The organism is Nonomuraea africana, from assembly GCF_014873535.1.
Taxonomy (GTDB): Bacteria; Actinomycetota; Actinomycetes; order Streptosporangiales; family Streptosporangiaceae; genus Nonomuraea; species Nonomuraea africana.
The window spans coordinates 456,717-1,368,312 of the sequence record NZ_JADBEF010000001.1; the positions used below are offsets into that span (position 1 = coordinate 456,717).

The 911,596-nt window shown below is 70.4% G+C and carries 826 protein-coding genes, 7 tRNA genes, 3 rRNA genes, 1 other RNA gene, 13 pseudogenes and 2 riboswitches (2 of these 852 only partly in view); of the genes and pseudogenes, 427 read left to right on the plus strand and 423 right to left on the minus strand.

Translation table 11 applies throughout. From position 1 onward, the window contains the following. From H4W81_RS02090 to H4W81_RS02105, 5 genes are all read right to left on the minus strand, one after another. Positions 1 to 1,870, minus strand: the 5' portion of a protein-coding gene (locus H4W81_RS02090) for an AAA family ATPase (RefSeq protein ID WP_192780555.1). Its footprint begins 887 nt before the window's first position; the window shows 1,870 of its 2,757 coding nt (coding positions 1–1,870); it begins with the start codon at positions 1,868 to 1,870; its stop codon lies beyond the left edge, outside the window. A gap of 172 nt (positions 1,871 to 2,042) precedes the next feature. Further along, entirely contained in the window at positions 2,043 to 2,771 is a 729-nt protein-coding gene (locus H4W81_RS02095; RefSeq protein WP_192773217.1) for an alpha/beta fold hydrolase, read from the minus strand. A gap of 231 nt (positions 2,772 to 3,002) precedes the next feature. Continuing rightward, entirely contained in the window at positions 3,003 to 3,788 is a 786-nt protein-coding gene (locus tag H4W81_RS49120) for a helix-turn-helix transcriptional regulator (RefSeq protein ID WP_318781467.1), read from the minus strand. Then, entirely contained in the window at positions 3,698 to 5,722 is a 2,025-nt protein-coding gene (locus H4W81_RS02100; RefSeq protein ID WP_225958413.1) for an AAA family ATPase, read from the minus strand. Before H4W81_RS02100 ends, H4W81_RS49120 begins: the two co-directional genes overlap by 91 nt. Positions 5,723 to 5,921: 199 nt before the next feature. Then, positions 5,922 to 8,666 (minus strand): helix-turn-helix transcriptional regulator, encoded by a 2,745-nt coding sequence (locus tag H4W81_RS02105; protein WP_318781468.1) that lies wholly within the window; start codon positions 8,664 to 8,666, stop codon positions 5,922 to 5,924. 596 nt (positions 8,667 to 9,262) lie between these two features. Here H4W81_RS02105 and H4W81_RS02110 point away from each other — a divergent pair. Beyond that, a complete protein-coding gene (locus tag H4W81_RS02110; protein ID WP_192773218.1) occupies positions 9,263 to 9,454 on the plus strand; it encodes a hypothetical protein in 192 nt (63 codons plus the stop codon). A 43-nt stretch (positions 9,455 to 9,497) separates the two neighbouring features. On the opposite strand, the gene rpmF is transcribed toward H4W81_RS02110, so the two are convergent. Continuing rightward, the gene (gene rpmF / locus H4W81_RS49830; protein ID WP_192773219.1) at positions 9,498 to 9,683 is read right to left on the minus strand and encodes a 50S ribosomal protein L32; all 186 of its coding nucleotides are present in this window, start codon (positions 9,681 to 9,683) and stop codon (positions 9,498 to 9,500) included. Positions 9,684 to 10,730: 1,047 nt separating this feature from the next. On the opposite strand from rpmF, the gene H4W81_RS48300 reads away from it, so the two are divergent. From H4W81_RS48300 to H4W81_RS02130, 4 genes are all read left to right on the plus strand, one after another. Beyond that, positions 10,731 to 11,474, plus strand: a complete 744-nt coding sequence (locus H4W81_RS48300; protein ID WP_264083127.1) for a tannase/feruloyl esterase family alpha/beta hydrolase — start codon at positions 10,731 to 10,733, stop codon at positions 11,472 to 11,474. After that, positions 11,471 to 12,355: a tannase/feruloyl esterase family alpha/beta hydrolase gene (locus tag H4W81_RS48305; protein ID WP_264083128.1), complete on the plus strand. Its 885-nt coding sequence runs from the start codon at positions 11,471 to 11,473 to the stop codon at positions 12,353 to 12,355. The genes H4W81_RS48300 and H4W81_RS48305 overlap by 4 nt, the downstream gene beginning before the upstream one ends. Before the next feature lie 32 nt (positions 12,356 to 12,387). Next, the gene (locus H4W81_RS02125; protein ID WP_192773220.1) at positions 12,388 to 12,942 is read left to right on the plus strand and encodes a DUF308 domain-containing protein; all 555 of its coding nucleotides are present in this window, start codon (positions 12,388 to 12,390) and stop codon (positions 12,940 to 12,942) included. Between the two features lie 437 nt (positions 12,943 to 13,379). Beyond that, entirely contained in the window at positions 13,380 to 14,438 is a 1,059-nt protein-coding gene (locus H4W81_RS02130; RefSeq protein WP_192773221.1) for an alpha/beta fold hydrolase, read from the plus strand. 126 nt (positions 14,439 to 14,564) lie between these two features. Here the strand turns inward: H4W81_RS02130 and H4W81_RS02135 are convergent, their stop codons facing one another. The 6 genes from H4W81_RS02135 to H4W81_RS02155 all read right to left on the minus strand — a co-directional run bounded on the left by H4W81_RS02135 (position 14,565) and on the right by H4W81_RS02155 (position 19,389). Further along, on the minus strand, positions 14,565 to 15,146 hold the full coding sequence (locus H4W81_RS02135; protein WP_318781469.1) for a CGNR zinc finger domain-containing protein: 582 nt from the start codon (positions 15,144 to 15,146) through the stop codon (positions 14,565 to 14,567). A 1-nt stretch (position 15,147) separates the two neighbouring features. After that, the gene (locus H4W81_RS46640; protein WP_225958414.1) at positions 15,148 to 15,990 is read right to left on the minus strand and encodes a hypothetical protein; all 843 of its coding nucleotides are present in this window, start codon (positions 15,988 to 15,990) and stop codon (positions 15,148 to 15,150) included. Continuing rightward, positions 15,980 to 17,656 carry an ATP-binding protein gene (locus tag H4W81_RS02140; RefSeq protein WP_192773223.1) on the minus strand — a complete coding sequence of 559 codons (1,677 nt, stop codon included), beginning with the start codon at positions 17,654 to 17,656 and terminating at the stop codon, positions 15,980 to 15,982. The genes H4W81_RS46640 and H4W81_RS02140 overlap by 11 nt, the downstream gene beginning before the upstream one ends. Positions 17,657 to 17,697: 41 nt before the next feature. After that, a complete protein-coding gene (locus tag H4W81_RS02145) occupies positions 17,698 to 18,027 on the minus strand; it encodes an ATP-binding protein (RefSeq protein WP_192773224.1) in 330 nt (109 codons plus the stop codon). A 376-nt stretch (positions 18,028 to 18,403) separates the two neighbouring features. Continuing rightward, positions 18,404 to 18,829, minus strand: a complete 426-nt coding sequence (locus tag H4W81_RS02150; RefSeq protein ID WP_192773225.1) for an organic hydroperoxide resistance protein — start codon at positions 18,827 to 18,829, stop codon at positions 18,404 to 18,406. A 191-nt stretch (positions 18,830 to 19,020) separates the two neighbouring features. After that, positions 19,021 to 19,389, minus strand: a complete 369-nt coding sequence (locus H4W81_RS02155; protein ID WP_192781455.1) for a hypothetical protein — start codon at positions 19,387 to 19,389, stop codon at positions 19,021 to 19,023. Between H4W81_RS02155 and H4W81_RS02160 the strand changes: the two genes are divergently transcribed. Further along, the gene (locus tag H4W81_RS02160; protein ID WP_225958415.1) at positions 19,388 to 19,693 is read left to right on the plus strand and encodes an alpha/beta fold hydrolase; all 306 of its coding nucleotides are present in this window, start codon (positions 19,388 to 19,390) and stop codon (positions 19,691 to 19,693) included. The genes H4W81_RS02155 and H4W81_RS02160 overlap by 2 nt on opposite strands. 56 nt (positions 19,694 to 19,749) lie before the next feature. Here H4W81_RS02160 and H4W81_RS02165 read toward each other — a convergent pair whose 3' ends face one another. The 3 genes from H4W81_RS02165 to H4W81_RS46645 form a co-directional block, all read right to left on the minus strand. After that, complete coding sequence (locus tag H4W81_RS02165; RefSeq protein ID WP_318781472.1) at positions 19,750 to 22,410, minus strand: ATP-binding protein; 2,661 nt, start codon at positions 22,408 to 22,410, stop codon at positions 19,750 to 19,752. 148 nt (positions 22,411 to 22,558) lie between these two features. After that, positions 22,559 to 23,719, minus strand: a complete 1,161-nt coding sequence (locus H4W81_RS02170) for a tannase/feruloyl esterase family alpha/beta hydrolase (RefSeq protein WP_318782488.1) — start codon at positions 23,717 to 23,719, stop codon at positions 22,559 to 22,561. Beyond that, positions 23,698 to 24,159, minus strand: coding sequence for a tannase/feruloyl esterase family alpha/beta hydrolase (locus H4W81_RS46645; protein WP_225958416.1), 462 nt, complete (start codon positions 24,157 to 24,159; stop codon positions 23,698 to 23,700). Before H4W81_RS46645 ends, H4W81_RS02170 begins: the two co-directional genes overlap by 22 nt. A 185-nt stretch (positions 24,160 to 24,344) precedes the next feature. Here H4W81_RS46645 and H4W81_RS02175 point away from each other — a divergent pair, with 185 nt between their 5' ends. The 5 genes from H4W81_RS02175 to H4W81_RS02200 all read left to right on the plus strand — a co-directional run bounded on the left by H4W81_RS02175 (position 24,345) and on the right by H4W81_RS02200 (position 28,748). Further along, complete coding sequence (locus tag H4W81_RS02175; protein ID WP_192773227.1) at positions 24,345 to 25,142, plus strand: alpha/beta fold hydrolase; 798 nt, start codon at positions 24,345 to 24,347, stop codon at positions 25,140 to 25,142. An 8-nt stretch (positions 25,143 to 25,150) separates the two neighbouring features. Beyond that, the gene (locus H4W81_RS02180; RefSeq protein ID WP_192773228.1) at positions 25,151 to 25,597 is read left to right on the plus strand and encodes a VOC family protein; all 447 of its coding nucleotides are present in this window, start codon (positions 25,151 to 25,153) and stop codon (positions 25,595 to 25,597) included. A 60-nt stretch (positions 25,598 to 25,657) separates the two neighbouring features. Next, on the plus strand, positions 25,658 to 27,091 hold the full coding sequence (locus H4W81_RS02185; protein WP_318781473.1) for a dihydrolipoyl dehydrogenase family protein: 1,434 nt from the start codon (positions 25,658 to 25,660) through the stop codon (positions 27,089 to 27,091). A 362-nt stretch (positions 27,092 to 27,453) separates the two neighbouring features. Continuing rightward, the gene (locus H4W81_RS02195) at positions 27,454 to 27,738 is read left to right on the plus strand and encodes a hypothetical protein (protein WP_192781456.1); all 285 of its coding nucleotides are present in this window, start codon (positions 27,454 to 27,456) and stop codon (positions 27,736 to 27,738) included. A 62-nt stretch (positions 27,739 to 27,800) separates the two neighbouring features. Next, on the plus strand, positions 27,801 to 28,748 hold the full coding sequence (locus H4W81_RS02200) for an alpha/beta fold hydrolase (RefSeq protein WP_192773230.1): 948 nt from the start codon (positions 27,801 to 27,803) through the stop codon (positions 28,746 to 28,748). A gap of 57 nt (positions 28,749 to 28,805) precedes the next feature. On the opposite strand, the pseudogene H4W81_RS49835 reads toward H4W81_RS02200, so the two are convergent. From H4W81_RS49835 to H4W81_RS02235, 7 genes and pseudogenes are all read right to left on the minus strand, one after another. After that, a pseudogene (locus H4W81_RS49835) lies at positions 28,806 to 28,952 on the minus strand (CGNR zinc finger domain-containing protein); the annotation flags it as partial. A 246-nt stretch (positions 28,953 to 29,198) separates the two neighbouring features. Beyond that, positions 29,199 to 29,561: a hypothetical protein gene (locus H4W81_RS02205; RefSeq protein WP_192773231.1), complete on the minus strand. Its 363-nt coding sequence runs from the start codon at positions 29,559 to 29,561 to the stop codon at positions 29,199 to 29,201. Positions 29,562 to 29,626: 65 nt separating this feature from the next. Then, a complete protein-coding gene (locus tag H4W81_RS49840) occupies positions 29,627 to 30,346 on the minus strand; it encodes an IS5 family transposase (RefSeq protein WP_420538709.1) in 720 nt (239 codons plus the stop codon). Then, entirely contained in the window at positions 30,312 to 31,115 is an 804-nt protein-coding gene (locus H4W81_RS02215; protein WP_225958417.1) for a dihydrofolate reductase family protein, read from the minus strand. Before H4W81_RS02215 ends, H4W81_RS49840 begins: the two co-directional genes overlap by 35 nt. Positions 31,116 to 31,832: 717 nt before the next feature. After that, positions 31,833 to 32,660 (minus strand): Bax inhibitor-1/YccA family protein, encoded by an 828-nt coding sequence (locus H4W81_RS02225; RefSeq protein WP_192773232.1) that lies wholly within the window; start codon positions 32,658 to 32,660, stop codon positions 31,833 to 31,835. After that, entirely contained in the window at positions 32,657 to 32,833 is a 177-nt protein-coding gene (locus tag H4W81_RS02230; protein ID WP_192773233.1) for a hypothetical protein, read from the minus strand. The genes H4W81_RS02225 and H4W81_RS02230 overlap by 4 nt, the downstream gene beginning before the upstream one ends. A gap of 343 nt (positions 32,834 to 33,176) precedes the next feature. Continuing rightward, complete coding sequence (locus H4W81_RS02235) at positions 33,177 to 33,521, minus strand: SRPBCC family protein (RefSeq protein ID WP_225958418.1); 345 nt, start codon at positions 33,519 to 33,521, stop codon at positions 33,177 to 33,179. A gap of 213 nt (positions 33,522 to 33,734) precedes the next feature. On the opposite strand from H4W81_RS02235, the gene H4W81_RS02240 reads away from it, so the two are divergent. Next, the gene (locus tag H4W81_RS02240; RefSeq protein ID WP_318781474.1) at positions 33,735 to 34,685 is read left to right on the plus strand and encodes an alpha/beta hydrolase; all 951 of its coding nucleotides are present in this window, start codon (positions 33,735 to 33,737) and stop codon (positions 34,683 to 34,685) included. A gap of 279 nt (positions 34,686 to 34,964) precedes the next feature. Continuing rightward, entirely contained in the window at positions 34,965 to 35,468 is a 504-nt protein-coding gene (locus H4W81_RS02245) for a cupin domain-containing protein (RefSeq protein WP_192773234.1), read from the plus strand. Positions 35,469 to 35,477: 9 nt separating this feature from the next. Here H4W81_RS02245 and H4W81_RS02250 read toward each other — a convergent pair whose 3' ends face one another. Then, a complete protein-coding gene (locus H4W81_RS02250; protein WP_192780560.1) occupies positions 35,478 to 38,243 on the minus strand; it encodes an ATP-binding protein in 2,766 nt (921 codons plus the stop codon). A gap of 144 nt (positions 38,244 to 38,387) precedes the next feature. Next, positions 38,388 to 39,173, minus strand: a complete 786-nt coding sequence (locus H4W81_RS02255; RefSeq protein ID WP_225958420.1) for a DHHA1 domain-containing protein — start codon at positions 39,171 to 39,173, stop codon at positions 38,388 to 38,390. 3 nt (positions 39,174 to 39,176) lie between these two features. Between H4W81_RS02255 and H4W81_RS46655 the strand changes: the two genes are divergently transcribed. Continuing rightward, a complete protein-coding gene (locus H4W81_RS46655; RefSeq protein ID WP_225958421.1) occupies positions 39,177 to 39,341 on the plus strand; it encodes a hypothetical protein in 165 nt (54 codons plus the stop codon). A 151-nt stretch (positions 39,342 to 39,492) separates the two neighbouring features. Here H4W81_RS46655 and H4W81_RS49845 read toward each other — a convergent pair. Further along, positions 39,493 to 39,561: pseudogene (locus tag H4W81_RS49845) on the minus strand (hypothetical protein); the annotation flags it as partial. Between the two features lie 50 nt (positions 39,562 to 39,611). Here H4W81_RS49845 and H4W81_RS02260 point away from each other — a divergent pair. The 5 genes from H4W81_RS02260 to H4W81_RS02280 all read left to right on the plus strand — a co-directional run bounded on the left by H4W81_RS02260 (position 39,612) and on the right by H4W81_RS02280 (position 44,340). After that, entirely contained in the window at positions 39,612 to 39,842 is a 231-nt protein-coding gene (locus H4W81_RS02260) for a tyrosine-type recombinase/integrase (RefSeq protein ID WP_420538740.1), read from the plus strand. Positions 39,843 to 40,479: 637 nt separating this feature from the next. After that, on the plus strand, positions 40,480 to 41,946 hold the full coding sequence (locus H4W81_RS02265) for an alpha/beta fold hydrolase (RefSeq protein ID WP_225958423.1): 1,467 nt from the start codon (positions 40,480 to 40,482) through the stop codon (positions 41,944 to 41,946). A 305-nt stretch (positions 41,947 to 42,251) separates the two neighbouring features. After that, entirely contained in the window at positions 42,252 to 42,779 is a 528-nt protein-coding gene (locus H4W81_RS02270; RefSeq protein WP_192773235.1) for a hypothetical protein, read from the plus strand. Then, entirely contained in the window at positions 42,691 to 43,752 is a 1,062-nt protein-coding gene (locus H4W81_RS49125; protein ID WP_192773236.1) for an integrase core domain-containing protein, read from the plus strand. The genes H4W81_RS02270 and H4W81_RS49125 overlap by 89 nt, the downstream gene beginning before the upstream one ends. 186 nt (positions 43,753 to 43,938) lie before the next feature. Then, positions 43,939 to 44,340 (plus strand): transposase, encoded by a 402-nt coding sequence (locus H4W81_RS02280; RefSeq protein WP_420538710.1) that lies wholly within the window; start codon positions 43,939 to 43,941, stop codon positions 44,338 to 44,340. Between the two features lie 27 nt (positions 44,341 to 44,367). Here H4W81_RS02280 and H4W81_RS02285 read toward each other — a convergent pair whose 3' ends face one another. Further along, positions 44,368 to 44,589, minus strand: a complete 222-nt coding sequence (locus tag H4W81_RS02285; protein WP_318781476.1) for an integrase core domain-containing protein — start codon at positions 44,587 to 44,589, stop codon at positions 44,368 to 44,370. A gap of 91 nt (positions 44,590 to 44,680) precedes the next feature. Here H4W81_RS02285 and H4W81_RS02290 point away from each other — a divergent pair, with 91 nt between their 5' ends. Together H4W81_RS02290 and H4W81_RS02295 are read left to right on the plus strand one after the other, a co-directional pair. After that, entirely contained in the window at positions 44,681 to 45,742 is a 1,062-nt protein-coding gene (locus H4W81_RS02290) for an integrase core domain-containing protein (protein WP_192773238.1), read from the plus strand. A 68-nt stretch (positions 45,743 to 45,810) separates the two neighbouring features. Continuing rightward, positions 45,811 to 46,095: pseudogene (locus tag H4W81_RS02295) on the plus strand (tyrosine-type recombinase/integrase); the annotation flags it as partial. Positions 46,096 to 46,491: 396 nt separating this feature from the next. Here H4W81_RS02295 and tnpC read toward each other — a convergent pair. From tnpC to H4W81_RS02315, 4 genes are all read right to left on the minus strand, one after another. Continuing rightward, complete coding sequence (gene tnpC / locus H4W81_RS02300) at positions 46,492 to 47,937, minus strand: IS66 family transposase (protein ID WP_192773239.1); 1,446 nt, start codon at positions 47,935 to 47,937, stop codon at positions 46,492 to 46,494. A gap of 205 nt (positions 47,938 to 48,142) precedes the next feature. Beyond that, complete coding sequence (locus tag H4W81_RS02305; RefSeq protein ID WP_192773240.1) at positions 48,143 to 48,394, minus strand: hypothetical protein; 252 nt, start codon at positions 48,392 to 48,394, stop codon at positions 48,143 to 48,145. Between the two features lie 27 nt (positions 48,395 to 48,421). Continuing rightward, the gene (locus H4W81_RS02310; protein ID WP_192773241.1) at positions 48,422 to 49,006 is read right to left on the minus strand and encodes a suppressor of fused domain protein; all 585 of its coding nucleotides are present in this window, start codon (positions 49,004 to 49,006) and stop codon (positions 48,422 to 48,424) included. Between the two features lie 86 nt (positions 49,007 to 49,092). Next, positions 49,093 to 57,402 (minus strand): DNRLRE domain-containing protein, encoded by an 8,310-nt coding sequence (locus H4W81_RS02315; protein ID WP_192773242.1) that lies wholly within the window; start codon positions 57,400 to 57,402, stop codon positions 49,093 to 49,095. 565 nt (positions 57,403 to 57,967) lie between these two features. Here H4W81_RS02315 and H4W81_RS46670 point away from each other — a divergent pair. The 4 genes from H4W81_RS46670 to H4W81_RS02330 all read left to right on the plus strand — a co-directional run bounded on the left by H4W81_RS46670 (position 57,968) and on the right by H4W81_RS02330 (position 62,200). Beyond that, on the plus strand, positions 57,968 to 59,119 hold the full coding sequence (locus tag H4W81_RS46670; RefSeq protein WP_225960916.1) for a hypothetical protein: 1,152 nt from the start codon (positions 57,968 to 57,970) through the stop codon (positions 59,117 to 59,119). Next, positions 59,016 to 59,651, plus strand: a complete 636-nt coding sequence (locus H4W81_RS49850) for a site-specific integrase (protein WP_420538741.1) — start codon at positions 59,016 to 59,018, stop codon at positions 59,649 to 59,651. Before H4W81_RS46670 ends, H4W81_RS49850 begins: the two co-directional genes overlap by 104 nt. Then, entirely contained in the window at positions 59,533 to 60,018 is a 486-nt protein-coding gene (locus H4W81_RS02325) for a tyrosine-type recombinase/integrase (protein WP_318781477.1), read from the plus strand. Before H4W81_RS49850 ends, H4W81_RS02325 begins: the two co-directional genes overlap by 119 nt. Positions 60,019 to 60,634: 616 nt before the next feature. Further along, positions 60,635 to 62,200: a tyrosine-type recombinase/integrase gene (locus H4W81_RS02330; protein WP_192773245.1), complete on the plus strand. Its 1,566-nt coding sequence runs from the start codon at positions 60,635 to 60,637 to the stop codon at positions 62,198 to 62,200. 235 nt (positions 62,201 to 62,435) lie between these two features. Here H4W81_RS02330 and H4W81_RS02335 read toward each other — a convergent pair. Then, positions 62,436 to 62,509: transfer RNA gene (locus tag H4W81_RS02335), tRNA-Arg, on the minus strand. A gap of 478 nt (positions 62,510 to 62,987) precedes the next feature. On the opposite strand from H4W81_RS02335, the gene H4W81_RS02340 reads away from it, so the two are divergent. Together H4W81_RS02340 and H4W81_RS02345 are read left to right on the plus strand one after the other, a co-directional pair. Further along, positions 62,988 to 63,770 (plus strand): phosphotransferase, encoded by a 783-nt coding sequence (locus H4W81_RS02340; protein ID WP_192773246.1) that lies wholly within the window; start codon positions 62,988 to 62,990, stop codon positions 63,768 to 63,770. Then, on the plus strand, positions 63,754 to 64,776 hold the full coding sequence (locus tag H4W81_RS02345; RefSeq protein WP_192773247.1) for a cobalamin biosynthesis protein: 1,023 nt from the start codon (positions 63,754 to 63,756) through the stop codon (positions 64,774 to 64,776). The genes H4W81_RS02340 and H4W81_RS02345 overlap by 17 nt, the downstream gene beginning before the upstream one ends. On the opposite strand, the gene H4W81_RS02350 is transcribed toward H4W81_RS02345, so the two are convergent. Beyond that, on the minus strand, positions 64,709 to 66,028 hold the full coding sequence (locus H4W81_RS02350) for an MFS transporter (protein ID WP_192773248.1): 1,320 nt from the start codon (positions 66,026 to 66,028) through the stop codon (positions 64,709 to 64,711). The two genes, H4W81_RS02345 and H4W81_RS02350, sit on opposite strands and share 68 nt — an antisense overlap. Positions 66,029 to 66,156: 128 nt before the next feature. Between H4W81_RS02350 and H4W81_RS02355 the strand changes: the two genes are divergently transcribed. Then, on the plus strand, positions 66,157 to 67,632 hold the full coding sequence (locus H4W81_RS02355) for a cobyric acid synthase (RefSeq protein WP_192773249.1): 1,476 nt from the start codon (positions 66,157 to 66,159) through the stop codon (positions 67,630 to 67,632). Positions 67,633 to 67,761: 129 nt separating this feature from the next. Here H4W81_RS02355 and H4W81_RS02360 read toward each other — a convergent pair whose 3' ends face one another. Continuing rightward, a complete protein-coding gene (locus tag H4W81_RS02360; protein WP_192773250.1) occupies positions 67,762 to 68,286 on the minus strand; it encodes a hypothetical protein in 525 nt (174 codons plus the stop codon). A gap of 93 nt (positions 68,287 to 68,379) precedes the next feature. Here H4W81_RS02360 and H4W81_RS02365 point away from each other — a divergent pair, with 93 nt between their 5' ends. Together H4W81_RS02365 and H4W81_RS02370 are read left to right on the plus strand one after the other, a co-directional pair. Continuing rightward, on the plus strand, positions 68,380 to 68,730 hold the full coding sequence (locus H4W81_RS02365) for a hypothetical protein (RefSeq protein ID WP_192773251.1): 351 nt from the start codon (positions 68,380 to 68,382) through the stop codon (positions 68,728 to 68,730). Then, positions 68,727 to 68,912 carry a hypothetical protein gene (locus H4W81_RS02370; RefSeq protein WP_192773252.1) on the plus strand — a complete coding sequence of 62 codons (186 nt, stop codon included), beginning with the start codon at positions 68,727 to 68,729 and terminating at the stop codon, positions 68,910 to 68,912. The genes H4W81_RS02365 and H4W81_RS02370 overlap by 4 nt, the downstream gene beginning before the upstream one ends. A 113-nt stretch (positions 68,913 to 69,025) precedes the next feature. On the opposite strand, the gene H4W81_RS02375 is transcribed toward H4W81_RS02370, so the two are convergent. Both H4W81_RS02375 and H4W81_RS02380 read right to left on the minus strand, forming a co-directional pair. Then, complete coding sequence (locus tag H4W81_RS02375; protein WP_192773253.1) at positions 69,026 to 69,847, minus strand: hypothetical protein; 822 nt, start codon at positions 69,845 to 69,847, stop codon at positions 69,026 to 69,028. After that, positions 69,847 to 70,584: a MerR family transcriptional regulator gene (locus H4W81_RS02380; protein WP_192773254.1), complete on the minus strand. Its 738-nt coding sequence runs from the start codon at positions 70,582 to 70,584 to the stop codon at positions 69,847 to 69,849. Before H4W81_RS02380 ends, H4W81_RS02375 begins: the two co-directional genes overlap by 1 nt. Before the next feature lie 111 nt (positions 70,585 to 70,695). On the opposite strand from H4W81_RS02380, the gene H4W81_RS02385 reads away from it, so the two are divergent. From H4W81_RS02385 to H4W81_RS02425, 9 genes are read left to right on the plus strand one after another with little or no spacing between them, the layout of a single operon-like run. Further along, the gene (locus H4W81_RS02385) at positions 70,696 to 72,303 is read left to right on the plus strand and encodes a TIGR04028 family ABC transporter substrate-binding protein (RefSeq protein ID WP_192773255.1); all 1,608 of its coding nucleotides are present in this window, start codon (positions 70,696 to 70,698) and stop codon (positions 72,301 to 72,303) included. Next, complete coding sequence (locus tag H4W81_RS02390) at positions 72,300 to 73,175, plus strand: ABC transporter permease (RefSeq protein WP_192773256.1); 876 nt, start codon at positions 72,300 to 72,302, stop codon at positions 73,173 to 73,175. The genes H4W81_RS02385 and H4W81_RS02390 overlap by 4 nt, the downstream gene beginning before the upstream one ends. Continuing rightward, positions 73,172 to 73,948 (plus strand): ABC transporter permease, encoded by a 777-nt coding sequence (locus tag H4W81_RS02395; protein ID WP_192773257.1) that lies wholly within the window; start codon positions 73,172 to 73,174, stop codon positions 73,946 to 73,948. Before H4W81_RS02390 ends, H4W81_RS02395 begins: the two co-directional genes overlap by 4 nt. Further along, complete coding sequence (locus tag H4W81_RS02400) at positions 73,926 to 75,389, plus strand: dipeptide ABC transporter ATP-binding protein (RefSeq protein ID WP_192773258.1); 1,464 nt, start codon at positions 73,926 to 73,928, stop codon at positions 75,387 to 75,389. The genes H4W81_RS02395 and H4W81_RS02400 overlap by 23 nt, the downstream gene beginning before the upstream one ends. Further along, positions 75,386 to 76,354: a putative FMN-dependent luciferase-like monooxygenase gene (locus tag H4W81_RS02405; RefSeq protein ID WP_192773259.1), complete on the plus strand. Its 969-nt coding sequence runs from the start codon at positions 75,386 to 75,388 to the stop codon at positions 76,352 to 76,354. The genes H4W81_RS02400 and H4W81_RS02405 overlap by 4 nt, the downstream gene beginning before the upstream one ends. Then, positions 76,351 to 76,935: a CMD domain protein gene (locus H4W81_RS02410; protein WP_192773260.1), complete on the plus strand. Its 585-nt coding sequence runs from the start codon at positions 76,351 to 76,353 to the stop codon at positions 76,933 to 76,935. The genes H4W81_RS02405 and H4W81_RS02410 overlap by 4 nt, the downstream gene beginning before the upstream one ends. Continuing rightward, positions 76,932 to 77,474, plus strand: coding sequence for an alkylhydroperoxidase domain protein (locus H4W81_RS02415; RefSeq protein ID WP_192773261.1), 543 nt, complete (start codon positions 76,932 to 76,934; stop codon positions 77,472 to 77,474). Before H4W81_RS02410 ends, H4W81_RS02415 begins: the two co-directional genes overlap by 4 nt. Continuing rightward, positions 77,471 to 78,085 (plus strand): VOC family protein, encoded by a 615-nt coding sequence (locus H4W81_RS02420; protein WP_192773262.1) that lies wholly within the window; start codon positions 77,471 to 77,473, stop codon positions 78,083 to 78,085. Before H4W81_RS02415 ends, H4W81_RS02420 begins: the two co-directional genes overlap by 4 nt. Further along, positions 78,082 to 78,603: an OsmC family protein gene (locus tag H4W81_RS02425; RefSeq protein WP_192773263.1), complete on the plus strand. Its 522-nt coding sequence runs from the start codon at positions 78,082 to 78,084 to the stop codon at positions 78,601 to 78,603. The genes H4W81_RS02420 and H4W81_RS02425 overlap by 4 nt, the downstream gene beginning before the upstream one ends. On the opposite strand, the gene H4W81_RS02430 is transcribed toward H4W81_RS02425, so the two are convergent. Genes H4W81_RS02430 through H4W81_RS02440 form a run of 3 tightly spaced genes read right to left on the minus strand, consistent with a single transcriptional unit; the run spans position 78,595 to position 82,410 of the window. Continuing rightward, positions 78,595 to 80,613 (minus strand): iron ABC transporter permease, encoded by a 2,019-nt coding sequence (locus H4W81_RS02430; RefSeq protein ID WP_192773264.1) that lies wholly within the window; start codon positions 80,611 to 80,613, stop codon positions 78,595 to 78,597. The genes H4W81_RS02425 and H4W81_RS02430 overlap by 9 nt on opposite strands. Then, positions 80,610 to 81,602 (minus strand): ABC transporter substrate-binding protein, encoded by a 993-nt coding sequence (locus tag H4W81_RS02435; RefSeq protein ID WP_192773265.1) that lies wholly within the window; start codon positions 81,600 to 81,602, stop codon positions 80,610 to 80,612. Before H4W81_RS02435 ends, H4W81_RS02430 begins: the two co-directional genes overlap by 4 nt. Before the next feature lie 7 nt (positions 81,603 to 81,609). Next, positions 81,610 to 82,410: an ABC transporter ATP-binding protein gene (locus H4W81_RS02440; protein WP_192773266.1), complete on the minus strand. Its 801-nt coding sequence runs from the start codon at positions 82,408 to 82,410 to the stop codon at positions 81,610 to 81,612. Between the two features lie 156 nt (positions 82,411 to 82,566). Between H4W81_RS02440 and H4W81_RS02445 the strand changes: the two genes are divergently transcribed. Beyond that, entirely contained in the window at positions 82,567 to 82,776 is a 210-nt protein-coding gene (locus H4W81_RS02445) for an SHOCT domain-containing protein (RefSeq protein WP_192773267.1), read from the plus strand. On the opposite strand, the gene H4W81_RS49130 is transcribed toward H4W81_RS02445, so the two are convergent. From H4W81_RS49130 to H4W81_RS02495, 10 genes are all read right to left on the minus strand, one after another. Continuing rightward, positions 82,764 to 83,228, minus strand: coding sequence for an ArsR/SmtB family transcription factor (locus tag H4W81_RS49130; RefSeq protein ID WP_192773268.1), 465 nt, complete (start codon positions 83,226 to 83,228; stop codon positions 82,764 to 82,766). The genes H4W81_RS02445 and H4W81_RS49130 overlap by 13 nt on opposite strands. Further along, the gene (locus tag H4W81_RS02455) at positions 83,225 to 84,127 is read right to left on the minus strand and encodes a serine hydrolase (protein ID WP_192773269.1); all 903 of its coding nucleotides are present in this window, start codon (positions 84,125 to 84,127) and stop codon (positions 83,225 to 83,227) included. Before H4W81_RS02455 ends, H4W81_RS49130 begins: the two co-directional genes overlap by 4 nt. 346 nt (positions 84,128 to 84,473) lie before the next feature. Then, positions 84,474 to 85,433, minus strand: a complete 960-nt coding sequence (locus H4W81_RS02460; protein ID WP_192773270.1) for a quinone oxidoreductase family protein — start codon at positions 85,431 to 85,433, stop codon at positions 84,474 to 84,476. Then, the gene (locus H4W81_RS02465; protein ID WP_225960917.1) at positions 85,418 to 85,621 is read right to left on the minus strand and encodes a P-loop NTPase family protein; all 204 of its coding nucleotides are present in this window, start codon (positions 85,619 to 85,621) and stop codon (positions 85,418 to 85,420) included. Before H4W81_RS02465 ends, H4W81_RS02460 begins: the two co-directional genes overlap by 16 nt. Before the next feature lie 30 nt (positions 85,622 to 85,651). Next, positions 85,652 to 87,295, minus strand: a complete 1,644-nt coding sequence (locus tag H4W81_RS48315; protein WP_192773271.1) for a serine/threonine-protein kinase — start codon at positions 87,293 to 87,295, stop codon at positions 85,652 to 85,654. A 30-nt stretch (positions 87,296 to 87,325) separates the two neighbouring features. Further along, a complete protein-coding gene (locus H4W81_RS02475) occupies positions 87,326 to 87,949 on the minus strand; it encodes an HAD family hydrolase (protein ID WP_318781478.1) in 624 nt (207 codons plus the stop codon). Further along, entirely contained in the window at positions 87,939 to 89,018 is a 1,080-nt protein-coding gene (locus H4W81_RS02480; protein ID WP_318781479.1) for an ABC transporter ATP-binding protein, read from the minus strand. Before H4W81_RS02480 ends, H4W81_RS02475 begins: the two co-directional genes overlap by 11 nt. After that, entirely contained in the window at positions 88,999 to 89,862 is an 864-nt protein-coding gene (locus tag H4W81_RS02485) for an ABC transporter permease (RefSeq protein ID WP_192773272.1), read from the minus strand. The genes H4W81_RS02480 and H4W81_RS02485 overlap by 20 nt, the downstream gene beginning before the upstream one ends. Before the next feature lie 10 nt (positions 89,863 to 89,872). Then, complete coding sequence (locus H4W81_RS02490; RefSeq protein ID WP_192773273.1) at positions 89,873 to 90,673, minus strand: ABC transporter permease; 801 nt, start codon at positions 90,671 to 90,673, stop codon at positions 89,873 to 89,875. Then, the gene (locus H4W81_RS02495; RefSeq protein ID WP_225958425.1) at positions 90,673 to 91,788 is read right to left on the minus strand and encodes an ABC transporter substrate-binding protein; all 1,116 of its coding nucleotides are present in this window, start codon (positions 91,786 to 91,788) and stop codon (positions 90,673 to 90,675) included. The genes H4W81_RS02490 and H4W81_RS02495 overlap by 1 nt, the downstream gene beginning before the upstream one ends. Before the next feature lie 135 nt (positions 91,789 to 91,923). On the opposite strand from H4W81_RS02495, the gene H4W81_RS02500 reads away from it, so the two are divergent. The 3 genes from H4W81_RS02500 (at position 91,924) to H4W81_RS02510 (ending at position 96,946) form a co-directional block, all read left to right on the plus strand. Beyond that, the gene (locus H4W81_RS02500) at positions 91,924 to 92,655 is read left to right on the plus strand and encodes a GntR family transcriptional regulator (protein WP_192773275.1); all 732 of its coding nucleotides are present in this window, start codon (positions 91,924 to 91,926) and stop codon (positions 92,653 to 92,655) included. Between the two features lie 83 nt (positions 92,656 to 92,738). Next, positions 92,739 to 93,005, plus strand: a complete 267-nt coding sequence (locus H4W81_RS02505; protein WP_192773276.1) for a DUF6504 family protein — start codon at positions 92,739 to 92,741, stop codon at positions 93,003 to 93,005. Further along, positions 93,005 to 96,946, plus strand: coding sequence for a DNA polymerase III subunit alpha (locus tag H4W81_RS02510; protein ID WP_192780566.1), 3,942 nt, complete (start codon positions 93,005 to 93,007; stop codon positions 96,944 to 96,946). The genes H4W81_RS02505 and H4W81_RS02510 overlap by 1 nt, the downstream gene beginning before the upstream one ends. A gap of 28 nt (positions 96,947 to 96,974) precedes the next feature. On the opposite strand, the gene H4W81_RS02515 is transcribed toward H4W81_RS02510, so the two are convergent. Further along, the gene (locus tag H4W81_RS02515) at positions 96,975 to 97,538 is read right to left on the minus strand and encodes a DUF4328 domain-containing protein (protein ID WP_192773277.1); all 564 of its coding nucleotides are present in this window, start codon (positions 97,536 to 97,538) and stop codon (positions 96,975 to 96,977) included. A 141-nt stretch (positions 97,539 to 97,679) separates the two neighbouring features. Next, entirely contained in the window at positions 97,680 to 98,330 is a 651-nt protein-coding gene (locus H4W81_RS02520) for a response regulator (RefSeq protein ID WP_192773278.1), read from the minus strand. A 98-nt stretch (positions 98,331 to 98,428) separates the two neighbouring features. Here H4W81_RS02520 and H4W81_RS02525 point away from each other — a divergent pair, with 98 nt between their 5' ends. Together H4W81_RS02525 and H4W81_RS02530 are read left to right on the plus strand one after the other, a co-directional pair. Beyond that, a complete protein-coding gene (locus tag H4W81_RS02525) occupies positions 98,429 to 99,106 on the plus strand; it encodes an ABC transporter ATP-binding protein (RefSeq protein ID WP_192773279.1) in 678 nt (225 codons plus the stop codon). An 8-nt stretch (positions 99,107 to 99,114) separates the two neighbouring features. Next, positions 99,115 to 101,028, plus strand: a complete 1,914-nt coding sequence (locus H4W81_RS02530; protein WP_192773280.1) for an ABC transporter permease — start codon at positions 99,115 to 99,117, stop codon at positions 101,026 to 101,028. Here H4W81_RS02530 and H4W81_RS02535 read toward each other — a convergent pair. Next, positions 101,025 to 102,014 carry an LLM class F420-dependent oxidoreductase gene (locus tag H4W81_RS02535; RefSeq protein WP_192773281.1) on the minus strand — a complete coding sequence of 330 codons (990 nt, stop codon included), beginning with the start codon at positions 102,012 to 102,014 and terminating at the stop codon, positions 101,025 to 101,027. The genes H4W81_RS02530 and H4W81_RS02535 overlap by 4 nt on opposite strands. Before the next feature lie 87 nt (positions 102,015 to 102,101). Here H4W81_RS02535 and H4W81_RS02540 point away from each other — a divergent pair, with 87 nt between their 5' ends. Further along, positions 102,102 to 103,553 (plus strand): sulfatase family protein, encoded by a 1,452-nt coding sequence (locus H4W81_RS02540; protein ID WP_192773282.1) that lies wholly within the window; start codon positions 102,102 to 102,104, stop codon positions 103,551 to 103,553. Here the strand turns inward: H4W81_RS02540 and H4W81_RS02545 are convergent. Next, complete coding sequence (locus H4W81_RS02545) at positions 103,550 to 104,320, minus strand: helix-turn-helix domain-containing protein (protein WP_192773283.1); 771 nt, start codon at positions 104,318 to 104,320, stop codon at positions 103,550 to 103,552. The genes H4W81_RS02540 and H4W81_RS02545 overlap by 4 nt on opposite strands. Before the next feature lie 72 nt (positions 104,321 to 104,392). Here H4W81_RS02545 and H4W81_RS02550 point away from each other — a divergent pair, with 72 nt between their 5' ends. Continuing rightward, entirely contained in the window at positions 104,393 to 105,229 is an 837-nt protein-coding gene (locus tag H4W81_RS02550; protein WP_192773284.1) for an NAD(P)H-binding protein, read from the plus strand. 34 nt (positions 105,230 to 105,263) lie between these two features. Here H4W81_RS02550 and H4W81_RS02555 read toward each other — a convergent pair whose 3' ends face one another. After that, entirely contained in the window at positions 105,264 to 105,947 is a 684-nt protein-coding gene (locus H4W81_RS02555) for a FadR/GntR family transcriptional regulator (protein WP_192773285.1), read from the minus strand. A 46-nt stretch (positions 105,948 to 105,993) separates the two neighbouring features. On the opposite strand from H4W81_RS02555, the gene H4W81_RS02560 reads away from it, so the two are divergent. Genes H4W81_RS02560 through H4W81_RS02570 form a run of 3 tightly spaced genes read left to right on the plus strand, consistent with a single transcriptional unit; the run spans position 105,994 to position 108,692 of the window. Continuing rightward, positions 105,994 to 106,680, plus strand: coding sequence for a (Fe-S)-binding protein (locus H4W81_RS02560; RefSeq protein WP_192773286.1), 687 nt, complete (start codon positions 105,994 to 105,996; stop codon positions 106,678 to 106,680). Then, positions 106,677 to 108,065, plus strand: a complete 1,389-nt coding sequence (locus H4W81_RS02565) for a lactate utilization protein B (protein ID WP_192773287.1) — start codon at positions 106,677 to 106,679, stop codon at positions 108,063 to 108,065. The genes H4W81_RS02560 and H4W81_RS02565 overlap by 4 nt, the downstream gene beginning before the upstream one ends. Positions 108,066 to 108,122: 57 nt before the next feature. Continuing rightward, complete coding sequence (locus H4W81_RS02570; protein ID WP_192773288.1) at positions 108,123 to 108,692, plus strand: LutC/YkgG family protein; 570 nt, start codon at positions 108,123 to 108,125, stop codon at positions 108,690 to 108,692. Here the strand turns inward: H4W81_RS02570 and H4W81_RS02575 are convergent. Beyond that, positions 108,682 to 109,695, minus strand: a complete 1,014-nt coding sequence (locus H4W81_RS02575) for a baeRF2 domain-containing protein (protein ID WP_192773289.1) — start codon at positions 109,693 to 109,695, stop codon at positions 108,682 to 108,684. The two genes, H4W81_RS02570 and H4W81_RS02575, sit on opposite strands and share 11 nt — an antisense overlap. A gap of 1 nt (position 109,696) precedes the next feature. After that, positions 109,697 to 110,011 carry a DUF2795 domain-containing protein gene (locus tag H4W81_RS02580; RefSeq protein WP_318781480.1) on the minus strand — a complete coding sequence of 105 codons (315 nt, stop codon included), beginning with the start codon at positions 110,009 to 110,011 and terminating at the stop codon, positions 109,697 to 109,699. A gap of 172 nt (positions 110,012 to 110,183) precedes the next feature. Between H4W81_RS02580 and H4W81_RS02585 the strand changes: the two genes are divergently transcribed. The 12 genes from H4W81_RS02585 (at position 110,184) to H4W81_RS02640 (ending at position 126,484) form a co-directional block, all read left to right on the plus strand. Beyond that, on the plus strand, positions 110,184 to 111,269 hold the full coding sequence (locus H4W81_RS02585; RefSeq protein WP_192773291.1) for a GNAT family N-acetyltransferase: 1,086 nt from the start codon (positions 110,184 to 110,186) through the stop codon (positions 111,267 to 111,269). A 116-nt stretch (positions 111,270 to 111,385) separates the two neighbouring features. Continuing rightward, complete coding sequence (gene cbiE / locus H4W81_RS02590; protein WP_192773292.1) at positions 111,386 to 112,549, plus strand: precorrin-6y C5,15-methyltransferase (decarboxylating) subunit CbiE; 1,164 nt, start codon at positions 111,386 to 111,388, stop codon at positions 112,547 to 112,549. A 29-nt stretch (positions 112,550 to 112,578) separates the two neighbouring features. After that, a complete protein-coding gene (locus H4W81_RS02595) occupies positions 112,579 to 113,472 on the plus strand; it encodes a sirohydrochlorin chelatase (protein WP_225958427.1) in 894 nt (297 codons plus the stop codon). Continuing rightward, positions 113,469 to 114,653 (plus strand): nicotinate-nucleotide--dimethylbenzimidazole phosphoribosyltransferase, encoded by a 1,185-nt coding sequence (locus H4W81_RS02600; RefSeq protein ID WP_192773293.1) that lies wholly within the window; start codon positions 113,469 to 113,471, stop codon positions 114,651 to 114,653. Before H4W81_RS02595 ends, H4W81_RS02600 begins: the two co-directional genes overlap by 4 nt. 63 nt (positions 114,654 to 114,716) lie before the next feature. Beyond that, positions 114,717 to 115,949, plus strand: coding sequence for a uroporphyrinogen-III C-methyltransferase (gene cobA / locus H4W81_RS02605; RefSeq protein WP_192773294.1), 1,233 nt, complete (start codon positions 114,717 to 114,719; stop codon positions 115,947 to 115,949). Then, the gene (locus H4W81_RS02610; RefSeq protein ID WP_318781481.1) at positions 115,946 to 118,522 is read left to right on the plus strand and encodes a GTPase; all 2,577 of its coding nucleotides are present in this window, start codon (positions 115,946 to 115,948) and stop codon (positions 118,520 to 118,522) included. Before cobA ends, H4W81_RS02610 begins: the two co-directional genes overlap by 4 nt. Beyond that, a complete protein-coding gene (locus H4W81_RS02615; RefSeq protein ID WP_192773295.1) occupies positions 118,519 to 120,156 on the plus strand; it encodes a P-loop NTPase family protein in 1,638 nt (545 codons plus the stop codon). Before H4W81_RS02610 ends, H4W81_RS02615 begins: the two co-directional genes overlap by 4 nt. A gap of 190 nt (positions 120,157 to 120,346) precedes the next feature. Next, positions 120,347 to 121,270, plus strand: a complete 924-nt coding sequence (locus tag H4W81_RS02620) for a single-stranded DNA-binding protein (protein ID WP_192773296.1) — start codon at positions 120,347 to 120,349, stop codon at positions 121,268 to 121,270. 486 nt (positions 121,271 to 121,756) lie between these two features. Beyond that, positions 121,757 to 123,016: a GGDEF domain-containing protein gene (locus H4W81_RS02625; protein WP_318781482.1), complete on the plus strand. Its 1,260-nt coding sequence runs from the start codon at positions 121,757 to 121,759 to the stop codon at positions 123,014 to 123,016. A 46-nt stretch (positions 123,017 to 123,062) separates the two neighbouring features. Next, positions 123,063 to 124,727 (plus strand): energy-dependent translational throttle protein EttA, encoded by a 1,665-nt coding sequence (gene ettA / locus H4W81_RS02630; protein WP_192773298.1) that lies wholly within the window; start codon positions 123,063 to 123,065, stop codon positions 124,725 to 124,727. Between the two features lie 429 nt (positions 124,728 to 125,156). Further along, the gene (locus tag H4W81_RS02635; RefSeq protein WP_192773299.1) at positions 125,157 to 125,786 is read left to right on the plus strand and encodes a TetR/AcrR family transcriptional regulator; all 630 of its coding nucleotides are present in this window, start codon (positions 125,157 to 125,159) and stop codon (positions 125,784 to 125,786) included. A 275-nt stretch (positions 125,787 to 126,061) separates the two neighbouring features. Then, positions 126,062 to 126,484, plus strand: a complete 423-nt coding sequence (locus tag H4W81_RS02640) for an acyl-CoA thioesterase (RefSeq protein WP_192773300.1) — start codon at positions 126,062 to 126,064, stop codon at positions 126,482 to 126,484. 57 nt (positions 126,485 to 126,541) lie between these two features. Here H4W81_RS02640 and H4W81_RS02645 read toward each other — a convergent pair whose 3' ends face one another. The 4 genes from H4W81_RS02645 to H4W81_RS02660 all read right to left on the minus strand — a co-directional run bounded on the left by H4W81_RS02645 (position 126,542) and on the right by H4W81_RS02660 (position 130,224). Continuing rightward, complete coding sequence (locus H4W81_RS02645) at positions 126,542 to 128,044, minus strand: glycoside hydrolase family 13 protein (protein WP_192773301.1); 1,503 nt, start codon at positions 128,042 to 128,044, stop codon at positions 126,542 to 126,544. A 17-nt stretch (positions 128,045 to 128,061) separates the two neighbouring features. Next, a complete protein-coding gene (locus H4W81_RS02650) occupies positions 128,062 to 128,442 on the minus strand; it encodes a globin (protein WP_397128712.1) in 381 nt (126 codons plus the stop codon). A 166-nt stretch (positions 128,443 to 128,608) separates the two neighbouring features. Continuing rightward, positions 128,609 to 129,580, minus strand: a complete 972-nt coding sequence (locus H4W81_RS02655; protein ID WP_318781483.1) for a mechanosensitive ion channel family protein — start codon at positions 129,578 to 129,580, stop codon at positions 128,609 to 128,611. A 440-nt stretch (positions 129,581 to 130,020) separates the two neighbouring features. Next, positions 130,021 to 130,224: a hypothetical protein gene (locus H4W81_RS02660; RefSeq protein ID WP_225958428.1), complete on the minus strand. Its 204-nt coding sequence runs from the start codon at positions 130,222 to 130,224 to the stop codon at positions 130,021 to 130,023. 346 nt (positions 130,225 to 130,570) lie between these two features. Here H4W81_RS02660 and H4W81_RS02665 point away from each other — a divergent pair, with 346 nt between their 5' ends. From H4W81_RS02665 to H4W81_RS02695, 7 genes are all read left to right on the plus strand, one after another. Continuing rightward, positions 130,571 to 132,127 (plus strand): tetratricopeptide repeat protein, encoded by a 1,557-nt coding sequence (locus H4W81_RS02665; RefSeq protein ID WP_192773304.1) that lies wholly within the window; start codon positions 130,571 to 130,573, stop codon positions 132,125 to 132,127. After that, on the plus strand, positions 132,124 to 132,606 hold the full coding sequence (locus H4W81_RS02670; RefSeq protein WP_192773305.1) for a GNAT family N-acetyltransferase: 483 nt from the start codon (positions 132,124 to 132,126) through the stop codon (positions 132,604 to 132,606). The genes H4W81_RS02665 and H4W81_RS02670 overlap by 4 nt, the downstream gene beginning before the upstream one ends. 87 nt (positions 132,607 to 132,693) lie before the next feature. After that, complete coding sequence (locus H4W81_RS02675) at positions 132,694 to 134,403, plus strand: ABC transporter ATP-binding protein (RefSeq protein ID WP_192773306.1); 1,710 nt, start codon at positions 132,694 to 132,696, stop codon at positions 134,401 to 134,403. Beyond that, positions 134,400 to 136,034, plus strand: a complete 1,635-nt coding sequence (locus tag H4W81_RS02680; protein WP_318781484.1) for an ABC transporter ATP-binding protein — start codon at positions 134,400 to 134,402, stop codon at positions 136,032 to 136,034. The genes H4W81_RS02675 and H4W81_RS02680 overlap by 4 nt, the downstream gene beginning before the upstream one ends. A 190-nt stretch (positions 136,035 to 136,224) precedes the next feature. Continuing rightward, complete coding sequence (locus tag H4W81_RS02685) at positions 136,225 to 137,490, plus strand: DMT family transporter (RefSeq protein WP_192773307.1); 1,266 nt, start codon at positions 136,225 to 136,227, stop codon at positions 137,488 to 137,490. A gap of 215 nt (positions 137,491 to 137,705) precedes the next feature. Then, entirely contained in the window at positions 137,706 to 139,295 is a 1,590-nt protein-coding gene (locus tag H4W81_RS02690; protein WP_192773308.1) for a tetratricopeptide repeat protein, read from the plus strand. 17 nt (positions 139,296 to 139,312) lie between these two features. Next, a complete protein-coding gene (locus H4W81_RS02695) occupies positions 139,313 to 139,765 on the plus strand; it encodes a hypothetical protein (RefSeq protein WP_192773309.1) in 453 nt (150 codons plus the stop codon). On the opposite strand, the gene H4W81_RS02700 is transcribed toward H4W81_RS02695, so the two are convergent. After that, complete coding sequence (locus H4W81_RS02700; protein WP_192773310.1) at positions 139,753 to 139,926, minus strand: hypothetical protein; 174 nt, start codon at positions 139,924 to 139,926, stop codon at positions 139,753 to 139,755. The genes H4W81_RS02695 and H4W81_RS02700 overlap by 13 nt on opposite strands. Between H4W81_RS02700 and H4W81_RS02705 the strand changes: the two genes are divergently transcribed. Together H4W81_RS02705 and H4W81_RS02710 are read left to right on the plus strand one after the other, a co-directional pair. Next, on the plus strand, positions 139,925 to 140,074 hold the full coding sequence (locus tag H4W81_RS02705; RefSeq protein ID WP_192773311.1) for a hypothetical protein: 150 nt from the start codon (positions 139,925 to 139,927) through the stop codon (positions 140,072 to 140,074). The two genes, H4W81_RS02700 and H4W81_RS02705, sit on opposite strands and share 2 nt — an antisense overlap. Positions 140,075 to 140,097: 23 nt before the next feature. Further along, on the plus strand, positions 140,098 to 140,874 hold the full coding sequence (locus tag H4W81_RS02710) for a hypothetical protein (RefSeq protein ID WP_192773312.1): 777 nt from the start codon (positions 140,098 to 140,100) through the stop codon (positions 140,872 to 140,874). Between the two features lie 45 nt (positions 140,875 to 140,919). On the opposite strand, the gene H4W81_RS02715 is transcribed toward H4W81_RS02710, so the two are convergent. Together H4W81_RS02715 and H4W81_RS02720 are read right to left on the minus strand one after the other, a co-directional pair. After that, positions 140,920 to 141,156, minus strand: coding sequence for a DUF397 domain-containing protein (locus H4W81_RS02715; RefSeq protein ID WP_192773313.1), 237 nt, complete (start codon positions 141,154 to 141,156; stop codon positions 140,920 to 140,922). Further along, a complete protein-coding gene (locus H4W81_RS02720; protein ID WP_192773314.1) occupies positions 141,153 to 141,971 on the minus strand; it encodes a helix-turn-helix domain-containing protein in 819 nt (272 codons plus the stop codon). The genes H4W81_RS02715 and H4W81_RS02720 overlap by 4 nt, the downstream gene beginning before the upstream one ends. 152 nt (positions 141,972 to 142,123) lie before the next feature. Here H4W81_RS02720 and H4W81_RS02725 point away from each other — a divergent pair, with 152 nt between their 5' ends. After that, complete coding sequence (locus tag H4W81_RS02725) at positions 142,124 to 142,414, plus strand: hypothetical protein (RefSeq protein WP_192773315.1); 291 nt, start codon at positions 142,124 to 142,126, stop codon at positions 142,412 to 142,414. Here the strand turns inward: H4W81_RS02725 and H4W81_RS02730 are convergent. The 3 genes from H4W81_RS02730 to H4W81_RS02740 form a co-directional block, all read right to left on the minus strand. After that, complete coding sequence (locus H4W81_RS02730) at positions 142,398 to 142,835, minus strand: NUDIX hydrolase (RefSeq protein WP_318781485.1); 438 nt, start codon at positions 142,833 to 142,835, stop codon at positions 142,398 to 142,400. The genes H4W81_RS02725 and H4W81_RS02730 overlap by 17 nt on opposite strands. 360 nt (positions 142,836 to 143,195) lie before the next feature. Continuing rightward, positions 143,196 to 143,843 (minus strand): DUF47 domain-containing protein, encoded by a 648-nt coding sequence (locus tag H4W81_RS02735; RefSeq protein ID WP_318781486.1) that lies wholly within the window; start codon positions 143,841 to 143,843, stop codon positions 143,196 to 143,198. Between the two features lie 295 nt (positions 143,844 to 144,138). Next, the gene (locus H4W81_RS02740; protein WP_318781487.1) at positions 144,139 to 145,062 is read right to left on the minus strand and encodes an inorganic phosphate transporter; all 924 of its coding nucleotides are present in this window, start codon (positions 145,060 to 145,062) and stop codon (positions 144,139 to 144,141) included. Between the two features lie 245 nt (positions 145,063 to 145,307). Here H4W81_RS02740 and H4W81_RS49855 point away from each other — a divergent pair, with 245 nt between their 5' ends. Both H4W81_RS49855 and purU read left to right on the plus strand, forming a co-directional pair. Then, a complete protein-coding gene (locus H4W81_RS49855) occupies positions 145,308 to 145,562 on the plus strand; it encodes a glycine cleavage T C-terminal barrel domain-containing protein (protein ID WP_192773317.1) in 255 nt (84 codons plus the stop codon). A gap of 4 nt (positions 145,563 to 145,566) precedes the next feature. Beyond that, the gene (gene purU / locus H4W81_RS02750) at positions 145,567 to 146,415 is read left to right on the plus strand and encodes a formyltetrahydrofolate deformylase (RefSeq protein WP_192773318.1); all 849 of its coding nucleotides are present in this window, start codon (positions 145,567 to 145,569) and stop codon (positions 146,413 to 146,415) included. 43 nt (positions 146,416 to 146,458) lie between these two features. Here the strand turns inward: purU and lysA are convergent, their stop codons facing one another. After that, positions 146,459 to 147,703 (minus strand): diaminopimelate decarboxylase, encoded by a 1,245-nt coding sequence (gene lysA, locus H4W81_RS02755; RefSeq protein ID WP_192773319.1) that lies wholly within the window; start codon positions 147,701 to 147,703, stop codon positions 146,459 to 146,461. Between the two features lie 218 nt (positions 147,704 to 147,921). Here lysA and H4W81_RS02760 point away from each other — a divergent pair, with 218 nt between their 5' ends. Continuing rightward, positions 147,922 to 149,013: a hypothetical protein gene (locus H4W81_RS02760; RefSeq protein ID WP_192773320.1), complete on the plus strand. Its 1,092-nt coding sequence runs from the start codon at positions 147,922 to 147,924 to the stop codon at positions 149,011 to 149,013. On the opposite strand, the gene H4W81_RS02765 is transcribed toward H4W81_RS02760, so the two are convergent. Genes H4W81_RS02765 through H4W81_RS02780 form a run of 4 tightly spaced genes read right to left on the minus strand, consistent with a single transcriptional unit; the run spans position 148,998 to position 152,630 of the window. Next, the gene (locus H4W81_RS02765) at positions 148,998 to 149,333 is read right to left on the minus strand and encodes a VOC family protein (RefSeq protein WP_192773321.1); all 336 of its coding nucleotides are present in this window, start codon (positions 149,331 to 149,333) and stop codon (positions 148,998 to 149,000) included. The two genes, H4W81_RS02760 and H4W81_RS02765, sit on opposite strands and share 16 nt — an antisense overlap. Continuing rightward, positions 149,330 to 150,121, minus strand: a complete 792-nt coding sequence (locus tag H4W81_RS02770; RefSeq protein ID WP_192773322.1) for a helix-turn-helix domain-containing protein — start codon at positions 150,119 to 150,121, stop codon at positions 149,330 to 149,332. The genes H4W81_RS02765 and H4W81_RS02770 overlap by 4 nt, the downstream gene beginning before the upstream one ends. 17 nt (positions 150,122 to 150,138) lie before the next feature. After that, positions 150,139 to 150,597 (minus strand): NUDIX hydrolase, encoded by a 459-nt coding sequence (locus H4W81_RS02775; protein WP_192773323.1) that lies wholly within the window; start codon positions 150,595 to 150,597, stop codon positions 150,139 to 150,141. Next, positions 150,594 to 152,630 carry a prolyl oligopeptidase family serine peptidase gene (locus H4W81_RS02780; RefSeq protein WP_192773324.1) on the minus strand — a complete coding sequence of 679 codons (2,037 nt, stop codon included), beginning with the start codon at positions 152,628 to 152,630 and terminating at the stop codon, positions 150,594 to 150,596. Before H4W81_RS02780 ends, H4W81_RS02775 begins: the two co-directional genes overlap by 4 nt. 255 nt (positions 152,631 to 152,885) lie before the next feature. Here H4W81_RS02780 and H4W81_RS02785 point away from each other — a divergent pair, with 255 nt between their 5' ends. Continuing rightward, positions 152,886 to 153,395 carry an HNH endonuclease gene (locus H4W81_RS02785; protein ID WP_183647602.1) on the plus strand — a complete coding sequence of 170 codons (510 nt, stop codon included), beginning with the start codon at positions 152,886 to 152,888 and terminating at the stop codon, positions 153,393 to 153,395. On the opposite strand, the gene H4W81_RS02790 is transcribed toward H4W81_RS02785, so the two are convergent. From H4W81_RS02790 to H4W81_RS02800, 3 genes are read right to left on the minus strand one after another with little or no spacing between them, the layout of a single operon-like run. Then, positions 153,392 to 153,751 carry a TPM domain-containing protein gene (locus H4W81_RS02790; RefSeq protein ID WP_192773325.1) on the minus strand — a complete coding sequence of 120 codons (360 nt, stop codon included), beginning with the start codon at positions 153,749 to 153,751 and terminating at the stop codon, positions 153,392 to 153,394. The genes H4W81_RS02785 and H4W81_RS02790 overlap by 4 nt on opposite strands. Before the next feature lie 5 nt (positions 153,752 to 153,756). Beyond that, on the minus strand, positions 153,757 to 154,047 hold the full coding sequence (locus tag H4W81_RS02795) for a hypothetical protein (RefSeq protein WP_192773326.1): 291 nt from the start codon (positions 154,045 to 154,047) through the stop codon (positions 153,757 to 153,759). 41 nt (positions 154,048 to 154,088) lie between these two features. Beyond that, positions 154,089 to 155,489, minus strand: a complete 1,401-nt coding sequence (locus tag H4W81_RS02800) for an amidase (protein WP_192773327.1) — start codon at positions 155,487 to 155,489, stop codon at positions 154,089 to 154,091. Between the two features lie 143 nt (positions 155,490 to 155,632). On the opposite strand from H4W81_RS02800, the gene H4W81_RS02805 reads away from it, so the two are divergent. Together H4W81_RS02805 and ilvD are read left to right on the plus strand one after the other, a co-directional pair. Then, positions 155,633 to 156,460 carry a nuclease-related domain-containing protein gene (locus H4W81_RS02805; protein WP_192773328.1) on the plus strand — a complete coding sequence of 276 codons (828 nt, stop codon included), beginning with the start codon at positions 155,633 to 155,635 and terminating at the stop codon, positions 156,458 to 156,460. Between the two features lie 90 nt (positions 156,461 to 156,550). Next, positions 156,551 to 158,389: a dihydroxy-acid dehydratase gene (gene ilvD / locus H4W81_RS02810; protein ID WP_192773329.1), complete on the plus strand. Its 1,839-nt coding sequence runs from the start codon at positions 156,551 to 156,553 to the stop codon at positions 158,387 to 158,389. Between the two features lie 69 nt (positions 158,390 to 158,458). Here the strand turns inward: ilvD and H4W81_RS02815 are convergent, their stop codons facing one another. Next, positions 158,459 to 158,743 carry a hypothetical protein gene (locus H4W81_RS02815; protein ID WP_192773330.1) on the minus strand — a complete coding sequence of 95 codons (285 nt, stop codon included), beginning with the start codon at positions 158,741 to 158,743 and terminating at the stop codon, positions 158,459 to 158,461. A 185-nt stretch (positions 158,744 to 158,928) separates the two neighbouring features. On the opposite strand from H4W81_RS02815, the gene H4W81_RS02820 reads away from it, so the two are divergent. Continuing rightward, on the plus strand, positions 158,929 to 159,414 hold the full coding sequence (locus H4W81_RS02820) for a helix-turn-helix transcriptional regulator (protein WP_192773331.1): 486 nt from the start codon (positions 158,929 to 158,931) through the stop codon (positions 159,412 to 159,414). A 749-nt stretch (positions 159,415 to 160,163) separates the two neighbouring features. Beyond that, complete coding sequence (locus tag H4W81_RS02825) at positions 160,164 to 161,018, plus strand: serine hydrolase (protein WP_192773332.1); 855 nt, start codon at positions 160,164 to 160,166, stop codon at positions 161,016 to 161,018. A 269-nt stretch (positions 161,019 to 161,287) separates the two neighbouring features. On the opposite strand, the gene H4W81_RS02830 is transcribed toward H4W81_RS02825, so the two are convergent. The 13 genes from H4W81_RS02830 to pepN form a co-directional block, all read right to left on the minus strand. Beyond that, positions 161,288 to 161,494: an FmdB family zinc ribbon protein gene (locus H4W81_RS02830; protein WP_192773333.1), complete on the minus strand. Its 207-nt coding sequence runs from the start codon at positions 161,492 to 161,494 to the stop codon at positions 161,288 to 161,290. A 4-nt stretch (positions 161,495 to 161,498) separates the two neighbouring features. After that, the gene (locus tag H4W81_RS02835; RefSeq protein WP_192773334.1) at positions 161,499 to 162,323 is read right to left on the minus strand and encodes a GNAT family N-acetyltransferase; all 825 of its coding nucleotides are present in this window, start codon (positions 162,321 to 162,323) and stop codon (positions 161,499 to 161,501) included. 123 nt (positions 162,324 to 162,446) lie between these two features. Continuing rightward, positions 162,447 to 163,394: a hypothetical protein gene (locus H4W81_RS02840; RefSeq protein ID WP_192773335.1), complete on the minus strand. Its 948-nt coding sequence runs from the start codon at positions 163,392 to 163,394 to the stop codon at positions 162,447 to 162,449. A gap of 206 nt (positions 163,395 to 163,600) precedes the next feature. Beyond that, positions 163,601 to 165,262, minus strand: a complete 1,662-nt coding sequence (locus H4W81_RS02845) for a serine/threonine-protein kinase (RefSeq protein ID WP_192773336.1) — start codon at positions 165,260 to 165,262, stop codon at positions 163,601 to 163,603. 277 nt (positions 165,263 to 165,539) lie between these two features. Further along, positions 165,540 to 168,368: a TIM-barrel domain-containing protein gene (locus H4W81_RS02850; protein ID WP_192773337.1), complete on the minus strand. Its 2,829-nt coding sequence runs from the start codon at positions 168,366 to 168,368 to the stop codon at positions 165,540 to 165,542. Then, on the minus strand, positions 168,365 to 171,613 hold the full coding sequence (locus tag H4W81_RS02855; protein WP_192773338.1) for a TIM-barrel domain-containing protein: 3,249 nt from the start codon (positions 171,611 to 171,613) through the stop codon (positions 168,365 to 168,367). The genes H4W81_RS02850 and H4W81_RS02855 overlap by 4 nt, the downstream gene beginning before the upstream one ends. Before the next feature lie 13 nt (positions 171,614 to 171,626). After that, entirely contained in the window at positions 171,627 to 173,798 is a 2,172-nt protein-coding gene (locus H4W81_RS02860) for a glycoside hydrolase family 31 protein (RefSeq protein ID WP_192773339.1), read from the minus strand. Next, entirely contained in the window at positions 173,795 to 174,907 is a 1,113-nt protein-coding gene (locus tag H4W81_RS02865; protein WP_192773340.1) for a glycoside hydrolase family 15 protein, read from the minus strand. The genes H4W81_RS02860 and H4W81_RS02865 overlap by 4 nt, the downstream gene beginning before the upstream one ends. A gap of 80 nt (positions 174,908 to 174,987) precedes the next feature. Beyond that, the gene (locus H4W81_RS02870; protein WP_192773341.1) at positions 174,988 to 176,253 is read right to left on the minus strand and encodes an ABC transporter substrate-binding protein; all 1,266 of its coding nucleotides are present in this window, start codon (positions 176,251 to 176,253) and stop codon (positions 174,988 to 174,990) included. A gap of 12 nt (positions 176,254 to 176,265) precedes the next feature. After that, the gene (locus H4W81_RS02875) at positions 176,266 to 177,090 is read right to left on the minus strand and encodes a carbohydrate ABC transporter permease (protein WP_318781488.1); all 825 of its coding nucleotides are present in this window, start codon (positions 177,088 to 177,090) and stop codon (positions 176,266 to 176,268) included. Positions 177,091 to 177,154: 64 nt separating this feature from the next. Then, positions 177,155 to 178,087, minus strand: coding sequence for a carbohydrate ABC transporter permease (locus H4W81_RS02880; protein ID WP_192773343.1), 933 nt, complete (start codon positions 178,085 to 178,087; stop codon positions 177,155 to 177,157). Further along, on the minus strand, positions 178,084 to 179,424 hold the full coding sequence (locus tag H4W81_RS02885) for an ROK family transcriptional regulator (protein ID WP_192773344.1): 1,341 nt from the start codon (positions 179,422 to 179,424) through the stop codon (positions 178,084 to 178,086). Before H4W81_RS02885 ends, H4W81_RS02880 begins: the two co-directional genes overlap by 4 nt. A gap of 143 nt (positions 179,425 to 179,567) precedes the next feature. After that, positions 179,568 to 182,129, minus strand: a complete 2,562-nt coding sequence (gene pepN / locus H4W81_RS02890; RefSeq protein WP_192773345.1) for an aminopeptidase N — start codon at positions 182,127 to 182,129, stop codon at positions 179,568 to 179,570. 123 nt (positions 182,130 to 182,252) lie between these two features. Between pepN and H4W81_RS02895 the strand changes: the two genes are divergently transcribed. Both H4W81_RS02895 and H4W81_RS02900 read left to right on the plus strand, forming a co-directional pair. Beyond that, on the plus strand, positions 182,253 to 182,873 hold the full coding sequence (locus H4W81_RS02895; RefSeq protein ID WP_192773346.1) for a mycothiol-dependent nitroreductase Rv2466c family protein: 621 nt from the start codon (positions 182,253 to 182,255) through the stop codon (positions 182,871 to 182,873). Positions 182,874 to 183,091: 218 nt separating this feature from the next. Beyond that, a complete protein-coding gene (locus H4W81_RS02900) occupies positions 183,092 to 184,495 on the plus strand; it encodes an aldehyde dehydrogenase family protein (protein WP_192773347.1) in 1,404 nt (467 codons plus the stop codon). A 70-nt stretch (positions 184,496 to 184,565) separates the two neighbouring features. Here H4W81_RS02900 and def read toward each other — a convergent pair whose 3' ends face one another. After that, positions 184,566 to 185,054: a peptide deformylase gene (def, locus tag H4W81_RS02905; protein WP_192773348.1), complete on the minus strand. Its 489-nt coding sequence runs from the start codon at positions 185,052 to 185,054 to the stop codon at positions 184,566 to 184,568. Between the two features lie 100 nt (positions 185,055 to 185,154). Here def and H4W81_RS02910 point away from each other — a divergent pair, with 100 nt between their 5' ends. Beyond that, positions 185,155 to 185,622, plus strand: a complete 468-nt coding sequence (locus H4W81_RS02910; RefSeq protein WP_192773349.1) for a ribose-5-phosphate isomerase — start codon at positions 185,155 to 185,157, stop codon at positions 185,620 to 185,622. A gap of 127 nt (positions 185,623 to 185,749) precedes the next feature. On the opposite strand, the gene H4W81_RS02915 is transcribed toward H4W81_RS02910, so the two are convergent. After that, positions 185,750 to 185,995, minus strand: a complete 246-nt coding sequence (locus H4W81_RS02915; protein ID WP_192773350.1) for a hypothetical protein — start codon at positions 185,993 to 185,995, stop codon at positions 185,750 to 185,752. A gap of 253 nt (positions 185,996 to 186,248) precedes the next feature. Continuing rightward, positions 186,249 to 187,475 carry a GNAT family N-acetyltransferase gene (locus tag H4W81_RS02920; RefSeq protein WP_192773351.1) on the minus strand — a complete coding sequence of 409 codons (1,227 nt, stop codon included), beginning with the start codon at positions 187,473 to 187,475 and terminating at the stop codon, positions 186,249 to 186,251. 118 nt (positions 187,476 to 187,593) lie between these two features. Between H4W81_RS02920 and H4W81_RS02925 the strand changes: the two genes are divergently transcribed. Both H4W81_RS02925 and lanKC read left to right on the plus strand, forming a co-directional pair. After that, a complete protein-coding gene (locus tag H4W81_RS02925; RefSeq protein WP_192773352.1) occupies positions 187,594 to 188,709 on the plus strand; it encodes a PP2C family protein-serine/threonine phosphatase in 1,116 nt (371 codons plus the stop codon). Positions 188,710 to 188,778: 69 nt separating this feature from the next. Next, complete coding sequence (gene lanKC, locus H4W81_RS02930) at positions 188,779 to 191,301, plus strand: class III lanthionine synthetase LanKC (RefSeq protein ID WP_192773353.1); 2,523 nt, start codon at positions 188,779 to 188,781, stop codon at positions 191,299 to 191,301. 110 nt (positions 191,302 to 191,411) lie between these two features. On the opposite strand, the gene H4W81_RS02935 is transcribed toward lanKC, so the two are convergent. Beyond that, a complete protein-coding gene (locus H4W81_RS02935) occupies positions 191,412 to 192,020 on the minus strand; it encodes a response regulator transcription factor (protein WP_318781489.1) in 609 nt (202 codons plus the stop codon). A 143-nt stretch (positions 192,021 to 192,163) separates the two neighbouring features. Between H4W81_RS02935 and H4W81_RS02940 the strand changes: the two genes are divergently transcribed. Continuing rightward, entirely contained in the window at positions 192,164 to 193,471 is a 1,308-nt protein-coding gene (locus H4W81_RS02940) for a M50 family metallopeptidase (RefSeq protein ID WP_192773354.1), read from the plus strand. A gap of 3 nt (positions 193,472 to 193,474) precedes the next feature. On the opposite strand, the gene H4W81_RS02945 is transcribed toward H4W81_RS02940, so the two are convergent. Continuing rightward, on the minus strand, positions 193,475 to 193,981 hold the full coding sequence (locus H4W81_RS02945; protein ID WP_192773355.1) for a DinB family protein: 507 nt from the start codon (positions 193,979 to 193,981) through the stop codon (positions 193,475 to 193,477). Between the two features lie 11 nt (positions 193,982 to 193,992). On the opposite strand from H4W81_RS02945, the gene H4W81_RS02950 reads away from it, so the two are divergent. Then, complete coding sequence (locus H4W81_RS02950; protein ID WP_192773356.1) at positions 193,993 to 194,328, plus strand: MmcQ/YjbR family DNA-binding protein; 336 nt, start codon at positions 193,993 to 193,995, stop codon at positions 194,326 to 194,328. Between the two features lie 60 nt (positions 194,329 to 194,388). Here H4W81_RS02950 and H4W81_RS02955 read toward each other — a convergent pair whose 3' ends face one another. The 4 genes from H4W81_RS02955 to H4W81_RS02970 all read right to left on the minus strand — a co-directional run bounded on the left by H4W81_RS02955 (position 194,389) and on the right by H4W81_RS02970 (position 198,702). Further along, positions 194,389 to 195,603, minus strand: a complete 1,215-nt coding sequence (locus H4W81_RS02955; protein WP_192780574.1) for a cytochrome P450 family protein — start codon at positions 195,601 to 195,603, stop codon at positions 194,389 to 194,391. Between the two features lie 98 nt (positions 195,604 to 195,701). Then, a complete protein-coding gene (locus H4W81_RS02960) occupies positions 195,702 to 196,655 on the minus strand; it encodes a coiled-coil domain-containing protein (protein ID WP_192773357.1) in 954 nt (317 codons plus the stop codon). A gap of 3 nt (positions 196,656 to 196,658) precedes the next feature. Further along, positions 196,659 to 196,797, minus strand: a riboswitch (cyclic di-AMP (ydaO/yuaA leader). A 67-nt stretch (positions 196,798 to 196,864) separates the two neighbouring features. Then, positions 196,865 to 197,926, minus strand: a complete 1,062-nt coding sequence (gene galT / locus H4W81_RS02965; RefSeq protein WP_192773358.1) for a galactose-1-phosphate uridylyltransferase — start codon at positions 197,924 to 197,926, stop codon at positions 196,865 to 196,867. Further along, positions 197,923 to 198,702: a DeoR/GlpR family DNA-binding transcription regulator gene (locus tag H4W81_RS02970; protein ID WP_192773359.1), complete on the minus strand. Its 780-nt coding sequence runs from the start codon at positions 198,700 to 198,702 to the stop codon at positions 197,923 to 197,925. The genes galT and H4W81_RS02970 overlap by 4 nt, the downstream gene beginning before the upstream one ends. Before the next feature lie 136 nt (positions 198,703 to 198,838). On the opposite strand from H4W81_RS02970, the gene H4W81_RS49860 reads away from it, so the two are divergent. After that, positions 198,839 to 198,916, plus strand: coding sequence for a 50S ribosomal protein bL37 (locus H4W81_RS49860; protein WP_376773285.1), 78 nt, complete (start codon positions 198,839 to 198,841; stop codon positions 198,914 to 198,916). A gap of 165 nt (positions 198,917 to 199,081) precedes the next feature. On the opposite strand, the gene H4W81_RS02975 is transcribed toward H4W81_RS49860, so the two are convergent. Together H4W81_RS02975 and H4W81_RS02980 are read right to left on the minus strand one after the other, a co-directional pair. Beyond that, positions 199,082 to 200,380, minus strand: a complete 1,299-nt coding sequence (locus H4W81_RS02975) for a dihydrolipoyl dehydrogenase family protein (RefSeq protein ID WP_192773360.1) — start codon at positions 200,378 to 200,380, stop codon at positions 199,082 to 199,084. Between the two features lie 38 nt (positions 200,381 to 200,418). Beyond that, entirely contained in the window at positions 200,419 to 201,009 is a 591-nt protein-coding gene (locus H4W81_RS02980) for a TetR/AcrR family transcriptional regulator (RefSeq protein WP_225958431.1), read from the minus strand. A 64-nt stretch (positions 201,010 to 201,073) separates the two neighbouring features. On the opposite strand from H4W81_RS02980, the gene H4W81_RS02985 reads away from it, so the two are divergent. Next, complete coding sequence (locus H4W81_RS02985; protein ID WP_192773362.1) at positions 201,074 to 202,294, plus strand: FAD-dependent oxidoreductase; 1,221 nt, start codon at positions 201,074 to 201,076, stop codon at positions 202,292 to 202,294. A gap of 4 nt (positions 202,295 to 202,298) precedes the next feature. Here H4W81_RS02985 and H4W81_RS02990 read toward each other — a convergent pair whose 3' ends face one another. Next, the gene (locus H4W81_RS02990; RefSeq protein WP_192773363.1) at positions 202,299 to 203,168 is read right to left on the minus strand and encodes an LLM class flavin-dependent oxidoreductase; all 870 of its coding nucleotides are present in this window, start codon (positions 203,166 to 203,168) and stop codon (positions 202,299 to 202,301) included. Positions 203,169 to 203,255: 87 nt separating this feature from the next. On the opposite strand from H4W81_RS02990, the gene H4W81_RS02995 reads away from it, so the two are divergent. Then, entirely contained in the window at positions 203,256 to 205,040 is a 1,785-nt protein-coding gene (locus H4W81_RS02995; RefSeq protein WP_192773364.1) for a trypsin-like serine peptidase, read from the plus strand. Here the strand turns inward: H4W81_RS02995 and H4W81_RS03000 are convergent. Together H4W81_RS03000 and H4W81_RS03005 are read right to left on the minus strand one after the other, a co-directional pair. Continuing rightward, positions 204,994 to 205,632: a nucleoside/nucleotide kinase family protein gene (locus H4W81_RS03000; protein ID WP_318781490.1), complete on the minus strand. Its 639-nt coding sequence runs from the start codon at positions 205,630 to 205,632 to the stop codon at positions 204,994 to 204,996. The genes H4W81_RS02995 and H4W81_RS03000 overlap by 47 nt on opposite strands. A 98-nt stretch (positions 205,633 to 205,730) precedes the next feature. Beyond that, positions 205,731 to 205,801 (minus strand) — tRNA-Gly (locus H4W81_RS03005). An 89-nt stretch (positions 205,802 to 205,890) separates the two neighbouring features. Between H4W81_RS03005 and H4W81_RS03010 the strand changes: the two genes are divergently transcribed. Continuing rightward, a tRNA-Pro gene (locus H4W81_RS03010) sits at positions 205,891 to 205,964 on the plus strand. A gap of 107 nt (positions 205,965 to 206,071) precedes the next feature. On the opposite strand, the gene H4W81_RS03015 is transcribed toward H4W81_RS03010, so the two are convergent. Next, positions 206,072 to 206,434, minus strand: coding sequence for an ATP-binding protein (locus H4W81_RS03015; RefSeq protein ID WP_264083246.1), 363 nt, complete (start codon positions 206,432 to 206,434; stop codon positions 206,072 to 206,074). Positions 206,435 to 206,767: 333 nt separating this feature from the next. Here H4W81_RS03015 and H4W81_RS03020 point away from each other — a divergent pair, with 333 nt between their 5' ends. The 28 genes and pseudogenes from H4W81_RS03020 (at position 206,768) to H4W81_RS03155 (ending at position 244,975) form a co-directional block, all read left to right on the plus strand. After that, positions 206,768 to 207,634, plus strand: a complete 867-nt coding sequence (locus tag H4W81_RS03020; protein WP_192773367.1) for a helix-turn-helix domain-containing protein — start codon at positions 206,768 to 206,770, stop codon at positions 207,632 to 207,634. A 168-nt stretch (positions 207,635 to 207,802) separates the two neighbouring features. Next, entirely contained in the window at positions 207,803 to 209,164 is a 1,362-nt protein-coding gene (tig, locus tag H4W81_RS03025) for a trigger factor (RefSeq protein WP_192773368.1), read from the plus strand. A 243-nt stretch (positions 209,165 to 209,407) separates the two neighbouring features. Continuing rightward, complete coding sequence (locus H4W81_RS03030) at positions 209,408 to 210,040, plus strand: ClpP family protease (protein WP_192773369.1); 633 nt, start codon at positions 209,408 to 209,410, stop codon at positions 210,038 to 210,040. 12 nt (positions 210,041 to 210,052) lie between these two features. Beyond that, a complete protein-coding gene (locus H4W81_RS03035) occupies positions 210,053 to 210,676 on the plus strand; it encodes an ATP-dependent Clp protease proteolytic subunit (protein ID WP_192773370.1) in 624 nt (207 codons plus the stop codon). Positions 210,677 to 210,850: 174 nt separating this feature from the next. Further along, positions 210,851 to 212,134 (plus strand): ATP-dependent Clp protease ATP-binding subunit ClpX, encoded by a 1,284-nt coding sequence (clpX, locus tag H4W81_RS03040; protein ID WP_192773371.1) that lies wholly within the window; start codon positions 210,851 to 210,853, stop codon positions 212,132 to 212,134. A 496-nt stretch (positions 212,135 to 212,630) separates the two neighbouring features. Further along, positions 212,631 to 215,192, plus strand: a complete 2,562-nt coding sequence (locus H4W81_RS03045; RefSeq protein ID WP_192773372.1) for a valine--tRNA ligase — start codon at positions 212,631 to 212,633, stop codon at positions 215,190 to 215,192. Positions 215,193 to 215,723: 531 nt separating this feature from the next. After that, positions 215,724 to 217,245 (plus strand): 16S ribosomal RNA (locus H4W81_RS03050). A gap of 336 nt (positions 217,246 to 217,581) precedes the next feature. After that, positions 217,582 to 220,685: ribosomal RNA gene (locus tag H4W81_RS03055) — 23S ribosomal RNA — on the plus strand. A gap of 72 nt (positions 220,686 to 220,757) precedes the next feature. Continuing rightward, positions 220,758 to 220,874: ribosomal RNA gene (rrf, locus tag H4W81_RS03060) — 5S ribosomal RNA — on the plus strand. The 16S, 23S and 5S rRNA genes sit together here, the layout of an rRNA operon. Positions 220,875 to 221,201: 327 nt before the next feature. After that, the gene (locus tag H4W81_RS03065; RefSeq protein WP_192780575.1) at positions 221,202 to 222,494 is read left to right on the plus strand and encodes a bifunctional folylpolyglutamate synthase/dihydrofolate synthase; all 1,293 of its coding nucleotides are present in this window, start codon (positions 221,202 to 221,204) and stop codon (positions 222,492 to 222,494) included. Further along, the gene (locus tag H4W81_RS03070; RefSeq protein ID WP_225958433.1) at positions 222,491 to 222,832 is read left to right on the plus strand and encodes a DUF4233 domain-containing protein; all 342 of its coding nucleotides are present in this window, start codon (positions 222,491 to 222,493) and stop codon (positions 222,830 to 222,832) included. Before H4W81_RS03065 ends, H4W81_RS03070 begins: the two co-directional genes overlap by 4 nt. Before the next feature lie 11 nt (positions 222,833 to 222,843). Then, positions 222,844 to 225,117 carry a hypothetical protein gene (locus H4W81_RS03075; RefSeq protein WP_192773373.1) on the plus strand — a complete coding sequence of 758 codons (2,274 nt, stop codon included), beginning with the start codon at positions 222,844 to 222,846 and terminating at the stop codon, positions 225,115 to 225,117. 100 nt (positions 225,118 to 225,217) lie between these two features. Beyond that, positions 225,218 to 225,628, plus strand: coding sequence for a nucleoside-diphosphate kinase (ndk, locus tag H4W81_RS03080; protein WP_192773374.1), 411 nt, complete (start codon positions 225,218 to 225,220; stop codon positions 225,626 to 225,628). Positions 225,629 to 226,594: 966 nt separating this feature from the next. Beyond that, entirely contained in the window at positions 226,595 to 227,626 is a 1,032-nt protein-coding gene (locus H4W81_RS03085; protein ID WP_192773375.1) for a rod shape-determining protein, read from the plus strand. Position 227,627: 1 nt separating this feature from the next. Further along, positions 227,628 to 228,506 carry a rod shape-determining protein MreC gene (gene mreC / locus H4W81_RS03090; RefSeq protein WP_192773376.1) on the plus strand — a complete coding sequence of 293 codons (879 nt, stop codon included), beginning with the start codon at positions 227,628 to 227,630 and terminating at the stop codon, positions 228,504 to 228,506. Continuing rightward, positions 228,506 to 228,967 carry a rod shape-determining protein MreD gene (gene mreD, locus H4W81_RS03095; RefSeq protein ID WP_225959220.1) on the plus strand — a complete coding sequence of 154 codons (462 nt, stop codon included), beginning with the start codon at positions 228,506 to 228,508 and terminating at the stop codon, positions 228,965 to 228,967. Before mreC ends, mreD begins: the two co-directional genes overlap by 1 nt. A 5-nt stretch (positions 228,968 to 228,972) precedes the next feature. Beyond that, positions 228,973 to 230,997 carry a penicillin-binding protein 2 gene (mrdA, locus tag H4W81_RS03100; RefSeq protein ID WP_192773378.1) on the plus strand — a complete coding sequence of 675 codons (2,025 nt, stop codon included), beginning with the start codon at positions 228,973 to 228,975 and terminating at the stop codon, positions 230,995 to 230,997. Continuing rightward, positions 230,994 to 232,154, plus strand: coding sequence for a rod shape-determining protein RodA (gene rodA / locus H4W81_RS03105; RefSeq protein ID WP_192773379.1), 1,161 nt, complete (start codon positions 230,994 to 230,996; stop codon positions 232,152 to 232,154). Before mrdA ends, rodA begins: the two co-directional genes overlap by 4 nt. A gap of 20 nt (positions 232,155 to 232,174) precedes the next feature. After that, complete coding sequence (locus H4W81_RS03110; protein ID WP_192773380.1) at positions 232,175 to 234,085, plus strand: TIGR03960 family B12-binding radical SAM protein; 1,911 nt, start codon at positions 232,175 to 232,177, stop codon at positions 234,083 to 234,085. Positions 234,086 to 234,179: 94 nt separating this feature from the next. Beyond that, positions 234,180 to 234,939, plus strand: a pseudogene (locus H4W81_RS03115) (TIGR03936 family radical SAM-associated protein). A 226-nt stretch (positions 234,940 to 235,165) separates the two neighbouring features. Further along, the gene (locus H4W81_RS03120; protein WP_192773381.1) at positions 235,166 to 238,030 is read left to right on the plus strand and encodes an Rne/Rng family ribonuclease; all 2,865 of its coding nucleotides are present in this window, start codon (positions 235,166 to 235,168) and stop codon (positions 238,028 to 238,030) included. Positions 238,031 to 238,305: 275 nt separating this feature from the next. Beyond that, entirely contained in the window at positions 238,306 to 238,608 is a 303-nt protein-coding gene (gene rplU, locus H4W81_RS03125) for a 50S ribosomal protein L21 (protein ID WP_184973140.1), read from the plus strand. Between the two features lie 15 nt (positions 238,609 to 238,623). After that, positions 238,624 to 238,881: a 50S ribosomal protein L27 gene (gene rpmA / locus H4W81_RS03130; RefSeq protein WP_012893687.1), complete on the plus strand. Its 258-nt coding sequence runs from the start codon at positions 238,624 to 238,626 to the stop codon at positions 238,879 to 238,881. 184 nt (positions 238,882 to 239,065) lie between these two features. Beyond that, on the plus strand, positions 239,066 to 240,418 hold the full coding sequence (gene obgE / locus H4W81_RS03135) for a GTPase ObgE (protein WP_192773382.1): 1,353 nt from the start codon (positions 239,066 to 239,068) through the stop codon (positions 240,416 to 240,418). 10 nt (positions 240,419 to 240,428) lie between these two features. Beyond that, complete coding sequence (proB, locus tag H4W81_RS03140; RefSeq protein ID WP_397129500.1) at positions 240,429 to 241,547, plus strand: glutamate 5-kinase; 1,119 nt, start codon at positions 240,429 to 240,431, stop codon at positions 241,545 to 241,547. Positions 241,548 to 241,562: 15 nt separating this feature from the next. Beyond that, entirely contained in the window at positions 241,563 to 242,837 is a 1,275-nt protein-coding gene (locus H4W81_RS03145) for a glutamate-5-semialdehyde dehydrogenase (protein ID WP_192773383.1), read from the plus strand. 62 nt (positions 242,838 to 242,899) lie between these two features. After that, positions 242,900 to 243,067: a hypothetical protein gene (locus H4W81_RS03150; protein WP_192781457.1), complete on the plus strand. Its 168-nt coding sequence runs from the start codon at positions 242,900 to 242,902 to the stop codon at positions 243,065 to 243,067. Positions 243,068 to 243,145: 78 nt separating this feature from the next. Then, the gene (locus H4W81_RS03155) at positions 243,146 to 244,975 is read left to right on the plus strand and encodes a serine/threonine-protein kinase (protein WP_192773384.1); all 1,830 of its coding nucleotides are present in this window, start codon (positions 243,146 to 243,148) and stop codon (positions 244,973 to 244,975) included. A 44-nt stretch (positions 244,976 to 245,019) separates the two neighbouring features. Here H4W81_RS03155 and H4W81_RS03160 read toward each other — a convergent pair whose 3' ends face one another. Then, the gene (locus H4W81_RS03160) at positions 245,020 to 246,045 is read right to left on the minus strand and encodes a M48 family metallopeptidase (protein ID WP_192773385.1); all 1,026 of its coding nucleotides are present in this window, start codon (positions 246,043 to 246,045) and stop codon (positions 245,020 to 245,022) included. An 86-nt stretch (positions 246,046 to 246,131) separates the two neighbouring features. Between H4W81_RS03160 and nadD the strand changes: the two genes are divergently transcribed. From nadD to H4W81_RS03180, 4 genes are all read left to right on the plus strand, one after another. Then, on the plus strand, positions 246,132 to 246,752 hold the full coding sequence (nadD, locus tag H4W81_RS03165) for a nicotinate-nucleotide adenylyltransferase (RefSeq protein WP_192773386.1): 621 nt from the start codon (positions 246,132 to 246,134) through the stop codon (positions 246,750 to 246,752). A gap of 146 nt (positions 246,753 to 246,898) precedes the next feature. Further along, on the plus strand, positions 246,899 to 247,294 hold the full coding sequence (gene rsfS, locus H4W81_RS03170) for a ribosome silencing factor (RefSeq protein ID WP_192773387.1): 396 nt from the start codon (positions 246,899 to 246,901) through the stop codon (positions 247,292 to 247,294). Beyond that, positions 247,291 to 247,920, plus strand: coding sequence for a histidine phosphatase family protein (locus H4W81_RS03175; protein WP_192773388.1), 630 nt, complete (start codon positions 247,291 to 247,293; stop codon positions 247,918 to 247,920). Before rsfS ends, H4W81_RS03175 begins: the two co-directional genes overlap by 4 nt. A 168-nt stretch (positions 247,921 to 248,088) precedes the next feature. Continuing rightward, positions 248,089 to 248,161 (plus strand) — tRNA-Ala (locus tag H4W81_RS03180). Between the two features lie 403 nt (positions 248,162 to 248,564). On the opposite strand, the pseudogene H4W81_RS49865 reads toward H4W81_RS03180, so the two are convergent. After that, positions 248,565 to 248,765 (minus strand): annotated as a pseudogene (locus H4W81_RS49865) (transposase); the annotation flags it as partial. A 388-nt stretch (positions 248,766 to 249,153) separates the two neighbouring features. On the opposite strand from H4W81_RS49865, the gene H4W81_RS03190 reads away from it, so the two are divergent. The 3 genes from H4W81_RS03190 (at position 249,154) to H4W81_RS03200 (ending at position 251,615) form a co-directional block, all read left to right on the plus strand. Beyond that, positions 249,154 to 249,381, plus strand: a complete 228-nt coding sequence (locus tag H4W81_RS03190) for a hypothetical protein (protein ID WP_192773389.1) — start codon at positions 249,154 to 249,156, stop codon at positions 249,379 to 249,381. A gap of 687 nt (positions 249,382 to 250,068) precedes the next feature. Beyond that, a complete protein-coding gene (locus tag H4W81_RS03195; protein WP_192773390.1) occupies positions 250,069 to 250,677 on the plus strand; it encodes a TetR/AcrR family transcriptional regulator in 609 nt (202 codons plus the stop codon). Between the two features lie 50 nt (positions 250,678 to 250,727). Further along, a complete protein-coding gene (locus H4W81_RS03200; RefSeq protein ID WP_192773391.1) occupies positions 250,728 to 251,615 on the plus strand; it encodes an NmrA family NAD(P)-binding protein in 888 nt (295 codons plus the stop codon). Positions 251,616 to 252,025: 410 nt separating this feature from the next. Here H4W81_RS03200 and H4W81_RS46690 read toward each other — a convergent pair whose 3' ends face one another. Both H4W81_RS46690 and H4W81_RS03210 read right to left on the minus strand, forming a co-directional pair. Beyond that, the gene (locus H4W81_RS46690; RefSeq protein ID WP_225958435.1) at positions 252,026 to 252,256 is read right to left on the minus strand and encodes a cupin domain-containing protein; all 231 of its coding nucleotides are present in this window, start codon (positions 252,254 to 252,256) and stop codon (positions 252,026 to 252,028) included. Between the two features lie 144 nt (positions 252,257 to 252,400). After that, positions 252,401 to 252,775 (minus strand): cupin domain-containing protein, encoded by a 375-nt coding sequence (locus H4W81_RS03210; RefSeq protein ID WP_318781494.1) that lies wholly within the window; start codon positions 252,773 to 252,775, stop codon positions 252,401 to 252,403. Between the two features lie 74 nt (positions 252,776 to 252,849). On the opposite strand from H4W81_RS03210, the gene H4W81_RS03215 reads away from it, so the two are divergent. Then, positions 252,850 to 253,299 (plus strand): MarR family winged helix-turn-helix transcriptional regulator, encoded by a 450-nt coding sequence (locus tag H4W81_RS03215; RefSeq protein ID WP_192773393.1) that lies wholly within the window; start codon positions 252,850 to 252,852, stop codon positions 253,297 to 253,299. Here the strand turns inward: H4W81_RS03215 and H4W81_RS03220 are convergent. From H4W81_RS03220 to H4W81_RS03250, 7 genes are all read right to left on the minus strand, one after another. Beyond that, positions 253,290 to 254,597 carry a nucleobase:cation symporter-2 family protein gene (locus tag H4W81_RS03220; RefSeq protein WP_192773394.1) on the minus strand — a complete coding sequence of 436 codons (1,308 nt, stop codon included), beginning with the start codon at positions 254,595 to 254,597 and terminating at the stop codon, positions 253,290 to 253,292. The genes H4W81_RS03215 and H4W81_RS03220 overlap by 10 nt on opposite strands. A 117-nt stretch (positions 254,598 to 254,714) precedes the next feature. Next, positions 254,715 to 255,074, minus strand: coding sequence for a hypothetical protein (locus H4W81_RS03225; RefSeq protein ID WP_192773395.1), 360 nt, complete (start codon positions 255,072 to 255,074; stop codon positions 254,715 to 254,717). Between the two features lie 213 nt (positions 255,075 to 255,287). Then, complete coding sequence (locus H4W81_RS03230; protein ID WP_192773396.1) at positions 255,288 to 255,689, minus strand: hypothetical protein; 402 nt, start codon at positions 255,687 to 255,689, stop codon at positions 255,288 to 255,290. 80 nt (positions 255,690 to 255,769) lie between these two features. Continuing rightward, positions 255,770 to 257,143 (minus strand): Dyp-type peroxidase, encoded by a 1,374-nt coding sequence (locus H4W81_RS03235; RefSeq protein ID WP_192773397.1) that lies wholly within the window; start codon positions 257,141 to 257,143, stop codon positions 255,770 to 255,772. A 46-nt stretch (positions 257,144 to 257,189) separates the two neighbouring features. Beyond that, on the minus strand, positions 257,190 to 257,585 hold the full coding sequence (locus H4W81_RS03240) for a winged helix-turn-helix transcriptional regulator (protein ID WP_192773398.1): 396 nt from the start codon (positions 257,583 to 257,585) through the stop codon (positions 257,190 to 257,192). A gap of 24 nt (positions 257,586 to 257,609) precedes the next feature. After that, entirely contained in the window at positions 257,610 to 258,689 is a 1,080-nt protein-coding gene (locus tag H4W81_RS03245; protein WP_192773399.1) for a phosphoribosyltransferase family protein, read from the minus strand. Between the two features lie 41 nt (positions 258,690 to 258,730). Then, positions 258,731 to 259,711 (minus strand): serine hydrolase domain-containing protein, encoded by a 981-nt coding sequence (locus tag H4W81_RS03250; protein WP_192773400.1) that lies wholly within the window; start codon positions 259,709 to 259,711, stop codon positions 258,731 to 258,733. A gap of 390 nt (positions 259,712 to 260,101) precedes the next feature. On the opposite strand from H4W81_RS03250, the gene H4W81_RS03255 reads away from it, so the two are divergent. Then, positions 260,102 to 260,482 (plus strand): hypothetical protein, encoded by a 381-nt coding sequence (locus H4W81_RS03255; protein ID WP_192773401.1) that lies wholly within the window; start codon positions 260,102 to 260,104, stop codon positions 260,480 to 260,482. On the opposite strand, the gene H4W81_RS03260 is transcribed toward H4W81_RS03255, so the two are convergent. Next, positions 260,458 to 260,952 (minus strand): 2-thiouracil desulfurase family protein, encoded by a 495-nt coding sequence (locus tag H4W81_RS03260; RefSeq protein ID WP_192773402.1) that lies wholly within the window; start codon positions 260,950 to 260,952, stop codon positions 260,458 to 260,460. The two genes, H4W81_RS03255 and H4W81_RS03260, sit on opposite strands and share 25 nt — an antisense overlap. 143 nt (positions 260,953 to 261,095) lie before the next feature. Here H4W81_RS03260 and H4W81_RS03265 point away from each other — a divergent pair, with 143 nt between their 5' ends. From H4W81_RS03265 to H4W81_RS03300, 8 genes are all read left to right on the plus strand, one after another. Next, positions 261,096 to 261,458 carry a hypothetical protein gene (locus H4W81_RS03265; RefSeq protein WP_192773403.1) on the plus strand — a complete coding sequence of 121 codons (363 nt, stop codon included), beginning with the start codon at positions 261,096 to 261,098 and terminating at the stop codon, positions 261,456 to 261,458. Beyond that, a complete protein-coding gene (locus H4W81_RS03270; RefSeq protein WP_192773404.1) occupies positions 261,455 to 261,838 on the plus strand; it encodes a hypothetical protein in 384 nt (127 codons plus the stop codon). Before H4W81_RS03265 ends, H4W81_RS03270 begins: the two co-directional genes overlap by 4 nt. A gap of 31 nt (positions 261,839 to 261,869) precedes the next feature. Beyond that, positions 261,870 to 262,493 (plus strand): SRPBCC family protein, encoded by a 624-nt coding sequence (locus H4W81_RS03275; RefSeq protein WP_192773405.1) that lies wholly within the window; start codon positions 261,870 to 261,872, stop codon positions 262,491 to 262,493. 187 nt (positions 262,494 to 262,680) lie between these two features. Beyond that, complete coding sequence (locus tag H4W81_RS03280) at positions 262,681 to 263,940, plus strand: CynX/NimT family MFS transporter (RefSeq protein WP_192773406.1); 1,260 nt, start codon at positions 262,681 to 262,683, stop codon at positions 263,938 to 263,940. Continuing rightward, positions 263,937 to 264,767 carry an alanyl-tRNA editing protein gene (locus H4W81_RS03285; protein WP_192773407.1) on the plus strand — a complete coding sequence of 277 codons (831 nt, stop codon included), beginning with the start codon at positions 263,937 to 263,939 and terminating at the stop codon, positions 264,765 to 264,767. The genes H4W81_RS03280 and H4W81_RS03285 overlap by 4 nt, the downstream gene beginning before the upstream one ends. Before the next feature lie 16 nt (positions 264,768 to 264,783). Next, on the plus strand, positions 264,784 to 265,956 hold the full coding sequence (locus tag H4W81_RS03290) for an amidohydrolase (RefSeq protein ID WP_192773408.1): 1,173 nt from the start codon (positions 264,784 to 264,786) through the stop codon (positions 265,954 to 265,956). A 286-nt stretch (positions 265,957 to 266,242) separates the two neighbouring features. Continuing rightward, positions 266,243 to 266,458 (plus strand): helix-turn-helix domain-containing protein, encoded by a 216-nt coding sequence (locus H4W81_RS03295; RefSeq protein ID WP_192773409.1) that lies wholly within the window; start codon positions 266,243 to 266,245, stop codon positions 266,456 to 266,458. A gap of 2 nt (positions 266,459 to 266,460) precedes the next feature. Continuing rightward, positions 266,461 to 266,991 (plus strand): Clp protease N-terminal domain-containing protein, encoded by a 531-nt coding sequence (locus H4W81_RS03300; RefSeq protein WP_192773410.1) that lies wholly within the window; start codon positions 266,461 to 266,463, stop codon positions 266,989 to 266,991. A 14-nt stretch (positions 266,992 to 267,005) separates the two neighbouring features. Here the strand turns inward: H4W81_RS03300 and H4W81_RS03305 are convergent, their stop codons facing one another. The 4 genes from H4W81_RS03305 to H4W81_RS03320 all read right to left on the minus strand — a co-directional run bounded on the left by H4W81_RS03305 (position 267,006) and on the right by H4W81_RS03320 (position 269,853). Continuing rightward, positions 267,006 to 267,614 carry a hypothetical protein gene (locus tag H4W81_RS03305; RefSeq protein WP_192773411.1) on the minus strand — a complete coding sequence of 203 codons (609 nt, stop codon included), beginning with the start codon at positions 267,612 to 267,614 and terminating at the stop codon, positions 267,006 to 267,008. A 153-nt stretch (positions 267,615 to 267,767) separates the two neighbouring features. Beyond that, positions 267,768 to 268,130: a cupin domain-containing protein gene (locus H4W81_RS03310; protein ID WP_192773412.1), complete on the minus strand. Its 363-nt coding sequence runs from the start codon at positions 268,128 to 268,130 to the stop codon at positions 267,768 to 267,770. An 87-nt stretch (positions 268,131 to 268,217) separates the two neighbouring features. Further along, on the minus strand, positions 268,218 to 268,982 hold the full coding sequence (locus tag H4W81_RS03315) for an N-acetylmuramoyl-L-alanine amidase (protein ID WP_192773413.1): 765 nt from the start codon (positions 268,980 to 268,982) through the stop codon (positions 268,218 to 268,220). A gap of 73 nt (positions 268,983 to 269,055) precedes the next feature. After that, complete coding sequence (locus H4W81_RS03320) at positions 269,056 to 269,853, minus strand: SDR family oxidoreductase (RefSeq protein ID WP_425574697.1); 798 nt, start codon at positions 269,851 to 269,853, stop codon at positions 269,056 to 269,058. Positions 269,854 to 270,236: 383 nt separating this feature from the next. On the opposite strand from H4W81_RS03320, the gene H4W81_RS03325 reads away from it, so the two are divergent. Then, positions 270,237 to 271,160 carry a DUF8094 domain-containing protein gene (locus H4W81_RS03325; RefSeq protein WP_192773415.1) on the plus strand — a complete coding sequence of 308 codons (924 nt, stop codon included), beginning with the start codon at positions 270,237 to 270,239 and terminating at the stop codon, positions 271,158 to 271,160. A 5-nt stretch (positions 271,161 to 271,165) separates the two neighbouring features. On the opposite strand, the gene H4W81_RS03330 is transcribed toward H4W81_RS03325, so the two are convergent. Further along, positions 271,166 to 272,065: an RNA polymerase sigma-70 factor gene (locus tag H4W81_RS03330; RefSeq protein WP_192773416.1), complete on the minus strand. Its 900-nt coding sequence runs from the start codon at positions 272,063 to 272,065 to the stop codon at positions 271,166 to 271,168. 69 nt (positions 272,066 to 272,134) lie between these two features. Between H4W81_RS03330 and H4W81_RS03335 the strand changes: the two genes are divergently transcribed. Continuing rightward, positions 272,135 to 272,210 (plus strand) — tRNA-Ala (locus H4W81_RS03335). A gap of 56 nt (positions 272,211 to 272,266) precedes the next feature. Here H4W81_RS03335 and H4W81_RS03340 read toward each other — a convergent pair. After that, on the minus strand, positions 272,267 to 272,566 hold the full coding sequence (locus H4W81_RS03340) for a tyrosine-type recombinase/integrase (protein WP_225959228.1): 300 nt from the start codon (positions 272,564 to 272,566) through the stop codon (positions 272,267 to 272,269). Between the two features lie 206 nt (positions 272,567 to 272,772). Here H4W81_RS03340 and H4W81_RS03345 point away from each other — a divergent pair, with 206 nt between their 5' ends. Further along, positions 272,773 to 273,114, plus strand: a complete 342-nt coding sequence (locus tag H4W81_RS03345; protein WP_192773418.1) for an RNA polymerase sigma factor — start codon at positions 272,773 to 272,775, stop codon at positions 273,112 to 273,114. 218 nt (positions 273,115 to 273,332) lie between these two features. Here H4W81_RS03345 and H4W81_RS03350 read toward each other — a convergent pair whose 3' ends face one another. The 3 genes from H4W81_RS03350 to H4W81_RS03360 are packed head-to-tail and all read right to left on the minus strand — an operon-like array spanning position 273,333 to position 274,833. Beyond that, positions 273,333 to 273,596 carry a hypothetical protein gene (locus H4W81_RS03350; protein ID WP_192773419.1) on the minus strand — a complete coding sequence of 88 codons (264 nt, stop codon included), beginning with the start codon at positions 273,594 to 273,596 and terminating at the stop codon, positions 273,333 to 273,335. Positions 273,597 to 273,604: 8 nt separating this feature from the next. Continuing rightward, positions 273,605 to 274,150 carry a hypothetical protein gene (locus H4W81_RS03355; protein ID WP_192773420.1) on the minus strand — a complete coding sequence of 182 codons (546 nt, stop codon included), beginning with the start codon at positions 274,148 to 274,150 and terminating at the stop codon, positions 273,605 to 273,607. An 8-nt stretch (positions 274,151 to 274,158) separates the two neighbouring features. Next, complete coding sequence (locus H4W81_RS03360) at positions 274,159 to 274,833, minus strand: hypothetical protein (RefSeq protein WP_192773421.1); 675 nt, start codon at positions 274,831 to 274,833, stop codon at positions 274,159 to 274,161. Between H4W81_RS03360 and H4W81_RS03365 the strand changes: the two genes are divergently transcribed. After that, positions 274,786 to 275,292: a tetratricopeptide repeat protein gene (locus H4W81_RS03365; RefSeq protein ID WP_192773422.1), complete on the plus strand. Its 507-nt coding sequence runs from the start codon at positions 274,786 to 274,788 to the stop codon at positions 275,290 to 275,292. The genes H4W81_RS03360 and H4W81_RS03365 overlap by 48 nt on opposite strands. A 235-nt stretch (positions 275,293 to 275,527) precedes the next feature. On the opposite strand, the gene H4W81_RS49135 is transcribed toward H4W81_RS03365, so the two are convergent. The 3 genes from H4W81_RS49135 to H4W81_RS03380 form a co-directional block, all read right to left on the minus strand. Next, a complete protein-coding gene (locus H4W81_RS49135; RefSeq protein WP_318781495.1) occupies positions 275,528 to 276,736 on the minus strand; it encodes a bifunctional glycosyltransferase family 2/GtrA family protein in 1,209 nt (402 codons plus the stop codon). Next, on the minus strand, positions 276,733 to 277,428 hold the full coding sequence (locus H4W81_RS03375) for a class I SAM-dependent methyltransferase (RefSeq protein ID WP_192773423.1): 696 nt from the start codon (positions 277,426 to 277,428) through the stop codon (positions 276,733 to 276,735). The genes H4W81_RS49135 and H4W81_RS03375 overlap by 4 nt, the downstream gene beginning before the upstream one ends. Positions 277,429 to 277,502: 74 nt before the next feature. Beyond that, on the minus strand, positions 277,503 to 278,225 hold the full coding sequence (locus H4W81_RS03380; RefSeq protein ID WP_192773424.1) for a hypothetical protein: 723 nt from the start codon (positions 278,223 to 278,225) through the stop codon (positions 277,503 to 277,505). Between the two features lie 132 nt (positions 278,226 to 278,357). Between H4W81_RS03380 and H4W81_RS03385 the strand changes: the two genes are divergently transcribed. Both H4W81_RS03385 and H4W81_RS03390 read left to right on the plus strand, forming a co-directional pair. Then, on the plus strand, positions 278,358 to 279,146 hold the full coding sequence (locus tag H4W81_RS03385; RefSeq protein WP_192773425.1) for an LLM class flavin-dependent oxidoreductase: 789 nt from the start codon (positions 278,358 to 278,360) through the stop codon (positions 279,144 to 279,146). A gap of 36 nt (positions 279,147 to 279,182) precedes the next feature. Next, positions 279,183 to 279,575 (plus strand): DUF3224 domain-containing protein, encoded by a 393-nt coding sequence (locus H4W81_RS03390; RefSeq protein WP_192773426.1) that lies wholly within the window; start codon positions 279,183 to 279,185, stop codon positions 279,573 to 279,575. A gap of 17 nt (positions 279,576 to 279,592) precedes the next feature. On the opposite strand, the gene H4W81_RS03395 is transcribed toward H4W81_RS03390, so the two are convergent. The 5 genes from H4W81_RS03395 to H4W81_RS03415 form a co-directional block, all read right to left on the minus strand. Further along, complete coding sequence (locus tag H4W81_RS03395; protein ID WP_192773427.1) at positions 279,593 to 280,369, minus strand: alpha/beta hydrolase; 777 nt, start codon at positions 280,367 to 280,369, stop codon at positions 279,593 to 279,595. Between the two features lie 64 nt (positions 280,370 to 280,433). Further along, on the minus strand, positions 280,434 to 280,940 hold the full coding sequence (locus tag H4W81_RS03400; protein WP_192773428.1) for a DUF1990 family protein: 507 nt from the start codon (positions 280,938 to 280,940) through the stop codon (positions 280,434 to 280,436). A 7-nt stretch (positions 280,941 to 280,947) separates the two neighbouring features. After that, positions 280,948 to 281,700 carry a YndJ family protein gene (locus H4W81_RS03405; RefSeq protein WP_192773429.1) on the minus strand — a complete coding sequence of 251 codons (753 nt, stop codon included), beginning with the start codon at positions 281,698 to 281,700 and terminating at the stop codon, positions 280,948 to 280,950. Between the two features lie 107 nt (positions 281,701 to 281,807). Next, positions 281,808 to 282,785 (minus strand): transcriptional regulator FtrA, encoded by a 978-nt coding sequence (gene ftrA, locus H4W81_RS03410; protein WP_192773430.1) that lies wholly within the window; start codon positions 282,783 to 282,785, stop codon positions 281,808 to 281,810. A gap of 34 nt (positions 282,786 to 282,819) precedes the next feature. Next, positions 282,820 to 284,595 carry an asparagine synthase-related protein gene (locus H4W81_RS03415; protein ID WP_192773431.1) on the minus strand — a complete coding sequence of 592 codons (1,776 nt, stop codon included), beginning with the start codon at positions 284,593 to 284,595 and terminating at the stop codon, positions 282,820 to 282,822. 94 nt (positions 284,596 to 284,689) lie between these two features. Here H4W81_RS03415 and H4W81_RS03420 point away from each other — a divergent pair, with 94 nt between their 5' ends. Then, positions 284,690 to 286,183 (plus strand): vWA domain-containing protein, encoded by a 1,494-nt coding sequence (locus tag H4W81_RS03420; RefSeq protein ID WP_225958436.1) that lies wholly within the window; start codon positions 284,690 to 284,692, stop codon positions 286,181 to 286,183. Positions 286,184 to 286,197: 14 nt separating this feature from the next. On the opposite strand, the pseudogene H4W81_RS49870 reads toward H4W81_RS03420, so the two are convergent. The 3 genes and pseudogenes from H4W81_RS49870 to rpmG form a co-directional block, all read right to left on the minus strand. After that, positions 286,198 to 286,323 (minus strand): annotated as a pseudogene (locus H4W81_RS49870) (tRNA-dependent cyclodipeptide synthase); the annotation flags it as partial. A gap of 22 nt (positions 286,324 to 286,345) precedes the next feature. Next, the gene (locus tag H4W81_RS03425) at positions 286,346 to 286,591 is read right to left on the minus strand and encodes a type B 50S ribosomal protein L31 (protein WP_192773433.1); all 246 of its coding nucleotides are present in this window, start codon (positions 286,589 to 286,591) and stop codon (positions 286,346 to 286,348) included. Next, complete coding sequence (gene rpmG, locus H4W81_RS03430) at positions 286,588 to 286,752, minus strand: 50S ribosomal protein L33 (protein WP_192773434.1); 165 nt, start codon at positions 286,750 to 286,752, stop codon at positions 286,588 to 286,590. The genes H4W81_RS03425 and rpmG overlap by 4 nt, the downstream gene beginning before the upstream one ends. Positions 286,753 to 286,869: 117 nt before the next feature. Between rpmG and H4W81_RS03435 the strand changes: the two genes are divergently transcribed. Both H4W81_RS03435 and H4W81_RS03440 read left to right on the plus strand, forming a co-directional pair. After that, positions 286,870 to 286,942, plus strand: a tRNA-Ala gene (locus tag H4W81_RS03435). Positions 286,943 to 287,103: 161 nt separating this feature from the next. Beyond that, a complete protein-coding gene (locus H4W81_RS03440; RefSeq protein ID WP_192773435.1) occupies positions 287,104 to 287,868 on the plus strand; it encodes a class II aldolase/adducin family protein in 765 nt (254 codons plus the stop codon). A 196-nt stretch (positions 287,869 to 288,064) separates the two neighbouring features. On the opposite strand, the gene H4W81_RS03445 is transcribed toward H4W81_RS03440, so the two are convergent. Genes H4W81_RS03445 through H4W81_RS03470 form a run of 6 tightly spaced genes read right to left on the minus strand, consistent with a single transcriptional unit; the run spans position 288,065 to position 293,905 of the window. Further along, positions 288,065 to 288,715 (minus strand): ABC transporter ATP-binding protein, encoded by a 651-nt coding sequence (locus H4W81_RS03445; protein WP_192773436.1) that lies wholly within the window; start codon positions 288,713 to 288,715, stop codon positions 288,065 to 288,067. Continuing rightward, complete coding sequence (locus H4W81_RS03450) at positions 288,699 to 289,649, minus strand: ABC transporter ATP-binding protein (RefSeq protein ID WP_318781496.1); 951 nt, start codon at positions 289,647 to 289,649, stop codon at positions 288,699 to 288,701. Before H4W81_RS03450 ends, H4W81_RS03445 begins: the two co-directional genes overlap by 17 nt. After that, a complete protein-coding gene (locus tag H4W81_RS03455; RefSeq protein WP_192773437.1) occupies positions 289,646 to 290,452 on the minus strand; it encodes an ABC transporter permease in 807 nt (268 codons plus the stop codon). Before H4W81_RS03455 ends, H4W81_RS03450 begins: the two co-directional genes overlap by 4 nt. After that, the gene (locus H4W81_RS03460; RefSeq protein ID WP_192773438.1) at positions 290,449 to 291,408 is read right to left on the minus strand and encodes an ABC transporter permease; all 960 of its coding nucleotides are present in this window, start codon (positions 291,406 to 291,408) and stop codon (positions 290,449 to 290,451) included. Before H4W81_RS03460 ends, H4W81_RS03455 begins: the two co-directional genes overlap by 4 nt. Then, complete coding sequence (locus H4W81_RS03465; protein WP_192773439.1) at positions 291,408 to 292,916, minus strand: ABC transporter substrate-binding protein; 1,509 nt, start codon at positions 292,914 to 292,916, stop codon at positions 291,408 to 291,410. The genes H4W81_RS03460 and H4W81_RS03465 overlap by 1 nt, the downstream gene beginning before the upstream one ends. A gap of 38 nt (positions 292,917 to 292,954) precedes the next feature. Beyond that, positions 292,955 to 293,905 carry a GlxA family transcriptional regulator gene (locus H4W81_RS03470; RefSeq protein WP_192773440.1) on the minus strand — a complete coding sequence of 317 codons (951 nt, stop codon included), beginning with the start codon at positions 293,903 to 293,905 and terminating at the stop codon, positions 292,955 to 292,957. 72 nt (positions 293,906 to 293,977) lie between these two features. Between H4W81_RS03470 and H4W81_RS03475 the strand changes: the two genes are divergently transcribed. Both H4W81_RS03475 and H4W81_RS03480 read left to right on the plus strand, forming a co-directional pair. Then, positions 293,978 to 295,261, plus strand: a complete 1,284-nt coding sequence (locus H4W81_RS03475; protein ID WP_192773441.1) for an MFS transporter — start codon at positions 293,978 to 293,980, stop codon at positions 295,259 to 295,261. Then, positions 295,203 to 295,832 carry an aminoacyl-tRNA hydrolase gene (locus tag H4W81_RS03480; RefSeq protein WP_192773442.1) on the plus strand — a complete coding sequence of 210 codons (630 nt, stop codon included), beginning with the start codon at positions 295,203 to 295,205 and terminating at the stop codon, positions 295,830 to 295,832. The genes H4W81_RS03475 and H4W81_RS03480 overlap by 59 nt, the downstream gene beginning before the upstream one ends. Here the strand turns inward: H4W81_RS03480 and H4W81_RS03485 are convergent. Further along, positions 295,822 to 296,670: a DUF3616 domain-containing protein gene (locus H4W81_RS03485; protein ID WP_264083129.1), complete on the minus strand. Its 849-nt coding sequence runs from the start codon at positions 296,668 to 296,670 to the stop codon at positions 295,822 to 295,824. The genes H4W81_RS03480 and H4W81_RS03485 overlap by 11 nt on opposite strands. Positions 296,671 to 296,879: 209 nt before the next feature. Here H4W81_RS03485 and H4W81_RS03490 point away from each other — a divergent pair, with 209 nt between their 5' ends. The 3 genes and pseudogenes from H4W81_RS03490 to H4W81_RS03500 form a co-directional block, all read left to right on the plus strand. Next, positions 296,880 to 297,626, plus strand: coding sequence for a hypothetical protein (locus H4W81_RS03490; RefSeq protein WP_192773444.1), 747 nt, complete (start codon positions 296,880 to 296,882; stop codon positions 297,624 to 297,626). Between the two features lie 38 nt (positions 297,627 to 297,664). Then, entirely contained in the window at positions 297,665 to 299,611 is a 1,947-nt protein-coding gene (gene ftsH / locus H4W81_RS03495) for an ATP-dependent zinc metalloprotease FtsH (RefSeq protein ID WP_318781497.1), read from the plus strand. Between the two features lie 72 nt (positions 299,612 to 299,683). Further along, a pseudogene (locus tag H4W81_RS03500) lies at positions 299,684 to 299,985 on the plus strand (IS982 family transposase); the annotation flags it as partial. 29 nt (positions 299,986 to 300,014) lie between these two features. Here H4W81_RS03500 and H4W81_RS03505 read toward each other — a convergent pair. The 3 genes from H4W81_RS03505 to H4W81_RS48330 form a co-directional block, all read right to left on the minus strand. Further along, positions 300,015 to 300,524, minus strand: a complete 510-nt coding sequence (locus H4W81_RS03505; RefSeq protein WP_192773446.1) for a CHRD domain-containing protein — start codon at positions 300,522 to 300,524, stop codon at positions 300,015 to 300,017. 96 nt (positions 300,525 to 300,620) lie between these two features. After that, positions 300,621 to 300,845: a hypothetical protein gene (locus H4W81_RS03510; protein WP_192773447.1), complete on the minus strand. Its 225-nt coding sequence runs from the start codon at positions 300,843 to 300,845 to the stop codon at positions 300,621 to 300,623. 146 nt (positions 300,846 to 300,991) lie between these two features. Next, positions 300,992 to 301,210, minus strand: a complete 219-nt coding sequence (locus H4W81_RS48330) for an uL11 family ribosomal protein (RefSeq protein ID WP_318781498.1) — start codon at positions 301,208 to 301,210, stop codon at positions 300,992 to 300,994. A 203-nt stretch (positions 301,211 to 301,413) separates the two neighbouring features. Here H4W81_RS48330 and H4W81_RS03520 point away from each other — a divergent pair, with 203 nt between their 5' ends. The 3 genes from H4W81_RS03520 to H4W81_RS03530 all read left to right on the plus strand — a co-directional run bounded on the left by H4W81_RS03520 (position 301,414) and on the right by H4W81_RS03530 (position 304,108). After that, a complete protein-coding gene (locus H4W81_RS03520; protein WP_192773448.1) occupies positions 301,414 to 301,995 on the plus strand; it encodes a Maf family protein in 582 nt (193 codons plus the stop codon). Between the two features lie 9 nt (positions 301,996 to 302,004). Continuing rightward, a complete protein-coding gene (locus H4W81_RS03525; protein ID WP_225958439.1) occupies positions 302,005 to 302,772 on the plus strand; it encodes an EI24 domain-containing protein in 768 nt (255 codons plus the stop codon). A 241-nt stretch (positions 302,773 to 303,013) separates the two neighbouring features. Continuing rightward, the gene (locus H4W81_RS03530; RefSeq protein ID WP_192773449.1) at positions 303,014 to 304,108 is read left to right on the plus strand and encodes a DUF4192 domain-containing protein; all 1,095 of its coding nucleotides are present in this window, start codon (positions 303,014 to 303,016) and stop codon (positions 304,106 to 304,108) included. 368 nt (positions 304,109 to 304,476) lie between these two features. Here the strand turns inward: H4W81_RS03530 and H4W81_RS03535 are convergent, their stop codons facing one another. Further along, positions 304,477 to 304,818 carry a hypothetical protein gene (locus H4W81_RS03535; RefSeq protein WP_192773450.1) on the minus strand — a complete coding sequence of 114 codons (342 nt, stop codon included), beginning with the start codon at positions 304,816 to 304,818 and terminating at the stop codon, positions 304,477 to 304,479. A 195-nt stretch (positions 304,819 to 305,013) separates the two neighbouring features. Between H4W81_RS03535 and H4W81_RS03540 the strand changes: the two genes are divergently transcribed. Next, positions 305,014 to 305,574 carry a DUF1707 and DUF4870 domain-containing protein gene (locus H4W81_RS03540; RefSeq protein ID WP_192773451.1) on the plus strand — a complete coding sequence of 187 codons (561 nt, stop codon included), beginning with the start codon at positions 305,014 to 305,016 and terminating at the stop codon, positions 305,572 to 305,574. 373 nt (positions 305,575 to 305,947) lie between these two features. Here the strand turns inward: H4W81_RS03540 and H4W81_RS48335 are convergent, their stop codons facing one another. From H4W81_RS48335 to H4W81_RS03555, 3 genes are all read right to left on the minus strand, one after another. After that, a complete protein-coding gene (locus H4W81_RS48335) occupies positions 305,948 to 306,730 on the minus strand; it encodes a septal ring lytic transglycosylase RlpA family protein (protein WP_318781499.1) in 783 nt (260 codons plus the stop codon). Between the two features lie 346 nt (positions 306,731 to 307,076). Continuing rightward, positions 307,077 to 308,603, minus strand: coding sequence for an ATP-dependent DNA ligase (locus H4W81_RS03550; RefSeq protein WP_192773452.1), 1,527 nt, complete (start codon positions 308,601 to 308,603; stop codon positions 307,077 to 307,079). Positions 308,604 to 308,790: 187 nt separating this feature from the next. After that, the gene (locus tag H4W81_RS03555) at positions 308,791 to 309,165 is read right to left on the minus strand and encodes an FKBP-type peptidyl-prolyl cis-trans isomerase (protein ID WP_192773453.1); all 375 of its coding nucleotides are present in this window, start codon (positions 309,163 to 309,165) and stop codon (positions 308,791 to 308,793) included. A gap of 113 nt (positions 309,166 to 309,278) precedes the next feature. On the opposite strand from H4W81_RS03555, the gene H4W81_RS03560 reads away from it, so the two are divergent. After that, the gene (locus H4W81_RS03560; RefSeq protein ID WP_192773454.1) at positions 309,279 to 309,863 is read left to right on the plus strand and encodes an SDR family NAD(P)-dependent oxidoreductase; all 585 of its coding nucleotides are present in this window, start codon (positions 309,279 to 309,281) and stop codon (positions 309,861 to 309,863) included. Here the strand turns inward: H4W81_RS03560 and H4W81_RS03565 are convergent. Beyond that, positions 309,827 to 311,266, minus strand: coding sequence for a GuaB1 family IMP dehydrogenase-related protein (locus H4W81_RS03565; RefSeq protein ID WP_192773455.1), 1,440 nt, complete (start codon positions 311,264 to 311,266; stop codon positions 309,827 to 309,829). The two genes, H4W81_RS03560 and H4W81_RS03565, sit on opposite strands and share 37 nt — an antisense overlap. A gap of 84 nt (positions 311,267 to 311,350) precedes the next feature. Between H4W81_RS03565 and H4W81_RS03570 the strand changes: the two genes are divergently transcribed. Further along, positions 311,351 to 311,815, plus strand: a complete 465-nt coding sequence (locus H4W81_RS03570; protein WP_225958440.1) for a GyrI-like domain-containing protein — start codon at positions 311,351 to 311,353, stop codon at positions 311,813 to 311,815. Between the two features lie 4 nt (positions 311,816 to 311,819). On the opposite strand, the gene H4W81_RS03575 is transcribed toward H4W81_RS03570, so the two are convergent. From H4W81_RS03575 to H4W81_RS03600, 6 genes are all read right to left on the minus strand, one after another. Next, complete coding sequence (locus H4W81_RS03575) at positions 311,820 to 314,225, minus strand: hypothetical protein (RefSeq protein ID WP_192773456.1); 2,406 nt, start codon at positions 314,223 to 314,225, stop codon at positions 311,820 to 311,822. Between the two features lie 77 nt (positions 314,226 to 314,302). Then, entirely contained in the window at positions 314,303 to 314,827 is a 525-nt protein-coding gene (locus H4W81_RS03580) for a hypothetical protein (RefSeq protein ID WP_192773457.1), read from the minus strand. Further along, positions 314,824 to 315,018, minus strand: coding sequence for a helix-turn-helix transcriptional regulator (locus H4W81_RS03585; RefSeq protein WP_203946469.1), 195 nt, complete (start codon positions 315,016 to 315,018; stop codon positions 314,824 to 314,826). Before H4W81_RS03585 ends, H4W81_RS03580 begins: the two co-directional genes overlap by 4 nt. Before the next feature lie 42 nt (positions 315,019 to 315,060). Continuing rightward, the gene (locus H4W81_RS03590) at positions 315,061 to 315,831 is read right to left on the minus strand and encodes an ABC transporter permease (RefSeq protein ID WP_192773458.1); all 771 of its coding nucleotides are present in this window, start codon (positions 315,829 to 315,831) and stop codon (positions 315,061 to 315,063) included. Continuing rightward, the gene (locus H4W81_RS03595) at positions 315,828 to 316,652 is read right to left on the minus strand and encodes an ABC transporter ATP-binding protein (RefSeq protein ID WP_192773459.1); all 825 of its coding nucleotides are present in this window, start codon (positions 316,650 to 316,652) and stop codon (positions 315,828 to 315,830) included. The genes H4W81_RS03590 and H4W81_RS03595 overlap by 4 nt, the downstream gene beginning before the upstream one ends. A gap of 150 nt (positions 316,653 to 316,802) precedes the next feature. Then, entirely contained in the window at positions 316,803 to 317,903 is a 1,101-nt protein-coding gene (locus tag H4W81_RS03600; RefSeq protein WP_192773460.1) for a CaiB/BaiF CoA transferase family protein, read from the minus strand. 78 nt (positions 317,904 to 317,981) lie between these two features. Here H4W81_RS03600 and H4W81_RS03605 point away from each other — a divergent pair, with 78 nt between their 5' ends. The 5 genes from H4W81_RS03605 to H4W81_RS03625 all read left to right on the plus strand — a co-directional run bounded on the left by H4W81_RS03605 (position 317,982) and on the right by H4W81_RS03625 (position 323,864). Continuing rightward, on the plus strand, positions 317,982 to 319,496 hold the full coding sequence (locus tag H4W81_RS03605; protein ID WP_192773461.1) for a serine/threonine-protein kinase: 1,515 nt from the start codon (positions 317,982 to 317,984) through the stop codon (positions 319,494 to 319,496). A 42-nt stretch (positions 319,497 to 319,538) separates the two neighbouring features. Further along, positions 319,539 to 320,507 carry an NAD(P)-dependent oxidoreductase gene (locus tag H4W81_RS03610; RefSeq protein WP_192773462.1) on the plus strand — a complete coding sequence of 323 codons (969 nt, stop codon included), beginning with the start codon at positions 319,539 to 319,541 and terminating at the stop codon, positions 320,505 to 320,507. Positions 320,508 to 320,657: 150 nt separating this feature from the next. Then, positions 320,658 to 322,007 carry an FAD-binding oxidoreductase gene (locus tag H4W81_RS03615; RefSeq protein WP_192773463.1) on the plus strand — a complete coding sequence of 450 codons (1,350 nt, stop codon included), beginning with the start codon at positions 320,658 to 320,660 and terminating at the stop codon, positions 322,005 to 322,007. A gap of 3 nt (positions 322,008 to 322,010) precedes the next feature. Next, positions 322,011 to 323,270, plus strand: a complete 1,260-nt coding sequence (locus H4W81_RS03620; protein ID WP_192773464.1) for a class I SAM-dependent methyltransferase — start codon at positions 322,011 to 322,013, stop codon at positions 323,268 to 323,270. Positions 323,271 to 323,720: 450 nt separating this feature from the next. Beyond that, positions 323,721 to 323,864, plus strand: a complete 144-nt coding sequence (locus tag H4W81_RS03625) for a hypothetical protein (RefSeq protein ID WP_192773465.1) — start codon at positions 323,721 to 323,723, stop codon at positions 323,862 to 323,864. Here H4W81_RS03625 and H4W81_RS03630 read toward each other — a convergent pair. Then, positions 323,859 to 324,512: an SAM-dependent methyltransferase gene (locus tag H4W81_RS03630; protein WP_192773466.1), complete on the minus strand. Its 654-nt coding sequence runs from the start codon at positions 324,510 to 324,512 to the stop codon at positions 323,859 to 323,861. The two genes, H4W81_RS03625 and H4W81_RS03630, sit on opposite strands and share 6 nt — an antisense overlap. A 105-nt stretch (positions 324,513 to 324,617) precedes the next feature. Between H4W81_RS03630 and H4W81_RS03635 the strand changes: the two genes are divergently transcribed. Continuing rightward, on the plus strand, positions 324,618 to 324,854 hold the full coding sequence (locus tag H4W81_RS03635) for a transposase (RefSeq protein ID WP_225959240.1): 237 nt from the start codon (positions 324,618 to 324,620) through the stop codon (positions 324,852 to 324,854). A gap of 80 nt (positions 324,855 to 324,934) precedes the next feature. On the opposite strand, the gene H4W81_RS03640 is transcribed toward H4W81_RS03635, so the two are convergent. From H4W81_RS03640 to H4W81_RS03650, 3 genes are all read right to left on the minus strand, one after another. Continuing rightward, positions 324,935 to 325,495, minus strand: coding sequence for a hypothetical protein (locus H4W81_RS03640; protein WP_192773467.1), 561 nt, complete (start codon positions 325,493 to 325,495; stop codon positions 324,935 to 324,937). Between the two features lie 30 nt (positions 325,496 to 325,525). Continuing rightward, a complete protein-coding gene (locus tag H4W81_RS03645) occupies positions 325,526 to 325,972 on the minus strand; it encodes a hypothetical protein (protein ID WP_192773468.1) in 447 nt (148 codons plus the stop codon). 317 nt (positions 325,973 to 326,289) lie between these two features. Next, on the minus strand, positions 326,290 to 327,825 hold the full coding sequence (locus H4W81_RS03650) for a long-chain-fatty-acid--CoA ligase (protein WP_192773469.1): 1,536 nt from the start codon (positions 327,823 to 327,825) through the stop codon (positions 326,290 to 326,292). Between the two features lie 126 nt (positions 327,826 to 327,951). On the opposite strand from H4W81_RS03650, the gene H4W81_RS49140 reads away from it, so the two are divergent. From H4W81_RS49140 to H4W81_RS03665, 3 genes are read left to right on the plus strand one after another with little or no spacing between them, the layout of a single operon-like run. Beyond that, positions 327,952 to 329,514, plus strand: coding sequence for a GMC family oxidoreductase (locus H4W81_RS49140; protein ID WP_192773470.1), 1,563 nt, complete (start codon positions 327,952 to 327,954; stop codon positions 329,512 to 329,514). 28 nt (positions 329,515 to 329,542) lie between these two features. Beyond that, a complete protein-coding gene (locus H4W81_RS03660; protein ID WP_225958441.1) occupies positions 329,543 to 330,772 on the plus strand; it encodes a cytochrome P450 in 1,230 nt (409 codons plus the stop codon). A gap of 4 nt (positions 330,773 to 330,776) precedes the next feature. Next, entirely contained in the window at positions 330,777 to 331,625 is an 849-nt protein-coding gene (locus H4W81_RS03665; RefSeq protein ID WP_318781500.1) for an alpha/beta fold hydrolase, read from the plus strand. Here H4W81_RS03665 and H4W81_RS03670 read toward each other — a convergent pair. Both H4W81_RS03670 and H4W81_RS03675 read right to left on the minus strand, forming a co-directional pair. Then, a complete protein-coding gene (locus H4W81_RS03670; protein ID WP_192773472.1) occupies positions 331,591 to 332,694 on the minus strand; it encodes a methyltransferase domain-containing protein in 1,104 nt (367 codons plus the stop codon). The two genes, H4W81_RS03665 and H4W81_RS03670, sit on opposite strands and share 35 nt — an antisense overlap. 224 nt (positions 332,695 to 332,918) lie before the next feature. Further along, complete coding sequence (locus H4W81_RS03675; RefSeq protein WP_192773473.1) at positions 332,919 to 334,115, minus strand: beta-ketoacyl-[acyl-carrier-protein] synthase family protein; 1,197 nt, start codon at positions 334,113 to 334,115, stop codon at positions 332,919 to 332,921. A gap of 125 nt (positions 334,116 to 334,240) precedes the next feature. On the opposite strand from H4W81_RS03675, the gene H4W81_RS03680 reads away from it, so the two are divergent. Then, a complete protein-coding gene (locus H4W81_RS03680) occupies positions 334,241 to 335,482 on the plus strand; it encodes a cytochrome P450 (RefSeq protein ID WP_192773474.1) in 1,242 nt (413 codons plus the stop codon). Positions 335,483 to 335,670: 188 nt separating this feature from the next. Here the strand turns inward: H4W81_RS03680 and H4W81_RS03685 are convergent, their stop codons facing one another. After that, positions 335,671 to 337,092 (minus strand): hypothetical protein, encoded by a 1,422-nt coding sequence (locus H4W81_RS03685; protein WP_192773475.1) that lies wholly within the window; start codon positions 337,090 to 337,092, stop codon positions 335,671 to 335,673. 525 nt (positions 337,093 to 337,617) lie between these two features. On the opposite strand from H4W81_RS03685, the gene leuS reads away from it, so the two are divergent. The 3 genes from leuS to H4W81_RS03700 all read left to right on the plus strand — a co-directional run bounded on the left by leuS (position 337,618) and on the right by H4W81_RS03700 (position 344,045). Further along, positions 337,618 to 340,098, plus strand: a complete 2,481-nt coding sequence (leuS, locus tag H4W81_RS03690; protein ID WP_192773476.1) for a leucine--tRNA ligase — start codon at positions 337,618 to 337,620, stop codon at positions 340,096 to 340,098. A 206-nt stretch (positions 340,099 to 340,304) separates the two neighbouring features. Then, a complete protein-coding gene (locus H4W81_RS03695; RefSeq protein ID WP_192773477.1) occupies positions 340,305 to 340,823 on the plus strand; it encodes a DUF1697 domain-containing protein in 519 nt (172 codons plus the stop codon). 66 nt (positions 340,824 to 340,889) lie between these two features. Then, on the plus strand, positions 340,890 to 344,045 hold the full coding sequence (locus tag H4W81_RS03700; RefSeq protein WP_192773478.1) for a S41 family peptidase: 3,156 nt from the start codon (positions 340,890 to 340,892) through the stop codon (positions 344,043 to 344,045). 188 nt (positions 344,046 to 344,233) lie between these two features. Here the strand turns inward: H4W81_RS03700 and H4W81_RS03705 are convergent, their stop codons facing one another. Beyond that, positions 344,234 to 345,304 carry a MalY/PatB family protein gene (locus H4W81_RS03705; protein ID WP_318781501.1) on the minus strand — a complete coding sequence of 357 codons (1,071 nt, stop codon included), beginning with the start codon at positions 345,302 to 345,304 and terminating at the stop codon, positions 344,234 to 344,236. 735 nt (positions 345,305 to 346,039) lie between these two features. Continuing rightward, complete coding sequence (gene lexA / locus H4W81_RS03710; RefSeq protein WP_225958442.1) at positions 346,040 to 346,747, minus strand: transcriptional repressor LexA; 708 nt, start codon at positions 346,745 to 346,747, stop codon at positions 346,040 to 346,042. A 1,069-nt stretch (positions 346,748 to 347,816) separates the two neighbouring features. On the opposite strand from lexA, the gene H4W81_RS03715 reads away from it, so the two are divergent. Beyond that, positions 347,817 to 348,380 (plus strand): LysM peptidoglycan-binding domain-containing protein, encoded by a 564-nt coding sequence (locus tag H4W81_RS03715; protein ID WP_192773479.1) that lies wholly within the window; start codon positions 347,817 to 347,819, stop codon positions 348,378 to 348,380. A 205-nt stretch (positions 348,381 to 348,585) separates the two neighbouring features. Here H4W81_RS03715 and H4W81_RS03720 read toward each other — a convergent pair whose 3' ends face one another. Beyond that, positions 348,586 to 349,395, minus strand: a complete 810-nt coding sequence (locus tag H4W81_RS03720) for an alpha/beta fold hydrolase (RefSeq protein WP_192773480.1) — start codon at positions 349,393 to 349,395, stop codon at positions 348,586 to 348,588. 990 nt (positions 349,396 to 350,385) lie between these two features. Between H4W81_RS03720 and nrdR the strand changes: the two genes are divergently transcribed. The 3 genes from nrdR to H4W81_RS03735 all read left to right on the plus strand — a co-directional run bounded on the left by nrdR (position 350,386) and on the right by H4W81_RS03735 (position 354,283). Beyond that, positions 350,386 to 350,841, plus strand: coding sequence for a transcriptional regulator NrdR (gene nrdR, locus H4W81_RS03725; RefSeq protein ID WP_183647109.1), 456 nt, complete (start codon positions 350,386 to 350,388; stop codon positions 350,839 to 350,841). Further along, positions 350,838 to 353,654, plus strand: a complete 2,817-nt coding sequence (locus H4W81_RS03730) for a vitamin B12-dependent ribonucleotide reductase (RefSeq protein WP_192773481.1) — start codon at positions 350,838 to 350,840, stop codon at positions 353,652 to 353,654. Before nrdR ends, H4W81_RS03730 begins: the two co-directional genes overlap by 4 nt. Positions 353,655 to 353,902: 248 nt before the next feature. After that, the gene (locus tag H4W81_RS03735; RefSeq protein ID WP_192773482.1) at positions 353,903 to 354,283 is read left to right on the plus strand and encodes a hypothetical protein; all 381 of its coding nucleotides are present in this window, start codon (positions 353,903 to 353,905) and stop codon (positions 354,281 to 354,283) included. On the opposite strand, the gene H4W81_RS03740 is transcribed toward H4W81_RS03735, so the two are convergent. Beyond that, positions 354,267 to 354,698, minus strand: a complete 432-nt coding sequence (locus H4W81_RS03740; RefSeq protein WP_192773483.1) for a spore-associated protein — start codon at positions 354,696 to 354,698, stop codon at positions 354,267 to 354,269. The two genes, H4W81_RS03735 and H4W81_RS03740, sit on opposite strands and share 17 nt — an antisense overlap. A 106-nt stretch (positions 354,699 to 354,804) precedes the next feature. On the opposite strand from H4W81_RS03740, the gene H4W81_RS03745 reads away from it, so the two are divergent. Continuing rightward, complete coding sequence (locus H4W81_RS03745) at positions 354,805 to 356,013, plus strand: amidohydrolase (protein WP_192773484.1); 1,209 nt, start codon at positions 354,805 to 354,807, stop codon at positions 356,011 to 356,013. A 281-nt stretch (positions 356,014 to 356,294) separates the two neighbouring features. Here H4W81_RS03745 and H4W81_RS49875 read toward each other — a convergent pair whose 3' ends face one another. Beyond that, positions 356,295 to 357,170, minus strand: coding sequence for a CGNR zinc finger domain-containing protein (locus tag H4W81_RS49875; RefSeq protein ID WP_192773485.1), 876 nt, complete (start codon positions 357,168 to 357,170; stop codon positions 356,295 to 356,297). A 55-nt stretch (positions 357,171 to 357,225) separates the two neighbouring features. On the opposite strand from H4W81_RS49875, the gene H4W81_RS03755 reads away from it, so the two are divergent. Both H4W81_RS03755 and H4W81_RS03760 read left to right on the plus strand, forming a co-directional pair. Further along, a complete protein-coding gene (locus H4W81_RS03755) occupies positions 357,226 to 358,074 on the plus strand; it encodes an alpha/beta fold hydrolase (RefSeq protein ID WP_225958443.1) in 849 nt (282 codons plus the stop codon). A gap of 178 nt (positions 358,075 to 358,252) precedes the next feature. Further along, positions 358,253 to 359,146, plus strand: coding sequence for an IS982 family transposase (locus H4W81_RS03760; protein WP_192773486.1), 894 nt, complete (start codon positions 358,253 to 358,255; stop codon positions 359,144 to 359,146). A 168-nt stretch (positions 359,147 to 359,314) separates the two neighbouring features. Here H4W81_RS03760 and H4W81_RS03765 read toward each other — a convergent pair whose 3' ends face one another. Further along, the gene (locus tag H4W81_RS03765; protein ID WP_192773487.1) at positions 359,315 to 360,403 is read right to left on the minus strand and encodes a PrsW family intramembrane metalloprotease; all 1,089 of its coding nucleotides are present in this window, start codon (positions 360,401 to 360,403) and stop codon (positions 359,315 to 359,317) included. Between the two features lie 108 nt (positions 360,404 to 360,511). Further along, entirely contained in the window at positions 360,512 to 360,655 is a 144-nt protein-coding gene (locus tag H4W81_RS03770; protein WP_192773488.1) for a hypothetical protein, read from the minus strand. 27 nt (positions 360,656 to 360,682) lie between these two features. Here H4W81_RS03770 and H4W81_RS03775 point away from each other — a divergent pair, with 27 nt between their 5' ends. After that, positions 360,683 to 361,306, plus strand: a complete 624-nt coding sequence (locus tag H4W81_RS03775) for a TetR family transcriptional regulator (protein ID WP_192773489.1) — start codon at positions 360,683 to 360,685, stop codon at positions 361,304 to 361,306. Between the two features lie 59 nt (positions 361,307 to 361,365). Next, the gene (locus H4W81_RS03780; protein ID WP_192773490.1) at positions 361,366 to 361,989 is read left to right on the plus strand and encodes a pyridoxamine 5'-phosphate oxidase family protein; all 624 of its coding nucleotides are present in this window, start codon (positions 361,366 to 361,368) and stop codon (positions 361,987 to 361,989) included. Here the strand turns inward: H4W81_RS03780 and H4W81_RS03785 are convergent. Continuing rightward, positions 361,986 to 362,153 (minus strand): hypothetical protein, encoded by a 168-nt coding sequence (locus H4W81_RS03785; RefSeq protein WP_192773491.1) that lies wholly within the window; start codon positions 362,151 to 362,153, stop codon positions 361,986 to 361,988. The two genes, H4W81_RS03780 and H4W81_RS03785, sit on opposite strands and share 4 nt — an antisense overlap. A 378-nt stretch (positions 362,154 to 362,531) precedes the next feature. Next, the gene (locus H4W81_RS03790) at positions 362,532 to 364,394 is read right to left on the minus strand and encodes a beta-galactosidase (protein ID WP_192773492.1); all 1,863 of its coding nucleotides are present in this window, start codon (positions 364,392 to 364,394) and stop codon (positions 362,532 to 362,534) included. 86 nt (positions 364,395 to 364,480) lie between these two features. Here H4W81_RS03790 and H4W81_RS03795 point away from each other — a divergent pair, with 86 nt between their 5' ends. The 9 genes from H4W81_RS03795 (at position 364,481) to sthA (ending at position 376,241) form a co-directional block, all read left to right on the plus strand. Then, positions 364,481 to 366,706 (plus strand): TIM-barrel domain-containing protein, encoded by a 2,226-nt coding sequence (locus tag H4W81_RS03795; protein WP_192773493.1) that lies wholly within the window; start codon positions 364,481 to 364,483, stop codon positions 366,704 to 366,706. 2 nt (positions 366,707 to 366,708) lie between these two features. After that, positions 366,709 to 367,995, plus strand: a complete 1,287-nt coding sequence (locus H4W81_RS03800; RefSeq protein WP_225958444.1) for an ABC transporter substrate-binding protein — start codon at positions 366,709 to 366,711, stop codon at positions 367,993 to 367,995. Next, the gene (locus H4W81_RS03805) at positions 367,982 to 368,821 is read left to right on the plus strand and encodes a carbohydrate ABC transporter permease (protein WP_192773495.1); all 840 of its coding nucleotides are present in this window, start codon (positions 367,982 to 367,984) and stop codon (positions 368,819 to 368,821) included. Before H4W81_RS03800 ends, H4W81_RS03805 begins: the two co-directional genes overlap by 14 nt. Then, a complete protein-coding gene (locus tag H4W81_RS03810; RefSeq protein WP_192773496.1) occupies positions 368,818 to 369,630 on the plus strand; it encodes a carbohydrate ABC transporter permease in 813 nt (270 codons plus the stop codon). Before H4W81_RS03805 ends, H4W81_RS03810 begins: the two co-directional genes overlap by 4 nt. A 29-nt stretch (positions 369,631 to 369,659) precedes the next feature. Beyond that, positions 369,660 to 372,494 (plus strand): glycoside hydrolase family 3 protein, encoded by a 2,835-nt coding sequence (locus tag H4W81_RS03815; RefSeq protein ID WP_318781502.1) that lies wholly within the window; start codon positions 369,660 to 369,662, stop codon positions 372,492 to 372,494. After that, on the plus strand, positions 372,491 to 373,594 hold the full coding sequence (locus H4W81_RS03820) for an MFS transporter (RefSeq protein WP_192773498.1): 1,104 nt from the start codon (positions 372,491 to 372,493) through the stop codon (positions 373,592 to 373,594). Before H4W81_RS03815 ends, H4W81_RS03820 begins: the two co-directional genes overlap by 4 nt. A gap of 40 nt (positions 373,595 to 373,634) precedes the next feature. Beyond that, positions 373,635 to 374,387: an SDR family NAD(P)-dependent oxidoreductase gene (locus H4W81_RS03825; protein WP_192773499.1), complete on the plus strand. Its 753-nt coding sequence runs from the start codon at positions 373,635 to 373,637 to the stop codon at positions 374,385 to 374,387. A gap of 97 nt (positions 374,388 to 374,484) precedes the next feature. Further along, positions 374,485 to 374,736: a hypothetical protein gene (locus tag H4W81_RS03830; RefSeq protein ID WP_192773500.1), complete on the plus strand. Its 252-nt coding sequence runs from the start codon at positions 374,485 to 374,487 to the stop codon at positions 374,734 to 374,736. Positions 374,737 to 374,837: 101 nt separating this feature from the next. Continuing rightward, on the plus strand, positions 374,838 to 376,241 hold the full coding sequence (sthA, locus tag H4W81_RS03835) for a Si-specific NAD(P)(+) transhydrogenase (RefSeq protein ID WP_192773501.1): 1,404 nt from the start codon (positions 374,838 to 374,840) through the stop codon (positions 376,239 to 376,241). Between the two features lie 56 nt (positions 376,242 to 376,297). Here the strand turns inward: sthA and H4W81_RS03840 are convergent, their stop codons facing one another. Continuing rightward, positions 376,298 to 377,647 carry an alpha/beta hydrolase domain-containing protein gene (locus H4W81_RS03840; RefSeq protein WP_192773502.1) on the minus strand — a complete coding sequence of 450 codons (1,350 nt, stop codon included), beginning with the start codon at positions 377,645 to 377,647 and terminating at the stop codon, positions 376,298 to 376,300. A 221-nt stretch (positions 377,648 to 377,868) separates the two neighbouring features. Between H4W81_RS03840 and H4W81_RS03845 the strand changes: the two genes are divergently transcribed. Then, positions 377,869 to 378,249: a DnaJ family domain-containing protein gene (locus tag H4W81_RS03845; RefSeq protein WP_192773503.1), complete on the plus strand. Its 381-nt coding sequence runs from the start codon at positions 377,869 to 377,871 to the stop codon at positions 378,247 to 378,249. On the opposite strand, the gene H4W81_RS03850 is transcribed toward H4W81_RS03845, so the two are convergent. The 3 genes from H4W81_RS03850 to H4W81_RS03860 are packed head-to-tail and all read right to left on the minus strand — an operon-like array spanning position 378,239 to position 381,760. Then, on the minus strand, positions 378,239 to 379,129 hold the full coding sequence (locus H4W81_RS03850) for a carbohydrate ABC transporter permease (protein WP_192773504.1): 891 nt from the start codon (positions 379,127 to 379,129) through the stop codon (positions 378,239 to 378,241). The genes H4W81_RS03845 and H4W81_RS03850 overlap by 11 nt on opposite strands. Further along, positions 379,126 to 380,115, minus strand: coding sequence for an ABC transporter permease (locus H4W81_RS03855; RefSeq protein WP_420538711.1), 990 nt, complete (start codon positions 380,113 to 380,115; stop codon positions 379,126 to 379,128). The genes H4W81_RS03850 and H4W81_RS03855 overlap by 4 nt, the downstream gene beginning before the upstream one ends. Continuing rightward, entirely contained in the window at positions 380,108 to 381,760 is a 1,653-nt protein-coding gene (locus H4W81_RS03860; RefSeq protein WP_318781503.1) for an extracellular solute-binding protein, read from the minus strand. The genes H4W81_RS03855 and H4W81_RS03860 overlap by 8 nt, the downstream gene beginning before the upstream one ends. 155 nt (positions 381,761 to 381,915) lie before the next feature. On the opposite strand from H4W81_RS03860, the gene H4W81_RS03865 reads away from it, so the two are divergent. The 3 genes from H4W81_RS03865 to H4W81_RS03875 all read left to right on the plus strand — a co-directional run bounded on the left by H4W81_RS03865 (position 381,916) and on the right by H4W81_RS03875 (position 386,798). Next, complete coding sequence (locus H4W81_RS03865; RefSeq protein WP_225958445.1) at positions 381,916 to 383,112, plus strand: ROK family transcriptional regulator; 1,197 nt, start codon at positions 381,916 to 381,918, stop codon at positions 383,110 to 383,112. Positions 383,113 to 383,175: 63 nt separating this feature from the next. Beyond that, positions 383,176 to 385,044: an ABC transporter transmembrane domain-containing protein gene (locus H4W81_RS03870; protein WP_192773505.1), complete on the plus strand. Its 1,869-nt coding sequence runs from the start codon at positions 383,176 to 383,178 to the stop codon at positions 385,042 to 385,044. A gap of 20 nt (positions 385,045 to 385,064) precedes the next feature. Then, positions 385,065 to 386,798, plus strand: a complete 1,734-nt coding sequence (locus tag H4W81_RS03875) for an ABC transporter ATP-binding protein (RefSeq protein ID WP_192773506.1) — start codon at positions 385,065 to 385,067, stop codon at positions 386,796 to 386,798. Positions 386,799 to 386,801: 3 nt separating this feature from the next. On the opposite strand, the gene H4W81_RS03880 is transcribed toward H4W81_RS03875, so the two are convergent. The 3 genes from H4W81_RS03880 to H4W81_RS03890 all read right to left on the minus strand — a co-directional run bounded on the left by H4W81_RS03880 (position 386,802) and on the right by H4W81_RS03890 (position 403,868). Further along, positions 386,802 to 387,017, minus strand: coding sequence for an MbtH family protein (locus H4W81_RS03880; protein WP_192773507.1), 216 nt, complete (start codon positions 387,015 to 387,017; stop codon positions 386,802 to 386,804). A 92-nt stretch (positions 387,018 to 387,109) separates the two neighbouring features. Then, on the minus strand, positions 387,110 to 402,838 hold the full coding sequence (locus tag H4W81_RS03885) for a non-ribosomal peptide synthetase (RefSeq protein ID WP_192773508.1): 15,729 nt from the start codon (positions 402,836 to 402,838) through the stop codon (positions 387,110 to 387,112). Between the two features lie 19 nt (positions 402,839 to 402,857). Further along, complete coding sequence (locus tag H4W81_RS03890; protein ID WP_225958446.1) at positions 402,858 to 403,868, minus strand: iron-siderophore ABC transporter substrate-binding protein; 1,011 nt, start codon at positions 403,866 to 403,868, stop codon at positions 402,858 to 402,860. A gap of 100 nt (positions 403,869 to 403,968) precedes the next feature. Between H4W81_RS03890 and H4W81_RS03895 the strand changes: the two genes are divergently transcribed. Genes H4W81_RS03895 through H4W81_RS03905 form a run of 3 tightly spaced genes read left to right on the plus strand, consistent with a single transcriptional unit; the run spans position 403,969 to position 406,862 of the window. Further along, a complete protein-coding gene (locus H4W81_RS03895; protein ID WP_225958447.1) occupies positions 403,969 to 404,958 on the plus strand; it encodes a FecCD family ABC transporter permease in 990 nt (329 codons plus the stop codon). 3 nt (positions 404,959 to 404,961) lie between these two features. Then, positions 404,962 to 406,023: a FecCD family ABC transporter permease gene (locus tag H4W81_RS03900; RefSeq protein WP_192773510.1), complete on the plus strand. Its 1,062-nt coding sequence runs from the start codon at positions 404,962 to 404,964 to the stop codon at positions 406,021 to 406,023. Between the two features lie 5 nt (positions 406,024 to 406,028). Next, complete coding sequence (locus tag H4W81_RS03905) at positions 406,029 to 406,862, plus strand: ABC transporter ATP-binding protein (protein ID WP_318781504.1); 834 nt, start codon at positions 406,029 to 406,031, stop codon at positions 406,860 to 406,862. Here the strand turns inward: H4W81_RS03905 and H4W81_RS03910 are convergent. Then, positions 406,828 to 408,102 (minus strand): lysine N(6)-hydroxylase/L-ornithine N(5)-oxygenase family protein, encoded by a 1,275-nt coding sequence (locus H4W81_RS03910; RefSeq protein WP_192773512.1) that lies wholly within the window; start codon positions 408,100 to 408,102, stop codon positions 406,828 to 406,830. The genes H4W81_RS03905 and H4W81_RS03910 overlap by 35 nt on opposite strands. A gap of 81 nt (positions 408,103 to 408,183) precedes the next feature. Here H4W81_RS03910 and H4W81_RS03915 point away from each other — a divergent pair, with 81 nt between their 5' ends. The 3 genes from H4W81_RS03915 to H4W81_RS03925 all read left to right on the plus strand — a co-directional run bounded on the left by H4W81_RS03915 (position 408,184) and on the right by H4W81_RS03925 (position 412,909). Beyond that, a complete protein-coding gene (locus H4W81_RS03915; RefSeq protein ID WP_192773513.1) occupies positions 408,184 to 409,131 on the plus strand; it encodes a methionyl-tRNA formyltransferase in 948 nt (315 codons plus the stop codon). Between the two features lie 161 nt (positions 409,132 to 409,292). Continuing rightward, complete coding sequence (locus H4W81_RS03920) at positions 409,293 to 411,914, plus strand: glycoside hydrolase family 3 protein (RefSeq protein WP_192773514.1); 2,622 nt, start codon at positions 409,293 to 409,295, stop codon at positions 411,912 to 411,914. Beyond that, complete coding sequence (locus H4W81_RS03925) at positions 411,911 to 412,909, plus strand: LacI family DNA-binding transcriptional regulator (protein ID WP_192773515.1); 999 nt, start codon at positions 411,911 to 411,913, stop codon at positions 412,907 to 412,909. The genes H4W81_RS03920 and H4W81_RS03925 overlap by 4 nt, the downstream gene beginning before the upstream one ends. Here the strand turns inward: H4W81_RS03925 and H4W81_RS03930 are convergent. Beyond that, complete coding sequence (locus H4W81_RS03930) at positions 412,906 to 413,547, minus strand: FMN-dependent NADH-azoreductase (RefSeq protein ID WP_192773516.1); 642 nt, start codon at positions 413,545 to 413,547, stop codon at positions 412,906 to 412,908. The two genes, H4W81_RS03925 and H4W81_RS03930, sit on opposite strands and share 4 nt — an antisense overlap. Positions 413,548 to 413,637: 90 nt before the next feature. Between H4W81_RS03930 and H4W81_RS03935 the strand changes: the two genes are divergently transcribed. Further along, the gene (locus H4W81_RS03935; protein ID WP_192773517.1) at positions 413,638 to 414,138 is read left to right on the plus strand and encodes a MarR family winged helix-turn-helix transcriptional regulator; all 501 of its coding nucleotides are present in this window, start codon (positions 413,638 to 413,640) and stop codon (positions 414,136 to 414,138) included. 50 nt (positions 414,139 to 414,188) lie between these two features. Then, the gene (locus H4W81_RS03940; protein WP_192773518.1) at positions 414,189 to 415,250 is read left to right on the plus strand and encodes a DMT family transporter; all 1,062 of its coding nucleotides are present in this window, start codon (positions 414,189 to 414,191) and stop codon (positions 415,248 to 415,250) included. Between the two features lie 24 nt (positions 415,251 to 415,274). On the opposite strand, the gene H4W81_RS03945 is transcribed toward H4W81_RS03940, so the two are convergent. Further along, positions 415,275 to 416,063, minus strand: coding sequence for a DoxX family protein (locus H4W81_RS03945; RefSeq protein WP_192773519.1), 789 nt, complete (start codon positions 416,061 to 416,063; stop codon positions 415,275 to 415,277). 35 nt (positions 416,064 to 416,098) lie between these two features. After that, positions 416,099 to 417,619: an MFS transporter gene (locus tag H4W81_RS03950; RefSeq protein WP_192773520.1), complete on the minus strand. Its 1,521-nt coding sequence runs from the start codon at positions 417,617 to 417,619 to the stop codon at positions 416,099 to 416,101. A gap of 175 nt (positions 417,620 to 417,794) precedes the next feature. Here H4W81_RS03950 and H4W81_RS03955 point away from each other — a divergent pair, with 175 nt between their 5' ends. From H4W81_RS03955 to H4W81_RS03985, 7 genes are all read left to right on the plus strand, one after another. Further along, positions 417,795 to 419,642 (plus strand): hypothetical protein, encoded by a 1,848-nt coding sequence (locus H4W81_RS03955; protein WP_192773521.1) that lies wholly within the window; start codon positions 417,795 to 417,797, stop codon positions 419,640 to 419,642. A gap of 89 nt (positions 419,643 to 419,731) precedes the next feature. Beyond that, entirely contained in the window at positions 419,732 to 422,041 is a 2,310-nt protein-coding gene (locus tag H4W81_RS03960) for an AAA family ATPase (RefSeq protein ID WP_192773522.1), read from the plus strand. 87 nt (positions 422,042 to 422,128) lie between these two features. Then, positions 422,129 to 423,112, plus strand: coding sequence for an ABC transporter permease (locus H4W81_RS03965; RefSeq protein ID WP_192780592.1), 984 nt, complete (start codon positions 422,129 to 422,131; stop codon positions 423,110 to 423,112). Positions 423,113 to 423,115: 3 nt separating this feature from the next. Beyond that, positions 423,116 to 424,015: an ABC transporter permease gene (locus tag H4W81_RS03970; protein ID WP_318781505.1), complete on the plus strand. Its 900-nt coding sequence runs from the start codon at positions 423,116 to 423,118 to the stop codon at positions 424,013 to 424,015. Continuing rightward, complete coding sequence (locus tag H4W81_RS03975; protein WP_192773523.1) at positions 424,012 to 426,090, plus strand: dipeptide ABC transporter ATP-binding protein; 2,079 nt, start codon at positions 424,012 to 424,014, stop codon at positions 426,088 to 426,090. Before H4W81_RS03970 ends, H4W81_RS03975 begins: the two co-directional genes overlap by 4 nt. A gap of 14 nt (positions 426,091 to 426,104) precedes the next feature. After that, positions 426,105 to 427,820: an ABC transporter family substrate-binding protein gene (locus H4W81_RS03980; RefSeq protein ID WP_318781506.1), complete on the plus strand. Its 1,716-nt coding sequence runs from the start codon at positions 426,105 to 426,107 to the stop codon at positions 427,818 to 427,820. A 359-nt stretch (positions 427,821 to 428,179) separates the two neighbouring features. Beyond that, positions 428,180 to 429,271, plus strand: coding sequence for a winged helix DNA-binding domain-containing protein (locus H4W81_RS03985; protein WP_192773524.1), 1,092 nt, complete (start codon positions 428,180 to 428,182; stop codon positions 429,269 to 429,271). Between the two features lie 241 nt (positions 429,272 to 429,512). Here the strand turns inward: H4W81_RS03985 and H4W81_RS03990 are convergent, their stop codons facing one another. The 5 genes from H4W81_RS03990 to H4W81_RS04010 all read right to left on the minus strand — a co-directional run bounded on the left by H4W81_RS03990 (position 429,513) and on the right by H4W81_RS04010 (position 433,625). Then, positions 429,513 to 430,385: a 5-oxoprolinase subunit C family protein gene (locus H4W81_RS03990; protein WP_192773525.1), complete on the minus strand. Its 873-nt coding sequence runs from the start codon at positions 430,383 to 430,385 to the stop codon at positions 429,513 to 429,515. Next, on the minus strand, positions 430,382 to 431,002 hold the full coding sequence (locus H4W81_RS03995) for a 5-oxoprolinase subunit B family protein (protein WP_192773526.1): 621 nt from the start codon (positions 431,000 to 431,002) through the stop codon (positions 430,382 to 430,384). The genes H4W81_RS03990 and H4W81_RS03995 overlap by 4 nt, the downstream gene beginning before the upstream one ends. Then, complete coding sequence (locus H4W81_RS04000; protein ID WP_192773527.1) at positions 430,999 to 431,754, minus strand: LamB/YcsF family protein; 756 nt, start codon at positions 431,752 to 431,754, stop codon at positions 430,999 to 431,001. The genes H4W81_RS03995 and H4W81_RS04000 overlap by 4 nt, the downstream gene beginning before the upstream one ends. A gap of 11 nt (positions 431,755 to 431,765) precedes the next feature. Continuing rightward, positions 431,766 to 433,259, minus strand: a complete 1,494-nt coding sequence (locus H4W81_RS04005) for a hypothetical protein (RefSeq protein WP_192780595.1) — start codon at positions 433,257 to 433,259, stop codon at positions 431,766 to 431,768. A 141-nt stretch (positions 433,260 to 433,400) separates the two neighbouring features. Continuing rightward, positions 433,401 to 433,625, minus strand: a complete 225-nt coding sequence (locus tag H4W81_RS04010; protein WP_183646970.1) for a hypothetical protein — start codon at positions 433,623 to 433,625, stop codon at positions 433,401 to 433,403. 153 nt (positions 433,626 to 433,778) lie between these two features. Here H4W81_RS04010 and H4W81_RS04015 point away from each other — a divergent pair, with 153 nt between their 5' ends. From H4W81_RS04015 to H4W81_RS04025, 3 genes are all read left to right on the plus strand, one after another. Then, positions 433,779 to 434,348 (plus strand): HhH-GPD-type base excision DNA repair protein, encoded by a 570-nt coding sequence (locus H4W81_RS04015; RefSeq protein ID WP_192773528.1) that lies wholly within the window; start codon positions 433,779 to 433,781, stop codon positions 434,346 to 434,348. Between the two features lie 194 nt (positions 434,349 to 434,542). Further along, positions 434,543 to 436,633: a SpoIIE family protein phosphatase gene (locus tag H4W81_RS04020; protein WP_192773529.1), complete on the plus strand. Its 2,091-nt coding sequence runs from the start codon at positions 434,543 to 434,545 to the stop codon at positions 436,631 to 436,633. A gap of 241 nt (positions 436,634 to 436,874) precedes the next feature. Beyond that, positions 436,875 to 438,512 carry an RNA polymerase sigma factor gene (locus H4W81_RS04025; RefSeq protein WP_192773530.1) on the plus strand — a complete coding sequence of 546 codons (1,638 nt, stop codon included), beginning with the start codon at positions 436,875 to 436,877 and terminating at the stop codon, positions 438,510 to 438,512. A 79-nt stretch (positions 438,513 to 438,591) separates the two neighbouring features. On the opposite strand, the gene H4W81_RS04030 is transcribed toward H4W81_RS04025, so the two are convergent. Beyond that, the gene (locus H4W81_RS04030; RefSeq protein WP_192773531.1) at positions 438,592 to 439,308 is read right to left on the minus strand and encodes a YaaA family protein; all 717 of its coding nucleotides are present in this window, start codon (positions 439,306 to 439,308) and stop codon (positions 438,592 to 438,594) included. 85 nt (positions 439,309 to 439,393) lie between these two features. Between H4W81_RS04030 and H4W81_RS04035 the strand changes: the two genes are divergently transcribed. Then, entirely contained in the window at positions 439,394 to 440,086 is a 693-nt protein-coding gene (locus H4W81_RS04035) for a GNAT family N-acetyltransferase (RefSeq protein ID WP_192773532.1), read from the plus strand. A gap of 244 nt (positions 440,087 to 440,330) precedes the next feature. Here the strand turns inward: H4W81_RS04035 and H4W81_RS46705 are convergent, their stop codons facing one another. After that, entirely contained in the window at positions 440,331 to 440,558 is a 228-nt protein-coding gene (locus tag H4W81_RS46705) for a DUF7455 domain-containing protein (RefSeq protein WP_318781507.1), read from the minus strand. A 247-nt stretch (positions 440,559 to 440,805) separates the two neighbouring features. On the opposite strand from H4W81_RS46705, the gene H4W81_RS04040 reads away from it, so the two are divergent. From H4W81_RS04040 to H4W81_RS04055, 4 genes are all read left to right on the plus strand, one after another. Then, positions 440,806 to 442,860, plus strand: coding sequence for a DNA gyrase/topoisomerase IV subunit B (locus H4W81_RS04040; protein ID WP_192773533.1), 2,055 nt, complete (start codon positions 440,806 to 440,808; stop codon positions 442,858 to 442,860). Between the two features lie 614 nt (positions 442,861 to 443,474). Then, the gene (locus H4W81_RS04045; protein ID WP_192773534.1) at positions 443,475 to 444,548 is read left to right on the plus strand and encodes a class I SAM-dependent methyltransferase; all 1,074 of its coding nucleotides are present in this window, start codon (positions 443,475 to 443,477) and stop codon (positions 444,546 to 444,548) included. 296 nt (positions 444,549 to 444,844) lie between these two features. After that, positions 444,845 to 445,633: an SDR family NAD(P)-dependent oxidoreductase gene (locus H4W81_RS04050; protein WP_192773535.1), complete on the plus strand. Its 789-nt coding sequence runs from the start codon at positions 444,845 to 444,847 to the stop codon at positions 445,631 to 445,633. Positions 445,634 to 446,307: 674 nt separating this feature from the next. Next, positions 446,308 to 447,720 carry an amino acid permease gene (locus tag H4W81_RS04055; RefSeq protein ID WP_225958449.1) on the plus strand — a complete coding sequence of 471 codons (1,413 nt, stop codon included), beginning with the start codon at positions 446,308 to 446,310 and terminating at the stop codon, positions 447,718 to 447,720. Positions 447,721 to 447,726: 6 nt separating this feature from the next. Here the strand turns inward: H4W81_RS04055 and H4W81_RS04060 are convergent, their stop codons facing one another. Further along, entirely contained in the window at positions 447,727 to 448,224 is a 498-nt protein-coding gene (locus tag H4W81_RS04060; protein WP_192773536.1) for a beta-class carbonic anhydrase, read from the minus strand. Positions 448,225 to 448,361: 137 nt separating this feature from the next. On the opposite strand from H4W81_RS04060, the gene H4W81_RS04065 reads away from it, so the two are divergent. After that, positions 448,362 to 448,673, plus strand: a complete 312-nt coding sequence (locus H4W81_RS04065) for a hypothetical protein (protein WP_192773537.1) — start codon at positions 448,362 to 448,364, stop codon at positions 448,671 to 448,673. Between the two features lie 359 nt (positions 448,674 to 449,032). Further along, on the plus strand, positions 449,033 to 449,413 hold the full coding sequence (locus H4W81_RS04070) for a VOC family protein (RefSeq protein ID WP_192773538.1): 381 nt from the start codon (positions 449,033 to 449,035) through the stop codon (positions 449,411 to 449,413). Between the two features lie 469 nt (positions 449,414 to 449,882). Here the strand turns inward: H4W81_RS04070 and H4W81_RS04075 are convergent, their stop codons facing one another. The 6 genes from H4W81_RS04075 to H4W81_RS04095 all read right to left on the minus strand — a co-directional run bounded on the left by H4W81_RS04075 (position 449,883) and on the right by H4W81_RS04095 (position 457,934). Next, the gene (locus tag H4W81_RS04075) at positions 449,883 to 452,885 is read right to left on the minus strand and encodes a glycoside hydrolase family 3 N-terminal domain-containing protein (RefSeq protein ID WP_318781509.1); all 3,003 of its coding nucleotides are present in this window, start codon (positions 452,883 to 452,885) and stop codon (positions 449,883 to 449,885) included. Positions 452,886 to 452,953: 68 nt separating this feature from the next. Beyond that, positions 452,954 to 453,175, minus strand: coding sequence for a family 1 glycosylhydrolase (locus H4W81_RS46710; protein ID WP_225959259.1), 222 nt, complete (start codon positions 453,173 to 453,175; stop codon positions 452,954 to 452,956). Continuing rightward, positions 453,151 to 453,273: a hypothetical protein gene (locus H4W81_RS48350; RefSeq protein ID WP_264083131.1), complete on the minus strand. Its 123-nt coding sequence runs from the start codon at positions 453,271 to 453,273 to the stop codon at positions 453,151 to 453,153. Before H4W81_RS48350 ends, H4W81_RS46710 begins: the two co-directional genes overlap by 25 nt. Before the next feature lie 161 nt (positions 453,274 to 453,434). Continuing rightward, positions 453,435 to 455,930, minus strand: a complete 2,496-nt coding sequence (locus H4W81_RS04085; RefSeq protein WP_192773539.1) for a DNA gyrase/topoisomerase IV subunit A — start codon at positions 455,928 to 455,930, stop codon at positions 453,435 to 453,437. Between the two features lie 86 nt (positions 455,931 to 456,016). Next, positions 456,017 to 456,586 (minus strand): GNAT family N-acetyltransferase, encoded by a 570-nt coding sequence (locus H4W81_RS04090; protein WP_318781511.1) that lies wholly within the window; start codon positions 456,584 to 456,586, stop codon positions 456,017 to 456,019. 10 nt (positions 456,587 to 456,596) lie between these two features. Continuing rightward, positions 456,597 to 457,934 carry an alpha/beta fold hydrolase gene (locus H4W81_RS04095; RefSeq protein ID WP_192773540.1) on the minus strand — a complete coding sequence of 446 codons (1,338 nt, stop codon included), beginning with the start codon at positions 457,932 to 457,934 and terminating at the stop codon, positions 456,597 to 456,599. Positions 457,935 to 458,050: 116 nt separating this feature from the next. Between H4W81_RS04095 and H4W81_RS04100 the strand changes: the two genes are divergently transcribed. Then, positions 458,051 to 458,875 (plus strand): TauD/TfdA dioxygenase family protein, encoded by an 825-nt coding sequence (locus H4W81_RS04100; protein WP_192773541.1) that lies wholly within the window; start codon positions 458,051 to 458,053, stop codon positions 458,873 to 458,875. Positions 458,876 to 459,079: 204 nt separating this feature from the next. Beyond that, on the plus strand, positions 459,080 to 461,164 hold the full coding sequence (locus H4W81_RS04105) for a RecQ family ATP-dependent DNA helicase (RefSeq protein WP_225958450.1): 2,085 nt from the start codon (positions 459,080 to 459,082) through the stop codon (positions 461,162 to 461,164). Positions 461,165 to 461,362: 198 nt separating this feature from the next. On the opposite strand, the gene H4W81_RS04110 is transcribed toward H4W81_RS04105, so the two are convergent. Further along, the gene (locus H4W81_RS04110) at positions 461,363 to 462,256 is read right to left on the minus strand and encodes a carbohydrate kinase family protein (RefSeq protein WP_192773542.1); all 894 of its coding nucleotides are present in this window, start codon (positions 462,254 to 462,256) and stop codon (positions 461,363 to 461,365) included. 158 nt (positions 462,257 to 462,414) lie between these two features. On the opposite strand from H4W81_RS04110, the gene H4W81_RS04115 reads away from it, so the two are divergent. The 4 genes from H4W81_RS04115 to H4W81_RS04130 all read left to right on the plus strand — a co-directional run bounded on the left by H4W81_RS04115 (position 462,415) and on the right by H4W81_RS04130 (position 468,650). After that, positions 462,415 to 465,237: a bifunctional acetate--CoA ligase family protein/GNAT family N-acetyltransferase gene (locus H4W81_RS04115; protein WP_192773543.1), complete on the plus strand. Its 2,823-nt coding sequence runs from the start codon at positions 462,415 to 462,417 to the stop codon at positions 465,235 to 465,237. A gap of 347 nt (positions 465,238 to 465,584) precedes the next feature. Continuing rightward, positions 465,585 to 466,175 carry a DUF5998 family protein gene (locus tag H4W81_RS04120; protein WP_183646900.1) on the plus strand — a complete coding sequence of 197 codons (591 nt, stop codon included), beginning with the start codon at positions 465,585 to 465,587 and terminating at the stop codon, positions 466,173 to 466,175. Positions 466,176 to 466,449: 274 nt separating this feature from the next. Next, the gene (locus H4W81_RS04125) at positions 466,450 to 467,841 is read left to right on the plus strand and encodes an alkaline phosphatase family protein (protein ID WP_225959262.1); all 1,392 of its coding nucleotides are present in this window, start codon (positions 466,450 to 466,452) and stop codon (positions 467,839 to 467,841) included. Continuing rightward, positions 467,838 to 468,650: a sulfurtransferase gene (locus H4W81_RS04130; protein WP_192773544.1), complete on the plus strand. Its 813-nt coding sequence runs from the start codon at positions 467,838 to 467,840 to the stop codon at positions 468,648 to 468,650. Before H4W81_RS04125 ends, H4W81_RS04130 begins: the two co-directional genes overlap by 4 nt. On the opposite strand, the gene H4W81_RS49145 is transcribed toward H4W81_RS04130, so the two are convergent. The 4 genes from H4W81_RS49145 to H4W81_RS04150 are packed head-to-tail and all read right to left on the minus strand — an operon-like array spanning position 468,616 to position 473,264. Beyond that, positions 468,616 to 471,198, minus strand: a complete 2,583-nt coding sequence (locus H4W81_RS49145; RefSeq protein WP_192773545.1) for a CHAT domain-containing protein — start codon at positions 471,196 to 471,198, stop codon at positions 468,616 to 468,618. The two genes, H4W81_RS04130 and H4W81_RS49145, sit on opposite strands and share 35 nt — an antisense overlap. After that, positions 471,195 to 471,641 carry a hypothetical protein gene (locus H4W81_RS04140; protein ID WP_192773546.1) on the minus strand — a complete coding sequence of 149 codons (447 nt, stop codon included), beginning with the start codon at positions 471,639 to 471,641 and terminating at the stop codon, positions 471,195 to 471,197. Before H4W81_RS04140 ends, H4W81_RS49145 begins: the two co-directional genes overlap by 4 nt. Continuing rightward, the gene (locus tag H4W81_RS04145; protein ID WP_318781512.1) at positions 471,638 to 472,195 is read right to left on the minus strand and encodes an RNA polymerase sigma factor; all 558 of its coding nucleotides are present in this window, start codon (positions 472,193 to 472,195) and stop codon (positions 471,638 to 471,640) included. The genes H4W81_RS04140 and H4W81_RS04145 overlap by 4 nt, the downstream gene beginning before the upstream one ends. 58 nt (positions 472,196 to 472,253) lie before the next feature. Beyond that, positions 472,254 to 473,264, minus strand: coding sequence for a S8 family peptidase (locus H4W81_RS04150; protein WP_192773547.1), 1,011 nt, complete (start codon positions 473,262 to 473,264; stop codon positions 472,254 to 472,256). Between the two features lie 175 nt (positions 473,265 to 473,439). On the opposite strand from H4W81_RS04150, the gene H4W81_RS04155 reads away from it, so the two are divergent. Further along, entirely contained in the window at positions 473,440 to 473,934 is a 495-nt protein-coding gene (locus H4W81_RS04155; RefSeq protein WP_192773548.1) for a DUF3145 domain-containing protein, read from the plus strand. An 88-nt stretch (positions 473,935 to 474,022) separates the two neighbouring features. Here the strand turns inward: H4W81_RS04155 and H4W81_RS04160 are convergent, their stop codons facing one another. From H4W81_RS04160 to H4W81_RS04205, 10 genes are all read right to left on the minus strand, one after another. Beyond that, positions 474,023 to 475,447: a carboxyl transferase domain-containing protein gene (locus tag H4W81_RS04160; protein ID WP_192773549.1), complete on the minus strand. Its 1,425-nt coding sequence runs from the start codon at positions 475,445 to 475,447 to the stop codon at positions 474,023 to 474,025. An 11-nt stretch (positions 475,448 to 475,458) separates the two neighbouring features. Further along, positions 475,459 to 476,691, minus strand: coding sequence for a beta-ketoacyl-ACP synthase II (gene fabF / locus H4W81_RS04165; RefSeq protein ID WP_192773550.1), 1,233 nt, complete (start codon positions 476,689 to 476,691; stop codon positions 475,459 to 475,461). Between the two features lie 33 nt (positions 476,692 to 476,724). Next, positions 476,725 to 476,964, minus strand: a complete 240-nt coding sequence (locus tag H4W81_RS04170; RefSeq protein WP_183646883.1) for an acyl carrier protein — start codon at positions 476,962 to 476,964, stop codon at positions 476,725 to 476,727. A gap of 55 nt (positions 476,965 to 477,019) precedes the next feature. Then, on the minus strand, positions 477,020 to 477,976 hold the full coding sequence (locus H4W81_RS04175; RefSeq protein ID WP_192773551.1) for a beta-ketoacyl-ACP synthase III: 957 nt from the start codon (positions 477,974 to 477,976) through the stop codon (positions 477,020 to 477,022). Then, a complete protein-coding gene (locus H4W81_RS04180; protein ID WP_192773552.1) occupies positions 477,973 to 478,869 on the minus strand; it encodes an ACP S-malonyltransferase in 897 nt (298 codons plus the stop codon). Before H4W81_RS04180 ends, H4W81_RS04175 begins: the two co-directional genes overlap by 4 nt. A 103-nt stretch (positions 478,870 to 478,972) precedes the next feature. Then, a complete protein-coding gene (locus H4W81_RS04185; protein ID WP_192780603.1) occupies positions 478,973 to 480,097 on the minus strand; it encodes a PucR family transcriptional regulator in 1,125 nt (374 codons plus the stop codon). A gap of 87 nt (positions 480,098 to 480,184) precedes the next feature. Beyond that, the gene (locus H4W81_RS04190; RefSeq protein ID WP_192773553.1) at positions 480,185 to 480,619 is read right to left on the minus strand and encodes a DUF350 domain-containing protein; all 435 of its coding nucleotides are present in this window, start codon (positions 480,617 to 480,619) and stop codon (positions 480,185 to 480,187) included. 9 nt (positions 480,620 to 480,628) lie between these two features. Next, entirely contained in the window at positions 480,629 to 481,783 is a 1,155-nt protein-coding gene (locus H4W81_RS04195; protein WP_192773554.1) for a glutathionylspermidine synthase family protein, read from the minus strand. Further along, on the minus strand, positions 481,783 to 481,998 hold the full coding sequence (locus H4W81_RS04200) for a hypothetical protein (protein ID WP_192773555.1): 216 nt from the start codon (positions 481,996 to 481,998) through the stop codon (positions 481,783 to 481,785). Before H4W81_RS04200 ends, H4W81_RS04195 begins: the two co-directional genes overlap by 1 nt. After that, the gene (locus H4W81_RS04205; protein WP_192773556.1) at positions 481,998 to 482,351 is read right to left on the minus strand and encodes a hypothetical protein; all 354 of its coding nucleotides are present in this window, start codon (positions 482,349 to 482,351) and stop codon (positions 481,998 to 482,000) included. The genes H4W81_RS04200 and H4W81_RS04205 overlap by 1 nt, the downstream gene beginning before the upstream one ends. Before the next feature lie 82 nt (positions 482,352 to 482,433). On the opposite strand from H4W81_RS04205, the gene H4W81_RS04210 reads away from it, so the two are divergent. The 9 genes from H4W81_RS04210 to H4W81_RS04250 all read left to right on the plus strand — a co-directional run bounded on the left by H4W81_RS04210 (position 482,434) and on the right by H4W81_RS04250 (position 492,743). Next, a complete protein-coding gene (locus H4W81_RS04210) occupies positions 482,434 to 483,453 on the plus strand; it encodes a PHP domain-containing protein (protein ID WP_192773557.1) in 1,020 nt (339 codons plus the stop codon). Positions 483,454 to 483,551: 98 nt separating this feature from the next. Further along, the gene (locus tag H4W81_RS04215; protein ID WP_192773558.1) at positions 483,552 to 484,871 is read left to right on the plus strand and encodes an ABC transporter substrate-binding protein; all 1,320 of its coding nucleotides are present in this window, start codon (positions 483,552 to 483,554) and stop codon (positions 484,869 to 484,871) included. Continuing rightward, positions 484,868 to 485,779 (plus strand): carbohydrate ABC transporter permease, encoded by a 912-nt coding sequence (locus H4W81_RS04220; RefSeq protein WP_318781513.1) that lies wholly within the window; start codon positions 484,868 to 484,870, stop codon positions 485,777 to 485,779. The genes H4W81_RS04215 and H4W81_RS04220 overlap by 4 nt, the downstream gene beginning before the upstream one ends. Continuing rightward, entirely contained in the window at positions 485,776 to 486,588 is an 813-nt protein-coding gene (locus tag H4W81_RS04225; protein WP_192773559.1) for a carbohydrate ABC transporter permease, read from the plus strand. Before H4W81_RS04220 ends, H4W81_RS04225 begins: the two co-directional genes overlap by 4 nt. Continuing rightward, positions 486,585 to 488,291, plus strand: a complete 1,707-nt coding sequence (locus H4W81_RS04230) for a glycoside hydrolase family 36 protein (protein ID WP_192773560.1) — start codon at positions 486,585 to 486,587, stop codon at positions 488,289 to 488,291. Before H4W81_RS04225 ends, H4W81_RS04230 begins: the two co-directional genes overlap by 4 nt. Next, positions 488,288 to 489,280: a LacI family DNA-binding transcriptional regulator gene (locus H4W81_RS04235; protein WP_192773561.1), complete on the plus strand. Its 993-nt coding sequence runs from the start codon at positions 488,288 to 488,290 to the stop codon at positions 489,278 to 489,280. The genes H4W81_RS04230 and H4W81_RS04235 overlap by 4 nt, the downstream gene beginning before the upstream one ends. A gap of 60 nt (positions 489,281 to 489,340) precedes the next feature. Further along, positions 489,341 to 491,236 carry a CBM35 domain-containing protein gene (locus H4W81_RS04240; protein ID WP_192773562.1) on the plus strand — a complete coding sequence of 632 codons (1,896 nt, stop codon included), beginning with the start codon at positions 489,341 to 489,343 and terminating at the stop codon, positions 491,234 to 491,236. A 333-nt stretch (positions 491,237 to 491,569) separates the two neighbouring features. Next, the gene (locus H4W81_RS04245; RefSeq protein WP_192773563.1) at positions 491,570 to 492,295 is read left to right on the plus strand and encodes a helix-turn-helix transcriptional regulator; all 726 of its coding nucleotides are present in this window, start codon (positions 491,570 to 491,572) and stop codon (positions 492,293 to 492,295) included. Between the two features lie 82 nt (positions 492,296 to 492,377). Then, entirely contained in the window at positions 492,378 to 492,743 is a 366-nt protein-coding gene (locus H4W81_RS04250) for a VOC family protein (RefSeq protein ID WP_192773564.1), read from the plus strand. 433 nt (positions 492,744 to 493,176) lie between these two features. Here the strand turns inward: H4W81_RS04250 and H4W81_RS04255 are convergent, their stop codons facing one another. Continuing rightward, on the minus strand, positions 493,177 to 494,007 hold the full coding sequence (locus H4W81_RS04255; RefSeq protein ID WP_192773565.1) for an SDR family oxidoreductase: 831 nt from the start codon (positions 494,005 to 494,007) through the stop codon (positions 493,177 to 493,179). Between the two features lie 196 nt (positions 494,008 to 494,203). Beyond that, positions 494,204 to 494,575, minus strand: coding sequence for a DUF5997 family protein (locus H4W81_RS04260; protein ID WP_192773566.1), 372 nt, complete (start codon positions 494,573 to 494,575; stop codon positions 494,204 to 494,206). Positions 494,576 to 494,654: 79 nt separating this feature from the next. Here H4W81_RS04260 and H4W81_RS04265 point away from each other — a divergent pair, with 79 nt between their 5' ends. Next, entirely contained in the window at positions 494,655 to 495,359 is a 705-nt protein-coding gene (locus H4W81_RS04265) for a LysR family substrate-binding domain-containing protein (protein ID WP_192773567.1), read from the plus strand. Positions 495,360 to 495,737: 378 nt separating this feature from the next. Continuing rightward, positions 495,738 to 496,451 (plus strand): hypothetical protein, encoded by a 714-nt coding sequence (locus H4W81_RS46725; protein WP_225958454.1) that lies wholly within the window; start codon positions 495,738 to 495,740, stop codon positions 496,449 to 496,451. Between the two features lie 37 nt (positions 496,452 to 496,488). Here H4W81_RS46725 and H4W81_RS49880 read toward each other — a convergent pair. Then, positions 496,489 to 496,659: pseudogene (locus H4W81_RS49880) on the minus strand (nucleotidyl transferase AbiEii/AbiGii toxin family protein); the annotation flags it as partial. A gap of 41 nt (positions 496,660 to 496,700) precedes the next feature. Between H4W81_RS49880 and H4W81_RS49885 the strand changes: the two are divergent. Further along, a pseudogene (locus H4W81_RS49885) lies at positions 496,701 to 496,934 on the plus strand (transposase); the annotation flags it as partial. A 47-nt stretch (positions 496,935 to 496,981) separates the two neighbouring features. Here H4W81_RS49885 and H4W81_RS04275 read toward each other — a convergent pair. From H4W81_RS04275 to H4W81_RS04285, 3 genes are all read right to left on the minus strand, one after another. Next, complete coding sequence (locus H4W81_RS04275) at positions 496,982 to 498,127, minus strand: IS30 family transposase (RefSeq protein ID WP_192780606.1); 1,146 nt, start codon at positions 498,125 to 498,127, stop codon at positions 496,982 to 496,984. Between the two features lie 286 nt (positions 498,128 to 498,413). Continuing rightward, the gene (locus H4W81_RS04280; protein ID WP_192773568.1) at positions 498,414 to 498,791 is read right to left on the minus strand and encodes a type II toxin-antitoxin system VapC family toxin; all 378 of its coding nucleotides are present in this window, start codon (positions 498,789 to 498,791) and stop codon (positions 498,414 to 498,416) included. Positions 498,792 to 498,800: 9 nt separating this feature from the next. Beyond that, complete coding sequence (locus H4W81_RS04285) at positions 498,801 to 499,004, minus strand: hypothetical protein (RefSeq protein WP_192773569.1); 204 nt, start codon at positions 499,002 to 499,004, stop codon at positions 498,801 to 498,803. A 575-nt stretch (positions 499,005 to 499,579) separates the two neighbouring features. Here H4W81_RS04285 and H4W81_RS04290 point away from each other — a divergent pair. Next, positions 499,580 to 500,890 carry an SEC-C metal-binding domain-containing protein gene (locus tag H4W81_RS04290; protein ID WP_192773570.1) on the plus strand — a complete coding sequence of 437 codons (1,311 nt, stop codon included), beginning with the start codon at positions 499,580 to 499,582 and terminating at the stop codon, positions 500,888 to 500,890. Positions 500,891 to 501,152: 262 nt separating this feature from the next. On the opposite strand, the gene H4W81_RS04295 is transcribed toward H4W81_RS04290, so the two are convergent. From H4W81_RS04295 to H4W81_RS04325, 7 genes are all read right to left on the minus strand, one after another. Beyond that, a tRNA-Val gene (locus H4W81_RS04295) sits at positions 501,153 to 501,227 on the minus strand. Between the two features lie 17 nt (positions 501,228 to 501,244). Continuing rightward, complete coding sequence (locus tag H4W81_RS04300) at positions 501,245 to 502,177, minus strand: ROK family protein (RefSeq protein ID WP_192773571.1); 933 nt, start codon at positions 502,175 to 502,177, stop codon at positions 501,245 to 501,247. A gap of 53 nt (positions 502,178 to 502,230) precedes the next feature. Beyond that, positions 502,231 to 502,545: a hypothetical protein gene (locus H4W81_RS04305; protein WP_192773572.1), complete on the minus strand. Its 315-nt coding sequence runs from the start codon at positions 502,543 to 502,545 to the stop codon at positions 502,231 to 502,233. A 12-nt stretch (positions 502,546 to 502,557) separates the two neighbouring features. Next, positions 502,558 to 502,995, minus strand: a complete 438-nt coding sequence (locus tag H4W81_RS04310; RefSeq protein ID WP_192773573.1) for a peroxiredoxin — start codon at positions 502,993 to 502,995, stop codon at positions 502,558 to 502,560. 48 nt (positions 502,996 to 503,043) lie between these two features. After that, positions 503,044 to 503,472: a DUF3052 domain-containing protein gene (locus H4W81_RS04315; protein ID WP_183646783.1), complete on the minus strand. Its 429-nt coding sequence runs from the start codon at positions 503,470 to 503,472 to the stop codon at positions 503,044 to 503,046. 101 nt (positions 503,473 to 503,573) lie between these two features. Next, a complete protein-coding gene (locus tag H4W81_RS04320; protein WP_192773574.1) occupies positions 503,574 to 503,981 on the minus strand; it encodes a YjbQ family protein in 408 nt (135 codons plus the stop codon). Positions 503,982 to 503,990: 9 nt separating this feature from the next. Further along, a complete protein-coding gene (locus tag H4W81_RS04325) occupies positions 503,991 to 504,173 on the minus strand; it encodes a DUF1918 domain-containing protein (protein WP_192773575.1) in 183 nt (60 codons plus the stop codon). Positions 504,174 to 504,558: 385 nt separating this feature from the next. Between H4W81_RS04325 and aceE the strand changes: the two genes are divergently transcribed. Together aceE and H4W81_RS04335 are read left to right on the plus strand one after the other, a co-directional pair. Further along, entirely contained in the window at positions 504,559 to 507,306 is a 2,748-nt protein-coding gene (gene aceE, locus H4W81_RS04330; RefSeq protein ID WP_192773576.1) for a pyruvate dehydrogenase (acetyl-transferring), homodimeric type, read from the plus strand. A 255-nt stretch (positions 507,307 to 507,561) separates the two neighbouring features. Continuing rightward, a complete protein-coding gene (locus tag H4W81_RS04335; protein WP_192773577.1) occupies positions 507,562 to 509,088 on the plus strand; it encodes an alpha/beta hydrolase in 1,527 nt (508 codons plus the stop codon). 54 nt (positions 509,089 to 509,142) lie between these two features. Here H4W81_RS04335 and H4W81_RS04340 read toward each other — a convergent pair whose 3' ends face one another. Beyond that, a complete protein-coding gene (locus H4W81_RS04340) occupies positions 509,143 to 509,604 on the minus strand; it encodes a hypothetical protein (RefSeq protein ID WP_192773578.1) in 462 nt (153 codons plus the stop codon). 210 nt (positions 509,605 to 509,814) lie between these two features. Here H4W81_RS04340 and H4W81_RS04345 point away from each other — a divergent pair, with 210 nt between their 5' ends. Together H4W81_RS04345 and H4W81_RS04350 are read left to right on the plus strand one after the other, a co-directional pair. After that, positions 509,815 to 510,000, plus strand: coding sequence for a hypothetical protein (locus H4W81_RS04345; RefSeq protein ID WP_192773579.1), 186 nt, complete (start codon positions 509,815 to 509,817; stop codon positions 509,998 to 510,000). A 26-nt stretch (positions 510,001 to 510,026) separates the two neighbouring features. Then, the gene (locus H4W81_RS04350) at positions 510,027 to 510,959 is read left to right on the plus strand and encodes a D-2-hydroxyacid dehydrogenase (RefSeq protein ID WP_192773580.1); all 933 of its coding nucleotides are present in this window, start codon (positions 510,027 to 510,029) and stop codon (positions 510,957 to 510,959) included. A 152-nt stretch (positions 510,960 to 511,111) separates the two neighbouring features. Here the strand turns inward: H4W81_RS04350 and H4W81_RS49150 are convergent, their stop codons facing one another. Further along, positions 511,112 to 512,353, minus strand: a complete 1,242-nt coding sequence (locus H4W81_RS49150) for an MGH1-like glycoside hydrolase domain-containing protein (protein WP_318781516.1) — start codon at positions 512,351 to 512,353, stop codon at positions 511,112 to 511,114. Between the two features lie 225 nt (positions 512,354 to 512,578). Between H4W81_RS49150 and H4W81_RS04360 the strand changes: the two genes are divergently transcribed. The 10 genes from H4W81_RS04360 (at position 512,579) to H4W81_RS04405 (ending at position 520,418) form a co-directional block, all read left to right on the plus strand. Continuing rightward, a complete protein-coding gene (locus H4W81_RS04360) occupies positions 512,579 to 512,731 on the plus strand; it encodes a GntR family transcriptional regulator (protein ID WP_192781458.1) in 153 nt (50 codons plus the stop codon). A gap of 136 nt (positions 512,732 to 512,867) precedes the next feature. Then, positions 512,868 to 513,425 (plus strand): helix-turn-helix domain-containing protein, encoded by a 558-nt coding sequence (locus H4W81_RS04365; RefSeq protein ID WP_192773581.1) that lies wholly within the window; start codon positions 512,868 to 512,870, stop codon positions 513,423 to 513,425. A 33-nt stretch (positions 513,426 to 513,458) separates the two neighbouring features. Further along, entirely contained in the window at positions 513,459 to 514,577 is a 1,119-nt protein-coding gene (locus tag H4W81_RS04370; protein ID WP_192773582.1) for an ABC transporter substrate-binding protein, read from the plus strand. 7 nt (positions 514,578 to 514,584) lie between these two features. Further along, positions 514,585 to 515,412 carry an ABC transporter permease gene (locus H4W81_RS04375; protein ID WP_318781517.1) on the plus strand — a complete coding sequence of 276 codons (828 nt, stop codon included), beginning with the start codon at positions 514,585 to 514,587 and terminating at the stop codon, positions 515,410 to 515,412. Further along, complete coding sequence (locus tag H4W81_RS04380; RefSeq protein WP_192773583.1) at positions 515,409 to 516,191, plus strand: ABC transporter permease; 783 nt, start codon at positions 515,409 to 515,411, stop codon at positions 516,189 to 516,191. The genes H4W81_RS04375 and H4W81_RS04380 overlap by 4 nt, the downstream gene beginning before the upstream one ends. Further along, on the plus strand, positions 516,181 to 517,263 hold the full coding sequence (locus H4W81_RS04385) for an ABC transporter ATP-binding protein (RefSeq protein WP_318781518.1): 1,083 nt from the start codon (positions 516,181 to 516,183) through the stop codon (positions 517,261 to 517,263). The genes H4W81_RS04380 and H4W81_RS04385 overlap by 11 nt, the downstream gene beginning before the upstream one ends. Further along, positions 517,260 to 518,651, plus strand: a complete 1,392-nt coding sequence (locus H4W81_RS04390) for an NAD(P)/FAD-dependent oxidoreductase (RefSeq protein ID WP_192773584.1) — start codon at positions 517,260 to 517,262, stop codon at positions 518,649 to 518,651. Before H4W81_RS04385 ends, H4W81_RS04390 begins: the two co-directional genes overlap by 4 nt. Next, entirely contained in the window at positions 518,651 to 518,986 is a 336-nt protein-coding gene (locus H4W81_RS04395) for a cupin domain-containing protein (RefSeq protein WP_192773585.1), read from the plus strand. The genes H4W81_RS04390 and H4W81_RS04395 overlap by 1 nt, the downstream gene beginning before the upstream one ends. Positions 518,987 to 519,004: 18 nt before the next feature. Then, complete coding sequence (locus H4W81_RS04400; RefSeq protein WP_192773586.1) at positions 519,005 to 519,625, plus strand: alpha-ketoglutarate-dependent dioxygenase AlkB; 621 nt, start codon at positions 519,005 to 519,007, stop codon at positions 519,623 to 519,625. Positions 519,626 to 519,740: 115 nt separating this feature from the next. Then, the gene (locus H4W81_RS04405) at positions 519,741 to 520,418 is read left to right on the plus strand and encodes an HD domain-containing protein (protein ID WP_192773587.1); all 678 of its coding nucleotides are present in this window, start codon (positions 519,741 to 519,743) and stop codon (positions 520,416 to 520,418) included. 52 nt (positions 520,419 to 520,470) lie between these two features. Here H4W81_RS04405 and H4W81_RS04410 read toward each other — a convergent pair whose 3' ends face one another. From H4W81_RS04410 to H4W81_RS04430, 5 genes are read right to left on the minus strand one after another with little or no spacing between them, the layout of a single operon-like run. Then, entirely contained in the window at positions 520,471 to 520,749 is a 279-nt protein-coding gene (locus H4W81_RS04410; protein WP_192773588.1) for a DUF4031 domain-containing protein, read from the minus strand. A 42-nt stretch (positions 520,750 to 520,791) separates the two neighbouring features. Next, a complete protein-coding gene (locus H4W81_RS04415; RefSeq protein WP_192773589.1) occupies positions 520,792 to 522,723 on the minus strand; it encodes a glycoside hydrolase family 127 protein in 1,932 nt (643 codons plus the stop codon). Continuing rightward, positions 522,716 to 523,483, minus strand: a complete 768-nt coding sequence (locus tag H4W81_RS04420) for a carbohydrate ABC transporter permease (RefSeq protein ID WP_225958455.1) — start codon at positions 523,481 to 523,483, stop codon at positions 522,716 to 522,718. Before H4W81_RS04420 ends, H4W81_RS04415 begins: the two co-directional genes overlap by 8 nt. A gap of 54 nt (positions 523,484 to 523,537) precedes the next feature. Continuing rightward, a complete protein-coding gene (locus tag H4W81_RS04425; RefSeq protein ID WP_318781519.1) occupies positions 523,538 to 524,407 on the minus strand; it encodes a carbohydrate ABC transporter permease in 870 nt (289 codons plus the stop codon). Positions 524,408 to 524,416: 9 nt separating this feature from the next. Next, positions 524,417 to 525,664, minus strand: a complete 1,248-nt coding sequence (locus tag H4W81_RS04430) for an ABC transporter substrate-binding protein (RefSeq protein ID WP_192773590.1) — start codon at positions 525,662 to 525,664, stop codon at positions 524,417 to 524,419. Between the two features lie 99 nt (positions 525,665 to 525,763). Here H4W81_RS04430 and H4W81_RS04435 point away from each other — a divergent pair, with 99 nt between their 5' ends. The 6 genes from H4W81_RS04435 (at position 525,764) to yjfF (ending at position 533,567) form a co-directional block, all read left to right on the plus strand. After that, complete coding sequence (locus H4W81_RS04435; RefSeq protein ID WP_318781520.1) at positions 525,764 to 526,771, plus strand: LacI family DNA-binding transcriptional regulator; 1,008 nt, start codon at positions 525,764 to 525,766, stop codon at positions 526,769 to 526,771. 511 nt (positions 526,772 to 527,282) lie between these two features. Then, the gene (locus H4W81_RS04440; protein ID WP_192780613.1) at positions 527,283 to 528,260 is read left to right on the plus strand and encodes a LacI family DNA-binding transcriptional regulator; all 978 of its coding nucleotides are present in this window, start codon (positions 527,283 to 527,285) and stop codon (positions 528,258 to 528,260) included. Positions 528,261 to 528,503: 243 nt separating this feature from the next. After that, positions 528,504 to 529,484, plus strand: a complete 981-nt coding sequence (locus H4W81_RS04445; RefSeq protein ID WP_192773591.1) for an ABC transporter substrate-binding protein — start codon at positions 528,504 to 528,506, stop codon at positions 529,482 to 529,484. A 587-nt stretch (positions 529,485 to 530,071) separates the two neighbouring features. Continuing rightward, complete coding sequence (locus H4W81_RS04450; protein WP_192773592.1) at positions 530,072 to 531,583, plus strand: sugar ABC transporter ATP-binding protein; 1,512 nt, start codon at positions 530,072 to 530,074, stop codon at positions 531,581 to 531,583. After that, the gene (locus H4W81_RS04455; protein WP_192773593.1) at positions 531,580 to 532,593 is read left to right on the plus strand and encodes an ABC transporter permease; all 1,014 of its coding nucleotides are present in this window, start codon (positions 531,580 to 531,582) and stop codon (positions 532,591 to 532,593) included. Before H4W81_RS04450 ends, H4W81_RS04455 begins: the two co-directional genes overlap by 4 nt. Then, positions 532,590 to 533,567, plus strand: a complete 978-nt coding sequence (gene yjfF, locus H4W81_RS04460) for a galactofuranose ABC transporter, permease protein YjfF (RefSeq protein WP_192773594.1) — start codon at positions 532,590 to 532,592, stop codon at positions 533,565 to 533,567. The genes H4W81_RS04455 and yjfF overlap by 4 nt, the downstream gene beginning before the upstream one ends. Before the next feature lie 59 nt (positions 533,568 to 533,626). Here yjfF and H4W81_RS04465 read toward each other — a convergent pair whose 3' ends face one another. Beyond that, positions 533,627 to 534,757: a transcriptional regulator gene (locus H4W81_RS04465; RefSeq protein WP_192773595.1), complete on the minus strand. Its 1,131-nt coding sequence runs from the start codon at positions 534,755 to 534,757 to the stop codon at positions 533,627 to 533,629. A 119-nt stretch (positions 534,758 to 534,876) separates the two neighbouring features. On the opposite strand from H4W81_RS04465, the gene H4W81_RS04470 reads away from it, so the two are divergent. Beyond that, positions 534,877 to 535,467: a peptidase inhibitor family I36 protein gene (locus tag H4W81_RS04470; RefSeq protein ID WP_192773596.1), complete on the plus strand. Its 591-nt coding sequence runs from the start codon at positions 534,877 to 534,879 to the stop codon at positions 535,465 to 535,467. A gap of 132 nt (positions 535,468 to 535,599) precedes the next feature. Here H4W81_RS04470 and H4W81_RS04475 read toward each other — a convergent pair whose 3' ends face one another. The 10 genes from H4W81_RS04475 to H4W81_RS04520 all read right to left on the minus strand — a co-directional run bounded on the left by H4W81_RS04475 (position 535,600) and on the right by H4W81_RS04520 (position 548,638). Further along, on the minus strand, positions 535,600 to 537,297 hold the full coding sequence (locus H4W81_RS04475; RefSeq protein ID WP_192773597.1) for an ABC transporter permease subunit: 1,698 nt from the start codon (positions 537,295 to 537,297) through the stop codon (positions 535,600 to 535,602). Beyond that, positions 537,294 to 538,766 carry an ABC transporter substrate-binding protein gene (locus H4W81_RS04480; protein WP_192773598.1) on the minus strand — a complete coding sequence of 491 codons (1,473 nt, stop codon included), beginning with the start codon at positions 538,764 to 538,766 and terminating at the stop codon, positions 537,294 to 537,296. The genes H4W81_RS04475 and H4W81_RS04480 overlap by 4 nt, the downstream gene beginning before the upstream one ends. Positions 538,767 to 538,956: 190 nt before the next feature. Beyond that, positions 538,957 to 540,870 (minus strand): glycoside hydrolase family 71 protein, encoded by a 1,914-nt coding sequence (locus H4W81_RS04485; protein ID WP_225958456.1) that lies wholly within the window; start codon positions 540,868 to 540,870, stop codon positions 538,957 to 538,959. 106 nt (positions 540,871 to 540,976) lie between these two features. After that, positions 540,977 to 542,419, minus strand: coding sequence for an amidohydrolase family protein (locus tag H4W81_RS04490; protein ID WP_192773600.1), 1,443 nt, complete (start codon positions 542,417 to 542,419; stop codon positions 540,977 to 540,979). Beyond that, complete coding sequence (locus H4W81_RS04495; RefSeq protein WP_192773601.1) at positions 542,416 to 543,198, minus strand: ABC transporter ATP-binding protein; 783 nt, start codon at positions 543,196 to 543,198, stop codon at positions 542,416 to 542,418. The genes H4W81_RS04490 and H4W81_RS04495 overlap by 4 nt, the downstream gene beginning before the upstream one ends. Further along, entirely contained in the window at positions 543,195 to 544,160 is a 966-nt protein-coding gene (locus H4W81_RS04500) for an ABC transporter ATP-binding protein (protein ID WP_192773602.1), read from the minus strand. The genes H4W81_RS04495 and H4W81_RS04500 overlap by 4 nt, the downstream gene beginning before the upstream one ends. Next, positions 544,157 to 544,954 carry an ABC transporter permease gene (locus H4W81_RS04505; protein ID WP_192773603.1) on the minus strand — a complete coding sequence of 266 codons (798 nt, stop codon included), beginning with the start codon at positions 544,952 to 544,954 and terminating at the stop codon, positions 544,157 to 544,159. The genes H4W81_RS04500 and H4W81_RS04505 overlap by 4 nt, the downstream gene beginning before the upstream one ends. Continuing rightward, complete coding sequence (locus tag H4W81_RS04510; RefSeq protein ID WP_192773604.1) at positions 544,951 to 545,880, minus strand: ABC transporter permease; 930 nt, start codon at positions 545,878 to 545,880, stop codon at positions 544,951 to 544,953. Before H4W81_RS04510 ends, H4W81_RS04505 begins: the two co-directional genes overlap by 4 nt. Then, the gene (locus tag H4W81_RS04515) at positions 545,877 to 547,493 is read right to left on the minus strand and encodes an ABC transporter substrate-binding protein (RefSeq protein WP_192773605.1); all 1,617 of its coding nucleotides are present in this window, start codon (positions 547,491 to 547,493) and stop codon (positions 545,877 to 545,879) included. The genes H4W81_RS04510 and H4W81_RS04515 overlap by 4 nt, the downstream gene beginning before the upstream one ends. Beyond that, positions 547,493 to 548,638 carry an amidohydrolase gene (locus H4W81_RS04520; RefSeq protein ID WP_192773606.1) on the minus strand — a complete coding sequence of 382 codons (1,146 nt, stop codon included), beginning with the start codon at positions 548,636 to 548,638 and terminating at the stop codon, positions 547,493 to 547,495. The genes H4W81_RS04515 and H4W81_RS04520 overlap by 1 nt, the downstream gene beginning before the upstream one ends. Positions 548,639 to 548,714: 76 nt before the next feature. On the opposite strand from H4W81_RS04520, the gene H4W81_RS04525 reads away from it, so the two are divergent. Next, positions 548,715 to 549,383 (plus strand): FadR/GntR family transcriptional regulator, encoded by a 669-nt coding sequence (locus tag H4W81_RS04525; RefSeq protein ID WP_192773607.1) that lies wholly within the window; start codon positions 548,715 to 548,717, stop codon positions 549,381 to 549,383. Between the two features lie 24 nt (positions 549,384 to 549,407). On the opposite strand, the gene H4W81_RS49890 is transcribed toward H4W81_RS04525, so the two are convergent. Next, on the minus strand, positions 549,408 to 549,533 hold the full coding sequence (locus H4W81_RS49890; RefSeq protein WP_225958457.1) for an ADP-ribosylglycohydrolase family protein: 126 nt from the start codon (positions 549,531 to 549,533) through the stop codon (positions 549,408 to 549,410). Between the two features lie 83 nt (positions 549,534 to 549,616). On the opposite strand from H4W81_RS49890, the gene H4W81_RS04535 reads away from it, so the two are divergent. Next, entirely contained in the window at positions 549,617 to 550,219 is a 603-nt protein-coding gene (locus H4W81_RS04535; RefSeq protein WP_225958458.1) for a Uma2 family endonuclease, read from the plus strand. Here H4W81_RS04535 and hrpA read toward each other — a convergent pair. Both hrpA and H4W81_RS04545 read right to left on the minus strand, forming a co-directional pair. Further along, positions 550,209 to 554,084 (minus strand): ATP-dependent RNA helicase HrpA, encoded by a 3,876-nt coding sequence (gene hrpA / locus H4W81_RS04540; protein WP_192773608.1) that lies wholly within the window; start codon positions 554,082 to 554,084, stop codon positions 550,209 to 550,211. The two genes, H4W81_RS04535 and hrpA, sit on opposite strands and share 11 nt — an antisense overlap. 100 nt (positions 554,085 to 554,184) lie before the next feature. Beyond that, positions 554,185 to 554,583: a YbaB/EbfC family nucleoid-associated protein gene (locus H4W81_RS04545; RefSeq protein ID WP_225958459.1), complete on the minus strand. Its 399-nt coding sequence runs from the start codon at positions 554,581 to 554,583 to the stop codon at positions 554,185 to 554,187. Positions 554,584 to 554,696: 113 nt separating this feature from the next. Between H4W81_RS04545 and H4W81_RS04550 the strand changes: the two genes are divergently transcribed. Continuing rightward, on the plus strand, positions 554,697 to 555,002 hold the full coding sequence (locus H4W81_RS04550) for a hypothetical protein (protein WP_192773609.1): 306 nt from the start codon (positions 554,697 to 554,699) through the stop codon (positions 555,000 to 555,002). Beyond that, entirely contained in the window at positions 555,002 to 555,718 is a 717-nt protein-coding gene (locus tag H4W81_RS04555; RefSeq protein WP_192773610.1) for a hypothetical protein, read from the plus strand. The genes H4W81_RS04550 and H4W81_RS04555 overlap by 1 nt, the downstream gene beginning before the upstream one ends. Here the strand turns inward: H4W81_RS04555 and ppgK are convergent. Continuing rightward, positions 555,699 to 556,421, minus strand: a complete 723-nt coding sequence (ppgK, locus tag H4W81_RS04560; RefSeq protein ID WP_192773611.1) for a polyphosphate--glucose phosphotransferase — start codon at positions 556,419 to 556,421, stop codon at positions 555,699 to 555,701. The two genes, H4W81_RS04555 and ppgK, sit on opposite strands and share 20 nt — an antisense overlap. A gap of 90 nt (positions 556,422 to 556,511) precedes the next feature. Between ppgK and H4W81_RS04565 the strand changes: the two genes are divergently transcribed. Next, positions 556,512 to 557,687: a TIGR03118 family protein gene (locus tag H4W81_RS04565; protein WP_192773612.1), complete on the plus strand. Its 1,176-nt coding sequence runs from the start codon at positions 556,512 to 556,514 to the stop codon at positions 557,685 to 557,687. 93 nt (positions 557,688 to 557,780) lie between these two features. Then, positions 557,781 to 558,428, plus strand: a complete 648-nt coding sequence (locus H4W81_RS04570; RefSeq protein WP_192773613.1) for a TenA family protein — start codon at positions 557,781 to 557,783, stop codon at positions 558,426 to 558,428. Positions 558,429 to 558,507: 79 nt separating this feature from the next. Here the strand turns inward: H4W81_RS04570 and H4W81_RS04575 are convergent, their stop codons facing one another. Genes H4W81_RS04575 through H4W81_RS04590 form a run of 4 tightly spaced genes read right to left on the minus strand, consistent with a single transcriptional unit; the run spans position 558,508 to position 562,173 of the window. After that, positions 558,508 to 559,089, minus strand: coding sequence for an HAD family hydrolase (locus H4W81_RS04575; RefSeq protein ID WP_318781523.1), 582 nt, complete (start codon positions 559,087 to 559,089; stop codon positions 558,508 to 558,510). Then, entirely contained in the window at positions 559,086 to 559,685 is a 600-nt protein-coding gene (locus H4W81_RS04580) for a response regulator (RefSeq protein ID WP_192773615.1), read from the minus strand. Before H4W81_RS04580 ends, H4W81_RS04575 begins: the two co-directional genes overlap by 4 nt. After that, positions 559,682 to 560,689, minus strand: coding sequence for a sensor histidine kinase (locus H4W81_RS04585; RefSeq protein ID WP_192773616.1), 1,008 nt, complete (start codon positions 560,687 to 560,689; stop codon positions 559,682 to 559,684). Before H4W81_RS04585 ends, H4W81_RS04580 begins: the two co-directional genes overlap by 4 nt. Positions 560,690 to 560,691: 2 nt before the next feature. Beyond that, the gene (locus H4W81_RS04590; protein WP_192773617.1) at positions 560,692 to 562,173 is read right to left on the minus strand and encodes a carboxylesterase/lipase family protein; all 1,482 of its coding nucleotides are present in this window, start codon (positions 562,171 to 562,173) and stop codon (positions 560,692 to 560,694) included. 96 nt (positions 562,174 to 562,269) lie between these two features. Between H4W81_RS04590 and H4W81_RS04595 the strand changes: the two genes are divergently transcribed. Next, the gene (locus H4W81_RS04595) at positions 562,270 to 563,070 is read left to right on the plus strand and encodes a DUF4253 domain-containing protein (RefSeq protein WP_192773618.1); all 801 of its coding nucleotides are present in this window, start codon (positions 562,270 to 562,272) and stop codon (positions 563,068 to 563,070) included. Positions 563,071 to 563,074: 4 nt separating this feature from the next. Here the strand turns inward: H4W81_RS04595 and H4W81_RS04600 are convergent, their stop codons facing one another. Next, positions 563,075 to 564,973, minus strand: coding sequence for a Xaa-Pro dipeptidyl-peptidase (locus tag H4W81_RS04600; RefSeq protein WP_192773619.1), 1,899 nt, complete (start codon positions 564,971 to 564,973; stop codon positions 563,075 to 563,077). Positions 564,974 to 565,080: 107 nt separating this feature from the next. Between H4W81_RS04600 and H4W81_RS04605 the strand changes: the two genes are divergently transcribed. The 4 genes from H4W81_RS04605 to H4W81_RS04620 all read left to right on the plus strand — a co-directional run bounded on the left by H4W81_RS04605 (position 565,081) and on the right by H4W81_RS04620 (position 567,288). Beyond that, positions 565,081 to 565,626 carry a TetR/AcrR family transcriptional regulator gene (locus H4W81_RS04605; RefSeq protein ID WP_192773620.1) on the plus strand — a complete coding sequence of 182 codons (546 nt, stop codon included), beginning with the start codon at positions 565,081 to 565,083 and terminating at the stop codon, positions 565,624 to 565,626. Then, positions 565,610 to 566,095, plus strand: coding sequence for a DUF5360 family protein (locus H4W81_RS04610; RefSeq protein ID WP_318781525.1), 486 nt, complete (start codon positions 565,610 to 565,612; stop codon positions 566,093 to 566,095). The genes H4W81_RS04605 and H4W81_RS04610 overlap by 17 nt, the downstream gene beginning before the upstream one ends. Then, positions 566,053 to 566,724 carry an HAD family hydrolase gene (locus tag H4W81_RS04615; RefSeq protein ID WP_192773621.1) on the plus strand — a complete coding sequence of 224 codons (672 nt, stop codon included), beginning with the start codon at positions 566,053 to 566,055 and terminating at the stop codon, positions 566,722 to 566,724. The genes H4W81_RS04610 and H4W81_RS04615 overlap by 43 nt, the downstream gene beginning before the upstream one ends. An 84-nt stretch (positions 566,725 to 566,808) precedes the next feature. Further along, on the plus strand, positions 566,809 to 567,288 hold the full coding sequence (locus tag H4W81_RS04620) for an SRPBCC family protein (RefSeq protein ID WP_192773622.1): 480 nt from the start codon (positions 566,809 to 566,811) through the stop codon (positions 567,286 to 567,288). Here H4W81_RS04620 and H4W81_RS04625 read toward each other — a convergent pair. From H4W81_RS04625 to H4W81_RS04655, 7 genes are all read right to left on the minus strand, one after another. Beyond that, complete coding sequence (locus H4W81_RS04625; protein WP_192773623.1) at positions 567,252 to 570,356, minus strand: AfsR/SARP family transcriptional regulator; 3,105 nt, start codon at positions 570,354 to 570,356, stop codon at positions 567,252 to 567,254. The genes H4W81_RS04620 and H4W81_RS04625 overlap by 37 nt on opposite strands. A gap of 54 nt (positions 570,357 to 570,410) precedes the next feature. Then, positions 570,411 to 570,548 carry a hypothetical protein gene (locus H4W81_RS04630; RefSeq protein ID WP_192773624.1) on the minus strand — a complete coding sequence of 46 codons (138 nt, stop codon included), beginning with the start codon at positions 570,546 to 570,548 and terminating at the stop codon, positions 570,411 to 570,413. 116 nt (positions 570,549 to 570,664) lie between these two features. Further along, entirely contained in the window at positions 570,665 to 570,982 is a 318-nt protein-coding gene (locus tag H4W81_RS04635; RefSeq protein WP_192773625.1) for a DUF5709 domain-containing protein, read from the minus strand. Positions 570,983 to 571,015: 33 nt separating this feature from the next. Then, positions 571,016 to 571,555 (minus strand): hemerythrin domain-containing protein, encoded by a 540-nt coding sequence (locus H4W81_RS04640; RefSeq protein ID WP_192773626.1) that lies wholly within the window; start codon positions 571,553 to 571,555, stop codon positions 571,016 to 571,018. 23 nt (positions 571,556 to 571,578) lie between these two features. Next, positions 571,579 to 573,123 (minus strand): gamma-glutamyltransferase family protein, encoded by a 1,545-nt coding sequence (locus H4W81_RS04645; protein WP_192773627.1) that lies wholly within the window; start codon positions 573,121 to 573,123, stop codon positions 571,579 to 571,581. 10 nt (positions 573,124 to 573,133) lie between these two features. Next, a complete protein-coding gene (locus H4W81_RS04650; RefSeq protein WP_225958460.1) occupies positions 573,134 to 574,351 on the minus strand; it encodes an MFS transporter in 1,218 nt (405 codons plus the stop codon). Positions 574,352 to 574,403: 52 nt separating this feature from the next. After that, positions 574,404 to 576,161, minus strand: coding sequence for an ABC transporter ATP-binding protein (locus tag H4W81_RS04655; RefSeq protein ID WP_192773628.1), 1,758 nt, complete (start codon positions 576,159 to 576,161; stop codon positions 574,404 to 574,406). Between the two features lie 69 nt (positions 576,162 to 576,230). Here H4W81_RS04655 and H4W81_RS04660 point away from each other — a divergent pair, with 69 nt between their 5' ends. Next, on the plus strand, positions 576,231 to 576,647 hold the full coding sequence (locus H4W81_RS04660) for a MarR family winged helix-turn-helix transcriptional regulator (protein ID WP_318781526.1): 417 nt from the start codon (positions 576,231 to 576,233) through the stop codon (positions 576,645 to 576,647). 119 nt (positions 576,648 to 576,766) lie between these two features. On the opposite strand, the gene H4W81_RS04665 is transcribed toward H4W81_RS04660, so the two are convergent. Both H4W81_RS04665 and H4W81_RS04670 read right to left on the minus strand, forming a co-directional pair. After that, positions 576,767 to 577,732: an amidohydrolase family protein gene (locus H4W81_RS04665; protein WP_192773629.1), complete on the minus strand. Its 966-nt coding sequence runs from the start codon at positions 577,730 to 577,732 to the stop codon at positions 576,767 to 576,769. A gap of 162 nt (positions 577,733 to 577,894) precedes the next feature. Then, positions 577,895 to 579,016: a PucR family transcriptional regulator gene (locus H4W81_RS04670; protein ID WP_192773630.1), complete on the minus strand. Its 1,122-nt coding sequence runs from the start codon at positions 579,014 to 579,016 to the stop codon at positions 577,895 to 577,897. 97 nt (positions 579,017 to 579,113) lie between these two features. Between H4W81_RS04670 and H4W81_RS04675 the strand changes: the two genes are divergently transcribed. Continuing rightward, positions 579,114 to 581,219 carry a M6 family metalloprotease domain-containing protein gene (locus tag H4W81_RS04675; RefSeq protein ID WP_192773631.1) on the plus strand — a complete coding sequence of 702 codons (2,106 nt, stop codon included), beginning with the start codon at positions 579,114 to 579,116 and terminating at the stop codon, positions 581,217 to 581,219. A 274-nt stretch (positions 581,220 to 581,493) separates the two neighbouring features. Beyond that, complete coding sequence (locus H4W81_RS04680) at positions 581,494 to 583,983, plus strand: ATP-binding protein (protein ID WP_192773632.1); 2,490 nt, start codon at positions 581,494 to 581,496, stop codon at positions 583,981 to 583,983. On the opposite strand, the gene H4W81_RS04685 is transcribed toward H4W81_RS04680, so the two are convergent. Next, positions 583,964 to 584,746, minus strand: a complete 783-nt coding sequence (locus H4W81_RS04685; protein WP_192773633.1) for a hypothetical protein — start codon at positions 584,744 to 584,746, stop codon at positions 583,964 to 583,966. The two genes, H4W81_RS04680 and H4W81_RS04685, sit on opposite strands and share 20 nt — an antisense overlap. A gap of 295 nt (positions 584,747 to 585,041) precedes the next feature. On the opposite strand from H4W81_RS04685, the gene H4W81_RS46740 reads away from it, so the two are divergent. The 3 genes from H4W81_RS46740 to H4W81_RS04700 all read left to right on the plus strand — a co-directional run bounded on the left by H4W81_RS46740 (position 585,042) and on the right by H4W81_RS04700 (position 587,218). Next, a complete protein-coding gene (locus tag H4W81_RS46740) occupies positions 585,042 to 585,176 on the plus strand; it encodes a transposase (protein WP_420538742.1) in 135 nt (44 codons plus the stop codon). After that, on the plus strand, positions 585,121 to 586,353 hold the full coding sequence (locus H4W81_RS04695; protein WP_225958461.1) for an RNA-guided endonuclease InsQ/TnpB family protein: 1,233 nt from the start codon (positions 585,121 to 585,123) through the stop codon (positions 586,351 to 586,353). Before H4W81_RS46740 ends, H4W81_RS04695 begins: the two co-directional genes overlap by 56 nt. A 100-nt stretch (positions 586,354 to 586,453) precedes the next feature. Next, positions 586,454 to 587,218, plus strand: coding sequence for a tyrosine-protein phosphatase (locus H4W81_RS04700; RefSeq protein WP_192773634.1), 765 nt, complete (start codon positions 586,454 to 586,456; stop codon positions 587,216 to 587,218). A gap of 140 nt (positions 587,219 to 587,358) precedes the next feature. Here H4W81_RS04700 and H4W81_RS04705 read toward each other — a convergent pair whose 3' ends face one another. Beyond that, positions 587,359 to 588,033: a winged helix-turn-helix transcriptional regulator gene (locus H4W81_RS04705; protein ID WP_192773635.1), complete on the minus strand. Its 675-nt coding sequence runs from the start codon at positions 588,031 to 588,033 to the stop codon at positions 587,359 to 587,361. A gap of 132 nt (positions 588,034 to 588,165) precedes the next feature. Between H4W81_RS04705 and H4W81_RS04710 the strand changes: the two genes are divergently transcribed. Next, positions 588,166 to 588,585, plus strand: coding sequence for a tautomerase family protein (locus H4W81_RS04710; protein WP_192773636.1), 420 nt, complete (start codon positions 588,166 to 588,168; stop codon positions 588,583 to 588,585). A 115-nt stretch (positions 588,586 to 588,700) separates the two neighbouring features. Here the strand turns inward: H4W81_RS04710 and H4W81_RS04715 are convergent, their stop codons facing one another. Together H4W81_RS04715 and cmtR are read right to left on the minus strand one after the other, a co-directional pair. After that, entirely contained in the window at positions 588,701 to 589,741 is a 1,041-nt protein-coding gene (locus tag H4W81_RS04715) for a Gfo/Idh/MocA family oxidoreductase (RefSeq protein WP_192773637.1), read from the minus strand. A 194-nt stretch (positions 589,742 to 589,935) separates the two neighbouring features. Next, positions 589,936 to 590,250, minus strand: coding sequence for a Cd(II)/Pb(II)-sensing metalloregulatory transcriptional regulator CmtR (gene cmtR, locus H4W81_RS04720; RefSeq protein WP_425574702.1), 315 nt, complete (start codon positions 590,248 to 590,250; stop codon positions 589,936 to 589,938). Between the two features lie 75 nt (positions 590,251 to 590,325). On the opposite strand from cmtR, the gene H4W81_RS04725 reads away from it, so the two are divergent. Next, complete coding sequence (locus H4W81_RS04725; protein WP_192773638.1) at positions 590,326 to 591,231, plus strand: cation diffusion facilitator family transporter; 906 nt, start codon at positions 590,326 to 590,328, stop codon at positions 591,229 to 591,231. Positions 591,232 to 591,249: 18 nt separating this feature from the next. On the opposite strand, the gene H4W81_RS04730 is transcribed toward H4W81_RS04725, so the two are convergent. Next, positions 591,250 to 592,155, minus strand: a complete 906-nt coding sequence (locus H4W81_RS04730; protein ID WP_192773639.1) for a proteasome assembly chaperone family protein — start codon at positions 592,153 to 592,155, stop codon at positions 591,250 to 591,252. 446 nt (positions 592,156 to 592,601) lie between these two features. Between H4W81_RS04730 and H4W81_RS04735 the strand changes: the two genes are divergently transcribed. Beyond that, a complete protein-coding gene (locus H4W81_RS04735; RefSeq protein WP_192773640.1) occupies positions 592,602 to 593,609 on the plus strand; it encodes a terpene synthase family protein in 1,008 nt (335 codons plus the stop codon). Between the two features lie 51 nt (positions 593,610 to 593,660). Here the strand turns inward: H4W81_RS04735 and H4W81_RS04740 are convergent, their stop codons facing one another. The 4 genes from H4W81_RS04740 to H4W81_RS49155 all read right to left on the minus strand — a co-directional run bounded on the left by H4W81_RS04740 (position 593,661) and on the right by H4W81_RS49155 (position 599,823). Continuing rightward, positions 593,661 to 595,685, minus strand: coding sequence for an ATP-binding protein (locus H4W81_RS04740; protein WP_225958462.1), 2,025 nt, complete (start codon positions 595,683 to 595,685; stop codon positions 593,661 to 593,663). 281 nt (positions 595,686 to 595,966) lie between these two features. Next, the gene (locus H4W81_RS04745; RefSeq protein ID WP_192773641.1) at positions 595,967 to 596,815 is read right to left on the minus strand and encodes an ABC transporter permease; all 849 of its coding nucleotides are present in this window, start codon (positions 596,813 to 596,815) and stop codon (positions 595,967 to 595,969) included. Beyond that, positions 596,812 to 599,355 carry a CocE/NonD family hydrolase gene (locus H4W81_RS04750; protein WP_192773642.1) on the minus strand — a complete coding sequence of 848 codons (2,544 nt, stop codon included), beginning with the start codon at positions 599,353 to 599,355 and terminating at the stop codon, positions 596,812 to 596,814. Before H4W81_RS04750 ends, H4W81_RS04745 begins: the two co-directional genes overlap by 4 nt. Before the next feature lie 60 nt (positions 599,356 to 599,415). Beyond that, entirely contained in the window at positions 599,416 to 599,823 is a 408-nt protein-coding gene (locus H4W81_RS49155) for a PaaI family thioesterase (RefSeq protein ID WP_192773643.1), read from the minus strand. A 24-nt stretch (positions 599,824 to 599,847) separates the two neighbouring features. Between H4W81_RS49155 and H4W81_RS04760 the strand changes: the two genes are divergently transcribed. Further along, positions 599,848 to 601,095: a cytochrome P450 gene (locus H4W81_RS04760; RefSeq protein ID WP_192773644.1), complete on the plus strand. Its 1,248-nt coding sequence runs from the start codon at positions 599,848 to 599,850 to the stop codon at positions 601,093 to 601,095. Here H4W81_RS04760 and H4W81_RS04765 read toward each other — a convergent pair. Beyond that, positions 601,092 to 601,574 carry a GNAT family N-acetyltransferase gene (locus H4W81_RS04765; protein WP_192773645.1) on the minus strand — a complete coding sequence of 161 codons (483 nt, stop codon included), beginning with the start codon at positions 601,572 to 601,574 and terminating at the stop codon, positions 601,092 to 601,094. The two genes, H4W81_RS04760 and H4W81_RS04765, sit on opposite strands and share 4 nt — an antisense overlap. 54 nt (positions 601,575 to 601,628) lie before the next feature. On the opposite strand from H4W81_RS04765, the gene H4W81_RS04770 reads away from it, so the two are divergent. Then, complete coding sequence (locus tag H4W81_RS04770; protein ID WP_318781529.1) at positions 601,629 to 602,753, plus strand: hypothetical protein; 1,125 nt, start codon at positions 601,629 to 601,631, stop codon at positions 602,751 to 602,753. Here H4W81_RS04770 and H4W81_RS04775 read toward each other — a convergent pair. Next, a complete protein-coding gene (locus H4W81_RS04775; RefSeq protein ID WP_192773646.1) occupies positions 602,711 to 603,736 on the minus strand; it encodes a copper resistance D family protein in 1,026 nt (341 codons plus the stop codon). The two genes, H4W81_RS04770 and H4W81_RS04775, sit on opposite strands and share 43 nt — an antisense overlap. Then, positions 603,733 to 604,314 (minus strand): copper resistance CopC family protein, encoded by a 582-nt coding sequence (locus tag H4W81_RS04780; protein WP_192773647.1) that lies wholly within the window; start codon positions 604,312 to 604,314, stop codon positions 603,733 to 603,735. The genes H4W81_RS04775 and H4W81_RS04780 overlap by 4 nt, the downstream gene beginning before the upstream one ends. 146 nt (positions 604,315 to 604,460) lie before the next feature. Between H4W81_RS04780 and H4W81_RS04785 the strand changes: the two genes are divergently transcribed. Beyond that, positions 604,461 to 605,708, plus strand: a complete 1,248-nt coding sequence (locus tag H4W81_RS04785; RefSeq protein WP_192773648.1) for an MFS transporter — start codon at positions 604,461 to 604,463, stop codon at positions 605,706 to 605,708. Between the two features lie 60 nt (positions 605,709 to 605,768). Continuing rightward, the gene (locus H4W81_RS04790; RefSeq protein WP_192773065.1) at positions 605,769 to 606,662 is read left to right on the plus strand and encodes an IS982 family transposase; all 894 of its coding nucleotides are present in this window, start codon (positions 605,769 to 605,771) and stop codon (positions 606,660 to 606,662) included. A 28-nt stretch (positions 606,663 to 606,690) separates the two neighbouring features. On the opposite strand, the gene H4W81_RS04795 is transcribed toward H4W81_RS04790, so the two are convergent. The 9 genes from H4W81_RS04795 to H4W81_RS04835 all read right to left on the minus strand — a co-directional run bounded on the left by H4W81_RS04795 (position 606,691) and on the right by H4W81_RS04835 (position 614,279). Next, complete coding sequence (locus H4W81_RS04795; RefSeq protein ID WP_192773649.1) at positions 606,691 to 606,858, minus strand: hypothetical protein; 168 nt, start codon at positions 606,856 to 606,858, stop codon at positions 606,691 to 606,693. After that, on the minus strand, positions 606,855 to 607,679 hold the full coding sequence (locus H4W81_RS04800) for a DUF6807 domain-containing protein (RefSeq protein WP_318781530.1): 825 nt from the start codon (positions 607,677 to 607,679) through the stop codon (positions 606,855 to 606,857). Before H4W81_RS04800 ends, H4W81_RS04795 begins: the two co-directional genes overlap by 4 nt. After that, positions 607,676 to 608,719: a Gfo/Idh/MocA family protein gene (locus H4W81_RS04805; protein WP_192773650.1), complete on the minus strand. Its 1,044-nt coding sequence runs from the start codon at positions 608,717 to 608,719 to the stop codon at positions 607,676 to 607,678. The genes H4W81_RS04800 and H4W81_RS04805 overlap by 4 nt, the downstream gene beginning before the upstream one ends. Positions 608,720 to 608,915: 196 nt before the next feature. After that, a complete protein-coding gene (locus tag H4W81_RS04810) occupies positions 608,916 to 609,116 on the minus strand; it encodes a hypothetical protein (RefSeq protein WP_192773651.1) in 201 nt (66 codons plus the stop codon). 22 nt (positions 609,117 to 609,138) lie between these two features. Continuing rightward, positions 609,139 to 609,960, minus strand: a complete 822-nt coding sequence (locus H4W81_RS04815) for an SDR family NAD(P)-dependent oxidoreductase (RefSeq protein ID WP_192773652.1) — start codon at positions 609,958 to 609,960, stop codon at positions 609,139 to 609,141. After that, positions 609,957 to 610,934 (minus strand): AurF N-oxygenase family protein, encoded by a 978-nt coding sequence (locus tag H4W81_RS04820; RefSeq protein ID WP_192773653.1) that lies wholly within the window; start codon positions 610,932 to 610,934, stop codon positions 609,957 to 609,959. Before H4W81_RS04820 ends, H4W81_RS04815 begins: the two co-directional genes overlap by 4 nt. 28 nt (positions 610,935 to 610,962) lie before the next feature. Beyond that, the gene (locus H4W81_RS04825; RefSeq protein WP_225958463.1) at positions 610,963 to 611,544 is read right to left on the minus strand and encodes a TetR/AcrR family transcriptional regulator; all 582 of its coding nucleotides are present in this window, start codon (positions 611,542 to 611,544) and stop codon (positions 610,963 to 610,965) included. A gap of 35 nt (positions 611,545 to 611,579) precedes the next feature. After that, the gene (locus tag H4W81_RS04830) at positions 611,580 to 612,935 is read right to left on the minus strand and encodes a sensor histidine kinase (RefSeq protein ID WP_192773655.1); all 1,356 of its coding nucleotides are present in this window, start codon (positions 612,933 to 612,935) and stop codon (positions 611,580 to 611,582) included. A gap of 3 nt (positions 612,936 to 612,938) precedes the next feature. After that, complete coding sequence (locus H4W81_RS04835) at positions 612,939 to 614,279, minus strand: sensor histidine kinase (protein ID WP_225958464.1); 1,341 nt, start codon at positions 614,277 to 614,279, stop codon at positions 612,939 to 612,941. Between the two features lie 148 nt (positions 614,280 to 614,427). Between H4W81_RS04835 and H4W81_RS04840 the strand changes: the two genes are divergently transcribed. Genes H4W81_RS04840 through H4W81_RS04850 form a run of 3 tightly spaced genes read left to right on the plus strand, consistent with a single transcriptional unit; the run spans position 614,428 to position 618,028 of the window. After that, entirely contained in the window at positions 614,428 to 615,558 is a 1,131-nt protein-coding gene (locus H4W81_RS04840) for an acyl-CoA dehydrogenase family protein (RefSeq protein WP_192773656.1), read from the plus strand. Further along, positions 615,555 to 616,601: an acyl-CoA dehydrogenase family protein gene (locus tag H4W81_RS04845; RefSeq protein WP_192773657.1), complete on the plus strand. Its 1,047-nt coding sequence runs from the start codon at positions 615,555 to 615,557 to the stop codon at positions 616,599 to 616,601. Before H4W81_RS04840 ends, H4W81_RS04845 begins: the two co-directional genes overlap by 4 nt. Beyond that, on the plus strand, positions 616,601 to 618,028 hold the full coding sequence (locus H4W81_RS04850) for an AMP-binding protein (RefSeq protein ID WP_192773658.1): 1,428 nt from the start codon (positions 616,601 to 616,603) through the stop codon (positions 618,026 to 618,028). The genes H4W81_RS04845 and H4W81_RS04850 overlap by 1 nt, the downstream gene beginning before the upstream one ends. On the opposite strand, the gene H4W81_RS04855 is transcribed toward H4W81_RS04850, so the two are convergent. Beyond that, on the minus strand, positions 617,970 to 618,953 hold the full coding sequence (locus H4W81_RS04855) for a carboxymuconolactone decarboxylase family protein (RefSeq protein WP_192773659.1): 984 nt from the start codon (positions 618,951 to 618,953) through the stop codon (positions 617,970 to 617,972). The genes H4W81_RS04850 and H4W81_RS04855 overlap by 59 nt on opposite strands. Before the next feature lie 99 nt (positions 618,954 to 619,052). Between H4W81_RS04855 and H4W81_RS04860 the strand changes: the two genes are divergently transcribed. Continuing rightward, complete coding sequence (locus H4W81_RS04860; RefSeq protein ID WP_192773660.1) at positions 619,053 to 620,159, plus strand: sensor histidine kinase; 1,107 nt, start codon at positions 619,053 to 619,055, stop codon at positions 620,157 to 620,159. Continuing rightward, complete coding sequence (locus H4W81_RS04865; protein WP_192773661.1) at positions 620,156 to 620,854, plus strand: response regulator; 699 nt, start codon at positions 620,156 to 620,158, stop codon at positions 620,852 to 620,854. The genes H4W81_RS04860 and H4W81_RS04865 overlap by 4 nt, the downstream gene beginning before the upstream one ends. On the opposite strand, the gene H4W81_RS04870 is transcribed toward H4W81_RS04865, so the two are convergent. From H4W81_RS04870 to H4W81_RS04905, 8 genes are read right to left on the minus strand one after another with little or no spacing between them, the layout of a single operon-like run. Next, the gene (locus H4W81_RS04870; RefSeq protein ID WP_192773662.1) at positions 620,779 to 621,894 is read right to left on the minus strand and encodes a C45 family autoproteolytic acyltransferase/hydrolase; all 1,116 of its coding nucleotides are present in this window, start codon (positions 621,892 to 621,894) and stop codon (positions 620,779 to 620,781) included. The two genes, H4W81_RS04865 and H4W81_RS04870, sit on opposite strands and share 76 nt — an antisense overlap. A 34-nt stretch (positions 621,895 to 621,928) precedes the next feature. Then, positions 621,929 to 622,879: a helix-turn-helix transcriptional regulator gene (locus H4W81_RS04875; RefSeq protein WP_192773663.1), complete on the minus strand. Its 951-nt coding sequence runs from the start codon at positions 622,877 to 622,879 to the stop codon at positions 621,929 to 621,931. Positions 622,880 to 622,895: 16 nt separating this feature from the next. Further along, positions 622,896 to 624,701, minus strand: a complete 1,806-nt coding sequence (locus H4W81_RS04880; protein ID WP_192773664.1) for a zinc-binding dehydrogenase — start codon at positions 624,699 to 624,701, stop codon at positions 622,896 to 622,898. Positions 624,702 to 624,746: 45 nt separating this feature from the next. Beyond that, positions 624,747 to 626,171, minus strand: coding sequence for an Nramp family divalent metal transporter (locus tag H4W81_RS04885; RefSeq protein ID WP_192773665.1), 1,425 nt, complete (start codon positions 626,169 to 626,171; stop codon positions 624,747 to 624,749). A 9-nt stretch (positions 626,172 to 626,180) separates the two neighbouring features. Then, the gene (locus H4W81_RS04890; RefSeq protein ID WP_192773666.1) at positions 626,181 to 626,927 is read right to left on the minus strand and encodes a GNAT family N-acetyltransferase; all 747 of its coding nucleotides are present in this window, start codon (positions 626,925 to 626,927) and stop codon (positions 626,181 to 626,183) included. Positions 626,928 to 626,972: 45 nt separating this feature from the next. Further along, entirely contained in the window at positions 626,973 to 628,115 is a 1,143-nt protein-coding gene (locus H4W81_RS04895) for a M20 family metallopeptidase (protein ID WP_192773667.1), read from the minus strand. Further along, positions 628,112 to 629,116, minus strand: a complete 1,005-nt coding sequence (locus H4W81_RS04900) for a dipeptidase (protein ID WP_192773668.1) — start codon at positions 629,114 to 629,116, stop codon at positions 628,112 to 628,114. Before H4W81_RS04900 ends, H4W81_RS04895 begins: the two co-directional genes overlap by 4 nt. After that, entirely contained in the window at positions 629,113 to 630,543 is a 1,431-nt protein-coding gene (locus H4W81_RS04905; RefSeq protein WP_192773669.1) for a flavin-containing monooxygenase, read from the minus strand. The genes H4W81_RS04900 and H4W81_RS04905 overlap by 4 nt, the downstream gene beginning before the upstream one ends. A gap of 83 nt (positions 630,544 to 630,626) precedes the next feature. Here H4W81_RS04905 and H4W81_RS04910 point away from each other — a divergent pair, with 83 nt between their 5' ends. The 4 genes from H4W81_RS04910 to rnpB all read left to right on the plus strand — a co-directional run bounded on the left by H4W81_RS04910 (position 630,627) and on the right by rnpB (position 634,780). Then, complete coding sequence (locus H4W81_RS04910) at positions 630,627 to 631,424, plus strand: Nif3-like dinuclear metal center hexameric protein (RefSeq protein WP_192773670.1); 798 nt, start codon at positions 630,627 to 630,629, stop codon at positions 631,422 to 631,424. 2 nt (positions 631,425 to 631,426) lie between these two features. Continuing rightward, positions 631,427 to 632,167: a zinc ribbon domain-containing protein gene (locus tag H4W81_RS04915; RefSeq protein ID WP_192773671.1), complete on the plus strand. Its 741-nt coding sequence runs from the start codon at positions 631,427 to 631,429 to the stop codon at positions 632,165 to 632,167. Between the two features lie 254 nt (positions 632,168 to 632,421). After that, positions 632,422 to 633,723, plus strand: a complete 1,302-nt coding sequence (locus tag H4W81_RS04920; protein WP_192773672.1) for a bifunctional RNase H/acid phosphatase — start codon at positions 632,422 to 632,424, stop codon at positions 633,721 to 633,723. A gap of 660 nt (positions 633,724 to 634,383) precedes the next feature. Then, positions 634,384 to 634,780, plus strand: an RNA gene (gene rnpB, locus H4W81_RS04925) — RNase P RNA component class A. Positions 634,781 to 634,813: 33 nt separating this feature from the next. On the opposite strand, the gene H4W81_RS04930 is transcribed toward rnpB, so the two are convergent. From H4W81_RS04930 to H4W81_RS04990, 13 genes are all read right to left on the minus strand, one after another. Next, positions 634,814 to 635,986, minus strand: a complete 1,173-nt coding sequence (locus tag H4W81_RS04930; protein WP_192773673.1) for a tyrosine-type recombinase/integrase — start codon at positions 635,984 to 635,986, stop codon at positions 634,814 to 634,816. Further along, positions 635,986 to 636,174 (minus strand): helix-turn-helix transcriptional regulator, encoded by a 189-nt coding sequence (locus H4W81_RS04935; protein WP_192773674.1) that lies wholly within the window; start codon positions 636,172 to 636,174, stop codon positions 635,986 to 635,988. Before H4W81_RS04935 ends, H4W81_RS04930 begins: the two co-directional genes overlap by 1 nt. A gap of 35 nt (positions 636,175 to 636,209) precedes the next feature. Next, positions 636,210 to 637,838 (minus strand): replication initiator, encoded by a 1,629-nt coding sequence (locus H4W81_RS04940; protein WP_192773675.1) that lies wholly within the window; start codon positions 637,836 to 637,838, stop codon positions 636,210 to 636,212. A gap of 3 nt (positions 637,839 to 637,841) precedes the next feature. After that, a complete protein-coding gene (locus H4W81_RS04945; protein WP_192773676.1) occupies positions 637,842 to 638,438 on the minus strand; it encodes a DUF2637 domain-containing protein in 597 nt (198 codons plus the stop codon). Next, the gene (locus H4W81_RS04950) at positions 638,429 to 638,845 is read right to left on the minus strand and encodes an RRQRL motif-containing zinc-binding protein (protein ID WP_192773677.1); all 417 of its coding nucleotides are present in this window, start codon (positions 638,843 to 638,845) and stop codon (positions 638,429 to 638,431) included. Before H4W81_RS04950 ends, H4W81_RS04945 begins: the two co-directional genes overlap by 10 nt. Further along, positions 638,845 to 639,099 (minus strand): hypothetical protein, encoded by a 255-nt coding sequence (locus H4W81_RS04955; protein WP_192773678.1) that lies wholly within the window; start codon positions 639,097 to 639,099, stop codon positions 638,845 to 638,847. Before H4W81_RS04955 ends, H4W81_RS04950 begins: the two co-directional genes overlap by 1 nt. After that, complete coding sequence (locus H4W81_RS04960) at positions 639,096 to 639,446, minus strand: RRQRL motif-containing zinc-binding protein (protein WP_192773679.1); 351 nt, start codon at positions 639,444 to 639,446, stop codon at positions 639,096 to 639,098. Before H4W81_RS04960 ends, H4W81_RS04955 begins: the two co-directional genes overlap by 4 nt. Before the next feature lie 91 nt (positions 639,447 to 639,537). Next, complete coding sequence (locus tag H4W81_RS04965; protein ID WP_192773680.1) at positions 639,538 to 639,888, minus strand: hypothetical protein; 351 nt, start codon at positions 639,886 to 639,888, stop codon at positions 639,538 to 639,540. Beyond that, positions 639,885 to 640,082: a hypothetical protein gene (locus tag H4W81_RS04970; RefSeq protein ID WP_192773681.1), complete on the minus strand. Its 198-nt coding sequence runs from the start codon at positions 640,080 to 640,082 to the stop codon at positions 639,885 to 639,887. The genes H4W81_RS04965 and H4W81_RS04970 overlap by 4 nt, the downstream gene beginning before the upstream one ends. Beyond that, on the minus strand, positions 640,072 to 640,281 hold the full coding sequence (locus tag H4W81_RS04975) for a hypothetical protein (protein WP_192773682.1): 210 nt from the start codon (positions 640,279 to 640,281) through the stop codon (positions 640,072 to 640,074). Before H4W81_RS04975 ends, H4W81_RS04970 begins: the two co-directional genes overlap by 11 nt. Before the next feature lie 13 nt (positions 640,282 to 640,294). Beyond that, on the minus strand, positions 640,295 to 641,155 hold the full coding sequence (locus tag H4W81_RS04980) for an FtsK/SpoIIIE domain-containing protein (protein ID WP_192773683.1): 861 nt from the start codon (positions 641,153 to 641,155) through the stop codon (positions 640,295 to 640,297). Between the two features lie 91 nt (positions 641,156 to 641,246). Continuing rightward, positions 641,247 to 642,197 (minus strand): hypothetical protein, encoded by a 951-nt coding sequence (locus H4W81_RS04985; protein ID WP_192773684.1) that lies wholly within the window; start codon positions 642,195 to 642,197, stop codon positions 641,247 to 641,249. A gap of 304 nt (positions 642,198 to 642,501) precedes the next feature. Beyond that, a complete protein-coding gene (locus H4W81_RS04990) occupies positions 642,502 to 642,819 on the minus strand; it encodes a hypothetical protein (protein WP_192773685.1) in 318 nt (105 codons plus the stop codon). A 171-nt stretch (positions 642,820 to 642,990) separates the two neighbouring features. On the opposite strand from H4W81_RS04990, the gene H4W81_RS04995 reads away from it, so the two are divergent. From H4W81_RS04995 to H4W81_RS05010, 4 genes are all read left to right on the plus strand, one after another. Then, positions 642,991 to 643,317, plus strand: coding sequence for a hypothetical protein (locus H4W81_RS04995; RefSeq protein WP_192773686.1), 327 nt, complete (start codon positions 642,991 to 642,993; stop codon positions 643,315 to 643,317). Positions 643,318 to 643,348: 31 nt separating this feature from the next. Next, on the plus strand, positions 643,349 to 643,936 hold the full coding sequence (locus tag H4W81_RS05000; RefSeq protein ID WP_192773687.1) for a hypothetical protein: 588 nt from the start codon (positions 643,349 to 643,351) through the stop codon (positions 643,934 to 643,936). Positions 643,937 to 643,950: 14 nt separating this feature from the next. Continuing rightward, positions 643,951 to 644,289 carry a hypothetical protein gene (locus H4W81_RS05005; RefSeq protein WP_192773688.1) on the plus strand — a complete coding sequence of 113 codons (339 nt, stop codon included), beginning with the start codon at positions 643,951 to 643,953 and terminating at the stop codon, positions 644,287 to 644,289. A 1,018-nt stretch (positions 644,290 to 645,307) separates the two neighbouring features. Further along, the gene (locus H4W81_RS05010) at positions 645,308 to 645,757 is read left to right on the plus strand and encodes an NUDIX hydrolase (RefSeq protein ID WP_318781531.1); all 450 of its coding nucleotides are present in this window, start codon (positions 645,308 to 645,310) and stop codon (positions 645,755 to 645,757) included. A 1,152-nt stretch (positions 645,758 to 646,909) separates the two neighbouring features. On the opposite strand, the gene H4W81_RS05015 is transcribed toward H4W81_RS05010, so the two are convergent. After that, complete coding sequence (locus H4W81_RS05015; RefSeq protein WP_192773690.1) at positions 646,910 to 647,110, minus strand: hypothetical protein; 201 nt, start codon at positions 647,108 to 647,110, stop codon at positions 646,910 to 646,912. Positions 647,111 to 647,612: 502 nt separating this feature from the next. Between H4W81_RS05015 and H4W81_RS05020 the strand changes: the two genes are divergently transcribed. The 3 genes from H4W81_RS05020 to H4W81_RS05030 are packed head-to-tail and all read left to right on the plus strand — an operon-like array spanning position 647,613 to position 649,260. After that, positions 647,613 to 648,356 (plus strand): GNAT family N-acetyltransferase, encoded by a 744-nt coding sequence (locus H4W81_RS05020; RefSeq protein WP_192773691.1) that lies wholly within the window; start codon positions 647,613 to 647,615, stop codon positions 648,354 to 648,356. 35 nt (positions 648,357 to 648,391) lie between these two features. Continuing rightward, a complete protein-coding gene (locus H4W81_RS05025; RefSeq protein ID WP_225958465.1) occupies positions 648,392 to 648,946 on the plus strand; it encodes a GNAT family N-acetyltransferase in 555 nt (184 codons plus the stop codon). 44 nt (positions 648,947 to 648,990) lie between these two features. Further along, entirely contained in the window at positions 648,991 to 649,260 is a 270-nt protein-coding gene (locus H4W81_RS05030; protein ID WP_225958466.1) for a hypothetical protein, read from the plus strand. An 85-nt stretch (positions 649,261 to 649,345) separates the two neighbouring features. On the opposite strand, the gene H4W81_RS05035 is transcribed toward H4W81_RS05030, so the two are convergent. The 4 genes from H4W81_RS05035 to H4W81_RS05050 form a co-directional block, all read right to left on the minus strand. Next, positions 649,346 to 650,353: an NAD-dependent epimerase/dehydratase family protein gene (locus tag H4W81_RS05035; RefSeq protein ID WP_192773693.1), complete on the minus strand. Its 1,008-nt coding sequence runs from the start codon at positions 650,351 to 650,353 to the stop codon at positions 649,346 to 649,348. Between the two features lie 75 nt (positions 650,354 to 650,428). Beyond that, positions 650,429 to 652,618, minus strand: coding sequence for a bifunctional SulP family inorganic anion transporter/carbonic anhydrase (locus H4W81_RS05040; RefSeq protein ID WP_318781532.1), 2,190 nt, complete (start codon positions 652,616 to 652,618; stop codon positions 650,429 to 650,431). A 58-nt stretch (positions 652,619 to 652,676) separates the two neighbouring features. Then, positions 652,677 to 654,107 (minus strand): hypothetical protein, encoded by a 1,431-nt coding sequence (locus H4W81_RS48365; RefSeq protein ID WP_192773694.1) that lies wholly within the window; start codon positions 654,105 to 654,107, stop codon positions 652,677 to 652,679. A 183-nt stretch (positions 654,108 to 654,290) separates the two neighbouring features. Then, positions 654,291 to 654,854: a YbhB/YbcL family Raf kinase inhibitor-like protein gene (locus tag H4W81_RS05050; protein ID WP_225958467.1), complete on the minus strand. Its 564-nt coding sequence runs from the start codon at positions 654,852 to 654,854 to the stop codon at positions 654,291 to 654,293. 219 nt (positions 654,855 to 655,073) lie between these two features. Here H4W81_RS05050 and H4W81_RS05055 point away from each other — a divergent pair, with 219 nt between their 5' ends. Then, positions 655,074 to 655,604: a PH domain-containing protein gene (locus H4W81_RS05055; protein ID WP_318781533.1), complete on the plus strand. Its 531-nt coding sequence runs from the start codon at positions 655,074 to 655,076 to the stop codon at positions 655,602 to 655,604. Then, the gene (locus tag H4W81_RS05060) at positions 655,601 to 657,172 is read left to right on the plus strand and encodes a PH domain-containing protein (RefSeq protein ID WP_225958468.1); all 1,572 of its coding nucleotides are present in this window, start codon (positions 655,601 to 655,603) and stop codon (positions 657,170 to 657,172) included. Before H4W81_RS05055 ends, H4W81_RS05060 begins: the two co-directional genes overlap by 4 nt. Positions 657,173 to 657,211: 39 nt before the next feature. Here H4W81_RS05060 and sepH read toward each other — a convergent pair whose 3' ends face one another. Further along, a complete protein-coding gene (gene sepH, locus H4W81_RS46750; RefSeq protein WP_225958469.1) occupies positions 657,212 to 659,395 on the minus strand; it encodes a septation protein SepH in 2,184 nt (727 codons plus the stop codon). 165 nt (positions 659,396 to 659,560) lie between these two features. Beyond that, positions 659,561 to 660,463 carry a S8 family serine peptidase gene (locus H4W81_RS05070; RefSeq protein ID WP_192773695.1) on the minus strand — a complete coding sequence of 301 codons (903 nt, stop codon included), beginning with the start codon at positions 660,461 to 660,463 and terminating at the stop codon, positions 659,561 to 659,563. A gap of 112 nt (positions 660,464 to 660,575) precedes the next feature. Here H4W81_RS05070 and H4W81_RS05075 point away from each other — a divergent pair, with 112 nt between their 5' ends. Both H4W81_RS05075 and H4W81_RS05080 read left to right on the plus strand, forming a co-directional pair. Next, positions 660,576 to 661,388: a hypothetical protein gene (locus tag H4W81_RS05075; protein WP_192773696.1), complete on the plus strand. Its 813-nt coding sequence runs from the start codon at positions 660,576 to 660,578 to the stop codon at positions 661,386 to 661,388. Between the two features lie 18 nt (positions 661,389 to 661,406). Beyond that, positions 661,407 to 661,697 (plus strand): hypothetical protein, encoded by a 291-nt coding sequence (locus H4W81_RS05080; RefSeq protein WP_192773697.1) that lies wholly within the window; start codon positions 661,407 to 661,409, stop codon positions 661,695 to 661,697. Here H4W81_RS05080 and H4W81_RS05085 read toward each other — a convergent pair. Genes H4W81_RS05085 through H4W81_RS05095 form a run of 3 tightly spaced genes read right to left on the minus strand, consistent with a single transcriptional unit; the run spans position 661,670 to position 664,976 of the window. Continuing rightward, positions 661,670 to 662,962, minus strand: coding sequence for a D-arabinono-1,4-lactone oxidase (locus tag H4W81_RS05085; RefSeq protein WP_192773698.1), 1,293 nt, complete (start codon positions 662,960 to 662,962; stop codon positions 661,670 to 661,672). The genes H4W81_RS05080 and H4W81_RS05085 overlap by 28 nt on opposite strands. Positions 662,963 to 663,005: 43 nt before the next feature. Continuing rightward, positions 663,006 to 663,719 carry a polysaccharide deacetylase family protein gene (locus H4W81_RS05090; protein WP_192773699.1) on the minus strand — a complete coding sequence of 238 codons (714 nt, stop codon included), beginning with the start codon at positions 663,717 to 663,719 and terminating at the stop codon, positions 663,006 to 663,008. A gap of 54 nt (positions 663,720 to 663,773) precedes the next feature. After that, positions 663,774 to 664,976: an MFS transporter gene (locus H4W81_RS05095; RefSeq protein ID WP_192773700.1), complete on the minus strand. Its 1,203-nt coding sequence runs from the start codon at positions 664,974 to 664,976 to the stop codon at positions 663,774 to 663,776. 91 nt (positions 664,977 to 665,067) lie between these two features. Between H4W81_RS05095 and H4W81_RS05100 the strand changes: the two genes are divergently transcribed. Next, complete coding sequence (locus H4W81_RS05100; RefSeq protein ID WP_192773701.1) at positions 665,068 to 666,216, plus strand: lytic transglycosylase domain-containing protein; 1,149 nt, start codon at positions 665,068 to 665,070, stop codon at positions 666,214 to 666,216. A gap of 11 nt (positions 666,217 to 666,227) precedes the next feature. Here the strand turns inward: H4W81_RS05100 and H4W81_RS05105 are convergent, their stop codons facing one another. Further along, a complete protein-coding gene (locus tag H4W81_RS05105; RefSeq protein WP_192773702.1) occupies positions 666,228 to 667,175 on the minus strand; it encodes a ferrochelatase in 948 nt (315 codons plus the stop codon). A 40-nt stretch (positions 667,176 to 667,215) separates the two neighbouring features. On the opposite strand from H4W81_RS05105, the gene H4W81_RS05110 reads away from it, so the two are divergent. After that, on the plus strand, positions 667,216 to 669,228 hold the full coding sequence (locus H4W81_RS05110) for a S9 family peptidase (protein WP_318781534.1): 2,013 nt from the start codon (positions 667,216 to 667,218) through the stop codon (positions 669,226 to 669,228). Positions 669,229 to 669,294: 66 nt separating this feature from the next. Here the strand turns inward: H4W81_RS05110 and H4W81_RS49895 are convergent, their stop codons facing one another. Next, positions 669,295 to 669,543 (minus strand): GntR family transcriptional regulator, encoded by a 249-nt coding sequence (locus H4W81_RS49895; RefSeq protein ID WP_192773703.1) that lies wholly within the window; start codon positions 669,541 to 669,543, stop codon positions 669,295 to 669,297. A gap of 84 nt (positions 669,544 to 669,627) precedes the next feature. On the opposite strand from H4W81_RS49895, the gene H4W81_RS05120 reads away from it, so the two are divergent. Further along, entirely contained in the window at positions 669,628 to 669,942 is a 315-nt protein-coding gene (locus H4W81_RS05120; protein ID WP_192773704.1) for a hypothetical protein, read from the plus strand. Between the two features lie 528 nt (positions 669,943 to 670,470). Here H4W81_RS05120 and H4W81_RS05125 read toward each other — a convergent pair. The 6 genes from H4W81_RS05125 to H4W81_RS05145 all read right to left on the minus strand — a co-directional run bounded on the left by H4W81_RS05125 (position 670,471) and on the right by H4W81_RS05145 (position 677,989). Next, complete coding sequence (locus tag H4W81_RS05125) at positions 670,471 to 671,601, minus strand: phage major capsid protein (RefSeq protein ID WP_192773705.1); 1,131 nt, start codon at positions 671,599 to 671,601, stop codon at positions 670,471 to 670,473. A 679-nt stretch (positions 671,602 to 672,280) separates the two neighbouring features. Next, positions 672,281 to 672,568: a hypothetical protein gene (locus H4W81_RS05130; protein ID WP_192773706.1), complete on the minus strand. Its 288-nt coding sequence runs from the start codon at positions 672,566 to 672,568 to the stop codon at positions 672,281 to 672,283. A gap of 300 nt (positions 672,569 to 672,868) precedes the next feature. After that, positions 672,869 to 673,192, minus strand: coding sequence for an HNH endonuclease (locus H4W81_RS49900; RefSeq protein ID WP_420538712.1), 324 nt, complete (start codon positions 673,190 to 673,192; stop codon positions 672,869 to 672,871). 485 nt (positions 673,193 to 673,677) lie between these two features. Beyond that, a complete protein-coding gene (locus H4W81_RS05140) occupies positions 673,678 to 675,636 on the minus strand; it encodes an AAA family ATPase (RefSeq protein ID WP_192773707.1) in 1,959 nt (652 codons plus the stop codon). A 328-nt stretch (positions 675,637 to 675,964) separates the two neighbouring features. Next, positions 675,965 to 676,234, minus strand: coding sequence for a helix-turn-helix transcriptional regulator (locus tag H4W81_RS49905; RefSeq protein WP_420538713.1), 270 nt, complete (start codon positions 676,232 to 676,234; stop codon positions 675,965 to 675,967). A 243-nt stretch (positions 676,235 to 676,477) separates the two neighbouring features. Beyond that, on the minus strand, positions 676,478 to 677,989 hold the full coding sequence (locus H4W81_RS05145) for a recombinase family protein (RefSeq protein WP_192773708.1): 1,512 nt from the start codon (positions 677,987 to 677,989) through the stop codon (positions 676,478 to 676,480). A 105-nt stretch (positions 677,990 to 678,094) separates the two neighbouring features. On the opposite strand from H4W81_RS05145, the gene H4W81_RS05150 reads away from it, so the two are divergent. Continuing rightward, positions 678,095 to 678,898: an inositol monophosphatase family protein gene (locus H4W81_RS05150; protein ID WP_192773709.1), complete on the plus strand. Its 804-nt coding sequence runs from the start codon at positions 678,095 to 678,097 to the stop codon at positions 678,896 to 678,898. A gap of 105 nt (positions 678,899 to 679,003) precedes the next feature. Here the strand turns inward: H4W81_RS05150 and H4W81_RS05155 are convergent, their stop codons facing one another. Next, complete coding sequence (locus tag H4W81_RS05155) at positions 679,004 to 679,168, minus strand: hypothetical protein (protein ID WP_192773710.1); 165 nt, start codon at positions 679,166 to 679,168, stop codon at positions 679,004 to 679,006. Between the two features lie 231 nt (positions 679,169 to 679,399). On the opposite strand from H4W81_RS05155, the gene H4W81_RS05160 reads away from it, so the two are divergent. From H4W81_RS05160 to H4W81_RS05175, 4 genes are all read left to right on the plus strand, one after another. Further along, entirely contained in the window at positions 679,400 to 680,053 is a 654-nt protein-coding gene (locus H4W81_RS05160) for a response regulator transcription factor (RefSeq protein WP_183646423.1), read from the plus strand. 68 nt (positions 680,054 to 680,121) lie between these two features. After that, entirely contained in the window at positions 680,122 to 681,360 is a 1,239-nt protein-coding gene (locus H4W81_RS05165) for a sensor histidine kinase (RefSeq protein ID WP_225958470.1), read from the plus strand. Positions 681,361 to 681,645: 285 nt separating this feature from the next. Continuing rightward, positions 681,646 to 681,945, plus strand: coding sequence for a DUF4193 domain-containing protein (locus H4W81_RS05170; protein WP_090929286.1), 300 nt, complete (start codon positions 681,646 to 681,648; stop codon positions 681,943 to 681,945). 18 nt (positions 681,946 to 681,963) lie between these two features. Continuing rightward, complete coding sequence (locus tag H4W81_RS05175; protein WP_318781535.1) at positions 681,964 to 682,809, plus strand: hypothetical protein; 846 nt, start codon at positions 681,964 to 681,966, stop codon at positions 682,807 to 682,809. 41 nt (positions 682,810 to 682,850) lie between these two features. Here H4W81_RS05175 and H4W81_RS05180 read toward each other — a convergent pair whose 3' ends face one another. Genes H4W81_RS05180 through paaI form a run of 3 tightly spaced genes read right to left on the minus strand, consistent with a single transcriptional unit; the run spans position 682,851 to position 685,067 of the window. After that, positions 682,851 to 683,447 (minus strand): TetR/AcrR family transcriptional regulator, encoded by a 597-nt coding sequence (locus H4W81_RS05180; RefSeq protein WP_192773711.1) that lies wholly within the window; start codon positions 683,445 to 683,447, stop codon positions 682,851 to 682,853. 4 nt (positions 683,448 to 683,451) lie between these two features. Continuing rightward, on the minus strand, positions 683,452 to 684,693 hold the full coding sequence (gene paaK / locus H4W81_RS05185) for a phenylacetate--CoA ligase PaaK (protein ID WP_192773712.1): 1,242 nt from the start codon (positions 684,691 to 684,693) through the stop codon (positions 683,452 to 683,454). Then, positions 684,690 to 685,067, minus strand: coding sequence for a hydroxyphenylacetyl-CoA thioesterase PaaI (gene paaI, locus H4W81_RS05190; RefSeq protein WP_192773713.1), 378 nt, complete (start codon positions 685,065 to 685,067; stop codon positions 684,690 to 684,692). The genes paaK and paaI overlap by 4 nt, the downstream gene beginning before the upstream one ends. Before the next feature lie 96 nt (positions 685,068 to 685,163). Here paaI and paaN point away from each other — a divergent pair, with 96 nt between their 5' ends. From paaN to H4W81_RS05205, 3 genes are all read left to right on the plus strand, one after another. Next, on the plus strand, positions 685,164 to 686,810 hold the full coding sequence (gene paaN, locus H4W81_RS05195) for a phenylacetic acid degradation protein PaaN (protein ID WP_192773714.1): 1,647 nt from the start codon (positions 685,164 to 685,166) through the stop codon (positions 686,808 to 686,810). Positions 686,811 to 686,840: 30 nt separating this feature from the next. Next, positions 686,841 to 687,674, plus strand: a complete 834-nt coding sequence (locus H4W81_RS05200) for a 3-hydroxyacyl-CoA dehydrogenase family protein (protein WP_318781536.1) — start codon at positions 686,841 to 686,843, stop codon at positions 687,672 to 687,674. A gap of 70 nt (positions 687,675 to 687,744) precedes the next feature. Continuing rightward, positions 687,745 to 689,133 (plus strand): alpha,alpha-trehalose-phosphate synthase (UDP-forming), encoded by a 1,389-nt coding sequence (locus H4W81_RS05205; protein WP_192773716.1) that lies wholly within the window; start codon positions 687,745 to 687,747, stop codon positions 689,131 to 689,133. Here H4W81_RS05205 and H4W81_RS05210 read toward each other — a convergent pair. After that, positions 689,114 to 689,395 (minus strand): DUF4235 domain-containing protein, encoded by a 282-nt coding sequence (locus H4W81_RS05210; protein WP_192773717.1) that lies wholly within the window; start codon positions 689,393 to 689,395, stop codon positions 689,114 to 689,116. The two genes, H4W81_RS05205 and H4W81_RS05210, sit on opposite strands and share 20 nt — an antisense overlap. A 42-nt stretch (positions 689,396 to 689,437) precedes the next feature. Between H4W81_RS05210 and valS the strand changes: the two genes are divergently transcribed. The 6 genes from valS (at position 689,438) to H4W81_RS05240 (ending at position 695,396) form a co-directional block, all read left to right on the plus strand. Beyond that, positions 689,438 to 691,924, plus strand: coding sequence for a valine--tRNA ligase (valS, locus tag H4W81_RS05215; protein ID WP_192773718.1), 2,487 nt, complete (start codon positions 689,438 to 689,440; stop codon positions 691,922 to 691,924). A gap of 96 nt (positions 691,925 to 692,020) precedes the next feature. Then, on the plus strand, positions 692,021 to 693,148 hold the full coding sequence (locus H4W81_RS05220; protein WP_192773719.1) for an AI-2E family transporter: 1,128 nt from the start codon (positions 692,021 to 692,023) through the stop codon (positions 693,146 to 693,148). A 46-nt stretch (positions 693,149 to 693,194) separates the two neighbouring features. Then, positions 693,195 to 693,632, plus strand: coding sequence for a dUTP diphosphatase (gene dut / locus H4W81_RS05225; protein ID WP_192773720.1), 438 nt, complete (start codon positions 693,195 to 693,197; stop codon positions 693,630 to 693,632). Between the two features lie 14 nt (positions 693,633 to 693,646). Then, the gene (locus tag H4W81_RS05230) at positions 693,647 to 694,300 is read left to right on the plus strand and encodes a DUF3710 domain-containing protein (RefSeq protein WP_192773721.1); all 654 of its coding nucleotides are present in this window, start codon (positions 693,647 to 693,649) and stop codon (positions 694,298 to 694,300) included. A 28-nt stretch (positions 694,301 to 694,328) separates the two neighbouring features. Then, positions 694,329 to 694,718: an OB-fold nucleic acid binding domain-containing protein gene (locus tag H4W81_RS05235; RefSeq protein WP_192773722.1), complete on the plus strand. Its 390-nt coding sequence runs from the start codon at positions 694,329 to 694,331 to the stop codon at positions 694,716 to 694,718. Positions 694,719 to 694,736: 18 nt separating this feature from the next. After that, complete coding sequence (locus H4W81_RS05240) at positions 694,737 to 695,396, plus strand: DUF3159 domain-containing protein (protein ID WP_318781537.1); 660 nt, start codon at positions 694,737 to 694,739, stop codon at positions 695,394 to 695,396. Between the two features lie 124 nt (positions 695,397 to 695,520). On the opposite strand, the gene H4W81_RS49910 is transcribed toward H4W81_RS05240, so the two are convergent. Then, positions 695,521 to 695,625, minus strand: a complete 105-nt coding sequence (locus tag H4W81_RS49910) for a ferredoxin (RefSeq protein WP_397127187.1) — start codon at positions 695,623 to 695,625, stop codon at positions 695,521 to 695,523. A gap of 384 nt (positions 695,626 to 696,009) precedes the next feature. Here H4W81_RS49910 and H4W81_RS05245 point away from each other — a divergent pair, with 384 nt between their 5' ends. Then, the gene (locus H4W81_RS05245; RefSeq protein ID WP_192773723.1) at positions 696,010 to 698,010 is read left to right on the plus strand and encodes a serine/threonine-protein kinase; all 2,001 of its coding nucleotides are present in this window, start codon (positions 696,010 to 696,012) and stop codon (positions 698,008 to 698,010) included. A gap of 15 nt (positions 698,011 to 698,025) precedes the next feature. On the opposite strand, the gene H4W81_RS05250 is transcribed toward H4W81_RS05245, so the two are convergent. From H4W81_RS05250 to H4W81_RS05260, 3 genes are all read right to left on the minus strand, one after another. Next, positions 698,026 to 698,921 (minus strand): IS5 family transposase gene (locus tag H4W81_RS05250; RefSeq protein ID WP_420538743.1). Its coding sequence is split into 2 segments (ribosomal slippage): positions 698,026 to 698,546 and positions 698,546 to 698,921, totalling 897 coding nucleotides; the frame shifts between segments, so codons are not numbered across the junction. 59 nt (positions 698,922 to 698,980) lie between these two features. Then, entirely contained in the window at positions 698,981 to 699,640 is a 660-nt protein-coding gene (locus H4W81_RS05255) for a potassium channel family protein (RefSeq protein ID WP_192773724.1), read from the minus strand. Continuing rightward, positions 699,640 to 700,305 carry a potassium channel family protein gene (locus tag H4W81_RS05260; protein ID WP_192773725.1) on the minus strand — a complete coding sequence of 222 codons (666 nt, stop codon included), beginning with the start codon at positions 700,303 to 700,305 and terminating at the stop codon, positions 699,640 to 699,642. Before H4W81_RS05260 ends, H4W81_RS05255 begins: the two co-directional genes overlap by 1 nt. A gap of 92 nt (positions 700,306 to 700,397) precedes the next feature. On the opposite strand from H4W81_RS05260, the gene H4W81_RS05265 reads away from it, so the two are divergent. Both H4W81_RS05265 and H4W81_RS05270 read left to right on the plus strand, forming a co-directional pair. Further along, positions 700,398 to 702,434 (plus strand): APC family permease, encoded by a 2,037-nt coding sequence (locus H4W81_RS05265; RefSeq protein ID WP_192773726.1) that lies wholly within the window; start codon positions 700,398 to 700,400, stop codon positions 702,432 to 702,434. A 9-nt stretch (positions 702,435 to 702,443) separates the two neighbouring features. Then, positions 702,444 to 703,679 carry a class I SAM-dependent RNA methyltransferase gene (locus tag H4W81_RS05270; RefSeq protein WP_192773727.1) on the plus strand — a complete coding sequence of 412 codons (1,236 nt, stop codon included), beginning with the start codon at positions 702,444 to 702,446 and terminating at the stop codon, positions 703,677 to 703,679. A gap of 268 nt (positions 703,680 to 703,947) precedes the next feature. On the opposite strand, the gene H4W81_RS05275 is transcribed toward H4W81_RS05270, so the two are convergent. The 4 genes from H4W81_RS05275 to H4W81_RS05285 form a co-directional block, all read right to left on the minus strand. Then, positions 703,948 to 704,622, minus strand: a complete 675-nt coding sequence (locus tag H4W81_RS05275; RefSeq protein WP_192773728.1) for a hypothetical protein — start codon at positions 704,620 to 704,622, stop codon at positions 703,948 to 703,950. Positions 704,623 to 705,310: 688 nt separating this feature from the next. After that, positions 705,311 to 705,778: a nitroreductase family protein gene (locus tag H4W81_RS05280; protein ID WP_264083133.1), complete on the minus strand. Its 468-nt coding sequence runs from the start codon at positions 705,776 to 705,778 to the stop codon at positions 705,311 to 705,313. Further along, on the minus strand, positions 705,760 to 706,026 hold the full coding sequence (locus H4W81_RS48370; protein WP_318781538.1) for a nitroreductase family protein: 267 nt from the start codon (positions 706,024 to 706,026) through the stop codon (positions 705,760 to 705,762). Before H4W81_RS48370 ends, H4W81_RS05280 begins: the two co-directional genes overlap by 19 nt. A 38-nt stretch (positions 706,027 to 706,064) precedes the next feature. Beyond that, positions 706,065 to 706,960 (minus strand): IS5 family transposase gene (locus tag H4W81_RS05285; protein WP_420538744.1). Its coding sequence is split into 2 segments (ribosomal slippage): positions 706,065 to 706,610 and positions 706,613 to 706,960, totalling 894 coding nucleotides; the frame shifts between segments, so codons are not numbered across the junction. 61 nt (positions 706,961 to 707,021) lie between these two features. On the opposite strand from H4W81_RS05285, the gene H4W81_RS05290 reads away from it, so the two are divergent. Then, entirely contained in the window at positions 707,022 to 707,456 is a 435-nt protein-coding gene (locus H4W81_RS05290) for a hypothetical protein (protein WP_192773729.1), read from the plus strand. Between the two features lie 51 nt (positions 707,457 to 707,507). Here the strand turns inward: H4W81_RS05290 and H4W81_RS49915 are convergent, their stop codons facing one another. From H4W81_RS49915 to H4W81_RS05315, 5 genes are all read right to left on the minus strand, one after another. Continuing rightward, positions 707,508 to 707,975, minus strand: coding sequence for a transposase (locus H4W81_RS49915; protein WP_358521564.1), 468 nt, complete (start codon positions 707,973 to 707,975; stop codon positions 707,508 to 707,510). Continuing rightward, complete coding sequence (locus H4W81_RS05300; protein ID WP_192773731.1) at positions 707,930 to 708,187, minus strand: hypothetical protein; 258 nt, start codon at positions 708,185 to 708,187, stop codon at positions 707,930 to 707,932. The genes H4W81_RS49915 and H4W81_RS05300 overlap by 46 nt, the downstream gene beginning before the upstream one ends. 5 nt (positions 708,188 to 708,192) lie before the next feature. Next, positions 708,193 to 708,786, minus strand: coding sequence for an LGFP repeat-containing protein (locus H4W81_RS05305; protein WP_192773732.1), 594 nt, complete (start codon positions 708,784 to 708,786; stop codon positions 708,193 to 708,195). 129 nt (positions 708,787 to 708,915) lie between these two features. After that, positions 708,916 to 709,779, minus strand: a complete 864-nt coding sequence (locus H4W81_RS05310) for a class I SAM-dependent methyltransferase (protein WP_192773733.1) — start codon at positions 709,777 to 709,779, stop codon at positions 708,916 to 708,918. Further along, positions 709,779 to 710,072, minus strand: a complete 294-nt coding sequence (locus tag H4W81_RS05315; protein WP_138671864.1) for a hypothetical protein — start codon at positions 710,070 to 710,072, stop codon at positions 709,779 to 709,781. The genes H4W81_RS05310 and H4W81_RS05315 overlap by 1 nt, the downstream gene beginning before the upstream one ends. A 59-nt stretch (positions 710,073 to 710,131) precedes the next feature. Here H4W81_RS05315 and H4W81_RS05320 point away from each other — a divergent pair, with 59 nt between their 5' ends. Beyond that, on the plus strand, positions 710,132 to 710,776 hold the full coding sequence (locus H4W81_RS05320; RefSeq protein WP_225958472.1) for a TetR/AcrR family transcriptional regulator: 645 nt from the start codon (positions 710,132 to 710,134) through the stop codon (positions 710,774 to 710,776). An 878-nt stretch (positions 710,777 to 711,654) separates the two neighbouring features. Here H4W81_RS05320 and H4W81_RS49920 read toward each other — a convergent pair. The 4 genes and pseudogenes from H4W81_RS49920 to H4W81_RS05330 all read right to left on the minus strand — a co-directional run bounded on the left by H4W81_RS49920 (position 711,655) and on the right by H4W81_RS05330 (position 713,636). Beyond that, positions 711,655 to 711,789 carry a DUF7701 domain-containing protein gene (locus tag H4W81_RS49920; protein WP_420538714.1) on the minus strand — a complete coding sequence of 45 codons (135 nt, stop codon included), beginning with the start codon at positions 711,787 to 711,789 and terminating at the stop codon, positions 711,655 to 711,657. A 13-nt stretch (positions 711,790 to 711,802) separates the two neighbouring features. Beyond that, positions 711,803 to 711,880 (minus strand): annotated as a pseudogene (locus H4W81_RS50320) (hypothetical protein); the annotation flags it as partial. Positions 711,881 to 711,927: 47 nt separating this feature from the next. Beyond that, positions 711,928 to 712,377, minus strand: a complete 450-nt coding sequence (locus H4W81_RS05325; RefSeq protein ID WP_225958473.1) for a RipA family octameric membrane protein — start codon at positions 712,375 to 712,377, stop codon at positions 711,928 to 711,930. 44 nt (positions 712,378 to 712,421) lie between these two features. Beyond that, complete coding sequence (locus tag H4W81_RS05330) at positions 712,422 to 713,636, minus strand: hypothetical protein (RefSeq protein ID WP_192773735.1); 1,215 nt, start codon at positions 713,634 to 713,636, stop codon at positions 712,422 to 712,424. 670 nt (positions 713,637 to 714,306) lie between these two features. Here H4W81_RS05330 and H4W81_RS05335 point away from each other — a divergent pair. Further along, positions 714,307 to 715,137, plus strand: coding sequence for an SDR family NAD(P)-dependent oxidoreductase (locus H4W81_RS05335; RefSeq protein ID WP_192773736.1), 831 nt, complete (start codon positions 714,307 to 714,309; stop codon positions 715,135 to 715,137). A 154-nt stretch (positions 715,138 to 715,291) separates the two neighbouring features. Here the strand turns inward: H4W81_RS05335 and H4W81_RS05340 are convergent, their stop codons facing one another. The 3 genes from H4W81_RS05340 to H4W81_RS05350 all read right to left on the minus strand — a co-directional run bounded on the left by H4W81_RS05340 (position 715,292) and on the right by H4W81_RS05350 (position 718,091). Continuing rightward, entirely contained in the window at positions 715,292 to 715,900 is a 609-nt protein-coding gene (locus H4W81_RS05340) for a dihydrofolate reductase family protein (RefSeq protein ID WP_192773737.1), read from the minus strand. Between the two features lie 235 nt (positions 715,901 to 716,135). Continuing rightward, positions 716,136 to 716,792 carry a DUF1579 family protein gene (locus H4W81_RS05345; RefSeq protein ID WP_192773738.1) on the minus strand — a complete coding sequence of 219 codons (657 nt, stop codon included), beginning with the start codon at positions 716,790 to 716,792 and terminating at the stop codon, positions 716,136 to 716,138. Positions 716,793 to 717,035: 243 nt separating this feature from the next. Further along, positions 717,036 to 718,091 carry a glycoside hydrolase family 18 protein gene (locus H4W81_RS05350; protein ID WP_192773739.1) on the minus strand — a complete coding sequence of 352 codons (1,056 nt, stop codon included), beginning with the start codon at positions 718,089 to 718,091 and terminating at the stop codon, positions 717,036 to 717,038. A 51-nt stretch (positions 718,092 to 718,142) separates the two neighbouring features. On the opposite strand from H4W81_RS05350, the gene H4W81_RS05355 reads away from it, so the two are divergent. The 9 genes and pseudogenes from H4W81_RS05355 (at position 718,143) to H4W81_RS05395 (ending at position 727,577) form a co-directional block, all read left to right on the plus strand. Further along, positions 718,143 to 719,051 (plus strand): LLM class F420-dependent oxidoreductase, encoded by a 909-nt coding sequence (locus H4W81_RS05355; protein WP_192773740.1) that lies wholly within the window; start codon positions 718,143 to 718,145, stop codon positions 719,049 to 719,051. A 41-nt stretch (positions 719,052 to 719,092) separates the two neighbouring features. Further along, on the plus strand, positions 719,093 to 720,481 hold the full coding sequence (locus H4W81_RS05360; RefSeq protein ID WP_192773741.1) for a 3' terminal RNA ribose 2'-O-methyltransferase Hen1: 1,389 nt from the start codon (positions 719,093 to 719,095) through the stop codon (positions 720,479 to 720,481). Further along, positions 720,471 to 722,963: a polynucleotide kinase-phosphatase gene (locus H4W81_RS05365; protein WP_192773742.1), complete on the plus strand. Its 2,493-nt coding sequence runs from the start codon at positions 720,471 to 720,473 to the stop codon at positions 722,961 to 722,963. The genes H4W81_RS05360 and H4W81_RS05365 overlap by 11 nt, the downstream gene beginning before the upstream one ends. A gap of 101 nt (positions 722,964 to 723,064) precedes the next feature. Then, a complete protein-coding gene (locus H4W81_RS05370; protein ID WP_192773743.1) occupies positions 723,065 to 723,265 on the plus strand; it encodes a hypothetical protein in 201 nt (66 codons plus the stop codon). After that, a pseudogene (locus H4W81_RS05375) lies at positions 723,202 to 723,648 on the plus strand (MFS transporter); the annotation flags it as partial. The gene H4W81_RS05370 and the pseudogene H4W81_RS05375, both read left to right, overlap by 64 nt. Before the next feature lie 95 nt (positions 723,649 to 723,743). Then, a complete protein-coding gene (locus tag H4W81_RS05380; protein WP_192773744.1) occupies positions 723,744 to 723,935 on the plus strand; it encodes a hypothetical protein in 192 nt (63 codons plus the stop codon). Between the two features lie 216 nt (positions 723,936 to 724,151). Then, complete coding sequence (locus H4W81_RS05385) at positions 724,152 to 724,856, plus strand: hypothetical protein (protein ID WP_192773745.1); 705 nt, start codon at positions 724,152 to 724,154, stop codon at positions 724,854 to 724,856. A gap of 37 nt (positions 724,857 to 724,893) precedes the next feature. Beyond that, positions 724,894 to 726,948 (plus strand): sensor histidine kinase, encoded by a 2,055-nt coding sequence (locus H4W81_RS05390; RefSeq protein WP_192773746.1) that lies wholly within the window; start codon positions 724,894 to 724,896, stop codon positions 726,946 to 726,948. Further along, the gene (locus tag H4W81_RS05395) at positions 726,945 to 727,577 is read left to right on the plus strand and encodes a response regulator transcription factor (protein WP_192773747.1); all 633 of its coding nucleotides are present in this window, start codon (positions 726,945 to 726,947) and stop codon (positions 727,575 to 727,577) included. The genes H4W81_RS05390 and H4W81_RS05395 overlap by 4 nt, the downstream gene beginning before the upstream one ends. Before the next feature lie 236 nt (positions 727,578 to 727,813). Here the strand turns inward: H4W81_RS05395 and H4W81_RS05400 are convergent, their stop codons facing one another. Continuing rightward, entirely contained in the window at positions 727,814 to 728,236 is a 423-nt protein-coding gene (locus H4W81_RS05400; RefSeq protein WP_192773748.1) for a cupin domain-containing protein, read from the minus strand. A gap of 40 nt (positions 728,237 to 728,276) precedes the next feature. Further along, positions 728,277 to 729,032, minus strand: a complete 756-nt coding sequence (locus H4W81_RS05405) for an SDR family oxidoreductase (RefSeq protein WP_192773749.1) — start codon at positions 729,030 to 729,032, stop codon at positions 728,277 to 728,279. Positions 729,033 to 729,302: 270 nt separating this feature from the next. Between H4W81_RS05405 and H4W81_RS05410 the strand changes: the two genes are divergently transcribed. Both H4W81_RS05410 and H4W81_RS48375 read left to right on the plus strand, forming a co-directional pair. Further along, a complete protein-coding gene (locus H4W81_RS05410) occupies positions 729,303 to 730,277 on the plus strand; it encodes an RNA polymerase sigma-70 factor (protein ID WP_225958474.1) in 975 nt (324 codons plus the stop codon). Further along, complete coding sequence (locus tag H4W81_RS48375) at positions 730,274 to 730,408, plus strand: hypothetical protein (RefSeq protein WP_264083134.1); 135 nt, start codon at positions 730,274 to 730,276, stop codon at positions 730,406 to 730,408. Before H4W81_RS05410 ends, H4W81_RS48375 begins: the two co-directional genes overlap by 4 nt. 66 nt (positions 730,409 to 730,474) lie before the next feature. On the opposite strand, the gene H4W81_RS05415 is transcribed toward H4W81_RS48375, so the two are convergent. Continuing rightward, positions 730,475 to 731,665 carry a low temperature requirement protein A gene (locus H4W81_RS05415; protein WP_192773750.1) on the minus strand — a complete coding sequence of 397 codons (1,191 nt, stop codon included), beginning with the start codon at positions 731,663 to 731,665 and terminating at the stop codon, positions 730,475 to 730,477. Positions 731,666 to 731,853: 188 nt separating this feature from the next. Next, on the minus strand, positions 731,854 to 732,825 hold the full coding sequence (locus H4W81_RS05420) for a GlxA family transcriptional regulator (protein ID WP_192773751.1): 972 nt from the start codon (positions 732,823 to 732,825) through the stop codon (positions 731,854 to 731,856). Positions 732,826 to 732,920: 95 nt separating this feature from the next. Between H4W81_RS05420 and H4W81_RS05425 the strand changes: the two genes are divergently transcribed. Then, the gene (locus tag H4W81_RS05425) at positions 732,921 to 733,859 is read left to right on the plus strand and encodes an NADP-dependent oxidoreductase (protein ID WP_397127169.1); all 939 of its coding nucleotides are present in this window, start codon (positions 732,921 to 732,923) and stop codon (positions 733,857 to 733,859) included. A 41-nt stretch (positions 733,860 to 733,900) separates the two neighbouring features. Here H4W81_RS05425 and H4W81_RS05430 read toward each other — a convergent pair whose 3' ends face one another. After that, on the minus strand, positions 733,901 to 734,809 hold the full coding sequence (locus H4W81_RS05430) for a helix-turn-helix domain-containing protein (RefSeq protein WP_192773752.1): 909 nt from the start codon (positions 734,807 to 734,809) through the stop codon (positions 733,901 to 733,903). Between the two features lie 231 nt (positions 734,810 to 735,040). Here H4W81_RS05430 and H4W81_RS05435 point away from each other — a divergent pair, with 231 nt between their 5' ends. From H4W81_RS05435 to H4W81_RS05445, 3 genes are all read left to right on the plus strand, one after another. After that, positions 735,041 to 735,871: an NAD(P)H-binding protein gene (locus H4W81_RS05435; RefSeq protein WP_192773753.1), complete on the plus strand. Its 831-nt coding sequence runs from the start codon at positions 735,041 to 735,043 to the stop codon at positions 735,869 to 735,871. Between the two features lie 27 nt (positions 735,872 to 735,898). Beyond that, positions 735,899 to 736,399 (plus strand): anthrone oxygenase family protein, encoded by a 501-nt coding sequence (locus H4W81_RS05440; protein ID WP_192773754.1) that lies wholly within the window; start codon positions 735,899 to 735,901, stop codon positions 736,397 to 736,399. 81 nt (positions 736,400 to 736,480) lie between these two features. Further along, entirely contained in the window at positions 736,481 to 736,891 is a 411-nt protein-coding gene (locus H4W81_RS05445) for a hypothetical protein (protein WP_192773755.1), read from the plus strand. Positions 736,892 to 737,220: 329 nt separating this feature from the next. On the opposite strand, the gene H4W81_RS05450 is transcribed toward H4W81_RS05445, so the two are convergent. Together H4W81_RS05450 and H4W81_RS05455 are read right to left on the minus strand one after the other, a co-directional pair. Further along, positions 737,221 to 737,679, minus strand: coding sequence for a DUF1707 SHOCT-like domain-containing protein (locus tag H4W81_RS05450; protein WP_192773756.1), 459 nt, complete (start codon positions 737,677 to 737,679; stop codon positions 737,221 to 737,223). Positions 737,680 to 737,688: 9 nt separating this feature from the next. Further along, positions 737,689 to 738,414: a PadR family transcriptional regulator gene (locus H4W81_RS05455; protein ID WP_192773757.1), complete on the minus strand. Its 726-nt coding sequence runs from the start codon at positions 738,412 to 738,414 to the stop codon at positions 737,689 to 737,691. Positions 738,415 to 738,721: 307 nt separating this feature from the next. Here H4W81_RS05455 and H4W81_RS05460 point away from each other — a divergent pair, with 307 nt between their 5' ends. Further along, positions 738,722 to 739,447, plus strand: a complete 726-nt coding sequence (locus H4W81_RS05460; RefSeq protein ID WP_192773758.1) for a metal-dependent hydrolase — start codon at positions 738,722 to 738,724, stop codon at positions 739,445 to 739,447. Between the two features lie 192 nt (positions 739,448 to 739,639). Further along, entirely contained in the window at positions 739,640 to 742,417 is a 2,778-nt protein-coding gene (acnA, locus tag H4W81_RS05465) for an aconitate hydratase AcnA (RefSeq protein ID WP_420538745.1), read from the plus strand. A 208-nt stretch (positions 742,418 to 742,625) separates the two neighbouring features. On the opposite strand, the gene H4W81_RS05470 is transcribed toward acnA, so the two are convergent. Then, positions 742,626 to 743,429, minus strand: coding sequence for a neutral zinc metallopeptidase (locus H4W81_RS05470; protein WP_318781539.1), 804 nt, complete (start codon positions 743,427 to 743,429; stop codon positions 742,626 to 742,628). A 20-nt stretch (positions 743,430 to 743,449) separates the two neighbouring features. Here H4W81_RS05470 and H4W81_RS05475 point away from each other — a divergent pair, with 20 nt between their 5' ends. From H4W81_RS05475 to H4W81_RS05495, 5 genes are all read left to right on the plus strand, one after another. Next, complete coding sequence (locus H4W81_RS05475) at positions 743,450 to 744,172, plus strand: sulfite exporter TauE/SafE family protein (RefSeq protein WP_225958475.1); 723 nt, start codon at positions 743,450 to 743,452, stop codon at positions 744,170 to 744,172. Between the two features lie 332 nt (positions 744,173 to 744,504). Further along, the gene (locus H4W81_RS05480) at positions 744,505 to 745,632 is read left to right on the plus strand and encodes a sugar ABC transporter substrate-binding protein (protein ID WP_192773761.1); all 1,128 of its coding nucleotides are present in this window, start codon (positions 744,505 to 744,507) and stop codon (positions 745,630 to 745,632) included. 54 nt (positions 745,633 to 745,686) lie between these two features. Next, complete coding sequence (locus H4W81_RS05485; RefSeq protein WP_192773762.1) at positions 745,687 to 746,451, plus strand: ATP-binding cassette domain-containing protein; 765 nt, start codon at positions 745,687 to 745,689, stop codon at positions 746,449 to 746,451. After that, entirely contained in the window at positions 746,448 to 747,704 is a 1,257-nt protein-coding gene (locus H4W81_RS05490) for a sugar ABC transporter permease (protein ID WP_192773763.1), read from the plus strand. Before H4W81_RS05485 ends, H4W81_RS05490 begins: the two co-directional genes overlap by 4 nt. 35 nt (positions 747,705 to 747,739) lie before the next feature. Then, positions 747,740 to 748,945, plus strand: a complete 1,206-nt coding sequence (locus H4W81_RS05495) for an ROK family transcriptional regulator (protein ID WP_192773764.1) — start codon at positions 747,740 to 747,742, stop codon at positions 748,943 to 748,945. Here the strand turns inward: H4W81_RS05495 and H4W81_RS05500 are convergent. From H4W81_RS05500 to H4W81_RS05510, 3 genes are all read right to left on the minus strand, one after another. Then, the gene (locus tag H4W81_RS05500) at positions 748,942 to 749,739 is read right to left on the minus strand and encodes a neutral zinc metallopeptidase (protein ID WP_192773765.1); all 798 of its coding nucleotides are present in this window, start codon (positions 749,737 to 749,739) and stop codon (positions 748,942 to 748,944) included. The genes H4W81_RS05495 and H4W81_RS05500 overlap by 4 nt on opposite strands. A gap of 91 nt (positions 749,740 to 749,830) precedes the next feature. After that, entirely contained in the window at positions 749,831 to 750,601 is a 771-nt protein-coding gene (locus tag H4W81_RS05505; protein ID WP_192773766.1) for a neutral zinc metallopeptidase, read from the minus strand. Positions 750,602 to 750,665: 64 nt separating this feature from the next. Continuing rightward, on the minus strand, positions 750,666 to 751,502 hold the full coding sequence (locus H4W81_RS05510; RefSeq protein ID WP_192773767.1) for a neutral zinc metallopeptidase: 837 nt from the start codon (positions 751,500 to 751,502) through the stop codon (positions 750,666 to 750,668). A gap of 117 nt (positions 751,503 to 751,619) precedes the next feature. Here H4W81_RS05510 and dxs point away from each other — a divergent pair, with 117 nt between their 5' ends. Next, positions 751,620 to 753,509 (plus strand): 1-deoxy-D-xylulose-5-phosphate synthase, encoded by a 1,890-nt coding sequence (dxs, locus tag H4W81_RS05515; RefSeq protein ID WP_397127161.1) that lies wholly within the window; start codon positions 751,620 to 751,622, stop codon positions 753,507 to 753,509. Here the strand turns inward: dxs and H4W81_RS05520 are convergent. Further along, positions 753,451 to 754,092: a DedA family protein gene (locus H4W81_RS05520; RefSeq protein ID WP_192773768.1), complete on the minus strand. Its 642-nt coding sequence runs from the start codon at positions 754,090 to 754,092 to the stop codon at positions 753,451 to 753,453. The genes dxs and H4W81_RS05520 overlap by 59 nt on opposite strands. Positions 754,093 to 754,255: 163 nt before the next feature. Between H4W81_RS05520 and H4W81_RS05525 the strand changes: the two genes are divergently transcribed. The 3 genes from H4W81_RS05525 (at position 754,256) to H4W81_RS05535 (ending at position 760,130) form a co-directional block, all read left to right on the plus strand. Continuing rightward, positions 754,256 to 755,725, plus strand: coding sequence for an amino acid permease (locus H4W81_RS05525; RefSeq protein WP_192773769.1), 1,470 nt, complete (start codon positions 754,256 to 754,258; stop codon positions 755,723 to 755,725). A gap of 120 nt (positions 755,726 to 755,845) precedes the next feature. Beyond that, on the plus strand, positions 755,846 to 759,460 hold the full coding sequence (locus H4W81_RS05530) for an NPCBM/NEW2 domain-containing protein (RefSeq protein ID WP_192773770.1): 3,615 nt from the start codon (positions 755,846 to 755,848) through the stop codon (positions 759,458 to 759,460). Positions 759,461 to 759,494: 34 nt separating this feature from the next. After that, positions 759,495 to 760,130, plus strand: coding sequence for a hypothetical protein (locus H4W81_RS05535; RefSeq protein WP_192773771.1), 636 nt, complete (start codon positions 759,495 to 759,497; stop codon positions 760,128 to 760,130). On the opposite strand, the gene H4W81_RS05540 is transcribed toward H4W81_RS05535, so the two are convergent. Genes H4W81_RS05540 through H4W81_RS05560 form a run of 5 tightly spaced genes read right to left on the minus strand, consistent with a single transcriptional unit; the run spans position 760,120 to position 764,943 of the window. Further along, positions 760,120 to 760,500 carry an SSI family serine proteinase inhibitor gene (locus tag H4W81_RS05540; RefSeq protein ID WP_192773772.1) on the minus strand — a complete coding sequence of 127 codons (381 nt, stop codon included), beginning with the start codon at positions 760,498 to 760,500 and terminating at the stop codon, positions 760,120 to 760,122. The two genes, H4W81_RS05535 and H4W81_RS05540, sit on opposite strands and share 11 nt — an antisense overlap. A gap of 55 nt (positions 760,501 to 760,555) precedes the next feature. Then, positions 760,556 to 762,625: a 3-hydroxyacyl-CoA dehydrogenase NAD-binding domain-containing protein gene (locus H4W81_RS05545; protein ID WP_192773773.1), complete on the minus strand. Its 2,070-nt coding sequence runs from the start codon at positions 762,623 to 762,625 to the stop codon at positions 760,556 to 760,558. Continuing rightward, positions 762,622 to 763,806, minus strand: a complete 1,185-nt coding sequence (locus H4W81_RS05550) for a thiolase family protein (RefSeq protein WP_192773774.1) — start codon at positions 763,804 to 763,806, stop codon at positions 762,622 to 762,624. Before H4W81_RS05550 ends, H4W81_RS05545 begins: the two co-directional genes overlap by 4 nt. A gap of 39 nt (positions 763,807 to 763,845) precedes the next feature. Beyond that, positions 763,846 to 764,580, minus strand: coding sequence for a hypothetical protein (locus tag H4W81_RS05555; RefSeq protein ID WP_192773775.1), 735 nt, complete (start codon positions 764,578 to 764,580; stop codon positions 763,846 to 763,848). Positions 764,581 to 764,616: 36 nt separating this feature from the next. Beyond that, the gene (locus H4W81_RS05560) at positions 764,617 to 764,943 is read right to left on the minus strand and encodes an ArsR/SmtB family transcription factor (RefSeq protein ID WP_192773776.1); all 327 of its coding nucleotides are present in this window, start codon (positions 764,941 to 764,943) and stop codon (positions 764,617 to 764,619) included. A 4-nt stretch (positions 764,944 to 764,947) separates the two neighbouring features. On the opposite strand from H4W81_RS05560, the gene H4W81_RS49160 reads away from it, so the two are divergent. The 5 genes from H4W81_RS49160 (at position 764,948) to H4W81_RS05585 (ending at position 771,401) form a co-directional block, all read left to right on the plus strand. Then, positions 764,948 to 765,631 (plus strand): FAD-dependent monooxygenase, encoded by a 684-nt coding sequence (locus H4W81_RS49160; RefSeq protein WP_192773777.1) that lies wholly within the window; start codon positions 764,948 to 764,950, stop codon positions 765,629 to 765,631. A 71-nt stretch (positions 765,632 to 765,702) separates the two neighbouring features. After that, the gene (locus H4W81_RS05570; RefSeq protein WP_192773778.1) at positions 765,703 to 766,689 is read left to right on the plus strand and encodes a dihydrolipoyllysine-residue succinyltransferase component of 2-oxoglutarate dehydrogenase complex; all 987 of its coding nucleotides are present in this window, start codon (positions 765,703 to 765,705) and stop codon (positions 766,687 to 766,689) included. A gap of 120 nt (positions 766,690 to 766,809) precedes the next feature. Next, positions 766,810 to 767,805 carry a LacI family DNA-binding transcriptional regulator gene (locus H4W81_RS05575; protein WP_192773779.1) on the plus strand — a complete coding sequence of 332 codons (996 nt, stop codon included), beginning with the start codon at positions 766,810 to 766,812 and terminating at the stop codon, positions 767,803 to 767,805. Then, on the plus strand, positions 767,806 to 768,594 hold the full coding sequence (locus H4W81_RS05580; protein ID WP_192773780.1) for a sugar phosphate isomerase/epimerase family protein: 789 nt from the start codon (positions 767,806 to 767,808) through the stop codon (positions 768,592 to 768,594). Between the two features lie 152 nt (positions 768,595 to 768,746). After that, entirely contained in the window at positions 768,747 to 771,401 is a 2,655-nt protein-coding gene (locus tag H4W81_RS05585) for a PEP/pyruvate-binding domain-containing protein (protein ID WP_192773781.1), read from the plus strand. Positions 771,402 to 771,568: 167 nt separating this feature from the next. Here the strand turns inward: H4W81_RS05585 and H4W81_RS05590 are convergent, their stop codons facing one another. The 5 genes from H4W81_RS05590 to H4W81_RS05610 form a co-directional block, all read right to left on the minus strand. Further along, the gene (locus tag H4W81_RS05590; RefSeq protein ID WP_192773782.1) at positions 771,569 to 772,399 is read right to left on the minus strand and encodes a sugar phosphate isomerase/epimerase family protein; all 831 of its coding nucleotides are present in this window, start codon (positions 772,397 to 772,399) and stop codon (positions 771,569 to 771,571) included. After that, positions 772,396 to 773,559 carry a dihydrodipicolinate synthase family protein gene (locus H4W81_RS05595; RefSeq protein WP_192773783.1) on the minus strand — a complete coding sequence of 388 codons (1,164 nt, stop codon included), beginning with the start codon at positions 773,557 to 773,559 and terminating at the stop codon, positions 772,396 to 772,398. Before H4W81_RS05595 ends, H4W81_RS05590 begins: the two co-directional genes overlap by 4 nt. Next, positions 773,556 to 774,695 carry a Gfo/Idh/MocA family protein gene (locus H4W81_RS05600; protein WP_192773784.1) on the minus strand — a complete coding sequence of 380 codons (1,140 nt, stop codon included), beginning with the start codon at positions 774,693 to 774,695 and terminating at the stop codon, positions 773,556 to 773,558. Before H4W81_RS05600 ends, H4W81_RS05595 begins: the two co-directional genes overlap by 4 nt. A 71-nt stretch (positions 774,696 to 774,766) precedes the next feature. Next, positions 774,767 to 776,008 (minus strand): HRDC domain-containing protein, encoded by a 1,242-nt coding sequence (locus H4W81_RS05605; protein WP_192773785.1) that lies wholly within the window; start codon positions 776,006 to 776,008, stop codon positions 774,767 to 774,769. After that, positions 776,005 to 776,598, minus strand: coding sequence for a DUF3000 domain-containing protein (locus tag H4W81_RS05610; RefSeq protein WP_192773786.1), 594 nt, complete (start codon positions 776,596 to 776,598; stop codon positions 776,005 to 776,007). The genes H4W81_RS05605 and H4W81_RS05610 overlap by 4 nt, the downstream gene beginning before the upstream one ends. Before the next feature lie 609 nt (positions 776,599 to 777,207). On the opposite strand from H4W81_RS05610, the gene hemE reads away from it, so the two are divergent. Further along, positions 777,208 to 778,230, plus strand: a complete 1,023-nt coding sequence (gene hemE / locus H4W81_RS05615) for a uroporphyrinogen decarboxylase (RefSeq protein WP_192773787.1) — start codon at positions 777,208 to 777,210, stop codon at positions 778,228 to 778,230. A gap of 4 nt (positions 778,231 to 778,234) precedes the next feature. Here the strand turns inward: hemE and H4W81_RS05620 are convergent, their stop codons facing one another. Both H4W81_RS05620 and H4W81_RS05625 read right to left on the minus strand, forming a co-directional pair. After that, entirely contained in the window at positions 778,235 to 778,420 is a 186-nt protein-coding gene (locus H4W81_RS05620) for a sulfite exporter TauE/SafE family protein (protein ID WP_192773788.1), read from the minus strand. Positions 778,421 to 778,466: 46 nt separating this feature from the next. After that, entirely contained in the window at positions 778,467 to 779,516 is a 1,050-nt protein-coding gene (locus tag H4W81_RS05625) for a DUF4349 domain-containing protein (RefSeq protein WP_192773789.1), read from the minus strand. 145 nt (positions 779,517 to 779,661) lie between these two features. On the opposite strand from H4W81_RS05625, the gene H4W81_RS05630 reads away from it, so the two are divergent. The 4 genes from H4W81_RS05630 (at position 779,662) to H4W81_RS05645 (ending at position 783,300) form a co-directional block, all read left to right on the plus strand. Continuing rightward, complete coding sequence (locus H4W81_RS05630; RefSeq protein ID WP_192773790.1) at positions 779,662 to 780,291, plus strand: class I SAM-dependent methyltransferase; 630 nt, start codon at positions 779,662 to 779,664, stop codon at positions 780,289 to 780,291. 36 nt (positions 780,292 to 780,327) lie between these two features. Next, positions 780,328 to 781,740: a protoporphyrinogen oxidase gene (hemG, locus tag H4W81_RS05635; RefSeq protein WP_318781541.1), complete on the plus strand. Its 1,413-nt coding sequence runs from the start codon at positions 780,328 to 780,330 to the stop codon at positions 781,738 to 781,740. Positions 781,741 to 781,744: 4 nt separating this feature from the next. Next, the gene (gene hemQ / locus H4W81_RS05640; protein ID WP_192773791.1) at positions 781,745 to 782,446 is read left to right on the plus strand and encodes a hydrogen peroxide-dependent heme synthase; all 702 of its coding nucleotides are present in this window, start codon (positions 781,745 to 781,747) and stop codon (positions 782,444 to 782,446) included. 77 nt (positions 782,447 to 782,523) lie between these two features. Continuing rightward, positions 782,524 to 783,300, plus strand: coding sequence for a hypothetical protein (locus H4W81_RS05645; RefSeq protein ID WP_192773792.1), 777 nt, complete (start codon positions 782,524 to 782,526; stop codon positions 783,298 to 783,300). 6 nt (positions 783,301 to 783,306) lie between these two features. Here H4W81_RS05645 and msrB read toward each other — a convergent pair whose 3' ends face one another. Continuing rightward, entirely contained in the window at positions 783,307 to 783,708 is a 402-nt protein-coding gene (msrB, locus tag H4W81_RS05650) for a peptide-methionine (R)-S-oxide reductase MsrB (protein ID WP_192773793.1), read from the minus strand. A 354-nt stretch (positions 783,709 to 784,062) separates the two neighbouring features. Here msrB and ligD point away from each other — a divergent pair, with 354 nt between their 5' ends. The 3 genes from ligD (at position 784,063) to H4W81_RS05665 (ending at position 786,316) form a co-directional block, all read left to right on the plus strand. Further along, positions 784,063 to 785,061 carry a non-homologous end-joining DNA ligase gene (ligD, locus tag H4W81_RS05655; protein ID WP_192773794.1) on the plus strand — a complete coding sequence of 333 codons (999 nt, stop codon included), beginning with the start codon at positions 784,063 to 784,065 and terminating at the stop codon, positions 785,059 to 785,061. A 62-nt stretch (positions 785,062 to 785,123) separates the two neighbouring features. Further along, positions 785,124 to 785,621, plus strand: a complete 498-nt coding sequence (locus tag H4W81_RS05660; protein WP_192773795.1) for a hypothetical protein — start codon at positions 785,124 to 785,126, stop codon at positions 785,619 to 785,621. An 11-nt stretch (positions 785,622 to 785,632) separates the two neighbouring features. Next, positions 785,633 to 786,316: a class F sortase gene (locus tag H4W81_RS05665; RefSeq protein WP_192773796.1), complete on the plus strand. Its 684-nt coding sequence runs from the start codon at positions 785,633 to 785,635 to the stop codon at positions 786,314 to 786,316. A 5-nt stretch (positions 786,317 to 786,321) separates the two neighbouring features. Here the strand turns inward: H4W81_RS05665 and H4W81_RS05670 are convergent, their stop codons facing one another. From H4W81_RS05670 to H4W81_RS05690, 5 genes are all read right to left on the minus strand, one after another. Further along, positions 786,322 to 788,337 (minus strand): acyl-CoA dehydrogenase family protein, encoded by a 2,016-nt coding sequence (locus H4W81_RS05670; RefSeq protein ID WP_192773797.1) that lies wholly within the window; start codon positions 788,335 to 788,337, stop codon positions 786,322 to 786,324. Between the two features lie 112 nt (positions 788,338 to 788,449). Next, the gene (locus H4W81_RS05675; protein ID WP_225959331.1) at positions 788,450 to 789,880 is read right to left on the minus strand and encodes an aldehyde dehydrogenase family protein; all 1,431 of its coding nucleotides are present in this window, start codon (positions 789,878 to 789,880) and stop codon (positions 788,450 to 788,452) included. Between the two features lie 37 nt (positions 789,881 to 789,917). Then, entirely contained in the window at positions 789,918 to 790,271 is a 354-nt protein-coding gene (locus H4W81_RS05680; RefSeq protein WP_192773799.1) for a hypothetical protein, read from the minus strand. A 26-nt stretch (positions 790,272 to 790,297) separates the two neighbouring features. Continuing rightward, positions 790,298 to 791,422: an ATP-dependent DNA ligase gene (locus H4W81_RS05685; RefSeq protein WP_192773800.1), complete on the minus strand. Its 1,125-nt coding sequence runs from the start codon at positions 791,420 to 791,422 to the stop codon at positions 790,298 to 790,300. A 2-nt stretch (positions 791,423 to 791,424) separates the two neighbouring features. Further along, on the minus strand, positions 791,425 to 792,144 hold the full coding sequence (locus H4W81_RS05690) for a pyrimidine reductase family protein (protein ID WP_192773801.1): 720 nt from the start codon (positions 792,142 to 792,144) through the stop codon (positions 791,425 to 791,427). 130 nt (positions 792,145 to 792,274) lie between these two features. Between H4W81_RS05690 and H4W81_RS05695 the strand changes: the two genes are divergently transcribed. After that, entirely contained in the window at positions 792,275 to 792,673 is a 399-nt protein-coding gene (locus H4W81_RS05695; protein ID WP_192773802.1) for a hypothetical protein, read from the plus strand. Here the strand turns inward: H4W81_RS05695 and glgX are convergent. From glgX to H4W81_RS05715, 4 genes are all read right to left on the minus strand, one after another. Continuing rightward, on the minus strand, positions 792,670 to 794,808 hold the full coding sequence (gene glgX, locus H4W81_RS05700) for a glycogen debranching protein GlgX (RefSeq protein WP_192773803.1): 2,139 nt from the start codon (positions 794,806 to 794,808) through the stop codon (positions 792,670 to 792,672). The two genes, H4W81_RS05695 and glgX, sit on opposite strands and share 4 nt — an antisense overlap. Before the next feature lie 121 nt (positions 794,809 to 794,929). Next, complete coding sequence (locus tag H4W81_RS05705; protein WP_192773804.1) at positions 794,930 to 795,358, minus strand: OsmC family protein; 429 nt, start codon at positions 795,356 to 795,358, stop codon at positions 794,930 to 794,932. Between the two features lie 98 nt (positions 795,359 to 795,456). Beyond that, a complete protein-coding gene (locus H4W81_RS49165; protein WP_192773805.1) occupies positions 795,457 to 795,984 on the minus strand; it encodes a peptidase inhibitor family I36 protein in 528 nt (175 codons plus the stop codon). A gap of 87 nt (positions 795,985 to 796,071) precedes the next feature. Further along, the gene (locus H4W81_RS05715; protein WP_225958476.1) at positions 796,072 to 797,439 is read right to left on the minus strand and encodes an ankyrin repeat domain-containing protein; all 1,368 of its coding nucleotides are present in this window, start codon (positions 797,437 to 797,439) and stop codon (positions 796,072 to 796,074) included. A 341-nt stretch (positions 797,440 to 797,780) separates the two neighbouring features. Here H4W81_RS05715 and H4W81_RS05720 point away from each other — a divergent pair, with 341 nt between their 5' ends. Then, positions 797,781 to 798,461, plus strand: coding sequence for a DUF1707 SHOCT-like domain-containing protein (locus tag H4W81_RS05720; protein ID WP_192773806.1), 681 nt, complete (start codon positions 797,781 to 797,783; stop codon positions 798,459 to 798,461). A 56-nt stretch (positions 798,462 to 798,517) separates the two neighbouring features. Here H4W81_RS05720 and H4W81_RS46770 read toward each other — a convergent pair whose 3' ends face one another. From H4W81_RS46770 to H4W81_RS05745, 6 genes are all read right to left on the minus strand, one after another. Continuing rightward, a complete protein-coding gene (locus H4W81_RS46770) occupies positions 798,518 to 799,450 on the minus strand; it encodes a sirohydrochlorin chelatase (protein ID WP_420538746.1) in 933 nt (310 codons plus the stop codon). A gap of 11 nt (positions 799,451 to 799,461) precedes the next feature. Continuing rightward, positions 799,462 to 800,190 carry a phosphoadenylyl-sulfate reductase gene (locus H4W81_RS05730; protein ID WP_192773807.1) on the minus strand — a complete coding sequence of 243 codons (729 nt, stop codon included), beginning with the start codon at positions 800,188 to 800,190 and terminating at the stop codon, positions 799,462 to 799,464. Continuing rightward, positions 800,187 to 800,330, minus strand: coding sequence for a hypothetical protein (locus H4W81_RS05735; RefSeq protein WP_020540751.1), 144 nt, complete (start codon positions 800,328 to 800,330; stop codon positions 800,187 to 800,189). The genes H4W81_RS05730 and H4W81_RS05735 overlap by 4 nt, the downstream gene beginning before the upstream one ends. Continuing rightward, a complete protein-coding gene (locus H4W81_RS05740) occupies positions 800,327 to 802,000 on the minus strand; it encodes a nitrite/sulfite reductase (RefSeq protein ID WP_192773808.1) in 1,674 nt (557 codons plus the stop codon). Before H4W81_RS05740 ends, H4W81_RS05735 begins: the two co-directional genes overlap by 4 nt. 116 nt (positions 802,001 to 802,116) lie before the next feature. Then, positions 802,117 to 802,212: a putative leader peptide gene (locus H4W81_RS49925; protein ID WP_357596102.1), complete on the minus strand. Its 96-nt coding sequence runs from the start codon at positions 802,210 to 802,212 to the stop codon at positions 802,117 to 802,119. A 50-nt stretch (positions 802,213 to 802,262) separates the two neighbouring features. Beyond that, positions 802,263 to 802,403, minus strand: a complete 141-nt coding sequence (locus H4W81_RS05745) for a hypothetical protein (RefSeq protein ID WP_192773809.1) — start codon at positions 802,401 to 802,403, stop codon at positions 802,263 to 802,265. 1 nt (position 802,404) lies between these two features. Here H4W81_RS05745 and H4W81_RS05750 point away from each other — a divergent pair, with 1 nt between their 5' ends. The 4 genes from H4W81_RS05750 to glyA all read left to right on the plus strand — a co-directional run bounded on the left by H4W81_RS05750 (position 802,405) and on the right by glyA (position 805,981). Continuing rightward, positions 802,405 to 803,175 carry a TIGR03084 family metal-binding protein gene (locus tag H4W81_RS05750; RefSeq protein ID WP_192773810.1) on the plus strand — a complete coding sequence of 257 codons (771 nt, stop codon included), beginning with the start codon at positions 802,405 to 802,407 and terminating at the stop codon, positions 803,173 to 803,175. 32 nt (positions 803,176 to 803,207) lie between these two features. Beyond that, positions 803,208 to 803,579: a YccF domain-containing protein gene (locus H4W81_RS05755; protein ID WP_192773811.1), complete on the plus strand. Its 372-nt coding sequence runs from the start codon at positions 803,208 to 803,210 to the stop codon at positions 803,577 to 803,579. 65 nt (positions 803,580 to 803,644) lie between these two features. After that, positions 803,645 to 804,607 (plus strand): YihY/virulence factor BrkB family protein, encoded by a 963-nt coding sequence (locus H4W81_RS05760; protein WP_225958477.1) that lies wholly within the window; start codon positions 803,645 to 803,647, stop codon positions 804,605 to 804,607. Between the two features lie 12 nt (positions 804,608 to 804,619). After that, positions 804,620 to 804,702, plus strand: a riboswitch (ZMP/ZTP riboswitch). Between the two features lie 25 nt (positions 804,703 to 804,727). Then, positions 804,728 to 805,981 (plus strand): serine hydroxymethyltransferase, encoded by a 1,254-nt coding sequence (glyA, locus tag H4W81_RS05765; RefSeq protein ID WP_192773812.1) that lies wholly within the window; start codon positions 804,728 to 804,730, stop codon positions 805,979 to 805,981. Between the two features lie 138 nt (positions 805,982 to 806,119). On the opposite strand, the gene H4W81_RS05770 is transcribed toward glyA, so the two are convergent. Both H4W81_RS05770 and H4W81_RS05775 read right to left on the minus strand, forming a co-directional pair. Then, positions 806,120 to 806,815: an anti-sigma factor family protein gene (locus tag H4W81_RS05770; RefSeq protein ID WP_192773813.1), complete on the minus strand. Its 696-nt coding sequence runs from the start codon at positions 806,813 to 806,815 to the stop codon at positions 806,120 to 806,122. Then, a pseudogene (locus H4W81_RS05775) lies at positions 806,812 to 806,904 on the minus strand (sigma-70 family RNA polymerase sigma factor); the annotation flags it as partial. The pseudogene H4W81_RS05775 and the gene H4W81_RS05770, both read right to left, overlap by 4 nt. A 284-nt stretch (positions 806,905 to 807,188) precedes the next feature. On the opposite strand from H4W81_RS05775, the gene rsgA reads away from it, so the two are divergent. After that, positions 807,189 to 808,289, plus strand: a complete 1,101-nt coding sequence (gene rsgA, locus H4W81_RS05780) for a ribosome small subunit-dependent GTPase A (RefSeq protein ID WP_192773814.1) — start codon at positions 807,189 to 807,191, stop codon at positions 808,287 to 808,289. Positions 808,290 to 808,353: 64 nt separating this feature from the next. Then, on the plus strand, positions 808,354 to 808,983 hold the full coding sequence (locus H4W81_RS05785; RefSeq protein ID WP_192773815.1) for a phosphoribosyltransferase: 630 nt from the start codon (positions 808,354 to 808,356) through the stop codon (positions 808,981 to 808,983). A gap of 33 nt (positions 808,984 to 809,016) precedes the next feature. Here H4W81_RS05785 and H4W81_RS05790 read toward each other — a convergent pair whose 3' ends face one another. Continuing rightward, positions 809,017 to 809,481, minus strand: coding sequence for an ATP-binding protein (locus H4W81_RS05790; RefSeq protein ID WP_192773816.1), 465 nt, complete (start codon positions 809,479 to 809,481; stop codon positions 809,017 to 809,019). A 179-nt stretch (positions 809,482 to 809,660) separates the two neighbouring features. Here H4W81_RS05790 and H4W81_RS05795 point away from each other — a divergent pair, with 179 nt between their 5' ends. Both H4W81_RS05795 and H4W81_RS05800 read left to right on the plus strand, forming a co-directional pair. Further along, positions 809,661 to 810,551, plus strand: a complete 891-nt coding sequence (locus H4W81_RS05795; RefSeq protein ID WP_192773817.1) for a helix-turn-helix domain-containing protein — start codon at positions 809,661 to 809,663, stop codon at positions 810,549 to 810,551. Between the two features lie 63 nt (positions 810,552 to 810,614). Next, positions 810,615 to 810,848 carry a DUF397 domain-containing protein gene (locus H4W81_RS05800; RefSeq protein WP_192773818.1) on the plus strand — a complete coding sequence of 78 codons (234 nt, stop codon included), beginning with the start codon at positions 810,615 to 810,617 and terminating at the stop codon, positions 810,846 to 810,848. A gap of 230 nt (positions 810,849 to 811,078) precedes the next feature. Here H4W81_RS05800 and H4W81_RS05805 read toward each other — a convergent pair whose 3' ends face one another. From H4W81_RS05805 to H4W81_RS05815, 3 genes are all read right to left on the minus strand, one after another. Continuing rightward, positions 811,079 to 811,390, minus strand: coding sequence for a WhiB family transcriptional regulator (locus tag H4W81_RS05805; protein ID WP_192773819.1), 312 nt, complete (start codon positions 811,388 to 811,390; stop codon positions 811,079 to 811,081). A gap of 101 nt (positions 811,391 to 811,491) precedes the next feature. Then, positions 811,492 to 812,361, minus strand: coding sequence for a sucrase ferredoxin (locus H4W81_RS05810; RefSeq protein WP_318781543.1), 870 nt, complete (start codon positions 812,359 to 812,361; stop codon positions 811,492 to 811,494). Between the two features lie 123 nt (positions 812,362 to 812,484). Beyond that, complete coding sequence (locus H4W81_RS05815) at positions 812,485 to 813,966, minus strand: glycerol-3-phosphate dehydrogenase/oxidase (RefSeq protein ID WP_192773821.1); 1,482 nt, start codon at positions 813,964 to 813,966, stop codon at positions 812,485 to 812,487. A 144-nt stretch (positions 813,967 to 814,110) separates the two neighbouring features. On the opposite strand from H4W81_RS05815, the pseudogene H4W81_RS05820 reads away from it, so the two are divergent. Beyond that, a pseudogene (locus H4W81_RS05820) lies at positions 814,111 to 814,464 on the plus strand (RNA-guided endonuclease TnpB family protein); the annotation flags it as partial. Between the two features lie 126 nt (positions 814,465 to 814,590). Here H4W81_RS05820 and H4W81_RS05825 read toward each other — a convergent pair. Further along, entirely contained in the window at positions 814,591 to 815,088 is a 498-nt protein-coding gene (locus tag H4W81_RS05825; protein WP_192773822.1) for a TetR/AcrR family transcriptional regulator, read from the minus strand. Between the two features lie 32 nt (positions 815,089 to 815,120). On the opposite strand from H4W81_RS05825, the gene H4W81_RS05830 reads away from it, so the two are divergent. Further along, positions 815,121 to 816,674 carry an FAD-binding oxidoreductase gene (locus tag H4W81_RS05830; RefSeq protein ID WP_192780643.1) on the plus strand — a complete coding sequence of 518 codons (1,554 nt, stop codon included), beginning with the start codon at positions 815,121 to 815,123 and terminating at the stop codon, positions 816,672 to 816,674. Here H4W81_RS05830 and H4W81_RS05835 read toward each other — a convergent pair. Continuing rightward, a complete protein-coding gene (locus H4W81_RS05835) occupies positions 816,643 to 817,026 on the minus strand; it encodes a hypothetical protein (RefSeq protein WP_192773823.1) in 384 nt (127 codons plus the stop codon). The two genes, H4W81_RS05830 and H4W81_RS05835, sit on opposite strands and share 32 nt — an antisense overlap. A 100-nt stretch (positions 817,027 to 817,126) precedes the next feature. On the opposite strand from H4W81_RS05835, the gene H4W81_RS05840 reads away from it, so the two are divergent. Both H4W81_RS05840 and H4W81_RS05845 read left to right on the plus strand, forming a co-directional pair. Further along, positions 817,127 to 818,614 (plus strand): metallophosphoesterase family protein, encoded by a 1,488-nt coding sequence (locus H4W81_RS05840; RefSeq protein WP_225958478.1) that lies wholly within the window; start codon positions 817,127 to 817,129, stop codon positions 818,612 to 818,614. A gap of 52 nt (positions 818,615 to 818,666) precedes the next feature. Further along, positions 818,667 to 820,259 carry a bifunctional 3'-5' exonuclease/DNA polymerase gene (locus tag H4W81_RS05845; protein ID WP_192773825.1) on the plus strand — a complete coding sequence of 531 codons (1,593 nt, stop codon included), beginning with the start codon at positions 818,667 to 818,669 and terminating at the stop codon, positions 820,257 to 820,259. Positions 820,260 to 820,285: 26 nt separating this feature from the next. Here H4W81_RS05845 and H4W81_RS05850 read toward each other — a convergent pair whose 3' ends face one another. From H4W81_RS05850 to tnpA, 8 genes are all read right to left on the minus strand, one after another. After that, the gene (locus tag H4W81_RS05850; RefSeq protein ID WP_318781544.1) at positions 820,286 to 821,554 is read right to left on the minus strand and encodes an MFS transporter; all 1,269 of its coding nucleotides are present in this window, start codon (positions 821,552 to 821,554) and stop codon (positions 820,286 to 820,288) included. 57 nt (positions 821,555 to 821,611) lie between these two features. Further along, the gene (locus H4W81_RS05855; RefSeq protein ID WP_192773826.1) at positions 821,612 to 822,427 is read right to left on the minus strand and encodes an MOSC domain-containing protein; all 816 of its coding nucleotides are present in this window, start codon (positions 822,425 to 822,427) and stop codon (positions 821,612 to 821,614) included. 30 nt (positions 822,428 to 822,457) lie between these two features. Continuing rightward, a complete protein-coding gene (locus H4W81_RS05860) occupies positions 822,458 to 824,620 on the minus strand; it encodes a serine/threonine-protein kinase (protein WP_192773827.1) in 2,163 nt (720 codons plus the stop codon). 148 nt (positions 824,621 to 824,768) lie between these two features. After that, on the minus strand, positions 824,769 to 826,148 hold the full coding sequence (locus tag H4W81_RS05865) for a YlbE family protein (protein WP_192773828.1): 1,380 nt from the start codon (positions 826,146 to 826,148) through the stop codon (positions 824,769 to 824,771). Beyond that, positions 826,145 to 827,491 carry an FdrA family protein gene (locus H4W81_RS05870; protein WP_192773829.1) on the minus strand — a complete coding sequence of 449 codons (1,347 nt, stop codon included), beginning with the start codon at positions 827,489 to 827,491 and terminating at the stop codon, positions 826,145 to 826,147. Before H4W81_RS05870 ends, H4W81_RS05865 begins: the two co-directional genes overlap by 4 nt. Further along, positions 827,488 to 828,351 (minus strand): oxamate carbamoyltransferase subunit AllH family protein, encoded by an 864-nt coding sequence (locus H4W81_RS05875; protein WP_192773830.1) that lies wholly within the window; start codon positions 828,349 to 828,351, stop codon positions 827,488 to 827,490. Before H4W81_RS05875 ends, H4W81_RS05870 begins: the two co-directional genes overlap by 4 nt. 146 nt (positions 828,352 to 828,497) lie before the next feature. Further along, entirely contained in the window at positions 828,498 to 829,682 is a 1,185-nt protein-coding gene (locus H4W81_RS05880; RefSeq protein WP_192773831.1) for an RNA-guided endonuclease InsQ/TnpB family protein, read from the minus strand. Next, positions 829,675 to 830,097, minus strand: a complete 423-nt coding sequence (tnpA, locus tag H4W81_RS05885; protein ID WP_192773832.1) for an IS200/IS605 family transposase — start codon at positions 830,095 to 830,097, stop codon at positions 829,675 to 829,677. Before tnpA ends, H4W81_RS05880 begins: the two co-directional genes overlap by 8 nt. A gap of 132 nt (positions 830,098 to 830,229) precedes the next feature. Here tnpA and H4W81_RS05890 point away from each other — a divergent pair, with 132 nt between their 5' ends. From H4W81_RS05890 to H4W81_RS05930, 9 genes are all read left to right on the plus strand, one after another. Next, a complete protein-coding gene (locus H4W81_RS05890) occupies positions 830,230 to 831,810 on the plus strand; it encodes a PucR family transcriptional regulator (protein WP_192773833.1) in 1,581 nt (526 codons plus the stop codon). 10 nt (positions 831,811 to 831,820) lie between these two features. Next, positions 831,821 to 832,030 carry an RNA-binding S4 domain-containing protein gene (locus H4W81_RS05895; protein WP_192773834.1) on the plus strand — a complete coding sequence of 70 codons (210 nt, stop codon included), beginning with the start codon at positions 831,821 to 831,823 and terminating at the stop codon, positions 832,028 to 832,030. A gap of 81 nt (positions 832,031 to 832,111) precedes the next feature. Continuing rightward, positions 832,112 to 833,422 carry a uracil-xanthine permease family protein gene (locus tag H4W81_RS05900; RefSeq protein ID WP_192773835.1) on the plus strand — a complete coding sequence of 437 codons (1,311 nt, stop codon included), beginning with the start codon at positions 832,112 to 832,114 and terminating at the stop codon, positions 833,420 to 833,422. Positions 833,423 to 833,674: 252 nt separating this feature from the next. Continuing rightward, positions 833,675 to 835,027, plus strand: coding sequence for a uracil-xanthine permease family protein (locus H4W81_RS05905; protein ID WP_192773836.1), 1,353 nt, complete (start codon positions 833,675 to 833,677; stop codon positions 835,025 to 835,027). Then, complete coding sequence (locus tag H4W81_RS05910) at positions 835,024 to 835,887, plus strand: FAD binding domain-containing protein (protein ID WP_192773837.1); 864 nt, start codon at positions 835,024 to 835,026, stop codon at positions 835,885 to 835,887. The genes H4W81_RS05905 and H4W81_RS05910 overlap by 4 nt, the downstream gene beginning before the upstream one ends. Next, a complete protein-coding gene (locus tag H4W81_RS05915; protein ID WP_192773838.1) occupies positions 835,877 to 836,359 on the plus strand; it encodes a (2Fe-2S)-binding protein in 483 nt (160 codons plus the stop codon). Before H4W81_RS05910 ends, H4W81_RS05915 begins: the two co-directional genes overlap by 11 nt. Continuing rightward, positions 836,356 to 838,710: an aerobic carbon-monoxide dehydrogenase large subunit gene (cutA, locus tag H4W81_RS05920; RefSeq protein ID WP_192773839.1), complete on the plus strand. Its 2,355-nt coding sequence runs from the start codon at positions 836,356 to 836,358 to the stop codon at positions 838,708 to 838,710. Before H4W81_RS05915 ends, cutA begins: the two co-directional genes overlap by 4 nt. Further along, entirely contained in the window at positions 838,707 to 839,720 is a 1,014-nt protein-coding gene (locus H4W81_RS05925; protein ID WP_192773840.1) for a leucine-rich repeat domain-containing protein, read from the plus strand. Before cutA ends, H4W81_RS05925 begins: the two co-directional genes overlap by 4 nt. A 35-nt stretch (positions 839,721 to 839,755) precedes the next feature. After that, positions 839,756 to 840,133: a hypothetical protein gene (locus H4W81_RS05930; RefSeq protein ID WP_192773841.1), complete on the plus strand. Its 378-nt coding sequence runs from the start codon at positions 839,756 to 839,758 to the stop codon at positions 840,131 to 840,133. On the opposite strand, the gene H4W81_RS05935 is transcribed toward H4W81_RS05930, so the two are convergent. Further along, a complete protein-coding gene (locus tag H4W81_RS05935; RefSeq protein ID WP_318781545.1) occupies positions 840,123 to 841,352 on the minus strand; it encodes an MFS transporter in 1,230 nt (409 codons plus the stop codon). The genes H4W81_RS05930 and H4W81_RS05935 overlap by 11 nt on opposite strands. A 123-nt stretch (positions 841,353 to 841,475) precedes the next feature. On the opposite strand from H4W81_RS05935, the gene H4W81_RS05940 reads away from it, so the two are divergent. Continuing rightward, positions 841,476 to 843,188, plus strand: coding sequence for a M4 family metallopeptidase (locus H4W81_RS05940; RefSeq protein WP_192773842.1), 1,713 nt, complete (start codon positions 841,476 to 841,478; stop codon positions 843,186 to 843,188). Positions 843,189 to 843,247: 59 nt separating this feature from the next. Here H4W81_RS05940 and H4W81_RS05945 read toward each other — a convergent pair whose 3' ends face one another. The 3 genes from H4W81_RS05945 to H4W81_RS05955 form a co-directional block, all read right to left on the minus strand. After that, complete coding sequence (locus H4W81_RS05945) at positions 843,248 to 845,548, minus strand: PQQ-dependent sugar dehydrogenase (RefSeq protein ID WP_192773843.1); 2,301 nt, start codon at positions 845,546 to 845,548, stop codon at positions 843,248 to 843,250. Between the two features lie 196 nt (positions 845,549 to 845,744). Continuing rightward, on the minus strand, positions 845,745 to 846,770 hold the full coding sequence (locus H4W81_RS05950; protein ID WP_192773844.1) for a calcium-binding protein: 1,026 nt from the start codon (positions 846,768 to 846,770) through the stop codon (positions 845,745 to 845,747). A gap of 214 nt (positions 846,771 to 846,984) precedes the next feature. Then, entirely contained in the window at positions 846,985 to 848,013 is a 1,029-nt protein-coding gene (locus H4W81_RS05955) for a LacI family DNA-binding transcriptional regulator (RefSeq protein WP_192773845.1), read from the minus strand. 206 nt (positions 848,014 to 848,219) lie between these two features. Between H4W81_RS05955 and H4W81_RS05960 the strand changes: the two genes are divergently transcribed. The 5 genes from H4W81_RS05960 to H4W81_RS05980 are packed head-to-tail and all read left to right on the plus strand — an operon-like array spanning position 848,220 to position 852,740. Beyond that, positions 848,220 to 849,452: an amino acid ABC transporter substrate-binding protein gene (locus H4W81_RS05960; RefSeq protein WP_192773846.1), complete on the plus strand. Its 1,233-nt coding sequence runs from the start codon at positions 848,220 to 848,222 to the stop codon at positions 849,450 to 849,452. Further along, complete coding sequence (locus tag H4W81_RS05965; protein WP_192773847.1) at positions 849,446 to 850,327, plus strand: branched-chain amino acid ABC transporter permease; 882 nt, start codon at positions 849,446 to 849,448, stop codon at positions 850,325 to 850,327. The genes H4W81_RS05960 and H4W81_RS05965 overlap by 7 nt, the downstream gene beginning before the upstream one ends. Beyond that, on the plus strand, positions 850,311 to 851,288 hold the full coding sequence (locus H4W81_RS05970; protein ID WP_225958479.1) for a branched-chain amino acid ABC transporter permease: 978 nt from the start codon (positions 850,311 to 850,313) through the stop codon (positions 851,286 to 851,288). Before H4W81_RS05965 ends, H4W81_RS05970 begins: the two co-directional genes overlap by 17 nt. Continuing rightward, a complete protein-coding gene (locus H4W81_RS05975; RefSeq protein ID WP_192773848.1) occupies positions 851,285 to 852,016 on the plus strand; it encodes an ABC transporter ATP-binding protein in 732 nt (243 codons plus the stop codon). Before H4W81_RS05970 ends, H4W81_RS05975 begins: the two co-directional genes overlap by 4 nt. Next, entirely contained in the window at positions 852,009 to 852,740 is a 732-nt protein-coding gene (locus H4W81_RS05980; RefSeq protein ID WP_318781546.1) for an ABC transporter ATP-binding protein, read from the plus strand. Before H4W81_RS05975 ends, H4W81_RS05980 begins: the two co-directional genes overlap by 8 nt. Here H4W81_RS05980 and cydB read toward each other — a convergent pair. From cydB to H4W81_RS05995, 3 genes are all read right to left on the minus strand, one after another. Then, positions 852,684 to 853,634, minus strand: coding sequence for a cytochrome d ubiquinol oxidase subunit II (gene cydB, locus H4W81_RS05985; RefSeq protein ID WP_192773849.1), 951 nt, complete (start codon positions 853,632 to 853,634; stop codon positions 852,684 to 852,686). The genes H4W81_RS05980 and cydB overlap by 57 nt on opposite strands. A 10-nt stretch (positions 853,635 to 853,644) precedes the next feature. Next, positions 853,645 to 854,985, minus strand: a complete 1,341-nt coding sequence (locus H4W81_RS05990) for a cytochrome ubiquinol oxidase subunit I (protein WP_192773850.1) — start codon at positions 854,983 to 854,985, stop codon at positions 853,645 to 853,647. Between the two features lie 248 nt (positions 854,986 to 855,233). Further along, complete coding sequence (locus H4W81_RS05995; RefSeq protein WP_192773851.1) at positions 855,234 to 856,103, minus strand: polysaccharide deacetylase family protein; 870 nt, start codon at positions 856,101 to 856,103, stop codon at positions 855,234 to 855,236. A gap of 85 nt (positions 856,104 to 856,188) precedes the next feature. Between H4W81_RS05995 and H4W81_RS06000 the strand changes: the two genes are divergently transcribed. Next, entirely contained in the window at positions 856,189 to 856,914 is a 726-nt protein-coding gene (locus H4W81_RS06000; protein WP_192773852.1) for an SRPBCC family protein, read from the plus strand. Between the two features lie 4 nt (positions 856,915 to 856,918). On the opposite strand, the gene H4W81_RS06005 is transcribed toward H4W81_RS06000, so the two are convergent. Further along, positions 856,919 to 857,605 (minus strand): B3/B4 domain-containing protein, encoded by a 687-nt coding sequence (locus H4W81_RS06005; protein WP_192773853.1) that lies wholly within the window; start codon positions 857,603 to 857,605, stop codon positions 856,919 to 856,921. Between the two features lie 56 nt (positions 857,606 to 857,661). Here H4W81_RS06005 and pdxR point away from each other — a divergent pair, with 56 nt between their 5' ends. After that, a complete protein-coding gene (gene pdxR, locus H4W81_RS06010) occupies positions 857,662 to 859,137 on the plus strand; it encodes a MocR-like pyridoxine biosynthesis transcription factor PdxR (RefSeq protein WP_192773854.1) in 1,476 nt (491 codons plus the stop codon). A 33-nt stretch (positions 859,138 to 859,170) separates the two neighbouring features. Next, positions 859,171 to 859,971: an ArsR/SmtB family transcription factor gene (locus H4W81_RS06015; protein WP_192773855.1), complete on the plus strand. Its 801-nt coding sequence runs from the start codon at positions 859,171 to 859,173 to the stop codon at positions 859,969 to 859,971. A 200-nt stretch (positions 859,972 to 860,171) separates the two neighbouring features. On the opposite strand, the gene H4W81_RS06020 is transcribed toward H4W81_RS06015, so the two are convergent. Beyond that, a complete protein-coding gene (locus H4W81_RS06020) occupies positions 860,172 to 860,660 on the minus strand; it encodes a GNAT family N-acetyltransferase (RefSeq protein ID WP_225958480.1) in 489 nt (162 codons plus the stop codon). Between the two features lie 75 nt (positions 860,661 to 860,735). Between H4W81_RS06020 and H4W81_RS06025 the strand changes: the two genes are divergently transcribed. Next, entirely contained in the window at positions 860,736 to 861,320 is a 585-nt protein-coding gene (locus tag H4W81_RS06025) for a TetR/AcrR family transcriptional regulator (protein ID WP_192773857.1), read from the plus strand. An 88-nt stretch (positions 861,321 to 861,408) separates the two neighbouring features. Here H4W81_RS06025 and H4W81_RS46775 read toward each other — a convergent pair whose 3' ends face one another. Next, positions 861,409 to 861,996: a calcium-binding protein gene (locus tag H4W81_RS46775; protein WP_318781547.1), complete on the minus strand. Its 588-nt coding sequence runs from the start codon at positions 861,994 to 861,996 to the stop codon at positions 861,409 to 861,411. A 153-nt stretch (positions 861,997 to 862,149) separates the two neighbouring features. Here H4W81_RS46775 and H4W81_RS06035 point away from each other — a divergent pair, with 153 nt between their 5' ends. After that, positions 862,150 to 863,853, plus strand: coding sequence for a serine hydrolase (locus tag H4W81_RS06035; protein ID WP_318781548.1), 1,704 nt, complete (start codon positions 862,150 to 862,152; stop codon positions 863,851 to 863,853). A 199-nt stretch (positions 863,854 to 864,052) separates the two neighbouring features. On the opposite strand, the gene H4W81_RS06040 is transcribed toward H4W81_RS06035, so the two are convergent. Further along, entirely contained in the window at positions 864,053 to 865,027 is a 975-nt protein-coding gene (locus H4W81_RS06040) for an endonuclease/exonuclease/phosphatase family protein (RefSeq protein ID WP_318781549.1), read from the minus strand. 92 nt (positions 865,028 to 865,119) lie between these two features. Here H4W81_RS06040 and H4W81_RS06045 point away from each other — a divergent pair, with 92 nt between their 5' ends. Further along, positions 865,120 to 865,914, plus strand: a complete 795-nt coding sequence (locus tag H4W81_RS06045) for an SDR family NAD(P)-dependent oxidoreductase (protein ID WP_192773859.1) — start codon at positions 865,120 to 865,122, stop codon at positions 865,912 to 865,914. 283 nt (positions 865,915 to 866,197) lie between these two features. On the opposite strand, the gene H4W81_RS06050 is transcribed toward H4W81_RS06045, so the two are convergent. From H4W81_RS06050 to ureA, 3 genes are read right to left on the minus strand one after another with little or no spacing between them, the layout of a single operon-like run. Continuing rightward, complete coding sequence (locus H4W81_RS06050; protein ID WP_192773860.1) at positions 866,198 to 867,235, minus strand: agmatine deiminase family protein; 1,038 nt, start codon at positions 867,233 to 867,235, stop codon at positions 866,198 to 866,200. A gap of 52 nt (positions 867,236 to 867,287) precedes the next feature. Beyond that, positions 867,288 to 868,922 carry an urease subunit alpha gene (locus H4W81_RS06055; RefSeq protein ID WP_192773861.1) on the minus strand — a complete coding sequence of 545 codons (1,635 nt, stop codon included), beginning with the start codon at positions 868,920 to 868,922 and terminating at the stop codon, positions 867,288 to 867,290. Then, positions 868,923 to 869,600 carry an urease subunit gamma gene (gene ureA / locus H4W81_RS06060; RefSeq protein ID WP_192773862.1) on the minus strand — a complete coding sequence of 226 codons (678 nt, stop codon included), beginning with the start codon at positions 869,598 to 869,600 and terminating at the stop codon, positions 868,923 to 868,925. 127 nt (positions 869,601 to 869,727) lie between these two features. On the opposite strand from ureA, the gene H4W81_RS06065 reads away from it, so the two are divergent. The 5 genes from H4W81_RS06065 to H4W81_RS06085 all read left to right on the plus strand — a co-directional run bounded on the left by H4W81_RS06065 (position 869,728) and on the right by H4W81_RS06085 (position 874,715). Beyond that, complete coding sequence (locus tag H4W81_RS06065; RefSeq protein WP_192773863.1) at positions 869,728 to 870,624, plus strand: hypothetical protein; 897 nt, start codon at positions 869,728 to 869,730, stop codon at positions 870,622 to 870,624. 27 nt (positions 870,625 to 870,651) lie between these two features. Further along, positions 870,652 to 871,239: a DsbA family oxidoreductase gene (locus tag H4W81_RS06070; RefSeq protein WP_225958481.1), complete on the plus strand. Its 588-nt coding sequence runs from the start codon at positions 870,652 to 870,654 to the stop codon at positions 871,237 to 871,239. Between the two features lie 213 nt (positions 871,240 to 871,452). Further along, positions 871,453 to 872,379 carry an ABC transporter ATP-binding protein gene (locus tag H4W81_RS06075; protein WP_192773865.1) on the plus strand — a complete coding sequence of 309 codons (927 nt, stop codon included), beginning with the start codon at positions 871,453 to 871,455 and terminating at the stop codon, positions 872,377 to 872,379. 30 nt (positions 872,380 to 872,409) lie between these two features. Then, positions 872,410 to 873,201, plus strand: coding sequence for an ABC transporter permease (locus H4W81_RS06080; RefSeq protein ID WP_225958482.1), 792 nt, complete (start codon positions 872,410 to 872,412; stop codon positions 873,199 to 873,201). Then, positions 873,198 to 874,715, plus strand: coding sequence for an alpha/beta hydrolase (locus H4W81_RS06085; RefSeq protein ID WP_225958483.1), 1,518 nt, complete (start codon positions 873,198 to 873,200; stop codon positions 874,713 to 874,715). Before H4W81_RS06080 ends, H4W81_RS06085 begins: the two co-directional genes overlap by 4 nt. A gap of 79 nt (positions 874,716 to 874,794) precedes the next feature. Here the strand turns inward: H4W81_RS06085 and H4W81_RS06090 are convergent, their stop codons facing one another. Then, on the minus strand, positions 874,795 to 875,028 hold the full coding sequence (locus tag H4W81_RS06090) for a response regulator transcription factor (RefSeq protein ID WP_192773867.1): 234 nt from the start codon (positions 875,026 to 875,028) through the stop codon (positions 874,795 to 874,797). A gap of 341 nt (positions 875,029 to 875,369) precedes the next feature. On the opposite strand from H4W81_RS06090, the gene H4W81_RS06095 reads away from it, so the two are divergent. After that, positions 875,370 to 877,259: a glycoside hydrolase family 97 protein gene (locus tag H4W81_RS06095; RefSeq protein WP_192773868.1), complete on the plus strand. Its 1,890-nt coding sequence runs from the start codon at positions 875,370 to 875,372 to the stop codon at positions 877,257 to 877,259. Positions 877,260 to 877,307: 48 nt separating this feature from the next. Beyond that, positions 877,308 to 880,034 (plus strand): glycosyl hydrolase family 95 catalytic domain-containing protein, encoded by a 2,727-nt coding sequence (locus H4W81_RS06100; RefSeq protein ID WP_192773869.1) that lies wholly within the window; start codon positions 877,308 to 877,310, stop codon positions 880,032 to 880,034. 3 nt (positions 880,035 to 880,037) lie between these two features. Here the strand turns inward: H4W81_RS06100 and H4W81_RS06105 are convergent, their stop codons facing one another. Continuing rightward, on the minus strand, positions 880,038 to 880,733 hold the full coding sequence (locus H4W81_RS06105; RefSeq protein WP_318781550.1) for a thymidine kinase: 696 nt from the start codon (positions 880,731 to 880,733) through the stop codon (positions 880,038 to 880,040). Positions 880,734 to 880,788: 55 nt separating this feature from the next. Between H4W81_RS06105 and H4W81_RS06110 the strand changes: the two genes are divergently transcribed. From H4W81_RS06110 to H4W81_RS06140, 8 genes are all read left to right on the plus strand, one after another. After that, positions 880,789 to 881,160 carry a hypothetical protein gene (locus H4W81_RS06110; protein WP_192773870.1) on the plus strand — a complete coding sequence of 124 codons (372 nt, stop codon included), beginning with the start codon at positions 880,789 to 880,791 and terminating at the stop codon, positions 881,158 to 881,160. 68 nt (positions 881,161 to 881,228) lie between these two features. Further along, positions 881,229 to 883,310: a hydantoinase/oxoprolinase family protein gene (locus H4W81_RS06115; RefSeq protein WP_192773871.1), complete on the plus strand. Its 2,082-nt coding sequence runs from the start codon at positions 881,229 to 881,231 to the stop codon at positions 883,308 to 883,310. Continuing rightward, the gene (locus H4W81_RS06120; protein WP_192773872.1) at positions 883,307 to 885,112 is read left to right on the plus strand and encodes a hydantoinase B/oxoprolinase family protein; all 1,806 of its coding nucleotides are present in this window, start codon (positions 883,307 to 883,309) and stop codon (positions 885,110 to 885,112) included. The genes H4W81_RS06115 and H4W81_RS06120 overlap by 4 nt, the downstream gene beginning before the upstream one ends. A gap of 240 nt (positions 885,113 to 885,352) precedes the next feature. Continuing rightward, positions 885,353 to 885,817, plus strand: coding sequence for a transposase (locus H4W81_RS46780; protein WP_318781551.1), 465 nt, complete (start codon positions 885,353 to 885,355; stop codon positions 885,815 to 885,817). Next, positions 885,814 to 886,515 carry an RNA-guided endonuclease InsQ/TnpB family protein gene (locus H4W81_RS46785; protein WP_225958485.1) on the plus strand — a complete coding sequence of 234 codons (702 nt, stop codon included), beginning with the start codon at positions 885,814 to 885,816 and terminating at the stop codon, positions 886,513 to 886,515. The genes H4W81_RS46780 and H4W81_RS46785 overlap by 4 nt, the downstream gene beginning before the upstream one ends. A 66-nt stretch (positions 886,516 to 886,581) precedes the next feature. Further along, the gene (locus H4W81_RS06130) at positions 886,582 to 887,475 is read left to right on the plus strand and encodes a Gfo/Idh/MocA family protein (RefSeq protein ID WP_192773873.1); all 894 of its coding nucleotides are present in this window, start codon (positions 886,582 to 886,584) and stop codon (positions 887,473 to 887,475) included. 71 nt (positions 887,476 to 887,546) lie between these two features. After that, positions 887,547 to 888,554, plus strand: coding sequence for an NAD-dependent epimerase/dehydratase family protein (locus H4W81_RS06135; protein WP_192773874.1), 1,008 nt, complete (start codon positions 887,547 to 887,549; stop codon positions 888,552 to 888,554). A gap of 32 nt (positions 888,555 to 888,586) precedes the next feature. Further along, a complete protein-coding gene (locus tag H4W81_RS06140; RefSeq protein WP_318781552.1) occupies positions 888,587 to 889,642 on the plus strand; it encodes a dihydrodipicolinate synthase family protein in 1,056 nt (351 codons plus the stop codon). Between the two features lie 77 nt (positions 889,643 to 889,719). Here H4W81_RS06140 and H4W81_RS06145 read toward each other — a convergent pair whose 3' ends face one another. Then, positions 889,720 to 890,925, minus strand: a complete 1,206-nt coding sequence (locus H4W81_RS06145) for a helix-turn-helix domain-containing protein (protein WP_192773876.1) — start codon at positions 890,923 to 890,925, stop codon at positions 889,720 to 889,722. A gap of 68 nt (positions 890,926 to 890,993) precedes the next feature. On the opposite strand from H4W81_RS06145, the gene H4W81_RS06150 reads away from it, so the two are divergent. The 6 genes from H4W81_RS06150 to H4W81_RS06175 all read left to right on the plus strand — a co-directional run bounded on the left by H4W81_RS06150 (position 890,994) and on the right by H4W81_RS06175 (position 897,106). Then, positions 890,994 to 892,256, plus strand: a complete 1,263-nt coding sequence (locus tag H4W81_RS06150) for a DegT/DnrJ/EryC1/StrS family aminotransferase (RefSeq protein ID WP_192773877.1) — start codon at positions 890,994 to 890,996, stop codon at positions 892,254 to 892,256. An 86-nt stretch (positions 892,257 to 892,342) separates the two neighbouring features. Beyond that, positions 892,343 to 893,590 (plus strand): extracellular solute-binding protein, encoded by a 1,248-nt coding sequence (locus H4W81_RS06155; protein ID WP_192773878.1) that lies wholly within the window; start codon positions 892,343 to 892,345, stop codon positions 893,588 to 893,590. A gap of 59 nt (positions 893,591 to 893,649) precedes the next feature. Next, positions 893,650 to 894,516: a carbohydrate ABC transporter permease gene (locus H4W81_RS06160; RefSeq protein ID WP_192773879.1), complete on the plus strand. Its 867-nt coding sequence runs from the start codon at positions 893,650 to 893,652 to the stop codon at positions 894,514 to 894,516. Beyond that, positions 894,513 to 895,376, plus strand: coding sequence for a carbohydrate ABC transporter permease (locus tag H4W81_RS06165; protein ID WP_318781553.1), 864 nt, complete (start codon positions 894,513 to 894,515; stop codon positions 895,374 to 895,376). The genes H4W81_RS06160 and H4W81_RS06165 overlap by 4 nt, the downstream gene beginning before the upstream one ends. 171 nt (positions 895,377 to 895,547) lie before the next feature. Beyond that, positions 895,548 to 896,591: a dihydrodipicolinate synthase family protein gene (locus tag H4W81_RS06170; RefSeq protein ID WP_192773880.1), complete on the plus strand. Its 1,044-nt coding sequence runs from the start codon at positions 895,548 to 895,550 to the stop codon at positions 896,589 to 896,591. A 101-nt stretch (positions 896,592 to 896,692) separates the two neighbouring features. Then, complete coding sequence (locus H4W81_RS06175; protein ID WP_192773881.1) at positions 896,693 to 897,106, plus strand: hypothetical protein; 414 nt, start codon at positions 896,693 to 896,695, stop codon at positions 897,104 to 897,106. A 256-nt stretch (positions 897,107 to 897,362) separates the two neighbouring features. On the opposite strand, the gene H4W81_RS06180 is transcribed toward H4W81_RS06175, so the two are convergent. Genes H4W81_RS06180 through H4W81_RS06190 form a run of 3 tightly spaced genes read right to left on the minus strand, consistent with a single transcriptional unit; the run spans position 897,363 to position 900,774 of the window. After that, positions 897,363 to 899,306, minus strand: coding sequence for a ligand-binding sensor domain-containing protein (locus H4W81_RS06180; RefSeq protein WP_192773882.1), 1,944 nt, complete (start codon positions 899,304 to 899,306; stop codon positions 897,363 to 897,365). A 20-nt stretch (positions 899,307 to 899,326) separates the two neighbouring features. Next, a complete protein-coding gene (locus tag H4W81_RS06185; RefSeq protein WP_192773883.1) occupies positions 899,327 to 900,055 on the minus strand; it encodes an amidohydrolase family protein in 729 nt (242 codons plus the stop codon). Continuing rightward, positions 900,052 to 900,774 carry an amidohydrolase family protein gene (locus H4W81_RS06190; RefSeq protein ID WP_192773884.1) on the minus strand — a complete coding sequence of 241 codons (723 nt, stop codon included), beginning with the start codon at positions 900,772 to 900,774 and terminating at the stop codon, positions 900,052 to 900,054. The genes H4W81_RS06185 and H4W81_RS06190 overlap by 4 nt, the downstream gene beginning before the upstream one ends. 78 nt (positions 900,775 to 900,852) lie before the next feature. Here H4W81_RS06190 and H4W81_RS06195 point away from each other — a divergent pair, with 78 nt between their 5' ends. The 8 genes from H4W81_RS06195 to H4W81_RS06230 all read left to right on the plus strand — a co-directional run bounded on the left by H4W81_RS06195 (position 900,853) and on the right by H4W81_RS06230 (position 910,183). Then, positions 900,853 to 902,790: a hypothetical protein gene (locus tag H4W81_RS06195; protein WP_318782492.1), complete on the plus strand. Its 1,938-nt coding sequence runs from the start codon at positions 900,853 to 900,855 to the stop codon at positions 902,788 to 902,790. Then, complete coding sequence (locus H4W81_RS06200) at positions 902,787 to 904,739, plus strand: NHL repeat-containing protein (protein ID WP_318781554.1); 1,953 nt, start codon at positions 902,787 to 902,789, stop codon at positions 904,737 to 904,739. The genes H4W81_RS06195 and H4W81_RS06200 overlap by 4 nt, the downstream gene beginning before the upstream one ends. Positions 904,740 to 904,749: 10 nt before the next feature. Further along, positions 904,750 to 905,415, plus strand: a complete 666-nt coding sequence (locus H4W81_RS06205) for an amidohydrolase family protein (RefSeq protein WP_192773886.1) — start codon at positions 904,750 to 904,752, stop codon at positions 905,413 to 905,415. Continuing rightward, positions 905,412 to 906,128: an amidohydrolase family protein gene (locus tag H4W81_RS06210; protein ID WP_192773887.1), complete on the plus strand. Its 717-nt coding sequence runs from the start codon at positions 905,412 to 905,414 to the stop codon at positions 906,126 to 906,128. Before H4W81_RS06205 ends, H4W81_RS06210 begins: the two co-directional genes overlap by 4 nt. Next, positions 906,125 to 907,285 carry a DegT/DnrJ/EryC1/StrS family aminotransferase gene (locus H4W81_RS06215; RefSeq protein ID WP_192773888.1) on the plus strand — a complete coding sequence of 387 codons (1,161 nt, stop codon included), beginning with the start codon at positions 906,125 to 906,127 and terminating at the stop codon, positions 907,283 to 907,285. Before H4W81_RS06210 ends, H4W81_RS06215 begins: the two co-directional genes overlap by 4 nt. Positions 907,286 to 907,399: 114 nt before the next feature. Next, complete coding sequence (locus tag H4W81_RS06220) at positions 907,400 to 908,407, plus strand: AraC family transcriptional regulator (RefSeq protein ID WP_192773889.1); 1,008 nt, start codon at positions 907,400 to 907,402, stop codon at positions 908,405 to 908,407. A gap of 94 nt (positions 908,408 to 908,501) precedes the next feature. Further along, positions 908,502 to 909,719: a styrene monooxygenase/indole monooxygenase family protein gene (locus H4W81_RS06225; RefSeq protein ID WP_192773890.1), complete on the plus strand. Its 1,218-nt coding sequence runs from the start codon at positions 908,502 to 908,504 to the stop codon at positions 909,717 to 909,719. Then, positions 909,716 to 910,183: a flavin reductase family protein gene (locus H4W81_RS06230; RefSeq protein ID WP_192773891.1), complete on the plus strand. Its 468-nt coding sequence runs from the start codon at positions 909,716 to 909,718 to the stop codon at positions 910,181 to 910,183. The genes H4W81_RS06225 and H4W81_RS06230 overlap by 4 nt, the downstream gene beginning before the upstream one ends. Position 910,184: 1 nt before the next feature. Here the strand turns inward: H4W81_RS06230 and H4W81_RS06235 are convergent, their stop codons facing one another. Next, a protein-coding gene (locus H4W81_RS06235; RefSeq protein ID WP_192773892.1) for a ligand-binding sensor domain-containing protein crosses the window boundary here: on the minus strand, positions 910,185 to 911,596 show its 3' portion. 562 nt of this gene lie beyond the right edge of the window; 1,412 of the gene's 1,974 nt are visible here — the last part of the coding sequence; its start codon lies beyond the right edge, outside the window — the gene reads right to left on this strand; its stop codon occupies positions 910,185 to 910,187.

Below are 911,596 nucleotides of genomic sequence, written 5' to 3' on the forward strand. Positions count from 1 at the left end.
GTTCCAGGCTGCGCCGGCCCGTCTGCTCGGCGGCCTCCCATTGCCCAGCGGCCATCTGGTCGAGAAGGAGCAAGTGCAGCATGGATATGTCGCCGGCCTTGGCCCCGACCTCCCGCTCCCGCTCCCGCTCCATCGTCCGCTGGAGATGTGACCGGTACCGGCCCAGGGCGCCCACGCGGTAGGCGACGTCGCACAGCCGGGCGACGTCCCAGGGGTCCAGCTGGGGAAAGTTGACGAACGCGCTTTCCACACGCTCGTGCAGCCCGGTCCCCCGGCGCAGCACATCGCTCCAGGCATCCTGGTAGACAAGCGAGTTGGATGGGATCAGATGCTTCACTGAGGCGAGCACGGCATGGGTCCTTTCCCACATGGCGCAGTTGCTCGCATACTGGCTGATCACGAGCAGGAGGTTCACCAAGGGCGTGAGGACGTCGTGCGGCTCGCCTTCAGCCCGGTCACGGATGTTCTCGATCACGTTCAGCAGTTGACGGTGCGTGGAACACACCTCCCCGTCCTCGTAGAGGGCCACGTAGGCGCTTGCGGCCACGGCAGCCGGAGACGGGACCCCATGCGTGGTGCCGGAGTGGACGAGATGCTGAGCCCGCTCCAGGAGACCGGCCTGCCCGGCGATGAACGCCGCGTCTCCGAGCCTGCGAGAACGGCTCTCGCGGTTCTCGCTCAGCTCCGCGGCTCGGGTCAGCCACGCGACGGCCGCGGCTTCACCGCCCCGCCGCCTCGCCGAGGCGGCAGCCGCCTCAAGCGCGGCTGCGACCTGTTCGTTCGGGTCGATCGCCGCCGCAGCCAGATGCGTGGCGTGCCGTTCAACGTCCTGCCGGTGCAGCTGGGCCAGAACGGTGTGAGCGGCCCGGCGCTCGTTGGGAGTTGCCATCCGCACCACGGTGGAACGGACGAGCGGATGCCGGAAGACGAACTCACCGGTGTACGGGTCCACGTCCAGCAGTCCGCAGGCGGCCGCTTCGTCGGCGTTCAGCATGCGGTACCGCACCGCCCGCACCGGACTGGAGCCGGTTCGCGCGCTGACGCCGTCGAGGGCACCGCGCAGGAGTTCCGTGCGAACAGCAGGGGTCAGGGCCGCCACGCGTGCTCCGTAGACGTGCTGGAGGCGACGCGGAAGCGGCACGCCCCCGGCCCCGAACGCCTCCTCGACGCCGTGTCCGGATGGGGCACTGCTGAGCAAGGGCGGCAGTTCCACGAGCGCCAGAGGGACGCCCATCGCCTCATCCAGGACGAGAACCCGGATGTGCGGGGCCAAGGCGGGGTAATGGCTGTCCAGTACCTGTTGCGAGGCCTCCCGCGACAAGGGCGGCACGTGCAGTTCGGAAAGCCCGGCGCTGTCGAATCCCACGGGGACGCCGGAGCGCACGCCCACGAGCAGCTTCACCTTGCTGTCGGCCAGACGTCGGCCGACGAATCCGCACACCGCGGTGCTTGTGACGTCCAGCCACTGGCCGTCGTCGATCACCATCAGAAGAGGCGTCGCGGACGCCGCGAGGGCGAGCAGGTCGAGGACCGCGAGGCCCACGGCCATCACGGACGGCGCCGGCCCGTCGCACCTCCCGAAGACCGCGCCGAGGACCGCCCGGTGGACGCCGTCGAGCCGGTCCATGTCAGGGAGCAGTGGGTAGAGCAGTTGGTGCAGTCCGGCGAACGGCAGCTCGGCTTCGGCTTCGGCCCCGGCAGCTCGGATCACGCGGTGGCCCGTCGCCGACGCGAGGTCCGCGACGTGTTCCAGCAGCACGCTCTTGCCGACGCCCGTTTCGCCTCGTAGGACGAGGGCTCCCTCCTCGGGCGAGGCGATGAACGCCGAGAGGGCCTGCTGCTCGGCCTCCCGACCCACCAGGGCATGCATGCGATCCACTGCCCGTATCCTCCTCTGTCGCTGGATCGGCTACTCCGATCCGTGTCGGTCGTACACGCCCCCGCCGGGGGCCTTTCAAGCTGATGTCGGTGTCGCGCCGCCTGCGACTCGCCCGCCCCTGCCGAACTTGACGGGCTGGGTGTTCTGTCTCCTCTTGTCGGTGTCAGGCGCGGATGACCGTGACGGCTTGCAGGATCGAGTCGGCCACCGGACCGGGCTGGGTGACCGGCAGGGCGTGCCCGGCGCCGGGGATCTCGGCCAGCTCCTTGCCGCCGGCGCGCTCGGCCATGAAGCGCAGCGCCTCGGCGGGGATGTTGCGATCGGCGTCGCCCCAGACGAACCAACTCGGCAGGTCCCGCCACGCGGGTGCGGCGCCGGTGAGGCCCTCGGTGAGCGCGGCCTCGGATATCGGTCGCTGCGTGACCGCCATCAGTGCGGCCTCGCGCGGGTCGGCGTCCGCGGCGAACTGCGGCGGGAACTTCGCCGGGTCGATCGACAGCTCGGTGCCGCCACCGGTCAGTGCCCGGAGCACGACGGCGTCGCCAAGCGTGCTGCCGGGGAACCGGTTGGACAGTTCCAGCGCGCTCTCGCCGATCTCGGGGGCGAAGGCGGCCACGTAGACCAGTGCCCGGACGGCCGGGTCGCCGGCGGCCGCCTGGGTGATGACAAGGCCGCCGTAGGAGTGGCCGACCAGGACCACCGGGCGGCCGAGGGACGCGACGACGTCCCGGAGGTACTCGGCGTCGGTGCGGACGCCGCGCAGGGGGTTGGCGACCGCCACCGCGGTCACCCCCGCGGCGATGAGGCGCTCGATCACGCCGTTCCAGCTGGACGACTCGGCGAACGCGCCGTGGACGAGGACGACTACGGGTTCAGGGGTTGTTGTCTGCATGCCGCCAGCCTCGCCCGCCCGGCGGCCCGGTCGCCCCCGGGGCAATCCCTGGCTGTCCCTGGCCAGTGCCCCCTGGCCCGGGTTCGGCGGCCGGCCCGGGTGGGGCCCGGGCAGGGCATTCCGTGAGCGACCGGACGCAGAACCGGCAGGCTGCAGGCTGTCGTTGGCGCCGCCTATGAGATCCGCGACCTGATATGGCCGCTGACCGACGACGCCCGGGGCGCGGAAGGTCTACGGAAGGGCCGTGCGCAGCTCACGCCGTGAGCTGATCCCGAGCTTGTTGAACACCTTGCGCAGGTGCCACTCGATGGTGCGGGCGCTCAGGAACAGCTCGGCTCCGATCTCGGCGTTCGAGCGGCCGTCCCGGGCCCTCCGGGCGATCTGGCGTTCCTGCTCCGTCAGTTCGACCGTCCGCTGTTGGGCGCTCTGCGGCACCGACACGCCGCAGGCTGCCAGTTCGAGGCGCGTTCGCTCGGCGAACGCCTCGGCGCCGATGGCCGCGAACATCTCGTGCGCCGTGGTCAGCTGCTCGCGTGCCTCCCCGCCGCGTTCCTGCATGCGCAGCCATTCGCCGTGGAGCAGGTGGGCCCGGGCCAGCGCGACCGTGCCGCGGCTGTGTCCGAGCCGCTCTATAGCCTCGCGGTAGAGCTCGTCGGCCTCGGCGCCCTCACTGATCAGGGCCCGCGAGCGCGCCTCCGTGCCCAGGCCCCACTCCGTCGTGCTGGGGGTGGTGGTCCGGGCCAGCCGTTCGACGGCCTGGACGGCCTGGGTACGGTCGCCGCAGCGGACGGCCGCCTCGACCAGCTCGCTCAATGCCCAGGAGGCGAACGCGGACTCCGTGGGGCTGGCCGTCGCCAGCGCTGCCGCGTTCCTCGCCTCTGCGAAACGACCGAGGCCGTTGTGCAGGACGGCCTTGTTGTAGTTGATCAGGGTGAAACCGATGCCCTCGCTTCGCTCGACCGCGATGTGCTCACCGTCTGGATCAGGCCGACGGCTTCGGCCTCCCGGCCGCGCCACGCGGCCACCGCCGCCGCGTCGTAGGCGGGGCGGGCGATTCCGGTCGCCTCGGCAACGGCCTCCGCCTCCTCGAGCAGCTCGGCCGCGGCCGGGAACCGGCCCGCGTGCAGGTGGGCCGCGATCCGTTGGGTCAGCGCGACCGGCAGCATCACCAACGCGCCGACATCCCTGGTGTGACGGAGATTCAGCTCGGCCAGCGCCTCCCAGGCCACGTCGTCCCAGGTCTCGCAGGCCCCATGGCAGGCGATGGCGAGCCAGCGCATGGCCTCCGTGACCGGGAGCTCGTCGCGCCGGAAGGCGTCCAGAGCCCGCTGCATCGGTCGGGTGCCCTTGGCGTGCCCGTCGGTGTACAGAACGGCGAAGGCGTCGAGCAGCAGGTCCTGCGCGCGCGGAGACCGGCCCGGCGCGGGAGCCGTCTGCGCGGAAGCGGCCACCTCCGCCACGGTGGCGCGGCCGGCGAACCGGCCCGCCAGCAGTGAGTAGGTGATGGCATCCAGATAGGTCTCCCTGGACAGGACGGGGTCGAGCTGCTCGAACCGCTGTGCGGTCTCCAGCAGCAGTACCGGTGCCTCGGCGGCTCGTCCGGTGGCGAACGCCAGATGCCCGCGCAACTGCCCGACGTGGGCGGCCCGCAGATCGTCGGACGGACCGGACTCCACCTTGTCGAGCAGAATCCGGGCGCCCTCAGGCGCGCCCGCGTGGTACTTGTACCTGGCCGCGGCGAGCTCGCGTTCGGCGCGCACCGCCGGATCGCCGGTCAGTGCGGCAGCGCGTTCCAGGAACGCCCCGGCTGCCGACAGCCCGCCGCGTCCCTGGGCCCGGTCCGCCGACGCCTCCAGCTCGGCGGCGACAGCCTCGTTCCGGTCCGCGGCGGCGTGCGCGAGGTGCCAGGCCCGCCGGTCCGGATCGGCTTCCCGTGACGTCGCCTCGGCCAGGGCACTGTGCACCCGGCGGCGTGCGTCAGCCGTGGCCACGCGATACACCGCGGAACGCACCAGCGGGTGGCGGAACGCCACCCGGACCCCGATCGTGAGCAGCTCCGCCTCCTGCACGGCACTGCCCGCCTCGGGGCTCAGCCCGAGAGCCGCTGCGGCCCGCCACATCAGGACCGGATCGCCGGACGAGTCGGCTGCCGCGAGCAGCAGCAACTCCCTGGCGTCGGCGGGCAGCTCGGCGATGCGGCGCCGGAAGCTCTCCTCGATCCGTCCGGTGAGCGCTGATGCTTCGAGCAGGCCGAAGCCGCCGGCGAGCCGGTCCGGGGAGGCGAGTGGAAGTTCGAGCAACGCCAGTGGGTTGCCGCGGGCCTCGGCGAGCATCGCGGCGCGGACTCCGTCGTCGAGCGGCCAGCGCACCACGGAACTCAACAGCTGCTGTGCGGCGTCCTCTGCGAGTCCCTGGACCGCCAACTCGGGCAGGCCGCGCATGCTGGCTATCGGCCGGCGGCTCGCAAGCAGCATGAGCACCGACTCGGCACGCAGCCTGCGCGCCACGAATGCCACAACCTGCGCTGACGCGTCGTCGAGCCAGTGGGCGTCGTCCACCACGCACAACAGCGGGCGTTCGCGGGCCGCCTCGGCGAGCAGATTGAGCAGGCCGAGTCCGACGAGGAACGGGCCGGAAGCCTCACCGGCGCGCAAACCGAAGGTCGTCGCCAGTGCGTCCGCCTGGGGTGCCGGCAGACGGTCGATTCCGTCCAGCAGCGGCAGGCACAGCTGGTGCAGTGCCGCATAGGGGAGTTCCATCTCGGACTCGACTCCGGCGACCCGCAGGACCTTCAGGTCGCCGCCGGCCTGTTGCGCGTAGTCGAGCAGTGCGGTCTTGCCGACACCCGCCTCACCCAGGAGCACCAGAGCCTCGCTGCGGCCGTCGCGCATGGCCTTGAGCAACGCGTCCAGTGCCGCGCATTCCGTGCGTCGCCCGAGCAGCATGGTCATCTCCTTACGGCCATCGCTGAACATGTTTGAGGCGAGCGAAAGCCTCTCACATCTGCGGGCCGGGCGCCGCTGCCGCCCCAGGTCAGAGGTGAGCCTGGTGGGAGCGGGCCGCCGTCGGAACACGTCGCGGCTCCGTTTTGGCAGTCGAACTGACCGGGTGTGGGACTGTGACGACGGGGACGCCCCACACCCGGTCAGTTCACGGCTGGACGCGCAGTGCGGCCGCGAGTTCGCGGCGCGTGGCGATGCGCAGCTTGGTGAACACCTTGCGCAGGTGCCACTCGACGGTTCGCGGACTGAGGAACAGGGCCGCTCCGATCTCCGCGTTGGTACGTCCCGCCACGGCCAGGCGGGCGACCTGCGTCTCCTGGGGTGTCAACTCGTCGCGGGGACCGTTCGTCCGGCTCTGGACCGTCTCGCCGGTGGCCTGCAGTTCGCGGCCGGCACGGCGGGCGAACGCCTCCGCTCCCATCGCGGCGAACGCGTGGTGTGCCGCGCGCAGTTCGTCGCGTGCGTCAGTCCGGCGGCCCGCGCGGCGCAGCCACTCGCCGTAGAGCAGGCGCGCCCGGGCCACGAGCAGATCGAGCCGGGTCGTCGACAACTGCTCGATCGCCTCGCGGTAGCGGTCCTCGGCTTCGCCGGGCGACCCGGCGAGCGCGTCGGCAAGGGCCTGCACGCCGAGCGCCCAATCCGAGCCGGCAGACCGGGTCCGCTCGGACAACCGCTCTCGGGCCCTGGACGCGATGCCCGTCTCTCCCGCCCGGGCGGCAGCCTCGACGGACTCGACCAGTGCCCAGTTCCCAACGCCGAGGTCGTCACGCCCGGCCGCCCGTTGCGCGGCCCGCATCGCGGCCGGGTACTCGCCGAGGCCGTTGTACAGCAGCGCCGCGGCGACGTCGGCCATGCCGTTCAGCCGCCCCTCGCCGTATGCGTCCGCGTCCCGGAGGACCGTGTCGATCAGCTCTCTCGCCTCCGCCTCCCGGCCCCGAGCGGCGGCCAGGGTAAGTGCGGGGCACAGGTCCGGTACAAGGCCGGTCGCCCGGCCCAAAGCGTCGATCTGGTCGGTCAGGGCGGCCGCGTCCGCGAAACGGCCCGCCTGGATCAGCGCTCCGGCCCGGGAGGACAGGGCCGCCGGCAGCAGCGACAACGCGCCGGTCGCCCGGGCGTGCGCCACCGCCCGCTCGCTGAGCTGGTACCAGGTCTCGTCGTCCCACACCGCGTGCGACGCCGGAGCCGCGAGCCAGAGCAGCCGGAGGTCGTCGTCCTCGCTCAACGTCCGCAGCGCGCGGCGCAGTTCGGGGACGGCCGCGGCGTGCCCGTCGAGAACCCACGTCGCGAGTCCGGTCAGCAGAAGACCAACGGCATCGGTGCCGGGCGGCACGGCGCGGGCGCCTGCAGCGGCACGGTGCAGATCCTCGCCTGCGAGCGGGCCGGCGTGCAGCGCCACTCCGAGCGCCCAGAGGTACGTCTCTCGTGCCGCGGTGGGTTCCAGCTCCGCCAGTCGCTGGGCCGCGGCGAGCAGACGCGGCCCTGCGGCCCGGCCGTGCGTGAGCGCGAACGCCGCCTGCGCGCGCAGCCGTTCCGCGTGGGCCTGGCGCTTCGGGTCGAGCGGAGCCGTCCCGGCGATGTCGAGCAGCTGGGGAACCCGCACCGGCATGCCGGCGGTCAGGTACGCGTCCGCGGCCACCAGCAGGCGTGCGGCGTGCGCGGTGCTGTCCGCGCTGAGCTCGGCGGCCCGTTCCAGGACGTGGGCGACGGCGGCGTAGCCGCCGCGGGCCAGAGCATGGCCGATCGAGCGCTCGAGCTCCTCTGCGACCTCCTCGTCGGTCGCGACCGCGGCCTGGGCTCGGTGCCAGGCACGGCGGTCCGGTTCCCGGCTCGGGTCGATCACCTCGGCGAGAGCACGGTGTACCTCGCGCAGCTCGGCGGCGTCCGCCGAACGGCGGGCCGCCGCGCGAACCAGCGGGTGTCGGAACCGCACCCTGGCACCGATCTCCATCAGCCCGTCGATCCGCGCCGGAGCGGCCGCCTCCGGCCCGATCCCGAGCCGTTCCAGCGCGCGCAGCAGCAGCGTCCCGTCGCCCACAGCCTCCACGGCGGCCGCCAGCACCAGCTGCCGGGTGTCAGCGGGCAGCGCAGCGATCTGCCGGCGGTAGTCCTCCTCGACCCGGCTCGCCGGTGAGGCGCTGCGGGCGCCGTCGAAGCCAAAGGCCAGTTCCGCCGGGGACAGCCCCCGTGGCAGTTCCAGCAGCGCCAGCGGGTTGCCGCGTGCCTCGGCGACGATCCGGTCCCGCACCTGGGGATCCACCGGCTCGGGCAGCACCGAGTCCAGCAGCGCCCGGGCGTCGTCGTCGCCGAGCCCGTCCACCCGCAACTCCGGAAGGCCGGCGAGGTACTCGGCGTTGGCCTGCGCGGGTGCGGTGGCCGACGTGGAGACGGCAAACACCAGAGCCACCGACTCGGCGTGCAACCGACGGGCCACGGACGCGAGGATGGCCCCGGAGAGCCCGTCGAGCCACTCCGCGTCGTCGACGACGCAGACCAGCGGCTCGTCGGCGGCAGCCTCCGCCAGCAGACCCAGCACGGCCAGCGCGATCAGCAGCTGCCCGGGCGGTTTGCCACGGCTCAGCCCGAACGCCGTGGTCAGCGCCCCGCGTTGCGCCTCCGGCAACCGATCGAGGTGGTCCAGTAGGGGCGCGCACACCTGCTGGAGTGCCGCGTACGGGATCTCCGACTCCGTCTCCACCCCGGCAGTCCGCACGACGCGGCCCACCGGCGCCTGGCCGGCCAGATACGTCAGCAGGGCGGTCTTGCCGATACCGTACTCGCCACGCAGGACCAGCGCCCGGCTGTGCCCGCCGTGCACGTCACGCAGCAGCCGGTCGAGCACCTCCTGTTCCCGGGCCCGCCCGCGCAGGTGCGACCCCGGTGAGATATTCGCCACGTCCCGTCGACCTCCGTGCTCAGGCTCCGCCACGAGTCTCAGCTGCCCAGGCCGGCGGTTCCGGCGACATGGACGGCGTACCACGACGGCCCGTTCAGATCCCCGATCTTGAAGTCCACGATCGTCAGCTCCTTCGCCACAGCGCATGCCGGTCGGCACCGACCACCATGATCCCGGCAGCAGCCGCCCGTCGCCCCAGGGATGAACCCTGGTCGGTACCCTAGCCTTGAGGGGCAGGGGGTGGTGCATGCCTGTCTGCAGCCCCCGACACCCGATCGGACGGCAGGCCAAGTTATCCGCACGCCACCGATGACCGGCTGCCCCGCTGAGGCCTCGCGCTCGCGCTTCAGCCGGAGGCGGGCGGCGGCTGGACGAGGGTGTACATCACCCGCTCATCTTCAGATGCCGCCGGTCACCAGCCCGGGAGTCCTGGGGCGGCCGATGATAGCCGTCGCTTGCCGCCCCTCCAGGTCGGCGCTCTCGCTGCGCTCGGGCCTCTCCCCGGACCGGCGGCTGCGCTGACGGCTGATCGGCCTGCCTGTCCGGTGCCAGAACTGACGCAGAGAGTCCGACCTGGTCTTCTAGGTTCGGCTCTCGTGCTGTTTCGACTTCTGTATCTGCTGGTGGGCAGGGTGTTCGGCTGGCTGGTGCTGCTCACCCGGGGCAACGCCTCCAAAGAGGTGGAGATCTTGGTGTTGCGGCATGAGATCGCGGTGCTTGTTGAGCTCTGCCACGCGGCGATGAGCTGGCCGAAGCGGAACGCGGGTGCACCGGTCTGTGCGAGATAGTCCCGAATGCGCATCCAGCGGCTCCTCTTGGTGAGGATGGTGCTCACGTGTCACCGCCCGTCGGAGGCAAGACCTCGCGACCCCGGTAGCCGCGGCAGTGCTGGCATGCGCGGTGCGGCGGGGTGGGCTTGCCGCATGCGGGATTCGTGCAGGTGGTGAGCGCTGGGGTGCTCGCTTTCCAGTGAGCGCGACGGTGGCGGGAGCGGGAGCGTGACGTACGGTGCTGCATGGCCACGGCCTTTCGTGGGTGGTTTCGGGTGCCAGAGGAACTGGCGGACAACCGACCACGGGCCGTGAGTCGCTGCGGCGAGAGCTTCGATCAGGGCTACTGAGACCGCCATCTGCGCGCGGCGATGGGCGGAAGGCGTAGGGAAGATCGAAGTTGCGTGTTCTCAGGCACGAACTGGGACCGAGGTCGGTGCGATGCGAACGTGCCAGCAAAGCTCAAGCGCAGGTGTCAACGCCTCAGACGGGCGGACTCGCGCTGCTGCGTCAGGAGAACGGTCTTTCATCGGCGGGCAAGCCCCACGCGGATGAAGCCACCGGCAGTTCGGTGGCTAGATTCTGTCGACCTCGATCTCCATGGCACCCATCGTAACAAGAACCTCAGGTTAGTTCGAACCCAATTGGTCGGGCGACTCCGGCACACGCGAGCGTGCCTCGACGTCGCGATGGCGGAGGTCCGGCACGCGTTCACCGCGGTGACCGAGCGGCCAGCACGATCCGTCGCCTGCGTACATCCTTGATGCTGAGCACGGGAATTCCTCCCAGGAGTCTTCGAGATAGAGAAAGTGCAACAACGCACCGCCCGCGTGAGCGACGTTGGCGTGCAGGGACGCGACCGGAGCGATGGATCGGTTGCAGCGGGACGCCGGAGCCTGTCCGGACGGCGACGTACTTGGCTCGGTGCCATCACCCTCGTCCCGAAAACAGTGCGGTCACATCGGTCATTTGACGGTCAGTCGCGAGGGGCCTTGCGAAGCTCGCCTGCCTCTCATCGGCCGCGCAACCGCCCTGACCGGCCGCCTGCTGGGCGTGAGATGCGGTGCATGGGCGGAGATTCGACGCTCAATTCCCGTGCCGTGCACGCGGACGGATCAGAGGCCGCGCGCCGGGAGTGCTGGTCCTGCGCTGGTCGGGGGCGCTGCGAGACGCCTGTGCCATGGCAGCGGAGCGTGGCCCACTGTTTCTGGCCGTCAACTGACTGATGTGCCGGTGTCGGCCGCAGGCGAACGATGAGGGACACCGCGAACCCCATGTCAGCAATTGGAGAAACATGAAACGCGTTCTGACCAGTTTGGCGGCCGGTGTGCCGCTGGCGGCGGCGATCTTCCTGCCGACTGGCGTCGCGGCGGACACCGGCAGTCCGGTCACCGGCCCGTTCACCTGCTCGTCCGTCTCCGTGAAGGCGCCGTCGGGCACCACGGTGGAATCTGTGACGGCGCAGCGCCGCGAGGCGGGCACCGTGACCGTCCCCGAGGTGACGCCGCTGCCCAGCATCGAGATCCCCGGAGTGCCGGCCCACTGCGCGGTCACGGTCACGCTCACCCACCCGGGTGTCGGCGATCACGCCAAGGTGCAGGTCTGGCTGCCCGAGGCAAGCTGGACCGGCCGGTTCCAGGCGGTTGGTGGCAGCGCGTTCGCCGCTGGCGACTACGGTGCCGCGCTGGCCGGCGCGATCAAGACCGGGTACGCCGCCGCCACCACCGACGCCGGCGTCGGCACCTATATCGACACCACCTGGGCACTGAACAGCGCGGGCGAGGTGAACACGGAGTTGCTGAAGAACTTCGCCGACCGCTCCCAGCACGAGATGACGGTCGTCGCCAAGCAGGTCATCGCTGCGGTGTACGGCAAGCCGGCCTCCTACTCGTACTGGAACGGCTGCTCGACCGGGGGCCGTCAGGGCTACATGGAGGCCCAGCGCCACCCCGGCGACTACGACGGCATCCTCGCCACCGCTCCAGCCATCAACTGGACGAGTTCGAGGTCGCCACCCTGTGGCCGCAGGTGGTCATGAACGTGGAGAACACCTTCCCCGCCCCCTGCGAACTCGCCGCCTTCAACCAGGCCGCCGTCAAGGCTTGCGACCCGCTCGACGGCGCCCGCGACGGGCTCATCGGCGACCCCGCCAAGTGCGACTTCGACCCGCGCAAGCTCATCGGCACGACGGTCGCCTGCGAGGGCAAGCAGGAGACCATCACCGCGGCCGACGCCACCGTGGTCCGCAAGATCTGGGACGGCCCGCGCACGCCGTTGGGCAAGAAGCTGTGGTCCGGCATCCCGATCGGCGCCGGCTTCGACCTCGCCGGCACCCAGCCCGGCCCGGACGGTAGTCGGGTGGGCGCGCCGTTCCCGGTCCCGGCCACCTGGGTCGCGACCTGGCTGAAGCGCCAGCCCGCCTTCGACGTGTCGACGATCACCTACGCCGAGTTCGCCACGCTGTTCGCGCAGTCTCAGGCCGAGTACGACTCGATCATCGGTACCGACGACCCCGACCTGTCGGCGTTCCGCCGGGCCGGCGGCAAGCTCCTCACCTGGCACGGCCAGGCTGACCAGCTCATCCCCACCCAGGGCACCGTGGCATACCGCGAGCAGGTGGCGCGCGCCATGGGCGGCTCGTCCCGTGTCGACGACTTCTACCGGCTGTTCCTCGCGCCGGGTGTGGACCACTGCGGCGGCGCCACGAGCACCGGCCCCGTGCCCACCGACGCCTTGGGCACCCTGACCGCCTGGGTCGAGCAGGGCAAGGCCCCGCGGACGCTGCGCGCCTCGATCAAGGACGCCTCCGGCAAGACGGCCACCCGGAACCTGTGCCTATACCCGTCCGTCTCCCGCTACTCCGGCTACGGCGACCCGGCCGACGCCGGCAACTATTACTGCGCCCCCGTCCAGAAGTAACCACCATACGCTCGGCTTGAAGGGCCACTCACATGAGCACGAACACCTCTACCCTGCTGAGGCTCTACCTGGGTCGCGGCATCCTCGCCGTGGTGTGGGCCGCCGTGTTCGCCTCGGCACACACCATGCTGGACGCTGCGGCGATCGCCCTGCTGGTGATCTATCCGCTGATCGACGCGGTGTCCTCGCTGATCGACCTTCGCACGCATCCTGACGGTTCTGAGCGCCGGGTCACGCTGTTCAACGGGGTGCTCAGCGCCCTGGCCGCAGTAGGCGTCGGAGTCGCGGGGAGCAGTGGGGTGGCGGCGGTGCTGCATGTCTTCGGCGCTTGGGCGATCGTCTCGGGAGCAGCCCAGGTGCTTGTCGGCCTGCGGCGGCGCGGCCCGGAGCTGGGTCAGCAGTGGCCGATGCTGATCGCGGGCGGCCTGTCCTTTGTCGTGGGCGCCTTCTACAACATCCAGGCTCTGGGGGGCGCCCCGTCGCTCGACGTGCTGTCGGTGTACGCCACCGGCGGCGGCGTGTTCTTCATCGTCCAGGCCGCCCTGCTGGCTTGGCGCGCCCGCCGGGCCCGGTCGCGGGCTGTCTGACGGTGGCCCGGCTTCGGCGATGACCCGGTAGCCCGCGTCGCACGTGGCGGCCCTGGCAAGGGGTCGCCGTCGTCGGCACCCACACCAGACGCCGGCCACCCCGTGAGCGGGGTGGCCGGCGTCGACGCGTTGTACGCACCTCCGGCAGCATGTGCCCCGGCAGGGACAGTCGGATGACCTAATCGTCGCAAGCACAAGGTCGTGACCAGAGCCCCGGCGCGCGCCGTGACCCCGCGCGCCACTCGTCTGCCTGGTCGTCATGCCACCGTGTGCCGCCGCCCGCTTCTCACCGTCAAGTGACTGATGTGCCCGATCCGCTCCGCCGACGAGAGTGAAGGCGTCCGTCCGGCGCCGGCCATCCTCCGGTGGCGCTCGGGCCGCCCCGCGCCATCCCGGCGCGTGCTGGGCCTCACATCGCATCACCTGGAGAACTCGACATGATGAACAGGCGTACCTTTGGAAAGGTCCTCGGTCTGGCCGCTGGCGCGGGCGTAGCCTCCCTGGTGGGCCTGCCGGGGTTCACGGCCGCCTCCGCCGCCACGCGTGGGGTGGCGCCGACATTGCCGGCGATCACGCCCGGCACGCACACGTCCTTCGCCTCGCTGAAGCAGGTCAAGGCCGGGCTGCTGGACATCGGTTACGCCGAGGCCGGCCCGGCTCGCGGGCCCGTGGTCATCTGCCTGCACGGCTGGCCGTACGACATCCACAGCTTCGTCGACGTCGCTCCGCTGCTGGCGGCGCAGGGGTATCGGGTGATCGTGCCGTACCTGCGCGGTCATGGCACGACGCGGTTCCTGTCCTCGAAGACGTTCCGCAACGCCCAGCAGTCGGCGATCGCGCTCGACATCATCGCCCTGATGGACGCCCTCAAGATCGACAAGGCCGTGCTCGCCGGCTTCGACTGGGGCTCACGCACCGCCGACATCATCGCCGCCCTCTGGCCCGAGCGGTGCAAGGCCCTGGTGTCGGTGAGCGGCTACGTCATCACGAACCTCGAGGCCAACCTCTCCCCGCTGCCACCGAAGGCGGAATACGCCTGGTGGTACCAGTACTACTTCGCCACCGAGCGGGGGCGGCAGGCCATGGAGGACAAGAGCAAGCGTCACGACCTGAACCGGCTCGTCTGGGACACGGTCTCCCCGACGTGGGACTTCGACGACGCCACCTTCGAGCGTACGGCCGCGGCCTTCGACAACCCCGACTACGCCGCCATCGTGATCCACAACTACCGGTGGCGGCTGAGCCTGGCCGACGGGGAGCGCCGTTACAACGGTCTGGAGCAGCGGCTCGCCGTACGGCCGGTCATCAAGGTGCCGACCATCACCCTCGACGCCGAGCGCGACCCCTTCACGGCGCCGCCGGGCGACGGCTCGTCCTACCGCAACATGTTCACCGGCGCCTACGAACACCGCCTCCTTCGCGGTATCGGCCACAACCTGCCGCAGGAAGCGCCCACGGCCTTCGCCCAGGCCGTTGTCGACGTGGACTATTTCTAGTGACCATGGTCGGGGACGATCGTTGAGTCGGCCCGGGACGTGGTGCCGGCCTCTTGGGCCGGTCCGTTTCCCGGGGCCATCTTCCGAACCGGGCAGGCGATGTGGCGGGCACCTCTGGCCTTAACCTCAGGCTTCACCCGGAAATGTCGTCGTCACTGGAGCAGCCGCCTGGGCTTCCTTCCTGCGCGCCCGATAGGCAGCCGCTTTGACCTTGTTGCCGCACGATTCCATGCCACACCATTCCCGGCGCCCGCCCCGCGACCGGTCGATGAAGATCTTGGTGCACTCGGGGTTGGCGCACTCCTTCATCAGCGGCACGTCCGGCCCGCTGAGCAGTTCGATGGCATGCCGGGCCACGGTAGAGAGCGCTTGCACGGGGGTCGCCTCGACCCACCGGCCCTTGGCCGTGAGCTGGGGTTCCGCCGGGGGCTTGCGGGCTGTCGCGTTCACCAGGCCGAGCGCCTCGTCGTCGTATTCGGCGTCGGCGATCCGGGCGGTGACCAGCGCGTAGATGGCCTCGCGAAGCGCCACCGCCTGAATCAGGTCCGCGTCCCGGGAGCGAGATATGGCGTCGACGACGCCGGACTCCAGGAACCAGGCGTCGAGCCGGCCGGGGGCGTCAAGCGTTTCGACGCGCTCCGTGCGGCGCGCGCGGAGCGTGCAGGCGAGGTCGAGGGCGGGGTCGCCGCACAGAAACACATGTTTCACGTCACCAGTTTGACAGGTGACTTTGCGTGGCGCAATCGAAGAGGATCGGGTGCCGTTCCGCCCACAGCTCCTCGTCCAGGTGGCGGTCCCGCCAGACCTTCGGCGGGTCGGCCAGCCAGTCGTGCCCGAAGATCGCATCCGGATGACCAGCGCACGCCACTTCGTACTGGCCCATGTGCTCCATCAACGGCCGCCACCATCGGCCGTCCGTGACGACGAGGTACGAGGCTGCCGTAGCCGGTTCGTGCAGCCAGGAGTGCAACATCCGTGCCAGGAAGACGTCCGTGACGGGAGACGGCCCGGTCGCGAGGTCCTTGAAGTCCGGGCCGACCAGATGCCGCGCGATCGCGATGTGCGCCGCGGGGGGCACGCTCATGCGCCGGCCCACGTCGTGCCAGATCTCCGCGATGACAGGGTCGTTCTCCAGCTCTTCTCGCTCCGGTGCCCGCAGGGTCAGTCTGCTTGTGAAGGCGCGCAGCCGGTCGCTCCTGCGGCACCGGAGCAGGGAGAAGGCCTCCGGCTGACGGCCCAGCCAGAACCGGACGGACGCGGCCGTGACCTCGCCGTGCGTCTCGCGTGTCAGGGCGACGAGTTCGTCGTGGTCAGCTGGATTCGCTCTGGACGCCCGCAGATCCTCCCCATCTCCCCGCGAGATGTACCGGTGCACGATCCCGCCGCGTCGGCGCAGATGGCCGATGGTCCGCATGACCGCCATGCACGCGCGTGGGTCTTGGGCGTCGCGCAGCAGCCGATCCAGGGCGTAGTGGCAGATTTGCCGGTGCATTCGCTCGTAACCGACGGGGTCCCGCCATCGCAGGTCGTGGTCGAGGGACTCACACAGCACGCCGTTGATCTCTAGGCCGGGGTCGGCGGTCTCGACGTACGGCTGTGTCCGGAGCCAGTCGAACAGCTCCGCTGCCTGACCTCCCGGTACTACCGCTCTGAGAAGGTCCTCGGTGGTGTGCCGGGCATGGGCGCACACGTGCAATGCCGATCGATGCGCCTTCGTCGGCGATCTCGCGCATGGCGTCGGTACGGCCTGCACGAACGGCAGCCTCGGTGAGTTCGGCAAGACAGTACGCGCGAAGGGCAAGCTGGTAGGCGGGGTCGGCGGGGTCGAGCATCCTGCTCAGGGCGGCGAATGCGTCGTCGAATCGCTCCTCGCCCAAGGCCGTGAGCCCACGCGTGAGCCGGACGGTGGCCAGGACGGGACGGGCTCCGGCGGGAAGCGCGATGCGTTCGGCCTCATTTGCGAGCCCCGTGGCCCGCTCGTGGTCGCCCGTCAACGCGGCGATCTCCGCCTGGACGGCCGTGGCCAGCCCGTACATGAACGGCTGCCAGGTCTCCTGGGCGAGCTTGGCCGCCTCGGCCGCGACCGGGAGAGCCGTGGCCACGTCACCGAGCCGGGCCTGGAACCACGCCTGGACGGCCAACGCCCGGGGGAGTAGCCCGAGCCTCCCCTGGGCGCGCAAGCCGGGCGCGGCTGCCGTGGCGAAGCGGGCAGCCAGGTCGAACGCCCCGACCTGCAGGGCCGCGCTGCCCAGGTAGCGATCGATCTCCGGGGTGGTGGTCCCGGTCGCGCCGGCCAGTGCGCGCAGCCGAACGAGCGCGAGGTCGCCTCGCTCGAACGGCGCAACGTACGCCGTGATCGCGACCATGCGCGGGTCGTCGGCGGGAACGGGCAGGCGGTCGGCCACCTCCAGCAGCGCGCGGCGCGCGACCGGACCCGGTTCGGACCAGAAGCAGCGCATAGCGGCGCCCCACAGGATCCGGATCGCGGGCTCCACCTCCCCGTCGGCGGCCACTGACGCGGCGAGCTCGGCCAGCTCAGGCACGCGGGAGATGTCCTCGCGCACGCCGTCCTCGAAGCTGCTGAGAAGCCATGCGGTGGTGGCCCGGCGACGCGGCGGGAGGTCGAGGACCTGTGCGTCGCGCACCAGACGCTCGGCCGTGGTGCGGCTGCCGGATTCGACCGCGAGTTCGGCCGCGCTCAGCAATCTGAACGCCTTGCTGTCCTGTCTTTCGCTCAGCCGGGCCGCCTGCTCCAGCGCCGCGATTGCGGCGGCGACCCCGCCCCGGCGGCGGGCCCGGTCGGCCGTGCTGTCCAGCTCGGCCGCCACGCCTTCGTCGGTGCCGGGCGTCGCGACGGCCCAGTGCCAGGCCCGCCGGTCCGGCTGTTCTCGCAGTGTCTCGGCAAGAGCCAGGTGAGCCTGTCGGCGCTCGGCGAACGTCGAGGCCGCCGCGATGGCCGACCGCATCAGCGGGTGACGGAACGTCACCGTGTCGATGGCCAGCTCGATCAACCGGACTTCGGCGGCCGGTGCGAGGATCTCCGGCTCGGCCGTCGCGCCCAGGATCAGGCCGGTGGCCGCGAGGGTTTCCGCGACCGAATCGCTCTGGCCGAGCGCCGCGACCAGCAGGGCGGTACAGGCCGCAGCTGGCAAGCCAGTGACCCGGGCGGTGAACGCTCGCTCAAGACGCGCGCTCAGCGGCAGCACCGTGCCCGGCACGCCCGGGCGATCGCTCAGCGACTGAGTCGCGGGCAGCTCGGTCAGCGCCAGCGGGTTCCCGGCGGCCTCCTCAGCAGCCGCACCCGGACCGCTGGGGTGAGGCCGGGGGCGATCGAATCCAGGAGTTCGCCGGCGACCTCGCCGGAGAGTCGGTCGAGCGGCATCGGGGTCAGCCCGGCGTCCCGTATGTGCGAGCGCTCGCCGTCCCGGAGCGTTGCGACCATGACGACGGGCTCGGACTCGATCCGGCGCGCCACGAAGGCGAGGACGTCGGCGCTGGAGTGGTCTAGCCAGTGCATGTCGTCGGCGACGACCAGCACCGGTCGTACGGCTGCCGCCTCGGCCAGCAGGCTCAGTACGGCCAGGCCCACCTGATAGATGCTGGGCTCGGCCTATTCCGCAAGGCCCAACGCGCTGGCCAGGGCGTCGCGCTGCTGGACAAGCAGCGCGCTCAGGCTCGCCCGGATCGGGTCGGCTTCCCGTCCGAACAGCGGCATGGGCCTGACACTCCTAGCTCGACCTACGTGGGCTGGCGAGTTCTGTGCGGAGGGTGGTGATCCGCACGCTGACCCGTGAGGGACCGCGATACGGCAACGCGCCTTCCGCGAGTACGGCAGGGCCCGTTCACCAGACCTGAGCGAAGCAGGCGAGGGCGACGGCCAGAACGAGCACGGCCACTGACAGCACTTTCATGGTTCGGCTCCCCTTCGTGATGAAGCCCGCCGGGCGGAATGCCACGACGGCGAATCAGATGGCGGCGGCCCAGATGGTGACTGGAATGTTGCCGCGGGTGGCCTTGGAGTAGGGGCAGATCCGGTGGGCAGCCGCGCCGAGTTCCTCGGCGGTCTGCTGGTCAACCCCGCCCAGCTCGAGGTTGAGCACGGCGGCGAGGCCGAACTCGCCGTCGTCGCCGTGGTTCAGGGTCGCCTCGACGGTGATGCTCGTGCTGGTGAGCCGGACCTTGCGCTCCGCAGCCGCCCTTCTCACTGCTCCGAGGAAGCAGGCACCCCAGCCGGCGGCGAACAACTGCTCGGGGTTCGTGGCATCCCCGGCCCCGCCGAACTCCTTGGGGATGGCGAGGCTGGTGTCAAGGAGACCGTCGGCGGCTGAGACGCGACCCCCGTTGCGACCCTCTCCTGTCACTGTGACGACGGCGGTGTAGCTGGCAGCCATGGCTGTCCCCTTCCCTCCCTTGCGAGCGCGCCCCGGTTGGCGTCACCCGTTTAGCTGGTGACGAGACTGGCAGCCCGAATCATCACCTGTCAAACTGGTGACGACGCGAGCTTCTCGTGCCAACCGGTCAGTCCGGGGCGAAGGTCGGGGACAAGCCGGTCGGGTACGGCTCGCCGTGCAGAGCCGGCCGCCTAGGAGGCTTCCTGCTGCGCCAGCCCGCCGCAGGTGAAGTCCGCCTCCCGCGCGGGCTGAAGCTCGATCCGACCCAGATTGGTGGTCTCCATCGGCCTGCGAAACGTCTCCAGCTTGTCGCAGTCGTACAGGACGTATGTCCCGTCGCTCTCGCCCAGCAGCATCATCCAGCGGCCGTCGTAGAGAGGCTTGTCGTCCTCGGCGTTCCTGAGCACCGCCCACTGGTCCTGGAAGCCGACGGCATTCAGCAGCTCGTTTGCCTGGCCGCTGTTCTGAACCTCGATCGCGCCCTCGACGAGCCCCAGGATGAGCAGGAACCCCAGACCCACCCCGGTCAGCCCGCCATTCAACCGTCCCGGCGCGACCATGTCGGAGGGCAAGCGTCGGGAGTTCTGGTTGCAGGGCATGGCTACGGGGTTGCCGGCTGCGCTGGACTGCGTCAAGCAGTTCTCCGAGACGGACTTCACCGCCGAGCTGCCGAAGATCGACATCCCGGTGCTGGTCGTGCATGGTGAGGATGACCAGATCGTGCCGATCGCGGCGTCGGCGCTCAAGACGGTCGAGCTTCTTCCGCAGGCGACGTTGAAGGTCGTCCCGGAAGGCCCGCATGGTCTGGTCGGTGCGTTCGAGGAGACGTTCAACGGAGCACTGCTGGAGTTCGTGAGGAGCTGAACGTTCGTGTGGCGGTGAAGGCCATGTCGCCCTGGCGGAGGGGCGTGTTCGGCGCATCAACCGTTCGACGCCGCGACGCGGTCAGGGCGGTTCATGGCGTCCCGGAGGGCGGCACGGGTGGTGACTCCCAGTTTCGGGAAGATGCGGTACAGGTGGGAGCTGACGGTACGCGGTGACAAGCGTAGCCGCGTGCCGATCTCCTTGTTGGTGAGGCCGCTGGCGGCGAGGTCGGCGATCCGCTGTTCCTGCCAGGTCAGCGACAGATGCGGAGTGGAGACCATCGGCGCTGCTCCGACAATCCGCAGTTCGGTGCCGGCTCGCTCGGCCCATGCGGCGGCACCGAGCCGTTCGAAAGTCTCGGCAGCTTGGGCGAGGAGCGGCCGGGCAGCGGTGCGTTCGCGGGCGTGGCGCAGGCGGACCCCATGGGCCAGCTGGATCCGCGCCGTTTCGAACGGGAACCGCACGGCCGCCGGATGGGATGTGGCGCGCGCGAACATCTCGGCGGCCTCCCGCTCGGATCCCGCTGTCATCGCGAGCGCGCCGTAGCTGGTCAGGGCCAGGCGCGGGGAGATATCGGCGAAGCCAGCGTCGCGGGCGGCGAGGGCGTGGCGGCGAGCTTGTTCGGTGCGGCCGGTGGCCAGGGCCGCCTCGATGAGGTCGAGGAGGGTTCGTGATGCCGGGGCGCAATAGGTCCGGAACGTCCCCGGTGATGTGATGTCGACGGCATGGCGGTACGCGGCCTCATAGTCGCCTGCGCTCAACGCGACCGTCACGGCAACCGAGTCGGTGAGGTCGGTGAGAAGACCGATCCCGCGCGGGCGGGCCCAGGCTTCGACCTCAGCCCGCAGTTCGAGGGCCCGAGCGGCTTGGCCGCGCAGCGCCGCGAGCTGCGCCAGATAGGCGCGTGTCTGGTGGGCGAGCAGATGGCGACCGTGCTTGATCTCCAGAGCGAGGGCCCGTTCTCCAGTCCGCACGGCAGCGTCCCAGTCGCCGGACCCCATCTGATCCAGCATGATGACGGTCAGCATGAGCATTCCGCTGAACACGGTGCCGGTCTCCAGTTCGCGGTCTACGACGCGTTCCAGATGAGGTCGGTACTGGCTGGCGATATCGAGGTGGTATGCCGAGATGGCCAGGCGGGTGACATCCCAGGGCTCCCGGTCGCGCAGGTTCGCCGCGGCCCGCTCCAGAGGTCCGGCCCAGCCAAGCCCGTGCAGGACCACGTCGCTCCAGGTGTTGCCATAGATCTGTGTCTGCTCGCTGACGAGGTCGCCGAGGGACGCGAGCGTCTCATGAGCCTCGTTCCACAGGGCCGGGTCGGCGGCGTACTGGTTGACCGCGAGCAGGAGGGCTTGCATGCGGGCAAGGTTTTCAGTGGGCTCACCGTCCCGGCCTTCGATCGCCGCCATCACCTGCCGGTGGGCGGTGCGCACGTCGCCGTCCTCGAAGAATGCCTGGTGGATGGCATTGACGGCTGCGTCCGGCCCGGAGGTGAGATGGACAGGGGAAGGTTCGCCGCCGAAGCGGGCCGCGTATCCGGACAGGAACGTCGCGTAGTTGAGCCGCCGGGCCCGTTCTACAGCGTCCTCGCTCAGTTCGGCTGCACGGGTCAGCCAGCCAACGGCGGTGATGGCGCCGCCACGGCGGATCGCCGAATCGGCCGCGGCCTCCAGCGCCCGGGCGACCTCCTCGTCGGGTGCGACGTAGGCCGCGGCCAGATGCATCGCACGCCGTTCGAGGTCGTCTCGGTGGATGTCCGCGAACGTGCGATGCGCCGCCCGGCACTGCTCGGGGGTTGCCATCTGCACGACACTCGACCGGACCAGCGGATGCCGGAAGGTGACGTCTCCGGTGATCGGTTCCGCGTCCAGCAGGCCGCACGCCACTGCCTGGTCGATGTTCCGCATCCGGTGGCGTGGCTTCGGCCCGCCGTCGCCCGGCCGGGTCCCGACACCGTCGAGCGCGCCCATCAACAGCTCCAGACGGGCCGGGTCATTGAGCGCGGCAATGCGGGAGCCGTACAAGTGGTGCAGCCTCCGTGGCGGCCCCGCATCGCCGGCCTGGGACGGTAGTTCCAGCAGCGCGAGGGGGTTGCCGAGCGCCTGGTCCAGCACCCATCGGCGCACTCGCTCGTCCAAGGACGGGTGGTGCTGGTCGAGCAGGCGCACCGCGTCCTCGTCGGTGAGCGGGCCGATCGATATCTCGGGCAGCACGGCCCTGTCGAACCGGGAGACGACCTCGTCCCTGATGGCGACCAACAGCTTCACCGGGATGCTCCCGATCCGGCGCCCGACGAAGCCGAAGACGTCGGCGCTGGAATCGTCGAGCCACTGGCCGTCATCGAGGATCATCAGCAGAGGACGTCGCGTGGCGATGTCCGACAGCAGTTCGAGCACCGCGATGCCGAGTGTCATCACCGAAGGGGGATCATCGGCTCGCCGCCCCGTGATCGCGTCGAGCACCGTGCGGCTGTCGTCGTTCAGCGGGAGCAACTGGTAGACCAACTGGTGCAGCCCGGAATAGGGCAGTTCGGACTCGGCCTCGACCCCGGTGATCCGGCTCACGAGGTGGCCGTCCCGGATGGCCAGTTCCGACGCTTCCTCGAGCAGAGCGCTCTTGCCCACTCCCGCCTCGCCCCGCACGACGAGTACCCGGCCAGCGGTGGACTCCACCATGCCGGAGATCTCCGCCCGCTCACGCCCCCTGCCGATGATCACTTCGCTGACTCCCCGTTCTCCTCCGTGGCCTACTGGGCAATCAGCTTCGCTCAGCCGGAGGTCCCAGAGCCCCAGGGAGTACCCCTGGCCTGCTCCCCCGGGGGCACGGGTCTGCGCCGGGCCCAGTACGGGCCCGGCGCTCACGGGGTCAGGCCGGGTGGGTCATCCGCCCGGCCGGGACACAACGGAATCCCCTGGTCTGGCCCACAGAGCGGGAAACCAGCGGGTAGCGGCACAGGTTGCGGTGAACTCGCTCGCCGGATGCGGTCGTCAGGGTGGCGGAGAGAGTGGCCGGAGGCCGGCCGTGCTCCACCCAGGCGATCAGCGCGGCGAGATCGTCGGCCTGGCCCCCGCTCAGGCCGCAGTGCTCGGTACCCGGCGCCAGGAACAGCCGGAAGAAGTCATCGACGTCACCTCCGGTCGCGCGCTCCACACGCCGCCGGTAATCGACCGTGCCCTCCGTGGGAATCAGCTGGTCGCGGGTGCCGTGCCAGGTGAGGAGCTTGCCGCCGGCGTCGCGGAACGCCGACAGGTCGGCGTCACGGGTGCCGATGACATCGTCGTAAGCGGTTCGGGCCTGCCGAAAGAGCTCTTCGAACTTCGAGTAGGTGAGCTTGGATGTGTCGTACTCCGGGTTCTTCTTCACGAAGGTCGCGGCCCAGGCTGCGGGGACGAGGAACGGAACACCGTGAACGGCGCCGGACTCGTCCGGCGCGCTCGCGGCGAGAAAGTCAAAGGACGCGCCGACCGGCAGCCCGTACCAGAGACGCTTGCCGCTTCGAGTGCGCGGTCCGTCCCAGATCGCGCCGACCACGGCCGCGTCCGCCGCAGTGATCGTGACCTCTTTGCCGTCGCACACGATCTTCTTACCGATCAGTCTGCGCGGGTCGTAATCGCAGGCACCGCTGACGAGGCCGTCGCGGAGGCCGTCGCGGAGGCCGTCGCGGCCGTCGCAGGCCCGCAGCGCCGCCGCGTTGAAGGCGCCGAACTCGCACGACGTCGGGTAGGTCTTACGCTCATTCATCACCACCTGCGGCCAGAGCGTGGCGATCTCGAACTGGTTCCAGTTGATGCCGGGCGCGTTGGCGAGGATCCCGTCGAAGTCATTCGGGTAGCGCTGGGCCTCCATGAAGCCCTGGCGGCCGCCGGTTGAGCAGCCGTTCCAGTAGGAGTAAGACGCGGCCTTGCCATAGACGGCGGCGATGACCTGCTTGCCGACGAGCGCCAGTTCATGTTGGGACCGGTCGGCGAAGTTCGTCAGCAGTGTCTGGTCGATCCGGCCGTCCTTCAGCGCCCAGCTGGTGTCGATGCGTCGCCGACCCCCGCGTCCGTAGTGGCCATCGCATAACCCTGCTTGACACCCGTGGACAGGGCCGCGCCGTTGTCACCCGCGGCATAAGCGCTGCCGCCCGCAGCCTGGAAGCGGCCATTCCACCCGGTGTCCGGCAGCCAGACCCGAACCCTGGCGTGATCGCCCCCGTGGGTGAGGGTGACGGTCACCTCGCAGCGCGCGGGAACGTCCGGCACCGGGAAACCGCCGAGGGGCGGCACCCCGGGCACTTGAAACGTGCCCGCCGGCCGGCTCACCGCGGTCACCGACTCCACCTCCGCGCCGGCCGGGGCTTCGACAGGGATGGGGGAGCATTCGGACGGGGTGGACACGGTGAGGCTCGCGGCGCTGACCGGTGCATAGACGGCGGTCGCGGCCGCTACGGCGGCCGTCGCGATCAGCAGGAACCTTCGTTTCATGATCTCTCCTAGGGGAGTACGGCTGGCGGCCCTCACTGTCGCCGCCGCCCTGTTCACCGCGCATCGGTCACCTGACGCTCGGTCGTTCCGGCGTCGTCTGACTCACCGTCAGATGACCGATGTGCGCGACCCGGGGGCGGCCGAAGGTGGGAGCGTCCGCACCGCCAACTCGGAAGGTGAACTCCATGAACACCCGGTACAGACGACTTTTCGCCGTGGCCGCCGCGACGGTCGTTGCCGTCGGCGTTTTTCCCGTCGCCGCCATGGCAGACTCGGCCGGCCGGACGCCGAAGCCGACCATCGTCCTGGAACACGGCGCATTCGCCGACGGCTCCAGCTGGAACCGCGTCATCGCCGGCCTGCGCCGCGACGGCTACCCGGTGGTTGCCGCCGCCAACCCACTGCGCAGCGTCGCCTCCGATGCCGCCGCGCTGCGCGGCTTGATTGCCCACATCGACGGGCCCGTCATCCTCGTCGGTCACTCGTACGGCGGCAGCGTCATCAGCGCGGCTGGCACCGGAAACAGCAAGGTCAAGGCCCTCGTCTACGTGGCGGCCTTCCTGCCGGAATCCGGCGAAAGCGCACTCGGCTTGAGCACCAAATTCCCCGGTTCAACCCTGCCCGACGCCCTTGAGACGGTTAACGGTCCCGATGGCCCCGACCTGTACATCCGGCAGGATGCCTTCCACCACCAGTTCGCGGCTGACGTCCCTGCCCGTCAGGCAGCGCTGATGGCCGCATCCCAACGCCCGGTCGCGCAGTCCGCGCTGGAGGAGAAGGCACCGGCCCCTGCCTGGCGGGAGAAGCCGAGCTGGGACGTCATCACCACCAAGGACCTCAACATCCCCGCGGCCGCCCAGCGGTTCATGGCTCGACGGGCCAACGCCCACATCACCGAGGTCGCCGCGTCCCACGCGGTCGCCGTCTCGCACCCCGGCGTCGTCATCGACGTCATCGAAGCCGCTGCCCGCGCAACCCGCTGAGGAACATCATGGACTGGAAACTCGAGGTCGTCATCGTGCCGGTGTCCGACGTGGACCGCGCGAAGGCCTTCTACACCGAAACGCTCGGATTCCGGCTCGACGCGGACTTCCCCGTCCGCGACGGCTACCGCGTCATCCAGGTGACCCCGCCGGGCTCGGCTTGCTCGATCATCTTCGGTGACGGGCTGACCCCGACGGCTCCGGGCACCTACCTGGGCCCGCATCTGATCGTCACCGACCTCGAAGCCACCCTCAAGGACCTCGCCGCCCGTGGTGTGACGGCGAGCGGGCCGTTCCGCGACGAGTCAGGGGTCTTCCACCACCCCGGCGACGCCGAACGGGTGCCCGGGTTCCATCCCGAGCGTGCCAGTTACGGCTCGTTCGCCTCCTTCCATGACCCCGACGGGAACCAGTGGTTCCTCCAGGAGGTCACCCAGCGCGCTCCCGGCCGCTAGACCGCTGTCCCCACGGGAGGGCGGAACCACCCGCCCTCCCTGTCCACTTTTGGAGATCCTGTGCGCATTTTCGACGTCGTCGTCATCGGTGCCGGACCGGTTGGTGAGAATGTTGCCGACCGGACGGCCGCCGCCGGGTTGAGCACCGTCATCGTGGAAGCCGAACTGGTCGGCGGAGAATGCTCCTACTGGGCCTGCGAACCCAGCAAGGCGCTGCTACGGCCGGTACTGCTGCACGCCGAGGCAGGTGGCATGCCCGGCATCAACCCTGGCCCGCTGGACGTCGAGGCCGTCCTGCGGCATCGCGATCGAATGTCCAGCGGCTGGAACGACCAGCCCCAGGTGCAATGGCTGGAGCAGGCGGGCATCACCCTGATCCGCGGGCACGGACGGCTGTCCGGGCCACGGACCGTGGATGTGACCGGTGCCGACGGCGCCATCCTGCGACTGTCCGCCCGGCACGCCGTGGCCATCTGCACCGGAACCCGGGCCGCCATCCCACCGCTGCCGGACCTCGCCGCCCTGCGTCCCTGGACCAGCCGCGAAGCCACCACCGCCACCCGGGTCCCGCCACGGCTGGCCATCATCGGCGGGGGCGTCGTCGCAGTTGAGATGGCCACTGCCTGGCAGGCCCTCGGCTCGCGTGTCACCCTCGTCGTCCGGGAATCCGGGCTGCTTCCCCGGATGGAACGTTTCGCCGCCGGCCTGGTCACCGACGAGCTCCGCGCCTCGGGCGTCGACCTGCGGTTCGACACAACCCTCACCGCCGCAACCCGCGCCACGGACATCCGCCTCGTATTGTCCGACGGAGAGGTGCTCCACACCGACGAACTCCTGCTGGCGACCGGCCGCGCCCCGCGCACTGACGACCTCGGCCTGGAGACCGTCGGCCTGCGCCCCGGCACCTGGCTGTCGAGCGACGACACCTACACTGTGCCCGGCATCCCCGGCAATTGGCTTTACGCCGTCGGGGACGTCAACCAGCGCGCCCTCCTCACCCACCAAGGCAAGTACCAAGCGAGGATCGCCGGCACGGTCATCACCGACCGCGCCCGCAACCACCCCCTTGACCGCAGCCAGTGGAGCCGCCACACCGGAACCGCCGACCACGCCGCCGTCCCGCAGGTCCTCTTCACCGACCCCGAAATCGCCTCCGTCGGTCTCACCACCGACGACGCCGCACGCCTGGGCCGCGATGTCGACATCGTCGACTACGACCTCGGCGGCGTCGCCGGCGCTCATCAGCACAGCCCCGGATATCGGGGCCGCGCCCGCATCCTCCTCGACCCCGCACGCGGCACCGTCCTCGGCGCGACCTTCGCCGGTCGGGGAGTCGCTGAACTTCTCCAGTCTGCGACATTCGCGATCACCGGCGAGATCCCACTTGACCGCCTCTGGCACGCCGTCCCGGCCTTTCCCACGCTCAGCGAGGTCTGGCTCCGGCTCCTCGAAACCTACCGGGACACTCCCGCATCCCTGCGTAGTGGGCGCTGAGACCGGTTCAGAGAAGAGAGCACGAATATGGAGTGGTTCTTCGCGCCATGGACCCTCATGGCCTACATGAGCGGAGCCTTCGACACGACAGGCTGGCAAGGGATCGAACGGAACTGGTACGAGCCTCCGGTCCACGCGGAGAGATGGCTGATCGAAATCGTCTATGAGACGGTCGCCGCCGAAACCCGCTGCACGAGATGCGGCGCTCCCCTGGACCACCCCCGTATCCGAGCAGACGCCTGGCCCGTCCGGGTCGCTGCCCGCTGCCGTGGCACTGCCCGCCACCGCCACCGCGCCGACGTCTCTCGCACCCCGGACGGCCTCCGCATCGACCCTCTCATCCGCGCCTGATTGGAGCCCCCGTGAAAGTGACCTTCGACTCCGTCCACGCCCTGGCCCATGCACTCCGCCGCGCCGCCAAAGCCCACGCTTCCGACTCCGGCCCAGACCTCGGTTCCAACTGGCCCGATTGGTACGCCCACCACATGGCCGCCTTCAACAGCTTCGGCCGCTTCACCCATCTCCCCGAGCCAGTCCGACTGGAGGACACGATCGCCACCCCCCCTGCGGCTCCTCCGCCGGACCCCAACGGCGACCGCGATCCCAACCACGAATTCGTCCTCCGCTACGCCTCTCCAGACTTCTGACGGACTCATCGACCCACCGGACACCGTGTCCGGATCAGCGACGCACACCCTTGGAGCTCCCGATGAACTCATCGACGACGCACGCCGATCCGCTCTCCCCAGGCACCCATACCTACATCGTGGCCGGTCTTGTCCAGCGGTATCACGTCCACGGGCGAGGCCCCGTGTGCGTGGCCCACTCCGGGGGGCCCGGCATCTTCTGGGACTACATGCGGATGCCGGCCCTTGAAGAACACCTGACCATGGTGTACATCGAGCCCATCGGCACCGCCAAGGACAATCACCTGCCCTCGCACCCGCACGGGTACACACGGGAGCGCTACAGCAGTCTCTTGAGAGAGCTCATCACCCGGCTCGGTGTCCCGAAGGCGCATCTGCTGGGGCACTCGCATGGTGCCTTCGTCGCCGCCTACCACGCCCTGTACTGCTCCGAGCAGTTGGCAGGCGTTGTGCTGTATGAGGGCGCTCCCGTCACCGGCCCGGAACATGGCGCCGAGGCGGGTCGCATGGTGGAGGCATTCGCAGCGAAGCACGCCCACCACCCAGGGCTGCCCGGTGTGCTGGCCGCATTCGGGGCGATGTCGGGCATCTGCAACGACGAGCAAGCCGAGGCGGTCGCCAAGGGCGTGCTGCCGTCGTACTTCGCCGACTTCTGGGGCAACGAGGAACGGTACGGCCCGCTCCGGGGCGCGATTCGGGCCACGTACATTTCCGGTTTGGAGGAGGATCTCGTTCCCGATACCGTCGATGATCGCGCTGCTCTCAAGGACCTGAGGGTGCCGGCACTGGTGATCGTGGGCAGGCACGACGTGATCTGCGGTGTGCGCTGGGGGCTTGAACTGGCCGAGCTGATCCCCGATTCACGCCTGCTGATTCTGGAGAACAGCGGCCATCTGGGGCATGTGGAGGAGCCCGAGCTGTTCGCCGACGCGGTCCGCCGATTTGTCGCGGAGACTGCGGTCCCCCAGGATGGGGCGGTGGAGGACAGCACCGGACAGGCACCGAGGTGACTCCGCTTTCGGGCCGGCCCTGAAGTCAGTGTGCGGCGGCATTAGCTGACTGCCGCAGGAATCCATACCGCACCATTGGCGGCGCATGCTAGCGGGGGAACGGTCTGCGTACGCGCGTTTGCACTCGGGGTTGCCGCACGCCTTCAGCAGGAGAACCTCCGGATTGCCGAGCAGTTCGACGGCCTGTCGGGCGACGGTGGCCAAGGCCTGACAGGGGAACGCCTCGGAGCGCTGGCCTGCAGTTCCCGGCTGCGCAGTTGCTGGGACTTCGCGTGCGGTCCTGTTAAGGAGGGCGAGTGCGTCGCAGTCGAACTCCTCATCCAGGCGGTGGCTCTGTAGGTGACTCCGGGAGCCGGATGCCGGTCAGCGGCGCTGTGGCGCTCGGTGAGGCTGGAGCCGTGCAGCGAATTCCAGGGCCACCTGAGGGCTCTCAATGCGAGTAATGGATCGTTACTCTGAGTGATGAAATGCTGGTGACACACGCCGGAACACGATGGCTGAGGCGTTGCGCCAGCCGTAGCCGGAGCCGAAGAAGGGGATGGCGCCGCGGGCGAGCCGGCTGGGAGGTTCAAGCCGTTGATCGACGGGATGCTGCGGGCTGATCTGGATGCGCCGCGCAAGCAGCGGCACACAGCCAAGCGGGTATTCGCTCGTTTGGTAGATGAGTACCAGGCCGACGGGATGCCGCATCAGATGGTCCGCGCCTATGGCGCCGCCTCCTCGAACAGCCGCCTCTTGTCGCCGAATGTCGCGTACAGGCTGGGGGCTGATGCCCATGGCGGCGGTTATTCGTGGGCCGCCGATCAGCAGCACATCGGGACACCTGAATAGTTGGGCGGCGAGGTCCGGGGAGGCGATCTAGGAGTTGTCTTCAAATGTCAGCCCACATAAGGAGTGATGCGAGGGTGACAGCGGCTTGGTAGGACTCGGCGGTCTTGTCGTGGAGGGTGGCGATCCCTCGCCACTGTTTCAAGCGGTTGAAGCAGCGTTCGACGACGTTGCGCCGTTTGTAGAGCTGCTTGTCGAAGGCCGGGAGGGCGCCCGTCGCGGTGGCCGCGCCGGCGCCGGTTGCGGATCTGGTCGGACCATTCCGGAATGGTGTGGCCGACGCCCCGCCGCCTGAGCCAGGCCCGGATCGTTTTGGAGCTGTAGCTCTTGTCGCCGATGACGTGGTCGGGACGGATGCGCGGCCTTCCCGGACCGGGGCGGGGCACCCGTATCGCGTCCATCGCGGCGGTGAACTGCGTGCAGTCGTCGGTGTTCCCCGCCCGTGAGGGGTGGAAGCGAGCGGACGCCCCAGGGCATCGCAGGCCAGGTGAATTTTGCTGGTCAGCCCACCTCGGGAGCGTCCGAGTGCGGGGCTGCGGGGCCCCTTTTCGGGCCCCCGCAGCATGTTGGTGGGCGCGGACGACGGTGGAGTCGACCGACACGAGCCAGTCGATGTCCCCAGCCTCGTCCACCCTCGCCTGGGCAGCCTGGAGTATCCGCTCGAACGTGCCGTCCAGAGCCCATCGACGAAAGCGGGTGTGCAGCGTGGCCCACGGGCCGTACTGCTCGGGCACGTCACGCCAAGCGGTCCCGGTACGGAACTTCCACACGATCCCCGTTGAGAACCGTGCGGCCGTCCAACCGCTTCCTGCCCTGCAACGACTCGGGCAGCAGCGGACGGACGAACTCCCACTCGGCATCCGACAGTTCATGGTGACGTATCACCGGCCATGATCCACCAGTCGAGATCATTTGAAAGACACCGCCCAGCCACCCCCGGCGGCAGCCAAACCTGAACGGCCCGGTCGAGGCCGCCTCGGTTCCTACGCTTCTGCAACGGGGTGGTAGCGCACATCGACCTCGGCAAAGGGTTGTGAGCCGTGGGCGTGTCGCAGCCGGATCGGCCGGCCGCCGGTCGAAGAGCCGGATGCCATCACCGAGCAGGCTCGGTGCAATGTGCAGGTCGATTTCATCGATCAGGCCGAGTTCGAGCAGTTGGCGGCCAATCGTCGGGGAGAGGACTTCGAGGTTCTTGCCGTCGGCGGCCTCCAGGCCGATGCGTACTGCCTCGGCCACGTCGCAGTTCAGGAACGTGACGCCGTCGGCGTGCGTGGCGTCTTCGGGGTGGTGGGTGAGGATGAAGATCGGGCCGTTCCAGTCCTCGCTGTAGGGTCGGGCGCTCGGGTCGCGGTCCCAGCCGTTCCGCCCGCCCAGGACCGCGCCGGTGGTCTCGATGTACTCCTCTTCCACGCCGTCGCGGCCGGTGACCCCGCTCAGCCAGTCCATGGCATGGTCCGGGCCCGCCACGAACCCGTCCAGCGACATGCTGAAGTGAAAGAGGACCTTGCCGGCGGCCCGTTGCGGTTCGATGTCGAACATCTGGAGCTCCTTCGCTCGTCGTGCCGGCGCGAAAGCACCCGCTACACAGACAGACCAGACGGACGCCCCAAACTCATCGCCGCATCCCGGACCGTTCGACCGAGCAGACACGGACCGACCCGGCGGTCGATACCCGCGCCCTCCGGCCTTCGACAAGCAGCTCTACAAACGGCGCAACGTCGTCGAACGCTGCTTCAACCGCTTGAAACAGTGGCGAGGGATCGCCACCCTCCACGACAAGACCGCCGAGTCCTACCAAGCCGCTGTCACCCTCGCATCACTCCTGACGTGGGCTGACATTTGAAGACAACTCCTAGCCCACAGCTGATGGCGCTCAGGCTGCGGTTGAGCGTGAGGCGGCCAGACCCAGACGGTCGAGCTGGCGCGGGTGTCGCTCCTCGATGTCCCAGTCGACACCGATGGTGGTGCGGTGCCCCTCGCCGAAACCATGGGGAGCGACCAGGCCCGTACGGCCAGGGGCCACGCTTACGGACAACCGCGGAAGAGCGGAGTGTCGTTGGGGCCAGGAGGGCGAGGGGTTCGAGCAGACAATGGCGGAGTCGGACATGAAGTGACCGCGGAGGTGTTCAGGGCATAGCTGGATCCTCTGCCCTGAACAGACGGGGAAGGCGAGTGTGACGTTGACGCCGCGAATCCGGATTCTCCCGCGCAACGTCGTCTTCGCCCGCCACGCCCATGTCTCCGGTACCCATGTGATCAATTGTCGCTCTTGAAGATCGTCAATACCTGCAGCACCTCCAGGTAGATCCACACCAGGGTCGTGGTGAGACCGAAAGCGGCGAGCCAGGCCGCCTTCGGCGGCGCGCCGTGGGCGATGGCATCCTCGACCTGCTTGAAGTCCAGAGCGAGGAAAGCTGCGCCGAGCACGATGCCGACGAGACCGAAGACAATACCGAGGCCCCCGCTGTGGAAACCGAGGCCGTTCCCCGCGCCGAATGCGGAGAAAAGGGCGTCGGCGATCAGCAACAGCAGGAAACCCATCGTTGCGGCGCCGACGAAGCCCGCGAACCGCTGAGTGACCCGGATCCAGCGCATACGGTAGGCGATGAGCGTACCTGCGGACACTGCGAAGGTGCCAAGCACTGCCTGACCGACCACACCCGGCGCAATGTGCGTCGAGACAGCGCTGGAGAACACCCCGAGAAATACACCCTCGAATGCCGCATACCCGAGGATCAACGCCGGAGCCGGAGTCGGTTTGACTGCCTGAATGATCGACAAGACAAAGGCGATGAGCGCTGCGGCCACGGCGATTCCATAGGAGCGGCCGAGGTTCGCCTCGTCGACGGGCAGTAGCAGCCAGGACAGCACGGCCATCAGGGCCACGACGCCAAGGGTTGACGCGGTCCGGGTGATGACGTCGTTCATAGTCAGCGAGGCTGACCTGACCTGCCGACCAGTGTCGGCGGGGGAGGCATGGGGGCTGGTCCCGTAGTCGCCTGCAGCGGTGTTCACCGGGTCGCGCTGATACGAGTCCGATGGGCCAGGGCGCCATCGGGAGAGGATCGGGTTGCTGCTCTTCATGTCATTTCTCCTCTGTCCGCCGCATCTGCGGCTGGTGTGGATGGTTGATCAGTCGGGCTGAACTCTTTCGCCGGTCGGGCTGAGATTTGCGCCAGGTCGAGCAGGTCCCTGAGGAAGCCGTCCTCCCGCCACTCCGTCAGTTGTTCGGTGAGCACCTCGAACAGCGCCTGCACCGCTTCGGACTTCAGGAGCAGTCAGGAGGACGGCCGCTGGCCGATGCGCTTGGCGAGACCGGGCCTGTTCCGCCCGGAATCTGACCGTGATCGCGGCTGCCATCGCTGGGGCGAGCCAGACCTTCGCCCGCTTCGGCTGCTGGGTGAATTCATCAAGCATCTGGTCGAGATCCAGATGTAGCGGCGGTATGCGTTCGGGCGCCGAACGCGCCGCCATGGTGCTGGTCACGGTTCACGGCGGAGAGTTCCCCTCCGTGGGATGAGATCCGTGCCTCCACCCTTCGCCGGGAGGGAGGATCAGCGCATCGGTCACATGACGGTCAAAAGCCCTGAGCGCACTGGGTCACTTGGCCTGCAGAGGGCCCAATAGAGACTTCCGCAGGGACGACGGAGCCACCAGGGGCAGTAGGGCGGCGAACGTGCCCTTGAGCGTGCTCGGCCGCCGGGTCGGCTCCACGTTGACTCGGGTGCCGCCGGATTCGGGGGTCATCGTGAAGATCCAGCCACCACCGGCCCCGAAGAGCTTGGAGTCGAGGGTGGTGATGGTGACCGTGTCACCGTCCGGTTCCCACTCATAGCGCGCGCGTTCCCAGGGGGCGACGGTGGCGCCAACAGAATGGACCTTGAAGTACCCGGCGTCGATCGTGGGCCAGGCATCGGCGCGAGAGGGACTGAAGTCGGTCAGCACCCTCAACACCTCGTTCGGGCTGAGTGCAGATACAAGGTGAAAACGTATGACTGCCGTGGGAGCTCCTTAGCTGAGAAGGCAACCGGTCTGACTGGTGACGGGAGATTTCCATGAGCGTGCGTCACCCGTCAAGACGGTTATGTCTGTGTTCTAGATCGCAGGAAAGCGCCGTCATTTGACTGATGTGAGTCGCGGCGCCGCAGCGCAGAGTTGGTGCACGAAGGACAGACGCAACCCGGAGCAGTAGAGAGGTCTCATGGCCAGGACCAACGTCACTTTTCTCAGCGGTGGCATCCGAATCGCCGCTCATCTGTATACCCCGACACCCCGGCCGCAGGTCCATGGCCGGCGCTCGTCGTAGGCCACCCCGGCACCGGAGTGAAGGAACAGACGTCTGGCACCTATGCGCAGCTGATGGCTGAGCGTGGATTCGTCGTTCTGGCCTTCGACGCCGCCTACCAAGGCGAGTCATATGGACTGCCCCGTGGTCTGGAGGATCCCGCACAACGGGTGGAGGACTTCAAAGCGGCCGTCTCCTACCTCACCACCCTTGAGGAGGTCGCACCGGATCGGATCGGTCTGCTCGGCATCTGCGCCTCCGGCAGCTACTCGCTGGCCGCCACCGGCGGCGACCATCGCGTCAGGGCTGTAGCCACTGTCTCCACGGCCGAACCCGCCCGCCAGTTCCGGCTGGGGGCCGACGGCACCCAGGATCCGGCCGTTTTTCAATCCCTGCTCGCCGCCGCACGCGGGGAGGACCCCGGCGCGATGACCATGTTCCCGGACACCGCCGAACAGGCTGGCGCGCTTGGCGGCGCACACGGTATCGAGGGCTTCGAGTACTACTGCACTCCCCGCGGCGAACACGAACGTTCGGCCAAAACCCTGGCCTGGGAGAGCATCGACAAGATGGCCTCCAGCGACGCCTTCCACGCCATTCCCCTGATTGGCACGCGGCCCCTTCTCCAGATTATCGGTGAGCGCGCCGTCACCGCCTGGATGGCTATCGAGGCGCACCAGCGCGCCGTCGGCCGCAAGGAGATCCACTGGATCAAAGAGGCGAGCCACATTGACCTCTACGACAAGAAGGAGTACATCGACTCCGCGGTCGACAGGCTCACTGACTTTTTCACCACCAACCTGACCACGACGGCGCCGGTCTAACTCCAAGACCGTCATCACCGCCCCGCAGCCAGATCAAAACGGCCAGATCGCGGAACCCGCGCTGTAGACAATCCTCGTCGCTCTGCCCGACCTGTCCCTGGTGGCCAGCTGACGCACTGAATCGTGTAGGGCGCGTTTCCCTCCGTCCGCGCCTAACCCTCACCAGGCGCCTGCTGATCGACCTGACAGCCGATCCGGAGAAACAGAGCTGGATGTTCCAAGCCGAGAACCGGACTGACCACACCGAGAGACCGACACTCAACTGATAGGAGTCACCACATGAGCGACTTCCCCTCCCCACTGCCCGCTTCCCAGGACCGCCGGTTCGTCCTTGGACAGCACCTGAGTCTCACGATTCTCACGTCCGGGGAGGAGACCGGCGGGCGTCACGACATCTCCGACGTCACCCTGCCGCCCGGTGCGGGCACACCACTGCACCTACACACCGGCTACGAAGAACGTCTCTGGATCGTCGAGGGCGCGCTGACCGTGTGGTCGGGAGCTGACACCTACACCTTGCGCCCGGGCGACTTCTACCGCGTCCCGATGAATACACCGCACACCATCAAGGCAGGTTCGCACGGGGCGCGTACCCTGACGATCACCTCTCCCGCCCGATTCGCCGAGCTCATCCGCCGCACCGGGACACCCGCTCATCTGGCCACAGCCGACACCGAGTGGGACCTCAAGCTGTTCCAGGCCGTGACCGAGGAGTTCGGGGATGTCATCCTCGGCCCGCCCGGCGCCACACCCGCGAGCCTGGGTCCGGACTGGCAGGGGTGAGACCCGGATTTAGCGTTCCAGCAGATCGCCGTTCTGGTTCAGGGCAGTGGCGAGCTGGCGGCGGGAGGTGATGCCGAGTTTTCCGAAGACGTTGCGCAGATGCCACTCGACGGTGCGAGCGCTGAGAAACAACTGGGCGCCGATCTCCGAATTCGTGAGGCCGTTGGACGCGAGGCGGACGATCAATGTCTCCTGGGCGGTGAGGGTGCTCTCGCTCTCCACCGCGCTTTGCCGGACTCGTTCGCCGGTTGCCACCAGTTCGCGGCGGGCGCGTTCGGCGAACGCCCTCATCCCCAGATCGGCGAACATCTCGTGAGCGATCTTCAGCTGGTGGCGGGCGTCCACGCGGCGGTTGTCACGACGAAGCCACTCGCCGTAGAGCAGGTGCGCCCGGCACAATTCGGGACGCAGGGGAGTTCGACTGAGTCGGTCGATGGCCTCCAGATAGAGCTGCTCTGCGGTGTCTCCGCTGCTGAGTAGCGCGCGCGAGCGAGCCTCCAGGCCGAGCCCCACATCGGTGCTGCCAGCCGACGTCGACTCCGCCAGCCGGGCGAGGGCGGCCTCGGCGACCTCGACGGCCCCGGTACGGGTGGCGGCTTCGACCAGCTCGGGCAGCGACCACAGGGCGATGAACAGGTCGGAGGAGCTCTCGCTCGACGCTACGGCGGCGGCCAATGCCTCGCCGTAGCGGCCGAGTCCGTTGTAGAGGACCGCTGCCACCCAGTTCGCGTACGTAACGCTCATTCCCTGGCCGGTCACCTGCGCCTCGGTGATCATCGAGTGGATCAGCGGGACAGCCTTCTCCTCATCGCCGCGGAGACAGGCGAGCATCGTCGGGCCGAAGGCTGCCGCGGGTGCCCCGGTCACCTCGCAGATCGTCTCGGCTTCGGCAAACATGGCTGCGGACGCCGCGAATTCGCCCGACCAGGTGGTCACGGTTCCCAGCGTGGCCAGCACGATCGGCAGCAGGTCGAACGCACCTACCGTTCTGAGCACCTTGCGTTCCCGTTCGAGGAGGAAGCGCCAGTTGGTAAAGTCCCAGCTGCCGACAGCGGCGGCGTGCGCAAACCAGCCCCAGCGCAGTACCTCGTCCGGGGTGAGGGATGCGTCGACGATCGCACTGACCGCTCTCCGCAGTACCGGTGCCGCGGCGGCCGGGCCGTCCACGATAACCCGCGCAAGCGCGTCGAGGACAAGTTCGGCCTCATCGGGGTGTGCCGACACCGGTAGCCCGCGGGCGGCCTGGGACACGTCCGCCAGGCTTCCGCCGATCGCGAGGTCACCCGCGAACATCGCGGCCATCCACGCGTTGAGGTAGGTCTCGCGAGCCAGGTCAAGGTCGAGCGGTTCGAGTCGCTTGGCCGCCTTCAGTAGCAGCGGCGGACCATCGTTGCCCAGCCCGGAGGCGAAGGCGACATTCCCCTGCAGCAGGTCCGCGCGGGCGCTCTGCAGCTCTGTCAGCGGTTCCGCCCGCACGATCGTGAGCAGTTCGAGGGCGCGGTCGTAGGAGCCGGCCTGTAGGTTGGCGTGAGCAGCGGCGAGCATGTGATCGGCCCGGCGCGCCGGGTCGACGGTCAGGGCAGCGGCCTGCTCCAGGAACGCCGCCGCAGCGTTGGGTCCGCCGCGGGCTTGAGCCCTGCTTGCGGAGCGTTCGAGGTCTGCCGCAGCGTCTTCGTCCGGCCCGTCGGTCGACTGCGCTCGATGCCATGCCCGGCGATCTGGATCGGCGACCGGATCGGTCGACTCTGCTAGCGCGCGATGCACAGCGCGCCGCTGCTCGGCCGTCGCCGATTGGTAGGCCGCCCTTCGGAGCAGCGGATGCCGGAAGCTGATCCGCTGCCCGAAATCGGCGAGTCCCGACTCCGTCGCGGGCCGGGCCGCCATGTGCGAAATCCCCAGGAGGCCCGCAGCCTGCCAGATCAGCTTCGCGTCGCCCGAGGGCTCGGCCGATGTCAGGCAGATCAGCAGCCTGGTGTCGCCGGGCAGCGCATCTAGCTGCCGTGCGAAACTCTCCTCGATCCGTCCCGACAGAGGTGCCGTTCCCGGAAAGCCGAACCCGCCGGCCATTTCCTCTCGGGACATCGTCCGCGGCAGCTCCAACAGTGCCAGCGGATTGCCCCGAGTCTCGGCGACGATCTGATCCCGTACTCGCGTATCGAGCGGTCCTGTCAGCGCGGTGGCGAGCAGTTCATGCGCGTGCTGATCGGCCAGCCCATCGAGACGCAGCTCACGAACGCCGGCCACCTCGTCGGTCGGAGTTCGCGTCCCGAACACCATCCCGATCGGGTCAGCCCCGAGCCTCCGCGCGACGAAGCCGAGTGCCTGCGCCGACGCCCGGTCCAGCCAATGCAGATCATCTGCCACGCAGAGCAGCGGCCGCTCCCTGGAAATCTCCGACAGGAGGCTTAGTACGGCCATCCCTACCATGAACCGTGCCGGAGGCGGACCTTCCGCCAACCCGAACGCGGTCCGCAGGGCGAGCTGCTGTGGTTTGGGGAGCGTCTCCACCCGCCCTAGCAGCGGGCTGCACAGCTGGTGCAGCCCGGCGAAGGCCAGCTCCATCTCCGACTGCATGCCCGACACCCGCAGCACCCTGAATTCGCGCGCTCTGGCGGCCATATCGTCGAGCAGTGCCGTCTTGCCGAGTCCCGCGTCCCCGCTCAGGACGAGGGCCCGTCCCTCGCCCGCGCGAATGGCCCGGAGCAATTCGGTGAGCGTCTCCCGTTCGCTGACCCGGTTGACCAACTCGACGGGCGCGTCTTCCAGGCTCGGCATCACCAACACATCCTTTCACCAGCGCGGATAATGCCACGAGCGCAAAGGCCTCAGCAATTTCTTCCGGTGGCCGGGAGTCAGCGAGGGAGGCACCTCGCGCGGTGAGAGGGCGCGCGCTCCCACTCAGTGAGCCCCGGCAGTCGCCTACTTGCTGCCAAGGGCGTTGCTGGCATCCTCAGCCGCGAGCTGGAGGGCCTGGCCCAGCGCCTGGGGGTGGCGCCCTCCGGCGCTGGCGACTGCTCCGGTGCCGCCGCCTCCGCCGCCGACGGCTTTGGCTGCCCGGGTGATGATCTGTGCTGCCTGGATGCCGTCGGTGGTGAGGCTTGGGGTGATGGCGGCCACGAGCATGGCCTTGCCGTCATGTTCCAGGCCGAGGATCACGATGGTCGGGTCGGTGGACGTCTGGTCGATGACCTCGAGGGCGAGCTGGCGTAGTTCGGCGGGGCTGATGCCGGTGACATGTTTGGTGATGATGTGGCCTCGGCCGCTCGGGCAGGCGAGGGTGAGGAGTCGCTGGGCGTGCTCGCGCAGTTTGTGGGCTCTGAGCCGGTCGAGTTCCTGCTGGGCGGTCACCAAATGGGACAGCCGCTTGCGTAGGGCTTCGGGCGCGTCTGCGGGGCGGGTACCCAGCAATTCGGAGACCTCTTCAAGAAGGCGGCGTTCGTTGTCGTAATGGCGCAGCACGTCGTGGCCGGTCAGGGCTTCGATGCGGCGCAGGTTGGAGCCGATGGACGATTCCCCGAGCACGCGGATGGGGCCTGCGTTGGAGCCGTGGCCGACGTGGGTGCCGCCACATAGCTCGCGGGAGAAGTCGCCGATGTCGACGATGCGGACCTGCTCGCCGTACTTCTCGCCGAACAGGGCTGTGGCTCCGGCCGCTTCGGAGTCGGCACGGGAGGCTTGCCAGATGCGGACCTCGGGGTCGTCCATGAGGTGATCGTTGACGATTGCCTCGATGGCGTGGAGCTGGACCGGGTCGACGGCGGAGAAGTGGGAGAAGTCGAAGCGGAGCCGGCCGGCGTCCACGAGCGAGCCGTGCTGGCGGGCGTGATCGCCGAGGGTGCGTCGCAGCATGGCGTGCAGGACGTGTGTGGCTGAATGCGATCGTGCGACGGCGTCTCTGCGGGGTCCGTCGACGCGGGCTTCGAGGGTTTGGCCGGTGCGGATCTCTCCGTCGAGGAAGCGGGCGGTGGACGTGGAAGCCTTCCAGACCGGGCCGGGTGTCCAGGATTTCGAGCAGGGCGCCGTCGGTGGTGCGGATGTGGCCGGTGTCGCCGACCTGGCCACCGGATTCGGCGTAGAAGGGCGAGCGGTCCATGACGACTTCGAGGGTTCCTATGGCTGGCCTATCTGGCGGGACTACCACCGATCCGGCTTCATGATCTACGGCCTGGCGCGGCCTCGTTGATGCTGGCCGCGGGTGTGGAGATCAAAGTGGTCCAGGAGACGCTCGGGCACACCTCCAGTGCTTTCACCGCCGACACCTACACCTCGGTCTTTCCACAGGTGGCGATGGCGGCGGCGGAGAAGACCGCGGCGCTGTTGCTGGGAGACGACGATCAGGAGGAGCGGGGCGCGTTGAGGCATCTGCGCGCATAACCGGAGTTGGAGAACGGCCTCGTCTCGCCGGATTCGCGGCGGAACGGGGCTGTTCGTCTTGACGATGGACCGCTGAGCGACGCGTTGGATGGCATCATGATCATGGTGGGTACGGGGTTGGTACGGGCGAGCACCGCGCGAGCACCGGTGGGCTAGAACTATGTTCTGGACAGCTGGTGCGGCATGCATTTTCGCAGGTAAGAGCCATGATCAAAGCGCGCCCTGCAGGATTCGAACCTGTGACCGTCGGATTAGAAGAAAGATCGTTTGCTGTTCGGTGGTGTCAGCTGGGGTCTGTCTGTCCCGTGCTGGGTTGATTTCAGTGTCAGGCCGTGACGGGGCCTGTCGGAACGTTCTGGGGCGGACGAGCGCGGACCGAGCACGGCGAATCCACCCCGACCTGGCGTGGCACCTCATGACCAGACAGAACTCGCGGAATCAAACACCCACTCAGGGGAAATGCCGCCATTCTTTCCTGTTTCTACCTTCCGATATGTGGTGATCTGCTACGGTCGCACGCTCCAATAGAAGATCGATTAGAGAGTGGAGCATCGTGCGAAGAGCCTTCTGGTTCGCCGCCCTCCTGGCAATGGCGACGGTTTTACCGGTCTCGACGGCTGGCGCGGACACCGAGGTCATGACAACGCAAACCATCACTTGGACGCCTTGTGAGGAGGAGCCCGCCGCCGAGTGCGGCAAGCTGAGCGTGCCCATCGACTGGTCGAAGCCGAACGAGGCGAAGGTCGACATCGCCGTCGCGCGGCGAAAGGCCACGGATGCTGCCGCGCGAATCGGTTCGCTGGTGATCAACCCCGGCGGTCCGGGCGGGTCCGGGGTGGAGGCTGTGTACGGCGCCCCAGGGTCTTACACCGAGGAACTGCAGCGGCGGTTCGACATTGTCGGGTTCGACCCTCGGGGCGTGGGGCGCAGCAATCCGGTGATCTGCTCGGCGTCGGTGTACAACCGGATGCCGCACACCGTCATGAGAAGCCAGGCCGACTTCGACGCCTGGAACGCGTTCACCAAGGAGCTGCACGCCGACTGCCGCGCTCGTACCGGCCCGCTGTACGACCACGTCGACTCCGTCGACGTCGCCCGTGACCTGGACGCGCTGCGCGCCGCCCTGGGTGAGGAGAAGCTCACCTACTACGGCATCTCGTACGGCACGCTGATCGGCCAGATGTACGCCGAGCTGTTCCCCGACCGCGTCCGGGCCCTCGGGCTCGACAGCAACATGGACCACAGCCTCGGTGTCGCGGGCTTCCTGGCCACCGAGGCGATCGCCATCGAGGACGCCTTCGACCAGTTCGTCGGCTGGTGCGAGCAGGACACCAGTTGCGTCCTGCATGGACGTGACATCCGTGCGATCTGGAAGGACTTGCGGGAGAAGGCGCGGCGTGGTGAGCTGAAGTACCCGAGCACGGGCCAGACGATGACCGAGTTGCAGGTCATCTACAACGCCGCACTGGGCACCGAGGGGCCGGCCTGGCGGCTGCTGAGCGAGGTGATCAACTGGTTGAACGGTGGGCCGCCGCCGGAGTGGGTGCCCCCGCTGTCCGGCCGGCAGCCCGTGGAGGGTGACGTCGCGTATCTGCCGACCGCGGTGCTCTGCCAGGACTACAACCTCCAGGTGCGGAGCTACTCGGAGTACGCCGCACTCATGCGCGTCTCCAACCAGCTCGCGCCCGACACGCGGTACCACCCGTATCCGATCGACGATCTGCCGATCTGCATGAACTACCCGACCACCAACACGCCGCACGCGCTGCGCTACACGGGCGACGCCCCGCTGCTGCTCGGGAATTCCCTGCACGACCCCGCCACCCCGTGGATATGGTCGGCTAACGCGGCCCGTCAGCTCGGGTCCAAGGCGGTGCTGCTCACGTACGAGGGCTGGGGGCACCGTATCTACGGCAAGGACAAGTGCCAGACGGACATTTTCGACGAATACTTGGTCTCGCTGAAGGTGCCGCCCCACGGCACGCGCTGCGCCGTGGGCACGGCTGAGGAGAGCGTGCTCAGGCAGCAGACACCGTCCCAGACGTGGCCGACCGGCTCGAACCACTGGGCGGCCGGCCCGGTCGCTGCCTGGCCCCTCTCCTGACTCCAGAGGCGGACCTCCGCCCGGGCGGCTCGGCCGGGTGAGATTCGTGCGGCTATCGAGTGGGTGTCGTTGAACCACGGCGAGTCCGGTGGTTCAACGACACCCTGGACGAGGGTGTCCCGCTCGGAAACACGGTTTCGTACTGTGAGCTGGTGTTTTGCTGCGTGATAAGGGCGGTGGCTGCGACCATCTCGGGGTGTTGTTGTCGCTGGCTTACCGGTTGGCGAGGGTGCGGGTGCCGGAAACTCGGTCGTGAGGCTGACCTGGGGTTCGGCGTTTCAGAGCTGGCAGGCATGATCGCGTCCATGGCGCTGCGGCTGGTGTATCTGATCTTCATTCGGCTCACAGGATGGGTGGTGCTACTGGGTCGCTCGCAGAGGGCGAAGGACGCGGAGATTCTGGTCCTGCGTCATCAGCTCGCGGTGTTGCGCCGTCAGGTAGCGAGGCCTCGGCCATCGTGGGCGGATCGAGCGGTGATCAGCGCGCTGGCGCGCCTGCTGTCTCCAGCCGGTCGTCGGCAGTTGTTTGTGACGCCGGGCACGTTGCTGCGCTGGCACGCCGATCTGGTACGGCGGCGCTGGACATTCAAGCGCCGCGCCCAGGGCCGGCCTCCCACCCGCGCCTTCATCCGGACCTTGGCACTTCGTCTGGCCCGGGAGAATCCTGTACCGCGTCAAAATGCAGTCGCGACGGCTCTGAGCTGTGGTTTGACTGAGTCCGCCCGGGCGGACAAGATCACGCCTTGTGCCTGTTCGCCTGCTCTATCTGATCACGGTTCGGGTGTTCGGCTGGCTGATGTTGCTGGGCCGCAGCCAAGCGTCGAAGCACGTTGAGATCATGGTGCTGCGTCACGAGGTGACGGTGCTGCGGCGTCAGGTCGTGCGCCCGAAGCCGGACTGGGCAGATCGGGCCGTTCTCGCGGCGCTAGCCCGGTGGCTGCCGACGGTGCTGCGCGCCCATCGGCTTGTCACCCCGGCGACCTTGCTGGCTTGGCATCGTCGTCTACTCCGCCGGACCTGGACCTACCCGCATCGGCCCGGGCGTCCAAGGACGAGCCGGGAGATCCGGGACTTGATCATCCGCGTGTCACGGGAGTACCCCGCGTGGGGCTACCGTCGCGTGCATGGGGAACTGGTGCGGCTCGGCTACCAGATCAGCGAGGCGACCGTGCGGCGCGTGCTGCGCTCACGCCGCTTCAGCCCGGCGCCTCGAAATCTCGATACTTCCTGGCGGGCCTTCCTGCGCGCCCAGGCCAAGGGGCTTCTGGCCTGCGATTTCTTCCACGTTGACACTATCTTTCTGAAGCGCTTGTACGTGTTGTTCATGATGGAGGTTCGTACCCGGCGCGTACACATCGTGGGCGTGACCTCCCACCCGACCGGCGCCTGGACCGTTCAGCAAGCCCGCAATCTCCTGATCGACCTCGGCGAGCAAGCAGCATTGTTCCGTTTCCTCATCCGCGATCGGGATGCCAAGTTCACTGCCGTCTTCGATGAGATCTTTGCCGCCGCGGGCATCACGGTGCTGAAGACGCCGCCGCGGACACCTCGGGCGAATTGCTATGCCGAGCGGTGGATCCGTACGGTGCGCGCCGAATGCACCGACCGCACGCTGATCTACGGTGAACGTCACCTGCGCGCGGTCCTGGAGGAGTACGTCGGTCACTACAACGGCCACCGACCTCACCAGGCGCGCGGGCAACGACCACCCGATCAAGATGAACAGGTGGTGGTGCCGACGGAAGGCCGGATCGAACGCCGCAAAGTGCTCGGTGGCGCGATCAACGAGTACCGCCGAGCCGCATAATCCAGGTGGAGAAACTCCAGCTCAAGCCGTACATACAAGTTTTGAAGCACTACACGACCCTGCTGGTTAACTCGGATTTGCCAGTCTGCTTCGTGATCTGATGGTGCCTGTCCTGGATCATGAGCGTTGTGGCAGCAGTCGTCGTCGTTGTCTTCGTCCTGGCTGCCGAGGTGGATGGAGGCGGCGATGTCGATGCAGCCCAGGCCGTGGCCGGAGCCGACACCCGAGGTCGCGGCGGCGGTTCGGGCGATCTACCAAGGGAAGCGGCAGGTGCCGTTACCGGTCCGGGTGCGCGATGAGTTAGGCGAGGTGTTCGCCGATGAAGTGTTCGCCGCCGCGTTCGGGCGCGAGGGCAGGCCGGGCTGGTCGCCGGGCCGGCTGGCGTTGATCACGGTGTTGCAGCGGGTGGACAACCTCACAGACCGGCAGGCGGCCGAGGCGGTTGCCACCGATCTGACCTGGAAGTACGCACTCGGCCTGGACTTGAACGATCCCGGCTTTGATGCCAGTGTGCTGAGCGAGTTCCGCTCCCGGGTGATCGCCCACGGGCTGGAGGAAAGGCTGTACCGCGTCAAAACTCGCGCATAGGGACTTAGCTGGTGTTTCTCCGGCCGACTATGCGGCTCGGCGGTACTCGTTGATCGCTCCTCCGAGGACCTTGTGGCGTTCGATCCGGCCTACCATCGGCACCACCACCGGTTCGTCTTGATCGGGTGGTCGTTGCCCACGAGCCTGATGCGGGCGATGCCCGTTGTAGTGATCGAGATATTCGTTCAGGACCGAGCGAAGGTGACGTTCGCTGTAGATCAGCATGCGGTCGGCGCACTCGGCCCGCACCGTCCGGACCCTGTACCGCGTCAAAACGCAGTCGCGACGCCTCTGAGCTGTGGTTTGACGGGGTCTGCCCCTGAGGACAAGATCACGCTTTGTGTCTGTTCGTCTGCTCTACCTCATTACGGTCCGGGTGTTCGGCTGGCTGATGTTGCTGGGTCGCACCCAAGCGTCGAAGAACGTGGAGATCCTGGTCCTGCGTCACGAGGTGGCAGTGCTGCGGCGTCAGAACGGACGCCCGAAGCCGGACTGGGCCGACCGGGCCATTCTCGCGGCGTTGGCCCGGTCTTTGCCGGCGATATTACGCGCTCATCGGCTTGTCACCCCGGCGACGTTGCTGACTTGGCACCGGCGTCTGCTGCGAGGGGCCTGGACCTATCCGCATCGCGGCGGACGGCCAAGGACGAGCAGGGAGGTCCGGGACCTGATCATTCGCCTGGCGCGCGAGAACCCTGCGTGGGGCTACCGCCGCGTGCAGGGGGAACTGGCGCGGCTCGGCTATCAGGTCAGCGAGGCGACTGTGCGGCGCGTTCTGCGCTCCCGCCGCTTCACTCCGGTACCTCGAAATCTCGCCACCTCGTGGCGCGCCTTCCTGCGATCGCAGGCCAAGGGGCTTTTGGCGTGCGACTTCTTCCATGTTGACACGATCTTTCTGAAGCGCCTGTACGTGTTGTTCGTGATGGAAGTCCACACGCGGCGCGTCCACATCTTGGGTGTGACCTCCCACCCGGCCGGCGCGTGGACCGCTCAGCAGGCCCGCAATCTCTTGATAAACCTCGGCGAGCGAGCGGCGTCGTTCCGCTTCCTCATCCGCGATCGAGACGCCAAGTTCATCGCCGTCTTCGATGAGATCTTCGCCTCCGTGGGTATCACGGTGCTGAAGACGCCGCCGCGGACACCGCGGGCGAATTGCTATGCCGAGCGGTGGATCCGTACCGTACGCGCCGAGGTCACCGACCGCATGCTGATCTACGGTGAACGTCACCTGCGCGCGGTACTGGACGAGTACATCGATCACTACAACGGCCACCGACCCCACCAGGCGCGCGGGCAACGACCACCGGATCAAGACGAGCAGACTGTGGTACCAACGCAAGGCCGAATCGAACGCCACAAGCTACTCGGAGGAGCGATCAACGAGTACCGCCGAGCTGCATAGCCCGGCCGGAGAACCCCAGCTCAGACCATGCGCGCGAGTTTTGACGCGCTACAGGATCCCCGACGCGGCCGGACTATCTCACGGTTCGATTCCGCAAACTGGTACAAGCCAGCAACCTGCCACCCATCCGGCTCCACGACCTACGGCACGGTACTGCCACTCTCGCCCTGGCCTCGGGATCCGATCTGCGCGTGGTGCAGGGCACGCTGGGGCACCGCAGCATCGTGGTGACCTCGGACATCTACACATCGGTGCTGCCGGAGGTCTATCACCAGTCCGCCCAAGCCATCGCACGGCTGGTCCTGGCCAGAGCGCGCAAGACCGCACGGAAGGCTCGGAAGATGGCGGCCTGACCGAATGACCCAGATGTGACCCACACGTGTCTCATGATCAGTAAGAGTCTTTCCGATACGGCGAGAAGCCGCAGGTAGGAGTGGTAGGGCGCCCGGGGCTCGAACCCGGAACCTACGGATTAAAAGGGCCGGGCCGCACTATATCTCAACGTATCACTCTGCCCGAGAAAGCCGCTTTCAAAATGTCCAAGAATGCCGCCCCGTGCTATCCCGTATCAGGTGCCGACGAGCATCCACCGAGCAACCATGGGGCGGGTAGCATCCCTTGACCGTTCTCATTTTACATACGATTGGCGAGCTGACGTCGTAAGCATTCACGTCCTGCGCCTTTCGCGCTTTGATGATCGCACTGTGTGATCGTTGAGAGGCATGCAAGGGAACGGCTGCGCCGGAGCGTCAGGCCGTGGCCGGGTCGGGTGGCATCCAGAGGTGGCCGAGGAGGGCGTCGCGCAGGACGGTCATGACGTCGAGGCCGTGTTTGAGCGCGGTGGACAGGTAGCCGCGTACGGCGTATCGCTGCTCGGTGGCCTTCTCCGAGCGGAGCCTGCCGGAGATCTTCTGCTGGGTTTTCGCTGGTCGCAGGTCGCGCTCGGCCTGGTTGTTCGTGGGAGGGATCCGCAGATCGTAAGCGAAGCGCAGGACATCGTCGGCGCGGTCGCGCAGCACCTCCAACAGCACCCGGCCGACCGGCTGGGTGACGGTCTTGGCCGGACCGGGCAGGCGCTTGACCTGCGACAGGCCGACGGCGACCCCGCCGCGGAACATCCTGGCGAACATCGCCTGGGTGCCCGCCGCGATGGCGCCCTCGCCGCGGGCGCGGGCGAGGTTGGCGGCGTGGATCAGGCCGCGCAGCGCCATCTGCAGTTGGCGGGGCCAGTGCGCGTCGGGGTAGGTCTCGGCACAGTCCTCAAGATCACGCAGCAGGTGTGCCGCACACAGTTGATGATCGCGTTCCCCGAGGTCGGTGGCGTCGTAGTTCTGGTAGCGGTCGTGCACCACCACGCCGGTCAGGTCGGCCAGCACGAACCGCTTGAAGGTCTCCAGGTCCCGCCCGCCGAGCATGTACCAGGTCAGCAGCTGGTCGCAGGCAACCAGCAGGTACTTCTTGGCCTTCTTCGGTTCGACCCGGATCGGCGTCTCGTCGCAGCACACCACGTAGGCGAGGGTGAGCAGCATCCGGATGCGCACATTCGCGCAGGCGACCGCGGCGGCGGCCCGGCCGATCAAGGAGTACACGAACCCGGGCGAGGGCTCCGCGCCGGTCAGCGAGGCCACCAGCTCGGCGACCCGGTGCACCGGAATCGCGTGCACGACCAGCAGATACACACACCACGCCCGCAGACTGACGCCGAGACTGACCGGCGCGGCGGGCACGCCCGGCGGGCGCGGCGCGGTGTGCACGGCGCCGCACCGGCAGGCCATGGTGTGCAGGTGATGCTCAAAACGCCGGGCCACCACCAGCGGAATCTCGATCTGCTGGTGGCGGGCCGTCACCCCCAGATCGGCCGCCTGACCGAGATCGGCCCCGCACCCGCACGGGCCTTGCGGATAGTGCTCGACGATGTCGCCGTCGGCGACCTCATCGGACCAGGCCAGCGCCTTGCCCTGCGCGCCGGGCTGCTTACCCTGCCGGCGCCGACCGGGGCCGTCGGCCTTCCGCTCCTTCGGCTGCTTGCGGCCGGGAAGGTCGTCGACTGAGGGCGGCATCCCCGAGTTGCCGCTGATCCGCGAGACCAGCCGCTCCAGCTTGGCCACCCGCTCACGCAGCGCGGCGTTCTCGGCCATGAGCGCGCGCGTCAGAGCGATCAGCTCCTCGCGGGACAGCTCCTCCAGGCCGGACACCCGAAGATCACATCACCCTTGGCCGGATTGATCAAAGTGACGGACAGTCACGCAACCGCTCGAACTGCTACACCCTGCGCACGACGTGAATGCTTACAAACCCGCGACCAAAGATCGCTAGGGGTGGTGTCCGCTTACCGGTGGAGCGGAATCTTGCATTGTCGACGTCGACAGTCTCATGCCCCTTGATACGCCAGGAGGATGGCTATGACGGTTCATCGACTACTACCCACAGTTCGGCGCCATAGTGGATGGAACCATCCGACGGCTTGACATCGACTATCTTGTCTTTCCTGAGCTCGATGTCTGAGTACTCTTCATCTTCCGGATCGTAGCCGCAGTGATGACATCCCTGACTGATCCCTTCCGTGAAGGCGTGGGAAAGGTCTGGAATACCGATCTCCGGGTATCCTGGAACCGCCCACAGCACGAACGCGAGCTGACCGCGGCGCTTCACGCGTGGTCGGCGATTATCTGGGATGATTCACGCTACAGGCTCCCGCGCAGGGTTGAAGCGATCCCATTCCAAGCTCCAGAATGCTCCAAATCCATGCGAGTAAACAAAATCCCGTTCCGACGCATGGATGGGATAGGCGCCGACAATCTCGACTAGGTCACGCGCTTCTGAGCCAACTTCAGCACGACTTAGATCGAGCAATCCCAGGTCACGCTCAACTGCAGGCTCGGCCAAGACGAGGCTATTCATTGTGGAGCCTTCCACGTACGGCTTCATGTAGCCAAGCACTTGGCCAAGATTAAAAGGACAGATGCCTCGCAAAGCGGCAACTACCCTTGCGGGAACCGGAGACCACTCGACATCGTCCGAGCGGACAGTGATGGATAGTTCTCGACCTCTCGCCCCCCAGCCTGGATGGCTAGAGAAGGAGAGCCCATAGGTGAAACCCGTCACATATCCAGGTTCCGGCGTGCCGATGTAGGAGATAGCGCGAACAGGCCCGTCCTCTATCACCCGCGGTTCAACATCGCTAATGATAGGCGTCACACCGGTGAGCGAATTGAGCAGCTCACAGTAGTGGTCGAACCGGTCAAGCGTGTCGCGGCCAGACATAACGTCTCCTAGGTTAGCACTCTTCCTGGAAGGGGCGGACGCGCCAGCGCTAAACGTGGCAGCGCCCGCCCACTATCATCGCCTATCTACCTAGGCGGTGGATAGAAATGTCCCAAGGCGGCGTCCCACCACTGGGTCTTGTCGTGATCGATGTACGAGTTGAACTCATTAAACCTACCGACCGGAATTCTCCACTCGGTTAGGCCCGCTTCGCCATTAGTATTCGGCAAATCGAACTCGAGTTTGCCGAAAGCTTTTCGGAACCCCGGCTTCATCACAAAGCGATGGAACCCCAGGTCGTGCCCGTTTCCAGCATACTGCGCTGCCCCCTCCGGCTTGTTGGAAAGATACGCCGTTGGGAAAGGCCCTGAATGGTTATCTGCATTCAGGCCGAGCGCCTCACTCGCACGCTTTCCTGTCGCGGGCGAGCGGTAGAGGACTACCGTATCATCATCGCCATCGAGGATATCGGTGGACTTTTTGGGCAGCCCCTTTGGCTTAAAGGGGTTGCGTCCAAGCGGGTTATGCATCCCGCCATCGGCTATGCCGTCGCCAGGTGATACGCCGCCCTCTCCTAAGGCTTTGTCCACTTCCTTGGCGGCTCCGCAGAGGTACGAGGGCGGATTGCAATAGAAGTCTGCCTGGGGTCCGGCTTCTGGGTTACTTATCTTCTCCAGAGCCTCTTGGGCCTGGCCGACCGCTTCCTGGACAGCGCGCACCTGCTCCCGCATCTTCCATCCGCGGGACTTCTTCTTTCCGCTTGCGTGATGAGTTTTAGCGAAGGTCCGGTCAGATTCAGAGTTTCCGGTGTCGACTCGGTGGCCGTCGATTTCGACGCCGCTGATGGGGTTACCGCCGGTGAAGGCGTAGCGGTTGGCCGTCCAGGGATCGAGTCCGAGGCCGAGGTCGGCCAGGGCGCCGTTGTAGCTGTCGAGGTTGAGGAAGCGGTTGAGGTTGGGGTTGTAGTCGCGGAACCCCATGTCATACATGCCGGTGGAGTTGTCCCAGCGCTTGGCGTTGAAGCGGTAGGGGTTGTACTCCTCCTTGGCGGTGGGATCGACGGGATCCGGTTTGTCGATGCCGGTGAAGAGTTTGTCGTCGTTCTTGCCGTAGGCGGTGTAGCCGTAGGTGGCGCGGGTGTCACCGGCGTCGGTGGTGATCTGTTCGACGTCGGTGTGGGCGTTGTAGCCGTAGTAGGACGACTCCTCGCCGCCGGTGCCGGTCACCTTGATCTGGGACAGCCGCTCGCCCCACGGGCTGTACTGGAAGGACTTGGTGAGCTTGCCGGCGACCTCTTCGTCCAGGACCTCGGCGGACAGGCCGAGGTAGGAGTAGGTGGTGGTCTTGGCGGAGGTGGAGCCTTCCTTCTCGGTCTTGCTGGTGGTGCGATCGAGTGGGTCGTAGGTGTAGGTGGTCACCGTGGAGGCGCCGTCGCCGCCGAGCTTCTCGTGCCGGGTGACGTGGTCGAAGCCGTCGTAGGTGTACTTCTCCTGCACCTTGCCGCCGCCGGTGATGGTGCGCAGCCGGCCGTAGGGGTCGTAGTTGTAGGTGCTGGTGGCTCCGGCGGTGACCGAGGTCATCAGGCGGTTGCGGTCGTAGGTGAAGGTGGTCTTCTTGCCGAGGACTTCTTCCTCGTAGACGTTGCTGTTGGCGTCGTGCCAGTACGTCTCGGTGCTGGCCGTCCCGCCGGCGACCGGGGTCTTGACGGTCTTGGCGATGCGGTCGCGGGGGTCGTAGGTGTAGGTGAAGTCGTGTTCGAGGTAGGCGCCGGGGTTGTCGGCGTTCTGGATCTTGGTGAGGTCGCGGGCGCGGTGCAGGTTGCCCTGGTAGCCGATGGTGTGCTCGGCGACGACCGTGGCGTTGGCCTTCTTCTCGATGCTGTGCCGGAGCAGGCCGTCGAGGAAGTAGTCGTAGGTGACGGTGTTGGTGTTGGCCTTGGTCTCGGTAAGGCGTTCGGCCTTGGGGGTGTAGGTGTAGCTGGTGACCTTCGGCGCGGTGTCGGTGGCCGACTTCTTGTTGACGACCTGATCGACCAGATCCCGCACGTCATACCGGTAGGAGGCCAGCGTCTTGTCGTGGGTGCGCTCGGTGACGGCGCTGTTCTCGTTGTAGGTGTAGGTGGTGGTGTTCTTCAGGACGCCGGCGAGCTTCTCCTCGATCTTGCTGATCTGGTTGAGGCCGGTGTAGGCGATGTCCCAGACGTCGATCTTCGCGGTCGGCGAGCGGTCGTCGATGCGGGTGAGGTTGGCGTTGGCGTCGTAGGTGTAGGCGAAGTCCTTCTTCTCCGCGTCGGTCTCGCCGCTGTTGTCGCGGACCAGCTTGACCGCGTCGGCGACGACGCTGCCGTTGGCCTCGTCGGTCAGGGTGATGGCGTGGGTGTTGCCCGCGGTGAAGGCGAACGTGCCGAGGTCGACCCAGTCGCCGGTGTTCTTGGTCTGGTCTAGGACGACGACCTGCTCGCCGCCGTCGTGCTTGATCGTGTACTTGGCGTTGGTCGCTGTCGCGCCGGCCGGGTACTTGACCTGCACCTTGTAGCTGCCGGGGGTCGGGGTGGTCAGGCCCCAGGTGAAGGAGGACTGGCCGGTTCCGGCGGGGGCGGTGGCGTAGTCGTAGCCGACGAACCCGGACGTCGCCGTGGCGGTGACGGCGGGGCCGACGATGTTCGACGAGGAGGCGCCGCTGGTGCCGGCGAGGGTCCACGAGCCGACCGCGGTGACCTGGCCGATGTCGGAGTTGTCGCCCAGGACCACGTCCAGGCCGAGCGGGACGCCGTCGTCGGAGTGGGTCTTGAGCTTGCCGTCGGGGTAGTAGGACCAGTCCAGGGCGCGCTGGCTGGAGCCGCCCGCGCTGGTGACGGTGCGGTTGGTCTGCAACCCGAGGTTGTTGTAGTCGTAGGTGGTCTTGATGTCCCACGGGTCGGTGGTGGTCTTGGACCAGCCGTTGTCCCAGTAGGTCATCGAGGAGACGTTGCGGATGGTCTGGCCGTGGGAGGGCGGGGCGGAGATCTCCTTCAGCCGGGAGACCTGGTCGTAGACGTACTTCACCGAATCGGGGGTGTTGTACTTCGGGTCGTCCTTGTCGAAGGGGTAGATCTCCTCTTCGGGACGGTTGAGCTTGTCGTACTTGGTTTCGGCGATGAAGTCGGTCGGGTCGTCGGCGGTCTCGACGCCGCGCGGGGTGATGACCTTGGTGCGGTTGCCGACCTGGTCGTATTCGAACCGGGTGATCGTGTACTTGATCACGCCGTCGGTCTGCGAGTGCGGCACCTTGGTTTCGACGACGGCGCCGCGCTTGTCGAGGCCGATGAGAGTCTTGTTGCCGTCCTGGTCGGTCTGGCCTTCGACCAGGCCGTCCAGGTCGTAGTCGGTGATGGTCTGGAAGCCGGCGGCGTCCTTGACGTGGGTGACCCGGTGGTTGCGGTCGTAGGTGTAGGACGCCGTGTAGTCGGCCGTGTCCGCGGTGTTGTTCTTGCGCGGGTCGACGACCTTCTCCACATTGCCGACGTTGTCGTAGACGTAGGTGATCTTGTTGATCCTGTGCTGGTCGGCGGTCAGCACGTCGGTCAGCTGGTAGATCGGGTCATACACAAACGACGTGGTGAAGTCGGCCGGGACCGATGGGGTGAGATTGCCCTTCGGCTCGGTCTGGGTCTTGAGGTTGCCCGCCGCGTCGTAGGTGAAGGTGGCCTTGCGCTCCTGGCCGCTCTCGCTGTCCTTCGGCAGGAACGACTCGATGAGCTGGTCGGCCTCGTCGTAGGTCGCGGTCGAGACGGCCCCGTTGGGGGCGGTCATCGTGGTGATGTTGTCGTTGGGGTCGTAGATCGGGGCCGGGGTGACGATGTACTCGCCCTTGTCCTGGTCCTTGGGGACCTTCGACTCCAGCGGTCGCTTGAACAGGTCGTAGGTCTGTGTGGTCTTCTTGCCGAGCGCGTCGGTCACCGACAGCACGTTGCCGCGCACGTCGTACTCGGTGATGGTGGTGTGGTCCCCTTCGGCCGGCGTCTCCACGCCGAGGGCGTCGGTGATCTTCTGCGGGTAGCCGGTCGGGTGGTAGTCGCTGAAGACGGTCGGATTGCCGTTGGCGTCCGTTGATTTGATCAGCTGGCCGACCGCGTCGTAGTCGTACGAGGTCGTGTAGTCACCCGCGGTGGGCGAGGCGACGCCGAGCGGGTCTGTGACGGTCTTCAGGTTGCCCTTGGCGTCGTAGCCGAAGGCCCACTTCCGCCCTTCCGGCGACGTCTTCTCGGTCAGGTCGGCGACGTAGCCTTTCAGGAACGTCTGGTAGGCCAGCACCGTGGGAGCTGTGGTATTGGCGTTGGCCTCGGCGTCCTTCAGCTCCAGCGGGTAGCCGGTCTTCTGGTCGAAGACCCACGTGGCGTAGGCGCCGTTGTCCTCGGTCAGCTTGACCACGTTGTGGTCGGGGTCCCAGGTGAGTGCGGTGGTCTCGTTCTTGGCGTTGACGATCGATTCCGGTCGGCCGTAGGCGTCCAGCACGTACTTGGTGGCGTGCTGAAGCGGATCGGTGACGGTGGCGTGGATCATGCCGCCCTGCGGCCCGTCCGGGTCGACGTAGTCGAACTTCGTCACACCGTTGAGCCGGTCGGTGAGGGTCTCGACCTTCCACAGGTCCTTGGGGTCGACAGGCGCCTCGTAGTACTTCAGCTTCGTGGAGTTGCCCCGCGGGTCCTCGACCGCGACCAGCTTGACGTTCTTGTTGCCCTGCAGCGCGTCGTAGGCGAACCGGAACCTCTTCGCGCCCGCATCACCTTCACCGTCGACCATCTTGGCCATTAGGCCCTTGTCGGTGTAGGTGAAGGTCACCTTCCGCCCGGCGATGTCGGTGATGGATTCGACGTTGTCGATGATGTGCGGGTTGGTCAGCTTGGTGTCGCTGACCTCGGCGCCCGCGTCGTTGATGTAGGCGTAATCCTGGCCCTTGGCGTAGTAGTCCAGGGTCAGGGTGCGGCGTCCGGCGGCGTCGGTGATGTGCTGCAGGAACTTGGTCGGCTTGTTGTTGGACTTACGTCGCTCGTAGGTGAACGACATGGTGTTGCCGTTCTTGTCCACGATCGCCGACTGGAAGCCCTCCTCGTCGAAGAAGAACTGGGTCCGGTCCGGCTTGGTGAACACCCACCGCCGCTGCGAGGTCAGCTCGCGATCGGGGTAGTACACCTGCGGGTCGACCTGCTGCAGGTACAGGTGCACGCCGCGCGGGTGCGTGTAGTCGCAGGTGGTGTAGTCGCAGCTGGTGTTGCCGTGCTTGTCCAGCGTCCACACGTGTGTGGTGCCGTCGCCGTCGGTCAGCCGTACCTGCTCCGGCCACTTCTGCCCCGGAGGGTGGAACTTCAGCTGAGAGCCGAGCTTTTGCAGGCTGGAGGTCTGCAACGACCAGCCGTAGCCGAGTGAGGCAGTGGAGGTGTCCAGGCTGTTGTAGGTCATCCGGGCGAACGTCTGCACACCCCGGGAGGGGTTGGTGAAGGCGTTGTAGTTCCACACCACGTTGCCCGCGTACGGGTTGACCAGCGCGGTCGACCCTGCGCCGGTGTTCTTGCCGGTGTAGGCGTAGAACTTCTCCGCCCCCAGCAGATCGGAGGTGGGAGAGTCGAGACGGATCTGCTGCGGCAGCTGCGGCAGGTGGTGGGAGGCCGACTTCCAGTTGTTGGTGAGCGTGTCCTGCACGTCCCACACCAGCGAGATCGCCTCGGCCTTGTTGGCCGCGGATCCGACGGTGGTGGCCGGGGCCTTGACCTGCGCCTCCACCATCACCGACGCGCCGGGAGCCAGATCGTAGGGCAGGGTCTTCTTCAGCTGGCTGTCGGGGGTGGAGACGTCGGTGCCGTCGGGCAGTTTCCAGTGGTAGGAGACCGCGGTCGTGGCGGCGGGCCAGGTCTCGTTGGTGGTGTTGGTGACCATCACGTCGACTGTCTTGACCTGTCCGACATCCAGCTGCACGGGGCCGCCGGGCGCGTACAGTGAACGCGGTGTTCCATCGCGGTAGGTGACCCACAGTCGTGGCCGCAGCACCGGCTCGTCGGTCTCGCTGGACAGGAACGACACCGACTGTTTGGCCGCACCTGCCTCGTTGGCGACCTTGACGAGCACGCCGTGGTTGGTGGCCGGGTCGGCCCGCCAGGCCTTGGCTGTCTCGGTGATCGACCAGCGTCGCCAGCCCGGCGTCGCGGTGATCGGAGACAGGCTGGCGAGTGCCGTCGGGTCGTAGTCGCCGCCCTGGCTTGCCCAGGGGCTGGTCCACGTCGCGCTCTCGTCGAAGCTCTTGGTCAGCTTGTGCGCGTCCAGGCTCACGCCGGAACCGGTGGTGGAGGCCTCCCACAGCGACAGCGACGCGCCGGTGATCTCCGCCCCGGCAGGAACCTTGTCGGCGAAGTCGCTGAAGGACACCACGGCCCGGGTGTTGCCGAGCGTGGTGGCGGTGTTGCCGACCTGTAGCCGCTTCTGTCCGGCCACCTGGTCGTGCCCGGCGGCGGGCTCGCCGGAGGACAGGGTGGTGTCGGCGGTGCCGTACACCAGCACCCCGGCATCACCGACCCGCGGCAACGGCACCGTCAGCTCCTGCGACGGCGCGACCTGGCCGTTCTTCAGCACCGCCTCCACCCAGTAGGTGGCCTGGTGCACGTACTCCGGCAGGCTGGCGTCCACCGGCGAGGGGCCGCTGCTGGTGTCGACGTAGGAGGTGACATCCGGTGCCAGGGTGGTCACCAGCGTGTCCACACTGCCGCCCTCGGGCGAGCTCTGGCAGCCCGACGGGCAGTGCCGGCGCAGCCGGTACTCCACCAGATCGTCGGAGGCGTCCTGCGGGGTCGGATCGGCATACGCCGTCCACGACAGCGACGCGCCGGCCCAGGTGGTGACGGTCACCGGCTTCAGCTTCACCGACGGGTTCCCATAGGTGATCAGCAGCTTGGGGTGCGTGGTGACATCGCCCAGGGCTCCGTCGCCGCCGTAGACGTCCTCGCTGGCCTCGTACACCGGGCCGCCGATCTTACCGGTGGTGCCCTCGTCGGCGGCCCGCAGCATGAACCCGTAGGGGGTGTCGGCGGAGTTCATCCACCTGTTCACCACTGGGGTGACGTCGAAGGAGTGCCAGCGCGACAGCTCACCCGGGTTGCGGGTCACGCTGGACAGCACCGTGCTGGAGACGGCCGGCTGGTTGTTCCAGGTCACCGAGAATTCCGACCAGTCGGCGATGATCTCTCTCGCCTGAACTGTCACCGGCCCGGTCTCGCCGAGTGCCTGGTCGAAGTAGGTCTGCAAGGTGGCCTGGTCGATCCGGGTAACGGCCTCCAGCTCGTACGGCATGTAGAACCACATCAGCGAACGGTTGATCCCCGTCGCTGTTTTGCCCACCGGCAGCTGCCAGGCCGAGTCGAAGTTGGTCGTCTTCTTCGCCGAGTCGACGTAGGCGTCGTTGTTTTCGGGCGTCACCTGGAAGGTCGGGTCGATCACCACCGGCCATTTGCGCTCCGGCGCGGCCAGCCACGAGGCGTCCGGCGTGATCGTGATGGTTGCCTCGCTGCCCTGCTGCGTCACCGTCTGGGTGACCGCGTCGGAGTAGCGCTTGCCGTACGGCGAGGCGACATCCACCTCGGCGTCGATCATGAACGGCTTGGGCACGGTGAACACCGGCGTGCCGTCCTCGCCGTTGAACGCGATCGACCCGTCGGCATTGGCCTGCGCCTGCACTCCGCCGGTCTTGACCGTGAAGGAGAAGGACGCGTCCCCGGCCGGCGGCTTGGACAGCACGATGTACTCCTTCACCCCCTCCGGGGTGACCTTGTACACCAGGTCGGCGCCGTCCCGCACGCCCGGATAGGTGACGGTGGACCCGTTCACCGCCGGGGTCACCTGCTTGGCGTCGCCGACCACGCCGAGGGTGAGCTGCCGCTCGCCCAGCTTGATCCTGGCCAGCTTGTCGGTCTTGTCGCCGAACCGGGTGGAGAAGCCGGACTTGTCGTTGCCGTGGACGAACCCGTCGTCGGAAATGGCCTCGAGGCGGGTGTCGACGTTCTGCCAGTTGCCGTCGGCGTCCTTGTAGTGGACGGGGCGGGTGGACAGTTCCAGTTGGGAGCGGCCGTCCTCCAATTGGTAGACCTTGCCGTATTGCGACCGCTTGCCGGTCTGTTCCTTGACCCGCTTGCCTGGCGGCTGCTTGGTCGGCGCGGCGGGCTTGGCGGCTTGCCTGCCAGGCAGGGTGATCTGCTGCCCGCTCGGGCGCATCTCGCCCTTCGGATCCTCGGCGAACAGTCCGGCGATGCCGTTGCTCACCCAGGAGGCGACCTGGGAGACGAATCCTGCCTCGTGCGAGGAGGCAGGAGTCTGTGCCTGGGCCGGGAGGGCGGGGGTCGAGGTGACCAGCAGGGCAGGGGTCAGGACGAGCACGGCGGCTCGGCGCAGCCGTTGACCGGCTGACCGGGTGCGACGGGGTGGGGCGGCTTGATGAGGGTGATGGGTACGGATGGGGGGTAACAGGCGCACGGTACTCCGCTCATTGAGGGATAAGAAGGATGTAAAAGCGCCTTGATCAAGCCTCAAAGCCGCACGTTCGGTCAAGATCTACACATAGTGATCAACATGACGAAGCGAACACTTGTTCAATCTCGCGTTGAACCCTCACCTACAAGGGCAAATCGGTCAGATGTGACAGCCAGCTGGACAAGCTGTCAATTGTGACCGTCTGTCAACATCGCAGATGGGCGCGGCTTTCCCGATATCAAACCGTGATCCATACTCACAGCAAACGTTCAGGAATCCTGCTAAGGGCAGAACTCGATGCGGGCGTGGCCGACAGCGCCAGTGGGTAGAACTGATCGTCCTCCGAGCGTATGGCCGCGGACGCTAGCCTTCCTCGCCGCAGACGGGTATCACGCCCGCCCGTCTGCGCACGTGGAGTGCGACACGAACACGTGATCCCATCGTGACGTGAGGCTCCTACGGTCTGCTGTCCATGCAAGCAAGATCACTTGTCGTCGGCCTGTTACTCATGGCCGCGGGCCTGTCGGCGATCGGAGGCGGCGCGTACTGCCTGGCTACCGAACTCACCTGCGGCCCCACGCGCGAGGAGACGAAGCGGGCAGGCGAGCGCGAGCTGGCCCTGCGTTGGCGACACTGGACCGCCGGACAGCTCTTCCCCGATCGGTTCACCCACGACGGCAAGGAAAGCTTCGCGCACCGGATCGGTATCGCCCCCGAAAGCAGTTGCGAGCAGGCGCTGGACGACAGCGCCACCAAGGCGGTGAGCGAACGCGGCTGTCTGAAGGTGCTGCGTGCCACCTACGCCGACCCCACGAGCACGATCCTGTCCACGCTGGCCATCGTGGTCATGAAAGACACCGCCGCAGCCAAGGCCGCACTCGCCGCGGGCAAATGGCAGAGCAGCGGGGTACGGCCCGCCGGCATCTCCGGCACCCTGGCGTCCCGCTTCGGACCAGGCCAGGAACAGGAGCACACCGCGGTCAGCCGCGCCAACTACCTCGTGTTCGGCACCGGCGGCTACGCCGACGGCAGGCCGCGCCTGTCTCGCGCGGACCGCAAGGGCTTTCCCGGCTTCACCACCAACGCCGTCGACGCCCTGGCCACCGTGCTGTCGAAGCATGTGCCGGCCTGCGAGGTCAAGGAGATCCGGAGATATTCGAAACCCGTTCCCACCGTTGGTGATGCCGGAGCGTTGCTTGTGCTTGGGGTCAAGAAAGGGGAAGGTGATGAGACGTCATCAGGACCGCTGCGTGGTCTACAAGCGGTGCGGATGCGCCGATGCGGTCACAGGCAAGCAACTCGGTGGCCGCTGCTTGCGGCTGACCGAGGACTCGCACGGCAGCTGGTACTTCGCGGTGCAAGTGAGCGGCCTGGCTGGGCGGCGCGAGCGGCTACGGCGCGGCGGCTTCGCCACTGCCGAGGAGGCTCACCAGGCAGGCAGGACGGTGATCGAGGCCCACCAGAACGATCCGTCGGCCAGGGGATACACGCTGGCACGGTGGCTACGTCACTGGCTGGAGATGCAGCACCAGCTACGGCCCAGCACCCGCAAGTCCTATGCCGACCACGTGCGGCTGTATCTGATCCCATATCTGGGCAGGATAGAGCTCGCCGAACTGGCTAGCCGGGACATGGCACGCATGTTCGCCGCCCTGGCCGGGCGTCGCAACCGGTATGGGGAGCCGATCGCGTCCTCCACCCTGCACCGGATCCGAGCGACGCTGCGCGCGGCGTTGAACGCCGCAATCCGGGAAGGCCTGATGGCGTCCAATCCCGCGCGCATGGTTCGGTTGCCCGCACCACGCCTGCCCTATCCCGAGGTGTGGACCGACCGTCGGGTCACCGCATGGCGGCGTGGCGGCGAGCGGCCTGCGGTGTCGGTGCGGACCGCCGAGCAGCTGGCCCAGTTCCTCACCTTCGCGCGCGGCGATCCGCTGTATCCGCTGTGGCAGCTGATCGCGCTGCGCGGCCTGCGCCGTGGCGAGGCGGCAGGGCTGCGCTGGGTGGGACCTGGATCTCGACCGGCGAGAGCTCAGCGTGAGCCGACAACTGGTGCACACCGACGTCGGCCTGATCGCCTTTCTGCCGAAAACCGCTGCCAGTCGACGGATCATCGCGCTGGACCCCGAGACCGTTCGGCTGCTGCGCCGCCATGAACAGGTCCAGCGACAGTTGCTGGGCGACGCGTGGAACGAATCCGGGCCGATCTTCGCCCGGACAGATGGATCCCCGATGCGGCCGGACTATCTCACGGTCCGGTTCCGCAAACTGGTAAAGGCGAGCAACCTGCCACCCATCCGGCTGCACGACCTGCGGCACGGCACTGCCACCCTCGCCCTGGCGTCAGGCTCGGATCTGCGGGTGGTGCAGGGCACGCTGGGGCACCGCAGCATCGTGGTGACCTCGGACATCTACACCTCGGTGCTGCCGGAGGTCTATCACCAGTCCGCCCAAGCCATCGCACGGCTGGTCCTGGCCAGCACCCGCAAGACCGCACGGAAGGCTCGAAAAGCAGCGGCCTGACAGTGTGACCTGTCAAGTGACCCAGGTGTGACCCACACGTGTCTCACGATCAGTAAGAAACCTTCCCATATGGGAAGAAGCGGCAGGTGAGAGTGGTAGGGCGCCCGGGGCTCGAACCCGGAACCTACGGATTAAAAGCGTGAGGCACATCGTCTCCCGCCGTCGTGGTGACGTCGCCGTCGTCGGTCGTGTCAGGCCGTGCCGCAGACTGTCGCCCCGTACCGCTTTACTCGGACGCCCGGCCTGGGTCCTTCGTATCGTCGCGGAAACGTCGCGGACTTCGGTGGAATTGACCAAACGTTGGCCTGCGGTGCTGTCCCAATTCGTGCGTGGCGGCAGGTATTTGAACTGGTGACAGGGATCTGCCGTTGATCGTCGGGGCTGCCGACGTTGTCCCAATCCGCATGGGGGTGGTGGTCGTCGAATTCCGGAACGGCGGTCGGATTGGGCTTGACCGGTGCCGTGCAGGTGGGTGTCGATACATCCCCGCTCGACGTGGCCGTGTATCAGCGCCGGTGTTGGTCAGGATCGTGCTCGCCTGACCGCGCCCTGGCTGTGCTGCGGCCGTTCGTGCCATGGGCGGACCAGGACGTCGCAGGTCGGAGGGAGAAGGGTGATGGCTGACGGCACTACGTTCAAGCGGTGCTCCTGCACGGGAGTCGACGGCAAGGCGCTGGGGCAGAAATGCCCCAAGCTGCGGCGCCCCGGTGGGGGCTGGAGCAATCGGCATGGCATATGGAGCTACCAGATCGAGCTGCCGGCCACCGTGGAGGGAAAGCGCCGGGGTCCGCTGCGTCGTAGTGGTTTCGCGACCCAGGACGCCGCGAACAACCAACTGGGGCAGGTGCGTGAACTGCTCGCGCTGGCCGACCCCAGCGAGCTGGTGACCCGCAACCAGATCGCGGATCTGATCAAGAGAACGCTGGCCGAGACCGATGCCCTGCCCAGTGTGGAGGTGGTCCGCCGCAGGGTGCGGACCCGGCAGGACCTGACCCGGGACGTGACGGTCGGGCAATGGCTGGAGGAGTTCCTCAAGCGTAAGCGGAAGATCGAAGAGACGACCCGGCGCTCCTACGAAGGCCACATCAGGCTGTACCTGACGCCATACCTGGGCCATATCCGACTGGATCAGCTCAAGGTCGGCGACGTGGCCGGGATGTTCGAGCAGATCGAGGAGTTCAACGACGTCATCGCCGAGCGCCGAGCCAGCGCCGATCGCGAGGTGCGGGCCGGCGTCAAGTATCGGCGTCCGGTCAGCACGACCACCATGCACAGCATCCGGGCGACGCTTCGGCACGCGCTGAACATGGCCATCCGCCAGGACCGGCTGATCGACTTCAATCCCGCAGCAGCGCTGGAGATGCCGGCCAAGACCCGCCCCAAAGCGCTGGTGTGGACCAGGGACCGGGTTGACGACTGGCATTGCGAGTTCCAGGACTACCGCAGGGCGGAGAAGCTGCGGCGTGGTGGGCGGCGGGTCGATCCGATCGACGCCTACATCCGGGTGCCGCGCCCTTCGGCGGTGATGGTGTGGACGCCGGAGCAGAGCCGGCTGTTTCTGGAAGAAGCCAGCCGGCATCGGCTGTTCGCCCTGTATCGGCTGATCACGCTTCGAGGGCTGCGGCGCGGCGAGGCGTGCGGGCTGCGCTGGAAGGACGTCGATCTCGACGCCGGAACCGCGAACATCGCCTGGCAACTGGTGCAACTGGCCGGACGGATCCACGAGGGCAGGCCCAAGACGGACGCCTCCATGCGCACCATCGCCCTGGATGCCGAAACGATCGCGATCCTGCGCGCCCACCAGAGATGTCAGCGCGAAGAACGGCTCGCAGCGGGGGAGGCCTGGAAGGGCACCGACTTCGTGTTCACCCAGTCCGATGGGGATCGGCTGCACCCGCAGCATGTGTCCGACCAGTTCCTGTGGTTGGCCTATCTGGCGGGACTGCCGCCGATCCGGCTTCATGATCTACGGCATGGCGCGGCCTCGTTGATGCTGGCCGCGGGCGTGGAAATCAAAGTGGTTCAGGAGACGCTCGGGCACACCTCCAGTGCTTTCACCGCCGACACCTACACCTCGGTCTTTCCACAGGTGGCGATGGCGGCGGCGGAGAAGACGGCGGCGCTGTTGCTGGGAGACGACGATCAGGATGGGCAGGGCGCGCTGAGGCATCTCCGCGCCTAGCCGGAGGGGGAGAGCCTGGCCGGGGTAGGAGAACGGCCTCGTCTCGCCGGAATCGCGGCGGAACGGGGCCGTTCATCTTGACGCCGCCCCAGTAAGCGACGCGCTGGATAGCATGATGATCATGGTGTGTACGGGGTTGGTACGGGCGAGCACCGCGCGAGCACGGCTCGGCTAGAACTATATTCCGCAGCGCTGGTACGACATGCATTGCCGCAGGTCAACGGCATGATCAAAGCGCGCCCTGCAGGATTCGAACCTGCGACCGTCGGATTAGAAGTCCGGTGCTCTATCCAGCTGAGCTAAGGGCGCTCCCGCCTAATTGTGCATGATCCTGGGAGCACGTACGTACTCGATTCCTTGTGTCATGGCACTCGCTCCGCTCGGCGACCACTCACCCTTCTGGTCCGCATGCCGCGACTCCATGCTGAGCTGGGCTTTCGTGGTCGTGGTAGGCGATCGCGCCCTTCCGGTCGTGCTGTATACGGCCTGTCCCTGGTTGGTGAGGGTGAGCTGGGGAGCCGGAGCCTGGTGCCACGACTACTGCCGCGCGCCCGAGTGATCCGACGGCGAAGAGCACGATGGTGCCGACATTGCCACGCCGGGCGTGGCGCCCGGTTGGGAGGGTGGGGCTGCGGAGCGGTGGGCGGTTCGTGCCTACAACCCCTACAGGGGCCGTGTTCCGGCCGGGACCCGCATTCATGAGCTGATGTGGCCGGGTGCCGATCGGCGGGGGAGTGTCCGAAAACCCCAGGCGGGAGGTGTACATATAGGGCTAAGGTGTCGTGGCATGGTCGCGACGGTCCTGCAGGAGATCCCTCTGCAGGGCGGGGACGTGACGGACGGAGTGGTGCGGATCGCCGACACGGTGCGTAGGCCCATCTGCCGTTCCAGCCCCGCCGTGCACGCTCTGCTCCGCCACCTCGAGGAGGTCGGCTTCGACGGAGCCCCACGCCTCGTGGGCGTGGACGACGCCGGTCGCGAGATCATCACCTTCGTTCCAGGTACGGCCGGGCTGACCGCCGACAGCGTCACCGATGAGGCGCTCGGCGGACTCGCGGTGCTGCTGAGGCGCTTCCACGACGCCACAGAGGGTTTCCCGCTCGCCGGACATCACTGGGAGGGCGGGTCGAACGACGACGACGTCCCCGAGGTGATCGGGCACTGTGACCTGACCCCTGACAACGTGATCTTCCGGGGGTCCGAGCCGGTCGCGCTCATCGACTTCGATCTGGCCCGGCCGACGACCAGGGCGTTCGACGTGGTCACCACGCTGCGTCACTGGGCGCCGATCGCCGATCCCGTCGACCGGCATCCGCTGCTGCGCCACGCCGACGTGGGCGCGCGGCTGAGGCTCTTCTGCGAGGCATACGGCCTGCCGCCGCGCACCCGCCGCCGCCTGCTCCCGCTGGCGAGGCTCCGGTTCGGGAGGTCCTACGAGGTGATGCGGGCCCGCGCGGCCGAGGGTGGCGGCTGGGCCAGGTTGTGGGAGGACGGCGCGGGCGAGCGCATCCGTCGGGCCGCCGCATGGCTCGACACCCACGAAGATGAGCTTCATGCACATCTCGTCTAGGTCCGCGGGAATCGCACTCGGAGTTCTCGTGGACGCCGTCGTCGGCGACCCCCGGCGGGGCCATCCCGTGGCGCTGTTCGGGCGCGCCGCGGCGGCGCTGGAGAAGCGGCTGTACGGCGACGCCCGGCCGAACGGCGTCGCGCACGTCGCGATCTGCGTCGGCGCTGCGGCGGGCCTGGGCGCCCTGGCGTCCGCGGCGGGCCGCACCATGACGGGAAGCCCCAAAGCCGCGCAAGCGATGACAGGCGTCACGAAGGACGGGGTGGGTGGCCCGAGAGCGGTGGTGGAGATCGGGGTGACCGCCGCCGCGACCTGGGCCGTGCTGGGCGGGACCACGCTGGCGCGCGAAGGTGTGCGCATGGCCGAGTCCCTCGAAGCCAAGGACATCGAAGCCGCGCGCCGCCGCCTGCCCCATCTGTGCGGCAGGGATCCGCGCGCGCTCGAGGCGCCCGAGCTGGCCAGGGCCACGGTCGAGTCGCTCGCCGAAAACACCTCCGACGCCGTCGTCGCCCCGCTGTTCTGGGGCGCGGTCGCGGGCGTCCCCGGCCTGCTGGCCTACCGCGCCATCAACACGCTCGACGCGATGGTGGGCCACCGCTCGCCGCGGTACGAGCGTTTCGGCTGGGCCGCGGCCAAGCTGGACGACGTCGCCAACTACGTGCCCGCCCGGATCACCGGGCTGCTGGCCGTACTCGCCGCTCCTGACCGCGGGCGCGCCCTGCGGGTGCTCAGGAGGGACGGTCACCGGCACCCCAGCCCCAACGCGGGCAGGTGCGAGGCCGCGTTCGCGGGCGCGCTGGACGTCACGCTGGGCGGCGTGAACGTCTACGGCAGCAGGATCGAGCACCGTCCCGAGATGGGGGACGGGCCGCCGCCCGAGGTGCGCGACATCCGCAGGGCGGTGAGGCTCACCAGGACGGTGAGCCTCACGGCCGCCGCTATCGCCGTGCTTGTTCCAGCACTCTGGCCGCGTCACGCTCGAAGAAACCGCGCGCGAGGAGCGTGATCACGCCGCCCACCACCATGGGCGGGATCAGCGCGTACATGCCGGTGGTCAGCGAGCCGCTGCTGTCGGAGATCCGTCCGACGATCAGTGACCCGAACGCGCCGCCGAACGTCGTCAGCAGCTGCAGGACGGCGAAGCCGAGCCCGCGGGCGTGCGCGCCGACCACGTCGGCCAGGCAGGCGGTCATGTTGGGGATCGCGATCGACATGAGCGTGCTGGCCACCAGCGTCAGGACGCTGAGCCAGAGCATGGAGTCCATGGCCAGCGCTCCCGCCAGCACCGCGGAGCCGGCCGTGATGCCGCCGCCGCCGGCGAGCAGGCGGCCGCCCTTGATGGTGCCGTGCCACTTCGAGCCGAGGCGGGAGCCGATCAGCGTGCCGAGCACCGGTCCTGTGATCGTGATGAGGCCGCTGACCGAGCCCGCGACGCCGGTGCCGACGCCGAAGGTGCGGACCATGAGCGTGGGCATCCAGAAGAAGATGCCGGCCAGGCCGAGCGTCAGCAGCGCCAGCCCGATGCAGACGATCAGGAGGGTCGGGATGCGCAGGACCTCGAGGAAGCGCCCTGCGTTCCTGACCTTCACCGCGGGTGTCTCGACGGTCTCGGCGGAGCCGCCCGCGACGAGTTCGTCCAGGTGCCCTCTGGCCGGCTCGCGCAGCCGCCAGCACAGCCACGCGGTGATCAGGCCGGGGACGACCATGACGAGGAAGGCGGTCCGCCAGTCGAACACCTGGGCCAGGACGCCGCCGAGCAGCGTGCCGATGCCGCCGAGGTAGGTGGTGACCCTGGTCAGGCCGTACGCCTTGGCTCGGGAGACGGGCGGGTAGTAGTCGGCGGTCAGGGAGCCGGAGGCGGGGTTGTCGATGCACTCGGCGGCGGCCAGGAAGACACGCATGGCGTAGAACATCGCGAAACCGACGGCCAGGCCGGAGCCGAGCGTGGCCACGGCCCAGAGCAGCACGACGATCGCGAGGATGCGCGTCCTGCTGACCCGGTCGGCGAGGTATCCGGCGGGGATGGCCACGATCGCGGCGGCGAGCGCGGAGGCGGTCGGTATCGAGCCCGCGGCGGTGTCGCTGAAACCCCATTCGGCCTGCACGTGCGGGAGCACGCCGGACAGGAGGTTGTGCTCCACGCGGTCGACCAGGCCGACGACGAACAACACGATCAGCGGAGCCCAGCCGTAGGGGGCGCGGGAGTCGGCGTCGATCCCTGTCGGGGGTGGGTTGCCGAACAGGCGGGTCGCGACCATGCCCCATCCTTTCCAGAATTCAATTCTAGGAGTTTGTTCTAGACAGAGTGGCAGAAGTCACAGCGAGAGCCAAGGGGCAGCCGGGCTCCCCCTGCGGTTCCCCGGCGCTGGACCGCTACGGTGGCGGCGTGAAAGGTGCGCTGCTGGTCGCGGGGACCACGTCGGATGCGGGCAAGAGCGTGGTGACGGCGGGGATCTGCCGCTGGCTGGCCAGGCAGGGGGTGCGGGTCGCGCCGTACAAGGCGCAGAACATGTCGCTCAACTCCTTCGTCACCGCCGACGGCGCCGAGATCGGCCGCGCGCAGGCGATGCAGGCCCAGGCGGCGGGGCTGGAGCCGCTCGCCGACATGAACCCGATCCTGCTCAAGCCGGGCAGCGACCGCCGCAGCCAGGTCGTGCTCATGGGCAGGCCGCTGACCGACGTCGACGCCATGGAGTACGGCGCGCTCAAGGACTTCCTGCGGGAGAAGGCACTGGAGTCCTTCGACCGGCTGCGGTCCGCCTACGACGTGGTGATCTGTGAGGGCGCGGGCAGTCCCGCCGAGATCAACCTGAGGCGCGGCGACATCGCCAACATGGGCCTGGCCCGCGCCGCCGGCCTGCCCGTCGTCGTGGTCGGCGACATCGACAGGGGCGGCGTCTTCGCCGCCTTCTATGGGACGGTGGCCCTGCTCGACCGCGCCGATCAAGCCCATATTTCCGGATTTATCGTGAACAAGTTCCGTGGAGCCGTCGAACTGCTCGAACCGGGCCTCGACACGCTGCGCGCCCTCACCGGCCGTGAGGTGTACGGCGTGCTGCCCTGGCTGGAAGGCCTGTGGATGGACGTCGAGGACTCCCTCGCCCTCGACAACCGCCCTTCCACCACCGGCACGCCGTACGGCAGGCAGACCCTCCGCGTCGCCGTCGTCAGGTTGCCGCGCATCTCCAACTTCACCGACCTCGACGCGCTGGCCGGTGAGCCGGGCGTGCTGGTCCGCTTCGTCACCACCCCCGCCGAGCTCGACGACGCCGACCTCGTCGTCCTGCCGGGCTCCAAGGCCACGGTCGCCGACCTCGCGTGGCTCCGCTCGACCGGACTGGCCGACGCCCTCATGGCGCGCGACCTGCCGATCCTGGGTGTCTGCGGCGGCTACCAGATGCTCGCCCGCGAGATCGTCGACGAGGTGGAGTCGGGGGCCGGCCGGGTGAAGGCGCTCGGGCTGCTGCCGGCGCACGTCACGTTCGCGAAGGAGAAGCGCCTGGCCAGGCCCACCGGCGAGGCGTACGGCCACGCGGTGTCCGCCTACGAGATCCACCACGGCGTCGCGACGGTGGAGGGCGGCGAGCCGTTCCTCGACGGGTGCAGGGTCGGCGCGGTGTGGGGGACGACGTGGCACGGGGCGCTGGAGAACGACGACTTCCGCCGCGCGTTCCTGACGGAGGTGGCCGCGTGCGCGGGCCGCGACTTCGTCCCCGCGCCCGCCACGAGCTTCGCCGCGCTCAGGGAGGCCCGGCTCGACGCCCTCGGCGACCTGGTCGAGCAGCACCTCGACACCGACGCGCTGCTCAGGTTGATCGAGGGCGGCACCGGGCCCGTGCCGTTCCTGCCACCAGGGGTGTGAGCACGGGCGGGCCGTTGGGCGGGCGATCCGGTATGTCCCTCCTGGACGGCCCGATCCCGTGGCGCGGACGTGAGGGGCGCGGCCATCGCCCCTGGCGGGTCCGATCCAGCGTCTGCGGGAGCGGGGTCGTCAGTGGATGCGGTCGGGGATGGTGCGGGGGAGGGCGCGCAGCCAGGTGTCGACGTCGTGGGGCCACCACCGCCCCGCCGCCAGCCTGCCGAGCGTGCCCGCCACGCTGGCCGCCGACGAGGGCGAGGGCACCACCCGCACCGGCGCCGCACCCGCCAGCACCCCCAGCCACCAGTGCCGCTCCGTGGCGGGCAGCTCCTCTGGGTCGAGCACGACGTAGTAGTCGGGCAGCACCACCCGCTCGTCCCGCAGCGCCGCGAGCGTCTCCTCGATCGCGACCTCCAGCCCTCCGACGGGCTCGGTGCCGTCGAAGAAGCCCGCCCACGCGCGCCCGACCTCGGCCAGCGGGTCGGCGTCGTGGACCACGTAGGTGGACCTCGCTCTGGTCACCGCCTCGGTGACCTGCTCGGGCAGCAGCTCGCCCGCCGTCAGGGCGCGCACGTTGTGCAGCCCGTCGAGCCCCTCGACCACCTCGGCCGCCTGCTCTCCCGTCACCACGACCACCGTGCTGCTCACCCGCCGCATGTCTGGAGTCTACGAAACGCGTGTGCTTCAATCACCTGACGGGCATGTGGGGCGCCCGCTGACACTCGTTGTCCAGGACATTGGCAGGCCCCCATGAACGACAGCGACACCCTCGCCCAGCTGGCACGGCGTGCGGTCAGGGCGAGCAAGCGCATCGAATGGCACAACAGGCTCGTCCGCGACCTGGAGCTGACCCGGCAGAAGCTGCGGCGCGCCACGCGACTCATCGAGGAGCTGTCGGCCGCCGAGCCTCCGCCGCCCGAGTACCTCACCGCCGTCCGCTCGGCGCGGCGCCGGCCGTACCAGCGGGTGACGGTGGTGATCGACGGCTCGCCCTGCCTGATCGGGCTGGGGCAGGGCGGCTCCTGGTGGGGACGCGAGGCGGAGGACTGGCGCAGGACGGTCGAGGTCGTCAGGCAGGTGCGGGGGAGGCGGCTCCCGTGATCGCGCCCACCGTCTACCGGCCCCTGCCGCGCCCACAGGCCTGGCTGATCACCTGGATCGACGGCGAGCCGGTCGTCGTGATCAACTCCACGCTCGGCGAGGACGAGCAGCGCGCCGCGCGCCTGGACGCCCAGCGCGCCGCCCGAACCACCCGCCCCCCGACAGACCCAGAGTCGTCGTGAGAAGCGATCGCATGAAGGCGGTGGGGCGGCCCCAGGCGGCCGGGAGAACCTGAGGTGGCCCGGAGAAAATGAGGCGCCTGGGGAATCCGGGGCGACCGCCCAGAGCCGACTGCCTAGGCGGTAGCGGGGCGTAGGGCCGCGGTGGGGGTGTCGGCGAAGAAGCGGACCGAGGTGACCGACTCCGTGGCGCCCAGCGGCCGCGTGACCGTGATCGGCTCGGCCAGCTCGACGACCACGTTGGTCTGCGAGGAGACCGCCACGCTGAGCCGTCCGGCGGCCACCGTGACCATGCCGGTCTCGTTGTAGGCGCGCGAGACCCGCATCGAGGTGATCAGCTCGCGAGGGATGCGCAGGTCGAAGTAGGCCCCGCAGCGGATACGCAGCTCGTCGTCGGTGAGGACGTGCGGCCTGGTGACGCAGGCCGCCCCGAAGGCCAGCCCGAACAGCACGCCGTACAGGTCGATCACCAGGACGGCCACGCGGATCGGGGTCGGCACGTCGAAGGCGACCAGCAGGAGATCCACGGCCACCAGCTCCACGACCATCATGAACAGCACGAGCAGGATGGTCGTGCTCTGCTCCTTGGAGTAGGAGAGCGCCGTCGCGCCGGGCGGCACCCCGTGGCGCCGCCTGACCACCCACAGGCCCAGGCTGACCATGCCCTTCAGCTCGAACTCCAGCAGCTTGCGCACCGGCGCGGGCACCAGCAGCCCGTAGGTCGCCGACAGCGCCGCCCGCCGTCCCATGCCGGCCCGGCGCGAGGCGCCGAACAGCCGGTAGGCGGTCACCGCCTCCAGCGCGAGCACCAGCGCCACGACGGCCTCGCCGGCCACCAGGACGGGCGCCGGCAGCGGCACGCCCGCGATGAGCAGGGTCATGAGCAGCAGTTCGGCCGGGACGACGGTGTACAGCGCGGCGCGCGCGAGTCTGAGCATCACACTCTTCCCTTCAGGGTGAGCAACAACAGCCTGAACACCTCGGCCTGGGCCGGGCTCAGCTCCTCGGCCAGCGCCTCCATCCATCTCGACCCCGGTCCTGAGTACGACACCATCGCCGTGGCCATCTCGGCCGGCAGGTGGTCGGCGAGGTCGCCGGCGAGGGCCGCGATCCTGGGGTCGCCGAGCTCGGCGTCGTCGAGCTCGTCGAGCCGCGCGTAGAGCTCGTGCCCCTTGGCGAGGGCCTCGGGCGTGGTGAGCGGGCCGAGGAGCGCGAGCACCTCTGCCTCGCCGCCCATGGTGCTGACCAGTGCCAGCATCTCCCTGTCGAGCTGGGCGAACCGGGAGCCGCCCGACGACAGGTCGCGCAGCGCCGTGGCGACGCCGGGGGAGACCAGGGAATCGGGGTTGAGGTCCACCAGGGCCAGCAGCTCGGCCAGCCTGTCGCGCCTGACCCTGATCGCCTCCTGCTGCCTGGCCAGGTCGGCGTCGAGCTCCTCCAGCACCTCGCGCAGCTCCTTGCCCGCGTCGTCGGCCAGCACGTCGCGCAGCTCGTCCAGGGACATGCCGAGCGCGGCCAGCTGCCTGATGCGGGACAGGAGCACCGCGTCGCGCAGCCGGTACTCCCGATAGCCGTTGGGCAGCCGTTCGGGTTCGGGGAGAAGGCCCAGGTGGTGGTAGTGGCGCACGGTCCGGGTGGAGACCCCGACCAGCGCGGCGAGCTCGCCGATCCGCATGGCCTCATTACATACGTTGACGTTACGTCAAGGTCAATCTCGTAGATACCTACTATTCCAGTAGGTTAATATGGGTTTTGTCGAACCCCCGTACCGAAGGGTCATCTCCCCATGCCTAGACGCGTCACAGCGGCCGTGCTCCTCGCCGTCACGGGACTCCTCGCCGGCTGTGGCGGGGGAGCGCCCACGGCCAAGGCGGCGCCAGCCGGCCGGTCCGTGTACGGCGGCACGCTCACCTACCTGGAGCATCAGCCGCCGTCCTGCCTCTACCTCCCGGCGGCGGGCTTCTATCCCAACGGCGGCCTGCTGAACCAGCTCACCGACAAGCTGACCTGGCAGAACCCCGAGACGCTGGCGATTGAGCCGTGGATCGCCACCAAGTGGGAGATCAACAAGGACGCCACCGAGTACACCTTCCACCTGCGCGACGGCGTGACCTTCAGCGACGGCAGCCCGCTCGACGCCGCCGCCGTGGCGGCCAACTTCGACGTGTACGGCAAGGGCAGCACCGAGCTCAGGCTCCCCCCTGCCGAGTTCGTCAACAACTACGAGCGCAGTGAGGTCGTCGACGCCAGGACCGTGCGCTTCCACTTCGACAAGCCGTCGCCCGGCTTCCTGCAGGGCACCTCGGTCATCGGGGCGGGGCTGGTGTCGAAGCGGACGATCGGCCTGCCGTACGAGGAGCAGTGCCAGCTGAAGAACGTGGTCGGCTCCGGCCCGTTCACCGTCGCGAACCAGATCGTGGACAAGCAGATCGACCTGAAGGTTCGCAAGGACTACAACTGGGCGCCGCCGTCCTCCAAGCACCAGGGGCGCGCCTACCTCGACGAGATCAAGATCATCGTCACCCCCGAGGACAACGTCCGCGTGGGCGCGCTCACCAGCGGACAGGCCGACTTCGTCCGCTACGTGCAGGCCTACGACGAGCAGACGGTCAAGAGCGCGGGCTTCACCCTCTACGCCGAGCCGACCAGGGGTGTCAACAACGGCCTCTACCTGCGTCCCTCCAACAGCATCCTGAGCGATGTCAGGGTCCGCAGGGCGCTGCAGAAGGGGACGAACATCAAGGAGGTCGTGGACACGCTGTTCACGCCCAGCTATCCGGTGGCCACCTCGGTGCTCAGCCACCTCGCCCAGGGCTACACCGACCTGGCCAAGGAGCTGGTCTTCGACCCGGACCAGGCCAACCGGCTGCTCGACGAGGCGGGATGGAAGCGCGGCGCGGACGGCGTCCGCGAGAAGGGCGGCAGGAAGCTGGAGCTGGGCGTGTTCGTCTCGCTGCCGCAGCCGCTGTCCAAGCAGACCCTCGAGCTCGTCGCCCAGCAGTGGGCCAGGCTCGGTGTGAAGCTGGAGGTCAGACCGGGTGACGCGGGCACCCTCGCGGTCGACATCAAGAACGCCGAGAAGACCGCGATCAGCCACGGCATGGTCGGCCGCGCCGACCAGGACGTCATCAAGAGCCACTTCCACAGCGAGAACCGCGACGTCATCCTCTCCGAGGACGAGAAGCTCGACCGGCTCCTGGAGGAGCAGTCCGCGCTGGCCGACGCCGGCGAGCGCAACGCGAAGGTCGGCGAGATCCAGCGCTACGTCATCGACCAGGGCTACGCGATCCCGCTGTTCGAGGAGCCGCAGGTGTACGGTGGCGCGCCCACCGTCCACGGCGTGAGCTTCGAGGCGGTGGGACGGCCCAGCTTCTACTCGGTCTGGAAGTCATGAGGAGGGCGGGGCAGGCGCTCCTGGTCCTGTGGGCCGCCTTCACCGCGAGCTACGTGCTGCTGCACCTGCTGCCGGGCGACGCGATCCTGATCAAGTTCCAGAACCCCGAGCTGGGCCTGTCGCCCGAGCAGATCGCGCGCATCAGGGAGGCGTACGGCTCCGACGGGCCCGCCGCCTACCTGCACACGCTGCTCGGCTTCCTGCGCGGTGACTTCGGCTACTCCATCGACACCGGCACCCCCGTCGTCGAGCGGCTGGCCGAGGCGCTGCCCGAGACGGCGAAGCTGGCGGGGCTCGGGTTCGCGGTGGCGATCGGGCTGGCGCTGGTGATCGCGTTCACGCCGTGGCTGAGGGAGCTGCCCTCGCTGTTCGTGGCGATTCCGGTCTTCTGGATCGGCATCCTGCTGATCCAGCTGTTCTCCTTCAGGCTGAACCTCGTCCCCGTGATCGGCGGCGACGAGTGGCAGCAACTGGTCCTGCCGGTGCTGACGCTGGCCATCCCCGTCTGCGCGCCGATCGCCCAGGTGCTGGCGCGCGGCATCGAGCACGCCTCCGCCCAGCCGTTCGTCCAGGTGGTGGCGGCCAAGGGCGCCTCGCGCCGGTGGATCCTGTGGCGGCACGTGGCGCGCAACGCCGTGCCGCCCGCGCTGACCATGGCGGGGCTGACCTTCGGCGAGCTGATCGCCGGATCGGTGGTGACCGAGACGGTGTTCGGCAGGAACGGCGTCGGCAGGCTCACCGAGCAGGCGGTCAGCAGCCAGGACACGCCGGTGCTGCTGGCCGTGGTGGTGCTGGCCGCGACCGTGTTCGTCCTGGTCAACCTGGTCGTGGACATGCTGTTCCCGCTCCTGGACCCGAGGCTCAGATCATGAAGTGGATCGTCGTCGCGCTCGTCCTGCTCTGGGCGGCGGTGCCGGGCCTGTTCACCGGATACGACCCGATCGCGGGTGTGCCCGCGGACAAGCTGCTGCCGCCGAGCACCGAGCACCTGTTCGGCACCGACGCCGTCGGCCGCGACCTGTTCGCCCGCGTCGTCCACGGCTCGGTCCACTCGCTGTCGGGCGCGTTCGTCGCCGTCGGCGTCGGGCTGCTGCTCGGCACGCTGCTGGGGCTGCTGGCCGGCGCGCTGGGCGGCCTCGCCGACACGCTGGTCATGCGCGTGGTGGACGTGCTGCTGTCGGTGCCTGGGCTGCTGCTCGCGCTCACCGTGATCATCCTGCTCGGGCCGGGCACGGTGAACGTGGCCCTCGCCGTCGGCGTCGGCTCGGTGGCGACCTTCACCCGGCTGGCCCGCTCCGAGGTGGTGCGGGTGCGGCGCACCGACTACGTGGAGGCCGCGTTCGGCAGCGGCGGCGGGTTCGCGGGCGTGCTGTGGCGGCACGTGCTGCCCAACTCGCTGGGGCCCGTCATCGCGCTGGCCGCCCTGCAGTTCGGCGCGGCCATCCTGGCCGTCTCCACGCTCGGCTTCCTCGGCTACGGCGCCGAGCCGCCCACTCCCGAGTGGGGGCTGCTCATCTCCGAGGGACGCAACTACCTGGCGACCGCCTGGTGGCTGACCACGCTGCCGGGAGCCGTCGTCGTGGCCGTGGTGCTCGCCACGGGCCGGATCAGCAGGAGGATCGATGAGCTTGCTCGACGTGCATGACCTGACCGTGTCGTACGGCGGGCGCCGCGTGGTCCACGGCGTCTCCTTCAGCGTCGCGCCGGGCGAGGCCGTCGCCGTGGTGGGCGAGTCGGGCTCGGGTAAGACCACGACCGCCCACGCCATCATGGGGCTGCACCGGGCCGACGGCGGCCAGATCTTCCTCAACGGCACCGACATCGCGCGCTGGTCCTCCCGCAGGATGGAGTCGGTGCGCGGCGCGCGGATCGGGCTCGTGCCGCAGGACCCCGGCACCTCGCTCAACCCGGTCAAGACCGTCGGCGCGCAGATCGGCGAGGCGCTGCGTATCCACAGGCGGGGCGACCGCCGTTTCGTGCGGCACCGCGTCGCCGAGCTGCTGGTCAGGGTCGGCCTCACCGAGGGGCACGCCGCCCGGTACCCGCACGAGCTGTCTGGTGGCATGCGCCAGCGCGTGCTCATCGCCGCCGCGCTCGCGCCGCGCCCGCAGCTGATCATCGCCGACGAGCCCACCAGCGCCCTCGACGCGACCGTGCAGCGGCGCATCCTGGACCTCATCGACGACCTGCGCGCGGAGTTCGGGACGGCGCTGCTGATGGTGACGCACGACCTCGGCGTGGCCGTGGGCCGCGCCGACCGGATCGTGGTGATGAAGGAGGGCCGCGTCGAGGAGCAGGGCCCCGCCGCCTCCGTCGGCTACGCCAGGCGGCCGGAGCGAGCGGACTTCCGCGCCCCCGCCCCCGAGGTGCCCGTCGCGCTGGCCGTCAGGGAGCTGGTGAAGGACTACGGCGCGGTCCGCGCGGTCGACCGGATCTCCTTCGAGGTACGGCAGGGCACCACCCACGCCGTCGTGGGGGAGTCCGGCTCGGGCAAGACCACCACCGCCCGCATGATCGCCAGATTCGCCGAGCCGACCTCGGGCGAGGTCGTCGTGACCGGCGCGGCGGGCGGGCGAGACTTCCGCAGGCACGTCCAGCTCGTCTACCAGAACCCGTACGGCTCGCTCGACCCGCGCCAGAGCGTCAGGCGGATCGTCGAGGAGCCGCTGCGCAACTTTCGGCTGGACGGCTCGGCCGCCGAGCTGCTCGACCGGGTCGGCCTGCCCGCCGCCCTGCTCACCCGCAGGCCGCGTGAGCTGTCGGGCGGCCAGCGGCAGCGGGTCGCGATCGCCAGGGCGCTGGCCGTCTCGCCGAGGCTGCTCGTGCTCGACGAGGCGGTCTCCGCGCTGGACGTCACGTCCCAGCAGCAGATCCTCGACCTGCTGGAGACGCTCCAGCACGAGCTGGGCATCACCTACCTGTTCATCTCCCACGACCTGAACGTCGTGCGGCAGATCTCCCACACCGTGTCCGTCATGAACAAGGGAAAGATCGTGGAATCGGGAACCACCAGGGACGTCTTCACCGACCCCCAGCACGCCTACACCCGCGAACTGCTCGCCGCCATCCCCGAGCCGGTCCGATGAGCCGCAGGAGACTCGGCTTCTTCACCAGGCTGCTCGACCGGGCTCCGGCGGCCGAACGCTACGAGCTGGCCGCCGAGCAGATCGCGCACGCCGAGGCGACCGGCTTCGACTCCGCCTGGGTGGCCCAGCACCACTTCAGCGAGAGCGAGGGCGGGCTGCCCGCGCCACTGGTGTTCCTGGCCGCCGTGGCCGCGCGGACAAGCCGCATCAGGCTCGGCACCGGCATCATCACGCTCCCCCTCGAGCACCCGGTACGGGTCGCCGAGGACACCGCCGTCCTCGACCTGCTGTCAGGAGGGCGGCTGGAGGTCGGCGTCGGCAGCGGCGGCACCGCCGCCTCCTTCGCCGCCTTCGGCCGCGACAGCGCCGCCAGGTCGGCGATCTACGCCGAGCACCTCGCGGTCCTGGTGAACGCCTGGTCGGGCGGCGACCTCGGCGGCGGCAACCACCTCTACCCCGCCGCGCCCCGGCTGCTCGGCGCGATCTGGGAGGCGACGTTCTCGGTCGGCGGCGGCGAGCGGGCGGGGCGGGCGGGCAACGGCCTCATGCTCTCCCGCACCCAACCGCGCGCCGAGGGGGTCACCCTGGCCGAGGCGCAGCGGCCGATCGTGGACGCCTACTACGAGCACCTGCCTGCTGGTGCGGCCCCGCGCATCGTCGCCTCCCGCACCGCCTTCGTCGCCGACTCCCACGAGGAGGCGCGGCGGTACGCGCAGGCGGGCCTCGCCCGCGCCTCCCGCCAGTCACCCGAGCTGGCCGCCTTCCTCCAGGCCGACACGCACGTCGGCACGCCCGACGAGGTGATCGCGAGCCTGCGCGCCGACCCCACCCTCGACAGGGTCACCGACCTGGTCTTCCAGGTGCACTCGGTGGACCCGCCGCACCCTCTCATCCTCCGCTCGATCGAGCTGCTGGCCACCAAGGTCGCGCCGGCGCTCGGCTGGACCCCTTCGGAGCACGCGTGAGCGACATCATCGACCGCCTGGCGGGAGTCGAGCCAGGCTCGCCCCTCGACGTGCTGCGCAGGCGACGGCCCGACGCCAGGGAGCACGCCCAGCGCGCCTACGAGGCGCTCTTCGTGCCGAGGAACGCCCGCCACGAAGGCGGCGTGAGCGAGGTCGGGCTCGAGGAGGTGACCCAGGCCGAACGGCACGCGGTCGCCGCCTTCGTCGCCGACCTGCACCGGCACGAGAAGGCCACCGCCTTCTACGCCGAAGCTCTCGACCCCGACCTGGCCAAGCGGGTCGCCGGGCAGTCCACGGCGGGAAGGGCGCAGGGCCCCTACGGCCGCTACCGCGACCCCGAGCTGGCCCACGAGTGCGTGGAAGGGCCGCGCTTCGGCGCCGAAGGGATCGACGGCAGGCTGGCGGCGGCGCTGGAGCACGCGCACCTACTGGTGTTCCGCCCGAGGGAGGCCGCGCCCGAGGACCTGGACCGGCTGCGCGAGGCGGGCTGGTCCGTCACCGGAATCGTCACGCTCTCGCAGCTGGTCGCCTTCCTCACCTTCCAGATCCGTGTGGTCACCGCACTGGAGGCACTCGCATGAAGTTCACCCGGGACCAGCTCGGCTGGGAGCCGTGGATCGAGCCGCTGGCCGAGGACGAGCTGAGCGACGAGCACAGGCACGCGCTGGTCGACAGGGCCAGGGCCGCCTCGCCGTACTTCAGGCTGCTGGCCCGCGATCCAGCCGTCCTGCACGCCCGCACCAGGACCGACAACGACATCTTCCACAACACCGAGGGCGGCCTGCCGCGCGGTGAGCGGGAGCTGGCCGCCACGGCCGTCTCCCGCGACAACGGCTGCGTCTTCTGCGCCTCGGTCCACGCCCGCTTCGCCGCCCATCACACCAGGCGGGAGGACGACGTCCAGCGGCTGCTGGACGAGGGAACGGCGGCCGAGCAGGATGACAGATGGCGCGCGATCATCGACGCCGCCGTGGCGCTGTCCGAGACCCCTCCGCGGGCCGACGTCGCCGCGCTGCGCGAGCTGGGGCTCGACGACCTGGCCATCAGCGACGCGCTGCACGCGGCCGCCTTCTTTAACTGGGCCAACAGGCTCATGCTTTCCCTGGGAGAACCACGATGAGTCTTGACCACCTGGTCTACGCCGTTCCCGACCTCGAGGAGGGGGTCGCGGTGTTCGCCGAGAGGACGGGCGTACGCCCGATGAAGGGCGGCTCGCATCCCGGCGGGACCGCCAACTACCTCGTCGGCCTCGGCCCGACCGCCTACCTGGAGATCATCGGGCCCGATCCCGAGGTGGAGGGCGCCAGGCCGAGGGCGTTGGGTCTCGAGACGCTGACCGAGGCGCGCCTGGCGGCGTGGGCGATCCGTCCCGAGGACCTGGACGCGACCGTCGCGCGCGCCCGCGAGCGGGGATACGACCCGGGAGAGGTGCAACCGCTGTCGCGCCGCACGCCTGACGGCACGCTGCTCGAATGGCGGCTGACCCGCTGGGACAATCCGGCGGCGATCAGGCCGGTGCCCTTCCTCATCGACTGGGGCACGACCAGGCACCCCGCCGCCTCGGGGCTGCCGCAGCTCACGCTGGCCGCCTTCTCTGCCGTCACGCCCGACGTGGCGGCCGTGCGCGCCGACCTCGACGCGGTCGGCGCCGAGCTCGACGTCGAGGAGGGGCCCGAGGTCCGGCTACGGGCCGTCCTCGACACCCCGAAGGGCAAGGTGGAGCTGGCGTGAGCAGCCTGCGCGAGTATCTCTCACAGAAGCGGGCGGCGCTGCTGGCCAGGCGCGAAAGCCAGGCAGGCGGACCCGTGCCGCTGCGCGCGAGCGTCACGGCCGAGGGCCGCAGCGGGGTGCGCAGGATCAGGATCAGGGACTTCCAGATCCTCAGCGACAGCGGCCCCGACTTCGCCGGCTACGACCTCGGCCCGGGCTCGCCCGAGTTGCAGGCCGGCGTGCTCGGCAGCTGCGTCACCCACATCTTCCTGATCAAGGCGGCCGAGCTGGAGGTCCCGCTCGACTCGCTCGCCGTGGACGTGGCGGCGGAGTACGACCCGCGCGCCCAGGCCCCTGGCAACCTCGACATCCCTGTGTACCCGCAGAACTTCAGGTACGAGGTGCGCGTCGACTCGCCCGCCTCCGACGAGGAGTTGGCCAGGCTGCACGCCGAGGTCGAGAGGGTCTGTCCCATCCTCAATCTGATCCGCCACCCCCAGGAGATCAAGGGGCAGGTGGTGCGAGCGGCCTCAGCGTGACCGCCTGAGCAGCCAGATCAGGTAGGGCGTGCCCACGAGCGCGACGATCAGCCCTGACGGCAGCTCCTTGGGGGCCAGCAACCACCGGCCGAGGCTGTCGGCGGCGACCACGAGCGCGCCGCCGAGCAGCATCGCCGCGGGCAGCAGCCGCCGGTGGCCGGGCCCGACCAGGCGGCGGGCCAGGTGCGGCGCGACCAGCCCGACGAACCCGACGGAGCCCACCGCCGCGGCCGCGCCGCCCGCCAGCAGCGCGCCGGCGCCGAGGACGACCATCCTGGCCCTGTTGAGCGGCAGGCCGAGTGAGCGGGGCAGATCGTCGCCGAGCGCCAGCAGGTCGAGCGGCCTGGCCGCCAGCCAGAGCAGCACGGCCGCGGCCATCGGCGGCGCCAGCCACACCAGATCGTCGCTCGACCTGGCGTAGGTGCTGCCGCTCATCCAGGTCAGGGCCGCGGCCAGGGCCATGCCCGCCTTGAGCGTGGCGAGATACACCAGGGCCTGCGTGCCCGCCAGGATGCCGATGCCGACCAGCACGATCCGCACCGGGTCGAAGCCGCCCTTCCGGTAGGCGACCGCGGCCAGCAGGCCGAGCGCGGCCAGCGCCCCCGTGAAGGCCACCAGCGGCAGCAGGGCACGCGGGGCGCCGGGCACCAGGACCAGCAGCCCGACGGCCGCGACGCCCGCTCCGCCCGTGACACCGAGCAGGCCCGGCTCGGCCAGCGGGTTGCGGATCACCGCCTGCACGGCCACGCCCGCCGCGGCCAGGGCCGCGCCCGCCACGGCGGCCACCACCAGGCGCGGGACGCGCAGCGCCAGCACCCGCCTGATCAGCTCGTCGCCGGGCGCGAGGATGTCCGCGAACGTCACGGGTACGTCGCCGATCCTCAGCCCGAGCACGAACACCACGGCCAGCGCCGCCCCCGACACCGCCAGCACGACCGGGTACGGCAGGCGGCGCCGCCCCGGCAGTGCCACCGCCGCGCCACGCTCGACCTGGCCGGAGGCCAGACGCCTGGCGAGCACGACGAAGAATGGCGCGCCGAGCAGCGCGGTCACGATCCCGGCGGGCAGCTCGGCGTGCCCCTGCGCGGGGTCGAACACCGCGCGGGCCAGCGTGTCGGCGCCCAGCAGCAGGACCATGCCGGTGACGGCGGCGGCGGGGATGAGCGTGCGGTGCCGGCCGAGACCCAGCAGCCGGACGGAGACGGGGGCGATGAGCCCGACGAAGGCCAGCGGTCCCGCCACGGTGACGGCGGCGGCGGCCAGCGCGATGGCCAGCAGGAGCGCGCCCGCCCGCACCCTGGTGACGGCGGTGCCGAGCGAGCGGGCGACATCGTCGCCGAGGGCCAGCAGGTCCAGCGGCCGGGACAGCGCCGACGCGGCGAGCACGGCGGCGGCCACGACGGCGAGCAGCCAGCCCGCGCGTCCCGCGTCGGACTGGACGAGGGAGCCGCTGCCCCACAGGAACAGGCCGCGCGTGCCGTACTCGTCGAGCATGAGCAGCATCGTGGCGGTCGCCATCAGCGCCATGGCCACCGCCGTACCGGCCAGGATCACCCGGCCCGGAGCGTCACGGCCGCCCAGCGCGAGCACCAGCAGCGCGGCGGCCAGGCCGCCGGCGAAGGCGAGCGCGCCCTGCGGCAGCGCGCCCAGGTTCAGCCCGGCGAACGCGGCGGCGACCACGGCGAGATAGGCGCCGGCGTTCACCCCGAGCGTGTCGGGCGCGGCCGCCTGGTTCCTGGTGGTGGTCTGGATGAGCAGCCCCGAGACGCCGAGCGCGCCGCCCGCGACGATGCCCGCCAGGAGGCGGGGCAGGCGGCTGCCCACGAAGACCTCGCTCACGCCCGGCTCGGCCGCGCCCGTGAGCAGGGCGGCCACCTCGGACAGGCCGATGCCCGAGCTGCCCTGGCCGAGGTGCACCACGCAGAGCAGGACCAGCGCGGCCAGGCCCGCCGCGATGACCGCGAACGAGCGGGCTGGGGGCCTGAGGTCCCCGCCCGTGGCCGTGCTCACGCCCCCAGGGCCTTGGCGGTCTCCTCGAGCAACTGCTCGGTCGTCTTCGGGCCGCCCCAGAGCCAGGTGCCGGGGTCGAGCGGCAGCGCCCGCTTCTCCTTGACGAACGTGAGACCCTGCCAGATCGGGTTCTTGGCCAGGGCGCCGGTGAAGACGTTGTCCTTGTCGGAGGCGACGTAGAGCAGGGTGGCCCGGTCGACCTGCTTCAGCGCCTCGACGTCGGTCTCGGTCATGCCCCAGCTGTCGCCCTTGCCCTTCCACGCGTTCTTCAGCCCGGTCTCGGCCAGCACCTGCGCGGCCAGGGAGTTGTCGGCCAGCATCCGGAGCACGGGAGCGTTCTCTCCGGTGTAGCCCTGCGTGACGGTGTAGTCCGTGCCGGCCTTGCCGGCCTTCTCCAGCCTGCCCTTCACCTCGGCGATCTTCGCGTCGAGGCCGGCGAGGACCTGGTCGGCCTCGGCCTGCTTACCGACGACCACCGCGAGGTCCTTGAGGGTCTGGCGCATGTGCGCGTACTGGGTGCGCCCGGTGCCCTCGCCGGTGTAGTCGAGGACGACCACGGGCGCGATCTGCTTGAGCGCGTCGAGGTTCTGACCGACGCGGAACTTCTCGGCGACGATCAGGTCGGGCGCCAGCGCGGTGATCTTCTCCAGGCTGGGCTCCTGCCTGGTGCCGACGTCGGTGGTCCGGCCCTTCACCCGCGCGCCCGCCGTCACCCAGGTCTCGTAGTTGTCGACGTCGGCCACCCCTACGGGGGTGACGCCCAGCGCGAGGAGGTCCTCGGTGTAGGTCCACTCCAGCGACACGACCTTGGTGGCGGGGGCCTTCAGCTCGACGACGGCGCCGTCCGCGCCCTTGATCGAGACCGGCTTCGCGGCGGCCGCGGTCTGCGTGCCCTGCCCGGTGGCCTGCCCGGTCGTCGGCGCGGGGGCCGAGGCGCACGCGGTGGCCGCCATGGCGAGGGCCAGGACGGCCACGACTCTTCTCAGCATGGGGGAACTACTCCTTGGTGGTGAGATGCCCGCGCAGGGACGGCAGGCAGGTGGGACGGCCGGTCTCGGGATCGGTGGCCACGCTCACCTCGAGCCCGAAGGCGTCCTGGACGCTCGCGGCGGTGATCACTTCGTGCGGCTCTCCCGACGCGACCACCCGGCCGCCGCTGAGCATGACGATGCGGTCGCCGAACGCCGCGGCCTGGTTGAGGTCGTGCAGCACCACGCCGACCGTGAGCCCGTGCTCGTCGGCCAGGCGGCGGACCAGGGCCAGGACCTCGATCTGGTAGCGCAGGTCGAGGAAGGTCGTGGGTTCGTCGAGCAGCAGCACGCCGGTCTTCTGCGCGAGCACGACGGCGATCCAGGCGCGCTGGCGCTCGCCGCCCGACAGCTCCTCGACCCTGCGCTCGGCCAGCGGTTCGAGGCCGGTGACGGCCAGCGCCCAGCGCACGGCGTCGAGGTCGTCGGCGGTCGTCCTGCCGAGCACGCCGTGGTGGGCGTAGCGCCCGTGGCCGACCAGCTCGCGGACCGTGATGCCCGAGGGGACCAGCGGCGACTGGGGCAGGAAGGTCAGCTTCCTGGCCAGCGCACGGGTGCTGTCCCTCGCGATGTCGTGCCCGTCGAGCAGCACCGTGCCCGCGGTGGGCGCGTGCAGGCGGGCGAGCACCCTCAGCAGGGTCGACTTGCCCGAGCCGTTCGCGCCGACCAGAACGGTGACCTGGCCAGAGGGCAGCCGGACGTCGAGTCCGGAGAGGACCCGCTTGCCCTCGTAGCCGGCGACCAGCCCATGACCGACGAGATCGCCCACACCGCTCCTTAGGCAAGCCTTACCTATATCGGGGTAAACCTAGCACTAAGCGACACGGTATGGACGACGCCTCCTGGCGCCTGATGGCCGGGCGGGCCTGGGCCCGGTCTCCGCGACCTCGTATCATCGCCTCAGAGCGACGAGAGGGAGAATCCAATGATCAGGCTGCTTGTCATCCTTCTCGTGATCGTCATCGTGGTGCTCGTGCTCATGATGATCAGGATGCGGCCCTCCGCGCCGAAGCCGTCCCAGGCGAAGAGCGCCCAGGAGGGCCCGCGCGAGATCCTCAAGCGCCGCTACGCGGCGGGCGAGATCGACGAGGACGAGTACCTGCGCCGCATGTCGGGCCTCAGTCAAGACTGGTGAAGCACGTCCACGGCGGCGGCGGCCAGCGCCAGCACGGGGAAGACGGCCCGCGGAGGCACCCGGTAGACGCCGCGCTCGGGCTGGTCGACGAGCCCCGCGGCGGTCAGGGTCTTCAGGTGGTGGTAGAGCTGGCCGGGTGAGGCCAGCCCCAGCTCCGCCTGCAGCTCCGCGATCGGCCGGGGCCCGGTGACCAGCAGCTTGAGTATCTCGAAGCGGGCCGGATGCCCGGCCGCCGCGAGCACCGTGGCCAGCTGTGCCGACGGCTGCTCCATCAGCCATTCGGGGCTGCGCGCGACCTCCCACGACCACTCGTAGCCGCCGAGACGGGCCTGGCCGCCGTAGGTGAACAGGCCGGAGCCGTCGACGCGCGGCGTCGGCGCGGCGATCTGGGCCTCCAGGGCGGCGACCCTGGCCTCCAGCGCCAGGAGCCTGTCGTCGGTCTCGTCGGTCACTTCAGCGCGGCACGCACCCTTTCGTGGAAGGCCCTGTCGGTGGCCAGTCGCAGCATGAACTGCTGATGAGCATAGCTTTTCAGCCCGGACGCCCACGTCTGCTCGGGCAGGCGGCGCAGCGCGAACACCGTCACGCGAGGCTTCGCGCCCGGGGTGACCGTGTACATCGCCTCGGTGATCACGCCCGGCAGCGAGCCGCCCTTGGTGCCGATGACCAGGTCCTTGGAAGCCCCCGGCTGGCGCATCGGCCACTCCAGGTGCTTCCTGGCGATCTCGTCCTTCGTCAGCCTGGTCAGCGTGGCGTGCAGGGCGGCGGGCCGGTACCTGGTGACCGTGTCGGCCCACGCGGCCTGCTTGTCATAGCCGGGCAGCGGCAGCTGGACCTGCTTGCCGGCGGCGGCGTACGTCCTGATGCAGGTGTCGGCGTCGGTGGCGCAGCCGCCGAACGCCTTCAGGATCTCACCGTTGATCGTCGGCACCTTCCTGTGCAGGCCCAGCTTCTCGCGCAGCAGGTCGGTGGCGGCGTTGTCGCTGTCCTCGATCATCGCGGAGACGAGCTGGTCGAACGTGGCCTGAGCGCCGACCTTCAGCCGCTTGAGCGCCGCCTCGTGCGCGCCGCCGTCGGTGCCGGGCAGGTGGTAGGCGTTCCAGGTGGCGACGGGCACCTGGTCGCCCGGCCGGACCTTGCCCGCCTTCACGGCCTTCGCGTAGGCCTCGAGGTGGACGATCTTGATGGAGGAGGCGAAGGGGGTGGCGGCTCCCGCGTTGTGGCTGATGTCCGTCGTCACCAGGGCGACGTCGCGAGGATGGGCCTTGACGTAGGCGAGGACGGCCTCCACGTCGTCCAGCGGGGGAGCGGCGGTCATGAACAGGCTCACGACGGTGGCGAGGAGTTTCATGCCGCCAGGTTATCCAATTATCCGAAATTCCGGAAAAGCGGTGTAGCGTCAGGTGGCACCGGCGCCGGTGAGGTAGAGGCGGACGATGACGTCGGTGGCGTCCTCGACGCCCAGCTCGGACAGCGGCGCGACGCCTCAACGCCCCCAGGATCAGCGAACCGTGCAACGCGGTCAGCTGCTCGGCGGGACCGCGACCCTGGGGGCATCGACGTGCTGGTGAACGTCGCCGGCATCCACAAGACCACGCCGCTGGCGCGGGCACCATCGCCTACGCGGCCTCCGCCGACGGCGCCTACCTCACCGGAGTGGAGTTGCGCGTCGACGGAGGCTCGCACGTCTGAGCGGCTCAGGGGACGAGCAGCAGCTTCCCCGTCGTCCGGCGGGCCTGGAGGTCCTCGTGCGCCCGCGCCGCGTCGGCCAGCGGGTAGCGCTCCGAGATGTTGATCGTCAGCTCGCCCGACGCGACCCAGCCGAACAGGTCCGCCGCCCGCCAGAGGAGCTCGTCGCGCTCGGCGATGAAGTGCACGAGCGACGGCCTGGTCAGGTAGAGCGAGCCGCTCCTGTTGAGCACCTGAGGGTCGAGCGGCGGCACCGGGCCGCTGGCCGCGCCGTACAGGACCATGAGGCCGCGGGTCCGCAGCGAGGCGAGGCCGCCGTCGAAGGTGGCGGCGCCCACGCCGTCGTAGACGACGTCCACGCCGCCGGGAACGACCTTCCTGACCGCGTCGGGGAAGCCGTCGTAGCGGAACACCTCGTCCGCGCCCGCCTCGCGGGCCAGCTTCTCCTTGGCCTCGGAGGAGACGGTGGTGAGCACCGTGGCCCCCTTGAGCTTGCCGAGCTGGATCAGCATCTGGCCCATGCCGCCCGCTCCGGCGTGCACGAGCATGACCTCGCCCGGCTTCATCTCGTGCACGGAGTGCGTGAGGAAGTGGGCGGTCATGCCCTGCAGCAGCGAGGCGGCGGCCAGCTCGGCGGAGACACCCGCCGGCACGGGCACCACCCTGGCGGCCGGCACGACGGCCTTCTCCGCGTAGCTGCCGAGCACGTTCACCCACGCCACGGTGTCGCCGACGCTCAGGTCGGTCACACCCTCGCCCACGGCGGCGACGGTGCCCGCCCCCTCGGAGCCGATCGGGGAGGGCAGGTCGAGGGCGTAGGCGCCGGTGCGGTGATAGACGTCGATGAAGTTCACGCCGCTCGCCGCGACGTCGATCAGCACCTCGCCCGCGCCGGGCGTCGGGTCGGGGTGCTCGGCGTACTCGAGAACCTCGGGTCCGCCCTGAGTATTGATCACAATGGCATGCATTGCTCCAGTCTCCACCTGGTCCCTCTGAAGCGTTCGCGCAGGGTCCTGTCGTGCGAGACGACCACCAGCGCGCCCGGGTAGGCGTCGAGGGCCCGCTCCAGCTCTTCCACCAGCGTCAGCGACAGGTGGTTGGGGGGCTCGTCGAGCAGGGCGGCCGACGAGAAGGACGCCGACAGGGCCGCCGCCACCGCTCTGGCGGCGGCGAGAGCGGGTGTCCTCTACTGTTGCTTGAGCCCGCGCATCTCGAAGTCGTCGTAGACGACCTTGAGCGGGTTCGCGCTGCCCTTGGGGATGCGGGCGAACAGCCCGATGCCGCCCGTCGGCAGGCCGTTGAGGTCGTCCACCTGGTGGACCCGCCTGCCGTTGATCCACATGGACAGCCGCGTGGCCTCGCCGTTCTCCTCGCAGGCGACCTGGATCTGGTTGCGCTCCTTGGGGTTGAAACCGTCGGCCTTGACGGGCGCGGCGAGGTTTCCCCCCGCCTTGTTGAAGATGCGGCGGATCCGGGCGTTGCCCGAGGTGTCGAGGGTGAACTCGTAGTAGGTGCCATCGTCGTCGCCGCGGCACCACAGGCCGTACTCGCCGCTGCCCGACCTGACCTTGGCGGTCACCCCGATGAGCAGCGTCGAGGGGATCATCGGCGTCGGCGTGGCCGAGGGCTCGGGCGTGGCGGTCGGCTTCGTGGCGAAGGGGACAGGGGCCCCCGCCCAGCGCTCCTCGTTGTACTCGCCCGCGTCGAGGCCGTAGGTGAAGTCGGAGGTGATGTAGCCCTGGCTGTCGGTGGCGTCGGGATCGTAGGTGCCGCTCCACCCGCTGGAGGTCGAGGTGAAGTCGTCGGAGAAGAGCGGCGGCAGGTCGGGCGGCCCGCCCGGCACCATGGCCCACACGGCGACGCCGCCGCCCACGAGCAGCGCCGTCGCCACCGCCAGGCCCGCCAGCACCCTGCCCCGTGTCCTGCCCCGCGCCGTGGCCCGCTGCCCCGCCCGCTGACCCGCGCGCGGCGCCTGCGTGGCGGCGGTGTAGGGGGTCGTGCCCTCCTGCCAGGCCACCTGCACGGTGTGCGCCACCTGCTCGGGCGCGGCCTGGCGGCCGATCAGCTGGTCGAGGAGCTGCTGCGCGGTCGGCCTCCTGGCCGGGTCCTTGGCCAGCGCCGCCACGACCAGCTCGCGCAGCGCGGGCTCGAGCCCCTCGAGCACGGGCTCGGTGTTGAGCACCTGGTAGATGATCGAGGGCAGCGTCTCGCCCGGGAAGGGCGCCCGTCCCGTCGCGGCGAACGCCAGCAGGCAGCCCCACGAGAACACGTCGCACGCGGCGGAGACGGGCTCACCCCGCAGCACCTCGGGCGCCATGTACCGGGGCGTGCCGATCAGCTCGCCGGTGCCGGTGACCCCGCCGATCTCGTCGAGCGCCCTGGCGATCCCGAAGTCGATCACCCTCGGGCCCACGGGGGACAGCAGCACGTTGGACGGCTTCAGATCCCTGTGCACGACGCCCGCCGCGTGGATCGCGGTCAGCGCGGTCGCCACGCTCACCGCCAGCGCGTCCAGGCTGGAGCCCCTGAGCGGCCCCGACTGCCTGAGGGCCTCCTCCAGGTTCGGCCCCGGCACGTACTCCGTCACCACGTACAGCTGGTCGCCGTCGAGCGCCGCCTCCAGCACGGCCGCCGTGCAGAACCTGCGCACCCTGAGCGCCGCGTCGGCCTCTCTCCTGAAGCGCATCCTGAACTGCTCGTGCTGGCTGAGTTCGGGATTGATCACCTTGATCGCGACGCGCTGCCCCGTGGGGTCCTCGGCCAGGTGGACCGTGCCCATGCCCCCTCTGCCGAGCACGTGCAACAGCCTGTAGCGTCCGATCTGGTTCACGACGGGTCAGCTTAGCGACATCGACGTCATTTAGGACCTCCCCGTGCGCCGGATGACGTCCGCGAGAGCAGGCAGCCCGCTCTCGGCCGACACGACCAGCACGTCGCACCCGGCGGTCGTGGCGGCGGCGACGCCCGTGGGGCTGTCCTCCAGCGCCACACACCGCCTGGGATCGGCCTCCAGCAGGCGCGCGGCCTCCAGGTAGGGGTCGGGGTACGGCTTGCCGCGAACGGTGTCCTCGGCGGCCAGCACCACCTCGAAGCGGTGCCCGAGCGAGGGCAGGACCAGCTCGACGATCGACCGGGGAGAGGCGCTGACCAGCGCGGTCGGGACGGCCCGCGTGGTGAGGGCGCGCAGGAGCTCCCGCGCGCCCGGCACGACCCGCACCCCCCGCCTGATGCGGTCGGCGAAGGACTCGGTCAGCCGGTCGGACACCCTGGCCACGTCGTCGGGGGCGAGGTGGCCCGCGGTGTCCTCGACCGTGCGGCCGAGCACGTGAGGGAGGTCGGCGGGGCCCAGCTCGCGGCCGAGGGAGGCGGCCACGTCGGCGGCCGCCTCCCACCACAGCCCTTCGGTGTCCACGAGCGTGCCGTCCATGTCGAACAGGACGGCGTCGAACGGGAGGGCGCCTACCGGAGGTGCGTCAGGCCGCACCCGCGGGGTCCTTCGCGGGGACGGGAGCCACGGCCGCGGTGCGCGGCGCCACCAGAACGGGCCTCTCGACCAGCCGCACGGACACGCGTGTGCCGGGCGCCAGCCGTACGGCCTCGTGTCCAGGCACGTCGGCGAGCACCTCGCCGCCGTCGAGGGAGAGCCGCAGGCGGACGGAGGCGCCGCGGAACGAGGCGGCCACGACCTCGGCGCGCCCATCGTCGGAGGGGGTGACGAGGACGGCCTCGGGCCTGATCAGGACGTCCACGTCAGGGCCCGCGAAGGCGCCGTCGAGGGGCAGGAGCTGGCCGAGCACCGTCACCTGGTCGCCCGAGACGCGTCCCGGCAGGTGGTTCATGGCGCCGACGAACTCCGCCACGAACGGGGTCGAGGGGCGGTCGTAGACCTCGGCGGGCGTGCCGCACTGCTCGAGGCGCCCGTCGCGCAGGACGGCGACGCGGTCGGCGATCGACAGCGCCTCCTCCTGGTCGTGCGTGACGAAGAGCGTGGTGATGCCCAGGTCGAGCTGGAGGCGGCGGATCTCCTCGCGCAGCGAGACGCGCACCTTGGCGTCGAGCGCCGACAGCGGCTCGTCGAGCAGCAGCACGCGAGGGGACAGGGCCAGCGCGCGGGCCAGGGCGACGCGCTGCTGCTGGCCACCGGACAGCTGGTGCGGGTAGCGGTCGGCGTGGGAGGGCAGGCCGACCAGCTCCAGGAGCTCGAGCGCCCTGGCCCGCCGCTGGGCCTTCGGGGCCTTGCGGACGCGCAGGCCGAACGCGACGTTCTCGGCGGCGTCGAGGTTCGGGAACAGCGAGTAGGACTGGAAGACCATGCCCGCGTCGCGCTTGTTGGCCGGCACGCCGGTGATGTCCTTGCCGTCCACCAGCACCGCGCCCTCGTCGGGACGTTCGAAGCCCGCCACGCAGCGCAGCGCGGTGGTCTTGCCGCAGCCCGAGGGGCCGAGCAGGGCGACGAGCTCGCCGGGCTCGACGGTCAGGTCGAAGCCGTCCAGGGCGACCGTCTTGCCGAAGGCCCTGCGCAGGCCCTTGAACTCAAGCCGGGCGGCGGCCACGGGTACCTCCAGAGATGGTGAGCAGCAGCAGCCAGGTGAGCAGCAGGCTGAGCACGGAGACGGCGACGGACAGCTGGCCCTTGGAGCCTGAGATCGTGACGATCCAGACGGCGAACGGCTGGTAGCCGAGGATGCTGGCCACGGTGTACTCGCCCAGCACCAGGGCCAGGGTGAGGAAGGAGGCGCTGGCCAGGGCCGAGCGCAGGTTGGGGACGATCACCCTGAACAGCACGTGCGGCCACGAGGCGCCCAGATTGCGCGCCGCCTCGACCAGCGTCCGCACGTCCATCGTGCGCAGGCCCGCGTCGAGCGAGCGGTAGACGAAGGGCAGCACCAGGATGACGTAGACGAACACGAGAACCAGGGGGAAGTCCTGGTCCTGGATCGCGATCAGCGTGGCCCAGAACGGCGTCGGCGCCAGCACCTCACCGCCCACCTGGAGCGACTTGCTGATGCCCGCGACGAAGGTGATCGGCGGCACCACCAGCGGCAGCGTGCAGACGACCTCCATGACGGGGCGCAGGCGCGGCGCGGCCAGCCGTACCGTGATCATGGCGGGCAGCGTGAGCAGCGGCACCAGCACGATGGTGGCCACCGCCAGCCCGAGGGAGAGCAGCAGGCTCGACGCGAAGCCCTCGGCGGTCCACAGCTCGAGGTAGGGCGCGAACGACACACCCGTGGTCTCGTTGTAGATCGTGAACCAGAACGAGGCGCCGAGCGGGACCAGGAAGTAGAGGCCGGCCAGCGCGAGGACGACGCCGCGCCACAGCCGGGACCTGCTCGGGCGGGCCTGCCCAGTGGGGACGGTCTCGGGGACCGGCGCGACGGGCGCGAGCGTGGTCATGGCGCACACCTCACTGGAGCCATCGGGTGCTCCTCCTCTGCAGCGGCAGGTAGACCGCCATGACCAGCGCCGCGACCAGGACCATGTCCAGGCTCAGGGCGAGGCCCACGTTCTCGAAGCCGGTCTGCACGTCGCCCGACAGGGCCGCGGCGATCTTCAGCGTGACCAGCGGCAGCACGGTCCCGGCGCCCATCGCCGAGGCGGTGGCGTAGGCGGCGAAGGCCGAGCCGAACAGCAGCACCACCCCGCCGAGCAGGCCGGGGGTCAGCACCGGAAGCCCGACGTGGCGCCAGTAGTGCCAGGTCGTCGCGCCGTTGTTCGCGGCGGCCTCGCGCCACTGCGGGCGCAGGCCGTCCAGTGCGGGCGCGATGACCAGCACCATGAGCGGCACGGCGAAGTACAGGTAGACGAGGGCCAGCCCCCAGAAGCTGAACAGCGTGCCCGAGGGCAGGCCGAGCAGGCCGCTGACGACGCCCGCGTTGCCGAGCGTGGCCACCCAGAAGAAGGCCAGCGGCACGCCGCCGAAGTTGGCCAGCACGCCCGAGGCGGTCAGGACGGCCTCGCGCAGCGCGGTCGAGCGGGAGGTGACGACGGCCTGGGCGAGGAAGGTGCCGAGCACCGCGCCCAGCACCGCCACCACGGCCGAGAGCTTCACGCTGTTGAGAAGGGCGAGCAGGTAGCCGCCCTGCAGGGTCAGCGCCAGGTTGTCCAGTCCGGGGGTGAAGGCCCCCGCCACCATGGCGATGGCGGGGATCCCGAAGGCGAGCCCGACGAAGACGAGCAGCGGCAGCGCGCCGAGTGAGCGCCGCATCAGCCGGCGACGGCCGCGTCCCAGGTCTTGGCCAGGGCGTCCTTGGCCTTGTTGACCTGGTCCTCGGTCGGGAACTTGGCCTCACCCTCGACCGGCGGCAGCTTGTCGGCCAGCGCCTTGTCAATGGTGCCGTCGGCGGTCATCGAGGGCATCAGCACGGGGCGGGCGCCGCCCTTGAGCCACAGGTTCTGGCCCTCGGCGCTGTAGAGGAACTCCATCCACAGCCGCGCGGCGGCGGGGTGCGGGGCATCCTTGTTGATGGCCTGCGCGTAGTACTGGGCGTAGATGCCGTCCTTCGGCACGACCACCTGGAAGTCGAGGCCCTTGGGCAGGAACTGCTCGCGGTAGCCGGCGTTGAGGTAGTCCCAGTCGATGCTGATGGGCGTCTCGCCCTTCTCGACCGTGGCGGGCGTGGACTCGACGGGGTTGTAGTTGCCGACGTCCTTCAGCTTCTTGAAGAACTGCACGCCGGGGCCGATGTCGTCGAGCGAGCCGCCCTCGGCCAGCGAGGCCGCCCAGACGCCGCCGAAGGCCGAGCCGGACTTGTTCGGGTTGCCGTTCAGCGCGACCTTGCCCTTGTACTCGGGCTTGAGCAGGTCGGCGAAGGTCTGCGGGCAGGTGCCGATCTTCTTGGCGTCGCAGCCGATGGAGACGTAGCCGCCGTAGTCGTTGACCCACAGGCCGTTCGGGTCCTTCTGGCCCTCGGGGATCTTGTCCCAGCTCTGCACCTTGTAGGGGGCGTACAGGCCCTCCTTGGCGCCGCTGAAGGCGAAGGCCTGGCCGACGTCCAGCACGTCGGGCGCGCGGTCCTGGCCCTTGCGGGTCTTCACCGCGTTGATCTCGTCGGCGCTGGAGGCGTCGGGGTTCTCGCTCTCGATGGTGATGCCGTACTTTTCCTGAAATTTCTTAATGATCTCGCCGTAATTCGCCCAATCCGGCGGGAGGGCGATGACGTGGAGGTTGCCCTCCTTCTTGGCCGCTTCGACCAGCTTGTCGAGACCACCGAAGTCGGCGGCCGAGGTCGCCGTCGCGGCGTTCACCCCGCCTTCCGTCTTGGTCTCCGTGGCCGGCGCGGCGCCGCACGCCGCGGTCACTACCGTAAGAGCTGCGATCAAGCCTGCGATGCGAGGTGCGGACACGTCGCCTCCACTGTCGGGGGTGTGGATAAAACCTAGGGGAACTTGTACAAACAAGGCCAGACCCAGTTAGTCGCATAAACATTGCTTTTTCGTGAACAGGAGGGGTCGCAGATGGCCGCGCGCTATGAACACATCGCCGCTGAGCTGCGCGACGAGATTCTCGCCGGGGTGCATCCCGTCGGGTCGACGTTGCCCTCGGAGGCCGAGCTCGCTGCGCGCTACTCCGCCGCCAGGGGCACCGTACGGCAGGCGGTGGCCGTACTGGCCGCGGAAGGTCTGGTCGGCTCGCGCCAGGGGGCCAGGCGCATCGTGCTGGGCGGTGAGCGCAGCCAGAGCTTCGCCGAGTTGCACAGCTTCGCCCAATGGGCCAGATCCAAGGGCCACAGGGTGGGCGGCAAGGTGCTCGGCCAGCGCCGCCGTAGGGCGGGGCCCGCCGAGCTGGTGCGGCTCGGCACACCCGACGTGCTGGAGGTCCTGAGGCTGCGCACGCTGGAGGACGAGCCGGTGCTCCTGGAGCGGACCGTCTACGCCTCGTGGATCGCAGGCGCGGTCGAGGCGCTGCCGCCCGACTGCGTCTCCGTCACCCAGGGGCTCTACGACAGCGTCGGGCTCGTCTTCGCGTACGGCGAGCACCTCATCGACGCGGTCGCGGCGGGCAGCGAGGACGCCCGCCTGCTGGGCGTGCGGAGGGGCAGCCCGCTCCTGCGCCAGCGCAGGGTCACCACCACCCAGGAGGGGCGGCCCGTGGAGTGGTCGGACGACCGCTACCGGGCGGGCAGCGTCGCCTTCAGCATCCGCAACTCGATCGGCGCGAACCCGCTCACCCGGCTTGCGCTCTCATAGCTTCGAACATATGCTCGAAGTAACACCCGACTTCCCCCGGGTGGCTCAGTAACGGACCCAGAGCCACGGGGAGAAGAAGCGTCTTGAGCAGACTCTACGGCGATCCCATAGAGGTGTGGACCAGGGAGGGCCAGCCGACCCAGTTCGTCTGGCGCGACCGGCTCTACCTCGTCCGCCGCGTCCTCGACCAGTGGGTGGTGGCCCGCGAATGGTGGAAGACCCGCGAGGGCGATCCCGGCGAGCGCCAGTTCTGGCGCGTCGAGGCCAGCCCCGGGCGTGACTTCGGCTCCTACGAGCTGCGCTTCGACACCGCCAGCGAGGGCTGGCTGCTGCTGAGGGCGTGGGACTGATGACCTCCTTCCCGCACCTGCACGTGAGCTCCGCCTACTCGATGCGGTACGGCACCGCCTTCCCCGACGCCCTGGCACGGCGGGCGGCCGAGCACGGGATGGACATCCTCGCGCTGACCGACCGCGACGGGCTCTACGGGGCGCTCAAGCACGCCCAGGCGTGCGCCGACGCGGGGATCTCGCCGGTGTTCGGCGTCGACTTCGTCCTCGACTCCGCGGAGGACGGGTTCCTCCCGTCGTTTTCGGGCGACGCTTACGGGCCGCTCTCCGGCACCGCCCGTCCCATCCCTCACCCGTCCGGTGGCCGCTCCGGCGGCCGCTCCGGTGGCCGCGGCCCTTCCGGCGGTCGCGGGCCGGTCTCCGGTCCGCGGGAGGCGCGCCCGCGGACCGGTCCCGACGCCGAGGACAGGGTCACCGTGCTGGCCCGCTCCGGCGGCTGGTCCCAGCTGTGCCGCCTGGTCACCGCCGCCCACTACGCGGGCGCCCGGGGCGAGCCCGGCGTCACCCGCGAGCTGGTCGCCGCATGGGCTGCGGGCTCCTCGGGCCCGAGCTCCCTCGATCACCTGGGCCCGACGCCCGCTGCCGCCATCTCGCGCGACCTCGCAACTTCGCAAACGCCCGGTGCCCCCATCTCGCGACCCCCCACAAGACCCCAGCCCCCGCAGACGGGACGCTCGGGTGAAAGGGGAGGGGGCTCCCGAGGATCCGAAAGCGGGTTCGGCCCCGACGACGGGCTGGTCGTGCTGCTCGGGCCTAGGTCCGACGTCGGCCGCGCGATGGCGGCCAGGCGCGACGAGCACGCCAGGACACTGCTGGGCCGCTGGCGCTCCCAGGTGCCCGGCGTCGTGATCGAGCTGGTCGACCAGTACGGCTACCGCGACGCCACCACGGCCGTCCGCCTGCTCGCCCTGGCCGAGGAGTTCGGCGTGCCCGCCGTCCTCACGAACGCCGCCAGGTACCTCGACCCCGGCGACCACCAGACGGGCGACGTGCTCGACGCCGCCCGCCAGCTCGTCCCGCTGCACCCCAGGCACCTCGACAGGACCACCTCCCACGCCTACCTCAAGAGCACCGACGAGATGGGCAGGGTCGCCCACAAGATCTGCGGCGGCGACCAGGCGAGGGCGAACCGGCTCCTGCACACCACGCGGGCCCTCGCCGAGGCGTGCGTGATCGAGCCGAAGGAGCTGCTGGCCCTGCGCAACGACCCGCCCGCCCTGCACCTGCCCGAGATCGGCCGCGACCCCGTGCCGCTGCTGCGCAACCGCTGCGAGGACGGCCTCCACGACAGGGGCCTGCGCGGCGACAGGGCGGCCCGCCAGCGGCTCGAAGCCGAGCTGGCCATCATCGAGAAGAAGCAGCTGTCCGGATACTTCATGGCCGTCGTCGGCATCACCGACCGGATCAGGCACATGGGCATCCGCTGCGCCATCCGCGGCTCCGGCGCGGGCAGCCTGGTCAACTACCTCATCGGCATCGGCGAGGTGAACCCGCTGCACCACGGCCTGCTCATGGAGCGGTTCCTGTCCGAGGGCCGCATCGGCCTGCCCGACATCGACGTCGACGTCGAATCCGCCCGCCGCCTCGACTGCTACAGGGCGATCTACGACATGTACGGCGAGTCGCGCGTGGCCTGCGTCTCCATGATGGAGACCTACCGCGCCCGCAGCGCCCTGCGCGACGTGGGCGCCGCGATGGGCCTGCCGCCGCACGAGGTCGACGCGATCGCCAAGGCGTTCCCGCACATCCGCGCCCGCCAGATCACCGCCTCGCTGAGGGACCTGCCCGAGCTGCGCGAGAGCAGGCTCGACGACGCGGGTCTCGGCAGGGTGTTCCAGCTGGCCGAGCGGCTCGACGGACTGCCCAGGCACATCGCGCTGCACCCGTGCGGGGTGCTGGTCGGCAACGCGACGTTGCGCGACCGCACCCCGGTGGAGCGCAGCGCGCTCGACTTCCCGATGTCGCAGTTCGACAAGGACGACGTGGAGGAGGCTGGGCTTCTCAAGCTCGACGTGCTCGGCGTGCGCATGCAGTCGGCGATGGCCTATACGCTGACCGAGATCAAGCGGGTCGACGACGTCGACATCGAACTCGACGCGGTGGCCCAGGACGACGACGACACCTACGACATGATCTGCGCCAGCCGTACGCTCGGGTGCTTCCAGATCGAGTCGCCGGGCCAGCGCGAGCTGGTCGCCAAGCTCGAGCCCCGCACGATGGACGACCTGATCGTCGACATCTCGCTGTTCAGGCCGGGGCCCGTCAACTCCGACATGGTCACGCCGTACCTGGAGTCCCGGCACGGCTGGCGGGCCGCCTCCTACCCGCACCCGAGCCTGCGCTCCGCCCTCGCCGAGACCAACGGGGTGGTCGTCTTCCACGAGCAGGTCCTGAAGATCATCGACATCATGACGGGCGCGGGGCTGTCCGAGGCGGAGAAGGTGCGGCGCAGCCTCAGCCATCCCGCGGGACGCGAGGTCGCACGGGAGTGGTTCTTCGCCAACGTGCGTCCGATCTACGACCAGGCGACGGTCGCGCGCGCCTGGGAGGTGCTCGACGCCTTCGGGGCGTTCGGCTTCTGCAAGGCGCACGCGGCGGCGTTCGCGCTGCCCACCTACCAGTCGGCCTGGCTCAAGCGGCACCACGCGGCCGCCTTCTTCGCCGGGGTGCTCACCCACGAGCCCGGCATGTACCCGCAGCGGGTGATCATCGACGAGGCCCGGCAGTGCGGGGTCGTCATCCTCCCCCTGGACGTGAACAAGTCCGCCAGGAACTGGACCGTCGAGCGGGTCGGCCCCGTGCCGCTGCGCCTCACCGTGCGTCCCTCCGACCTGGAGCCGTCCTCTTCGGGCGAAGCGGACGACTACCGGCGGCGGGTGCGCGACTTCAGGGCGGAGGAGCTCGGTCGCGGGTACGGCCTGCGCGTGCCGTTCTCCGCGGTGAAGGGGGTGAGCGAGGCGGAGGTCGACCGGATGGTGGCGGGACAGCCCTACACCTCGCTGGCCGACTTCTGGGATCGGGCCAGGCCTTCGCGCCCGATCATCGAACGGCTGGTCCAGGTGGGCGGCTTCGACGCGCTCCACTCGCTGCGGCCGGGAGGGGACCGCTGGCGTCAGGGGGAGCTGACCAGGCGCGACCTGATCGCTCAGGTGGGCGTGCTTGAACGCGCCTCGGGCTCGGGCGTCAAGGCGGGATCCCGCCCCCGCAAGGGCTACACGGGAGAGCGTCCTCCCGGATCGCGAGCGACGACGGCCCCGGCGGACGAGCCGCCGGCCGTGCAGCTGCCCCTGGGGTTCGCCGAACGGATCGAGCCGGGCGAGCTGCCCGAGATGACCGAGACCGAGATGGTCGAGGCGGAGCTGGAGATCCTCGGCATGGACATCAGCCGCCACGTCATCAGCTTCCACGACGAGCTGCTCGACGCCCTCGGAGTGGTACGTTCCAGAGATCTCCTGGCTCAGCGCAACGGGGCGGAGGTGCTCGTGGCGGGCGTCAAGGTGGCCACCCAGACCCCCGCGGTCCGCTCGGGGCAGCGCGTCATCTTCACCACCCTCGACGACTCCACGGGCCCCGTCGACCTGACCTTCTTCGAGTCGGTGCAGGGCAGGTGCGCCTCGACGGTGTTCGGGTCGTGGCTGATGGTCGCCAGGGGAGTGATCCGCCGCACCGGCACCCGCGCGGTCTCCATGCGCGCCGTCGACTGCTGGAACCTCGTGGACCTCGACACCGTCTGGCGCAGAGACGGCCTGGACGCGGTCCTCGCCCTCCTCGACCGCCGCGAGCGTGACGCCGAGGGTGTCGGCGGGCGCGCGATCGAGTACGCCAACGGCTTCCGCATCTCGCCCTACTCCGACATCGGCCCCACTCCAGGCGTCGTCACCCCGCCTCGCAAGCTCTGGCACGCCAGCCAGGGCAGCTCAGGCCCCACCCAGGCGGCCTGAGCGCCGAAGGCGCGCCCTCCGGCGGGGGTCAGGCCGCCTGGGCCAGCGAGCGGGGGCGGGCGGGGGCGGTCTGGATGCGGGTGATCTCGCGGACCGTGCAGGCGCACAGCAGTGCCGCCACCGCCGCCGCCCCCAGCTCGAGCCCGCTCAGCCCTGTCAGGTCGCCCGTCGAGTCGCGCAGCGGCAGCCGTACCGCCACCAGCGCCACCGCCGTCAGCCAGCTCAGCCACCACGCGCTGACCAGGGCGAGCCAGCGTCCCCTCCGGTCGTACGGCGGGCGGGCCCCCTTCCACACCTCGTCCACCAGCATGACGGGCGCGACCAGGTTGATCCCGGGCAGCAGCCACGCCGCCAGCACGGGCCCCGAGGGGTTGGCGGCCTTGTTGGCGCGGCGCGCCCTGACCAGCCAGGTCAGGTAGGCGACCCCGGCCGTGACCGTGGTGACCACGGCCGCCAGCATCAGCACGGCGAACAGGGTGACGGCGTCGACCACGGCCTCCGCGCCGGGGGAGCGCGGGTCGCCGCCGAGGATGACGATCTCGGCGGCCAGGCGCCTGCCGCGTATCTCCTCGAAGGCCACCAGGGCGGTCATGGCGGCGAGCTGCGCTGACAGGGCCAGGTAAACGGCCGAAGCCGACCGTTTCGCTACGGAAGGGGTAAGGCGCACGAATCTCTCCCCCCGGGCATGCGCTGAGGTTCTGATTCACATGTATCCCGCCCGCCCCTCCGTTAATCAGCTCACCACGCCGGACTCCCACGCCCATGCTGCGATTTCCACCCGATTCCTCGCCCCGAGTTTGGCCATGATGCTGCCGATATGGGTTTTGACGGTGGAAAGGGAGACAAAGAGCTCGGCTGCCACCTCCTGGTTGGTCCTGCCCCTGGCGACCAGGCGCGCGACGTCGAGCTCCCGCTCGGTCAGCGGGTCCTTCGGCGGTCTGACGGCTCCGGCGGCGGGCTGGGCCAGCTGCTGCAGCAGCCGTACGGTCACCGAGGGCGAGACCAGCGCGTCACCGGCGGCGGCCGCCCTGACGGCCTCCAGCAGCAGCGTCGGGCCGCTGTCCTTGAGCAGGAAGCCGGTGGCGCCGGACCGGAGCGCGCCGTAGACGTATTCATCGAGGTCGAAGGTGGTGACGATCACCACGCGCATGGGGTTCTCGACGCCGGGGCCCGCCAGGATCCTGGTCACCTCCAGGCCGTCCAGCTTGGGCATCCTGATGTCGAGCAGGCACACGTCGGGCCGCAACCGCCTGGCCGCCTCCACCGCGTCGGCCCCGTCGGCCACGGCGGCGACCACGTCCATGTCGGGTTGGGCGTCGAGAATCATCTGGAAGCCCGTCCGCACCAGTTCCTGGTCGTCGGCGATGAGCACACGAATCGTCACAGCGGTAAGCCTAATCACGGGAGATCGGCCGATCGGCCGATGCCGATCGGACGCACGGCCGATCCGGGACCCCGGCCCCGCGCGACAAGGTCGTCCCCATGAACGACGTACTCGCGGGACACGCGCTGGCCAAGCGCTTCGGCCAGACGGTGGCACTGAACGGTGTGGACATCTCCATCAGGGCGGGGGAGGCGGTGGCGATCATGGGACCGAGCGGTTCGGGCAAGTCCACGCTGCTGCACTGCCTGGCCGGGATCATGAAGCCGGACGCGGGGGAGGTGCACCTGCTCGGCCAGCGCATCGACACGATGAAGGAGCGCGAGCGCAGCGCGCTGCGCAGGACCAGGTTCGGGTTCGTCTTCCAGTTCGGCCAGCTGCTGCCCGAGCTGCCCGCCGAGGAGAACGTGGCGCTGCCCCTCATGCTCGGCAACGTCTCGCGGCCGGACGCCGTGCGGCAGGCCAGGCAGTGGTTCGCCCCGCTGGGCCTGGGAGGCATGGAGGGCCGCAGGCCGGGCGAGCTGTCGGGCGGTCAGGCGCAGCGGGTGGCGATCGCCAGGGCGCTGGTGACCAAGCCCGCCGTGGTGTTCGCCGACGAGCCGACGGGCGCGCTCGACCAGAGCACCGGCCACGACACGATGCGCCTGCTGGTGGAGGCGACCAAGCACAACGGCGCCTCGCTGATCGTGGTCACCCACGACCCGGGCGTGGCCGGTTGGTGCGACCGCACGGTCGAGGTCCGCGACGGCAACCTGCTGCACAGCGCGGTGAGCCAGTGAGCACTCTCATGAGCCTGACGTGGCGCCTGCTCAGGGGCGGCGGGCGCAGGGGCATGCTGAGCACCTGGCTGACGCTGGGCGCTGTGGTGATCTCCACGGGGCTGCTGCTCTTCGCGGTCTCGGCCAACGTCGCCTTCTCCGGACGCGCCGACAGGGAGGCGTGGCGCAATCCCGTCCAGTCCACCGGGCGGCCGGTCGCCATAGAGGCCACCCGCCGCGACTACGTCGGCGACCGGCCGATCACCGTCGTCGACCTGGCCGCCCTCGACCCGAAGGCGGCGCCGCCGCCAGGGCTGCCGCGCGTCCCCGCGCCGGGTGAGGTATGGCTGTCACCCGCCCTGGCCGAGCTGGCCAGGCAGCTGCCCGCCGATCGGCTGGCCGGGCGCTTCCCCGACGTCAAGGGCGTGCTGGGCGACGCGGCGCTGGTCCATCCCGACGAGCTGGTCGCGGTCGTCGGACACGAGCCGGACAGTCCCGCCCTGACCGCCGCGCGCGGCGAGGCATGGCACGGCGAGGTGCCGCCCACCAAGGTCGACTCCTTCGCCGGCGCCCCGACCTCTGACGCCGAGGCGTACCGGGTCCTGGCCCTCATCGCCAGCGTGCTCATGGTGGTGCCGCTGCTGGTGTTCGGCGGCGCGGCGGCGCGGCTCACCGTGGCCCGCCGCGACCAGCGGCTGGCCGCGCTCAGGCTGGTAGGCGCCACCCCCGGCCAGGTGGTGCGGATGACCGTGGCGGAGGCGATGATCGTCGCGTTGGCGGGTGCGGTGCTCGGCGCCGTGCTCTACGGCCTGGCGGTCCCTCTGCTCACCGCGATCAGGATCGCCGGCGGCCCCTGGTTCGCCAGCGACCTGCTGCCCAGCCCGCTCGTCGCGCTCGGGATCCTGGTGGCCGTTCCCGTGCTGGTGGGGCTGTCGGCGGTGGTGGGGCTGCGCAGGGTCGTGGTCAGCCCCCTCGGCGTGGCCAAGAGGGAGACGCCGCCCGGCATGCGCGTCGTGAGGGTGGTCGCCCTGCTCGCCGTGCTCGCCGTGGTTCCCCTGCTCGGCACGAACGCGAGCGTCGGCGTGGTCGCGGTGGTGCTCGGCCTGGCCTTCCTCTGCCTCAACCTGGTCGGCCCCTGGGTGGTCGGCCTCATCGGCAGGATCACCGCGAAGCGCGCCAGGCGCCCGGCGAAGCTGCTGGCGGGGCGCAGGCTGGTGGACGACCCCCGCTCGGCCTGGCGGACGGTCAGCGGCGTGGCGCTGACGGGATTCGTCGCCGGATTCCTCGGGCTGCTCAGCCCGGGCGACGCCCTCGCCGGGCACCCGGCGAGCGAGCAGCTCAGGCTCACCACGCCGAACACCGAGGTCGTGGCCGAGCGGGCGCGCGAGCGGCTGGCCGAGGCAGGCGTGCGGGGCACGGTGAAGGCCGAGAAGAAGCTGGTCGTCGCCGACGTGCGGACGGCCGACCTCGACAGGGCGCGCACGGCGCTCGACGGGCTGGTCCCCGGACACTCGGCCACCAGCGAGGCCGACGAGCAGCGCTTCACGGGGCAGCTGCTCGACGACATCTCCACCGGCACGATCGTCGTGCTGTCGGTGTCGTTCCTGGTGGCGATCGCCAGCTCGGGCATCACTGCCGCCTCCTCGATCCTGGACCGCCGCCAGACCTACGCGCTGCTGCGCCTGGCGGGCACCCAGCTGGAGGTGCTGGACCGGGCGCGCCGATCGGAGACGCTGATCCCGCTGGTCGTGATGGGTGGCGGCTCGATCGCGGTCGGGGTGTTCTGCGCGTCGCCCTTCATGCTGGTCTCGCCGAACGTCTCGGGGGCCATCACGCTGGTGGTCTGCGTCGTGGCCGGGTTCGCGGGCGTGATCGGCGCGGGCGCGATGAGCAGGCCGCTGCTGCGCGCGGTCACCGACGACCCGGCCCCCCGCCCCGACTAGCCGAGCACCAGGTCGCGGACGATGGTCAGGGAGCTTTCGTCGCGCGGGCCCATGACCAGCAGGTTCGTCACGGGCGAGTCGCGCCACAGCTGGAGGCGCTCCTTGATCCGGCCGGGCGGGCCCACGAGGGAGATGCCGTCGGCCAGCTCGTCGGGGATGGCGTCGAAGGCCTCCTGCCTGCGCCCGGCCAGGTAGAGGGCCTGAATGCGGGAGGCGGCCTCGGCGTAGCCCATCCGGCCGATGATGTCGGCGTGGAAGTTGCGGGACTTGGCGCCCATGCCGCCGATGTAGAGGCTGAGCATCATCTTGACCCCGTCGAGGGCGGCTCGGACGTCGTCGGTGATCGCGACCATGACCATGGCGGCGACGTCGAAGCCCTCGGGGAACTCGCCGTACAGTTCGGAGATCTTCGAGGGGAACGTGAACAGCGGCAGCCAGCCCTGGGCGATCTCGGCGGCCATGGCGACGTTCTTGGGGCCCTCGGCGCCGATGTAGACGGGGATGTCGGGGCGCAGGGGGTGGGTGATGAGCTTCAGCGGCTTGCCCAGGCCGCCGGGCAGCGGCAGCGGGTAGTGCGGGCCCTCGTGGGTGACGGGCTCCTCGCGCCGCCACACCTTGCGCATGATCTCGACATACTCGCGGGTCCTGGCCAGCGGCCTGGCGAACGGCTGGCCGTACCAGCCCTCCACCACCTGCGGGCCCGACGCGCCGACGCCGAGGAGTAACCGGCCGCCCGTGAGGTGGTCGAGCGTCATCGCGGTCATGGCGGTGGCGGCGGGCGTGCGGGCCGACAGCTGGGCGACCGAGGTGCCGAGTTTGATCCGGCTGGTCCGCGCGCCGTACCAGGCGAGGGGGGTGAAGGCGTCGCTGCCGTAGGCCTCGGCGGTCCAGACCGAGTCGTAGCCGAGGCGTTCGGCGGTCTGGACGACCTCCGTCGCGTCGTCGGCGTGGCGCTGCCAATAGCCCAGGTTCAGCCCAAGCTTCATGCGACACCTCCATAAACGAGAACAGGTTCTAATAGCGAGAGGAGGGGTGTCAATGCAGGACTTTCGGGGAAATTTAGCCCTGTGTCGATGAGGGGATTTCGTCGCCTGATCTTTCTGCTGTTGCTGTGCCCGCTGCTGGCGGTGCCCGGCAGCGCGGTGCCCGCCAGCGCCGCGGCCCCCACACGGCCGAACATCCTCTTCTTCCTCGTGGACGACCTCGACTACGGCGTGCTCGACAACTTCCCCGGCATCACCGGGCAGTTGGTGCGGCAGGGCGCCTCCTTCGACCAGATGATCGTGACCAACTCCTGGTGCTGCCCGTCCAGGGCGTCGATCCTGCGCTCGCAGTACGTCCACAGCCACAGCGTGCTGACCAACACCGCCCCCGAGGGGGGATTCGACCGCTTCCACACCGCCGGCCTGGAACGGTCCACGATCGGCACCTGGATGAAGGGCGCGGGCTACCGCACCGCGATGATGGGCAAGTACCTCAACCACTACCCGGGCGAGTCGGCCCCCGCCACGTACGTCCCGCCGGGCTGGGACGAGTGGTACGTGCCGACCAGGCGGCTGTACGAGGAGTACGACTACACCCTCAACGAGAACGGCGAGCTGGTCGAGTACGGATGGGAGGAGGACGACTACCTGACCGACGTCCTGACGGGCAAGGCCGCGGACTTCGTCACCTCGGGCGACGCGCCCTTCTTCCTCTACCTGGCGCCGGTCGCCCCGCACAACCCGGCCAACCCCGCCCGCCGTCACGCCGACGCCTTCCCCGGCGTGCAGGCGCCCCGCACCCCCTCCTTCAACCAGCAGGACGTCCAGGACGAGCCCGCGTGGCTGCGCGACAGGCAGCTGCTCGACGCGACCGACAAGGCGCGCATCGACGATCGCTACCGGTCCAGGCTGCGCGCCATGCTGGGGGTGGACGACATGGTCGCCACCCTGATCGAGACGCTCAGGCGGTCGGGCAAGCTGGAGAACACCTACCTCTTCTTCGCCTCGGACAACGGCTTCCACCTCGGCACCCACCGCCTGCGCCAGGGCAAGACCACCCCGTTCGAGGAGGCGGTGAAGGTGCCCCTCGTGGTGCGCGGGCCGGGCGTCAGGCCGGGTTCGACCGTCCACGCCCTGACGCAGCCCATCGACCTCGCGCCCACCTTCGCCGAGCTCGGCGGGGCGGCGGCGCCCGCGTTCGCCGAGGGGCGCTCACTGGTCCCTCTGCTGCGTGGCCAAACGCCGGCGCCGTGGCGGCGCAACGCGCTGATCGAATTCTGGCGTCCCACCAACCCGAGTTCGGCCAGGCAGACGCCGGTGCCCCCCTACGCGGCGCTGCGCACGGAGACCCATACCTACGTGAGGTATGACACGGGCGAGACCCAGCTCTACGACCTCACCACCGACCCCTACCAGCTGCGCAACCTGGCCAGGACCGCCCCCGCAGACCTGCTGGCCAACCTGCAGGCCCGCCTCGACATGATGCGGGCGTGCTCGGGCGCGACGTGCCGTACCGCCGACGCCTCAGACGGCGGCGGCTAGCGCGTCCAGGCGGAGCAGGTGGTGGCGGCGGGCAGGTCGCCCGCCAGGAAGGCGCCGGGGGAGACGCCCATCACCGAGCGGAAGTCGGCCGTGAGATGCGACTGGTCGTAGTAGCCCGCGTCGGCCGCCAGCGCCGCCCAGCCGCCGGTGCCGGCCCTGGCCAGCACGCCGCGCACCCTGTCGATGCGGGCGAAGTGCTTGGGCGGCACCCCGACCGCGCCGGTGAACAGCGTGCGCAGATGGCGCTCGCTGATGCCGAGGTCGCGCGCCACGTCGGGCACGCGCGCGGCCATCCCGTTCTTCGCGGTGTACGGCGGGCGGCGCGAGACGGAGAGCCGGTCGACCGCGGCGTGCAGCAGTCCGGCGTGCGACAGGTCGGCCGGCGAGCACGCGGCGAGGCGGCCGAGCAGCGCCCCCTCGATCAGCGCGGCCTCGTCACCCGGCCGCTCCGTCATGCGCGCGGCCAGTAGATCCGCCTCCGCGCCCCACAGCTCGCGCAGCGGCACGATCCGGTCGACGAGCTCGCTCACCGGCACGCCCAGCGCCGCCCTCGCCCAGCCCGGCCGCAGCCGTACGGTGACGCACCGGGAGAGCGCCTTCGGCGCGAGATAGGAGGCGCGGGTGCGGGGGCCCAGCACCATCAGGTCGCCGCGGCCCTCCTCGGTCGTGCGGAAGGCGAGCACGGTGGCGGGATCGGGCTCGCGCACGTGCACGGTGTCCGTGTCGTCGACCGCGCTCTCGCCGACCTCCTCGACCAAGACGCTCATGACTCAGACCAAGGCGCCGGCTGTGCCGAAAATTCCTATAGGGCGACGGCCGCGCGGCGGCACTGTTGACGCATGATCCTGATTACCGGTGCCACGGGCACCATCGGCAGCGAAGTGGTCCGCCGGCTGACGGAGAGGGGCGAGCGGGTCCGCCCGATGGCGCGCGACCTGTCGAAACTGAGCGTCGAGGGAGTGCGGGGCGACTCCGCCGACCCCGCGTCGCTGGACCGCGCTTTGGAGGGCGTCGACAGCGTGCTGCTGCTGACGGCCTTCGGAAGGGACCTCGCCCAGCACGACCTCGCCCTCGTCGAGGCCGTCAAGCGGGCGGGCACCCGGAAGGTGGTGAAGATCTCGGCGATCGGCACCGGCGAGAGCACCGACGAGAAGGACGTGCGCTCCTGGCACCACGCCGGAGAGCAGGCGGTGCGCGACAGCGGGATGGCCTGGACGCTCCTGCGGCCTGCCGGCTTCGCCGCCAACGCGCTGATGTGGGCGCAGGCCGTCCGGGCCGGCCAGCCGATCCCGAACATGACGGGGGACGGCGGGCAGGGCGTGGTGGACCCGCGCGACGTGGCGGCCGTGGCGGTGGCGGCCCTCACGGGCGGGCACGACGGCAGGACCTACACGCTCACCGGGCCCGAGGTGATCAGCGTGCCCGGCCAGGCGGCGGTGCTCGCCGAGGTGCTCGGCCGTGACGTGGCGACGGTGCCGGTCCCCCTGGAGGCGGCGAAGGAGGGGATGCTGGCCTCGGGGATGGACCCGCTCATGGCCGAGGTGTTCGTGACCGGCTCGGCGTTCGTCGCGAGCGGCGCGGCGGCCGTGCTCAGCGGCGACGTGGCGGCCGTCCTCGGCCGCGCGCCCCGGAGCTTCGCCGACTGGGCGCGCGACCACAGGGACGCCTTCGCCTGATCACCCTGAGCCGCGGATCCCTTTGAGCCGCTGATCACCCGGAGCCGCCGCCGGTCAGCGAGGGGTAGGCGTGGGCGAGGTGGTCGGCCACGGCCCTGGCCGCCCCCTGCCCGTCGCTCGCGCCCACCAGCTCGTAGATGCGCCGATGGTCGGCCATCAGCACGTCGGTGCGGCCCGCCGACCGCACCGCCGCCACCGAGTAGGTGTAGATCGTCTGCCGCAGCGCGCGCATGGTCGCGGCCAGCAGCCGGTTGCCCGACAGCAGCGCCACCCCGAGGTGGAAGGTCACGTCGTGGTCGACGAACTCCTCGAAGGACGTGGCCGCCTCCATGGAGTCGAGCGCCGCCCGCATGACCTCCATGGCCTCGGGCGCGTCGACGTGCTGCACCGCCCACTGCTCGATCATCAGCCGGGTGTCGATCACCTCGGGCAGCGCCAGCGAGGCGGTGCCGAGGTGCAGCCTCAGCAGGTCGGCCAGCGCGCTCTCGGGCCTGGAGATGAGCACGGCGCCGGCGTCGGGCCCCCGGCCGGCCTGCGAGGTGACCACGCCGAGCGTCTCGAGCACCCGCAGGGCCTCGCGCACCGAGGAACGGCCCACCTGGAGCTGCTCGGCCAGCTGCCGCTCGCCCGGCAGCCGGTCGCCGACGGTGAGGCCGTCGTCGGCGATGCGCCGCTCGATCTGGGCGATGACATCCTCGAACGTCCTTGGCTTCCTCATATGGTCAGACCATACTATGGTCTGACCATACCCAGAAGGGAGTGCCGTGCGAGTCGCCCTGTTCATCACGTGTGTCAACGACACACTCTTCCCCGACACGGGGAAGGCGGTGGTGTCGCTGCTGCGCCGCCTCGGCTGTGACGTCGACTTCCCGCAGGCCCAGACCTGCTGCGGGCAGATGCACGTCAACACCGGCTACCGCGCTGAGGGGGTACGGCTGGCCCGGCACTTCGCCGAGGTGTTCGACGGCTACGACGCCGTCGTCGCGCCCTCGGGCTCGTGCGCGGCGATGGTGCGCGAGCAGTACCCGAGGCTCGGGGTGCAGGCGCCGCCGGTCCACGACCTGTCTGAGTTCCTGGTGGACGTGCTGGAGGTGGAGGACGTCGGCGCGTACTTCCCGCACCGGGTGACCTACCACCCCACGTGCCACTCGCTGCGAGGGCTGCACCTCGGTGACCGGCCCACCAGGCTGCTCCGCCACGTGCGCGGCCTCGAGCTGGTCCCGCTCGAGGGGGCGGACGAGTGCTGCGGCTTCGGCGGCACGTTCGCGATCAAGAACCCGGCGATCTCGGCGGCGATGTGCTCCGACAAGGTCCGCAACGTCCTCGACACGGGCGCCGAGGTGCTCTGCGCCGCCGACAACTCGTGCCTCATGCACATCGGCGGCACGCTGCGCCGCCAGAAGACGGGAGTGCGCGTCATGCACCTGGCCGAGATCCTGGACGCCAGATGAGCGTGTTCATCGGCATGCCGGGCGACTTCCCCGCCAACTCCGCCAAGGCGGTGCAGAACTCACAGCTGCGCTTCAACCTCCGCAAGGCCACCCACACGATCCGCGGCAAGCGGGCCACCGTGGTCGGCGAGCTGCCCGACTGGGCGGAGCTGCGCGCGGCGGGCAAGGCGATCAAGGACCACACCCTGCGCCACCTCGACCGCTACCTCGTCCAGCTGGAGGAGGCGGTCCAGCGGGCGGGCGGCCAGGTGCACTGGGCGCGCGACGCGGCCGAGGCCAACCGCATCGTCACCGACCTGGTCAGGCAGACGGGCGAGACCGAGGTCGTCAAGGTCAAGTCGATGGCCACTCAAGAGATCGGTCTCAACGAGCACCTGGCCGAGCACGGCATCACCGCCTACGAGACCGACCTGGCCGAGCTGATCGTCCAGCTCGGCGACGACTTCCCCAGCCACATCCTGGTGCCCGCCATCCACCGCAACCGCTCGGAGATCCGCGAGATCTTCCTGGCGAAGATGGGCGACGCGCCCGCGGACCTCACCGACGAGCCCGCCGCGCTGGCCGAGGCGGCCCGGCTGCACCTGCGCGAACGCTTCCTGCGCAGCAAGGTCGCCATCTCCGGGGCCAACTTCATGATCGCCGAGACCGGCACCTGCGTGGTCCTGGAGTCCGAGGGCAACGGCCGGATGTGCCTGACGCTGCCCGAGACGCTGATCAGCGTGGTCGGCATCGAGAAGCTGCTGCCCACCTGGCGCGACCTCGAGGTCTTCCTCCAGTTGCTGCCGCGCAGTTCCACCGGCGAGCGGATGAACCCCTACACCTCCACCTGGACGGGCTCCACCGAGGGCCAGACCTTCCACCTGGTGCTGCTCGACAACGGCCGCACCAACGTCCTGGCCGACGAGGTGGGCCGCCAGGCGCTGCGCTGCATCCGCTGCTCGGCCTGCCTCAACGTCTGCCCCGTCTACGAGCGCGCCGGGGGCCACGCCTACGGCTCGGTCTATCCAGGGCCGATCGGCGCGATCCTCACCCCGCAGCTGCGCGGCCTCGGCTCCGACCTCGACGCCTCCCTGCCCTACGCCTCGACGCTGTGCGGGGCCTGCTTCGAGGTCTGCCCCGTGGCGATCGACATCCCCGAGGTGCTGGTCGACCTGCGCGCCAAGGTGGCCCACCCGCGCGCCGAGCGCGCGGGCATGCGGGTGGCGGGGTGGGTCCTGGCCAAGGAGGTACGGCTGGCCAAGGCCCAACGCCTGGCCTCGCGCTTCCGCAAGCTGGTGCCCAAACGCCTGCCGGGGCCGCTGTCGGCCTGGACCGACACCCGAGACCTGCCCGACATCCCCAAGGAGTCCTTCAGAGAGTGGTGGGCCCGTAATGAGCGAGCGTAGTGAGCGATCAGGTCAGCACAGCCGCAACGCGCTCATGATGCCGACGGAGTCGGCGTCATGAGCGCGCGTAAGGAGATCCTCGACAAGGTCAGGAAGGCGGTCGAGGGGGCTCCCGAGGTGGAGATCCCCCGCGACTACCGCACCACGATCCCGCACGACGACCTGGTCGCCCACTTCGCCGAACGCGTCGACGACTACCGGGCGATCGTCCATGTGCTTCCCTCGGCGGAGGTGCCCGCCCTGGTCGCCAAGGTGACCGAGGGCAGGCGCATGATCGTGCCCGAGGGAGTGACCCTCGCCGTCGCGCAGGTCGTGCCCGAGGACGAGCTGCTGACGGCCGACGGTGTGCTCACCGGCTGCGCCGTCGCCATCGCCGAGACCGGCACGATCGTCCTCGACGCGGGCCCCGACCAGGGCCGCAGGGCGCTGACGCTGGTGCCCGACTACCACCTGTGCGTGGTGCGCGCCGACCAGATCGTCTCGGGCGTTCCCGAGGCGGTGGCCAGGCTCGACCCGTCGCGGCCGCTGACCTGGATCAGCGGCCCGTCGGCGACCAGCGACATCGAACTCAACCGGGTGGAGGGCGTGCACGGCCCCCGCACCCTCGAGGTGATCGTCAGTACCTGATCACCGCCGAGACCTCCTTCACCTCGGGGGAGAACCACAACTCGGCGTCGGTCATCGCGGCCGCCCTGACGAGCGCGGAGTCCGCGCGGTCCTGGACCGGCGCCTCCACCCCCCACCTGCGCAGCTCGTCGGCGTCGGTCGACAGCTGGGTGCCGCCCACGCCGGTCCACACCGGTTCGGGCAGCTCACCGGGCAGGAGCACGGCGTGCACCCTGCCCTCCCTGAGGGCGCGGGCCACCTGCTCGATGCCGACGGGTCCCTCCGCCTCACGGTGCCTGTCGAGAAGTTCGGTCCTGCGGCGTTCGATCCAGGCGTCCAGCGTGATCTCGGCGTCGCTCTCGAAGCGGCCGTGGTCGGCGCGGCTGCCGTGCTCGACCATCATCACCCTGTCGGACGCCTTGGTGCCCAGGTGGTCGCAGAGCAGCGAGCGCGACTTCGGCTCGCCCGCCACCACGACCAGCTCGGCCCCGATCCTGCGCACCTGCTCGTCGATCTCCTTGGCCACCGCCTGGGCGTTGCGCTCCCAGGCCTCGTCCACCGCCCTCTCGTATCGCTTCTGCGACCAGCCGCCCTGCGCGGTCTTCTGCAGGGGCCACGGCTCCGCCACGACGGTGGTCCTGCGCGGCGAGCCGCCGCCGAACACCGTCACCTCCGCTCCGGCGTGGTCCACGATGACGCGCAGGTGCGGCACGTTCTCGCCGCGCAGCATCAGCAGCGGGGTCACGTGCGGCAGCGGCGACCAGCGCGCCAGCTCCTGCTGGGGCGGCTCGGCCAGTTTCTCGGCCAGCACCACCTCACCGCCCGCCGCGAACAGGGCCTGCCCTGGGGCGGCGTCGGTCGCGACCTCCTCCAGCGCGTCGAGCGTGTTCTGGTCCGCCTCCTCCATGCCGTCCCTCAGCGAGCGCCAGCGCCGCTGCCGGTCGTCGGTGTTCAGGCCCGAGAGATAGACCGAGGCGTAAGGGCCATGCCGCTCGTACATCGGACGGACGAAGTCGAGCCTCACCTCACCACCTCTTTCGCTCGATGCCCAGTCCGAGTTCCTTCGCCACCTCGGCGATGTTGGCGAACCTGGTGCCGTCCGGCAGGCCGTCCACGGCCTCCAGCACGAAGTCGGGCGCCGAGGCCCGCTCGGCGTGCGCCCGCAGCGTCCCCCTGTCGGCGGGGTAGTCCGCGTCGCTCAGCCACTTGGCCAACTCGCTGCGCTTGTCCACGCCCTCGGCGGAGATGCCCTCTGGCGTGCCTGGCTCGTGCCCAGGCGTGTAGCCCTGTGCCGGCTGATCCTCCTGCTGCCGCCACTCCTCGACATGAGTGGATTCCACGCCGTCCTGTTTCTGGTGGTCGTCCAGCCTTGGTCCATGCTTGTCGCTCTCGCGGTTCATGGTGTTATTCACCCCTTTCGAGCTGCCCGAATATCCGCCCCTACCCGCGCGCTCCCCGGCAAACATCGGGGGTTGTAAGGTTTGCGCACTGCTTGGAGCACTGAGGGGAACTGTGAGCGTTTTCGACCCTCGGCCGCGGATCACGACCGACCGGTTGGTCCTGCGGCCCTTCCTGCCCGGCGACGCGGACGCGATCCGCGCGGCCGTGCGAGCGGGCCACCGGTTCCTGCCGCCGGGTGCTCCCGGCCACGTCGCCGCCGTCGCCGACTGGCTGTCGGCAGGGGTGCACGAGCTCCAGCGGTCCGGCTTCGGCCTCCACCTGGCTATGGTGGACGACCAGGAGCGCGTGGTCGGCGCCATCAGCCTGTTCAGGACGCAGTGGGGCGCCGGCGTCACCGAGGTCGGGTACGGCGTGCACCCCCTCCACAGGGGCCGCGGCTTCGCGACCGAGGCACTGCGGGGCCTTTCGGAATGGGTGTTCGCCACCACCACGCTGCACCGGATCGAGCTGCGTACCGCCCTCACCAACAGCGCCTCGATCAGGGTCGCGGAGAAGGCGGGCTACGCCTACGAGGGCGTGCTGCGCGCGGCGGAGCCGGCCGACGACGGCCCGCAGGACCTGGTCGTCTTCGGGCTGCTGCGCGGTTCCACGGGCGCTCCGAACGCGTTCGTCCACGAGGAGCTGGTCACCCCACGCCTGGTGCTGCGCCGCTTCTCCGCCGCCGACGTGCCCGACCTGACCGCCACCGCGGCCGACGACCTCACCCAGCTGCGCACGGGCCTGCCGCGCGACTACACCGAGGCGCACGGCCGTGCCTACGCGCTGTCGATCTGCGAGCAGCACCGCCTCAACGGCGGCGGCATCGCGTGGGCGGTCGCCGAGAAGGAGACGGGCCGCTTCGTGGCCAGCGTCGACCTCAAGGGCACCGAGTGGGGACACCGCGCGACCGAGGTGGGGTACATGACCGCGCCGTGGGCGCGCGGCAAGGGGTACGCGGGGGAGGCGGTGCTGGCGATCGCCAGGTGGCTGTTCGCCAGGCACGGCTTCCAGCGGCTCCAGCTGCGCGCCGCGGTCTCCAACCTCGCCTCGCAGCGGGTGGCGGAGAAGGCGGGCTTCGTCAGGGAGGGCGTGGCGCGCAATGGGGCGGGCGGGGAGGACCTGGTGGTCTTCAGCCTCATCCCCTCGGACCTTCCGTGACGGACGCCGGCCCCGCGCGCCCGAGGAGCGTGTCCCTGGACTGACGCCTGCCCGCGCCGAGGATGGCGCGGGGGCGGGCTTGCCGTACACACTGGGTCAAGAGGACGGTGAGTCGGATGATCACGGTGATCGGGTGGGACGGGGCGCCGCTGTCGACCAAGGCGAGCGAGTGTCTGCGGGAGGCCGCGCTCGTCGCGGGACCGGAACGGATCCTCAGGCATCTCGACCTGCCCGAGCAGAGCGGCGGCGACCTCCTCGCCACCCTCGACGAGCACCTCGAACAGGGCGAGGGGCCGGCGGTCGTGCTCGCCGAGGGCGACCCGGGCTTCTTCGGCGTCGTGCGGGAGCTGCGCGGGCACGGGCTCAAGCCGACGGTGATCCCGGCCAGCTCCCTCATCACCCGCGCCTTCGCCCGGGCGGGCCTGAACTGGGAGGACGCCCTCGTCGTCGCGGCCGAAGGCCCTGGCCAGCTCAACAGGGTCGTCAACGCCTGCCGCGCCCACCACAAGGTCGCGGTCCTCGTCACCCCCGGCGTCGGCCCCGCCGAGATCGCCAGGGAGCTCGCGCCCACCACCCCTCGCGCGCTCATCGTCTGCGAAGACCTCGGCGGGCCGGACGAGCGCGTCACCCACAGCCGCATGGGCGAGGCCACCACCAGGCCGTGGAAGGACCCCGACGTGGTGCTGGTCGTCGACCCGCTCCACCGGGCGGGCGAGAGCACCTGGGTGGCCGGAGCGCGTCCAGGACCCGACGAGTGGGCCGTCGAGGGCGACCTGCCGCCCGAGGTCAGCGCGTACGTGCTGGCCAAGCTCGGTCCCCGCCTCGGCGACCTGGTCTGGGACGTCGGCGCGGGCTCGGGCGGCATCGCGGTCGAATGCGCCAGGCACGGCGCGGCCGTCGTGGCCGTCGAACGCGACGACGAATCCTGCGCCAGGCTGCGCGCCAACGTCCTGCGCCACGGCGTCAAGGTCGCGCTCACCAGAGGCCAGGCCCCTCCCGCGCTCGAACCGCTCCCCGACCCCGACGCGGTCTTCGTCGGCGGCGGCGGTGCCGACGTGATCGTCGCCTGCGCCGACCGCCTCCCTCTCCGGCTGGTCTGCACGCTCAAGACCGTCGAACAGGTGCCCTCCGTGCTGGAGCGGCTGAAGCAGCACGGCTACCGCGCCGAGGGCACCCAGATCCAGGCATCACGCCTGGTCGTGCAGCCCGACGGGACACACTCCCTGACGGCCGCGGACCCCGTGTTCGTCGTGCATGCACGCAGAGTGATCTGGGCATGAGCTCTGCGAATCGGATATCCTCGCGTGTCTTGTCTAAATACCCCCAGGTCACAGGCGTGGAGATCCCCTTCATGAAGCCGCCGCTGCTGCTCATCGGGCAGGGCTCGCACGACGACACAGGTGCCGCCGAGTTCGGAAGGTTCGTCCACAGGTTGCGTTGCCGCCTGGAGGAGAGCGCAGCCGAGGTCTCGGGCGGCTACCTGGCCAAAGCCAAACCCCGTCTCAGCGAGTCCGTCGCCTCCCTGGTCGCCAGGGGTCACCACCGTCTGGTGGCCCTGCCGCTCAGCCTCAGCCGCATGGGGGAGGAGTTCCCCGCCGCCATGGCGCTGGAGCAGGAACGGCACCCCACGTTGATGTACGACTACGGCCGCCCCCTCGGCCCCGACCCCCGCGTGCTGGCGCTGCTGGCCGAACGGCTGGCCGAGGCCGCCGCGGACACGCCCAAGCTGCGTCCGATCGAGGAGGTCATGCCGCGGCTGCGCGTGGTGCCCTCGGTGCCCTTCGAGGAGCCGGCGCAGCACATCGAGGCTGGCGAGACGGCGGTCGTGCTGGTCGGCGAGGGCTCGACCGACCCCGCCGCCAACGCCGAGGTGCACCGGGTCTCGCGGCTGTTCTGGGAGACCCACGCCTACGACTTCATGACGGTGGAGACCGCGTTCGTCTCCGTCACCCCGCCGGGCGTGCCCGGCGGCCTCGAGCGCTGCAGGCGCCTCGGCGCCCGGCGTGTGATCGTCGTGCCGTACCTGCTGTTCGCGGGCGGCATGCTCGAGCGGGTCTGGGCGCAGGCCCTGGCCTACGGCGCCGGACACCCCGACCTCGACATCCGCTGCGCCGAGGTGATCGGCGACTGCGAGGTGCTGGCCGACGTCGTGATCGACCGCTACGAGGAAGCGCTGCAGCTGGCCGAAGGGGTCTCCGCATGACGTTGCAGGACACGCTGGCCCGCATCGGTGCCGCCGTGCCGTCCGCCATGGCGGAGGCGCGGGCGCACCAGGGCCGCCTCACCAAGCCGCCGGGCTCGCTCGGCGCCCTGGAGGAGGTCGCCGTGCGCCTCGCCGGCGCGGCGGGTGTGCACCCGCCGCCCATGCCCGAGCCGGCCGCGCTGGCCATCTTCGCCGGCGACCACGGCGTCCACGCCCAGGGCGTCTCGCCGTGGCCGCAGGAGGTCACGCTCCAGATGGTCGCCAACTTCCTGGCGGGCGGGGCCGTGGCCAACGCCTTCGCGGCCCAGGTGGGCGCGTCGGTCACCGTCGTAGACGTGGGGGTCGCCGGCGACCTGCCCGCCGCCGAGGGGCTGCTCTCCCGCAAGATCGCGTACGGCACGGCGGACCTGTCCCAGGGGCCCGCGATGACCGTCGCCCAGGCGGTCGCCGCCCTGGAGGTCGGCATCGAGGTGGCGTCCTCGCTGATCGCCTCGGGCGCCCGCTGCCTGATCACCGGCGACATGGGAATCGCGAACACCACGGCGTCGGCGGCCCTGATCTGCGCCTTCACGGGCCGGGACGCGGCCGAGGTGACGGGCAGGGGCACCGGCATCGACGACGCCACTCACGCCCACAAGGTCGCCATCGTCCGCCGGTCCCTGGAAACCAACGGCCTCTCGGCTGCGGGTCTTTCCGCGGATTCTTCGGTGCCCGACGCCGGTGTGGCCGCGGACGCCGCCCCGTTCTCCCCTGAAGAACCCCGGCCCGCGCCTGCGGAGAGCGGCCAGGAGACCCAGGGGAGCGCCACACGGGCGCCCCTGGAGGTTCTCGCCGCCTTGGGCGGTTTCGAGCACGCCGCCATCGCCGGTTTCATCCTCGGCGCCGCCGCCGCCAGAGTCCCCGTCATCCTCGACGGCGTGATCGCCGGCTCCGCCGCCCTCGCCGCCGCCGCCCTCGCGCCCGCCGCGATCGACCACTGCGTCGCCGGACACCGCTCCGCCGAGCCAGGTCACGCGGCCGCCCTCGACCACCTCGGCCTGCGCCCGCTCGTGGACCTGGAGCTCCGCCTCGGCGAAGGCACGGGAGGCCTGCTGGCGCATCCACTGGTCTGCGCCGCCGTACGGGTGATGCACGACGTGGCCACCTTTGACTCCGCCGGTGTCACGGAGAAGCAGTCGTAGTCACGCAGACCCGGTAGGTTTGCCTCCTAACCCACCAAGTTCGCGAACGGGAGATCCGCCGTCATGAGCCCCTACCTTCTCGGCCTGCGCCTCTCGGGTCGCCGGGTGCTCGTCGTGGGCGGTGGACGGGTCGCCCAGCGACGCGTTCCCGCGCTGCTGGAAGCGGGCGCCGAGATCACCATCGTGTCGACGAGCGTCACCCCCGCCCTCGACGACCTCATCGCCGCGGGACGCGTCACCTGGGAGGCCAGGCCGTACCAGGTGGGCGACTGTGACGGCGCCTGGCTCGTGCAGGCCTGCACCAGCGACAGGGCGGTCAACACCGCCATCGCGGCCGAGGCCGAGGCCAAGCGGATCTGGTGCGTACGCGCCGACGACAAGGACGCCTCCGCCGCCTGGACACCCGCCAGCGGCAAGGTCGACGAGATCGGCATCGCCGTCACCGCGGGCGGCGACCCGCGCAGGGCCGCGGGCATCAGGGACGCCGTGGTCAGCGCGCTGCGCGACGGCACCGTCGACGCCCGCCGCAACCGCACCAAGCCGGTCGGCGTGGCGCTGGTCGGCGGTGGTCCCGGCGATCCGGGGTTGATCACGGTGCGCGGGCGTCAGCTGCTCGCCCAGGCCGACGTGGTGGTGGCCGACCGGCTCGCCCCGCGCGCCCTGCTGGACGAGCTCGCCCCCGACGTCGAGCTGGTCGACGCGGCCAAGGTGCCGTACGGCAGGTCGCTGTCCCAGGAGAAGATCAACGAGCTGCTGATCTCGCACGCCCGCGCGGGCAAGTTCGTCGTCAGGCTGAAGGGCGGCGACCCGTACGTCTTCGGCAGGGGCGGCGAGGAGATGCTCGCCTGCGCCCGCGCCGGCATCCCGGTCATCGTGGTCCCCGGCATCACCAGCGCCGTCGCGGTCCCCGCCGCCGCAGGGGTGCCCGTGACGCATCGCGGTGTCAGCCAGGAGTTCCATGTGATCTCGGTGCACGTCGCGCCCGACCATCCCCAGTCGACCGTCGACTGGCCGGGGCTGGCCCGTTCCTCGGGCACGCTGGTGCTCATGATGGCCGTCGAGCGCATCGGCGCGATAGCGGAAAGGCTCATCCGCGACGGACGTTCGCCGGAAACTCCCGTAATGGTGGTACAGGACGGTACTCTTCCGACCCAGCGGGCCGTCACGGCCTCGCTGTCCACCGTGGCCGACCGAGTGGTCGCCGCCGGGATACGACCGCCGGCGATCGTCATCGTCGGCGACGTCGTGCGGGTGGGCCAGGAGGTCGAGATGGTTCGAGCGGAGCGCGTGCCGTGAGATCGGCTGGTGACGCCCCCGAGTCGGTGGGGGAGCAGACCCTCAACTTTCGCGCGATCAGGGACGACGACGGTCCCGATCGCGTCACTGACGAGCCCGAGACGGTACGGCGGGCCGACCCTTCCGACGACTCGGACGCCGAGCCCTCGGGCGACTTCTTCGCGTTCGCCCGTCCGGCCGCGCACGACCTTCCCCGGACGGGGGACACGGAGGACGGCCCCGACACCCTCGACCCCTTCGACTCCGACCCTGAGCCCGCCTTCGAGACCCTGGCGCCGGTCTCCGACGACTCCACGCCCTTCGGACGGGCCGAGCCCGCGGTCGACAACTTCGCGCCCTTCCGTGACTCCACGCCGGCCCGTGACAGCTTCACGCCGTACCGGGCGGCGGAGCCGGCGTCCGGCACGTTCACGCCGTTCCGCAGCTCGATGGTCGGCACACATCCGGAATCCGAGGAGGGCCGGGGCGACCTGGAGACCGAGACCGCCTCCGACGCCACCACGGACTCTCCGGAGACCGAGGCCGACAGCGGCACCCCGGGTCCTGTGGAGGCCGACTCCTCCGAGGCTGTCGCGGATGTCGCGGAGACCGAGGCCGACGCGTCGGAGGGCCCGGCAGGCCAGTCTGCGGCCGATCTCGCCGACACCGCGGAGACCGACACCGCGGAGACCGACGTCGCGGAGACCAACGACTGGGATACCTGCGTCTCAGAGAGCGACGCGGAGACAGAGGGCGCGGCCTTCGATGTCCTGGAGGCCGACACCCCAAGGGCCGAGGGCTCGGAGCCCGAGGGTCTTGAGTCCGAGGGCGTGGTGTCCGGGGGCGCGGAGTCCGAAGGTCTCGAGTCTGTGGACCTGGAGGGCGAAGGTTCAGGCGGTAAGGAGGCGGGTGACGACTCCGGCGACGCCGTTTCCGATGAGCCGGTGCCCCCCGTACCCCGGCAGGTCGTCGAGGAAGACCTGCCCGACGCGGCCGCGGAGGCGCTCACCGCCGCCCTGGACGCCCTCAGGGACGCCGTGGCCGACCTGAGGTTCGGGCTCGACCTGCCGGGAGCCGAGGAGGCCAGGCAGGCGCAGGAGGAGATCCTCACGCAGCTGCGCGACTACGTGCTGCCCAGGGTCCGCGTGAGCGCCGCCCCCGCGCTGATCGTCATCGCCGGGTCCACGGGCGCGGGCAAGTCCACGCTCGTCAACACCCTCGCCGAGAAGAACGTCAGCCGCACGGGCGTGCGCCGTCCCACCACGGGCATCCCCGTGCTCGCCTGCCACCCCGACGACCGGGCCTGGTTTTCGGAGGGCGGCCTGCTCGGCGGGCTCGAGCGGATCGACCGGCAGAGCAGGGAGGCCGCGCCCGACAGCCTGGTCCTCGTCACCACCGAACGGCTCCCGCAGGGCGTCGCGCTGCTCGACACCCCCGACATCGACTCCGTCGTCGAGGAGCACCACGAGATCGCGCGCCGCATGCTCGACGCCGCCGACCTGTGGGTGTTCGTCACGACCGCCAGCCGCTACGCCGACGCCCCCGCGTGGAACCTGCTCAGGCTGGCCAAGGAGCGCGCCGCCAGGATCGCGATCGTGCTGTCCCGGGTGCAGCCCAAGACCAGGGACGTCGTGGTCAAGCACTTCGTCAGGATGCTCACGGAGTACGGCCTCGGCGAGGCCGAGCGCTTCGTCATCGAGGAGTCGGCCGTCACCGACGGCAGGCTACCCGACGGCGAGATGACCGAGCTGCGGATGTGGCTGGCCGAGCTGTCGGTGGACGAGGAGCGGCGCGCGCAGGCCGTACAGGAGACCTTGAACGGCGTGCTCAACAGCTTCCGCACCCGGGTGCCCTCGCTGGCCAGGTACCTCGAGGGGCAGGTGGCCTTCCGCGGAGAGCTGCGCATGGACGTCGACGCGGCCTATTCGGGCGCGATGGCGCACATCGAGAGCGCCGTGCGCGAGGGAACGCTGCTGCGCGGCGAGGTCCGCGCCCGATGGCAGGACTTCGCGGGCTCGGGCGACCTCACCCGCAGCTTCCAACTGCGCAGGAAGGGCAGGCAGGTGCCGCCCGAGCGGATCACCGCCTTCCGCGCCGCGCTGCGCACCGCCCTGGAGTCGCTGATCACCTCGGCCGCGCACCAGGCCGCCGACGAGGTCGCCGCCAGGTGGCGGCGCCGCTCGGAGCTGGCCGCCGGACTCGACCGGCCCTCCGACGACCTGGCCCGCCGTACGGGCAGGGCCGTCGCCGCCTGGCAGGAGCACGTCACCGAGCTGCTCCGCGTCGAGGGGGTGACCAAGCGCTCGCTGTCGAAGGTGGTGTCGCTCGACGCCGAGTCGCTGTCGCTGCTGTTCATGGTGGGCCTGTTCAGCGCGGACGAGCTGCCCCACAAGCTGCTCAAGGGCCTGCTGGGCGCGGAGGCGCTGCGCAGCATCAGCGCCAAGGTGCTCAGCGACCTGCGCGCCAGGATCGTCATGCTGTTCGACGAGGAGGCCATGCGCTACGTCAGGGCGCTCGACGCCGCGGGCATCCCCGACGAAGTCGCCGCGACCCGCCTCTACCAGGCCACGTACAACCTCGAGGTCGCTCGATGAGCATCTATCCCGTGACCAAGCCCGGCCTCGGGGCCAGGCTCGCCGCGCTCTCCAAGGTCGCGGAGCTCGGCCAGGGACGGCTGGACGCCAAACTGCTCGATGACGCTTCCCAGCTGCTGACCCGTGCGGGCGAGCGGCTCAAGCTGTCGTCCGACCACACGGTCGTCGCGCTGGCGGGCGGCACGGGCAGCGGCAAGTCGTCGCTGTTCAACGCCATCTCAGGTCTCGAGCTGTCGCCGACGGGCGTGCGCCGTCCGACCACCGCCCGCACCCACGCCTGCGTCTGGGGGCTGGAGGGCGCCGGGCCCCTGCTCGACTGGCTGCAGATCCAGTGGCGCCACCGCTTCGCCAGGGCCAGCGCGCTGGACAAGGGCGAGAGCCAGCTGCACGGCCTGGTCCTGCTCGACCTGCCCGACCACGACTCCATCAGGGCGCTGACCGACCCCGAGGCCGACCGGCTCATCGGCTTGGCCGACATGGTGGTCTGGGTGCTCGATCCGCAGAAGTACGCCGACGCCTCCACACACCGCCGCTACGTCACCGAGCTGGCCGGGCACGAAGCGGTCACCGTCTTCGCGCTCAACCAGTCCGACAAGCTGTCCACGGAGGAGGTCGCCGAGCTCGTCATCGACCTCAACGACCTGCTGCGCCGCGAGGGCGTGTCCCAGCCGTCCGTGGTGCCGACCTCGGCCGTCACCGGACGCGGCATCGACAGCCTCAAGGGCGTCGTCGCCGACGCCGTCTCCAAGCGCAGGGCCGCCATCCAGCGGCTGGACGCCGATGTCGACCGCATCGAGCGCCGCCTCGGCCAGGCCATGCCCGTGGGCGCCGCACTGTCCGCGCCCTCCTCGGTCGACGCGGCGCGCAAGGTCGGCCTGACCGACGCCCTGTGCGACGCGGTCGGCGTCCCGGCCGTCGGCGAGGCCATGGAGAGCATCTACGCCTCGCGCTCGGCCTCCTGGATCTCCTGGCCCTTCGCCCGTCTGGGCTCGGCCCTGCGCGGCGACCCGCTCAAGAGCCTCCGCCTGGGGGATCTGCGCGAGGAGATCAGGTCGCTGGCCGACGTCGCCGTCACCACGCAGGCCTCCGAGGTCGACAACGCCGTGCAGGCGCTCAGCGACGGTCTCACGGTCGGCATGAACGAGGTCTGGCGGTCGTCGGTGCACCACGCGGCCCGCTCGCGCGCGGCACAGCTGCCCCAGGCGCTGTCCGACGAGCTCTCGGAGGTGGCGCCCCAGCTGGACAGGGTGCCGCTGTGGTGGCGTCTGCTGAAGGGGTGGCAGTACCTGCTGGTCCTGGCCTTCGTCGCGGGCATCGCGTGGATCGGGTTCGCGCTCGCCTTCGGCGTCTTCGAGGTGGGCAGGCTGCCCGACTCTCTCGCCCTGTTCGGGGACGCGGCGACGGTGCCGTGGGTCGGCCTCATGACCGCCTCCGTGCTCGGTCTCGGCGCGCTGTCGGCGGTGGCCTCGCGCAACTTCGTCGCGCTCGGGGCGGCGTCGGAGCGCGACAGGCTGGAGCGTGAGATGCGCAGGCGGGTGGCGGCCGTGGCGGAGAGCATGGTGGTGGAGCCGGTGGAGCGGGAGCTGACTCGCCACCACGAGTTCTACACGGCGATGAAGGCCCTGTCGGGCTGAGCATTTCCGGTATGTGCTCGGCGTTGTGGAGCTGTCGTCGTCGACCGCCTCGCGCCGGGCGGTCGTCCACAGGTTCGCGGCGCCCCTTGGCCGTCGTCCCCAGAACGCGGTTCGGCACCTCTTCCCGGCACCCCCGCACGACACCGTTTCCCCATGCAGCGGGCACCCGGCCCGCCACATGGGAGGCACGATGAACGACATCTACATCACGCTCACCGGCAACGTCGCAGCCCCACCCCGCCAGCACACCTTCACCGACGGGTCGCGGGTCACCTCGCTCAGGGTGGCCACCAGGCATCGCTTCTTCGACAAGAAGACCCAGGAGTGGTCCGACGGCGAGACCGTCTTCTTCGCGGTCCGCTGCTGGCGCACGCTGGGCGACAACGTGGCCCAGTCCTTCCAGGTCGGACATCCCGTGGTCGTCTGCGGGAAGCTCCGGATCAGGGAGTTCGGGCCCGATGGCGACCGCCGCTTCATGCCGGAGGTGGAGGCCAGCTCGATCGGCCACGACCTGCGCTGGGGGGTGGGCGCCTTCTCCAAGCCCGAGCGGTCGGGCGGCATCGGCACCCTGAGCAGGGAGACCCGCGAGAGCCTCGACGAGTCGACCCAGGACTGGGCGATGTCGGGCTCCACCAACGTCCACCCGCTCACGGCCCGTCAGGCGCCGTCTGACGCTGGTGAGGCCGACCCGGCTCTCGCGGAAGAGGTCGCTGTCACGTCGGCGCGTTGGTCCTCGGTCTCTTCGTCCGGAGACCTCGCTGGACGCCCCGCCGAATTCGCCGCCGAGGCCGCTACCGAGGCCGCTACCGAGGCCGCCACCGAGGCCGCCACCAAGGCCGGTACCGAAGCTGCTACCGCGGTCGCCGCCGAGGCCGGCGGCGGAGCGCCTGGGGCAGACGTCGCGGAGGGGGCGGCGCTCACCGGCTCCGTGGGGGCGAGCGACGCCACCTCGGCGGACGCTCCCGAAGCGGGGGACGACGACCGTGATGAGGGCGGTCGCGGTGATGGGGGCCGTGGTGAGGGACACCCCGGTGGCGTGGGGCGGGTGCGCGTCCTGACCAGCGATGACGCGTCGCGCGTGATCGGTCGCACTCGCCGCGCCAAGGCCGCCTGAGGCGATGCGCAAGGTGTCGGGCTCGCGGCTTCTCGAACGCGGGCCTGGCACCATGCCATCGAGCAGAGAGAGTGGTGTTCGCCGGTGACGCCCGAACCGCTTGGAGGAACGGTCAGCGGGGCTCAAGAGCGCAGGTTGGGGTTATCGGACGAGGTGGAGGGGGCATCGGCCGCATGCGGTGACGTCGCGGGCGTGGGGCCCCGACTGCCGGGAGGGGCCGGCCGATGGCGTTCCGTGTCAGATGGCTAGAGCATCTGTCAGGTCCAGGTGACGCCCCGCACCATGGCTGCTCCTTTCCCGCACGGGCCGCTCGCGGAGTGAGCGGTACTCCATTTCCGGGCCACCAGACGCAGATGGCCATGCTGCCAAAGGTATCGGTTCCCGTCGCGCAACGCACACTCCGCAACTATTGTGTTACACATCGTTAGTCAGGGAGGAGACGAGATGGCGGCGACCAGTCACACCTCGATCAGACCTCGTGACGGTGTGTCCACACGTGCCGGCCGGTGGCCGTTGCTGGCGCAACGCCGGCCCCTCGTTGCCTACCTGAGCGGGATCGTGACGCTCGATCTCGTGGCGATCGGGTTCTTTGCGACATCCGCTCCCTATCGCTGGGCCGATGTCCTGATGTTCGCCGCGCTGATGGCCTGTGGCGCGGTGTGCATCGAGGCGACGCGACGCCTCGGCATGCCCGCGGGCGTCTCCCGTGACCTGTTGTCGGCCTGGTGGCTGCCTGTCGCGCTGCTGCTGCCCCCGATCTACGCGCTCATGGCCCCGATCCTGCTGCAGTTGCTGCTCCAGCTCCGCGTCAGGCCCACGGTGCTCTATCGCAGGGTGTTCAGCGCGGCGGCCATAGGGCTCGCGGGCGCCACGGCCTCGGTGGTCTTCCACACGCTGGTGCCCGACGTCTCCGTGCTGGCCAGGGGCGTGGGTCCGCCGATCATGCTGGCGGTGGGGTGCGCGGCGCTGTTCGCCGTGCTCAACACCGCGCTGATCGTGATCGCCGCGCACACCGCCGACCCCGACACCCGCTGGCGCGACGTGCTGTGGGACAGGGAGAGCGCGATCCTCGACATCGTCGAGCTGTGCCTCGGGGTGTTCGTGGCGATCGCGTGCGGGCTCAACATGGCGCTGCTCGTGCTCGCGCTCCCGCCCGTCGTCCTGCTGCAGCGCAGCCTGCTGCACGCCCAGTTGCAGGCGGCGGCCCGCACCGATCCCAAGACCGGCCTGCTGAACGCCGCGGCGTGGCAGCGCGAGGCCGACACCGAGATCGTCAGGGCCAGGCGCACCGGCGAGACACTGGCGCTGCTGATCATCGACATCGACCACTTCAAACGGGTCAACGACTCCTACGGCCACCTGGTCGGCGACCAGGTGCTGATCAGCGTGGCCGCGACGTTGCGCTGCCAGCTGCGCGACTACGACGTGGTCGGCAGGTTCGGCGGCGAGGAGTTCGTCGTCCTGCTGCCCCGCGCCGACATCTCCGAGGCCCGCAGGGTCGCCGAACGCCTGCGCACCCGCATCGGCCGCATGGCCGTACCGGCCGACGACGCCCTGATCACCGTGACCGTCTCGGCAGGCGTAGCGATCATGAGCATTCACGGCGACGACCTCATCGAGCTGCTGGCCGCGGCCGACCTCGCGCTCTACCGGGCGAAGGAGCTCGGGCGCGACCGCATCTGCGTTCCGGCCGTGCAGGCCGTACCATCGCCTTCTCCGGAGAGCCCCGACGACGCCCCCGCCTGAGCACGACCGGTCCAGCCTCACGCTGGCAGCCCTTAAGCTAGCTACCATGCCGGAGTACATCTACACGCTGCAGCGCGTGCGCAAGGCGCACGGCGACAAGGTTGTCCTTGACGACGTCACCCTGTCGTTCCTGCCCGGAGCCAAGATCGGTGTCCTGGGCCCGAACGGCACCGGTAAGTCGACGCTGCTCCGGATGATGGCCGGCCTGGAGCAGCCGTCCAACGGCGAGGCCAAGCTGATGCCGGGGTTCACCGTCGGCATGCTCCAGCAGGAGCCCCCGCTCAACGAGGCGAAGACGGTCCTCGGCAACGTGCAGGAAGGCGTCGCCGAGACCATGGCGATGCTCCACCGCTACAACGAGATCGCCGAGCAGATGGCCACCGACTACAGCGACGAACTGCTGGAGGAGATGGGCAAGCTGCAGGACCAGCTCGAGCACCGCAACGCGTGGGACCTCGACTCCCAGCTCGAGCAGGCGATGGACGCCCTGCGCTGCCCGCCGCCGGACGCCGACGTCACCACCCTCTCCGGTGGTGAGCGCCGCCGCGTGGCGCTGTGCAAGCTGCTGCTGGAGGCCCCTGACCTGCTGCTCCTCGACGAGCCCACCAACCACCTCGACGCCGAGAGCGTCCAGTGGCTGGAGTCGCACCTGGAGAAGTACGCGGGCACCGTCCTGGCCGTCACCCACGACCGCTACTTCCTCGACAACGTGGCGGGCTGGATCCTCGAGCTCGACCGCGGCCGCTGCTACGCCTACGAGGGCAACTACTCCACCTACCTCGAGGCCAAGTCGCAGCGTCTCAAGGTCGAGGGCCAGAAGGACGTCAAGCGCAAGAAGCGCCTCGAGGACGAGCTCGAGTGGGTGCGTTCGAACCCCAAGGCCCGCCAGACCAAGAGCAAGGCCCGTCTCCAGCGCTACGAGGAGATGGCCGCGGAGGCCGACAAGCACCGCAAGCTCGACTTCGAGGAGATCCAGATCCCGCCGGGCCCGCGCCTGGGCACCACGGTGATCAGGGCCGAGCAGCTCACCAAGGGCTTCGGCGACCGGCTCCTCATGGAGAACCTGACCTTCGACCTGCCCCGCAACGGCATCGTCGGCGTCATCGGCCCCAACGGCGTCGGCAAGACCACGCTGTTCCGCATGATCACCAGCAGCGAGACGCCCGACGACGGCGCGATCACGGTCGGCGACACGGTCAAGATCTCCTACGCCGACCAGAGCCGTGGCGGCATCGAGCCGAACAAGAACGTCTGGGAGGTCGTCTCCGACGGGCTCGACCACATCAAGGTCGGCAACGTCGAGATGCCGTCCCGCGCGTACATCGCCGCGTTCGGCTTCAAGGGTCCCGACCAGCAGAAGAAGGCGGGCGTCCTGTCGGGCGGCGAGCGCAACAGGCTCAACCTGGCGCTCACCCTCAAGCAGGGCGGCAACGTCCTCCTGCTCGACGAGCCCACCAACGACCTCGACACCGAGACCCTCTCCAGCCTCGAGAACGCGCTGCTCGACTTCCCCGGCTGCGCCGTGATCACCTCGCACGACCGGTGGTTCCTCGACCGCATCGCCACGCACATCCTGGCGTGGGAAGAGGGCTCCAACTGGTTCTGGTTCGAGGGCAACTTCGCCGACTACGAGAAGAACAAGATCGAGCGGCTCGGCGCCGACGCGGCTCGCCCGCACCGCGTCACCTACCGCCAGCTCCGCCGCGACTGACCCCGCGGGGTTCACCGCCAACGACGGTCAGAGCCCGCCGAATCCTGGGCGGGCTCTGGCCGTCACGGCTTCGGCTGAGCACGGATCCACCCGCCCTCACTCGGCGCACCTGTGTCCGGTCGGCAGGCGCCCGTCGTCGCTTCCGTTGCGCGCCCACTTTGCCATCGGGAGGCGATCGGTGTCGCTTCCGTTGCGCGCAGGCCTGCACGCCCACTTTGCCATTGGCAGGCGATCGGTGTCGCTTCCGTTGCGCGCAGGCCTGCACGCCGACCTTCCCGTACGGCGAAGCCACCCGAGCCCACCCGCCGTCGTCAGCTGTCCTCTGTCCAGGGGGACGCTCCTCGGGCGTGCGGGCGGGCCGCCGATACGCGGTGGAAGTGTTGCAACGGTGCCAAGACCGCAAAAGAGATCGTCCCTAGCATGGTGGGCATGGCACGCAAGTCCTCCGGCGCGTGGGAGTGGAGCCGCACGGCTCAGACGCGCAAGAGCATGCTGCAGGCGGCTCGCGAGGTGTTCGGCGAACACGGTTTCGCCGAGGCGAACGTCGCCGACGTGGTCACCCGCGCGGGGTCGAGCGTGGGCAGCCTCTACCACCACTTCGGCGGCAAGGCCGAGCTGTTCATGGCGCTGTGGGAGGACCACCAGGTCGCCCAGGAGCAGGCGTCGGCCTCCAGCGTCGCCAGGGCCAGGCAGGAGGGCGTGGACGATCCGGTCGAACTGCTCATCACCGGGTCGCGCGCGTATCTGACGGGGGCATGGGATCGGCGCGACCTGGTCAGGCTGTTCATGGACGGTGACGGGCCGCCGGGGTTCGAGCTGCTGCGCCGTACGAGGGGGAGGCAGTGGCTCCGGCAGAACGCGGCGCTGCTGGGAGCGGGAGCCGACCCGATCGACCGGCTGACGGTCGCGGTGCTGACCTCGGTGATCGGCGAGGCGGCACGAGAGGTGGCCACCAGCGACACCGAGGCAGCGGCCCGCGAAGTGATCGAGGCCGCGGTGATACTGATCAGACGCCTCGACCCAGTCTCCCGCCGCCCCCGCCCCGACCCCGCCCGCTGACCGGGCTTCGGACTTCGGGCTCTCTGGCGACGGCCTGGCTCCCGAAGGACGCGCGGCTGGGTGCGTCGGACGGTCTGGTGGCGGCCTGTGTGTCGCCCTGGTCTCATTGGCTTGGCTTGGGCGTTGGCTTGGCTGGAGCCGTCGGGCGGTTGATGGCGGCCTGCGTGTCATCTGGGGTGGCGACGTCTGGGCAACGGAAGCGCGGCCTGCTGGGATAGCCGGGTTGGCGGGGTCCTGGTGTCGGGTGATGCCTTGGGTGCGGATACGGTGTGGGCGTGGTTGAACGATCCCTCGCAAGCGCCAGCAAGCACGTCTTCCCCCGTACGGTCCGGTTCGCCGACATCGACTCCCAGGGGCATGTGAACAACGTCCGCTTCCTCGACTACCTCGAGGACGCGCGGTTCGGGATGCTGCACATCGACCTTCACAAGGAGGGCGAGGCGACGTTCAAGGGCCTGGTGGTGGCCCGTCACGAGATCGACTACCTTCGCCCGCTCTCCTTCCGCGCCGACCCGGTGCTGGTGGAGACGTGGGTGACCGAGATCAGGCCGGTACGGTTCACGCTCGACTACGAGATCAGGGACGACGACGAGGTGTTCGTCAGGGCGCGCTCGGTGATCGTCGCGTACGACGTGGAGAAGGCCGCCCCGCGCCGCCTGTCGCAGAACGAACTGACCTACCTCCGCCGCTTCGCCTGACCCCGGCCCCCTGCAGCACGCGAAATTCCGCACAAATCCGGCCGCGCCGGGCACCTCTTACACGTACAACCAGGCGGCCGTGTCCGGCGGCAGGGAGTCACCGGTGATCGGTGCGCTCGACAGGAGCAGGTGGTCGTACGGCGGAAGCCGTACCGGATCAGGGCCGCAGTTGATCACGCAGGTCAGCGGCCCGCGGGTGAAGAAAAGTGCACCCTCGGGGGAATCCATCCACTCCAAGTGGTAAGGGATCGATCGCACCAGGTCACGACGGCAGGCGAGGGCTCGGCGGTAGAACTCGAGCATCGAGTCGCTGTCCCCGCTCTGCGCCTCGACGCTCAGCGCGGCGAACGTTCCCGGCTGGGGAAGCCACGGGTCCACCCCGTCGGGGGAGAAGCCGAACGGCGGGGCGTCGCCGGACCAGGGGAGCGGCACGCGGCAGCCGTCCCGCCCCGGAAGCGTGCCCTTCGACTGGAAGAAGATGGGGTCCTGACGGGCCTCGGGTGGAATGTCCTTCACCTCGGGGAGGCCCAGTTCCTCCCCCTGGTAGAGGTAGGCCGATCCGGGGAGCGCGAGCATGACGAGCAGCGCGGCCTTGGCCCTGGCGAGGCCGGTGCCGGGGTCGGCGGTGTCGTAGCGGGTGCGGTGCCGTACGACGTCGTGGTTGGACAGCACCCAGGTCGCGAACGGGACGGTGCCCAGGGTGTCGTCGATGACCTTCTTGAACGCGGTCGGCGACCACGGGGCCTGCAGCCACGCGAAGTTGAAGCTCTGGTGCAGCTCGTCGGGCCTGACGTAGAGGGCGAGGTCGGCCGCGCTGTCGGTCCAGACCTCGCCGACGGCCATGCGCTCGCCCGGGTACGACTCCAGCAGCTTGCGCCACTCCCTGTAGACCTCGTGCACCTCGGGCCGGCCCCAGATGGGGGAGACCGACATGAAGGACTGGTCGGCGACGTCGGGCAGGCCCTCCGCCTTGTACAGGCCCATCGCCACGTCGATGCGGAAGCCGTCGACGCCGCGGTCCAGCCAGAACCGCAGCACGTCGAGGAACTCCTCGTGCACCTCGCGGTTGCGCCAGTTGAAGTCGGGCTGATCGGGTGCGAACAGGTGCAGGTACCACTGCCCGTCGGGCACCTGGGTCCAGGCGGGCCCGCTGAAGGTGGACTGCCAGTTGTTGGGCTCGTCACGGAAGACGTAGCGGTCCCTGCCCTCACCCCGCAGCGCCGCCTGGAACCAGGGGTGCTGCGAGGAGCTGTGGTTGGGCACGATGTCGACCAGCACCTTCATGCCGTACGTGTGGGCGTCGGCCACCAGCGCCTCGAAGTCGGCAAGCGTGCCGAACAGCGGGTCGACGCCGCGGTAGTCGGCCACGTCGTACCCGCCGTCGGCCATGGGGGAAGGATAGAAGGGGGTCAGCCAGATCGCGTCCACACCCAGTTGTGACAGGTACGGCAGGCGCTCCCTGACCCCCACCAGGTCGCCGACGCCGTCTCCCGAAGCGTCGGCGAAGCTGCGGACGTAGATCTCGTAAACGACGGCATCACGCCACCAGGGGATATCCATGGTGCGGATATTGCCCGTTATGCGGGTGAGTTCACCAAGCTGTGGGCGGCCATCACCAGATAGTCCCAGAGCTGCTTCTCCAGCTCGTCGGGCAGCTGAAGGTCCTGGACCGCGTCGTGCATGTGCTTGAGCCACGCGTCACGCTCGGCCTCGCCGATGACGAAGGGCACGTGACGCATGCGCAGCCTGGGGTGGCCGCGCTCCTGGCTGTAGGTCTTGGGCCCGCCCCAGTACTGGACGAGGAAGCCGCGCAGCCGATCCTCGGCTCCCGTGAGGTCCGCCTCGGGGTAGAGCGGCCGCAGCAGCGGGTCCTCGGCGACACCCTCGTAGAAGCGGTGAACGAGCCGGCGGAAGGTCTCCTCGCCGCCGACCGCATCGTAGAAAGAACCCTCAGTCACAGTCATCCATTCTGTATCGTCGCAGGCTCCTCAGCATGCGCATACGGCAAGCCCAATGACGGCCACCGCGGTCACCGCTGACCGCCTGTCCTCCCACGCGTGCTCCGGCGGGACTTCGCGTCCCGCCGTCACGTCAGGGTCGTTGACCGCTCCCATGGTTAAGCGTTCAGGCGGCGAGCGCGATTCCCTCCGAGTCGAGAGCGGCCTTGACGCGCAGGCGGAGTTCGCGGGCCACCTCGGCCTGCCTGGAGGGAAGCGTCTTGGCGGAGACCCGGAAGATGACCGAGGTGTCGGAGATCTGCTCGATGCCGTAGACCGCGGGCTCCTCCACGATCACGCTCTCGCGGTACTCGGGGTCGTTCCACAGCTCCTCGGCCACCCGCTTGAGCAGGTCGCGGACCGCCGGCACGTCGGCGTCGTAGGCCACGGGCACGTCGACGTAGGCGCGCGACCAGCCCTGGGACTCGTTGCCGACGCGGGTGATGGTGCCGTTGCGGATGTACCAGACGCGGCCGTCGGCGTCGCGCAGCCTGGTCACCCGCAGCGTGACGGCCTCGACCGTGCCGATGGCGGCGCCGGTGTCGATCACGTCGCCGACGCCGTACTGGTCTTCGAGCAGCATGAACATGCCGGCGATGAAGTCCTTGACGAGCTCCTGGGCGCCGAAGCCGATCGCGACGCCGAGGATGCCGACGCTGGTCAGCAGCGGGGCGATGGGGATCGTCAGGCGGTCGAGCACGGTCAGGATGGCGGTGCCCATGATGACGATCGAGGCGATGTGCCGCAGGACCGAGCCCATGGTCTCGGCGCGCTGCTTGCGCCGCTCGTGCAGGAGGGCGTCGATGCCGTCGGTGGAGGGGCTCTTGCGCAGGCGCCCGGTGATCGAGGTGGTGCTCGAGGCCCTGTTGACGACCCGCGTGATCAGCCGGTGAGCCAGCTTGCGGACCACGATGGCGATCACGACGATGAGCACGATCGTGATCGCGCTGGCGACGAGCGGTGCCCAGGCCGCCTTCTGGAAGAGACCGACGAGGGTCGAGCACAGCGGGTCGTCGCCGCACCCTGTCGCCATCCCGTTCGCCAGTTGCTCGAAATCGGGAACGCTGGGCGATGAGTTCAGCGTGGCCAGCAGGAACACGAGGTGAATCCCCCTCCGGAAGCGGTTCGGTCGGCTAAGTTTTGGACCGTTACGACCCAAAACATACTGCCGACCGAACCCGTCGCCGTCACATCACGCCGGGGAAGACGGGTTTGTCAGGGCCCGGGGCCGCGGAGGGCGGGCCTGACGCTCCGGTGACAGTCGACCCGGACGGAACACACACCCGGAAGCATGTTCCGTTCCGGTTCCGGGAGGGATCCCCCGATCGTCCTCCGGGTGGAACCGGAGGGCGCTTCTCTCTGTACGGCATGCGCCGTGCCGGCGGCTGTGCCGTACAAGCCATGTGGCGGGAACCGACGGGATGTCCAGGACCACCGTGAGCGGAGGCCCTCCGCACCGGACACCCCGTCGGCTCCGCGAGGCCGCGGTCGGGGGCGGTGAGCCGCGGTGGCTGCGCCCCACCCGGATCACCGCCATCGTCATTCCCCTACCGCGGCGAGCACGCGCGCGACCTTGGTCGCCGCGCCCGCAGGATCGTCGGCCTGGTGCATCCGCTCGCCCCACGACCAGCAGTACCACCAGTCGGGAACCTCGGACGCCGATCTGCAGGTGACGTTCTCGGCCAAGCTGGTCGCGTTTGGATTGATCACCCTGACGAAGACCCTGCCGGAGTGTGTTCGCACCACCCTCGCGAGCAGTCCGCGAGCGTCTAGCTCTGAAACCAATCGCTCCAGATGCCCGAAGTCGTCCCCCACTCTCTCGCCCTCCCTCGATGGAATCGTTGCTGGTGAGAGAAAGGTGACTCATGACCATGGGGGGCGTCAACGCACTCCGAATGCCCCTGGGGAGTGCCCTTGACCCTCGCGGGTTGTAAGAAACAGTCCCCTGGAGGACGATCCTTATCCGTAAGCTTCAAGGGTGCATTTTCATCCTGTCACTAATGGTTCATAGTTTTCTTGAGGCAGAGTGCATCCCTCCCGCTACTCTGCGTCATTAGAAGTGCCTTGCGGCTCAGAGAGAGGGGCCGGGATGTCCGGCAGGCAGCACAGGGAAACGGAGATCGCCAGGCGGATCCGGGCAAAGGGTCTGGCCGGTGGGCGGTCGTGTGCTCAGATCGCCGAAGAGATCCACGAGACATGCAGCCCTCAGTTCGGCACGACGAAGATCAAGAGCCATCGGCTCGCGCACGGCATCGCGCTGGCCGACGTCATCGAACAGGTGCGCGCGCTGTTCGAAAGGGACGAGAAACCCGCGCCCGGCATCGGTGAGACGCTCCTGTCGGCCTACGAGAGCGGCCTGAAACGTCCGGGGCCTGAGTATCTCCACTATTTGTGCACCGTTTATCGCGTCGAACCGGTCTCACTCGGCTATGACGGTCCCTGCATCTGCGGCCACGGCCACCGCACACCGGGGGCCCCGCGGGGCGAGTCCAACGACACCAGGGGCGAGCTCCTCGCCGCGCGCCACCTGTGGATCAATCCGTCCGGCACGGAGGCCGGCGCCGACGCCGCCAAGGACGACGACGAGAACGTCCTGCGCAGGACGTTGTTAACGCTTCTGGACAACAAGTCCAGCGGAACCCTCAGGGAGCTCGAGCCGCAGGTGCTCTCCGCCGTGGAGGGCATCCGGAGGCGCATGGACGAGACACTGGTGACGGCCACGGTCTCACCGGCGATGCTCGACCAGTGGGAGGAGGCGACGCTCAGCTTCGGCCGCCAGTACACCAGCACGCCGCCGCTGCGGCTGCTGTGCGACGTGCTGCTGGAGCTCAGCGCGGTGCGCGCGGCGATGAGCCGCCGCCAGCCGACCGATCTCCAGGAACGGTTGTGCCGCATGGCCGCCCAGCTGTCCGGGCTGAGCGGGATGATCATGATCAATCTGGGCGACCACCGGCTCGCCCGCTCCTTCTTCCGCACCGGGCGCACCGCGGCCGACGAGACGGGCGACCGCGCGCTGCGCGCGTGGGTCACCGCCCGCGAGTCGCTCGTGCCGCTCTACTACGGCGACGCGCGCGAGGCGCTCAACCTCGCCAAGAAGAGCCGCGACCTGGCGGGGCAGACGCCCTGTGTCGCGCAGGCCATGGCTCCGGTCGTCGAGGCCAGGGCGCTGGCGCTGCTCGCCGGCACCAACAGCAAGAAGGAAGTGGTCGACCAGGCCAAGCGGGCGCTGCAGAAGGCCCGCAACGCCTTCTCGCACATGAAGGCCAACGAGCAGGAGGACGTCGCGTTCGGCTACACCGAAAAGCAGCTCTACTTCTACCAGGGAGACGTGCTGACCAAGCTCGGGCAGACGATCGAGGCCGACATCGCGCTCGAGCAGGCGCTGGAGAAGTACTCCGACCACATCCTCGACCAGACGCTGATCAGGCTCGACCAGGCGCAGTGCCGCCTGCTCGAGGGTGACATCGACGAGGCGATGCAGGTGGCCGGTGACGCGGCGCGGCTGCTCAAGCCGGAGTACCGCACCGACTTCATCCTCAGGCCGGCGATCGAGTTCACCCGATCCGCCGAGGCCCACGGGGCGAAGGACCACCCCGGACTCCAGGAGTTCCGCGAGCTCATGGGAATCGCGGGGGACAAGTCGTGAGCCTGCGTGTCCGCCGTTATCGCTGGTCCGACCTCGACGCGATCTACTCGCTGCACCAGATCTGCCTGGCAGAGGTCGGCATCGTGCCAGGCGACGGGGTCTACTACGACGACGACTTCCCCCGCATCCACCAGATGTATCTGAGCAGCGGCGGGGAGTTCCTGGTCGGAGAGGCCGAAGGCCGCCTCGCCGCCATGGGCGGGCTGCGCCCGATCGACGAGCACACCGCCGAGGTGTGCAGGCTGCGCGTCCATCCGGAGTTCCAGCGGCGCGGCTACGGCGCGCACATGCTGCAGGCGCTGGAGGGCCGCGCGGCCATGCTCGGGTTCACCAAGCTGCGCGGGGACACCACGATGAACCAGGGCGCCGCGCTGGCGCTCTACGAGCGGCAGGGATGGAGGGAGCTGTCCAGGCAGCAGGTGGGCGACCACATCGTGATCTACGGCGAGAAGACTCTCACCCATGTCCTCACTCCCTGAGGCGGCGGGCGCGACCCAGGCCGACGGCCTTCAGCCCGCCGCGTAACCCCATGGGCGCGTCGCGGGAGCCGATCTAGCGTCGGGTGTGTGCTGATCCGACTGCTGCGGACGCAGCTGCCGCCCTCCCGCACCGCCCTGGTCATGCTCGTCCTGCTGCAGAGCGCGCAGACGATCGCCCTGCTCTTCCTTCCCGCCCTCAACGCCGCTCTCATCGACGACGGCGTGCTCAAGGGCGACACCCGGCGCGTCCTGACCCTCGGGGTGGTCATGACGGCGGTCACGCTGGCGCAGGTCGTGTGCGCGGGAGCGGCGGTCCGCCTCGGCGTCCGCGTCGCGGCGACGCTCGGCAGGGACGTCAGAGCCGCGGTCTTCACCCGCGTGCAGGGACTGTCCGGCCGGCAGCTGGCCGGGTTCGGCACGGCCTCGCTGATCACCCGCACCACCGGCGACGTCCAGCAGGTGCAGCAGTTCGTGCTGGCGGCCTGCACAGTGCTGGTCTCGGTGCCCATCATGTGCGTCGGCGCGGTGGCGCTGGCGCTCGGCCAGGACGTCCCGCTGTCGGGCACGCTGCTGGTGATGACCCCGGTGCTGGGCGTCGCCATGGCCGCGGTCGTGCGCAGGCTGCGCCCGCTGTTCAGGCGGACGCAACAGCGGGTGGACACCGTCAACAGGATCCTGCGCGAGCAGATCACCGGCCTTCGCGTCATCAGGGCCTTCGGGAAGGAGGAGCACGAGAGGCTTCGCTTCGCCGCGGCCAGCCAGGACCTCGCCGACGTCGCGGTGCGGGCTGGCCGGCTGCAGACGCTGCTGCTCCCGCTGGGCACCACGGTGGTGAACGTCTTCAGCGTGGCCGTGGTGTGGCTCGGCGCCTCCAGGGTGAGCGGCGGCGCGATGGGCGCGGGCGAGCTGATCGCCTTCCTCACCTACCTGACCCAGATCGTCACGGCCGTCATGTCGGCGACGTTCGTCCTCATGACGATGCCGCGCGCCGAGGTCTGCGCCGAGCGGATCCAGGAGGTGCTCGACACCGCGCAGGACCTGGCGGCGCCCGTCAGGCCCGTGCGGACGATGCGCCGCAGGGGGCACGTGGAGGTGCGCGGGGCCACCTTCGGCTACCCGGGCGCGAAGACGGCCGCGCTGCGCGGGGTCGACCTGACGGCACGGCCGGGGGAGACCACCGCGGTGCTCGGCTCGATCGGCAGCGGCAAGTCCACGCTGCTCGGGCTGGTGCCCAGACTGTTCGACGCCTCGGGCGGCCAGGTGCTGGTCGGCGGGGTGGACGTGCGCGAGCTCGACCCCGCCCTGCTGGCGGCGACGATCGGGCTGGTGCCGCAGCGGCCCTACCTGTTCTCCGGCACGGTCGCCGACACCCTCAGGTACGGCAGGCGGGAGGCGTCCGACGAGGAGCTCTGGCGGGCGCTGGGGGTGGCCCAGGCCCTCGACTTCGTCAGGAGCCTCGACCAGCCGGTGAGCCAGGGCGGCGCCAACCTGTCGGGCGGTCAGCGCCAGCGGCTGTCGATCGCCAGGGCCCTGGTCCGGCGCCCCCAGATCTACCTGCTCGACGACCCCTTCTCGGCGCTCGACCGGGACACCGCGGACGCGCTGGGCACCGCGCTGGCCGAGGAGACCACGGGAGCGACGGTGGTGATCGTGGCCCAGCGGGTGGACGCGGTCCGCGCCGCCGAGCGTGTGGTGGTGCTGGAGGCCGGCCTGGTGGCGGGCGCCGGCACGCACGCGGAGCTGCTGCGGACCTGTCCCACCTACCAGGAGATCGCCCGCTCCCAGGAGACGGTGTGAGGCGCCTGCTCGTGGCGCAGTGGCCGCTGCTCGCGCTCTCCGCCCTGTGCGGGCTCGTCAGCGTCGCGCTGGTGGTCGCCGGACCGCTGCTGCTCGGCGCGGCCACCGACCTGGTCGTGGCGGGAGCGCCGGCGGAGCTGCCCGCGGCGCTGGGCGTGACGCTGGCGGTCTATGTCGTCTCCGGGCTGTTCTGGGCGGCGCAGGGCCGGGTGACCACGCTCGTCGTGCAGCGCGCCGCGCTCCGGCTGCGCGCCGACGTCGAGGAGAAGCTGGCCAGGCTGCCCGTGGCCTACGTCGACGGCATGCCGCGCGGCGAGCTGCTGAGCAGGGCCACCAACGACATCGAGGCCGTCACGCTGACGCTGCAGCAGTCGGTCAGCCAGATCGTCAACTCCATGTTGATCGTGGTGGGCACGCTGGTGATGATGGTCGGCATCTCGCCGCTTCTCGCGCTCGTCGCGGTGGTCACCGTACCGGTGTCGGTGGCGGTGTCCGCGGCGATCGGCAGGCGCGCGCGGCCGCACTTCACCCGGCAGGGAAGGGTCACGGGTGAGCTCGGCGCCCACGTGGAGGAGATGTACACCGGCCATGCCCTGGTGCGGGCCTTCGGCCGCCAGGACGAGTCCGCGGCCGTCTTCCACGCCCGCAACCAGGAGCTGTTCGAGGCCGGTTCGCGTGCGCAGTTCGTCAGCGGGCTGATCCAGCCGGCGCTGATGTTCGTCGCCAACCTCGGCTACGTGGTCGTGGCGGTGGCAGGCGGGCTGCGGGTGGCCTCGGGCGCGCTGACGATCGGCGAGGTGCAGGCGTTCGTGCAGTACGCCCGCTACTTCGGCGGCCCGCTGTCCAACGTGGCGAGCCTGTCGGCGCTGGTGCAGTCGGGGCTCGCCTCGTCGGCCCGGATCGCCGAGCTGCTGGCGGCTCCGGAGGAGCCGCCCGAGCCCAGCCATCCGGTACGGCCCTCCGCGCGCGGCCACGTCGTCTTCCACGACGTGAGCTTCGGCTACGCCACGGGGCCGCCGGTGATCGAGCATCTGTCGCTGGAGGTGCGGCCCGGGCAGCGGGCGGCCGTCGTCGGCCCGACGGGAGCGGGCAAGACCACGCTGGTCAACCTGCTGATGCGCTTCCACGAGCTGACCGGAGGACGCATCACCGTCGACGGCGTCGACCTCACCGCCATGTCGAGGGCCTGCCTGCGCTCGGTGGTCGGCATGGTGCCGCAGGACACGTGGCTGTTCGGCGGCACGATCACCGACAACATCGCCTATGGCGCGGCGCACGCCACCAGGCAGCAGGTCGCGCGGGCGGCTCGCCTGGCCTGTGTCGACTGGCCGCTCGACACCGTGCTCGACGAGGACGGCGGGGGGCTCAGCGCGGGCGAGCGCCAGCTCATCGCCATCGCGAGGGCGTTCGTGGCCGATCCCGCCGTCCTGGTGCTGGACGAGGCGACCAGCTCGGTCGACACCAGGACGGAGGCGCGGGTGCTCCGGGCGATGCGACAGCTCAGCGAGGGCCGCACCTGTTTCGTGATCGCCCACCGGCCCTCCGCGATCAGCGACGCCGACGTGGTCATCACCATGGCGACCGGCGAACAGCGCGAAATCGACCCTCGAATCGGGGCGGGTGATGCGTGAGTGTCTGAGGTTAATGGGCGGATTGCCGTAATCGCTCGGAGGAGTATTGACGGGCCCCCGAGTGATGCTCTTCCCCCTGCGTGTAAGTGCAGCCCCTCCGCCCGCTCACAGCGCGTCAAGAGACGTCCAAGCTAGTGAGATGCTGCCGTGCATGGCAGTGGTGGCCGCTCCACGACCCCTCCTGGGAGCCGTGCTTCTGTTGTTCGTCAGCGCCGCTTGGGGGTCGGCCTTTCCGCTGATGAAGAATCTCATCGACGAGCCCATGAGCATGTCGGTGACGGACCTGCTGGCCGAGCGGTACACGATCGCGGCCGCGGTCCTGTTCCTCATCAGGCCCAGGAGCCTGCGCGGCCTCGCGAGGGGAACCTGGTCGCGGGGGATCATCCTGGGCGTCATGTTCGGGGTCGGCCAGACCATGCAGGCCTTCGCGCTCGACGACCTCTCCTCGGCGGTGTCGGGCTTCGCCGTCGGCTGCAACGTCGTCATGACGCCGGTGCTCGCGCTGGTCCTGTTCCGCGTCAGAGTGCCCAAGCGCATCTGGTACGGCGTGGCGCTCGCGCTCTGCGGTGTGGCGATCTTCGCGCTGATGAAGGGCGACGGGGTGCGGTTCGCCCCCGTGGCGCTCGGGCTGACGCTGTGCGCGGCCGCGCTGTACGCCTGCCACACGCTCGTGCTCGGCAACTTCTCCAGGGCCAACTACAACGCCTACGCCATCACCGTCATCCAGCTGCTGACCATCGGGTTGCTCACGGGGGTGCTGGCGGTGCCCGACGGGCTCGAGGCGCCGCCTGGGCCCTACGGCTGGCTCAAGCTCGCCCACCTGGCGATCGTCTCGTGCGCGCTCGGCTTCCTCGCCCGCTCCTTCGGCCAGCGGCACGTGCAGGCGGTGCCGAGCGCGGTGCTGCTGTCGTCCCAGCCGTTGTGGGTGGCGCTCATCGCGCTGCTGTGCGACGAGCCGGTGGCCATGAGCGTGCTGGTGGGCGGGCCGTTCATGGCGGCGGCCATGCTGCTGGCCGTACCGTCGAGGGGCGCGCCCGTGGTGGTCGGCGATCCTCCCGCCAGGGTGCCGCAGGCTCCCGAGGCGGACGAGGGGCTGCGCAGGGCGGCCAAGCGGGCCGCCGAGGTGCTGGCGTCGCTGCGCGCCCCCGAGCCCGCCCCGGCCAGGCCGCCGGTTCCCGTCGACCTCGCTCAGGTCAGGGAGTGCTGGATCAGGGCGGCGGAGCGCGACCCCGACGTGGAGCCCTGGTGCTCGCTGGCCCGCAAGGGTGGCGGAGAGCCCGGCATCGAGCGGCTCATCGAGCACGCCACCGAGATCGTCAAGGCCAGGCGGGAGCCGTCGAGCCAGGACGGCTGCCTGACCTTCCCGCTCAGCGGGCGCTGCCTGTGCGCGCTTCGCCCCGAACCGGTGTGCGCGTCCGAGCCGCATGAGGTCCCAGATATCGGTGTTATGCGGTAATCCAGACCGCTTTTACATAGGCCTTGCGGTTCGTCGACTTTTCAATTAAGTGTGTCTTTACCTAGGCAAGGAGAAGGGCGCATGAAGAGGATCGTCGTCCGCAAGCCCGGCACCGTCCGGCTCACCGGGACCGCCTCGGTCATTCACAAGGGGTGACCCGGCACCGGCGAATCCAAGGTGCGTTTCAGGAGATCCCGGCGTCCACTCCGCTGCTGATGCCGCCGATAGACGCGCATCGGCGGCTGCATGGCCCCTACACCGTGGCGGCGGCGTTGCTGGCCCGGCTCGTACCTGACGCATTGGAACGTTCCCCTGATCTCGTGTCCGCGTACGACATCGAGATCAGGGCGGCGGTGCCGGCCCTGCGTGGGCGCGTGCCCGGCCGGAGGGTCACGATCGACGCCGGGCTGCCCGACGAGGAACGCATCCTCGTGCCCGCGCCGCGCCGTACGTTACGGCTGGCCAACGGGCTGACGGAGTTCGTCGCCGCGGTGACGCCCCCCGGACGCGTGCTCGTCGTCCACAACGCCGACGAGGCCGATCCGACGGACACCGAGCTGCTCGACGTCATGACGCGCCGGATCCCCGCCGCGCACCTGCGCATCGAGGTCTACACCGCGGGCCCGAGGCCGCCCGAGGACGACAGGACCGCCGGAGAGCTCTGGGAGCTGGTCGACCACTGCGTTCGCGAGGGCTTCCTGCACGCGGTGGCCGAGCTGGGCGGGCGCGGGCTGGCCGTGACGGAGGAGGGCGGCCAGGCCTGGTGGCGCTTCGCCCAGCGCACGGCGACCGCACTCGGCGGCCTCGGCCGGCACGAGCAGGCCAGAGCGGTGTGGGAGCGGGTGCGCAGGGTCAGCCAGGACCCCAACATGCACGCCGCCGCCGCGTACGGCACCGCGATGCTCGACGCCCGTCATCCCGACCCGGCCCAGCGTGACCTCGGCAGGGCGAGAGGCTGGGTCAACCAGGCCATCGCCATCTCCACCCTGGTGCCCGACCGCGCCTTCAAGCTGGGCTTCGACCGCAACGGCCTGGCCCTCATCGAGCTGCGCGAAGGCCGCAAGGAGGCCGCTCTCGAGCTGGTGGAGTCGGCCATCGACCTGGCCGCCCGCGAGTTGCCGGACCGTCATCCCGTCCACCGCATGGTGCTGCTGGCCAACAGGGCGCAGCTGCTGGCCGCGCTCGGCCACACCAAGGAGGCGCTGGAGGACTACTCGGCGGCGATCGCGATCGATCCGGCCTTCCCCGACCACTACCTCGACCGCGGCAATCTCTGGTTCTCGCTGGGCAGGCACGAGGAGGCGCTGGCCGACTACCAGAGCGCGATCGCGATGAGCCCGCCGCTGCCGGAGGCCTACTACAACAGGGCCGAGGTGCGGATCGCGCTCGGCGAGGAGGAGGCCGCGCTGGCCGACCTCGCGTACGTGCTGGAGCTCGACCCCGCCTACCTCGACGCCTACATCAACCGCGCGGGACTGCTGGGGGGCATGGAGAGGGACGCCGAGGCGTTCGCCGACGTGCGCGCGGGCCTGGCCCTCGCCCCCGGCAACCCGCACCTGCTGACCGTGCTCGGCCAGCTGGAGACCGCCGCCGGACGTCAAGAGGAGGCGGAGCGGGCACTGGACGCGGCGATCGCCGCTGCCCCCACACTGGCCGCGGCGTGGGCGAACAGGGGGGCGCTGCGATACGAGCTCGGGCAGCTGGAGGCCGCGCTCGCCGACCTCACCCGCGCCGTCGAGCTGGACCCGCAGCCCGACCTCCTCGCGAACAGGGCGGTGGTCCTGCGCGCGCTCGGCAGGCGATGATCGCGCAGAATGGCGATATGTGGGGGACGATCGGCCGGGTGGCGGCCATCTACGCGAGCCTCGGAGCGCTGTGGTGGGTGGCCATCAACGCCACCAGGACGGCGACCGGCTGCGGTGACTGGCCGTGCCTGTATCCCACGCTCGGCGCCTACCTGCTGGTGACGGTGGTGACGCTGCTGGCGGCCGTGCCGCTGCTCAGGCGGGTCGATGTGGGAAGGGCGCCCCGCGTGGCGCTGGCCGCGGCGGCCGTACTGCTGGCGATCAGGGGGTTCGGCGAGGCGGTGCCCGCCTCGCCGTCCCAGGTGACGGAGATCCTGCGCGCGGGCCTGGCGTTCACCGTCGCCGGCACGGCCGGCGCCGTGCTGTCGGCGCCGGGGCTGGCCGCGCGCTGGCGGGTGCTGGGCTGGCTGGTCGTCCTGGCGTTGCCGGCGGCGGGCATCGCGGTGCTGTGGTCCCGCTACGGGTTCTGAGGAAAGACCTGCACGTGGTCGGGGTCGACCCTGAAGCCCCTGATGGCCGGGACGATGACCCTGGCGAGCGTCTGCGCGGGGCTCGCGCCGCAGGTGGCCGCCGCCTCGCTGAGCTGGACGGCCCCGGCCGCCGGCAGCGCGCTCTCCACCGCCCAGTACATGAACGGGAAGGAGATCGCCGCGGTGGGCGACGACGACCGCCGACAGCAGCAGCGACATGCCCAGTACTCGCCGATGGTCCAGCCGCTCGACCTGTCGATGCAGGGACCCGACCACTACGACGGTCCTGGAGACAGAACGCTCGGCTGAGCGGCAGGTATAGCATCGGCGAAATGGGCACAAGCTTCGCCGAGTTGCTGCGCGACCTGCGTCAAGGGGCCAGCGCACAGGCCGCCGCCATCACCCGTGGGGCGAGCGGGCCACCACCTCGGGCCGTGAGCCTGGTCCACGGCCTCGACCGGCTGCGCTGCGCCTCGCTGCTCAAGCCGCTCTACTGCTGGGCCGCCGCGGCGCACCTGGCCGACCACGGCTTCTGGCGCCGCCACGCCGAGCCCGCCGTGGTCACCTCCTCCAACAGCGACACGCGGGCACTGTGGATGGCGGTGGGGCCCAGGGTGATCCTCGCCGAGCTCCGCCGCCGCTGCGGCGTGACCTGGAGCCCGCCCAACGGCGACCCTTCGCGGTTCGGCTCGGTCGAGGTGGCCGCCACCGAGGTGGCCATCGCCTACGCCGCCCTCTCGCAGGCCGCGCTCGCGGGCGACCCGGTGGCCGCCGACGTGCTCGCCTGGATGCGCGAGGTGCCGGCCGAGCAGACCTTCGGGGTCCGCGACGTGCTCACCGTCCCCGAGGCGGCCGTCAAGTGCGGCTGGTACGGCGGCGCCGACGAGAGCTGGCTGCGCACCCACGCCGTCGTCGTCATCCCGCGCGGCGGCGTCGGCGTCACGGTGGTCGTGGGCATGACCGCGCAGCTCTACACCGACGAACGCGAACGCGAGATCTACCACGCGAGGGTGGCCGAGGGCCTGCCGGTGGAGAGCGAGCACGAACGCGTGGGCGGACCGCTCCTGCGCGCCCTGATGACCAGAGCCCTCGCGGAGACGGGAGCCTGACGGAGCCCGGGCGCGCGCCGCGCCAACGCGCGCCCGGATCGGCGATCAGACCAGATCGTCGAATTCGCCGTCCTTCATGCCGAGGCGGAAGGCCTCCCACTCGGCTTCGGTGAAGAACAGCCTGGGCCCGTCAGGGTCCTTGGAATCGCGCAGGACGAACAGCCTGTCCTGCTCGGACTTGTGAGCGGCGGCGTCCCCGGGCGCGTCGAGGACGGCCACTTCGACGCAGTCTCCGCCATTGCCGCCACTACGCCGTGCCTTGCGCCAGATGAGGTCGTTCATATGCTCTCCTCCACTTTCGACAGCAAATTTAGACTTGCGTGAACCGGTAAGGCGAGTGACCTGATCACGTCATATCGCCGAACAATGGATTCGACGTCGGCGGGACGGTCGGTGACGTATCCCTCTCCTGCCGATTCCAGGTAGACGAGATCGGGCTCGCCGGGCACCCTCGCGATGACGAAGGCGCCGGTCAGCCCCGGCACCGCCTGGGCGTCCGCGGGGACGACCTGAACGGTGACGTTGGGCAGCTCGGACGCCTCCAGCAGCGCGCGCACCTGCCCGCGCATGGTGGCGGCCGAGCCGACCTGCCTGCGGACCACCCACTCGTCCAGCACCACCCAGTACATCGGGGGATCGCGCCGACGCAGGATGGCCTGCCTGGTCATCCGTGCCGACACCGCCTCCTCGGCCTGTTCCACCGTCGCCGCGGGCTCCCTCCGGAAGATCTCGCGGGCGTAGTCCTCAGTCTGCAGCAGACCGGGGACCAGTAGGGGTTGCCACGTCTGGAGTGTGCGCGCGGTCTGCTCGATGTCCAACCACGGACGGAACCAGGCGGGGTAGGCCGCCTGCCGTACCAGCGGCCACAGACGCAGCAGCGAACCGCCGGTCTCCAGCACCTGGTCGGCCCGCTCGGCGAAGTCGCGTGAGGGCGTGCGCCTGGCCAGCTCGATGGCGCACACCAGGGACAACGAGTAGCTGAGCCGGTCGGCCAGCTGCTCCTGGGACAGGCCCGCACGGGTGCGGTACTCCCTCAACTCCGCGCCGAAGAACGCCAGCGGGCTGGAGCTTGGGTCGAGCTCACGTGCAGCAGGCATCGGGGGGCTCCGGTTCTACACGGGTTCTACAAATGCGGCCAGGTCTCTCACAGTCGAGGTGTGAGACCTGAATCCGTACCTAGAGTAGTGACTTGAATGCAGGCTGGGGTCACGACAGGGGAATCTCACCGATCTAAGGACGTGAGGTGCGTATGAGCGCCGTCTACACCCAACGGGCGGAAGAAGAGCAAATCGAGCAGTTGGAATGGGTTCAGGAACGGCTCGCCGCATCGGGTATCCGTGCCCTCCTCGTCAGGCACCTGCGCCTGACGCTCCTCCAGAACAGGTACGACCCGCCGGAACACCGCGGCCCGGTGCTCATGGCGGGCCCCGTGCGGATCAGCGTCGATCACGGCTTCCACATCGAGCGCGACGACGGCCGCACGGCCGACTTCCTCGACGCCGACGCGGCCGCCGCCTACGTCGCTAGCGCAGTTTCCTGATCACCTCGGGCAGCTCCGGCGGGTCGAGAAGACCTGGCAGCGAGCCCAGCTCCGCGACGGTGAACCAGCCGTAGCCGAGGAAGGCCTCGCTCTCCTCCTCCGTGAGCTCGCCGGGATCGACCTCGGGGCGCGCCTCGTCGAAGCGGGCCAGGTAGAACGGCTCGACCTTCACGTAGCGCACGCCCAGCCAGGTGAAGTCCCGGTCGACAGCGACCCACCTGTCCTGGACCGCGTCGCCCGGCAGGCCCGTCTCCTCGGTCAGCTCGCGCCTGGCGGCTTCGAGCGGGGTCTCGCCCGCGTCCAGGCCGCCGCCTGGGGGCTCCCAGATGTCGTGCCGGCTGACCTTGTCGTGCCAGTGCATCAGCAGCACCCGGTCGTCCCGATCCAAACACACCACCCGCGCCGCCGCCCGATCGCTCACCACGCCACCACTCGTCTTCTCTCCTGTACGGCAAAGCGGCCGATCAGGCCACCGTGGTCACCGGTGATCGTCCGTCCATCACGCTACTCCAGCAGGACTTCGGTTCCGTCGCGAACGTGGACTCCTGAAGGCTTTCCCGGGTTTTGCCTTCCCGCCTGCCCGGCGTCACCCGCCTGTCTTCTACACCCCTTGTATCTCTTCACCCGGGATCTCTTCGTCCGCCCTCCCGGCAGTTTCCTACGCGGAGTCTCTTTGCCTGGCCATTCGGCGCCTTCGCGCACCCGCCGCGTCGGCCCCTTCCTTGCTCCGTCACTCGCCTGGCCTCTTTGCCTCGGCCGGGCTCGGGGTCGCGGGGTCGCGTCAGCGTTTCATGGTGCCGTCGGCGATCGCGTCCGCCGCGTCGCCGATGGCCATGCCGACGATCTCCAGGCGGCGGACGAGTTCGCGTTCCTTCATCGCCTCAGCGGTCAACTCCCCCGAGAAGATGCGGGCGATCTCGTACTGGTACATCCGCCGCACCGCGCCCCCCGCCTTCTTCGCCTCCAGCGCGTCCTGCACCACCCCGGACGGACGGGACGCGAGGTCGCGCACCGCGCTCTCCAGCGCCTCGATGCCGACGATCACCTGATCCAGTAGGGGAGCGAACCTGATCTGTTCCGGCACCCGGTACAGATGCGACTCCCTGACGAAGTCGCGCAACGAGTCGAGCACGTCGTCGATCGAGCGGGACAGGCGGAACAGGTCCTCCCTGTCGATCGGCGTGACCAGCGCGTCCTTGAGCTCCTCGACCAGACGGGCCCGCTCGGTGTCCCCGAGGTGCTCGATGGCGCGCATCTGCTCGTGCGCGCCCGTCCTGCCCACCTCGCCGCCGATCATCGCCATCGCCAGCCAGGCGCCCTGCTTGGTCGCCTCCAACTGGCCGACGAGGGCCTCGGTCAGCGCGTCGTCCATCCGCCCCGCCAGCAGGTCACGGACTCGGCTCAGCCGTCTCACGAAACGTCTCACCACGCCCACGTCCTTCACGACCTCCCTTCGACGCGAATCCGGCGAACACCGGGCCCACCAGCGGCTCCTGCGTGCTTCATGTGCCCTGCTTCGCGGTTCAGGAGATGTCCGGGAACGAACCCGGGAGCCGGGTGAGACGCGACCTGACCTGCCTTGCGTGCACTCCGCGAACGAACCGGGTGAGGGGTGGCCCGGCGTGCCGTGCGCTTCGTTCGATGGGTGAGCCAGGTCATGGGGGCACCTGACCTCCTCGAGCGAGCACGCGGTCCCGGTGGATCGGGGTGCTCCTGGCGGCGCTTCATGAGATGCCTTTCACCGTGATCGCCGCCACCGCCGCCAGCACTCCCGCCGCCGGAAGGGTGAGCAGCCACGCGACCACGATTTTGACGGCCGCGTACCAGCGCACCCGCCCCCCTCCGTACGCCACGCCCGTTCCGATCAAGCTGCCGGCGATCGACTGCGTCATGCTCACCGGCATCCCCGCCGCCGCGCACGCGATCACGGTCGTGCCCGAGGCCAGTTCGGCCGCCACACCGTGCAGCGGCCTGGAGGCCAGGATCTCGCGGCTGAGCGTGCGTCCCGCCCGCGGCATGCCGTACATGGTGCCGAGACCGAACAGCACGGCCACCGTGAAAGAGACCGACGGGCCCGACGAGCCGACGGCGATGAGGAAGACGGCCAGCATCTTCTGCCCGTCGTTGGCGGCATAGGCCACGCACTGCAGGGCGAACCCCGCCCAGTGCCAGCGCCGCAGCCCCCTGCTGGTGGTCATCGCGACGAGCAGCCGGGTGGTCGCCCATGCCGCCAGCGCGCCCGCGAACGGGGCGGCCAGGCCGACGGCCAGGACGAGGGCCACCGAGCCCGCCGACACCTCCAGCCCCCAGCCGAGTCCGGCACCCGTGAGTCCGCCGACGATGGCGAGGGTCAGGCTGGTGGGACGTCCGTGATGGCTGAGCACCATGACCACGGCTATCGCGGAGAGCACCGCGATGGTCATGGCGCGGCCGGCTCCCGGGCCCTCGAAGGCGGCCAGCCGGGTGACGAAGGTGTGCGCGACCTGCTGGGAGACGAGTGGGACGAGCGCGGTCAGCAGCACCAGGGTGAGCACGCCGACGATCGGCCTGACAGTGGGTAGCTTGAGCCCGGTCGCGAGCAGCGCGCCGCCGTCGTTCATCCCTGACACGACGGCGAACAGGCAGGCGACCGCGACCTCTAACGACACGCGCCCCAGCCAATCCGACGCGTGGGCGCAAGGGAACCCCGCGATCCTGATGACCGGCATAACGAGCTGTCACAAAGGTGATCGTTCCCCTGTAGAGAGCAGATCCAACGAGGGCAGGTGCGCGATGGGTCGCTTCCAACGGGGTGAGGCTCGGGCGGATGCATGATGGGTCGGTGGCTGGCTGAACCGCTCTACGGCGGGACGAATGGAGAGCGCCCCCAGGCCGCCAACGAACCAGCGGGAGGATGGCCGAGCCCGCGCGCAGGATCGTCTCCATCACGCTCGACGCGCACCTCTGGGGCGGGGAGTCGCTGCTGCACGACGGCGCGCTGGTCGGCTACGTGACCTCGGCCGCGCACAGCCCCACGCTAGCAGGACGGTCGGGCTGGCGTTCGTCTCCGACACGGGGCTGGGGAAGGTGGAGGTGCAGGTGGCCGGTGAGAGGTACCCTGCCCAGATCAGCCGCAAGGCGCCCTACGATCCCACCTCCGCGAGAGTGAAGGCATGAACGCCGAGTACGTCCTGACCCTGTCCTGCCCCGACCGTCCCGGCGTCGTCGCCGCCGTCTCGGGCCTGCTCGCGGGACGCGGCTGCAACATCACCGAGAGCCAGCAGTTCGGCGACCAGACCGCGAAGCGCTTCTTCATGCGCGTGCAGTTCACCGCCGCGCTGCCGCAGGAGGAGCTCGCCCGTGCCTTCGAGGAGCTGGTCCCCGAGCTGGGCCTCGACTTCAAGCTCCGCGACATGTCGGTCAAGCCGCGGGTGCTGATCCTGGTCAGCAAGTTCGGCCACTGCCTCAACGACCTGCTCTACCGGGTCAGGTCGGGGCTGCTCGACATCGAGATCGTCGCCGTCGCCTCCAACCACCCCGACCTGCGGCCGCTCACCCAGTCGTACGGCATCGACTACCACCACCTGCCGGTCACGCCGGCGACCAGGCAGCGCCAGGAGGCGGAGATTCTCGCCCTGGTCGAGCACTACCACATCGAGCTGGTGGTGCTGGCCCGCTACATGCAGGTCCTGTCGGCGGAGCTGTGCGAGAAGCTGGCGGGCCGGGCGATCAACATCCATCACTCGTTCCTGCCGTCGTTCAAGGGCGCCAAGCCGTACCACCAGGCCCATGACCGCGGCGTGAAGCTGATCGGCGCGACCGCCCACTACGTCACCTCCGACCTGGACGAGGGGCCGATCATCGAGCAGGAGGTCGCCCGCGTCACCCACAGCCACTCGCCCGACGACCTGGTGGCGATCGGGCGCGACCTGGAGTGCGTCGCCCTGGCCCGCGCCGTCCGCTGGCACGCCGAGCAGCGCGTCCTCCTCGACGGCCACAAGACGATCGTCTTCCCCCGCTGACCTCCCGTACGGCGGGCGGCGGCCGCGGCCGCCGCCCCCGCGCTCACTCCTCGTACATCAGCAGGTCCTGCCAGGTCTCCCTGCGTCGCGCGACCCTGGCCTGCCCGCCGCTCACCACGATCTCGGGCGGTCGCGGCTGGTTGTTGTAGTTGGAGGCCATGACCATGCCGTAGGCACCGGTGTCCATGACCGCGAGCAGGTCGCCCGGGGCCAGGTCCGGCAGGTCGGCGGCGGGCGCCAGCTGGTCGGTGGACTCGCAGATCGGTCCGACGACCTCGGCGGGGCCGGCCGAGGGGCGCTCCTCCAGCGGCAGGATCCGGTGCGCGGCCTGGTAGAGCGCGGGCCGGACGAAGTGGTGCATGCCGGTGTCGACCAGCACCATGCGCCGGCCCGCCGGCCGCTTGGTCAGCGTGACGCTGGTCACCAGCACGCCGGCGGGGCCGGCGATGTAGCGGCCGGGTTCGAGGACCAGGTCGGCGTCCAGCCCCTCCAGCAGCGGCTCCAGCGCGGCGGCGAAGTCCGCGGGCGAGGGCAGGGCGGCGCCGTCGTAGCTGATGGGGAAGCCGCCGCCCAGGTCGAGGCGGCGCATCGTGGTCAGGCCGCTCTCGCGGCCGTGGCGCAGCACGTCCACCAGGACGGCCGCCGCCCTGACCATGTCGGCGGGCTCGGGGACCATGGAGCCCACGTGCATGTGCACGCCCAGCGGAACCAGGTCGGGGAACTCGCCCGCGACGACCCTGTCGAGCAGCGACGTGGCGACCTCAGAGGTGACGCCGAACTTCGCGCGGTCGCTGCCGGTCTGCATGTGGACGAGGGTGTCGACCTTGACGCCCGGGTTGATCCTGATGCCGAACCTGGCCCGCCTGCCCAGCGAGGCGGCAGCCTCCTGGAGCCTGGGCACCTCCTCGGCGGACTCCACGTGCACGATGACGTCGTGCTTGACGGCCAGGAGCAGTTCCTCGGCCGTCTTCGCGACTCCGGCGAAACTGACCCGCGAAGGGTCGGCGCCCGCGGCCAGCACCCGGAGCAATTCACCGCCGCTCACCACGTCGAATCCGGCGCCCAGCTCCTTCAGATGGCGCAGCACCGAAAGGTTGGAGTTGGCCTTCACCGAATAAAAGACATCCACGCCAAACTTCGCAAATGCAGTGGTAACCATGCGATAGGCGACAGTCATCGCATCCAGGGAGTAAACGTAGGCCGGGGTGCCGGTTTCGGCTATCACATCGGAGAGGGCGAGACCGTCGACGCAGAGGCGTCCGTCCTCGTACCGGTAGGGGTTGTTCATCCCGACCTCCAGTTGCGCGTTCCTTATTTCGGGCACACCAAATCACAAGAAACTGCCGCTCTCTTGTGGGCAGGCTGCGCCAAGCCCACTCTAGGCGATTTGGGCCCGTATCGTGATATTTCCGCTGTGGAGGCGGTTATCCATTAGTTATGATAACGGGTACTGTTTAGGCATTCTTGAAGAGTGAGGTGTCCGTGGCCGACGGATTTTATCGCTCCATGATGCGTAACTATGTGGTCTCGCTCTGCATTCTTATGGTGCTGATCGGCGACATCATCTTCCTCCTCTCCTTCGGCGGCAAGACTCCGCTGCTCGCCAACCTGCAACTGGCCGGAGAGACCCTCTTCGAGGTGGGGGCGATCGCGCTCATCCTGGAGACGATCAACCTCAAGCGCTGGGCGAAGGAGGAGGTCGTCACCTCACTCACCTCCAGCCCCGACTTCCTCAAGAAGCTGAGCGGCGACGCGCTGACCCAGCAGATGAAGCTGGCGGCCAAGGCGAGGTTCCGCAACGATCCCGGCGTCGACGACGCGGTCGACTGGCTCATGACCACGCTGCGCGCGCCCTCGCGCAGCCGCTACCGGGTGGAGCTCGAGCCGCATCTCGAGCCCACGCCCGAGAGCTTCGACGGCCGGCACTTCCCGCTGTCGCCCACGGTCCTCAACCTACAGGCGCGCTGCTCGTACCAGACGGCCGTCAACCGTTCCAGGGGAGCGGTGCCGATCAACGGCGACGGCACGATCCACTCGTTCTTCGCCCTGGTGCCCGACGAGACGGAGCTCGCCGGCCGCTACCGCGCCAGGACCCTCACCACGGACGACCGCATGGCCTGGATCTGGGAGATGATCGCGCCCCAGCTGGAGGTCAAGCTGGAGGGGCAGGACTGGATGAAGCTCGAACCCGAGATCAGGAACGTGGAGCTCGCCGAGAGCCCGCACCACAAGATCTCCCTCAAGTTCGACATCTGCTGCTCGCTGGTCCTGCACCCCGGCCAGCAGGCCGAGGTCTCCTACACCCACCGCCAGCTGGCCGGCACGCACGACGCCTACGCCTGGCACGCCTCGGCCAGGACCACCGACTTCACCTTCCTGATGCGCAACTTCGACGACTACACGCTCGTCCCCGTGGCGGGGCCCGCCTCGCGCTCCACCATCGAACGGCTCGACCTGTACCGGGACGAGATCCGCCTGGTAGGGCTGATCCTGCCCGAGTCGACGTTCGCGTTCGCCTGGAGCCCGAGCGGGTCGAACGGCGCGGTCAGCCTCCCGCGGGCGAGCACGGTGTTCGAGACGCCTCAGGACGGGCGGTAGGTGCCGAAGAACCAGGAGTTGCCCTCGGGGTCCTTGCAGGCGTACTCACGGGAGCCGTACGGCTGCTCCGTCAATTCCATCGTGATCGTGGCGCCCGCGGCCAGCGCGCGGTCGTGGTGGGCGTCGGGATCGTCCACGGCGACGTAGATGCCGGGGCCGCCGGGCTCCCCCTCGCCGAGCATGATCATGTCGTCGCCGACCAGCATCTCGGCGTGGTTCTTCGACACCTCGTGCGGGACGAAGCCGAAGGCGGAGCTGAGGAAGTCGGCGGCCGCGGGGACGTCCTGGTAGCGGGCCAGCGCGAAGACGGTTCGTTTCATGACCCCAAGTCTGCGCCCGCGCCGACCTGGGGTCTTGGAAAAATCTGACCGGGCGGGGCGCCCGCCATGGCGCGGAACTCCCTGTTCATGTGCGGCTGGTCGTAGAAGCCGCACGAGGCGGCGACCTCGGACAGCGGGAGTCCCTCGCGCAGCAGGCTCATGGCGCGGTCGAAGCGGATCACCCTGGCCGACGCCTTCGGGGTCAGCCCGACCTGGTCGTGGAAGCGGGCGACGAGGTGGCGGTGGCTCCAGCCGAGGGAGCGGGCCAGCGACGCCACGCTGACGGAGCCGCACGAGGCGACCAGGCGGTCCCATGCCCACCGGACGGGCGGGTCGGGCGGCGGAGCGGCCAGGATGCGGGCGGCCAGCAGCGACTCGGCCAGCGCCAGGCGCGCGGCGGACGAGGTGAGCCCGGCGAGCCGCTCGCCGGCCGTACGGCCCCAGCCGGGCAGCAGGTCGTCCACGGGCAGCACCAGGTTGGTCAGCTCGCGCATCGGGACACCGAACAGGCGGCGGGCGCCGAAGGGGGTGAGCAGCACCTCGACGCCCTCGGTGGGCGCGGCGACCCTGGTCACCGTGGCGCGGTCGCCGAGACCGCCGGTGAAGGAGGTGAGGCGCGCGCCGCCGACCTCCATGGGCGCGCCGAAGGCGAGGATGAGCACCGCACCGGGGACCGCGGGCTCGGTGCGCGTCAGCGGGCGGTCGTAGCGCTCCTGGTAGGCGCACAACCGGGTGACGTAGGGCCGCAGGGCAGCCCGGGGCACGCCCTCGGCCATGGTCAGGCCCATACCGCAGACGATACCCGTCAGCGTCCGTGGATCTCGGCGAACGTCAGCCCACCCCGGCGCATCCCGGTGACGAGCCGGCCGGACGGCGGCCGCAGGTCGTCGAGATCGAGAGCGCGGTCCACGAACTCCACCCTGGGCAGGGAGGGAAGCTCGGCCAGAGGGATCCACGCGGCCGTGTCGGTCGAGCCCCCCACCTCGTCGCGAAGCGTGCCGCCCGTCACGCGAGCCTTGTAGATCACTTTGATCGCGTGCAGCCGCTCGTGTCGCGCCGTGACGATGCCGAGCAGGCGTTCCACCTCGACGGTGTGGCCTGTCTCCTCCTCGACCTCGCGATGGAGGGCGTCGAGCGGGTCCTCGCCGAACTCCAGGCCGCCGCCGGGCAGGCCCCAGTGGGCGGGCTCGCCGTCCGCCCAGTGCGCGAGGAGGATGCGATCGTCCTCGACGCACAGGGCGTAAGCGGCGACGCGGGTGCTCACAGACCGGTGTGCTTGGCCAGGAAGGTGAGCTGGTCGGCGGCCAGGTCGACGGTGCGGCTGACCGAGCGGGCGCCGTGACCGACCTCTCCCTCGTTGCGCAGCAGGATCGGCGCGGACCCCGCGGTGGCGTGCTGCAGCGCGGCGCACATCTTCCACGCGTGCAGCGGATGCACCCGCGTGTCGGACTGGAAGACGGTGAACAGCGTCGCGGGGTAGGACACGCCCTCACGCACCTGGTGATAGGGCGAGTAGGCCCACAGCCACGGGAACTCCGATGGGTCCTCGGCCGAGCCGTACTCGACGTTCCACGTGGCGCCGAGCCCGAACAGCTCGTAGCGGACCATGTCGAGCAGCGGCGCCGAGCAGGCGACGGCCGCGTAGAGCTCGGGCCGCTGGGTGAGCGCCGCGCCGACCAGCAGGCCGCCGTTGGAGCCGCCCGAGATGGCCAGCTGGGCGGAGGTGGTGACGCCGGTGGCGATGAGGTGCTCGGCCGCGGCGTGGAAGTCGTCGAAGACGTTCTGCTTGTTGCCGAGCATGCCGGCGCGGTGCCAGTCCTCGCCTTCCTCGCCGCCGCCGCGCAGGCCCGCGATCGCGTAGACGCCGCCCGCCTCGACCCACGCGAGGATGGAGGCGGAGTAGCCGGGCGTCATGGAGATGCCGAAGCCGCCGTAGCCGTTCAGGATGGTGGGCCGCGGCCCCTCGCCGGAGACCGGCGAGATCACCAGCATGCGCACCTGCGTGCCGTCCTTGGACAGGTAGGTGACCTGCTCGGTGCGGACGTCAGGCACCTCGACCGCGCCGGGGGAGGCCGCCCACAGGGAGGTCTCGCCGGTGCGGGCGTCGTAGCGCTGGATGGTCGGCGGCGTGGTGTTGTCGGTGTAGCCGAACCACGCCTCGTAGCCGCCCTCGGGCCGCTCGGAGATCCCGCCGATCGTGCCGAGGCCCGGCGTGGGCACCGCGCCGATCCGCTCGCCCGTCTCGAGGGAGTGGAGGCTGATCTCGCTCAGCGCGTGGCGGGTCCAGCCGACCAGCATGACCGGCCGGTCGAGGTCGTCGAGGATGGCGAAGTCGGTCAGCACCGCCTCGGGGTCCTCGGGGATCAGGTCGGTCCACACGGAGGGGTCGGCGGGGTCGGCGACGCAGACCCTCGCGCGCGGCGCGTCGCGGTCGGTGTGCACGTAGATGCGCCCGTCGCGGCCGAAGACCAGCCCCGTCTGGGCGTCGACGCCCTCCTGGACCACGGTCAGCTCGGGCCGCTCGGCGGGGGAGGAGGACAGGTCGGCCAGCCACAGGTCGTTGCGCGGCGCGGTGCCCTCGGAGGCGGAGACCTGCAGCCAGCGGCCGTCGCGGGAGACCGACACGCCGTAGTAGTTGGTCATCTTCAGCCCGTCGCCGAAGATCATCACGTCGTCCTCGGTGGAGGTGCCGACGCGGTGCAGGTAGACGCGGCGGTGGAACTGCGACTCGCCCTCGGGCACCTCGGTGCTCGGCAGGCGGCGCACGTAGTAGAACGCCTCGCCGCCCGGCAGCCACGCCACGGGGGAGTAGCGGCACCTGTCGATCGGGCCCTCGACCCTGGCGCCCGTGCTCACGTCCATGACGTAGAGCGAGGACTCCTCGTCGCCGCCGACCGAGATCTGGTACGCCAGCAGGCGCCCCTCCTTGTCGGGCTGTACGGCGTCGAGCGTGGTCAGCCCCGAGGGGTCGATCGCCATCGGGTCGATGAGCGCCCGCTCGGTGCCGTCGGCCTCCACCACGTAGTAGACCGCGTGCTCCTGGTCGGGGGTGCGCCGGGAGAAGAAGTGCCGCTCGCCCCGCCAGACGGGAACGCCGACCGAGCCGGAGCGCAGCAGCTCGGCGATGCGCTCCTTGAACCGGACGGGCTCGGCCTGGGCCCTGAACAGCTCTTCCTGAGCCAGCAGCCAGCCCTTCACCTCGGGCTCGTCGGGGCCCTCGAGCCAGCGGTAGGGGTCGGGCACGGGGGTGCCGTGCAGGTTCTCGACGATCTCGTCTCGGCGTGCGGCTGGGTACATGTCTGAACCTTACCGGGGACGCGTAAAGGCCGAGTGTGGCGGGCATAAATGACATCGTGTGTCCCTCTGGTCATCTCTATTGGGTGGCGGGGGACACGTGAGAGACGCCAGACTTGGTAAAGGACGGTGCCGTGGTGACCATCCGTTGGACCGTCCGGCGGAGGTCCACGTGACGGAAGCAACCGGGTCCCAGGAGGGACCGCCAACAGGGGCGCTGGCCCCTCTGATACCCGTGCGTCGGGGGGTGGCCCCCTGATGCGCCAAGTACTCCTGCTCAACGCCACCTATGAGCCACTGACCACGCTTTCACTGCACCGGGCCGTCGTGCTCGTGCTCAGGGAGAAGGCCGACGTCGTCCACCGTGACGGCAGGGGAGCGGTGCTGCGCTCCGCGACCTGCACGGTCGACGTGCCGTCGGTGATCAGGCTCCGAAGATATGTCCGTATCCCCTACCGGTCTCGCATCCCTCTGACGCGCGCCGCGCTGATGCGCCGCGACGACTTCCGCTGCGCCTACTGCGGGCAGCGGGCCGAGACGATCGACCACGTCGTCCCCCGTTCGCGGGGCGGCACGCACACGTGGGAGAACTGCGTGGCCTCGTGCATGCCGTGCAACCACAGGAAGGCCGACAAGTTCCTGGAGGAGCTGGGGTGGACGCTGCGCGTCGCCCCCGCGGTGCCGAGGGGCGCCCACTGGCGGCTCATCGGCGCCCAGCTCGTCGGCGATCCCCAGTGGGCGCCCTACCTGTCGGAGACGGCGGCCTAGCGGCGTGCGGCCTGCTCCGCGAGAGCGTTGATCCCGTAGAGCAGGCCGCCGGCCAGGTCTCCCGCGCTGAAGGCGGTGGCCATGGACATCGCCGTCAGCCGGCACGCCCCGTCGGGCAGGCGGCGCCGCGCGTTCTCTCCCGTGACGATCTCCAGCGCGCGGCCCTCGACGTCGATGAAGACGAGCACCGCGTCGGGCGACTCCTCGCCCAGGGCGGCGTGCAGCCGTTCGGCGAAGTGCCGGCGGGCGCCCGCCGGCGGGCCGAGAAAGGTGCTGAACCGCAGGCCGCTGCGCTGCTCGGCGGCCGTCAGCGCCGCGCGGACGTCGTCGGCCTGGGCCGGGGTGAGCGCGCGCATCGCCGTCACCACCCCGCCGAGGCGCCGCCGAGGTTCCTGCCGGGCTCGGCGGTCTCGGCCTCGGCCGGCCAGTCGACCTCCGGGGTCGGCGCCCAGTGCGCCCTGCGACCGGCCAGCACCAGGCCCGCGGTGCTGACGCCGTGCTCGCTGTGGCTAGGGCCGCCCAGCCACACGACGTCGGAGGGCGCCTGCCTGCCCCTGCCCGCGCCGGGCAGCAGGACGACCAGGCTGATCAGCAGGAACAGCCCTGTCGAGGTGCCGATGAGGAAGCCGAGGATCTCCAGCGCGCTGTCCACACCATGACCGTAATCCCGTGAGGACGCCCAGGCCAGACCCCTCACCAGACCGGCGGCCTCCGGTCACCCCAGAATCCGCCCCTGGCCGCCTCGACCTGCGCCGACAGCGAGATCAGCGTGCCCTCGCCGCCGACGCGCCCCGCCAGCATGACGCCGATCGGCAGGCCCTCGGCGTTCCAGTGCAGCGGGAGGTTGACCGCGGGCTGTCCGCTCACGTTGTAGATCGCGGGGAAGGCGGCGAACCGCTTCATCCGCTCGAAGGTCTGCTCGGGATCGCCGCCCTCCTCGAACCAGCCGACGGGCCGCGGCGGCTCGGTGACCGTCGGGGTGAGCACGGCGTCGTAGGCGTCGGTCACCATCAGCGCCAGCCGCGTGGCCAGCTGCAACGACGACTGCGCCTGCAGGAACGCGGGCGCCGGGGTGGCGAAGCCGCGCTCGCGCAGCCAGGCGGTGAGCGGCCGCAGCAGGTGCTGCCTGTCGAGGGCCACGGGGTGCACGCAGGCGAAGGCGAACCACATGGTCACGAACTGCGGCACCAGGTCGGGGCCGTACGGCGGGTCGATGTCGACGACCTCGTGGCCCAGCCGCTCCAGCGTCTTGGACGCCGCCTCGTAGGCGGTCAGCACGTCGGGGTGGACCTGGGTGCCCGGCACCACGGGCTCGGCGTAGCGCGCGATGCGCAGGCGGCCCGGCTCCCTCGTGGCGCACGCGAGGAACGTGCCCTCGTGCGGGGGCGCGAGGTAGAGGTCGCCGGGATTGTTGTGGGCCATCACGTCGAGCAGTGCCGCGGCGTCGGCGACGGTCCTGGCGATCGGGCCGTTGGTCGACAGTCCGGCCAGGTCGGGGATGATCGGCGCGAAGCTCACGCGGCCCCTGGTCGGCTTGATGCCGAACAGGCCGCAGACGGAGGAGGGGATCCTGATGGAGCCCGCGCCGTCGCTGCCCTGGGCCGCGGGCGCGAGCCCGGCCGCCACGGCGGCCGCCGCGCCCCCGCTCGACCCGCCCGCCGAGCGGGTGAGGTCCCACGGCGTACGGCTCGGCGGCGACACCGACGTCTCGGTGTAGCAGGGCAGGCCGAACTCGGGGGTGGCCGTCTTGCCGAGCATCACCGTGCCGGCCTCCCGCAACCGCTCCACGACCGTGTCGTCGACGGGCGCGACGAAGTCGGCGTAGGTGGCCGAGCCGAAGCTGATCGGCACGTCCTTGACCAGGTTGAGGTCCTTGATCGGGATCGGCACGCCGTACAGGGGGCCGCTGGGCTCGGTAAGGTCGCGCGCCTGCGCCAGCGCCCGCTCCGCGGTGACCGTGACGAAGGCACCCACCTGTGGGTCGATCCGTTCGACGCGGTCGAGATAGTGCCGGGTGATCTCAACAGGTGAGATTTCCCGGCGCCTGACGGCTTCCGCCTGCTCAAGTGCGGTGAGATCATGGATGTGCGCCACGAACCGCAGAGTAGGCCGAGTTGTCTAGAGAAGAAAAGAACTAGATACCCGGAAACGGGGCAACCTACGCGGTGACCTGCGCCATAAAACTATGCACGGATCAACAGTAGGAACCGGCGTGGGCCTCGGCTACCGTTTGTAGCGTGGACTCCGCTAAGCAGCGAGAAGACGGTAACAATACGTCACCGATCTGGGTGAGTGACAGGCCCGCCGAGGAGAAGAGCGCCGGCGCCAAGCACACAGCACCCACGTCAACGTACGCGCCCGTCGAACGCGCTTCCCTGCGCAGCCTGCTCCAGCAACCCCGATACCGCCATCTTCGCGTCCGCGTGCTCATCGCCGTCGCGGCGGGCATCGTGGTGGGCTTCCTCGTCGGCGACCCGCGCGTGGGCATCAGCGCCGCCGTGGTGGCGGCGATCGCCGACACGGTCTACCGCGCCAAGTCCAACTCGAGCGTGCCCGCGTGGCGCCGCTCGTCCGTGGCCGAGCGCAAGACCGAGGCGCAGCTGAAGCGGCTCGAACGCAGCGGCTACCGCACGCTCCACGCCAGGGCGATCCCCGGCAGCGAGGCGCAGATCGACCATCTGGTGATCGGCCCCACGGGCGTCTACGCGGTCGACTCGGAGAAGTGGGACAAGCGGCTGCCGGTGCGCGTACAGATGGGCAAGAAGCTCTTCCACGGCCCCTTCGACATGAAGCCCAGGCTGACCGAGGCCCGCTGGGAGGCGACCCAGGCGAGCGAGCTGATCAGCAAGGCCTACGGCCGCGAGATCACCGTCGTGGCGTCGCTGGCGATCTACGGCCCGCCGGTCCCCTGGAAGATCATGACGATCCGCGACGTGGACGTCTACGAGGGCGCCAGGGCCCGTAAGTGGATCACCAAGCGCGAGCGGGCGCTCACCGACGCCGAGATCGACAGGCTCTACGAGATCGCCAGTCAGGTGCTGCCCCCGCGCTACGGCGAGGGGTGATCCGGGGCGTCCGATGGCTGGACACGCGTCTCAGTTAGCGAGCGATGGTCGGTACCATGTGATGACTCGCTATCGATGGGAGACGCACCAATGCCCGCCCTCAGGTCTCGTACGGTCACGCACGGCAGGAACATGGTCGGCGCCCGGGCCCTGCTCCGGGCGACCGGTGTAGCCGGGAGCGACTTCGGCAAGCCCATCATCGCCGTGGCCAACAGCTTCACCCAGTTCGTGCCTGGCCACGTGCACCTGCGCGAGGTCGGCGACCTGGTCGCAGGCGCCATCAGGGAGGCGGGGGCGATCCCGCGCGAGTTCAACACGATCGCCGTCGACGACGGCATCGCGATGGGCCACGGCGGCATGCTCTACTCGCTGCCCAGTCGCGAGCTGATCGCCGACGCGGTCGAGTACATGGTGAACGCGCACTGCGCCGACGCCCTGATCTGCATCTCCAACTGCGACAAGATCACCCCCGGCATGCTCCTGGCCGCCTTCAGGCTGAACATCCCGACCGTCTTCGTCTCGGGCGGCCCCATGGAGGCCGGCAAGACGCCCGGCCGCAAGCTCGACCTCGTCGACCCGATGGTCGCCGCGGCCGACGCCTCCGTCACCGACGAGGAGCTCCTCGAGATGGAGGAGAACGCCTGCCCGACCTGCGGGTCGTGCTCTGGCATGTTCACCGCCAACTCCATGAACTGCCTGGCCGAGGCGATCGGCCTGGCGCTGCCGGGCAACGGCACGATCCTGGCCACGCACAAGGCGCGCAAGAAGCTGTTCGAGGACGCGGGCAGCCGCGTGGTCGACATCGCCAAGCGCTACTACGAGGACGACGACGAGTCGGTGCTGCCGCGCTCGATCGCCTCCAAGCACTCCTTCGAGAACGCGATGGCGCTCGACGTGGCTATGGGCGGCTCCACCAACACGATCCTGCACATCCTGGCGGCCGCCCGCGAGGCCGAGGTCGACTTCGGCCTCAAGGAGATCAACGAGATCTCGCTGCGGGTGCCCTGCCTGTGCAAGGTCGCTCCGGCGACGAACAAGTACCACATCGAGGACGTGCACCGCGCCGGCGGCATCCCAGGCATCCTGGGCCAGCTCGACAGGGCGGGGCTGCTGCACCGCGACGTCCCCACGGTCAACGGCGGCACCCTCGGCGAGGTCATCGCCGCATGGGACCCCGCCTCGCCGACCGTGCTGCCCGAGGCCGTGGAGCTCTGGCACGCCGCGCCCGGCAACGTCCGTACGGTGCGGCCCTACTCCCAGGACAACCGCTGGGACGACCTCGACCTCGACCGCGCCGAGGGCTGCATCCGCGACCGCGAGCACGCCTACAGCAAGGACGGCGGGCTGGCCGTTCTCTACGGCAACATCTCGCGCGACGGCGCGGTGGTGAAGACCGCCGGTGTCGACGAGTCGATCTGGAAGTTCTCCGGGCCCGCCGTGGTCTTCGAGTCGCAGGAGGACGCCGTCGAGGGCATCCTGGCCGGCCGGGTCAAGGAGGGCGACGTCGTCGTCATCCGCTACGAGGGCCCCAAGGGCGGTCCCGGCATGCAGGAGATGCTCTACCCGACCTCCTTCCTCAAGGGCAAGGGGCTCGGCAAGGCCTGCGCGCTGGTCACCGACGGCCGCTTCTCCGGCGGCACCTCGGGCCTGTCCATCGGCCACGCCTCGCCCGAGGCGGCCGAGGGCGGCGCGATCGCGCTGGTGGAGGACGGCGACCTCATCGAGATCGACATCCCGAACCGGCTGCTGGAGCTGCGGGTGCCCGACGAGGAGCTGGCCGTGCGGCGCGAGAAGCTGCTGGCCGACCTGGGCGGTTACCGTCCGCGCGACCGCCAGCGCCAGGTGAGCGTGGCCCTGCAGGCCTACGCCGCGATGACCACCTCGGCCTCCACGGGCGCCTCCAGGGACCTGTCCCAGCTCGCCCGCTGACGGCACCGTTCGTACGGCCCGCGCCACCGGTTCGCCGGGGACGCGGGCCGTCGTCGTGCTCGGAGACTCTCAGGCGGTGACCAGGTCGCGGCTGCGCCACCTGGTGAGGGCGAGCGAGGCGAGCGCCATCGCCGACAGCAGCGCCATGCCCACGGCCATCGCCACCGCGTCGTGGTCGCCGCCCAGCCCGACCAGCGGCGCGACGACCGCCGCGAGCGCGTGCTGGAGGGTGCCGAGCACCGCCGAGCCGGCGCCCGCCGCGTACGGCACGCGTCCGATCGCCAGCGCGGTGGCCGACCCCGCCGACCGCAGGTCGGTACGGCTGGAGCCGACGGTCAACGCGCTGCACGGCATGGCGCTGATCGAGGAGGCGTGGGCCGAGATATTCGCCGCTGCCCTGGCGGACCTGACCCCCTGCGCAGCGCGAGTCGTTCACCGCTGCGATACCCGCGATGGCTGCTCTGGCCGAGGCGCTGAAATCCCGCCGATAGCCGTACAGGCTTTCGAAAATTGTCGGTGCCGACCCGTACTCTATGGGTATGACGACAGTCGTGAAGTCCTCCACGCGACCCCTGACGACCGCCGAGATCGCCGCCCTCGCCCTCTCCCTCGCGCACCTGGGCGCGGGGCCGCAGGCCGTCACCGCACGGCGCGGCCTGCGCCACGCCTTCGAGCATCTGGAGCTCGACGACGACGTCATCGCCACCACGCTCGCGACCCTCACCGACCCGCTGCCCGTGGAGGTGGCCTCCAGGGCCAGGGTCATCGCCGACGCCATCACCAGCCGACTCGTGGTCCGCATCCACTACCGCGACGCCTCGGGCAACGTCACGATCCGCGACGTCGACCCGGTGACCTGCCTCGTCCACAGAGAGTTCTGGTACCTCGTGGGCGTGTGCAGGATGCGCCGCGCGATCAGGGCGTTCAGGTTCGACCGCGTCATCGCGGTGGAGCCGACGCTGACCCCCGCCCGTCCCCACCTGGCCGACCGATTCCTACCGTTCCAACGCAGAAACGCCGCCTGACTCTCTCCTTCGCGGTGACGAGCCGGTCTTCCCGGCCCGCGCGGCGGCCTGCGTCAGGCCGCCGTGTGCTGTTCGAGGTGGTGCGAGCTGGTCTCTCTGGCTCGCACGGCTGGCTGCGTCAGCTCGCCGAGGCTCTTCGTGGCGGTGCGAGCTGATCTCTCCGGCGCACGTGACCGGCTGCGTCAGCTCACCGCCGTTCCTGGGCCGGGGCTTGCTCTGCGGGGGCGGCCTTGCTACGCCGGGCCGCGCCCGCGGTCGCTCTTCGCTCGAACCGGCCATAGGCGGGCGCCGGGTGCTGAGTGCTCATTGCGGCTTGGGGTTTTCCTGCCCTCGGGTTTCCCTCAGCCCTCGGATTCCCTCAGCTCGGGTTCTCTTGTGCCCTGGGTTCCTGGTGCCGTCCGGTCTCCTCTCCCGGGGCCAGAGGGCTCGGGGCTCGCGGGTCAAATACTGAGGGACGCTTGACCTTCGTCAGCCTTTTGGCTTGCCGGGCGAGTGGCAGGCTCCGCTTCATGCGTCTTCGGGGGATCTCGCTCGTCGCCGTGATGGCGATCGTCACGTGCGCCTGCAGCCAGGCGGCCGGCGCACCATCGCCCAGCCACGCCGCCACCTCGTCGGTGGCCAACGGTCAAATGGCTCCTGGTCAGGCGGCCCCTGGTCGAGCGGCCCCCGGTCCAGCGGCCCTTGGCCAGGTGGCCCGTGGTCAGGTGGCCCGTGGTCGAGCGGCCTCCGGTCCAGCGACCCTTGGCCAGGTGGGCCCTGATCTGGCGGGTCCTGAGCAGGCGATTCGTGACCAGGTGAGGTTCCACGTCACCCACATGCTGCAGGCCGGTGCCCTCGTGGATCCCGCCGCGGAGGGGCAGCTGCCCGCCTCCGTACGGCGCGGCCTGGACCGCTCGCTGGCCGCCTATCTCCACCGCCAGCCCGGACGGTTCGCCGTGGCCGTCTACGACCGGACCACCTCGATGCGCTACGCCTTCCGCGAGAGGTCGCCCTTCATGCTGGCCAGCGTGGCGAAGGTGGACATCCTGCTCGCCCTGCTGCTGCAGGTCCAGCGGGAGCACCGCCGCCTGACAGCGGGTGAGCGCCAGCTGGCCGACCAGATGATCAGGCAGAGCGACAACTACAGCGCGCACCGGCTCTACACCGCCATCGGTGGGAATCGGGGGTTCAGCGACACCCTCCGCGAGCAGGGCATCGCGCACACCTGGCCGGGGCCCGGCCTGTACTGGGGACTGAGCAGGAGCAGGCCATCGGACCAGGTCGAGGTGCTCGACAGGCTGACCGACCCCGACGGCCCCGTCTCCCCGCGCAACCGGCGCTACGCGCTCCAACTGATGTCGTCCGTCGACAAGAGCCAGGCCTGGGGCGTCAGCGCGGCGGCGCCCGGCGGGCGGGTCGCGCTGAAGAACGGCTGGCTGCCCGCGGCCGAGCACGGCGGGCTGTGGACGATCAACAGCGTGGGACGGCTCGCGCTGCCGGGGCACGAGCTCCTGGTCGCGGTGCTGTCGGAGCGCAGCCAGGCGATGAGCGCGGGCGTCTCGATGGTCGAACGCGTGGCGAGGACAGCCGTACGCGCCTTCACCAGAACCGCGTCACCGGCCTGACCTCGCAGGACGGCTAGCCACAAGGACGGACCACCCGGGCGTTCACGGTAGGACATGAGGCCTCCGTGTGGTGAAGATTCGACACCGACACCACAGCGGAGGCCGCTCTATTGATCAAGGCCCACCGCTGACAACGTTCGTGGTCAATACTGCTAGCCGTGGAGCGAACCAGTCGCCAGGCGGGGTGGCCACGGGGACCGGCTAGCCGCGCGGGGTGGGGTGGCCGCGGGGACCGGTTGGTCGCGCGGGTGGGGTGGTCGTGGGGCCGGCTAGGAGCAGCAGCCGCCGCCGCAGCAGCCTCCACCGCTGCCGCCCGCAGGAGCGCCGGCGTTGCCGGTCATGGCGACGGTCGACAGCAGCTTGACCGTGTCGGTGTGCCCCTCGGGGCAGGCGGCGGGGTCGCCCGAGGCCGCCATCGGACGGGTGACCTCGAAGGTGGATCCGCAGGCGCGGCAGCGGAAGTCGTAGCGCGGCATGGCCCTAGGGTACGGGTTCGAGCGCGATGTGGGCGTAGTCGGACACGGGTTCGTAGCCGATCGACTGGTAGATGGCGTTGCTGGTGGGGTTGTTCAGGTCGGTGAACAGCACCACCTCCTGGCAGCGTTCGGTCAGCGCCACCTGGCTGGCATAGGCGGTGACGGCCGCGCCGTAGCCCCTGCGCCGGCACGAGGGCGGCGTGTAGACGGGGCCGATCCTGCACATCCCCGCCGCCTCGGCGGAGACGCCGGCCACGGAGACCGGCGCGTCGCCGTCCACCCAGAGCTGGACGTCACCGTGGGAGATGCGTCGCTGGGTCAGCTCGGCCAGGTCGCCGCCGCCGTTCATGCCCACCTCGTCGGCGAAGGCCTGGAACCAGCTCATGACCAGGGGGAAGTCGCTCAAGTCCGCGCGGCGCCCGGCGCCGGGCACCTCGGGTACGGCCAGCGTGCCGAGCCGGTAGAGGCGTTCGGGCCTGCGCTCGGACGAGGTGGCGCCCCACGCGGTCAGGAAGGCTTCGCCGAGCTCGACCGGGCCCGAGACCACGGGCACGTCGGTGCCGCGCTCGCGCAGTGCCTCGGCCAGGGGGACGAGCGCGGACGGCGGCACGTCCGCGAGATAGAGCGGGCGGGGAGGAGTGCGGAACACCGCGCCGCAGACCTGGCCGTTCTCCGTCCACCAGCCGAAGTAGGAGTCGTCGGCACACGGCATGCCGGAGCGCAGACTCGCCAGGAGCGTCAGCGCGACCGTGTTGGCGGCGGGCCGCTGACACAGGAAGGCTTCGGCGTGCTTGGCGTACTCCGCGAAGTCCGAGGAGAAGGTCCACATGGTGGGAGATGATGCCAGACGGCCCGCTCGACGTGCTCGTCCTTATTCGGCGGCCACGTGCGCACCCCTGTTCGGCGGGCACGTGGGCGCCCTGTTCGGCGACCAGGTGCGCTCTACTCGGCGCTATTCGGCGAGCAGGCCCGCGACGTGGGCGCTCACGTCGTGCAGCAGGGTGGACGGCTCGACCCGCACACCCGCGACGGCCGAGACCAGCGAGGCCAGCCCGGGGATCGGGTAGCCGTCGTCGACCATGGCCTGGGCGCCGACCTCGTTCTTGTCCAGCGCCAACCGGCTGCGCTCCCACGCGTCGAGCACCTCCTCGGGGGAGGGCACGCCGAAACCGTGGCCCACGGGGGCGGCGTGGCGCAGCCGTACGAGCGGGGTCTCCGCGAACGCCAGCGCGGTGCGGGCTCGCACGTGCAGGTCCTCGCGCTCCTTCGGATCGATCCAATCCATCGCCGTGCAGGGGTTGCGGCAGGTGGCCACGCACACGGCCAGCGCGCCCGCGACCTGGCTGTGCTGCCTGTCGAAGTAGGCGCGCCAGCCCTCGGGCGGCTCCGTGGCGACGCGAAGCGTGCGGTTGGTGGCCGACTGCTCCGACTTGGTGTGGTCGCACTCCCTGTCGCCGATCACGCCGAACCTGCTGCCCGGCGCGCTCAGCCCCTCGGGCCAGCGGGCCGGGTCGCCCGCGTGCCCCAGCTGCGGCTCGAAGGCCAGCAGCGGCAGATACTCGCTCGCGATGTGCACCGCGGCGATCATCGGGCTCAGCTCGCGGCGGAACCACCTGATCGCGATGACCTCCAGCAGCAGGGCGTACGCGGGCCGCAGTGACTCGAGGGCGCCGCGTGGTTGCTCGCGCGGCGTCTGCGGCATATGGCAGTCGCGCGCCCTGCGCCTCAGGTCGCTTGGTACGGCAGGCGCCCCGACCGCGAAGTCCTCGGCGTCCAGCGACAGCAGCCGCTGTCCGAACTCGCAGACCTCGGCGATCTCCTCGGTGGGGGCCAGCGCACCGAGATCGGCGAACGCGTAGCGGCGGGCCAGCGCGATGAGCAGATCACGAGTCGTTTCCACGCGATCAACTCTCTCATGACCTGCTCGAAGTCGCCGATTCGTCCCCGGCTCCCCCCACGCGGGGTGTGGGGCAGGACCACCTTCCCGCAGGGATGCCCGCTCGGACGGCGGTCGGCCTTCGCAGGACTGTCCGTGCAGGCGGCGGTCGCCCTCCCGCCGGGCTGACCCGGAAGACGGCTATCGACATTCTCGGCAGCGCCACCTCGTCACGGGCAGGGCGCCCTGATGCACTGGATCTCTCCCGTGCCGGTCTGCGGATCGGGCGTGGGCGGGGCGCTCGTCGGCGCGGTGGTCGGCTCCTGGGGGCTCGGCTGCGTGGTCGGCTCGGGGGAGGGCTCGGGCGTGGGTTCCTTGGTGGGCTCCTGGGGCGGCGAGGCCGGCGGCGTGACGGGAGCGCTCGGCCGGGGAGTCGTCGGCACCGCGGTCGGGATGGTCGGGCTGGGCGCGACCTTGCCGTCCCTGGCGGTCGAGGTCGGCGGCCTGACCTGGTCCTGCTTGACCGGCAGCCTTACCTCGGCGGTGCGCCCCACCACCGGCAGGGGCACCTGCTGGTCCGGCCGTACGCCCTCGAGCGGTTCGGGGTCCCTGAACCACGTCCACCCGACGGCGGCCAGCGTGGCGATCAGGGCGGCCATCGTCGCGGCCGCCATGACGAGAGCCCGCCTGCGACCGCCGCGCTCAGCCCGAGCGAGCGCCGTGACGGGCCCCGCGCCTTCGTGCCGTGCACCTGCCCCGACGGTCACACCGGACTCCGCGGACGGCGGTGCCCCTGAGGGCCGGCCATGGCTGGCCGTGGACCCGTCATGGGGCGCAGCGGATCCACCTGACTCGGCGAAGGTCCGGCCGGGCGTGCCCGAGGACCCGCCCCCGACGGCTGAGGCCTGGCCGGCTGTGCCTGAGGGCCCGCCCGCGACGGCTGACGCCTGGCCTGGCATGCCTGAAGACGCGCCCGGGGCGTGTGCGGCCCGGCCTGATCCGTCTGGGGACCGGCTCGGGTCGGCGGTGGACGGGGGCGTGGCCGAGGACCAGATGCTCGCGTGCGGATGGGCGGCGGCGTGCCGGGCGGCGGCGGCCATGTCGGACGCCGAGGGCCAGCGCCGTTCAGGGTCCTTCTCCAGGGCCCTGCCCACCAGCACGCGCGGGCCGGGAGGCACGTCGTCGGGCAGCGGCGGCACCGGTGCCCTGAGATGCTTGAAGATGATCTGGACGGGAGTCTCGCCGTCGAAGGGCAGTTTGCCGGTGAGGCACTGGTAGGCGACCACGCCCAGCGCGTAGATGTCGACCGCGGGCGTGATCGTGCCCGCTGAGGCCTGCTCGGGCGCGCAGTATCCGGCCGAGCACAGCACGGTGCCCGTGGCGGTCAGCTGGCCGCCCGAGGCCGAGTGCGCGATGCCGAAGTCGGTGAGCGTGACGCTGCCGTCGGGCCGGATCATGAGGTTGGCCGGCTTGACGTCGCGGTGCACGATGCCGTGCTCGTGCGCGGCGGCCAGCGCGTCGGCGACCTCGGCCACCAGGCGCATCGTCTCCTCGGACGTCAGCGCGGAGCGGCGCAGCAGCCGGTCGAGCGACTCGCCGTCGATGAACTCCATCACCAGGAAGCTGACCCTGCGCCCGTCGCCGAGTTCGCAGGTGCCGCAGTCGTAGACGTCGACCACGCCGGGGTGGGCGAGCGTGGCCATCGCCCTGGCCTCGTTCTGGAAGCGCTGGGCGAAGCGCGGGTCCTCCATGAGGGCGGGAAGGAGGACCTTCACCGCGACGGCGCGGCCGAGCACCGCGTCGTCGGCGCGCCAGACCTCGCCCATGCCGCCACCACCCAGTCTGGTGGTGAGGCGGTAGCGATCGTTGAGCGTGGTCCCCGAGCCGAGCACCTGTCGAGGCTAACACCGCAGGTCCCGGCGGGTGCGGCAAACGAACGAGCGGATATGGCCCCGGTCGCCTGGACATATCTGGGCGCTTGGGGCGAACCCTTTCATAGCGAGCACAAGTCGGAGTGCCCCAAGTCGTGGGGTGACGCCTGCGGGGATTACGGGGTTCCTGAAGCCGGGGATCCCCTCCAGCCGAGGGAGGTGGTGACGCAGGCGGGATGATCCCCTCAAGCGTCAGGCCGGGACGCCCTCCGCGCGGAGGGCGTCCCGGATCGAGGGGTCAGAAGGAGCCGGTCGTGGTGCCGCCGTTGCCTGACGCCGGGGTGGTGAAGGTGCTGTTGGCGCCCGGCTGCCACGCGTCTGCCGTGTCGGGGAAGTTCGCCTCCTTCCGCTTGACGCACTTCCACTCGACCGTGGTGTTCGGCGGCAGCTTCCCGATCGTCCCCGTCCACGTCGGGTAGGCGGTCGGCGACAGCTTGACCGCGCTGGCCACCGACCAGCCGCCCAGCTGCGGCACGCTGCCCACCGCGTAGATGGACTGTCCCGCCGTGGTCGTGCCGTTCGCGCAGGAGAAGGTCACCGACACCGGCGCCTGCCCGAGCGTGAAGGCGAACGTCTTGGCCGTGCCCACCCCGAGGGCGGCCGACTTGGCCACGATCAGGTTGCCGCCCGCGTTGTACCAGCCGCTGGCCGCGGCGTCGAAGGCCGCCTTGGTCGCGTGCTGGGTGAGCGGGGAGCCGTTCAGCGTCACGGCGGAGGCCTGCGTCTCCGCCACCAGCTCGACCACGTTGGCGCGGCTGGCGGGCGCGCCGGTGTAGGTGCCGCCGGAGGCCGCGACGGTGACCGTGGCCGTCGACCCGCTGAGCTGCTGGCTGAGCAGGGTCGTCCGGACGGCGCCGCCCTGGTACCCGGTGGAGGCGCCGTCGTCCTCGTACAGGGTGAAGCTGGAGGCGGCGGGGTCGGCGTACACCCTGGCCACCAGCTCGTTCCTGGTGGACGCGTCGGTCCGCTTGCCCAGCACGTTCATGGTCTTGTCGTCCACGAACATCTTGGGGATGATCGCCCCGGCCTTCGCGAAGGCGGGCAGCCGGTAGGAGCCGTTCACCCACAGCGGCCTGTCGTTGAACCACTGTCCGGTGCTGGTGAGCTTCTCGTTGGTGGCGTAGTCGAACCAGGTGCCCGCGGGCAGGTACATGTTCCGCTTGCGCTCACCCGCTCCCGCCACCACGCCTACCAGCAGGTCCTTGCCGACGAGCTTCTCGTGTCCCATCTCGCGTACGTTCAGGTCGTTCTGATAGTAGTACGCCAGCGGCGGCACCACGGGCTCGCCGAACCGGTGCGCCCGGTGCGCCAGCGAGTAGTAGTACGGCGTCAGCTCGTAGCGCTGCCGCAGGTTGGCCAGGTTGCTCGCGGTGTGGCCGATCTTGTCGGGCGAGGTCTGCGCGCAGTTGCACAGGTTCTCGGTGTGCGGCCTGATCGGCACCTCGAACCAGGCGCCGTCGGCGAACCACTGCGTGTAGAGCTCGTCCAGGTCGGAATTGAGCATCTCGCGGCGGAAGCCGCCGATGTCGGAGCCGAAGTAGTCGACGCCGGACATCGACATGTGCATCTGGACGTTCTGCTGCTGGGCCAGCGCCGTCAGCTTGGAGCCGATGTCGGCCGACCACATCGCCACGCCGTGCCGCTGGATGCCGCCCGCGCCCGAGCGGGCCAGCATGAACGGCCGCTTGGTGCCCGAGGCGTAGCCGCGGGCGATGCTCTCCGCCCACTTGAGGTTGTAGACGTTGTGGTAGTCGGCGTGGGCGTGCTTGCCGGGCAGCACGCCCGCGGTCCAGTCGGAGCCGTCGTACATCTCGGGCTCGCCCAGGTCGAGCCAGTGGCCCAGGACGCCCTGGTCGGACAGGGGCTTGCGCTTGGTGGCGTGCCAGTAGTCGCCCGCGGCGTCCTGCGTCCAGTCGATCATGCCGCCGCGGCCCCACCAGTCGTTGGTGGTCAGGTAGACGGGCGGGCAGGTGGAGCAGCCCGCCCTGTTGAGGTAGCCGCGCGAGGCCAGGTCGGCGTGTTCGGGCCGGTTCTTGCCGATGTAGGACTCCTCGATCGTCATCAGCCCCACCCCCTCGTTCGAGGAGAGGGAGGCGATCTTGGTCGAGGGGTTGGGGAAGGCGGCGGTGTCCCATAACAGCGAGCCCATACGTGTGTTGTCAGAGCCCGCCGTCACCCCGCCGAACCACGGCAGGTCGAGCACGAAACCGTCGACGGGGAACTTCGCCGTGCGCAGGCCCGACAGCCGGTTGTCGATCTCGGCCCAGTTGTCGTAGCCGAACTCCGACACCCACATCCCGAACGCCTTCTTCGGCGGCACGGGAGGTCTGCCGGTCAGCTCCAGGTAGTCCTTGCGCAGGTCGGGCAGGTCGGGGCCGGTCATCGTGTACCACCGGAGCTGGTCGCCCCAGGTGTCCACGGTCCAGGGGTCGCCCGTGAGGTTCCACTCCTGCTTGTAGACCTGGTCGAGGAAGAAACCGTAGTTGAGGTTGGCGGCGCCGACGGCGAACAGGATCGGGATCTGCGCGTTGCCGACGGGGCCGTTGTCGGTGTCGTAGGCCATGGCGTTGCCGTACTGGCCGCCGGGGGTACGGGTGCGCCCTACCCAGTCGCCGTCGGCGCTGCCGCCCATGAAGAACTGCTCGCCGAGGCCGTAGGCGTTCTGGATCGAGCCCTTGGTGATCGTCAGGCCCTTCCACGCCTGCGAGAGGTTGCGGGGGCAGGCCTCGTACAGCAGCCGCGTGGGGTCGGAGACCTTCACGCACAGCGTGCCGGCGGTGACCTCGACCTTCATCGAGGCGGTGGTCAGCGTGTTGCCCGACTGGTTGAAGCTGGTCGGGCCGGTGTAGTCCTTCTTGGCGACCTGAGGCGTGGTGAACAGCGCCGCGCCCGTGCCCGGGCTGGTGCCGTTGGCCAGCTCGAAGTGGACCAGGTCGTCGTCGAGGAACTCCGCGATCAGGTAGGTCGAGCCGCTGGTGAACTGCACCCGCTGCACGGCCGCCTGCGCGGGCAGCGCGACCAGCAGGGGGATGACCAGCGCGATGAGCATCACGAACGCACGTCTCATGGCCGGGCCACCACCAGGTTGTCGAGGTTGACGCCGCCGCTGCCATAAATGATCTTCACTGTGTGCGCCCCCGAGGTCAGCGACGTGCCGAGGGAGGCGGTACCCCAGGTGTCCCATTTCGACGTCGAGGGCATCGAGAGGGTGCCCGCGGTGACGCCGTCCACCTGGATCGTGGCCGAGGCGGCGGCGGCCACCCCGTTGGCGTAACGGAACTTCAGCTGGTGGCTGCCCGCGGCGTCCGCCTTGACCTGGAAGGTGACGGCGTCACCCGCGGCCGAGAAGCCGTCGACGAAGCCGGTGCCGGTGTAGCCGGGGTGGTCGGTGTTGGTCGAGGTGCCGGTCCCCGCCGCGAACTCGGCCTCGTAGGCGGCCTTGTCCACGCCGTTGAGCGTGACGGTCCTGTTGGCCGCCGCGCTCGCCAGCTTCACGTGGGTGAGCTGCTGCGCGGGGTCCCACCACCAGCCCTCGGCGGCGGCCTTCAGGTCGGCGAGCGTGGCCCGCGCCGTGGCCCCGGTCACCGAGGTGGGCTTGGTGGAGGCCACCTGCAGCGTCGCCGTCGTCGTCAGCGCCGGGACGGTCACCGCCACCTGGTGCGCCCCCCAGTTCTCCGCCGAGCTCACGGTACGGCTGGCGCCCGCCGAGTCCTCGAAGTAGGCGTAGGAGGTGTTGCCCGCCGGATAGATCCGGAAAGTCAGGTTGGTGTAGGCCGTGACGCTGTTGCCGATCTCACCGCCGAGCTGATAGTCGGCGTTGAGGTTGAGCGGGATGATCGCGCCCGGCTTCGCGTAGACGGGGATCGTGTCGAGCCCCGCGTTGTAGGTCTTCGTGCCGGGCCCGGTGAAGCGCCCGCCGTTCCACAGGTCGTACCACTCGCCCGCGGGCAGGTAGACGTTCTTGGACGTGGCGCCCTGCGTGGTGATCGGCGCCACCAGCAGCTGCGAGCCGAACAGGTACTGCTGGTCGAGGGCGGCCGCCGCGGCGTCGCCCGGGAAGGCGAAGCTCATCGCCCGCATCATCGGCACGCCCGTGGTGGAGCTCGCCTTGGCCTCGGTGTAGAGGTAGGGGATCAGGTTCATCCTGACGTTGGCGAACTTCCTGAACGCGGGCACCACCGAGGTGTTGCCCGTGCGCGCCTGCACGTTCCACGGCGTGCGCGCCTCGGAGGCCGAGGGGTTGGCCTTCTCCGAGTGGTACTGCATGATCGGCGAGAACGTCGCCTGCGCGGCCGAGCGCAGGTACAGCTCGGCGCCGGGGAAGTCGCCGGTGAACCCGGCCAGGTCCCACGCGGTGAACGGCACGCCCGACTGGCCCGCCGACAGCTGCGCCCGCACGGCCTCCTGGAAGGCGGAGAAGCTGGAGTTCTGGTCGCCCGCCCAGAAGATCGAGGTCGTCTGCGCGCCCGACGTGCCGGCCCTGCTGAAGATCGTGTTCTGCGCGTTCTTGCCCTTGACGTAGGTGTTGTAGGCCTTGGTGTAGCTGTTGGGGTAGGCGTTGTGCATCTCGTCGCCCTTGCGGCCGTCGGCGAACTTCACGCCCCTGCCGAAGATCGCCTCGCTGCCGTCGGTCTTGAAGCCGTCGATGCCGACCTCGTCCATGAGGTAGTCGCGCTTGCTCATCCACCAGGCGGTTGCCGCCGCGCTGGTGAAGTCGGGGACCATGCTGTCGCCGAACCACTGGCCGGTCGGGATCCGGTAGGGCCCGTTGGCCGGGTTCTTGGCGACGTAGCCCTGCGCCTCGGCGTACGCCTTGTCGTTGAGGTGCTGCTGGGGGGCGGTCGGCGGGTTGCTGTCGAAGTTCTCCTTCAGCACCGGGATCTGCCAGAGGATCATCTTGATCCCCTTGCTGTGCGCGTCGGCGACCATGGCCTTCGGGTTCTGCCATGCCGTACCGGCGGGGAAGGTCAGGTTGGAGTACGCCAGCTTGCCGCTGCCGGGCGTGGGGGTGTAGGTGGCGCCGTGCCAGACGTAGAAGGTGGCCTCGTCGCTCCACTGCTCCAGCACCATCGCGGTGTGCGGGATCTTGTGCGTGGTCGCGTTGGCCAGCTCGGCGGAGACCTCCGCCTGGGTGTTCCATTCGTTGGCCGACATCCACACGCCGAAGGCCCACTTGGGCGGCAGCTGCGGCCTGCCCGTGACGGCGGTGTAGTCGTCGACGATCTTCGCGGGGGTGCCGGCGAAGAAGTGGTAGTCGAGCGTGGAGTTCAGCGCCCCGCCGGTGTCGACGGCGAAGCCGGCCCGGTCGCCGGGGGTGAACAGCGCGTAGCGCGTGCTCGGCAGGTAGATGCCGTAACCGGCCGAGTTCGTGAAGAACGGGACCGACAGGTAGGTACGGCGGGTCGCGCCCTGGTCGCGGTACTGGTTGTAGACGTAGTTGTGCACCTGGGTGCCGCGCTGGTCGAGCCGGTCGTAGCGCTCGCCGTATCCCTCGAACCGCTCTCCGGCGGGGGACAGGTAGTTGTCCTCGATCTTGGTGACGGTGGTGGCGCCGTCGCCGGCCCAGCGGATGTTGTTGGACGCGTCCTGCCTGGTGATCAGCGTCGTGCCGTCGCCCTTGTAGACCGACAGCCGGTAGGGGGACTTCTGGATCTTCAGCACCAGGGAGCTCGTGGAGATCGTGAGCGTGCTCGCCGAGTCCGTCACGGTGTAGCCGGTGGCGCCGGAGATGTTCAGCCCCTGGCCGGTGGGCGCGATCTGGGTCCTGAAGCGGTCGAGCGCGGGGAAGGCGAAGCGGATCTTCGGCGTGAAGGAGCCCGCGCTGTCGCCGGTCGTGACGTCCACGGAGGTGCCGTTGTTGGTGAAGGAGGTCACGTTCGTGACCGTGCTCCACGAGGTGACCGTGAACGAGAACGGGCCGGTGCTCTTCTGCCCGCCCCCGTTCACGTCCGCGTTGACGGTGTAGGTGATCTGGTCGCCCCTGGCGAACGGGCCGAGGCCGATCCGCCAGTAGCTGTTGTTGCCGCTGTTGTGGTTCCAGGCGGCGCCGACGGGGGTCTGGTTCACCCCGTTCTTCGTCCACGTGACCCAGACGGTCTGGCCGGGCTCGATCGGCCAGGTCGTGGCGTTGATCTGGACGCTCTCTCCCGCCATGGGGTCGCGGGGGGAGCGCTCGGTCGGCTCGGCGGAGTAGAGGTCGTCGATGCCGGTCGGATGGTGATAGACGCCGTCCAGCGCGTACGCGGGGGCGGCGATGAGCGAGGCCAGCAGGACGATCACCGAGACGATGACGCCCGACCGTAACCGGGTCACAGGGTTACTCCCTTCAGGGGGCGAAGACGGGGGAGAGCGCCTGCCAGTGCTCCGCAGCGCAGAGCACCGGAGGTCTGTCGATGGGAGCGGGCAGCGTGAGCACCTGCCCGCCGTCGAGAGCCAGACCGGTCCAGACGTCGACCCACTCACCCTCGGGCAGGTAGGCCTCCACCTTGTCGGCGCCCGGCTCGGTCACGGGGATGACAAGCAGGGCGTCGCCAAGCTTGTACTGCAACGGATAGGACCAGATGGCCTCGTCGCCAGGGTGGTCGAAGAACAGCCCGCGCATCAGCGGCGCGCCGCCCCCGACGGCCTGCCGCGCCTGCTCGGCGAGGTAGGGCACCAGCCGCTCCCTGAGGTGCGCGAACCGCCTGAAGACCGGGATCACGCTGGAGTCGCCGGTCTGCTCGGCGACGTTCCACGGTGTCCTGTCCCGCAGCGGCCTGCGGTGGTGGTTGAACTCCGAGTGGTACTGCATGATCGGCATGAACGCCGAGGTCCCCGCCGCGCGCAGGTACAGCTCCGCGCTTGGCAGGTCGCCGGAGAACCCGGCCAGGTCCCAGCCCCAGTAGACGATCCCGCACGCGGACGCGGTGATCCCGGCCCTGATCGAGGAGCGGAAGGCCTCCCACGTGGAGTCCTCGTCACCGGCCCAGAAGGCGCCGTGCGGCTGCGAGCCCGCGAAACCCGCCCTGCTGAACGTCACGGGCGCCTTGCCCGCGCTCCTCAGCAGGTCGCCGAAGGCCCTGGCGTAGTGCACGGGGAACAGCCCGTTGCCGGCGTCGCCCCTGCGGCCGTCGCCGTAGCGCAGGTCGTGGCCCCACGCGTGCTCGCCGCCGTCGGTCTTGAAGCCGTCGATCCCGACCTCGTCGACCAGGTAGCGGCGCTTGGCCGTCCACCAGTCGCGCACGTCCTGCCGCGACAGGTCGGGCATGAGCGCCAGCGGGAACCACCAACCGCGGTTGCGGTACGGCCTGCCGTCCACCTCCCTGACGCACCTGTCCAGGATCTGCCTGGCGTCCACGGCCGCCTGGTGCCGGGGGTGGGGCCGCATCTTCTGCAGCGGGATCTGCCACAGCAGCACCTTGATGTCGCGCTCGTGCAGCTCGTCCACCATGCCCTTGGGGTCGGGCCAGGGGCCGTCCTCGGGGAAGCGGTAGTCGGCCAGGCGGTGCGGCTGCTCCGAAGGCTCGTACTCGGCGCCGCGGAAGGCGGTGAACGTCGTCTCGTCGCTCCACGCCTCGATGACCAGCGCGCCGACCGGGATGTCGGTCTCGCGGTGCCTGTCCATCTCGGCCATGACGCGTTCCTGCGTGTTCCACTCGTTGCCGCTGGCCCACAGCCTGAACACCCAGTCGGGCAGCTCGGTCGGGCGACCCACGGTGCCGAGGAAGGCATCGAGCACCTCGGCGGGCGAGCCCTCGTGCACCCGCAGCGTCAGCTCGTCCTCGACCTCGGCCTCCACGACCAGGCGCGCGCCGCTGAGGTCGTACCAGGTCCTGCGGGAGGTGTCCACGTGGAAGCCCCAGCTCCGCGGCCCGTCGACGACCAGCGCCAACGGCATCGGCAGATAGGTGCGGCCGTGCGCGCCCTGCGACTTGTACTGCTCGAACACCACCGCGTCGAGACGTCTGCCGCGCTGGTCGACGGCGTCGAAGCGCTCGCCGAACCCGACCACGTGCGCGCTGGGCGACAGCTCCAGCTCGAACCTGGCCTTGCGGACGCCGTCGCCGTCGGCCAGCCAGCGGACGCTGCCCGGCACCACGCGGTCGCCGCCCTCGACCACCAGCCGCCCGCCGTCCGGGCTCCACTGCGCCGCCGTCACCTCGAACCATCTGGTGGTACGGCCGCCCCCCCGGAAGCGGTAGGAGTAGCGGCGCCCCGCCTCGAGCGGAGGGGTCACGACCGACCACGAACCCGAGGCGGCCCTGGCCGCCTTCGCCTGCGCCGCGGCCAGGTGCCCGCCGTCGACCTTCGTGTTCTCCTCCTCGGCCGCGGGACGGCTGAGCGGCAGCACCATCACGGGATCGCCGATCATGAGCCAGTCGCACACCACCGACGTGACGTTCGCCGAGGCCCGCACCCGCAGCTCGACGCTCTGGCCGTCCATGGGCAGCACGGGCACCCGCTGGTCCTCGGACTCGGCGTAGGGGTGGCCGGAGCCGTGGGGACGATGGCGGATCACGAGCGCACCTCCAGCGCGTCGGCGAGCCACAGATACATGCCGTGCGACCACAGCAGTGGCGTCGCGACCGACCCCCATCGCTGCAGCCACTCGTCGAACCGGCCGGGCGCGAGCAGCACGTCCGACACCTGCTCCGGCAGCTCGCCGGCCTCGGTGGCCTGCGCGCCCATCCAGTCGAGGTAGCGCAGCGCCTCCTCGCGCCGTCCCGCCGCCGCGTGGTTGAGGCCCATGAACCCGGCCAGCAGCACCCAGCGGCCGCCGCCGTAGAAGGTGTCGGCGAGATAGCGGTGGACGCCGCCCTCGTGGGCGAGCTGCCGCTCCACCTCCGCCACCGTGGCCACGGCCACCGGGTGGTCCGCGGGGTAGAGGCCGAACGGGTACACGCACGCCAGCAGGCTGGCGTCCACCTCGTCGCTGCCGAGCCACTTGCGCAGGTGGCCGCCGGGCGCCACGCCCTCCGCCTCGACCAGCGCGGCGATGCCCTCGACCGCCTCGGCGGCGGCCTTGGCCTCGGTCTCGTCGAGCAGGCCGGTGCCGAGCGCCGCCCGCAGGCCGGCGTGGATGGCGCCGAGCGTCGAGACGTGCCGCTGGTCGACGTGCTCCTCCCACCAGTCGTAGCAGGGCTGGTCCCAGAACCACGACAGGTACGTGGCCGCCACCCTGACCGCGCGCTCGGCTCCCCGCACCGCCACGCCGTGCCGGACGGTGTGCTCGGCCAGCGCCCAGAGCCAGGTGCCGTAGCCGTCGAGCTGGTGGTCCCACCACTCGTCGGTGCCGTCGCCGCCCTCCAGCGTGAACCTGGTGGGCAACATCTCGGCGGGGGAGACGCTCTCGCCGTTCGCGGTCCGCTCGACGAGCGAATCCACCTGGGCCCGCCTGGCGCCGATCACTCCCGCGCACCACTCGTGGAAGGCGGTCACCCCCTCGACCTCGCCCGCGCGGCTCATGCCCTCGGCGATGAACGCGCCGTCCCGCAGCCAGGCATAGCCGCGGTAGGCCGAGAAGGTGGGACACGCCGGGTAGGCCCCCGAGGGCGACTGATGCGTGCTGATCACATCGACACTGCGCGACACGAGCTGCGCCCGCGCCAGGTCGCTTCCTACGATCACTTGGTCAGATCTCCTGGTGAGTTGACTGCTGCTTCGGTACGGCGGGAGCCGGGGTCAGCTGGTTCCGGCGGGAGCCGGGGTCAGCCGAGGAGGGCGTCGACCTTGGTGGCGGCCGACTTGAGCGCCTCCTCGACCGACACGCGCCCGGCGGCGGCGTTGGAGAGCTCCTGGGTGACGGCGTCCTGCATCTCCTGCTGCCTCTTGATCACCGGGGGCAGCGCGATCGACTTCAGCGAGTCGAAGACCGCCTGCCTGTTGGCGGGCTTGGGGTCCTTGAGGTAGCCGTCCAGCACCGCCTGGTCGGAGACGGGCGGCAGCTCCCACGACGACGTGATCCGCGTGGTGGCCGCGACGTTCGACGAGCTCAGGAACTTGGCCCACGCGTAGGCCTCCTTGCCGTGCCTGGTCGTCGTGGAGGCGGCCACGGAGTTGTGGAAGACCGCGCTGGCCTTGGCCGCGTCACCGGGCTCGACGACGACGTCCCACTCGAAGGGCACGTCCTTGAGGCCTGCGAACTGCCAGATGCCGTTGTGCCACATCGCGAGCTTGCCCGACTTGAACAGGTTGGTGTCGTAGTCGGCGGTGCCGCCGATCTCCGCCTCCGTCGGCATCGTCTTGCCGACCTTGGAGACCAGCCAGGTGGCCGCCTTGATCCCCTCGGGGCTGTTGAACGTCGACTTCTTGCCGTCGGCGGACAGGAACTCGCCGCCCGCCTGCTTGAGCGTCTTGTAGAACTCGAAGAACTGCACCGGCTGGAAGTCGCCGAAGACGCCCGCCTTCTTGTCGGTCAGCTTCTCCGCCGCGGCCTGCTCGTCCTTCCAGGTCCAGGAGGCGGTCGGCTCGGCGACCCCCGCCTTCTTGAACAGCTCCTTGTTGTAGAAGAGCACGACGGTGGAGAAGGAGGCCGGCAGCGCGTACTGCTTGCCCGCGTGCTTGAAGGCCTCGAGCGACTCCTGGGCGTAGCCGGAGGGGGCCGAGTCGCCCGCCACCGAACCCAGGTCGAGCAGCGAGCCGGCGCTGGCGTAGGTGACGAAGTTCTCGTAGTTGAGCTCGAAGGTGTCGGGCGCGGTGCCGCCGGCGATGCTGGTCTGCAGCTTGGTGAAGTACTGGTCGTACGGCGCGGTCTCGACGACCACGTCCACCTTCGGGTTCTCCTTCTCGAAGGCGGCGACGATCGTGTCGAGGTCCTTCACGTGGTCGGGCGCGGCCGAGAAGGTGAAGTACCGCAGTGTCACCTTGCCGCCCTCGGCGGTGGAGGTGTCCCTGGTCGCCGAGCCCTGCGAGCAGGCGGTGGCGAGGACGGCGGTGGCCAGGGCCGCGGCGGCGAGCCTTGTGCTCTTGGTCATGGGGGTGATCCTTTACTTGAGCCCGGACTGGGCGACTGAGGCGATGACGTGCTTCTGCGCGAAGAGATAGAGGATGAGGATCGGCACCACGCTGACCACCGATCCGGCCATGACGACGTTCCACTCGGTGGTGAAGCGGCCGTGCAGTTCGGCCAGGCCGAGCGGGAGCGTCATGAACTCGGGCGACTTGATGATCACCAGCGGCCACAGGTAGCTGTTCCAGCTGGCCATGAAGCCGAAGATGGCGAAGGTGGCCAGCGCGGGCCTGATCAGCGGCACCACAATGAGCGCAAAAATCCGGAAATGTCCGGCGCCGTCCAGCACCGCCGCCTCGTCGAACTCCTTCGGCACCTGCGCGATCGCCTGCCGCAGCAGGAAGACGCCGAACGCCGAGGCGATGGTCGGGGCGAGGACCGCGAAGTAGGTGTCGATGAGGTTGAAGGTCCGCATCTCGATGAACAGCGGCACGATCAGCACCTGCAGCGGCACCATCAGCGTCGCCAGGTAGACGGCGAACAGCGCGCCCCTGCCGGGGAAGGGCAGCCTGGCGAAGGCGTAGGCGGCCATCGCGCTCGTGACGAGCTGCAGGATGGTCGAGGCCGCGCCGATCCACACGCTGTTCAGCAGGATCCGCCAGAACGGCGTGACCTCGAGCAGCTTGCCGTAGGCGCCGAGGTTGGCCCCCTCGGGCGTGAAGTCGGGCGGGCCGGCCAGCACGCTGCCGCCGGGGGTGATCGAGGTGATCACCGCCCACGCGAACGGGAACAGCATCACCAGCGCGCCGCCGACGACCAGCAGGTACTTCAGAGCCTTACTGACAGGAAACCTGCTCGCCACCCTGCCGCCCCACCGTGAGTGCGTGGCCAGGACCGTAGCGGCAGGCCGGCTTGCACTTTTCCCATCAGTACCCATAGTTCACCCACCTGCGCTGGACACGGACCTGGATCAGCGTCACCAGGAGGACGACGGCGAACAGCAGCCACGACAGCGCCGAGGCGGCGCCCGCCCTGCCGTACTGGAAGGTGAGCCGGTAGACCTGCTCGACCACGACCTCGGTGGCCCCGCCGGGACCGCCGCCGGTCATGACGTGCACCTGGTCGAAGACCTGGAAGCCGTTGATCAGCGAGATGACGACCACGAAGAACGTCGAGGGCGACAGCAGCGGCAGCGTGATGCGGCGGAAGCGCTGCCACGCCGAGGCGCCGTCGACCCGGGCCGCCTCGTGGTACTCGTTCGGGATCGCCTGCAGCCCGGCCAGCAGGATGATCATGACGAAGCCGAGGTCCTTCCACGCCGAGGCGAGGATGATCGACGGCATCGCCCACGTCGGGTCGGTCCACCAGCCGGGGCCTTCGACGCCGAGCAGGCCGAGCGCCCAGTTCACGATGCCGCTGGCCGGGTTGAGCAGCCACTTCCACATCAGCGCCACCACGACCCAGCTGGTGATCACCGGCAGGAAGTAGATCGCGCGGAAGAGGTTGCGCCCGCCCATCGCCCTGTTCAGCAGCATCGCCAGGCCGAGCCCGCCGGCGTAGACGAGCGGCAGGTAGCCGGCGATGAAGTACAGCGTGTGCAGGAAGGCGGCCCGTGTCTTCGGGTCGGCGAGCACCTCGCCGTAGTTGTCGAGCCCGACCCAGCGCATCGGCTCGATCAGGTTCCACTCGTGCAGGCTGACCCACAGCGAGCCGGCCATCGGGACCAGCGTGAACAGCACCAGCGGGATCAGGCTCGGCAGCAGGAAGACCGCGACCGTGCCCGCGTAGCGCAGCCTGCGGCGTGGCGGCCGGAGCGCGTGCGCCGCCCTGGTCCTCGGCGGGGTGGCGGTGAGCGTCATGACGCCGCCCCGATCAGCCTGGCGCGCACGAGCCTGCCCTGCTCGCCCGCGGCGCCCGCCGCGTCGAACGGCGTGGCCAGCACCAGCGCCGCGGCTCCCTGGGCCCAGCTCGTCTCGTCCCAGCTCTCCACCTCGATGGAGATGTCGCGCCGTCCCGGCATGAGCTGCGCGCGGACCGCCCGGTCGAAGCCGACCTGCCAGAACGGCCAGTTGGCGACGCCCTCGCCGAGGATCACCACGACCTCGGGGTCGACCACGTTGATCAGGCCCGCGGTGGCGCGGCCGAGGATCCTGCCCGCCTCGTCGAAGACGTCCTGCGCGGCCCTGTCGCCCGCGGCGGCCGCCCTGCCGAGCGCGTCCACCGCCGCCCGCGCCCCGGGATCCCCGGCCAGCCCGGCCCACGAGTCCGGCCCCCCGGTTTCGGGTGGGGTCTTTTGGGGGACGGACCGGCGCCCGGGTGCCTGTGGGACTTCGTCTGGGGTTTTGTCGGGGGAGGGTGTGACGGGGGAGGGCTCGACGAGGAGGCCCTTCGCCCTGGCCGCCGTCACGAGCCCCGCCGAGCCGACGAACGCCTCCAGGCAGCCGGCCGTCCCGCATCCGCACCTCGGGCCCGAGGGGTCGACGGGCACGTGGCCGAACTCGCCCGCGCCGCCCCTCGCGCCCCGGTACACGCGCCCGTCCATCACGATGGCGGCGCCGACGCCCCGCCCGATCGTCAGGACCAGGAAGTCGCGGTGCGTGCGGCCCCTGCCGTACAGGCGCTCGGCGGCGGCCAGGGCGTTGACGTCGTTCTCCACCAGCACAGGGAGGCTGAGGCTGCGGCGCAGCCGCTCGCCCACCGGCATCGCCTGCCAGCCGAGCGTCGGCGCGTTGACCGTGCCGACAGCCTGGTCGTCCACGCTGCCGGGCACGCCGACGCCGATGCCGAGCAGTGGGGGAGCCTCGTCGATCTGGGCGACCACCTCGGCGACCGTCCTGACGAGGTCGTCGAGCGCGTGCGGCGAGGACGGGTCGAAGGGCCGCTCCCAGGAGCCCAGCACCTCGCCGTCCAGCCGGACATCGACGATCACCAGGTGGTCGGCCGTCACCTTGATCCCGAGGGCGCGCCCCGCGCTGCCCACCAGGCCGAGCCGCTGCGCGGGACGGCCGCCGCGCGAGGGCTTCAGGTCGAGCTCCTCCAGCATGCCGTGGCCCATCAGCTCGCGGGTCACCTGGGTGACGGAGGCGGGGCTGAGGTCGAGCTCGCGGGCGATTTCGGTACGGCTGAGCGGACCGACCGTGCCAAGAAGGGCGAGAATCGCCGTCCTGGTCAGGTCGCCGCGATCACTGCCTGCCATACAGGGACCGGACTTTCTTTGGAAATAAAGTTAGTGGTGAAAATATGAGACCCCGGGCATCCCGGTGTCAAGACTCCGAAACCGTCCTGAAACAAAACAAGGCCCCCGCCCGGAACCGGGCGGGGGCCTTGCCTTCGGCTAGGTCAGGAGGCGTCCTTGGCGCGGGCGCGCAGCGCGCGGCTCACGCCGTCGGCGCCCTCCAGGACCATCCGCCGCAGCGCCTGAGGCGCGCCGGAGGCGGCCAGGTACTCCTCGGCCGCCCGCACCGTCTCCTCCTCGATCAGCAGGGCGGGGAAGCAGCCGACCGCGAAGCTCTGCGCCATGTCGAACGTCCACTCCTCGTAGACGCGCCCGACCTCGGAGAAGTACTTCTCCTTGTACGGCCGGAGCAGCTCCACGTGGTGCGGGTCCTGGAACCCGGCGATCGTGGGGCGGAAGATGGCGTTGGCCAGCTTGCCGCCGGTGATCGCCGCCCACGCCTCGGCCTTGGCCTCGGCGGTGGGGATGGCGGCCCTGCACAGCGCCGCCGAGCGCTCGCCTGAGGCGGTCGCGTCGCGCTTGAGCTCGGCGTCGATGTCGGCGGCGCCGAGCACCCCGCCGGAGACCAGCGCGTGGGTCAGCGTCCAGCGCAGGTCGGCGTCGACGGCCAGCCCCTCGGGCGCCGAGGTGCCGTCGAGGACGCCCTTCACGAAGGCCAGGTCCTCGGTGGAGGTGGCCACCGCGCAGAAGGCGTTGACGTAGGCGAGCTGGTGGTCGGAGCCGGGCTCGGCGGAGCCGATCCACGACTTCAGCGCCGCCGCGAGCTGGGCCAGGCCCTCGGCCTGCCACGCGGGGTCGGCGTACTGCTGCACGGCCTGGCGGGCCTGGCGCAGCACGGTCTGCACGACCGTGATGTCCTTGACGGTCTCGATGCCGGAGATGACCAGCTTGACGTAGTCGCGGGTGGCCATCTCGGCGTCACGGGTCATGTCCCACGCCGCCGACCAGCACAGGGCGCGCGGCAGCGACTCGGCGAACCGCGAGATGCCGCCGCCCACCAGCGTGGCCAGCGAGCGCTCGTCGAGGCGGATCTTCGCGTAGGTCAGGTCGTCGTCGTTGATCAGGACGAGGTCGGGCTGGGTCTCGCCGACCAGCTCGGCCACCGCCGTACGGGCGCCCACCACGTCGAGCTCGACCCGCTTGGTCCTGGTCAGCGCGCCGTCGACCAGGGAGTACAGGCCGACGGCGACGCGGTGCGAGCGCAGCGTCGGGTACTCGGCCGGAGCCTCCTGCAGCACCTCGAAGCTCTCGAAACGGCCCTCGGCGTCGACGGTGAAGGACGGGCGCAGCGTGTTGACCCACGAGGTCTCCAGCCACTCCTTCGACCAGGACGACAGGTCGCGGCCGCTGGTCCGCTCCAACGCGGTGAGCAGGTCCTTCAGCTCGGTGTTGCCCCAGGCGTGCTCGTTGAAGTAGTCGCGCACGCCGGCCAGGAAGTTGTCGAGGCCGACGTAGGCCACCAGCTGCTTGAGCACCGAGGCGCCCTTGGCGTAGGTGATGCCGTCGAAGTTGACCTCGACCGCCTGCATGTCGGGGATGTCGGCGGCGATCGGGTGGGTCGAGGGCAGCTGGTCCTGGCGGTAGGCCCAGGCCTTCTCCACGTTGGCGAACGTGGTCCAGGCGCCCTTGCCCCAGCGGGTGGCCTCGGCCTGGCACAGCACCGAGGCGTAGGTGGCGAACGACTCGTTCAGCCACAGGTCGTCCCACCAGCGCATGGTGACCAGGTCGCCGAACCACATGTGCGCCATCTCGTGCAGGATCGTCTCGGCGCGGCGTTCGACGATGGCGTCGGTCACGCGGGAGCGGAAGACGTAGTCCTCGAGGAAGGTGACGCAGCCCGCGTTCTCCATCGCGCCCGCGTTGAACTCCGGCACGAACAGCTGGTCGTACTTGCCGAACGGGTAGCGGACGCCGAAGACCTTGTGGAAGAAGTCGAAGCCCTGGCGGGTCAGCTCGAAGATGTTGTCGGCGTCGAGGTGCTCGGCCAGCGAGGCGCGGCAGTAGACGCCCAGCGGGATGCCGTCGTGCTCGGAGGTCACCTTGTGGTAGCCGCCGGCCACCAGCGCGGTGATGTAGGTCGAGATGGGCGCCGTGGGCGCGAAGTGGTGGCGCTTGGCCGCCTGCGCCGTGCCGTGGCGGCCCTGGTGGGCGGCCAACTCCTCCACCGTGTCGGCGGCGGCGTTGGAGACGACCTCCCAGTCGGCCGGCGCGATCACGGTCAGTTCGAACGTCGCCTTCAGGTCGGGCTGGTCGAAACAGGCGTACATCCGGTGGGCGTCGGCCGTCTCGAACTGCGTGTGCAGGTAGACCTTCTGGTCCTCGGGGTCGACGAACCTGTGCAGGCCCTCGCCCGTGCGCATGTAGGCGCAGTCGGCGTCGACGACCAGCACGTTCTCCGCCGCCAGCCCCGGCAGCGGGAACCTTCCCTTGTCCTCGTCATAGGCGGCCACGTCGAGCGTGACCCCGTTCAGCTCCATCGAGCGCACGTGCGCGCCGTGCAGGTCGATGAACGTCGTCGCGCCGGGCTCCGCGGCGGAGAAGCGAACGGTCGTGACGCTCTCGAACCGCTCCTCACCCTCCGTCAGGTCGAGCTTGACGTCGTACGACTCGACCTTCAACAGCCGGGCCCGCTCGCGAGCTTCGTCACGGGTCAGGTTGCCTGCCAAGATCCGCTCCTCTTCACCACATCTTTGGGGTTTTGTCTGAATCCTGCCACGCCAGGAATAGTCCTGACTCTCACTCAGGTTATGGCCGACGGCAAGGTCATCACGAACGAGGGAACCGCACCCATGGCCGAACGAACCCCTGTAGACCTCTGGTTCGACCCTTTCTGTCCCTTCGCCTGGATCACCTCACGCTGGTTGGTGGAGGTCGAGCAGGTGCGCCCCATCGAACCCCGCTGGCACATCATGAGCCTGACCGTGCTCAACGAGGACAAGGACATCCCCGACTCCTACCGCGAGATGCTGGCCGGCGCGATCGGCCCGGTGCGGGTCGTCGCCGCCGCGGCCCAGAAGTACGGCGAGCACGTCGTCGGCCCGCTCTACACCGAGCTCGGCACCCGGTTCCACAACGAGGGCAGGCCCAAGGAGGGCCCCACGATCAGGGACACGATCGGTGACGCCCTGGTGGCCGCGGGTCTCGACAGGGAGCTGGCCGACGCCATGGACTCCACCGACCACGACGAGGCCGTCAGGGAGTCGCACGCGCGCGGCATCGACCTGGTCGGCCAGGAAGTCGGCACCCCGGTGATCCAGGTCGAGGGCGTCGCCTTCTTCGGGCCCGTCCTGACCAGGATCCCTCGCGGTGAGGACGCGGGCCGCCTCTGGGACGGCGTGCGCACCGTGGCCGCCTTCGACGACTTCTTCGAGCTCAAGCGCTCCCGCACCCGCCGCCCCGTCTTCGACTGACGGGCCCGGCCAAGGACGTCGATCCCCTTGCGGGGCCGCTCCCTGGGGGATCGCCGTCCTGACCCGCCGCTTGACCACGATCTCGGACATCTCACCCCAACCGCGGCGCTTCGCCGTACCCTCTTGAGGAGGCGACAGAGTTGCGGTGGTACGGCAGGCACCCCGCGTGACGCGCCGGCCACTCGCTTTGTGACCTTCGACGCGCAAGGATGGGGACCATGCGTCATCTCTATATCAACGGGGCGTGGACCGCCTCGGTCTCGGGCGAGGGCATCGACGTCGTCAACCCGGCCACCGAGGAGACGATCGACAGAGTTCCCGCGGGCGCCCCTGATGACGCGGAGGCGGCGGTGCTCTTCGCCCGCGCGGCCTTCCCCTCTTGGTCCGCCATGGCCCCCGCCGAGCGCGGCAAACTGCTGGCCGCCGCCGCCGACCTGCTGAAGGAGCGGGCCGAGAGCGTCGCGAGGACGATCGCCACCGACATGGGCGCGCCGTACGGCTTCGCGCTCAAGGTGCAGACGCTCATGCCCGCCGGCGTCCTCGCCTCCTACGCGCAGCTGGCCGAGTCGCACCCGCGAGAGTCCAGGATCGGCAACTCCCTCGTGGTGAAGGAGCCCGTGGGCGTGGTCGCCGCGATCACCCCGTGGAACTACCCCCTGCACCAGATCATCTGCAAGGTCGCGCCCGCGCTGGCCGCGGGATGCACGGTGGTGCTCAAGCCGAGCGAGGTGGCGCCGCTGGCCGCCTACGCGCTCGCCGAGATCTTCCACGACGTCGGCCTGCCGCGCGGTGTGTTCAACCTGATCAGCGGCAGGGGGCCGGTGGTCGGCGAGGCGCTGGCCACCCACCCCGAGGTCGACATGGTCTCCTTCACGGGCTCGACCAGGGCGGGCAGGCGCGTGGCGGCGCTGGCCGCCGAGAGCGTCAAGCGGGTGGCGCTCGAGCTGGGCGGCAAGTCGGCCAACCTCATCCTGCCCGACGCCGATCTCACGAGCGCGGTGAAGGCGGGCGTCGCCAACGCCTTCGTCAACTCCGGCCAGACCTGCTCGGCCTGGTCGCGGATGATCGTCCACCGCGACCAGTACGACACGGCGGTGGGCCTCGCGGTCGAGGCGGCCCGCAAGTACACCATCGGCGACCCCTTCGACGAGGCGACCAGGCTGGGCCCGCTCGTCTCCGCCGCGCAGCGCGACCGGGTGGTCCGCTACATCAACACCGGCCAGGAGGAGGGCGCGCGCCTCATCATCGGCGGCACCGAGCCGCCGATCGAGCGCGGCTACTTCATCGAGCCCACGATCTTCGCGGGCGTGGAGCCCGGGATGACGATCGAGCAGGAGGAGATCTTCGGCCCCGTCCTGTCGATCATCCCCTACACCAGCGAGGACCAGGCGGTGCAGATCGCCGACGGCACCCGCTACGGCCTGGCGGGCGCGGTGTGGGCGGGCACGCAGGAACGGGCGGTCGCGGTGGCGAGACGCCTGCGGACCGGACAGGTCTCGATCAACGGAGGCCCGTTCAACCCGCAGGCGCCCTTCGGCGGCTACAAGCACTCGGGCATCGGCAGAGAGCTGGGCGAGCACGGCCTCGAGGAGTACTTCGAGATCAAGTCGCTCCAGCTCTGACCGCTAGAGGATCAGCCCGCCCGTGGCGCGGCCGTTCAGAACTCCCATGCGGCCAACCTGGGCGACCGGTTCAGGGCGTGCGCTGGAGAATGCGGCGAGCCTCGTTCTTCGGCAGGTGGTCGACGTAGAGCGTGCCGTCGAGGTGGTCGGTCTCGTGCTGGAAGCAGCGCGCCAGCAGTCCGCGGGCCCTGAGCTTGACCTTCCTGCCGAGCCTGTCCATCCCCTCGATGCACACGCCCGCCGCCCTCGGGGTGGACGCGTAGAGCGGCTTGCCCGTGTCGCGTCCCGGGACCGAGAGGCAGCCCTCCTCGTCGAGCACCACCTCGGGGTCGTCGACGGTGAGCACCGGGTTGATCAGGTGGCCCTTGCGCCCGCTGCAGTCGTAGACGAACAGCCGGCGCGACACGCCGATCTGCGGTCCGGCCAGGCCGACGCCGTCGGCGGCGTACATCGCGTCGAACATCTCGTCGATCAGCTTGCGCAGCTCGCGGTCGAAGTCGACGACAGGCTCGGCTGGGGTGCGCAGCACCGGGTCGCCGATGTAGCGGATCTCGCGCATGGGGCCGTCTACTCCTGTAAGGACTGAGGTTGGCCGGAGCCACTTACCCTACCGTGGGACCACAGTCGAGCGCGCCCCAGGGACCTGAGAGACTGGACGCGTGCGTGTCTACATCGGTGCCGACCATGCCGGCTATGAGCTGAAGAACCACCTTGCCACCTGGTTGAAGGACCACGGCCATGAGGTGACCGACTGCGGTCCGTTCGTCTACGACGCCGAGGACGACTACCCCGCCTTCGTGCTGCGCGCGGCGGAGGGGGTCGCGGGCGACCCCGGCAGCCTCGGCATCGTGATCGGCGGCTCGGGCAACGGCGAGCAGATCGCCGCCAACAAGGTGCGCGGCATCCGCGCGGCCCTGGCGTGGAGCGAGGAGACGGCGCAGCTGGCGCGCGAGCACAACAACGCCAACATCGTCAGCGTGGGCGCACGCATGCACACCCAGGAGGAGGCGACCAGGTTCGTCGAGGTCTTCCTCGGCACCGCCTTCTCGGGCGCGGCACGCCACAGCCGCCGCATCGCGCAGCTGTCCTCCTACGAGACCATCGGCCAGCTGCCCGCCCTGCCGTAACCCCGCCCTGCCGTAACCCCGCCCCGTAAGCCCGCCTGTCCGGCCGCCCTGCCGGCTGGCCTGACGGCTGTCCTGTCACTCGCCGCGCGATGGCCGTCCGGCCCCGCGGCGGGTCACGGCTTGTGGGTCATGGCTTGCGGCGGGTATCGCGGCGCGAACCCTCCACCCGCGGGCGGCCCTCCCTGCGTGAACCCTCATCGCGCGGACGGCCGTCCCTGCGCGGACTCTCGTCCCGCGACCTGGCCTCGCGGCGCGGCGTCTCGTCGCGCAGCGGTCGCCGGTCGGCGGCCTCCTGCTGCTCCTGCGACGGTTTCGACACGTCTCTCGCCCGCATCGCGGTGATCGCCGTGATCTGCAAGCTCTGGAGCGCCATGACCTCGACTGTACGCCGTGACGGCGGGGAGCGAAGTCCTGCTGGGCGGCGCGCCCGCGGTGGAGGGGACCATGTGACCGCGGAGGCGCCGGACCGGCTTGCCGTACGGGAACCTGGTGTACGGGAACCAGGCGCACCAGAAAACAGATGTACCGGAACCAGATGTACCGGAACCAGATGTACCGGAACCAGATGCACCGGAAACAGATGCACCGGAAACAGCCGCACCGGAGACAGGTACACCGGAGACAGGTCAGAAGACGTTGCCGGCCCACGGGGCGGGGGACCAGGACATGGCCGCGGCCAGGGCGCGGACTGCGCCCGCCCTGTGCTCGGTCAGCAGCCCCGCGGCGCGCTGCGCCTCCAGCGCGCCGGCGCCGAGATAGGCGCCGCCCAGCGCGGCTACCTGCAGCGACACGTCGGGGGCCTCGTCGGTCGGCTTGCACGAGACCGAGGCGGTGTCGGCGGTGAGCCGCCAGCGACCCTCGTTCCACGGGCAGACGTCGTCGGCCACCTCCAGCACCACGTCCACGGGCGCGGCGTAGGCGCGGGCGCTCAGCGCCGCGTCGACCGAGACCAGGCGCACCCACAGCTCGTCGCCCCACGAGGCGTTGAGATGGCGGACGTCGGCCAGCAGCTGCGTGATCGGATCGTCCACGGGGCGCCCCGCCGTGACCTTGCTGACCAGGTCGCGGTTGAGCACCGACTGCCACAGCAGCGCGTGGGCGGCGGCGTCGGTGGCGTAGAGCTCGCGCAGGTGCAGCTCGCCGTCGGGCTGGCCGTTGTCGCCCCACATGGACTTGACCCTGAACAGCGCGTAGCCGCGCACCCGGTCGGCGTCCTCGGCCAAGACGCAGCGCAGGGCGCCCGCGCCCTCCTGGTCGAACTCCTCGTCGGCCAGGACGCCCGTCCAGAAGTGCTCGTTGCGCCGGTACTGGCCGGGGCGCTCGGCCACGAGCGACTCGTAGACCTCCTCCAGCGTGGACCTGACGTCGGCGGGCTTGGCCACGGTGATCCTGAGCGCCGGGTCCACCGGCGCGCCCGCGACGAACGCCGAGCCGTGCTTGGGGATGCGGACGGACAGTCCGTCGGAGGCCCTGCCGTAGCCGAACCGGCCATAGATGACCGCCTCGGAGGCGTAGAGCGCGGCCACGGCCTCGCCGCGCTCGCGGATGTCGGCGAGCTGGCGGTGCATCAGGTGGGAGAGGATGCCGCGGCGGCGGTGGGAGGGAAGGACGCTGACCGCGGTCACGCCCGCCACGGGCAGCTGCCCGCCCGGCACGGTCATCGTGAAGCTGTGGATGCCGGTGACCCCGGCGATGACGTCTCCGTCGAAGGCGGCGAGCGTCCTGTCGAACTCGGTGTTGGCCTTCCAGCGCTCTGCCTGGGTCGGGTGCGGGGTCCAGTTGAAGCCTTCGGCGAGCACGCCGCTGAACGACGTCCACTCGTCTTCCGAGATGGGGCGGATCGGATAGCTCATCCGTCCACGGTAGGAGCGGGCAAAGGGGGAGGGCCACCCAATATCCGTTCTTAGTGATCAAGGCGTTGGTCAAGTGGGCTGCCCAAACCAGTGAGAGACCGATACAGTCGAGCGCATCATGAGTTCACGTCCGGCGCCGCTCATCCCGCCACGGCTCCGTGCGTTGCTTGTCAAGGTGCCGGGTTTGGTGCCTGTTGTCAGGTTCCTGCGGCGGGGTCCGCTGGCCAGGGACCGCAACCTGCTGATCACCCTGGGCGTGCTGACGCTGCTGATCGGCGGACTGGCGGCGCGGGTGTCCACCGAGTGGTTCTCGCCCTCGCTGCTCATCCTGATCACCCTCGTCGGCGGACTGCAACTGCGCCTGCGCAGTCTCGCGATGCTGCTGATGTGCGTGCTGACCGCGCTCGCCTACATTGGAGCGGTCCTCGGGGTCAACAGGATCGGCCTCGGGCTCATGGTCACCATCGGCTTCACCGCGGTCCTAGCGGCGCTCATGGCCCGCACCCGCGGCAAGCTGGGCGTCCAGGGGCTGCGCGGCGACGCGATGCTGCTGGAGCTACGCGACAGGCTCAAGAGTCAGAGCGAGCTGCCCCCGCTGCCCAAGGACTGGGGCGCCAAGGTCGTGCTCAAGCAGGCGGGCGGCTCCTCCTTCGGCGGCGACTTCCTGGTCTCCATGCGCGACGGCGACCAGCTGGAGCTCGCGCTGGTCGACGTCTCGGGCAAGGGCGTCGACGCGGGCACCAGGGCACTGCTGCTGTCCGGCACGTTCGGCGGGCTGCTCGGCTCGGTCGACGACTTCCTGCAGGCGTGCAACTCCTACCTGCACCGCCAGCGCGGTGACGAGGGCTTCGTCACGGCCGTCCACCTGCGCCTCGATCTGGCCACGGGCGCATACACGATCACCTCGGCCGGGCATCCGCCCGTCGTGAAGCTCGACGCGGGCACCGGCAACTGGGAGATCGCCTCGGCCAAGGGTGTGGTCCTCGGCGTGGTGCCCGACCTGCACTGCGAGGCCGACAGCGGAGTACTGCGCAAGGGCGACGCGCTGCTGCTCTACACCGACGGCCTGATCGAGCAGCCGGGCCGCGACATCGACGCGGGGCTCGACAGGCTCCTCGGCGAGGCCGACAGGCTGCTGCCCCTGGGCTTTCGCGACGGAGCCAGAGCCCTGGTCAACTCGATGGCCTCGGGCCACAACGACGACTGCGCGCTCGTGCTCATCTGGCGACCATGACGAATGACATGGCCAGATCGTGAGCTGAGTCACTGTCTGGCTGTGGATCAGGCTTGAGATTCTCAGGACGTGGACAACCGGTATGAGCTCTACTGCCTCGTCGACCCCGTGTTCTACGACTCACCGGTGACCGACGGCGCCGCCGACCTCGTCCACACCGGCCGGCCCGCTCCTCACGGCTGGACCAGAACCGAGCAGGGCGAGCTGGTGGCGCTGCGCCCCGTCGAGGCCGGGCTTCCCGAGCAGGGCTGGAAGATCCACATCTCCGCCCGGCCCGACAACGCGGCCCTCGTGATGGACACGGTGTGGCTCTACTGCGTGCGAACCGGACTGGCCTTCTCGTTCCTGCGCGGCGAGCACGTCCTCCACCTGCGCAACGCCAAGCACGCGGGCGGCGCGGGCGGCGAGCTGGCCACCCTCTACCCCGCCGACGAGGCCCAGCTGGAGCGGGCACTCACCGAGCTCGGCGCGCTCCTCGACGGCGTGCGGGGCCCGTCCGTCCCGGGCGGCCTGCGCATCGGCGCAGGGCCGCTGCACGTGCGCTACGGCGCCTTCGCCGAACGCCACTGCACGGGGCCCGACGGCCGTCTCGAAACCGCCATCGCCGATCTCGACGGAACCCTGATGCCCGAGTGGCAGGGCCCCGGGTTCGTCGTCCCTTCCTGGGTGGGGCTGCCCGCCGTCCTCAGGCCCCACCTCGAGGCGGGGCGGGCCGACGTCCTGGACGGCCTGCCGTACACGGTCGAGGCGGTGCTGCACACCACCCGCGGAGGCGGCGTCCACCTGGCCCGAGACGCGCGCACGGGCCGGCGGGTGGTGCTCAAGGAGGCCAGGCCGCACGCGGGGCTCGACGCGAGCGGAGCCGACGCGGTGACCAGGCTGGAGCGCGAGCGCGCGGCGCTGACCCGGCTGGCGGGCCTCGACGCGGTGCCCGCGCTGCTGGGCGACCTCACCGCGGGCGACCACCGCGTCCTGGTGCTGGAGCACATCACGGGCACGCCGCTCGCCAGGCTCTCCCGCGACGGCCGCGCCGCCGCGCACACGGCGTGGGCGCTCGACCTGTGCGCCCGGGTGGAGGCGGCCGTGTCCGCCATCCACGCGCGCGGCCTCGTCTTCGGCGATCTCCACCCCGGCAACGTCATCGTCAGGCCCGACGGCGGCATCGCGCTCGTCGACTACGAGATGGCCGTGCCGTTCGACGAGGCGGGCGGCGCGGCCTTCGCCGTCCCCGAGGGCGTGACGGGGGCCGACGTCGATCACTACGCGCTGGCCTGCCTGCGCCTCGCGCTGTTCCTGCCGGTGACCGAGCTGCTGCGCATCGACAGGTTCAAGGCGGCCGAGCTGGCCGACCTCATCCGCGAGGAGTTCCCCGTCCCCGACGGCTTCCTCGACGAGGCGGTGCGCACCATCACCGGTGTCCGGCGGGCCAAGCGCGTCCCTGGCGCGCACATTCCCGCCTGGTACTCCGCCACGCTGCCCGACCCCGAGCGCTGGCAGCGGCTGCGCAGGTCGATGACGCTGGCGATCCTGTCGTCGGCCACCCCCGAGCGCGACGACAGGCTCTTCCCCGGCGACATCGCCCAGTTCGCCACCGGCGGGCTCAACCTCGCCCACGGCGCGGCGGGCGTGCTGCTGGCGCTCGAGCTGTCGGGCTCGGGCCGCTTCCCCGAGCACGAGCGCTGGCTGGCCGAGCGGGCGATGCGCCCGCCCGAAGGCGGCAGGCTCGGCTTCTACGACGGCCTCCACGGCATCGCCCACGCCTTGACCCGCCTCGGCAGGCAGGCCGAGGCCCTCGACCTGGTGCAGCTCGCGTCGGGCCGGCGATGGGAGTCACTCGGGCTCGACCTGTACGGAGGGCTGGCCGGCATCGGCCTCAACCTGGCGCACCTGGCCGACGTCACCGGCGAGTCGCAGCTGCTCCTGCGCGCCTACGACGTGGCCGATCTGGTCGCCAGCCGGCTGGCCGCCGAGGAGACAGCTCCCGTGGGCCCGCCCACCGGCCTGATGTACGGCTCGGCCGGCCCGGCCCTCTTCCTGCTGCGCATGCACGAGCGCACCCGCGAGTCCAGGCTGCTCGACCTGGCGGAGACCGCCCTGCGGCGCGACCTGCGCCGCAGGAGGGCCGCTGAGGACGCCTCTCCGCACCTCGACAGCGGCGGCGCGGGGCTGGCCTGGGTGCTGGGGGAGTACCTCAGGTGGCGGCTCGACGACGACCTCCTGCGCGCCTACGGCGTGCTCGACCGGGCGGCGCGCGCGCCGTTCTCCTTCCAGCCGGGCCTGTTCGCCGGGCGGGCGGGCCTGCTGGCCTACCTGGCCAGGCAGCGCGCCGACGATCCCGAGATCGAGACGCAGCTGCGCGGGCTCGGCTGCCACGCGGTGCGCTACCACGCCCATCTCGCCTTCCCCGGAGAGCGGCTGTTGCGCCTGTCCATGGACCTGGCCACGGGAACGGCGGGCGTGCTGCTCGCGGTCGCCACGGCGCTGCACGAGGAGCCCGTGACGCTGCCGTTCATGCCCTCGGCCGCCGCGACGGAACGGCCGCACCTGACACTGCTCGATTCGCAGGGGCTGGGGAGCGAGACTCCCTGCTGACCCCCATGAGCCCGGGTCCCGGAGGAGCGGCGCGGTTCCACCGGGGCTCGGCCGAGTCAGACCGCCTGCTCGCCACGCACGACCGGCGGGCAGGCGGCTGGACGGCGTCGCTACAGCCAGCCCGAGTCGCTGGCGATGCGCACCGCGTCGAGCCGGTTGCGAGCGCCGGTCTTGCACATGATCCGCGACAGGTGGTTGCGGACCGTGCCCACCGAGAGGAACAGCTCACCGGCGATCTCCGTGGAGCGGGCGCCGCCCGCGGCGACCCGCAGCACGTCGAGCTCGCGCGGGGTCAGCGGGTTGGCGGCCGACTCCAGCGCCGCCACCGCCAGCTCGGAGTCGACCGCCCTGCCTCCGGCGCCCATGGCGCGCAGGCCCTCGGCCAGCCGCTCCGGCGCCACGTCGAGGCTCATGAAGCCGACCGCGTGCGCCTCGAACGCCCTGCGCACCTGGCCGGGATTGGGTTGGGCCGACAGGATCAGCACCCTGCACCCCGGCACCTCCTCCCGCAGGCGGGCGGCGGCGCTCAGCCCGTCGAGGCCGGGCAGGTCGAGGTCGACGACGGCGGCGTCGGGATCGTGCTCCAGAGCCGCGGGGACGATGTCCTGGCCGTTGCCGACCTCGGCGACGACCTCGAGATCGGCCTCAGCGCCGAGCGAGGCGACCAGGCCCCGCCGTACCAGCGGCAGGTGCTCGGCGACCAGGATCCGAAGCAACACATCTCCTAGGGTGATCGGGCGACTGCGCACTGTCAACGCAGTCTCCTGATTCCGCAAAGGACACGCAAGCCGTTCAGCATCGGATTGTTCGACTACGCTGGCCTTGTCGGGACCCCTTCGCATCTGCCCTGGAGCGCGTCTAGATGATCTGGCTCTACATCGCGGGGATCGTCGTCTTCGTGCTCGGCCTGATGGCCTCCATCGGCCTGCACGAGCTCGGACACCTCGTTCCCGCGAAGCTGTTCGGCGTCAGGGTGACGCAGTACATGATCGGCTTCGGCGGCACGATGTGGTCGAAGAAGAGGGGCGAGACGGAGTACGGGATCAAGTGGATCCCGTTCGGCGGCTACATCCGGATGATCGGCATGCTGCCGCCCCGGCCCGGCGACGATCCGACCAAGCTGCGGCGCGCCTCCACCGGACCGTTCCAGGGGTTGATCGACACCGCGCGCGACGTGGCGCAGGAGGAGGTGCGGCCGGGCGACGAGGACCGCGTCTTCTACCGGAAGAAGTGGTGGCAGAAGGTCATCATCATGTCCGGCGGCCCGCTGATGAACCTCGTGCTGGCGTTCATCCTGTTCGCCGTCCTGCTGATGGGCTTCGGGCTCCCGACGCTCAAGCCGATCGTCTCGCCGATGACCGCCGCCTGCGTGATCCCGGCGAGCGAGGCCGGCCGTGAGTGCCGGCCCTCCGACCCGCTGACACCCGCGGCCAAGGCGGGGATCAAGGCGGGCGACGAGATCGTCGCGTTCGACGGGGTGACGATCACCTCGTGGGCGGACGTCACCAAGAAGATCCGCGGGCACGGCGCCGGCCCGGTCAAGCTCGGCATCGTCCGCAACGGCGTGCCCATGACGCTCGACGTCACGCTCATCCCCCAGGATCGTCCGGCCATCGACGATCCCAAGCGGATCGAGAAGAACGTCGGCTTCCTCGGCGTCGGTCCCACGAGCGTCTACGAGACGCAGAGCCTGGGCGCCGTGGCGGGTTACATGGCCGACCTCACGGGCCGCGTGGCGCAGTCGATGCTCAACCTGCCGCAGAAGATGGTCGGCGTCTTCAACGCCGCCTTCTCCGGACACGAACGCGACGTCGAGGGGCCTGTCGGCGTGGTGGGCGCGGGCCGGATCGGCGGGGAGATCCTCGCCTCCGAGGCGCTCTCCGACCGCGAGAAGATCATGTTCTTCCTGAACCTGCTGGCCGGGTTCAACCTGGCGGTCGGTGTGTTCAACCTGATCCCGCTGCTCCCGCTCGACGGCGGGCACATCGCGGGCGGCCTGTGGGAGGGGCTCAAGCGGGCCTACGCCCGCGTGATGCGCCGCCCCGAGCCCGGCTACGTCGACATCGCCAAGGTGCTCCCGCTGACCTACGCGCTGGCCATGGTCATGATCGTCATGGCCGGGCTGCTCGTCTACGCCGACCTGGTGAACCCGATCAGGCTCTCGGGCTGAGGCTCACTCGCCCGTCACCCCGTCGATCCGCTCGCGCAGCAGGTCGGCGTGGCCGTTGTGGCGGGCGTACTCCTCGACCATGTGCATCATGATCCACCGCAGCGACACCGGTCGGCCGTGGCGCAGCTCCTTGCCGATCGTGTCGAGGGGGAGATCCGCCGCCGCCGCGCGGGCGCGCTCGACCTCCGCCCGCCAGACGGCGAGCGCCTCCGCGCCCGTCATCGTGCCGGTGGCCTCGAACTGGTCCTCGGGCCGTTCCTGACTCTTGTGCAGCGGCGGCGCGTCCTGTCCCAGCAGGACCCTGCGGAACCAGGCGCGCTCCACGTCGGCCAGGTGGCGCACCAGTCCGAGCAGCGACAGCGTCGAGGGCGGCGCCGACCGCTCGCGCAGCTGCTCGTCGCTGAGCCCCGCGCACTTGAGCGCCAGCGTCTCGCGGTGCCAGTCGAGCCAGGCGTCGAGCATCTCGCGCTCGCTCGCGATGAAGGGCGGATCGATCCGGGGGTCTGTCATAGCGTGTGATTATGGACCCTCTGGAGGAGCTGCGCCGACTCTGCCTGGCGCAGCCCGACGTGACCGAGCGGCTCAGCCACGGCGAGCCGACCTGGTTCGTCAAGGGCAAGAAGACCTTCGTGATGTTCGCTGACCACCATCACGACGACCGGCTCGCCTTCTGGTGCGCGGCGCCGCCCGGCACGCAGGAGGAGCTGGTGGCGCAGGATCCCGCGTGCTTCTTCCGCCCGCCGTACGTGGGGCACAGGGGATGGCTCGGGGTCTATCTGGACGTGGAGGTCGACTGGGCGGAGGTCGGCGAGCTGGTCGCCGACGCCTATCGGACGGTCAGGTACGGCGCGCCCTGACGGCCGGCGAGCAGGCCGACGTGGCGAGCAGGCCGACGTGGCCGGCAGCCGGTTCCTCCGTCAGCGGAGCAGCACGGGAAGGCGCGCCAGCCGCCACGAGGCGGGCATGAGCTGCCGTTCGAGCTCGTCCGGCGCGACGGCGAGGCGCAGGCCGGGAAAGCGCGACAGCAGCCCCGCGAACGCGACCTCGGCCTCCTGACGGGCCAGTGCCGCGCCGAGGCAGTAATGCAGGCCGTGCCCGAAGCCGACGTGGACCTCGCGCCGACCGTCCTCCTCGCGGGTGAGGTCGAGCCGGTCGGGGTGGTCGAAGCGGCGCGGGTCGTAGTTGGCCGAGACCAGCACGGCCATCACGGGCTCGCCCCGCTTCACGACCATGCCGCCGAGCTCCACGTCCTCGGCCGGATAGCGGATCCTGGTGCCCTGCACGGGCCCGCACCAGCGCATGAGCTCGTGGACGGCGCGCGGCGTCAGCTCGGGTTCGGCCCGCAGCATGGCCAGCTGGTCGGGGTGGGTGAGCAGGGCTGCGACGCCGTTGCCGATCAGGTGCGCGGTGGTCTCGTGCCCGGCGAGGACGAGCGTGACCACCATCGTGATCAGCTCGGCGTCGGTGAAGCGGTCCTCGTCGTCGTCGTGCGCCCTGATGAGCCCGGTGAGCAGGTCGTCGGCGGGCACGGCGCGGCGGCGCGGGATCAGGTCGCGGATGTAGTCGATCATGCTGATCAGCGGCTCGGTCAGGGCGCCTGGCGCCATGGACACCATCCTGGATCCCCAGCCGCGCCACAGCGGGCGGTCGCCCTCGGGGATGCCGACGAGCTCGCAGATGACCGTGATCGGCAGCGGGTAGGCGTACTCCTCGACGAGGTCGACGACGCGGTCGCCGGGCAGCGAGTCGAGCAGCCTGTCGCTGATCTCCTCCACCCGTGGACGCATCTCCACGACGCGCCTGGCGGTGAAGGCCCGCGAGACCAGCCTGCGCAGCCTGAGATGGTCGTCGCCGTCGGAGTCGAGGATGCCGTCGGTGAGGTAGCCGACGTACTCGTCAGGGATCCCGCGGGCCTTGACGAGCTTCTCGCGCAGGTCGGGGACGTCGCCGCCGGGGATGGAGGCCGGGTTGTTGACGAAGCGGTGGTCGCCGAGCACGGTCTTGACGTCCTCGTACCGGGTGACCAGCCAGACCGGGGTGTCCTGGCCGGGGAAGGAGGCGCGCGCGATCGGCGCCTCCTCCCTGACTCTGGAGAAGCCCCTGAAGGGGTCGGCCAGCAGTGCGGGATCCATCAGGTTGACGGTGTCCATCGTCGCCTCTCGTGACCGGAATGAGAAATCTGGTCATCGAGTCAAACGTACGCCTGCCGACCCCTCCGGGCAAGGAAGGATCAGTGCATCGAGATGTGCACGTGGTCGTAGTGGTTGGCGGTGATGCTTCCCCTGTCGGACATCGAGCGCCAGCCGCCGCCGCTGTTGATCCGCTGCCGCCAGATGACGTACTTCACGCCGAGGCGGCTCTGGTTCTTCAGCGCCCAGGCCGCGATCTGGTCGCCGAGCGCCTGGTTGGCGCCCGTGGGGGAGCTGCCGCCCGAGCTCATCATGAAGTCGCAGGCGCGCCCCAGCGGGTGCTCGCCGTTGTTGTCGACCCGGTAGCACCCCACCTCGAACGGCAGGTTGAAGGCCTTCTTGATCTCGTCGCGCATGAGCCGGGTGCGCGGCGTGATGTTGTCGGACCCTGACGGCAGCTCGGGCGCCCAGCTGCCGTCGGCCTTACGGCCGGGACCGGTCGGGACGAGGTTCTGGAGCTTCTTCTCGATCTCGTCGATCATGCCCTCGGCCTCCTTCCGATCGTCGGCGACCTGGTCGGCCTGCTCGTCGATCTCGTCGGCCAGGGCCGTGGCCTCGGTGGCCGCCTGCTTCTGCACGTCGCGGGCGGCGGCGACGTTCTGCACGACGGCGTTCTGCTCGGCGCTCAGCTGTTCCATGAGCGCGGCGCTGGTCAGATCGGGGGTGTACATAAGGGTGGGCAGGTCCGGGGCATTGGCCTGGTAGCGCATCTCGGTGATCTGCGAGGCGACGTTCTCCGCCTTGGCGAGCGTCTGCTCGGCGGCGGCCAGGCGCTCCTTGGCCGCCGCGGCCGCCTTCTGCGCCTCGGCCAGCGCGACCCGCTTGGCGTTGTAGCTCTCGATGAGCTGGTCGACCTTGGTGTTGAGCTTCTTCAGCTCGGCCCGCAACTCCTTCTCCGACGGCTTGGGGTCAGCCGAGGAGACGGAGGCGGTGCCGAGAACGAGGGAAAGCGCGGCGATGGCGGCGCAGGCGAAACGAGACGTGGGGGACGCCACGAATGATCCTCTCCGTCTGCCGACCGGGTTAGCTGACGGGTTCGGGCGGGAGATGTGGCCCTACCACGGAACGTGGATTCACCCCAGGTGCATGGGTCCCCGGCTCCCGGGCGACTTGCCCGGGATTAGGCGTGCAACGGCTGTGAAAGCCGATGTCAGAGGGATATTAGTAGTAAAACGCCGGTAATGCGACTCCAAGCGGAGATCAATTAGTGATCTACCTGTGATCGAAGTAGCTGCGCGGCCTCCTCGGGCAGCACGTCGTTGACGAAAGCCCCCATCGCCGACTCCGAGCCCGCCAGGTACTTCAGCTTGCCCGGCGCCCTGCGGATGCTGAACAGCTCCATGTGAAGATAGGCGAGATCACGGCCCTGCCGTACGGGGGCCTGGTGCCAGGCGGCGACGTACGGCATGACCACCCCGAACAACCCGTCGAGCGCCCGCAGCACCCTGGTGTAGACCGGACCGAACGCGGCGCGCTCCTCCTGGGTGAGCGCGGCCAGGTCGGGCACCTGGCGGTGCGGGTAGAGGTGCACCTCGAACGGGTAACGCGCGGCGGCGGGCACGAACGCGGTCCAGTGCTCGTTGGCGGCGACCACGCGCTCGCCGACCCGCTCGGCGGCCAGCACCCCTGCGAAGAGGCCAGGTCGCTTGGCGGCGGCGGCCAGGTGCTGCCGGGTGCGGGGGGTGACGTAGGGGTAGGCGTAGATCTGGCCGTGCGGGTGGGCCAGCGTGATGCCGATCTCGGCGCCCCTGTTCTCGAAGCAGAAGACCTGCTCGACGCCCGGGATCTCGGACAGCTCCGCCGTACGGTCTGCCCACGCCTCCATGACCAGCTCGACCTGCTCGTCGGTGAGCCGGGAGAAGGAGGAGGTGTGGTCGGAGGCGAAGCAGACCACCTCGCAACGCCCCACGCCGGGACGGACCTCGCTGAGGCCGCCGGCCTCGGCGTAGCTGCCGAGATTCGTGGAGAAGCTGGGAAAGCGGTTCTCGAAGACCACCACGTCGTAGGACGAGGCGGGGATCTCCGTCAGCTTGCCCGGCGTGGAGGGGCACAGCGGGCACTCGTCGGCGGGCGGCAGGAAGGTGCGGGTCTGGCGGTGGCCCGCCATCGCCACCCACTCCTCGGTGAGCGGGTCGTAACGCAGCTCGGAGGCCACGGGCCTGGGCGGCAGCTCGCGCTCGTCGATCGCGCTCCGGTCGGCGTCGTCGCGCCGATCGAAGTAGATCAGCTCTCGGCCGTCGGCCATGTGCGCGATGGTGCGCTTCACTTCGTGTCCTCCGCGATGATCAGTTCTCCGGCCCGCTCGGCCAGCTCCCTGCGCGCGGCCTCCGGTAGGCCCGCGTCGCTGATGACGACGTCGGCCTCCGACAGCTCCGCGATCGTGCTGATGCCGACCGTGCCCCACTTGGTGTGGTCGGCGGGGACGACCAGGCGGTGCGCCGAGGCGACCAGTTCCCTGTCGGTCTCCGACTCCAGCAGGTTCGGTGTGGTGAATCCGGCGTGCACGCTCATGCCGTGGACGCCGAGGAAGAGGGTGTCGACGTGCAGCCTCCTGATGGCCGCCACGGCGACCGGCCCCACGAGCGCGTCGGAGGGCGTGCGGACGCCGCCGGTCAGCACCACGGTGCGGTCGGCGCGCGGGCTGCGGTGGAAGACGTCGGCGACCGGGATCGAGTTGGTGATGACGGTCAGCTCGGCCACGTCCACCAGCAGGTGGGCCAGCGCCCACGTGGTGGTGCCCGCCGACAGCGCCACGGCGGTGCCTGGACGCACCAGGGCGGCGGCCCTGCGGGCGATGGCGTCCTTCTCCGGCTGCTGGCGCACCGACTTGGCGGCGAAGCCGGGCTCCTCCGTCGAGCCGGGGCCGCTGATGGTCGCCCCGCCGTGGACCTTCTCCAGCAGCCCGCGCTCGGCGAGCGCCTCGAGGTCCCTGCGGATCGTCATGTCGGAGACGCCGAGTTCGCGCACGAGGTCGGCCACCCGGACCCCGCCGCTGCGACGGACGCGTTCCAGGATCGCCTGCTGCCGCTGTGGTGCGAGCACGGAGCCCTCCTTCAAACAGATTCCACCAAATTATGACACATAGATGTTGAAACATGGGGAGTGGAATCGGCCGAACCCCTTGTCCGGGAAGCCCGGTCCGCGAGAGGTTGGGGATCTACACGGGAGGAGGTAAGCCATGGCCAAGCGCGCTCGCAAGACCAAGGCCCGCAAGAAGAAGGCGGCCAACCACGGCAAGCGTCCCAACGCTCGCTGAGGTGTGACATCGGGTACGGCCCGTACCCGATGTTCATCCCACGCCCTCTCGGTGACCGGCGCGTTGACCCGCGATCATCTGGGGACCATGGCCATGGTGTGACGCATGATGTCGCGCGGACTCCGGATCCTCATCGGCCTCGCGGCCGCGATGATCGTCCGCTGGTCAGTGGTCAAGGTCGGCGAGAGCCGCTGACACCGCCCGGTGGAAGGTCGGGTAGGCGTAGATCATCTGGCTGAGCCGCCGCACCGGGACGCGCTCGTGCACGGCCAGCGTCAGCAGGCCCAGCACCTCGCCGCCCGAGGGGCCCGCGTTGGTGGCGCCCACCAGGACCCCGTCAGCGGCCACCAGCTTGACGAACCCGCGCGCCTGCGCGATCCAGCCCCGCGCGGAGGCGGCCAGGTCGGTGTGGGCGACGCGCACGTCGAGACCCTTCTGCCTGGCCTGCTCCTCGGTCAGCCCCACCGCGCCGACCTCGGGATCGGTGAACGTCACCCGCGGCACCGCGTGGTACTCCGCCTCGTAGGAGGGCTCGCCGAGGATCTGCCTGACGATGATGTCGGCGTGGTACATCGACATGTGCGTGAACGCGCCCTTGCCGACCGCGTCGCCCAGGGCCCACACCCGCTCGGCGGCGCGCATCCTGCCGTCCACGGGGATCGCCTTCGCGCTCTCGTCCAGCCCGATCGCCCCGACCCCGAGCGCCTTCAGGTCGACCCTGCGCCCGGTGGCCACCAGCAGCCTCTCCGCCGTGACCCCCGCGAGCGTGAAGCCGTCGTCCCCGTGGGTCACCTCGGCGATCTTCACCCCGGTGCGCACGTCGATGCCCTCGTCGACGAACGCCTTGGCGATCAACTCACCGGCCTCGGGCTCCTCGGCCGGGACCAGCCGGTCCAGGCCCTCCAGCACCGTCACCCTCGCGCCGAACCTGGAGAAGACCTGCGCCAGCTCGACGCCGATGGCGCCGCCGCCGAGCACGATCAGCGACTCGGGGACGGTCTCCGCCTCGATCGCCTGGTGGTTGGTCCAGTACGGCGTGCCCTCGAGCCCGTCGATGGGCGGTACGGCCGGCTGTGACCCCGAGGCGATCACGATCCCCCTGGCCGCCCTGATCACCTGGTCGCCCACGGTGACCTCGTCCGGCCCGGTGATGCGCCCATGACCTCTGACCAGGTGGCCGCCCTTCCCGGTGAACCGGTCGGCGGCGACCTTGTCGTTCCAGTCGTCAGTCGCCTCCTCGCGGATCCTGCGCGCGACCGGCGCCCAGTCGGGCGGCCGGCCGCCCAGGACGACCAGGTCGCCCGCGTGGATCATCATCTTGGAGGGGATGCAGCCCCAGTACGGACACTCGCCGCCGACCAGGTTCCCCTCGACGCCCGCGACCCGCAGGCCCGCCTCGGCCAGCCTGCCCGCGACGTCCTCTCCTCCTGGGCCCATGCCCAGCACGATCACATCGACATCCATCTACCCACGCTAACCGCCGGGCCCGGCGCGCTCCCCGCTCACCCCTCCGCGAGACGGCTCAGCAGCTGCTCGATCTGGGTGGCGTAGCGTTCGGCGAACTCCGCCGAGGCCGGCTCCTCGTCGAACACCGCCCTGACGATCTGCGGGAAGGCCACCCCCGCCGCGGCGATCGCGAACAGCGCCACCAGCATCGCCGCCGGATCGAGCGACGCGGGGAGCTCTCCCTTCCGCTGCCGCTCGCGCAGTCCCTCGATGTTGCGCCGCATGTCGTCGACGAACTCCGGCGTGGGCTCCCCGTCGCGCAGTCCCTCCCACACCAGCAGCTTGCCGAAGGCGGGATTGGCGGCGTTGGCGCGCACGTACCCGCCGACCAGCTCGGCCAGCGACAGGGAGGGGTCGGCGAACCCGCTCTCCGTGCTCTGCCACTGGCTCGTCAGCTCGCGGTAGAGGCCCTCCTTGCCGCCGAAGTAGTACGAGATCAGCTGCTTGTTGACCCCGGCCCGGTTCGCGATCGCGCTCACCCTGGCGCCGGCGAAGCCCTTGGCCGCGAACTCCTCCACTGCCGCGTCGACGATCCGCTGCTTGGTGCGCTCGGCGTCGCGCTGCTTGTCCTGAGGCTCTCTCCGCATGGGAGCGAATCTATCATCCATCCATATGGTTGACACTATCATCCAAATGGTTGATAGTCGGGACATGAGAACTCACATCGCGATCATCGGCGGCGGAATCGGCGGGCTCTGCCTGGCACACGGACTACGCAAGGCGGGCATGGAGGTCATGGTCTTCGAGCGCGACCGCACCCCGCAGGACCGCCTCCAGGGCTACCGGGTGCACATCGATCCCGACGGCGCGCGGGCCCTGCACGACTGCCTGCCCCCGCGGTCGTGGCAGACCTTCCTGGACACCACAGGGCAGGGCGGCCAGGACTTCGGCTTCCTCACCGAACAGCTCGGACGGCTGCTCGTGCTGGAGACTCCCCGGGCCGCCGACCCCGCCGACGACCACCACTCCGTCAGCCGCATCACACTCAGGGAGATCCTGCTGTCGGGGCTCGACGACGTGGTGCGCTTCAGCAAGACCTTCGAGCGCTACGAGCGCACCGGCACGGGCACCAGGCTGTTCTTCGAGGACGGCACGACCGCGCTGGCCGACATCGTCGTCGCGGCGGACGGCGGCAACTCACGGGTGCGGCGGCAGTACCTCCCGCATGCCGAGCGGGTCGACACCGGCATCACCACCGTCGCGGGCAAGTTCCCGCTCACCCCGCGAACCAGGACGCTCATCGACGCCAGGCTGGTCGAGGGCCCGAACAACATCCTGCCGCCCAGGGGCATGGGCCTGTTCACCGCCCCGCACGACCTGGGCGACACCGGTGAGACGAGCTCGCTCATGGACAACACCAGTAGCTACATCCTGTGGGCCTTCGGCGCCAGCCGGAGGCGCTTTCCCGCCGGCCTGGCGGAGATGTCCGGCGAGCGGCTCCAGCGCACCGTCGCCCGCCTGATCCACAGCTGGCACCCCGATCTGAAGAAGCTGGTCGAGCTCTCCCACCCCGACACGGTGTCGCTGCTGCCCATCCGCACCTCGATCCCGATCGAGCCGTGGGAGCCCACCACGATCACCCTGCTGGGCGACGCGATCCACAGCATGACGCCGATGCGCGGGATCGGCGCCAACACCGCCCTGCGCGACGCCCGCCTGCTGTGCCAGGCGCTGACCGCGGGCGGCGACGTCGTCGAGGCCATCGGGGGCTACGAGAGCCGGATGCGCGAGTACGGCTTCGCCGCCGTCCGCGACTCCCTCCAGGCCGCCGAGCAGTTCGTCGGCGAGAACGCGGTGGCCAGGCTCGGCTTCAAGACCTTCCTGCGCACCGCCCACCGGGTGCCCAGCCTCAGGGCGAAGGCGTTCGGGTGACCCGTCAGCCCTCGCGCTCCATGGCCACCTGCCTGCGGACCTCGGGGACGACCTCCTCGGCGAACAGGCGCAGCTGCCGCTCCTGGTCGCCCTCGGCCCAGAACACGAAGGAGTCCATGCCGAACCCGACCACCAGGTCGGTCAGCTCAGCCGCCCACTCGGCGGCGGGCTTGCCGGGGCCGATGCTCCCGTTGATGTTGTACAGCCGGCGGATGTCGGAGGGCTTGCGCCCCGCTTCCAGCGCGGCCTCGTCGATCCTTGCGTGCAGCTCGGGCAGCCGCTCGGGCGGCGCCCACGGCGAGGACGGCAGCCAGCCGTCGGCGGCGCGGCCGGCCAGCGCGAGCCCCTTCGGGCCGCCCACGCCGAGCCAGATCCCGATGCGGTGCGCGGGCTCGGGGCCGGTCTGCGCGCCCCGCAGGTGGTAGTGCCCGCCCTCGAACCTGCTGTTGCGCTCGCCGCTCCACACCTTCCTGATCACCGTGATCGCCTCGGCGAGCGCGTCCAGAGCCGCACCCCGCGTACGGCGCGGCCCGCCGTACGCCTCGATGGCCTCCCAGAAGCCGCCAGCGCCCAGCCCGAGCTCCACCCGCCCGCCACTGAGCAGGTCGAGGCTGGCGGCGGACTTGGCGAGCACGGACGGCTGGCGCAGGGGCAGGTTGGCCACGTCGGGAAAGACGGTGACGCGCTCGGTCACGGCCGTGATCACGCTGAGCAACGTCCAGGTGTCGAGGTGGCGGCGCTGGTAGGGATGGTCCTGGACGCCGATCAGGTCGAGCCCGAGCCGGTCGGCGAGCTTCGCGTACTCGATGACGGGGTCACCGGCGTTCGGCACGAGGAAGTAGCCGAACTGCGGCGAACGTCCATAGTCGGTCATGTCCGGCGTAACCGCGAGGCGGCCGTCCGGATTCCTGAGTATGGCCCTACTCATGCGACCGCGCGGGCAGCGGAGCACCGTGGGCGCATGACGCCTATCGCGCGCATCGTGGACGACGTGGACCAGCTCGCCGCCAGGGCCGAGCGCCTGGTGGCCAGGGGACAGGTGCCCGTCTCGACCATCGAGAGGCTCGTGAACGAGGGCGTCGCCCGCGGCGCGCCGCTCTACGAGCGCATCATCGGCGCCGCCGCCGACTTCCAGGCCGCCAACTTCCTGTGCAGGGGAGCGCGGGCGATCACCTCCGTCGCCCGCATCTCCATCAGCTCGCCGGGAAGGGAACTGCCGCAGGGCACCGGGTTCATGGTGTCGCCCAGGCTGCTGCTGACCAACAACCACGTGCTGCCCACGCCGTCGGCGGCGCTCGACGTGGTCGTGGAGTTCGGCGCTGAGGCGGGGATCGACAACCAGCCCCAGACGCCGACCAGATTCAGGCTCGACCCTTCGGCCTGCTTCCTCACCGACGAGCACCTGGACTACACGCTCGTACTGGTCAAGGCGGCCCCGGACGGGCGCGAGGCGGGCACGGTCTTCGGCTGGAACCCGCTCATCGCCCAGCAGGGCAAGATCGTCGCAGGCGAGCCCGTCAACGTCGTCGGCCACCCGTACGGCAGGCCGAAGGAGATCTCCATCAGGGACAACGAGCTGCGGGAGCAGACCGAACAGTGCCTGCGCTACACCACGGACACCGAGCCGGGCAGTTCGGGTTCGCCGGTGTTCAACGACCAGTGGGAGGTCGTCGCGCTGCACCACAAGGCCGTGGACGACCCGCCCGGCTCGCAGAACTGGGTCTCGAACGAGGGCGTGCGGGTGAGCGTCATCCTGGCCCACCTGGCCGCGCGCGAGCTGCCCGCGGCGACCAGGGCCCTGCTGGCAGAGCTGGGCCCGGGCGCGGGACTCGGCTCGGTCCCCGTGCTCGTGGCGACCGCCCCCACCCTGCCGCCTCCCGGCCTCACCGCCAGGCCCACCTCGTTCGGCGGCGCGCGGCACCTGCTGTTCCTGCACGGCAGGGGGCAGGAACGCCGCGATCCCCTGGAGTTGCGCAGGCAGTGGACCGCGGGGCTGAACAAGGGACTCACGCTCGCCGAGCTGCCCACCTTCGACCCCGCCGACGTGTGGCTTCCCTACTACGGCGACCGGCTCGTCGAGCCCGCGACCGAGGCGCCCGCCGCGCCGACCGCCCGGCTGCTGTACGAGCAGCTGATCGGGGAGGCGGCGATGATGGCGGGGATGCCGTCCGACGCCCGGCGCGAGGGCCTGCTGACCGGGCTGCACGGAGCGCTGTCCTGGCTGGCCTCCGCCACCAACCTCGACCGGCTGCTCATCTCCGCCGTCTTCCGCGACGTCGCCACCTACCTCGACGACCCGGCCGTACGGCAGGGCGTGCTGGACGCCGTCCTGCGCACGGTGCCGCGCTCCGGCCGGCTCGTGGTGGTCGCTCACAGCCTGGGCAGCGTGGTGGCGATGGACCTCATGGACTCGCTGCCCGCCGGCGTGGAGGTGCCCCTGCTCGTGACGGTGGGCAGCCCGCTCGGGCTCGACTCCGTCCACCGCAACCTGCTCTCGGGCGGGCCCTCCAGGCCGGGCAGGGTCGCCGACTGGCTCAACGTGTGGTGCCCCGCCGATCCCGTCTGCATCGGCTGCCCGCTGGACGACGACTGGAAGGGCCAGGTGGCGGAGCGCGCGGTGGAGAACCCGCTGCAGCGCGCGCACGACGTGGCGGAGTACCTCTCTCACCCCGCCGTCGCGCGCGCCATCTCCTCGGTGCTCACGCCTGCGTCAGCAGGGCTGGATGGCGCGGGTCGTCGGCCTTGACCACCACGTCGGCCGAGGTCATGGGGGCCACCTCGCGTTCGTAGCGTTCGTAGGCGGGCAGCCGCCAGCGGTGGTCCGGGTCGGCGCGCCGGCCCAGAGCCGCCCGCGACAGCCACAGGTGGACGGTCAGCTCCGCGGGCAGCCCCCGCCCGAGCAGCAGCGTGCCGTCGAGGAGCAGCACGCCCCCCGTCGGGAGGTTCTCGTACGGCGCGCGCGTCGCCCTGTCCTTCTCGCTGTCCCACAGCGCGGGCAGGATCCTGCCGGTGCCACCCGGCTCGAGCGGGCCGAGCACCTCGCGACGCAGCGCGCCCTCGTCCAGCCAGTCGTCGTAGAAGGCGTCGGGGTCGGTCCTGCCGTACTCGAGGCGCAGCGACGCGGGACGGAGGAAGTCGCCCGCGGAGACCCGCCGCACCGCCCTGCCGCGCGCCCGCAAGGGCGCCACCAGCGCGTCGGCCAGGAACGCGGGCCCGGCGGCGGGCGCGCCGTCGACCAGCACCCGCACCCACGTCTCACGCGGCCACGCGGCGACACGCTCGGTCAGCTCCTCGACGAGGAGCGCGGGCGAGATGGGCCTCGCCTTCGTCACGGCCACGTGTTTGATCATAGTCAGCCGGCGAGCCGGGAAAGAAATCCCGGAGAACGCGAAAGGCCAGGTCCGCCGTATGGCTGACCTGGCCTTTCGCGCTTCTGAGCGGACGACGGGAATCGAACCCGCGTAGCTAGTTTGGAAGACTAGGGCTCTACCATTGAGCTACGTCCGCGCGAGCCGGTCGAAGTCTGGTCTAGACTTCATCCGGTCGTCAGGGCGTAAGCGTACCGGAGTCACGGGGCGCATGCGTAACCGACGTCGCGGGGCGTGGCGCAGCTTGGTAGCGCGCCTGCTTTGGGAGCAGGAAGTCGCAGGTTCAAATCCTGTCGCCCCGACTTCAGTACCTGCGCGAAAGGCCACTCCACGAGATCGGGAGTGGCCTTCTGCGTGTCTGATCGGGTGTTCTGTTCGCCCTGCATCGGGGGCGGAGGACGGTATTGCGTCAGTCGCCGGTGTGGAACAGCGCCCAGACCGCTTTGCCGCCGCCGTCGAGGCAGTCCCAGCCCCAGCACTCGCTGTAGGTCTCGACGATGTACAGCCCGCGCCCGTTCTCCGAGACGAAGTCGGGCTCCTTGGGGGTGGGCACCTCGTCGCTCGGGTCGGCCACGGCCAGCAGCACATGGGGCGCGACCCGCATCAGCAGGAGCGTGATCTCGCGGTGCCCTCTGGCGTACCTGACCGCGTTGGTCACGAGCTCCGAGACCACCAGCGCCGCGTCGTCACTGAGCTCGGAAAGGCCCCAGTCGTGCAGAGTCGAGCGCGTGACGTCTCTGGCCGTGCGCACCGAATCGGCCTGAAAAGGCAGGGGAGTCGCGGTGGTGTCCGGTTCTTCTGCGCGGAGGAGGCGGTCGAAGCCCACCTCGCGAGTGATCTTCAGGCAGGAGGCAGTGCCCTGGGGGTCCTCCACCATCCCGCCAATACCTCCGCAACTCATGAATCGGTGCATATTTCGGCGTTTGTCCCCAATATGCACTAAGCCATCATGGGTCACGACAAGCGACGCTGCAAGACCCAAATGCACGTGCAGTTGCAATGTGCAGCGGCATGCTCGGTTACTGGCAAAGCGGACACACGGCTGAGACCTTGTCACAGAGCCTGGAACTAGTGACACTGTGTGCGGACCGAAGAGGGAGGCATTGTGACGCAGAACCCGCCGGGGTCGGGGCCAACGGCTCTGCGCATCCTCCTGGGCTCCCAACTTCGCCGCCTGAGAGAGTCGCGAGGCGTCACGCGCGAGGAGGCGGGTCACCTCATCAGGGGCTCCGAGTCGAAGATCAGCCGCATGGAGCTCGGCAGGGTCGGCTTCAAGGAGCGCGACGTCGCCGACCTGCTCACCCTGTACGGCGTGTCCGACGACAAGGCTCGCAGAGCGGTGCTCGACCTGGTCGCCACCGCCAACGAGCCCGGCTGGTGGCACCGCTTCAACGACCTGCTGCCCTCCTGGTTCCAGGCCTACGTCGGCCTCGAGGAGGCCGCCACCCGCATCAGGACCTACGAGGTCCAGTTCGTCCCCGGCCTGCTGCAGACCAAGGAGTACGCCAAGGCGGTCATCACGGCGGGATCGGCGGGAGTCAGCCCCGACGAGATCGCCCGCAGGGTGGACCTGCGCCTGGAACGCCAGCGGGTGCTCGACCGTCCCGCTGGACCGGTCCTTTGGGCGGTGATCGACGAGGCCGCGCTGCGCCGCCCCATCGGCGGGGCCGAGGTGATGAAGGCCCAGCTGGAGCACCTGATCGACCTCATGCGCCAGTCCAACATCACGATCCAGGTCATGCCCTTCGACTTCGGCGGGCACAGCGCCGAGGGTGGCGCGTTCAGCATCCTGCGCTTCCCCGACCAGGACCTGCCCGACGTCGTCTACGTCGAGCAATTGGCCAGCGCCCTCTACCTCGACAAGCGCGAGGACGTGGACCGCTACACCGAGGTCATGGAGCGCCTTTGCGCGGTCAGCACCACCCCTGACGAGACGGTCAGCCTGCTCAGCAAGATCAGGGACGAGATCTGAACCTCTCTTCGTCGTGCTTGGGTGCACATCTGCCCTAGACTGGCGTGCGGCGTTGGACATTCGCCGGTGCGAGCATGCCCAACACCGATCATGTGGGCGCGGCGCGTGAGCCGCAGAGATTTTGGACGCGCCCGCGAACACTCAAAGCTTGATCAAGGAGACCACCCCGTGAAGACCGCTGTCGAGGAGCTCAGCCCGACCCGGGTGAAGCTCACCGTCGAAGTGCCGTTCGACGAGCTTGGCCCGAGCATGCAGGCGGCGTACAAGAAGGTCGCGTCGCAGGTGCGCGTCCCCGGCTTCCGCCCCGGCAAGGTCCCGGCCCGCATCATCGAGCAGCGCTTCGGCCGCGCGGTGGTGCTGGAGGAGACCCTCAACGACGCGGTGCCGAAGCTGTACAGCCAGGCCGTCGACGAGGTCGACGTCTTCCCTGTCAGCCAGCCCGACATCGAGGTCACGAAGATCGAGGACGGTGAGCAGATCGAGTTCACCGCCGAGGTCGACATCAGGCCCAACTTCGAGGTGCCCGACTTCTCGGGCATCGAGGTGACCGTCCCGACCGCCGAGGTCACCGACGACGACATCAACGCCCAGCTCGACGCGCTGCGCCAGCGCTTCGCCACGCTGACCGGTGTCGAGCGCCCCGCCACCACCGGCGACTTCGTCGTCATGGACCTGCGCGCCGAGATCGACGGCGTCAACCTCGAGGAGCAGCAGGCCAACGAGGTGTCCTACGAGGTCGGCGCAGGCTCTGTGCTCCAGGGCCTCGACGCCGCTCTCGAGGGCATGTCCGCGGGCGAGGAGAAGACCTTCCGCACCGAGCTCGTCGGTGGTGAGAACGCCGGCGAGGAGGCCGACGTCATCATCACCGTCAAGTCGGTCAAGGAGAAGGTCCTGCCCGAGCTCGACGACGAGTTCGCCCAGCTGGCGAGCGAGTTCGACACGCTCGAGGAGCTCAAGGACAGCATCCGCGAGCAGGCCCGCCGCAACAAGCTGGTCGACCAGGTCGTGCAGTCCCGTGAGAAGGCCCTCGACACACTCCTGGAGCAGATCGAGATCCCGATCCCGGAGAGCGCGCTCAAGGCCGAGCTCGACGCCCGGAAGCACAACCTCGACCACCAGGTGGCCGAGAGCGGCCTGAGCCGCGACGCCTTCTTCCGCCTCTACCAGACGACCGAGGAGGAGCGGCTCGCCGAGTTCGAGGCCAGCTCCGTCAAGGCCATCAAGAGCGGCTTCGTCCTCGACAAGATCGTCAAGGCCGAAGAGCTGGGCGTCAACGAGCAGGAGCTGACCAACTTCGTGGTCCGCCGCGCCATGCAGATGGGCGTCGCGCCCAACACGCTGGCCCAGCACCTGGCCGACAACGACCAGCTCACGCTGGCCATGGTCGAGATCGTCCGCGACAAGGCCAAGACCGTCGTCGGCGACGCCGCCAAGGTCGTCGACGAGGCCGGCAACGAGGTCGACCTCAAGGCCATCTACACCGAGATCAACAGTGCGGAGGGTGGCGAAGAGGCCGCCACCGAGGAGTAGGTCCCAGCTATGCGCCGCGAACCCCCGTCCTGCGCGCAGGACGGGGGTTCGTCGTCTCCGGCCGCGAGCGGGCTCGACACGGGCGCGGGCGGGGCTTGACGGAGCCCGTGCGCGCCGCCGGCGGCTGTTGACCGCCACCTGCGCCGACAGCGAACAGCCCGGGGACCGGGCATGACCTGTGGGCCGTGCGCGTTAAGGTCACAAGCAAAGCCCATCGATTACGACGCATCGGAAGGTGACGCTGTGACCAGCCCGCCGACCTTCTATCAGCCCGAGTCGCGAGGCCGTGAGAACGGCTCAGCCTTCCGGCTTGAGGACCAGCTTTACCAGCGTCTGCTGCGCGAGCGCATCATCGTGCTCGGCACGGACGTCAATGACGAGATCGCGAACCGCATCTGCGCCGAATTGCTGCTGCTGGCCGCCGACGATTCCGAACGTGACATCTACCTGTACATCAACTCGCCCGGCGGGTCCGTGACCGCGGGCATGGCGATTTACGACATGATGGAATACGTGCCGAACAACGTGGCCACGGTCGCGATGGGTCTGGCGGCGTCCATGGGGCAGTTCCTGCTCTGCGCCGGCGCGCCGGGCAAGCGCTACGCGCTGCCCCACGCGCGTATCATGATGCACCAGCCCTCGGGTGGCATTGGCGGCACCGCCGCCGACATCGCCATCCAGGCGGAGCAGATGCTCTACGTGAAGAAGACGCTCGCCGAGCGGATCGCCTTCCACACCGGTCAGCAGCTCGAGCAGATCGAGGCCGACTCAGACCGCGACCGCTGGTTCACCGCCGATGAGGCCAAGGACTACGGCTTCATCGACCATGTCGTGCGCAGTGCGCGCCAGGTGTCCTCTCAGGGCGCCGTTTCCTAAGGGGGAGCTGAAGTGAACATCGAGAGCCGCTACGTTCTCCCCTCCTTCGTCGAGCGCACGTCTTACGGCGTGAAGGAGATGAACCCGTACAACAAGCTCTTCGAGGACCGCATCATCTTCCTCGGAGTGCAGATCGACGACGCGTCGGCCAACGACGTCATGGCGCAGTTGCTGACGCTCGAGTCGCTCGACCCCGACCGCGACATCAGCATCTACATCAACTCGCCCGGCGGGTCGTTCACGGCCATGACGGCGATCTACGACACGATGCAGTTCGTCAGGCCGGAGATCCAGACGGTCTGCCTCGGCCAGGCCGCCTCCGCCGCGGCCGTGCTGCTGTCAGGCGGCACGCCCGGCAAGCGCTTCGCTCTGCCCAACGCCAGGGTTCTGATCCACCAGCCCTCCACCGAGGGTGGCGGTCAGGGGAGCGACATCGAGATCCAGGCTCGGGAGATCCTTCGCATGCGCGCCCTCCTTGAGGAGATCATCGCGAAGCACTCGGGCAAGCCCGCGGCAGAAGTTCGCAAGGACATCGAACGCGACAAAATTCTCAACGCCGATGAGGCCAAGGCGTATGGTCTGATCGACGACATCATCCCGGTCAGGAAGAAGCGAGCTCAGGCCGTCGCTTCCTGATCGAACGCGACGCACCGGAGCGCTGCCCAATTGGGCACGTTCCGGTGCGACTCGCCGCCAGGGGGCTCACTGAGGGCCCAGAAGACGGTAACGTCGAAACCTGAGCGGTTCGGACCGGGTCCGGAGGATACGGATCGCGGGAGCAGGGCGGTCCCACGCAAAGGAGTATCTGGGGTGGCACGCATCGGCGACGGGGGAGACCTGCTGAAGTGCTCTTTCTGCGGGAAGAGCCAGAAGCAAGTCAAGAAGCTCATCGCCGGTCCCGGCGTCTACATCTGCGATGAGTGCATCGATCTCTGCAACGAGATCATCGAAGAGGAGCTCTCCGAGTCCTCCGAGCTCAAGTGGGACAACCTGCCGAAGCCGAGGGAGATCTACGAGTTCCTCGACGCCTACGTCATCGGCCAGGACGCGGCCAAGAAGGCGCTCTCGGTGGCGGTCTACAACCACTACAAGCGGGTGCAGTCGGGCGACCGTGGCAGGGACGACGGCCTCGAACTGGGCAAGTCCAACATCCTGCTGCTCGGTCCCACGGGATCCGGCAAGACGCTGCTGGCGCAGACGCTGGCCAAGATGCTCAACGTTCCTTTCGCCATCGCGGACGCGACGGCGCTCACCGAGGCCGGCTACGTCGGCGAGGACGTCGAGAACATTCTTCTCAAGCTGATCCAGGCCGCTGACTACGACGTCAAGAAGGCCGAGACCGGCATCATCTACATCGACGAGGTCGACAAGATCGCTCGCAAGAGCGAGAACCCGTCGATCACCCGCGACGTCTCGGGCGAAGGCGTCCAGCAGGCGCTGCTGAAGATCCTGGAAGGCACGACGGCCTCGGTGCCGCCGCAGGGCGGGCGCAAGCACCCGCACCAGGAGTTCATCCAGATCGACACCACCAACGTGCTGTTCATCTGCGGTGGCGCGTTCGCCGGTCTCGAGAAGATCATCGAGTCGCGCATCGGCAAGAAGGGCATCGGCTTCAACGCCATCATCCGGTCGAAGGAGGAGATCGACTCCTCCGACATCTTCAGCGACGTGATGCCCGAAGACCTGCTCAAGTTCGGCATGATCCCCGAGTTCGTCGGCCGTCTGCCGATCATCACCTCGGTGCACAACCTCAACCGCGAGGCGCTCATCCAGATCCTCACCGAGCCCCGTAACGCGCTGGTGAAGCAGTACCGCAAGCTGTTCGAGCTCGACGGCGTGGAGCTGGAGTTCACCGACGACGCACTCGAGGCCATCGCCGACCAGGCGATCCTGCGCGGCACGGGCGCCCGTGGCCTGCGGGCCATCCTGGAGGAGGTGCTCCTGTCGGTGATGTACGAGGTGCCCTCCAGGGAGGACGTCGCCCGCGTGGTCATCACCCGCGGCTCGGTGCTGGAGCACGCGATCCCCACGCTGGTCCCGCGCGACCAGCTGGCGGCCAAGCAGCAGCGCACACCGCGCGAGAAGTCGGCCTGATCCAGGGCTCTCGACGGGCGGCTCTCCTTCGTGGAGAGCCGCCCGTCCTCGTTGTGCGCGCGGCCTTCCTGGAGTACGGCCTTCCTGGAGTGCGGCTTCCCGGGACGCGGGGTTTGCGGTGCGGCTCTCTTGAGCGTGCGGCTTTGGAGGGGGCGACTCTTCTGGGCGTGCGGCTTTCCGGGGTGCCGATCTTCTGGGCGTGCGGCTTTCCGGGGCGCGGCTCTCCGGCGTGCGGCTTTCCGAGGGGGAATTTTTCCAGGGGCGCGGCTTTTCTGGGGGCGCGGCTTTTTCCGGAGTTGCGGCCTTTCTGGGGGTACGGCATGGCGGGGCCGAGGCCACCGTGGTCACCGGTGACCGTCCGTCCATCACGCGTACTCCAGCGGGACTACGGCCGGGCCGGCCGACGTCGGGCCGTCCTCGGCAACGGGCCGGCAGGGGGTCACGGTGGGGTTTCTTCGGCGGTAGCCGTACAGGAGGCCCCCTAGAATGGACTGCTGTGAACACGGAGCTGCCCACCCAATACACGCCCGCCGACGTCGAGACCCAGAGCTACGAGCGATGGGTATCAGGCGGATACTTCGGCGCGGACCCGGGCAGCGAACGCGAGCCGTACTCCCTCGTGCTGCCGCCGCCCAACGTGACGGGCGTGCTCCACATCGGCCACGCGCTCGATCACTCCATCCAGGACGCGCTGAGCCGCAGGGCCCGCATGCGCGGCATGGAGACGCTCTGGCTGCCCGGCATGGACCACGCCGGCATCGCGACGCAGAACGTCGTCGAGCGCGAGCTGGGCAAGGAGGGCCTGTCCCGCCACGACCTCGGCCGTGAGGCGTTCATCGACCGCGTCTGGCAGTGGAAGCACGAGTCGGGCGGCAGGATCCTCGGTCAGATGAAGCGGCTCGGCGACGGCGTCGACTGGTCGCGTGAGCGCTTCACGATGGACGAGGGGCTCTCGCGTGCCGTCCAGACGATCTTCAAGCGGCTCTTCGACGACGGGCTGATCTACCGGGCCGAGCGCATCATCAACTGGTGCCCTCGCTGCCTCACCGCGCTGTCCGACATCGAGGTCGAGCACAGCGAGGACGAGGGCGAGCTCGTCTCGATCCGCTACTCCGACGAGATCGTGGTCGCCACGACGCGTCCCGAGACGATGCTCGGCGACACCGCCGTGGCCGTCCACCCGAATGACGAGCGCTACGCGCACCTGGTCGGCACCACGGTCGAGCTGCCGCTGACCGGCCGCAGGATTCCGATCATCGCCGACGAGCACGTCGACCCGGCCTTCGGCACCGGCTGCGTGAAGGTGACCCCCGCGCACGACCCCAACGACTTCGAGATTGGCCGGCGGCACTCGCTGCCGTCCCTCACCGTCATGGACGAGCGCGGTGTCATCACCGCGCACGGCCCCTACCAGGGGCTCGACCGTTTCGAGGCCAGGCCCGCCGTGGTCGCCGCGCTGCGCGAGCAGGGCCTGATCGTCGCGGAGAAGCGCCCCTACCTGCACGCCGTCGGCCACTGCTCGCGCTGCAAGACCGTCGTCGAGCCGCGCCTGTCGCTGCAGTGGTTCGTCAACGTCTCGCCGCTGGCCAAGGCCGCGGGCGACGCCGTCCGCGACGGCCGCACCCGCATCCACCCGCCGGAGCTGGCCAAGCGCTACTTCGACTGGGTCGACGACATGCACGACTGGTGCATCTCGCGGCAGCTGTGGTGGGGGCACCGGATCCCCGTCTGGTACGGCCCCGCCGGCGAGGTCGTCTGCCTCGGCCCCGACGAGACGGCGCCCGAGGGCTACGTCCAGGACCCCGACGTGCTCGACACCTGGTTCTCCTCGGCCCTGTGGCCGTTCTCGACGCTGGGCTGGCCGGAGCAGACGCCGGAGCTGGCGCGGTTCTACCCGACCTCCGTGCTGGTGACCGGCTACGACATCCTCTTCTTCTGGGTCGCCAGGATGATGATGTTCGGTCTGTACGCCATGGACGGCCAGCCGCCGTTCCGCACAGTCGCCCTGCACGGCATGGTCCGCGACCAGTTCGGCAAGAAGATGTCGAAGTCGTTCGGCAACGTGGTCGACCCGCTCGACTGGATCGACCGCTACGGCGCCGACGCCACCCGCTTCACGCTGCTGCGCGGCGCGAACCCCGGTTCCGACGTGGCGGTCAGTGAAGACTGGGCGGCCGGCTCGCGCAACTTCTGCAACAAGATCTGGAACGCCACCCGCTTCGCGCTGATGAACGGCGCCACGGTGGGCGAACTGCCCGCGTCGCTGACGGCGGCCGACCGCTGGATCCTCTCGCGGCTCCAGACGGTCATCACCGAGGCCGACGCGGCGTTCGAGGAGTTCGAGTTCGCCAAGGCCTCCGACCTGCTCTACCACTTCGCGTGGGACGAGGTCTGCGACTGGTACCTGGAGCTGGCCAAGGTCCAGCTCTCGCAGGGCCTCGACCACACCCGCCTGGTGCTAGGGCACGTGCTCGACGCACTGCTGCGCCTGCTGCACCCGCTGGTGCCGTTCGTCACCGAGGAGCTGTGGCGCGCGGTGACCGGCCGCGAGTCCGTCGTCGTGTCCTCGTGGCCGGTGGCCGACCCCCGCTACGCCGATCCCGCCGCCGAGGCGGAGATCCTCGCGGTGCAGGAGCTGGTGACCGAGATCCGCCGCTTCCGCTCCGACCAGGGCCTCAAGCCCGGGCAGAAGGTGGCGGCCAGGCTGTCTCTGTCAGGTACGGCGCTCGCGGAGCACGAGGCGGCGATCAGGTCGTTGCTGCGGCTGCAGGAGCCGTCCGGGTCTTTCGTGCCGACGGCTTCGCTGCTCGTGGCCGGGGTGAACGTCGAGCTCGACACGGCGGGCGCCATCGACGTCGCCGCCGAGCGCAAGCGCCTGGAGAAGGACCTGGCCGTGGCGCGGAAGGAGGCCGCGCAGGTGGCGGCGAAGCTGGGCAACGAGCAGTTCATGGCCAAGGCGCCGGACGACGTGGTGGCCAAGGTCAGGGCGAGGGCCGAGTCCTCCGCGGCTGACATCGCCCGCCTCGAAGGGCAGCTGGCGGCCCTGCCCACGGGCTGATCGGCGGGAACCGAACCAGTGAGGGCCCGGAGTCGTTTGGCGACTCCGGGCCCTCGCTGTGTTTGGGCAACGCGAACCGGGGGAAGACCTATTTGTTACCGAAGTTGGACCTTGTGGGCGCGGACGACTGCTACAGTTTTCAAGGCAGGGCAGCGATCCACAGCGGCTTCGGGACGAAGCTCGCACAGGGACCGCTAGGCTCTGACCCATCCTCTAAGTCACTCCCGATCTTCGGGCTCGCGTCCATGCGATTGGACAAGGTCCGAATGATGGAGTAAGTTACGAGGGTTGCCCCGGAGACGGGGGATCAAGATTTTAGCTGGATTTGACCGGTTTGACACCAAATCGGGCGAGATGCTAAGATTGAGGCATAACGAAGCGAGCGCCACCGGGTGGGTGACGGTGAACGCGTCCGTTTCTTGAGAACTCAACAGTGTGTTAAAAGCCAGTGCATGATGCACAACCCCGTCCATTGGACGGATTCCTTTGGTTGGAACATTCATGTTTCAGCCGGGAGAAATTCTCAAACATTGTTTGGAGAGTTTGATCCTGGCTCAGGACGAACGCTGGCGGCGTGCTTAACACATGCAAGTCGAGCGGAAAGGCCCTTCGGGGTACTCGAGCGGCGAACGGGTGAGTAACACGTGAGCAACCTGCCCCTGACTCTGGGATAAGCCCGGGAAACTGGGTCTAATACCGGATACGACACGCTCTCGCATGGGATGCGTGTGGAAAGTTTTTTCGGTTGGGGATGGGCTCGCGGCCTATCAGCTTGTTGGTGGGGTAGTGGCCTACCAAGGCGACGACGGGTAGCCGGCCTGAGAGGGCGACCGGCCACACTGGGACTGAGACACGGCCCAGACTCCTACGGGAGGCAGCAGTGGGGAATATTGCGCAATGGGCGAAAGCCTGACGCAGCGACGCCGCGTGGGGGATGACGGCCTTCGGGTTGTAAACCTCTTTCAGCAGGGACGAAGTTGACGTGTACCTGCAGAAGAAGCGCCGGCTAACTACGTGCCAGCAGCCGCGGTAATACGTAGGGCGCAAGCGTTGTCCGGAATTATTGGGCGTAAAGAGCTCGTAGGTGGCTTGTCGCGTCTGCCGTGAAAGCTCGCAGCTTAACTGCGGGTCTGCGGTGGATACGGGCTGGCTAGAGGTAGGTAGGGGAGAACGGAATTCCTGGTGTAGCGGTGAAATGCGCAGATATCAGGAGGAACACCGGTGGCGAAGGCGGTTCTCTGGGCCTTACCTGACGCTGAGGAGCGAAAGCGTGGGGAGCGAACAGGATTAGATACCCTGGTAGTCCACGCTGTAAACGTTGGGCGCTAGGTGTGGGGGTCTTCCACGATCTCCGTGCCGGAGCTAACGCATTAAGCGCCCCGCCTGGGGAGTACGGCCGCAAGGCTAAAACTCAAAGGAATTGACGGGGGCCCGCACAAGCGGCGGAGCATGTTGCTTAATTCGACGCAACGCGAAGAACCTTACCAAGGCTTGACATCGCCCGGAAAGCTGCAGAGATGTGGCCCTCTTCGGACTGGGTGACAGGTGGTGCATGGCTGTCGTCAGCTCGTGTCGTGAGATGTTGGGTTAAGTCCCGCAACGAGCGCAACCCTTGCTCCATGTTGCCAGCACGCCCTTCGGGGTGGTGGGGACTCATGGGGGACTGCCGGGGTCAACTCGGAGGAAGGTGGGGATGACGTCAAGTCATCATGCCCCTTATGTCTTGGGCTGCAAACATGCTACAATGGCCGGTACAGAGGGTTGCGATACCGCGAGGTGGAGCGAATCCCTAAAAGCCGGTCTCAGTTCGGATTGGGGTCTGCAACTCGACCCCATGAAGTCGGAGTCGCTAGTAATCGCAGATCAGCAACGCTGCGGTGAATACGTTCCCGGGCCTTGTACACACCGCCCGTCACGTCACGAAAGTCGGCAACACCCGAAGCCCGTGGCCCAACCAGCTTGCTGGGGGGAGCGGTCGAAGGTGGGGCTGGCGATTGGGACGAAGTCGTAACAAGGTAGCCGTACCGGAAGGTGCGGCTGGATCACCTCCTTTCTAAGGAGCACCGACTGATCCTAGATCGGTCTACGTCGAGGTCATCAGCGAACGTCTGATGCTCGACAGCTCATTAGTGGAGCACTGGCTACTCAACCAGGTCTGGTTGCCTGCGGTTCAGTACCGCCCTCGCGAGAGGGAGTGGGAACGGTCGTGAGGGGCTGGGACTGGTTGGACACACTGTTGGGTCCTGAGGAAACGGGCCCTGCAGCCTTGCGAGGTTGCGGGTCTTGCTTCTTCTGGAGCACAGGACCAGCGAAGGATCGCCGTTGCGCGGTTTGGAGCTGGTTGCTGTTTGTTGTTTGAGATTTGCATAGTGGACGCGAGCATCTTTGTGGCCAAGTTTTTTAGGGCACACGGTGGATGCCTTGGCATCAGGAGCCGATGAAGGACGTGGGAGGCTGCGTTAAGCCTCGGGGAGTCGCCAACCAGACGTTGATCCGGGGATGTCCGAATGGGGAAACCTAGCACCAGTCATGTGGTGTTGCCTCCGCCTGAATGTATAGGGCGGTTGGTGGTAACGCGGGGAAGTGAAACATCTCAGTACCCGTAGGAAGAGAAAACAACAGTGATTCCGTGAGTAGTGGTGAGCGAAAGCGGATCAGGCTAAACCGTTTGCGTGTGATAGCCGGCAGGCGTTGCGCAAGCGGGGTCGTGGGACCTTTCTGAAGGAGCTGCCGCTTCTTCGAGGAGTAAGAAATCCTTCCGATAGTTGAAGCCTCTGGGAAGGGGCGCCGTAGACCGTGAGAGCCGGGTAGACGAAATCGGATGGACTCCTGAAGGGGATCCCAAGTAGCACGGGGCCCGAGAAATCCTGTGTGAATCTGCCAGGACCACCTGGTAAGCCTAAATACTCCCTGATGACCGATAGTGCACTAGTACCGTGAGGGAAAGGTGAAAAGTGCCCCGGTGAGGGGTCGTGAAATAGTACCTGAAACCGTGTGCCTACAAGCCGTAGGAGCTTAGTCGTCTTCGGACGGCTGTGATGTGACTGCGTGCCTTTTGAAGAATGAGCCTGCGAGTTATGGTGTGTGGCGAGGTTAACCCGTGTGGGGGAGCCGTAGCGAAAGCGAGTCTGAATAGGGCGTTTGAGTCGCATGCTGTAGACCCGAAGCGGAGTGATCTACGCATGGGCAGGTTGAAGCGAGGGTAAGACCTCGTGGAGGACCGAACCCACCAGGGTTGAAAACCTGGGGGATGACCTGTGTGTAGGGGTGAAAGGCCAATCAAACTCCGTGATAGCTGGTTCTCCCCGAAATGCATTTAGGTGCAGCGTCACGTGTTTCTTGCCGGAGGTAGAGCACTGGATGGCCGATGGGCCCGACAAGGTTACTGACGTCAGCCAAACTCCGAATGCCGGTAAGTGAGAGCGTGGCAGTGAGACTGCGGGGGATAAGCTCCGTAGTCGAGAGGGAAACAGCCCAGATCACCGACTAAGGCCCCTAAGCGTGTGCTAAGTGGGAAAGGATGTGGAGTCGCAGAGACAACCAGGAGGTTGGCTTAGAAGCAGCCATCCTTGAAAGAGTGCGTAATAGCTCACTGGTCAAGTGATTCCGCGCCGACAATGTAGCGGGGCTCAAGTACACCGCCGAAGTCGTGGCATTGACCCCCTTGCGGGGTTGATGGGTAGGGGAGCGTCGTGCAGCCGGCGAAGCAGCAGAGTGATCTAGTTGTGGAGGCTGTGCGAGTGAGAATGCAGGCATGAGTAGCGAATGCAGGGTGAGAAACCCTGCCGCCGGATGACCAAGGGTTCCTGGGCCAGGCTAATCCGCCCAGGGTAAGTCGGGACCTAAGGCGAGGCCGACAGGCGTAGTCGATGGACAACGGGTTGATATTCCCGTACCCGCTTTAACGCGCCCATATCGAACCTCGTGATGCTAAGAGTCCTTAGCTCGGGCACGCCCTTCGGGGCAGCCGTCAGAGTGAACGCTCGATCCGATCGGGTAGTAGGTAAGCGATGGGGTGACGCAGGAAGGTAGTCCAACCCAGGCGATGGTTGTTCCTGGGGTAAGCATGTAGGGAGTGTCGTAGGCAAATCCGCGACACACGTATCCTGAGATGTGATGCCGAGCCGATTGTGGCGAAGTGGATGATCCTATGCTGCCGAGAAAAGCCTCTAGCGAGTGTTGTGGCGGCCCGTACCCTAAACCGACTCAGGTGGTCAGGTAGAGAATACCAAGGCGATCGGGTGAACTGTGGTTAAGGAACTCGGCAAATTGCCCCCGTAACTTCGGGAGAAGGGGGACCTCTGCTGGTGATGAAACTAGCTTTCTGAGCTGGTGGGGGTCGCAGTGGCCAGGGGGAAGCGACTGTTTACTAAAAACACAGGTCCGTGCGAAGTCGTAAGACGATGTATACGGACTGACGCCTGCCCGGTGCCGGAACGTTAAGGGGACCGCTTAGCCACGCAAGTGGCGAAGGTGAGAACTTAAGCGCCGGTAAACGGCGGTGGTAACTATAACCATCCTAAGGTAGCGAAATTCCTTGTCGGGTAAGTTCCGACCTGCACGAATGGCGTAACGACTTCCCCGCTGTCTCAACCGCAGACCCGGCGAAATTGCACTACGAGTAAAGATGCTCGTTACGCGCAGCAGGACGGAAAGACCCCGGGACCTTCACTACAGCTTGACATTGGCGTTTGGAGCGTCTTGTGTAGGATAGGTGGGAGACTGTGAAGCTCGGACGCTAGTTCGGGTGGAGTCATTGGTGAAATACCACTCTGGTCGTTTTGAACGTCTAACTCTGGTCCGTGATCCGGATCGGGGACAGTGTCTGGTGGGTAGTTTAACTGGGGCGGTTGCCTCCTAAAGAGTAACGGAGGCGCCCAAAGGTTCCCTCAGCCTGGTTGGCAATCAGGTGTCGAGTGTAAGTGCACAAGGGAGCTTGACTGTGAGACTGACGGGTCGAGCAGGAGCGAAAGCTGGGACTAGTGATCCGGCGGTGGCATGTGGAAGCGCCGTCGCTCAACGGCTAAAAGGTACCCCGGGGATAACAGGCTGATCTTCCCCAAGAGTCCATATCGACGGGATGGTTTGGCACCTCGATGTCGGCTCGTCGCATCCTGGGGCTGGAGTAGGTCCCAAGGGTTGGGCTGTTCGCCCATTAAAGCGGTACGCGAGCTGGGTTTAGAACGTCGCGAGACAGTTCGGTCCCTATCCGCTGCGCGCGCAGGAGACTTGAAAGGGGCTGTCCCTAGTACGAGAGGACCGGGACGGACGAACCTCTGGTGTGCCAGTTGTACCGCCAGGTGCACGGCTGGTTGGCTACGTTCGGAAGGGATAACCGCTGAAAGCATCTAAGCGGGAAGCTCGCCTTGAGATGAGGTCTCCCACCACGAGAGTGGGTAAGGCTCCCGGTAGACGACCGGGTTGATAGGCCGGAGGTGGAAGCACGGTAACGTGTGGAGCTGACCGGTACTAATAGGCCGAGGACTTGACCACAAAGCATCTTGCTCGCGTCCACTACGCAATTCTGAGACAGCAAACACTGTGTGTTTGTGTGTTTCGCAGGGTTGCGGCGGTTATAGCGCAGGGGAAACACCCGGTTACATTCCGAACCCGGAAGTTAAGCTCTGCAGCGCCGATGGTACTGCACTCGGGAGGGTGTGGGAGAGTAGGTCGCCGCCGCGCAATCTTTACATTATGGGAGTTGGGGTTCCACCGTCTGGTGGGGCCCCTTTTCTCGTTGTCGGGGGGTTCCGCCGTGTGGGCGGGCGTCACCGGTCGCCCCCTACACGACACCCCGCGACTCCGGCGCCCCAGATGACAACCCACCTCCGTTATGTCATCCCTGCGCCCAGTGAGCGGTCGCCGATCTCCGCGTCGACGGGTGGGCCGGCTCGTGGGGTTGGCGTGGTCGACAGGTGAGCGGTGGGGTGGCGTTGGCGGGGTGGAAGGGCCTGCCGTACGAGCGGATAGGCTTGTCACGTGGATTATCGTGCGGTCGAGCGGGCCATCATGGAACGCGGCGTCGAGTGGGACTTCGAGCCGACGCTGGACAGAATCGTGGCCCTTCTGGACCTGCTCGGCTCCCCCCAGCAGTCCTACCCCGTCGTGCACATCGCCGGCACCAACGGCAAGACGAGCACCGCGCGGCTGACCGAGGTGCTGCTCAGGGAGCGCAACCTGCGTGTGGGGCGGTTCACGAGCCCGCACCTGGTCTCCATGCGCGAACGCATCGTCGTGGACGGCGAGCCGCTGAGCGAGGAGCGGTTCGCGGCGGCGTACGAGGAGATCGCTCCCTACGTCGAGCTGACCGACACCCAGGGCCGTCGCATCCAGTTCTTCGAGCTGCTGACGGCCATGGCCTACGCCGTGTTCGCGGACACGCCGGTCGACGTCGCGGTGATCGAGACGGGCATGGGCGGCAGCTGGGACGCCACGAACGTCGTGGAGTCGGCGGTCTCGGTCATCACGCCGATCTCGCTGGACCACACCGACAGGCTCGGGCCCGACATCCCCACGATCGCGGGGGAGAAGGCGGGCATCATCAAGGCGGGTTCCACCACGATCTTCGCCCAGCAGGATCTGGAAGCCGCCGAGGTGCTCATGCGCAGGGCGGTCGAGGTGGGGGCCGTCGTGGCGCGTGAAGGGCTCGAGTTCGGCGTTCTGAGCCGCGAGGTGGCGCTGGGCGGCCAGCTGCTCACCCTGCGCGGCCTCAAGGGCGTCTACGAGGACGTCTACCTCCCCCTGTACGGCGCGCACCAGGCGAGCAACGCCGTGTGCGCGCTGGCGGCCGTGGAAGCCCTCACGGGCGGCGACGACCCGCTCGACATCGAGCTCGTACGGCAGGCCTTCGCCCAGGCGTCCTCTCCGGGACGTCTCGAAGTGGTCCGCACGAGTCCCACGGTCATCGTCGACGCCGCGCACAACCCCGGCGGCATGGAGGCCACGCTCGACGGGCTCCAAGAGTCCTTCGACTTCGCCAAGGTGATCGGCGTCGTCGCCGTCATGGCCGACAAGGACGTCAGCGCGCTCCTCGAACTCCTCGAGCCGATGCTGGAGGAGATCGTGGTCACCCGCAACTCGTCGCCCAGGTCGATGCCGGTGGAGGAGCTGGCGGAGCTGGCCGAGGGCGTGTTCGGCGAAGACCGCGTCCACGCGGTGGACCGGCTCGACGACGCCATCGACAGGGCCATCGGCATCGCCGACGCGGCGGGCGAGTTCAGCGGCACCGGCGTGCTCATCGCCGGCTCCGTGGTCACCGCGGGCGACGCCCGCCTGCTGCTGAAGGCGGACGACAGGGCATGAACTTCGAGGTGACCCCCGGCATGCGCAGGCTCGGCTCGAGTGTGCTCGGCATGCAGGCGATCGTGGTGGCGCTGATCACCCCGGTGGCCATCAAGATCCAGGGCGTCCCTGTGCCTGTGGCGGTCACGGTGGGCATCGGCCTGGCCGTGCTCTGCGTCGTCGCCGCGGGCCTGCTCAAACGCCCTGTCGGCTACCTCTTGGGCAGCCTGGTGCAGGTGCTGGCCATCGCCACGGGCTTCCTCGTCCCCATGATGTTCTTCCTCGGCGCGATCTTCGCGGCACTGTGGATCACGGCGATATTCGTCGCTCGCCGTGTCGAGGGCGTGACTTCCCGCTAAAGTCGGCGAACATGGCCGTCCCCCCTATCGAGCGGTCCCAGGCCGTCGGCCTCGCCGGACCCCTCCCGGGCACCAGGTACTCCTGGCTGCTCGACCTCGTACTCGGGCTCCTGATCGTCGCGGCGCTGCCCTTGGCGATCCTCGCGATCCCCAACACCGTGTCCCTCGTCGCGGGCCTGCTGCCCACCGACATGGACCGGCTCGGCCTCATCAGGGCGCACGGGCTCGCCCTGCCCGCGATGATGCTGACCGTGCCGCTCGCGGCCGTGCTCGTACAGCGGATGAAGGCGGCGCCGATCCTGCTGGTGGGCCTGGCCGTCCTCGCGGCGGCCGACGCGGCGGGCGGATTCGCGGGCTCCGCGCTCGTCGTGGGCGTGCTGCGGGTCGTCCACGGCGTGGGCGCCGGCCTGCTGATCCCCGCGCTGCTGATGGCGGCGTGGGAGCGGGCGCCCCTGCTGCGGGCGCTCTGGACGGGCATGCTCGCCGTCAGCCTTCTCGCTGCCCAGGCGCTGGCCCTGTGGCCGCTCGACAACGCGCGCGACTGGCGGATCACGCTGCAGCCGTACCCACTGCTGAGCGGGATCGCGCTCGGACTGGCCGCGATCTACCTCGCTCTCAGCGTCGCGGTGGGTGCGATGAGCACCCCGGGCCCGCGGGCGATCGAACGCAGCAGGCTCACGTTGACCGCCGTGCCCGCCGCGGGGCTCGCCGTTCTCGCCATCGGCACCACGTTCGGGTGGCCGCCCGCGCTGGTCGTCCTCGCGGCGCTGTTCTCGATCGCGGCGCTGCTGACGCTGGCCTCGATCGGCACGTTCGAGGGTCCGGCGGGGCGCACGCTGTCGTACGCGATGCTCGCCGTCGGCGTGGTCGTGCTGCCCACGGCCGCCCAGGTCACGTACATGGAGCTGGGCGGGGTCGGCGGGCCCGGGCTCAACGGGCTGTGGCTGCCGTTCGCGGTCTGCGCGGTGGCGGGAGCGGGAGCCGCGCTGGTCGTCGGGCTGCTCGACAGCGCCTCGATGCAGCGGCTCTCGCGGGCGGGCCTCGTCACGGTCGTGCTGGGGTTGTGCACGGTGCGGCTCATGGTGCCGGCCAGCGAGGGCCTCACGCTGATGGTGCCGTTCGTCCTGCTGGCCGTGGGCGCGGCGGTGGCGCTCACCGCGGCGCTGCGGATGACGGGGCCGGGCGCCGCTCTCTATGGGCTGTCGCTGTGCTTCCCCGGCGTGCTGGCCGGATACCTGCTGGGCACCGGCGTGCAGATGGTGCTCCTGGGCCGGCCGCAGTCGGCGCAGCAGCTGGTCGACAGGTTCGTGGGGGCGCTGCATCTGTGGGTGCTGATCGGCGGGTTCCTGGTGGTGGCCGTGATCATGCTGGCGGCGCTGCTGGGACGGCGTGCGGGCGCACGGGCTGCCACCGCGACGGAGTCGGGCGCCCCCGAGACGTTCTCGGTGGAGGAGAAGCCGCAGGCTGAGGGCTCCGATGTCCTGCTGGTGTCCGGCGAGGAGGCGGCGGGGCGCGGGCCGTACGAGAGGATGTCCCCGCCGGAGGGCACGGGGCCCGACGACCAGAAGGGCGGCGCGGACCGCTCCGGGGCTGCGGACCCGACACAGGCGACGGCAGGCTCGGACGGCCGGGCGGACGACGCGGTGATCGGGTCTGATGGGCAGTCGGACGATTCGGACGGGCGGGCGGACGATGCGGTGGCCGGGTCTGATGGGCGGCGGGCCCGTTCTGACGGCGGAGCAGACGATGAGGCGGGCGGGCCTGAGGGGCGCCCAGGCGGCGCCGGCGGGTCTGAGAACCGGTCAGGCGGCGTTGGCAGGGCTCAGCGAAGGTCAGGCGGGGCGGCGGGCGATGACGGGCCCACTGACCCGTTCGGGCTGGCCGGAGGGTCTGGTGGGGCACTCGGCGGCGCGGTAGAGGACGCTCCCACGGGAGAGGTTCCGCGCGTGCCCGCCTCGCGCGTCCGGCCATCGCCTGGCGCGATCCCACCCCAGGCCGCTGCTCGGGATCGCCTTTCTGGTGGCACGCAGGGTGAAGGGGCCCGTGACGGCGGCGCGGCACGAGGCCCCGTCGATGGAGGGTCGCCGGGCCGGTCCGACGGCAGCCGTGGGTCCAGCGGGTCGTCGTCTGACGGGTCCTCGTCCGACGGGTTTCCGTCCGACGGGTCCGCAGGCGATGGGTCCTCGGTCGAGGGGGATGGGGCCGAGCGTCCGGAGGAGGGGACGGGGCCGATGCCGGTCGTTCCGCCGCCCGCGCAGTCGCCCGAAGACTCCGAGCCCGACTAGGTGAACGCCGCCGAGCACGGGGAATGCGCGAGAGGGCGGTAAGCTTCGCGCGTTCGCCGCATTTTGCGACCAAGACATCCAGTTCAAAGGAGAACCACCAGTGTCCGAGCGCACTCTTGTCCTGATCAAGCCCGACGGGGTGAAGCGCGGCCTCATCGGTGACGTGATCGCTCGTATCGAGCGCAAGGGCCTCAAGATCGCGGCCATGGAGCTGCGCCACCTCGACGCCGAGACCGCCAAGGTCCACTACGCCGAGCACTCCGAGCGGCCGTTCTTCGGCGAGCTGGTGGAGTTCATCACCTCCGCGCCGCTGGTGGCGCTGGTGGTCGAGGGCCCGCGCGCGATCGAGGCCTTCCGCTCGCTGGCCGGTCTGACGGACCCGGTGAAGTCGGCTCCCGGCACGATCCGCGGCGACCACGCGCTGGAGATCGGCGAGAACGTCGTCCACGGCTCCGACTCGCCCGAGTCCGCCGCGCGCGAGATCAAGATCTTCTTCCCGGACCGCTTCTGACGGTCCCCTCCGCGCCGGCCCCGCTTTCTGTGGGGTCGGCGTTTTTTGTTTTGTACGGCAAGCCCGGCTCGAGCGCCGACGCCCGTCACCGGCTGAGGTCTGTCCAGGGGACGCTCCTCGGGATCCGCCGGCCGGGCGCCGCCACGGACCACGCCAAATCGGCCCCACGCCGAACCGGTCACACCCGCCCAAGCCGGTCCCGCGGAGAAGGTCCCATAGCTTCGGACCACGGGTGATCGCGCCCCTCATGCCTCTCCAGGTCCGCTGCTGCCTTGGGCCTCTCCCCAAGTGGAGGGGCTGAGGGTCTGGGACTCATGAGAGGGCGGCTGAGGGCGGTCGCAGGTGTGCGAGGAGGACGCGGGGTGTAAGGGGTTCGGAGAGAGTGGGCGGGCTCGTGGAGTGTCGGGGCTGAGGGCGGTCGTGGGGCTGCGAGAGAGTGGGTTGAGCCACGGGTCCTGGAGCGGGCGGGTTGAGGGGTTTCAGGGTTCGGGAGACGGCGGGTTGAAAGACGCGGGTGTCCCGAGACGGCGGGTTGAAAGACGCGGGTGTCCCGAGACGGCGGGTTGAAAGACGCGGGTGTCCCGAGACGGCGGGTTGAAAGACGCGGGTGTCCCGAGACGGCGGGTTGAAAGACGCGGGTGTCCCGGAGCGGGCGGGTCGAAGGGCGCGGGGGCCGTAGTGGGCGGGCTGAGGGTTCGGGGGTCTCCTCCGGGGTTCTGAGGGAGGGGTTCGGGGTGGGTTTTGGGTGGGGATTAAGGTCTTCGATTGCTGGATGACCTTGCTCGTATGCGATCCCCTTCCCCCACCCCCCGCCTGGGGTTTTGTGGGCAAACTGGTGGTGGGGAAGAGGCGGCAACTTTTTGGTGGGGCTCGGGGCTCATTGCGCTCGCAGATGGGTACGTCACGTTACGATTCGAATGCGATCCGTAATTATTCGCGAACGACGTTACGGAAGGCTCGTTCCCCATGGGCAGCAAGCTCGCCTTTCTCGGCCGCGACATGGCGGTCGACCTCGGCACCGCCAACACGTTGGTATACGTGCGTGGCCGCGGAATCGTGCTCAACGAGCCGTCCGTCGTCGCGATCAACACCACCACGGGCAAGATCGTGGCGGTGGGGATCGAGGCCAAGCGCATGATCGGCCGCACGCCGGGCAACATCGTCGCCGTGCGACCACTCAAAGACGGGGTGATCGCCGACTTCGACGTCACCGAACGCATGTTGCGCTACTTCATCCAGCGCGTCCACAAACGCCGTCACTTCGCCAAGCCGCGCATCATCATCGCCGTGCCCAGTGGCATCACCGGCGTCGAGCAGCGCGCGGTGAAGGAGGCCGGCTACCAGGCGGGGGCGCGCAAGGTCTACATCATCGAGGAGCCCATGGCTGCCGCGATCGGCGCCGGGCTGCCCGTGCACGAGCCGACCGGCAACATGGTCGTCGACATCGGCGGCGGCACCACCGAGGTGGCGATCATCTCGATGGGCGGCGTGGTGACCAGCCAGTCGATCAGAGTCGGCGGCGACGAGCTCGATCAGGCGGTGATCACCTTCGCCAAGAAGGAGCACTCCCTGATGCTCGGCGAGCGAACCGCCGAGGAGATCAAGATGGCGATCGGCTCCGCCCGTCCCTCCGACGACGAGTTCCACGCCGAGATCCGCGGGCGCGACCTGGTGAGCGGGTTGCCGAAGACGATCGTGGTGTCCGCCGCGGAGATCAGGAAGGCGATCGAGGAGCAGGTCAACTCCATCGTCGACGCGGTGAAGACCACGCTCGACAAGTGCCCGCCCGAGCTGTCGGGTGACCTCATGGACCGCGGCATCGCCCTGACCGGCGGCGGCGCGCTGCTCAAGGGGCTCGACGAGCGGCTGCGAGACGAGACGGGCATGCCGGTCCACCTGGTGGAGAACCCTCTCGACTCGGTCGCGCTCGGCTCGGGCAAGTGCGTGGAGGAGTTCGAGGACCTCAGCTCCGTGCTCGTCCCGGAACCGCGTCACTGAGATGAGGGACACGCGCCGGGCCCGGCTCATTCTCGGCCTGCTGCTCACCGTCGCTCTGGTCGTCCTGACCGTCGACCACCGCACGGGGCAGAGTTCGCCGCTGGGACCCGTGCGCGGGGCGGGGGCGTCGCTGTTCGGCACGGCCGAGCAGGTCGTCACCGGCATCACGCGTCCTGTGGGTGAGTTCGTCAGCGCCGTCGCCGGCTCCCTCGGCGCGCAGCGCAGGATCGAGGAGCTGGAGGCGCAGAACGCGAAGCTCCGCGCCGACCTGGCGACAGGCACCCTCGACAAGGCCCGCTCGGCCGAGCTGCGCAGGCTGCTCGGTAGCTCGCAACGCGGTGGCTTCACGGTCGTCACCGGCAGCGTGATCGCCCGCAGGGGCCATCCGGGGTTCGAGGACGCGGTCGAGATCGACGCCGGCACCGACGACGGGGTGCGGCCCGAGATGACCGTCCTCAACGCCGACGGCCTGGTCGGCAGGGTGGTGCAGGCCTCGTCCAGGACGTCGACCGTGGTGCTGCTGAGCGACCCCGCCTCCTCGGCGGGCGCGCGGCTGGAGAGAGGCAACGAGATCGGCGTGATCAACGGCGTGGGCGAGTACGGCAGGCTGGTGCGCTTCCGGCTGCTCGACTCGACCGCGCAGCTCACGCCCGGCACCCGCATCGTCAGCTTCGGCTCGCAGCGCGGCGTGCCGTACGTGCCGGGGGTGCCGATCGGCGTGATCGAGCGGGTGGAGGCGACGCCGGGGGAGCTGACCCGCATCGCCTACGTGCGCCCCTTCGCCGACCTCAGCGCGCTCGACGTGGTGGGCGTCGTGGTGTCCGTGCCCCAGCGCGACCCGCGTGACGCGGTGCTGCCCATCAAGGACGGCAAGCGGTGATGGCCGTGCTCGCGGTGATCGCCGCCCTGCTGCTCCAGCTGACCGTCGTCAACAGGCTGTCGCTGCCCGCGGGCGGCGTGCCCGACCTGGTGCTGCTGGTCCTGATCGGGGTGGCGCTGTCCAGGGGGCCCGCCGCGGGAGCGGTGATCGGGTTCAGCGCGGGCGTCCTGGTCGACCTGACGCCGCCGACGGCGCACGTGCTCGGGCAGTACGCCTTCGTCTACGCCCTGATCGGCTACCTGGCCGGGCGCGGGATCGGCGGGCCGGTCTGGACCGTCGTGCTCTGCGTGCTGGCGGCTCCGCTGCTGGCCGCCGGGGTGGCCTGGCTGATCGCCGATCCGCGAGTCTCGAGCCCGGCGCTCGCGCTGACGCTGCCCGTCACCACGGTCTACTCCCTGCTGCTGGCGCCCGTGGTCGTCTGGCTGGTGGCGGGGGACAGGGCGCGGGGGGTCCTGGCGTGATCCGCATGCGCACGCGGCTCGTCGTGCTCCACGTGCTGGTCATCACGATGCTCGTGGTGCTGTCCGTACGGCTGTGGCAGGTCCAGATGATGCGCGGCGCCGAGTTCGTCAGCGCCGCGACCGAGACCAGGACGAGAGCCGTCGTCGTGCCCGCCGTGCGCGGGCAGATCCTCGACGCCTCGGGCCGGCCGCTGGTGCGCAACAGGACCGCGCTGGTGGTGTCGGTGGACAGGACCGAGCTCATCAGGATGAAGGACGGCGGCGCGGCCGTGCTCAAGCGGCTGTCGGAGGTGCTCGGCAGCCCGGTCAAGCTGCTGGTGCGGCGTCTCACGCCGTGCGGTCCGAAGGTGACCAGGCCGTGCTGGCCGGGCTCGCCGTACCAGCCGATCCCGATCGACCTGAAGGCCACCACGCGCGAGGCGCTGCAGATCCTGGAGCGCCAGGAGGAGTTCCCCGGCGTGACGGCCGAGGTGCAGGCCGTACGGGAGTACCCGGGAGGGAAGGCCGGCGCGCAGATGCTCGGCTACCTCCAGCCGGTCACCCAGGACGAGCTGAACAGACGCGCGGGCCTGAAGGCCGCCTTCTCCGGTGTCGACCTGGTCGGCCGTGACGGCCTGGAGGCGATCTACGACCACTACCTGCGCGGGACGCCGGGGCTGCGGCGGGTGCAGGTCGACAGGATGGGCAAGGCGCTCGGCGTGGAGCAGCAGGTGGCGCCGATCCCCGGCGACACGCTGATCACCAGTATCGACGCGCGGGTGCAGAAAATCGTGGAGAAGGCCGTGGACGGGGCGATGAAGAAGGCCCCGAAGGCCGACGGCGCCGCGGGCGTCGTGCTCGACGCGCGCACCGGCAGGGTGGTGGCGCTGGCCAGCGCGCCCGGCTACGACCCCGCCATCTGGACAGGGGGCATCTCCGAGAACGAGTACCAGCGCCTGCTGTCGGAGCGCGCGGGCAAGCCGCTGATCTCGCGGGCCATCAAGGGGGAGTTCGCGCCGGGCTCGACGTTCAAGGTGTCGTCGGTGTCGGCGATGCTGCGCGCGGGATATCCGCTGAAGGGCACCTACAGCTGTCCCGGCTCCTTCATGGTCGGCAGCCGGTCGTTCAGCAACTTCCGCGGCATCGGGCTGGGCTCGCTGACGCTGCACACCGCCCTGGTGAGGTCGTGTGACACGATCTTCTACAAGGCCGCCTACGAGCAGTGGCTCAAGGACGGCGGCCTGCGGCCGAAGACGCCGCCGAAGGAGCGCTTCGCCAACATGGCCAGGGCCTTCGGGTTCGGCCGTCCGACGGGCATCGACCTGCCGGGCGAGTCGCCAGGGCGCATCCCCGACCGCACGTGGAAGAAGAACCTGTGGGCGGCCACGAGCGCCGACAACTGCCGCAGGGCGCGCACCGGCTACCCGGAGGTCGCCGACAAGTCTCGAGCCGCCTTCCTCAAGCGGCTGGCCTACGAGAACTGCCTGGAGGGCTACCTGCTGCGTCCGGGTGACGCGGCCAACTTCTCCATCGGGCAGGGCGACGTGCTGGTCACGCCGCTGCAGCTGGCCACCGCCTACATGGCGCTGGTCAGCGACGGCAGGCTGCGCAGCCCCAGGATCGGATGGGCGCTGGTACGGCCGGGCGGCAAGGTGGTCAAGCACATCGACGTCCCCGTCACGGGGAAGCTGCCGCTGAGCCCGCACGAGCGGGCCTACATCAAGAACGCCCTCAGCCAGGTGGCCTCCGACGGCACCGCGGCGGGCGCGTTCTCGGGGTTCCCGATGAACAAGGTGAAGGTCGGCGGCAAGACCGGCACCGCCGAGGTGTGGGGCAAGGCGGACACCTCCTGGTTCGCCTCGTTCGCGCCGACCGCCAGGCCGCGGTTCGTCGTCGTGGTGATGGTGTCGCAGGGCGGCATGGGCGGGTCCACGGCGGCGCCCGCCGTGCGGGAGATCTACGAGGGCATCTACGGCCTCAAGGGCAAGCCGCCCGCGATGCCCGACACCAAGCTGCCGACGATCAGGAGTGACGGCACGGTGGCGCGATGACGGACCGCACGCTCCTCGCCCGCCGTCCCTTCACCACTCGCGCGGTGGGCGCGCACTCGGCCATGGGGCGTCTCGACTGGGTGATGCTGGTGGCCGTCGCCGCGCTGTGCGTGATCGGCGCGCTGCTGGTGTGGTCCTCGACCCGCACCTGGGCGGCCGGGTCCACGGGTCTGGTCAAGAAGCACATGCTCAACCTGGCGATCGGCGCGGTCCTGTGCGGGCTGGCGTCGATGGTCGACCACCGGCTGCTGCGGGCCTGGGCGCCGCTGGTGTACCTGGTGACGCTGGTCGGGCTGGTGCTGGTGGTGACGCCCGTCGGCACCACCGTCAACGGGTCGCACTCGTGGATCATGCTGGGTGGCGGGTTCGCCATCCAGCCGTCGGAGTTCGCCAAGCTCGGCCTGGTGGTGATCCTGCCCATGCTGCTGGCCCAGCCGGCGGAGGGCACCGACCGGCCGCGCGGGCTCGACGTGGTGCTCTGTCTGCTGGCGGCGGTGGTGACCATGGGCCTGGTCATGCTGCAGCCCGACCTCGGCACCACGCTGGTGCTGGCGGTGATCACCGCGGGCGCGCTCGTCATCGGCGGCGTGCGGAAGCGGTGGATCGTGCTGCTGGCCTTCGCCGTGGTGGCCGCCGGGGCGCTGGTGTGGCTGCTCGACCTGCTGGAGCCGTACCAGGTCGCCCGGTTCACCGCCTTCCTCGATCCCAGCGTCGACCCCCGAGGGGTCGGCTACAACAGCACGCAGTCGCTCATCGCGATCGGCTCCGGCGAGCTGTTCGGCAAGGGGCTGTTCGAGGGCGGCCAGACGACCGGCAGGTTCGTCCCCGAGCAGCACACCGACTTCATCTTCACGGTGGCGGGCGAGGAGTTCGGCTATCTCGGCTCCGTCACGCTCGTGGCGCTGCTCGGCGTGGTGCTGCTGCGCGGGCTGCACATCGCCAGGCAGTGCGACGACCGCTTCGGCGCGCTGGTGGCGGGCACGATCGTGTGCTGGCTGGCCTTCCAGACGTTCGTGAACATCGGGATGACGGTCGGGATCATGCCGATCACCGGGCTGCCGCTGCCGTTCGTCTCCTACGGCGGCACCTCCACCTTCGCCAACCTGATGGCCGTCGGGCTGCTGCAGGCGATCCGGATCAGGGAGCAGTCCTTCTAACACCGACTACTCTTGGTGTCATGTCTGTCGAGTCATTGTTCCCACGCCTGGAAGCGCTGCTGCCCAAGGTGCAGAAGCCGATCCAGTACGTCGGGGGTGAGCTCAACTCGACGGTGAAGGACTGGGACGGGGCCTCCGTGCGCTGGGCGCTGATGTACCCCGACGCCTACGAGGTCGGCCTGCCCAACCAGGGCGTGGCGATTCTCTACGAGATCCTCAACGAGCTGCCCGACACGCTGGCCGAGCGCACCTACTCGGTCTGGCCCGACCTCGAGGCGCTCATGCGCGCCGAGGGCGTGCCGCAGTTCACCGTCGACGGCCACCGCCCGGTGCGCGCCTTCGACGTCCTCGGAGTGTCGTTCTCCACCGAGCTGGGCTACACCAACATGCTGACCGCGCTCGACCTGGCGGGCATCCCGCTCGCCGCCGTCGACCGCGGCGACGACGACCCGATCGTGCTGGCCGGCGGGCATGCCGCCTTCAATCCCGAGCCGATCGCCGACTTCCTCGACGCGGCCGTGCTCGGCGACGGCGAGCAGATCGCCATCGCCATCAGCGAGGTCATCCGCGAGTGGAAGTCGGAGGGCAGCCCCGGCGGTCGCGACGAGCTGCTCATGCGGCTGGCCGAGTCCGGCGGCGTCTACGTGCCCAAGTTCTACGACGTCGAGTACCACCCCGATGGCCGCATCAAGCGCGTCGCGCCCAACCGGCCCAACGTGCCGTGGCGGGTGCACAAGCACACCGTCATGGACCTCGACGAGTGGCCGTACCCGAAGAAGCCGCTGGTCCCGCTGGCCGAGACGGTGCACGAGCGGTTCAGCGTCGAGATCTTCCGCGGCTGCACCCGCGGCTGCAGGTTCTGCCAGGCCGGCATGATCACTCGCCCGGTCCGCGAGCGGTCGATCACCACGATCGGCGCCATGGTCGAGAACGGCATCCGCGAGTCCGGCTTCAACGAGGTCGGGCTGCTGTCGCTGTCGTCGGCCGACCACTCCGAGATCGGTGAGGTCGCCAAGGGCCTGGCCGACCGCTACGAGGGCACGAACACCTCGCTCTCGCTGCCGTCGACCAGGGTCGACGCCTTCAACATCGACCTGGCCAACGAGTTCTCGCGCAACGGCCGCCGTTCGGGCCTGACCTTCGCTCCCGAGGGCGGCTCCGAGCGCATGCGCAAGGTGATCAACAAGATGGTCACCGAGGAAGACCTGATCCGCACCGTCACCACGGCCTACAGCCAGGGCTGGCGGCAGGTGAAGCTCTACTTCATGTGCGGCCTGCCCACCGAGCAGGACGAAGACGTGATGGGCATCGCCGACCTGGCCAAGAAGGTCATCAAGGCGGGCCGCGAGGCCACGGGCTCGCGCGACATCCGCTGCACGGTCTCCATCGGCGGGTTCGTGCCCAAGCCGCACACCCCCTTCCAGTGGGCCGCGCAGGCCGACCACGAGACCGTCGACCGGCGGCTCAAGGCGCTGCGCGACTCGCTGCGTGGTGACAGGGAGTACGGCAAGGCCATCGGCTACCGCTACCACGACGGCAAGCCCTCGATCGTGGAGGGACTGCTCTCGCGCGGCGACCGCAGGGTCGGCGCAATCATCAGGGCGGTCTGGGAGGACGGCGGCCGCTTCGACGGCTGGAGCGAGCACTTCTCCTACGAGCGCTGGATGGCGGCCGCGGAGAAGGCGGGGGTCCAGGTCGACTGGTACACCACGCGCGAGCGCGAGGAGAACGAGGTCCTTCCGTGGGACCACCTCGACGCGGGTCTCGACCGCGAGTGGCTGTGGCAGGACTGGCAGGACGCCGTCACCGGGTCCGAGGTCGACGACTGCAGGTGGACACCGTGCTACGACTGCGGCGTCTGCCCGACCATGGGCACCGAGATCCAGATCGGTCCGACAGGTAAGAAACTGCTGCCGCTTACTGTGGTATAGACACGGCCTTATCCTGAGAGCTAAGAAACTCTGACACGGGAAGGAAGACAACGCTCTGAAGCCTGTTCCCGAGGGGCCTCCGCCCGCGCCGACGGTGCAGCGCGTTCGCGTGCGCTACGCCAAGCGCGGTCGCCTGCGCTTCACCAGCCACCGCGACATCTCGCGGGCCGTCGAGAGGGCGGTCCGCCGTGCCGGCATTCCGGTCGCTTTCAGCGCGGGTTTCTCTCCCCATCCGAAGATCTCCTACGCGGGGGCGGCGCCGACCGGTGTCGCCAGCGAGGCCGAGTATCTCGAGCTCGGTCTGACCGAGCCGCGCGATCCCGCCAGGATCCGCGCGGAGCTCGACGCCTCGCTTCCTCCCGGCCTCGACGTGATCGACGTCGTCGAGGCGCGTTCGGGGGCGCTCGCCGACCGGCTGGAGGGATCGGCATGGGAGCTGAGGCTGCCGGGCGCGGACGCCGAGCTCGCACGCGCGGCGGTGGAGAGGTTCCTCGCCGCGGGCACCGTCGAGGTCGAACGCCTCACCAAGAAGGGGATGCGGCGGTTCGACGCCCGCGAGGCGGTGCTGACACTGGCTTCAGGAGGAACTGCAGCTCAGGTGCCTGGACAGTCGTGTGTCATACTGCGCATGGTTGTTCGGCACATGACGCCTGCCGTTCGACCCGACGACGTGCTCACGGGCCTGCGCCTTGTGGCCGACTTCGCGCCGCCGGTCCCCCCCCGAGGTGACCAGGCTGGCGCAGGGGCCGCTCGACGCGGTAACCGGTGAACCCGCCGACCCGTTCGACCTTGACCGCGACACGATGCGCGGCGGCGAAACGGAACCGGCTGGCGCGCACGTCGCCGGTGAATGAGGAATGTGCTGAGGGCCGCCGTCACTCGTGACAAGGCGGTCCGATGAGCCCGTCCCTCATGGACAGGGAAGGCTTTGCGAGCCTCGCACGGTGGCGAGGTTCGGAGGGCTCGACCGCTGACAGGACTTGGCGCCCGCGCCTTTCGCAAGGTGCGGGCGGACAACGAGACACGATGGCTCCTGCGCGGCGCGGCGACGCGCCCGGGAGCTGACGGGAGAGCGCCCGCATGCTCGACAACGAGCCCAACGCCGGGGCCCATGGCCCTGACGGGGATACAACACAACAGCCCACCACGCCCAAGCGCCGGCGCGCGGCGAGCAGGCCCGCGGGCCCGCCGCCCGAGGTCGACGACGTTCCCGCGGTAGTGGTCACCACGCAGGCTTCCGGGGATGCGGGAGCCGCGTCAACCGATTTTTCCGGTACGGCCGGCCCGGCTCCCGCCACGGCGGGGCAGGCCGGTGAGCCGTCCACGGTGACGACCTCCGGCCAGGCCAGCCTCGTCGAGGAGGCCGTGGCCGAGGCCGTCGAGGCGCCCGCGCCCAAGCGGGCCGCCAGGTCCAGGTCGACCGCCACCACGACCACGCGCCGCCGTACCAGCAAGAAGGCCGCGGAGGCCGCTGAGAGCGCCGCTGAGGCCGCGCCGGCGCCCGCCGAGGCCCTGGCCACCGCCAACGGCGCGGAGGCGCAGGCCGGCGCCCTGGCCGACGAGTGGGAGGCGCCCGCGCTGCCCGCCGAGCAGGCCGTAGAGCAGCCCGCCGAGCAGCCCGCCGCGGAGGAGGCCGCGCCCAAGCGGCGCCGCACCCGCAAGAAGGCCGAGCCCGAGCAGGAGCCCGAGTCGCCGGTCGAGGCCGTCATGGCCGAGGAGCTGCTCGAGACGCTGCCGGAGAGCGAGCCGCTCGACGACGAGCCCGCGGGCGAAGACCTCGACGAGGAGCCGATCGCCAGGCCCGCGCTGTTCGTCGACCCCTTCGGGCTGTCGCCGCAGGCCGCCCAGGAGACCGGCACCGCCTTCCAGCGGCCCGCCGCCGTGTTCACCCCACTGTTCCAGGCGCCGGACCCGAGCCAGGCCCAGCCGGTCAGGGTCGAGCCGCAGCAGCCGGTGAAGCCGCGGGCCGACGAGGCCGACGCGCTGTTGACCGAGGAATCCGCCGAGGAGGCGGAGGAGGACGTCGACAGCGACGACACCGACCACGAGGACGACGGCGGCAGCCGTCGCCGTCGCCGCCGCAGGGGCGGCAGGGGCAGGGGCAAGTCGCGCGAGCGCGACGACGACTCCGAGTCCGACGACTCCGACGAGCAGGAGGAGTCCGAGGAAGGCGGCGAGGAGGCCGAGGAGGCCGAGGAGGCCCACGCCGAGGAGGAGGAGAGCTCCAGCTCGCGCCGCCGCAGGCGCAGGCGGCGCAGGGGCGGCGACGAGGTCGCCGAGGTCGCCACCGACGACCCGCCCAACACCGTCGTGCGCATCCGCGCGCCGCGCACCGGCAGGTCGAGCACGCTCGACACGCACGCCGACGGCGTGCAGAGCGTGCGCGGCTCCACCCGACTCGAGGCCAAGAAGCAGCGCCGCCGCGAGGGGCGCGAGCTGGGCCGCCGCAGGCCGCCGATCATCACCGAGTCGGAGTTCCTCGCCAGGCGCGAGTCCGTCGACCGGATGATGGTGGTGCGCCGCAACGGCGACCGCACGCAGATCGCGGTCCTCGAGGACGGCATCCTCGTCGAGCACTACGTCAACCGCGAGGCCAGCCAGTCGTACGTGGGCAACGTCTACCTCGGCAAGGTGCAGAACGTGCTGCCCTCGATGGAGGCGGCCTTCGTCGACATCGGCAAGGGCCGCAACGCCGTCCTCTACGCCGGCGAGGTGAACTTCGACACGGCGGGCCTCGAGGGCCAGCCCAAGCGCATCGAGGCCGCGCTCAAGTCCGGCCAGTCGGTGCTGGTGCAGGTCACCAAGGACCCGATGGGCCACAAGGGCGCCAGGCTGACCAGCCAGATCTCGCTGCCGGGCCGCTACCTGGTCTACGTGCCCGACGGGTCGATGACCGGCATCAGCCGCAAGCTCCCCGACAAGGAGCGCACGCGGCTCAAGAGCATCCTGAAGAAGGTCATGCCGGAGAACGCCGGAGTGATCGTGCGCACGGCCGCGGAGGGCGCCTCGGAGGAGGAGCTCGGCCGCGACGTGGCCAGGCTGTCGGCGCAGTGGGAGGCCATCCAGAAGAAGGCCAAGTCCGCCAGCCCGCCCGAGCTGCTGTCGTCCGAGCCCGACCTGACCATCAGGGTCGTCCGCGACGTGTTCAACGAGGACTTCTCCTCGCTGGTCGTGCAGGGCGAGGACGCCTGGGACACGGTCGAGGAGTACGTCAAGTACGTCGCGCCGCACCTGGCCGACCGGCTGGGCCGGTGGGACGAGGACGGCGACGTCTTCGAGGCCTACCGCATCGACGAGCAGCTGGCCAAGGCGCTCGATCGCAAGGTGTGGCTGCCCTCGGGCGGCTCGCTGGTGATCGACCGCACCGAGGCGATGACCGTCGTCGACGTCAACACCGGCAAGTTCACCGGCCAGGGCGGCAACCTCGAGGAGACCGTCACGCGCAACAACCTGGAGGCGGCCGAGGAGATCGTTCGCCAGCTCAGGTTGCGCGACATCGGCGGCATCATCGTCATCGACTTCATCGACATGGTCCTGGAGTCCAACCGTGACCTGGTGCTGCGCCGGCTGCTCGAGTGCCTGGCGCGCGACAGGACCAAGCACCAGGTCGCCGAGGTCACCTCGCTCGGTCTGGTCCAGATGACCCGTAAGAGGGTCGGACAGGGGCTCCTGGAGGCCTTCTCGACGCAGTGTGAGTGCTGCAACGGGCGGGGCCTGATCGTCTCGGCCGAGCCGGTCGAGGGCAAGCCGGAGCCGCGGGGCACGCAGGGCAAGATGGCGGTGGAGAAGGCGGTCGCCGAGAAGGTGTCCGCGGCCAACGACTCCGCCGGCCGTGATACCGTGACCGGTGCGCTTGAAGACGTCCCCGGCTCGGAGGACGACCAGGCGAACCAGACTTCCGGCAGGGGGCGGCGACGCTCCCGCCGAGCCAAGTCGGCCGATTAGCGCCGTCTTCGGCGGCGCCCCGCCCCAGCGGGGCGCCAACCGGGCCGGCCCTTCCCAATGGCGGCGTGACCTCCCCTCCGGGGGCGGCGCGTCATCGGGCTTGGCCGGCTTGTCCGACGATCCATCCGGTTCGACCGGGGGCCGGGAATCCGGTAACCTAGTCAATCGGTGCGTCCGGTGGCGCGCCCTGTTCGCGCGCCCACTCGGTTCGTCGGTTCCAGACAGCAATCGAATGCCGGGCGCAGCATTCAGAGAGTCAGCAGAAGGGTTCCGCGGTGTACGCGATCGTTCGTTGCGGCGGCAGGCAGCAGAAGGTCTCCGTCGGTGACGTCCTCGAGGTGGACAAGGTCGCCGGCGAGGTTGGTTCTTCGGTTTCGCTGCCGACGGTGCTCGTCGTCAACGATGGCGACGTGACCACGGAGGCGGGCAAGTTCACGGTGAGCGCCGAGATTCTCGGTGAGACCAAGGGCCCCAAGATCCGCATCCTCAAGTACAAGAACAAGACCGGTTACAAGAAGCGCCAGGGTCACCGTCAGCGGTACACCCAGGTGAAGATCACCGGTATCAACCAGGCCTGATCGGGAGTTAGAGAGATGGCACACAAGAAGGGCGCGTCGTCCACCCGGAACGGCCGTGACTCCAACGCCCAGCGCCTGGGCGTCAAGCGCTTCGGCGGCCAGCTGGTCAACGCGGGCGAGATCATCGTCCGTCAGCGTGGCACCCACTTCCACCCCGGTGACAACGTCGGCCGTGGTGGCGACGACACGCTGTTCGCGCTGGCCGCGGGCCACGTGCAGTTCGGCGTCAAGCGCGGCCGTCGCGCCGTGAGCATCGTTCCCGTCGCGGAGTAAATCCGCGGTCGGAAGACGTTGTAGCGAGGGGTGGATCGTTCCGGTCCACCCCTCGTTCGCGTTTTCCCGTGGGTCGTAACGGTGGCCAGCCGCGTGCGCTGGAGGAGCGTCTCCCTGGAGAGACACCGGCCACGTGACAAGGGTGGGCTTGGTTGGCCTGCCGTACAAGATGGAGAGAAGAGCTGTGGCGGATTTCGTGGACCAGGTGGTCCTGCACATCAGGGCAGGCGACGGCGGGAACGGCTGCGCCTCCGTCCACCGGGAGAAGTTCAAGCCGCTCGGCGGTCCTGACGGGGGCAACGGCGGCAGGGGCGGCGACGTCATCCTGGAGGTCGACCCCAACACCGCCACGCTGCTCGACTACCACCGCCGTCCGCACCGCAAGGCCGAGAACGGCAAGCAGGGGCAGGGCAGCAACAGGGAGGGCGCCAACGGCGCCGACGTGGTCCTCCCGGTGCCCAACGGCACCGTGGTCAAGGACGCGAACACCGGCGAGGTCCTGATCGACCTGGTCGGGGTGGGCACGCGCTACGTGATTGCCCAGGGCGGCCACGGCGGGCTCGGCAACGCGGCGCTGGCCAACTCCAAGCGGAAGGCGCCGGGGTTCGCGCTGCTCGGCGAGCCCGGCGACGCGCTCGACGTGATGCTCGAGCTCAAGAGCGTCGCCGACGTCGCGCTGGTGGGCTTCCCCAGCGCGGGCAAGTCGTCGCTGATCGCCGCGCTCAGCGCGGCGCGGCCGAAGATCGCCGACTACCCGTTCACGACGCTGATCCCGAACCTGGGTGTGGTCACCGCGGGCGAGACCGTGTTCACGGTGGCCGACGTGCCGGGGTTGATCCCCGGGGCGTCGCAGGGCAAGGGGCTCGGTCACGAGTTCCTGCGCCACGTCGAGCGCTGCGACATGCTCGTGCACGTCATCGACTGCGCGACCATGGAGCCCGGCCGCGACCCGATCACCGACTACGAGGTGATCGAGGCCGAGCTGCACGCCTACGGCAAGCTCGAGGACCGCCCCAGGATGGTCGTGCTGAACAAGGCCGACGTGCCCGACGCCAGGGAGCTGGCCGACATCGTCCGCGCCGACCTCGAGGAGCGCGGGCTCAAGGTCTTCACCGTCTCGGCCGCCACCCACGAGGGGCTGCGCGAGCTGACCTTCGCCATGGGCGAGTGGGTCGCCGCCGCGCGCGCCACCAGGCCGGTCGAGGAGCCGACCAGGCTGGTGCTGCGGCCCAAGCAGCTCGGGGCCGCGACGTTCAAGGTCCGCAAGGTCAACGACACCCTCTTCCAGGTCACCGGCGAGAAGCCGGAGCGGTGGATCAGGCAGACCGACTTCACCAACGACGAGGCCGTGGGCTACCTCGCCGACCGGCTCGAGCGGCTGGGTGTCGAGGAGGAGCTGGTCAAGGCCGGCGCGGTCGCGGGCGCCGAAGTCGTCATCGGCTCGATGGACGACGGCTACATCTTCGACTGGCAGCCCACGCTCAACGCCGAGTCGATCAACACGGGGCCGCGGGGAACGGACAACAGGCTCGGATAGGGTGCTGCACGTGCGGGAACAGATCAGCTCAGCGTCGAGGGTCGTCGTCAAGGTGGGGTCCTCGTCGCTCACCACCCCCCAGGGCGTGATCGACGTCGACAGGGTCGACGCGCTGGTCGACGTGCTGGCGGCACGGCGCCGTACCGGCACGCAGATCGTGCTCGTCTCCTCGGGCGCGATCGCGGCGGGCCTCGGCCCGCTGGGGTTGCCGGCGCGCCCGCGCGATCTGGCCACCCAGCAGGCCGCGGCCTCGGTCGGTCAGGGCGTGCTGGTCGCCCGCTACACCTCCTCCTTCGCCAGGTACGGCCTGCGCGTCGGCCAGGTGCTTCTGACGGCCGACGACATGATGCGCCGCTCGCACCACGCCAACGCGCAGCGCACCCTGAGCAGGCTGCTGGAGCTGGGCATCATGCCGGTCGTCAACGAGAACGACACGGTGGCCACCGACGAGATCCGCTTCGGCGACAACGACCGCCTGGCCGCCCTGGTCGCCCATCTCATCCACGCCGACGCGCTGGTGCTGCTGTCGGACGTCGACGCGCTCTACGACGGGCCGCCCTCCAGGGCGGGCTCCAGGCGCCTGTCCGAGGTCAGGGGCCCCGACGACCTGGTCGGCGTCGAGCTGGGCAAGAACGGCGCGGCGGTCGGCACGGGTGGCATGGTCACCAAGGTGCAGGCCGCGCGCATCGCGACGGGCGCGGGCGTGCCCGTGGTGCTCACCGCGGCGGCGCACGCGGCCCAGGCGCTGGCGGGGGCCGACGTCGGCACCTACTTCCACCCCGGCGGCCGGCACCCCGGCACCCGGCTGCTGTGGCTGGCCCACGCGACCACCGGGCGCGGACGGCTGACGCTGGACGAGGGCGCGGTCGAGGCGGTCGTCACGCGCCGCAAGTCGCTGCTGCCCGCCGGCGTGGTGTCGGTGGAGGGGGACTTCGCCGCGGGCGACCCCGTGGACCTGTGCGGGCCGCGCGGCCGGGTGGTCGCGCGCGGGCTGGTGAACTTCGACGCGGGAGAGATCCCCGAGCTGCTGGGCCGCTCCACGAGAGAGCTGGCCAGCGCGCTCGGTCCGGAATATGAACGCGAGCTCATCCACCGCGACGACATCGTCATACTGGAGTCCCACAGCTAGCGCTAGGAGAGCCGGATGGAGTTCGTCAAGGTTGCCCGGGCGGCGCGAGAGGCCGCCGCCGAGCTGGCCCCGCTGCCCAGGGCCGCCAAGGACGCGGCGCTGCGCGCCATCGCCGACGCTCTCGTGGCGAACTCGCCGGAGATCCTCGAGGCCAACGCCCTCGACGTGGACAAGGCGCGCGAGGGCGGCACCTCCGAGGCGATGATCGACCGGCTGCGGCTGGACGAGGCCAGGATCGAGGCCATCGCGCAGGCCGTGCGCGACATCGCCGACCTGCCCGACCCCGTCGGCGAGGTGGTCAGGGGCTCGACCCTGCCCAACGGCCTGGAGCTGCGCCAGCTCAGGGTGCCGCTCGGCGTCATCGGCATCATCTACGAGGGCAGGCCCAACGTCACCGTGGACGGCGCGGCGCTGTGCCTCAAGAGCGGCAACGCGGTCCTGCTGCGCGGCTCCTCCAGCGCCTACTCCTCCAACGCCGCGCTGGTGAAGATCATGCAGGCGGCCCTGGAGCCGACCGAGGTGCCCTCGGGGGCCGTGCAGCTGGTGCCGGGGCTGACCCGCGACTCGGTCAAGGAGCTGATGCGGGCGCGCGGCCTGGTGGACGTGCTGATCCCGCGCGGCGGCGCCTCGCTGATCAACTCGGTGGTGGAGGAGTCCACGGTCCCCGTGATCGAGACTGGCGTGGGCAACTGCCACGTGTACGTCGACGCGGACGCCGACCTCGACCTGGCCGTGGAGATTCTGCTCAACGCCAAGGCGCAGCGGCCCTCCGTCTGCAACGCGGCCGAGACGTTCCTGGTGCACGCCGACGTGGCCGAGCAGTTCCTGCCCAGGGCGCTGCGCGCGCTGAAGGAGGCGGGGGTGACCGTCCACGCCGACCCCAAACTGGGGGTCTACGGCGAGGTCGTCCCCGCGACCGAGGACGACTTCTTCACCGAGTACCTCTCGCTCGACATCGCCGCCGCCGTCGTCGGCTCGCTGGAGGAGGCGGTGGCCCACATCAGGAAGTACGGCTCGGGCCACACCGACGCGATCGTCACCCGCTCCCAGGGCGCCGCCCGCAGGTTCGTGCAGCTCGTCGACTCGGCGGCGGTCGCGGTCAACGCCTCCACGAGGTTCACTGACGGCGGCGAGTTCGGCTTCGGCGCCGAGATCGGGATCTCCACGCAGAAGCTCCACGCGCGCGGTCCGATGGGCCTGCCTGAATTGACCTCCACGAAGTGGGTCTATACCGGCGAGGGGCATCTGCGCACGTCAACGGGGACCGTTATTCCGTCCTGCGGAGGGTAATGCGGTGTGTCTCTCATGTGCGGGCGCGCCCGCACGTGGCTTGACTGGCCTTCATGGCTTTGGTGACAGCGATCATTTTCGCGGGTGTCGTGCTGTTCGGCGCCGACCGGCTGCTGTTGTGGATGGAGAGCCGCGGACACATCAACTGGCGCAGGAAGGGCCGCAAGAGGCTCTCGGAGGAGCCGACGGCCGGGCTCGACTCCATGCTGTCCGACTCTTCCCACCGATGACCGGCGTGCCGCGGGCGTAAGCACGGGTCACACCGCTAGGGTTGTGTCCCTTATGGGCGCGCCGAGCGGGGAGGGAGCGTGAGCAAGCTCGGCAAGGTCGGGCCTTACACCTTGCTCGAACGCCTCGGCCGTGGCGGCATGGGCGAGGTGTATCTTGCCAGCACCCGCCGGGGTGAGCGCGTCGCTCTCAAGGTGCTGCACGACCTCATCGAGGATTCCGCCTCGCGCATCCGGCTGGAGCGCGAGGTACGAGCGTTGCGCAGGGTCGAGAGCCCGTACGTCGCGAGGGTGATCGACGCCGATCTCGACTGCGTGCGGCCGTACCTGGTGATGGAGCACATCGAGGGCGACACCCTGCTCGACAGGGTGCGCCGCAGCGGGCCACTGACCGGCGCCGACCTGGTGCAGCTGGCCCAGGGCGTGGCGGCGGCGCTGGCGATCGTCCACGCCGCGGGCGTCATCCACCGCGACCTCAAGCCGGCCAACATCCTCATGGGCGCCGAGGGTCCTGTACTGATCGACTTCGGCATCGCGCAGGTCATCGACGCCACCAGGCTGACGATGACCGGCACCTTCCTCGGCACTCCCGGCTACGCCGCCCCCGAACTGTTCGCCGACGAGCACGTGGCCGAGCCCGCCGACGTCCACGCGTGGGCGGCCACGGTGGCCTTCGCGGCCACCGGCAGGCCGACGTTCGGCAGGGGCACGGTCGAGGCGCAGATGTACGCGGTGCTGAACGGCCAGGCCGACCTCAAGGGCGTGCCAGCAGGCCTGCTGCCGCTGGTGCGGGCCGCGCTCAACAGGGAGCCGGGCAAGCGGCCGACGGCGGCGCTGCTGGCCGACCGGCTGGCCAGACTGGCCAGGGCGACCGTCTCCTCCGCCACGGCCTCCTCCTCCGGGGCCGCCCTCGACGAGGATGTGAAGGCGCTCAGGGGCAGGGCGGCCGACGCGGCGAAGGCGGCGAGGAGCCGCGCCGCCGAGGCGCGCGCTGCCGACGAGGCCAAGGTGGTCAGGCCGCGGACCGCCGACGAGGGCAAGGTCGTCAGGCCGCGCGCCGCCGAGGACGGCAAGGTCGTCAGGCCGCGCGTCGCGGAGGAGGGCAAACCGGTCAGGCCGCGGGCCTCGGAGGAGAACAAGCCGGTGCGGCCGCGCCCTGGCGACGAAGGCAAGGTGGTCAGGCCGCGCGCCTCCGAGGAGAGCAAGCTCGCGCGGTCGCGCGCGCAGGGCCGTACGCCTGAGGAGCCGAAGGCGGCGCGCGCCCGGATGCCGGTGACGGCGAGGGGCCGTGTGGCGGCCCGTACGGCAGAGGAGGGGAAGGCGGCGGTCAGGGCACAGGCCAGGGCGCCACGCGTCAGGCGGGCCGCCGCCCAGGCGGAGCCGGCCCCGACCACGTTGCCCGCGGGCAACGCGGCGCTGCTGCTGCTGGCCGTGCTGGCGGTGCCGTGCGTCGTGGCGACGGTGATCTGGCCGATCGCGGGCGTGGGGATCACCGCCGCGTTCGTGGTGCTGGTGCGGACGGTGTGGATCAACCACTGGATGGTCAGGAACCGCACCTCGAAGCGGGTCAAGGTGGCGCTGAGGGTGCTGCTGTTCCCGCTGGCGCTGGCCGGGGCCGCGATCAGCGCGGCGGGCTGGCCGGGGCTGCCCGTCGCGGCGGCGGCCGGCGGTGTGCTGTGGATGGTCGCGGGCGGCGAGCTGGGCCCCGACTGGTGGCAGCAGACCGCGCCCGTCACGGCGGCGGGCGTGGTGTTCGGCGTGCTGTGCGGGGCGATCACCGGCAGGGAGGTCGAGCGGGCCGGCGCGATGCTGCAGGACCTGCGCAAGGAGGGGCTACGCGCGCTGGCCGTACTGGGCGGTTTCGTCGCCCTCTGCGCGGCGGCGGTGCGCGCGATCGCCCTGCTGCTCTGACCGACGGCCTGGAAGCCGCGTCTTCCAGGCCGTGAACGTCGTCGTCAGCTGCCGTCGCGGCGGGAGAAGCGGTTGAAGATCCGCTCGCCCGCGTTGACCGCGCCCTCGGCCACGTCGCGCAGGACGCCGATGAACGGGTCCTGCGACTCCGACCACGAGCGGCGGTAGGACTCGGCGGCCGCCTTGACCTCGTCGGTGACGCGGGCGTCGGCGTCGTGCTCCCTGCGCGGGTAGTCGCCGCCGATGATGCGGTCGTACTCGCCGCCGCGGTGCCACTTGTCGAGCTCGGCGACGCGAACGACGGCGAACGGATGCGTGGTGCCGAGCAGGTTGAGCACCTTCAGGAAGCCGTCGCGCAGGTCGCCCGCGGTGTCGTACTCGGCGTACTGGGCGAGGAAGGCCTCGATGTTCATCTCGTGGGTGTAGGCGCCGCCGGCGAGCTTCATCAGCGCGCGCTTGGCCGCCTCGGGGTCCTGGCCGGTCAGCAGGCCACCGCGGTCGGAGGACAGCTCCGACTTGCGGTACCACTCCTCCAGGCCCGCCACGATCGCGCGCAGGCCGATGTAGCCCAGCGGGATCCAGGCCACGCGCGTGGCCAGGCGGGTGAGGATGTCGAGCATCGTCCGGTAGACGGCGTGACCCGACAGGATGTGCGCGGTCTCATGACCGATCACGAAGCGCTGCTCCTCCTCGTTCATGAGGTTGAGCAGACCCGTCGTCACCACGATGAACGGGTCGTCGAAGCCGATGGCCTTGGCCTGGACCTGCGGGTCCTGCTGGACGTAGATCTCGGGGACCCGGTGCAGATCGAGGACGTAGGCCGCGTCGCGGCCCATGTCGTACAGGGAGCGGAACTGCGTCTCGCTCACTCGTACGGCAGAGGCGAGATACATCAGGCGCAGCCGGCGCTCACTGATCAGGCCGGACATCTGCTTGAGAACCGTGTCGAACCCGCTGAGCTTGCGCAGAGCGACCAGAGCGGACCGGTCTGCGGGGTGTTCGTAGGCACGGGACGAGATGCCGGGCAGTTGCACGCGGCTGCGATCCGGGGTGGTCGTCATGTCCGGCATGCTACGTCGGCGGCGGGTGTGGTGCGCGTTTCTCAGAAAGGGGGGTGCTTAATGGTTGGTTACGGCTTCCACGTAGGGTCCGTTTCATGATGAACGCGCCCAGGGTCCAGGGAAAGCGACGCGTGGGGGTCATGGGTGGCACCTTCGACCCGATCCACCACGGTCACCTGGTCGCCGCGAGCGAGGTGGCCCACCACTACGACCTCGACGAGGTCGTCTTCGTGCCGACGGGCCGGCCGTACCAGAAGGCCGAGAGAGAGGTGTCGGCGCCCGAGGACAGGTACCTGATGACGGTCATCGCGACCGCGTCGAACCCGCGCTTCTCGGTGAGCAGGGTGGACGTGGACCGGCCGGGCCCGACGTTCACCATCGACACCCTGCGTGACGTCAAGCAGATCTACGGTCCAGACGCCGACCTGTACTTCATCACCGGCGCCGACGCGCTCGCCGCGATCCTGGACTGGCAGGACGCCTCCGAGCTGTTCGATCTCGCGCACTTCGTCGGCTGCACCAGGCCCGGGCACACGCTGCGCGACCCCGGGCTGCCCGAGGGCAAGGTCAGCCTGATCGAGATCCCGGCCCTCGCGATCTCCTCCTCCGAGTGCAGGCAGCGTGTGGAGCAGGGTGAGCCCATCTGGTACCTCGTGCCGGACGGGATCGTGCAGTACATCGGCAAGCGCGGCCTGTACCAGGCGGGCACCGCATAGACGGCCCTGACCAGGGAAGAGTGGTGGAGAAGGCGCCCTGGACCGATGGCTCGCAAGTCAGGAGCATGTGCCTGGCGGCCACCGGGGATACTATCAGGGTAAGCGTGGGGTATACACGTGGTCACACAGGAGGACAGAACCGTATCGTGACAGCATCCGAAAGATCCGTTCAGCTCGTCAGAGTCGCGGCCGAGGCCGCCGCCGACAAGCTGGCCGACGACATTCTCGCCTACGACGTGAGCGAGCAGCTCGTCATCACCGACGCGTTCCTGCTCTGCTCCGCAACCAACGACCGCCAGGTGCGCGCCATCGTCGATGAGATCGAGGACAGGCTCCGCATCGAGTGCGACGCCAAGCCGGTCCGCCGCGAAGGCGAGCGTGAGGGGCGCTGGGTGCTCCTCGACTTCATCGACATCGTCGTGCACGTCCAGCATGAAGAGGACCGCACCTTCTACGCGCTGGAGCGCCTCTGGAAGGACTGCCCCGCCATCGCGCTGCCCGAGGGCGTGACCAGGGCCGCCGCCCAGAGGGCCCGTACGTGAGCAAGCGGATCGTCTGCCTGCGTCACGGCCAGACCCTCTGGAACGTCGAGCACCGCTTTCAGGGCCACACCGACATCCCGCTCGACGAGACCGGCATCGCCCAGGCCGCGAGGGCGGCGTCGCTGCTGGCGGCGCTCCGCCCCACGATGATCGTCTCGTCCGACCTGCGCAGGGCCAACGACACGGCCCTCGCCCTGGCCGGGATCGTGGGGCTCGACGTCTCGGTCGACAAGGACTTCCGCGAGCGTGGTGGTGGCGCCTGGGAAGGGCTGACCCGCGAGGAGATCGCCGCTCGCTGGCCGGCCGAGTACGTCGCGTGGGAGGCGCCCGACGGCGAGCCGGTTCCCGACGTGGCCGACCGCGTCGGGGCGGCGCTGCGCCGTTGGGCGGGTCAGCTCGACGGCGACGGGCTGCTGGTGGTGGCCTCCCACGGAGCGGCGCTGCGACTCGGCATCGCCCACCTGCTGGGGCTGCCGCAGGAGCTGTGGTCGGCGCTGGGCGGGCTGGGCAACTGCTCGTGGTCGGTGCTGGAGGAGGGGCGCAGGGGATGGCGCCTGCTCGAGCACAACGCGGGCACCCTGCCCGAGCCGGTCAACAGCGACGACACCCCCGAGTCCGCTTCCTGACCCGGTTCGGGACGGCTCCCGCGGGCCGGCCGCCGTCTTCGGCGGCACGGCCGGTGAACGGGCGGGGGACGGGCTCGGACGGGTGGCGGAACTCTTGATTATGCGAATCGGGAGCGATGGTTATATGCTCTGCGAGCGCCGCAACGGGAGGACTCGGAGCGGTGACCAGGGGCTATAGCGCAGTTGGTAGCGCACCTCCATGGCATGGAGGGGGTCAGGAGTTCGAGTCTCCTTAGCTCCACCCAAAGGCGGTTACTCGAACACGGCTCTTCTAGGGCGGTGGCGAGTAGCGTCGAAGTGCTTGTAGCGGCGGTGTCAGTGATGACGCCGCCGCTCTTGCGTTTTCCGGCCCTGGTGACGTGCAGGATCGGGGCGAGCGGGTGTGTGGGGTCGTCGGAGCTGACGCGGGGTGTGTTGTCGGTCTCGTCGGTGTCGAGGTAGAGCCGGTGGAAGAACGCTTGGTTGAGCAGACGACGGGCCGTTTCGCTGGCGATGCCGTACAGGTCGCGCGGGTTGGTGAGTAGGTCGAGCACGGTGGTCAGGGCCGTACGGCCGCTGTCGAGGTCGGGGTGTTCGGTGCGCGAGAGCTGAGCTTCGAGGCGTGCGCGTTCGTCTCGGATGCCGCGTAGGCGCTTGGCGAGCTCCTCCCGCTCGGATTCGGCCAGCTCCCCGCTGCCGGCGTCTTGCTCGCGGGCCAGCCGGTCCATTTGCACCCAGTTGGCCAGCGTGCCCGCGTTGATGCCTAGATCCTTCGCGACCTGCGCAATCGGCTTTCCCGTCTCCCGGACGATGCGGACCGCGCCCGCCCGGAACTCCGGCTCGAACCTGCGTCTGGTCTCTCCCACGACCCAACCTTCTCCTTAGGTCAGATCTCCACGCTAGAAGGGGAAGGCCAATTCGTCGGTCATCACTTTCCGTAGTCGGGGTTCGTGCACGTGCACGATGTGCATGCGGCCCATAGGTGCAGACGCGCGCGAGGCGTGCACGTGCACGAACCCGATTGTGGTTACGGACTGTGAGAGACGGCGCGCCACCGTCCACGCGAAACCTGGGCGGCGCGATTAGTGCGGGTGAGTTCGTCGAGCCGGTAGTAGATCCAGCGTCGGCCCATACCGGTCAGGCGCATGAGTTCATCCATCGACACGCCTTCGGGGGGCGCGCCGTCGAGAGCGGCAGTGAGGGCTTTCTCGGCGCATCCAGGCGGTGGGCATGCCATCCGGCCTTGAGCAGGCCTTGTCCCAGGATCAAATCCACGTCGCGCTGTTCGCGCACACGGAAGGACAGACGTACGTCCATCTGGGAGCGCACCGCGCCCTTGCCCATCGCCTTCTGGGACGGGCGCTGGGTGGCGGCAACGAGTTGGACGGCGACGGCGCGGCCACGTCGGGCGATGGAGTCGGCGTGCCGTACCTGGCGCAGTTCTTCGACCTGCGGTGCGGTGTTCGAGTAAGCCTCGACTAGCTCCACAGTTCGGTAGCGCAGCAGGGCCAGCTGTCGGGGTTTGCCTGGGAGGGCTTTCCGACCTCGGCGCGCAGGCTGTAGCCGGCGGTGCTCGCATCTTTGGCGACGCTCTGAGCGGCGTCGAGAGTCGGAGCGTACAGGACCGTCGTGTTGCTGTGGCCCAGCAGGCGGGAGATGTTCTCCAGAGGGACGCCCGAGTCCGAGAGCAGCGAGACGAAACTGAACCGCGCCGGGATTGATGGAGCCACTGGTGTGTCCCGGGTTACGTGAAGGTGGATTTCTAGATTCTTGTGCCACTTGATGAGAGGAGAGTGGCATGGGACGACGGGGCTATCCCCCGAGACAAGCGCAAGCAGGCTACGACCCCCGAACTGGCCGAGGTGGTCATCGAGTCGGCGATCGGCCGCCGCGGTCTCGCGGTGATGGAGTTGCGGCGAAGAGCGGGTCGTGGCGGGTGCGGGCTGACTCCAGGAACTGGGTCAGCCGGTCGTATGGGCGGTTTTCGGCCTGTGGGATGAGTGCGGCGGAAGGCTTGGGTGCTGTCACACGGCTGTGGAAGCGCACTGGACAGGCCGCTGGGCATGGCCTCGTTGGGCGACCCACCCACCTCGGGCCGCAGTGTGATCTCGAACGGACCGCCGCTCCATGCCCACTTGTAATCATGTGATTGATTGATACTGTGTGTCCATGCCAGAAGATCAGCCCCAGGCGACGAGCAAAGCGGCACGTACGAGGGAGCGCATCCTTGATGCGGCCCTCGACGAGTTCTCTGCCAAGGGATACAGCGGCGCTCGCACCGCGGTCATCGCCAAGCGCGCCGGCGTCAACGTGCAGCTGATCTCTTACTACTTCGGTGGCAAGGAAGGCCTGCTGGAGGAGCTGCTGTCGAGCTGGCAGGAGCGGCGCTCGAAGTTGGTGCCGGCCAGCAAGGCCGAGCCGTTCCTGGAGAGCTTCCGCATGGTGTTGAACGCCACCTTGCGTGATCCCCGGCGAGCCCGTCTCGTGGTGTGGCAGGCGCTGGGTGACTATCCCGGCGACACCGAAGCGCTGGCGCGGGAGTGGCGCACAGTGGCCGCCGCCGCCGTCGAGCAGACGCGCGCCCGGCAGGCGGCGGGAGAGATCGGTGATGGTCACCCGCCCGAGTTCGTGACGCTGCTCTCCTTCCTGCTCGCCTTCGCCCCGGTTGCACTTCCGCAGGTGATCGAGGGGATCTACGACGTGGATCCGCTGTCGGAGGAGTACCGGCAACGCGTGAGCGAGGCCCTCTTCGCCTTTCTGGACGTACGGCACGCATGAGGCTCGCCCTCATGCGTGAAATCATTCAATTGATTGATTAGGGAGTATCCATGATCCGTGTCCTCGTCACAGGAGCCACCGGCCGGCAGGGCGGAGCCGTCGTCGCACGCCTGCTCAAGCACGGCCATGAGCCTGTCGCCTACGTCCGCGACCCCGCGACACCGGCGGCGGACGCGCTCTCCGCACAGGGCGTCCGCCTCGTGACCGGCGATCTCGCCGACCGCGAAGCCCTCACCAAGGCGGCTAAGGGCCTGGATGCGATCTTCGGGCTGACGGTCCCTTTCGGCGAGAACGGCACCGCCGAGGAGATCGCCCAGGGCCGCGCCCTCGCCGACGCGGCGAGCGCGGTGGACGCCCACCTGGTGTACTCCTCGGTCAAGGGGGCGGCGAGCGAGGCCGACTTCACGGTCGAGCACGCCTCCGCCAAGCAGGTCGTGCACCGCTACCTCGTCGAGCAGGGCACCACTTTCACCGGCGTTCAGCCGGCCTACTTCATGGAGAACGCCCTCAATGTGGGCCTGACCCGGCTGAACCAGGGCGTCTACGCCTTCCCGCTCTCTCCCGAGCGCAAGCTCGACCAGGTCACTGTGCTTGACATCGCCGGCATGGCCGTCCACGCGATCGAGAACCCCGCCAAGCTGTCCGGCAGAGCGATCGACGTCGTCTCCGACAGCGTGACCACCCTGGAGGCGGCGCGGTTCCTGTCCGAAGCCATCGGCTCGGACTTGCCGTACGAGAACATTCCCATCCCGATGATTCGCCAATGGGCCGGGGATGAGATCGCTGACATGTTCCAGAGCTTTGAGGACAACCGGGTGCACACCGACATCGCCGCGCTGCACGCGGAGTTCCCGGAGGTGGGCTGGCACTCCTACCTGGGCTGGGCGCAGACGGTCGACTGGGACCAGGTGCTCGCTCAGCAGCCCGGCCGGGCCTGAATCCCCTCAATGAGACAGAGGACCTGGCCGCGCACGGCACCGCCGTCGGCAAGGTCGACTCGGTCGCGGTGACACAACGACGCCCTGGCCGTGCCGGCCACGGCCAGCTGAGGTCTCTGGTGAGGCGCCCACGGGGCTACGGCAAGCCTTGCCCTGAGCACCTTCGCCCGGGAAACGATCAGAGAGCTCTGCAGGGCACTGCGCAGGTCCTCCACCTGCTGTGCAGTGTTCGAGTAAGTGGTCATTAGCTCCACCGTTTGGTAACACAGGTCAGGAGTGAGAGTCTTCTTGACTCCATAGATCGTCCAAGAGCGGCCGGTTCGGGTGACAGCACCCCAGCCGGCCGCTCTTGTCTGCTCTCACCTCATGGTCGCGAGCTTCACCTCCCGTTGGGGAGCTGGCTCGCTGCCTTATCGGGCCCACGGTGGGACGAACGGTTCCATCCCCTGCATGATCGCCTGCCCGCCGACCGGCAGCACCGCGACGAGTTCCGCCGGTTCGTCGTGCGGGTTGCCCAGGGCGAAGGGGGTGTGCGGCGGCACGATGAGCGCGTCGCCCGTCACCAGCCGGTGCTCGGCGCCCTCCAGCCTGGCCGTCACGCCGCCGGAGAGCACCACGAACACCTCCTCCCTGTCGACCATGTGGGTACCGTCGGCGGGCGCCAGGCTCGAAGGTGAAGCGCCACGCGCAGGTCTCGCTCGCGCCCCTGCTGGGGGCGGCCAGTCCGGTCGCGGTGACGTGCGGGACGGTGAAGACCGGAGCGTCGCGGCCCTGGATGACGCCCATCAGACGGCCGCGGGGGGAACGACGGTGCTGCCGTCGGCCAGCCGGGCCAGCGCGCCCACGGGCAGCGCCACGACCAGCTCCAGGGGCTCGTCGTGCGGGTTGCCCAGGGCGAAGAGGGTTCCGGCCGGCACGACGATCGCGTCGCCCTGGCCGACGGGGTGCGGGACGCCGTCGAGGTGGGCCACGCCCGCGCCCGAGGTGACGACCAGGACCTCCTCCCTGTCGAAGGAGTGCACGTTCGGCTCGGTGTGCGGGGCGACGTGGGTGCGCCACACGCAGGTCTCCTTCGCGCCCCTGCTGGGTGCGGCCAGGCCGGTGAAGCGGGTGGTTCCGATGGTGAAAACGGGGGCGGTGGCTCCCAGGACGACTGGCACGAGGTGTATCCTCCATACAGATCTACAACCAAGGTTTACAACCATGGTTGTCTATCTCGGAGGGAAAGTCAAACATGGATTTCGGGGTCCTGCTCGGCCTGGCCTACAACCAGTTCGTGACCGAGCTGCACGAGCACCTGGCCGAGCGCGGGTTCACGAACCTGCGCCCGGCGTTCGGCTACGCGTTCAAGGTGCTGGCCGTACGGCCGATGACGACCAGCCAGCTCGCGGTCAGACTGGAGATCACCCCGCAGGGCGCGGCCAAGACGGTCGAGGAGATGGTGGCGGCAGGCTACGTGGAGCGGGTCGCCGATCCCGCCGACGGCCGGGTCAGGCTGCTGCACCTCACCGACAAGGCCCGCGCCCTGATGAGCGCGGGCCATGACTTCCATGTCGCCTTCGAGCGGGGGCTGAGCGCCGAGCTGGGCGAGGACAGGATCGGCGCGCTGCGCGAGGTGCTCACCGCGGTGGTGGCGCGCAGCGACTCGCCCGAGGGCCTCGCCCGCACGCTGCGTCAGGTCTGATCGACGCGCTTCCTGCCGCCGACGTGGTTGAAGAGCAGATTGAGCAGGATGACCGCGACGCAGCCCGCGCTGATGCCGCTGTGCATGATGATCTGGAACCAGTGCGGGAACTTGTCGTAGACGCCCTCGGCGCCGAGCGGGATCAGCGCGATGCCGATCGACAGCGCCACCACGAGCAGGTTGGCGTTGCCGGTGAAGCTCACCCTCGACAGGGTGCGGATGCCGGTCGCGGCGACCGTGCCGAACATCGCGATGCCGGCGCCGCCGAGCACCGCGGCGGGCACCGCGGCCACGATCGCGCCGAGCACCGGCACCAGGCCCAGCAGCACCAGGATGCCGCCCGACACCGCGACCACCCATCGGCTCTTGACCCCGGTGAGCCCGACCAGGCCGACGTTCTGCGCGAAGGCGGTGTAGGGGAAGGTGTTGAAGACGCCGCCGAGCGCCGTGGACAGGCCGTCGGCGCGCAGGCCGTCGGCCAGGCGGCCGGGCGGCAGCTCCGACTCGGTGATCTCGGCGACCGCGATGAAGTCGCCGGTCGTCTCGGTCATCGACACCAGCATCACGATGATCATAGAGACGACCGCGGCCACCTCGAACGTCGGCAGGCCGAAGTGGAACGGCGTGCTGACACCGATCAGGTCGGCCTCGCCCACGTGGGAGAAGTCGGTGAAGCCGAACGGGATCGCCACCAGCGTGCCGATCACGATGCCCAGCAGCACCGCCACCCGGGCCAGCGCCGGAGGGGCGAACCTGTGGAGGGCGATGACGAAGGCCAGGACGGCGCCCGCCAGCGCGATGTTACGCGGCTCGCCGTACGTGGGGGAGCCGACGCCGCCGGCGGCCCACTTGGCCGCCACGGGCAGCAGCGTGATGCCGATGATGGTGATCACGGTGCCGGTGACCAGGGGCGGGAAGAAGCGCAGGAGCTTGCTGAAGAACGGCGCGACCGCCACGACGAGCAGTCCTGAGACGATCACCGCGCCGTAGATGGCGGGCAGCCCGCCGCCCGTGGTGCCGATGAGCACCATCGGGGTGACGGCGGCGAACGTGCAGCCCTGCATGATCGGCAGACGGACGCCGAAGCGCCACACGCCGACGCACTGGATGAGCGTGGCGATGCCGGAGATGAGCAGGTCGGCGTTGATGAGATAGGCCAGGTCGGCGGGCGGCAGCTTCATCGCGCCGCCGACGATGAGGGGCACCGCGACCGCGCCCGCGTACATCGCGAGCACGTGCTGCAGGCCGAGCGCGGCCGTCTGGGGGAGTGGCAACCGCTGGTCCACCGGGTGGGTCATGTGGCTCTCCGGAGGTCGGGGGGATGCGGTCAGTACATCAACCGCGTGTTTCCCGCGCGTGTCCCCGCCTCACGAAACTCCCGCCTCAGAACGGCGGAGATTTTGGAGGATTCTCCACTAGAACGCGCCCTTGTTCAGGCCGATCACCCCGAAGATCAGCGCCGCCAGCAGGAGGGCGGCCAGCACGACCGAGACCACCACCCAGCGCCAGCGCGCCTTCGGCGGCGGCGCGTAGACCACGGGCGGAAGATCGTCAGGCGTGTACGGCAGGCGTACGGTCCCCGCTCCGAGCTCCTCGGGCGCGGCGGGCGGTCCCTGCTGCGCGGGCTGTCCATGCTGCCTCGGCGGTGGCGGCGGGGCCATGGGTGGCGGTGGCGCCGTGGGTGGCGGCGGCTGCACGGGCAGCGGCTGGCTCACCTGGCCGGGCTGCGGCCTGCGGATCCTGACTGTCGGATTGGGGTCGCCCTCGGACCTCATCGATTCCCCCCGCGCCCTGGCCGATTGTCTAGCCCGAATATAGCCAGCTGTCACAATTCGCGGAACTGCTCCGTCTTTGCCGCATCACCCGAAGTCTGGCGCGCCGCGAGCAGGCGGCCCGTCGAGGGGAAGGCGGCGCCGCTACTGCAGAAGCAAGGCGACCCCGAGGTGATGGCCGAGGGGCACGGCCTGAAGGACGATCGGCTGGGGCGACTACCTCGAGGGCCACTGGCCGGGCGGCGGCTGCTGGGAGTAGGGCGGCTGCGGCGGGTAGGGCTGCTGCCAGCCCTGCGCCGGCTGCTGGGCCCCGTTGCGGCGGGCCACCACGCCGGAGATCAGGAGGCCGAGACCGGCCACGTTGATCACCATGAACACCAGGCCGGAGATCATGGCCAGCGTCGCCATCATCCGGTAGCCGCCGGACTGGACCAGTGAGTCCAGGAAGGCCTGGTAGGCGCCCTGCAGGAGGGCGGCCACCAGCAGCACGACGCAGCCGACCAGGCCGAGGGTCGCGCCTCGGCCGTGGCTGCCCCTGGCCCGCGCGGTCAGCACGATGCCGACGACCAGGACGATCACCGTCGGGACGAGATAGAGGAGTGCGATGGCAATGCTCATAAGCCGTGGATGCTACGGCATCGGCACGCGATTGCGCCTTGCACCCCGGGACGGCCACCGGGGCCGTCCCGGGGAGACGGTCAGAGCGCGCGCAGGTAGGCCAGCGACGGCATGAAGAAGTACTCTCCGCCGAGCATCGTGACCGTCTGGGCGACCTGACCCTGTGGGAGCGACACCTCGGGCTTGCCCCACACCTTGGGGAAGGTCACCTTGATGTCGCGGTCGCCCTGCCCGATGACCGGGTCGTGACCGGTCGCCGGGTTGAGGAAGTCGGCGTTGTTCGCCCAGTCGCGCTGGGTGAACTCGAACTGGTTCTCCAGGCTGGAGTTGAAGGCCATGAACAGCAGCCCGACCTCCGCGCTCGGCCTCGTCTCGGGCGGGGCGTCGTCCCACGGCTGGTCGGCGCGCTCGCCGTAGGTCTGGCCCCGCCTGGCCATGAGCACGTGCCTGATGTCCTCGAAACGGGGGTTGGTCTTGCGGATGTGCCCGCTGAACGGGCACTTGGCCCCGTCGTCGGAGTCGAAGGTGAAGTCGTTGGCCACGGGACCGCCACCCGCCTTCGCCTTCGAGGTGACGGGGGTGCCGTCCTTGAACCTGCCGACGAGCATCGCGCCCGCGCGGTCGCGGTCGGCGCCCTCCAGACCGAGGGAGTCGGCCAGGTCCCGCTCGATCTCCTTGAACGCCCTGACGTTCTGCTCCAGCTTGCGGAAGACGAAGTAGCTGCCGAAGTGCCGGTCTCTCGAGGGCGCGAACGGGTCGGCGACCAGGACGTTGGCCAGCGGGAAGGCCGGGTTCCACCGCTTGCGGGGCTCGCGCTCGACCTCGTCGGCCAGGAAGAGCGGCTGGCTGCGGCCGTCGACGTAGCCGAAGTGCTCGATGCCGTCGCCCGCGGGGTTGCGCATGCCCTGGCCGCTCTCCTCGCCCAGCACCCGCGCGCTCTCAGGCAGCCGGCCGAGGATCTCGTCGCGGAGCCTGGCCACCGGGGCGGCCTCGGCGTCGCCGATGAGGAGGACGACGTGGATCTCGCGCTGGTAGGCGGCCTCCCACTCGGTCACCGCCGGATCGTTCACCTCGGCGACCCTGCGCTTCATGCCGTCACGGAAGACCCGGTCGCCGAACAGGCGCAGCTCCTCGACGCTGTGGCCGAGGTCGCGGTAGCCGGCCTTGCTGACGCCGATCCCGACGTACGGCGTGCCCCGCCTGCCGCTCCTGGCGAAGTCGCGCACCTCTTCGAGGTGCCGGCGGGCGGACTTCATGTGCGTGGTGGCGACCTCGCGAAGGAAGCGCCTGCCGTCGGCGCTGTCGTTGAACCTGATGAAGAGCACGCTCAGGTGCTCGCGGACGTGTGCGCGCAGGATGTTCGGCTGGAGGTTGTCGAGCATCTCCTTGGTGTCGCGGTCGAGGGTGGCCGAGTCCCAGGCGAGGGGTTGTGCGTTGTTGAGATCGACAGGCATCGAGTCGAGTCCTTTCCCCGTGGCGAATGGGCCCCCGATATGTGACTCAGGAGAGAGGAGAAAGGTTCGCGTCGTGCCGGCTCTGCGCGTCCAGGATGTCGGGCGCGCGCAGGGCGATCCAGTCGAGCAGGGCGCGAAGGGGCGCCGACCCCTCCTGGCCCAGGGGGGTCAGCCGGTAGGAGACCTTGGGCGGGATGTCGGGCTCGACCATGCGCTCGATCAGCCCGTCGCGGGCCAGCACCCGGAGGTTCTGCGACAGCATCTTCTCGCTGATGCCGCCGATGCGGTCGCGCAGCTGGTAGAAGCGGAGCGGGCCCTCGCGTAGCGCGGCCAGCACGAGGATGCCCCACCGGCTGGTCACGTGGTCGAAGACCTGCCTGCCTGGGCAGTCGTTGTTGAAGGCGTCGGTGCTCGGGTCGGCGGGGGTCGGGCTCACTTTCATGACCCGAGCTTACTCTGCGTTAGCTCAGCGGTTCAGGTGCCTGACGAGCCACGCGCGCGCCAGCTCGGCCACCTTCTCGAGGGCGCCCGGCTCCTCGAACTGGTGCGTCGCCCCCCGCACGGTCTCCAGCTTGTTCGGGCAGCGCAGCCGTTCCTGCGCCGAGCGGTTGAGCGTGCGCACCGGCTCGTCGCGCTCTCCCACGACGAGCAGCGTCGGCGCGGTGACCTCCGCCAGCCGAGGGGCGGCCAGGTCGGGCCGTCCTCCACGGGAGACGACGGCGGAGATGTCGTCGCGCAGTTCGGCGGCCGACCACAGCGCGGCGGCCGCGCCGGTGTCCGCGCCGTAGTAACCGATCCGCGCTCCCGGCACGCGTTCGCGCACCCAGAGGGTGGTCTCGCTCAGCCGCCGCGCGAGCAGCGGGATGTCGTAGCCGTCCTCGTCGGGCCGGGTCAGGTCGAACAGCAGCGTGCCCAGGCGCGCCTCGTGCAGCACGGTGGCGAGGAGCCTGGTGCGCGGGTTGTGCCGGCCGCTGTCGCCGCCCTGCGCGAACACCACCATGCCGCCCGCGCCCTGCGGCGTGGTCAGCTCCACGTCGCGCGCGCGGGGAGCGGCCGCGGCTCTTCCGAGCAGGGTGGTCACGTCCGCCTCCGTCACCTGCCCGAAGTCCTCGTACCACTCGCCGATCGAACGCGGGCTCTCGGGCTCGAGCAGGCAGACGACCTCGTCGGCCTCGGGCACGACGGCCTGCCCCGCCCGTACGGGGGCCGCCACGACGATCCTGGCCGCCCCGCCCGCCCTGGCCGCCGCGCACGCCGCCCCCGCCGTCGAGCCGGTGGCGATGCCGTCGGCGACCACGATGACCGTACGGCCGGTCAGCAGGACCTGCGGGCTGCCGAGCCTGGCTCTGGCCGCCCGCTCGACCGCCTCGGGGACCTGCTCGGGCGCCACACCGGCCACGTCGAGTGGCGCGTCGAGCTCCCTGGCCACCTCGAAGGCGACGGGCACGCCGCCTCTCGGCAGCCCCAGCACGACGGGATCCTCGCTCGCCAGATGGCGGAGCCTGACGGCCAGCCGCCTCCCGGCGTCCGCACGATCGATGAACATGTCCGTCCCGCTGCCCCCGTGCCCGGGTTTGACACCCGTGATCAGGTCTCGGCTCGCGCCCTGAGCAGCTCGTCCAGGACGGCCTGCGGCGCCCGCCAGCTGTCGGGGTCGTCGTAGCGGCCCGCGGTCATGGCGACGACGAGCCCGAACTCCGGATAGAGCACGAGCCGCTGGCCGCCGTTGCCGTAGGCGGCGATCAGCGAGGGCCGTCCCGTGCCCAGCCACCACTGGTAGCCGTAGGCCGAGCCGTCACCCAGCTCCACGCGCGGGCGCAACGCCTGTTCCAGCCAGGAGGAGGGGATGACCCCTGCCCCGCCCTCCAGGACGGCCTGGCCCAGCACGGCCAGGTCGCGGGGGGCCAGCCGGAGCCCGGCGGCGGCCGAGTGCACCCCGTCGTCGCCCGCCAGCCACTCGAAGCGGGTGACGCCCAGAGGTTCGAACAGCCGCCTGCGCGCGAACTCGGGCAGCGGCTCGTCCGCGCCCTTGACGATCAGCCTGGCGAGGATCGCCGACGCGCCGCCGCAGTAGGTCCAGCTCTCGCCGGGTTCGGCGACGATCGGCCGGTCCAGCACGAACCGGTGCCGGTCGGGGGCCAGCTCCATCGCGATCTCGCTGTTCTCCGGCGTGGTGTAGGGCAGGTCCTCCCGCCACTCCAGGCCGAGCGTCATCGTCAGCGCGTGCTCGACCTTCAGCGCCGCCCTGCGCGGATCGGCGGCCAGGTCGGGATACTCGGGGAAGTGCGCGAGCAGCGGTTCCTGCGGCTCGGGGACCAGGCCGTCGGCCATGGCGATGCCGTAAAGGAGACCGACCACGCTCTTGGTCACCGATCTCAGGTCGTGCAACGTGTCGGGGCCGAAGGTGACCACGCCGTGGGAGATCTCCCACGAGTGGTCCTCACCCTCGCCGTAGTGCTCGAGGACCAGCCTGCCGTCCTTCGTGATCACCAGACCGTGGAGCTCCTCGGCGGGGCCCTTCAGCCGGTCCGCGAGATCGGCGGCGAAGCCCGCCTCGAGAGGGGTCATAGTCTGCATTCCTCCTGATGTACGGCGTGACACGGTGTGAGAGTCAAGCTCCTTTTGCGGGAACCCGCAACACACTTCTCTCCCGGCCCGGCGTCCGGACATGATCGGCGCATGCCGAACATCGCCGTCAACCGCAGGCGCGCCCTGCTCGCCGGGCTGGCCACCGTAGGGTTGACTGGCCCGCCGCCTCGGGGTCAGCGAGCGCACCGTCACCGCCACGGTGCGGGTCCTGCTCGACAGGTACGGCGCGCGCAGCCGCTTCCAGCTGGCCCTCTCGCTGGCCGGGCGGCCCTGGTGAAGGCACAGGGGCCGCCGCTACGCCCGGCGGTGTAGCCGCGAAGCCCTCGCCGGGCGGATTCCGCCCGGGCCGGCTGTTGCGAGCGTGGACCTGTGAACATCCTCAAAAAGAGCCTCGGAACGCTCGCCATCGTCTACGCCGTCAGCTTCTACCTCGGCGCGCTCCTGCACACCGGCCTCGCCATCGGGCCCGTCACCGAGCCGGTGGTCCTGCCCGCCATCGTCGTCGAGACCGTGTGCGGCACCGCCCTGCTGGTCGGCGCGTACGGCGCGCTCGCCTCCAGGCCGTGGGCGTGGACCGGACTGCGGGTCGGCCACGCCGTCGCCCTGGGCGGCGTGCTGCTCGGCATCGTCGCCATCGCCTTCGGCGGAGGACAGTCCACCCCGCTCAACGACTGGTACCACCGGATCATCGCGACGCTGCTCGTGCTGAGCCTGGGCGGCGCCCTCTACGCCTCGAGGGTGCGCAGGTAGGCCCCGGCGTCGGCGATGTGGTCCTCGGTGAAGACCCTGATGCCGTGCAGTTCCAGCAGGCTCGTCGTCACGCCCTGCCCCGGCAGCCTGCGGCCGCGGAAGGTGCCGTCGTAGATGGACAGCGCGCCGCAGGAGGGGCTGCCCTCCTTGAGGATCGCCATCCTGATGCCGAAAGAGGTGGCGACCGCGAGCGCGGCCTGCGCCCCGGCCATGAAGGCGCCGGTGACGTCCTCGCCCTCGGTGGTCAGCACGCGGGCGGCCCCCGCGAGCACGGCGGCGCCGCCCGCGCCGCCCTCGATCTCGGCGGCGGGGCGCGGCGTCGGCAGTCCGCCCTCGACCTCGGGGCAGAAGGGGACCAGCCTGCCCTGCTCCCGCCACTCGGCGAGCAGGGCGTCATGGCTGGTCTTCGCGCCCCCGTCGTAACGGACTCGGCGCCCCATCAGGCAGGCGCTGACCAGGATGCGTTCCACTCATCAATCGTATGCGCGCTGTCGCGGCATCAGCAGCACGGGAACCAGGCGGCAGAGCAGGTCGCCGGCGACTTCGAGCAGGGGCTCGCCTGGTTGCCGGACGGTATCGAGACCGGCATGGGCGCGCGGTAGCCTGTCCCGCGATGAACACCACCCTGGCCACCTGCGTGATCGTCGCTGCGCTGCTGCTGGCCCTCGTGAGCCTGATCGTCGCGATCCGCAACCGGGCGATGGGCATGGTCCTGCTGGTCGGCTTCGCCGTTCTGGAGGTGGCGCTGCTGGCGCAGGCGGGCCTGGCGATCGCGAGCGTGGCGGGCGGCGAAGGGCCGCAGGAGAAGGCCACGCTCTTCGGCTACCTCGCGGGCACCGTGCTGATCCCGCCCGCGGGCGTCTTCCTGGCGCTGGCCGAGCGGAGCCGGTGGGGGTCGGCGATCCTGGTCGTGGCCGGGTTCGCGGTCGCGGTGATGACGGGGCGGCTGCTGCAGATCTGGCAGGGCGTGGCGTGACCGGCGGCACCGGCATCGGCACCGGGCCAGGGCGCGCCCTGCTCGCCCTCTACGGCCTGTTCGCACTGGCCGCGGGCTCGCGGGCGGCGGTGCAGATCCTCACGAAGTTCGGCGAGGCGCCGCTGGCGTACTCCCTGTCCGCCTTCGCCGCCGCCGTCTACGTCGTGCTGACCGTGGCGCTGGCCCGCGGCGCGCGCCGCCTGGCGCTGTGGGCGCTCGGCATCGAGCTGGCGGGGGTGCTGGTCATCGGCACCGCCAGTCTGCTCGCGCCCTCGGCTTTCCCGCACGACACAGTGTGGTCCGCTTACGGCAAGGGTTACCTGTTCATCCCCCTGGTCCTGCCGCTCGTCGGCCTCTACTGGCTGTGGCGCAGGCGTTAGCCGTCCGCGTGAGAGGGCAGCACACCTCTCCATGAGCACCATCGAGCATTCAGTTGACGTCAGGGTTCCGGTCCGCGTCGCATATGACCAGTGGACCCAGTTCGAGAGCTTCCCGCAGTTCATGGAGGGAGTGGAGTCGGTCAAACAGCTGAGCGACACCCGCACCCAGTGGCTGGTGGACATCGCGGGGGTCACGCGCGAGTTCGAGGCCGAGATCACCGAACAGCATCCGGACGAGCGCATCGCCTGGCGTTCGGTGGACAAGCCGCACCAGGCCGGGGTGGTGACCTTCCACCGGCTAGACGACAACACGACCAGGGTGATGCTCCAGATGGAGTACGACCCCCAGGGGTTCGTCGAGACCGTCGGCGACTGGCTCCAGATCGTCCGCGCCCGGGTGCGCGGTGACCTCGAGCGCTTCAAGGACTTCATCGAGTCGCGCGGCACCGAGACCGGCGCGTGGCGGGGCGACGTGCCCGGCAAGCACCAGCAGGGGTCGAGCACGGGCGGCTTCGACCAGCCGATGCCGCCCGGCACGGTCGGCAACGACTACCCGCCGGAGACCCCGCTCCCGCCGCCCGGCCCCGGTCCCGTTCCCCCGGCCGGACGCCGTCCCGGCGAGGAGCCGCCGCCCGCTCCCGGGCCCATCCTGTAACGGCCCGCGGAGCGCCCGCCCGGCGAGTTGCCGCGGCACCCTCCTGCGCGGCTACTCGCCCAGCCCCCGTCCCGCCAGGGACGGGGGCTTCTCCATGTCCTCAGGAATAAACAGGTGTTTCACTCCTGTTACGCTGGTGACTCATCAAGTCATCCCATGATTCCACGACTGGAGGAAGCGGTCCCGCATGAGCGTGCTCACCCAAGAGACCAGAGGCGGCAGAACCGGCTCGTTGGCCTGGCTCCTCGTGCTGGGAATCGTCCTCGCGGCGCTCAATCTGCGGACCGCGGTCACCAGCGTCGGCCCACTGCTCGACCAGCTGTCGGCCGGCCTCGGAATGTCGAGCGTGGGCACGGGGATCCTCACCACCCTACCCGTGCTCGCGTTCGCGACGGTCGGCGCGATCACCCCCAGCCTGGCCCGCCGTCTGGGTGAGCACCGCCTGCTGCTGCTGGCGCTGGTCACGCTCGGCGCGGGCCTGTTGATCAGGGCGTCGGTCGACTCGGCCCCGGTGTTCCTGCTGAGCAGCGCGGTCGCGCTGTCCGGCGGCGCCGTCGGCAACGTGCTCATCCCGAGCCTGATCAAGCGGCACTTCCCCGCCAGGGCCGGGGTCATGACCACCGTCTACACCACGGCGCTCGCCGTGGGCACCATGCTCGCCGCCTCCGCCACCGTCCCCATCGAGCGCGCCGCCGACGGCAACTGGCACGTCGCGCTCGGGGTGTGGGCGGCGCTGGCGGTCGTCGCCGCCATTCCGTGGCTTGCGCTCCTGCGCAGTGAGCCGGAGCGGGACGACAGCAGGGTGGAGGCCACGCCGCGGACCCTGGTGCGCAGCAAGCTGGCCTGGGCGGTGGCCGTCTACTTCGGCACCCAGTCGATGATCGCCTACATCATGTTCGGCTGGCTTGCCAAGATCCTCACCGACGGCGGCTACTCCACGAGCCAGGCGGGCGTGATCCTCGGCGTCTTCACCGCGCTGAGCATCCCCGTCTCTCTGGTGCTGCCCTCGCTGGCCACGCGCTTCCGTGACCAGCGCCCCGTCGTGGCAGGGCTCGTGGCGTTCTACGTGATCGGCTTCCTCGGCCTGTGGTTCGCGCCCTCCTCCACCGCGTGGGTCTGGGTGCTGTTCGTGGGCATCGGCATGGGCTCCTTCCCGCTCGCGCTCACCATGCTGGCGCTGCGCACCCGCACCGCCGCGACCACCGCCGCGCTCTCGGCCTTCGGCCAGAGCGTCGGCTACCTGATCGCGGGCGCCGGGCCGCTGCTGGTCGGCGTGCTGTACGAGGCCACGGGCGGATGGCACGTGCCGTACGTGATGATGCTCGTCGTCGTCGGGATCCAGCTGTTCACCGGCTGGTACGCCGGGGGCGACCGCTACCTCGAGGACGAGGACGGCGGCCTCCCCTCGCAGGGGGACGAGGAGAGGGCTGAGAAGATGGCAGTGTGAGATCCACTGTTGTCACCTTCCCAGAGGGCCAGGTCAGCGGCCGTTCGGAGATCGTCGGGTCCGTGCCGCTGGGGGTACGGCACGGCCTCGTCACGGCCGAGACGCCGTTCCATCCGCTCGACCACACCTGGCCCGACCAGCCCGCCGATCGTGGCACGATCGGCGGGCTTCCCGTCGTCGACTGCGTGACGGGCGCGCGGTCGGCGGAGGGCGAGATCCTTCTCGGCCAGGACATCTCCGCCAGGCGCGGCGACGACGGCTGTGACTGGCTCGTCGTCCATGTGACCGACGCGCCACTGGAGACCGGCACCACGGTCGAGCTGGAGGTCGACGCCGCCTTCAGGGAGTCGCTCTCGGCCGGGCACACCGGCTGCCACCTGGCGGCGCTGGCGCTCAACGCCGCGCTGGCCGGCCGCTGGCGCAAGGAGGTCAGGACCGACGCGCTCGGTCATCCCGACTTCGACCAGAGCGCGATCACGAGTTCACGCATCACCCCGCACGCGAGCGTCGACGAGTACCGGCTCGGCAAGTCGCTGCGCAAGAAGGGCTTCTCGGCCGAGGACCTCGACCTCGACGATGTCGCCCATCGGGCCAACGACCTGCTGAAGACCTGGGTGGCGGCCGACGCGCGGGTGTGGATCGACGTGCCGGGGCCCGAGCTCACCGCCCGCCGCACCTGGCACTGCGCGCTTCCCGAGGGCGAGGTGTCGATCCCGTGCGGCGGCACGCACGTGGCCCGCACGTCACAGCTCGGCTCGGTGAGCGTGGCGCTCACGCTGTCGGAGGACGGCTCCCAGCTCACGATGCACACCACCGTCGCGCATTAGTGGTATACCATTACGCATGACGACTGAGCTGCTGCTGCGCGACGCCAACCTCTGGGGCTCGGGTCCCGCCGACGTGCTGATCAGGTCGGGCCGCATCGCGGAGATCGGGCAAGGTCTCAGCGCCGCCGAGGTCGAGGACCTGGGCGGCAAGCTGGTCATCCCCGGCCTCATCGACGGTCACGCGCACATCGACAAGACCATGTGGGGCGGGCCGTGGGCGGCGCACGCCTCCGCGCCCGGCCTCATGGGCAAGATCCGCGGAGGTCAGGAGCGCCGCCCCGAGCTCGGCATCCCCAGCGCCGACTACATCTCGGCACTGCTGGAGAACATGATCACGCTCGGCACCACGCACGTGCGCACCCACGTGGACGTCGACACGGTCATGGGCCTCGACGCGGTGGACGCCGTCCGTGAGGCGTTCGCCCGCCACGAGGGCCGCGTCACCGGCCAGCTGGTCGCCTTCCCTCAGGCGGGCCTGCTCATCGCGCCCGGCACCGACAAACTGCTGGAGGAGGCGCTCCGGCAGGGCGTCGACCTCATCGGCGGGCTCGACCCGGCGGGCCTCGAGGGCGACGCGGTCAGGCACCTCGACATCGTGTTCGGGCTGGCCGAGAAGTACGGCGTGGGCGTCGACATCCACCTGCACGACCGCGGGTCGCTCGGCGAGTGGCAGTACCGCCTCATCATCGAGCGCGCCAAGGCGCTGGGTCTCCAGGGCAAGGTGACCGTCAGCCACGGGTTCGCGCTCAGCGACGCGGCGCCCGCCGTACGGGCCGAGCTGCTGGAAGGGCTGGCGGAGGCGGGCATCACCATCGCCTCGATCGCCCCTCCTGGCCGCGCGATGCCGCTGAAGGAGCTCGCCGCCGCGGGGGTGGCGATGACGCTGGGCAACGACGGCGTGCGCGACCTCTGGAGCCCGTTCGGCACGGGATGCATGCTCGACCGCGCGCTGCTGCAGGCGCAGCAGACCGGACCCCTCGACGAGGACATCGAGCTCGCGCTGGACGCGGCGACCTACGGCGGCGCCCGCGTCACGGGCCTGGCCGACTACGGGCTGGCGGTGGGGAACGTGGCCGACCTGGTGGTCGTCGACGCCCGCAACGCCGCCGAGGCGGTCTGCGTGCGCCCGGTCCGCTCGCTGGTGCTCAAGGCGGGACGGGTCGTCGCCCGCGAAGGCTCCCTCGTCTGACCCCGGCCGGCGTCCAGAGTCGAAAGGCGGCCCCGCCGCTCAGAGACCTCAGCGCGCGCCCTCGCTCGAAAGAGACGTCAGCCCGCGCTCCCTCAGCGCAGGCACTCCCTCCCACGAGACCTCAGCACGCGCTCTCCCTCGCGGAGGGACCTCGGCCCGCGGCTCTCCCTCCCGGAGGGACCACGGACCGCGGACTTCGTCCTAAAGAGACCTCAGCCCGCGCAGGCTTTTGGTTGTCGTCAGCATGTGTTGACAAGCGCCCGCTTGTCAGCGCATGCTGACAGGCATGAGAGTCACCGAGCTGGCCGAGGCGGCGGGCGACCAGGATCCGGGCGTGGGGCTGGCCGCGGTGGCGGCGCTTCGCGGCCTGCTGGAGGAGCTCGAGGCCGTTCACGTCACCAACGCGCGGGCGCAGGGCTGGTCGTGGGAGCAGATCGCCGACGCCCTGGGCGTCAGGCGGCAGTCCGCGCACCGCAAGCACGCCCGCAGGATCGGGAGATAGCGATGTTCGACAGGTTCACCGACCCCGCTCGCCGTGCCGTGGTGCGCGCGGGCATCCTGACGATGAACGCGGGGCGCAGCGCGCTCGACACCGACCTGCTGCTACTCGGGCTGGCCGAGGAGCACCCGATGCCGCACCTGCCGGAGCCCGCCGCGCTGCGCCCGCACATCGACACCGGCCGCACCCGCGAGCTGCTCGCCGCGATCGGCATCGACGTCGAGGAGGTACGGCGGCGCACCCGCCACGGCCTCGACGACCCGAGCCGGTGGCGACTGGGGCGCTCGCGGGTCAACTGGCTGCGTGTCACGCTGTCGGGTCCGATGGGCGTGCTCCCGCTGCGGATGCACGCCAGGAAGGCGATCGAGGTCGCCCTGTGGAAGCCCGGCCCCGTGACGGGCGAGCGGCTGCTGTGGGGCCTGCTCGCCGACGCCGCCAACGGTAGCGCGCGCATCCTGCGCGACGGCGGGGCCGATGTGCGCGCGCTCGTGCGGGTGGCCGGCATCCCCGTCCACCGCGCCCGCCGTACGGCCTAGGGCCACGGCCACCGTCAGCGCGCGGAGGCCAGCCAGGGGTCGCGCAGGTCGTAGTAGACCAGGTCGCCCTCGTAGAGCGACATCTCCTCGTCGAAGAGCGCCTTGAGCTCGGAAGGCGGCTGCTTGCGCTCGCCCTCCCTGGCCTCCTCCTCGGAGGTGAAATAGATCGCCTGCGTGAAGGAGCCCTCACCCCACAGGGCCGCGATGCCGCCGATGACGTCGGGGCGGAAGTCGGTGAACTCCGATTCGTACAGGTCGTTGAGCTCGCGCATCCGCGAGACGTTCCGCACCTTGCCCTCGATCACCTGGACGAACCCGGCGTCGTCCGAGCCGCCGCCCAGGAACGGAATGACCTCGTGGCAGTCATGGAAGATCACGTCGCCGGTGAGGAGCTTCGAGGTCTCCTGCCACCACGCGCCCTGCTCGGGCCGTTCGCTGTTGGCTCGCGCCGCCTCCTCGGACTCGAAGCGGGCCAGGTTGACGAACGTCCCGTCGTCGGTGACGCCCGCGGTGGTGCCGAGCCAGCCTGGAGCGCTGCCCGACAGCTCGGCTACCCACCGGTCCAGCGCGGCGCGCAGCCCGGCCGTGTCACCGGTACGTCCTCGAATGACCTGGATGAACATGATGACGTCCTCCTCCCGTGTCACTCCCGGTCATCCGAGGCTACGGCGGACGTTCCCATACGGTCGAGCTGCGGAGATACACAGGTAGGACAAACAATGGCAAACGCGGGTGGAGCTCCAGGAGGCCCGGCGCAGGGTGCGCCTACCGCGCCGCTACCCGCTCTGCGACTTGGCGTACTCGGCGGCGCCGCCCGCGAAGTCGTAGAGGACGACCTGCTCGTCGCCGACGACCCAGGCGTCGTGGCCCGGCGTGCAGACGAAGACGTCACCGGGGCCCACCTCGGCCTCGGCGCCGTCGTTCATCCTGATGCGCATCCTGCCGGAGACCACGAACCCGTTGTGGTGGACCTCGCACGACTCGGTGCCCGCGATGGGCTTCACCGACTCCGACCAGCGCCATCCTGGCTCGAACGTGGCCACTCCGAAGCTCAGGCCGCTGAGGCTGCACACATCCAGGTGGCCGTTCGGGAAGTCGCGACGTTCGTCCGGCTTGTCGATGCTCTTGACTTCGATCATGACGTTCCCCCTTCCGTCGCCTCCAGTCTCGCACCGGCGTTTGACCTGCTCAAGGGGCTGAGCTGGGCGAACGCCGAGGCTCCGGGGCTACTTCTTGAGGAAGGTCCCGACCCCTTTGGCCAGCGAGGTGGCGATGCGTTCGCGGAAGTCGGGGTCCGACATCTTGGCGGCGTCGCCGCGGTTGTTCATGTTGCCGCACTCGATGAACACCGCAGGGCGGGTCGACAGGTTCAGCCCGCCGAGGTCGGTGCGGGTCTCCAGTCCGTTCCTGCCTCTGTAGGTGGAGTAGGGCAGGCCGGTGCCGTCCCGGTAGGCGTCCCTGATCGCGATGCCCAGCCGCCGGGAGGGCTCGACGATCTCGTCGTTGTGCCCAGGGACGAGGCCGGGAAGGATCACGTGGAAGCCATGCCCGCTCGGGGCGGCGCCGTCGGCGTGGATGGACACGACCGCATCCGCCACCGACTGGTTCGCGATGGCGGCCCGCTCCGTGATGCAGGGCCCGACGCCGGTGTCGTCCGGCCTGGTCAGCACCACCTTGGCGCCCATCTCCTCCAGGATCGGGGCGAGCCTGCGGGCCACGTCCCAGGTGAACGCGTGCTCGGTGTACCCGGCGGCGGTCTGGGTACCTGTGGTGTTGCACGGCTTTCGCTGGGTGATGATGTCGACCTGGCGGTTGATCACCTCGGGGTGCGCGGCGTTGCCGCCGTTGTGGCCGGGATCGAGCGCGACGACCTTCCCCGCCAGCGGCGGGATCGTCGTGGCCGCCTGATGCTGTATGGAAGGGGGCGCGCCGCCGCACGCGGTGGACAGCACCACCAGTGCGGCGAGCGTCACCGCTTTGTCGGCGCGCATGTTTCGTACCGTATCGGCTTGACCTGCGCGTTCTGGTCTGACGGGCGTCCCGATTGCGTAGATCCCGCCCCTCTCAGCCCGGGAGCGTCTCGCCGCCGATGGGGGCGAGGATCTCGCCCGTGTAGTAGGACGACAGCCGCTCGGAGGCGAAGAACACGTACGACGGCGCGATCTCGTCGGGATCGGCCGCCCGCTTCATCGGCGCCTGCGTGCCGAACGCGTCGACCTTCTCCTCGGGCATGGTCGCGGGGATCAGCGGCGTCCAGACCGGGCCGGGAGCGACCGCGTTGACCCTGATGCGCTTCTCGACCAGGTTCTGCGCCATGGAGTAGGTGAAGGCGTTGATCGCGCCCTTGGTCGCGGCGTAGTCGATCAGCGACTTGTTGCCGCGCAGGCCGTTGATGGACGAGGTGTTGATGATCGCGCTGCCCTCCCGCAGGTGCGGCAGCGCCGCCTTGGTGACGCGGAAGTAGCTGTGGATGTTCACCGCGAACGTGCGCTCCCACTGCTCATTGGTCAGCTCCTCCAGCGAGTCGACCGGCGCCTGGTAGGCCACGTTGTTCACCACGACGTCCAGGCCGCCGAGCTCGGCCACCGCCTGCTCGACCACCGCGACGCAGTGGTCGGCGTCCTGCAGGTCGCCCGGCAGCAGCACGCACCGCCGTCCTTCGGCCTCGACCAGCTTCCTGGTGTGGTTGGCGTCCTCGTGCTCGCTCAGGTAGGCGATCGCGACGTCGGCGCCCTCCTTCGCGAACGCGACGGCGACCGCTCGCCCGATCCCCGAGTCGCCGCCGGTGATCAGGGTCCTCTTGCCACGCAGCAGGTCCCTTCCCTCGTAGCCGCGCATCTCGTCGTGCGGCTCGGGCGACATCTCGCCCGTCTTTCCGGGGTACGGCTGGCTCTGCGCGGGTGGTGTGGCATTCGCTTCTTCTGGCATGACCTGCGCGTGCCCAGCTCCGTCCCCTGTTAACGGCATGGAAGCCCCATGGATTCGACAGCCGAATCTGGTCGTGTTCGAGGCGCTGGCGACCACGAACATGACCGCCGGTGTCGGACCCAAACCGGGGCCGGGAGGCCGACCGCCAAGCAACAGCAGCCCAGGCCACCGCGCAGACGGAGCCTGAGCTGGCTGGAATCTCCCGACTTTAGTCGTGGGGTGCGCTTCAAGTAGTTGTTGTGGATCGGCGGCGCGAATGGTCCGGTACGGTGTCCTTCGCTGTGATTTGTCGTAGTTGTGTGAAGGAGACCGGGCACATGCGCAAGGCGTCGCTCGCCGCGGTCCTGACCATGAGCCTCGCCGGATGCACCGTCGTCCCCGGGATCGTCGCCCAGCGGGCCGCCGCGCCCGACGCCACCTCTCCGGCGCCCTCGCCGTCCGCCTCACCCACGGCGTCCTCCGCTCCAGTGCCGAGCCCCACCCCGACGCCCACGCCGGCCCGGCTGACCGTCCAGGACGCGAAGAAGGCCGCGGCAACCTGGCTCGCCAAGCACAACGCCACCGTCAAGGACCGCGACTGGTGGGCCGACGACGACAAGAGGGACGAGCTGTTCGCCGACGGCATGCGGCACGAGATCGTCATCGACCAGGGCCACGTGGAGGACGGCGACAAGACCAAGGCGCGCAAGCCGATCAGGCTGACCGGCAGGCAGACCTACTACGTGCCGAGCGAGCAGGCCGAGGACGCGCAGTGGTTCCTTCTCCAGGCCACCTACCGGGGCCAGGACCGCGCGCACCTGCTGGCCTTCTCGCGGCAGAAGGGCGAGCCCTTCAAGCTGGCGGCCAAGACCCCGCTGCACTACGGCGAGCGGGTGCCCGCGCCGAAGCTGGACGCCGACGGCTACGTCACCACCGCCCCGATCGGCACGGGCACGACCATCGCGCAGGAGTACAAGACCTTCTGGAACTACTCCACCAACAAGAAGGCGGGAAAGACCGGCTACCGGCTGGCCAAGGACAACTACAGCCGCCTCGCCTTCCCCCGCGTCTCCAAGGGCATGTACATCGGCTACAAGTCCTTCACCCGCCCGTACGGCTTCCGCACCAGGGACGGCGGCTCCTTCTACCTCTTCAGCCTCCTCAACGACCCGCAGTCGATCGGGCAGGTCCTGACGGTGGGCGGGTACGTGCCGGGCGGCAGCAGGTTGATCCAGGAGATCGCCGGCGACTGGTACGCCTAGGACACTCAGGCTGCCGGACGGAGATGGCCCATCTTCTCCGGGTTGGCGATGAGGTAGATCGTGTCGATCCTGCCGTCCGCGACCACCAGCGAGATCACCGTCACCACCCGGCCCGCGGCGCTCATCACGACGGCGGGCCCGCCGTTGACGGAGGTCACCTCGAAGGTCAGATCGGCGTAGTCGTCCACGCCGATCGAGGCCATGAACTTGGCGATGTCGTCGGCCGTGGCGACCGCGGTGAGGAAGCGACCCACCTTCTCCCGGCCCGCCAGCACCCTGAGGGGCGCCCTGGCCTTGCCGCCGCCGTCCCCGACCAGCGTCACGTCGTCGGACAGCAGCGCCATGAGCGCCTCCAGATCCCCGCCCGCCGAGGCGTTGATGAACCGCTCGGTGATCTCCCTGCGCCGCGCCCTGTCGGCGCCGAACCGCGGCCGCCTGTCCTGCACGTGCTCGCGGGCCCGCTTGGCCAGCTGCCTCGTGGCCGCCTCCGATCTGCCGATCACCTCGGCGATCTCGGAGAACGGCAGGTCGAACGCCTCACGCAGCACGAACACCGCCCGCTCGAGCGGTGACAGCGTCTCCATCACCACCAGCAGCGCCAATTCCACCGAGTCGGCGAGCTCGGCGCGCTCGGCCACATCGGGCGTGGTGCCGATCGGCTCGGGCAGCCACGGTCCCACGTACGACTCCCGCCGGGACTGCGCCCATCGCAACCGGTCGATCGCCAGGCGCGAGGTGACCCTGATGAGGTAGCCCTTGGGGTCGGCGACCGTCTCGTGGTCCACCCCTGACCAGCGCAGCCACGCCTCCTGCACGACGTCCTCGGCGTCGGCGGCGCTGCCGAGGATGCGGTAGGCGACACCGACGAGCAGGCCCCGGTGCTCCTGGAAAATCTCCGTAGTCATGGACCGAGGGTGGCACATGCTTCGATTCGTGGTCAGCGGCGGATTCGGCTACACTAACCAACGTCGCAAGGGGCTATAGCGCAGTTGGTAGCGCACCTCCATGGCATGGAGGGGGTCAGGAGTTCGAGTCTCCTTAGCTCCACCAGCACAAACGCCCCATCACCGATCAAGGTGTGGGGCGTTCGGGCCATTAGCAGCCCATTAGCCGTCATTGATCTTCCTCTTGCGGGCCTTCTCGGCTTTCTTCTGCTCAGCCCGCACCCGAGCGTTGAGCGCTTCAGCGATCCTCTGGTCTGCGTCCCTTGTCGCGTGCTGGTAGATCAACGCGGCCCGGTCGCTGTCGTGTCCCATCCGCGCCTTGAGGTCGGCCAGACTCGCGCCAGACTGTGCGGCGAGAGTGTTCCCCGTGTGCCGAAGATCGTGGAAGTGCAGACCCGTGCGACCCATCTCCTTCAGGACCTCTTCCCACTTGGCCGTGCGACGGAAGTTGTTTCCCCGCAGGAGCCGCCCTTGGCGCCGAGGAAGACGAAGGCATCCTCTTCAGGCTCTGCTGCCTCGTCAGGCGAACGCCGGACCCGCGATCATGCTGTGATCAGCACCTCCGCCACCAGGTGATGAAGAGGGTTCATTGGCCCATTTGTTCACTTCATAACGTTTTCCCGGCTGCTGACCAAGAAGGGGTGTAATCGACGAAGGGAGCACGGCCGGTGCGTCGCAGACAGGCGGACATCGCTACAGACCCGGAAGCTTTCGAAACCTTCTACCGGCGCCATGTCGACGCGATCACCTCGTTCCTCACCCGCAGGGTCGATGATCCGCACACGGTCGCCGACCTGGTGGCGGAGGTTTTTGTCGCGGTGCTCGACACAGCTCACACCTACCGGCCTGATCGCGGTAGCGAGATCGCCTGGTTGTACGGCGTGGCTCGCAACACCCTCTCGGCCGAGCGGCGGCGGGCCTTCAAGGAGACGAGACTGGCCGATCGTGTAGGCGGGATGAAGGTCCATGGCTTCATTTCTCAGCCCTGGCCCACTGTTCAAGGTGGCTGACCCCTCATGCGGTACGAGCGTCATGCCCCGTCCGTACCTTGAGGTCGGCGATGCCCGCACCGGTCTGCGCTATCCCGCCGGCCATCGACCTAGGACAAGTCGAGTAGTCCAGGGCTACGAGAGCATGTCGGCGGAGTGCGCGGGAAAGCAGGTTCATGTCTGGCTGGCAGCCCAGCTCAACCAGGAGAGATGTACTCGTCGCCGTGAGCACGGCGTAGTCACGCAGTGGTGCAGGGCTTACGGGAAGGCAGGCCGATCCGGGCCAAGCCGGCCGCCAGCAGGGCGATGATCAGCGCCATGAGCGTGGTGAACTGGGCGAGCCAGTAGGGTCCGGACTGGGAGGCGTGGTCGTAGTGCCTGGAACCGATCGTCAGGTAGACGGACCAGATCAGCAGTGGCCCCCCGATACCCGCCACGACTCCTGACCCGAGGCTCGCGTCCCGCCGCGCCGTCCAGGTGGCGACCGCGGCGGTCAGGACCATGGAACCGATTAAGCCCAACTCCTGGGGGAAGTGCTCAGCCGGCTGTCCGTCACCTCGCCAGCCGTGAACAGCAGGATGAAGGAGACCAACCCGAGCCCCGTCCCGGCATGCCGGAGGGCGGATGCCCCTGCCGCCGCACCGATACCGCCGCCGGCGAGGCAGGCCATGAGGGCCACGGCCGGGGGATCGCCGTCCGTGCCCAACGCCTGGACGTACTGAACCGGCCCGGCCGTCACCGCACAGCCCAACCACGCGGCTAGCGGCAGCATCACGAACCGCCCACGTCCGGGCACCCTGCCCGCGATCACCGAGGCGAGCATGACCGAGGCCGCGGAATACCAGGCGGCACGGGTGAGATCCCGATACCAGCCGGGGCCGTCCCACTGGTGGTACTTTTCCCATTCCGTCATCCCGAACGCCTTGCTGGCGATGATCTGCGTGCACGCGAGCACGGCGGCGGCCAGCGCGGCGACGATCACCGGGAGTACGGACGGCTTCACCGCACCGGCCTCGCCTTGAGGTAACCCCTTGGCCGCGATTAAGTAGGCGAGCACGGCTCCGATCATCCAGCCCGGCCAGCCCAACCAGTCCGCCATCGCGTCGGCGAAGTCCCGTCTCGTCGAGGAGGGCGTCTGCGAAGATCTCCCCGACCAGGACCGCTGAGGCGCTGCCGTACAGGGTCGCGACGGCCGCCTTCGCGGGTTCCCTTCGCAGGAGGAAGCCCGCCGCGCGAGAGCTGAGCTTCGAGGCGTGCGCGATCGTCTCGGATGCCGCGTAGGCGCTTGGCGATCTTCTCTCGCGGCCAGTCGGGATCGCCGACAAGGTCGAGGAACTGGTCCTGTTGGGCGTCGATCTTGGCGAGGTGTTTCTTGATCTCGATGCGCAGGGTGTCGCTGGTGACGGCGTTGTCGGCGAGGGTGGCGTCCAGACTGGCGGTGATGCGCTTGTGGAGGTCGGTGGGCAGGGTCAGGGTGGCGTAGTGGTCGGCGATGGCCGCCTCGACATCGAGGACCGCCATGTAGGGCAGGTCGCATGTGCGGTCCTGACGGCCTCGGCAGATGAAGTAGAGGTACTGGGTGCCGTTCTTGCTCCTGCCCGGCATGATGATCAAGCGGTGCTTGCCGCGGTGGCACCAGATCGATTTTGGCTCGCCGTTGCTCCCCACGAACGCGCACCCTAATGTTCGGCTGTGCTCTTCCAGGAAATCAACCAGCTCATCACCTACGACGAGCGGCAACGGATGGTCCCCAGCGACCGTGATCGGCTCACCACGCTCGTCAACTCGGCCCGGGCGCAGGACCCCGCCGACTACACCACGATGCGGGCGCTCGGGGTGGGACTGCTGCTTCTGGGCGAGCACGGCGACGCGGTCGATCACCTCAACCGTGCGCTCGATCTGGCGGACACGAGCGGCAGGCGGATCGCGGCGTCGATCAATCTGGCCGACGCCTACCGCTACTCAGGCGACGTGGCGGCCTCGGAGACTCTCTGCCGCGAGATGGTCGCCCTGGCCAGGAAAGAGGTACCCGAGATGGTGTCCTTCGCGCTCCAGCATCTCGGCAAGACCCTCATTGACCTGGGTCGCAGACAGGAGGCGCGCGAGGTGCTGCACGAGGCCCTGGCTTTGCGTATGGCGAAAGGTGACCCCGAGCTGATCGCCAGCAGTCAAGCGGCCCTGCGACTCCTCGACCTCTAACTGTCAGCTCCTGATGATGCTGCAGCTTGGGGGCCTGCTTCATTGACAACGGTCAGACGAACACCTCCGGTCGGCGAGCGGGCACTAGAGATCCTGTAGGGCGCGGCGCAGCTCCGTCACCTGCTGCGCAGTGTTCGAGTAAGCCGCTATTAGCTCCACAGTTTGGGTAGCGCAGCAGCGCTGACAGAAAACGCCTCCACCTTTCGGGTGGAGGCGTTTTTGGTTGATGGGGACGTCAGCGTCGGAAGACCCAGCGGTCGAGCAGCGTGAAACGGATCACGGTCACCGCGATCGACGCGCCCACCAGCGCCAGGCCCTCCAGCCAGCGGACACCCGCCCCCACGACCACGATGGCGGCCGTGGTGACGGCGAAGTTGAGCAGGAACAGCAGCCCGGCCCTCGCGTGCACGACCGCGCGGCGAGCGGCGCCCCTGTTGAACGTCCAGCGCCGGTTCGCCTCGGTGTTGACGACCACGGTCGCCGCCAGCGCGAACAGGTTGGCCACCTCGGCCGGCAGACCGGCCCGCAGCAGCAGGTAGAGGCCGGCGTGCACCACCGTGGAGGCGAGCCCCACCAGCCCGAACATGATCATCTTGCGCAGCTGCTCGACGCCCGGCCGCTCCCGCGTCGGCCGCGGCCGCTCGGGCGCGAGCCCCGGGACGTGCGGGATCTCCACCGCGGCCGCGCCCGAGGAGATCGCCCTCGACACCCTGACCAGCCCGCGCAGGTCGCTCACGGCGGTCCGCCACAGATCCACCTTGGAGTCGGCGTCCTCCACCCAGTCGACCGCCACCTCGCGCACCCGCGCGCCGTTGTGCTCGGCGATCAGCAGCATCTCGGTGTCGAAGAACCACCCGTCGTCGACGACCTTGCCGAGGATCGGCCGGATCACCTCTGCCCGCGCCGCCTTGAACCCGCAGGCGGAGTCGGTGAAACCGGCTCTGAACCCCACCCTGAGCAGGCCGTTGTAGGCCCTGGAGATGACCTCCCTGCGGAAGCTGCGCCTGATGCGCGCGCCGCCGAGCAGCCTGCTGCCGATCGCCACCTCGCAGTGGCCCGAGGCGACCGCCATGACCAGAGGGAGCAGCGCGTGCAGTCCCGTGGAGAGGTCCACGTCCATGAAGGCGACCACGTCGGCCCTGCTCGCCGTCCAGCCGGCCTTCACCGCCGCGCCCTTGCCGGACGTCTCGACCCTGATGACGGCCACGCCCGTCAGCCGGCGCGAGAGGCCGGTGGCCAGCTCCCACGTGCCGTCCGTGCTGCCGTTGTCGACGATGGTGATCCGCCACGGCAGCGGAAAGGACTCGCTGAGGAAGCGGTGCACCGTCTCCACGCAGCCGGGCAGCGCGCGCTCCTCGTTCAGCACGGGGATGATGACGTCCACCGTGGTGACCCGGGTGGCGCCGTCGGCGACGAAGGGCACACCCTCGACGGTGGACGTCACGGACGCCTCGCCCGTGCCATCAGCGACACCCCTGGAAGCGACGAGACGGGCAGGAAGCGCTCGGCCATCACGACCGCGGTCAGCGCCAGGTTGACCGGGCCGGGCAGCTCCTCCAGGTCGCAGCCGGTGGCCTTGCGCCTGCGGATCGCGGCGACCGGTCTGAGCAGGACGTTCCAGCTCCACAGCCGCTCGACCACCAGCCCAGCGCCCTCGATCACCTGGCGGAGGCCCTCCCGGGTGTAGCGGCGGTGATGGCCGAGCGCGACGTCGTGCGCCGACCACAGCCGCATGTCGCACGGCACGGCGACGAAGGCGGTGCCGCCCGGTTTGAGCACTCTGGCGATCTCCGCGGCCGCCGCCTGGTCGTCGTCGATGTGCTCGAGCACGTCGAGCGCGGTGACCAGGTCGAACTCGGCGTCGCCGAGCGGCAGGCAGCGCAGGTCGGCCTTGATGGCCGCCAGCCCGCGCTCCCTGGCGTAGGCGACGGCGGTGTCGGAGAAGTCGGCCGCGAGGGCGCTCCAGCCGTACCGTTGGAAGACCCTGGTGTTGCCGCCGCCGGCCGCGCCGACGTCGAGGGCGCGCCCAGGACGGCCGATGCGGCGCAGCTCGCGGGCGAGGATCGCCCGCCGCTCCCGATACCACCAGTGGCGGTCCTCCAGCTCGACCGCGCGCCGGATCTCGGTGGCGTCCATGGCTCTCCCTGGTATGGCGGATGTGTCCAGGAGCATCCTGGCGGCTTCGCGCGGCGCAGGCCAGAGGCGCGGCTTCAGGACGTCGTCAGCGCGCGCAGTCCGTTCCGCAGCCGCTCCCTTTCCTCCTCTTCGAGCAGCGCGTACGGCTGCGCCGCCCGCCGGTTGGTCTCCCGTTCGACCGTCTCCCACACCGGCCCCTCACGCAGCCCGGTGATCTCCTCCGCGGTGAGCCCCTCCGCCTGCCAGGCCGCCGCGTGCGCGTCGGCCCGGTGGTAGCGGACGGCGGCGAGCCTGTTGAACAGCGCGAGCCCCGCGGAGACCCCCTCCGGCTCGTACGGCGGCGCCATCACCTCCAGTGCCCCGCCCTCGGCTCGGTCGGCCCCCTCAAGCAGCCGCCCGACCAGCTCGCCGAGCTCCCCGACCAGCTCGTCGCGGCCGCGCCACAGCCTGGCGGTGGCGCCCTCGTGCAGCTCGTACAGCCCTTCGACGAAGGCCAGCGTGACCGGCGTCGCGTGCAGCCTGCCGTCGTCGTCCTCGCGCAGCGTCCCCTGGGCCAGGTGACCGGCCACCTCGGCGTCGCGCTCGGCGGCGCTGCCGTACCGGTAGACGGCGGCGAGGCCGGCCCTGGTCAGCGGGCGCAGCGGGAGTACGTACCGCTGGTCGATGAGGAAGCCCGGCCGCAGCCCCGACCGCCGCACGTACTCCAGCCCCGCCTGCCGACCGGCGGCGTGGACGTCGATGTGCACGGCGTCGATCAGGGGAGCGATCGACGCCGCGAAGGCCGCTAGATCCTGCATGGTCGGACATTATGCCGATCTGCCTACGTGGAACGCAGGAGAGCGGCGGCTCCCTGCTGCTCCCACAGGAGTACGCGTACCAGCAACCCCAGGGTGATGCTGTCCCGGGCGTTGTCGGTAGATCGTGGATGCATGACCACACGCCCCTTCAGGTTTGGCGTCGTCGCCGGTCACGCGAACAACGGGCAGGACTGGACCGCGCTCGCCCGCCGCGCCGAGCGACTCGGCTACGCCACCCTGCTGACCCCCGACACGCTGAGCACGTTCTCGCCGTTCCCCGCGCTGGCCGCCGCGGCCGCCGTCACCACGACGCTCCGCCTGGGCACGTACGTGCTCAGCGCCCCCAACCGCACCCCGGGCCAGGTCGCGTGGGAGGCGAACGCGCTGCGCATCCTGTCGGGCGGCCGGTTCGAGCTGGGGCTCGGCGCGGGCCGTCCGGGCGCGGAGGCCGACAGCTCCAGGCTCGGGTTCGCGCACGGCACGCCGTCCGAGCGCGTCTCCCGGCTGGCCGCGACCGTCGACGCCGTCGCGGACGTGCCGATCCTCATCGCCGCCGCGGGGCCCCGCCTGCTGCGCCTGGCCGCGGAGAAGGCCGACATCATCGCCCTCGCACTGCCCGTCCAGGCCACCGAGGACCAGCTGGCCGCCAGGCTCGACGAGCTGTACGAGCTGGCCGGCGACCGCTTCCCGCAGCTGGAGATCAACGCCAACGTGGCCGCGATCGGGGACGACCTGCCGCCCTGGCTGCTGCGGCAGCTCGGTGGCGAGCCGAGCGGCACCGGCATCCTGACCGGCTCGGTCGAGGAGATGGCGGAGACGCTGAGCAAGCGCAGGGACCGGCTCGGCATCTCCTACGTCTCGATCAACGCGGACTACATGGAGGCGTTCGCGCCGGTGGTGCGACGCCTCGCCGGTACCTGACAGGAGGTGACAGGTACGTCGGCGACGATAGAGGTCATGAACGCAAAGGGAACCTTCGTCACCTTCGGCTGGACTCCTCAGGAGCCCTACGACGTGGTCGACGGCGCCGCGCTGGCCTTCGTCACGCTGAGCAAGACCTTCGAGGGCGACCTGGCGGGGTCGGGCGCGGTCACGATGATCGTCTCGTCGTCGGAGCGTGAGGACTCCCGCTCGTACGTGGCGATGGAGCGCGTCTCCTGCACCCTCGGCGGGCGCACGGGGACGTTCGTCCTGCAGCACAACGCGGTCAGTAACGAGGGTGACGACTCGCTGACCTGCACCGTCGTCCCCGGTTCCGGCACCGGCGAGCTGACCGGCCTGCGCGGCGCCCTCCAGATCCACATCGCCCCCGACGGCTCCCACAGCTACACCTTCGACTACGAACTCTGACATCCGGGAGGAGCGGATCAGCCCGCCAGCGCGACCACGGCCGCGATGAGTTCGGGGCCGTCCAGCAGCGCTCTGTCGTTGTGCCCGGCGCCCTCGACCTCCACCTCCGTCACCGGCCCCGCCGCCGCGGCGGCCACCGTACGGCTCAGCGAAGGCGGCACGATCGTGTCGCGGGAGCCGTACACGACGGCGGTCGGCACCCGCACCGACGCGAGCGGTCCGGCGACGGGGAAGCGGTCCCACAGCAGCAGGCCGACCGGCAGGTACGGGTAGTTGTGGCGGCCGGCCGCGGCGAGGTCGGTGAAGGGGGAGCGCAACAGCAGCCCGTCGGGCGGGTCCTCGACGGCCAGCGCGGTGACCACGGCCGCGCCCAGGCTCTCGCCGAAGTAGATCACCGGGCCCTTCACCAGGGCGCGGGCGGCCCTGATGTCGCGCGACAGGCCCTCCTCCGAGGGGGAGCCCGGGTTGCCGCCGTAGCCCCGGTAGTCCATGAGCAGCACGTCGAAGCCCTCGCGGGCCAGGGCCGCGGCCAGCGGGGCGCGGTGGAAGCGGTTGCCCGCGTTGCCGCCCGCCACCAGGACGGTCACCCCGCGCCGGCCGCCGGTGACGTGCCAGGCGTTCAGCCGCAGGCCGTCGGAGGTGGTGAAGGCGACGTCGCGGGCGCCGGGGAGCACCGCGGCGGCGGGCGGCGGCGGGCTCCGGTCGGGCAGGTAGATCAGCCGGCGCTGGAAGACCCAGGCCAGCGCCAGCAGCACGACGACGACCGTCAGGAGGGCGAGCGCGGCCTTGATCACGTCAGTTCGAAACGCTCCTCGGCGGGGCTCGGTGTCTCTCTGATCTCATCCGGTGTGCGGTAGGTCACATCTTCTGATCCTGATCGCCCGCGGGCCTGGCGTAAAGGTCCAACGCGCGGGCGTACAGACGGAGGAAGAGCCGTTGCGTCAGCGTGACCAGCGGGCCGCCCAGGCGCGTGAGCAGGCTGCCCGGGCGGCTGAACACGGTGATGGTGACCTTGGCCCTCCCATCGGGCAGGCGTTCGAGCAGGAAGCTCTCCTCCCCGCTCTCGGGGTGCCCCGGCAGGGTGCCGTACGCCCAGCCGACGCGATCCTGCTCCTCGATCACCCAGATGATCCTGCACGGCGCCTTCAGCACGGCCAGCTGGACGGTCACCTCCACGCCGGGGGCGATGCGCGGCGCGGACGGCAGCGGCCGCAGGCCGACACGGCGCTGCGCCTGCCAGGTCATCAGCGCCTCGGCGGCATCCTCGAAGGGGACGCGCAGCACGCGCGAGTGGCGAAGGTGGGTGTATCCGGCGGGCCGGTCGCCGGTCAGGGTCGCGCCGACGTCGGGATAGGTGAACTCCATGACTGCCTCACAAGGGGTCGAGCCGGCGCAGCGCGGCGACGGCGCAGAGGGCGAAACCGAACGCGTTGCCGACGCCGTGCGTGGCGATCATCAGCTCCAGTGAGGGATGCGGCAGGCCGGTGGCCTGTCCCACCGCCCAGGACAGCGCCAGCAGCATGGTGACCACGAGCACCGCGCCCGTCAGCAGGAACACGCCGCCGAAGCTGCGCCAGGCCAGCCAGCCGACCCACCACATGCCCGCCGTGAGCACCACCGAGCCGGCCAGCTCCGCCCAGTCGCCGACGAAGTATCCGCCCAGCACCAGCAGCGTGCCCGCGGGGACGGTCAGCGCGGCGGCGCTCGAGCCCGCCTGCCTGCCCACCAGCCCCGCCACGAGGGCGGCGGCGAAGCCGGCGAAGTGGAAGTGCGCGACGGTGAGCGCGAGCATCTGCGGCGAGTAGCCGAGAAGGTGGTACCCGCCCCGCTCGGCGACCAGCGAGAGCGCCGCGACCGAGGGCGTGACCAGCGCCGTGGCCGCGGCCAGCCATACCGGATCGGGCCTGCGCAGCCGGGGGAGGGCATGCCGGGCGAGGTAGAGGGTGGCCAGACCGTACCAGGCCGCCAGCGCCACTGCGAGGGGACCGCGCGGCAGCCAGAGCGACAGTGCCCCCGGCAGCGCGCCCACGACGAACGGCCAGGCGCGCACGCCGAGCAGGCGCAGGCCCATGGGGATGACGACCAGCATGCCCAGCGTGACGATCGCGCCGACGAGGGGTGTCACGTCGCCTCCTTTGAACGTGTTCAACTCGACTGTATCCCAGCGTCGAGCACAGGAGGAGGCAGCCCCCGCGCGAGAGTCGGCGGCGGACGCTCAGTTCGAGGGAAGGGTCAGCGCGTGGCGCTGAAGGCGCGGCGGTAGGCCGAGGGAGAGGTGCGCATGGCGCGGGTGAAGTGGTGGCGGAAGGTGACCGGGCTCTCGAAGCCGACCGCCGCCCCGATCTCCTCCACCGGCGCGCCCGACGACTCGAGCATCGGCAGGCTCGCGGCCACCCGCTGCGCGATCACCCATCGCAGCGGAGAGGTGCCGGTCTGCGCCTTGAAGTGCCTGACGAAGGTGCGTTCGGCCATGTGCGCCGTCCGGGCCAGATCGGCCACGGTGATCGGCTCGGCCAGGTGGGCCAGCGCCCACTCCATCGCCCTGGCGACCGCGTCGTCCTCGCCGACCGGCGTCACCGGGGCCTGGATGAACTGCGCCTGGCCGCCGTCGCGATGCGGCGGGATGACCAGGCGCCTGGCGACGGCGTTGGCGACGGTCGCCCCGTGGTCGGTGCGCACGAGGTGGATCAGCAGGTCGAGCCCCGCCGCGCTGCCCGCGCTGGTGAGGATCTGCCCGCCGTCCACGTAGAGGACGTCGGGGTTGACGCGGATCTCGGGGAAGCGCCGCTGGAGCAGGTCGGCGTACTTCCAGTGCGTCGTCGCCTCGCGCCCGTCGAGCAGCCCGGCCGCGGCGAGCGCGAAGGCGCCCGAGCAGATCGACACGATCCTGGCCTTCCGCTCGAAGGCCGTCCTGAGCGCCGCGATCAGCGCGGGGGAGACGGGGCCCCGCACGTCGGCCACGCCTGGCACGATCACCGTGTCCGCCGAGGCGAGCACGTCGAGCCCGTGCTCGGCCCGCATGCTGAATCCGCCGACGACCCGCAGGGGCTCGCCGTCCTCCGCGCAGACCTTCAGGTCGTACCACGGCACCCGTAGTTCGGGCCTGGGCAGGCCGAAGATCTCCACGACGCAGCCGAGCTCGAAGGGCGCCATGCCGTCGAAGGCGAGCGCGGCCACCGTGGGGAGCCGGGTGGGCAGCGGAACCAGCATGAACCGGATCGTATCCGGCAGCGCCTGTTCGGCGTCACCGGCCGGGATCCGGCCTGGACACCGTGATCCGCTCCAGCCCTTCGGGCTGCTTGCCGGGGTAGAGGCCGGTCAGCATGGTGCTGACGGTGTAGAGGTGCCAGGCCGTGCCGGGCTTCTTCACCACGGGGTCGGCGAACAGCGCCCGCACCTCGTCGGGATCGACGATCGGCGCGAGGGCGTCGAGGCCGCCGAGCACCTGCTCCCTCAGCACCGCGGTCAGGTCGGGGCCCGGGCTGGTCCGCCAGCTCCAGCCTCCGCCGGTCTTCTGCGTCGGCATCGAGGGCGGCGGGACGTGCGACCACGGCCACCGCTTCTTGAGCCCGTCGGTGAACCGCCACGGCTTGCCCTCGATCGGGACGTCCCTGAGCTGCGGCGCGAAGCGCAGGATGAGCGTGTAGATCACCTCTTCGGACAGGCGCCAGCCCTGGTCGAGCGAGAGCGCGGCCCTCGCGACCCGGTTGTCGAGGAACGGCCTGACCGGATCGCCCCTGCGCAGCGAGCCGGCCCGCGCGCTGGCCTGCCAGCGGCCGACCTTGTACCAGATGTAGATGTGGTCGAGCGCCTCCAGCCGGTTCCGCCGCGCCTGCCACGGCCTGGCCAGTTCCCGCGCGTGCTCGTTCGCCTCGGCGGTGAACAGCTTCTCGTCCTTGACGAAGGTGGTGGTGATCCGGCGCAGCAGCGCCTTGTCGCTGAGGTCCGTCTGCAGCAGGTTGAGGCTGCCCGCGCGCAGGGTCTCCCCGCTCTGCCCCGACATCGTCGGCTTGCCGGAGTACGGCAGGTAGCCCACGATCGACTCGTACGCCGAGGTCATGCCCTCGCAGGTGCGCAGCGTCTCCCACGCCCGCTCGAGCGGGTGCTCGACCAGCACGGCGTCCTTGGCGGCGGTCTGCGGCGGCGCGATGACCGTGTGCTCGACCTTCAGCGCGGCCGCGATCCGCCTGGCCAGGATCACGTCGGGATGGGTGTCGAGCCCGTTGGTCGTCACCCTGAACGGCACCTTCGCCGCGTGCAGCAGCGCCGCCAGGATCCTGGTGTCGCGCCCGCCCGTCAGTGCAAGGTTGACCGGCTCGGACGCGTTCCTGAGCGGCTCGACGGTGGCCAGCAGCGCCTCGGCCAGCTCCCCGATCGCCGCCCTCTTCAGCCGCGGCGCGTCGGGCGCCGGCCCGGCCTCCGGCAGCGGGGTCTCGGAGATCGTACGGCTCCCGCCGCGGATCGCGATCGTCGTGGCGGGCCGCAGCGCCGACACCCCCTTGTAGGGCGTCTCGTCGGACAGGAAGAAGCCCTGGCGGACCATCGTCTGCAGGGCGAGCACGTCGTAGTCGATCCGGTCGACCTGCTGGGCGACCAGGTGCACCAGCAGGGCCCTGCTCCCGATGACGTGCAGGTCGGGCGTCTCGGCGTAGAAGACGGGGCAGACCCTGTTGATCGCGGTGCTCGCGGTCAGCTCGCCGTCGCGGGCGATCCACGCGGAGAACGCGCCGCCGACGGAGTCGTCCGGCAGCCTGCTCACGTCGGCGGGGTCGGCCAGGTGCCCGTTCACCCCGACGATCCGGCCGCCGTCGGGATGCAGAAGCCCGGGCAGGCGGGAGTCGTCGGGCTCGTTGCTCCAGCCGAACAGCGAGACGCCGGCGCCATGCCACTCGCCGGACCTGATCACCTCGGCCGGCACGGGGAAGGCACTCTCGATCGCCTCGCGGGCGGAGGCCAGGACCTGTGGGGGAATGTCTCGGCCCTTGGCGGCCAGACCCAGATAGACGCGCACGGGACCCATGCCTATCACGCGCCGAACACGGTTTGTACTCGCTTGCGTCAAGGCCCGGCCACTGCCTCCAACGGGTCCGTGGTACCCGATGGAGGTGGTTGCCATGAAATTTCGTCCCTTTGTAGTGATCGCGTTATTGCTCGTCCTCGCCGCCTGTGGCGGGCCCGGAGGGTCGGGAACGAGCGCTCCCGACCGCGCGGCGCCGGTCAAACCCGCTGCCCCGCCGGTCCCCCAGGCATCGCCGGCCTCCTCTGCCTCCTCGGCGGCGAGGGCCACGGAGGCGGGGAAGGAGACCGACACCGAGGCGGCCCAGGTGTCCACGTTCGCGCTCGACGTCGACACCGCCTCCTACGGCTATGCCCGCCGTACCCTTGCCGAGGGCCGGTGGCCCGAGCCCGCGCAGGTCAGGCCGGAGGAGTTCGTCAACGCCTTCCGCCAGGACTACGCCCAGCCGCGCGACGACGGGTTCACCGTGCACGTCGACGGCGCCCGGATGCCCGAGCGCAACACCGCCGTCCTCAGGGTCGGCCTGCAGACCAGGGCGGCCGACGCCGCGTCCAGGCGGCCGGCGAACCTCACGTTCGTGGTCGACGTGTCGGGCTCCATGGCCGAGCCGGGCAGGCTCGACCTGGTCAAGCAGGCGCTGCACACGCTCGTCGACCAGCTCGCCCCCGGCGACCAGGTCTCGATCGTCTCCTTCAGCGACGAGGCGCGGCTGCTGGCCGCCATGACCCCGCTGACCGCGCGCGCCGACCTGCACGCCGCCATCGACCAGCTCGCCGTCGAGGGCTCGACCAACCTGGAGGACGGGCTGGTCACCGGCTACGAGGAGGCGGCCCGCGCCTTCCGCCCCGCCGCCACGAACCGCGTCATCCTGCTGTCGGACGGCCTGGCCAACACGGGCAGCACCACGTGGCAGGCCATCCTCGACCGGGTCAAGGAGCACGCGGGCCGGCAGCTCACGCTGCTGTCGGTGGGTGTCGGCAGGGACTACGGCGACGAGCTCATGGAGCAGCTGGCCGACAACGGCGACGGCGCGGCCGTCTACGTCAGCACGGCCGACGAGGCGCGCGAGGTCTTCGTCGAGCGCCTGCCCGCCACCCTGGAGCTGCGCGCCCGCGACGCCAAGGCCCAGGTCGTCTTCGACCCGTCGGCGGTGGAGAGCTACCGGCTCATCGGCTACGAGAACCGCGCCCTGGCCACCGAGGACTTCCGCGACGACTCGCGCGACGGCGGCGAGGTGGGGCCCGGGCACTCGGTGACCGCGCTCTACGCGCTGAAGCTGCGCCCCGGCGCCTGGGGGCAGCTCGCCGCCGCCACCGTGCGCTGGCAGGAGCCCGACACGCGACGGCCCTCGGAGGCGAGCGCGTCGGTGCAGGCCGCCGACCTCGGCGCGGCGCTGTGGGAGGGCACGTCGTCACGGCTCCAGGTGGACGTCGTGGCCGCCGCCTTCGCGCTGCACCTGCGCGACAGGGAGGCGTTCGGCATCGGCCTGCCGGAGCTGGGCACGCACGCGACCAGGCTCGCCGCGGCCACCGAGGACCCGGCCGTGACCGAGCTGGCCGACCTGATCACAAAGGCGGCTGCCATCGGCTGACGGCGGACTCGGGTGATCTTCTCGAGCGTGAAATAGCCGTTCAACGCGCTGACGCCGAGCAGGGCATGCTCCCGCTCGGCGTACAGGCGCGCGCAGCGCGCGGCGAGTGGCGTGGCTTCCACCGACTCCGTGTCACGCACCGTGGCAAGGCGTGACGCAGGGTCAGCTCTTGCCGTACCTCTGCTTGAACTTCTCCACCCGGCCCGCGGTGTCGATCACGCGGCCGCGCCCGGTGTAGAACGGGTGGCTGGCCGAGGAGACGTCCACGTCGACCACGGGGTAGGTGTTCCCGTCGGTCCACTCAATGGTCTTGCCGCTCACGGCGGTCGACCGGGTCAGAAAGGCGTAGTCGGCGCTCGCGTCCCTGAAGACCACCGGACGGTACTCGGGGTGAATGCCCTTCTTCATCGTTCCTCCCTGAAGGTGACGTGCTGACGGATGATGGGGTCGTACTTGCGCACTTCGAGCCGGTCGGGGCTGTTCCTGCGGCTCTTGGTGGTCGCGTAGGTATAACCCGTTCCCGCCGTCGATCGAAGCTTGATGACTGGCCGTAGGTCGTTTCTGGCCATCCGACGCCTCCTTGCGGTTGAAAACGGTTTTCATTGTAACCAGGTCGGGGCGGCGTTCATTCCCGTCACTGAGTACTGCCGAAGTCCTATAGACTGGCTTCGCGCCGAGGGCGCAAAGGGGCTATAGCGCAGTTGGTAGCGCACCTCCATGGCATGGAGGGGGTCAGGAGTTCGAGTCTCCTTAGCTCCACCGTTTGGTAGCGCAGCAGCGTCAATGGCATGGAGGGGGCCAGGAGCTCGAGTCTCCTTAGCTCCACCGCATCTCGCACGGCCGGTGAAACTCTCACCGGCCTTTTGTTATTCCGGCCTCTGTGTAGCGGTAGATGGCGGCCTGCTCACTAGAATATTGTTATGTCCGAGAACCTGATCTTCCGGCTGCCCCCCACCTTCGAGACCGTGGAGGAGGAGCGGCGCCACCGTAAGGAACGGTTGACGGCCGCGCTTCGCATCTTCGGCAAGTTCGGGTTCGAGGAGGGCGTGGCGGGCCACATCACCGCGCGCGACCCCGAGCTCAGTGACCACTTCTGGGTCAACCCGTTCGGCATGTCCTTCAAGCACATCAGGGTCAGCGACCTCATCCTCGTCAACCACGAGGGCAAGGTGGTCGAGGGCCGCTACCACGTCAACGAGGCCGCGTTCGCGATCCACTCCCAGGTCCACCAGGCCAGGCCCGAGGTGGTCGCCGCGGCGCACAGCCACTCGGTGCACGGCAGGGCGCTGTCGGCACTCGGCCAGACCATCGAGCCGATCACCCAGGACGCCTGCGCCTTCTACCAGGACAACGGGCTGTTCGACGACTACACGGGCGTCGTGACCGATCTGGAGGAGGGCAAGAGGATCGCCGCAGCGCTCGGCTCGCACAAGGCGGTCGTGCTGCGCAACCACGGCCTGCTGACGGTCGGGAGCACCGTGGACGCGGCCGCGTGGTGGTTCATCACGATGGAGCGGTCGGCGCAGGTGCAGCTGCTGGCGAAGGCGGCGGGACAGGTGGTGCCGATCTCGCACGAGAACGCCGAGCTCACGCACCAGCAGATCGGCAACGACCTGGTCGGATGGATCAACTACCAGCCGTTGCACGACCAGATCGTCCGCGAACAGCCCGACCTGTTCGAGTGATCCCGCTCCACCAGCAGCGGGGTCTTCCCGTGGAAGCGCGGCCCGTCTCCCGAGGCGGGGGCCGGTCCTCAGGCGAGGCGGCCGGCCCCCGGGGCGCGTGGCTGGGATCTTGAGGGCGAGGGGCTCCGGTGCGTGGCTGGGGTCTCGGGGGCGAGGGGGCCCGGGCGCGTGGCCTGAGGGCTCGGGGTGAGGGCGGTCAGTGGGCGGGCTGGGCGGTCCAGGAGACGGTGGAGTCGGCCCAGCGGTCCAGGAGGACCTGGTCGTGGCTGATCGCCAGCACGCCCGCCCCCGTCCGCGCCTGGTACGCCAGAACCACCGCCACCAGGTGCGCCTGCGTGGACGCGTCCAGCATCGTGGTCATCTCGTCGCAGATCAGGTAGCGCGGCTCCAGCGTCAGCGCCCTGGCCAGGCAGGCCCGCTGCAACTGCCCGTCGGACACCTCGTGCGGACGCCGCGTGAGCAGGTCGCCGGTCAGTCCCACCTCACCCGCCAGCGCGGCGACCATGGCGGGCGCGGGCCGGCCCGCCGCCACGAGCGGTTCGGCGATGATCTCCCGTAGTGTCATGCGCGGATCGACGGCCGTCCTCGGCTGCTGGTAGAGCAGTGCCACGCTGGTTCTCAGGGAGCGGGGCGCGCGCTGCCGCCACCGGGACACGACGGCGCCGTCGATCGACACCTCGCCCGAGGCGGGCCGCAGCATCAGCGACAGCACCCTGGCCAGCGTCGACTTCCCGCAGCCGCTGGGCCCGCCGAGCCCCACGGTACGGCCCGCCGGCACCTCCAGCGAGACGCCCGTCAGCACGGGGCGCCTGCCGTACCCGACGGTGATGTCACGCGCCCTGAGCATGGGCGGCCTCCCTGAGCGGATGATGACAGGACACCCCTGCCGACATGGGGGGCCGCGCCGCGCACGCCCCCGTGGCGTGTGCGCAGCGCGGCGCGAACGCGCAGCCCTCGGGCAGCGCGGTCAGCTCGGGCGGCATCCCCTGGATGGCCACGAACTCCCTGTCGGGTTGCGCGGCGAGGAGTCCCGCCGCGTAGGGGTGGCGGGGCCGGTCGAGGAGCTCTGCCGCGGGACCGACCTCGACCAGGCGGCTGGCGTACATCACGGCGAGGTGGTCGGCGACCTGCGCCGCGGCGCGCAGGTCGTGGGTGATGACCAGCACCGCCCTGCCCTCCTCGCACAGCTCGCGCAGCACCGCCATGGTCCGCTCCACCAGCGGCCGGTCGAGGCCGCTGGTCGGCTCGTCGGCGATCAGCAGCCCGGGGTCGCCGGCCAGCGCGATCGCGTTGGCCACCCGCTGGGCCATGCCGCCCGACAGCTCGTGCGGATAGCGGTCCAGGTCGCGGGGGGCCAGCCCGAAGCGCTCGGCCAGCTCCGTCGCGCTGCTGGTGGACCCGAGCTCCTCGAGCGCCTCCTCCAGCTGCGCCCGCGCGGTGCGGACGGGGGTGAGGTGCGTGGCGGGGCTCTGCGGGATCAGCCCGATCTCGCGACCGCGCACCCTGCTCGCGAGGACGGCGGGCGAGGCCGACAGCAGGTCCAGCTCCGGGGAGAGCTCCGGGGAGAGCGCCGAGGAGAGCATCGCCTGCCCCGACACCCGTGCGTTGCCGGGCAGCAGGCCGAGCAACGCGTGGGCGAGGACGGACTTGCCGCAGCCGGACTCGCCGACCAGCGCCAGGCACTCGCCCTGCCGTACCGAGAAGGAGGCGTCGGTGACCGCGCGGACGGTGGCCCCGGGGATGGAGAAGCTCACCGTGAGCCCGTTGACCTCGAGTTTCACAGCGCGAGCTCCGATCGCATCCGGGGGTTGAGCCGGTCGCGCCAGCGCTGAGAGAGCACCGACACCGCCAGCGTGGGCGCCAGGATGAACAGGCCGGGTGCGAGGCTGGACCACCAGTTGCCGGCCAGCAGCGAGCGCTGCCCGTCGTTGATCATGTTGCCGAGCGAGGCGAGGTGCGGCGGCAGGCCGAGGCCGAGGAAGCTCAGCGCCGTCTCGTGCCAGATGGCGTGCGGCACCATCAGTACCATCGCCAGCAGCAGGTGCGGCACCAGGTGCGGCAGCAGGTGCCGGTAGATCACCCGGGAGCGGCTCGCGCCGCCCGAGATCGCGGCCTCCACGAAGGGCCGCCCGCGCAGCGACAGCACCTCGGAGCGGACGATGCGGGCGGCGGAGGTCCAGTGGGTGACGCCCACCGAGACGACCACGGCCACGGGGCTGGGCGCGAACATCGCCACGATGAAGATGCCGAGCAGCAGGTGCGGCAGCGAGGAGAAGCCGTCGACCACGCGCATCAGCAGCCGGTCGACGAGGCCGCCCGCGCTGCCCGCGGCGAGGCCGAGCGTGCCGCCGATGACCATGCTCACCAGCGCGGCGACCAGGCCGACGAGGACGGAGACGCGCAGGCCGTACACGCAGCGCAGCAGCACGTCGCGGCCCACCTCGTCGGTGCCGAGCGGGTGGGCGAGAGAGGGTGGCAGGCCGGCCGCGCGCAGGTCGACGAGTTGCTGGTCGAGCTGGAAGAGCGGCGGCACCAGCACGACGGCGAGGCCGAGCGCGACCAGGACGAAGGCGGCGGTTCTCATGAGGCGGTCCGTGGGTCGGCGACGCGGTAGGCGAGGTCGGCCAGCAGGTTGCCGGCGACGACGGCGAGGGTGCCGAGCAGGGTGAGCACGGCCAGCAGCGGGAAGTCCACCGACAGCGCCGCCTGGACGGTCGCCGAGGCGACGCCCGGCCAGGAGAAGACGGTCTCGACCAGGATCGCGCCGGTCACCAGCTCAGGCACCCTGGCGCCGACCAGGGTGAGGAACGGCAGCAGCGCGGCCCTGAGCGCGTGCCTGACGACCACGGTGCGCTCGCACAGGCCGCGCGACCTGGCGCCGATCACGAAGTCTTCGCGCAGGGTGGCGATGACCGACTCCCTGACGTACAGCACGAGCCAGGACGACTGCGAGATCGCCAGGACCGTCACGGGCAGCACCATGTGGGCGGCGACGTCCAGCGGGTCGAGCGTGGTGGAGCCCGCGTCGGTCAGCCCTCCGGCGGGCAGCCATCGCAGGGTCACGGCGAAGACGTAGATCGCCGCGAGCGCCAGCCAGAACACCGGAGCGGACTCGTTGGCCAGCGCGCCGCCGGTGATGAGCCGGTCGAGGGCCGAGCCCTTGCGCCAGGCGGCCAGCGTGCCCACGATCAGGCTGCCGGCCAGCATGAGGACGATCGCGCAGCCGGTGGCGAGCAGTGTCCACGGCAGCCGCTCGACGATGACGTCGAGGACGGGGCGGTTGAAGGAGTGCGAGTCGCCGAGCTCGCCGGAGACGAGGTTGCCGAGCCAGGTCGCGTACTGCTCGAGCAGCGGCCTGTCGAGGCCCCACTCGGCCCTGATCCTGGCGACGACCTCGGGGGAGGTGACCATCGCGCGGTCGCCGAGGTACTGGCGGACGGGGTCGAAGGGGGAGTTGGCGGCCAGCGCGAACATCGCGGCGGTGACCGCCAGCAGCAGCGGCACGGCGAAGGCCAGCCGCCAGAGCACGATCCTCAGCATCAGACGGCGGGCTTCCAGGTGTGCAGGTCGCGGAAGAGGCCGCCGGTGGCGTGCTCGTGTGCGTCGACCGAGGGAGTGACGCCCTGGTAGTCGCCGCGGATGACGTACACGTGCTTGAGGAAGGCCAGGTAGGTCCAGGCCTCGTCCGCGTGGACGAGCCGCTGGAACTCCTGGTAGGCCTGCCTGCGGACGGCCGCGTCGGTGCTGGCCCTGCCCTTCTCCAGCGCGGCGTCGACCTTCGGATTGTCGTAGTGGCCCGGGTTGAAGAAGCCCTGCCCGGCGAACCTGGAGTGGAACAGCTCGAAGTTGACGTAGTCGGGGTCGTACGGGCTGCCGTAACCCATCATGAGCGCGTCCTTGGCCATGCGCGGCTCGATCGCGTCCCAGTCGAGTCCGGCCAGCTTCACGTCGATGCCGATCTTCTTGGCGTCGGAGGCGACGGCCAGGGACAGCTCCTTGCGCAGCGAGTCTCCGGCCGGATACATCAGCGTGAAGCTCGCCCTGACGCCGTCGGGGCCCGGCTTGTGTCCCGCTTCGTCGAGCAGCTTCTTCGCCGCCTCCGGGTCGGTCCTGCCGGTGACCGACGGGTCGTGCCAGACGGTGTCGGGGGAGATCGGGCCGTAGGCGGGCTTGCCCGCCCCCGCCAGGATCGTGTCGACCATCGCCTGCCTGTCGATGGCCAGGCTCACGGCCTTGCGGATCGCCACGTCGCCGGTGACCTTCTCCTTGAAGGGCCACATGATGCCGCGGTAGTCGGCGCTGTCGACCTTGTAGACCTTGAGGCCCCGCTGGTTCTCGAACCTGGCCGCGGCCTTGGGCGGCAGGATCGTCGCGTCGAACTCACCGGCCGCAAGACGGGTGGCCCTGACGTTGTCGTCGGCCGCGAAGGTCACCACGACCCTGCCGATCGCGGGGGCGCCGCCCCAGTAGTCCTTGTTCGCCGCCATCACCACCTTGTCGCCGGGCGTCCAGGAGACGAAGGTGTAGGGCCCGGTGCCGACCGGCCTGTTGGCGGGGAAGCCGCCGTCGGGGACGATGCCTAGCGTGGTGCGCTGAGCCAGCGGCGCGTAGGCATGCTTCAGCCTGAACTCCACCGTGTGGTCGTCCTTGGCGGTGACCGTGTCGATGGCCTCGTAGTCGCCGCCGATCGGCGAGCCCTTGACCGAGGTGTAGGTGTAGACGACGTCCTTGGCCGTCAGCGGCCTGCCGTCGTGGAAGCGCACGCCCTGGCGCAGGGTGAAGACGGCGCTCAGGCCGTCGGCCGCGATCGCCGGCGGGGCGGTGGCGAGGGCCGGCTTGAGCGTCAGGTCGGGGCTCCTGGCCATGAGGCCGTCGAACATCATCGACCCGCCGTCGGGTGCGTAGCCCTTGACCGGGTCCAGGGTCTCGAACTCCGAGCTGATCGCGATGACGAAGGCGTCGTCCGCGGCGGGGGCGGTGGAGGGTGCGGAACAGGCGGTCAGAGCGAGGACGGCGACCAGCGCGGCCGGCCACAGGCGGGAGAGCATATGCCTGACTTTAACTTGTACTTGCACATAACTCGCAATTAGCTGCCGCGGAACGTCTGCCGGTACGCCAGTGGCGGCACCCCCACCGCGGCGTGCAGGTGCTGGCGCAGCGACACGGCCGTGCCGAACCCCGCGCGCTTGGCGATCTGCGCCACCGCCAGATCGGTGGTCTCCAGCAGGTGGCGGGCGTGCTCCACCCGCTGGCGGGCCAGCCAGCGGGCCGGGCTGAGCCCGGTCTCCTCGCGGAAGCGCCTGGTGAAGGTGCGCACGCTCATCCTCGCGTGGTCGGCCAGCGCGGCCAGGTCGAGAGGGTCGTCGAGGTGCTCCAGCATCCACTGCCGCGTGGCGGCGGTGCCCGTCCCCGTGGGCTCGGGCAGCGGCCTGTCGATGAACTGCGCCTGCCCGCCCTCGCGCCACGGCGGCATCACGCAGCGGCGGGCCGTCCGGTTGGCCACCTCGCTGCCGTGGTCGCGGCGGATCACGTGCAGGCACAGGTCGAGCCCCGAGGCGACGCCCGCCGAGGTGAGCACGTCGCCGTCGTCGACGAACAACACGTCGGGGTCGACCCGCACCTGCGGGAAGAAGCGGCGCAGGGCGGCCGCGTGCATCCAGTGGGTGGTCGCGCGCCTGCCGTCGAGCAGGCCCGCCGCGGCCAGCACGAACGCGCCCGTGCAGATGGACATCACCCTCGGCCGCCCGCGCAGGGCGTCGCGCAGCCGGTCGGGGATGGTCCCCGAGGTCAGCGCGGGACCGCCGTGGACGCCCGGCACCAGCACGGTGTCGGCGCTGTCGAGGACCTCGAGCCCGTGGTCGGGCAGCACGCTGTAGCCGGCTTTCGTCCTGACCGGAGCCCTGTCGAGCGAACAGGTGACGACCTCGTACAGATGACCGCCCTCGCCGTCGCGGGCCGACAGGAAGAGCTGGCCTGGGATGCCCAGGTCGAGCGGGGCGAAGTCGTCGAGCACGACCACCGCGATCCGATGGGTCATGGCCGGATTCTTTCACATATTGGCTATCAGGCCACTCATGCCGAAATATCGAGAGCCGGGAGAATCTTCGGCATGAGAGTGCATCGTGCGTGGCTGGTGGCAGGCGTCGCGTTTGTGGCGATCCTGGGCGCGGCGGGGTTCCGCGCGACCCCCGGAGTCCTGATCACCCCGCTCCACGAGGAGTTCGGCTGGTCCACCGGGGAGATCTCGCTCGCCGTCTCGATCAATCTGGTCCTGTACGGCCTGACCGCCCCCTTCGCCGCCGCTCTCATGGACCGCTTCGGCATGCGCAGGGTCGTCTCCGCCGCGCTCACCCTGGTCGCGCTCGGCAGCGGGCTGACCGTGTTCATGGGGGCAAGCTGGCAGCTCGTGCTCTGCTGGGGCGTGCTCGTCGGCCTGGGCACCGGCTCGATGGCACTGGTCTTCGTGGCGACCGTCACCGACCGGTGGTTCGTCAGGCACAGGGGCGTCGTCACGGGCGTGCTCACCGCCGGTGGGGCCACGGGTCAGCTCGCCTTCCTGCCCGTGCTGGCGTGGCTGGCCGAGGGGCCCGGCTGGCGGGTCGCCTCCCTCACCGTGACGGCCGCCGCCCTGATCGTCGTGCCGCTGGTGTGGGTGTTCCTGCGCGACCACCCCTCCGACGTGGGCACCACCCCGCTCGGCGGCCCCGCCGTCGAGGTGCGCAGGCCGACGGCCAACGCCGCCGTCAGGGCGCTGGCCGTCCTGCGGAGCGCGGCGCGGACCCGCGCCTTCTGGTTCCTGGCGGGCGGCTTCGCCATCTGCGGCGCGAGCACCAACGGCCTGGTCGGCACGCACTTCATCCCCGCGGCACACGACCACGGCATGCCCCAGGGCACCGCGGCGGGCCTGCTGGCGCTGGTCGGGATCTTCGACGTCGTCGGCACCGTCGCCTCCGGCTGGCTCAGCGACAAGGTCGACCCCAAGGTGCTGCTCGGCGTCTACTACGCGCTGCGCGGGCTGTCGCTCATGGTCCTGCCGGGGCTGTTCGCCGCCACCACCGAGCCGAGCATGTTGCTGTTCATCATCTTCTACGGCCTCGACTGGGTGGCCACAGTGCCGCCCACCGTCGCGCTGTGCAGGAAGATCTACGGCGCCGACGGCTCGGTGGTCTTCGGCTGGGTGTTCGCCTCCCACCAGGTCGGCGCGGCGATCGCCGCCGTCGGCGCCGGGCTCACCCGCGACCACCTGGGCGCCTACGACCTCGCCTGGTACGCCGCGGGCGCGCTGTGCCTGCTGGCGGCGGCGATGTCGCTGGCCGTGCGGCATGCTGGAACCCATGATGGTGCTCCCGCTGGTGGTCAGGATCGAACGCGCGACGCCTCCCGAGCGCACTGACGCGCTGGAGGCGGCCGCCATGGCCGTGCTCGGCCTGCTCGACGACCCCGGCGAGTGGCAGGCCGAGCTCGAGACCTGGCAGTCCACGGGCAGGATCCGCAAGGTGGTGCGCAGGGCGCGCGGCGCCGAATGGCGCAGGGCGCTCGAGCTGCCCGGCCGTACGGTCGAGCACGGCAGCGCGGAGGTGCGCGTCCACCCGCCCGTCCCGCTGGACGCCTGGCCGAAGGAGCTGGCCAAGCTGCAGGTGGGCGGCACGGAGCTGGCCGACTCCGCCGAGCCGGGACCGGCCGAACCGCCGGTCCTGTGGGAGAACCCGGCGCTGGAGATGTCGGCGGGCAAGGCGATGGCCCAGGCGGGTCACGCCGCCCAGCTGGCCTGGTGGGCCAGCTCGCCCGAGGACCGGGCGGTCTGGCGCGCCATGGGGCTGAGGGTCTCGGTGCGCAGGGCCGAGGGCTTCGACGAGCTGGCCGCCGGTGGGCTGCCCGTCGTGCGCGACGCGGGGTTCACCGAGATCGCGCCGGGCTCGTGCACGTTCGTCGCGGACGTGCCGTGGCTGCGCGTCAGATCGTGACGAGGTCGGCCAGCACGCCGCCCTCGGGGGTCAGCCGCGCGGGGGACGGGCTGTCGTAGACGACCATGAGCCTGCCGTCGCCCAGCGCCGCCAGGCCCTCGGGATGGTCGCAGCCCACGCCGTACGGCAGGTCGGCGACGGGCACGGGCGCGCCGATGCCGTCCCACCGCATGATCCGCACCGGCCCGTCGAGGTCCATGGTCGGCCCCGTGAGCAGCAGCAGGTCGCCGTCGTAGGGGCACAGGTCGCGCACGCCGAGCCCGCCCAGGTCGAGGAAGTGCTTGTGGTAGCCCTTGAGCTTGAGCCGGTGCGGGCCGTCCTCCCGCAGGTCGAGCTCCAGCACGACGGCCCAGCCGCGCAGCACGGGGCCGCGCAGCCCGAGGAAGACCCGCTCCCCGAGCACCGCGAGGCCCTCCACGTCGAGCCCGTTGTCCTTGCCGGGAATGGCGGTGAACGGGCCGAGGTGCGCGTCCTCGGCCAGCGCGTCGGCGAGGCCCGTGAGGATGGCGCCCTTGCCGAGGCCCGCGCCCTCCAGTGGAAGCCGGACGAGGATGAACCTGTTCGGCTCCCGGATGATCGCGCTGAGCCGCCTGGCGGCCTTCTCCCGTGACTTGGCGCGCCTGCGCTTGAGGCTGTGCGAGCCGACCGCCCAGAGCCACCCGTCGGCCCGGGCGAGACCCTCGATGTCGGCCTCGTCCTCCCTGCCCGCCGGCAGGTCCACGAAGTCGGCGAGATGGAACGTGCGCTGGTGGTCGTAGCGCTCTCCGGTCCAGTTCAGGCGCTCAATGGTGGCGGTCTCGTCACCCGCGATCCACAGACCGGTGGCATCGGCGCGCAACGCGGACAGGTTCGTGTGCGTTTGCGCGTCTCGTGACGCCTGGTCAAATCGGAGTTCCACCATGCGTGCTTTCTACACGCAATCCAGCGATATGTCGTACGCTCCCGATCGTGCTCGATGGGGAGAGTGGGGCCGCGGGGCCTCAGGTGAAGTTCCAAGCGAGGCCCACTGGCTCTCCGCTCAAGCGCAGTCGCCTGGGTGACCTGCGGATGCGGGACATCTACCGGGCGCTCGCGGTCGTCGCCGCGCTGGCCGTCGCCGGCGCAGGCGTGCTCGCCATCGCGCAGTCGGGAAGGGCGGACGAGGCCGCCGCCCGGCCGGTCGCCGCGCCGCCGGCCGTACCGGTCTCGTCCACCCCTTCACCCAGCCCCTCTTTGCCGCCCACGCCGAGCCCCGGTGCCTCCATCGCCCCTGGGTACACGGCCATGGAGGCGCTGGCCGCCGACCGCCGCGTGCCGAAGCTGCCGGGCCGCCTCAAGCCGCGCGCGCTGCCCGGCAAGCCGATCAGGACCGTCGGCACGATCAAGGACGTCAAGACGGGGGTGAGCCTCCCCCGCCTGCACGGCCCGTGGAAGCGGTACGGCGCGGCCCCCTTCACCTCCAGGCAGGTGCTGCCGCCGGTGGCCGGGAGCCCGAGAGGCATGCTGGTCAGCTGTCCCGTCCCGATCGAGGCGCAGAAGTCGCTGCGCGACACCGCCCGGCTGGCCGCCCGCTGGACGCTCAACCACCACCCCGAGGGCGCGGTGATCCGCTGGCTCGGCACCCAGCCGGTCAAGAAGGGCTGGTCCCTGGTCTACCAGGTGAAGTACGGCAAGCGCTCCTCGGTGGCCGCCGTCGTCGTGCTCGACACGGGGGAGGCGAAGCCCGCCCTGGTCTTCGTGACCGTCCCCGACACCCAGAAGAAGCGATGGGCGGACATCCGCCGCGTGATCTCAGGGGTTCGTGTTCTAGGCTAGAGCGATCATGTATGCGGCGATATGGGGGAGTGGCCGCCGTGGCTGAGCGTTCGAACCTGCCGAAGAAGGAACCGGACAAGGATCGCCCCAAGCCGTGGCGCGCCGAAGGTCTGCCGGGGGGCGGGCCCGGCGGCCGGCCCAAGATCAATTGGTGGCGCTTCGTCATCACGTTGCTCGTGGTCTACGCCGGATTCTTCCTGATCTCCTCCTTCTTCGACGAGGGCCAGGTCGAGACGATCTCCTACAGCCAGTTCACCAAGCAGGTGACGGCCAACAACGTCAAGGGGGTCTACGCCCAGGGCTACTCCGTCCAGGGAGACCTGAAGAAGGCCACGACCGACCCCGACAGCGCCAACAAGCCCTACACGAAGTTCGTCACCGAGATCCCGGTCTTCGCCAACGACGAGCAGCTCTACCAGCAGCTGACCGCGGCGGGCGTGGAGATCAAGGCCGAGCCGATCAGCACGGGCAGCCGCGGGTTCCTGCTCAACCTGCTGCTGTCGCTGCTGCCGATCGCCGTCCTCGCGGGCCTGTGGATCTGGGTCATGCGCCGCGGCGCCAGCATGATGGGCGGCGGCGGGCTCGGCGGCCTCGGCAAGTCCAAGGCGGCCAAGCCGATCGAGAGCGACAAGATCCGCGTCACGTTCGAGGACGTCGCCGGCATCGACGAGGTGGAGAACGAGCTCGTCGAGATCGTCGACTACCTGAAGGACCCGGGCAAGTACCGCAGGCTCGGCGCCAAGCTGCCCAAGGGCGTCCTGCTCGCGGGCCCTCCTGGCACCGGCAAGACGCTGCTGGCCAGGGCGGTCGCCGGGGAGGCCGACGTGCCGTTCTTCTCGGCCAGCGCGTCCGAGTTCATCGAGATGATCGTCGGTGTCGGCGCCTCCCGCGTGCGCGAGCTGTTCGAGGAGGCCCGCAAGGTCGCCCCCTCGATCATCTTCATCGATGAGATCGACGCCATCGGCCGGGCTCGCGGTGGCGCCAGCGGCATCGGCGGCCACGACGAGCGCGAGCAGACGCTCAACCAGATCCTCACCGAGATGGACGGCTTCTCGGGCGCCGAAGGCGTCATCGTCATCGGCGCCACCAACCGGCCCGAGGTGCTCGACCCCGCCCTGCTGCGTCCGGGCCGCTTCGACCGCACGGTCATGGTCGCCCCGCCCGACGCGGCGGGCCGCGTCGCCATCCTCCGGGTGCACACCAGGGGCGTTCCGCTCGACGGTGACGTCAGCCTGGAACAGCTGGCCAAGACCTCGCCCGGCATGACGGGCGCCGACCTGGCCAACCTGGTCAACGAGGCCGCCCTCCTCGCCGCCAAGCGCGGCAAGGAGAAGGTCTCGGCCGCCGACTTCGCCGACGCGCTGGAGAAGCTGCAGCTCGGCGCGGTCCGCTCGATCGTCATGCCGGAGGAGGAGCGCACCAGGACCGCCTACCACGAGGCCGGTCACGCGCTGCTCGGCATGCTGCAGCCGGGCGCCGACCCGGTCAGGAAGATCTCGATCATCCCGCGCGGGCGGGCGCTCGGCGTCACCCTGTCCACGCCCGACACCGACCGCTACGCCTACGACGAGAAGTACCTGCGCGGACGCATCATCGGCGCGCTCGGCGGGATGGCGGCCGAGCAGGTGATCTACGGGGTCATCACCACGGGCGCGGAGAACGACCTGGAGCAGGTCACGATGATCGCGCGCGGGATGGTCGGCCGCTGGGGCATGTCGGAGAAGATCGGGCCGCTGAGCATCCTGCCCAGCGACGGCCAGCCGCAGGCCGCCCCGCACACGCTCGCCGCGCTGGACGAGGAGGTGCGCCGGATCGTGGACGAGTGCTACGAGGTCGCCACCAGGGTGCTCGACGAGAACCGCGACCGGCTCGAGGCGATCGTCATGGCGCTGCTGGAGCAGGAGACCCTCGACGAGGCACAGGCGTACGCGGCGGCGGGCCTGCCCCGCGCCAACAGGCCGGCCGTCGAACCCAAACCGCACTAGGGGTGTCCCGTGGATCATGAGTGGAGATCTGGTGTAGATCGTCCGTGTGGATGAGGAGTGGGAACGGCTGGCTACCACGGCCGGGCCTTCGAACGCGAACTCACCGAGCGTCACGTCCGCCTGCTGTGCCCGGCCCGCCGGGGCGAGCCCGAACGGGCCGGAGCACAGGTGTTCAAGCCCTTGCGCCAGACCATCGAGTCGATCAACCAGACCTTGGCAAGCCAGCTTGACCCTGGAAACGCCACGGCGGGCGAACACCGGCCGGCGTCATCATGCGCGTGCTTGCCCACGTTCTCGCACTGACCACCGCGATCTGGCTCAACGACAAGACTGGCCAACCGATCAAACGGTGGCTGATCGCATACGACCACTAACCGTGGCCACAGACCTTGACGTCAATCATCTAGACGGCATCGGCGAGCTGGCCACGGATGGCGCCGTCCGGGAACTCCGCGTTGTGGACGTTGGCGTAGAACCCGCTCGGACCCTGGACGATGTCCCGCAACTCGCGGCGGGTCAGCGTGGTGTCGGCGTTGTCGGCCGTCTGGTGCTTGACGGCGTGGATGCACTCGGTCGCGAAGCCCTCGCTGGGCGCCTTCAACGTCACCACGATCGGACCCGCCATTCCCTCCTTGCCCGCGTGGATGTGCGCCGCGTTCGCGGGCTGGATCTTGTGGGCGGTGATGACGTAGCAGAGCGACCATTCCTTCACCTTCCAGGCGAAGATCCCCACACCGTCCGGATCGCCGGGACCGGGAACCTCCTGGGCCCCGGTCAGCTCGACGAAGTGGTAGGGCGGCGTGTGGGTCGCGGTCGCGTCGGGCGTACTGTGGCTCGCAGTCGCGCCGGCCGTACTGGGAAAGACGGCCGCTGCCGCCGCGAGTGCCGGAATCACGATGAGTGACTTGATCACGGTGAACCTCCTTGATGACTGTAAGTGGTGATCCGTTACTGTGCGTAGTCTTTCCAGGTCTACCGGGTCGAAACGCGCTGTCATGACCGGGAATCGTCAAGGAGGCGACATGACCGACGACGGCCTTGTGCCGCCCGGCACGTCGAGCCTGGAGGCGTGGATCTGCCGGCTCTTCCGGCTGGCGGGACCTTGCGCCAGCGGTGAGGCGGCCACGCCGGACACGACGGCATCGACGTGCCGGGTCGGGATGTAGGCGTCGTCACCGCGGCGCAGGGCCCCTGCCATGATCGAGAGCGCGCCCGAGGACGGAGCCGAGATCACCCGGGTCGGCCATGCAGGAGTACGGCCGGCGGTTCGCCGGCTGGATGCTGCAGGTAGGCGCCACGGAAGACGCCATCGAGCCCTAGATCGAAAATCTCGACTTGCCCGGTATCCGTTCGCAGGCAGCGCCCCCGCCGTAAAGTCCGCTAATCACGGACGGTGAGACCCATGGAGCGGGCCGTGCCCGCGACGATCTTCTCGGCCTGATCCAGGTCGACGGTGTTGAGGTCGGGGAGCTTGGCCTGGGCGACCTCGCGGAGCTGGGCACGGGTGATCCGACCGCCGCTCTGGTGGCCTGGACGCGGGCTGCCGCCGTCGAGTCCGGCGATGCGGCGGATCAGCGAGGCGGTGCGTTCGACGAGCACGACCCGCGGAGCCCACGATCGCGTACGGCTGGATCGAGGCCACGTTGCGTGACTTGTCGAGCACGTGAGGTCGCATCTTGTGGGCAGATGAAGCGTGCCGCCATATTCGCACTCCTGGTGGCCGCGTCCGTCTTCATGCCGATCCTCGTGGGCGCCCCTTCTCGTGGGACCTTGCGGAGGTCGTCTCCCGATAAACTGGGCGGGTGATCGTGCTCGCCTCAGCCTCGCCCGCCCGCCTTGCCCTCCTCCGCAGCGCCGGGCTCGATCCCAAGGTGATCGTCAGCGGGGTGGACGAAGCGGCCGTCACCGCGATCCTGCCGTCCGACCTGGCATTGAAGCTGGCCGTCGCCAAGGCCACCGCCGTCGCCGAGGGCCTCAACGAGGGGCTCGTCATCGGGTGCGACTCAATACTCGAACTCGACGGCAGGCCGTACGGCAAGCCGGCCAACGGCGAGGAGGCGCTGACCCGCTGGCGGATGATGCGCGGCAGGACCGGCAGGCTGCTGACGGGCCACTGCGTGATCGACGCGGCCACGGGCAAGCGGGCCGCCGAGGTGGGCTCCACAGTGGTGCGGTTCGGCATGCCGTCCGAGCGGGAGATGGCCGCCTACGTCGCCAGCGGCGAGCCGCTCAACGTGGCGGGCGCCTTCACGCTCGACGGCCTCGGCGGATGGTTCGTCGAGGGCATCGAGGGCGACCACGGGAACGTCCTGGGCATCTCTTTGCCGCTGGTTCGCTCGTTGTTCGACGAACTCGGTTACGCGGTGACCGACTTCTGGCGCTAGTTTCTCCCCATGCGATCATTGCGGGAGTTCGCCGGTGGCATCGGATTCTTCTTCCAGGGCCTCGGCTGGGTGGCACGAAACGGCCGATGGTGGGCATTCGGCCTGATTCCCGCTCTCATCGCATTCGCCGTCTACGTCGCGGCCCTCATTTATCTGGGCAACAACGCCAGCGGCATCGCCGACTTCCTCACGCCTTTCGCTGACGGATGGTCCGAGGGCTGGCGCGACTTCTTCAGGGGCGCGCTGGGGGTGCTGCTGTTCATCGGAGGGCTGGCGCTGGCCGTGCTGACCTTCACGGCGCTGACGCTGACGATCGGCGATCCCTTCTACGAGAAGCTGTCGGAGAAGGTCGACCCGCTGGACGGGCCCGACGACACCCCGTGGTGGCGATCGATCCCCAGGTCGCTGCGCGACAGCCTGGTGACGCTGCTCTATGTGCTGTTGTTCACGATCCCGCTGTTCTTCCTCGGGTTCGTGCCGGTGATCGGGCAGACGGTGGTCCCCGTGCTCGGCGCCCTCGTCTCCGGTTTCTTCCTGACGGTCGAACTGACGTCCCTCGCGATGGAACGGCGCGGCATGCGGCGGCGCGACCGCTTCGCCGTACTGCGCGGCAACAAGGCCCCGGCGCTGGGATTCGGGGTGCTGGTCTTCCTGCTGTTCCTGGTGCCGTTCGTGGCGGTCATCGCGATGCCGGCCGCTGTGGCGGGAGCCACCCTCTTGGTCCGCTCGCGCCTCATCCCCGCACCTTCCGCGACGCCTGACCATCCGCCCGCGTAGCCTTCGCCCACTCCCGGGCTGTCTCCCACCCCGCCTTCGCCTGTCCCCCCGGCCTTCGCCCGTCGCCCTGGCTGTATCCCCCCTGGGCCTTCGCGCTGTCTCCCCCGGGCCGTCCTCTGGCCGTCTCCCATCCCGGCTCGCCTTTCGACTCATCCACAGGCCCACCTCAGCGGCGTCCCCCATCCACAGAACTCCGCTCGCCCGAAACATCCACCCCACCCGCCGGGCACCCTCATGCCCCATGAGCACCGACCTCACCGAACCCACCCTCACTCTGTCCACCCCCGCCGACATCCTGGCCGCGGTGCCGTACATCGTCGGATTCCACCCCACCGACAGCCTGGTCGTGATCGGGCTGTCCGGCGGGGTCGGCCAGGGAGAGATGCGGGTCTGCGCGCGCTGGAACCTCCCGCTCCATCCCGGAACCCTGCGCCCGCTCGGCGCGCTGTTCGCCAGAGAGTCGATCACCCACCTCGTCGCCGTCGGCTACGGCGCAGGTCCTCACGTCACCCCGGCCGTAGACGAGGTCATGAACATCGCCACGTGGTGTGGCGTCACGCCCTGCGAGGTCCTGCGCGCTCATGAGGGCCGCTACTGGTCCTACGTGTGCGACCTGACCGACTGCTGTCCACCGGACGGCACGCCGTACGACACCTCCGTCAGCCAGATAGCCGCCGAGGCCACAGTCCAGGGCCTGGTCGCCCTGCCCGACCGCACGACCCTCGAGGCCACCATCGCCCCGCTCTCGGGCCCGGTCCGCCTGTCGATGCGCCAGGCCACCACCGAGGCCGTCACCGCCTTCCGCACCGGATTGGCCGCCGCCCCCGACGCCGGCCACTTCGCCCAGCGGTTCGTCGCCGACGGTTTGACCAGGGTCCGCTCAGCCATCGCCACGTCGACATCCGGAGGCAGGATCGACGACAGGGAGGCCGCCCGCCTGGGCCTCGACCTGTCCGTGATCCGCGTCCGCGACGAGGCCTGGACCCTCCTCGACGACGCCGGCCAGGCCGCCCACCTGGCCCTCTGGAAGGACCTCACCCGCCGCCTGGAACCCCGCTTCGTGCCTCCCGCGGCGGCCCTCCTCGCCATGTCGGCCTGGCGCGGGGGCGACTGCGTCCTCGCGACCATCGCCCTGGAGCGAGCCCTGGCCATCAACCCCGACTACTCCATGGCGAACCTGCTCATGCACGCCCTCCAGCACCTGCTCTCACCCAAGCTGCTACGCGACCGCATGCCCAGCCCCGCCGAACTCGACTCCGCCATGGGCACTCCCCACGCAGGCTGGCTCCTCCCCCTCATCGCCATCCTCGACGAAAGAGACGAACCCTCGGCTTGACGGGCTCACCGCTGCCAGCCCGCGCGATGTGCGGCTCCCATAGCGAGGAAGGGGGGACGCCACGGCGTGGAGTCGCGTCGCACCCAGTCGACTGCCGGGGTCGCGCGGGCGGGTGGTGAGAGGTCATGTGGCGGAGATCGTGCGGCTGGGCATCCTTGGGTGCCCAGGTGTGGGGTCGTGTGCCGCGGGACCTGGTGAGGTAATGGCGTTGTCCGCAGTGGATTGCCCGGGACGAGGGGGTGGAGCTCAGTGGGTGCGGGAGGTGGTCAGGGATGGCTCTGCTGTTTCCGTGCCTCCCCATCGTTTCGACGGGACTGCGGTGAGAGCCGATGTTTGCGGTCGGGATAAGGAAAGGGGCAGGGGGAGGTCTAGCCGAGGTCTTCGCGCTTGCGTCGTTCGTTGTAGGCCCGCATGCGGGGTGGGTAGCCGGTCAGCTGGACGTCGTAGACAGGAAGCGCAAGGTCTCGGGCCACCTTCCGGATCACCTGGGGCGCTCCTACACGCCGTCGGGTCCACTCGCCGTCGTCGGCCACGGCCACGGCCGTGGTGTCGGTCGCGAAAGTCTCGGGCTCGACGAAGAACTCCACGCCGCGCCTCGACTTGGCAAAGGCGATGAGCGCCTCGATATCGGCGTCGGTGGCCTCACGGTCGAACTTGGCAATCTTGTTACCGCGCCAGCGCCGCAACCCATAGCGATCTCGCCATCTCATGCCTCCTTTTTATACCGTTCGCCGCGCTGCCGCGTCGGGGCTGTTATCGGGGTGACATCGGGGTTTCTCCCGATGCCGTCTCGTATCTGCGGGGAGGAGGATGTTTTCAGATCGCCCACGAGGAAAGGCATGGCATTCATGGCAGCGCCACACACCCCAGCGCCGGCATCCCACGGGCACGGCCCGGTGCCGCCGATGGAGCTGAGGGTCACCAACCAGGACCGCGAGCACGTGGTCGAGCACGTCAAAGCCGCGTACGCCGAGGGCCGCTTCGACAAGTTCGAGTTCGACGAGCGCCTCGAGCGCGCCATGACGGCGCGCACCCATGGCGACCTCATGCCGATCATGACCGAGCTGTACGGCCCGCAACGCCGCTGGCAGCAGCCGCTCGTTCCGCCCAGGCCGGTGACCCTGCCGCCCGACAGCGCGAGGGGAATCCCCGCTGACAGCAACGAACGCCTCGGGGGAGCGGCGGCACACCTGCTGGCCCTGCCGGGGCTGGTCATCCTGGGGCCGCTGATCATGCTGCTCACCGGGGGCAAGACGTCGCCCTACATCCGTCGTCACGCGCTGGAGGCCCTGAACTTCCATCTCACGGTGGTCGGCGCGACCATCCTGCTGCCTTTCACGATCGTCGGCGTGGTGCTGATTCCGGTGATCTGGGTGGCCGCGTTCGTGCTGACGATCGTTGGCGGTGTCTCGGCGCTGGCGGAGAACGACTTCCGCTACCCGTTGACCGTCCGACTGGTGAAGTAGCCGCTGTTCCCGGGGCTGCGCCTGACGTCTCGGACCACACCTGAGGCCGTTGCATGGGGCCTTCCCGATGTGAGGCCGGAGAAGCGGCTTCGACCGGGGGTGAGGTGGGGGTGAGTCCCACGGCTGGGGCTCAGCTCATGGGGTGATCCGGCGGGGCGGCTTGGGTTCAAACCGGTGTTGTGGGGGTGAGCTGGCCGGGGTGGTTTCGGCTGAACCCGGGTGGTGGGTGGCCCGGCGGGGCTTGGGTTGAGGTCTCGGTGTGGGGCGTGAGCTGGCCGGGGTGGTTTCGGCTGGACCCGGGTGGTGGGTGGCTTGGGCCCGGAGCTGGGTTGTGCGGGGTGATCCGGCGGGGCGACGATGAAGGGTGATGTCGTCAGCTGGCCAGGACCTGGTACTTGACGGTCATCACGCCCGCGTTGGTGTTGCCGATCGTGGAGAAGGCGGCCTCGGACAGGTCGAGGCAGCGTCCCCCGGTGTACGGTCCGCGGTCGTTGATGCGCACGACCACCGACTTGCCGTTCGACGGATTGATGACGCGGACCTTGCTGCCCAGCGGCAACGACTTGTGCGCCGCCGTCAGGGCCGAGGGGTCGAAGCGCTCGCCGCTGGCCGTCATCTGGGGCTCGTCGTAGTACGAGGCGCCGCACCGCCCCGAGGAGATGACGCGGACCTTCGGCTGGGCGGGCGCGGCGACGGGCTTCGGCGCCTGAGAGGGCTTGGCCTGAGCGCCGTTCGCGGTGCTGCCCTTGGCGGACGCGGTGCTCGAGCTGCCCGTGGACGCCGAGTTGCCGGTGGAGCCGTTCGAGGAACCAGCCGGGGAGCCGGGCGACGAACCGGCCGGGGAGCCGGGCGATGAACCGGCCGGCGTGGACGCGGAACCGCCTGGCGCGGTGGAGGTGGAGCCGCCGGGAACGGCGGGGGAAGTGCCAGGGGCAGAGGTGGCGGCCGAGGGGAGCGCGGTGCCCCCGGCGGCGCCGGGCGTGCTCGCCAGGCCGCTCATGGCACCGGAACCGGCGCCGGAAAGGGGGCCGGTACCCGGGGACGCGCTGACCTTCGGCGACGGGGTGAGGGAGACGAAGAGCCCGCCGCCCGCCCTGGGCTTCGGGGTGTCGTCGTTCGCGACGGCGGCCCAGGCGGTGGTCGAGGCGGCCAGCACGGCGGCGCCAAGGGCGACAGTGGTCCAACGGCGTCTGCCCGGCGCCGTCAGACGGCCCAGGGGATTCCGGCGAGACGGCTTGCTCGAATGCTGACCCAAGGGAAACACGGTCCTTGATCGGGGGAACAGGACACGGAAGGGCCAGACGAGGGAGGGGAGGGGGACGCGCGTCGGCCGCTTCCCGTGAACGGGGCGCCACGACCCCGCAATGCGCTTGAAGATATGCGACAAAGGAGAGGCAAAGGCAAATTAATGCGACATACCGTGACATATCTCACGGGTCACGGGCATGGTTGCGAAGACCCAGCGTACGCACTGGATCTTCGGGTTTTCGGTAAAGCGGGAATCAGAGCATGAGCGAGCGGACCGTCTCCACGGTGTCGGCCTCATCAGGACGTTTGTCCGGCCGGTAGCGCAGCACGCGGGCGAAGCGGAGCGCCATGCCGCCCGGATAGCGCGGCGAGCGCTGCACGCCGTCGAAAGCGATCTCCACGACGAGTTCGGGCCTGAGCGTGACGGTCCACTCGTCGGTGGGACCCTCGGCGATCTCGAGGAAGCGCTGGGTCTGCCAGGCGAGCAGTTCGTCGGTCAGCCCCTTGAACGTCTTGCCCAGCATCACGAACGAGCCGCTGTCGGGGTCGCGCGCGCCCAGGTGGAGGTTGGACAGCTTGCCCTCGCGCCGCCCGTGCCCCCACTCGGCGGCCAGGACGACCAGGTCGAGCGTGTGGCGCGGCTTCACCTTGATCCAGCCCGCGCCCCTGCGGCCGGCCGCGTAGGGCGAGGTGAGGGACTTGGCGACCAGGCCTTCGTGGCCTCGCCGTACGACCTCGGTGAAGAACGCCTCGGCGGCGGGCAGGTCGCCGGTGACCAGGCGGGGGGTGAGGAGATCGGGGGGGACGGTGGCGGCGAGCGCCTCCTGGCGCTCGCTGTACGGCAGGTCGAGCAGGTCGGCGCCGCCGACCCTGAGCGCGTCGAAGAAGAAGACGCTCAGCGGCGTGGCCGCGCGCAGCCTCGCGACGTCGGTCTTGCTGCTGACCCGGCTGGCGGTCACCTGGAAGGGGTGGGGACGGCCGTCCTGCCGCAGCGCGAGGACCTCGCCGTCGAGAACCAGGTCGTCGGAGGGCAGCGCGAGCACCGCCTCGACGAGCTCGGGGACCTGGGACGTGATGTCGTCGAGGGTGCGGGTGAAGACCCTGACCGTGTCGCCCGAGCGGTGCGCCTGCACCCGCACGCCGTCGAGCTTCCACTCCAGCGCCGCCTCGCCACCGATCTTCTCCAGCGCCGCGGCGACGTTGGGCGCGCTGCCGGCGAGCATGGGCGCGACGGGGCGGCCCACCTCGAGCTTGAACGCGTGCAGCGCCTCGACGCCACCGGACAGGGCCGCCGCGCCGACGGCGGGCAGCCAGCCGCGCAACGTGAGCGCCCGCCGTACGTCGGCCGAGGGGGCGCCGGAGGCCTTGGCGACGGCCTCGATCATCACCCCGTCGAGCGCGCCCTGGCGCAGCTCGCCGGAGAGCAGGCGCAGCAGGAACGACTGCTCCTGGCTGGTGACGGCGGTGAACAGCTCCTCGACCAGGGCCTTGCGCGCGGCCTGGGAGCCGGCGCCCGAGACGGCCTTGATGCGGGTGAGGAGGGCGTCGATGTCGGTGAGGGTGGCGGTGGCGACGAGCTTGGGCGGGGGAGGGTCCTGCAGGGTGCGCCAGCCGACGCCGATCTGGCGCTGGGGGAGCTCGCCCGACAGGTAGGCGATGGCGATCTCGGCCTCGTCGGCGCCGACGCGGCCCAGGAGCTCGGCCAGATGGCCGACCTTGCCCAGACGGGCAGCGGTACTGGCCACGGCCTCGGATACGCGGACGACGTCGATCAGTAGCACAACGCTTATGTTGCCCTACAGGACCGACAAAAGTCCCGCTTGACCTTTGGATCCACTGTCTCGGGGGTTTGCGCGGGTTCCCGGAACCGACGTAGTACGGCGCGGGGAGCCGGGGTTCCTGTGGATCCAGGGTGCTGGAGGGAGGGGGTGTGGGGTACGGCGGGCCGTACCCCACACCGTGCGAACGTCAGCGAACGCCGAGCAGGTCGACGACGAAGATGAGCGTCTCGCCCGGCTTGATGGCGCTGCCCGCGCCCCTGTTGCCGTAGCCCAGGTGCGGCGGGATGACGAGCTTGCGACGCCCGCCGACCTTCATGCCCGCCACGCCGCGGTCCCAGCCCGCGATGACGCGGCCGCCGCCCAGCGGGAACTCGAACGGCGTGCCGCGGTTCCACGACGCGTCGAACTCCTCGCCGCTCGAGAAAGCGACACCGACGTAGTGCACCTGGACGTTCTGTCCAGGCTTGGCCTCGGGGCCGTCCCCCTCGACGATGTCGACGATCTCCAGGTCGGCGGGCGGGTTGCCCTCCGGGAAGTCGATCTCCGGCTTCTCGAGTGCCACGATGTACTCCTTGGTGGATGTCTTCTAACCCTGAAGACTCTAGGGGGAGCGGCGCTCCTGACGGTGACGGGCATGCTGTGGTGGGAGAACCTGTTCCGTGGTGAACTGATCACATGGCCACCCCGCTGACCGGACGAGTCGCTGTGATCACCGGCGGGCCGGCGGACGTCGCCGCGACGTTCCGCTCCCTCGGTGCCGTCTGCGCGACCTGCGACCGCCGGAAAGGCGCCAGCGGAAGCGAAGGAAACGACCGCGGGAAGAATGGCCGCGAGCTCGCCATGACGCTGGACCTGCGCGACCCCATGGCCGTGGACGTCTTCGCCACCGCCGTCCACGAGCGCTACGGCCGCGTCGACATCCTGGTCACCAACGCCGCCGCCACCACAGGCGCCCCCTTCGAAAGAGTGAGCGCCCGAGCCGAGCACGCCCTCATCGAGGAGAACTTCACCCAGGTCACCGGCCTGATCAGGCGCATGCTCCCGCTGATGGGACGCGGCTCGGCGATCGTCAACCTCGTCCAGGACGCGCCCCGCCACGCTCTCGACGCCGCCCTGAAGGCCGCCGTCGAGAGCCTGAGCAGCGCGCTGGCCGTGGAGCTGGCCCCTCGCGGGATCAGCGTCCACGCCACGACGGTGGAGAACGCCACGAAGGCCGAGACCGCCTACCAGCTCTGGTGCAGCGGCATGCCCTCGGTGTAGCCGGAGGAGCTCTGGATGCCGATCACGGCCCGCTCGTGGAACTCCTCCAGGTTCGTGGCGCCCGCGTAGGTGCACGAGGAGCGCAGACCGGCCACGATCGCGTCGATCTGGTCCTCGACGCTGGGCCGCTGCGGGTCGAGGTACATGCGGGAGGTCGAGATGCCCTCCTCGAACAGCGCCTTCCTGGCCCGCTCGAACGGCGTGTCCTCGGCGGTGCGCAGCCGGACCGCCCGCGCGGAGGCCATGCCGAAGTTCTCCTTGTACTTGCGCCCGTCGGCGTCGGTGCGCGCGTCGCCCGGCGACTCGTAGGTGCCGGCGAACCAGGACCCGATCATCACGTTCGCCGCGCCCGCCGCCAGGGCGAGGGCCACGTCGCGCGGGTGGCGGACGCCGCCGTCGGCCCAGACGTGCCGGCCCAGGCGGCGCGCCTCGGCCGAGCACTCCAGCACCGCGGAGAACTGCGGGCGGCCGACGCCGGTCATCATCCTGGTGGTGCACATGGCGCCGGGCCCGACGCCCACCTTGATGATGTCCGCGCCCGCCTCCACGAGGTCGCGCACACCTTCCGCGGTCACGACGTTGCCCGCGGCGACCGGCACCGAAGGGCCGAGCGCCCGTACGGCACGCAGCGCGGAGATCATCTTCTCCTGGTGCCCGTGCGCGGTGTCGACGACCAGGCAGTCGACGCCCGCGTCGAGCAGCTCCTTCGCCTTGGCCGCCACGTCGCCGTTGACGCCGACGGCGGCCGCGATCCGCAGCCTGCCCTGGGCGTCGAGCGCGGGCTGGTAGAGCGTGGCGCGCAGGGCGCCGGTACGGGTCAGGATGCCGACCAGCCGGCCCTCGCCGTCGACGATGGGCGCGAGGCGGTGGCGTCCCTCGTGCAGCATGTCGAAGGCCTCGCGCGGGTCGAGGCCCGCGGGCAGCGTGAGGAGGTGTGCCGACATCACCTGCGACAGCTGGGTGAACATGTCGACGCCGTGGCAGTCGGCCTCGGTGACGACGCCGACGGGGCGGTTCTCCCAGTCGACGACGATGACCGCGCCGTGGGCGCGCTTGGGCAGGAGGTTCAGCGCCTCACCGACCGTGTCGTGCGGAGTGAGGGTGATCGGCGTGTCGTGCACCAGATCGCGCTTCTTCACCCAGTCGATGACGTCGGCGACCACGTCGATCGGGATGTCCTGCGGGATGACCGTGACGCCGCCCCTGCGGGCGACGGTCTCGGCCATGCGGCGGCCGGCGACGGCCGTCATGTTCGCGACCACGATGGGCAGCGTGGTGCCCGTGCCGTCGTTGGTCGACAGGTCGACCGCGAGCCGGGAACCGATCGAGGACCGCGACGGCACCATGAACACGTCGCTGTAGGTCAGGTCGTGGGACGGCTCGAGACCGTTGAGGAACTTCACGTTCGTCCATCTTATGTGGTGACTGGTCAGAAGGGGTTATTCCCGCTTTGCGTGGCCATATGATCTGCGGGACAGACCTGGGGGATGGAGGACGCGTTGGACATCGTGGAGCGGTCCGAACTGCTGGTGGTGGGCCTCGCCGTACGCACCACCAACGCCGAGGAGATGGACCCGTCGCGGGCGCGGCTGCCGGCGCTGTGGCAGCGGGCGGGGGCTCCGGGGGCGTTCGCGCACGTTCCGGGACGGCTGGACGAGAACCTTTACGCGGTCCTGACCGACTACGAGAGCGATCACCACGGCGCGTACACGCAGATCGTCGGGGTGGGCGTGCGGACGGTGCCCAGGCTGCCCGAGGGCATGGTCGCGGTACGGGTGCCCGCGGGCCAGGCGCTGAAGATCGAGGCCAGGGGCCAGATGCCGCAGGCAATCATCGACGCCTGGCAGCAGGCGTGGAAGCACACCGAGTCGGGTGGCACGCCCGCCAGGTCGTTCACCACCGATCTGGAGGTGCACCACCCGGCGGGCGCCGATCTCTACCTGGCCGTGTGAGGCCTCAGCTGGAACAGCTGGAGTGGTAGCCGACAGGACTCGAAACCGTTTCGTACGGCGTGCGGACCTCGAGCCTGAACTGCCCATTGTCGCGTGAGGGCGCCGTGTAGGTCTTGGAGACCTCCTTGACGCCCGCGGGCGCGTTCACCGTGACCCATTCGCCCTCCCAGCCGCTGAAGCCGGACTTGCGTGCCCACCGGTAGCTGAGGGAGGCCGGCGCGCCGAGCGTGATCTTGCCGCTCAGCACCCAGTTCCCGCAGGTGTTCGCCATCTTGGTGGCCTTCACGTCGCTGAAGGAGACCTTGTGGCAGGTGACGTCGACGGGGAGGATCTGGCTCCGGTATCCCTCGTCGGGCGAGGTGATACGCAGCTGCGCGTCCAGCTTGAGGGTGACGTTGAAATAGCGAGTGATCGTGACGGTCTTGGGCAGGTAGGCCAGGACCTTGTGGTCGGAGCGGTCGATGAGGGCGCCGTTGTGCGCCTGGACCAGCTCGACGCGCACGTCCTGGTGCCTCGTGGAGTGGAGCTTCGCGGAGAAGACGAACCGCTTGCCGGAGCAGTCGCCGCTCCAGGTGGCCGGGTCGACCTTGACGTCGGTCAGCCACGCCGAGGGGCACGACAGCGTGTAGGTCTTGTGCGCCGCGGGGTGGTTGTGCTCCTTGGTCTCCAGGGAGACGGTGCCGCTGACGGACTTGGTGGCCTGCCACTCGTGCGCGGTCACCTGCTTCTCGCCGGCGGCCGTGAAGGTCAGCGTGGTCCAGTCCGTCCGCTTGCCGTCGACCGCCCAGCGGTAGGAGACGGCGCCCTCGCGGTTCAGCCCGACCGTGCCGGTGGCGCGGAAGGTGCGCGGCCGCGTGCAGTCGGTGTGCGTGCTCACCTTCGCCACGTCGGCCTGCACGGTGACCTTGGGCTCGGGCGCGCACGTCACGGTGTAGGGCGCCTCCTTGGCCGGCGCGTTGTGGTTCCTCACCTCCACGCGGACGGTGCCGCCGGTCGCCGAGGCCCACGCGTCGGACTCCACGGTGACAGTGGCGGGCCCGGCGATCGTGACCTTCTTGTAGGGGAAGGCCGTCTTGTCGATCACGAACCGGTACTCGACCTCGCCCGGCCGGTCGAGGCCGAGGACGGCGCGGGCGCGGTGGTTGGGCACCTTCGCGCAGTCGCCCGCGTAGGCGGGGGCGGTGATCTCGCCGATGGTGACGACGGGCGGCTGCGGCTCGGCCCTGCAGGTGAAGGTGAAGGTGCGCACGACGGGCGTGCCGCCGACGACCTTGAGGCCCAGGCTGTGGGCGCCCTCCATCGACCTGTCCATGGTCCACGTGGTCGTGAAGTCCTTGGAACGATCACCGGCTCCGGCGGGGACGGTGACGGTTCCGCCCTCGGCGTCCTTGCCGTCGAGGATCCACTGGTAGGCGAGCGTGGCCGCGGCCCCCGCCGGCAGGGTCAGACGGCCCAGCGACTCGTAGCGGACCGGCTCCGCGCAGCTGCCGTCGTACGTGCCGGGCGAGATGCCGACGATCGACGGCACCGCGGGCTTCGCCGGCGGCGGGCTGGACGGAGGAGGGCTGGTGGGCGGCGGCGACGTCGGCGGCGGTGACGTGGGCGGGGGAGACGTGGGAGGCGGCGACGAAGGCGGAGTCGTGCCTGTGCACGTCACCGCGTAGGAGGCCCGGCCCGAGTCGTGACCCGCCCGCTCCAGGATCCTGACGGCCTTCCAGCCGCTCGTGCTCCCTGACACCGTCACCGGCAGCGACACCTGACGCAGCCTGGGCCCTCCCTCGGGGAAGTCGAGGTATTCGGGGCGGCTCTCGCCGCCCGCGCCGTCGATCCACTGGTAGCCGACCCTGGCCGGGGTCCTGGAGACCTGGAGCGTGGCGGTGAACCGCACGGTCGTGGGGCACTGCCCGGTGTAGGCAGGCGGCGTGACGTCGACGTCGGCCGCGGCGACCACTGGACGGCCGGCGTGGCTCGCGGGCAGCGGGTTGCCCACGTCGTAGAGCTTGCCCGCGCCCTCGCACGTGACGCTGAAGTACGCCTTGCGGGACAGACCCGCGCGGCCCAGCACCTCGACGGCCTGCCAGCCGGAGACCGACCGCTCGAACGTCTGCCGGTCCCTGACGGTCACCCTGCGGGCGCCGTCGACGCGGAAGCTCTTCACGGCGCCCTTGCCGCCGTCGCCGCGCACCCAGCGGTAGCGCACGACGCCCCTGCCCTTGGCCGCGATCACGGCGGAGAACCCGACCGTGGTGGGGCAGTCACCCGACTGCCGCGCGGGGCTCGCCTTGGCCTTGGCCACCGCCACGGTGACCGGGGCCGCGGTCGCCGGGGCCGCGAGGGTCGCGAGCGCCGGAGGGGCGGCCAGCAGCCCGCCGAGCACCAGGGCGCTCAGCAGCAACGCTGTCCTGTTCACATCGGTTCCCTTCCTGTACTGAGAAGGGAACACATGATCCTCAGAGGGCCTTGGAGGTCACGTGGATCTCACCTGGATCACTCGTCGTCCGGCGGCGGATCGGGGACGAGCCAACCGGCGATGAAGATCGGGATCGTGTAGTGCGTCGCGAACAGCGTCAGCGCCAGCGGTGCCAGCAGGGCCATGGGGACGGTCAGGGTGAGCTGGCCGTCCGCGTGGCTCACCACGTTCGTCAGCACGAAGAGCGCGGCGAGCACCACGCTGGTGGCGCGGTGCGCCGAGGTGTACGCCCGGCGCCGCTCGGCCAGCTGCCGCTCGTCGAGGAAGCGCTCGGGCAGCGAGAGGCCGCCCCTGGTGGCGGCGTGCAGCCACCCGATCACCGGGATGCCGATCACCAGGCCGATCCCGAACATCGACAGGTAGACGTTGCGCGCCAGGTCGCTCGGCGCGTACCTGACGATCACCACCAGCCCCGCCCAGAGCAGCACCAGCGCCGCCACGCCGACCAGCACGAGGCGGCGGCGGGCGGGGCGGGTCGCCCAGAGCCGTTGCGCAGGCATGTTCTCCAGACGCTCGCGCTGCCTGTCCCACCTGTCCATCACGACCCCAATCTGGCGAACGGATGGAGCGAGAAGACGACCTCCACCGGCACCTCGAAATACTCGGCGATCTTCAGGGCCAGAAACAGGGACGGGCTGTACTCGCCCCGCTCGAGATAGCCCACCGTCTGGTAGTGGACGCCGAGCGCCGCCGCCAGGTCCTTGCGGGAGATCCCGCGTTCGGCCCTGAGCATCGGGATCCTGTTGTAGACGACCTCGTTCGACACCGCGAATCCTCACTTGCGAGTGACCCTGCGCAGCAGCCACGGTGCCAGCACCATACCGGCGAGCGCCCACGCGCCCATCACCGTCGCCGCAGTGCCCAGCTGCCAGGCGCCGTGCAGCTCGCCCGCGGGGGAGTCGAAGAACGCCGCCCGCAGCGCGTGACCCTGCCAGTAGAGCGGGAAGGCCTGGGCGATCCACTGGACCGCCTCGGGCATCATCCGCACGGGGAGCATCACTCCCGAGCAGATCATCAGCAGCATCGTGGGCAGGCCGATCAGCGCGGCGGCCGTCTTCGCGCTCGGCAGCATCGCGCCGATCGCCGTGCCGAGCGGCACCACCGCCAGGGTGCCGAGCCCGAGCGCCCACAGCAGCGTCGGCCAGCTGACGGGCGCGCCCAGCCCGCCCAGCGCGGCGCCGAGAGCCAGCATGATCGCCGAGTGGCCCGCGATGTGCAGCAGCAGCGAGACCGCCCTGCCCGTGACGTAGACGGGCAGGCCGCGGGGCAGCGCGCGCAGCCTCAGCAGCGCGCCCTCCTCCCTGTCGGTGGCGATCAGCAGCGGCAGCGACATGGTCCCCGCCGAGAACACGGTGAAGGCGATGAACCCCACCGCCATGAACGCGCTCATGCCGACGCCGCCGCCCGCGGGGTTGTCGCCGATCCACAGCATCAGCAGCACGAACGTCACGAGTCCGGCGAGCTGGCCGCTCAGCTCCTTGCCGTCCCTCATGATCGAACCCTGCTCGATCAGGCCGCGCCTGACCCCGAGTGCCAGCGTGTTCACGCCGCGCTCCTTTCCACCAGGTTGAGGTAGCTCTCTTCGAGGGTGGGCCGCCTGATCTCCAGGTCGGGGACCGGCCCGCCGTACTGCTGGTGCAGCTTCCACACCAGCTCGGACGGCTCTCCAGTCTGTTCGGAGCCGTCCCTCCAGCGCACCAGGGAGGGCACCTGTACGGCCCGCGCCAGCTCCTCGGGCGTGCCGAAGACCGCGATGCGCCCGTCGAGGAGGACGGCGATGCGGTCGGCCAGCTTCTCCGCCTCGGCCAGGTCGTGCGTGGTCAGCATGATCGTGGTGTCGAGACCGGCGATCAGCTCGTGGAACTCCCTGCGCGCCTCGGGGTCGAAGCCCGTGGTCGGCTCGTCGAGGAAGAGCAGCTCCGGCCGGCCGACGATGCCGAGCGCGACGTCGAGCCTGCGTCGCTGGCCGCCGGAGAGCTGGCCGACCTTGCCGGCCGCCTGGTCGCCGAGCCCGAGCGCCCTCAGCAGCTCGCCGGTGTCCCAGGGGTCGGGGTAGTGGGCCGCGACGTGGTCGAGCAGCGTGGCGACGCGCCACCGCGGGTGGTCGCGCCAGTCCTGGAGGACCACGCCGAGCCTGGCCCGCCAGTCGTCGCCGCCCCGGGAGGGGTCGGTGCCCAGCACCTCGACCTCTCCGCCCGCGCGGTGCCTGAAGCCCTCGAGGATCTCGATCGTGGTCGTCTTGCCCGCGCCGTTGGGGCCGAGGAGCGCGACGGTCTCGCCGCGCCGTACCTCGAGGTCGACACCGCGCAGGACCTCGCGCTTGCCGTACGACATCCGCAGCCCGCGGACGCTCACCACAGTACTCATGCGGTGGAATGTAGTACACCTACTACATATGCGACAACTCCTACGACAGGGAGAGGGTGGACATGGCCGCGTCCACGGCGAGAGGACGCAGCTCCTCGGCGGGGACGTCGGCGAAAGCCCAGGAGCAGTCGGCGACCGACTACTCGGAGATCACGCCAGCACGCCCGCCTGCCTGAGCTTGGCCGCGCGCTCCTCGTCGAGGCCCCACTCCGACAGGTCGAGCAGCCTGGTCGCGGGGGACAGGTCGGCCTCGGGCGCGCCGAGCAGCCGGGGCGCCGGCCTCGGCTGCGTCGACTCGCCCACCCGCACGAACGTGCCCCGCGCGACGTTGTGCGGGTGCTCGGCGGCCTCGCTCGGGGACAGCACGGGCGAGACGCAGGCGTCGGACCCGTCGAAGACCGCCTCCCACTCGGCCCGCGTCCGCTCCCTGAAGGCCGCCTCCAGGCGGCTGCGCAGCGCGGGCCACTGGGCGCGGTCGTTCCTGTCGGGCAGGTCGGTCAGGCCCATCTTGTCGGTGAGCACCGCCCAGAACTGCGGCTCGAGCGCGCCGACCGCCATGTACTGGCCGTCGGAGGTCTCGTAGGTGTCGTACATCGGGGCGCCGGTGTCGAGCAGGTTCGTGCCGCGCGGGCCCCATCCCGCGTTGTAGAACATCGCGAACAGCGTGGCCGCGCCGTCCACCATGGCCGCGTCGATCACCCTGCCCTTGCCGGTCCGCTCGCGCTCGAACAGGGCGAGCAGCACGCCGTACGCCAGCATGAGACCCCCGCCCGCGAAGTCGCCCAGGATGTTGATCGGCGGGGTGGGCTTGTCGCCCTCGCGCCCCAGCATGGACAACACCCCCGAGATGGCGATGTAGTCGATGTCGTGCCCCGCGGTCGGCGCGAGGGGGCCGTCCTGGCCCCAGCCGGTCATCCGGCCGTAGACGAGACGCTCGTTGACCGCGTGCAGGTCGTCGGGCCCGATGCCGAGGCGCTCGGCGACGCCGGGCCTGAACACCTCGATCACCACGTCGGCCGCGGCGGCCAGCTCCTTGAAGGCGGCCACCCCCTCGGGCGACTTCAGGTCGAGGCCGATCGTGCGCTTGCCCCTGTCCATCACGTCCTTGCGCGGCCGGTCGGAGACGGCCTGGACGCGGTCGACCCGCAGCACCTCGGCCCCGTGGTCGGCCAGCATCATTCCGGCGAACGGGCCGGGCGCGAGCCCGGCGAGCTCCAGCACCTTCACTCCGGCGAGCGGTCCCTGCGTCATGTTCAAGAACTTTATTCGGCACGGCGGCGCCGCGACACCCCCACGAGAGATCCACCAGTTATGGGAAACTTGCGCCTTATGGCTTCGGAATCCGATCGACTGGTCGCCCACCGCTACCGCCTGGCCACGGAGCTGGGCAGGGGCGGCATGGGCGTGGTCTGGGAGGGCCACGACACCCTGCTCAACCGGCCGATAGCGGTCAAGGAGGTCTTACTCCCTCCTGAGCTGTCCGCGCTCGACCGCGAGAGTCACCTGGTGCGCACCGCGCGTGAGGCTCGCACGGCCGCCAAGCTCAACCATCCCGGCGTCGTGGCGATCTACGACGTGGTGGAGGAGGACGGCCGGCCCTGGATCATCATGGAGCTGGTCAGGGCCCCCTCCCTCGAGGAGGTCGTGGCCACCCACGGCGCCCTCCCCGTCCGGGAGGCCGCCGACGTCGGCCGCCAGGTGCTGTCGGCGCTGAAGGCCGCGCACGAGGTCGGGATCCTGCATCGCGACGTCAAGCCGAGCAACATCCTGCTGTGCGACGACGGCCGCGCCGTCCTGACCGACTTCGGCATCGCCACCGCCGAGGGCGACTCCTCCCTCACCAGGACCGGAATGGTCACGGGCTCACCCGCCTTCCTCGCCCCCGAACGGGTCCGGGCCCTCGACTTCGGCCCGCCCTCCGACCTCTGGTCGCTCGGCGCCACCCTGTACGCCGCACTGATCGGGCGCTCGCCCTTCGATCGGGGCGACCCCATGGCCACGCTGTCGGCGCTGATGCGCGAGGAGCCCGACTACCGCAGGATCCCGCCCGCGCTCCACCCCGTGCTGAAGGGGCTGCTGAAGAAGGAGCCGGACGAGCGGCTGACCATCGCCCAGGCCGACGCGATGTTCGCCGCCCTCGGCGCGCCGGACGAGGCCAGGTGGCACAGGGAGGACGACGACGAGGAGCCGCCGAGCAGGCGCGCCGGCCGTACCACGCTGATGGCGGCCGCGGCCGCGGTGCTGGTCGTGACCGTGGGAGCGGGCGCCTACCTGAAGCTCACGCCCAGTGAGGCGGAGGGCAGCGCGCGCGTGGCGCAGGCCAAGGCCAGCCCGTCGGTCTCGGCACCGGCCACGAGCGCGACGCCCACGCCCTCGCCCACCCCGAGTGTCACCAAGACGCCCATCGCGCTGACCAGGCCGTGGACCTCGCCCGACGGCTGGTCCATCCAGCGGCCGACCAGGTGGAAGGGGGCGCGCGCCGAGGCGTACACGCAGTGGACGCGTCCCGACGGCGGCGCGCACCTCGGCGTCGAGCAGCAGTACGCCACGCTCGACCCGCACCAGATCCTGCGCGACGCGGAGGAGGGTCTGGTCGCGGCGACCGGCGTGCGCACCGTGCGCCGCGGCTCCGTCGCGCAGGGCACGGCCGAGTGGGAGTTCACCTGGACCGCCGCCGCAGGACACCCGTGGGCGACGGCGGGGCGCCAGTACCACGAGGTACGGCGGGCGACCGTGGCCGGCTCCACCGCCTACGTGCTCTCCTGGACGGTGGCCGAGGACCAGTGGCGCCGGCACGGCCGGATGATACGTCAGGTGCTGGGCAGCTTCACCCCCGGCGCCTGAGGGCCCTTTCCGGCGTCGGGGCGGCGGCCTAAGGTCGCCTCCATGACCGCCTGGAACCTGCTCGCCCTCACCGCGCTCCCGCCCGACGCCCTGCGCGGCCTGCTCGCCCCGCTCGGCGACCGGATCACGCTGTCCTTCGCGCGCGACAGGGCCGCCATGGAGGCCGCCCTCCCGCAGGCGGAGATCGTGCTCGGCGACTGGGGCGGCACCCTGGCGATGGACGCCGCCGCCGTGGCCGCCGCCCCGCGCCTGGCCTTCGTGCAGCAGCCGTCCGTCGGCGTGGACGGGCACGACCTCGCCGCACTGTCGGCGGCGGGCGTGCCGCTGGCCAACACCGCGGGGGTCAGCGCCGTCGCGGTGGCCGAATGGTGCCTGGGCGCCGCGCTCGCGCTGAGCCGGCGGCTGGTCGCGGCCGACGCGGCCGTACGGGCCGGCGGCTGGCCGCAGCTCGACCTCGGCCCTCGCGAGCTGTCGGGCTCCCGGGTCGGCGTCGTCGGCTACGGGCCGATCGGCGAGGAGTGCGCCAGGCTCTTCAGGGCGCTCGGCTGCCAGGTCTCCCACTGGACGCGCACCCCGCGCGGCGAGGGCTACGCGCCGCTGGAGGAGGTCGTCGCCACCGCCGACGTGCTGGTCGTGGTGATCGCCCTGTCCGACGAGACCCGCGGTCTCGTCGACCCCGCCCGGATGAAGAAGGGCGCGTTCCTGGTCAACGCGGCCCGCGGGGGAGTCGTCGACCAGCAGACGCTGGCCGCCGCGCTGCGGGAGGGCCATCTGGCGGGCGCGGCGCTCGATGTCTTCGAGGCCGAGCCGCTGCCCGAAAGCGATCCGCTGCGCGGCCTCGAAAGTGTACTCCTGTCACCCCACGTGGCAGGCGTCACACCTCAGTCGACGGCCCGGCTGGTCGCCTCGGTGGTGGGCAATCTCACCGCCGCGCTGGACGGGGCGGAGATCAGAAATGTGGTCAACGACGCGCCCGCCAGGATCCGGAGGCGGAACGGATCGGGAAAGTAGAGTTTCCTCTGCTCGTACATAGGGCGTGACCTGCGGGTTGATCGAGTTTTCAGACGTTTAACCACCCCGATCTGTTCTGTCGTGATTTGGGGAGATACGGTCTTACGGACGATCTCGACCGCAGCTTCTGGGGGTGTTTCTGTGACAACGATGTCGGCACACCAGCGGGCCGTCGAACAGATCAGGCAGTCCTACGCCGAGATCCCCGCCGACGCGGCGCCTCGGCTGGCCAAGGCGACCTCGAACCTGTTCAGGTTCCGCGACTCGGGCAAGGCCGCCAAACTGTCGGCTCGCGACCTCGACCAGGTCATCAGCGTGGACCCGGTCACCATGACCGCAGAGGTCCAGGGCATGACGACCTACGAGCACCTGGTGGACGCCACGCTGCCGCACGGGCTCATGCCGTACGTCGTGCCCCAGCTCAAGACGATCACCCTCGGGGGAGCGGTGACCGGGCTCGGCATCGAGTCCACCAGCTTCAGGGACGGCCTGCCGCACGAATCGGTCGAGGAGCTGGAGATCCTCACCGGCGACGGGCGCATCGTCGTGGCCCGCGACGACAACGAGCACCACGAACTGTTCCGCGCGTTCCCCAACTCCTACGGCACCCTCGGCTACGCGCTCAGGATCCGGATCAAGCTCAAGCCGGTCCAGCCGTACGTCAGGCTCACCCACCTGCGCTTCACCGACGCCGCCAAGTGCATGCTCGCCATGCAGGAGATCTGCGAGCAGATGACGCACGACGGCGAGCCCGTGGACTTCGTCGACGGGGTGTTCTTCGACCCCTCGGAGATGTACGTCACGCTCGGCCGCTTCGCCGAGCGCGCGCCGTACACCTCCGACTACACCGGCATGCGCATCTACTACCAGTCGATCCAGAAGCGGGGACGCGACTGGCTGACCGTCCGCGACTACCTCTGGCGCTGGGACACCGACTGGTTCTGGTGCTCGCGCGCCTTCGGCGTCCAGCAGCCGCTGGTGCGCTCGCTGATGCCGCGCAAGTGGATGCGCTCGGACGTCTACCGCAAGCTGGTCGCCCTCGACCGCAAGTACGGCGTGGTGGCCAGGATCGACAGGTGGCGCAACGCCCCTGTGCAGGAATCGGTCATCCAGGACGTGGAGACACCCATCGAGCGGGGGGCGGAGTTCCTCGAGTTCTTCCACGCCAAGGTCGGCATGACCCCGGTGTGGATGTGCCCGCTCCGATCGTCGAGTGAGTGGCCGCTGTACCCGCTGGAGACGGGCAAGCTCTACGTCAACTTCGGCTTCTGGGGCCTGGTCCCGCTGCCGCGTGGACAGTTCGACGGGTACTACAACAGGCTCATCGAGAACGAAGTCCACGATCTCGACGGCCACAAGTCGCTCTACTCGACCTCTTTCTACGCTCGTGAGCAGTTCTGGCAGCTGTACAACGGCGATGCTTACTGGCCGGTCAAGCGGGAATACGACCCGAACGGTCGCCTGCTGGACCTGTACGACAAGTGTGTGCGGGGAAGGTGAGAGATGGCTCTCGCGAGCATCTTTGAGAAGATCGTTGGTGCGAACACCAACATCGCGTTCATGGCCTACGACGGCAGCAAGGCCGGTCCCGACGGCGCGGACGTGACCCTCGAGGTGAAGTCTCCGATCGCCGTGGCCTACATGGCCCAGGCGCCCGGCGAGCTCGGCCTGGCCAGGGCGTACGTCTCAGGACACATCGATGTCCACGGAGACATGTACACCCTGCTGGACCGCATGTGGAACATCACGACCAACGACCTGACGCTGGCCGAGAAGCTGGAGGCCGTACGGGCGCTCGGCCCGAAGCCGCTGCTCATGCGCGTGCCGCCGCCGCCCCAGGAGATGCGCAGGAGCACCCTGGCCAGGCTCGGCTCGCGCCACGCCAAGCAGCGCGACGCCGAGGCGATCCACCACCACTACGACGTGTCCAACCGCTTCTACGAGTGGGTGCTCGGGCCGTCCATGGCCTACACCTGCGCCGTCTTCCCCCGTGAGGACGCGACGCTCGAGGAGGCGCAGTACACCAAGTTCGACCTGGTGGCCCGCAAGCTCGACCTCAAGCCCGGCATGCGCCTGCTCGACGTCGGCTGCGGCTGGGGCGGCATGGTCATGCACGCCGCCCGCGAGTACGGCGTCAAGGCCCTCGGCGTCACCCTGTCCCGCCAGCAGGCGGAGTGGGCGCAGAAGGCCATCGTCGACGCGGGCCTGCAGGACCTGGCCGAGGTCCGCTTCATGGACTACCGCGACGTGCCCGAGGGCGGCTTCGACGCCGTCAGCTCCATCGGCCTCACCGAGCACATCGGCAAGGACCAGCTGCCCGGTTACTTCTCCTCCCTGTACGGCAAGCTCAGGCCGGGCGGGCGGCTGCTCAACCACTGCATCACGCGTCCGACGAGCACCGAGAAGACGATCAACAAGGGCGGCTTCATCAACCGCTACGTCTTCCCCGACGGTGAGCTCGAGTCGGTCGGCTACCTCACCACCCAGATGGAGAACACCGGGTTCGAGGTCCGCCACGAGGAGAACCTGCGCGAGCACTACGCTCGCACGCTGAAGTTCTGGTGCGAGAACCTGGACGACAACTGGGAGGACGCCCTCCAGGAGGTCGGCCACGGGACGGCGCGGGTGTGGCGGCTGTACATGGCGGGGTGCATCGTGGGCTTCGAGCGGAACAAGGTGCAGCTGCACCAGGTGCTCGGGGTCAAGCTGGACGACCAGGGCCGCGCCCACGTCCCCCTCCGCCCGGCAACCGACTGGCCCTGACGTGTCGCCGTGAGGCCCAACCCCAACGGCTTGGGCCTCACAAGGGCGCGCTTCGCGCGTGGGGTTCGGGCAGTGTCGATCAGGAGGCACGCCCCCCGAACCCCCAGCCTCCTCGCCTTCGGCTCGGGCCGCGCCCATCAGGGGCAAGCCCCCGAAACCCCAGCGAGGGGCCCCGGCCCCTCGCGCTCCCCGGCGCTGGGCGTGTGGAGGATCGTCAGGGAATGAGATGCGCGTCCGGAGGCGACGTCCGCAGATTGGGCGACTAAGAGCGCCCATCAAAGATCTCTCGCTGTAGTGATGGTGAGAGGGGGAGCGGTGGTTTCAGGAGGGCCGGTCGTAGCCGCTGCCCGGCTCCTTCTTCCCCACTCGTGCAGGGTGTCCAGGTGTCGGTCTGCGGGGTCGGCGTGGGCACGTGGCGCAAGTAGTCGCGGAACTCGGCTTGGATGGTCGTTGACGATATGCCAGGCGAGCGACCACGGGGAGACGGGTGTCGGGTGCCTGACCCGTAACAGGGACGCCATAGCCGACTACCTCGACGCGGTGCGCGCCGGCGACCGCGCGGACGCCGTCGCCGAGGCGCCCGCCTCTTCATGACGTACGGGTGTCACCGAGCACGTCGTAACCGACGAAGGTGAACATCCGCGCACCGAGCGCCAAGGGCAGCGGCCGGCCGCCGAAGCGGTGCACGCCGACGCCGAACCCCGCCTCGGGGTCGGACACCCACAGCCGATCGAAGCCGCGGTCCTCGAACCAGGAGCAGATCGCCGGAACCAGGTCCCACGCCCGGCGGTGCCGGGTCCAGATCACCGTGGCGCCGGTGGCGCACAGCTGGGGAGCGAAGCCGACGATGCGCTCGATGTCCTCGTCGGTGACATTCCCGAAGATGCCGCAGGCCAGCACGAGGTCAGCGGGCGCCATGCCCTGGTAGTGCTCGGTGAGCGCGGCATCGGCCGTCGCCACCTCGACCTGGTCCAGCCCGGCGGCGGCGGCCGCGGTGCGGGCGATCGAGGCGTTGCGCGGATCGAGTTCGACCAGGCGGGCCCTGACATCGTCGCGACGCGGGTGATCGGCCAGCACGTCGAGGAGGTCGCGGCCCTGGCCCGCGCACAGGCTGATCGCCTTCAGCGGGCCCGGCCTGCTGTCGTCCAACGCCAGCCGAATCCGGCTCTGGACGACCTCGAGCCGCCGGGCCAGGAACGAGCCGGGACGATCGTAGGCGTCGTGCCACTCCTGCCAGTCCATGACCGTACCTTAAGGGTGTTCCCCGCAGGGGCATGCGGGTCGTGCTCCCTCCCGGGCACTTCGACGCGCGGAATGCCCATGATGAGCGCCGAATTCGTTGCCTTGATGCAAGCGGGAAGGCCCCACTCGGACCCGAGGGATCCCCGACCCTTGGGTTCTAGCGGTAGGGGCCTTTTCACCTCCCGCACCTGCCTGTCCTGCGGGCATGTGTCGGTAGAGAACCGCAAAACCCAGGCCTACTTCGCCTGCGTCCGCTGCGGTTATCGCGCAAACGCGGACGTGGTCGGGGCTAGGAACGCCAAGAGGGCCGGGCTGGTCCTCCGCGACGCCCGCGCGGCGTAGCGAGAAGCCACCTCGTAGCCGACACCGCCCCGCCACCGGCTACCGGCGGAGGCGAGGAGATCGACTCCAGCGGGCGGAGGTCAGGGGGCCGGGGTCAGGGAGGCCAGTGCTCGTCTGCTGAAGGCGAGGGAGCCGGACAGGAGGGTCACTCCCGACAGCACGCCGCTCACGATCGGCACCCAGGCGATGGCCGAGGTGAACGTCATGACCAGCCCGACGACGCCCAGCACCGTGAGCACCACCCCGGGGATCAGGATGCTGCGCTCCTTCCAGACCGGGGCGAGGGCGACGAAGTGGAGGCCGACGATGAGGGCGATCCAGGCGACGTTGGTCTGCTCGGGCCGTCCCAGCGCGCGCAGCACCGCGATGCCGCCGAAGAGCAGGACGGCCTCGGCGGCCACGATCAGGAGGTAGCCGCGCCCGTAGAAGGCGCCCGCCGGTCTGTGAACGGGAGCGGCGGCGCCGGTCCTCAGCCGCTTGCCGGCGGTGAACCACAGGAACACGATGAAGGCCAGGGCCACACTGGCGGCGACCTGGAGAACGGTGGCGACCACGGTGTTCAGCGGGCTCGCGGCGTTCACGAACACGAAAACCGCCCCGAAAACGGCGCCGATCAACATACCGGTCAGACGACTCTGCATGATCGCAGACCTTACACGGGCCGCGATTCTTCACCCGCGGCGGAAGTAGGCGTTCGACGTAGGGCTGAACATCAGCGTCACGGCGCCCAGCACCGCCGCCAGGTGCAGGATCCTGCTCGCGGTGAACGTCAGGGTCAGAGCGTCGGCCGAGGTGAGGAACGCCGCGGCGGAGTTGCCCGCCAGGAGCCACTGGATCGGCTCGATCACCAGCGACACCGTGCCGAAGACGCCCAGCGACACCGCCAGCGCGATCCTGGCCCAGTTGTGCCCCTGCCGCAGCCGGAGCGCCAGGAAGACGGCCGCGGTGAAGATCGCCAGCCGGATGGCGAGGCCGCCTGCCAGCTCGGAGAAGGACGTCCCAGCCGACAGCAGCTGGCTCGCGGCGAGGGCGGCCTCGAAGGCGCCCGCTCCGACGGCGGCGAACCAGAGGGTGGCGGCGGCCTTGACGGGGTCGGGAACGGTCATGGTGGTGGTCATGGGGCCTCCGGCGAGGATGATCGGATGCCTCCAGTCTTCAGCCCGGCCACCGATCGATTCATCCCTGCGGGCACCCATGTCGCTGGTAGGGAGCGCCCTACCTCACCTGTCGGATCCCCCAGAGGACGGAGCGGCGCCAGGGTGACCGGACGACGCTGTCCCGGAGATGCGGCGCGGTCCCGGGGGTGCGGCGCGCTCCAGTGGTGCGGCGGTCCCGAGTGGTGCGGCGCCGCGCGTCCGGCCATCCCTGGTGGAGAAGAGAACCTCGGCTGAGCGGTCCACGGCTCACCCGTGGACCGCTCACACCTCTCCGGGGGTCAGCGGAGTTCGCGCTTGAGGATCTTGCCGGTCGCCGTCATCGGGAGGGCGTCGCGGAACTCGATGAGGCGCGGGTACTTGTAGGCGGCCATGTTCTCCTTGCACCACTCCACGAGCTCCGCCTCGGAGATCGTGGCCCCCGCGGTGCGGATGACGTACGCCTTGACCTCCTCGCCGTGCGACTCGTGCGCCACCCCGACCACGGCCGCGAGGGACACCGCGGGGTGGGTCATCAGGACCTCTTCGATCTCCCGCGGGTAGACGTTGAAGCCACCACGGATGATCATGTCCTTGGCCCTGTCGATGATCGCGTAGTAGCCGTCGGCGTCACGGGTGGCGATGTCGCCGGTGCGGAACCAGCCGTCGTTCATCACCTCGTCGGTCGCCTCGGGCCTGTTGTAGTAGCCCTTCATGACGTTGTGGCCGCGGATGGCGATCTCGCCGGGCCCCTCGCCCTCGATCGTCTTCCAGTCGCTGTCGATCAGCTTCATCTCCACCCCCCAGATCGGGGTGCCGATGGTGCCCGGCTTGGTGGGACGGCCGAGCTGGTTGAAGCTGGCCACGGGGGAGGTCTCCGACAGGCCGTAGCCCTCCAGGATGCCCACGCCGAAGGTCTGCTCGAAGTCGCGCAGCACCTCGACGGGCGAGGAGGCGCCGCCCGCGACGGCCAGCTTGAGCGTGGAGGGCACCGGGACACCCGCGGCGTGGATCTTGGTGAGCATCGCCCAGAACATGGTGGGCACGCCCGCGAAGAACGTCACGCCCTCCTTGGTCATCAGCGCCAGCGCGTCGCCCGGCTCGAAGCGCGGCATGAGCACGAGCGTGCCCTGGCGGCGGAAGCCGGTGTTCATCACGACGGTCTGGCCGAAGGAGTGGAAGAGGGGAAGCACGGCCAGGAAGGTGTCGCCACCCGGCGTGCGGGGGAACATCTCGTCGCTGACCATGGTGTTCATCAGCATGTTCTGGTGGCTGAGCTCGGCGCCCTTGGGTTGGCCGGTGGTGCCGGAGGTGTAGAGGATGACCGCGGTGTCGTCGGGGGCGGTCTGCACGGTCTGGAACTCGCCCGGCATGCCGTTCAGCGCGGCCCAGATCGACTCGCCGTACTCCGACTCGGTGGCCAGCGCCGTCGCGGGCAGCACGAAGAAGTGCTCGCACCCTTCCGCGGCCTCGAAACCGGCCTTGCCGCGCTCGCCGAGCGGCAGCTCGGGGGTGCCCTCGAAGCAGAACAGCGCCTTGGCGTCGCTGTCGTCGAGGTGGTAGGCGATCTCCCTCGACTGCAGGAGCACGTTAAGGGGCACGACGGCCGCGCCGGTCTTGAGGATGCCGTAGTAGACGAAGGGGAAGTACGGCAGGTTCGGGCAGGCCAGCGCGACCTTGTCTCCCTTGCCGATGCCGCGCGAGACCAGGAGGTTGGCCACCTGGTTGGCGATGGTGTCCACCAGCGAGTACGGCAGGCGCAGGTCGCCGAAGACGATCGCGGTGCCGTCGGGCACCTTGCGGGCGCTGTCCTCGAGAACGATCGACAGGTTGAGCATGTCAGGCCTTCCTCCCTCGCACGTCACTACGCGCGACATCTTCGCAGCCCCCGCATACCAACCGGTAGGTAACAAAGGTTACAGATGGATATGGACGACGGCCGCCAGGTGAAGTAAGCACTTACTGTGGAGTATGACTTCGTGATCGTCGGTGCGGGCTCGGCCGGTTGCGTGCTGGCCAACAGGCTCACCAGTGACCCCTCCGTGACAGTAGCGCTGGTCGAGGCGGGCGGGCAGGACGACAAGCTGGAGATCCGGATGCCTGTCGCCTTCGCCAAGCTCTTCAGGACCGACTACGACTGGAACTACTCCACCGCCAAGCAGCGGGAGCTGGCGGGGCGCGAGCTCTACTGGCCGCGCGGCAGGGTGGTCGGCGGCTCCTCCTCGCTCAACGCCCAGATGTGGGTGCGCGGCCACCGGCGCGACTACGACCAGTGGGAGATCCCCGGCTGGTCCTACGACGAGGTCCTGCCGTACTTCCAGCGGGCCGAGCGCCGCACCGGCGGCAACACGGGCGGTGTGTACGGCGAGGCGGGCCCGCTCCACATCTCCGAGCTGCGCAGCCCCAACCCGGTCACGTCCGCCTTCCTGCGCGCCTGCGAGGAGCTCGGCCTGCACCGGCTCCCCGAGCTGAACGGCCCCACCAACGAGGGCTACAGCCCCACGCCCGTCACCCAGCGGCGCGGCCGCAGGTGGAGCGCGGCCGACGCCTACCTGCGGCCCGCGCTCAGGCGTCCCAACCTGACGCTCTTCACCGGCGCGCAGGTCGAGCGCGTGGTGTTCGAGGGCGGGCGGGCCGTCGGCGTCGAGCGCGCCGGCGGCGCCCAGATCAGGGCCAGGCGCGAGGTCGTCCTGTCGGCGGGGGCGATCGGCTCGCCGTACCTGCTGCTGCGCTCGGGGGTCGGCGACGCCGAGGAGCTGCGCCAGGCGGGTGTGCCGGTCGTCCACGAGCTGCCCGAGGTCGGCAGGAACCTGCAGGACCATCTCGCCTCCGCCGTCTACATGAGCTGCCCCCGGCCCGTCACGCTCACCAAGCAGGCCGAGACGCTCGGCAACCTCCTGCGCTACCTGGTGCTGGGCAAGGGCATGCTGACCACGAACGTGGGGGAGGCGGTCGCCTTCGTCAGGTCCTCCGAGGAGGAGCCCGCGCCCGACATCGAGCTGGTCTTCGCCCCCGGCTTCTTCTTCGAGCACGGGCTCACCCCTCCCACCGAGCACGGGCTGACGATCGGCGCGGTGCTGCTGCAGCCCGAGAGCAGGGGCAGGATCGGGCTGAACGGGCGCGACGTGGTCATCGACCCGGGCTACCTGACGGCGGGCGACGACCTGCGCAGGCTGGTGGCGGGGCTGCGGTTGGCCAGGCGGCTGTTCGCGACGGCCGCGCTCGGGCCGTACGCCACGGCTCCGATGGCCCCCTACCAGGGGCAGGAGAGCGACGAGGAGCTGGAGCGGTGGGTGCGCGAGCGCGCCGAGACCCTCTACCACCCGGTGGGCACCTGCCGGATGGGCGTCGACGCGGAGTCGGTGGTGGACCCCGAGCTGAGGGTGCGCGGCGTGGAGGGGCTGCGGGTGGCCGACGTGTCGATCATGCCGACGCTCAACAGGGGGCACACGCACGCGCCCGCCATCATGATCGGCGAGAAGGCCGCGGCGATGCTCGTCCGAGAGCGGCGTGGACCCTTGACGTAAGTAATTACTTGCGTCAACCATGGAGCACATGGACATCGATCTGTCGCAGATCCCGTTCTGGGGGCTCCCGCAGGCCGAGCGGATGGACGCGTTCAGGCGACTGCGCGAGCTCGACGGACCGGTGTTCGTCAAGGAGAACGTGGTGCCCTTCATCGGCGCGGGCGAGGGGTACTACGCCCTGGTCAGGCACGCCGACGTCACAGAGGCCAGCCGCAACGCCGTCGTCTTCAGCAGCGAGCCGTGCTCCAACAGCATCCCCGACATGCCGCGCTGGCTGGCGGTCTACTTCGGCTCGATGATCAACATGGACGACCCCAGGCACGCCCGGCTGCGCCGGATCGTCTCCAGGGCCTTCACGCCGCGCATCCTGGCCAAGATGGAGGACGACCTGGCCGTCGCGGCGGCCGAGATCGTGGACCAGGCGATCAAGGAGGGCCCGGGCGACTTCGTCCAGCAGATCGCCGCAAAACTCCCCGTCCGTGTCATCTGCGACATGATGGGCATTCCGCCGAAATTTCATGACATGGTGCTGCGGCGTACCAACGTGATCCTCGGCAACGCCGACCCCGAGTACACCGGCATCAGGCCCGACCTCAACCGGTGGAACGTCGCCAAGGGCCTCGGCAAGCTCCTGCACGCGGGCCACTCGCTCAACAGGCTGGCCGCCAGCCTCGGCGACGAACGGCGCAAGCGGCCCACGGGCGACCTGGTCAGCCTGCTGGTCAACGGCGAGGAGCGGCTCACCTCGCAGGAGCTCGGCTCCTTCTTCATCCTGCTGGTCGTGGCCGGCAGCGAGACCACCCGCAACGCGATCGCCTACGGGCTCAAGCTCTTCACCGACCACCCCGAGCAGCGTGAGCACCTCCTGGCCGACTTCGACGGGCGCATCGTCAAGGCGTGCGACGAGATCGTGCGCTACTCCACCCCGGTGATCCAGTTCCGCAGGACGGTCACCCAGGACCACGGGATGTACCGGAAGGGCGACAAGGTGCTGCTCTTCTACAACTCCGCCAACAGGGACGAGGCGGTCTTCACCGACCCCGACGCCTTCGACATCACCCGCGACCCCAACCCGCACGTCGGCTTCGGCGGCCCGGGACCGCACTACTGCCTCGGCGCCCACCTGGCGCGCAGGGAGATGACGGTGATGTTCCGCGAACTGTTCACCAGACTGCCGCAGATCCGCTCGGTGGGCGAGCCCGACTTCCTGCTGTCGAACTTCATCAACGGCGTCAAGCGCCTGCGCTACGCGCACTGAGGCGGTGGCAGACTTGACCGCCATGGAGATCAGGACCACCCACGCCAACGGGGTCGAGTTCGCCTACCTGGCACAGGGCGACGGCCCCCTCGCCCTGTGCCTGCACGGCTTCCCCGACACCGCGCACACCTGGCGCCACCTGATGCCCGAACTGGCCGAGCGCGGCTACCGCGCGGTCGCGCCGTTCCTGCGCGGCTACGCGCCCACCGAGGTGCCCGCCGACGGCGCCTACGAGGACGCGGCGCTGGTCGCCGACGTCGTCGCCCTGCACGAGAAGCTCGGCGGCGACGAGAACGCGGTGCTGATCGGCCACGACTGGGGCGCCTTCCCCGTGTACGGCACGACCGAGCGCTTCCGCAGGTCCGTGGCCATGGCGGTGCCTCCCCCTGGGGCGTTGCTGGCCGGGTTCATGGAGTACGAGCAGCTCAAGCGCTCCTTCTACATCTTCCTGTTCCAGACGGGGCTGGCCGAGCAGGCCGCGGCGGCCGACGGCTTCCTCGAGGGGCTGTGGCGCGACTGGTCGCCCGGCTACGACGCCACCCAGGACCTCGAGTTCGTCAGGCGCAGCCTCGCCGCCCCCGCCAACCTCGCCGCCGCCATCGGCTACTACCGCGCCATGCTCGGCACCACCCCGCCCAGCGGCAGGTACCCCGCGCCGTCGGCGCCGTCCAGGCCGGTCCTCTACCTGCACGGCGCCCAGGACGGCTGCCTGGGCGAGCACCTGGTCAAGGACGCGCTCGCCCACCTGCCCGAGGGCTCGAGGGTCGAGCGCGTCGACGGCGCCGGTCACTTCCTGCACCTCGAACGGCCCCGCAGGGTCAACGACCTGGTCCTCGACTGGCTGCGCGACTGAGAACCGCGATCACGGCGGGCCGGCCCATGAGGCGCACCCCGACGGCGTCGGTCAGCTCGAAGCCGGGCGGCTCCACGGGGTGCGGCAGCAGCGCCACCACCCTGCCCCGCTCGGCCAGCACCCGCCGCGCCTCCCTCCAGAACCGGCCGAACAGCCCGCCCGCGGCGACCTGACGCTCCCAGGGCGGGTTGACCAGGATCCGGTCGACGCCCCCCGACGGCAGCGGCAGCCGCCCGGCGTCGGCGACCGCCCAGCCGATCCCGCCCTCGCCCACGTCCCCGGCGGCGTTCTCGCCCGCGTTCTCAGCTGCGCCCCCGCCAGCGTTCTCAGCGGCGTCCTGGCCCGCGTTCCGCGCGGCGGACGTGATCGCCGAGGGGCTGAGGTCCGTGCCCAGGTAGCGGAGCAGGGGCGCGCACGCGCGCGCCTCGATGAGCGTGGTGCCCGCCCCGCAGCACGGGTCGAGCACCGTGCGCGCCGCGCCGAGCCCCGCCAGCCTGGCCATCGCGGCGGCGACCGGCGGGTGCAGCGTGCCCGGCACCGTCCTCGTCTTGTACGGCCTGCGGTGCAGCGGCCGGTCGGCGATCCGCAGCCCGATGGCCGCCTCCTCGCCCTCCACGCTGACCCGCCACGACAGCGTGGCAGGCGGCGGCGGGCCGTGCCTTCTCGAGTGGTACGGCACGCCCAGCCGCGCGGCGAGCTCATCGCCCACCGCGTCCTCCAGGTCGTAGCGGTTGTAGGCGCGGCGGCCGAGGAAGGAGGCGGACACGTCCACCCCCTTGACCAGCGGAGAGCCGCCGAAGGCCGCCTTCAGCTCGGCCATGGCCCTGACGTCCACGTCGGCCGCGAGCGTCCTCAGCCGGCCGAGGGCGGCCCTGGCCTGCCCGATCCCGTACCCGACGGCCGCGGGCAGCAGCACGTCGTCGGCCGTCCGCAGATCCAGGACGCCGGGATCGGGACTCTCCCGTTCGAACCACACCTCGCGGTGCCGCCGCCGTACGGTGTGGCCGACCTCCTCGGCCACCAGCGGCTCCAGGCCGCGCACGGTCCTGGCCACCAGGAGCGTATGCACTTGTCTTCTCCCACGACGCGACCCGGGACGGCGGACAGCCGTCCCGCATCGCCGGCGGTGGGCGCGAGCGTCTGGGCTGCCTCGGCCCGCCGGCGGTGGTCAGCGCAGTCGGAAGAAGAACGTCACGCGGCGAACCTAACGGCCGCCGCGCGGCGGGTTCAACGTATTTACCGCAGCAAGAGGACCAGGGCTTCGGGCGCCACGTGTCTCCACTTTCGCAGGCCTCACCTGCCGAGGACGAGAGAGACGTTGTGCCCGCCGAACCCGAACGCGTTGACGAGCACCGCGCCCGGGGGCAGCGGGCGCGGGGACCCGGTCACGATGTCGAGCCCGACCGCGGGGTCCTGGGAGTCGAGGTTGACGGTGGCGGGGATGCGTCCGTCCATGAGGGAGCGCACCGCCGCGACCGCGGCCACGCCGCCCGCCGCCCCGCACAGGTGACCGAGCATCGACTTGATCGCGGTCACCGGCGGGTGCGCGCCGACCGTCTTGACGATCGCCGCCGCCTCGACCACGTCCCCGTCGGGCGTGGAGGTGGCGTGCGCGCTGACGTGGCCGACGTCCTCGGGGGAGAGCCCCGCCTCCCGCAGCGCGATCGTGACCGCGCGGGCCTGGCCCTCCAGGCCGGAGGCGGTGATGTGGACGGCGTTCGAGGTGATCCCCGCGCCGCCCAGCCGCGCCAGCACCCTGGCTCCGCGCGCCGCGGCGAACTCGGCCCGCTCCAGCACCACCAGGCCCGCGCCCTCGCCCATGACGAACCCGTCACGGGCCACGTCGAACGGCCGCGAGGCCCGCGTGGGCTCGTCGTTGCGCCTGGACAGCGCCCTGGCCTGGGAGAAGCCCGCCAGCGTGAGCGGGTGCACGCACGCCTCGGCGCCGCCCGCGACCACCACGTCCGCCCGGCCCAGCCTGATCAGGTCGAGCCCCAGCGCGATCGCCTCCGAGCCCGACGCGCACGCGCTGACGGGGGCGTGCGCGCCGCCCTCCGCGCCCAGCTCGATGCTCACCCAGGCGGCGGGCCCGTTGGCCATCAGCATCGGCACCGTGTGGGGCGAGACCCTGCGCACGCCCTCCTTCTCCAGGACGTCGTCCTGGCCGAGCATGGTCAGCGCGCCGCCGGTGCCGGTGCCGATCACCACGGCCAGCCGTACGGGATCGACCTCGGGCGCGCCCGCGTCGGCCCACGCTTCCCGCGCGGCCACCAGCGCCACCTGCTCGCAGCGGTCGAGACGGCGGGCCAGCGGCCTGCCGAGGATCTCCGCGGGGTCGTCGGTCAGCAGCGCGGCCATCCGCACGGGCAGGTCCCATTCCGTCGGCCGCACCCCCGACCTGCCCGCCAGCAGCCCCGCCCATGACCGCGCCACGTCGCCGCCGAGGGGAGTGGTCGCGCCGAGCCCGGTGATCACCACGTCAGATCTCATGCCTCCACGCTGCAAGGTGATGATCGCCGGCGCGGATGACGGGAGACACGAACGTCGCGGGCGAACGTTGTCGAACTCCCACACAATCTTGACGTAAGTGCTTACTTCCACCAACCATGGAGTTCATGACGCTCGTGGACTTCGACCTGTCGGATCAGGCCTTCTGGGCGCTGCCCATGGCCGAGCGCGAGGCCGCGTTCGCCCGGTTGCGCGCGCTCGACGAGCCCGTCTTCTTCGAGGAGATGGACGTCTCCTTCGCCCCGAAGGGGCCCGGCTACCACGCGTTGGTCCGGCACGCCGACATCCTCGAGGCCAGCCGCAACCCGTCGGTCTTCAGCTCGGGGCAGGGCGGCGCGACCAACATCCCCGACATGCCGCCCGAGTTCACCGAGTACTTCGGCTCGATGATCAACATGGACGACCCGCGCCACGCGAGGCTCCGCAGGATCGTCTCGCGCGCCTTCACACCCAAGATGATCAAGCAGTTCGAGGCGGACGTGGAGTCCGCCGCCGCGCGCATCGTCGACGACCTGCTGGCCAAGGGGCCCGGCTGCGACTTCGTCACCGAGGTGGCCGCCAGGCTGCCCCTGAAGATCATCTGCGACATGATGGGCATCCCCGAGAAGGACTACCGGTTCGTCTTCGACCGCTCGAACTTCATCCTCGGCGGCTTCGACCCCGAATACACCGGCGGCGACGTCACCGACATCGCCGGACGCCTGCTCAACGCGGGCCTAGAGCTCCAGCAGCTGGTCCAGGACCTGGCGGCCTACCGCGCCGAGCACCCCACCGCCGACCTCACCTCCTCGCTCGTCAACGCCAACCTCGAGGGCGAGCGGCTCACCATGCAGGAGCTCGGCTCCTTCTTCATCCTCCTCGTGGTGGCCGGCAACGAGACCACCCGCAACGCCATCTCCTACGGCCTGCGCCTGCTCACCAAGAACCCCTCCCAGCGGGCGCTGCTGCTGTCGGACCCGGAGGCTCACCTGCCGGGCGCGGTGGAGGAGATCGTCCGGCTGGCCTCGCCCGTCAACTTCATGCGCCGCAAGGTCACCCGCGACTTCGAGATGAACGGTCACCTCTACCGCCAGGGCGAGAAGGCGGTGCTGTTCTACTGGTCGGCCAACAGGGACGCCGCGGTCTTCGACGACCCCGACACCTTCGACATCACCCGCAACCCCAACCCGCACGTGGGGTACGGCGGGCCCGGCCCGCACTTCTGCCTGGGCGCGCACCTGGCCCGCAGGGAGATCACGGTGATGTTCCGCGAGCTGCTGAGCCGCGTGCCGGGCATCGAGGGCGGCAAGCCCGACCGGCTGCACTCCAGCTTCATCAACGGGATCAAGCACATGGAGTGCACCTTCTGACCTCGGACGCCGCCTGACCAGGGGTGGCTCCCCCTTGGATCAGGATCACCTCTCAGGCGTGCCGCCATCACCTCGCGGAGGGCACCCTGCCTGACGGCGAGGCGCCGGCCGGGTCCTCCGGCGCCCCGGCGGTCACCGCTGGGGGCGTGGAGCCGGGGAAGACGGCGGCCGCCATGGGGACCGCCGGGTCAGGAGGCCGCGGTGACCTTGATCTGCTTGAAGACGCTGTTGACGTCGGGGAGCAGTTCCTTGTGCTCCGCCGGGACCGACATGTACACGATCGCGGGCACGTCGGCGCCGGTGGTGACGGCCGCGGCGACGACGGTCGTCTTGACGCCGTCCACGGTCACGTCGTAGGCGTTCAGCTGCGCGGGCAGGCCGCCCACCTTGAGCGCCTGGGTGGCCGTCTTCTTGGCGGTGTTCGGGGTGGAGAAGTACAGCTTGCGGGCCGAGACCACGACGGCCTTGATCACCGGCTCGAGGTTCTCCGGCGAGGTGAAGGAGCCTGCCAGCTTGGCGGGCAGCGGCCCGGTCATGATCTGGGCGACGACCGGCTTGCCAGCGGCGTCGGTGCCGGCGGGGGCGAACTGGCGGGTGCTGTAGCCGTACGTGGACTTCATGGTGGTGCGGACGTCGGCCTTCCACGGGCCGCCCAGGCGGGGGATGGAGATGCCCGCGTCGGGATCGGCCAGGACGCCGGTCACCGGGGAGGGGTCGCCGGGGAATCTGGGCAGCCGGCCCACGCTGGGCTTCTTGGCCGTGGGCTTGCCGGCGGGGGCCGAGGTCGACGGCTCGCTGGCGGCGGTGGTCGCGGGCTCGGAGGCCAGCGGTCCGGCCAGGAAGGCCCACAGCAGGGCGGCGACCAGCGCGATGGCGACCGAGCCGGCCAGGGCGTAGAGCCACACGGGCTTGCCGGGCCCGTCGTCGCCCATGCCCTCGTACTCGTCGCCGAAGACGTTGTCCCAGAGCTCCTGCTGGCGCTCGGGCGGCGGGGTGCGCGAGCCGCTGATCTGACCGGCGGTGACGAAGCGGTGGTCGGGGTCGGAGGGGTCGCGGCTCAGGTTCGACCCGGGACGGGCCTCGCCCTGTGCCTCCTGCGGCGCGCCCTGTTGCGGCGGCGCCTGTTGCGGCGGCGCCTGTTGCGGCGGCGCCTGCTGCTGCGCGGCCTGCTGGGCGGCGTGGGCGCCCAGGGCGACGGTGTGCTCGGCGGGACCGCCGAGCGGGTCCGGCCGGCCGGGGGCGCTCATGGGGTCGAGGCCGGGAACCCCGGCGAGGGGGTCGCGCACCCGAGAGGCGGAGAGGTCGCCGGTGAGCGGGTCGAACCCGGGCTGGGCGCCGGGCATGCCGCCGTTGGGCTGGTTCGGCCCCGGGTGGGTGCCGCTTGCCGAGCCGTACGACGACGCGAGCGGGTCGGGCGCGGGCGTGCCGGGCAGGGGATCCTGCCTGGGCGGCCACGGAGCCGGGCTGGACAGGTTGGACCAGGCGGGCAGCGGGTCGCGGGCGGGCGGCGGCTCGGGCCTGCTCGGCGCGTTTCCGGATGGGCGGGGGGCCTCGGGCCACGAGCCCGAGGCGGGCTCGATGCGCGGGGCCTCGGGCCAGGCCGTGGGCACCGGCTCGTCGCGGGGAGCCTCTGGCCACGACGTCGGCACTTCGGGCCAGGACGGCGGCAAGGGTGACGCTCCGGAATTCTCCGTTGCCATTGCTGCCGTACCTCCCGAGGTTATGTCCGGATTGGACGCACCCGGCATGATCTCATGCGATGCCGGTGGTTCCGCAGCCAAACGTGAGAAGCCGGTGGGATCGGTCGGCGGATCCTGCATGGGCAGGTCGTCGTGCTCCCGTCCGGGCTCAGCTGAGCGCGCCACAGTGACGAGAGTAGACTAAAGGGACATAAGTGGGCGCATGGAGTGTAGAAGGTCGCATACCCCACCCTCGGTCTCGCGGGAGTAGAAGCGTCCATTGTGCCCGGATGTCCCCTGCCAGGCATGGCTTTTCCTGAAGACGAAGGGTTGCGGGCTGCGCTACTCTTGGCGTATGCGTTCCGCGACCCAGCTCCTTAGCGGGCCGCGACGGCCGTCGAGCTGAACCTCCCGTCGTCGCGGCAGCCCCTCGTTGCGTGAACGGGGGGTTTTCTTATGGGTCAGAGTCAACCGAAGGACATCGCCGTGAGTGAGTACGATCCGCAGGCGCTGCAGGCCAAGTGGCAGCAGCGATGGGAGGAGCAGGACCCCTTCCGGGCGAGCGAGGACGCCGCCGACACCCGGGAGCGGCGCTACATGCTCGACATGTTCCCCTACCCCTCGGGCGACCTGCACATGGGACACGGCGAGGTGTTCGCCATCGGCGACGTCGTCGCGCGCTACTGGTTCCAGAAGGGCTACAACGTCCTGCACCCGATCGGCTGGGACTCCTTCGGCCTGCCCGCCGAGAACGCCGCGATCAAGCGCAACGCGCACCCGGCCGAGTGGACCTACGCCAACATCGAGACGCAGGCCACCTCCTTCAGGCGTTACGGGATCTCCTTCGACTGGTCGCGCCGCCTGCACACCAGCGACCCCGAGTACTACCGCTGGAACCAGTGGCTGTTCATTCGCTTCTTCGAGCGCGGCCTGGCCTACCGCAAGGGCGGCCTGGTCAACTGGTGCCCCAACGACCAGACCGTGCTGGCCAACGAGCAGGTCGTCGCGGGCAAGTGCGAGCGCTGCGGCGCCGAGGTCGTGCGCCGCGAGCTGACCCAGTGGTACTTCAAGATCACTGACTACGCCGACCGGCTGCTGGACGACATGGCAGGGCTGGAGGGCGGCTGGCCCGAGCGCGTGCTGACCATGCAGCGCAACTGGATCGGCCGCTCCACCGGCGCCGACGTGAAGTTCGAGATCGAGGGCCGCGACGAGCCGGTCACGGTCTACACCACCCGCCCTGACACCCTGTACGGCGCGACCTTCTTCGTCGTCGCGGTCGACGCGGCGCTGGCCGACGAGATCGTCACCGACGAGCACCGGGCGGCCTTCGAGGCCTACCGCGCCGAGGTCGCGAAGCTGAGCGACATCGAGCGGCTGTCCCTGGAGAAGGAGAAGACCGGCGTCTCCCTGGGCCGCCACGCGATCAACCCGGTCAACGGCGAGCGCATCCCGGTCTGGGCCGCCGACTACGTGCTGTCCGACTACGGCCACGGCGCGATCATGGCCGTGCCCGCGCACGACCAGCGCGACCTCGACTTCGCCCGCACCTTCGACCTGCCGGTCAGGGTCGTCGTCCACACCGGCCTGGCCGACCCCGGCGAGACCGGCGTCGCCACCCCCGGCGAGGGCAAGCTGGTCAACTCCGGGCCGCTGGACGGCCTGACCAAGACCGAGGCGATCGCGAAGATCATCGACGTGCTGGAGGAGCGCGGCACGGGCGTCGCGACCGTCAACTACCGCCTGCGCGACTGGCTGCTGTCCCGCCAGCGCTTCTGGGGCACGCCGATCCCGATCATCCACTGCCCCGACTGCGGCGAGGTGCCCGTCCCCGACGAGCAGCTGCCCGTCACGCTGCCCGACCTGCGCGGCGAGGCGCTGTCGCCCAAGGGCGTCTCCCCGCTGGCCAGCGCCACCGACTGGGTGAACGTCGAGTGCCCCAAGTGCGGCGGCGCCGCCAAGCGCGACACCGACACCATGGACACCTTCGTCGACAGCTCCTGGTACTACCTGCGCTACACCGACCCCGGCTACACCGACGGCCCGTTCGACGTGGAGAAGGTCCGCCAGTGGGGCCCGGTCGACCAGTACGTCGGCGGCGTCGAGCACGCGGTGCTGCACCTGCTGTACTCCAGGTTCTTCACCAAGGTGCTGCACGACATGGGCATGGTCGACTTCACCGAGCCGTTCCTGCGCCTGCTGAACCAGGGCCAGGTCATCAACGGCGGCAAGGCGATGTCGAAGTCGCTGGGCAACGGCGTCGACCTGGGCGAGCAGATCGACTCCTTCGGCGTCGACGCGGTACGGCTGACCATGGTCTTCGCCGGCCCGCCCGAGGACGACATCGACTGGGCCGACGTCTCGCCCGCCGCCTCGCAGAAGTTCCTGGCCAGGGTCTTCCGCGTGTTCAACGAGGTGGCCAGCGAGCCCGGCGTCCCCTTCGCCGACGGCGACCTGGAGCTGCGCAAGTTCACGCACAGGACCATCGACGAGGTCACCAAGCTGGTCGAGTCGCACAAGTTCAACGTCGCGGTGGCCCGCATGATGGAGCTGACCTCGGCGATCCGCAAGGCGATCGACTCCGGGCCTGGCGCCGCCGACCCTGCCGTGCGTGAGGGCGCCGAGGCGCTGGCGGTCATGCTGTCGCTGGTCGCGCCGTACACCACGGCCGAAGGCTGGGAGCGCCTGGGCCGCACCGGCTCGGTCGCCCACGCGGGCTGGCCGGTCGCCGAGCCCGCGCTGCTGGTGCAGGACTCCGTGACCTGCGTGGTGCAGGTGGCGGGCAAGGTGCGCGACAGGCTGGAGGTCTCGCCCGACATCTCCGACACCGACCTGCGCGCGCTGGCGCTGGCCTCCGAGAAGGTGCGCGCGCACCTGTCCGGCGACCCGCGCAAGGTGATCGTCCGCGCGCCGAAGCTGGTCAACATCGTTCCCTAGCCGCACGTTCTTTCCTCGCCGCGCGTGCGGCGAGGCGCGGGCAGAGCGGCGGGTACGGCAAGGCGGGCTGACGGCCACCGGGGTCACTCGGTGGCCGTCCGTCTTTCACGCATCCTCCAGCAGGACTTCGGTGCCCGCCGTGACGTCGGCTCGTTCGCCGTGATACCTGACCGTAGTTGGCAGGTTCCCGGCGTAGCGTTCGAGACATGCGATACGTGGCGCTCCTGCGCGGGATCAACGTCAATCCCGGCACCCAGATCGACATGGCCGACCTGCGCGGCCTGCTCGAAGGGCTCGGCTACACCGCCGTCCGCACCCACCTGCGCAGCGGCAACGCCGTCTTCACCGCAGAACGGCAGCCAAGGGAGCAGATCGAGCAGGCCATCCGCGACAGGCTCCGCCTTCCCGTCGCGGTGATGGTGCGCACCGCCGACGAGCTGCGGGCGGTGGTCGAGCACAACCCGCTCGAGGTGCGCGAGCCGGCCAAGTTCGGGGTGGTGTTCCTGGCCGCGCCGCCCGACCGCGAGGAGCTGGAGGCGATCGACCCCGCGGCCTACGCGCCCGAGGTCATGCGGCTCGGCGAGCGGGAGCTGTACATCGACTTCCCCAACGGCCTGGCCAGGCCCAAGCTGCCGCCGCTGCTGGAGAAGAGGTCGAAGAACGCCGGCACGATGCGCAACTGGAACACCGTGACGAAGCTGCTGGAGCTGGTCGAGACCCCGTGAACGGCCGGGATTCGCGGCGAGAAAAATCTTCGGCCGCGAGGCCAGGTCCCGCATTAGTGTGCATCTGTGACAATTGGCGCTTACCTGAGGTACCCACACCTGCACGGAGACCTGATCACCTTCGTGGCCGACGACGACGTCTGGCTGGCCCCCGTAGACGGTGGCAGGGCATGGCGGTTCACCGCCGACCGCACTCCCGCCTCGTTCCCCCGCTTCTCTCCCGACGGCACCCGGCTGGCCTGGACCAGCACCAGAGAGGGCGCCCCCGAGGTCTTCGCCGCCGAGGTCGACGGACCCGAGGGCGAACGGCTCACGCACTGGGGCAACGCCGTCACGGGCGTGCGCGGCTGGACGAACGACGGCAGGGTCCTGGCGATCAGCCCGGCGGCGCAGCCCTCCCGCGACCGGATGTGGGCCTACGCCGTACCGCTCGACGGCGGGCCGGCCGAGCGCCTGCCGTACGGGTGGGTCAGCGAGGCGGCGGTCAACGAGGCCGGCGGCGTCGTTACGGTGTCGGCGATCTGGCGCGAACCCTCGCAGTGGAAGCGCTACCGGGGCGGCACCGCGGCCAAGATCTGGATCGACGCGGCCGGGTCGGGGGAGTTCACCAGGCTGTTCGCCGACAGCACCGCGCAGTACTGGTCGGCCATGTGGGTCGGCGACAGGATCGCGTTCCTGGCCGACCATGAGGGCAACGGCAACCTCTACTCGGCCCTGCCCGACGGCTCCGACCTGCGCAGGCACACCTCCCACGACGGCTTCTACGCCAGGCACGCGGCGACCGACGGCACCCGGGTGATCTACAGCCACGCGGGCGGCCTCTGGATGCTCGACTCGCTGGACGGCGAGCCGTACGAGCTGGACGTCAGGCTCGGCGGTCCGCGCCCGGCGCGGGCCAAGCGCCCCGCGCCGGGCAAGGTGAGCGACTTCGCGCCCGACGTCACGGGCCGCGCCAGCACGGTCGAGATCCGCGGCACCGCGCACTGGGTGACCCACCGCGACGGGCCCTCGGGCGTGCTGCGGGCCGAGCCGGGCGTCAGGGCCCGCCTGCCGCGCGTGCTCAGCGACGACGGTCTGGCGGTCTGGGTGAGCGACGCGACCGGCGAGGACGCGCTGGAGATCGGCAGGCCCGGCGGAGAGATCCGCACGCTCGCCGCCGGCGAGATCGGGCGGGTCCTCGATCTGGCCGCCGCCCCGGACGGCAAGCACGTCGCGCTCGCCACCCACGACGGCCGCCTGCTCGTCGTCGACACCTCCGCGGGCACCTCGTCGGGCTCGGTGAGGGAGCTCGACAGAACCGCCAACGGCGACATCAACGGCATCACCTTCTCGCCCGACTCGGCCTGGCTGGCCTGGTCGCACCCGCACCACGAGCCGTTGCGGCAGATCAAGATGGGCCGCGTCGACGGCACGTCCACCATCGACGTGACCTCGCAGCGTTTCAGCGACTACGCCCCCGTCTTCACCAAGGACGGCAAGCACCTGGCGTTCCTGTCGATCAGGACGTTCGACCCGGTCTACGACGCCCACGTGTTCGACCTGTCCTTCCCTGCGGGCGCCAAGCCGTACATCGTGCCGTTGCAGGCGACCACCTCCTCGCCGTTCGCGCCCTCCCTGGAGGGCCGCAGCTTCAACGGAGCCGAGGACTCCACCGAGGACGGCAAGGACAAGAAGGACGCCAAGCCGGTCACCGAGGTGGACGCCGAGGGGCTGCCCGCCCGCGTCGTGGCCGTACCCGTCCCCGCGGGACGGTACAGCAACCTCCGCACCGCGAAGGAGGCGCTGCTGTGGCTGCGCCACCCGCTCGCCGGCGAGCTCGGCGACGGCAACGAGCGCGAGGAGGTCGTGCTGGAGCGCTACGACCTCAAGAAGCGCGGCAGGTCCGAGCTGGCCAGGGAGGTGCGCGCCTTCGAGGTCAGCGGCGACGGCACGCGTCTGGTCACCAACGGCAAGAACGGCCTGCAGACCCGCGCGGCGGGCGAGGGCGACGAGGTCATCACCATCGACCTCGACAGGGTCCCCGTCACCATCGACCCCGTCGCCGAGTGGCGGCAGGCCTACCACGAGGCCGGCCGGCTCATGCGCGACCACTTCTGGCGCGAGGACATGAACGGCGTCGACTGGGCCGGCACGCTCGCCCGTTACGCGCCGCTGGTCGAGCGCATCGGCAGCTACTCCGAGCTGATCGACCTGCTGTGGGAGGTGCAGGGCGAGCTGGCCACCTCGCACGCCTACGCCAGGCCCAACGGCCAGGCGATCGACCCCAGGCGCCGCCAGGGCCTGCTCGGCGCGGACCTGGCCGTCCAGGACGGCGCATGGGTGATCACCCGCATCCTGCCGGGCGAGTCGTCCGACCACGCCGCCCGCTCGCCGCTGCTCGCGCCGGGCGTGGCCGTCCGCCCCGGTGACGCGATCGTCGCGGTGGGCGGCCGCCTCGTGGACCCGGTGCGCGGCCCGCAACCCCTGCTCGCCGGTACGGCCGAGCAGCCCGTCGAGCTGACCGTCCGCCCCGCCGCCGGCGGCGACACCCGCCGCGTGGTCGTCACCCCGCTGACCGACGACACCGCGCTGCGCTACCACGACTGGGTGGAGAACCGCCGCGCCTACGTCAGGCGGGCCTCCGGCGGCAGGCTCGGCTACCTGCACGTGCCCGACATGGTCGCCAACGGCTGGGCGCAGTTCCACCGAGACCTGCGCACCGAGATGCCGCAGGAGGGGCTGATCGTGGACGTCAGAGGCAACGGCGGCGGACACACCTCCGAGCTGGTGCTGGAGAAGCTGTCGCGCAAGGTGTCGGGATGGGCGATCTCGCGCGGGTACGAGCCCATGCGCTACCCGGAGGACTCACCGCGCGGGCCGATCGTCGCGGTCACCGACGAGTTCGCCGGATCCGACGGCGACATCGTCAGCGCGGGGATCAAGAACCGCGGCATCGGCCCGCTCGTCGGCACCCGGACGTGGGGCGGCGTGATCGGCATCGACGGGCGCTACCAGCTGGTCGACGGCACCGTGGTCACGCAGCCGCGCTACTCCTTCTGGCTGGAGGGCCAGGGGTGGGGCGTGGAGAACTACGGCGTCGATCCTGACATCGAGGTGGTCATCACGCCGCAGGACCGGGTGGCGGGACGCGACCCGCAGCTGGAGAAGGCGGTGGAGCTGGCGCTGGCGGCGCTGGAGGAACACCCGGCCGCGACGCCGCCCGACCTGCCTCCCGTGCCGTAGGAGAACGCGCCTCTCGTGCCCGGCCGCCGACCCGGTCACGAGAGGCGCGCATCTGATCGCCGTGCCGCCCGACTGCGAGCTGACCTGCCCGGCGGCTCCCCGGCACTCACGCCCGGCTACGCGGCGGCCGGGCCACCCGTCGCACGGCTCACGAAGGCGGACACGTCCTACGCCCACCCCGCATCGGGTCAGGTGTGGAGGTCTGTGGCGAGGGCTCTGTCCATGCGGTTCAGCACCTCCGTGAGGATGGCCTCGGAGGTGGCGAAGTTGAGGCGGACGAAGCTCTCCCCACCGGGCCCGAAGGCGGCGCCGTCGCTCACCAGGATCTTCGCCTCGCGTTCCAGGACCTCCGCCATGCCCGGACGCCCCAGGTCGAGCCAGGCCAGGTAGGTGGCCTCGGGCGGCACGTAGCCGGGGAAGCGCTCGGCGATGAGACGCCGGTTGCGGTCGAGCACGGTCATGGTCTCGCGTAGCCAGCCGTCCGCGTGCCGCCAGGCGGCGACGGTGGCCTCGACGCCGAAGACGTTGGCTCCGCCGTACAGGAAGGAGGGTTGGGCCTGGAGCGCCTCGCGCACCCACGAGGGGCCGACATGGGCCAGCGCGCAGCGGATGCCGCCCAGGTTGAAGGCCTTGGTGGCGGAGGTCAGCGTGATGGTGCGGTCGGGGAGGATCGCGGCGAACGGGATGTGCCGCCCGGGTTCGTACACGAGGTCTGCGTGCACCTCGTCGGAGATGACGATCAGATCGTGCCGCTCGGCCTGCTCGGCGAGCGCGGTGAGCTCGGCCCTCGTGAAGACCCTGCCCGTGGGGTTGTGCGGGTTGACCAGGACGAGCGCGCGGCATCCGGTCAGGTCCGCGAGGTCGGTGTGGAGGCGGCGGCCCATCTCGTCGAGCGTGCCGAGGAACGGCGGGTAGGCCGGGACCTGCATGGCCACGCCGTCGCGGGGCGTGGTGGTGAGGTGCAGGATCACCTGGAGCGCCTGGTTGAGGTCGGTGAACGAGCGCACCCATGACGGCTCCGCGGCCCAGCCGTACTTGGCCAGCATGCGCTCGGCGAACGCCTCGGCCAGGGGTCCCGCCTGTGGCTCACTGGCCCAGGCGGGGTAGCCGAGATCGCCGTGGGCACGTCGCTGGAGCGCTTCGATGATCTCGGGTGCGGTCCGGAAGTCCATGTCGGCGATCCAGCAGGCGATGACGTCCGGCCCGGCATTCGCCCACTTCAGCCCGTCTTTGACGGGCCTAAGGGTGATTTCGTCCACCTGACCAGAGTCACCTAAGACGCACGATTTATCCGGTACGCCACCGGGCCCCCAAGCCCTGAAGCCACGAGAACCCACCAGTACGGGTTCGGGTCGTACGGCCTCGGGCTCGAGCGGCCTCGGGCGCGAGCGGGTGGCACCTTCGCTCCGTGCGCTGATCCCCGAAGTAGCTTTCAGCAATCGGCTAGGTGCTGGGCGGCCCGCCTCCCGAGGGGCGAAGCAGCTCCACTGCGGCCAGGTTCCACGCCACAGGGCAGAGGCACGCTTATGCGACGCGTCATGGGCCGCCCGATCGACCGCCCCCGCCGGAGGATCGATCGAGCGACCCAAGCCCACGTTGCAGCCCAGGAACATGCACCTCAGGCGGCAGCACTTCATCAGAGCAATCGAGAGGAGCACGTCCACCTCGCGGTCCAAGGCGTTGTACGACACACCACCGACGCTTCGACCGGTCGCCCTTGGCGGAGAGTCGGTCGTTTCGAGCCCACGCCACCTCGCGCCCCGAGGTAGCGTGGGGCTTTCACGTCGCCGACCTTGTGCGGCATGCGTCATGGACCACTCGGCCAGCGGCGAGGGCCCGATCGAGCGGTGGGGAGCCGGTCGTTTCGAGCCCATGCCACCTCGCGCCCCGAGGAAGCGTGTGGCATTGACGTCGCCGACCTTGTGTGGGCGTGCGCCACGGGACGCTCGACCAGCCCCACGCGAGGGCCGATCGAGCGGTGGAGAGCCCTGAGGCTAGAGGCGGCGGAGGACCGCGACGACCTTGCCCAGGACGCTGGCCTCGTCGCCCGGGATCGGGTCGTAGTTGGAGTTGTGCGGGACCAGCCAGACATGGCCGTCCTTGCGCTTGAACGTCTTCACCGTGGCCTCGCCATCGATCATGGCTGCCACGATGTCGCCGCTCTCCGCGACCGGCTGCTGCCGTACGACCACCCAGTCGCCGTCGGCGATGGCCGCCTCGATCATCGAGTCACCGCTGACCTGGAGCAGGAAGAGCGTGCCCTCGCCGACGAGCTGCTTGGGCAGCGCGAAGACGTCCTCGACGCTCTCCTCGGCCAAGATCGGACCACCGGCGGCGATGCGCCCGACCAGTGGCACGTACGCCGCGGTCGGCCTGCTCACCGGAGCTTCGTCCTCGCTGCCGTCGGGGTCCACCCACAGCACGGGCTCGCCCGGCAGCCTGACCTCAAGCGCGCGGGGCCGGTGTGGATCACGCCTCAGATAGCCCTTGCGCTGCAACGCCGTCAGCTGGTGCGACACGCTGGACGTGCTCGTCAGCTGCACCGCCTCGCCGATCTCGCGCATGGACGGCGGGTAGCCCCGCTGCTGCACCGAGTCGCGGATCACCTCAAGGATCTTGCGTTGCCTGGGCGTCAGGCCCAGGGAGTCGCGACGCCGGACCGCAAGGTCGCTGACGCCGTTGTCGTCACTCCGCTCGCTCATGCTCTCCTCCTCGCCCGGCGGCCCGCCTCACCGGCGCGCCTTCCGGTCCGTGGTCTTCATGTCGCACACAGCGACCGTACCTCCGATTGAGATCAACTTCAAACAATTGTTCGAGTCTTCCTCGAAATCATCGGTGACGTGGTGTACAACATCGTACGGGAGTTCGATCGACACCGTGTTCGATTCGCTGATCTTTATTCGGCCTTTTCCTTGGGTCGACGGTGGCGGGAGGTCATCAGTGCGGGCGACCACAACCACGGATACAACCAGCCAAGACAGCCAACTGACCCTGATCGCCGACATCACGAGAGAGGAGCGCCGCCGCGCTCCCGTGGGCGCGCGCCGCCTCCGCCTCGTGCCCCCACCCCGCCCATCCGCCGGTACGGCCGGCGGTCCACCCCCGGAGAGCGACCGCCAGGCGATCTCCCAAGGCCAGGTCCGCGGCGACCCGGCCCACCCTGCCGACAAGGCGCTGAACGGGCAGGCGTCACCCGTGGGGCCGGTTCCGAGGCCATCGACAGGAGGGGCGGGTCGGCCTGGGGGAGGTCGCGGGGAGAGTGAAGTGGCGGGTCTGTACGGGCGTCAAGTGAGAGAGGCGGGGCCGTACGAGCGAAACCGCGGTGAGGGAGCAGTGGCGGCGGGGTCGTACCGAGGGGGTCGCCGGGCAAGGGATGCGGCGGGATCGTACGGGGGAGCGCGACAGGCGAGTGAGGCGACGGGGCTGCCAGAGGGCGGCCAGCGGACAAGGAGAGCGGCGGGGCTGTCCGGGGGCGGCGGCGGGGAGGGCGAAGCGGTGGGGTCGTACGGCGGAGCACGCGGAGAGAGGGGAGCGGCCGCGCCGTACGGGAGAGGCCCCCGGGTGGGGGGAGTGGCGGAGCCGGATCGGCGGGGGCGTCGTTCTGAGGCTCGAAGGGGTGGCGAGGGGCGCGGTGAGGAGCGCCGGGTAACGGGGACACGCCGGTCGGGGGACAGGCGGTTGCGGGTTCTTCAGGGCGGCGCGGCACAGGAGCCGGTTCAGCCTCGACGAGAGCCTCGCGCGGGGGAGCGAACGGGAGAACCGGGGGCAGCGATGAACACGCCACGAGGAACCGCGGAGAGGCGAGGCGGCGAGCCGACGCGCTGGCTGAGCGGCGTTGAGGCGACGGGCGGCCGGGCGGTCCATACGAGAGCCGGCGGCGGGCGGGGTCCGCGGCTGGGTGTGCTGCGGGGACGGCGCCTGTTCGGCAGGCGGAGGAAGGCGGTGCGGGCGGCACCGGGGCGGACCGCCCCCCGGGTACGGCTGGCGGCGGTGCCCGGTCCACGAGGCGAGGCGGTTCGGCGGCGTCCGATGCGGTTGACCAGGCGGGGGCGGGTCGTGGTGGTGGGGTTGTTCGCGGTGCTGTCGCTGGGCGGGTTCGTGCTCGGTGCCAAGGCGACCAGCTGGGCGATCGCGCAGGAGTCGAGCGGCTTGGGGCACGAGGGGCTGCCCTGGGTGATCGTGGAGAAGGGCGACACGCTGTGGAGCATCGCCGCCGCGGTGTCCCCTGGGGACGACCCGGCTGCGACTGCCGGGGAGATCATGCGTCTCAACGGGCTGAGCAGTTCGCTGATCCGTCCAGGCGGTCGCTTGTACCTTCCGGATCGCACGCCCTGACACCTGTCCAGCCGCGGGTACCGGTCAGTACTGCCGGTCACCGTGGGCTTCGAGGGGCCCGGGCTTCGAGGGACCCTGAGTTTCGAGGAACCCTGGGCTTCTTGGGACCCCCGTGCGCACTGCCTCCGTCATGCCTACCAGTCCCCTTTTGGGGACCTTGCGCACAGCTGAGCACGTTGGGCCTGTTTCCAACGGCCGAGTGTCCTCAGCCGCGCCTGTCGACCTCTCGCCAGAAGGCGTCGACGCGGGCGTTGAACTCGTCCGGGACCTCCTGGAAGGGCTGGTGGGCCTCCCCCGGCAGCACCTCGAACGCGGCGCCCGAGACTCCTTCCGCGACCTCGCGTCCCAGACGCGGAGGGGTCGCCCTGTCTATCTCACCGGCCAGGACGAGTGTCGGTACGGCGATCTCCGGCAGGCGGTCGAGTGTCTCGTGCGTCGCGAACGCCTCGAGTTGGCGTTGGAAGGCCTCGACGGACTGCTGATGCGGGAAGGCCAGCGCCTCCTCGATCATCCGCTCCACGGTGCCGTCGGCATGGGCGCGCGGCGTGTAGACCCACAGGAAGAACGCCTCCAGCATGGCCCGAGGGCTCGGGGCGGCCGCCACCATCCAGTGCCAGAAGCCGGTCATGGTGCGGAAGTAGGCGTCGGGGCGGGCGAAGGTGCTCATGAGGACCAGGCTGCGAACCAGTTCGGGATGGCGCAGCGCCAACTCCTGCGCGATGACGCTGCCGCCCGAGAAACCCGCCACGTGGGCGGCCGGGACATCGAGCGCGCGCAGCAGCGCGGCGGCGTCGTCGGCCATCAGGGGCACCGACAGCGGCCCCTGGGGCAGCGGCGTGCGTCCCGCCCCGCGGTTGTCGAAGGCGATGAGCCGGTAGCGGTCGGCCAACCCGTCGAGCTGGGCCTGCCACGCCTCGGCTGGATCGCTCAGCCCGGCGATCAGGAGGACGTCGGGCCCCCGGCCGCGGTGCTCGACCCACATCCGGGTCCCGTTGACATCGATTGCTTCGCCCACGGTCTGCCTCCTCGGCGTGGCCCCGAACACCGCTCGCCCACGGCCCGGACCGGCGGGCCCCGCCGTCTGTCTTCAGGCTCTCACCTGGACGAACACTAGCATTCGCGGGTCAGGCGCTCTCGACGGCCCTGGTGAACATCGCCTCGTCGACGGCCGCCTCCGCCTTCCCCCGGTCAAGGTCGGCCAGCTCGGCGTCCCGCGTCCCGGTGCCGCGGCAGAGGAAGGCGGTTTTCTCCCGAACGTGACCCCAGCCGCCAGGTAGCGAGCGGTTGGCTTGTCGTTCCGGCGCTTTTGCTCGGTGGGGAGTCGGGCGACGGCGGCGCTCATCGGTCGGCGTCGTCGTCAGCCCATTGACTCTGGGCTTCTGGGAATCCCGCGCTGCCGGTCACGTCCTGCCGCCGGATGCCCTGAGCGCCCGGTCGCCTGGCGCTGGCGTTGTCCTGTGCCGGCGGTCGTCCTGTGCCGGCGGTCGCCCGGTGCCCACCCGCCCGCTACTCGTGCCGCTGTTCACTCCATCAGGAGGATCACGGCCCGATACCTCAGGGGTCGTTCGGCCGCAGGTCTGGGCGGGGCTGTCGGGGGAATCGGCGTGATCGACCGAGTGTTCTTCATATGTGAACCCGCGCGTTCAGCGCCCGCCATACCGGACACCCCGGAACACCGCCTCACACCACCCCCGCCCGGGGGCGATTCCGGCCATCGGCGACACCCATCACGCGACCGCACCCCCGCCACTCCAGCGCGACACGCCGACGTCCCAGGGCCGCCCCGGGGCTGATCAGCGACTTCGGTTGGATGGGCCCGGCCAACTTGCGTTCATGGTCGCGCGCTTCTACGGTTGGACCACAACATCTAGTAGTTACACCGATGTAGTTCACCACAACTTGTGTTTCCGTGACCGCTCCATGGCAGCCCGTGGCGCGGGCGCGAGCGTCCGCCGACGAGCATTTTACGAGTGGTGAGCCCATGTCGCGGCCGAGGAGGCGAAGGGTGCACTGTCCGTTCTGTCGTCACCCGGACACCAGGGTCATCGACAGCCGCTCCACGGACGACGGGGGCGCCATCAGGCGTCGCCGTACCTGCCCCGAATGCGGGCGCAGGTTCACCACGCAGGAGACGGTCCTGCTGATGGTGAGCAAGCGCAGCGGAGTGACCGAGCCGTTCTCGAGGGACAAGGTGGTCGCGGGCGTGCGCAGGGCGTGCCAGGGGCGGCCCGTCACCGAGGACTCGCTGGCGCAGCTCGGGCAGCGCGTGGAGGAGGCCATCAGGGCCAGGGGCGCGGCCGAGATCCCCTCCAACGAGGTCGGCCTGGCGATCCTCGGGCCGCTGAGGGACCTGGACGAGGTGGCGTATCTGCGGTTCGCATCGGTATATCGCGGTTTCGAGAGCCTGGCGGACTTCGAAGCCGAGATCAAGCAACTGAAAGCCGAGAAGGGGGAGTCATGACGGAGACGGTCAGCGGTTCAGTGACGCGTGGGGGCAAGCGCAAGGGGTTGAAGATGAAGCGGATCTTCACCAAGCCCGGAGTGCATCCCTACGACGAGATCACGTGGGAGCGCCGTGACGTCGTCATGACCAACTGGCGGGACGGCTCGATCAACTTCGAGCAGCGTGGTGTGGAGTTCCCCGAGTTCTGGTCGGTCAACGCGGCCAACATCGTGACGACCAAGTACTTCCGCGGCGCGGTCGGCACGCCGCAGCGTGAGTGGAGCCTGAAGCAGCTGGTCGACCGCGTGGTCGGGATGTACACCAGGACCGCGGTCGACAACGGTTACTTCGCCTCCGACGAGGACGTGGAGATCTTCGACCACGAGCTGAAGCACGCGTTGGTGCACCAGATCTTCGCGTTCAACTCGCCGGTGTGGTTCAACGTGGGCACGCAGAGCCCGCAGCAGGTCAGCGCCTGTTTCATCTTGGCCGTCGACGACACCATGGAGTCGATCCTCGACTGGTACAAGGAAGAGGGCGTGATCTTCAAGGGCGGCTCGGGTTCGGGGGTGAACCTCTCCCGCATCCGCTCCTCGAAGGAGCTCCTGTCCAGCGGCGGTACGGCCAGCGGCCCCGTCAGCTTCATGCGCGGCGCCGACGCCTCGGCGGGCACGATCAAGTCGGGCGGCGCCACCCGCAGGGCCGCCAAGATGGTCGTCCTCGACGTCGACCACCCCGACATCGAGGAGTTCATCGAGACGAAGGCGCGCGAGGAGGACAAGGTCCGCGCGCTCCGCGACGCCGGGTTCGACATGGACCTGGGCGGCAAGGACATAGTGAGTGTCCAGTACCAGAACGCCAACAACTCCGTGCGCGTCTCCGACGAGTTCATGCGCGCGGTGGACAAGGGCGAGCAGTTCGGCCTGCGGGCCCGCCTGACCGGCGAGGTCATCGAGCAGGTCGACGCCAAGGACCTCTTCCGCAAGATGGCCAAGGCCGCGTGGGAGTGCGCCGACCCCGGCATCCAGTACGACGACACGATCAACGACTGGCACACCAGCCCCGAGACCGGCCGCATCACCGCGTCCAACCCGTGCTCGGAGTACCTGCACCTCGACAACTCCTCGTGCAACCTGGCCAGCATCAACCTGATGAAGTTCCTGAAGGACGACAACTCCTTCGACGTGGCGAACTTCGTCAAGCTGACCGAGCTGATCATCACGGCGATGGACGTGTCGATCACCTTCGCCGACTTCCCGACCGAGAAGATCGCCGAGACCACCCGCGCCTACCGCCAGCTGGGCATCGGCTACGCCAACCTGGGCGCGCTGCTCATGGCGACCGGCCACGCCTACGACTCCGACGGCGGCCGCGCGGTGGCGGGCGCGATCACCTCGCTGATGACGGGCGTGTCCTACCGGCGCAGCGCCGAGCTGGCCGCGGTCGTCGGGCCGTACGAGGGTTACGCCAGGAACGCCGACGCCCACAAGCGCGTCATGCGCAAGCACGCGGGGGCCAACGACGGCCTGCGCACCATCGGCACCATGGACGGCAAGATCCACGCCGAGGCGTCCAAGCAGTGGTCGGAGTGCCTCAAGCTCGGCGAGAAGAACGGCTACCGCAACGCCCAGGCGTCGCTGCTCGCCCCGACCGGCACCATCGGCCTGATGATGGACTGCGACACCACGGGCATCGAGCCCGACCTGGCACTGGTGAAGTTCAAGAAGCTGGTCGGCGGCGGTTCGATGCAGATCGTCAACCAGACGATCCCGAGGGCGCTCAGGCAGCTCGGCTACCAGCAGGAGTCGATCGAGGCCATCGTCGAGTACATCGGCGAGCACGGCCACGTCGTCGACGCCCCCGGTCTCAAGCGCGAGCACTACGAGGTCTTCGACTGCGCGATGGGCGAGCGGGCGATCGCGCCCATGGGCCACGTCCGCATGATGGCCGCCGCGCAGCCCTTCCTGTCCGGCGCGATCTCCAAGACCGTCAACCTGCCCGAGTCGGCGACGATCGAGGACATCGAGCAGGTCTACATGGAGGGCTGGCGTCTCGGCCTCAAGGCCCTGGCCGTCTACCGCGACAACTGCAAGGTCGGCCAGCCGCTGTCGGCCGGCAACGGCGCCACGAAGGACGAGGCCAAGTCCGAGTCCAAGGCGGCCGAGCCCGAGGTCAAGGTCATCGAGGTCAACCGCCCGACCCGGCGCCGGATGCCGAACTCCAGGCCGAGTGTCACCACCCGCTTCACCGTGGGCGGCGCCAAGGGCTACATGACCGCTTCGTCCTACCCTGACGACGGCCTCGGCGAGGTCTTCCTCAAGATGTCCAAGCAGGGCTCGACGCTGGCCGGCGTCATGGACGCCTTCTCCGTGGCGATGTCCATCGGCCTGCAGTACGGCGTGCCGCTGGAGACGTACGTCAGCAAGTTCGTCAACATGCGCTTCGAGCCCGCCGGGATGACCGACGACCCCGACGTGCGGATGGCGACCTCGGTGATGGACTACATCTTCCGCCGCCTGGCCCTCGACCACCTGCCCTACGAGGAGCGGGCCGCGCTCGGCATCTTCTCGGCCGCCGAGCGCACCGCGCAGCAGCGCGGCGAGGATCCTGCGGTGGACAAGGAGGCGCTGGCGCAGTCGGCTCCGATCGAGGCCAAGGCGGTGCAGCCGGCCGTTCCCGAGCCGGTGCGCGAGGTCAAGGAGCTGACGCTGGAGAGCCACCAGCGCTTCACCGCCGACGCTCCGCTCTGCATGACCTGCGGCACCAAGATGCGTCCCGCCGGTAGTTGCTACGTCTGCGAGGGTTGCGGCTCCACCAGCGGCTGCAGCTGACAACGGGACCTCGTCGATGGACATCCGGTAGGCCACTGTCGCGCGTGATGCGACTCTGGCCGGTCGGGCCGGGAACCAAGGCACCCGAGGCCGGGCCCTTCCCCCACACGGGGGAGGGGCCCGGCGGCGTTTCCCACCGCGGGGGGATTCCGCCCGGTCGACGCCCCTGAAGACTCGATGCGTCGAGATCGGCAGGTTCGGGGGTTCGGGTTCAGGTGACACAAGGTTCGGGCGGGTTTCCCGCCGAGATGAGCGCGGTGCGCAGGCTCGCCGGCTATGCCGCGGCGCTCAGCATGTCGCTTTACCTGGCAGTCAAGGCCGTCTGGGTCGCCGCGGCCTTGCTCGGGCACGGTCCGGACGACTACGGCACCGCCGACTGGGTGCTGCTGAACGCCGTCACCGTGGTGATGGCAGTGGCCGGGGTCGCGCTGGGACTGGCGCTGGCCCAACGATGGGGACGTCGGCTGCCGGCCGTGCCGGTGATCTTCTTTTCCTGGCTGGATACGGGTTTCCTGGTGCCGATGCTTCCCTACGCGGTGACAGCGGTCCCTGGCGGGGGCGCGGCGCCTCGCCGCCCACCCGGCGCGAAGCCGGGTGGACGGCGGAGACGGATCAGCCGCAGTTGGTGAAGCGGCCGTTCCCGCCGCGCGCGAACCGGGCCTTGGTCGGACGGTTGGCGATCTCGCCGGAGAACCTTACGCACATGCCCTTGCCCTGGAGCTTCACCGGGCCGGCGTAGAAGCGGTACCGGTCGGAGTCGGAGTCCTTGACGATACGCCCCGAGGGCTGCTTCACCTCGAGCGTCACCGAGGTGCGCGTGCTGACCCCGGTGTGCTCCGACTTGATGGTGACCGCGCAGTTGAGCCCGTTCTTGCGGTTGTACAGGAGGTAGACCTTGCCCCAATCGCCGACGGGAGCGCTGTTGACGACGGCGAAGCCGTTGCCGCAGATTCCCTCGGGGGTGTAGCCCGCGGCGTTCGCGGTCGCGGGAGCCGCCAAGATCCCGCCCAGGGCCAGCGTCGCTGCCAGAACCGACTTGATCACGCTCAGCTTCCTTTCGTCAGATCAAAGGGATCATCATGCCGGACATCTCCTGACAGTGAGGCCAAAATGCGGAAAAAGGGGTGGTCAATTCCGCTAGGTTGCCTCCATGAACATTGCGATTACCAGCGGATACGTGGTGCCTGTCGAGGGCGATCCCATTGACGGCGGCACCGTCCTCATCCAGGACGGGAAGATCGTCGCCGTCGGCCGGGACGTGGACATCCCCGACGGCGTCCAGGTCGTCGACGCGCAGGGTGGCTGGGTGCTGCCCGGCTTCGTCGAGGCGCACGGCCACCTTGGCGTCCACGAGGAGGCCGACGGCTGGGCCGGCCAGGACACCAACGAGATGACCGACCCCAACGGGGCCAGGTTGCGCGCCCTGGACGCGATCAACCCAGGCGACCTCGGCTTCGCCGACGCGCTGTCGGGCGGCGTCACCACGGCGGTCATCAAGCCGGGCTCGGGCAACCCGATCGGCGGCCAGACGGTGGCGGTGAAGTGCTGGGGCAGGACCGTTGAGGAGATGCTGGTCCGCGAGCCCGTCAGTGTGAAGAGCGCGCTGGGGGAGAACCCCAAGCGTGTGTACGGTGACCAGAAGAAGCTGCCCTCCACCAGGCAGGGCGTGGCAGCCGTGATCCGTGACGCCTTCCGCAAGGCGCAGGACTACCAGGCCAGACGCGACCACGCCGCGGCCGAGGGCAAGCCGTTCGATCGTGACAGCACGCTGGAGATCCTCGGCAGGGTTCTGGACGGCGAGCTGCCCTGGTGCCAGCACACGCACCGGGCCGACGACATCGTCACGGCGCTGCGCCTCGCCGACGAGTTCGGCTACCGGGTGATCATCAACCACGGCACCGAGGGACACCTGATCGCCGACGTGCTGGCCGAGCGGCAGATCCCGGTGATCATCGGCCCGCTGTTCACCAGCAGGTCGAAGGTGGAACTGCGGAACCGTTCGCTGCGCAACCCCGGCATCCTGGCGAGGGCGGGCGTGGAGCTGGCGATCACGACCGACCATCCCGTGGTGCCGATCCACTTCCTGGTGTACCAGGCCACGCTGGCGGTGAAGGAGGGGCTCGACCGCGACACCGCGCTGCGCTCGATCACCGTCAACCCGGCGAAGATCATGGGCTTGGCCGACCGGGTGGGCTCGCTCAAGCCCGGCCTGGACGGCGACGTGGTCATCTGGTCCGGTGACCCGCTGGACATCATGAGCAGGGCGCTGCGGGTGTACGTCGACGGGCGCGAGGTCTACGTCTACTCCGACGAGCGCGGCGAGGGCGTCGTCGCCGACCCGTACTACCGCGAGTCCTGACCCGCCTCACCGCGCCGGAGGGGCTTTGCCCCGGTGCGGACGGATCACGAGGCGCCACGTGATCCGGGTCCATCGAACAGGCGCCCAGCCGGCCCAGCCCCCTGGTGACTCAAGCCCCCGTTACCCAAGCCCGCGCGACCTCGGCCCCCCATGGTCCGGGCCGCCCCGCCGAGCCGCGCAGGCCCGACCTGCCTGGTGCGGTCCTGCTGACTCTGGGCGTGGCGGCGCTGGTCGCAGGGGTGAAGACCGGGGTTCTGGTGACGCTGATCGCCGCGATCGTGCTACAGCTCGCCACGGCGGGCGCGGTGCAGGCGCACCTTCTCGCGGTTCCCGCACCGCTTCATCGAGCACCACTGCCTGGACCCCGCGTTTGACCGGTCGGCGAAGCGCAGGCCGCACGTGGGGGAGGCGCACACCCGCACTTGACGCAGGTCGGGGCCGCCGATCAGCTCGATCGCGTCGCAGGCGATCTCGGCCAGGGCCGCGACGACCGGATCGCGCGGCGGGAGCCGTACGAGAGAGAGGTCGGGGGCGAGCCGCACCAGGGACGGCTGGCGCCGTGCGGCCCACCGGTTGATCAGCTCGGGAAAGCCCTGATCGCCGGCCATGGCGGCGTCGAGACACCGGCAGATGGCCTCCCGCAACTCCCTGGCCTCGACCAGCAACTCCATCCCCGCCACCGCCCGCTCCACCGCAGAGGTGTCTCTTCCTGAGGCGCCTCTACCCGCGACGCCGGCACCTGAGGTGTCTCCACCCGCGATAGTCCCAGCCGACGTTCCCTCGCCCGGGACTCTCGCAGCCGAACCGCCTTCCCCAAGGGCGCTCCCCGCTGAGGTGTCTCCGCCCTCGATGCTGTCGGCCGAGGTCTCTCCACCCGTGCTGCTTTCGGTGGTCGCGGTCTCGTGGGCCCTGATTTCACCCACGGTGGTTCCGCTCGCACCCGTGCTGCTTTCGCCCGCGCCGCGTGCGGGAAGGTCCCTTCCCGAGAGGGTGGCTTCCGGGGTGGTGAAGGGGAGGTCCTCTTGCAGGCCGAGCCAGGCCAGCAAATCCTCGGGTTCGCACAGCAGCTCCCAGCCGCCGGTCTTGCGGTTTCGGTAGGTGTTGACGAAATCGAGCGAAGGCCGCCCGCCGTCCCACACCCAGTCTCGCGCTCGCATACCCCTAACCCTATGATGAGGTTAACCCTGTAACCACACGATGGAGTTACATCTCATGGCGGACTCAAGGATGGCCGACGTCGGCGGGCTGCGCATGCACTACCTGATCGAGGGGGAGGGCCCGCTGGTGATGCTGCTGCACGGCTGGCCGCAGACCAGCCACTGCTGGCGGCATCTCATCTCCCCGCTCGCCGAGCACTTCACCGTGGTGGCTCCCGACCTGAGGGGCTACGGCCGCACCGACAAACCGCGCACCGGTTTCGACAAGCGCACGATGGCCGCCGACGTCAGGGAGCTGGCCAGGCAGCTCGGGCACGATCGCCTCACGCTCGTCGGTCACGACAGGGGAGGCCGCGTCGCCCACCGCTACGCCCTCGACCACCCCGACGAGGTCGAGCGGCTGGTCGTCATGGACATCATCCCCACCAGGGAGATGTGGCGCCGCTTCGACATGGACTCCGGCATCGCGCTCGGCACCTGGCACTGGACCTTCCACCTGCAGCCCGACCTGCCCGAACGGCTGGCGGGCGCGGACGTGCGCGGTTACCTCGGCTACTTCTTCGAGAAGTGGACCGTGCAGCGGGGCGAGCTCGACGCCGAGGAGTACTACCGCGCCTTCTCCCAGCCAGGGGCGCTGAGGGCGGGCTTCGACGACTACCGCGCCTCCTTCCCCGACGACGCGGCGCACGACGACGCCGACTACGACGCGGGCCGGCGGCTGGAGATGCCGGTGCTGGCGCTGTGGGGTGCGGCGGGGCTGCCCGCGCGTGTCGGCGTGGAGGAGGTGTGGCGCGACTACGCCCATGACGTGCGGGGTGCGGAGATCCCCGACTGCGGCCACTTCCTCGCAGAGGAACGCCCCGACCTCGTGCTCACGCACCTCCGCGACTTCATCAAGCCCTAGCGCGAACTGCCGCCGCTCCGCCTGCCGAAACCCAGGGGCACGCCGACGGCGAGGAGAGCTCGGGGCGTGCCGATGGTGCCCGAGGCCCCAGTCGTGCCGGTGGCGCCGGGTGCCCTAGACGAGTAAGTCCTAAGTCGTTTCGGCTGCGGGAACGACGAAGGGTGTTGATGATCCGTTTGTGACGACAGACCTCAACACCCTTCTCACCGCACTGTACGTGAAGATCGACGACTGGCTCGGCAAAGCGCCCCGCCTCGGCCGCCCACCCAAGCTGACCGACGCCGAACTGCTGACCTTAGCGGTCGCCCAAGTCCTGCTCGGGATCGGCTCCGAGGCCCGCTGGCTGCGGTTCGTCCCCCGGCACCTGCCCGGCGCCTTCCCCTACCTGCCCGGCCAATCCGGCTACAACAAACGGCTCCGCGCGGCCCTGCCCCTGCTCCAGCGCGCCATCCGGGCCCTGGCCCTCGACACCGATCTGTGGGCCGACCCGGTCTGGGTGGTCGACTCCACCCCGGTCGAATGCGGCCGCTCCCGCCCCACCACGCAGCGCTCGGACCTGGCCGGCTGGGCCGGCTACGGCTACTGCCGCTCCCACTCCCGCTGGTTTTGGGGTCTGCGGCTGCACCTGGTCTGCACCCCGGCCGGACTGCCGATCAGCTGGGCCCTGGCCACCCCGAAGATCGACGAACGGCAGGTGCTGATGGCCGTCTTGGACCACGACCCGCATCTGCTCGCCACCCGACCCGGGCTGCTGATCATCGCCGACAAGGGCTACGTCTCGGCCGAACTGGACCACTACCTGGCCGAACGGGGCGTGCGGCTGCTGCGGCCGTCCTACCGCAACCGCACACCCCGCCCGGGCGAGCAGCTCCTCAAACCCATCCGCCAGCTCATCGAATCGGTCAACGACACCCTCAAAGGCCAACTCGACCTGGAACTCCACGGCGGACGCAGCCCTGAGGGGGTCGGCGCGCGCATCGCCCAGCGCATCTTGGCGTTGACCGCCGCTATCTGGCACAACCGCGCTACCGGCCAGCCCGTCACCCGGTCACTGATCGCCTATGACCACTAACCCGACTTAGGACTTACTCGTCTAGGACACGGCGATGGTGCGTGGGGCTCTGGGCGGTGCGGCGCGCGGAGTCCTGCGGAGGGGGCCACGCTTGCCCCGATGGCGCCGGGGCACTGGGTTGTGCCGTTGGTGTCCGGGGAGCGCGGCCCGAAGAGTGCCCTCAGGGGGTCACCAGCGTCTCGTCGTGGCCATCACGTGCAGGAGGGCGTCTCGCTGGGTCTCGAACTCCGCGACGGGCATGCCCTCCCGCGCCGCCCGCAGATGCAGCATGGACAGTTCGGTCGCCGCCTGCTGGTAGTCCGCCATCGGCTTCCCGAGCCCGTGCCCCTTCGCCCACCTGCGCGCGTCCCTGCGCGACCGGAGCGAGCTGAGCATGCCGACGTCCTGCGGGGAGACCAGCCCGGTGGGCAGGTACGCGGGCAGGATGCCGCCGATCTCGGACAGCACCCTCTTGCGTTCCCGCACCGTCACCACGACCAGCGCGACGATCACGCACAGGGCGAGCAGGTAGGCCCCGCCCAGTGCGGGAAGCGAGCCCAGCGTCGCCGCGCCGTTCCACAGCCCGTGCAGGACCACCGCGCCCAGGTAGCCGAGCGGGATGGCAAGGAACCGCATGGGCGTGCGCCGGGTGGCGGCGTAGGCGACGCCGATGCCGATCATCGAGGTGTAGACAGGGTGGCCGAGCGGCGCGATCAGTCCGCGGAAGACGAACAGCCCCACCGCGCCGCCGGTGCCGGTCTCGGCGTAGGCGCTGAGGTAGTAGCCGACGTTCTCCACGGCGGCGAAGCCCAGCCCCGCCATGGCGGCGTAGATGATCCCGTCGGTCAGGCCGTCGATCTCCTTGCGCCTGCGCAGGAGCAGCAGCAGCGCCGAACCCTTCAGGGCCTCCTCGATCACCGGCGCGAGGATGACGGTGCCGAAGTCGTCGGCCACCGCTTCGCCGTACCCCGCGCTGAGGACCAGGGCCGCGCCCGCCAGGCTCAGGGCGATGGCCACGACCACGGCCACGCCCGCGCCCCACGCGAAGGCGAAGGCCAGGTGGAGTTTGGGCTCGGGCTCCAGCCTGTCGAGCGCCAGCACCGCGGCCAGCAGCACCGGCAACGGCGCCACGGCCATGACCGCGGACAGGCCGAAGCCCTTGGGATCGCTGGAGACCAGCATGAGAGCGAGCATGAGCAGGGCGCAGACGCTCGAGATCACCAGGCCGATGATGAGCGCCTTGCTCGGCCGTGGGGAGAGCACTGGAGGTCGGGTCACTACTGTCACCCTGCCACAGTGCCCTCCTTTGGTGGACAGCCGGTTGACGACCACTTGCCGGCCGTGAACACCGGCGCCCGCGGGCCGGCGAGAAGGCCCAGAACGGGGTCACCGGCGGGGGCGGAGCATCGAGTGGATCGCCGCCGCCATCGCCAGCGCGATCAGCGCCACCGCCCAGAGCACGAGGTGGAAGGCGCCGGTGAACTGCTCGGGCGCCGCGCCGGAATGCCACTCAGTGGCATTGGCTGTCAACCGGCGTTCCGGGGATAGGGTGTCGTCATGGATCTGCGCGAGCTACCGCTCAGGGAGCGCAAGAAGGCCCGCACCAGGCAGGCGCTGACGGAGACCGCGTTGCGGCTGTTCACCGAGAAGGGCTTCGACCAGACCACGCTCGACGAGCTCGTCGACACGGTGGAGGTGTCCAAGCGCACCTTCTTCCGTAACTTCCCGACGAAGGAGGACGTGGCGCTGGCCGCCGACACCGAGCTGTGGTCGACCTTCCTGGCCGAGGTCGACGCGATGGAGGTGCGGGGGCTGGTCCTCGACGCCTTCCTGTCGGCGCTGCGGACGAGCCTGGCGAAGATGGACGACGGGTGGGACGCCCGTTTCCTGGCGACCAGGGCGCTGTGCGGGGTCACTCCCGCCGTGGAGGCGCACAGCCTGCGCTACTGCAACGAGACCACCCAGGCCGCCTTCGCCAGGATGGGGGCCAGGCTCGGTCTCGACCCCGGCGACGTACGGCTGAAGCTGGTCATCGAGGTGGCCGTGGCGGCATGGCGGCACGCGGCACTGAGCTGGGCGGCCGCGGGAGGGCGGGAAGGTCGGGCGGGTCTGCGGCGGCGGCTCGACGAGGCCTTTGCCGCAGTTCCCGAAAGCATCGCCCTGAGCGCGCCCCCGGTGTGAGCGACCGTCTACCCATGGTCAAAGATGGGCAAGGCTGGACGAACGACAGAGGGGATCGCATGGACTGGACGGAGATCAAGTCCGAGGAAGAGCTGCGCGACCTGCTCGGCGAGGTGCTGCCGCGGGCCGTCACGAAGGAGCGGGTGGCCCTGCACGAGCGTGACAGGGAGTGGCTGGCGAACTCGCCGTTCTGCCTCATCGCCACCGCGGACGCGAGCGGCGCGTGCGACGTCTCGCCCAAGGGTGACCCTGCGGGCTTCACCCACGTCATCGACGACACCACGATCGCCATTCCCGACCGGCCGGGCAACCGCAGGGCCGACGGGTTCCGCAACGTGCTGGCCAACCCGCACGTCGGCCTGCTCTACCTCATCCCCGGCAGAGGCGAGACACTGCGGATCAACGGCAGGGCCAGGCTGATCAGCGAGGCCCCGTTCTTCGACCAGATGATCGTCAAGGGACACCGTCCCAAGCTCGCGATGGTGGTGGAGATCGAGCAGATCTTCTTCCACTGCGCGAAGGCGTTCATGCGCTCTCACCTCTGGAAGCCCGAGACCTGGAACCCCGAGGCGCTGCCGTCCCACGCCACCATCGTCAAGAGCGTGCAGAAGACGGCGGAGTCCCTCGAGGAGCTCGAGCGCTACTACGGGGACTCCTACGCGGAGAAGCTCTACAAGGTCTAGGCGGCGGGGGGCGGGCCCGAAGGCAGCCGGATCACGTTGCGCCCGCTGTAGGCGATCAGGTCGACCACTTTGGGGTCGGCCTGGCCCTTCTCCCGGCGGGCCGAGCCGATGTCGCGCACCTTGTGCCGCGCCACGTGCGGCGGCACCACCACCAGCCTTGTCATCAAAGCGCCCCCCAGCGTGATGTTTTCGTTACATCACATTACTTATCGAGCACTCCGTAAGACCTTCGTAAAAATCACGTCAGTAGGGGAGCGGTCGCCCCGACGGGGATCGCAGGTCCAGGTCCTGTGCCCGTGCCGCCCGTCGCGTGGATGCCGTTGTCTTCGACTTGACTGTCCTGATGCGTCGCATGATGTCTGCCCCCCTTTCTGTGTGCTCCCACTCTCACCCGTGCCGCTTGACAGGCGCTTGACGAGCGGTTGCGACCCGCCATGCGCGCCAACTTACGGGCCCGCTCGCCCTCGTTCAACGGGTTTTGACCGCCTGGCCTGGGCGGGAGCCGGCGGCGGGGGTGAAACCAAAGGACGCACGCCGCCCTACTAGGAGGTGTGCGCCGGGTAAGTGCGCGTCTGCCCCGGCTCCAGTTGGAGGGGTGCGCCGCCTGGACCCGCGACCGTGTGCGCCCTGTCGGTGTGGTTGATCGCGAACATCGTCCCGCCGCGCCTGACCAGCTCCACGGGCGCGTCCGGCATCGGCAGCCCCGCCTGCCGTAGCACCCACGCGTATCCGGCGTCGTCCAGGCGGGTGGAGAGGTAGAACGCGCCCTGCCTGCGGGTGATCGCGGGGCTGCCGTCAGGGTAGTCGGCCAGGGCCGTCGCACCCTCCAGGTGCACGACCTCGCTCCACAGCGTGCCGGTCAGCCCGTGCGTGAGCGGCACGGGCTGCTCGAGCGGGTGGAACTCCTCCACCCTGACGCCCAGCACCTCGCGAAGGGCGCCGGGGTGGCCGCCCAGCCGTACTCTGGCGTGCTCGTCGGCGACGCCGCTGAAGAAGGAGACGACCAGGATGCCGCCCGCCTCGACGTAGCGGGCCAGACGGGCGGCGTCGGCGTCGGAGATCAGGTAGAGGCTGGGCACCAGGACCGCGCGGTAGCGCGAGAGGTCGGCCGAGGGCGCGGCGAAGTCGGCGGTGTGGCCGTGGCGGTAGAGCACGCGGTGGGCCTGCCGTACCGCGTCGAGGTAGCGGAGCTCGCGCGAGGGCAACCCCGGCGACTCCAGCGCCCACCACGCCTCCGCGTCCCAGAGCACCGCCACCTCGGCGGCGACCTCGCCCCGCGCCTCGGTGCGCCCGAGCAGCTCGCCGAGCTCGCAGACCTCGCGGAACAGACGGGAGTCGGGGCCGGCGTGCGGCACCATCCCCGAGTGCCACTGTTCGGCGCCGCCTCTGGAGGCGCGCCACTGGAAGAACAGCACGCCGTCCGCGCCCCTCGCCACGTGCTGGAGGCTGTGCCTGACCACCTCGCCCGGGCGCTTGGTCACCATCCGGGCGCCCGTGTACACCACCCCCGCCGCCTGCTCCATCAGCAGCCACGGCCGGCCGTCCGCCCACGAGCGCGCCAGGTCGGCGGCGAACGCGCCCTCCTCGACCGCCGTCGCGCCGGGCCCCGACGGGTAGTGATCGATCGCCACCAGGTCCACCTCGCGCGCCCACCTGTGGTGGTCCACCGGCACCCAGTCGCCGAAGACGAAGTTCGTCGTCACGGGCAGGTCCGGGGTGAAGGACTTCAGCAGGTCCCGCTGCGCGGTGAAGTGGGCCAGCAGCTCGTCGGACAGGAAGCGCCTGAAGTCGAGCGCGTGCGAGGGGTTGGGCAGGTACTGGGTGGCGCGCGGCGGCAGCACCTGCTCCCACGCCGAGTAGTGCTGGCTCCAGAAGGAGGTCGTCCAGGCCTCGTTCAGCGCCCGCAGCGTGCCGTACCGGCGCTCCAGCCAGCTCCTGAACGCGGCGGCCACGTGGTCGCAGTGGCACCAGGTCCCGTACTCGTTGTGCACGTGCCACATCGCCAGCGCGGGATGCGCGTGGTACCGCTCGGCCAGCGCCCTCGCGATGCCCAGTGAGGCCTCCCGGTACGGCGGCGCGCACACGCAGTAGGTGTCCCTGCTCCCGTGCGTCAGGCGGGTCCCCTCGGCGGTGACGGGCAGCGCGTCCGGGTGCAGGAGCGAGAACCACGGCGGGGGAGCGGCCGTCGGCGTGGCCAGGTCCACCTGGACGCCGCCCTCGTGCAGCAGGTCCATGACGGTGTCGAGCCAGGCGAAGTCGTGGACGCCGGGTGCGGGCTCGAGCCTGGCCCACGAGAAGACGCCCACGGTCACCAGGTTCACCCCGGCGCGCCGCATCAGCGCGACGTCCTCCTTCCACACGTGCTCCGGCCACTGCTCCGGGTTGTAGTCGCCGCCGTAGAACATCGCGCTCCCTGGGGATCTCGTTGACGTTTGTTGGTATAGCAAGCAAACTAATTAAAGCTCAACGCAGCCCCTTGAAGGAGTGCCCCATGCCGTACCGGCCCCCGCTGGTCCCCCACGAGTACTTCGTCGCCGACCCGCCCGAGCTGCCGGTCCGCGCGCGCGGCGAGGAGGGGCTGTCCGCGGTGACGCGCGCGGAGGTCGTCGCCGCCGACGGGGCGGGCGTCACGCTCAAGGCGTTCACCTCGGCGGAGGAGACGCTGGTGGTGCAGGTGGGCGCGGCCGGCGAGGGGGTGATCAGGGTACGGCTCGCGCAGGACGCCGACGCTCGTTCCCGCTCCTCGCCCGCCATCGCGCTGGTGCGTCCCGGCGCCCATCCCGCCATCGTCGAGGGGCTCGACGGGGCGTCCGGCCGGATGGTGGTCGACGCCGGAGCCGTCCGCGCCGAGATCACGCTGGCCCCCTTCCACCTGCGCTTCACCGACGCGGCCGGACGCCTGCTGACCGAGCAGGACCCCGGCCACACCGACATCAGCGGGCGGCTGCGGACCCTGCCCTTCGGCCGCTCCCTGGCCACGGGCCCCGTCGCCTACCACGAGAGCCTGGTGGCGGCGCCCGACGAGGCGTTCGCGGGCTTCGGCGAGTCCTTCACCCCGCTGGACAAGCGCGGCCAGCGCCCCCTCATGTGGAACTTCGACGCCTTCGGCGCCGAGTCGCAGCGCGCCTACAAGAACGTGCCGTTCTACCTGTCGAGCAGGGGCTACGGCATCGTCGTCGACAGCGGGCTGCCGACGGAGTTCGACGTCTGCCAGTCCACGCACAGCACGGTGCAGATCGTCGTCCCCGACGACCTCATCGACTACTACGTCATCGCCGGTCCCACGCCCTCGGACGTGCTCGACCGGTTCGACCGGCTGACCTGCCGTCCCGCGCTGCCGCCGAAGTGGGCGTTCGGCACCTGGATCTCGTCGGGGTTCTTCGTCGACACCCAGGAACGGGTGCTGGACAGGGCGAGGAAGATCCGCGAGCGCGGCATCCCGTGCGACGTGCTCCACCTCGACACCTACTGGCAGACCGAGGGCCACTGGTCCGACCTGCGCTGGGACGCCGACCGCTTCCCCGATCCCGATGCCATGCTGGCCGAGCTGGACGGCATGGGGTTCAAGGTCTGCCTCTGGATGAACCCGTACGTCTCCCACCTCAGCCCGCTCTTCGCCGAGGCCACCGAGTACTTCCTGAAGAATCCGGACGGAGAGGTGTACGTCGCGGACTGCTGGCACGGCTCCTACCCCGCCTGCGCGTTCGTCGACTTCACCAACCCCGAGGCCGTCGCCTGGTTCCAGGGGCTGCTCAGGCCGCTGCTCCGGCAGGGCGTGCAGGTCTTCAAGACCGACTTCGCCGAGGGCGTGCCGCACGACGCGCGGGCGCACAACGGCATGAGCGGCACCGAGCTGCACAACGTCTACTCGCTGCTGTTCAACGACGCCGTGGCCGAGGTCACCCGAGAGGTGCACGGCCACACCCTCGTCTGGGCCCGCTCGTCCTTCCTCGGCGGGCAGCGGCACAGCGCGCAGTGGAGCGGCGACATCGCCACCAGCTACGCCGCCATGGGCTCGACGATCCGCGGCGGCCTGTCGCACGGCCTGTCGGGCATCCCGTTCTGGAGCCACGACGCGGGAGGCTTCACCGGCACCCCCTCCGACGACCTCTACGTGCGCTGGGCCCAGTTCGGCGCGCTGTCGCCGCTGGTCCGCTTCCACGGCACGACCAGCCGCGAGCCGTGGGAGTTCCCCGCCGTCGAGGAGGAGGTCAGGGCGGCGATCAGGCTCAGGTACTCGCTGATGCCGTATCTCTACTCCGCGGCCGTCGAGTCGGCGCGCACAGGGGCGCCCATGATGCGCGCCCTGTGCGTCGACTATCCGGATGACCCCGTCGCCTGGCGCGCCGACCTGGAGTACCTGCTGGGCCGTGACCTGCTCGTGGCGCCCATGACCTCACCCACCGGCGAGCGCCAGGTCTACCTGCCGCAGGGCGACTGGGTGGACTACTGGAGCGGCGAGACGCTGACCGGCGGGCGCTACGTGACCGTGGTCAAGCCGCTCGCCCAGATCCCCCTGTTCGTCCGGCACGGCGCCCTGATCCCGACGGCCGAGCCGGGCGACACCGTGGGCGACCACCCCGAGATCACCGTCGTCTCCTTCGGGGGCGGCGACGGCCGTACCACCATCCACGACACCGACGGGGAGACCACGGTCACCTGCACCGGCGGTGTCCTGACGAGCACGGGGCCCAAGCGGGTCTCGTTCAGGAGATGACGATGCGCAGACTAGCGCTGGCCGTCGCGGCGGCCCTGGTGCTGACCGCCTGCGGCGCCACGGCCGAAGCCCCCTCACCGCAGGAGGTCAAGACCCTCACGTTGTGGCACTACGAGGGCCCCGACAGCGCCATGGCCAAGGCGTGGGCCGAGGCGATCAAGAAGTTCGAGGCCACGCACCCCGGCGTGAAGGTGAAGTTCGAGGAGAAGGGGTTCGAGGCGATGCAGAAGACCGCCTCGCAGGTGCTCAACTCCGACGCCGCCCCCGACCTGACCGAGTACAACAAGGGCAACGCCACGGCCGGCGCGCTGGCCAAGGCGGGCCTGCTCACCGACCTCAGCGCCGAGGCGGCGAAGCGAGGCTGGGACAAGCTGCTGACCGGCAGCCTGCAGACCACCGCCAGGTACGACGAGCGCGGCATCATGGGCTCGGGCAACTGGTACGGCGTGCCCAACTACGGCGAGTTCGTCATGGTCTACTACAACAAGGAGCTCTTCGAGAAGGCCGGGCTCGAGGTGCCCACGACCTTCGAGGAGTTCACGAAGGTGATGGACGCCTTCGTCGCCAAGGATCAGACGCCGCTGGCCATGGCCGGCGCCGAATACCCCGCCCAGCAGGTCTTCTACCAGCTCGCGCTCAGCAAGGCGCAGCGCCCGTGGGTCAACGCCTACCAGCTCTACCAGGGAAAGACCGACTTCAAGGGCCCCGAGCTCACCTACGCCGCCCAGACCATGGCCGACTGGGTCAAGAAGGGCTACATCAGCAAGGACGCCGCCGGGCTCAAGGCCCAGGACATGGGTGACGCGTTCATGGCTGGCAAGTTCCCGATGATGGTGTCGGGCAGCTGGTGGTACGGCACCGTGCAGTCCACGGTGAAGGACTTCGAGTGGGGCACCTTCCTGTGGCCGGGCAGCCGTATGGCGCCGGGCTCCAGCGGCAACCTGTGGGTCGTGCCCGAGCGCGCGAAGAACAAGGAGCTCGCCTACGACTTCATCGACATCACGATGAGCAAGGAGATCCAGAACCTCCTCGGCAACTCGGGCGGTATCCCCGTGGCCGCCGACACCTCGGCCATCACCGATCCCAAGAGCAAGGAGCTGATCGAGAACTTCGGCAGGCTCGCAGGCCAGGACGGCCTCGCCTTCTACCCCGACTGGCCCGCCCCCGGCTACTACGACGTGCTCGTCGCGGGCGTGCAGGAGCTCATCAACGCCACCAAGACGCCCGAGCAGGTGCTCGACGAGCTGGCGGGGCCGTACAACGACAACCTCGCCGATGTCGGCGACTAGGGCGGGCAGGGGCTACTGGCTCTACCTGGCGCCCAGCGCGGTGCTGATCCTCGCCGTCATCGTCGTGCCGTTCGGCATGAACGTGGCGGCGAGCTTCACCCGCTGGTCGGGGGTGGGGGCGCCGCGCTGGATCGGCCTGGACAACTACGCGCGGCTGCTGCGCGACGAGCGGTTCTGGCAGTCCTTCCAGCACAACGTGGCGCTGATCGTCGCCATGGCGATCGTGCCGACGCTGCTCGGCCTGGTGCTGGCCGCCGCGCTGTTCACCCTGCGCGGCAGGCGGCTGCCCAGCGTGCTGCGCGCCGCCTACTACCTGCCACAGGTGCTGCCGGTGGCGGTCGCGGGCGTGGTCTGGGGCTGGCTGCTCAACCCGTCGTACGGCCCGCTCGGCGCCCGCAACTGGCTGGGCGACCCCGACTACGCGCTGGCCACGGTCATGGCGATCATGGTGTGGTTCCAGCTCGGCTACCCCGTCGTCATCTTCATGGCCGGGCTCCAGCGCGTCGATCCCGCCCTGTACGAGGCGGCCGCGCTCGACGGCGCCTCCTGGTGGCGCAGGTTCTGGCACGTCACGGTCCCGCAGATTCGGCCCGAGATCTTCGTCGTGCTGCTGACCTGCACGATCGCCGCGCTGAAGGTATTCGGCCCGATCTACGTGCTGACCCGCGGCGGCCCCGGCAACGCGACGATGGTGCCCTCCTACTTCTCCTACCTCAACTTCTTCGAACGCCTCAACGTCGGGTACGGCTCGGCGATCGCCACGGTGCTCGCCGTGGTCATCCTGCTGGTGACGGTCGCCTTCCTGCGCGTGCAGGAGCGGGCATGAGAAGGGGCGCCCTGCCGGCCGCGCTCGCCGTGCTGGCCCTGACGATGGTCGCGCCGTTCGGCATCGTCGCGCTGAACGCGGTCAAGTCGAGGCGGGACTACACCGCCAACGGCCCCTTCTCCCTGCCTGACGGGCTCTCCTTCGAGGCGCTCGCCGACTTCTGGGTCCGGGTCGACTACGGTCAGAAGCTCGCCAACAGCCTGGTCATCAGCGGCAGCGTCGCGGTGCTCGCGGTGCTGCTGTCGGTGCTGAACGCCTACGCGATCGGCATCGGCAGGGTCCGCGGCCGGATGTGGGTGCTGGTGCTGTTCCTCGCGGCCAACACGCTGCCGCAGGAGGCGCTGGTCTATCCGCTCTACTACCTGGCCAAGGCGACGGGCCTCTACGACACCAGGCTGGCCGTGATCATCATCTTCACGGTGATCCAGTCGGCCTTCGGCACCTATCTGCTCAGCGCCGTCCTCGGCCAGTTCCCGAGGGAGATCCTCGACGCCGCCCACATCGACGGCGCGGGACGCTTCAGAGCGCTGTGGTCGGTGGTGGTGCCGATCAGCCGTCCGACGCTGAGCGTCCTGCTGATCTTCTTCTTCATCTGGACGTGGAACGAGTTCTTCCTGCCCCTGATCTTCCTGGTCTCCAACGACAACCAGACCGTGCCCGTCGTCCTCGGCCTGCTCCAGGGCGAGAAGATGATGGACGCGACGATGTCCAGCGCCGCCGCGCTGCTCGGCATCGTCCCCGCGGTCGCCTTCTTCCTCATCTTCCAGCGGACCCTCACCCGCGGCGTCACCGTAGGAGCCATAAAGTGAAACGAGCCCTCTTAGTCCTTGCTCTCGTCGTGTCGTTATCGGCCTTCACGAGCGACCCGCCCGTCTACCAGGACCCGTCCAGGCCACTGGCCGAGCGGGTGGAGGACCTGCTCGGCAGGCTCACGCCCGACGAGAAGATCTCACTGCTGCACCAGTCGCAGGAGGCGATACCGCGCCTCGGCCTGCCGTACCACAAGAACGGGACCGAGGCCCTGCACGGCGTGGGCTGGTCGAACGACCACGGTGACGAGTGGAAGCAGAAGTTCGCCAGCGGCACGATCTTCCCGCAGGCCGTCGGCCTGGCCTCCACCTGGAACCCCGAGCTGATCAGGCAGGTCGGGACGGCCACCGGCGACGAGGTGCGCGGTTACGCGGCGGAGAACCCCGAGCTGTGGGGCACGCAGGTGTGGGCGCCGGTCGTCAACCTGCTGCGCGACCCGCGATGGGGGCGCAACGAGGAGGGCTACTCCGAGGACCCGCTGCTGACCGGCGCGATCTCGACCGCGTACGGCAAGGGCCTGTCGGGCGACGACCCGGTGTACCTGAAGACGGCTCCCGTGCTCAAGCACTACCTGGCCAACAACAACGAGTACCGGCGCTCCCTGACCTCCTCCAACCTGCCGCCCCGGGTCAAGCACGAGTACGACGAGGCCGCCTTCCGGCCCGCGATCAGCGCCGACGCCGCGACGGGGGTGATGGGCGCCTACAACCTGGTCAACGGCCGTCCCAACACCGTCAACCCGGACCAGGACGAGGTCGTGCGGACCTGGACCGACAAGGTGCTCTACAACGTCAGCGATGCGTGGGCGCCCCAGGCCCTCTACCAGGTCGAGAACTACTACCCGGACGAGCCGACGTCCTACGCCGCCACGCTCAGGGCCGGTCAGGACAGCTTCACCGTCGACGGCATGAACACCGCCCCGATGACCGCCTCCATCAAGACCGCGCTGGAGCGCGGCCTGATCACGCAGGCCGACATCGACACCGCGGTCCGGCACGTGCTGTCGATCAGGATCAGGCTCGGCCACGCCGACCCGGGCGGCGGGCCGTACGCGAAGATCACCAAGGAGGTCGTGGACTCGCCCGCGCACCGGGCGCTCAACCGGCGCACCGCCGCGGAGGCCCTGGTGCTGCTGCGCAACGACGGCAGGCTGCCGCTCGACCAGGGCCGCACCAGGTCGGTCGCCGTGGTCGGGCCGCTGCAGGACAAGCTCTACCGCGACTGGTACGGCGGCGCGCTGCCGTACCAGGTGACCCCGAAGCGGGGCCTGGCCGAGCGAGCGGCGGTGACCGGCCACGACGCGCTGGACCGCGTCGCGCTCAGGCACACCGCCACGGGCAAGTACGTCACCGCTCCCGCGGACCTCACGCAGGCCGTCACGGTGGGGCCCGACCGGACGGCCGCCGCGCAGTGGGACCTGACCGACTGGACGGGCGGCGTCTCCACGCTGCGCAACGCCGCCGGCGGCAAGCTGCTCACCGGCAACTGGGGCACCTTCCTGGCCAACTCCGACGACCCGGACGGCTGGTTCGTCCAGCAGCAGTTCCGCTTCGAGAAGCAGGGTGACGGCTCCTATCTGATCCAGTACGTGGGCTACGAGGTCAACGAGGGCTGGTGGTCGATCCCCGAGCACTACGTCACGGTCCGCGCGGACGGCACGCTGGCGATGGGCGCGAAGGCCGACGCGGCCCGCTTCACCATGGAGGTCGTCACCGACGGCGTGAAGCAGGCCGTCGAGGCGGCCAAGGGCGCGGACGCGGCGGTCGTCGTGGTGGGCAGCCATCCGTTCGTGGCCGGGCGTGAGAGCCACGACCGGGCCGACCTGACCCTCGGCGCCTCCCAGTTGCGGCTGATCGAGGCCGTGCAGCAGGCCAACCCGAACACGGTCGTGGTGCTGGAGACCGGCTATCCGGTGACGGTCGAGGCCAAGGCGCTGCTGTGGACCACGCACGCGGGCCCCGAGACGGGACACGCGGTGGCCGACGCGATCTTCGGCGCGGTCAACCCCGGCGGACGGCTCACCCAGACGTGGTACCGCTCGGGCGACCTGCCCGACATCCTCGACTACGACATCACCAAGACCGGGATGACCTACCTCTACCACCGGGGCGATCCGCTCTACGCCTTCGGCCACGGCCTGTCCTACACGACGTTCGGCTACCAGGGGCTGAAGGTCACCAAGGACGGGCAGGTCAGCGTCAAGGTCACCAACACGGGGTCGCGGGCGGGCGACGAGGTCGTCCAGCTCTACACCCACCAGCAGCGCTCGCGCGTCGTCCAGCCGGTCAAGCAGCTGCGCGGCTTCCAGCGGATCTCGCTGCGGCCGGGCGAGACCCGCGAGGTGCGGTTCACGCTGAAGAAGGCGGACCTGGCGCTCTGGGACGTCACCAGGGGCAGGTGGACGGTCGAGACCGCCACCCATGACGTGCTGGTCGGCGGCTCCTCCTCGGCGATCAGGCAGCGCGCGACCCTCCAGGTCGAGGGGGAGCGGATCCCGCCGCGCGAGCTGTCGAAGCCGACGAGGGCGATCGACTTCGACGACTACCAGGGTGTGGAGCTGGTCGACTTCAGCAAGGAGCGCGGTGAGGCCGTGGGCGGCGCGGCCGGGGACTGGCTCGCCTTCCGGGACGCCAGGCTGGGCGGCGCCTTCACGGCCGAGGTGGCCTCCGTGACCGGCGGCTCGATCGAGGTGCGGCTCGGCTCGCCCTCGGGGAGGCTGCTCGGCACGCTCGAAGCCCCTGCGACGGGTGATGTCTACACATACGCTACGGCCATGACACCGATCACTCCGGTCCGTGGCGTCCACGACGTCTACCTCGTCTTCACCGGCGACATCAGGGTCGGCACGTTCCGGCTCGCATGACGCTGGCCAGGCTCGTCGCGGTCTGCGCGGTCTGGGGCGTCTTCTGGGGGTCGTGGTCGGCGCTGCTGCCGGCCGTACAGGCCCAGGTCGGCGCCACCACCGCCGACCTCGGGCTGGCGCTGGCCGGGGTGCCGGTGGGCGCCATCCCCGCGATGGCGCTCACCGGCCGCCTGGTCAGGGGGCGGGAGCGGCTCGCCCTCGCCCTCGCCACCGCGCTGTTCGCGCTGGCGGCGGCGGGCATCGGGCTGGTCACGACCCCGCTCGCGCTGGGCCTGGCCCTGGTCGGGCTCGGCGCGACGAGCGGCGCCCTCGACATCGCACTCAACACCGCCACCGGCAGGGCCGAGCGCGAGTCGGGCGGCAGGCTCTTCCAGCCCGTGCACGCCGCCTTCCCGGTCGCCGTGATCGTGGCGGCGCCCGCCACGGGGCTGGCCCGCTCTCTGGGGTACGGCCCGGCGCAGGTGCTGGCCGTCGTCGCCGTCCTGGTGCTGGCCTGCGCGGTGCTGGCGCTCGGCCTGCCGCTCGGCAGGGGCGTGCAGCCGGTGGCGGAGAGCAGGCCGAAGGGGGCCTGGAAACATGCCGCCCTGCTCGGCGCGCTGGCCGCGGGCACGCTGGTCATCGAGAACTCCGTCGAGCAGTGGTCGGTCCTGCTGATGGAGGACTACCGGGCGGCGCCCACGCTGCTGGCCAGCGCCGCGCCCGCCGCCTACATGGCCGCGCTCACCGCGGGCCGCCTGACGGCGCAGGCCTTCCCCAGGCTCGGGCTGGGCCCGCTGTACGTGCTGGCGGGGTTCGGCGGCGGTGGCGGGATCGTGCTGGCGGGGCTGGCCCCGACGGCCTTGCTGTCGCTAGCCGGTTTCGCGCTCACCGGCCTGGCGCTCGGGCCGCTGCTGCCCGCGATGCTCAGCAGGGCGGCGGTCGGCGACGAGAACGGGACGCTGGTCACGGCGGTCTCGACGATCTCCTACGCCGGGTTCGTCCTGAGCCCGCTGCTGGTCGCGGGGCTGAGCGCGGCCTTCTCGTTGCCCGTGGCGCTGGCGTTGCTCGGCGTGCTGGCCGTGCCGCTGCTCTTCGGATATTTGACCGATCGTTCTCGTTAGGGCATATTCAAGACCACTCGTTCTAGATAGGAGTGGTCTCATGCGTTTCAACGGCAAGGTCGCGCTCGTCACCGGTGGCGGTTCGGGCATCGGGCGGGCCACCGCCCAGGCGTTCGCGGCCGAAGGGGCCACGGTCGTGGTCGCGGGACGCGGCGCCGAGTCGTTGACCGAGACGGTGAAGCTGATCGAGCACGCCGGTGGCGCGGCGAGCCACGTGGTCGCCGACGTGAGCACCTCGGACGGCGCGGCGGCGATGGTCGCGCACGCCGTCGCCAGGCACGGCCGCCTCGACGTCGCCTTCAACAACGCGGGCGTCTTCGCCGGCGGAGCGGTCACCGACCTGGACGAGGAGACGTGGGCGCGCGTCATGAACGCGAACGTGACCAGCGTGTGGCTGTCGATGAAGCACGAGATCGAGCACATGCGCCGCAACGGCGGCGGCGTCATCGTGAACACCGCCTCCAACCTGGGCGCGCACAAGCGCTACGGCGGCATGGCGGCCTACATCGCCTCGAAGGCGGCGGTGAGCGCGCTGACCAAGGCCGCGGCGCTGGAGTACATCGCCGAGGGCGTGCGCGTCAACGCCGTGAGCCCCGGCGCCTCGGCGACCGCGATGTCCCTGCGCCCCGGCGAGAGCGCGGAGGAGCGCGACGAGCGGATGCGGTCCGCGCTGCCGGTGGGCAGGGTGGGCAGGCTGGAGGAGATCGCGGCGGCCGTGCTCTACCTCGCCTCAGCCGAGGCGGGATTCACCGTCGGCACCGACCTGGTGGTGGACGGCGGCGCCACGCTCTAGCCGCGGCGGTAGATCGTCGGCCAAGACTTCGGCGCAGCCGCGCACGCCGCCCGTCCCTGGGTATCTCCGCTGGAGTATCCCTGATCGGAGGAGCGACATGGCCGTCTGCGAAGTATGCGGCAACGACTACGACATGAGTTTCGAGGTGCACGCCCAGGGCGCGGTGCACACCTTCGACTCCTTCCAGTGCGCCATCCAGGCGATGGCGCCCATCTGCGAGCACTGCGGTCAGAAGATCATCGGGCATGGTGTCGAGGCGGAGCGGCGCTGGTACTGCTGCGCCCACTGCGCCCGCCAGGAGGGGGCGACGGCGATCGTCGACAGGGTGATGGCCGGGACGTCCGCCTAGCACCTGGTGTGATCGGCGCCGTTCTCTCAGGCGTTCCCGCGTGTTGCAATGGAGCTGCCGGCCGGACCGCCGGCGGTCCATCGGCTGGGAGGCCTGCACCGATGTACGACTTCGATCTCCTCGCGCTCGGGTCGGGTCCGGGCGGGCAGAAGGCCGCCATCGCCGCCGCCAAGCTCGGCAGGCGCACCGCGGTCGTCGAGAAGACGCACATGCTGGGCGGGGTCTGCATCAACACCGGCACGATCCCGTCCAAGACGCTGCGCGAGGCCGTCCTCTACCTCACCGGCCTCAACCAGCGGGAGCTGTACGGCGCCAGCTACCGGGTGAAAGAGGAGATCACCGTCGCCGACCTGGGGATGCGCACCCAGCACGTCATGGGGCGCGAGATCCAGGTCATCCGCAGCCAGCTGGCCCGCAACCACGTCACCCTGCTGCGGGGGACGGGCCGCTTCCTCGACGCGCACACCATCGGCGTCACCGGCGAGGAGGAGCGGAAGGTCACGGCCGAGAAGATCGTGATCGCCACCGGCACGTCGCCCGCCCGGCCCTCCACCGTGGAGTTCGACGACCGCACGGTCATCGACTCCGACGCGATCCTGCACCTCGACCGGGTCCCCGAGACCATGGTCGTCGTCGGGGCGGGGGTCATCGGCATCGAGTACGCCTCGATGTTCGCCGCGCTCGGCGCCAAGGTGACCGTGGTGGAGCGCCGCGAGCGCATGCTGGAGTTCTGCGACCTCGAGATCGTCGAGGCGCTCAAATACCACCTGAGGGACCTGGCCGTCACCTTCCGCTTCGGCGAGAGCGTCGCCGCCGTCGAACGGCGGCCGCGCGGGGCGCTGACCGTCCTGGAGAGCGGCAAGAAGATCCCGGCCGACTGCGTCATGTACTCGGCGGGCCGCCAGGGCAAGACCGCCGAGCTCTGCCTGGAGGCCGCGGGCCTGTCCGCCGACGAGCGCGGCCGGATCAAGGTCGACTCCAACTACGCCACCCCCGTCCCGCACATCTACGCCGTCGGCGACGTGATCGGCTTTCCCGCGCTGGCGGCCACCTCCATGGAGCAGGGACGGCTCGCCGCCCAGCACGCCTGCGGCGAGCCCGTCGCCGACCTGAGCGAGCTGCAGCCGATCGGGATCTACACCATCCCCGAGATCAGCTTCGTCGGGAAGTCGGAGGACGAGCTGACCCGCGACCGGATCCCGTTCGAGGTGGGCATCTCCCGCTACCGGGAGCTGGCGCGGGGCCAGATCATCGGCGACTCGTACGGCATGCTCAAGTTGCTGGTCTCCTCCGAGGACAGGCGGCTGCTCGGGGTCCACGTGTTCGGCACCGGCGCCACCGAGCTGGTGCACATCGGGCAGACCGTGATGGGCTGCGGGGCGACGGTCGACTACCTGGTCAACGCGGTGTTCAACTACCCGACGCTGGCCGAGTCCTACAAGGTCGCCGCCCTCGACGCCATGAACAAGATGCGCGCCATCGCCAGGCTGACCGCCGAGATGTGACCCTCGCCCTCGACGGGCCCGCCGCGGGCGTGGGGCCACCAGGTGTACCGCCGCCGTTAGCAGGGGTCGATCGCGACGAAGTTGTCGTAGTGGCCGCGGTAGGTCTGCGTGAAGGTGAGCGGCGGGCACAGCGCGGCGCGGGCGCGCATCTCCTCGGCGTCCCTCGGCAGGATGTAGCCGGCCTCGGCATGGTCGGAGAGCCTGCGACGGAACGCCTCGCGATACCGGGCATGGCTGCCGAAGCCGAGTTCCGCGATGCTCCTGACCCTGTCGTAGCTTCCCAGGAAGCCCCTTGTGTACCTGGCCTCGCCCAGCTCGACGAACGGCAGGCGGGGAACCCGCCGGCCGTGGACGTCCACCGCGATCGCGTGCCCGTTCGTGTCGCGGGCGATGCCGGTCCCGCCGGTCGTCCGCAGGTGGTAACTCGCGGGGGGCTGCGAGCCACGCCGTACCCAGCGGTCGCCCTGCAGGAAGTGCGCGCGCAGGGCGGGCTCGTAGGAGGCCGGCGTCGTCCTGTTGGAGAAGAACGGGATGTCCGGAGGGTCGGCGACGTGCGGAGTGCCGGCGACCTGGTAGAAGCGGTACCGGTCAGGGACGAGGCGGCGGTCGATGAGCGCGCTCGACGCGTCGGCCTCCGAGTTGAGGACGATGAGCTTGCCGCGGAAGCGGCCACTGCGGAGAGCCGGCTGCGGATCGGGCTCTTCGGTGAGGAAGGGGAGCGCGAAGTCGAACACCTTGCTCGCGCGACCCGAAATGATCAGGTCCATCAGGGGAGTGGACGCGTCGGAGAATCCGCTCGCGTACCGCCGGGCCACCTTGCCGAGCATCTTCTTGGCCTGCCAGTCCACTGCCAGGGCACGGGCGAACGCCACGATGATCTCGTTGTCGGTCCGCCCGCCGCCCTCGGCGACCCCGCCCGCGATGAAGACGTCGGGAACCGTGGGGTCGAGGATGCGCTTGTCCCGGCCGGGTCCGAACGTGGCCGTGCTCCAGCCGATCCCGGCATGGGCGAATCCGCGCCCGAAGAGAAAGCGCGGTCGGAGGTAGATGTCGCGCACGCCGAGCCCGATGGCGAAGTGAGAGGGCTCGACCAGGACCGTCCGGTTCCCGTGGCGCGGGTCCTGGGCCGCCGTGATCTGGTACGGCACGCGGAAGGCGCCCGTGGAGGTCTGGCCCTCGAACACCCCCGAGTACCGGACGTAGCGCACCCCTTCGAAGGTCCCGATCGGCGTGACGCGCGGCGGCAGCAGCCGGTCGACACCCGGCGTGACACTCGCAGGTGCCTCGTTCTCGCGGTTCGTCCCCCTGTCGTCCGCGACCGCGCCACCGGACCACCCCGCAGGGGAGATCAGGGCGACGACGGTGGCGAGAGCGAGCACGCGGGAGAGCCCGAAACGTGTCTTCATAGGATCTCCTTCCTGTGGCCGGTCCCGGCGAGGACGGCCTGGTGCGACGCTAGGTCGCAGGTCGGCGGCCGTCGTGGGGGCACGCCCGCGCTCGTCGCCAATACCGCGCCAAGATTGCGCCCGCCCGGCTGGCACGGCGTTTACCGGCCGTCTCCGTCCGAGGGGGCGGGCAGGTCGCGTGTCAGGATGGTGGTGTCCCTTGAGACGCGGGAGGAACGCCCATGACCGATCGCTTCGAGACGTTGATCGACAGGCAGATCCGCGAAGCGCAGGAGCGCGGCGAGTTCGACAACCTGCCGGGCGCGGGGAAGCCGATCCCCGACCGGAACGAGGCCGCCGACGAGCTGTGGTGGGTCAAGCGGAAGCTGGCCGAGGAGAACCTCTCCATGCCGCTGCCGCCCACCCTCGCCCTGCGCAAGGAGGCCTACGCCGCCCTCGCCAAGGCGCGCGAGACCACCACGGAGGCCGAGGTCAGGCGCATCCTCGAAGAGATCAACGAGAAGATCATCGAGGGCAACCGCAAGGCGATGTCGGGGCCGCCGCTCAACCTGATGCCCTACGACATCGAGGAGTTCCTGGACGAGTGGCGCCTCACCCCTTGACGGCCCCGATGATCACGCCCTTGGTGAAGTGCTTCTGCACGAACGGGTAGACCAGCAGGACGGGCAGCAGCGCCACCACCACGATCGACATCTTGATCGCCAGGTCGGGCGGCAGCGCGCGGCCGGCGATCGTGGTGTCCCCGCCCTGGCCGACGAACATCGACTGCCCCTGCAGCACGTACTGCCTGAGCACCATCTGCAGGGGCCACTTGGCGTTGTCGTTGAGGTAGAGGACGGCGTCGAAGAAGTTGTTCCAGTACCCCACGGCGTACAGCATGGCGATCACCGCCGTGACGCCCTTCGACATCGGCAGCACGATCCTGCGCAGGACGGTGAACTCGCTCGCCCCGTCGATGCGCGCGCTGTCCATGACCTCATGCGGGATGCTCATGAAGAAGGCCCGCATCACCACCAGGTTGAAGGCCGCGACCGCGCCGGGCAGGATGAGCGCCCAGTAGGAGTCGATCAGCCCGATCGAGCTGACCAGCAGGTACTTGGGGATGATCCCGGGACTGAACAGGAAGGTCAGCAGCACCAGGAACAGCAGCGGCCGGTGCAGCACCGAGCCCGGCCGTGACAGGCCGTAGGCGGCCAGCGCGGTGACCGTGACGCTGAGCAGCGTGCCCACGACGGTGATGCCGACGCTGACCATCGCCGCCCTGCTGACCACGCCGCCGGAGAACAGCTCCCGGTAGGCGCCGAGGGACAGCTCGCCCGGCACGGTCACCAGGCCGCCCGCCCTCGCCACCGCCTCCTGGGTGGACAGGCTGGTCAGCACGACCATGTAGAGGGGGAACAGCACGCCGGCCGCGATGGCGGTGAGGATCGTCCCCTTCGCCAGCCGGCCGAGCTTGGAGGGCTTCTCTTCCCAGGCATTCATGATCGCTTGTAGATTCCCTGCTCGCCGAAGCGGTGGGCCACCTTGTTGGCCACCAGGATGAGGATCAGGCCGACCAGTCCCTTGACCAGTCCGGCGGCCGCGCCGTAGCTCCACTCGCCGGTCAGCATGGTGCGCCAGTAGACGAAGGTGTCGAGCACCTCGGCGGCGTCGCGGCCGACCGCGTCACGCTGGAGGAAGAACTGTTCGAAGCCGACGTTCAGCGCGTCGCCCAGCCTGAGGATGAGCAGCAGGACGACCACGGGACGCAGCCCGGGCAGCGTGATGTGCCACAGGCGGCGCCAGCGGGAGGCGCCGTCGACGGCCGAGGCCTCGTAGAGGTTCTGGTCGATGGCGGCCAGCGCGGCCAGGAAGATGATCATTCCCCAGCCGGCGTCCTTCCACACCGTCTCGGCGGTCACCAGTATCAGGAAGGTGTCGGGGTTGGTCATGATGTCAACGCCCTGGTAGCCGTTGGCGCGCAGGGTCTGCGCCAGCAGCCCGGCCCCGCCGAACATCTGCTGGAACAGCGTGACGACCAGCACCCAGGAGAAGAAGTGCGGCAGGTAGACGATGTTCTGGATGAGCATCCGCAGCCGCCTGCTGACGACGCTGTCCAGCAGGATCGCCAGCGCGATCGGCACGGGGAAGTAGAAGACCAGCTGGAAGGCCGTGATGAGCAGGGTGTTGAGCGTCGCCTGCCAGAAGCTCTCGTCGATCAGCAGCCACTGGAAGTTGGCCAGGCCGACCCACGGGCTGTCCTTGATGCCCACGTAGGGCGAGTAGTCCTGGAAGGCGATCACGTTGCCGAGCAGCGGCACGTAGTGGAACAGCAGCAGCAGCCCGATGGCCGGGACCACCATCAGCAGCAGCTGCCAGTCGCGCCGCAGCCTGACTCCCAGGGTCGACGCCTTGCGAGGGTGGCTCCCGGCGCCTGCGGGCGAGGTCAGCTCGCCCGCGGGCCCGGAGCGTTCGGCCTGCTCAAGCACGGCCGTTGTCCCGCAGGACCTTCATGTAGAACTCGCGCGCCTCGTCGCCGCCGTCGCGCTTCCACTCGGTCACGATCTGCTTGACGTCGCTGACGGGACGGCGCCCGCGCATGATGTCGGTGAACTTGTCCTCGGTCGGCACCTGCAGACCCGAGTACTTGGAGGGGCGCTGCACCCTGATCCCGTCGAAGGGGGTCTTCTCGATGTACTGGAAGGTGGCGTTCTGCCACTCGATGTTGGCCTTGGCCGCCTCGGGGAAGGGCCAGTCGACGTACAGCGGGCGGCCGCCGAGGAAGCCGTAGGTGTAGGCGACCTCCTTGGTGCCGAGGTCGGTGAGCTTGGGGACGCCGGACGAGTCGAGGTCGAAGTGCTTGCCCTTGACGCCGAAGTACGACAGCTCGTACTCCTTGGTCCCGTACGGCGCCGCGCACCAGTTCAGGATCGACAGCAGCTCCTCGACCTGCGCCTTGGGCAGCCCCTTCCGGATGAAGGTGAAGATCCCCGCGGCGTTGTTGTGGTACATGATCGGCCTTCCGCCGTCGTGCGCGAACACGGGGAAGGGGTTCAGCGCGAACGACGGGTTCTTGGGCGTGTGCTGTTGCAGCAGCTCCTTCCAGGCGCCGAGGCCGTCGCGGTAGATCAGGATCTTGCCCGCGCCGATGAGCTCCTTCTCGTTGGCGCTCTTGCTGCCGGCCACGTCGGGGTGGACGAGCTCCTCGGTGTAGAGCTTGCGCATCCACGCCAGCATGAGCTCGAACTCGGGCGTCTCGTACTTGTGCACGAGCTTGCCGCCCTCGAGGCGCCACTCCTGGGGCACCTTGAAGATCGGCCAGGCCATCTCGTGGATGGCGCCGAAGGCCCACCGGTTGGCCTTGGGGTCGGTGATCTCCTTGCCGAGCTGGTAGAGCTCCTCGGCGTTCTTCGGGTTCTGGTTCCAGCCGTTCTTGTCGAACAGGTCCTTGCGGAAGAGCAGCGCGTAGGGGTACGGCTCGGTGGGGAAGGGGACGGCCATGAGCTTGCCGTTCCACACCGACCACTGCCAGGCGGCCGTGGGCAGGTTGGCCAGCAGCGCGTACGGCTTGGCCTTGTCGCCCTGCAGGTAGGGGGTGAGGTCCTCGAAGGCCTTGTCGACGGCGGTGTTGAAGTCCGCCATCTTGTCGATCTCCCAGCTCGGGATGACCATGAGCTCGGGCAGGTCGCCCGAGGCCAGGCGGGCGATGGCCTTGTCGGCGTAGGTCATGCCGTCGGCGATCTGGAACTCCACCGTCGCGCCGATGTCGGCGTTGACGGCCTGGAAGTAGGAGTTGTCGTCCAGCCCGGGCGGTGGCGGACCCCACAGCGGGGTCATCGCCTTGTAGGAGCCGCCCTTGCCCGCCTTCTGGGTGAGGGCCGCCGCGGGGTTGGCGGGGTAGCTCGTGAAGCCGCCGCTGATGTCGGGCACGCCCGGCAGCGTGGAGACGGTGCCCGGAATGTCGGGCTTGACTCCCGCGAACGGGACGTAGGTCGGGGTCAGCGTCTTGAGCTTGTCCGCCGCCGCCGCGGTCGCACCTCCCGTGCCGGGCCTGGGGGTGCTCGGGGTCGCGCAGCCGGCCAGGGCCAGGGCGCTCATGCCCACCAGCCCGAGGAATCCGCGGCGAGTGGTCACGGCGTGCTCCCTCCATGTAGGATTAGTTCGTCTGATAGCCAAACAAATTAGTCCAGTGACACCGCTCCCACAAGGGAAAGGGGTCACGGGTTGGTGAACGGGCGCCGACTTGCGGCATGATGGGCCTGCCTGGCCGATCGGGAACGGGGCTGATCTTGATCACTTCCTCAGCGGGCCCGCGGCCCGCCGACTTCGCCGACGTCCGAGCGACCAACCTGGCCGTCGTGCTGAGGTACGTGCGGGACCACGCGCCCTGCTCGAGGGCCGACATCGCCGCCTCGACCGGGCTCAACAAGGCGACGGTGTCCAGCCTGGTCGCCGACCTCATCGACCGCAGGCTCGTGCGCGAGATCGGCCTCACGGAGAACCGCGTGGGACGGCCCGCCACGATGCTGGTGCTCGACGGCTCGCCGTACGCGTCCATCGGCCTCGAGGTCAACGTCGACTACCTCACCGCGGTAGCCGTGGACCTGTCGGGGGAGCGGCTGCTGTCGTGGCGGCGCGCCTTCCCCGGCGCCACGGCCACCCCGGCCCAGGCCGTCGCCGCGGTCGCCGCGCTCACCAGGCGCGTGGTCACCCGCATGACGAGGGACCAGCGGCAGGTGCTCGGGGTGGCGGTGGCCGTACCCGGCCTGATCGGCACCGACGGCACGGTCAGGGTGGCGCCCAACCTCGGCTGGCGCGAGGTCGACCTCGCGGGCGACCTCGCCAAGGCGCTGCGCGACCCCGGCTTCCCCATCCAGGTCGAGAACGACGCCAACCTGGCGGTCCTCGCCGAGCACCGCTTCGGGCCGCTCGGCGGCACACCCAACCTGGTCTACCTGACCGGCGAGGTCGGCGTCGGCGCGGGCGTCATCCTCGACGGCCGGCTGCGCCGCGGCGGCCAGGGCTTCAGCGGCGAGATCGGGCACATCCAGATCGACCCGCGGGGGCCGGCGTGCCGCTGCGGCCGTATGGGATGCCTGGAGGCGGTCGCCGGCATCGGCGTGTTCGTCTCGGCCACCGACCCCGCCGAGGTGGAGTCGGAGATCGACGAGGTCGTCCGCAGGGCGAAGGCGGGCGACGCGGCGACCCTCGACAAACTCGCGAGCGTCGGCCGCCACCTCGGCAGGGGCATCGCGATCGCGGCCAACCTGCTCGACCCCGAGGCGGTGATCCTGGGCGGCTACTACGTGCCTCTCGCCCCGTGGCTCCTTCCCGCCGCCACGGAGGAGGCACGGGCGCTGAGCATCGCCGCCGACTTCGGCGGCTGCGAGATCGTCGCCTCCACCCTCGGGTACGGCGCCGCCGCCCTGGGCGGAGCGGCGCGCGTGCTCGACTCGGTCGACTCGGGACGCCTGCCCTCCCCATGACCCGGTCATTAGGTTAGGCTTACCTTATATTTGCCTAGCCTTCACGACCGGAGGGACGAGGAAGTGTCCATCAATGGCCGTGACGTCCTGCGGCGCGCCATCACCGGGCAGTGGAAGCAGTCGGCGGCGGGCGCCCTGCTCGCCGCCGGGCACCAGACCGGTGAAGCACTCGTCCCCGTGCTGGTCGGCGTGGTCATCGACGAGGCCATCTCGCCGGGCGACGGCGGCGCGCTCCTGCTCTGGATCGCCGCGCTCGCCGTCGTCTTCGCGGGGCTCTCCTCCAGCTACCGCTTCAGCTTCCGCGCCGCCGAACGGGCCTCCGAGCAGGCCGCGCACCGGCTGCGGATCGAGCTGACCGAGCGGGTCCTCGAGCCCAGGGGCGGGGCGGAGACCGGGCGGCTGCCCGGCGAGCTGGTCACCGTCGCCACATCCGACGCCAAGCGGGTCGGCGCGGTGAACGTCGCCATGGCCGCCGCGGTGGCGGCCCTCGCGGGCCTGCTCGCGGGAGGCGTCGCGCTGCTGCGGGTCTCGGTCCCGCTGGGGCTGCTCGTCCTGCTCGGCATCCCGCCGCTGCTGATGCTGGCGCACCTGCTGGGCAAGCCGCTCGAACGGCGCAGCGGCGCCGAGCAGGAGCGCGCCGCCCGCGCCTCGGGCGTCGCCGCCGACCTGATCGCCGGGCTGCGGGTGCTCAAGGGCATCGGCGCCGAGCGCGCGGCGGTCGAGAGGTATCGCCTCACCAGCAGGGACGCCCTGGCCGCCACCCTGCGGGCGGCTCGCGCGCAGGCCTGGCACGACGGCGGCATGCTCGTGCTGACCGGAGTGTTCATCGCCGTGGTCGCGCTGCTCGGCGGGCGCCTCGCCGCGCAGGGCGACATCAGCGTCGGCCAGCTGGTGGCGGCGGTGGGCCTCGCGCAGTTCCTGCTCACCCCGCTGTCGATCCTGGCCTGGGCCAACGGCGAGTTAGCCCAGGGCAGGGCGTCGGCGGCGCGGATCGCCTCCGTGCTGTCCTCGCCGCCCGCGGTCACGGGCGGCTCCGACGCCCCGTCGCGCCCGGTGAGGGGCGCGATCGCGCTGCGCGAGGTCTCGTACGGCGCGCTGCGGGGGGTCAGCTTCGAGGCCGCGCCGGGCGAGCTGCTCGGGGTCGTGACGAGGGACGCGGCGGCGGCTCACGCGCTGCTGCGGGTGCTCGGCAGGGCCGCCGACCCGGACTCGGGGGTGGTCGAGCTGGACGGCGTGCCGTTGACCCGCCTCGAGCCCGCGGAACTGCGGCGCGCGATCGTGGTCGCCGACCACGACGCCGACCTGTTCGAGGGCACCCTGCTCGACAACATCACCGCCGCTGCCTCCAAGCCGCCCGAGTGGTCCTCTCTGTCCCCCGATCCCACGGTCTTCGAGGTGACGGTCCCTGAGACCGCGGCCCCTGAGACCGCGGCCCCTGAGACCGCGGCCCCTGAGACCGCGGCCCCTGAGACCGCGGCCCCTGAGACCACCGCCCCCGGCGCGACGGTCCTCGAGACGAGCGATCCCGAGACATTGGCCGGAGTCGGGCGGGCGATGGCGGCGGCCGCGGCTGACGAGGTCGCCGCCGCGCTGCCGTACGGCGAGCTGACCCCGCTGACCGAGCGGGGCCTGTCGCTGTCGGGCGGCCAGCGCCAGCGCGTGGCGCTGGCCCGCGCGCTGGCCGCGGACCCGCCCGTGCTGGTCCTGCACGACCCCACCACGGCCGTCGACGCGGCCACCGAGGCGAGGATCGCCGAGGGCATCAGGGCCGTCCGCGAAGGGCGTACGACGATCATGGTGGTCACCAGCCCCGCCCTGCTGGCCGCAGCCGACCGCGTGGTGTTCGTGGACGGCGGCGGCCCGCTCGCCCACGGAACCCACGCCGAGCTCGTCCACGACCACGACGCCTACCGGGCCACGGTCCTGACATGAGTGCCACGAGGAGAGCGCCGATGGCGACGACCGAGGACCGCGAGCTGCTGCCCACCGCGACCGGGGCCCAGACCTGGGCGGCGGTGCGCGAGCTGGCCCGCCCCCACCGGCTGACGGCCCTCGGCGGCTTCGCCGTGCTGGTCGCGGCGACGGCGGTCGGCCTGCTGACCGCCCCCGTGCTGGGCCACATCATCGACCTGGTCAGCCAGGGACGTCCGGCCTCCGCGATCACCACCCCGGTCGTCTGGCTCGCGGCGATCGCGGTCGGGCACGGCGTGGCGACCGCGATCGGCGTCTCCCTGATCGCCAGGCTCGGCGAGGGCATGCTGGCCACGCTGCGTGAACGCTTCGTGGACACCGCCCTGCGGCTGCCCCTCGACCAGCTGGAGCGCGCCGGCTCCGGCGACCTGACCTCCCGCGTCACCGGCGACGTCTCGGTGATCACCAACGCGGTCCGCGACGCGCTCCCCGCGCTGGCCCGCTCGGTGCTGACGATCGGGCTCACGCTGGTCGGCCTGGCCGTCCTCGACTGGAGGTTCCTGCTGGTCGCGCTGCTGGCCGCGCCGATCCAGATCCACACGCTGCGCTGGTACGCGGGCCGCGCCGTCCCGCTGTACGCCGCGCAGCGCGTCGCCGTCGGCGCCCAGCAGCAGCAACTGCTCGGCACGGTCGGCGGCGCGTCCACCGTGCGGGCGTTCGGGCTCGCCGACCGGCACGTGGAGCTGGTCGCGACCAGGTCCTCGGCGGCGGTGGACCTCGTGCTGCGCGGCGCCAGGCTGGTGACCAGGTTCTACGCCCGGCTCAACCTCGCCGAGTTCGTCGGGCTGTCCGCGGTGCTGGTGACGGGTTTCCTGCTGGTGCGCGGCGGCTGGGTGAGCATCGGCACGGCAGGCGCCGCCGCCCTCTACTTCCACAGCCTGTTCACCCCGATCAACGTCGCTCTCGGGCTGGCCGACGACGCCCAGGCGGCGGGCGCGGGCCTGGCGAGGCTGGTCGGGGTGGTCGGCGCCGCGGCCGAGCCCGCTCCCGCGCTCGCCTCGGGGGCGGCCGCCGAGGTCGGCGTCCGTGGTGTCGGCTACTCCTACCGGAGCGGCCATCCCGTGCTGCGCGAGGTGGACCTCGACCTCGCGGCGAAGGAGACGGTCGCCCTGGTCGGCGCCAGCGGCGCGGGCAAGACCACGCTGGCCAAGCTCATCGCGGGCATCCACCGGCCGAGCAGCGGCTCGATCACCGTGGACGGCCCCGGCCGCTCGGTCGCCCTGGTCACGCAGGAGGTGCACGTGTTCGCCGGCCCGCTCGCCGACGACCTCAGACTGGCCAGGCCCGGCGCGAGCGACGACGAGCTGGCCGAGGCCCTCGAGCTGGTGGGGGCGCTGGCCTGGGCGCGGGCGCTGCCCGACGGGCTCGACACCGTCGTCGGCGAGAGCGGGCACCGGCTCACCGCCGCGCAGGCCCAGCAGCTGGCCCTGGCCCGGCTGGTGCTGGCAGATCCGCCCGTGGTCGTCCTGGACGAGGCCACGGCTGAGGCGGGCAGCGCGGGGGCGAGGGCGCTGGAGGCGTCGGCGGCCGCCGCGATCGAGGGCAGGACCGCGCTCGTCGTCGCACACCGCCTCACCCAAGCGGCCTCGGCCGACCGCGTCGTGCTGCTCGACGAGGGACGGGTCGCCGAGACCGGCACGCACGACGAGCTCGTACGTGCCGGCGGGCGCTACGCGGCACTGTGGGCGGCCTGGTCGGGCCACCGCACGCCGTAGGAGTCAGTCGGTTCCCATGGCCTCGACGAGGCTGCGGGGCCGCAGGTCGGTCCAGTTCCGCTCGACGTACTCGAGGCAGGCATCGCGGGCGTCCTCCCCGAACACCACCTCCCATCCGGCGGGCACCTCGGCGAAGGACGGCCAGAGCGAGTGCTGGCCCTCGTCGTTGACCAGCACCAGAAAGCGGCCCTCAGGGTCCTCGAACGGGTTGGTGCTCATGTGTCGCTCCTTGTCATGGGCGTCAGGGTCGTCTCGGTCGTCAGAGTGATCTCGGTGCCAGTGGGTCTGGATCGTCAGGATGGTCTTGGGTGTCAGGAGGTCTCGGTCGTCAGGATGCGGATCAGGTCGTCCGCGAGGGACTGGATCGTGGATCTGTCGAACAGGTCGGTCGCGTACTCCAGCAGGCACACCACGGGCGCGTCCCCACTCGGCTCGAAGTAGCTGAGCGTCAGGTCGGCGTTGAGTGACCCCGTCGGCAGCTGCTCGAAGACGAGTTCGCCGAGGTCGGCCTGCTCGTGGTGGACCAGCATCACCTGAGGAGCGCCCAGGCCGAGCGCCCGCGCCACCCTGGCGTAGGGGACGTCCTGCCGGTCGAGCGCGCTCAGGTTCGTCTCCCGCACTCTGGACAGCAGTCCCCGGAAGCTCGGCGCGCCCGAGGTGTCGGTGCGCAGGATGACGGTGTTGAAGAAGCAGCCCACCAGATCGGCGAGTTCTTCCTCGGGACGGCCGGCCACCAGCGAGGCGATCGGCAGGTCGGTGCCCGCACCTCGCTTTGTGAGCAGCGTCGCGAACGCGGCGTGCAGCACCATGAACCGGCTGCACCCATTCCCGGCGGCCAACCGGTCGACGCCGGCCTGCAGACCCGCGTCAAAGGCAACCGGAACAAAGTCACCCCGCCGCCCCTGACCGTGCCCGCCTGCTGCGTCGTACGGCAGCGCCAGCTCGCGCGGTACGCCGCTCAGGGTTTGCCGCCAGTAGGCCAGCTCGTCGTCAGCGGCGGACTCGTGCGCCCATCGCGTGTATTCGGCGTAGGTGACCGGCAGTGGGTCCCATGCCGGGGCCACTCCCTCCAGCCTGGCCTGGTAGGCGGTGCCGAAGTCGCGCAGGAGCGGCACCACGGACCACTCGTCCACGCCGAGGTAGTGCATGGTCAGCAGCAGCGCGCTGCCGCCCGACGTATCGGTGAGCAGCCTGGCCCGCAGCGGCGGACGGCCGTCCAGGTCGGCGGGTTCGGTCGCCAGTGTGCTGAGCGCCTCGTCGAGATCGCCCACTTCGACGAACTCCAGCCACTGGGCCGCGGGCTCCTGGACGAGCCGTCCATTTCTGGTCGCGAGAGCCGTACGAAGAGGCTCGTGGCGGGCGGCGAGGTCGGCCAGCGCGGTCGCGGCGGCGCCGGCCACGGGGGAGCGGAGGACGAAGGCCATGTCGTAGGGGCGGCCATGGCCATACCTGAGCCACTGCCACTCCTGGACGGGCGCGGCAGGCAACACCCGCCGCCGCAACCCGGTGCGTCTCCCGCCCGCACCCGCGCTGTCGCCCCAGCCTGCACTGAGGCCACCACCCTTGCTTTCGCGCAGGTCGCCACTCAGATTTCTGCCGCTGCCGTCACCGGCTCCTTCGCTCAGGTTGTTGCTCGCGCCTTCACCCGCTTCTTCGGCTGGGCCCGCGCTCGTGTTTTCGCTGAGTTTGTCGGACAGTGCGGCGACGGTCGTGGCGTCGAAGACAGCTCTGAGCGTGAGAGGGATGCCCAGCAGGGTGCGGATCCTGCCGATCAACCGCATCGCGGACATGGAGTGGCCGCCGAGCTCGAAGAAGTTGTCGTGGACGCCCACCTCGGGCAAGCCGAGGACCTCGGCGAACAGCTCCGCCAGCATCCGCTGCCTGCCGGTGCGGGGACGGGAGGTCCCGGTGAGCGCCGACCAGTCGGGGGAGGGCAGTGCCGCACGGTCCAGCTTGCCGTTCGGTGTGAGCGGCAGCGGCCCGTCGAGCACCACCACGACGGCCGGGACCATGGCGGGTGGCAGCAGCGCCGCCACATGGGCGCGTACCTGCGCGGGATCAGGCACCCCCGCGCCCCCTCGCACGCCAGCGAAGTCCGGTGCTGTGGAACCTCGCGCCTGTGTGACGTCTCGCGCCGCAGTCCCTCGCGCGTCGGCGGAGTCTGGCGCCGTGGCACCCCGCATCTCGGCGGAGCTCCCGGCCGTGGAAGCTCGTGTCTCGACGGAGCCCGGCACTGCGGTAGGTCGGGGCTCGGGGGTGGCGGGTGGGGGGTTTGCGGGGACGGCGTAGCCCACGAGGCGGGGCTCGGGACCGGTCGTGTCGACGACGACCGCCGCATGGGCGACCGCCGGGTGCCTGGTCATGGCCGCCACCACCTCACCGGGCTCGATCCTGAAGCCGCGGATCTTCACCTGGTCGTCGGCCCTGCCGAGGAAGTCGAGCGAGCCGTCGGCCCGCCACCGCGCCCTGTCGCCCGTGCGGTACATCCTGCTTCCGGTAGGGCCGAAGGGGCAGGCCACGAAGCGCTCGGCGGTCAGCGCCTCGCGTCCGAGATAACCGCGCGCGAGGCCGTGTCCGGCGATGTACAGCTCGCCCTGCACGCCGGGCGGCACCGGCCGCAGGTGCGCGTCGAGCACGTACGCGCGGGTGTTGGGATCGGGGACGCCGATGGGGACCGCGCCCTTCCAGTCCGGCCTGGCCGCCCAGAGCGTCGAGTTCACCGTCGCCTCGGTCAGGCCGTAGGCCGCCATGAGGCGGAGCCGTCCGGCCCACCGCTCGATCACGCCGGGCGGGACGGTCTCGGTGCCGACCAGCACGGTGCAGCCCTCGGGCGGCGCGCAGCCGTCGGGCAGCGCGGCGACCAGGGAGGGCGGCAGGATGGCGTGGGTGATCCGCTGCGCGGTCATGAAGTCGGTCAGCTCCCTGCCGGGCACCCTGGCCTCGTCGGGGACGATCACCAGCGTGCCGCCGTGGCACAGCGCCATGCACAGCTCGAAGACGGTCACGTCGAACCCGATCGAGGCGAAGTGCAGCACCCTGCTGTCAGGGGTGAGCCCCATCCGGTCCACGGCGGTGGCGACCAGGCTGGCCAGCCCCTGGTGGGGGACGACCACCCCCTTGGGCCGCCCGGTCGAGCCGGAGGTGTAGATGACGTACGCGGCCTGGTCCCGCCCCACGACCGGACGGACCGGGGCGGGCTCCTCGGGAAGGCGATCGAGGTCGAGCAGCAGCACGTCGAGCCCGTCGATCGGCGCGGCGGCGACCACCACTTTCGCACCCGAGTCGGCGACCATGTAGGCCAGCCGGTCGGCGGGGTGGGCCAGGTCGAGCGGGAGGAAGGCGGCGCCCAGCTTGGCGGCGGCGATCATCGTCGCGACGCTCTCCACCGAGCGCGGCAGCGCCACCCCCACCACGCTCTCGGCCCGCACACCCTGCCCGGCCAGCAGCCCGGCCACCCGATCCGACAGGGCATCCAGCTCCGCGTAGGTGAGCGACCGCGCGCCGTCGGCCGCAGCCACGCCGCCGCAGGGGGCCGCTCCCGTGCTGTCGGCTGCCGCGTCGCCGTGGGGGACCGCCTGCTCGCCTTCGTGCGCCGCCGCTTCGTCGTGAGTGACCGACCGAGCGCCGTGGGTCGACGACGGGCCGCTCCGGGTGACCGGCCGGGAGGGGTCGACGACGGCGATCGCGTCGGGGCGCTCGGCGACCATCCGGCCGAACATGGCGGGCAGGCTCTCCTCGGTCACCGGGCGGTCGGTCGCGTTGAACCCGGTGAGGACCCGCTCGCGCTCGCCCTCGACGAGCACCTCGATCGAGCCCACCGGCCGCGAGGGGTCGGCGGCGACCGCCGCGACCAGCCCGGACAGCCGTTCGCCCAGCGCGGCGATCGTGGACCCGTCGAACAGCTCGGTGCGGTACTCGATCACGCAGGCGATGCCCTCCTCACCCTCGACGAAGGTGAACACCAGGTCGAACTTGGCGGTGGTCACCTCGAAGGGGTATGGGAGCACTTCCAGTCCGGCGAGCGTGAAGTCGTCGCCCGTCCGGTTGCGGTAGCCGACCATGACCTGGAACAGCGGGTTGCGGTCGGGGGACCGTACCGGGTTGAGCTCCTCGACGACCGCCTCGAACGGCACGTCCTGGTGGGAGAAGGCGGCCAGGTCGCGCTCCCTGACCCGGTCGAGGAGCTCGGCGAAGCTCGGCTCGCCCGACAGGTCGGCGCGCAGCACCAGCGTGTTGACGAAGAAGCCCACCAGATCGTCCACGGCCTCGTCGGTCCGGCCCGAAATCGGCGCGCCGAGCGGGAGGTCGTCGCCCGCGCCCATGCGGTGCAGCAGCGCCGCGACGGCCGCGTGGCACACCATGAACATGCTCGCCCCCGCCCGCTGGGCCAGCCCCCTCAGCCGCTCGCAGGCCTCGGGGTCGAGCTCAACCGCCAGCTGCGCGCCTGCCGCGCTCGGCCGGGCCTGGTGGGGACGGTCGACGGGCAGGTCGAGCTGTTCGGGCGCGCCGCGCAGCGCCTCCGCCCAGTAGGCGAGCTGGCGCGCGGCCAGGCTGCCCGGGTCGCACCTGTCGCCGAGCAGGCTCCGCTGCCAGAGCGTGTAGTCGACGTACTGCACGGGCAGCGGCTCCCACGCCGGCGCCCTTCCCGCACGACGGGCGGCGTAGGCGGCCGACAGGTCGCGGAGGAACGGGCCGTCCGACCACTCGTCGGTGGTGATGTGGTGCAGCAGCAGCGCCACCACGTGCTCGCGCGGGCCGAGCCTGACGACCCCCGCGCGCAGCGGCGGCTCGGTGGCCAGGTCGAAGGGGCGGCCGAGGAAGGCCTCGAGCGGGCCGTCGACCGGCTCCAGCGCGGGGCGCGCCCGTTCGGCGGGCAGGACGTGCTGGAAGGGACGGCCCTCTCGCTCGACGACGAGCGTGCGCAGCGCCTCGTGTCGCACGGCCAGGTCGCCCAGCGCCGCTTCGAGCGCTTCCAGGTCGAGCTCGCCGCTCAGCCGCATCACCAGCGGGAAGTTGTAGAGCGCCGAGGGCCCCTCCAGCTGCTCGATCAGCCAGAGCCGTTGCTGGGCGAACGACAGCGGCGGCTCGGCGGGGCGCACGGCGGCGGGAGTCAGCGCGGGCCGCCGTTCCTCGACCGTGAGCCGCGCCGCCAGCTCGGCGACGGTCGGCGCCTCGAACAGGTCGCGGATCGCCAGTTCGGCGCCGAGCGCGGCGCGCGCCCTGCTGACCAGGCGGGTGGCCAGCAGGGAGTGGCCGCCCAGGTCGAAGAAGTCGTCGTCGACGCCGACCTGCTCCACGCCGAGCAGGTCGGCGAACAGCTCGCACAGGACCCGCTCCCGCGCCGAGCCGGGCGGGCGGGCCGCGCCGCCGCCGCTGACGGCCGGTCTGGGAAGCGCCCGCACGTCCAGCTTGCCGTTGACGGTGAGCGGGAGCCTGTCGACCGCCACGAGCGCAGCGGGCACCATGTAGCCGGGCAGCCTGGCCTTGAGCGAGAGCCGCAGCGCGGTGAGGTCGGCCGTCCGGTCGTGGAGCACGACGTAGCCGAGGAGCCGGTGGTCGCCGTCGGCGACGACCGCCGCGTGGGAGACCTGCGGGTGTTCCTCCAGCGCCGCTGCGACCTCGCCGGGCTCGACCCGATGGCCGCGGATCTTCACCTGGTCGTCGGTGCGGCCGAGGAAGTCGAGGTTGCCGTCGGGGCGCTGCCGTACGAGATCGCCGGTGCGGTACATCAGCGCGCCAGGGCGCGCGCCGTACGGGTCGGCGACGAAGCTCGCGGCCGTCAGGCCGGGGCGGCGGTGGTAGCCGCGCGCCAGGCCCGCCCCGCTGATGTACAGCTCGCCGGGGGTGCCTGGCGGCACCGGCCGCAGCGCGCGGTCCAGCACGTACACGCGGGTGTTCCAGATCGGCCGCCCGACCGTGGACGTCGCGCTGTCGCGCGTGGAGGCGCCCAGCGTGTTGATCGTGTACTCGGTCGGCCCGTAGAGGTTGTAGCCGAAGGTGCCGGGTGTGTCGCGCAGCGCCGTCCAGACGGTCTCGGCGACCGCCTCGCCGCCGAGCAGCACCAGCGAGGGACGGTGCCCGTCGAGCAGGCCCTCCTCGATGAGGTGGTGGGCGTAGGTGGGCGTCACGTTGACGACGTCGACGCGCTCCCTGTCGCAGTAGGCGACCAGCGCCTCGGCGTCGCGCCGCAGGTTCTCGTCACAGACGTGCACCTCGTGTCCCTCGACCAGCCACAGCAGCTCCTCCCACGACATGTCGAAGGCGAAGGAGACCGTGTGCGCGATGCGCAGCCGCCTGCCGCCGGCGGCCGCGATCGCCGGCTCGAAGATGGCCTCCCGGTGGTTGAACTGCATGTTCGTCAGCCCGCGGTACGGCGTGACGACGCCCTTGGGGCGTCCGGTGGAGCCGGAGGTGTAGATCACGTACGCCGGGTGCTCGAGCCGGTACGGCAGGCCGCGCGCGAAGCGGGGCCGCTCGGCGTCGGCCGGCTCGTCCGGCGGCAGCGCCGCGAGCCTGCCCGCGATCGCCTGGTCGTCGAGCACGACCCGAGGCACCCCCGTCTCGGGCAGCGCGACGGCGCTCGTCGTCGCCACGCACACGGGCGCGGTGTCGCCGAGCATGAACTCCAGCCGCTCGGCCGGGTACTCCAGGTCCAGCGGCAGATACGCGGCACCGGTCTGGAGCACCGCGAACAGCGCCACGACCATGTCGGCCGAGCGCGGCAGCGCCAGCGCGACCACCTTCTCCGGCGCGGCGCCGCGTTCCAGCAGCAGCCTGGCCAGGCGGTTGATCCTGGCGTCCAGCTCGGCGTAGGTCAGCCGGCCCTCCCTGGAGACCAGCGCCACCTCGTGCGGCGTACGCGCCGCCTGCTCGGCGAGCAGCTCGGCCACGGTCGCCCCTGGCAGCGGCCGGGACGGCTCCACCGGCGCCCGCTCGTCGTCCAGCAGCAGGTCGAGCGCGCCGACCCGGTCGTCAGGAGCCGCGACCAGGCGGTCCAGCACGGCCGTGAACCGCTCGAGCGTCCTGTCCGCCTCCGCCGTCCCGATCACGTCGGGCCGGTACGACAGGGTCACCCGCAGCCTGGCGCCCTGGGTCACCACGAGGGTGAGCGGGTAGTGGGTCGCGTCCACCCCCGACACACCCACGATGCCGTTGCGCCGGGTGAACTCCGCCATCCGCTCCTCACCGCCCGCGTCACGCAGGACGAAGAGGGTGTCGAAGAGCCTGCGGTGCCCGCTGCGCCGCTGCAGCTCGCCCAGACCCAGATGCTCGTACGGCATGAGCGCCACCCGCTCGTCCTGCACCCGCCGCAGCAGGCCGAGCACGGACTCGCGGGGGTCGAAGGCGATCCGCACGGGGACGGTGTTGAGGAACATCCCGATGATGCCCTCCACACCGGGCACCTCGGCCGGCCGGCCCGCGACGGCCGCGCCGAAGACGACGTCGTCGCGGCCCACGGTGGCGGCGAGCACGAGCCCCCATGCGGTGTTGAGCAGCGTGTTGAGCGTCAGTCCCCGCTCTCGTGCCGTGGCGCGCAGGCGGTCGCCGAGTTCGGCGGGCAGCACGACGTCGAGGTTCACCGCGATCGCCGGGTTCAGGCCGTCGTCGGCGGGCCGTACCAGGGTGGGCTCGGCCAGCCCCGACAACGCCTCGCCCCACGCGTCGAGCGCCGCCTCGGGCGCCTGCCCGGCGAGCCAGGCGAGGTAGTCGCGGTAGGAACCGGCAGCGGGACGGCTGACACCCGTGAGGCGGCCGCCCGGCTCCTCCGCGCCCGTGGCTTCTTCGCGGTCGCCTGCGTTTTCCGGGGCCGCGATTGCTTCGAGGTCGCCTGGGTTTTCCGGACTCGTGGTGTCGCCGAACAGCTGTTCCAGGACCAGCCATGCCGACCAGCCGTCCCAGAGGATCAGGTGGTGGCTGAGCACCACCTTGTCGCGGCCGCCCAGGCGGATCAGCAGCAGCCGCATCAGCGGTGCCCGCGCCAGGTCGAAGCGGCGCGTCCGGTCCTCGGCCAGCAGCCTGGACACCGCCTCCTCCTGCTCGGCGGGCGGCAGCCCCGACAGGTCGACCTCGCGCAGCGGCGGCTCCACCTCAGCGCCGATGACCTGCACGGGACGCGACAGCCCCTCGGAGGTGAAGGCGGCGCGCAGGCTCGGATGCCGGGCCAGCAGTGCCGCGCACGACGCGCGCAGCCGGTCCGCGTCGAGCGGCCGGTCGAAGTCGAAGACGTCCTGCGAGGTGTAGACGTCGACCGCGCCCGAGTCGTAGCTGGAGTGGAAGAAGATCCCCTCCTGGAGCGGCGAGAGCGGCCACACGTCCTCGACGGGGACCGGGCCGGCCGCCCGGATCCGCGCCATCTCCTCCTCTCCGAGCTCCAGCAGGTCACCCTGCGCTGCCTCCTCCCGTGCCTCGTCCGCCTCCGCGGCCAGCGCGGCGGGCGTACGGCGGGCGAAGACGTCGCGCGGGCTGAGGGCGAGACCCGCCGCGCGGGCGCGGCCCGAGACGGCGATCGCGGCGATGCTGTCGCCGCCGAGGGCGAAGAAGTCGTCGTCCACCCCGGCCGCGGTGCCCAGCACCTCGGTGAAGATCTCGCAGAACAGCCCCTCGCGCGCGGTACCCGGCGGGCGCACCTGCCTCGGGAGCGCGTCGGGCACCGGCAGCGCCGCCCGGTCGATCTTGCGGTTGGGCGTCAGCGGGAGCTCGTCCAGCACGACGACCGCGCTCGGGACCATCGGCGCGGGCAGCGCGGCGGCCAGCCGGGCGCGCAGCTCGCCGCCGTCGAGCGGCGTGCCCCTCCCGGGCACCGCGTAGCCCACCAGTCTGGTGGCGCCGCCGTGCTCGCGGGCGACCACCACGGCCTGGGCGACGCCGCTGAGTCCTGCCAGCCTCGCCTCGACCTCGCCGAGCTCGACGCGGTTGCCGTGGATCTTCACCTGGTGGTCGGACCTGCCGACGAAGTCGAGCGTGCCGTCCACGCGCCGCCGCACCAGGTCGCCGGTGCGGTACATGCGCGTGCCGGGCGGGCCGTACGGGTCGGCGACGAACCTCTCGCCGGTGAGGGAGGGGTGTCCGTGGTAGCCGAGGGCGAGCTGGTCTCCGGAGATGTAGAGCTCGCCCTCGTGCGCGGGGCGCAGGCAGACGTCGAGAACGTGCAACCTGGTGTTCCAGACAGGCCCGCCAATCGGCACCATGCCCCCACCCGGAACTCCATCGCCGATCGGACCAACCCCATCAAGCGGACCTTCCCCGGCCTCAGGGCGTGCCTGGGTGTGGCCGTCCTGCCAGGTGACCTGGACGGTCGCCTCGGTGGGGCCGTAGCAGTTGTCCACGGGGACGCCGGTCAGCTCTCTCCAGCGGCGGGCGAGATCGGCGTCCAGCGCCTCCGCCCCGCCGAAGACCCGGCGCAGGCTCGCCGCCCACGAGGGGTCGGCGGTGACCTCGCCGGTATCCAGGAAGGCCCTGACCATCGAGGGGACGATGTCGAGGACGCTCACCCGCTGGTCCCTCATGAGGGTCGCCAGGTAGGCGGGGTCGAGGTGGCCACCGGGCTCGGCGAGCACCACGGCGGCGCCGGAGCAGAGGGGCCAGAAGATCTGCCAGACCGAGGCGTCGAAGCTCGCCGAGGCCTGCTGGAGCATGCGGTCGGCGGCGTCCATGGCGAACCGGCCCTGCGCCCATGCCAGGTGGCCGACGACCGCCCGGTGCGTGACGACCACGCCCTTGGGCCTGCCGGTCGAGCCCGAGGTGTAGATGAGGTAGGCGGGATCCCCCGGAGCCGCGGGACGCGGATCGACCCCGTGCATCCCACCGCCCCCGGGGCCGCCCTCGTCGGGGAGATCCCTCGCGGGGACGCGGTTCGTCGGGTCGCCTTCGCCGGGAGGTGTCTCGGCGAAGGCGGGATCCGGCTCGTTGACGGGGATGCGTTCCACACCCTCGGGGGTGGGGAACTCCGGGCCGCTGACGACCAGGCGGGCGCCGCAGTCGGCGAGCATGAAGGCCAGCCGCTCGGCGGGGTAGTCGATGTCGAGCGGGACATAGGCCGCGCCCGACTTGAGCACACCCAGCAGCGCGACGACCAGCTCAGCCGTGCGGGGCAGCGCCACCGCGACAAAGGTGCCGGGACCCGCACCGCGAGCGGCCAGCCGCCGGGCGAGATCCGCCGCCCTGCGATCCAGCTCGGCATACGAGATCTCGACGTACGAGACCCCGGCGGGTGAGGTTCCGGCGCTTGAGGGCTCCGAGGGTGAGGTCCCGGCGTGGGCGCTCGTCGTACCGGCGATCAGGGCGGGGGCGTCGGGGGTGCGGGCGGCCTGGGTGGCGAAGGCGGTCGCCAGCGTCACCGCGGGAATGTCCCGTACCTCCCCCACGAGCGGCGCGTCCTGCGGATCGGTGAGGTCGAGCCGTCCGACGAGAACGTCCGGGTCGGCCACCATCGCCTCCAACAGCCGCCGCAGGCCCTCGGCGACCCTGCGCGCGGCGTCGTCCCCGATGGCGTGGTCGAGCCGGAACTCCACCCGCTGTCCCGGGACGACCGTGAGCGACAGCGGGTAGTGGGAGCCGTCGCGCACCTCGACGCCGGTGATCCCCTCGGCGCTCCCGTCGACCGGATAGTTCTCGACCGCCACCAGGGTGTCGAACAGGCTGGGGAACCCGGTAGGCCGCTGGATCTCGGCCAGTCCGAGGTGCTGGTGGTCGAGCAGCTCGGCCTGGGCGTCCTGGAGCCTGGCCAGCAGCTCGCCGGGACGGTCGCCGGGACGCCACGCCAGCCGTACCGGAACGGTGTTGACCAGCAGGCCGACCATCGACTCGACGCCCTCGACCTCGGCCTGCCGGCCCGAGACCGTGGTGCCGAAGACGACGTCGTACCTGCCGGTGAGGCGGCCCAGCAGCAGCCCCCACGCACCCTGCACCACCGTGCCCAGCGTCAGCCCCCGCGCCCGCGCCCACCCGGCCAGGTCGCCGCCGACCTCGAAGCGCACCTGCCCCGAAGGACCCTCGGGCACGGCGAGCAGCGTCGGCTCGTCGAGCCCGTCCAGCGCCCGCCGCCACGCCTCGCGCGCCGCCTCCTGGTCCCGTCCGAGCAGCCAGGTGAAGTAGTCGCGGTACGGCGTGACGCGCGCCCGATGATCGCCCAGCAGCTCGCGCAGCATGATCGGCACCGACCAGCCGTCGGCGACCAGGTGGTGCAGCGTGAGGACGAGCGTCGTGCCGCCGACCAACGCCGCCCGCACCAGCGGCGGCGCGGCCAGGTCGAAGGGGCGGGCCAGTTCCTGCGCCGCGACGGCCGCCACGTCCTCGTCGTGGACCTCCCGCCAGGGGACGGGCGCCCGGCGGGCGACGAACTGCGCGACCCTGCCGTCGTCGCGCCGCAGGAACCCGGCGCGCAGCGGGGCGTGCCGTTCCACCAGGCGGCCCAGCGCGGCGCGCAGGGCGGCGGCGTCGGCGGGCGCCGCCAGCTCGATGATCTGCTGGACGGTGTAGACGTCAGGATCGGACAGCGAGTGGAAGTACAACCCCTGCTGCAGGGGTGTGACGGGCAGGACGTCCTCGAGCTCGGGGCCGAGCGCGTCGATCTCCTCCTGGGAGAGCGCGACCATGGGGAAGTCGGACGGCGTGTGCCCGCCCGCGCCGGGCTCGGCCGCATGATCGGCGAGCGCGCCCAGCGCCTCCAGCCAGGCCGCGGCCAGCTCGGCGACCTCGGCCTCGTCGAGCACGCCTGCGGGCCACGACCACGTCGCGCTCAGCTCGGGCCCTTCGGCGCCGTCGCGGACGAGGGCGTTGATCTCCAGCTCGTGGGAGAGCGGCATGCCGGGGTCCCGTCCGGCGGTCAGCGGCTCGGCGTCGTCGGCGGGCGCCCAGTCCACGTCCTCGCCGGTCCTGAAGCGGCCCAGGTAGTTGAAGAGGACCGGGGCGGCGGACGGGCCGGGGACGGGTGCGGCGCGCAGGCGCTCCTTGACCTGCTTGATCGCGCGGCCCGTCGCGGGACCGCCCAGCTCGCAGGGGTCGAGCACGACGGGGGAGATCGTGGTGAACCAGCCGACGGCGCGGGTGAGGTCGGCGTCGCCGTCGCGTCCGTGGCCTTCGAGGTCCACGGGCACGGAGCCGCGTCCGCGCGCGAGGGCGCAGGAGAGCGCGGTCAGCAGCACGTCGTCGACGGTGCCGTGGTAGCGGGCGGGCAGGTCGGTCAGCAGCGGGGCGGTGTGGGCGACGGGCAGCGTCACCGTGATCGACCGCTCGTTCGCGGCCGTGTCGACCGCCGGATCCAATGGCCGCCGCCCGAACGGCTCCCATCCGGAACCCCTGGTGACCGGCGCCCCGGAGACCGAGGTTTCGTGGTCGGCGGTTCCGTGGGCCGGGGGTTCGGAAATGGAGGCGGCAGGGAGGGTGGAGGTGGGGGAGGCCGAGGGTTCGGGGGCGGATGGTGGCGGTCCCGAAGGTGCCTCAGGCAGGGGCGATGCGCCCTGCCGCAGGTGGGACCAGCGGGTGAACGAGGTGGGGACAGGGGGAAGTTCGACGGCGACGCCGTCCGACAGCGCGCGGGCCGCCTGGGCGAGGTCGTCCAGCAGGATCCGCCACGAGACGCCGTCCACGACGAGGTGGTGGACCGCCAGAACGAGCCGCCGCCCCGCTTCGAGCCACACCGCCCTGACCATCACCCCCTCGTCGGGGGCCAGCCTCTCGACCGCCCGCGCGCGATGCTCGGCGATCGTGCCCGATCCGGCGCGGACCAGCACGTCGGCCGCGCGCACCGCCCCGGGCGGCGGCACCTCCAGCTCCCAGCCGGCACCCCCGCGGCGCAGCCTGGCGCGGAGCATCCCGTGATGGTCGAGGACGGCCTGCAGCGCCCCGGTGAGCACCTCGGGGTCGAGCTCGCCGGGCAGGCGCACCACGACCGACTGGTGGAAGCCGTCGATCGGCCCGCCCCGTTCCCTGAGCGCGGCGATGATCGGGGTCTCCGTGGCGACGCCGACGCCCGGATCATGGACGGGCGCGGCGGGCGTCTCCGCCCTGTCACGCGCCAGCGCGGCGACGGTCCTGTGCAGGAAAACCTCGCGAGGGGTGATGGCCAGTCCCTCGCGCCTGGCCCTGTTGACCAGCTGGATGGCGACGATGCTGTCGCCGCCGAGCTCGAAGAAGCTGTCGTGGACGCCCACCGAGTCCAGTCCGAGCACCTCGGCGAACAGGCGGGCGAGCGTGCGCTCGGCTGTGGTGGTGGGGGCGGCGCCGCCCGCCGGCGCGGTCCAGGAGGGATCGGGCAGCGCGCGCCTGTCGAGCTTGCCGTTCGGCGTCAGCGGCAGCGCGCCGTCCATCACCACGATCACGCTCGGCACCATGTGCTCGGGCAGCGCGCCCGCCGCGAGCGCGCGCAGCCGTCCCGCGTCGAGGTCGCCGACGCCCGTCACGTAGCCGACCAGCCGCTTGGCGCCGCGGTGGTCCTCCACGGCGACGACGGCCGCCTGGGCGACGGCGGGATCGGCCATCAGGACGCTCTCGACCTCGCCGGGCTCGATCCGGTGGCCGCGGATCTTGAGCTGGCCGTCCTCGCGGCCGAGGAAGTCGATGTTCCCGTCGGCGCGCAGGCGGGCCCGGTCGCCGGTGCGGTACATGCGATCGCCGGGCGCCCCGAAGGGGTCGGGGACGAACCGCTCGGCGGTGAGCCCTGGCCTGCCGAGGTAGCCCCTGGCCAGCCCGCGCCCGCCCACGTACAGCTCGCCCGTGACGCCGGGCGCCACGGGACGCAGCGCGGAGTCGAGGATGTGGCAGCGGGTGCCGGGGTCGGGCAGGCCGATCGGCACCGGGCCGGTCCAGTCCCGTTCGGCGAGCCAGAGCGTGGAGTTGACGGTGGCCTCGGTCAGCCCGTAGGCGACCACGACCCGCAGCTTTTCCGCCCATCGGGCGACCAGCTCGGACGGGACGGTCTCGGTGCCGACGACGAGCACCGCGCCCTCGGGCAGGTCGCAGTCGGCGGGCAGCGCGGCCACCAGCGAGGGCGGCAGGATCATATGGGTGGCGCGGTGCTCGGCGAGGTAGCCGGTCAGCTCCACTCCGGCCACCCGCCGCTCGGCGGGCACCACAATGAGCGTGCCGCCCACGCACAGCGACATGACCAGGTCCCAGACGGCCACGTCGAAGCCCGCCGAGGCGAACTGCGCGATCCTGCTGGTGTGGTCGACGCCCAGGCGTTCGGTGGCGGTGGCGATGAGCGCGCCGACGCCGTCGTGGGTGATCACCACGCCCTTGGGCCGGCCGGTGGAGCCCGAGGTGTAGATGACGTAGGCGGCCCGGCCGGGCCCGGCGTCGGGCAGGTCGGACGCGGGCTCGGCGTCGGGCAGGTCGGACGCGGGCTCGGCGTCGGGCAGATCGGACGCGGGCTCGGCGTCGAGCTCGTCCAGCGACAGGCGGGGCAGCGGCAGGTCCTCGGCGTGGCCCGCGACGGAGACGAGCAGGCGCGCCCGTGCGTCCGCCACCATGAAGGCCAGCCGGTCGGCCGGGTGGTCGGCGTCGAGCGGCAGGTAGGCCGCGCCCGCCTTCATGACCCCGAGCAGCGCCACGACCAGGTCGGCCGAGCGGGGCAGCGCCACCGCGACGACGTCCTCGACCCCGACGCCACGGGCCCGCAACGCGAGTGCGAGCCGGTTGGCCCTGCCGTTCAGCTCGGCGTAGGTGAGCCGCTCCGACTCGCAGACGACCGCGACCTTGTCAGGGGTCCGTGCCGCCTGCCGTTCGAAGGCGGCGGTCCACGAGAGCGCGGGCAGGTCGGGCAGCGGGGCGGGCGGCGGGGCGGCGGCCAGGTCGATGCGGCCCAGCGGCAGGCCGGGCCGCTCCGCCATCGCCTCCAGCACGAGCAGCAGGCGCCGCTCGTGCTCGGCGAGCTCCTCCTCGCCGCAGACCGCCGCGTCGGCGTCGAGGTCGATGCGCAGCCCGTGTCCCGCCGGCCGGTCGTAGACCGCCACGGACAGGTCGGAGACCGGCCCGAGGGACAGGTAGTGGATGGCGGCGGGCTGGTCGCCGAACCTGATGCCCTCGTGGAAGGGCATGACGTTGACCGTGGGCCCGATGAGTGAGCGCAGCCCTTCGGGACGGCCGAGCTCCCTGGCCAGGTCCTCGCCCCGGTAACGGGCGTGCGCGGCCAGCCGTCCGACCTCCTCCGCCACGGCCGCGACCAGCTCGGCCGCGGTGGTGGCCGGACGCACCGCGAGCCGCAGCGGCAGGACGTTGGACATCAGCGCGGGGGAGTCCTCGCCCCTCGCCCTGGCCGTCACGGGAAGACCGAGCACCACGTCGCGCTCGCCGCTCGTCCGGTGCAGGCAGGCCGCGACGGCGGCGATGACCAGGCGGGACAGACGGGTGCCCATGGCGGCGGCGGCCGCGCGCAACCGGTCGGAGCGCTCGGCAGGCAGCTCGACGGTCCTGCGCACGATGGCGCGCGCGGGCGCGGGCGGGCACTCCACCAGCCTGGCGGGCTCGTCCGGCACGCCCTTGAGCCGGCCGTGCCAGAAGTCGCGGTCGGCCGCGTGCTCGGCCGAGGCGCGGTAGGCGGCGTCCGCCGCGACGAGCTTCGGCAGCGACCAGTCACCGCCGGGCTCGTCCGCGCCGCCGTACAGCTCGGCGGCGCGCTGGATGATTCTCAGGATGCCGAAGCCGTCCGTGACCAGGTGGTGGTAGCGCTGGTACCACCACAGCCTGCCGTCGCCGAGCCGCAGCAGCGCGTGCCCGAACAGCGGGCCCGCCGCGAGGTCGGCGACGCCGTTCAGGTCGGCGGTCATCCAGGCGCGGGCCTGCGCCTCGGTCAGGTCGAGCACGGGCGGCGACCAGCCGGGGGGCGGCGGCACGGGCAGCTGGACGGGGCGTCCGTCGCGCTCGGCGACGACCACGTGCAGGCTCTCGGCCTCCTCGACGGCCCGTCGCACCGCCGCCGCCAGCGGGGCGGCGTCGGCGGACAGTTCGACGTAACAGCCGATGGTGTAGGCCGGGCTGTCCGGCTCGAACTGCTGGGCCAGCCAGATGCCCGTCTGGGCCCCGGTCAGCGGAAGGACGGACATCAGGCAGCCTTTCGGTGGGTCACTTCTTGAGCAGCGGGACGATCTGGTCGATGGCGTAAGGGATGCTGAGCACGGTGTTGAACGACAGCGCCGCGCCGATCGGCGGATCCTGGTAGGTCAGGAAGAGGTCGCGCCCCTCCTTGGCGACCTTCAGCTGCTTGTAGACGCTGTCGTTCCTGATGCGCTCCCACGGCTCCTTGCCGGTGGTGAGCCAGACGAGGCGGTCGACCTCGAGCAGGTCCATGCGCTCGGAGCCGAACTCGACACCGTTGAGCTTGCCGGCCTCCTTGGTGATCTTCTCGGGGACGGTGAAGCCCAGCTCGGCCAGGAACGCCGACTTGGGGTCGCCCTGCTGGAAGGCGAAGTACTGGCCGGCCTTGAAGCTGTCGGCGGCGACCGCGGTCAGCCCCTTCCACTGCGGGTTGGCCGCGCGGGCCTGGGCGAACCTGTCCTTGATGCCGGCGATGAGCCGCTGCGCCTTGGGCTCCTCACCCAGCGCGCGGCCGGCCAGCAGCGTCATCTCCTGCCACGGCGCGGCGTAGGGGTCGTAGCCCTTCGGCTGTGCCACCACGGGGGCGATCTTGGAGAGCTGGTCGTAGTGCTCCTTCTGGATGCCCGAGTACATCGCGAAGATCAGGTCGGGCTTGAGCGCGAGGAGCTTCTCCATCTTGACGCCGTCCTCGCGCAGGCCGAGCACGGTCGGCTGGGCGCCGCCCCACACGCTCGTGGCCCACGGCCAGTCGGTGAACGGGGTGCGCTGGAACCAGTCGACCACGCCGATCGGCTTGAACCCGAGCGCCAGGACGGGCTCGTGGTCGCTGAGGCCGATGGTGACGATACGCTCGGGCCGCTTGGCGATCTCGGTCGTGCCGTACAGGTGGTCGACCTTCACCGGGAAGGCCGCGCCCGAGGCGGTGGCGGTCGCCGTGCCGGCGGGTGCCGCGGCGGTGTCGGCGGGGGTCGGGCCGCCGCAGGCCGCGACGACGGCAAGCGCCAGGACGGCGAGCACCATCGAGAGTCGTTTGGACATGGTTCCCTCTTCTTGATCTGAGTACTAAGGTAAGCCTTACCTATCTTGACCCCCGTGAAAAGCCTTGTATGTCGGGCTTTAGTGAGGTATGCCTTACCTAATGAAGAGGCTGATCGTGGGCAGCGCCGCCGTCCTGGCCGTGCTCTGCCTGCTGTCGCTGGCGATCGGCAGCCGGGCGATCCCGCTCGAACAGGTCGTACGGGCTCTCGCCGACCCGGCCGGTGTGGACCCCGAGACGGCCGCCATCGTCGGCGGCACGCGGCTGGTCCGCACGCTGGTCGCCGTGCTCACCGGGGCGGCGCTCGGCCTGGCGGGAGCGGTCATGCAGGGGCTGACCCGCAACCCGCTGGCCGATCCGGGGCTGCTCGGCGTCAGCGCGGGCGCCGCGTTCGGCATCGTCGTGGCCGCGGGCGTGCTGGGCGTGAGCGGGCTGCTGCCGTCGATCTGGTTCGCCTTCGGCGGGGCCGCGGTCGCCGCCGTGGTGGTCTACCTGCTGGGCAGCAGGGGCAGGGGCGGCGCCTCGCCGGTCAAGCTGGCGGTGGCCGGCATCGCGGTCACCTACCTGCTCGACTCGCTGACCGGCGGCATCGCGCTGACCGACCCCGAGGCGCTGGACCGCTACCGGTACTGGTCGGCGGGCTCGCTCACCGGGCACGACGCCGGCACGCTGCTGGTCGTCGCGCCGTTCCTGGCCGCGGGCGCCCTCCTGGCGCTGAGCACCGCGCCCGCGCTCAACAGCCTCTCGCTCGGCGACGACGTCGCCGCCGCGCTCGGGCGCAGGCTCGCCCTCGTACGGCTGCGCGGCGCGCTGGCGGTCACGCTGCTCACCGGCGCGGCCGTGGCGGTCACCGGCCCGATCGTCTTCGTCGGCCTGGTCGTGCCGCACCTGGTCAGGACGGTCACCGGGCCCGATCATCGCTGGCTGCTGCCGTCCTCGGCGCTGGTCGCCCCCTGCCTGCTGCTTGCGGCCGACATCCTGGGCCGCGTCGTCGTGCGGCCGACCGAGCTCGACGTGAGCCTGGTCGCCGCCTTCCTCGGCGCGCCCTTCTTCATCGCCCTCGTCCGCCGCCGCAGGCTCGCGGAGCTGTGACCCGTGCTCGAACTCTCCCGAGGGCGCCTGCTCTTCCGCCTGACCAGACCGCCCGTCTCCGGCGTGCTGCGGTTGCGCCTGGCGGCGGTCTGGCTGGGCGCCGCCCTCGCCGCGCTGCTCGCCCTCTGCCTGACCGTCGCTCTCGGCTCGGGCGACTACGCCCTCTCGCCCCGAGGTCTGCTGAACGCGCTGCTGGGCGAGGGCGAGCGGGCCGACCTGTTCGTCGTCTGGGAGCTGCGCCTGCCCAGGGCGACGGTGGCCCTGCTGGCGGGCGCCGCCTTCGGCCTGTCGGGAGCGATCTTCCAGGCCGTCACCCGCAATCCGCTGGCCAGTCCCGACCTGCTCGGCATCACCCAGGGCGCCGGCGCCGCCGTGGCCGCGGGGGTGGTGCTCGGCACGGGCGCGGGGCTGGGCCTGCAGACGCTCGGGCTGGCGGGCGCGCTGGCGTCCGGGCTGGCGATCTACCTGCTGGCCTGGAAACGCGGCACCACGGGCTACCGCATCGTGCTGGTGGGCATCGGCGTCAGCTGGATGTGCGTCAGCCTCACCTCCTACCTGCTGAGCAGGGCCGAGATCCACCAGGCGCAGCGGGTCCTCGGCTGGCTGGTGGGCAACCTCAACGACAGGGGATGGGCGCACGCGGGGCCGCCGGCGCTCGCGCTGGCCGTGCTGCTGCCGGCCGTCCTGCTGCTCGGACGGCTGCAGCGGACGCTGCGGCTCGGCGACGAGGTCGCGGGCGGGCTGGGCACGCCCGTGCAGCGCACCCGCCTCGCGCTGCTGTTGTGCGGGGCCGCGCTCGCCGCCTTCGCCACCGCGGCCGCGGGGCCCGTCCTGTTCGTCGCGTTGGCCGCGCCCCAGATCGCGCAGCGGCTGGCCCGCGCCGGCACGCCGCCCGTCACCGCCGCCGCCCTGACCGGCTCGGTGATCGTGCTGGTGGGCGACCTGATCAGCCAGCGGTTGCTGGCCGACTCCGTCCTGCCCGTCGGGGTCGTGACAGGCGTCCTCGGGGCGCCGTTCCTGCTGTGGCAACTGGCCCGCGCCAACAGGACGGGCACGGGAGGGTGAAAGACGTGACCAATCCGTCGCTGACGGCCACCAGGCTGCGGCTGGCCTACGACGACCGCGTCGTCGTCGACGGCCTCGACCTGGCCGTGCCGCCGGGCAGGATCAGCGTCATCATCGGCGCCAACGCCTGCGGCAAGTCGACCCTGCTGCGGGCGCTGGCCAGGCTGCTGTCCCCGTGCGGCGGCGCGGTGCACCTCGACGGCCGGTCCATCCACGCGATGCCGACCCGCCAGGTCGCCCAGCGGCTCGGCATCCTGCCCCAGTCGCCCGTGGCGCCCGAGGGCCTGACGGTCAGCGACCTGGTGGGGCAGGGCAGGTCTCCGCACCAGACGTGGTGGCGGCAGTGGTCGTCGGCCGACCAGGAGGCGGTGACCGCGGCGCTGGTCGCCACCGGGATGCTCGAACACGCCGGCAGGCCGCTCGACCAGCTGTCGGGCGGGCAGCGCCAGAGGGCGTGGATCGCCATGGCGGTCGCCCAGAACACCCCCGTGCTCCTGCTGGACGAGCCGACCACCTTTCTCGACCTCGCGCACCAGATCGACGTCCTCGACCTCGTCGTCGACCTCAACAGGCGGCAGGGGCGGACGGTCGTCATGGTCCTGCACGACCTCAACCAGGCCTGCCGCTACGCCGACCAGGTGATCGTGATGAAGGCGGGCCGCGTCGTGGCGGAGGGGCCGCCACGCGAGGTGATCGACGCGGCGCTGGTCGAGGAGGTCTTCGGCCTGCGCTGCGTGGTGACGGCCGATCCGGTCAGCGCGACCCCGCTGGTCATCCCGATCGGCCGCCACCACGTCGGCCAGGTCAGCGAGCGCGCGCGTACGAGCGGTTCAGGCTGATCGAGGCGGCGATCTCGCCCGCCCTGAGCGCGGTGTTCGACAGCAGCGTGGAGGTGAGGCCGTGGGTGCGCTCGGTGGCGCCCTGCACGTAGATGCCGCAGCGCATCTCCGCCCTGGTGGCCACGCGGTAGTCGCGCCCGATGCGCGGGCCGCCGCCGGGCAGCAGCTCGCAGTACTCGCCGGCCGCGCCCAGCAGGGTCAGCGGGTCGCCCGAGCGGTAGCCCGTGGCGTAGACGACGGCGTCGGCGTCCAGCACGGTGCGCTCTCCCGTGGGCAGGAACTCCACGGTGACCCTGGGACCGGCCTTCGGCCCGCGGCGGGCCACCTCGACCACGCGGGAGGCGTTCAAGATGCGCAGCCGCTCGGTCCCGCGCACCTTCTCCTGGTAGTGGCGCCGGTAGAGCTCGTCGATGAGCTCGAGGTCCACCACCGAGTAGTTGGTCGAGGCGTGGTAGTCGAGCAGCATCCTCTTCACCTCCTCAGGAGCGGTGTAGAAGTGGTCGACGGCCTCGGGGTCGAAGATGCGGTTGGCGAAGGAGCTGTCGTCGGCGGGGGTGTAGCCGTACTTGGCGAAGACGGCGCAGACCTCGGCCTCGGGGAAGGCGCCGTGCAGGTGGTCGGTGACCTCGGCGGCGCTCTGCCCCGCGCCCACCACGACCACGCGCCGGGGGTCGCGCAGCCCGGGGAGGCGGTCGAGCAGCTCCTCGCTGTGCCAGACGCGCTCGTCGCTCACCACGCCGGGCGGGAGCACGGGCTCGAGGCCAGCGGCGATCACGAGGTTCCTGGTGCGCCTGGTCGTCAGCTCGTCGGCGCAGCCGCCCTGCCGTACCACGACGTCGAGGTGGTCCACCACGCCGTCGACGGTCACGGGCGTGACCGCCACCACCTCGGACCGGTACTCGACCTGGTCGGCGAAGGGGGCCGCGGCCCATTCGAGGTAGTCGTGGAATTCCAGGCGCGAGGGGAACATCGTCTTGTGGTTGATGAAGTCGGCCAACCGCCCCTTGTCGCGCAGGTAGCTCAGGAAGCCGAACTCGCTGGCCGGGTTGCGCATGGTGACCAGGTCCTTCAGGAAGGAGACCTGCATCGTGGTGCCGTCGAGGAGCATGCCGCGGTGCCAGCCGAACGTCGCCTGCTTCTCGAAGAACACCGCGTCAACCGGTCCGTTCTCCTTTAACGCGATCGCCAGCGCGAGGTTGGAAGGGCCGAAGCCGATGCCGATCAGGTCGTGAACCCGCATTGATGACCTTTCGAGGTTAGGTTAGCCTGGCCTAATTAAGGGGAGCCTAACCCGTTCCGATCCCCCCTACAAGGAGACGCCATGCGGATCGTGATGTTCGGCTACCAGACCTGGGGGCACCGCACGCTGAGCGCGCTGCTCGACTCGGGCCACGAGGTCGTCCTGGTCGTGACACATCCCAGGAGCGAGCACGTCTACGAGCGGATCTGGAACGACTCGGTGGCCGACCTGGCCGCGGCGCACGGCGTGCCCGTGCTGCTGCGCAACCGTCCCGACGACGAGGAGCTCATGGTCAGGCTGAAGGAGGCCGACCCCGACCTCATCGTCGCCAACAACTGGCGCACCTGGATCCCGCCGGAGATCTTCACCCTGCCCCGCCACGGCACCCTCAACGTGCACGACTCGCTGCTGCCGGCCTACGCGGGCTTCTCCCCGCTGATCTGGGCGCTCATCAACGGCGAGAAGGAGGTGGGCGTCACTGCCCACATGATGGACGAGGACCTCGACGCCGGAGACATCGTGCTGCAGCGCGCGGTGCCCGTGGGCCCCGAGGACACCGCCACCGACCTGTTCCACCGCACCGTCGACCTGATCGCCCCCATCGTCACCGAGTCGCTGGCCCTCATCGCCTCCGGACGCACCGACTGGACGCCCCAGGACAGGTCGAGGGCCAGCTTCTTCCACAAGCGCGCGATCGAGGACAGCGAGATCGACTGGACCTGGCCCGCCGAGGACATCGCCAGGCTGGTGCGCGCGCAGTCCGACCCGTATCCGAACGCCTTCACCCACTACAACGGCGCCCGCCTGCGGGTGCTGAAGGCCTCGGTCTCCACCGGCAGGTACGGCGGCACGCCGGGCCGCGTCTTCATCCGCGAGGGCGACGGCGTCGTCATCGTCGCGGGCGCCGAGGCCCGCAAGGGGCGCAGCCACGGCCTGGTGATCGAGCGCGTCCGCACCGAGGACGGCGCCGACCTGCCCGCCACCGAGGTCTTCCGCACGATGGGCGGCTACCTCAGCCGCCGGCCCTGACCGACGCCCCTTCGCGGCCGGGGAGAGATTGTCGAAGCGCTTCGCGTCCGGGTCTTGACCCGGACGCGCACCAGCGGGCACGCTCAGATCACCCCATCCCGGTAACAACCCCGAAATATCTGGATCGGTTATCGAAGCGCTTCGACAGGCGGACCCCCCACATGAACGAACCCTTCCGAGACCCGGCGCACCCCACCGCCCACCGCGTGGCAGACCTGCTCGCCAGGCTCACGCTCGAGGAGAAGCTGTCGCTGCTCCACCAGCACCAGCCCGCCATCCCCCGGCTCGGCGTCAAGGCGTTCAGGACGGGCACCGAGGCCCTGCACGGGCTGGCCTGGCTCGGTCCCGCGACCGTCTTCCCGCAGGCCGTCGGCCTCGCCGCCACCTGGGATCCCGACCTGGTCGAGAGAGTCGGGGCGGCGACCGCCGACGAGGTGCTGGTCTCCCATCACAAGGATCCCGCGGGCGCCGGCCGCAATGTCTGGGCTCCTGTCGTCAACCCGCTGCGCGACCCGCGGTGGGGCCGCAACGAGGAGGGCTACTCCGAGGACCCATGGCTGACCGGGTTACTGGGCACCGCCTACGCCACGGGACTGCGCGGCAGGGGGCCCGTACTCAAGACCGCCCCCACGCTCAAGCACTTCCTCGGCTACAACAACGAGACCGACCGCTGCGTCACCTCCAGCAACCTGCCGCCACGGGTGCTCCACGAGTACGAGCTGCCCGCCTTCCTGCCGCCGCTCCAGGCCGCCGTCGCCGTCATGCCGTCCTACAACCTGGTCAACGGCCGGCCCGCGCACCTCAGCCCGCTGATCAACGAGGTGCTGCGGCCCGCCGCTCCCGACGACCTGATGGTCGTCAGTGACGCCTACGCCCCCGGCAACCTGTACGGCCTGCAGGCCTACCATCCCGACGCGCCCACCGCCTACGCCGCCGCCGTCCGGGCCGGCCTCGACAGCTTCACCCAGGACGACGACCGCCCCGCCGAGACCCTCGCCCATCTCAGGACCGCCCTCGAGCGGGGCCTGCTCGACGAGCGGGACGTCGACAGGGCGGCCGGGCACGTGCTGTCGATCCGCGTGCGGCTCGGCGAGTTCGACGAGCAGGCGGAGAGCGCGCCGCCGGCCACCCCCGGGCGGCACCAGGAACTCGCCCGCGAGGCGGCGGCCCGCTCGATCGTCCTGCTCAAGAACGAGGGACTGCTGCCGCTGCGCGCCCCGCTCAAGGTCGCCGTCATCGGCCAGCTCGCCGACACCCTGATGGAGGACTGGTACAGCGGCACCCTGCCCTACGCCGTCACCGCCCTGCAGGGTCTCACCGAGCGGTGCGAGACCGTCTGCTGCGAGGGCGTGGACCGGGTGGCCGCCGGTGGACACGAGTTCGACGTCTTCGACTGGGGCGGGGGAGCGCTCGCCCTGCGCTCGCCGCTCAACGGCCGGTTCCTCTCGGCCGACGAGGACGGGAACCTGGCCTGCGACCAGCCGGGGCCCAACGGATGGGAGGTGCGCCAGACCTTCCGCAGGACCGACGGCGCGCTGCGCCACCTGCACACCGGCCGCTACGTCGCGGAGGAGGGCGAACGCCTCGTGCTGACCGAGGAGCCCGTGGCCCTCTCGTGGGAGACGCTGGTCAGCGGCGCGAAGCAGGCGGCCGCGCTGGCCGCCACCGCCGACGTCGCGGTCGTCGTCGCGGGCGACCATCCCCTGGTCAACGGGCGCGAGACCGAGGACCGCGCCGACCTCGACCTGCCCGCCGCGCAGGAGGCCGTGCTGCGCGCCGTCCACGCCGCCAACCCCGCCACCGTACTGGTGCTCAGCAGCGGCTACCCGTTCGGGATCACCTGGGCCGACGAGCACGTGCCCGCCGTCGTCTGGTCCTCGCACGGCGGCCAGGAGTACGGCCACGCCCTGGCAGAGGTGCTGTTCGGCGATCGCGACCCCGAGGGCCGCCTCACCCAGACCTGGTACAGGGACGCCTGCGAGCTCCCCGACCTGCTCGACTACGACATCATCGCCTCGGACGCCACCTACCTCTACTACCGGGGCACCCCGCTCTACCCCTTCGGCCACGGGCTCGGCTACACCGAGTTCGCCTACACCGACCTCACGATGGACGGCCTGACAGCCACGGTGACCGTCACCAACGTCGGCGAGCGCGAGGGCGTCGAGGTCGTGCAGTTCTACACCCACCAGCGCCGCTCCCGCGTCAAGCAGCCGCTGCGCCGGCTGCGCGGCTTCGAGCGCGTGCGCCTGCCGCCCGGCGGCAGCGCCCGCGTCACCTTCGAGCTCGACCGCGCCGACCTCGCCTTCTGGGACGTCACGAGGGGCCGCCTCGTCGTGGAGACGGCGCCCCACCTGCTGATGGTCGGCCGCTCGGCCCGCGACCTGCGCCTGTGCGCGCCCTTCGACGTCGAGGGCGAGCGCATCCCGCCCCGCGACCCGGGCGAGCTCAGGGCGGTGGACCACGACGAGTACGACGCGATCGCCTTCACCGACGGCGACACCGTTCGCGGTACGGCGCCGGGAGCGTGGATCCGGTACAAGCAGGTGGCCTTCGCCGGGCAGCGCTCCTGCCTGATCACCGCCGCCAGCACCGAGGGCGCGATGCTGACCCTCCGTCTCGGCGACCCGCTGTCGGGCCAGGTGCTGGCCACCGTCCCGGTGCCGGGTCCCGGCGGGCTCACCGAGACCCGCTGCGACCTTGCGGGTACGGCAGGCGTGCACGATCTTTATGTGGTGTTCGAGAATGAAGGGGTCACTCTGAGCGGAATCCGGTTCGCATGACCAGCAGGGCAGTCACCATCGCCGAGGTCGCCAGGCACGCGGGCGTCGCGGTGAGCACCGTCTCCTACGTGCTCAGCGGCAAGCGCGCCATCTCGGCGACCACCAGGGCGCGGGTGATGCGCAGCATCGGCGAGCTCGGCTACCACCCCAACGCGGGCGCCAGGGCACTGGCCAGCAGGCGGTCCAACGTGATCGCGCTGGTGCTGCCGCTGCGCGCGGGCATGCACCTGCCGGTGCTGATGCAGTTCGCCAGCTCGGTGGTGGCCATGGCCCGCAGGCACGACCACGACGTGCTGCTCATGACCGCCGACGAGGGCCCCGACGGGCTGCGCAGGGTCGCGGCCAGCTCGATGGTCGACGGCATGGTGCTCATGGACGTCGAGCTCGACGATCCGCGCGTGCCGCTGCTGCGCGAGCTGGACGAACCCAGCGTGTTGATCGGCTTTCCGGCCGACCCCTCCGGCCTGACCTGCGTCGACCTCGACTTCGCCAGGGCGGGCGCGCTCTGCGTGGAGCACCTGGCCTCGCTCGGGCATCGCCGGCTGGCCCTGCTCGGCGCCCCCTCGGTGGTCTACGAGCGCGGAACCGGGTATGCCCGCCGTACCAGGGAGGGGTTCGTCGCGGCCGCGGGCGAGGCGGGCGTGGCGCTGCCGTGCGAGGAGACCTTCGACGAGGTGGCCTCGACCGTCAAGGACCTGTTCGCGCGGCTGCCCGACCTCACCGGCCTGGTCGTTCACAACGAGGCGGCCGTCGGCCACGTCCTGGGCGCGCTGCGGCTGCTCGGCAAGCGGGTGCCGGACGAGGTGTCCGTGGTCGCGATCTGTCCCGACGACGTCGCCGAGCGCGCCAGTCCGCCGCTGACCTCGGTGCTGATCCCCGCCGAGGACGTCGGCAACCGGGCGGTCGAGCTGCTCATGGCCAAGCTCGACGGCCGCCCGGTCCCCGACGCCACGCTCCTCGAACCGCGGCTGGCGATCAGGGCGAGCACCCGCTAGACGAGCGACCTCGCGCTGATCCGGCGCGCGTGCTCGCGGGCGGCCACGTGCGCGGCGGCCTGCGAGGCGGCGGCGGCCTCACGCAGCGGCGCCATGGCGGGCGTCGTCTCGGCCAGCGTCAGCTCGGCGGTGACCACGGTCAGGTCCAGGCCGAACACCGAGGTGAGGATCCTGCGCAGGTACGGATCGGCGAAGTCCCAGCCCTCCCTGGGGGTGCCGGGCCCGTACGCGCCGCCGCGCACGCTGATGAGCGTCGCGGGCCTGCCGGCGATCGGGCTGTCGTCGGGGCTCATGCCTATGGTGCGCCCGGGGATCAGGACGTGGTCGAGCCACGCCTTGAACGTAGAAGGCGCGCCGAAGTTGTACATCGGCACGGCGAACAGGTACGCCTCCGCCTCCAGCAGCTCCTTCACCAGCGCCTCCTGCAGGAAGGCCGCGGTCGCCTGCTCCGCGTCGTGCTCCTGCGCGGGGGCGTACCTGGCGCTGATCCCGGCCGCCATGAGGTGCGGGACCGGCCGCGCGCCCAGGTCGCGGTAGACGACCTCGCCGTCCCACGCCTCCCTGAACGACCTGGCCACCTCTCTGGAGACCGATCCGTCGTGGACGGCGGAGGCGTCGATGTGCAGCAGTCGGGGCATGGGTGAGTCCTTCCATCGGCTAGCGAGATAATCTGTTCAACAGACTGTCTTCTCACCAGCCTATCTGTCAAGCGGAGTAGACTTGATCCCATGACGACAGAGCTGGAGCTGCCCGCCGGACTCGACGAGACCCTCGGCTGGCTCCTCGCCCAGGTCTTCCATGGCCACATGTCCGCCTCGCAGCGGGCGCTCGAGGGCTTTCCCGGCTCCCAGCGCGGCTACATGGTCGTCAACGCGGCGGTGAACGGCTGCGCCCGCAACCAGATCGACATGGCCAAGCAGTTGCGCCTCGACCGCACCGTGATGGTCTACCTGGTCGACGAGCTGGTGGAGGCGGGGCTGGTCGAGCGGGTGCCCGACCCGGGCGACCGGCGCAGCAAGATGATCGTGGCCACCGACAAGGGCAGGGCCCGCCTGGAGGAGGCCACGGCCGTCCTGTGCCGCGTCGACGACCACGTGCTGGCCCCGCTGGAGCCGGGCGAGCGCGCCGCCCTGCGCGAGATGCTCCAGCGCGTCGCCGCTCACTACCTGGCCACGGGCGGCGACTACTCCGCGGCCTGCGCTACCGCGGCAGCCGCTACCGACAAATAGGGATATTTCCCTACGGCTGCGGCCGGGCTCACGACTACGCTCATGTCCTCATGACGAGCACCTCCCTGGGCCGCTGGCTGCCCGCCTATCTGCTGCTGGCCCTCATCTGGGGCAACAGCTTCTTCTTCATCAAGGTCGCCGTGGGCACCCTCCACCCGCTCCAGGTCTCCTTCGGCCGCATGGCGATCGGCGCCGCGACCCTGCTGGTCGCCCTGGCGCTCACCCGCAGGGCGCTGCCCCGCGACCCGCGCCTGTGGGGCCACTTCCAGGTGGCCTCCGTGGTGCTCACCACCGTGCCCTTCACCCTTTTCGCGTACGGCGAGCAGTACGTCTCCTCGGTCGTGGCCGCCATCTGGAACGCCACGACCCCGCTGTGCACGCTCGCCTTCACGCTCCTGCTGCGCGCCGAGAAGCCGAGCGCGGGCAGGATGGCGGGGCTCGGACTGGGATTCGCGGGCGTGATGGTGGTGCTCGGGGTGTGGCAGCCGCTGAGCGGCGGCGCGCTCGGCGGCAGCCTGGCCTGCTTCGGGGCGGCGCTCTGCTACGGCGTGGGCGGCTCCTACCTGGGCCGTTTCATCACCGGGCGCCGTTCGGAGCCGCCGGTGGTGCTCGCGGCGGGCCAGCTGCTGAGCGGCGCGCTGCAGCTGGCGTTGATCACGCCGCTGGCGGGAGTGGCGCTGGTCGACCTGTCCGCGCCGGCCGCGGTGTGGTGGAGCATGCTGGCCCTGGGCGGGCTCGGCACCGGTGTCGCCTACCTGCTGCTGTACGGGGTCCAGGCGCGCGCGGGGGTGACGACGACCTCGACGGTGACGTACCTGCTGCCGGTCTTCGCGGTGGTGTCGGGCGTGCTGGTGCTGGGGGAGAGCCTGGCGTGGAACCAGCCCGTGGGGGCGGCGGTGATCCTCGTCGCGATCGCCATGACCCAGGGCCTCCTGACCCGCCGCCGCGCTCCCGCACCCCCACAGCCCATGGAGCCGGGACCCGCATCCCGTGAGTCCATGGAGCCGCGACCGGCATCCCCGGAACCCGTGGAGCTGGGATCCGTGAACTCGGAGACCTTGACCCCAGAGACCTCCGTTCCCGGGCCGGCGATCAGGCGAGCCGAGGTCTGAGCGGTCTCGCCTGGTGCCGGGCGGTCACTCGGCGGGGTCGGCCGGCTTCCTGGCGGACCGGCCGCGTCCGCTCCGCGCGGCGCTCGCCGTCTTCTTGCCCGCCACCAGCGTGTCCCCGGGCAGCTCGTCGGCCACGGTGCGCGGCAGGTGATGCGGCGCGGTGTCGTCACCTGGCCCCGCCTCCTCGCGCGCGCCCGGATCCGGCGAACCCGCGTCGGTCTCGCCTGATCCACGGGAATCCGCGACAGGGCGGTCCATGACCGGGAGGCTCGGGTCAGGGGAGCCGGAGTCAGGGGAGCCGGAGTCAGGGGGAACGGCGTCTCTGCGGGCACCGAGCTCCCGGACGGCGTCGGGGTCGCGGAGGGCGGCGATGACGTCGTCGGCCTCGTTCTCGGCGGCGAACTCGTCGGCCGCCTCGGCCTCCCTGCGCCTGATCACCACCATGTGGTCGACGGAGACGCGCCCGGCCCCCGTCACCGCCAGCAGCACCGAGGCCGCGCCCAGCGCCACGATGAGGTTGGTGTCGATCGGGTTCAGCGGCCTGGCGACGAAGAAGACGGCCAGCGTCTCGGCGAACAGCACCAGGCCGAGCATCGGCGTGAACAGCCCGGCGACGAGCAGCGCCCCGCCGATCAGCTCGGTGAGCATGGTGACCGCCGCCCACGCCCCCGGAGCGGGAGCGCCCTGCGCGGCGAACTGCGTGCCGGTGGCGGTGAGCCCGACCTCGAGCTTGTGCCAGCCGTTGGCGAAGAAGAGCCCGCCGACCCCGATCCTGGCGGCGAGCGTGGCGAGATCGTGGAGAGTCCGTCTCACGGTAGTTCTGTGACCTGATCGGGTCATTTGAAACCTCAGTCGCGTCGGATGAGCAGGGCCACCGCGGCCGCGGTGAGGGCGAGCAGCACGACGCTGACGAGGATCGTCGTGTGCAGCGCGTGGACGAACGCCCACCGCGCCGCGCCCAGCAGCGCGCCGCCTGCCGGGCCGCCCACCTTGTCCGCGACGTGGGCCGCCGCCGCCAGCGACTGTCTGGCCTGGTCCATCGCGGGAGCGGGAACTCCCTGGACGGCCGGCACGCCAGGCGCGTAGACGACTGCGGTGATCGTGCCGAGCACCGCGACCCCGAGCCCCGCGCCGAGCTCGTAGGCGGTCTCCTCGATGGCCGCCGCGCCGCCCGCCCTGGACTCGGGCGCGGCCGACATGATCGTGTCGGAGGCGGCCAGCAGCGCCACCTGCAACCCGAACCCGATGCCGACGAAGCAGACCGCGAGCATGACAGGGTGCGCCTCGACCCCCCACGACAGGGTGGGCATGAGCGAGACCGCCACCAGCGCGAGCCCGCCGCTCATCGTGGCCCGCATGCCGATCCTGCGCAGCACGCTCGCCGCCGCGAGCCCGCCGGCGATTGCCGACAGCACCAGCGGCAGCATCCTGAGCGCGGCGCGCAGGGGGGTGTCGCCGAGGACGAGCTGGAGGTACTGGGCGAGCATGAGTTGCAGCCCGACGAGGGAGAAGACGCCGAACAGCACGCCCGCTACCCCGGTGGCGAACGCCCTGTCGGCGAACAGCCCGACGTCGAGCAGGGGGTGCGGCAGGCGGCGCTGCCGCCGTACGAACCAGAAGAGCAGGCCGGCGCCCGCGAGGAGCACCGCCAGCGCGCCGGGGTGCCCGGTGCCCGCCTCTTTCAGCCCGAAGGCCACGGCCAGGATGCCGAAGACCGACAGCGCCGCGCTGGGGACGTCCCACGGCCGGCCCGTGAGCCTGCGCGACTCGGGCAGCAGGCGGACGGCCGCGGGCAACAGCACGAGCAGGATGGGCACGTTGATCAGGAAGACCGCGCCCCACCAGAGATGCTGGACGAACAGCCCGCCGATGAGCGGGCCGACCGCGGCGCCGGCCGCGGCGACCGCGCTCCACACGCCCAGCGCGATCGCGCGCTCGCGGCGGTCGGTGAAGACCTGACGGATGATGGAGAGCGTGGCCGGCATGATCATGGCGCCGCCCACGCCGAGCAGTCCTCTGGCGATGATCAGAGTCAGCGGCGTGGGCGCGAAGGCGGCTCCCGCGGAGGCGAGGCCGAACACCACGTAGCCCCACAGGACCAGGCGTTTTCGCCCGTAACGGTCGCCCAGCGTGCCGAACATGATCAATAGTGGCGCCACGATCAGCGAGTAGGCGTCTATGATCCAGAGCAGCTCGACGGAGGAGGGTTCGAGCGCCGCCGTCAACGCGGGGACGGCGATGTGCAGGACCGTGGCGTCGACGGTGATGAGCAGCAGGCTCAGGCACAGCAGAACCAGGACCGACCACCGGTTGGCCTGCCGCTGTCCCGTGACCCGCGACGACCGCGGCGCGCTCTGCAGGATCGTCATGCGGTGTCCATGACGGGTCTGGCTCGGTCATGGAACATGCGACGCAGCTTAGGCGATGTCCGGTAGGTGGCACACCTGTATCGACTGATCACATTCCGTGCCACAACCTCTCTAGCGAGATACAGCCATATGTCCTGATCTTTCGTATGGCGTGGGGCCACCGGATCATGACGGTGTGGGGAGCGACGGCGAGGGTTCGGATTCCGCTGCCGAATGGTGCGCCGTCGCTCTCGACCACCTCGTGGCCGACCGCCCCGAGGCCGCCCTCACGGCGGCCCGGCGCGCGATCGCCCTCGATCAGGCGGGCGAGTGGGCCCACCGCCTGGCCAGCCTCGCATTCGAGCGCCTCGGCGGCGACGCGGAGTCCGTCCAGCAGGCCGTCCGCGAGGCCGAGCAGGCCGCCCGGCTCGCGCCGGGATCGTGGCAGGCGAGGCTGCGGCTCGGCGCCGTGCTCCGCCGCGTCCCTGGACGCTTCAGAGAGGCCGCCGCGCACATCGCCGCCGCGGGCAGGTTCGCCCCCGAGGAGGCGGGACCGCACGCGCTGGCCGGCGACCTGGCGCTCCTGCGCGGCGAGCACCGGCGGGCCGCGGCCGCCTACCTCGCCGCGCTGCACAGGGACGGCGCGCACGCGGGCGCGCGCGTCAACTACGGACTCACCCTGCTGTGCTGGGACCCGCCGCGCGCCCACCACGACCCGGCGTGGACGATCGACCCCCGCGAGACCGGCAGGGCCAGGCGCGCCCTGGAGGTCTGGTCGCGTCAGGCCAGGCTGCTGCCCGCCGCCGCCATCGCCGTGTCGGGCGCGCTGGTGGTCACCGGACCCCTTCCCGACGTGCCGCTCGGCCTGCCGGGGCTGATCGTGATCGTCCTGCTCGGCTCGCTCACCGTCAGGCAGGCCCGCAGGGTGCGCGTCTGGTCCGTCGTCCCCGTCATGCTCGGCCGCGACCGCTGGCTCGGGCTCTCGGTCGCGACGGCGGGCATCGCCTGTGCCGCCTACACCGCCGCCCTGTTCGTGCCCGTCGCCGATCCGCTGTGGGCGGGGCTGGCCGGGATCGTGCTGCTCAACGCGCCCGCGCTGGCCGCGCTGCGCGTGCTGTCCGAGGCCTGGCGCGGCCACCCCGTGCGCGCCCTCGCGCAGCTGTCGATGGCGTACGGCGAGCGCACCGCCCGTCGCGACCTGAGCGTCACGCTCTGGATCGTGCTGGCCAGGGTCTGGTCGGTGCTGGTGGCGCTGGTGCTGACCGCACTGGTGGTACATCCGGCGGGCGGGCTGGCCGCGCTCGTCGTGCCGTACCTGCTGGCCAGGGTGCGCGTCAGGGGAGGGCTCGCGGGACTCGGCGCGGTGCGCGCCGACCGGTGGCTGGCCGCGGCCGTGGCGCTGACCTGTACGGCCGCGCTGGCCTGCGCCGTCGCAGCGGCGGCGAGCGGGGCCGCCGCGCTCGCGTCGGGCGGCGCCTGGCCGGGCCCGGCGGCGTCAGGCCCGGCGGCGTCAGGCGTGGCGGCGGCCGCGGTGACGCCGAGCGGTGAGCGGGTGGCCGCGTGGGCGTGGCGGGTGGCGCTGGGCGGCAGCGCCGCGGTGGTCGTCGTCTTCCTGCTGCGCGCGGTCAGGGCCTGGTGGCGCGGCGCGCCGGGTCCCTGGCGGGCCTCTCTGATCATGGCCGAGCCGGCGATGGAGGGCGCGGACCCGCCGGTGACCCTCACCCCCGAGGTACGGCAGGCCCTCACCTTCTCCAGGGACGTCGTGCTGGCCTGCGCGGGCGCCCTCGGCCCCATGGCCCTGGCCGTGGGCGCGGTCACCTCGATCAGCGCCTCGGGCGAGCTGCGCCTGATCGCGGGGGAGGAGGCGTGGGAGGCGGCCGAGCGCGACCCCCGCGTCGCCGTCTTCGCCTCCGGCCGGCCGCATCCCCGCCTCTGGGTCGAAGTGCGCGGCGTCGCCCTGGCCGACCCCGACTCAGACGTGCTGCGCGTGACGCCCAAGCAGGTCGTCGTCGGGGAGTACCCGGGACGGCACCAGCGCCGGTAATGCCCTGTCCAATCGCGGTTTTCGCGCGCGCCGCATAGCGTGTGGCCCGCGCCCGTACGGTATAACCGGGGTCGGACCGGGGAGGCGTGATGCGGGACGCGGCGCGGGAGCAGTTCGAGAAGGTGCGGCATCGCTATTTCCGCCTTCCTCCCGCGGTGCGCAGGGTGCTGTTCGCCTGCGTCCTGGTCGGCGCGGTGGGCGTGGGCGCGGCCATGGGCTGGGACCTGCTGCAAACCTTCCTCGTCACGCTGATCCTGCTCGGTTTCGTCGCGCTGGCCCTGCGCTTCCCGCGCGCCGCCGCCACCGCCGTGGTGCTGGCCGGGTGGGCCGTCGCGGTCGCGCTGATCGACCAGCTGTTCTCTCCTGGCTCGATGGTCCCCACGCTGCTGCTCGTGCTGGCCGTCCCGGTGGCTGCCGCCGCGCACCTCATCCGCTGGGTGCCGCCGTGGGTGACCGCGCTGATGGCCCTGGTCCCCGCGGGCGCGCTGGCCGCGGCCCTGTCGCCGGTCTCCGACGGCATCGCGATCTGGGCGGCCTACGGCTCCGCCGCGGCCGTCCTGCTCCACCGGTTCGTCCTGGCCCGCAGGGCGCGTGCCGAACTGGCGGCCGAGGAGCCCGTCAGGGTGCGCGTCCGCGAGACCCAGCAGGGCCAGCCCCAGCAGGCCGACAGGACCGCGCCGCCCCCGCCGATCTCGGTGGAGGACGCCCTCGCCGAGCTGGAGAACATGATCGGCCTGTTGCCGGTCAAGGAGCAGGTGCGCTCGATCGCCGCCTCCATCGAGGCCTCCAGACTGCGCGCCGAGGCGGGCTACCCCGCCGACCGGCCGACCAGGCACTTCGTCTTCGTCGGGCCGCCCGGCACGGGCAAGACGAGCGTGGCCCGCTCGGTCGCGAAGATCTTCTACGCGTTCGGCCTGCTCGAGACGCCGTACGTGGTCGAGGCGCAGCGGGCCGACCTGGTGGGCGAGTTCCTCGGCGCGACCGCGATCAAGACGAACGAGCTGGTCGACCGGGCGCTCGGCGGGGTGCTGTTCATCGACGAGGCCTACAGCCTGGTCAACGCCTCCGACGGGCAGCCCGACAGGTTCGGCGCCGAGGCCGTGCAGACGCTGCTCAAGCGGGCCGAGGACGACCGCGAGCACCTCATCATCATCCTGGCGGGCTACGAGCAGGAGATGACCTCCTTCCTGGCCTCCAACCCCGGGCTGTCCAGCAGGTTCGCCACCAGGGTGCGCTTTCCCAGCTACTCGCCCGCCGAGCTGCTCGAGATCACCGACCTGCTGCAGCGGCGGCGAGGAGACAGCCTGGCCCCCGAGGCCAGGCCCGCGCTGCTCGGTCTCTTCGAGGACGTCCAGCGGCGCGGGCTGGTCGACGAGCTCGGCAACGCGCGCTTCGTGCGCAGCCTGGTCGAGGCCGCCGCGCAGGCCCGCGACGTGCGGGTGGTCGGCGCGGGCGGCACTCCCTCCACCGAGGACCTCACGACCACGACCGTCGCCGACGTCACCAAGGCCTTCAACGAGCTGACCGCCCGCTTCCGCGGCTACCAGGCCACGCCCACGCTGGAGGAGGCGCTGGCCGACCTCGACCGCATGGCGGGGCTCGAACCCGTCAAGCGGCAGGTCCACGCCATCGCCGCCCAGCTCCAGGTGGCCCGCATGCGGCAGGAGCGCGGCCTGCCCACCCCTCCGCAGATGCGGCACTTCGTCTTCGCCGGGCCGCCCGGCACGGGCAAGACCACCGTGGCCCGCATCATCGGCCGCATCTTCGCCGCGCTCGGCCTGCTGGCCAGGCCCGACGTGGTGGAGGCCCAGCGCGCCGACCTGGTGGGTCAGCATCTGGGCGCGACCGCGATCAAGACGAACGAGCTGGTCGACCGGGCCCTTGGCGGGGTGCTGTTCATCGATGAGGCCTACAGCCTGGTCAACCCCGGCTACTCGGGCGGCGACGCCTTCGGCGCCGAGGCCGTCCAGACACTGCTCAAGCGGGCCGAGGACGAACGCGACCGGCTCGTCATCGTGCTGGCGGGATACGAGCGGGAGATGGATCGCTTCCTGGCCACCAACCCGGGGCTGGCCAGCCGGTTCAACCAGCGGGTCGGCTTCCCCAGCTACGCGCCGCACGAGCTGGCCGAGATCGCGATCCTGCTGGCCGAGCGGTCGGGCGACCGCTTCGACGAGCCCGCGCGGGCCGACCTGGACGAGGTCTTCACCTGGGTCTGCGGCGAGCGCCTGATCGACGGCCTGGGCAACGGCCGCTTCGCCCGCTCGCTGTTCGAGCGGGCGGCCATGCGCCGTGACGTCCGTCTCGCGGCGCTGGGCAACACGGCCAGCGAGTCGGAGCTGACCACTATCACCAGCGACGACGTGCGCGCGGCCGTCGACGAGCTGTCGGGAAGGTAAGCAGACCTCCGTTTGACCCTTCGGCGCACCTCATGGGTGAGCAGGTGTAGCAATATGGCTACAGCTGGTGAGGTTCGGAGGGAGACGATGGCGGGGTTCCTGGTCCGCAGGCTGCTCAACTACGTGGTGCTCGTCGTCGTCGCCACCAGCCTCGCCTACATGCTCGCGGCCGCCGCGCTCGACCCCCGCGCCAACTATGAGGGCCGCAACCCGCCGCTGCCGCCCGCGGTGATCGACGCCCGGCTCGACGAGCTCAACCTCAACAACCGGACCCCGCTGTTCGCGCGCTACGTCACCTGGGCGGGCGGGGTGGCCCGCGGCGACTTCGGGCTGACGGTCAACGGCGACTCGGTCAACGACGATCTCAGGCGGCGCGCCGGGGTCACCTTCCGGCTGATCATCCTGGGAGTGTGCTTCGGCGGCCTGCTCGGCGTCGCGCTCGGCGCCTACGCCGCGGTCAGGCAGTACGGCTGGTTCGACCGGCTGACCACGATCGCCTCGTTCGTCGTGCTGGCCGTCCCCGTCGTGGTCGTCGCCAACGTGCTCATCCTGCTGGGCACCTGGTTCAACGGAGTGGTCGGCTTCCCCGTGGTGTGGGTGGCGGGCGAGTTCACCCCGGGGCTGGAGGGCGGCTTCCTCACCCAGGCGCTCGACCGCGTCCAGCACCTCGTCCTGCCGACGATCTCGCTGTCGATCGGCCTGGTCGCCACCTTCAGCCGCTACCAGCGCAACATGATGCTCGACGTGCTCGGCGCCGACTTCGTCCGCACCGCGATGGCCAAGGGCCTGTCGAGGCGGGCCGCGCTCACCCGGCACGCGCTGCGGACCGCGCTCATCCCGGCGGCCACCTACTTCGCCTTCACCTTCGGCTCGCTGCTGGTCGGCGCCACCATCACCGAGAAGATCTTCGGCTGGCACGGGCTGGGGGAGCAGCTGATCAACTCCATCAACAGCAACGACGTGAACACCGTCGCCGCGATCGCCTTCCTGACCGCGCTGGCGGTGCTGGTGGCCTCGCTGCTGTCCGACGTGCTGACCGCGGCGCTCGACCCGCGGGTGAGGGTGGGCTGAGGCGTGGGCATCGCCGACGAGGAGCTGGCCGAGCAGGTAGACAAGATCAAGGCGCCGTCCAGGGGCAGGGTGGTGGCCCGGCGCTTCTTCGCGATGCGTCAGGGGCGGCTCGGCTTCGCCCTGCTCGCGCTGATGTTCCTGCTGGCCTTCGCGGGCCCGCACTTCACCCGGTGGACCTACACCGACAAGGACTTCGCCGCCTTCCTGCGGCCCCCGTCGGGCGACCACTTCTGGGGCACGCTCCAGACCGGCGCCGACGTCTTCGCCGTCACCCTGCGCGGCATGCAGAAGTCGCTCATCGTCGGCCTGCTCGTGGCGGTGGTGGCAACCACGCTGGCCGCGGTGGTCGGCGCCTTCGCCGGATACTTCCTCGGCTGGACCGACAGGGTGCTGATGTGGGCGGTCGACCTGCTGCTCGTGCTGCCCGGCTTCCTGATCCTGGCCGTCATGTCGCCGCTGTTCGCCGGAGGCGCGTGGGTGCTGTTCGTGATCATGCTGGCGCTGTTCCTCTGGATGATCACCTCCAAGGTCGTGCGCGGGATGACCGTCTCGCTCAAGGAACGCGAGTTCATCAGCGCGGCCCGCTTCATGGGCGTGCCCGCCCCCACGATCATCTTCAGGCACGTCATCCCGAACATGTCGTCGCTGCTGGTCGTCGACGCCACCCTGAACGTCAGCGCGGCGATCCTCACCGAGACCACGCTGTCCTACTTCGGCTTCGGCATCCAGCCGCCCGACGTCTCGCTGGGCAGCCTCATCGCCGACGGTTCCAAGACCGCCGTCTTCGCGCCGTGGACGTTCTGGTTCGCCGCCGGGCTGCTGATCGTCACCGTGCTCTCGGTCAACCTCATCGGCGACGCGCTGCGCGACGCCTTCGATCCCACGTCGAAGAGGCGCTCATGACGGATGCCGTTCTCCGGGTCACCGACCTCCACGTGCGCTTCGGCGACGTGCACGCGGTGCGCGGCGTCGGCTACGAGGTGCGCGCGGGCGAGGTGCTCGGCATCGTGGGAGAGTCGGGCTCGGGCAAGTCGGTGACCGCCCTGGCGATCATGGGGCTGCTGCCGGGACACGCCCGCGTGACCGGGTCGGTACGGCTCCACGGCACCGAGATCCTCGGCGCGAAGGAGAAGACGCTCACCGCCTTCCGCGGCAAGACGATCTCCATGGTCTTCCAGGACCCGCTGTCGGCGCTCACACCCGTCTACCGGGTGGGCGACCAGATCGCCGAGGCGGTGCGCGTCCACCAGAGGGTGACGGCCGAGCAGGCCATGGTCAGGGCCGTGGACCTGCTCGACCTGGTCGGCATCCCCAACCCGGGACAGCGGGCCAGGGCCTTCCCGCACGAGTTCTCCGGCGGCATGCGCCAGCGCGCGATGATCGCCATGGCCATCGCCAACGACCCCGACGTCATCATCTGCGACGAGCCCACCACCGCGCTCGACGTCACCATCCAGGCGCAGGTCCTCGACGTGCTGAAGAAGGCGCAGCGGGAGACGGGCGCGGCGATCGTGCTGATCACCCACGATCTGGGGGTGGTGGCGGGCCTGGCCGACAGGGTCCTGGTCATGTACGCCGGACGGCCGGTCGAGGTGGGCGACGTCGACGACATCTACTACCGGACGCGCATGCCGTACACGATGGGTTTGATGGGGGCCGTCCCGCGGGTCGACGCCGGGCGGCGGCGGCCGCTGGTGCCGATCGAGGGCGCGCCCCCGTCTCCCGCCGCGCTGCCGCCCGGCTGCCCCTTCGCGCCGCGCTGCCCGATGGCGATCGAGGCGTGCGTCGAGGGCGAGCCGCCGCTCGATCCGGTGAACGGCCCAGGGCACCGGGCGGCGTGCATCCGCGCGGACGAGATCGGCAGGGCGAACCTGTCGCCCGCCGAGGTCTACGACGTCGCCGAAGAGGTCAGGGGCAGGCACGCGGCGCCCGAGGCCGGGCCCGCCGCCGTGTCCACGGTCGTCCCGCGCGAGCGCCGCGAGGTCGTGCTGTCGGTCGACGACCTGGTCAAGCACTACCCGCTGATGAAGGGCGCGCTGTTCAGGCGCAGGGTCGGCACCGTCCACGCGGTCGACGGCATCACCTTCGACATCCGCGAGGGCGAGACTCTGGGCCTGGTGGGGGAGTCCGGCTGCGGCAAGACCACCACGCTCATGGCGATCCTCGAGCTGACCGCGCCGCAGCGCGGCACGATCGTCGTGCTGGGCCGCGACGTGGCCGCCATCGACGCCCGCGTCAGGACCGCGATGCGGCGCGACCTGCAGGTCGTCTTCCAGGACCCGCTGGCCTCCCTCGACCCCAGGATGACCGTCCACGACATCCTCGCCGAGCCGCTGCGCACCCATGGCCGGCGCGCCGCGGGGCCGCGCGTGCACGAGCTGCTCGACCTGGTCGGCCTCGAGCCCGGCCACGCCGCCCGCTACCCGCAGGACTTCTCCGGCGGGCAGCGCCAGCGCATCGGCATCGCCAGGGCGCTGGCCCTCGAACCCAGGCTCGTCGTGCTGGACGAGCCGGTCTCGGCCCTCGACGTCTCGATCCAGGCGGGCGTGGTCAACCTGCTGGACGATCTCCGGCGGCGCCTCGGCCTGTCCTACCTGTTCGTCGCGCACGACCTGGCCGTCGTCAGGCACCTGGCCGACCGCGTGGCGGTGATGTACCTCGGCAGGATCGCCGAGATCGGCCGCGTCGACCGGGTCTACGGGGCGCCGATGCATCCGTACACGCAGGCGCTGCTGTCGGCGATCCCGGTGCCCGACCCGCGTAAGGAACGTTCCAGGCGGCGCATCCTGCTCGAAGGAGACCTGCCGAGCCCGGCCCATCCACCGTCGGGCTGCAGGTTCCGCACGCGGTGCCCGAAGTTCAAGACGCTCACCGACGACGAACGCGTCCGGTGTGTGGAGGAGCAGCCGGAGATCAGGCAGCTCGAAACCGATCACGGCGTGGCATGCCATTACGCCGAGAAACTCGACGTCGTTTAGGTAAGGGGGAGCAAGTGAACAGATCCCGGCTCGCCGTGGCCCTGGCCATGGCAGGTTTGCTGGCCCTGGCGGGCTGCGGAGGCGGTGGGGGACCAGGAGACGCGGGCGGACCCCCGGCCGACCCCTCGCCCGGGGCCCCCGCGGTCAAGGCCTTCGACGTCAACCAGGTGGCCCGCGACCAGGTCAAGGACGGCGGCACGCTGCGCTGGGGCCTCAACGAGTATCCGACCCAGTGGAACCTCAACCACGTCGACGGCAACCTGGCCAACGTGCTGAGCGTGGTCGAGGGGATGCTGCCCGCGCCGTTCGTCTCCGACGAGAAGGGCGTCATCAGCGGCCACCCCGACTACCTCACCGACGGCAGGGTGACCGCCACCGACCCCAAGCAGGTCGTGACCCTCACCCTCAACCCGAAGGGGAAGTGGTCCAACGGGGAGGCCATCACCTGGCAGGACTACGCGGCCCAGTGGAAGGCGATGAACGGCGCCAACCCCGACTTCCGCGTCGCCTCCACCACGGGGTACCAGGACATCGAGAGCGTCGCCAGGGGCAAGGACGACCACGAGGTCGTCATCACCTTCAAGAACCCCTTCGGCGACTGGCAGTCGCTGTTCAGCCCGCTCTACCCCAGGTCGACCAACGCCTCCCCGGACACCTTCAACAACGCCTGGCTCAACAAGATCCCCGTCACCGCGGGCCCCTTCACCTTCAAGGGCTTCGACCAGACCGCCAAGACGATCACGATCGTCCGCGACGACGCGTGGTGGGGCGACAAGGCCAAGCTCGACCAGATCATCTTCCGGTCCATGGAGAGCGACTCGCTGATCGGCGCCTTCACCAACGGCGAGATCGACACGTTCGACATCGGCCCCTCCGCTCCCGACTTCGCCAGGGCCAAGGCCACCCAGGGCGCGGTCGTACGGCAGGCGGCCGGCCCCGACTTCCGGCACATCACGATGAACGGCGAGAGCGCCGTGCTGTCGGACGTCAACGTGCGCAGGGCGATCGCCATGGCGATCAACAGGCAGGCCATCGCCCAGTCCGACCTGCAGGGCCTCAACTGGCCCATCACGCTGCTGAACAACCACTTCTTCATGAACACCCAGGAGGGCTACCAGGACAACGCGGGGCCGCTCGGCGTCTACGACCCGGCGAAGGCCAAGGCCGCGCTCGACGCGGCGGGGTGGCGGCTCAGCGGACAGACCAGGATGAAGGACGGCAAGCCGCTGAACCTCAGGTTCGTCATGCCGTCGGGGATCCAGCTGACCAAGTCGGAGGGCGAGCTGATCCAGAACATGCTGGCCCAGGTCGGGGTCCAGGTGACGCTGCAGACGGTGCCGAGCGACGACTTCTTCACCAAGCACATCATTCCCGGCAACTACGACATGACAGCTTTTTCCTACATTGGGACGCCATTTCCGGTTTCGAGTGCTTATGGGATCTTCGCCAACGCCACGACGGACTCCAAGGGCCAGCGGAACTGGAACGCCAACCTCGGACGCATCGGGTCACCCGACATCGACGCCGCCATGCAGAAGGCGACGACCGAGCTCGACGTCGCCCGAGCCCGTGCGGCGACCAACGCGGCCGACAAGCTCATCTGGGAGGCGATGAACGTCTTCCCGCTCTACCAGCGACCGCAGAACGTGGCGGCGAAGAGCACCCTGGCCAACCTCGGGGCCCGCGGCTTCTACGACGTGAAATACCAGGACATCGGCTTCACCGGCTGACGTTTTCCCGGGCGCCCCTGAACCTCCAGGGGCGCCCCACTTCACCCGGGGGCGCCCACTTCACCGCCCCCCATGCTTCGGCGGCCCCGCCGCACTCCGCCCGCCCCCGCATCATTCGGCCCACCCGGCCTCCTCGGATTCCACACCACAGCGAATGACCGCCTCCAGCCATCCCCAACCCTCGCCCCTCCCCAACCCGCCCACGCCCTCCCAACCCCCAGCCCGCCAAGTCGCCCATACGTCCACCAAACGCCCAGGCCGCCCGTCCTGCGCACGACGAAGCCTCGAGCTCACTGTCGGACCACGCACGCCGTACCCAGCGAGCGGTTCTGTCGGTCCCGCGGTGTAGAAGTGGACCTGTGAACCTCACTTGGCCCCACGTGCTCTCCTGGCGACTACGCAGGCAGTTCGTCACCGCCGCCGACGGCCCCTCCGCCGTCGAGATCGCGCGCAGGCTCTGCGGCGTCCAGACTCAGGTCGCCTCCTCGGCCAGGCACGCCGTCGCCGTCCGCAGCGCCGTACCCGACCCCGGTGAGATCGACCGCGCCCTCTGGCAGGAACGCACGCTGGCCAAGACCTGGGTCATGCGCGGCACCCTCCACCTGGTTCCCGCCGACGAGCTGGCCGACCACTGCGCGGCGCTCAGCACCCTGCGCTTCTGGGAGAAGGGCTCCTGGCAGCGCGGCCACGGCGTCACTACCGCCGAGATCGAGGCGATCATCGACGCCGTCCCCAAGGCGCTCGAAAGCGCGTTCCTGACCCGCGAGGAGCTGGTCGAGGCGGTCGTCGATCTCACCGGTGACGCCCACCTCAGGGAGGCGCTCACCTCCGGCTGGGGTGCCCTGCTCAAGCCCCTGGCCCGGCTGGGCGAGCTCTGTTACGCCCCGCCCCGCGAGGGCAAGGTCACCTTCACCTCCCCGCGCGCGTGGCTGCCGTCCTGGCCCGCCGAGCTCCCACCCCACCAGGAGGCCGGGGTACGGCTGGCGCGCTCCTTCCTCGCTGCCCACGGCCCCGCCTCGCCCGAGATGTTCGACAGCTGGCTGTTCGGCGGCGTGGCGAGAAAGGCCGTGCTCAAGGGCTGGTTCCGCGACCTGGCGCCCGAGCTCACCGAGGTCGACGTCGAGGGGGCCAGACTGTTCGCGCTGACCGAGCACATCGACGCGCTGGCCGCCACGGAGCCGTCGCGCGAGGTGCACCTGTTGCCGGGGTTCGACCAGTACATCCTCGCCGCCCCCCGCAACCTCGAGCCCCTCATCCCGGCCGCGGTCAAGGCCAAGGTGAGCAGGGCGGCGGGATGGATCTCTCCCGTCGTGATCCATCAGGGCAGGGTGGCCGGCGTCTGGGAGAGCAAGGACGGCCAGATCACCCTCGACCTCTTCGAAGACGTCCCCGAACAGCCCCTCACCCAGGCCCTCGAGAGAACGAGGCAACTCCTGACCCGCGAGCCCTGACCCCACCCGAACACACCTCGCCCCCCTCCACCGAACCCTCGGACAGGCCAACCTCCTCGGCCTCCACCGATCCACCCCAGACGGGCACACCTCGCCCCTGGACCCACAGAACCGGCTCACGACGGCGGAAGACCACCGGAACCGCAGGACACGGCTTGGGTTTTCGCGTCGCCCCCAGGCTCGCGAAACCGGCTCACGGTGACTGCCTCGCCGGGCCGGTTCGAAATGGATTCGTCGAGCGTCAACGACCGGCCAGCCTGAAGCGCACCCGGTCGCCCGGCCTGAGCTGTGCGGCCACCGCCAGGTCGGCGGTGAGTACCACGCCGATCACCGGGTACCCGCCCGTCGGCGGATGGTCGCTCAGGAACACGATCGGCTGACCGCTCGGCGGCACCTGCACCGCCCCCGTGACCATCCCCTCGCTCGGCAGCTCGCCCTCCTTCGCCCGCGCCAGCACCGGACCGCGCAGCCGTACACCCACGCGGTTGCTGTCCTGGCTGACCTCGTACGGCTCGGCGCACAGCGCGCCCAGCGCCTCGGGAGTGAACCAGTCGTCACGCGGCCCAGCCAGCACCCGCAGCACCGGCGCGGGGGGAGCGGGCGGCGGCGCCAGATCGACCGAGATCGGGTCCAGCGCCCGCCCCTCGCCCACCGCCAGTGTGGTGCCAGGGCGGAGGGGCGGGGGCCCGAGGCCCGACAGGGAGTCGGTCGACCTGCTGCCGAGCACCGGCTCCACGTCGATCCCGCCACGCACGGCGAGGTAGGTGCGCAGGCCCCTCTCGGGCGGCCCGACCCTGAGCTCGGCGCCGGCCGGAACCCAGAACGGCGCGCCCATCCCCGGCGCGGACGCGATGACCCCGGGCTCGTTCCTGATCTCCATCGGGCAGGGCGCGCCGGTGGCGGCCAGCCACGCCCCCGACCGGAAGCCGAAGCGGGCCAGGCCGAACGTCAGCTCCAGCCCCGCGTGCCCCTCCGGATTGCCGACCAGGCGGTTGGCCAGGCGCAGGCCGGCGGTGTCGGCGGCGCCCGAGCGGGGCACGCCCAGGTGCGCGTAGCCGGGCCGCCCGAGGTCCTGCACCGTCGCGTAAGGGCCGGGGGCGAGCACGTCGATCATGTGGCCTCGAAGCGTACGCGGGTGCCCGGCGGAAGCAGTGAGGGCGGCTGCGCGTGGACGTCCCACACCCGCAGCGACGTGCGCCCGAGCAGCCGCCACCCGCCGGGCGAGGCCGTGGGGTAGATCGCCGCGTAGGGCCCCGCGACGGCCACCGAGCCCGCCGGCACCGAGGTGCGCGGGGTCGCGAGGCGGGGCACGTGCAGCGCCGGATCCAGGCCGGTGAGGTAGGCGAAGCCCGGCGCGAATCCCAGCCAGCCGACCACCAGTTCCCTGCCGGTGTGCCTGCCGACCACCTCCTCGACCGACATCCCCGTCTCGTCGGCCACGGAGGCGAGGTCCTCCCCGTCGTAGACGACAGGGACGGTCACGACCTCCTCCGACAGCGAGGGGGCGTCGGCGGAGGAGAGCGCCAGATCGCGGAGGGCGGCCAGACCGGCCCGCAGCCTGGCCTGGTCGGCGCCCGGCGCCACGACCAGCACGGTCTCAGGGCCGGGGACGATCTCGACGACCCCCTCGGGCCGGGAGTCTCTCAGCAGCGCGTCCAGCCGGTGGGAGGTGGCCAGCGAACCGGTCTCCACCAGCAGTCCGTGCTCACCCGCCCGTCTGATCACGCTCATGCGAAGGACTGGATGGCCACCCCGGCCTCCAGGAGCCCGTCTCGTACGGCCCGCGCCAGCTGTACCGCATCGGGGGTGTCCCCGTGCACGCACATCGACCGCGCGCCCACCCGCACCTGTGAGCCGTCTATGGCGGTGACGACGCCCTCCACGGCCATGCGCACCGCGCGCGCGGCCACCTGCTCGGGATCGTCGATGACCGCCCCCGGCTCGCGCCGCGGTACCAGCGTGCCCTCGGGGGTGTAGGCGCGGTCGGCGAAGGCCTCGGTGACCGTGGGCACCCCCGCCTCCGCCGCCACCGCGTGGACGGCCGAGCCGGGCAGCGTCAGCACCGGCAGCGAGGCGTCGTAGTCGAGCACCGCGTCGACCACCGCCGCCGCCTGCACGGGATCGCGGACCACCCTGTTGTAGAGGGCGCCGTGCGGCTTGACGTAGGAGACCCGCCCGCCCATCGCCCTGGCGATGCCGTCGACGGCGGCCAGCTGGTAGAGCACCTCCGCGCACAGTTCCTCAGGGTCGACCTCCATCTCCCTGCGGCCGAACCCGGCCAGGTCGCGATAGGACACCTGCGCCCCGACGGCCACCCCTCTGTCGACCGCCGCCGCGCACGTGCGCCTGATCGTCACGGGGTCGCCCGCGTGGAAACCGCACGCGACGTTGGCCGAGGAGACGATGTCGAGCAGGGCGAGGTCGTCGCCGAGCCGCCAGATGCCGAATCCCTCTCCGAGGTCAGCGTTGAGGTCGATCACCATAATTGATGACGCTACAGCTCGTCGGGGATGTCCGCGATGTCATCCAGCGCTGCGGCGAGTTCGTCGGGGTCCGCCCCGATGCGCTCGACGATCTCGATGAGCACGTGCAGCACCTCGTGCCGGTCGTGGCCGAGGTCGAGCAGCCGCTGGGCGGCCTCCCACAGCTGCGGGGGATCGCCCTCCCACAGCCTGGTGGCGATCTCCTCGTGCCAGGCCAGGTGCTGCTCGTCGATCTCGCCCACGTGGTCGAGCTCGAGCAGGATGCGCCGGTCGGCCTCGTCGGCGGGGTTGAGCCGGTCGAGGTCGACGTCGCCGTGGGCGCCCTGCAGGAACGGGAAGGCGAAGACCCGCCTGGCCAGCGCCGACAGGTCGCCGTCCGGCAGCAGCCTGGCCAGCAGCGCCATGTCGAGACCGTAGGAGGCGGGATCGCGGTAGGCCTCGGGGAAGCGCGCCGTGGCCTCCCACACCGCGTCGAGCGTCGCGGAGACCCCCTGGTCCGGCAGGCCCGTACGGCGGGCGGCGAAGCGCACCCACGCCGCCAGCGCATGGGGCATCGCCTCCTGCTCGGCCGGGCTCAGCATCACCTTGCGCGGCAGCCAGTCGAGCAGGAACGTCTCGCACTTGGTGGGGCTGACCCGCAGCGGCCGGTCGAAGTCCTGCTCGCAGCCGTAGTCGATGATGTGGTCGGCGCAGCGCGAGGCCGCCGAGGGGTCCGACAGGTGCTCAGCCGCGTCGGAGGACAGGAACTCCGCCGCCAGCATCGCCCTGCGCTCCCTGCTGTAGGGCGCCTCGCTGTGCAGCGGGGCGGGACGCTTGCGGCCGGGCGGCAGCGCCTTCAGCCGCGACCTGGCGAAGGCGTGGTAGGCGCTGTAGCTGTCGCTGACGGGCGGCGGGCTCTTGGGCTCTCTGGTGGCCCGCATCGCCGACTCCAGCAGCGCTCTGGCCTGCTGGGGCTCGATCTCCTCGAACAGCAGCATCGGGTTGGCCTCGGCCTCGGCGCGCGCCTGCTCGATCAACTTGTCGACCTGGGAGGAGACCCAGGCGTCGCGGGCCATGCCCGACATGTTGTAGTCGACGACCATGACGAGGGCGTGCCGGTCCTGGGCGGTCTCCGCCGCGCCGTTCCAGCGGTAGGCGAAGGTGCAGATCACGGTGTCCTGGTCGCCGTAGGCGTCGCGGGAGACGTAGCATCCGGTCGGCTTGACCGCGCCGACCCGCTCGGCCCAGCCGGGCCTGGCGACGCCCGACTCCATCATCGCCAGCGCCGCGCCCTCGGCCTTGGCGCCCTGCCTGGCGGTGCCGAGGTAGGCGAGACAGATCAGCAGGGTCAGGGACGCGGGAGTGCCCGCCTTGGCGGCGTAGTCGACCAGGCCCTCGCCCAGCACCTGCTCGACGTCGCCCCCGCGCACGCGACGCCCCCACCAGGCGCCGACCATGTCGGAGACCATCAGCTCCGCGTCGAGGGGACTGCGTACGGCCAGCAGCTCGCGGGCGGCCTGCACCATCTCAGCGAACACGTCGTCCGGCGGAGTGCTCTCCCGTGGGTCTCGTCGGTGTCGGCGCACGCCTCCACTCTCTCGCATTCCAGGCGGAAACGGTGCGTTTACAAAAGAGAACGTGCCTCGGTCGAGCGGGTGAGGTCGATGTTATCGAGGTGTACGCGGTGGTGGTGCGGAGTTCACTAGTGCTAGCAGATGCTCTCGGGCGATGCGCTCGACGATGTCGGGCGTCGCCTCGATGCCGAGATGCTCGGCGCAGGCGAGCGCGTCGGCCACACAGCGGTCGACAGTCTCGATGGGCACGGTCAGGAAGTCGGAGGCCAGGCGTAGGCTCACCGGTTCCCGAATGAGGCGAGTGGCCAGTGCGAGCATAGGAGTGAGATTCCTCTAGAGCCGCAGGGCAAAACCCTAGGAACGGTCAAGCTGGGTAGTGCGTTCTCATTTCATCGGTTCTCGGGCGGCTGTCAACCCTCTCTCAGGCCTGTGTTCGCTTCTCGCGAGGGCCTTTCGTGCGAAGCTGGTGCCATGCGCATCCAGCTCGCCCAGCGGACCGAGGCCGACGAGTTGCTCGGCCGCAGTCCGCTCGCCCTGCTCATCGGCATGCTGCTCGACCAGCAGATCCCGATGGAGTGGGCTTTCGCTGGCCCCTACACGATCTCCGAGAGATTGGGCCATGACCTGACGGCAGAGGAGATAGCGGCCTATGATCCGGAGGCGTTCGCGGCGTTGCTCGCCGAGAAGCCGGCCGTCCACCGCTATCCCAAGTCCATGGCCGAGCGGGTGCAACGGCTGGCCGCCTATCTCGTCGAGCACTACGACGGCAGGCCCGAGCAGCTGTGGGCCGGCGTCACCGACGGCAAGGAGCTGGCCAGGCGGTTGCAGGACCTTCCGGGGTACGGCAAGCAGAAGGCCCAGATCTTCCTCGCCCTGCTGGGCAAGCAGCTGGGCGTCAGGCCCGAGGGGTGGCGCGAGGCGGCGGGTCCCTACGGCGAGGAGGGGTCCTTCCGCTCCGTGGCCGACGTCGTCGACGCCGAGAGCCTGGAGAAGGTGCGAGCCACCAAGCAGGAGGCCAAGAAGGCGGCCAAGGCCAAGTAGCCTGATCTTGCTGCGCACAGTGGAGCGATTTTGACAGGATGCGTTGACCGTATGGCGGCCGGGGCTTCCGTCCGTGCATGCCCATCGCCGATGATGTACAGCAGAATCCGGTCGCCCGGAGCTGCGCTACGCCGATACACAGTTATGGAGATGTGCCGCGTGGGAGACCCTGGCACGCGACGGAGGTGCCGACCATGAGCGCCGAGACCTCCGTCCCCCGTCCCCGGGAGTCGGGTGTGGACATCTCAGACTCCGGCCTGTTCAAGGGCTTGATGTCGGAGGCGGAGTTCGCCTTCGCCTTCTTCGACCCGGAGGGCCGTTTCGTCCGGGTCAACGAGGTGTTCAGCGACGTCGTCGGCGTGTCTGAGGAGCGGCTGGTCGGCCGCACCCCCGCCGAGACGCTCACCGCCGACCTCAGCCAGCTGATCACGCATGCCGTCCAGGATGTGACGGAGAGCGACTGTCCCGTGACCGAGCGCGCCAGGGTGCGCTCGGCCGAGAGCGACACCAGGCACTGGTCGCTGTCGTTCTCCCCGGTGCACGACGACCAGGGCGAGCTGCAGGCCGTCGCGCTGGTCGGCGCCGACGTGACCGAGAGCCGCCAGACCGAGGAGGACCTGCGGCGCAGCGAGGAGCGCTACCGCTCGCTGGTCGAGGCCCAGTCCCAGCTGGTGTGGATCACCTCGCCCACCGGCGCGGTCGTCGAGGACGCCCCGCAGTGGCGCGCCATCACCGGTCAGGGACTGGAGGAGTACCTCGCCCACGGCTGGCTCGAGGCCGTCCACCCCGACGAGCGCCGTCACACCGAGGAGGTGTGGAAGGAGGCGCTGCGCGGGCGCACCATGTTCGAGTGGAACTACCGCGTCCGCACCAGGGCCAGCGGTTTCCGGCACTTCGAGGTGCGGGCCGTCCCGATCATCAGGCACGGGCGCGTGGTCGAGTGGGTCGGCGCCAACACCGACGTCACCCCGCAGCGCGAGGCCGAGGAGATGCGCGGCAGGCTGACCGACCAGCTCGGCGCCGCCGCCCTGCGCACCGCCAGGCTCCAGGGCGCCACCGCGATGCTCGCCGAGGCGCTCACCGTCGAGCAGGTCGTGCAGGTCATCATCGACGTTGGGCGCACCGCGCTCGCCGCCGACCGCTCGGCCGTGGCGCTGCTCGACCTCGACAGGGCCGTGCTGAAGCTGGTCAACGGCGGCGGCGTGCCCGAGGTGCCAGGAGCGACGGGCGAGGAGGTTCCGCTGTCCCACTCCAGCGTCCTGACCATGGCCGTCAACAGCCGCAGGCCCGTCTTCGCCGAGTCGCCGGAGAGCCTCAAGGCGCAGCTGCTCGACGCCGGGGGCGACGAGGAGGTCCTGAACGGCTTCCTGGCCCACAGCGACGAGCGGGCCTGGGTGGGGCTGCCCCTGCTGGCCGCGGGGCGCGCGCTGGGAGCGCTGCGCTTCTCCTTCACCAGGCCGCAGAAGATCTCCCAGGAGGACGGCGTCTTCCTGGAGGCGCTGGCCGGTCAGTGCGCGCTGGCGGTCGAGCGGGCCACGCTCTTCGAGCGCGAGCACAAGACCGCCGAGACGCTGCAGCGCAGCCTGCTGCCCGACCGGCTGCCGGTGGTCAAGGGGCTCGAGCTGGCCCAGCGCTTCCGCTCGGGCAGCCGCCACGTGCAGGTCGGCGGCGACTGGTACGACGCGTTCGTGCTGCAGGACGGCAGGGTCGCCGCGGTCGTCGGCGACGTCATGGGCAAGGGCGTCAAGGCCGCGGCCGGCATGGGCCGCATCCGCAACGCCATGCGGGCCCTGGCGCTGACCAACCCGCCGCCGGCCGCCGTGCTGGGCGGGCTCGACAGGGTCTTCGACGCCACCGAGGAGGAGGAGCAGGTCACCACGCTGGCCTACATGGTCGTGGAGCCGGGCACCGGAGAGGGCACGCTCGCGCTGGCGGGGCACCCGCCGCCCGTGCTGGTCTCCCCGCAGGGCACCGCGGTGCTCTGCGACGCCGAGCCCGGCACGCCGCTGGGCTGGCCGACCACGCGCAAGCAGTTCAGGTTCGTGGTGCCGCCAGGACACACCGCCGTGCTCTACTCCGACGGTCTGGTCGAGAACCGCAAGCGCGGTCTCGACGCCGGACTCGCGGAAATTTGCTCGGTTGTGACTGAAGCGCCACCAGAAGTCGTGACCAGTCCCCACATGCTGCTTGATTTCCTAGTTGACCGCATGTTGGCTGGGTATGAGCAGGATGACGATGTCACGGCGCTCGCGATTCACGTGCCCGCAGCCACGAAGAGTGACTGAATGAAACAGTCATAAGGGTTGCTTTCGGGTATCAGTGCACCGCTTCCGTACGCACTACTGTTCCGGTCGGCCTAGGGTGGAGGTCAACCGCCGGGAGGTGGCCGTATGGAGTGCCGGGTCGTGCCAGAATGCTGGATGGTCCGTTTGCGCTCCGCACGGACGCTTAGATCTCTGAGAGAGGCATAGCCCCCCAGCGGGCATCTGGGTCCATTGTCGCCACGCGTTCGTTCGAGAGGTGTTCGTGTCGCCTGCAAGTTCGACTCGCTCGAAGCCATCAGAGCTGAACGAGCCCGTCATTCAGCGACTGCTCGAGCGTGGGCGCTCGCAGGGGTTCCTCGAGTCCGAGGATGTCCGTCAGGCCTTTGAGGAGGCGGACATCCCCATGTCGCAAGCCGCGGGGGTCCTGCGGACGCTCAGCAAAGAGGGCGTCGTCGTCCGGCTGACCGCCGCTGACTCGGCGGCTCCGAAGAAGTCTCGTGGTCCAGCAAAGCGCCGCACTGCTGCCCCCGTCAAGACGAGAACCGCAGCGGCTGCCAAGGAGCAGCAGCCGGAGACCGTGACCGCGGTCGTCGCCGCTGATGCAGCCCCCGCCGAGGGGCCCGCCGCGAAGAAGGCCGAGCCCGCCAAGAAGGCCGCCCCTGCGGCCAAGAAGGCGGCAGCGCCTGCCAAGAAGGTCGCCAAGCCCGAGGCCCCGGCCGCGGGTCCCGCCGAGACCAAGCCGAAGTCCGCGGAGGGTGCCGAGGACGACGACATCGATCTCGAGGCGGATGTCGAGCTCGAAGACCTCGACGACCTGGTGGTCGACGAGGTGGAAGAGGTCGAGGTCGAGCCCGAGCCCGAGGCGGAGACCGAGGAGGAGCCCGAGGAGCCCAAGGCCGAGGTCGTCGTCACCAGCGACGACGAGGTCCTGATCCTCTCCGACGACGACGATGACGCCCCCGTGGCGCAGGTCGCCGCCGCGGGCGCCACCGCCGACCCCGTCAAGGACTACCTCAAGCAGATCGGCAAGGTCCCCCTGCTCAACGCCGAGCAGGAGGTCGAGCTGGCCAAGCGCATCGAGGCGGGCCTGTTCGCCGAGGAGCAGCTCGGCGGCGGCGAGGTCGACAAGCTGCCCGTCGACGTCAGGGCCGAGCTCGAGTGGATCGCCGAAGACGGCCGCAGGGCCAAGAACCACCTGCTGGAGGCCAACCTCCGGCTCGTGGTCTCGCTGGCCAAGCGCTACACCGGTCGCGGCATGCTGTTCCTGGACCTGATCCAGGAGGGCAACCTCGGCCTGATCCGCGCGGTCGAGAAGTTCGACTACACCAAGGGCTACAAGTTCTCCACCTACGCCACGTGGTGGATTCGCCAGGCGATCACCCGTGCCATGGCCGACCAGGCGCGGACCATCCGCATCCCGGTCCACATGGTCGAAGTGATCAACAAGCTGGCCCGGGTCCAGCGGCAGATGCTGCAGGATCTCGGTCGCGAGCCCACGCCCGAGGAGCTGGCCCGCGAGCTGGACATGACCCCCGAGAAGGTGGTCGAGGTCCAGAAGTACGGCCGCGAGCCCATCTCGCTGCACACCCCCCTCGGTGAGGAGGGCGACAGCGAGTTCGGCGACCTCATCGAAGACTCCGAGGCCATCGTCCCGGCCGACGCCGTCAGCTTCACGCTGCTGCAGGAGCAGCTGCACTCCGTTCTCGACACGTTGTCGGAGCGCGAGGCGGGCGTCGTGTCGATGCGGTTCGGCCTCACCGACGGGCAGCCGAAGACACTCGACGAGATCGGCAAGGTCTACGGGGTGACGCGCGAGCGCATCAGGCAGATCGAGTCGAAGACGATGTCCAAGCTGCGTCACCCGTCTCGTTCCCAGGTGTTGCGCGACTACCTCGACTAGGTGTCGTGACGAACGGGGGTGTCGCTCTGCGGAGCGGCGCCCCCGTTCTGGTTTCGGTGGCCTGACGGTTCGCGGTGCCTCAGGTGACGTCCACGTCGATCCTGCCGGGAGCCAGCCGCACGGCGTAGCCCAGGTCGTCCAGGACCTTGGCCAGCTCGTCGGGCGTGGCCGGATCTGCGCCGCTGAGCAGCAGTTTCCTGGCGATCTCGCCGCGGGTGGCCTTGGCCATGTGGCTGACGACCTTGCCGTCCCTCAGCACGCGGACCGCCACGCCGCGCGCCCCTGCCTTCCACGCGCCCGCGTAGGTGGCCGAGCGCATGTCCACGGCCAGCCCGGGCAGCCGGTCGAGCTCCTTGGACACGAACGGCCGCCAGAAGGCCGCCAGCGCGCCCATCGGCGGCAGGCTCACCCCCATGGACAGCCGGTAGGGCGGGACACGGTCGCCGATCCTGAGCACTCCCCACAGCCCCGAAAAGATCACCAGCGACTCCTCGGCCCTGGCGGTGGCCTCGGCGTCGAGCGTGGCCAGCCCCAGATTGTCGTACAGCACGCCGGTGTAGAGCTCGCTCGCCGGCAGCGTGGCCGCCGTCTTGAGCGCCAGGTTCCTGCCGAGCTCGGCGGCCTGGCCCTGGCTCAGGCCGAGCACGTCGAGCGCGTCGCGGCGCCTGGAAGCCTTGACAAGGGCATTGACCACGCGGGTCCGTGGCCTGGCGAGCGAGGGGAAGGAGAGGTCGGCGAGCGGGGGACCGTCGCCCTCCGCCGCCTTGCCCTCCGAGGGCGGGAGCAGAATCAGCACGGGTACGGGTTTACCACCTGGGCGGCTGACGTGCGACGTTGACCCGTCGCACAGCGCCTGGGACGGGCTCGTCTAGCATGCCGTGATGGATGTCGACCGACTTATCGACGAGGCGTGGCCCGCCCTCGATCGGGTGCCGCTCGGGCCCTGGACCCTGCGTCACTCCCTCGGCGTGACCAAGCGGGCCAACTCCGTGCTGGTCACCGGCCTGCCCGCCGACCTCAGCCGAGCGGTGGACGTCGCGGAGAAGTTCTACGCCGGCCATGGGCTGCCCGGCGTCTTCTCGCTGGGAACGGACGCGCCCGCCGAGGTCGACTCCTTCCTGGAGGCGAGGGGCTACCGCCTGGTCGACCCGACGCTCGTCATGGTGGCCGCACCCGCGCCCGTGGGGAGCGCGGCGCACGAGGTGCGGATCGAGGACCATCCGTGGCCGGCGTGGCTCGACACCTGGGCCGCGGTGGAGGGCCGCGATCCCGAGGTGGCCGGACAGATCTGCGCGGGGGTGCCCGCGTGGTACGCCGCGGTGGAGGAGGACGGCGTGCCGCTGGCCGTGGGCCGCGGCGTGCCCCAGGGGGACACGCTGGGGATCTACTGCATGGCGACGCGTCCGTCGGCGCGCCGCAGGGGGCTGGCCCGCAGCGTGCTGCGCGCTCTGGTACGGCAGGCGGGGTCGGCGTCGGCCTACCTGGTCGTCACGGAGGGGAACGGGGCGGCGCGGAGCTTCTATCGGGCGGAGGGGTTCGAGCAGCACGGCGCCTACCACTACCGCGTCGCCTGACCCGATCTCTGCGTCGCGGTGGTGTCGCCGTGTTCGCGCCGCTTGGCCGCGGTCGGCGTCTGTCGCCAGCGGTCTGGAGCGCCCTTACCCGCGGCGGTGTCTTCCTGCTGTGTGCGCGTCGCCTGGGAAGCGTCTGCAGCGTCCTGCAGGCCGTTACAACGCACGCAGGCGGTGACCCGGGGCGTCCGGGTCACCGCCTGTGCGTCATGCCATATGGGGTTATGTCATCGCGTCGAACGCCTGATCAGCGCTCGTCGCTGGCGGTTACCTTGGGTTCGCTGAGCCGAGCCGACTCGTCCAGGATTTCGGCGCCCTTCTCACGCAACACGGCCACGTGCTGACGCCCATGGTGGGCGCAGAACAGCAGCTCCCCGCCCACTGGCAGGGTCGCGCGAATGTAGGCCTGGGCGCCGCAACGGTCGCAACGGTCGAGGGCCGTCAGCGGCTTAACGGGGGCGAGAGCTCCAGTCACGTATCGCCTTTCGGGTCACCCCCGCCGAAGCGAGGATCTGGCGTCAGTCACTTGAGACAACATCTAACCGGACCTGGACGTTCCCAATCACGGGGTCTCTACGCCGAGAGCGGAATGTGGCGGAAGGTAACGTCGGGGGCTCTGTTGGTAACGGCAAACGTGACCCAGTGGCAAGCTTGTACGCGCGCGGACGGGAAGAACGGTAGGCTACGCACACGTGTTCGATGGCTAGACCAGAGGAGCTGGAGTGACGGTAGTGGAGGCGGGTTACACAGCTCGTCACCTGTCGGTGCTTGAGGGCCTCGAGGCGGTCCGCAAGCGTCCAGGCATGTACATCGGGTCCACCGACAGCCGCGGGCTGATGCACTGCCTCTGGGAGATCGTGGACAACGGCGTCGACGAGGCGCTGGCGGGCCACTGCACCCGCATCGAGGTCGAGCTCTACGACGACGGCTCGATCGAGGTCCGCGACGACGGCCGGGGCATCCCCGTCGACATCGAGCCCAAGTCCGGCCTGCCTGGCGTCGAGCTCGTCTACACCAAGCTCCACGCGGGCGGAAAGTTCGGCGGCGGCTCCTACGCGGCCTCCGGCGGCCTCCACGGCGTCGGCGCCTCGGTGGTCAACGCGCTGTCGGCCCGCCTCGACGTCGAGGTCGACCGCGACGGCCAGATCCACCTCATCAGCTTCAGACGCGGCGTTCCCGGCGTCTTCGACGGCGAGGGCCCCGCGGCCAAGTTCAAGAAGAAGTCGGGCCTGCGCGACGGCGGCAAGCTGGCCAAGCGCGTCACGGGCACCCGGGTCCGCTTCTGGGCCGACAAGCAGATCTTCCTGCCCGACGCCGAGGTCTCGATCGACGAGATCCACGTACGGCTGCGCCAGACCGCCTTCCTCGTCCCCGGGCTCACGCTGGTCCTCATCCACGAGGGCAAGACCGAGGAGTTCCGCTTCGACGGCGGCATCTCCGAGTTCACCGAGTTCCTCGCCCGCGACGAGGCGGTCTGCGAGGTGCTGCGCCTGCAGGGCGTCGGCCACTTCCACGAGACCGTGCCGGTCCTCGACGACCAGGGCCACATGACGCCCACGGAGGTGCAGCGCGAGCTCACCGTCGACGTGGCGATCCGCTGGGGCAAGGGCTACGACAGCACCGTCCGCTCGTTCGTCAACGTGATCGCCACGCCCAAGGGCGGCACGCACATCACCGGCTTCGAGCGTGGCCTGGTCCGCACGCTCAACGAGGTGCTGCGCGAGACCAGGCTGCTGAAGAACGGCGACGACCCGGTCACCAAGGAGGACATCCTCGAGGGCCTGACCGGCGTGGTGACCGTCCGGGTGCCCGAGCCGCAGTTCGAGGGCCAGACCAAGGAGGTCCTCGGCACCTCGGCGGCCACGCGCATCGTCTCCCACGTCGTCTCGCGCGAGCTCAAGGAGCTGTTCGCCAACCCGCCGCGCGGTTTCAAGCAGCAGCTGCGCGCCGTCCTCGAGAAGATCGTCGCCGCCGCCAAGGCGCGCATCGCCGCCCGCGAGCACCGCGACAACCAGCGCCGCAAGAGCGCCCTGGAAAACTCCGCGCTGCCCGCCAAGCTGGTCGACTGTCGCAGCGACGACGTCGACCGCAGCGAGCTGTTCATCGTCGAGGGAGACTCTGCGCTGGGCACCGCCAAGCTGGCTCGCGACTCGGAGTTCCAGGCGCTGCTGCCGATCCGCGGCAAGATCCTCAACGTGCAGAAGGCCTCCGTGGCCGACATGCTCAAGAACGCCGAGTGCGCCGCGATCATCCAGGTGGTGGGCGCGGGCTCGGGGCGCAGCTTCGACCTCGACGCGGCCCGCTACGGCAAGATCATCCTGATGGCCGACGCCGACGTCGACGGCGCGCACATCCGCTGCCTGCTGCTCACCCTCTTCCACCGCTACATGCGGCCCATGGTCGAGGCGGGCCGTGTCTTCGCCGCCGTTCCGCCACTGCACCGCATCGAGCTGACCAACCCCGGTCGCGGCAAGGACAAGTACATCTACTGCTACTCCGACGCCGAGCTGCACAAGGTGCTGCGCGATCTCGAACGGCGCGGCAAGCGCTGGAAGGACCCGGTGCAGCGCTACAAGGGTCTGGGCGAGATGGACGCCGACCAGCTGGCCGAGACCACGATGGACCCACGCCACCGCATCCTGCGCCGCGTGCGCATCGAGGACGCCGAGGCGGGGGAGCGCATCTTCGACCTGCTCATGGGCAGTGACGTGGCCCCGCGCAGGGAGTTCATCGTCAGCAGCGCGGCGGAAGTCGATCGCGACCACATCGACGCCTAGGGAGCACTCGCCGCAAAGGGCGCCCTGACCGGGGGGACCGGTGCCCGAGGTGGGATCCCGCCTGAGGTACCACCCCCTCCCGTCGCCAGCCCAAACGACCATGTCCGGCTCGCCTCTCGCCGAGGCTGCTGCGCCTCTCATGGGTCCTCCCGCGCCATCGGCCGTCGCTGGTACGGCGCGGGCAGTCAGTGTGAGCTGCGTTGACGTCGCCCCATCGCGCACTGGCGAAGTCGGTTCTGGAGGTGGGGCGCCAGATGGGCACGATGGTGATGCCGCGTGCTCGGGCGCCCGTCTCAGCTCGGCGAGCCCCTTGGAGAATCGGAGCCGATCACCTCGGTGGTGCGAAGCTCTACTTGCCGGCAGGGCAGGGTCTGGGCAGGGCTCGGGCAGGGCTCGGCCGCCGCGGGCTGGTGGTGACAGCGATGATGAGCGCCGGCGGTGGCCCCCTGGCCTTACCGCTGGTCCGGGACTCCGTGGTGTGGCGGGGCGAGGACCTCGACGCAGGGCCGTGATCGGCGTGTCTTCCGCCTCGCCGTATCGGGTAGGTACGGCTGTGAGCTGGGGAGATAGGTGGCGGGTTGCCGCGCGGGCCGCTCACGATCGGGGGAAGCGAGATGACGCTCGAAGCAGACGGCAGGGGAGCGGCCGAGGACTTCATGGAGAAGGTGTTCGGCGACTACGTGGGCGCCAACGCGATCTTCATGGCCGCGATCGGAGACCGGCTCGGCCTGTTCAAGGACTTCGCGAGCAACGGGCCCGCCACCAGTGCGGAGCTGGCCGCCCGTACCGGACTGGCGGAGCGATATCTGCGCGAGTGGCTGGACGGCATGGCCGCCGCCGGATACCTGATCTTCGACGAGGCCGACGGCAGGTACTCCATGCCCGAGGCGTACGCGCCGGTGCTCGCCGAGGAGTCCGGAATGATGTTCCTGGGCGCTGCCTTCTTCGACTACTCCACCAACTACGGAGAGACCTTCCACGCGCTGCTGGAGGCGTTCCGCTCGGGGGACGGCGTTCCGCAGGAGCTGTACGGCCAAGAAGTGGCCGAGTCGATCGAGCGCTTCACCGCGCCGTGGTTCGAGCACCAGCTCGTCCCGGTCTGGTTGCCGCTGATGCCCGAGGCGCGGGCCCGGCTGGAGGCGGGGGCGAGGGTCTGCGACGTGGGCTGCGGGCAGGGACGCGCGGTGATCAAGCTCGCCCAGGCGTTCCCCGAGTGCGAGCTGGTCGGACTCGACCGGTACGAGCCGGCGATCCAGGCGGCCACCGAGCACGCCCGAGCGGCGGGCGTGGGCGATAGGGTGCGCTTCGAGCTCCATGACGGCGCGGCGGGACTGCCCGGCCGTTTCGACGTGGTCACCACGTTCGACGTGCTGCACGACTCGGCCGATCCGGCCGGCCTGCTGGCGGCCATCCACGACGGGCTCGACCCTGAGGGCCGGTACGTGTGCGTCGACATCAACTGCGCCGACCGCAGCCAGGACAACGTCGGGCCGATGGGCACGGTGCTCTACGGGCTCAGCCTGGCCTACTGCCTGCCCGTCTCGCTGGCCCGCGGTGGCGCGGGGCTCGGCACCTGTGGGCTGCCCGAGGGGCGGTTGCGCGAGATGGCGCTCGCGGCCGGCTTCTCGCAGGTAAGGCGGCTGCCGGTGGACGACCCCTTCAACAACGTCTACGAACTCAGTCGCTGACACGGCGGTGGAAGGCCGTGGGCGAGCATGCGGGCGCCCGTGTGCCCGTGAGAACGTCCGGAGAACGCCCGCCCGCGAGAACGTCCACATGCGAAAACGTCCGGGTGCGATAGCTACCGTTTTCGGGGTCGCCCGGGCTTCGAGAATGAGCCTCGCTCGATCGCGCCGACCTGGACCCGCGGACAGCGGCGCATTTCATGGTGTGAAATCTTCACACCCTTTGAATTAACGTGACACTGTCCTCCGAATTCCGCGGAAGGCGATAATCCTTTCACGCCACGTGAAAGGGTCAACAAATGTCATTCGACGCCAAGAACGTCGTCATCTACGGAGCGGCCGGCTCCATCGGTTCCAGCGCCGCCGAGGCGTACGCCCGCGAAGGCGCCCGGGTGTTCCTCGCCGGGCGCACACGCGCCACCCTTGAGAAGGTCGCCCAGGGCATCGAGGCGTCCGGCGGCCGGGCCGAGGTGGACGTGGTCGACGTGCTCGACGAGCAGGCGGTCGACGCCTTCGCCGCGTCTGTGGTCGCGCGCGGTGGCAGCCTCGACGTCTCGCTCAATCTCGCCTCGCGCGGTGACGTCCAGGGCATCCCCCTGGCCCAGATGTCCGTCGAGGACTTCGTGAAGCCGATCACCACCGGGATCACCACGACGTTCATCACCGCACGCGCGGCCGCCCGGCACATGATCGAGCAGGGCTCGGGTGTCATCCTCGCCCTCAACAGCGGATCGGCGAACGTCAGCCCGATGATGGGCGGCACCGGACCCCTCGACGCCGCCATGGACTCCTTCATCCGCAACCTCGCCCTCGAGCTCGGCCCGAGCGGTGTCCGCGCCCTGAGCATCTGGGTGGCGGCCGTCCCCGAGACCTTCACCCCCGAGAAGCTGGCGGCCGTCAACGCCGAGATGCAGATGGACGAGGCGGCGATCCAGGGCCTGCTCAAGCAGCTGGCAGAGATGCGGATGCTCCGTCGCAACCCGACCCTCGAGGAGGTCACCCGGACGATCCTGTTCCTGACCTCGGACGCGGCGCTCGGCATCACGGGCACCTCCGTGAACGTCACCGGCGGCATGTTCGCCAACTGAACCTCCGACCGCTCCCGTGATCGTCTCGGCCTGGCCGTCCCGACAAGAGGCAGCCCGGCCTCCCTTCCCCAGCCCGAGCAGAGACGTCAGCCCGCGGCCTCCAGATCACGTCAGCCGCGGGTCTCCAGGCGGAACGGGGGGACGGCTGCCGCGCATCAGGGTTCCGCGGCTGGCGCGCCAGCCGTGGCTCTCCGATCGAGCGGTAGGCGTCAGCCGCGGGCCTCCAGGCGGGGGAGGGAGGTGACGGCTGCCGGGCTCCTGGTCGGGCGGCGAGCGTCAGCCGCGGGCCTCCAGATGTGGGGCGGGGCGTCTGTTGTGGGTCTTCTGGTCGGGGCGGCGGGGCGGCGGGGCGGCGGGGCGGCGGGGCGGCGGGGCGGGGACGGCAGGCGGGCCTCGGGTTTTTGGTCGGCGGGCCGGCGGGCGGGTCCGGCCCGCCCCAGAGGGGCTGCCGAGTACGGGACACGCCAGCGGACGGCCAAGCCTTTGTAATGTCCCGCGCCCCTCTCGCCCCAGCGGCAGACGGTAGCGCCGGGCCGCCGAACCTCAGCGCCGCCGGGGCTTCACGTGATCGGGACCTGGAATATCGAGCCCCTTTGGCGTCAATTGCCACGCTGACCTGCCCCTTCACCTCGTGCCATGGCTGTGTCTACCGTGAAAGGGGGGAGGCGGTCGCCATGATGTCAACGCACGACTCACTTGGCGGTGGATCGGGGATTCTTCGCCGCAAACCGGTCAGTCAGATCGCCACGGAACACGAGGGCGAGCTCGCTCGCACGCTGGGACTCTGGCAACTCACCGCCATCGGCATCGGCGGCATCATCGGAGCGGGCATCTTCGCACTGGCCGGTGCGGTCGCGAACCAGACCGCCGGGCCCGCCGTGCTCATCTCCTTTCTCATCGCCGGCATCGCCAGCGCCGCCGCGGCCTTCTCGTACGCCGAGTTCGCGGGCATGATCCCGAAAGCGGGATCCGCCTACACCTACAGCTACGCCGTACTCGGGGAGATCGTCGGCTGGTTCATCGGCTGGGACCTGCTGCTGGAGTACACCGCCATCGTCGCGGTCGTGGCGATCGGCATCTCCGGCTACTTCGGCTTCCTCGTCGGCCAGCTCGGCCTCGACGTGCCCGCCTGGATGCTCGGCGCGCCCGGCACCGGTGAGGGTCGCGTCGTCGACCTGTTCGCGGTGCTGCTGTGCCTGCTGATCGCGTTCCTGCTCACGCTGGGGATCAAGACGGCGGCCAGGTTCGAGACGTTCGTCGTCGCGATCAAGGTGGCCGTGGTGCTGCTCGTGATCGTGGTCGGGTACTTCCACATCAGCACCGCGAACTACACGCCGTTCTTCCCCTTCGGGTTCGCCGGCGCGATCACCGGCGCGGCCACCGTGTTCTTCGCCGTCTTCGGGTACGACGCGATGAGCACGGCGGCGGAGGAGTCGAGGGACGCCATGCGGCACATGCCCAGGGCGATCATGTACTCGCTGGTCATCTCGATGGTGCTGTACGTGCTGGCCTGCCTTGTGCTCACCGGCATGCAGAACTACCGGGAAATCGACCCCGAGAGCGGGTTCTCCACGGCCTTCGCGTCGGTGGGACTGTCCGGTCTGGCGACAGTCATCGCGGTCGGCGCCATCATCGGCATTCTGACCGTCATGTTCACCTTCATGCTCGGTGTCACGCGAGTGTGGTTCGCCATGAGCAGGGACGGCCTGCTGCCGCACTGGTTCGCCAAGCTGGACCCGGTTCGCAGGGTGCCGACCAGGGTGACCTGGATCGTCGGCGTCGGCTCCGCGATCATCGCCGGCTTCCTGCCGATCAGGGAGGCGGCGGAGCTGACGAACATCGGCATCCTGCTGGCGTTCGTCGTGGTCTGCATCGCGGTCATCGTCCTGCGCTACCGTCAGCCGGACCTGCCTCGGTCCTTCCGCGTGCCCGGCATGCCGGTCGTGCCCGCCATCGGGGTGGTCTTCTCGGTCTGGCTGATCACGTTCCTGGCGCCGGAGACGTGGCTGCGGTTCGCCGTCTGGTTCCTGATCGGTATGGTCATCTACTTCGCCTACAGCCGCCGCCATTCCGAGCTCAACGTCTGAGCCCCCTCAGGGCAGCTCCACGGGCATCAGCTTGCCCGTGTGGACGTCATAGATCGCTCCCGCCAGTGGCAGCTCGGCGGGCAGAAAGGGGCTGGTCCTGATCCGGGTCAGGTCGTGGCGGAGGGCCGCGTCCTGATCCGGCACGGTGTGGAACTCCAGGCTGCGGGTGTCCACGCCGTTCTTCTGGGTGAGGGCGTGCACGTCGGCGTCGGTGACCTTGGCCATGCCGCAGTCGGTGTGCGGCATCACCAGCACCCGCTGGACGCCGAGCAGGTACACCGCCAGCACGAGGGTGCGCAGGACGTCGTCGGTCACCCTGGCGCCCGCGTTGCGCAGGATCTTGGCGTCGCCCGCCCGGAGCCCGAGCAGGCCGAGGGGATCGATGCGGGAGTCCATGCAGGTCACCACGGCCAGCCCGCGCGCGGCCCTGCCCGTGAGGCCCGAGTAGGCGAACGTCCGTGCATACGTCTCGTTGGCGGCGAGGAGGTCGTCGAACGCAGTCATGCCTTGATGATGGCGCATGCCCGTTTCATGAGGATTTCCGGGGGCGGGTTGGCGGCAACTTGCCGAAGATCGCACGATCATCACTCACCTTGAGTGATGATGATGTTGCCCACCGTGTGTGACCTCAGAGGATGAACGTGAGTAGGACCGAATCGCTAGCCGCGTACCTGCGTGCGCAGGGACGTCGCCGGTTGGACCGGGTGGAGGTGTCCGACGACGGGCACAACGCCCGGTGCGCCCTGGCGCTGCTCGACGCGGCCGCCTACGCCGAGAGTCTTCCCGAGGACGATTCACTCATCGAGATGCTGGAGAAGGCGGGGTGTTTCGGGCCTCTGGGATTCGACGAGTTCTCTCCTGGTGAAGAGGGGGCTCGCTTCATCCGTGACTGGGCGGGCAGTGAGCCGCATGAGCTCCTGCTCGCTCTCCCGGCCGTCACCGCATCCGCTTGACACCCGGGGCTGGGGGCTCTGGCCGCCGCCAGATGAGATGACATGGGCACCCCTCCAATTCGCCCATGCCGTTTCCGCGCGTCCCGCCACACCCCCGGCTCCGGGCCCACCTCCTCCTTCGGCGCAGCCGTCTCCGCGAACCCGCGGGAGGACGCCTGCGGGCACCACTCAGGACGACGCCTCCAGGAACGCGCGCGAGAAGCGTGGAGGCCGGATGCTCAACCTGCGGCCACGCCTGCGGGGATCTCTGGGACGACGTCTGAGCGGCCGCCGCCACAGGGCGCAGGGATAGGCGTGTCCTTCCTGGGAATGTCGGTAGGCCCGTGTATGAAGAGCGGGACGGAGGAGAGGAGAGCTCGATGTCGGGAATCGCACGGATGCGCTCGACCGTCCTGGACTGCGCCGACCCGCAACGGCTGGCCCGCTTCTATGCCGAGCTGGTCGGCTGGCAGGTCACGGGTGACGACGGCGACTGGGTGGTGGTCAGCGATGGCGGCCGCTTCCCTCGCCTGGCCTTCCAGCAGGTCGACGACTACCGTCCGCCCGCCTGGCCGAGCGCCGAGATGCCGCAGCAGTTCCACATCGACGTCACGGTCGACGATCTCGACAAGGCGGAGGAGCAGGTGCTGGCCATCGGCGCCACCAAGCACGACTTCCAGCCGAGCGAGGACGACGACTTCCGCGTCTTCCTCGACCCGGCCGGACACCCGTTCTGCCTCTGCGTCGCCGACGACGGCTGACCCGACCCCGAAACCCGCACCCCAGGGCCAGAACTCCCCAGGAGCGAGCCCTGCGACCTGAGCTGCCCGCACCCAGAGACCCGAGGGCCGAACCCCCGAGCCCCACGGCGCCCGCTCCTGGTGACGCCGCACCCCATGAGCTGAGGGCCTGAGTCCAGGGTGTCCGTTTCCTGGGGGTGTGTGTTCCTCGGACCCGCGGGCTGAGGGCCCGAGCCCACGGGAGGAGGCGCGGCGATCCGAGGCCGGGGAGCCGAGGGTTGGAGCCCGGAGCCTGCGGTCGTGATCGCCGGTGGAGTGAGGTCTGTGATGCCGCTGTCTTGGAGTCGGGGATGTTGCCGCGGCCCGCCCGCCGTCCCAAGGGCTGCCCAGGAGGGCGCCCGCTGTCCCGAAGGTCAGTGGGCCGCCCCCGAAGACGCGTCTCCCGAAGGTCAGCGGGCCGCCCGGGAGTGAAGGCGCGTCTCCCGATAGGTCAGCGGGTCGCCTGGGTCAGGAGGTCCACCGCCTTTCGGAGGTTGCCTGCCGCCAGCTCCCGATCCGCCACCGCCTGCAGGTCGAACCGCCGTCCGCCCGCCTGCGCGACATCCCTCGCCACCGACACCACCGCATCGTCCTGAGCGAACGTGTCGCTCCGCGAGCGCTCCAGCAGTGCCGCCGCCGCGCCCACCGAGCTCAGCACCACCCGGGCATCCCGCACCGCCCCGTCCGCCGTCCAGTTCCGCGCCGCCAGCGCGCCGCTCAGCGCCGCCGCGGCCGCCCTGGAAGCTCCGTCACCCTTGGCGACCTGGTCGCGCACCGCCTTGAGCCGCGACCTCGCCTGGTCGGTCCGCAATCCCCAGCCGTAGGGGAAGAGCGGATCGTACGCGGCGTCACCCACGTTGAGCGGCAGCTGCTCGGCCGTACGGAACCAGGAGAAGGGCAGCCTGCCGGTGTACGGCACAGCCCCGAACAGCGGGTCGCTCACGCCCGCGCCCTCGGTGCCCGGCAGCCAGGACGCGACGACCGCCTCGACGCCCGAGAGGTCGCCCAGTGCGAGGGGCCTGCCCGAGACGACCAGGACGACGCACCTGAGTGCCGCGCACACCTTGTCGACGGCCGCGCGGTCGGCGGGGGACAGGTCGAGCGTGCGACCCTGGCGGCCGACGTCGCCGAAGCCCTCGGCGTACGGCGTCTCCCCCACGACCACCACGCCGACGTCGTGCCCCGCCATCGGCGCCGACGCGTCGGCCGAGTGGGTGACGGAGGCGGCGCGCCCGCGGACGCCCTGCAGGATCGTGGTGCCCTGGGTGATCGGCCCGGAGGAGCCCTGCCAGCTGATCGTCCACCCGCCGGCCTGGTTGCCGAGGTCGTCGGCGTTCGAGCCCGCCACGTAGACCTTCGCGGAGGAGGGCAGGGGCAGCAGCCCGCCGTCGTTCTTCAGCAGCACCTGCGACTTCGCGGCGGCCGCGCGGGCCACCTCCCTGTGCTCGGCCGAGCCGACGTCGGGCAGGCCCGACCTGTCGGCGTACGGGTGCTCGAAGAGGCCGAGCTCGAACTTCTGGGTGAGGATGCGGGAGACCGCGTCGTCGATCCTGGACTGCGCGACCCGTCCCGCGGCGACCTCGGCGGTCAGCGTCTCGACGAAGCTGACGTAGGCGTAGGGCACCATGATCATGTCGAGCCCCGCGTTGATCGACGTGCGCACGTCGCTGGGGTAGTCGCCGGGGATCTGGTCGATGGCCTGCCAGTCGCTGATCACGAAGCCCCTGAAGCCGAGCCTGCCCTTGAGCACGTCGGCGATCAGCTCCTTGTGGGCGTGCATCTTGGTGTCACCCACGCTGGAGAAGGACGGCATGACGGTGCCCACGCCGCGTCTGACCGCCTCGACGAACGGCGCGAGGTGGATCGCCTCGAGCTCGGCCCGGCTGCCGGTGAAGACGCCCTGGTCGATGGTGTAGTCGCCGGTGGTCGACGAGCCGAAGGCGGTGCCGCCGTCGGCGACGTAGTGCTTGGCGGTGGCCAGCACGCCGTTCTTCCGCAGCCCGTCCACGATCGTGGCCATCCGGGAGACGAGCCCGGGGTCCTCGCTGAAGGACTCGTAGGCCCGGCCCCAGCGGTCGTCGCGCGACACGCACAGGCACGGCGCGAAGTTCCACGGGATGCCGGTGGCCCTGACCTCGTCGGCGGTGATCGCGCCGGTCCGCTCCACGAGCGCGGGGTCGCGGGTGGCGCCCAGGCCGACGTTGTGCGGGAAGATCGTCGCGCCGATCACGTTGTTGTGGCCGTGGACGGCGTCGACGCCGTAGATCAGCGGGATCTGCAGCCTGGTCTGCTGGGCGCGGAGCTGGTAGCCGTCCACCATGTCGGCCCAGCCCTTGGGCGTGTTGACGGCGGGCGCCGAGCCGCCGCCCGACAGCAGCGAGCCGAGCAGGTAGGTCGCGATGTCGTCCTGCTTGGCCAGCGCGCCGCGCTCGGCCTGCGTCATCTGGCCGATCTTCTCGGCCGGTGTCATGCGCGCCATCAGGTCGGCGACCCGCTGCTTCACGGGCTTGCGCGCGTCGAGGTACGGCAGGCCGTGCGCGTCGATCACCACGACCGCGTCGTCGGCGGGCGGGGTGACGCCCTCACCCGACAGCACGATCGGGATGGTCTCGGCGACCTCGGCGTCGGAGTCGCCCTTCGTGGTGACCGTGAACGACTTCACGGTTCCCGCGGGCGAGCCGGCCGGGAAGGTCAGCGTGCCCTCGGCGGGCGCGTAGTCCGCGCCCGCGGTCGCCGTACCGGAACCGGTCCGGTAGTGGACGGTCAGGTCAGTGGGCGGGACGGCGGAGATGGCCACGCCGACCTGGGCCGACCCCTTCTCCTTCACTGGATAGACCGGCGCGGTGGTGGTCAGGCGCACGGGGCGGGGCGGCGCGGTGCCGTACACCTGGACGTCATCCCACAGCAGCGTGCCGGAGGAGCCGGCGGGCAGGCGCATCGAGTAGCCCCACATCGTCTCCAGGTCGAGCTGACCGTCGGTGGGCGCGCCGCCGGGCTGGTAGTCGCCGCGCCTGACGAAGTCTGCGAACTTCACCTCGATCCGCCGCCAGCCCGCCTCGGTGTCGGTGAACGACGACTCGAACAGCTCCGAGCTGCCCGGCCCGCCGCCGCCGTCCTTGATCTCGAAGAAGATCTTCTGCCCCGAGCCCGTGCCCTTCACCGAGAAGGCGAAGCCCTCGTAGGGCGTCCAGTCCTGGCCGGCCGGCAGGTCGTGCGACCAGCCGCCCCACTGGCTGACGTTGTAGACGGTCTTCAGCACGCGGCTGGTGTCGGTCTCGATGCTGAGCGTGGGGGTGGACGCGCCGTCGTTGCCCCAGGCGACGACGCCGGGTGGCAGCGTGTCGCTCTCGAAGTCGGTGACGGTCAGCGGGGCGGCCGCCTGTGCGGCCGGGACGAGGCAGGCGGATAAGAGGAGGGTGATCGCGCTGAGGGCGGCGATGCGTCGGGGGGTCACTGCGCCTCCTGAAGAAAGAGAGCGCTCTCTTGAGCGCACCATCCCGAATTCAAGGCGTGCGGGTCTGTTCACGTCAAGGCGTTCTTCCCGATCACGTCGCGCAGCCAGAGCGCGCTCTCCTCGGGGGTACGGCGCCGCGTCGCGTAGTCGACGTGCACGATGCCGAATCTGGGCACGTAGCCACGGGCCCACTCGAAGTTGTCGAGGAACGACCAGACCAGGAATCCGGTCAGCGGGACGCCCGCCGCGATGGCCCGGTGCGCGGTCAGGTGGTCGCGCAGGAAGACCAGTCCATGGCCGTGCGTGGGCCGTCGGGCTCGGGGCAGCCGACGCCCTCGCTGCCGTGGAAGGCGGGGAGGAGATCCTCGGGGTAGGAGCCGCGCAGCACCGGCTCGAGGAACAGGCGGTTGGGCAGGCCGTCGATCCGGCGCGCCGCATCCCCCTCGCCGATGGCCGGCGAGAGGTTGAGTGATCGGAGCTGCGCCTTATTTCATTGCATGAAACAGCGTGGGAGCCCCGAGGGCCCCCGCGGGGACCCTCGGCGCGTCGTCAGGAGGACTGCTGGGGCGGCTCGGTGACGGGCGACTCCTCGGAGAGCGCCCTGAGCGCCCCGCCCACCGCGGCGATTGTGTGCGTCAGGCGCAACCCCGACCCGTCGCGCTTGCTGACCTCGTCGGGCAGCGGCACGGGCTTGCCGACCGCAGAGACCGCCTTGGCGGGAGCCGGCCCCGCCCACGCCAGCAGCAGCACGTCCTCGCCCTTGAGGAAGCGCTGCGCGCGCACCCCGCCGGTGGCCCTGCCCTTGGCGGGGAACTCGGCGTAGTCGGAGACCTTGCCGCCGCCGACCTGTGTGCCGGGCAGCGCCGTGGACGAGCCCGCGATGGTCACCACCTGCGAGGGACGGGAGGGGTCCACCGCGCCGAACCAGATCACCGCGGCCCCGTCGTCGAGCCTGATGCCCGCCATGCCGCCCGCGGGCCGTCCCTGCGGTCGCACCGCGGAGGCCGGATAGCGAAGCAGCTGCGCGTCGGAGGTGATGAACACCAGGTCGTGCTCCTCCGACTCGAGCTCGACCGCGCCCACCACGCTGTCGCCGTCCTTCAGCCCGATGACCTCGAAGTCGTCCCTGTTGGCCGGATAGTCGGGCACCACCCGCTTCACCACCCCCTGTGCGGTGCCCAGTGCCAGGCCGGGGCCTGAGGGGTCGCACGAGCCCAGGCCCACCACGACCTCGTTCGGCTCCAGCGAGACGTACTCGGCGATCGGGTGCCCGCCGGACAGCGACGGCGGGTTGGCCGAGGGTGGCAGCGTCGGCAGGTCCACCACGTTCACGCGGATCATGCGGCCCTGCGAGGTGACCACGCCCACATCGCCCCTGACCGAGCTGCGCACCGCCGACACCAGCACGTCGTGGGCGGCGCGCTCGGCCCCGCCCGCCAGCGGCGAGTCGTCGGTCGTGCGGGCCAGCAGCCCGGTCGACGACAGCAGCACCAGGCAGGGGTCGTCGGGCACCTCCAGCGTGACCGCGGCGCTGCGCGTGACGCCCGAGGCCTCGAGCAGCACCGTGCGGCGCGGCGTGCCGTACTGCTTGGCCACGTCGGCCAGCTCGCCGGAGACCACCTGGCGCAGGCGGGTGTCGGAGGAGAGGATCTCGGACAGCTCGGCGATCTCCCGCGAGAGCGTTTCCTTCTCGCGGTCGAGCTCGAGCTTGTCGAAGCGGGTCAGGCGGCGCAACGGCGTGTCGAGGATGTAGGCGGCCTGGATCTCCGACAGGTCGAAGACCTCCATCAGGCGGGTACGCGCCTGCGCGGAGTCGTCGCTCGAGCGGATGACCTGGATGACCTCGTCGATGTTGAGCAGCGCGACGATGAGGCCGTCGACCAGGTGCAGGCGCTCCTCGCGCTTGCGCTTGCGGAACTCGGACCTGCGCCGGACCACCTCGAGGCGGTGCTCGACGTAGACCGTCAGCAGCTCGCGCAGGCCCAGCGTGCGGGGCTCGCCGTCGACCAGCGCGACGTTGTTGATGCCGAAGGTCTCCTCCATCGGCGTGAGCCGGTAGAGCTCCTCCAGCACGGCCTCGGGGATGAAGCCGTTCTTGATCTCGATGACCAGGCGCAGGCCCTTGTGCCGGTCGGTGAGGTCCTTCAGGTCGGCGATGCCCAGGAGCTTCTTGGCGTTGACCAGCTCCTTGATCTTGGCGATGACGCGCTCGGGGCCGACGTTGAAGGGCAGCTCGGTGACGACGATGCCCCTGCGTCGCGGGGTGATCTGCTCGACCGCGCACTTGGCGCGCATCCTGAACGTGCCCCGGCCGCTCTCGTAGGCGTCGCGGATGCCCTGCAGGCCGATGATCGAGCCGCCGGTCGGCAGGTCGGGGCCCGGCACGAACTTCATCAGCTCGTCGAGGGTGGCGTCGGGCTTCTTGATCAGGTGGCGGGCCGCCGCGATGACCTCGACGAGGTTGTGCGGGGCCATGTTGGTCGCCATGCCGACCGCGATGCCGGTCGTGCCGTTGACCAGGAGGTTCGGGAAGGCCGACGGCAGGACCGTGGGCTCGGTCTCCTGGCCGTCGTAGTTGGGCTTGAAGTCGACGGTGTCCTCGTCGATCGACTGCACCATCAGCATCGCCGCGGGCGCGAGCCTGGCCTCGGTGTACCGCATGGCGGCGGGCAGGTCGTCGGGAGAGCCGAAGTTGCCGTGGCCGTCGACCAGCGGGATGCGCATCGAGAACGGCTGCGCGCAGCGCACCAGCGCGTCGTAGATGGCGGTGTCGCCGTGGGGGTGGAGCTTGCCCATCACGTCGCCCACGACGCGCGAGGACTTCACGTGCCCGCGGTCTGGCCGCAGGCCCATCTCGCTCATGGAGTAGAGGATGCGGCGCTGGACGGGCTTGAGCCCGTCGCGCGCGTCGGGCAGCGCGCGCTGGTAGATCACCGAGTAGGCGTACTCGAGGAAACTGGTGCGCATCTCGGCGGAAACGTCGATGTCGACGATCCGCTCCTCGAAGTCCTCGTCAGGAGGGGGTGTGGTCGTCCGTCGGGGCATGTCGAACATTGTGCCGAAGAATCTCGGGTGCCCGCGACACCGCTGCCCCTTTGTACGGCTTGCACCCTGTCATGATCGGCTCGCGGTCACGGCCTGGCGCCGGGCCACGGTCCCGGTGTCGTGCCCTCGTCCACGTCGCCAGGCTCGTCGCGCTTCTCGTCGTAGACCTCGAAGCCCCTCGCCCGATAGTTGGCCAGCGCGGCCGGGCCGTCCAGCGAGCAGGTGTGCACCCAGACGCGCCGGGTCTCCGGCAGGGACGGCCAGCGGGTGGCCAGGTCCCACGCGCGTGCCGTGCCGGAGGACAGCAGGTGGCCGCCCACGCCGCCGCCCATGGCGTACGGCAGCAGCCCGAAGTAGGCGATCTCCACCTGCGCCCCCGGCTGTGGGTCCAGCTCGACGTAGCCGGCCGGGGTGCCCCGGTGCCAGGCGACCCACGTCTCGACGCCGGGCCTGGTCAGGTAGGTCATCCACTGGTCGTAGGTCCAGGAGAGCCGGTCGGTCCACTGCCAGTCGCCGCCGACCGCGGTGTAGAGGAAGCGGCTGAACTCCGGCGAGGGCACCTCGGCCCTGACCACCTCGACCGGCAGCCGGGGTGGTCGCGCGGGGACCAGCGCGCCGGGCGAGCGCTGCTCCAGGTACCAGGTGATGACGTCCACGTGGGCTATTTCAGCACGTCGTGCCCGGTGCGGGGACCACCAGGTCGGTCAGGTAGCGGTTGAGGTGCCCGCGGGCGCACTCGTTGGCGGCGTACAGGGTGTGCCCCGGCCCCTCGTGCCTGACCAGGCCGCTGCCCGGCACCTGCGCCAGCACCCTGGCCACCGCGTCGGACTCGCCCCACGCGCCCGCGCCGACCAGCGGCGGCAGGCCCTTCGGCAGCGGGGCGGGCGGGTTGGTCACCCCTGCGGGCCAGCCCACGCAGTTCAGCGTCGCCGTGGCCATCGTGCCCGCCGTCCCCGTGTTCGGCGCGATCCTGTTCAGGCGGGCGACGGTCGTGGCCATCTCCTTGCGGCCGGCGAAACGCGGCCAGTCGGTGCACTCGGTGACGCCGGTGGCGGCGTCGGGGAAGCGCAGGCCGCGGGCGGGGGCGAAGCCGGAGGCGTCGCCGCGGGCGGCCTTGGTGATCGCCTCGGCCAGCGCACTCCATCCCTTCGGCCCCTGCCGGACGAAGGACTGGGCCAGCCCCTGCAGGTCGCGGCCGTCGTAGGCGAGGCCTGCCCCCGCGGGGATCGGGCTGCGGTCGGCCTTGGCGACCAGCTTCTGCCAGAAGGCGGGACGGCAGGCCTCGCTCTCGCAGGAGGCGAAATAGCGGCCCATGGCCTGCTCGTTCTGCAGGGCGGTCAGCTCCAGTTCCCTGCTCCAGTCGGCGGCGCTGTGGTTCCAGGTGCCGTCCAGCACCATGGCGCGCACCTTGCCGGGGAAGAGCCTGGCGTAGGCCTGGCCGTAGAACCCGGCGTAGGAGGCGCCATAGAAGGTGAGCTTGGGCTCGCCGATGGCCTTCCTGATCGCCTCCATGTCCCTGGCGTGGTCGGCCGAGCTCATGTTGGCGAACAGCTCGGGGTCGCTGCTCCTGCAGGGCTCGGCCAGGCCGCGGTTGAGGTCGGCGAGCCTGGCGAAGTCGGCGTCGTCCTCGGGGAAGGCGGGGATCGGCACGCGCGTCCACGTGCACGGCAGGGCGGTGCTGGTGCCCTGGACCTGCTTGCCGTAGCCGCGGGTGTCCCAGGTGACGATGTTCATCCGTTTCCGCAGCTCGGCCCACATCTGGGGCATGGTCTCCGTCAGCAGGATGCCGGGCGCGCCCGGGCCGCCGTAGGCGATCAGCACCGAGCCCTCGGCCTTGCCTGTGGCGGGCAGCCGTCCGACCTTGAGGGTGATCGCGCGCCCTTCGGGCCTGTCCCAGTCGACGGGCACGCTCACCTCCGAGATCTCCATCTTCTCCGTGGGGGCGGGCGAGGGGGAGGGAGCCGGGCTCATCAGCGCGAGGGCCAGCGCGAGGTGTGTGATCATGCCGACCAGGCTCCCGGCTCCCCGATCGCCGCGCATCAGACCACGGTCTGATCCGCGACTTGACCAAGCAATTGCTTGGCAAGTACGTTCCGTGCAGAGGAGACCCTGGAGGCGTCATGATCGAGTTCCATCCGGTGACCAAGCACATCGGCGCCGAGGTGACCGGCGTCGACCTGCGCAAACCGCTCTCGCCCGAGGAGGTCGCCACCCTCAGGCAGGGCTGGCTGCGCCACCTCGTGCTGTTCTTCCGCGACCAGCACATCGACGACGAGCAGCACCTGCAGTTCGCGCTCAACTTCGGCACGCTCAACCACCCCGCCTTCAAGAAGGACGGCGCCAGCCCCATCCACGTGCTCGACCAGACCGACCCCAAGGGGGAGGGCGGCGACGAGTGGCACAGCGACAACACCTTCGAGCCCACCCCGCCGATGGGCTCCCTGCTGCGCTGCGTCCAGCTGCCGAGCGTGGGCGGCGACACCCTCTGGGCCAACACCTACCTCGCCTACGAGACCCTCTCGCCGCCGCTGCAGCGGCTGTGCGACGAGCTGACGGCCGTCCACGACATCACCGGCTCCATGAGGAAGGCGATCTCCAAGGGGCACCCCTTCGACCTGGCCGAGGTGCAGGCCAAGTGGCCGCCGCTCGAACGTCCCGTGGTGCGCGTCCACGCCGAGACCGGCCGCAAGGCGCTGTTCGTCAACCGCGCCTCCACCACCCGCCTGGTCGGCCTGTCCGACAGGGAGAACGAGGCGCTGCTGCCGCTGCTGATCGACCACATCCGCTCACCCGAGTACCAGGTGCGGCTGAACTGGCGGCCGGGCACGCTCGCCTTCTGGGACAACCGCTCCACCCAGCACTACGCCGTCGCCGACTACACCGAACGCCGCCGCATGCACCGGGTCACCATCAACGCCTTCTCCGAGCACGCGGACGCCCCGTAGCCGGGCGACATGGCCGGGCGACGGAGCCGGGCGACGTGACGGCGGCCCGCCGGAGTCCCGCTGGAGTGGCGTGAAGGACGGACGTCGGCCCCGCGCCCACGGTGGGCTCAACGGGGCTTGCCGTACCTGCCGGAGAGCACCCGGCCGACCCGAGAGCGGCGCTCGCGGGCGAATTCGTCGGCGAGACCTGGTAACAAGGAGCACATGACTGAAGCAGTCGCGATGATGCGGGAAGAAGCCGAGACCCACCTCCGCGCGCTCGCGGGGGAGCACGCGCGGCTGCGTGACGACCAGTGGTCGGCGATCGAGGCCCTGGTGGTCGAGCGCCGCAGGGTCCTGGTCGTCCAGCGCACGGGGTGGGGCAAGTCGGCCGTCTACTTCGTCGCCACCGCGCTGCTCAGGGAGCTCGGCGAGGGCCCCACGGTCATCGTCTCCCCGCTGCTGGCGTTGATGCGCAACCAGATCGCCGCCGCCGAGCGCGCCGGCATCCGGGCCGTGACCATCAACTCCGCCAACCCCGAGGAGTGGGAGGAGGTCTACGGGCGGGTGGCCGAGGGCCTGGTCGACGTGCTGCTGGTCAGCCCCGAACGGCTCAACAACCCCGACTTCCGCGACAACGTGCTGCCCGAGCTGGCCGAGAGCGCCGGGCTGGTCGTGGTCGACGAGGCCCACTGCATCTCCGACTGGGGCCACGACTTCAGGCCCGACTACCGCAGGCTGGCGACGCTGTTCGAGGAGCTGCCGCCGGGCATCCCGGTGCTGGCGACCACCGCCACGGCCAACGCGCGCGTCACCCGCGACGTGGCCGAGCAGCTGGGCGGCGGCGACACCCTCGTGCTGCGCGGGCCGCTGGAGCGCGACAGCCTCCACCTCTCCGTCGTCCGGCTGGCCACCGCCGAGCAGCGCCTGGCCTGGCTGGGCCAGACGCTCAACGAGCTGCCGGGCTCGGGCATCGTCTACACCCTCACCGTCGCCGCCGCCCACGAGATCGCCTCCTACCTGCGCGAGCAGGGCCACGAGGTGGCCGCCTACTCGGGCCAGACCGAACCGGCCGAACGGCTGGCGGCCGAGGAGGCCCTGCTCACCAACAAGATCAAGGCGCTGGTCGCCACCAGCGCCCTCGGCATGGGCTTCGACAAGCCCGACCTGGGCTTCGTCATCCACGTCGGTGCCCCGCAGTCGCCGGTCGCCTACTACCAACAGGTCGGCAGGGCCGGCCGCGGCGTGGAGCGGGCCGAGGTGATCCTGCTGCCCGGCACCGAAGACCGCGACATCTGGGCCTACTTCACCTCCCTGGCCTTCCCGCCCGAGCCGGTCGTCCGGGCCACGCTCGGCGCGCTGGAGGCGGGCGGGGTGATGTCCACCCAGGCGCTCGAGACGGTCGTCGACCTCAGCCGCAGCCGCCTCGAGATGATGCTCAAGGTGCTCGACGTCGACGGAGCGGTGCGCAGGGTCAAGGGCGGCTGGATCGCCACCGGCGAGGAGTGGGCCTACGACGCCGAGCGCTACGCCCGCATCGCCGCGGAGCGCAGGGCCGAGCAGGAGGCCATGCTCGGCTACCTCACCTCCACCGAGTGCAGGGAGGAGTACCTGCGCAGGCGGCTCGACGACGACGCCGCGGCCCCCTGCGGGCGCTGCGACAACTGCACGGGCCTGCACCGCTCGCCCGAGATCGCGCCGGTGGCGGTCGAGAGCGCCCGCCAGACGCTGTCCAGGCCGGGCGTCGAGGTCGAGGCCCGCAGGCAGTGGCCCACGGGCCTGTCCGACCTGTCGGGGCGCATCAAGCCCGAGCTGGGCGCCGAGCCCGGCAGGGCGCTGGGCAGGCTCACCGACATCGGCTGGGGCAACAGGCTGAGGGAGCTGTTCAACGGCCCCGACACGCAGCTGCCCGACGACATGTTCAGGGCCGTCATCCAGGTGCTGGCGGCGTGGGAGTGGAAGCAGCGGCCGGTGGCGGTCGTCAACGTGCCCTCGGGGTCGAGGCCGCAGCTGGTGCGCGGCTTCGCCGAACGGCTGGCGACGGTGGGGCGGCTGACCTACCTCGGCGAGCTCGGCTACCGGGCGGGCTCGCCCGGCCAGCAGTTCAACAGCGCGAAGCGGGTCCAGGCGATCAGGGGCACGCTGGCGATGCCCAGGGAACTGGGCGCGGCGATCGCCCAGTGCGGCGGCCCCGTCCTGCTGATCGACGACAGGGTCGACACCGGCTGGACGATGACCCTCGGCGCGGCGCTGATCCGCCACGCGGGCGCGCCTGCCGTCCTGCCCCTGGCGCTCGCCACGACGTCCTGACGGGTCGCGGGCGCGTCAGGACGCCACGCCCATCGTCACCACGTCGTATCCGTTGAACACCGGGCTGACGTGCACGTTCGTGGCGTTCCTCCCGCGGATCAGCGGCGCCTTGCTCCACAGCAGCGGCAGCATCAACGCCTCCTCCAGCAGCAACCGCTCGGCCGCCTGCCACGTCCTTGCCCGCCGGCCGGGGTCGCGTCAGAGGCGTGGGCGAGCCCCGAGGTGCGAGATCGCCTTGGCGGCGAGGCTGCAGCCGGCCGACAGCGCCTCGGCCGGCGGCTTGCCCGCCAGCCACGCGGGCAGGAAGCCGGCGCAGAACGCGTCACCCGCGCCGGTGCCGTCGACCACCCGCTCCACGGGCTCGGCGGCCACCCTGACCGGCTCGGGACGGCCGTTGGTGTACCACAGCGCGCCGTCGACGTTCATCTTGATGACGACCTGCGGGAACCATGCGGTGAGCACCTTGGCCGCGGCCTCAGGGTCGTCGCGGCCCGTCAGCACCCTGGCCTGGTCGGCGTTGGCGAACAGCAGCTTCGCGCCGTTGGTCCACTCGAGGAACGGCTCGGCCCCGGTGCGCTCGAGCGGCGCGGAGGAGGAGCAGTCGACCGAGATCGACATGCCGGACCTGCGCGCCATCTCCAGCGCCGCCTGGCCCGCCTCGCGGGACCCCTCGTTGATCAGCGTGTAGCCGGAGAGGTGCAGGTGACCGCCCGAGTTGAACAGGTCGCGCGGCAGGTCTTCAGGGGACAGCGCGGCGTTGGCGCCGGGATCGGACAGCATGGTGCGCTCGCCCTTGTGGGTGACGAGCACCACGCAGGTGCCGGTCGGCCGCTCGGGATCCATCACGAGCCTGGCGTCGACGCCGTAGCCCATGAGCTCCATGTCTCGGTTACGCCCGGTGATGTCGGCGCCGCGGCGGCCGATGAAGGCGACTTCCGCGCCCTCGACCGCCAGCCAGGAGGCGATGTTCGCCCCGGAACCGCCACCGTGCATGGTAACGATCGCCGGGGTGTCGCTCGCCCTGGCGAGGGCGTAGCGGGCGCGCGCGACCGCATCGGTCATGAGATCGCCCACCACCACGACCCGCGTCATGATGTCACCGCCTTGCTGCAATCCTTCGCGCCTGACGCCGAAAAACTTAACAGCTTCGGGCCTGCTCGTGGGGCATACACCGGACACCCGTTCCTAGTCGATGCACAAGCGTTGCCCAACGGGCGCCGCACGTGAGGTGCGGGTCTACGCTCGGGACTGTGGATGCTCAGTATCCCGCCCACTGGGAGGCGGACGTCGTCCTGGCCGACGGCGGCACGGCGCACGTGCGGCCGATCAGGCCGGCGGACGCCGACCGGCTCAGGGCGTTCTACTCGCGACTGTCGGCCGAATCCATCTATTTCCGCTACTTCGGGCCCAGGCCCAAGTTGTCGGACCGCGAAGTGGCCTTCTTCACCAACGTCGACTACGTCGACAGGGTCGCCCTGATCGCCACGATCGGCACCGAGATGGTGGCCGTCGTCCGCTACGACCGCACGGGCCCCGGCGAGGCCGAGGTGGCCTTCCTCGTCGAGGACGCCCACCAGGGCAGGGGCGTGGCCTCGGTCATGCTGGAGCATCTGGCCGCCACCGCCCGCGAGCGCGGCATCGAGACCTTCATCGCCGACGTGCTGCCCGCCAACATGAAGATGATGGGCGTGCTGCGCCAGGTCGGCTACACCGCGCAGAGCCGCTTCGCCGACGGCGTGGTCCGCATGACGCTCGACCTCACCCCGACCGAGACCTCCGCCGAGGTGACGGCCTCGCGCGAGCACCGCGCCGAGGCGCGCTCCATCGCCAGGCTGCTCACCCCCGGCTCCGTCGCGGTCATCGGCGCCTCACGCGAGCCGGGCGGCGTCGGCCAGACCGTGCTGCGCAACCTCCTGGCCGCCGACTTCACCGGGCCCGTCTACCCCGTCCACCGCGAGGTACGGGCCGTGGCGGGCGTGCGGGCCTACCCGAGCGTCAAGGACATCGACGGCGAGGTCGACCTCGCGGTGCTCGCCGTACCGGCCGACAGCGTGATCGACGTCGTCAAGGAGTGCGCGGAGAAGGGCGTGCGCGGCCTGGTCGTGGTCTCCTCCGGCTTCGGCGAGACGGGGCCGAAGGGGCGGGCGCGGCAGGACGAGCTGGCCCGCATCGCCCGCGCGTACGGCCTGCGCGTCGTCGGGCCCAACTGCCTCGGCATCGCCAACACCGACCCCGCCGTACGGCTCAACGCCACGCTCGCGGCGACCGTGCCGGGCAGGGGCAGGGTCGGCTTCTTCAGCCAGTCGGGCGCTCTCGGCACCGCGCTGCTCCAGCGCGTCGCCCAGCGCGGCATCGGCATCTCCAGCTTCGTCTCGGCGGGCAACAGGGCCGACGTCTCGGGCAACGACCTCCTGCAGTACTGGGAGGAGGACGAATCCACCGAGGTCATCTTGCTCTACCTCGAGTCGCTGGGTAACCCGCGCAAGTTCGCCCGTCTGGCCAGGCGCATCTCGCGTCGCAAGCCGATCGTCGTGGTCAAGAGCGGCGGCACCACCCAGGGCGTGCCCATCGGCCACTCCGCCTCCGCCCTGCGCCTGCCCGACAGCGCGCTCAGCTCGCTGTTCGAGCAGGCGGGCGTCATCAGGGTGGACGACCTCATCCAGCTGTTCGACGTCGGCCAGTTGCTGGCCTGCCAGCCGCTGCCCGCGGGGCCGCGCGTCGGCCTGGTCACCAACTCCGACGCGCTGGGCCTGCTGGCCGTCGACGCGTGCGTGAGCGCGGGGCTCGAGCCCCGCCCGCCGGTGAACCTGGGCGCGGCGGCGGGGGCCCAGGAGTTCGGTACGGCTCTCGCGGGCGTCCTCGCCGATCCCGACGTGGACGCGGCGGTCGTGATCTACATGCCGCCCATCCCGGGCGACTCCCGCTCGGTGGCGGGCGAGCTGGTCCGGGTCTCGCGTACGGCGGGCAAGCCGGTGCTGGCCACGTTCGAGGGCCAGCTCGGGATGCCACCCGAACTCCGCACCGACCCGGACGTGCTCCCCGAACGCGGCTCGGTGCCCTCGTACGCGGCGCCTGAGGAGGCGGTCCGGGCACTGGCCCACGTCGTCCGGTACGCGGGCTGGCTCCAGCAGCCGGCGGGGGCACCACCCGAGCTCGACCACCTCGACACCGAAACCGCCCGCACCCTGGTCTCCGAAGCCCTCACCAAGGCGCCCCCCGCTCCGTCCGCCAAGACCTCAGCGGACGGACCATCGCCTCTTGGAGAGACCTCAGCCATCGAGTCCCCTTCGCCCTCCCAAGAGACGTCAGCCGGAGTCGAGGGGGTCGCGGGGCCGGAGACCTCGGCTGAAGTCCCTCCTTCCCCCGAAGGAACGCCGGCCGACGAAGTCCCGCCGACCGACGCCGAACCTGTGGAGATCGACGCCACCGCGTTGCTCGCCTGCTACGGCATCACCGTCTGGCCCGCCGAGATCGTCCGAACCCCCGACGAGGCCGTCGCCGCCGCCGAACGCCTGGGCTGGCCCGTGGTCCTGAAGGCCGCCGACCCCGAGGCCGCCAAGCGGGCCGGCACCGTACGCCTCGGACTCCTCTCCCCGGCGGCGGTCCGTCAGGCCCATGCCGACCTCGCGGGACAGCTCGGCGCCGACGTGGTCCTCGCCGTCCAGGCGATGGCCCCGCAACCCGCGGTCCCCACGGTCGTGAGCGTCCTGGAGGACCCCGCCTTCGGCCCCGTCGTCTCCTTCGGCCTCGGCGACGTCACCGCCCGCCTCCTGCGCGACCGCGGCTACCGGCTCGCCCCGCTCACCGCCGACGACGCCGCGGGTCTGGTGCGCTCGGTGGCGGCCGCGCCGCTGCTGTTCGGCGAGTACGGCTACCCGCCGGTCGCGGTCGGCGCACTGCAGGAGCTCCTGGTACGGGTCGGCCGCCTGGCCAACGACCTGCCGGAGGTCGCCAGGCTCGACCTCGACCCCGTCCTGGTGGGGGAGTCGGAGGTGTTCGTGCTGGGCGCGCGTGCCGTACTGAGAAGCCCGGAGGGCCCCCGCCGAGACGGCGGCCCCCGCCGCCTCGCCTGAACCACCGGAGAGGTAGGGGTACGACCCGGGCTGGCGCACCGAGGGCGTGCCCTTCGGCTGTTGGGTGGGGCCTGCTGGTTCGGAGAGGCGTCCCTGCGGTGCGCCCGCCGGTTCGTCGGCGGGCGTCCTTGGTCGGTCGGCGGCGCCTCTGGTTCTTCAACAGGGCGGGGCCTGCTGATAACCGGTTGTCCGTGACCTGGCGGGTGGCGAAATGTTATGTCAGGTAATTGTTCGCCATAGCGCCTCATAAAAGTATCCGTTAAAGCCCTCGGCATAACGTATTGGGAAATATCCAGATATGTCCCGGTGAGTGTGAGCGGTGTCCGAGGGCTGGCAGGATGGATGCCATGAGGGAAACCCGAGTCTCAGCCGCGGGCCTGCGTGAAGCGATCGAGCGCAGCGGCTACTACCCCGACCTCGTCACCGATGCGGTCGAATCCGCGCTGGGCAAGGAGGCGGTGACCGCCTACGTGGTGCACCACGAGGCCACGTTCGACCCGGCGATGGAGGTGCGCAGGCACGTCACGGTCCTGGTCCTGACGGGCTCCCGGCTGCTGGTCTGCCACACCGACGAGCACCCGCCCGCCGAGGGCGTCTCGGCCTCCCACGCCTCCACCACCACCGAGGCCGTACGGCTCAGCCGCGTCCAGTCGGTCGCGGTGACCAGGGTCGTGCCCGACCCTGCCTCGTACGTCCCGGGGGTGCCGCCGACCGAGGCGACGCTCACGATCGGATGGGGCGCCATCTCCCACGTCGACCTCGAACCCGCCACCTGTGGCGACGAGAACTGCGAGGCCGACCACGGCTACACAGGCGCGATCACGGCCGACGACCTCTCGCTGCGGGTGAGCGAGGCGGCCGACGGTCCGGAAGCGGTGGGGCACGTCCTCGCCTTCGCCAAGGCCCTCTCCGAGGCCACCGCCCGCGCCGCCACCTAGCCCACCTACCGAACCCTGCCGGCCTCCCGCCGGACCCTTGCCCGCCCGGTCGCCCGCCCGCCGGCCCCTTGCCCGCCCGCCGGTGTGAGGGTGGCCGTGGCGCGAGGGCGGCATGCGAGCTGCCCTGGTGTGGGGAAGCCCACCGGGCATGGGCGCTTGTGAGCGGCCCTGGGAGGGCCGTACAACCCCCTGGGAGGTTCGGTGGTGCCGGCACTATCGAAAACCGTGGCCACCCGCTAGAACGGTGCGAAAAGGCCGAGGAGTGAGGTTCGTGATGGACGGCAAGCACCCCCAGCCCATGGTCCCCGCCTATGGCGGCGGCTCACTCGCCGACCTGCCAGGCGCGCTGCTCGCCGCCCTCGGCGTCCTCACCCAGGAGCACGTCTCCAATCGCCAGGCAGCCCTTCCCACCCTCCGGGACGACGTCACCACCCCCCAGGCAGGCGTCCCCAGCCGCCAGGAGGACGTCCCAACCCTCCAGGAAGGCGCGCCCACCGGCCAGGAGGGCGCCCACGCCCGCCAGGAAGGCCCCCAAAGCCTGGGCAGCTCCCGAATCCGCCAGGAAGGTGCTCCAGGCGAAGAAGGCGGCCGCCGGCGAGGTGCTCGCGACGTCGCGATGCCCAGCGCGGAGGATCCCCTCGAGCTCGCCCCCGCCGACCGGATCTGTCTCTTCCTGGTCGACGGCCTCGGTGACGAGCTCCTGCGGGCCCATGCCGACCGTGCCCCCTTCCTGTCCTCCCTCACCGCCAAGCGGCTCACCGCCGGCTTCCCCGCGACCACCGTGACCAGCCTGTGCAGTCTCGGCACCGGCCTGCCGCCCGGCGAGCACGGCATGCTGGGCCTGACGCTGGCCGTGCCGGGACAGCGGCACCTGTTCAACTGCCTGCGCTGGTCCCTGCCCAGGGGCCTGCCGCCGATGGATCCCGCCGAGTGGCAACCGGCGGAGACCGTCTACCAGCGCGCCGCCAGGGCGGGCATCACCGCCGGCTACGTCGGTCCCGCCGCCTTCGAGTCGACGGGACTGACCGAGGCCGTCTACCGGGGCGTGCGCTACGTGCCGGCCGACACCGTCGAGGAGCGCGTGGCGGGGGTGAAGGCGATGCTGGCCGAGCCCCGGGCCCACGTGACCGTCTACCACGGCGACCTCGACGCCACAGGGCACCTGGTCGGGTGGGGCAGTCCGCAGTGGCTCGACCAGCTCGAGCTGGTCGACGACATGGCCGCCAGGCTGGCAGAGACGCTCCCGTCCGGCTCGGCGCTGTACGTCACGGCCGACCACGGCATGGTCAACGCCGTGGAGAAGATCGACGCGGAGGCCACGCCCGAATTGAGCGAGGGTGTGGCGATGTTCGGCGGGGAGGCCAGGGCCAGGCACGTCTACACCGAGGAGGGCGCCGCGCCGGCCGTGCTGGAGGCGTGGCGCGAGGTGCTGGCGGGCAAGGCGTGGGTGGCGTCCAGGCAGGAGGCGGTGGATTCGGGGTGGTTCGGCCCAGGTGTGCGCAGGGAATGGCTGGCCAGGATCGGTGACCTCGTCGCCGTGCCGTACACCGACTGTGTCATCCTCGCCTCTGCGACCCATCCGATCGAGGCGGCCTTCACCGGCTACCACGGTTCGATGACGGCCGCCGAGCAGTTTGTCCCACTTCTGGAGGTGTCCGCACGATGACCAGCCCACTGATCGGCCCATCCGAGCTCGCCGCGCTGGAGGGCGCCGCCCTGCTCGACGTGCGCTGGCGGCTGGGCGGTCCGCCCCAGCGCGAGGCCTACGCCGAGGGACACATTCCGGGCGCCGCCTTCTGTGACCTCAACGCCGACCTGGCCGCCCCGGCGGGCGCGGGCGGCCGTCACCCGCTGCCGTCGGCGGAGGCGTTCACCGCCTCGATGCGCAGGCTCGGCGTGTCAGGCTCGCGCCCCGTCGTCGTCTACGACGACGCCGACGCCACCGCCGCGGCCAGGGCCTGGTGGGCGCTGCGCTACTTCGGCCACGAGGACGTCAGGGTCCTGGACGGCGGCTTCCGCGCGTGGAAGGAGGCGGGCCTGCCGGTCACGAAGGACGTGCCCGAGGTCGTGGGCGACTTCACCGCCAGGCCGGGCGGCATGCCCGTGCTGTCGGCCGAGGAGGCGGGCGCGCTGGCGGCCACCGGCGTGCTGCTGGACGCCCGCGCGGGTGAGCGCTACCGGGGCGAGGTCGAGCCCATCGACCCGGTGGCCGGGCACGTGCCCGGCGCGGTCAGCGCCCCGACCACGCAGAACGTCGGCCCCGACGGCCGCTTCCTCGACCCCGCCGCGCTCCGCGCCCGCTTCGCCGCCCTCGGCGCGGTGGAGGACACACGGGTGGGCGCCTACTGCGGGTCGGGCGTGACGGCCGCGCACGAGGTGCTGGCGCTGGAGGTGGCCGGCGTCCACGCGGCGCTGTACGTGGGCTCGTGGTCGCACTGGATCACCGATCCTTCGCGTCCCGTCGCGACCGGCTGACGAGGACGGGGTGCTCGCCCGCGCCGAAACAGGCGAAGCCGGGCACCTCTGACTTGCTGGAGGCCGTGGCCAGCGCGGCGGCGGGCGGCTCGCCCGCCGCGATCAGCTCGTGGAAGAGCGTCATCAACGCCAGCGCCTCGTCATCGGGCACCGGGATCAGCCCGGCGACCACGCACGCCGCGCCCCTGGCCAGGAACGTTCCCGCCAGCCCGAGCGGCGCGCCCTCTGCGGGCACCCTGGCCATGCCCGAGTCGCACGCCGACAGCACGACCAGGCGCGGCGGCGAGTCGTGGGTGAGCAGGTCGTAGGCCATCAGCGGCCCGTCCTCCAGCTCGATGCTCGACAGCAGCGGGCTGCGGGAGTGGAAGGTGCCGTGCGCGGCCAGGTGCAGCACGTCGGCCCGGCCGAGCGCGTCTGCGACGTCGGCGACGCGGCCGCGCACCAGCTCCGTGCGACGGTGCGCGGCCAGCACCCGCTCGACCTCGGTGGTCGCGTGCCGCAGGCCCGGGCCGGCCGCGGCGATCACCAGGGGTTCGGCGCGGCGGGTCCGTTCGCGCGCCGCCAGCCACGCGGCGGCGCTGGGCACGACGCTCACCGGCCTGGCGTGCAGGCAGGGCAGCACCGACCAGGGCAGCGTGTGCAGCGGCCCGGCCGGAACGATCACCAGCGGGCGGCCCTCGATCTCCGCGGCGACCTGCTCGAACAGCAGGCGCTCGAGCAGGACGGCCTCGGCGCGTACGGGATCGGGGCCGCGCTCGCCCGTGGCAACGGCGTCGCCCAGGCTCGCGCGGCGCAGGCCGTACCTGAGCCTGATGACGGCCTCGGACACCGTCGCCGTGTCGCAGACACGGCGCAGCGTGACGCCCGCGGCGGTGATCACCAGGACCAGCAGCGCGTCGTCGTGGCAGACGAACTCCACCAGGGCGCCCCCGGCCAGCGCCGCCCGCACGGCGGTGAGGCCCGGCGCGTCGGGACGCCCGCCCGCGACCGCCCGCCACCGCTCGGCCCACGCGAACACCACCTCGGGCCCGCACGTGTCGATCGCCAGCCCGAGCCCGTAGGAGGCCAGTCGCTGCCCCGCGCGCGCCATGTGCGCCCTGAGCGAGGGATCGTCGAAGCGGCTCGCGTCGGAGCCGACCTCGCGCAGCCCGCGGTGCACCGCCGCGAACGCCGCCGCGCTGTCGTCGCGCAGCGTGGCCAGCAGCGCCGCCGCGTGCCATCGCACGGGGGACGGCACGCCGTCGCCGGCCTCGGGCTCGCCGCCCAGGTAGGCGGCCTGCTGCGCGGAGGCGAGCGGGATGAGGTGGCGCAGGCTCAGCGCGGGCGCGTCGAGCAGCGGGGCCAGATGGCGGGGCTCCTGCGCGGGGCAGTGCGCCGCCGCCTCGGGGTCGAGCAGCGACAGCTGCGCCGTCGCCGTCGCCGTGTCGCCCAGCGTGAGGGCCAGCTCCGCGGCCGCCAGCCGTACGGCGGCGGCCTCCGCGGTGTAGGAGGAGGACGTGAGGTCGTGCGCGCACGCCAGCAACCGCTCCAGCAGTTCCGCGGAGGGCGGCTCCAGCGCGAGCCTGGCGCGCAGGACCACCTCGGCCGCCAGCCGCCACGAGTCGCAGCCCTGGGCGGTCAGCTCCGCCTCGGCCCTGCGGGCCACCGCGAGCGCCTGGCGGGCGTCGCCGGTGACCAGCTCGACCTGCGCCAGGCGCAGCCTGGCCTCGGCCAGCGCCACCTGCGCGCCCGAGGCCTCCAGCTCAGGTACGGCGAGGCTGAGCATGGCCCTCGCCTCGCCCGGCAGGTGGGCGGCCAGCAGCGCGCCGGCGAAGTCGGCCCGCATCGTGGCCAGGCGCTCGGGGAAGCCGAACAGCGTGTCCTCGCACGCCCGGTAATGGGTGAAGGCGGCGGGGATGTCGCCCTGCCGCACCGCGAGAAAGGGCAGGTTCGCCGCGGCGAGCCTTGCCAGGTGGGCCAGCCCCGCGCGCTGCGACAGCTCCAGGCAGGCGGCGATGTCGCGGGTGGCCTGCCGCCAGCGCCCCTGGTAGGCGTGCACCAGGCCCCTGTTGAGCAGGCCGCCCGCGCGGAAGCGCTGGTCGTCGATGGTTCCAGGAGCCTCGGCGAGGACGGCGAGCGCCCTGTCGCACGAGGCCACGGCCTCCTGGTGCCGCCCCAGGTGCGCCAGCGCGACGGCCCGCTGGGTGTCGAGCTTGGCGCGGTCGAGCGGCGACAGGTAGGCCCAGGCCATGGCGGCCACGCGCAGCGCCTGGAGCGGGTGACCGCGCTGGGTGCGCACGGTCACCAGCGACAACCGCGCCTGGGCCAGCCGGTCGGCGGGAGCGTCGCTCGTGGCGATCGCGCGGCGCAGGTGGCGCTCGGCGGTCTCGAGATCACCCAGCTCCCTGCAGGCCAGCGCCATGGCCCGCAGGGCGATCACGGCCGCTTCGACGGCGTCCGTCTCCTCCGCCTCGGCGTGGACCGCGCGGGCGCTCTCCAGCGCCCGCGCGGGATCGATGCCCGACTGGAGTACGGCCTCCTCAGCCCGGGCGACCAGCGCATCCGTCACGGACGGATCCGCACCCATCGGGTGGCGACCGGTGTGCGCCCCGGCCGGTGGCACACCACGCTGAACCAGCCGGGCGGCAGGCCGGTGGCGGCGAACTGGCCGGTGGCGGGCAGGTCGCGCGACACCGTGAGATGCGGCGTGCGGATGTCGACCGTGGCCCCGTCGCCGGGATGCGGCGTCACCCGCCCCGCCACGTCGATCAGGCCGTCGCCGATGGTCACCTCCAGGTCGAAGGAGAAGTCCTGGGTGGCGAACCTGACCAGGCGTGGTCCGTCCGCGTCGCGAGTGCCGCGGGTGGCGGCGCTCTCCGCCGGTGCGGCGGTGTCGGCCTGGGCCAGGCGCAGGCCGTAGGCGTCGCGCGCGGCGGCCGAGACGTGGGCCGGAATGGGGTCGTGCCCCGCGGCGATGCGGAGCGCGGCCAGTAGGTACTCGTCGTCGATCATGGCACCGTTTCCTCTTGAGAGATCAGGGTGCGCAGCTTGTTGAGACAGCGAAGTCGAGTCGGCCCGACGCTGCCGGTCGGCACGCCCAGCCGAACCGCGAGTTGGCGCGTTCCCGCTTCGGGAACCGTCGCCACCAGGCGGAGCAGGGTTCGGCATGGTTCGTGCAGGGTGGACACCGCCTGCCAGAGCAGACGCCCCTCATCGGCCTCGAGAACCACCGAGGCCGGGTCGGGATCGAAGGGACCGCCTTCTTCGGGAAGGCAGAGGTGCGGGCGCAGCCCCGAACCTCTCCGGGAAATCAGCAGAGCCTCGCGCCTGGCCGCCGTGGCCAGCCAGGCGCCGACACTCGCCGGGTCCCTGATCGAGTGCAGATTCTCCAGAAGCCGCAACCACGCACCCTGGACGGCGTCCGCGGCGTCGGCCTCGTTCAGCCCGCAAGCGTGAGCGACCGACCACATCCGCTGCCCGAACCGGCCGACCAGGCCGATCCAGGCGGAGTGGTCGCCGTCGGCAGCAGCCTTCAGCAGCTCCTCCGGGAGACGGGGGTCACTCACGTTGCCTCCTCGTAATGAGACGAGGACTGAGAGTAAACCTTATCGCGACCGGTGGCTTTCAGGTTGAGTGAACGACCACACCCACGCCCGGAATCTCCTGTGAATCAGGCAGATCGGCGACGTGTCGCACGCCGGGTGCCGCGGCGAACGCTCCCGAGACCAGGGCGGCGGAGAAGGACGTGCCGCTCCAGCTGGCGAAGCCCTCGAACTCGCCGAACTCCAGGAACGTGCTGGTGAGCCAGTCGCCCCTGGCCCAGGCGTCCACCCACGGGCCGTGGGCGGAGTACGGCGTCCTGCGCTCCTGCGCGGCGTCGAGCGCCCCGACCCCGACCACGCCGGGCAGCGCGGCGGGCCAGAACGGGCGCTCCGAGGCGGTGTTGCCCGCGCACGCCACCGTCACCGTGCCCTCCAGCGAGGCCACCGCGTCGGCCACCAGCCTGGACGGCTCGTCGTCGAAGGTGTGGCAGCCGAGCGAGAGGTTGAGCACCTGGGGCGGGTCGGGCCGCAACCGGTTCAGCGCGCGCAGCAGGCCCGCCTCGTCGCCGACGCCGTCCGCGCCGAGCACCCGCGCCACCTGGAAGGCGGCGCGGGGTGCGCGCCGCTGGATCAGGCCGGCGATGAACGTGCCGTGCCCCGCCTGCGCTTCGAGCTCGCCGTCGCCGTCGTCGTCGGGACGGTCGGCCGCCTCGGGACCGAGCCTGCGGTACCAGTCGCTCTTGGCCCACCACGGATGCGCCGCGATGCCGGTGTCGACCACCGCCACCCGCACGGGCGGGCCGTCCGCGCCCGGGGGCGGCTCGAGCGGCGCGGCGGGGAACGGCCGGGAGGCCGGGCCGCCGAACCACAGCGGCTGACCCGTGAGCACGTGGTTGGGACCCGCCCGGTGGCCCTCCTCGCGCAGCCGCATCGCGATCTCGCACGGATCCTCGCCCGGCGTCAGCCTGATGCGGAACACCCCGTCGGCCTCGGACACCGCCTGAGTCCACCGCTCCGCGGCCGACAGCGCCCCTCGGTCGGTGAGGAGCTGGCCGGGACGGATGAGCGCGGCGCCGACCGCTTGGATGTCCATGGCCCGGTATCTTTCCGCCTCCGGCCCCACGTCACATGCCCCAGCCGCAACATCTTGGTATAGCCCCCCTCTAGCACCGGGCGGCGACCGACGGTAGTCTCTCCCTAGTCACTTGTGATCATCCCAGGACGAGGCCGTTGGGGAAGGCGCACCTCGTACCGAAACGGGAGGTCCGGTGTCTGCTCGTGGCGTGCTGTACGTCCACTCGGCTCAGCCCGCGCTGTGCCCTCATATCGAATGGGCAGTCGCGGGTGTCCTTGGCGTGCCCGTAGACCTGACGTGGACGCCCCAACCTGCCGCGCCGAACGTGGTGCGCGCGCAGGCCGAGTGGGAAGGACGCCCTGGCATCGCCGCGGCCATCACCTCCTCGCTCATGGGCTGGCAGCGCATCCGATTCGAGATCACCGAGGACGCCTCGCCGGGGGTGGACGGGTCCAGGCACGCCTACACGCCGACGCTCGGCGCCTTCAACGCGGTGATCGGGGCGGCGGGGGACATCATGATCCCCGAGGACCGGCTGCGGGCGGTGATGCTGATGGCCGCGCAGGGACGCTGCGTGCTGGAGGACGAGCTGGACAAGATGCTGGGCAAGCCCTGGGACGAGGAACTCGAACCGTTCCGCTACGCGGGCGACGGCGCCCCGGTCCGCTGGCTCCACGCGGCAGTGTGACCTGCCCGACGGAGCGGCGGCCACATTCGGGCTCAAGCACGGCTGTGCCCCCTCGCCCGGAGGCGAAGGGGCACAGGCGGCAGAGATACTACAGCGGGATGTTGCCGTGGGCGCCACGGGCCGGGGTGGCCGTGGCGAGCACCTTGGCGATCGCACCGCGCGTCTGGGCCGGGTCGATGACCTCGTCGATCACTCCGAGCTCCCTGGCCCGCTCCACCCCGCCCGCGAGCCGCTCGTGCTCCTGGGCCAGGCGGTGCTCCAGCTCCGCGCGCTCCTCCTCGGGAGCGGCCGCCAGCTCGCGGCGCTTGAGGATGCGCACCGCCGCGACCGCGCCCATGACGGCGACCTCGGTCGTCGGCCAGGCGAAGACACGGGTGGCGCCGAGGGCACGGGAGTTCATCGCGATGTACGCGCCGCCGTACGCCTTCCTGGTGACCAGGGTGACGCGGGGCACGGACGCCTCGGCGAAGGCGTGCAGCAGCTTGGCGCCGCGGCGGACCACGCCGTCGTGCTCCTGCCCGACGCCGGGGAGGTAGCCGGGGACGTCCACGAGGACAACCAGCGGCACCCCGAAGGCGTCACACATACGAACGAAGCGAGCGGCCTTCTCGGCGGACGTGGCGTCGAGGCAGCCGCCGAGACGCATCGGGTTGTTGGCGACGACGCCGACGGTCCTGCCCCCGAGGCGGCCGAGCGTCGTGACGATGTTGGGCGCCCACTTCGGGTGCAGCTCGATGCCGGGCTCGTCGAGCAGGCCGTTGACGAGCGGCTTGACGTCGTAGGCGCGGCGGGCCGACTCGGGCAGGAAGGCCGAGAAGTCGACCTCGTCGATCGAGGAGACGCGCACGCGGCCCTGGTGGCCGAGCAGCACGGCGATCTGGCGCGCCTTGACCAGCGCGTCGGCCTCGGTCTTGGTGACGATGTGCACGACGCCGCTGCGCTTGCTGTGCGGCTCGGGGCCGCCGAGCGCGGCGCTGGTGACCTCTTCGCCGGTGACGCTGCGCACGACGTCGGGTCCCGTCACGAAGATGCGGCCCTGGTCGGCGAGGATGACGATGTCGGTGAGCGCGGGGCCGTAGGCGGCGCCGCCGGCGGCGGGGCCGACGACGACCGACAGCTGAGGGACGATGCCCGACGCCTTGGTCATGGCGGCGAAGACCCGGCCGACGGCGTGCAGCGACTCGACACCTTCGGCGAGTCGCGCACCACCGGAGTGCCAGACACCGATGACCGGCACCCGTTCACGGACGGCCACGTCGTAGGCGTGAACGATGTGCTCGCAGCCCTCGCTGCCCATCGCACCACCCTGGAAGCGGGCGTCGCTGCAGAACGCGACGACGGGAACACCCTCGACGCGGCCCATGGCGGCGAGCACGCCGCTCTTGTCCTGGGGGGAGATCAACCGCAGCGAGCCCTCGTCGAGCAGCGCGGTCAGGCGGACGATCGGATCGCGGGGATCGACGGGCGTCTCATCGGAGGCGCCGGTCACCACCCCGTTGTCGAGCACGGTCATCTATGGCTCCCTCAGTGCGTGGTGAAGACGACGGTCACGTTGTGGCCGCCGAATCCGAACGAGTTGTTGACCGCGGCGATGTCGCCTTCTGGGAGCTTGCGCGACTCACCGTGGACAAGGTCGACCTCGATGCCGTCGTCGGGGTTGGCCAGGTTGATGGTGGCGGGCACGACACGGTCCTCGAGGGCCATGATCGTGAAGACCGACTCGATGCCGCCGGCGCCGCCGAGCAGGTGGCCCGTCATCGACTTGGTCGAGGTGACCAGCGGGTGCGTGCCGATGGCCTTGGCCACCGCCTGAACCTCGATGACGTCGCCCGCGGGCGTGGAGGTGCCGTGCGCGTTGATGTGCTTGATGTCGTGGCCCGTCACACCGGCGTCGGTGAGCGCCTGGGTCATCGCCATGATGACGCCTCTGCCCTCGGGCTCGGGCTGGGTGATGTGGTGGGAGTCGGCGGAGTAGCCGACGCCGGCGGCGTAGGCGTAGATGCGGGCGCCGCGCGCCTTGGCGTGCTCCTCGCTCTCCAGCACCACGATGCCCGCGCCCTCGCCGAGCACGAACCCGTCGCGGTCGCGGTCCCACGGACGGGAGGCGCCCTGCGGGTCGTCGTTGCGGGTCGACATGGCCCGCGCCGCCGCGAAGGCGGCGATGTTGAGCGGGTGGATGGCGGCCTCGGTGCCACCGGCCACGACCACGTCGGCACGGCCCGACCTGATCATCTCCATCGCGTAGCCGATCGCCTCGGCGCCGGAGGCGCAGGCGGAGACGGTGGCGTGGACGCCCGCCTGGGCGCCCAGGTCGAGACCGATCCAGGCGGCGGGGCCGTTCGGCATGAGCATGGGCACGGTGAACGGCGAGAGCCTGTTCCAGCCCTTCTCCTTGAACGTGTCGTAGGCCGACAGCGTCGTGGTGATGCCGCCGATGCCGCTCGAGACGACGACGCCGAGCCTCTCGGGCGCCACCTGCGGGGCGCCGGCGTGCTGCCAGGCCTCGCGCGCGGCGACCAGGGCGAGCTGCTCGCTGCGGTCGAGGCGACGGGCCTCGGGCCGCGGCAGCACCTCGGACGGGTCGACGGCCGCGACGCCCGCGAACTTCACGGGGACGCTGTCGACCCAGTCCTCGGTGAGGGACCGCACACCAGACTGACCGGCGAGGAGCGCCGACCAGGTCGAGGTGACGTCTCCACCGAGGGGCGTCGTCGCGCCGAGCCCGGTGACGACGACTCGTGCCCGGTTTGCACTCACGTGGTTACGCTCCTTGCTGATCAGAAGGGGTTTTCAGGCCTGGATGAAGTTGAGGACGTCCTTGACCGTCTTCAGGTTCTTGAGCTGGTCGTCGGGAATCTCGACGCCGAACTCGTCCTGAGCGGCCACGGCGATCTCGACCATGGACAGGGAGTCGATGTCGAGGTCGTCCACGAAGCTCTTCTCCGGGGTGACCTCGGACGCCGGGATCCCAGTGATCTCGTTGACGATCTTGCCGAGGCCCTCGAGGATCTCCTGCTCGCTGACTGCCATGTCGGTAGTTCTCCTTTGAGTTTCTTCTTGGGTGTTGTACGGCGAGCCGTACAAGTTACGGGATCTCGACGACTTGGCCGGCGAAGGTCAGGCCGGCGCCGAAGCCGAGAAGGAGGGCCAGCTGGCCCGACTGCACCTCGCCGCGCTCGATCATGCGTGAGAGCGCGAGCGGGATGGAGGCCGCCGAGGTGTTGCCCGCCAGGACGATGTCGCGGGCGATGACGGCGTTGTCCGCGCCGAGCTTGCGGGCGATGGACTCGATGATGCGCAGGTTGGCCTGGTGCGGGACGAACGCGGCCAGATCGGCGGGGTCCACTCCGGCACGCTCGCAGGCCTCCCTGGCCACCGGGTGAAGCGCGGTGGTGGCCCAGCGGAACACGGTCTGTCCTTCCTGGTGGAGGAAGGAGTCGCGGTCCTTGATGATGATCGCGTCGTACTTGTCGCCCGCGCTGCCCCAGACCACGGGGCCGATGCCGGGGGTCTCGGAGGCGGTGACCACGGCGGCGCCCGCGCCGTCGGCGAAGATCACCGCGGTGGCCCGGTCGCTCCAGTCGACCCACTGAGAGAGCTTCTCGGTGCCGACGACCAGCACGTTCTTGGCCGAGCCCGCCCGTACGGCGGCGCTGGCGGTGCCGAGCGCGTAGCAGAAGCCCGCGCACGCGGCGTTGACGTCGAAGGCGCCGGGGGAGTCGATGCCCAGGCGGTGGGCCACCCGCGCGGCCGCGTTGGGGATCTGCGACTCGAGCGTGCAGGAGGCCACGATCACCAGGTCGATGTCGGCGGCGTCGAGACCCGAGCCCGCGAGCGCCTTGCCGCCCGCCTGGACCGCCATGTCGATCTCGGTCTCGGACGGCGGGGCGACCCTGCGCTCCTTGATGCCGACCCTCGACTGGATCCACTCGTCGTTGGTCTCGATGGTCTTGGCCAGGTCGTCGTTGGTGACGATGTTGGCGGGCTGGTAGTGGCCGAACGCCAGGATCTTCGCCCCTGGGGCGGCGTCGGGAATCCTCATTTGATCAGCTCCCTGGCCGCGTCGAGGTCGTCGGGGGTCTTCAGCGCGACGGTCTGCACGCCGCGCAGGGCGCGCTTGGCCAGGCCCGTCAAAGTGCCGCCGGGCAGCAGCTCGACCATCGTGGTGACGCCGAGCGCGGCCATGGTCTCCATGCAGGAGTCCCAGCGGACGGGGTTGCTGACCTGGTTGACCAGGAGCTCCACGAACTCGGCGCCGGTGTCGACGACCTGGCCGTGGGCGTTGGACAGCAGCTTGGTGTGCGGATCGCCGGGCGTGACCGCGGCCGCGGCCTGGCGCAGCTGGTCGACCGCGGGAGCCATGTGGACGGTGTGGAAGGCGCCGGCGACCGACAGCGGGATCAGCCTGGCGCGGGCCGGCGGCTCCTCCTTGAAGGCGGCCAGCTGCTCGAGCGTGCCCGCCGCGACGATCTGACCGGCGCCGTTGATGTTGGCGGGGGTCAGGCCGTGCCTGTCGATGGCGGCCAGCACGTCGGCCTCGACGCCGCCGAGCACGGCGGTCATGCCGGTCTCGGTGACCGCGGCGGCCTTGGCCATGGCCTGGCCGCGCTCGCGGATCAGCGTCAGCGCCTGCTCGGGGGTCAGCACTCCGGCCAGGGCGGCGGCGGCGAACTCGCCGACGCTGTGCCCGGCCAGCAGATCGGGGCGGGCGCCCAGCGCCTCGGCGGCGGCCAGCGCGGCGGCCACGAGCAGCGGCTGGGCGACGGCGGTGTCACGGATCTCGTCGGCGTCGGCGGTGGTGCCGTAGGCGATCAGGTCGAGCCCGACAACCTCCGACCATGCGGAAAGCCTGTCCCTGAGGCCGGGTAGCTCTAGCCAGGGTGTCAGGAAGCCTGGGGTCTGGGCGCCTTGGCCCGGAGCGACGAGTACGAACACGGATTCCACCATGCCCTGTAGAAGTCCGACACGCGGATGGAGATCCGTACGAACTTTGTCCCAGGGGTTTTGTAGGAACCCTACAGCGGAGGTTTCGGGGGCGTTACGTTAGAGCACGCCAGGTTACGGCGCTCTCCGTGAGCCTGCCCAGGATGAGCCCGACCTGCAACGTGAAGGCCGATCTGCCCTCGGTCGGCTGGTAGCCGGTCAGCTCGGTGATCTTCTTCAGTCGGTACCTGACCGTGTTCGGATGGACGAACAGCAGCCGGGCCGTGGCCTCCAGCGAGGTGCCCTGCTCCAGGTAGGTGGCGAGGGTGTCGAGCAGCGGCGTGCCGGCCAGCGGCAGGTAGACGTTCTCGACGAGCTGCTGCCTGGCGTCGTCGTCGCCGTCGAGCGCCCGCTCGGCCAGCAGGTCCTCCGCGTGGACCGGCCGCGGCGCGTCGGGCCAGCCGGGGGAGGCCTTCAGCCCGGCGATCGCGGCCCGCGCCGAACGGGCGGCCGCGTGCAGGTCGGGCACCTCGGGGCCGATGACGATCGGTCCGGGGCCGAAGCGCGGCACCACCTGCCTGGCGGCGTGGTCCACGTTGTCGGCGCCGCCGACGATCACGATGAGCCGGTCGGCCTGCACACCCGCGAGCAGGTCCATGCCGATGCGCCTGCCCTTCTCGCGCAGGCCGTCGATGACCGCGCGTGGGTCCTCGTCGGGGGCGTGCCCCGCGATCACCACGACGGGGGCCGACGTCCAGCCGAGCGCCGCGGCCCAGGAGTGCAGCCCGTCGTCGACCTCGCCGCGCACCAGCGCGTCGACGATCAGCGCCTCGAGCCTGGCGTCCCAGGCGCCGCGGGCCTCGGCCTCGCGGGCGTAGACCTGGGCGGCGGCGAAGGCCACGTCGCGCGTGTAGCGGAGCATGGCCTGCTCCAGCTGGTCGCCGCCGCCGGGCGCGGCCAGCTCGTCGGTCATGGTCTCGACGACCTCGACGACGATGCGGACGATGTCGACCGTCTGCTGCAGCGAGATGGAGCGCTTCAGCTCGCGCGGGGCCGTGCCGAAGAACTCGATGCTCGGGGTGGGACGGCCCTCGCCCGCGTGAGCGAACCACTCGACGAAGGCGGCGATGCCGGCCTGGGCGACCAGGCCGACCCACGAGCGGTCCTCTGCCGACAGGGCGCGGAACCACGGCAGCCGCTCGTCCATGCGCGCCATGGCGGCGGTGCCGAGGGTGCCCATGTTGCGCTCGAGACGCCTGGTGGTGTCTTCCCTGGTCCGCTCCTCGTGGTCCTTCACGCCTCTAGAGTGCCAGGTCCTGAGGAGTGCTCAGATGACGGCCACCGCGGTGATGAGCCCGATCGCCAGATGGGTGACGGCCAGCAGGCGGGCGCCGGGCTGCAGCTCGCTCTCCTTGATCAGCTCGCGCACCGAGATGCCCGCGACCAGGTCGAAGACCAGCATGGCCACGGTCTGCATAGCGATGCCGACCAGCCCGAACACCGCGGTGGCCAGCAGGCCCTCGTGCAGCGCGCCGCCCGACGACCAGATGGAGGCGGCGACGATCAGTCCGACCGCGGCCAGGCCCGAGGTGGCCAGCAGCGTGGCGTTGGGGTTGCGCTCGATCTTGATCACCGCGCTGAGCTTGCCGGGGGTGGCCAGGTCGATGGCGTAGAAGCCGACGATCAGCAGGACCATGCCGAGGACGGCGTAGGCGGCGATCGCGAGCGCGCCCGAGAGGAGGTTGTCGACCAGTGGGGACATGGGGTGCCTTTACAGCTCGATGCGATGAGGAACGAAGGACGAGGTGTCGTCGGTGATCAATCCTGCCGTCTCGCGGATGCCGAGTCCCGCGGACTCGTCGGCGACCACCCACGCCCCGAGCACGGGCCGCTGCCCTTCGAAGGAGGGTAGCGCCTCGAAGCCCTGGTAGACGTGCCCTTCGGCGCCGTAGGAGCCGGGGGTCTCCACCTGGTGGGAGGGGGAGACGATCCGCATGGAGGCGCCCTCTCTTCCCAGGAGCGGCTTGACGATGTACGAGGTCAGCTCGCGCGGGCCGTCCAGGTAGGCGGGAAGCAGGTTCGGATGGCCGGGATAGAGCTCCCACAGCAGCGCGAGCAGCGCCTTGTTCGACAGCAGCGCCTTCCACAGCGGCTCGATCCACGTGGTCGAGGCGGCGTGCCGTACGGCGTGCTCGCCGAACCTGTCGGCCAGCATCCACTCCCACGGATAGAGCTTGAAGGCCGAGCGGAGCACCCGGCCGCCGGTGTCGACGAAGCGCCTGTTGAGCGGGTCCCAGCCGATGTCCTCCATCGCGATGGCGACCGTCGTCAGCCCCGCCTGCTCGGCCGTCTCCTGCAGGTAGGCGACCGTCATCGCCTCCTCGCCGGTCTCGTCCATGTTCGTCCAGGCGAAGTGGGTCGGCCCCGTGGGCAGGACCAGCTCGCGCCACCTGTCGATGAGGCGCTCGTGGATGGAGTTCCACTGGTCGTCGCCGGGGAAGCGGTCCTGCAGCCAGTACCACTGCACGACGCTCGACTCCAGCAGCGAGGTCGGGGTGTCGGCGTTGTACTCCAGCAGCTTCGGCGGGGAGACGCCGTCGTGGCGCAGGTCGAAGCGGCCGTAGACGTGCGGGTCGCGCCGCTCCCACGAGCGGGCGATCTCCTGCCAGGTCCACTCGGGCAGCTTGAAGTCGGCGAAGCGCCGCTCGGCGATCACGTGCTCGACCGCCGCGAGGCACATCCGGTGCAGCTCCTCGACCTGCGCCTCGAGGTCGAGCACCTGCTCCATGGAGAAGACGTAGTGGACGGACTCGTCCCAGTAGGGGCGGGGCAGGTGCGCGGCCTGCACCGAGCGGTGGAAGGCCAGGCCCTGGCCCTCGACGATCTTCTCCCAGCCCTGGCGGGGAGTGTCGTGCTCGCGTCGCATCAGGATCCCGTCGAGGTGCGGTTGCCGAAGCCGTTGGTGGAGATCTTCCCCGCGCGGGTGAGCTCCTCGCCGCTGGTGGTGACGACGTAGGAGTCGCGGGGACGGGCGGTGGTGCCGTCGGAGACGTCGGGGGAGGCGCAGCCGGTCAGGACGACCGCCGACAGGGTCACGAGGGCACCCAGCGAGACCGAGCGCGAGGAGAGTCCGCGCGGCATCAGCTGCCGCCCCCGCCCCTGCCGCCGAAGCCGCCCTTCTGGATGACGTGCCCGTTCCTGCTGGTGATGCGGGCCTCCGCGGGCCGTACGGTGGTGCCCTGCAGCACCCGCACGCCGCTCCTGACGCCGCCGTAGTACCAGCCGTAGGCGTGGTGCGCGCCGTGACGCTCGTCGCAGTAGTCGTCGTCGACGACCTGGTAGGAGCCGTCGGGCAGCCGGGTGCCGAGATCCACGCAGTCGGCGCCGACCTCTTCGTAGTCGTCCTGCGCGGAGCAGTACCCGACCACCAGGAGCGACACCACCCCGAGCGCGGTCAACGTGATCGCCTTGGTCGACTTCCGGGTTTCCGCCATGGGGCTCCAGAGCTTATCGGTGCTTTATGCCCCGGACAACGCGCACGTGAAGCGCCGGGTTCCCACCGGGTAGTCAACCACTATGGAACCCGCCCAAGCACTGCGTGACATCGCCTTCCTGCTGGAGCGGGCGGGCGAGCCGACCTACCGGGTGCGGGCCTTCAGGCGCGCCGCGTCCGTGGTGGCCGACCTCCCTCCCGACGAGCTCGTACGGCTGGCCCGCGCCAACGCGCTCGCCGACCTGCCGGGCATCGGCAAGGTCACCGCGCTGGCGATCACCGAGGCGCTCGACGGCCAGACCCCCACCTACCTGCGCAGGCTCCAGGCGACCGAGGGCAGCGACCTCGACTCGGAGAGCGCCGCGCTGCGGGCCGCGCTCAAGGGCGACCTGCACACCCACTCCGACTGGTCCGACGGCGGCTCGCCGATCGAGGAGATGGCCGCCTCGGCCAGGGCGCTCGGCCACGAGTACCTGGCGCTGACCGACCACTCGCCCCGCCTGACCATCGCCAACGGCCTCTCACCCGCCCGGCTGCGCAGGCAGCTCGACCAGGTGGCCGAGCTGAACGAGAGGCTCGCGCCGTTCAGGATCCTCACCGGCATCGAGGTGGACATCGGCATCGACGGCACCCTCGACCAGGAACCCGAGCTGCTGGAGCGGCTGGACGTGGTGGTCGCGAGCGTGCACTCCAAGCTGCGGATGAACGCCCAGGAGATGACCCGCAGGATGGTCACGGCGATCGCCGACCCGCACGTGGACGTGCTCGGGCACTGCACGGGCCGGATCGTGAAGGGAAGCACCAGGCGGGGAGGGCAGCGGCCCGAGTCGGAGTTCGACGCGGAGCTGGTGTTCGAGGCGTGCCGCAGGTTCGGGGTGGCCGTCGAGATCAACTCCAGGCCCGAGCGGCTCGACCCGCCCAAGCGGCTGCTGCGCCTGGCCTACGAGATGGGCTGCGTGTTGTCGATCGACTCCGACGCTCACGCGCCGGGGCAGCTGGACTGGCAGCGGTTCGGCTGTGAAAGGGCGGCCATGTGCGGGGTGGAGGCCGAGCGCATCGTCAACACCTGGCCGGTGCAGCGCTTGCTGGAGTGGACTGCCTGACTCGCTGAAAGTTTTCGAAGGGGTATTGCAAGTATCCGAAACACGGAGGTAACGTCTGGGCGCGTCAGGCCAATCTCTGCACCCCCCAGGAGACCGACATGGCCCACCTCGACCGCCGCCGATTCCTTCAGCTCGGCGCGCTGGCCGCCGCGGGAGGCGCGCTGAGCGCCTGTGGCGGCGGCGGCTCCGGCGCGGCGGGCGGAACCGGGAAGATCACGGTGTGGAGCTGGCAGGGCCCGGCCGCGATGATGAAGCAGCTGGTCCCCGCCTTCGAGAAGGCCTTCCCCGCGATCAAGGTCGACGTCCAGGACATCGGCAACCCGGCCATCTGGGACAAGATCACCGCAGGGCTCGCCGCGGGAGGACAAGGGCTCGCCGACGTGCTCCACATCGGCGTGGACTACCTGCCCGCCTACGTCGAGAAGTTCCCCGACGGCCTGGCCGACCTGGTGCCGCTCGGCGCCGGCAAGCACAAGACGGCCTTCGCCCAGGGCATGTGGGAGACCGTCAGCCGCGACGGCAAGGTCTACGCCCTGCCGTGGGAGGCCAACTCGGCGGGCTTCTACTACCGGGCCGACCTGTTCGAGAAGGCGGGCGTCGACGTCGAGACGCTCCAGACCTGGGACGAGGTCATCGAGGCGGGGATCAAGCTGAAGGAGAAGACCGGCGTTCAGCTCCTCGGCATCGACAAGCCCGCCTCCCAGGCCGACTCGGCCAACCTCTTCCAGATGCTTCTGCAGCTCCAGGACAGCTTCTACTTCGACATGCAGGGCAACGTCACCCTCGACACCCCGCAGGCGGTCACCGCGCTCACGATCATCAAGAAGCTCAACGACGCGGGCCTGGTCGCCGACATGGCGGGCGGCTGGAACACGATGATCAGCTCGATCAAGAAGGGCTCGGTCGCGGTCCAGGCCATGCCGACCTGGTTCGGCGGCATCATCGAGGAGACCGTCCCGGCGGAGCAGGGCAAGTGGAAGGTGCGGCTGCCGCCCGCCGTCGTCCCCGGCGGCAAGGTCTCGGCCACCGTCAACTCCACCCACCTGGCCGTCGCGGGCACCAGCGAAGACAAGGCAGCCGCCTACGCCTTCGCCGAGTTCGTGCTGACCAGGCCGGAGAACCAGGTCGCGATCTACAAGGGCAAGGGCATCGCGCCCGCCCTGATGAAGGCCTACGACGACCCCGTCTTCCACGAGGCGTCGGAGTTCTTCAGCGGCCAGAAGAAGGGAGAGGTCTTCCTCGACGCGCTCAAGCAGCCCTCCTACGTCACCAACTACTCGGCCGACTACCCCAGGGCGCTCAAGGCGGTGACGGACGCGCAGAGCAAGGTCCTGCTCAAGGGCGCCGATCCCGCCACCGTGCTGAAGGAGGCCGCCGACCTCGTCGGCCAGCAGACCGGCAGGAAGGTGCTGCGGTGACGGCGCTGGCCTCGCGCGCCGCCCCCGCGAAGGCGACGCGCGTGCGGCGGCTGCCCGCCATGAAGGTGGCGCCCTACCTGTGGGTGCTGCCCGCCGTGGCGCTGTTCGCGATCTTCAAGATCTACCCGATCGTCTGGTCGTTCTGGCTGAGCCTGTTCAGGACCGACGGCGCGCTGCAGACCTTCGCGGGCGCGGCCAACTATCAGCGCCTGGTGGCCGACCCGCTGTTCTGGACGGCGCTGCGCAACACAGGCGTCATCCTCGTCGTGCAGGTGCCGCTCATGCTCGCCGTCGCCGTGGCGCTCGCGGTGGCGCTCAACTCGCCGCTGCTGCGGTTCAGGGGCTTCATCAGGCTCGGCTTCTTCCTGCCGATGATCACCGGCCTGGTGGCCTACGGCCTGCTCTTCGCCGTCCTGCTCAACCCGCAGTCCGGACTGGTCAACTGGGTGCTCGGACTGGCCGGCATCCCGCCCGTGCCGTGGCTGACCGACACGCTCTGGGCCCGCATCGCCCTCGGCCTGGCGCTGACCTGGCACTACACCGGCTACAACGCGGTGATCTTCCTGTCGCGGCTGCAGGCGCTGCCCAAGGACCTCTACGACGCGGCCGCGGTGGACGGCGCGGGCGGCTGGCACCGCTTCCGTCACGTGACGGTGCCAGGGCTGCGCCCGGTCATCCTGCTCACGCTGGTGATGTCCACGATCGGCACGCTGCAGCTGTTCGACGAGCCGTACGTGCTCACCAACGGAGGGCCCGACAACAGCACGCTCACCGTCGGCCTCTACCTGTACAACAACGGCTTCAGGTACCTCGACTTCGGCTACGCCTCGGCCATCGCCTACGCGCTCGCCGTCATCATCGGCATCCTCGGGATCGTCCAGTTCCGCGTGCTGGGGGAGCGGACATGAGCCGACAGATCATGCTGACCTCCACGCTGCTGCTCGCGGTCGCGGTGGTGCTGGTGCCGTTCTACTGGCTGGTCGTGGCCGCCACCCACAGCAGCGCCGAAGTCTTCGGCAGCCCGCCGCCGCTGCTGCCGGGCGGCCACCTGCTGGACAATCTCGCCGGGCTCGAGGCCGGTGTCGGCTTCAGCCGCGTGGTCGGCAACTCCCTGCTCATCGCCACCCTCTACACGCTGCTGGCAGGGCTGGTCTGCACGATGGCGGGCTACGCCTTCGCCACCTACCACTTCCGCGGCAAGGAGTTCCTGTTCGGGCTGCTCATGCTGGGCCTGGTCATTCCCAGCCAGGTCACGCTGGTGCCGCTGTTCAAGATGATGCTGGCGCTCGACTGGCTCAACACCTACCAGGCGATCGTGCTGCCCAACCTGGCGCTGCCGTTCGGCATCTTCCTGATGCGGCAGTCGATGTCCGCGCTGCCGGCCGAGCTGCTGTCGGCCGGCCGGGTGGACGGCTGCGGGGAGCTGCGGCTGTTCGCGCGGGTGGTGCTGCCGCCGATCAGGCCCGCCCTGGCCGCGCTCGGCATCTACCTGTTCCTCTACCAGTGGAACGACTTCGTGTGGCCGCTGATCGCGCTGCGCACCAGGGACGCCTACACCATCCCCCTGGCCATCGCCGCGCTGCAGGGCGCCACCGAGACCGACTACGGCCAGATCCTCGCGGGCACGGCCGTCGCCGCGCTGCCGATGGCGGTGCTGTTCCTCCTACTGCAACGACACTTCGTGTCCGGACTTCTCGCTGGAGCGGTGAAAGAGTGAGCGTCACGACCGCGGGCCTGGCGCCCGCGCCGACCGAGCACCTGCTCGACGATGTGCGGCTGGCCGTGCTGGCGAGCGGGGGAACGGCCGGCTGGCGCCTGTCGGGCGACACGCTGGAGGTCCGCTCCCATGGGGAGCTGGAGATCAGGCTGTCGGTGCCGCTCGGCGACGCCGTCGGATTCTGGCACCCCGCCTGCGACTGGCAGCGCACACTCGTCGCCGACTGGGCGGGACACGAGCGGGTCTCGCTGGTGAAGGGCGCGGCGGCCGGGTGCCTCTACGACAGCACGGGCCGCACGCTGCTGGCCTTCGCCGCCGAGGACGCGGTGCCCGAGGTGTCGATGCGGTTCGGGGTGTCGGAGGAGTCCAAGACCTTCATCGTGCACCTGACCGTGCCCGCGGGGCCGTACCGGATGCGCTTCGCCAGGAGCGCGCCGTCGGTGGCGTCTGCGATGCGGACACTGCGCCGCGCGCTGGGCGGGGAGGGCTTAGCGCCCCGCGAGGGGGCGCGCGAGCCGGTCTACTCCACCTGGTACGGCTTCACGCAGGACGTCTCCGACACGGGCGTCGAACAGGAGGCCGCGCTCGCGGTCACGGCCGGGTGCGGGGTGCTCATCCTCGACGACGGGTGGCAGCGGCTCGGCAGCGGGCGCGGCTACAGGGGCGTCGGCGACTGGGAGCCCGATCTCCAGAAATTTCCGGATTTCGGGGCGCATGTGGCGCGGGTACGGGCGCTCGGCCTGCGCTACCTGGTGTGGGTGGCGCCGCTGCTGCTCGGCCCCGACGCCGGCTGCTTCGACGAACTGGAGCCCCACGCGCCGGCGTCGGCGGGAGCGCCGGGGGCCAGGGTGCTCGATCCGAGGAGACCCGAGGTCAGGCGGCACGTGGTCGCGCTGTGCGCCAGGCTGATGGGGTTCGGCGTCGACGGGCTGAAGATCGACTTCCTGGACGAGGCCATGGTCTACGCCGGCAAGCCCGCGCACGGCGCCGACATCCAGGACGTCGGCACGGCGATGCGGGTGCTGCTGGCCGAGGTGCGGCAGGCGGTGGGGGAGACGGCGCTGCTGGAGTTCCGCCAGCCGTACGTCGGGCCGGGGATGGCGGGGATCGCCGACCTGCTGCGGGCCAACGACTGCCCCGCCGACGCCACCGCCAACCGGATCAGGACCATCGACGTGGGGATGCTCGCCGTCGGCGGCACCGTCCACGCCGACATGCTGATGTGGGACCAGGGCGCCGACCCGCGCAGCGCGGCCCGCCAGCTCATCGGGGCGCTGCACGCGGTGCCGCAGATCTCGGCGCGGCTGGCGGACCTGCCCGGCGCGCACCGCCGGATGGTGGCCTTCTGGCTGGGGGAGTGGCGCAGGCTGCGGCACCTGCTGCTCGACGGCGAGGTCGAGCCGGGACGGCCCGACGAGCTGTACCCGGTCGTGCGGGCCGCCCGCGGAGGGGAGTGCGTGATCACGGTGGGCGCCGACCGGGTGGTCGCCGTGGACACCGCGGCCCACCACTCGGTCACGCTCGTCAACGGGACCGGCGCCGACCGGCTGGTGCTGGAGGTCTCGGGTCCGGGCATCGGCGTATCGCGCCTGCACGGGCCCGACGGCTCTAAGATCGAGCCGGTGGTACGGCGGCTGGAGGCGGGGCTCGTCTCGCTGGCCGTACCTCCCTCGGGCATGGCGGTCCTGGAGGAGGAACGGTGAAGATCGGCATCACCGAGGTCGCCGCGCGCGCGGAGGTCAGCGAGGCCACGGTCAGCAGGGTGATCAACCGGCGGGCCGGGGTGTCGGCCAAGACCCGCGAGGCGGTCGAGCGGGCCATGGCCGAGCTCGGCTACGAGCGCACCACCCGCGGCCAGATCGTCGCGGTGATCACGCCATGGCTGTCCAACCCGTGGTTCGCCGACGTGGCCGAGCTCATCGAGGCGGCGCTGGCGCCGCACGGGCTCAAGGGCGTCCTCTGCCCCGCGCTGCCGGGCGGCATACAGGAGCGCGAGTTCGTCTCCGCGCTGGCCGAGCACGGCGTGGCCGCGGTGGTGTTCCTGTCGGCCAGCAACACCCTCGACGACCCCGACCCCGAGACCTGCGAGATCCTGGCGGCGCGGCGCATCCCGTTCGTCGGCGTCAACGGCGGATTCGAGGGGCACTCGATGCCCGTGCTGTCCACCGACGACGTCATGGCGGCCGAGCTGGCCGTCGACCACCTGTGGCGGCTCGGCCACCGGCGCATCGGGATGGCCTCGGGTCCCGTCGGCAACCGTCCTGCCGACCGCAGGGTGGACGGCTTCGCCGACGCCATGAGGCGGCGCGGGGTGGACGATCCCTCCTCGCTCGTCATGCGGCAGTACTACACCATCGAGGGCGGGCAGTCGGCGACGGCCGCCCTGCTCGGGCGCGGGATCACGGCCGTGGTGGCGGCCAGCGACTTCATGGCGCTGGGCGCGATCAGGGCGATCAGGCGTGAGGGCCTGCGGGTGCCCGAGGACGTCTCGGTGGTCGGCTACGACGGGTCGATGATCATGGAGTTCGTCGATCCGCCGCTGACGACGGTCAGGCAGCCGATCGACAGGCTCGCCAAGGAGGTCGCGCGGAGCGTGGTCGCGCTGGTGAGCGGGCGGGGTGTGCCCGCCGGTGAGCTCATGTTCAGCCCCGAACTCCTGGTCCGCTCCTCCACGGCCGCCCCCAAGGCGTAGCTTGCGCTGGTTTTTCCTGGCTTATGCCCAGTCAATTCATCCGATGATCGGGAGAATCGCATGAGGATGTTACCTGTCCTGCTCAGCTCCTTCCTGGCCGCCGGCCCGCTGGTGGTCGTCAACCCTGGCTTCGAGAAGGACACCGAGGGGTGGACCTTCACCGCCGGCACCGGCGTGGCCACCAACAACCCCCACGGCGGGGCCAAGCTCATCTACCTCGACGCCGGCCCCGGCAAGAGCGTCAGCCAGACGATCACCGTGCCGTCGGCCGGCAGCTACTCGGTGTCGGCGTGGATCGCCACCGGCGGCGCGGGCGGCACCTTCACCGTCCTTCGCGGCGGCACGGCGGTCCAGACGATCACGCTGCCTTCCCGCTCCACCTACTCGCGCTACACGATCTCCGACGTCGAGGTGGCCGAGGGCGAGCAGCTCGGCATCGTCTTCGGCTCGGGCACGGGCTGGGTGAACGTCGACGACGTCATGGTCTCGCCGGGCGCCAAGGCCTCGCCGACCGTCACCTCGGCCAACCCGAAGATCGCCGAGATGTTCGCCTGGGCGAAGGCCAAGGCGGGCTCATGGGTGCACCAGGACGGCGTCCCCGGCCCGCTCAACGTCGACGAGCGCAGGCCGTCGGGCACCGGGGAGGGCGTCTACACGCCCACCTACTGGGCCGGCTACGCCCACCGCAGCGGCTACTACTCCCGCGACTTCGCCCACCAGCTCGCCGGCGCGCACATCCTCGGCCTCGACGCCGAGAACAAGAACATGCTGCGCTCCTTCGCGCGGTCGGCGACCGCGGAGCACAAGTACTACCCGGTGTGGGCGCTGAACTTCGACGCCGCCACCTACCTGGCCATCGACTACCGCTCGCCCACCAACTTCGTGCGCGAGGTGCCCGCCACCTTCGAGCTGGTGGAGAAGGCCAACCAGGCCTTCAGATGGACGGGGGACCGCTCCTACGTCGACGACCCGGTCTTCTGGGACTACTACCGGCACGCGGTCAAGGAGTTCGTCGAGCTGCACGACGGCCAGCTGCCCAACGGCGTCGCCGAGGGCACGGGCAAGGGCATCTTCCAGGGCGCGGCCAGCTACAACGAGGTCAGCGGGGAGCCCCTCGCCGAGGCGGGCGACGCGATCGGGGCGCAGTACCAGGCGTACCGGGCCCTGGCCGCGCTCGCCGCCGACAAGGGCGACGAGGAGCTGTCCGCCTCGCTGGCGGAGCAGGCGCGCTCGCTGAAGGCGTACTTCAACCAGACCTGGAGCGTGAAGCAGGGCACCGGCGAGTTCGTCAGGGCCTACACGGTGGACGGCACCCCGCTGACCGGATTCGGCAAGGAGAACAGCTGGTTCATGCCGATGAAGGGCCTCATCGACGCCGGGCCCCGCAACGACGCCTACCTCGACTTCGTCGACGCCGAGGCGTCGGGGGCCGGCCGGCCCCGCAACATCGAGGCGATCACCTACCTGCCCGACACCTTCTTCAGGCACAATCGCGCGGAGACGGCGTGGAAGTGGATGCAGGACGTCTACGACAAGCGGGAGGTCAAGCACGTCAACTCACGCCAGGGGCTGAACGGCGACTACCCGGAGGTGCCGTTCACGCTGGTCAGCCAGACGGTGGAGGGGCTGATGGGCATCGAGCCCGACGCGCCGCGCCGCACTGTCGCCACGCTGTCCAGGCTGCCCGCGGACATCGGCTGGCTGGAGGTGGCGGACGTGCCGGTGGGCGACGGCACGATCACCGTACGGCACGACGGGACGTCGTCGAGCACGTTCACCAACGGGGGGTCGTCGATGGTGTTCTGGGAGGCGCGCTTCCTGGGGACGCACCGGTGGCTCGAGGTCAACGGGCACAGGTTCCCTGGTAAGCGGCAGGTGATCGACGGGGTGACCTACACGGTGGCCAAGGTTCCCGTCCGTCCTGGACAGACGGCCGGCGCCCGGCTCGCCTCCTGACCGGCCGCCCGCCGTACCTGAGGCTCGTGGGGTACGGCGGGCGCCGCCTGATTTGACGGCCATCGGCACCTTCTTCGACGGAGACCGCCATCTCACGTTCGCAGGGAGTGCCGTCTCGCGTCGGTGCCTGCGCTCATGGAGCGCGCCCCTCGTCGGCCCCGCGTGACGCCCTTGCCCACGGAGACCTGCGTCTCGCGTCAGCGCTCTGCTCTTGGGGAGCCTGCCATCCCGCGTCGGCGTGATGCTCACGGAGAGTGCCGTTCGGGGAAGAGTCCTGTCACCCCGGAGGAGCGGCGGGGCGAAATGTCGGTGGCGGCGCGTAGCGTGCCGGTTGTGAACCGTACCGATCGGCTCTACGCGCTTGTCGAGGACCTGCGCGCGATCTCCCCCAGGTGCCGGTCAGCGCGCCAGCTCGCCGAACGCTTCGAAGTCAGCGTGCGCACGATCGAGCGCGACATCGCCGCGCTCCAGGAGTCGGGCGTGCCCATCTACGCCGAGCCCGGCCGCAGCGGCGGTTACGCGATCGACAAGAACCACTCCCTGCCTCCGCTCAACTTCACCCCCGCCGAGGCCGTCGCCATCGCGATCGCCCTCAGCAGGGCGGGCGACCAGCCGTTCGGCCGCCAGGCTCGCAGCGCGCTGCGCAAGGTCGTCGCCGCGATGCCGGGCTCGGAGGGGGAACTGGCCAGGGAGCTCGCCAGCCGCGTCCAGATGGTGGCCCCGGCCGAGACCGGCGACGAGATCCAGCCGCTCGGCCGCGCCGGCGTCTCCCGCGCGATCGAGGACGCCCTGCTGCGCCGCCGCGTCCTGCACCTCGAGTACGCCGACAGGAAAGGTGCCCTCACCTCGCGCGACGTCGAGCCGGGGGTGTTCCTGGGCGGGCGGGGCGGGTTCTGGTACCTCGTGGCTTGGTGCCGCCTGCGCGACGACGTCCGCGTCTTCAGGCTCGACCGCATCGCGGGGGCCTCGGTCAGCGACGAACGCTGTCCCGACCGACCCCTCGAGGGCTACGTGACGGAGGTCCCCGACATGATCGTCCACGGCACCGTTCTCGATTAGTCGTTCGGAAACACCGACATAGGGTTGTCGCCCCCGCGATTTATCGTTGTCCTGTTCGAGAAACTTGACGTCTGGAGTTCTTGTGGTCAACACCGTGTCGTGGTTCGAGGTCGCCACCGACGAGCCCGAAGGTGTGCAGCGCTTCTATGGCGACCTGTTCGGCTGGCACTTCGCCGAGGCGCAGGGCGTGTCCATGGACTACCGCTTCATCACCGAGACCGAGGGCGCCAAGCCCACAGGCGGCATCCTCGGCACCGAAGGCCGGCGACCCGGCCATGCCGTCTTCTTCGTGCACGTCGACGACGTGGAGACGGCGTGCGTCAGGGCGGAGGCGCTGGGCGGCAAGGTGCTGAGCAAGGTCATCGATGACACCGGCGGGGCCAGCTTCGCCTACCTGCACGACATCTCAGGCAACCTGTTCGGCGTCCACACCCCGCCGGCCGGCTGACCCGCGTCACCACTGTCCGCTGAAGGGCGTCGGGCCTTTCCCCTCGACGCCTCGTCAGGCGCCTTCCCCGCCGCGGACGTGACGCGTACCGACCGCCCCTCTTCGGGGCGGTCCCCCTCCCTGGGCTCGCCGCCAACCGCCGAGCGGCGGCGCGCCCAGGGGCATCCCAAACGACACCGAGCAAGCTCGCAGGGCCGGGTGTTCGGTGTGCTCCGGCTCGCTTTGATGTCTCTCTTGCTTACTTCAGCGTGCGCCCGCTGGCCCTTCCCGGCGTGCTCGGGTCTTCTCCGGCATGCTCCATCCCTGCCTGGAGTGCCGGGCCTCTTCGACGTGCTGCGGGTGCGCTCTGTCCCCTCCCTGCGTGCTCCAGCCGTTATTCCGGCGTGCCGTTGCGTTCTTCGGAGTTTCCCGGCGTTTCAGACTGAGGTCACGATCACCGCTGACCGTCACCGAGAAATTGCCGCGCGCCGCGCAACGTGGTCTGAAGCCGCCGCTGGGTCATGGCGCAGTCCAAGCGCACGTCTATGGGGCCGGGCAACCTGGTGTCCGCCCGCCGGCCTGAAGGCAAATGGTCCGCGTCGAGGCCATCGCGGCGAGCGATAAGCAGCCCGAGCTCGTATCGGCTTACGGCATCGGCTCCGGCGACGTGGTGGATACCCCGATACTCGGATGCGGCAAGTTCCAGAAGCGCCGCAGCAAGATCGACTACATGCACGGGACACCGCACGTCATCGGTGAACAGCACTCCTCTCGCTCTGCCGGTCGCAAGTGAATGCACCAGGGCCTCGTGTGGGGAGTCACCGTCGCCAATGATCAAAGATGTCCGGGCTACCACCGCGGCCGGCACGATCGCGTTCACCGCTGTCTCGGCGGCGGCTTTGGCCGCACCATACGGGCTGATCGGGTCAGGGACGCACATCTCGTCATAGCGAATCGCGGCGCCGGAGAAGACGGCATCGCTGGACACATGGACGAGGCGTCCACCCGCCGTAGAGACAGCGAGAGCCACGTTCGCGGCGCCAATCGCCGTGGTAGCCCATTCCGTCTGCCGGAAGGCAGCGTTGATGACCGCCTCTGGCCGGAATGCGCCGATCAGCGCATCGACGTCCTCTCGTCGGCGCACATCGAGCGGCAACCACTCAACGCCAGCGGTCTTTCCCGATCGGGTCAGATACGTCGCAGCAACCTCGTGTCCTGCCAGCGAACACTGTCGAGCGAGCTCGCTGCCGAGAAAGCCGCTACCGCCGACGATGAGGGTTCTCATGGCCGGTCACCATAGTTGATCAGTCGCTCCGGAAACGGGGCTCTTGCCGCAGGTGGGCCGTGCTGGGCCCGGCGCGAACCGCATTGCCCCCAGTCCCAGTGCGTAAGCCCTCTGGTTCCTTGGGGGCAACGAGGACCTCTCGGCGGCTCATTCGTCGAGTTCGTCGCGGGCCGGAGACGTTCAGAATCTCGGCTGTCTAGCGTTGCTTGAGGCGGAGTGCTTCTTTGCGGGTCTCGGCCTGGATGGACCGCTCGCGCTCCAGCCACGCTGGGTTCTCCGCCTTCAGCGCATCGATCTCAGCGGTGGTGAGCGGTCCGGTGATCCCGCCTCTGGCCAGGCCGGAAATGGAGATCCCGAGCTTCGCGGCGACGACCTGCTTGGGGTGCGGGCCGTTGCGGCGAAGGTCCGCGAGCCAGGCGGGTGGCGTCGACTGCAACGCGTTCAGCTCGTCCCTGGAGACGACACCCGCCTGGAACTCGGCGGGAGTGGCCGAGAGAAGCACACCCAGCTTCTTGGCCGCGGTCTCGGGCTTCATCGTCTGGATGGTCTTCGGTTTGGGCGAGGTCATGGCGTCGAGAGTAGCCAGTCGGAACGGGTTCCTCTGACATCGGTACCCTGAGGAAGTGACTGATGGGGAGACCGGCAGGATGTTCCGGCTGGCGTACGTGCCCGGGGTGACACCCGCGAAATGGGTCAACGTCTGGACCGAGAGGATGCCCAGCGTGCCGATTACCCTGGTCGCGGTTCCCGCCGCCGAGGTGGTCGGACTCCTGCGGGATGGCGGCGCCGACGCCGGATTCGTCAGGCTGCCGGTCGACCGGGACGGGCTCAGCGTGATTCCTCTCTACGTGGAGACCACGGTGGTCGTGGTGCCCAAGGACCACGCGGTGGCCGCCGCCGACGAGGTGGCCATCGCGGACCTGACCGACGACGAGGTGTTCCATCCTCTGGACGACACCATCGAGTGGACGGTCCGGCCCGGGCTGCCCGCGTTCACCCGCCCGGCCACAACGGCGGACGCGGTCGAGCTGGTAGCGGCCGGCGCTGGGCTTCTCCTGGTTCCGCAGTCGCTGGCACGCCTTCACCACCGCAGGGATCTCACTTACCGGCCGGTGCCGGACGCGCCGCAGTCTCAGGTCGCGCTGGCCTGGCCCACGGACGCGACCACTGACCTGGTGGAAGATTTCATCGGCATCGTCCGCGGCCGGACAGTGAACAGCTCGCGGGGTCGTACCCCCGCCTCCACTGCGGAGAAACCGGCACAGCGGCAGGCACAAAAACCCGCGCAGAATGGCTCCGGCCGCCGGGCCGTGCCGGCCAGCCGTAAAAGGAAGGGCTACCGGCCCCGGTGACCTGCAGCCCCGAGCCTCCGGTTCGGACCCGGCAATGAATGTGGCCGACCCGGCTTCAGTTGAACCACCTTGAGGGACCCGAGACCCGAGATTTCTCCGCCCCACGCCCAGATCAAACTGGACGTGGCGTAAGGGAAGATCGGGCTCCATCTCAGCTCACCGACTTCCGGCCTGGTCGACGCGATCATCCCGGAGCTGAGTTCCCCGCCGGAGGCATGTTCTGACCTGCCACCTTCTTATGAGGTACCTACAGAACGGCCTCTGTCCGCGGCGACTCGCCTCGCGGCTCCTCCTGATTCGGGCGAGATCTGGTGATCTTCGGTGCAGAGATCCGGCATCATGTCCCGGTGTCAGCAGTTTGGACTATTGGAGGCGGCCGTGGAGGGTCTCACCTCGTACGAACGATTGCACTTGGATTCCCTTGAGGAGATTCGACGGAGCCCGCACTTCGAGGTCTTCAGCGCAGGGGTGGACGAATGGCTACGCCCGGCGATCGGTAATGATCTGGGAGAGTACCGCCCCGAGTGGGAGAACGTGTCCATGGCTGGAGGGCTGGTGTCTCACCAGCTACGGTTCTCGGAGTTCTTCATCGCGTGGCAGACGACCGGGCCGCTTCCCCGCGTCCACGGCGAGATCGATGTGTTTCCGCTGTTGGACGTGGTCGAGCAGGGCGATGTGCCCATGGGCTACCCGACCACAGAGTTCCAACGCCGCTTTCTTTCTCAGTTACGGTGCATTGCGGCCTCCCGGGGCACAGGGAGCGGCCACCTGACCCACTTGCGCGTGCAGCCAGATGCCGGCCCGGTCGAAATCTGGTTCGACGACCAGCATGCCGACACTGGGCCGTACCCCAGCCACCCGTACCCCGTTACCTACACCAAGCTCGATCTCACCTACGGTGAGTACATGGACGCCTTGCTCGCCACCAGAGGAGCTCGCGGCTGGGAGTTCCTATTCGCTGACATTGAGCTGGGGAGACCCGGCTTCCATGACATCGTGACGAATCTGCGCAACATGCTTGAGGTCTTCCCCCGACTGTTTCCTGGTTGCGATTACACCCCGTTCCAGGAGCGTTTGGCAGCGCGGCTTTAGCAGTACCTCGGACGGGTGTCTGTCTTTGTGTGCCCTCTCTGCAGTAGGCGTCAACGACCACTTGTTCGACCTGCTCTGGAGTCCCGCGCCGTGGCGCGAACAGATCAATGTCCTCTGAGGGGCGAGCACCCATGCCATGTAGCTGCACCGCGTGACCGCCACCGAGGACGAATCCATGACGGTGGGGTGCCCCCCAGATTCCGGACAGTCGGCTACATAAGCTGACGGAAGTCTGGAAGAGGTAGGTACGTGAGGAGGCGTCGCAGGCAGTTCTCGCCGGAGTTCAAGGAAGAAGCCATCCGCATGGTGCTGGAGGGCGAGCGGACGGTCGCGTCGGTGGCGCGCGAGTTCGACATCAACGCCAGCACCCTGGGCAGCTGGGTGAACCGGCATCGGATCGTGCACGCTCAGGACGAGCAGCAGCCGGTCTCCGGGCCGGAGCGGGCCCGGATCCGGGAGCTGGAGCGGGAGAACGCCGAGCTGCGGGAGAAGCTGGCGTTCTTGAAAAAAGCAGCGGTGCACTCAACCCATCAGCGCAACAGTGCGGCGAGTCTATCGCCGGGGGTGTCGAACTCGAGGGTCTTGCGGGGCCGGGTGTTCAGCTTGTGGGCGATCCGGTCGAGGTCGTCTTGGGTGAGATCGGCCATGCTGGTGCCCTTGGGCAGATACTGACGCAGCAGCCGGTTGGTGTTCTCATTCGTGCCTCGCTGCCAGGGACTGCGTGGGTCGGCGAAGTAGACCTGCAGCCCCGTCGTCGCGGCGAGTTCCTTATGTCCGGCTAACTCCATCCCGCGATCCCATGTCAACGTCTTGCGGACCTGCTCGGGTAGCCGGGTCATCGTCGCGGCCAGGCCTTTGGTGACGGTGTGCATGTCGCGGCCGTCGAGCTGGACCAGGACGGTGAAGCGGGTCGTGCGTTCCACCAGCGTCGCGATCTGGGTCAGGCCCCGGCCCAGCAGCAGATCGCCCTCCCAATGCCCAGGGATCGCACGGTCGTCAACTTCCGGTGGCCGCTGACTGATCGGGATGGCGTCCTTGATCTGGGAGCGCCATTGTCCGGTGATGGTGTTGTGGATGTTTCGGCGGGTGGGCCGGCCCGAGCGCAGGTGCTTGGTCAGTTCCTTGGCCAGCACGCCACGGGCCTGGATGAACAGCGACTTATAGATCGTCTCGTGGCTCACCCGCATCCCCGATCCCGGCCGGTAGGTCTTTGCCAGATACCCGGCGATCTGCTCGGGTGACCAGTCTTGGGCCAGTTTCTCGGCGACGAGTTGCCGTAACGCCGGATTGTGGGCCAGGAGGCATGGCTTGGGACGCCGGGCCCGATCCCAGGAGCGGTCTTCGGCGTCGATGGCCCGATAGCGGGCGATGCCCTTGTTGCGGGCGATCTCCCGGCTGACCGTCGAGGCCGGCCGTCCCAGGCTGCGAGCGATCGAACGCATCGACTCGCCTCGCGCCAGGCCGCGGGAGATCTCCTCACGCTCGGCGAAGCTCAGGGTTCCAGGCCGCTTGCGCCGCACTGGCGGAACGTAACCGCCGTTGGATTTGAGGACCGTGAACACTGAGCCCGGCGGCTTGTCCAGTGCTCTGGCGATCTGGCTGATCGACTCGCCGGCCTTCCACCGGTCCCACAGCTCCCGCTTTTGAGCATCCGACATGCCCGGACGGCCCATCATTGCCACGCAACACCTCCGCGATCATCATCCCGAATGGTGTTGCACTGATGGGTTGAGTGCACAGCCGCCTTCTTCGCGGCCGACAGTCGATGACGCTCGCCAAGTACGAGCTGATCGACGCGGAGAAGGCGCATCACCCGATCGCGCGGATGTGTGCCTGGCTGGGCGTGTCCCGCTCGGGCTACTACGAGTGGCGCGAGCGGCCGGCCTCGGCCACCGCGCAACGCCGGACGCTGCTGGCCGCTCTGGTTGCCGAGGTCTTCGCCGGCTCGCACGAGACCTACGGCTACCGGCGTGTGCACGCCGCTCTGAAATGCCGTTGGTCGACAGTGGCGACCTCGCCCAGCCCGAGACGCTCGGCGATCGCGATGACGGCGGCGTCCACCAGGCCGAGAGGAAGATCTATATACCTTTCGACAAGTTCCGCCATGCGGGGAAGGTCCTCGTCCTCCAGTTCGGCGACGTGGAACCCGTTGCCTCCGAAGGACTTCAGGAAGGTCACCTCGGCCTGCGGGCCGACACGCGATTCCAGCAGATATCCGACCTCTCCCATCACGGGAGAGGGCACGAGCAGCGGTCCCTCTGCCTGACGGAGCAGCTTCAGGCAGGTGTGGTGGTGCTCGTCCTTGACGTTGCCCGCACGAGCAATACGCCCGGGTCGCACAAGAGCACGTCAGCGGCCCATCTCCGAACGCAGGATCTCCTCGTGCCGCTCGGCCAGATCCGGCTCGGCCTCGAACGACGCGAAGAACGGCAGATCGCGCTCTGCCGGGGCGGGCTCGTCCAACCGCCCGCGAATCAGTTCCAGAGCGGGCCGTAGCTCCGACTCCGGCAACTGATCAACCAGGTGATGCAGTTCGTCCCGCGTGACGCTCATGCAGTCAAGTCTAGGTCTCAGGGCACGCGCGGGAAGTAGCGCCAGGCGAAGTCAGCAATAAGAGAAGACACCCCGAGGCTGGCGAAGACAGCTGGGATGAAGCACTCTGACACGCGCAAGCCGCTCCTGCAGCCGATCCATCAGGCGGCGGTGCGGCGCAACTCGGGAAACCGCTCTTCCCGCATTGCCCGGACCCCGCCGAGCGGGCAGGAACTCGTCCCAGTGGCGCCGTAGCACCTCACCGTTGAGTAGCGCGCGGAAATGCTGCTGGCGCCCTTCCTCCAGCACAATCTTGTACAGGGCCCCGAGGTCGTACGGGTCATCCAGGTCGAAGCTACGACGACCGCTCCACGCAAGCTCATGCGGGAGAGTCAGCACACCGTGCATCGGCTCACGCAACAGTGGCGGCACGAACTGCGGTCGCCCGAGACCGGGCCCACGCTGGATGCCCAGGTGGCGGGCAAGCGTCGGGCCGACGGACCCGGCCGGCAATGACGGATCTCCGGGGAGTGCTTGCCTGCGTCGGGTAATGGCAAGCTAATAGCACGAAGCACGGCCGCATGGACAATGAACCTATGCTCCCCGACATCTTCTTCCACCCCCTCAAGCCCACGCAGGTGCTCGACACCGTCTACGACCAGCTCGGCGAGCCGGACGAGTTCGGCGAACTCACCAACGAGTCTGCGGCCAGGGAGACGGTCCGGCAGGTCCTACTGGATCCGCGCAGCCAGGGCGATCCCGGGGTGTTCGAGCTTGCCTGGGAACTGGTTGACCTCTATGACGACGACGAACTCCACGACGCGGTCGAGCTGCTGACCGAGGTACTCAACGCCCACCCCGACCAGCGCTTCGCCCTGGGCGCCCTACGTGCGGCCCACCGCGACGCCGAGGGCCTGGTCGAGATGGAGGCTCTCCATCGCGACATGTCGTTCCTGCTCCCGGAACGCCGCGACATCCGTTTGTACTACCTGGCTCCGGCTTTCCTCGCCGAACAGGGTCAGACCGACCGTGGCGCGCTCCTGGCCAGGGAGGGGGCCGCCCTGGCCAGAAGCCTCGGGCTTGAGGAAGAGGCCGAGCGGATCGAGGAGCGCAGCCCCGATCCCGAACACCGGCAGCAGTCGAGCGCCCGGCTTGGGAGCGCGATGGAGGAGCTGCTCAGCGCAGTCCGCACTGCCGCGACGCCCTCCGGGAAACGTGCGCTGGGTGGCGAGCGCTCCAGTTTTCGGATGGCCTATCTCCCCGCGCGGGAGTACGCCAAGGGCCTGGCCGAAGGGCTGCTCGACGCCACATTCCCCCTCGACCACGAGGACTACCGTCGCGAGCTGGAGTCATCGCTGCACGACTCGGCCGAGCTCGGCAGGGTCTCGGTGGTCGCGATCGACCTGGCGGAGGTCGACACGTTTGCCAAGCGGACGGGACGCGACCCCAAACGTCGAAGTACACGGCTGGCCTACCTGTCCACGCTGCCGGACAAGGACGCGATCTCCTGGCCACCGGAGCGCAACACGCCCTGCTGGTGCACCTCTCAGCGCAAGTACAAGAAATGCTGTGGCCGGCCCGGATTCCGCGACCAGCCGGTGCCCGACCGAGGGCGGGCCATCCTGCGTGTCGATGGACCACAGCCGCTCCGGGTGCAGGTGCCCTCCAGGATTCGGCTTGACCGGCTCCACGCGGTGATCGACGCCGACGCCGGCGCGGGCGGCCACTACAGCTTCTCGGTCCAGGACGGCGAAATCGACGCCGACCAGGCTCCGGACGCGACCCTTTCACAGCTCGCCAACGAGCCCGGCCAGTCGTTCGGCTATCACAACGGCCGCGATCACAGGGTGACGGTGGAGGAGATCGTCCCGGTGGACCCGGCGGACAACCAGCCCCGGGTGATCTAGCGACACGCTGTCTTGATGGGTGACTCTCATCGTGCACGGCCCTCGACGAGCTGGAGCCGTCTACGACGGTCCCATCCGTCGGCTGCATCCCGAATCAGGACCCAGGCCGACTTGGCTCAACCGCAAGAGGGCCTGGCCTGGGCGACAGAGCGGGCGCCGGCCGAGGCAGACCGCAAGATCGTCAACGCGATGGGACGCCATGATCGCTAAGCCCTAATGGCACGAAGCCCGGCAGCAAGATCGCTACCGGGCTTCTTTGCGCTGGTGGGCGGTACTGGGTTCGAACCAGTGACCCCTCGCTTGTAAGGCGAGTGCTCTACCGCTGAGCTAACCGCCCCTGATCGGCACTACACCTTACGACACCGCGGGCGCCGATCGCACATCCATTGTCCACTCTGCCCCCGCCGCCGGCCGTCCCGCCGCGTTCCAGCCCAGCAGGGCCGCGCCCAGCATGCCCGCGTTCACCCCCAGTGCCGCCGGCACCAGCGGCGGGGCCTCTCTGAAGGCCAGCCGCTTCACCAGCCGGGTCCGCACCGGGTCGAACAGCGCTGGGCCCGCCTCGGCCAAGCCGCCGCCGAGGACGATGACCGAGGGGTCGAGCAGCAGCGTGTACGTGGCCAGCGCCAGCGACAGCGCCTCGACGGCCTCGTCCCACACCTCGATGGCCATGGGGTCGTCGGAGGCCACGACCTCCTCGGCCTTCACCCCCTCGAGGCCCGCGCGCTCGCTGTAGCGGCGGCCGACCGAGGCGGCCGAGGCGTAGGTCTCCAGGCAGCCGAGTTGCCCGCAGGCGCAGGGCTCCCCGTCGGGGAAGACGGGGATGTGGCCGATCTCGCCGCCCCAGCCCTCGGCCCCGCCGTACGGCCGGCCGGACAGGATCATGGCGCCCGCGATGCCGGTGCCGATGGGCAGGAACAGGAAGTCGGAGATGCCGCGTCCCGCGCCGAGCACGCTCTCGGCGAGGCCGCCGGTGCGGACGTCGTGGCCGAGCATGACGGGGACGTCCATGTCCACGAAGGCGCGGGCGGGCACGTCGCGCCAGCCGATGTTGGCGGAGTAGATCGCGCTGTCGGCCGTCACCAGGCCGGGTACGGCCAGGCCGACCCCCGCGGGCGGGCCGTCTCCCCTGGCGGCCAGGTCGGAGACGAACTCCCTGACCGCCGCCACCGCCTCGTCGCCGCGCAGCGTGGGACGCCGGTCGGTCACCAGCACCTGGCCGGTCTCGCTGACGAGGCCGCCCTTCATGGACGTGCCACCGACATCGAGCGCGACAACGTAGGAACTCATAGCGGTCATCCTGAGGGGCGGTGGCAGGTCAACGGCTATGAACGATAGCGCACCTAATGTCGAGAAAGACCCAGCACTCTGTTGAGCGCCGCCTCGACCTCGTCGGCCAGGCCGGGCGGCGGCGCCGAGCCCGTGGGCGCCGACAGTCGGGCGAGCCGTACGGCACCGCAGGACCGGCACTCGACCTCGCCGAGCCGGCAGATGAGCGACGAGGAGCCGCAGGACTCGCACACGTCGAGTTCGAGGTCGTGCGACAGCTGGCAGTCCGGGCAGATGAGCACCTGGACCTCGCCGCGTACCCCGCGCCGCCACGGCGAGGCACCGCGGACCGGGTCGGTCTGCCGGGCCCCGCACTGGTAGCAGGGCATGGTTTCCCTCCGTTAGGACAGAGCCTTGAGATAGTCGGCGACGTCACGCGCCGAGGAGATCGGGTTGACGACCGACCACCTGATCACGCCCTCGCCGTCGATGAGGAAGGTCCCGCGCTTGGCGAGCCCTTTCTTCTCATCGAACACACCGTACGCCTGAGCGACCTGTCCGTGGGGCCAGAAATCGGAGAGCAGGGGGAACTCGTACCCCTCCTGCTCCGCCCATGCCCGCTGGGCGAACATGGAGTCGACGGACACGCCGAGCACCCTGACGTCGGCGGGCAGGTGCGGAATGAGCTCGTCGCGCACCTGGCCGAGCTCGCCGCGGCACACGCCGCTGAAGGCGACCGGGTAGAAGATCAGCAGGACGCGGCTGCCGCGCAGGCCGGAGAGCCTGACCGGCGTGCCGTGCTGGTCGGGCAGTTCGAAGTCGGGAGCCATGCGATTCATCCTGCCGTACGACCCCCTCGGGGCCGCACGGCAGGCGTCAACGTCTGACTAGCGCCGGCCCTTGGGCGCCACAAGCCTGGTCCCCGACCAATCGGGTGCGGCGGAGATGCTGCTGGTCTGGGAGAGGCCCGCCGTGGTGGCGTCCTCCCCGATGTCGCTCGGCTCCACGTGGCCGTCTCTGCCTGCCTTGGGAGTCAGGAGCCAGATCTGGCCCGCGTCGGCCAGAGATCGCATGGCGTCACTCAGAGCGTCGAAGAGGTCCCCGTCGCCGTCGCGCCACCACAGCAGCACCACGTCGGCGACTTCGTCGGTGTCCTCGTCGAGTAGCTCGGTGCCGGTCAGGTTCTCGATGGACTCGCGAAGCTCTTCGTCGCAGTCCTCGTCCCAACCGATCTCCTGCACCACCTGACCCGGCTTGAGGCCGAGTCGTTCGGCCAGGCCGCGCTCGCCCTGCGCCTGACCCGCGGTCGCGCTCACTTGTATCCCTCCTGATATGCGGTCATCGCTTCGGGACAGTCCACACGCTGTGACCCTCAGTCGTCAACGGTCGCCACGAGGACGGCCGTACTCTAGACGGATTAATCAGACAAAAACGACAGGCGAACCTGGCGTTCACTGTTGTCGACGTTGAGGTCGACGACGGCGATCGACTGCCAGGTGCCCAGGGCCAGCCGTCCGCCCAGGACGGGCACCGTGGCGTAGGGCGGGATGAGCGCCGGCATGACGTGGGATCTGCCGTGCCCCCGCGAACCGTGGGCGTGTCGCCATCGATCGTCGCCGGGCAGGAGATCACCCAGCGCCGACAGCAGGTCGTCGTCGCTGCCGGCGCCGAGTTCGATGATCGCCACCCCCGCCGTGGCATGGGGCACGAAGACGTGCAGCAGCCCGTCGCCGCCCGCCGTGCCGGCGAAGGCCTCGCATTCACCGGTGATGTCGTGCACCGTCTCGCGCGACCCGGTGGTCAGCGAGATGATCTGGGATTTCACATGGAAATCCTACTTGGGCTCGACCACCGCGTCCGGGCCGGGGAAGACCAGGCCGGTGTGGCCGTCGTCGAACCTGACCATGTAGGGAGGCCCGCCGTCCGCGCCGCGGACCTCGATGATCTCTCCGATCCGGTCCCTCTCGCCCACGGTGCTCCCGTGGACGTGGAGCCGGTCTCCAACCGTCGCGTTCATACCTCCACCTTCGTACGGCGGGCGCGATTGGAAAAGCCCCTGTTCTCACTAGAGAGCAAGAGCGAATGATGACCAAAACGTTACCCGTCGGCAGACCCCTTCTCCTGTGGCGCTACGCTGGCGCGCGGCCACTCGCGGCGGACCGATCGGGGCGCCGAGTGCCTGCCAGAAATTTCGTAGCTTTTCCGGGGTTGTTAAATCCGCACCTGGATGTAACCTTTGGTGGCGATTCGTCCTACCATCGGTGGTCTAGGCCACCACTTATGGCCCTGCCAGCAGGGACGTTCTGGTTACCGGTCAGTAGAGATGCACTTTCCGGAGTTAGCGACCAGGATGGAAGGCGACCCAGACCAGACATCAGTCGATCCTCGGAAGGCGAGACCCAGTGGCTTCCGGACGCCAGCGTTTCTCGATCATCAGCGACGGCCTACCCAGCCAGCTGCCTGATGTCGACCCCAGCGAGACCAACGAGTGGCTCGAGTCCCTCGACAACGTCATCAAGACCGAGGGCCGCACCCGCGCCCGCTACTTGATGCTTCGCCTGCTGGAGCGGGCCCGCGAGCACCAGGTCGGCGTGCCTGGCCTGCGCAGCACCGACTACATCAACACCATCCCGCCGGAGCGCGAGCCCTGGTTCCCCGGCGACGAGCACGTCGAGCGCCGTATCAGGGCCTACATCAGGTGGAACGCCGCGGTGATGGTCTCGCGCGCGAACGCGCGCACCAACGTCGGCGGCCACATCGCCACCTACGCCTCCGCCGCCTCGCTGTACGAGGTGGGCTTCAACCACTTCTTCCGCGGCAAGGACCACGGCGAGTCCGGCGACCAGGTCTTCTTCCAGGGGCACGCCGCGCCGGGCATCTACGCCCGCGCCTTCCTCGAGGGTCGCCTCAACGAGGCCCAGCTCGACGCCTTCCGCCAGGAGCTGTCGCACGGCTTCCACGGCCTGCCCTCCTACCCGCACCCGCGGCTCATGCCCGACTTCTGGGAGTTCCCGACCGTGTCGATGGGCCTGGGCCCGATCGGCGCGATCTACCAGGCGCGGTTCAACCGCTACCTGCTCAACCGCAAGATCAAGGACACCTCCAGGAGCCACGTCTGGGCCTTCCTCGGCGACGGCGAGATGGACGAGCCCGAGTCGATCGGTGCGATCGGCCTGGCCGCCCGTGAGGAGCTCGACAACCTCACCTTCGTCATCAACTGCAACCTGCAGCGGCTCGACGGCCCGGTCCGGGGCAACGGCAAGATCATCCAGGAGCTCGAGTCGTACTTCCGCGGCGCGGGCTGGAACGTCATCAAGGTCGTCTGGGGCCGCGACTGGGACCCGCTGCTGGCGGCCGACGTCGACGGCGTGCTGGTCAACCAGATGAACACCACGCCCGACGGCCAGTTCCAGACCTACTCGGTCGAGTCGGGCGCCTACATCCGCGACAACTTCTTCGGCGGCGACCCGCGCCTGCGCAAGATGGTCGAGCACCTGACCGACGACGACATCCGCAAGCTGTCGCGCGGCGGCCACGACTACCGCAAGGTCTACGCGGCCTTCAAGGCGGCCCGTGAGCACGTCGGCCAGCCGACGGTCATCCTCGCCCAGACCATCAAGGGCTGGACCCTGGGCAAGGACTTCGAGGCGCGCAACGCCACGCACCAGATGAAGAAGATGACCAAGGCCGAGCTGAAGGAGTTCCGCGACCGGCTCTACCTGCCGATCCCCGACTCCGCGCTCGAGGGTGACCTGCCGCCCTACTTCCACCCGGGCGAGAACGACGAAGAGATCGCCTACATGAAGGAGCGCCGCGCGGCGCTGGGCGGCGTGCTGCCGAGGCGCGTGGTCCGCGCCAAGTCGCTCAAGCTGCCCGGCGACGACGTCTACAAGCAGTTCGCCAAGGGCTCGGGCAAGCAGCAGGTGGCCACAACCATGGCCTTCGTCCGGCTGCTCAAGGACCTCATGCGCGACAAGGAGATCGGCAAGAGGTTCGTGCCGATCATCCCCGACGAGGCCCGCACCTTCGGTCTCGACGCGATGTTCCCCACCGCGAAGATCTACAGCCCGCACGGCCAGACCTACGAGGCCGTCGACAGGGACCTGCTGCTGTCGTACAAGGAGTCGACCGAGGGTCAGATCCTGCACGAGGGCATCAACGAGGCCGGCTCCATGGCCTCGATGACCGCGGCCGGCACCTCCTACGCCACGCACGGCGAGGCGATGATCCCGATCTACATCTTCTACTCGATGTTCGGGTGGCAGCGCACCGGCGACCAGATGTGGCAGCTGGGCGACCAGATGGGCAGGGGCTTCCTGCTCGGCGCGACGGCGGGCCGCACCACGCTGAACGGCGAGGGCCTGCAGCACGAGGACGGTCACACCCCGCTGATCGCCTCGACGAACCCGGCCGCCGTCTCCTACGACCCGTCGTGGGCCTTCGAGACCGCCTACATCGTCAAGGACGGCCTGCGGAGGATGTACGGCGAGCAGCCGGAGAACGTCTTCTACTACCTGACCGTCTACAACGAGCCCTACATCCAGCCGGCCGAGCCCGCCGACCTCGACGTGGACGGCCTGCTGAAGGGCCTGTACAAGTTCGCCGACGGACCGCGGACGGACGGCCCGAAGGCGAACATCCTCTCCTCGGGCGTCGCGGGCCCGTGGGCGATGGAGGCCCAGCGCCTGCTGGCCGAGGACTGGGGCGTGTCGGCCACCGTCTGGTCGGCGACCTCCTGGTCGGAGCTGCGCCGCGAGGCGCTGGCCTGCGACGAGCACAATCTGCTCAACCCCGACGCCGAGCAGCGCGTGCCGTACGTCACGCGGGCGCTCAGCGGCGCCGAGGGGCCGTTCGTGGGCGTCAGCGACTACATGAAGGCCGTGCAGGACCAGATCTCGCAGTGGGTCCCCGGCGACTGGAGCTCGCTCGGCACCGACGGGTTCGGCCTGTCCGACACCCGCTCGGCGCTGCGCCGCCACTTCCACGTGGACGCCGCCTCGATCACCCTCGCGGTGCTCACCAGGCTGGTCAAGCGCGGCGAGCTCGACGGTGAGGTGCTGCGCGAGGCGATCGCGCGCTACCACCTGAAGAACGGCGTCACCGAGGCGGGTGGCGCCGAGAGCAACGACACCCAGTCGATGGGCGTCTGACTCTCGCTCCGATGGAGCCCGTGCCGTTCGCGGCACGGGCTCCATTTTTTCTTCGAACTTTTCCTGGCGAGTCGCGTCATGGATCGGCGGGGGCGTTGTCTTGGATGGTGAGGCGGCGTGTTCAGGAGGGGTGCACGCCGCCTCGCCGTCCTCCCCCGGCGCGACCCGCCGGGGAAAGACGGGCGCGGGGCGGCGTGTTCCTCGCCGGGGTTTGTGACAGGATTTTGTTGCTACTCGATATCGGGGGATATTTCCATGCGCCGCACTCTCACCACGGTCACCGTGACGGCAGGGCTGACCATCTCGCTCGCCGCCTGCGGCACCTCCACCGGCTCCGCCGGAGGAGGCACCACGCCCACCGCCTCGCCCACCGCCGCGGCCCAGAAGATCGCCTGGGGCGCCTGCACGGACCTGACCAGGCGCGGCGGTGACGCGCCGGCCACGCCGGCCGCCACCATGCAGTGCGGGAAGCTGGCCGTGCCGCTCGACTACGGCAAACCCGACGGTGAGACGATCGACCTGGCGCTGATCAGGGTCCCCGCCACGGGCCCTGGCGCGCGCATCGGGTCGCTGGTGTTCAACTTCGGCGGCCCCGGCGCCTCGGGCGTCGACACGATGGCGCAGGCGGCCAAGGCCTTCGGCACGCTCGGCGCGCGCTACGACCTGGTGAGCTTCGACCCGCGCGGCGTGCAGCGCAGCCGCGGCGTCACCTGCGGCAGCGGAGCCGAGATGGACGCCTTCACCTCGCTCAACACGCTGCCCGCCAACGCCGAGACCAGGGCCAAGATCGAGACGGCCACCCGGGAGTTCGCCCTGCGGTGCCAGAAGGACTCGGGGGAGGTCCTGCCGTACATCGGCACCGTCAACGCCGCCCAGGACCTCGACAGGATGCGCGTCGCCCTCGGCGACGCCAAGCTCAACTACTTCGGCATGTCGTACGGCACGCAGCTCGGCGCCGTCTACGCCACCAAGTTCCCGAAGAACGTGGGCCGCACCGTCCTCGACGCCCCGCTGGATCCCAGCGTCACCCTGGAGGAGCGGACGATGGCGCAGACCACGGGCTTCCAGCAGGCCTACGAGAGCTTCCTGAAGAACTGCGTGGCCGAGGGTTGCGAGCTCGGGCCCGACACCGAGACGGCCAACAAGAAGATCGACCGCCTCATGGAACGGTCGATCAACGCTCCGCTGCAGGTCGGCGACCGGCTGCTCACCCAGGGCCTGGCCAGCACCGCGGTGGCCGCGGCGCTCTACTCCAAGCTGAGCTGGCCGTTCCTGGAGAGCGCGCTCGACTCCGCGCTGAAGGGCGACGGCGGCGCGCTGATGTACCTGGCCGACACCTACATCGGGCGCAGGCCCGACGGCACGTACTCCAGCGAGATGACCAGCTTCCCGGCCATCACCTGCGTGGACACCGCCGAGCGGCCCGACGAGGAGGAGCTGATCCGTACCGAGGAGGCGGCGCTGAAGATCTCGCCGCTGTTCGGCAACGCGGGCGCGGGCTCCTTGTGCTCGGTCTGGCCGGTGCCGGGCAGTGACGAGGCCAGGAAGGTGAACGCGACGGGGTCGGGGCCGATCCTGGTGGTGGCGGGCAAGGGCGACCCGGCCACGCCGTACCAGTGGGGGCCGAGGCTGGTCGAGCAGCTCAAGACCGCGACGCTGCTGACGTACGAGGGCGAGGGACACGGCGCGTACCTGTCGGGCAGCCGTTGCGTCGCGGGCGCCGTCAACGCCTACCTGCTGGAGGGCAAGGTGCCCGACTCGGGCGCGACCTGCCCCGCCTGACACCGTGGTGCGCCGGGCCGCCCCGCGGCCCGGAACTCGCGGGAGCCCGCTGGGTCAGCCGCCCTGGGTGTAGATGGTCTTCCAGCGGGAGCACTTGCCAACGGGGCGCTTGGCGGTGCCCCTGCAGACCCGCACCCTGATCTGCAGGACGCCGCCGACGTCCTTGCGGAAGGTGCCGGTTCCGGTGACGCAGTTGTAGACGCCGTGCGTCCTCCAGCGCCCGTTGAGGGAGTTCTGGTAGCGGATGAGCGCCCACGAGCAGCCCTTGCCGTAGGAGTCGTCGAGCTTGCCCGACACGACGAGCCCCGACTGGCCGACGGCGACCTTGCCCCAGGCGGTGGCCCACCCGTCGGTGGAGTGGACGGCGCCCCACTTCCACACGGTCGGGCTCCCCACGGTCGGGTTCCCCACGGTGGTGTTTCCCACGGTCGGGCCGGCGGTGGCGGCGGGCGAGCCGGATAGGGCGAGCGTGGCGGCGGCGGTCAGGCCGATCAGGATGCGGGCTCCGATGCGCACGAGGGTCTCTCCAAGCGGGACGAACGGTTGACGACACACTCAGAGGTATCGCGACGCGCTTGCGTCCGGCTTGGAGTCGGATGTGCGGCCTGGGTGTGAGGGTCGGGTGTCTGGGCGGATGTGCGGGCCGGATGTGCGGGCCGGATGTGCGGGGCCCGATGTGCGGGCCGGTAAATGGCCAGGAAATTGTCGGTCCCGTAGGGAAGAATCATGCTCACTATGGCGATCTCCCCACTTCTTCCTTTCACCCCCGTGCGCTCGCCCTCGGGCGACATCGTGGTGTTCTACACGGGCACCGAGCCGCGCATGACGCCTGAGCAGGCGCTGGCCTTCGCCGACCAGCTCAGGGAGATGGCCGCGCCGTCGGCGGGCCTGGTCACCGCGGCGGCGCTCTGACCGCCCGGCCTCGTCACACTGAAACCATGGATCTGTATGTGCAGCTGGCGCTCACCGCGGCCGAGAAGGACAGGGTCCGCTCGCTCGCGGGCGGGGTTCCCGTGTGGTTCGCCCAGCCGAAGGAGCAGACCGACCGCGACTTCGAGGCGTTCGCGCGCGCGGAGGTCGCGGTCGGCAACTGCCCGCCCGAATGGCTGGAGCGGACGGCTCGGCTGAGGTGGCTGCAGCTGTCGTCCATGGGCATCGACAGGTATCTGGGCCTCGACTGGGCCGAGCTCGGCCGGCGCATCACCGTGACGAACCTGTCGGGCACCTTCGCCGACCCCGTGGCGCAGACCTGCCTGGCCGGCATCCTCGCCCTGTACCGGGGTGTGGACACGCTGGCCAGGCTGGGGGAGCGGCACGAGTGGTCGACCACCCCGCTGCGGCCCGGGTTGCGGCTGCTCACGGGGGCCTCGGTGGTCATTCTCGGCGCGGGCACGATCGCGCGGCGGCTGGCCGAGCTGCTCGCGCCGTTCGGCTGCCGGGTGACGCTCTACTCGCGCAGGATGACGCTCGACGAGCTCGACGCCCTGTTGCCCGAGACCGACGTGCTGGTGGGGCTGCTGCCCGGCACCCAGGAGACCGCGGGGCTGGTCGACGCCGCCCGGCTGGCGCTGCTGCCGCGTGGCGCGATCTTCGTCAACGCTGGGCGCGGCTCGCTGGTCGATGAGGACGCGCTGGTGGCGGCGCTGCGGGAGGAGCGGCTCGGCGGGGCGGTGCTCGACGTGACCGCGACCGAACCGCTGCCGCCCGGCCATCCGCTGTGGAGCAGCCCCCACACGCTGCTGACCCAGCACACGGCGGGCGGCTCCGACCAGGAGTCGGGCCAGATCCTCGAGGTCTTCGAGGACAACTGGCGCAGGTTCACGGAGGGACGGCCGCTGCACAACCTCGTCGACTGGTCGCGGGGCTTCTAGCAGGCCCGGCCGCCCGGAGAAGATCTCCAGGGCGGCCGGTCGATCAACGGGAAGACCGCGCGAAAAAGCGGTCGGTGATAAACGGGAAAGACCGCGACAAAAGGCGGCCGGTCGGTCGATGGGGAAGGCCGCGCAGAAGGGCGGCCGGGTGATCAGTGGGGAAGGTCGAGCAGGAGGGCGGCCGACCAGCTGAAGTTGGAGGAGTTCAGCCGCTCGCCGGTGAGCGGGTTGTAGTTCTCGTGGATCGGCGCGTCACCGCGCAGCCCCGACGCGTTGGACCGCAGCCGCTCGGCGGCCGAGGAGGCGTCGGCGCGGTAGCCGTACCTCGACAGGCCGGTGATCGCGAAGTAGGCCTGGTCGAGCCAGACGGGCCCGCGCCAGTACGCCGTGGCGGAGAAGTACGGCGAGCTCTTCGACACCGTCGGCATCGGCACGAAGGTGCCGAACTCCGCCGGATCGACCAGCTTGTCGCGCACCGCGGCGGCCTGCGTGCGGCTGGCCACACCTGCCCAGAGCGGGATGGCGCCCTCGATGGCCCTGCCCCGCTCGACCAGCGGCCTGCCGGTGGTCAGGTCGATGTCGTAGAAGAAGCCGGTCGCGCTGTCGTACATGTGCCGCTGGATGAAGCGCGACAGCGTGGCCGACTCGCGGGTCCAGCGGGCGGCGTCGCCCGGCCTGCCCGCCACGAGCGCCAGCTTGGCCAGGTAGTCCTTCTCCGCCTTGAGGTAGGCGTTCAGGTCCACCGACTCCTGGTCGGCCGCGTAGCCGACGACCTTTCCCGACGCGTCGCGGTTCTCCAGCATCCGGGTGGCGTCGAAGCGGGGCGCGTTGTCCATCCCGCTCTCCCACGCCATAGCCGCCCGCCGCTCCTCGTCCGTGTTGTTCAGCGGGTCCACGGTGGCCCCGTACTCGGCGATGCCGTCCCTGTCATGGTCGCGGTTGCGGTACCACCACTCGTGGTAGGCGACCAGCTTCGGGTAGAGCTCCTTCACGAACGCGGCGTCACCGCTGCGGCCGAAGACCTCCCACACCGCCCACGCCGCCAGCGGCGGCTTGGTGTTGCGCTCGTTCCAGTTGCCGCCGTCGGTGGAGGGGTCGTTGTAGAACAGCACGTCGAGGATCATCCCCGCGTCCTGCGGCCTGGTCGGCGAGTCAGGGCGCACCTGGTGGTCGAACATCGCCCTGATGACCGACTTGGCCAGCGGGGCGTCGAACCGCGCCACCCCGACCGCCTGCTTCCAGCTGTCCCACGCCCAGAACCCGCCGGTGAACCACTTGTAGGAGATCGACGGCGTGATGCCGTCCGAGCGCAGCCTGCCCGCCGCGCCGCGCCAGTTGGTGACCAGCGTCTGCACGGCCTTGACCTCTTCGGCAGCAGGCGGCTGTCGGAGCACGAGGCGCTGTTCTGCGTCTCCGAACTGCACACCCAGGCCGACCTCGACGAGCTGGTGGAGGCGATCCAGTGACCCGCATCGAACCCAAGCCCGCGCTGCGCCGCTTCCACCAGGCCCGCTGGGACGAGAAGCTGATCTTCGAGCTGTCCTCGCCGGGCGAGCGCGGCATCCTGGTGCCGCGGCCGTCCGAGGAGGTGCGGTCGGTGGCACCGCTACGAGCGGCTGGTGGTGGGCGACTCCGAGGTGCTGGAGCGAGCGGCCGAGGAGCACGAGCGGATCGCCGAGCACCTCGTCCGCGGCGACGTGGCGGGCGCCGTGGAGGCGCTGCACACCAACTGGACGAGCGGGGTGAGCCGCATCCTGGAACGGCTCTCCTGATACGTTGCCGACGTGATCGTCATCACATTTGACCGATTCGTAATCAACCGCCCCCTTGTGAGGGCGGTTGATGCGTTTGTACGGTCCCTTCATTGCTACTTAACAACTTGTTCAGTGCAGAGAATCGAGACGTTCGATGGCACCTGAGCCTTTGGGCGATCGGATCCGTACGTACCGGACCATGCGCCAGATGACCGTCAGGGGTCTGGCGGCGCAGGCCAACGCCAGCGCCAGCTTCATCAGCCAGCTGGAGCGCGGCCAGACCAGCGCGAGTGTCGGGATGTTGCGGCGGATCGCCGGGGCGCTCGGCATCACGGTCGCCGACCTGTTCAACGAGGAGCAAACGGCGGGACACCGCCTCGTGCGCAGGGCGGAGCGCCCCGAACTGCACGCGGGACGTGGCTCTCGCAAGTACCTGATCTCGCAACGGCCGCTGCAGAACCTGGAGGTGTACAGCGGCGAGTTCGAGCCGGGCGCCTCCACGGGCGACGAGCAGTACACCCACGGTGACTCCCAGGAGATCCTGCTGGTCCTGCGCGGCATGGTCACCGTCCACCTCGGCGAGGCGATCCCGCGCCGGCTGGAGCCCGGCGACAGCGTGGAGTACCGCACCTCCATCCCGCACCGCGTCGTCAACGACGGAGACGTCGAAGCCGAAGTCCTCTGGATCATCAGCCCGCCAACCCCTGACTGACACCCCGTTCCTCCATCACAGAGGGGGCAGATCATGCTCAATCACCCCAAGCGACTGGCCGGTACGGCCATCGCCGCCGCCTCCCTGCTGCTCGCCGCGGCCTGCGGCGGTGGCGCCGCGGCACCCGCGGACATCGACCTCGGCTCAGGACCCGCACAGTCCGGAGTCGTGAAGAAGGACGCCCTGAAGGGCGTCAACCTGACCTTCGTCTCCTACGGCGGCGTCTACCAGAAGGGCCAGCAGGACGCGGCGGTCGACCCCTTCGCGAAGGAGTCGGGCGCCCAGGTCCTGCAGGACGGCCCCACCGACTACGCGAAGATCAAGGCCCAGGTCGACTCCGCCAACGTCACGTGGGACGTCGTGGACACCGACTCCATCTGGGCAGCGGCGCAGTGCGGCAAGCTCCTCCAGCCGCTCGACTACAAGATCATCGACAAGTCGAAGGTCCCCGACGGCCTCGCCACCGAGTGCAGCGTCCCCGCGATGCAGTACGGCATGGTCCTCGCCTACAACAAGGACAAGTTCGGCGCCAACCCGCCGCAGGGCTGGGCCGACTTCTTCGACACCGCGAAGTTCCCCGGCAAGCGCGGCATCCCCGGCAACCCCGGCGACTCCGCCCCCGGCCCGTTCGAGGCCGCCCTGGTCGCCGACGGCGTCGCCGCCGACAAGCTCTACCCGCTCGACGTCGCCAGGGCGACCAAGAAGCTCGACACCGTCCGCGGCGACCTGGTCTTCTGGAAGACCGGCGCCGAGTCCCAGCAGCTGCTGGAGTCCGGCGAGGTCGACATGCTCATGATGTGGAGCGGCCGCGCCTACGCCGGTATCAAGAACGGCGGGAAGTTCGACGTCCAGTGGAACCAGTGGATGCCCATCATGGACTCCCTGACCGTGCCGAAGAACGCCAAGAACCCCAAGGCCGCCATGGCGATGATCAACTACTACCTGGGCGCCCAGCAGCAGGCCAAGCTCACCGAGCTGACCTCCTACTCGCCCATCAACACCGACGCCAAGCCCAAGCTCGACGAGCTCGGCACCTCCTTCCTGACCACCCGCCCCGAGGTCGCCGACAAGCGGCTCACGGTGGACGACAAGTGGTGGGCGGAGAACCAGCCGCAGATGATCGAGAAGTGGTCCGCCTGGCTCGGGGGCTGAGCACGTCGTGAAAGAGAGAACGGCGGGGCCCGCGCTCCTGATCCTGCCCGCGCTGATCGCGCTCGGCGTCTTCTTCCTCTACCCGCTGCTGTCTATGCTGGTCAGCGCCTTCACCGACCCCGAGCCAGGGCTGGGCAACTTCGCCTGGTTCTTCGGCGAGCAGGCCAACATGCAGGTGCTCGGCCGCACGTTCAGCACCGCCTTCTGGGTGACGCTGGTCGCGCTGGTGCTGTCCTACCCCTACGCCTACGCGATGACGATCGCGGGGGCGAGGGCCAGGGCGATCCTCACCCTGCTGGTGCTGGTGCCGTTCTGGACCAGCCTCATGGTGCGGACCTTCGCCTGGGTGATCCTGCTCCAGGACACCGGCGTGATCAACAAGGCGCTGGGCGCGCTCGGGATGGGGCCCTTCAGCCTCATCCGCACCCAGACCGGCGTGGTCATCGGCATGGTGCAGCTGCTGATGCCGTTCATGGTGCTGCCGCTGTACGCGGTCATGAGCGGCATCGACCGGCGGCTGCTGCCCGCCGCGACCAGCCTGGGCGCGCACCCGGTGAAGGCGTTCGTCCAGGTGTACGTGCCGCAGTCGCTGCCGGGCATCTCGGCGGGCTGCCTGACGGTGTTCATCAGCGCGCTCGGGTTCTACGTCACCCCCGCGCTGCTGGGCTCGCCGACCGACGCGCTGATCTCCCAGCAGATCTTCACGCAGGTGAACGGCCTGCTCAAGTGGGGCAGGGGCGGCGCGATGGGCGTGGTCCTGCTGGGCCTGACGCTCGCCATGATCGCGCTGCTGGCCGTGACGCTGCGCCGTACCGGAAGGAAGGTGACCGGATGAGGGCCCGCGGCCTGCTCTGGGCCTTCTGCGCGCTGATCGGCGTGTGGCTGGTCGCGCCCGCGCTGATCGTGGTGCCGCTGAGCTTCACCGACAAGCCGTCGCTGAAGTTCCCCCCTGACGGCTACTCCACCCGGTGGTACGCCAACTTCTTCGGCGACTCCGCCTGGATGTCGGCGCTCAGCACCTCGGTGCAGGTGGCGCTGCTGGTCACGGTCGTGACCACCGTCCTCGGGACGGCCGCGGCGCTCGGGCTGACCAGAGCGAAGATCAGGGGCCTGGCCCTGGCGCAGGGCTCCATGCTGGCGCCGATGATCGTGCCCGGCGTGGTGCTGGCCATCGGCACCTACGCGGTCTTCCTCAAGCTCCAGCTCGTCGGGACGCTGGCCGGGTTCGTCATGGCGCACACCGTGCTGGCCCTGCCGTTCGTGATCATCCCGGTCACGGCGTCGCTGCGCGGCTTCGACCGGCGGCTCGAGGACGCCGCGGCCAGTCTCGGCGCGAGCAGGTGGACCGCCTTCCGCAGCGTCACGCTGCCGCTGGTGGCCCCGGGCGTCGCCTCCGGCGCCCTGTTCGCCTTCGTGACCAGCTTCGACGAGGTGGTCGTCTCGCTGTTCATCCAGAGCCCCTACCTGCAGACGCTGCCGGTCAAGATGTACGCCAGCGTCACCCGCGAGACCGACCCCACCATCGCCGCCGCGGCAACGATGATCATCGTGCTCACCACGACGCTCGTCCTCGTCGCCACCTTCTTCGTCGCCAGGAGGACCCGTGCCAAGTAGCATCCAGCTCACCGGCCTCACCAAGACCTACGCCGACTTCGTCGCCGTCGACGACGTGTCGCTGGCGATCGAGCCCGGCGAGTTCATGACCCTGCTCGGGCCGAGCGGCTCGGGCAAGACCACCACCCTCAACATCATCGCCGGGTTCGTCAGGCAGACCAGCGGCGAGCTGACCGTCGACGGCGCCTCCATCGGCGACACCCCTCCGCACAAGCGCGACATGGGCATGGTCTTCCAGCACTACGCCCTGTTCCCGCACATGACGGTCGCCGAGAACATCGCCTACCCGCTCAAGCAGCGCAAGATCCCCAAGGCCAAGCGCGCCGAGCTGGTGGCGGCCGCCCTGGCCACCGTCCATCTCGGCGACTTCGGCCACCGCTACCCCCGCGAGCTGTCCGGCGGGCAGCAGCAGCGCGTCGCCGTCGCCCGCGCGATCGTCTACAACCCGCGCGTGCTGCTGATGGACGAGCCGCTCGGCGCCCTGGACAAGAAGCTGCGCGACTGGCTCCAGCTGGAGATCAAGCGCATCCACGCCGAGCTCGGCACCACCTTCGTCTACGTCACCCACGACCAGGACGAGGCGCTGGTGCTCTCCGACCGGATCGCGGTGTTCAACAAGGGCCGCATCGAGCAGGTCGGTCCCGCCGCCGAGCTCTACGAGCGGCCGAAGACGCTGTTCGTGGCCAAGTTCCTGGGCGAGTCGACCGTCCTGCGCGGGCCCGTCGACGGCCAGGGCCTCGGCGCCTGCGCGCGGCTGCTGGACGTGCCCGGCTCGATCGAGGGCAGGGACGGCGCGCTCGTCGTGCGGCCCGAGCGGGTGGCCGTACGCAAGCCGGGCCACGAGGCCGAGCCGGGATGGAACGCCCTGCCCGCCACGGTCACCGGCGAGATCTACCTGGGCTCCAGCCGCAAGCTGGAGCTGAAACTGCCGGACGGCTCGCCCGCCCTGGCCCGCGAGCAGGCCGGCGGCCTGAGCGAGGCCCGCGTGGGCGACGAGGTGACGCTGACCTGGCGCGTCGCCGACTCCGTCCTCCTACCCGACGAAAGCGACGCGGAGGCTGTGCTCACGTGAACCTCACCAAGGACTTCGCCAACGGAGGAGTCTCCTTCTGGTACCGCCAGATCGGCATCCCCGACCGCAGGGCGGCGCTGCCGGGCTCGCGCGACTACGACGTGGCGATCGTCGGCGGCGGCTACACCGGCCTCTGGACGGCCTACTACCTGAAGAAGGAGCAGCCCGACCTGCGGATCGCCATCCTGGAGAAGGAGTTCGCCGGCTTCGGCGCCTCCGGGCGCAACGGCGGCTGGCTGTCGGCCGAATTCGCCGGCTCGCGCGAGCGGCACGCCAAGGCGCGCGGCCGCCAGGCGATGATCGACCTGCAGCACGCGATGTTCGCCTCGGTCGACGAGGTCATCCGCGTCGCCGGCGCCGAGGGCATCGACGCCGACATCCACAAGGGCGGCCTCATCCACACCGCCACCAACCCGGCCCAGCGCCGCCGCCTGCACGAGGAGCTCGACGAGCTGCGCGCCTGGGGGTACGGCGAGCAGGACCTGCGCCTGCTCGAACGCGACGAGCGCGAGGAGCGGCTACGCGTCGCCGGAGCGCTGGACGCCACCTACAGCCCCCACTGCGCCCGCATCCAGCCGGCCAAGCTGGCCGTCGGCCTCGCCGGCGTCGTCGCCGGCCTCGGCGTGGACATCTTCGAGGGCACCACCGTCACCCAGATCAAGCCGCGCGAGGCGGTCACCGACAGGGGCGTGGTGCGGGCCGAGTACGTCATCAGGGCCACCGAGGGCTTCACCGCCGGCATCGAGGGTCAGCGCCGCCAGTGGCTGCCGATGAACAGCTCGATGATCGTCACCGAGCCGCTGCCCGCCGACGTGTGGAAGCACCTCGGCTGGGAGGGCCGCGAGCTGCTCGGCGACGAGGCGCACGCCTACATCTACGCCCAGCGCACCGCCGACGGCCGCATCGCCATCGGCGGGCGCGGCGTGCCGTACCGCTACGGCTCGCGCACCGACGACCGCGGCGCCACCCAGAAGTGGACCGTCGAGTCGCTGTGGCGGATGCTCGTCAAGCTCTTCCCCGCCGCGGCCGACGCGCGCATCCAGCACTCCTGGTGCGGCGTGCTCGGCGTGCCGCGCGACTGGTGCTCGACCGTCCACCTCGACCACGCCACCGGTCTCGGCTGGGCGGGCGGCTACGTCGGCAGCGGCGTGACCACCACCAACCTGGCCGGGCGCACCCTGCGCGACCTGGTGCTGAGGCGCGACACCGAGCTGACCCGGCTGCCGTGGGTGGGCCGCCAGGTCCGCCAGTGGGAGCCGGAGCCGCTGCGCTACGCGGGCGTCCAGCTCATCTACACCCTGTTCCGGGCCGCGGACCGGCGCGAGAACGACAGAGGGACATCGACGTCGGGCTACGCCCGCCTGGCCAACCTGATCGCGGGTCGCTGATGACGTACTTGGACGACGCCTACACCGTCGAGCTGCCGCCCGCCGTGGCCAAGCCGACCAGCCTCACGGGGCAGCGCGAGTCGACGCTCGAACTGTGGCGCTCAGGTGGCGCCGAGACCGGCGTGTGGGAGTGCGAACCCGGCACCTTCACCGCCGTGCGCGACGGTTTCCACGAGATCTGCCAGATCCTGAGCGGCAGCGCCACGCTCACCGCCTCCGACGGGCAGGTGACGGAGCTGGGCCCGGGATCGACCGTGGTGCTGCCGGACGGATGGCAGGGCACCTGGGTGGTGCACGAGACCCTGCGCAAGATCTATGTGACAATCGAACATTAGTTCATTTATCCTGGACACATGCTTTTCCAGGGTTCGTTGCTCGACCTGGGCGCCGAGGAGGGGCCGGGGCCCCTCACGGTCAAGCGCGTCCAGCTCGGCCGCGGCGCCTGGATCGACCTCAGGCCGGGCTGGATCGGCGGTGCCGACGCCCTCCTCGAGCGGCTCGTCACCGGCGTGCGGTGGCGGGCGGAGCGGCGGCACATGTACGACAAGGTCGTCGACGTGCCGCGGCTGCTCGCCTTCTACGAGGAGGGGCAGGCGCTGCCCGACCCGGTGCTGGAGGAGGCGAAGGCGGCCCTCGACGCCCACTACGGTCCCGAGCTGGGGGAGCCGTTCGCCACGGCGGGGCTGTGCTTCTACCGCGACGGCCGCGACAGCGTCGCCTGGCACGGCGACACGATCGGGCGCGGCAGCACCGAGGACACGATGGTGGCCATCGTCTCGGTCGGCGCCCCGCGCGCGCTGCTCCTGCGGCCGCGCGGCGGTGGCGGCGCTACGGTCCGGCACGACCTGGGGCACGGCGATCTCATCGTCATGGGCGGCACCTGCCAGCGGACGTGGGAGCACGCCATCCCCAAGACGGCCAAGCCGGTGGGGCCCAGGGTCAGCATCCAGTTCCGCCCACGCGGCGTCCGCTGACCCGTCTTCTGAGAGGCCGGGGCTCCTGTGGGATGTCTCCTGCGAGGTCGGCCTGTCTCCTGGGTGGCCGGTGGTCTTCTCCTTGGATCGTGGGCGTGGTCAGTAGGCTCGGGGCGTGGCGGAGACTCTTCTCGAAGCATGGGCGGGGCCGGCCGGGCGGTCGGAGGCGGCCGGGGCCGTGGGCGCGGAGCTGATCGCCCGCTGGTCCGAACCGCACCGCCGCTACCACACCCTCGACCACCTGATAGCGGTCCTGGCCGCGATCGACCCGTTGGCGCCCGTCGCCGCCGACCCCGACGCGGTACGGCTGGCCGCCTGGTTCCACGACGCGGTCTACGACGGCAGGCCGGGCTGGGACGAGGAGCGCAGCGCCCAGCTCGCCCAGGCCCGGCTGCCGAGATGCGGACTGACGGCGGACCGGGTCGCCGAGGTGGCGAGACTCGTCCGCCTCACCGCCACCCACGACCCCGACTACACCGAGGGCGCCCCGGCGTCCACGGCCGGACGGGACGCGAACGGGGCCGTGCTCTGCGACGCCGACCTGGCGGTGCTGGCGGGTGACGACTACGACGCCTATGCGCGGGCGGTCCGCGAGGAGTACCGCCACGTGCCCGACGACCTCTTCAGGGCAGGCAGGGCACAGGTGCTGCGGCGGTTGCTCGCCGCGCCGCGCCTCTACCGCACGGCCCTGGCCCACGACCTGTGGGAGGCGAGGGCGAGAGCGAACCTGACGGCCGAACTGGCCCTCCTCGAGGCCCCGCCTACCGACGCCACGGGCACGCCCGAACTCTAGGCTCCGCCCACCGACGTCACGGGCGACCCCCTCCAGGGCGGCCTTCCGCGGGTCAGTCCGGGGCCGGTTCGCGGCGTTTGCGGCGGCGCAGGCCGGACGCGATCAGGCGAGTGAGCAGTTCCCGCGAGCTGACCGGCTCGGCCCCGAGCGCGAGGGCGCGCCCGTGCACGGTCTCCGGCACGTCGTAGTGGTCCCTGTCGAACGCCCGCTCCGGCACCCCGAGCAGCGCGGCGAAGGCGTGGAGCTCGTCCAGCGAAGTGTCGCTGACCAGGTGGGACCAGAGCAGGCCCCGGGGGCCCGGCCAGTTCGGGGGATCGATCAGCACGCTCACGCCGTCCAGCGTAGAACCATCCGTGATCCGTCCGGGCCTGTCCTAGTCAGCGGCGGGCAGCCATATGCGCATGGCGGCGGGGCCGGCGTTGCCCCACCGGTGGTACGGCACCAGCCGCAGCCTCGTGCCGCTGGCCGGCGGCGTCTCCAGCCTGGAGGTGTCGGGTCGGCCGGCCGTCTCCGGCCTGGAGGTGTAGGGCCAGCCGGCCGTGTCCGGGAGCGTCAGCTCGGCCTCGATCTCCAGCTCGACCACGCCTGAGGGGCCGGTGCGCTCGGCCGGTGGGGTGAGCCGGGCTGAGAGGTCGGTCAGCGAAGGCTCGCCGGCCGCGGACTCCGCGCAGTAGACCAGCGGGCCCCGCTCCACGGCGGCACTGCCGCGCAGCGCGTCCACCCGGCGGTCGGGGAAGGTCCACCGGGGCGCCATCGGCAGGTCCAGCACGACGACGTCGCCTTCCCGCCACTCGCCCTCGACGGCCGCGTACCCGGGCGTCGCCTCCCTGACCACCCGCGTGCGCTCGGCCACGTCCGTCGCCGCGTGGGCTCCCTGCGGCGAAGTGCCGGCCCCCTGTGCCGGTGCGTCGGGTCCCTGCGGCGGCGCGGCTGGGCCGTACCCGAGCGTCGCCCCCTCCGCCCACGCCGGCACCCGCAGAGAGAGCCGCCCGTGCCCGTCGGCCAGCATCCGCACCGCCACCCCGCCGGACCACGGGTAGCCGGTCTCGACCGCCACGCGCAGGCCCGCGCCCTCGATCACCGCCGGAGTGTGGTGGTGGATGCGCAGCCCGGACGGGTCGGCGGCGGCGAGGTAGGAGCCCAGCGAGGCGAAGGTGCGGGCGATGTTGCTCGGGCAGCACGACACGGCGAACCACGGTGAGCGCAGCCCCCCGCTGTGCCCCAGGTTGATCTCCTGCGACGGCTGCGCGGGCACCCGCACCTGCAGCGGGTTGGAGTAGAAGAACGACCGCCCGTCGAGCGCCACCCCCGTCGCCAGGACGTTGTACAGGGTGCGCTCGGCCAGCTCGGCGTAGCGGACGTCGCCGGTGGCCAGCAGCAGCCGGTGCGACAGCATGATCGAGGCGATCCCCGCGCAGGTCTCGGCGTAGGCGCGGTCCGGCGGCAGCTCGAAGTCCTCACCGAACGCCTCGTCCGCGTGCCGCGAGCCCATCCCGCCCGTCAGGTGCGTACGGCGGGCCACCGTCCGCTCCCACTGCGACTCCACCGCCTTCAGCAGTTCCTCGTCGCCGCTCTCCACCGCCACGTCGACCGCGCCGCAGGCCAGGTAGAGGGCCCGGACGGCATGCCCGCGCAGCGCCGTCGCCTGCCGTACGGGAAGGTCGTCCTGGAAGTAGGCGGCGCCGAAGGGGATCGGGCCGAGCGCGGGCAGCCCGCGCCGTTCGAGCAGGCGGCGGGCCAGCTCCAGGTAGCGTTCGGCGCCGGTCGCCCGGTAGAGCTCGACCAGGGCCATCTCCAGCTCGGGATGCCCGCACGTCTCGGTGGTGTCCATGAAGCGGCGGCACACGTGGTCGGCGGCCTTGCGGACGGCCTCGGTGAAGGCGTCTTCGCCGTGCGCGCGCAGCCTGGCCACACCCGCCTGGATGAGGTGGCCGTAGCAGTAGAGCTCGTGGCCCCACTCCAGGTCGACGTAGCGGCTGCCGCTCCACCTGGTGTTGAGGTAGCCGTCGCCCTCCTGGGCCTGCACCACGGTCTGCGCGAGCTCGGCGAAGCCGGGATGATCCGCCCAGGCCATCGCCTCCAGCAGCTTGTAGATCTCCGAGTCGCTGAACTCCCTGCCGCGCCGGGGGAGCGCGCCGCGGAAGTTGCCGATCCAGCCTTCGCGTTCCATCCAGTCGAGGCAGTGCGCGATCGTCACCTCCCTGTTCAGCGCCACACGGTCACCCCAGAAGCCGGGCGCGAGCCGTACGGCGTCGAGACCGAGCGGCGACAGCGCGCCGGAGGAGGGCAGGACGGGGTCAGCCACGCAGAGCTCCTGACATGAATCCGCGCACGTAGTGGCGCTGGAGGACGACGAAGAGGATCAGGCAGGGCAGCGCCATGACCATGACGCCCGCCTGCAACATGCCGTAGTCGATGGCGCCGAAGGTCTGCTGGGTCATGCTGACCACGGCGACCGGCAGGGTGAAGGACGCGCCGTCGTTGAGCAGGATGAGCGGCGCGAAGAAGTCGTTCCACGAGGCGAGGAAGGCGAACAGGCCGACCGTGACCAGCGCGGGCCGTACGGCGGGCAGCAGCACGCGCAGGAAGGCCAGGAAGGTGCCGCAGCCGTCGACCATCGCCGCCTCCTCCAGCTCGCGCGGCACCGCCTCGAAGGCGTTGCGCATCATGAACAGCGCGAACGGCAGCTGGAACATCACGAACACCAGGGAGAGCCCGGCCAGGGAGTTCTGCAGGCCGAGGTAGCCGAGCAGCACGTACAGCGGGATCAGGATCGTGGCGTAGGGCACCATGAGGATCGCCAGCGTGGCCAGGAACAGCAGGTTCCTGCCGGGGAAGTCGAAGCGGGCGAAGGCGTAGCCGCCGAGGGCCGAGACGACGAGCGTGCCCGCCACCGTCATGGCCGAGACCAGCACGCTGTTGGTGGCGTAGGTGCCGACGCCCTCGCCGAACCGGGCCATCTCCAGGTAGTTCGACGGGTCCTCGAAGCTGGCCCAGCCGCTCCAGACCAGCGGGAACAGGAACAGCACGGCCAGCGCCGACAGGGTGGTGTAGCGCCGCATCATTGGTCGTTCACCTCTCCTCACGGACCGCTCCGCTCGCTGCGTCGGGTTCTCTCCTCATCGCAGTCTCCGCATCATCAGCGCGTTCACGCCGACCAGCGCCACCAGCAGCACCACCGACAGCGCCGCCGCGCCGCCGAGGTCGAAGCGGAAGAACGCCTCGCGGTAGACGACCATGACCATCGAGACGGTGCTGTTGTCCGGGCCGCCGTTGGTGAAGATGAAGAACTGGTCGAAGGCCAGCAGCGAGCCCGTGACGCTGAGGATCAGCATCAGCGCCAGCGTCGGGCGCAGCAGCGGCAGGGTGATCCTGGTGAAGATCTGCCAGCGCCCCGCGCCGTCGCTCCTGGCCGCCTCGTAGACCTCGACCTGGATCGCCTGGAGCCCGGTCAGCAGGATGAGCATGTTGAACCCGGCGAACCGCCACACCACGAGCGCGATCGTGGAGAACAGCGCCATGTCCGGGGTGCCGATCCATTTCACCGGCTCGTCGATGAGGCCGACGGCCCGCAGGAGGGGGTCGATCGGGCCGAAGTCGTTGTTCAGCATGCCGTAGAACAGCAGCGCGGCGGCGGCGAAGCCGACCGCGCCGGGCAGGAAGAACGCGGTGCGGAAGAAGGCGACGCCCGGCCGGCGCTCCTGCACCAGCAGGGCCAGGCCGAGCGCGACCGCCGACAGCAGGACCGTGGTGATCATGGTGTACTTCAGCGTGAAGACCACCGAGTCGAGGAAGAGCGGATTGTCGGGGATCTTGAGGTAGTTGGCAGGGGCGTTGAACGCGGCCTTGCCCAGCAGCGGCCAGCGGTGCAGCGACATCCACACCACCAGCACCAGCGGGGCGAGGAACAGCACGCCGACGATGAGCGCGGTCGGCGCGGCGTAGACCCAGCCCATCGCCCGCCTGGCGCGGGCGGCGGTGAGGCGCACGGATCTCTCCTACTGCTGCAGCGAGGCGGTGACCTCGGTGTTGAGCTGCGCCACCTTGGCGGTGTCGCCGAACATCGCCTCCCGGGCCAGCCGCAGCCACGGCCCCTGCGGGTCGTTGAACGTCTGGCCGAAGCGCGGCGCGTACGGCGTCTGCCCCTTGGCCACCAGCGAGTTGATCAGGACCACCCTGGGGTCCTGGGCGGAGTGCGTGTTGTTCGCCAGGTCGGTCCTGGCCAGCACGTCCTTGTTCTTGGCCATGACCTCGACCTGGGCCTCGTCCGAGACCGTCCACGACAGGAACTCCCACGCGGCGTCCGCGTGCGCGCTGGTCGCGGAGATCCCGACCGAGTCGCCGCCCACGAACGTCGACTCGCCCCCGTCCGGCCCGGCGATCGGGGCGACACCGATCTTCAGGTCGGCGGGCATCAGCCCGAGCGTGGTCGAGGGCATCGGCATGACCCCGATCTCGCCCTTGGCGAAGTAGCCGGTCCAGGTCGGCCCCTGCTCCTCCTTGGCGGTCGGCCCCGTGACGCCCTTGTCGTAGAGGCCGCGCCAGATGGCGAACACGTCGCTCATCGGCGGCCGGTCGTTGAGGGAGGCGGTGCCCTCGGCGTTCATGACCTGTCCTCCGGCCGCCCAGACCGAGGGCCAGAAGGTGAAGACGAAGCAGCCGCCGCAGTTGCCGCCGAAGAAGGTGCCGTGCACCTTGCCGTCCTTTCCGAGCTTCTCCTGTACGGCGGTGGCGTGCTCGGCGAACTCCTTCAGCGTCTTCGGGCCCTTCTCGGGATCGAGCCCGGCCTTGGCGTACAGGTCCTTGTTCCAGAACCAGACCGACAGGTCAAGAGTGTGCGGGAGCGTGTACTGGCGGCCGTCCATCGTGCCCAGCTTCATGTGGCTGGGCGCCAGGCCGCTCTTGTACGGCAGGGCGTTGAGCCGGTCGGTGATGTCCAGGAACAGCCCCTGCGCGGTGTAGTTGGGGACGAAGATGACGTCGGCGGCGAAGACGTCGGGCAGCTGCTTGGCGCCGGCCGCCGCGGCGATGCGCGGCTGGTAGTTGTCTGTCGGGATGACGGTCAGCTTCACCTGGTTCTTGTGGCTCGCGTTGTAGGCCTTCACCAGGCGCTCGCTCTGGGCCTGGGTGGCGGCCCTGGTCCACATCGTGATCGTGACGGGGCCGTCCTGCTCCGGTTCGGCGCCGCCGCATCCTGTTAGCGTTAACAACGCGGCGAGCGCGATTCCGGTCACCACTCGTCTCATGGCTGTCTCTCCTCTGAACCGGCCCCCGGAGCGTAACTAAAAGGTTTTCGGAAACGTAAGAGAAACATCGAGACCTGTCAATGGCTTACTGTCTCTGCTGTGCGAAAAGGATTTCGGGCCACCATCACCGACGTGGCCGCCCTGGCGGGCGTCTCCATCGCGACGGCCTCCAAGGCCCTCAACGGACGCAACGACGTGCGCGACTCGACCCGCCAGCGGGTTCTCGCCGCCGCCGAGGAGCTCGCCTTCCAGCCCAACGAGCTGGCCAGAGGGCTGCTGTCGGGCCAGACCCGCACCGTCGGGCTGCTCACCTCCGACAGTGTGGGCAGGTTCGGCATCCCGGTGCTCCTCGGCGCCGAGGACGCCTTCGGCGCGGGCGAGATGGCAGTGCTGCTCTGCGACGCCAGGGGCGACGCCATCAGGGAGCAGCACCACCTGAGGGCGCTGCTCTCCCGCAGGGTCGACGGGCTGATCGTGGTCGGCGAGAGCACCGACCCCAGGCCGTCGGTCAGCAGCGACGTGCCGGTGCCCGTGGTCTACGCCTACGGCCCCTCGGACGATCCCGCCGACGTGTCGTTCGTCCCCGACGACATCGGCGGGGCGGCCATGGCCGTACGGCACCTGCTGGCCATGGGACGGCGGCGCGTCGCGCACGTCACGGGGCCGGCGCACTACAAGGCGGCCAAGGACCGCGAGGAGGGGCTGCGCCTGGCGCTGGCCGAGGCGGGGGTGGCGCAGACGGGGCGGACGCTGTGCGGGCCGTGGTCCCAGCGCTGGGGGCGGCACGCGGCCGAGATGCTGCTCATGGCCGAGCCGGAGATCGACGCGGTGTTCTGCGGGAGCGACCAGATCGCGGCGGGCTTCATGGAGGCGGCCCGCGAGAGGGGGCGGCGGGTGCCGGACGATCTCGCCGTGGTGGGCTACGACAACTGGGAGGTGCTGTCCACGGAGACACGTCCGGCGCTGACGACGGTGGACATGAACCTGGAGAACCTCGGCAGGACGGCCGCCCAGCACCTGTTCGCCGCCATCGACGGCAGGGCCACGCCCGGGGTCCACCGGATGCCCTGCGACCTGGTCATCCGCGACTCGACGGGCCGATCGTGACGCACGCCTGTCGCCTTCGTGAGGGGTTTTCGGGGCGTGGATCGTTCGTGCGGGCCGACTGCACGTAGTGGTCGCTTGAGACCTCGGCCTCGTATCCCAACCTTCCGGTCCTTCTCGTCGCTGCCTCCCGATCCTCTCGGGTATCTGCCGCCGAGCCTCGGGCAAGCTTCCGATCTTCTCGGGCCGCTGCCTCCCGAGCCTTCGGGCATCAGCCTTCCGATCCTCCGGGTCTCTGCAACTTGGTTCTCAGTCCTTTTTGTGTGTTTGCCTCCCGGTTTTCTTGGTCTCACCCTCTCGGTCTGGCGATGCTGTGAGCGCTAACAAGATTGGCTGAGCGCCAGTAAACGAGCCCGAGGCCCCGGCCGTCAAGAGGGCGTTAACGCGAGGTTTCGTGTAACCGGACCGTAATCGCGGAGACCCTTGACGCACCCTTGTGTTAGCGCTCACAGTCTTGCCCAGGCCAGGAAAGGAGCAAGCGGTGGGACAACCCCATGAACGCCGCCCGCCCGTCATGGCCGATGTGGCCAAGGAGGCCGGCGTGTCACACCAGACGGTCTCCCGCGTGCTCAACGACCATCCCAACGTGCGTGGTGAGACCCGTGCCAGGGTGCTCGCGGCCATCGGCAAGCTCGGCTACCGCCGTAACCTCGTCGCCCGCGCGCTGGTCACCAGGCACTCCAGGACGCTCGGCGTGGTCAGCTTCGACACCACTCTCTACGGCCCCGCCAGCACGGTCTACGGCATCGAGCAGGCGGCCAGGGCGGCCGGATACTTCGTCAGCATCGTCAGCCTCAAATCCATCGACAGGAGCGGCGTCCATGACGCTCTCGACTACCTCGCCGACCAGGGCGTGGACGGGATCGTCGTGGTCGCCCCCCAGCGCTCGGCGGCCACGGCGCTGAGCGACCTGCCGCGCGGCATCCCCACTGTCGCGGTCGAGGGCGGGCAGGCGGGCGAGGTCCCCGTCGTCTGCGTCGATCAGGTCGAGGGCGGCAGGCTCGCCACCGAGCACCTGCTCTCGCTCGGGCACGAGACGGTCTGGCACGTCCGCGGGCCGTCCGACTGGTTGGAGGCCGAGGGCCGGGTCGCGGGATGGCGGGCGGCTCTGGCCGCCGCCGGACGCCCCGCGCCCGAACCGCTCGCGGGGGACTGGAGCCCGCGTTCGGGATACGAGGCGGGGCGCAGCCTGGCGAGCATGAAGGACGTCACCGCGGTGTTCGTGGCCAACGATCAGATGGCGTTGGGCGTGCTGCGGGCGTTCACCGAGCAGGGGGTGAGGGTGCCCGACCAGGTGAGCGTCGTCGGCTTCGACGACATCCCCGAGTCGGACTTCTTCTCCCCGCCGCTCACCACCATCAGGCAGGACTTCGGCGCGGTCGGCAGGCACAGCATCGAGGTGCTGCTCCGCCAGATCGAGGGCGCGGGCGAGCTCGAAAGCCTCGTGGTCCCGCCCTCCGTCGTCCTTCGAGGCAGTACGGCCAGACGGTAGCGACACCGACCTGGCGAGGACGGCTGAGCGCTGGTCACACGGAACGGAAGCGAGGCGGCGTACGACTGAGTGCTGGTCGTGCGGGATGGAGGCGAGGCGACGTGCGGCCGAGTGTTGGTCGTGTGGGACTCGAGGCATGGGAAGGTGCGGCCGGAGGCGGGCGTACCGGCGGAATGCAAGGCGGCGTCGGCTGCCTTGCGACGTGAATGTTAGCGCTAACAACAAGGAAGGACACCCCCCAACGTGTTGAAGAGGATCTCGGCCCTGGTGCTCGCGGGGCTCACGGCGGCGACGCTCACCTCGTGCGGTTCCGGCGGCTCGGGCGCAGGTTCCGGCTCCGGCGACGGTTCGATCACCATGGGCTTCTCCCAGGTGGGCGCGGAGAGTGGCTGGCGCACCGCCAACACCAAGTCGGTGCAGGACTCGGCCAAGGAGGCCGGGGTCACGCTGAAGTTCTCCGACGCCCAGCAGAAGCAGGAGAACCAGATCAAGGCCATCCGCTCGTTCATCCAGCAGAAGGTGGACGTGATCGCCTTCTCGCCGGTGGTCGAGTCGGGCTGGGACACCGTGCTGAAGGAGGCGCGGGACGCCAAGATCCCGGTCATCCTCACCGACAGGGCGGTGGACTCCAAGGACACCACGCTCTACAAGACCTTCCTCGGCTCGGACTTCGTCGAGGAAGGGCGCAAGGCGGGCCAGTGGCTCGTCCAATCGTTCAACAATTCCACAGACCCGGTGAATATCGTTGAACTTCAGGGCACTACAGGCTCCGCTCCTGCCAACGACCGCAAGGCCGGGTTCGCCGAGGTGATCGGCGCGGATCCGAAGTTCAAGATCATCGCCTCGCAGACCGGCGACTTCACCAGGGCCAAGGGTAAGGAGGTCATGGAGGCCTTCCTGAAGTCGAACCCCGACATCGATGTGCTGTACGCGCACAACGACGACATGGGGCTGGGGGCGATCGAGGCCATCGAGGGCGCGGGCAAGGTGCCCGGCAAGGACATCAAGATCATCACTGTGGACGCCGTGAAGGACGGCATGCAGGCGCTCGCCGACGGAAAGATCAACTACATCGTCGAGTGCTCGCCGCTGCTCGGCCCGCAGCTGATGGACCTGGCGAAGAAGGTGGTCAAGGGCGAGACGGTGCCGACCCGTGTGGTGACGGAGGAGACGACGTTCACGCAGGAGCAGGCGAAGGCAGCCCTCCCGAACCGGAAGTACTGACCGGACGAAGCATCCCGAGGCCGGTCGCGGAGTGCCCCAGTGCCCGAGTGTCCGAGAGCTCGGGAGCCTGAGGGCCCGGGTGTCCGGAGCCTAGGGGCCGGGAGTCCAGGAGTTCCGGGAGTCCGTAAGCCCGGGAGTCCGCGAGTCAGGGACCTCTGGGAGCCCGGGAGCCCGGGAGCACGAGAGCTCGGGAGCGTGGGGGTCAGGGGCCCGGGAGCTCGGGAGCCAGGGACCTCCGGAGCTCGGACCTCTTCTCGAGCCTCGTGTCTCGGAGGCTGGTGTCTGGGGGAGGCCTGGTGTCTCGAAGGCCCGGCTTTCGAGGAGGCCCGGTGTCTCAAGGTGGCCGGGCTCCTCAGGGGTGGCGTTTCGAGGAGCCGAGTGTCTCGGGGCCTGGTCTCACGTGGAGGCGGGGTGCCTTGGGGCTGCCGTTTCGAGGGCGGGTCGAGAGGGCGCTTGGCGGGCCCGGCGCAATGGTCGGGGGCTGACGTGGCCGGGGGAAACGGGAGCCGCTCCCGTGGGGCGGTCGATCGATGGATGGATGGGCGGGCCGTGAGGTGTGCCCCGTTGAAAAGGAGAGGGGCGCCGCGATGGCCGTACCCGAGCCGATCCTGCGCATGACCGGGATCGGCAAACAGTTCCCCGGTGTGAAGGCCCTGGACGGTGTCGACTTCCGGCTGCTGCCCGGCGAGGTCCACGCGCTGATGGGGGAGAACGGCGCGGGCAAGTCCACCCTGATCAAGGTGCTGACCGGGGTCCATCCCGTCGACGCCGGCACGATCGAGCTGGACGGCAGGCCGGTGGCCTTCGCCGGCCCGCTGGAGGCGCAGCGGGCCGGGATCAGCACCGTCTACCAGGAGGTCAACCTCTGCGCGAACCTCTCGGTCGCCGAGAACATCTTCATCGGCAGGGAGCCGAGGAGGCGGGGCCGTATCGACTGGAAGCGGATGCGCGCCAGGGCGGCCGAGCTGCTGGCCAGGCTGGATCTCGACCTGGACGTCACCGCGCCGCTGGAGGCCTACTCCCTGGCGGTGCGGCAGATGGTGGCCATCGCCCGCGCGGTCGACATCGAGGCGCGGGTGCTCATCCTCGACGAGCCGACCTCCAGCCTGGACGCGGGTGAGGTCGAGCAGTTGTTCAGGGTGATGCGGACGCTCAAGGAGGAAGGCATCGCGATCCTCTTCGTGTCCCACTTTCTCGACCAAATCTATGAAATTTCGGATCGGATGACGATCTTGCGGAACGGCAGGCTGGTCGGCGAACACCTCGTCAGCGAGCTGTCCCAGGTCGAGCTGGTCGGCAAGATGATCGGGCAGGAGCTCAAGGAGCTGGAGCGGCTGCACGGCGCGGCGAAGACGTTCGACAGGAAGCTCGTCGAGGCGCGTGAGCTGGGCCGTCCGGGCGCGATCGAGCCGTTCACGCTCACCATCCACGAGGGCGAGGTCGTCGGACTCGCGGGACTGCTCGGCTCCGGCCGTACCGAAGTCGCGCGGTTGCTCTTCGGGGCCGACCACGCGGGCGGGGGCGAGATCGCGGTCGGCGGGACGCCGGCCGCGCTGCGGACGCCGCGCGCGGCGATGGGCCACGGGATCGCCTTCTGCTCGGAGGACAGGAAGGCGGACGGACTCGTCCCCGACCTCACGGTGCGGGAGAACATCGTCCTCGCGCTGCAGGCCACCAGAGGCTGGACCAGGCCGGTGCCGCGCGAGCAGCAGGACGCGCTGGTCGCCACATACATGAAGGCGCTGAAGATCAGCCCGCCCAACCCCGAGCACCTGGTGCGCAACCTCAGCGGCGGCAACCAGCAGAAGGTGCTGCTGGCCAGGTGGCTGATCCTCGAGCCCAGGCTGCTCATCCTCGACGAGCCCACGCGCGGCATCGACGTCGGGGCGAAGGCCGAGATCCAGCGGCTGGTCGTGGAGCTGTCCGACGGCGGGATGGCGGTGCTGTTCATCTCCGCAGAGCTGGAGGAGGTGCTGCGGCTCAGCCACAAGGTGGGTGTGCTGCGCGACCGCAGGCTCGTCGCCCAGCTGCCCAACGACGAGGAACTGACCACGGAGGTGCTCATGGAGACGATCGCGAGCGGAGGGGCGGCCCGATGAGACGCCTGCTCTGGCCGCTGGTGATCCTGGCCGCGCTGCTGCTCATGAACGTGTTCTTCACGCCGGGCTTCCTCTCCGTCCAGGTGCGCGAAGGACACCTGTACGGCAGCCTGATCGACATCCTGCGCTTCGGCGCGCCGCTGGTTCTCGTGTCGCTCGGGATGACGCTGGTCATCGCGACCGGCGGCATCGACCTGTCGGTCGGCTCGGTGGTGGCGATCTCGGGGGCGCTGGCCTGCCTGCAGATCAGCCAGGACGCGGGCGTGTTCACCGCTGTCGTGCTGGCGCTCGGGCTGTCGGTGGCGCTGGGCGCGTGGAACGGATTCCTGGTCGCGGGCGCGGGCATCCAGCCCATCATCGCGACGCTGATCCTCATGGTCGCCGGACGCGGGCTGGCGCAGCTGATCACCGACGGCCAGATCATCACCGTCAACGACCCCGCCTACAAGCTCATCGGGGGCGGCTACTGGCTGACGGTTCCCTTCGGCATCCTGCTGGTGCTGGCCATCCTGGCCGTCACGGCGTTCCTGACGCGCAGGCTCGCGCTCGGGATGCTGATCGAGGCGGTCGGCGGCAACGCGGAGGCCAGCAGGCTCGCCGGCATCAGGGCGCGCGGGATCATCGTGATGGTCTACGCGTTCGCCGGGCTGTGCGCGGGCGTCGCGGGGTTGATGATCAGCTCGAACGTCTCCAGCGCCGACGGCAACAACGCCGGGCTGTGGATCGAGCTCGACGCGATCCTCGCCGTGGTGATCGGCGGCACGTCCCTGGCGGGTGGGCGCTTCTCGCTCGGCGGGACCGTGCTCGGCGCGCTCATCATCCAGACCCTCACCACGACGATCTACTCGATCGGGGTGCCTCCCGAGACCACGTTGCTGTTCAAGGCGCTGGTGGTGACCGTGGTCTGCCTGGTCCAGTCCGCCGCCTTCCGCGAGAAGGCGGTCAACCTCCGAGGGCGTACGGCACGGCCGCGCCCCCAGGCTGAAGAGAAGGTGCAGGTGCCGGCATGAGCGTCCTCGCGCTGTCCCCGTCGCGGCAGAGATACCTGCCCGCGCTGGTCACCGGAGGCCTGTTCGTGGCGATGTTCGTGGCCGGCGGGATCCGCTACGAAGGGTTCGCCAGCGGCCAGGTCGTGCTCAACGTCCTCATCGACAACGCCTTCCTGCTGGTGGTCGCGGTCGGGATGACGTTCGTGATCCTCACCGGCGGCATCGATCTGTCGGTCGGGTCGGTGGTCGCGCTGTCGACGATGATCGCGGCGAGCCTCATGTCGGGGCCGGGCTGGCCGCCGTACCTGGTGATCCCGCTGGTGCTGCTGATCGGCGCGGGGCTCGGGCTGGTGATGGGCGCCATCATCCAGGCCTTCGACATCCAGCCGTTCATCGTGACGCTGGCGGGCATGTTCCTGGCCAGGGGGCTGTGCTACACGATCGGCACCGAGTCCGTCCCGATCGAGGACCCGACCTTCACCGCCTTCGCGCAGACCAGGATCGACCTGTTCGCGGAGCTGTGGATCTCGCCGAGCGTGATCATCGCGCTCGTGGTGGTCGCCGTGGCGGCGTACGTGCTGCACTACACGCGCCTCGGCAGGGCCGTCTACGCCACCGGCGGCAGCGAGCAGTCGGCACGGCTCATGGGACTGCCGGTGGCCCGCACCAAGATCGCCGTCTACACGATCAGCGGGTTCTGCTCGGCGCTGGGCGGGGTGCTGCTGTCGTTCTACATGCTCTCGGGGTACGGCCTGCACGCCGTCGGCATGGAGCTCGACGCGATCGCGGCCGTCGTCATCGGCGGCACCCTGCTGACCGGCGGGTCGGGGTTCCTGTTCGGGACCGTGCTGGGCGTGCTGGTGCTCGGGCTGATCCAGACGATCATCAGTTTCGAGGGCACGCTCAGCTCCTGGTGGACCAAGATCTTCATCGGGCTGCTGCTGTTCGTCTTCATCGTGTTGCAGCGCCTGTTCTCGTCGAGGAGCCGCCGTTGACCTCCGAGGTTCCGGACGGCCCGGCTCTTCGCCGCCCGGGAGCTCCAGTAGGCCACGTGTCAGCGGGAGTTCGAGCCGCCCGGCGTCACCGGGCTGGGCTCGCCTCGTCGAGCTGGTGGCGGGCGGTCTTGGCCCGCCGGAGGGAATCCGTTGGGCTCCTGCCGTCCAGCAGGGCGGAGCCGAGCGCGGTGAGCTGGTGGAGCATCCGGTGGCGGTCGCGATGCGCCAGCGCCAGCGCGGCCTGCCGGAGCACCGTGAGGTGCTGGCTGGCCGAGGCCAGGGAGATGTTCAGCGTGCGGGGCCAGCTCGGTGGTCGTCAGCGGCCCGTGGCGCAGCGCGGCCAGCGCCGCGGCCCGCGTCGTGCCCATGAGCGCGGCCAGACTCGCCGTCTCCGTCCGCATGGGCAGGACATCGGGGTCACGCTCCACCGGATAGACCAGCACGGGCGGCAGCTCGGGGTCGAACATCGTCAACGGGCCGCCGACGCAGAAGTACGCCGGGATCAGCAGCAGCCCCCGCCCGTCGAGGTGGAGCTCCTGATCGCGGTGCCCCGGAACCGCCAGTTCGCCCGCGGACCACGACATCATCGGGCGAAAGCTGCGTAACAGTTCCTCCACGCCGCCGACGGCCAGCGCGTGGGCCCTGGCCTGACGGTCACGTCCCACCGCCGCTTCGAGCGCGCGCCGGTGCGGCGTCACCAGCACGTCGAACGACCTCGCCAGGGCGTCGGTCAGGGAGATGAGTGTCGCCGGGTCGCCGGCGGCCAGCGGGCGGGCCCGGGGCGGGAGCGGCTTGGTGGCGGAGAGCTTGCCGAGGTCGGCGGCCAGGCGGCGCACGGGCGTCGTACGGATCGCCTCCAGCCCGTGATCCAGGCCGCGTATGGAGTCGGCGGGATTGAGGAAGTCGGGGAAGTAGCCGATCGTGGGCGTCAGGGCCAGCAGGAGCGGAAGCATCTCGGCGAGGCGCGCCTGTCGCATGTGGGGGACCGCGTTCCTGCGCCAGGCGCCGAACAGCAGGTCGCCGCGCTGGGGACGCAACATCTGCAGGGCGAGCACCAGCTCCCACAGGGGGTCGAGAGCGGGGGCGAGCCTGGTGCGCGCGATGTCGTCGGCGGTGAAGTAGATCCTGAGAATCCTCGACCTCCGGTGCCACCCGGGTCCGGCTTGCTCGGGGCGACCATTGTCGGGCATGGCGCCGCCCTTTGGACAGACCGTGTCCGTTTTGGTGGGGATTTGTCCACGGCCGAACCATCTCGCCCCACTCCGATGAGGCAGCGGACACTACGGATTCCACCTACCGGAAGGACGCCATGAACCGCATCGCGAGCCTCATCGCCGCCGCTGCCCTGTTACTCGTCTCCACCCAGACGCCCGTCGCCGCTCAGGGCCGTCCTGAACCCACGGCCGAGCAGGCGGCGTTCCTGTCCACGCAGGCGACGTCTCGCGCGGAGCTGCAGCGGCAGATCGACCTGCAGATGGAGCTGTACCCAGGCGGTACCCAGATCGCGCCGAACGAGGTGTCCTACGCCGGCGGCCGATTCGTCGTGACCTACGCCGACCCCGGCCGCATCGGGACACTGGGCAGCCCGGACTGCCCGAGCGGCTGGTTCTGCTTCTACGACAACACGTACTTCGGCTACCCGCGCGGCAAGCTCAGCGACTGGGGGGTCCAGGACCTGTCGGCTTACAGCTGGAGCGACCGTACCGAGTCGGTGCACAGCAACACCACGGCATGCGTCTCCTTCTGGAACCACAGAGACCCGCAGCATCCGGTCAACCAGATCGGCACCAACGACGAGTGGCTGTTCACCGTGGACAACTACACCCGCTCGATCAGCAACGTCGGTACCGACCGCAATATGGCGGACCACGTCCTTCGCGATCGCGTCAAGGGATGCTGACCAGCGCGAACCGGCCGGGATCGCCCCGCTGACCAGCAGGGAGGCGGCGGGGCTGTCGTCGGCCTGGACGTTGTGTCGCAGGCGAGCCGCCGCCGTCCAACAGCCGCCGATCCGTCGTTCCCGATTACGGGCCTAGCGGTCGGCCACAGTGACCGCGAGTGCGGCGAGGGCGGCAAGGGCGGCGGCAGGGGCGAGCGCCGCCCAGGGGGCGCGTTCCGCGTACGGGAGCGATTCGGCCAGCATCAGTCCCCACTCCGAGGACGGCGGCTGGGCGCCCAGACCGAGGAATCCGAGGGAGGCCACGGCCAGAGCGATCGCGGGCAGCCGGAGCACCGCGTGGCGGGCGACCGGGCCCGCGACCGCTGGCAGCAGGTGGCGCCAGAAGATCCGCCGCTCCGAGGACCCCAGCCCGCGCTGGGCCGTCAGGTGCGGTGCCGCCTTGGCCTCCTCCAGCAGCGCCGCGGTGTGCACCGCGAGCGGAGCCCATGCCACCAGCCCTACGGCGAGCGAGGCCCCGAAGACCCCCGGCCCGTGCAACGCGGCCACCACCAGGCCGGTGAGCACTGGCGGCAGGGCGTTGACCATCTCCGCCGCACCCGACGTGAGCCAGGGCAGGAGCCCGACGACCAGGCCGACGAGGTAAGCGGCCAGGCACACCAGGACGGCGACCCCCACAGTCGCCAGCGCGCCGTGGCCCACGCGGGCCAGCACGTCGCGGCCCAGACCGTCTGAGCCCAGCGGCGCGTCCCCCGAGGGGGCGGCGAGCCGTGCGGCGGTGTCGAGCGTGGTCGGGTCGCGCAGGAGTCCCCAGCCGATGACGGTGAGCAGCACGACCGCGAGCAGCGCGGGCAGCGCTCGGCCGCGTGGGCCCGAGGTGTCGGGCGGCGGCGGCGCCAAGGCGGCGCCCGTGAGCGCGGCGCCGAGCAGGCCGCGTCTGAGCAGGTCGGCCAGGACTCCCACGGCGAAGCCCAGGAGGACGAGGGTCAGCACCGCTGCCTGCAGTACCGGCAGATCCTGCGCTTCGGCCGCGCCGAGGGCGGTGCGGCCGAGACCGGGGATGGCGAAGATCCTCTCCACCGCGACGGCTCCACCGGTGAGGCCGACCACCACGAGCCCCAGTTGGGGAAGCAGGGCGGGCATGGCGCGCCGGGCGGCGGCCCGCGCGACGGTCGTCGCGGGGAATCCGGCCGCGCGCCAGGTGGGTACCCATCGTTCGCGCAGCGCGCCCCGCAACGCGTCATCGGCCAGGTGACCGAGGAGTCCACCGGCGGGCACGCCCAGCGCGATCGCGGGAAGGATCAGGTGGCGTGGTTCCTGCCAGCCGTACGGAGGAAGCCAGTCCAGCCAGACGGCGACCACGATCAGAGACACGGTGGCCAGCAGGAACTCCGGGATCGCGGCGAGCATCGCCGCGCGGGCGCCGTGTCCGCCGGGGGCATGGCCGCGTGCGGCGCTGAGCGCGGTCGGCGCGCACAGTGCGGCGGCCACCACCACCGCGACCGCCATGGCCGCCGCCATGAGGGTGAGCGACACACCGAGTCCGGACGCGATGCCCGGCAGGACCGGACGACCGGACACCCAGGAGACGCCCGCGTCGCCGCGCGGCAACCCGGACAGCCAGCGCCAGGTCAGCGCGACCGGCCCCGCGTCCAGTCCCAGATCGGCCCGGATCGCCGCGAGCGCCTCCGCGGTCGGTTCCTGCTCGGCCGAGCGGGCCCGCAGCAACGACAGCGCGGGATCCTTCCCCGACAGCCACGGCAGCGCGCCTACCAGGGCGACCGCGCCCGCGACCGCGACGGACCTGCTCAGCGGTGCACCAAGGCGGATCATCGAGCGTGGGTGTCGGTGGTGATCAGGATGCGTTCGCGCGGGTCCTTGGCCGAGCCCGTGACGCCCCTCGCGTCTCCCTGCAGCACGCGCTCGTGCAGCATCGGGATGGCCGCGCCGGTGTTCAGGATCGTGGCTTCCGCTTCCAGGATCGCGCGCCGGCGTTCCTCTCCCGCCGGAGTGCGGGCGGCCTCCTCGAGCGCGGCGTCGACCCGCTCGTCACACAGCTGGGAGATGTTGAAGGAGCCCTCGCAGCTGAAATCGCTGACCATGTACGCGACCGGGTCGCCGGAGTCCAGCACGGTCGCCCTGGACAGGATGAAGGCGTCGAACGCGCCCTCCAGAGCGTCCGCCTCGATGTGCGCGTACTCCCGCACGACCAGCTCGACCTCGAACCCGGCCTGCTCCAGTTGCTGGCGCAGGACCGCGGCCACCTCGGGCAGCTCGGCCCGGTCGGTGAAGGTCGCCAGGGTGATCTTCGTTCCGTTCGCCGGGGCGGGCTCGACGGTGGCGGGACGGGCCGGACGCCGCGCGCTCCACGGCAGGGCCGGACCGAGCAGACCGGCGGCGACGTCGGCCCGGCCCTCGTACACGCCGGTCACCAGGGCCTTGCCGTCGATGGCCGCGCGGGCCGCGGCGCGCAGGCCGGGGTCCTTGAACGCGCCCTTCGCGGTGTTGAGGTAGAGGGTGTTGGTGCGCGGCATCGGCACCTCTGTGATCGTCTCGGAGTCGAGCAGCGCCGCCTGTGAGACCGGGATGGCCTCGACGATGTCGGCCTCGCCGGTCCTCAGCGCGGCGGCGCGGGCCGTACCGTCCGGCACGAACCGCACCTCGATGCCGGCGGCCTTGGCCTTGGGACCCCAGTAGCGCTCGTTGCGCTCCAGAGTGGCGCCAGAGGTGCCGTCCACCTTGGTGAGCACGAACGCGCCGGTCCCCGTGCCGACGGGGTTCACCGTGCGTCCCTGGTACGCCTTCTCTGCCAGGATCGCCAGCTGCGGACTGGACAGGCGGTGCGGCACCAACGGGTCGGGCGTGGCGGTGGCCACGAGCACCTTGTCGTCCTTGACCGTCACCGTCAGCTCGACCCCGTCCAGGATTCTGGGCTTGGGCGCGGCAGCGGCGGCGGCGCGCAGGGAACGCGCCGCGCGCTCGGCGGTCAGCGGCGTGCCGTCGTGGAATCTCACGTCCCTTCGGATCGTGAATTCCCACGTCAGCGGGTCACTCTGGGACCAGCCGGTGGCGAGCGCCGGCTGGGGATCGCCCGCGGCGTCGAGGTTGACCAGAGTCTCGGCCGTGCTCCAGCGCGACAGCTTGAACGCGTCGTCGCTCAGCGGGTTCAGGCCGGAGCGCGGCGGCTGGAGCATGACCAGGTCGATGCGGCCGGCTCCGGCGTCCGCCGCGCCGGGCATGGCCGAGCAGCCGGTGAGGGCGAGCAGGGAGAGGATCACAGAAGCAGCGAGAAGAGAGCGCATGTCGGTCTTTCACCAAGGGGGTTCGAGCTCCGCACCCTAACACAGAATGAAAACCGCATTCATTTTCGGGCCGCCGCCGCCAGCCGTTCGCGCACCCGCTCCTCCGTCATGGCGCCCATTATGGGCGTCAAGATCATGCCCGGAGGCGACCATCGGATACGGGCGGGTCCGCGGTGGGACCCGCACCGGGTCACTTCCTGCCGCTGCTCACCGCGTGGTACTGCAGGTCCTGCACGGTGAAGTCCTTCTTCACCTGCCAGGGCGAGGTGACCGTCACGGCGCCGACCGACGCCTTGTTCGTCCCGTACGCCAGGGGGAATGTCTTGGCCTGGACCCCGGCCTGGCTCGCGTAGGTCTTGTCGACCCCGCCGATGCTCGCCTTGACCGTGGCGGCGCGGGTGAGGAAGGAGAGAACCTCCACCGTGTCGCGCGGGGTGCTGGTGCCCGAGCGGGGGAGCATGAACTTCGTCTGCGTGCCCGACGTCGGCCGGGCGGCGGCGAACTGCGTGCGGTGCGTCAGGTAGAGCGTGTCCCGCGTGATCGCCGGCGCCTTGCCGGTCTTGAGCCAGGTCAGGTAGTAGGAGGAGATGTCGAGGTAAGCGCCGCCGTTGTGCACGGAGGGCGCGAACTGGGTGCCTTCGGAGAAGTCGTTCCAGGTCGTCAGCTGGATCCAGTCGGCGCCGCCGGAGATGGACTTCTCCCACGTGACCCTGAGGTTCTCGGTGTTGTTCGCCTCGTCGTAGATGCCCTGGTTGGGGCGCTCGTCCTGGACGGAGACCGGCTGCATCCAGATCTTCTTCAGCTCGTGCGCCTTGGCGATGTTCCCTGCGATGCCGCCCTGCTGCGCGGGGCTGCGGTTGCCCCAGTTGGAGAAGCCGTAGCTGATCGGCGCGAAGGCCGCGGCGTTGGCCGAGAAGTTCAGGAAGACGGGGACGAAGGCGACCGTGATGCCGTGGGTGTCCTTCATGATCTTCATGAAGTTCTGCCACCAGGCGGCCGACTGGCCCTCGGCCTTGAACGGCGAGATCACCAGGCGCTGGTCGGCCAGGCGGTAGACCGACTTGGCGGTGGCGAGCTTGGCCATCGCGGCGGCCAGCGTGGCCGCGTCGGTCTTGAGTGAGGTCATGTCGGGCATCAGGACGATCTTGAAGCCGGGGTCGACGGCCTCGGCCGCCCTGATCAGGATGTTGAGCCGGTCCCAGTGGGCGCTGGTGAGGGAGAGCACGTCCACGGTGAAGCCGTCGAGCCCGGCCGCCACGGCGGTCTCGACCTCCTGCTTCATGTCGGCGAGCTGCCAGTCGCCGGCCAGGACGCCCCTGGGGATCGGGCGGTCGCGAAGCAGGCCGCCGTAGGCGAGGTGCTTGTTGTTCTCGCCGGTCGGGGTGAGGTAGTGCTTGGTGTAGTAGTCGTCCGCGCCCGCCCTGTTGTTCAGCGAGATCGGGTACGGCGTGAAGTAGTGCGCGAAGACCTTGCGCTCGGAGGCCCGCAGCGTCGCGGTCGAGGGCATGGCGAAGGGCAGCGGGCCGCTCGGCGTGGCAGCCTCGGTGTCGTAGCTGATCGTCAGCTTGGGGCCCTGGCCGGACGTGGCGCGCGAGGAGTGCAGCACGCCGTGGGCGCCCGCGGGGGAGGTCAGCGCGAAGTCGTAGGAGCCGTTGCCGGTGAAGGCGGAGGACACGTCGAGCTTCGCCGTACCTCCGGAGGTCAGGCCCTTGTGGGTGGCGATCACCTCGCCTACGTCCGGACGGTTGTCGAACGTGAGCGTGTCGGCGGTCCACTCGCCGGTGACCGGCCGCACCTCGAGGGTGGTGTCGGTGGTCCTGACGGACTGCACGTCCAGGGTCATCGTGACGTCGACGGCGTTGGCCGGCACGTCCTTGACGGTGAAGCGGACGAAGGCGCCGCGCTCGGAGGCGTTCGCGCCGTCGCACGGGGTGGTGCAGACCGACAGCCAGGTGACGGTGTGGTGCGTCTTTCCTGGACCGGCTTCGCTGACGTAGCTGTCCTCCGTGGAGGCGAACGTGACGCTCTTCTCCGCCGCCGCGGCGGGGGTGACCACCGCGACGCTGCTCGCCAGGAGAACCAATAACAGGGTGATAGCGCGCATGCTTATCGTGCCCTTCATTTAGCGATATGTCCTGACATATCGCGTGACGACGGGCAAGATCATAGACTTACCGACCACCCCGCCACAGGGTTTCGGACCGAAACCCTCACGCCGGCCGAAATGAGGGAGGGAACAGCTCCTCCACCGGCCTGCGCAGGTGGTCGCGCGTCGAGTAGGCGGCCTTCATCTCGGTGAAGTAGGCCTGGGCCCGCCGCCTGAACGCCGCCTCGTCCACGCCGGGGATCACCCTGTCGCGCATCACGACCCTGCCGTCGATCACCACCGTCGTCACGTCGGCGCCCGAGCAGTTCATCAGCAGGGTCCTGATCGGGTCGTCGACGGGTCCGGTGCGCGGGCCCGACAGGTCCACCACGACCAGGTCCGCCTTCGCTTTCGGCGCGAGCCTGCCGAGGTCGTCGCGGCCGAGCGCGCGCGCACCCGACAGCGTGGCCGCCCGGTAGTAGTCGGCGGCGGACCCGGCCTCCAGCCGTCCGGTGACGAGCTTGGCCAGGTTGTTGCCGTAGTCCATGTTGCGGATCATGTCGGGCGGGAAGGAGTCGGTGCCCAGCGCCACGTTCACCCCTGCCGCCCGGTAGCGGTCGAAGTCCTGGAGCGCGTCGCCGTACCTGACGGTGGTCAGCGGGCAGTGCACGATGCCCGCGAGCGCGGCGAGCCGGTCGGGCGAGCCCTCGAACGGCGCGTCGGGCGTGCCGAGGTAGAGCGCGTGCGGGATGAGGAGCCGGGGACCGAGCAGGCCGACGGACTCCAGCACGTCGAGCGGGTGCCTGCCGTACCACTCGCGCAGCAGGCGCAGCTCGGTCAGCCCCTGCATGCAGTGCAGCCGCACCAGGCAGTCGAGCTCCTCCGCGGCGCGCGCGGTGGCCCGCATCAGGTCGAGGGTGACGGTCTCGATCCGGCACGGCAGCAACGCGCCGCGCAGCCTGCCGTCGTAGGCGCCGTCGAAGTCGCGGACGAACCTGACCGCCTCGGCCAGCCCCTTCTCCCCGAGTTCGGGCTCCCAGTGCACGTCGCGCGCGCCGTCCCGCATCACCGGCACGCCCGAGCGGTAGCTCGGGCCGAGGTACATGCGCAGGCCCAGCCGTCCGGCGATCTCGGCGATGCCCGCGAACTCCTCGTACGACTCCGCCCACGCGCTGTGCGTCTCCGCGGCGATCGGCATCGCGGTGGTGATGCCGTTGCGGATCAGCTGCGTGAGCGCGTACTCCCGCATGAACAGCGTCTCCTCCAGCGGGAAGACGGCGGCCCTGCGGCCGGCGGCGTACTCGGCCGACCAGGTCAGCCCGTCGGAGGAGGCGTGCCAGGTGTCGATGAGGGCGTGGTCGATGTCGGACAGCGCGTCGAGGTCGATGAAGCCGGGCCCGACGATCGCCTCGCCCGCGTCGATCACCTCGTCGGCGGGTCCCTCGTAGGAGGGCCCGACGTGGACGATCGAGTCGCCCGAGTAGACGACGCAGCCGTCGCGGTGGACGACATGGTCGGCGCCGTCGAAGCCGATGACGTACGACGCCCTGACAACAGTGGTGCTCACGTGATTCTCCGAGATGGTTTCCAGCCTGGCCGGGGGACCGCGGCCAGGAGAGCCCTGGTGTAGTCCTCCTGGGGGTCGCGCAGCAGGTCCGCGGTGGGACCCCGCTCCACGACGGCGCCCCTGTGCATCACGATGGCCGTGTCGCTGATCTGGTTGACGACGGCCAGGTCGTGCGAGATGAAGACGTAGCTCATGCCGCCGGGCGCGCGCAGGTCGGCGAGCAGGTTGAGGATCTGCGCCTGGATCGAGACGTCGAGGGCGGCGACCGCCTCGTCGAGCACCAGCACGCGCGGCTCGACGGCGATCGCGCGGGCGATGGCCACCCGCTGCCGCTGCCCGCCAGACAGCTGCCTGGGCAGCAGGGCGGCGTGCCGCTCGGCCAGGCCCACGGACTCCAGCAGGTCGAGCGTGCGCCTGCGCAGCTCGGCGGGGGTGAGGGAGAAGTGCAGCGACAGGCTGGTGGAGATGACGTCGCCGATCCGCTGCAGCTTGTCCAGCGAGGAGTAGGGGTCCTGGAAGACGATCTGGATCTCCCTGGCCCGCCTGCGCCGCTCCTTCGAGGAGACCCTTCCGGCCCCGCGCGCCCGGCCGCAGACGGTGATCGTCCCGCTGGTGGGCGTCTCCAGGCCGAGCAGCATCCTGGCGACCGTGGTCTTGCCCGAGCCGGACTCTCCCACGATCGCGACCGACTCGCCCTCCTCGACGGTGAACGACACGTCCGCGACCGCGACCGACTCGCCGTAGACCTTGCGCAGCCGTTCGGCCTGGATGACGGTCATGACTCCCCCTGGAGGGTCAGCTCGGCCGAGCGGGTGCAGGCGACGGTGCCGTCGAAGACCGGCCGCGCCGCGCCGCACGCGGGCAGCGCGTGCGCGCAGCGCGGGGCGAAGGCGCAGCCCGGGTCGGCCTCGAAGGCGGCCACCGGCCTTCCAGGAATGACCGGCAGCCGATGGACGGTCTCCTCCAGCCGGGGGCGCGACAGGAGCAGACCGCTGGTGTAGGGGTGCAGGGGCGTGGCGGTGAGCGAGTGCGCGTCCCGCGCCTCGACGATGCGGCCCGCGTACATCACCGCCAGCCGGTCGCACGTCGCCGCCGCCAGCTCCAGGTCGTGCGTGATCAGCAGCATCGCCATGCCGCGCTCGCGCCGCAGCTCGTCGAGGATCGCCATGACCTCCGACTGCGTGGTCACGTCGAGGGCGGTCGTCGGCTCGTCGGCCAGGATCAGGTCGGGCTCCAGCGCGAGCACCGAGGCGATCATCACCCGTTGCAGCAGCCCGCCGGACAGCTCGTGCGGGTACTGCCGCAGCCGCCGCTCCCCGTCGCCGATGCCGACCTCCGCCAGCAGACGTACGGCCCTGGCCGCGGCCTCGCGGGCGGGCACCCGCAGGGTGGCCACCATGGCCTCGGTCAGGAAGTCGCCCACGCTGCGCACCGGATTGATGTGCGCCCTCGGGTCCTGGAAGATCATGCCGATCCGCCTGGCCCTGAGCGCGCGCAGCTCCCTGGCGCCCAAGGAGGTCACCTCGACCCCGTCGAACACGATGCTGCCGGACAGCCGCGCGCCGGGCGGTGTGAGCCCCAGCACCGCGCGGGCGGTCATCGACTTGCCCGAGCCCGACTCACCGACCAGGCCCACGGCCTCGCCGCCGCCGATCGTCAGGTCGACCTCCTCGACCAGCGTCCGCCACTCACGTCCCGACGGGACGGCGAGCGCGAGCCGAGAGATCGTCAGCAGGCTCATGTGGTCCTCCCCAGGCGGTCGCCGATCACGCTCACCGACGCCACGACCAGCGCGATCAGCACGCCCGCCGAGATCGCCTCCAGCGGCTGGCCGCGCATGGCGCTGTCGAAGCCGCTCTTGACCATCAGCCCCCAGTCGGCGTCGGGCGGCTGCACGCCGAGCCCGAGGAAGGAGATCGCGGCCACGTCGATCACCGCGAACCCGAGCGCCGACACCGACTGCGCGACGATGATCGGCCGTAGGTTGGGCAGCAGGTGCCGGACGCAGATGGCGAAGGCCGAGCGGCCCTGCACCCAGGCGGCGGCGACGTACGGCAGGCTCCGCTCCCGCAGCGCCGCCGACCGCACCACCCGGGCGACGTACGGCGTGTACGCCACGGCGAGCCCCGCCACCACGCCGGGGATGCCCGGGCCGAGCACCGCCACGGTGATCAGCGCGAACACGATGCCCGGCACCGCGAACAGCACGTCGAGCACGCGGGAGATGACGGCGTCCACCCGGCCGCCCGCCCACGCCGCGGTGATCGCCAGCGCGGTGCCGACCACGCTGGAGACGCAGATGACCAGCGCGGGGCCGAGCAGCGTGGTGCGCGCGCCGTACATGAGCCTGGACAGCACGTCGCGGCCGAGCGCGTCGGCGCCGAGCGGGTGCGCGGCCGAGCTGCCCGCCAGCGCGCTGAGCAGGTCGGGGAAGTCGGGATCGTAGGGCGCCAGCAGCGGCGCGGCCAGCGTGGTCACCGCCACGGCGGCCAGCAGCACGGCGGCCGCCGTGCCCAGGCCGCCCAGGCGGTTCACCGCGACAGGCGCGGATCGAGAGCTGAGTAGCACAGGTCCACCAGAAGGTTGATCAGGACGAAGGCGGTCACCAGCACGAGCACCACGGCCTGGACGATGGCGAAGTCGCGCTGCAGGATCGCCCGGACGAACAGCGAGCCGAGGCCGTCGAGGGCGAAGATGTTCTCCACCACGACGGAGCCCGCGATCAGTCCCGCGATGTTGAGCCCGGTGACCGTGACCACCGGGATGGAGGCGTTGCGCAGCACGTGGCGGCGGACGATGTGGCGCTCGGCGAAGCCGCGGGCGCGGGCCGTCTCCACGTGCTCGCGGTTCAGCTCCTCCCGCACCGAGGCGCGGGTGATGCGGGCCAGGAAGGCGGCGCTGGCCAGGCTCAGCGTGATCGCGGGCAGGGTCAGGTGGTAGAGCCGGTCGAGCAGGCCCTCGCCGGGCCCGAAGACGGGGAACCAGCCGAGCCCCACCGCGAACACGATCGCCAGCAGCACCCCGATCACGAACGGCGGCGTCGCCAGGAACAGGGAGGACAGCACCCCGATCGCGGTGTCGACCCGGCCGCCGCGCAGCCCGGCCAGCAGGCCCATGGCGATGCCGCCCGCGGAGATCAGCACGGTCGCGTAGATGACGAGCAGGACCGTGGTCGCCACCCGCGAGCCGATGAGCGCGGCCACCTCCTGCCGGTAGACCAGTGAGCTGCCGAAGTCGCCGGTCAGCGCGTCGCCCAGCCACGAGAGGTACCGCAGCAGGAACGGGTCGTCGAGGTGGTACTGCGCCCTGATGGCGGCGATCTGCTCGGGCGTGCCGCTCCTGTTGCCGAGCAGGAACGCCATCGGGCCGCCGGGCACCAGGTACAGCAGGCCGTACACCAGGAAGGAGGCCGCCAGCAGCACCACGGCCAGGCCCGCCAGCCGCTTCAGCAGGAACCTCACTTCGCGCCCAGCCCCGCGGCCCACGGGTAGTACAGGTAGGGGAAGGACGGCACGGCGCCGGTGACGCGGTCGCTCATGTAGAGGATGACCGGCAGGTTGTTCAGCGGCATCCAGGCCACGTCGCGGGTGACCTTGTCCTGGATCCCCGTGACGAGGGCGGCCCTCGCGGCGGGGTCGGCCTCGGCGCGGGCCTTCTTGATGTCGGCGTCGACGGCGGGGTAGCCGTTGAAGTTGGTGCGCCCGCCCGCCTGGAAGACCGTGTAGATGTCGAGCGGGTCCGGCACGTTGCCGTACCAGGTGGAGAAGAAGGCGTCGACGCCCTCGCGCGCCTTCGGGTCGGAGTAGAGGTTTCCGTACTGCTCGACCGGGACCACCTTGATCTCGATCTTCAGGCCGAGCGCCTCGCCGGTGGCCTTGATCAGGTTGGCGGTCTGATCGTGGGTGGCCGCGCTGCCCTGGATGGCGATCGTGATCGGCTCCGTGGGCGAGCCCGCCTCGGTGAGCAGCTGCTTGGCCTTGGCCAGGTCCTGCGTCTCCGGCGGCAGCGCCCGGTAGGCCTGCTCGAAGGTGGCGCGCTCGTAGCCCCAGTACTCCGCGCCCGCCAGCGTGCGCTGCGGGGCGGCGGTGCCCTGGAAGACGACCTTGGAGATGGCCGCCCTGTCGAGGGCGAGCGAGAGCGCCTGGCGCACCTTCGGGTCGGCGTAGGGCCCGTCCTTGGCGGCGCTGAGCAGCGTCCAGAACGTCAGCGACTTGCCCAGCGTGACCGAGCCGGTCGTCGACTCCCGCAGCTGGGCGAGCCCCGCGGGCGGCAGGTAGAAGTACTGGCCGTCCACCTCGCCCGAGCGCAGCGCGTTGACCGCGGTGGTCTCGTCGGCGATGAAGCGGAAGACGATCTCCTTGGACCTGGCGGCCAGCGCCTTGTCCCAGTAGGCGTCGTTGCGGACGATCGCCAGCGAGTCGCCCGATTTCCACGCGCCGAACTCGAAGGGGCCCGTGCACATCAGGCCGCCAGTGGGCGAGCCGAGGTCCTTCTTGGCCGCGTACTCCTTGGAGACGATCGCGCCCGCCGCCGTCGCCATCGCCTGGTTGAACAGCACGTCCGCCTGCTTCAGCGTGACCGTGACCTGCATCGGCCCGCTCGCCTCGACCTTCTCGACGGTGGAGAAGTAGTCGCTCCACCAGGTGCCGAGCGCGGGGTCGAGGTGCCGCTTCAGGCTGGCGGCGACGTCCTGCGCGGTCAGCGGCTTGCCGTCCCAGAACGTCACGCCCTCGCGGATCGTGTAGACCCACGTCGTGGGAGTCGGGTTCTCGGCCTTCTCGGCGAGGCCCGGCTCGATCGTGAAGTCGGGGGTGAGGCGCAGCAGGCTCTCGCACATGTTGGCCAGCGCGGTGTTCTCCGCGTAGTTGAACGACCTGATCGGGTCGAGCGTCTGCGGCTCGTAGGGCAGGTTCCAGGTGACCCTGTCCAGCCCCTTGGCCGCCGCGGCGGTGGAGGTCTTCAGGTCGAGGGCGACCGGCGCGGCCGAGGCGGGAGCCTGCTGCTGTTGCGGGGCGCCGCCGCAGGCGGCGAGCGCGAGGGCCAGCCCTGCGAGGGGTACGGCACGACGGATCATCAGGGGGACCTTTCGAGAAGGCGGCCGTCGCGGGCGATCACGGCCCCGCCACGGACGACGAACAGGGGAGTGGGCCGGTCCACGACGGCCTCGGCGACCGAGGCGGCGGGCACCAGCACGAAGTCGGCCGGATCCCCGGCCTTCAGGTCGACCCGCTCCAGCCCGAGGAGCTCGGCGCCCCCGTGCGCCGCGACCGCGTAACACGCGGCCAGCTCCTCGTCGGTGCGGGCGTCGGTGCGGTAGGCGAGCAGGTGGGCCCGCGCGATCATGTCGCCGTCGCCGAAGGGCGTCCACGGGTCCCGCACGCCGTCGGAGCCCGCGGCCAGCAGCACGCCCGCCGCGGTGAGCGGGCCGACGGGCAGCACGGGGTCGGCGCCGAGCGCGCAGGTGGTCAGCGCCACGCCCGCCTGCGCCAGCAGGTCGTCGAGCTCGCGCGCGTCGGCCAGGCAGAAGGCGTGGCTGATCGTCACGCGCGTGCCGCCCGCCCGGCGGGCGATCTCCCGCACCTGCGCGAGGCCCTGCTCGCCGCCGTCGTGCAGGTGGATGTCCAGCGGCGCTCCGGTGCGCTCGGCGAGGCCGAACAGCACGTCGAGGTGGCCGTGCAGGTCGCCGTCGATGCCGAGCGGGTCGAGTCCGCCGATGACGTCGGCGCCCTCGTCGAGCGCGCGCTCCATCAGCTCGGCGGTGCCGGGGCTGGTGAGCAGGCCCAGCTGGGGGAAGGCGACGATCTGCACGTCGAGCAGGTGCCTGCGGGCCTCTGCGGCCTCGCGCACGCCGTGCACGTTGGCCAGGCCGTACTCGGGGGCCACGTCCACGTGGGCGCGCCAGGCCCGGGTGCCGCGGGCGACGGCGCTGTCCATCAGCGCGCCCGCGCGCTCGGCCACCGAGGCCGTCATGCCGGCGCGCGCCTTCACGTCGCCCTCGATGAGGTCTCGCAGCGTTCTCGCCGGGGTACGGCTGAGCCAGGGCTGGCCCCACGTCGTCTTGTCGGGATGGATGTGCGCGTCGACGGGAGCGGGCAGCGCGAGCGCGCCGCCGCCGTCCACGATCACGGTGTTCTCCGGTCTGGTGGAGGGGTCGGCGATGCGGCCGTCGACGACCAGCAGGTCGTGCGGGCGGATATGGGTGAACAGCACGGAGTCCATGGGAGGTGATCCCCTTAATCTGAGGAGAACTCTGGACTAGAATAATCAGACATCTGATGTTTAGAGAAGAGGATGAATGCGGAACGTGGGCCGGATCTCGCTCGTCGACGCCGCGATCGGCGAGCTGCGCCAGGAGATCATGAGCGGGGCGTGGCCGGTGGGAAGCAAGATCCCGTCAGAGAGCCAGCTGGCAGCTTCGCTGGGCGTGAGCAGGTTGTCGGTGCGCGAGGCCGTACGGGTGCTCGTGCACGCGGGGCTGCTGACGACCAGGCAGGGCGACGGCACCTACGTGACGGCCAGCGACGAGTCGCAGGTGGCGCTGCGGCGCCGCCTCGACAGGGCGGCCGCCATGGACATCATCGACGTGCGGCGCGGCCTCGACCTGGTGGCGGCGCGCCTGGCGGCGACCAAGCGCACCCCCGAGGACCTCTCGCGGATGAGGGAGGCGCTGGCCCGGCGGGTGGCGGCCGGGCGGTCGGTGGACGTGGACGCCTTCGCCGACGCCGACGTGGACTTCCACCTGCTGGTGGCGGAGGCGGCGCACAACCCCGTGCTGGGCGACCTCTACCGCAGCATGAGCGAGGTGCTGCGGGACAGCGTGCGCAAGGACCACTGCATGGAGCGGGCGGTGCTCGGCTCCGACACCTCGCACGACGAGCTGCTGGCGGCGATCGAGGCGGGCGACGTGAGCACCGCGGTGTCGGTCGCCCTGGCCATCCTCGACCAGCAGGAGCGAGATCTCTGACCGCCCTGGCCGGTCATCTCTGGTTCAGTGAAAGGCTGAGCTCCTCGATCGTCTCGCGGCCTTCGAGCGGTCGAACTCGATCGGCGCGCCGAGGGCGTCGCCGATCGCCCCACCCAGCAGACAACCGCGAACCCGCTTCCATCGCTCCATGGCCGATCATGCTAATCGCTCGCCCGGAGGCGCCCCTGATGCAATACTTAGAGTGCCTGTTCGGATACGAAGGGATAGATCCGATGGTCATGGTGTTGGTTCGCGAGGAACACGCCGCTGAGCTGCCCTCCAGCGCGAAGTATCTGCCGAAGACCGCCCGAGAGCTGTTCGACGCTCTCCCCGAGATCCCCGGATTCCGGGCCGAGGTCATTGAAGGGACCCTGATCGTGAGCCCCATCGGCACTCCCGAGCATGCCGGCTGCGCGATGGACCTCCACGAGGCACTGCGGCCCCTCCTGCAGAAGGAGGGCTGGCGGGGGTATACGGGAATCGTGGACGTCTGCATCGACGGCCCACGTGATCCGGTCTGTCCAGACTATGTACTGGCTCCGGCGGACTGCCCGCGCTGGGGTGATCGTGAGCTGAGGTCCTCGGGGCTGATCATGGTGGCCGAGGTGGTCTCGCCCACCAGCAGGATCCGCGACCACGAGGAGAAGCCCGCCGTCTACGCGCGCGGCGGGATCCCCTTCTACCTCGTCATCGACCCCCTGGCCAAGACCGTCACCCTGATGGACGACATCGTCGATGGCGTCTATACGACGACCACCAAGGCCGCGCTGGGCGCGAAGCTCTACTTCACCTACCCAATGGACTTCGAGCTGGACACCTCGCTCATCAAGGTGTGAGTTTCTCCAGGGCCCTGGCGATGCGCTTCTCCGAGATCGGCGTCGGGGTGCCGAGGGTCTGGGCGAAGAAGCTGACCCGCAACTCCTCGATCATCCAGCGGATCTCCCGCACGTCGGCGTCGCCGCGGCGGGCGGGCGGGAGCTTGTCCAGCACGTCGAGGTAGTCGTCCTCGACCCTGTGCACCTTGTCCATCCACTCCACGTCGCGCCACGGCTCCTCGGGGAGCTTGGCCAGGCGCCGGTCGATCGCCCTGATGTAGCGGGAGACGTCGGACAGGCGGCCCGCCTCGGTGGCGGTGACGAAGCCGGGGAAGATCAGCTTGCCCATCTGGTCCCTGACGTCCTCGGTCGAGGCGTCGGATCGCAGCGCGCCGAGCTTGAGGTTGACCTCGTGCCAGGCGGCCAGGATCTGCTCGACCTTCGTCAGGATCTCCCGCGAGGTGTCGTACAGCTCGGCGCGCACGTGCTGGTAGAGGCGGTCGAAGGAGACCGGGTCCCACGCGGGGCCGCCGACGTCGCGCATCAGCTTGTCCACCGCCGCGTTGACCACGTCCTCGAACAGCGCCACGGCGCCGCCGTGCGGGGAGCGCGACAGGGCCAGCTTCGCCTGGTTGGACAGGCCGCCGAGCAGCGACTTGGCCGGTGAGGTGACGTTGAGCAGCAGCAGCCGCCTGGTGCCGAGCCACATGGACCTGCGCTGCTCGGCCTGCGTCTCGAAGATCTTCACCGAGACCGAGGAGCCCGCGTCGGCCAGGGCCGGATAGCCCTTCATCCGCCCCTGCTCGAATACCTTGGGCAGGGTGCCGATGCTCCACGTGGTGACGCCGGTGCGCTCCAGGCCGTCGCCCGCCGCCGACAGGGTCTGGCGCAGCTTGGGAGCCAGGCGTTTCTTGAGCGCGTCGAGGTCCTTGTCCTCGGCGACCGTGCGCTTGCGCTCGTCGATCACCCGGTAGGTGACACGCAGGTGGTCGGGCAGCTGGTCGAGCTGCCACGCCTCGCGCGGCACCCGTACGCCCGTCAGGCTTAGCAGCTCGCGCTCCAGCGCCTCGAGCAGCGGCTCGCCGCCCGCCTTGACGTGCTGGAGCACCTGCTTGGCGTAGTTGGGCGCGGGCACGAAGTTGCGCCTGATGTTCTTGGGCAGCGACCTGATCAGCGCGGTGACCAGCTCCTCGCGCAGGCCGGGGATCTGCCAGTCGAAACCGTCTGCGTTGACCTGGTTGAGCACCTGCAGCGGGATGTGCACGGTGACGCCGTCGGCCTCGGTGCCGGGCTCGAACTGGTAGGTCAGCTTCATCCGCTGGCCCAGCTGGCGCCAGGTGTCGGGGTAGTCGCGAGTGCTGACGTCGGCGCCCTCGTTGACCAGCATCTCCGGGGAGAAGGTGAGCAGCGTCTTGTCGGGCTGCTTCTTCCACCAGGAGTCGAAGTGCGCGGCCGACACCACGTCGGCGGGCACCCGCTGGTCGTAGAAGTCGAACAGCGCCTCGTCGTCGACCATGATGTCGCGGCGGCGGGCGCGGTTCTCCAGCTCCTCGACCTCGCCGAGGAGCCTGCGGTTCTCCTTCAGGAACGCGTGGTGGCTGTCCCAGTCGCCCTCGACGAGGGCGTGCCTGATGAACAGCTCGCGCGAGAGCTCCGGGTCGATCTTCCCGTAGCCGACCTTGCGGCCGACCACGAGCGGCACGCCGTACAGCGTGACCTTCTCCATGGCGACGACCGCGCCCTGCTTCTTCTCCCAGTGCGGCTCGGAGTAGGTGCGCTTGATGAGGTGCTGGGCCAGCGGCTCGACCCAGTCGGGCTCGATCTTCGCGTTGACCCGCGCCCACAGCCTGCTGGTCTCCACCAGCTCGGCCGACATCACCCACGCGGGCTGCTTCCTGGCCAGCGCGGACCCAGGAAAGATCGCGAAGCGCGCGTTGCGCGCCCCGATGTACTCCTGGATGGGCCTGCGCCCGTCAACGGGCTTCTTGTCGACCCTTTTATCCGGGACGTCCTTGACGCCGAGGTGCGACAGCAGGCCCGCCAGCAGCGAGACGTGGATCTGGTACGGCGAGGCCTCCTGGTTGTTCGGCACCGCGCCGAGCGCCTGGCGCAGCTGGCTGTAGATGTCCTGCCACTCGCGCACCCGCAGGTAGTTGAGGAACTCCGTCTTGCACAGCCGCCTGAACGCGCTGGAGGACAGCTCCTTCTGCTTCTGCTTCAGGTAGTTCCAGAGGTTGAGGTAGGACAGGAAGTCGGACTCGGGGTCGGCGAAGCGGCGGTGCTTCTCGTCGGCCTGCTGCTGCTTGTCCGAGGGCCGCTCGCGGGGGTCCTGGATGGACAGCGCCGAGGCGATCACCATCACCTCGCGCACGCAGCCGTTCTTCTCCGCCTCCAGCACCATGCGCGCGAGGCGCGGGTCGACCGGCAGGTTGGCCAGCCTGCGGCCCATCGGGGTGAGGCCGCCTGAGGCGTCGAACGCGCCCAGCTCCTGCAGCAGGTTGACGCCGTCGCGCACCTGCCGCTGGTCCGGCGGCTCCACGAAGGGGAAGGCGGCGATGTCGCCGAGCCCGATCGTCGTCATCTGCAGGATGACGCTCGCCAGGTTCGTGCGCAGGATCTCGGGGTCGGTGAACTCCGGCCTGGCGAGGAAGTCCTCCTCCTCGTACAGGCGGATGCAGATGCCGTCGGAGGTGCGGCCGCAGCGGCCCTTGCGCTGGTTGGCCGAGGCCTGCGAGATCGCCTCGATCGGCAGGCGCTGCACCTTGGTGCGGTGGCTGTAGCGCGAGATGCGCGCGAAGCCGGGATCGACGACGTACTTGATGCCCGGCACGGTCAGCGAGGTCTCGGCGACGTTGGTGGCCAGCACGATCCTGCGGCCCGTGTGCGACTGGAAGACCCTGTGCTGCTCGGCGGCCGACAGCCGCGCGTAGAGCGGGAGGACCTCGGTGTTGCGGAAGTCGGACTTGGTCAGCGCGTCGAAGGTGTCGCGGATCTCCCGCTCGCCCGACAGGAACACCAGGATGTCGCCCTGGCCCTCCAGCACGAGCTCCTTGCAGGCGCCGACGATGCCCTGCGTCTGGTCGTCGTCCTCGCTGAGCGGCCGGTAGCGCACCTCCACGGGGTAGGTGCGCCCCGACACCTCGATGATCGGCGCGTCGTCGAAGTGCCGCGAGAACCGCTCGGGGTCGATGGTGGCGCTGGTGATGACCACCTTGAGGTCGGGACGCCTGGGGAGCAGCTGCTTGACGTAGCCGAGGATGAAGTCGATGTTGAGGCTGCGCTCGTGCGCCTCGTCGATGATCAGCGTGTCGTACTGCTCCAGCAGCCTGTCGTTCTGCAGCTCGGCCAGCAGGATGCCGTCGGTCATCAGCTTGACCAGCGTGGAGTCGTTCGCCTTGTCGGTGAAGCGCACCTTGTAGCCGACGACGTCGCCGAGCGTGGTGCCGAGCTCCTCGGCGATGCGCTCGGCCACCGTACGGGCGGCGATCCTGCGCGGCTGGGTGTGGCCGATGACGCCGCGCACCCCGCGGCCGAGCTCCAGGCAGATCTTCGGGATCTGGGTGGTCTTGCCGGAACCCGTCTCGCCCGCGATGATCACGACCTGGTTGTCGCGGATCGCCTCGAGGATGTCGTCCTTGCGCTGCGAGACCGGGAGGTTCTCCGGATAGCGCACGACGGGGACCACCTCGCGGCGGCGGGTCACGCGCTGCTCGGCGCGCTCCACGTCGGCGAGGATCTCGGCGGCGATCTTCTGCTGCGTCTCTCGGGAGCGCACCCGGCGCGCGCCGTCGAGCCTGCGCCGAAGCCGCCGCTGGTCGCGCGGCATCAACTCGGGCAGGCGTGACTGGAGCTCGGTGAGCGAGGAGGTCAAGGAAGGCGTTCCCATACTGCTATCAGGATATGCATGCGGACCAACGGCCCATCGTGCCCGACTCATTCCCGAACGCGCATCCCAATTTCCCGCCCGGCCGCGGCCACGAGCCCGGTCAGCGGCGTCGCGCGGCCAGGGCGGCGCTGAAGACCTCCCGCACCTCGTCGAGCTGCCGGCCGGCCGCCTCCAGGTCGTCGGGCAGGGCAGCAAGGCCGCGCACCGACTCCTCCACGCGCTCGCGCACCGCCCGTTGCGCCAGCCGGACGGCCTCCGTCGCCGCCTGCGCCAGTTCCTCGCTGCCCAGCCGCATGGCCCTGGGATCGAAGCGCAGCTCCCTCAGCGTTCCGTCGGACTCGACGACGGCGCGCACCCTGCCCTCGGCGGCCTCGCCCTCGCCCGACAGCTCGGTGAGGTTCTCCATCGCGGCGGCCAGCGCGCGCATGGAGTCCTCGGCCCTGCGGCCGATGCGCTCCAGCGCCTCAGGCCCCATCCCCGCGGGATCGAAGTCGAACATGGCAGGCAGTTGATCAAACCAGGACCACTCGCCGCAACCGTGGAACATCGCATGAACCGGTCGCGCGTCCCCCGGCCCGCCCTGCATGATGAAAAATGATCAAAAGGAGGGGTATGTCGGACGAGCCAGGCACGAGGGTCATCACCTCGAAGGTCATCACCAGCATGCGCGACACCTACGAGGACATCCAGGACGCCGTCTCACGCTCGGCGTCCGGCGACACCGCGATAGCGGAGGACGCGCTGGGCGCGTTCCTGTCGCACGTGCTCAAGCCCGCCTACGACGCCGCCCGCGAGCGGATGGAGCAGTCGGGCGCGCACGGCGTCCTGGTCGCCGGCGCCACCGCCGAGGCGCTCGACTCCTGCGCCGCCAACTGGCGCACCGCCGAGCGGGCCAGCATGATCGAGTACCGGCGCTGATGGCCGCGGCGGAGATAGGGACGACGCTCGCCAACCTCAGGAGGCTCCAGCTCCTGGCGGGCTTCCCGCTGATGACGCTGACCGTCCTGGAGGCGCTGCAGATGGACGAGCACGAGGTCGCCAGGGCCGCCCAGTCGTGGAAGCGCATGGCCGAACGGCTCGACCCGGTGATCGAGGTGCTCGAAGGACTGCCCGAGCGGGCGGCGCTGGGCTGGATCGCCGAGGACGAGAAGGAGTTCGCCAGGGCGGCCCGCGCCTACCTGGAGGCGGTGCGGGACCTGCGGGCGGCGCGCGCCCAGACCGCCGAGGTGCTCGAGGAGCTGGTCGCCGCCTTCAAGATGTTCAAGCTGGTGACCGTGATCCACTCCCTGGTCCTGCTGTGGAGCGCCGTCTACGTCCTGTCGCTGTCGATGGGCCTGCCCCAGCTGGCGCCGCTCGCGCGCCTGCGCCTCGCGTGGCTGATCAACGCCGCGGACAAGGTGCTCTCCGGCCTGATCGCCGCCTTCATGAGCGCCTGCGCGGCGCAGACGGCCGTGCTCGGCCTCGCCGTCGCCCGTGGTGAGAAGCTGCTGCGCCTGCCGGTTCCCGACTTCGCCAGGGCCGGCATCGACACGAAGGGGCACGCCACCTTCAGGCGGCAGGACAAGGAGGGCCGACTGCCCGACGGCACCGAGTCGTTCAGGTGGGTCGCGCCCGTCATCCCGCGCGAGGAGTAGCCAGGGCCGCGCCGATGATGCCCGCTTCGTTCTGGAGCGCGGCGGGGACCACCGGGGTGTCGAGCTTCACGTGCGGCAGGAACTTGTCCGCCTTCTTGCTCACCCCGCCGCCCAGGACGATCAGCTCGGGGGAGAAGAGCATCTCCACGTGCCTGAGGTACTCCTCGACGCGCTCGGCCCACTTCTCCCACGACAGGTCGTGCTCCTCGCGGGCCCGGTCGGAGGCGCGGAGCTCGGCGTCCTTGCCGTGCAGCTCCAGGTGGCCCAGCTCGGTGTTGGGCACCAGCGTGCCGTTCACGAACAAGGCGCTGCCGATGCCGGTGCCGAAGGTCAGCATGAGCACGGTGCCCTCGCGGCCCCTGCCCTCGCCGTACCTCATCTCGGCCAGGCCCGCGGCGTCGGCGTCGTTGAGCACCCACGCCCCGCCGAACAACTCGCCCGCGTCGACGCCCACCCACGAGTGGTGCACGTTGGCGGCGGTGCGCACCACGCCGCCCACGACCACCCCGGGGAAGGTGACGCCGACGGGGCCGGCCCATTCGAAGTGCTTGACGATCTGCGCCACCACTTCGGCGACGGTGTCGGGCTTGGCGGGCTGCGGGGTGGGGATGCGCAGCCGCTCGGCCGACAGCCTGCCCTCCTTCAGGTCGACGGGCGCGCCCTTGATCCCGGAGCCGCCGATGTCGATGCCCAGAACGTCCATGCCCCCGACCTGCCCGGGAAATGTCGGGATGAACCCGCCGCCGCCCCGCCGCGTACCTCGCTTCACAAGCGCACATACCAAGGAGGCAGGATGCGGCCACGCATCGTCATACTCTGCGCAGCGGCGCTGATCCTCGGCACCACCACCCCTGTCGCGGCCGCGCGTCACCAGACCAGGTTCGACGTCGTCAACCTGGTCTCCGACGTCAGGGGCAAGGCGCGCACCACCGACCCCATGCTGGTCAATCCGTGGGGCCTGGCCATGGGCAAGACGCTCTGGGTCTCGGCCACCGGCACCGGCGTCGCCACCGTCTACTCCGGCGAGGGCAGGAAGGAGGCGACCGAGGTGGCCGTGCCGGGCGGCGCGCCCACCGGCCAGGTCTTCAATCCGACCGACGGCTTCACCGTCAAGGGCCGGCCCGCCACGTTCGTCTTCGCCAGCCCCAGCGGCGCCATCAGCGGATGGAACGCGGAGGCCGACGCCAAGAACGCCGTCATCGCCGCCTTCACCAGAGGCGCCGACTACAAGGGCCTGGCCCTGATGCGGACGGAGGAGGGCGCGTTCCTGCTGGCCGCCGACTTCGCGCACGGCCGCGTGCACGTCTTCGACTCCGACTTCAGGCGGGTACGGCTGGACCGCCGCCAGTTCGCCGACCCGTCGCTGCCGCCGGGCTACGCGCCGTTCAACGTCTCGGTCGCCCGAGGTTCGGTGTGGGTGTCCTACGCCCTGCGCGACGCGGCCACGGGTACGTCGGTGGCCGGGCGGGGGAAGGGGTTCGTCAGCCGCTTCGACGCCTCGGGCCGCTTCACCGGAAGACTCGCCGCCCGCGGGCCGCTCAACGCGCCATGGGCGGTGACCGTCGCCCCGCGCCGGTTCGGGCAGTACGCGGGAGCGCTGCTGGTCGGCAACTTCGGCGACGGCCGGATCCACGCCTTCAGGAACGGCCGGCACCTCGGCCCGCTGCGCGACGCGGGCGGACGGGCGATCGCGCTGCCCGGCCTGTGGGACCTCGAGCCCGGCACCGCGGCCAACGGCGGCGAGGACGCCCTCTGGTTCGCCGCGGGCATCGACGGAGCCAGGCACGGCCTGCTCGGCCTGCTCCGCCCCACCGGCGCCCGCGCCCAGCGATCGGCCCCCTCGACGACCGCGCCCGCCACGACGACGCCCGCCACGACCGTGCCCGCCACGACCGTGCCCTCCACAGCCGTGCCCTCCACCGGCGCGCCCGCACCGGCCGCCACCCCCAGCTCGGGCTACGGCTACTGAGGAGCCCGCCACGGGACCGTCCGGTACGGCGGGCGCGGTGCCGTACCGGACACCCCGGCGGTCGGAAGCCCGAGATGTGGGTAAGGTGCGGGCGTGAGCGAGGGAAACTTCAGCGAGTGGCTGCGCGCCCGATGCGAACCCACCTGGACCGAGGTGGTCACCCATCCGTTCGCGGAGGCCATCTGTGCCGGCACGGTGGCCGACGACGACATGCGGCGCTACCTCAGCCAGGACTTCCAGTTCGTCGACACCTTCACCGCGCTGCTCGGCGCCGCGGTCGCCTGCGCCGACAGTTTCGAGGCGCGGGTGCCGTACGGCCGCTTCCTCGGGCAGGTGGCCACGACGGAGGAGAAGACCTACTTCCACCGCGCGCTCGACGCCCTCGGCGCGGGCCCCGGCCCGACGGTCCTCGAGCCGGTCACCGAGGACTTCCGCACGCTGATGGACGAGGCCAGGACCAGCCAGGACTACGTGCTGATCGTGGCGGTCCTGTGCGTGGCCGAGTGGACCTACCTCGGCTGGGCCTCGCGCGCCCGGCAGCCGTACCCCGACAACTTCGTCCACCGCGAGTGGATCGAGCTGCACGAGGGCCCGGAGTTCAGGCAGTGGGTCGGCTTCCTGCGCGGCGAGCTCGACCGGCTCGGCCCCGGCCTCGACGAGGACCGCCGCCAGGAGGTGCTGAGCGTCTTCCACCGGGCCGTCGAGCTGGAGAAGCGCTTCTTCGACATGGCCGGCGGCTGAGACATGGCCGGCGGCTGAGACATGGCCGGCGGCTGAGACATGGCCGGCGGCTGAGAGGTGGCCGGCGGCCGGGACGTGGCTAGCGGCCGAGCGCCTCGGCCAGGTCGCTCACCTCGGTGAAGTGCACACCGATCATGCCGAGCGCCCTGGCCGCCTCGACGTTCTCCAGCCGGTCGTCGACGAACAGGCAGCGGGACGGGGCGGCCCCCGCCACCTCCGCGGCCAGCTCGTAGATGCGCGGATCGGGCTTGGCCAGGCCGACCCGCGCGCTGCTGACCACGGCGTCAGCGAAGTGGGTCAGGCCGAGGCGGTCGAGGTGCTCCTCCAGCGTGTCCATGGCGTTGGTCAGCAGGATCAGCGGGACCCGCTCCTGCGCCTTGGCCAGCAGCGCCCTGACCTCGTCGTCGACCCAGAACGAGACCTCGGCGAACTCGGCGACCGCCTGGCGGGCCCGCGCGTCGCCGCCCAGCGCGACCGCGACGGACTCGACCCACTCCGCCTCGGTGATCTGGCCCAGCGTGGCGGGCAGGATGCGCTCGGGGGCGAAGGCCGTCTTCATCAGGGGCAGGCCGTAGCGGGCTTCGATGTCGGCCTGGGCCACGTGGTCGAACTGGCGCAGCACGCCGTCGAGGTCGCTGAGAACCGCGTCATAGGAGGTCACAACCATCCATTGTGCCGCGCCAGCCGAGCGGCCTCGATCCGGTTCCTGGTGTGCGTCTTGCCGATCGCCGACGACAGGTGGTTGCGCACCGTGCTCTCCGACAGGTGCAGCCTGGCCGCCAGGTCGGCGATCGTCGCGCCGTCGAGCGCGGCGGCCAGCACGTCGCGCTCCCTCCCGGTCAGCGGGCTCGGGCCGGCGTTGAGCGCGGCCGCGGCCAGCGCGGGGTCCACGATCCGCTCGCCCGCCACGGCCCTCCTGATCGCCGCGGCCAGCTCCTCGACCGGCGCGTCCTTCACCAGGAAGCCCGCCGCGCCCGCCTCCATCGCCCTGCGCAGGTAGCCGGGCCTGCCGAAGGTGGTCAGGATGAGCACCACGACGCCCGTCCCGCGCAGGTCGGCGGCGGCCTCCAGCCCGCTGCGGCCGGGCAGCTCGATGTCGAGCAGCGCGACGTCGGGCCGCACCTCGGCCACGGTGGAGACGATCGCCGAGCCGTCGGCGACCTGCGCGACGACCTCCAGGTCGTCCTCCAGGCCGAGCAGCAGCGCCAGCGCGTCGCGCATCATGCCCTGGTCCTCGGCGATGAGCACCCTGATCACTTCGGCACCGCCACGGTCAGCACGAACCTGCCGCCCTCCGCGCGCGCCTCGACGGCCGCGCCCCGCTCGGCCAGGCCCTTCAGCCCGTGGCCCCTGGTGAAACCCTGGGCCGCGCCGTCGTTGGCGATCTCGAGCAGCACGCGTTCCCCCTCGTCCCTCAGCGTGACGGCGCACGTGGTCGCCCTCGCGTGCCTGATCACGTTCGTCACCCCTTCCCTGACGGCCCAGCCCAGCAACGCGTCGGCGTCGGGCGAGAGCCGTACCTCCTCCAGCATGACCTCCGCCCGCACCCCCGCCTCCTCCAGGGCGAGGCGGGCGGCGGCCAGCTCGTCGGCCAGCCCGCGCCCCCGATAGCCCGCCACGGCCGCGCGGACCTCGGCCAGCGCCCTGCGTCCGATCTCCTCGATGTCGCCCGCCTGCCGCGCTGCGGCGTCCGCGTCGCGGGGCGCCAGCCTGCGCACCGCCTCGGCCTTGACCACCACCAGCGACAGCGTGTGCCCGAGAAGGTCATGCAGGTCGCGGGAGAAGCGCTCGCGCTCCCTCACCACGGCCGCCCTGGCCAGCTCCTCCCTGGCCGCGAACAGCTGCAGCGTGACGTGCACGACGACCCCCGCGACGAAGGTGCCCCACGCCACCGCGGCGACCGCGTCCTCGCCGCCGCCCGCCCGCAGGGTCACCAGCATGGACACCACGGTCACCCCCGCCAGCGCGAACGGCACCGCCCGCCCCCGCACCACCACACCGGACGCCATCGACACCAGGGGGCAGAGGTAGAGCCACTTGCCGCCGTAGGCCGTGCAGAGCGCGAAGGTGACCACCGCGAGCACCGTAAGCGGCGCCCATGCGGGGCCCTCGCCGAACGCCATCCGGATCGCGGCCAGGTAGGCGGCCACGAAGACGGCCAGGCCCAGCGCCCCCGCCCACGACGGCTGCCTGAGCAGGTCGTAGGCGGGGAACCAGGCCACCGCGATCCAGACGTAGAACGCGGAGGGACCGGGTCTCATCGTCACCTCCAGTACGCGAGGTTGTGCTCGGCCGCGTAGTCGATCTGCTCGATCCTGCCCGGCGCGAGGGACTGCGTGCCGCCGCTGAGCGTGGGCCACGCCGGGAGGCCCGTGCCGTTCGGGTCGCCCGAGCGGGCGAAGTTGGTCCAGTACGCCACCATCTGATCGGCCAGTCGGCGCTGCGCGGGCGTCATCTTCGCCAGCCGCTCCTCGAACAGGTAGGACAGCTCGGCGGCGTGGTAGGCGCCCCAGTCGAAGCCGTCGCTGTTGATGTCGAGGAACATCGGCGCCTTCCTGTCGGCGAACTCGTAGCCGTAGACGGGCACGTGCCTGGCCAGCGCCGTGTTCTGGGCGTGGGTGCCGCGCGCCCACATCCGGTCGGTGATCACCTGGGCCCACGCGAGGCCGGGGTCGTCACCGGGAGGGTACTCCTTCAGCACGTCCTTGCCGGGGAAGGCCGTCTGGGCCAGCTTCGGGTAGTCGACCTTCCCGCCCGCGAGCCCGACGAAGATGCGGTGCTCGTCCTTGGTCGCCCCGGACAGCACCGGCATCCGGTGGAAGCGGCCCTCCTCGATCGCCGTGGAGGGGATCTCGGGCAGGACCCTGTTGCCGTAGGCGTAGACCTGAAAGGCGTTCATGATCTGCGGGATCTCGAGGATCCTCTTCACCGGCAGCTTCCTCAGGCAGGCCAGGTCGGAGCAGCCCAGCTGGGCCGCGTAGTGCGCGCCGACCGCCTCGGCGTCGGCGCGGGAGCGCCAGGCGTAGGACGGCTGCGCGGGCAGGCCGGGGATCATGGCGCCGGCGGGCATGTCCATCATGGCCTCGCCGCTCTGCATGACCGCCCGCTGGAACAGTCCCTTCGCGCCGGGCGAGGTGAGGTGGCCGCCGATGGCCAGCGCGCCGAAGGAGACGCCGAACGCGGTGACGTTGCCCGGGTCGCCGCCGAAGGCCGCGGCGTTGCGGCGCACCCAGCGCAGCGCCTCCTGCTGGTCCTGCAGGCCGTACGTGCCGGAGTCGGCCAGTCCGGGGAAGCCGAAGCCGCTGAAGACGCCGAGGCGGTAGTTGATCGTCACCACGACCACGCCCTTGGCGGCGATCCTGCGGGCGTCGGTGAGGTGGCCGGCGCCCAGCGCGCCGTCGCCGTGGATCCACACCATCACCGGGCGCTTCTCACCGGGCTCGCGCGGCGTCGTGACGTTGAGGAACAGGCAGTCCTCCGTGGTGCTGGCGACCTTGGCGTAGTCGGAGCCGACCTGGGGGCACATCGCGCCCGGCCTGGTGGCGTCGCGCACGCCCTTCCACGCCTTCGCGGGCCGGGGCGACTCCCAGCGGGCCGCGGTGCCGTACGGGATGCCCTGGAAGAGGCGGTGGGTGCCGGTGACCGTACCCCTGACGGAGCCGGAGGCGGTCTCGACCACCGCGGGGTCGTCGCCGACGGCCGCGCACCCCGCCAGCAGGAACGTGAGAGCGAGCAGAATTCTCATGCCTCGAGGCTCGCGCACCCCCCGACCTGCGCAGAAGAATCATCGATCCCGGGTTCTCCAGGACGAAAGTCCCGGGGCACTACCATCTTCCGAGACATGAACACTCACCAGCTACCGGCGAGTCTTTGCCGGCTGTTCGAGGACGGCGGCCGTGGGCGGTCGCTCTCCTTCGAGCTGCCCGCGGGTGACGTCGTGTGGCCGGAGCAGCCCGCCAGGCGCCCGGCCTTCTGGATGAGCGAGGAGCCCGCGCGGGACGGGCTGTGGGCGGCGCTGCGGGCCGAGCACCCGCGCTCGGGGCTGTGGCCCGTGCTGCTGGACGAGTCGGCGCAGCCCTGGTCGTCCGCGCAGGTGGCGCCCGACTCTCCCGACCTCATCGACACCTTCACCGCCGCCGGGTTCATGAGCGAGGTGTGGAGAGACTGGGTCTCGCAGGTGCCCGTGGAGTCGCTGGCGGAGATCGAGCCCTTCGGCCCGCTGTGCCCGGGGCTCGCCGAGCCGGGGGAGCTGCGGGCCGATCCCGGCTCGGTCGCCGACTGGTACGCGGGCGTGCTGGCCGAGCGCGGCATGCCGATCGGGCTGGCCGCCGCGCGCAGGGGCGCCGACACGCTGGCGGTGATGGGCTGGCAGGGCGCGCTGCACCACAACGAGTGGATGGTGCCGCTGGCCGCGGTGGTGCGCAGCTGGGAGGAGCGCTTCGGCGCGCGCGTGGTCGCGATGGGGTTCAACACGCTGGAGCTGAGTGTGGCCGCGCCGCCGGTCAGCCCCGAGCACGCGATCCACGTCGCGGCCGAGCACTGGGCGTTCTGTCCCGACAACGTCGTCCAGGGCGCGGGTGATCTCTACGGCTACGCCGAACAGATCAGGGGACAGTTCTGCTGGTCGTTCTGGTGGGACTAGCCACTTAGTGGAAGGCGGTCTCCGGCGTCGGCAGCTCGATCTCCCTCGGGCCGCGCCACCGTGAGGCGTCGGCGGGCAGCTCCGCCGGCGGCGCGCTCACCGCGAAGGGCACGGTGACCTTGCTCCTGCCCAGGTCGACGGTGACGGCCGCGCCCGTGGCGCGCTCGCCGCTGTAGGTGGCGTCGGTGCCCGCGAGCACCAGCGCGAGCCTGTGCCCCTTCTTGAAGACGTAGTCGTGCGGCAGCGTCTCCCACTCGACCTGGGCGAACGTTCCCGGGGTCAGCGGGCTGGGCGAGGAGAGCGAGTCGCGGTTCTGGACGTCGAGCCAGCCGCGGGCGACGATCTCCAGCGGGCGGGTGGCCAGGTTCGTGGCGACCTTGCGGTAGCAGCCGTCGTCGGCCGCGGTCGACTCGCCGTGGCAGTCCTCCTCGGCGAGCGTGGTGATGCCCTGTCCCCGCCGCCAGTCGACGCGGGTGTCGTCGCCGAAGTCGACGAGCAGCGCGGTCAGGTTCGCGGTCGGCCGGTCCAGCGCCAGACGCAGGTCGACCACGGGTGTGCCGGACAGCCGCAGGTCGAGGGGGAGCGCGCCGGTGGTGAAGGCGAGCCTGCCCGGTTTGGCCGTGCCGACGTCGGTGACCATCTCGGTCTCCGGCATCCGCGTGTCGGTGAAGGCCGCCGTCGCGCCCCTGCGGGCGGGCAACAGGCCGAGCGAGCCGTCGGCCGAGGGACGCAGCGGCACCCGCGTCGCCCCGCGCGCCGGCCAGTCGTGCTGGGTGATCCACTGGGCGGGGCCGATCTGCACGTCCGCGCGGGGCTCGCGCATGATCCCGTTGTCCACCCCGAGCAGCCAGTGGTCGAACCACTGGTGCAGCGTGTCCACCCACAGGCCGCGCCGGCCCTCGAAGTCGAACGGGTCCACGTGCTGGTACTGGCCGACCCAGATCTTGCGCGGCACGCCCCTTCTGCCCAGCGCCGCCCACCAGGCGGAGAAGTTGTCGGGCTTCACGTTGAGGTCGTTGACCGTGTGGACCACGAACACGCTGGCCTTCACGTTCGCGACGTCCTTCTCGTAGTCGCGCTCGGCCCAGAACGGGTTGTAGTCACCCGTGTCGTCGCCGTCCTGCGCGTCCATCGCCGCCCGTACGGCGGCGCACTTGGCGTCGGGGTCGGTGTCGACCACGTTGGCCAGCCACGAGGCGTAGTTGTAGGAGTAGACGACCCCGCCCGAGCGCTGGTAGCGGTACCACGAGCTGATCGCGGAGATCGGGACGATCGTCTCCAGCCCCTCGACGCCCGTGGCGGCCACGGCGTTGGCCAGCGTGCCGTCGTACGACTTGCCGATCATGGCGGCCTTGCCGGTGGTCCAGGTGGCCGCGGCGGGCGTCCCGTCGGCGCGGTAGGCGGTGGCCCTGCCGTTCAGCCAGTCGACGACCGCCTTGCCGCCGACGACGTCGGCCTGCCCTCCGGTCGCCGGGCAGCCGTCCGACCCGGTGGTGCCGAGCATGTCGACGTTGAGTACCGCGTAGCCCCTCGGGACGAAGTAGTTGTCGTAGAACAGCGGGAACTTCACCAGGTCGCCCTCGGCGTCGTAGACCTTGCGCTCGCTCTCGTTGCCCCGGCCCGAGTTGTCGTAGTAGGGGCTCTCGTCGATGATCACCGGGACCTTCTCGGCGGTCCTCGGGCGGATGACGTCCACCCTGACCCTGTCGAGGCGGCCGTCGGCGTCGCTGTCGATCGGTGCCTCCACGTAGACGTGCTCGCGGATGGCGTCGGCGTAGGAGAAGACCGGCTGGGAGCGGTCGCCGGCGATCGTGATGGCGGTGGTGGAGTCGAGGGCGGTGGCCGGTGGGGCGGTCGCCGCCACGAGGGTCAACGCGATGAGGGCGGCTCGTAAGTGGGGCACGCGGGTCCTCCGTTGCTGGGGGGCTACTAGCGCAATGTCGGTGATCGGCGGCGCCCTGACAAGATCTCTCTTTATAGTGAACCGGCTGACCGGTATAGTTTCGAGGCATGCCACGACCGAGTTCGAGAGAGCGGCTGCTCGACGCGGCCGCCGAGGTGCTGCTCGCCGACGGAGCCGAGTCGCTGACGCTGGAGGCGGTGGCCCAGCGCGCGGGCGTGTCCAAGGGCGGCCTCTTCTACCACTTCCCGACCAAGCAGGCCATGGTCGCCGCCATGGTGGAGCGGCTCACCTCCGCCTTCGACGCGGCGCTCTCCACCGCGGGGAGCGAGCCGGGAGACTTCCTGCGCGCCTACGTCGCGGCGACGATCCCCGAGGACCACACCGCCGCGCCCGCCGACAGGGTGACCGCGGCACTGCTGGCCGGGGTGCTGGTCGACCCCGCGGGGCTGGAACCGCTGCGCAGGCGGTTCGCCGCGTGGCAGGCGCGGCTGGTCGACGACGGCATCGACCCGGCCGCCGCCACCGCCGTACGGCTGGCGGTCGACGGCTGGTGGGCCGTCAGGCTGCTCGGCCTCGGCGAGCCCGCCCCTGGACTGCACGAGAGCATCCGCCGCTACCTCATGGAGTTGATCGACCGTGCTGCGCGCGACTAAGGCCCTCATGCTCGTGACGGACCTCGGCTTCGTCGCCTACTTCTCGGTCACCGGGCTGGGGCTGATCCCGCCGCAGTGGGCCTTCGCCGACTACGCGAACCCGCTCATGGCCGACTGGAACTGGTCCTTCCTCTGGATCGACCTGCTGGCCAGCGCCACAGGACTGACGAGCCTCTGGCTGCTGCGCGCGGGCGGCGCGCGCGGCAGGGGGCTGATGCTGGTCTCGCTGGTGCTGACCATGGCGTCGGGGCTGATGGCGATCGCGTTCTGGACCCTTCGCGGCGACTTCTCGCCCGCCTGGTGGATCCCCAACCTCTACCTGCTGCTCTTCCCGATCCCCGCGATCGTCGCGCTGACCGCCCCGGCGGCCCGCGACGGAGGGGCTCCGGCGCAGACCGTAGAGTTGGGGCGGATCAGGGAGGATCGATGGTGGTCAGGGCAGTGGTGTTCGACGTCGGCGAGACGTTGATCGACGAGACGCGCATCTGGACGCGCTGGGCCGACAGGCTGGGTGTGACGCGGCTGACGTTCATGGGCGTCCTCGGCGGGATGGCCGCGCTCGACCGCTCCCACCGCGACGCCTTCGAGATCGTGCGTCCGGGGCTCGACGTCGAGGCCGAGATCGAGGCCTGGGCGCGCGACGAGCCCGAGAGCCTGCGCAACCACTTCGACGCCGACGACCTCTACCCCGACGTGCGCGAGGCGCTGGCCGGCCTCAGGGCGGCGGGGGTGCAGGTGGTCATCGCCGGCAACCAGCCCACCAGGGCCTACGACGCGCTGGTCGCCATGGACCTGCCGGTCGACTCCATCCACACCTCCGACGGGTGGGGCGTGGCCAAGCCGGCCCCCGCGTTCTTCGCCAAGGTCGCCGCCGTGGTCGGGAGGGAGCCCGGCGAGATCCTCTACGTCGGCGACAGGTTCGACAACGACGTGCGGCCCGCGGCGCGGGCCGGGATGCGCACGGCCCTGCTGCGCAGGGGGCCGTGGGGATACCTGCACGCCGACCGGCCCGAGGCGGCCGAGGCCGACGTGGTCATCGACGACCTGTACGGCGTGCTCCCCGCCCTGCGCCTGCTGAACGAGGGCGCCACGCCTTAAGGGCACGGGAAGGGGATCGTAAGGGGTGCGGGGCAGGGTGGATCACGTCGGAAGCGATCCACACCGAACCCTGAGAGGGCAGCCATGACGCAGACCGCCGAGTACGAGATCGTCCTCGACCTCGACGCCCCCCGCGAGCAGGTGTACGCCGCCTGGACCACGCCGCACCGCTTCGCCCGCTGGTTCGGCCCGCGCATCTTCACCACCCCCGCCGACCGCGTGGTCATGGACGTCAGGCCCGGCGGCGCCTGGCAGGCCGTCCTGGTCGGCGACGAGGGCTTCGAGGTCACGCTCGAGGGCGTCTACCGCGAGGTCGACGGGCCCGGCAGGCTGGTCTTCACCACCGGCGACCCCGACCACCCCGGCGACGGCCCCGCCTCGGTGGTGACCCTCACCCTGGAGGAGGGCGAGGGCGGCACCACGATGCGCTTCCACCAGTTCGGCGTCAACACCGACCAGGAGCACGCCCACCAGGCCAGGGCCGGCTGGCTGGAGTTCTTCGAGCGACTGGCCGAGCACCTGGCGGTTCAGGCCACGTCGTCGAAGGTCAGCTCGCGCCCGTGAGCGTGGGCGGCGGCGAACGCCTCCTCGCCGATCGCCGCCACGGACCTGGCGGCGATGCGCCGCACCTCGTCCTCCTCCGAGCGGGAGATGGGGGCGCGGTGCGCGAGCCTGACCGCCGCGGCCAGGCCGAGGAGCCTCGCGCTCTGCTCCGGCTCGGACACGGCGGCCAGGCCCTCGACGGCGAACGCCGCCGAGAGGGGGTCGCCGATCCTCCTGGCGGCGGCGAACGCCTCGAGGAACAGCTTCCTCGCGCCCTCGGCATCGCCGCGCAACTCGTGGACGAAACCCAGCTCGGCCAGGACCGTGGGCAGGAACAGCGGGGGCTCGCCGTCCCTCGGGACGCCGTCGAGCAGCCGGTCGAGATGGGTGCGCGCCAGCTCCAGCCGGCCGGCCCTGCGGGCCGCCACGGCGAGGCCCATCTCCGCGAAGACCCTCCCCTCGTGGTAGCCCTGCCCCGTGGCCAGCCGGAGCGCCTTGCCGCAGTGCTCCATGCCCCGTTCGTAGTCGCCGGTGTGCATGGCGATCCAGCCCACCCACGACAGCCGTCGCACCGCGTCCGGCCACAGCCCGAGCTCCTCGGCGATCCGCAGGTCCTCGGTGAACAGCCGGGTGGCCGCCTCGACGTCGCCGCGGATGTCGGCCAGCCCGCCGAGCCACTCGGTGGCCTGCAGCCGTCCCCATCTGTCGCCCAGCTCGGCGAAGAGCGCGGCGCTCTCGCCGCCGTCGCGCTCCAGCGCCTCGAGGTCGCGCACGGTGAAGGCGTCGCGGGCGTGCCTGCTCAGCGCCGCCGCCACCCCCCACCTGTCGCCCAGCTCGCGGAAGGTCGCCAGCGCGCTGTCGACCAGGACGCGCGAGGTCGGCAGGTCGGCGACACCGAGGCTGACGAACCACTCCGCCCTGGCCCGGTCGGCCGGATCGGCGAGGTCCATGACTTGCTTCCAGTCGACGTCCTCGCCGAGCAGCAGGGCGAACCCCGCGCTCCAGGCCCGCGCCCTCGCCCGGTCGGCGGCGGTGTCGTCTCCCGCCGGCTGCCCCGCCTGACCCGCCTGCGCCGTCGCCTGATCAGCCGCCCGGCCCGCCTCCTGCGCGGCCTGCAGCGAGCGCCGTGCCTCGCCCAGCCTGCCGCGCAGGAACCAGTACCAGGCCAGCGCGTTCACCAGCCGCAGGGCGTCGGCCGCGGGCGCCGCGTCGAGCGCCGCCCGCAGGTTCGCCGCCTCGGCGTCCAGCCGCCGCATCCAGCTTGCCTGCTCGGGCCCGCGCAGATACGACTCGGCCCGTACGGCGAGCGCCACGTAGTAATCGGCGTGCGCCTGCCGGATCCGCTCGACCTCGCCCGCGTCGTCGAGGCGGTGCAGGCAGTAGGCCGCCACCGACTCCAGGAGCCGGTAGCGCACTCCTGACGGCCCCTCCACGACCACCACCAGCGACCGGTCCACCAGCCGCGCGAGCGTGTCGAGCACGTCGACGTCGTCCTCCGCGCACACCGCCTCCGCGGCCTCCAGCGTGCAGCCGTCGACGTGCACGGCCAGGCGGCGCAGCACGACCCGCTCGGAGTCGGTGAGCAGGGTCCAGCTCCAGTCGATCATCGCCGTCAGCGTCTGCTGGCGCGCTGGGGCGCCGCGCTGGAAACCGGCGAGCAGCTTGAACCGGTCGTCGAGCCGCGCCACCAGCTCGTGGACGCCGAGCGCCCTGACCCGGGTGGCGGCCAGTTCCAACGCCAGCGGGATGCCGTCCAGCCTGCGGCACAGCTGCGCGACCGCCTCGGCGTTGCCCGCGTCGAGCGCGAACCCGCGAGCCGAGGCCGCGGCCCTGGCCATGAACAGCCGCACGGCGTCGGCCTTCGCCACGGTGAGCAGCTCGGAGCCCGCGGGCAGGTCCAGCGCGGGCACGCTCCACAGCGTCTCGCCGGCCACGTTCAGCGGCTCGCGGCTGGTCGCCAGGATCCGGAGGCCCTCCACCGAGCGCAGCAAGGTCTCGGCCAGCTTCGCGGCCTGATCGACCACGTGCTCGCAGTTGTCGAGCACCAGCAGCAGCCGGCGCCCCCGCAGCGCCTCGACCAGCCGCTCCATGCTCCGCGCCGAGTCTTCGCGGATGTCGAGCGCGACCAGCACCGCCTCGGCCAGCGACGGCGTGTGCCGATCGTAGGGGGCCAGCTCGACCAGCCACGCGCCGTCGGGGTGCGCGCCGGTGCGCCGCCGCGCGACCTCCAGCGCCAGGCTCGTCTTGCCCACGCCGCCCGACCCGGTGAGCGTGACCAGCCTGCCCTGCTCCAGCAGGGCGGTCACCTCGGCCACCGCCTCGTCGCGCCCGATCAGGTCGCTGACCGCGGCGGGCAGGTTCGTCATGGGTCGCTCGGCCCTGCTGCTCAGCGCGGGGTCCTGGCGCAGGATGCGCGCATGGAGCTCGGCCAGCTCGGGGGAGGGGTCGAGGCCCAGCTCGTCGGCGAGCTTCTCGCGGAGTTCGGCGTAGCCGGCCAGCGCCTCGCTCTGCCGTCCGGCCCGGTAGAGGGCGGCCATGTGCACGGCGCGCAGCCGCTCCCTGAGCGGGTGCGCGGCCACCAGCTCGGCCACCTCGACCGGCTCCCCGGCCGCCAGCCGCGTCTCGGCGAGCTCCTCGACGGCGCTCAGCCGCGCCTCCTCCAGCCGCGCGATCACCGGCCTCAGGAACTCGAAGTCGGCGAAGTCGGCGAACGCCGCCCCCCGCCACAGCTCCAGCGCCTCGGCCAGCCTGCCTTCCGCGGCGAGCGCCGCGAAGCGGGCGGCGTCGACCGCGCCGGGGGCCGCCTCGAGGGCGTAGCCGGGCGCGCGCGAGACCACCAGGTTCTTCGCGCCGGGCTCGGCCTCCTCCAGGGCGCGGCGCAGCTGCGAGACCCGCACCTGCAGGGCGGCCGATGGATTGCCCGGCGGGTCGTCGCCCCAGAGGTCGTCGACCAGCCGGTCGGTGGAGACCACCCGCCCCTCGGCGGCGAGCAGGTCGGCGAGCAGCGCGCGCACCTTCAGCCCGGGGATGGCGACGACCTGCCCCGCGTCCGTCCAGGCCGTCACGGGTCCCAGCACACCAAAGCGCATATGACCGACCTTAAAGGCACGCAAGACCGCCCGACGCCGCTCCCATGAACCCCGCTACTCCGCACTCTGCAGGCCGTGGGAGCGGGCCTCCGGCTCCTCCGGTACGGCGGCACGCCGCTGTCGGCGACGGGGCTCTTCCTGTGCCTCGGCGGGCGTCGCCCAGCCGATGGGGCCGGGCGACGGGATCACCATGACCGCCGCTCCCTGCGGGCTCGGCGGCGTCGCTGTCGGAGACCGGCGGGGAGTTCGGATGCCCGGGCGCTACCGAGATGCGGGCCAGTGCTCCGGCCTTCAGGCCGGGGAGCGCGTCAAGGCTGCTCGGGGTCGACGCGGACGGCGCGCTCCTCGGCCGACAGGTCGCCCGAGTCGCGCCCCACGTCCTCGCCGATCTCCTCGCTCTCGACGTCGGGCTCGAGCCCTTCGTCGGGGGACACGAGCCGGTGCTCGTCGCGGGGCGTCCGCTCGCGCTCAGGGGCCTCCCGCCACAGCCGCTCGGCGACGGTGTCCTGGTGCTGGGGGTCGTCCTCCTCGATCACGTGGTCCTGGCCGAGATCATCGGTCCACTCCTCGACCTCGATCTCCTGCTCGTCGCTCATGCCGTGGCGGTCCGGCGGTGTTTCGGTCATAACGGCTCCCTACCCCACACGCCGCCCGAAACCCTAGGAGCTTTGCTTCCTGACAGCCTCGGCCAACTCATCCTTGTCCATGGTGGACCTGCCGGGGATGTCGGCCTCCCGGGCCCGCTTGTAGAACTGTTCCTTGGAGGTCGGCGGGCGCAGGGCGAGCAGTTCGGTCTCTTTGCGCTCCTTGAACGCCTTGCCGAGCTGCTCCAGCCGCTGCCGGCTGCTCGCCTCGCGAAGGGCGGGGAGGATCTCGCCCTCCTCCTCCTCGACGTGGTGCTTCACGGACTCGACGAGCTTGACGAGCGTCTCGGAGAAGTCAGGGGTTCCGGGAGTGGCGTGCTTCAGCGCGTCGAGGAGGACCTCGGCCTCCTTGTGCTCCTCCACGCCGTGGTGCGCCTCGGCGGACCGGACCTCGGGGTAGACCCGGTCCTCCTCGGCCCTGGCGTGGGCGGTGAGCAGGGCGGCCAGTTCGGTCACGTCGGCCTCGGGGTCGCCCCGCCCGCTGGTGAGCCGCTCGAACAGCGCCTCGATCGCGCGGTGGTCACTGGTGATCAGCGTGATGACGTCGGTTCCCATGGGGGCGCGTGCTACCCAGGCGATCAGCGTCCAATCGCCGCGCCGATCCGCGCGCGCGGATCGGCCGCGCCCGCGAGCACCCCGCCGGGCAGGACGTCGATGAGGTGCGCGTGCCCGAAACCCGTCCCGTACGGCATGCCCGCCACCGGATGTCCGAGCGCGGACAGGCCGTCGCCCCAGCCCGCGCCCTCCTCCAGCTCCATGACCGTCGCGTCGGGCTCGTCCCAGGTGTCGAAGCCGGTGCCGCCGGTGCCCAGCCGCCAGCGGGGCGCGGCGATCGCCTCTCCCGGTGTCTGGCCGTGCCTGAGCAGGCGGGTGATGACCTGGAGCAGGATCTGCGGTTGCGCGTCGCCGCCCATGGTGCCCACGACCGAGCGGAGCGAGCCGTCCGGCCTGGTGATGAGGGCGGGGGTGAGCGTGTGCGGGGGACGGCGGCCCGGGCCGTACTCCGCGGGGTGTCCCGGCGTCAGAGAGAAGCCGATGCCGCGGTTGTGCAGGTTGATCCCGGTGCGCGGTTCGACCAGCAGGCTGCCGAAGCCCGAGGCGTTCGACTGGATGAGGGAGACGCCCATGCCGTCGCCGTCCACGGCGCACAGGTAGGTCGTGTCGCCCTCGGCGGTCAGCCCGCGCACCCTGAGGCGCGCGGCAGGGTCGACCATGGCCCGCCGCCGGGCGATCTCGGCCTCCGACAGCAGGTCGGCCGCGTGCTCGTGCAGCAGGGCCAGCCGGTCGTGGCCCGCGATCCTGGAGGCCTCGCCCAGCAGGTGCGCCCAGAGCGCGTCGTCGGGCGTGGACGGCAGGTCGAGGCCGTCGACGATGCCGAGCGACATCAGCAGCAGGTAGCCCTGGGAGTTGGGCGGCATCGACCACACATCGTGGTCGAAGGCCCGCACGCGCAGCGGCTCCACCCAGTCGGCCATCGGCTTGGCGAGGTCGTCGGGGACGTACTCGCCCGCTCCGAGCTCCAGCAGGCCCTCGCCGAACTCGCCCTGGTAGAAGCCCTCCCTGCCGGAGGCGGCGATCGCCTCGAGGGTGCGGGCCACGCCCGGCCTGGTCATGAGCTGCCCGGGAGAGGAGACGGTGGCGAAGTCGGGGTGGTGGGCCAGCGCCGAGGCGATGGGGGCCAGCAGCGGGGAGACGGGGAAGCCGTCCGCGGCCAGGCCGATCGCGGGGGCGAGCACGGTGGCCAGCGGGAGCCTGCCGTACCTGGAGTGCAGGGCGAGCCAGCCGTCCACGGCGCCCGGTACCGGCGCCGACCTGATGTCGTGGCGGAGCGGCATGACGGTGTGGCCCTCGGCCCGCAGCCGGTCGGGGTCCGCGCCCGAGCCCGCGCGCCCCGAGGCGTTGAGCGCCGTGACGGCGCTGTCGGGGGTGCCGTCGTGGACGAGGGCGAACAGGTCACCGCCGAGCCCGCACATGTGGGGGGCGGTGACCGTCAGGACTGCGTTGGTGGCGATGGCGGCGTCGGCGGCCGAGCCGCCGCGGTCGAGCATGGTCAGACCGGCGGCGGAGGCGAGGTGGTCGACACTGCACACCATGCCGGACCGGGCGTATCGGGTGTTCTGCACGGGTCAGACCTTACGCGGTCCTTGCGCGCAGGATCCTGACGCCCGTCACCCTGGCCAGCGCCAGCGCGGCGAGCAGGGTGGCGGCCGTGGTGCTCACGCCGCCGATCTGCAGCGCGAGCTGCGGTCCCATGGCGTCGCTGAGCCAGCCGAGCAGCGGCCCGCCCAGCGCGCCCGCCGCCGCGCTCACCAGGCCGAGCACCGAGATGACCCGGCCGCGCAGTTCGTCGGGGCTGCCGAGCTGGGCTCTGGCGCCGATCGTGGTGTCGATGACGACCGCGCCCGCGGCGATCGGCAGCAGCAGCGCGGCGAACAGCCACAGACCGGGCACCAGGCCGCTGAGCGCCTGGGCCACGCTGGCCAGGAAGGCCGTGACCAGCAGCAGGCGCATGGTCAGCCGCGGCCGTCCCGCGGCGAAGATCCCGCCGAGCACGGTGCCGACCGCGAAGACCGTGGACAGCAGGCCGTAACCGGTCGCGCCCGCGCCGAGGGGCCCGGCGGCCATCGCCGCCATCGTCACCTGGTAGTTGCGGCCGAGGCTGCCCAGGATGAGGGAGAGCGCGAGCAGCACCAGCAGCCAGGGGGTGCGCAGCACGTAGCGCAGGCCCTCGCGGATGCCGTCGGCGCCCGGCGGGGCCTTGGCGAGCAGGTGCATCTCTCCCGAGCGCATCGCGGCGATGGCGGCGATCACGGCCAGGAAGCTGACGGCGTTGATGAGGAACAGGCCGCCGGTGCCCGTGAGAGGAAGCAGCACACCCGCGAGGCTCATGCCCAGGATGCGTCCGGCGGAGTTGATGACCGAGCCGAGGGCCATCGCGTTGGGCAGGTCGGCGGGCGGGACGACCTCGGCGCCGAACCGGCCGAGCGCGGGGTTGCCGAGCGCGGTGACCAGGCCGCCCGCCAGCGCCACGCCGTACACGGGGAGGACGGAGGTGACCCCGCTCAACGCCACGACGGCGAGCACGACGGCCAGGAGCCCCTGGGCGATCTGCGCGGCGACGACGACGGGACGGGCGGGCAGCCGGTCGGCCAGCGCGCCGCCCCACAGGCCGAAGGCCAGGGTGGGCAGCGCCTGCAGGACCAGGCTGAGACCCACGCTCGTCGCCGAGCCGGTGGCCTCGAGGATGAGCCAGTTGACGCCGAGCACCTGCATCCAGGTGCCGGTGATGGAGACGAGGTCGGCGCCTGCCCAGAGGCGATAATTGTGGTGCTTGAGGGAGCTGAGCAGCAAGGGAGTGCAATCTCTTGGGAAAGGGTGTGCCGAGAGATTGGAACGTAGCGGTTTAGAAACGGATTCCGGTTGTGACCGGATTCACGTTTGGGACATCCTCTCGCTGGACAAGTGCGGCATACCGGCCGCCGAGCTCCATGAGCTGCTCGTGGGTGCCGCGCTCGGCGACCCCGCCCCCGTCGAGCACGACGATCTGGTCCGCGTCGCGGACGGTCGACAGCCGGTGCGCGATGGTGATCGTGGTGCGCCCGTCGGCCAGTGTGTCGAGGGCCTCCTGCACGGCGCGCTCGGTCTGGTTGTCCAGCGCGCTGGTCGCCTCGTCGAGGACGAGCACGGGCGGGTTGCGCAGCAGCGTGCGGGCGATGGCCAGCCGCTGCTTCTCCCCGCCGGAGAAGCGGTAGCCGCGCTCGCCGACCACGGTGTCGTAGCCGTCGGGCAGCGCCGCGACGTGGTCGTGGATGCGCGCCGCGCGGGCCGCCTCGACCAGTTCCTCGTCGGTGGCCGACGGCTTGGCGAAGCGCAGGTTGTCGGCGATGGAGGCGTGGAAGAGGTAGGTCTCCTGCGAGACCACGCCGACGGTCGCGGCGAGCGACTCGAAGCTCAGCTCGCGCACGTCCACGCCGTCGATGAGCACCCTTCCGCCCGTGACGTCGTACAGGCGCGGCACCAGGTAGCTGAGCGTGGTCTTGCCCGAGCCCGTCTCGCCGACGACCGCCAGGCTCGATCCGGCCGGGACGACGAGGTCGACGCCGGAGAGCGTGGGCGCCTCGCCGTAGGAGAAGTCGACGCCCTCGAAGCGGACCTCGCCACGCGGGCTCGTGAGCACCTTGGCGCCGGGGGTGATGTCGACGGTCAGGTCGAGGTACTCGAAGATGCGCCCGAACAGCGCCAGCGAGCTCTGCACCTCCACGCCCGTCCGCATCAGCGAGACGGCCGGCCTGAACAGCCCGGTCTGCAGGGTGGTGAAGGCGACGACCGTGCCGATGGAGACCATCGAGGTCGTGCCGGAGGCCCAGTAGATCAGGGCGGGCATCGCGGCCATGATGATCTGGATCGACGACTGCCGCCAGCGCCCGGCCATGCTGGACCGCACGCCGAGGTCGGCCAGCTCGTCGGAGGCCGCGGCGAAGCGCCGGGTCAGCTCGGGGGACTGGCCCATCGTCCGGCCGAGCAGGATGCCGCTGACCGACAGCGACTCCTGGACCATGGACGACATCACGGCCAGCTTCTTCTGCCGCTGGGCGGTGATCCGCTTGCGCTCGTCGCCGACCTTGCGGCTGATCCAGACGAAGAGCGGCAGCAACAGCAGCGAGATCGCCGTCAGCCGCCAGTCGAGGACCAGCATCGCGATGACGCTGGCCACCACGCTGGTCAGGTTGGAGACGATCGAGGTGGCCGTCGAGGTGACCACCTGCTGCATCCCGCCGATGTCGTTGGCCAGGCGCGACTGCACCTCGCCCGTGCGTGTGCGGGTGAAGAAGGCCAGCGACATGCGCTGGAGGTGACCGTAGACGGTGGTGCGCAGGTCGTGCATGACCCGCTGGCCGACGGTCGTGGAGATGAACGTCTGCATGACGTCGAAGACGCTGGTCGTGACCGCGACGGCGATCATGCCGAGCGCGAGCAGCGCCAGCAGCGTCATGTCCCGTGAGGGGATGGCCACGTCGAGGACCTCGCGCAGCAGGAACGGCGAGGCAAGGGAGACGAGCGACGACAGGAAGATGAGGCCGAGCACGACGGCCAGGCGGCCGCGGTAGGGCCTGAACAGCTTGATGATGCGCCGCAGGGGCGCGCGTGGTTCTTCGGTCATTTGACCCCTTTCTGATGTTTCCTCTAACAGAGGTTACCTCACAATAATTCCACCGGTAGGCTCGTGATCGTGGACACCATCTCCGAGCTGCTCGAACTCGTGCACCGTATCGGGCACCGAGCGCGACACGGCTACCGCCGCAGCCTGGAGCCGCTGGGGCTCAGCCCGGGCCAGGCGCGGGCGCTGCGCGAGCTGATCGACGCGGGGCGTCCGCTGCGCATGGTCCAGCTCGCCGACGCGCTGCGCATCGTGCCGCGCTCGCTCACCCCGGTCGTCGACGCGCTGGAGGAGGCGGGGCTGGTGCGCAGGGAGATCGACCCGGCCAACCGCCGCTCGACGCTGCTGCTGATCACCGGGCGCGGGGAAGAGGTCTACGAGCAGGTCAGGCAGGCTCGTCGAGAGGTCGCCCGCGAGCTGTTCGGCGGGCTGTCACACGAGCAGCGCGAGACGCTGAGGGAACTGCTCGGCAAGGTCGACGAGGCCTAGACCGGCTCCCGCGCGACCTGGGTGCCTTCGAAAGAACCTGAGGGAGAGCCGCCGGTGCCCCGCCTGCTCTCGTTCTCCCGAGCGGTCAGTCCGTGCTCTCGTGTAGCTCGGACGGGTGGTCAGCCCGTTTCTTCGTGGTGTTCGGGCTGGGTCGCTCTTGCGGGGTGGGTACGGCCGCCGATCACGGTGCCGAGGAGGGGTGGCTGGTCGAGCAGTGCGGCGTAGGGGTTGCGGCCTCCGCGCGTGTCGAAGACGGCCAGGTCGGCGGCGCAGGCGGGCGCGAGCGTGCCGATCCTGCCGGGCCCCTCCGCCCTGCCGAGCGCCCGGGCCCCGCCGATGGTCGCCGCCTCGACGAGCACGCGTTCCAGCCGTGGCAGCCGCGTCGCCTGCCGTACGGCCCTGGCGGCGGCCAGCGGCGGCCCGCACAGCGCGATCGGATTGCCCTCCTCCACCAGCGCCGAGACGTCGCCCCCCGACAGCGCGACCGACGTGCCGCGCAGGCGCAGCAGCTTGCGCTCGCCGGGCCCGAGCGGGCCCGCACCGGCGACGTGACAGTGCGGGCCGAGCACGCCCGCCTCGTCGAGCGCGGCGGGGGAGTGGCGGCCGAGATCGGCCGTGAGCCGCAGCCCGAACGTCCTCGCCAGCACCGCCAGATCCTCCATCACCTGCGGGTCGGTGGCGTGCGCCGCCACTCCCACGGGGCCCGCGTGCTCCCGGATGGCGGTGATCAGCGCGTCGCGGTCACGCTCCTCCCACGCCTGCTCGCTCGCGCAGCCGACCTCCAGGTACGTGACGCCGCCTGGCCTGTCGTGCTCGCCCACGTCGGCCGCCCATGTCACCCCCGGACCCAGCGGCCCGGTACGGCAGGCGTCGACCAGCCCTGGCGTGATCATGCCCGGCCAGCGGATCTCCTCGTCGATGGGGAAGGCGGTGCGCAGGTCGGTCCTGGGGCCCACCTGGAGGACGCGTTCGCCTCTGACCACCACGGCGCCGTCGCGCAGGGGAGGGGCGGTGACGGGGAGCACGAGGGGGGCGGAGTGGAGGATGACGGGCGCGGGCGGACGCGTGCCGAATGCCCGCGTCAACGCTCCCATTGTGTGATTAAAAAGCACACGTGGTGGCAAATCAATCACACCCACTGATCGAATGTCACTGAGGGCGGGCGTTTCCCGAGGGTGATCGGACGTCGCCGCGTGCGGGTTCTTCGGGGGTGGTCGGGGGGCCGAGCGTCGGGGTGCGGGGAGGGGTCAGGAGCGGGGGCGGTAGCGGCCGGACAGGCGGGCGAGTTTCAGGCTGAGGTGGAGGCTGAGGCGTTCGCCGCCGTCCTTCAGGTCGGTCTGGGCCAGTTCCTCCACCCGCTGCAGCCGGTAGTACAGCGACGTGCGGTGCAGGCGCAGGCGGCGGGAGGTGGCCACCGCGCTGCCCGCCAGGTCGAGGTAGGTCTCCAGGGTCTCCAGCAGCGGCAGGTGCTGGGCGTCGGCGAGCAGCCGTTCGAGGCCCGGATGGAGATCGGCCCTCGGGACGTGGGTCAGCATCCGGTAGACGCCGAGCCGCGTCCACTCCACGGTCCTGCCGAGGCCCGGCACCCTGGCCGCGACCTGGGCGGCGTGCAGGGCCTCCGCGTAGGATGCGGCCGCCTCGGCCAGCGAGGGCCTGGGCCGGCCGACGCCGACCACCACGGGGAGCGCCATCGCGGCGTGCACCTCCTCGGCCGGCGGCGGGGACGTGGTCAGGAGCGTGGCGTGGTCGTAGCGCACGAGGTGCAGGCCGCCCAGGCGGCGCCGTACGGTCAGCATGCCCTGCTCCAGCGCCAGCCTGGCCGCCTCGGACGGCTCGGCGGCGACGGGCGTGGCCACCAGCGCCGTGACGGCGAGCGCCTGGGGGAAGCCCGCCTCGATCAGCGCGCGGGAGGCGTCGGGGTCGCCTGACAGGACACCCGTGACCGCCTCCAGCTCGCGGTGAGAGGCGAGGCCCGCGGCGAGACTCTCGTGGAACAGGGCGACGGCGAGCGCGGCGGCGGCCGTCCTGGCCTCGCCGATCTCGGCCGCCGACATGGCGGGGTCCGCGTCGATGAACCACAGGAAGCCCATGAGGGCGCCGTCGTGCCGCAGGGGGACGCAGACCCTGGGCAGCAGCCGGAGAGCGGGCGCGCCAGGGGTGCGCAGCGGCTCGACGGCCTCCAGGATGCCCGCGGCGTGCAGGAACCCGCGCACCTCCGGCGTGGTGTGGCGGCGCAGGATCGAGTCGCGCCTGATGTCGTCCATCGCGCCGTCCTGCTCGGAGTAGGCGATGATGCGCTGGAAGCGGTCCTCCAGCAACAGGGGCCGCCCGAGGCGGATGGCTAAGTCGTCGACGCTGCGCTGGAGCACTACCTGGCCTTTTCGGCAAATGTCGGAGAAAGGGAGCGGATTCTTCCCTACAACTGATCGGTGATCTGCGTCAAGTGCGTCTATAGCGTCCTGAAACGTGAATCTCCCGAAGAAGCTGCTGAAAGGCCTGCTGGCGGCCCTTGTGCTGGTCCCTGTGGGTCTTGCGGCCACCCCCGCCTCCGCCGATCCCCCCGGCGACCCCCAGATCCCCTGGCGTCAGGACCACTGGCCGCAGACGCAGCCGTGGCAGCGTGACGAGCCGGAGTCCGACCCGTCGCTGCGCGGCCGTCCCTCGGCCTCGGTCGCCCCGATCGACCCGCAGAACTGGAAGAACCCCGACCACATGACGTGGGCGGACTACAAGAAGATCCCGGGCACCAACTGGGCCGACCCGAGCGTCAAGGGCTCCACCCGCACCTTCAAGGGCGCGCTGGTGCTGCTCGACTACCCCAACCAGTCGTTCGTGGTCACGCAGCCCAAGGGTGCGACGATCTACCGCAACCCCAGCGCCGAGGCGCACGACGTGCCGCGCGACCAGGTGGCCAAGTTCTACCAGGACTTCCTCAACACCCCCAACGCGCTCAACCGCGGCCACACCATCCACGAGTACTGGATGGAGGACTCCGGCGGACGCTACGGCGTCGAGCTGACCGGGTTCGGGCCCTACACGATGTCGGGCAAGGACCACGAGTACGCCATGGAGTTCCAGGGCGGCACCGGCTGCCCGGCGGGTGACTCGTGCAACAAGAACCTGCGCACCGAGGGCAAGGCGCTGTGGGTGGGCGCCATCGGCGAGGAGGAGGCCAAGAAGTTCGACTTCATCTTCTACCTCAGCGCCGGCCAGGACGAGTCCGCGACCTGGCAGGAGTTCGGGATGATGAAGTTCCCGACCAAGGAGGCCGTGCCCGACGAGTGGGGACCGGAGGACCCCAACCTGCCCAACTGGGTCAAGACCCGCTACGTCGACTGGACCTCCTGGCAGGCGGGCTCGAACTTCTGGCCCAACGCCGAGATCGGTGTCAACTCCGTGCAGGCCGAGAGCTCGGGCATGGGCGTCTACGCGCACGAGCTGAGCCACATCCTCGGCGTGCTGGACAACTACAACAACCCCTACGCCAACCCGGTCCGCAGGGCCTACACCGGCATCTGGGAGATGCTGAGCAGGGGCAGCTTCAACGGCCCCGGCGGCCCGCACAGCCGCTGGATCATCCCGCCCACCTCCGGTGGATCGATGGGCGCCCAGCACATGCTGCGCAACAAGATCAAGCTGAAGATGGTCGACGAGGAGAACGTGCTACGCCTGTCGCGTGACGCGCTCGACGAGTCGGGCCTGGTCACCGCGAAGGTCACCGCCCGCGCCGTCCAGCCGGGGCCGAACGGCCTGATGGGCCTCAACATCCAGTTCGACTCCGGCGACAAGTCGCCCTCCTGCCAGTGGCAGACCGACCCGCTGTGCGACGGCGGCGGCTACGAGAACTACACCGTCGAGGTCGTCGACCGGATGGGCACCGACTCCTTCACCCCCGACGCGGGCGTGCTGCTGGCCAAGACCAAGAACCAGGACAGGGCGCCGTTCGAGTGGGTGATCGACGCCAACCCGCAGGACATCAACATGACCGACTACGTCCTGCCCGACGGCACCAAGGTCCCGATCACCATCGGCGACTACCGCCAGCTGTCCGACGCCCTCTTCCACGCCGGCACCGACTCCGGCAGCGAGTACGAGTACGTCGACGAGGGCAACCGCCTGCACTTCTACATCACCGACGTGCACCGTGACCGCGAGGGCGTGCTGTCCTACACCGTCGCGGTCCGCTCCCTGGACGGCGCCGGCCCGCACCGGCGCGGGCTCAAGCTGCTGCCCGCCGCCGGCGTCCCCACCGGCAAGGGCCTGTCCACCTGCGCGTTCCCGCTGTTCAACACCGGCAGGACGAGCGCCACGACGGCCGCGCACCCCGAGGACGTCTCCGCCTACCTCGGCGGCGACGTCTACCGCCTCAGCGCCTCCGTCGAGGGCCGCGGCTGGAGCACCCAGCTGCCCAACGCCCTCGCCGCGGTCGCCAACGGCGAGCGTGAGTCCGTCACGGTCAACGCCCTGCGCGCCGAGGGCGGCAGCCGCCTGGCCAAGGTCACGCTGACCGCCACCTCCGAGTCCGACCCCGCCAAGTCCGTGACAGCCACCTGTCACGTGGCCGGACTGTAACCAGTAGACGGGGTACGGCCCGGCCGTACCCCGTCTACCACGCGTGGGTGACGCGAGAGGGCGACCTGCCTGCGGAGCCGAGCAGCTTCGTCGGGCGCGGGCGACCGTCGATCTGCTCCACGACCGCGCCGCGGCCTGCGCCGCCGCCTTCGCCGGCGGCGGGTCCATGCCGGAGGCATGACGGTGGCCGCGCGATGTCGATTCGGTGGACAGCGCGCCACCACTGGCGCGGGCCGTACGTGATCGGCTTGAATCACCCCGAAGGGGGTGCGTGGTGACGGGGCCGCTGCGACTGACGGAGGACGATCCGAAACCCCGGCGCACAAGGCGGGTGTGGGCGGCGCCGGTCGCCGCGGGGGCCGCGGCGGGAGCCGCGAGCATCCTGGCCGCGTCGCTGGAGTGGGAGATCCCGCCGGCCGCCAAGATCGGCGTGACCGGGCTGGCGGCGGTGCTGGTGGGCGTGACGACCTGGGCCACCACCGCGGGCGGCAAGGACGCGGCCAAGCCGCCGCGTCCCGAAGACCCCCTGTGGCGACCGCCCGACCAGTGGCCGCCCTCGCCCGAGCACTTCACCGGGCGCACCGAGGCGCTGGCCGACCTGCGCAGGGTCTTCGCCGAGCGGCGCAGGGCGAGCGAGCTGGCGCCGCCGCTGGTGGTCTCGCTGTACGGCAGGGGCGGCGTCGGCAAGTCGGCGCTGATGGCCAGGTTCGGCCAGGAGATCGCCGAGTGGTTCCCCGACGGCCGCCTCTACGCCAGCCTGCGCGGCATCCGCCCCGACGAGGTGCTCATCGGCTTCCTGCGCGCCCTCGGCGTGCGGCTCACCACCGATCCCGGCGGCCTGGAGGAGCTGCGCAAGCTCTGGCTGACCTGGACCAAGGGCCGCAGGATCCTCATCGGCCTCGACAACGTCGACGACGCCGAGCAGGTCAAGGCGCTCATCCCGGCCGAGCCGGGCTGCGCGGTGGTGGTCACCTCCCGGCAGCCGCTGTTCCTGATGAACGCCTACGACACCCAGCTCAGCGTCTTCAGCGAGGCACAGGGCGTCGAACTGCTGGCCAGGCTCGCCGGCGGCGAGCGCGTCGTCGAGGACCTGAGCGCCGCCAAAGAGATCGTCAGGATCTGCGACTACCTTCCACTGGCGATCAACATCTGCGGCGGACGGCTGGCCACCAGGTCCACCTGGTCGCTGCGCGAGCTGGCGGGCCGGCTCGCCGACGAGCGCCGCCGCCTGGACCAGCTGGAGCTGGCCCGCACCGTTGACAAGAGCGTGCGCGCCTCCGTCCAGCTCAGCTACGACGACTGCACCGGCATGCAGCGCCGCCTGCTGCGCCTGCTGTCCTCGCTCACCTCGCCCGACGTCCCCGGCTGGGTGGCCGGCGAGCTGCTCGACGTCTCCGTGCTCGACGGCGTCGACCAGCTGGAGGCGCTGGTGGACGTCCAGCTCGCCGAGAGCTCGGGCGCCGACCAGACCGGCGCCGTCCGCTATCGCCTGCACGACCTGGTCCGCCTGTTCGCCGCCGAGCTGGAGGAGGACAGGCGCACCGCCGCCATCGAGCGCGTCCTGTACGGCTACCGCCGCCGCGCAGAGGCCGCCGCCCAGGCCCGCTGGCCGCAGGACTGGGGCCGCACCGGCCGCGTCGGCGACTTCGAAGGACAGACACAGGCCAGCGACTGGCTCAACGCCGAACGTCTCAGCCTCATGGCGGTGATCCACCAGGCCAGGTCGATGGAGCTGTGGGAGCTGGTCTTCGGCCTCGGCCGCGCCTTCTGCTCCATCTGCCACTCGCTGCGGGCCTACTGGACGGACTGGGGCGAGATCGCCGAGATCACGGTCGAGGCCGCCCGCCATACGGGTGACCGGCGCGCGCTGGGCATCGCCCTGCTCGACAGGACCGCCGTGAGCGCGGGCGACGGCGCCACCGAGGCGCTGAAGATCTTCACCGAGCTCGGCGAGTCGTGGTGGGCGGCCAGGGCCATGCGGACGATCGGCATGCGGCTGTTCAACGAGGGCAACCTCGACAGGGCGCAGGGCTACCTCATCGACGCGATCACCGCCTTCAGGGCAGAGGAGGACTACTGGTGGATGGCGCGCACCCAGCGCAACCTCGCCGAACTCCGCCTGGCGGAACGGCGGCCAGAGGAGGCCCGCGAGCTGCTGGAGGACGCGCTGGAGGTCTTCAAGCGCGACGGCAACCGCTACTCCGAGGCGCAGACGCTGCGCGCGTACGGCGAGGTGCTGGCGGCGCAGGCGCGAGGACTGCGCAGGGAGGGCGACCACAGGGCGGCGGCCGACCTGTTCACCAAGGCGGGCTTCAGCCTCGACCGGGCCGCGGAGATGTTCAGGAGCAGGAGCGAGCTGTGGGAGGAGGCGCGCTGCCTGCGCGCCGCGGGCGAGGTGGGCGACCCGACCAACGGGCTGCGCGAGCTCGACGACGTACGGCGGGCCGAGGAGATCCTCTCGGCGCTCGGCGACTCGTGGGGCGTGGCGCGCACCCACCTGTCGGCTGGGCGCGCTCTGGCCAGGCTCGGCAGGAAGGCCGAGGCCGAGACGGAGCTGCTACGCGGCGTCGCCGCCTTCGAGGCGCTCGGCGACCAGTGGTGGATGGCGCGCAGCCTGCGCTACCTGGGGGAGACGCACCTCGACGCGCAGGACAGGGCCGCGGCCGTACCGCCGCTGGAGCGGGCCCGCGAGATCTACCGCAGCCTCGGCAACGAGGCGGGCATGCGCAGGACACTCGAACTGCTCAGGAGAGCGGAGTCCTGATCAGGTGCCCCGCGGCCCTGCGGGCCTCCTGGATGGACTCCTCGAATAGCACGCGCACGTGGCGCGCCTGGTCGGCCAGCTGCTGGATGTGCGGCAACGCCAGGTCGTCCCGCACGGTCTCGGCCAGCAGGCGCTGGTAGTCGGGGGTGCGGGCGGCCAGCATCTCCAGGCGCCGGTGGGCGCGGTAGACGTCGTCGGCCCTCAGCACCTGCAGCGCGTACTCCTCCAGGTGGCGCACGCGCTGCGACAGCGACGTCCAGGCCTGGTCGAGTGCGCCCGAGTAGGGCGCGAACGCGGCTCTGAGGTTCTTCGGCAGGTCGGTCGGGACGATCCTGCGGTGCTCCTCGTGCATCCGCGACAGCTTGGCGAGCCTTCTGGCGATCTGCCACACCTCCTCGGGCAGCGAGACCTTGTTGTCGATGGAGTCGATCAGGCCCGCCCTGTGCACCTCGGAGGAGAGGATCGTGTCGGCGGCGTCCTGGGCCCTGCGCAGCAGCACCTGGCAGGGGTAGTCGAGGTCCTCGGGCAGGACGTAGCGGTCGGCGTGGTCGTAGGCGAGTCTGAGCCGGCGCCTGGCCGTGCGGTTGGTCTCGTCCATGGCCATCCAGCGCATCAGCCCGATCAGCGACATGCCGACCAGCGCGACGACCATCCCGGCGGTATTGGTCAGCATCCAGATCAGCAGCAGGAAACCGGGCAGCACGAACAGCAGGGCGGAGTTGCGCGCGGGCTCGTGCTGGCGGCCCGCTCTGGCCATGCGCATCACGTATGGGCTCGCTCTCAGCTGAGCCGAGACCTCCGGCGGGAGGGAAGGATCGAGCACCAGACGCGGGGGAAAAGCACGCGGATCCATCAGTTCCTCCCGAGGGGACCGTCGCTCTGAGGCGATGGGGGTATCGGGAGCGGGAGGGTCGTCGAGGCCCGAGCGTGCAGTGACCTGCCTGACCTGCATGACCTGCCTGATCCGCACATCAGAGATCTCCGTTTCCTGCACGCTGGATACGTGACAGGGTCATGATGATCGTGTGACTCGTCAGGCGCGCACCTGTCCAGGTGCGGTGTACGAACTCGGGTACCACCTCGTGTGGTGCCCGAGGTATCGCCGCCCGGTCCTCGGCGGGCGGGTGGAGGACCGCCTTGAGGAACTGGTTCGCGCCAAGGCAAACGAGCACGGCTGGCGGATCCGTGCGTAGGTCGTTCAAGTTTCTGATCCGCCCCACCGCCCGGCAGGCCGCCGCGCTCACCCAGTGCCTGGAAGACCACCGCCAGCTCTACAACGCGGCGCTGGAGCACCGCCGCACCGCCTACCGCAAGGCGGGTGTCACGATCCGGTACGGCGAGCAGTCGGCCGAGTTGAAACACATCAGGGCCGATGACCCCGACGGGCAGGCGCGCTGGTCGTTCTCCTCCCAGCAGGCCACGCTGCGGCGTCTGGACAAGGCGTTCACGGCGTTCTTCGCGCGCGTCAAGGCCGGGCGCGCACCGGGCTTTCCGAGATTCAAGGGCAAGGGCCGGTTCGACACGGTGCAGTGGCCGAAGGACGGCGACGGCTGCCGGTGGGACGCCCAGCCCGGTCATCCCTCGGCGACGTTCGTCCGACTGCAGGGCGTGGGGCATGTCCGGGTTCACCGGCACCGGCCGCTCCAGGGCACCGTGAAGACGATCACGGTCAAGCGGGAAGGCGACCGCTGGTTCGTCGTGCTGTCGTGCGACGACGTTCTCGCCGAGCCGCTCCCCGCCACCGGCGCGGCCGTCGGCATCGACCTGGGCGTGGCATCGCTGGCCACAACCAGCGACGGCGAGCAGCTCGCCAACCCGCGCCACCTGACCGCCTCCGCCGACCGGCTCACGACCGCACAGCAAGCCCTGGCCCGCAAGAAACGCGGCTCCCAGCGGCGGCGCAAGGCCGTCGCCCGCGTCGCCGCGCTGCACGCCAAGGTGCGCCGCCAGCGCCTCGACCACACCCACAAGGCCGCGCTGGCCCTGGTCCGCGACTATGACGTGGTCGTGCACGAGGACCTGCGGATCGCCAACATGACCCGTTCCGCGTCCGGCACGCTCAGCGAGCCGGGCCGGAACGTCGCGCAGAAATCCGGCCTCAACCGTTCCATCTTGGATGCGGGTTGGGGGGTGTTCCTGACGATCCTCGCGCACAAGGCTGAAAGCGCCGGTCGCAAGCTGATCGCGGTGAACCCCGCCAACACCTCCCGCGCGTGCGCCCGCTGTGGGCACTGTGCGAAGGAGAACCGCGTCACCCAAGCCGAATTCGCGTGCACGGCGTGTGGACATGTTGCGCACGCCGACGTGAACGCGGCGATCAACATCCTCAGGACAGGGCTTGCCCTTCGCGACGCTGCGGAAGCGGCTTAGCGAGAAGCCGCTCTCTTCAGGGAGCGGAGGAGTCACCTCTTCATGCTGCGTTACGAAAGGCGAATCCGCACAGACTTATCCCGACATATAGGCTCGATTAGTGCGATGGATTGATCTTGAGGGTGCTGTCAACGTTCGTGACCTGGGCGGACTGCCCACAACCGACGGAGGAACGACGCGGCACGGCCGCATCCTCCGATCCGACAACCTGCAGGGCCTGACCCCTTCCGACGTCGATCTGCTGGTCGGCTCGCACAAGGTCAGGCACGTCGTGGACCTACGCTCGGGCCCCGAGGTCGCGCTGGAGGGACCGGGGCCGCTGACCTCCGTGGCGGAGGTGACCGTCCACCACCACACGCTGTTCGCCGAAGGCGGCAGGCACACCGACGTCGACGCCGACAAGGCGCTGCCGTGGCAGGAGCGTAACGCCGACGACGACCTGCGCGTCACCGGCTTCTACTACGGATACCTGCGCGAGCGCCCCGACTCGGTGGTCTCGGCGCTGCGCGTGATGGCGCTGGACGACGGCGCCGCGATCGTGCACTGCGCGGCGGGCAAGGACCGCACGGGAGTTCTGTGCGCGCTGGCGCTGTCGGTGGCGGGCGCCACCAGAGAGGCCATCGTCGAGGACTACGTGGCGACGGGGGAGCGGCTGGAGCGCGTCCTGACGAGGCTCAGGGCCAGCGCGACCTACCGCGACGACCTGGACTCCAGGCCGGCCGACGACCACATGCCGAGGGCGCGTTACATCGAGCAGTTCCTCGAGGTGCTCGACGACCGCTTCGGCGGCCCGATCCCCTGGCTGAAGGCGAACGGCTGGACCGAGTCCGACAGCGCGGCCCTGTGGTCCCGGCTGAGGGACTGACCGGGCCGGGCCCGAAGACCTCCGTGCGCGTGGCGCACCGGAGGTCTTTTCCATTGATCAGGCCCGACAGATCTCGTAGCGTGGGGCGACCTCATGTTTCACCGGGGGCCTCATGTGCGCATCAGGCACGGGTAGAGCACTCAACTCCGGTCCGGCAGGGCGGCGGGCTCCGGCAGGGGGAACAGGCGCAGGAATCGTTCGGCCAGGCCCCTCGGGTCGTCGAGCAGCAGGCCACCGGCCTGCAGGGCCTCCGCGAGGGGGAGGTCACCGTACAACAGGGCGCTCAGGGTGCCCGGATCGGTCTCGATCGTCGCGTCGGCCCGATCGGCCTGGCCGCGTGCGATCTCGAGCCGCCCGTCGGCGATCTGGACGCGGAAGCGACCCTCGCCCAGTCCGAGTGCCACGACCGCGTCGAACCCCTCGGCGGCCTTCGGGTCGAACAGGGCTCTGAGGGACAGCACCAGGGAGTCGGCGCCGATCTCGGCGTCGCGCCGCAGTGTCGGTGAGCGGCTGCTCCACCGCCCGAGCTGGGTGACGATCGGCTCCAGCTCCGCACCCCATGCAGTCAGTTCGTACACCCAGGAGCCGGCGGGCGGGGGCAGCTTGCGCCGCCGTACGACGCCGGCCTCGGTCAGCTCGCGCAGCCGCTGGGTCAGCATGTCGGCGCTCGCCCCGGGCAGCCCCGCCCGCAGGTCGGTGAAGCGCTTGGGGCCGAGGAGCAGCTCGCGAACGACCAGGAGCGCCCACCGCTCTCCGATCAGGTCAAGCCCGTGCGCCACCGCGCACCCGTCGTCGTACTTCCGCCTGCCCGCCACACCGACGATCCTATCCACAAAGTCGGAAAGGCCGTCTCTATAGTTGTTTTTTCCAACCTCTCGGTTGTACTATCCAACCATGGTTGGCCGCCGTCTTGGCGGATCTGTCCGAGAAGAAGAGAGAGAACGCTCATGCCCCAGTTCTTCATCGAGGCTCCCACCGGAGTCCGGCACGAGGCCAAGCAGAAGATGATGCGGGACATCACCGCGGCGATCGACGCGGCCTACCACATTCCCGACGTCCGGATCTGGCTCCGCGAGTACTCGCCCGACCAGGTCGCCCAGGACGGAGAGCTCGCCGCGGAGCCGATCCGGCCGCTGTGCTTCCTCGAAGCGCCCGAGCTCGCCGACCTGGACGCGAAGCGGCAGATGGCCGGCCGGATCCACGACACGATCGCCGAGGCCTACCAGGGCCTCGCCAACACCGAGGAGACGCTGATCCTCATGAACCACTACCCACTCGAGAACGCGGGCTGGGCAGGCCGCCTGCAATCCGACAACCCCGACATCGTCGAAGCCATGACCGAGCTGAACGGCACACCCGCGGGGTGACTGGTCGGTGGTGTGCGTGGACTCCACCATCGAGCGCCATGCGCCCGCCTCCGACGAACCGCCCGTGCTCTTCGTCTTCGAGGGTGAGATCTCGCCGGACCCCTAAGGCCTCCGGCTAGCGCACGCGGACGACCGTGTGCTCGTCGGCCGAGCGGCGGGCGGCCTCGATGACCGTGAGTGCGTCCACCACGTCCCGGGGGTCGACGGGCGGCGCGGAGCCGTTGGTCAGGCAGGCGGCGACGCCCTGGTAGAAGTCGAGGTAGGAGCCGGGCTCGGTGCGCACGGGCTCGCTCGCGTCGTCGGTGCCGAGCCTGCCCCAGCGCTCCTCGGGGTCGGCGCCGAACCCCGGCTCGTCAGGCACCGCCCCCGCTCGCAGCCGGTCCTCCTGCGGGTCCAGGCCGTACTTGACGTAGGCGGCGGCCGAGCCCAGCACCCTGAAGCGGGGGCCGAGCCGGGCGGCCAGCGCGCTGACCCACAGGTGCGAGCGGGCGCCGCTGTCGTGGGTCAGCGCCAGGAAGGAGTCGTCGTCGGCGGCGACGCCCTCACGGCGTACATCGCTCTCCGCGTAGACCTCCCGCACCGGGCCGAGCAGCTGGAGCGCCTGGTCGACGAGGTGGCTGCCGAGGTCGTAGAGCAGGCCGCCGACCTCGTCCGCGCCGCCGCTCTCCCGCCAGCCGCCCTTGGGCCGGGGCCGCCACCGCTCGAAACGCGACTCCAGTCGGTAGATGTCGCCCAGCGCGCCCTCGGCGATCAGGCGGCGAAGGGTGAGGAAGTCGCCGTCCCACCGGCGGTTCTGGAAGACGGTCAGCATGAGGCGCTTGCGCCCGGCCAGCTCGACCAGCTCACGCGCCTCGTCCGCGGTTCTGGCGAGGGGCTTGTCGACCACGACGGCGCGTCCCGCGTTGAGCGCGGCGGTGGCCAGCGGGACGTGGGTCCTGTTGGGCGAGGCGATGACGGCCAGGTCGCACCGGGGCCACAGGTCGTCGGCGTCCTTGACGGCGGCGGCGCCGTACCTGGCGGTGACCTCGGCGGCGCGGTCGGGATCGCGGGTGACGACGGCGGCCAGGCGCAGGCCCGGCGTCGCGTGGATGAGCGGGGCGTGGAAGACCGCTCCCGCCGTGCCGTACCCGACCAGGCCCACCCGGATCTCGCTCATCACCCCACGATATCCGGTCCTCGATCTTGCCATCCGGCGTGCCGCACCGGGCGCTTCGGCGAGGTGTCTGCGGGGTTCCGGCGGGGGTTCCGCCCGGTGCCCATCGAGCCGGTACGCCTGAACGCGCTGCCCACCGCCCCCGCGGAGCGGCCTGCCGCGGCCGCGAACCGACCCGCGGGACGGCAGGACCCGGGTCACATGTGGTCGGGGTCCACGGCGAGAGCCACGTGGATGAGGTCCTCGATGGCGTGGGCGAGGCGGCCGTCGGAGATCTCGTAGCGGGTCTGCCGTCCCTCGGGCACCGCGACGACCAGCCCGCACCCGCGCAGGCACGCCAGGTGGTTGGAGACGTTCTGCCGGGTCAGCCCCAGCTCGTCGGCGAGCCTGGCCGGATAGGAGGGACCCTGCAACAGGGCGATGAGCAGGCGGCAGCGGTTGGGGTCGGCCAGGGCTCTGCCGATCCTGGCCATCGCGTCGAGCCGGGTCTCCACAGTGAACACGATTATCAGGATACACGAGTTGCTGTATATACAGCGCGTGCTGTATATACATGGCTGACTGTATTGATCGTGGAGGATGGCGCCATGGGACACGGGCACGGGCACGCGACGGCGAGCGCGCAGCACCGCAAGAGACTGATGATCGTGCTTCCGCTCACGCTGAGCGTTCTGGTCGTCCAGGTGGTGGGCGCGATCACGTCGGGCAGCCTCGCCCTGCTCGCCGACGCCGGTCACATGGCCACCGACGGGGCGGGCATCGCGCTGGCCCTGTTCGCGATCTGGATCGCCGGCAAACCGGCGAGCTCCCGCAGGACGTTCGGCTACCAGCGGGCCGAGATCCTCGCCGCCGCCGTCAACGCGGTGCTCCTGCTCGGGCTGAGCGGCTACATCCTCGTCGAGGCCGTACGGCGGTTCGCCGATCCGGAACCGGTAGGCGGCACGATCATGATGGTCACCGCGGCGGTCGGCCTGGTGGCCAACGGCATCGGGCTGTGGCTGCTGCGCGACGGCAAGGAGGAGAGCCTCAACCTCAAGGGCGCCTACCTGGAGGTCCTCGGCGACCTGCTCGGCTCCGTGGCGGTACTCGCCGGGGCGGTCGTCATCCAGCTCACCGGCTGGGTCGCCGCCGACGCGATCATCTCGGTGGTCATCGCGGCGCTGATCCTGCCGCGCACCTGGAAGCTCCTCAAGGAGGCCGTCGACATCCTGCTCGAGGCCACGCCCAGGGGCGTCGACCTGGCCGAGGTGCGCAAGCACCTGCTGGAGGCGCCGGGCGTCACCGACGTGCACGACCTGCACGCCTGGACCATCACCTCAGGCGTGCCGGTGATGTCGGCCCACGTCGTGGTGGAGGAGGACGCCCTGACCAGGTGCGGCCCCCTGCTCGACCGGCTGCACGAGTGCCTGGCGGGGCACTTCGACGTGGAGCACTCCACGCTGCAACTCGAACCGGCGGGCCACGTCGACCACGAGGGCGCCAGGCACCACTAACCCGCCGGGCGCGGACGGCTAGCTCTCGCGGTCGTCCCGCTCGGCCAGGAACGCCTCGAACTGCGCGGCGAGCTCGTCACCCGTCGGCATCGGGGTGCTCTCGGCCATCAGGTTCTCGCGGTCCTCGCCGCCGGCGAAGGCGTCGTACTGCTGCTCCAGCCCCTTGATGGCCGACGACAGCTCGGCCGAGGACTCGATCTGCTCCTCGATCTCGGAGGTGGTGCGCCTGGCCGCCTCGTGCAGGCTCTCCATCGGGAACACCAGCCCCGTGCCCTTGGTCACCGACTCCAGCGCCGCCACGGCGGCCTGGGGATACTCCGCCTGCGACAGGTAGTGAGGCACGTGGACGGCGTAGCCGAGCGCGTCGCGCCCCAGCTCGCTCATCCGGTACTCCAGCAGCGCCGCCACGCTGCCCGGCACCTGCACCCTGCCGAAGGCGCTCACCTGGGAGTTGATCAGCTCGGGCCTGCTGGCGTGCGAGGTGACGCCCAGCGGCCTGGTGTGCGGCACCGCCATGGGGATGCCGTGCACGGTGACCATCTTGCTCACCCCCAACCGCTCGGCCAGCGAGGCGACGGCCGCGGTGAACAGCTCCCACTCCCTGTCGGGCTCGGGACCGCTCAGCAGGAGAAACGGCGTGCCCGTCAGGTCACGGGCCTGGCGCAGCGCGAGCTCGGGAGCCTCGTAGCCGACCCATCTGTCGGTGTCGAAAGTCATGGTCGGCCGCCGCGAACGGTAGTCGAGCAGGCGGTCGACGTCGAAGGTCGCCACGACGCTGTGCTCCAGCTCGGCAAGCAGGTGGCCCAGCGCGAGCCGTCCGGCGCCGCCCGCGTCGACGAAACCGTCGAAGTGGTACACCAGCACAGGATCGGTGAGCTCGGGGGTCTCCTCCGCCAGCCGGTAGAGATCCGTCGGGTCGAACACAGTTGATCAGCCTTTCCCTCGGTACTCTCTCCTGAACCTACGGCGAGCCGGAACGATTCCGTGCACGGCACCATATCGATGGCGAATGACGAGCATGAACGAGGACCCCGAGCTCGAGGACTTCGCCACCAGGACGTCCGACCTGGCAGGGGGGTTCCGGCGAATCTCACCGACCATAAGGGCGACACGCTGCTGATGCCGGCCGCCCACCACGGCCACGCCAAGACCGTCAGGCCGTCGGCGGGCGCGGTCTTCAAGAAGTAACGCGAGGTCGTCGGGGCCCTTCTTGAGGCCGACGCGGACCCGTCACTCGGTACCACTTCAGCTCTTGACAGCGCGCGGATGTTCGGGCACGGAGAGCTGATTCGAGCAATAGCTCATTGAGTGATAAATTCCGCCATTCGTCCGATATGGCGCTAAGAAAAGATCATTGCCATGCTGTGTGCATGGCTAGTACGTCTGCGCATGCGTTCGAGGCCACGATCCTCCGCATCCCACCGCTCCGCTGCCCGTTCCCCAGTGAGGTCAACCCACACGTCGAGGAAGCCAGCCAGGACAGTTTCGCCTGGCTGCTCGACACCGGGATGCTCGACCATCCCGACACCTTGGAACGTTACCGCCAGGCCAGGTTCGGCTGGCTGACCGCCAGGGCCTACCCGCTGGCCGACCGCGAGATGCTCAAGCTCCTCATGGACTGGTGCATCTGGCTGTTCGCCTTCGACGACGGCTTCTGCGAGTCCGAGCGGATGAGCCGACGCACCGGTCTCATCGCCCGGGCGCTGCCCGAGATGTTCCGTGTCCTCCACGACATCGACTCCGACGACCCTCTCACCAACGTCTTCGCCCGCTCGCTGCAGGAACTCAAGGCCCGCATCGCCGTACACGCCGAGCGCGACCAGCTCGAGCGCTGGTGCTCGGCCACCAGGGAGTACATCTTCGCCCAGGTGTGGGAGGCGGCCAACAGGGAGGCCGACGTGGTGCCCACGCCAGAGGACTACGTCTTCATGCGACGCCGCACCGGGGCGATGTACCCGGTGTACGCGCTCATCGACATCGCGGGCGGCTACCGGCTCACTCCGGAGGAGTGGCACCACCCCGACGTGAGAGCGCTCACCGAGCACGCCAACGACCTGGTCGTCTGGGACAACGACCTGTTCTCCTACGCCAAGGAGCGGACCCACGACCAGGCCCGGCACAACCTTGTCAACGTGCTCGTCACCCACCGCGGCTACAGCGTGCAGGAGGCGCTGGACGAGGTCGCGGAGATGCACGACCATGCCGTGGCCGAGATGGTACGGCTGCGCAAGTCCGTCGAGATGTGGGGCTCACCGGCCGTCGACGCCTACGTCACCGGCCTCGAGCACTGGGTGCGCGGGCACATCGTGTACTCGCTCGGCAGCGCCCGCTACATCCACGCCTGGCCGGCCAACACCCTGTGGCCAGAGGCCGTCTGACCTAGCTGGAGGAGGCGTCCACCTCGCCGAGCGCGAGCGTGGACGCCTCATCTAGGTCGAGGTGGGTGCCCGGTCGAATGCGGCCTGGTAGTTCTTCTCGCCGAGCGCCTTCTGGCACTCCTTGACGCACTTCTCGTGGTCCGTGGTGAGGAACGGCGCGCCCAGCATGGGAAGTCCCGAGGTCTTCCAGTTCGCCTGGAGTGCGCCCAGCAACTGGGCGGCCAGCTCGGCCTGTTCGAGAGCGGCGTAGATCCGCGCGGTCGTCTCCAGCGCGATCAGCGTGCCCAGCGTGTCGTGGAAGTGGCGCTTGACCCGCAGGCCCTCCTGTGCCGAGGTCAGCGCCGCCTGCGGTCTGCCGGTGTAGAGCAGCGGCAGTGCGAGCGCCCAGCTGGCGTAGGAGCTGACGAACAGTTCGCCCCGCTCCTTGCAGACCTGTAGGACGTCGACCAGCAGTGATTCGGCCTCGAACAGCTCGCCCTGCTGGCTCAGCACCAGCGACAGCTCGACGATCGCGGGGAGCAGGCCGGGGTTGAGTTCCTTGTTGCCGGTGTTGAACTCGATCGCCATGCCGAGCAGCGCGCTGGCCTTCTGCAGGTCGCCCTGGAGCAGGGCGGCCGTGCCCTGCATCTTGGAGGCGAGGATGACCGCGCGCGAGTCGCCGACCAGCACCGCCTCGCTGCTGCACTTCTCGGCGGCCTCGAGCGCGCCCACGCTGTCGCCCTGGGCGCTGCGCACGTACGACAGCACCCACAGCGCCTTGCAGCGCTCCTTGCTCGGGTCGGGGTTGGCCCGCAGGGCCCGCTCCAGGTAGACGCGGCCCTCGCGGACGAAGCCGCAGCAGATCCACATGAACCACAGCGACGACAGCAGCTCGAGGGCCATCCGGCTCTCGCCCGGCGTGCGCAGCGCGTGTTCCAGCGCGAGCCTGACGTTGTCGTGCTCCTGGCGCATGCGGACGAACCAGTAGATCTGCCGGGGCCCTGACCAGGCGTCCTCGCTGCGGCGGGCCAGGCTCAGGTAGTAGGACAGGTGCTTGTGGCGCAGCCGTTGGGACTCGCCCAGCTTCTCGAGCCACTCCTCGCCGTACTCGGCCAGCGTGTCGATCAGCTTGTAGCGCACGCCCGCGTGGTCGCTCCTGATCAGCAGGATGGACTTCTCCACCAGCCCGGTGACCAGGTCGGTGATGTCCTCGGCGGGCAGCCGGTCGTCGGAGCAGACGTACCTGGCCGCGTCGAGCTCGAAGTCGCCGGCGAAGACCGACAGGCGCGCCCACAGCAGCCGCTCGGCGGGCTCGCACAGCTCGTGGCTCCACCCGATGGCCGCGCGCAGCGTCTGGTGGCGCGGCAACGCCGTACGGCTGGCCCCGGCCAGCAGGCTGAAACGGTCGGTCAGCAGGCCCAGGATCTGCTCGACCGACAGCGCGCGCAGCCGCACCGCGGCCAGCTCGATCGCCAGCGGGATGCCGTCGAGCCTGCGGCACAGCTCCGCCACCGAGCCGATGTTCTGCTCGTCGAGCACGAAGTCGGGCACGACCGCGCCCGACCTGGCCGCGAACAGCTGCACGGACTCGTTGGTGAACAGGTTCTCCTGCGCGTCCTCGCCCGGCACGGCCAGCGGCGGTACCGGCACCACGTGCTCGTACGCCAGGTGCAGCGACTGGCGGCTGGTGGCCAGCACCTTGAGCCGCGGGTTGGCGTGCAGCAGCTCGTCGATCAGCTCGGCGCAGCCCTCGATCAGGTGCTCGCAGGTGTCGAGGATGAGCAGCATGTTGCGGTTGGCGACCCACTCCGACAGCGACTCGGACTCGCCTCGGGCCGACTGGTCGGCCACGCCGAGGGCCGAGGCGATGGTGTTCTTCACCATGCCCGCGTCCTGCAGCCTGGCCAGGTCGGCGAACCAGACGCCGTCCTCGAACTGCGCGCGCACCTGGTGCGCCAGGCGCAGCACGGTACGCGACTTGCCGACGCCACCGATGCCCGTGACGGTCACCAGATTGGTGTTGTCGTCGGACAAGTGACGTTTGAGGTTGGCGAGCAGCCTCGTCCGGCCGACGAAGCTCGTGAGCTCCGCCGGCAAATTGCCTTCTCGACGCCAACCTGTCGGGGTGGCCATGGGCAGCCTCACGGGGGGTAGCCGGACACCTTCTCACGCGCGGCTCCACTGTACCCCGGGAAGCCTTGACTGTCCCTTGTGCCGCACATGTGTTGGGGTGGTGTTTCTCCCTCCGGATAGCATTGTTGCCGTGAGTGAATTTCTACCTGAGCAGACGGCCGACGACACCGACCTCGGCTGGGGAGAGCGCCAGGAGGACGATTCCGACGCTTTCTACCTGGAGAACAAGCCCCCGCACTGGTGACTCAGCTGACCACGTCCTTGCGCCTGAACCGGCGGAAGGCCAGCGCGACGAGAATGGCCGCGTAGGTCACCGACACCGCCGCGCCCTTGGTCATCCCGCCCCAGTCGAGTACGGGGGCCAGCGCGTCCATCCAGGCGGTGTTCCAGAACGTCGGCAAGAACTCCCTGAGCGTCCCGAGCGCCTCCACGGCCTGCAGGATGCTGCTGACGATCACCAGCCCGACGGCCCCGCCCACCGCGCCGAGCGGCGAGTCGGTGACCGTCGACAACAGGAACGCCAGCGACGCCACCACGAGCTGGCTGACCAGGGCGTAGCCGATGACGATGCCGAAGCGCGGCAGCACGTCGAAGGCGGGGATCGTCTCGCCCGTCCCCGGCACCTGGATGTCGTTCCAGCCGAACACCAGCGTCCCGGCCAGCAGTGCCATCAGCGGCAGGCAGATCACCGCCGCGGCCGAGTAGCCGAGCGCCACGATCAGCTTCTGCCGCAGCAGCCTGTCGCGCGGCACCGGCGCGGCCAGCAGGTAGCGCAGTGACGACCAGTTCGCCTCGCTCGCCACGGTGTCGCCGCAGAACAGCGCCACTGCCACCACCAGCAGGAAGCTGGCCGACACCGACAGCGCGAACGCGGCGAAGTTGAGACCGCTCTGCGTGGCGAGGTCGGACAGCCGCAGGGCGTTCTGCTGGTTGGGGTTCTGCGGGCCGAACTGGAAGGCGATCACCAGGATCCACGGCAGCGCGAGCAGCAGGCCGAACATCACCAGCGTCCGCCGCCGTTTGAACTGCCTGACGATCTCCACGCGCAGCGGCAGCGTGCGGCGGCCGTCGTATCCCGCGGCAGCGGTGCTCAAGGCTTGTCTCCGATCAGATCCAGGAACACGTCCTCCAGGCGCGGGCCACGGCCGTTGTTCTGGCCGTTGTGCCGGCCGGTGTGCTCGGCGGTGGCCAGCAGTTCGGACACGGGTCCCGCGCTCACCAGGCGGCCGCGGGTCATGACCACCACGTGGTTGCACGTCTGCTCGACCTCCGCCAGCAGGTGGCTGGAGACGATCACGGTACGGCCGTCGCTCGCGTAGCGCTTGAGCACCTCGCGCATCTCCCTGATCTGGGGCGGGTCCAGGCCGTTGGTGGGCTCGTCGAGGACGAGCAGGTCGGGCAGGCCGAGCATGGCCTGCGCGATGGCCAGGCGCTGGCGCATGCCCTGGGAGTAGGTGCGCACCGCCCGATCCAGTGCCGTGCCGAGGTCGGCGATCTCCAGCGCCTCCTCCATGCGCGCGTCGGCGGCGGGGCGCCCCGTGGCCTGCCAGTACAGCGTGAGGTTGTCGCGTCCCGACAGGTGCGGCAGGAAGCCGGGACCCTCGACGAACGACCCCAGCCGGGACAGGACAGGCGCCCCGGGGGTGACCTTCTCGCCAAATATCCGGATCTGGCCGGTGTCGGGGTGGATGAGGCCCATCATCATCCGCATGGTGGTGGTCTTGCCCGCGCCGTTCGGCCCGAGCAGTCCCAGCACCTGGCCCTTCTCCACGCGGAAGGACAGCCCGTCCACGGCCTTCTCGCCGTTGCGGTAGGCCTTGGTCAGCCCGATGATCTCCAGCGGCACCTCGGCGTCCCCTGGCGTACCTCCGTCAGGGGCGGCTCCCGCTTTCTCGGGACGGCGGCGGCCGGTGGCCAGCAGGAGCGCGGCGGCCACGACGGCGGTCAGCGGCAGCGCCCACGTCCACCACACGGGCCCGGTCGGCGCGGCCTCCAGCGCGGCCACCGTCGGCACGGCCAGCACGGGCGAGGCGAGCCCCACCACGTAGCTCGCGGGCTGGGCGGGCGTCGCGTAGCCCATGTCGGTCGTGGTCAGCGCCAGCCGCAGCCGGTGACCCGCCGCGAAGCGGTGGTCCACCGCGGGCAGCGTGACGGTCGCCTCGGCGCTGTCCTTGCCCTCGGGGATCGTGATCCGCACCGGCGCGACCAGTCCGGCGGGCAGCGTCGGCGGGGTGGCGGCGTCGGCCACGTCGTAGAGCTTGGCGAACAGTGTCACCTCGCCCTCTCCTCGCACCCTGACCGTCACGGTGGGCGTGCCGGTGAGCTGCAGCGGCGCGGTCAGCGGCGCCGACTCGAAGACCGCGCTCTGCCCCGGCATGTCGAGGGAGACGCTGAGGCCGCCCTGGGCGCCGCCCAGCAGCCCGCCCATCCCCGGCACCGCCGAGATGGAGGCGGGGCTGCCGCCCGGCGGGTTGACGACGTTCTGCTCGGGGCCCGCCAGCCGGACCTGCGTGGTCGCGGTGCCGGTCAGGCCCGGATAGTGGTCGGCTCCTGGGTGCAGGCGGACGCGCTGCCTGGTGCCCGGGTCGCGGCCGCCGTCCCTGGTGATGACGAAGCGGTCGGCGGCCTCGGTGACGGCGTTCTTGCGCAGGTGGCGGTCGAACCAGCCGAGGGTGAGCTCGTCCAGCCAGTCGGCCTCGCCGTTGCCCCCGTCGTGCCCGCCGTCGAACCAGACCACCTCGACGGGCGTGCCGCCCGCGGCGATGGCCTTGGCGTTGGCGTCGGCCTGGGCGAGGGTGAACAGCGAGTCGCGCTGCCCCTGGACGAGCAGGGTGGGCGCCTTGATCCGCCCGGCCACGGCGGCCGGGCTCGACGCGCGCAGCAGCGCGATCGCCTCGGGCGTGGCCTTCCCCGTGGCCGCGGCCTGCTGGTACATCTCGCACACCGCGGGCAGGAACCGGCCGCATCTGGCCTCCTCGGCCGACAGCGGCCGCGGCGCCGCGGTCAGCGCGCCGAGACCCTGCGCCTCCACGCTGGGGCCGCCCCTGCTGAAGAACAGCCCGGCCCACATCTTCTTGAACACGCCGTTGGGGAACAGCGCCGCCGAGAGATCGTTCCAGGTGATCATCGGCACGATCGCGTCGACCCTGGTGTCGTGGGCGGCGGTCATCAGCGCGATCGCGCCGCCGTAGGAGCCGCCCGCGATGCCCACGCGGGGGTCGCCCTGCGCGTCGAGCTGGACCTCGGGCCGCCCGGCCAGCCAGTCGATCAGCTGCTTGACGTCCTTGACCTCGTAGTCGGGCGAGTTGAGCGCGATCTGCCCGGTGGAGCGGCCGAAACCGCGCGCCGACCAGGTCAGCACCGCGTAGCCCTGCTCGGCCAGCCGTACGGCCTGGGCCCTGACGCTCTGCTTGCTGCCGCCGAACCCGTGGGCCAGCAGCACGGCCGGAGCCCTGCCGCCGCCCCCCGGGGCGAAGTACGTCGTGTCGAGCTCGACCCGCTGGTCGTTCTCTGGACCGTCGAGGACGGCGATCCGCTGCTCCCGGCCCGTGATCTCGGGGGCGGACGGCCACACCAGCCAGACCACCGCCGCGAACACGGCCAGCGCCGCGACCAGCGCGGCTGCTCTCTTCATGCGCCGAGCGTACTGAGCAGTCCTGAGAAGCAGCTGAGACGCCTCACCCGGCGGGCGGCCTCACCCGAGGACGGCGTAGACGGTGCTGGCCACCGCGGCGGGCTCGCCGGCCCCCTCGGCGGTCAGCGTGATCTCGCAGAAGGCCAGCGTGCGCCCCAGCTTGGTGAGCCGGGCCGAGACGAGCACGTCGGCCCCCATGACCGGACGCTGGAACGTCGTGGACTGCTGAACGGTCGTCATCGGCACGAAAGCGCCTCTCGCCGCCGCGACGGCGACGACGGTCGCGGTGTCGGCGGCGGCCATCATCGCCTGGCCGCTCAGCGCGCCGCCCTCCCTGGCCAGCCGTCCCGACCAGGGCAGGCGCAGCACCGCGCGGTGGTCGCCCACCTCCTCCACCGTCAGGCCCAGGTCCTGGACCCAGGGGGCGAAGTAGTCCTTGAGTATCGCGTCGCCTTCTTCAGGAGTCACGCGATCATCATGCACGCTGGAGTCATGCTTGAGGAGGTCTTCCTGCCGTCGACGTACGGCGCGGGCGTGCCGTACGAGCTGTTCGCCAGGTTGCGGCGCGAGGCGCCGGTCTGCCGGATCCCCGAACCGGCCTTCGGCCCGTGGCGGGAGGGGCCGGGGTTCTGGGGCGTGTTCGGGCACGCCGACGTCAGGCACGTGCTGCGCACCCCCTCGGACTTCTCCTCCCACCTGGGCGCGACGCAGATCCGCGACCCCGACACCCCTGCCGACCTGGCCTTCGTCCAGGCCATGATGCTCAACACCGACCCACCCGAGCACGGGCGGCTGCGCCGGATCGTGGCGGCGGCCTTCACGCCGCGCGCGGTGCGGGCGCTGGAGCGGACCGTCGCCGAACGCGCCGCGGCCCTGTTCTCCGCGGGCGCGTGCGACTTCGTCGAGGTCGCGGCCGACCTGCCGGTCTGGACGCTCGCGCACGTCATGGGCGTGCCCGAGCGAGACCGCCGCCTGCTCTACGACTGGGCGTCACGGGTGATCGGCTACCAGGACGAGGAATACGCCGGCCTGGCCACGGCCGAGGACCTCACCCCGATGGGCAGGCTCGCCCTGGCCGCGCGCCCCACCCTGCGGCCCGGCGTGAACCCCAGGTCGAGGGCGGCGCTGGCGGACATGTTCTGCTACGCCCACGCCCTGGCCGGGCAGGCGCGGGACGACTCCGTGATGGGGGCCATGCTCGCCGGCGGCCTGACGGAGGCCGAGTTCGAGAACATGTTCTTCCTGTTCGCGGTGGCGGGCAACGAGACGCTGCGCAACGGCGTCCCCGGCGGGTTGCTGTGCCTGCTCGAGCATCTGGAGGAGTTCGCCAGGCTCAGGCGGGAGCCCGCGCTGATCGGCTCGGCGGTGGAGGAGATGCTGCGCTTCTGGCCGCCGGTCATGGACTTCAGGCGCACCGCCACGCGCGACCTGGAGCTGGGCGGGCAGCGGATCAGGGCGGGGGAGAAGGTCGTGGTCTACCACGCCTCCGCCAACAGGGACGAGACGGTCTTCCCCGACCCCGACCGCTTCGACATCGCCCGCACGCCCAACGACCACGTGAGCTTCGGGTTCGGCCCGCACGTCTGCCTGGGCGCCCATCTGGCCAGGGTGCAGATGCGGGCCGTCTTCGCCGAGCTGCTGCGCTGGCGGGTGCGCCTCGCGGGCGAGCCGGTCAGGCTCGTCTCCAACTTCCAGAACGGGCTGAAGCACCTGCCCGTCGTCCTGGAGCCGATGACCTAGTCGCCGCGGGCGGCCAGGAGGTAGTGGACCTCCTCCAGCCCGTCGTCCACCTTGGTGTGGCCGGAGAGCGTGAAGCCGAAGCGCTCGTAGAAGCGGCGGGCGCGCGGGTTGCCGGTCAGCACCCACAGGCCGATCGACCGGTCGGCGGGGATCGCCGCCACCGTCTCCGTCATCAGCGCCCGCCCGAGGCCCGTGGACAGGTGGCCGGGCAGTACGTAGATCGCGTAGACCTCGGTGTCGGCGAGCTCGTCACGGCTGTCGCCGTACATGCTGAAGCCGACGACCTCGCCGCCGGACTCGGCGACGAACGCGCGGGTGCGGCCCGAGGAGAGCGCCTGCCGCCGCAGGGCGACGTTCGGCTCGGTGACCGCCAGCCCGTCGAGGTAGCCGTCGTCGAGCACACCTCTGTAGGCGTACTTCCATGTGGCGATCCTGACGTTCTCGATCGCCGCCGCGTCGTCGGGAGTGGCTGTGCGCATGGGGAAATCATGCCTGATTGCGGAGAAGGTAAAGGCCAGGCATGATGTCCTGGCGTGAAGATACGAGCAGCTGTCGAGTGGGCCCTGCCCTACTGGACCCGCGGGCAGGCCGGCCGCGAGACCCCACCCGAGCTTTTCAAGGTCCTCTACTACGGGTGGCTGCTGGCTTTCGCCCTCAAGGTGCTGGGTTCCTCGTGGGACGTCTCGTGGCACTTCAAGTGGCTGCGTGACGACCTGGCTCCACCGCACCTGCTCAACTCGGCGGGCACGGCGATCGTGCTGGCGCTGACGATCATCCACGGCTACACCGGTTACGGAGTCGACAGGACCGCGCTGCGGCTGATCCAGTGGGGCACCGGCATCTTCCTGGTCGCGGTGCCGCTCGACCTGATCAACCACCGGGTCAACGGGCTCGACATCACCTCGTGGAGCCCCTCGCACATCATGCTCTACCTGGGCACCTTCTTCATGATCGCGGGTGTGATCCGCGGCTGGTACCAGGGCGGGGGCGGCAAGCTCGTGCTCGCCGCGCTGTTCGCCTACTTCCTCGAGAACATCCTCTTCCCCGCCCAGCACCAGGAGTACGGCGTCTTCGCCATCGCCGCCTGGGACAGGGGCACGCCCGAGGCCGAGCCGATCCTCATGCAGTTCGCCGCCGACCAGATGGGCCGCGCAGTGGACCGTGACATGATGGTCGCCTTCTCGCTGCCGGTGCCCGACTTCCTCTACCCGGTCTACTTCACCGTGGCGGGGCTGATCGTGCTGGTGGTGGCCCGCATGATGGTCGGCAGGTTCGGCACCGCGACCCTGGTCGCCGCCGCGCTGGTCTGCTATCGCGCCGCGATCTGGCCGCTGCTCAGCGTCACCGGCTTCCCCGAGTCGGCGGTGCCGGTCTTCCTGGTGGTCGCCGCCGTCGCGGTGGACGTGGCGTTCCTGGTCAAGATGTCCTACCTGCGGGCCGTGCTCGGCGCGGCGCTGGCGACCATCGCGGTGTACGGCGCGCTGGTCGCCCAGCACGCCTTGCTGGCCGCCCCGCCTCTGGCGAACTACTCCGCGGTGTGGGCCGCGGCCGGGCTGGCCATTGCCTGGCTGGTCATGGAGTGGTTCGTGACCAGGTTCGGGCTGCGCGCCGCCGATCAGCCGATCGGGGCGCGGGTCAGCGCGACCGCCACGCCGTAGGCCAGTCCCATCACCACGAGCTCCATCGCCGCCCACGCCGCGATGGAGCTCTTGCGCCGGTCGGCGATGCCGGGCATGAGCCGCCACCTGATGTTCGCGGCGAGCGGGATCAGCAGGGCGACCAGCGCCACCTTGGCCAGCACGAGCAGGCCGTACTCGGAGGCGAACAGGTCGCCCGGCAGCTCGACCCCGGTGGTGAGCGCCATCGTGGACAGGCCGCTGACCAGCCCCGACAGCGAGACCAGTGCCAGCGCGATGGTGGCGACCCTGGAGAACTTCGGCAGCGCGCGGGCCAGCAGGTCGCCGCGGGGCGCGACCAGCGCCGCCACCGCCAGCAGCCCTCCGGTCCAGACGGCCGCGCCCATCACGTGCAGCTCCATCGAGATCATGATGGGGTCGTGCCAGACGGAGTCGACCGCGTGTCCCGTCACGGGCACCGGCAGCAGCCCGAACAGCGCGATCACGATCCGCAGCTCCGCGGGGACCTTCTCGCCGAACCTGACGGCCAGCAGCCCGATGCCCGCGTAGGCCAGCGCGCAGGCCGTGCTGAACAGCAGGCCCTGGCCGGCGCCCACGGAGCCGATGTAGGTGGCGATCATGCCGAGACCCGGGACCGTGCCCGGACTCAGCTCGGCGGTGGAGAGGACGATCGTGACCAGGGCGGTGATCGCCCAGATCCACGCCGCGATGACCGCGTGGGCCCTGGCGCGGCGCATGACGGGCTCGGTGGCGTCGGGGTCGTCGAAGCCCAGCAGCTTGGGGAGCAGGCTGAGCCCCACCACGACGGCGGCGGCCAGGTCGAGCAGGACCCTGACGATCGGCAGGCCGTACCCGACGATGGGGCCGGGCAGCGGGATGCCGGGGACGGCCTCCTCCGCGGTGAGCGTGCCGGCGACGACGACGGACAGGATGGCGGCGAAGGTGAGGCCGCCGAGCATCCGGCCGCCGGTCCGAGCCGCGGGGCGGACTTCGGTGAGGGTCATTCGGCGCTCTCCTGGCGGGCGGGGGTGGCCCCCGGGTTGGCGCGGCGGAGGGCCACGACGGTGCCGCCGCCCAGCAGGACCAGGGCCCCGACCACCCACACGATGGCCATGCCCGCGCCGCCGTTCGCGGCCGCCTCCGCCGCCTGGGCGCTGAGGTCGCCGGCCTGCGCGGCCGGCTGCGCCGCCGGGGCCTGGGAGGCGGCGGTGCCGGGGCCCGCGACCGTCAGCGCGAACGTCACCTTGCCCGAGACGGGGTGCCCGTCGGCCGACAGGATCCGGTAGCCGATGACGTAGTCACCGGCCGGGCCCAGCGGCCGCAGCTTCGTGACGACCTTGGAACCGCTCACCGACGCCTGGGCGGCCTCCCACCTGCCGCCGTCCGGCCCGGTCACGGTGACCTGCGCGAAGCCCTGCCGTACCGCCTGGTCGAACTCCAGGGTGACCTGCGAGGGCGCGGACTGGAGCCGCGCCCCTTCCTCGGGGTCGCTTCCGGTCAGCACGTTGTGCGCCTGGGCCGGCGTGACCGCCAGACCGAGCGCGGCGCACGCGAGCAGCAGGACCGTGAGTAGCCGCCTCACCGATCATGACCTTCCGTAGAACTGCCTTGACCAAGACATGGTCCCACTGGTCGCCACCCGCCGCGCTCGCAGGTGTGGCCGAGGTGATCCTTCTGGGCGTAGCATGCCGCCACCGCGAGTCCCCCATCGTCCCGCGCGGAGGCCGGATGAGCAGCGTGTCCCCACCCGCCACCGGCGACGCGCTCGCCGAACCCGAGCGCAAGGTCGGCCCCTGGTGGGTCGCGGGCATCGCGACCGCCAACCTGGCGCTGTTCGTCGGCTACTTCGCTCCGCTGCAGGTGCTGCTGCCCGAGCAGATCGCCGCGCTGGCCCCCTACGGCAAGGAGAGCGCCCTGGCCTGGGTGACGGGCGCGGGCGCGCTGGTGGCCATGCTGGCCAACCCGATCGCGGGCGCGCTGTCCGACCGCACCACGGGCAGGTGGGGCCGCAGGCATCCGTGGACGCTCGCCGGCGCGCTGGCCGGCGGCGCCGCGATGGTGTTCCTGTCCTTCCAGACCAGCGTGCTCGGCATCGCCGTCGGCTGGTGCCTGGCGCAGGCCGCGCTCAACGCCACGCAGGCCGCGCTGAGCGCGGGCGTGCCCGACCGCGTGCCGGCCGGGCAGCGCGGCGAGGTCTCGGGCTGGATCGGGATCCCGCAGTCGGTCGGCGTGGTGCTGGCCGTCGTGCTGGTGACCGTCGTCGCCACCACGACCAGCTCCGGCTACCTGCTGGTCGGCGCGGTGGTGGCGGTGCTGGTACTGCCCTTCGTGCTGACCACCAGGGACCCCAGGCTGACCGAGCGCCCGCCGTTCGATCCCGGGCAGCTGTGGGTGCGCTCCGCCGACTTCTTCTGGGCGTGGATCACCCGCTTCCTGATGATGCTGGGCAACGCGATCTCCACGCTCTACCTGCTGTACTTCCTCACCGACGAGGTCGGCTACGAGCGGCTGTTCCCCGGGGAGCGGGCCAGCGACGGGCTGCTCGTGCTGATCCTGCTCTACACGGGCGCCGTGGTGCTCACCACGGTCGTGGCCGGAGTGGTCTCCGACCGGCTCGGCCGCCGCAAGTCGCTGGTCACCGTCTCCGGCGTGATCAGCGCGATCCCCGCGATCATGCTGGCGTTCTGGCCGCAGTGGCCGGTGGTCATGGCCGCCGCGGTGGTCCTGGGTCTCGGCTTCGGCGTCTACGTCTCCGTCGACAACGCCCTGGTCACCCAGGTGCTGCCGACGGCGACCGGCAGGGCCAAGGACCTGGGCGTCATCAACGTGGCCAACTCGGGCCCGCAGGTGCTCGGCCCGGTGATCGCGGGGCCGATCGTGGCCGGGCTCGGCGGCTACCCGGTCCTCTACCTGACGGCGGGCGGGCTGGCGCTGCTGGGCGCGGCACTGGTGTGGAAGATCCGCGGGGTGCCCTAGACGAGTAAGTCCTAAGTCGTTTCGGCTGCGGGAACGACGAAGGGTGTTGATGATCCGTTTGTGACGACAGACCTCAACACCCTTCTCACCGCACTGTACGTGAAGATCGACGACTGGCTCGGCAAAGCGCCCCGCCTCGGCCGCCCACCCAAGCTGACCGACGCCGAACTGCTGACCTTAGCGGTCGCCCAAGTCCTGCTCGGGATCGGCTCCGAGGCCCGCTGGCTGCGGTTCGTCCCCCGGCACCTGCCCGGCGCCTTCCCCTACCTGCCCGGCCAATCCGGCTACAACAAACGGCTCCGCGCGGCCCTGCCCCTGCTCCAGCGCGCCATCCGGGCCCTGGCCCTCGACACCGATCTGTGGGCCGACCCGGTCTGGGTGGTCGACTCCACCCCGGTCGAATGCGGCCGCTCCCGCCCCACCACGCAGCGCTCGGACCTGGCCGGCTGGGCCGGCTACGGCTACTGCCGCTCCCACTCCCGCTGGTTTTGGGGTCTGCGGCTGCACCTGGTCTGCACCCCGGCCGGACTGCCGATCACCTGGGCCCTGGCCACCCCGAAGATCGACGAACGGCAGGTGCTGATGGCCGTCTTGGACCACGACCCGCATCTGCTCGCCACCCGACCCGGGCTGCTGATCATCGCCGACAAGGGCTACGTCTCGGCCGAACTGGACCACTACCTGGCCGAACGGGGCGTGCGGCTGCTGCGGCCGTCCTACCGCAACCGCACACCCCGCCCGGGCGAGCAGCTCCTCAAACCCATCCGCCAGCTCATCGAATCGGTCAACGACACCCTCAAAGGCCAACTCGACCTGGAACTCCACGGCGGACGCAGCCCTGAGGGGGTCGGCGCGCGCATCGCCCAGCGCATCTTGGCGTTGACCGCCGCTATCTGGCACAACCGCGCTACCGGCCAGCCCGTCACCCGGTCACTGATCGCCTATGACCACTAACCCGACTTAGGACTTACTCGTCTAGAGGTCAGCGGGGGAAGTCGCCCGCGTGGTCGGCTAGGTAGTCGTCCAGCGTGCGGGGCGCGTGCCCGGTCAGGTCGTGGACGGTGCTCGTGATCTCGGCCCGCGGGCCCTCCGCGATCTGTGACATCAGCTCGGGCCCCTGTGGTGGCGAGGGGCCCGGGCCTTGGGTCACAGTGTGTCGAGGCGCTCCCTCGGCCACGCGCCGTTGCCGATGACGACGCGGTAGCGCAGCGACAGCGTCTCGCCGTCGGCCAGCCGCAGCTCCTCGGAGAAGGCCATCGACGGGTTGACCGCGGCGAACGGCTCCGAGCGGACGAACCACCGCTGGCCCGGCTCGGCGACGAAGACCAGCGTGGACTCCCTGTCGACCTCGTCGTGCCGGCCGACGAAGGCCAGCCACGAGGCGGTCCTGCCCATCATCTCCTCGCCGCCCTGCCCGCCGGAGGCGAGCACCTGACCGCCGGTGAAGGCACGGGGACCGCGCCAGAACAGGCCGGTGTAGCCCGCCATCGGCCTGCCGTTGGTGGTCGGGCTGCCGAACAGCAGGTCCTCGCCGCGCACGTTGGTCAGCTCGGTGGCGAACTCCAGCGTCCAGAAGTCCGGGCCCGCCGAGGCGGCGATCGTGCGGCGCTCGTCCACCCAGTGCTCGCCCGCCTGCGTCCACCAGGTCAGCCGCTCGACGCCGGGCGCCAGCCACTCCTCGTGGCGCATGGTGCCGTTGTTGGGCAGGTCCACGTAGCCGCCCTCGGCGTGGACGTAGCTGCCGCCGCCCCAGAAGTTCTGCCCCGACAGCCACGAGGCCGTCATCTGCAGGCCCTTGTGCCAGCGGTGGTCGTGCGGCCGGTAGCCGGTCACGACGTCGCCGTCCAGCGTGCGCAGTGGGTGGAAGTACGGCTTGGGCGACTCGGAGAGCGGCATGTCGGGCCGGTAGACGTAGCGCATGACCTCGACCCCGTCGAAGGTCTCGATCAGCTCGCTTCCCGTGTCCTTCACAGCGAGAGCCCTCCGTTCAGCCGGTGGTAGAAGGGACTGTCCCGGGTCAGCTCGGCGCGCAGGACGGGTGCACCGGTCAGCGCCGAGGCGTACAGGCCCGTCACCAGCTCCATGGTCCTGCGGGCCTCCGTGCCGCTGACCGGGGGGCGCTCGCCGCGCTCGAAGGCGTCGAGCAGTTCGCCGAGCTGGGCGGCGTGCGAGCTCGGCACGTCGTGCGGCGGGTTCCATGCCTTCGAGGTCGAGGTCCAGTCGGCGTTGGCGTAGCCGTACAGGTGCCGCAGCTCCACCGTCGCCTCGGTGAAGTCGAAGCGGAGGTAGCTCTCCTCGCGGGGCGACAGCACGCTGTTGACCACGCTGGCCATCGCGCCGCTGGAGAAGCGGACCATGGCCATGGAGACGTCCTCGGTCTCCACGTCGCGGTCGAGCCGCCCCGCCATCGCCCTGACCTCCTCCCACTCGCCGAGGATGGAGAGCATCATGTCCATCTGGTGGATGCCGTGTCCCATGGTGGGGCCGCCGCCCTCGCTGGCCCACGTGCCCCGCCACGGCACGTCGTAGTAGGCGGGCGGGCGGTACCAGGTGGTGTCGCACCGCGCGACCAGCGGGCGGCCGAGCACGCCCTCGGCCAGCAGCGCGCGCAGGTGGTGCGCGCCGGAGCCGAAGCGGTGCTGGAAGACCACCGAGGAGTACGGCCCCGCCGCCCCCTCCGCCGCGGCGATGGCGTCGAACTCGGCCAGCGACAGGCACAGCGGCTTCTCGCACCACACCCAAGCGCCCGCCTCCAGGCACTCGACCACCTGGGCGGTGTGGGTGAACGGCGGCGTGCAGATGTGGACGAGGTCGGGCCGCTCCTCGTCCAGCATGCCGGACAGAGAGGCGTAGGCGGCGGGGATGCCGTGCTCGGCGGCGAACGCCTTGGCCCTGTCCTCGTCGACGTCCACAGCGGCGACGATCTCCGCGCGACGGGACTCCCCGCGCAGGGCGGGGACATGACAGGCTCCGGCGATTCCTCCGCTGCCGACAATGGCGACACGGATCATTTCTGGGGGGATCCCTCCGTTAGGCAAGCGCTTTCCCGACCCTAGAGCGGAGGGCGGCGATGTTCAAGGACCCGACCGGAAACCGACGGCGATCATCTTGTGGCGGCGGGCGAGGCGGAGCGGTGCGGGTAGGCAGGCGGCAGCATGTACCGGTCCCGCCCGGGAGTAGGCGGGACCGGCATCCGGGTTTCACCCGCTAGCTCGACCGCTGACCGCGCCGCAGTGGAAGCGAGGACTTGGCCAGCCGCTTCGACTGCGCGCCGCCCCCCGTCGTCCGCTCCGTCGCGGCTCCGGACTCTTGCGTGGCCTTGGAAGGCTTCGGCGTCGATGACATCTGGGTCTCGGTGTTGCCGCGCGAGGCGTGCTGCTCGCGGGTCTGCCGTGACTTGGAACTCACACAATCACCCCCGATATGCGTCTTATGTCCGTTTTAGGGGAGGTGAAACCCGGCCGATGGCGAGTGCGGCGGCTCTGATGGCGCCGACGGGGGACAGGCGGGCGGCGCGCCAGGCCAGCCGTCCCGACGCGGGCGCCACGATGAGCGCCTGGTTGCGGGCGACGCCGCGCATGATGTCGGCCGCCAGCGACTCCACCGGATACAGCCGCCCCTGTGCCCTGACCGCCGCGTCGCGCGCCTGCGCTCCCGTCTCGGTGTACGGCAGGCCCGGGTTGGCATTGTCCAGCAGGGGCGTGTCGGTGAACCCCGGGCACACCACGCTCACCCTGACCCCGTGCGCCGCCGCCTCCGCGCGCAGGGCCATGGACAGCCCCACGACCGCGTGCTTGGTCGCGGTGTAGGGCAGCATCAGGGGAGCGGGCACCAGCCCCGCCAGCGAGGCGGTGTTGACGATGTGCCCGTGACCCTGCTCGATCATGATCGGGTAGGCCGCGTGCACGCCGTGCACGACTCCGCGCAGGTTGACGTCGATCGTCCGGTTCCAGTGGTCGAGGGTGAGCTCCTCGGTGTGACCGCCGACCGCGATGCCCGCGTTGTTGAACACGAAGTCGAGCCTGCCGTGGCGCCGCCTGACCGCCTGGACCGCGGCGGCGACGGCCTCCGGGGAGGTGACGTCGAGCTCGACGTGGTCCATTTCTGGCAGGTCCATGCCGGGCAGGTCGGGGGCGACCAGGTCGGCGACGGTGACCGCCACGCCCTTGGCGGCCAGCGCCAGGGCCAGCGCCCTGCCGATGCCCGAGGCGCCCCCCGTGACGAAGGCGGTCCTCGGCGCTGCCGTCCTCACGCGCGCGGCTCCGCCCAGATGCCCATGGCCTTCCAGATGCGCCTGGTGACCGGGTTGATCAGGCCCAGCTCCGCGCACAGTTCGCGGGTCTTGCCGACGGAGTCGCGGATCTCGGTCTGGGCCTCGGCCGAACCCGAGTAGACCTCCTTCACCACCTGCGGCGGGATCTTGAAGGCGCGGACCATCGGCCCCGGAGGGGCGAGCATGATCCTGGCCATGAAGCCGAGGATGATCGGCGAGATCACCCCGAGCGCGAAGCGCCGGTAGCGCGGCATCCTCGGCACCCGGCGGCGCAGGTAGTGGCGCGCGAAGGAGATGTGCCTGGCCTCCTCGGCGATGTGGATGCGCATGATGGCCTCTTCGAGCGGGTGGTGCTTGTAGCCGTCCTTGAGCACCTTGCGCTGCACGTGGTCGATAGGGTCCTCCCCGCCGAGCACGAAGACGAAGAACAGCTCGGTGGAGATCAGCGGGATCCACGGCGCGACCTGGGCCAGGAGTGACAGCGGCCCCGGCATGCCACGGATCGGAAGCTTCGTCCTGTTCACGAACTCTTGGAACATCATCCCGTGATGTCCCTCTTCGATGGTCTCGTGGTAGACGTAGCGGAATTCGGGTGACCCGTTCGGCAGCCGGTAGGCGTAGTTGAGCAGCCCGCGCTTGAGCAGGTTCTCGAACTGCAGCCCGATCTTCATGGCCGTGGCCACCCGCCACAGCCCGATCCGCGCCCTGGTCTCGGGTGAGCGGCTCTGGTACCAGGGGTGCCGGCCGAGCTTGTCGACCGGCGGCAGCTCCCAGCGCGGATCGGCCGGGTCGATGAGGAAGTCGGGGTCATCCCAGGGGATGTCGACGTACGGCTCCCAGTGCTTGTCGACCGACGCCTTGGACAGGCGTTCGATGACGGACTCGTATGCGCGCTTCTCCGCGACCGACTCGTCGCGTTCCCTGGCGGCGGTAGAGCTCGGTGCAGCTGTCATGCCCGCAATTGTACGAAGAATCCAATAGCTACGAAAGGTCCTCCACGCGGATGCCCAACTCGGCGGCCGTCGCCGTACGGACCAGCTCGGTCACCCGGTGCCTGGGCAGCATCCTGCGATGCACGCTCACCTGGACGGCCAGGCCGTCCACCAGGGAGAGGATCCGCCAGGTGGCCGCGTCAGGGTCGGGGCAGGTGAAGGCCCCCGAGGTCACACCCTCGTCCACGATCGCCCGCAGGGACTCCTTCCATCTCAGGTCGAGCCGGCGAGAGGTCTCCTCGAGGTCCGCGCTGCGCATCGACTCGGCCCACGCGTCGATCCACATCCGCCAGGTCCTGGCCGACCCGTTGGGGGAGTAGAGCCTGAGCAGGTGGCGCAGCCGCTCGACGGGGGTGCCGCCCGCGCGGTCCAGTTTCGCCAGCGCGTCCAGGTCTCGCCGCGCGGCGTAGACGAGCGCCTCGGCGAACAGCTGGTCCTTGGTCTCGAAGTGGTAGAAGAGCAGTGCCTGGCTGACACCCGCCGCCCTGGCGATGTCGAGCGTCCTGGTGTGCCCGAATCCCTGGGCCGCGATGACCTCGCAGGCCGTCTTCAGTAAGTCTTCTCGCCGCAAACGGCCGAAACCACGTGTCACAGGGGGAAACTGTATTACCCGTGGTAACCGTTGCGTAGAGGCAGATGTAGGACAAAGCGGGCGCCGACGGGGGAGTCCTCGATCGTCAGCGTGCCGTCGTGCGCGTGCGCGATCTCGCGGGCGATGGGCAGGCCGAGGCCGGTGCCGCCGGCGTCGCGGTTGCGCGAGGCGTCGAGTCTGGTGAAGCGGTCGAAGACGAACTCCCTCTGGTCGGGGGCGATGCCCGCGCCGTCGTCCAGCACCTCGAGGAGCGCCCGCTCGCCCCGCTGGCCGACGCTGACCGTCACGCGTGACTCCGCGTGCCGTTCGGCGTTGTCGAGCAGGTTGGTCAGCAGCCTGGCCAGCCTGATCCGGTCGCCGGTCACCACGACCCCCGGTCGCAGGCGGCGGACGATCTCCTTGCCCCTCGGCCGCCGGTCCAGCTCCTCCGCGACCAGTTCGGCCAGGTCGACGGGTTCCTTCGCGCCGGGCGCGCCGGAGTCGAGCCTGGTGAGCGTGAGCAGGTCCGTCACGATCGCCTGCAGCCGGTCGAGGCTGGCCAGCAGCGCCTTGCTGGTGTGGTCCCAGTCGGCCTCCTCGGGATGCAGCCTGGCCTCCTCGACCTGGGCCCGCATCGCGGTGACCGGGCTGCGCAGGTCGTGCGAGGCGTCGGAGGCGAACCTGCGCTGCTGCTCGACCGCCGCCTCCAGCCCGTCGAGGGTCTGGTTGACCGTGTCGGCCAGATCGGAGATCTCGTCGCGGTGCCGCGAGGGCGGCACCCTGCGGCCCAGGTCGGTCGCGGTGATCTCGGCCAGCTCCTCCTTGATCGTCCGCACCGGGGCCAGCGCCCTGCGCACGGTCGCCGAGGCGCCCGCGGCGGCCAGCCCCGTCAGCAGCAGGACGACCAGCGCCGCGCCCAGCACGTAGAGCGGGTGGATGTACCAGGGGATGGCCGGTGCGTACGTGTAGACCGTCCAGTAGGCGCCGTCCACCCTCGCTCGATGGGCCACGGTGATCAGGCAGCGCTCGCCCGGCACCTGGTCCGTGCAGAGGGTGGTGTCCGTCCTGCCGTCGTCGCCCGTCGGGATGACGCGGGTCAGCGGCGGCCGGTTCAGCAGGCGGGCGCTCGACTGCCTGACCGTGCCCCGCTCGTCGGTCACCTGGATCAGGTCGACCTCCTCGGTGGTGGCCAGCGGGGGCAGGTTGGGAGCGTACTTCTCCACGTTGAAGGTGATCCTGCGCCCCGCGGCCGCGGCATGGTCGAGGCCGTGGTCGGTCATGACCACGTGCGTGAGGAGGGTGATCACCACCAGGGCGATCAGGCAGCCCGCCAGAGCGGTGAGCCCGGCGATCAAGGTGAGTCTGCGCCGGACCGACCACGTGGTCAGCATCTCTCACCCGTCCTTCACGGGCAGCCGCAACACGAAGCGAGCTCCTGAGACGGAGTCGGCGATCGCCAGCGTGCCGCCGTGGGCGCGGGCGATCTCGCGGGCGATGGCCAGGCCGAGGCCGGTGCCGCCCGCGTCGCGGTTGCGCGAGGCGTCGAGCCTGGCGAACCTGCGGAAGACGAACTCCCTGTGCTCGGGCGCGATGCCCGCGCCGTCGTCGAGCACCTCGAGGACCGCCTCGTCGCCCTCCCGCGTGACGGTGACGCCGACCAGCGACTCGGCGTGCCGTTCGGCGTTGTCGAGCAGGTTGGTCAGCAGCCGGGCCAGCCGCAGCCGGTCCCCGTCCACGACGACCGGGCAGAGGTCGGTCTTGACCTTCTTGCTGCGCGGCCGCTCGGTCAGCTCGGCGCGGACCAGCTCCGACAACTCGACCCTGCTGCAGGCCTGCGGCGCGCCGGCGTCGAGCCTGGCGAGCGTGAGCAGGTCCGTCACGATCGCCTGGAGCCGGTCCAGGCTGGCCAGCAGCGCGTACCCGGTCTGCTCCCAGTCGGCCTCCTGCGGATGCAGCATCGCCTCCTCCACCTGGGTGCGCATCGCGGTGATGGGGCTGCGCAGGTCGTGCGAGGCGTCGGAGGCGAACCTGCGCTGCTGTTCGACCGCCGCCTCCAGCCGGTCGAGCGTCCTGTTGGCGGTCTTGGCCAGCGCGTGGAGCTCGTCGGGGTTGGCCGGCACCGGCACCCGCTGCCCGAGATCCGTCGCGGTGATCTCGTCCAGCTTCGCCCTGATCGCCTCGACGGGCGCGAGCGTCCTGGCCACCGTACGGGAGGTCCCGAACCAGGTCAGCCCGATGAGCAGCAGCGTCATCCCGATCAGGAACGCCAGCACGAGCACATGGACGTACCACGGGACCATGTCGCCGTAGGCGTACACCATCCAGTCGCCGTCCTGCTCGTAGACCCTGAAGACGGCCACGATCTCGCACTCGTGGTCGAAGTCGGGCACCCCGCACACCGTCTGGGTGCGGGTGGCGTTGTCGGGGTCGGGGATCAGCGAGAGCAGCCTCGGCCGCCCCTCCAGGTTGGCCGAGGCGGCGACCACCTGCCCGGCGCTGTTGACCACCTGAACGCCCTCGACGTCGGTGATCACGATCGACGGCAGGTCGCCCCGCTTGATGAGGTGGACCACTCTGAGGGCGGCGCTGACGATCTCGTTGGTCCGGTAGTCGACCGCCGCGCCGTGCACGCCGTACAGGACCACCGCGCTGACCGCGAGGCAGAGCAGCGTGACGCCGGCTGTCGCAATCAGCGTCAGCCGCACGCGCACAGACCCCGCGTAGCGTGCGATCAAGCCTCTCCCCCCGGTAATCAGAAGATCACACTAGGTGGCGTCGGCTCTAATTAACGGAGATTCATCAATAAATCGGGACAAATCTCTGCCCTATGCGGAGACGTGGTGACTAGTTAGAGTAAGTGAGCACTGATACCGAGGAGACCACGTGAACCTTGACGAGTATCGGAGCGCCGCCAGGAACTGGCTGGCCGCCAACGCGGACAGAACCGATGACCCGAGAGAGTTCATGGCCAGGCTCTACGACGCCGGCTACTCCGGCATCACCTGGCCGAAGCAGTGGGGCGGGCAGGGGCTGACCCAGGCCGAGGAGCGCGCCTTCGCCGCCGAGGCGCGCGACTACGCCCTCCCCACCTACATCTTCTCCATCGGCCTCGGGATGTGCGGTCCGACGCTGCTCGACAGGGGCACCGACGCCCAGCGCGAGCGGTTCGTCAGGCCGCTGCTGCGCGGCGAGGAGGTCTGGTGCCAGCTGTTCTCCGAGCCGGGGGCCGGCAGCGACGTGGCCAGCCTGCAGACGCGCGCCGTGCGCGACGGCGACGGCTGGGTGGTGAACGGGCAGAAGGTCTGGACCTCCGTCGCCCAGCACGCCGACTGGGGACTGCTGCTGGCCAGAACCGATGTCGAGGTGCCCAAGCACAAGGGCCTGACGATGTTCGTCGTCGACATGCACCACCCTGGCGTCACGGTCCGGCCGCTCAAGGACATGACGGGACGCTCCCACTTCAACGAGATCTTCTTCGACGACGTGACGATCCCCGACGAGCACCGCGTCGGGGAGGTCAACGACGGCTGGAGCGTCGCGGTGACGACACTGCTGCACGAGCGGCTGTCGATCTCGGCAGGGGTCGGCATGAGCGGTGGCGCCGACTGGCACGCCCGGCTGCGCGCGGCCGTCGACACCGCGGACCCGCTCGTCCGTGACCAGCTCGTCGAGCTGCACGTCCGCTCGCGCGCGCTGTCCCTGTTCAACCAGCGCCTGTCCCAGGAGACCAGGGCGGGCGTCTTCCCCGGGGCGAGGGGGAGCGCGGCCAAGCTGCTGCTGGCCGAGCTGACCCTCTACACCGCCGACCTCGCCACCTCCCTCATCGGCCCCGAGTCGGTCGTCGACGAGGAGCTCTCGCACGCGATCTCGCTGGCCCCCGCCATGGCCCTCGGCGGCGGCACCAACGAGATCATGCGCAACATCATCGGCGAGCGCGTGCTCAACCTGCCGCCCGAGCCGAGGGTCGACAAGACCGTGCCGTTCAAGGACCTGAAGGTGGGGACGCAGGCGTGAAGCTCGTACTCGGTCATGAGCAGCAGGAACTGCGCGCCGCCGTCAGGTCCTTCCTCGAGACCGTCTCCCCGCGCGAAGGACACCGGCCAGAGGTCTACGCAAGGCTCAACGGAGAGCTCGGCCTGTCCGGCCTGATCATCCCCGAGGAGTACGGCGGAGCCGGCGCGGGCCTCACGGAGCTCGCGGTCGTGCTGGAGGAGACCGGCGCCGCGCTGCTGCCCGGCCCCTTCCTCGCCAACGCGCTGGCCGCGCTCACGCTGATCCAGCTGCCCGACAAGGAGCTGCTCACCGCCGTCGCCGAGGGCCGTCTCACGGCCACGGTCGCCCCGCTGCCCGGAGGGAGCGAGCTCGTGGCCGCCTCCCGCGACGGCGAGGCGCTGGTGGAGGGCAGGCTGGCCCAGGTCGTCAACGCCGAGGAGGCCGACGTCCTGCTCGCGCCCGTGACGCGGAACGACGGCGTCGCCCTGGTGGCGATCGACCTGGCGGGCGAGGGCGTGACCCGCACCCCGCTGACCACCCTTGACCTGACCAGGAGCCAGGCCGAGGTCGTGCTCGCGGGGGCGCGCGGCAGGGTGGTCGGCTCGCCGCCCGACGGCATCGCCCTGGAGCGGGCGTGGCGGCTGTTCTCCGTCGCGGTGGCCGCCGAGCAGCTGGGCGTCATGCGGGCCTGCCTGGACGCCATCGTCGGCTACGCCAAGATTCGCGTCGCCTTCGGCCGCTACATCGGCTCCTACCAGGGCGTGAAGCACAAGCTGGCGGACATGCACTGCAAGCTCGAACAGGCCGAGTCCATCGTCAGATACGCCGCGTGGGCCGCCGACGAGTCGCCGGCGGACCTGCCGGAGGCGGCCGCCCTGGCGCAGGCCTACGTCGGCAGGGCCTGCTTCGAGGTGGCCCGCGACCATCTGCTTCTGCACGGCGGCATAGGTTTCACCTGGGAACACGACGCGCATCTGTACTACAAGCGGGCCAAGGCCGACGAGGTGTTGCTCGGCCCGCCCCGTATCCACCGAGAGCGGCTTGCCGACCTGCTGGAGCTGTGATGAACGGGTTCTATGAGATAGCGCAGTCCGATCCCGGCCGCCTGGCCGTGGTCGAGCCCGCGACGACGTACGGAGAACTGCTGGCCCGCGTCAACCAGGTCTCCCACGGCCTGCGCGCCCGCGGCCTGGCCGAGGGCGACGTGGTGGCGGGGATGCTGCGCAACGGCGTCGAGCAGGTCGTCATGCTCATGGCCACCGGGCAGATCGGCCTCTACTACGTGCCGATCAACTGGCACCTGACCCAGCCGGAGATCGACTACATCCTGGACGACTGCGCCGCCAAGGTGGTCGTCACGACGCCTGACGACGTGGCCGCGCTGGCGGAGGGCCGACCGGACACCGCGCCCGGCGACCGCACCTCGGGAGCGGTCATGTGGTACACCTCCGGCACCACCGGCTTCCCCAAGGGAGTGCAGCGCCCGCTGCCCGGCGCCGAGCCCGAGGCCATCGTGCCGCTCTACGTCTGGTTCCTCGGAGAGGTGTGCGACCTGCGTCCAGGGCCTGGCGTGCACCTGGTCACCTCGCCGATGTACCACTCCGCGCCGTGCGCCCACACGCAGTTCGCGCTGCACCTGGGTCACACGCTGGTGATCGCGCCGCGCTTCGAGCCCGAGCCGATCCTCGAGCTGATCGAGAAGTACCGGGTCACCAACGCGATGATGGTGCCCACGATGTTCCACCGGATGCTGCTGCTTCCCCCCGAGGTCAGGAAGCGCTACGACCTGTCGTCGCTCAAGCAGGTGATCCACACCGGCTCCGCCTGCCCGGTCGGGGTCAAGCAGGCGATCATGGACTGGTGGGGGCCGGTGCTCTACGAGTATTACGGCTCCACCGAGTCGACCATCGCCTTCTCCGTCAAACCGCACGACTGGCTGGCCAGGCCGGGCACGGTCGGCAGGCCCGCGCCGACCTTCGAGGCCAAGATCCTCGACGAGAACGGCATGGAGCTCCCGCCGGGCCAGCCCGGCATGATCTACGTCAAGTCGAGCATCGGCACCTTCGAGTACCGCAACGACCCCGCCAAGACCGCCTCCAGCATGCGCGGCGAGTGGTACGCCCCGGGCGACATCGGCTTCTTCGACAAGGACGGCTTCCTGTTCCTCTGCGACAGGCGCACCGACCTCATCGTCTCGGGCGGGGTCAACATCTATCCGGCCGAGGTCGAGGCCGCCCTCCTGTCGCACCCCTCGGTGGCCGACGTCGCCGTCATCGGGGTGCCCGACGAGGAGTGGGGGCACCACGTGGTGGCGCTGGTGCAGCCGCACGCGCCGGTCACGGTGGAGGAGCTGCGAGCCCACCTCGAACCCCGCCTGGCCAGGTTCAAGCATCCCAAGGTGATCGAGTTCCGCGACGAGCTGCCTCGAACGCCTACGGGGAAGCTGTCGCGCTCGAAGGTACGGGAGGAGTACCTGGCCGCGCGGAAGTGATCGCCCTTTCCACGTGCTCCACGGCGGCGAAGGCGCCGAAGGCGAGCAACCGCACCAGCTCGGAGTCGGCCACGGGCCACGCGGCCACATCGCCCTCGATGATCCGGTACGGCGCCAGCGCCGCCAGCAGCGCCAGCCTGGTCGCGGGCCGCTCGCGCTCGGGCAGCGCGGCCAGCGGCCCCTCGAGCCACGCGGTTCCGAGCGGCGGGTGCCCGGCGTCGTGCTCGTCGACGACCGCGCGGACGACCTTCCTCGCCGTCCCGCTCAGCGCCTCGCCCATGGTGGCGGCGCGCAGGGCGGCGTAGGCGCGACCCACGGGCGAGCCCTCGGCCCACGGCGGCGCGGAGCCCCGCGGGACGAACGTGAGGGAGAGGCCCGGCACGCGGCGCCGCCGCACGGTGCGCGCCATCGCCCGGCCCGCCGCCCGCCGTACGAAGGGGGAGGAGGCCGTCCCGCCGGGGAAGAGGTTCTCGCCCACCAGCGCGGAGACCATCCTGTTGACGAAGTGGAAGGCCAGCGCGGTGCCCACCTGATCGGCCGGCCGGTCGGCGGGGCGCTCGCGCCGCGCCCAGTCCAGCAGCAGGGCGTGGCGCGGATGGGCGGGTCGCTCGCCCCGCGCGATCGCCTCGCCGAGCGCGTGGTCGCCGGTGGCGTGCAGGAAGACGGTGTGCGCGTCGACGCAGAACGGACATCTGTTGGCCACCGAGACGCCCAGCGCGATGACCTCCTTGTCCGTCCTGGAGGAGGGGCCCGCCAGCAGCGACTCCCTCAGCAGCGCCCAGGTGGCGGCCAGCACCTCCGGCGCCGGCGACACGGCCGTGAACAGGTCGCCGACGAAGCCGAACTCGGCCTTCACCTGCGCGTAGACCTGCCCCACCAGGCCGGTGCGGACGTTCTTGCCCACGGGAGTGACGAATCGAGTCATGGGCCCACAGTGCGCGCGGCCCGGCGCCCCTGTCGTCGCTCAGTGGAAGTACTCCCTGTGTATGACGTCTGTGCAGATATATCCGTCTATCGTGCGGGTATGAGGTTTGATCGGGATCTGCTGCTGGCCGCCGTCGTGGCGGCGGGGCAGGTCGGAACGGAGATCCTGCTCTCCCCGGGGCTGACCCCGCTCGACTACGCGCTGCTGCTCGGCGGCACCCTGGTGCTCGCCCTCAGACGGCGCTTCCCCATCGTCGTGCTGGCCGTGACCGTCGCCTGCATGCTCGCCTACACCGTGCGCATGCAGCCGGGCGCCGTGGCGGCCTTCCCCGTGCTCATCGCCGTCTACACCACCGTCAGGCAGGGCAAGCACCCCGCCGCGCTGGCGGGAGTCGTGCTCTTCCTGGCCGGCGTGTTCGCCTTCGGGCACGACGCCGCCGCGGGACTCTCGCCCAGGTCGGCGATCGAGAGCAGGGTGCTGCTCGTCGGCTGGCTCGTCGCGGCCGCGGTCATCGGCGAGGCCACCCGCGCGTGGAGCGCCTACCTGGAGCAGGTCGAGCAGCGCGCCGCCGAGGCCGAGCGGACCCGCGAGGAGACCGCGCTGCGCAGGGCGGGCGAGGAACGGCTGCGCATCGCCCGCGAGCTGCACGACTCGCTCACACACAGCATCTCGATCATCAAGGTGCAGGCAGGCGTGGCCGCCCACCTGGCCCGCAAGCGCGGCGAGGAGGTGCCCGCCTCGCTGACCGCCATCCAGGAGGCCGGGGCCGACGCGATGCGGGAGCTGCGCGCCACGCTCGAGGTGCTGCGCTCGGACGAGGGCAGCGGCCTGGAGCAGGTGCCCGACCTGGTGGACCGGGCCCGCGCGGCGGGACTGCCCGCCATGGTCGAGGTGAGCGGCTCGCCCAGGCCGGTGCCCGCCGAGGTGGACAGGGCCGCCTACCGCATCGTCCAGGAGGCGCTCACCAACATCACCAGGCACGCGGGCCCCGCCTCCGCCTCCGTCCGCATCGGCTACCTGCCAGGAGAGGTGATCGTGCAGATCGACGACGACGGCGCCGCCGCACCCGGCCAGGGACACCAGCCGGGCATCGGGCTGACCGGCATGCGCGAGCGCGTCGCCGCGCTCGGCGGCAGGCTGCGCGCCGAGCCCCGCGCCGAGGGCGGGTTCACCGTCAGGGCCGAGCTCCCGGTGGCCCGCTCGTGATCCGGGTGCTGCTCGCCGACGACCAGGCGCTGATCAGAGGCGGTTTCCGGGCGCTGCTCGAGGCGGAGGACGACCTGGAGGTGGTCGGTGAGGCGGCCGACGGCCGCCAGGCGGTCGACCTCGCCGTACGGCACCGGCCCGACGTCGCGCTGCTGGACATCCAGATGCCCGTCATGGACGGCATCGAGGCCACCCGGCGCATTGTCGCCGACGAGCGCCTGAGCGGCGTGCACGTGGTGATGCTGACGAACTTCGGCGTCGACGAGTACGTCCTCGACGCGCTGCGCGCGGGGGCTGCGGGTTTCCTGCTGAAGGACACCGAACCCGCGGACCTGCTGTCCGGCATCAGGGTCGCGGCCAGGGGCGACGCGCTGCTGTCCCCGACGATCACGCGCAGGCTCATGGACGAGTTCGTGCTGCAGGCGCCGTCGGCGGAGGTGGCCGACCTCACGCGGCTCACCAACCGCGAGCGAGAGGTGCTGGCGCTGGTGGGGCGGGGGATGTCCAACGACGAGATCGCCGCCCGCATGGTGATCAGCCCGTTCACCGCCAAGACGCACGTCAGCAGGGCGATGGTGAAGCTGGGCGCGCGGGACCGCGCCCAGCTGGTGGTGGTCGCCTACGAGTCGGGCCTGGTCTCGAAGCGCAGCTCGCCGGTGAACCGGGTGCCGCCCTCGGGGGTGTCGCCCAGGTAGAAGCGGGTGGTCATCGTGCGCTCGTGGGTGTCGAGCGTCGTCGTCCACGTGGTGCGCCACATCTTGTCGGCGCCCGCCGCGACCGCGCCGAGCGCGTCCGACAGCCGCGAGGGGGACAGCGGCGCGTCCTTGGCCCGCTCGAACAGCGTCCGCTGCCGGCCGAAGGTGTCCATGGTGGTCTCGTCGTCGGCGGGCAGCGCCATCGGGTCGGGGTGGCGGCGCAGGGGGTGGTTGGTCACGCACAGCGGCGCGTCCCCCGCCTCGACGATGTGCTCGCTCTCCCACACGAACGCCTTGCCCGAGGCGTCGGCGATCAGGTAGTGCAGCGGCATCCCGTGGTCGTAGTGCTTGGCCAGCAGCAGCGCGTGCTTGGCCTGCTCCACGTTCTCGCAGGTGTCGAGGACGAACCTGGGCAGCTGGACGGAGCTCAGCCCCACCTGCGGCTCGAACGACGAGGGCGGCTGTGCCCTGCCCACGTCCGCGATCAGCAGCACGACCGCGAGGCCCGCCTCGTTGACGCCGTCCATGGCGCCGTCGAGGTCGTTCATCGTGAGAACGGCCGAGGCCAGGCCGTCCTCGGGGGTCGTGGTGATCACGTAGGGGCGGGAGGCCATGGGCAGCTCGCCCCGCAGGGGCTCGCCACCCATGATCTCGCTGGTGGTCGCGGTGAAGAAGTCGTAGTTGCGGGCGATCCTGCCGTGCCCGTCGGTCGAGGCGGACGGCGGGCACCACAGCGCCGAGCAGCCCGAGCCGAAGGGCAGCACCGACAGCCCGTCGAGGGTGAGGTCGTCGCGGTCGGGGTCGAGGCCGAAGGCGGCGGCCACTCCGTCGAGCCGTTCGAGGTGCTGCGGCCAGTGGCGCTCGAACCAGGCCAGGCGCGCCCTGGTGATCGTGGGGTCGGCGGGCCGGGGCGCCCAGCCGAACCGGTCGCGCATCTCCTCGGCCATGGCCCTGCCCACGTCGAACTGGCTGCCGCCCACGCGCAGGTGCCTGACGAGCTGGAAGTCGGTCTCGCCGCCGGCGATCTGTGTGATGGTCATGTCCAGAGCATCGGCGGGGCCGCTGACCACCGGCCTACCGGTCGCTGACCGCCCTGCGGTAGCGCTCTGACAGCCCGCGCACCACCTCGGCCAGCTCCGGCGGGTCGAGCACCTCGAAGTCGACGCCGAGCGCGCCGATCCACACCGCGATGCCGTTGAGGTCGTCGCCGCCGACGTGCGCGACGCAGGTCCGCTCGTCGACGGGCTCGAACTCCATGCCGGTCGGCAGGCCGCGCATCCGCTCGGCCGGCGCGTGCAGCAGGACCCTCGCCCGGTAGCGCCACATCGCGGTGTTCACCCCGCGCTCGACGTGCTCGGCCACGTCGAACGGCAGCTCGCGAGGCGTGAAGCGGGGCCCGCCCGGCGTGCGCGGGCTGATCCTGTCGACCCTGAACGTCCGCCAGTCGCGCCGCTCGACGTCCCACGCCACCAGGTACCAGCGCCCCCGCCGGTGCACCAGCCGGTACGGCTCGGCGTCCCGCGCGCTGACCGAGCCGTCGTGCCCCGTGTAGTCGAAGCGCAGCCGCTCATGGTCGCGCGCGGCGTTCGCGATCGTCGTCAGCACCTCGGGAGGCACCGAAGGCGACGTGCCGGGGATCTGCACGGTGTAGGCGTTGAGCGCGCTGACCCTGCGTCGCAGCTTGACCGGCAGCACCTGCTCCAGCTTGGCCAGTGCGCGCACCGAGCTCTCCTCGATACCGGCCACCCCGCCGCCCGCCGCCCTGCCGAGGCCGACCGCGACGGCCACCGCCTCCTCGTCGTCCAGCAGGAGCGGCGGCAGCGCCGCCCCCGCGCCGAGGCGGTAGCCGCCCGCCACTCCGGGGGTGGCGTGCACCGGGTAGCCGAGGCTGCGCAGCCGCTCCACGTCGTTGCGCACGGTGCGGGTGCTGACGCTGAGCCGCGCGGCCAGCTCCGGCCCTGACCACTCCTTGTGCGCCTGGAGCAGGGAGAGCAGTTTCAGCAGACGGGCCGAGGTCTCGAGCATGCCTCCAGTGTGCCGCCTATTGAGGAAGGGGGGCTTCCGTGATTGCCACGATCTTGCCCAGGAGATGGCCGTGCTCGCTCAGCCGGTGCGCTTCGGCCGCCTCCTCCAGGAGGAAGGTCCTGGCGATCGGCATGCGCACGGCCCCGCCGTCCACGACCTCCCTGACGGCGGCCAGGCCGCTGGAGCCGCCCGTGGAGAAGCGCACCCCGTGCTCGCCCGCGCTCGGGTCGGCGATCGTGATCACCTTGGCGGGGTCGCCGGTGAGCCTGACCGAGTCGGCCAGCACGCCCCGGCCCGAGGCGTCGAGCACCGCGTCCACCGGGCCGACCCGCTCCGCCCAGCCCTCGTCGTAGGCCACGGGGGTCACGCCCAGCTCGCGGAGGAAGCCGTGGTGGCCCTCGCCGGCCGTGCCGACCACCTCGATCCCGCGGGAGCGGGCCAGCTGGGCGGCGACCAGGCCGACGCCTCCCGCCACCGCGTGGATCAGCAGCCGCTGCCCTGGCTCGACCCCGAGCTCGGCGAGCGTCCTCGCGGCGGTCTCCGCGGCCACGGGCAGCGCGGCGGCCTCCTCGAACGACAGCCGGTCGGGCTTGGCCAGCAGCTCGGCGGCATCGGCCAGCGCGTGGTCGGCCAGCCCGCCGGTCGCGACCCTGCCGAACACCGGCTGCCCGAGCCGCCAGCCCTCGACGCCCTCACCGAGCGCGTCGACGGTGCCGGCGATCTCGAGGCCGGTTCTCGCGGGCTCGTCCAGCGAAACGACCATGAAGCCCCTGCGGAACCTCCAGTCGATGGCGTTCACCGCCGCCGCCTTCACCGCGACCCTGACCTGGCCGGGGCCGGGCGACGGGATCGGCACCTCGTCGACGGTGAGCACCTCGGGCTCGCCGTACTCCCTGTAGCGGACGGCTCTGGAGGTGACCAGCAGGACGGCCTTGCCGACGAGCGCGCGCGCCTCGATCGCGGCGTGCGCCTCCGCCGCCCTGTCCAGGGGGACGGCGAGCCCGATGGTCGGGGTGATCCCCGCGTGGAAGGCCCGCTCGGCCAGCGTCCTGAACCGCTCGGGCGTGAACTGGACCTGCTCCATCCCCTTCAGCGTGATGCCGCGCGCCGCGGCCGCCTCCGGGTCGACGGCGGCGGGAGCGCCCGTCATGACGCCGTAGGCGAAGAAACGCCCGCCGGGGGCGGTCAGCTCGAAGGCCCGCTCGCCCACCTGGCCGCCCACGCCGTCGAAGACCACGTCGTAGGCGCCCTTCGGCTCGGTGTGCGCCGCGCCGAGCCGTTCGGCCCGCCGGCGCTTGGCCGTACCGGTGGCCGAGGCGGTGACCTCGGCGCCGGCCGCGGCGGCCAGCTCGACCAGGACCAGGCCGAGTCCGCCGCCCGCCCCGGTGACCAGCACCCGGGCGCCCGGCTTCAGCTCGGCCGCCTCGACCAGGCTCAACGCCGCCGGGCCCACCTGGAGCAGCGCCGCCGCCTGGGGGAAGCCGAGCGCGTCGGGCACCGGCACCAGCGCGTCCGCCTCGGCCAGCGCCTGCTCGGCGTAGCCGCGGGTCACCATCGCGGCCACGCGCCGGCCCACCAACGAGGGATCGACGCCCTCGCCCACCGACAGCACCCGGCCCGCCACGCCCGTTCCCGGCACGAACGGCGGCTCGGTTCCCGACCAGTCGGCGCCCCATCCGGTGCGCAGCTGCGCCTCGACCGACAGCACGTCGGCCGCCGCCACGCCCACCACGACCTGGCCGGGCCCCGCGACCAGGTCATCGACCTCTCGCACCCGAAGGACCTCGGGACCGCCGAACCTCGTTGCCTCCACGATTCTCATGCCGAGCAGTCTGATTCCTCAAGTGCGCTTGAGGTCAAGGCCGGGTCAGCCCAGCAGCTTCTGCACCTGCTGGTTGAGGGTCAGCACGGTCAGCGAGCCGAAGAAGGCGACCGACCAGATCAGCGCCACCAGCCGGTACGAGCGCACCTTGATCGGGCCCGGCAGCGCCCGCCTGTTGAGCACGATGAGCAGGATCGAGTAGACGAACATCATCACGGCCGCGAAGCTTGCCGACATCACCAGCAGGATCAGCGGCTGGTCGAAGCCCGCCAGCAGGATCGTGATGCCGACCAGCGTCATCGCCCAGACGATGACGAAGTAGACCTTGTTCACCGAGATCGAGCGCTCGCGCAGGTAGACGGTCTTGAGCACGTCAGAGGCGAGCCTGCTGGTGTAGTCGACGATGCCCATCGCCGAGGCGAACAGCGACAGCGCGCCGATGACCCAGAACAGCACGCCGAACCACGGGCCCACGGTGTCGCGCAGCGCCTCGCCCTCGACCCTCAGGAAGGCGATGCTGTTGGCCAGCCCCTGCTGCCCGAAGACGGTGGAGTAGGCCAGCATCGACATCAGCGCGATCGTCACGAACGACACGACGGCGAACGTCGAGCCCTGCTCGATGTTGGCGAACCGCCACCAGGCCCGCCACCTGGCGAGGTTCTCCTTCGTCGGGGCGAACTGGTAGCCGGTGGAGGAGACCGCCTCCTCCTCGCCGGTGACCGGGCTGACCAGGCGCGGCACGTAGGCGCCCATGCCCAGGCCCTTGTCGCGGATCCAGTTGCTCTGGCACAGGTTCTGCCCGCCGCCCGCGCCGGCGTAGGCGATGGCGCCCATCAGCAGCGCGAACTCCAGCGGCGGGACGGGGAAGGAGGCGTCGACGGTGAGCCCCCTGCCCAGCGCCGTCCACGCTTCGGCGTTGATCGCGAACAGGACGGCCACCACGATCAGGATGAGCACCAGCGCGATCTTGAGGAAGATCACCCGCTCCAGCGCGATGTAGATGACCGGGGCCAGCGTCAGGCCCAGCGCGATCACCACCAGCATGCCGATCGCGATGTAGCGGACGGCGCCCTGCCCGCTGCCGGTCAGGTAGGTCACCATCGTCGCCGAGGTGGTCACCCAGCCCGGCCACAGGTTCGACAGCAGCGTCATGAGGACGAAGACCGCGCCCCAGTGCTTCCAGAAGCGGCTGAAACCGGTCAGCGCGGTCTCGCCGGTGGCCAGCGTGTAGCGCTCGATCTCCATGTTGAGGAACCACTGGGTCACGATGCCGACCAGGGCGCCCCAGATGAAGATCAGCCCGACCTGCGAGGCGATGTAGGGCCAGAGGATGAACTCACCGCTCGCCAGGCCGACCCCGGCGCCGACCAGGCCGGGGCCGATCAGCCGCCACTTCGAGGTCGGCGCGTCGGGCAGGTCTCGGATGGCGACAGGCGGCAGAACGCGGTGCGGAACCGTAGGGGTGAACACAGCCGGGACCTACCCGCCGCGCACCACATACTCACCTATTTCTGTGAAATCGGTCACACGTCCGTCGCGTGCCATCAGACCGCCCAGCACCTCGCGCATCGCATGCCGCCACGCCCGGCTCGCGTCACGATCCCGCCGCCGCAGCGCCTCGATGTCGGCGGGCGTGCCGACCAGCACCACCGGCCCGTCGGCGGCCTGCCGCACCGGGCGGCCGTCCACCTCCCGCAGCGCCACCGCACCGTCGTACCGCCCCGCCGGGGCGACCTCCTCCTTGAGCAGCCACTCGACCACCAGGCGGTCGGACTCGTCGCCCTCGTTGATGGCGTCCGCCATCTCTCCGTAGAAGCTCTCCACGTACTCGACCGGGCGTGCCCCGAGCTTGGTGAGGTTGAAGTGCGCGTTACGGCGCACCAGCGGGTCGTAGGTCCAGGTGACGCGGTCGATGCCGCGCTCCAGGCACCACTGCCTCTGGTGCGACTTGAGCGCGTAGCCGATGCCCCTGCCCGAAACGGCACCCGTGACATGAGAGTGCAGGCTGTTGCCCGAGGCGAGGATGCCCACGCTGGCGCCGACCAGCTCACCGCCCTCGAAGGCGCCCGCGACGTAGCCGCCCGCGTGCGAGAAGACCCGCAGCAGCTCGACCGTGACGGGCGGGTTGGCCGGGTCGGGACGCCAGATGGCGTCGAACAGCCTGTGCACGGCGGCGAACTCGCCGATCTCGTGCAGCTCCCGCACCGCCACCTGGTCTCTCGCCACGCTCTGGAATCTATCCGAGCCCGCCCGCCCCTCCGCCGGCTCGGGTCAGGACGACAGGAACGCGGCGACCAGCGCCCTGAGCAGCGCCGCTCTCCTGGGCATCTCGGCCACGACCACGTGCTCGTGGTCGGCGTGCGCGCCGCCACCCACCGCGCCGAGCCCGTCCAGTGTCGGCACTCCCATTCCGGCCGTGAAGTTCCCGTCGGACGCCCCGCCGACGGACGCCTGGAGCAGCGGGCCGACCCCCAGCCCCGCCGCGAGCGCCTGGGCCAGGCCGAACAGCTCGGCCGACCTGGACGCCTCCATCGGCGGACGGTTCGGGCCGCCGGTCACCTCCAGCCGCGTCCCCTCGACCTGGGGAGACAGGGCGCGCATGAGCAGGTCGACCCTGGACTGGGCGGCCAGCGTCGGCACCCGCACGTCCACCCCCACGCGCGCCAGGGCGGGCACCGTGTTGAGCGTGGTGCCGCCCGCCAGGACGGTCGGCGTGACCGTGGTGCCGGCGGTGCCGGCGGTGCCGGTGGTGCCCGTGGCGCTGATGGTGCCGGAGGCGTCGACGAGATCCGCGGAGTCGGCCATGGCCGCCATCCCCGCGATGGTGAGGATCTGGTGGGCCAGTTCGATCCCGGCGTTGGCGCCGTTCCACGGCTCGAGGCCCGCGTGCGCGGCCTTGCCGTACACGGTGACCGTGTAGTCGGAGGTGCCCTTCCTGGCGGTCTTGAGCGCGCCGCCGTCCGCGCTGCCCTCCAGCACGAACGCGGCCGACAGGCCGCGCGCGCACTCCTCGATCAGCGCGCGCGAGGTGGTCGAGCCGACCTCCTCGTCGCCGGTGACCAGCACGCTGATCCCGTCGAGGGAGCCGAGCCCGGCCAGCGCGTGGAACGTCTGCACCAGCCCCGCCTTCATGTCGAAGACGCCCGGACCCCTGGCCACGCCGTCGATCAGCGACCACGGGTGGGTGACGAGCGTGCCGATCGGCCACACGGTGTCGTGGTGGCCGAGCAGCAGCACCCGCGGCGTGCCGAAGCTCCAGCGCAGGTGCGTGACGCCGTCGACCACGATCGTCTCGGGCGTGGCGCCGAGGTGGCGGGCGCCCATCGCGGCCACCACCTTGGCGCTGCGCGCGACCGCCGCGAGATCGCTGGAGAAGGACTCGCAGGTGACCAGTTCCTCGAGGTCGTCGATCACGCCAGCGCCTTCCCGAACAGGCGGTGCACGTTGCCACCGACGATCTTCCGCACGTCCGCCTCGGGCAGCCCGCGCGCCAGCAGGCCCTCGGCCACGAGCGGCAGGCCGCCCGGCCCCTCCAGCCCGGGCACGACGGCGCGGTTGTCGATGCCGCTGGTGCTGACGCCCTCGCAGCACGGGGGAGTGAGATCGCGCATGACCTCGTCCATGAAGTCGGGGCCGAGCCCCACGTGGTCGATGCCCGCCACGTCCGCGATGTGCTCGATGTGGTCGAGCACATGGTCGAGGGTGGCCTCGCGGGCGTTCTCGGTGAGGAAGGCGGCCAGGAAGTTCACGCAGATCACGCCGCCCGTGCCGGCGACGCCCCTGATCTGCTCGTCGGTGAGGTTGCGGTGGTGGTCGCGCAGGGCGCGGGCCGAGGAGTGGGTGGCGATGAGCGGCCTGGTGGCCAGCTCCAGCACGTGCGCCACGCCGGAGGCGCCGAGGTGCGAGACGTCGAACAGGATGCCGAGCCGTTCCATCTCCCGCAGCGCCTCGACGCCGTGGGAGGTGAGCCCGCTGCCGGTGGCGTCCTCGCCGCTGCCGTCGGCCAGCGGGGTGCGGCCCCAGTGCGCGATCGAGGCCACCCGCACGCCCAGCCGATGCATCGTCGGGATCAGCTCGACGCTGGCGTCGATGCCCGGCATGCTCTCCATGGCCAGCACGAGGGCGATCTTGCCCTCGGCGAGGGCGGCGTCGATCTGGGCGGCGTCGAGGCACAGCGCCACGGCGTCGGCGTTGCCCTCGGCGATGACGTGCGCGCACTCGATCATGCGCAGCGTCTGCCTGAGCGAGCCCTCAGGACGGTACTGCGACGAGATGAACACCGGCAGCACCTGCAGGTTCACCCCGCCCTGCCGCAGCTGGGGCAGCCATTGGGCGCGGAAGAACTCCGCCCACAGTCGCGGCGCTCTCGCGGAGACCGCCATGAGTAGGTCGTTGTGCGTGTCAGCCACCATCATGCCGAAGACGTTAGCCGGTAGGCGGGCAGCGGCGGCAGGCCCGTCAGCCTGCGGTACAGCGTCGTCGGCCCGGGCCAGTTGTTGGTGACCCGCCCCTCCGCCGTCTTGTACCAGCTCTGGCAGCCGTTGCCCCACACCATCCGCTCCATCGCCGCCGCCAGCTGCCGGCGCCAGGCCGCCATCGCCTCGGGCCTGACCTCCATCGGCCCCATCTCGGCGAGGTACGGCAGGCAGGCCATGACGTGGCGCACCTGACACTCGATCATGAAGACGATGGAGTTGTGCCCGAGGTTGGTGTTCGGGCCGTAGAGCAGGAACAGGTTCGGAAAGTGCGGCACCGAGATGCCGAGATAGGCTTCGGCGCCGTCCTTCCACTGGTCGGCGAGCGTCCGCCCGCCGGTGCCGGTGAACTCGATCGGCTGCAGGAACTCGGTCGTGCGGAAGCCGGTGGCGAAGATGATCGTGTCCGCCTCGCGCAGCCCCTCGGCGGTCTCGACGCCCTTGGCCGCGATCCGGACGATCGGATCGGTGACGACCTCGACGTTCGGCCTGGTCAGAGCGGGATAGAACGAGCTGTCGATGACCACGCGCTTGCAGCCGGCGGGGAAGCCGGGGGTGAGCTTGGCGCGCAGTCCCGGATCGGCGACCTGCGCGTGGAGGTGGCCGAGCGCCCGTTTCCTCAGCAGGTTCGCGCTCCAGCCCTTCGCGAGGGCCGGGTAGAGGGTGCCCTCGGCGTACCGGTAGATCCACTCGCGGTAGGCCCGCTGGAGGCCGGGGGCCAGGTGCAGCGCGAGCCTGGTGACCGGGCCGAAGGTGGCGTCGGGCTTGGGGATGACCCAGTTCGGGGTGCGCTGGAAGACGTCGAGCCGCTCCACCAGAGGCTGGATGCGGGGGATGAACTGGGCGGCCGACGACCCGTTGCCGATCACCGCGACGCGGCGGCCGCGCAGGTCGTGGTCGTGGTTCCACCGGGCGCTGTGGAAGGAGACGCCCGAGAAGCCTTCCCTTCCCGGGATCTCGGGGTAGGCCGGGCGGTTGAGCTGGCCCACGCTCGACACGACGACGTCGAACCGCTCCGTGCCCTCGTCCGTCGTGACCTGCCAGTGGCGGCCGTCGAAGCGGGCCGCCCGGACCTCGGTGTTGAACCTGATTTTCCGCCTGACACCGTATTTGTCGGCACACATCTCGAGATAGGCGAGGATTTCGGGTTGTTCCGGATAGCGGCGGGTCCAGCTGGCGTACTTCTCGAAGGAGTACGAATACAGGTGGGAGGGGATGTCGCAGCCCGCGCCGGGATAGCTGTTGTCGCGCCAGGTGCCGCCGACGCCGCCCGCCTTCTCGAAGACGGTGTAGGCGATCCCCGCCGGTTCCAGCCGGATCGCCATGCACAGCCCGCCGAATCCCGCACCGATGATCGCGACCCTCATGCGTCCTCCCAGATGTCAGGATCCACTTACGGTAGGCGGCGCACGTCCACGTGTCGAGGTGCCCGAGCCGGTAGTCTGCGCAGGTGACGCTGGCAGATGTGATCAACGTGCTCGAGGCCGCCTACCCGCCCGCCAGGGCCGAGTCGTGGGACGCCGTCGGCCTGGTCTGCGGTGACCCGGCCCAGAAGGTGCGCAGGGTGCTGTTCGCCGTCGACCCCGTGCCCGTCGTGGCCGAGGAGGCCCTCGACTGGGGCGCCGATCTGATCGTCGTCCACCACCCGCTCTACCTGCGCGGCACCACCAGCGTCGCCGCCACCACCTACAAGGGACGGCTGGTCCACGACCTGATCCGCAACGACGTGGCCCTCTACACCGCGCACACCAACGCCGACGTCGCCAACCCCGGCGTCTCCGACGCGCTGGCCAGGGCGGTCGGCCTGGTCGGCGACCTGGTGCCGCTCGCGCCGCTGCCCGACGACCCGTGGCGCGGGCTCGGCCGCATCGGCTCGGTCCCCGAGATGACGCTCGGCGACTTCGCCAGGCAGGTGGCCGACGGGCTGCCCGCCACCTCGTGGGGGGTTCGGGTCGCGGGCGACCCGTCCAGGCCGGTCACGCGCGTGGCCGTCAGCGGCGGCGCGGGTGACTCCCTGCTCGGTACGGCGAGGGCCGCGGGCGTCGACGTCTTCCTCACCGCCGACCTGCGTCACCACCCGGCCAGCGAGTTCGTCGAGACCGGCGGTCCCGCGCTGATCGACGCCGCCCACTGGGCCACCGAATGGCCATGGCTGGACAGCGCGGCGTCCATCCTCACCTCCGGTGGCGTTAACGTTGAGACGCGCGTCTCCGCCACGGTCACCGATGCTTGGACAAAAGGATATTGATCATGAAAGCTGCCCCCGCCGCTCAGAAGCGACTTCTCGACCTGGCCGAGCTCGACTCCATCCTCGACCGCCTGGCCCACCGCCGCCGCACCCTGCCTGAGCTGGCCGAGATCGACGAGCAGTCGAGGCAGTACGCCCAGCTGGCCACCCAGGCGATCGCCGCCGAGACCGAGGCGGGCGACCTGGCCCGCGAGCAGGCCAAGGCCGAGAGCGACGTCGACACCGTGCGCACCCGCGCCGAACGCGACCAGAAGCGCCTCGACTCCGGCATGGTGACCTCGCCCAAGGACCTGTCCAGTCTGCAGTCCGAGATCGCCTCGCTGCACCGCCGCCAGGGCGACCTGGAGGAGGTCGTGCTGGAGATCATGGAGCGCCGCGAGGCCGCCGACACCAAGGTCCGCGACCTGGTCGTCAGGCGCGACGAGCTCGCCGCCACCCGCGCCGCCGCCGAGGACCGCCGTGACGCGGCCCTCGCCGAGATCGGCAAGGAGGTGGCCGACGCCGAGTCACGCCGCTCCGCCGTCGCCACCGAGATCCCCGCCGACCTGCTGGCCCTCTACGAGAAGCTGCGCGGGCAGTACGGGGTGGGCGCGGCCATGCTGCACGGCGGCCGGTGCATGGGCTGCAAGGTGTCGCTGTCGATCGCCGACATGAACCGGATCAAGGCCGCGCCGCACGACGAGGTGCTGCGCTGCGAGGAGTGCCGCCGCATCCTCGTCCGCACCCCCGAATCCGGCATCTGACCCGCGCCTCGCGGATCGACTCGCGGATCACCTCGGGTATCGACTCGCGGGGTCGTCTTGAGTATCGCCTCCCGGGTATGGACTTGCGGGATCGTTCCGCGGATCGCCATCCGGGGGATCGTCTCCCAAGGATCGTCTCGCGGATCGCCTTCCGGGGATCGTCCCGCGTTTCGAGGGGCAGCGTCCTCGTCGTATCGAGCCCGGAATCCGACCACGGCTAGCGTATCGACCCACCAGCGTTTCAAGGAGCGTCCATGAGCACCACCGCGTACCTCGTCGAGGCCGACGGCGGGTCGAGGGGCAACCCCGGGCCCGCGGGCTACGGGGCCGTGGTGATGGACGCCCGTGACCGCCAGGTCCTCGCCGAGGCGGCCGAGGCGATCGGCGTGGCGACCAACAACGTCGCCGAGTACCGCGGGCTGATCGCAGGGCTCAGCTCGGTGCTCGACCTCGGCGGTGAAGGGGCGACGGTCGAGGTCAGGATGGACTCCAAGCTCGTCATCGAGCAGATGGCCGGGCGCTGGAAGATCAAGAACGAGGGGCTGAGGCCGCTCGCGATCGAGGCGCAGGCGCTGGTCAGGCGGTTGCGGGTGACGGGGTGGACGTGGATCCCGCGCGAGCGCAACAAGCACGCCGACCGCCTGGCCAACGAGGCGATGGACGCCGCCGCCAAGGGCCTGGCCTGGAAGGCCGGCGGAACCACCGCAGGCCTCGCAGCCTCGGACCGGCCGACGGGACCTTACGCGCCCACCTTGGACACGCCACCTTCGGACAGGGTCTCGCAGGGGGCGGCTTCCCAGGGCCTGGTCGGCGGTTCGGCGAGTGGTGTTTCCGACGCTCGGAGGGGGGAGCAGACCGATCTGCTCGACCTGTCGGCGCCCTCGGCCTCGCTGGTCACCGCGCAGCAGACCAAGGGCACCGGATGGGGCCCCGCCACCAGAGTCGCCACCTCCCTGCTCCTCCTGCGCCACGGCGAGACCCCGCTCTCCGCCGAGCGCCGCTTCTCCGGACTCGGTGACCCCGAGCTCACTCCGAACGGCCTGGCCCAGGCCGATGCCGCGGCGCGCAGGCTGTCGGCTCCGCCGTACCGGATCGATGTGGTGGTCAGCTCCCCGCTCAAGCGAGCCAGGCGGACGGCCCAGGCCGTGGCCGGGTCCGTCGGCCTCGACGTGGAGGTGGACGAAGACCTCAGAGAAACCGATTTCGGCGCCTGGGAGGGCCACACCTTCACCGAGATCCAGCGCCGGTGGCCCACCGAACTCGCCGCGTGGCTGGCCGACCCCACGGTCGCGCCACCCCAGGGCGAGAGCTTCGTCGAGGTGGCGCGACGGGTCGAGGCGGCCAGGGACCGGCTGGTCGAACGCTACGAGGGCAGGACCGTGCTGGTCGTCTCCCACGTCACGCCCATCAAGACCCTGCTCAGGCTCGCCCTGCTGGCCCCGCCCGAGGCGCTCTACCGGATGCACCTCGACCTGGCCTGCCTGTCCCTGATCGACTTCTACGCCGACGGCCCCGCCGTGGTGAAGTCCTTCAACGACATCTCCCACCTGCGCTGAAGCGCCCGCCGTACCGCGATCACGAGACCGAACGCGGGCACCACTGCGATCACTGAACGGACATGGGCCGCCGTGGTGCGATCGCGGAACCGAACCTGGGCCGCCGTGCTGCGATCACCGAATCGAACATGGGTGGCCGTCGTGCGATCAGCGAACCTGGGCCACCATGCGGCGATCCGCCGAACCGAACACGGGCCGTCGTGGTGCGATCTCCGCACCAAACCGAACACGGGTAGCGGCGGCGCGCCCGCCGTATCACCGCCAGCCTGCGGTGATTGACGGCACCCAAGCTCGCGGTCACACCTCACGGCGGCGTTGGAGACGACGTGCCCGAGGGGTGCTGTGCCGAGCTCGCGGTCAGCTTCCTCACACCTCACACGGCGGCGTTGGGAACGACGTGCCCGCGCCGCGCTGTGCCAAGGTCGCAGCTATGGCACCCGTCCACCCCGAGCACGAGAACACCGACCCTGAACATCGCCTGGGAGAGCACGGATCAGACTCATGGCCCCCGGTTGTGGCCCGGTCGTGCAAGACGCGCCAGGGCGGCCCGCACGACCGGGCGGTCGCACCGTCCCCCTCAGACGATGACACCCACCATCACAGCGCGACGATCTTGTCGATGGGTTGGAGGTGGCTTGGGTTTGATACTCTCCCTGCAGACGAGCCGGCCGGGCGGCCGCGTCGGGTCCCTTCGGGGGCTCGCCGAGGAAGGTCCGGGCTCCACAGGGCAGGGTGGTCGGTAACGCCGACCCGGGGTGACCCGCGGGACAGTGCCACAGAGAGCAGACCGCCTTCCGGATTTCCGGGAGGTAAGGGTGAAAGGGTGGTGTAAGAGACCACCAGCGCCCACGGTGACGTGGGCGGCTAGGTAAACCCCACCCGGAGCAAGGTCAAGAAGGGACGCTTCGCAAGGAGCGTCCCGCGCGCGACGTTCGAGGACTGCCCGTCCGAGCCGCGCGGGTAGACCGCTTGAGGCCGCCGGCAACGGCGGTCCTAGATGGATGGTCGCCCCTTCGTTCGCGAAGGACAGAACCCGGCCTACAGGCTGGCTCGTCTCGCTCCGCCCCTGTGACCAGGGGCGGAGCACCCTTCAAGATTGCCTGTTCCGTCCCTGTTCCGTGATCGTGGGAATGAGGAGCGCATCAATCGCGCCGCGCCCGAGGTCGTCTTGGTCCGGGAAGAGGTGACCGTAAGTGTCCATCGTCTCTGCGATCGTGGCGTGACCAAGACGGGTTTGGATCACCTTGGGGTTAAGATTGGCTTTGATCAGTCCAGAGGCGTAGAAGTGCCTCAGGTCGTGGAATCGGGTGCCTTTGGGTAGTCCGGCCTTCTCTACGGCCTCACGCCAGCACTCATTGAAGGATTTACGCTGGGCAATCCGGCGGCATCGGTTGGTGATGAGGACGCCCTCCGGCCCGGCCGAGTAGGTCTTCTGATGGTCTTCGATCTTGGTGAGAATCAGATCATCGACGGGCAGGGTCCGGCGTGATGCCTTGGTCTTGAGTTCGACCAGTTGACCGTTCTGGGCTTGCCGATGGACGTATACGCGCTTGGCCTGCGCATCAACCTTTGCAGTGGTTAGTCCAAGGGCTTCACCCAGTCGAAGGCCCAGGCCGAAGCCGAGCCAGACCGCGAGCCGGTAGCGAGGAGTCATCGCGTCGGCGAGTGCCAACACAGCCTCTACCGGCAGGGGTTCAACCACACGTGCCTCTATGCGCGGTAGAGGAACCCGCGAACACGGATTGCTCGGGATGTCACCGTCATCCACGGCGGCTTGCATGATCAGGCGCAAGACCGCGAACACGGTGTGTACCGTCGTCGGTGCGAGGCTCTTGTTCAGCCGAGCAACGACGGCTTTCATGTCAGCTCTGGTCAGACTGCCGATACGTCGTTCGCCCAGGGCCGGGATGAGATGGGCGTTCAGGTGGACGGTGTAAGTGTCGAGGCTGTTGATCCTCAGGTGCACTTGCGAGGGGAGCCACCTAGTCTGAGCGTATTCGCGGAACGTCAGGCGTCCCCGTCGATCATCGACATAAACACCGCGTAGCCGGTCAGCCTCCTTAGTGGTCCCGTGGCTTTCTGCCTGCGTTTTTGTCTTGAAGGCTTTCGTTTCCTCTTTACCGTCCAGCCCGATCCAGACGGCAAGCCACCGCTTGGAGTCCTTGCTCCCGCCGTTGTCGGGGTGGCGTTTCGTCTTCTGACGCTGCTTTTGACCGTCTGGCCCGATCACACTGCTGAACCAGAGGTCACGGACGCGCGCCATCAAGCGGCGTCTTGCTGCTGGCGGAACCAGTCGAGGACGTCGGCCTCCAGGTAGCGGAGGTGCCGACCAACGCGGGCCGACTTCGGCCCGATTCTCCGATGCCGCCATTGGTACAAAGTGGCTACCGGGACACCGAGGAAGGTTGAGACGTCTTCAGCGCTCCAGGTCCGTTCGGTGATCGGGTTCATGCGTGGGTGCACTCCGTTCGCGTTCTGAGGGTTGGTCAGGCGGCGAGCGGTGTGGACGAGCTCTGTTCCCAGGAATCGTGGGCGAGCTCTTCGCGTCCTGCTCGGGTGCGTTCGCGGGCTTGGGCCGCTGCCGTGTTGGCGAGGAGTTGGTCACCGGTCGTGTGCCAGCCGGTGCCTGCGTAGGTGAGGAAGCCGATGACGAGGGTGGTTTCCTCGGTTTTGGTGTCAAGGTCTGCTTGACGCTGGAATCGCACTGTTTCGGGGTGCCCCTCTGCCATTGGGTCGTGGCCGTTGAGGGCTTGTGCGCGTTTGTAGGCGGCTCGTTCTTCGCGGATGGAGCCGAAGGTGATCGAGTAGCGGCGGGCTTTGGTGAGGAAGTGCCCGCCGAAGCCGAGCATGTGCGCCCACCTGCGCAGTCGGGTCCATCCGGGTGCGTGGCCGAGGGTCCAGGCGGCGGCGATGAGGCGTTCGGGGTGGGTTCCGGCCGGGTTGGCGTACAGGTCGATGGTGTCGACGGTGAGCCGCCGGGAGGTGTGGCCTGTGGCTTCGGTGCCCTTGGTGGAGTACTTGGCAAGGTAGGCGGCGACGGCCTGGTCGTCGAGAGCGTCGCCGGAAGCTGACAAGGTGATGGGCCGGATCTCGTGTTGCTCGCCCCAGGTGATGGTCCAGCCGTCGAGGTGGGCGGGGTGGGGATCGGTGGTGTAGGCGATGGTGGTGGCGGCCAGGGTGACGGCGGCGATGACGTCGTCGGAGGTGATGCCGTCGGGGGGTGCGGTGACGGCGTCGGGGTTGTCGGGGTCGATGCCGTCGAGACGGAGCAGGATGTGGAAGTGGACGGCACCGCGTGCTTGGTATTCGGCGGCTTTGCCGTGGGAGAGCCGGACCTTGGGTAGGCCGCGTTGCCGAGCGAGCTGGTTGAGGTGGCGTTCGGCGTGTTGCTTGGTGCGGCGCCAGAGTTCTCCGGCGTGATGGTTCCACACGACGTGGTGGGCGTGGTCGTAGCAGTCGGCGCACAGAGGCCGGCCGAGTTGCTCGTCGTCGGCGGTGTGGCGTTGCCAACAGGCCAGCGGGGTTCCGTGGGGACAGGTGGGGGCGTCGCGGCGGGCGTGGCAGGGGGCCGCTCGGCAGGTGCAGCGGGTCTTGTCGCGGCAGGTGCAGTGGCGCACGTCGCGGGTGTGGACGGGGCCGAAGGAGGGGGCGGTGAGGGTGGCGAAGACGGCCGGGTGGGTGCGGACGCTGTCGGGGATGGTCTTGCCGCCGACAAGTCCGGCGCGCACGAGGTGATAGGCGTCGTGTTGGTAGGTGGTGGCGCAGGCGGGGCAGACGATGTGGCGGCGGTTGCCGCAGGCTTTGTAGATGACGCCGTCAGGCAGGTCGGAGGTGTGCCGGTTGGCGAGAATCTCGCCGGTGCGGGTGTCGACGGTGGCGAGGTTGCCGTGCAGGCGGATCGGATTCGTGCAGGCGGCAGCGGATTCGACGTAGCGGAGCCAGGCGGCGTAGTCGGGGCGTGCGGCGCGTTCCAGGGCGGTGCGGATGTGCTGGCGGGGTTCGTACGCGAACGGGCTGGACAGGTGGGTTTCGGTGTTCGCCCCCACGCCCGGGGCCGGAGAAGCGGTCCCGGGGGTGAGAGCCAGCGCCGAAGCGGTGTCGAGCTGGGTGGGCATGAGCTAGTGGTGTCCTTCCAGGGCGGGAGTGGGCAGCTGCAAGACCGGCAGGGCCGGGGGCCGCTCCTGGATGGTGCGGTGGTCGGTGTACGCGTGGTCCTGGCGCTCAGGGCCAGGGGGCGTTACCGCAGGTTGAGGCGTGGATTCCGGGTCAGGTCCGGGTGCGATGGCCTCTTGGGGTGTCGCCGGTTCGGTGGTGGCGGTACGTGAGAGCACCAGCTTGGTGAGGGCGAGGAAGGCCAGTGCGGGGATGGCGGCGACCAGCCAGCCAGTGGGGTGGGGTTTGGCGACGGCGATCTGTGCCGCGATGGACAGAACGGCGGCGGCGATGAGGACGAGCATCGGGTAGACGGTGGACTGGCCGGTGCGCTTGCGGCGTCGAACCTCCAGAGCCGAGGCGGTAGGAGTGAGTTCGGAAATGACGGCGTTGGCCCAGCCGAACCATTCGCCGGTTCCTTGCGGACTGTTGGCCATGGTCCAGTCATGGACGTGGGTGAAGGAGGCGGCTCCGGCCATCAGGCCGACCAGGAGCAGGATGACGAGCTGGACACGTGACTCGGTCTGTTCGCTGCGCGATGGGCGTGGCGGGTTCAGCTGCATGTGTAGATCCACCTCCGAGCGCAGTCGTTGCATTCGCCCAGGGAGCGGGCGATGTAGTAGGGCTTTTCTGTGTGGCAGGTGGAGCAGATGCGCCGGGCTCGTAAGGCTTTGGCGATGGCGGCCAGCTGTGCCGGAGTGGCGGTGCGCTTGGGCTTGGCGAGGTCTTCGCGATAGAGGTAGGCCACTCGCCGGCCTTTCCGCCAGATGATCTGTGCGGCGATGTCCTGGCCCCCGGGGCGCAGCTGCTTGGCGCGCAGCTGCCGTACGGTGAGCAGACCAGGCGGAGCCCAGCGGTAGGGGTAGGTGGGGAGTCCGCCGTGACGGATGCCGTCAGGGTCGTAGAACTCCAGGTAGACGCCCTTGGTGCGGATGACGTGGTCGAGTTGGGAGATACGGGGACCGGTCATCAGGTGTCACCGCCCCAGCGCTGTTGCGCGGCCTGGCGGGTGATGCCGAGGGGGCGGGCGATGTCGGTCCAGGAGTAGCCGTACTCGGCCCGGAGCTTGGTGACGGCTTGAGCGATGGCATGGTCGAGTTCGGCAACGACGCCGGACAGGTCGGCGAGGGCTTCGATGTCGCCATCGGCGATGCGCTTACTGTAGGCGCGGATGATCCGCTTGAGAAAAGCGGCGTAGTCGGGGTTTTCGATCGAGCCGCTCATGATGCGCTCCGCTTGGTGCGACGCGCGCGCAGGGCTTTGGCTAGGGCATCGAGCTGCTTGCCGGTGGGCTTGCGCTTGGGCAGCGCGCGAGCGATGTCGTAGAGGTAGGCGACGCGACCGCCTTTGCGCCACAGGATCTGGGCGACGGGGGCTTGACCGCCGGGGCGCAGGCCGAGGGCGGCGAGCTGGCGACGCGTCTTCAGATGCTTGGGTGCCCACTTCCAGGGGTAGGTCGGCAGGCCGTACTGGCGGCCGGTGGGGTCGTAGAACAGCACTCGTGTGCCGGGGGTGGCATTCAGCCGGTCAAGCTGCGGTATCCGCGCAGCGGCGGCGGGGATAGAGTGCATGACGGATCTGCTCCTTTGCTTGGTCGCGGGGAGTGGATGTGACAGGCGGGGGCCGGGGTTCTTTGGCGAGATGTCCGGCCCCACGCCAGAGTTAGGTGATTGGGTCGCCGCAGCAGGCGCAGTGCCAGCCGTCGTCGGCGAGGTAGGCGGAGCGGCATTCTCCGTCGCAGAGGGCGATTTCTGCGGTGCCGTTGCTGTCGGTGCCGAGGATCAGCCGCGGGGAGTTGCAACTCGGGCAGGTCAGAGCCCAGGAGATGAGGCACATGGCCAGCACCTCGATGCAGGCGGGGCAGTAGCAGCGCCCGGTTTCGCGGTGGCCGATGAGCCAGCCAGCGGGCGAGGCCTCCAGCAGGAGGGTGGCGCTGGGACAGTTGTTGTCGCAGGTGACGATCCAGTTGCGCAGGTCGGGGCTGCCGTTGGCGTGGTAGACCTTGAGAATCACAACGGCCTCCACTCGGGGTCGTTGTAGGCGTAGGCCGTGACGGTCATCGCCGTGGCTGTGCTGGTGTCGTCCTTGAGCCAGAACATGGGCAGCGCCCAGGTGTAGGGGCGGCTGAGTTCGTCGTACCAGCGGGTGTGCTCGATGATGTGCGGGCTTTCCAGCCAGGCGATGTCGGGGTTGAGGTCAGCGGACATCGGGGTACACCTCCCGGCAGTTGCTGCATTCCAGGGCGCGTTCCGATCCCTGGTCGGTGGGGATGTAGACGGCGACGAGCTCGTTGTTGCCGCAGTCGGGGCAACACAGGGCGACGGCCTCGCCGTACACGTCGGCGGGGGGAAGGTCGGGCCATGGCACGTCGGCCACGGCCGGAACCGCGTGGTGATCGTGGGTCATGACGGGTCTCCGTTCAGGCGGCGAGGGGGACTGAGTCCCGCTGGCCGCTGCGGTGAGTCCAGGTGACGTAGTCGACGAGCTGGTGAATCTGCTCGTCCGACAGGTAGGCGGCTTTGACCAGGTGCGGGATGCCGCCTTCGGCGATGAGGTAGAAGACGCCGGGTGTGGTCGGGCTGATGGTCTGGGCGTTGAATCCGGCCGAGGCCCACCCATGGCCGAGGATGATGTCTGAGCTGTTCGGAGTGGTGCAGCGGAAGGCCGCCCGGTAGCCGAACAGGTCGCGCAGTGAGGTAGGGATGATGTCCACGCTCGGGCGCTGGGTCGCGGCGATTACCGGCATCGCGCAGGCCCGCCCTCGGGCGACCAGGTCGCGGACGAGGGCGATGAACTCTTTCTGCTGCTCCGGGGTGCCGGTGGTGGCGGTGTAGTAGGCGAGCTCATCGATGAAGACGCCGATGACCTTGATGAGGTCCGTGGGCAAAAACTTGCGGCGGCCGTGGGCGACCAGCCAGGCATAGCGCCGGTCCATGACCTTTTGCAGGCGGCGCAGAACGCGAAGACCCCCTTCGATGTCGGGGCCGACGAAAATGCCGCCGAGGGCGTCGGCGGGTTCCATCCACATTCCGAGTTCGACCCATTTGGGGTCGAGCAGGACGGGGGTGAAGTCGTGGCACAGGAAGGCGTGCGCGACGAGGTTTTGGATGAGAACGGACTTGCCGCCGCCGGGTTCTCCGGCATCCAGCAGGTTGTGATAGACGAGGTCGAGGTAGACCGGTGCGCCGAATTCGTCGATCCCGACGAACACCGGGTCGAACATCGACAGCGTGGGAGCGACCGGGATGGTGTCCGGGCTCAGGTGGATCGTGGGATGCATGACGGCGTCACCTCGTGAAGGTTCGATACGGGGTGGGAGAGGCCACCGAGAGCACCGGCAGGTGCGGGCACTCCCGGTGGCTGACCGCAGGTCAGATCCAGTCGTCGTCAGAGTTGGTGGCCACCGCAGCGGGTTGGCCGTTGGCGGCCGGGGTGCGGCCGTTCCTTCTGTTCGGACGAGGTCCTGACGGCGGGTCATCGGGTTCCGGGACGTCAACCAGGTCAAGCTGATCCGGAACGGTGAAGGCCGAGCGAGACGAGCTTGTGGTGTCGGCCGGAATGATGGTCGGCAGCTCATCAGTGAGCGGGGAGCCGATCACAGCGCCGAGGACATCGCGTCGCTTGATGTCGAGGCGGATTCTTGCGGAGTTGGAGGTGCTGGCCTTGGTGACGGTGACAGAGGTCGCCCAGCAGGCCACGGCGATCCTGTCGAGCTGGGTTTCCAACTGCGCGGCGGACAGGCCGGGGCGCAGCCAGACCCAGACGCGTTCGCCGACCGGGATGGGCTTGGCCCACCCGATGAATGGCAGGTGACCGTGCCGGTCTGTGTGAACGAAGGCGTTGAAGCAGGTACGCAGCCGATGCCGGACGATAAGGCACCAGGCCAGGGCCACCATGAGGTGGCGCAGGACGGGAACGGCGGCAACAATGCCGATGACGAGGGCGTATACGACGCCGGTGATAATCGGGTTGGTCCGTTCGGCGAGTGCCCACCAGCCGCCCACCAGGAGCAAGGTAAGGGTGGTTTCCGGGAGCCACCACCAGATCACCCGCAGGACGGGCCAGATGGCGACGACGCCGGCGACGAGACCGCCGACGAGGGTTCCGGCCACCAGACCTACCGGGACGGCGGCCAGCGGGGGCAGGTAGTAGGTGGAGATCACGGCGGCGAACAGGCCGACGATGGCCAGCACCACGTAGAAGGTGATCTTTGCGGTACGTAGGTAGCTGTACTGAACGTTGTTCTGGATCACCGTGACGGAGCTACCGCGACGGCCGAAGCCGCCTTTGTTGTTGGGCGTGCCGAAGGTACGCTTGGGCATGACTCTTCTCCTCGTGGCGAGGTGGGGGTTGGGAGCGGGGCCGCGCGTTGTAGGAGGCGATGCGGTCCCGCTTGTTGTTATCCCGAGGTGTGGTCTCCGGGATCGGCCTCGAACTGAGGTGGTCAAGGCCGACCTCGGATGACCGGGTGATCAGGCCAGAGAGGTAGGAGTGTCTCTCCGGACAGCGATGTGATCTAGCCCTCTACGGACCGTCGATCACCTGTTGTGTTCGCATTGTGAGCGGACTTCGATTCGACCTTCTGCACGGAACTGAGATTCCTTGGCGTGAGGCCGGGGACGCGATCTACTTGCTGGCCGAAGCACCAGCGAGCTTGATGTCAGCCGCGCGGAAAGCCACGCCGTTGCGACCGTTGGTCGCCCAAGGCAGAGCCTCCAGCATGAACAGAGCGACCTGAGAACCAACGGTCACCGTGGGCCTTTCACCGGCCGTAGTGACGTTGATCATCTCGCCGCCCGTCTCGTCCAGCGCCATGACCTGCGTGACCCACATCGGTCGGCCGGTCTCCCGCTCGGACTTCTGACGCCCGTTCTGATCGGTCTTCTCGATCGCTTCCTTCGTCACCATGAACGACTTGCCGGTGACGTCGACGAAGAGCTTCACTGAGCTCACCTCCAGATCGTGGGCCGCGCCCCTGTGGCGCGAATTCCCTGGTGTTATCGTCTAGGACTCCTAGGCGATAGCCGTACAGTACTCCTAGGCGACTGAAGTCGTCAAGGAGTGGTAGGCGATTCTGTCTAGGAGTCCTGGGCGTACCTCGCGTACGCTGAGGCCATGAGTCATGAGGATGCGACCGAGACCGTCGCGAAGGCGCTCGACGATCTTGATCGTGCCTTCGTGGCGGTCACTGATGCGGTAACCGCCGACCCAGACCTTGAGCGAGCATTTGCACTGATGACCAGGTGGACTGAAGCTCTTCGCCTTACCACCAACTCGTCAGCGGAAGTTCGCCGAAAGATCATTACAAACCTCAAGGAGCGGGACGGACTTTCGCTCGCCGCCCTGGGGAAGAAGGTCGGTATCTCCAAGGCACTTGCCGAGCAGTTGACGAAATCACCAAAGAGTCCCAAGCCGCCAAGCGAGGGAACCGAGCAGTCCTAAGGCCCCGCATACCCCCCAGGGAGGGACACCGATGTCAGGCAACACGACGGTGCGCGTCGAGGTATGGCCCGTCTCTGCGGACACTGAAGGACTCTGGCTCCTCAGCGGCATGGACGCATGGCGTTCCGAGCCCGTACAGCAGGCCAGTGACCCTCACAGCACAGTAGAAAGTCTTCTCGAAGAACACAGCATCCTGTCTGACGTCAAGCTGCTGCACTCCACATCATGGCGGGTCAAGGCTCTCACCTCGACATCATGGAGAGCTGAAGATGAGTCAGTGATCCTTACCTACGTCGGCGTGATCGGATGCGATGACTTCGTCCGCACTGACTGGCCTAACGCCACGCCGATCACAAGGGAAGTCACTGCTGCAGTAGGGAAAACAATCGCCGTAGAAGCTACGCAAGCGCCCTTCCCGCGCTACATCGACGTGCTTCTTCACGGCCTACGACACCTGCATTTCCTGCTCTACACCGACTCGTCAGCCCGTGCCGCGCTCTGCGACAAGTGGAAGAAGCATCTTGCGACGCTAGAGCCCGCTCTCGCTGGTATGTACGACCACGATCACAACGAGAGCCCGATCATCCTTCCCAACGCCTCCAGTCTTCAACAGCAGTAGAAACGAGAGACCTGATGACCTCCACCACGACAGATGACCGACTCGACTGGCAACAGCGCAGCCACGCTGTTCTCGGCCGTCTTCTGCAACTAGCGAAGGATCAAGACCTTCCGGTGATCTCGTGGACGATCACTGACGCAGGAGCCGGACCTTTGATCGTCGGGAACTGCTACACAACCGATCCCATTCAGCGTCAACGTGATTTCGACGCGTGGGTCAACGCCGTTGACGCTACTGAGTGGCCGAACGGAATCCACAGAGACGGGGTTCTCAAGCTCCATGCTCATCGCGAGCACTATGACGGCCTCGTCAGCGTAAGCATCACGGCAGAGATTCTCGACGACGAGCGGTAGCGATCGTGGAGTTATTCGACACGATGATGATCCTGGCCCGGACCTTTGTGGTCGGGCCCTTCGCTGCTGGCTTGATCATGTACGGCCTAGCGAAGCTGATCAGCCGCCGCCGTGATCCCCTGTGAGAACTTTCTTCTCATACTTAAAGCGGCCCTGACAGGGCCGCACGCGCCGCCGACGCGGCACGGGCCGGGCACTCCCGCTCGGGCTCGGTGCCCGACCCGCGAAACGCCGGTCGGCTGGCGCGGACGAAAGTCAGGGCCGCTATGGGGGCGCACTGCTCTGCTCACGGGGTCGAGGTGCTAAGCGCAAGCGCAGCCAGGAACGGGGCCGGCGTCACTGCCTGCCTCCGGCGGGGGCGCTCCGGCTCCGGGCAGGCCAAGATCGCTGCGTACCGTGGTCGGTGGGTTGCGGTGGAAGCCTGCCCGTCTGCCGCCGTCCCAGGGCAAGCCCTAGCAGACCAGCCGCGGGGCCGCCCTCGTTCCATCACGACCGTGACCAGTGCGCGCGGGTGGGGCAGCCCCGCGGCTGGCCCGCTATCCCGTGGGGTGGGACGACGGCAGACGGGCAGGCTGGGGAGAGTGGTTACTGTTCAGCCAGGGCCATGGATCTTGTTCCGTCCCTGTTCCGCCGGAACGCAGAAGACACCGGAAACCACTGACAACTGTCGGAAGGTGATTCCGCAGCTCAGAGCCGGTGTCGAGGAAAAAGCCAAGGTCAACAAGGGGTCGCGAACTGAACCCGGCCTACAGGCCGGCTCGTCTCTCTATTTCTCTCTGACCAGGGAGGAACGGGGCTTAGCTCTAGGTCAGGGCACATCGAGCGACGAGCGCGACGCCTTGTCGAGCGCTTGCCTGGCTCGGGCCGAGGCTTCCGGAACGACTGCTCTTGAGCATCTTGACCGCACCGTGTCGACCTCTGGACGCCGACCTCGCGCGGCGTCCACATCTCGCATGGTGGCACCCGATGAACCCGTAGTGTCGAGATCATGAGCGACCGAGGGAACGCCCCATCGCCCGTGGCCGCCGCCCGAGTAGCCGCAGGCGCTCTGTTCTTCGACGAGCACGAACGCGTGCTGCTGGTGAAGCCGACCTACAAGTCGTACCGGGACATCCCCGGTGGCTACGTCGAACCGGGAGAGACCCCGTTCCAAGCGTGCGTGCGCGAGGTCCAGGAAGAACTCGGCATCCAACCGTCCATCGGGGATCTCCTCGTCGTCGACTGGGCACCCCACCCCAGAGAGGGCGACAAGATCCTCTTCATCTTCGACGGTGGACGACTCAGCCCCGAGACGCTCAGCAAGATCACGTTTGGCGACGGCGAGTTGGCCGGCTACGAGTTCCACGCAGTCGAGGAGCTGGACGGCCTGATGATCGAGCGCCTGGCCACCCGGGTCTCTTCCGCCGTCACCGCCCACAACATCGGGCGAACCCTGTACCTGGAGCATGGCCGTACCCTGCCAACCTGACGCGCGGATCTTGCCGAATTGTTCTTTTAGGATCAAGGCGGCGGCTGCGTCGCCGCGCCCGCGCGGCCCTCCTCGCGCGAGCTGCGGCCTGGGGGCCGGTCTCGCGCGGGAGCCGCGCGGGCAGGGGTCACAGTAGGCCAGACTGATCACGAAGACAGGTAGCCGCCCGAGGTACTGCTAGAAGTGGCGGCAGGTCAGAACATGCCTCCGGCGGGGAACTCGGCTCCGGGATGATCGCTCCGACCAGGCCGGTAATCAGCGGGCTGAGGTGGAGCCCGATCTCCCCGCCCGCCACGTCCCAGGCAGAGCCCAGCACATCAAGGCCAGAGAGCCAAGGTCGTTCGTCCAGTGGGGCGCTCCACCTTGGCTCTCTGGCCTTGATCCGCTGCATTGCATGTGGACGAGGCAGACGGGAAGATCGGACCGGAGGTGGTCTGGGAGTGAACGACACGTCCGCTCCGTGGAGGACATACGGGCGATTGACAACGACGTTGCTGGCATGCGCCGCGCTGGCAATGGTGTCGTCCTGTGGAGTCGCCGACGAGGAACGCTTCCGAAGATCTGTCGAGAGCATGGAGAAGGTGGCACGGACCGCAGAACCCGGTGACCGGACAAAGGAAGCGCCCCACGAGATCGGGTTGTTCGTCTTCGACGATGTCTTTCGCGACCGAGGCCGGGCGTACTTCAAGCTTGGAGATACATCGGGGGTGGACCCTTACGGCTACGTCTGGAGTCCGCAGAGCCCGCCAAGTGATGATCCCGACGACTCGGCAACGTCGTCTTTCGAGCACATACAAGGTCCGTGGTATCGATGGAGCGATAGTTACTGACAGCAGCGACTGTCGGCCTCTCCTGCTGCATTGCTGTGGGACGAGGTGGGCGGGAAGATCAGGCGCGGGCGGTTCAGGGCACATGCAGGGCACATCGCACCGGAAGCCGGGTGTCAGCCAGCGGCAAATGACCATAGCGTTTTAGCTGGCCAGAGCGGCTATCGCCGAATGCGTCGCAGGTCACGATCACGCTGCATTAGATCCCGGCCTGCAGGCCGGCTCGTCTCTTGATCTTGAGCGGCGACAGCGGCCTGCCTTCAATGCGAAAACAGAGAGACCTCGTGGGTCTAGAAGTGGCTCCAGGGATTCTCATTTTCGCAGCTCACTTGGCATCTGTTTTTGGCACAATGACTCGCGCCCACGCTGTGATCTTGTCAACTAGGGTCAGTATGAATTCTCGTCCAGAGGGGACGAACGGCAACAGCAGGAATGCTGGGGTCATCAGAACAATGACCAGGGCCAAAGGGATTACCAGAAGCCCGCTGAGGGCGACGCGCTGCCACGTGGCGTTGAGGACGATCATGGGGGAGCCCTTGCTCGCGAACGGCTGTGGGGCTCGGGAAGCTCACCCGAGCGCGGATCGACAGCCAACGGCTGGTCGAGAGGAGTGCCTCTCGCCTAGGGCTGCGGCAGGGTGTGCCGCGATCTCCCTTGTCAGAGGCTGACCGCTGACGCGGTAGCTAAGCAGCGCTCTGCCGGGGTGCTGACGCAGCTCTGCTTTCCCATGTGCCACACGCGTACAAGATACCGCGCAATTGCCATAAGCCGTACTCAGTCCAGCCTGTGTCCGCCTATCAGGGCATATGTCGTGCCGCGGTTAAATATGGACAAGAAGAAAAGTGTTCCTGATAAGAAGTGACGTGCTTGGGCGGACATGTTCGGAGGAAGCCCTTGTGATGGAACTGAAGATCATGCGGTGTCGGGGCTATGGCACAGGCGCGCGCACTGGGGCGCATCCAGGCTGTGCCGTTCTCTGTGGCAGTCCTTACCGGGGAGGAGATCGCTGGGTCTTATAGGGTTCCCCCATGACCATCACCGACCTGGCTGACCTGCGGCTGGCCGTGGGGAATGCCGCCGCGTTCTGGAGGGTGCTCGCCGACGTCCGTGGCTACGAGCTGGTCGAAAGGCCCGGGTTTCTCGGCGTGCAGGGGGATGAGCGCAGCGGGTTGCGGATCGTGCTGCTGTCGCCGTCGCCGGACGAGGACGACGTCGCCGAGCTGACCGGGTTGGCCAAGGGCTGGTCCCGTGGGTCGGTGTTGGTCGAGGACGCGCTCGGTTCCGTCGACATGAGCGGGATCGGGCTGACCCCGCGGCAGTTGCCTGTCATGATCCGCCGGCCCGGCGACGCGCTTCCGCCTCCTGCGCTCGAGGTCATCAAGGTGGAGCGGGAGGAGCAGCTGGGGTCGGCCGAGCGGATCGTCGTCGATGGCTTCCCGCTGCCGGGCTTCCAGCCGTACCGGCCGGGGCAGGTTTTTCCCGCGCGTGTGCTCGAACGGGAGGGGATCGAGCTCTACCTCGTCGCCATGGACGGGGAGCTGGGTGGGGCGTGCGTGACCGTCGTCGACGGCGGGGTCGGCGGGCTCTACTGGGTGACGACGCTGCCGGAGTTCCGTTCGCGCGGGATCGGGCGGGCGCTGATGCACGCCGTGCTGGGTGGCCGGCTGAAGGAGCTGCCCGTCACGCTGACGGCCGCCAGGGCGGGCAAGCCGCTCTACGACTCGCTCGGCTTCGCCACGATCACGCAGTCCACGTGGTGGTCGGCCGGATGATCCGCCCACGGGTGCCGGGCGATCTGGGTGCTTGCGTGGACGTGCTGCGGGCCGTTCACGAGGGGGACGGGTATCCCGCGAACTGGCCGAATGACCCCGGGGCCTGGCTCACTCCGGAAGGGATGATCAAGGCGTGGGTCTCGGCCGACGGTGCCGAGATCACCGGGCATGTCCTGCTGCGCGGGGCGGATCCCGGCTTCCCCGCGGCCGACGGCATCCTGGCCCGGCTGTTCGTCGCCCCACACGCCCGGGGGAGGGGAGCCGCTGAGGGCCTGCGGGCTCGAGGCTCGCGAGCGCATACAGAGGTGCGTGGTGCGGGACCGGCGTCGAGGGTTCCCGGGGTGGAGGCGGCGGGGTCGCTGGTTTCCGGTTCCGGAGGGGCGCAGGTCGGGGTCGCCGCGGGGTTGATGGCCGCGGTGGAGGAGGAGGCGGCCGAGCGCGGCCTCCGGTTGGGGCTCGACGTCGCCGACAGCAGGCGGAACGCCATGGCGTTCTACGAGCGCGCGGGCTGGCGCAGGGTGGCCAGTGTCCGCGCCGACTGGCTTGACGTGGACGGCCGGCCCGCGCTGGTCCACTACTACCTGCGCTGAATCCTCGGACGCATGCCGACCGTCGGCGCCGAGAGGATCTCGAAGTGCACGGACGGGTGCCCTCTCCGCTTGTCCAGAGCGTCCACGCGGCGGTGAAGGCGCTGGCCGGCGCGGGGCTGGTGCGCGACAACACCGCCCGCGCCGGCGCCGCCTCGGCCATCGAGATCACGCCGGACGGCACGCGCCTCCTCCAGGCGGCGGGAGCGGCGGCGGCGGGGGCCGACGACCGGCTGTTCGGCCCGGACGCGGACCCCATCCAGAGGCAGGTCGCCCACGCCGTCCGCACCGCCTTCGAGGGCCCCCAGCCTGACTGAGGCTTTCGTGCGGGGAAGCCTCAGTTTCAGCCGCCGGCGGCCTCGCACGAGGTCGCCCGCCTCCGGGCATGGGGCGGTCGGTGGGTCAGCGGGCGGACCAGGCGGCCAGGATGGCGGCCTCCTTCTCCGGGGCGATGCCGTGGACGTTCCGCCTGCCGAAGACCCGCTCCGAGACCGGGATGTCCTTCAGCCACTCCCACGTGTCGCGCACCGTGTCCGCCACCGGACGGCAGCGCAGCCCCGCCGCCTCGGCCTTGGACGTGGAGATCGTCCAGAAGTTCGCCATGTCGGGCCCCTGCGGCGCCCACAGCGGCAGCTCGATCCAGACCTTCACGTCGTGGTCGAGCAGGAACTGGTCGTCCACCCAGACGAACTCCGCGTCGGAGCCCGTGACCTGCTTGCACAGCTCCAGCCACTCCCCGTAGGTCGTGTTGCCCGCCGGGCCGGTGACCATGAAGCGGTCGTTGACGCCCTTCTCGGCCTGGTCGAGGGTGAAGATCGCGATGTCGCGGGCGTCGATCAGCTGCATGGCCAGCGAGGGTTCGCCGGGGGCCAGGACGCGTCCGCCCTGCGAGATCCTGGTCAGCCACCACGGCAGCCTGGCGACGTTCTCGTGCGGGCCGAGGATCAGCCCCGGCTGGACGATCAGCGTGTTGCCCGCGAACCCCTGCTCCACGGCGCGCTCGCAGCCCGCCTTGAGCACGCCGTAGTCGCCGTCCTCAGGGCCCGCGTCGGGCGCGCAGTCCCACAGGCCCGAGGAGTCGGTGGCGCGCTTGGCGGGGAAGTCGCGCACGGCCGAGACCGTGGAGATGAAGGCGTAGGTCGTCGCGTGCCCGGACAGCAGCCGCGCGGACTCTCCCGCCACGCGGGGCACGTAGGCGGAGGTGTCCACGACGATGTCCCACTGCCGCCCCTCCACCAGGCGTTCGAGGTCGGCCGTCACCTCCCTGTCGCCGTGCACGGCCTCCGCGCCGGGCACGTCGGGGTAACTCTGCCCCCTGTTGAACGTGGTGACCTCGTGTCCACGGGCGAGCGCCTCCGTGACGTACGCGCGGCCGAGGAACGCTGAACCTCCGATGACCAGAACTCTCATAGATGCATTCTTCGGGTACGGCATGCGAATCCCGTCATCTCTTCACCGAGAGCGTAGGAGGGGCGGTGGGCCCGGTCATGTCGTCGCCGTGAGTGTCGAGGAGGAGAGGATGTGGACGCGGGCGGAGGGGATGTCGAAGTAGAGCCCGACCAGCTCCAGCCGCCCCGCCGCCACCTGCTCGTCCACCTTGCGATGCGTCCGCAGGTTCTCCAGCTGCTGGATGACGTTGACCCTGCACAGCCTGTCGAGCGGCCCGGTGTCGCTCCCGTCGCTCTCGGAGTGGATGAACCTCGCCAGGCTGTGGTTGCCGTGCCGCAGCCAGCGCCGCAGCCCGGGCAGGCTGCCCGCCTTCACCCCTCCCGACAGCAGTCCGGCCATCGCACCGCACCCCGAGTGCCCGCACACCGTGATCGTCCGCACGCCCAGCACCTGGGTGGCGTACTCGATCGCCGCCGAGACCGAGTCGTCGTGCGGCTGCGCGCCGTACCGGGGAACGAGGTTGCCGATGTTGCGCACCACGAACAGGTCACCCGGACCGCTGGCCGTGATCAGTGTGGGCACTATGCGGGAGTCGGCGCAGGTGATGAACAGGTGCGTGGGCTGCTGCTTGCGGGCCAGTTCGGTGAAGATGGGCCGCACCAGCGGCGCCGTCCTGCGGTGGAACTCCCTGGCGCCCACCGTCAGCTCGCACTCGGCGGGCCCGCCCTGGGCGGGTACGGCCGAGCCCCTGCGCCGGCGGTGCGCCCACGGCAGCCACCAGCGCTCGTGCGCCCTGGACGGGGTCTTGGCCGGGAACAGGTGGTTGCCGCCCGCCGCCAGTGCGTACCACTCGTCGTGCAGTTCGTCGATGTCGACGGTGCCGCCGGAGCGCTCGTGCTTGAGCCGCCAGGAGTGCAGCGCCTCGAACGCGGCGTTGTCCATGAAGTCGATGTCGAGGTCGAGGTCGACGGGCACGCCGGGCGGGATGGCCCGCAGCTCCTCGGTGAGCCTGGGCACACCGAGGAAGGTGAGCGAGCCCGAGATCGTCACGTGCCGCCGCCCGTCCGGCTCCTGCCGTACGCTCACCGAGACCCACGTGAGGCGCCGCAACGCGAGCAGGACGGCCAGCGCCAGCCCGAACAGCACCCCCTCGGCGAGGCCCAGCAGGACCACGCCCGCCAGCGTCACGAGGTAGACCGGCACCTCGCCGTGGCCGTGCACCTTCCGCACGTGACCCAGGTTGATCATCTGCAGCCCGATGAAGGCGAGCAGCGCGGCCAGCGCCTCCATCGGGATCAGCTGGATCGTCCAGCCGAAGAAGAGCACGAAGACCAGCACCCACACCCCGTGCAGCACCGTCGACCAGCGGGTGCGCGCGCCCGCCCGGACGTTGGTGGTGCTGCGGACGATCACGCCGGCGATGGGCAGGCCGCCGAGCAGTCCCGACACGACGTTGGCCAGGCCCTGACCGCGCAGCTCCTTGTCGAGGTCGGTGCGCGGGCCGTCGTGCTGCTGGTCGGTGGCCACCGAGCACAGCAGCGACTCCACCCCCGCCAGCAGCGCGACCAGCAGCACCGCGGCGGCGATGCCGTGCCAGTCGCCCGAGGGCAGCACGGGAGGCGCCCACTGGAGCAGTCCGTCGGGCAGCTCCACCCTGGTGATGTTCCAGCCGAAGGCGAACGCCGCGGCGGAGGCGAGGAACAGCGCGGCCAGGGGCGCGGGGATCACCCTGATCCGGTGCGGCAGCCACCTCCACACCAGCAGCACGCCGATCGTGATCAGTCCGACCGCCGCGGCGTGGTTGTGCACGCCCGCGATCTGCGCGGGCAGTTCGAGCAGGTTGTCGACGGCCGAGGTCTGCGGGCTGCCGCCCAGCACCACGTGCAGCTGGGAGAGCGCGATCACCACGCCCACGCCCGCGAGCATGCCGTGGATGACGGCGGGGGAGACCGCCAGAGCCGCGCGGGCGGCCCTGAAGACGCCGAGCACCAGCTGCACCACCCCGGCCAGCAGGGTGATCATGCAGGTGGCGCGCCAGCCGTACGTGTGCACGAGGTCGGCCACGACCAGCGACAGGCCCGCCGCCGGCCCGCTCACCTGGACGGCCGAGCCGCCGAACAGTCCCGCGACCACCCCGCCCACGACCGCCGCGATCAGCCCCGCCGCCAGCGGCGCGTCCGAGGCCACGGCGATGCCGAGCGACAGCGGGACCGCGACGAGGAAGACGACCAGCGACGCGGGCGCGTCGTATCTGAGGGCAGTCAGTCCATTACTCTGAGTGTCCACCGCCAGACTGTAACGGTTTTCACTCCCAGAGTTCGGCGGTTACGGCAGGGCTTTACGATCAGCGGTAATAGTCGGGGAAGTCCTGATCGGGAGCCCGGTGGCGGCTGCCCCGGCGGCTCGGCTCGGCCGGCTCCGCCTCGGGCTCGCCGTACATCTCGCTGTAGGACGGCCAGCTCCCGCTCGCCGCGGGCGGCTCGGGCCAGGCGGCCGGCGTCGCGGGCGCGGCGTACGGCGCCTGGGGCTGCGGCTCGTAGGAGGGGGCGGGGGAGTACTGCCCGGCCGACAGCACGTCGTCGTAGGGCGTGACCGCCCTGCCCGGAGCGGTGGGGGTGGTCGTGGCGGGCGTCGGGCCGGTCAGCGCGTCGTCGTCGGAGACGGCCCAGCCCGCGCGCACCTCGTAGGAGTTGGGGTAGGAGGCGGGGGCCGGCTCCCTGTGCGGCTGCTCGAAGGCGGGCCACGACGAGGTGACGGGCGCGGGGCCGTCGAGGACGTCGTGGTGGGCGGCTGCGGCCCACGAACCCGAGCTGGTGCCGGGCGCGGCCGGCTGGGACTGCCACGTGGTGTCGGGCTCGGCGGCGGCGCCGTAGGCGGGGAAGGGGTCGCTGGTCGGCGCGCCGTGGATCGGACCCGAGGGCACCACGGGGAACGAGCCGCTGCCGACGGCGGGGAAGGACTCGCCGGAGACCGCGGGGAAGGAGCCGCTGGCCTGGCGGGGCTCGGGCTGGTGCGGGGGAACGGGCTTGGCGCCCGCGCCGAGGATGCTCATCACGTCGGGCGTCGGGGCCGCGAAGGTCATCGTGCGCTGGTCGGCCAGCTCGGCGGCGGTCGGCTCGGGGCGCGGCTCGGGGCGTGGTTCGGGGCGTGGTTCGGCGCGCTGCTCGCGCCGGGACGCACGCCGGGACTCGCGGCGCGGAGCGGGCTCCACCAGGTCGGCCAGCGGGTTGGCGGCGGCGGCGGGGGCAAGGGGGGCCGCGGGGGCCGCGGCGGGAGTGGTGGGAACGGCCGGGGCCGCGGCGGGGCGCTGCGGCAGCGGAAGCTGGACCGTGCGCTCGCTCGACGGGTCGGCCGCGGGACGCTCGGGCTCGACCGGCCTGCTGGCCGCCATGCGCGCCTTGACGGTGCCGCCCGCGCCGAAGCCGCCCTCGGTGGCCTCGTTGCGGATGTTGGCCCAGAACTCCTCGTCGTCGTCGTCGGCGCCGTTGCCCCACTCGTCGACGCCGCGCTTGCCGCGCTGGCCGGTGCGGACCGGCTTGGGCTGCTTCTGCTCGTCTATCGGGCTGAAGTCAGGGCTGAAGTTGACCATCCGTGGCTCGTGGGCGGCGAACTCGTCCGTCGACCGAGCCTGGGTCATCTCCTCTTTCTCGGCCATCGCTTTGAGCCGCTCAGGCGGGAGCGAACTCTCGCGCTTGTTCATCGATCGCATGCCCAGTGCCACGACTACGAGCACGAGGAGCACGACGGCGACGAGAACCAATACGACCGCGGTCATTGCACCACCCTCAAGGCCATGGCCTGCCAGCGGCGCCGGTGAGATCGCGCGGCCATCGACGCGATCTGCCCCCTTTGATCACCAACGCACAGCGAACGGATCTGATTGTGTCGGACCACTATGAGCGTTGTCACACCCTAAGTGAAGAATTGGTAACCACTACTACCTGCAGCGTTCGACCCATCACTCGATGTGCACCGCCGTCAGGCGTCCGCGCGCGATGGTCTGGTCGGCGATCTTCTTCAGGACGTCGGGGAGGGAGGCGCTCGCCGTGCCCTGGAGCCGCCCGCTCAACGCGTAGACGCTGAAACGATAGCTGCCTTCTTTGTCGCAGGGCGGCTCGTAGCCGACCTTGCCGCTGGTCACCGCCGCCTGCCCGGCCTCCTTCGGAGGATCGGAGGCGGCGTCTTCGCCGATCTCGGTCGTGCGCGGGTCGATGTTGTAGAACACCCACTGCACGGCGGGGTTGGCCGAGCTGGTGTCGTCGACCACGATCGCGATCGACTTGGCACGGTGCAGCACGTCGCTCGACCAGCGCAGCGGCGGGCTCACCTTGGTGCCGTGACAGGAATATTCCGATGGCAGGGGAGTCTGGTCGCGCAGCGTCGAGCTGCTGACGTTGATCTCCCTGATCTCCCTCGCGGGACCGCTCAGGATGCCGCAGCCGGACACAGCGAGTGACAGCGCGGCCACCGTCGACAAGACGATGGCGCGCCGCACGCGAGGGTACGTGTTCGGCTGCCCCATGCCGGAAGATGCTACGCGCCTGTCGGTGATGCGCCGACCGGTTCGGGAGGTTCGGTCGCGAGGAAAGCCGTTGAAATCTGGAATAATCGGGGGATGAAAGGGTGACGTTGGACACAACCGTGGCCTTCGAGGGCCCTGTTCGCGGTCGTCACAGGCGATCTTGCTCCCAGTGCGCCCGCGGCGGTCAGAAAGCCGGCGCTCCCTTCTAAGCTGGGCAGTGTGACTGAGGCGCCTGACCCGGTAGCGGGTCCCCTGCGTGACCCCGAGCATCGCGTCTCGCCCAAGGCCGTGCACCTGTGGCTCGTGGAGGCGGCGATCGCCCTCGTGCTGTTCGCCGGAGGCTCCCTCCTGCTGGCCGCGTGGATCCCGAGCTGGTCGTGGTTGCCCGCCTGGCTGTCGGGCAACTCGTGGCTGGTGCCCGTCGTGGTGCTCGTGCCCGCCACGCCGTTCCTGGCGGTGGAGCCGTTCGTGCGCTTCGCCGTCCATCGGTGGGAGCTGTCGGGAGACGTCGTCTACGCCAGGTCGGGCTTCCTGACCAGGGAATGGGTCTTCGTCCCCGTCAGCCGCATCCAGACCGTCGACAAGGCGCAGGGCTGGTTCGAGCGGCTGTTCGGGCTGGCCACGCTGGAGATCCGCACCGCCTCGCACGCGGGCTCCTCCACGATCCAGGGCCTCGACCACAACGTCGCCGCCGGACTCGCCGAGCACCTGGCCAGGCGCGCCGAGGAGCTCAGGGACGACGCCACATGAGCGAGCCCGACGCGATGAAGCTGAGTCCCAAGGTGCTGCTCATCGATCCGGTGCGCATGCTGCCGTCCCTGCTGATCCCGCTGGTGGGCGTGCTGTTCGTGGGCGGCTTCTCACCGAGCTCCTTCGGCTGGGCGGCCTTCGGCGTGCTCGGCGCCATCGTCTACGCGGTCGTGCGCTGGGCGACCTTCAGCTACCGGATCGTCGGCGATCGCCTGGAGATCAGGCGATCGCTCGTCAGCAGGTCGGTGCGGACCATCCCGCTGGAGCGGGTCAGGGGCGTGGACGTCACCACGCCGCCCATGCATCGGCTGCTGGGGCTGGCCGTACTCAAGATCGACACGGGCGCCAGCGGGGGCGGCGAGCAGGAGGGCGAGCTCGACGGGGTCAGCGTGGCGGAGGCCGAGCGGCTCAAGGGCGTCCTGCTGCGCAGGGCCAGGGCCGCCAAGGCCGCCGCGGGCCTCGACGACGCCGCCGCCCACGACGGGACCGGCACCGGCCCAGGCGTCCAGGAGGGGGGCCCTCCGCTCGCGGGAGAGCCACATGAGGCCGTCCCGCTCGATCGGGCCTTCGCCGAACCCGTGGAGCACGAGATCGTGAAGGTGCCGCGCAAGTGGCTCCTGTACGGCCCGCTCTCGGGCGCCTACCTCCTCACCCCGTTCGCCGTCGCGGGCGGCGCCATCGGCCTGATCTTCCAGTGGGGCGACCAGCTCGGAGTCGGCCGCGCCGCGGTGTGGAACGTGGGCCGCTGGCTGTGGGAGCACCCGATCCTCATCGTGGTGGCGGTCCTGGCGCTGGTCGTGGCGATGCCGTTCGTAGCGGCGGTGATGTACGCGGTGTTCAACTGGGACTTCACGCTCAAGGAGCGCGAGGGCTACCTCGTCGCCGAACGCGGCCTCGTCACCAGGCGCAGCGTCTCCCTGGAGGCCCGCCGTACCCGCGGCTACGAGATCGTCGACGCGCTGCCCGAGCGGAGGGCGGGAGTCGTCAGGATGTGGGCCATCGTCACCGGCCTCGGCGACTCCGAGACCAGGGGACAGCTGCTGCCCGACGTCCCGCGGGCGGTCGCCGTGGAGGTCGCCGCGCAGGCCGTGGGGCCGTTCACCGCGCCGCTGCGCGCCCACCCGCCCGTCGCGCGTGACCGCCGCCTGTTCAGGGCGATCGCGCCCTGGCTCGCGGTGGCAGCGGGAGCCGCCGTCCTCGCGGTGGCGACCGCCACGCCCGCCTGGTGGATCCTGGCCGCCGTGGCGCTCGTCCTGGCCGGGCTGGGCGTGCCCCTCGGCAACGACCGCTACCGCTCGCTGGGACACGGCTACGACGGGGTCCGGCTGCTCTCGGTGCGCTCGGGGTCGCTGCGGCGCTCCCAGGCGGTCGTCGAACGGCGGGCGGTCGTCGGCTGGCGGCTGCGCCAGACCTGGTTCCAGCGCAGGGCGGGGGTGTTCACACTGGTCGCGGGGGTGGGTGCGGGCAAGGGCGGCTACGAGGCGGTGGACGTCTCCGGGCAACAGGCCGTCGCCTTCCCTGCCGAGGTCACCCCCGAGTGGATGGCGCCCTTCCTGGCACAACGCTAAGGGGCGCTCCCCCACAGGAAGCGCCCCTTACGGGTGTCGTTAGTCCTGGCGGCGGGCGCCGAACATGATCTCGTCCCAGGTCGGCACCGACGCCCTGCGGCCTCTGGCGTTCTTCTTGGGCTGGCGGGCGGCGGGCGCGGGCGGCGGCGAGGGCACCGGCACGGGGGTCGGGTCCACGGGCTTCTTCGGGACGGGCGGCTTGCCCGGCTTCTCCGGCGCCGCCGCGTCCTCCTCGGCGCTCGGCCGCGCGGCGGGGACGGTCGCGGGCTCATCCGGTACGGCAGCAGCGGACTCGTCCGCCTTGGCCGCCTGGACGGGCTCCTCGGCTGTGGATTCCCTCGCGCTCTCGTCGGCCTTGGGCCCCGTGAGCTCGTCGACCTTGGCCGCCTGAACGGGCTCTTCCGCCTTGGGCTCCTGCGCTGGCTCTTCCGCCTTGGGTCCCTGTGCGGGCTCTTCCGCCTTGGGCTTCTGTAGAGGGGCTTCGGCTTCCCGAGTGGGCTCCTCTGGCGGGGCCGCCGCCTGGACCGGCTCCTGGGTCTTGTCCTGCGGTCCGGGCTTGGCGGGTTCGGGGGTTGTCTCGGTTTCCGAGGTGGCGGGCTTCCGGTCCTCGGCCGCTGCCTCCTGGACGCTCGCCACTTCGGGGGCGTCGATCTCGGCGGCCTTCACGAGCTGCGGGTCGGTGACGGCTGCGGGGGTTTCGGACGCCACGGCCGAGGCGGACTCTTCGACCTTGGCCGTCTCCGGTGCCTCGGAGATTTCGACGGAGGTCCCAAGAACGACGTCGGCCTCGGGCGCGACCGCCTCGGGAGCGGCGGCGCGGTCAGGAGCGGCGGGGTCAGTGGTGGCGGCCTCTTCGGGCTCGGCGACAGACCCGGGCTCTGCGGCGGGCTCCGGGGTGGAGACGGTCTCCGCTACGGCGGGTGCGGGAGCAACGGCCGAAGGGGAAGGGGATGCCGAAGGAGGCGACGAAGGTGTCACCTCAGGGGAAGGGGGCACGACGGCTGAAGGCGAAGCCGGTTCCTCGGCGGGAGGCGACGAGACGGGCGCGGGCGGCACAGGCGTGGAGGCCTCGACGACAGCGGCTGTGGCCGGCTCGACGACAGCCTCGGCGGCAGCGGGCGTGCCCGGCTCGACGGCAGCGGAGGTGGACGCCTCGACGGCAGCGGGGGTCTCGACGGCTGCAGGCGTGGGCGTGTCGGCGGCGGCGGGGGTCTCGATGGCTGCAGGCGTGGGCGCCTCGAGGGCAGCGGGGGTGGACGCCTCGGCGGGCGCGGGCTCGGGATCCGGGGCGGGGGGCTGAGGCGGCGGGGAGGTCGGTGTGACAGGCGGAGCGGCGACCGATTCGGGTGGCAGGAACGACGGCTCGACCGCGGGCTCGGGAGTCGCGGGGGCGTAGATCGACTCCGGTTCGCGCGCGGCCGCCCGTGACGCCGGCGGCTCGGCCGTACGCGAGAGACCTGGGGTCCAGGCGGGCTCGGGACGCGAGGACGGCGGCTGCGCGTACGGCGGGTCCTGGCGCGACACCGAGGGGAACGGCACCGGCGGCTGCATCAACGGCTCGGCGGCCAGCGGCGGCACCGGCTGCAGTTTGGCCACGCGAGGGGCGAACGGCGTGACGATGGTGTCCTCGACCGGCGGATTCGGATCGAAGTCGGCAGACGACAGCCGCATCGACTCGTCGTCGTGCGGGGTCACGTGCCTGCGGCGCGGGTCGAACAGCCACTCGGCGTGCCGCGTGTGACCGTTCCACACGTAGCCGAGCTTGACCCGCCAGAGGCCGTCGTCGCGCTTGGCGGAGTCCCAGTCGATCTCGTCGGCGGGCACGCCACGACGGGTGAGCCGTTCCGCGACCAGTTCGCCGAGCGTGGGACCTGGAGCGGACTCCCCAGGCATGCGCACCGCGACGCGCTGCGCCTGCTGGGCGACGTACTCCCTCTCCTGGAGCACGGGGCCCTCGAACCAGCGGACCCGCTCGACGGGGATTCCCGCGGTCGCGGCGATCTCCTCCGCGGTCTCCCCGGCGCGTATGCGGGCCTGGATCTCCTTGGGGCGCAACGGACTCTCCACTTCGATCTCGTACTGGCCGAGACGGGAGAAGTTTCCGCGGACGGCAGCGCGGAGCCGGTCGTCCACGGGAAGCGTGAAGCGGGTCCCTCTCCCGGCCGTAGCCAGCACGAGATAGGTGCCGTCTTCGCTCACCGCGACGAGTCGGAGCTCCTGCATGCGAGTCCCTTCGTCAGCGTCGTGCTCAATCTTCCCCCGGACCCTTGAGTCTCTCGCGTGTGCCGGTTGCCTGCCAGCACCGTACCCGGCATGTCCGAACATCGCCTTCATGGGATGGGCCCTGGCCGATGTGACGCCGGTCACATTTGTCGATTCCATCCGGGATTACCGCCCGCCACCGTGCAGCAGGAGGTTAGGGGTCCTCGACGGATTCTGGCGAATCGCGTCGCGCGCCGTTGTGGACTTCAGCCAAGACGCGAGAGTCGATGGGGCGGGGGCCGGATGGGACTCCAGGTGGCGGGCCACCGTACCGGCCGCCAGGGGTGAGGTCACGACGAGCACGCCGGACCGCCGCAGGCGGCGAGCGGCGGCGTTGACGGCGGGGGAGCGCGCGGCGTCGACGGCCAGGACCGCGACGGCGGGACGCCGCGCGTGCCCGCGCACCCAGTCGAGCCCGGCGACCACGTCGGACAGCGGCCCCGAGCGGTCGCAGCCGAGCACCTTCACCGAGGCGACGCGCGCGCCGGGCGCCGCGCCGTGCCTTCCGCCGGCGGCGAGCGCGGCGGTCCTGGTGCCGTGGCCGCCACAGGCACGCCCCTGACCGCCGGTGGCGTCGAAGGCGCGCCACGCCCGGTCGCCGAACGTGCCACGGGTGACGTCCACGCCGGTGTCGAGGACGTAGACGGTCACGCCGCCACCGTTCGGAGATGTCGAGGACGGCGCGCGTCGCGGGGGCAGGCCGAGCGCGTGGACCTCACGGTCGGGCTCCACCGCGCGCACCCTCGAATCGGCGCGCAGGACGGCGGCCTCGTCGTCGGTCAGCCAGGTCGCGAACCCCGGCAGCGCCGAGGTGTAGTAGCGGCGCACGCGCAGCCGGCCGTCGGCCAGCAGGGAGCGGGCCTCGGCCCGGTCCACGGCGGTCACCAGGTAGGGACGCGGCGGCTGGCCGGGGGCGGGCGCGGGGGCGGTGGGGACCACCACGGAGGCCACCACGGGAGCAGCTGTCGTGACGGCCGTCGCCAGGGCCGCGGCGGCGTACACGGAAGGGAGTCCGAATCGGCGGGGCACGGCTGTCGAATCTGCCTGTCACGCAGGTCACAGGAACAACAGGACACGCGGCCGCGTCTATTACGAGAAAGCTTTTTACCGAACGCGGGACAAGAAGGGACTGATCCGGGGGATGAGCGGCGAGCAGCCCAGATTCGAGCTGAGCGTGCCGCAGATCGCAGGGGGAGCACTGGCCGCGGTGACCGCGGCGGTGGCGGCGTCGTACCTCGGGGTGGCCGGGACGTTCGTGGGGGCCGCGGTGGCGAGCATCGCCAGCACCGTCGGCGGCGCCGTGTACACGCACTACCTCAAGCGGGCCAACGACCAGATCAAGCAGCACACGGTGATCGCCTGGAAGGACAGGGACGAGCCGCCGGTCCACGTGGAGGGTGAGGGTGAACTGGCCACGGCCGCGCGCGCCACCGTCCGCTCGGCGGAGCACGACTCCGACACGCTGGTGATGGCGCCGATCGAGCGGCGCAGGCGGGTGCCGTGGCTGCGGCTGCTGGCCGCCGCCGCGCTCGTCTTCGCGATCAGCACCGGGGCGATCCTCGCCTACCAGGGCGTTTCGGGCTCACGGGTGGACGAGCAGACGAGGGGCGCCCGCGACGTGCCCGCGGTGGAGCACCACAAGGCGCCCCAGCACGAGCGCGAGGACGACGGCCCGGTCGCGCCGCCCACGTCGGCGACCCCCGGCGCGCCGAGCGAGACGCCCACCCCCACCCCCACCCCGACGCCCACGCCGACACCGACGCCCAGCGGCACCCCGACGCCGGCGCCGAGCACGCAGGAGCCCACGGGCACACCCGCGCCCGGCGAGTCCACGCCCGGCGCGGAGCCGACGGGGAGCGAGGAGCCCACGCAGGACCAGGGCGACGGCGGTACCGAACCCGATCAGGGCGCTCCCGAGCAGGACGGCATGGAGAGCGTCCCCGAGGGCCCCTGACTTCGTAGGATGCCGACTGTGAGCGCACGTGAGGCGGCGGAGTTCGAGACCTTCAGGCCGCGCCTGTTCTCGCTGGCCTACCGGCTGCTCGGCTCGGCAAAGGGCGCCGCCGAGGTGGGCGTCGCCATCGGCGAGGTCAACGGCCAGCCCGCCCTGTACGGCGCGGCGCAGGGCCGCCTGCTGGGCGTCATGGTGCTGGAGGTCACCGACGGCCTGGTCAGCGCGGTCAGGTCGGTGGCCAACCCCGACAAGCTCGTCCACATGGCAGCGCGGCTGCGCACTCAGGCGCCGAGCACGGTGTCCAGGTAGGGGTTGGCGAACACCCGCGCGGGGTCGAGACTGTCGCGCAGTGCGACGAAGTCGGCGAAGCGCGGGTAGACCTTGCCCAGGTAGGCGGCGTCACGGGTGTGGAGCTTGCCCCAGTGCGGGCGCCCCTCCAGGCGGGTCATGATCTCCTCGACGCCCTCGAAGTAGGCCGGGTTCGGGGTCGGCCGGTAGACGTGGCAGGCGAGATAGGCCGACGGCCTGCCGTACGCGGTCGACAGCCACGCGTCGCTCGGCGGCGTCACCCGCACCTCGATCGGGAAGGTGATCTTCCAGTCCATCCGCTCGATCAGGTCGCGGGTCTCGCGCAGCGCCTGGCCGAGGCGCTCGCGCGGAACGGCGTACTCCATCTCGAGGAAGCGCACGTCGCGGACCGAGGTGAAGATCTTGTAGGAGGTGTTCACCGACTCGGAGTCGCCGAGGAAGGCCGCGGAGACGGCGTTGAGCCTCGGGATGGCGGCGGGGAAGCGTCCGCCGACCCCGCACAGCGCCCCGAACACGGTGTTCTCCAGGAACACGTTGTCGAGCCAGTGCTTCAGCGCGCTCGGCGGCCGCGCCGGGCCCGGATGCCGGTTGTTGGTCTTGACCAGGCAGGCGTCGGTGTGCGGCAGCCAGAAGAAGTCGAGGTGCTCGTTGGCCGAGGTCATTGTGTCGAGCCGGTCGAGGATCTCGCTCAGCGGCATGGCCTGCCGCCGGTTGTGGAGCAGGAAGGCCGGTTCCACCCGCAGCGTGACGGCCGTCAGCACGCCCAGCGCGCCGAGCCCGACCCTGGCCGCGTCGAACAGGTCCTCGCCCGGCGAGGTGGTCACGACCGAGCCGTCGGCGAGTACCAACTCCAGCTTGAGCACCTGGTCGGCCAGGCCGCCGGTGTCGCGCCCGGTGCCGTGCGTGCCGGTCTGGATCGCGCCGGCGACCGTCTGCGCGGTGATGTCGCCCATGACGGCCAGGGCGAGGCCGCGCCGGTCGAGCTCCTCGTTGAGCACGCTGAGCGGGGTGCCGGCCAGCACGCAGACCGAGCTGGAGCCGTTGTCCCTGGTGATGGAGCGAATGCCGGTCAGCCTTTGGGGACGCAGCATGATCCCGTCGGTGAGGGCCACCCCGGTGAAGGAATGGCCCGTGCCGACCATGCGGACGCGGCGCCCGCTCTCGGCGGCCTCCCGCACGGCCCGTGCCACGTCCTCCACCGAGGACGGCGTGCGCACCTCGGCCGGGGTGCCTGACTGGTTGCGGGCCCAGTTCGTGAAGAGCATGCACCCCTCCTGCGAATAACGTTCGGTTAAACGCGAACGATACTCACTTCTCCCAGCCTTCGGGAACGGGGAAGATGTCACCGGGCTCGAGCTTCTGATCCTTGATCAGCTCGGAGACCGTCACCAGGTGGTAGCCCTTCTTCTGGAGCGTCTTGATGAGCGACGGCATCGAGTCGACCGTCTGCTTCACCCAGTCGTGCATGAGGACGATGCTGCCCTGCTTGGCCACCGCGAGCGTCTGCTTCTTGATGGCCTCCTCGTTCTTGGACTCCCAGTCGCGCGAGCCGCCGGTCCACAGGATCATCGGCATCCCGAACTCCGCGGCGATGTCGGAGACCTGGATGTCGGCCATGCCGTACGGCGGGCGCAGCAGCTTGGGCTCGACGCCCGCGACCTGCTTGATGATGTCCTGCGTCTTCTGGATCTCGCTCCGGATGGCCGCCGGACCGATCGTGGTGAAGTTCGGGTGGCTGTAGCTGTGGTTGCCCAGCTCGTGCCCCTCGACCGCCATGCGCTTGGCGAAGGCGGGGCGCGACTTCACGTACTGACCTTCCAGGAAGAAGGTCGCCTTGGCGTTGTGCTTCTTCAGCGTGTCGAGCAGCTCGCCCGCGTACTTGCTCGGTCCGTCGTCGAAGGTCAGGGCGATGCACTTGACCTGCGTGCAGTCGACCGGCTTCGGGGCGGCCGACGCGGCGCCTGGGGTCAGAGTGACGGCGACAGCCGCGATAGCTAGAAGTGAAGCAAAATGTCGGGACATAACAGACTTTCCTAAGTGAAGGGGGTGTCTGAGGGATCTCCCGACCGTAGCGGATCACCCTTCGGCCGGTGAAGGCGCCTCGGGAAGTCTCAGCAAACCCGAACCTCCGATGCCCACGATCGCCGCCAGCAGCGCGCACGCGAGCGAGAAGCCGTAGGCGTTGGAGGCGCCGAACGCCTCGGTGAGCCGTCCGCCCGCCCACGCGCCGACCGCCACGCCGAACCCGATCGAGGTGGAGATCCACGCCATGCCCTCGGTGAGCAGCGACGCGGGCACCAGCCGTTCGGTCAGCGAGAAACCGGTGATGAGCGTCGGCGAGATCGCCAGGCCCGCGACGAACAGGGCGATCGCCATGACGGGCGCGCTGCCGACGAACGCGATCGGCAGCAGTCCCACCGCGAACACGATGATCGCCCTGATGAACCTGGCGCGCAGCGAGAGCCGCCACGAGCGCGAGCCGAACCACAGGCCCGACACCATCGAGCCGCCCGCGAAGGCCGCGAGCAGGAAGCCGGCCGCGCTCTTGACGCCCTTCTCGTCGGCGAAGGCGACGGTGATCAGGTCGACCGAGCCGAAGACCGCGCCGAGCGCGAGGTAGACGCACGACAGCAACGCGATGGCCGGGATGGTGATCGGGCTGCCGCCCGTGTGCCGTACGCCGGTGACCGGAGGTTCGGTGCCGCGCTGCATCGCGAACGCCAGCGAGCCCCCCAGCATGAACACCAGCGCCACGATCAGGCCCGCGTACGGGTTGATCGCCGTGGCCAGCACCGTCACCATCGCGGGGCCCGTGACGAAGATGACCTCGTCGGCCACCGACTCGAAGGCGAAGGCGGTGTGCAGCTTCGCCGAGCCGCCCAGCAGGTTCGACCAGCGGGCGCGCACCATCGAGCCGAGCGAGACCGAACTCGCGCCCACGATGAAGCCGCTGACGTAGAGGGTCCAGTGCGGCAGGCCCCAGAGCGCGCACAGCATGAGCGCGACCAGCGCGACGGCGTTGAGAACGGCGAGTGGCACGACGACCCTCGCCTGCCCGAACCTGTCGACCAGACGGCCGGACAGCGGGGCGGCGACGGCGTAGGAGATGTTCGTGGTGGCGGCGACCGCGCCTGCCGTGGCGTACGAGCCGGTGATCAACGAGATGAGAAGGATGATCCCGATGCCGAGCATGGACATCGGCATCCTGCCGATGAATCCCGCGACGACGAATCCCTTGACTCCGGGCGTGTTGAACAGCCCCCGGTACGGCCCGACCACTGCGTCCCCCCACTCTTCAAGCGCACAACCTTTGCGCACCGTCTGTCCGGACAGCAAGTGATTTTCCGCTCGATCGTCTAACGTGTGCCGAGTGTCTGCTCTTCCCTCCGTCCGTGGGTTCTTGATCGTCACGGCCGTCGTGGTGTCGGTGGGCGCCGCGGGCGCGTTCGCTCTCGTGCTGAACGAGCAGAAGGATCCGCCGCCCGCCGTCACGCTCAAGTCGGAGACCCCGCGCCTGGAGGCGATGGCGCCGGTACGGCGGTTCGGGCAGGGCGGCCCGGGTGTCACCGTCACCCCGCCGCGCCTGCTGGCCATCACCCCCGGCACGGTGCCGAAGGGGACGCGTTACAAGCTGGCCGCGCTCAAGCACGTGCAGAAGGTCATCGTCGTCGACGCCGGCTCGGTCAAGGTGGCGGGCACGGCGGTGAACCTGCTGGCGGTCGAGCCGGCGGAGTACCGCTCGTGGACCCCGCAGGCGGTCGCCGACCAGCCCGAGGTGTGGAGCGCGCTGGCCAGGGGCGAGCTGGTCGCCGACACGGCCGCGGCGCGCAGGTTCGGGATGGTGCTCGGCGCGTCCTACCAGATCGACGGCGGGCCCAGGCTGCGCGTGGCCGCCTCCGCCACGCTCGGCCTGCCGGGCGTGGACGGCATCGTCAGCGCCGAGGTCGGCCGCCGCCTCGGCCTGTTGCCCGGCGTGGCGGTGCTCCTGCACGGCAAGGAGGGCAAGATCAGCGCGGCCGGTGTGCGGAGGCTGCTGGGCAAGGGCGGGCAGGTGCTCGCCGTCGGCGCCCGCGGGGCCGCCGCCCAGCCCAGGGCGGGCGACCAGCAGGCCGCCGGACCGCCCGAGAAGCAGGTCGTCCGGCAGGGCAGCTACCTGGAGCTCTACAAGGCCGCCGCCACCCGCTGCCCCGGCCTGTCATGGACGGTGCTGGCGGCGATCGGCCAGGTGGAGAGCTCGCACGGGCGCAACAACGGCCCGTCGAGCGCGGGCGCGCTCGGCCCCATGCAGTTCATGCCCGCCACCTGGAAGGCCTACGGCGTGGACGGCGACGGCGACGGCCGCAAGGACATCTGGAGCCCCTACGACGCCGTGCCCGGCGCCGCCAACTACCTGTGCGCCAACGGCGCCGGCCAGGGCGGGCAGAAGCTGCGCAAGGCCGTGTGGTTCTACAACCACTCGTGGGACTACGTGAACAAGGTCCTCAGCCTCTCGGACGCCTACGCCCGCGCCTACGCCTGACGCCGTAGTGCCTACGCCTGACGCCGTACCGGCGGGGGGCAGCAGGTGAGCGGGCACGGGTCGGGCTCGGGCTCGGCCATCAGCTCGCGCACCATCCGCACGAACGCGGGGTGCGTGCCCGCCGTGGCCGCCCGCTCCAGCGGCAGCCCCAGCTCGGCGGCCAGCTGCCTAGCCTCGACGTCGAGGTCGAAGATGACCTCCATGTGATCGGAGACGAACCCGATCGGCACCAGCACGACCGCCGGAGCCGTGGTCTTCCTCAAATGGTCCAGCACGTCGGGCTCCAGCCACGGCACCTGGGGAGGGCCGCTGCGCGACTGCCAGACCAGGTCCCACGGCTCGTCGCGGCCGAGCGCCCTGCTGACCAGCTCGGCCGACCTGCGCAGCTGCGCCTCGTAGAGCCCGCCGGACGGCCCCGCCGTCCGCGCCATCGAGACCGGGATGCTGTGCGCGGTGAACACCAGCCTGGCGTCGTCGCGGCCGAGCCGGTCGAGTGCCTGCCTGGTGTGGTCGGCCACCGCGGCGACGAACCCAGGATGGTCCCCGAAGTGCCGCATCTTGACCAGCTCGGGGCCGCCCTCCACGGAGATGCGCGCGATGTCCTCGTAGTACTGGCGGCAGCTGGAGTACCCCGCGAACGCCGAGGTGGCGAAGACCGCCGCCTTCCTGACGCCGTCGGCCGTCATCTTTCGCACGGTGTCCTCGCCGAACGGGTGCCAGTTGCGGTTGCCCCAGTAGATCGGCACGTCCAGCTCGGGCCGCAGCGCCTCGATCAGGTCGCGGTTCTGCTGGTTGATCGGGCTGATCCCGCCGAAGGACTGGTAGTGCTCGGCCACCTCGAGCAGCCGCTCGCGTGGCACCCCTCTGCCCCGCACGACGTTCTCCAGGAACGGCATCACGTCGTCGGGCCCCTCGGGACCGCCGAAGGACAACAGCAGCAGCGCGTCGTAGTTCCCCACGCTGGTAAGCCTAGGGGGGTCAGGCTGTAGGTTCGGTGGCGTGAGCGCATTCAAGGATATTCGTGACTATGTGGCCATCCCTCGTGTCCTCTCGCTGAAGCTGTCGCCGGACGGATCCCGGCTCGTCAGCGCGGTCCAGTCGCTCAATCCCGACGGGAAGTCCTTCGGCACCGCACTGTGGGCGCTCCCGCTGGACGCGGAGCCATATCGCCTGACGAGGAGCGCCAAGGGGGAGACCGGCACCGAGTTCACCGCCGCCGGTGACGTGCTGTTCACCTCCCGGCGTCCCGACCCGACCGTCAAGGACTCCGACGAGGAGGTGCCGGCACTCTGGCTGCTGCCGCGCGCCGGCGGCGAGGCGCGGCAGATCGCCACCCGCCCCGGAGGCATCGGCGCGGCCAGGGTCGCGGGCGACGTCGTGGTGTTCTCCTCCGACGTGCTGCCCGGCGACGAGGCCGCCGACGAGGAGCGGCGCAAGGCGCGCAAGGACGCGGGGATCAGCGCGGTCCTGCACGAGGGCTACCCCGTCCGCTACTGGGACCACGACCTCGGGCCTGGCCGTACCCGCCTGTTCGCCGCCAGGCTCGGCGCCGACCGGCTCGAGGACGTGCGCGACCTGACTCCGGACGCGGCCGGCGAGCTCGACGACAACATGGACTTCGCGCTCACGCCCGACGGCTCCACCGTCGTGACGACCTGGACGGTGCCGGTCGGCAGGGGAGAGGCGCGCACCGATCTGGTCGCCATCGACGTGGCCACCGGCGAGCGGCGCACCCTCTTCTCCGCCGAGGACTTCGACTTCACCGGCCCGGTGGCGATCTCGCCCGACGGCGCCCGCGTGGCCTGCTCCCGCGACCGCCACACCGCGCTCGAGGTCTCCGCGCGCTCGGAGCTGTGGATCGGCGACCTGGCGACCGGCGAGGGCGCGGCCCACGCGGGCGACCTGTTCCCGATGGACGCCGAGTGGGCGCCCGACTCCTCGGCGCTCTACATCGTCGCCGACGAGCAGGGCCGTCGCCCGATCTTCCGCGTGACGCCCGGCGGCGGGTGCGAGCGGCTGACCGGCGACGACGCCGCATACCTCGCGCTCAACGCCTCGCCCGACGGCCGCTTCGTCTACGCGCTGCGCAGCGGCTACCACGCCCCCGCCACGCCGGCCAGGATCGACGTGGCCACCGGCGAGGTCACCGAGCTGCCCTCGCCCGCTCCCGCGCTGGAGCTGCCCGGCACGCTCACCGAGGTCTCGGCGCTGGCCGACGACGGGCAGGAGATCCGCGGCTGGCTGGTGCTGCCGAAGGACGCCTCGGCGGAGAACCCCGCGCCGTTCCTGCTGTGGATCCACGGCGGGCCCGTCTCCTCGTGGAACGACTGGTCCTGGCGGTGGAACCCGTGGATCATGGCCGAGCACGGCTACGCCGTGCTGCTGCCCGACCCCGCCCTGTCCACCGGGTACGGCCAGAGCATGATCGACCGAGGCTGGGGCGACTGGGGCCCCCGCACGCTCGCCGACCTCGACGCCATCGTCGACCAGGCGCTGAAGCTGCCCGAGCTCGACGACACGCGTCTCGCCGCGATGGGCGGCTCCTTCGGCGGCTACATGGCCAACTGGGTGGCCGGCCACTCCGACCGCTACCAGGCGATCGTCACCCACGCCTCGCTGTGGAACCTCGACCAGTTCGCCGGCACCACCGACGCCGCGATGTACTGGCAGCGCGAGTTCGGCGTGCCCGGCTCCGAGCGCTACACCAAGCTCTCGCCGCACGTCGCCCTCGACCGGATCAGCACCCCGATGCTGGTCATCCACGGCGACAAGGACTACCGCGTGCCGATCGGCGAGGGCCTGCGCCTGTGGTGGGACCTGCAGCGCAGCAACGTCGACTCCAAGTTCCTCTACTTCCCCGACGAGAACCACTGGGTGCTCAAGCCGGGCAACGCCGTCGCCTGGTACGAGACCGTCCTGGCCTTCCTTTATCAGCACCTCAAGCCTCAGTTCGGCCCTCCGCAGCTCTCTGGCCTGGTTGACCTGGGATCTCTTGCCCCCAAGGCCGAGTAGCCACAGCAGCAGAGAAGCCCCTCAGGTCCGCCTGAGGGGCTTCTTAACGCTCTAGGGGCTCTGGGCTTAGCGTCCCTCCGAGGAGTCGCTAGGCCGACGTACGAACGTCCCTAGACCTGGCTCTGTGTAGGTCAGACCGTCTTGCCGTAGCTGAGTCATGACCTTCTGAGCTGTGGCGTTGGCGATGCCGTAGGTGTTCGTCAAGTCCAAGACAGAGGGCAGCTTGTCACCAGGCGCATAGGTGCCGTCTTCAATGCGGTTCTTGATCACTTCGTATACCTGCACCCATCGCGGGACGTTTGGCTTCCACTCCATGATCGGCACTCTAGGAAGCTCATTAGTCCTAGGCGATGTAGCCCCTCTAGGCTTACTACCCCATCTAGGCGTACTATCCCTGCTATGACCAGCGCTAGACCGAGACAAGCCCTACAACGATCAATCCAAGTCCACATCGAAGGAAGGATCATCACAGTCCTAGAGGGAGAGCTAGTTGCATACTTCGCAGCCTCATACAAGCCGGACAGTGAATACCCCATCCACGTCCACATCACTACAGACAAAGAGGAGGCATGGGACCGTCTCAGGACATCTCTGGAACTAGAGCCAGGGACATACGGTCACGTACTCGCCTACAACCTTCTCAAAGAAAAGCCGACGCTCATTAAGTGTCTGGGGCGTATCGACAGCCCCGAGCAAGAGCCGGTAGTGCCATGAGCCCGCCAGAGATCGATGTCCAAAAGCTCAACGACGACCAGCAAACAGGCTTGCGGTGCGTGGTCTGCAATTCAGACTTCATCATCGAGTCAGCAACAGGACTAAGCGGGAAAGTGCCACAATACCCTATGGGCGCTAGCCCGTTGGGCGAAATCATGTTCATGTGCCTTAGGCACATCTACTAGGCACTACAGACAAAGAGCCCTTAAGCCGTTCCGTAGATGGCTTAAGGGCTCTTTGCTGTCCGGGATCTTACCCTCTCCAGGTCTGGACCTCAATCGTCTAGGGTCTATCGCCATGTTCGGGCACGTCTCGATCAGCATCACCACCGTGAGCGCCACGTGTTCCATGGTGAACGTGACGGCCTTCGCCAGCATGCCCATGGGAAGCTCTGAGAGCCACACAGGGCCATGATCAGGGCTCAGGAGATGCCAGACAGCCGACGCGGCTTCCAGAGCATGAGAAAGCCCTGTGGTTCATGACCACAGGGCTTTCTTTGTACCTTGCTAGTGCGGCATGTCTCTTCAGTTAGGCAGTAGTCGCAACGTTGAGCATACGGAATGCGTTAACAGTCGTGACATCGCTACCAGTCCGGAACCACATAAAGGCACCTCGCTGACCTGTCGGCCTACGGTTAGCACCAAACAAGTTCGGGATAAGCTCAATGGTCGTACCGATACGATCCACAATCACGAACTGTGAGAAGTCGCCATAAATCAACACGTGGTTATCCGCAGTAGCAGCCGGATTGATAGAGCTATCCATGTCGCTGGTTTCCCAAATGGGCTTACGCAGAAGAGTAGGCGTAGCCTCCCCGACGCCGGGGAACTTCTTAGCACCATTGCCAGTCTCTAACTGGTCAATGCTGTCCATGATGGCACCACTAGCAAGCCATTGAGCATTAGCCTGCCACCGGGGGGAAAGGGCCTGCTTCACCTTATAGACATCGGGAGATGAAAAGGTCTCCGCAGTGGTAGGCGCAACCTCGCTAACAGAACCGTCTAACGCAGTGACAATGCCCTTAGGCTGACCTGTACCAGTGCCTGTAGTGTAGGCAATACTCTGAAGACGTGAAGCGCCGTCCTGTAGTAACGCGCCTAGCTCATCTAAGAAGCCCGCTCCCGCATCCATCCCCACTTCATAAGAGTACGGAATGAAGGCAGCACCCTTATGCACAGGGATGGAAGGCTGAGCAAGAGTCGGGCTAGCGTCGGCAGCTTCCGTAGCTTCTGCTAACCATTCGGCACTAACGCCAGCGCTGGTGACTCCCGCCCACGAATCAGTAACCGTCTGCACTACACGCGAGATCGTACGTAGCGGGTTAATGGTTCCAGGGTTCGTAAGAATGATTGCAGGGTCTAGTGTGAACGGCACCATGTAACCGCCGCTAGCGTCGGTAAGTGACATGGCGCGCATTTCCATCTGCACACTATGAGCAGTACGGAAAGCGTCGGACTCCGCATTATCCCAAAGAAGGTGTCCACGCTCAGGGTCGCCACAGAGCTTAGCGAAAGCAGAGCGGTAGTTCTCATCCCCAGTAACCATAATCCAGCGAGACGCTAGATCCTGGTCTCGATTAGAGCCGGTGGTGACAAGAGCTGTAGCCCGCTCGGCCGCATAGTCGGGAAGCTGGTTAGCACTAAAGGCACGCTCAATCATGCGCTTAGCATCATCGCGTGACCCTCCCGCCCTACTGTTAAAGCCATACGACGTTACAGGCTTATCCGGGTGAGCTGAAGCAGTGACACTACCGGGATCGCCGAGCGGAGTGCCTGCCTCAACCTTCGCCCCGGAATTAGGGTTTGCGACTAGCGCTCGAATATGGTCACGCTCTGCGCCTAATACATCCCGGTCTAGAGCCTCTAGCCCTAACAGTTCACTCTCTTGCTGCTTCGACCTACGCTCATACCCTCTTAAGAGTACCGCGCGATCTTGGATATAACGGTGAAGATCTCTACGCTCAATAGAAGACATCGCAGCAAGCCGATTTGTGATAACGGGTGTGCCATCATCACGGGTAAGGCTCGCATTGTTCAAAAGATCAGATACTACTTGCTGAATTTCGTTGGATAACAACGGAAATCCCCTCAGTGACGAGTTCGCATAGCGCTAACCGGCGATTGCCTGACATTAGGCTTTGCGGAATAGCACCTGTACGGCGCTTGCCAGACCACAGGGCTAGGGACAAATCAAAGAGGGGCACTTGCTCAACCTCTTTGACGTAAAAAGCGAGCGGCTCTTGTGGCTACACGTAAAAAAAGGGGCGGCACCTAACGCGTAGCCACAAGAGTGCTCTGTGGGTGGCCCCACACATCGGGATGCGTGAGATCAATTCGGACTATAATTCATCGCCCTCTTGTGGCGCAACTAATTCCCGCATTTCCTGGTCGGAGAGGGAAATGCCGTCCGTTTCTTCCTCCAGGGGCAGCGTGGCAACAGCTTCTTCCCATGATGCTGGCATGAGACTAAGCGCAATATCCCGGTATTGGTCCTCACGCTTAGACAGCAAATGCCTAATGCCAATCACCAGATTGTTTAGGGCAAGAGTGACAAGCCCTCTGTCATCCTCACTCCCATGAAGATAGAAGTCCCTAGCGTGCTTGAATACCGCTAAGAGAATCCTCAAGTCCTCATCACTGTAAGAGGTAGTAGGTAGAGGAACATACTCGGTTGGCGCTACGCGACTACGCACACCACGAGGAGGTGAAGTTTTGCTTCCTCTGCCAAACCACATAAAGCCTAAAGGGTCCTCGTGGAAGGAATAGGCCCGATCAGTCACAACAGGTTTCCTCTCAATACGCACTATCTGCCAGCACTAACATGATCAAATCCTGTGGGGAGCCGTGTCTATTTTTCGTGACCGTGGGGTCACAAAGGGAAAAGGATCTTGTTTGGTGACGTCCCTACCCCCCTAGGCCCTGCCCTCTTACCAGTCCTCAGAGTCGTCTGTAGCTGGTATCCGATTCGGGTACCAGTTGCGAGAGGTATCGGTTGGGGGCGTATTCAATTGGTTGACACGCATGGAGTTGCATCTCACATGTGCAGGGCGAAGATTGCTCAGCGTGTCAGTGCCACCATTTGCCTTAGGTACTAAGTGGTCTACGCTTGGAGCTAGCGGAGATCTAGGGTTAGTTGCACTAAGCGACATGTCGATCTGTTCATTGCAGATATGGCAGACAGTTCCATACGTAAGGAAGCAAAGCTTTCGTATGCGTGGCCAGTTGCCACCTCTAGAGCTATTGGCACTCACGTTCGCACTTCCAATCTGTTAGCAACGGATACCTCTCAACTCTCGCGATGGCACTAACGCCTGAACTGACGGGATGCCATGCTCTTGCTTCAGCCAGAACGTTAGCCATATCTCCGAGACCGTTCGGCCACCGTTCTCATACTCCATCTCAATAGTCTTGATCCCCTTCTCCCTATCGATCGCATGCCACTCCCCATCTGCTAACAGCACACGGCTTACCTTTAGGCCGGTAATCAACTGACCCATGTCTCTTAGTCCCCTAGTCCTTAGTGCTAATGGCGACTATCTAGGCGCGCGTGGGGGAGGGGTTGCCCCTTAGACTCCCGGAAAGTTGTAAGTTGTGCATCATGCCTGGTCAGATACAACATACATACAACTTATTGTCTGTATGTTGTCTGCAAGTTGTGCTCTACCAGGCATGATGCACAACATGCACAACATGCAAGGATGAGAGACCGGCCGTAGCCCTGAGGGTCGCCCCCTGCTCAGCGCCGCTTAGCCTCTAGCCCATTAGCGATCTTGCGCGCTTCGGTCTCTGTGTAGCGTTCCTTGTCGTACGTGTAGAAGGGGCTAGTCTTACTGCCCTCTGCCTTAAACGAGTTGATACGTAACTTAGCCTTCTGGGCAGAAGTGATCCTTCCAAACTTCTCTAGGTCCTTACTGAGGTAGACGCCTGCCCCTTGCTTGATGAACTTCCAAATCTCTTGGAGTTTGGGATCAAGCTCTTTCATCTCACTAGCTAACAGGTCATCCGCATTGAGATTGCTCTCCCCAACGAACTTAACGGTGCTGGTTGTGGTAGGTCCTTCATCGGTGCTAATTACTTGTTCGGTGAATTCATAGATGAGTCCCGGCTTCCCCTTCTTGACGAGATTGGCCTTATCAACGTTGAGGTGATAAGTGCCGTTGTCCTTGTCTCTAAGGGCTAGCAGCGTGTGCCGTGCAACTTGGCGGAACGCCTTAGATTCTCCCCAACGCCTACCGGCATCATCGGACTCAACTCTGTTGAGGTGCATAATTCCTAGGAAGCCACAAGTTGTCTCTTCTCCCACCTTGCGCAAGGGCTCTAGAACCTTACGAACGGCGCGAGCTTTATACGTGTCTGTGTCTTGCCCCATGTTGGAAAGCAACGGATCAAAGATGGAAAGCGCAACATCGTAGGCTGTGATGAAGTTCCTCAGTGCGTCTCGATGGCTTATCAAGTCGAACAAGGCATACTCGTCTCGCACGCCTTCAATCGGAGGATTGATGCACACTCGGGATAGATCTGCTCCTGCTGCGATAAGTCTAGGGACGATAGTCTCAGCGTCGCTATCTTCGGTTGCGAAGTAGAGAACGTTTCTAGGCTTCCCGTAGTATTCGCCTTCCAAGTCTCCTCGTGTCACTTGGGCTGCAAGCCATAAGGCAATCGTTGATTTCCCTGAGTCTTCCATGCCCGCTAGTAAGTTCACCTGTCCTGAGAGGATCATGTCTTGCCATACCCATTTTGTTCTTTTCGGCTTAATGGTATCTGCGCCACGCCATAGAAGACGCGCGGTCTTGCCCCAAGTTTCAGATTGACTCTCAACGTTCTCATCTGGGATCGCTAGTTCCCCCTCTTGCTCTAGCTTCATGAGCTGACTATCCCGAGCGGACTTTATGCATTTCGCACGTCTTGCAGCAGTCCACTTGTCGTCATCGGGAAGGGGAACGTTAAGCGCTATGATCTCTTCTACGATTTCTTCAGTTACATAGCTCCACGGACACCTAAACGCTAGTTCGTAGAGTCTGCGCAAGACCTTCTGAACGGTGTTGTCCCAAGCGCCATGCTCAGGCTTACTCTCATCCCAGAGGTTCTTAAGCTCTTGGACTCTCGCGTCCAGTGCCTTATCTGTGTAGGCATCGCATCGCGCCTTATCGCTTGGACTAAGGTCCTCATACTTTCCCCCCTTAACGGATGGGGCCGTGGTAGGCGACTTGCCTATCTTCTCTGCGAGGAGCGTTTTGATAGTCTCTGGAAGCTCAACAGGCTCTGTGTCATGCACTATCGAGTCATAGAGAAACCCTGAGTCGAAGATGATATCCAGCCCGCGTAAGCATTCAATCTTGTTAGTGCCTCCCTCAGATGACCACTTGTAGTAGAGGTGCTTTCCGCCACTCTCGCTAGTGACGGTAAGAGTCTCGGGCAGAGCCCCTAAGGACTCTAGGCTTTCAAAGCCTGGCTTCCCCCTCTTGATATCAACGTCAACCAGAACAAACCCAGACTTCCTTAGGTCGCATCCCACACCGGCCTCAGGCCATCTCTTCCACCATGTGATGATCTGCTCAATATCCGTTGTGGCCCATTCCTGCGGTGTTCCTTTCCTCCACCTCACATGGGGCTCCCTGGTCTCCCTGTCGTACGGGTAGACGTGAAAGCCCCGCTCTGCCCACTTGAGAGCTTGTTTGACAAACTCGAAGCTCAATGCCTAATCTTTCTCTCGGAGTCACAACCAAACCATTTCCTCTCTGTCGGTGGCCATAGACCGGCGGACAGCAGAGCCCCTAACCACTCCTCGGGTTAGGGGCTCTTTGTTGTGTGAGTGCTAGTTGTATTGAGCTTGTTTCGCGTACGTCTTCCTTATTACTTCGTATGCTTCTTCGCGAGTCGTCTTGATAGCTTCCTCAAGCCGTAACAGTTCTTCGCGATAGCTAGCAGTCTCAGAGTCTTCGGTTGTCTTGAGGATTTGCTCTAAGTTGTGTTCCATGAACATAGCTACTCTTCTCGCTTGGCTTAGTGTCTTCTGCTAGCCGTTACACGTAGCGTTCGTCTTCCCATGCTTCTACATCGCTTAGCTTGTAATGCACTTCCCTGCCTACTGCTATACGTCTAGGCGCTCGCCCTATCGAGTTCCAGTAGTAGACAGTCCTAAGAGGTACTCCTAATCGCTTAGCTAACTGCCTAGTAGTTAAGTGCCTCTCTTCCAAGGCCCAGTCACTCCCGTTCGATCTTGAATGGATTCGGACCGATACCGCCAGGCTACGATTTATTGATGGACTTTCGCAAACGGGCAGCTCAGCCAATGAATTGATGTTGATCTAAGATCCATTGATCATGCCGCTTCCTTCTCTATCTGAGACATATCTCCAAAGATGGCCTTAAGCCTACTAACCTGTCGTGCTGATAACGGGGGAGCGTCTTCCACTAACTCAGCCGCTAAGCGCTCCATCACTTCCTCAATGTTTAAACTCACGTAGTCACTCCTAGATAGCAAAAAGTCGCCGAATCACTTCGGCGACTTTCGTATATGGGGTTGTGCCTAACGATTACTCGTTAACCCACTCAAACGCGATACGTTCTCTGAGCATGTACTCTATCTGCTCATCCGTCTTGTGCTGACCTAGTGTCTTAGTCTTACGAATACGGATGCTCTTAAAGAGCGTCCGTAGTACGTCACGCTGTGCAGGTATGTCGAGAGCCATCCATCTAGTCCTAATGGTGGCTAGGTTGCCTCTAGCGTCTCTCGTAAGGTCCTCTAGTACCTTAGGGATGGTTACTGGCCGTAGAGTTTCCTCAAGCTCAGCTATGCGGGGAAGTAGCTTCTTCTCTTTCACACTGAAAGCTCGGAGCGAGATTTCCTCGCTCTCCATCATGTCTAGTGCTTCCTGGTAGCTCGCTCTAAGCTTCTCTAGCTCAATAGCGAGATCCTTTTTGGTGTCATCGTGCTTAGTAAGCAGCTCGAAGATATCTTTCTTAGCGAGACGCTGACAGACTAGATGGCCGATGAACATGTCTGTCCAGTCCATGCGGATTGTGACGCATCCTTTAGGCCCGTTGCACCGATAGCGATTAACCTCTCTACCTCCCAAGCGAGCGAGATATGCGCCGCATACGTCGCAGGTGCCGAAGAACGCTAGGAGGTACTTAGCCCGCCCTGGTCTAGTGGTCTTACGGCTCGGGTCTGCTAGAAGGTTACGAGCCTTCCAGAAGAGTTCTTCATCTACGATTGCTGGCCAGTCGCCTTTTACTAGAACTTCTTTGCCGTCTTCCTCATACGCGCGCTTGCCTATGTAGACAGCGTTAGTGCAGATGCGCCTAAGCATGGCAGGGGACCATAGTGCCGGTCCTTTAGACCTATGATGCGGCGTAAGGCCCTGAGCCACCGATGGACTTGGAACTCCTCGTTCGTTCAGATCCCGAGCTATGGCTATAAGTGGATGAGAAGAGGCAACCCGCGTGATCACCTCCACTACGATTTGTGCTTGCTCGGGTACGGGTACGCGAGTCTTCTCGACCTGACGAGGGTCGTCAGGTTTTGGTACCGCCCTAGACTCGTAACCGTAGGCAGGGCGTGAATGCGGTCTCCCCGCTCTTTTGCTAGCTTCCATGTTTCTGCTTACGCGCTTGCGAATCTTGCGGCTTTCCTTCTCACTGTCTAGGCCATCCTCCATAAGTGCGACCCAGTCTCTATCGTCGTTTGGGTCGTACGTACGGTTGTCGGCAGTGATGTGAATAAGAGTTTTGCTGTATGCGCACAGCTCTACTAGTGCTGCCCACTCATAGAGCTTGCGCCATGCTCTAGACGTTTCCCACAAAATGAGAACGTCTAAGGATTGTGACTCTAGTAGTTCCTCCAGCCGTCGCCAGTCTGGGCGCTCTTTAGTTGAGTATCGAGATGCACTGATGTTGTTATCCCGGAACCTACGACTAAGAGGAAGGTCCCAGTTGTTAGCGCTTGCTGCCTTAGCGTTAAGCTCATCTTGTTCATCCACTGAACGTTCATCAAAACGCTTGCCGTGCGAGTCGGAGCGTCGAGAGTAAGAGGCAGCTTTGATCACAAACCCAGTGTACCAGTGTCGTACCCCCTACCGAAAGGCGAGAGTCCTGCCCTTCCTCGCCCAGCACGTGCTCGGCCAGGAGTGGAAGCGGCCGGAGTCGGTGGCGTGACCGACTTCGTCACCCTCGCCGAGGACATCGCCCGCGAGGCGGGGGAGATGATCCTGGCCAAGCGGCCCACCAACCCGGAGGTCGTGCAGACCAAGTCCAGCCCCACGGACGTGGTCACCGCGCTCGACCGCGCCTCGGAGGAGCTCATCCGCGCCCGCATCAGGCAGGCGAGACCGGACGACATGATCCTCGGCGAGGAGGGCGGCGACACCCCCGGCAGCTCAGGGGTGCGCTGGGTGGTCGACCCCATCGACGGCACCGTCAACTTCCTGTACGGCCTGCCCGAGTGGGCGGTCTCCATCGCGGTGGAGGTCGACGGCGAGATCGTCGCCGGAGTCGTCAACGTGGTGCCGCGAGGAGAGCTGTTCAGCGCCTCCCTGGGCGGCGGCGCGGTGCTGCACAAGGACGGCCTCGCGCTCTCGCGCCTTCGCTGCAACAGCGGCGTGCCGCTGGGGCAGGCGCTCGTGGCGACCGGCTTCGGCTACGACGCGGGCAGGCGCGGCGTGCAGGGCTCCGTCGTGGCCGCCGTGCTGCCGGCGGTGCGGGACATCAGGCGGGGCGGCTCGTGCGCCATCGACCTGTGCTCGGTGGCGGCGGGCCGGGTGGACGCCTACTACGAGCGCGGGATCAACTACTGGGACTACGCCGCCGCGGGGCTGATCGCCAGGGAGGCGGGCGCGCGGCTCGGCGGGCTGAACGGCAAGGGTCCCAACGGGGAGCTCACCCTGTGCGCGGCGCCCGGCCTGTTCGAGGAGCTGCACGACCTGCTGGCCCCGCTCGACCCCGAACGCGACGCCTGAGCGCCCGCGGCGAGCCGCGAACGCGAACAGGAACGGGAACGGCCGGAGCCCTCGGGGGCCCCGGCCGTTCGCGTCATCGTGCGGTTCGGCGCTTCATTGTGCGGTTCAGCGCGGCAGCAGGACGCCGTGCTCGTCCGCGAGGCGGCGCAGATCCTCGATCTCCGCGGTGAGGGTGTCGGCGAGGTAGTCGTCGCCGACGGACCTCGCCTCGTCGAGACCCTTCTTGGCCTGGCAGAGGCGGCGTTCGATCGTGGTCGTGAACTCGCCCATCTCACCTTCTCTCTCAGCAACATCACGGGGGGCGCCAAGCGTGCGGTCACAGGGGTTCCAGGGCACGCGGCGTTGGGTGTCCCGCGGGTCTACCCACAACCGCCGCGGTCCGAAACCTCCGATTCGCTGTGCCCTGCGTCACGGTCGCGCCGTCGATGGCTTACCGTGCGTTTATCGGGGATGTGGTGAAAATGGGGCCACATTCAAATGTGGGGAGAGGTGCCAGAAGCCGTGCGGGTGCTGGTGGTTGAGGACGAGCGGGTGCTCGCCGACGCGATCGCGACGGGGCTCCGTCGCGAGGCCATGGCCGTCGACGTGGCCTACGACGGCGGAACGGCGCTGGAGAAGACCTCCTACATCGACTACGACGTGATCGTGCTGGACAGGGACCTGCCCGTGGTGCACGGCGACGAGGTGGCGCGCAGGCTGGTCTCCGAGCGCAGCGCCTCGCGCATCCTCATGCTGACGGCCGCGGGCGACGTCGACGACAAGGTCGAGGGGCTCGGCCTCGGCGCCGACGACTACCTGGCCAAGCCGTTCGTCTTCATCGAGCTGGTCGCCAGGGTGCGGGCGCTGGGCCGCAGGTCGGCCCCCGCGCTGCCGCCCGTGCTGGAAAGGGCGGGCGTGCGGCTCGACCCCGGCAAGCGGCTGGTGGAGCGCGACGGCAAGGAGATCGTGCTGACCAAGAAGGAGTTCGCGGTCCTTGAGGAGCTGCTGCGGGCCGACGGCGCCGTGGTCAGCCAGGAGGACCTGCTGGACAAGGCGTGGGACGAGAACATCGACCCGTTCACCAACGTCGTGCGCGTCACCATGATGACGCTGCGCAAGAAGCTGGGCGAGCCGCAGGTGATCGAGACCGTTCCGGGAGTGGGATACAAGTTGTGAGCGAGAAGCCGGATCGCCCGGCCGTGCCGACCCATCCGATGATCAGCCCGCACTCGGAGCGGAGCAGCATGACGACGGCGCGGAAGGAGCAGCTGGACGCCGAGGGCGGCTGGGGCGGCCTGCCGCCCATCCACCCTCCCGGCGATGAGACGCTCGGCGAGCGGATCAGGGTCATGCGCGACAGGGTGAGCATCCGGTGGCGGCTCACCCTCACCTACGGCGCGCTGTTCTTCATGGCGGGCGCCGTGCTGCTGGCGGCGATGTACCTGATCGTCAGGTCGGTGCTCGACAGCCTCTCCTTCACGCTGAGGCTGCCCTCCGGCTCGCCGCCCTGGCTGGGCGACTGGCTCGAGCAGCAGTCGGAGCTGCTGGCCAACAACAACACCAACGCGGTGCTGGAGTACCTCGTCAGGCAGTCGGTGATGGTGCTGATCGGGGTCGGGATCCTGGCGCTGATCCTCGGCTACTTCGTGGCCGACAGGGCGCTGCGGCCCGTCGCGCAGATGACCGCGACCGCGAAGAAGCTCTCCGAGAGCAACCTCGCCCACCAGCGCATCGACCTGAAGGGGCCGCAGGACGAGCTCAAGGAGCTGGCCGACACCTTCGACGCCATGCTGACCAGGCTCAACGTCGCCTTCGACACCCAGCGCAGGTTCGTCGCCAACGCCTCGCACGAGCTGCGCACGCCCCTCACGATCAACAGGACGGTCCTGGAGATCGCCCTGTCCGACCCCGAGGCGTCGGCGGACCTGAAGGCGCTGGGCCGTACCCTCCTCGAGGTCAACGCCCGCAACGAGAAGCTGATCGAGGGCCTGCTGCTGCTGGCCCGCAGCGAGCGCGAGCTGGCCGTGCGCAAGCCCGTGGACGTGAGGGAGGTCGCGCGGACCGCCGTGGAGCAGCTGGCGCCCTTCGCCGCCGACAACGGCGTCACCGTCACGACCGAGCTGTCGGAGGCGCCCACGGTGGGGGATCCGGTGCTGCTGGAGCGCTCCATCAGCAACCTGGTGGAGAACGCCGTCAAGTACAACGTGCAAGAAAACGGAAAAGTCTGGATCCGTACGGGAATGGTGGACGGGGCACTGGTTGTTCAGGTGGCCAACACGGGACAGCATGTCCCGGCGTACGAGGTGAACAGCCTGTTCGAGCCCTTCAGACGGCTCCACGCCGACCGCGTGGACTCGGCGAAGGGATCGGGTCTCGGCCTGTCCATCGTCCGCGCGGTCGTGCAGGCCCACGGCGGAAACGTGGCCGCGGTCCCGCGCGACGGCGGAGGACTTGTCGTGACCATTCGACTTCCCGGGCGGTAGTCCGGCGTGTTGATCTGACGGGGGAGTCTCGTTCACGCCGTACATGTGGTTGGATGTGCCGTCGAACACGGTGGTGCATGCCGCCAATGCTGTGTGTTTCGCCATATTTGGCTAACCACGGGCCGTTGGTAGCGCGCCCCTTCGTGTAGGGAGGTTCAGTGGCCGTTCCCGCGGGGTACCGATGCACAAATCTCCCTGACGGAATCGGGCACAAGATGGGCCTCTCGGACGTTAGACACGCGCGACGAGCGCGAAACCATAGATGAGGGGGATGGAGCGAGCACCATGGCTACCGACTACGACAGCCCGCGCAAGACCGATGACGACCTGGGGGAGGACAGCCTCCAGGAACTCCAGGCGCGGCGCACGGACAAGTCATCCGGCAGCATCGACATCGACGAGACGGACCTGGCCGAGTCGCTCGAGCTGCCCGGCGCGGACCTGTCGAACGAGGAGCTGTCCCTGAGGGTGATCCCTCGTCAGGCCGACGAGTTCACCTGCTCACGGTGCTTCCTGGTGCACCACCGCAGCCAGCTGGCCTCCGAGAGGAACGGGCAGCAGGTCTGCAGGGAGTGCGCCGCCTGACGGAGAGGGCACCGCATCGTGTCATCCAAGAAAGAGGAGCGGGACGACCCTGTGATCGGCTCTGGGCCCGCAGAGTCGCCCGCTGCCTCCGCTGAGGAGAAGGACCCGAACGAGGAGGTCGGCGAGCTCGTCGGCCGGCTCGTCCAGCCGGGCGAGCTCGAGGGGGCCGAGCGGCGCAGGCTGCTCGGCCGCCTCAGCAAGGCCCTGGCCGACGGGGCCAGGAAGGCGGGCGGCTCCCGCGCCGGCAGAGGCCGCTGGATGGCCGATGTCTTCCTCAGCATCGCGCCCAGGATCCCGATCAGGGACCTGGCGACGCTGTCCGAGCACCACCACGGCCTCACCGGCGAGCAACTGGCCGACGACCTGGTGCGCACCGCGCAGAAGGCGACGATGACGGTCGGCGCGATCGGCGGGGCCCTCGCGGCCGCCGAGTTCGCCGCCCCGCCCCTGCTGCTGTCGGCGCCCGCCCAGCTCGTCGCCGAGACGATCGTGGTGGCCGCCATCGAGGTCAAGCTCCTGGCCGAGCTGCACGCCGCCTACGGCGTCGAGGTGCCGGGCACGGGCACGCAGCGGGCCATGGCCTTCGCCGCCGCCTGGTCCAAGCAGCGCGGCATCGATCCGCTGGCGCCCGCCTCGGTCACGCTCGCCCTCGGCGCGGCGACCAAGACCGCGCTGCGCAACAGGCTGATGAGGACACTCGGACGGCACCTGACGACCCTCGGCCCGTTCCTGACGGGCGCGGTGGCGGGCGGGATGCTCAACAGGTTGGCGACCAAGAAGCTCGGTGACGCGGTCCGCGCCGATCTGCGCATCAAGCGGCCAGGACTCCCGCCCGCGGCCGGATCGGCCGAGATCGGGCGCTGACGTGTCAGGGCGGCGGGCCCTCCCCCGGCCCGCCGCCGGGCTCAGCGGGTGCGCAGCCCGTCGAAGGCGATCTTGACGATGGCGTCGGCCAGGTCCTCCGCCGACCCGCCGCGCGAAGGCTGGTACCACTCGGTGATCGAGTTGACGGTGCCGAACAGCAGCCTCGTCACGAGTGCGGGGTCGACATCAGGCCGCACGTGCCCCTCCGCCGCCGCCGCCTTCACCAGGCCGCTGACGAACCTGTCGAACTCCCTGCGCCGCTCCAGCGCGTGCTGCTCGGTGACGCTGTTGCCGCGCACCCGCAGCAGCAGCGTCACGTACGGCAGGCGCTCCACGAGGATCGACACGCTTCGCCGTACCACCCACTCCAGCCTGGCGATGGCCGGGCCCGAGGTGGCCCGGTCGTCGGCGACCATCGTGAACAGCCCGTCGAGCGCCCGGTCCAGGGCCCGCGCGAGCAGCTGCTCCTTGCCGGGGACGTGGTAGTAGATCGCCGACTTCGTCATGCCGAGCGCGCGGGCGAGGTCCTCCATGCTGGTGCCGTCGTACCCGCGCTCGTTGAAGACCGCCACGGCCGTGTGCAGCACGGACTCGGGGTCGTGCCCTCGCCCGCGCTGACGGGCTGGAGTGGTGGTCATGTCGCTAATTATCCCGAAGATCCACCACGCGCTGGAGCTTGCCCGCCGACCTGGGCAGCGTGCCGGGGGCCACCGGGTCGACCTCAACCGTGACGCCGATGGTGTCCTTGACGATCCTGGCCAGGGCCTGCCCGGCGGAGACCGGCGAGAGGGGAGTGCCCGGCGCGCTCTCCACGCGCACGGTCATCACGTCCAGCCGCCCCGGCCGGCTCAGCTCGATCACGAAGTGCGGCGACAGGCCCGGCGTGCGCAGCACGATCTCCTCGATCTGGGTGGGGAAGACGTTGACGCCGCGCAGGATGATCATGTCGTCGGTGCGTCCCCTGACCCTCTCCATCCGGCGAAAGGCGGGCATCGCCGTGCCGGGGAGCAGGCGGGTCAGGTCGTGGGTGCGGTAGCGGATGACCGGCATGGCCTCCTTGGTGAGGGAGGTGAAGACCAGCTCGCCCGTGCCGTCGGGGCCCGCGTCGACGATCTCGGGGTAGAAGTGGTCCTCCCAGACGTGCAGGCCGTCCTTGGTCTCGACGCACTCCTGCGCCACGCCGGGGCCGATGACCTCCGACAGGCCGTAGATGTCGACGGCGTCGATCGCGAAGCGGCTCTCGATCTCCTCGCGCATCTCCTCCGTCCACGGCTCGGCGCCGAAGATCCCGAGCCTCAGCGAGGTCTCGCGAGGGTCGAGGCCCTGGGCCTCGAACTCCTCCAGCAACGCCAGCATGTAGGAGGGGGTGACCATGATGACGTCGGGCCTGAAGTCGGTGATGAGCTGAACCTGCCGGGGCGTCATGCCGCCCGAGACGGGCACCACCGTGCAGCCGAGGCGCTCGGCTCCGTAGTGGGCGCCGAGGCCGCCGGTGAACAGCCCGTAGCCGTAGGCGACGTGCACGATGTCGCCGGGCCTGCCACCGGCCGCCCTGATCGACCTGGCCATGACGTCGGCCCAGGTGTCGAGGTCGCGGCGGGTGTAGCCGACCACCGTCGGCCGGCCCGTCGTGCCGCTGGAGGCGTGGACGCGCGCCACCTCCTCGCGCGGCACCGCGAACATGCCGAACGGGTAGCTCGCCCGCAGGTCCTCCTTCGTGGTGAAGGGGAAGCGCGCGAGGTCCTCGAGCCGCCTGCAGTCGCTCGGGTGGACGCCCGCCCTGTCGAACTTCTCCCGGTAGAGCGGGACGTTGCGGTAGGCGTGCTCGAGCGACCACTGGAGCCGCTCCAGCTGCAGGGCGGCGAGCTTGTCCGGCGAGATCATGCGCCCTCCCTGAGGGTACGGCTGCGCCCGCGGAACTCCGCGACCACCCGTCCGCCCTCGCCGCGCACGGTGACGTCGTAGATGCCGCTGCGCCCGTAGCGGGTCCGCTCCCGCGCCGAGGCCGTCAGCACCTCGCCCGCCCTGGCGGGGGAGACGAAGGTGATCTCGGCGCCCGCGGCTACCGTGACGGGCCCGTGGCTGTTGCAGGCGCAGGCGAAGGCGGTGTCGGCCAGGAGGAAGACGTAGCCGCCGTGACACAGGGCGTGCCCGTTGACCATCTGCTCGGTCACCGTCATGCGGCAGTCGGCCCGTCCCTCGGCCAACTCGGTCAGCTCGATGCCCAGTGCGGCCGAGGCCGCGTCATCGGCCATCATTCGACGCGCGCCTTCCACGGATGTCTCCCTTGTCAGCTGACCGAATGTTCGGTAAACACATCATCGTCGGCGGGTCCTGTCAAGGGAGGGGCGACCATGTTCGACCAGCACGAACAGACGCTGTCGAGGGCCATGGAGGCGATCGCCGAACGCGGCTACTGGAGCGCCTATCCCGAGTCCCCGAGCCCTCGCGTGTACGGCGAGGGCGCGGCCGAGCGGGGCAAGGAGGCCTTCGAGTCGTACCTGGGCAAGCCGTTCCCGCTCGACCAGCCGGGCACCGGCCTCTGGATCGGCGCCGAGCGCTCGCCGTACGGCATGGAGCTGGGTGTGACCTACCCCGAGCCCTCGCCCGAGCAGCTCGTGGAGCTGGCGAAGGACGCGATGCCCGCCTGGCGCGACGCGGGGCCCAGGGCGCGGGCGCTGGTCTGCGCCGAGATCCTGCACCGCGTCAACCAGCGCAGCTTCGAGATCGCCAACGCCGTCCAGCACACCACGGGGCAGGCGTTCGTCATGGCCTTCCAGGCCGGCGGCCCGCACGCCCAGGACCGCGGCCTCGAGGCCGTCGCCTACGGCCTGGCCGCCATGACCGCGGCCCAGCCCTCGGCGCGCTGGGAGAAGCCGGCCAAGGGCGACCCGCTGGTGATGGCGAAGAAGTTCACCGTCGTGCCGCGCGGCGTCGCCCTGGTGATCGGCTGCAACACCTTCCCGACGTGGAACGCCTACCCCGGCCTGTTCGCCTCGCTGGTGACCGGCAACCCGGTCGTCGTCAAGCCGCACCCCGGCGCGATCCTGCCGCTCGCGATCACCGTCGCCATCGCCAGGCAGGTGCTGGCCGAGGCGGGCTTCGACGCCAACCTCGTCACGCTTGCGGCGGAGGAGGGCCAGGGCCTGGCCACCCAGCTGTCCACCCACCCCGACGTGCGCATTGTCGACTTCACCGGCTCCACCGAGTACGGCGAGTGGCTGGAGCGCAACGCCACCCAGGCGCTCGTGCACACCGAGAAGGCCGGGGTCAACACGATCGTCGTCGACTCCACCGACGCCTACAAGGGGATGCTGGGCAACATCGCGTTCTCGCTGTCGCTCTACAGCGGGCAGATGTGCACCGCGCCGCAGAACATCCTCATCCCCTCGGCGGGCATCGAGACCGACGCGGGACACAAGAGCTTGGCCGAGGTCGCGGCCGATCTCGCCGCCGCCGTCGGCAGGCTGCTCGGCGACGACGCGCGGGCGGTCGAGCTGACCGGCGCCATCGTCAACGCGGGCGTGCTGGAGCGGCTCGAGGCGGCCCCCTCGCTCGGCGAGGTGGTGCTGGAGTCCAGGGCGGTGACCCACCCCGCCTTCCCCGGCGCGACGGTCAGGACGCCGGTGATCGTCCGGCTGTCCGCCGAGCGCGAGGACGTCTACGGACGCGAGCACTTCGGCCCCATCGCCTTCGTGATCGCCACGGACTCGACGGACGACTCCCTCCAGGTGCTCAGGCGGACGATCGCGCGGCGCGGGGCGCTGACCGCGTCGGTCTACTCCACCTCGGAGGAGGTACTGGCGGCGGCGGAGAAGGCGGCGCTGGAGGCCGGGGTGAACCTGTCGTGCAACCTGACGGGCGGGGTGTTCGTCAACCAGTCGGCCGCCTTCAGCGACTACCACGGCACCGGGGCCAACCCCGCCGCCACGGCCTCGCTCACCGATCCGGGCTTCGTGGCGGGGCGCTTCTTCCTCGTCCAGTCGCGCCGGCCCGCCTGACGTCCGGCCGAGGAGGCGGTGGAGGAGGCGGTGAACGTGCGGGTCGCGGTGATCGGCGGCGGGCGGATGGGGGCGGGGATCGCCCAGGTCTTCCTGGCCGAGGGCGCGTGGGTGACCGTGCAGGAGGCCGACGAGGACGCGGCGAGGGCGGCGGCCGGGCGCATCGCCAAGGGGCTGCGGACGGCCGAGGCCAGGCGGCCCGGCCTGCGGGCCGACGAGGCGCTGCGGCGGCTGAGCGCGGGTCCCGTGCCCGAGACGGCGGAGCTGGTGATCGAGGCCGTGCCCGAGGACCCACGGCTCAAGGCCGAGGTCCTGGCCGAGGCGGAGGCGCGGATCGGCCCGCACGCCGTCCTCGCGACCAACACCAGCTCCCTGTCGATCAGTGAGCTGTCGGCCGCGCTGAGCGGCCCGCACCGGCTGATCGGGCTGCACTTCTTCAACCCGGTGCCGGTCCAGCGCCTGGTCGAGATCGTCGTCACCCCGCACACGCCGCCCGAGGTGCTCGACAGGGCCAGGAAGTACGTCGAGATGCTGGGCAAGACGGGAGTGGTGGTCAACGACTCGCCCGGCTTCGCCACCAGCCGGCTGGGAGTGCTGCTCGGCCTCGAGGCCATCCGGATGGTCGAGGAGGGGGTGGCCGCCGCCGAGGACATCGACACCGCCATGACCCTCGGCTACAACCACCCCATGGGCCCGCTCAGGCTGGGCGACCTGGTCGGCCTCGACGTGCGGCTGGCCGTCGCCGAGTATCTGCACGCCAGGCTCGGGCCCCGCTTCGAGCCCCCCGCTCTGCTGCGCGACATGGTGGCCAGGGGCGAGCTCGGGCGCAAGAGTGGGAAGGGCTTCTACGTCTGGGAAAGCTGACCGGTTTGTGTTTATTTGTGCACTCAAGGGGTAGAGAGCAACGGACTTTCGACATCCCTGGAGGACATAGGTGGCCGCCCGTAGCTCGTTCCTGATCGTCGCGAACCGCTTGCCGGTGGACAGGAGCATGGCCCCGGACGGCACCGCCTCCTGGCGAAGGAGCCCAGGCGGGCTCGTCACCGCCATAGCGCCGGTCATGCAGCGCCGCCACGGCGCGTGGCTGGGCTGGCACGGCGCCCCCGACGAGGAGCTCGGGCCCTTCGAGCAGGACGGCATGAGCCTCATTCCCGTCCCGCTGTCGGAGCAGGAGGTCCAGCTCTACTACGAGGGTTTCTCCAACGCCACCCTCTGGCCGCTCTACCACGACGTGGTCGCCCCGCCCGTCTTCGAGCGCGACATGTGGGACGCCTACCGCAAGATCAACGAGCGCTTCGCCGACGCCGCGGCCGAGGCCGCCGACGAGGGCGCCCTGGTGTGGGTGCAGGACTACCAGCTGCAACTCGTGCCGGCCATGCTCCGCAAGCGCCGTCCCGACCTGCGCATCGGCTTCTTCCTGCACATCCCCTTCCCGCCCGTCGAGCTGTTCTGGCGGCTGCCGTGGCGCACCGAGCTGGTCGAGGGCCTGCTCGGCGCCGACCTGGTCGGCTTCCAGCGGCCGGGCGGCGCCTCCAACTTCATCAGGCTCTGCCGCCGCCTGCTCGGCCTGTCGTACAAGGGCAACGAGGTCTACACCGGCGACGGCCGCTCCGTCACCGCGCAGGCCTTCCCCATCTCCGTCGACTTCTCCGAGCTCGACAACCTGGTCCGCGAGCCGCACATCGTGCAGCGCGCCAAGGAGATCCGCTCCGACCTGGGCGATCCAGAGCACGTCCTGCTCGGCGTCGACCGGCTCGACTACACCAAGGGCATCGGCCAGCGGCTGGAGGCCTTCGGCGAGCTGCTGGCGGAGGGCAGGCTGAACGCGGGTGAGGCGGTGTTCGTCCAGATCGCCACCCCGAGCAGGGAGCGGGTGGAGGAGTACCGCAGGCTGCGCGACGACATCGAGCTGCAGGTGGGCCGGATCAACGGCGAGCACTCCATGCTCGGCCACCAGCCGATCCAGTACTTCCACCAGTCGTACGACCGCGAGGAGCTGGCCGCGCTCTACCTGGCCGCCGACGTGATGGTCGTGACGCCGCTGCGCGACGGCATGAACCTGGTGGCCAAGGAGTACGTCGCCTGCCACAACGACCTGCGCGGGGCGCTCGTGCTCAGTGAGTTCGCCGGGGCGGCCGACGAGCTGCGGCAGTCGTACCTGGTCAACCCCTACGACGTGGAGGGGCTCAAGCGGACCATGCTGGCCGCCATGCGGGCCACGCCGCACGAGGTGGCCAGGCGCATGCGCACGATGCGCCGCCGGGTCTCGACCTACGACGTGGACCGCTGGGCCAGCGAGTTCCTCACCGCGTTGGAGTCTTGAGCGCCTTCCAGGCGAGGTAGCGCTTCTTGGCCGTCTTGTTCACCACGATCTGGGCCACCTGCATGCCCACGCCCATCAGCACCGCGTAGCCGATCGCCTCGGCCATGCCGACCTCGTCGGAATCGGTGTCGATGGGCGGCTCCTTGCCGGTGACCTTCACCCACGCGATTCCGAGCACCTTCTTGGCCGCCCACGCGGTCACGAGACCCACCAGGCCGCCGATCACGCGCCAGGCGATGTCCGGCTTCTCCTCTGTCTTCATGTGTGCAACCCTATTCGTCTTCGACGCGTACCATTTAGAGGCATGACTCAGCGATCACGCCGTGCGCCCATGCCCGAGAAACCCACTCTCGACGGCCTGGAGCAGGTATGGGTGGAGCGCTGGGAAGCCGACGGCGTCTACCGGTTCGACCGGTCCAAGACGCGCGAGCAGATCTACTCCATCGACACCCCGCCTCCGACCGTCTCCGGCTCGCTTCACGTCGGCCACGTCTTTTCCTACACCCACACCGACACCGTCGCCCGTTACCAGCGCATGCGCGGGCGCGAGGTCTTCTACCCCATGGGCTGGGACGATAACGGCCTGCCCACCGAACGCAGGGTGCAGAACCACTTCGGCGTGCGCGGCGACGCCTCCGTGCCGTACGACCCGTCCTTCGTGCCGCCCGACAAACCGGGCAAGCAGCAGATCTCGATCTCGCGGCGCAACTTCATCGAGCTGTGCGAACGGCTCACGATCGAGGACGAGAAGGCGTTCGAGCAGCTTTGGCGGCGCCTCGGCCTGTCGGTCGACTGGACACTGACCTACGCCACCATCGACGGCGGCTCGCGGGCCACCTCGCAGCGCGCCTTCCTGCGCAACCTCGAGCGCGGCGAGGCCTACCAGGCCGAGGCGCCGACGCTGTGGGACGTCACCTTCCGCACCGCCGTGGCCCAGGCCGAGCTCGAGGACAGGGAGTGGCCCGGCGCCTTCCACCGCGTCTCCTTCTACGGCGACCACGGCCCCGTCTGGATCGAGACCACCAGGCCCGAGCTGATCCCCGCCTGCGTGGCGCTGGTGGCCCACCCCGACGACGAGCGCTACCAGCGGCTGTTCGGCACCACCGTGCTGACGCCGCTGTTCGGCGTCGAGGTGCCGGTCGTGGCCCACCACCTGGCCGAGCCGGACAAGGGCTCGGGCATCGCGATGATCTGTACCTTCGGTGACCTGACCGACGTCACGTGGTGGCGCGAGCTCGACCTGCCGACCAGGCCGGTCATCGGCTGGGACGGCAGGCTGCTGCCCGAGGCGCCCGAGGGGGTCGAGGCCGAGCCGTACAAGGAGCTGGCCGGCAAGACCGTGCACAGCGCCCGCGAGCGGATCGTGGAGATGCTGCGCGAGTCCGGCGACCTCGACGGCGAGCCGCGTCCCGTCACCAGGGCGGTGAAGTTCTACGAGAAGGGCGACAAGCCCCTCGAGATCGTCACCACCAGGCAGTGGTACCTGCGCAACGGCGGCCGCGACGCCGACCTGCGCCAGCGGCTGCTCGAGCGGGGCGCCGAGCTGGTCTGGCACCCCGCCCACATGCGGGTGCGCTACGAGAACTGGGTCAAGGGCCTGGCCGGCGACTGGCTGATCTCCCGCCAGCGCTTCTTCGGCGTGCCGTTCCCCGTCTGGTACGAGGTCGACACCGGCGCGCTGATCCTGCCCACCGACGACATGCTGCCCGTCGACCCCTCCTCCGACGTGCCGCCGGGCTACACCGAGGAGCAGCGCGGCGTGCCCGGCGGCTTCGTCGGCGACACCGACGTCATGGACACCTGGGCCACCTCCTCGCTGTCGCCCGAGATCGTCGGCGGCTGGCGCGACGACCCCGACCTGTTCGGCCGTGTCTTCCCGATGGACCTGCGGCCGCAGGCCCACGAGATCATCCGCACCTGGCTGTTCTCCACCGTGGTCCGCGCCCACCAGGAGTTCGACTCGCTGCCCTTCCGCAACGTGGCGATCTCCGGCTGGATCCTCGACCCCGACCGCAAGAAGATGTCCAAGTCCAAGGGCAACGCCACCACGCCGATGGCGATGCTCGAGGAGTACGGCTCCGACGCGGTCCGCTACTGGGCCGCCGGCGGCCGTCCGGGCACCGACACCACTTTCGACACCGGCCAGATGAAGATCGGCCGCCGTCTGGCGATCAAGATCCTCAACGCGTCGAAGTTCGTGCTCGGCTTCCCCGCGTCCGAGGGGGAGGTCACCCAGCCGCTCGACCTGTCGATGCTGGCGGCGCTGGCGCAGACGGTGCGCGAGGCGACCGAGGCGTTCGAGGGCTACGACTACGCGAGGGCCCTCGAGGTGGCCGAGCGCTTCTTCTGGTCCTTCTGCGACGACTACCTCGAGCTGGTCAAGGCGCGCGCCTACGAGGGCGACGCGGCCGCCGCCTCGGCCCACGCGGCGCTGCGGCAGGCGCTCGACGTGCAGCTGCGGCTGTTCGCGCCGTTCCTGCCGTTCGTCACCGAAGAGGTGTGGTCGTGGTGGCGCGACGGCTCGGTGCACCGCGCCCCATGGCCCGCGGCCGAGGCGGGGCCCGGCGACCCGGCGCTGCTCGCGGTCGTCTCCGAGGTGCTGAGGCGGGTTCGCAAGGCCAAGTCGGAGGCCAAGGTGTCGATGCGCGCCGAGATCGCCCGGCTGACCGTCAGCGGCCCCGAGGCCGGCCTGATCCGCCAGGGCGCCGACGACCTGTGCGGGTCGGGCAACGTCGACGAGTTCGTCCTGGAGCAGGGCGAGGAGCTGTCTGTCTCGGTGGTTCTGGCCTGATCATCGGGGGTACGGCGGCGCCGTGCCCCCACCAGATCTTTCGTTCACGGCGATAACCGCGCGCGTTCCGGCGCGCGGCGTGCCAGTCTTGAACACGTGCTTTCCGACCGCCCCACCAAACTCGTGCCGCCCGTGCTGGCCAAGATGGCCGCCTGGAGCGTGTGCCTGATCGTCGTCGGCGTGGTCGTGTACTTCTTCGCGCTCATCGTGGCCAGGCTCAGCTTCGTGGCGCTGCCGGTTGCCGTCGCGCTGCTGCTGACCGCGCTGCTCTACCCGCTGACGAGGAGGCTGACCGGCGCGGGCCTGCGGCCCATCTACGCCACCTGGATCACCTTGCTGGTCGCGCTCGCCATCATCGTGGGCGCCGGCTGGCTGATCGGGGCCAGGGCGAGCGACGAGTTCCCCACCGTGGTCGACCAGGTGCAGAAGTCGATCAACGAGCTGCGCGACTGGCTGGTGACCGGGCCCGTCCACCTCGACACCAAGCAGCTCGACGACTGGGTCAAGACCATCACCAACCAGCTGCAGACCTCCCAGGCCGCCATCACCAACACGGTCCTGACCGCGGGGCAGGTCGCCATCGAGGTGCTGGCCTCGATCGTGCTCATGCTGTTCGTGACCTTCTTCATGCTCAAGGACGGCGACCGCATCTGGGCCTGGTTCCTCAAGGGCTTCGGCGGCATGTCCAGGCGGGTCGACCGGGCGGGCAGGGCCGCCTGGCTCACCGTCTCCCACTACGTGCAGGGCACCGTGGCCGTCGCGGCGGTGCACGGCGTGGTCATGGGCATCGTGCTGGCCGGGCTCGGCGTGCCGCTGTGGGCGCCGCTGGCCATCCTCATCTTCCTGGCCAGCTTCATCCCGATCGTCGGCATCTTCTTCGCCGGCACCGTCGCCATCCTCGTCACCCTCGGCACGACCAGCCCGATCAAGGCGCTGATCTTCCTCGCGGTGCTCATCGTCGAGCAGCAGCTGGAGAACCACGTGCTGCAGCCGCTGATCGTCGGCAGGGCGCTCAACTTCCACCCGCTGGCGATCATCATCGTGCTGGCCGTCGGCGGCATCATGGGCGGCATCGCGGGGGCGGCCGTGGCCGTACCGGTGGCAGCGGTGATCTACCGGGCGCTACCCGAGCTTCGGCACGAACCGCCAGCATTGCCGCCACCTGCGCCGCCGACACCACCCCGGGGTCCCGTCGAGAGCGAATCCGGGCAGCCCAAGGGGTAGTCTCGTGCCCCATGACGCGTACGTTGGGGTTGAGCGAGGAGACCGCATGACCGTAGAGGTGCTCATCCACCGCCTCGACCCCGGACTGCCGGTGCCCGCCTACGCGCACCCCGGTGACGCCGGAGCCGACCTGCTGGCCGCGGAGGACGTCGAGCTCCTGCCCGGCGAGCGGGCGATGGTCGGCACCGGCATCGCGATCGCGCTGCCCGACGGCTACGCCGCGTTCGTGCACCCGAGGTCGGGTCTGGCCGTCAAGCACGGCGTCACCCTCGTCAACGCGCCGGGAACGGTCGACGCCGGCTACCGCGGCGAGATCAAGGTGACGCTGATCAACACCGACACCAAGGAGGCCTTCCGGCTACGCCGCGGCGACCGGATCGCCCAGCTGGTCATCCAGCGGGTCGAACGGGCCTCCTTCTACGAGGTGGACCGGCTGCCGGGCTCCGTGCGCGGCGCGGGCGGTTTCGGATCCACCGGACGATGAGGGAGTGATCGACAGTGTTCCGACGTCGCAAGCGTGAACAGCCCGAGCCGGCTGTCGCGGAAGCGGCTCCCCCGCAGGAGGCGCGCGAGTCGGGCCCGTGGGACGCCGACGAACCCCATCCCGAGCGGGACCGGGTCGACCTCGGCGGCATGCGCATCAGCGTGAGCTCCGACTTCGACGTCCAGGTCGCCGTCGCGGGCGACCAGCCGATCGGCGTCGTGGTCATCCACCGCGACAGCGCCCTGCAACTGCACGCCTTCGCCGCGCCCAAGCGCGGCGGCCTGTGGGACGAGGTCAGGACCAAGCTGGCCGCCAGCGTGAAGGAGGCGGGCGGCGCGGTCGAGGTCAAGGACGGCCCCTTCGGCGCCGAGCTCGCCGGGCAGATCCCGGCGGAGGGCGGCACCCAGCCGGTCCGCTACCTCGGCATCGACGGCCCGCGCTGGTTCCTGCGCGCGGTCATCAGCGGCAAGGCCGCGCTCGACCCCGAGCTCGCCCAGCCGCTCGAGGACGTCATCCGCGACGTCGTCGTCGTGCGCGGCGAGGAGCCGATGGCGCCGGAGGAGCCCATTCTGCTGCGCATTCCCGGCGAGCGCTCGGCCGCAACCGCCGAGCAGACCGTCTCTCTCAACCCGTTCAGGAGAGGCCCCGAGATCACCGAGCTCCGCTGAGCTTTTTCATCGCATAAGCTGAGTCATCATGAGTAGTACGGCAGAGCCCCACAAACGTGGTGGATTGCGCGGCTTCTTCAGCAGACTGGCCTCCACGCAGGCCGAGCTGGAGGCGGAGGAGCTGCGAGAGGACGCCGACCAGGCGGGCGCCACGCCCATCGTCTCGTGTGGTGGCCGGCGACGCTTCTGTGTGGCCGGTACGCTACGTACCGTGACGTTGCGTCCGCGCGGCGGCGCCCCCGCTCTGGAAGCCGAGCTCTACGACGGCTCCGACGTGATCGACCTGGTGTGGCTGGGCCGACGCAAGATCGTGGGCATCGAGCCTGGACGCATCGTCAAAGCCGAGGGCCTGGTCAGCATGCAAGACGGGCGCAAGGTGATGTTCAATCCGCGCTACGAACTGCGCCCAAGCACCTGACAAGGAGCGATCGATCACGTGACGGAGCAGGTAACGGCGCACGAAACCGTTGAAGCCGCCATCAGGTCCCAGTTGTCGAAGGCCCTCGGCGGCGTCCGGGGCATCATCGAGGCGGCGGTGCCGACCGCCGCCTTCACCGTGTCGTGGCTGGTGACCGAGCGGCTGCAGCAGTCGCTCATCATCAGCGCGTCGCTCGCCGCGGTGCTGCTGGTCGTACGCCTCGTGCAGCGCTCCACGCCGCAGTTCGTGATCAACAGCCTGATCGGCATCGGCATCGGCTGGTTCTTCGCCTCGCGCACCGGCGACGCGCGCGACGTCTACCTGCCCGGCATCCTCTACAACGCCGGATACGCCGCCGCGATGCTGCTGTCCATCGTGACCAGATGGCCGGTCGTGGGCTTCCTCATCGGCTCGGTCACCGGCGACCCGACCGCCTGGCACAAGGACTCCGGCATCGTGCGGCTGTGCACGAAGCTCACCTGGCTGCTCATGCTGCCGTGCGTGGTGCGGGTGGCGGTGCAGCTGCCGATCTACCTGTTCGGCGGGGGAGACGAGGCGATCGCGGCGCTGGGCATCGCGAAGGTGCTCATGGGGTGGCCGCTGCAGGTGGCCAGCCTCGCCGCCATGGCCTGGCTCCTCAGCCGCGGCCGCACCCCGATTGCCGCTGCTGCCACGTGATTTTTCCTGTTTTTTACGGCTGAGCACGGGAGAGGCCACCGGGGTCACCGGTGGCCTTCTGCTTTTCACGCTCCTCCAGCGGCGCCGCTGGACCGCCGTTACGTCGGGGATCTCGGGCGCTTCGTCAAGGCTGGTCGTCGAGGGTGATTGCGGTGGTGGGGCAGACGGTGGCGGCCTCGCGGACGGCGGTGTGGAGTCGTTCGGGCGGCGACGTGTCGAGCAGGATCACGAGGCCGAGCGGGTATGGGAACTACTCCGCCAGGGGATCGACGCCTGAACGCCCGGCGGGCGCTTGAGGTCTGATCGCCCGGCGGGTGTGCTTGAGGTCTGATCGCCCGGCGCCTTGTGTCGTGGGATGCGGCAGCCACAGCTCCTGGAGGTCCTCGTCGCGCTTCTTCGGGAAGTGCCGCGACGGACCTGCAGCCTGCTGGCGGTGATCGCCTGCGGACTTTCGGCCGTTGTCGCACCCGAGTGGACGGCCTTGTCGGCGGGTTCTTCGAGGCCCTGCTGAAGGTTCGTGTGGTTTGTGGCCGTGTATGGGGGTTTGCCGTGCGGTTCTCGTGCGAAGGTTGACAGGCGGATGTGGGGGTTTGTGTGGGGGTAGGGGCTTTGTGTGGGTGAGCCTTCCGGGGAGCGGCTGGTAGGCGGTAGGTACCTGCTGGCGGAGGAACTGGGCAGAGGTGGCATGGGGGCGGTCTGGCGCGCCCACGACCAGGTGCTCGACCGGCCCGTGGCGCTCAAGCAGGTGCTGGTGCCCGGGTGGATGGGCGAGCGGGACAGGGAACGGGCCTTCGAACGGGTGCTGCGCGAGGCCAGGGCGACCGCCAGGCTGCGCAACCCCTACGTGATCACCATTCACGACGTGGTCATGGACGAGGGACATCCGTGGATCGTGATGGAGCTGCTGCCCGCGTCCTCGCTGGAGCAGGTGCTGGAACGGTCAGGGCCGCTGCCCGAGCGCGTGGTCGCCGACATCGGCGTCAAGCTCCTCGAAGCGCTGCGGGCCGCCCACGCCGCGGGCATCACGCACAGGGACGTGAAGCCGGCCAACGTGCTGCTGCTCGACGACGGGGGAGTGGTGCTGACCGACTTCGGCATCGCGCACGTGGCCAACTCCCCGACGCTCACGGCGACGGGCATGCTCATGGGGTCGCCCGCCTACATGGCGCCCGAACGGCTCGAGGGCGAACCGGCCGGTGAGGCGTCCGACCTGTGGGCGCTGGGCGCGACGCTCTACGCGGCGGTCGAGGGGGTGCCGCCGTACCCGAGGGACAGTCCTGTCGCGGTGATGGCGGCCATCCTCATGCGCGAGCCCCGGCCCATGCGGCTGGGCGCACGGCTGCTGCCGGTCGTGGAGGGGCTGCTGCGCAAGTCGCCCCAGGAGCGGTTGACGGCGGAGGCGGCGAGCGTGGCGCTGGCGGCGGTGGCGGGCCGGCGGCACGGCGGGGAGACCCGGCGCCGGGAGGGGTCGCGGGCACTGGCCGTCCTCGTGCGGGGAGACGAGACAGACCCCGACACCCCGACGGATCCCATGAGAGCCCAACCCCACGAGACCGACCCGCCCTCTCCTGGGGTGCCCGAGTCGCCGGCCCTCCACGCTCCGAGCGTGTCTGAGTCACCCGCCCCATCCTCTCCAGATGCGCCGGAGTCACCCGCTCCGCCCTCTTCGGGCGTGCCCGAGTCGCCCGTTCTGCCCTCTTCGGGTGTGCCCGAGGCGACCTCTTCGGGTGTGCCCAAGGGGACCGGTTCGGGTGTGCCCGAGGCTGCCGGCCCGTCTTCTCCAGGTGCCTCCGATACACCCGCCCCGTCTACTTCGGACGGGGCCCAGACGCCCACTTCGCCCTCTTCGGGGGTGCCTGAGGTGTCCGGCCCGCCTTCTCCGGGGGTGCCGGGGGCATCAGTCCCGCTCTCCGGGTCACCGGATCCGCTTCCGGCGGCGTCGGCCACGCCTCCCGCGTCGTTCCACCCGCTCTCGCAGGCGGAGGAGGCAGCGCAGGCGCAGACTCCAGGGATGGCTGCGGGTGGCGGCGATGCGATGCGGGAGGAGGGAGGGCTGGGGGCGGTCGCGGTCAGGGGGCTCGGTCTGGGGGCCGTGGTGGCGGCGACGCTGGGCGTGCTCGCCTACGTCGGGCCGAGGGTGGCCAGGCGGCTGGGGGCCGAGGTCACCGTCGTGGGCCCGGGCACCGCACTGCTGGTGCTGTTCGCCGCCGTCGCGCTGCTGGCCGTCGTGCTCCCCCGCGAGCTGCTGCCCCACGGCGGCGCGAACGCGATCCTGACCAGGGCGCTGCCGTTCGTCGCCGGCGCCGCGTACCTGGGCGGCTACCAGACGGGCACCGGCTCCCACGTGACGATGAGCCTCGCCTACGCGCTCCTGACCGTCTGGGCCGCCGTGACCTCGCAGCGGACGTGGCGGCGCTCCCGCGCGGCGGCGGCCGTCGGCGCGGCGGCGACGGCCTGCCTTACCGCGCTGACGGTGGCGCATCTCTGGATCGACCTCGCGGGGCCGAGCGCGCTCACGACCGGGCTGCTGGAGGCGCTGCCCGAGCTCACGGCCGCCGCGTGGGCGCTGCACACCGGATGGGCGTGGTGGGCGGCCGCCCGCCGTACGGGCTAGAGCGTGTCCCGTGGATCATAGGACAGGGTCACGGAGCCAGATCCTGATCGAGGCGACGTCGATGGTGCCCGCGTAGATGCGTTCGCGCTTGTCGGTGCGAAGGGCCACCGCGCGGTGGCCCTTGAGCTTGTTGACGCACCGCTCGGCGGTATTGCGCTCCTTGTACCGCTCGGCGTCGAAGCCGGGCGGTCGCCCGCCCTTACGCCCCCGGTTGAGGCGGTTGGCCTGCTGATCCTTCTTGATCGGGATGACCGCCTGGATGCCGCGCCGGCGCAGGTAGGCGCGATTGGCGCGCGAGGAGTAGGCCTTGTCGGCCAGCACACGCATCGGACGCCGGCGAGGACGGCCCACACCGCGACGCCGGATGCGCACCCGCTCCAGGACGCGCCGGAAGTACGGGCTATCGCCGTACTGACCGGGGCTGATGATCCGGGCGATCGGCCGGCAGCGCCGGTCGGCGACCAGGTGAATCTTCGTGCTCCACCCGCCCCGTGAGCGGCCCAGCGCCTCCCGGCCCGTGCCCGGTTTGTGATCTACGCCGTCCCCTTTGACGGGATGTCGGCGGGCGGCTCACGACGAGCTCCGGCGGCATGCTGATGAGCGCGCGCCACAGTGGAATCCACACTCACCGTCCAGTCCTCCCCCTCGGCCTCATCGCATCCAGCGCGCAGCCCGTCCAGGATCTTCTCCCAGGTTCCATCCATCGACCAGCGGCGATGCCGGTTGTAGACGGTCTTCCAGTTCCCGTACCAGGGCGGCAGGTCACGCCAGGTGATGTTGGTCCGGACCCGGAAGAAGACCCCGTTGATGACCGTTCGGTGATCGGCCCATCGGCCGCCCTGCCGCGGGTTGACCGGCAGCAGCGGCGCCAGCCGTTCCCACTCGGCATCGGTCAGATCATGACGATTCAGGCGATCTTCCACTGGACTGATCTACACCAAACCACCATCAAAGATCCACGGGACACGCCCTAGTGGGGGGAGAGGAGCTGGGCGAGCTCGTCCTCCACCTCCTGGCTGGCGACGAACATCAGCTCGTCACCCGCCTCCAGCGGGTCGTCGGCCGTGGGCACCAGCACCCTGCCCTCGCGCAGGATCGCCACCAGCGCGGAGTCGACGGGCCACGGCACCGAGCCCGCGCGCTGGCCGACGACCGGCGCGTCCTCGGGAAGGGTGAGCTCGACCAGGTTGGCCTGGCCCTGGCGGAAGGTCATCAGGCGGACCAGGTCGCCGACGCTGACCGCCTCCTCCACGAGCGCCGACAGCAGCCGAGGGGTGGAGACGGCGACGTCGACGCCCCACGACTCGTTGAACAGCCACTCGTTGTTGGGGTGGTTGATGCGGGCGACCACGCGCGGCACGCCGTACTCGGTCTTGGCCAGCAGCGAGACCACCAGGTTGACCTTGTCGTCGCCGGTGGAGGCGACCACGACGTGGCAGTTGTTGAGCCCCGCCTCGTCGAGGGAGGAGATCTCGCAGGCGTCGGCGAGCAGCCACTCGGCCCGCGGCACCGCGTCGATCTTGATGGCTGCGGGGTCGCGGTCGATCAGCAGGATCTCGTGGCCGTTCTCCAGGAGCTCGGCGGCGATGGATCGGCCGACCGCGCCCGCGCCCGCGATGGCTACGCGCATCAGTGGTCCTCTTCCGGTGCCGCGGCCAGCACCTTGTTGATCCGGTCCATGTCGTTCTCGGCGGCGATGACGTGGAGGATGTCGCCCTCCTGCACCACCGTGTCCGGCTTGGTGACCAGGGCCTCGCCCATGCGGTTGACGAAGGGCACCCGGGCTCCGGCGAGCTCCTCCAGCCTGCTGGCCTTGGTGCCGATCCAGGCCGGGTTGGCGGCGACCTCGGCCAGCACGACGGTGCCCGTGGGGTCGCGCCACAGCGGCTCGGCGCCCTCGGGCAGGATGCGGCGCAGGATCTGGTCGGCCGTCCAGCGCACCGTGGCCACCGTCGGGATGCCGAGGCGCTGGTAGACCTCGGCGCGCCTGGAGTCGTAGATGCGGGCCACGACGTTGTCGACGCCGAAGGTCTCGCGCGCGACCCGCGCCGAGATGATGTTGGAGTTGTCGCCGCTGCTCACGGCGACGAAGGCGGCCGCGGACTCGATGCCCGCCTCCTGCAGCACGCCTCGGTCGAAGCCGACGCCGGTGACCCGGCGGCCCCTGAACCCCGCCCGCAACCGCCTGAACGCCTGAGGATCGCGGTCGATGATCGCGACTGAGTGGCCGTTGTCCTCCAGGATATGGGCGAGGGTGGACCCCACCCGTCCACATCCCATGATCACGATATGCATGTGCTCCCCACAGGTGTGCCTTCCCCTCAGTATGGCGCGTACAGGGAGTGCCGCGTCGGCAGGGAGGGTGACGAGGACTAGCATCGTCAGACGTGGCGAAGGTGACGGATCTAGTCAAGCGTGTCCTGGTCGGGCGCGCGCTGCGCAGCGGGCAGTTGCACGAACAGTTGCTGCCCAAGCGCGTGGCGCTGCCGGTGTTCGCGAGCGACGCGCTCTCCTCCGTGGCCTACGCCCCCCAGGAGATCCTGGTCATCCTGTCGCTGGCAGGGGTGTCGTTCTACCACTACAGCCCATGGGTCGCGATGGCCGTCGTGGTCGTCATGCTCACCGTCGTCGCCTCCTACCGGCAGAACGTGCACGCCTACCCCAGCGGCGGCGGCGACTACGAGGTGGCCACCGTCAACCTCGGCAAGAACGCCGGGCTCACCGTGGCCAGCGCGCTCATGGTCGACTACGTGCTCACCGTGGCGGTCTCCGTCGCCAACGGCGTCGACTACGTGGGCGCCACGGTCCCTTTCGTGGCCGAGCACAAGCCGGCCGTCGCCATCGGGATCGTGGTGCTGCTGACGGTCGTGAACCTGCGCGGCATCCGCGAGTCGGGCGCCGCCTTCGCCATCCCGACCTACGCCTTCATGATCGCGGTGCTCGGCCTCGTCGCCTGGGGCGGCTTCCGGCTGCTGGTGCTCGGCGACGAACTGCACGCGCCGACCGACGGCTTCCAGGTCGTGGCCGAGCAGACCAACCTGACCGCCTTCGCCGCCGCCTTCCTGGTACTGCGCGCCTTCTCCTCCGGCTGCGCGGCCCTGACCGGAGTCGAGGCGATCAGCAACGGCGTGCCCGCGTTCCGCAAGCCCAAGAGCAAGAACGCCGCCACCACGCTGCTCATGATGGGCCTGGTCGCCGTCACCATGTTCTCCGGCATCATCGCGATCGGCCTCGCCTCGGGCGTCACCGTGGCGGAGCCGCAGCACGTCGCGCGTGACCTGCTGCGTCCGGACGGCACGCCGGTCGGCCCCGACTACTACCAGCAGCCGATCATCTCCCAGGTCGCCGACGCGGTGTTCGGCGGCGGCTCGCTGATGTTCATCGTCATCTCGGCCGTCACGGCGCTCATCCTGTTCCTGGCCGCCAACACCGCCTTCAACGGCTTCCCCGTGCTCGGCTCGATCCTGGCCCAGGACCGCTACCTGCCCCGCCAGCTGCACACCCGCGGTGACCGCCTGGCCTTCTCCAACGGCATCGTCATCCTGGCGCTGGGCGCCTGCCTGCTGCTGTGGGGCTTCCAGGCCGACGTCAGCCGCCTGCTGAACCTCTACATCGTCGGCGTCTTCGTCTCCTTCACCCTCAGCCAGGCCGGCATGGTCATCCACTGGACCCGCCACCTGAAGACCGAGACCGACCTGCGGGTGCGCCACCAGATGCACCGCTCGCGGGTCATCAACTTCTTCGGCGGCGTCATGACCGCGGTCGTGCTGGTGGTCGTGCTGTTCACCAAGTTCCTGGTCGGGGCGTGGATCGTCTGCATCGCGATGCCGATCCTGTTCCTGATGATGAAGGGCATCCGCCACCACTACGACAACGTGGCCGCCGAGCTGGAGCTCGACGAAGCTGTCGACGAGTCGGTGCTGCCGGCCCGCAACCACGCGATCGTGCTCGTCTCCAAGATCCACAAGCCGACGTTGCGCGCGCTGGCCTACGCCAGGGCGACCCGCCCCTCCACCATCGAGGCCGTCACGGTCGGCGTCGACGGATCCGAGGCGACGGCGCTGCGGGAGGAGTGGGAGCGCAGGGGGATCCCCGTTCCGCTCAAGATGCTGGACTCGCCGTACAGGGAGATCACCCAGCCCATTCTCGACTACGTCAAGACGCTGCGCCGCCGCTCGCCGCGCGACGTGGTCACCGTCTTCATTCCCGAGTACGTCGTCGGCCACTGGTGGGAGCATCTGCTCCACAACCAGAGCGCGCTGCGGCTCAAGGCCAGGCTGCTGTTCAAGCCGGGCGTCATGGTGACCAGCGTGCCGTGGCAGCTGCACTCCGCCGACCGGCTCAAGGGCCGCCCCGAGCCGTTCGCGCCCGGATCGGTCCGCCGCCCATGGCACGAGGTCGAGGCCGGCAGGCCTGACGAGTAGTCTGGGCAGGTGGTGGAACTCGAGGTAGGGCCGGTGGCCCACGGTGGCTGGTGTGTGGCGCGACACGAAGGGCGCGTCGTCTTCGTACGGCACGCGCTCCCAGGAGAGCGGGTCGTCGCCGAGATCACCGAGGAGACCACCCGCTTCCTGCGCGCCGACGCGGTGGAGATCCTCGAGCCCTCGCCCGACAGGGTGACCCCGCCCTGCCCCTACGCAGGACCCGGCCTGTGCGGCGGCTGCGACTGGCAGCACGCCACGCTGGAGGCCCAGCGCGGTCTCAAGGCGAGCGTGGTGGCCGAGCAGCTCAGCAGGCTGGCGGGCATCACCAGGGACGTGGTGGTCGAAGAGGTGCCGGGCGCCAAGGACGGCCTCGGCTGGCGCACCCGCGTCCAGTTCGCCGCCACCCGCGACGGCGTGATCGGCTTCCGTAAGCACCGCTCGCACGACATCCAGCCCGTCGACGCGTGCCTCATCGCCCACCCCTCGGTCGAGGAGGTCGGCGTCGAGGGACACACCTGGCGCAACTCCATGGGCGTCGAGGTCATCGCCTCCTCCAGCGGTGAGCACGCCGTCGTCATCGCCCCCAAACCACGCAGCTCCGTCGCGGTGCCCGAGCTCGACGCGCCCGCGTCCATCCTGGTCAACCAGGGCAAGGGCCGCACGGAGCCGAGGCACGGCTCCGGCATGCTGCACGAGCAGGTCGGTGACCGGACCTTCCAGGTGACGGGCAGCGGCTTCTGGCAGGTCCACCCGGGGGCCGCCGAGACCCTCCTCGACGCGGTGCTCAGCTACGCCGCGCCCGAGCCGGGGGAGTGGGCGCTCGACCTCTACTGCGGGGTCGGCCTCTTCGCCGCGGGGCTCGCCGAGGCGGTCGGCCCCTCGGGGGCGGTGTTCGCGGTGGAGAGCGAGGCGACGGCCGTCCGCGACGCCCGCGCCAACCTGCGCGACCTGCCGTGGGCGCAGGTGGAGCGAGGACGCGTGGAGGGCGCCCTCGACCGCTTCGAGATCGAACGCGCCGACCTGGTCGTCGTCGACCCGCCGAGATCGGGTCTGGGACGCGAGGTGGTGAACAGGGTCGCCTCGCTCGAGGCCTCGCGTGTGGTGTACGTCTCCTGCGACCCGGCGACGCTGGCCAGGGACCTGGCGTGGTTCGCGGAGCTCGGCTACACCCTGGCGGACCTGCGCGCCTTCGACGCCTTCCCGATGACGCATCACGTGGAGTGCGTCGCGCTGCTGGTCAGGTGATTGCGCGTCGCTCTGACCAGCATGAATGCAACAGATGATGTTCATGTATGACCAGGGACGACTTCCGTAGCTCCCGAATGTCTGCGCACGAGATGCGCACGATCTTGGAACGCCCCGCCACCCCTCGGCGTCGCGGGGCGTAACCATCCTGGAATGGCAGGTCACCTAGGGCAGGCCGAGTACGACGAAGGGTCCCGGCGCTGGGGCCCTTCGCGTTCCACGTCAGCGGTTGAGGAGCTCCTCTGGGTGCGGCGTCATCGCATCTGGATCACAGCGGGCTGATCGTCGCACCGATCTGGTCGAACAGCTTCTGTTTGTTGTCCTGGTCGGTGCTGAGCGTGACCGTGCAGACCGTGTCCGAGGTTGGCACATGGAACTGCGTGCCCTTGACCTTGACGTTGCCGGCAGGGAGCGTATACAGGATCCGTGCCGCCTCGCCGCCGGCGATTCGCACCTTGGTCGCCTCGGAGACCTTGGCTCCGAACTCCTCCAGACCCTTCGTGTTGGCGTCCATCAGCTCCTCGGCCGAGCTCCGGCCCGGCTGGCAGAAGGCGTTGAGATTGGTGGCGAAGCGGTTGGGCGATGCCTTCGACGACTTGGGATCGATCGCAAGGATGGCTTTGACGTCCGCCATTGCCTGCATGTCCTTCTTGAGACTCTCCTTCTGCTTGCCCGACAGGCCGCTGCGCTCCAGGAACTCCTCAATGTCGCCTTTGGTCAGGTCGTGTGCGACCCATTCATGAGGGACGGCGACGGTTACTCCGTTGGCGTCGCTGCCGATTCGTTTGAAGTCGTCGGGCGGGGAGGTGTACTCGCCGAGTTGCCCCCCGGGGGCGCGCGCAACCGTGATAAGGCCGCCGACGATCGAGCCGCTGCTCCCGCATGCGGTGGTCAGCGTCAGGCACAGCACACTCGCGGTCACGAAGTGGTAGCGCTTAGACACGAGGCTGCCCTCCTCTTAGGCCTTGTGGAGGTCCAGTACCGATACGGCCGTGGCCGGCGAAGTACAGCGCAGAGGACCTCCTGCGCCGGAGCCGTCTTCCCGACAGCATGTGGCGGACCGGTCATGACAGGCGATGCTTTCTCATCGGCCGCATGTCACGCGACCGGTCATTGGCAGCGGAGCGGTATATCCGTTAATCCCCGCGGAATCCTATTTTTGGATGGTAGACGTGTATGCAGTACGGGAGCCGTCGCGTTGATCGCATCCCTCAAGGCGCGGTGCCGGTGCTGTCTCCCTATGAGTCATCCAACGTCTATTCCAGCAAGGTCGGGGCGCCTGGTCCATCCCTGCATATCAAAGGTCCCGACATCTTCCCGGCCGAGGCGAGCACGTTGACTCCAGAGAACCACCAGCCACGTTCACCTACCTGTAGACGGGCAGGACGCCCCGCCCATCCGAATCAGACACTGTTGGCGAAGTAGATCAAAAAGCAGCGGCCCCGTGATCGCATCCGTGATCATGGGCCGCTACCGTTGTTCTTGCTCGCGGATGGAGTCGTGGGTGTCGCTACGTTCGACAGGCTCAGACCAGCACCAATCGCCTCAACCATGCTGCGCTGGGCAGATTCTGCATGTATGCATGACGTCATGATCCGCCTACGACACCTCAGCCGCGCTGCCGCGGCACTCTAGGGGCTGTCCCGTAGATCTTGACCGCCTGACAGCCACGCTCCGATGAAGCTCACTGTTTCCGTCATTTCCGCGCGCTCGGTACGCAGCCGTGGCACATCTTCCTTCTCGAACCCCACCGAGACACCGCAGAACAGTGCGAGTTTGTCATCGGCTCCGACTATGCGGCTGACGGTCTTGCGATACATCGTCCACATCACCTGGGGACAGCTGTGCAGCCCTTCCGCCCTCAGCAACAGCATGACCGTCTGTAGGTACATCCCCGCGTCTCCCCACTGCCCGGGCCCCATCGTCCGGTCGAGGTAGCAGAACAGTACGACCGGCGCCCCGAACGCCTCCGAGTTCAAGGCGGCGATCTTCATGGGCCTGTCGGGGTCGTCGCGCTCGATTCCCAGCGCTTTGTACCGCTGGGCAGCAGCGGCGGAAAAGCGGTCCAGATACGGCGAGGTCAGTTCTGCCGGGTACATCGGATACTCCCGCTCATCGGGTCGCCTGCCAGTGCCCTGGCCGTCGCGTGCTTCTTCAGTTCGGCCAAGGGCTCACCGGCCACAACGTACAGATGCCACGGTTGGAGGTTCCCGCTCGATGGAGCCCGCGTCGCTGCGGTCAGCACTCGTTCGAGTACTTCTTTGGGCACAGGCTCATCGCTGAACGCCCGCACGGCCCGGCGACTGTCCACGGCTTCATACACATCCACGTCTTCTCGTCCTCTCACTCATCGACGACCACCTCTCTACCGTCTAGGGAGTGTCGTCATTGAACCGGGTCACGGAGCCAGATCCTGATCGAGGCGACGTCGACGGTGCCCTGGTCGATGCGCTCGCGCTTGTCGGTGCGAAGGGCCATTGCACGGTAGCCCTTCATCTTGTTGATGCACCGCTCGGCGGTGTTGCGCTCCTTGTACCGCTCGGCGTCGAACCCAGGCGGTCGCCCACCCTTACTGCCGCGCTTGAGGCGGTTGGCCTGCTGATCCTTCTTGATCGGGATGACCGCCTTGATGCCGCGTCGGCGCAGGTAGGCACGGTTGGCACGGGAGGAGTAGGCCTTGTCGGCCAGTACGCGCCCGGGACGTTTGCGGGGACGGCCCAGCCCGCGGCGCTGGATGCGCACACCCTCCAGCACACGCCGGAAGTACGGACTGTCGCCATGCTGGCCGGGGCTGATGATCCGGGCGATCGGACGGCAACGCCGGTCGGCGACCAGGTGCACCTTCGTGCTCAACCCGCCACGCGAACGGCCCAGCGCTTCCCGTCCCTTCACCGGTTTGTGATCTACGCCGTCCCCTTTGACGGGAAATCGGCCGGCGGCCGGCGGCGGGCTCCGGCGGCATGCTGATGGGCACGCACCACGGTGGAGTCCACACTCACCGTCCAGTCCTCGCCTTCGGCCTCGTCACATCCGGCCCGCAGCCCGTCCAAGATCTTCTCCCAGGTGCCGTCCATCGACCAGCGGCGATGCCGGTTATAAACGGTCTTCCAGTTCCCATAGCAGAGCGGCGGGTCACGCCAGGTGATGTTGGTCCGGACCCGGAAGAAGACCCCGTTGATCAACGTTCGATGATCGGCCCATCGGCCGCCCTGCCTCGGGTTGGCCGGCAGCAGGGGCTCCAGCCGTTCCCACTCGGCATCAGTCAGATCATGACGATTCAGGCGATCTTCCACTGGACTGATCTACACCAAACGCCACCAAAGATCCACGGGACACGCCCTAGTGCTGGCCGCCCTCCTGACCGCCTGCGGCGGCGTCAGCACCGACAGGGACGCCGCTGGCATCATCTCCGAGTTGGCCGCGCAGGGCCTGCCGGCCGATCTCACCGTGACCTACACCGGAGAGAACGACCCGAACAAGCTTCTCGGCGGCCCCAATGGCTACGTCAGCAAGGCGGCGTTTACCGATGAGCGGGCAGCGGCGGGAGGGGCGGGCGGAAAGCCGGGTGACATCAACCTCGGTGGCGGAGTGGAGGTGTTCCCGGACGCTGATGCGGCGGAGACGCGTGTGGAGTACATCCAGAGCCTCGCCAAGTCGAGCCCCATGTTGGGCGAGTACACCTACCAGGCGGGCAACGTCGCGTTGCGCATCTCCAAGGATCTTCCGCCGAGCGACGCGCAGGCTTACGAGACGGCGCTCAGCAAGATCGTGCAGTGATCCCAGGAACGCCGAAGCGGCCCGCCGTGAGGATACTGTCGGACGAATTGATCATGTCGTCATGCGGCCTGGTGTAGCGCTGCGCAGTGTGAGGTTCGAGTCGGGGCCAGTGGGGTTCCGGTGAGCCAGGCGTCGAGCCTGGTGAGGTCCATCGCCGCGGCGATGAGTATGTGCTGGAGATGGGTCTTGGCGGTCCCGCGATAGCGGGATCGCCCGCAGGCCAAAGCCTTTGACGCCTTGGGCGATGGTGCCCTCGACGCCTGCCCTGTGGGCATAGCGTTGCTGCCATTCGTCGGTACTTTGCGTCTCTCGTGCGCGTTGCAGAGCTTCATGCTCCTCCCGCGGGCGCAGGGTGATGCGTCGGCCTTTGGCCCCGCGGGTGCAAAGGTCCCGGCGGGGACAGGCCTTGCAGTCACGCATCGAAAAGCGCACTCGGATGACCGGAGTTCCGCCTTGATCGGTCTCGTGGGCTATCAAGATCCGTCTTCGGCGGTGGTCTCGATCGACGCCAGCGTGCACTGGCCCTGCATGGTGACCGATCGGATTTCGGGCTGCCGCGCGTGCTGCGTGACCTTGTCGGCGGTCTCTCCGCAGGATTCCTGGGCGGGTGCCGAGGTTGCGCTCTGGCCGTCCCCGGGTGGTGGGCTCTGCGAGGGTGGGCCGGCTCCCGCCTGGCCGCAGCCGGACGGGATGACGAGCGCGATGGCCAGCAGGGCGATCCTGGAGATCATTGCGATCAGGCGGTCACCGAGAGGGTCCAGCCCTGCTTGCCGCTGGAGCTGAAGGTTCCGTTGTCGCAGCCTTCGACGATGAATCGGTAGCCGCTGGTGGTCATCACGCGGACCCGCATCCGGCCGCCGGTGCCGCCGCCGAGGTCTCGCTGGGTTCCGGCTCTGTCCGCGGCGCTGGTCCAGCGGACGAGGAAGCGGTCATAGGAGCGGGGGGCGGTCGTATGCCAGTCGACGTAGGCGTATCCGCCGATCGACCAGGCCGACACCACCAACTTGGGCCCCTGCCGGGGTGACCAGACCATTTGCCCGCGCAGGAAGTTCTGCCTGCGTCCGGCCCAGACACCGTCGAGGTAGACGTCCACCTCGGAGGTGCGCGGGCAGCCCAGCGCGCTGTTCTCGCCGCCGAGATCGCTCCACCGCGCGCCGATCAGGCCGTAGGGTTGGATGCGGCAGGCGCTCGTCGCGGCCGCCCTGGGGGTCACCGTAGTGGTCATCGTGGTGGTCGCGGTTGCAGTGCCGGCGTGGGCGGGGACCACGGCGCACAGCGTTGCGGCCAGCGCGAGCGGGGTGCTGACCGATAGCGTGCGGCATAAGGCCATTGCTGTGGATGTACGGCTGGTGCCAACACTTGCCATGATGTGATCGTCTCGATTCTGGTGGTGTGGTGAGTCGTGCGGCACACTCGTGATCGACACGACCGCAGGAGCGCGCTGTCCGGGCGTTCGCGATCATGGTGCGGCCGCCGCGGTGACCAGCCAAATCCCGGCGGGGAATCGGTAGCCGACGCCGGGCTCGCGGAACCGTTCGAACAGCCGGGCGGCCGCCGCGCGTGCTGCGGCCCGGCCCGGTGGCGCGCTGGCGCGGTAGGCCGCGCCGGCCGGGCCCATCTCGATGAGCCACTCGGCCACCACCTCGCCTTCATCGGGGGCGTCCAGGGTGACGTCGTGTGGCTGGACCGTGATGGCGTCGAAGCCGGCGGCGGTCAGGATGCGCTTCACCCTGCCCGGGTCGGCGAACGCGAACGGGCCCGGCTCATCGCCCATCGGCAGCGGCGGCAGCGGCCCGAGATGGGGTGCGGCGCCGAGCGTGGCCGCGGCCAGCCACGGGTTGGCGCCCCCGTCACGGAACACGGTCGCGGCCAGGCGGCCTCCCCGGCGTAGCGAACGCCGAATCGTCGTGCACCCCGCAACCGGGTCGGCCAGCAACATCAGCGCCATGCGCGAGAACACCGCGTCGAACGGCGCGCCCGTCACGGCCTCGGCCGTCTCGATGTCCGCCGTGACGAACCGCAGGCCGGGGTGACGTTCGCGCGGGAACCGCTGCCTGGCGGCGGCCACCATCGGCTCGGCCAGATCCACCCCGACCGCTTCACCGCCCGGCCCGGCCGCCGCCGCCAACTCGGCCGTGGTGCCGCCACAGCCGCAGCCAACGTCGAGGATCCGCTCGCCGGGCTTCGGCCGCAGCCAGTCCATCGCCGCCGCGCCCAAGGGCCGGCCGGCCTCGTCCTGTCGGTCGGCATGACGGATCCAACCGGGCGCGGCCTGTGTCCAGAACGCGTGGTTGCGGGCCCGCAGGGTGTCGGTGTCGGGCATCAGAACGGCATCTCGGTGCCGTCGACGGTCACCGAACGGAATGCGGCGGCCTTGCCGGGATCGAAACCCTCGTCCTGGGCGGCCAGGCCGGCCGCGCGGATCAGCCGCTCCGACTGGAACCGGCGGAACGCCTCCTCGCTCTCCCAGATATTGATGATCCGCCAACCGCCCTCGGCCGGACCGGCGACGTGGGCGAGCAGACCGGGGGGACGATCCGGACCCAGGTGCTTCTCCACCTGCCGGTACTCCTCCTCGCTGACGTCGGGCATCTCCTGGAGCACTCCGAACGGCACCGTACCCACCTCTTTTTGATAGAGCGAAACTCTATCTAATAGAGCACTACACTTAGGGTATGGCTGTCAAGAGGCGATATCAGTCAGCACGCAGGCAGGATCAGGCCCGCCAGACCCGCCATGCGATCCTGGAGGCCGCGGGCAAGCTGTTCGTCGACCCCGGCTACGCCGCCACACCGCTGACCGCCGTCGCCGCCGAAGCCGGGGTCGCGATCCAAACGGTGTATGCGGTGTTCGGCAGCAAGAGCCAGCTGCTGTCCGAGCTGATCGACGTCACCATCGCGGGCGACGACGACCCGCGCAGCCTGCCCGACCGGCCCTTCGTCGCCGAGATCCGCGCCCTGGCCGACCCCCGCGCCAAGCTCGCCCGCTACGCCCGCCACCTCACCGAGACCCACGCCCGCCAAGTAGAGGTGATGCTCGCACTGGCCGGCGCCGCGACCGCCGACCCCGACGCCGCCGCGATCTGGCACAAGAACCTCCAAGACCGCCGACGCGGCATGGAAATGCTCGCCGCCGACCTCGCCGCCACCGGCCGCCTGCGGTCCGACCACGACATCGACAGCGCCGCCGACGTCCTCTGGCTGGCCATGGACGTCCACAACTACGACTGGCTCGTACGGCAACGCGGTTGGCCGCCAGAGCGATACCAGCGCTGGTATGTCGACACCGTGGCCGCCGCGATCCTCGACAGCTCAGCCTGAAGGCTCTCAAGCGGCTGACACAGCAGGGAGATCGAAGTCGTTCAGGTGTCCTGTACCGACCGCGACAGATCTCCCCAGCCGACCAGCTTGTCAACGTCTTGCTCGCGCCGCTCGTCCAGAGTTCGCCAACTCCACCCACAGCGGAGTTGGCAGATCACGCGCGTAGAGCTCCCGAAACTCCGGAAACGCCTCACCGAGTACGACGACGAAGCCATCCCTCCTGGCCTGGCCGTCTAGAAAGGGATCTCGCGCCCGTCCCGGAAACGGACCATTTTCGGGACGAGCCCGGAGCAGGCCGAACACATGAACGAAACGTATCGTCACCGCAGAGAAGCGCGCGGAAATCGACGCGTTTCTCCAACGGCTGGAGGTTCTCGTGCCCGAGCTTGCGGCCTCGACGCGGAACCGGTGAGCACGAACCCCCGCAGGCGATCGCCGGCCTGCGCCGGGCGCTGAAACAGTAGTCGCCAGGTGTATTCACACATCGCCCCCGCAGCGCTTGGGCGCCGGCGACATCGCGGTCGCGGGCTGGCCGGGAGCGACCGCATCCGTGGGGTGCGGTCTCCCGATCCGCTGGCCCATCACGGCTGAGCAGCCGCCACTGCAGACAGCTCCTGCGCGAGCGCCACCGGCCCGAGAACCATCAGGGCCCGCACCGCGCCCGTACGCGCCCTCGGCGTCGACGACATCCAGTACCGCAGCTGCCCGCGACCGACCCGAACCTACCTGATCGCCGGAGGAGGAACGTGAGCACCACCGCCGCCCACGCCGCCGTCACAGGCCGATCACATCGTGCGCGCACGTGGTCGTGGACGTCAGCTCCCCGGTGAGTTTGATCGGCGGCGCATCAGACCACAGTCATGGATCCGGCCGTGACTTCAGGCATGCGCGGCGGATGGCCTCGCCGTACGGTCGTCGGCGGCTCGGGTCTCGGGCCGCAGGTTCGCGAACGGGACGAGGGCCGGGTGATGCGAGTCGCGAGTCCACGTCCACGCAGACCAGGCGTCGTGCACGTTCCTGGACGGTCACCTGGTCGCCCTTGGCGCGCATGAGCACCACGTAGAGCACGGAGAGATCGTCCGCCCCGTCCGGGGGTGCGGCCTCGGCGGGGAGCGGGGATCCGGGTCAGGCGCGCGTCGGGTCCAGGTAGGTCATGTGGTGAATCTGCCCGCGAAAGTCAGGAGGTGTAGCACCGCGAAGACTCCAGGGATGAAACGTTCGCTGGCGCCGAGGTCGGCGTAGCGCCGCCACCAGGAGTTCGTGCGGGTCTGCACCAGTGACTTCCACTCGCTGGTGAACGGCTGTACCGGCAGCCGGAGCTCGATCTCGTTGATGACGGTGAACTTGGCACGGTTGAGGTCGCGGTAGCTCCGCAGTTGGAACCACCAGGTAGCGGACAGGGCCACGCCGACCACAGCCAGCACCAGCGACATCGGCCAGGCGCGCTGCACGTTGAGGAGGGAGAGCGCGCTCACGGAGATGAGCGTTGTCTGGATGGACAGGAAGAACGCGTTGGCCACGGCACGCCGGGACGAGACCCGGTCCGCCATCTCCACCGCGATCTTGTAGAGCTCGATCACCGCGGGATCGCTATCGGACACATGGGGATTATGCGGCAAATCCCGCTCCGACGCGGAGGAATCCATCAGCCGAGGCGCTGATACATGTACGCGAGCAGTTGCCGGGTGGCGCGCGCGCCGCCGATGGGGATCGTGCTGACCAGGAGGTGCCTGCTGCCTGTTCCCGCGTTGGGGGAGTCGTGGGCCATCATCGACCACGCGTGCCTGATCTGCGTTTCCAGGTAGGCGGTGTCGCTGCCGGTGTCGGCGAGCAGGATCACCTGGCGGATCGGGAAGCGGTCGATGACGCGCTGGAGTTCGTAGCCGGTGCCGGCGTTCTCCCGCCGGAACCCCGACAGGTCGATCACCACGATGTCGGAGCGGGAGAGCAGGATATCCACCGCCCGCTGCCAATAGCTGCCGTGGCACAGGTACGTCGCCACGGGATAGCTGCCCTTGCGGTCCCGGACGCGCACCGTCTTGCTGCCGATCGACATGATCGGGTGGCGGCCCTTCGATAACGGCTCAGTCGGCTGATGGTACAGCGCCGAGGTCATCCGGTGATCGGAGGTGATGAACAGCTGGCCCACGGTGCCAGTCTGCCGGGCCCGCACGAGCTCCGCCCGGCCGACGGACGCGGCGCTGCGCAGCAGGTGCACGTACCCGCACTCGCGGAAGGCCCCCTTCACGAAGTCGCGGACCCGCACCTCGTTCTCGAAGAGCCTGAAGTAGGCGATCCGCCAGGGCGGGCGGCCGAACACGTTCCGCTCGGCCGTGACCTGGCTCAGGCCGGTGTACCAGACGCGCTGGGGGGCGTAGAAGGTCAGCTTCAGCTCCGGGATGGCCGTCGCCCGGTACCTCGACAGCGTCGCCGTCGTGGGCGGCATCATCTCGGCGAAGGAGGCGTCCTGCGACAGCTTCCTGACATCCCGGGCGAGCAGCCTGCGCCACATCCGGAGGGCCGCCACGACCAGGACTCCCAGCAGCACAGCAGTTACGGCGAGGACGGTGAACTGGACTGCCTCGTCGGAGGCGTTCGTGATCTCCTTCACCACCGGGGCGCCGCCGGCGACGAGGATCGCACAGTAGGCCGCGATGACGAGCAGCGACTTGAGAAATGTGGCGTAGTCCGGCTTCGACCTGCGGAGCGCCTCGCTATGGCTGGCCGAGGGCGGCAGCAGCAGTGCCTGCTGCGGATCCCGTGCCCTCCGGCGCTGTGCAAGCGCCAGCTGCCACCGTGTCACGCGCACGACCGCGGCGACGGCGAAGCAGACGGCTGCCGCCCCCAGGACTCCGGCCATCCACGGGAACAAAGTTCCTGGGAATCTCGTAGACGACGGTCACCTTGGGGATGACGCCCGACATGTAGGCATACACGACCGACGCCACGGAGCCGGTGTAGAGGGCGCCGATGATGTTGCCGCGCGCTGCTTCGGCCTCCACGCCCGGGTCCAGCCGAACGCGCACGATCGTCTCCCTTCGCCCGTTTCCCTCAGGATGGCGCCCACTGATCATCCGCGCATGAGTAGCCCCATACTCAACAGGTAGCTTGCAAGAAGTGACGCGGGCTCGTAGATCCCACCTGGAGCCACCCAAGCCCTGTAGACCTCCCGCCAGCGGGAGGGCTGACGGGAGCCACGGAAGGAGAGCGGCGTGGGGTAGCCGACCGGACCAGAAGGCGCACGAACTGATGGCCCGCGCTCGGTGGCGGTGGCGTTAACGGCACCTAGTGCTCCAGCCGCACTTATCGATCTTCAGTCGCCAGTGTGACCAGTGCAGGATGTGGCTTCGTTGATGGGTGGCCGGGTCAGCAAAGCGATAGAACCGGCGGCCTGGGGATTCGCCAAGCGAAGCGAACCGGCGGCATGGGGATTCGTGGGCCAGGCGGCGGGAGTCCCATGCGTTTCAGGCATGGCAGGTGTGCGCCTTGGTTGTTTGTCGCATGGGCGCACCACCGCATACCGTCCAGGAATGAGCAAGATCGCAGTAGTGACGGGCGCCAACCAGGGGCTCGGGTTCGCATTGGTGGAGGGGCTCGCGCGGCGGCTCGGGCCCGACGACGTCGTCTACCTCACCGGCCGGGACGCCGGGCGGGTGGCCCAGGCGCGGGAAGAGGTGACGGAGGCCAAGGCCGAGGTGCGGACCCACCTGCTGGACGTTCGTGACGGGGCGGCGGTGGCCGCGTTCGCCGACGACCTGCGCGACAGGCACGGCGGCGTGGACATCGTCCTGTCCAACCACTACCTCAGGACGGTGCCCCAGGACGTGCCCGCCGAGGTGATCGACGCCTACGTGGACGCCAACAACCTCGGCACCACGCGGATGCTGCGGTCCTTCCTGCCCGTACTGCGGCCGGGCGGCCGGTTCGTCGTCATCGCCAGCAGCCTGGGCCGGTTGCGCGAGCTGCCGGAGCACCTGCGCCGGCGGTTCGACGAGGCGGCGACGCTGGACGAGCTCGACGCCACGATGCTCGCGTGGCGCGATGCCGTACGCGCGGGGCGGGCGGGCGACGAGGGCTGGCCCGACTTCATCAACATCCCGTCCAAGGTGGGGCAGGTCGCCGCCGTACGGACGCTCGCCCGGCAGCGGCGCGCCGACGATCTGGCCCACGACCGCCTGCTGGTGGCGTCCTGCCCGGGGATGATCGATACGGCTTCGTCGCGGCCCTGGTTCGACATGACGGGAGCGCAGACGGCCGAGGAGGCGGCGGTGGCGCTCGTCCGGCTGGTGCTCGAACCGGACGTGGATCCGGCCTTCTACGGAGAGCTGGTGCGGTTCGGCCGGGTGCTCAGCTGGGCGTGACCACACGGCCCGCTCTCCGGGGGATGGCGCGCCCAGGAGCCTGCCTGGGCCGGTAGCGGCCTGGTGCCCGCTCGTCTCCGCGAGCTCGCGGCACCAGGCTCCGCGACCCGTCACGGGGCCCGCGCCGATGTCGCCCCCGGCGGTGCGCTGGAAGTTAGGCGACAGAGCCGTACGAGGGCTTGCCCGCCCACTCGTAGGTGAGGTAGACGACGCCGGCGTCGGTGGCGGTCGTCCCGGTGAGCTTCAGCCCCGCCGGAATGGTCCCCTCGGCGAAGAGCCGCTTTCCCTCGCCCAGGACGACGGGGAAGACCAGCAGACGGTACTCGTCGACCAGCTCGGCCGACTGCAGCGTCCGGATGAGGTCGCTGCTGCCCTGGACGATGATCTCGCCGTCGGTGTTCCGCTTGAGATCGGCGACCGTCTGAGCGGCCTCGCCCACCAGGACCTGGGTGTTGCGCCACTCGGCGTTCATCGGCGTCCTCGTGGCGACGTACTTCGGCATGCTGTTGATCTTGGCGCCGCCCTCCTCGTCGGGCACGCCGGGCCAGTGCGCCGCGAGGATCTCGTACGACCTGCGGCCCAGAAGCATGCCGTCCGCGCGGTCGAACTGCTCGCCCATGATGCGGCCGAACCCCTCGTCCACGTGCGGGGCCAGCCATCCGCCGTGGTGGAAGTCGTTGGAGTCGTCCTCGCCGGGCCCGCCGGGAGCCTGCATGACACCGTCCAACGTCACGAAGGTCGAGACCACCAGCCTGCTCGCCATCTGCCACTCTTTTCTCTCGTGGTGTCGGGAAGCGGGTCCGTCCGGCCCCGCTGTCTCCCTGTGCCTTCAGCCTGGCAGAGCGCGTTTACGGATTTCTTACGGCTTTCCTCAAGGCCTTGATGAAGAGTCGCGTCTCGCGCGCCGTCCACGTCGACGGTTGCCTGGGCCTCCCCTCCATCGAGGTGGCGATGGCCGCTCTCACCGTGTTCCCTGGACCGCCCGGCGTGTGTGGGCTCTACTTGATCTTCCGGGTGTAGACGACGCGGTCGACGAGGCGCTCGGACTGACCGGGCGGGGTGAAGTAGAGGTCGAACGTGTGCTTGTTCTTCGACCGGATGGTGATCACGGTCCGCATGGGGATGGCCTTGCCGCGATAGTCAGGACCGAGCACGCCCGGGTCGGTGAACTCGCCCGGGATGGAGAGCACCGAGGGGCTCCCGCTGACCGGGGCGCCGCGGTAGGTCATCGCCGTCGGTGTGACGCTGTCGAACGTGGTCCACTCGTAGCGCCGGTCGATAGTGGAGAAGCCGAGGACGCCGAGCCGGAAGTACGTGATGTCGCCGAGGGTTCCCTCGGTCTTCTCCTCCAGGAAGCGGCCGCCGGTCTTGGCGATCCAGCGCACCTTCACGGTCATGTCGCGGGAGACGACGGGCTGACCGTCGGTCCCGAGGAGGTAGTTGGTCTTGGTCGCCTTCCAGGTGCCGACCAGCGAGTCGAGCACGCGGTGGTGCGGGCCGGGGGCCAGGTCGTCGGCGGCCCTGGCCGCCGACGGCACACTCTGCGCGACGGCGGCGGGCGTGCCCACGACGGCGCCGGCGGACGCCTCCGGCGCACCGACCATACCGAGAACGGCGACGGCGGAGGCCGCCGTCAGCGAGATCTTCCTGAGCATGATGACTTCCGTTTCCCTGAGCGTGAGATCCCGGCCGGCGCGAGGCCGCCGCGAAGACGCGGACGATCCGGCCGGGGGGCGGGCGTGGCGGGCCTGCGTGCCAAGGCCTCGACGGCGGCGAGGTGGACCTGGCGCCCGCCTCCGCATGCCGTCCGTCACGAAGGATGGCCGACGGACACACGCGACAGAAGGTGAAGAAGATGCAGAGATCGTGCACGAAGCTGCATCCTCGTGCACCGCCGCCTACGAGCCGTGATCACGTGACGGAGGCTCGCCCCACAGCGCCCTGGCGACCTCCTCGGGAGGCGAGGCGCCGCGCGACGACAGCCAGGCCATGCCCGCGCGCTCGGCGAAGACCCTGAGCTTGCGCGCGTCGAGCGGGCTGAGGTCGTGCGGCCCTGCCAGTACGGCGGTCATCGCGAGCCGCCGCCACGCCGTGACGGGGTCGACCTGGAAGATCTCGGCGACCTGCCGCCGCGCGGCCCTGAGGGCGGCGGCCACCCTGCGCATGCGGCCCTCGCCCGCCGCCTGGGGCTCGATCGTCACCAGCAGGTTGACCGTCGTGACGCGGGCCCCGGCCGCCGCGCTCTCCTCGAGCATCCGGAGGTCGGCGGGGGCCAGGCCGCCGGGGCCGACCGGCACGGTGTAGGTCACCAGGAGGTCGCCCTCCCGCTGCAGCGCCGTCACCGCCGTGGCCCTCCGCCGTACGGCGGGCAGATCCGCGCTGTCGCGCACCTCGAACTCCACGAAGGGGGCGCCGAAGGCGCCGATCACCCTGCGGTAGGCGGAGGTCAGCGCGGCCTGGTCGGCGCAGGCGGCGGCCAGCTCGCTGCCGTCGGGCCCGCCGAAGGCCAGCCCCGCCTGGCCGCCGGCGGCGCGCAGCCCGGAGACGCGGCCGGCCACGGGGTCGTCGGCGGGGTCGACGGTGCCGCCCCACTTCGGCGCGCAGCCGCCGGGGCCCGCCATGAGCCGGCCGAGGGAGAACCAGCGCACGCCGGTGCGGCGGGAGGCGTTGGCCAGGTGGAACCGCGGGGTGCGCGCCGTGTCGACGAAGGCCACGAACCCCGAGGGAACGGGCTTGGCGGAGGGCGTGGGGGAGGGCGAGGGGGCGGCGGAGACCTTGGCCAGAGGGGACGGGCCAGCCGCCGACCAGTCGGGGGTGGCCTGCGCGGGAAGGAACCAGACCGCGAGGCCGGTCGCCGCGGCCAGGCCGAGCGCCGCCAGCACCACCAGCGGCCGCGGCGGGGTGCCCGGCTCTCTGTGACGCGCCATCATCACCTGCCGTGTCAGCCCGATCACCGATGGTGAACGCTAGCAGGCGTGGGGAAGACCTGACCGGATAATGGCCACATGCAGCTAAGGATCTTCACCGAGCCCCAGCAGGGCGCCAGCTACGATGATCTGCTCGCCGTGGCCAAGGCCACCGAACGGCTCGGCTTCGACGCCTTCTTCCGCTCCGACCACTACCAGCGCATCGGCCCTGGCGACCAGGGGCCGGGCTCGACCGACGCGTGGATCACCCTCGCCGGCCTGGCCAGGGAGACCTCCAGGATCAGGCTGGGCACGCTGGTCACGCCCGCCACCTTCCGCCTGCCGGGGCCGCTGGCCATCAGCGTCGCCCAGGTGGACCAGATGAGCGGCGGCCGGGTGGAGCTGGGCTTCGGCACCGGCTGGTTCGACGGCGAGCACACCGCCTACGGCATTCCGTTCCCGCCGGTGAGGGAGCGGTTCGCCCGCTGGGAGGAGCAGCTCGAGATCATCACGGGCCTGTGGGAGGCCGAGAAGGCCTACTCCTTCGAGGGCACCTACTACCGCCTGGCGGACTCGCCCGCGCTGCCCAAGCCCGTCCAGCGGCCGCGGCCGCCGATCATCATCGGCGGCACCGGCGCCAGGCGGACGCCGAGGATGGCCGCCAGGTACGCCGACGAGTACAACGTGCCCTTCCATGCCGTCGAGCAGACCGGCGAGGCGTTCGAGCGGGTACGGCAGGCCGCCGCCGGCCGTCCGCTGGTCTACTCGGCGGCCCAGGTCGTCTGCGTCGGCGCCGACGAGGCCGAGCTGGAGCGCAGGGCGGCGGCGATCGGCAACAGCGTGGCCAGGCTGCGCGAGGAGGGCCTGGCGGGCACCCCGTCCGAGGTGCTCGACAAGATCGGCAGGTTCGCCGGGCTGGGCGCCGAGCGGATCTTCCTCCAGGTGCTCGACCTGCACGATCTGGAGCACCTCGAGCTGATCGCGGCGGAGATCCTGCCGCACGTCTAATGGAATAGCGGTACGAATCGGACCTGCGGCACACTTGACGCGTGCTGCTGACGATCTCGACCACCGCCTCGCCCGCCACCGACCTGGGGTTCCTTCTGCACAAGCATCCGGACAGGGTGCAGGAGTTCTCCCAGTCGTTCGGCACGGCCAGGGTGTTCTACCCGGAGGCGGGCGAGGACCGGTGCACCGCGGCGCTCATGCTCGACGTCGACCCCGTGGCGCTGGTCCGCTCGAAGGGCAGGACCGCGCCCGACTTCAGCCTGGGCCAGTACGTCAACGACCGGCCCTACGCGGCCTCCTCGCTGCTGGCCGTGGCGCTCGGCGACGTCTTCCGCACCGCCAGGGCGGGCCGCTGCGCCGCCAGGCCCGAGCTGGCGGCGGCCCCGCTGCCGCTGGAGATCGCGATTCCGGCCCTGCCGTGCAGGGGAGGACCCGACCTGGCGCGCAGGCTGTTCGAGCCGCTCGGCTGGGAGACCGAGGCGCTGGCCGTCCCCCTGGACGACGCCTTCCCCGAGTGGGGCGACTCGCGGTACGTGAGCCTGCGGCTGCGTGGCGGCCTCAGGCTGGCCGACGCGCTCAACCACCTGTACGTGCTGCTGCCGGTGCTCGACGACGGCAAGCACTACTGGATCGCGCCCGACGAGGTCGACAAGCTGATCCGCGCGGGAGAGGGCTGGCTGGCCGCGCACCCCGAGCGCAACCTGATCACCCGGCGCTACCTCGGGCGGCGCAGGGCCCTCGAGCGTACGGCCCTCGCCAGGCTCGCCGAGGTGGGCGACGAGACCGAGGAGGCGCTCGAGCCACGGATCGAGGAGGAGAAGGAGCGGTCCGTCCCGCTCAACACGCTGCGCCGGGAGGCGGTCGTGCGCACGCTGGAGGAGCTGGGCGCGCTCTCCGTCATCGACCTGGGCTGCGGCTCGGGGCAGCTGCTCGGCGCGCTGCTGGCCCAGCCGAGGTTCGCCAGGATCACCGGCGTGGACGTCTCCACGCTCGCGCTGGCCATCGCCGCCCGCAAGCTGCGCCTGGAGCGGATGCCCGAAGCCAAGCGGGCCAGGCTCACGCTCTTCCAGGGCGCGCTCACCTACACCGACCCGCGTTTCGCCGGGTACGACGCGGCGGTGCTCATGGAGGTCGTCGAGCACGTCGACCCGCCCCGGCTGGCGGCGCTCGAGCGGGTGGTGTTCGGCCAGGCCAGGCCGGTGCACGTGATCGTGACCACGCCCAACGCCGAGTACAACGTCAACTACGAGTTCCTGACCGGGATGCGGCACCCCGACCACCGCTTCGAGTGGACCCGCGAGGAGTTCACCGCGTGGGCCACCGCCACCGCCGAGCGGTACGGCTACCGCGTCACCTTCACGCCGGTCGGCGAAGAGGACCCCGAGCACGGGGCGCCGACCCAGATGGGAGTCTTCACCCGTGACCATTAGGATCCCGGAGCTGTCGCTCGTGGTGCTCGTCGGCGTCTCCGGCAGCGGGAAGTCGACGTTCGCCGCCAGGCACTTCAAGCCCACCCAGGTCATCTCCTCCGACTTCTGCCGCGGTCTGGTCTCCGACGACGAGAACGACCAGTCGGCCACCCAGGCCGCCTTCGACCTGCTCGACCACATCGTCGAGACCAGGCTCTCGCGCGGCCTGCTGACCGTCGTCGACGCCACCAGCGTGCAGTTCGCCGCGCGCCAGAAGCTCATCGCGCTGGCCAGGAAACACGACGTGCTGTGCGACGCGATCGTGCTCGACGTGCCCGAGGAGGTGGCGATCGAGCGCAACGCCGGCCGTCCCGACCGTGACTTCGGCCCCGGCGTGGTGATCCGCCAGCGCAAGGACCTGCGCCGCTCCCTCGGCAAGATCAGCAGGGACGGCTTCCGTAGGGTCCACGTGCTGCGCGGCGTGGAGGAGATCGACCACGCCACCGTCTCCTACGAGAAGGCGTGGACCGACAAGAAGGAGCTCACCGGCCCCTTCGACCTCATCGGCGACATCCACGGCTGCCGCGCCGAGCTGGAGACGCTGCTCACCGAGCTGGGCTGGGAGCTGACCCGCGTGGACGGCAGGGCGGTCGGCGCCGTCCATCCCGAGGGCAGGACGGCCGTCTTCGTCGGCGACCTGGTCGACAGGGGGCCCGACTCGCCCGGCGTGGTCCGGCTGGTCATGGGCATGGTCGCCGCGGGCACCGCGATCTGCGTGCGCGGCAACCACGAGGAGAAGCTGGTCAGGGCGCTCAAGGGGGCCAGGGTCAAGGTCGCACACGGCCTGGAGCAGTCGCTGGAGCAGTTCGCCGCCGAGCCCGAGGAGTTCACCCGCGCGGCGACCGCGTTCCTCGACGGCCTCATCAGCCACTACCAGCTCGACGGCGGCCGTCTGGTCGTCGCCCACGCCGGGCTGAAGGAGGCCTACCACGGCCGCGCCTCGGGCCGGGTCCGCGCGTTCGCGCTCTACGGCGAGACGACGGGCGAGACCGACGAGTACGGCCTGCCCGTCCGCTACCCGTGGGCGCAGGAGTACCGGGGCCGGGCCATGGTCGTCTACGGGCACACCCCGACGACCAGGCCGGAGTGGATCAACAACACGATCTGCCTGGACACCGGTTGCGTCTTCGGCGGCAGCCTCACCGCCCTGCGCTACCCCTCGCGCGAGATCGTCTCCGTCCCGGCAGAGAAGGTCTGGTACGAGCCGGTCAGGCCGCTCTCCGCACCCGGCTACCGCGACCCCGTCACGCTCGACATCGGCGACGTGAGCGGCACCAGGCACATCGAGACGCGCTTCGGCGGCCGGGTCAAGGTCATGGAGGAGAACGCGGCCGCCGCGCTCGAGGTGATGAGCCGGTTCGCCGTCGATCCGCGCTGGCTCGTGTACCTGCCGCCGACCATGGCGCCGCCGGAGACCTCGAAGCTGGACGGCTACCTGGAGCACCCGCACGAGGCGTTCGAGGAGTTCGCCGCCCAGGGCGTGGACGAGGTCGTGTGCGAGGAGAAGCACATGGGCTCGCGGGCGGTCGCCGTCCTGGCCAGGACTCCTGAGGTGGCGGCCGAGCGGTTCGGCGTCGCCGACGGCTCCACCGGAGCCGTCTACACCCGCACCGGGCGGCCGTTCTTCGCCGACCTCGGCCCGCTGGTCGAGCGGCTGCGGGTGGCCTGCGAGCCGCTGTGGGAGGCGCTCGGCTCCGACTGGGTGGCGCTCGACTGCGAGCTGCTGCCCTGGTCGGCCAAGGCGGGGGAGCTGATCCGCGTGCAGTACGCCGCCGTGGGCGCCGCGGCCCGTGCCGCGCTGCCCGCGGTCACGGCCGCACTGGAGGCGGCGGCAGGGCGCGGGCTGGATGTGGGCGAGTTGGTGAACCGCGCCCGCCGCCGTCACGACAACGCTGCCCGATTCCGCGACGCCTATGCGCGCTACTGCTGGCCGGTGGACGGCCTCGAGGGGGTACGGCTGGCGCCGTTCCAGATCCTGGCCTGCGAGGGACGCAACACCGCTCTGGAGCCGCACGCCTGGCACCTCGACACCCTCGCCCTGCTCGACGACCCGTTCATCACCCCGACCAGGCACCTGTTCGTCGATCTCACCTCGGCGCGGTCGCGGGAGAAGGCGGTCGAGTGGTGGGAGGAGCTGACCGCGCAGGGCGGCGAGGGCATGGTCGTCAAGCCCGCCGTCCACCAGCGTGGACGGGTCCAGCCGGGCGTGAAGGTGCGCGGACGCGAGTACCTGCGCATCATCTACGGCCCCGACTACACCGAGTCGCTCGACGTGCTGCGCCGCCGCTTCCTCGGCAAGAAGCGCTCCATGGCGCTGCGCGAGCACGCGCTCGGCCTGGAGGCGCTGGCCAGGCTGGCCGACGGTGACCCGCTCTGGCGCGTCCACGAACCGGTCTTCGCCGTGCTGGCCATGGAGTCGGAGCCGGTCGACCCGCGCCTGTGACGGGTCAAGTTCGAGCATGCGCCGCCGTATCGCGAGCGCTGTCCGGGTAGTGCCAGGGCATGGCGACTACGGGTGAGACGCACCACGAGCACCTGGGGCACGTGGTGTTCATCACGGCGGCGGCCGCGATCCGCGGGTTCCTGTTCGGCTACGACAGCTCGGTGATCAACGGCGCGGTCGTCGGGATCCAGCGGCACTTCGGCATGGGTCCGGGCCAGACCGGGTTCGTCGTCGCCATGCCATCGCCCTGGTCGACAAGATCGGCCGCAAACCGCTGCTGCTCATCGGCTCGGCCGGCATGACGGTCTCCCTGGCGGTCGCGTCGTGGGCGTTCAGCTCCGCCGTCGAGGTGGGCGGCAGGGTCAGCCTGCCCAATCCCGAGGGCGCGATCGCGCTGATCGCCGCGAACCTCTTCGTCCTGTTCTTCGCCCTGTCATGGGGTGTGGTGGTGTGGGTGCTGCTGGGCGAGATGTTCCCCAACCGGATCAGGGCCATCGCGCTGTCGGTCGCGGCGGCCGCCCAGTGGCTGGCCAACTGGCTGATCACCGAGACGTTCCCCTCCCTTTCGGAGTGGAACCTGTCGCTCACCTACCTCGGCTACGCCGTCTGCGCCGCGCTGTCCTTCGTCTTCGTCGTCCGGTGGGTCAGGGAGACGAGGGGCCGCAAGCTGGAGGAGATGGGATAGTTCGCGCCCTTCCTCGGGTTGAGCGGCGCCACCTGAACCAGTGCCGACGGCTTCGGACGAAGATCACCACGAAGAGTGCCTGGATGGCGCCCTCGATGAGGATCAGCAGCCCTGAGTCCAGCGCCAGGAGCACCGAGCCGCCCTTGAAGCCGTCGACGATGGCGCCGATCGCGCGGAACAGTGTGACGATCGCGATCGGCGCGGCGAACAGCGCGAACGCGGTGAGGGAGACCGTGGCGCCGATGACCAGGAAGACGGAGTGGACACGGGTGGCCCGCCGCTCCTGAGGTGCGAGCTCGCAGGCCGGTGGTCTCGACCTTCTCGAGCCGCTTGATCTCGAGCTTGATCTTCTTGGTTGCCTTCTTGTCGTCGGTCGCCAGATCGAGTGAAACGTCCCGCCGGATGTGGGACGCCGGACCCTCACCGAGGGGACAGCCCACGGGGGATTCTCAGTCCCGACACCCCGGCGCCACCGGCTCCGGCGAGAGAGAAAGAGAAAACTGATGCCCGACACCATGCTCCCCGCGTCCCCTCGGCCTGTTCAGGACGAGCCCACCCCCCGCACCGTCCCGGTGTCCCGACGGCTCGCGGTCGTGGGCCTCATCGGGGGCGCGCTCCTCAACGGTGCCGAGTCCATCGGGATGCGGTTGCTGTTGCCCCGACAGCCCGAGACCGGAGCGGCGAAGCTCCAGGCGATAGCCGACTCGGGCGCGACCTATCCGGTCCTCGTCACTCTCGGCACGCTCGCGATTCCGTTCATGTGCGTCGGCTTCCTGGCCCTGACCCACCTGCTGGGACAACGCGCGCCCCGCACCGGCCGGGTCGCCGTCGCGTTGCTGCTCACCGGCATGTTCGGCTTCTTCGGCATGCACGTGCTGTCCATGGTGCAGGTACCGCTGAGCCAGAGCCCGGACCTGGTGCAGGCGGGCGCCCTGCTCGACAGAGCCGAGGCGCACCCGCTCCTGGGCCTGACGTTCCTGGCGCCGTTCCTGGTCGGCACCGCACTCGGCCTGCTGGTGTTGATCGTCGGGCTGCTGCGCACGAAGTCCGTGCCCCGCTGGGTGTCGCTCACCATGCTGGCGTTCCTGGTCGTCGACTTCGCCCTCCGCAACCCCGGTCCCGTCGACGCCCACTGGTTGTGGATCGTGGCCTGCATCGGCGCCGCACGCGCGATCCTGGTGTCGCCCGTCCCGGGCGTTGACCGCTGAATCGGACGGCAGGCCGCACTCCTATACTTGCCGCCCTATGCAGCACGAACACCGGACCAGCGCGGCGGTCACCGCCGCCCGTTCAGTCTCGGCACTGGCCGTGGTCGCGGCCGTCGCCGCGGTCGCGCTGCCGCTGCTGTCCGGTGCCGATTACCTGGAACGGCTGATGCGCACGCCGGAAGCGGTCCTGGCGCCGGGCTACGCCGCGGCCGGCGCCTGGCTGGCCGGGCACGAGCGGGCCCGGCGGATCGGCTTGTTGCTGGTCACCACCAGCGCGTTCGCCGGATGCTACGTCCTTTCCCTGTCGTTCACGGCGTGGAGCGACGCGGCCGCACTCGACCTGCGGCCGCTCGGCCTCGACACCCGGACGCTGGCCGGGGCGACGGCGTGGGTGACGACCTGGTGCTGGATTCCGCCGCTCGGCCTGGTCGCGGTGCTGCTGCCGCTGCTGCTGCCCGAAGGCCGGTCGCTGGCCGGATGGTGGTCGCGCCTGCCGCGGATCGCCGCGGGGCTCGTCACCGCCGCAACGGTGGTGGCCGCGGTGACACCCCGGAAGCTGCGGTTCACGACCGTCCCGGAGAACCCGCTGGGCATCGAGGCGATCGAGCCCCTCGCGCTTCCCGTGGGGCTGACGCTGCTGGGCGGCTGCGTCGGGCTGATGCTGCTCGGCATGGCTTCCCTGGTGGTGCGGTTCCGGCGCGCCGACGGGGTGGAGCGACGGCAGGTCGCATGGATCGGGTACGGCGTCGCCGTCACTGTCGCCGCCACCGTGGCGGCACCGTGGTGGGTGCGTGCGTTCGCCGTCCTGCTGATCCCCGCCTGCATCGTCGTCGCCGCGCTCCGCTATCGGCTCTACGACATCGACGTGCTGGTCAACCGCACTCTGGTGGCCGGGGTGCTGCTGTCGGGGGCGGTCCTGCTCTACGCCGCGGTCGTGGGCTGGGCCGGGATCGTCCTGGGAGAGACGAGCCGCGCCACGTCGTTCACCGCGGCATTCACGATCGCGCTGCTCTTCCACCCGGCTCGGGTCCGGGTCCAGCGCGCCGTCGACCGGCTGCTGTACGGCCATCGGGCCGACCCGCACGTGCTCTTTCTCCGGGTGGACGACGCGGTCCGTGGCGCGGGCTCGCCCCTGCAGTCCCTGCGGGACGCCGCCGGCGCGGTCGCCCTCGGGCTCCGGCTGCGTGGTGTCGCGGTGACCGTGCACATGCCCGACGGTCCGGACGTCGAGACCTCCACCGGGCACCTCGACCCCCGCCTGGCGGACTCCTTCCCCCTCGAACTGCACGGCGAGACCGTCGGAGTCCTGCACGCGATGCCACGTACCGGCTCGACGGTCCTGGACCCGCAGGACCGGGTGGTGCTCGCCGCCCTGACCGGGCCCCTGGCCAGCACCGCGCAGGCCGTCCGGCTGACCCACCACCTCGAGCGCACCCGCGACCGGCTGGTGACCACGCGGGAGGAGGAACGCCGGCGGCTGCGCCGCGACCTCCACGACAGCCTCGGACCGCAACTGGCCGCCATCTCGATGACCGTCGACACCGCCGGCAGGGTGCTCGGTCGCGGCGACACCGGCAAGACCGCGCGGCTGCTCGGCGTGGCGGCCGACCAGACGGCCGAGGCGATCTCGGACGTGCGGCGCCTGGTTCGCGGGCTCCGCCCTCCGGCACTCGACGAGCTCGGGCTGGTCGGCGCGCTGACCTCCTCCGGGCTGGCCGCCACCGCAGCTGTCGACGCAGGTGAGGTACCGTCGATCACCGTGGACGCCGAACTGAGCCCTTCCCTGGAACTGCCTGCCGCGGTCGAGGTCGCGGCCTACCGGATCGTCCAGGAAGCGGTCAGCAACGCGCTGCGCCACGGTGCTCCCCGGCGGGTCACCGTCACGCTCAGGGAGACCGGTGACGACCTCGCGGTCTCGGTGGCCGACGACGGGACCGGCTTCGACCCCGCCGTGAACCGAGCAGGCGTCGGGATGGCCAGCGTGCGCGAACGCGCCACCGAACTCGGCGGCACCGTACGGCTCGAGAGTGCTCCGGGCATGGGCACGACGGTCACCGCCCTGCTCCCCCTCCGCCCAGGGACCCTCTCATGACGACCGCCGTGCTCGTCGACGACCACCCGGTGTTCCGCAAGGGGCTGGCCGTGCTGCTGGAGGAGCTGGATGTGACCGTCGTCGCGGAGGCCCCGGACGGCGAGGCGGGCGTAGAGGCGGCCCTGCGGCACCGGCCGGACGTCGTCCTCATGGACATCCAGATGCCCGGCACCGACGGGATCACCGCGACCCGGCGGATCCTCGAGGCGTGGGCCGACGCCCGGGTGTTGATGTTGACGATGGTGGCCGACGACGAGGCGGTGTTCGCGGCGATCCAGGCCGGCGCCCTCGGCTACCTGCTCAAGGGAGCCGGAAGCGCCGAGATCGGCCGCGCCCTCGCGGCGGTGGCGGCGGGCGAGGCCGTCTACGGCCCGCACGTCGCGCGACGGCTGAGGGCGTTCTTCAACGCCGGCGCGGGCGTGGCGGCCAAGCCGTTCCCCGAGTTGTCCGACGGCGAGCGTCAGGTGCTGAGGCTGGTCGCGGCCGGGCTGGGCAACCAGGTCATCGCCCAGCAACTGCACCTGTCGGAGAAGACCGTTCGCAACCGGGTCAGCAGTATCTTCGCCAAGCTCGACGTGGCCAGCAGGGCCGAGGCGATCGTCAAGGCCCGCCAGGGCGGCCTGACCTGACACCGGCTATCCCCTCTCCGGCAGCCGCGATGACCCGGACTCGCGCTGCCGCGACAGGTGGCCGGTATGGCGGGCCGCTGTCCGAGTTGCTCGATGGCGTCGGCGGTCCAGCCGGCGACATCATCGAACTCGGCGACCATCGCCAATGCGGTCACAGCGCAACTCCTGTCCCGTCGCAGGCGTTCGTCGCCCGTCGGCCGTCTGTCGTCGTCATGGTGCAAGCAGTCCATCCGCGCTCAGGACGGGCGCGGGGCGCGCCGGTCCTTGCGCTGGGCGAGCTCTTCCTCGTCCACCAGGGTGAGCATCGGCTTGCCAGGCTCGCACAGCATGGTGACGGTGAACCGGAGCGGGATGTCGTCGCGGTTGTTGCCGTCCTGGTAGTGGATGACGTCGCCGCCCGGCTCCCAGAACGCCTCCCCCGCGCGTACGACCCGCTCCGGCTCGCCCTCCACCTCCAGCAGCATCTCGCCCTCCAGCACGAAGCCGAACGCGGGCCCGGAGTGCCGGTGCGGCGGCGTACCCGGATCGCCGGGCGGGAACTCGATGACCACGGTCATGGCGTGCGCACCCTGCGGGATGAACGGCGGCGCGGCCTCCTGCAGCATGGTCAGCGCCGTCTGCCACGCGGTCGATCTCGGCTTGGGGTCGATGTCGGGCATGGGAACCACCTTTCGTGAGCTACGTGCGATGGAGCTCGGGCTACTTCCGGGCCGCGTTCCGGCCGGGCCAGTCGCGGTAGCGGAGCTGGCCGAGGATCGCGCTCTCACCCGGAACCAGCGTCCGCTCGCCCGGCTCGCTTCCGAAGTAGTGCGCGTGCGGGTCGGTCACCACCTCGCGCGGATCGCCCCAGCCGGTCAGCGCGTCGCGGAAGAACTCGTCCATCCGGAACCGCTCGGGCCCGGCGATCTCGATCCTGCCGTTCAACGGCGAGCCCACCGCGACCCTGCCGATCGCCTGCGCGACCTCGTCACCGGCGATGGGCTGGAAGAGCACGGGCGCGATCCGCACCGTGTTGCCGTCCGTGGCCTCATCGGCGATGCTCCGGACGAACTCGAAGAACTGGGTCGCGTGCACGAGCGAGAACGGGATCGACGACTTCTCGATCAGCTGCTCCTGGGCGATCTTTGCCCGGAAGTAGCCGTTCTCGGGCATCCGCTCCGTTCCCACGACCGACAGCGCGACGTGGTGACCGACGCCGGCCGCCGCCTCCGCGGCGAGGAGATTGCGGGTGGAGGTCTCGAAGAACTCCAGTACGGCGGCGGGCTCGAACGACGGGGAGTTGGAGACGTCGATGACCACCTGCGCGCCCGCCAGCACCTCGGCCAGTCCTTCGCCGGTGAGCGTGTTGACGCCGGTGTCAGGCGACGCCGCCACCGCCTCGTGACCGTGCTCGCTCAGCTTCGTCACGAGCTTCGACCCGATCAGGCCGGTCCCACCGACTACGACGATCTTCATGGCAATCCCTTTCTGTCCACCGGGGCATCTGCTGCCAACCGGTCGCCAGCTAAGACCGGGCAGCCTTCGGGCTTGTGACAACTCCCGCGAAATTCTTTTTCCGGCCGCGATCAAGATCCATGCCCTGAACGAGCCCACTGACCTGCGACGAGGACGAACCGCTGGTCGGCCGCTTCGCCGGGGAATCTCCCGTGGCTTTTACCTGCCGGTGGGCTGTCCTTGCTGCTCAAGGGGCAGACAGCAGGTGGCAGTCCAGGATGGGGCCGGAACATGGGCCTGCCGATGGGGTGCGGGACACCGGCCAGCCAGGGGGCGATGGTGGTGGCGGATGCCGAATCGGGCGACCCGGAGGATCTCGAGGAGGCCGTGGCGGTGTTCGCCGATGTGCGGCCGCGCCTGTTCGGAATCGCGTACCGCATGCTGGGCAGCGCAGCCGAAGCCGAGGACCTGGTGCAGGACGTCTGGCTGCGCTGGCAGGGCTATGACCGCGCCACGGTGGACAGCCCGGCCGGGTTCCTGGCGACGACGACCACGCGGCTGGCCATCAACGCCGCCCAGTCCGCACGCGTCCGTCGTGAGACCTACATCGGCCCGTGGCTGCCCGAACCGGTCGACACCGGCGCAGACCCCTACCTCGGCGCCGAACGCGGCGAGGCCCTGGAGTTCGCGGTGCTGCTGCTCCTGGAGCGGCTCTCGCCCACCGAACGGGCCGCGTACGTGCTGCGGGAGGCGTTCGACTACCCGTACCGGCAGATCGCCGACATCGTCCGGCTAAACGAGGCGGCGGTCCGCCAGCTGGTCAGCCGGGCCCGCAAGCGCGTGCTCGTCGAGCGCCGCACGCCCGTGACCGCAGCCGAACAACGCAGACTGCTGACCGCCTTCGTCGCCGCTGCCCGCTCCGGCGACCTGACCGCGCTGGAGGAGCTCTTCGCCGCGGATGTGACCAGCTACTCCGACGGCGGCGGCGCCGTACGCGCCTCTCGTTTCCCCGTGGTGGGCGCGTCACGGGTGGCGAAGTACGTCAAGGCGTTCGCGGACCACTTCTGGGCTGGAGTCGACGTGGCCTGGGCGAGCACGAACGGGCAGACCTCAGCCCTGCTCAGCCGCGACGGGCAGGTGTTCGCGGTCCTCGCGGTCAACGCCTCGGAGCAGGGCATCGACCAGGTGTTGTGGATGATGAACCCGGCCAAACTCACCGCGGTGTCCACTGGGCGTGACCCGCCGCAAGCCGCGCAGGGCGCATGACCCTGCACCAGCTCGCGCCGTCCCCGGTGTCCGCGCACGCCGCCGCGGACGGCGCGAACACCACCTCCACCTTGCCGGTCTTCACGCAGGGCACCGGCGCGCGGGGAGGAAACCGCGACCGCACCGCTTGACGAATCCGGGGCTGCTGTTCGGCCTGGTGGGGCCGGTCTGCTTCAGGGCTCGCCAGAGCTGGAGGATTACGGGCCATGACGACGCGCTCCAGCGCGGTTTCCGACGGCTGCGGTCCAGATCGTGAAAGCGACCAGCAGGACGCAGACGGCTGCGATCGCCGCGACCACGGCGGCCACGCCGATCCAGGACGTCGCGAGCGGCAGCAACAAAATGACGGTGACGCAGCCCAGAACCGCAGCGGGAAAGATGACGGGCTCTGCGACGACAAGCGCATGTACCGCCCACAGCAGAGCGAGATACGAACTGACCGGGATGGCGACGGCGTAGCCGAGTGCCGACGGTGATGCCGCAACGTAGTGCCCGCTCTGCTCCACCGCCACTTCGAGCCCGGCGCCGAGGGCCGCCAGGGCCGCGAAGATGCCGTAGTGGCCGTATCCCCACAGGTAGGACCGATGACGGCGATCCCTGAGACCTTCGCCGGACTGTACGAGGAAGTACAGCCACCAAAGAGCGAACAGCAGGACGAGGCCGGAGCCGGCGATGACGACGAAGGGACCGCTGATCTCACCCGCTTCGAGCGCTCCTTCGACTCCCCTGCTCGCGGCCAGGACACTCTCACCGAGCAGAATGATCGTGAACAGGCCGTAGCGCTCGGCGATGTGGTGCGGGTGCCAATTGGTGGCCCTGGCCCGCTCCGCCCACCGCGGCACCGCGAGTTCCAAGACGACCAGGCAGACGAAGAGCGGCAGCTGGAAGGATGCGGACAGAGCGCCCGTCTCCACGAGCGCGAGCCGAAGCAGCCAGCCCAGCTGCACGAGGCTGATGCCGGCGGCGTAGCGCAGGGCGGTGCGGCGGCTCGCCGGGTCTTCGAGCGCGGCCCGTAGCCACTGGGTGACGAGCCCGACCCTCATGATGAGGTACCCCAGCGTGATGATCCCGAGATCGGAGTGGCCGACCGCGGCGGGCACGCCGGCGGCGAGCACCAGCACGCCGGCCATCTGCACCATGGTCAGCAGCCGGTAGGCGACGTCGTCGGTGTCGTAGGACGAGGCGAACCACGTGAAGTTCATCCACGCCCACCAGATCGCGAAGAACACCTGCAGGAACGGGACCAGCCCGGCAAGGCCATGACCGTCGGCGATGTTGTGCGCGAGCTGGGCGGTGACGGCCGCGACCGCGACCACGAACGTGAGGTCGAACAGGAGCTCGAGCTGGCTCGAGACACGATGCGGCTCGTCGATGGGACGAGCGTTCATCCGGACCCGGATCCGGATTGCGGTGCTGGCGGGTGGCAAGAGCTCGCTCCTGTCGCTGCGTGGGTCCGTCCTGTCTGCAAGACAGGGCAGGTTTTGGTTGTCTCAGTCTGTCGATCGAAAATAGGTGCCGCGTTCGCGTTCCGCCCGTGTGCGACGGTGTGACGCTTGTCCGCAAGCGCTGAGGCGTCTCACCGGCTCTCGTGGGCCTGGGCGCGGAACGTGCGGCGATAGGCCGTGGGCGAGACGCCGATCGCGGCGGCCAGGTGCTGGCGCAGCGAGGCGCCGCTGCCCAGCCCTGCCTCGGCCGCCACGCGGTCCACGGGCAGGTCCGTGGTCTCCAGCAGCCGCCTCGCGTGCTGGAGGCGTTGCTGGGTGAGCCACTGGAGCGGGGTCATGCCCACCTCGTCGCGGAAGCGCCGGGAGAAGGTGCGGACGCTCATGCGTGCGTGCCCGGCCAGTTCCGACAGCGTGATCGGCGCGCCGAGCCGCTCGATCGCCCACGCGCGGGTCGCCGAGGTGCCGGCCGCCGACGGCGCGGGCACCGGGCGCTCGATGTACTGCGCCTGCCCGCCCTCGCGCCAGGGTGGCACGACGCACAGCCGTGCCACCCGGTTGGCCACTTCGCTGCCGTGGTCGCGGCGCAGGATGTGCAGGCACAGGTCGACCCCCGCGGCGACGCCCGCCGCGGTGAGCACCCTGCCGTCGTCGACGAACAACACCTCCGGATCGACGTCGACCGTGGGGAACGTCCGCTGGAAATGATCGGCCTCGTTCCAGTGCGTGGTCGCGGGGCGGCCGTCGAGCAGCCCGGCGGCGGCCAGGACGTACGAGGCGGTGCAGATCGACACGATCCTGGCCGCCGGCCGGACGCGGGCCAGCGCCAGCGCCAGCTCCTCGGGCAGCCAGTCCCTGTCCCGGTCGGGGCCGCACGTGAACGGCGGGATCACCAGCGTGTCCGCGCTCTCCACGACCTCGCCGCCGTGCTGGACGGCGAGCGCGAAGTCGGCGTTCGTCATGACGGGCCCACCGTCGAGGCTGCAGGTGAGGACGTCGTACAGCGGCTCGCCGCGCGTCCCCGTGGCGGTGCCGAAGATCCGGACCGGGATGCTCAGCTCGAAGGGGTAGACGCCCTCGAGGGCCAGGACGACGACGCGATGCATGGCCAGATCCTTCCACATCTTGGCGATCTGGCCACTCGTGGCAGCCCCTGGCCACCCGGCATGCTTGTCGCGTGAACGACATGGGAGGAACAGGCATGATGCGCGCTATCGGACAGGACTCTTTCGGCGGGCCCGAGGTGTTGAAGGTGATCGAGGTGGAGCAGCCGGTGCCCGGTCCCGCCGAGGTGCTGGTAAGGGTGCATGCGGCCGCGGTCAACCCGACCGACGTCTGGCACCGGGCCACCGGTGGTCTCGCCGGCGGTGCGGCGCCGGTCAGACTGGGCTGGGACGTGTCGGGAGTGGTGGCGGCCGTCGGGCCGGGCGTGACCACCCTTGAGCCCGGCGACGAGGTGTTCGGCCTGCCGCGCCATCCGCTGCCGGCCGGAACGTACGCAGAGTACGTCACCTCTCCCGCGCGGCACCTGGTCCGCAAGCCGGCCGAGCTCTCCCACGAGGAGGCCGCCGCGCTGCCCCTGGCCGCGCTGACGGCGTGGCAGGCGCTGGTGGACACCGCCGGCGTACGGCCCGGCCAGCGAGTGCTGATCCACGCCGCGGCGGGCGGCGTCGGTCACCTGGCGGTCCAGATCGCCAAGGCGCGCGGCGCCTACGTCATCGGCACCGCGCGCTCGGTCAAGCACGACGTCGTGCGGGAACTGGGCGCCGACGAGGTCATCGACTACACCCAGGTCGACTTCACCGCCGCGACCGGCGACATCGACGTGGTGATCGACGCCATCGGCGGCGAGTACGGCCCGCGCTCGCTGCGGACGTTGCGCCCGGGCGGCATCGTCGTGTCGCTCGCCTCACCGGCCGAGGCCTACCTCGCGGCGGAGGCGCGCCCGCTCGGGCTGCGCGCGGCGTTCATGATCGTTGAAGCCGACCAGGCGGGCCTGCGGGAGATCGCCTCGCTCGCCGCCTCCGGTCGCCTGCGCCCGCGGATCGAGGCGACGCTGCCGCTGGAACTGGCGGGCAAGGCCCATGAACTCGCCGAGAGCGGCCGCACCACCGGCAAGATCGTCCTGACGGTCGGCTGACGGGGCCGCGCCACGACACACCGCGAGGACGCCGACGAAGGCTAGATCCAGCCCCGTTCCTTGGCGCGGGCGCCGATCTGGAAGCGGTTGGCGGCGCCCAGCCTGCCCATCAGGTCCGCGACATGGCCGCGGAAGGTGCGCACGGACACGCCCATCGCACGCGCCGCCACCTCGTCCTTGCCCAGCCGGTCGAGCAGATCGAGCACCTGCTTCTCGACGGCGCTCGGGTCGGCCGCGTCGGGTTCAAGGTCGGTCGCCCTGCTCCAGGCCTGCTCGAAGAGCCCGATCAGGGTCACGATGATGCCGGGCTGCCTGATCACCAGGGCTCCGGCGGCCGGATTCCCCGGCTCGATCGGCACGAACGCCGTCTCGCGGTCGAAGATGAGCAGGAGCTGGATCGGCTCGTCGATGACCCGGTGGCGGTCGCCGGCGCGGTGGATCTCGCGGAAGTAGGCGGCCACCTCCGGATCGTCCAGAGTGGTGCGGTGCACGATCGACCGGTGGCGGACGCCCGCCTTCAGCTCGGCCAGCACTCTTTCCCTGACGCGGGGATCCACCCGCGACCGGGAGGGATGCATCGACAGGACGTCTCTGGCGTTGGCCGATGCCTGCCAGATCCGCTGCTGGGTCTGCTCGATGCCCTCGATGCGCTCGACGAGTTCGATCGGCGCACCGGTGGTGTGCTCGGCCATCAGCGACGGCAGCACCGAGGTGACCTTGCGCAGTTCGCCGCTCACCTCGTCCAGCCGCCGCTCTATCAGGCGTTCCATCGCGGCCTGAGGGCCGACGACCGTGACAGCGCCGTCAGGACCGATCTCCAGGAGGCGTAGCTCCAGCAGCCGCTCGACGACGGTCCTGTCGATGTCGGCGGTATCGGTGCCCGGATTGCGCAGGAAGTAGCGGTAGACCTGCTCCTCGTGCGGGGAGATCCCGAGGGCTGCCAAGCTCATGCGGCGAATCTACAGATCTCTGCATGTTGCTGCGGGGACGCCGGAAAAGCATGCAACAACCTGAAAGCCGATCATCTTGGCAGTATCGCCACCGCTGGGCCAAGGTGACCATCGCACGCGCCCTTTCCCACGCGGGAAAAGGACCGTTCCTGGGGCCGACGAGCCGCCCGGGCGTCCACAGCATCCGCCGAGCGACGCGATGACCATCCATATCGATCAAGGAGAACGACCATGACCACACGTGATCTCACACTCGTCCTGGGTGGCACGGGCAAGACCGGACGGCGGGTGCTGCAGGGGCTGGCCGGGCGCGGGGTGCCGGTGCGGGCGGGCACGCGCGGCGGCGACCGGCCCTTCGACTGGCACGACCCGGCCACCTGGGAGCCCGCGCTGCAGGACGTCCGCGCGGTGTACGTCTCCTACTATCCGGACCTGGCGGCGCCCGGCGCGCCCGAGGCGGTCGGCGCGTTCAGCAGGCTGGCGGTGGCGGGCGGGGCCAGGCGGCTGGTGCTGCTGTCCGGCCGGGGCGAGGAGGAGGCCCAGGACAGCGAGAAGCTGCTGCAGGACTCCGGCGCCGACTGGACGATCCTGCGCGCCGCCTGGTTCAACCAGAACTTCAGCGAGAGCTACCTGCTGGACCCGGTGGTGGAGGGCGAGCTCGTCCTGCCGGCCGGCGACGTGCCCGAGCCGTTCGTCGACGCCGACGACATCGCCGACGTGGCCGTCGCGGCGCTCACCGACGACCGCCACGTCGGCGAGATCTACGAGCTGACCGGGCCCCGGCTGCTCACCTTCGCCGACGCCGTCGCCGACATCTCCGCCGCCACCGGCCGCCGGATCGGCTACCGGCAGGTCGCCGCCGACGACTACGCCGCCGCGCTGACCGGCGCGGGGGTGCCCGAGGACGTCATCGCCCTGCTGATGTACCTGTTCACCACGGTGCTGGACGGCCGCAACGCCCACCTGGGGGACGGCGTGCGGCGCGCCCTCGGCCGTTCGCCCCGCGACTTCGCCGACTTCGCCCGCCGTACCGCCGCCGGCGGCCTCTGGAACCAGCGCTGACCACCACCCCACCTCTTGGAGACCGGCTTGAAAACCCTCAGCACCATCGCCCTGATCCTGTCGACGCTCAGCGCCGGACTGATGGCCGGGCTCTTCGCCGCCTTCAGCTACTCGGTGATGCCCGGCCTGCGGCAGAGCACCGACCGCACCCTGGTCGAGGCCATGCAGAAGATCAACGTCGCCATCCTCAACCCGGTCTTCCTGATCGTGTTCATGGGCGGCCTGCTCTTCACGCTCGGCGCCGTGGCGCTGCACTGGCAGGGCGACCTGCGCCCCGCCCTGCCCTGGGTGATCGCGGGGTGCGTGCTCTACCTGGTGATGTTCGGCGTCACCAGCGGCGTGAACGTGCCTCTGAACGACCAGCTGGCCAAGGCGGGCGACCCGGCGAAGATCGCCGACCTGGCGGCCGTGCGGGAGGCGTTCGAGGCGCGATGGGTCACCTGGAACATCGTCAGGGCCCTGGCCGCCACGGGCTCGTTCGGCTGCTTCATCTGGGCACTGATCGTCCACGGGCAGTCCCGCGTCTGATCGCGGACGTCCGGTGTCGGTTCGACAAGGGTGACGTGTCGGGATGGTGAGCCGTTCGCCCGTCCGGTACGTCAAAGGGGCATGAAGATCTGGCCCATCGTGCTCCTCCTGGCTCTGAGCGTCGGCGTCGCGCAGCCGGCCCAGGCGGTCACCCCCACGACGAAGACGCTGGTCACACTGCACAAGGAGGGCGGATTCGCGGGTCTGGACGACCGCGTGATCGTGTACACCAACGGGTGCGTACGGCTGAGCCGCCGCACCGGGCCGACCATCGACAAGTGCCTGACCGGTAAGGAGAACCGGACGCTGCGCGGCCACCTGAAGCAATTGCGTCTCGGACGCTCTGAGGCGCGGCCGCAGGGTGCCGACTTCATCAAGTACACGCTCGCCTACCGGGGTCACCGCGCCAGCCGCTACACGCTGTCCGCCTCCTGGAGCCCGGTGGTGCGTGACCTGGAGCAGGTCCTCGAGAAGTACTGGGCGCCGGACTGAAGAGAACTTTCAAGCGGCCGCCGCGCCCCCTGAGCGCCTTTCGGGGGACGCGGCCCGGAGGGCTACGGGGTGCCATCACGACGCCCTGGTTCGTGGTGAACGGCACAAACGATCCGTTCTTCGCCGTTGACGCATGACCACGCTGCAGCTCGGGGACCGATGGGGAGTACGGAGGCCGGATCCCGCTTCCGCCGGGCGAAAACCTCGCCTGGTACGTGGAGGTGCAGAGAGGTACCGCAGCGGACCCCGGATTCGTCAGCAGCGCGGTCAAGGTTGAGCCGGCCTGCCCTCCCGCCTGATGAGCGGTGCCGGGTGGCGACCGCCGCCGGTCAGGGGCCGAGTCTGCGGAGATGGGCGCGGCGGTGGACGAATCCGCCCACCATCGCGGCCACCCACACGAAGAACAGCACCTTGAGCACGGAGAAGCCGCCGACCGCCAGCGCGATGATCAGCGCGAGCAGCAGGAGGGGCGCGATCGGGCCGGGACCCCTGTGGCGGCGCCGCAGGTGGTGTGGGCGCCCGCGGTGTGCGAGGTGGCGCCGGTGATGGACGGCCATGGCCGCCGCGGGCCACCGGAAGTCGTACTCCTCGGGGAAGTGAGGGGCGGGCCCCGGCAGGTCGGCGCAGACCCGGGCCAGCTGGCCCGCGGTCTTCGCCGTCAGGGTCAGGTCGAGACGCTCGTCGAGCTCCTCGCGGGTCAGGCGGCCCTGCGCGTAGTGCTCGCGCAGGGCCTCCATCGTCCGGTCGCGCTCGGCGTCGCCGATGCGCAGTTCGTCAGCTGTGGTCATGGCGGGAGGTCACTCCTCGTCCGGGTCGCCGTCGGCCAGGATCTGGTAGAGCTTGCGGCGCGTCTCGACCAGCGCCTTGCGGGCCTCGCGCACCTGCGCCTCGGTGCCGGAGTGCAGGATCTGCATCATCGCGAAGGCCGACTGCTTGGCGATGTCCATCAGCTCGGCCGAGTTGTCGTCGATGTCGGGACGCATCGCGTCCCACGGCGCGCGGACCTCGTCGGGGTGCTCGGCCATGTAGGCCAGCCCGGCCTCGGTGAGGCGGAAGGTCTTGCGGCCCTCGTTCTCCTCGGCGATCACCAGGCCCTCGTCGGTGAGCTGCTGGAGCGCCGGGTAGACGGCGCCGGGGCTGGGCTTCCAGCCGCCCTCGCTGCGCTCGGCGATCTCCTGGATGATCTGGTAGCCGTTGCGCGGTTCCTCGGCCAGCAGGGCGAGGATCGCGGAGCGGACGTCGCCGCGCTTGGCCTTGCGGCCGCCGCCGAATCCGTGCCGCCCGAACGGCCCGCCGGGACCGCCCCATGGACCTCTGCCGAACTCGAAGGGGAACGGCGGCCGGCCCCTGCCGCGCTGCCTGTGCTCGTGCGGGCCGCCCTCCGGGTGCGGGCCCTGCCTGTGGTGGTGATGACCGCCGTGCTGCCACGCTCCGGCCATCATGCGGAACGCCTCGCGGGCGGCCCGCTTCATCTCGCGGGGGTCGGCCCACTGGCCGCCGCCCATTGCCTGTGCGGAACTCATGATGTGTTCTCCATTCATACGCGATCGACTTTCGACCGCTCTCGATGCTTCAAAGATATATCGCTAACGTTCGGACAGCAAGCCCCGTTCTCGGACCCTTGCGACGGCCGGGCCGGAAGTGACCTAGATCACGAAAAAGTCGCGGAATTCGGGAACATGGGCGGGACGAGGGCCGTTATCTAGAGCAGACGAGGTCGTTCCACGTCGGCAGGGCTGGGGGGTGCTGTCGCCGCGGTAACGACCTCGTCTTTTTCGTGCCCGCCCGCGCCGCGCGCTTTGCCGTACCATGACGTAGCGTGATCTTGACATGATGGGGCACACGCACGCGCTGACCGGAGCCGCCGCCTGGCTGGGCCTCGCGCCCGTGTTCGCCGCGCTCCCCCTGGTGAACGAGTCGTCCAGGTTCATCGAGACGGGCATCATGGCGGGCGCCCTGACCCCCGCCGAACTGATCGCGGGCGCGCTGGTGTGCGCGGGCGCCGCGATGCTGCCCGACCTCGACCATCCCAGCGCCACCATCGCCCAGACGTTCGGTCCCGTGACGTGGCTGCTCAGCAAGGCGGTCTCGTGGCTGTCCGGCGGGCACAGGGGGGCGACGCACTCGCTGGTCTTCGCCGTCGCCGCGGGGTTCGGCGCGCACTACCTGGCCGGCACCTATCCGATCGGCAGGGACATCCTCGTCGTCCTGCTCATCGGCCTGTCCCTGCGCGCGATCGGCGTCGGCATCCCGGGCAACAAGATGGGCTCGGCGATGGTCAACGTGGGGCTCACGGCGGGGCTGTACGTCGTGTTCATGTCGCTGGGTGTGGGCTACGCGTGGCTGGGGCTCGCGGTGGGGGTCGGCTCGCTCATCCACGTGGTCGGCGACTGCATGACCGAACGCGGCTGTCCCGTGCTGTGGCCGATGGCCTACAAGTTCATGCTGCCGTGGAAGATCGGCATCAAGACCGGCAAGAAGTTCGAGCAGAAAATTCTCGCGCCGGTACTTTCGGTGGCGATTGTCGGCCTCCTCTTCTGGCGCCTGGCGTACTAGCGGGTAACTTGATGTCGAGATACTTTCCCCGATATCTTGATGTCAAGAGACCGGCCCGGCCTCCTGGTTAGGGTGACCTAACGTCACGGGAGGTCGCATGGTGCGGCAGGATTTTGTGGGGAGCGAACCCGACGCGGTGAGCGGAACGGCGAGCGACCCGAGAACCCGTGAACTTGTCTAACGAGGAGGCGAATCACCGTGTCCGCGAACAGCTTCGGCAGCCGTGACACGCTACGCGTCGGCGACGCGTCGTACGAGATTTTCCGGCTGGACGCCGTCGAGGGCGCTGCCCGCCTCCCGTACAGCCTGAAGATCCTGCTGGAGAACCTGCTCCGCACCGAGGACGGCGCGAACATCACCGCCGACCACATCCGCGCGCTGGGCCAGTGGGACCCGAGCGCGGCGCCCAGCGTGGAGATCCAGTTCACGCCCGCGCGCGTCATCATGCAGGACTTCACCGGCGTGCCGTGCGTGGTCGACCTGGCCACGATGCGCGAGGCCGTGCGCGACCTCGGCGGCGACCCGGCGCGCATCAACCCGCTGGCCCCCGCCGAGATGGTCATCGACCACTCGGTCATCGTCGACTTCTTCGGCCACCCCGACTCCTTCCGGCGCAACGTCGAGCGCGAGTACGAGCGCAACCGCGAGCGCTACCAGTTCCTGCGCTGGGGCCAGACGGCCTTCGACGAGTTCAAGGTGGTCCCGCCCGGCACCGGCATCGTCCACCAGGTCAACATCGAGCACCTCGCTCGCGTGGTCATGACCCGTGACGGGAAGGCCTACCCCGACACCTGCGTCGGCACCGACTCCCACACCACGATGGAGAACGGCATCGGCGTGCTGGGCTGGGGCGTCGGCGGCATCGAGGCCGAGGCCGCGATGCTCGGCCAGCCGATCTCGATGCTGATCCCGCGCGTGGTCGGCTTCAAGCTCACGGGCAAGCTGCCCGCCGGCGCGACCGCCACCGACCTGGTGCTCACCATCACCGAGATGCTGCGCAAGCACGGCGTGGTCGGCAAGTTCGTCGAGTTCTACGGCGAGGGCGTCTCCTCGGTGCCGCTGGCCAACCGGGCCACGATCGGCAACATGAGCCCCGAGTTCGGCTCCACCTGCGCGATCTTCCCGATCGACGGCCAGACCATCGACTACCTGCGCCTGACCGGCCGCTCCGAGGAGCAGATCGCCCTCACCGAGGCCTACGCCAAGGAGCAGGGCCTCTGGCTCGACCCCTCGGCCGAGGAGCCGGTCTTCTCCGAGTACATCGAGCTCGACCTGGCCACGGTCGTCCCCTCGATCGCGGGCCCGAAGCGCCCGCAGGACCGCATCGCGCTCAGCGACGCGAAGCGCGCCTGGCGCGCGGCGGTCAAGGACTACGCGACGGAGGTCGACCTCGGCCCCGCCGACGAGGCCTCGGCCGAGTCCTTCCCCGCCTCAGACTCCCCGGCGATCAGCCACGACGGCAACGGCGACCAGCCGCACGCCGCCGCGCTGAACGGCGCGCGCCCGCACAAGAAGGTGCCGGTCACGCTGGCCGACGGCACCTCCTTCGAGATCGACCACGGCATCGTCTCGATCGCCGCGATCACCTCGTGCACCAACACCTCCAACCCGTTCGTCATGCTGGGCGCCGCCCTGCTCGCGCGCAACGCGGTGGAGAAGGGCCTGACCCGCAAGCCGTGGGTCAAGACCTCGCTGGCCCCCGGCTCGCAGGTCGTCACCGGCTACTTCGAGCGCTCCGGGCTCCAGCCGTACCTCGACAAGATCGGGTTCAACCTGGTCGGCTACGGCTGCACCACCTGCATCGGCAACTCGGGCCCGCTGCCCGAGGAGATCTCCGCCGCGGTGCAGGAGCACGACCTGGCCGTCACCGCGGTCCTGTCGGGCAACCGCAACTTCGAGGGCCGCATCAACCCCGACGTGAAGATGAACTACCTGGCCTCGCCGCCGCTGGTGGTCGCCTACGCGCTCGCGGGCACGATGGACATCGACCTCGACACCGAGCCGCTCGGCACGGGCGCCGACGGGCAGCCGGTGTTTCTCAAGGACATCTGGCCCTCGCCCGAGGAGGTCGCCGAGGTCGTCAGCTCGTCCATCGGGCGCGAGATGTTCGAGCGCGACTACGCCGACGTCTTCAAGGGCGACGAGACCTGGCAGTCGCTGCCGATCCCGACCGGCAACACCTTCGAGTGGGACCCCGCCTCCACCTACGTGCGCAAGGCCCCCTACTTCGACGGCATGCCGGAGAAGCCCGAGCCCGTCACCGACATCACCGGCGCCCGCGTCCTGGTCAAGGTCGGCGACTCGGTCACCACCGACCACATCTCGCCCGCGGGCTCCATCAAGGCCGGCACGCCCGCCGCGCAGTACCTGCAGGCCAACGGCGTCGAGGTCAAGGACTTCAACTCCTACGGCTCGCGGCGCGGCAACCACGAGGTGATGATCCGCGGCACGTTCGCCAACATCCGCCTGCGCAACCAGATCGCGCCGGGCACCGAGGGCGGCTACACCCGCGACTTCACCCAGCCCGACGGCCCGGTGTCGTTCATCTACGACGCCTCGGTCAACTACGCCGCGGCCGGCACGCCGCTGGTGGTCCTGGCCGGCAAGGAGTACGGCTCCGGCTCCTCGCGCGACTGGGCCGCCAAGGGCACCGCGCTGCTGGGCGTCAGGGCCGTCATCGCCGAGTCCTACGAGCGCATCCACCGCTCCAACCTGATCGGCATGGGCGTCCTCCCGCTGCAGTTCCCCGAGGGGCAGACGGCGGAGTCGCTGGGCCTGACCGGCGAGGAGAGCTTCGACATCACCGGCGTCGAGGCGCTCAACCAGGGCTCGATCCCCGGCACCGTCCACGTGAAGGCGGGCGAGGTGGAGTTCGACGCGGTGGTCCGCATCGACACGCCCGGTGAGGCCGACTACTACCGCCACGGCGGCATCATGCAGTACGTGCTGCGGTCGCTGCTGGCCAAGTAGGACTTCCCGCCCCGCGCCCGGCCATCAGCCGGGAGCGGGCGCGGGAACCCGGCCACAGGCCGGGCGGGCGCGACCCTCAACGCGCCCTTCTCGGGGGAACCACCCGATCTGACCGCCGCCCCGCGCACCACCCCGCGCGGGGCGGCGGCGTGCGTTCCGGCCTTCCCGTACGGCGGGCCGGCCCGCGCCCCGGCCGGCGCCGCCGGTCTCAGGACACCTTGGCCGAAGGCGCCGACCAGGTGTCGCACGCCGAGGGTGACCTGGCCGCGTAGCCACGCTGGAGCCAGTACGCGCGGCCGGCGCCCTTGCCGTGGCTGTGCCGGCCGTCGGGCTCGTCCCCGCTCGCCCGCACCGTCTCGACCAGCGCCGTCCAGTCCGCGGGGGAGCGGCCCAGCGAGCGCCACACGCTTCCCGCGAAAACCCCCGCCAGGCAGTCGGCCTGCAACTCGTAGCGGCGGCCGAGCTCCGCCTGGTCGCCCTTGCGCCCGCGCACCAGCCTCTCGTAGGCGCTCCTGACGCCCGCCTGCTGCTGCACGTGGTGACCGTACTCGTGGGCGGCGACCTTCAGCGGGTACAGGTCGGTGCGCCCCTCGATCCACGGCCCTTCGAGGGTGAAGACGAGCGTGGCGCGCTCGGTGCAGTAGAAGGCGGCCGCGCCGCCGGGCCACGGCAGCCCGCACACCGTGTCGCGCGGCTCCTCCACGTAGAGGACCGTGGGCGCGCGGTAGCGCAGCCCCGCCCGGCGGAGGTGGGCCGACCATCCGGCGTCCATGCACCTGACGATCGCGGTGAGGTACTCCTTCGAGCGCGGGATGCCGCCGGAGATCAGCGGTGGTTCGGGACAGGAGGCGGCGCGCAGCCTGCCGGTCTCGTAGAGCAGGCGGGGCGGCCCGACCCGCGCGCCGCCGGTGGCCTCGGTCTCGCCGAGCGCGGCGGGGGCCGGTACGGTGAGCGCGCCCGCGGTGACCAGGGCGAGGGCGCAGGTGGTGACCCGGGGAAGGGTGAGTTTCACGCTCATGGAGCATAGAGCCCATGACGCACGAGGTGTTGATCCTGATTCTGGCGGGTTTGGCGGTATTTGTGGGGGCGGTCGTCCAGGGAGGAGTCGGGTTCGGCCTCGGACTGGTCGCCGCGCCCGTCGTGACGATGCTCGATCCCGCCCTGATGCCGGGCTCGATCCAGGTGGTCAACGCCACGCTGCCGCTGTTCACGCTGGCCGCGGAGTGGCGGAGGGTGGACTGGAGGGGGCTGGGCTTCGCGCTGCTCGGCCGGCTGCCGGGCAGCGCGATCGGCGCCCTCATCGTCGTCTACGTCTCCGCCACGACCCTCGGCGTCTTCGTCGGTGTCATGGTGCTGGTCGCGGTGGCGCTGACCGCGCAGGCGCTCGCGGTGCCGCGCAACGGCTGGACGACCACCGCGGCCGGGTTCACCTCGGGCGTGACCGGCACCGCCACCGGCATCGGCGGCCCGCCCATGGCGCTGGTCTACCAGAGCGCCAAGGGTCCGCAGATCCGCGCGACGCTGGCCGCCTTCTTCTTCCTGAGCGCCAGCCAGTCGCTGTTCATCCTCTGGGCGGTCGACCGGCTGCCGGCCAGGGCGCTGTGGTCGGGCGCGCTGCTGATCCCGTTCCTGATCGCGGGCTTCCTCGTCTCGGGGCCGCTGCGCCGCCACCTCGACGGCGGCGGCGTCAGGCGCGCCATCCTCGCGGTGGCCGCACTGTCCGCGCTGGCGTTGATCGCGCAGAGCCTGCTCTGACCCTGCTCTGACCGAGGCCCGCGCCCGTCATGTACGGCGGCCGCCGCCCGCCCGAGACGTCGCCGGATACCACAGGGGTGCGTCCTTCAGATGCAGGGACGCGGTGCCGACTGGACGGGATCCGGCCGGCTCCGGCAAGACGCCGGGGGCCGGGTTAACCGGGCGTTTCTGGATTGTTACCCGCCACAACAAACTCGGCCTTCGCTGGGTCTTCCAAAGCAGGCCGCAGCGGAATACGTTGCCGCAAACAACATTCACCGCGTACGGCAGGCGCCGCCGTACGCGGGCGGAGCAACCCCCATCCGTTCCCCCTGAGAAAGGACCCGTGCACCATGCGCAAGGGGATCCTCAGCCTGACCGCCGCGGTAGCGGCGACGACCCTCGGTCTCACCGCGTGCGGGGGCGACAGCGGTGGCACCACCCAGGCCAGTCCTGCCCAGTCCGGCGCGGCGCCCGCATCGAGCGCGGCCGCCGCGGGCAAGATCGGCGTCATCCTTCCCGACAGCAAGTCCTCGGCCAGGTGGGAGACCGCGGACCGCAAGTTTCTGGAAGAGGCCTTCAAGGCCGCGGGCGTCGCCTACGAGATCCAGAACGCCCAGGGCGACAAGAACGCCTTCCAGACCATCGCCGACCAGATGATCACCAACGGCGCGACCGTGCTGATGATCGTCAACCTGGACTCCGGCACCGGCAAGGCCGTGCTCAGCAAGGCCAAGTCGCAGGGCGTGGCCACCATCGACTACGACCGCCTGACGCTCGGCGGCGGCGCCGCCTACTACGTCAGCTTCGACAACACCAAGGTCGGCACCCTGCAGGGCGAGGGCCTGTCGAAGTGCCTGGCCGACAAGAAGGCTGACAAGCCGATGGTCGCCTACCTCAACGGCTCGCCCACCGACAACAACGCGACGCTGTTCAAGGCGGGCTACGACGGCGTGCTCAAGCCGAAGTTCGACTCGGGCGAGTACGTCAAGGGCCCCGACGAGTCGGTGCCCGACTGGGACAACGCCAAGGCGGGCACGATCTTCGAGCAGATGCTCACCGGCGAGCCGAAGATCGCGGGCGTCCTCGCGGCCAACGACGGCCTCGGCAACGCCGCCATCACCGTGCTGAAGAAGAACAACCTCAACGGCAAGGTGCCGGTCACCGGCCAGGACGCCACCGTCCAGGGCCTGCAGAACATCCTCGCCGGCGACCAGTGCATGACCGTCTACAAGGCCATCAAGAAGGAGGCCGACGCGGCGGCCGCGCTCGCCGTCTCCCTGGCCAAGGGCGAGAAGCCCGCCGCCACCGGCACCGTCAAGGACACCGAGAGCGGCCAGGACGTGCCCGCCGTGCTGCTCGACCCCCAGGCGATCTTCTTCGACAACGTGAAGGACGTCGTGGCCGACGGCTTCGTCACCAAGGACGAGTTGTGCACGGGCGAGTTCGCCGCCAAGTGCGCCGAGGCCGGAATCCAGTAGACGCGGTCAGGGGTACGGCTGGCGGCAGCCGTACCCCTGCGGAGGAGCGAGCAGATGAACCCCGTTCTTGAAGTGAGAGGGATCGACAAGAGCTTCGGTCCCGTGCAGGTCCTGCACGACGTCACCTTCGCCGCTCACCGCGGCGAGGTCACCGCGCTGGTCGGCGACAACGGCGCCGGCAAGTCCACCCTGGTCAAGTGCATCGGCGGCATCTACCCGATCGACGCGGGCGACTACTTCTTCGACGGCGAGCCCGTGCACGTGGCCGGGCCGCGTGACGCCGGCGAGCTGGGCATCGAGATCGTCTACCAGGACCTCGCGCTCTGCGACAACCTCGACATCGTCCAGAACATGTTCCTGGGCAGGGAGCGCAGGAGCGGTCTGGTCCTGGACGAGGCCACGATGGAGGAGATGGCCCAGCAGACCCTCTCCAGCCTGTCGGTCAGGACCGTCAAGTCCATCAGGCAGCAGGTCTCCAGTCTGTCGGGCGGCCAGCGGCAGACCGTCGCCATCGCCAAGGCCGTGCTGTGGAACAGCAAGGTCGTCATCCTCGACGAGCCCACCGCCGCGCTCGGCGTCGCGCAGACCGCGCAGGTGCTCGAACTGGTCCGCAGGCTCGCCGACAAGGGGCTGGCGGTCGTGCTGATCTCGCACAACATGAACGACGTGTTCGCCGTCTCCGACCGGATCGCGGCGCTCTACCTCGGGCGGATGGCCGCCCAGGTCAAGGCGGCCGACGTGACCCACGCGCAGGTCGTCGAACTCATCACCTCGGGCCGCAGCGGAGATCTGGGCCTCACGAACGGGGTCTCGGCATGAGCAAGCTCGTGGCCGAGGAGGCCATCGTCACCGCCGTCAGGCAGCCGTCCATCGGCAACAGCGCCCGCGCCTACCAGGAGCGGGTGCGCGGCGGCGACATGGGCGCGCTGCCCGCCGTGCTCGGCCTGGTCGTCCTCTGCACCGTCTTCGCGCTGCTGCGGCCGGCCTTCCTCACCCCCGTCAACTTCGCCAACCTCTTCACCCAGGGCGGCCAGATCACCGTCATCGCCATGGGCCTGGTGTTCGTCCTGCTGCTGGGCGAGATCGACCTGTCGGCGGGCTTCGCCAGCGGCGTGTGCGCGGCCGTGCTCGCCGTGACGCTGACCACCATGGGCATGCCCTGGTACGTCAGCGTGCTGGCGGCCGTCCTCACCGGTGTCCTGATCGGCCTCGTGCTGGGTGTGCTGGTGGCCAAACTCGGGATACCGTCCTTCATCGTCACGCTCGCCGGCTTCCTGGCCTTCCAGGGCGTGCTCCTCGTGCTCCTGGAGGAGGGCACCAACATCTCCATCCGCGACGAGACCATCCTGGCCGTCGCCAACAGGAATCTCCCGCCGCTGCTCGGCTGGGCCCTGTTCCTGGTCGGGGTCGGCGGCTACGCGCTCGTCCAGGTCGTCAGGTCGCTGAAGCGGTCCAGGCGCGGCCTGGTCGCCGACCCCGCCTCGCTGATCGCGGCGCGCGTCGGCACGCTCGCGGTGATCGCGGGCGTCGCGGTCTACGTGCTCAACCTGGAGCGCAGCCGCAACCCCGCCCTGGTGTCGCTGACGGGCGTGCCCATCGTGGTCCCGATCGTGCTCGCGCTGCTGGTCGTGTGGACGTTCGTGCTGCGCCGCACCGCCTTCGGCAGGCACATCTACGCGGTGGGCGGAAACGCGGAGGCCGCGCGCAGGGCCGGCATCAACGTGGACCGCATCAAGATCAGCGCGTTCGTGATCTGCTCGGGCATCGCCGCGGTCGGCGGCATCATCGCCGCCTCCCGAGGCGCCTCCGTCGACCCGAACACCGGGGGCAGCCAGGTCCTCCTCTACGCCGTGGGCGCCGCGGTGATCGGCGGCACCAGCCTGTTCGGCGGCAAGGGCCGCGTGCTGGACGCCGTTCTCGGCGGCGCCGTGATCGCGGTCATCGACAACGGCATGGGCCTCATGGGCTACGGCTCGAGCGTGAAGTTCATCGTCACCGGCACCGTGCTCCTGCTCGCGGCGGGAGTGGACGCGCTCGCCCGTCGTAGGGCGGCCGCCGCTGGTCTAGGGTGATCAGCGACTTCGGCACGGCAAAGGATCCACTGACGATGCGAGCGGGCCCGTCCCAGGAGGAGATCAGGCGCCACAACCTCGGCGCGCTGCTTCGCCATGTCCACCTGGGCGGACCCACCTCCAGGGCCGAGCTGACCTCCAGGATGGGCCTGAACCGCAGCACGATCATGGCGCTCACCTCCGACCTGACGGCCGCCGGCCTGGTGCGGGAGGAACTGCCCCGCGAGACGGGCCGCGCCGGGCGGCCCTCGCTCGTCGTGCGGCCCGAGTCGTCGCGCGTCTACGTCTTCGCCTTCGACGTCGGCCCCGACCGGCTCGCCGTGGCCCGCGTGGGGCTGGGCGGGGTGATCCTCGACCGGCGTGAGACCGTACGGCGGCGCGACGCCTTCGACCTGGAGGAGGTCGTCGGCACGCTGGCCGGCTTCGCCAGGCAGATGCACCGCAAGACCCGGTCCGACACCGTCTGCGTGGGGGCGGCGGCCGCCGTCTCGGGCGGGGTGGGCAGGAGCGACGGGGTCATCAGGTACGGACCCAACCTCCTGGGCGTGGAGGCCCCCTTCGGCGCGGCGCTGGCCGGGAAGCTGGCCCTCGGACTGCCGGTCAGCGTCGGCAACGACGCCAACCTCGGCGCGCTGGCCGAGCACACCAGAGGCGTCGGCGCCGGCGTGCGGGACCTGATCTACCTGCACGGCGACGTCGGAGTGGGCGGCGGCGTGATCGCCGGCGGACACCTGCTCGGCGGGCACGACGGGTTCGGCGGCGAGGTGGGCCACATGGTGGTCCACCCGGGCGGACGGCTGTGCGGCTGCGGCTCGCACGGCTGCCTGGAGGCGGAGGTGGGGGAGCGGGCGCTGCTGGAGGCGGCGGGCCGCACCACCGAGGGGCCTCTCGGGCGCGACGCGGTCAGGGCCGTGGTCGAGGCCGCCGACAGGGGCGACATCGTGGCGCAGGCCGCGCTGAGCCGCGTGGGCGACTGGCTCGGCCTGGGCGTGGCCAACCTCGTCAACATCTTCAACCCGGAGATGGTGATCTTCGGGGGGATGCTGCGCGAGGTCTATCTCGGCTCGGCCGCCCAGGTGCGCAGCCGCCTCGCGATCGACGCGCTGCCCGCCCACAGGGAGAGGCTGCGGCTGCGCACCTCCGAGCTCGCCGACGACGCCACGCTCGTGGGCGCCGCCGAGCTCGCGTTCGCGCAGGTGCTGGCCGATCCGCTCGAGGCGCTGACCAGGGCGGGCGGCTAGGAGACCTTCGCGGCGGGGGCCGTCCAGGTGTTGCACGCGGCGGGGTCGGCGCCGCGGAAACCCCTCTCGAGCCAGGCGGCGATGTTGCGGCCCTTGCCGTGGTCGCGTACCTTGCCCACCTCGTCGCCGCTCTCCCTGTCGAGGACCAGCAACTCCTGCCAGTCGGCCTCCGTCCGGTCGAGGGAGTGCCAGACGCTGCCGATGAAGACGCCCGCCAGGCACTCGGCCTGGAGCTCGAAGCGCCGGGTCTGCTCCAGCTCCTCCTTCCTGCCGCTGTAGGGCTCGTACTCGAAGGCCCGGGTGATGCCCATCAGGTTCTGGACGTGGTGACCGTACTCGTGGGCGACCGTGTCGAACAGGAACAGGTCGTAGGGGTACTCCAGCACCTTCTCGTCCAGCACGATGGTGAAGCGCCGCTCGGCCGTGCAGTAGACGCCCACCGCGTCGCCCACCTTCTCGTCGCAGAAGGTCGCCGACGACCTGGTGGTGAAGCTGATGCCGGGCTTGCTGAAGTTCACGCCCATCATGGCGAAGCGCTCGCTCCACGACCTGTTCAGGCACTCGTAGACGGCCAGCACGTACCGCTTGGCCAAAGCGCGGTCGCCCGCGGCGATCGGCTTCTCGGGACAGGCGGAGGACTTCAGCGGGCCCCCGCTGTACAGCTTGCTCTTGGTCAGCCGCAGACCCTTGATCGGATAGGCGTCCTGGGCGGCGGAGGCGGGGACGCTGACGCCGCCGACGAGCAGGAGGGCCAGCGCCGCCGTGGCGACGGCGCCGAGAAGGGGGAATCTCATGGTGCGCAGTCTCCAGACGTGCGCTTGAAAAACGATTGATGTCCGCGATCAACCCTGATCACGGACATCAATCGAGAAAGCATGACATGCGTCAGGAGACGCGGGCCTTGGGAGCGCTGAAGGTGTTGCAGGCGTTCGGCGACTCGGCGTCGAAGCCCTTCTTCAGCCAGTGGGCGATGTTGGCGGGCTTGCCGTGCACGCCGTCGTCGAAGCCGGCCTGGGCGACCTTGAGGATGTACTTGAAGTCGAAGTCGCGGCGGCCGAGCGAGCGCCACACGCTGCCGATGAAGGCGCCGGAGAAGCACTCGGCCTGCAGCTCGATCCTGCGGGCCTCGTCGTAGATGCGCGCCTTGCTCTTGCCCTTGGTGCGCTCGACGACGTCGAGCATGCCGGTCAGCTCCTGGATGTGGTGACCGTACTCGTGGGCCACGACCTCCATCAGGAACAGCTCGGTCGGCTCGGACAGGATGACCGGGTCGAGCAGGACGGTCATCTTCCGCTCCGGCGGGCAGTAGAGCGCCTGCGCGCCGGCGGGGAAGGTGCCGCACTTGCCGACCGACTGGCCGGGCTTGCTGACGACGCCGAACTTCGGCTTGCTCCAGGGGATGTTCGCCTTGGCCAGCTGCCTGCTCCACGACTCGTTGAGGCAGTCGAGCACGAACTCCAGGTACACCCTGGCGCCGTCCAGGTCGTCGCGCTGGATCGGCTGCTCCTCACACTCCTTGAGCTCCATCACGCCGGTCTTGTAGACCTTGTTCGCGGTCAGGACCGGCGGGAATCCGGAGGTGCCGGCGGCAGCCGTACCGGCGAACAGAAGGCTCGCGAGGGCGCCGGAAAGCACGGCGAATAGGGGGGAACGCATAGTCACAGGACTTTAGACCACCAAGCGGTCACGCCGGAAGGCGTGACCGCTTGCGAGGAGGTTGCTAGGAGACGTACTTGGCGGAGACGTTCCAGGTGTTGCACGCGGCGGCGGCGCCGTAGTCCCAGCCGCGCTGCATCCACCTGGCCTGGTTACGGCTGGAGCCGTGGTCGTTCTGCGGCCAGATGGAGGCGCCCTTCTCGCCGAACCAGTCGATGATCTGCTGGTAGTAGGCCTCGTCGACCGGCAGCGTGTCCTTGACCGACTTCATGAAGACCGCCGACAGGCACTCGGCCTGCAGCTCCAGGCGGCGCGAGTAGGCGAGCTTGCCCGCCCTGCTGGCGCGCCAGCTCACCTGGCCGTACCACGGCATGATGCCGGCCACCTGCTGCACGTGGTGGGCGTACTCGTGCGCCATCAGGCGGCCGATCCCGACCGGCGACGGGTTGCGCAGCTCCGTCTTGGTGATCAACATGTACATGGTCCTGTCGGAGGAGCAGTAGACGCCGGAGGCGCCGGTCAGCCACCTGCCGCAGGCGGTGTTGCGCTTGGTCGTGATGATGCGCAGTCGGGGCTTGGAGAAGGGCATCCTGGCCTGCTTGAACTCGGCGGCCCACGCACGGTTCAGGCAGTTGGTGAAAGCCTGGAGGAAGTGCTTGTAGGCAGCCGTGCTGCCGCGCTGGATCTCGCCGGGAGCGCAGTTGGAACGCGCGAGCGTCCCCGTCTTGTACAACGGGCTGCTCGTGGCCGCGGCCTTCCCTCGGGGAGGCGCCGCCACCTGCGTGGCTTCCGTCGTGGTGGTGGAGGCCTCGGCGACGCCTGCCGTACCGACGCCGACCATGGCCAGCACCAGACCGGTGGCCACAAGTGACGGGAGTTTCCTAAGGGGGACAGTGTTCATAGTGGGTAAACCCTAGGCCAAGATCGGACAAATCAGGGTGCATTTGACTCCGGTGAGTCATCGCGACGCCCACGAACTAGACTCGATCCGTTGGCGAGTGGATGAGGGGATGATTCCGTGAGCGGGCTGCTGGCCTCGATCAAGGGACCGCACGACGTCAAACGGTTGGCGCCAGAGGAGCTGCCACAGCTCGCCCAGGAGGTTCGTGATCTGCTCGTCGACTCCTGCGCGACGAACGGCGGGCACCTGGGCCCCAACCTGGGCGTGGTCGAACTCACCATCGCGCTGCACAGGGTCTTCGACTCGCCGCGCGATCCGATCGTCTGGGACACCGGCCACCAGTCCTACGTGCACAAGATGCTCACCGGGCGCTCGGACGGCTTCGACGCGCTCAAGCAGGAGGGCGGCCTGTCGGGCTACCCGAGCCAGGCCGAGTCGCCGCACGACTTCGTCGAGAACTCCCACGCCTCCACCGCCCTGTCCTACGCCGACGGGCTGGCCAAGGCGTTCAAGCTGCGCGGCGAGCGCGACAGGGTCGCGGTCGCGGTGATCGGCGACGGCGCGCTCACCGGCGGCATGGCGTGGGAGGCGCTCAACAACATCGCCGCGGTCAAGGACCTGCCGTGCGTGATCGTGGTCAACGACAACGGGCGCTCGTACTCGCCGACCATCGGCGGCCTGGCCACGCACCTGGCCAAGCTGCGGGTCAACCGCCGCTACGAGGACATGCTCGAGTTCGTCAAGAACAAGCTCGGCAATGTCCCCGTCGTCTACGACGCGCTGCACGGCATCAAGAAGGGCGTCAAGGACATCCTCGCGCCCCAGGTGATGTTCGAGGACCTCGGCCTGAAGTACGTCGGCCCGATCGACGGCCACGACGAGCAGGCCGTGGAGGTGGCGCTGCGCAAGGCGCGCGATTTCGGCGGGCCCGTCATCGTGCACGCCCTCACCCAGAAGGGGCGCGGTTACGCTCCGGCCGAGAACCACGACGAGGACCAGTTCCACTCGCCCGGCGCCTTCGACAGGGCCACCGGCGTGGAGAAGCCCAAGGGCCGCATCTGGACCAACGTCTTCAGCGAGGAGCTGGTCGCCCTCGGCAAGGAGCGCGACGACCTGGTGGCGATCACCGCCGCCATGCTCCACCCGACGGGCCTCAACGCCTTCGCCGACGCCTTCCCCGACCGCACCTACGACGTCGGCATCGCCGAGCAGCACGCGCTGACCAGCGCGGCCGGCCTGGCGCTCGGCGGGCTCCACCCCGTCGTCGCCGTCTACGCCACCTTCCTCAACCGGGCCTTCGACCAGTTGCTGATGGACGTCGCCCTGCACCGGCTGCCGGTCACCGTGGTCCTCGACAGGGCGGGCGTCACCGGCGACGACGGCGCCAGCCACAACGGCATGTGGGACCTGTCGATCCTGCAGGTCGTCCCCGGGCTGCGGATCGCGGTGCCGCGCGACGGCGAGCGGCTGACCGAGCTGCTGCGCGAGGCCGTCGCGGTCGACGACGCGCCGACCGTGCTGCGCTTCCCCAAGGGCCCGGTGGCCGCCGGCGTCGAGGCGGTCGGCAAGCTGGGCGAGATGGACCTGCTGCGCAGCGGTGAGCCCGACGTGCTGCTGGTGGCCGTCGGCCCGATGGCGCAGGCCGCGATGGAGGCCGCCGTGCTGCTCGACGCCCAGGGCATCTCCGCCACCGTGGTCGACCCGCGCTGGGTCAAGCCGCTCGACGAGGCGCTCGTGCCGGCCGCCGCCGCGCACAAGCTGGTCGCCGTCGTCGAGGACAACGGCAGGGTCGGCGGCGTCGGCGACGCGGTCGCCCGCCTGCTGCGCGACAACGACGTCGACGTGCCGGTGCGCACCTTCGGCATCCCGCAGGAGTTCCTCGACCACGCCAAGCGGCCGAAGATCCTCGGCTACGCGGGGCTGACGGGACAAGACCTCGCCCGCGACATCACCGAGGCGGTCGCGCGGCGGAGCTCGGCTCTCGAGAACCAGCCCGCCCAGCACTGATCACCCTGCGCACGGCGGCGGTGACGGCCACGATGATCACGGCCGCCACCGCCGCCACGGGCAGCAGCAGCTCGGCGTGCTCGCGCACCACCCCGCCGGCCACCGCGCCGAGCGTCACGTAGGTGCTCACCCAGGCGGTGGCGCCGATCAGCGCCCACGGCATGAACCTCCGGTACGGCATGCCGAGGGCCCCCGCCACCGCGGGGGTGAGGGCGTGCACCACGGGCAGGTAGTAGGCCACCGCCAGCGCCCATCCGCTGCGCTCGAACAGCTCCTCGGCCCGCTCCCACCGCTCCTCGCCGACCCTGCGGCCGAGCCTGCCGTGGCGCAGCCTCGGACCGAGCGCCCGGCCCGCCCGGTGGCCGCCCGAGGCGCCGGCCACGCAGGCCACGACCCCCGCCGCGATGAGCGCCATCGCCTCGGGCGGGCCACCGGCCGTCGTCCCCGCGACGATGAGCAGCGCGTCGCCCGGGACGATCAGGCCGATGCCCACCGAGGCATCCAGGGTGAGGAAGGCGAGCAGGAGCGGCCACAGCAGGACGAGGTCCTGCGCGGCCAGGAGGCCGAGCAGGTCGCCGAACATGCCTCCACCCTGGCGGGACGACAGGGCCGGGCCATCGGGGCGAACCCGGAGATGACCCGGAGAGCTCCCGGCCACCTGGAGGAGCCGCGGCAGGTTTTCCCATGTTTGCGTCGAGGGCGGCTTTCGTCGGCATGATCGCGGATTGCGAGGGAACGATCACCGTGTGGCACAGATACTGAGGACCAAGAGCGTCGAGCAGTCCATCCAGGACACCGAGGCGCCCGAACACCGGCTCAGGCGGCGGCTGTCGGCCGTCGACCTGACCGTGTTCGGCATCGGTGTCATCGTCGGCACCGGCATCTTCGTGCTGACCGGCAGGGTGGCGAGGGAGACCGCCGGGCCCGCCGTCGCGCTGTCGTTCGTGGTCGCCGCCATCGTGTGCGGCCTGGCCGCGCTCTGCTACGCCGAGTTCGCCTCGACGATCCCGGTGGCGGGCTCGGCCTACACCTTCTCCTTCGCCACCCTCGGTGAGTTCCCCGCCTGGATCATCGGCTGGGACCTGATGCTGGAGATGGCGCTGGCGGGGGCGGTGGTCGCGGTCGGCTGGTCGGGCTACTTCACCTCGTTGCTGTCCACGGCCGGCATCGTGCTGCCCGACGTGGGCGTCAACTACCCGGCGATGCTGATCGTGGCGATCCTGACCGGCATCCTGGTGGCCGGGATCAAGCTCTCCTCCAGGGTCAACCTCGCCATCGTGGTGATCAAGGTCACGGTGATCCTGCTGGTCATCATCGCCGGGCTCTTCTTCATCAGAGTGGCCAACTACTCGCCGTTCATCCCGCCCCCCAGGGGCACCCCCGCCGTGGAGGGGATGCGTGCCCCGCTGATCCAGGTGCTGTTTGACATCACCCCGGTCGCCTACGGCTACATCGGCATCTTCTCCGCCGCCGCGATCGTCTTCTTCGCCTTCATCGGCTTCGACATCGTGGCGACCGCGGCGGAGGAGACCATCGAGCCGCAGCGCGACCTGCCGCGCGGGATCATCGGCTCGCTGGCCATCTGCACACTGCTGTACGTCGCGGTCTCCCTCGTCGTGGTGGGCATGCAGCCCTACAGCCAGCTCAGCCAGGACGCGCCGCTGGCCGACGCCTTCACCGCGGTGGGCCAGCCGTGGATCGCCGGCCTGATCAGCATCGGCGCGATCGCCGGCCTGACGACCGTGGTCATGATCCTGATGCTGGGCCAGACCAGGGTGCTGTTCGCGATGTGCCGCGACGGTCTGCTGCCGCGCAGACTGGCCAAGGTGCACCCCCGCTTCGGCACTCCCGCCACGATCACGCTGATCGTGGGGTTCGCCACGATGATCCTGTCCGGGTTCATCTCGCTTGGCGAGCTGGCCGAACTGGTCAACATCGGCACCCTGTTCGCCTTTGTGGTGGTCTCGGCGGGGGTGGTCATCCTCCGCCGTACCCGCCCCGACCTGCCGCGCGCCTTCCGCGCGCCGTTGGTGCCGTGGCTGCCGCTCGCCTCCGTGCTGGCCTGCCTCTACCTGATGCTGAACCTGCCGGTGGCGACGTGGTGGCGGTTCCTCCTCTGGATGGTGGTCGGCGTGCTCATCTACTTCCTGTACGGCTTCCGCCACAGCACCGTCCGCGGGTTCCGCGCCGACTCGCCGAAGATCCAGGACTCCTGACAGCGTCGGCCGGGGCCCCGGCCGTACCGGTCCGGACCCCCTCTTGTAGAAAGATGCCGCCGGAGCTTACGGTGTGCGCAGAAATGCGCAATATCGTTCACACCCCCGGAGGCCATGCGCATGCGCAGAATCGCGTGCTGGTTAGCGGGTGCCGCGGTCGCGGCATTCGGCGTGGTGGCGACGCCCGTCACGGCGCACGCCGACACCCTCGGCTCGATCACCGCCTTCACCGCGGACAACGGCGTCTACACCGCCCAGGCGGGCGCGGCCAAGGTCCGCCTCACCTTCCAGCGGGACGACGTCTTCCGCCTCGAACTCGCCCCCGACGGCGCCTTCACCGACCCGGCCAACACCGGGGCGGGAGCGAAGATCGTCGTCAAGACCGACTACGCGCCTGTCAGCTCCACCTGGAAGGAGTTCGACGACCGGTACGAGGTCGCCACGGGCGCGCTGACCGTGAAGATCGGCAAGCGGCCCGCCCTGGTCAGCGTCTTCCGCGCCGACGGCAGCAAGGTCCTCGCCGAGAGCGCCCCGCTCTCCTGGGACGCCGCGGGCACCAGGCAGACCCTCGAGCCCGTCGCCAAGGAGCAGTTCTTCGGCGGCGGCATGCAGAACGGCCGCCTCAACCACACGGGGCAGACGGTCAACGTCGCCGCCAACCACGATTGGGACGACGAGGGCTATCCCAACGCGGTGCCGTACTACGTGAGCACCGCGGGCTACGGCGTGCTGCGCGACACCTTCGCGCCCGGCTCCTACGCCTTCAAGCAGCCGGTGGTCGCCACGCACAGGGAGCAGCGCTTCGACGCCTTCTACTTCGTCGGCAGGCCGTACGACCTGAAGACGCCCCTTGACCGCTACACCGAGCTGACCGGACGGCCGATGCTACCGCCGATCTACGGCATGGAGATGGGCGACGCCGACTGCTACAACCACTCCAGCCCGACCTACACCGGCGGCAAGAACCCGGAGAAGTGGACGACGCCGAGCGCCGCCAAGGTCGCCCAGGGTTACCTGGACCACGACATGCCGCGCGGCTGGATGCTCGTCAACGACGGGTACGGCTGCGAGTACACCGACCTGCCCGAGGCCGGAGAGCAACTGCGCAGGCGCGGCATCGAGATGGGGCTGTGGACCCAGCGGGCCCTGACCAACCAGGAGTTCGAGGTCAAGAACGCGGGTGTGCGGGTCCGCAAGCTGGACGTGGCCTGGGTCGGCCAGGGCTACCGCTTCGCGCTGACCGGCTGCGAGGACGCCGCCCAGGGCATCGAGACCTACTCCGACGCCCGCCGCTACGTCTGGATGGTCGAGGGCTGGGCGGGGTCGCAGCGCTGCGCCGTGCAGTGGACCGGCGACCACTACGGCACGCTCGACGCCATCCGCTGGCAGATCCCCGCCATCACCGGCGCGGGCCTTTCCGGCATGCCGTTCACCGCGGGTGACATCGACGGCATCTTCGGCGGCTCCGGCGAGTCGTACGTGCGCGACCTGCAGTGGAAGGCGTTCACGCCGGTCCTGATGTCGATGTCGGGCTGGGCGGCGAAGGACAAGCAGCCGTGGACCCGCGGCGAGCCGTACACCTCGATCAACCGCACCTACCTCAAGCTGCGCGAGCGGCTGCTGCCCTACCTCTACACCTACGCCGCCGAGGCGCACCGCACCGGCGCGCCGGTCAACAGGGCGCTGGTGATGGAGTACCCCCGCGACGAGACCGCCTGGCAGGTCAAGGACCAGTTCCTGGCCGGACAGGACTTCCTGGTCGCGCCCGTCTACCAGGCCGGCGACGTGCGCGAGGGCATCTACCTGCCCGAGGGGCGCTGGGTCGACTACTGGAGCGGCAAGGTCCACAACGGGCCGCAGACGCTCGCCGGCTACAGCGCGCCGCTGGACCGGCTGCCGGTGTTCGTGCGGGCGGGCGCGATCGTGCCGATGTACCGCGAGGGCATCAACAACCACGCCGAGCAGAAGGCGAGCGACCCGCTGACGCTGGACCTCTACCCGGCGGGCGACTCGACCTTCAGCATGTACGCCGACGACGGCAGGACCCGCGCGTTCGCCACCGGGCAGTCGGCCACCCAGAAGTTCACCGTCAAGGCGCCGGAGAGCGGCTCCGGCCCGATCACCGTCGGGATCGGCGCGCTCGAGGGCTCCTACGCGGGCAAGCCGGAGGCCAGGCCGTACGAGCTGGTCGTGCACCTGGGCCGGGCCCCCGCCAACGTGAAGTACGGCAAGGACCGGCTGGCCAAGATCAGCGCCGAGGAGTACGCCTCGGGCGCCACCGGCTGGTACGCCGACGGCGCCGTGGTCAGGGCGCGCGTGCCCGCGCTCGCCACCTCGGAGACGGCCGAGCTGACGCTGGTCGGCGGGGCCGTCCTCGGCGGGCAGCACCCGGGCGACTCCGACGTCACGGTGGCCACCAAGCTGCCCGCGATGCTCACCCCAGGCGCCACGATCGAGCTGCCGGTCACCGTCGCCAACGCCACGGGGACCGACATCCGCGACGTCAGGCTGGGCGTGCGGGTGCCCGCGGGCTGGAGCGCCCCCGCCGACGTCGAGGCGGGTGTCATCGAGGACGGCACGAGCGTCGAGAAGACCGTCGCTCTGACGGTGCCCGACGACGCAAAGGCCGGCGCGGTCACGCTCAGCGTCAGCGCCACCTACCGGGCGCACAACCAGGAGCTCACCGCCACCACGGCGGCCGCGGCCAAGGTGCCCTTCAAGTCGCTGGCCGCGGCGTTCGGCAACATCGGCATCACCGACGACGCCGACCCCGGCAAGGGCAACATCGACGGGGGCGGCGGCAGCTTCTCCTACCAGCGCCTGGCCGCCGCCGGAGTCACTCCCGGCGCGCGGGTGAGCGTCCAGGGCGTGCCGTTCACCTGGCCGGCCACCCAGGCGGGACAGCCGGACAACGTGGCCTCGGCCGCGCAGACGATCGCGATGGGCGGGCAGGGCAACACCCTGGCCTTCCTCGGCACCGGCACCAGCACCAGCGCCACCGGGCCGCTGACCGTCCACTACGAGGACGGCACCAGCGACACGGCCACGCTGGGCTTCGCCAACTGGTGCTGCGTCGACCCCGGCACGCACGGCTCCAGGCCCGCCTTCTCCCACAAGGGCAAGAACCTGCCCGCGGGAGCCAACCAGTACCCGACCGTCGACTACCGGATCTTCTACAACCAGGTCAGGGTCAACCCCGGCAAGAAGATCGTCGCGGTCACGCTGCCCGACAACGCCGCCGTCCACGTCTTCGCCGCCTCGGTGGCGACGACGCAGCTGCCCGCCCCGCCCAAGGGCGCGGCGTGGGCGTCGGACGTGCCGTGGATGTCGGCCGACAACGGCTGGGGTCCGGTGGAGAAGGACCGCAGCAACGGCGAGAGCGGCGCCGCGGACGGCCGGCCGATCACGCTGGGCGGCACGGTGCACGCCAAGGGCCTCGGCGTGCACGCGCCCTCGAAGGTGTCCTACCACACCGGAGGGGCGTGCTCGGCCTTCACCGCGACCGTCGGCGTGGACGACGAGATCGCCGACTACGGCTCGGTCGTCTTCTCGGTCCTGGCCGACGGCAAGGAGGTCTACCGCTCGCCCACGCTGACCGGTACGTCGGCGCCGGTGGCCGTCTCGGCCGACCTCAAGGGCGCGGCCTACGTCGACCTGGTCGTCGGCAACGCCGGTGACGGCAACGGCGGCGACCACGGGGACTGGGCCTCGGCCAGGTTCAGCTGCAACCCGTAGGGAACCTCGTCTCATGCTCCGGTGTATTCGGAGCATGAGACGCATTCTGCTCGTGCTCGCGCTCCTGCTGCCCGCCCTCGCCCTCGCGGCGCCGGGCAGGGCGGGCGGCTGGGCCGCCACCTACCTCGACCCCGTGCCCGCCGCCTTCGAGGCGGGCGCCACCTACACCGTGGGCTTCTGGACCCTCCAGCACGGCACCCACCCCTTCGTGGGCGAGCTCGGCAAGGTCGGGCTGCGATTCTCCGGTGGCGGCAGGAGCGTGGAGTTCACCGCCGTCGAGCTGAAGGAGAAGGGGCACTACGCCGCCGCGCTCGCGCTGCCCGAGGGCGAGTGGCGGGTCGAGGCACTCCAGGGCCTGTTCGACCCCTTCCCCGTCGGCACGCTCAAGGTGCCCGGCGCGCTGACCGTCGACCCGCTCGACCCGCGGCTCAAGGCCATGATCCCCGGCTACCTGTCGATGAACGGCGGCAAGGACCCGTGGGGCGAGGTGCGCCCGCCCGGCTTCCCCAGGAACGGCGCGACCCCCAAGCCCGCCGCCGGGCCCGCCATCCCCGAGCCGGCCGCCGCCACCGTGGGCGCCCCGGCCGTCTGGCCGTACTGGCTGGGGGCGGGGGTGCTCACGGCGGCGGCCCTGGCCGCCCTCGTCGTACGGCGGCGCGTCAGAGCGTGAAGTAGACCGCCCCGCCCGCGGCCGTCATCAGGCATGCGTTGGAGTAGGTCTTGGTGAAGCGGACCGGCTTGCCCCGCCACGCGCCCCAGATCTCGACCCGGTGCGGCCGGAACTCCTTGGTGCAGATCGGGTCCTTCTTCACCTCGAGCCTGGCCGGCTTGCCCTTCACCGCGCGCAGCAGGCGGCAGGCGGCCCGAGGCGTGGGGTGGTTGCCCCCATCGCGGTCGCAGGTCAGCCTGACGACCTTCGTCGTGTCGGCCACGGTCACCGCCACCTTCAGCGAGGACCTCGGCCGCTGCTCGGCCAGCGCCGGAGCGGTCGCGGCCATCATGAACGCCCCCGTCAGGGCCAGTATCTTGATCGCTCTCATCGCCCCACGCTAGATGACCACCGCGTGGGGCGAGACGAGCAAGACCGATCGGGCATCAGGCGGGAACCGAGGCGACCCCCGGCTCGAGGAAGCGGGGCTCGGAGAAGCCCGCCCTGTCGAGGTACGGCGTGATGCCACCGAGGTGGAAGGGCCACCCCGCGCCGAGGATCATGCACAGGTCGATGTCCTGTGCCGCGGCGACGACGCCCTCGTCCAGCATGATCCTGATCTCCTCGGCCAGCGCCCTCAGCACCCGCTCGCGGACCTGCTCGGCCGTCGAGGGGCTGGTGCCGCCGGCGAACAGCGCCACCGCCTCGGGGTCGAGCGAGAAGTCGGGGGCGTAGACGCCGGGCTTGCCCGAGGCGACCAGCTTCGCCATGTTCTCCGACACCCCGAACCGCGTGGGGAAGGCCGCGTGCAGCGTCTCCGACACGTGGTGCCCGACCGCCGGGCCGACCAGTTGCAGCAGCGCGAACGGCGACATCGGCAGGCCCAGGTCGTCGAGGGAGTGCTCGGCCAGCTCCAGCGGCGTGCCCTCGTCCACGGCCGCGATGACCTCGCCCATGAAGCGGGTCAGCAGCCGGTTGACAACGAACGCGGGCGCGTCCTTGACCAGCACGGCCGACTTCTTCAGCGACCTGCCCACCGAGAAGGCCGTGGCGAGCGTGGCGTCGTCGGTGGAGTCGCCCTTGATGATCTCCAGCAGCGGCATCACCGCGACGGGGTTGAAGAAGTGGAAGCCGACCAGGCGCTCGGGGTGCTTCAGATCGGCGCCCATCTCGCTGAGCGAGAGCGAGGAGGTGTTGGTCGCCAGCACGCACTCGGCCGAGACGTGCGCCTCGACCTCGGCGAAGACCTTCTTCTTGACGCCCATGTCCTCGAAGACGGCCTCGATGACGAAGTCGGCGTCGGCGAAGGCGTCCTTGGTCAGCGACCCGGTCACCAGCGCCTTGAGCCTGTTGGCCTGGTCCTGGCTCACCCTGCCCTTGGACAGCAGCTTGTCCACCTCGGCGTGCACGTAGCCGACGCCCTTGTCCAGGCGGGCCTGGTCGAGGTCGGTCAGCACGACGGGCACCTCGAGGCGCCGGGCGAACAGCAGCGCCATCTGCGAGGCCATCAGGCCCGCGCCGACCACGCCGACCTTGGTGACCTTGCGGGCCAGCGCCTTGTCGGGCGCGCCCGCGGGCCGCTTGGCACGCCGCTGCACCAGGTCGAAGGCGTAGAGCCCGGCCCGCAGCTCGTCGCCCATGAGCAGGTCGGCCAGCGCCTCGTCCTCGGCGGCGAACCCGGCGTCGCGGGAGGCGTCCTTGGCCGCGGCGATGAGGTCGAGCGCCCGGTAGGGCGCGGGGGCCGCGCCGCGCAACTTCATGTCGACCAGGAAGCGGGCGTCGGCGACGGCCTTGTCCCAGTCCTCCTCGATCGCTGGCCGCTCGACGGTGACCGAGCCGCCCAGCACCTGGGCGGCCCAGCGCAGCGACTCCTCGAGGAAGTCGGCGGGCTCGAACATCGCGTCGGCGACGCCGAGCGCGAACGCGTCCTTGCCCTTGATCATCCGGTTCTGCGACAGCGGGTTCTCGATGATGAGCTTGATCGCCTTGGCCGGGCCGATCAGGCGGGGGAGCAGCTGCGTGCCGCCCCAGCCGGGCACCAGGCCGAGGAAGCACTCGGGCAGCGCCACGGCGGGCACGCCCGAGGAGATGGTGCGGTAGGTGCAGTGCAGCGCGATCTCCAGGCCGCCGCCCATGGCCGCGCCGTTGACGAAGGCGAACGTCGGCACATCGAGCTCGCCGAGGCGGCGGAAGACGTCGTGGCCCAGCCTGCCGATCTGCAGCGCCTCCTCACGGGTGCGCACCAGCGCCGCGCCCTTGAGGTCGGCGCCGACCGCGAAGATGAACGGCTTGCCCGTCACGCCCACCGCCGCCAGGTCGGTCCTGGCCGCGATCGCGTCGATGGCCTCGTTCAGCAGCGTCAGCCCGCCAGGACCGAAGGTGTTCGGCTTGGTGTGGTCGAACCCGTTGTCGAGGGTGATCAGCGCCATCGTGCCCGCGCCGTGGGGCAGCTCGACGTCGCGCACCAGGGCCTTGGTGACGACTTCGCCGGCGAAAAGGTCGTTGATGTTGCTCATGCCAGGTTCTCCCAAATGACCGTGCCGCCCATGCCCATGCCGACGCACATGGTGGTGATGCCGTAGCGCACGTCGGGCCGCTCGCCGAACTGACGGGCCAGCTGCGTCATCAGCCGCACGCCCGACGAGGCCAGCGGGTGGCCGAAGGCGATCGCGCCGCCGTAGGCGTTGACCTTCTCGCTGTCCTCGGGGATGCCGAAGTGGTCGAGGAAGGCCAGCACCTGGACGGCGAACGCCTCGTTGATCTCGAACAGGCCGATGTCGTCGATGGACAGGCCCGCCAGGCGCAGCGCCCGCTCGGTCGAGGGGATCGGGCCCACGCCCATGACCTCGGGGTCCACCCCCGCGAAGGCGTAGGAGACCAGGCGCATCTTGGGCGTGAGGCCCAGCTCGGCCGCCACGTCGGCGGCGGCCACGACGCAGCCGGTGGCGCCGTCGTTGATGCCGGAGGAGTTGCCCGCGGTGACGCGGCCGTGGGCGCGGAAGGGCGTCTTCAGCCCGGCCAGGCCCTCGACGGTCGTGCCGGGACGGGGCGCCTCGTCGGCGACCGCCAGGCCCCAGCCCTTCTCGGCCGTCCTGATCGCCGTGGGCACCAGGTCGGGCTGGATCTTGCCGTCGGCGTAGGCCTTGGCGACCTTCTCCTGCGAGAGCGCGGCGTAGGCGTCGGCGCGCTCCTTGCTGATGGCCGGGTAGCGGTCGTGCAGGTTCTCCGCGGTCATGCCCATGACCAGCGCGCTGCCGTCCACCAGCTTCTCCGACAGGAAGCGGGGGTTGGGGTCGACGCCCTCGCCCATCGGGTGGCGGCCCATGTGCTCGACGCCGCCGGCGATGGCCACGTCGTAGGCGCCGAAGGCGATGCCGCCCGCGACCGAGGTCACCGCGGTCATCGCGCCCGCGCACATGCGGTCGATCGCGTAACCCGGCACGCTCTTGGGCAGCCCCGCCAGCACGGCCGCCGAGCGCCCGATCGTCAGGCCCTGGTCGCCGATCTGGGTGGTCGCCGCGATCGCGACCTCGTCCACCCGCTCGGGCGGCAGGTTCGGATTGCGCCTGATGAGCTCGCGGATGACCCGGACGACCAGGTCGTCGGCGCGGGTCTCCGAGTACAGGCCCTTGGGCCCCGACTTGCCGAACGGCGTGCGCACGCCGTCGACGAAAACGACGTCACGAGAGGAAGGCACGGATTCGCTCCTCGTTGCAGGACTGATTCGCCCCCTATGCTACTCATGAGTAACTAGTACTCCCTGTCGCCGGGCTCCCGCCCAGGCCGCCAGGAGACAGGCGAGTGTCACGCCGAACAGCGCGTACAGCAGCCACGTGCCCGGCTCCCACAGGTGGGCGCGGGCCGCCACCAGCGCGAAGGTGGCCGTCGCCGCCCCCGCCCACGCCGCGCGGCGCTCCCCGCCGCGCTCCTGGCGCCCCGGGTCCCATGGGTCGCTGGGGGAGGCGGTCCTGTGCACCAGGGCGTCACGGGTCCACCAGATCGCGAAGAACACCCCTGCCGCGAAGCCCGCCAGCGCCACGACCTCGATCGCCTGGCTCGTCGCGCCCGCCAGGCCGTACAGCGCGGACTCCATGAACAGGCGCGGCACCGTGAAGCCGAGCAGCAGTGTCAGCGCCCAGCCCGCGGCCACCCCGAGCCTGCAGGCCGCGTGCCGCGGCCCGGACGAGGGCCTGGCGTAGAGGGCCTGCTCGCGCAGCCGCACCGCGCGCGAGCGCGCGCCCCAGACCGCCTGCGTCAGCGCCATGGCCGGGACGGCCAGCGCGAGCACGGCCAGCGCCAGCCATGCGAAGGGCCGCGTGCCCTCCCTGGTCGGCGCCCGCTCGGCCAGCATCTGCGCCGTGGCGAGCGAGGCGATCGAGGCGACGAGCACGGCCACGGCCAGGCGCCGCGCCGACCGGGCGTGGGCGCGCAGGCCTGCGATGACGTCCGCGCCGGGAAGGGGGGTAGCCATGCCGGCCATCATGGCCGCCGCGGGCTCCCGCTTCGTTCACATCGCGTGGGATTCCTGGACCACCAGGTCGAGCAGGCCGGGGAAGCGGACGTCGAGGTCGTCGCGGCGCAGCGTGATGAAGAGCTTGCGGCCCTCCGGCCGCTGGACGATCACCCCTGCCTCTCTCAGCACCCGCCAGTGGTTGGTCAGCGTGGACTTGGGGACGTCCGGCAGGACCGAACCGCAGAACATCTCCGTGCCGGGCGGCTGCGCCGAGAGCGTGCGGACGATCTGGGCCCGCACGGGGTGGCCGAGCGCGGCCAGGACCTCGACCAGCTGGATCTGCTCCCTCGTGGGGTGAAGCGCCGTCGCGGGCTTCCCCATCCCGATGTCCGAGCCGCGCAGCCTGACCAGATACGGCGACGCCGCGCTGCAGGCCGAGACCTACCGCCGCGGCCGGGTGCTGCTGGCGGGCGACGCCGCGCACGTCCACTTCCCCTGGGGCGGGCAGGGGCTCAACACCGGCCTCGAGGACGCCTTCAACCTGGGCTGGAAGCTGGCCGCGCAGGTGAAGGGACGGGCGCCGGCCGGCCTGCTCGACACCTACCACGCCGAGCGGCACCCGGTGGCGGCGAAGGTGCTGTGGAACGTGCGGGCCCAGAACGCGCTGGCCGACCCCGACCCGCGCATGGACCCGCTGCGCGAGCTGTTCGCCGAGCTGATGCGCTTCGACCAGGTCAACGCCTATCTCAGCGGCCTGATCAGCGGCGTGGACACCGTCTACGACGTCGGGGTGCCCGGCGCCGGCTGGATGGCTCCCGACCTCGCCGTCGGCACGGAGGCGGGACCGGTCACGCTGGTCGAGCTGCTGGCGAAGGGGCGGTCGCTCTTCCTCGACCTGGCGGGCAGGGACGACCTGGTCGCGATCGTCGGCTCGCGGGTCGAGGTGGTCAGGGGGAAGGCCGACAGCCCCTACGAAGCCCTGCTGATCAGGCCGGACGGGTACGTGGCGTGGACCTCGGCGGCAGGGGCCGCGTCCCTGTCTGGAGCACTAGATCGCTGGAACTTGTGAAATATCCGGACAAAAAGTGGTGGATTCTGTTAGGAAGGTGCGCGATCAAGTAAGCACTAGAGAGGTTCACCGTGGCGCGCGACGAGAACGACAGGCCCGATATGACCGGGGACGTGCTGTCGGACCGCTGGACCCCTGACTCGGCCGACACCGACGAGCAGCCCGCCGTCGTCGTGGAGGAGGAGCCGCCGGCGCCTTCCCAGGCGCCCGCGCCCGCCCCGGCCGCCGCTTCGCCCGCCCCGCAGGCGCCGCCCGCTCCACCCGCGCCGCCCGAGGTCCCCGGCGACCTCCTCGTCGCCTCCGGCCCGGCCGAGACCGTCGTCCCCGACGACGTCCCGCTCGTGACGGTCCTGGACGCGCCGCCCGTGGTCGCGATGGACGTGCCCGACACCGAGGCGCAGTACCTGCCGCTCGACCAGAGCTACGACGTCGCCGGCGACTCCTCCCCCCGGGGCTTCCTCGGCGCGGGCTGGACGGAGGACAGCAGCGCGCCCGAGCGTGAGGTGCGCAGGCGGACCAGGCTCCTGCTGGCCGGCGCGGCGGCCGTGGTCGTGATCGGCGCGGCGGGCGGCTGGATGCTGACCGGCTCGGGCGGCGACTCCTGCGCGGCGGGAGCGTGCGTCTCCAGCCGTTCCGTGGCGCCCCCGGTCACCGACACGCCGGTTGAGGAGACCGACGCGGACTCCGTGGTGGAGCCGCCGCTCGACCCGTCCCAGACGCCTGAGGCGTCCGCGACGGTCAGCGAGACCCCCGAGCCGCCCGCCCAGGTCCGGCCGACCAGGACGCCCTCGCCCAGGCCGACGGTGAGCCGCGCCGTCGCCCCGGCCACCTCCAAGCCGCGCGCCACGCCGGTGCGCTCGCTCAAGGACGACACCGGCAAGGACCAGACGTCGAGGTCCGAGCCCGAGACGGCGGCGACCACCGAGGCCCCGTCGTCCACCAGGAACACCGAGGCCCCTCCCGCCGCCACGGAACAGCCCGCTCCCGCCCCCACCCAGCAGCCGCCCGCCAAGGAGCCGGACAGGGGAGGCGGACTCCTGGACTGGCTCTTCGGCTGACCAGCCCTTCACCGGCAGCCGCCGTCCCCGAGGGGGAGGGCGGCTGCCGTCGTCGTTCCCGTACGATCGCGCGAAGGCCGCCGGTCTGACAGACTGGGAAATCGCTTTCCGGGAGGGCTCATGGTCACGTTGGAGGACGTCGCCAGGCAGGCGGGCGTCTCGCTCGCCACCGCCTCGCGCGTGCTGAACGGCAGCACCCGCCAGGTGGGCGCCTCCCTGCGGGCGAGGGTCGAGCAGGCCGCGGCCGAGCTGGGTTACCGCACCAACTTCGCGGCCCAGACGCTCGCCAGGGGCGCCAGCAAGGTCATCGGCATCGTCGTCCACGACCTCACCGACCCCTACTTCGCCGCGCTGGCCGACGGGGCCATGCGGGTGGCCGCCGCCGAGGGCCTGCTGGTCATGGTCGGCACCACGCACCGCGACCCCGAGCAGGAGATCGCCTACGTCGCCTCGCTCAACGCGCAGCGGGTGCGGGCCGTCCTGCTGGCCGGATCCAGGGTCGACGACCCGCACGTCACCAGGAGGCTGCGCGAGGAGCTCGGCCGCTACCTCGCCAGCGGCGGCAGGGTGGCCTGCGTCGGCCAGGACCTCCTCGACGTCGACACCGTCGCCCCGGCCAACCGCGCGGGGGCCGCCGACCTGGCCAGGTCCCTGGCCGCGCTCGGCCACACCCGCTTCGCCGTCCTCGCGGGGCCTCCTGGACTGCTGACCGCCGCCGACAGGTGCGCGGGGTTCACCGGCGCGCTGGCCGAGCTCGGCCTGCCCGAGCCGCTGGTGCTCCACGGGCCCTTCGACCGCGACGGCGGCTACCGGGCGGCCGCCATGACGGGCGAGGCGACCTGCGTGTTCGCGGTCAACGACGTGATGGCGGTCGGCGCGCTGGCCTCCTACCGCGACAGGGGGATCAGGGTGCCGCAGGACGTGTCGGTGGCCGGGTTCGACGACATCACGACCCTGCGCGACCACGTGCCCGCCCTCACCACGGTACGGCTGCCGCTGGCCGACATGGGCGCGAGGGCGCTGACCATGGCGCTCGATGTCGGTGAAGGGGTGCGGGTGGAGCAGGTGAGCGGTGAGGTGGTCATGCGTGAGAGCGTCCGAGCAGTGGAGGCATAGGTGAGGCTCGCGGTCAGCACTCTGGGGATGCCGGGGGAGGACCTGACGTCGTCGATCTCGATCGCGGTGGAAGGCGCGTGCGAAGGGCTGGAACTGCGGCTGCACCCCGACACGGGCGTGCACGCGGGGTTGCCGGCGGAGGAGCGCGGGGCGGTGCGGCGGCAGATCGCCGACGCGGGCCTCAGCATCGCCGCTCTAGCCGGATATGTCGGTATATGTGATCAAAAGGTGGAGGACGCGGCTGCCATCCGCGCGCTGCTGGCCGATCTCCGGCTGGCGGCCGATCTCGAGGCGCCGGGCGTGCGGGTCTTCCCGCGCGGCGCCGATCCCCTCGTCGGCGCCCGCCGCCTGCGCGCCGTCGCCGACGAGGCCGCCGCGCTGGGAGTGCGCGTGTTCGTCGAGACCCACGACCAGATGCCCACCGGCGCGGCCGTCGCCCGCCTGCTGGAGGAGACTGGCAGGCCCGGCGTCGCCGTCGCCCTCTGGGACCTCCTGCACCCGTGGCGCAACGGGGAGCCGCCCGCCGAGACCCTGGCGGCGCTGGCCCCCCACCTGGCCTACGTCCAGGTGAAGGACGCCGTGTCGGCCACGGACACCACGCCCGTGCCCATGGGGGCGGGCGCCGTGCCGCTGGAGGAGGCGGGCGAGCTGCTGAGGTCGCACGGCTACGACGGCTGGGTGTCCCTGGAGTGGGAGCGCACCTGGTACCCGCAGGTGGCCCCGGTCGCCGAGATCCTGCCCGGCGCGGCCGCGTGGGTGCGGCGCTTCGCCTCCGCCACCGCCGCCTGACCGCCCGCACGGAGCGGCCGGGGTTGCTGGTGAGGACAGAAGTTCATCACTTGATGAATTTTTTCCTCTGAAGGCATTCCTTCCTGCCGTCGCGCGCTGCACACTCTGACGAACAGGGTGAGAAGCACGACCGACGGCAAGGGGAACGCCCGATGAAGACCGCAGGCGAATCGCTCGCACTCGGGTTCGGCGACATCGACGCGGCGATGCTCGCCGAGGTCGGCGGAAAGGCGGCCAATCTGGGCGAGCTGACCAGAGCGGGCCTGCCCGTGCCCCCCGGTTGCTGCCTCACCACCGAGGCCTATCACCGGGTGGCCGAGGGCGCGGGCCTGAAGGAGGTCATCGCCGAGCTGACGGCGACGGCCGCGCAGGACACCGCGGCGCTGGCCGGACTGGCCGGCAGGGCGAGAGCGCTGCTGCTGGAGGCGCCCATCCCCGACGAGGTGCGCGACGCGATCACCGAGTGTTACGCCCGGCTCGGTGCCGACGCGCCGGTGGCGGTGCGGTCGTCGGCGACGGCGGAGGACCTGCCGTACGCGAGCTTCGCCGGCCAGCAGGACACCTACCTCAACGTCGTCGGCGCCGAGGCGGTGCAGGACGCCGTGCGCCGCTGCTGGGCCTCGCTCTGGACCGACCGGGCGGTGGCCTACCGCGCCTCCAACGGGATCGACCACGCGGCGGTGCGGCTCGCGGTCGTGCTGCAGCGGATGGTCGAGGCCGAGGTGGCGGGCGTGATGTTCACCGCGAACCCGGTGACGGGCCGCCGCCGCGAGGCCGTCATCGACGCCGCCCCGGGGCTCGGCGAGGCGGTGGTGTCGGGGGCGGTCAATCCCGACAGATTCGTCGTCGACCTGGCGAGCATGCGGATCAGCGAGCGCAGGCCGGGCGACAAGCGCCTGGCGATCCGCTCGCGCCCGGGAGGCGGCACCGAGCGGGTCGAGACCTCCTCCGACGAGCCGTGCGTCACCGACGAGCAGGTGCGCGCGCTGGCGGCGCTGGGCGCGAAGGTGGCGGACCACTACGGGGCCCCGCAGGACACCGAGTGGGCGATCGACGCGGACGGCACGCTCTGGCTCACCCAGGCCAGGCCGATCACCACCCTCTACCCCCTGCCCGAGACCACCAGGGACGGCCTGCGCGTCTACTTCTCGGTCAACGTCGCCCAGGGCGTCATGCGCCCGTTCACCCCGATGGGGATGGCGGCCTTCAAGCTGGTGAGCGCGGGCGCGGCGGCGGTGTGCGGCTTCCCGCCCGCCGACCGGCTCGCCGGAGCGCCCATCATGGCCGAGGCGGGGCGTCGGCTGTTCCTCGACATCACGCCCGCCGTCCGGAGCAGGGCGGGCCGGGCGATCCTGCCGCGGCTGCTCGCCGTCGGCGAGGCCCGCGCGGGGGTGATCTTCCAGCAGCTCGCCGTGGATCCCAGGCTCTCCGTCACCAGCACCTCGATGCGCCCCTTCATCCGTACGGCGATGCGGGCGGCGGGCCGCATCGGCGCGCCCAAGCGCCTGGCCCTCGCCCTGGCCAGGCCGCGGGCGGCGCTCGCCTTCACCAGGCGCCTGGGCGAGGAGCTCGAGACCAGGCTGGCGATCAGCCCGGGCGCCACCGCCGAGCAGCGGCTCGACCACGCCGAGCGGGTGCTGCGCGGCACGTTCCCGACGATCGTGTCGATCATGCCGGTCGCCATCACCGGATACGCGGGTCTGGGCCTGGCGGGCAAGCTGTCGGGCGCGAAGGGCGAGCAGCTGCAGGCCGTCCTGCGCAGCCTGCCGAACAACCCGACCACCGAGATGGACCTCGAGTTGTGGCACCTGGCCAAGGACATCGCCGCCGACCCCGAGTCGGCCCGGCAGTTCAGGACCGCGCAGGCGCGGGAGCTCGCCGACGTCTACGAGCGCGGCGAGCTCAGGGCCCAGCAGGCGGTCGAGCGCTTCCTGGCCAGGTACGGCCACCGCGGCGTCGCGGAGATCGACCTCGGCATGCCGCGCTGGTCCGACGAGCCCGCGCACATCCTCGGCGTGCTGGCCAACTACCTGCGCCTCGACGGCGAGGACCTCGCCCCCGACGCGATGTTCGCCAGGGGGGCCGAGGAGGCCGAGCGGGCCGTGCGGACCATCGTCGCCATGGCCGGGGCGAAGGGCCGGCTGCGCGGCCGGCTGGCGGCGTTCGGGCTGCGCAGGACCAGGATGCTCGCCGGCCTGCGCGAGCTGCCGAAGTACTACGCGGTCGAGGTGCTGGCGGCGGTGCGGCGCAGCATGCGCGTCGTGGGGGAGGAGCTGGTGGCCAAGGACGTGCTGGACCGCGCCGAGGACGTCTACTTCCTCGACCTGCGCGAGACGCGCCAGGCGCTGGCGGGCGGCTCGCTGCGGGAGCTGGTGGCCGCGCGGAGGGCCGCGTACGAGCAGGAGGTGCGCCGCCGCCACGTGCCGAGGATGCTGCTGTCGGACGGCACCGAGCCCGAGGCGCTGGCCGTCAGGGCCGCGGCGGCGGAGGGCGCGCTGACCGGCACCCCCGCGTCGGCGGGCACGGTCACCGGGACCGCCAGAGTGGTGCTCGACCCGGTCGGCGCGCACCTGGAGCCCGGCGAGATCCTCGTCGCGCCGTCCACCGACCCCGGCTGGACGCCGCTGTTCCTGACGGCGGGCGGGCTGGTGATGGAGATGGGCGGCTCGATGTCGCATGGCGCGGTGGTGGCCAGGGAGTACGGGATCCCCGCGGTGGTCGGGGTGGCCGACGCCACGCACCGCATCGTCACCGGAGCGACGATCACGGTGGACGGCTCGGGCGGCATCGTCTCGATCGCCGACTGAAACCGCGAGAACGCCCGCATCCGCGTCGCCGCACGCCACCTCCTGTCACGCCACCTCCTGTAAGGACGCGGCCACCGCCTCACGCCGGAGCGGCGCACCCTCATCTGCCTGAGGTCGCCGGTGAAGACGCGGTTTCCCGGGCGCCGAGGTGGGCGCCCGGGAGGCCGTCAGGCGATGAGGGCGGCGAAGCGCTCCTTCATCGTCGTCAGCACCGTGTCGGGATCGGCGGCCCACACGTCGGCGTTGAAGATCTCCACCTCGATGTCGCCGGTGTACCCGGCCTTCAGCACCGCCTGGGTGAGCGGCGCGAAGTCGATCACCCCGTCGCCCATCATCCCCCTGCCGAGCAGCACGTCAGCCGGCAGCGGCTGCAGGAAGTCGCACACCTGGTAGGAGGCGATGCGATCGCCCGCCCGCGCGATCTGCTCGAACACCGTGGGGTCCCACCACACGTGGAAGGTGTCGACGACCACCCCCACCTGCGAGGAAGGGTACGGCTCGGCCAGGTCGAGCGCCTGGCCGAGGGTCGAGAGCACGGCCCGGTCGGCGCAGTACATCGGATGCAGCGGCTCCAGCGCCAGCCGTACCCCCCGCTCGCCCGCGTAGGGCGCCAGCACCGACAGCGCCTCGGCCACCCTGGCGCGCGCCCCCGCCAGATCGCGGGAGAAGCCCTCCGCGGGGGCCCGGCCCGCCGGGACGCCGGGCAGGCCGCCGACGACCATCACCAGGCAGGCCGCGCCGAGCTCGGCGGCGTCGTCGATCGCCCGCAGGTTGTCGTCGAGCGCCTCCTTCGAGCCGCTGGTCAGGAAGCCGCCCCTGCACAGCGACGACACCCGCAGGCCCGCGTCGCGCACCAGCCTCGCCGACTCGGCCAGGCCCTGGGCGGCGACCTCCTGCCGCCACAGCCCGATCGCCTCGAGACCGTGCCGCACGCAGCCGTCGACGGCCTCGGCCACCGTCCACCGCTTGGTGGTCCACTGGTTGAGCGCCGGCTTCACAGCCCGTTCACCGCCAGCAACGACCTCATCCGGTGGACGGCCAGCTCCTGGTCGGCCAGCAGGCCCGCCTGGTCGGCCAGCCTGAACACCTCGCACAGGTGCGGCAGCGACCTGGCCGCCTGCGCGCCGTTGACCATGGCGAAGGCGTCCTGGTGGCCGTTGAGCCAGGCCAGGAAGACGATGCCGGTCTTGTAGTTGTAGGTGGGCGTCTCGAAGATCTTGCGCGACAGCGGCACCGTCGGGGCGAGGATCTCGTCGTAGTAGGCCAGCAGCCGGTCGCGGGCCTCCTCGGTGCAGGCGGCCTCCGCCGAGTCGAGCACCTGCAGGGCGGCGGCCGCGGCGGGCGCGATCGCGTCGAAGATGCCGAGCAGCGCGTGCGAGCCCGTCCTGATCAGCGACGGGTAGTTGAAGTCGTCGCCGGTGTAGAGCTTGACGCCCTCGGGCAGCGCGGCGCGGAGCGCCACCTCGTGCGCCTCGTCCAGCAGGGACACCTTGACGCCGTCGATCATCGGGGCGTGGGCGTGGACGAGTTCGAGGAAGGACTCGGTGGCCCGCGAGACGTCGCGCGATCCCCAGTAGCCGGCCAGCTGGGGGTCGAACATCTCGCCCAGCCAGTGCAGGATCACCGGGCGGCCGGCCACGCCGAACAGCTTGCCGTACACCCGGTGGTAGTCGGCGGGACCCTCGGCGACGCGGGCCAGCTGCCGGGAGGCCATCACGATCACGCCCGCGCCCGCGTCGCGCACGGTCTCGATCTGCTCGGCGTAGGCGGCGGTGATGTCGTCGAGGGTGGCGGCGTCCGGCGCGTGGTCGGTGCCCGCGCCGCAGGCCACCAGTTCGGCGGGGTCGCCGAAGGAGCGGGCCTCATCGGCGCTGCGCCTGATCAGCGAGCGGGTGGCGGCCCAGTCGAGGCCCATGTTGCGCTGCGCGGTGTCCATGGCATCGGCGACGCGCAGGCCGTGGGACCACAGGTGGCGCCTGAAGCGCAGCGTCGCCTCCCAGTCGACGGCCGCGGGGGCGCCGGGGGTGTTGTCGCCCAGCGGGTCGGCGACCACGTGCGCGGCCGCGTAGACGACGCGGCTGGTGGCGGGCCGCTCGACGACCGGCCACACGACCGGCTCGGCGAGGGCGTAAGGCCCCGAGGGGAGATCGATCCTCACAGCTCCTCCACCGCGATCCTGCGGCCCTCCGCCGAGCTGCGCAGGCCGAGCTCGGCCAGCCGTACGCCGCGCGCGCCGGAGGCGAAGTCGTAGGGGAAGGGGGCGTCTTCCACGACGTGCCTGACGAACAGCTCCCACTGCGTCTTGAAGCCGTTGTCGAAGTCGGCGTTGTCGGGCACCTCCTGCCAGTCGTCGCGGAAGCGCGCGGTGACGGGCAGGTCGGGGTTCCACACGGGCTTGGGGGTGGTGGCGCGGCTCTGCACGCGGCAGTTGCGCAGGCCGGCGACGGCGCTGCCGTGCGTGCCGTCCACCTGGAACTCCACCAGCTCGTCGCGGTTCACCCTGACGGCCCACGAGGAGTTGATCTGCGCGATGATCCCGCCGGACAGCTCGAAGATGCCGTAGGCGGCGTCGTCGGCGGTGGCCTCGTAGGTCCTGCCCTGCTCGTCCACCCGGGTGGGAATGTGCGTGACGGCCTTGGCGTAGACCGACTCCACCTGGCCGAACAGGTTCTCCAGCACGTAGTGCCAGTGCGGGAACATGTCGAGGATGATGCCACCGCCGTCGGCCGCGCGGTAGTTCCACGAGGGGCGCTGCGCGCTCTGCCAGTCGCCCTCGAAGACCCAGTAGCCGAACTCGCCGCGCACCGACAGGATGCGGCCGAAGAAGCCGCCGTCGATCAGCCGCTTCAGCTTGAGCAGACCCGGCAGGAACAGCTTGTCCTGCACGACGCCGTTCTTGATCCCCTTGGCCTTGGCCGCCTCGGCGAGCGCCACCGCCTCCTGCACGGTCTCGGCGGTGGGCTTCTCCGCGTAGACGTGCTTGCCCGCCTCGATCGCCTTCAGCACCGACTTCACCCGCGCCTGCGTGACCTGGGCGTCGAAGTAGACGTCGGCCTGCTCGAGCGCCGCGTCGAGGTCGGTGGTGTAGTCGGCGATGTCGTGCCTGGCGGCCAGGTCGGCGAGCTTGGCCTCGCTGCGGCCCACGAGGATCGGACGCAGGACGACCCTGCCGCCGTCGGAGAGCGTCACGCCGCCCTGCTCGTTGATGGCCAGGACCGACCGGACCAGATGCTGGCGGTAGCCCATCCGACCGGTGACGCCGTTCATCACGACGCTGATGGTGCGCACGCTCATGTGACCTCTCCTAGTGGGGAAAGCGCTTTCCAGGAGACCGTAAGGCCGCGAGAGCCGGGCCGTCAAGCGGCCTAGAGGATGCCCTTGGTCTCCAGTCTGTCGAGCGCCTTGGCCAGCGGGTGGGCGGTGAGGCCGATCTGCCACTCGCGCGCGCCGAGCGAGCGCAGCCGCTCGGCGACGCTCTCGTCGCTGATCTCGGCCGGCGGCTCCCAGGTGAGCCTGCGCACCGCCTCGGGCTGCAGGAGGTTCTCAGTGGGCATGCGGTGCTCGTCGGCCAGCGCGGCGACCACCGCGCGGGCGGCGGCCAGCCGCTTGGCGGCGGCGGGATCGCGGTCGGGCCAGCGGTTGGCCGGCGGCGGCCCGTCTCCTGGCGTGCTGGGCGCGGGCAGCTCGGAGTCGGCGAGCGTGCGGGCCCGGTGGACGGCGTCGAGCCAGGCCCCCATGTGGCGCCTGGCGGACCTGCCGGTGAAGGCGGTGATGTCGGTCAGCGCCTTCTTGGTGCGCGGCATCTCGAGCGCGGCGGTGATGATCGCGGTGTCGGGCAGCACGCGGCCCGGTGCGATGTCGCCGTCGCGGGCGATCTGGTCGCGCATCGTCCACAGCTCGCGGACGATCGCCAGCGCCCGCACGTTGCGCACCTTGTGGATGCCCGAGGTGCGCCGCCACGGGTCGGACCTCGGCGGCGCCGGCGGGGTGGCCAGGATCGCGGCGAACTCCTCCTCCGCCCAGGCCAGCTTGCCGCTGGCGACCAGCTCGGCGTGGAGCACGTCGCGCAGCTCGATCAGCACCTCGACGTCGAGCGCGGCGTAGCGGAGCCAGTCTTCGGGCAGCGGCCTGGTCGACCAGTCGGCCGCCGAGTGCCCCTTCTCGAGGCGCAGCCCGAGGACGGTCTCGACCATCGTGCCCAGGCCGACCCGCTCGTAGCCGAGCAGCCGGCCGGCCAGCTCGGTGTCGAACATCCTGCGCGGCCTGAACCCCACCTCGGCCAGGCACGGCAGGTCCTGGGAGGCGGCGTGCAGGACGATCTCGGCGTCGGCGACGGCCGCGTCGAGCTCCGACAGGTCGGTGCAGGCGATCGGGTCGATCAGCGCGCTGCCCGCGCCCGCCCGGCGGAGCTGCACCAGGTAGGCGCGGCCGCCGTAGCGGTAGCCCGAGGCGCGCTCGGCGTCGACGGCCACGGGGCCACTGCCCTTGGCGAACGCCTCGACTGTGGCGTCGAGCCCCTCCCTCGAGGTGATGACCGGCGGGATTCCCTCCCTCGGTTCGAGGAGGGGGACGACGTCCTGGGTGGTGCTGTCACTGCTTTCGGTCACGGCCTGGTGGACTCCGGATCTTCGCGACGGCGCGGCATCGTGGCCACGTCGGGTGGGAGCGGTGGGATGCCGGCCGCCAGGCACATCAGGTCGCACCAGGCGGCGACATGGCCGGAGAGGTCCTCCTGCGAGGGAGACCACGACGCGCGCAGCTCCAGCTCGGTGGAGACCGGGTCGTCGGCCTTGTCGCCGAAGCCCTCGGAGACCGCCCGCGTCACCGTGCCGCCCGCCGCCGAGTAGCCCGCCTCGCGGGAGTCGAGGGCCTCGGTCAGCCAGCTCCACACCACGGGCCCGAGCATCGGGTCGGAGGTGATCTCCGGCTCCATGTCGGCCCTGACGTAGGCGACGAGGCGGAACTGGCCCTCCCAGCCGCGCTGTCCTTCGGGGTCGAACAGCAGGATCAGCCGGCCGACCGCCAGCTCCTCGTCGTCGCGGTAGACGGAGGCGCCGATGGCGGCCGAGAAGGGTGCGAGCCGCTGCGGAGCGGGCAGGTCCTCCAGCTCGATCTCCGGCCTGACCTCGGCCATGCGCAGGCTCTCGACCGCCCGTCTGAAGGCGGCGGGGGCCTGCGGCGAGTCACCGAGGGTCATAGCCGAAGCGTAGGTCGAGGGGGGTCGCATGGGGACCACGGGGGTGCTCATCTGGGCCGATCAAGCCGCGACCGACAGCGGGCTCGAGTCTGACTGCGCAGGCTCGAAGGGACCGGCGAGCAGCGCGTGACCGCACTCGAGGCACGCCCACTCGGGGCACGCCTCGTGCCCCTCCATGCATGGCGGCTGCTCGAACGGCCTCTCACCTGCGCATGAGGGGCAGTGCTCACTGCGGCGCTCGGGGGAACTCCACAACGCGGTCATCGGTACGGAGCCTTTCTTCGCGGACGTGGCTCCGACGTTGGCATGCCGCGATGACAATTCCGCGCAACGCGCTCGGCGTGTCCTGAAAGTGAGGCGGTAATCGATGACGCGCGGTGGATTGGCGAACATTTGGTCCAGTCGAGAGGGGATTCGGGGCTGACCGTGAGATGAACTGTACCTGTGCGGCGCGAAGCTCGGGGCCCGGTCCGGACGACAGGCCCGAACTAAAGGGATGAACCGCGCTAAACCACTTCATCGACTCCTGATCGTGACTTTAGCCCCCGCGTGCGTATGTTTCGGATAACCGCCGGTGGAGCGACCACCACCATCGCGTGGCACCCTTGAATGGTGAATCTCGCCGACTCCGCGTTCCTGCGCGCCTGCCGCCGCCAGCCCGTCGACCACACCCCGGTCTGGTACATGCGTCAGGCGGGTCGATCGCTGCCCGAATACCTCAAGGTGCGCGAGGGCGTGCCCATGCTCACGGCGTGCGCGACGCCCGACCTCATCGTCGAGATCACCATGCAGCCGGTGCGCCGCTACGGCGTCGACGCGGCCATCTTCTTCAGCGACATCGTCGTGCCGCTCAAGGCCATCGGCGTCGACCTCGACATCAAGCCTGGCGTGGGCCCGGTCATCGCCGACCCGATCCGCGACAGGGCCGGCCTCGAGGCGCTGCGCCCGCTGGAGCCGGGCGACGTGCCCTACGTCAGCGAGGCCATCACCAGCCTGGTGGGCGAGCTGGGCGCGACGCCGCTGATCGGGTTCGCCGGCGCGCCGTTCACGCTGGCCTCCTACCTCATCGAGGGCGGCCCCTCCAAGAACCACGACCACACCAAGGCCATGATGTACGGCGAGCCCGCGCTGTGGCACGCGCTCATGGACCGCCTGACCGGCATCGTGATCGAGCACCTGCGCGTGCAGATCGACGCGGGCGCCTCGGCGATCCAGCTGTTCGACTCATGGGTGGGGGCGGTCGCGCCCGACGACTACCGCGAGTTCGTCCTGCCGTACACGGAGCGCATCTTCGCGGCGGTGCCCGACGTGCCGCGCATCCACTTCGGGGTCGGCACGGGCGAGCTGCTCGGCGTGCTCGGCGAGGCGGGCGCCGACGTGGTGGGCGTCGACTGGCGGGTTCCGCTCGACGAGGCCGCGCGCCGCGTCGGGCCGGGCAAGGCGCTCCAGGGCAACCTCGACCCCGCGATCCTGCTGGCCCCGTGGGAGGCCGTCGAGCCCAGGGCGCGGCGCGTCCTCGAGATCGGGCGGTCGGCCGAGGGCCACGTCTTCAACCTCGGCCACGGGGTGCTGCCGAACACCGACCCCGACCAGCTGCGCCGACTCACCGACCTGGTCCACTCCTTCCGCTGACGCCTCAGAGGCGCAGCTGGGCCAGGCAGAGCTTGACGATCAGGGCGGCCACCACGCACAGCAGGGTCGCCCTGATGAAGGCCGCGCCCCTGCTCAGCGCCGTACGGGTGCCGAGGCGGGCGCCGAACACGTTGCAGGCGGCCATGCCGAGCCCGAGCCGCCAGAAGACCTGGCCGTGCGCGGCGAACACCAGCAGCGCGCCCAGGTTGGGGCGCTGTCCGTGCGGGCGGCGGGCGTCAGGCGGAAGGGGCGCCCTCGTCCTCGGACCGAGGACGGGACGGCGCCTCCCCGGACTGAGCACGGGACGGCGCGCCCTCGGGCTGCGGACGGGACGGCGCGCCCTCGGGCTGCGGGCGGGAGGGCGCGCCGTGGGCGACGGGCGCGGGAGGCGCCCATGCTCGCGGCGGCGCGGGACGGCGGGCGTTGCTCCGCCGTACCAGGACCAGGATGCCGACGGCCAGCGGCACGATGACGACCAGCCACGGCAGCAGCACGCCGATCACGGTCAGCGCCACCTTCACGAAGCCGACCAGCGCCGACCAGCCCGCCTTCAGCCCGCCGAGGAATCCCGCGGGCTCGTCGGAGGGCTCGGCCACCTCCGCCACAGGACCGATCAGCCGCAGCGTGAGCGTCGCCATCGCCACCTGCGAGGCCAGGGCCTTCTGCCTGGCCTGCAGCGACTCCAGCTCGGCCTCGCGCGCGGCGATCTCGCGCTCGACCTCGATCACCTGCCCCACGGTGTCGGCCTTGGACAGCAGCGCGCGCATGGCCGCCAGCGCCTGCTCGGCCGACTTCAGCCGGCTGGCGACGTCGGCCACCTCCTCGGTCACGTCAGTGGTGTTCTGCTGCAGGGACTCGCGCTGGCCGAGTTGCTTGCCGAGCTTGTCGAGCACCTGCGGGTAGGCGGCGGGCGGGATCTTGAAGACCAGCGTGGAGCTGCCCTCGCCGCCGCCGGAGGCGTCGGACTCCTCGCTCGCCAGGTAGCCGCCCGCCCCGGTGACCAGTTGCTTGGCCTGGTCGGCCGCCTTGGTGACGTCCTTGGCGCGGACCGTCAGCCGCGACACGTAGATGACCGACCGCTGCTCGGGCGCGATCTTGACCTGTGCGGCCTGGCCCGGCTCGCCGGTCCCCGCTCCCGTCTCGGCCGACTCCCTCGCCGGGCTGGGGGCCGCGGCGGCGGAGACCGCCTGGGGGGCGGAGGCGGTCCGCTCGCCGCCCCCACAGGCCGACAGGAAGAGCGCGGCGCCCGCCGCCGTCAACGCGATGCCGTACCGGAATCTGCTCATATCCTTGAGACGGCTACCAACCGCCCGATGCGGTCACGAAGGTGTCACGTTCGGCAGTCCGGTCGATCACACCGGCCTGAAGAAGGGGCGCGAAGTCATCCTCGGGTACGAGGAGCGCCACGATCTCGTGACGCAGGCTGGGATCATGCGCTCGCTTCCGGACAGGCTTCACAGGACCTTCTTCAGATCGATGTCGCTGCTGCCCGCCAGAGGGCAGGGCCGCTTCCTCCGGCACTACTTCGAGTGGTTCCACCGCACCCCCGACCCGTGGCGGCACGCCGTCGACCCCTACGAGGCGCGCAAGTACGCCGCCACGCTCGCGCACGTCGAGGGCGACTCCTACGACAGGATCCTCGACGTGGGTTGCAGCGAGGGGACCTTCACCCTGCTGGCGGCCGCGGCCCACCCGGCGGCGGACGTGCTCGGCGTCGACGTCTCCGAACGCGCCGTCCACCGGGCCGCGGCCAAGGCGCGGGGCAGGGCGCGGTTCGCGCGGCTGGACTTCCTGAACCAGGACCCGGGCGGGCGCTTCGACCTGGTCGTCTGCGCGGAGACGCTCTACTACGTGGGCAGGGACGACCGGCTGCGCCTCGCCTCCGAACGGCTGCGCTCGTTCCTGTCACCGGGCGGCACGCTGGTGCTGGTGCACCCGTGGCCCGAGGCGCGCCGCCTGCACCGCTTCCTGGACGGCGACCCGCTGCTGGTGAGAAGGGACGAGCAGGTCGAACACGACGGGGGACGGCCCTACGCCGTCAGCTCCTACCGGCTCCGGTAACCGGCCCAGGCCGGTGAGGCGATAGCGTCTGGAGACGTGGAAGGGAATCGACGGCAGGTAGTGATCGTCGGCGGCGGGATCTCGGGTCTCGCCGCGGCGTGGTTCCTCAGGCAGGGCGGCGGCCAGCGGGTTCGGGTGACCGTCCTCGAATCGAGCCCCAGGATCGGCGGCAAGCTCCAGGCCAGCGAGGTCGCGGGCTTCAGCGTCGACGAGGGCGCCGAGTCGATGCTGGCCAGGCGGCCCGAGGGCAAGGACCTGGCCAGGGCGGTCGGCATGGGCGACGACCTGGTCGCCCCCGGCACCACCCAGGCGGGCATCTACTCCAGGGGCGCGCTGCGGGCGATGCCCAAGGGCCAGGTCATGGGCGTGCCGGGCGACCTGGCCGAGCTGGCCCGGTCGGGCCTCATCTCGCCGGGCGGGCTGCTCAGGGTGCCCCTCGACCAGGTGCTGCCCGCCACGCTGGTGCGCAGCGACGTCTCCGTCGCCTCCTACATCCGCGCCCGCATGGGCTCCGAGGTCGTCGAGCGGCTGGTCGAGCCGCTGCTCGGCGGCGTCTACGCGGGCCGCTCCGACATGCTGTCGCTGGAGGCGACGATGCCGCGCATCGCCGCCGCGGCGCGCTCGGAGCGCTCGCTGCTCGGCGCCGTGCGCGAGATCGTGAGCGAGACGCCCAAGGACGCAGGCCCGGTCTTCACCAGCCTGCGCGGCGGGCTCGGCAGCCTGCCCGAGGCCGTGGCCAAGGCGTCGGGGGCCGACATCAGGACCGGGCTGACGGTCCGCGAGCTGCGCCGCACGCCGGACGGCTGGCAGCTGGTCACGGGGCCGGTCCCGCGTCCCGAGATCGTGACGGCCGACGCGGTGATCATCGCCACGCCCGCCACCGCCTCGGCCAGGCTGCTGAAGGACGAGGTGCCGAAGGCGGCGGCCGAGCTGGCCAGGATCGAGTACTCCAGCATGGCCATCGTCACGCTCGCCTACCCGGTCACGGCCTTCCCCTCGCCGCCCACCGGCAGCGGTTACCTGGTGCCGCCGGTGGAGGGCCGGAAGGTGAAGGCGGCGACGTTCAGCTCGGTCAAGTGGCCGCACCTGACCGAGTCAGACCCCTCGGTGCTCCTGGTGCGCTGCTCGATCGGCCGCATCGGCGAGGAACAGCTGCTCCAGCGCGACGACGCCGAGCTGGTCGCGATCGCGATGGCCGAGATGAGCGAGGTCATGGGGGTGCGCGGGCTGCCGCTCGACTCGCGGGTCAGCCGCTGGGGCGGCTCGCTGCCGCAGTACAACGTCGGCCACCTCGACCGGGTCGCGCGCGCCCGCGCGGCCGTCGCCGTCGAGCCGGCGCTGGCGGTCTGCGGCGCCGCCTACGACGGCCTCGGCGTGCCCGCGTGCGTCTCCACCGCCCGCACCGCCGCCGCCCGGATTCTGGACCACCTGGCCACGCAGGGAGAATGAGAACATGACAGAGGCGACCCAGCGGCCCAAGGCTCGCGACCTGAACCAGGTGATCCGCTACACGATGTGGTCGGTGTTCAAGACCACCGAGCAGTGCCCGAGCAACCGCGAGGGCATGGCCGACGAGGTCGGCGAACTGCTGGAGCAGGCGGCCGGCAAGGACGTGGTGACGCGCGGCTGCTACGACGTGGGCGGCTTCCGCGCCGACGCCGACTACATGTTCTGGTGGCACGCGCCCTCGGCCGAGGACCTGCAGGACGTCTACTCCAGGTTCCGGCGCACCACGCTGGGCAGGCTGAGCACCCCCGTGTGGTCGGCGATGGCGCTGCACCGGCCGGCGGAGTTCAACAAGTCGCACGTCCCCGCCTTCCTGGCGGAGGAGGAGCCCAGGGGGTTCGTGTGCGTCTATCCCTTCGTGCGCTCCCTCGAGTGGTACCTGCTCGACGACGGCGAGCGGCGCAGGATGCTGGCCGAGCACGGGATGATGGCGCGCGAGTACCCCGACGTCAGGTCCAACACGGTGGCCTGCTTCGCGCTCAACGACTTCGAGTGGATGCTCGCCTTCGAGGCCGACGAGCTGCACCGGATCGTCGACCTCATGCGCCACCTGCGCGGGGCCGAGGCCAGGAGGCACACCAGGATCGAGGTGCCGTTCTACACCGGCGTCCGCAAGCCGGTCGGGGAGCTGATCGCCGCCCTTCCCTGACAATGTGTGATCTCCCGCGCCTGATCCGCCGTCCTTTGCCATAATCAGGTAAATCCCCTGTCCTAGTGAGGCAAAGGGTGGACGAAGGCGGGAGCCTGGCACGTTCCAGGCGTGGGTCACGGCGCGGCCGGCGGCGCAAGAGGTCGCGCGGGCCGTGGCTGCTGAAGGGTTCGGTCGCGGGGGCGGCGCTGGTGGTCGCCGGGCTGGCGGCCGGGGGCGGGATGCTGGCGCGGGAACGCTCCGCGCAGGGCACGACGCCCCTTCCCTTCGCGGCGGACGCCACCGGCGCGGCGGAGCGGGGCCGCGCGCCAGGCGCGGCGGGCGGGGCCGGCCCGGCCGTGCAGGACGGTGCCATCAGGGACGGTGCCGTGCGGGACGGTGCCGTGCGGGACGGTGCCGCGAAGGACGGTGCCGCGAAGGACGGTGCGGGGGCGAACCGGGCGGTGGCCACCCAGGCGGGCGCGCCGGTGTCCGCCTCGCCCGCGCCGGAGCCCCCGCCGCCCGCCCCGGCGAGCGTGAAGGACGCGAAGGAGACGAGCGGCCACACCGACGAGAAGGCCGCCGCGTACTTCGAGAAGCGCTGGGGGAACGACAAGGCGGCCAAGCGGCTCAAGGACATCCGCACCGTCGGCGGATACCTGCGCATCTACACCGACCTGCCGGAGTCGGCCGACAACTCCGCGCAGGCCATCACCCTGTGCCGGCGGGGCCTGGAGTACCTACGGGAGATGGGCGAGGAGCGGCCCGTGGTCTTCGTCCAGGCCGAGTTCGGCGAGAACGGCAACCCCGTGCTGGCCAACGTGCTCGGCCCCGACGACGGCGACTGCAGGGTCACCCACCCCGAACCGGACTGACCTCCGCTACCGCTGGGGCTCCAGCCGTACGGAGACGGAGTTGATGCAGTAGCGGTCGTCGGTCGGGGTCGGATAGCCCTCGCCGTGGAAGACGTGGCCCAGGTGCGAGTCGCAGCGGGCGCAGCGCACCTCGGTGCGCACCATGCCGTGGGAGTGGTCCTCGATCAGCGTGACCGCTTCCGACTCCGACGGCTCGAAGAAGCTCGGCCACCCGCAGTGCGACTCGAACTTCGCGTCAGACCTGAACAGCTCGGCGCCGCAGGCGCGGCAGGAGTAGACGCCCTCGGTCTTGGTGTCGACGTACTCGCCGGTGAAGGGGCGCTCGGTGCCCGCCTCCCTGAGCACGTGGTACTCCTCGGGGGACAACTGCGCGCGCCACTCGGCATCGCTCTTGACGACCTTGTCCATGACCCCACCTTACTGATGAGCGGCGCCCGCGCCGCCGGCCGGCTCCGGAGAAGAATCTCCATGGGCGAAGCATCCTTTCTGGGGTATTTCAGCGTCTTTGTCTATGGGGAGGTGCGGCATCTCCTCCCCAAGAGGGGTGAGGCCGCTCGCCCGAGGGCCGTCGCCGCTGCACAGCCACGCCCGTGCTGTGCGCCGGCGGTCCGCCGAGGCCGGCCGGACGGCGCGCCAGCGTCCGGTACGGCACAGGACGAACGGCCTTCCAGGTCCGTCCCGTCGAGTGCCCGGTCCCGCCACCGTGGCGGTCTCCGGGACGGACCGCCCATCCCTTCCCGGGATTCGGGGTAGGTTCAGCGCATGCCGTCACCTTTCATCGAGTTGGAGGTCGGGGAGCGCACCGTCAAGGTCACCAACCCCGACAAGGTGTACTTCCCGCAGATCGGAGCCACCAAGCGCGAGCTGGTGGAGTACTACGTCAGCGTCGGCGAGGGTGCGCTGCGCGCGCTCAAGGACCGGCCGACCCACCTCAAGCGGCACCCGGACGGCGTGGGCAGCGAGGCGATCTACCAGAAGCGGATGCCCGCCAAGCACCCCGAGTGGCTGGAGACGGTCACCGTGACCTTCCCCAGCGGCCGGACGGCCGACGCGCTCAGGGTGAGCGAGGTGGCCTCGATCGCCTACTGCGCCAACCTCGGCACCATCGACTTCCACCCGTGGCAGGTCCGCGCCGCCGACGTCGAGCACCCCGACGAGCTGCGCCTCGACATCGACCCGCAGCCGGGGCTCGGGTTCGACACCGCCCGCCGTACCGCCTTCCTGGCCCGCGAGGTGCTCGAGGAGGCCGGGATGACCGGCTTCGTGAAGACTTCGGGCAACAGGGGCGTGCACGTCGCGGTCAGGATCGAGCCCCGCTGGGACTTCGTCGAGGTACGGCACGCGGGCATCGCGCTGGCCAGGGCGATCGAGGACCGCGCGCCCGACCTGGTGACGACGGCATGGTGGAAGGAGGAGCGCGGGGAGCGCGTGTTCATCGACTTCAACCAGAACGCCAGGGACCGGACCGTGGCCAGCGCCTACTCGGTGCGGGCCAAGCCGTCCGCTCCCGTCTCCGCGCCGCTCACCTGGGAGGAGCTGGCCGACGCCGAGCCCGCCGACTTCGACATCAGGACCATGCCCGAGCGCTTCGCCCGGCTCGGCGACGTGCACGCGGCGATCGACGAGCGGGTCTTCTCGATCGAGCCGCTCCTGGAGTGGTACGCCAAGGACGATCGCGGCGACCTGCCGTACCCGCCGAACTATCCCAAGATGCCGGGCGAGCCCAAGCGGGTGCAGCCGAGCAAGGCGCGCGAAGAGTGACGTGTATCACTTGAATCACATTACTTGACGTCAGGTCCAATAGTTCGGAAGGCTCTCGGACTATGGCTTTGGCATCAGCACGACGGCTCGCCGCCGCGGGAGCGGTGACGGCCTTCATCGTCGGCGGCGTGACCATGGTGGCGGGTGTGGGCACCGCCATGGCGAGCGACTGCAAGCTCCTCGTCCTGGTCTGCGATGAGCCCGCGCAGGGCGGCGACCCCGGCGACCCGTGGAAGCCCGACGTCAAACTCCCCGACGTCCCGATTCCGCACGACACCTGGTCGAACGCCCCGGCGCCGGACGAGACCTGGTCCAACGCGCCGGCGCCGCACGACACCTGGTCGTCGGGCCCCGCGCAGCCGCCGCAGCCCGAGGCGCCCTGGAAGCCGGTCGACGAGGGCAGGCACCGCATGCCCGACGGCCCGCCGCAGACGGGAGCGGGCGGCCTGGCCGGCGGCGATCCGATGTGGCCGTTCGCGGCCGGCGGCGCGGCGCTGCTGACGGGAGCGGGCCTGGCCGGTTTCGCGCTACGGCGGGGGCGTCCCGCGCCGGCGGAGTGAGCGGGCCTCCTGTGCAGCGGCTCGTCCTCGCGGGCGCGGTGGTGGTCTCGCTCGCCGGGATCGCCCTGATCTGGTTCGGCGTCAGCGGAATGGTGACGGGCTCGGAGCCCGCGCCGGTCTCCGCCAGTCTCATGGGGAAGGCCCCGGCGAAGCTGCCGAAGGCAGGCGCGCCCGCGCTGACCGAGCCGCCCGAGGTGCTGGTCGGGCGGGTGGCCAAGCCGATGAAGGCGGCCCGGCCGAGCGCGGTCTACATCCCCAAGCTCGGCATCTCGGCGCCGCTCATGGAGCTCGGCGTCGACGCCAAGGGCGCGATAGAGAACCCGCCGCTCGACCATCCCAACGTGGCGGGGTGGTACCGGTACGCGCCGGTGCCGGGCGCGCGCGGCGCCGCGGTCATCACCGGACACCTCGACACCCGCACCGGGCCCGCGGTGTTCGCCAGGCTCAGCTCGATCAAACGCGGCGACCAGGTGCAGGTGATGCGGGCCGACAGGTCGGTGGCCATCTTCGTGGTGGACAAGGTCGAGCAGGTGGCCAAGCGGGTCTTTCCCACCAAGAAGGTCTTCGGGAAGGTGAAGTACGCCGGGCTGCGCCTGGTGACCTGCGGTGGCGTCTTCGACAGGAAGGCGCACAGCTACCAGGACAACACGATCGTCTACGCGCACCTGGCGCACGCCTACCACCCGGCGTCCTGACCGGGTCAGGGATCACGCGGCAGCCCCAGGGCGCGCTCGGCGACGATGTTGAGCTGCACCTCCGTGGTGCCGCCGCCGATGGTGAAGGCCCTGGTGGTGAGGATCATCCTGCTCCAGTGCGGGTCGGCGGGCGCCAGCGACCAGCAGAACTCCGAGATCGCCTGGGCGTGCCGCATGCCCAGCAGCTTCCTGACGCTGGAGGCCGTCCCCGAGTCGGTCCCCGCCAGCTGCGACAGCGTGACCCGTAGCCCGAGCGCCGAGATCGCCTGCCCCTCGGCCCACAGCCGTCCGGCGTGCTCGCGCTGGGCCTGCCGCAGGCCGGGCAGGCGCCGGAGGAGCTCCACCATGTCCGTGTGCTGCGAGCCCGGTCCCCAGCTGTCGCCGAGCGCCACCCTCTCGTGCGACAGCGTGTCGCGCGCGACCCGCCATCCGCCGTCCACCTCGCCCACGACCAGGTCGTCGGGGACGAAGACGTCGTCGAGGAAGACCTCGTTGAAGAGCTCCTCCCCGTTGATCTCCTTCAACGGCCGGACGGTCACGCCGGGCGCGGACATGTCGACCAGGAAGTAGGTGATCCCCTCGTGCTTGGGCTTGCCGGGGCTCGTCCTGGCCAGGCAGATGCCCCAGTGCGCGTACTGTGCCAGCGACGTCCAGATCTTCGACCCGCTGATCGACCAGCCGCCCTCGACCCGCACGGCTTTCGTGGACAGCCCCGCCAGGTCCGAGCCGGCTCCTGGTTCGCTGAACAGCTGGCACCAGACGATCTCGCCGGTGAACGTCTTCGGCAGGAAGCGGTCCTGCTGCTCCCGCGTGCCGTACCTGACGAGGGAGGGCACCGCCCACGCGGCGATGCCCAGGTTGGGCCGCCTCAGCCCGCGGAACTCCTGGTGGATGATCACCTGTTCCAGCGGGGACGCCCCTCGGCCCCACGGCTCGGGCAGGTGGGGCATGATCCAGCCCTCGCGGGCGAACCTGCCTAGCCTGGCCAGTGGTTCCTCCTCGGCCAGCTCCGCGGCCGTGGCCCTGATCCGCTCCCTGATGGGGGCGGCCTCCTGCGGGAGATCGGGCTCCATGGCCCTGCGCACGCCGCCGACGGCCAGCTCGGCGACCTCCTCCGCCCAGCTTCCCGGCTCGCCGGCCAGCATTCGCAGGGACAGGGCGCGCCGGTAGTAGCGGTGCGCGTCGTGCTCGAAGGTGTAGCCGATGCCGCCCAGCACCTGGATGGCGTCCGCGGCGCACCGGACCGCCGCGTCGGGCCCGAGCACCCCGGCCGCTCCCGCCGCCAGCCGCGCCTCGTCGGTGAGCGGCCCTCCCGCGGAGTCGAGGGCGCGGGCGGCGTCCCACACGGCGGCCCGCGCCTGTTCCAGCGCCACCAGCGCCGCCGCCACCCGGTGCTTGACCCCCTGGAACTGCCCGATCGGCCGGCCGAACTGCTCGCGGACCTTCGCGTGGTCGGCGGCCGTCGCCACCGCCCACGCCGCCACCCCGCAGGCCTCGGCGCCGAGCAGTACCGCGGCCAGCTCGCGCACCGGCACCGCGTCCAGCGCCCGATCCTCAGGGACGGCCCGCGCCACGACGCGCACCAGCGGGCGCGAGAGGTCGATGCTCTCGACCGGCTCCACCTCGACGTCGGACCGGTCGAGCAAGGCCCATCCGTCGGTCACGGGCAGCAGGAAGAGGTCGGCCTCTGGCGAGCCCAGCCCGTGTCCGTCCAGCACGACGGCCGCCGTGGCCGTGCCGTCGGCCAGTCCGGGCAGCAGCGCGGGACAGCGGCCCGACCGCGCCAGGACCGCCGAGACCAGCACGGTCGGCAGGTAGGGCCCCTCGACGAGCCCCTCGCCCAGCGCCTCCAGCGCCACCGCCAGCTCCACCAGCCCGTAGCCCTGCCCGCCGGCGTCCTCGGGCAGATGCAGCCCCAGCACCCCCTGCGCGGCCAGCGCCCCGTGCTCCGGCTTCCGCGCGACGAGCCCGCGGACGGACGCCGCGAGGGCGAGATGTTCCTCTGTCAGTGCGATGCCCATGCGCCAGAATCTAGAACCTTATTCGGTCAATGACCAGACCCGCACCGGTCGCGGGGCGGGGAGTACCGGCCCGCCGACCGCATCCTGGTCAGGCACCGGGGGAGGGCCGCGGTCACAGATTGATGATCGCGGCCTTCTCCCTGGTGTACTCCAGCACCGCGTCGTGCCCGTATCCGCTGTCCTTCACGCCCCCGAACGGCAGCCCCGGCGGCATCTGGCGGAAGGTGTTGACCCACACCGTGCCGCACTCCAGGTCGCGCACGAACCGGTGGGCGCGCCCGAGATCGCGCGTCCACACCCCGGCGGCCAGCCCGTAGGACGAGTCGTTGGCCAGGGCGAGCGCCTCCTCGTCGGTGTCGAACGGCAGCGCCACCGCGACCGGCCCGAAGATCTCCTCCTGGCAGATCCGCAGCGCGTTGTCGGTGACGGCGTAGAGCGTCGGCGCGACCCAGTACCCGCCCGGCAGGTCCGGCACCACCTCGGCGCCGGTCCGCCCGCCGAAGACGAGCTCGGCGCCCTCCTTCTCGGCGATCTCCAGGTAGGAGGCGACCCGCTCGTACTGCCCCGCCGACACGATAGGGCCCATCGTGGTCGCCAGGTCGAGGGGGTCGCCGAGGACCAGCCCCGCGGCGGTGGCGGAGATCCGCTCCAGCATCTCCGCCCAGACCGAGCGGTGGATGAGGATGCGTGATCCCGCGACGCACACCTGGCCCGCGTTGCCCGTGTAGATGGAGTTCACCGTCACGCCCTGGGTGGCGGCGTCGAGGTCGGCGTCGGGGAAGACGATGTTCGGCGACTTGCCGCCCAGCTCGAAGGTGAGCGGCTTGATCCCGGCGGCCTGGGTGATGGCCACCCCGGTCTGGGTGGACCCGGTGAGGCTGATCTTGTTGACGCCGCGATGCCGTACCAGCGCCTCTCCGACGTCCTCGCCCATCCCGGAGACGAGATTGAGCACCCCTGGTGGCAGCACGTCGGCGAGCAGTTCGCCCAGGCGCAGTACCGAGGCGCTGGCCTGCTCGGCCGGCTTGACGATCACCGTGTTCCCAGCGGCCAGCGCGAAGGCGGCCTTGGCGGAGAAGGTGGAGATCGGGGAGTTCCACGGGATGATCGCCAGCGCCACCCCGTACGGTTCCCGCCTGGTCAGCCCGAGGCTGTCGGGGCCCAGGATGACCGTGTCGCCCCTGACCGCGTCGATCACCTGCCCCGCGGCCAGCTCCCACAGGAACCGCATGCCGGGCAGGTCACGCCTGAGCGTGTCGCGCAGGATGCGGCCGTTGTCACGCGTCTCGATCGTGGCCAGTTCCTCGGCGTGCTCGGCGAAGACCGCCGCCACCTGCCGCAGGACGTGCGCCCTGCCGAGGGCGGGCATTCCCGACCAGGCGGGCAGCGCCGCGCGGGCGGCCGCCACAGCGGCCTCGGCGTCGGCCTTCCCGCCGGCGGGAACGCGGGCCCAGACCTCGCCGGTGGCGGGGTTGACCGAGTCGAGGGTACGGCCGTCGGCCGAGGGAACGAGCCTGCCGCCGATCAGGTTGCGATACTCCATCACGCAACCAAGCATATGCTTGCTTGACAGGTGACGGCTAGCGGCGCGGCGAGCCCAGCGTGAAGGCGATGTTGACCAGTGCGACGCCGCCCCACACCGCCAGGTAGGCCAGCAGGTCCGACTCGCCGATGGTGAGGGCGACGGTCGCGATCGTGCCCATCACGATGGAGACGATCGCCAGCGCCAGCCGCATCCCCGCGACGTTCTGCTGCTGCTTGAGTTCGCGCCGCACGTGACCGGCGTCGGCCACCATGCGCTCGTCGACGCGCCGGTCGACCTCCTTGCCCATCTTGTCGAGGAAGGACTCGATGATGGAGTCCTCGAAGTCGGGGCCGAGGTCGCGGCGTGCCGCGACGGCCGCGCGCAGCTCATCGCCAGTTGATGACGTCATAGATCGAGATATAACGCATCTTCTGGTCAGCGGGCAAGAATGTCATCAAGGTTGTACGAAATCGGCTTTTCGAGCTGCTCATACGTGCAGGATTCGGGCGTCCGGTCCGGACGCCAGCGGCGAAACTGCGCGGTGTGCCGGAACCTGTCGCCCTCCATGCTGTCGTAGGCCACCTCGATCACCAGCTCGGGCCTGAGCGGGATGAACGACAGGTCCTTCTTGGCGTTCCACCGCGAGACCGCGCCGGGCATGCGCTGCCCGCCGCTCGACGGCGTGGCCGCCGGCTGGCCCGCCCGCAGCAGGGCCTGGTCGGCCCACTCGCCCCATGGGTGCTCGCCCAGCTGGGCGAGATAGGGCTTGAGCTCCTCCACCAGCTCCGCCCTGCGCGCCATCGGGAAGGAGGCCGCCACGCCCACGTGGTGCAGCCTGCCGTCGGGACCGTAGAGCCCGAGCAGCAGCGACCCCACGATCGGCCCGCTCTTGTGCTCGCGGTACCCGGCGATCACCACGTCGGCCGTGCGCTCGTGCTTGACCTTGAACATGGTGCGCTTGTCGGGCACGTACGGCTGGTCGCCCGGCTTCACGATGATGCCGTCGAGCCCGGCCCCCTCGAACGTCTGGAACCACTCCGCCGCCTGCGCGTCGTCGGTGGTCACCGGGGTGAGCCTGATCGACCCGCCGGCCTCGGGGAAGATGCTCTCCAGCCGCGCGCGGCGCTCGGTGAAGGGCGCCTCCATCAGCCCCTCCGAGCCCAGCGCGAGCAGGTCGAAGGCCACGAACGAGGCGGGCGTCTGCTCGGAGAGCATCTTCACCCGCGAGGCGGCGGGATGGATGCGCTGCTGCAGTGCCTCGAAGTCGAGCTCCTGCCCCCTGCGCAGCACGATCTCGCCGTCGACCACGCACTTGTCCGGCAGCTCGGCCCTGACCGCCGCCACCAGTTCGGGGAAGTAGCGCGTGAAGGGCCGCTCGTTGCGGCTGCCGAGGAAGACCTCGTCGCCGTCGCGGAAGATGATGCAGCGAAAGCCGTCCCACTTCGGCTCGTAGAACAGCGTGCCGTCCTGCTTGGGCATGCCCTTGACCGCCTTGGCCAGCATCGGCGCGACCGGCGGCAGCACGGGCAGGTCGAGGTGGAACTCGAGTTCGTCGTCCATGTCTACTCCCTGATGTATCGGCAGAAGAGGACGCCCTCCTCCTCCAGCACCTGCGCCAGACGCAGGTTCACCTGACTGGTCGCGCCGTTCAGGATGCGCGCCGCGCCGCCTCCGATCAACATCGGGCTCACCGACAGGCACAGCTCGTCGATGAGGCCCGCCGCGGAGAGCTGCCCGTTGAGCCTGGGGCCGCCCTCGCAGAGGATCCTCGTGAGCCCGCGCTCGTGCAGGGCGGCGAGCGCCAGGTTGAGCTCGACCCGGTCGTCGCCGGCGACGATCACCTCGGCCCGCTCGGCCGCCTCGGCCCTGCGGTCCTTCGGCGCGGCCTCGCAGGTGATCACGATGGTCCTGGCATCGGGCGTGGTCTCGGTGAACAGCGAGCTGCCCAGGTCGAGGTCGAGGCGGCGGGTCACCACCGCGACGGGCGGCGCGGGCGGGCGCCCCTCGCGCAGCGGCAGCCACGACTCACGGGGCTTGGCGGGGCCGTAGCCCTCGGTCCTGACCGTGGACGCGCCCGCGAGGACGACGTCGGAGAGCCCGCGCAGGACCCCGAAGACGCGCCTGTCGCCCTTGCTGGACAGGCCACCGGACAGGCCCTTGATCCACGCTCCGCCGTCGGCGCTCGCCACCATGTTGACGCGCAGCCATGGCCGGTCGGCGGGGTAGGCGTAGGCCTGCGGAATGTCCGGATCGTCTGTTATGTCGGGATGGATGCGACGCACCCCTCTACCTTGGCACACCACCCCGACAAACCGAGGTGAGGGGCGTTATTAGCAGTTTGGTGTATCAGAGGACGTACATAGCGGTTTGTGCATAACGTGGCGGCAGGGATCGGGGATTCAGGGAGGCCCGGTGGGTCTGGTCACGGTTGCCGCATGGGTGATCAACGCTCTGATCGGCGTCTACCTGCTCTACCTCTGGCTGTCGGGCGGCGGCCTGCGGCAACAGGCGACCAAGGTCACCCGGTTCCCGACGACGTTGATCTTCTCCCACCCCGCGCTGGCCGTCACGGCCCTGGCCTGCTGGGTGGGCCACCTGCTGACCGGCCTGCGCCTGCTGGCCTGGCTGGCCTTCGGGGTGCTGTCGGCCGCCGCGCTGCTGGGCTTCACCATGTTCACCCGATGGCTGGGCGGCGGCCGGCACGCCAGAGGCGCCGAGCAGCGCTTCCCGATGCTGGCGGTGGTGGCGCACGGCGTGGTCGGGCTGACGACGTTCGTCCTGGTGCTGGTGGCCGCCGCGTCGAGCGGCTAGCCGGGCGGGACGGGGACCTTCCGCGGGTGGCGCAGCACCTGGATGCTCCTGGAGGTGACCTCCACCCGCGCGCCGGGCGCGAGCTGCTCGTCGGGATACGGGTCTTCACGCGGCGTGTCGTCGTTGGTGTCGAGCACGACCACCCACGAGGCGGCGAACTCGGCCCCCGGCAGCGTGAACGTCATGTCCTCGTGGTGGGCGTTGATCAGCAGCAGGAACGAGTCGTCGACGATCCGCTCGCCGCGCGGGCCGGGCTCGGTGATCGCCTCGCCGTTGAGGTAGACGCCCATCGACTTGGCGTAGCCGGTGTGCCAGTCGCCCGCGCTCATCTCGGCGCCGGCGGGGGTCAGCCAGACCAGGTCGCGCCTGCCGTCCTCGGCGGTGCGGCCGCGGAAGAAGCGGCGGCGCTGGAAGACCGGGTGCTCGCGGCGCAGGCGCGACAGCGCCCGCACGAAGTCGAGCAGCCCGTTCTCGGTGCGGGCCAGCGACCAGTCGACCCAGGAGATGTCGTTGTCCTGGCAGTAGGCGTTGTTGTTGCCGCGCTGGGTGCGGCCGAGCTCGTCGCCGTGCGAGATCATCGGCACGCCCTGCGACAGGAACAGCGTGGCCAGGAAGTTGCGGCGCTGGCGGTGGCGCAGCCTGACGATCTCGGGATCCTCGACCGGCCCCTCGGCGCCGCAGTTCCACGAGCGGTTGTCGTCGGTGCCGTCGCGGTTCTCCTCGCCGTTCTCCTCGTTGTGCTTGCGGTTGTAGGAGACCAGGTCGTTGAGGGTGAACCCGTCGTGGCAGGTGACGAAGTTGATGGAGGCGACGGGACGGCGGCCGGAGGAGGCGTAGAGATCGGCCGAGCCGGCCAGCCTGGAGGCGAACTCGGGCAGCGCCGAGCCGGTGCCGCGCCAGAAGTCGCGCACCGAGTCGCGGTACTTGCCGTTCCACTCCGTCCACAGGGGCGGGAAGTTGCCGACCTGGTAGCCGCCTGGACCGACGTCCCACGGCTCGGCGATCAGCTTGACCTGCGAGATCACCGGGTCCTGCTGGATGAGGTCGAAGAAGGCGCTGAGCCGGTCGACGTCGTGCAGCTCGCGGGCCAGCGCGGCGGCCAGGTCGAAGCGGAAGCCGTCGACGTGCATGTCGAGGACCCAGTAGCGCAGGGAGTCCATGATCAGCTGGAGCGCGTGCGGCGAGCGCACGTTGAGGCTGTTGCCGCAGCCGGTGTAGTCGAGGTAGTAGCGCCGGTCGCCGTCGTGCAGGCGGTAGTAGGCGCTGTTGTCGATGCCGCGGAAGCCGAGGGTCGGGCCCATGTGGTCGCCCTCGGCGGTGTGGTTGTAGACGACGTCGAGGATCACCTCGATGCCCGCCTCGTGCAGCGCCCGCACCATCGCCTTGAACTCGAGCACCTGCTCGCCGCGCTGCCCCGCGCTGGAGTAGGCGCCGTGCGGGGCCAGGTAGGCCATCGTGTTGTAGCCCCAGTAGTTGGTCAGCCCGCGGGCGACCAGGAAGTGCTCGGGGACGAAATGGTGCACGGGCATCAGCTCGACCGCGGTGACCCCGAGCGAGAGCAGGTGGTCGATGACCGCGGGGTGCCCGATGCCCGCGTAGGTGCCGCGCTGCTCCTCGGGGATCGACGGGTGGCGCATGGTGAGCCCGCGCACGTGCGCCTCGTAGATGACCGTCTGGTGGTACGGCGTGCGCGGCGACCTGTCGTTGCCCCACTCGAAGAACGGGTTGATGACCACGTTCTTCGGCATGTACGGCGCGCTGTCAACGGTGTTGATCTTGGCAGGGTCGGTGAAGTGGTACGGGAAGACCGCCTCGTTCCAGCGCAGTTCGCCCTCTATCGCCTTGGCGTAGGGGTCCAGTAGCAGCTTGGCGGGGTTGCAGCGGTAGCCGCGGGAGGGATCGTAGGGGCCGTGGACGCGGTAGCCGTACCGCTGGCCAGGGGCGATCCCCGGTAGGTAGCCATGCCACACGAAGCCGTCGACCTCGGGCAGGTCGAGGCGTTCTTCTGAGCCGTCATCGTGAAACAGGCACAGCTCGATCCGCTCGGCGACCTCGGAGAACACCGCGAAGCTGGTGCCCACACCGTCCCAGGTGCCGCCGAGTGGATAGGGCTCGCCCGGCCAGACCTCTCGCATGTGGCCCAATTGTCGCACGTGTCCGCCCCTTCGTCGCCAGGACGGCTCTAGCACCTCACCTGGAGTTCCACATTCGGTCATCTGAGCGGCCTCCCGCGCTGCCCGGGAGGCCGCGAGCACGTCAGGTGAGAAGCTCGGCGTTGAGCGAGATCATGGTGCCGGTCAGCGCCTTGCTCACCGGGCAGTTGGCCTTCGCCGTCTCGGCCGCCTCCTGGAACTGGTCGGCGGTGATGCCCGGCACGTGGGCGCGCACGCTGAGCACGATGCCCGTGATGCCCTCACCCGGCTGGAACGTCACGTCCGCCTTGGTCTCGACGGTCTGCGGAGGCGTGCCCGCCTGCGCGAGCCCGTGGGAGAGGGCCATGGAGAAGCACGAGGAGTGGGCCGCCGCGATGAGCTCCTCCGGCGAGGTCTTCCCGTTCGCGTTCTCGGCCCGCGAAGGCCAGGAGACGTCGAAGGTGCCGACCTTCGAGGTGTCGAGCGAAACGGTGCCCGAACCATCGAGCAGCGCGCCCTTCCACTGCGTCGTCGCGGTACGAGTGGTCGCCATGGCGTTGTCCTTTCGCTGGAAAATCCCAACATATCCCGGTTACCGTCCGTGAGCGGGCACGGGCCTGGCGTGTCATCGCGCGGCGGCGCGATGGCCGATCAGGCGCAGCCGCGCGAGGAGCCGGTCCGCAGGCAGGCCCAGCCGGCCCGGCCCACCGGGTCGGCGTGGCCCTGCGGCAGCGTGTCGCGGCTGCCGGTGTCGGGGCGGAAGACCTTGACCGTCGCGCCGTTCCTGGCGCCACGCAGCAGCAGGTCGCCCGCGTGGTTGTTGTGCGTCGAACCGAACCCGCCGATGCGAAGGTCGGTCCACCTGTCGGCGGCGCTCAGCACCCACTGCGTGCCGGCGTAGCCCGCCTTCTCCCAGAAGCAGGCCACGCCCGAGTCGCAGTCGCCGAGGCCGTCGAAGTGCTCGCACGTCTCGGGGAAGACGTGGACGGCCAGCGCCCCGCCGTCGTAGGAGACGGTGTTGCCGTCGACCCGCGTGCCGCCGGGATGCCGTTCGAGCTGGGAGTCCAGCGCCCTGGCGGCGTCGGCCGCGCACGTGTCGGGCCGTACGGCCGCCTGGGCGGCGGGGACCGGCAGAAAGGTGACGAGCAGCGCCGAAGCGACCGCGAGCCTGGTTTTCACACACGCTCCTTGCTGGGTGGCCGAACCAGAAGTGACCACGGAACGTTAGCGCGTGATGACGCTGCGTGTAATCAAAACCGGTCCCGCTCAGGCCTCCAGCATGGTCCTGGCCTCTTCGGCCAGCTCACGGGCGTAGTCGTCGGCGCTGCCCGCCAGTACCCGCTCGATCCCCGCCCTGGCCCTCTCGTCCTTGCGCGTCGCCAGCCCGTGGGCGGCCTCGGCGACGGTGTGCAGGTCGGTGTCGGACAGCCGCGCGGCCAGCGCCTCGCGAATGCCGGGAGTGTCGGCGTCCAGGTTGGCCAGCCCGGCGGTGGCCCAGTCGCGGACCTCCTCGTCGGGGTCCTCCGTCATCTCGATCAGCAGCGCCAGGCCCTCGGCGTGGTCCTGCGGCAGCACGTCGGCCAGCGCGATGGCGTCCGTCATCGTCCGCGTGTGCCCCGGCCTGCCGATGATGTCGAGGACCTGCGGCAGCGCCCTGGGGTCGCCCTGGTGGCCGAGGGCGGCCAGCACCGAGCGCAGCACCTGCGGGTTGCCCTCGGTGGTGGCCATCTTCTGCAGCAGCGGGAGAGTGCGTTCGCGGTAGGGCTTCTCGCCGTCAGGGGTGACACCGAACTGGGCGATCGCGTCGACGCCGAACTCGCGCTCGCGCGCGTCCTCGCTGACGCACAGCCTGGACAGCGCCTCGTAGGTCTCCTCGTCGGCGCGCTTTCCGAGGGTGTCGGCGACGATCCACCACGTCTCGGCGTCCTCGTCGGTGTCGCGGTGCGCGAGCGCCCGTGCGACCAGCTGGTCGACCGGCGTCTCGACACCCTGGGCCTCCTCCAGGAGCGTCGCGATCGCGGCGTGGCCGCGCTGCGCCTGGGCCTCCACGGTGCGCTCGCCGTCGGGCGTCAGCGCCGTCACCGTGACCAGCTCGGTGCCGTCCTTGGCGTACTGCCTGGTCACGACGTACTGCCGGTCGTCGGGCCCGTCGTGCTGCAGCTGGTCGAGCAGCGCGCTCTCCAGGTGCACGCCGACCCAGTCGGCCGCGATGTCGAGCGGGGTGTCGCCGTCGCCGTCGTACTTCGACACGTCGGCGCCCGCCTCCAGCAGCACCTGCACCACGCCCAGCGCGCCGCGCCTGGCGGCCAGGGTCAGCGGCGTGTCACCGCTGTCGTTGGCGGTGTCCACGTCGGCGCCCGCCTCGATGAGCACCCTGGCGGTGTCGGCGTGCCCGTTGGCCGCCGCCCATGCCAGCGCCTGCCAGCCGCCCGGCTCCCTGCCGTTGACGTCGGCGCCGGCGGCCAGCAGCGCGCCCACGACCGCCACGTGGTCCCATGCCGCGGCCCCGCACAGCGGGAGCCCCTCGTCCTCGCCCTCGCTGACCACGTTGGGGTCGGCACCGGCGGCCAGCAGCTCGCTCACGGTCTCCAGGTTGCCAGCCAGCGCCGCCTGGTAGAGCTGTTCCTCATGCATGTCTCGGACCCTAGCGGTACGGCGGCGCCCACGGGCGCACCCACCGCCCGTATGCCAGGCGATGGACGGCCACCGCCGGACAGCTGGACGCCCCGGCGCAGGCGGTGCGAGGTGACGTCGGGGTGCGCGCGGCCACCCATCGGATCTGGCCGAGGCGACGCGTGGTCGTCCATTGGCTTGGCCGAGGCGGCGTGCCAAGCCGATGCTTCCGGGTGGGGGAGGACCTGCACGCTGGGCGACGGTGGCGGTGGCGCGGTAGGGCCGTGGCGGGGCCTTGGGGAGTGTGAGCCGATCGAGGTTTGACCCTCCGCAGGGGCGACAAAACGCGATATGTTGCGTCTATGAGTGAACCGGGGGAACTGCGCGCCTCTGACGAGGAAAGGGAGGCCGTCGTCGAGCGGCTGCGGGTCGCCTCCGTCGAGGGCAGGCTGACGCTGGTCGAGCTGACCGACCGGACCGAGGCGGCCTACCTGGCGACCACGCACGCCCAGCTGGCGATGCTCACCCAGGACCTGCCCGCAGAGGGTGCGCGGGCGGCGCTGCCCGTCTCGGCGCCCTCCCGCAAGCGGCGCTGGTTCGTGGCGATCATGGGCGACACCAAGCGGCGCGGCAAGTGGAAGGTGGAGCAGGAGCTCGGCGCGGTGGCCGTGATGGGCGACGTGCTGCTCGACCTGCGCGAGGCCGAGGTGCGCACCGACGTCATCGACGTCACCGCGATCTCCGTGATGGGCGATGTGAAGATCATCGTGCCCGACGGCGTGGACGTGGACCTCGACGGCATGGCCATCATGGGCGACAAGAAGGTCGACGTGATGGAGGCGGCGCCCGGGATGAACGTCCCGGTGGTGCGCGTGCACGGCTACGCCGTCATGGGCGACGTCAAGGTGATCGGCGACTCCAGGGCCAAGCCGATCAAGCGCGGCTGGTCGGCGTGGCGCGACCATCTCGGGCTGAGCCGGGAGCACCTCGGGCTCGGCCGCGAGCAGACGTGGGGCGATCCCCGGCAACTCGGCCGCGACTGACGTTGGCCGCCGGGCTCAGGCAGCCGGGCCGCGACTGACCGTTCGCCGCCGAGGGCTCAGGCGGGCACCCTGACCGGCTCGTGCCGCAGGGCGCTCGTGTAACGCTCCAGCACGACCTCCACGACCTCGGGGGAGGGGCCGAGCACGTCGGCCACCACGTCGGCGCCCGCGGCCAGCGCGTCGCGGCGCACCTTGTCGGCGAAGAACCCGGGGGCGAGCAGGTACGGCGCGACGGCCACCCTGGGCGCTCCCGCGGCCCGCAACGCCGCGACGGCCTCGGCGGGAGTCGGTCCCGCGGCGGAGGCGTAGGCGGTAACCACGCCCCACCACCCGGCGCCCGGCGATCCACCCTCGCGCGCCCTCCCGAGTCCGCTCTCGTGCGCCGTCTTGAGATCGCTCCCGGGTGTCCGCCCGAGAGCGTGCGCCTCCAGGCGACGGGCGGCGGACTTCTCGGCGCCTCCCCGGAGCCTGGGCACGTCCCACGAGGTCGACCAGGTGCTCGCGAGCTCGGCGATGACGGCGTTGGCCCTGGCGTCGCTCGAACCCGCCGACACCAGCACCAGCGCCGTGTCAGGGTCGCCGCGCCGTACCCCTGCCTCGGACAGGCGGCGCTCCAGCGCCCGCAGCAGCAGCGGGTGCGGGCCCAGCGTCGTGCCGTACCGCACCCGCAGGAGCGGGTCGCGGGCGCGCGCCTCGGCGAGGGCGGCGGGCAGGTCGACGCGGCTGTGGTAGGCCTCCGTCAGCAGCAGCGGCAGCACGACCGCCTCGCGCAGGCCGTGCAGCGCCTGGCCGAGCGTGGGCGGCCCGTGGTCGAGGTAGGCCGAGCGGACCGGCAGGTCGGGCCGCGCCTGGCGGACCCGGTCGAGGAGGGCCTCCACGGTCGCGGCGGCGCGCGGGTCGCGAGACCCGTGCGCCACCGCGACCAACGGGACCGCGCCCCTGCCAAGGCGTGTCCCCTCACCCACCGGATGCCGGCCGGCGGGGGTCAGCGGCGCCGGGATCAAAGGTGAATGCCGCATTCGGTCTTTCCCATGCCCGCCCAGCGGCCGCTGCGCGGGTCCTCGCCGTCGGCGACCTGGCGGGTGCAGGGCGCGCAGCCGATCGAGGGGTAGTTGTCGTAGTGCAGCGGGTTGATCAGGACGCCGTTGTCGGCCATGTAGTTGTCGACGTCGTCCTGGGTCCACCTGGCGATCGGGTTGACCTTGACCATCTGGCGCTTGGCGTCCCACTCCACGACCTTGGTGCCGGTGCGGGTGGGCGACTCGTCGCGGCGGATGCCGGAGATCCAGGCGAGGTACGGCTCCAGCGCCCGGTTCAGCGGCTCCACCTTGCGCAGGTAGCAGCACAGGTCGGGATTGCGGCCGAACAGGCGGGGACCGAGGTCGCGCTCCTGTTCGGCGACAGTCCTGGAGGGCTGCACGTTGATCACGTTGACGTCATAGACCTGCTGGACCGCGTCACGGGTGCCGATCGTCTCGGCGAAGTGGTAACCCGTGTCGATGAACAGCACGTCGACCCCCGGCTTCACCCTGCTCACCAGGTCGATCAGCAGGGCGTCGCTCATCGAGGACGTCAGGCACAACCGGTCGCCGAACGTCGCGGCCGCCCAGCGGATGATCTCGCGGGCGGGGGCGTCCTCCAGGAACACGGCGGCGGACTCGACGATGGCCTGCAGGTCGAGCGTGCCGCGCTGTTCTCTTAACGTGATTTCGAGATCGACCAGCGTCATATCTTCACTCCGATTCCAAGAAACTTCAGCTTGAAGGCCCGGGCGCAGGACCTGCAGTACCAGCCGCCGTCGCCCTCGTAGGGCTCGAGGTCCTCGTCGCCGCAGTAGGGGCAGTGGAAGGGAACCGCTCGCTCGCTCATTTGAGATCCGCCTCGTCCGCTCGCTGGACCCAGTCGGCGAACGACTCGCCGTCCTTGCGCTGCTCGTCGAAGTGGGTCACGACGCGCTCCACGAAGTCGGGCAGGTCCTCGGCCGTCGTCTTCAGCCCGCGCACCTTGCGGCCGAAGCCCGGGTTGACGCCGAGGGAGCCGCCCAGGTGGATCTGGAAGCCCTCGACCTGCTCGCCCTTGTCGTCGACGACCAGCTGGCCCTTCAGCCCGATGTCGGCGACCTGGATGCGGGCGCACGAGTTGGGGCAGCCGTTGACGTTGATGGTGAGCGGCTCGGCGAAGGCCGGCAGCCGCTGCTCGAGCTCGTCGATCAGGTGGGCCGCCGTCGCCTTGGTCTCGACGATGGCGAGCTTGCAGTACTCGATGCCGGTGCAGGCCATCGTCTGGCGCCGGAAGGTGGAGGGGGTGACCTGCAGGTCGTTGGCCTCCAGCTCGGCCACCAGCGAGTCGACCTGATCGGGCGCGACGTCGAGGATGACCATCTTCTGCTCGACGGTGGTGCGCACCCTGGACGAGCCGTGGCGCTCGGCGAGGTCGGCGATCAGGTGCAGCTTGTCGCCGTCGACGCGGCCGACCTTGGGCGCGAAGCCGACGTAGAAGTTGCCGTCCTTCTGCGGGTGGACGCCGACGTGGTCGCGGCGGCTGTCGCGGGGCTGCTCCGGCGCCGGGCCGTCGGGCAGCTCCTCCTTCAGGTACTCCGTCTGGAGCACGTCGCGGAACTTCTCCACGCCCCAGTCGTTGACGAGGAACTTGATGCGGGCGCGGTGGCGCAGACGGCGGTAGCCGTAGTCGCGGAAGATGCCGATCACGCCGCCGTAGACGTCACCGACCTGGTCGGGACGGACGAACACGCCGATGCGCTTGCCGAACATCGGGTTGGTGGACAGGCCGCCGCCCACCCAAAGGTCGAAGCCCTTCTCCCCGTGCTCGTTGACGACCGCGACGAAGGCCACGTCGTTGATCTCGTGCACCGTGCAGTGGGCGGGGCAGCCCGAGATCGCCGACTTGAACTTGCGCGGCAGGTTGGAGTAGGCGGGGTCGCCGATGAAGCGGTCGTGCACCTCGCGGATCTGCTCCGTGGCGTCGAGCACCTCCTCGGAGTCGATGCCCGCCAGGGGGCAGCCCAGGATCACGCGAGGGGTGTCGCCACAGGCCTCGGTCGTCGACAGGCCCACGGCCTCGAGGCGCTCCCAGATGTCGGGCACGGCCTCGATCTCGATCCAGTGGTACTGGATGTTCTGCCGGTCGGTGAGGTCGGCGGTGCCCCTGCCGTACAGGTTGGAGATGTCGGCGAGCACCCGCAGCTGCTCCAGCGACAGCTGGCCGCCGTCGATGCGGACGCGGAGCATGAAGTAGCGGTCGTCGAGCTCCTCGGGCTCGAGGACGGCCGTCTTGCCGCCGTCGATGCCGGGCTTGCGCTGGGTGTACAGGCCGTACCACCGCATGCGTCCGCGCAGGTCGGCAGGGTCGATGGAGTCGAAGCCGCGCTTGGAGTACACGTCGATGATGCGCTGGCGGACGTTCAGCCCATCATCGTTCTTCTTGTTCTCCTCGTTCTTGTTGAGCGGCTCGCGGTAGCCGAGAGCCCACTGACCTTCGCCGCGCGGGCGCTTGTGATGCCGGCTGGCAGGGGTGGTCATAGCGCGTCCTTTGGGATCATGGGCGCGCGTTACCCTCCTCCTGCCTCTTCGTCGAGTGCAGGGGCTGAGCGTTGGGCTGGTGCGACGCGCGCGCCGTTACAGAAAACGGGAAGGAGTTAGCGGGCGTCGCTACAGATGGCACTGCGGACACGCTGAAGGTCGACGTGACGTCGCACGACGAGCATCGGGTCCGCTGGCATACCTCGAACCATACCTCGCTGGTCGGGTATGTCCAAGGCTGGGTCCACAGTCTGGACGATCTTCAGCCCTGGCGGGGCCAGTCGAGGTCCGATTCCTGGGGTCTCTCCTCGCTCTGGTGCTGGCAGTCGCACCACGAGCCGCCCTTGCACTCCTCGTGCCGCCGCTCCTTGCACTTCTCGCAGATCACCTCTTGATTATTCACCGTGGACTTCTTCGCAGAACTACTCGCCGACCTGCGCGCCGAGACCGCCGACCTGGAGGCGCTGCTGGAGGGCGCCGACTGGGAGCTGCCCACCCCCGCCGAGGGGTGGACCGTCCGCGACCAGGTCGGCCACCTGGCCTGGTTCGACGAGGCCGCCACCGGGGTGGTCACCGACCCCGGCTCGCTCCGCACGGACCTCTCCGTGGACGACCTCGTCGCGGAGGCGCGCGCGTTGCCGGCCGCCGAGGTGCACGCCTGGTTCCGTACGGCCCGCGCCCGCATGCTGGAGACCTTCGCCACGCTCGATCCCAGGACCAGGCTGCCGTGGTACGGCCCGCCGATGTCGGCCGCCTCCTTCGCCACCGCGCGGCTGATGGAGACGTGGGCGCACGGCCAGGACATCGCCGACGCGCTGGGCGTCACCCGGACCCCGACCCGCAGGCTCAGGCACGTGGCGACGCTGGGCGTGCGCGCCATGCCGTACGGGTTCGCGGTACGCGGCCTGCCCGCGCCCCGCGACCCCGTGCGGGTCGAGCTGACCATGCCGGACGGCACGCCGTGGACGGCCGGCCCCGAGGGGGCGGCGGACGTGGTGCGCGGCCCCATGCTCGGCTTCTGCCTGCTCGTCACCCAGCGTCGCCATCTCGACGACACCGGCCTCGTCGTGGAGGGCGCGACGGCCGCCCGCTGGATGGCGGTGGCGCAGGCGTTCGCGGGCCCGCCCGGGAAGGGCAGGGCTCCCTCAGGGAGGATTCAGGGCGATACCGGATGATCTCTTGGGACATGTCCTGACATGCTGTAACCATGCGGACAATCCTGAACGTCATCTGGCTGGTCCTGGCCGGGATCTGGCTCGCGATCGGCTACGTGATCGCCGGAATCATCTGCTGTGTCCTGATCGTCACGATCCCCTTCGGCATCGCCTCGTTCAGGATCGCCGCCTACGCGCTGTGGCCGTTCGGCAGGACCGTCGAGCGCGACCCCGACGCGGGGGCCATGTCGACCATCGGCAACGTCATCTGGCTGGTCTTCGCGGGCTGGTGGCTGGCGCTCGGGCACGTGATCACCGCGATCCCGCTGTTCCTCTCGATCATCGGCATCCCGCTCGGCGTGGCCAACATCAAGCTGATTCCGGTCTCCCTGCTGCCGCTCGGCGCGCGTATCGTCGATAGCTGACACGAGATCGGATTGTCACAGGTCATCGCGGGCAGTGACCGGTGACAACGAATACCTTGGTTGCCATGACGTCCACCGACGCACCGTCGCGCTCCAAACGGCGCGGCCCGCGGCTCAGCATGAGCCGCGCGAGGGAGCGGCTCAACTGGGTGAGCGACACCCGGTCGTGGGCCATCGTTCGCGCGTCCGTGGACGCGGGCGTCACCTACCGCGTCACCGGGCTGGCCGGAGAGGCCGCCTTCTTCGCGCTGCTGTCGCTGCCGCCGTTCGTCCTCGCGCTCATCGGCGTGCTGGCCAAGCTCGGCGTCTGGCTCGGGCCCACCATCGTCAACGAGGTGAAGACCTGGGTCGAGCAGCAGGCCGCCCTGCTGTTCACCCCCGAGGCCGTCGCCGGCGTGGTCACCCCGCTGATCGAGGACGTGCTGCGCGACGACGCGGGCAAGGTCTCGCTGATCTCGCTCGGCTTCCTGCTGTCGCTGTGGTCGGGCTCGCGGGCGCTCTACGTCTACGTGGATCTCATCTCCGTCGCCTACGGCCTGGGCGAGGAGCGCGGCATCATCCGCACCAGGCTGATGTCCTTCGGCCTCTACCTGATCGGCCTGGTGATCGGCATCATCGTCATGCCGGTGCTGGTCATCGGGCCGACCCTGCTGAAGGACGGGCTGCCGCCCGACTACGGCGTGCTCGTCGACGTCCTCTACTGGCCGATCGTGATCCTCGGCTCGGTCATGTTCCTGACCGTGCTCTACCACGTGAGCGTCCCCGTGCGCACCAGGTGGTACCGGGAACTGCCGGGGGCGATCCTGGCGCTGTTCCTGTGGATCATCTGCGCGGCGGTGCTGCGCGCGGTCCTGGCCGCCTGGATCTCGCCCGTCTCCATCTACGGCTCGCTGGCCACACCCATCGCCGTGCTGCTGTGGCTGTACATCACCGCGCTCGCCGTGCTCATCGGGGCGATACTGAACGCCGAGGTCGACCGGCTGTGGCCGGGGGAGGGGGCGACGAGGGCCAGCCGTACGGCCGGCTGACATCCGATATCGTCTAGGCGTCGCGACTGGCGCATTTGGGTGGGGCTACCACCGGGGAGCGAAGGGGGCGAAGGCCGAGCGCCTGGGTCTTCGCACATTGTCAATGATGACAGGGGAGTCATGAGTTCTCTCGCCAACGTCGACCCGCAGATCGCCGACCTCATCAAGGCCGAGGAGCGCCGTCAGGCCGACACCGTCAAGCTGATCGCATCCGAGAACTACGTCTCGAAGGCGGTGCTGGAGGCCACCGGCACCGTTCTGACGAACAAGTACTCCGAGGGCTACGCCGGCAAGCGCTACTACGAGGGCCAGCAGGTCATCGACCAGATCGAGACCGTGGCGATCGAGCGGGCCAAGGCCGTCTTCGGCGTCAACCACGCCAACGTCCAGCCCTACTCGGGCTCGCCCGCCAACCTGGCCATCTACATGGCCTTCCTGCAGCCGGGCGAGACCGTGATGGGCATGGGGCTGCCCTTCGGCGGCCACCTCACCCACGGCTGGTCGGTCAGCGCCACCGGCAAGTGGTTCAACCCCGTCCGTTACGGCGTGCGCCAGGACACCGGCCGCATCGACCTGGACGAGGTGCGGGAGATCGCGCTGCGCGAGCGGCCCAAGCTGATCTTCTGCGGCGGCACCGCGATCCCGCGCATCATCGACTTCGAGGGCTTCGCCTCGATCGCCCGCGAGGTCGGCGCGGTCCTCGCCGCCGACATCGCGCACATCGCGGGCCTGGTGGCCGGTGGCGCGCACCCCTCGCCCGTCGGCCACGCCGACGTCATCTCCACCACCACGCACAAGACGCTGCGCGGCCCGCGCGGCGCCATGCTGATGGCCACCTCCGACGAGCACGCCGCCGCGCTGAACAAGGCCGTCTTCCCCGGCCTGCAGGGCGGCCCGCACAACCACACCACCGCGGCCATCGCCGTCGCCCTGCACGAGGCGGCCCAGCCGTCCTTCCGCGACTACGCCGCGCAGGTCGTCGCCAACGCCAAGGCCCTGGCCGAGGAGCTGTCCTCGCGCGGCTTCGACCTGGTGTCGGGCGGCACGGACAACCACCTGATCCTGCTCGACCTCACGCCCAAGGGCATCGGCGGCAAGCCGGCCGCCCAGGCGCTCGACCGGGCGGGCCTCGAGACCAACTACAACACGGTGCCGTTCGACACCCGCAAGCCCTTCGATCCCTCCGGCATCCGCATCGGCACCCCCTCGGTGACCTCCCGCGGCATGAAGGAGGCCGAGATGCGGCAGATCGGCGCGTGGATGGACGAGGTCGTCACCGCGCTGGCCAAGGGCGACGCCGAGGACGTCATCACCCGCGTCCACCGCGAGGTCAGCGAGCTCACGGCGCAGTTCCCGGCCCCCGGGCTGTCCTGATCCCGGTCCTGTCTGCTCCGGGCGCACGCCTCACTGAGCGGATGTGGCCGGGCGCGCGACGGACCGCCTGAACCGCGACACCCGAACGCCCCGCCGCACAGGGGGAGTCCTTGTGCGGCGGGGCGTCGGCGTGCTGGGTCAGAGGTCGAACGTCAGCAACGTCCTGCCGTTCGTGGTCCGCACCTCGAACCGGTCGATCTGGGCGCGGGTGAACGGGCTGCCGCCGTGCATGTAGAGCGGCGAGGGCGAGCCGGCAACCCCGTAGCCCGACGGCGGCACCGACCAGCCGGTCATGACGCGCCGCTCGCCGGTCGCGGAGACGGCCAGGAGTTCGCACGCCAGCGGGCCCTTGACCCCGGCCAGCATGAGCGCGGCGTGCGTGCCCCAGCCCTTGTCCTCAAGCACCAGGCCGCCGCGCACGCCGCCGGCGCCCACGCCCGCGATCGGCTCGCCCATGGCGTAGAACTGCTCGGCGGGGCCCATGTCGTGCGCGGCGTGCACGACGGACGGGCTGTTCATCGCCGCGCCCACCGTCACCCCTGTCGCGACCAGCGTGACCGCGGCGGCGGCGCCGATGACCAGCGTGCCGCGCCTGGCCCGCCGGTCGCTCGCCCGCTTCCTCCTGAGGAGGTCGGCGATCTCGTGGGGTTCCGGTGGCTCCTCCACCACGGGGTCCACCCCGGTGAGCGCCCTGGCCACACCCGACAGGTCGGCGAGCTCCGCCGTACAGGCCGGACAGTCGGCAAGGTGCGACTCGAAGGCGCGCCGGTCGCTCTCCTCCAGCAGGCCGAGGGCGTAGGCGCCCACGTCGGTGTGCTCGACGCGCGGGGTCACGCCGTCACCCCTCTCTCCTCCAGCGCGACGCTCAGCGCGCGCAGGGCGTAGTAGACCCGCGACTTGACCGTGCCGACGGGGATGCCGAGGATCTCATCGCCCGATACCTGGGTCGCGGGTGCTTCTTCTGCAGGCAGTACGCGCCCCACTCGGCCGCGGGTTCAACGAGTGCGGGGTTTTCTCGCGATCTTCCCGGAACCGGGGTACAACCTACCGGGTTCCGCGATGATAAGGTGCCCGGAGGCAGACGGCCACGAGACAAGGGAGGTGAGGACTATGCGGGTCTTTCTGAGCTGCATGCTGTCCGAATTCCTCCGGGTGCCCGCCTGACCGATTCCGCGCGGGGCCCGGCTTCCGAAGGGTACCCGAAGCGTTGAACACGCACGATCTTTCTCTGCTCGGCTGGACCGACTCGCTGGCCGCCGAGCTCCCATCCGGCACCGTCCCTGGACGGGTGGCCCGCGTCGACCGCGGCGCCGCCGAGGTCATCGCCGCCGACGGGCAACACCAGGTGCGGTACGGCTCCCGCGTACGGCGGGCGTCGGCCGACGACCCCGTGGCCCTGCCCTGCGTCGGCGACTGGGTCGCGCTCAAGGCGCTGCCCGAGGGACGCTACGAACTCGACGCGGTGCTGCCCCGCCGTACCGCCTTCGTCAGAGGCGGCGTGAGCCGCGTCTCGCGCGGTGGGCTGTCGGGCGACGGCCAGGGGCAGGTGCTGGCCGCCAACGTCGACCTCGTCTTCGTCGCCGAGCCCTCCATGCACGCCGCCGACTTCGCCGACCTCGGCCGCATCGAGCGGCTGGTCGCGCTGGCGTGGGAGAGCGGCGGCACGCCCGTCGTGCTCATCACCAAGTCCGACCTGTTCGAGCGGGGGCTCGACGAGCTGCTGGCCGACGTCGAGGCCGCCGCTCCCGGGGTGGCGGTGCACGCCGTCTCCTCCGTGCTGGGGGAGGGGGTCTCGCTGGTGCGCGACTACCTGGCGGGCTCGCACACGGCCGTGGTGCTCGGGCCCTCGGGCGCGGGCAAGTCCACGCTGGTCAACGCGCTCGCGCAGGAGGGGGTCATGGACACCCAGGTGGTCCGCGCAGCCGACGGCAGGGGGCGGCACACCACCGTGCACAGGGAGCTCATCCCGCTGCCGGGCGGTGGGCTGATCATCGACACGCCCGGCATCAGGCGGGTCGGGCTGTACGAGATGACCGACGGCGTGGACCTGGTCTTCTCCGACATCGAGGCGCTGGCGAGCTCGTGCAGGTTCGCCGACTGCGGGCACGAGGGCGAGCCGGGCTGCGCCGTACGCGCGGCGATGGAGAGCGGCGAGCTGGCCGAGCGGCGGCTGGAGAGCTGGTTCAAGCTGCAGAGAGAAGCCGCCTGGATGGCGAGCAGGACCGACGCCAGGCTGCGCAAGGAGCAGCAGAACAAGTGGAAGATCATCCACAAGGAGATGCGCCGCTCCGGCCGCAACCGGCCGTAACCGGGCGGCCGGTGATATCCGCTGCTCGGGGAGGCTTTCCCCGAGCAGCGGGTATCACTGCCTTATGGGTCATCTCTTCACCGACAGGGCCGAGGCGGGCGCCCTGCTGGCCGAGCGCCTGCCCGGCCGGCGCGACGCCGTCGTGCTCGCACTGCCCCGCGGTGGGGTGGCGGTGGCGCTGCCGGTCGCCCGCAGGCTCGGCGGGGTGCTCGACGTGCTCGTCACCAGGAAGATCGGCTATCCGGAATCGCCGGAGCTCGGAGTGGGGGCCCTGGCCGAGGGCGGCGAGCCGGTCTTCGACGAGGAGCTGATGGGCCGTCTCGGCCTCACCATGGCCGACCTCGACGAGGTGGTGGAGCGCGAGCGCGCGGAGCTGGAGCGCAGGGTGCGGGTCTACCGGGGCAGCCGGCCGCTGCCCACGGTGGCGGGGCACGACGTCGTCGTGGTCGACGACGGGCTGGCCACGGGGGTCACCGCCAGGGCCGCATTGCGGGCGCTGCGCGCGGCCGAGCCCGACCGCCTCACGCTCGCCGCACCCGTCGGGGCGGCGCGCACGGTCAAGATGCTGCGCGGGGAGGCGGACGAGGTGGTGGTGCTGGCCACGCCGCCGGACTTCTTCGCGGTCGGCCAGTGGTACGAGCACTTCGACCAGCTCACCGACGCCGAGGTGCTCTCGCTGCTGCGAAGCCGCTGAACCCCGGGCCGCCGAACCCCGGGCCGCCGAACCTCAGGTGAGGGCCGCCCAGACGAGTTTGCCGCCGCCGGGGGGATGAAGCCACCCCCAGGCGGTCGCCAGCGCCTCGATGAGCGGCAGCCCCCTGCCGAACTCGGCGAGGAAACCGGACGTGGACGCCACGGGCACCGCTCCGCTGAAGTCTCGTACGGCGCAGCCCAGCCGCGCTCCCGAGCACATCAGCCTGAGCGACCTGGCGCCGCCCCCGTGCCTGATGGCGTTCGTGATCAGCTCGGAGACGATGAGCTGGGCGTCGAACAGCACGGCCTCGCCGGAGTCCCAGCCGGTGAAGGTCCCGCGCACGAACCGCCTGGCGCTCCCCACCAGCGCGGGATCGGCGGGCATGGCGAACTCCATCAGCGCCACCTGGTCGCCGGGATCACCGGACAGGAGGGCGCCGAGCCACTCGGGCGGTGCGGTGCCCTTCGTGGCGTGCCATGGTGCTGCGGAAGTGGTCATGGAGGTCCCCGGGGCTCGGATACTTCACGCGGTCCAAGTGTCCATATTTACGGCGGTGACTTACTGATGCAAGACTTTTCATGATTTACAGATGCAAGTCGCAAATGCACGTGCGTCCGGAGTCCTCGACCGCTGATCCGTGTCAGACTGAGATCTTTCCCGAAAAGGAGATGGCGTCCATGGAAGCGGCGGAGAACGTGCGGCCCCTGAGCCCCGCCAGGGGCGGCGGCCCCACGGTGCTGCGCATCCTGCTGGGCGCCCAGCTGCGCAGGCTCCGCACCGCCAAGGGCATCTCCAGGGAGGACGCGGGCTACGCCATCCGCGCCTCGCACGCCAAGATCAGCCGTCTCGAGCTGGGCCAGGTCAGCTTCAAGGAGCGCGACGTCGCCGACCTGCTCACCATGTACGGCGTGAGCGACCCCGACGACCGGGCGCGCCTGCTCGAACTGGCCAGGCAGGCCAACCAGCCGGGCTGGTGGCACAAGTACAGCGACCTGCTGCCGAGCTGGTTCGAGGTCTACATCGGCCTGGAGGGCGCGGCGTCGATCATCCGCACCTACGAGAACCAGTTCGTGCCGGGGCTGCTGCAGTCGCCCGACTACGCCCGGGCGGTGATCTCGCTGGCCCACGACAGGGCGCCGGAGAGCGAGATGGAGCGCAGGGTCGCGCTCAGGACCACCAGGCAGCAGCGGCTGACGGGAGAGCGGCCCGTGTCGCTGTGGGCGGTGCTCGACGAGGCCGTGTTGCGCCGCACCATCGGCGGCGTGGAGGTGATGCGCGCCCAGATCGAGCACCTCATCGACACCGCCGGCCTGCCCAACGTGACCGTGCAGGTCATGCCGTTCGACAGGGGTGGCCACGCGGCCGCCGGCGGGCCCTTCTCCATCCTGCGCTTCCCCGAGCCCGAGCTGCCCGACGTGGTCTACATGGAGCAGCTGTCCAGCGCGCTCTACCTGGACAAGCTCGCCGAATCCGAGCACTACGCCAAGGTCATGGACCGGCTCAGCGTGCAAGCGGACACTCCCGCCGAAAGCCGACGTTTTCTGGAGCAGCTGCGCAAGATCGTCTAGTTCCCCGTATTCTCGCCTCTGCAAGCACCGATGCACGTGCATTCGTCCGCACGAGGAGGAACCATGGGGGAGATTCCCAACGGCATCACGGCGAGCAGTCTCGCGGTGGCCTGGCGCAAGGGCAGGCGCAGCAACCCGAACGGCAACTGCGTGGAGGTGGCCGCGCTGCCGACCGGCCAGTACGCGGTGCGCAACTCCCGCTTTCCCGACGATCCCGCGCTCATCTACACCAAGGCGGAGATCACCGCCTTCGTCCTCGGCGCGAAGGACGGGGAGTTCGACGACCTGATCGCCTAGGGTCCTCCGGATACGCGTAAGGAGCTCCAGTTCGGCCTGAACTGGGGCTCCTTCTGGTGGGCGCCTCGACTCGCCGGTGGCGCGGTGCAGCTGGCGGGGGTCCTTTGCCGCGGACCGGCGTGAAAGGCGTCCCGGTTGCCTGATCAGGCAGTTGTCCCGACCGGGTTCGAGGTGGTCATCGGGACAACTGCGTGATCACGCTTGCTGTGCAGAGTCTGCCGGGGTGGAACTCAGGCGGCGGAGATGCCGGCGCTGGCCGCGCGGCGCATGCGACGGCGACGCTCGGAAGCGCGCTCGTCCTCGTTCAGACCGCCCCACGTGCCGTACTTCTCGGGCCGGGACAGCGCGTAGTCAAGGCACTCGGCGCGAACGGGGCACTGGGCGCAGATCGCCTTGGCCTTCCGCTCGCGGACGTCACGCTCGGGCTGCCGCTCGCCATCGGGACCGAAGAAGAGCACGAGGTCCTCACCTCGGCACGCGGCATCATCCTGCCAACCCCAGCTGGGGCGCGGGCGGGCGATCTGCCGACGTACCTGAGACATGAGAAAACCACCTTCGTGAGAGGTATTTCAGTAGTTGAGCCGCATTGGACGCTTTCGGCGTCACTGTTCCAACGCAGGGGTGGGCCGTGATGTTCCCGTGATCAGGTGAGGGCGGGCGTGGCGTACCGCACAGGCGCGAGCCTGTCCAGCGAGACCAGCCGGTAGGTGGTGATCTTCTCGGCGCAAGCCGTGCCACACGGTGTTTGGAACACCGATGGCTCGATCACAACCTGGAACCGGACCTCACCGCAGCGCACGATGGCTTCGGTGACGTCGCCGTCCGACCTTGAGGATTCCACGGCCACTCCGCCGACCGAGAGCTCACCTGTGTGGACACGGGCGAAATGCTCGGCGGCTTGCGATGGCTCAGGGATGCCTGCGCGTCCCCGGTAACGGTCGAGAATCACCTCGCCGGACCGGTACGCGTTGGCCGCTGCGATCGCAGCAGCCTGAGACATGCTGCCGTAGAAAATTCCGTGTGGCAAGCACACGAGGTTGGCGGCGTAGCGATCGCCGCCAACATGTGAGGTTTCCCACACTCTGTCCGGCAAAACTTCTGCCAGGCGGCGAGCGAGGGGCAGTCCAATGCGGGCGCAGCACGCATTGCGCTTGGCGTGCGTGCAGACCAGAAATACCGGCTCGTCTTCAAGTATGCAGGACTCTGGGACCACTCCGGCCATCACGGCGTCCAAGTCAAGATCGTCTGGACCTGCGATGACACCGCCCGCCAGCCAGGGGTTCTCTCCCGCCGCGTAGCCGACTAGCACACGGAGGCCCTGCCCCCGCCGCCGGGTCCGCCGTCCAGGACGGCGGATCAGTTGCGGCCTGATACCGCGTTCGGTGGCTCTGCGCACGAGTTTCGCGATGTCGGCGGGAAGGTCGCAGTTCTCCAGATGTGACGCCCATGGGCCGTCGTGCTCGATCAGCAGCCACAGGCGGGCGCCCACGGTCGCGCTCGCGAGGGTCGGCACGTCACCGGTGTGGCACCCGACCGGATGGTCGCAACCCCTGGGCATTCGTCACCTTCCCCCGTCCTGTCTTAGGTAAGACTAACCTAACGCTTTGGGGAGTGTGCGAGCGGGGCCGACACGCGTTCAGAGGGTCAGCGCGTGGCGGGCCGCGGCCGTCGCCGCCGCCCTGTCCTCCGGCACCAGCCCGATCCTGGTGCGCCGGTCGAGCAGGTCGGCCTCGTCGAGCGCGCCCTCGTGCCGGACCGCCCAGACCAGCTCGCCGAGCGTGAGGCCGGTGCCGACCGGCTCGGGGTGCTCCTCCGCCAGCCGCCGTACGGCCTCGGCCTCGCCGCCGTACCGCTCGGCCAGCCGCGAGGAGCCGTCGAAGGCCTGCGCGCCGACCAGGGGGAGGCGATGCGTCACGCAGGGCCCCGCCGGCAGGTCCCTGAGCCGGACGGCCCAGTCGACCGCGTCCTGGGCCATGCGCCGATAGGTGGTCAGCTTGCCGCCGGTGACGGTGATCACCTCGTCCGTGGAGGTCAGGACGGCGTGCCTGCGCGACAGGTCGGCCGTGCGGCCCTCGGCCTCCAGGAGCGGCCTGAGGCCCGCGTAGGCGCCCGCCACCTGGCTCCTGGTCACCGGGACCTCGAGCACGGTGTTGAGCACGGTCAGCAGGGCGCTCACGTCTGCCTCGGGAACCTCGGGCACGTCAGGCACCGGCCCCTCCAGTGGCTCGTCGGTCAGCCCGACGTGGATCCGCCCGTCGGACTGGGGCAGCACCAGGGCGAAGCGGTTGCTCTCGCCGGGGATCGGCACGTGCAGTCCCGCGCGAAGCCCCGGCAGGGTCTCGCCGCGCAGCACCAGATGGGTGCCGCGCGAGGGCCGCAGCCGCAGGTCCGGATTGAGTCCGCCTGCCCACACACCGGCCGCGTTGATCACCGCGCGAGCCCTGATCGTGAACGACTCGCCGGTCCGCTCGTCGCGCACCTGCGCGCCGTCGCGGTGCAGCTCCAGCGCCCTGCACCGGGTCAGGATCCGCGCGCCGTGGCCCGCCGCCGTCCTGGCGATCGCCACCACCAGGCGGGCGTCGTCCACCAGCCTGCCGTCCCACGACAGCAGGGCGCCGCGCAGGCCGCGCTCGCGCAGCACGGGAGCCAGCTCCCTCGCCTTGGCCGAGGGCAGGCGGCAGGGGCCCGGCAGCAGGCGGCGCGGGGTGCGGGCGGCGGCGCGCAGCCCGTCGCCCATGCGGTAGCCGGTCATGACCAGCGCCGCCTGCGCCCTCGACACCCCGGGAGTGAGGGGCAGCAGGTACGGCGCGGCGCGCACGAGGTGCGGCGCGGTGCGGGCGAGCAGGATGCCGCGCTCGACCGCGCTCTCACGCGCCACGCCCACCTGTCCCTTGGCGAGATAGCGCAACCCGCCGTGGATCATCTTGGAGCTCCATCTGGAGGTCCCGAAAGCCAGGTCGTGGGCGTCGATCGCGGCTACGGTGAGACCTCGGGAGGCGGCGTCGAGCGCCACCCCCGCCCCGGTCGCGCCCAGCCCCACCACGAGCACGTCCACGGTCTCGACCCGCACCCGTTCCAGCTCGGCGAGCCTGCGGGCGGCGTTCAGCGAGGTGTTCATCGAAACCTCCGAGGAAACCCCCGCCTTCAGGCGGGGGAGGAATCGGACTCCTGCGGAGCAGGGCAGGAGCAGGCGATCCGCCGCCAGGCGGACCGGCGTCTACCACAACAGACCAGCACTTAGATGATCTCGTGGGAGAACGTGAGACGTGGCGACCACCTGCACAAAGTCACCACACGGCTTGTTCGCGAGAACCAAGTGATCGCCGTGGAAGACCTGACCGTCCGCAACATGGTCAAGAACCGCAGCCTGGCGCGCGCCATCTCCGACGCCTCGTGGCGGGAGCTGCGCGGCATGCTGGCGTACAAAGCAGCCTGGTACGGGCGGGAGCTGGTGGTGGTGGATCGCTGGTTCCCCTCCTCCAAGCTGTGCTCGGCGTGCGGGGCGCTGCAGGAGAAGATGCCGTTGAACGTCCGGGAGTGGACTTGCGCCTGCGGGGCGGTCCACGACCGGGATGCCAACGCAGCCAAGAACATCCTCGCCGCCGGGCTGGCGGAGAGCTGAAACGCCTGTGGAGCTGGTGTAAGACCTCACAGAGAGTCCTCTCTGGTAGGCGGTCGGTTGTGAAGCAGGAAGCCCAACCCGTGAGGGTTGGAATCCCCTTCGTTTTCGAGGGGGAGGATGTCAAGCGAGGTACCTCTCCAGGAGGGTCGCCAGTTCGGCGTCGAGGGTCTCGGGGTCGGCCATGGTGTGGGCCGACAGCAGGAACGACTGGGCGGTCAGGAGCACCGCGCGGGCCTGCGAGGGGCTCATCACCTCCTCGAGCACGGCGAGGATGGCGTCGTGGCTGGCGCCCCTGCGCTGCGTCAGGTACGGCAGCAGCAGCTCGGGATCGACGTCCACGATCTTCCGCCACAGCGGGTGCCCGCGCAGCGCGCGCACGCCCTCGACCACCGCGGCGACGGGGTCCGACAGGTCCAGGCCGCCCAGCACCCGCAGCCACTCGCGGGTCATCAGGTCGCCGACCAGGCTGCCGACGTCGGGCCAGCCCCGGTAGATCGTCATGCGTGATACGCCCGCCCGCCTGGCGACGTCGGTGAGCGTCGTGCGCCGCACCCCGTAGGCGAGCACGCAGTCCCGCGCGGCGTCCAGCACCGCGTCATTGTGACGAATTGCCGTCATGTGTCACAGTGTAAGGCGTGGAGAACGAACCGATGCTGTGGAGCGGCTGGGGCGACCCGGCCAAGGCGCGCGACCTGCCCGACCAGATCCGCACGCTCCTGCGCGACCTCATGGGCGTGCGTGAGCCCGCCGAGGCGGCGGCGCTCGACGAGGTGCGGCTCCCGCGCGTCACGCTCTCCCCAGCGGTGCTGGCCGAGCTGACCGAGGCGGTCGGCGCGGCGCAGGTGCGCACGGACCACGAGGCCAGGGTCAGGCACACGCGCGGCAAGTCCACGCCCGACCTCATGCGCATGCGCGAGGGCGACGCCTCCGACGCGCCCGACGCGGTCGTGCTGCCCGCCGCGCACGACGAGGTGCTGCGCGTGCTGGAGGTGTGCGCCCGGCACCGGGTGGCCGTCGTGCCGTTCGGCGGGGGCACCTCGGTCGTCGGCGGGCTGGCCGTCGGCGGGCCGGCCGCGCGACAGGGGGTCGTCTCGCTCGACCTGCGCAGGCTCGATCGCCTGGTGTCCGTCGACACCGAGTCGATGGTCGCGGAATTGGAGCCCGGGCTGCGCGCCCCCGACGCCGAGCGACTGCTGGCCGAGCACGGGCTGACGCTGGGCCACTTCCCCCAGTCGTACGAGTACGCCACGCTCGGCGGGTTCGCCGCCGCCCGCTCCAGCGGCCAGGCGTCGGCGGGCTACGGCCGCTTCGACGACATGGTGGTCGGGCTGACCGTCGCCACCCCGAGCGGCACGCTGGAGCTCGGCCGCGCGCCGAAGTCGGCGGCCGGGCCCGACCTGCGGCAGCTGATCCTCGGCTCCGAGGGCGCCTTCGGCGTGATCACCTCGCTGCGCCTGCGGGTACGGCGGCGGCCCGGCGCGACGGTCTACGAGGGCTGGCGGTTCGAGTCGTTCCAGGCGGGATCGGCGGCGATGCGCAGACTCGCCCAAGAAGGGCTGCTTCCCGTCGTCCTGCGGCTGTCCGACGAGACCGAGACGATGATCGGGCTGGCCAAGCCCGAGGCCATCGGCTCGGGCGACTCGGGCTGCCTGCTGATCGCCGGGCACGAGAGGGACCGCGACGCGGCCGCCGCCGTGCTCGCCGAGCAGGGCGGCGCCTACCTCGGCGCCGAGCCGGGCCAGGCGTGGGAGCACGGCAGGTTCGCCGCGCCGTACCTGCGCGACTCTCTGCTCGCCGCGGGCGCCACCGTCGAGACCCTGGAGACGGCGGGTTTCTGGTCGAACCTGCCCAGGCTGTACGACGCGGTGCGGCTCACCCTCCACGCCGAACTCGGCTCGCCGCTGGTCATGTGCCACATCTCGCACGTCTACGAGACCGGCGCCTCGCTGTACTTCACGGTCGTGACCGACCAGGGGCTGCCGGAGTGGGAGCGGGCCAAGCGGGCCGTCAACGCGGCCATCGTGACGGCGGGCGGGACGATCTCGCACCACCACGGCGTCGGCAGGGACCACCGGCAGGCCTACGCCGAGGAGATCGGGCCGCTCGGGGTGGAGATCCTGCGCGCGGTGAAGCAGCGGCTCGACCCAGAAGGGATCATGAACCCCGGGGTGCTCATAGCCGTTCCGCCTCCTTCAGCAGACTGAGGGCGTCGTCCTTGCGGTCGAGGGCGGTCAGCACCTCGGCCGCGCAGCGCAGCGCCACGGCCAGCGGCGCGCCGCCGAGCCCCCTGGCCAGGCCGAGCGCCTCCTCCGCCAGCGGCAGCGCCCGCGCGGGACTGCCGCGCGCCAGGTGCTGCCCTGCCCCCTCGCGCAGCGCCCTGGCCAGCAGGCCGGTGTGCGCGACGGGGTCGCGGGCGGCCAGCTCGCGGGCCTCCGCTATCGCTCTTTCGACGTGTCTTGCCGCCCTGCCGCCGAACCGCCGCTGCGTCGCGGCATAGGCGAGCAGCCCCTCGACGGCGTCGGCACTCAGCCCATCCCCTGAACCGTTGCGGGCCATCGCAGCCCCCCGCACGATCGACAACCGCTTGCTTGGGGGATGAAGGCTACCGCACGTGGTCACTCGATGACAGGCCCAGTGATCGGGTAAAGATATGGTCATGGTCGACGTCGCCGCAGAGCGTGGAAAGCGGTCCTCCTCCCGCACCTCCGAGGAGGGCGCCGGCTGGCGCTGCCAGCAGATCGGGTCGTACAAGGGGCTTCGACCCAACACCGACACCTTCTCCTGGTTCCACCCCCGCACCCTCTGGCGATCACGCAACGAGATCCTCGCGGGCCTGTTCGGCGACCCCTCGGGAGAGGTGCGGCGGCGCTGGATGAAGGAGCAGCGGGCGCGCGGCGTCGACGGCGACCTCAGGATCGCGCCCGGTCTCGGCAAGAGCTTCAACTTCCTGCTCTTAGGCGACCCGGGCGAGGGCGACGACTCGCAGTACGCGGTCGTGCCCGGCCTGCTCCAGGTGGGCGCCGACACCTCGTTCGCGGTGATCGCCAGCGACGTGATCTACCCGACCGGAGCGGGGAACGAGTACCCGGACAAGTTCTTCCGGCCCTACAAGGACTACCAGGCGCCCATCTACGCCATCCCCGGCAACCACGACTGGTACGACGGCCTCGGCGGGTTCATGCGCGTCTTCTGCGACGCGCCGCCGCTCAAGCCGCGGCCCGACAGGGGGCTGCGCGGGCTGCTGTGGCGCAAGCCCGAGCCGATCGACGAGGACACCCTGGCGGCGGCGCGCAAGCTGCGCGGCTCCCCGGCCCAGCAGGCGGTGCAGCCGGCCCCCTACTGGGCGATCGAGAGCGAGAGCCTGCTGATCGTGGGCGTCGACACCGGCATCAGGGGGACGATCGACGCCGAGCAGACCGCGTGGCTGCGCCGTACCTCCCTCGATCCACGGCCGAAGATCCTCATCACCGGGAAGCCGATCTACACGCGCAACGTGCACAAGCCCTCGGCGCTGGAGGGCGGGGGCACGATCGACGACATCGTCCGCGACCCCGCGCACCGCTACGTCGCGGCGATCGGCGGCGACGTGCACAACTACCAGCGCTATCCGGTCAGGGTGGGCGACCGGGTGATCCAGTACATCGTCTCGGGCGGCGCCGGGGCCTTCATGCACGCCACGCACACGATCGGCAGGGTCGACGTGGGCGGGGTGCACGAGGACGACTTCAAGTGCTACCCGCTGCGCGGCGACTCCCTGTCGTTCTACAGCCAGCTCTACGCCAAGCGCCTGCGCATGCGCTGGCTGTGCCTCACCCCTGCCGAGGCGGCCTGCATCATGGCCGACCGGATCAAGAACAAGCCGATCAGGGAGATCGACCTCACCGTCACGATCACCCGCAGGGTGCGGTGGGCCGCGCGTGTGCTCGGGGCCTGGCCGATGCCGTTCAGGTTGCCGGTCGGCAGCGTCTTCCACCGCTACCTGTCGGAGCTGTCCGACTGGGACACCCCGCCGTTCTTCAAGAGCTTCCTGCACCTGGAGGTGACGCCCGCGAGCCTGACCATCAGGTGCTTCGCGGCGACGGGCTGCCTGCCGCAGGAGCTCGACCCGCCGCTGGAGGACGAGGTGACCATCTCTCTCGTCTAGTACGGCCGGCCCCGTCCGGGGAAATGTCGGTACGGCCTGGCAGGCTGAAGCCGTGTACGTCGCGCTGACCTCCGACTCCGCAGGGGGCGGAACGCTGCTCCCGATCGGCGGCCGCCCCCGCCGGGTCGACGACGTCGCGCGGGCCGTCCGGGAGATGGAGGAGCGACGTCCCCGGTGGGTCTTCGCCGATGCGCGCCACCTCTACCCCGAGTTGCTGGCCGCGGGCGTGCGGGTGGCGCGCTGCCACGACCTGGCCCTCACCCAGGGGCTGCTGCTCGCCCACGAGGGCCGCTACGGCGAGGCGCGCTCGGCCGCGGCCGCCCACGCCAGGCTGCACGGCCTGCCGGTGCCCGACGACGACGGCCCCGCCGCGCGGCAGGACACGCTGTTCGAGCCCGAGCGGGCCGAGCTCGGCGCCGACGCGCTGGCGGAGGTGCTGGCCGACCAGCTCGCCAGGATCGAGGCGCTGCCCGATCCCGGCAGGTTCAGGCTGCTGGTGGCCGCCGAGTCGGCGGGGGCGCTGGTGGCCGCGGAGATGGGTCACGACGGCATGCCGTGGCGCAGAGACATCCACGACGAGCTGCTCACCGAGCTGCTCGGGCCGCGGCCCGTGCACGGCATGCGGCCCGCCAAGCTCCAGGCGCTGGCCGACCAGGTGACGGCCGCCTTCGGCCATCCGGTCAACCCCGACTCCGTGCAGCAGCTGGTCAAGGCGTTCAAGGGGGCCGGGGTCGCGCTGAAGACGACCAGGTCGGGCGAGCTCAAGCGGATCGAGCACCCGGCCGTGGGCCCGCTGCTCGCCTACAAGGAGCTGGCCAGGCTCTACAGCTTCCACGGCTGGGCGTGGGCCGACCAGTGGGTGCGCGAGGGCCGGTTCAGGGCCGAGTACGTCGTGGGCGGCGTCGTCTCCGGGCGGTGGGCCACCAGCGGCGGAGGGGCGCTGCAGATCCCCAAGGTGATGCGCAGGGTGGTGGTGGCCGACGAGGGCTGGGCGCTGATCGTCGCCGACGCGGCCCAGCTGGAGCCCAGGGTGCTGGCCGCCATGGCCGGAGATCGCGGCCTGGCCAGGGCCGCGGGCGAGATCGACCTCTACTCCGCGCTGGCCAAGGCGTTCGGAGGGGAGCGCGACCATGCCAAGATCGCGATGCTGTCGGCGATGTACGGCGGCACCAGCGGCGACGCCCCGAAGCTGCTGGCGGTGATGCGGGAGCGCTTCCCACTGGCCTACCGCTTCGTGGAGGACGCGGCCAAGGCGGGGGAGGAGGGCAAACTCGTCAGGTCGTGGCTGGGCCGCACCAGCCCGCCGCCCTCACAGCGGTGGAAGGACCTCGTCGCCGGGCCCGACGGTGCCAGGGCGGCGCGCGACAGGGGGCGCTTCACCCGCAACTTCGTCGTCCAGGCCACGGCGGCCGAGTGGGCGCTGGCCCTGCTGGCGGTGCTGAGAGGGCTGCTGCCCGAGCCCGCGCGGATGGTGTTCTTCCAGCACGACGAGGTGATGGTGCACTGCCCGCTGGAGCAGGCCGAGCAGGTGACCGCGGCGGTCGCCGCGGCCGCGGCCGAGGCGACCAGGCTGCTGTTCGGCGCGACCCCGGTGCGCTTCCCGATGGAGGCCGTCACCGTCTCCTGCTACGCCGACGCCAAGTGATCCCCTGATCTCCGATGGGTTCGGGTCTACGACGAGGGGGTCGGGGCGGGGTGGCGGGCCACGGCGAGCCACACGCCGGTGACCGTGACCATGACGCCGACGACCAGGCCCAGCACGCCGTACGACAGGGCGCCCACGATCGCGCCCGCGATGATCGTGCCGGTCGCGCCGCAGATGTTCATCAGCAGGTCCGACAGGCCCTGGACCGCGGGACGGCGCTCGATCGCGACCGACTCCGACAGCATCGCCGAGCCCGCGACCAGCCCGCACGACCAGCCGATGCCCAGCAGCGTCAGCCCCGCCGTGATCTGCCAGACGCGATCGCCCGCCGTGCCCGCCAGAGCCGCCGACGCCAGCAGCAGCACCATGCCGACCACCAGCACCGGCACCTTGCCGAGCTTGTCGGCCAGCCAGCCGACCACCGGCGACAGCATGAACATGCCGGCGATGTGCAGGCTCAGCACCAGGCCGATCACCCTCAGGCCGGCGCCTTCGTGGTGCAGGTGGACGGGGGTCATCGACATCACCGACACCATCGCGGTGTGGCTGACCGCGATCGCCAGCAGCGCCGCGCGGGCGGCGGGAGTGGTCCGCAGGGTGCCCCACGCGTCCTTGAGCGTCCTCGACTTCCCTCCGGCAGGCTCCGCCGTACCGCTGAGCCGCCTGGCGAGCTTGAGCGGGTCGGGGCGCAGCCCCGCCACCACGATGAGCAACGCCATCGCGAAGGCCAGCGCGGCGAAGGCGAACGGGCCCGCCGTCGGCACCAGGCCCAGGTCCTTGCCGAGGGTGTCGGCGGGGTCGGCCAGGTTGGGGCCGGCGACCGAGCCGATCGTCGCCGCCCACACCACCAGCGACAGGTGCCGGCCCGCGTGGCCGGGAGGGGAGAGGTCGGTGGCGGAGTAGCGCGCGGCCAGGTTGCCCGCGCTGCCGCCGCCCACCAGCACCAGCCCGGCCAGCAGCAGCGGCCACGAGGCGATGCTGATGGCCAGCACCGAGATCACGCATCCGGTCAGGGCGGCGACGTAGGCGAGGCCGAGCCCCGCCCTGCGGCCGCTCCTGCCCGCCGCCTTGGCCGCGGGCAGGGCCAGGATCGCCGCGCCGAGCACGGTCGCCGTTCCCGCGAGGCCGCTGATGGCCTCCGAGCCCGACAGGTGGAAGACGACCAGCGAGCTCAGCGCCAGGCCCACCGCCACGCCGACGCCGCCGGTGATCTGGGCGGCGGACAGGACGGTGAGGGTACGGCGCTGCACCCGTTCGATGGACGGCTGTCCTGGTTTGGCAGCGGCGGTGGTCACCGGTGAAGTGTTGCATAGCCCCTGACATCCCCCCAAAGGGGACGGTGGGTTCGGACGTCAGGCGGGAACGACCGGGTCGCCGACCCTGATCACGCCGGTTCCGTCGGGGATGAGGTTGACGGCGAACAGCAGCTTCTGGCCGATCCTGCGGTACTTGGCGAGCGTGCGCAGCGGCTCCTTGCCCTTCTGCAGGGTGTCGGGGTCGATCGTGGTCAGCACGCACCTGTCGCACGGCTTCGTCACGCGGAAGTCCACCTCGCCGATGCGCACGCGCTTCCACCCGTCCTCGGCGAACGGCTCCTCGACGCCCGAGACCACCACGTTGGGGCGGAACCTGCGCATCGGCAGCGGCGCGGGCAGTTCCTCACCCCGCTCGGCGGCCGTCTCGGCGATCCAGTCGTTCAGCTGGTCGAGGGAGGTGGTCGAGGCCAGCAGGAGGGGGTAGCCGTCGGCGAGTGACACCCGGTCCTGCGGCGTGCCGTACTCGGGGTTGACCGGGCGGCGGGTCGGGTCGTCGAGCCAGACCAGCCGCACGGAGCGGCCGACCAGGGCCGACAGCCACTCCGCCGCGTCGTCGCCGCAGTCGGTGAGCTTCACCTGCGTGCGCCACAGCCGCACGGCGCTCAACTCTGCGGTCGGCGTGACCCTGAGGGGCGCGCGGTGCGGCCCCGTCAGGGTGAGCGTGCCGCCGGACACCTCGGCCCTGCAGGACAGCAGCCGCGGCTCCTCCCTGGCCGTCAGCGTCTGGCCGTCGGGGGTGGCCACCAGGTAACGGCGGTCGTGCTTCAGCCCCCATGGCTCGACCTCGGCCTCGGTGACGTCATGACCCATAGTGGACTTGACCGGATAGAAGTGGACGCTCGCCAAGTTCATGGCGGCGACGGTACCTCACTCCGGAGAACGCTACGAAGCCGGGCGGAACGTGCTCAGGAACACCTCGCGGGTCTTGGCCTGGTCGTCCCACTGGAGCTGGGGCGCGATGAAGGTGATCGTGAAGGCGTCCTGGCCGGGCGGCGTGACGTGGCGGGTCAGCGCCTGCATGGGCACGCCGTTGGACTCGGTGTACTGGTACTCCCAGTCGGCCGCCTTCCAGCCCTGGTACTTCACCTCCTGCAGCTGCACCCTGATGTAGCCGTCGACGCCGCCCTCGGCCTCCCGCCCGGTGAGCTCGGCCAGCCCGCCATCGTTCTGCGGGGTAGCGGGCTCCACGGTGATCTTCAGGCCGGAGTCCTTCGGCCCGTCGAAGACGGCCTTGTCCCCGGAGGAGGTCAGCTTCCACGCGGAGGGCACCGCCGCGGTGAAGCCCTCGGGGGCGTGCTCCTTGAACCCCTCGGGCACCGTGACCGCGGCCAGCGGCACCGGGACGGGCGCCGTGGAGGCGGCGGTCGAGGCGGCCACGTCAGGCCCGGTCGAAGGGCCGCCCGAGGTGGCGATCAGGATCGCGGCCGTCAGCACGCCCACGGCCGCGACCGCGGTGACGACCAGGCGCGGGGTCGGGCGGCCGTCGTTGATCCAGCCGCCGTCGCCACCGGTTCGCCTGCGGCCCCTGGCCGCGCGGTCCTCCCTGTCGTGGGTGGCGCGGATCGCCTCGCCGGAAGCCGGCGGCCGCGAAGCCAGGGCGGAAGGGCCGGTGCGCGCACTGTCGGTCAGCGGAAGGATCGGCTGCGGTTGTGGTCCGGGCGTCATGGCGTTGCCCGTGCTCCCGTGCGCGGGGAAGGCGGCGCCCTCCAAGGACGGCGGTCCAGAGGTCACCGGCGGGACCGCGCCGTGCGCCCCCGACGGCGAGCGGAGCGCGTCGTAGCCACTCGGGATCCGGTGCCCGCGAGGGTCGGAGGGGCTGCGCAGGGCGTCGTAACGCTGCGCCCCCGCGGGGCCGGTCGGCTCGCCCGAGGCGCTCTGCGGAGGGCCCGTGGGGAACCCGCCGGAGGAGCTGCCGAACGCGTCCCCCCCAGGCGCGGGCAACAGGTCGGTGCGGTGCGCGCCCGACGGGCTCTCCACCCCCTCGTACGGCATCGCGTGCCCACCCGAAGGGCTGTTCAGCGGGTCGTACGGCACCCGCACGGGACCCGAGGGCGTCTCCACGATCCGCGAGGGCAGCGGCCCCGACGGCGGATCGAGCGGCGGCAACAGGTGCATCGGCGTGGAGTCGGCGGGCGTCGGGATCGGCCCCGCCGACCGCGCCGACGTGGAACCGTGACTGCGCAACACCCGCTCCATCAGCTCGGCCACCTGACCGGCGTTCATCCGCTCGGCCGGGTTCTTGCGCAGCAGTCCCTCGATGACCGGCAGCAGGGCCCCCGCCCGCTGTGGCTTGATCGGCTCCTGCGTCAGCACCGCGCCGAGGACCGCTATCGCGTCGGGCCCCTCGTACGGCGGCCGTCCCTCGACGGCCGCGTAGAGCGTCGCACCGAACGACCACAGGTCGGCCGCCTGGGTGATCGGCTGTCCGGACAGCCGCTCCGGCGGGATGTAGGCGGGCGAGCCCATCAGCAGCCCGGTCTGGGTGATCGTGACGTCGCCCTCGATGGCCGCGATGCCGAAGTCGGTGAGCACCACCCTGTCGGCGGTCAGCAGGACGTTGCCGGGCTTCACGTCACGGTGCAGGATGCCCGCCGCGTGGGCGTGCCTGAGCGCGTCGAGGACCCGGACGCCGATCTCGGCCGCCTGGATGACGGGCAGCGGGCCGCTCTGCCGTACGGCCTGCTCCAGCGACCAGGCGCGGACGAGCTCCATCACGATCCACGGCCTGCCGTCCTCCTCGACCACGTCGTGGACGGTCACGATCCCCGGATGCCCGAGGCGCGCGGCCGAGCGGGCCTCGCGCATCATGCGCCGGTGCGCCACCTGCGTGCCGGCGTGGTCGAGCCCGTAGGGAAGGATCAGCTCCTTCACCGCCACGGGCCGGTCGAGCAACACGTCGTGGGCATGCCAGACCATGCCCATGCCGCCCCTGCCCACCGGGGACAGCAGCTTGTACCTGCGGCCGATCAGACGACCCTGACTCTCCACGCCCCCCGGCGCGCCAGGCCCCTCGGCGGGGACCTTGCCGAGCAAGCGGTCCGACATCTCCCGCCCCCTATTCCCAACGCAAATTGCGAGGTTCGACACGATATAGGCATGGGATTAGTAAACGGAAGTCGAAGGATGATCAACATAAGTCAACGGACGGCAATTCGCGGGTCGATCTGGGGTAACGCGGAAACTGGCAAAGAGATCACTTATCGAATGCGAGCGCGTTAAGCGCGGCAATGAACGCCTCGGCGGGCGGGCTCACCAGTCCCGCGCCCACCTGGCCCGTTCCGGCGACCCTGCCCGCGATGCCGGTGTTCACCACGGGCAGCAGGCCCGTCCGCGCGACGAGGGCCACGTCGATCCCGACGGGCGTGCCACGGAAGCCGAGCCCGGGAATCTGGTACGCGGGGTGCTCGGCGAGCGTGATCTCGTACATCGAGCGGGTGGCGGTGACCGCGTCGCCGACCTCGCCGCCGACGAACCTGACGATCGCGGGCGCGGCGGCCATGGCGAAGCCGCCGAGGCCCGAGGTCTCGGTGATGGTGGAGTCGCCGATGTCGGGGTTGGCGTCGGCGGGGCCGTACGCGCCGAGGTAGAGGCCGTCGGGGACGCCCGCGGGCCCGGTGAACCAGCGCTCGCCCAGGCCCGACACCTGCACCCCGAAGTCGGTGCCGTTGCGGGCCATGGCCACGACCAGCGAGGAGCCGGGCACGCCGCGGGCGGCGTCGGTGCTGACCTTGGCCGCCGCCATGGCGGGGTTGAGGAAGAAGTGGTCGTTGCCGCTGGCGAAGCGCAGCACCTCCGCCGCGTGCGCTGGGGCGGCCTCCACCAGGGCGGGGGCCAGCTCGCGCAGGAACAGCGAGGTGGCGGCCCTGTTGCGGTTGTGCAGCTCGTCGCCCATCTGCAGGGCCTGGGCGATCAGCGCGCGCAGGTCGATCGGCCCGGTGACGCGCAGCGCGGCGCGCAGCGCAGGACCGAGCACCGCGCCCATCCAGCGCAGCCGGTCGAGCACCTCCCGGCCGTAGGCGCCGTAGCGCAGCACCTTGCCCAGTCCCTCGTTGAGCGAGCAGTAGGCGGTGCCGCCGTGCTCGGCGTCGCGCACCTCGAACACCCACATGGACGGGCTGACCACGCCCGCCATCGGGCCGACCGCCCGGTGGTGGTGGCAGGGGTCGAGCCGCACCTCACCCCCGGCCAGCAGGCGCTGCGCCTCCTCCTCCGTGGCGGCCATCTCCTCCAGCAGCATCGCGCCGATGAGCGCGCCGCGCATCGGGCCGGAGGCCCGCTCCCAGGTGATCGGCGGCCCCGCGTGCAGGAAGGTGCCCCTTTCGAGACCGAGCGCGTCGGCGGCCGGCCGTACGTCCACCAGCAGCGGCCTGGCCGACAGCAGGCGGCCCACGGCCAGCTCGTTGGCCGCGCTCCTGCGCGGGTCGGCCAGCACCCGCGCCAGCGCGGGCGCGGTGCCGGGCAGCGGCGGCCGCCAGTCGACCGCGATCCTCGGTACGGCCTGCGCGTCGAGGGCCTCGCCGAGCAGGTCGGCGCCGACGGTGATGACGTGCGGATCGCTGGGCAGAAGGGTCACCGTGCGCTCCCTGCGGCGTGACGGGCGGCCTGGGCGTTGGAGGTGAAGACCGCCGCGCCCGCCTCGTGGAGCGCCTGGGCCTGCCGGTGCAGCCCCTGCGGGTCGCCCTCGGTGCCGACCAGCGCGACGACGACCTGGACGTCCCTGCGCGAGGCCGCCTCGATCGCCGGGACCAGGCGGAGCGCGGGATCGGGATCGGCGCCGTGCCCGAGCACCACGTCCATCAGCGCGACCTCGCCGGGCCCCAGCTTGGCCAGCGCCTCCAGCCTGAGCGTCGGATCGATCATCGGGTGCGCCCTGCCCCTGGTGAAGACGTCGTCGCCGTAGTCGACGAAGCCGCCCGGCGTGATGAGCGCGGCCTCGGCGCACAGCGTGCCGCCCGAGTAGAGACCCCTGACCGACCCCTTCGCGACCGGCCTGGGCCACGAGGGCCACTCCGGCACCGGACGGCCCAGCCGTTCGAGGACCTCCGCCGTGGCCGAGGTCAGGTCGCCGCCAGAGGCGCCGAGCAGCGCCGACACGACGGGGGTGCGCAGCTTCTCCACCACCTCGCGCACCGCCCGCGCCACGTCGGGCGCCGGCGGCTTGGAGATCAGCACGATCAGCTCGGTACCCGGATCCTCGTCGAGGCGGCGCAGCGCCCGTATCGCCGACAGCCCGCCCACCTGCTCCGACAGGTCCCTGCTGCCGACCCCGAGCACGTGGCTGACGCCGACCCCGGCCAGGTCGAGCAGCGAGGTCACCTGCTGGGCCCCTGTGCCGGAGGCCGCCACCATGCCGACGGGTCCAGGGCGCAGCACGTTGGCGAAGCCGAGCCCCACCCCGCCGATGACCGCGGTGCCGCAGTCGGGCCCCATGACCAGGCCGCCGCGCTCCTCGGCCAGCCGCTTGAGCAGCACCTCCTGCTCCACGGGTACGTTGTCGCTGAAGATCATCACCGGCAGTCCCGCCTCGACGGCGTCGAGCGCCTCGCCGAAGGCGTGCTCGCCGGGCACCGAGACCAGCACCAGGTCGCCCTCGCCGAGCCTGGCGGCCGAGCGCGTCGTGCGCGGCGGGAAGCCCGCGACCTCCGTGGCCGAACGGCTGGACAGCTCGCCCAGCAGGCGGTCGAGCTCGTTCTCGGCGGCCGCCACGTCCTCGGCCCGCAACGCCACCAGCAACTCGGCAGGCTCGGCGGGCGGCAGCTCGAAGCCCAGGTCTCTGGCGAGGTCCAGGTTGAGCGGGGTGGCCATGGCGACGACCGCCACCTCCACCCCCGGCAGCGCCGAGAGCGACTGGCTGACCCGCATCAGGCTCACGGAGTCGTGGTAGACGCCCCGCACCACCTTCACCAGCGAGTTCATGGCCTGGCTCCCAGCGCGAGCACGGCGTCGAGGCCGATCCGCAGCCCCTGGGCCAGGTCGGCGCCCGAGGTGTGACCGAGGCGGAGCAGCCGTCTCAGCGCGGGCTCGAGCGCCTGCTGTCCGGTGATGCCGCGCAGCACCCCGCTCACCTCGGGGCTGGCCTCGCCCCTGGCCGCGCAGTGCAGGAGCGTCGCCGAGATCGGGGTGGTACGGGTGCCGGCGTCGAAGGTGACGGCGGCGGCCAGCCAGTCGGCCAGCCACACCGCGCGCTCGACCCGCGCCGCGCCGCCCAGGTGCCGCAGCGCGACCAGCAGTCCCGCCAGCACGTCGTCGCCGCTGGGCGTGAGCCCGGGGCCGAGGCCCACCAGCTGCTCGGCGGCGGTCACGGCCCGCAGCAGCGAACCGGCCGCGCAGCCGGCGGCCAGCTGATCGATCGCGGCGTTGCCCTCGAGGCCCGGCCGCCTGCCGGTGCGCGGCGACAGGGCGGGCGCCGCCTGCGCCAGCCGTACGAGATCGACGGGGGGCAGCGCCGGCGCCGGATCCCACCAGCGGCGGGCCTTCACCCGGTAGCGGCCGATCTCGATCACTCCGTTGCCCACGGCGGCCTCGTCGCCCATGCTGACGCGCGGCAGCTCGCCCGCGAGCAGCACCGAGTTGGGCAGCCTGGTCGCCTCCCCGGTGATCACCGCGATCACCGAGGGCTCCAGCTCGGTCCGCACCTCGAGGTACACGCCCACGGACACGGCCGCCAGCACCCTGGCGGGCGCCCTGGCCGACTCCAGCACCGGGCGTACGGCCGAGCTCGCGGCCCCGGTGAGGTGGGTCAGCGGGTGGACCCTTCTCTGCGTGCCGAGCGTCATGGTCCCGACGGTAGAGCGGGCCCTCACCCCTCCGTACGGAGAAATGTGCCAACAGTCGGTCAAAAGGTTGGCTCTTCCTGACACACGCCTTCATCGGTCACAATCGCCTCGTGACTCCTCCGCTCCCTGAAGGGAGCGGCTTCTCGCTAAGCCGCTTCCGCGGCGTCGCGAAGGGCAAGCCCTGCCCTGAGGATGATGACCGCCGCGTTCACGTCGGCGTGCGCGGTATGCCCGCACGCCGTACAGACGAACTCGGCTTGGGTGACGCGGTTTTCCTTCGCGCAGTGCCCGCATCGGGCGCATGTGCGGGAGGTATTGCGGGGATCCACTGCGATCAGCTCTCGACCGGCGCTTTCGGCCTTGTGCGCGAGGACCGTCAGGAACACCCCCCAACCCGCATCCAAGATCGACCGGTTCAGGCCGGACTTCTGGGCGACCATTCGGCCCGGCGCCTGCAGGGTGCCGGACGCCGACCGGGTCATGTTCACGATCCGCAGGTCCTCATGCACGATCACGTCGTAGCCGCGCACCAGCGTGAGCGCGGCCTTGTGTGCGCCGTCCAGGCGTTGACGGCGGACCTTGGCCCGCAGCGCGGCGACCCGCGCCACTGCCTTGCGGCGGCGCCTGGACCCGCGCTTGGTACGGGCGAGGTCTCGCTGAGCCGCCGCGAGACGGTCGGCGGAGGCTTCCAGGCGGCGGGGGTTGGCAAGGTGCTCGCCGTCGCTGGTGGTCACGAGCGAGGCGATGCCCAGATCGATACCGGCCACCGCGCCGGTCGCGGGAAGCATCTCGGCGGGCACGTCGTCACACGACAGCACGACGTACCAGCAGTTGCCTTCCCGTTTCACGCCGATCGTCTTCACCCGGCCTTTGACCGGCCGGTGCTGGTGGACCCGTACGTGCCCGATGCCCTGCAGGCGGACGAACGTCGCCGAGGGGTGCTCGGGCTGGGAGTCCCACCGGCAGCCGTCGCCGTCCTTGGGCCGCTCGACCGTGTCGAACCAGCCGCGTCCCTTGAAGCGGGGAAAGCCCGGCTTGCGCCCGGTCTTGACGCGGGCGAAGAACGCCTTGAACGCTTTGTCCAGGCGGCGCAGGGTGGCCTGCTGGGAGGAGAACGACCACCGTCCCTGACCGTCGGCGTCGTCAGCGCGGATGTGCTTGAGCTCGGCCGACTGGTCGCCGTAGCGGACGGTCACGCCCGCCTTGCGGTAGGCGGCGCGGCGGTGCTCCAACGCCGCGTTGTAGAGCTGGCGGTGGTCCTCCAGGCAGGCGGCCAGTGCGGCGGCCTGTCTGGCTGTGGGGCGCAACAGGAACTTGTAGGACCTACGCACGGCCGCCGCCCTTGGGGGCGCGCTCGTACTGCGTCTCGATGTAGCGCTGCACGCTCTGAGCGGAGACCGCGCCGACCGTGGCCACGAAATAGGACCGCGACCACAGCGTGGGCAGCTGGGAGCGCAGGTGCGGAAACTCGGCGCGCAGGTGGTGGGAGGTGAAGCCCTTGAACTGGTTGGCCACGTACGACGGCGAGTTCTTCGGGTGCGGCTTGACGAACAGGCGCACGTGGTCGGGCATCACCTCAAGTGCCGCGATCTGCCAGCCGTGCTCGTCGGCTTTGGCGCGGATCAGCTCCTCCAGGCGGGTCTTCACCCGCCCGTCAAGGACCGGGCGGCGGTACTTCGGGCACCACACGACGTGGTACCCGAGGTCGTATGCCGCGCCGGGGGAGGTGCGCACCTGACGAGTCATACGATCAATTATAACAGCACCGCATATCTAACGTACCGGAGTAAGGAAACCTGTGGCGAAACCAGAGAGAAAACCAGTCAGGGACGGCATTCCCGCGTCGCCTGAAGTCGATGGTCCCCTGCCGAGGCCTTGATGGAGCCCCCCGTCCGCCTGGCCAGCACCGGCACGATCATCCACGGCGTCTCCGTGGGCGAGGTGCTCGGCGTCTCCACGCTCGCCGAGGCGCGGCTGATCGCGGGGCAGTCCGGTCTCGACCGGATCGTCCAGCGCCTCAACGTGATGGAGGTGCCCGACATCCTCGCCTGGGTCAAGCCGCACGAGCTGCTGCTCACCACCGGCTACCCGCTGCGCAACACCCCGCAGTCGCTCGACCGCCTGGTCGCCGACCTCGACGAGCGCGGCCTGGCCGCCCTCGCGATCAAACTCGGCCGCTACGTCGACGAGCTGCCGGACGAGATGGTCGCCCAGGCCGACCGGCTCGGCTTCCCGCTGATCCTGCTGCCGAACAACGTCGGCTTCGACGACATCCTCAACCAGGTGCTCACCGACATCCTCAACAGGCAGGCCGCCGTGCTGGTGCGCGCGGAGGAGGCGCACCGCGCGCTGGTGCAGGTGGTGCTGGCCGGTGGCGGCCTCGACGAGGTCACCGCCGAGGTGTCGGGCCTGCTCGACGTGGCCGTGGCCGCCCTCGACGGGGCGGGCAGGACGCTGGCCGCCGCGGGCCCGCCCGAGCACGTCACCGCCCTGCGCAGGCTGGCGGGTACGGCAGGCCGCACGGGCGACCTCGCCTCCGTGCCGGTCGTGGCCGGCGGCCACCACCACGGCAGGATCGTCGCGTACAGCCCCACAGGGGTGATTCGCGACAGCGACATCGGCATCCTCGAACGCGCGGCCACCGTCGCCGCCCTGGTCATCACCAGGCAGGACGCGGTCAACGCGGTCGAGAGCAAGTATCGCGCCGACTTCCTGCGCGACGTGCTGACCGGCAGGGCGGGCTCGGGCGAGCGCGTCGCCAACAGGTCGAGGGCGTTCGGCTGGGACCTGGAGCGGCCGGTCACCGTCCTGGTGGCCGAGCTCGACCCCGAGGGCGACGAGCGGACCGCCCAGGACCGGCTCGTCACCTCGTGGACGGCCGCCGTGCGCCGCCACGACCAGCGGGGCGCGGTCGCCGGCTTCTCCCACGAGGTGGTCGCCGTCGTCGACGCCGCGGCCGACACCGCGAAGCTGGCCCGCGACGCCGCCGCCGCCTTCGCCGACGCCATCACCTCCGGCACCTTCTCCACGGGGACCAGCCGTACCTGCCCTGGCGCCGAGACGCTGCCCGAGGCCTACAGTCAGGCGCTGAAGGCGGCGCGCGTCGGCCGCCAGCTGCACGGGCCCGGCGCCGTCGCGCACTTCGACCAGCTCGGCGTCTACCGGCTGCTGTCGCTGGTCAACGACACCGCCGAGCTGCACGCCTTCGTCCGCGAGACGCTGGGACCGCTCGCCTCGGACGACGACAACGAGAACGCCGACCTGCGCAGGACGCTGCAGGTGCTGCTGGAGACCAACCTCAACGTCGCCGAGACGGCGCGCAGGCTGCACTTCCACTACAACACGCTGCGCTACCGGATCGGGAAGCTGGAGCGGCTGCTCGGCAACTTCACCGAGGATCCCCACCTGCGGCTCAACCTGACCCTGGCCCTGCACGTGCTGCGCATGCGCGGCATCTAGGCTGTGGTCCGTGGACCTCGACTTCGAACTCAACTCTGACTTCATCCCGCTGTGCGACCTGCTGAAGTACTGCGGCGTCACCGAGACGGGCGGGATGGCCAAGCACCTGATCGCCGAGGGCATGGTGCTGGTGGACGGCGAGGTCGAGCTCCGCAAGACCTGCAAGATCAGATCTGGCGCCGTGGTGAGCGGCGAGGGCTTCACCATCCACGTGACCTGACGACCGGGCGGGTCCTCCCGACCTCTAAGGTTCTCTCCGACCTCCAAGAGGAGACATAACCCCGGGTTGGGAAGTGGTGTGATGGCGCTGGGTTGGAAGGTGCACGGCGACGGCAGGGGGCTCGCGCCGGGCGAGGTGGTCAAGCCCGACGAGCGGTTGTCGTGGCCGCGCATGGTGGGCTTCGGCGCCCAGCACGTGATCGCGATGTTCGGCGCGACGTTCGTCTTCCCCCTGGTGATGGGGCTGGACGCGAACCTCGCGGTAATGATGTCCGGCGTCGCGACGATCATCTTCCTGCTGATCGTCAAGGGCAGGGTCCCCAGCTACGTCGGGTCGAGCGCCTCGTTCGTCGGCGCCGTCGTGGCGATCAGGGCGGCAGGTGGCGGCGACGGCACCGTCACGGGCGCGCTGCTCGCGGTCGGAGTCGTGCTCGCCCTGGCGGGCCTGGCGATCCACCTGCTGGGCGTGCGGATCCTGCACCGGGTCTTCCCGCCGATCGTCACGGGCGGGGTCGTCATGCTGATCGGGTTCGGCATGGCCTACGTGGCGGCCGACGTCTACTGGCCGCAGGATCCGTGGGTGGCGCTCATCACGATGGTGGCGACCTTCGTCTTCATCGGCGTCCTCCGCGGCTTCCTCGGCCGGATCGGCGTGCTGCTCGGGCTGGTCTTCGGGTTCGTGCTGTCGTGGCTGTGGGACAGGATCGGCGGGACGATCACCGCGCCCGGCGGCGACGGGAAGGTCACCGAGCACTTCAGGGTGAACTTCGACGCGGTCGCCCAGGCCGACTGGATCGGCCTACCCACCCTGCACGGGCCGGTCTTCGAGGTGTCGGCGATCGTGCTGGTCCTGCCGGTGGTGATCGCGCTGATCGCCGAGAACGTCGGGCACGTCAAGGCGGTCGGCGAGATGACGGGCGCGGACGTCGACGCCTCCATGGGGCGGGCGGTCATGGCCGACGGCGTGGGCACCGTGGTGTCGACGGCGGTGGGCGGGCCCGCGACGACCACCTACGCGGAGAACATCGGCGTCATGGCGGCGACGCGCGTCTACTCCACGGCCGCGTACTACGTTGCGGCGGTGATCGCGATCCTGTTCGGGCTGTGCCCGAAGTTCGGCGCGCTGGTGGCGGCGACGCCCGGTGGCGTGCTGGGCGGGGTGACGACGATCCTCTACGGGATGATCGGGCTGCTCGGGGCGAAGATCTGGATCGAGAACAAGGTCGATCTGAACGACCCGGTGAACCTGGTGCCGGTGGGGGCGGGGATCATCTGCGCGATCGGGCCGGTGGCCTTTCCCATGACGGGGACGTTCGCGCTGAGCGGGATCGCGCTGGGGACGATCGTGCTGCTGGCGGGGTACCACGGGTTGCGCGCTCTCCATCGGAGCTGACCGCCTTCTTCCGTGGCAGAACGCCCGCTGTCACCACCTCCGTCACCTTCGCGTGCGGGTGGGGTGACGGTGGGCGTTATGTCGGGGGTGGGGTGTTCTCACGAGGGGACGGCGGAAAAGATGGGAGAAGAAGCGCCGTACCAGGTGGCGAAATCTGGCAGATCATGCCGGTGAACGACCGCGCGAGCCAACATACTGTGCCCGCAATGGCCTGCGGGGGAGCCACCGAAGCGACAGAGCGGAGGCGGTCTCATGGTTCTGGGTTGGACGAAACACGGAGACGGCAAGCATCTGGCCCCCGGAGAGGTCGTCAGGCCTGACGAGCGGCTCTCCTGGCCCCGCATGGTGGGATTCGGCGCGCAGCACGTGATCGCGATGTTCGGCGCGACGTTCGTGTTCCCGCTGGTCATGGGGCTCGATCCGAACACCGCGATCATGATGTCCGGTGTCGCGACCATCCTCTTCCTGCTGATCGTCAAGGGAAAGGTGCCCAGCTACCTCGGCACCAGCGCCTCCTTCGTCGGTGGCGTGCTGGCGATCAGGGCGGCGTTCGGTGGCGACACGGGCGGCGTGGACGCGATCGTCACCGGGGCGATCCTGGTCGCCGGGTTCGTGCTCGCCCTGGCCGGGCTGGCGATCCACGTGCTGGGCGTGCAGATCATCCACAAGATCTTCCCGCCGGTGGTGACCGGCGCCGTGGTCATGCTGATCGGGTTCGGCCTCGCCTTCGTGGTGGCCGACGTCTACTGGCCGCAGGACCAGTGGATGGCGCTGATCACCATGGTGATCACGTTCGTGGTGATCGTGGCGTTCAAGGGCTTCATCGGCAGGATCGGCATCCTCATCGGGCTGGTCGCCGGGTTCGTGCTCTCCTGGGGGGCCGACCGGATCTTCGGCGACATCACCGCCTTCAACGCCGCCACCAGCAAGGTCGACACCCACCCGCGGGTCAACCTCGGCGCGGTGGCGGAGGCGCCGTGGGTCGGCCTGCCGCCCATGCACTTCCCCGACTTCCAGACCTCGGCCGTGCTGCTGGTGCTGCCCGCGGTGATCGCGCTGATCGCCGAGAACATCGGCCACGTCAAGGCGGTCGGCGAGATGACGCGGACCGACGTCGACCCGTACATGGGCCGCGCGGTCGCCGCCGACGGCATCGGCACCATGATCACCAGCGCGGTCGGTGGCTCGCCCACCACCACCTACGCCGAGAACATCGGCGTCATGGCCGCCACCCGCGTCTACTCCACCGCCGCCTACTACATCGCGGGCGTCATTGCGATCCTGTTCGGCCTGTGCCCGAAGTTCGGCGTCCTGGTCGCGGCCACCCCCGGCGGTGTGTTGGGCGGCGTCACGGTGATCCTCTACGGGATGATCGGTCTTCTCGGCGCGAAGATCTGGATCGAGAACAGGGTCGACTTCTCCGACCCGGTCAACATGGTCCCGATCGGCGCGGGCATCATCATGGCGATCGGACCGGTCAAGCACGTGATCAGCAGCGACTTCACCCTGGACGGCATCGCGCTCGGCACGATCGTGGTGGTGGCCGGGTACCACCTGCTCCGCGCCATCGCGGGCCGAACCCATGTGAGGGAGCGCACCGGTTGAAACCCGCTCCGTTCGACTACCACGCCCCCCGCGACCTCGGCGAGGCCCTCGAGGTGCTCGCCGAGGCGGGCGAGCACGCCAAGGTGCTGGCCGGCGGCCAGAGCCTGATCCCGCTGCTCAACATGCGCCTGGCCGCCCCCGAGCGGCTGGTCGACATCAACAGGATCGCCGCGCTCGAGCCCTTCGAGGTCACACCCGACGGCGTGCGCGTCGGCGCGCTGTCCCGCCACTCGCAGGTGGAGCGCTCGGCGGAGGTCGCCGCGGCCCAGCCGCTGCTGCGCCAGGCGCTCAGGCTGGTGGCGCATCCGGTGATCCGCAACCGCGGCACCGTGGTCGGCAGCCTGGTGCACGCCGACCCCGCCGCCGAGCTGCCGGCCGTGCTGGCGTTGCTGGGCGGGTCGGTACGGCTGGCCCGCGCGGGCGGCGTCCGCGACGTGCCCGCGGCGGAGTTCTTCACCGGGCCGCTGGAGTCGGCGCTCGAACCGGGCGAGCTCGCCGTCTCCGCCTACTTCCCGAACCCGCCCGAGCGGACGGGCAGCGCGTTCGTCGAGGTGGCCAGGAGACACGGCGACTTCGCGCTGGCGGGGGTGGCGGCCGTGGTGACGGTCGACGACGACCTGCGGGTGCGCGCGGCGAGGGTGGCGTGCGTCGGCGTCGGGCCGGTCCCGATGACCGCCGACGTGAGCGAGTGGTGCGAGCGGCGTCCCGCCTCGACCGTCGACTGGGCGGCGGTGTCGCGGGCCGTACAGGATCGGACGGAACCCGAGGCGGACATCCACGCGACCGCCGAGTACCGCAGGCACCTGGTCGGGGTACTGGCCGTGCGGGCACTGACGGAGGCGGCGAGAAATGCGGCATGACATCACGCTGGTGGTCAACGGCGTCACGCGGCGGGTCGGCGTGCCCGCGCGGCGGCTGCTGTCGGACTGCCTGCGCCACGACCTCGGGCTGACCGGCACGCACGTGGGCTGCGAGCACGGCGTCTGCGGCTGCTGCACCGTGCTGCTGGACGGCGAGCCTGTGCGCTCCTGCCTGACGTTCGCGGTGACCGTGGACGGGCGGGAGATCACCACCGTCGAGGGTCTGGCGGGCCCCGAGGGCATGTCGCCCGTCCAGCGCGCCTTCGCCGAGTGCCACGGGCTGCAGTGCGGCTTCTGCACCCCGGGCTTCCTGTGCACGGCGACGGCGCTGCTGAGGGAGAACCCGGCGCCGACCGACGAGGAGGTCCTGGAGGGCATCTCGGGCAACCTGTGCAGGTGCACCGGCTACCAGAACATCGTCAAGTCGGTCCACCGGGCCGCCGAGCTGATGGCCGAGGAGGAGGGCCGATGACGACGCGGCTGTTCGGCGAGCGCGTGGCGCGCAAGGAGGATCCCCGCCTGCTCACCGGGCAGGGCCGCTACCTCGACGACCTGGGCCGCGACGCGCTGGCCGTCGCCTTCGTCCGCTCCCCGCACGCCCACGCCCGCATCCTCGACATCGACGTCTCCGGCGCCCTCGACGTGGAGGGCCTGGTCGCCGTCTACACCTGGGAGGATCTGCCGGGCCGCGTCGCCGAGCCGCTGCCGCTGCTCATCCCGCACCCCGCGCTCACCCACGGCCGCACCGCCTACCCACTGGCCAGGGAGGTCGTCAGGCACGTCGGCGAGCCCGTCGTCATGGTGGTCGCGCAGGACCGCTACCTCGCCGAGGACGCCTGCGCGCTGATCCGCGTCGACTACGAGCTGCTCAAGCCGGTCGTCGGCATCGAGGAGGCGGTCCACAGCGCCGCACTGGTCCACGAGGATGTGCCGGGCAACGTCGGCGCGCACCTCGTGCAGGAGGTGCCCTCCAGGTCGGGGCAGAGCGCCCGCGAGGTCATCGAGACCGCCCCGCACACGCTCGCCTTCAGGCTCGACATCGAGCGCAGCGCGTGCACGCCGCTGGAGGGGCGCGGCGTGCACGCCCGGTGGGACGGCACCGACCTGCGCGTCCACTCCTCCACCCAGACCTCCACCAGCGTCAGGATGGCGGTCGCGGCCAAGCTCGGCCTGCCGCTGCCGAACGTCGAGGTGATCGCGCCCGACGTCGGCGGCGGGTTCGGGGTGAAGATCGTGCACCCGTGGCCGGAGGAGATCCTGGTGCCGTGGGCGGCCATGCTGCTGAACCGCGAGCTGAAATGGACCGAGGACCGGCGCGAGCACTTCATCTCCTCCGCGCACGAGCGGGGCCAGGTGCAGTTCGTCCGGGTCGGCTTCGACGACGCCGGTCACGTGCTCGGGCTGGAGGTGACGATCCTGCACGACCACGGCGCGTACATGCCGTACGGGATCATCGTGCCGATCGTCACCTCGACGCAGCTGCTCGGGCCCTACAAGATCGGCTCGTACCGGGTCGAGTTCTCCTCGATCTACACCAACACCGTGCAGGTCACGCCGTACAGGGGGGCGGGGCGCCCGCAGGGCGTGTTCTGCATGGAGCGGACGATGGACAAGATCGCGGCCTACCTCGGCAGGGACCGCACCGAGGTCAGGGCGGCCAACTTCATCCAGCCCTCGGAGTTCCCCTACGACCAGGGCATGATCTTCCAGGACGGGCGTCCCCTCATCTACGACAGCGGCGACTACCCGGCGATGCTGGCCAAGCTGAAGGAGCTGATCGGCTGGGACTCCTTCGTGCCCAGAAAGGGCCTGGGCATCGGCATCGGCTGCTACGTCGAGGGCACAGGAGTGGGGCCCTACGAGGGCGGACACGTGCAGATCACCTCGGACGGGCGGGTGCACGTGTCCACGGGCCTCACCTCGCAGGGCCAGGGCCACGAGACGGTGTTCGCGCAGATCGCGGCCACCGAGCTGGGCGTGCCGATCGAGCGGATCTCCGTCGTCACCGGCGACACCCGCAGGTTCGGCTACGCCGTGGGCACGTTCGCCTCGAGGGCGGCCGTCGTCAGCGGCAACGCCATCGCCCTGGCCTGCAGGAAGGTGCGGGAGAAGGCGCTGCGCATCGCCGCCGAGGCGCTGGAGGCCGACCCCGCCGACCTGGAGATCACCGACGGCCTCGTGCACGTCGTCGGCGCGCCGGGCGCCTCGATCCCGCTGTCCACGGTCGCGGTGCTGTCCAATCCGCTGCGCTACTCCTTCGACGCCGAGACCGCCCGCGCGGGGCAGTTCGCGGGCGGCGCCTCCTTCGACCGGCCGCCCGTCGCCGAGGGGGAGGAGCCCGGCCTCGAGGGGCGCGACTACTACTCGCCGCTGCGCTCCACCTTCGCCGCCGGCATGCACGCCGCGATCGTGGAGACCGATCCCGACACCGCCGAGATCCGCATCCTGCGCTACGCCGTCGTCCACGACTGCGGCAGGCTGATCAACCCGATGATCGTCGAGGGACAGATCCACGGCGGGGTGGCGCAGGGCGTGGGCGGCGCGCTGTACGAGCGGATGGTCTACGACTCCCACGGGCAGCTGCTGAACGCCTCGTTCATGGACTTCCTCATGCCCTACGCCACCGAGATCCCGCACATCGAGACCGGCCACCTGGAGACGCCCTCCCCGCTGAACCCCCTGGGCATCAAGGGGGCGGGCGAGGCGGGGGTGATCCCGGTCGCCGCGGTGATCGCCAGCGCGGTCGAGGACGCCGAGGGCCTGCCCATCGACAGGATGCCGATCTCCCCCTCCGAGCTGTTCCATCTACGATCTGGCAGATGACCGAGCTGCGTGCCCCCGGGGCGGGCCTGACCGCCCTGCCCGCCGTCGCCGACGGCGTCCGCCTGATCGACCTGGCGTGGAACCGGCTCACCGAGCTGCCCGCCCGGATCGGCGAGCTGTCCGCGCTGGAGGAGCTGCGCCTCGACGGCAACCTGCTCACGTGCCTGCCGCCGCTGCCCTCCTCACTGCGGGCGCTGCACGCCGACGGCAACCGGCTGACGTCGCTGCCGCCGTGCCCGCCGTCCCTGGAGAGCCTGTTCGTGTACGGCAACGCGCTGGAGCGCCTGCCCGCGCGCCTGGGCCCGCTGCGGCACCTGGCGGCCGGCGGCAACGGCCTGGAAGAGGTGCCCGACGAGGTGTGGCGGCTGGCCGGGCTCGAATCGCTCAACCTGGCCGAGAACCGCCTCACCCACGTGCCCGGCGCGATCGGCGGGCTGGCCCGGCTGCGGATGCTCGACCTCGGGCACAACGCGATCAAGGTTATCCCCGCCGAGATCGGCGAGCTCGGCCTGACCGACTACCTGTACCTCAGCGACAACGGCTTCACCCACGTGCCCGCGTCGATCGGGAGGCTGAGCGGGCTCGCCTACCTCAACCTGACCGACAACCGGCTCACCGAGCTCCCCTCGTCCATCGGCGACATGGCGGCGCTGAAGGAGCTGCGCCTGTACAACAACAGGCTCACCACGCTGCCGCCCTCGATCGGGCGGCTCGGCGAGCTGCGCGAGCTGCACCTGCAGGGCAACCACCTGACCGCGCTGCCACCGCTGCCCGCCTCGCTGCGCGTGCTCGACCTGCGAAACAACCACCTGGCGCGGCTGCCCGAGACGATCGGCGGGCTGACCCGGCTGGTCCACCTCGACCTGCGCGACAACCGGCTGAGGGAGCTGCCGGGCGCCCTGCTCGCGCTGACCGCGCTGGAGAAGCTGGACCTGCGCTGGAACAAGCTCGACGGTGACCCACCCGAGCTGCGCGCCCTCGAATCGAGAGGCTGCGTAGTCCTGCGCTGAACCCTGCCAGGCGGGCGCGCGTACCTCCGGGCGTGATGACATATCTCCGCATAGCGGTTTTCGCGCTCATGGTCGTGGCCTGCTCGCCGGGCGACGGCGGCGGCTCCTACGGCGCCGCCGTCGCGCCGATGACAGTCGAGCAGCTGGCCGCGAAGGCCGGGTGCACCCCGCACATCCAGATCGACGCCAGCGAGCTCAGGCAGGGCCACTGCGAGACGGCCGACGGTGAGTTCTTCCTCACGACGTTCACCACCCAGCAGGGCAAGGACGCGTGGATGGACACCGCGCCCGAGTACAACCCGCACCTCGTGGGACCGCTGTGGACGGCCCTGTCGAGCAGGGCGGTGCTGGAGCGGGTGCAGCGCAGGCTCGGCGGTGACCTCCACCTGAAGGACCACCGGGTCAAGGGCTGACCGGCTCGGGCAGGTCGCGCATGGCCCGCAGCGGCGACAGCAGCAGCGGGAGCACCGACAGCGGCCCCAGCGCGCAGGCGATCCAGATGGCGGGCACGATCCCGAGGTGCTCGCCGAGCAGGCCGCCGGTCAGCGCGCCCAGCGGCAGCACGCCCCAGACGAGGAAGCGCATCGTCGCGTTCATCCTGCCCAGCAGGTGGCCGGGCGTGATCGCCTGGCGGAAGCTGAGCTGCGAGACGTTGTAGACCACGATGCCGATGCCCACCATGAACCAGGCGAACGCGTAGAGCCCCAGCCGCCGGCCGTCCTCGGTGAACGGCACCAGCAGCAGGAACGGCGTGGTCAGCAGGTTCGACAGCCAGATCGCCCGCGCCGAGCCCACCCACCTGGCGAACGGCCCGACCAGCGCCGCGCCGACCAGTCCTCCCACGCCCGCGGCCGCGAACAGCAGGCCCATCACGCCGGGCGTCACCCCGACGACGTTGACCAGGAACAGGACGGCGAGCGCGTTGTTCATGGAGTTGGCGAAGTTGGCGCTCGCCGTACAGGCGGCGATCATGCGCAGGATCGGATGCCCGAGCACGAAGCGCAGGCCCTCGCCGATCTCCTTGACCAGCCCGCGCCGCTCCTGGGCGCTCGGCGGGTCCCTGTCGGACCTGATGCCGGCCAGCAACGCACCCGACAGCGCGAAGCTGATCGCGTCGACCAGGATCGCGACGGGCGCGGTGACGAGCTGGACCAGCCACCCGGCCACGCCGGGGCCCGCCACCTGGGCGCCCGAGCGGACGATCTCCAGTTTGGCGTTGCCGTCCATGATCTGGTCCCGCTCGACCAGCGACGGCAGGTAGCTCTGGTAGGCCACGTCGAAGAAGACGGTGGCGACGCCGGCGCCCAGGCCGACCGCGTAGAGCTGCGGCATCGACAGGACGCCCAGCCACCAGGCCACCGGCACCGACAGCAGCAGGACCGCCCGCGCCAGGTCCGCGGTGATCAGGATCCTGCGGCGGCGCAGCCGGTCCACCCACACGCCGGCGGGCAGCCCGATGAGCAGGAACGCCACCGTCTCGGCCGCCACCAGCAGCCCCATCTCGAACGCTGACGCGCGCAGCGCCACTACCGCGACCAGGGGGAGGGCCACCAAGCTCACCTGCGTGCCGACCTGGCTGATCGTGTCGGCGCCGAACAGGAGCATGAAGGCGCGTTGCCGGAAAAGGCTCACCTGCGCATGCTGCCGGGCGATCTATGCGGAATCAATCCCGATTAGTCATGCCCTACTCATGACAAAGCCGGAGGAGCGGTTCACGATGACGCCACAAGCCGACAACCAGTAGGGGGGCGCGCCATGAGTCGACACTTCGACCGCATGCGCTACCACATCGCCGACGACCCAGACGCGGGAGGCAGGCCGAGATCACCGGGGGCGTTCACCGGCATCGCGCCAGGGCTGGAGTCCGTCGCGCCGCGGTTCACCTCCAACGAGGCCGCCGCCAGGTTCTACCTCGACCACAAGCTCGCCGAGGAGCCCGAGGCGCCCGGGTTCAGGGCCGCGCTCGCCACCGAGTCGCCCGCCAGGGTGCCCGACCTCACGCTTCGCTCCGCCCGCCAGACTCCCGCCTCGGGCACCACCCTGGTCCGCTTCGACCAGACCCATGCGCAGATCCCCGTCTTCGGCACCGACGTGCTCGTCGAGCTCGACCAGTCGCGCGAGCTCGTGGCCATGGACGCGCGGCTGACCGAGGTCAGCGGCGCGCCCGACACTCCTGCGCTCGACCCGCCCGCCGCCGTGGCCGCAGTCGCCGCGGCGACCGGCGTCGCGATCGAGGGCGTGGGGAGCGCGCCGCCCGCCCTCACCTACTACCTCGACGACGCGGGCTCCTGGCACCTGGCCTGGCACCTGCACGGGCTGGCCGCCGTCCTGCCCGAGGCGAGGCCGGAGCCCGGCCACACGGGGCACGGCATGGAGGACCCCTCGCCCCGCGAGCTGTACCCCCGCGTCGACTACCTCGTGGACGCGCAGGACGGCGCGATCCTGTTCTACTTCGGGGTCACCCCGACCGTGGACGTGCCGACGAAGCTGCGCGGCTTCGACGAGAACGGCGTGCTGGCCGACCGGATCTGGGGCGACAAGCTGGCCTCGGGGTTCGCGCTGCGCGACAGGCTCAGGAACATCGTCACCTACGACCTCGCCCTCGGCGACCTGGCGGAGAACCCGCAGCTGACCGACCCGGTGCAGGCCGGCGATCCCGACCTCGGCGAGAAGTTCAAGGCCGCCGTTTCGGCCCACGCGAACGCCACCAAGGTGTTCGACTTCTACCGCGGCGTGCTCAGCCGTGACAGCGTCGACGACCAGGGCATGGCGCTGACCTCCGTCATCAACTGCATCTTCAGCCCCCACGGCCCTGGGCCGGAGTGGAAGAACGCCGCCTGGTTCGACAACCGCATGTGGTACGGCCAGATGCGCAACCCCGCGGGCGTGCTGGTGAGCACCGCGCGCTTCCTCGACGTGATCGGGCACGAGCTCACGCACGGCGTCATCGACACCTCCAGCGGGCTGGTCTACCGCGACCAGTCGGGCGCGCTGAACGAGTCCTTCGCCGACATCCTCGGCATCACGATCAGCAACTGGTACGGCGCGGAGACGCCGGAGGACGTCACGGGCTGGAACTGGGAGCTGGGCAAGGGCTGGCGGCCCACCGGCGCCGGGCTGCGCTCGCTGAGCGACCCCGCGGCCTTCGGCCAGCCCGCGCACATGCGCGACTTCGTGCACACCACCGCCGACAACGGCGGCGTGCACATCAACAGCGGCATCCCGAACAAGGCGGCGCACCTGCTGTTCACCGCCACCACGCAGCAGGGGACACCGGTCCTGGACGCCAGGGACTGGATCGTCCTGCTCTACCTGGCGATGGTGCGGCTGAACAGGCTCGCGGTCTTCACCGACGTGCCCGTCGCGCTGCGGGACGTGGCCAAGGTCTACCTCGCCGGCAGCCCGAAGCAGCTCGACCCGGTGTTGGCCGCGATCGGCTCGGCCTACGAGGCCGTCGGCATCGAGTAGCCGCCGAGTCGTCCCGGGAGGGCGCGCCCTCCCGGGACGACTCCCCATGGTCAGCGGGGTCAGCGGGTCCGCATGGTGGCCAGCTTGTACTGGCCCCAGATCTCCAGCGGGGAGACGACCCTGTCGAGGAACATCAGGCTGTCCATCCGGCAGTTGCACGGGTTGTTCTCGCGGGTGTTCTGCGGATAGCTGCCGCCGATCTTGATGCCCCTGGGGTCGGTCGCCGAGGCGAGGTCGGGCTCGGGCTCGCCCTCGACGCCCCACGGGTCACCGGTCAGCGTGTACGAACCCGGCAGCGCGCGGCCGTTCTTGTACAGGGCCATCGCGCCCGTGTCGTAGTCGAACGTCGCGGCCAGGAACACCCACGTGTTCATCGGCAGGACGCTCTCCCACGGCTCGTCGGCCGCGAAGGTCTGGGAACTGCCGCCGTCGACCCTGCGGCCCAGCGCCACGACGCGCATCTCCCCGTTGACGGTGATGAGCTCGAGCAGCGCCCGCACGTCATGGCCCTGGGAGTTGCCGCTCAGCACCCCCGCGAGGCCGATCGCGCCATAGCGGTCGTCCGGGTTGGCGCTGTTGGAGTTCGGGCTCGGGTTCTGGCCGGTCATCTTGAACCAGCCCATGATGGTGACGCCCTTGACCGCGTTGAACGGCCGCAGCCTCGGCACGCCCGCCTCAGCGTAGATCCCCGCCTTCCAGTCGTCGTTGCCCGCCGTCGCCGGTTCGACCTGCTGGGCCTGCATCGACCGGGTGCTGCCGGGGTGCGCGCCATCCTCGACCCGCATCCGATCGCCGCCGTTGACCAGGCTGATCGCGGTGCCCGAGTAGCCCTGGTCGGCCTCCTTGGCCGGGTCGCCGATCACGGGGTGGTCGAAGTCGTAGGCCGCGACCAGGTCGTTCTGCAGCGTCGGCAGCACGTCGGGCTTCTCCCACCGCGCTCCGGTGATCTTCCAGATCTTCCCGTTCGCCTTGGACAGCGCGTAGAGCTCGCCCTGGCCGTCGACGCCGAAGCGCAGGTCGACACGGTTGTGACCGGCCAGCTGCGCCATCGTCACCCGCTTGCCCGAGGCGTCGCGCAGCTGGAACTGGAAGATCGGCGCGCGCTCCTTCCTGGTCCTGCGCATCTGGGCCGCCTCGGTGAAGAAGACCCGGCCGTCCACGATGTCGCCGAAGACGTACTTGCCCTTCAGCGCGGGCAGCCGCTCGCCCCGGTAGACCATGCCGCCGACGATCGCGTGACCGCTGTCGGCCGTGCAGGAGTGCCCGGGTGGCGGGTCGTGGTCATAGGCGGCGACGGGGTAGGTGAAGCCGAACTGCTCGTCGCCCTCCGGCAGGGTGTAGAGGTTGCAGCGGTCCTCCTTCTTGAAGACGAACGCGCCCTCGCGCACGCTCCAGCCGAAGTTGTCGCCAGCGCGCACCTCGTAGACGGCCTCGATGGCGTGCTCGCCGATGTGGCCGAGGAACATCCGGTTGCCCGCCTGGGGGTCCCAGCTGAAGCGATGCGGGTCCCGCATGCCGACCGCGTAGATCTCCTTCAGCGCGCCTTCCCTGTTCACGAACGGGTTCGTCGCGGGGATGCCGTACGTGCCGGCGCTCGTGTCCGTGGGGTCGATGCGAAGCAGCTTGCCGTACGGGCCGCCCAGGTCCTGCGGCATGTCCGTGGTCACGCCCCTGCCGCCGTCGCCCGCGGCGATGTAGAGCAGGCCGTAGTCCTCGTCGCCGGGCTTGGCGGTGGGGTTGAAGTCGATCTGCTGGATGCCGTGGATGTTGCTGCCGAAGCCCAGCCTGAGGACCTCCCTGCGGGTGCCCTGGAAGGTGTCGGCCTTCGGGTCGGTCGCGGTCCACTCGTCGATGACGCCCTGGACGACGTGGTTCGGCTGGGGCGGGAAGTCGGGGGTCTTGGTGGTGAGGGCGGCCCCCGCCTCGGTGTGGACGGTGTAGAACTTGCCGTTCTTCGCGAACTCGGGATGGAAGGTGACGAACCCGAAGCCGCTGCCCAGGCCGCGGCCCGAGATGAAGTCGGGGGCGAAGGCGGCGCCGACGTCGAGGTAGACGTGCGGAACCCCGTCCTTGAGGAAGTACAGCTTGCCGTTGAGGTCGGGCACGTACACGCGGCCGTCGGGCAGTTGGCCCAGGTAGTTGACGCGGGCCCAGCGGACCAGGCGGGGGTCGACGGGAGGGGGCACGGTGTCGGTCTTCGGGAAGGCGGCGAACTCCTCCAGCGTGAGCGTCAGACCGGGGGTGATCGGCTTCTCGGGTATCGGGTCGGCTACGGGGGTGTCGGGCTGGGCGGCCGCTGGGGGTGCCGACAGCGCGGCCACCAGGAGCGCCGCGACCAGGCATCGCAGGACCTTCGGCATTCTGACCACCACCACGGGTCGGGGGCGAGGGGCTTGGCTGCACACGGTGTTGCTGCACTTGGTGTTGCTGCACTTGGTGTCGCTGGGCCAGGTGTTGTCGGAGCTCGGTTGTTCTGGAGCTCGGCGTTGCAAGGTGCGGGTGTTGCCGGGTTCGGGTGTCGCCGGGCGGGTGCGGTCCAGAGCGCCCGGGCGGGGCTCAGGACTCGTCGCGCAGGGTGTCGTGGCCCGGGCCGCCCACGAGGACGTCATGGCCGGGGCCGCCGGACAGCAGGTCGTCGCCGCGCTGGCCGTTGAGCACGTCGCGTCCCGCCTCGCCGTGGACCTCGTCGGCCCCGTCGCCGGCGAGGACGACGTCGTCCCCGTCGCCGCCGCACACGACGTCGTCGCCGTCCAGCGCGCGGACGAGATCGTCGCCGCCCAGCGCCGCGACGACGTCGGCACCGTCGGTGCCGGTGAGCAGGTCGCGGCCGGCCGTACCGACGACGGTGGCGGGACGGCCCGCGCAGAGGGGCACGCCCGAGACGGCCATGCCCCGCATCCTGCCGATGTTGTCGAAGGAGCCGAAGCCCACCCGGCCGGAGTCGAAGGTCCGGTCCGTGGCCGTCATCAGCGGCTCGGTGGCGCCGTCGACGTAGACGGAGATCTGGCCCGTGTCGGCGCAGTGGCGCACGCGGACCCGGTGCCACTCCGCGTCGGTCACGGCGGGGGAAGCGCCCACCTGGCCGTTCCACTGGTGGTCGATGCGCAGGCGGTCGGCGTTGTTGACCACGAAGATGCCGTTGTGCGGGTAGATGGTGTTGTCCTGCGACAGGTGGACGTAGTAGAACTCCGTGTCCGACCGGTAGCCGAACACGATGATCACATCGCGGTTGCTGACCGTGGTGGGGGTGTCGAGTCGCACCTCGGCGTCGATCTGGACGGAGCCGAACGCCGGTCCGGTGGTGAGCACGGCGTACTCGAACGGGCGGCGAGGTCCCGGACGGGCGACGCCCGCCTGGGCGAGGATCACCTCGTCACCGGGGAAGTGCCACCTGGACGGGGTGACGGGCGCCCAGTTCGGGCCCGCGTCGACCGCCGTGACGACCGGAGGGCCGAAGACGCACGACTCGGCGGTGACCGGTGTCGTGGCGGGGGTCGTGACCTGGGCGGTCGCAGGAGGGGCGAGGGAGGCGACGCATAACGCCGTCGCGAGGACGAGGACGTGAAGGCGAAGGGCGGACATCCGGTTCCTCCCGGTAGTGACCGGCGGGCACACGAAAGCGCTTTCGAAAGCGCTTTCCCATCGCTTTGGCGCATCGTAACCCGACAGCAGCGCCTGTCAACCTCCCGTCGCGGGTGGGAAGCGACCGAACCGGTCGGCGACTCAGAAGGGGATGGCGAGAGGCGGCCGGACCGGTCGGCGAGTCGGAGGGGCGGGCGCGGTGCGACCGGACGGGTCAGCGGGGTGGAGGGGCGGTGGAGGCGCGCAGCACGAGTTCGTGGCCGGTACGGCGGCGCCGGGGCCGCGAGGCGGGCGGCTTGAGCACGAGTTCCAGGGCCTGGGCGCCCATGGCGATCATCGGCAGGCGGACGGTGGTCAGCCGCGGGTAGACGTCGGCGGCGACGGGGATGTCGTCGAACCCCGCGATGGAGATGTCCGACGGGACCCTGCGCCCCGAGTTCAGCAGCCAGGAGAGCGCGCCGACGGCCATGGGGTCGTTCAACGCCACCACGGCGGTGAGGCCGGGGTCGCGGCGCAGCAGGCGGGCGGTCGAGGAGGCGCCGCCCTCCCTGGTGAAGTCGCCGTGGATGACGGGGACGGCCGACCAGTCGAGGAGGGCGGAGGCGGCGGCCCGCAGCCCGGACAGGCGGTCCTCGACGGTGGTGAGGTTGGCCGGCCCCGCGACGACGCCGATGCGGCGATGTCCCAGGTCGAGGAGGTGCTTCATGATCGTCACGCCGCCGTTGACGTTGTCGGGCAGCACCGCGTCGACCGGCAGGTGGTGACGGCCGATGACGGCGACGCGCCCGCCCGCCGCGGTGAAGGAGCGGACCTCCGCGGCGATGTCGGCCTCGGCCGCCGTGCCGATGTAGCCGGATCCGGCCAGCACGATGGCGTTGACGCGGTGGGCGCGCAGGCTGCGGATGCGCGACAGCTCGGCGTGCGGGTCGCGCTGGGTCTGGCTGATCAGCGCCATGTATCCGCGTTTCTCCGTCTCGCGCAGCACGCCCCTGGCGATCTCGCCGAAGTACGGGTCGCCGACGTCGTGCACGATCAGGCCGACGATGGCCGCCTGCCCGCCGGCCAGGGCGCGGGCGTGGCTGTTGGGAACGTAGCCGACCTGCGCGGCGACCGCCTTGACGTGCGCCGCGAGGGTGGCGCTGACACCGGTGCCGTCGTTCAGCGCGCGGGAGGCGGTGGCCAGGGAGACGCCCGCGGCCTCGGCGACGTCGATGAGGCGTGGCGGGGAAGGATGGTCGGACATGCGAGCGCAACCCCCTTGTCGCACCGCTCAAACGGTGCAATCGTAACGCGAAAGCGCTTCCGAAAGCGCTCACTCTCCACCAAGCACCCGAAGCCCGCCAAACGCAAGAAGCCCGCAGCCTGAAGTCTTGGAGCGGGACACGCTCCATTCGGCACGGTGACAGGAAGTCCCCGGAGGTCCCTCGAGGTCCCTGGAGGTCGCGAACGATGGTCAGTTTCCGGAACAGTGTGGCAGTGCTGGCGCTCTCCAGCCTGGCGATCTCGGGCTGCGGCGGCGCCGCGCAGGAGGCGGCGGGCCCTGCCGCCACCGCCGCCGGCCCCGTGAAGATAGGCATCTCCCTGCCCCTGACGGGCGACTTCTCCGAGCCCGGCAAGGGCATCCAGGAGGGTTACCAGGTCTGGGCCGACATGGTCAACGCCAAGGGTGGCCTCCTCGGCAGGAAGGTCGAGCTGATCTTCCGTGACGACGCCTCCGACCCGAACAAGGTCAGCTCCGACTACGAGTCGCTCATCTCCCAGGACAAGGTGAACCTGGTCTTCGGCCCGTTCTCCTCGCGCCTGGTCATCCCCGCCGCGCAGGTCGCCGAGTCGTACGACATGCTCTTCGTCGAACCGGCCGGCGCCGCCAAGGAGGTCTTCGAGCAGGGCTTCAAGCGCCTGTTCTACGCCGCCCCGGCGAGCGCGAGCGACCACTACAACTACCTGGCCGAGTACATCCTCGCGCTGCCCGCCGACAAGAGGCCCAAGACCGCCGCCTACGCCAGTCTCGACGACCCGTTCGCCATGGGCACCGCCTACGGCCTGCGCGACAAGCTCGCCGCCGGCGGCATCAAGACCGTGGTCGACGAGGTCTACCCGCCGGAGACGACCGACTTCGCCCCCATCGCGGCCAAAATCGCGGCGGCGAAACCCGACATCGTCGTCGGCGGGACCCAGTTCGAGGACTCCGTCGGCCTGGTGCGCGCCCTGCAGGAGCTCGGCTCGCAACCCAAGCTGGCGGCCTTCTCCACCGGGCCGACGCTGGCGGAGTTCCCCTCCGCCGTGAAGGGCGCGGCCGAGCACATCGTCTCTCCCGTGGGGTGGGCGGTCTCCTCCGGCTTCCCCGGCAACGACGCGTTCGTCAAGCGCTACAAGGAGATGTTCAAGACCGACGCCAACGAGGACGCGGCCAACGGCTTCACCGTCGGGCAGATCGTCGAGGCGGCCGTCAACGCGGTCAAGTGCGTCGAGCCGACCGAGGAGTGCCAGACCAAGCTGGCCGACCACATCCGCCAGGGCACCTTCGAGACCATCGTCGGCCCGCTCTCCTTCGACGACCAGGGCCGGCCCGAGCAGGCCCACATGATCCAGCAGTACATCGACGGCAAGGTCGAGATCGTCCTGCCCGAGGGGTCGAAGGCGCAGACCGCCAAGCTCGTCTACCCGAAGAAGGAATGGTGACCCTCCTCCTGCAGGGGCTGGCCCTGGGCGTGCTGACGGGCGGCCTGTACGCGCTGCTCGCCTCGGGCCTGTCGCTGTACTTCGGCGTGATGCGCGTGGTGATGGTGGCCCATCCCGCGTTCCTGTTCCTGGCCGCCTACCTGACCTACACCCTGCACACCGCCTTCGGCCTCGACCCGCTGCTGGCGCTGCCGGTCACGGTGCCGCTGTTCTTCGTGCTCGGGGTCGCGGTGCAGCGGCTGCTCGTGGCCAGGCTCGCGCCGGAGAACCTCGCGATGATGTCGGTGCTGCTCACCTTCGGGCTCGCGCTGGTCATCGAGGGGCTGCTCGGCACGATCTACACGGGCTCCTACAAGTCGGTCAGCATGGACTACGCCACCAGGTCGCTGACGCTGGGCGCGGTGCGGCTGCCGTACGACAGGATCGTGGCCTTCGCGGTGGCCGCGCTGACGCTGGCGGCGCTGTTCGCGATCCTGCTGAAGAGCAGGTTCGGGCGCGCCCTGCGCGCCACCATCCAGCACAGGGAGGCCGCGCGGCTGGTCGGCATCAGGACCGAGCGGGTCACGGGATACGGCTTCGGCGTCGGCCTGGCCACAGCGGCGGTCGGCGGCTCGGTGCTGGCGCTGATCACGCCGTTCTTCCCCGCCGCGCACTGGGCGTGGATCGGCAAGCTCATGGCGATCATCGTGGTCGGCGGGCTGGGCAGCGTGCTCGGCGCGGCGCTGGCGGCGGTGATGCTGGGCGTGATCGAGAGCCTGGTGCTGGTGACCGTCGACGCGACGTGGGCGACGATGATGTTCTACGTCTTCCTCTTCCTGACCCTCATCGCCCGCCCGCAGGGGTTCTTCGGAGGACGGCTTGCGCAACGCTTCTAGATACGCGCTCCTGGCGGCGGGGGTGGCCCTCGCACTGGCCTACCCGTGGTTCGTGCCCAACCTCTACCTGCTGTACGCGGGCGTGCTGACGCTGATGTACGCCGCGACCGCCACGTCGTGGAACATCCTCGGCGGCTTCACCGGCTACGTCTCGCTCGGCCACTCGGCCTTCTTCGGCCTCGGCGCGTACGGCACCGGCCTGCTCATGACCCGCGCCGGCTGGTCGTGGATCCCCGCGCTGGCTGGTGCGGCGCTCGTCGTCGCGCTGTTCGCCGCGGTGATCGGCGTCGCGGCGGTCAGGGTGCGCGGCGCGTCGTTCGTGATCGTGTCGATCGCGCTGGTGTCGATGACGAACCTGCTGGTGCAGGGCTGGCGGTCGCTCACCGGCGGCTCGACCGGCCTGCGGGTCCCCTCGCCCTTCCCCGACCTGAACAGGGGGCAGAGCCACTTCGCCTTCTTCTACCTGTTCCTGGGGCTGCTCGCGCTGGTGCTGCTGACCTGGTGGTTCATCTCCAGGTCCCGGTACGGCAGCGGCCTGCGCGCCATCAGGGAGGACGAGGACAAGGCCGAGTCGCTCGGCGTGCCCACGGCCGCCTTCAAGGTCGCGGCCTACGCGCTGTCGGCGCTGTTCGTGGCGCTGGCGGGCGGGCTCTACGCGCTGTGGTTCCGCAGCCTCGACCCGATCTTCGTCTTCTCCATCCTGATCGGCTCCTACATGGTGCTGATGAGCCTGCTCGGCGGCGTCCGCCACCTGTTCGGCCCGCTGCTCGGCGCACTCATCGTGACCCCGGCGGGGGAGTACTTCCTGGTCGCGCTCGGCGAGACGCAGGTCCACCTGGCGGCGGCCGGGCTGCTGCTGGTGCTGGTCGTGCTCTTCATGCCCGAGGGCATCATCCCCGCCGCCGCGCGGCTGGTCAGGAAACCCCAGCAGGCCTCGATCAGGGAGGAGGCGGCCAGGTGAGCTCGCTCAGGACCTCGGGGCTGACCAAGTCGTTCGGCGGCGTCAAGGCGGTCGACGACGTCACCGTGGAGATCGTCGAAGGGAAGATCAACGGCCTGATCGGCCCGAACGGCTCGGGCAAGACCACCTTCTTCAACCTCGTCACCGGCCTGATCAGGCCCGACTCCGGCCGGGTGTTCTACCGCGACCGCGACATCACCCGCTACGCGCCGCACCGCATCGCGCACGTGGGGCTGGGCCGTACCTTCCAGCTCTGCAGGGTCTTCCCCCGCATGACGGTGATGGAGAACATGCTGGTGGCGGTGCGCCGTACCGGCCTGCGCGAGCTGCTGGCCGGCACCCACGCCACGAGCGAGGTCGAGCGGGCCCGCCACTGGCTGACCCGCATGGGCATCGAGCACCTCGAACGCGCCGAGGCGCGCAACCTCTCCTACGGCCAGCAGAAGCTCCTCGAACTGGCCGCCGTCTTCATGGGCGACCCCGAACTGGTGCTGCTGGACGAGCCCGCGGGCGGCGTGAACCCCGCGCTGATCGAGCGCATCGTCACCCTGGTGCGCGACCTCAACGCCGAGGGCCGCACCTTCCTGGTCGTCGAGCACAACATGGACATGGTGATGGGCATGTGCGACCACGTGATCGTCTTCGACAGGGGAGCGCCGATCGCCGAGGGCCCGCCCTCGGCGGTCCGCGCCGACCCGCGCGTGCTGGAGGCCTACCTCGGTGTCTGAGATCGTGCTGGCTCTGAACAGCCTCGAGGCGGGATACGGCAGAGCCGCCCTCGTCCTGCGCGGCCTGTCGGTCACTGTCGCGGCCGGGCAGGTCGTCTGCCTGGTCGGGCCGAACGGCGCGGGCAAGTCCACCGTGCTCAAGGTCGCCAGCGGCCTGCTCGCCCCCCGCGCGGGAAGCGTAATGCTGTCCGGCGAGGACGTCACAGGCCTGGCGCCCCAGGACCTGCTGACCAGGGGTCTGGCCCACGTGCTGCAGGGCCACAGCGTCTTCCGCGAGATGACCGTGGCGGAGAACGTCCTGCTCGGCGGCTTCACCGTGCGCGACGGGGCGCTGCTGGCCCGGCGCGCCGAACGGGTCAAGGAGCTGTTCCCCGTCGTCGGCGAGCGCTGGGGGAGCATCGCCGGGCTGCTGTCGGGCGGCCAGCAGAAGCAGGTCGAGTTCGCCCGCGCGCTGATGCTGGAGCCCAGGGTGGTGCTGCTCGACGAGCCGTCGATGGGCCTCGACCCCAAGACCACCCAGACCGTCTTCGACCAGATCGACCTCATGCGCCGCACCGGCGTCGCCGTCCTGCTCGTGGAGCAGAACGCGCGGCGGGCCCTGGAGATGGCCGACGTCGGCTGCGTGCTCGACCTCGGCACCGTCCACATCTCCGGACCCGCTCGCGACCTACTGGCCGATCCCCGCCTGGGCGCCCTGTACCTGGGCGGCGCCGCCAGGAGCTGAGATCCGCTTCCTGAACACCCAGTACGTCCAGCCCTGGTAGCCCAGGACGAACGGCAGGACGGCCAGGCCGATCCAGGTCAGGACGTTCAGCGTGTACGGGCCCGACGCGGCCTCGGCCAGTGTCAGGCCCGGCAGCGGCGCGCCCGCCAGCGTCCCGAACAGCGCCGCAGAGGCCAGCGCGATCGCCCCCGCGGTGGCGGCGAAGGCCCAGCCCTCCCTGCGCCGCCAGATCAGCGAGCCGCCCGCCGCCAGCAGCGCCATCGCGCCGCCCGCGGCGATCCACACAGCGGCGTCGCCCTCGCGCGGGATGGACGGCAGCGCCACGATCGCCAGCGGGATGACCGCGACGATCGCGCCCATGGCGGCCGCGCGGGCCCGCCGCCGCACCACGCCCTCGGTCCTGAGCGCCAGGAACACCGCGCCGTGCAGCAGGCAGACCGCCAGCGAGAACGCGCCGCCCACCAGCGCGGCCACCCCGCTGTCGAGCAGCACGTCGCCGAAGACCGCGCCCCAGAGGAAGGCCGGCAGCGCGCTGCCGGCCGCGATGCCGACGTCGGCCCACGCCCGGTCGGCGGAGTGCTCCAGCTTGCCGCGCCACTCGAGGGCCACGCCGCGCACGATCAGCCCGGCCAGCACCAGCGTGAGCGGCAGGTAGAAGGAGCTGAGGAAACCGGCGTACCAGGCGGGGAAGGCGGCGAACATCGCGCCCACGGCGGTGATCAGCCAGACCTCGTTGCCGTCCCACACCGGGCCGATGGTCTGCAGGATCTGCTTGCGCTGGCCCTCGTTCCTGCCGAGGAACGGCGACAGCATGCCGACCCCGAAGTCGAAGCCCTCCAGGACGAAGTAGCCGGTCCAGAGAAAGGCGATGATGACGAACCACAGATCTATCACTGCGTTCTCCTCAGTACATCAGCGACGGTTCGCGCACCGGCTCGACGGCCGGCGCCGGGGGCAGCTCGGGGCCCTTCCTGACGCTCCTGACCAGCAGGACGACCTCGGCCATTGCGAGCACGCCGTACAGGAGGGTGAAGAGGGTCAGCGACGTGGCCACCTCGGCCAGCGACACCCCCGGCGAGACGCTGGAGGCGGTCAGCAGCTCGCCCGCGACCGTCCACGGCTGGCGGCCGATCTCGCTCAGCAGCCAGCCGGCGGTCACCGCGAGCAGCGGCAGCGGCAGGGCCAGCACCAGCGCCTTGGCGTACCAGGGCGGCACCTGCCTGCGCCTACGGGTCAGCCAGAGGCCCAGCACCGACAGGCCCACCGTCGACAGGCCGAAGACGATCATCACCCGGTAGGACCAGAAGACGACCTCCTGGTTCGGCCGGTAGTCGCCGGGGCCGAACTTCTCCTCCAGCCTGCGCTGGATGTCCTCGGTGCCCTGAACGGTGGCGTCGAAGTCGTTGGCGGACAGGAAGCTCAGCAGCTTGGGGATCTCGATACCCGGCAGCACGTGGAACGGCGCGCCCTTGGTGTCGTGCGTCAGGCCCTCGGCGGCGGCCAGCTTCATCGGCTGCTGCTCGTACATCAGCTTGCCCGACATGTCACCCGTGCCCGCGACGACGGCCCCCGCGATCGCCGTCATGACCAGCGCGCCGCGCAGCGGGCTCCGGAAGGCGGTGTCTCCCTTGAGCAGCCGGTGGCCGCTGACCGCGAGCACGAACCCGCCCGCCACGATGAAGCTGGCGGCGATCACGTGCGGCACCTGGGCCAGCGCGGTGGAGTTGGTCAGCACCGCCCACAGGTCGGTCATCCTGGCCCGGCCGTCCACGACCTCGTAGCCCACCGGGTGCTTCATCCAGGCGTTGGCGGCCAGGATGAAGTAGGCGGACAGGTTCGAGCCGATCACCGCCGCCCAGATGGTGGCCAGGTGCACCCGCTTCGGCAGCTTGTCCCAGCCGAAGATCCACAAACCCAGGAACGTCGACTCCATGAAGAAGGCGAGCAGCGCCTCCAGCGCCAGCGGGGCGCCGAAGACGTCGCCCACGAACACGGAGTACTCGCTCCAGTTCATGCCGAACTGGAACTCCTGCACGATGCCCGTCACCACGCCCATCGCGAAGTTGATCAGGAAGAGCTTCCCGAAGAACTTCGTCAGGCGCAGGTAGTACTCCTTGCCCGTGCGGTGCCAGGCGGTCTGCAGTCCGGCCACGAAGACGCCGAGGCCGATCGTCAGCGGTACGAAAAGGAAGTGGTACACGGTGGTCACACCGAACTGCCACCGCGCAAGGTCTAGTGCTTCCATGATCCCCTCACGGGCTTGGAGCTCTACAGCTTGTAGTTCTACTAAAAGTAGTACTACGGCTTGTAGAGCAATGCGACGGGGAGGCGCTGCGATCTTCGTCACAGACGTGCTCAAGGGGTGCGAGGCCGCACACCTCGCACCCCTTGAGGTCTCCCGGTCACCCCCCGGCTCCCGGTCCTGTCGCCCCCTGGAGACAACGATGGCGGGCGGGCGGCCCTTCGCGCGTCACCCGCGCGGCGGATTCCCGGCTACTTCGCCCGGCGGAGGGCCGCCTTCAGATAGGCGTCGAGGTTGCCGAGCTCGAAGCCGCGGCGCTTGATCTTGCTGACCAGGATCCTGAAGTCCCTGGCGAGGTTGGGCCTGAAGTGCAGCAGCAGGATGTCGCCAGGGCGCAGCCTCTTGTCGGGCACCTGGTAGGCGATCTTGCCGCCCGGCTGGACGGTCGCCGTCCACAGCAGCAGCGCCTGGAGGCCGCAGGCCTTGGCGGCGCGCTGGGTGTCGGTGTTGTAGGTGCCGAACGGCGGCCTGAACAGCGTGGGCCTGACCCCGACCTCCTTGCCGATCAGCCTGGAGGAGCCGCACAGCTCCGCCTTCTGCGCGTCGTAGCCGAGCGTGCGCAGGTTGGGGTGGGTCAGCGTGTGGTTCTCGATCGGCACGCCCGCGTCGCGCAGCAGGCGGACGTAACCCCATTTGCCACGGCCGACGAAGCGGCCCTGGCCGCCCGCGGGGTCGGGCGCGCCGATCGCCTCGACGGCGTCGCGCATGACGAAGGCGGTGATCGGGATGCGCTGGTCGCGCACCTGACGGACGAAGCCGGGGTCCTGCTCCCAGCCGTCGTCGATGGTCAGGAACACCACCTTGCGCCTGGTGGGGATGGAGCTGATCACCGGCGGCAGGGAGCCGCTCGAGGGGATCCGCCCCACCTCGCCGGGCCTCGGCGTCGCGCCGGGCGGGCCGAGCTCCTCCGGGGACGGCTGGGGCCGTGCTCCTGCGGTGGGCGCCGAGGCGGTGCCCGGCGCGGTGCCCTGCCCCGCCGTACAGGCGGCGAGCAGCGCCACCGCCGTGATGCCCGCGCCCGCCCGCGCCAGGCGCGCTCCCCCGGATCGCCCCGTGATCATGGGACCCCATCCTGCCATGCGCAAGGTCACATTCTCGGCGTGAGTTGCCATGAGGACGAGGCGGGTGGCTGCCTAGAGTGGCCATGTGAAGGTCGCAGGCAGTGCGGTGCTCGGCATCGACAGAGATCGTGTGTGGGACGCCCTCCAAGACCCGGCGGTGCTGGTGCGCACCATCCCGGGCTGCGAGCGCCTGGAGGAGACGGGGCCCGGCACCTACCGGATGACGGTCAGCGCGGGGGTGGCCGCCATCAAGGGCGTCTACCAGGGGGAGGTGGCGCTGTCGGAGCCGCTGCCGCCCGAGCGCTTCGTGCTGAAGGCGCGGGGGCAGGGCGCGCCGGGCACGGTCGAGGCCACCGTGGAGGTACGGCTGGCGGACGTCGACGGCGGCACCAGGATCGACTACGACGCCGAGGCGGTGGTCGGCGGGATGATCGGCGGGGTGGGGCAGCGGATGCTCGGCTCGGTCGCCAAGCGGACGGCGGGCGACTTCTTCACCGCGATCGAGTCCCACCTGACCTCGGCGGCTCCCGCTGTGGGCGCGCTGTCTCCAGCGGCCGCCGAACCCGCAGAAGCGGCCGGGCAGGCGGCGGCCCCGGCTCTCTCCGGCACAGGCGCGGCTCCGGTTCTCTCCGGCTCCGGGGCCACCTCGGCGCCCTCCGGCGCGGGGCAGGTCTTCGAACGGCCACATCCCGCGAAGGAGCACACCCAGACCCGCCCGTGGGTCATGCTCGCCGCCTTCGGGATGGGCGCGGGCATCGCCCTCGGCAGCGCCGCGATCGGCTGGGTCCTCGGCAGAGCGGGCCGCCGCTAGACGGTCACGCGCTCGGCGGGGTGCGCCAGCGGCTCTCGACCGACACCTCGCGTACGGCGGGCCAGGTGCGCTCCAGCTCGTGCGCCAGCACCGTCGTGAGCTCCTTGACGTCGGCGGCGGCCGTCGCGTGCATCGCCTCGGCCACGATCAAAACGGCGTCCGTCGTGTCCCTGACGGCGGAGTGGCCGCTCTGCCTGTTCGTCCAGCGGCGCGCGTGCGCCCGCCGCTCCGCGTCGGCGAAGATCACCTCGCCGGGGTCGGGCCGCTCGACCTCGCCGCCGAAGGTCACGTAGGTCTCGTCGCCGTCCGCGTGGCGGACCTCCAGGCTCCGCGAGACGTACGCGAGGTCGAAGACGCCCACCGGGATGGCGTAGGCCAGCGAGATCGCGTTGCACAGGTCGATCAGCGGATGGATGCGCGGCAGCGCGCCCTCCTTCCTGAAGCGCCGCAGCAGCGACTCCGACGCGCACCGGTACTGGGTCGGCTTCAGCCCCATCTTCGAGAAGGCCCGCCGCCAGGCCTGGATCTCGGGCAGGTCCGCCTCCGTGCCCGCCGCGAGGCGCTCCTTGGCGACGGCGGTGAACCGGTCCAGGTCGGGAACCGCGTCGGGGGTGATCCCCCGAGCGAAGACCACTCCGGCCGCGAGCTCGGGGAAGTCGGACCTGATCTGGGGCGAGTGCTGGAAGTGCATGGGGTTCCTCGATGTCGGCGAACGTTCACCGGTCAGCCTCTCGCCACAATGGCCTGATGAACAGGTCCAAACAGGCGGCTTCTGACAGGTCCATAACGGCGGGCTCCGACTTCCTCCAACTGGACGCCCGCGAGGCCTCCGGCGGCGGCCTGTCCGACTGGCTGGCCGGACGGCTCAGGCTCGCCATGGCCGACGGCCGCCTCCCCATGGGCAGCAGGCTTCCCGCGACGCGGGTGCTCGCGGAGGAGCTGGGCGTCTCGCGCGGCGTGGTCACCGAGGCGTACCGGCGGCTGGCGGAGGAGGGCCACGTCGCCGGACGGGGGAGGGCGGGAACGGTCGTCGTCGCCGTGCCCGCGACGCCGTCCGGGCCGGTCGCCCCGCAAAGCGTGACGACGCCTGGCGAGGTGTTCGCCGGCGAGCCGCGGCTCGACGTCTTCGACGAGCTGCGCGCGGCGCCCGCCCGCATCGACCTGTCGCCGGGCCTGCCCGACCTGGCCGCCTTCCCCCGTGCGGCCTGGCTGCGGGCCGAACGCTCGGTGCTCACCCACCTGTCGGCGGCCGACCTCGGCTACGGCGATCCCAGGGGCGCGCCCGCCCTGCGCGCGGCCGTCGCCCGGTGGCTGGCGCGCAACAGGGGTATCGGCGCGGACCCCGGCGAGGTGATCATCGTCTCGGGTACGGCACAGGCGCTCGCCCTGCTGGCCCGCGTCCTGGGCAGGGAGGGGATCGACGAGGTGGCGGTGGAGGAGCCCGGCTCGCTCGGCGCCCGCCAGCACCTGAACGACGCGGGCGTGCGCACGCCGCCCGTGACCGTCGACGCGGAGGGCGTGCGGGTGGACGAACTGCGCGCGCTCGGCTCTCCCGCCGTCCTGCTGACCCCGGCCCACCAGTTCCCGACCGGGGTGGTGCTCGGCGGCGCGCGGCGGCGTGCGCTGCTGGACTGGGCGCGGCAGGGCGGGCTGGTGATCGAGGACGACTACGACGCCGAGCACCGCTACGACCGCGCGCCGGTGCCCGCCGTCCGGTCGGTGCTCGCCGACCGGGTCTGCTACGCGGGCAGCGTCTCCAAGCTGCTGGCCCCCGCGCTGCGGGTGGGCTGGCTGCTGGCGCCGTCGCGGCTGATGGACGCGCTCGTCGACGCCAAGCGCTTCGCCGACCTCGGCAACGCCGTACTGCCGCAGCTGGTGCTGGCCGCGCTCATGGACAGCGGCGAGCTGGAGCGGCACCTGCGCCTGCTGCGCACCCGCCACCGGCGGCGCAGGGACGCCATGATCGGCGCGATCGGCAGGCTGCTGCCCGGCGCGGTCGTGCACGGGGCCGCCGCGGGGCTGCACCTGATGGTCACCTACGCGGCGGGACCCGCCGACACGGACCTCGCGGCGGCCGCGCTGGCCCGCGGCGTGAAGGTCCAGCCGCTGTCGTGGCACACCCGGCGTCCCGGCCCGCAGGGGTTGGTCATGGGCTATGCCGCGCGGACGCCCGCGGAGATCGGCGAGGGGGTGGCGATCCTGGGCGATCTCCTGCGGCACTAGACAGGCAACCAAATGGTTGCCTATTCTGGCGGCGTGGACGCGGTGTTCAAGGCGCTGGCCGACGCGAGCCGGAGGAGACTGCTCGACCGGCTCAACGAGCGAAACGGCCAGACCCTGCTGGAGCTGACCGAGGGGCTCGGCATGAGCAGGCAGGCCGTGAGCAAACACCTGGCGATGCTGGAGGCCGCCAACCTGGTCTCCGCCGTACGGCAGGGCAGGGAGAAGCTGCACTACCTCAACCCGGTGCCCATCCACGAGATCGCCGACCGCTGGATCGGCCGCTACGAGCGGGGCCGGCTGTCCGTCCTCGCCCACCTGAAGCAATCACTGGAGGCAACGCCCATGAGCAAGCCCGAGTTCGTCTACGTCACCTACATCCAGACCACAGCGGAGAAGCTCTACCAGGCGCTCACCGACCCCGAGCTCATCAAGGTCTACATGGGTGGCATGGGCCCCGAGTCGACGTGGGAGGTGGGCTCGCCGGTGCGCTGGAAGTCCTCCCCCGACGGGGAGTTCGAGGAGCTGGGGCAGCGGGTGCTGGAGGCCGAGCCGGGCAAGCGGCTGTCGTTCACGTGGCACACGCTGCAGCCGATGCACCGGGAACTGTTCGAGTCCGACGAGGCGTTCGCCGAGGCGCTCAAGGAGCGGTCGAGGGTGACCTTCGAGATCGAGCCGGCGGAGGTGCCGATCATGGGCATCAAGCTGACGATCATCCACGACGGCTTCGACAGCCCCGACAGCAAGATGCTGGAGGGCACCAGCGGCGGCTGGATCATGATCCTCTCGGCGCTGAAGACCTTCCTCGAGGGCGGCAAGCTCGTCGCCGACCAGTAGCCCGGACGACCAGCAGCCCGGGCTACCGGCCCGCGGACAACACCCGTGGGGACACGCCCCCGCCGGGACAGGCCCCGCTCGGCCGCCGATACCTCCCGGCACCAGCGGGGCGGCTTCCCGTGGGTGCGGTGATCCGGTCTGCCCCGTGATGCGCTCGGTCTGCTCGGGTCGCCTGGGATGGGTGTCGGTCGAGGGGGACGCTAGTCGCGTGCTCGGTGCCATAGTCGTTCGCCGTGGTCGATTCGGTCGGTCGGGGTGAGGCCCGCGCGCGAGGCGACGGCGGCGGAGGCGGTGTGGTCGGGGTGGATGTGCGCCACGACCACGCCGACGCCGCGCGCGAAGAGCCAGGCGACCAGGGTCCGCGCGGCCTCGGAGGCGTAGCCGCGTCCCTGCCAGCCCAGGCCGACGACCCAGGCGATCTCGGCTCTGCGGCCCTCGTCGCTGATCGTCGCCTGGACGTATCCGACCGCCCGCCCGTCGGCCACGCGGCGGATGATCCAGTTGTGCCACTCCTCGAGGCCGTCAGGGGAGCGGCCCGCGACCTGTCTCGCGTAGCGGGCGCGCAGGCCGTCGAGGGTGGGGGCGGAGCCGCCGGTGAACGTGTAGAGCTCCGCACCGGCCAGGACGCCCACCATCTCGTCGGAGTCGGCCACGGTCAGCGGGGTGAGGGCGATCAGGTCGTCGGTCATGCCGTCCATCATGCTGTGCCGTGATCCCCTTCTCCGCCCGGCACCCGCCGCCGGGCTCGTGATAGATAGGGGGACATGGGCAGACGGGCCGGGCGGCGCAGGCAGGACGTCCTCGAGGGAGCCGCGCGGGTCATCGCCGAGCGCGGCGCGGAGGCGACCAGGTTCGCCGACGTCGCGGAGGTGTCGGGCGTTCCGATCAGCACGCTGCAGTACTACTTCGGCAACCGCGAGGATCTCCTCGTCGCCGCCTTCCGCCACTCCGCCGCCACCGACCTGGCGTCGGTCAGGGAGGGGCTGCGCGGGACGCCGTGGGAGCGGCTGCTGCACATCGCCCGCCACGTCGCGGGCGAGGAGGGCGGCGGCTGGCGGGTGTGGGTCGAGTCGTGGCGGTGGGCCCTGCGCGACGTCGAGTGGCGGGGGGAGTTCCTGCGCGACTACGCCGCATGGCGGGAGCTGCTGGCCGAGGTGATCGGCGAGGGCATCGCCGACGGTAGTTTCGGCGCGGACGGTGATCCCGGCCGCCTGGCCAGCCAGGTCCTGGCGCTCCTCGACGGGCTCGGCATGCCGCTGGCCCTGGCCGATCCCGCGCTGAAGGATCCCGAAGTCCTCGCCGACGCCCTGCGCAGACTCCTGAACGCACGCCGGCCAGCCGCCGAGTGAGTGCGCGCTGAGCGGCCCGATCTGGGGCGGTTCGGGCCGGCGCGGTTTCCCCGAGGGTTTCGGGGAAACCGCCAGAGGTCGCCCGCCGTCAGGGGCAGCTGACACCGCTCGACGGGTTGGTGCAGAGGTCGAGGTCCGGTCCTCCGTCGTTGGTGTTGGTGCCGCTACCGCCGTCGAGGAAGTCGGTGCCGCTGCCGCCCTCCAGGGTGTCGTTGCCGGGTCCGCCGTCGAGGAAGTCGGTGCCGCTGCCGCCCTCCAGGGTGTCGTTGCCGGTTCCGCCGGACAGCCGGTCGTTGCCCGAGCCGCCCTCCAGGGTGTCGTCGCCGGTTCCGCCGATCATGCTGTCGTTGCCGGTTCCGCCGCACAGCAGGTCGTCGCCGCCGCGGCCGTCGATGACATCGCTGCCACCCAAGCCGAAGATCACATCGTTGCCCGGTGTGCCCACGAGGACCTCGGAGCGCTCAGTGCCCGTCAGGGTGGCTGTGGCCGTGTCGCACGTCGGCGTGGCCACCAGGGTCAGCCCGTCGGTTGGGATGTCGGCCCAGCCGTTGCCGCCCGGAACGTCCGCTCCGGCCGGTAGCGCGCTTCCGCCCATGGCCATCATCACGGTGGCCACCGCCAGGACGGCCGCCGCCCCCGCGGCTCGACGACTCTTCCGTCCGTTGTAGATCTCCACTGATTTGCTCCTTGCGTCTGGATGCGCGTACGCACGCAGGCATCCCCCAGGCCATGTCTCAAAGACCCCAAACGTTTTCTTGCATCTCATCAACACCAAGAACATCGCGTGTACCCTGAAGTGCGGAAACACCACCCACGTAGGCTGTGAGAGGTGACACGCAGGCGATGGTGCTGGGTGGCCGCGGGGGCGTTGCTGGTCACCGCGTGCGGCGCCGGCGACATGGTGACGACGACCGGTCGGATCGGCCCGTGGCCCACCGGCGCAAGCCCCGCGGCCGGCCCGCCGACGAAACCGGCGACCCCGACGAAACCCGCGACGCCGGGGACACCGCCCACACCGACGGCTCCTGGGGCGACGCTGTCGGCGGCGCCGCCGGCCCAGGCGCCGCCCTCGCTCACCCGCGCCCAGATCGACGGCGCCGTCGCCCGGCTCGACGGGGTCGTCCGCGACACGATGGCCAAGACCGGCGTGCCCGGCCTGTCGGTCGCCGTCGTCCACCGGGACCGTACGTTGTTCCTGAAGGGCTACGGTGTACGGCGCGTGGGCGACCCGCGGCCCGTCGGCCCCGACACCGTCTTCCAGCTCGCCTCACTCTCCAAGCCCCTGGCCTCGACCGTGGTCGCGGGTGTCGTGGGCGAGAAGACCGTCGCCTGGGACGACCCCGTGGTGGAGCACGACCCGGGCTTCGCGCTCAAGGACCCGTGGGTGAGCGGGCACGTCACCCTGGCCGACCTGTTCGCCCACCGCAGCGGGCTGCCCGACCACGCGGGCGACCTGCTCGAAGACCTCGGATACGGCAGGCCGTACATCGTCAGGCACCTGCGCCGCGAGCCGCTGGGGCCCTTCCGCGCGAGCTACGCGTACACCAACTTCGGGCTCACGGCGGCGGCGGAGGCGGTGGCGAAGGCCCGCGGCGTCACCTGGGAGGACCTGTCGGCCCAGGTGCTGTACCGGCCGCTGGGCATGACGTCCACCAGCTCGCTCTTCTCCGACTACGCCAAGGCGTCCGACCGGGCCGTCCTCCACGTCAAGGCGGACGGCCGCTGGGAGGCCAGGTACACCCGCGATCCCCAGGCGCAGGCCCCGGCGGGCGGCGCCAGCTCCACGGCCCGCGACCTGGTCTCCTGGATGCGGCTGCAGCTCGCCAACGGGAGGTTCGACGGCAGGACGGTCATCGATCCGGCCGCCCTCGGCCAGACCCACCTGCCGCAGATCGTCTCCGTCCCGCCCCGGGCACCGTACGGCGAGGCGGGCTTCTACGGGCTCGGCTGGAACGTGAACGACGACGAGCGGGGACGGCTGAGGCTCAGCCACTCGGGCGCGTTCGACCTGGGTGCGGCCACCGCGGTGACGCTGCTGCCGACCGAGGGGCTCGGCATCGTGGTCCTCACCAACGGCGAACCCGTGGGCGTGCCGGAAACCGTGTCCGCGGCCTTCTTCGACATCGCCGAGCACGGCAGGCAGACGGTCGACTGGCTCAAGCTCATCGGCGACGCGTTCGCGACCATGGAGGAGGGCGGCCGCTCGGCGATCGACTACGCCGAGCCGCCCGCGGATGTCAGGCAGGCGCGTCCGGTCGAGGCCTACGTGGGAACGTACGACAACTCCTACTACGGGCCGATGCGGGTGACCGCCGGTCCGGACGGCGGGTTGGTGATGCGCCTCGGCCCCAGGGACATGGCGTTCCCGCTGCGCCACTACGACGGCGACACGTTCAGCTACGTCACGCGGGGGGAGAACGCGGTGGGCCTGTCCGGCGTCCGGTTCACCGTGCGGGAGGCGCGGCGGGCCACCGCGGTGACCGTCGAGCACCTCAACCAGAACAGCCTCGGCACCTTCACCCGCCGCCCCTGAACCCCGCAGTCCCTGGACCTGTGACCGCTGAACTCCCGCCGCTGATCCCTGGCCTCGTCTTCTGGGCCCCGGCTCCTGAAACCCTGGCTCCTCAGCCCCTGAACCCCCGGCCGGTTGGCGTGCTGTGGGGAAACGCCGGGAAGGCGGCGTTGGAGGGCGGTCCGCGCAGGACCGCCCCTGCGGCATCTGTCCCGTCGAGTCACGGAAGGCGTAGTTCGGCGAAGACAGCGCGGTGGTCGGTGCGGGGGACGTCGCGCACCTCCACCCGGGCCACCCCCACCCGCCGATCCGCCAGCACGTGGTCGATGGTGACCAGCGGCGGAAGCAGCCGCCCGTGCGGCCAGGTAGGCGTCAGCCCCACGCCCGCCGCCTCCGCGGCGTCGACGTACCCCTTGGCCAGCAGGTCCCGCATCGCCCGGTGGTCGAGGCTGGCGTTGAAGTCCCCGGCCAGCACGCGCACCACGTCGGGGGACGGCGGCGGCATCGCCGCCAGCGACGCGTTCCATTCGGCCGCCATCGACCCCAGCGGCGGGTTCGGGTGAATCGCCACCACCTGTGCCTGGACGCCCGAAGGCAGCGTCACGGTGGCCGCGGGCATGTTGTGCCCGATCGGGGTGAACAGCCCTTTCAGCTCGGTCAGCGGATGCTTGGCGAACAGCCCGCTGCCCGTCGCGCCCCTCGCGGGTTGCAGCACCCTGTGCGGCATGAGCGTGTCCAGCCCCGCCGCGTCGAGCCGCCTGACCGTCTCGGGTCCCAGCTCAAGGGCGCTGAACACGTCCGGGTCGAGCTCGCGTACCAGCGAGACCACCGCCTGCGCGTCCGCCCTGGAGAACAGGTTGATCGACAGCACCTTCAGCACCGGCCCCCGCGCGGTCGGCGGCTCGGCGAAGGCGCGCGGCAGCACGGCCGCGGCCAGCGCCACGCACGCCGCCAGCGCCAGGACGGCGGCGGCCCTCCTGCGGAGGGCCAGGGTCACCGCCGCGACCGCGCCGGCCACCAGCGCGTACGGCGTGAGCGTCATCAACTGGGTCAGGAACGATCCATGTTCGAGCCCGAAGACCCTGACCACGGCCCAGGCGGCGAACACCGCCGCCACCAGCCACGACATCCGCCGTCTGCGCGCCCGGCGCGTCGTCGGCCCGGTCACCCGCTGACTCTTCTCGGTGGCGATCACGCGAACCCCTTGCGTCGGCTTGTCCAGGGGACAGGCTGGGGGACGGAAATGAAAGGCGGATGAACCGCCGCGCGAGGGGAACGCTCAACCCCATGCACATCGATCTCGCGGGGAAGACCGCCCTGGTCACCGGCTCGACGCAGGGGATCGGGGCGGCGATCGCGACGGGCCTGGCCAGGTCGGGCGCGCACGTCGCGGTCAACGGCAGGAGCCAGGCCTCCGTCGAGGCGAGCGCGGACCGGCTGCGCGGCGAGGTGGACGGCGCGCGCGTCACCCCCGTCGCGGCGGACCTGTCGACCGAGGACGGCGCCGCCAGGGTCGTGGACCTGCTGCCCGAGGTGGACATCCTGGTGAACAACCTCGGCATCTTCGGCGCCAAGCCGGCGCTGGAGATCACCGACGCGGAGTGGCGCAGGTACTTCGAGGTGAACGTGCTGGCCGCCGTCCGGCTCACCCGCGCCTACCTGCCCGGGATGATGGCCAGGTCCTGGGGACGCGTGCAGTACATCGCCAGCGACTCGGCGGTGGTCACGCCCGCCGAGATGATCCATTACGGCATGTCGAAGACCGCCCTGCTCGCCGTGTCCCGCGGATTCGCCAAGGAGGCGGCGGGCACGGGCGTCACCGTCAACTCGGTGATCGCCGGCCCGACCCACACGGGCGGCGTGGAGGACTTCGTGTACGAGCTGGTCGACAGGGCGCTGCCGTGGGAGGAGGCGCAGCGTGAGTTCATGCGCAGGCACCGGCCCCAGTCACTGCTGCAGCGCCTGATCGAGCCCGAGGAGATCGCGCACATGGTCGTCTACCTCAGCTCGCCGTACGCCTCGGGCACCACGGGCGGGGCGCTCCGCGTGGACGGCGGCTACGTGGACGCCATCCTGCCCTGACCGGACGCGGAGTTCGGATCGCCACTGCCGGGGTCGGCCACACAGGCACTTGGGAGGGTCTTCGCGTCGCCGTTGCCTCCCCTCCCTGTTCCCGCGGCCATCCTGAAGACGTCGGGAGAAAGGGGACTGCTCAGACGGGGCGACCGCCCTCCGGATCCGGTCACAGACATCGGGGGACCGTTCACCTGAACACCATTCGTTCGTCACCGGCCCTGGTGGTGGCAGGGGGCCTTCCTGCGCTGTGGAGGGCCCGGTCCGGGGGTGGCGGGTCGTGCTCGTCGGGCTAGCGGGAGGTGCGGGAGACGGCTGGTTGCTGCTGGGTGATGCAGTGGATGCCGCCGCCGCCGGCGAAGATCTCCCTCGCGTCCACCAGCTCGACCGTGCGGGCGGGGAAGAGCTTGGCGAACAGCGCGGCGGCCTCCTCGTCGCGCGGGTCGTCGAAGGCGCACAGCACGACCGCGTCGTTGGCCAGGTAGTGGTTGATGTAGGAGTAGTCGACCGGCTCGCCGTCCACCTCGGTGACCGTGGGCGCGGGCACCTCGATGACCTCCAGCGCCCGCCCCCTCGCGTCGGTGAACGAGCGCAGCAGGGCGATGTTCTCCAGGCAGACCTCGTGGTCGGGGTGGGAGGGGTCGGGCTGGCTGTGGGCGACGACCAGGCCGGGGCGGACGAAGGCGGCGAAGACGTCGATGTGGCCGCGCGTGCCGTACGGGCCGTAGTCGGCGGTGAGGCCGCGCGGCATCCACAGGCACTTCTCGGCGCCGATGAAGCCCCGCAGCTCGGCCTCCACCTGCTCGCGGGTCCAGCCGGGGTTGCGGAACGGGTCGAGCTGGACGGTCTCCGTCAGCAGCACCGTGCCCTCGCCGTCCACGTGGATGCCGCCGCCCTCGTTGACCAGCGCCGAGCTGTACGGCGTCGCCCCCGCCAGCTCCGAGACGATCGCGCCCACCTTGGAGTCGTTCGCCCAGCGGGCGAAGCTCTGCTGGCCCCAGCCGTTGAAGACCCAGTTCGCCGTCGCGAGGCCGCCCCTGCCGTCCACGAGGAAGGTGGGGCCGCTGTCGCGCAGCCACGCGTCGTCGAGTGGCTGCTCGACCACGGTGATGCCGGGGTCGAGGTAGGAGCGGGCGTCGGCGCTCTCACCGGTGTTGGCGATCATCACGACCGGCTCGTACCGGGCGATCGTGTTGGCCACCTGGCCCCACGTCCTGCGTGCGGCCTCGAGGTCGGTGAAGGTCGGGTTGGGGGTGGGGAAGGCCATCCACGTGCGGGAATGCGGCTCCCACTCCGCCGGCATGCGGAAACCGTGGTCTGCGGGGGTCATGAAAGGCTCCTAGCGGGAACCGCGAAGCGCGGGTGTCGTGAAGGTTGGCGGGTCAGAGGAAGTACAGGCGGCTCAGCGGCACCGACGAGACGGGCTCGGCGCCGATCGGCCGGTCGTCGAGCGTCACCTGGCCGGTGCGCGGGTCCACCCGCACCTGGCCGAGGCGGTCGTTGCGCACCAGCGAGGCGGGGCCGATCCCGCGCGTCCCGCGCACGGGCACCTGGCGGCGTCTGGTCGGCAGGGCCTGGGAGACACCGCTCACGAAGGCGAGCGAGAGCTCGGCGGGGGTGGCGCCGTGGCCGCCGAACTGCGGGCCGTACACCAGGGGCTGGCAGCCGTCGGTCGAGGCGTTCGGGTCGCCGGTGACGCCCCAGGCAGGGAAGCCCGCCTTGAGCACCAGCCACGGCTTGGCGCCGAACGAGGCGGGATCCCACAGCACGATGTCGGCCAGCTTGCCGACCTCGATCGAGCCGACCTCGTGCGAGAGGCCGTGCGCGATCGCCGGGTTGATGGTCAGCTTGGCGATGTAGCGCAGCACCCGTGCGTTGTCGGGCCCCTCGATGGCGAACCGGGACGCCAGCTGGAAGGTGCGCCTGAAGGTCTCGCCTGCCCGGCCCATGCCCTGCGCGTCGGAGGAGGTGATGCCGATGACGCCGAGGTCGTGCAGCACGTTCTCGGCGCCCATCGTGCCGGCCCTGATCCGGTCGCGGGCGATCACCTGGTCGCTGGGCAGGTCGGGCTTGAGCCCGTGCGCCGCGACGATCATGTCGTAGTGCTCGCCGAGCGCGTCGCGGCCGAACGGCAGCGTCGGGTTGGTGGAGGAGCCGATGACGTTGGGGACGCCGGCCATGCGCAGCACGTTCGGCACGTGGCCGCCGCCGCAGCCCTCGATGTGGAAGGCGTGGATGGTCCTGCCCTCGAGGACGGCGAGCGTGTCCTCCACCGACAGGCACTCGTTGAGCCCGTCGGTGTGCAGGGCCACCTGGACGTCGTGCTCCTCGGCCACCCGCAGCGCGGTGTCGAGGGCCCTGGTGTGGGCCCCCATGTCCTCGTGCACCTTGAACCCGCACGCGCCGCCCTCGACCAGCGCCTCCACCAGCGGGTCCGGCGCCGACGACGAGCCGCGCGCCAGGAAGCCGATGTTGACGGGCCAGTCGTCGAAGGCGGCGAAGGCGTTGCGCAGCGCCCACGGCGAGTTCACGCCCACGCCCCACACGGGCCCGAACTCCTGGCCGATGATCGTGGTCACGCCGGAGGTCAGCGACGCCTCCATGATGCGCGGCGACATCAGGTGGACGTGCGTGTCGATGGCGCCGGCCGTGGCGATCAGCCCCTCGCCGGAGACGATCGTGGTGCCGGTGCCGACCACCACGTCCACGCCGTCGAGCGTGTCGGGGTTGCCGGCGCGGCCGATCGCGTGGATGCGCCCCTCGCGCACCCCGATCGAGACCTTCCTGATGCCCAGCATCGCGTCGATCACCAGCACGTTGCTGATCACCAGGTCGCAGGTCTCGCGGATGGAGGCGGCCTTCAGGTGCAGGCCGTCGCGGGCGGTCTTGGCGAACCCGGCGAGGAACTCCTCGCCCGGCTGCTGCGAGTCGTGCTCCACCTCGACGACCAGGCCCGTGTCGCCGAGCCGTACCAGGTCGCCCTGACGAGGTCCGTGCACCCCGATGTAGTCGTGCACCTACGCCCCCTCGTATCCGCAGGCGCGCGCCCTGCGCAGCGCCTCGTCCTTCGCGCCGGGCGCGTCCAGCGGCCCGTCCACGAGTCCCGCGAAACCGATCACGGTACGGCCGCCGCCGATCGGCGCCAGCTCCACCTCCACCGTGGCCCCGGGGTCGAAGCGCACCGTGGCGCCCGCCGGGATGTTGAGGCGCATGCCGTACGCCTCCGCGCGGGGGAAGCGCAGCCGCGGATTGGACTCGAAGAAGTGGAAGTGCGAGGTGACGGAGACCGGCACCCGCGCGGTGTTCAGCACCCGCAGCCGCACCGAGCCGGGCGGCGGCGTCCAGTCGCCCGCCGACACGACGGCGCCCGGGGCGGCGTCGCCCATGGAGCCGCCGCCGAACGGGTCGGTGACGACCGCGAGCCGGCTCCCGTCGTCGAACACCGCCTCGACCGTCACCTGGGTCACGATGTCGGCGACTCCAGGCAGCACGTCCTCGGGGCCGAGCACCTGGCGTCCGGCCGCGATGGCCTCGGCCAGCCTCGCTCCGTCCCGCGCGGCCTCGCACACGGCGTCGGCGATCAGCGCGGTGGCCTCTGGCACGTTCAGGCGCAGCCCGCGGGCCCGCCTGGCGCGGGCCAGCTCGGCGGTGGTGAAGAGCAGGAGTCTGTCCCGCTCGGTCGGCGTCAAGCGCATCGGTGACCTCCTCAACGGCACCAGTGGAACATCCGCAGGTAGGAACCGCTGACGCGGGTGACCGTATCGTCATACAGGTTCTTCGTACAAGCTGTTGGGAAAGGATCTACGGGCGTAGCGTGGCTGTATGCGCGAGGCACACGCTGAAGACGCGAGGACAGAGGCCAGACGAGTCATCAACAATCTGCTCGGCGAGGAGCGGCCGACGGCCGCCACGCTGATCGCCCACGCGCGCGCCACGCTGGGCGACGAGCACGCCTCCCAGTGCCTGGACCTGGCTCTGGGCGCCTCACTGACCAGGCGGTCGGCGGAGCTGGCGTCCATCGCCGCACTCGTGGTCGGGGTGCGGGAGCTGGGCGGGGACTGGTGGGAGAAGGAACGCGGCGGCAAGCTGCCCGCCCCCGTGGAGGTGCTGCGGACCGCCGCGGCGATCGACCCCTGGACCGATCTGACCCTGCTGGAGATGCTGGCGGCCTGGATCGCCGACGACGCGGCCGACGCGTTGTGGGGCCCGGCGGTGGCGGAGGTCGATCTCAACTCCTGGCAGGCGGAGGACCGCATCGAGCTGCCCGAGTCGGCGCGGCCCGGCGAGCGCCTGGTCGTCCACTTCGACGCGGGGGGCAGGCTCGACGCCGTGGTGACCAGGCGTCCAGACGACGATCTCGGTTCCAACCTCGACTTCTCCTCCCTGCGCTACTCCAAGCCCGCCGAGGCCCAGTGGAGCTGGGGAGTGGCGGCCGGGCTCGGCCCCCACCGGCTGCCGGGCGAGGACCCCGACCCCTATGCCAGGGCGGTGCCCGAGGACGCGGTGCGCATCCTGCGGGAGTGGGCGCTGCGCCACGGCGCGACGCAGGAACAGCTGGGCGCGTCGTGGGCGAATGTCGGCGACGTGGTGGCCGCGATCGAGCGGGTCGACTGGATGTGGCGCAGCGCGGAGTGGTTCGGCTGGTGGCGGGGCGCCTCGGCGCTCGTTGACGACTCGGGCTATCTCCCGCACCGCTTGGAAGAACTCGCCGCAGGTTGAGTGTTACAGCAGGTCATGAAGGTAGAGATGGTTTCGGACGTGGTCTGTCCTTGGTGTTATATAGGGCATCGGCGCTTCGCCAGGGCGGCCGCGCGTTACGCGGGCGAGGTGGAGGTCACCTATCGCCCGTTCGAGCTCAACCCCGGCGCTCCGGCCGAGGGTGAGCCCCTGCTGGAGGCGCTCCAGCGCAAGTTCGGCGGCGACGTCTCGCAGATGACCTCCAGGGTCACGGCCGTGGGAGCCGCGGAGGGGCTGGAGTTCCACTTCGACAGGGCGGTGAGCGCGTCCTCCTTCGAGGCCCACCGCCTGATCGAGGTGGCCGCCCGCCAGGGGTTGGGCGCGGAGATGACCGAGCGCCTGTTCGCCGCGCACTTCACCGACGGGCTCAACATCGCCGACACCGGCGTCCTGGCCAAACTGGCCGCCGAGGTCGGGGTGAGCGACACGGGCGAGGCGGGTGACGAGGTCCGCGAGCAGCTCGGCAGGGCTCGCGAGCTGGGGATCACCAGCGTGCCGTTCTTCCTGTTCGAGGGGGAGTTCGGCGTCTCGGGCGCGCAGCCGGAGGAGACCTTCCTCGCCGCGCTCGAGGAGGTCGCCGAACGCACCACCCGCTGACGCGGCACGGTCCAGGTCCCGGCCGCTGCATTACCAAGATCGATATTCTCCGTCAAGTCGCGAATGCCAGTGACGTGACGTGCGCCTTTCCTGTCCTGCTTACTGAAACACACGGGTGACGCACACGACCCGCTGCAGCGCCGCGCTTCCGCTCCCGCCCACGACGGGGGAGCGGGAGGCGGCAGGACACGAGAGACCACGGAGAGAATCTAGATGATCGAGACACGGGGGCTGACCAAGCGGTTCGGCGCGACCCTGGCAGTGGACGGACTGTCCGTCACGGTGAGACCAGGCGCCATCACCGGCTTCCTGGGCCCCAACGGCTCAGGCAAGTCCACGACGATGCGCATGATCATGGGGCTGGATCGCCCGACGTCGGGATCCGCCAGCGTCAACGGCCGGCCGTACGAGAAGCTGCGATATCCGATGCGCGAGATCGGCGCGCTGCTGGACGCCGATGCCGCGCATCCCGGCAGGTCGGCCTACGACCACCTGCTCTGGCTGGCACAGAGCAACGGCATCGGCCGTGCCAGGGTGGCGGACGTGATGGACCTGGTGGGGCTCTCCCAGGTGGCGCGCAAGCGCGTCGGCACGTTCTCCTTCGGGATGAGACAGCGGCTGGGCATCGGGGCCGCGCTGCTCGGCGACCCGCAGGTCCTGGTGCTAGACGAGCCGATGAACGGCCTGGACGCCGAGGGGATCCTGTGGGTCCGCACCCTCATGAGGTCGTTCGCCGCGCAGGGGCGGGCGGTCTTCGTCTCCAGTCATCTCATGAGCGAGATGGAGGGCACCGCCGATCACGTCATCGTGATCGGTCAGGGGCGGCTCATCGCCGATGAGCCCATGGCACAGTTCCTGGCGGGCCACTCGCTCGGGTCGGTCCACGTGCGCGCCCCGAGCGCGACGGCGCTGCGTCCCGTCCTGGAATCCGCGGGCGGACGCGTCAGGGAGGAACCCGACGGATCCCTGACCGTCCTCGGCCTCTCCGCCCCCCGCGTCGGCGATCTCGCCCTGACGGCAGGGGTGGCGGTGCACGAGCTCTGGATGCGCAGCGACTCGCTCGAGGCCGTGTTCATGAAGTTGACGCAGGCAAGCGTCCAGTTCCGGGCGGGTTCGCCTATGTCCACGGCCGGCGCCTGACCGGTCGCGAGCCAACTGACGGGGGAAGTCATGGCTGTAACAACTCTTGCGGTTCCCGTAGCCGGCCTCACGCCGGCGCGAGGCGGGTTCGGCAACGTACTGCGCGCCGAATGGACCAAGTTCCGCTCGGTGCGATCGGTCCGCTGGTGTCTCGCGATCTTCGCGATGCTCGCCATCGGCACGAGCGCCCTCATCGCGGTCACCACGACCGTGTCGTCCTGGGGCGGCTCGACGAGCACCATGGGCCAGGCGGTGGCCGTGGTCCAGCTGGGGGCGGCACTCGGCGAGATCGCGATCATGGTGCTGGGGGCCATGGCGATCGGTGGCGAGTATCGCTCCGGGATGATCAAGGTTTCGCTGATGAGCGTTCCATGGCGCGGCCGCATGCTGGCGGCCAAGATGACGGTGTTCGCCGCGGCGACTCTGGTGACCACGCTCGTCGTGGTGGGGATCTCCTTCGCCGTCCAGCTCGCCGCGGGTGAGGTGCTCGGCAGCGTGACCGACCCCGGGGTGCTGCGCTCCCTGCTGGGCCTGTGCGCCTACCTCACGGTGCTGGTCGTCCTGACGATGGCCGTCGGCGCAATGATCCGCCATACGGCGGGCGTCATCTTCGCCACGCTCGGCCTGTTCTACGTCCTGCCCGTTCTCCTGAGCCTGGTGCCGGGGACCGAGAAGCTGGTCGAGGTCATGCCGCTCATGGCGGGCATGCGGATCACCGACATGGCGGAGAGCGCTCCCTGGGGCTGGTTCGCGCTCTACTGTGCCTGGGCGGCCGGGATGTTCGGCCTCGCGGTCCTCGGGATGCGCAGGCGGGACGCATGATGTCACGCGGCAGGGGCCGACTCGGCCTGCTCACCGCGGCCGCCGTCCTGCTGGGCCTGGCGGCCGCGGGATGCGCCACAGGGAAGACCGACGCCAGGCCGCCTTCCGTCCCGGCGGACGCCGGGGCGCTGCGTGGCTTCTACGAGCAGCGGATCACGTGGAAGGCGTGCGACAGCGGGTTCGAGTGCGGTCGCGTCAAGGTCCCGCTCGACTACGCCCATCCAGGCGGGGACACCATCACGCTGGCCGTCATGCGCAAGCCGGCCGCCGACCGGCGACAGCGGATCGGCTCCCTGCTGCTCAACCCCGGCGGCCCAGGCGGTTCGGGGGTGGACTTCGCCCGCGTGTCCGGCGAGGTCCTCACCGACCGGCTGAGGGCCCGCTACGACATCGTCGGGTTCGACCCCAGGGGTGTCGGCAAGAGCGCCGCGATCCGCTGCGCTCCGGACGCGGGCGCCGGCGTCTACGGCCGCCAGGCGCGGAACCCGAGGGCCCGCGCCGAGCCGACGGCGAGCGAGGTCGCCGACGAGCTCAAGAAGTTCGGGGCCGGCTGCCGGGCACAGTCCGGCGAACTGCTCGCCCATGTCTCGACCGTCGAGGCGGCCAAGGACATGGACGTGCTGCGCGGTGTCCTCGGCGACGCCAGGCTGCACTACCTCGGGTTCTCCTACGGGACCCAGCTCGGCGCCGTCTACGCCGAGCTCTTCCCCGCCCGCGTCGGCAGGCTGGTCCTCGACAGCGCCGTCGATCCCAGGGCGTGGCCGACGGACGCGTCCATCGTCCAGGCCCGCGGGTTCGAAGTGGCCCTCGACTCCTTCCTGGCCGACTGCGCCCAGCGCTCCGACTGCGCGCTGGGCACGGACCCCGCGGCGGCCAGGCGGCGCCTCGTCGGCCTGCTGGAGCACATCGACCGCAGGCCGCTTCCCGGCGAGGGCGCGCAGACGCTCGACAAGGAGACGGCCATCGGCCTCATCGGCGGCGCCCTGTACGACAAGAGGGCGTGGCCGCTCCTGCGGACCGCCCTCCAGCAGGCCATGAGCGGCAAGGGCGCCGCCATGCTCCAGCTGGCCGACTCCTCGCACGGGGCGGACGACAACTCCGCGGAGGCCATGCAGTCGATCATCTGCCTGGACGGCCCGCCGTCCCTGACGTCGGCTGACCAGGTGGAGGCGCGGCTGCCCGCCTTCCGCGAGGCGGCTCCCGTCTTCGGGGAGATGCTGGCGTGGACGGAGCTGAGGTGCGCGTACTGGCCGGTCAAGCCGACCGGCAGGCCCCACGCCATCACGGCGCGGGGAGCGGCCCCGATCCTGGTCGTGGGCAACCTCAGGGACCCCGCGACGCCGTACGCGTGGGCGGAGGGGCTGGCCGGCCAGCTGTCGTCCGGCGTGCTGCTGACCCATGACGGCGACGGTCACGGCGCCTACGACAAGCGCGGCAACGCGTGCGTCAACGACGCCGTCGACACCTACCTCATCGAGGGCCGTCCGCCGGTGAACGGAACCAGGTGCGGCTGAGGTCACCGGCCTCTCCGGCGTACGGCCCCTCGGACAGCGTGTCCGAGGGGCCGTACGTCTGTTCCATCGGCTCCGTACGTCACAGACCCAGCGCGACCGCCAGCCGCGTGAGCTCCGCCTTGCTCGTGATCCCGAACTTCAGCCGGATCCTGCGCAGGTAGGTGTCGATCGTGTGCTGACTGATTCCCATGCGCCGGGCGGTCTGGGAGTAGGTGCACCCGGCGGCGATGTGCCGCAGGGCCTCGGCCTCACGGGGAGCGAGGGCCGGCTCGGCGACCTCGGCGGCGCCGCCGTGCGGAAGGAACTGGAGCATCTGATCATTTCCGGCGATCTCGGTGACTTTCGACGTCGTACGGCTCCGGGCCGCGGGCTCCCGCGGCGTGGCCGCATCACCCGTGACGGAAGGAAGCCGGCCTAGGGGGCCGGAAACTCTTCCGATTTGTGCTGTTAAGTGAGATTTGTAGCCACTGGTGGTTGAAAGTCGCTTTCGAGTGGCTTGCTGGCATTGGACTCCTGGCGGCCACACGAAGGCCATCAGGAGACAACGCAGGAAAGAGATCGGATCACCGCGCGACCTGGCTCTGGTCATCCGGAAATTCACGGGTTACGATCCGGAAATACATCCGACGTATGCGGTCCCGTAGGAGCCCCCTCATGCCGATGGTTTCCGCCACGTTGTCCCGGTTATCCGCCGCCCTCCTCCTGCTCGTCTCCCTCCTCGCCGCCCAGCCCGCCCGCGCGGGCTCCGGTACCTGGACGATCCACGGCCTCGGCGCCGGCCCCTCCGCGCTGCTCAGGCTCGACGAGGGCCAGGGCACGCTCTCCCTCGAAGTGCGGCACGGCGCCACCCAGGTGCTCGAGCCCAGCCCCGTCGGCATCGTCACCGAGCGCGCCGACCTGTCGCGCGGCCTGCGCTTCGCCGGCCGCCGCGACCGCCCCGTGGCCGAGCGCTACACCACGACGGTGGGCAAGCGGCTCGCGCGCGCCGCCGTCATGCGGGAGAGCACGTTCTCCTTCGTCACCGCCGAGGGTGCCCGGCTCGACCTGGTGGTCAGGGCCTCCCGCGACGGCGTGTCCTACCGTTACGCGCTGCCCGGCGACCACGGCGCCGTGCTGAGGGAGACCTCGGCCTTCACCGTGCCGCAGGCCGCCGCCGCCTGGCTGGCCCGGCACCGGCGCGACTACGAGAACCCGTTCGTCCAGTACACCGCGCTGAGCGCGCCCGCCGCCGACTTCATGGTGTCCGCGCTGTTCGAGACGGGCGGCAGCTACCTGCTGATCACCGAGTCGGACCTCGACGGCCGCTACTCGGGCCCGAGGCTGGCCCACGAGCAGGGCACCGGGACCTACCGGCTCGGCCTCTGGGACCAGCGGGTCGAGGTGAGCGGCCCGCTGACCACCCCGTGGCGGGTGATGATCGTCGGCGACCTGGCCACCGTCACCGAGTCCACGCTCGTCGACGACCTCGCGCCGGACTCCAGGGTGCGCGACACCTCCTGGATCGAGCCCGACCAGGTGCTCTGGACGTGGCTGGCGGGCGGCAGGCAGGCCGGACAGAGCCTGGAGAAGCAGAAGGCGTTCGTCGACTACGCCGCCCTGCGCGGCTGGCCATACGTGAAGGTCGACGCGGGCTGGTACTTCCTCAAGGACCAGTGGGACGTCACCGACCCCGACTGGCCCACGACCAGCTGGATCCCGCGGCTCGTGGGGTACGCCGGGGCCAAGGGTGTGGAGATCATGGTCTGGATCCACTACCGCGACCTCGACACCCCCGAGGAGCGGGAGCTGTGGCTGCCCACCCTGCGCCGGTGGGGCGTGCGCGGCGTCAAGATCGACTTCATGGACGCCGAGTCGCAGGAGCGGCTGCGGTGGTACGACGAGATCCTGCCCGCCACGGCGGCGAACGAGCTCATGGTCAACTTCCACGGCTCGACCGTCCCCAAGGGCGTCCACCGCACCTGGCCGCACGTCATGACCATGGAGGGCGTGCACGGCGGCGAGAAGTCCAGCAACCTGCGCACCAGCCACCTGACCGCGCTGCCGTTCACCAGGAACGTCATCGGCTCCATGGACTACACCCCGATGGCCTTCCACCGCCCGAGCCGGCCCACCTCCGACGCCCACGAGCTGGGCCTGTCGGTGGTCTACGAGTCCGGGCTGCAGAACCTGGCAGGGACGGTGGAGTCCTACCAGGCCAGGCCGCAGGCCGAGCGCTTCCTCGAGCAGGTGCCGAGCGTCTGGGACGAGACCCGCCTGCTGTCGGGACGGCCGGCCGACCACGTCGTGCTGGCCCGCCGCAGCGGCGACCGCTGGTTCGTCGGCGCCGGCGTCTCGGGCGCCGCCCGCACCCTCGACGTGCCGCTGGACCTCCTGCGCGGCCGATGGCTGCTCGAGGTCGTCAGGGACGGCGAGGGCGGCCTGGTGCGCGAGAGCCGCGTGGTCGTCGGCGGCCGCGACCGGCTCTCCGTGGACGTGCCCGCCGAGGGCGGCTTCGCGGCCGTCGCCTGCCGGTGGCGGCCGGGCCTCGACACCTGTGACCGATAGACCTCCGATCCCCGTCCCGAGAACACCTCCGATGTATAGGTGCCACAGATGAACCGACGCATGCTGGCAGGACCCCTCCTGCTGGTGCTGGGCGCGGCGCTGGCCGTCGTCCCCGCGACGACGCCCGCCGCCGCGGCGGCGCCCGCCGAGCCGTACACGCTCTGGTACGACGAGCCCGCGCCCGACAACAACCAGGGCTGGGAGACCCGCTCGCTGCCGATCGGCAACGGCCCCATGGGCGCCACCGTGTTCGGCGGCGTCCAGGCCGAGCGGCTGCAGTTCAACGACAAGACGCTGTGGACCGGCGGTCCAGGCGTGTCCGACTACAACTTCGGCAACTGGGAGACGCCGCGGCCCGGCGCGCTGGAGGGCATCAGGGAGCGCATCTGGAAGGAGGGCGGCATCTCGCCCAACGACGTGCTCGCCGCCCTCGGCCTGAAGAGCGACTCGCCCCGCCACCGCCGCTTCGGCGCCTACCAGAGCTTCGGCGACCTGCGCCTCGCCTTCGCCGGCCTGCCCGCCCAGGTGAGCGAGTACCGCAGGGACCTCGACCTCTCCCGCGCCCTCGCCGGGGTCTCCTTCAAGGCCGGCGACGTCCGGTACACCAGGGAGTACTTCGCCTCCGCGCCGGCCGGCGTGGTGGTCGCCAGGCTCGGTGCCGACCGGCCGGGCCGGCTGACGTTCACCTCCAGGATCGCCGTGCCGGCCAACCGGACGGCCACCGCCGCGGCCTCCGGCGGCCGGATCACCGTGAAGGGCGCGCTCAACAGCAACGGCATGCGGTACGAGACCCAGCTGCAGGTGATCAACGAGGGCGGCACCAGAACCGAGCAGCCGGACGGCTCGGTCACGGTGACCGGCGCCGACGCCGCGGTCCTCATCCTCGGGACCGGCACCGACTACGCCGACGACTACCCCACCTACAAGGGCGCCGACCCGCACGCCGCGCTCACCGCGAAGGTCGACGGCGCCGCCGCCCAGGGCTACGAGGAGCTGCGGGCCGCGCACGAGGCCGACCACACCAGGCTGTTCGACAGGGTGCGGCTCGACCTCGGCGGCGTCCTGCCCCCGATCCCTACCGACGACCTGCTCGCGCGGTACGGCAGGGGCACCCCCGCCGCCGCGGACCGGGCCCTGGAGCAGCTGTTCTACCAGTACGGCCGGTACCTGCTGATCGCCTCGTCCAGGCCGGGCTCGCTGCCGGCCAATCTGCAGGGCGTGTGGAACGTCCTGGAGGCCCCGCCCTGGCAGGCGGACTACCACCTCAACATCAACGTGCAGATGAACTACTGGCCCGCCGAGATCGCCAACCTCGCCGAGACGGCCGAGCCGTTCCACGCCTACGTCGACCGCCTGCGCGAACCGGGCAGGGTGACGGCCAGGCAGATGTACGGCACGCGCGGCTGGGTAGCCCACCACGCCTCCAACATCTTCGGCCAGACCGGCGCCTGGGACCACCCCGCCTACTTCTTCCCCGAGTCGGGGGCGTGGCTGTCCCAGCAGCTCTACGACCACTACCGCTTCACACTCGACAAGGACTACCTGACCGGCACCGCCTACCCGGTCATGAAGGAGACGGCGCAGTTCTGGCTCGACTTCCTCCAGACCGACCCCCGGGACGGCAGGCTCGTCGCCATCCCCAGCCGCTCCCCGGAGATCGGGCCCACGACGGCTGGGGCGTCGATGTCGCAGCAGATCCTGTGGCACCTGTTCACCGACCTGCGCGAGGCGGCCGGGCTGGTGGGCGACGAGGAGTACGCCGCGGAGGCCGAGAAGGTCCTGGCCAAGCTCGACCCGGGCCTGCGGGTCGGCAGGTGGGGCCAGCTGCAGGAGTGGAAGGAGGACATCGACGACCCGAAGGAGACCCACCGGCACGTCTCGCACCTGTTCTCCGTCCACCCCGGCAGGCAGATCTCGCCGCGCACCACGCCGGAGCTGGCCGAGGCCGCCAAGGTCTCGCTCAACGCCCGCACCGACGTCGGCACCGGGTGGAGCAAGGCCTGGAAGATCAACTTCTGGGCCCGGCTGCTCGACGGTGACCGCGCGCACAAACTGCTGAGCGACCAGCTGCAGACCAGCACGCTGGCCAACCTCTGGGACACCCACCCGCCCTTCCAGATCGACGGCAACTTCGGCGCCACCTCGGGCATGACCGAGATGCTGCTGCAGAGCCACCTCGGCGCGGCCGACATCCTGCCCGCGCTGCCCGCGGCCTGGCGCGACGGCAGCGTCGAGGGGCTGCGCGCCCGCGGCGCCCACACCGTGGGGATCACCTGGAAGGCGGGCCGGCTGCGCGAGGTGCGCCTCACCTCCGACAAGGGCGGCGAGGTGAAGCTGCGCAACGCCGCCTTCGCCGGGAAGGTCAGGGTCACCACGGCCGGCGGCAGGCCGGTGCCGCACCGGGCCGAGGGCGACACGCTGACACTGCCCACCAGGCAGGGCGAGGACTACCGCGTCGTGGTCCAGGCCGAGGTGAGCGTCGGCGTGCCCGAGGGGCCGCACCGGCCGGGCGCCGAGGTGCCCGTCACGGTCACGCTCGCCGCGGTCGACCGGTCCACGCTGCCCTCCACGCGGGTGACGCTGGGGCTGCCCCAGGGCTGGACGGCCGAGCCCGCGTCCGCCAGGCTGCTGCCGGTCAGGCCGGGTGAGTCCCGTACGGCCACCTTCACCGTGCGGGTGCCCCAGGACGCGACGGCAGGGGCGCACCCGGTCACGGGCAGCGCCGCCTCGGGCGGCTGGAGCGCAGGCGGGCAGGCGCGGATCCAGGTGGGCTGATCCTCAGGCCGAGGCGGACAGGTTCTCCTGAGACCTGCCCGCCTCAGCCCCAAGCGCCGCCTCGTCGGCGGACGGCACGGCCAGCTGGCCGCCGCGGTGGTGGCGGCGGCACAGCACCTGGTAGCGGACCGGCGAGGCGTCGGTGTCGCCGATCACGACCTGCTCGCCGCTGCGCGCCATCGCGCCCCCGACGACGCGGGCGTTCAGCAGTCCGGGCCGCCCGCACCAGCACAGCACCTCGACCTGCAGCCTGCACACCTCGTCCGCCAGCTCGAACAGGCGCTGCGCGGCGGGGAACATCCGCGACCTGAAGTCGGAGGCCAGGCCGAAGGCGTAGACGTCCACCCCGTGCTCGTCGACCAGGTCGGCCAGCTGCTCGATCTGCTCCAGGGTGTAGAAGCACGCCTCGTCGCAGATCAGGTAGTCGATCCTGTCGTGCCCCCGCACCAGCTCCACCAGGTCGAGGGAGTCGTCCACCTCGATGGCGTCGAGCCCGAGCCCTATCCTGCTGGTGACCTTCGGGCCGCCCGACCTGTCGTGCTTGGTCAGCACCAGTCCGCGCCTGCCCTGCCGTCCGTGGTTGTAGTTCATCTGGAGGGCCAGCGTCGACTTACCGCAGTCCATGGGACCGAAGTAGAACTTCAGCACGGCGTCGCGGGCGGCGGAGGGCACGGAGGAGAGCGCGGACAATTCGGTCACAGGCCGCTAGCTTACTGGGCATCACTTATGTTCCCACCGGCATCAGGAGGCAACTGTGGCCACGGACAACCCGGCTGCGCTGGACGCGTTGATGACCCCCGACGACCTGACCGCCGCCCAGGCCGACGCGGCACGCTGGCGCTACGGCTTCTTCGTCGTGCTGACCGGCATCATCGTCATCCTCGTGGCGTTCGGGGCCGCGGTGTTCGCCACCAAGGAGTTCGCCACCATGTTCGCCGGGGTGTGCGGCGTGATCGGCACCATCATCGGCGCCTACTTCGGCATCCAGGCCGGCCAGTCCGGCAAGGCGCGGGTGGAGATGGAGCTGACCAAGGCGCACGAGCTGGCCGTACGGCTGGCGGCCTACGTCGGCACCGAGAACGCCCCCAAGGTGATCGACGACGTGCTCGGCAGCAGGAGACGATGAAGAAACGCCGGTTGTTCGGCAGGTTTCGCTGATCCCCGCGGGCAGGTCCATCGGTAGACACTGAACCCATGCGTATCGGAGTGGACACCGGGGGCACGTTCACCGACGTGGTGGCGGTCGACGAGCGGACCGGCGAGATCTTCACCACCAAGACGCCCTCGACGCCCGCCAACCCGGCCGACGGGTTCATGGCGGGCCTTGCGAAGGTGGGCGGCGCGAAGGCGGGCGTGGCGGTCACCGGGTTGGTGCACGGCACCACCGTGGCCACCAACCAGCTGCTCGAGGACCGGATCCAGGACCTCGGGTTCGTGACCACCGAGGGGTTCGAGTTCATCCTGGAGATCGCCAGGCAGAGCGTGCCCGACGGCTACGGCAACTCCTACTTCTGGGTGAAGCCGCCCAGGATCGTGCCCGTGCACCGGGTGAAGACGGTCGGCGGGCGTCTCGATCACCTGGGCGCCGAGGTCCGGCCGTTCGACGAGGAGGAGGCCACGCGGGTCGCGCGGTGGTTCAGGGAGCGGGGGATCACCGCGATCGGGGTGTGCTTCCTGCATTCCTACGCCAACCCCGGGCACGAGGCGCGGATGCGCGAGGTGCTCGAACGCGAACACCCCGAGGCCGTGGTGTCGCTGTCGAGCGACGTGCTGAGGGAGTACAGGGAGTACGAGCGCTCGGTCACGACGCTGGTCGACGCGGCGGTCAAGCCGACGATGCGGCGCTACATCGCCAACCTGTCCGAGCGGCTGCGCATGCCGTACTCGGTGATGAAGTCGAACGGCGGCATCCTCAGCGCCGCCGAGGTGGTGCACCAGCCGATCACCACGGTGCTGTCGGGGCCCGCGGCGGGGGCGCTGGGCGCGGCGCTGATCGCCGCCACGTCCGGGCACCCCTCCGTCATCACGCTGGACGGCGGCGGCACCTCCACGGACGTGGCGGTGGTCGTGGACGGCGAGCCCTCGCTCACCACCGAGGGCTCGATCGGGCGCTACCCGTGCAAGATCCCGATGATCGACATCGTGACCGTGGGCGCGGGCGGCGGCTCGATCGCCTGGATCTCGCCCGAGGGCACGCTGAAAGTGGGGCCGCGGTCGGCGGGGGCCGATCCGGGGCCGCTGTGTTACGGCAGGGGCGGCGGCGACGTCACGGTCACCGACGCGCACGTCTTCCTCGGCAGGATCCCGCCGCACCTGCTCGGCGGCGAGATCCCGCTCGACCGGCAGGCGGCGAGGGAGGGCGTCGAGGCGCTGGCGGGCAAGCTCGGCCTCAGCCCCGAGCGCACCGCGACGGGCGTCCTGGAGATCAGCGCGTTCAACCAGTGCAACGCGATCAGGCAGATCACCGTCAAGCGCGGGCTCGACGTGCGCGACTTCCCGCTGGTCACCTTCGGCGGCTCGGGGCCCCTGCTGGCCTGCCGCCTCATCGACATCCTCGGGCTGCCCGCGGTGATCGTGCCGCCCGACCCCGGCAACGTGTCGGCGTTCGGCCTGCTCACCGTGGACGTCAAGAACGACTACGTCCGCACCCACGTCACGAGGAGCCCGGATCTGAACGTGCTGGAGGGGATCTTCGCCGAGCTGGAAGGGCAGGCGGTCGCCGCCCTCGACCGCGAGGGCTTCACCTCGCCCGTCTGCCGGCGCAGCGCCGACCTGCGCTACTACGGTCAGGCCTACGAGGTGCGGGTGCCCGCGCCACCCGGCCCGCTCGGCGAGGAGTGGCGCGCCGAGGTGCTCGCCCGCTTCCACGAGGCGCACGAGCGGCTCTACGGCTACGCCTACCGCGACGATCCCCGGCACGCCGTGGAGTGGGTCAACCTCAGGGTCTCGGGCATCGGCCCCATCACCAGGCCCGCCATCCCCGAACGTTCCCGGCGCGGCGAGGAGGCCCTTCCCGCCCCCGGCGCTCGGCGGGTCTGCTTCGACGAGCGCGAGGGCTGGGCCGAGTGCCCCGTCCACCAGCGCGCGGACCTGCGCTGGGGCGACGTGGTCAGCGGTCCGGCGGTGATCGAGGAGTACGGCTCGACTCTGCCGCTCCACCCCGGTTTCACCGCCGCGTGCGACGCGCACGGCAACCTGGTCATCCGCAGGGCCGACGCGGCCGCGCCCGGCACCGGCGGGGCCGTCCGAGAGCGCGAGACGGGAGAGAGCCTGTGACCGCCGTTGACCCGATCCTCGTGGAGATCGTCGAAGGCACGCTCGCCTCCGTGGAGAAGGAGGTCGAGACCGCGATCGCGCGCACGGCCCGCTCCCCGATGATCCGCGACGCCCACGACTTCCGCGCCGGCATCCACGACATCAGGCTGCGCAAGCTGACCGGACGCTCCTACTCCGCCCTGGTCCAGCCCGTCGTCCGCGACTTCCCGATCGAGACGATGAACCAGGGCGACGTCTTCTTCCACAACGACGTCTACCTCTCCGAGGGCGGCATCGGCCACCTGCCCGACCTCTGCGTCACCGTGCCCGTCTTCCACCGGGGCGAGGTGGTGTCCTTCGTGCAGGCCTTCGGCCACCATGACGACATCGGCGGGTCGGTGCCCGGCAGCATGCCCTCCCACGCGCGCTCGGTCTTCGAGGAGGGCCTGATGGTGCCGCCGATCAGACTGTGGGAGCGCGGCGTGCCCAACGAGGCCGCGCTGCGGATCATGACCCGCAACTCCCGCATGCCCGACTCGCTCGCCGGTGACCTCGACGCCGAGTGCTCGGCCTGCCTGATGGGAGCGCGCCGCCTGGCCGAGCTCTTCGACCGCTACGGCAGGGCCGAGGTCGAGCGGTGCTTCGACGCCATCATCGGCAAGACCACCGAGACCTTCCGCAGGGAGCTGCTGTCGAAGATCCCCGAGGGGGTCTACGTCTGGGAGGACTACGCCGAGCACGACGGCGTCGACGAGCCGCGCCTGCACACCCAGCGCATCACGCTCACCCGGCTGGAGGACCGCCTCGTCATCGACTTCACCGGCACCTCGCCGCAGGCCAAGGGCCCGATCAACCACGCGGGCGACTACGCCGACGGGGTGTTCCTGAAGAAGTGGCTGGCCCCGATCCTGCGCAACCTCGCCGACACGCCCGAGCGGATGGCCGAACTCGACGTCAACGAGGGCGTGGTCCCGCTCATCGAGATGCGCTTCCCCGAGAAGGGCACGCTGCTGACGCCGGTCTTCCCCGCGCCCACCAACGCCAGGACCTTCGTCATCCTGCGGCTGCTCGGGGTGCTGGCGGGGGTGCTGGCCAAGGCGACGGGCGGGCGGATGCCGGCCGACCAGGAGACCATCCGCTACACCGGCGTGTACGGCGAGGACGCGGGCGGCGTGCCGTACCTGATGAGAGAGGTCCTGGGCGGCGGCTCGGGCGGGCGGTGGTACGCCGACGGGGAGGACACCATCCACGTGGTGCCCGACTCGCGCAACATCCCCGTGGAGTTCGCCGAGGCGCGCTGGCCGTTCAGGGTGGAGCGGCTCGGGCTCGCGGTCGACTCGGGCGGACCGGGGCTGTTCAGGGGCGGGCTCGGCTACGACAAGCACATCAGGATGCTCAGGGACGCCTCCTACATGTCGATCGCCGACCGGTCGATCCTCTCGTGCTGGGGGGTCAACGGGGGACGGGCCGGGCGTCCCTTCACGGTCTCGGTGGCGGGACAGGAGATGGAGGGGCTGGTCGACGACCATCCGGTGCGGGCGGGCGAGATCATCCGCATCCGCACCACGGGAGGCGGCGGCTGGGGCTCGCCGTACGAGCGCGACCCCGAGAAGGTGGCCGCCGACGTACGCGACGGGAAGGTCTCAGCCGAGGGCGCGCGGGCCGACTACGGCGTGGTCCTCGACGGGGACGAGGTCGACGAGGCGGCCACCAGGGAGTTGCGCGCCCGGCTGAGCGCGGCCCCGGCCCCGTTCTTCGACCGCGGCCCCGGCTACCCGACCCTGTCCGGCGGCCGCACCCACGCGGAGGTGGACGACCACTAGCCCGCTGGTGGCGGATTTTCCCGAAGACCCCAACCCCAAGCCCACCCTCGCCCGTCCGGCGCTCACCTACGTGGATCCTCGAAAAGACCTCTGCGCCCGCCCGCGCGAGTCCTCCCATCAGATCTGCGCGGAGGGAACCGCCTGCTTCAGCTGGCGGGGGAATCCGCGCTCCCCCCGTTCGGATTTTGTCGGTGCCCGCCGGTAGCGTGGTGATCTCATTACCGAGCGTTGGAGGTGGGTGTGCGCAGGTCGTTCACGTTTCTGTTGCGCCCCACCAGCAAGCAGGCCGTCGCGCTCGCGCAGTGCGTAGAGGATCACCGGCAGATGTACAACGCCGCCTTGGAGCATCGGCGCACCGCCTACCGCAAGGCAGGCGTGACCGTCCGGTACGGCGATCAATCGGCCGAGTTGAAACACATCCGCGCCGACGACCCTGATGGGCACGGCCGGTGGTCGTTCTCCTCCCAGCAGGCCACCCTCAGGCGTCTGGACAAGACGTTCGCGGCGTTCTTCTCCCGCGTCAAGGCCAGTCGCGCGCCGGGCTTCCCGCGTTTCAAGGGACGTGGCTGGTTCGACACGGTGCAGTGGCCCAAGGATGGTGACGGCTGCCGGTGGGATTCCCAGCCTGAGCATCCTTCAGCGAGGTTCGTCCGCTTGCAGGGCATCGGGCATGTGCGGGTCCACCAGCACCGGCCGGTGCGTTGAAGACGATCAGTGTGAAGCGGGAAGGCCGCCGCTGGTACGTCGTGCTGTCGTGCGACGGCGTGCCCGCCCAGACCCTGCCCGCAACTGGCGCGGTGGCCGGTATCGACATGGGTGTGGCCTCGCTGGTGACGACCAGCGACGGCCGGCATCTGGCCAACCCGCGCCACCTGGCCACCTCCGCCGACCGTCTCGCGGAGGCTCAGCGCGACCTCACCCGCAAGAAGCGAGGTAGCAAGCGCCGTCGCAAGGCCGTGGTACGAGTGGCCGCGCTGCACGCGAAGGTACGCCGTCAACGCCTGGACAGCGCGCACAAGGCTGCGCTCGCGCTGGTCATGGTGCACGAGGACCTGCGGATCGCGAACATGACCCGATCGGCGTCCGGCACGTTGGAGGCACCCGGCCGGAACGTCGCAGCGAAGTCCGGCCTCAACCGGAGCATCCTGGACGCCGGTTGGGGGGTGTTCCTGACGGTCCTCGCGCACAAGGCTGAAAGCGCCGGTCGCGAGCTGATCGCAGTGAACCCCGCCAACACCTCGCGCACCTGCTCGCGTTGCGGGCACTGTGCGCAGGAGAACCGCGTCACCCAAGCCGAGTTCGCGTGCGTGGCGTGCGGGCACACCGCACACGCCGACGTGAACGCGGCGATCAACATCTTGAGGGCAGGGCTTGCCCTTCGACAGGCTGCGGGAGCGGCTTAGCGAGAAGCCGCTCCCTTCAGGGAGCGGAGGAGTCACGATGGCGCACACTCAGAACTGGAGGACGCTGTGCGAATTGCCCTGGCGGGGTTGGCCACCAGCCACCCCTACACCGACGCCCGTACGCTGGCCCGCCACGCCGAGCTGGTGGTCTGGGAGCAGGACGAGGAGCGGCTGCGGCGCTTCACGCAGGAGCACCCCTCGGCCAAGGTCGCGGGATCTCTGCCCGAGCTGCTGGCGGCCGAGCCGGACGGCGTCGTGCTCACCGTGCCCAACCCTCAGGCGCCCGACGCGCTGAGGGCGGTGCTGGAGACCGGCGCGCCGGTGTTCATGAACAAGCCGGCCGCCGCGACCAGGGCCCAGCTCGACGCGCTCGACCGGCTGGAGATCACCGATCGGGTGCTGTCCAGCTCCGTGCTGAGGTTCGCGCCCGCGTTCACGGCCGCCCGGGTCGACCCCGACGAGGTGCTGGCCGTGCGCGCCACGGTCAGGCACGACGTCGGGCTCTGGGCGACCGGCTACAACCCGTGGCAGGACACGCCGGGCGCGGGCGGCGGCACCATGGTCACGATGGGCATCCACGGCGTGGAGCTGCTCGTCGCCCTGCTGGGCCCCGCGGTACGGCTGGCGGGCGCGGCCGGCGCCGTCCGCCACTACGAGGGCCTGCGCTCGGAGGACACCGGCGTCATGGCGCTGCGCTGGGACAGCGGGGTCACCGGCACTGTGGAGATCATCGGCGTCTCGGACTCCGAGGCCTACACCGTCACCGTGCACACCCGCGACGGCTCGCGCGACATCGTCATCGAGGGCGGCGACGACGTGCTCAAGGGCCTCGGCTACGAGGGCACGGTCGAGGCCTTCCTCGCCATGGTCGGCGGCGCGCCGAGCCCGGTGCCGTGGGCCCAGACCCGGGCGATCCTGGGCGTCCTGGTGGACGCCCGCGAGGCCGTGCCCGCGCGATAAAAATCACCCCCCATTGACAGGAAAACACTCGCGAAGTTACGGTCTGGACCGTAAATGAGAGGAGTTCCGGGGTGCGGACGGTAGCAGAGCTCGAGGAACGGCTGGCGCGGCCCAGCGATGGCCTGGTCGACGACCTGGCCAGGCTCGACGGCGACATCATGATCCTTGGCGCGGGGGGAAAGCTCGGACCGAGCCTCGTCAGGCTCGCCCTCAACGCGACCAAGGGCAGCAGGCGGATCGTGGCCGTCTCCAGGTTCTCCGAGCCTGGCCTGGCCGATGACCTGACGCGGGAGGGCGCCACGGTCGTCAGCGCCGACGTGGCCGACGAGCAGGCGCTGCGCGACCTGCCCGACGTGGAGAACGTGGTCTTCCTGGTCGGCGCCAAGTTCGGCACCCAGGGCGCCGAGCACGCCACCTGGTTCACCAACTCCTACCTGCCCGGACGGGTCGCCGACCGGTTCAGGGACAGCAGGATCGCGGCCCTGTCGACCGGCAACGTCTACCCGCTCGTCCCCGTGACCAGCGGCGGCGCGACCGAGGAGACCCCGGCCGACCCGGTGGGCGAGTACGCGATGAGCTGCCTGGGCAGGGAGCGGGTGATGTCGCACTTCAGCGAGAAGTACGGCACGCGCCTGGCCCTCATCAGGCTCAACTACGCCGTCGAGATGCGCTACGGCGTCCTCGTCGACCTGGCGCAGAAGGTCCACGCGGGCGAGCCCGTCGACCTGTCCACCGGCATGGCCAACGTGGTCTGGCAGGGCTACGCCAACGAGGTCACGCTCCGCTCGCTGCTGCACGCGCAGGCTCCGCCGTTCACGCTCAACCTGACCGGACCCGAGCTGATCTCGGTCCGGCAGGCCGCCACCGACCTCGGCAGGGCGCTGGGCAAGCAGCCCTCCTTCGTCGGCGAGGAGGCGCCCACCGCGCTGCTGTCGAACGCGGCCAAGTGTCACAGGCTCTTCGGCTACCCGGAGCTGGCGCCCGCCGAGCTGATCGAGCTCACCGCGCGCTGGGTGGCCGACGGCGGGCCGCTGCTCGGCAAGCCGACCAAGTTCGAGCGCCGCGACGGCCGGTTCTGATCCGCATGCTCATCGATCAAGGGGGAAGTGACGTGCTCAGCACGGCTCCAGAGGCTCAGACGTCCGTCCGCGACCTGTTCAGGCGCGGCCTGGTCATCCCTGCGCACCCGCTGGCGCTCGACGCGGGACGCAAGCTGGACGAGCGCCGCCAGCGGGCGCTGACCCGCTACTACGTCGAGGCGGGCGCGGGCGGCCTGGCCGTGGGCGTCCACACCACGCAGTTCGCCATCCACGGCACCGACCTGCTGCCGCCCGTCCTGGAGCTGGCGGCGGAGACCGCCCGCGAGGCGGGCCGCGAGATCGTCATGGTCGCGGGCGCGACGGGCCCGACCGACCAGGCCGTGGCCGAGGCCGAGCTGGCCCGCTCGCTCGGCTACCACATGGTGCTGCTCAGCCCCTACCGGGAGCTGAACGAGGACCAGCTGATCGAGCGGGCCCGCGCGGTCGGCGAGGTGCTGCCCGTCATCGGCTTCTACCTGCAGCCCGCCGTGGGCGGCCGCACCCTGTCCAGGAGTTTCTGGACGCGGCTGGCGGCCATCGAGTCGGTCGTCGGCATCAAGGTGGCGCCCTTCGACCGCTACCGCACGCTCGACGTGCTGCACGGCGTGGTCAGGGCGGGGCGCGCCGACGAGGTGGCGCTCTACACCGGCAACGACGACCACATCCTGGCCGACCTCATCACCACCCACCGGGTGATCGTGGACGGCCGCGAGGTCGAGGTCGAGTTCGTCGGCGGCCTGCTCGGCCAGTGGGCGGTCTGGGTCAAGAAGGCGGTCGAGCTGCTGGACGAGGCCAAGCTGGCCCGCGCCGGCGACGACGCGGCGGTGCGCAGGCTGCTCGGGCTCGACGGCCACCTCACCGACGCCAACGCCGCCATCTTCGACTCGGCCAACGGCTTCCACGGCTGCATCCCCGGCATCCACGAGATCCTGCGCCGCCAGGGGCTGCTGGCCGGACGCTGGTGCCTGGACCCGGCCGAGGAGCTGTCACCGGGACAGCTCGCCGAGATCGACCGCGTGTGGGCGGCCTACCCGTGGCTGCGCGACGACGACTTCGTCGCCGAGGGCCTCGACCGGTGGCTCGCCTAGCGGACGAGCCGGATCCGCGGATGGTGACCGGCCCAGAGAGCGAGCCGGGTCCGCGGGCGCTGGCCGGGCCGGCCTGGCTAGAGGGTCAGCCGGTAGAGGGTCAGGGGGCGGCCGCTGGTCCCGCTGGTCAGGTTGCCGGTGCGCTCGGCGAGCCCGGCCAGCTCAAGGCGGTGCAGCATGCGGCGGGCCGTGCGCTGCTGCACCGCGAGCCGTTCGGCGATCTCCCTGGTGGTCAGCGGCTCGCCGCCGGCCGCCTCGCGGGCCTCCAGCAGCTTCTCCAGCGTCGGCACCGAGAGGCCGACCCTGCGCGCGATCACCGACAGGTTCTGCTCGCCCGCGGGCGTCGCGCCGACCGACTCCAGCACGATGTCGGTGTCGGCGCGCAGCGACAGCACGGCGGCGACGTCGCCGATGCGCCTGGCCCGTGCCAGCGCCCTGCGCGCCAGGCTCTCGGCCTCGGCGGCGCTGCGGCCCAGACCGAAGCCCACCCTGACCACCTGGCTCGTCATGGTCAGCCGCGACAGCATCGGCAGGCAGGAGAAGCCGCCCGTCGCGTCGGCCAGCGGGCCGCGCGTGGTCACCAGCAGGTGCGTGCCGCCCCTGAAGGCGGCCAGCGTGCCGCCGAGTGCCGCCGCCTCGCGCAGCAGGCCCTCCTCGCTGTCGACCTCGATCAGCCCGAGCGCGATCTGCGCGTCCTCCTGCGCCTGCCCCTCGGCGGTGAGCAGCAGCTGGCGCAGCGCCACCCGCACCGAGTGCACCGAGGGCGCGAGGCGCAGCACGTGCATGTCGTCGCGCAGCGCCTCGTGCACCGAGCTGAGACAGGTGATCACGGCGTGGTCGCCGCCGCGCCGGTGGAAGGAGACGGCCTTCTTGGAGGTCATCTCGGGCCGGTAGGGCAGCGTGCGCACCTGGTCGGTGGGCAGCCCCGCCTCCTCGAACGTGGCGTGGACGTCGGCGGACGAGATCGTGTCGATGGACAGGCGCGTGATGTCCTGGCCCTCGTGCTGGAGCCGTACCAGAGCGGTCAGCAGCGTCGCCCCGGAGTAGTCGACGAACGCCGCGGGACGGGTGAGCGCCTCGGCGTCACTGGCCAGCATGTACGGCACGATGCCGGTGAACAGCCACCCCTCTACGGTGGACGAGTGCGCCTCGACGATCGCGGGAGCCTGCGACTCGTGGTCGTAGTCGAGCCGCAGCGCGGTGACGCCCGGCTGCTCCTCGCAGGTGGCCGCGACGTCGTCGACCAGATCGTGCGGGCCGACGACCCCGATGACGATTCCCACCCACGCCTCCCTCTGCCATATTACGGTCAAGACCGAAAGGGTAACTCGTGACTCCGAAGTTTCCAACCATGGCCGATCCCGAGGGCCGTACGCTCGGCGACGAGGAGGTGGCCGCCCTGGAGCGGGTGATCCGCTCGGGCATGCTCAACTCCGTGTGGGGAACCGAGGCGCGGGCGCTCGAGCGGGAGATGACCGAACTGTACGGCGTCCGCCACGCGATCGCGTGCAGCTCCGGCACCGCGGCTCTCCATCTGTCGGTCGTGGCGGCTGCGCCGGACCCCGGAGACGAGATCATCACGACGCCGATCACGGATTTCGGGACCGTCGCCCCCATCTTGGCGCAGAACGCGGTCCCTGTCTTCGCGGATGTGGAGCCCTCGGACGGCAATCTCGATCCCGCCGCGGTGGCGGCGCTCATCGGGCCGCGCACCAGGGCGATCATGGCGGTCCACCTGTTCGGCGCTCCGGCGCGGATCGACGAGCTGAGGGCGCTGGCGGACCGGCACGGGCTGGCGTTGATCGAGGACTGCGCGCAGGCCTGGCTCACCGAACTCCCCGACCCCTCCCCACCGACCCCCCAAAACAACCCCGGCTCAGGACCGTCTCCCTCCCCCCAAGACAACCCCGGCCCGGGACCAGGGGAGGCCGCCCGGACAGGGGAGGAGCTCCGGAGCCACGCGCGGGGAGTGGGCGGCGGCAGGCTGGCAGGCACAGTGGGCGATGTCGGCACCTTCAGCCTCCAGCAGTGGAAGCACATCACCTGCGGCGACGGCGGCCTGGTCATCACCCAGGACGACCGGCTGGCCCACCGGATGCGCCTGTTCTCCGACAAGGGCTGGGACCGGGCCGCGGGCCGCTCCCACGCCTCCCTCGGCCTCAACTACCGCATGACCGAGCTCCAGGCCGCCGTCGCCCGCGCCCAGCTGGCCAAGCTGGACGGGGTGCTGGCGGCCAGGCGGCGCACCGCCGTCCACCTGTTGAAGGCCCTGGAGGGCCTTCCAGGACTGCGGCTGCCGCGCCCCGCCGGGCACGCCTGGTGGCTGTTCCCCCTCGTCCTGCCGGACGGCGGAGCGCCCGCGCTGGCCGCCCACCTCCAGGCCGCGGGGATTCCGGCACGGGCCGGTTACCTCGGGGAACCCCTCAACCACGCGCCCGTGTGGCACGGGCCGATCTACGGCGGCTCGCGCTACCCGCTGGAGGGGTACGCGCCCGCGTCCTGCCCGGAGGCCGAGCGGCTGGTGGCGGAGACGCTGCTGGTCATCGACTGGAACGAGCACTACACCGACGAGCACGTCGAGTTCGTCGCCGAGCGGATCAGGAACCGGCCGTAGTTACGTTCCTGTATCGGGCATTGACCGACCGTCTCCTCGCTCACTAGGTTTCGGTCAGGACCGGTATTCATGAAAGGAAGCCGCCGATGAGGAAGGTAGCGGCAGCCGGAATCGCGGCCGCCATGAGCGTCGTGATCGCCGGGTGCGGGTCCGGTGGCTCAGGATCCGACAAGAGCACCGTGACCCTCTGGATGTACCCCGTGATCGCCGACTCGGCCAAGAACCAGGCCTTCTGGGGCAAGGTCGAGAAGGACTTCGAGGCCGCCAACCCCACGATCGACGTCAAGATCGACCAGCAGCCCTGGGACGGCCGGCAGGAGAAGATCACCACGGCCCTCGCCTCCAGGAAGGGCTTCGACCTGGTCGTCCTCGGGCCCGACCAGATCCCGCAGTACGCCCAGCAGGGCACGCTGGAGCAGATGGACGACGTCATCGCCAAGGACAAGGCCGCCTACCTGCCCAACGCGCTCACCGCCCTGACGGTCGGCGGCAAGCTCTACGGCGTCCCGATCTACCAGACGATCACCGCCCCGATCTACAACAAGAAGCTCTTCGCCGAGGCGGGCGTCACGGAGGTGCCCGACACCCTCGAGGAGCTGAAGGCGGCGGCGCCGAAGCTGGCCGAGAAGAAGGTGGCGGTGCTCGACTACCCGGGCAAGCCCGAGGTCTCGCTGAACCAGAGCTTCTACCCGATCCTCTGGGCCAACGGCGGCTCCGTCTTCGCCCCCGACGGCAAGAGCGTCGCCTTCAACGGCCCCGAGGGCGTGCAGAGCCTGCAGTACCTGCTCGACCTGAAGGCCGCGGGCGGCCTGCCGGAGAACACCGCGAGCAAGGGCAACGACATCGAGGGCGGCCCGCTGGCCGGCGGCAAGACCGCGATGTACCACGCCGCCACCGCGGGCATGGTCGAGCAGCTCGCCGCCGCCATCGGCGAGGAGAACGTGGGCATCGGCCTGCCCCTCGAAGGCACGAAGCGCGTCGCGTTCGGCATCCCCGGCGGGCTGGTGCTGGCCAAGCACGCCGCCGACAAGGACGCGGCCAAGAAGTTCGCCGGCTACCTGGCCTCCACCACCGTGGCGGCGGAGCTGGCCAAGGAATCGGGCTTCTTCTCCGCGCGGACCGACGTCACCATCCCCGGGCAGTCGGCCGCCTCCAAGGAGTTCGCCAAGTCGCTGGAGTACGCCTTCCCCGGCGACACCCACCCGAAGGCCCGCCAGGTGATGGCGATGATCGCGTCGCACATCCAGGCGGCGCTGCTCGGCAAGGAGGACGCCAAGACCGCCCTCGACGCCGCGGCGAAGGAGGCCAACGAGCTGCTGTCCAGCGGCAGCTGACACGATTGGGGCCTTCCTGCGGGAAGGCCCCTGTTTTTCTGGAAAGGTGGGAACCCCCGGTGCGTCATCGCCTGCGCGATCCGGTCACGGGACTGCTGTTCGTCCTGCCCGTGCTCGTCCTCTTCCTGATCTTCCGGATCTTCCCCACGCTGGGTGCGGCGGGCATGAGCCTGACCAACTGGAACATCGGCGGAGAATGGGACGTCGTCGGGGCCGACAACTACGTCCGCCTGTGGAACGACCCGAACTTCTGGGCCAGTCTGCGCGTCACCCTGGTGTACGCGGCGATCTTCGTGCCGCTGACGGTGCTCGTCTCGCTGGGTACCGCCCTGCTGCTCAACGCGGTGATCTTCATGCGCGGCCTGTTCCGCAGCATGCTGTTCCTGCCCTACGTCACGAGCTTCGTGTTCGCGGGCATCATCTGGCGCTGGATCTACGAGTTCGACGGCCTGCTCAACGGTCTGCTCACCAAGATCGACCTGGGTCCGATCCAGGTGCTGGAGAGCTCGTCGCTGGTGCTGCCCGCCCTCGCGGTCGTCTCCTGCTGGAAGGGCTTCGGCTACTCGATGCTGATCCTGCTGGCGGGCCTGAAGGCGATCCCCGGCTCGTACATGGAGGCCGCCCGCGTCGACGGCGCCAGCGCCTGGCAGCGCTTCCGCAGCATCACGCTGCCGCTGCTCAAGCCCGCCCTCTTCTTCGTGCTGGTGATCGAGACGATCAGCTCGTTCCAGGTCTTCGACACCATCTACGTGATGACCGGCGGCGGCCCGGCCAAGGCCAGCTACACGCTGATCTACGGCATCTACGAGCGCGGCTTCCGCTTCTTCGAGTTCGGCTACGCGGCCACGTGGGGGATGGTGCTCTTCGCCATCGTGCTGGCCATCTCGCTGATCCAGCGCCGCTTCCTCGGGAGGGGGAACACGTGACGCTCACCGCCACCCGCCCCGCCGCCACCACCGCCCGCACGATGACCAGGCCGCGTCGTCCGCGCGGCAAGTGGTGGCTGTTCGCGCTGCTCGCGCTGATGTCGCTGCTGACGGTCGCGCCGTTCGTCGCGATGATCATCGTGGCGCTCAGCCCCAGAGGCAAGCCCACGGTGCCGGTCCAGTGGCCCGAGTCGCTGACCCTCGACAACATCACGCAGGTGCTGTCGGCGTCCGGCTTCGCCCAGTGGACGCTCAACTCGCTGATCTACTCGGCGGTCTCCGTCGTCATCATCCTGATCACGGCCTCGATGGCCGGATACGCCTTCGCCAAGAAGCGCTTCCCCGGCCGCGACGCCATGCTCTGGACGTTCCTGGCGACGATGATGGTGCCGTTCCAGGCGACGCTGATCCCCGTCTTCGTGCTCATTTCGAACCTGAACGGCGTCGACACCTTCTGGGGCCTGATCGTGCCCACGCTGGCCAACTCGCAGGCCGTCTTCCTGATGCGCCAGTTCATCCTCGGACTGCCGGACGAGCTGTTCGACGCGGCCAAGGTGGACGGCGCCTCCGAGCTGCGGGTCTACTGGACGATCGTGGTGCCGCTGACCAAGCCGATCATGGCGACGCTGGGCGTGTTCGTCTTCCTGTGGCACTGGAACGACTTCCTGTGGCCGCTGGTGCTCTCCCAGAGCGACGCGACCAGGACGCTCACGGTCGGCCTGACGATCCTGCGCACCGAGGAACTGCAGTGGTCGATGGTGATGTCGTCGGCGGCGATCTCGGCCGTGCCGTGCCTGCTGGTCTTCTTCCTGCTGCAGCGCTACCTCGTCAACAGCATCGCGATGACCGGCCTCAAGTGACCGCCAGGGGACGGCGGGCCCACGCCGCGGGGTGACCGTCCCTCGCCCCATCGGGAAGGCGGGCCCCGCGCCCCGGATGACCGTCCTTCGTCCCATCGGGAAGGCGGGCGTACCGCTTCCCGGCGGGACGTCCTACGCTGGACGCCCAAAACGTCCGGTGAGGGAGCGATCATGAGCACGGCAATCGACCCGCGCGCCGCCCGGCTGCGCGACCGCCTGCGCGGCGCGCTGGTGGCGGCGGCGGCGACCCCGATGACCCGCTCGGGCGAGGTGGACCTCGACCTCGCCGAGAGCTACTTCCACCGGCTCGTGGCCTCGGGCGCCGACGCCCTCGCCGTGCTCGCGCACACCGGCAGGGGTCCCTTCCTGCCCACTGAGGTACGGCGCGGCCTGATCCTGCGCGCCAGGGCCACGGGCGTCCCCGTCATCGTGGGCGTCGGCGGCGCGGGGACTACTGCTCCGCACCCCGGCGGGGGCTCTGGGCGTAAGGAGGCGCTCTCCGGCGGAGCGGCGGACGAGGGTGCGGGTGCGCTCGAGCGGTCGATGGCGGATGAGGGTGCGGGTGTGGTCGAGCGGCCGCTGGCGGAGGGGAGCGCGGACGTGGTCGAGCGGGCCGTGGCCGACGCCCGGACGGCGGCCGAGCTCGGCGCCGACGGCGTGCTGCTGTTCCCCTCGCCGGGCGACCGCGTGGCCCTGCACGACGCGGTGTGGCGGGCCGCGGAACTGCCCATGATCGCCTTCGACCTGTACACCTCGCCGTGCCCGCCCGGCGTCATGCGGGAGATCCTCGGCCACCCCGGCGTGGCGGGGCTCAAGACCGCGCTGCTGTCGGACGCCATGGGCTGCCAGGAGACGATCGCCATGACCCGAGAGGCAGGCAGACTGGCCATCACGGGGGAGGACCGGATGTTCGGCCCCTCCCTGCTGTGGGGCGCCGAAGCGGCGCTCGTCGGCATCGCCGCGGCCTCGGTGGAGGCCACGGCGGCCGTCATGCGGGCCTTCGACGGCGACGACCTGAGAGCCTTCGAGAAGGCGTCGGCCCGGCTGGACCGGCTCGCCGCCGCCACGTTCACCGCGCCGATGGAGGGCTACGTGCAGCGCATGCTCTGGCTGGCCGCCGCCGAGGGCCTCATCCCCGAATCCCACGCCCACGACCCCTTCGGTCCAGGCCTTCCCGAGGAGGACCGCGAGAGGGTGCTCGCCGCGGCCTCCTGAGCCGATGGCACGGATTTCCCCGAACCGGTGGACAGTACGGCGCCTTTGACAAATGGTGGAGTTCGTCGGCAAATTCCGCCCAGAGCGACGAATGGACGACCATGCCCCTCACGATCGCCGCTTCCGTGCTGCTCTCCACGGCCCTGACCGCCGGCCCCCTGTCCGCTCCCGTGTCCGCTCCTGTGTCCGCTCCCGTGCCCGTCACGGCGGCGGCCTCGGACGCGGCGGCCGTACACCCGGCGGCCGCCGCACCCAACCTGCGGGCCTGCTATGACGGCAGGTGCAAGCTCACCCTGAGGAAGGCGGTGTCCTTCAGGGTCAGCTCCAGGTTCGGCATCACCAGGCTGGCCGTCTCCTTCACCGGGCAGTACGTCAGGGTGAAGGGCACCGGGCCGGGCGTGGCCTCGCAGGCGACGCTGGGCGCGGGCACGTCGGGGTCGGTCAACGGCATCGGGGTGCGCGTGCTCTCGCTGTCGAGCGGCACGGCGGTCCTCCGCCTCGCCCCCGTCCGCTGACGGCCACGAGCGGTCACCCAGGAACGCGCCCTTTCGCCCACCTAGGCCTTCTGAGGCGCCCACCGAGCCTTCCGAGGCGTCCGCCTGGGTTTCCCGAGGTGCCCGCCTGGGCCTTCCGGGGTGCCCGCCTGGATCTTCCCTGGCCGGGCGCCCTCCTGAAACTTCCTTGCCGTCGCTCGCCCGCCCGGACCCCTCCCTGTCCAGGGCAGGGAGCGGCCCGGGAGGTCGGGGCTTCGTGAGATCCACTCGGAGGGGGTTAACCCCAGGGTGAGATGGCGATGCGGACCAGGTTGCGGCCCTTGATGCCGTACAGCGCCCGCCCCGACGGGTCGATGTTCAGCTTGGAGCCGCCGCCGAACCAGTCGCTGGCCAGCCCCGTCACGATCTTCTTGGACGTGAAGGGCACCAGGTCGATCCGGTACACCGCGTCCACGTCGCTGGTGTAGGCCGTGAACCCGGCGATCACCAGGTCCCCGCCCCTGTTGTTGACCTTGAGCGTCCGCGTCACCTTGCGCGACCGCAGGTCGTACTCGAACAGCACGCCCGTGTTCGTCAGCCCGTACACCGCCGTGGCCGTGTGCTTCACGCCGGTGATCGAGGCGATCCCCGGAAGCGGCTCGATCTCCCACAGCGGCTTGCGCTCGCGCAGGTCGAAGGCGGCCAGCCGGGCGGTCGGCGTCACCGGTGGAGAGCCGAGGCCCTCCTGGGTGCTGGTGCCGAGGTAGGCGATGCCCCGCAGCGCCGTCACGGAGGCGACGGTCTGGCGTTCCACGATCGGGCGGTAGGTGTCGACCTTGCCGCTGCTCGGGTCGTAGACGTCGAGGGCGCCGTTGGGATGCCCCGGCTCGGACTGCGTCGGCATGATGATCAGGCCGGTGCTCCGGTCGTAGGCGAGGTCGCGCGGGCGGTCCTGGTTGTGCCCGGTGCGGAACAGCAGCTTGGCCTCGGGGTCGCCGATGCGGTGGGAGTACAGGGCCGCCTGGGTGTAGATGCCGAGGTAGGTGGTGTCCTTGACGGTGATCATGGTCTTCGGCTCGCCGGGGATGGACAGCCTGGTGACCTTGCCGGTGGCCAGCTCGTGCAGGTCGGCGCCGCTCTTGCCGCCGACGTAGACGTACTCGCCGTCGGAGTGCACCGACATGGGCGCCTCGGCGGCGGCGCGGTAGCCGCGCTGCACGTGGCTGAAGTAGTCGAGCTTGCCGGTGGCGGGGTCGTAGACGAAGACGCCGGGGTCCTGGATGCCGTAGATGCGTCCTTCGTGCTCCAGGATCCTGCCGGTCCCCGCCTCGAAGAACGGCACGCCGAGCACTTCGAGCTTGTCGGTGGCGATGTGGTAGCGGTACAGGGTGCCGGAAGGGCGTCCCGAGAAGTAGACCCAGCCGTCGTGGATCAGCACCGCGACGACGTACTTCTCGCCGGGCGCCGTCGCCTTGACGATCTTGTAGTTGGCCGGGTTCGCCTTCTCGACCACGACCAGCTCGGCCAGCGACAGCACGCCGCCCGCGACGTGCGTGTCGGAGCTGGACATGCTCGACACCCAGTCGCGGTCGGCCAGCTCGGCCGGCAGCAGGTCGCGCTTCTCGCCGGTCTTCCTGTCGATCGCGATGAGGTGGGCGTTGGTGCCGATGCCGGCGTAGACGTGGGTGGCGTCGGCCTGGATGCTGCGCACGTACGGCTCGCCCGCCACGGGCTGGCCGAGGTCGCGGCTGACGCCCGTGGCGGGGTCGTACTCCACGACCCTGCCCGGCTCGGACATCCCCATGTAGATCTTGCCGTCCGGCGAGGAGGCCATGGTCCAGATGAAGTGGTCGGGGTACTCGGCGAGCTTGGTCGTCGTGCCCGTCAGCGTGTCGATCTTGTAGAGGTCGGACCTCGAGTGCGTGCCGACGTACAGGTCGGTGCCGACCTTGCACATCGCCCAGATGCCCACGCCCGTGGGGATCTCGAAGTGGGTCGTGACCTTGTCGGCGGCGAGGTCCCACGCGCCCACGACGTTGGGCTTCAGGCCGCGCGAGCCCATGTAGAGCACGTTGCCGACGAACTCGCCGTTGCCCAGCGGGCTGGCGACGCTGGCGGGTCCGAGGTCGGTGAGCGTGCCTTCGGGCTCATGGGTGACGGCGAGGGAGGGGGTGGCCGGGAGGGTGACAGCGGCGGCGGACGCGGCGGCTGCTACCTGGAGGAAACGGCGACGCGGGATCATCTGCCGGACGCTATAACGGCCTAGGCCGTAATGTCTAGGCCAAAGAGCTGGACGGCATTACGCCACGCGACCATCTCGGCGACGTCGGGGGAGAGGCCCGCCGCCGCGACCGCGCCGAAGGCCGAGGCGGGGTCGATGAGCGTCGAGTCGGTGCCGAACAGCAGCCTCCCCGGGTCGACCCCCGCCACGACCTGGGCGATCCGGCCCGCCGGCGCGTGGGAGTAGCAGGGCTCGAGCCAGAGCCTGTCGCAGGCGCGCGCGGCCTCGACGGCGTGGCGGTGGCCGTCCGCGCCCATGTGCCCCGCGATCGCGCGCAGGCCGGGGGTGTCGAGGCAGGCCTGGGCCAGGTCCAGGACCGTGGCGCCCCAGGTGTGCACGAGGGCGGGCACGCCTCGCGAGGCCACCAGCGCCAGGGTCTCGCGCATCTGGGGCGAGGTGACGGGGGAGCCGGTGTAGTCGGTGTGGATCTTGACGCCGACGAAGCGCCCGGTGGGCAGGTACTCGTCGAGGTCCCGCTCGGCCTCGGCCAGCCTGCGCGGGTTGACCGTGACGTAGCCGTAGTGGCGCTCGGTCGTGGCCAGCCAGCCGTCCAGCGCCCTGTTGCCGGCGGCGGCGTCGTAGATGACCGCCTCGGTGGCCGACACGATCGACACGCCGATGCCGTAGCGGTCCATGGTGGCCAGGTTGGCCTCGGCCACGTCCATGGTGAAGAACCATGGGCCCCAGTGCGCGTGCACGTCGACGATCATCCGAGCAGCCTCCTCGCGTTGCCGCCCGCGACGGCGGTGATCTCTTCGGGCTTCAGCCCGCTGGTCGCCAGCCGCAGCAGCGGGACCAGCGGTTCGTAGTGGGGGGTGCGCGAGCCGTACAGCAGCCGGTCGGCGGGGACGCTCTCCAGCGCGTCGGGCGAGTTGAGCAGCCGCGTCGAGGTGTGGAAGCCCGGCTCGTCGGCGGCGACGACGAGGAAGTCGCCCAGGTGGTAGAAGTGCGTGTCCAGGAAGACGACCTGCGCCCCGAGCCCCGAGAACGGCTGCCAGAAGCGCCGCACGTCCCCGCCGGTGAGCACCACCAGGCCGAGCGCCGCCGCCCTCTTCGCCACGTGCCGCACGGAGGGGAAGCCCGCCTCGACGCCCTGCTCGTCGGGGAAGAGCCTGACCGCCTTCACCCCGAGCGCGGCCAGGCGCTCCATCTCGCGCACCGAGCCGATCGGGTCGCGCAGGTCGAGCGCGCCCACGGGGACGACCCCCTGGAGCGCGAGCACCTCGTCGTTGCCCGAGCGCTGGTCGAACAGGGCCGCCCGCAGCGAGGCCACCGCCCCCGCCCTGATCCCGTGCGCGCCCAGCGCGGCCAGCACCGACGACGGCGTGCCGGGCGGGCCGTCCCTGTCGGCATAGGCTCCCACCAGCACGTCCACGTCAAGTGTCACCGTGAGCTCGCCGATCAAGCCACGCGCGTCGAACGCCGTCACAACCGCCTCCATTGACTATTCGCGTTCAGCAGATTACGGTCTGGGCCAAAATCGAGCAACCAGGTGGGAGATTTGGCTGTGCCGAGACTGCTCTTAGCCCTTCTGCTGGTCCCGATAGTCTTCCTCGCCACACCCGCGCAGGCCGCCACCTGCGACGCTCCCGCGATCACCAGGTACGGCCCGGCCTCGCTCACCGGCGCGCTCGTCGGCGCGACCATCCACGACGGCAAGGCCTACGTCGTCGGCAGGGGGCAGAAGCCGACCCTGCTGTCGGAGATCGACCTGGCCACCCGCAAGGTGATCAGGAACGTCCGGCTCCCCGGCGAGTCGGAGGGCGGCTGGGCCACCACCGTCTCCAGGGGCAGGATCTACATCGGCACCTACCCCTCGCCCGACCTCTACAGCTTCGACCCCGCCACGGGCGAGGTGAAGCGCCTGCACACCTTCGGCGCCTACGGCGGCTTCGTCTGGACGCTGGCCACCGCCCCCGACGGCATGATCTACCTCGGCACCTCTCTCGACGGCAGGGCGTGGGAGTACGACCCGGACACCGGCGCGATCAGGAAGTTCGATGTGCTGGCCGCGGGCGAGCGCTACGTCAGGGGCATCTCCGCCGACGCCGAGTACGTCTACGCGGGCCTGCTCGACAAGGCCAAGCTCATGCGCATCACCCGCGCCGACGGCACGATCAAGGAGTTGGCCCAGGGCCACTCAGGCCTGGTCGAGCTGGCCGACCACGGCGACCGCATCCTGGCCACCAGCGGGCGCGAGCTCATCGACATCCGCAAGGACGGCACCGACGACCGGCGCACCACCATCCCCGGCGCCTGGCTCGACATGATCTACCCCGCCCCCGACGGCACCGTCTACGCCACCTCCGGCCCCGACGGCACGCTCTACCGCTACCGCACCGGCGACACCGCCTTCACCAAGGTGGCCGACGCGCCCTCGCCGGGCGACGGCACCAGGAAGATGCAGCTGCTCGACGCGCACACCATGCTCGGCATCACCGGCAGCGGCGGGATGTGGTGGCTCGACCTGCGCACCGGCAAGGCCGAACACCTCGACCTGCTCGAAGCCGGGATGACGGCGAGCCCGGAGAAGCCGCAGACCATGCTGCTGGTGCCCAACCGCGCGGTCTACATCGCAGGCCACTTCTCGATGACCGTGCGCGACCTGCGCACCGGCGAGCACCGCCGCTTCCGCGTGCCGGGCGAGCCCAAGGGCCTGGTCCGGCGCGGCGACAAGATCTACGCGGCGATCTACCCCAGCGGCGAGATCATCTCCATCGACATCGGGACCGACGAGGTCAAGAGCCTCGGCTTCCTCGGCCACGACCAGCAGCGGCCCGCCGACATCGGCTACGACCCCTTCACCGACAAGCTGGTGGTCGTCACCTCCCCGCTCGGCTCCAAGCTCAACGGCGCCGTCTCCGTCGTCGACCCCGACACGGGGGAGAAGGACGTCCACGTCGGCGTGCTGCCCGACCAGAGCGTCCTCGGCCTGGCCATCGACGCGAAGAGGGGCATCGCCTATCTCGGCGGCGACGTGGTCGGCCCGGGCGGCGCCCCGCCCACCAGGACCACGGCGCAGGTCGCCGCGTTCGACCTCACGACCCGCACGGTGCTGTGGCGGGCCGAGCCGGTGGCGGGCAGCCGTACCATCCAGGACCTCGAACTGCACGACGGCCTGCTGTACACCCTCTACAAGCGCCCGGCGGGCGCGTGGATCGCGCTCGACGTGGCCGGCAGGAGCATCGAGCAGCAGGGCCAGCTCTCCTTCCACGGCACGATGACCGTCCACCGGGGCAGGGTGTTCGCCTCGACCTACCGGCAGGGCGGCAACGCCTACCTGCTCGGCCCCGAGACCACTCACCTGGCCACCGGTCTGGGGGAGGAGTGGTTCAACGTCCCCGAGCTCCACTTCGAACCAGGCTCGTGGAACGCGTGGGCCCTCGTCGGCAGGGACCTCGCCATGATCAGACTCGACCCCCACTGCCCGAAAGTGACACCGTGAAGACACTCCTCCCGGCGCTGGCCGCCGTACTGGCCACTGCGCTCTTAACCGCCGCCCCCGCCCAGGCGGCCACCTGCGAGCCCTCCAGCGTGGAGAAGTTCGGCCCCGCCTCCGTGACCGGCGCCATCGTCGGCGCCTCGGTCCACGAGGGCAAGGGCTACCTGGTGACCCGCGGCCAGAAGCCGCCCGTGCTCGCCGAGTTCGACCTGGCCACCCGCAAGGTGGTCAGGAGCGCCACGCTTCCCGACGCGCCCGCGACGGGCGAGCCCGAGGGCGCGTGGGCGACCGTGGTCTCGGGCGGCAAGGTCTACGCCGGCACCTACCCCGTCCCCGACCTCTACAGCTTCGACCTGGCCACCGGCGAGGTGAAGCATCTGCGCTCCTTCGGCAGGAACGGCGGCTTCATCTGGAGCCTGGCCGCCGCCCCCGACGGCACGATCTACGCCGGCACCTACCCCGACGGCCGGGTGTGGGAGTACAAGCCCGACACCGGCGCCGTGCGCAACTTCGGGGTGCTGGCGGCAGGCGAGCGCTACGTGAGGTCGGTCGCCGCCGACGCGGACACCGTCTACGCGGGCCTGCTCGACAAGGGCAAGCTCGTGGCGATCAACCGTCAGAGCGGGGCCGTGCGCGAGCTGGCCCAGGGACCCGGCGGCATCGGCGTGGTGGCCGAGCACGGCGACAGGGTCCTGGCCGTCAGCGGCACGACCCTGATCGACGTCCGCAAGGACGGCGCCGACGCCAGGCGCGTCCCGACGGGCTCGGGCAGCCTCGACGCGCTCGTCTCCACGCCCGACGGCACGGTCTACGGCACCACCCGCCCCGACGGCGCCGTCCACCGCTACCGCACCGGCGACGACGCGCTCACCAGGATCGCGGACGCGCCCTCGCCCGGCGACGAGACCAGACGCCTCGCGCTCACCGGCGCCGGCACGCTGGTGGGCTTCTCCGGCAGCGGCGGCATGTGGACGCTCGACCTGCCGAGCGCGAGAGCCGAGTTCACCGACCTGATCGAGGCGGGCCTGCCCGCCGGCGCCGAACGCCCGCAGAGCATGCTCCTGGTGCCCAACAGGGCCGTCTACATCGGCGGCCACTTCTCCATGGACGTGCGTGACCTGCGCACCGGCGAGCACCGCCGCTTCCGCGTCCCCGGCGAACCCAAGGACCTGGTACGGCGCGGCAACAAGATCTACGCCGCCATCTACCCCAGCGGTGAGATCCTCTCCATCGACATGAGGACCGACGAGGTCAGGAGCCTCGGCTTCCTCGGCCACGGCCAGCAGCGCCCGTGGGACCTCGAGTACGACCCGCGCACCGACAAACTCCTGGTCGCCACCGCCCCGCTGGGCGCCAAGCTCGACGGCGCCCTGTCGATCGTCGACCCCGACACCGGCCACAAGGACGTGTACGAGGGCGTCATCCCGGACCAGAGCCTGATGAGCCTCTCGCTCGACTCGGCCGCGGGCGTCGTCTACCTCGGCGGCGACGTGCTGGGCGGGGGCGGCACCCCGCCGACGAAGACCTCCGCCTCGGTGGCGGCCTTCGACCTGAACACCCGCACGGTGCTCTGGCAGGTCGATCCGGTGCCGGGTCACCGTACCTTCCAGGACATCAAGGTCCACGACGGCCTGCTCTACGGCGTCTACAAGCGCAACTCCGGCGCCTGGATCGCCCTCGACCTGGCCACGAAGACGATCAGGCACCAGGGCACGCTCTCGGGCTACGGCGAGCTGACCGTGCACAGGGGCAGGGTCTTCGCCTCCGTCTTCTTCGGCGGCGGCAACGCCTACGTGCTGGGCGCGGAGGCGACGCGCCTGGCCACGGGCCTGGGCGACGAGTGGTACACCAACCCCCAGCTGCACTTCGAGCCGGGCTCGTGGACCGCCTGGGCGCTGTCGGGCAGGGAGCTGGCCAGGATCGGTCTTGACCCCACGTGCCCACCGAGTTAGGTTTCGGTCTGTGCCGAAATTGATTGACGCGCACCGCCTGATCGGGCCCGTGCCCTTCGACGACCTGCCGGAGGACCCGCGGCCCGAGATGGACCGCCTGGGCGTCGAGCGGGCCTACGTGACCCACACGCTGAGCCTCTACTCCGACGCCCACGCGGGCAACCAGGCGCTCTTCGCGCTCGACGACCCCAGGCTGATCCCCGTCCCCGTCGTCGTCCCCGAGGCGTTCGCGGCGATCCCCGAGTGGCCGGTCGCGATGGTGCGGCTGTGCCCCGAACGGCACAGGTTCGACCTCACGGGACCCGTCGCGCTGCGCTGGCTGGCCGCCATGGACGCCATCGCCGCCGTCGACCTGGAGGAGACCTCCCCCGCCCAGCTGCTCGCGCTCGCCAGGCACCTGCCGGACCTGCGGGTGCTGCTGCTCAACCCCGGCTACCGCAGGCTGCGCGCGGTCGCCGAGCTGATGTCGGAGGCGCCGAACATCTGGCTGGAGATCGGCACCGTCAACACGCAGCGCGCGGTGGAGTGGCTGGCCGAGCGGTTCGGCGCCCGCCGGCTGGTGTGGGGCACGGGCGCGCCCGTCCTCGACGACTGCGGGCCCCGCTTCCTGCTCGACCACCTGGAGCTCTCCGACAAGGACATCGAGCTCATCGCCACGGGGGGCGACCTGCTGTGATCCTCGACGCGCACGGCCACGTCGGCTCATGGCCAGACTTCCTCATCCCCGACCCCACCGCCGACGGCCTGGTCAGCCTGATGGACAAGCTCGGCATCGACGCCATGGGCATCAGCCACCTGCTCGGCGTCGGCCCCGACGCGGCGGAGGGCAACCGCCTGGCCTTCGAGATCGCCGGCCGCCACCCCGGCAGGTTCGGCGTCTGGCAGGTCTACAACCCCCACCACCGCACCCCGCTCGTCACCGAGGGCGTGTGGGGCGTCAAGATCCACCCCGACGTGCACCAGTGCCCGCTCGACGACCCGCGCTACGAGCCGGTGTGGGAGCTCGGCCTGCCGGTCCTGGCCCACGGGCAGACCGACTCGCCGTGGAGCGACCCGGCCCTGTTCGCGGTCGTGGCGGGCCGCCATCCCGAGGTGCCGCTGCTCATGGGGCACACCGGGCTCTGGCCGTACGGCTTCGCCCGCGCCGCCCGCCTGGTGGCCGACCACCCGAACCTCTACCTGGAGACCTGCGGCTCGAAGATGACCGGCCGCTGGATCGCCCGCCTGGCCGAGCTGGCGGGCGCCGACCGGGTGCTGTTCGGCTCCGACTCCTGCTTCCTGGACCTGCGCGTCGGCTACGGCCGCGTCGCCCTGGCGCCGCTCGGAGACGCGGACAGGGCGCTCATCCAGGGCGGCAACCTCGTCCGCATCCTTGGAGGTCTCGCGTGACCCTCGCCATCCACGGCGGCGCCCCCGTCCGCACCACCCCGTGGCCGTCCTGGCCGCCGCCCATGGACGACGCCCAGCGCAAGCTCGTCACCGACGTGCTGGAGAGCGGCCTCTGGGGCGCCACCCAGGGCGGCGGCGTGGTCTCCGACCTGACCGCCGCCTTCGCGGCGCTGTCCGGCGTGCCGTACGGCGTGGCGGTGGGCAACGCCACCCTCGGCCTCTTCGCCGCCCTGCGCGGCCTCGGCGTGGGCCCCGGCGACGAGGTGATCGTCCCCGCCTACACCTTCGTCGCCTCGGCCACCTCGGTCCTGCTCACCGGCGCCACCCCCGTCATCGTCGACGTCGACCCGGTGGACCTGCACCTCTCCACGGCGGCGGCGGAGGCGGCGATCACCTCGCGGACCACCGCCATCATGCCGGTCCACCTGGCGGGCAGCCCCGCCGACATGGACCCGCTCAACGCCCTGGCCGCCGACTACGGACTGGTCGTCGTCGAGGACGCCGCGCAGGCCCACGGCGCGACCTACCACGGCCGCCCCATCGGCGGGCTCGGAGACGCGGGCGTCTACAGCTTCCAGGCCAGCAAGGCGATGACGGCGGGGGAGGGCGGTCTGATCGTCTGCCGCGAGGAGTCGGCGTACGAGGCGATCTGGTCGGTCTGCAACCTCGGCCGCAAGCTCGGCGGCCAGTGGTACGGGCACCCCACGGTCGGCTGGAACCTGCGCCTCACCGAGATCCAGGCCGCCCTGTTGCTGCCCTGGCTCGACCGGCTCGACGCCGAACTCGACCGGCGTGAGGCCTTCTGCGCCGCCCTCGGACGCGAGCTGGCCCTGAGCGGGCTGCCGGTCACGTTCGTCCCGCAGCCGCCCGGCACCACCCGCGACTCCCGGCACCTGCTGATGCTCCGCTTCGACGCCCCCGTCGACCGGTCCTTCCTGCTGTCGGCGATGGCCGCCGAGGGCGTCCCGCTCGACGCCGGCTACCCGCCCCTCGGCACGATGACGGCGCTCACGGAGGCCGGCGCCCGCGCCGAGCCGTGCCCGGCCACCCAGGCGGCGTCGGAGAGCGTCGTCTGGGTCCGCCAGTCGATGCTCATGGACGACCCCGCCCGCGCGAGCGACATCGCCGAGGCCCTCGCGAAGGTCATTCGAGAGTGAGCCATACTTTGTAAAGGCGCTCACGCCGCCTGTGTGCACAAGTACGTGGACGACCTCTCGCACCTCCCGTCATGATCACCGCGACACCGACACCGGAGCGCGGGAGCGTCACAGATGCGGAAGAAGGTTCCGCTGGGCAACAGAGCGCTGTTCACCAGCGCCGACCTGGACGAGGTGCGTGAGCAGGTGGCGCGGGTGTTCTGCCCGCATCGCCTGGACCTGACGGGCGACTCCGCCCTGCTGAGCGCGAGGTTCAACTCGGCGAAGCTGGGCGCGGTGCGGATCAGCTACCTCGACTACACCGCGGACGTGCGGATCGAGCCGGGCGAGCTGGAGTCGTTCTTCCTGGTCCAGATCCCGCTCGCCGGCAGCAGCCTCATCCGGTGCGGCCGGCAGGAGATCGTCTCCACGACCGCGCTGGCCTCGCTCCCGTCGCCGACCGAGCACCTGGACATGCGGTGGGCGGCTGGCTGCCCGCAGCTCATCGTCAAGTTCGAGCGGGCCGCGGTGGAGAAGGCGCTGGAGCAGCTGCTCGGCGCGCCGATGGACCGGCCGCTCGTCTTCGACCTCGGCGTCGACCTGACGGCGGGCTGGGCGCGCGCCTGGCGCGGCATGGTGGATCTGATCGTCACGGAGGCCGAGCACGACGACGGGCTGGCCGCCCAGCCGCTGGCCGTCGCGCATCTCGAGAGCGCCATGCTCACCTCGCTGCTGACCATGCAGCCCTCCACCTATAGGGAACGGCTGCTCGCCCCCGTCCCGCCCGCGCTGCCGAAGGTGGTGGGCAGGGCGGCGGAGTTCATCAGGGAGCACGCCCACGAGCCGCTGACGACCGAGCAGGTGGCGCGTGCCGTGGCCGTCAGCGGGCGCTCGCTGCAGGAGGGCTTCCGCCGGCACCTCGGCCACACCCCCATGTCCTACCTGCGAGAGGTACGGCTGGTCAGGGTGCACGAGGAACTCGCCGCGGGCGATCCGGCGCGCCAGACGGTCACGGCGGTGGCCGCCGGCTGGGGTTTCACGCACCAGGGCAGGTTCGCCGCGGCCTACAGGCAGCGCTTCAGCCAGCCGCCGTCGGCCACGTTGCGCGGAGATCGTGCGCCAGGTGGACGGCATCCGCGCTGAGCGGATGGCCCGAGCCGCTCCATCCCCCGTACGGTTTCACCAGGCGCCTGACCGATCCACCCTCACTCACACCACCCCGAAGGGAAGCGTCAGCATGCGCGGAATCCTGATCGTCGGCGCCGGACAGGCCGGCCTCCACCTGGCCGTCGGACTGCTGAAGAACGGCTACGACGTCACCGTGGTCACCGATCGCTCGCCTGAGGCGATCCGCAACGGAAGGGTGACCTCGAGCCAGGCCATGTTCGGCACCGCCCTCGGCCATGAGCGCGCCCTCGGCCTGGACCTGTGGGCCGAATCGTGCCCGCCGATCGAAGGCATCTCCTTCACCGTGCCGGGCCCGAAGGGGCCCGCTATCGACTGGGCCGCCAGGCTGGACGTCGCGGCGCGCTCGGTCGACCAGCGGGTGAAGATGCCCGCGTGGATGGCCGAGTTCGAGCGGCTGGGCGGCAAGCTCGTCGTGCACGAGGCGACGGTCGCCGACCTGGAGACCTACGCGGCGCAGTACGACCTGGTGATGGTGGCCGCGGGCAAGGGGGCGATCGCCTCGCTGTTCGAGCGCGACGCGGCGCGCTCGCCGTACGACAGGCCGCAACGGGCGCTGGCGCTCACCTACGTGCACGGGCTCGCGCCGCGGCCGGATCACTCGGCGGTCTGCTTCAACCTCGTCCCGGGGGTCGGGGAGTACTTCGTCTTCCCCGCGCTGACCCTGTCGGGGCCGTGCGAGATCATGGTGTTCGAGGGCGTGCCAGGCGGGCCCATGGACTGCTGGGCCGACGTGCGCACCCCCGCCGAGCATCTGGCCAGGAGCAGGCGGGTGCTGGAGACCTTCCTGCCGTGGGAGGCCGAGCGGTGCGCGGACGTGGAGCTGACCGACGAGCTGGGCGTGCTGTCGGGGCGTTTCGCCCCCGTCGTGCGGCAGCCGGTGGCCACCCTGCCGTCGGGCGCGCGGGTGCTCGGCGTGGGCGACGTGGTGGTGCTCAACGACCCGATCACCGGGCAGGGCGCCAACAACGCGGCCAAGTGCGCCGCCTCCTACCTCGGCAGCGTGCTGGAGCACGGCGACAGGCCGTTCGACGCGGCGTGGATGACGGCCGCCTTCGACCGCTACTGGCAGGACGCCCGGCACGCGACCGCCTGGACCAACGCCCTGCTGGCGCCCCCGCCGCCGCACGTGCTCGAACTGCTGGGCGCGGCGGGCGGCCTGCCGCAGGTGGCCTCCCGCTTCGTCAACGGCTTCGACGACCCCTCGGACTTCGCCGAGTGGTTCATGGACCCGGTCAAGGCCCGCGCGTACCTGGCGGCGCTGTCATGAGGTCGCTGAGGGAGGCCCTCGGGATGTACGCCACGGGCGTGGCGGTGGTGACCACCGCGCTGGAGGACGGCTGCCGGGCGGGGGTGACGGTCAACTCCTTCACCTCCGTCTCCCTCGACCCGCCGCTGGTGCTGTGGTGCCTGTCGAAGCGGGCGCCCAGCGTGGCCCTGTTCCTGCGGGCGGGCAGGTTCGTGGTGAACGTGCTGGCCGCAGGCCAGGACGAGCTGTCGCGCCGGTTCGCCACCCCCGCGGAGGACAAGTTCGCGGGGGTGGCGACCAGATCGGCGGCGGGCGGGCTGCCGGTCCTGGAGGGCACGCTGGCCGGCTTCGCCTGCCGTACGGTGACCGTGCACGAGGGCGGCGACCACCTGATCTTCGTCGGCGCGGTGGAGCAGTTCGACCGCGCCGGCGGCGAGCCACTGGTGTTCCACTCGGGGCGCTACCTGGAGCGGGCGGCGGGGTGACTCAGCAGATCCGGTAGGTGTAGAAGTTCTCGAAGCGCGACAGGTACATGTGCCCGTCGGGGCCCTTGAGCAGGATCGAGATCGGGCGGGCGATGAGGGTCAGCGCCATCGTCGCCCGGTCGATGCGGTAGGCCTTGCCCTGGACCTTGCCGTACAGCCTGCCGTCGGAGCCCAGCTCGATGTTGGTGTCGAGCCAGACCTGGGTGGCGGTGGCCCACGGGTAGGTCTGGTGCTTGACCGAGCGCAGGGTCCGGCCGGTGGCCGGGTCGAGCTCGTACAGCGCGTCGGGGGACAGGCCCCACAGCTTGCCGTCGCCGTCGAAGGTGATCGAGCCGAGGGCCAGGTCGCCGGCCACGGGCTTGGTCTGCCACTTCAGCGAGTCGCCGGCGATGTCGTAGGCGAAGGCGACGGCCGCGTCGTCCTGCGGGGTGCTGATGCCGCCGAAGGCGGAGGTCGTGCCGTAGATGACGCCGTCGCGGTAGGCCAGGCCGATGATGCTGTGGCCGGGGATGAGGTTGCGCTTGACGACGGTCCTGCCGGTGGCGGGGTCGTACAGGCCGAGCGCGCCGCCGACGGTGCCGACCTTCGGGACGGTGCCGAACGCCAGCCAGTCGCCCGCCGAGATCATCGCGAAGGGGCGGTCCTGCTCCTGCGCGGCGAGGTTGAGCAGCAGCTTCGGCTCGCTGCCGGTCCACTCATAGATCCTGGCCCACGGGTAGACGCCGAGGTAGAGCTTGCCCTTGTGGGTGACCATGCCCTCGCTCTGGCCGACGTTGGGCCAGAACTGCGACTCGCCGGTGCGGGGGTCGTAGGCGGCCAGGCCGCCGGTGAAGAAGCCGCCGCCGTACACGCGGTCGTCGGGGCCGACGGCCATCGACCTGATGCTGACCGGCTGCCCCGTGAGGGTGCCCTCCAGCAGCCGGCCCTGGCCGCTCTTGCGGTCGTAGTGCCAGATCCGCCCGGTGGAGCCGGTGCCCACCAGCGTCTGGCCGACCCAGCCGAGGGTCCTGGCGGCGCCGCCGCCGAAGTCGGTGAAGCCGGTCCTTTCGACCTGGCCCGACTGGAGGTCGTAGGAGACGAGCTCGTCGTTCTGGAAGAGGTAGAGGTCGTGGCCGTGCCTGCCGCCGCCGACGGTGAGGCTGTCGACGTCCTCGACCAGGTCCTTCCAGGCGCGGGTCTCCAGGTCGTAGACGCCCATTGGATTGGTGTTGGTGGAGGTGGCGAACCTGACGAGCAGGTGGCGGCCGACGACGTCCACGTCGTAGGCGTAGCCGTGGCCCTCGACGGGCGGGTCGATGATCCGCTGGGTCGTGCCGTCCCTGCCGATGACGGCGACCCTCATGGTCTGCGCGCCGACGCCGGCGTAGATCGTGCCGTCCTCGGCGATGGCCAGGTCCCTGATGAACTGCTCGC

Excerpts from the sequence above, each read along its gene's own strand:
- H4W81_RS02925 (WP_192773352.1), top strand. The coding sequence starts at position 187,594 with ATGAGTTCACGTCCGGCGCCGCTCATCCCGCCACGGCTCCGTGCGTTG.
- H4W81_RS02850 (WP_192773337.1), bottom strand. The coding sequence starts at position 168,368 with ATGAGACGTGCGTTCGTGATGCTCATCGCGCTGGTCATCCCCCTGCTG.
- H4W81_RS03245 (WP_192773399.1), bottom strand. The coding sequence starts at position 258,689 with ATGTTCATCGATCGTGCGGACGCCGGGAGGCGGCTGGCCGTCAGGCTC.
- H4W81_RS02790 (WP_192773325.1), bottom strand. The coding sequence starts at position 153,751 with ATGCGCGCGCTCACCCCGGCCCAGGCCGACGACGTCCGCGCGGCGCTG.
- H4W81_RS04365 (WP_192773581.1), top strand. The coding sequence starts at position 512,868 with ATGGCACCTGAGCCTTTGGGCGATCGGATCCGTACGTACCGGACCATG.
- paaK (WP_192773712.1), bottom strand. The coding sequence starts at position 684,693 with ATGATCTCGCCGGACAAGCTCGCCGCCCTGCAGCTGGAGCGGCTCCAG.
- H4W81_RS06020 (WP_225958480.1), bottom strand. The coding sequence starts at position 860,660 with ATGACCGACGACCTGATCGCCCTCACCCCGCTGACCGTGGCCGACTCC.
- H4W81_RS05855 (WP_192773826.1), bottom strand. The coding sequence starts at position 822,427 with ATGAACTTGGCGAGCGTCCACTTCTATCCGGTCAAGTCCACTATGGGT.
- H4W81_RS06045 (WP_192773859.1), top strand. The coding sequence starts at position 865,120 with ATGCACATCGATCTCGCGGGGAAGACCGCCCTGGTCACCGGCTCGACG.
- H4W81_RS03660 (WP_225958441.1), top strand. The coding sequence starts at position 329,543 with ATGGACATCGATCTGTCGCAGATCCCGTTCTGGGGGCTCCCGCAGGCC.
- H4W81_RS05990 (WP_192773850.1), bottom strand. The coding sequence starts at position 854,985 with ATGGAAGCACTAGACCTTGCGCGGTGGCAGTTCGGTGTGACCACCGTG.
- H4W81_RS02245 (WP_192773234.1), top strand. The coding sequence starts at position 34,965 with ATGAGCGACTTCCCCTCCCCACTGCCCGCTTCCCAGGACCGCCGGTTC.
- H4W81_RS46690 (WP_225958435.1), bottom strand. The coding sequence starts at position 252,256 with ATGGTCGACAGGGAGGAGGTGTTCGTGGTGCTCTCCGGCGGCGTGACG.
- H4W81_RS02950 (WP_192773356.1), top strand. The coding sequence starts at position 193,993 with ATGGACCCTCTGGAGGAGCTGCGCCGACTCTGCCTGGCGCAGCCCGAC.
- H4W81_RS03940 (WP_192773518.1), top strand. The coding sequence starts at position 414,189 with ATGACGAGCACCTCCCTGGGCCGCTGGCTGCCCGCCTATCTGCTGCTG.
- H4W81_RS03825 (WP_192773499.1), top strand. The coding sequence starts at position 373,635 with ATGCGTTTCAACGGCAAGGTCGCGCTCGTCACCGGTGGCGGTTCGGGC.
- H4W81_RS03800 (WP_225958444.1), top strand. The coding sequence starts at position 366,709 with ATGCGCAGACTAGCGCTGGCCGTCGCGGCGGCCCTGGTGCTGACCGCC.
- H4W81_RS02150 (WP_192773225.1), bottom strand. The coding sequence starts at position 18,829 with ATGGCTGCCAGCTACACCGCCGTCGTCACAGTGACAGGAGAGGGTCGC.
- H4W81_RS04950 (WP_192773677.1), bottom strand. The coding sequence starts at position 638,845 with ATGACCGGTCCCCGTATCTCCCAACTCGACCACGTCATCCGCACCAAG.
- H4W81_RS04325 (WP_192773575.1), bottom strand. The coding sequence starts at position 504,173 with ATGAACGCGACGGTTGGAGACCGGCTCCACGTCCACGGGAGCACCGTG.
- H4W81_RS02980 (WP_225958431.1), bottom strand. The coding sequence starts at position 201,009 with ATGCGGAGAGAGCCTCAGGACAAGCAGCGCGACGCCGAGCGCACCAAG.
- H4W81_RS03075 (WP_192773373.1), top strand. The coding sequence starts at position 222,844 with ATGGCCGTCCCCCCTATCGAGCGGTCCCAGGCCGTCGGCCTCGCCGGA.
- rodA (WP_192773379.1), top strand. The coding sequence starts at position 230,994 with ATGACGGACCGCACGCTCCTCGCCCGCCGTCCCTTCACCACTCGCGCG.
- H4W81_RS04120 (WP_183646900.1), top strand. The coding sequence starts at position 465,585 with ATGAGGGAAACCCGAGTCTCAGCCGCGGGCCTGCGTGAAGCGATCGAG.
- H4W81_RS48305 (WP_264083128.1), top strand. The coding sequence starts at position 11,471 with ATGAACGTGGAGAACACCTTCCCCGCCCCCTGCGAACTCGCCGCCTTC.
- H4W81_RS05005 (WP_192773688.1), top strand. The coding sequence starts at position 643,951 with ATGACCTCCACCACGACAGATGACCGACTCGACTGGCAACAGCGCAGC.
- H4W81_RS05815 (WP_192773821.1), bottom strand. The coding sequence starts at position 813,966 with ATGAACACCTCGCTGAACGCCGCCCGCAGGCTCGCCGAGCTGGAACGG.
- H4W81_RS04485 (WP_225958456.1), bottom strand. The coding sequence starts at position 540,870 with ATGCGCGCTATCACCCTGTTATTGGTTCTCCTGGCGAGCAGCGTCGCG.
- H4W81_RS04535 (WP_225958458.1), top strand. The coding sequence starts at position 549,617 with ATGGTCATGGTGTTGGTTCGCGAGGAACACGCCGCTGAGCTGCCCTCC.
- H4W81_RS04920 (WP_192773672.1), top strand. The coding sequence starts at position 632,422 with ATGAGCACCACCGCGTACCTCGTCGAGGCCGACGGCGGGTCGAGGGGC.
- H4W81_RS02645 (WP_192773301.1), bottom strand. The coding sequence starts at position 128,044 with ATGGATATCCCCTGGTGGCGTGATGCCGTCGTTTACGAGATCTACGTC.
- glyA (WP_192773812.1), top strand. The coding sequence starts at position 804,728 with ATGAGTTCTCTCGCCAACGTCGACCCGCAGATCGCCGACCTCATCAAG.
- H4W81_RS05085 (WP_192773698.1), bottom strand. The coding sequence starts at position 662,962 with ATGCTCTTCACGAACTGGGCCCGCAACCAGTCAGGCACCCCGGCCGAG.
- H4W81_RS04520 (WP_192773606.1), bottom strand. The coding sequence starts at position 548,638 with ATGGACTCCGTGCTGTTCACCCATATCCGCCCGCACGACCTGCTGGTC.
- H4W81_RS04450 (WP_192773592.1), top strand. The coding sequence starts at position 530,072 with ATGGCCGTACCCGAGCCGATCCTGCGCATGACCGGGATCGGCAAACAG.
- H4W81_RS03805 (WP_192773495.1), top strand. The coding sequence starts at position 367,982 with ATGTCGGCGACTAGGGCGGGCAGGGGCTACTGGCTCTACCTGGCGCCC.
- H4W81_RS05320 (WP_225958472.1), top strand. The coding sequence starts at position 710,132 with ATGGCTGTCAAGAGGCGATATCAGTCAGCACGCAGGCAGGATCAGGCC.
- H4W81_RS02095 (WP_192773217.1), bottom strand. The coding sequence starts at position 2,771 with ATGCAGACAACAACCCCTGAACCCGTAGTCGTCCTCGTCCACGGCGCG.
- hemQ (WP_192773791.1), top strand. The coding sequence starts at position 781,745 with ATGACAGAGGCGACCCAGCGGCCCAAGGCTCGCGACCTGAACCAGGTG.
- mreC (WP_192773376.1), top strand. The coding sequence starts at position 227,628 with ATGAGGGACACGCGCCGGGCCCGGCTCATTCTCGGCCTGCTGCTCACC.
- H4W81_RS05165 (WP_225958470.1), top strand. The coding sequence starts at position 680,122 with ATGACGACGGCGCGGAAGGAGCAGCTGGACGCCGAGGGCGGCTGGGGC.
- H4W81_RS05410 (WP_225958474.1), top strand. The coding sequence starts at position 729,303 with ATGGGCCTGCCGATGGGGTGCGGGACACCGGCCAGCCAGGGGGCGATG.
- valS (WP_192773718.1), top strand. The coding sequence starts at position 689,438 with ATGACTCAGCGATCACGCCGTGCGCCCATGCCCGAGAAACCCACTCTC.
- H4W81_RS05300 (WP_192773731.1), bottom strand. The coding sequence starts at position 708,187 with ATGATCTCCAGGATCGCCCTGCTGGCCATCGCGCTCGTCATCCCGTCC.
- H4W81_RS02945 (WP_192773355.1), bottom strand. The coding sequence starts at position 193,981 with ATGACAGACCCCCGGATCGATCCGCCCTTCATCGCGAGCGAGCGCGAG.
- H4W81_RS05950 (WP_192773844.1), bottom strand. The coding sequence starts at position 846,770 with ATGTCCGCCCTTCGCCTTCACGTCCTCGTCCTCGCGACGGCGTTATGC.
- H4W81_RS03745 (WP_192773484.1), top strand. The coding sequence starts at position 354,805 with ATGAACATTGCGATTACCAGCGGATACGTGGTGCCTGTCGAGGGCGAT.
- H4W81_RS05340 (WP_192773737.1), bottom strand. The coding sequence starts at position 715,900 with ATGGCGAGCAGGCTGGTGGTCTCGACCTTCGTGACGTTGGACGGTGTC.
- H4W81_RS03615 (WP_192773463.1), top strand. The coding sequence starts at position 320,658 with ATGTCGGCACACCAGCGGGCCGTCGAACAGATCAGGCAGTCCTACGCC.
- H4W81_RS04860 (WP_192773660.1), top strand. The coding sequence starts at position 619,053 with ATGAGGTTTGATCGGGATCTGCTGCTGGCCGCCGTCGTGGCGGCGGGG.
- H4W81_RS03605 (WP_192773461.1), top strand. The coding sequence starts at position 317,982 with ATGGCTTCGGAATCCGATCGACTGGTCGCCCACCGCTACCGCCTGGCC.
- msrB (WP_192773793.1), bottom strand. The coding sequence starts at position 783,708 with ATGGACAAGGTCGTCAAGAGCGATGCCGAGTGGCGCGCGCAGTTGTCC.
- H4W81_RS04085 (WP_192773539.1), bottom strand. The coding sequence starts at position 455,930 with ATGCCCCGACGGACGACCACACCCCCTCCTGACGAGGACTTCGAGGAG.
- nadD (WP_192773386.1), top strand. The coding sequence starts at position 246,132 with ATGATGAACGCGCCCAGGGTCCAGGGAAAGCGACGCGTGGGGGTCATG.
- H4W81_RS06230 (WP_192773891.1), top strand. The coding sequence starts at position 909,716 with ATGAGGTCGCTGAGGGAGGCCCTCGGGATGTACGCCACGGGCGTGGCG.
- H4W81_RS03810 (WP_192773496.1), top strand. The coding sequence starts at position 368,818 with ATGAGAAGGGGCGCCCTGCCGGCCGCGCTCGCCGTGCTGGCCCTGACG.
- H4W81_RS48365 (WP_192773694.1), bottom strand. The coding sequence starts at position 654,107 with ATGACCGCGGTCGTATTGGTTCTCGTCGCCGTCGTGCTCCTCGTGCTC.
- H4W81_RS05335 (WP_192773736.1), top strand. The coding sequence starts at position 714,307 with ATGAGCAAGATCGCAGTAGTGACGGGCGCCAACCAGGGGCTCGGGTTC.
- H4W81_RS04265 (WP_192773567.1), top strand. The coding sequence starts at position 494,655 with ATGTTCCGGCTGGCGTACGTGCCCGGGGTGACACCCGCGAAATGGGTC.
- H4W81_RS04525 (WP_192773607.1), top strand. The coding sequence starts at position 548,715 with ATGCGGAACGTGGGCCGGATCTCGCTCGTCGACGCCGCGATCGGCGAG.
- H4W81_RS04400 (WP_192773586.1), top strand. The coding sequence starts at position 519,005 with ATGCTTTTCCAGGGTTCGTTGCTCGACCTGGGCGCCGAGGAGGGGCCG.
- hemE (WP_192773787.1), top strand. The coding sequence starts at position 777,208 with ATGGTGAATCTCGCCGACTCCGCGTTCCTGCGCGCCTGCCGCCGCCAG.
- H4W81_RS05825 (WP_192773822.1), bottom strand. The coding sequence starts at position 815,088 with ATGACGGCAATTCGTCACAATGACGCGGTGCTGGACGCCGCGCGGGAC.
- H4W81_RS05495 (WP_192773764.1), top strand. The coding sequence starts at position 747,740 with ATGCGAGCGGGCCCGTCCCAGGAGGAGATCAGGCGCCACAACCTCGGC.
- H4W81_RS49890 (WP_225958457.1), bottom strand. The coding sequence starts at position 549,533 with ATGGAGCGATGGAAGCGGGTTCGCGGTTGTCTGCTGGGTGGGGCGATC.
- H4W81_RS02995 (WP_192773364.1), top strand. The coding sequence starts at position 203,256 with ATGACGCCTATCGCGCGCATCGTGGACGACGTGGACCAGCTCGCCGCC.
- H4W81_RS06180 (WP_192773882.1), bottom strand. The coding sequence starts at position 899,306 with ATGATCCCGCGTCGCCGTTTCCTCCAGGTAGCAGCCGCCGCGTCCGCC.
- H4W81_RS05060 (WP_225958468.1), top strand. The coding sequence starts at position 655,601 with ATGAGCGAGCCCGACGCGATGAAGCTGAGTCCCAAGGTGCTGCTCATC.
- H4W81_RS49895 (WP_192773703.1), bottom strand. The coding sequence starts at position 669,543 with ATGGAGTGGAAGCCAAACGTCCCGCGATGGGTGCAGGTATACGAAGTG.
- H4W81_RS04820 (WP_192773653.1), bottom strand. The coding sequence starts at position 610,934 with ATGACAGCTGCACCGAGCTCTACCGCCGCCAGGGAACGCGACGAGTCG.
- H4W81_RS02530 (WP_192773280.1), top strand. The coding sequence starts at position 99,115 with ATGAGCCTGACGTGGCGCCTGCTCAGGGGCGGCGGGCGCAGGGGCATG.
- H4W81_RS04735 (WP_192773640.1), top strand. The coding sequence starts at position 592,602 with ATGGCTAGTACGTCTGCGCATGCGTTCGAGGCCACGATCCTCCGCATC.
- H4W81_RS03600 (WP_192773460.1), bottom strand. The coding sequence starts at position 317,903 with ATGACGCAGGGACCGCTCGCCGGAGTGAAGGTGCTGGAGCTCGCCGGG.
- H4W81_RS03445 (WP_192773436.1), bottom strand. The coding sequence starts at position 288,715 with ATGCTCAGGGCGCGTGACATCACCGTCGGGTACGGCAGGCGCCCCGTG.
- H4W81_RS04565 (WP_192773612.1), top strand. The coding sequence starts at position 556,512 with ATGCGGCCACGCATCGTCATACTCTGCGCAGCGGCGCTGATCCTCGGC.
- H4W81_RS03390 (WP_192773426.1), top strand. The coding sequence starts at position 279,183 with ATGAACGCAAAGGGAACCTTCGTCACCTTCGGCTGGACTCCTCAGGAG.
- H4W81_RS05795 (WP_192773817.1), top strand. The coding sequence starts at position 809,661 with ATGGAAGCGGCGGAGAACGTGCGGCCCCTGAGCCCCGCCAGGGGCGGC.
- H4W81_RS05960 (WP_192773846.1), top strand. The coding sequence starts at position 848,220 with ATGGTCAGTTTCCGGAACAGTGTGGCAGTGCTGGCGCTCTCCAGCCTG.
- H4W81_RS04995 (WP_192773686.1), top strand. The coding sequence starts at position 642,991 with ATGAGTCATGAGGATGCGACCGAGACCGTCGCGAAGGCGCTCGACGAT.
- H4W81_RS04725 (WP_192773638.1), top strand. The coding sequence starts at position 590,326 with ATGGGACACGGGCACGGGCACGCGACGGCGAGCGCGCAGCACCGCAAG.
- H4W81_RS03895 (WP_225958447.1), top strand. The coding sequence starts at position 403,969 with ATGAAGAGGCTGATCGTGGGCAGCGCCGCCGTCCTGGCCGTGCTCTGC.
- H4W81_RS03200 (WP_192773391.1), top strand. The coding sequence starts at position 250,728 with ATGATCCGTGTCCTCGTCACAGGAGCCACCGGCCGGCAGGGCGGAGCC.
- paaN (WP_192773714.1), top strand. The coding sequence starts at position 685,164 with ATGTTCGACCAGCACGAACAGACGCTGTCGAGGGCCATGGAGGCGATC.
- H4W81_RS02100 (WP_225958413.1), bottom strand. The coding sequence starts at position 5,722 with ATGACCATGCTGCTCGGGCGACGCACGGAATGCGCGGCACTGGACGCG.
- H4W81_RS05790 (WP_192773816.1), bottom strand. The coding sequence starts at position 809,481 with ATGACCACTTCCGCAGCACCATGGCACGCCACGAAGGGCACCGCACCG.
- H4W81_RS02390 (WP_192773256.1), top strand. The coding sequence starts at position 72,300 with ATGAGGAGGGCGGGGCAGGCGCTCCTGGTCCTGTGGGCCGCCTTCACC.
- H4W81_RS05015 (WP_192773690.1), bottom strand. The coding sequence starts at position 647,110 with ATGATCGTCCTCAACGCCACGTGGCAGCGCGTCGCCCTCAGCGGGCTT.
- H4W81_RS05485 (WP_192773762.1), top strand. The coding sequence starts at position 745,687 with ATGAACCCCGTTCTTGAAGTGAGAGGGATCGACAAGAGCTTCGGTCCC.
- H4W81_RS03325 (WP_192773415.1), top strand. The coding sequence starts at position 270,237 with ATGCGCAAGGCGTCGCTCGCCGCGGTCCTGACCATGAGCCTCGCCGGA.
- H4W81_RS03480 (WP_192773442.1), top strand. The coding sequence starts at position 295,203 with ATGATGGTGCTCCCGCTGGTGGTCAGGATCGAACGCGCGACGCCTCCC.
- H4W81_RS04070 (WP_192773538.1), top strand. The coding sequence starts at position 449,033 with ATGTCGGGAATCGCACGGATGCGCTCGACCGTCCTGGACTGCGCCGAC.
- cutA (WP_192773839.1), top strand. The coding sequence starts at position 836,356 with ATGACGACGCGGCTGTTCGGCGAGCGCGTGGCGCGCAAGGAGGATCCC.
- dut (WP_192773720.1), top strand. The coding sequence starts at position 693,195 with ATGACCGTAGAGGTGCTCATCCACCGCCTCGACCCCGGACTGCCGGTG.
- H4W81_RS02525 (WP_192773279.1), top strand. The coding sequence starts at position 98,429 with ATGAACGACGTACTCGCGGGACACGCGCTGGCCAAGCGCTTCGGCCAG.
- rpmG (WP_192773434.1), bottom strand. The coding sequence starts at position 286,752 with ATGGCCAGAAACGACCTACGGCCAGTCATCAAGCTTCGATCGACGGCG.
- H4W81_RS06080 (WP_225958482.1), top strand. The coding sequence starts at position 872,410 with ATGGCTGTAACAACTCTTGCGGTTCCCGTAGCCGGCCTCACGCCGGCG.
- H4W81_RS04980 (WP_192773683.1), bottom strand. The coding sequence starts at position 641,155 with ATGCATCCCACGATCCACCTGAGCCCGGACACCATCCCGGTCGCTCCC.
- H4W81_RS03065 (WP_192780575.1), top strand. The coding sequence starts at position 221,202 with ATGGAACGCGGCGTCGAGTGGGACTTCGAGCCGACGCTGGACAGAATC.
- H4W81_RS03715 (WP_192773479.1), top strand. The coding sequence starts at position 347,817 with ATGAACACGCCACGAGGAACCGCGGAGAGGCGAGGCGGCGAGCCGACG.
- H4W81_RS05870 (WP_192773829.1), bottom strand. The coding sequence starts at position 827,491 with ATGAACTCGCTGGTGAAGGTGGTGCGGGGCGTCTACCACGACTCCGTG.
- H4W81_RS03460 (WP_192773438.1), bottom strand. The coding sequence starts at position 291,408 with ATGCTGAGGATCGTGCTCTGGCGGCTGGCCTTCGCCGTGCCGCTGCTG.
- H4W81_RS03775 (WP_192773489.1), top strand. The coding sequence starts at position 360,683 with ATGGATCTGCGCGAGCTACCGCTCAGGGAGCGCAAGAAGGCCCGCACC.
- H4W81_RS04465 (WP_192773595.1), bottom strand. The coding sequence starts at position 534,757 with ATGCCCGACAATGGTCGCCCCGAGCAAGCCGGACCCGGGTGGCACCGG.
- H4W81_RS02340 (WP_192773246.1), top strand. The coding sequence starts at position 62,988 with ATGGTCGCGACGGTCCTGCAGGAGATCCCTCTGCAGGGCGGGGACGTG.
- H4W81_RS04045 (WP_192773534.1), top strand. The coding sequence starts at position 443,475 with ATGACGCTCGAAGCAGACGGCAGGGGAGCGGCCGAGGACTTCATGGAG.
- H4W81_RS04590 (WP_192773617.1), bottom strand. The coding sequence starts at position 562,173 with ATGAGAATTCTGCTCGCTCTCACGTTCCTGCTGGCGGGGTGCGCGGCC.
- H4W81_RS04255 (WP_192773565.1), bottom strand. The coding sequence starts at position 494,007 with ATGAGAACCCTCATCGTCGGCGGTAGCGGCTTTCTCGGCAGCGAGCTC.
- H4W81_RS04880 (WP_192773664.1), bottom strand. The coding sequence starts at position 624,701 with ATGAGAATCGTGGAGGCAACGAGGTTCGGCGGTCCCGAGGTCCTTCGG.
- H4W81_RS05500 (WP_192773765.1), bottom strand. The coding sequence starts at position 749,739 with ATGAGATTCCCCCTTCTCGGCGCCGTCGCCACGGCGGCGCTGGCCCTC.
- H4W81_RS05675 (WP_225959331.1), bottom strand. The coding sequence starts at position 789,880 with ATGGAGTATCGCAACCTGATCGGCGGCAGGCTCGTTCCCTCGGCCGAC.
- H4W81_RS05395 (WP_192773747.1), top strand. The coding sequence starts at position 726,945 with ATGACGACCGCCGTGCTCGTCGACGACCACCCGGTGTTCCGCAAGGGG.
- H4W81_RS04130 (WP_192773544.1), top strand. The coding sequence starts at position 467,838 with ATGACCAGCCCACTGATCGGCCCATCCGAGCTCGCCGCGCTGGAGGGC.
- H4W81_RS06050 (WP_192773860.1), bottom strand. The coding sequence starts at position 867,235 with ATGACCCCCGCAGACCACGGTTTCCGCATGCCGGCGGAGTGGGAGCCG.
- H4W81_RS05535 (WP_192773771.1), top strand. The coding sequence starts at position 759,495 with ATGAGACGCATTCTGCTCGTGCTCGCGCTCCTGCTGCCCGCCCTCGCC.
- H4W81_RS02535 (WP_192773281.1), bottom strand. The coding sequence starts at position 102,014 with ATGAAGCTTGGGCTGAACCTGGGCTATTGGCAGCGCCACGCCGACGAC.
- H4W81_RS02380 (WP_192773254.1), bottom strand. The coding sequence starts at position 70,584 with ATGCGGATCGGCGAGCTCGCCGCGCTGGTCGGGGTCTCCACCCGGACC.
- H4W81_RS02255 (WP_225958420.1), bottom strand. The coding sequence starts at position 39,173 with ATGGACGACCCCGAGGTCCGCATCTGGCAAGCCTCCCGTGCCGACTCC.
- H4W81_RS05000 (WP_192773687.1), top strand. The coding sequence starts at position 643,349 with ATGTCAGGCAACACGACGGTGCGCGTCGAGGTATGGCCCGTCTCTGCG.
- H4W81_RS03830 (WP_192773500.1), top strand. The coding sequence starts at position 374,485 with ATGGCCGTCTGCGAAGTATGCGGCAACGACTACGACATGAGTTTCGAG.
- H4W81_RS03915 (WP_192773513.1), top strand. The coding sequence starts at position 408,184 with ATGCGGATCGTGATGTTCGGCTACCAGACCTGGGGGCACCGCACGCTG.
- H4W81_RS05405 (WP_192773749.1), bottom strand. The coding sequence starts at position 729,032 with ATGAAGATCGTCGTAGTCGGTGGGACCGGCCTGATCGGGTCGAAGCTC.
- H4W81_RS04830 (WP_192773655.1), bottom strand. The coding sequence starts at position 612,935 with ATGCTGACCACGTGGTCGGTCCGGCGCAGACTCACCTTGATCGCCGGG.
- H4W81_RS02215 (WP_225958417.1), bottom strand. The coding sequence starts at position 31,115 with ATGTTCGACATCGAACCGCAACGGGCCGCCGGCAAGGTCCTCTTTCAC.
- H4W81_RS02445 (WP_192773267.1), top strand. The coding sequence starts at position 82,567 with ATGATCAGGCTGCTTGTCATCCTTCTCGTGATCGTCATCGTGGTGCTC.
- H4W81_RS03935 (WP_192773517.1), top strand. The coding sequence starts at position 413,638 with ATGACGACAGAGCTGGAGCTGCCCGCCGGACTCGACGAGACCCTCGGC.
- H4W81_RS02990 (WP_192773363.1), bottom strand. The coding sequence starts at position 203,168 with ATGACCGACTATGGACGTTCGCCGCAGTTCGGCTACTTCCTCGTGCCG.
- H4W81_RS04475 (WP_192773597.1), bottom strand. The coding sequence starts at position 537,297 with ATGATCCGCCTTGGTGCACCGCTGAGCAGGTCCGTCGCGGTCGCGGGC.
- H4W81_RS02725 (WP_192773315.1), top strand. The coding sequence starts at position 142,124 with ATGAGCGCCGTCTACACCCAACGGGCGGAAGAAGAGCAAATCGAGCAG.
- H4W81_RS02200 (WP_192773230.1), top strand. The coding sequence starts at position 27,801 with ATGAACTCATCGACGACGCACGCCGATCCGCTCTCCCCAGGCACCCAT.
- H4W81_RS02920 (WP_192773351.1), bottom strand. The coding sequence starts at position 187,475 with ATGAGCTATCCGATCCGCCCCATCTCGGAAGACGAGTGGACGTCGTTC.
- H4W81_RS03650 (WP_192773469.1), bottom strand. The coding sequence starts at position 327,825 with ATGCTCAACCTGTCGATCGTTCTCGAGGACAGCGCCCGCAAGGTGCCC.
- H4W81_RS02815 (WP_192773330.1), bottom strand. The coding sequence starts at position 158,743 with ATGCCGTGCAGCGCGTTGACCGTCGGCTCCAGCCGTACCGACCTGCGG.
- H4W81_RS05475 (WP_225958475.1), top strand. The coding sequence starts at position 743,450 with ATGACGCACGAGGTGTTGATCCTGATTCTGGCGGGTTTGGCGGTATTT.
- H4W81_RS03310 (WP_192773412.1), bottom strand. The coding sequence starts at position 268,130 with ATGATCGAAGTCAAGAGCATCGACAAGCCGGACGAACGTCGCGACTTC.
- H4W81_RS03235 (WP_192773397.1), bottom strand. The coding sequence starts at position 257,143 with ATGCCTGTCGATCTCAACAACGCACAACCCCTCGCCTGGGACTCGGCC.
- H4W81_RS02420 (WP_192773262.1), top strand. The coding sequence starts at position 77,471 with ATGAGTCTTGACCACCTGGTCTACGCCGTTCCCGACCTCGAGGAGGGG.
- H4W81_RS02345 (WP_192773247.1), top strand. The coding sequence starts at position 63,754 with ATGCACATCTCGTCTAGGTCCGCGGGAATCGCACTCGGAGTTCTCGTG.
- H4W81_RS02765 (WP_192773321.1), bottom strand. The coding sequence starts at position 149,333 with ATGAAACGAACCGTCTTCGCGCTGGCCCGCTACCAGGACGTCCCCGCG.
- glgX (WP_192773803.1), bottom strand. The coding sequence starts at position 794,808 with ATGCGAGAGGTCTGGCCGGGCGAGCCCTATCCACTCGGCGGCACCTGG.
- H4W81_RS03465 (WP_192773439.1), bottom strand. The coding sequence starts at position 292,916 with ATGCTCTCCCGCCTGTGGCCGGCCGCGCTGGTCGCCGTCCTCGCTCTG.
- H4W81_RS02180 (WP_192773228.1), top strand. The coding sequence starts at position 25,151 with ATGGACTGGAAACTCGAGGTCGTCATCGTGCCGGTGTCCGACGTGGAC.
- H4W81_RS03145 (WP_192773383.1), top strand. The coding sequence starts at position 241,563 with ATGGAGTTCGTCAAGGTTGCCCGGGCGGCGCGAGAGGCCGCCGCCGAG.
- H4W81_RS02900 (WP_192773347.1), top strand. The coding sequence starts at position 183,092 with ATGCGTCATCTCTATATCAACGGGGCGTGGACCGCCTCGGTCTCGGGC.
- H4W81_RS04175 (WP_192773551.1), bottom strand. The coding sequence starts at position 477,976 with ATGAGGATTCCCGACGCCGCCCCAGGGGCGAAGATCCTGGCGTTCGGC.
- H4W81_RS03440 (WP_192773435.1), top strand. The coding sequence starts at position 287,104 with ATGTCCGAGAACCTGATCTTCCGGCTGCCCCCCACCTTCGAGACCGTG.
- H4W81_RS03875 (WP_192773506.1), top strand. The coding sequence starts at position 385,065 with ATGGCGACGACCGAGGACCGCGAGCTGCTGCCCACCGCGACCGGGGCC.
- H4W81_RS05720 (WP_192773806.1), top strand. The coding sequence starts at position 797,781 with ATGAGTGAACCGGGGGAACTGCGCGCCTCTGACGAGGAAAGGGAGGCC.
- H4W81_RS03950 (WP_192773520.1), bottom strand. The coding sequence starts at position 417,619 with ATGACGATCCTGCAGAGCGCGCCGCGGTCGTCGCGGGTCACGGGACAG.
- H4W81_RS05310 (WP_192773733.1), bottom strand. The coding sequence starts at position 709,779 with ATGCCCGACACCGACACCCTGCGGGCCCGCAACCACGCGTTCTGGACA.
- H4W81_RS03470 (WP_192773440.1), bottom strand. The coding sequence starts at position 293,905 with ATGACCCATCGGATCGCGGTGGTCGTGCTCGACGACTTCGCCCCGCTC.
- H4W81_RS02615 (WP_192773295.1), top strand. The coding sequence starts at position 118,519 with ATGAGCATCTATCCCGTGACCAAGCCCGGCCTCGGGGCCAGGCTCGCC.
- H4W81_RS03635 (WP_225959240.1), top strand. The coding sequence starts at position 324,618 with ATGCAAGCGGGAAGGCCCCACTCGGACCCGAGGGATCCCCGACCCTTG.
- H4W81_RS02130 (WP_192773221.1), top strand. The coding sequence starts at position 13,380 with ATGATGAACAGGCGTACCTTTGGAAAGGTCCTCGGTCTGGCCGCTGGC.
- H4W81_RS05390 (WP_192773746.1), top strand. The coding sequence starts at position 724,894 with ATGCAGCACGAACACCGGACCAGCGCGGCGGTCACCGCCGCCCGTTCA.
- H4W81_RS05995 (WP_192773851.1), bottom strand. The coding sequence starts at position 856,103 with ATGATCACGGGGCGATCCGGGGGAGCGCGCCTGGCGCGGGCGGGCGCG.
- H4W81_RS05505 (WP_192773766.1), bottom strand. The coding sequence starts at position 750,601 with ATGCGTTCCCCCCTATTCGCCGTGCTTTCCGGCGCCCTCGCGAGCCTT.
- H4W81_RS03730 (WP_192773481.1), top strand. The coding sequence starts at position 350,838 with ATGACGGAGACGGTCAGCGGTTCAGTGACGCGTGGGGGCAAGCGCAAG.
- H4W81_RS05630 (WP_192773790.1), top strand. The coding sequence starts at position 779,662 with ATGCGCTCGCTTCCGGACAGGCTTCACAGGACCTTCTTCAGATCGATG.
- H4W81_RS03380 (WP_192773424.1), bottom strand. The coding sequence starts at position 278,225 with ATGCAGGATCTAGCGGCCTTCGCGGCGTCGATCGCTCCCCTGATCGAC.
- H4W81_RS05860 (WP_192773827.1), bottom strand. The coding sequence starts at position 824,620 with ATGTCGGACCGCTTGCTCGGCAAGGTCCCCGCCGAGGGGCCTGGCGCG.
- H4W81_RS04615 (WP_192773621.1), top strand. The coding sequence starts at position 566,053 with ATGGTGGTCAGGGCAGTGGTGTTCGACGTCGGCGAGACGTTGATCGAC.
- H4W81_RS03280 (WP_192773406.1), top strand. The coding sequence starts at position 262,681 with ATGAGCGTGCTCACCCAAGAGACCAGAGGCGGCAGAACCGGCTCGTTG.
- H4W81_RS04750 (WP_192773642.1), bottom strand. The coding sequence starts at position 599,355 with ATGAAGAGAGCAGCCGCGCTGGTCGCGGCGCTGGCCGTGTTCGCGGCG.
- H4W81_RS05785 (WP_192773815.1), top strand. The coding sequence starts at position 808,354 with ATGGGTCATCTCTTCACCGACAGGGCCGAGGCGGGCGCCCTGCTGGCC.
- H4W81_RS03930 (WP_192773516.1), bottom strand. The coding sequence starts at position 413,547 with ATGCCCCGACTGCTGCACATCGACGCCTCCGCCGTCCACGACGGATCG.
- H4W81_RS04285 (WP_192773569.1), bottom strand. The coding sequence starts at position 499,004 with ATGAGCGTCACGCGGGACGAACTGCATCACCTGGTTGATCAGTTGCCG.
- H4W81_RS02690 (WP_192773308.1), top strand. The coding sequence starts at position 137,706 with ATGCCGCCGATAGACGCGCATCGGCGGCTGCATGGCCCCTACACCGTG.
- H4W81_RS04940 (WP_192773675.1), bottom strand. The coding sequence starts at position 637,838 with ATGCCCACCCAGCTCGACACCGCTTCGGCGCTGGCTCTCACCCCCGGG.
- H4W81_RS05805 (WP_192773819.1), bottom strand. The coding sequence starts at position 811,390 with ATGTCTCAGGTACGTCGGCAGATCGCCCGCCCGCGCCCCAGCTGGGGT.
- H4W81_RS04905 (WP_192773669.1), bottom strand. The coding sequence starts at position 630,543 with ATGAGGGTCGCGATCATCGGTGCGGGATTCGGCGGGCTGTGCATGGCG.
- yjfF (WP_192773594.1), top strand. The coding sequence starts at position 532,590 with ATGAGCGTCCTCGCGCTGTCCCCGTCGCGGCAGAGATACCTGCCCGCG.
- H4W81_RS46645 (WP_225958416.1), bottom strand. The coding sequence starts at position 24,159 with ATGAAACGAAGGTTCCTGCTGATCGCGACGGCCGCCGTAGCGGCCGCG.
- H4W81_RS48375 (WP_264083134.1), top strand. The coding sequence starts at position 730,274 with ATGACCCTGCACCAGCTCGCGCCGTCCCCGGTGTCCGCGCACGCCGCC.
- H4W81_RS06220 (WP_192773889.1), top strand. The coding sequence starts at position 907,400 with ATGCGGAAGAAGGTTCCGCTGGGCAACAGAGCGCTGTTCACCAGCGCC.
- lysA (WP_192773319.1), bottom strand. The coding sequence starts at position 147,703 with ATGAACAACCCCTACCGGTACGAGGACGGACGCCTCTGCGTCGACGGT.
- H4W81_RS04970 (WP_192773681.1), bottom strand. The coding sequence starts at position 640,082 with ATGTCCGCTGACCTCAACCCCGACATCGCCTGGCTGGAAAGCCCGCAC.
- H4W81_RS04210 (WP_192773557.1), top strand. The coding sequence starts at position 482,434 with ATGGAACCCGCCCAAGCACTGCGTGACATCGCCTTCCTGCTGGAGCGG.
- ftrA (WP_192773430.1), bottom strand. The coding sequence starts at position 282,785 with ATGCTGGTTCCGCTGCCCACCCGGCTCCCCACGGTGGCCGCGCTCGCC.
- H4W81_RS04955 (WP_192773678.1), bottom strand. The coding sequence starts at position 639,099 with ATGAGCGGCTCGATCGAAAACCCCGACTACGCCGCTTTTCTCAAGCGG.
- H4W81_RS05940 (WP_192773842.1), top strand. The coding sequence starts at position 841,476 with ATGAGTCGACACTTCGACCGCATGCGCTACCACATCGCCGACGACCCA.
- H4W81_RS49860 (WP_376773285.1), top strand. The coding sequence starts at position 198,839 with ATGGCCAAGCGCGCTCGCAAGACCAAGGCCCGCAAGAAGAAGGCGGCC.
- H4W81_RS03960 (WP_192773522.1), top strand. The coding sequence starts at position 419,732 with ATGCGGGACGCGGCGCGGGAGCAGTTCGAGAAGGTGCGGCATCGCTAT.
- H4W81_RS03415 (WP_192773431.1), bottom strand. The coding sequence starts at position 284,595 with ATGGGTCCCGTGCGCGTCTATCTGGGTCTGGCCGCCAAGGGCCGAGAC.
- H4W81_RS02870 (WP_192773341.1), bottom strand. The coding sequence starts at position 176,253 with ATGACCAAGAGCACAAGGCTCGCCGCCGCGGCCCTGGCCACCGCCGTC.
- H4W81_RS02365 (WP_192773251.1), top strand. The coding sequence starts at position 68,380 with ATGAACGACAGCGACACCCTCGCCCAGCTGGCACGGCGTGCGGTCAGG.
- H4W81_RS05600 (WP_192773784.1), bottom strand. The coding sequence starts at position 774,695 with ATGAGCGTGCGCACCATCAGCGTCGTGATGAACGGCGTCACCGGTCGG.
- H4W81_RS02570 (WP_192773288.1), top strand. The coding sequence starts at position 108,123 with ATGAGCGCGCGTAAGGAGATCCTCGACAAGGTCAGGAAGGCGGTCGAG.
- sepH (WP_225958469.1), bottom strand. The coding sequence starts at position 659,395 with ATGCAGGAGCTCCGACTCGTCGCGGTGAGCGAAGACGGCACCTATCTC.
- H4W81_RS06075 (WP_192773865.1), top strand. The coding sequence starts at position 871,453 with ATGATCGAGACACGGGGGCTGACCAAGCGGTTCGGCGCGACCCTGGCA.
- H4W81_RS03375 (WP_192773423.1), bottom strand. The coding sequence starts at position 277,428 with ATGGACGCCACCGAGATCCGGCGCGCGGTCGAGCTGGAGGACCGCCAC.
- H4W81_RS04470 (WP_192773596.1), top strand. The coding sequence starts at position 534,877 with ATGAACCGCATCGCGAGCCTCATCGCCGCCGCTGCCCTGTTACTCGTC.
- H4W81_RS04765 (WP_192773645.1), bottom strand. The coding sequence starts at position 601,574 with ATGCGCACAGCCACTCCCGACGACGCGGCGGCGATCGAGAACGTCAGG.
- H4W81_RS02400 (WP_192773258.1), top strand. The coding sequence starts at position 73,926 with ATGAGCTTGCTCGACGTGCATGACCTGACCGTGTCGTACGGCGGGCGC.
- H4W81_RS04310 (WP_192773573.1), bottom strand. The coding sequence starts at position 502,995 with ATGAATCGCATGGCTCCCGACTTCGAACTGCCCGACCAGCACGGCACG.
- H4W81_RS04185 (WP_192780603.1), bottom strand. The coding sequence starts at position 480,097 with ATGGGCACCCTCGGCACCGCCGCCATGGCGCGCATGGACGAGCGGCTG.
- H4W81_RS02885 (WP_192773344.1), bottom strand. The coding sequence starts at position 179,424 with ATGGCAGGCAGTGATCGCGGCGACCTGACCAGGACGGCGATTCTCGCC.
- H4W81_RS03085 (WP_192773375.1), top strand. The coding sequence starts at position 226,595 with ATGGGCAGCAAGCTCGCCTTTCTCGGCCGCGACATGGCGGTCGACCTC.
- H4W81_RS05255 (WP_192773724.1), bottom strand. The coding sequence starts at position 699,640 with ATGCGCGTAGCCATCGCGGGCGCGGGCGCGGTCGGCCGATCCATCGCC.
- H4W81_RS04150 (WP_192773547.1), bottom strand. The coding sequence starts at position 473,264 with ATGGACATCCAAGCGGTCGGCGCCGCGCTCATCCGTCCCGGCCAGCTC.
- H4W81_RS03695 (WP_192773477.1), top strand. The coding sequence starts at position 340,305 with ATGCGATACGTGGCGCTCCTGCGCGGGATCAACGTCAATCCCGGCACC.
- H4W81_RS05890 (WP_192773833.1), top strand. The coding sequence starts at position 830,230 with ATGGAGCCCCCCGTCCGCCTGGCCAGCACCGGCACGATCATCCACGGC.
- H4W81_RS04870 (WP_192773662.1), bottom strand. The coding sequence starts at position 621,894 with ATGACCATCACACAGATCGCCGGCGGCGAGACCGACTTCCAGCTCGTC.
- H4W81_RS05760 (WP_225958477.1), top strand. The coding sequence starts at position 803,645 with ATGACGTCCACCGACGCACCGTCGCGCTCCAAACGGCGCGGCCCGCGG.
- H4W81_RS03560 (WP_192773454.1), top strand. The coding sequence starts at position 309,279 with ATGGCCACCCCGCTGACCGGACGAGTCGCTGTGATCACCGGCGGGCCG.
- H4W81_RS04140 (WP_192773546.1), bottom strand. The coding sequence starts at position 471,641 with ATGATCGACGACGAGTACCTACTGGCCGCGCTCCGCATCGCCGCGGGG.
- H4W81_RS02550 (WP_192773284.1), top strand. The coding sequence starts at position 104,393 with ATGATCCTGATTACCGGTGCCACGGGCACCATCGGCAGCGAAGTGGTC.
- H4W81_RS02125 (WP_192773220.1), top strand. The coding sequence starts at position 12,388 with ATGAGCACGAACACCTCTACCCTGCTGAGGCTCTACCTGGGTCGCGGC.
- H4W81_RS03220 (WP_192773394.1), bottom strand. The coding sequence starts at position 254,597 with ATGACCCACCCGGTGGACCAGCGGTTGCCACTCCCCCAGACGGCCGCG.
- H4W81_RS49925 (WP_357596102.1), bottom strand. The coding sequence starts at position 802,212 with ATGGTTCGAGGTATGCCAGCGGACCCGATGCTCGTCGTGCGACGTCAC.
- H4W81_RS04170 (WP_183646883.1), bottom strand. The coding sequence starts at position 476,964 with ATGGCAGTCAGCGAGCAGGAGATCCTCGAGGGCCTCGGCAAGATCGTC.
- cobA (WP_192773294.1), top strand. The coding sequence starts at position 114,717 with ATGAGCCCCTACCTTCTCGGCCTGCGCCTCTCGGGTCGCCGGGTGCTC.
- H4W81_RS05520 (WP_192773768.1), bottom strand. The coding sequence starts at position 754,092 with ATGTTCGGCGACCTGCTCGGCCTCCTGGCCGCGCAGGACCTCGTCCTG.
- H4W81_RS03490 (WP_192773444.1), top strand. The coding sequence starts at position 296,880 with ATGCGGGACATCTACCGGGCGCTCGCGGTCGTCGCCGCGCTGGCCGTC.
- H4W81_RS04545 (WP_225958459.1), bottom strand. The coding sequence starts at position 554,583 with ATGTTCGACTTCGATCCCGCGGGGATGGGGCCTGAGGCGCTGGAGCGC.
- H4W81_RS05400 (WP_192773748.1), bottom strand. The coding sequence starts at position 728,236 with ATGCCCGACATCGACCCCAAGCCGAGATCGACCGCGTGGCAGACGGCG.
- H4W81_RS02880 (WP_192773343.1), bottom strand. The coding sequence starts at position 178,087 with ATGACGCTCACCGCCACCCCGCCGAGGACCAGGGCGGCGCACGCGCTC.
- H4W81_RS05930 (WP_192773841.1), top strand. The coding sequence starts at position 839,756 with ATGACATATCTCCGCATAGCGGTTTTCGCGCTCATGGTCGTGGCCTGC.
- H4W81_RS05415 (WP_192773750.1), bottom strand. The coding sequence starts at position 731,665 with ATGAACGCTCGTCCCATCGACGAGCCGCATCGTGTCTCGAGCCAGCTC.
- ettA (WP_192773298.1), top strand. The coding sequence starts at position 123,063 with ATGCCGGAGTACATCTACACGCTGCAGCGCGTGCGCAAGGCGCACGGC.
- H4W81_RS06170 (WP_192773880.1), top strand. The coding sequence starts at position 895,548 with ATGAGCACGGCAATCGACCCGCGCGCCGCCCGGCTGCGCGACCGCCTG.
- H4W81_RS05945 (WP_192773843.1), bottom strand. The coding sequence starts at position 845,548 with ATGCCGAAGGTCCTGCGATGCCTGGTCGCGGCGCTCCTGGTGGCCGCG.
- ligD (WP_192773794.1), top strand. The coding sequence starts at position 784,063 with ATGCCGTCACCTTTCATCGAGTTGGAGGTCGGGGAGCGCACCGTCAAG.
- H4W81_RS03070 (WP_225958433.1), top strand. The coding sequence starts at position 222,491 with ATGAACTTCGAGGTGACCCCCGGCATGCGCAGGCTCGGCTCGAGTGTG.
- H4W81_RS04420 (WP_225958455.1), bottom strand. The coding sequence starts at position 523,483 with ATGATGCGGCGCTACACCACCCTGTCGGCGCTGGCCGTGCTGTTCCTG.
- H4W81_RS03275 (WP_192773405.1), top strand. The coding sequence starts at position 261,870 with ATGAGCACCATCGAGCATTCAGTTGACGTCAGGGTTCCGGTCCGCGTC.
- H4W81_RS05385 (WP_192773745.1), top strand. The coding sequence starts at position 724,152 with ATGCCCGACACCATGCTCCCCGCGTCCCCTCGGCCTGTTCAGGACGAG.
- H4W81_RS05835 (WP_192773823.1), bottom strand. The coding sequence starts at position 817,026 with ATGGCCCGCAACGGTTCAGGGGATGGGCTGAGTGCCGACGCCGTCGAG.
- H4W81_RS05450 (WP_192773756.1), bottom strand. The coding sequence starts at position 737,679 with ATGACCACAGCTGACGAACTGCGCATCGGCGACGCCGAGCGCGACCGG.
- H4W81_RS03645 (WP_192773468.1), bottom strand. The coding sequence starts at position 325,972 with ATGACCACCACCATGACCGTTCCCGACCCCGTCAAGGCCGCCGCCACC.
- H4W81_RS02350 (WP_192773248.1), bottom strand. The coding sequence starts at position 66,028 with ATGGTCGCGACCCGCCTGTTCGGCAACCCACCCCCGACAGGGATCGAC.
- H4W81_RS03920 (WP_192773514.1), top strand. The coding sequence starts at position 409,293 with ATGAACGAACCCTTCCGAGACCCGGCGCACCCCACCGCCCACCGCGTG.
- H4W81_RS02330 (WP_192773245.1), top strand. The coding sequence starts at position 60,635 with ATGGCTGACGGCACTACGTTCAAGCGGTGCTCCTGCACGGGAGTCGAC.
- H4W81_RS02835 (WP_192773334.1), bottom strand. The coding sequence starts at position 162,323 with ATGTGGACCTTCTCCTCGGACTTCGCGGAGTACGCCAAGCACGCCGAA.
- H4W81_RS03965 (WP_192780592.1), top strand. The coding sequence starts at position 422,129 with ATGGCGGGGTTCCTGGTCCGCAGGCTGCTCAACTACGTGGTGCTCGTC.
- H4W81_RS02710 (WP_192773312.1), top strand. The coding sequence starts at position 140,098 with ATGGGCACAAGCTTCGCCGAGTTGCTGCGCGACCTGCGTCAAGGGGCC.
- H4W81_RS06025 (WP_192773857.1), top strand. The coding sequence starts at position 860,736 with ATGGGCAGACGGGCCGGGCGGCGCAGGCAGGACGTCCTCGAGGGAGCC.
- H4W81_RS04635 (WP_192773625.1), bottom strand. The coding sequence starts at position 570,982 with ATGACCGAAACACCGCCGGACCGCCACGGCATGAGCGACGAGCAGGAG.
- H4W81_RS03385 (WP_192773425.1), top strand. The coding sequence starts at position 278,358 with ATGACCACACGCCCCTTCAGGTTTGGCGTCGTCGCCGGTCACGCGAAC.
- ppgK (WP_192773611.1), bottom strand. The coding sequence starts at position 556,421 with ATGGACGTTCTGGGCATCGACATCGGCGGCTCCGGGATCAAGGGCGCG.
- H4W81_RS03330 (WP_192773416.1), bottom strand. The coding sequence starts at position 272,065 with ATGACTACGGAGATTTTCCAGGAGCACCGGGGCCTGCTCGTCGGTGTC.
- H4W81_RS05430 (WP_192773752.1), bottom strand. The coding sequence starts at position 734,809 with ATGAGCTTGGCAGCCCTCGGGATCTCCCCGCACGAGGAGCAGGTCTAC.
- H4W81_RS02985 (WP_192773362.1), top strand. The coding sequence starts at position 201,074 with ATGAGAACTCACATCGCGATCATCGGCGGCGGAATCGGCGGGCTCTGC.
- H4W81_RS03525 (WP_225958439.1), top strand. The coding sequence starts at position 302,005 with ATGCGATCATTGCGGGAGTTCGCCGGTGGCATCGGATTCTTCTTCCAG.
- H4W81_RS05830 (WP_192780643.1), top strand. The coding sequence starts at position 815,121 with ATGCTGTGGAGCGGCTGGGGCGACCCGGCCAAGGCGCGCGACCTGCCC.
- H4W81_RS04305 (WP_192773572.1), bottom strand. The coding sequence starts at position 502,545 with ATGCCCTGCTACCAGTGCGGGGCCCGGCAGACCGACCCGGTCCGCGGT.
- H4W81_RS05905 (WP_192773836.1), top strand. The coding sequence starts at position 833,675 with ATGGTTCTGGGTTGGACGAAACACGGAGACGGCAAGCATCTGGCCCCC.
- H4W81_RS03885 (WP_192773508.1), bottom strand. The coding sequence starts at position 402,838 with ATGTCCGTCCTTCCGCTGACCGGGGCCCAGACGGGCATCTGGCTGGCC.
- H4W81_RS03795 (WP_192773493.1), top strand. The coding sequence starts at position 364,481 with ATGCCGTACCGGCCCCCGCTGGTCCCCCACGAGTACTTCGTCGCCGAC.
- H4W81_RS02385 (WP_192773255.1), top strand. The coding sequence starts at position 70,696 with ATGCCTAGACGCGTCACAGCGGCCGTGCTCCTCGCCGTCACGGGACTC.
- H4W81_RS02500 (WP_192773275.1), top strand. The coding sequence starts at position 91,924 with ATGGCCGCGCGCTATGAACACATCGCCGCTGAGCTGCGCGACGAGATT.
- cbiE (WP_192773292.1), top strand. The coding sequence starts at position 111,386 with ATGATCACGGTGATCGGGTGGGACGGGGCGCCGCTGTCGACCAAGGCG.
- H4W81_RS03735 (WP_192773482.1), top strand. The coding sequence starts at position 353,903 with ATGAGCGCGGTGCGCAGGCTCGCCGGCTATGCCGCGGCGCTCAGCATG.
- H4W81_RS04430 (WP_192773590.1), bottom strand. The coding sequence starts at position 525,664 with ATGAGACGAGTGGTGACCGGAATCGCGCTCGCCGCGTTGTTAACGCTA.
- H4W81_RS06185 (WP_192773883.1), bottom strand. The coding sequence starts at position 900,055 with ATGATCGTCGACGTGCACGCGCACTGGGGCCCATGGTTCTTCACCATG.
- H4W81_RS02310 (WP_192773241.1), bottom strand. The coding sequence starts at position 49,006 with ATGTCTGGCCGCGACACGCTTGACCGGTTCGACCACTACTGTGAGCTG.
- H4W81_RS04455 (WP_192773593.1), top strand. The coding sequence starts at position 531,580 with ATGAGACGCCTGCTCTGGCCGCTGGTGATCCTGGCCGCGCTGCTGCTC.
- H4W81_RS03195 (WP_192773390.1), top strand. The coding sequence starts at position 250,069 with ATGCCAGAAGATCAGCCCCAGGCGACGAGCAAAGCGGCACGTACGAGG.
- H4W81_RS03610 (WP_192773462.1), top strand. The coding sequence starts at position 319,539 with ATGACCGCCTGGAACCTGCTCGCCCTCACCGCGCTCCCGCCCGACGCC.
- H4W81_RS06095 (WP_192773868.1), top strand. The coding sequence starts at position 875,370 with ATGCCGATGGTTTCCGCCACGTTGTCCCGGTTATCCGCCGCCCTCCTC.
- H4W81_RS05420 (WP_192773751.1), bottom strand. The coding sequence starts at position 732,825 with ATGCATCGCGTCGTCGTCCTGGCCCTCGAGGGCGTCTACCCCTTCGAG.
- H4W81_RS03630 (WP_192773466.1), bottom strand. The coding sequence starts at position 324,512 with ATGGACTGGCAGGAGTGGCACGACGCCTACGATCGTCCCGGCTCGTTC.
- mreD (WP_225959220.1), top strand. The coding sequence starts at position 228,506 with ATGGCCGTGCTCGCGGTGATCGCCGCCCTGCTGCTCCAGCTGACCGTC.
- H4W81_RS02620 (WP_192773296.1), top strand. The coding sequence starts at position 120,347 with ATGAACGACATCTACATCACGCTCACCGGCAACGTCGCAGCCCCACCC.
- H4W81_RS02515 (WP_192773277.1), bottom strand. The coding sequence starts at position 97,538 with ATGACCGCCCTGGTGGCCTTCGAGGAGATACGCGGCAGGCGCCTGGCC.
- H4W81_RS02720 (WP_192773314.1), bottom strand. The coding sequence starts at position 141,971 with ATGCCTGCTGCACGTGAGCTCGACCCAAGCTCCAGCCCGCTGGCGTTC.
- leuS (WP_192773476.1), top strand. The coding sequence starts at position 337,618 with ATGGGTCAGAGTCAACCGAAGGACATCGCCGTGAGTGAGTACGATCCG.
- H4W81_RS02435 (WP_192773265.1), bottom strand. The coding sequence starts at position 81,602 with ATGCTGAGAAGAGTCGTGGCCGTCCTGGCCCTCGCCATGGCGGCCACC.
- H4W81_RS04110 (WP_192773542.1), bottom strand. The coding sequence starts at position 462,256 with ATGACGCGGGTCGTGGTGGTGGGCGATCTCATGACCGATGCGGTCGCG.
- H4W81_RS04605 (WP_192773620.1), top strand. The coding sequence starts at position 565,081 with ATGCCACGACCGAGTTCGAGAGAGCGGCTGCTCGACGCGGCCGCCGAG.
- H4W81_RS04225 (WP_192773559.1), top strand. The coding sequence starts at position 485,776 with ATGAGCCGACAGATCATGCTGACCTCCACGCTGCTGCTCGCGGTCGCG.
- H4W81_RS03295 (WP_192773409.1), top strand. The coding sequence starts at position 266,243 with ATGAGAGTCACCGAGCTGGCCGAGGCGGCGGGCGACCAGGATCCGGGC.
- H4W81_RS05705 (WP_192773804.1), bottom strand. The coding sequence starts at position 795,358 with ATGGCGACCACTCGTACCGCGACGACGCAGTGGAAGGGCGCGCTGCTC.
- hrpA (WP_192773608.1), bottom strand. The coding sequence starts at position 554,084 with ATGGGAACGCCTTCCTTGACCTCCTCGCTCACCGAGCTCCAGTCACGC.
- H4W81_RS05915 (WP_192773838.1), top strand. The coding sequence starts at position 835,877 with ATGCGGCATGACATCACGCTGGTGGTCAACGGCGTCACGCGGCGGGTC.
- H4W81_RS03315 (WP_192773413.1), bottom strand. The coding sequence starts at position 268,982 with ATGCGCGCCGACAAAGCGGTGACGCTCGCCGCACTGGTGGTGCTGTCC.
- H4W81_RS03680 (WP_192773474.1), top strand. The coding sequence starts at position 334,241 with ATGACGCTCGTGGACTTCGACCTGTCGGATCAGGCCTTCTGGGCGCTG.
- H4W81_RS04850 (WP_192773658.1), top strand. The coding sequence starts at position 616,601 with ATGAACGGGTTCTATGAGATAGCGCAGTCCGATCCCGGCCGCCTGGCC.
- H4W81_RS03230 (WP_192773396.1), bottom strand. The coding sequence starts at position 255,689 with ATGAGCATTGCCATCGCACTCCTCTATCTCGTCCCGACGGTGATCGTC.
- H4W81_RS04930 (WP_192773673.1), bottom strand. The coding sequence starts at position 635,986 with ATGGCGCGCGTCCGTGACCTCTGGTTCAGCAGTGTGATCGGGCCAGAC.
- H4W81_RS03300 (WP_192773410.1), top strand. The coding sequence starts at position 266,461 with ATGTTCGACAGGTTCACCGACCCCGCTCGCCGTGCCGTGGTGCGCGCG.
- H4W81_RS04630 (WP_192773624.1), bottom strand. The coding sequence starts at position 570,548 with ATGGTGATCCCGTCGCCCGGCCCCATCGGCTGGGCGACGCCCGCCGAG.
- H4W81_RS03570 (WP_225958440.1), top strand. The coding sequence starts at position 311,351 with ATGGAGGACGCGTTGGACATCGTGGAGCGGTCCGAACTGCTGGTGGTG.
- H4W81_RS05120 (WP_192773704.1), top strand. The coding sequence starts at position 669,628 with ATGACCAGCGCTAGACCGAGACAAGCCCTACAACGATCAATCCAAGTC.
- H4W81_RS05090 (WP_192773699.1), bottom strand. The coding sequence starts at position 663,719 with ATGTCCCGACATTTTGCTTCACTTCTAGCTATCGCGGCTGTCGCCGTC.
- H4W81_RS06065 (WP_192773863.1), top strand. The coding sequence starts at position 869,728 with ATGCGCGAGGCACACGCTGAAGACGCGAGGACAGAGGCCAGACGAGTC.
- H4W81_RS05425 (WP_397127169.1), top strand. The coding sequence starts at position 732,921 with ATGATGCGCGCTATCGGACAGGACTCTTTCGGCGGGCCCGAGGTGTTG.
- H4W81_RS02405 (WP_192773259.1), top strand. The coding sequence starts at position 75,386 with ATGAGCCGCAGGAGACTCGGCTTCTTCACCAGGCTGCTCGACCGGGCT.
- H4W81_RS06155 (WP_192773878.1), top strand. The coding sequence starts at position 892,343 with ATGAGGAAGGTAGCGGCAGCCGGAATCGCGGCCGCCATGAGCGTCGTG.
- H4W81_RS04760 (WP_192773644.1), top strand. The coding sequence starts at position 599,848 with ATGCTTGAGGAGGTCTTCCTGCCGTCGACGTACGGCGCGGGCGTGCCG.
- H4W81_RS05610 (WP_192773786.1), bottom strand. The coding sequence starts at position 776,598 with ATGACCCTCGGTGACTCGCCGCAGGCCCCCGCCGCCTTCAGACGGGCG.
- H4W81_RS05355 (WP_192773740.1), top strand. The coding sequence starts at position 718,143 with ATGCAGCTAAGGATCTTCACCGAGCCCCAGCAGGGCGCCAGCTACGAT.
- H4W81_RS04585 (WP_192773616.1), bottom strand. The coding sequence starts at position 560,689 with ATGAGACCCGGTCCCTCCGCGTTCTACGTCTGGATCGCGGTGGCCTGG.
- H4W81_RS06100 (WP_192773869.1), top strand. The coding sequence starts at position 877,308 with ATGAACCGACGCATGCTGGCAGGACCCCTCCTGCTGGTGCTGGGCGCG.
- H4W81_RS04300 (WP_192773571.1), bottom strand. The coding sequence starts at position 502,177 with ATGAGTTCCTACGTTGTCGCGCTCGATGTCGGTGGCACGTCCATGAAG.
- H4W81_RS05715 (WP_225958476.1), bottom strand. The coding sequence starts at position 797,439 with ATGCATGAGGAACAGCTCTACCAGGCGGCGCTGGCTGGCAACCTGGAG.
- H4W81_RS04160 (WP_192773549.1), bottom strand. The coding sequence starts at position 475,447 with ATGACCGTGCTCGACAACGGGGTGGTGACCGGCGCCTCCGATGAGACG.
- H4W81_RS04020 (WP_192773529.1), top strand. The coding sequence starts at position 434,543 with ATGAGCGCCGAGACCTCCGTCCCCCGTCCCCGGGAGTCGGGTGTGGAC.
- H4W81_RS04380 (WP_192773583.1), top strand. The coding sequence starts at position 515,409 with ATGAGGGCCCGCGGCCTGCTCTGGGCCTTCTGCGCGCTGATCGGCGTG.
- H4W81_RS02830 (WP_192773333.1), bottom strand. The coding sequence starts at position 161,494 with ATGCCGCGCTACGACTTCCGCTGCCGCGCCTGCGGATCCACCTTCGAG.
- H4W81_RS02770 (WP_192773322.1), bottom strand. The coding sequence starts at position 150,121 with ATGGGCCTGACCATGGCCGAGGGCGTGCCCCGGGCTGCCCTGCGGCCC.
- H4W81_RS02270 (WP_192773235.1), top strand. The coding sequence starts at position 42,252 with ATGGCGCTGCGGCTGGTGTATCTGATCTTCATTCGGCTCACAGGATGG.
- H4W81_RS06225 (WP_192773890.1), top strand. The coding sequence starts at position 908,502 with ATGCGCGGAATCCTGATCGTCGGCGCCGGACAGGCCGGCCTCCACCTG.
- H4W81_RS03530 (WP_192773449.1), top strand. The coding sequence starts at position 303,014 with ATGAGCACCGACCTCACCGAACCCACCCTCACTCTGTCCACCCCCGCC.
- H4W81_RS05625 (WP_192773789.1), bottom strand. The coding sequence starts at position 779,516 with ATGAGCAGATTCCGGTACGGCATCGCGTTGACGGCGGCGGGCGCCGCG.
- H4W81_RS04620 (WP_192773622.1), top strand. The coding sequence starts at position 566,809 with ATGACGCAGACCGCCGAGTACGAGATCGTCCTCGACCTCGACGCCCCC.
- H4W81_RS04100 (WP_192773541.1), top strand. The coding sequence starts at position 458,051 with ATGATCGAGTTCCATCCGGTGACCAAGCACATCGGCGCCGAGGTGACC.
- H4W81_RS03350 (WP_192773419.1), bottom strand. The coding sequence starts at position 273,596 with ATGGTCCTGACCGCCGCGGTCGCCACCTGGACGGCGCGGCGGGACGCG.
- paaI (WP_192773713.1), bottom strand. The coding sequence starts at position 685,067 with ATGATGGCCGATGACGCGGCCTCGGCCGCACTGGGCATCGAGCTGACC.
- H4W81_RS04555 (WP_192773610.1), top strand. The coding sequence starts at position 555,002 with ATGGCCGCGGCGGAGATAGGGACGACGCTCGCCAACCTCAGGAGGCTC.
- H4W81_RS03265 (WP_192773403.1), top strand. The coding sequence starts at position 261,096 with ATGAACACCACCCTGGCCACCTGCGTGATCGTCGCTGCGCTGCTGCTG.
- H4W81_RS05510 (WP_192773767.1), bottom strand. The coding sequence starts at position 751,502 with ATGAACACTGTCCCCCTTAGGAAACTCCCGTCACTTGTGGCCACCGGT.
- H4W81_RS05260 (WP_192773725.1), bottom strand. The coding sequence starts at position 700,305 with ATGCATATCGTGATCATGGGATGTGGACGGGTGGGGTCCACCCTCGCC.
- H4W81_RS05035 (WP_192773693.1), bottom strand. The coding sequence starts at position 650,353 with ATGAGAGTTCTGGTCATCGGAGGTTCAGCGTTCCTCGGCCGCGCGTAC.
- H4W81_RS06150 (WP_192773877.1), top strand. The coding sequence starts at position 890,994 with ATGGCCGATCCCGAGGGCCGTACGCTCGGCGACGAGGAGGTGGCCGCC.
- H4W81_RS05050 (WP_225958467.1), bottom strand. The coding sequence starts at position 654,854 with ATGGGGCAGCCGAACACGTACCCTCGCGTGCGGCGCGCCATCGTCTTG.
- H4W81_RS03880 (WP_192773507.1), bottom strand. The coding sequence starts at position 387,017 with ATGAGCACCAACCCGTTCGAGGACCCTGAGGGCCGCTTTCTGGTGCTG.
- H4W81_RS06085 (WP_225958483.1), top strand. The coding sequence starts at position 873,198 with ATGATGTCACGCGGCAGGGGCCGACTCGGCCTGCTCACCGCGGCCGCC.
- H4W81_RS04785 (WP_192773648.1), top strand. The coding sequence starts at position 604,461 with ATGAGCAGCGTGTCCCCACCCGCCACCGGCGACGCGCTCGCCGAACCC.
- H4W81_RS04275 (WP_192780606.1), bottom strand. The coding sequence starts at position 498,127 with ATGATGGGCCGTCCGGGCATGTCGGATGCTCAAAAGCGGGAGCTGTGG.
- sthA (WP_192773501.1), top strand. The coding sequence starts at position 374,838 with ATGTACGACTTCGATCTCCTCGCGCTCGGGTCGGGTCCGGGCGGGCAG.
- H4W81_RS04395 (WP_192773585.1), top strand. The coding sequence starts at position 518,651 with ATGACGTACTTGGACGACGCCTACACCGTCGAGCTGCCGCCCGCCGTG.
- H4W81_RS04960 (WP_192773679.1), bottom strand. The coding sequence starts at position 639,446 with ATGCACTCTATCCCCGCCGCCGCTGCGCGGATACCGCAGCTTGACCGG.
- H4W81_RS06090 (WP_192773867.1), bottom strand. The coding sequence starts at position 875,028 with ATGCTCCAGTTCCTTCCGCACGGCGGCGCCGCCGAGGTCGCCGAGCCG.
- H4W81_RS04240 (WP_192773562.1), top strand. The coding sequence starts at position 489,341 with ATGAGGATGTTACCTGTCCTGCTCAGCTCCTTCCTGGCCGCCGGCCCG.
- H4W81_RS02250 (WP_192780560.1), bottom strand. The coding sequence starts at position 38,243 with ATGCCGAGCCTGGAAGACGCGCCCGTCGAGTTGGTCAACCGGGTCAGC.
- H4W81_RS05020 (WP_192773691.1), top strand. The coding sequence starts at position 647,613 with ATGACCATCACCGACCTGGCTGACCTGCGGCTGGCCGTGGGGAATGCC.
- H4W81_RS04855 (WP_192773659.1), bottom strand. The coding sequence starts at position 618,953 with ATGACTCGATTCGTCACTCCCGTGGGCAAGAACGTCCGCACCGGCCTG.
- H4W81_RS02360 (WP_192773250.1), bottom strand. The coding sequence starts at position 68,286 with ATGCGGCGGGTGAGCAGCACGGTGGTCGTGGTGACGGGAGAGCAGGCG.
- H4W81_RS05155 (WP_192773710.1), bottom strand. The coding sequence starts at position 679,168 with ATGGGCGAGTTCACGACCACGATCGAACGCCGCCTCTGCCAGGCCAAG.
- H4W81_RS04000 (WP_192773527.1), bottom strand. The coding sequence starts at position 431,754 with ATGGTGATCGACCTCAACGCTGACCTCGGAGAGGGATTCGGCATCTGG.
- H4W81_RS03620 (WP_192773464.1), top strand. The coding sequence starts at position 322,011 with ATGGCTCTCGCGAGCATCTTTGAGAAGATCGTTGGTGCGAACACCAAC.
- H4W81_RS03995 (WP_192773526.1), bottom strand. The coding sequence starts at position 431,002 with ATGAGCGTGATCAGACGGGCGGGTGAGCACGGACTGCTGGTGGAGACC.
- H4W81_RS04055 (WP_225958449.1), top strand. The coding sequence starts at position 446,308 with ATGATGTCAACGCACGACTCACTTGGCGGTGGATCGGGGATTCTTCGC.
- H4W81_RS04290 (WP_192773570.1), top strand. The coding sequence starts at position 499,580 with ATGCTCCCCGACATCTTCTTCCACCCCCTCAAGCCCACGCAGGTGCTC.
- H4W81_RS04050 (WP_192773535.1), top strand. The coding sequence starts at position 444,845 with ATGTCATTCGACGCCAAGAACGTCGTCATCTACGGAGCGGCCGGCTCC.
- H4W81_RS05445 (WP_192773755.1), top strand. The coding sequence starts at position 736,481 with ATGAAGATCTGGCCCATCGTGCTCCTCCTGGCTCTGAGCGTCGGCGTC.
- H4W81_RS05170 (WP_090929286.1), top strand. The coding sequence starts at position 681,646 with ATGGCTACCGACTACGACAGCCCGCGCAAGACCGATGACGACCTGGGG.
- H4W81_RS05555 (WP_192773775.1), bottom strand. The coding sequence starts at position 764,580 with ATGGCTACCCCCCTTCCCGGCGCGGACGTCATCGCAGGCCTGCGCGCC.
- H4W81_RS04095 (WP_192773540.1), bottom strand. The coding sequence starts at position 457,934 with ATGATCACACACCTCGCGCTGGCCCTCGCGCTGATGAGCCCGGCTCCC.
- H4W81_RS03420 (WP_225958436.1), top strand. The coding sequence starts at position 284,690 with ATGAAATTTCGTCCCTTTGTAGTGATCGCGTTATTGCTCGTCCTCGCC.
- H4W81_RS02760 (WP_192773320.1), top strand. The coding sequence starts at position 147,922 with ATGATGCGTAACTATGTGGTCTCGCTCTGCATTCTTATGGTGCTGATC.
- H4W81_RS04655 (WP_192773628.1), bottom strand. The coding sequence starts at position 576,161 with ATGACCGAAGAACCACGCGCGCCCCTGCGGCGCATCATCAAGCTGTTC.
- H4W81_RS04775 (WP_192773646.1), bottom strand. The coding sequence starts at position 603,736 with ATGACCCTCACCGAAGTCCGCCCCGCGGCTCGGACCGGCGGCCGGATG.
- H4W81_RS04640 (WP_192773626.1), bottom strand. The coding sequence starts at position 571,555 with ATGGGAACCGACGTCATCACGCTGATCACCAGTGACCACCGCGCGATC.
- H4W81_RS04370 (WP_192773582.1), top strand. The coding sequence starts at position 513,459 with ATGCTCAATCACCCCAAGCGACTGGCCGGTACGGCCATCGCCGCCGCC.
- H4W81_RS02510 (WP_192780566.1), top strand. The coding sequence starts at position 93,005 with ATGACCTCCTTCCCGCACCTGCACGTGAGCTCCGCCTACTCGATGCGG.
- ureA (WP_192773862.1), bottom strand. The coding sequence starts at position 869,600 with ATGCGCTTGACGCCGACCGAGCGGGACAGACTCCTGCTCTTCACCACC.
- H4W81_RS02555 (WP_192773285.1), bottom strand. The coding sequence starts at position 105,947 with ATGAGGAAGCCAAGGACGTTCGAGGATGTCATCGCCCAGATCGAGCGG.
- H4W81_RS02225 (WP_192773232.1), bottom strand. The coding sequence starts at position 32,660 with ATGAAGAGCAGCAACCCGATCCTCTCCCGATGGCGCCCTGGCCCATCG.
- H4W81_RS04710 (WP_192773636.1), top strand. The coding sequence starts at position 588,166 with ATGCCCCAGTTCTTCATCGAGGCTCCCACCGGAGTCCGGCACGAGGCC.
- H4W81_RS05685 (WP_192773800.1), bottom strand. The coding sequence starts at position 791,422 with ATGGACGACGAACTCGAGTTCCACCTCGACCTGCCCGTGCTGCCGCCG.
- H4W81_RS04335 (WP_192773577.1), top strand. The coding sequence starts at position 507,562 with ATGCGCCGCACTCTCACCACGGTCACCGTGACGGCAGGGCTGACCATC.
- H4W81_RS49875 (WP_192773485.1), bottom strand. The coding sequence starts at position 357,170 with ATGCGAGCGCGAGACTGGGTGTGGGACGGCGGGCGGCCTTCGCTCGAT.
- H4W81_RS04350 (WP_192773580.1), top strand. The coding sequence starts at position 510,027 with ATGGATCTGTATGTGCAGCTGGCGCTCACCGCGGCCGAGAAGGACAGG.
- H4W81_RS03320 (WP_425574697.1), bottom strand. The coding sequence starts at position 269,853 with ATGTCGCCCGAGCCGCACGACGAGATGCGCGGCTACGAGGGAAGGGAC.
- H4W81_RS05330 (WP_192773735.1), bottom strand. The coding sequence starts at position 713,636 with ATGGCCGGAGTCCTGGGGGCGGCAGCCGTCTGCTTCGCCGTCGCCGCG.
- H4W81_RS02695 (WP_192773309.1), top strand. The coding sequence starts at position 139,313 with ATGTGGGGGACGATCGGCCGGGTGGCGGCCATCTACGCGAGCCTCGGA.
- H4W81_RS04205 (WP_192773556.1), bottom strand. The coding sequence starts at position 482,351 with ATGGCGGAAACCCGGAAGTCGACCAAGGCGATCACGTTGACCGCGCTC.
- H4W81_RS05235 (WP_192773722.1), top strand. The coding sequence starts at position 694,329 with ATGAGTAGTACGGCAGAGCCCCACAAACGTGGTGGATTGCGCGGCTTC.
- H4W81_RS03455 (WP_192773437.1), bottom strand. The coding sequence starts at position 290,452 with ATGAGAACCGCCGCCTTCGTCCTGGTCGCGCTCGGCCTCGCCGTCGTG.
- H4W81_RS05345 (WP_192773738.1), bottom strand. The coding sequence starts at position 716,792 with ATGCTCAGGAAGATCTCGCTGACGGCGGCCTCCGCCGTCGCCGTTCTC.
- H4W81_RS02635 (WP_192773299.1), top strand. The coding sequence starts at position 125,157 with ATGGCACGCAAGTCCTCCGGCGCGTGGGAGTGGAGCCGCACGGCTCAG.
- H4W81_RS05545 (WP_192773773.1), bottom strand. The coding sequence starts at position 762,625 with ATGAGCAACATCAACGACCTTTTCGCCGGCGAAGTCGTCACCAAGGCC.
- H4W81_RS03160 (WP_192773385.1), bottom strand. The coding sequence starts at position 246,045 with ATGCCGGACATGACGACCACCCCGGATCGCAGCCGCGTGCAACTGCCC.
- H4W81_RS02155 (WP_192781455.1), bottom strand. The coding sequence starts at position 19,389 with ATGGTCGCGCCGGGACGGTTGAATGGCGGGCTGACCGGGGTGGGTCTG.
- H4W81_RS05660 (WP_192773795.1), top strand. The coding sequence starts at position 785,124 with ATGGCTTTGGCATCAGCACGACGGCTCGCCGCCGCGGGAGCGGTGACG.
- H4W81_RS04915 (WP_192773671.1), top strand. The coding sequence starts at position 631,427 with ATGAAAGCTGCCCCCGCCGCTCAGAAGCGACTTCTCGACCTGGCCGAG.
- H4W81_RS02940 (WP_192773354.1), top strand. The coding sequence starts at position 192,164 with ATGATCTGGCTCTACATCGCGGGGATCGTCGTCTTCGTGCTCGGCCTG.
- H4W81_RS03910 (WP_192773512.1), bottom strand. The coding sequence starts at position 408,102 with ATGCGGGTTCACGACCTGATCGGCATCGGCTTCGGCCCTTCCAACCTC.
- H4W81_RS04060 (WP_192773536.1), bottom strand. The coding sequence starts at position 448,224 with ATGACTGCGTTCGACGACCTCCTCGCCGCCAACGAGACGTATGCACGG.
- mrdA (WP_192773378.1), top strand. The coding sequence starts at position 228,973 with ATGCGCACGCGGCTCGTCGTGCTCCACGTGCTGGTCATCACGATGCTC.
- H4W81_RS03595 (WP_192773459.1), bottom strand. The coding sequence starts at position 316,652 with ATGAGTACTGTGGTGAGCGTCCGCGGGCTGCGGATGTCGTACGGCAAG.
- H4W81_RS02600 (WP_192773293.1), top strand. The coding sequence starts at position 113,469 with ATGACGTTGCAGGACACGCTGGCCCGCATCGGTGCCGCCGTGCCGTCC.
- H4W81_RS04495 (WP_192773601.1), bottom strand. The coding sequence starts at position 543,198 with ATGACCGTCATCCAGGCCGAACGGCTGCGCAAGGTCTACGGCGAGTCG.
- H4W81_RS04125 (WP_225959262.1), top strand. The coding sequence starts at position 466,450 with ATGGACGGCAAGCACCCCCAGCCCATGGTCCCCGCCTATGGCGGCGGC.
- H4W81_RS02700 (WP_192773310.1), bottom strand. The coding sequence starts at position 139,926 with ATGTACTGGGCGGTGGAGAGCGCGCTGCCGGCGGCCGGGGCCGTCCAG.
- ilvD (WP_192773329.1), top strand. The coding sequence starts at position 156,551 with ATGCCCGCCCTCAGGTCTCGTACGGTCACGCACGGCAGGAACATGGTC.
- H4W81_RS02280 (WP_420538710.1), top strand. The coding sequence starts at position 43,939 with ATGTCGATGCAGCCCAGGCCGTGGCCGGAGCCGACACCCGAGGTCGCG.
- H4W81_RS02160 (WP_225958415.1), top strand. The coding sequence starts at position 19,388 with ATGTCGGAGGGCAAGCGTCGGGAGTTCTGGTTGCAGGGCATGGCTACG.
- H4W81_RS05125 (WP_192773705.1), bottom strand. The coding sequence starts at position 671,601 with ATGATTGAGCGTGCCTTTAGTGCTAACCAGCTTCCCGACTATGCGGCC.
- H4W81_RS03250 (WP_192773400.1), bottom strand. The coding sequence starts at position 259,711 with ATGACCCCTCTCGAGGCGGGCTTCGCCGCCGATCTCGCGGACCGGCTG.
- H4W81_RS05210 (WP_192773717.1), bottom strand. The coding sequence starts at position 689,395 with ATGAAGACAGAGGAGAAGCCGGACATCGCCTGGCGCGTGATCGGCGGC.
- def (WP_192773348.1), bottom strand. The coding sequence starts at position 185,054 with ATGCGCGAGATCCGCTACATCGGCGACCCGGTGCTGCGCACCCCAGCC.
- H4W81_RS04985 (WP_192773684.1), bottom strand. The coding sequence starts at position 642,197 with ATGCCCAAGCGTACCTTCGGCACGCCCAACAACAAAGGCGGCTTCGGC.
- pdxR (WP_192773854.1), top strand. The coding sequence starts at position 857,662 with ATGAACAGGTCCAAACAGGCGGCTTCTGACAGGTCCATAACGGCGGGC.
- H4W81_RS05435 (WP_192773753.1), top strand. The coding sequence starts at position 735,041 with ATGACCACACGTGATCTCACACTCGTCCTGGGTGGCACGGGCAAGACC.
- H4W81_RS02485 (WP_192773272.1), bottom strand. The coding sequence starts at position 89,862 with ATGACCACGCTCGCGCCCGTCGCGCCGGTCCCCGAGACCGTCCCCACT.
- H4W81_RS02975 (WP_192773360.1), bottom strand. The coding sequence starts at position 200,380 with ATGGATGTCGATGTGATCGTGCTGGGCATGGGCCCAGGAGGAGAGGAC.
- H4W81_RS03990 (WP_192773525.1), bottom strand. The coding sequence starts at position 430,385 with ATGATCGACGTGCTCGCCCCCGGCCCTTACGCGACGGTGCAGGACCTC.
- H4W81_RS03785 (WP_192773491.1), bottom strand. The coding sequence starts at position 362,153 with ATGACAAGGCTGGTGGTGGTGCCGCCGCACGTGGCGCGGCACAAGGTG.
- H4W81_RS04975 (WP_192773682.1), bottom strand. The coding sequence starts at position 640,281 with ATGACCCACGATCACCACGCGGTTCCGGCCGTGGCCGACGTGCCATGG.
- H4W81_RS03975 (WP_192773523.1), top strand. The coding sequence starts at position 424,012 with ATGACGGATGCCGTTCTCCGGGTCACCGACCTCCACGTGCGCTTCGGC.
- H4W81_RS06005 (WP_192773853.1), bottom strand. The coding sequence starts at position 857,605 with ATGCACTTCCAGCACTCGCCCCAGATCAGGTCCGACTTCCCCGAGCTC.
- H4W81_RS04875 (WP_192773663.1), bottom strand. The coding sequence starts at position 622,879 with ATGCTCGAGACCTCGGCCCGTCTGCTGAAACTGCTCTCCCTGCTCCAG.
- H4W81_RS03535 (WP_192773450.1), bottom strand. The coding sequence starts at position 304,818 with ATGAGATGGCGAGATCGCTATGGGTTGCGGCGCTGGCGCGGTAACAAG.
- H4W81_RS05680 (WP_192773799.1), bottom strand. The coding sequence starts at position 790,271 with ATGACGTCATCAACTGGCGATGAGCTGCGCGCGGCCGTCGCGGCACGC.
- H4W81_RS03475 (WP_192773441.1), top strand. The coding sequence starts at position 293,978 with ATGAGAGTGCATCGTGCGTGGCTGGTGGCAGGCGTCGCGTTTGTGGCG.
- H4W81_RS02780 (WP_192773324.1), bottom strand. The coding sequence starts at position 152,630 with ATGTACCCAGCCGCACGCCGAGACGAGATCGTCGAGAACCTGCACGGC.
- H4W81_RS03585 (WP_203946469.1), bottom strand. The coding sequence starts at position 315,018 with ATGCTCAGGGCCGAACGCGGGATCTCCCGCAAGGACCTGGCGGCGGCG.
- H4W81_RS04190 (WP_192773553.1), bottom strand. The coding sequence starts at position 480,619 with ATGTCCCCACTGGTCGACAACCTCCTCTCGGGCGCGCTCGCGATCGCC.
- H4W81_RS04015 (WP_192773528.1), top strand. The coding sequence starts at position 433,779 with ATGCGCATCCAGCTCGCCCAGCGGACCGAGGCCGACGAGTTGCTCGGC.
- H4W81_RS03540 (WP_192773451.1), top strand. The coding sequence starts at position 305,014 with ATGGAGCTGAGGGTCACCAACCAGGACCGCGAGCACGTGGTCGAGCAC.
- H4W81_RS02175 (WP_192773227.1), top strand. The coding sequence starts at position 24,345 with ATGAACACCCGGTACAGACGACTTTTCGCCGTGGCCGCCGCGACGGTC.
- H4W81_RS02565 (WP_192773287.1), top strand. The coding sequence starts at position 106,677 with ATGAGCGTGTTCATCGGCATGCCGGGCGACTTCCCCGCCAACTCCGCC.
- H4W81_RS02785 (WP_183647602.1), top strand. The coding sequence starts at position 152,886 with ATGCGCCAAGTACTCCTGCTCAACGCCACCTATGAGCCACTGACCACG.
- H4W81_RS05800 (WP_192773818.1), top strand. The coding sequence starts at position 810,615 with ATGGGGGAGATTCCCAACGGCATCACGGCGAGCAGTCTCGCGGTGGCC.
- H4W81_RS04805 (WP_192773650.1), bottom strand. The coding sequence starts at position 608,719 with ATGATCCGTGTCGCCATTGTCGGCAGCGGAGGAATCGCCGGAGCCTGT.
- H4W81_RS02820 (WP_192773331.1), top strand. The coding sequence starts at position 158,929 with ATGACGACAGTCGTGAAGTCCTCCACGCGACCCCTGACGACCGCCGAG.
- H4W81_RS49850 (WP_420538741.1), top strand. The coding sequence starts at position 59,016 with ATGCAGCACCAGCTACGGCCCAGCACCCGCAAGTCCTATGCCGACCAC.
- H4W81_RS02395 (WP_192773257.1), top strand. The coding sequence starts at position 73,172 with ATGAAGTGGATCGTCGTCGCGCTCGTCCTGCTCTGGGCGGCGGTGCCG.
- H4W81_RS04715 (WP_192773637.1), bottom strand. The coding sequence starts at position 589,741 with ATGAGCGAGATCCGGGTGGGCCTGGTCGGGTACGGCACGGCGGGAGCG.
- H4W81_RS02895 (WP_192773346.1), top strand. The coding sequence starts at position 182,253 with ATGGCCGAACGAACCCCTGTAGACCTCTGGTTCGACCCTTTCTGTCCC.
- H4W81_RS05955 (WP_192773845.1), bottom strand. The coding sequence starts at position 848,013 with ATGTCCGACCATCCTTCCCCGCCACGCCTCATCGACGTCGCCGAGGCC.
- H4W81_RS04005 (WP_192780595.1), bottom strand. The coding sequence starts at position 433,259 with ATGGTGCAGGCCGCCCGCGAGCTGCTGGCCGTACGCAGTCCCCTCGAC.
- H4W81_RS05740 (WP_192773808.1), bottom strand. The coding sequence starts at position 802,000 with ATGACCACCCCTGCCAGCCGGCATCACAAGCGCCCGCGCGGCGAAGGT.
- H4W81_RS06070 (WP_225958481.1), top strand. The coding sequence starts at position 870,652 with ATGGTTTCGGACGTGGTCTGTCCTTGGTGTTATATAGGGCATCGGCGC.
- H4W81_RS06175 (WP_192773881.1), top strand. The coding sequence starts at position 896,693 with ATGCCCCTCACGATCGCCGCTTCCGTGCTGCTCTCCACGGCCCTGACC.
- H4W81_RS04440 (WP_192780613.1), top strand. The coding sequence starts at position 527,283 with ATGGCCGATGTGGCCAAGGAGGCCGGCGTGTCACACCAGACGGTCTCC.
- H4W81_RS04195 (WP_192773554.1), bottom strand. The coding sequence starts at position 481,783 with ATGCGACGCGAGCACGACACTCCCCGCCAGGGCTGGGAGAAGATCGTC.
- H4W81_RS04500 (WP_192773602.1), bottom strand. The coding sequence starts at position 544,160 with ATGAGCCTGCTGACGATCTCTCGGCTCGCGCTCGCCGTCCCGTCGGGA.
- H4W81_RS04900 (WP_192773668.1), bottom strand. The coding sequence starts at position 629,116 with ATGATGGTGGCTGACACGCACAACGACCTACTCATGGCGGTCTCCGCG.
- H4W81_RS04595 (WP_192773618.1), top strand. The coding sequence starts at position 562,270 with ATGAACACTCACCAGCTACCGGCGAGTCTTTGCCGGCTGTTCGAGGAC.
- H4W81_RS03240 (WP_192773398.1), bottom strand. The coding sequence starts at position 257,585 with ATGAAAGTGAGCCCGACCCCCGCCGACCCGAGCACCGACGCCTTCAAC.
- H4W81_RS04625 (WP_192773623.1), bottom strand. The coding sequence starts at position 570,356 with ATGCGCTTTGGTGTGCTGGGACCCGTGACGGCCTGGACGGACGCGGGG.
- H4W81_RS04200 (WP_192773555.1), bottom strand. The coding sequence starts at position 481,998 with ATGCCGCGCGGACTCTCCTCGCGCTCGGTCTCGCTGGGTGCCCTCGTG.
- H4W81_RS05180 (WP_192773711.1), bottom strand. The coding sequence starts at position 683,447 with ATGACCACCACTCCAGCCCGTCAGCGCGGGCGAGGGCACGACCCCGAG.
- H4W81_RS05490 (WP_192773763.1), top strand. The coding sequence starts at position 746,448 with ATGAGCAAGCTCGTGGCCGAGGAGGCCATCGTCACCGCCGTCAGGCAG.
- H4W81_RS04260 (WP_192773566.1), bottom strand. The coding sequence starts at position 494,575 with ATGACCTCGCCCAAACCGAAGACCATCCAGACGATGAAGCCCGAGACC.
- H4W81_RS05540 (WP_192773772.1), bottom strand. The coding sequence starts at position 760,500 with ATGAGAGCGATCAAGATACTGGCCCTGACGGGGGCGTTCATGATGGCC.
- H4W81_RS05280 (WP_264083133.1), bottom strand. The coding sequence starts at position 705,778 with ATGTACCCGGCAGAACTGACCTCGCCGTATCTGGACCGCTTTTCCGCC.
- rpmF (WP_192773219.1), bottom strand. The coding sequence starts at position 9,683 with ATGCAGCACCGTACGTCACGCTCCCGCTCCCGCCACCGTCGCGCTCAC.
- H4W81_RS48300 (WP_264083127.1), top strand. The coding sequence starts at position 10,731 with ATGAAACGCGTTCTGACCAGTTTGGCGGCCGGTGTGCCGCTGGCGGCG.
- H4W81_RS03215 (WP_192773393.1), top strand. The coding sequence starts at position 252,850 with ATGGATTTCGGGGTCCTGCTCGGCCTGGCCTACAACCAGTTCGTGACC.
- H4W81_RS02955 (WP_192780574.1), bottom strand. The coding sequence starts at position 195,603 with ATGGATCCCGCACTGCTGGCCGACCCCTTCAGGGGCTTCTCCAGAGTC.
- H4W81_RS04215 (WP_192773558.1), top strand. The coding sequence starts at position 483,552 with ATGGCCCACCTCGACCGCCGCCGATTCCTTCAGCTCGGCGCGCTGGCC.
- H4W81_RS03120 (WP_192773381.1), top strand. The coding sequence starts at position 235,166 with ATGCTCGACAACGAGCCCAACGCCGGGGCCCATGGCCCTGACGGGGAT.
- H4W81_RS02415 (WP_192773261.1), top strand. The coding sequence starts at position 76,932 with ATGAAGTTCACCCGGGACCAGCTCGGCTGGGAGCCGTGGATCGAGCCG.
- H4W81_RS05875 (WP_192773830.1), bottom strand. The coding sequence starts at position 828,351 with ATGACGCTCGGCACGCAGAGAAGGGTCCACCCGCTGACCCACCTCACC.
- H4W81_RS04515 (WP_192773605.1), bottom strand. The coding sequence starts at position 547,493 with ATGATCCGTCGTGCCGTACCCCTCGCAGGGCTGGCCCTCGCGCTCGCC.
- H4W81_RS05925 (WP_192773840.1), top strand. The coding sequence starts at position 838,707 with ATGACCGAGCTGCGTGCCCCCGGGGCGGGCCTGACCGCCCTGCCCGCC.
- H4W81_RS03790 (WP_192773492.1), bottom strand. The coding sequence starts at position 364,394 with ATGTTCTACGGCGGCGACTACAACCCGGAGCAGTGGCCGGAGCACGTG.
- H4W81_RS04945 (WP_192773676.1), bottom strand. The coding sequence starts at position 638,438 with ATGCAGCTGAACCCGCCACGCCCATCGCGCAGCGAACAGACCGAGTCA.
- H4W81_RS03755 (WP_225958443.1), top strand. The coding sequence starts at position 357,226 with ATGGCGGACTCAAGGATGGCCGACGTCGGCGGGCTGCGCATGCACTAC.
- H4W81_RS03425 (WP_192773433.1), bottom strand. The coding sequence starts at position 286,591 with ATGAAGAAGGGCATTCACCCCGAGTACCGTCCGGTGGTCTTCAGGGAC.
- H4W81_RS46670 (WP_225960916.1), top strand. The coding sequence starts at position 57,968 with ATGCAAGCAAGATCACTTGTCGTCGGCCTGTTACTCATGGCCGCGGGC.
- H4W81_RS04345 (WP_192773579.1), top strand. The coding sequence starts at position 509,815 with ATGCTCACTATGGCGATCTCCCCACTTCTTCCTTTCACCCCCGTGCGC.
- H4W81_RS03640 (WP_192773467.1), bottom strand. The coding sequence starts at position 325,495 with ATGCAGAGTCGTCTGACCGGTATGTTGATCGGCGCCGTTTTCGGGGCG.
- H4W81_RS03305 (WP_192773411.1), bottom strand. The coding sequence starts at position 267,614 with ATGTTCATCCAGGTCATTCGAGGACGTACCGGTGACACGGCCGGGCTG.
- H4W81_RS05840 (WP_225958478.1), top strand. The coding sequence starts at position 817,127 with ATGGTCGACGTCGCCGCAGAGCGTGGAAAGCGGTCCTCCTCCCGCACC.
- H4W81_RS03290 (WP_192773408.1), top strand. The coding sequence starts at position 264,784 with ATGACGACTGAGCTGCTGCTGCGCGACGCCAACCTCTGGGGCTCGGGT.
- H4W81_RS02545 (WP_192773283.1), bottom strand. The coding sequence starts at position 104,320 with ATGAGCGTCTTGGTCGAGGAGGTCGGCGAGAGCGCGGTCGACGACACG.
- H4W81_RS05380 (WP_192773744.1), top strand. The coding sequence starts at position 723,744 with ATGAGGATCAGCAGCCCTGAGTCCAGCGCCAGGAGCACCGAGCCGCCC.
- H4W81_RS05735 (WP_020540751.1), bottom strand. The coding sequence starts at position 800,330 with ATGAGCGAGCGAGCGGTTCCCTTCCACTGCCCCTACTGCGGCGACGAG.
- H4W81_RS02715 (WP_192773313.1), bottom strand. The coding sequence starts at position 141,156 with ATGAACGACCTCATCTGGCGCAAGGCACGGCGTAGTGGCGGCAATGGC.
- H4W81_RS04550 (WP_192773609.1), top strand. The coding sequence starts at position 554,697 with ATGTCGGACGAGCCAGGCACGAGGGTCATCACCTCGAAGGTCATCACC.
- H4W81_RS03925 (WP_192773515.1), top strand. The coding sequence starts at position 411,911 with ATGACCAGCAGGGCAGTCACCATCGCCGAGGTCGCCAGGCACGCGGGC.
- H4W81_RS02540 (WP_192773282.1), top strand. The coding sequence starts at position 102,102 with ATGAGGGGATTTCGTCGCCTGATCTTTCTGCTGTTGCTGTGCCCGCTG.
- H4W81_RS05670 (WP_192773797.1), bottom strand. The coding sequence starts at position 788,337 with ATGGGCATCGCACTGACAGAGGAACATCTCGCCCTCGCGGCGTCCGTC.
- H4W81_RS02705 (WP_192773311.1), top strand. The coding sequence starts at position 139,925 with ATGAACGGGAAGGAGATCGCCGCGGTGGGCGACGACGACCGCCGACAG.
- H4W81_RS03225 (WP_192773395.1), bottom strand. The coding sequence starts at position 255,074 with ATGAGGTCCGAGGGCGACCCCAATCCGACAGTCAGGATCCGCAGGCCG.
- H4W81_RS05075 (WP_192773696.1), top strand. The coding sequence starts at position 660,576 with ATGAGCGGCGAGCAGCCCAGATTCGAGCTGAGCGTGCCGCAGATCGCA.
- H4W81_RS05460 (WP_192773758.1), top strand. The coding sequence starts at position 738,722 with ATGATGGGGCACACGCACGCGCTGACCGGAGCCGCCGCCTGGCTGGGC.
- lexA (WP_225958442.1), bottom strand. The coding sequence starts at position 346,747 with ATGAGCGAGCGGAGTGACGACAACGGCGTCAGCGACCTTGCGGTCCGG.
- H4W81_RS02265 (WP_225958423.1), top strand. The coding sequence starts at position 40,480 with ATGACAACGCAAACCATCACTTGGACGCCTTGTGAGGAGGAGCCCGCC.
- H4W81_RS04105 (WP_225958450.1), top strand. The coding sequence starts at position 459,080 with ATGACTGAAGCAGTCGCGATGATGCGGGAAGAAGCCGAGACCCACCTC.
- H4W81_RS05965 (WP_192773847.1), top strand. The coding sequence starts at position 849,446 with ATGGTGACCCTCCTCCTGCAGGGGCTGGCCCTGGGCGTGCTGACGGGC.
- H4W81_RS49160 (WP_192773777.1), top strand. The coding sequence starts at position 764,948 with ATGTCCGAGCCGCGCAGCCTGACCAGATACGGCGACGCCGCGCTGCAG.
- H4W81_RS05575 (WP_192773779.1), top strand. The coding sequence starts at position 766,810 with ATGGTCACGTTGGAGGACGTCGCCAGGCAGGCGGGCGTCTCGCTCGCC.
- H4W81_RS04685 (WP_192773633.1), bottom strand. The coding sequence starts at position 584,746 with ATGCGCATGGCCAGAGCGGGCCGCCAGCACGAGCCCGCGCGCAACTCC.
- H4W81_RS05305 (WP_192773732.1), bottom strand. The coding sequence starts at position 708,786 with ATGGCCTTATGCCGCACGCTATCGGTCAGCACCCCGCTCGCGCTGGCC.
- H4W81_RS03890 (WP_225958446.1), bottom strand. The coding sequence starts at position 403,868 with ATGTCCAAACGACTCTCGATGGTGCTCGCCGTCCTGGCGCTTGCCGTC.
- H4W81_RS02665 (WP_192773304.1), top strand. The coding sequence starts at position 130,571 with ATGTCCGGCAGGCAGCACAGGGAAACGGAGATCGCCAGGCGGATCCGG.
- H4W81_RS05480 (WP_192773761.1), top strand. The coding sequence starts at position 744,505 with ATGCGCAAGGGGATCCTCAGCCTGACCGCCGCGGTAGCGGCGACGACC.
- H4W81_RS03400 (WP_192773428.1), bottom strand. The coding sequence starts at position 280,940 with ATGGAGTTCACCTATCCCGACGTCGGCGCGACCCTGACCGGCGACCGG.
- H4W81_RS03675 (WP_192773473.1), bottom strand. The coding sequence starts at position 334,115 with ATGAGATCTGACGTGGTGATCACCGGGCTCGGCGCGACCACTCCCCTC.
- H4W81_RS05755 (WP_192773811.1), top strand. The coding sequence starts at position 803,208 with ATGCGGACAATCCTGAACGTCATCTGGCTGGTCCTGGCCGGGATCTGG.
- H4W81_RS03840 (WP_192773502.1), bottom strand. The coding sequence starts at position 377,647 with ATGAAGACACGTTTCGGGCTCTCCCGCGTGCTCGCTCTCGCCACCGTC.
- rpmA (WP_012893687.1), top strand. The coding sequence starts at position 238,624 with ATGGCACACAAGAAGGGCGCGTCGTCCACCCGGAACGGCCGTGACTCC.
- H4W81_RS03780 (WP_192773490.1), top strand. The coding sequence starts at position 361,366 with ATGGACTGGACGGAGATCAAGTCCGAGGAAGAGCTGCGCGACCTGCTC.
- H4W81_RS05585 (WP_192773781.1), top strand. The coding sequence starts at position 768,747 with ATGAAGACCGCAGGCGAATCGCTCGCACTCGGGTTCGGCGACATCGAC.
- tnpA (WP_192773832.1), bottom strand. The coding sequence starts at position 830,097 with ATGACTCGTCAGGTGCGCACCTCCCCCGGCGCGGCATACGACCTCGGG.
- H4W81_RS02375 (WP_192773253.1), bottom strand. The coding sequence starts at position 69,847 with ATGCTCAGACTCGCGCGCGCCGCGCTGTACACCGTCGTCCCGGCCGAA.
- H4W81_RS02460 (WP_192773270.1), bottom strand. The coding sequence starts at position 85,433 with ATGCATGCCATTGTGATCAATACTCAGGGCGGACCCGAGGTTCTCGAG.
- H4W81_RS02490 (WP_192773273.1), bottom strand. The coding sequence starts at position 90,673 with ATGCGGCGCTCACTCGGCGCGCTGCCGCTGCTCGTCTTCGTCGGGCTC.
- H4W81_RS04035 (WP_192773532.1), top strand. The coding sequence starts at position 439,394 with ATGGATGTCGACCGACTTATCGACGAGGCGTGGCCCGCCCTCGATCGG.
- H4W81_RS05900 (WP_192773835.1), top strand. The coding sequence starts at position 832,112 with ATGGCGCTGGGTTGGAAGGTGCACGGCGACGGCAGGGGGCTCGCGCCG.
- purU (WP_192773318.1), top strand. The coding sequence starts at position 145,567 with ATGAACGCCGAGTACGTCCTGACCCTGTCCTGCCCCGACCGTCCCGGC.
- H4W81_RS04480 (WP_192773598.1), bottom strand. The coding sequence starts at position 538,766 with ATGCGCTCTCTTCTCGCTGCTTCTGTGATCCTCTCCCTGCTCGCCCTC.
- H4W81_RS04935 (WP_192773674.1), bottom strand. The coding sequence starts at position 636,174 with ATGAACCCGATCACCGAACGGACCTGGAGCGCTGAAGACGTCTCAACC.
- H4W81_RS05455 (WP_192773757.1), bottom strand. The coding sequence starts at position 738,414 with ATGAGTTCCGCACAGGCAATGGGCGGCGGCCAGTGGGCCGACCCCCGC.
- H4W81_RS03110 (WP_192773380.1), top strand. The coding sequence starts at position 232,175 with ATGTCTGTCGAGTCATTGTTCCCACGCCTGGAAGCGCTGCTGCCCAAG.
- H4W81_RS05560 (WP_192773776.1), bottom strand. The coding sequence starts at position 764,943 with ATGGGGAAGCCCGCGACGGCGCTTCACCCCACGAGGGAGCAGATCCAG.
- H4W81_RS02455 (WP_192773269.1), bottom strand. The coding sequence starts at position 84,127 with ATGAAACTCCTCGCCACCGTCGTGAGCCTGTTCATGACCGCCGCTCCC.
- H4W81_RS05530 (WP_192773770.1), top strand. The coding sequence starts at position 755,846 with ATGCGCAGAATCGCGTGCTGGTTAGCGGGTGCCGCGGTCGCGGCATTC.
- H4W81_RS05730 (WP_192773807.1), bottom strand. The coding sequence starts at position 800,190 with ATGACGCTGGTCGATCTCGAAATCACGTTAAGAGAACAGCGCGGCACG.
- H4W81_RS03850 (WP_192773504.1), bottom strand. The coding sequence starts at position 379,129 with ATGAATGCCTGGGAAGAGAAGCCCTCCAAGCTCGGCCGGCTGGCGAAG.
- H4W81_RS06115 (WP_192773871.1), top strand. The coding sequence starts at position 881,229 with ATGCGTATCGGAGTGGACACCGGGGGCACGTTCACCGACGTGGTGGCG.
- H4W81_RS02915 (WP_192773350.1), bottom strand. The coding sequence starts at position 185,995 with ATGGCGCTCCAGAGCTTGCAGATCACGGCGATCACCGCGATGCGGGCG.
- H4W81_RS04010 (WP_183646970.1), bottom strand. The coding sequence starts at position 433,625 with ATGCTCGCACTGGCCACTCGCCTCATTCGGGAACCGGTGAGCCTACGC.
- H4W81_RS49855 (WP_192773317.1), top strand. The coding sequence starts at position 145,308 with ATGGCCGAGCCCGCGCGCAGGATCGTCTCCATCACGCTCGACGCGCAC.
- H4W81_RS03845 (WP_192773503.1), top strand. The coding sequence starts at position 377,869 with ATGACCGATCGCTTCGAGACGTTGATCGACAGGCAGATCCGCGAAGCG.
- H4W81_RS03820 (WP_192773498.1), top strand. The coding sequence starts at position 372,491 with ATGACGCTGGCCAGGCTCGTCGCGGTCTGCGCGGTCTGGGGCGTCTTC.